This window comes from Aurantiacibacter sp. MUD11 (assembly GCF_026967575.1).
Lineage (GTDB): Bacteria > Pseudomonadota > Alphaproteobacteria > Sphingomonadales > Sphingomonadaceae > Alteraurantiacibacter.
Genome location: NZ_CP114054.1, coordinates 1,284,065 through 2,183,980, shown reverse-complemented (window position 1 = coordinate 2,183,980; position 899,916 = coordinate 1,284,065). Strand labels below are relative to the sequence as shown.

Sequence of the window (899,916 nt, the reverse complement as noted above, 5' to 3'; positions counted from 1 at the left end):
AACGCGGCAGCGTGCAGTGGCCGGTCAACGAGAAGCATCCGGACGGCTCGCCCGTCATGCACATCGAGGGCTTCGTGCGCGGCAAGGGGCTGTTCGTGGTCACCGACTACGTCCCCACCGACGAGAAGACCGGGCCGCGCTTCCCGCTGCTGCTCACCACCGGCCGTATCCTCAGCCAGTACAACGTCGGTGCGCAGACGCGGCGCACGGCGAACACCGTCTGGCACCCGGAAGACCTGCTGGAAATGCACCCGGTCGATGCCGAGAACCGCGGCTTGAAGGACGGCGACTGGACCAAGCTGGCCAGCCGCACCGGCGAGACGACGCTGCGGGTGAAGGTTACCGATCGCGTGGCTCCGGGCGTGGTCTACACCACCTTCCACCACCCGGCGACGCAGGCCAACGTGGTCACCACCGACTTCTCCGACTGGGCAACCAACTGCCCGGAATACAAGGTGACGGCGGTGCAGGTGACGCCTTCCAACGGTCCGACCGACTGGCAGGAAGACTATGCCGAGCTGGCCGAACGCAGCCGCCGCATTGCCGGTGAAGACGAAATGGAGCCGGCCGAGTGAGCAAGGATACCCAAGCCACGCTGGTGCGTTTCGCCAACCAGATCGCCAAGAACTTCGTCGCCATCGGCCACGACAAGGCGGTACTGGCGACGGCCGACCATATCGAAAGCTTCTGGGATCCCCGGATGAAGAAGGCCATCTTCACCGGCGATCGCAGTGGCCTGGACGATATCGCCGCCGAAGCGATCGAGCACCTGCTCGAAAAGGGCCACCCCGGCACGCAGACCCGCGCCACGGACTTCTCCAAGCACGGCGGGCTGCACAACTCGGATGCCGGATAAGCCCATCGAAGTCCGCAAGGACGGCACGTCGCGCCCGGCGGAGCGCAGCTGGGTGCCCGAGGTTCCTGTCGCGCTGGAATACAACGGCCTGTCCTATGCGGTGATGATGGCAACGCCATCGGACCTGGAGGACTTCGCGCGCGGGTTCGCGCTGACCGAAGGGCTGGCCAAGGCCCCCTCGGACATTTCGGACATCGCCATTGCCGAAGTCGAACACGGCTGGATCGCCCGTGCGCAATTGACCGGCCTCGGCATCGACAAGCTGACCGAGCGGGTGCGGGCACGCGTGGCGGAATCGAGCTGCGGCCTGTGCGGAATCGAAAACCTCGAAGCGGTGTCGCAGCCGCTGCCCAGGGTACCCACGCACAGTGCGGTTGACCCGCAAGCCATCTTTGCCGCCCTGGCCAAGCTGCGCGAGCACCAGCCGCTCACCCGCGAGACGGGGGCTGCCCATGCCGCAGCCTTCTGCGCGCCCGATGGCGCCATCATGCACGCGCGCGAGGATGTCGGGCGGCACAATGCCATGGACAAGCTTGTCGGCGCGCTGGCTGCGGCAGGGCAGGATGCGAGCGCAGGCTTCATCCTTTCCAGCGCGCGCTGCTCGTACGAGATCGTCGAGAAGGCCGTGCGCGCCGGGGCGACGCGACTGGTCACCATCTCGCTGCCTACCAGTATGGCGGTTGAGCGGGCAAAGGCAGCGGGCCTCAGCCTGTGGTGCCTGGCCCGCGACGACAGCGTGCTTTGCGTCAACGATGGCGCTGCATGACGCTGCCTGTGCCGAGCGTCACGGCAACCGAATAGCAGTAAAGAATATATAGCTTGGAACCGGTTCGGGAATTCGACACTAGGTAAGCATGGATGCGTTCGTCTCCTCAATCCTGCCCATGAGCATGCTGGAAAGCATCGCCGCGACGCCGTTCGGCCCGCTGGCGCTGCCCGCGCTGCTGGCCACGGTGACCGCGTCGCTGGTCGCTTTCTCGGTGCCGGGCGCGGTGAACGCCATGTCGTTCCTCAGCGGACTGGTACTGGGCGTGGCCGGAATCCTCGTCGTCTCGCTTGGTGTCCTGGCTGGCAGCCACCTGCTGTTCCTCGTCACCCGCCGTTGGTTGGGCGAGCGGATGCAGCGCCAGTTCGGCGAGCGCCTGCAGGGCGTGCAGGAGCACCTGGCGCGCAAGGGTCCGATCTATGTCGTCGGGGCAAGGCTGGGCGCAGTGCCGCATGCCGTCGTTACCGCAGGCTGTGCCGCCACCCCGATCAGCGCCCGCGCCTTCCTCGCCGCCAGCCTGCTGGGCATGCTTCCCGGAATCTGTCTCGCCGTACTGGCGGGATCGGCCATCTAGCCTAGCGGCTCAGTTGAAATACCGCGTGCTCGGCGCGCCAGTTCGCGCTCGTGCCGCCGATTTCCTTGCCGTTTGCGAAGAACCAGCTGCCCTCCACCTTCACGCCCTTTTGCGCGATCAGGTGGCGGAAGTCGTCCACCGTCAGGTGGTGGATGTTCTGCGTTTCGTACCAGCTCACCGGCAGGTGCCGCGTCACCGGCATGCGGCCGTTGACCAGCAGCGACAGGCGCATGCGCCAGTAGGCGAAATTGGGGAAGCTGACGAAAGCCTGGCCACCGATCCGTAGCAGCTGGTCGAGCAGCCACTCGGGACGCTCGGCCGTCTGCAGCGTCTGGCTGAGGATAGCGACGTCGAAGGCCTTGTCCGGATAGTCGGCAAGGTCGCGGTTGGCATCGCCCTGCACCACGGAAAGCCCGCGTGACACGGCCTTGGCCACTGCTTCCGGGTCGATCTCCATGCCGCGCGCGTCGCAACCCTTCTGCGATTGCAGCGCCTCCATCAGGTCGCCCTCGCCACAGCCGACATCGAGCACGCGCGAGCCGGAGGGAACGAGGTACGCGATCTTGGCAAGGTCGGGGCGCAGGTCGAAGGTGACGGGCTTGGTCATCCGAGGAAGCCCTCCACCACGCGGTCCAGCGCAGGCACGTCGAGCAGGAAGCTGTCGTGGCCATACGGCGCGCTCAGTTCAACGAAGCTGACCGGCGCGGCGACCGCGTTCAGCGCATGCACCACCTCGCGCATGTCGGCGGTGGTATAGAGCCAGTCGGTATCGAAGCTGACGAGGCAGAAGCGCGTGTCCTTGGCCCCCGCGAAGGCATCGGCCAGCAGACCGTCCGCTTCCTCGGCCAGGTCGAAATAGTCCATGGCGCGGGTGATGTAGAGATAGCTGTTGGCATCGAAGCGGTCGGTGAAGCTGATGCCCTGGTGGCGCAGGTAGCTTTCCACCTGGAAATCGGCATCGAAGCCGAAGCTCTTGGCCTCGCGATCCTGCAGCCGGCGGCCGAATTTCTCGGTCAGCCCTTCTTCGGAAAGATAGGTGATATGCGCCGCCATGCGGGCCACGGCCAGCCCCTTGTCCGGGCTATTGCCATCGTAATAGTCGCCGCCGCGCCAGTTGGGATCGGCCATGATCGCCTGCCGCCCCATCTCGTGGAAGGCGATGTTCTGCGCCGAGTGGCGGGCCGTGGTGGCAATCGCCAGCACGCGTCCGGTCCGCTCCGGGAAATTGGCCGCGCAGGACAGCGCCTGCATCCCGCCCATGGACCCGCCGACGACCGCGTGCAGCCGCTCGATTCCCAGCGCATCGAGCAGGCGTATCTGCGCACGCACCATGTCGCGAATGGTGATGACCGGGAACTGCATGGCGTAAGGCGTGCCATCTGCGCTGCTGCTGGCGGGGCCGGTGGAGCCCATGCAGCTGCCGATCACGTTGGCGCAGATCACGTGGAAACGATCCGTATCGATGGGCTTGCCGGGACCGACCATGCGTTCCCACCAGCCGGGCTTGCCGGTGACGGGATGGGTGCTGGCGAGAAACTGGTCCCCCGTCAGCGCATGGAACACCATCACCGCGTTGGACTTGTCCGCCGCCAGCTCGCCGTAGGTTTCATAGGCGATTTCGACGCCCGCAAGCTCGCGCCCGCTGTCGAGGTGCAGCGGGGTATCGAGCTTCAGCGAGCGAAAGGAAGTTGCGCTGGATGGGGCCATGGTTTTCGCAAAGCGACTTGGGCGACGCTTTGCAGGCTGTCAATCGTCGTTAAGGGCCGCTATGCGCCCTTTCCGTGACCAAGGAAAGCGCCTCCGACCGCCCCGTGATGAAGCCCTATGTGGCTGCAATCCATGCCTATGTGCCTGGCAAGGCAAAGGCAGCGGATGGCAAGCCGCTGGTGAAGCTGTCCGCCAACGAAAACCCGCTGGGCACATCGCCGCAGGCGCTGGCGGCGCTGGAGGGCACGGGCCAGCCGCAATTCTACCCCGACCCGGACTCGACGCAGCTGCGCGCCGCCCTTGGCGAGCTGCACGGAATCGACCCTGCACGCATTGTCTGCGGCACCGGATCGGACGAACTGCTGAACCTCGCCGCGCAGGCCTTCGCCGGGCCGGGCGACAGCATCATCCACGTGCGCTACGGATTTTCCGTCTACGACATCGCCACGCGCCGCTGCGGGGCGGAGGTGGTCGTTGCGCCGGACGCCGATTACGGCACCGATGTGGATGCCCTGCTGAAGCTGGTGGACGAGACCACCAAGGTTGTCTTCCTCGCCAATCCGAACAATCCCACCGGCACCTACATGCCGCGCGCCGAAGTTGAGCGCCTGCATGCGGGCCTGCCGCCGCATGTGCTGCTCGTGCTGGATCAGGCCTATGCCGAATATGTCGCGCCGGGGATGGACGATGGCGGGATGGAGCTGGCGGCGAGCGCCGAGAACGTGCTGGTCACCCGCACCTTCTCCAAGATCTACGGCCTTGCCGGCGAACGGATCGGCTGGGCGACCGGCGCGCCGCACCTTGTCGACGCCCTGAACCGCATCCGGGGCCCCTTCAACGTCACCGGCAGCGGCCAGCGCGCTGCCGTCGCGGCACTGGCGGACCAGGACTTCGTGGAGCGTAGCCGCGAGCACAATGCCAGGGCCCGCGCCGCCTTCGTCGCGGCGGTGGAGGCGCTGGGCAACCACGGCCTCTCGGTCGTGCCGAGCGAGACCAATTTCGTGCTGGTGCTGTTCGAAGGTGGCGTAAGCGCCGAGGCGGCGCAGGCCGCCATCGCCGATGCCGGCTATGCCGTGCGCCACCTGCCGGGACAGGGCCTGCCGCAGGCGCTGCGCATCACCATCGGCACCGACGCGCAGATGGACGAAGTCGCCAGCGTGCTGCGCCAGCTGTGCGAGGCGGCACAATGAGCTTCAACCACGTCGCCATCATCGGCCTCGGCCTCCTGGGCGGTTCGATCGGCCTCGCCGTGCAGGAACACCTGCCCGGGGTCGCCACCAGCGGCTTCGATGCCGATCCCGAAGTGCGCGACAAGGCCCGCGAGCTGGGTCTGGTCGGCACGGTCAGCGAAAACGCCGCCGATGCCGTGCGCGGGGCCGACCTCGTCATCCTCTGCGTGCCGGTCGGCGCCATGGGCTCCGCGGCGGCGGCCGTCGCTCCGGGCCTGGGGGAAAACGTGGTCATCAGCGACGTCGGCTCATCCAAGCTGACCGTGTCGCGCGGGCTGGCCGCGGCCCTGCCACGTCACACGATCATCCCCGCCCACCCCGTCGCGGGGACGGAGCAATCTGGTCCGGAAGCAGGCTTCGCCACGCTGTTCCACCACCGCTGGTGCATCATCACACCGTCGGAGGACGCGCCCGCCGACAAGGTGGAGGCACTCTCCGCGTTCTGGGAAGCGCTGGGCTCGACCGTCGAGATCATGGATGCCGAGCACCATGACCTGGTACTGGCCGTTACCAGCCACATCCCCCACCTGATCGCCTACACCATCGTCGGCACCGCCAGCGACCTGGAAGAGGTGACGCGGGGCGAGGTGATCAAGTACTCTGCCGGCGGCTTCCGCGATTTCACCCGCATTGCCGCATCAGACCCAACCATGTGGCGCGATGTCTTCCTCAACAATCGCGAGGCGGTGCTGGAAATGATGGACCGCTTCCTGTCGGACCTCGCCCTGATGCGCGAAGCCATTCGCGCGGGAGACGGCGAAACCATGTTCGACCTGTTCAGCAAGACCCGCGCGATCCGTCGCCGGATCGTCGAGCAAGGCCAGGACGACGCACGGCCGGACTTCGGCCGCCACGATCACGAGTAAGAACTACTCCGCCGCGGCGGTTTCCTTGGCGGCGTGTTCCAGCGTCGCAAGGAAGCGTTCGGCATCCAGCGCGGCCATGCAGCCGGTGCCCGCCGCCGTCACCGCCTGGCGATAGGTGTGGTCCATCACGTCGCCGCAGGCAAAGACGCCGGGGATGGCAGTCTTGGGCGTGCCGGGTTCGACCACCAGGTAGCCGCCCGCATCCATCTCCAGCTTGCCCTTGAACAGCTCGGTCGCCGGGGCGTGGCCGATGGCAACGAAGGCCCCGTCGCACTCCAGCGTCGACTTCTCGCCGGTGACGGTATCGACCAGCTCGAGGTGGTGCAGCTTGCCGTCCTCGCCCGCCACGAAGCGCTCGACGGTCTTGTTCCAGAGCGGCGTGATCTTCTCGTTGGCGAACAGGCGATCCTGTAGGATCTTCTCGCTGCGTAGCTCGTCGCGGCGGTGGATCAAGGTCACGTCGTCGGAATGGTTGGTAAGGTAGAGCGCCTCTTCCACGGCGGTATTGCCGCCGCCGATCACGGCCACCTTCTTGCCGCGATAGAAGAACCCGTCGCAGGTGGCGCAGGCTGAAACGCCCTTGCCGCCCAGTTCCTGTTCGCCGGGCACGCCCAGCCACTTGGCCTGCGCGCCCGTGGCGATCACCAGCACGTCGCCGATGTATTCGTCACCGCTGTCACCCACGGCGCGGAAGGGGCTGCCGCCCTCGAGGTCCACCTCGACGATGGTGTCCCACATCATGCGCGTGCCGACATGTTCGGCCTGCTTCTGCATCTGTTCCATCAGCCACGGGCCCTGGATCACGTCGGCAAAGCCGGGATAGTTCTCGACATCGGTGGTGATGGTCAGCTGGCCGCCGGGTTGCAGGCCCTGCACGACGATGGGCTCCATCCCCGCGCGCGCGCCATAGATGGCGGCGGAATAGCCGGCAGGGCCGGAGCCGATGATGAGCATGCGGGTGCGATGGGTGGTCATGTAACGTCTCGATTCGCTGGTGGAGCGACCGAGTTAGGAACCCCGCCGATTCGGTTCAAGCGAAGCCGCTGGCTTCTCAACCGTCCCAACCGCTTCCCTGACCAAAGGGGACGCGCACCACCAGTTCCTCCGACGTCGCAGCGTTGCCGTGCGCCAGCTTCACCAGCCGGGCGTGCAGGTCCGTCCAGGGTGAGGAGCGCGGGTGGCGGTGCTCTTCGGCAAAGCTGCCCACGCCCGAATTAGACCACAGCGACAGGCCGAGGCCGAGGCCGCGCGCCTCGTCCACCAGCCACGGGCGCATCCCGCCATAGACTAGGCCTGCATGCAGGGCGGCAAGGTCGTCCACCGCATGGCCGTTCACCCGGTCATTGCCGGTCGCTTCCATGTCGCGCACCGCGCTTTCCAGCGCCAGCCGGTCGGCCGGGGTCGGCGCGCGGAACACGTCGGGCGTGCCGGTGTAGCCCTCGGCCAGAACGTCGCGCACCAGCGGCGGCCAGAACATGGTGTAGGTCGCCTCCGCAAGGTCGCGCCCTTGCGAGGGTGCCTGCGGGCGGCCCGTCACCGTTTCCAGCTCGGTGATGAGGCCATCGACCATCTTCCAGCGCAGCGCCATCTGCGCGAACAGGCCGCGCTCGTCGATCGCGCCCATCCAGCCGCCTTGCCCGCTTGCCGGATCGGCAAGGTGCACCTGCCAGTCGCGCTTGCCGTCGAAGGTCCACCAGTTGCCGGTGCCAAGTTTCACCGGAACGCCGTTCTCGGTGTAACGCGCATCATGCGCCAGCGGCAGGTCGCAAGGGCAGTTGCGCGCCATGGCGTCGACAATCCGGTCGGTCAGCGCGTCGTGCTCTGCCGGGGTGGCCACGCGTGCCGGCTGCGCAGCGGGCTTGGCCGGCGTGTAGTCGAGGCTGACCGTCATGCTGCTGCCGGGGAAGACGTGCCGGGTGCCGAAAGGCACTTCGATGAAGGTCATCTCGACATAGCGGAAGCTGCCGTTGATGATCTTGAAGCCTTCGTTCGCATGGTGGCTGCGCGGCGTGCGGAAGTAGGGCGGCAAGTCCCACACGGTGCCGTCGTCGAAGTTGATCGTCTCCAGCGCGCCGTCGAAATCGTAGAAGCCGCTGCCCAGCACCGCGCCGCGCTCCACGTCCACCACCAGCGTCTTGCGGTCGCGGATCTTGGTGACGAAGGCCATCAGTCCCAGCTCGTACTGCGCCTTGGCCTCCAGCGTGATGAAGCGGGTGGTGGCATCGGAATGGCCGTAATTCTCCACTTGTGGCTGGGCCACTGTGGGGCGGGCATGTTCGATCCGCTCGCAATCGGGGCGGAAAGGGTAGACGCCTGCGCCGTCGTTGCGCTCCAGGGCCTGGAAATACATCCAGCTGACCGCCTGCAGTGCCTCGTGGCTCTGCCGCTGGGCAGGCGGGATCGGCTCCAGCCAGACCGGGTCGGGCGCGCCCAGCCGTTCGTAGGCGGCGGCACCGTTGGGATCACGGGCGATGAACTGTTCAGCCTCGGTGATGCGGTGGTCCGCGTCCACCTTCAGCCGCAGCACGAAGACGCAGCCGCCACCTTGTTCGTAGCTGTTCGCGACCAGCCCCACTTCGCCATGCTGCGGATCGGCGTAGTAGTGCTTGTAGCTGCCGAAACGCGTGGTCGTCTTCCACGCGGCCTCGCCCAACGGCAGCACCTGGTCGTTCTCGGCAAAGATGCACTCGGGGTGGAACGGTGCGCGTGCGGGATCGCCCGCCACCAGCGCCGCGCAATAAGCATCGCAGATCGCTTCGAGCTGCTCGCGCGTAGCGACGATGGGCGTCTCCTCCACCCAGGGCTCGGCAGACGAGCTGGCGGAACCCTGCGCCATGGCCGGACCGGTGACGGCTCCGGCAGCGGCGGCGGCCCCGCCCACCAGCAAAGAACGGCGTGCAACTTTCATGATGTCTCTCCCCTCGGGCAGGGAGACTAGGTCGAATGGGCTGCGAGTCCAGCGCCCAGATGCAAAGAGCAGCCCTTTATGGACTGCTCTTCACATTTGCGAATTTCTGGCCCGTGTCAGGTGCTTGCGGAGGGGTCTTCCGGGGCCTTGCCCTTGTCCGACAGCTTCTTCGCCAGGTAGCCACCACCGGCCAGTGCCAGCAACACGGGTAGGCGCAGGCGGCTGACCACAGGCACGGCGAGCGCCCCGAGTACGGCTCCGGTCGCACCGCCGAACTTGCGGGTTTCCTTGCTGAGCGCAGCGCCAACACCGGCGCCGATTAGCTTGCCAATCATCATGTATCTCCTTTGCTCGATAAACCCGCAAGAGCCGGGCCAGGTTCCGAAAGCAAAAGGGCCGGGATCGCTCCCGGCCCTTCCATCTTGGCGCGTGCTGAGAGCGCTTACATGCCCGATCCCGGGCCGTAGGTGATCTCGACACGGCGGTTCTGCAGTTCGCGCACACCGTCGGCGGTCGGCACGCGGGGCATGCTCTCGCCGAAAGCCTCGGTGGAGATGCGGGCTGCCGGGACGCCACGTGCGGTGAGGTAGTCCTGCACCGAGGCGTTGCGGCGTGCCGCCAGGCCCATGTTGTACTCCTCGCTGCCCGAACGGTCGGTGTGACCGGCCAGCATGATGGCAGCGGTACCGCAGTCGCCATAGGCCGTGATCGCGCTGTTCAGCACCGTGGCTGCTTCCGGCGTGATGTCCGACTTATCCCAATCGAAGAACACGATGTAGGGACCCTGCTCGCACACCGGTGCCGGCGGGGGAGGCGGCGGCGGCGGGGGCGGCGGCGGGGGAGGCGGAGGCGGCGGAGGCGGAGGCGGCGGGGGCGGCGGCGGGGGAGCCGGCTCCTCGCCACCAAAGCCGATCCGCAGCGTCAGCCCGCCCGAGTGCACCTGGTGCTGGTCGCCGATCCAGCCCTCGTAATCGAGGCGCAGCGAGGCATTCTCGCCCAGCCCGAAGGCAAGGCCCAGCCCCGCGGTGATGGCATCCTCGTCACGCTGCGGGCCAAGGATCGAGAAGGTCGACCCCGGCTGCGCGGCGTAGGAGGCGAGGAAGCTGGTCGGGGCATCCTCGAACTGGTGACGCCAGCCGACGCGCGCTTCGGGGAAGAAGTCGCCCATCGGCAGGCCCAGCTTCAGGCCGACCTCACCGGTGGCATAGTCGTCCTCGGCATCATAGACGACGAGGTTGCCGCCGGTCGGGCCGCTTTCCGTGAAGCCTTCCAGCTCGGCCGAGACATAGTCGAGCGCGGCATAGGGCGTGAGCGTTGCCTCACCCAGCGGCAGGCGATAGCCGATCTCCGCGCCGGCGGCCCAGATGTTGGCATCGGGCTGCGCGACGGCCGCACCGGTGATGTTGCCCACCACGATCGTGCGGGTGGCATCGCCGCTCAGCTCGGAATAGCTGACCGCACCGCGGAGGTAGAAGGTGCCCGGATCGTAGGCAGCATAACCGCCGACCTGGAAACCGTCCGCATCCAGCTGTCCGCCCCACAGGTCGAACTCGGCCTCGTTCTGGACGTAACCACCGCCCAGGCCGATCACGCCGTGCTCACCGACGGTGAAGTCGAAACCACCAGCGATGTAGAGCTGCTCGCCATTCAGGCCAGTCGCATCCTGTGCCGGATCGGTGTCGATGTCCTCCTTGGCATAGTTGGCGGTCGCCCAGATGCCGACGCTGCTATCGCGGCGGCAGGACAGCGTGCCGTCGGCCAGTTCCAGCGCGGCGCAGCCGCCCATGTCGGACAACAGGCCGTTGAAGCGGGCACCCATCCAGCCGAGCGACTGGAGGTAGGTCGCATATTGCGCCCCGTGGATGCTGCTGAGTGCCGAGCCGTAGGTGCCGACATCGCTCATCAGGAACATCTCGGCCAGCATGTCAGCGAAGTCACCGGTCAGCATGGGGGAGTAGACGCCCTCGATGCCGTTGGCGGCCGACTGCTGGTTCGGGTTCAGCCCGAAGCCGGAGTCACCGAAGGGGATCCGCGTCAGCGACAGGTCGACATTGTCGGCATCGTCATAGGTGACCGCCGGATCGAGGAAGATCGAGCCGGTATCCGTCGTCACCGAAGCGAAGGCACCCGACAGCGACACTGCGTCGATGATGTCGTTGAAGACATAGAGATCATCGAACAGGCCGTTCGGCGTATTCACGTCGAGGACCAGGTTCGCCCCGTCGATGTCGGCCGTGTTGGCGTTGACATAGGGGTATGCCACCTCAGCGTCCGCCGCCATCGTGGAGCTGGGCAGCTGCAGGGCCAGCGTACCGCCGCTCGCGATGGAGAAGCTGTCGACGTTGACCGACGACGGGCCGCTGTAGGACGGGTTGTTGTTCGGCTGGTCTGCCAGGTGCAGCGTACCGTCGCTGGCAACCGACAGGCTGCCCACCAGTGGTCCGACCGGACCGGCCGCAGCGATAATGTCGCGATCGATGCTGGCCGTGATGGTGTCGAAGTCGACGCCGTTGGTTTCTTCCGGCGGGTTCACCGTGCCGTCGAGGAACAGCGTGCCACCGGCAACGGTGATCGTATCGTCGTCGCTCAGCAGGATGTCGCCATAGACGTGGCTGCTACCGGAGAAGGCGAGCGCGACGGGAACCGGTGCGTCCTGCACGTCGATCGCCGTACCGTGCTGCCAGGTCGCCCCGCCATCCACGCTCTCGCGAGCGATGATGGTGCCACCATCGCTGGTGATCGACATCAGGTCCATCTCACCCGGTACCAGCGGCGAGTCCTCGAAGGTTTCGACAAGGATGCCGGTCGCCTCGGAGACGCCGCCATCGGTCACCGCCGACACGCTGATCGTGCCCGAGTTGGTGAGCGCGACGTTGTTCGACACCGAGACGAAATAGAGGCCGATGGCTTCTGCGAAGGCGTTGGGCTCGCCAACGTCCTGCGTGGTCATCACCATGCCGCCGGCCAGGTCTCCGCCGGTGGCGGTCGCGGTCACGTCGATCGTGCCGCTGTTGACGACGGTGCCGGACAGGGCGTTGGTCCAGGCTTCCCACGGATCGTCAGGCTCATCGCCGTCATGGCCTTCGCCGCCACCGCCGCCCTGGCCGCCGCCGCCGCCGTGGCCACCGCCGTGGCCGGAACCCTCATCGGGCGGCAGCTGCGTCGGGTCGATGTCGGCGAAGAAGCCGAGACCGCCGGCGAATGCCTCGGCAAAGCCATCCGACGTGGCAGTCGAAGTTACGGTGAAGGTTCCCGAATTGTCGGCGGAAATCGCCAGCGGTTCGGCAGTCGCGGTAAAGCCGATGGCTTCGGCGCCGGCAAAGGCACCCTCGGTGCCGGTCGCAGTTGCCGTTGCATCGACGGCGAAATCACCGCCGTTGCCGAAGACCGAATTGGCCCCGACCGTGGCGATCATTTCCTGCACCACGCCGATGGCTTCGGCATAGGCGAGGCCGACCGCACCATCCGCAACGGCATTGGTGCCGACGGAGAAATCGCCGGTGTTGCCGAAGTCGAGCGTCGCTTCTCCGCTGATCTCGCCCTGCTGCACGACGGCGCCGCCGATAAAGGCAACGGCCTCGCTGAAGGCGACAGAGGTGGCGGTGGCAGAGGCGTTGAAGCTCAGGCTGCCGCCGTTGTCGATGCTGGCAACGCCGGTGCGGCCGATGAAGCTTTCCGGTCCGCCGGCCTCGACGATCTGGTGGATCGCGCCATTGGCGTAGCTGACCGCCAGGGCACCGCTATTGTCCGGGATCACATCCTGCGTTGTCGCGGTGTCATCCGGCACCGGGATGCCGGTGGACGTGGCCGTCGAATTGTAGGCGAAGGACATCGCGCCGTCATTGACCAGCGTGACCGTCATCGTGCCGTCGTCCTGACCGCTGGCCTGGGCTTTCATGACGATGCCGCCACCCTTTTCGTCGTGCTCGCCGGAGAAGGCATCGCCGCCAATGGCGAAGGCTTCGGCAAAGCCCGGCGCAGTGGCCACGGCAGTGGCCATCGCGTCGAACGTGCCGCCGCTCTCGTTGGTGAAGGTGACATCGGCCGAATCGAGGCCGACGCCGTTGGCGGCCCCGCGGACATGCACGAGGCCGTGCTCGCCGCCGCCCGTGGTAGCCTGGGCATAGGCATCGGCATCGTTGCTGGTAGCCAGCGCACTGCTCCAGGCCGTCACGCTGCCCGAATTGCTGTAGTCGGTGCTGACCGCACCATCGCCGGCACCATTGGCCTGCGCGCGCATGAACAGCGCTTCCCGCACATCGGCGGTGGCAACTGCTTCGCCGTCGGCGGTAGCCGTGGCATCGGCAAAGGTTTCGAACGTGCCGGTGTTTACCCCGGTCACCTGTGCGGTACCGTTGCCGCCGCCCTCGACCGTGGCTTCCTGGTGCAAGGCGCCGTCGACCTCGGCATTGGCAGTGGCCGACTGCCCGTCATTGCCCTGCGCCAAGGCCAGGGCACCGACCGTGAGCGAACCGTTGTTGGCAAGATAGATATCAAGGTCGGCTTCGGGTGCGGTCAGGATCTGGCTTACCGCATCTTCGACATAGGCGACCGCCGAAGCCGGAGTCCCCTCGCCCGAGACCGCGGTGGAGTCGGCAATGATGCTGAGCGTGCCGTCATTGACCAGGCTGAGGGAAAGCGGGGGCTCGAGCGCCTGCACCGTGACAGTGTGATCGTGATCCTCGTCCTCGACCATCAGGTGCTGGGTGAAGGTGCCACTGGGTACATCGATCACGAAGGACTCGGCGGAAGGCGATCCGGTGGTCGTGACACCGGTCTCCAACGTCTCCCCGGCTTCCAGCGTGGCATCGGCGGGAAGGTCTTCACCGGGCACGACGGTCTGCGTTCCCCCGTTGGCCAGCGCCGTACTGGCGATGCACAACGACAGCACCGAAGCGCTTGTCGTCAAGGTCGATCGAATCCGGGTCTTCATGTGAGTTCCTTCCCTGTCTTCCGCGTGCGAGACTCCGCACATTAGGCAGGGCTATTTGACCGTCACGGACGTTACTAACATTGATTAGGATCAACAAACTCAAGCAAAGCAGTCATTTACGGGAATCACGAAAGCAACGATCTTGCGTCGACCGCAAATCGCCCGGAATTGACCGGCGCGGTAGCGAGGCGATTTCAGGCCACCTTTGACAGGTACTGCGCGGCCCGCGCGCCGCCAGCGCCTGAGCGCAATTGCGACCAGCCCGCCCCGCCGCGGGGACAGCCCGGAATGTCAGATTTTCGGAGAAATGATGGTGCGGTCGAGAAGACTCGAACTTCCACGGCCTTTCGGCCACAACGACCTCAACGTTGCGCGTCTACCAGTTCCGCCACGACCGCACATCGATACAGAAGGGCGGGCCAGCGGCCCGCCTCGGTAGGAGCGCGCCCCTAGCAAGAAGGCACCTGTGCTGCAAGCGATGAAATCGCGACTTGCGCGGCGGCAGTGCTACTCGGGTTTCCAGCCGAATTCGGCGAAACGCGCGCGGCGGGGAATATCGGTCACGGCCTCGTTGATGGTCACCGTCTCGCCCGGCGCCAGCGTGCGCTGCGGCGGCGGCACTTCCCAGCTGTAGACGATGGCATCGCGGCTATCGCGCAGGACGATCAGGATGGTCGGGATGTCACGCGTCTGGGTGCCGATATTGGTAATGCGTCCGCTCGCCCCGAAGAACTCGGTACCATTGGGTAACTGGCGGCGTTCCTGCTCTTCGGGAGGGAAATCCAGCTGCAGGTCGGGCTGGTCGGCGGCGAAGGTCGGACGTTCGACCGGCACCCAGTCCGGCAGGCCCCAATAGCTGACCGCGAAGATCGTCCCTGCCGCGACGATGGCGAAGATGGCCGCCGCCCAGGTCCACATGCGCAGCGGGTTGCGGCGCGGGCGGAACATCGGGTCGGGATCGAAATAGGACCCTTCAGCCTCGTATTGCTCATGCTCCTCGACCACCGGCGGCGGGGCAACCTCGCTGTCCGCCTGCGGCAGGTCGGGCAACGGCTCCTCTTCCGGCTCCTCGGTGGCGACGGGTTCCGGGGCCGGCTCTGGCTCAGCAATTGGCGCAGGTGCAGGTGTCGGCTCGGCTACCGGCGCTTCCGCAACCGGCTCCGGCGGAGGTGGCGGTGGCGGGGCGGGCGCTGCTGCCGGAGGCGGCGTCGGCGTCGGCGTGGGTGTCGGAGCAGGCGCCGGCGCCGGGGCCTCGCCTCCCGGCGCGCCGGGCACGTGCGGGCCATCCTGGAACCAGCTGTGCCGGCACTTGGCACAGCGCACGGTTCGGCCTTCGACGCCGATGGCGGTATCGGGCACGACATAGCGCGTCGAGCAGGCGGGACACTGGATAATCATCGTAACTACCGCAGTTTCCTACGCCTCGCATGCACGCAAGGGCAAGCTAACGCAGCCGTATCAAGGGCACAGTTCCGCCTTTTTTCCACAAGCACCAGCGCATATAAGCATGGTGAATGTCTCGCTTACCCTTCCCGTCGTCATCTAGAGCGCCTAGCTAGCGGCCATGAGCGGCCACGAGGATTCAATTGTCCAGTTCGACAATGTCGGGCTGCGTTACGGCACCGACAAAGAGGTGCTGAGCGACATTTCCTTTACGCTCTATCCCGGCAGCTTCTATTTCCTCACCGGCGCCAGCGGCGCGGGCAAGACCTCGATGCTGAAGCTGCTCTACCTCGCCCAGCGGCCGTCGCGCGGAGCCATCCGCATGTTCGGGCACGATCTGATCACCCAGCCGCGCCGCAACCTGCCGGACTTCCGCCGCCGGATCGGCGTTGTGTTCCAGGACTTCCGACTGATCCCGCACCTTACCGCCTTCGACAATGTCGCGCTGCCGCTGCGCATTTCGGGCATGAGCGAGAACGAGATCCAGAAACCGGTGGCCGACATGCTGGAGTGGGTCGGGCTGGAGCACCGCATCGATGCCCGCCCTGCCACGCTTTCGGGCGGCGAACAGCAGCGCGTCGCCATTGCCCGCGCGGTTATCGCCCGACCGGAAATCCTGGTGGCCGACGAACCGACCGGCAACGTCGATCCCGATATGGCAGTGAAGCTGCTGCGCCTGTTCGAGGCGCTGAACCGGCTGGGCACCACGGTGGTGGTCGCCACCCACGACGTCCACCTGCTGCGCAAGGTGCCCGATTCCCTGATCATGCGGCTCGACAAGGGCACGCTGTCCGACCCCACGGGGGCTCTGCGTTACCCGCCAAAGCGCGAGGTGATGGCCTGATGGCACTTGCAGGACTGATCCGCCGTGGAGCACCGCGCTTCGGCAGCGAAAGCGCGCGCATGTTGCCGCAAGCGCGCATCGCTGGCCCGATGCCGTGGGTCATGGCGATCATGATCGCGCTGACGGTAATGGCGGCCGGCGCGGGCCTCGCGCTCCACAATGTCGCGACCAATGCCCGGACGGAGATCGCCGGCGGCATCACGGTCCAGATTGTCGAGGGCGCGCCGGCTGAGCGCGAGCGGCAGGCCGAACAGGCGGTCGCTTTCCTGACCGCGCGCGACGATGTCGCCTCGGTCCGCCGCGTGCCCGATGCCGAGCTTGCCGCACTGCTCGAGCCATGGCTGGGTGAAGCGGCCACCGGCGAGGCCGCCGTCCCCACGCCCGCGCTGATCGACGTGCGCCTATCCGGTCCCGTCACGGCCTTGCGCCTGCGCGAATTGCGCGCCGAACTGGTGGCCGAGGTGCCTTCCGCAAGACTAGACGCGCAGGCGGGCTGGCTGGCACCGGTGTTCAACGCGATCCGCTCGCTGCAATATCTCGCCATCGGCCTGGTCGTGCTGCTGGCCGCCACCAGCGTGGCCGCCGTCTGGCTGGCGGCGCGCAGCGCGCTCGGCTCCAACCGCGACACCATCGACGTGATCCACCATCTTGGTGGAACCGACGGGCAGATCGCCCGCATCTTCCAGCGTTCCATCGGCATCGACGCCGCGCTGGGCGGCGTGGCCGGGCTGGCGCTTGGGATCGGCGCGATCTTCGTGCTGGGCCAGCAATTTGCCGCCTTGGGATCGGGCCTGGTCGCCGGGGGAACGCTGGCGACGCGCGACTGGCTGGTGATCGGTGCCGTACCGGTGGCGGGCGTGATCCTGGCCATGCTCACCGCGCGGCTGACCGTCGTCGGTGCCTTGCGGAGGATGTTATGATCCGCCGCATCATCGCCGTTCCGGTGATCCTGTGGGCATTGGGCTTCCTGTGGTTCGCCATCGCCCTGCCCCAGCCTGCGCCGCAGTCGCAGACTGATGCCATCGTCGTGCCGACCGGCAGCGGCGGACGCATCCAGCGCGGGCTGGAAATGCTACAAGTCGGCGCTGCCGAACAGATGCTGGTGACCGGCGTCGACACCACGGTGCAACCGGGCGAATTCCAGGCGCAGTTCGATGTGCCCGACCGGGTGATGAACTGCTGCGTCACGCTTGGCTTCTCCGCGCTCGACACCCGGGGCAATGCCCGCGAGACGGCAGAGTGGCTGGAGGACCGGGGCTACAGCTCGATCCGGCTGGTGACCGCAGACTGGCACATGCGCCGCGCCGCCGCAGAACTCAGCGAGCAACTGCCCGACACCGTCAGCGTCACCCGCGATGCCGTTCGCTCGGAAGCTAGCTTCGGCACGCTATTTCTGGAATATCACAAGCTTATTGCTGTCTGGACGTTACAGGCCCTCGGGTGATCTACCTTCGCAACATTGCCTTCTACGCCGTATTCTATCTCGGCTCGATCATCTGCGTGACGGGGGCGGTGCTGGCTGCCTTTATCGCGCCATCGGGCATCCGCTTCTGGCCCGACACCTGGTCGAAGCTGCACCACTGGGCCTGTCGCAGGCTGCTGGGGATCACCATCGTGGAGACCGGCCAGCAGCCGACTTCGCGCGCCTTTTACGCGATCAAGCACGAGAGCTTCTTCGAGGCGATCAACCTGCCGACGATGTTCGAATTTCCCGCGCTGTTCGCGAAACAGGAATTGTTCGATATTCCCGGCTGGGGCACGGCGGCGCGCAACTACGGGGTCATCCCGGTCGCCCGGCAGGAAGGGGCCAAGGCGCTGCGCAGCATGATCCGCGCAACCAAGCCGCTGCTGGAGCACGAGCGTCCGATCGTCATCTTCCCCGAAGGCACCCGCGTCCCGCATGGTACGCGCCCGCCGCTGCAGGCGGGGTTTGCCGCCCTCTACAAGCTGCTGAACCTGCCGGTGGTGCCCGTCGCCATCGACAGCGGCCCGCTGTACCAGCGCGGCCTGAAGCGGCCCGGCACCCTGACGATTCATTTCGGCGAGCCCATCGAACCGGGGCTTCCGCGGGAAGAGATCGAGGCGCGCGTCCATGCCGGCATCAACGCGCTGAACAAGCCGAACGAAAGCCAGCCGGCCGGCTAGCCCGCGATCAGCGCGACGGTTTCGTCCAGCCATTGGCGGGCGTCCTTGCGCTCGCCCACGTCGGCCACGAATTCCTGTCCGCGCGCGACGCTCTGCAGGCGGCCATCCGCATGCCAGCGATCAGGCTTGTGGTGATAGCTCAGCCCCGTTTCGTGCAACCATTCCGGGACGCGCCACATGCTCGGCGGGCCTTCGGGGACGGTCAGGCGCAGGGTGTCATGCGCACGGCTGGCCGTGCGTCCTTCCCCGGCATAGACGACGTCGTTAGACGCATGCAGGCCGATCGCGTGCGGCACGCCAATCGCGGCCAGTTCCTGCAATCGGGTGGGCGGCGCGTCGACCAGCGGGACGACCTCCTCGATCTTCAGGTAGCCGAACACGCGGTGGTGCGGCGCCCCGCCCTCGGCGCGGAACAGGCCGAAGAAGACGAAACAGTCACCCTCGGTGACGCCTTGCCGCTCCAGGTGCGTCTGCGCCGCGCCACATTGGCCCAGCAGGGCGCGGCCGTTCTCGCGGAACATCGGGTCGTGATGGCACAGGTCCGCCGCGCCCAGCTTGCCGCGGCTGGCCTTCGAGGCATGCTCGCCCAGGCCCAGGTCGCCGTAGGTCGTGCGCGACAGCTCGCCATTGGCGGGGATCGGCAGGCTGAGCGGTCGCCCATCGACGATCGGCGAGGGGCCGCCACCCGCCGCGCTGTCGAAACCCTTGCGAGAGAAGATGATCCGCATCGCGCAGCGCCTAGCGCGCCAGCCGCCGCGAGGCTAGGATCGCGTCCGAGGGGAGAGGACAATGCCGCCAATCACGCTGGGCCGGATGCGCATCCACAAGGTGCTGGAGATGGAATCGCCAACGCCGATGAAGGAGCAGTTGCCCGGCGTGACGCCCGCCGACATCGCCCGGCTACAGAGCTGGTTCGACCTTGGCGATGGCGAGTTCGGCAAGGACGCCGAAAGCTCGCTGATGACGCTGTCGATCCATTCCTTCGTGATCGAGGTCGACGGGCAGACCATCCTCGTCGACACCTGCGACGGCAATCACAAGGACCGGCTGGTGGAAGCGGTGCACCAGCTGGACACCGACTATCTGGGCAACCTGCGCCGCGCCGGGTTCGCACCGGAGGACATCGACCTTGTCATGTGCACGCACCTGCACTTCGATCATGTGGGCTGGAACACCCGGCTGGAGGACGGGAAATGGATGCCCACCTTCCCCAATGCCAAATACCTCTTCGGCCGCCGCGACTACGAATACTTCCAGCAGGAACCGCCGGGCGAGGAAGCCCACCACGCCAGCTTCATCGACTCCATCGTCCCAGTGATGGATGCAGGCCAGGGCATCATCGTGGACGAGAACCACGTCGCGCACCGCGAGATCGGTGACGGCGTGTGGCTGGAACCCGCCTTCGGCCACTCGCCCGGCTGCTGCACCATCCACGGCAAGGCGGATGCCGGCGAAGCGATCTTCTGGGGGGACGTGATCCACCATCCGATCCAGCTGATCCGTCCGGACCTGCCCTTCGCCTTCGATGCCGATCCGGCAGAGGCCAGCGTCACCCGGCAGCGTATCCTGCGCCGCGCGGCGGAAGAGCAGCTGCTCTGCCTGCCGGCGCATTTCCGCGGCACCAGCGCGGGCCACGTCCACGTCGACGGCGACGCCTATCGCTACCAGTGGGTGCCCGGCTGACGCGCAGTTAACTCGCCTCGCCCCGCCTGCGATGCGACTTCACTTGATTACCCTTGTTACCATGTGCAAGTGCGCCGCATGGCTCTCGATAGAACCGCATTGCGCGATGCTTACCGGCAGGACGAGGAAGCCTGCCTCGAACTGCGCCTGGAACAGGCTGGTGCGATCACCAATGTCCACGAAAATGCTGCCGCCACCGCAACGCAGCTGATCGAGGACGCGCGCCGCAAGGAATCCAGCGGACTGGACGCCTTTCTGGCCACTTACGGGCTCGATACCGAGGAAGGCATCGCCCTGATGTGCCTCGCCGAAGCGCTGCTGCGCGTGCCGGACGAGGAAACAGCCGACGCGCTGATCCGCGACAAGGTCGCCTCGCAGGACTGGGCCGAGCATGTCGGCGAATCGGGCAGCGTCTTCGTCAATGCCGCCACCTTCTCGCTGATGCTGACCGGCGAAGTGCTGAAGGGCGGCACGCGGCAGGAAAAGGGCCTCGCCAACGCGCTGCGCCGCGCCACGGGCCGCATGGGCGAACCCGTGATCCGCAAGGCCACCAGCCAGGCCATGCGCATCATCGGCGGCCAGTTCGTCTACGCCCGCACCATCGACGAGGCGATGGACCGCGCCAAGCCGGAGAAGAAGCGGGGCCTGACCCACAGTTTCGACATGCTCGGCGAGGCGGCGATGACCTTCGAGGATGCCGAGAAATATCGCCAGGCCTACGAGCGCGCGATTGCGCGGCTGGCGAAGGAACCGGGCGATGTTCACACCGGGCCGGGCATCTCGGTCAAGCTCTCCGCGCTCTACCCGAAATATGATTTCTTCCATGCCGAGGCGGCGATTGCCGCGCTGGTGCCGATCGTGCGCGATCTGGCGCTGCAGGCGCGCGAGGCGAACATCCACTTCACCGTCGACGCCGAAGAGGCCGAGCGGCTGGAACTGAGCCTTGATATCATCGAGGCGCTGGTGGCCGACGACGACTTGTTCGACGATGGCACGCCGCAGGGCTGGGAAGGCTTCGGCATGGCCATCCAGGCCTACCAGAAGCGCGGCGTTCCGCTGTGCCGCTGGGCCGCCAAACTGGCGCGCAAGCATGATCGCAAGCTGTTCGTGCGCCTGGTCAAGGGCGCCTACTGGGATGCCGAGATCAAGCTGTCGCAGGTCGGCGGGTACAAGGACTACCCGGTCTTCACCCGCAAGCTGGGCACCGATGTCTCCTACCTCGCCTGCGCCAGCGAGCTGCTGGCGGCGGACGATGCCATCTACCCCGCCTTCGCCACCCACAATGCCTATACCATCGGCGCGATCAAGGCGCTGGCTGGCAGCAAGCAGTTCGAGTTCCAGCGCCTCCACGGCATGGGCGAGGACATCTACTCCGCGCTCGCCGCGATGGAGGGCGCCCAGCGCACGCCGGTGCGCATCTACGCCCCCGTCGGCGGACACAAGGAACTGCTCGCCTACCTGGTGCGCCGCCTGCTGGAGAACGGCGCCAACTCCAGCTTCGTCAACCGCATGGCCGATGCCGAGGTGCCAGTGGCAGAGCTGGTCACCAACCCGGTGGCGGACCTGGCCGCGCTCACCCCGCGCCGCAATCCGGCGATCCCGCTGCCGCTGCACATCTATCCCAACCGCCGCAACTCGCTGGGTGTCGACCTCGCCCATCCGCCCGAACTGGAGGAACTGCGCAAGTGCCTGGCGGTGTGGCGCAAGGATCATCCGGTCGCTCACCCCACCCTGCGCGCAGAGGTGGACGGCGAACTGATCCCCGTCCACGCCCCGCAATCGGGCAAGGTCGTCGGCGAATACATGCCCGCCAGCCAGCGCGACATCGACCTGGCGCTCGCCCGCGCGGTCGCGGCGCAGCCAGAGTGGGACGCGTTGGGCGGTGAAGCTCGCGCGCAGCTGCTGATCAAGGCGGCGGACCTGCTGGAAGAGAACACCCCGCGCCTGATGGACCTGTGCCGCCGCGAGGCAGGAAAGACCATGATGGACGCCGTGCTGGAAGTGCGCGAGGCAGTCGACTTCCTGCGCTACTACGCCTGCGAGGCACGCATGCTGTTCGGTGCGCCGCAGCCGCTGCCCGGCCCCACGGGGGAGCAAAACCTGCTCCGCCTGCACGGGCGCGGAGTCTTTGCCACCATCAGCCCGTGGAACTTCCCGCTGGCCATCTTCATGGGGCCGACCGCCGCGGCGCTGGCCGCGGGCAACACCGTGCTCGCCAAGCCGGCCGAGCAGACCCCGCTGATCGCTGCGCTCGCGATTGACCTGTGCCACGAGGCCGGCATTCCCAAGGATGTGCTGCAATTCGTGCCGGGCGACGGCGCTGTGGGCGCTGCGCTCACCAGCGATCCGCGCATCGCCGGGGTTGCCTTCACCGGTTCCACCGCCACGGCCCATGCCATCAACCGCTCGCTGGCCGCGCGGCCCGGCGCCATTGGCACCCTGATTGCCGAGACCGGCGGCCAGAACGCCATGATCGTGGATTCCAGCGCCCTGCCCGAACAGGTAACGCGCGACGTGGTGGCCTCTGCCTTCCAGAGCGCGGGCCAGCGCTGTTCGGCACTGCGCGTGCTCTACCTGCAGGACGACGTGGCGGACGAGATGCTGCACATGATCAAGGGCGCGTTCGAGGCACTGGTGATCGGCGACCCGGCCGACTTCGCCACCGATGTCGGCCCGGTGATCGATGCCGAAGCCCGCGCCAAGCTGCAGGCACACGTGCAGGAAATGCACGAGGCGGGCTACCCGGTCTGGCGGCGGTCGATGCCTAAGGAATGCGAGAACGGCCATTTCTTCGCCCCGACGATCATCGAGGTGTCATCGATCCTCGACATCGACGAGGAGCAGTTCGGCCCGATCCTGCATGTCGCACGCTACCCGGCGGGCGGCATGGCGAGAGTGCTCGATGACATCAACGCCACCGGCTACGGCCTGACGCTGGGGCTGCACAGCCGCATCGACGAGACGCGCCGCTTCGTCGAGGCGAACGCGCGGGTGGGCAACTTCTACGTCAACCGCAACCAGATCGGTGCGGTGGTGGGCAGCCAGCCGTTCGGGGGCGAGGGCTTGTCGGGCACCGGCCCCAAGGCCGGCGGCCCGCACTATGTCACCCGCTTCGCCACCGAGCGGGTCACCACCATCGACACCACTGCGGCGGGCGGCAACGCCAGCCTGCTGGCTGGGGGATAATTCACTGGCGAAGTGGCGGGACGGAACAAGCGTTCCGAACAATGGGGAGTGTAGCCAAGCTGCTTGGCGTGCCTGCCCTTGAACGATCCGTCCTGCCATGCTCTGCTTCTGCCACCGGTTGCCGGTCTGGGGGACAAGCAGCATGAAGCACTTCGTAATCGCGTTCGCACTGGCGTCGGGCCTGTCGGCCTGTTCTTCAGAGTCGACCTCCGAATCCGACCAGGTCGAGGTGCCGCAGCCCAATGTCCTCGAACTGCAAGTAGAGGGCTTGTCTTTCACCGGGCCGGACACGATCAACTCGGGCTGGACCACCATCCGCGTCATCAACGAAGGGGGCATGACGCACCATGCGCTGGTCTACCGCCTGCCTGACGGCATCACCGCGGAGATGGTCGACGAATTGGTGGTGGAACCGATCCAGGCGAGCCTCACGGCTGCCATCGCGGGTGATTTTGAGACGGCAGCCGAGATTTCTGCGACGATACCGGCCTGGGTGGCCGACCTGGTCTGGCTTGGCGGGCCGGGCATGATGTCCGACGGTGTCACCGGCGAAGCCACCATGTTCCTCGAGCCGGGCAACTACATTGTCGAATGCTACGTCAAGACCAATGGCATTCAGCACAATTACAATCCCGTGCCGGGCGAGTTCGGGATGGTCTTCCCCCTCACGGTGCTCGCCGAAGACGGCGGCATGGCCGAGCCCGACGCCAACGTGACGCTGACGATCACCAACGATGGCTACGAAATCGCTGGCGGTGCATTCGTCAGCGGCGACAATTCCGTGCGCGTGAATTTCGCGGAGCAGCGCCGCTACAACGATTTCGTGGGGCACGATGCACATCTCTTCCGCATCGACGAGGATACCGATGTCGAGGCGGCAGCGGCCTGGCCCGACTTCTTCCCGATCGACGGCCAGCAGACCCCGGCACCTGCGCAGTTCGTGGGCGGGATTCACGACATGCCGCAAGGCGCGACAGGCTATTTCCGGGTCAACCTGCAGCCCGGCGACTACGGCATCACTGCGGAAATTCCCGATGCCGTAGAGAGCGGGTTCTTCACTCGCTTTACCGTCGAGGGCGAATAGGACCGGACCGGACCGGAAAAGGGGAAAGTTCTCCCCGCCGGGCTTGCTCCCCGCCCCTACATGGGGAATCCCTCGTCCATGGCGATTCTTTCCGACAAGTGGATCCGTACCCAGGCGCTCGAACACGGCATGATCGAGCCTTTCGTCGAAGCGCAGCGGCGCGAGGGGAATATCTCCTACGGCCTCTCCAGCTTCGGCTACGACGCGCGCGTCGCGCCGGAGTTCAAGATTTTCACCAATGTGAATTCCGCCGTGGTCGATCCCAAGGATTTCGACGGCGCCAGCCTGGTCGATCGCGAGACCGATGTCTGCATCATCCCGCCCAACTCCTTCGCGCTGGCCCGGACGGTGGAATATTTCCGCATCCCGGACGACGTGCTGGTGATCTGCCTGGGCAAGAGCACCTATGCCCGCTGCGGGATTATCGTGAACGTGACTCCGCTGGAGCCGGGCTGGGAAGGTCACGTGACGCTGGAATTTTCCAACACCACGCCGCTGCCGGCCAAGATCTACGCCAACGAGGGCGCGTGCCAGTTCCTGTTCCTGCAGGGCAACGAACGGCCCGAGATCACCTATGCCGACCGGGCGGGCAAGTACATGGGCCAACGCGGCGTCACGCTGCCCAAGCTCTAGGTTCACTGATACCGTTGCGAACACCCTAGGCAGTCGCCGCACAAGCCATTAGCATCGTGCGAAATCGGCCAAGGGAGAGGGTCCGCATGTCACTCTACAAGATTACCGCCGCGCTTGCCGCTACCGCCATGCTTGCCGGTTGCGGGAGCGACTCCTTGGCGACCAGCACGGCCAATCAACCGCCGACCTTTACCAACGCCAACTTCGCGATCGACTATCCGGAAAACAGCACCGACACCATCATCACTCTGGCCATCAATGACGAGTCAGCCGCCAGCGTCGTCATTACTCTGGGCGGACCCGATAGAGCGCTGTTCACGATCAACAATGGCCGTGACCTCAACTTCATCAACCCGCCCGACTTCGAGACCCCGCTCGATCAGGGCACCGACAACGTTTACGAGGTAACCGCCACGGCCACCGACTCGCTCGGCCGGTCCAGCACGGTGAACATCACCGTGACAGTGACCGATATTGCCACGGCCCAGCGATTCATCGATCCGGTATTCGATACCGCCACCTCGCTCGGCACGGTGGCCATGTCCACGCCTTCGGGCAACAAGCCCGTCAGCTTCATCGCACCTTCGGGCGATACCCTGATGGCAAGACCGCTGGTGATCGTCGGCGGCGGCGAACTGGCGGCGGCACAGGCGATGGCGGGCGATTTCGCCCTGCGCGGATACGTCGTCGGACTTACCGGCACGCAGGCGCCGGGCGATCTTGCCGCGCTGGCCACGGCATTCGGCGACGGCGCCTTCGGCCAGCTCGGCATCGATGCCTCGTCAATCGCCGTGGCCGCACCGGGCGATGCCCGCTTCGGGCAGCAATTGCAGGCGGTATTCGCCAGCAGCAACGTGCCGACCCATGCCTTCGCCACGGATGCCACCTCGGCTTATGCGGCGTCGGTGCAGTTTCACGAAGCACTGGTGGAAGGACGCCGCTGATGGCTGACATGGAAGCGTTGCTGGCGCGGATCGAGGCGCTGGAAGCCCGCGCGCAGGCGGCAGAGGACTATCGTGACCTCGTCAACCTGCAGGGCGCCTATGGCTACTATGTCGACAAGGGCATGTGGGACAAGGCAGCGGACCTGTTCGCCAAGGATGGCACGCTGGAGATCGCCGGACGCGGCGTCTATGTCGGGCAGGACCGGGTACGCGCTTATCTAAAGTGCCTGCCCGAATACCAGGACGGCACCATCTTCAACCACATGCAGCTGCAACCCGTGCTGCATATCGACAGCGCGGCGGGTACCGCCAAGGGCCGCTGGCGCACGCTGATGATGGTCGGGTTCCTTGGCAAGGAAGGCCGCTGGGGCGAAGCGACTTACGAGAACAGCTATGTCCGCGAGGACGGGCGCTGGCGCATCGCCAGCCTGCACGGCATCATCAATTTCTACGCCGAATACGACGAGGGCTGGCACCGCGGCGGCGTGCCGCTGCTGCGCTCCACCGAAGGTTTGCAGCCGGACCGGCCGCAGAGCTTCGAATACGAGGCGCATCCCAAGGCGGTGATCGCCCCCTTCCACTACGACGAGGTGTAGGAGACGCAACGGCCGCCCGCAGCGGGCGCAGCTATGCTGCGCGTCTAGCGAGGACGCTCCGACCGAGGTCGGAGCGAAAAACAGACAGGCTCAGAAACTCGTACGCACCGACAGCTTGAAGTTACGGCCCGGCAGCGGGACGAAGTCCTTGGTGAAGCTGGTCGCAAGGCGACCCTCCTCGTCGAACAGGTTATCCACCTGCGCCAGCACGGTGAGATTTTCCGATCCTTCGAACGGGTGCCAGGCCAGCGACAGGTTCACATGGGTGAAGCTGTCGGTCGGCGTCTCCATCGGCGCGACGCGCGTCTGCTCGTCGTTCCATTCGACTTCGGCGCGCAGGTCGAAGTGACCGGTCTGTGCTTCGAGCGCGCCCGCCAGGCTCAGCGGCGGGATGCGCGGCACCGGCGTACCATCGGACAGGGTCGCCTTGGTGTAATCGCCGCGCAGGTCACCCAGCAGGGTGAAGCTGCCGTTGTGGATCAGCGGGAAGCTTACCTGTCCCTCGAAGCCCCATTGGTCGGCATCCTGTTGCAGGAAGCGATAGACATCCAGCCCGTCTTCCTCGGCACCGGTGGCGGAGAGGTAGATAAACCCGTCGAACCAGTTGCGGTAAAGACTGGCGTTGACCTGCACAGAGCCGAGCTCGCCGCGCACGTATCCCTCGACACCCCAGGCACCTTCGGAATCGAGTGTGTCATTGCCGATTTCGAACTGCTGGGTGGCGATGTGCGGTCCGTCAGCGAAGAGTTCTTGCGCCGAGGGAGCGCGCTCCGCCCTGCTCAGGTTCAGGCCGGCACGGAAATCGTCGAACAGGATGTAGGACAGGCCAACCGCACCCGAAACGGTGTCGAAGCTGCGCTCGCGATTGAAAATGCCTTCGCTGACCGAGGTGTTCTCGTAGCGGCCACCCAGTTCGACTTCGAGGCGGTCGAAATCGAGTTCCTGCAAGGTGAACAGGGCGAAGTTTTCGGTAACGCTCGGCGGCACGAAGGCCTCGGCGCCGATGGCTTCGAAATCGACGTGCGAATATTGCGCGCCCATCGAGCCACGCCAGTGGTCGCGGCGCGACTGCACCAGCTCGATGCGGCCTTCCACGCCCTGCACGTCGAAGACCGTGCCGGTCTCGACGCCCTCGAATTCGGTGTGGGTGTAGTCGGACCAGCCCCAGCGGGTTTGCACATGGTCGAAGAAGCCGTCGCCCAGGTCCAGCTGGCCGCGCAGGTCCACCCGGTAGCGCTTCAGGCCGATCGAGACCGGCTCGTCACCGTGTTCGTGTCCTTCCTCTTCACCCTCGTGATCTTCGTCATGGTCTTCATCGTGCTCGTCCTCTTCCTCGCCGTGCACGTGGCCCACGCCCGGCAGGCCGGGAATGCCATAGCCGGTGTCGTAGTAGTCGAAGGAGATCCCGATGTTGTTCTCGCCGGAGAACCAGGCGAGGCCGGTGCCGAGCGAGGTCGCGTCGGTCCAGCTATTGGGCAGCACGTCGCGCGTATTGGCGCCCTCGCGCAGCTCTTCGGCCTCCTCGAGGTGGCCTTCTTCCTCTTCCTCGGCCGCGTCGGCGAGCAGGTCCGCCCGCAGTTCGGGCGAAGCGGCGAAGCCGGGAATCTCGATGTCGTCGGTGTTGCGATAGGACCCGTCGAGGTGGAAGGCGAAGCCGCTTCCCAGCGGCAGGTCCAGCGACACCCCGCCTTCGCGCAGGTTGGCAGCGCTGTCGACGCCGGCCAGCGCGTCGATGTGGAAGGCCTCTTCCGGCAGGCGCGGCGGGATGCGCTTGGTGATCACGTTCACCGCGCCGCCGATCGCGGAGCTGCCGTAAAGCAGGACCGCCGGGCCGCGCAGCACCTCCACCCGGTCGGCGATCAGCGGATCGACCGACACGGCGTGGTCGGCCGAGGCGCCCGAGGCGTCGAGCGAACCGACCCCGTCGGTCAGCACCCGTACGCGCTCTCCGCCGAAGCCGCGCAGCACCGGGCGCGAGGAACCGGGCGCGAAGCCGCTGGCCGAGGCGCCGGGCACCTGGTCGAGCATGTCGCCGATCTGGCCCGCGCTCTGACGTTGCAGTTCGATGCCGGAAACAACCGAGCTGCCCGCCACCATGTCCAGCCGGTCGATACCGGCGGCGCTCACCACGATGACATTGTGGAAGTCATCGGCGGTCGAGCGTGGTGTCGCTTCGTCCTCGGCGGGTTCCTGGTCGGCGGGGTCGGCATCCTGGGCGAGCACGGGCAATGGCCACGCGGCTGCGCAGAGCAGGAGAGTGGTCAGGGTCTTACGCATGGGGGGACATTCAACTCTTGTTGACACAATATATCATGGCCCATCTAGGGGCCGCCGCGCGGACGTCAAGTGACTTTATCTCATTTAGCGTCAGGCCGTGGCGGCGGCGCGAAGACGGGTGCGCGCCTCGTCCTCGCCGATCAACGGCAGCAGTTCGCCCATGTCGGGACCGTGGTCCATTCCGGTCAGTGCCTGGCGCAGCGGCAGGAACAGCGCCTTGCCCTTGCGGCCGGTGCTGTCCTTCAGGGTAGCGGTGAGATCCGCCCACGGCGTGTCCGACCACGCCAGCGCGTCGGCGGCAGTGGCAAGGTAGGCCCGGGTCTCTTCATCGAATTCGCGCGCCTCGATCGGCCCGGTGACCAGCTTCCACCAGTCCTGCGCCTCGCCGACAGTCTGCAGGTTGGGCCGGATCGCGTGCCAGCCGGCCTCGTCCATGCCATCGGGCAAGCGATCCGCCACGGCAGAGTATTCGAGCTGGTGCACGATGGCGGCGTTGATCCGCTCCAGCTCGGCGTCGTCGAACTTCGCCGGGGCGCGGCCGAAGGTCGACAAATCAAATGTGTTTACAAGCACTTCCCGCGCAGCAATCGGTTCGACCGGCTGGCTGGTTCCAAGCCGCGCCAGCAGCGCGATGAGTGCTTCGGGTTCGATGCCGCGTTCGCGGAAGGCATCGCAGCCGAGCGAGCCGAGGCGCTTGGACAGCTTGCCTTCGCGGCCGACCAGCAGCGCCTCGTGCGCGAAGCGCGGCGGCGGGGCGCCGAGCGCGGTGAACATCTGGATCTGCACCGCCGTGTTGGAGACATGGTCTTCCCCGCGCAGCACGTCGGTAATGCCCATGGCGATATCGTCCACGCAGCTGGGCAGCATGTAGAGCCACGATCGGTCCGCGCGTCGGATCACCGGATCGGAGAGCTGCGCGGCATCGAACTTCTGGCTGCCACGCACGCCGTCGTCCCAGGCGATGGGCTCGTCATGGTCCAGCTTGAAGCGCCAGTGCGGGGCCACGCCTTCCGCTTCCTTCGCTGCGCGCTGCTCTTCGGTGAGCTGGAGCGCGGCCCGATCGTAGATCGGCGGCAGTCCGCGACCGAGCTGGATCTTGCGCTTCAGTTCCAGTTCCTGCTGCGTTTCATAGGCGGGATAGATGCGCCCGGCCGCGCGCAGCTGTTCGAACGCCTCCTCATACAGCGCCATGCGCTGCGACTGGCGTTCCTCGCCATCGGGCGACAGGCCCAGCCATGCCAGATCGGTGCGGATCGCCTCGACATACTCCTCGCGGCTGCGCTCTGCATCGGTGTCGTCGATGCGCAGCAGGAAGCGCCCACCGCGCTTGGCGGCCAGCATCCAGTTGTGCAGCGCCGTACGGATGTTGCCGACATGCAGGCGGCCGGTGGGCGAAGGCGCGAAACGCGTAACGGTGGTCATGGAGGCTGCGGTTACCCCCGTTGGGGATAGCGGACAAGTCGCAGCCGAAACGGCTTGTGTTTTGGCGTTTTCCAGCGATGGTAGGTGACTGGGATCAAAGGAACTCTAGGGGTCTTTCCGAATGAAGAAGTGGATTGCCGCCGCGGTGCTGGCCGCGAGCGTGATGAATGCCGGTGCCGCACAGGCGCAGGGCCGGGAGCCGTCGCTGTACCTGCGCTGCGATGGGGAGCCCAACAACATGACCGGTGGCGAGCAATTTGCCCGCTTCCTGGGCGCGATCACCCTGCTGGGCATCTTCGCGCCCTCGCCCGAAAGCCCCGACCCCGATGCCCGTCTGTTCGGCGGGGGCGGTGTGGATGCCTGTACCCAGCTGATCGACGGCGAGGACGGCGAAGGCAATCCGGTGCGCCGCGTGCCGCTGATCCTGGCCCGCGCGCTGCACTATGTCGAAATGCGCAATTACGAAGCCGCGCTGGCCGACGTCGCGCGCGCCCGGGCGGAGGCGGCAGCAGCGGACCTGATCGGCAATCCCTATTTCGATCGCTCGATGGGCCTGTCCTTCAACAACATCGAAGCCGCCGTGCACTTGCGCATGGGCAATCCGGAACGGGCACGCGACGTCTCGCTCTCGTCGATTGCCGACATGCGCTATTCCTTCGTGCCGGGCCTGTATGCGAACGACTTTGGCCGCTTCCTGAAGGACATGTCGCCCGAGGCGGAAATCCGCAACCACGTGGCCGGGCAGATCATGCCGCAGTTCCTGCTGACCTATGCCGGGCGACTGGACGAGGTCGGCCGGTTCGACGATTCGGCCAAGGTCTACGAGGCGTTCATCACCGTAGTGGATTCGCTTGGTGATGGGCCACGCGCCTCGGCACCCTATGCCCGTGCAGCCATCGCCCATGCGCTGGGCGGCAACTGGGAAGCCGCAACAGAGTGGGCCGATCGCGCGCGCAGCAACATGAACCACCGCATCGCCGAGGGTCAGCCGGAAGACAACAGCTCTTCCATCGTCGAACTGCTCGACCTGTTCACCGTGCTGCAGCAGGCGAACGACGGCGACGTGAAGGCCGCGCGCCGGATGTATTCGGCCCGCTCGCAGTGGACCGTGCCCAGCTTCGGCTCGGTGCTGGAAGTGAACCGTCTGCTCAGCCGTGGCGCGCAGCCGGACGAGTTGATCGGCGCGCTCTCGCAGACCGCCGACGAACTGTGGCAGCAACGCTATGATGAACTGATGGCCATCGAGCTGCAGGACGACACCGAGAACGACGACCTGTTCGACCTGATCGTCGACTATGCCAAGGTCGACGAGTTCGAGGACCGCGCGCGCAATACCCACCGGGTCGAGCGCAGCCGCATGATTACCGACGAGCCCGACGAGGACGGCCACTATGCGATCACCGCGACCGGCAGCATCCAGTCGGCCATCGACTCGATCGTGCTGCACGCCGCCTTGCAGGCGCAGCATCGCGGGAAGCAGGGTTTCACCATGCTGCTTACCACCCCGCAGCCGGGCTATGGCGGGCCGATCACCATCGCCTTCGTCCAGTTCGTAGACCCGGGCGAAGACAATGCGCACGACATCCTCTTCATCCCGGCTGCCGATGTGATCGCCGAGCTGGGAGAGGTCATCCCGACCCGCGACGAGGTTCGTGCGCGGGAGCGGGAGCGCCGACGCAACCGTTAGGGCGTTACGCCAGCTCCGCCATCACGGCAGCAGCTGCGCCATAGAGCCGTTCGTGCCGTTCTCGACGGACCAGTCCCTCGAGAACGGCCGCAAACTGTTGCCGGTCCCCCGCGAGGACGGCGCTGGCCATGTCAGCGAGCACCGCTTCGTCAGGCGATAAGGCATGGCAGCAGGGGCGGTTGACCATGACGTTTTCCGGCCAGGCCTGCGAGCCTGCCTTGGCGAGGTCGAGCACGGCCTTGGCCGCAGTGATCGAGCCAAGGCGACGGGTCAGTTCCACTAACGGATCGCAGTTGCCTTGCATGGCCGCCGCCATCAGCCGGATCGCCACCACCAGCGTCACCACCGGTTCCGCATAGTCATGGATCTTCCGCGGGCGAGCGAGGTCGGCGACGATGGCATTCCGGAGCGGTTCGTCGCAGGCGGGAAGTGCGTTCGGGCGGGCAGGCTGGTGCATCGACATCCTCGTCACTCTGGCGTTTCGATTCGATGCCAGACTAATCGCCGCCAATGTTATTGCAAGTGATTTGCATTAGCTTTCGCGGCGATTAGTCTAACAGGGACAGGCAAAGAAAAGGCCCCGGCGGATCGCTCCGCCGGGGCCTCTTGTCCTTGGCAGGTGGGGAAGAGCTTACTCTTCGCCGCCCTCTTCAGCCGGTGCTTCGGCCTCGGCTGCCGGGGCTGCGTCGCCGCCGCCCATGGCTGCCTTCATGGCCTCTTCGCTGGTGGGGGCGTCGGCCGGAACCTCTTCCTCCTCGGCCGCTTCGAGAGCGTCCTGCATCTTCTTGTACTGCGCCCGCAGCGCGGCATCGCGCGACGAGGCGGTAACGCGCAGGCGGTTCATGCCCGCGCCGGTACCGGCGGGGATGAGGCGACCCACGATCACGTTCTCCTTGAGACCGATCAGCGTGTCCTTCTTGCCTTCGACCGCGGCCTGCGTGAGCACGCGCGTGGTCTCCTGGAAGGACGCGGCGGAAATGAAGCTGCGGGTCTGCAGGCTGGCCTTGGTGATCCCGAGCAGGATCGGCTTGCCTTCGGCCTTCTTCTTGCGCGGGGCAAGCTTGGCGTTGACCTCGTTCATTTCCTCCAGGTCGACCTGTTCGCCCGGCAGCAGCGTGGTGTCGCCGCCGTCGGTGATCTCGACCTTCTGCATCATCTGGCGAACGATCACCTCGATGTGCTTGTCGTTGATCTTCACGCCCTGCAGTCGATAGACTTCCTGGATCTCGTTCACGAGATACTCGGCCAGCGCCTCGATACCCAGCACTTCAAGGATGTCGTGCGGGTTGGGCGAGCCGGAAATCAGCGTGTCGCCCTTCTTCACGAAGTCGCCTTCCTGGACGTCGATGACCTTGGTCTTCGGCACCAGGTACTCGACCGTATCGCCCTCTTCTGGAACGATCGCGATCTTGCGCTTGGCCTTGTAGTCGCGGACGAATTCCATGCGGCCGCTGATCTTGGCGATCACGGCAGCATCCTTCGGCACGCGCGCCTCGAACAGCTCGGCAACACGCGGCAGACCGCCGGTGATGTCGCGCGTCTTGGCGGCTTCACGCGAAGCACGGGCAAGGATGTCGCCCGCTTCGACCTGCTGGCCGTCCTCAACCGAAAGGGTAGTGCCCGGAGCCAGCATGTAACGCTGCGCTTCGGTTTCCTCTTCCTTCTTGGGCTTGGCGGCCTTGGCGTCGTCCTCGCCCAGCAGGGTGAGGCGCGGACGCAGGTCTTCCTTCTTCGAACGGCTGGTGGCGCGATATTCGGTCACCACGCGCTGGGCGATACCGGTGGCATCGTCCACGCGCTCTTCCAGCGTCTTGCCTTCGACCAGGTCCTGGTAGCGCACGACACCGGCGGTTTCGGTGATGATCGGCAGGGTGAACGGGTCCCACTCGGCCAGGCGATCGCCTTCCTTCACCTTGGCACCGTCCTTGAACATCAGGACCGTACCGTAGGGCACGCGGTGGATTGCACGCTCGCGACCTTCGTTATCGATCACCACCATTTCACCCGAACGGGCCAGCGACAGGCGGCGGCCCTTCTTGTCGGTGATGGTCGGCATGTCGCGATAGACGACCTTACCGTCCGAGATCGATTCGAGGTGCGAGGTTTCGTTCACCTGCGCCGCGCCACCGATGTGGAAGGTACGCATGGTCAGCTGGGTGCCCGGCTCACCGATCGACTGCGCGGCGATCACGCCGACAGCCTCACCGATGTTCACCGGCGTACCGCGAGCGAGGTCACGGCCGTAGCAGGTCGCGCAAACGCCCTGTTCGGCTTCGCAGACCAGCGGGCTGCGGATCTTCGCCTGCTGGACTTCGGCGTCCTCGATTTCCTTCACCAGCGCCTCGTCCACCATCGTGCCGGCCTTGACGATAACCTCGTCGGTGGCGACGTTGATGATGTCTTCGGCGACGGTGCGGCCGAGGATGCGCTCGCCGAGCGAGGCGATGACGCTGCCGCCCTGGACGATGGCACGCATTTCCAGCGCGTTGTCGGTCTTGCAGTCCTCTTCCACGATCACGCAGTCCTGCGACACGTCGACCAGACGGCGGGTCAGGTAACCCGAGTTCGCGGTCTTGAGCGCGGTGTCGGCGAGGCCCTTGCGGGCGCCGTGGGTGGAGTTGAAGTACTCAAGGACGGTCAGGCCTTCCTTGAAGTTCGAGATGATCGGGGTCTCGATGATCTCGCCCGACGGCTTGGCCATCAGGCCACGCATACCGGCAAGCTGCTTCATCTGCGCCGGGCTACCACGGGCACCCGAGTGGCTCATCATGTAGATCGAGTTGACCGGCGCCTCGCGACCGTCGTCGTCCTTCGGCGTGGCCTTGATCTCTTCCATCATGGCGGCCGCCACCTGGTCGCCGCAACGGCTCCAGGCGTCGATCACCTTGTTGTACTTTTCCTGCTGGGTGATGAAGCCGTCCTGGTACTGCTGCTCGTAGTCGGCAACCAGCGCCTTCGTCTCCTCGATCATGCCTTCCTTGCTGTCCGGAATGATCATGTCGTCCTTGCCGAACGAGATGCCGGCCTTGAACGCGTGGCGGAAGCCCAGCGACATGATGGCGTCGGCGAACAGCACCGTGTCCTTCTGGCCGGTGTGACGATAGACCTCGTCGATCACGTCGCCGATGTCCTTCTTCGTCAGCAGGCGGTTCACCACCTCGAAGGGCACCTTGTGGCTCTTCGGCAGGCATTCGGCGATCAGCATGCGGCCGGGAGTGGTCTCCACGCGCTTCATGTAGGTCTTGCCGTCCTCGTCCGTCTGCGGGACGCGGGTGGTGATCTTCGAGTGCAGCGTCACCGCACCGACGTGCAGCGCCTGGTGCACCTCGTCGATGTCGGCCAGCACGCGGCCCTCGCCGGGCTCGCCTTCGCGGTCCATCGACAGGTAGTACAGGCCCAGCACCATATCCTGCGAAGGCACGATGATCGGCTTGCCGTTGGCGGGCGAGAGGATGTTGTTGGTCGACATCATCAGCACGCGCGCTTCCAGCTGCGCCTCGAGGCTCAGCGGGACGTGAACGGCCATCTGGTCACCGTCGAAGTCGGCGTTGAAGGCCGAACACACCAGCGGGTGCAGCTGGATCGCCTTGCCTTCGATCAGCACCGGCTCGAACGCCTGGATACCGAGACGGTGCAGCGTCGGGGCGCGGTTCAGCAGGACAGGGTGTTCGCGGATCACTTCATCCAGGATGTCCCAGACTTCCTTGCGTTCCTTTTCCACCCACTTCTTCGCCTGCTTCAGGGTCATCGACAGACCCTTGGCGTCGAGACGGGCGTAGATGAACGGCTTGAACAGCTCGAGCGCCATCTTCTTGGGCAGGCCGCACTGGTGCAGCTTGAGTTCCGGACCGGTCACGATGACCGAGCGGCCCGAGTAGTCGACGCGCTTGCCGAGCAGGTTCTGGCGGAAGCGGCCCTGCTTGCCCTTCAGCATGTCGCTGAGCGACTTCAGCGGACGCTTGTTGGCGCCGGTGATGACGCGGCCGCGACGACCGTTGTCGAACAGCGCGTCCACGGCTTCCTGCAGCATGCGCTTTTCGTTGCGGACGATGATGTCCGGCGCGCGCAGCTCCATCAGACGCTTCAGGCGGTTGTTACGGTTGATGACACGGCGATAGAGATCGTTCAGGTCCGAGGTCGCGAAACGGCCACCGTCCAGCGGGACGAGCGGGCGCAGTTCCGGCGGGATGACCGGCACGACTTCGAGGATCATCCACTCGGGACGGTTGCCCGATTCGATGAAGCTCTCGACGACCTTCAGGCGCTTGATGATCTTCTTCGGCTTGAGCGTGGACTTGGTGGTCTCCAGCTCTTCCAGCAGGTCCGCACGTTCCTGCTCGAGATCGAGGTCCATCAGCATGACCTTGACCGCTTCGGCACCGATGCCGGCGGTGAAGGCGTCCTCGCCGTATTCATCCTGCGCTTCGAGCAGCTCGTCTTCGGTCAGCAGCTGGAACTTCTCCAGCGGCGTCAGGCCCGGTTCGGTGACGATGTAGCTTTCGAAGTAGAGCACGCGCTCAAGCTGCTTCAGCTGCATGTCGAGCAGCAGGCCGATGCGCGAGGGCAGCGACTTGAGGAACCAGATGTGCGCCACTGGCGCGGCCAGCTCGATATGGCCCATGCGCTCGCGACGCACCTTGGTGACGGTGACTTCGACGCCGCACTTCTCGCAGACGACGCCCTTGTACTTCATGCGCTTGTACTTGCCGCACAGGCATTCGTAGTCCTTCACCGGACCGAAGATGCGGGCGCAGAACAGGCCGTCACGCTCGGGCTTGAACGTACGATAGTTGATCGTTTCCGGCTTCTTGATCTCACCGAAAGACCACGAGCGGATACGTTCCGGCGACGCGATCCCGATCTGGATCTGGTCGAAGGTTTCCGGCTTGGCCAGCTGGTTGGTGAATTTGGTCAGTTCGTTCATTTTTCACATTCCCTTGGGGGGATTAACAGGGGTTGGCGGGGAGGCGGCCTGCTGAAGGCCGCCGACCCCTGTCATTCAGCTGCGATCTGGGTGAAGCCGTCGCCGTCCTCGTCCTCTTCGCCGTCAGACAGCGAGGAGAGTTCGACGTTGAGGCCCAGCGAGCGCATTTCCTTGACGAGCACGTTGAAGCTCTCCGGAATGCCGGCTTCGAAGGTGTCGTCGCCCTTGACGATGGCTTCGTAGACCTTGGTGCGGCCGACCACGTCGTCGGACTTCACCGTCAGCATTTCCTGCAAGGTATAGGCGGCGCCGTAGGCCTGCAGTGCCCAGACCTCCATTTCACCGAAGCGCTGGCCACCGAACTGCGCCTTGCCGCCCAGCGGTTGCTGGGTGACGAGCGAGTACGGGCCGATCGAACGGGCGTGGATCTTGTCGTCGACCAGGTGGTGCAGCTTGAGCATGTAGATGATGCCCACGGTCACCTTGCGGTCGAACGCCTCACCGGTGCGGCCATCATACAGGGTGGACTGGCCCGACGGATCGTAGCCTGCCTTCACCAGCATGTCGGTCACGTCGCCTTCACGCGCACCGTCGAACACCGGGGTGCCCATCGGCACGCCCTTGCGCAGGTTGCCGGCCAGCTCGGCCAGTTCCTCGTTCGTGCGGCTGTCGATATCGTCGTGATACTGCTCGCCGTAGACGTCCTTCAGCTTGTCCACGAGCGCGGCGGGCGGCTTGCCTGCCGTGATGTCGGGATTGGCTGCACGCCAGTCGTCGAGCTGCTCGGCGATCTGCTGGCCGAGGCCACGCGCGGCGAAGCCGAGGTGGGTCTCGAAGATCTGCCCGACGTTCATGCGCGAAGGCACGCCCAGCGGGTTGAGCACGATGTCGACCGGGGTACCATCCTCCAGGAACGGCATGTCCTCTTCCGGCAGGATGCGCGAGATCACGCCCTTGTTGCCGTGGCGGCCGGCCATCTTGTCGCCCGGCTGCAGCTTGCGCTTCACGGCGACGAAGACCTTGACCATCTTGAGCACGCCTGGGGCCAGCTCGTCACCGCGTTCGAGCTTCTCCTTGCGGTCCTCGAACTTGTCCTTGATGGCCTTCACCGCCTCATCATACTGGCCCTTCACCGCTTCCAGCTGGGCCTGCATGTTGTCATCGGCGACGGCGAACTTGAACCACTCGTGGCGGTCGACGCCCTCCAGCACCTCGGCAGTGATCTTGGTGCCCTTCTTCACACCCTTCGGAGCGGCCGAAGCGGTCTGGCCGTCCAGCATGTCCTTCAGGCGGTTGTAGGTCGCACGGTTGAGGATGTTGCGCTCGTCCTCGCTATCCTTCTTGAGGCGTTCGATTTCCTCGTTCTGGATGGCGCGGGTACGGTCGTCGATCTCGATGCCGTGGCGGTTGAACACGCGCACTTCGACAACGGTGCCGGCAACGCCCGGCGGCAGGCGGAGCGAGGTGTCGCGCACGTCGCTGGCCTTTTCGCCGAAGATGGCGCGCAGCAGCTTTTCTTCCGGCGTCATCGGGCTTTCGCCCTTCGGCGTGATCTTGCCGCAGAGGATATCGCCCGGGTGCACTTCGGCACCGATGTAGACGATGCCCGCCTCGTCGAGGTTGCGCAGGGCTTCCTCGCCGACGTTGGGAATGTCGCGGGTGATGTCTTCCGGGCCGAGCTTGGTGTCGCGGGCCATGACTTCGAATTCCTCGATGTGGATCGAGGTGAAGACATCGTCCTTCACGATACGCTCGGAGATGAGGATGGAGTCCTCGTAGTTGTAGCCGTTCCAGGGCATGAAGGCGACGAGGGCGTTCTTGCCCAGCGCCAGTTCGCCGAGATCGGTAGAGGGACCGTCGGCGATGATGTCGCCCTGCTCCACCACGTCACCCACCTTCACCAGCGGACGCTGGTTGACGCAGGTGTTCTGGTTGGAGCGCTGGAACTTCTGCAGCGTGTAGATGTCGACGCCCGGGTTGGTGGTGTCCACCTCGCCCGAGGCACGGATCACGATACGGCCGGCGTCGACCTGGTCGACAATGCCCGAACGCTTGGCAGCGATCGCGGCGCCGGAATCGCGGGCCACGGTCTCTTCCATGCCGGTGCCGACGAAGGGCGCTTCGGCCTTCACCAGCGGCACCGCCTGGCGCTGCATGTTCGAGCCCATCAGTGCGCGGTTGGCGTCATCGTTTTCCAGGAACGGGATCAGCGATGCGGCGACCGAGACGAGCTGCTTCGGCGACACGTCCATCAGCGTGACCTGGTCCGACGGGCTCATCACGAATTCGCCGTTCTGGCGCGCCGAGACGAGCTCTTCCACGAACTTGCCGCTCTTGTCGGTATCCGCCGATGCCTGCGCGACGGTGTGCTTCTGCTCTTCCATGGCGGAAAGGTAGTTCACCTCGCCGGTGACCTTGCCGTCCTTCACCGTGCGGTACGGCGTCTCGATGAAGCCGTACTTGTTGACGCGGGCGAAGGTGGAGAGCGAGTTGATCAGGCCGATGTTCGGGCCTTCCGGCGTTTCAATCGGGCAGATGCGGCCATAGTGCGTCGGGTGCACGTCGCGCACTTCGAAGCCGGCACGCTCACGCGTCAGGCCGCCCGGGCCAAGCGCCGAGACGCGACGCTTGTGGGTGACTTCCGACAGCGGGTTGGTCTGGTCCATGAACTGCGACAGCTGCGACGAACCGAAGAACTCGCGCACGGCGGCAACCGCCGGCTTGGCGTTGATCAGGTCGTTCGGCATCACGGTCGACACGTCGACGGAGGACATGCGTTCCTTCACCGCGCGTTCCATGCGCAGCAGGCCGACGCGGTACTGGTTCTCCAGCAACTCGCCCACCGAACGCACGCGGCGGTTGCCGAGGTTGTCGATGTCGTCGACTTCGCCCTTGCCGTCCTTCAGGTCGACCAGTTCCTTCACCACGGCGAGGATGTCTTCCTTGCGCAGGGTGGTGACGGTGTCTTCGGCGTCGAGGCCGAGGCGCATGTTCAGCTTCACGCGGCCGACGGCGGAAAGGTCGTAACGCTCGGCGTCGAAGAACAGGCCTTCGAACAGCGCTTCGGCGGTTTCCTTGGTCGGCGGTTCGCCCGGACGCATCACCTTGTAGATGGCTTCCAGGCCTTCTTCACGGTTCTCGGCCTTGTCGACCGCCATGGTGTTGCGGATCCACGGGCCGGTGGTGACGTGGTCGATATCGAGCAGTTCGATCTGGTCGATGCCGGCAGCGTCCAGCTTCTCGAGGCTCTCCGGCGAGACTTCCTCGCCCGCCTCGATGTAGATGCGGCCGGTCTTCTCGTCGATCATGTCCTTGCTGGCATAGCGACCGAAGATTTCCTCGGTCGGAATCAGCAGGGTCTTGAGGCCGTCCTTCTCCGCCTTGTTGGCGGCGCGCGGCGAAACCTTCTGGTTGGCGGGGAAGACTTCCTCGCCGGTCTTGGCATCGACCAGCGCGAAGGTCGGCTTCTGGCCACGCCATGCTTCGGCAGTGAACGGGATTTCCCAGCCGTCCTTGCCGCGCTTCCAGATGACCTTGTTGTAGAAGTGCGCGAGGATGTCCTCGCTGTCGAGGCCCAGCGCATAGAGCAGCGCGGTGACCGGCAGCTTGCGCTTGCGGTCGATACGCACGTTGACGATGTCCTTGGCGTCGAATTCGAAATCCAGCCACGAACCACGGTACGGAATCACGCGGGCAGCGAAGAGGAACTTGCCCGAGGAGTGGGTCTTGCCGCGGTCATGGTCGAACAGCACACCCGGCGAACGGTGCATCTGCGACACGATCACGCGCTCGGTGCCGTTGATGATGAAGGTGCCGTTCGAGGTCATGAGCGGCATGTCGCCCATGTAGACGTCCTGCTCCTTGATATCGAGCACGGAGCGGGTTTCGGTTTCCTGGTCCACCTCGAACACGATGAGGCGCAGGGTGACCTTCATCGGGGCGGCATAGGTGATGCCGCGCTGACGGCACTCGGTGGTGTCGTACTTGGGCTCTTCCAGTTCGTAATGGACGAAGTCGAGTTCGGCGGTGCCGGCGAAGTCGCGGATCGGGAAAACGCTGCGCAGCGTCTTTTCGAGACCCGACACATAGTCGATCGCCGGGTTCGAACGCAGGAACTGCTCGTAGCTCTCGCGCTGCACCTCGATCAGGTTCGGCATCTGCACTACTTCGTGGATGTCGCCGAAAATCTTGCGGATGCGCTTCTTCTTGGTGCCGGTGGTTGCCGGGGTAGCCTTCTTCGCCATTATAAAGCCGTGGCCTCTTCTTCGCGTGTGTGCGCCGCTTAGCCAGGTTACTCTGGGCGGAAAGCAGCGCGGAAAATGTCGTTCACATGCGGGGAGGCGCGAGACGCAGAAAAGGCCGCAAGAGGGCACACCCCGAAGGGCTCTGCCATCGCAGCCTTGGTCCAGTCATCTCACGCAGATGCCGGAACTTCCGTCCTGGGTTGCGCCCCCGCGTTAAGGCACACCTTGCTCGAAGCTCTCCGGCGATGGCGGCCATATAGGGAGAGGGGCGAGTCGGGTCAATGGGTTGCCCGCCTGGCAGCGTCTTGCCGTCGCCAGCAGCCAGCCAGGGCTGGTGTCGGTGGCGCAGCAGACCGAAAACGTGCAATGCTGCCGGCAATCGTTTGCGGGAAGGGATGAAAGCCGAATGAGAAGTCTAGTCGTAGCCGGGCTGGCCGCCAGCCTGCTGGCCGGGTGTGCCACGGTGGAAGAAGCGCCCACGGTGCAGGCGCAGGTGCCGGAATCGCGGCAGCTGGTGGGCCTGCAATTCCTGTATGGCTCGGGCGAAGCTGCGGCGGTGAGCATGGGCACCTATCGCAACCTCGAGGAGCACGCCCTGGCCATGGCCGCGCAGCGGCCGGAATACAGCGTCATCGTCACCCCGGATGCCACCCTGGAAACGCCCAGCTACGTCCCCTGCGGGAACAAGCCGCTGGCCGTGGTTTTCGACGTCGACGAAACCGTCACGCTCAACACGGGATTGGGCTACAACCAGTTCACCGGGCTCGACAGCTCGCTCGCCGCCGAGCACCCGGTACGGGCGGCGCCGGGCGCGGTCGAAACCATCACCCGGCTCAGCGCGGCGGGGATCACCCCGATCTACAACACCAACCGTACGCTCGACATGGCCGACCTGGTCGCTGGCTACCTCGTCTCCATCGGCCTCGAACGACCGGTGCTGGGAGAGACCTTCTTCCTCAACGGCATGGACGAGATGGGCGGCAACAAGGACGGCCGCCGCTGGACCATCGCCGAAAGCTGGTGCGTGGTCGCCATGGCGGGAGACCAGCTGGGCGATTTCGCGCAACTGCTCAACGTCGTCGAACCGGTGCCGGACCGGCGGGCAGCGGCCATGTCCAGTTCCTATGCCGATAACTGGGGCAATGGCTGGTTCCTGCTGCCCAACACGGCCTACGGACGGGCGCTCGAAGGGGACGTGTCCGAGATTTTCCCGGAAATGACAGCACCGGCGGACTGACCCTTATCGCCAGCAATGCGGTCCTGCGTCCGTCAAAAGACGGACGCAGCTGCGCGCCTGTACCAGCAAAACGATAAGGCACATATCGTTTTTCAATATTATTGATTGACAATAAGCCGCGACTCGTCCATATCGTTTTTCAATAACTCGCTTCAAGGAGATCGATATGACCCGTTTTGCCACCCAATCCGCCGCCGCAGTCTTTGTTGTCGTGCTCGCCCTCAGCTCGCTGGCCGCCATCACCAACGTGCCCATCACCCAGACCGTCGCGATCGCCGCGCCGGTGCTGGCCTGAGCGTCACAGATAGAGAGGACTGACCCGTGACCGTCGCAACCCGCCCCAACGACCTGCTGCTGCTTGCCGGCAAGGTGCTTGCCGTGATCCTGCAGATCGGCATGGCCATCGGCGCCATCGCGCTGCTGATCGCCACCCCTGCAGTGCTGATCTTCCGCGCCGATATCATCGAGGAGATCACCGCCAAAGCCGGCGATCCCGGAGTGGCCTTCCCGCTGCTGCAGCTGGCCGGCGTCATGCTGATCGGGCTTGCCATCGTGGTGATGCTGTTCGTCTTCTTCGGGACCCTGCGCAAACTCATCGGCACCGTGGGTGACGGAGATCCCTTCGCCCCGGTCAACGCGGATCGACTGTCGCTGATGGGCTGGCTGATGCTGGGCGTGCAGCTGGCGATGATCCCCGCCGCAGCGCTGGGAGTCTCGCTTGCACGTTATGCCAGCGAGTTCGACGACATGCACCTGACTGTCGATGGCGGCTGGGACATCGAAGGCGTACTGCTGGTAATCATCCTGTTCATCCTTGCCCGCGTGTTCCGCCACGGCGCCGCGATGCGCGAAGACCTGGAAGGGACCGTGTAATGGGCGCCGATTCGGAAGGAACCAGGATCGTGATCAAACTCGATGACCTGCTGCACGAACGCCGCATGACGCTGACCGAGCTGGCCGAGCGGGTGGGCCTGACCCTAGCCAACCTCTCGATCCTCAAGACCGGCAAGGCGAAGGCGATCCGCTTCTCCACGCTGGAGGCGATCTGCCGGGAGCTGCAGTGCCAGCCGGGCGACCTGCTGGGCTATGACGCCCGCGGCTGATCCGGCCACTATGACTTGACTTTCGGGGCGCGGCAGCTAATTGCGCGCCCCGATTGCTTTTGCAGTCATCCGTCCGAGACAGTTGGTGACCGGAATTTGCCGGTCTTAATTTCCAGCCTAGACGGGGAAAAGAGTTTCCGCAGGCGGCTTTCATGCCTCCTGCTCCACGCGTGATGCGTCACGCACCTCCTTCCCCATCAACGGACTCGTCCATGCGGCATGAGCCGTGTGGCAACTTGAGCCGGTCGCGGCCGCCCCAAAGGCGTTCGCGGCCATAGTGAAGGAGTACGGCATGGATCGTTCGCAGAAAACCGAAGCGGTCGCCCAGCTCAACGCTGTGTTCAACGAGGTCGGCGTGGTGGTTGTCACCCGCAACCTCGGCATGACGGTGGCTCAGTCCACCGATCTGCGGAACAAGATGCGTGAAGCCGGTGCGTCCTACAAGGTCGCGAAGAACCGTCTCGCCAAGCTCGCCCTGAAGGACACCGATTACGCCGGGATCGAAGAGTTTCTCTCCGGCCCGACCGCGCTGGCCTGGTCGGAAGACCCGGTCGCAGCCGCCAAGGCTGCTGTCGATTTCGCCAAGTCGAACGACAAGCTGGAAATCGTCGGTGGTTCGATGGGCACGCAGGTCCTCGACGAAGCAGGTGTGAAGGCTCTCGCCTCCATGCCCAGCCTCGACGAACTGCGTGGCAAGATCGTGGGTCTCGTCAACGCCCCGGCAACCAAGGTTGCCCAGGTCGTCAACGCCCCCGCGGCCAAGCTGGCCCGTGTCTTCGGTGCCTATGGCGCCAAGGACGCGGCGTAACAGACGCTTTCTCGCACACCGCGAAACATTCGAGGGGCATTTGAGACGCCCCGCCAAATTTTGGAGTGATACATCATGGCTGACATTGCCAAGCTTGTTGAAGAACTGTCGTCGCTGACCGTCATGGAAGCGGCTGAACTCGCCAAGGCCCTGGAAGAAGAGTGGGGCGTTAGCGCCGCTGCTGCAGTCGCCGTTGCTGGCCCCGCCGCTGGTGGTGCCGACGGTGGCGCCGCTGCCGAAGAAAAGGACGAATTCGACGTCGTCCTGACCGGCGACGGTGGCAAGAAGATCCAGGTCATCAAGGAAGTCCGCGCCATCACCGGCCTGGGCCTGACCGAAGCCAAGGCTCTCGTCGAGGGCGCGCCGAAGCCGCTCAAGGAAGGCGTGAACAAGGCCGAAGCCGAAGAGATCAAGGGCAAGATCGAAGCTGCCGGCGGTACCGTCGAGCTGAAGTAATTCGTCGAGGTTCGGCGCTAGTCCGTCGACCTCGGGAATTGACATGGAAGGGGTGGTTCCCATTGGGGAGCCACCCCTTTTGCTTGTCCGGGACAGGAATATCCGTGCGCCTATCGCTAATCGTCACCGTTCCGCTCTTGCTGCTGCAAGCTTGCACCACCACTCCGCCGGCCGATCGCCCGATCGCGGATGCCGCGGCAATCCACCAGGCCGACGGAACCACCAACCCCGCAGCCCGCGGCGTGTGGCAATCGAGCGCCAATGGCTGGTTGCTGGACGTAGGGGCAGAGGGGATCACCCGCTGGCAGGATACGCCCGTCGGCTGTTACCGTGCCGGGCCCGGCAGCGATGCCGCGGTCATGGGTTCGATCGAATATCGCTTCTTCACTTCGCTGGGCCGTGATCGCGCCATCTTCCAGTACCTGCCGGGCGACACGCCGACGCGCTTTGTCCGCCTTTCGTCCCTTCCTTCCGAATGTGGCAGCTCCGACTTGTCCGGTGAGGAGGCGGTGTTCGACACCTTCGCCGCCATCATGGCCCGGCACTACGGGTTCTTCGACGAACGGGCAGTCGAGTGGCAGGCCCGCGTCGGCGCAGTTCGGCCGACAATCCATGACGGCATGGGCGAAGCCGCGCTGTTCGATGCCATGGGCGCGCTGGTGGAGGGACTGAGCGACTCGCACACCAAGCTGATTGCCACCGTCGAGGGCGAACGCCGCCGGGCACAGGGCGGACTGGGCACGACCTTGCCGATGGTTCGCGAGGGTCAGGGAGAAGGCGCCTGGGTGCGCGGGCTGGTCGAGCAACTGCTGGAGGGCGTGCTCGATCCCGGCGCACGCCTGCTGGCGAACGACAGGATGGTGGCCGGCACCTTGCAGGACGGGCGGGTCGGTTACCTGCAGATATTCACCATGGGCGGCTTTGTCGAAGGCCCCGAAGCCGGCTCACCCGCATGGGCCGCTGCCGAAATTGCCGCATTCGATGCCGCGATGGACGAGGTGCTTGGCGGGTTTGTCGGCGCCGAGGCGCTGATCCTCGACCTGTCCAACAACCGCGGCGGCTATGACGTGATCGCCCGCCGTATCGCCGAGCGGCTGACCGACAGTGCCTATCTCGGCTACACCGTCACCCATACCGGCGGCGGCGAGGCAGTGCCCTATCTCATCGAGGTTGCCGCCGGTGCGCGTTTTGGCGGACCCGTCTACCTGCTCACCAGCGATGTGACCGTGTCGGGCGGGGAACTGGCCACGCTGGCGTTGCGGCAGAATGGCAATGTGATTCACGCGGGCAGCACTACGCGCGGCTCGTTCTCCACCCCGCTGGCCAAGCCGCTGCCCAACGGCTGGTACCTCGAGCTTTCGAATGAAGCCTTTCGGGCGCCCGACGGCGCGCTGTACGAAGGGCGCGGGATCGCCCCGCAGTGGCCAGTCGAGGTCTTTCCGGAAAACGCCCCGGTCGCCGGGCATGCCCGTGCAATCGAGTGGCTGGCTGCCGCCGCGACCAGCCAGGCCGACTAGAGCGTCTTGAGGTAGTTCACCACCGCCTGCGCCTGTGCGGCGTTAAGGCCCGGTGCGGGCATGGTGCCGCCCGGCACCACGGCGTTGGGATCGAGCAGGTAGCGGCGCAGGTTGGCCTCGGTCCAAGTGATGTTAGCTCCCTGCATGGCGGGGCTGTAGTTGGCACCCGCAACGCTGCCCGCGCGGCGACCGACGACGCCGGCCAGCGTCGGACCGACACCGTTCTGACCGGGCTCGACCGAGTGGCAGACGCCGCAGGTCGAGAATGCCGCCGGCGGCGTGGCCGGGGCGGCGGCGACCGTCGCCGTAGCAGTGGGCGTCGGGCGGGCGGTCGGGGTAGCGCTGGCAACCGGAGCCGGCGCTTCGGTCGCCTCTTCGGCGTCTGCTTCCACGGCTTCGCCTTCGCCCTCGACGGCGGCGACGTCCGTTGCCTCGTCCGTCGTTTCCTCGACGGCGGTTGCGTCAGCCTCGCTCTCCGCTTCCGGCGGACCGCCGCAAGCGGCGAGGGTCATGGCAAGGGCAGTCGTGGCAACAAGGGCAAATGGCGTGCGCATGGCATCCTTCCAGAAAGGGCTAGGCCGGTGAAACTTTGACAAAGCCCCTTAGTCGCCATTTGGCATGATCGGCAAGTCTTGTGGCCATGCCGCCGCACTTCTTTTGCAAAGGGGCACGATTGCCGCTCCCGCCCTTCCTCCAACCCCGCCGGAAGCCTATCCGGTCCGGCCCGCCATGCGACCCGTAGCGCACCCTCCCACGCCCGGCTGGAAAGCCGAGGCCTCCGAAACGCTCCGCCTCGCGGGGCCGCTGGCGCTCGCCAACATGCTGCAGATGCTGACCTATGCCATCGACGTGATCTTCATCGCGCGGCTGGGATCGGACGAGCTGGCCGCTTCGGCGCTGGCCGTGGCGCTGTTCGGGCTGGTCATGTGGTCGCTGCAGAGCCTGACCGGGGCCGTCGCGCCGATCATGGCGGCGGAGCTGGGCGCGCGCGGCCCGGCCTTGCGCCCCGTACGCCGCTCGATGCGCATGGCGCTGTGGCTGTCGGTGCTCGTCTCGCTCGTCGGCATGAGCGTATGCGCGCTGGCCGGGCCGTTGATGCAGCTGACCGGGCAGGAACCGCACATCGGCGCGCTGGCCACCGAGTACATGTCCGTACTGCTGTGGTCAGGCCCGCTGATGATCATCGCGGGGGTGCAGCGCAATTTCGTCGCCACGCTGGGGCGACCGGTCTTCGCTACGGTGATCACCGCCGTGGGCATCGGCGTGAACGCGGTGGCGAACTACATGTTCATTTTTGGCAACTGGGGCGCGCCGGAACTTGGCCTGCAAGGCGCGGCGACGGCGACCATCATCACCTCCTTCGCCATCGTCGGCATGTATGCGCTGGCCATCCGCTTCGACCCGCGGCTGCATCGCTATCACATCCTCGGCTATTTCTGGCGACCCGACTGGCCGCGCTTTGCCGAGATCCTGCGCATCGGCACGCCCATCGCGATTACCGTGCTGGCAGAGGCCGGGGTGTTCGGCGCGGCCGCCTTCCTGATGGGCCGCATCGGCGCGCTGGAGTTGGCCGCGCACACGCTGGCGCTCAACCTGGCGGCCTTTGCCTTCCAGGTTCCGTTCGGCGTGGGCCAGGCGGCGACCATCCGGGTGGGCTACTTCTTCGGCGCACAGGACCACCAGGGGATGACCCGCGCGGGCTGGATGGGCATTGCCATGGGCACGGGCTTCATGGTGCTGACCGCCGCCACCATGCTGCTGGCGCCCGAGACCCTGCTGGCCATCTACATCGACCCGGCCGACCCGGCCAACGCCGCGCTGACCGGGGTAGCCATGGGCTTCCTCTTTATCGCTGCTGCCTTCCAGCTGTCCGACGGCGTGCAGGCCGTGGCCGCCGGCGCGCTGCGCGGACTGAAGGACACGCGCGTGCCGATGTGGATCGCCATCTTCTCCTACTGGGTGCCGGGCTTCGGCCTCGCCGCCGGACTTGGCCTCGCCACGCCGCTGGCAGGCACGGGGGTCTGGATTGGCCTTGCCATGGGCCTTACATGCGCCGCCGTGCTGCTGTCGTGGCGCTGGTGGCGCCGGGAGCAGCTGGGGCTGACACAGGCAAGGCTCGCCTGACCGGGCAGGAACGCCCCGCCCAAAGGCCAAAAAATCTGTCCTCCGCACCATTGACTCGCGCACGGGACGCCCCCAAATGCGCGCCGCTGGCACTCTCAGCCGGAGAGTGCCAATCGTAATAACCACTCAAATGGAAGAGGTCATACACATGGCATTCCGTCCGCTGCACGACCGCGTACTGGTCCGCCGCATCGAGGCCGAGGAAAAGACGGCCGGCGGCATCATCATCCCCGATAGCGCCAAGGAAAAGCCGAGCGAAGGCGAAATCGTCGCCGTCGGTGAAGGCACCCGCGACGACGATGGCGATCGCATCCCGCTCGACGTCAAGGCCGGCGACCGCGTGCTGTTCGGCAAGTGGTCCGGCACCGAGGTGAAGATCGACGGTGAAGACCTGATCATCATGAAGGAAAGCGACATCATGGGTGTGCTGGGCTGATCGCCCGCCACTGCTGACAACGCTTCCCCACACTCAACGAAATTCCAGGAGAAACAACAATGGCTGCCAAGGACGTAAAGTTCGGCCGTGATGCGCGCGAACGCATCCTGAAGGGCGTCGACACGCTCGCCAATGCCGTGAAGGTCACCCTCGGCCCCAAGGGTCGCAACGTGGTGATGGACAAGAGCTTCGGCGCTCCCCGTATTACCAAGGACGGCGTTTCCGTCGCCAAGGAAATCGAACTGAAGGACAAGTTCGAGAACATGGGCGCGCAGATGCTGCGCGAAGTCGCTTCGAAGACCAACGACGTTGCCGGTGACGGCACCACCACTGCCACCGTGCTGGGCCAGGCCATCGTGCGCGAAGGCATGAAGTCGGTCGCTGCCGGCATGAACCCGATGGACCTGAAGCGCGGCATCGACCTGGCCGTGGCCAAGGTCGTCGCCGACCTGCAGGGCCGTTCGAAGGACGTTGCCGGTTCGGAAGAGATCGCCCAGGTCGGCATCATCTCCGCCAACGGCGACCGTGAAGTCGGCGAGAAGATCGCCGAGGCCATGGAGAAGGTCGGCAAGGAAGGCGTCATCACCGTGGAAGAGGCCAAGGGTCTCGACTTCGAACTCGACGTCGTCGAAGGCATGCAGTTCGACCGCGGCTACCTCTCGCCCTACTTCGTCACCAACCCGGAGAAGATGACGGTCGAGCTGGAAAACCCCTACATCCTGATCCACGAGAAGAAGCTGTCGAACCTGCAGGCCATGCTGCCGGTCCTCGAAGCCGTGGTGCAGGCTGGTCGTCCGCTGCTGATCATCGCCGAGGACATCGAAGGCGAAGCGCTGGCCACCCTCGTGGTCAACAAGCTGCGTGGCGGCCTGAAGGTCGCTGCCGTGAAGGCACCGGGCTTCGGCGATCGCCGCAAGGCCATGCTGCAGGACATCTCGATCCTCACCAACGGCGAGATGATCTCCGAAGATCTCGGCATCAAGCTCGAGAACGTCGGCCTCAGCATGCTGGGTGAAGCCAAGACCGTCACCATCGACAAGGACAACACCACCATCGTCGACGGTGCCGGTGATGCCGAAGCGATCAAGGCCCGCGTCGAGCAGATCCGTGCCCAGATCGAAACCACCACGTCGGACTACGACCGTGAGAAGCTGCAGGAACGCCTGGCCAAGCTGGCCGGCGGTGTTGCCGTGATCAAGGTCGGCGGTGCCACCGAAGTCGAGGTGAAGGAACGCAAGGACCGCGTCGACGACGCCCTGCACGCCACCCGTGCTGCGGTGGAAGAAGGCATCGTCCCGGGCGGCGGTACCGCGCTGCTCTACGCCACCAAGGCCCTGGAAGGCGTCACCGGCGCCAATGACGACCAGACCCGCGGCATCGACATCGTCCGTCGTGCGCTGCAGGCTCCGGTCCGCCAGATCGCCGAAAACGCCGGTCACGACGGCGCCGTGATCTCCGGCAAGCTGCTGGAAGGTGGCGACGAGAAGCTGGGCTTCAACGCCGCTACCGACGTCTACGAAGACCTGGTGGCTGCCGGCGTGATCGACCCGACCAAGGTCGTGCGCACTGCCCTGCAGGACGCCGCATCGGTCGCCGCACTGCTGATCACCACCGAAGCGGCGATCAGCGAAATCCCGGAAGATAAGCCGGCCCCGGCCATGCCCGACATGGGCGGCATGGGCGGCATGGGCGGCATGGGCTTTTAAGCCCGCGCCAGCCAAGGCTCACGAATGGGGCCGGAGGAGCAATCCTCCGGCCCTTTTCTTTTGCGCGGCGCGCGGCCATGGTCCGCACAGGACCAATACAGCTTCAGGGAATCACTCGATATGAAACGCTATGCCGTGCTCTTGCTGGCATCGGTCGCGCTGACAGGCTGCGACGCTCTCTTCTCCGACACCGCCACCATCGAATGCACCGAGACACAGACCGAGTGCATCAACGCCTGGTTCGACGACAAGTTCGAGGAACAACTGGCCTTCAGCCCGATCCGGCAGACGCAGCTCGGCATCAAGACCGACTACGACAAGCTCGACGACTTCAGCGTCGAGGCAGCCGAGGAACAGATCGCCTGGTGGCAGGACGCCGCCGCCGAGATGGAAGCCAACTTCGACTATGACGAGCTGTCGGACGAGGCGAAGCTCTCCTACGACATGTTCAAGTACCGCGCCGACATGGCCGCACGCGCCGGCGAGTTCCTTGGTCAGCAGTACATCCTGCACCAGATGAACGGCACGCACACCGGCCTGCCCAGCTTCCTGCTGAGCCAGCACACGGTGGAGAGCGAAAGCGACATGGTCGCCTTCATCGCCCGTCTCGGCGCGCTGGGCACGGCGATGGACCAGCTGCTGGCCCGGGCGCAGGCCAATGCCGAAGGCGGCGTACGCCCGCCGCGCTTCTCCTACGATGCCGTTATCTCCGAATCGCAGAGCCTGATCACCGGCGCGCCGTTCGACGACGGTGAAGCTTCCGCGCTGTGGGCGGGCACCGAAGGCCACCTTGCCCGACTGGTGGAAGACGGCACCATCACCCAGGAGCGCGCCGACGAGCTGCGCGAGGATGCCCGTATCGCGCTGACCGAACAGATGGCGCCGGGCTACCAGCGGGTGATCGACTGGTTCACCGAGGACCGCCCGAACACCGACGAGGTTGCGCAGGGCGTCACCACGCTGCCGGGTGGCGAGGCGTTCTACGCCCACCAGCTCAACGCCATGACCACCACCGAGCTGACCGCTGACGAGATCCACGAGCTGGGCCTCTCCGAAGTCGCGCGCATTCGCGGCGAGATGGAAGCGATCATGGAAGAGGTCGGCTTCGACGGGACGTTGCAGGAATTCTTCGTCTTCACCCGCACCGACCCGCAGTTCTTCTTCCCGGACAACGAGGCTGGCGCGCAGATGTACATCGACGCCGCCACGCAGCATATCGACGCGCTGACTGCCCGCCTGCCGGAGTTCTTCGGCACGCTGCCCAAGGCCGCGCTCGAAGTGCGCCGCGTGGAACCCTTCCGCGAACAGGACGGTGCCGCGCAGCACTATCGCGCGGGTACGCCCGACGGCTCGCGCCCCGGCATCTACTATGCCCACCTGTCGGACATGACGGCCATGCCGATCCCGCCGCTGGAGGCCATCGCCTATCACGAGGGCAATCCCGGCCACCACATGCAGGTCTCGATCGCGCAGGAGCTGGAAGGCATCCCGCGCTTCCGCTCGCAGGGCGGCTTCATCTCGGCCTTCGGCGAAGGCTGGGGCCTCTATGCCGAGGCGCTGGCCAAGGAGATGGGCGGCTATGAAGACCCCTATTCGGACTTCGGCCGGCTGCAGAGCGAGATGTGGCGCGCCATCCGCCTGGTGGTCGACACCGGCATCCACGCCAAGGGCTGGACCGAGGACGAGGCGGTTGCCTACTGCCTCGAGAACTCGCCCAATCCGGAAACCGTCGCCCGTTCCGAAGTGCGCCGCTACTTCGTGCTGCCGGGACAGGCGACCAGCTACAAGATCGGCATGATCCGCATCCAGGAACTGCGCGCCCATGCCGAGGAAGTGCTGGGCGAGGATTTCGACATCCGCGGTTTCCACGACACGGTTCTGGGCGGCGGCGCGGTGCCGTTGTCCATCCTCGAACAGCGCGTCGACAACTGGATCGCCAGCGTCCAGGCAACCTGATCCTTCACGGCTGAATGAAGGGGGCGCGGGCGGCAAAAGCCGTCCGCGCCCCTTTTGCGTCTACTCGCCGGGCACCCAGGTATCGGCGTTCACATGGCCTTCGAACTTCGGGACGGGTCGCGCCTCGGCCGCCGCCAGCGTCGTCGCCGGACCATTGGCGTCGATGTCCGCGATCAGCCAGCGCATCTCGTCGATCTCCCTGCGCTGGGCGCGGATGATGTCATTCGCCAGCCGACGCACGCGCACGTCTTCTATCCCGGCGCGTTCGCTGGTCATGATGGCGATCGAGTGGTGCGGGATCATCGCCGACATGTATTCGCTGTCATCGACGGTCGCCTGGCTGCGCACGAGGAACAGTGACAGGCCGAAGGTTACCACCGCCACGCCGACGATGATCCAGTTCTTGGCACTGTTCTTGTACATGCCCCACATGAAGGCGAGCATCACCAGCGCCATTACCGCACCCATGACGAACATCATCCAGAAGCGCGTCTCGCTCCAGAACACGTGCTCCAGCGCATAGGTGTTGAGGTACATGAGGCCGAGCATGATGAGGGTGGATGTGCCCACCATCGCCATGAATCGCTTGTAGTTGCCGCCGTTGTCTTGCTTGTGGCTACTGTCGCTCACTCAGGGTCTCCTGAAGTCTGTTTCAGTGGCCCTCCCAACAGGTGCCTGGCACCCGTGTCCAAGCTCGGCCGGACGCGGTCCGGGCCAAGCGCCGCTGTTGTGGAAACGAACAGCGTGGACAGTCAGTTGTTCCGGATTTCAGCCCTTCGACTTGGCGAAGAGGTCGACCAGTTCGGTGAATTTCTCGCGCTGTTCATCCGCATCACCGGAGGCGATGGCTTCAGCCACGCAATGCGCGGCGTGGCGCTTCAGCACTTCGGATTCCACCCGCGTCAGCGCCGCGCGCACGGCCTGCACCTGGTGCAGGATGTCAATGCAATAGCGGTCTTCCTCCACCATGCGGGTGATGCCGCGCACCTGTCCCTCGATCCGGCCGAGCCGGTTGAGCAGCGCCTTGGTGTCGTGGGCCATGTACTTTCGTCCCCCTTGAAATACCCCCCTAGGGTATGTAGTTCGAGGGCATGATGCAAGCCTCGGGTCATAAATGATCGATATTTCAAGGCGTAAGTTCATTGGCGCCAGCGCAATGGCCACGGCCGGCCTGGCGATTCCTTCCTGGGCACGCGGGCAGTCGCTCACCCATGCACGGAAGGGATTCGGCGAGCTGTCAGGCGACACCATCGACCTCACCATCGCCCGCCACCATTTCGGCACCGGCGGGCGGAGCGGCCACGCGATTGCGGTCAACGGCACGATCCCCGGCCCGCTGATCCGCCTGCGCGAGGGACAGGACGTGACGCTCAACGTCACCAACCGGCTGGACGAGGACAGCTCGATCCACTGGCACGGCCTGTTGCTGCCCTTCCAGTACGACGGCGTGCCCGGCGTCAGCTTCCCCGGCATCGCCCCGGGCGAGACGTTCCAGTACCGCTTCCCGATCCGCCAGACGGGCACCTACTGGTGGCACAGCCACTCCGGCCTGCAGGAGCAGGAGGGGCATTACGGCCCGTTGGTGATCGAGAGCGCCGAGCCCGACCCGCGTTACGACCGCGACTACGTGGTGCTGCTGAGCGAGTTCACCCCGCGCCACCCGCACGAGATCGCCCGTCTGCTGATGGTGGGCGAACATTACTTCAATCGCCAGATGATGACCGTCGGCGATGGCGAGATGAGCCTCGAAGACCGGCTGATGTGGAGCGCCATGCGGATGAACCCGCGCGACGTGTCGGACGTGACGGGAGCGACCTACACCTATCTCGTCAACGGCCACGGCCCGGCGGACGACCTCGAATTCCTGTTCACTCCGGGAGAGCGGGTGCGACTGCGGGTCATCAACGGCTCCGCCATGACCTTCTTCAACGTGCGCATCCCCGGCGTGCCGATGACGGTGATCGCCGCCGACGGGCAGGAGGTCGACCCGGTCGAGGTCGACGAATTCCAGATCGGCACGGCGGAAACCTACGACGTCATCGTCCAGCCGCGCGATGGCAGCCATGCCTTCGTCGCGGAAGCCATGGACCGTTCGGGCATGGGCGTCGCCAGCCTCACCTCGCACCCTGGCCACAAGGCCACGCCGCCACCGCTGCGCGAACCCGTCACCCTAACAATGGCCGACATGGGGATGGGCGGCATGGATCACGGCAGCCATGGCGACATGGCCGGAATGGACCACGGCTCAGAGGGCATGGACCACTCCATGCGCGACACCTCGCTGCTGCCGGACAGCGTGGAAGTCGGCCCCGGGATCGATATGGTCTCACCCATGCCGGTGGACCGGATGGACTTCCCCGGCCTCGGCCTCGACAAGGTCGATCACCGCGTGCTGCGCTATACCGACCTCAAGGCCGCCAATCCCAATCCGCACCGCATGCCGGAGCGGCAATTGGAGATTCACCTGACCGGCAACATGGAACGCTACATGTGGTCGTTCGACGGCAAGCAGTTCAGCGCCGTCACCGACGATCCGATCCGCTTCGGTTATGACGAGCGGGTGCGGGTGAAACTGGTGAACGACACGATGATGGCGCACCCCATCCACCTGCACGGCCACTTCTTCGAACTGGTCAACGGCGCGGGGATGATGAACCAGCCGCTGAAGCACACCGTCATCGTGCAGCCGGGCGGCACCGCCACTTTCGACCTGACCGCCAACGAGCCGGGCGACTGGGCCTTCCACTGCCACCTGCTCTACCACATGCATGCCGGCATGATGCAGGTGGTGACGGTGCGACCCTTCCCCGAGGGAGGCGAATGATGCGCGCCCTGCTGCTCGCTTCCGCCGCGCTGGTCGCCACGCCCGCCGCCGCGCAGGACCATTCCGCCCACGGCCAGGTCGATCACTCGCAGCACCAGCCCGTCGTCGAAGAGGACCATTCGACGCATGAGGCCGCGCCGGCCGAGGACCATTCCGCGCACCAGCATACGGACCACTCGCAGCACCAGGGAATGGACCACGGCCCGATGGATCATTCGCAGCATGATTCGATGGACCATGGCGAAATGGATCACTCGCAGCACGAGGGCATGGACCACGGTGCGATGGACCACAGCCAGATGGACCATTCCGGCCACGCCATGGGCATGGACATTCCCTCCGGTCCGCCGCCCGCGCGCGCCTTCGAAGGGCCGCAGCACGCCGCCGACGAGATCTTCGACCCGCGGCGCATGGCGCAGGCGCGGGCCTACAACCATGCCAGCCACGGCAGCATGGCCACCGGCTCCGTGCTGACCGAACGGCTGGAAGCACGGGTGGGCGAAGGGCACGACGAGTACCTGTGGGACGTGACCGCATGGTATGGCACGGCCACCGACAAGATCGTTTTCAAGTCCGAAGGCGAAGGCGAGTTCGGCGGCGGCCTGGAAGAGGTCGAGGGGCAGCTGCTCTGGGGCCATGCCATCGGCCCCTTCGTGGACCTGCAGGTGGGCATGCGCGTCGATGCGGAGCCCGATACGCTGGCACACGGCGTTATCGGCGTGGCTGGCCTTGCCCCGCTGAACATCCACTTCGATGCCGCGGTGTTCGTCTCCAGCGAGGGCGATTTCACCGCCCGGATCGAGGCCGAGCACGACATGAAGCTGACGCAGCAGCTGATCCTGCAACCGCGCGTGGAGCTGGAACTGGCGGCACAGGACATTCCCGAGCGCGAGACCGGATCGGGCGCGCCCGAAGTCGCGGTCGGCGCCAGGCTGCGGTACGAGATCGTGCCCGAATTCGCGCCCTATATCGGCGTCGAATATACTGCCGCCACGGGCCGGACGGCGGACGTGATCCGCGCCGCCGGGGATGACCCCGACGGCGTGGCGTTCACGGCAGGCTTGCGCTTCTGGTTCTAGGCTGGATCAGCCGCCACGGCGGCTGTCCTCCACGGCCTCCAGCACCTCTTCGCTCCAGGTGACCGGATACTGCGTCTGCGGGTTGAAAACCCCGCCTTCGAAGCTGGCGGCCTCGGCGGCGGCGATTTCCTCAGCAGTCAGGTGCTCGCTCGGCTGCAGCGCGAAGACGTCGATCCCGCGGGTGATCTCGGTGCCGTAGATGCGCCCGTTGTACCAGTATGCCGACCAGTAGCCGCCGGTTACCAGCTGGTCGTCGTCGATCGGGCCACGGTCGAAATAGGCAATTTCATAAGGGCTGGCCGGGTCGGTGAAGTCGATCACCGAGATGCCGCCCTGGTACCACGCCTGGACGAAGATGTTGCGTCCCGGAACCGGGATGATCGAGCCGTTGTGCGCGACGCAGTTTTCCTTGTCGCTCTGCGGCGCGGGCAGCTTGAAGGTGCCGCGATATTCCAGCTCGCCATCGACGATGGCGTAGAAGGCGTTGGCGCCCCAGTTGGCCGGGTCGCTGGCCTGGCAACGCGGGCGGCCACCGCCGCCCCATTCATCGGTGAACAGCACGATGTCGCCGGTGTTGTTGAAGGTGGCCGAGTGCCAGTAGGCGAAGCCGGGGTCCACCACCTCGTCCATGCGGGTGGGGTTCAGCGGGTCCGAGATATCGAAGATGATGCCGTTGCCCGAGCACGCGCCAGCGGCGATGTTGAGCGCCGGGAACACGGTGATGTCGTGGCACTGGTCGGTGCGGCTGGTGCGCTGGGTATCGTCACCGTGGTCGCCGCCGCCCCACAGGCCGGCAAGGCGGCCGGTCTCGGGATCGGCGAAGACGCGCGGAGAGGAGACGATGCGCGCCGCGGCGGGATTGGCGACGGGGATCTCGATCACGTCGATGGAGAACAGCGCGGTGCGATCGTCGCCCGGCACGTCACCGATGCAGAATTCCAGCTCCTCCGTCTCGCGCACGCTGCCGGTGCCGGAGTTATAGACGATCAGGCTGTCGTCGGTGCGCTGCACGATGGAGTGCGTGTGGCTGCCGCGGCAGGTCTGCACCTGGCCCACCTGACGCGGACTGCGGATGTCGGAAATGTCGAAGATGCGCAGGCCGCGGAAACGGTCCTCGCTCACCCGGTCGGTGACGCCTTCCAGACCGCAATCGGTGCGGCCGCGGGTTTCCTCCACGCTCATGATCAACAGGTTGCCGGAGATGGAGACGTCGCCCTGACCGCCGGGGCAGACCACCGAGCTGATCAGGGTCGGCACGCCGTCCTCGCCCAGGCGATAGGCGTTGAAGCCGTGGTAGTTGCCCGCCACCATCAGGTCGCCGGAAAAGGCGATGTCGGTATTGGCGAAGTCGAGCAGCCCGCCACGCTGGGCGTAGCGGCGCTCCTGCTCCTCTTCCTCGGGGTCGCGTTCGGCGGCAGCCGCCATGGCGGCATGGTCCGCATGATCGGCGTGGTCGTCGGCCTCGGCCTCAGCCTCCGCCGTTTCCTCGGTAGCCTCTTCTTCCTCGTCGACGATCTCGACACGCAGGTCACCCGGGTTCTCCGGATCGAAGAAGCCGGCCGGCTTGCGCAGAGAGACGACGTGGCGCAGGCCCGAAATGGCTTCGCCGGCATCGAACAGGCCCGCTGCCAGCAGCGCGCGCGGATCGTCGGACAGGCTGGCGAGCACGGCATTCATGCGCTCGATCTCGGCGTTCTGGTCGTTCACCACCTCGCTGGTGAATTCGTACATCACCGGATCGGCGGCCGTGCCGCGCTGGCGGTGCAGTTCCTCCACCATGGTCACCGCGCCCTGGTGGTGGCGCACCATCAGTTGCAGGAACAGCCGGTCGAACGCGGTGCCGCGCGCGGCGGCGAGCTCCTCCATCTGCTCGGGCGTGGCCATGCCCTGCATGCCCGAATGGCCGGCGTGGCCCATGCCCGCCATGGCCACCGGCTCGTTCCGGTCGGTCAGCCAGCCCTGCATGAATTCGATTTCGTCCTCTTGCGAGGCGTTGATGCGGCCAGCCACGGCCAGGATCTCGTCCGTATTGGTGCGATCTTCCACCAGCGCCGCCATGTCGACCGCCTGCTGGTGGTGCACGATCATGCCCTGCATGAAGGACACGTCCGCCGGCGAATAGCCGTTGCGGGCCAGCGCAATCGCATCTTCCTCGCTGATCACCCGCGGCTCTGCACCAATGCCGCCTGGCTGCACGATGGATACCTCCTGCGCCGCAGCGCCGGTGGCGCCGGCAAGCAGCAGCGCGGCAAGCGAGCTGCCGGAAACAAGACGAAGGCGAGTGTGGCGATTGTTCATGAGTACGCGCTTTCCGGAAATTGAGAGTTGGTTTGTCCCGAAACCATAGGGTCAAGGTTTGCCGCGTTCGTCAAGCAGGGACCTTGGGGCAGGAGCGCGCTTGCCCAACCCGGTGGTGCGGGTTAGCTTCGCCGGCAAAGGGAAATGGAGGGAAATCCCATGCGTATGACGATTCTCGCTGGCGCGCTGCTGCTGGGCCTGTCGGCCTGCGGCGGCGAAGCCGAAACCGTTGTCGAAGAACAGGAATATACTGCCCGGCAATACATGCAGGCGATCAACGATGTCGCCCGCATGGATGACCGCGAAAGCGACGAGGCCCGCCAGCCGGGTGAGCTGCTGGCCTTCGCCCAGATCGACAAAGGCGAGGTGGTTGGCGACTACATCATGGGCGGCGGCTACTGGACGCGCCTGTTGGCGACGGCCGTCGGCGCGGACGGCAAGGTCTATGCCTTCCAGCCGACCGAATTCATTGCCTTCCGTCCCGAATATGCCGAGGAGCAGGACGCCGCCATCGCCCCCTACACGGACGACGAAGGCAATCCCACGCGGGTGTTCCCGCTGCGGGCACCGGTGGCGGAACCGGGCTGGCCCGAACCGCTCGACACCATCATCACGGTGATGAACTTCCACGACCTGTTCATTCCGCAGATGCCCGAAGGCACTTCGGATGCCGCGATCCAGATGCTGTACGATGCGCTCAAGCCCGGCGGCACGCTGGTGGTGGTCGATCACCTCGCCGCCGAAGGTGGCGGGCTGGAAGCAGCCGACCAGCTGCACCGGATGGACCGCGAGCTGGCATTGCAGGCGCTGACCGAAGTGGGCTTCGTGCTGGAAGAAGAGTCGGACCTCTACTCGCGGCCCGATGATCCGCGCACCGCGAACGTCTTCGACGAGAGCATCCGGGGCCGGACCGACCAGTTTGCCTGGCGTCTGCGCAAGCCCGAATAGGCGAGCATCCGTAAGGTGGCGGAGCCCGCGAGGTTCCGCCATTTCGCACGGAACGTCGAGAATTCCGCGCTGTTCATCGCGTGCGCATCGCCATTGCCGATCGAATTAAGCATTTGCTAAGTACGTTTTCGGCAATGTCGAGGCATGGATAGAAACGTGATCGGACGGATTGTTGCGCTCCTGGCGCTGATATTGGCCCCGCTGGCAAGTACCGGCGTTCAGGCACAGGATTTCGAAGCTGCATTCGACAGCACCTTCGGCACCGAACAGCGCGTGCCCGCCGATTTCACGCCCAGCTATGCCAACCGTTTCGAACAGCAGATCGCCCAGCTGGCCGAAGGCAGCCAGGGCCGCATCGGCGTCGCGGCCATCGACCTGGCGACGGGAGAGGCGATTTCGATCCTTGGCGACCAGCGCTTCCCCATGGCCTCTACCAGCAAGATCGCCATCGCCGCGACATACCTGGAGATGGTCGACCGGGGCGAGACCACGCTGACCCGCGAGTACCCGCTGCTGTGGCCGGTCCGCTCGCAACCCTTCTCCAGCGCGGCCGCACCGGTGCGCGAAGGCGAATTCATGAGCGCGCTGCAGCTGATCGACCTGATGATCACCCGCAGTTCCAACCCGGCAACCGACGCCCTGCTGGCAGCAGTCGGCGGGGTCGGCCCGGTCAACGACTGGGCGCGGCGCGCGGGGCTGACCGATTTCAGCCTCGATCGCGACATCGCCACGCTGGTGCGTGATGATGGCGAATACGATCCGGCCGTCCATATCGACGAACGCGACAGCGCCACGCCGCAGACGATGGTCACCCTGCTGTCAGGCCTCTACCAGGGCCGCTGGCTGAGCGCCGACAGCCGCCGCGTGATAATCGATGCCATGGAGCGCTGCCGTACCGGTACCCGGCGTATCCCGGCGCTGATGCCCGAAGATGTCACGGTCGCGCACAAGACCGGCTCGCTCAACAACACTTCCAGCGACATCGGCATCGTGACTGCGCCCGATGGCCGTTCCATCGCGCTGGCGATCTATGTCACCGGACAGGGCAGCCGGCGCAATCGCGAGGCACGCATCGCCTCCATCGCGCGGGCGATCTACGATGGTTATGCGGAACAGGCCGAAGCCCGCCAGTTCGCCAACGCCAGTCACGAAGGCGCCAGCAGCGCCCGCTGAGGGTGGCGAAATCCCCGAAGGACAAAGAAAAAGGGCGCGGCCATCACGGCCACGCCCTTAATCTTGTAAAGCCTTGAAGGCTGTTACCGATTACTCGGCAGCAGCTTCGACTTCTTCAGCAGCAGCTTCGACTTCGTCGCCAGCTTCTTCCATGGTGGCTTCGGCGTCGGCGACTGCTTCGTCGACGGTTTCTTCCATGGCTTCCATGTTGGCTTCGGCGTCAGCCATGCCTTCTTCCATGGTAGCTTCAGCAGCTTCTTCGGTGCCTTCCGAGCAGGCAGCCAGAGTCAGAGCAGCGCCAGCAGCGGCGGCAACGAGAGCAATCTTACGCATAGGTATAAACCCCTTGAAATGCATATCTGTGGGTCAAGCTGATGCCGGACCCGGAACCGACCTTCCCGTCGGCTCTGCTGCCCAAATACTGCCACATTTTGACCCACGCAAGCATATTGTGGCGCAAATGCGGCGAATGGTTGGCGAGAATAAGGCAGTGGATTGCCGCTTACGGCCTCGCAAATCGCGTGCTAGCAGGCGTAAATGGCCGACAAACAGCATCTCTACCTGGTCGACGGATCGGCCTATATTTTTCGCGCTTACCATCGCCTTCCGCCGCTGACGGACCCCGAAGGAACCCCGGTTGGCGCGGTCTATGGCTACACCACCATGCTGTGGAAGCTGGCCGACGATCTCGACAAGGCCGACGGCCCGACTCACCTGGCGGTGATTCTCGACAAGTCGAGCAAGTCGTTCCGCAACGAAATCTACAGCGAATACAAGGCCAACCGCCCGCCGCCGCCCGAGGACCTGGTGCCGCAGTTCCCGCTGATTCGCGACGCCACTCGCGCGTTCAGCCTGCCCTGCATCGAGGAGCCGGACGTGGAGGCGGACGACATGATCGCCACCTATGCCCGCGCCGCGCAGAAGCAGGGCTGGGACGTCACCATCGTCTCCTCCGACAAGGATCTGATGCAGCTGGTGGGCGAAGTCGACGGGGCGCGCATCGACATGCTCGACACGATGAAGAGCCAGCGCATCTACATTCCCGAGGTGGAAGAGAAGTTCGGCGTACCGCCGGAGAAGGTGGGCGACGTGCTGGCCCTGATGGGCGATGCGGTCGACAACATTCCCGGCATCTTCGGCGTCGGTCCCAAGACCGCCAGCAAGCTGATCGCCGAGCATGGCAGCCTCACTGCGGCCCTGGACGCGGCGGAGGACATGAAGAAGTCCAAGCTGAAGGAACGCCTGCTGGAGCATCGCGGCGATGCCGAGCTGAGCCGCGTGCTGGTGACGCTGAAGGAGGATTGCGAGCTTCCCCAGCCGCTCGACGAGTTCAAGCTGGATGGCGTGCCGCCGGAGCCACTGGCGCAGTTCCTCGAGAAACACGGTTTCACCAGCCTGCTGCGCCGCCTCGATGCCGGGGCCGGCAGCCCGAGCAAGCCGAACGATCTCAATCCCGCCAAGGCCGACACCAAGGGTGCCGATGCCGCGCCCGAGGGCAACACCCAGCCGCTGCCCGACTGGCCCGATGTCGATCGCTCCACCTACGAATGCGTGCAGACGCTGGAGCGGCTGGAACACTGGGTCGAGCGCGCCTTTGCCGCGCGGCTGGTGGCGGTCGACACCGAGACCAGCGACCTCGACGCGATGCAGGCCGACTTGGTCGGCTTCAGCCTGGCGCTGGGGCCGAACGATGCGTGCTACGTGCCGCTGGGCCACGGCAGCGACGACATGTTCGCCGAGAAGCCGCCGCAGGTGGAGCGCGAGGCTGCGCTGGCCGCGATCAAGCCGCTGCTGGAAAGCGATGCGGTGATCAAGATCGGCCAGAACATCAAGTACGACATCAACGTGCTGGCCCGCTGCGGCATCGCCGTGGAGCCGGTGCACGACACCATGGTGATCAGCTTCGACATGGATGCCGGGCGCGCCGAAGGCGGCATCGGCGGCGGCCACGGCATGGACGAGCTTGCCGAGCGCCACCTCGGCCACACCTGCCTCAAGTTCAAGGACGTCTGCGGCACCGGCAAGAAGGCCATCCCCTTCGGCGAGGTGCCGCTGGACAAGGCCACCGAATATGCCGCCGAGGACGCCGACGTCACCTGGCGGCTGTACCAGCACCTCCACCGCCGCCTGCCGCTGGAAGGCGCGACGCAGGTCTACGAGCGGGTCGACCGCCCCCTGATCCCGGTGGTGGCGGGCATGGAGCGCGAGGGCATCAAGGTGGACCGTGCCGCGCTGTCGCGCCTGTCCGAACAGTTCGCCGAGACCACCGCCCGGATCGAGAAGGAAATCCACGAGGAGGCGGGCGAGGAATTCACCATCGGCAGCCCCAAGCAGCTGGGCGACATCCTGTTCGACAAGCTGGGCTACAAGGGCGGTCGCAAGAGCAAGAGCGGGCAGTATTCGACCGACCAGTCGGTGCTGGAAAAGCTCAGCGCGCAAGGCGCGACCATTGCCGACAAGGTGCTGGAGTACCGTCAGCTCTCGAAGCTGAAATCGACCTATACCGACGCCTTGCAGGAGGCGATCAACCCGAACACGGGCCGCGTGCACACGTCGTACTCGCTGGTCGGCGCGCAGACCGGTCGCCTGTCCTCCACCGATCCCAACCTGCAGAACATCCCGATCCGCACCGAGATCGGGCGCGAGATCCGCAAGGCCTTCGTGCCGGAAGCGGGCAACGTGCTGCTCGCCGCCGACTACAGCCAGATCGAGCTGCGTCTCGCCGCGCACATGGCCGACGTCCCGGAGCTGAAGGATGCCTTCGCCAATGGCGAGGACATCCACGCGCGCACGGCGAAAGAGATGTACGGCGAGGTAGACCGCGACACGCGCGCCAAGGCCAAGACCATCAACTTCGCCATCCTCTACGGCATCAGCCGCTGGGGCCTGGCCGGCCGGCTCGGCATCGAGCCGGACGAGGCGCAGGAGCTGATCGACACCTATTTCAAGCGCTTCCCCGGCATCCAGTCCTACATCCACGCCACGCTGGAGAGCGTGCGGGCCAAGGGCTATTCGGAGACGCTGTTCGGCCGCAAGACCTGGTTCCCGCGGATCAATTCCAAGAACCAGGCCGAGCGCCAGGGCAGCGAGCGCGCCGCCATCAACGCGCCGATCCAGGGTACGAGCGCGGACATCATCAAGCGCGCCATGGCGCGGATGAACCCGGCGCTGGCCGATGCCGGGCTGTCGCATGTGCGCATGCTGCTGCAGGTGCATGACGAACTGGTGTTCGAATTGCCCGAGGGCGATATCGAGTCCGCATCGCCGATCATCAGCCGGGTCATGGCCGAAGCCGCGCAGCCGGCGGTGACGCTCGATGTGCCGCTGGGCGTCGAGATCGGCCACGGCGAGAGCTGGGATGCCGCGCACTAGGCCCCTTGCCCTGCGCCGGGCACGGCCATAGGTGTCCCGCATGTTCGAACGTTACGATCCGCGCAACTGGACCATCGCCTGGGACGAGCTGGGCACCGCTGCCCTCGCCATCGTGCTGGCCTCGGCCGTCGCCTACGTGCTCTACCGCGTCGTCTTCGCGGTGGTGATCAGGCTGGCCCGCCAGTCCGATTCCCCGGTCGATGACCTGATCCTCCAGCGCATCCGTCATCCGATCAAGTGGTCGCTGATCGCGGTCGCCGTCACCGTTGCGGCGCAGAACGATCCGCTGATGCACCAGTATTGGGAGCCTGTAGCGCAGTTCGTCCGGCCCGCCCTGCTCGGCTGGATCGCCTATTCGCTGGTGAAGGCCTTCACCGCCGTGCTGGAGCTGCGGCTGGACCAGGCGGCGGACCCCGTCGCCGTTCGCAGCCGCCGCACCCGCATCGCCATCCTCTCGCGCACCGCGACCATCGCGATCATCATCATCACCATCGGCCTGATGCTGCTGGCGATCCCCTCGGTAAAGAGCATCGGCACCACGCTGCTCGCCTCCGCCGGTCTCGCCGCGCTGGCCATCGGTGCGGCCGCGCAGCCCGCGCTCAAGTCGCTGATTGCCGGCCTGCAGATCGCCATCACCGAGCCGCTACGGCTGGGGGACCTGGTGGTGGTGGACGGGCACACCGGCCGGGTGGAGGAAATCCACATGGCCTACATCATCGTGCGCACCTGGGACGAACGCGCCATCGTCGTGCCCACCGCGCAGATCCTCGACCACAGTTTCGAGAACTGGTCGCGCAAGAACGAGCAGCTGACCGGCCCGATCTTCCTGCACCTCGACCCGATTGCCGAGATCGACCCGATCCGCGCCGAGTTCGAGCGCTTCGTGGGCGAGCACGAGCTGTGGGACGGCCGCACCGCGCAACTGCTGATGACCAATGCCTATCCCGAAAGCATCGAGCTGCGCCTGTCGGTCAGCGCGCGCACCATCGCCGACGTGTGGAACCTGCGCTGCGCCGTGCGCGAGCACATGCTGGCCTGGCTGCGCAAGGAGCAGCCGGAAGCCCTGATCCGCCACCGGCTGGAAGTCGAAGCCGCCAACCAGCGCGTCGGACAGTAAAGCCCGTTGGTGTTTCGCTCGCACGTCCGTGCGAGCGTCCTCGGTGCTACTCGTTCCGCTTCGCTGCGCATCTAGCGAGGACGAAGCCGCGGATGCGGCTTCGCCAACCAACTAATGCTTCTTGTCGCGCGTCGATTCGACCATGCCTTCGGTGATGAAGCCAATCGGCTTCACTTCCAGCGCGCGCTTTTTCAGCTCGCCCTTCATCTTGGCATATTCGGCTTCCATCTTGGCCGTGACGGTGGCGCGCGAATCCTTCAGCGCCGCGTCGAAATCGGCCTTGTTCACGGAATCAGGCGCACCGTCCGAACGGCGGATGGCGTTGAGACCGGCGCGGCGCACAACGTCCTCCAGGTCGGCCCCGGTAAAGCGCTTCGCTTCCTTGGCGATGGCGGCCAGCGATACGTCGTCGGCCAGCGGCGTATGCGCCGTGTGGATCTTGAGGATGTGCTCGCGACCCGCCTCGTCCGGCGCGCCGACATAGACCAGCTCGTCGAAACGGCCCGGACGCAGCAGCGCCGGGTCGACCAGTGTCGGGCGGTTGGTGGCGCCGATCACGACGATCGAGGACAGCTCCTCCATCCCGTCCATCTCGGCCAGGATGGTATTGACCACGCGCGCCGTCACCTGCGGCTCGTTCGCCGAGGAGCCCCGCGCGGGCACCAGTGAATCGATCTCGTCGATGAAGATGACGCAAGGCGCCACCGCGCGGGCACGAGCGAACATGCGGGCAATCTGCTGCTCGCTCTCGCCATACCACTTGGACAGCAGGTCGCTGCTCTTGATCGAGATGAAGTTGGCCTCGGCCTCCTTCGCCACGGCCTTGGCCAGCAAGGTCTTGCCGGTGCCGGGAGGGCCGTAGAGCAGGAAGCCCTTGGCCGGGCGGATGCCGATCCGCTCGAACGCCTGCGGGTTCTTCAGCGGCAGTTCGACGCCTTCCTTGAGTGCGGCAATGGCATCGTCCAACCCGCCCAGGTCTTCCCAGCTGACCTTGGGCGCCTGCACCATCACCTCGCGCATGGCGGAAGGCTGGACGCGTTTCAGCGCCTCGCGGAAGTCATTCTTCTCGACCTGCAGTTCTTCGAGCACCTCGGCGGGAATTTCGCGCGCATCGAGGTCCAGCTTGGGCATGATGCGACGCACCGCCTCGATGGCCGCCTCGCGCGCCAGCGCGGCGAGGTCGGCACCGACGAAACCGTGGGTGGAACGCGCCAGCTCCTGCAGGTCCACGCCTTCGCCAAGCGGCATGCCGCGCGTGTGGATGGCAAGGATCTCGCGGCGTCCGCTCTCGTCCGGCACGCCGATCACGATTTCGCGGTCGAAGCGGCCGGGGCGGCGCAGCGCCTCGTCGATGGCGTCGGGGCGGTTGGTCGCCGCGATCACCACCAGGTTGGTGCGCGCCTGCAGGCCGTCCATCAGCGTCAGCAGCTGGGCGACCAGCCGCTTTTCCGCCTCGCCGGACACGTTCTGCCGCTTGGGCGCGATCGAATCGATCTCGTCGATGAAGACGATCGCGGGCTGGCTGCGCTCGGCTTCCTCGAACACCTCGCGTAGGCGCTTCTCGCTCTCGCCATAGGCGCTGCCCATGATCTCCGGCCCGTTGATGGTGAAGAACTCGGCATCGCTTTCGTTCGCCACCGCCTGCGCCAGCCGCGTCTTGCCGGTGCCCGGCGGGCCGTGCAGCAGCACGCCCTTGGGCGGATCGACGCCAAGGCGGGTGAACAGTTCGGGGTAGCGCAGCGGCAGCTCCACCATCTCGCGCAAGGCCTTGATGGTATCTTCCATGCCGCCGACGTCGTCGTAGTTGATCATGCCGCGGGCATCGCGCGGCTCCTCGAACTCGGCGCGCAGCTCCACCACGGTGTCCTCGTCGATATGGACGATGCCCTTGGGCAGGGTGGAGACGACCTGCAGGCGGATCTGCGTCAGCGCATAAGCGGGGGCATTGAACATGCGCCGAACTTCGGGCGGCATGTTCTGCACCGGTTGCTGACCGTGGGTGGCAACAAGGTCGCCCGCGGTCAGCGGATGCTGGAAGAAGACGCGCTTCAGCGCCTCGGTCGGTCCCTGCAGCCGCATCTCGCGGCGTGCCGGGGCGAAGACGACGCGCGTGGCGGGCTTGCTCTCGGCGCGGCGGACGATCACGTGCTCGCCCGATGCGGCTTCCGCATTGGCCCGCTGCAGGCCGTCTAGCCGGATGACCTCCAGCGCCTCGTCCTCGCTGTAGGCGGGCACGGCCAGCGCAACGGTAAGGCGCTTGCCTTCGATCTCGACCGGATCGCCTTCGGTGATGCCCAGCGCCTGGAATGCGCTGCGCGGCATGCGTACCACGCCGCGTCCGGATTCCTCCTGCCGGGCCGCAGCGACCTGCAGCCTCACCGCTCCTTCGTCCACTTTCGCTGCATCCGCGTCGGCCATGCGCTGTTCCGTCCTCTCTGGTGCCAGTCATGCGGACCTAGGAAGGCCCCGTCCCGATTGCAAACGCGCGGACGGTTGAAACGGGTTCAAACTTGCATTGCTTGCGAGGAGGGACGGCCACCCGCCGATGGGCGGGGGGCGGATTGTGGCGGTCTTCAGTGGCAATCAGGCGCCAGCCGGAGCAGGCCAAAAAAAGACCCGGTCGTTGCCGACCGGGCCTGGGAAGTTTTGGGAGAGGATGCCTGAAAGGCAGGTCGGGATATGCGCCGGGCACCCTCATCTCGCAAGTGCGAAAAGAGCATGATATGTTGCATAATTTGCAAAGACTGAATTTTATCTCTTTTTAACAAGCATCTGTGGACTAACAGAGGTGTCAATTTCGCGAAATAAACTTGCTCAGCGCTGTAACAGACCCGGTTCTTGTGCACCGCAACGAGAGCCAGTTGGCTGGTGACAGGATGGGCAAGTCGCTTTAATGCCATCGACAAGACACCATCGCAGTCAGGGATGCCATCATGCAGAAACTCTTCCCCTCCGCCGAAGCGGCGCTCGCAGGCCTGTTGCGGGACGACATGCTGATCGCTGCCGGTGGCTTTGGCCTGTGCGGCATTCCGGAGCGTCTGCTCGATGCGATCCAGGCCAGCGGGGTCAAGAACCTCACCTTCGCCAGCAACAATGCCGGGATCGACAACGAGGGCATCGGCAAGCTGCTGCGCACCAAGCAGGTGAAGAAGATGATCTCGTCCTACGTGGGCGAGAACAAGGAGTTCGAGCGACAGTACCTGGCAGGCGAGCTGGAGGTGGAATTCTGCCCGCAGGGCACGCTGGCAGAACGCATGCGCGCCGGCGGCGCGGGCATCCCCGGCTTCTACACCAAGACCGGCGTCGGCACGCAGGTGGCCGAGGGCAAGGAAGTGAAGAGCTTCGACGGCGAGGACTACATCCTCGAACGCGGCATCTTCGCCGACCTGTCGATCATCAAGGCCTGGAAGGCGGACGAAACGGGCAACCTCGTGTTCCGCAAGACCGCGCGCAATTTCAACCAGCCGGCCGCCACCTGCGGCAAGATCTGCGTGGCCGAGGTGGAGGAAGTGGTGCCTGCCGGTTCGCTCGATCCCGATTGCATTCACCTGCCCGGCGTCTTCATCAACCGCATGGTTGTGGGCGCGCCGTACGACAAGAAAATCGAATTCGTGACGACGCGGGAACGGGAGGCAGCGTGATGCGACTGCCAGCCCGCTTGCCCCAGGCCCTGTTGCTGGCAGGTTCGGCGCTGAGCCTGTCAGGCTGTATCGCAGCGGCGGCGATCCCGATCGTCGCCGGCTCCGGCGCGATCGTTCGCGACAGCGTTTCCAACGATGACGAGACCGAACTGGCAAGTGCGGCAGAGGGTCGGGTGGACATCCAGCCGGTCGCCACACCTACGCCTACTCCGACCCCGGCACCGACGCCTGCGCCTGCCACATTGGCCGTAGCCGAACCGGAGCCTGCGATTGCCGCACCGGCTCCGATGCCCACTCCGGCACCAACGCCCACTCCTACGCCGACACCGACACCGACACCGACACCGGCATTGGCCACGGTCGCGGAGCCGGAAGTCGAGGCGGCTGCGGAGCCTGCAGTGCCAGAGCCGGTCATCGTGATGACGCTCGCGGACGCCGTTCCCACGCCCACACCGACTCCCGCGCCCGCAGCGACTGAGCCCGAGCCGGCCCCCGCCCTCGCGGCGGCCGAACCGCCGGCTGAAGCGCCGGCTGAAGCGCCGGCTCCGACCGAGATCGAGGCAGTCGAAGTCGAGACGGCAGAAGCGGTGGAACTCGCTGTCGTCGAGGCGCCCGAAGAACGGCCTGCGGCGCCAGCAGCGGAGCCTGAGCCGACCCGCCCGTCGCTGGCGGAGGAGTTCGAGGAGTTTTCCGAACCGGTGGCCCCTACCCCGGTACCGGAACCCGCACCGACACCCACGCCGACACCGCCCGCCGCCGCCTTGGCTGAGGCGGAGCCGGTGGCCGAACCCGTTGCCGCAGCACCAGCCCCCACACCGACTCCGGCCCCGGTTGAAGACCCGGTCGCCGAATTGGCCGTGGCCGAACCACCGGTTGCCGTGCCTGCCCCCGCGGCTGTCGAGTCTCCGGCGGACGATCCCTATGGCATCGGCTATGCGGCGCTGCGCAGCTATGCCCTGCGCGCGCTGGGCGGCGGCCTGCCGCTGCCTTCCGCGCAGCTGGCCGATCCCACCAGCCTGCAGCCCGTTCGCCGCGTGTGCGACAGCAATTCGCCGATGATCGTCTTCGATCTCGACCCGGCAGGCGGCCTCGTCCCGCTGGTCGGCCCGCTGGCGGTCAACTCCGAGCTGGCCCGAATCCTGGCTGACCTGCGTTCGCGCGGGATCAGTATCGGCTGGCTTACCGACCGCACGCCGATCGACGCGCGCGCGGTGCGCGACCGGCTGGTCGCTGCCGGGCTCGATCCCCGATCCGAGGATGCGATCTACGTCGAACGCTATCCGGGCGAGAGCAAGCAGGCGCGCCGCGACGCCATCGCCCAGACCAATTGCGTGATCGCCATGGCCGGCGACGAGCGCGCCGATTTCGACGACCTGTACAACTACATCATCGACGAGAACGATGCCCGGGCGCTCGAGCCGATGCTCGGCACCGGCTGGTTCCTCATCGACAACCCCGTCAGCGAATAACCCCCCGCTTAGGAGACCCCCACATGCCCTGGACCCGTGACGAAATGGCCGCCCGCGCCGCGCAGGAGCTGGAAGACGGCTATTACGTCAATCTCGGCATCGGCATCCCGACACTGGTCGCCAACCACATTCCGGCGGGCATGCAGGTGACGCTGCAGAGCGAGAACGGCATGCTCGGCATCGGCCCCTTCCCCTATCCTGACGAGGTGGACGCCGACCTCATCAATGCGGGCAAGCAGACCATCAGCGAGCTGCCGCACAGCGCCTATTTCGACAGCGCCACCAGTTTCTCGATGATCCGCGGCGGGCACATCGACCTTACCGTGCTGGGGGCGATGGAAGTGGCCGAGAACGGCGACATCGCCAACTGGATGATCCCCGGCAAGATGGTGAAGGGCATGGGCGGCGCGATGGACCTGGTCGCCGGCGTGAAGAAGATCATCGTGGTGATGGAGCACACCTCCAAGCACGGCGACCCGAAGTTCATTCCCGAATGCACGCTGCCGCTGACCGGCACCAACGTGGTCGACATGATCATCACCGATCTCGCCGTGTTCCAGCGGCCCGACCATGACAGCCCGTTCAAGCTGGTCGAGGTGGCACCGGGCGTCACGACCGAGGAAGTCGCCGCAAAGACCACCGCACACTACGTCAGCTGACAAGTTTATCGGGCGCGATTGGCGCTTGGGCGAACTGCCGATGACGCATTATCATGCTTCGGTCAGGGTGAGAGGAGCGCCGCTGACCGGAGGAGAAAATGTACACGTTGATCACTGCCAACCGGAACTATTCCAGTTGGTCGCTGCGGCCGTGGCTGCTGATGAAGGCACTGGGCATTCCATTCGAGGATCGGCTGGAGCCCTTAACCAAGCCTGACAATTACGCCGACTTCCGCAAGTTCTCGCCGACCGGGCTGGTCCCGCTGCTGATCGACGGCAAGCGGCAGGTGTGGGATTCGCTCGCCATCGCGCTTTACCTGGCGGAGCGGCACGAAGGCGTTTGGCCCAAAGACGACGAAGCACGCGCCTTTGCCCAGAGCGCGGTGTGCGAAATGCATTCGGGCTTTGTCGCCCTTCGCAACCAGTGCGCGATGAGCCTGGGCGTGCGGGTGCGGATGGCCGAGCATGACCGGGCATTGGCGAAGGACGTCGCCCGCATTCGCGAGCTGTTCGAGCAGGGTCTCGACCGCTTCGGCGGCCCGTGGTTGGCAGGCGCGGAGTTCACCGTGCTCGATGCCTTCTATGCCCCTGTCGCCTACCGGGTGCGGACCTACGGCCTCGATGTCGGGCGCGGGCAGGCCTGGGTGGACCACGTCATTGCCCATCCGGCGATGCAACAGTGGGAGGCCGAGGGTCTGGCCGAAACCTGGCGCGAAGTGTCCCACGAAAACGAGATCGAACGGTCCGGCACGCTGATCGCGGACTACCGCCAGGGCTGATCCGCGCCAGACAGCAGATTCCGCTTGCACCGCAGCGTCATTCCTGTATTTCTGTAATTACAGAAATACGGAGCGGCTCGTGAAAGTCACCGAAATCCCGGAAGCCGAAGCCTTCATCCTCCACTGGGGGGAGATGGGTTCGCACTGGGGGGTGAACCGCTCGGTCAGCCAGGTGCATGCGCTGCTCTATCTCAGCGACCGGCCGCTGCATGCAGAGGAAATCTGCGACGAGCTTGGCCTCGCCCGCTCCAATGTCTCCAACGCGCTGAAGGAACTGCAGGGCTACGGCATCGTCCGCCGCCAGCACGTGGTCGGCGACCGGCGCGATCACTTCGTCGCCGAGACGGACCTGTGGGACATGCTGATGAAGATCACGGTTGAGCGCAAGAAGCGCGAGATCGACCCGACGCTGCTGGTGCTGTCCGACCTGTCCGCGCAGCTGGAAGGCCGCAAGGACGTGCCCGCCCATGTGCGCGAGCGCATCGGGCGGATGCATGAATTCATGGGCAACCTCACCGGCTGGTTCGACGATGTCCGGCGCCTGCCCAAGGGCACGCTGGTCTCGCTGATGAAGCTGGGCAGCAAGGTCGCCCGCTTCATCCCCACCCGCAACCAGGGCGGACGCTAACCCCTCCCACTGAAAGGATCACATGCCATGACTGCCGATCCACGAGATACGATTTCTGAAATTACAGAAATTGAAGACGGTTTCGTAAGTGCCCACCTCGCCGCCACTTGCGTGAGCGTGGTATGGGCCGCCCTGGCGGGTTCAATCGTCATGACCGCTGTATTGGTCGCCGGTGCATCGCAGTCGCTTCCGACGGTTCTCGGTGCCATGTTCGGCGGCCTCATGTTCACGATGATCTTCGCGTTGCTATTCGCGTCGATCGGAATGCTCGCCATCGGACTTCCAGTTACGCTGGCGCTTCGCTTCATGCGGCTGGAGAGCGTCGCGGCCTATACCGTGCTCGGAACGATCACCGGAGCGGGCATGCTGCTCTTGCTCTTCGGCAACCCCCACATCGCAGGCTGGCAAGATCTTCTCTTTCCTGCCGCGGGCGCCCTGAGCGGAGCTGTGGGCGCCTACAAGTGGGGCCAATTCAGGTTGCGGTTCACCGGCGAAGACCAGCGCCGCCTGTCGGCCGAAAGGCCTGAAAATCCCTTCCACGAAATGATTCACTAGAAGGAGAAGACCAATGACCGAAGCCAGCTATTTCGCCTATCTCATCATCGCCATTGCCCTCACCGGCTGGGTGGCGCGCACGCTCAGCGTCAATGGCGAGGTCTTTCTGATCGACTGTTTCGGCCATGACGAGGTGCTGGCACGCAGCACCAACCACCTGCTGGTGGTGGGGTTCTGCCTCGTCAACGTGGGCTTCATCCTGCTGACCATCAGCATCGGGGCGGAGCCTGCCACCTTCGCCGAAGCCATCCGCTTCGTCGCCACCAAGGTCGGCCTTGCCGTGCTGGTGCTGGGATGCTGGCACTTCTTCAACATGCAGATGATCGCCCGCTACGGCCGCAAGGTGGGCCGCTGGGTGCGCGAGAACCACGGGGCCAAGGCAATCTGAGCGGGCCCGGCCTGACCTGGCCAACATGCTGAAACAAGATGGCGGCTCCATTGCGGGGCCGCCATTTTCGTTTATGCCGATGCAAGGGAGAGGGAATGATCACACGCAGGAATTCGCCGTGGCTCGCGCTGGTGGTGCTCGCATCGATCGGCACGGTGGGCTTTATCGACCGCATCGTGGTGAACGTGCTGGTGGAGCCGGTGAAGGCCGAGTTCGGCCTGACCGATTTCCAGGTATCGCTGATGGCCTGGGCCTTTGCGGCGCTCAACATCATCTTCGGCATCGTAGTCGCCCGTTTTGCCGAGCGGGTGCGGCGGCTGACGCTGATCTCGGTCGGCGCGGTGGCATGGTCGATCGCCACGGCGCTGTGCGGGGCGGCGGCTAGCTGGGTGCAATTGCTGGTCGCACGCATGGGCGTTGGCTTGGGGGAGGCCATCGGCCTGCCCTCCAACCAGTCGGTGATCGCCGACTACTTCCCTGCCAACAAGCGCGGCTTCGCCATGTCGGTCCTGCTGCTCTCGCCGCCGCTGGGGGCCTTCATCGGCTTTGTCGGCGGCGGCTGGATCGCGCAGGAATTCGACTGGCGGATGACCTTCCTGATCGCCGCCATTCCCGGCCTGCTGCTGGGCTTCATCGCCTACTTCTTCGTGGCGGAACCCAAGCGTGGCCAGCACGATCCCGGCGCCAGCGACGAGGTGCCGCCGCTCTCTGCCGTGGTGAAACGGCTGTTCGCCCTGCCCAGCGGCCGCAACCTGGTGATCGGCTCTGCCCTGGCGGCCATGCTCGGCTTCGGGCTGAACTACTTCTTCACCTCGCTGATGGTGCGCCAGTTCGAGCTGGGGCTGGCCGAGGCCGGGCTCTATGCCGGCCTGATCGCCAGCCTGCCCGCCGCGCTCTCCGTGCTGGGCAGCGGCTGGCTGGGCGACAAGCTGGGCGAGAAGAACATCGCCGCCTATGCGCTGGTGCCGGGCGTGGCGCTGCTGCTGGGCGCGCCGCTTTATGCCTTTGCCATCACGCGCGAGAGCCTGGTGCTGCTGCTCGGCCTCGTCAGCGTCGCCACCTTCCTCAACTTCGGCTACCTCGGCATCACCTACGCCGCGCTGCAGAACCTGATGCACCCGCGCATGCGCGCCACGGCATCGGCCCTGCTAAGCGGGGTCTACGGCATTGCCAGCGGGCTTGGTCCATCGCTGCTCGGCCTGCTCAGCGACTGGCTGTCGGACGGCTATGGCCCGGCCCGCGGGCTTGCGCTGGCGATGGCGATTGGCGGGCTGATGTATGCCTGGGCCTCGGCGCATTACTTCATTGCCGCCCGGCACCTGCCGCGCGACAGCGAGGCTATCCGGCAGGGGGCTTCCTGAACGGCAGCAGCCTGGTCGCAGCAAGGCTGCGCCACAGCCACTCCAGCGGACCTTGCCGGAAGCGGGTGAGCCAAGGGGCGGACCACGCCAGCATGGCAGCAATGGGCAGCAGACACAGCAGCAGCGCCGGGCCGCGCGACACTTCGCCGAACAGGCCCAGCCCCCAACCGGCGAAAAGGGCGGCAAAGATCACGCTGGTGGCGAGGTAGTTGGTCAGCGCCATGCGCCCGGCGGCAGCCAGCAGGCGGGTGGCAGGATTGTCGCGCAAGGCGCCGCCGAACAGCGCCATGGCCAGCGCGGCATAGCCGGTGGCGAGGAGGATATCGAAGGGAGCGGACCAGACGATGGCATTGGCGGTGGTCACGATGGGGTCGAAACCGGAAGCGATGGACCAGCCTGCGAGCACTGCCAGCACCGGCAAGGCAGGCACGATGCACCACCTGGCCAACCGCATGGCGCGTGCCGTGCTCCATTCGCCCGCCAGCAACCGCGCACGCCACAGCGCCATGCCAAGCAGCATGGCCGCCAGAGCGGAGGGCATGGAGGCGACGACGAAGCGCGCCTGCTGCTCGATCACGCCAAGGCGCCGCTCCACGCGGTCGCCGAAGGCCTCTCGTCCGCGCTCCAGTGCCGCTGCCGTGGTATCGGGGTGGGCGCCGTAGGTGCGCTCGGCAATCTCCTGCGCCGCCGGGTCGACGATCATGCCGCTCGCCCGCTGGTACCAGTAATCGAGCCAGCCCCAGGCGACATAGCCGGAGACGACCAGCTGCGCCGCGACCAGCGCCACGGCAGCCCACACCAGCGTGCGCACCTTCCAGCGCATGGCCAGCGGCAACAGCAGCCCGCACACGGCATAGATGCGCAGCACGTCGTTGTTCGCCAGCAGCACGGCATGGGCCACGCCGATGCCTAGCAGTACCGCCATGCGGGCGTAGTGCGCGCGCAGGGGATGCTCGCCTCGCCCCAGCAGGATCGCCACGCCAGCGCCGAACATCATGGCGAAGAGCGCGCGGAACTTGTCCTCGACGAAGACGAAGCTGACCGCCCACAACGCCGTCTCCAGCGCATCGGTACCGCCCCAGACGCGGGGGTTGAGATAGGCGTTTGCGGGCATCGCGAAGGCGATGACGTTCATCGGCACGATGCCGATCACGGCGAGGCCGCGCAGCGCATCGAGCGCGGCGACGCGCCGGGTGGGCGAGGGTGCAGCGGAAAGAGCGGTGCCGGACATGCCCCGCCCCCTACACGATCAGGCGAGCGCGGCCTTCAGGTCATCGACCAGGTCGGTGCGCTCCCACGGGAAGAAGTCGCCTTCCGCCTTGCGCCCGAAGTGGCCGTAAGCCGCGCTGACGCGATAGATCGGCTTGTTGAGGCCCAGGTGCGTACGAATGGCGCGCGGGGTCAGGCCGCCGAGCTTCTCGATGCCGCGAATGGCATCCTCGATCGCCGCGTCGTCCACCGTGCCGGTGCCGTGCGTGTCGACATAGAGCGACAGCGGCTTCGATACGCCGATGGCATAGGCGATCTGGATCGTGCAGCGTGTGGCCAAGCCGGCGGCGACCACGTTCTTGGCGAGGTAGCGGGTGATATAGGCAGCCGAGCGGTCGACCTTGGTCGGGTCCTTGCCGCTGAACGCACCGCCGCCATGCGGAGAAGCGCCGCCATAGGTGTCGACGATGATCTTGCGGCCGGTGAGGCCGGCGTCCCCGTCGGGCCCGCCGATCTCGAAGCTGCCGGTCGGGTTGATGTGCCATTCGGTGGCGTCAGTGATGAAGCCCTCGGGGAGGATCGCGGTAACGACGCCCTTCACATAGGCATGCAACTGCGCTTCCTTTTCGCCCTTGTCGTAACCAGGCGCGTGCTGGGTGGAGACGACGATGGCCGTGCATTCCACCGGCTTGCCGTTCTCGTAGCGCAGCGTGACCTGGCTCTTGGCGTCGGGCTCGAGGAAGGGCGCGGTGCCATCCTTGCGATCCTTGGCCATCTGCTGGAGGATCTTGTGGCTGTAATCGAGCGTCGCCGGCATCAGGTCCGGCGTCTCGTCGCAGGCGAAGCCGAACATGATGCCCTGGTCGCCGGCGCCTTCGTCCTTGTTGCCGCTGGAATCGACGCCCTGCGCGATATGCGCGCTCTGGCCGTGCAGGTGGTTCTCGAAGGTCAGCGTCTGCCAGTGGAAGCCATCCTGCTCGTAGCCGATTTCGCGCACGGTCTGGCGCACGGCGCGTTCGATCTCTTCCTTCGCGCCCGGCGCCCAGCCGCCGTTCTCGCCCCACTCGGGGTTGTCGAGGTCATACATCGGTGCGCAGCGGATTTCGCCTGACAGGATCACGCGCTGCGTGGTCGTCATGGTCTCGCAAGCCACGCGCGCCTCGGGGTCCTTGGCCAGCATCAGGTCGACGATGGCATCGGAGATCTGATCGGAAACCTTGTCCGGATGGCCTTCGGATACGCTTTCGGACGTGAACAGGTAAGACTGACGCATATTGGCGAATTTCCCCCGATAGGTTGGCTGGTGGAGCCAAGAGGCTCTAACTGCGGGCTCGCCGCATTACAACAAAGCCGGCGAATAGAACTAGTATCGCCCAGCACAGCGAAAGCACATTGCCCAAGCGGGCGAAGAGCGTCGGCGGCGTGGCGGGCGGCACCCTGGTGTCGATGCGATCGCGCACGTTCTTGCCGAGGTGGTGACGGACGACGCCGCGCGCGTCGATCACGGCGCTGATGCCGGTGGTGGTGGCGCGCAGCACGGGCAGCCCTTCCTCGATGGCGCGCAAGCGGGCCTGGGCCAGGTGCTGCGGCGGACCGGAGGCACCGAACCAGCCATCGTTGGAGGGGTTGAAGATGTAATCGGGGCGATTGTCAGGGTCGACGACTTCCCCGGCGAAGACGATCTCGTAACAGATCTGGATGCCGGCCTTGCCATGGCTGCCCAGCTCCAGCGTCTGCGGCCCCGGACCGGGCCAGAAGTCGATCGAACCCGCGACCAGCCGCGACAGGCCGAGCGGCTCGAGGATTTCGCGGAAGGGCAGGTACTCTCCGTAAGGGACGAGGTGCGCCTTGGAGTAGCCACCCAGGATCTCGCCCTCGGTGCTGACGGCGGTCACGGCGTTGCGCGCGCCCAGCGCCCGGACCCAGCCGTTCTCGTCCGTACCGATTTCAAGGTCGACGGCACCGGTCAGCAGCACGCTGCCTTCGCCCACCGTCGCGCCAAGGCGCCGACGGGCATAGACGGGATCGCCAAGCGCCGTGGTGCGGTCGTAATAGCGCTGCGGATAGCCTTCGCGCAGGTAGTCGGCCATGCCGCTTTCGGGCCACAGCACGATGCGCGGGGCGGTCTCGCCGGCAGGTCGCGGTGAGAGCTGCGCGAGCCGCGCATAATTGGCTTCGAAATGCTGCGGATCGTTGAGCACGTCCTGCCGGATATCGGGCTGGGCGATGGTGACCAGCAATTCGCCTTCACGGGCCTCGCCGGCCGGCCAGTACATGCCCGCAATCACCAGCACCGCCACCGCGCCGCTCGCCAGCCAGTTGCGCTCGCGTAGCAGCAGGACGACGGCGCCGGCGAGCAGCACGGCCAGGCCCGAAAGCGCGTAGGTGCCCAGCACCGGCGCGATCGCGGCGATACCGGGTCGGTCGAACGGGCCGAGCAGCACCATGCCGAAGGGGTTCCACGCATAGCCGGTGAAGACCCAGCCGCGCATCCATTCGGTAACGATCCATGCTCCAGCAAAGACCAGCGCGAAGGCCCAGCCGGGGCCTTGCTGCACGACGGCGCGCGCAACGGCCGCAGCGAGCGCGGGATAGATCGCGAGGTAGAGCGACAGCAGCGGTACGGCGACCCAGCCCAGCACGGCCGGCATTTCCGCCTGATAGGTGAAGGCCGTAGCAATCCAGTTGTTGCCGAACGTGAAGTGCGCGACGCCGAACAGCCAGCCAAGCCCGAAGGCACGCAGCCAGCTGGTGCTTTGCGCCGCCAGCAGGGTGAACAGGCCCATCGCCAGCAGGGCGACTGGCCAGAGTGCCAGGGGCTGGAAGCCAATGGCGGAAAGCAGGCCGAGGCCAAGCGCGGACAGGCGCGGGAGTTGCCGCACCAGGGCAGCAAGACGGTCGATCAGGGAAAGCCCGCTGGCCATGCTGCCTTCGCTACCTTCCCGATACCGGCTGTCAGCTTACTGCTTCAAGAGCCTCTTCACCGTCGTCGTCGCTCGGCTTGCGGCGCGCGCGGGTGAGCTTGCGACGCGGCTTTTCCTCGCCGTCATCGTCGTCATCCGAACTGCGGGCGATGGCCGGGGGCAGCATGTCCGGATCAAGGCTGCCCTCGTCATCGGAATGACCTTCGGCATCCTTGCGCTTGCGCGGCTTGCGCTGCGGCTTCTTGCCGCTTTCGCGGGTGAAGGGATTGTCGCCGTCGTCCTGATCGCCTTCGGAGCCTTCCACGCCCTGCTCGGGCTCGGCACCGTTGCCGCGCGGCTTGCGTCCGCCGCCGCGACGGCCCCGACCGCGTTCCTGCTGGTCGTCATCATCGTCATCGTCGTCGGACTTGTCCTGCTCGCGCTCGGCATCGCGCTTGGCGCGGGCCTCTTCCTTCTGCGCCTTGTTGTCGGCGATCACGCGGAAGTAGTGGTCGGCGAATTGCAGGTAGTATTCGGTCTGCACCCGATCGTCGTTCAGCGAGGCTTCGTGCGCCAGCTTCTTGTATTTCTCCAGCAGCTGCGGGGCATTGCCGCGCGCGCGGGAATCGATCCGGTTGGACTGGTGACCACCACCGCCGCCGCCGCCTCCGCCACGACTGCTGCCACGGCCACGACGACGATTACTGTTACGATTGCTGTTCAAGGGAAATTCGCTTCCTCAATCTGGCTGCGGCATCGGCCGCCTTGCCATATGACCCCTCGTTAGAAGTCATCCCGCACGCGGGAGCTTGCTAGTGCCCAACCTGCATAATCGCCCAGCGGCCTTTCGCCGCGCGTCAGCATATGTTGGAGTTTAAGACCCGGCGTCCTGCGCCGTGGACCTGTCAGCAGAGTTAGCTACTCGAATCCCCTTTGCCAAGCCTTAATCGCAAGACCAGCGCGCGATCCCGTCCGCCAAGATCTTTGTGAGCACATGCAGCAAAGCCATGTTCTTCTGCAATTTCAGCGACAGAACCGGCCTGCAGTGCGCCGATTTCGAGCACCGCCACGCCGGATTCGGTCAACAATTGCAGCAATTGGGGGATGATGGCGCGGTAATCGTCCAGTCCTTCCGGCCCGGCGAAGAGAGCGCTGGCGGGCTCGAAATCGCGCACATCGGGGTCCAGCGCGGCGTCATCCTCCACGTAGGGCGGGTTGGCGAGGAGCAGGTCGAACCGGCCCAGATCGTCGGCCCAGCCCTCGACCAGCCAGCTACGCTCCAGCAGCCGGGCGCGTTCGAGCAGGCCCAGCCGGTCGGCATTGGTCATGGCCACTTCCAGCGCGGCCGGCGAGGCGTCGATGCCCACGCCCTCGGCTTCCGGCAAGTGTGCCAGCACGGTCAGCAGCAGCGCGCCCGACCCGGTGCCGAGGTCCAGCACGCGGCGGGCATCGGGCGCGGCATCGAGCGCGGCCTGCACCACGGTCTCGCTGTCGGCTCGGGGGATGAGGACAGCAGGCGAAACGGTGAAGTCGAGGCCGTAGAATTGCTGTTCGCCCAGCAGGTAGGCCACCGGCTCGCGCGCCAGCCGGCGTTCGACCAGCGGCGCGAAACCATCCGGCTCCGGCTCCTGCATGTGCCGCAGCAGCAGCTCGGAGCGCGAAACGCCCAGCGCGTGGGCCATCAGCAGTTCGGCATCGAGGCGCGCGGTGTCGCTGGTGGACATGAGGCGGGTGGCCGCCTCGCGAATGGCGTCCGAAACGGTCACCGCCGCGTCAGGCGTCCATCGCGGCGAGGCGTTTGGCTTCGTCCTCGGCGATCAGCGCGTCAATCAGCTCGCCCAGCCCGTGCCCTTCCAGCACTTCGGGCAGCTTGTGCAGCGTCAGCCCGATGCGGTGATCGGTGACGCGACCCTGCGGGAAGTTGTAGGTGCGGATGCGCTCCGACCGGTCGCCGCTGCCGACCATGGCCTTGCGCGCCTCGGCTTCGGCGCCATGGGCTTCCTCGCGGCGCTGTTCATAGAGGCGCGCGCGCAGCACCTTCATCGCCTTGTCGCGGTTCTTGTGCTGGCTGCGCTCGTCCTGCATCGCCACCACGATCCCGGTGGGGATGTGGGTGATGCGCACGGCGGAGTCGGTAGTGTTGACGTGCTGCCCGCCCGCACCGGACGAGCGGTAAATGTCGATGCGCAGGTCGTTCTCGTCAATGGAGACGTCGACCTCGGTCGGCTCCGGCAGCACGGCGACGGTCGCAGCGCTGGTGTGGATGCGCCCACCGCTCTCGGTGACGGGCACGCGCTGCACGCGGTGCACGCCGCTTTCGAACTTCAGCTTGGCGAACACGCCCTGCCCGGTGACGTTGGCGACGATTTCCTTGAAGCCGCCGACTTCCGCCGCGTTCATGGAGACAGGTTCGACCTTCCAGCCCTGCTCGGCGGCGTATTTCTCGTACATGCGATAGAGGTCGCCCGCGAACAGCGCGGCCTCGTCACCACCGGTGCCAGCGCGGATTTCCAGCATCGCGGGGCGACTGTCGGCGGCGTCCTTGGGCAGCATGGCAATGGCCAGCTGGCGCTCGGCCTCGGGCAGCTGCTTCTTCAGCGCCTCCAGCTCCTCTTCCGCCATGGCCTTCATCTCCGGGTCGGAGAGCATCTCCTGCAGGCCGGCGATTTCCTCGCGCATGGCGGAGACCTGCGCGGCGACCTTGGCCACCGGCTCCAGCTCGGCATAGTCGCGGCTGGCCTGGACGAACTCCTCGCCCTCCAGCTGGCCCGAGGCCATGCGCGCCTCCAGCTCCGCAAAGCGGTTGGCGATTTGCGCCAGGCGTTCGGCGGGGATGGTCACGGCGTGTCGAAATCCGAATTGGCGAAGATCGCCTCGATCCGCAGCACCGAGTCCGGCACCCGACCGTGCTTCTTCAGCGTGCCGGTCGGCTTACCGTCGCGCACGTCGAGCGAGATGATGATGCCCGGATCGGTCTTGCGCGCGCGGTCGAAGCGCTTGCGCGGGCTGCCGGTGGCGAACAGTTCGGTCTCGAAGCCGTGGCGCCGCAGGCTGGCGACCAGTTCCATGGCGTCCGTCTCGCGTTCGGGGTTCTCGGCCACGACGGCAACGTCTGCCCCGCCTTCGCTGGCGCAGTCGACCAGCATGGCCAATCGTTCGATGCCCGCGGCCCAACCGACCGCCGGGGTCGGCGCGCCACCCAGGCTTTCCATCAGCCCGTCATAGCGACCGCCGCCAAGGATGGTGCTCTGGCTGCCCAGGGCATCGGCAGCGGCGGTGCCTTCGTCGGGAATGAACTCGAAAGCGGTGTGGCGATAGTAGTCGAGCCCGCGCACCAGGCTTTCCGCGCGCGCCCACTGCACGCCCGCTGCATCCAGCCCGCTGGTGACCGCCTCGAAGAAGGCGGCCGCCTCGTCCGAGAGGAAGGCGTCGATCTTGGGCGCATCGGTCACGAACTTGCGGTCGCGCGGATCCTTGCTGTCGAGGATGCGCAGCGGGTTCTTGTCGAGCCGTTCCTGCGAATCCTCGGAAAGCTCACCCCGCACCGCGCCGAAATAATCGACCAGCGCCGCGCGCCAGGCTTCGCGCGTGTCGGCATCGCCCAGCGTGTTGAGGTGCAGGGTGATGCCCTTGATGCCCAGTTCGCTCAGCAGCTGGTCGGCCATGGCCAGCAGCTCCACGTCAGCCTGCGGTTCGGCGGCGCCGATGATCTCCGCATCGATCTGGTGGAACTGGCGATAGCGACCCTTCTGCGGTCGCTCGTAACGGAAGATCGGCCCGTGCGTCGCGGCCTTCAGCGGCGCGTGCTGCTGCCAGCCGTTGGTCAGGAAGGCGCGGCAGATGCCGGCAGTGAATTCCGGGCGCAGCGTCAGGCTGTCGCCGCCGCGATCCTCGAAAGTGTACATCTCCTTCGAGACGATATCGGTGGTCTCGCCGATCGAGCGGGCGAAAACCTCGGTCTTCTCGAACACGGGCATCTCCACCCGGCGGAAGCGATACAGCTTGCGCACGCGCTCGAAGGTCTCGACCACGAAGGCAAAGGCCTCGGCATCGGGGCCGAAAATGTCCTGCGTGCCGCGAATGGCCTGAGGGGTTTTACTCTTGCTCATGGGACGCAGCCCTTAGGCCGCGCCCCGTCAACGCGCAATGGCTACTCCGCCGCCTCGAGGAAGCGATCGTCGATGCTGGTCTCGGCTTCCCAGCTCTTCAGCTCGGGCAGCACTTTCTCCGCGAACAGACGGATGTTCGCCAGCGACTCATCCTGCGGCATGCCGCCGTAATAGAGGTGCGGGAAGAAGCCCTGCGGGCCGTATTGTTCCTTCAGCTCCCACATGTGGTCGAGCACTTCCTGCGGCGTGCCCGCCACCGCGCCGCGGCCGAAGCCGGCGGAATACTGCTCCACCTCTTCGGGCGTCTTGAGCATCATGTTCTCGTAATGCTCGTAGCCCTTGATGTTGGCATAGGTGCCGGGCTTGTCGAGGTGGTAGTTGGTGACGGCCGCGCGCATGGTCTGCGAGAGGAAATGGTTGCCGCGCTCGCGGGCATAGTCGCCATCCTCGTGGACGTAGTAGTTGCCCGAGAGCATCGGCGCGGGCGGCTGGCTGCCGGGTCCGTTCACCTCCTGCCACACGTCGAGATACTTGTTCTCGGCCGGCTTGGTGCCGCGCTGCGGGATGGAGAGGATCATGTTGCCGAAGCCGTGCTTGGCGGCGGAATACATCGAATTGCCCGACAGGCTGCCGCAGAACTTGCGCCCCTCGAAGCTCTTGATCGGGCGCGGCCGCAGCTCCACCCGCGGGATCTTGCCGAACTCGCCCTCGCCTTCGAGAATACCGGTTTCCAGCGCCGGGATCAGCACGTCCAGCGTATCGTTGTAGAGCGCCCGGCTGCGGTTCTGGTCCACGCCAAGGCCGGCGAATTCATGCGCCGCCAGCCCGCCGCCGAAGCCGAGGATGCAGCGGCCGTTCGACAGGATATCGAGGTTGATGATCTTCTCCGCCAGCCGCGCCGGGTTGTGCCACGGCACGATGATGCACTGTGTGCCCAGCTTCACGTGCTTGGTCTTGGCCGCGATATAGGTGAGCAGCTGCAGCGGGTCGTTGGACATCGAATAGGTGGAGAAGTGGTGCTCGGTGATCCACACCGAATCGAAGCCCAGTTCCTCCGCCAGCAGCAGGTTGGAAATCTCCTGCCGGATGAAATTGTCGTCCGAACCGTAATCCCCGCCCTGATAGGCAAAGCCGGTCGCCATCCCTACGTGCATCGCTTGTTCCTCCCCAAAACGACTCTCGTTGATTTTGTCCATGAATGTGCGCCTGTTTTTCGCGCTTGGCAATGAGGGGGCTGGGCAAGCGCGTTTTGCTGGGCTAGGCGCGCGCTCGAATTGGGAGGGGATGCCGCTAAACCTCAAAGGGAATGAGCATCCATGCGTATCGAACATATCCCGGTCGGCGACAATCCGCCCGAGAGCCTGAATGTGATCATCGAAGTCCCCACCGGGGGCGAGCCGGTGAAGTACGAGTTCGACAAGGCGTCGGGCGCGCTGTTTGTCGACCGCATCCTGCACACGCCGATGCGCTATCCGGCGAACTACGGCTTCGTGCCGCACACCCTCAGCCCCGATGGCGACCCGCTGGATGCGCTGGTGATCGCCCGTTCGCCCTTCATCGCCGGCTGCGTGGTGCGGGCCCGCCCGATCGGCGTGCTGAACCTGGAAGACGAGCACGGCGGCGACGAGAAGCTTATCTGCGTGCCGGTGGACACCACCTTCCCGTACTATTCGGACGTCGGCGAAACCAAGGACCTGCCGAGCATCATCTTCCAGCAGATCGAGCACTTCTTCACCCACTACAAGGACCTGGAAGCCGAGAAGTGGGTGCGCATCGGCGCCTGGGGCGATGCCGCCGAAGCGCGCCGCATCACGCTGGAAGCGATCGAGCGCTACGAGGCCGAGAAGAAGTAGGATTGCCAAGGCGGGGCCCTCTCGTCGGAGTGTAGGGCGTGATTCGACCTGCTTGCTTCCATACGCTTGCTGGCTGACAGGCGCAGCCGGTGGGCCAGCAACCGGGGCCGGCAGAGACAGATCAGCGGTTCATCGAGGAATTCAGGCGCGCTCGCCAACTTGCAGCGATACCAAGCCATCGGGTCTGTGCAGACCATGTCGGCGCGCAGCCCACAATTGGCTGTATCGGAATGTAATACGATGAAAATACTGAAAACTCTGGCTTTCGGCACCGCGCTGGGTGCGTCGCTTGTCACCTCCGCACAGGCCAACGAAACGGTTGGCGCCGTTCATGGCACTTTCGAGAATACTGACGAGTTCACCTTTACCGATGAGCAAATGGCGCACATCGACGGCGTCCTCGAAGAAACGTACGCGCGTGTCGCCGAAGTCTTTCCCGAAGTCGCCGATCAAGTGAGCGTTGCTGTCCTCGCCGTGAACCGGCCGGCACTCGATCCCCTGGGCGGCGTTGCAGGCCGTGCCGACAGGCCGGACGAACTCGTTGTCGAAATTTCGCAGACCTATCCCGACGGGATCGACGGGGCGATCGAAGATGGCATGGCGCCAACCTTTGCCCACGAACTGCACCATACCGTCCGCGGCTGGACCATGAACGGCAACCATTTCGGGCATGGTATCCAGATCGCGGCTGTCAACGAAGGGCTGGCGACAGTCTTTGCCGAGGAATTGCTCGGCGAAGTGAACCAATCCGACCTCCCGCCCGCAGATATTGAGGCGTGGGCTGAAGAGGTTCTCGCGCTACCCATCGATGCCAACTATGGCGAATGGATGTTCCTGCATCCGGACGGTCGCGTAGCAATCGGCTATCGTACCGGCAGATGGGTCGTACGCCGCGCGATGGAGCGTTCCGGCCTGGACATAACCGAGCTGACCAGACTGACGCCGGCAACCATCTGGCAACTCGCCGGATTTGACTGGGATCGTCAACTGCGCCGCAGCGCTAGCATCGCCTCAACCGCACACTGAAGCGCGTAACGCAGCCAGTGTCGGCCATCCACGCAATAGCCGACACCAGCTGCAGCGATCTGCCGCTTACTCCACCGGGCGGGATTGATCGAGCAGGTCTTTCTCGCCCGCTTCCCTGTCGGCCCGCTCTTCCTCCACCATCCGCGCGATTTCGTCTGCCGGCTTGACGTCGGTCTCCTCTTCCGTTGCCGCAGCGGGGGCGTGGCGCGCCGGTGCCTCGCTTGCCGCCAAGGCCGGGCCGGAAGTGGCGATGGGCGCGCTGCGCGGATCGACGCGCAGGCGGTAGATCGGTTCGGGAATGGCGAAGCCCGCGCCTTCCAGCGCCTCCTTCACCGCCGGGATCGCCTGGCTCCTGGCCTTGTACCAGTCAGTCTCGCGCTGATCGATCCAGCCGAGGAAGCGCAGCACGATATTGGAATCGCCCACCGCTTCCACCCGCGCCTGCGGTTCCGGGGTAGCGAGCACGAAATCGAGGCCCTTGAGCACTTCCACGCCAAGGTGGCGCGCGGCCGTCGGGTCGTCGTCGGCGTCGATCCCTAGGTCGAAATCGAAGCGCCGCTCCGGGTTGCGGGTGTAGTTGAGGATCACCGCCTTGAAGACGGCGGAATTGGGAATGCGCAGGTGATTGCCATCCAGCGTCATCAGGATGGTCGCGCGGCTGGTCAGGCGGATCACCCGCCCTTCGTGCTGGTCGATCACCACCCAGTCGTTGGCGCGGAACGGCTGGCGCAGGCTCAGCATCAGGCTGGCGACGTAGTTCTCAACCGTATCGCGCATGGCGAAGCCCAGCGCGATGCCGATCACGCCCGCGCCGCCCAGCACCGCGCCCATCAGCGTGCCGGCCCCGACCATGTCGAGCGCCGCCACCACGCCGAGGATGACGAAGACGAAGCGGATGGCGCTGCGGATCAGTTCGGTCAGGAAGCTGTTGGGCGCGAGCCTTCGCCAGATGCCGGTGAGCGAGGACAGCAGGTAGCCGAAGCCGATGATCAGCAGCGCCACCAGCAGCGCCACGGCGATCAGCGGCAGCATCTGGGTGAAGTTGGACAGGCGCTCGCCGAAGCCGCCCAGTCCCTCCTCGAAGTCGACCGACAGGTCGCGCTCGATGTCGTTTTCGACCGTGACGACGCCCTCGACACCGACGGCGATGGCCGCCGCCCTATCGACCGCGGCCTCGTCCGGCGCCAGCCCGGCCAGCGTCACCACGCCATCGCTCACCGACACGGTGACCTGCGCCAGGCTGGGGACATTGGCGAAGATGTTGCTCAGCCGCGCGGCGATGCGTTCGTCTGCCCCGGCGTCCTGTTCCTGCTCGATGGAACCGGCCGCAGGCGTGGTCGTCGCCTCTGGCTCTGCGGTAGGTTCGGGAAGCAGCACGGTGGCATGAGCCTGCGCACTGCAGAGCGCCAGCGCGAGGCCGGCGAAAAGGCGGATCAGCCGCTTCAGAACAGTGCGCTGAGGCCCTTGAAGCCCAGCGTCAGCACCACCGGCAGGCCGACAACCGCCGCCCACATCAGGGTCACTTCGCGCTTGAACGCCGGGGCCAGCGCCGGATCGGTGGCCTGCTCTTCGGAGAGGCCTTCCCAGCGCATTTCGAACCAGCGGCAAGCCGGGATGATGGCGGCGACCAGGATTACCAGCGCCAGGTAGGGCAGCATCGAACCGTTGCCGGTCTTGAGCTGCGTCATCGTTCCGAAGATGTGCAGGCCGGTGTAAACCAGCAGGCCGAAGGCGACGTGATCGCTGATCTTGCGCCGCCAATCGAGCTTCTGCCCGGTGCTTGTCTGCGCGCTTTCCTGCGCCTGGTGTTGCTGTTCGAGCGCCTTTGGCATCCGCGAACTCCTCTCCAATCCCGATTCGGAGGTATTCCAGAGAGCCGGTTTGCTTGCAAGTGCGTCAACCATATGTTCAGCCGAAGGTGGGAACACCGGGGCCTGACATGCAGGAATCTTGCCAAACACCCTTCAAAGCCGCCGCCAAAGTGCTAGATGCCCGGTTATGAGCGCGCTTGACGACGAATTCCTCGACGAGAAGGCCCTGGCCGAAGCCATGGCGGAAGCCCCGCACAATGCGGCGCCGGACCTGCCCCCCGACGGCGGACTGGAAGTCGTCTCCATCGCCAAGAGTTATGACAAGCGGGCCGTGCTGTCCGATATCTCGTTGACCGTCGCCAAGGGCGAGGTGCTGGGCCTGCTCGGCCCCAACGGCGCGGGCAAGACCACCTGCTTCTATTCGATCATGGGGCTGGTGAAGCCCGACAGCGGCCGCATCATGATGGACGGCGTCGATGTCACCAAGCTGCCGATGTATCGCCGCGCGATCCTGGGCCTGGGCTATCTGCCGCAGGAAACCAGCATCTTCCGCGGCATGACGGTGGAGCAGAACATCAACTGCGTGCTGGAGATGGTGGAGCCGGACAAGGCCACCCGCGAGCAGGAGCTGGAGCGGCTGCTGGAGGAATTCCACATCACCCGCCTGCGCGACAGCCCGGCCATGGCGCTGTCGGGCGGTGAACGCCGCCGCTGCGAAATCGCCCGCGCGCTGGCGGCCAAGCCCTCGATCATGCTGCTCGACGAACCGTTCGCCGGCATCGACCCGCTCTCCATCAGCGACATCCGCGATCTGGTGAAGGACCTGAAGCGGCGCGGCATCGGCGTGCTGATCACCGACCACAACGTGCGCGAGACGCTGGATATCGTCGACCGCGCCTGCATCATCTACGGCGGCCAGGTGCTGTTCGCCGGCAGCCCGGCGGAACTGGTGGCCGACGAGAACGTGCGACGGCTGTACCTGGGCGAACACTTTGAGCTGTGATGCCACTGCGACAATGATTCTCGCGCGGGAGGGCTGATATGGCTCTGGGGCCAAGACTAGACCTCAGGCAATCGCAATCGCTGGTGATGACGCCGCAGTTGCAGCAGGCGATCAAGCTGCTGGCGCTGTCGAACCTCGAAATCGAAAGCTTCGTGGGGGATGCGCTGGAAAGCAATCCGCTGCTGGAAGCGGGCGAGGTGCGCGCCGAGGACAGAGAGGCCCCGCCCGAAAGCGCCGAGCCGCAAGTCCACGATTCCACCCCGGGTGATGGCGAGCAGGCGCTCGACATCGATCCCTCCGCCATCGACACCGATCGCGATACCGGCGACTGGTCGGCGCAGATGTCCGGTCCCGGCGGCCCGGCCGAAGGCCCGGACCTGGAAAACCGCAGCGACGAGGAGCTGTCGCTGGCCGATCACCTCGACCTGCAGGTGGGCGCCGCCGCGCCCGACGCGCAGACCGAATTCATCGCCCGCCACATCGTCGGCCTGCTCGACGAGGCCGGCTACCTCACCGGCGACCTGCGCGAGATCGCCGTCAGCCTCGGCGTGCCGCTGGCGCAGGTGGAGGCCGCGCTGAAAGTGGTCCAGTCGCTCGACCCCACCGGTGTCGGTGCGCGCAGCCTGTCCGAATGCCTGGCGCTGCAGGCGCAGGAGGCGGACCGCTACGACCCGTGCATGCGGGTGCTGCTCGACAACCTCGAACTGGTGGCCAAGGGCGCCTTCGCCCACCTCAAGCGCATCTGCGACGTCGATGATGAGGACCTGGCCGACATGCTGGCCGAACTGCGCAGCTACGATCCCAAGCCGGGCCTGCAGTTCGGCGGCGGCACCAGCGCGGCGGTGGTGCCGGACATCCTGCTCTCCACCGGCAAGGACGGCGCCTGGGACATCCAGCTGAACGAGGCGACCCTGCCGCGGCTGGTGGTCAACCGCAGCTACTACCTGGAACTGAAGGACGGCTGCACCGGCAAGGAAGCCAGGGGCTGGCTGAGCGAGAAGCTGGCCGATGCCAACTGGCTGATCAAGGCGCTGGACCAGCGGCAGAAGACCATCCTGAAGGTGGCGGCAGAGATCGTGAAGCAGCAGGACGGCTTCTTCCGCCGCGGCGTATCCGAACTGCGCCCGCTGACGCTGGCCAAGGTGGCCGAGGCCATCGAGATGCACGAAAGCACCGTCAGCCGCGTCACCAGCAACAAGTTCCTCCACTGCGACCGCGGCACCTTCGAACTGAAGTACTTCTTCACGTCGGGCGTGGGTTCGGCCGACGGCGAAGGCGCCAGCGCGGAAGCGGTAAAGGCCCGCATCAAGGCCCTGACCGACGCCGAGGACCCGAAGAAGATCCTCTCCGACGACAAGCTGGTGGAACTGCTGAAAGCCGAAGGCTTCGACCTGGCGCGCCGCACCGTCGCGAAATACCGCGAGGCCATCGGGATTGGCTCATCCGTGCAGAGAAGGCGCGCGAAGAAGTTGCAGGCGATGGGGTGATGAGCGATGGCGCCAAAACTCAACGCGTGTTGCCACCCAAATCGAAGGCTGGCGTAGGTAACGCCAGCGCACCTACCCCCATCAACCTTTGAGCATTTGGCGTGCCGCTCTGAGCATCACTGGCAGGTTCCTGTTCGACCTGACAACCGGTGGTGGTGGTGGAATTTGCCCAGTCATCTCATGGACGGCCTGCCAAGCCGAGCGAACCGAATATTCGACAGTGAAGACACAATCGCGCGGTTGTTCGCAATACTGACCGATCACGGAAAAATTCTCGGCGCCCTCGGGGCGGACCGGTGGTCGGTCGCCCTGCTTGCGAGGCATGAACTGGCTGGTGATGAACGGCATCCTGCATGGAATGACCTTCGCTCCGTCAAACCACCGCCTCTGGCTGTCTTCAAGGCGCAGTTGCCCGGCCAGCTCGGTCAGGATCTCAGATCCTGTCGCCTCATACATCGGCTTCTGAGTGTAGTCGCCGCGTCGATCGCCGGTCAGTCCGTAACCCCATAAGGTAGTGGCGCCGGATGGTTGGCCTCGAAAATGTGGCTGGTGGAAGACGACAATCGACATCAACCAGCCGGAATCGACAAACGTAACAAGGCCGCCCGTTCCGCTCTCATTCCCACTGAACCGCTCCATGTATTCGAGGAATTCGGAGTTATCGAGCGTAACTGTGAAGGAGTGCCAAGCAGTCTTCTCCGGTTGCCCGCAGAACGCAGTCGGATTTCCCAAGCCCTCATTTTCTTTCGCCAGTTTCTGCCACAATCTCCAAGCTGGCCCAGGGGTATCTGTCTGCGTAGGCGGGACGTGATTTGTCCCGAGGCTCGAAGCGTCGGTCATCGAGCCGAGGGTCAGGTAAACGCGGTCGCGGCCGCGCACCGGGATTACCTCTCCATTATCGAGCAAGATGCTCGTGACACGCCTCGCAGCCAAGTCACCCTCGATCCCGATGTCCGTGACCGCCAATCCTGTCCTGAATTGGACGCCGCGGGCGGCCAGCCAATCGTGCATTGGCAGGATCAGCGAGTCATGCTGGTTGTAACGCGTCCTCAGAACGCCCCTCAACCGTGTCAGGCCCGGGAATAGATGAATGAAGCGCCGCATGTATCGACGCATCTCGGCAAGCGAATGCCACGGTGAGAAGGAGAACATCGTCGCCCACAAGAGCCAATAGTTCGTCTGGAAGAATTCGGCCCTGAACCATGACTCGATGGTCCGGCCATCCAAGCTCTTCTCGCTTGCCATCATCAACCGCAGCATTGCGGCCTTGTCAGCCCAGGTCAGTTTCAGACTGTGGCGATCAGCGATCTTCCGGCCGTTCCTGACCAATCGGCAGTCCGCATTGCTTACGACCTGCTCGTTGAAGGTGCGGATATCTTCCGACACGGTAATTGATGGGTCGTCGACGCTGGGAAATGTATCGAACAAGTCAAACGTGCAGCGAAAGTTCTTTTCGAACATCCTGCCGCCACGCGTGGAGAAGCCCTTGGCCATCGTCCCGGCACCATCCAGGCTGCCGCCCAGAACGTCGGACTGTTCGATGATGCAAATGGATCGGCCGTCAACTGCGGCGTCACGGATCAGCAGCGTTGCTGCCGCAAGCGATGCGACGCCTCCCCCGATCAAGAAGTGATTTGTATCGGAAGCCACCCCTCAAGACTCTCCGCAATGATCCATCGGTACGGCACAGGGTACTGCGCACGAGCCTTTCCTACAAACACAGAGCCATGGCTCATGCCACGGCAAGAAGCTGCAATTTCACGCTCGCGCTACCCGCTAATTCTCTCGCCCCAGGACACTGTTCCAGATGTTCCACATTAGCGCCGCGCCGCCCAAACCTTGCGACCGCCACCGGTCCAAAAGGGCAGGAAATTAACGGGAAACACCTGTGACTCGAAAGACTCACCCGGAAAGTCTTAACGCCGCAAACTCTTTATTAACCTTTTTTGGTGAGAAGTGGCGTGGTTAATTCCGGGCAACGGCTCCTCTCAGGGGCTAACCTGTGGGGACACAAAGGGGTAATACGATGCGCGTTCTGCTGATCGAAGACGAGCCGACAACCGCCAAGGCGATCGAGCTGATGCTCACCACCGAAGGCTTCAATGTCTACTCGACCGACCTGGGCGAAGAGGGCCTCGATCTGGGCAAGCTGTATGATTACGACATCATCCTGCTCGACCTGAACCTTCCTGACATGCACGGCTATGACGTGCTCAAGAAGCTGCGCGTCGCCAAGGTGCAGACGCCGGTGCTCATCCTCTCCGGCATTGCCGAGATGGACAGCAAGATCCGCTCGTTCGGCTTCGGTGCCGACGACTACGTGACCAAGCCGTTCCACCGTGACGAGCTGGTTGCCCGCATCCACGCCGTGGTGCGCCGTTCGAAGGGCCACAGCCAGTCGATCATCCGCACCGGCAAGCTGGCGGTGAACCTCGATGCGAAGACCGTCGAAGTCGACGGTGCCCGCGTCCACCTGACCGGCAAGGAATATGCGATGCTGGAGCTGCTCTCGCTGCGCAAGGGCACCACGCTGACCAAGGAAATGTTCCTCAACCACCTCTATGGCGGGATGGACGAGCCGGAACTGAAGATCATCGACGTGTTCATCTGCAAGCTGCGCAAGAAGCTCTCCAGCGCCTGCGGCGGCGAGAACTATATCGAGACGGTCTGGGGCCGCGGCTATGTGCTGCGCGATCCGGACGCGGCGGAAGAAACCGAAGCCGCCTGAAACTGACACCCTGGACGGGACAGGAAACGCCCCGGAAGCCCTTGCGCTTCCGGGGCGTTTGTCTTTAGGCGCTGCCGGCATGACGGCTTACAAGGACGGCGATCCCACCACCCTCAACCGGCTCTACGGCCGCTCGGTCGGCAAGCCGCTGCGCGCGGCGCAGCAGGAACTGGTCGACAACCTGCTGCCGCAGATCGCCGTGCCGGAAGAAGGTCCGGTGACGGCCGAGCGGCTGTTCGGCGAGGATTGTCCGCTGCATTTCGAGATCGGCTTCGGCGGCGGCGAGCACCTTGCCTACCGTGCCGACATGCTGCCCAACCACGGCTTCATCGGGGCCGAGCCGTTCCTCAACGGCGTGGCGCAGGCACTCACACATGTGCGTGACCAGCAGCTCGCCAATGTCCGCATCCACGCCGGCGACGCGCTGGAAGTGCTCAGCCGCGTGCCCGACGGCGCGCTGACCATGGTCTACCTGCTGCACCCCGATCCCTGGCCCAAGGCGCGCCATGCCAAGCGGCGGATGATGAACGACGGCCCGGTGCGAATGATCGCCGACAAGCTGAAGCCGGGCGGCGAATTCCGGTTCGGCACCGATCACCCGATCTACGTGCGCCACGCACTGATGGTGATGCGCCGCTTCACCGACCCTGAGACCGGTCCGTTCGAATGGGTAGCCGAAGGCCCGGACGATTTCCGCATTCGCCCCTCCGGCTGGTGCGAGACGCGCTACGAGCACAAGGCGCGCACGCAAATGGGGCACGAGGTCTGGTATTTCCGCTATCGGCGGAAATAGGCGGAACGCTCGGGTGCCTGTACCCGTTCGGTCCGAAAGAGTTGAAAGGATCGAACAGCAATGAGTGACAAGACTGCCATCGTCATCGGCGCCTCGCGCGGGATCGGGCTGGGACTCGCCAAAGAGCTCGCCAGCCGCGGCTACAGGGTGATCGCCACCGAGCGCAGCGAAAGCGAAGGCCTGCGCGAAGCGGCTGAACGGCACCGCCCGCAGATCGAGATCGCCACTTGCGACGTGACCGACAAGGACAGCGTGGCCGGCCTGACAGACAGGCTCACCGCAGGCTCGGTCGATCTGCTGGTGGTCAACGCCGGGGTCTACGGTCCGGATGACCAGTCGCTTGCCGCGCTGGAGCGCGAGGCGGTCGCCGACATCATCGACACCAATGCGGTCGGGCCGGTACAGGCCGCGCTCACCTTGCTACCGCTGCTGAAAAAGGGCGGCACCATCGGCATGATGACCAGCAAGATGGGATCGATCGACGATTCGTCGGGTGGCGCGAATTACTACCGCCTCAGCAAGGTGGCGCAGAACATGCTTTCGCGCTCGCTGTTCGAGAGCCACGCGAAGGAGCGCGGCGTCGGGGTAATCTCGCTGCATCCGGGCTGGGTGCAGACCGACATGGGCGGCCCCAATGCGCTGATCGACGTGGAGACCAGCGTGAACGGAATGCTCGACCTGCTGGAAGCGGAAAGCGAGCCGCGCCACGTTTTCCTTGCCTACGACGGCAGCACGGTGCTCTGGTAAGCGCCGCGCTTACCGGCGCGAGAGTTGCACCCATTGGCTGTTGCCCAGCTGGCCCGCCGTCGCCAGCTTGACCGCCGCTGATGCGTGGGCCGCCGTGTAGGCCAGCCCCAGTCCGGCACGCAGCGCAATCTTCACGGGCGAGGCGCTCATCCGCTCCACCCGGTTGGCGAGCGTGCCACTTTCCTGCATCTCGCGCAGGTAACGATACTTCACGAACTGCTTGAGCTTGGGCGCCGGGCCTTCGGGCTCGTATTCCAGCGCATCGAGCCGCCACCCGCCCCGCTCCGCAAGCGCTTCGAACGCCTTCTTGGTATACCGCCCGACATGGTTGGGCGGCATGTCGAGCAAGCTGCCATTCAATTCGTTGAAGGCCATGCGCGTGTCCGAGGGGACTGCCGCGAGCACCTTCACGTCTGGCGTGCCGAGTTCGGCGAACTTGGCCAGCACGGCGTGCGGCCTGTCGAGGTGCTCCAGCACCTGGAACAGGCAGGCGACATGGATCGGGCCGGGCAGGTCGCCCGGCGTGAGTGCGGAATAGTCCTTGGCCAGCGCCGTCGCGCCCAGCTTGGCGATCTCCTGCCGGCCGAATTCGGAATAGTCGGTGCAAGTGATGTTCGCCGGCTTCAGCCCGGCCGCCACCAGCATGCGCGTAAAGTTGCCCATGCCCGCGCCCAGTTCGAGCACGCGGACATTCTCCAGCCCGATTGCACGCAGTTTCGGATCGGAAGCGATCGCCTCGACCGAGCGGCGGAATTCCCACTTGTCGGCCGGGTAAGTCGTGCGCTCGTAGGCCAGCGTATAGAATTCCATGTCGCCGCCGACATGCGGTTCGGCATGGACGAAGCCGCAACCTGTGCACTCTACCAGCGCCACTTCTGCGCCGTTCCACAACCGCGCAATTGCCGCCGTCAGCCTGGCATGCCGTTCCGGCTGCACTTCACGCAGGACGAAGTGCTGCGCCGCTTCCTCCGCGCTCCGGCGATAGAGCACCTGGCCCTGCCCGTGTCCGCAGACCGGGCAGGGCGAAGCGATGGCATCCCTCTGGTAACGCATGGAAAAGTGCCTAGCCGACGATCCCCGCACTGGCCAGCACCGCCAGCGTCAGCACGTCCGGCGCGATGGAGGTCATCGGGGCGATCTGCACCGGCTTTTCCGAACCGATCATCAGCGGGCCGATGGTGGTATCGCCGGACAGTTCGCGCAGCAGCTTGGCCGAGAGGTTGGCGCTCTGCAGGCCGGGCATGATCAGCACGTTGGCCGGGCCGGACAGGCGGCTGAACGGATAGAGCTGCATCACCTTCGGGTTGAGTGCGGCATCCGGTGCCATCTCGCCTTCGTATTCGAAGCCGGGGTCCTCGGCATCGAGGATGGCCACGGCATCGCGGATATTGCCCAGCCACTGGCCCGACGGATTGCCGAAGGTGGAATAGGACAGGAAGGCGACGCGCGGTTCATGCCCCATGCGCCGCGCTACGGCAGCGGTTTCCTTGGCGATATGCGCCAGCTGCTCGGCACTCGGGCGTTCGTTGATGGTGGTATCGGCAAGGAAGGTGGTGTGGTTCTTGCCGATCACCATGTGGATGCCGAACGGCGTCGCACCCGGCTTCGCATCGATCACCTTGGCGATCTCCCGCGCGGTCTGGCTGAAGGTGCGGGTCAGACCGGTGATCATGCCGTCGCCATGGCCCAGCGCCACCAGCAGGGCGGCAAAGACGTTGCGCTCCTGGTTCACCATGCGGCGCACGTCACGCTCGGTATAGCCGCGCCGCTGCAGGCGCTTGTAGAGATAGTCCACCATCGGCTCGATGCCTTCAAAAGTGGCCGAGTTGGCGATCTCGTAGCTGTCGGGATCGTCGACCCCCAGTTCGACCAGCTTCTCGTGCACCTTCTCAGTCCGGCCGACGAGGATCGGCGTGCCGTAGCCGAAGTCGCGGAACTGGATCGCGGCGCGCAGGGCGACGTCCTCTTCCGCTTCGGCAAAGACCATCCGCTTCGGGTTGGCCTTGGCGTCCTCGTAAACGCGCGTGAGCACCGAGGTCGTCGGGTTGAGCCGCGCGCGCAGGGCGTGGGCATATTCGTCGAAATCCTCGATCGGATCCTGTGCCACGCCCGAATCCATCGCCGCCTTGGCCACGGCGCAGGATACCCGTTCCATCAGGCGCGGATCGAACGGCGCCGGGATGATGTACTCGCGGCCGAACTGGTGGTTCTTGCCATAGGCGGCGGCCACTTCCTCGGGCACGCGCTCACGCGCCAGCTCGGCAATCGCTTGCGCTGCGGCGACCTTCATTTCCTCGTTGATGGCGGTAGCTCGCACATCCAGTGCGCCGCGGAAGATGAAGGGGAAGCCCAGCACGTTGTTGACCTGGTTGGGGAAGTCACTGCGCCCGGTGGCGATGATGGCATCGGGACGCACGGCCTTGGCCTCGTCCGGCATGATTTCCGGCGTCGGGTTGGCCATGGCGAAGATGATCGGCTGGTCGGCCATGTCGGCCACCCATTCGGGCTTCAGCGCGCCGGCGGCGGACAGGCCGAGGAAGATGTCGGCGCCCTTCAGCGCCTCTTCCAGGCTGCGTGCCTCGGTCGGCACAGCATGGGCGCTCTTCCACTGGTCCACGCCGTCGCGGCCGGGATAGATCGGGCCGGAACGGTCGCAGACGATGACGTTCTCGTGCGGCACGCCGACGGACTTGATCAGCGCAGTACAGGCCAGTGCCGAGGCGCCTGCGCCGTTCACCACCATCTTCACGTCCTTCAGGTCGCGACCGGTCAGGTGGCAGGCGTTGATCAGGCCGGCTGCAGCGATGATCGCCGTGCCGTGCTGGTCGTCGTGCATGACCGGGATCTTCATCCGCTCGCGCAGGGCCTGCTCGATGATGAAGCATTCAGGGGCCTTGATGTCCTCGAGGTTGATGCCGCCGAAGGTCGGCTCCATCAGCGCGACTGCCTCGATGAAGGCGTCGGGGTCCTCGGTGGCCAGCTCGATGTCGATGGAATCGACGTCGGCGAAGCGCTTGAACAGCACCGCCTTGCCTTCCATTACCGGCTTTGACGCCAGCGCGCCAAGGTTGCCCAGGCCAAGGATGGCCGTGCCGTTGGAGATCACGGCGACCAGGTTGGAGCGGGCGGTATATTTCGCCGCCAGTGCGGGATCGCGGGCGATCTCTTCCACCGGGACCGCGACGCCGGGCGAATAGGCCAGGCTCAGGTCGCGCTGGGTGGTCATCGGCTTGGAGGCGATGATCTCGATCTTACCGGGGCGAATCGTCTCGTGGTAGAACAGCGCTTCGCGCGCAGTGAAGCTGGTATTCTTCTCGTCAGCCAAAACTATGTCTCCCTCTGGCTGGGCACGCCATAGAGCGGGTTTTGCCGCTGCGATAGGGGAAAGCAAGCTTGCCGCCCTTCCCGAATCGGCGCGCACCCCTGTAATCGCTCTGGCTCCATGGCCGGCACCGCAACCCCGATGATGCAGCAGTATTTCGACCTCAAGCGTGAGGCCGGGGACTGCTTGCTGTTCTATCGCATGGGTGACTTCTTCGAACTGTTCTTCGACGACGCGAAGCAAGCGGCGGGGGTGCTCGATATCGCGCTGACCACCCGCGGGGAGCATGACGGCGAAGCCGTGCCGATGTGCGGCGTGCCGGTGCATTCGGCGGAAGGCTACCTCGCCCGGCTGATCCGCGCCGGCTGCCGGGTGGCGATTGCCGAGCAGGTGGAAACGCCGGACGAGGCGAAGGAACGCGCCAAGCGCGAAGGCTCGCCGGTGTCGAAGGCGCTGGTGAAGCGCGACATCGTGCGCTTCGTCACTGCCGGCACCTTGACCGAGGAAGCCCTGCTGGAACCGCGCCGGGCGAACATGCTGGCAGCGATCTGCGATGTGCGCGGCACCTGCGGCGTCGCCGCCTGCGACATCTCCACCGGCGCGATGCAGCTGGAGGAATGCACGCCCGAACGCCTGCCTGCCGTGCTGGCGCGGATCGGCGCGAGCGAGGTCGTCGCGCCCGAAGGCTGGGACGAGGCGCCCTTCGATGCGGTGATGCGGCCGCGCGGGGACTTTGCCAGCGATGGCGGGGAGGCGCGGCTGAAGAAGGTGCACGGTGTCGCCACGCTGGACGGGTTCGGCCAGTTCAGCCGCGCCATGCTGGCCGCCGCCGGTGGCCTTGTGGCCTACCTCGAGCATGCCGGGCGCGGCAGCCTGCCGCTGCTGCTGCCGCCGGCCTTGCGCGCCAGTGGCGAACACATGGCGATGGACGAGGCGACCCGTGCCAGCCTGGAAATCCTCGTCAGCCAGCAGGGCGGACGCACCAATTCGCTGATCGCCGCCATCGATCGCTGCGTTACCGGCGCCGGCGCGCGGCAACTGGCGGAGGACCTCTCCGCCCCCTTGGCGGACCGTGCAGCAATCGAAGCACGGCTGGCGCTGGTGCAGTTCATGCTCGACGACCCGCTGCTGCGCGAGGACGTGCGCGGCCTGCTGCGCGGGCTGCCCGATATCGGACGCGCATTGGGGCGGTTGGTGGCCGGGCGCGGCAGCCCGCGCGACCTCGGCCAGGTCCGCGACGGCCTGCTCGAAGCGCGCCGCCTGCACGAACTGCTGCGCGGCAAGGGCGACCGTCCGCCGCTGCTCGACGACCTGCTGCCGCGCCTTGCGGGCCATGGCGAGCTGACCGACCTGCTCAGCCGCGCGCTGGTGGCCTCCCCGCCGACCGAGCGGCAGAGCGGCGGCTACATCGCGGAAGGCTACGACGCGTCGCTCGACGAGTTGCGCGAAGTCTCCGGCAATGCCCGGCGCGCCATCGCGGCGATGGAAGCACGCTACCGCGAGGAGACCGGCACGCCCTCGCTCAAGATCAAGCACAACGGCGTGCTGGGCTATTTCATCGAGGTGCCGAGCAAGCACGCCGACAAGCTGATGGCGGCGGACAGCGGCTTCACCCACCGCCAGACCATGGCCAATGCGGTGCGCTTCAACTCGCTGCACCTGCACGAGGAAGCCAGTCGCATCGCCGAGGCCGGCGGCCGCGCGCTGGCCGCCGAGGAAGCGCATTTCGAGGAACTGGTGGAGCGCGTCTCCGCCCGGCGCGAGGCGATCGCGGCGACGGCGGCGGCGCTGGCGCGGCTCGACGTCGCGGCTGGGCAAGCGGAACGGGCGAGCGATGGCGAATGGTGTCGCCCCGAAGTCACCGAGAACCCGGTGCTGTCGGTGGAGGCGGGCCGTCACCCGGTGGTCGAGGCTGCGCTGGCCGCCAGCGGCGAGCGCTTCGTCGCCAACGACTGCGCCCTCTCGCAGCGTGACCGGCTGTGGCTGGTCGGTGGCCCCAACATGGGCGGCAAGTCGACCTTCCTGCGGCAGAACGCGCTGATCGTGCTGATGGCGCAGGCAGGCGGCTTCGTACCTGCCCGCAGCGCCACGGTGGGGCTGGTAGACCAGCTGTTCAGCCGCGTCGGCGCCTCGGACAACCTTGCCCGCGGGCGCTCGACCTTCATGGTCGAGATGGTCGAGACCGCTGCCATCCTCAGCCAGGCGACCGAGCGCAGCTTCGTCATTCTCGACGAAGTGGGGCGCGGTACCAGCACCTATGACGGGCTGGCGCTGGCATGGGCCGTGGCCGAGGCGATCCACGAGACCAACCAGAGTCGCTGCCTCTTCGCCACGCACTATCATGAGATGGCGCGCCTGGCGGAGACCTGCGTCGCGCTCTCGCTGCATCACGTTCGCGCCAAGGAATGGAAGGGCGACCTCGTGCTGCTGCACGAACTGGCCGAAGGCGCGGCGGACCAATCCTACGGCCTTGCCGTGGCCAAGTTGGCCGGCGTGCCGCCGCTGGTAGTGAAGCGCGCACGCTCGGTGCTGGACAAGCTGGAGAAGGGTCGTGCCGAGACTGGCGGCCTTGCTGCCGGCCTCGGCGAATTGCCGCTATTCGCCGCCGTCGCGCATGAGCCGGACGAGGATCGCGACGAATTGCGCGAGGAATTGCAGGCGCTCGATGTCGACGCCCTCACTCCTCGCGAGGCCCTTGACCTGCTGTACCAATTGAAGCGGAAGGCGGACGAGGACTGACCTCGCCACGTTTGGCGAAAACTCGAAGCTGGGCTAGATCCGGTCCATGGCGCAGGATGATCCCGAACAGCACGAAAGCGCTGACGACAAGAGCACGCAGTGGGCCGAATATCGTACCGACTGGGCCGAAGATCGCACCATCATGGCGCTGGAGCGCACCTTTGCCGGTTGGATGCGCACCGCTTTTGCAGCCATCGCAATAGGCATCGGCTTCAACGCGCTGTTCGGCGAGTTCGACCCGCCGTGGCTGGCCAAGGCCATCGCCACACTGTTCATCGCGCTGGCCATCGTGTTTGCCATCAGCGCCCAGCGTCGGGCGCTGCGGGCGTTCGAGAGGCTATCGTCGCACGCGGTGGATTCGCCCAGTCTGCCCAACCTCAAGTTCATCGCCTACGCCATTTCGGCCGGAGCGGGCTTGCTGATAGTGGCGCTGTGGGTACTGAACGACGGGACGCTCGGCGACGTCTAGTCTCCTCCGCCGAACGAATGGGCAGCAAAGGGGCCTGGCGCCGAGACGTTAGCGGTTGGCGCCCGGTGTCCAGAGCACGTCGCCGCGCCCTTCGTCGTTGGCAATGCGGGCAGCGGTGAAGAGATAGTCCGACAGGCGATTGACGAAGGCCAGTGCCGCCGGATTGACCGGCTCGACTGCGGCCAGCGCAGTCATGCTGCGTTCGGCGCGCCGGGCCACCGTGCGCGCCTGGTGCAATCGGGCCGCAAGTTCGCTACCGCCGGGCAGGACGAAGCTGGTGAGCGGCTCCAGCCGTTCGTTCAGCGCATCAATGCGTTTTTCCACCCAGTCGACCTGCGCTGGGACGATCCGCAACACCATTTCCGACGGCTCGAAGTCGTCACCGGGAGTGGCAAGGTCCGCGCCCAGGTCGAACAGGTCGTTCTGCAAGCGAACCAGATCGCCCTTGAGATCACCGGTGGCTGCCGCAGCAGCAAGCCCGAGAGAGGCATTTACCTCGTCCACGTCGCCCACCGCCTGCATGCGCGCCGCATGCTTGGGCAGGCGAGACCCGTCGACGAGGCCGGTCGTGCCGTCGTCCCCGGTCCGGGTGTAGATCTTGTTGAGCTTGACCACCCCTAGCTGTTGATCGCCAGCAGGACGGCAACGACCACAATCGCCAGCGCCTGGTACTTGATGCGGGCGAACATGGCCTTGTTCTGCTTTTCCATCAGCAGCTTGGAGTTCTCCCCGCCGGTTTCCAGGTCGACCTTGGTGGTCTGCAGGAAGGCGACGATGCCGCGCACCAGCGACACCACGACCATGATGGCGAGGACGGCGATGAGGATGACTAGGATAGTGTTCATGAACCACCATGTGGGAAGCGTGCCAGGGTAATGCCACACGGCATTTGGCCCATGCGCAGCCGCTCGGCAAGCGCGCGGCCATCTTCGCCCGCTTCGCGCAGCTCGGTCAGGCCGAAGCCGCGTTCGCCGGACTTGCTGCTTTTCGCCAGTTTCTTGCCATCCTCGCCCAGCAGCAGGCCGTGATGGTGCCAGCGCGGCACCGGCAGTTCGAGCAGTTCCTGCAGCAGGCGGTGGATGTGGCTGGCGAAGAACAGGTCCGACCCGCGCGTCACCAGCGTCACGCCATCGACGGCATCGTCCAGCGTGACCGCGAGATGGTAGCTGGCCGGCGCATCCTTGCGCACCAGCACCACGTCGCCGAACTGGCGCGGGTCGACCTCGATCACCCCGGCACGCTCGTCTTCCCAGCTCAGCGGCCCGGTGCGCGCCATGGCCTTTGCCATGTCCAGCCGCAGCGCGGCGGGGCGCGCGGGATCGAAGTTCTCGCCCTTGCAGGTGCCGGGATAGATCATGCCTTCGGGGCCGATCTCCGGCTCCAGCGCCTGGATCTCCGCGCGGGTGCAGGTGCAGCGATAGAGTAGCCCCTCGTTCATCAGTCGGCGCGCCGCCGCCTCGTAGGTGTCGAGCCGGGTGGACTGGTCAGGCACGTCCTCCCACTCCAGCCCCAGCCACGCGAGGTCGCGGCGAAAGTCGTCCGCCAGCTCGGGGCGCGAGCGGCCGCCGTCGATATCCTCGATCCGCAGCAGGAACCGGCCGCTAGCCTGCTTCGCCAAGTCATGCGCGACGATCGCGCTGTAGGCGTGGCCCAGGTGCAGCGGGCCGTTGGGGCTGGGGGCGAAACGGGTGACGATCATCGGTTCGCAGGCTCATGCCACAGAGCCGTCCATGTGAATATCCCTGTGGAAAGGCTGTCTGTAACAGGGTTGACGCTTTCCCGTGCAAGTGCACATTCCAGATCAATCAGGGAGGGCACAGAAACGTGTTCAAAGCCGAACTGATCGAACGGGCCGCGAAGTTTCGCAGCGCAGACGATGACCCGACGCGGAAGCTGGAAAGTTGCCCCGCGCTGGTCCTCAATGCGGACTACACGCCGCTCTCCTACTACCCGCTCAGCCTCTGGCCCTGGCAGACCGCGATCAAGGCGGTGTTCCTCGAACGGGTGGATATCGTCGCCAGCTACGACCGGGCGGTGCACTCGCAGTCACTCGACATGAAGGTGCCCAGCGTCATCGCGCTGCGGCAATATGTGAAGCCCAGCCAGTTCCCGGCCTTCACCCGCTTCAATCTGTTCCTGCGCGACAAGTTTTCCTGCCAGTACTGCGGCAGCCAGCAGCACCTCACCTACGACCATGTCGTGCCGCGACGCCTGGGCGGGAAGACGACCTGGGAGAACATCGCCACCGCCTGCGCGCCCTGCAACATGAAGAAGGGCGGGCGCACGCCCGAACAGGCGAACATGCGGCTGCATGTCGACCCGATCCGGCCGACCAGCTGGCAGCTGCAACAGCACGGCAAGGGCTTCCCGCCCAACTACCTGCACGAAACCTGGCGGGACTGGCTCTACTGGGACATCGAGTTGGAGGAGTGACCTAGGTCACCGCTCCCCTTTCGGCATACTCCGGCTTCCGCCATTCCTCGCTGTCGAGAATGTCGCGCAACTCGCTCACCGCCCGCCAGCAGTCGGCGAAGCGGACATAGGCGGGAGCGAAGCCGAGGCGCAGCACATCGGGTGCGCGGAAGTCGCCGATCACCTTGCGCGCGATCAGCGCCTGGCACAGCTCGTAGGCATGCTCGTGCCGGAACGAGAGCTGGCTGCCGCGCCGTTCGGGGTCCGCCGGAGAGATGCAGGGCAGTTCCGGCACCACCTCCGCCATGGCGGCGCGCGTGAATTCGGACAGCTGGCGCGACTTGCCGACCAGCGCTTCGATACCGATGGCGGACATCAGGTCCACACCCACTTCCAGCGCGCTCATCGCGATGATCGAGGGGGTGCCGCAGAGCAGCTTCTCGATGCCGGGGGCAGGCTCGTAATCGTCGCGGAATTCGAAGGGGGCCTTGTGCCCCATCCAACCGCTTAACGGTTGCTTCAGTGCCGCCAGGTGCCGTTCAGCGACGTAAGCGAAAGCCGGCGCGCCGGGGCCGCCGTTGAGGTACTTGTAGCCGCAGCCGACCGCGAAATCCGCGCCTGCCGCGTCCAGCTCCACCGGCACCGCGCCCGCGCTATGCGACAGGTCCCACAGCACCAGCGCGCCGGCATCGTGCGCAGCCCTGGTGAGGCGGGCCATGTCGAACATGGCACCCGACTTGTAGTGCACATGGGTCAGCAACAGCAGCGCCACGTCGTCGCCCAGTGCAGCTTCGATGGCATCGCGGTCGACCAGTCGCCGCTCGGCAAGTCCCTGTTTTTCAAGTCCTTCGATCATGTAGAGATCGGTCGGGAAATTGCCGGGTTCGGACAGCACGACCTTGCGCCCGGGACGCATCGCCAGGGCCGCAGAAATCAGCTTGAACAGGTTGACCGAAACGCTGTCGGCACAGACCACTTCATGCGGCCTGGCCCCCACCAGCGCGGCGATCTTGGCGCCCAGTTTCTGCGGCAGGTCGATCCAGCCGGCGTCGTTCCAGCTGCCGATCAACCCCTCGCCCCATTCGCCGCGCACCACCTGCTCGACGCGCGCCAGCGTCGCCTTGGGCAAGGCGCCGAGCGAGTTGCCGTCGAGATAGGCGACGGCAGGGTCGAGCAGGAATTCGCCGCGCCACCCGGCCAGCGGGTCGGCAGCATCCAGCCGTTCGGCTTCGGCCTGCCAGTTGCTCACAGCTCGGTCCTGACGGCCAGCAGTTCGGGGAAGAACCCCTGCTTCAGCACGCTTTCGAGGTAGGGGACGCCCGCCGTGCCGCCTGTGCCCCGCTTGAAGCCGATGATCCGTTCCACCGTCTTCAGGTGACCGAAGCGCCAGCGCTGGAAATGGTACTCGAGGTCGACCAGCTTTTCCGCCAGTTCGTAGAGGTCCCAATGGGTGTTCGGGTCGCGATAGACCTGGGCCCAGGCCTCGGTGACTTCCGGGATGGCCTTGTGCGGCCCGTCGAATTCGCCCTCTACCAGTCCTGCCGGAATGGCAAAGCCGCGCTTGCGCAACAGCCGCAGCACCTCGCCGTAAAGGCTGGGCCGGGCCAGTTCGGCGCGCAGCTTCGCCGCCACTTCCGGCGTCGCCTCGTGCATGGTCACCATGTCGGGATTGCGGCCGCCGAGGATGAATTCCATCAGCCGGTACTGGGCCGACTGGAATCCGCTGGACGAACCGAGGTGCGGGCGGATCAGCGAGTAATCGTGCGGTGTCATCGTCGCCAGCACGTCCCAGCTGGAAATCAGCTGCCGCTGTGCCTGCGCCACCCGGGCAAGCATCTTGAAGGCCGGTGACAGGTCATCCGCGATCACCAGCTCGCGCGCGGCTTCCAGCTCGTGCAGGCACAGCTTCAGCCACAGCTCGCTGGCCTGATGGACGATGATGAACAGGAACTCGTCATGCGCATCGGACGCGGGATGCTGCGCCGACAGGATGCGCTCCAGATCGAGGTATGAGGAATAGGTGACGTCGCGCTTTGCCATGCCAGTGGCCTAGGCGAAGCCGGTCACAAAAGAAACTACTGCTCGATCACCCGCGATTCCGGGTGGTGCTTGTCGAGATGCTTCTTCACGATGCGCAGGTTGCGGGTGTTGGAGCGGAACAGGAAGTCGAACAGGTCGCCCACCATCGGCACCGCGCCCACGGCGCTATCAAAGGCGACATTGCCGGCCATGCGCAGCAGCTTCCACTTGGGCATGTCGAGGTTGCGCGCTTCCCATACGATATAGGCACCCATGGCCATGGCGATCACGTCGCCCACCACCGGCACCAGGCCGATGATGGCGTCGAGGCCGACAGGACGATTGATGCCGGGAATCACGAAGCTGCGCTCCAGCACCAGCTCCATTGCCTCGATCCGCTGGCGAACCGCCTGCGGGTCCTTGCCGAGGGGTAGGGTCTCTGAAATCGTGATCGGGCGCGGGCGCTGGACGTTGTCGCTCATCGGCTCTCCTTGCCTCTTATCTGGGTATCTCGGCCATGTCCGGCAAGGGATGGAAGGCATAGGTGTTCGGCTGGAAGCCTTCCACGCTGCCGCGCACCAGCGACCAGCGCAGCGGTGCGCCGATGGGAATGAAGACATTGGCAAGCGTCAGATCAGCCTCCGCTTCGGCCAGGATGCGTCCGCGGGCGAGGGGGTCGGCCTCCTGCAGGGCCGACTGCACCAGGTCGTCGACATTCTCGACGCACAGGCCGCGGTTCAGCGAGCAATGGAACTGGTTGAGGAACCAGCGCGGCGCCGGATATCGGGCCACCCGGTCGACCAGCACGAGATCCGCCTCGCGCGCGTCGTCGACGCGCTGCAGGCGCAGGCCGATCTGCGAGAGCTGCCCCGCCAGGTCGCTGAACAGCAGGTCCCAGCCAGGGGCATCGGGCAGCGCGATGGAGACCGACGCGGGCTGCGAGATATCGCCTTCGTCGAACTGGCGACGCCAGGCGCTGATCCGCGCGGCCGCTTCGCTGCGCAGGTCGGCGATGTCCTCGTTGGTCCAGCGTTCGCGCACCAGCCCGCGATCACCCGGCAGTCCCGGCGAAACCGGACGCGTGGTCGGCACCCAGCCACTGATATTGTAGCGCGAGAGCAAGGCGTCGCGGTCGATGGCCATGGCCAGTCCCTCGCGCACGCTGTCATTGCTCAGCAGGCCCTGCTCCGCCCGTACCTGCAGGCCGAACAGGCCGAAGGTCGCGTCGACCCGCAAGGTGCCGGAAGACAGCGGCCCCGTCTCCACCAGCGGGAGCGTGCCGAGCGTGCCGCCGATGACGATATCCGCCTGCCCCTGGTCGAACATGGCGATGCTGTCCTGCGCGGGGCCGACATGCAGACGCACCTCGCGCACGTCTTCCTGCCAGTCTTCCTCGAACGGAAGGCCGCGTTCCTGCGGCGGCTTGAATTCGAGCGCCAGCCCGTCCTCGCTCCGCAGCAGGGTCATCGGGCCAGTCTCGCCGCCCGGCTGCCGTAGCGCCAGTTCGGGCTGTGCCAGCAATTGCAGCAGGTAGGGTTCGGGCGTGGAGAGGCGCAGTTCGATCACCCGGCCGGCCATCGCCCGCACCTCCTCGATCGGCGCCAGGTCCTGCCCCAGCGAAGTGCCGCGCAAGCCGTCTATGGCGACATTCAGGGCATCGCGGGCGCTGGCTGCGGTCATTTCGCTGCCGTCGGGCCAGGTGCCTTCGCGCAGGCGGAAGATGAAGCTCAGGCCGTCGTCGGTGACAATCCAGCGTTCCGCCAGTGCGGGTACGGTCTCGCCCTGGGCATTGAGCGTGACGAGGCCCCACTGCGTGGCGCCACGCACGTGCTGGGCGGAAATGGAAAGCCGCAGGCTGCTGGTCAGGACGCTGTCCTCGGTGCCGATAATGGCCACGTCGAGCGTGCCCTCGTCGGTCGAGCCGCAGGCTGTCAGGCTGCCAAGCAGCGCGGCACAGGCAAGAGGGAGCAAACGTCGCATCGACCGCAGCGAATAGGCCGGCGGGCGACGCGCTTCAACTGTGCAGTCGGATCAGATGTTGCGCAGCTTGGTGCCAGCATCATGGAAGACCTGCGGCTGCGCGACGGTACCTCCGGCGACCGGTGACCGTGCCTGCTTGGGGTCGATCTCGTCGACGAAGGCGATGCCGAAGCGATTGTCCTCCTTCCAGGCAACCGAGCCTTCGACCCAGCCGAGATTGCGCAGCTCCACTTCGACCAGCGCCCCGCGCAGCACCTTCACGTCGCCTTCGGCCATCATGCCGCCGGCGGACAGATTGCGAACCTTGACGCGATACACCTGCTCCTGCCCGTCGACCCGCAACTGGGCGAGGATGAAGAGACTGTCGCGATCGAGCTGGCGGGTGTCGACATTGCTCATCGGCTTGCTTGCGATCCTGTTCTAGTGCCTGTGCCGGAACCTGCGCGCGGCAAGTTCATGAACTCGGCTTCGCGATGCCCGCGCGAGGACTAATCACTCGTTAATCCGGATCGCACTTGTGAAAACTGTCCCATCTCGGGTCAGTCGTCGCGCGAGACCTTCTCGCGTCGCTCGTGCGCCTGCTGCGCCTCGACCGTCATGGTGGCGATGGGCCGAGCGATCAGGCGGTTGATGCCGATCGGATCGCCGGTTACCTGGCAATAACCGTATTCGCCTTCGTCGATACGGCGCAGGGCCGCGTCGATCTTGGCGATCAGCTTGCGTTGCCGGTCACGCGTGCGCAATTCGATGCCCCAGTCGGTCTCGCTGGAGGCGCGATCGTTCAGGTCCGGCTCCCGGATCGGGCCGTCCTGCAGGTTTTGCAGCGTATTTTCAGATGCCTCGACAATGCTCTTCTTCCATTCGAGCAGCAGCACCCGAAAGTAGTTAAGCTGTACATCCGACATGTATTCTTCTTCTTCGCTGGGCGAATAGTCGGCGTGCAGGGCACGCTTCGCCTTTGCGAGAATGTCGATATCGTCACGTGCGGCGGTCGCCATTCAGTACTCCGAACCCCAAGCGAGCGGCTTTCCCTGCGGCAACCGGCGCCTGCCCCGTTATGCTTCGGGGTCTGTCCGCACGGCTGTCAAAGCCATGGATGGGCGGGCCTATAAGGCGAGGGCCGGAAGGGCACAAGCGGCAATCTGGATTGAAGGGCCACAAACGCGCCCAGACGACTTTTTGCGCGGCGCGTTAACCAATTCTTGACCACGTTCGTCAAAACATCGGCCTGCCCAGTCAGACGGGCCCGGGACATTGGGGACCCGGAGACGAACAGGGGAGATACGGAATGGAACTCGCCAAGATCGAGACTTTCGCCAAGGTTCAGCCGGCCGACGACAATATCGGCGACATGCTGGTGGCACGCTGCCTGGCAGCCGCCGCCGATGGCGACACCAATGCCTACTACGACCTCGGCGTTGCCTATTCGACCGGCAGCCATGGCGTCGACTGCGACCTGATCGAAGCGCACAAGTGGTTCAACCTCGCTGCCGCCAAGGGCCACGAGGCTGCCGCCTGGTGCCGCGCCGATGTCTCGGACGAGATGACCGCAGTCGAAATCGCCGACGCCCAGCGTCGCGCTCGCGAATGGCTGCGCCAGGGCGACGCTCGCGCCGCCTGATCACCCCCTGCGAAAAGGCGTGTGTCCGGCCAGGTGCAACTGGTCGATGGCGATGCCTCTCCGCTCCCGATCGAGGAAATCCGCGACGGCATCGCGGAAGCCCGGATCGGCCAGGTAGTGCATCGAAACGGTCGCGACGGGCTCGTAACCACGCGCCAGCTTGTGACCGCCCTGCGCTCCCGCCTCTACCCGCTTCAGGCCGAGCTCGATCGCCGCGTCGATGGCGCGGTAGTAACACAGCTCGAAATGCAGGAAGCGGCGCTCTGACAGGCATCCCCAATAGCGCCCGTACAGCGCCTCCCCGCCGATGAAATTCAGCGCACCGGCAATCGGCAAGCCGTCCTCGTAAGCCAGCAACAGCAGCAACCGGTCGCCCATCCGCTCGCCCATCAGGTCGAATGCCGCGCGCGTCAGGTAGGGCGTGCCCCATTTGCGCGCACCGGTGTCCTGGTAGAACAGCCAGAAGGCGTCCCAGTGTTCGGCGCGGATGTCCGCGCCCGTCAACGCCTTGATTTCCAGCCCTTCGATTGCCAGCCGGCGTTCCTTGCGCAGGTCCTTGCGCTTGCGCGAGGTCAGCGCGCCGAGGAAGTCCTCGAAGCTGGCATAGTCGCGGTTGTACCAGTGGAACTGAAGATCCTCGCGCCGCAGCCAGCCCGCCGCTTCGAACAGCTTTTCCTGCGCAGGCTCGACGAACGTCGCATGGGCGCTGGACCAGCCGTTCTGCAGCACCAGTTGCTCGGCGGCGGCCAGTAGCGGGGCTGCGTGCCGCTCGTCCGCCAGCAGCAGGCGCGGGCCGGTGGCTGGGGTAAAGGGGGCGGAGATCTGCAACTTGGGATAGTATTCGCCGCCCGCCCGGTGCCAGGCATCGGCCCAGGCATAGTCGAACACGTATTCGCCCTGGCTGTGACCCTTGGCATAGCTCGGCATGGCGCCGACCAGTTTGCCCTCCTCCTCCAGCAGCAGCGGTGCCGGCGTCCAGCCGGTGCCGGGGCCGACGCTGCCAGAATCTTCCAGCAGGGTGAGGAAGGCATGGCTGGTGAAGGGGTTGTCGGTGCCCGCCAGCCGATCCCACTCGGTGGCATCCACGCTGCCAACGGCAGGGGCTATCCGGGCTGTTAGCGCGCTGTCGGCCATCGCCCCAGACTTAGGAGGCCTGCTCCCACGCCGCCACCCCTGCCCCTTCCAGAATCGGCGCAGCGCCCACGGCCAGTGCCGTATCGACCTGCGCTGCGCTGCGCACGGTCCAGGTAAACAATGGCCGACCCGCGGCAGCTTGCTTGCGCGAAAAGCTGCTGGGCAGGTCGCGAATGTCGAGCGCGACGAAATCGGGCTTGGAGCGGGCGACCATCACCCGCCGCTTGATCCCGGCGATCAATGTGCGCTCGTTCTGTTCGGTAACGACGAGGCCGCGCGGGCATTCGGGCTCGTGCTTGCCGAACCACTGCGGCACGCGCGGATCGAAGCTCATCACGCCGACCGCCCCGGTATAGCCTTCGAGGTCGCGCCGTACGGCGCGGCACAGCGGCTCGATCGAGCGATAGTTGTCGCTCTTGATTTCCAGCAGCAGCGGCACTTTCCCGGCCACCAGTTCCAGCGCATCGCGCAAGGTGGGAATCCTCTCCTCGCTGCCCAGCAAGGCAATGCTGGTCAGGTCGCCGACGGAGCGCACACCCATCTTGCCCGCGCGACCGGTCAGCCGCTCCAGCTCGGCATCGTGGAAGACAATGGCCCGTCCATCGCTGCTCTTGCGGATATCGCATTCGATGCCGAGTCCGGCGTCGATGGCCGCGCGAAAGGCCGCCAGCGAGTTTTCCGGCACGCCGGTGTCATGCAGGCCGCGATGGGCATAGGCCCATGCCGCCAGCGTGCTGACCTTGTCAGTCCGCAATGGCGATCACCGCGTCCACTTCGACGGCGGCACCCAGCGGCAATGCCGGTACGCCGACGGCTGCACGGGCGTGGCGGCCCTTGTCGCCGAAAATTTCGAACATCAGCTCCGACGCGCCATTGGCGACCTTGGGCTGGTCCGTGAAATCGGCGGTCGAATTGACGAAAGCGCCCAGCTTCACCACGCGCTCCACCCGGTCGAGCGCAATGCCCGCCTCCTGCAACTGCGACAGGATCATCAGGCCGCAGGCGCGCGCCGCAGCCTGTCCGTCCTCCAGCGAGACGTCCTCGCCCAGCCGCCCGGTGACGAGCTGGCCGTCGACGAAAGGGAGCTGGCCGGATACATGGGCAAGGCCGTTCGCCACCACCACCGGCACATAGGCCGCCACGGGGGCCGCCGCCTTGGGCAGTTCGATGCCCAGTTCCGCAAGCCGTGCCTCGATGCTCATTGCCGTTCTCCATGCAGCGTTTCGATGATCCATGGCAGAGCTTCTGCCCAATTGTCTATCCGCGCATGGGCATGGCCCGCCTCGTGCGCGCAGGGGACATGCGGGGCGATGGCCGGCTCGCCGCAGAAGTGCAGCCGGTGGACGTGCCCGGCATGCTCCATCGCCGATTCGTGGTGCTTGGCGATGTCGTCGATGAACACCGCGCGGCTGGCGCCATGCTCTTCCACGATCCGGCGGAGCAGGCCGCCCTTGGGCCCCTGGTTGGTGAAGACCGGCGCAGTGATGCCGATGTCGCGCAGCTGCCGGCGGCGCGCCTCGTTGCGCGCATCGACGAGGTTGGTGAGCACCACCACGTCCGCCTCGCGCTGCAGTTCGGCGATCGAATCGACTGCACCTGCAATCGGCTCCTGCGTTTCCATCTCGGTATCGAAGAATGCGCCCAGCAGCTCCCACACCTCGGCCTCGGTCAGGTCGGCATCGCTGTCACGACGGCGCATCGACTGGACGAAGGGATTGCCCTCAAGCTCGAAGGCGACATTGTGCTCACGGTCGAGCCAGTCGCGGAAATGGCGGACCATGTGCAGCAGCACTTCGTCGCAATCGGTAATTACCAACGGGCGGCTCATTCGGACAGCTCCTGTCGGGCGGCAACCAGTTGCTCCGGAGCGAGGCCCAGCGCCTCGGCAGCGCCCAGCAGATCCGGTTCGTGCGCAGCGAGGAAATCGAGGATGGCCCGGTGCGTCGAAAGGTCGCCCAGGGCATCGCGCAGACCGTCCGGCGTCAGCCCGGTCAGGTCGAGGAAGCGCTGCGCCCGGTCGTCATTGGCAAGCACCCAGCCGAGCGCCGCCAGCGCCGTTGCCGAAGCGTCGTTTACCGAATCTTTAGCATCGCTACGAATTGTCAGCTACCTGTAAGAACGATAAGGGTCAGGCCTCCCAAGTGGGGAGGAGGCTTTCGGGGGCTCCATGACGAAGCGTATCCTCGTTGTCGAGGACAACGATCTGAACAGGAAACTTTTCTGCGACGTGCTGCAAGCTGGCGGCTTCGCCGTGGAACCCTGCGCAGATGGCAACCAGGCCATCGAACGCGCCCGCGCCTTCATCCCCAACCTCGTAGTGATGGATATCCAGTTGCAGGACGTATCGGGGATCGACCTCATCACCACGATGAAGGGCGATGCCGACTTGTCCAAGGTGCCGGTGCTGGCGGTGACCGCCTATGCCGGCAAGGGTGACGAGGAACGCATCCGCGAATGCGGAGCGGAAGGCTACCTGTCGAAGCCGGTGAGCATCGGGCCGTTCATGGCCGCGGTGAAGGGCCTGGTGGATCGCGCCGCAGCCTGACAGGCTAGTAGGTCGCGCCGAATTCGATCACGAAGGCGCCCAGGGTGAAGAACAGGCCGACGATGAACACCCGGTAGGCATAGCCGAGGTAGCGATACTTGCGCCGCTGCAGCACCTGCCCGTTCTGGTAGATGTCGTGCAGCATGGTGCGAAAGACGCCCTCGTCCTCGTGCAGCCTTGCCAGCACTTCCTGCATCCATTCCTCTTCGTCGCGATGGGCGAAATGGCCGAAGAACATCAGGTTCGGCTTCTGCCCGCCATCGGGCTTGCGTACCGAGGGGAGCACGGCCAGCACCGCCAGCAAGGCGCTGAGAAAGGCGAACACCGCCAGCACGCCCAGCGCCCACGGCATGTCTCCGGCCAGCGAACGGCTGACCGCGATGGAGAACACCAGAAAGGTCGCTCCCATCAGGATGGAGGCCTTCTGGTCGGCCATCTGCGACAGCAACAGTGAATTGACCTGCACCGTGCGCAGCAATTGCACGGCATTGGCGCTGTAATCGTCAGACGTTGACGGAGGCGCGGGTTCCGCCTCTTCAATCAAGCTGTTATCGTCCATACTGCCCCCTCCTGCGAATAGCTCGACAGGGTGCGAGGAAGGCTGCCACCGTGTCGCGCGCTTGACAAGCGGCGGCGCGAAAGGTTTGCCGCAGCATCGCTCCGGCTCTATGGCCGGGCCAACATGTTTAACCAAGGAATGCACGCCTGATGGACCGCGCCGACGTCGACACCCGTATCCGCTCGATCATCGAGCCCTTCAACAAGAAGGGCGTAGCCATTGCCGATGACACGACCTTCGCCGGTGACCTGGAATTCGACAGCCTCACGGTGATGGATTTCGTCGCCGCAATCGAGGACGAATTCGACATCATCATTTCCATGAACCAGCAGGCCGAGATCGAGAATTACGGCCAGCTGGTCGATGCAGTACACAGCCAGGCAGCTGACTGAGGCCGACATGAGCGAAGGCATTTCCCAGCCGGACCAGCCGGTGGAGCGCGAGGGCGAGTCGAAGGACCTGTTCTCCAAGTTCGACGAAACCATCGCCATCCGCGAGAACCTGCTCGCCAGCGGCGTGGAGGATCCATTCTCGCTGGTGATGGAGAAGGTGCTCTCCCCCACCCGGGCGATCTGCAACGGGCGCGACACCATCCTGCTCGGCACCTACAACTACATGGGCATGACCTTCGACCCGGACGTGATCGCGGCAGGGCAACAGGCGCTGGCCGACTATGGTTCCGGCACGACCGGTAGCCGCGTGCTCAATGGCACGTACCAGGGCCACAAGGAGTGCGAGGACGCGCTGCGCGAGTTCTACGACATGGATCACGCCATGGTGTTCTCGACCGGCTACCAGGCCAACCTCGGGATCATCTCCACCATCGCCGGCAAGGGCGACTATGTCGTGCTCGACATCGACAGCCACGCCAGCATCTGGGACGGCTGCAAGATGGGCGATGCGGAAATCGTGCCCTTCAAGCACAACGATATCGAGGCGATGGAAAAGCGCCTGCGTCGTATCCCGGAAGGCGCTGGCAAACTGGTGGTGCTGGAAGGCGTCTATTCCATGCTGGGCGACATCGCCCCGCTGGCCGAGATGGTGGCCGTCGCGAAGAAGTACGGGGCCATGGTCCTGGTCGACGAAGCGCACTCCATGGGCTTCATCGGCGAACACGGCCGCGGCGTGGTGGAGCAAGCGGGCGTCATCGACGACGTCGACTTCATCATCGGCACGTTTTCGAAGAGCGTGGGTACGGTGGGTGGCTTCTGCGTCTCCAACCACCCCAAGTTCGAGATCATGCGCCTTGTGTGCCGCCCCTATGTGTTCACCGCCAGCCTGCCGCCCAGCGTGGTAGCCACGGCGGCGACCTCGATCCGCAAGCTGATGCACGGGCATAGCAAGCGCGCGCACCTGTGGGAGAACTCCAAGCGCCTGCACTCGGGCCTGCGCGAAATGGGTTTCCAACTCGGCACCGAGGAACCGCAGAGCGCCATCGTCGCGGTAATCATGCCCGACCTGGAGAAGGGTGCCGCCATGTGGAGTGCGCTGCTGCAGGAAGGCCTCTACGTTAACCTTGCCCGTCCGCCGGCAACGCCCGCGAACATGACGCTGCTGCGCTGTTCGCTCTGCGCCGAGCATTCGGACGAAGAGGTCGGCACGATCCTCGGCATGTTCGGACGTGCCGGGAAGGCCGTGGGGATCATCTAGGCCCTAGGCGGGGAACTTCCCGCGCGACCTGTTGGCCAGCGCAACCAGCGACAGCATCACTGGGACTTCCACCAGCACGCCCACCACGGTGGCCAGTGCTGCACCGCTGGTCAGCCCAAACAGGCCGATGGCGACCGCCACTGCCAGTTCGAAGAAATTGGACGTGCCAATCAACGCGCAGGGTGCGGCAATGCTGTGCGGCACGCGCCATGCCCAGGCAGCGGCATATGCGGCGGCGAAGATGCCGTAAGACTGAATGACAATGGGGATTGCGATCAGGACGATCAGTACCGGTTGCGCAACGATGGTCTCCGCCTGAAATGCGAAGAGCAAAACGACGGTGGCCAGCAGCCCGACGATGGAAAACGGCTTCAGGCGGGCCGTAAATGCCTCGACTGCATGGTCGTCACCCGCTGCGCGAGAGATGAGCGAGCGGCGTGTCAGCCAGCCGGCCAGCAGCGGGAAGGCAACGTAAAGCACCACCGACAACAGCAGCGTATCCCACGGTACGACAATGTCGGTCACGCCCAGCAGCAAGGCCACGATGGGGGCGAAGGCGACGATCATGATCAGGTCGTTCACCGATACCTGCACCAGCGTGTAAGCCGGATCGCCCTTGGTCAGTTGGGACCAGACGAACACCATCGCCGTACAAGGGGCTGCGCCCAGCAGGATCAGCCCGGCGATATACTGCTGTGCGTCACCTTCCGGAATGATGCCGGAATAGAGGTAGTCGAAGAACAGCACCGCAAGCGCCGCCATAGTGAAGGGCTTCACCAGCCAGTTCACCACCAGGGTAATGATGAGTCCCTTGGGTTTGGTACCAATGCCTCGGATGCTGGCAAAATCCACCGCCACCATCATCGGGTAGATCATTGCCCAGATGAGCACGGCTACCACGAGGTTTACGGAGGCGTATTCCAGCCCGGCAAGCGCGGTGGCCACAGCCGGCGCGACAAGGCCTAGGATTACCCCGGCGGCAATCGCCAGCGCTACCCAGATCGAGAGATATCGTTCGAACGATGCCATCAGGTGGCGCCTTCCGTTTCCTTGCCGATCCGGATCAGCGCATCGCGCCATTCACGATCCGACAGGCTGTCTTCATCCAGCTTGAGCATCGCCAGCACGCGGTCAGTCAGGCGGCGATAGGCAGTCTCGAAACCTGCCAGCTCGCCATCCACGTGGCTGCCATCGTCGGCGTAGCCTGCGGGATCGGGGATGCCCCAATGCGCCTGCACCGGATGGCCCGGCCAGATTGGGCAGCTTTCGCTCTTGGCATTGTCGCACACGGTAATCACCGCGTGCATCGTGCCAGCGCCGGGCCCGGTGAAGTCGTCCCAGCTCTTCGAGCGGAGAGAGGACGTGTCGTGCCCCTTCGCCGCCAGCAGTTGCATCGCCAGCGGATTGGGCACCCCGCGTGGCGAACTGCCCGCGGAATATGCCTGGAAGCGACCCGGTGCGGCATCACGCAGGATTGCCTCGGCAAGGATCGAGCGCGCCGAATTGGCGGTGCACAGGAACAGGACGTTGCGCATGGCTACTTGCAGGTCTCCGTCAGGCGGGCGGGCCTGGTTGCGTCACACTCCTCGCCCTGGCAGCAATTGGCCGTGAGGAAGCCGATCAACGCGTCCATGCAGGCAAAATCGGCACTGTAGATCAGGGAACGTCCGTCGCGGCGCTGTGCGATCAGCCCGCCTTGCTGCAGTTGTGCGAGGTGGAACGAGAGCGAGGAATTCGGCAGGCCGAGCCGCCGGGCGATCTCGCCCGCCGCCAGACCATCGGGCCCGGCTTCGACCAGCAGGCGAAAGACATCGAGCCGCGAATCCTGCGCGAGCGCTGAGAGCGCGGCGATGACTTCATCCTGCTTCATTTCGACAACTATCGAAATGAAGCAGGATGATTGCAAGTCCTATTTCGATGAACCGCGAAATCAGATGTCGTCGATCGAGGTTACCTGGGCGCAGCGGTCTTCCGGCGTATCGCCATCTTCGCCATGGCCAAGCTGCGTCAGCGCGATGAAGCCGCCGATCACCAGCACGACGAAGATCGTCGTGACCGTGCCCAGGTACTTGTCGATCACCGCCTTGATCGGTGCACCGAACAGGCGGAACAGCACACCCACGGTCATGAAGATGAAGCCGCGCCCGGCCACGCTGGCGATGATGAAGGTGCCGAGGTTCATGGAGATGAAACCGGCGGTGATCGTCAGCAGCTTGAACGGCACGGGCGTGGCCCCCGCCACCACGATCACTTCCCAGTCGCGCTCGTTCAGATAGCAGGCCGCCTGCGGGAAGGCCTCGGTCAGTCCCAGCGCGCCGATCAGCCAGACGCCCACGAGATCGTAGAGAAAGTAGCCGATCACGTAGCCGAACAGACCGCCCAGCACGGAAAAGCCGGTGCAGATCAGAGCGAAGCGCAGCGCCTTCTTCGGCTCTGCCAGGCACATCAGCCCCAGCAGCGGATGCGGCGGAATGGGGAAGAAGCTCGATTCGATGAAGGCGAAGAAAGCCAGCCACCACTGCGCATGGGGATGCGCGGCCTTGGCCATCGTCCAGTCGTATAGTCCGCGAAGCATGGGGAATCCTGTGCCGTTTCCCGTCGATTAGTGGAGCGAACCGCCCCCTGCAAGCCAACAAATATAACCGTTTTGGCACTTTTACTTTGATATTATAGCGCATTATGGTTATAACGGAGTGCTATTTTGCGTTACATACTCAGCGATTTTGGTACACTGGATTCATCAAAGGAACCGCGCGCCAGCTGTTTCGGCACCCACCGGCGGGACGAATGAAGACGTCGAAGCGCGCGCAGCGATCGCAGGGCTGATCGCTGCCCTGCAATCCGCGGGGATTCTCCCTACCAATTGATGGACCCGAATGCGATGTCAGCCGTTCTGCTTTAAAGGCTGATTCGAAGGAACATCATGTCCATGCACAAGATTGCCATTTTCTCGACCCTGATGCTCGCCACCGCGGGATGCGCCACCGTCTACGAAAGCGCCGCCGAGGAAGTGGGCGTTGCGACAATCGCGGACAGGAATGGCCAGGCTGTCGGAACCGCCCGGCTCTATTCGCTTGCCGGTGAAGTGACCATTTCGGCTTCGTTCGAAGGCCTGCCGGCAGGTGATCATGCGGTCCACCTGCACACTACGGGCGACTGCAGCGCGGCGGACTTCACGTCTGCCGGTGGGCATCTCAATCCTGGCGGTAACGAACATGGAACGCGCAACCCACGCGGAGCGCACCTTGGCGACCTGCCCAATGCCACTATTGCAGCCGATGGCGTCGGCACGCTGAGTGCGATCCTGCGCGGAACCAGCAGCACGATCATTCCGCAGATCTTCGACGCCGACGGCACGGCAATCGTGGTACACGAAGGTGCTGACGATTATCGCTCGGATCCAGCCGGGGCTGCCGGCAGCCGGATCGCCTGCGGCGTGTTCAGCAGGCTGTAATCACCCTTCGGCACTGCTGACGCGTTCGATCGCCTGCTTGTAGTTTCGTATCGCCCAGACCAGTGCCGCCACTCCGGGCGGCACAGCGACCAGGCATGCGAGCACGCCGTTTGCCAGTGCTCCCGTTGCTTCGGAAACATATCCGGCGATGAACGGACCGAAGGCGAGGCCGATCAGGGTCGGTCCCAGCAAGAAGATTGCAGCAGCGGTGCCGCGCATCGATGGCTTGACCAGGGCCTGGCTGGCAGCGGCGCAGGCGCCGAGGGCCGAGGCCGTCGCCATCTGGGCGAAGAAATTGCAGACGAGGAATATCGTCACACTGCCGGTGGTGTAGCCGATCCCGATCAGGGGTACCGGCAAGAGCAGGGCGATGAAGACGACTTGCAGGCGCCCTGTAGGCCAGCGTCGCAAGAGCCTGTCCGCCAGCCAGCCTCCGCCAATTACCCCCAGAAAGCCCCCCAGGGCATTGGGCGCGCCAATGAGCAGGCCCAGTTCGGACTTGCCGAGATCAAAGGTGCGCTCCGCATAGGGTGCGGCCCAGTAGGTGATGGTGTATCCGATATAGCAGTCTGCAGCATAGGCCAGCAGGATCGCGACGAAGGCGGCGTTGCCCCAGGTAAGCCTGAAGGTGGCGCGATCTTCCCGATGCAGCGACGATGCCCAGCTGAATACCGCATAGAAGCCGACCGCGACGAAGGCGAATTGCGGCAGGTTGCCGAACATGCCCGAAAGAACCCAGGCGAGAAGCGCGAGGCCTGCGGCAACGCAGAGGTTGAGCACCAGCCCCCGCGATCCCCGTCTCGCCGCTCCGATGATCGTGAAAGGCGGAACGATACGAGCCACCTGGCCGGCGAATTCGCGCCAGGCATTACCGCTCGCCGAGGTCGGTTCCCCATCGATCGCACCGCGTACCGGTTCCCGCAACGACAGCAGCCAGATGGCAAGCGCGATGCCGGGCAGGCCCACAGCGATGAAGGCAGCTTGCCAACCGGCGAGGCCGAACGGCGGGTCGACGGGAAAGCTGGCGTTCCATTGCTCGACGATTGCCCCGCCGATCAGCAGCGAGAGCCCGCTCCCCACGAACAGCCCGGAGGAATAGATCGCCAGGGCTGTGGCCCGCACCCGCTTGGGAAACCAGTCGCTGATCAGCGAATAGGCGCAGGGGTTGGCCGATGCCTCGCCCACGCCAACGCCGATCCGGGCGACGGTCAGCTGGGCGAAGTTCTTCGCCAGTCCCGAGAACATGGTCATCATCGACCACAGCGCTAGCCCTGCGCTCAGCAGGCGCAGCCGATGCGTATTGTCCGCCAGCCGGCCCAACGGAATTCCGAAAAGGGCGTAGAAGATGGCAAAGGCTGTACCGTAGAGGAAGCCCAGCTGCGCATCATCGATGGCCAGATCGGCCTTGATGTCGTTGGCCAGGATGGAAAGGATTTGCCGGTCGACGAAGTTGACCAGATAGACCAGCACGAGAATACCCAGCGCATACCAGCTATAGCCGGGAACGCGCTGCTCGGCCGAGGCTTCCTGTTCCTCAGCCAATTCCGCTCTCAATCGGGCAACTGCGCGTAGCGCGTCGAATCCTCAAGCCCCGCCTCCTCGAAGCCCCTTATCCGCAAACGGCAGCTGTCGCACAAGCCGCATGCGAGTCCTTCAGGCGTCGGATCGTAGCAGGACCAGCTCCAGGCCGGGTCCAGTCCAAGTCGATGGCATTCGCGGGCGATATCCGCCTTCGACATGTGCTGGAGCGGTGTGTGGATGGTGAACGGGTGGCCTTCCACGCCCTGCTTGGTGCCAAGCCGCGCGGTTTCCGCAAAGCTGGCGATGAATTCCGGCCGGCAGTCCGGATAGCCCGAATAGTCGAGCGCATTCACCCCGATGAAGATGTCGCTGGACCCGGAGCTTTCGGCGAAGGCCGTGGTCAGCGCCAGGAACAGCAGGTTGCGCGCGGGGACATAGGTTACCGGGATATCATCCCCGACGCCGGTTTTGGGAACGTCGATATCAGCGGTCAGCGCGGAGGCACCGAAGCGGCGCAAGTCCAGCGGCAAGAGGACGTGACGCTCCACGCCAAGCCGTTCGGCAATTGCCTTGGCAGATTGCAGTTCGCGGCTGTGGCGCTGGCCATAGTCGATGGTGAGCGCATGCAGCCGATAGCCCTGCTCGCGCGCCAGCGCGGCAGTGACCATTGAGTCCAGCCCGCCGGACAACAGGACAACGGCAATCTTGTCGGATTCGTTCATCAGGCGTGGCTAGGCACTTGCTCGCAGGCGGGCAAGTGCCGGCTGCAGGCTAGCAGCTGCCGACCCGCCGCGCTTCGCCTTCGAGCGAAAAGGGCGTACCGCCCTGAATGCCCTGGCTACGGATCTGCACCAGTTCGCGGTCTTCGCGACGGATGGTGGTGCGGCCATAGCCATCGCCGCGGCAGGTGTACTGGACGGTTACCTCGTTGGCCTCATCCTGCACCACGTAGCGATCGCAGCCGGGCTGGCGATGGCGGATCTGGATGAATTCACGTCCCGTGCGCACGCAAATGCGCCGAGTGGTTCCTTCCGGACGCAGCCGGAGTTCCCAGCTACCGCGCTCGAGCGTGTCGAGCATGGCAAGTTCAGGCGCCTGCGCAGACACGGGCGTGAGCGCAAAAACGGCCGCTGCCGCTGCGCTTGCCAATCCCAGATTCCTGCCTGCTTTCTGCACCATCACCTCAAATTTGATCGGGCCCGTATACCACGGCGAATATGAACGACCAATTGCACTGCAGTTGCGACGAGTCGTTAATCCTGGATCGGGAAGACCTTCGAGCAGAAGGCACAGTCGACCAGGATAATCCCTTCGTCATTCGCCATTTCGCGGCGGTCTTCCTTGGGGAAGCGGGCCAGCACCTCCTCGAAATGCGCTTCGGTACACCGGCATCCCTTCGAAAGCCGGGCTCCCGGCGAGATAAGCACCCTCTGCTCTTCGTGATAGAGGCGCCAGACGATCTCTTCCAACGACAGACTCTCCTCCACCAGTTCCTCGTGGCGAAGGCTCTCGGCCATGATCGAGACGTGCTCCCACTCCGGATGGTCCATGCGCACGTGCAGGCGCTCGCGCCCTTCTTCCCCGTCCGGCAGGTGCTGCACCAGAAAGCCGGCCGCTACCGTGCCCTGCTTGCCCGAACGAATGGCGCTGCGAATGAGGGTCGGCACCTGCTCGCTTCGCGCGAAATAGACTTCCACCGCACCGCTGAGCGACTGGCCCTCCAGCGGCACGATGCCCTGGTAGCGCTTGCCGGTCTTGGCGATGTCGAAGGTGATGGCGAGATGCGCCTTGCCGAACAGCGTTTCGAGCGAGGGATTCGCCGCGACTGCCGGGTCTTCCGGCTGAGCCTGCTGCACATAGCCGCGGATTTCGCCGTCGCGATAGTCGCAGACGAGCAGGCTGATGACCCCGCCTTCGCCTTGCGCCTGCATCGTCAGCTGGTCGCCGTCACCCTTCAACAGGCCGCCCATCAGCGTGGTCAGTACCAGCGCTTCCGCCAGCACGTGCTTCAGCGCCTGCGGATAGTCATGCGCGCTGAGGATATCCTCCAGCACCGGACCGAGCCGCACGGCACGCCCGCGCGAATTGCGCGTGGGAATGGCAAAGCCCAGCAGCTCGTCGGAAAAGGTCGCGGATTGCTTGTCAGTCGTCATGCGGCACATATGGGGCCTGCACCCCGGAAGTGAAGCGGGCCGTCAGCCGAGGCGACCGAAACACCATAACAGGATCGACTTCTGGGCGTGGATGCGGTTTTCCGCCTCATCGAAGACGACCGACTGCGGGCCTTCGAAGACCTCCGAGGTCACCTCGTCCCCGACGTGGGCCGGCAAGCAGTGCAGGAAGATCGCGTCGGGCTTGGCCCTAGCCATCAGCGCCGCATCGACCCGGTAAGGCTCCATCGCCCGCAGCTTCTCATCTGCATGCGCCTGCCCCATCGAAATCCACGTGTCGGTAACGACCACGTCCGCGCCGGATGCGGCCGCAGCGGCATCCTGGGTCAGGGTGATCGTGCACCCCGCCTCACGCGCCATGTCGACGAATTCCGCATCCGGTTCGAACCCGGCGGGAGTCGCCACGCGCACGTTGAACTTCATCAAGGCGGCTGCTTCGAGGATGGAGTGCAGCACGTTGTTGCCGTCCCCGAACCACGCAACCTCCAGGCCGGGCAGTGCCTTGCGGTGCTCGATCATCGTCAGCAGGTCGGCGACGATCTGGCAGGGGTGGGAGCGGTCGGTCAGGCCATTGATGACCGGCACGTGCGCATAATGGGCCATTTCCTCGATCTTCGAATGATCGTCGGTACGGACCATGATCGCATCGGCCATGCGGCTGAGCACGCGCGCCGTATCGGCAATCGATTCTCCGCGTCCCAGCTGCGAGGCCCCCGAATCGAGGATCAGCGCGCTGCCACCCAGCTGTCGCATCGCAATGTCGAAGCTGACGCGCGTACGCGTCGAACTCTTCTCGAACACCATCGCCAACACGTGCCCCGCCAGCGGGGCGTCGGCATCGGGCTTGCCCTTGGGCCAGCCCTGCCGCGCCCGCTTGCGGTCCTGCGCGTCGTTGATCATCGCCGCGATGGCATCCCCGCCGGCATCCGACAGGTCGAGGAAGCTGCGCACCGCCGGCGCGACGTCGAGAGGAGTATCCTTGCTCATCAGCTAGCCGGGGGCTGGAAGGAGGCTGCGCCGGCCGAGAGCTTCTCGAAGAACTCGTCGATCTCCGCATCCTCGATCACCAGCGGCGGCAGCAGGCGCAGCGTCGAATCACCCGCCGCCACCGTCAGCAACTGGTGATTGTCGCGCAGGTGCACCATGAAGGGTCTCGGCTCGACCTTCATCTTGATGCCGAGCATCAGGCCCATGCCGCGCACGCTTTCGAACAGTTCGGGATAGTTGCCGATGAACTGCTCCAGCCGCGAACGCAGGCGCTCGCCCTTCTCGCGCACGCTGGCGAGGAATTCGTCGTTGGCGACGGCATCCATCACCGCCATGCCCGCCGCCATGGCGAGCGGGTTGCCGCCGTAGGTGGAGCCATGGGTGCCGAAGGTCATGCCGCGCGCGGCCTTTTCGGTGGCGAGACAGGCGCCCATCGGGAAGCCGCCGCCGATGCCCTTGGCGGTTGCCACGACATCCGGAACGATGCCGTACTGTTCGTAGGCATAGAGCGTGCCGGTGCGGGCAACGCCGCACTGCACTTCGTCCAGCGCCAGCAACAGGTCGTGCTCGTCGGCCAGTTTGCGCAGGCCCTGCATGAACTCCTGCGAAGCGGGGCGGATGCCGCCTTCGCCCTGCACCGGCTCGACCAGGAAGCCGGCCGTGTTGGGGCCGATGGCCGCCTTGGCACCTTCAAGGTCGTCGAATTCGACATACTTGAAGCCCGGCAGCATGGGGTAGAACCCCTTGTGCATCTTTTCCTGGTTGGAGGCGCTAATCGTCGCCATCGTCCGGCCATGGAAGGCGTTCTTGAAGGTGATGATTTCGTACTTGTCGTCGTTGCCGACATGCTGGTGATAGGCGCGCACGGTCTTGATCGCGCATTCCACCGCCTCGGCCCCCGAATTGGTAAAGAACACGGTGTCGGCGAAGGTCTTGTCGACCAGCTTCTGCGCCAGTTCCTCGCCCTGCGGACTGCCGTAGAGGTTGGAGACATGCATCAGCTTCGCGGCCTGCTTCTGAATCGCGCCGATCAGACCTTCGTGCGAGTGGCCGAGCAGGTTGACCGCGATGCCGGAAGCGAAGTCGAGATAGCGCGTGCCGTCCTCGTCGATCAGGTGGCAATGGTCGCCCTCGACGGGCCGCACATCGCACCGCGGGTAGACGGGCATCAGCGGAGTGATCGACATTGGGAAAGGTCCTTGATGAAAGCGTGAAATAAAAGAAGCGGCCACCCGGACCGCCAATAGCTCTCATCTAGGAGGGTGTCGGCGGCCGGTCAAACGACTCGGCCGCCCGAACACTGGATTGCCTGATTCGGGCTTAGCCCTGCACCGGCACCAGGTTGACAGCCGAGTACTTGCCTCGTCGGTCTACCTCGAGGTCGAATTCGAAGCGGTCGCCCTCGGCAATGCCGGGGAGGCCCGAACGCTCGACAGCGCTGATGTGAACGAAGGCATCTTCCTTGCCATCGTCGCGGGTGATGAAGCCGAAGCCCTTCATCGTGTTGAAGAACTTGACTGTGCCCACGGCCTTTTCGCCGGTCAGCTCACGCTGCGGGGCACGCGACTGCACGGCGATCACATCGCCGACAACCTGCAGGTCGGCAGCGGAAATCTTGCCGCCACGGTCGACCAGGTTGAACTGCAGTTCCTGACCTTCGGCGAGGCCTTCCAGCCCGGCACGTTCGACCTGGCTGATGTGGACGAACACGTCTTCGCCGCCTTCATCGCGCTGGATGAAGCCGAAACCCTTCTGGGCGTTGAAGAATTTTACCTTGCCTTGGCCGGTGCCGACGACTTGGGCGGGCATGCCGCCACCACCACCACCGCCGCCGCGCGGTCCACCGCGGCCACCGCCGCCGAAACCACCGCCGCGATTGCCGCCGCCGAAACCGCCACCACGGTCATCGTTGAAACGGCCACCGCCGCGATCATCGTTGAAGCGACCGCCACCGCCGCCACCGCCGCCGAAGCGATCGTTATTGCTGTCGCGCCAGCCGCCGCCGCTCTCCATGGGCGGGGGTCCATCCATGAACGGATCGAAACCCTCTTCACCGATATTTTCACGCTTGTCGCGCCCCCGACCGCGACGTCCTCGATCATAACCCATGTATTCTAAAAACCTTCAATCCCGCCCTGAAACCTAGATCGGCAGCGCGAGCGAATTACCTGCCGACCAGAAACGACGGACCTGCCCTGTCGCTCCAATTTGCGGTTTATAACGGAGAAACACGCACGACGCGAATGATTTAACGTTACGGCGAAATGACGGCGATTGGCTGTTGCTGAAACAACATGCTGTCCTATCTTGAAAAGTAGCCTTGCGAATGCCGCTAAGCGCATCGAAAAGGCGGCAATTCTTCGCCGGGAGCCAGAGAGATGAGCAAGTTCCGCAAATTGTCGACCCAGGTGGCGGCCAGCCCGCAGATCACTGCCGAAGACGTGGCGACTGCGGCGCGCGAAGGCTTCTCGATGATCATCAACAACCGGCCTGATGGCGAGGAAGACGGCCAGCCAAGCAGCACCGAGATCGGCGCTGCCGCACAGGCGCACGGGCTTGCCTATCGCTACATCCCTGTGACCAGCAGCGGGATGACCCCGGAGCGGATCGCCGAGACAGTTGCCGCGCTGGAAGAGGCTGGCGGGCGTACGCTCGCCTATTGCCGCAGCGGTACGCGGTCGACCTTCCTCTGGGCGCTGGCAGAGGCCAGCCGCGGGGCATCGCCACAGGAACTGATCGAGGCTGCGGATGCGGCCGGCTACAACATCAGCATGATCGCCGGCGTGCTGACGGACCTCTCGAACAAGGCCCGGCAATAGCGGCATGAGCGACGAGCTGCTCCAGTTCGGCGGGTCGCTGATCGGTGTCAGCCTGCTGGTCGCGCTCACCTGGTTCTTGGGCTTCCGCCAGTCCGGTCGGATCGAGTCGGAGGCCGAAGCGCGCGACCTGTTGCGGCTTGCATCCGGCGGGTTCGAGCCGCTGGAGATCGGTCTCGATGCGCAGGGCCGCTCGGCGATCGCCCGCGACGGCAAGGGCCTGCTGGTGGCGCTGGTGCCGCATGGCAACCAGTTCGTCGCCCGGCCCGTGGACCGCACCCAGCTGCATCCGGAAAAGGACGGCACGCTGCGCATCGCGGTCGGCCAGCGGCAGGTCATCCTCGACCTTGGCGATTCGGTGGCAGGCTGGACCGCTACTGACACTGGTGATAATTAGGCGCCATGCCCTTCGACCCGGTCTTCTATGCCATTCCCGCCTTCATCGCGCTGATCTTCGGCGAGTTGTTGTGGTCGCGCTATCGTGGGGACCGGCAGGCCTATGAATGGCGCGACACCGGCACGTCGCTCGCCATCGGGCTGGGCAGCACGGTCGCCGGGGCGCTCACCGGCGGCCTGACCATAGCCATGCTGGTGTGGGTGCACGACGTCTCGCCGCTCTCCATCGGCTGGGTCTGGTGGGCCTGGCCGCTGTGCTTCGTGCTCGACGATTTCGCTTATTACTGGCAGCACCGTTTTGGCCACCGCGTGCGCTGGTTCTGGGCGAGCCACGTGAACCACCATTCGAGCCAGCACTACAATCTCTCCACCGCCTTGCGGCAGACCTGGACCGGCTTCATCGCGCTGACCTTCCTGTTCCGCCTGCCGCTGGCCGGGCTGGGGTTCGAGCCGGGGATGATCCTGGTCTGCGCGGGCTTCAACCTGATCTACCAGTTCTGGATCCACACCGAGGCGGTAAACCGCATGCCGCGCTGGTTCGAGGCGGTGATGAACACACCCTCACACCACCGCGTGCACCATGCCGTGAACCCGCGCTATCTCGACCGCAACTATGCTGGCGTCTTCATCATCTGGGACAGGATGTTCGGCACCTTCGTGCCGGAGGACGAGGAAGACCGTATCCGCTACGGCATCGTCAACCAGCTGGGCAGCTTCAACCTGCTCTATGCCGTGTTCCATGAATGGATCGGGATCGCCCGCGACGTCTGGCACGCGCCTTGGCGGCACAAGCTGGATTACCTGTGGCGAGAACCGGGCTGGACGCACGACGGCAGCCGGGAAACCTCCGACATGATCCGCCAACGCTGGTCTGAAAGCGGTCAGGCAGACCGCTAGGGCACCGTCGTCAGATGGCGTGTTCGCCGGTCTCGCCGGTGCGGATGCGCGTGGCACCGCCCACGTCCAGCACGAAGATCTTGCCGTCGCCGATGGAGCCGGTGTTCGCGGCCGAGGCGATGGTCTCCACGATCTTGGATGCCATCTCGTCGCTGCAAACCGTCTCCAGCCGCACCTTGGGCAGCATGTTCACCGCATATTCGGCACCGCGATAGATCTCGGTCTGGCCCTTCTGCCGGCCGAAGCCCTTGGCCTCGCACACCGTCATGCCGGATACGCCGATGCCTGCCAGCGCTTCGCGCACGGCTTCCAGCTTGAACGGCTTGATGACTGCGACGACCATTTTCATGGGCCAAACCCCCTGCGTTGAATCAGGCAGCCACTGTAACCGCGCGAGGGGGGCGGCTGGCAACAAAAAAATGGGCCGGAGCTTTGCGGCTCCGGCCCGTTCAAGTTGTACGTTCGCAGGAGGAACGAGTGTTGGCGGGGTCGGGGGGAGAGGAGGAGAAAGGTCCCGCCCCCGCCAATCTGGGTGTCGCTCACGCTTGGCGAGCGAGATCCGGGTAAGCTTCCACGCCGATCTCGTGGATATCGAGACCGGCAGTCTCGACCTCTTCCGAGGGGCGCAGGCCGATGGTGGCCTTGAGGGCAAGCCAGATGACTGCCGAGGCAACCGAGACCCACACGGCGGTGAGCAGGACGCCGACCAGCTGGCCGACGAAGGTCGCATCGCCCGTCCAGGCCACGATCAGCGTGCCCCAGATGCCGGCGAAGAGGTGGACCGGGATGGCGCCGACGACGTCGTCGATCTTGAACTTGTCGAGCAGCGGCACGGTGAAGATCACGATGGCACCACCGATGGCACCGATCAGGATCGACTGGCCCACGGTCGGAGCCAGCGGCTCTGCGGTGATCGACACGAGGCCGGCCAGCGCACCGTTCATGGCCATGGTCACGTCGGCCTTGCCGAAGCGCAGCTGCGTCAGGATGATCGCCGTCACCGTGCCGGCACAGGCCGCCATGTTGGTGTTGACGAAGATCTTCGACACGTCGGAAACGTCGCCCACGGTACCCATCGCCAACTGCGATGCGCCGTTGAAGCCGAACCAGCCGAGCCACAGGATGAAGGTACCCAGAGTGGCGAGCGGGATGTTCGTGCCCGGGAAGACGTTGACCTTGCCGTCGGTGTAGCGGCCCAGGCGAGCGCCCAGGATGATGGCACCGACCAGGGCAGCCCAGCCACCGGTCGAGTGGACCAGGGTGGAACCGGCGAAGTCGGAGAAGCCCCATGCGCTATCGAGGTAGCCGCCGCCCCACTCCCAGCTCACCACGACCGGGTAGATGATGCCGGTCAGCACGGTGACGAAGATGAAGAAGGGAACGATCTTGATACGCTCGGCCAGCGTGCCCGAAACGATCGAGGCGGTGGTGGCGCAGAAGACCATCTGGAAGAACCAGTCGGATGCCACCGAATAGCCGGTGTCGAGATCGGCAGCGCCTACGTCCTGCATGGAGTAGACCGTGCCGGCCATGCCGAACAGGCCCATGCTGTCCTCGGCGAAGCCGGGGTAGGCGATGTTGTAGCCGATGACCCAGAACATCAGACCGGCAATGGAGTAGAGGCCGATGTTCTTGAGGCACTGCGTGGAGGTGTTCTTGGCGCGAACCAGGCCAGCTTCGAGCATGGCGAAGCCGGCGGCCATCCACATGACCAGGAAGCCGCCGATAAGGAACAGCAGCGTGTTGAAGATATAGGCCGTGCCGCCGCTGACGGCGTCAGCAGCAGGTTCGGCAACCTCGGCGACTTCGGCAACCGCTTCGGCGACTTCCGCCACCGGAGCAGCCGCGAAGGCCGGGCTGGATGCGAGCAGCGCCGTCACACCGACAGCGCCCAGTTTCATGATAGCTGATTTCATTATGCTAGACCCCCTGATCACAGCGCAGTTTCATCGGTCTCGCCGGTGCGGATTCGCGTGGTCGACGCGAGGTCGAGCACAAAAATCTTCCCGTCGCCGATGCTTTGCGTGCTGGCGGTTTCCTTGATGGTCTCGACGACCTTCGGCATGAGCTCGTCGCTGACAGCGATTTCGAGCTTCACCTTCGGCAGCATGTTCACCGAATACTCGGCGCCACGATAGATTTCGGTCTGGCCTTTCTGGCGACCGAAGCCTTTCACTTCCGACACGGTCATGCCGGCGACGCCCAGTCCGGCGAGTGCTTCGCGCACCTCGTCGAGCTTGAATGGTTTGATGATGGCGATGACGAATTTCATCCCTGACCCCTGTGACTCACCGGGTTCAGTCCCGGCCGCACAAACGTGATGCAACAGGCGTGCCAAACGTAATGAAGCGCGCGTTTTCGGGAGTTTGGCGCAATCTTGCAGCGTTATGTTGCAGTGCAGCGCCTAATTGGCAGGCAGGGTGCCTAAGATTCGAGCAGCTTCAGCCTGGCATATACCGGCAGGTGGTCGGACGCCTGCCGCGCGGTGGAACTGTTGTGCACTTCCGCCTCCTCCAGTTGCCAGTGCGAGGTGTGCACCACGCGGTCCAGTGCCAGCATCGGGCGCTGCGAGGGGAAGCTGCGGCCCGGCTCGACCATGTGCCAGTGGGCGGCAAGGCCCCGCCAGCCGCCGAAGGGGCGCAGCCATTCGTTGCAATCGCCCAGCATGACCGCCGGCAGGCCCGGCGCACGGCTGGCGTTGCAGACATGGGCAAACTGCCGCTTGCGTTGCAGGCCCGTCAGGTCGAGGTGCATGCCGGTGACGCAGATCTCCTGCCGGCCCTTGCGCAGCGTGGCACGAATGGCACCGCGCGGCTCGACCTGCGGCAGGTGATGGGCATCGACCTCAACGACCTTCAATCCCTCGCGCACCAGTAGCGCGTTGCCGTGCCAGCCCATGCTGGCGGGCTTGGTCGGCTTGCTGGCGACCTGGTAGCCTGCCTTCTCCAGTTCGTCGCGATCCAGCACCGCGCGGCGGTTGCCGAAGCGTTCGTCCACTTCCTGCAGTGCAATAACGTCCGCGCCGATCTCCTCGATGACCTCGATGATGCGATCGGGATCGCGGCGCCGGTCCGCACCGACGCCCTTGTGGATGTTGTAGCTGGCGAAGGTGAGCCGCATCGCTAATCGGCGGAAGGCATGGTTCCGGCGATGTAGCGATCGGTCGGCCGCGTGGGCAGGCCGTCGATGCTCTCACGCCGCCGTTTGTGCTTGCCCGCCCATTCCAGCGGATCGGCCTGCGCGTGGTACTTCACCAGCGTCTCGCGGTGGTGGTCGAAATCCATCATCGGCACGCCCCAACCGCAGCTCGTCTGCACGCTCTCCACCGCGATATCGAAGATCTGTCGCGTGCCGGGCAGCAGGGTGAAGTGCTGCGAAATCTCTTCCCAGCCGCTTTCCCACGGCAGCACCGGTTTGCCCGTGCCGTAGATGCGCAAGATCAGCGCGGGCTGCTGGAAGTTGCAGAACATCAGCGTAATCCGCCCGTCCGCCAGCAGGTGCGCGTTGGTCTCGTTGCCCGATCCGCCAAGGTCGAGATAGGCGACCCGGTTGGGGCCGAGCACGCGGAAGGTATCCGCCAGCCCCTTGGGCGAGAGGTTGATCCGCGCATCGGGCGCGGCGGTGGCGACGAAGAAGACCGGCTGGGCCTCCACCATCGCGATGTGCTTGTCCGTCAGGTGATCGGTGAAGTCTGCCATTGGCAAAGACTACGCCCGAACGCGCCGGCTGTCACCGCTCCTTGGTGGCAGAGAACTTCAGGTCGGGATTCTTCTCTTCCTGGTAGCCGACGTCCCAGGCACTCTTGGCCATGAACACCAGGTCGCCATCGCGGTCCTTCGCGAGGTTGCCCTGGTTGAACCGCTCGAACTCCCTCAGCGCCGCGTCGGTGCCTTTCAGCCAGCGTGCCGTGGCGAAGGGAGAGGCTTCGAGGTTGGCCTCCACCTTGTATTCCGCCGACAGCCGCGAGATCAGCACGTCAAGCTGCAGCTGGCCGACCACGCCGACGATGCTGCTGCCGCCGATTTCCGGGTAGAAGACCTGGATCACGCCTTCTTCCGAAAGGTCGTCCAGCGCCTTGCGCAGCTGCTTGGTCTTGGTCGGGTCCTTCAGCTGCACGCGGCGCAGGATTTCCGGCGCGAAGTTGGGCAGGCCGGTGAAACGGACCTGGTTCTTCTCCGACAGTGTATCGCCCACACGCAGGGTGCCGTGGTTGGGAATGCCGATGATGTCGCCCGGCAGGGCGGTGTCGGCGATCTCGCGATCCTGCGCAAAGAACAGGATGGGCGAATGCACCGCGATCGGCTTGCCGAGGCCCGAGGGCGTCAGCTTCATGCCGCGTTTGAAGGTGCCCGACACCTGCCGCATGAAGGCGATGCGGTCGCGGTGGTTCGGGTCCATGTTGGCCTGCACCTTGAAGATGAAGCCGGTCACCTCGTCATGGTCGGGGCTGACCATCTCCTCTCCCGCCGGTTGCGGACGCGGCGGCGGGGCATAGCGGGCGATGGCGTCGATCAGTTCCTCGACCCCGAAGTTCTTCAGCGCCGAACCGAAATAGACCGGCGTCAGGTCGCCGTTGCGATAGGCTTCCAGGTCGAATTCGGGATAGCCGACCTTGGCCAGCTCGATCTCCTCGGCGTATTTCTCCGGAATGTCGGCATTGGCTTCGCGCTTGCCGAGGTATTCCTTCGAGCCGCCTTCGGGCCGCGCCACCTCGCCGGTGCGGAAATCCAGCAGACCTTCGAACAGGCCGCCCATGCCGATGGGCCACATCTGCGGGCTGACGTCGAGCGCCAGCATGTCGGCCACTTCGTCGAGCGTCTCGAACGGGTCGCGCCCCTCGCGGTCCACCTTGTTGACGAAGGTAATGATCGGCACCGAGCGCAGGCGGCAGACCTCGAACAGCTTGCGCGTCTGCGGCTCGATACCCTTGGCCGCATCGATCACCATGATGGCGGAATCGACCGCGGTCAGCGTGCGGTAGGTATCTTCCGAGAAGTCTTCGTGGCCCGGCGTGTCGAGCAGGTTGAAGGTGATGGTCTCGCCTTCGAATTCCTTCTCGAAGGTCATCACGCTGGAGGTGACCGAGATACCGCGCTGCTGCTCGATCTTCATCCAGTCGGACCGCGCGCGTCGCGCCTCGCCGCGCGCCTTCACCTCGCCCGCAGCATGAATCGCGCCGCCTTGCAGCAGCAGCTTTTCCGTCAGCGTCGTCTTACCCGCGTCAGGGTGCGAGATGATGGCGAAGGTACGGCGGGAATTGGACATGGAAGGTCAGCCTGCGCTCAGCCGCGCAGTTCCGCTCCCTGCTTGGCGGCGGCAGCCACCACGGCGTCCGAAATCGCCTTGAGCTCTTCGTCCTTGTAGGACTTCTCACCCGGCTGGAGCGTCACCTCGATGGCGACCGACTTCTTGCCTTCGGGCACGCCCTTGCCTGCGAACACGTCGAACACGCGGGCATCGACGATGTTCGCCTTGTCCGCGCCTTTCACCGCGCGCAGCAGGTCGCCGGCGGCAAGCTCTGCGGGGACCAGGAAGGCGAAGTCGCGTTCCACCGACTGCAATGCCGGCGGGGCGAAGTGCGGCTTCTCGAAACCACCTTTCCCCTTCTTCGCCGGAATGGCGTCGAGATAGATCTCCACGGCCACCACCGGGCCGTCGATGTCGAAGGCATCGAGCGTGGCGGGGTGCAGCGTGCCGAAGCGCGCCAGCACGTTCTTCGGCCCCAGCCGCAGGGTGGCCGACTGGCCCGGATGGAACTGCGGCCCGGCCTCACCCATCACCATCAGCTTGTCGACCGGCGCGCCGGCTTCGGCCAGCAGCGCTTCGGCCTCGGCCTTGGCGTCGAAGGCATCGAACTGCACGGCCTTGCCGCCATTGATGCGCTGGTCCCAGCCGCGCGGGGTCTTCTCGCCCGCCTGCAGCACGGCCAGCGTCGGATGCTCGTCGCTGTCGCCGGACTTGGCGCGCAGGTAGCGGCGGCCGATCTCGAACAGGCGCGAGCCTGCGGCACCACGGTCGGCATTGCGCTTGGCGGCGCTCAGCAGGCCGGGGATGAGCGAGGGGCGCATGGCCTTCATGTCCTCGCTGATCGGGTTGTCCAGCACCCAGGGCGTCTCGTTGCCGCCAAGGAAATGCTCGGCATCGGCGGTCGGCAGGAAGGACCAGGTCACCGCCTCGTTCAGTCCGCGTGCGGCTGCGGCACGGCGAAGGCGGCGTTCGAGCGCCTGTATCGGCGTGGCCGTGGGCCGCGCGACGCCATCAACCCGCGGCAGGGCCACGCTGGCGACATTGTCGAGGCCGTGGATGCGCACGACTTCCTCGACCAGGTCCGCTGCCCCTTCGATGTCATGGCGACGCGGCGGGCACGTGACCTGCCAGTCATCGCTCACCGCGAACTCGAGGCTTTCGAGGATGCAGCGCTGTTCGTCTTCGGCCACTTGCACGCCGCCAAGGCTGGCGGTCAGCGTCGGGTCGAATGCGATCACCTTCGGCTCCACCGGCGGCTGGCCGGCGCGCACCATTTCCGATGCCTCGCCGCCGCAGATGCGCTGGATCAGGCTGGTCAGGCCGTCGAGGCCGTCTTCCAGCCATGCTGGGTCCACGCCGCGCTCGAAACGCGTGCGGGCATCGGTGGCAAGGCCCAGCTTGCGCCCCGTCACGCCGATGCGGTCAGGATCGAAGTAGGCGATTTCGAGCAGCACGTCGGTCGTGCCGTCCTGCACGGACGAATGCTCGCCGCCCATGATGCCCGCGATGTCGTGCACGCCCTTGTCGTCGGCGATCACGGTCATCGTGGAATCGAGGGTGTAGGTTTTGCCGTTCAGCGCCTCGACCTGCTCGCCGTCCGTTGCGCGACGAGCCACCACCGGGCCGGAGAGCTTGGCGAGGTCATAGACGTGCGCCGGGCGACCGAAGGCGAGCATCATGTAGTTGGTGATGTCCACCAGCGCGCTGATCGGGCGCTGGCCCGCTGCGATCAGGCGACGCTGCATCCAGTCAGGCGAAGCGCCGTTGGTGACACCCCTGATCACGCGACCGAAGAAGGCCGGGCAACCCTCGGCGTCGTCCGTGCGGATTTCGACCGGGCAGGCGAATGTCGCTTCGATCTCGTGCTCGCGCAACGGCTTGAGCGTGCCCATGCCGGCGGCAGCGAGATCGCGCGCGATGCCGTAGACACCCATGCAGTCCGGGCGGTTGGGGGTGATCGCCACGTCGAACACCGGCGAGGCGGCATTGTATTCGGCAAAGCTGGTGCCGACCGGGGCATCCTCGGGCAATTCGATGATGCCGTCATGCTCGTCGCCCAGCTCCAGTTCGCGCACCGAGCACATCATGCCGTTGCTCTCGACGCCGCGGATGGCGCTCTGGCGCAGCTGCATGCCGTTGGCGGGCACAACGGCGCCGGGCAGGCCGAGCACGCCCTTCATGCCGGCACGCGCGTTGGGCGCGCCGCAGACCACGGTCAACGGATCGCCTTCACCGGTGTTGACGGTGAGCACCTGCAGCTTGTCGGCGTCGGGATGCTTCTTGGCGGTCAGCACCTCGGCCACGCGGAAGCCTGCCAGCTTCTCGGCCGGATCCTCGATATCTTCCACCTCGATGCCGATGGCATTCAGCTTGGCCGCGATCTCGGCGACCGTGGCCTCGGTTTCGAGGAAGTACTTCAACCATTCGAGCGAGAACTTCATGCCTTCGCTCCTACGCCTGCGGAAAGGGTCGGCTGGTCGAGGTGGCTGAAGCCATAGTGGTTCAGCCAGCGCGTATCGCCGTCGAAAAAGGCGCGCAGGTCGTCCATGCCGTACTTGAGCATGGCCAGCCGGTCGACGCCGACGCCGAAGGCAAAGCCCTGCCATTCGTCTGGGTCGAGGCCGGACATCTCGATGACCCGGCGGTTGACCATGCCGCTGCCGAGCAGCTCCATCCAACCGTGGCCCGGCGCATCACCGCTGCCGCCCAGCACGCGCTTGCCGTCGACGATCTCGAAGCCGACGTCGACTTCCACGCTAGGCTCGGTGAAGGGGAAGTAGCTGGGGCGCAGCCGCAGGACGATGTCTTCGGTCTCGAAGAAGGCCTTGAGGAAGGTCTCCAGCGTCCACTTGAGGTGGCCAAGGTGGATGTCCTTGTCGATCACCAGGCCTTCGACCTGGTGGAACATCGGCGTGTGGGTGGCGTCGCTGTCGCTGCGATAGACGCGGCCCGGCGCGATGATGCGCACCGGCGCACCACCCGGGTTCCGCTTCACGGTGTCCAGCATGGTGCGCACCTGCACCGGCGAGGTGTGGGTGCGCAGCAGCATCTTGCCGCCCTTGGGCGCCGTGTCGGGGAAGTAGAAGGTATCGTGCATGGCCCGCGCCGGATGGCTTTCGGGCATGTTGAGCGCACTGAAGTTGTACCAGTCGTCCTCGATCTCCGGCCCGGTGGCGACGGCGAAGCCGAGGTCGGCGAAGATTTCCGCCAGCTCGTCCATCACCTGGCTCACCGGGTGGACGCTGCCCTTGGGCGAAGTCGGGGCTGGCAGGGTGAGGTCGAGCGTTTCGGTGGCCAGGCGCGCTTCCAGTTCGGCGGCTTCCAGCTCCGCCTTGCGGGCAGCGATGGCATCGGCCACCTGCGCGCGCATCGCCTGGATAGCGGGCGCCTGCTCCTGCCGCTCTTCCGGGGTCATCTTGCCGAGCGTCTTCAGCAGCGCGGAAATCCAGCCCTGCTTGCCCAGCGCCTCGATACGGATCGCCTCGACGGCATCGGCATCGGCGGCATCGGCCAGCCGTGCGAGCGTCTCTGTCACCTTCTGTGTGTTTTCAGTGCTCATGGGGCACGCCTCTTAGCGGGACAAAAAGAAAGCGCCACCCTTGCGGATGGCGCTTCCGGAAATTCTAGGCACTCAGCAATCAGGCGGGAAGCGCATCCTTCGCCTGCTTGATGATGGTGCTAAACGCTTCCGCTTCGTTCATGGCGAGGTCCGCCATGACCTTGCGGTCCAGCTCGATGCCAGCGAGCTTGGCGCCGTGCATGAACTGCGAATAGGTGAGGCCTTCGGCGCGAACGGCAGCGTTGATGCGCTGGATCCACAGGGCGCGGAAGTTGCGCTTCTTAACCTTGCGGTCGCGATAGGCGTACTGGCCGGCCTTTTCGACGGCCTGGCGGGCGACGCGGATCGTGTTCTTGCGACGGCCGCGATAGCCCTTCGCCTGATCGAGAATCCGCTTGTGCTTGGCGCGGGTGGTCACACCACGTTTAATGCGAGGCATATCTTAGTCTCCTTGAACCCGGCTCAATCGAGGCCGTAGGGCGCCCACTTCTTCACGGCAGCCTGGTCGGCCTTGGCCAGGACCTTGGTGCCGCGCTGCTGGCGGATATACTTTGCATTGTGGCTGATCAGGCGGTGGCGCTTGCCGGCGACACCATGCTTGACCTTGCCGGTGGCGGTGAGCTTGAAGCGCTTCTTCACGCCGCTCTTGGTCTTCAGCTTGGGCATTTTCGTCTCCTTGAGTCAGAAACACGTCCAACCAGCCCTGGCAGCCCTTTCAGCCAGACCGGAAGATGATCACGTGTCAGTGAAGGGCGCGCATCTAGCGATTCTCGCGGCAAATGCAAGCCGAATGGCGATTCTACTGCGTGGTGCAGCCGCCCGAACCGACGCCCCAGTCATCAAGCTGGCGCTCCAGCCGATCGGCAGCAGCCGCTGCGGCCTCCGCATTATGGAGGAAGGTACCACCGTTCCATTCGACCGGCTCGGTCAACCCTGCAACGTCGAAGGCGTGCTCGCCATCGACGTAGAGTTCCACCGTGATCGGTTCGCCCGCTGCATTCTCGGCCAGGTTCGCCAGTGCTTGCGGGGTGGTCGTATCGTCGACATCGCCCTGCAGGACCAGCACCGGCACTTTCGGCGCATAGCCGTCGGGCTGAAACGCCACCAACGGATAGAAGCCGACAGCCCCCACCAGACCCGCCAAGACGTCAGGTCCGCCAGCAGCGAGCTCCAGCGCCCCAGCGCCGCCGAAGGACCAGCCCATTGCGACGCCCGGACACTGCGGATCGAGCCAGCCATTCTCGCGATAGGCCGCCACGGCATGGCCGACGATGCGGGCCTGCCAGAAATCCGGACGCTCGTTCTCGCCTTGCGGAAGCTCGGTCGAGGCAGTCGCATGATCGACCAGCAGCACGTCGATGCCGCGATCGTTCAGCCAGTCCGCCCAGCGGAAGTAATGCTCGGTATCGCCGAACACTTCCATCCCGCCGCCGCCCGGAATGATGATCGCCCAGGGTCGCGGCTGCGCGGTATCGCCTGCAGGCTGCCAGAAAGTGTAGGGCACGGGCACCTCCGGTTCGGCTTGGTCTGTGGGTGCGGTCGAACAACCGGCAACCGTAACCGACAGCATGGCCCAGAAGCCAAGGCCGAGACTGCGAATGCCATTCCCGGTCACTGCAGCACTTCCACCACGTCCTCCAGCCGGGCGGGATCGCCCAGGGCCAGCACCTCGCCCGTGCTCTCGGCATGGAGCGGTTCGCCACGCCAGTCGCTCATCACTCCTCCCGCGCCTTCGACCACGGGCACCAGCGCAGCGAAGTCGTGCAGCTTCAGCCCGGCCTCGGCGACGATGTCGATCTGGCCCGAAGCGAGGCAGGCGTAATTGTAGCAATCACCGCCCATCACCATGCGCTTGTGATCGGTCTGCCCGGCCAGCGCCATGAACTTGTCGCCCTGTTCGACGGTGAAATAGTGCGGACCGGTGGTGGCGATGGTCGCCTTGCCCAGCTGCGGGCAGGCCCGCGCGGTGACGATCTTGCCGTTGAAGCGAGTCTTCTGCCCGGCCACGCCCAGCCAGCGTTCGCCCAGCACCGGCTGGTCGATCACGCCCAGGACGGGGAAGCCTTCCACCACCAGTGCGATCAGCGTGCCGAAGATCGGTCGACCCGCCAGGAAGGCGGTCGTGCCGTCGATCGGGTCGAGCACCCACTGGCGGCCCGACTTGCCTTCCTTCAGGCCATATTCCTCGCCGAAGATGCTGTCGGCGGAGAACTCCGCCTCGATCAGCTTACGCATGGCCGCCTCGGCCTGCCGGTCCGCCAGCGTTACCGGCGTGGCGTCGTCCTTCGCCTCGCTATCCAGGCCGCTGCGGAACAGCGGCAGGATCTCCGCGCGCGCGGCTTCGGCCAGCCGGTGGGCCAGGGCAATTTCAGCGTCGAGGTTCATTACTACTCCACTTCGACCCGTTCGGGATCGTCGGCATCGTGCACGCGGGTGACAATGGCGCGAACACCTTCCGGACCGGCGATTGGCGTGTGCACCTGCCGCGCGGGAATCACGAAGCTCTCGCCCGGCAACAGCGTGCGCCGTTCCTGCCCGGCCATTTCCAGCACGGCGCTGCCTTCGATGACATATAGGTACTCTTCCCAGGGATGATAATGCGTCGCGCCGACGGCATCGGGCGGCAGGCGCAGGTCGCGCACCATCAGGCGCTGGCGCGGGGCCGCGCCGGGCGTGGCGTCGAAGACCGGGTTGGCACCCAGCGGCGGAAGCCAGCGCGCTTCGGGGGCGGGGGTGGATGCACACCCCGCCAGCAGCACCAGCAGCAGGGAGGCAGCCGCGCCCCGCATCAGTCGAACAGGCTCGAGACCGAGCTTTCGTCGGCGATGCGGCGGATCGCCTCGCCCAGCAGCGGGGCGATGGTCAGCACGCGGATGCGGTCCGAGTCCCTGGTGGCGTCGGTCGGCTGGATGGAATCGGTGATCACCAGTTCGGTCAGCGCCGACTTGTCGACGCGGGCCACCGCGCCGCCCGACAGCACGCCGTGAGTGATATAGGCGGCGACGCTCTTCGCGCCCTGGTCCAGCAGCGCCTGCGCGGCGTTGCACAGGGTGCCGCCGGAATCGACGATGTCGTCGATCAGGATGCAGCAGCGGCCCTTCACGTCACCGATGATGTTCATCACCTCGCTCTCGCCGGGGCGATCGCGGCGCTTGTCGACGATCGCCAGCGGGGCATTGTCGAGGCGCTTGGCCAGCGCACGGGCGCGCACCACGCCGCCGACGTCGGGCGAGACGACCATCAGGTCCTTGTCGCCGTAGCGGGCCTGGATGTCCGCAGCCATGGTCGGCGCGGCGTAGAGGTTGTCGGTCGGGATATCGAAGAAGCCCTGGATCTGGCCAGCGTGCAGGTCCACCGCCAGCACGCGGTCGGCCCCGGCCTCGGTAATCAGGTTGGCCACCAGCTTGGCCGAAATCGGCGTGCGCGGGCCAGGCTTCCGGTCCTGCCGGGCATAGCCGAAGTAGGGGATCACCGCCGTGATGCGCTTGGCCGAGGCGCGCTTCAGCGCATCGATGCCGATCAGCAGTTCCATCAGGTTGTCGTTGGCCGGGAAGCTGGTCGACTGGCAGATAAACACGTCCTCGCCGCGCACATTCTCGTGAATCTCGATGAAGACCTCTTCATCGGCGAAGCGCCGGACGCTGGCATCGGTCAGCGGCACCTCGAGGTAGCCGGCAATGGCCCTGGCGAGCGGCAGGTTCGAATTGCCGGACATGATTTTCATGGATGCGAATCCCCGTTGGCGACTGGTGTCACCCCGCCTAGCGCAGCGTCATGGAAACGCAACATGGCTGCGGCCTGTTTTCCGCGCCCGCAAATCAATCCGCCGAGCGCTGCCAGTCGATGATTTCCCCGCGCCACACGTCGAAAGGCTGTCCATCCACGATCCACCAGACTCGCCCCGTATGGGGAATGCTGGAACCATCCACCTCGCGATAATCGGAGAAGGCACCGTGCCATTCGCGCTCCCGAAAGGTGCTCCCCTCCAGTGCCGGACGCAGTCCGGAAATTCCCCGGGGCAGCCCGTCATCGTCAAGTTCCAGCGTGATCGCGCCGGTCACAGCCGCGACGGTAGCTTCAACATGCAGGCGCCGATCGTCAAGGACTCGCCAATGCAGGTGTGGATTGGCCAGCAAGGCGTCAGGCGCCCACGGCAGTTCGGCAAGATAGCGCATCAGCTGCCCTTTGAGCAGCGCCGGGGACGGCGTTGCCCTGTGCAGCGGGACCATGCCGCCGAGAGTCATCACTCCGCGTGGCTCTTGCTGAATCAGCGCATCTTCCACCTGCATGATGCCCAACGGGCCAAAGCGCGCCCTCCAGGAGAAGGCGCAACTGTCTGCGGCGATCCATTGCCGGGCGGAGAAGTCCAGCCAGCGGGCAGCGCCCAGCTGGCGCAGCTCGCCATTCTGTCGAAACCGGGCTGTCCTGTGACTACTCTCCCCGGCTCCCAATCGTCTCGCCAGGGCGAGCACTGCCGGGGGAAGCGGGGCCATCGCCATCCTAGTCGAGGCGGTGTTCGCCCTTCACCCAGCGCACGGTGCCAGAAGAGGCACGCATCACCACGCTCTCGGTGGTCATCACCCGTTCGCCGTTGGCACGCTTCAGGCGCTTCACGCCGCTCAGCAGCGAGCCGTCGGTAACGCCGGTGGCGGCGAAGATGCAGTCGCCCTTGGCGAGGTCTTCCAGTTTGTAGATGCGGTCGAGGTCCTCGATGCCCCACTTGTGCGCGCGGCGACGTTCGTCATCGTTGCGGAACAGCAGGCGGCCGTTGAACTGGCCACCCACGCAGCGCAGCGCGGCTGCCGCCAGCACGCCTTCGGGCGCACCGCCGCTGCCCATGTAGATGTCGATCGTGGTGTCCTGGTCGGTGGTGGCGATCACGCCGGCCACGTCGCCATCGCCGATCAGCACCACGCCGCAACCGATGCCACGCAGTTCGGCAATCAGCTCGGCATGGCGCGGGCGGTCGAGCACGCAGACGATGATGTCGGCCGGGGCCACGCCCTTGGCGGCAGCGACAGCCTCGACGTTCTCGGTGACGCTCTTTTCCAGGCTGATCACGCCCTCGGGATAGCCCGGACCCACGGCGATCTTGTCCATGTAGACGTCGGGGGCGTTGAGCAGGCAGCCCTCTTCCGCCGCTGCCAGCACGGCCAGCGCGTTTGGGCCGGCCTTGGCGGTGATGGTGGTGCCCTCCAGCGGGTCCAGCGCGATATCGATCTTCGGCCCCTTGCCCGGCGCACCGCCGACCTTTTCGCCGATGAACAGCATGGGTGCTTCGTCCCGTTCGCCTTCGCCGATCACCACGGTGCCGTCGATGTAGAGCGTATCGAAAGCCTTGCGCATGGCTTCCACCGCAGCGGCATCGGCGGCCTTTTCGTCACCCCGGCCCACCAGTTTCGAGGCCGCGACAGCCGCCGCTTCGGTCACGCGCACCAGCTCCAGAACCAGGACGCGATCGAGGACGCTCTCGGCATTATCGGCGGAATTCATAGGTAATTCAGGCTCCAATCTGAAAGTCGCGCCACGCCTAGGTCGGAGGGGCAGCCTTGTCGAGGACGCTCATAGTCTTTTTGCCGCTATTCTGGCCAGCAGGTCTCGCCAGTGCGCAGGAGGTCTACGGCCCCAGCGACCTCACCACCGAGGCGGACAGCGACGAGCCCATACCATTGGTCGAAGCCGAGCCGTGCGAAGAGGACATCCGGGAAGACGGCGCCATCGTCGTCTGCCGCGAATTGCCGGACAGCGAACGCTACATGTCGCCGCTGCCCAAGCCCGTCGAATCGGATCGCCCGATCATTCCCGGCCTCACCGATCCACCCTGCTGGGTCGAGAACCGCGGCGGGGCCTGTTTCCGCTTCGGTTACGTGCCGCCCTATCCGCCCGTGGTGGACCTGTCGGTTCTTCCCGAACCGCTGACGGAAGAGGAAGCCGCTGCAGTTTCGCGCGTGGCGGAAAAGGACGAGCCGGACTCTCAGCCCGTCACTGGCCGACGCGTCCCGATCGACCTGACGGAGGACTAACCCAACAGGCGCATCACCAGCGGTTCCTCGACCAGGCTGGGCGAACCGTCGAGCACCTTCAGCGCATCGGCGACCGCGCCCTCGGGCCCGTCGTGCGTCACCATGGCAACCAGCACCGGCTGGCCGTCGTCCTCGGGCTGGCCCTGCTGCATCAGGCTCTCGATGGAGACGCCCGCGTCGCGCATGGCGGCGGTGATCTCGGCCAGCACGCCCGGCTTGTCGGCGACGACGAAGCGCAGGTAGGCGCGATTGCGGCGATGGCCCGGGTCCGCCGGGGCACTGGCCTCCAGCGTGGCCACCGGGAGCGAGAAAGGCGGCATGGCATTGCCGCGCGCGATGTCGATGAGGTCAGCCACAACGGCGCTGGCAGTGGGGCCATCCCCGGCGCCCGCGCCCTCGAACAGCAGGCGGCCGGAATAGTTGCCCTCCGCCACCACCGCATTGGTCGGCCCGCCGACCCCGGCGAGCGGGTGGCTGGTCGGCACCAGGCAAGGCGCGACGCGCTGGAACAGGCGGCGCTCACCGCCTTCCTCGACGCAGTCGGACAGGCCGATCAGACGGATCACGTAACCGAGCGCGCGGGCCTGCGCGATGTCGGCCGCGCGGATGCGGGTGATGCCGGTGGTGTCGACATTGGCGAAATCGAGCTGCGTGCCGAAAGCCAGGCTGGCAAGGATCGCCAGCTTGTGCGCGGCGTCGATGCCTTCGATGTCGAAAGTGGGATCCGCCTCGGCATAGCCCAGTTCCTGCGCATCCTTCAGCACGTCGCCGAAGTCGCGGCCGGTGCTCTCCATTTCCGAGAGGATGTAATTGCAGGTGCCGTTGAGGATGCCGTAGATGCGTTCGATGCGATTGGCGGCCGCGCCTTCGCCCAGCCCCTTGATCACCGGGATGCCGCCGGCGACCGCCGCCTCGTAACGCAGCGGTGCGGCGTTCGCTTCGGCGAGACCTGCCAGTTCCAGCCCGTGGTGGGCCACCATCGCCTTGTTGGCGGTGACCACGCCCTTGCCGCCAGCCAGGGCCTTGCGCGCCAGCGCCAGTGCCGGGCCGTCAGAACCGCCGACCAGTTCCACCACGACATCGACATCGTCGCGCGTGGCGAAAGCGGTCATGTCGTCTTCCCAGTCATAGGACGACAGGTCGACGCCGCGATCCTTGGCCCGGTCGCGGGCGGATACCGCCACTACCTCGATCGCGCGGCCGGCACGCGCGGCAATCAGCGCACCGTTCTCTTCCAGCAGGCGCAGCACGCCGGCTCCCACCGTGCCCAGTCCCGCCAGGGCGATTCGAAGATTTTGAGACATGCTTTTTCCCGTCCGTGTTCCTTGCGGCGACACCGGTTAGGGATGGCGAGGCCACTTGGCCAGAGCAGTTAGGCTTGGCTCAGGTAAAGCGGCGCTCGCATTCGCCGAGATCGCGCAGCACCAGGGCGTAATCGGTGCGGGCCTGCGCCTGCGAGGCACGATCGCGCTGCAGAAAGGCGCCCTCCGGCAGTTCACGCGGCAGGAAGCAGGCGAATCGGTACCAGTTCAGCGTCTCCGGCTCCGGCGGGCGGGCCGAAGCGTCGACGATCTCGCCCAGCGAGATGCCCCATTCGGGCGCCATGCCGGGACGGCGGACCACGGTGAGCGAGACAGGCGCGCCATCGGCGCTCTCGATGAACATCTGCGTTTCCGATTCGCCCGCGAGGTTGCCGGGAACCGAAATCACGTCACGCACGCCGGTGATCGGGGCCGGGTCCCCTGCCTCGGCCAGCTGGGTCAGCACGCGGCGCACGCGCGCCTCGATTCGCGGACCGTGCGGCAGCATCGCGCGCGACGACAGCAACTGGATCGCGCCTGGCTGAGTGGCCGAAAGGTCACCGAAAACAAGGAAGCGACGCTCCTCCAGGTCCGGCGCGTCACCGTCCATGTCACGCGGCTGGTCGACCACGAAAGTCAGGCCCTGGCCGAGGGCCGAGGGTGCAGCCAGCAGGGCCTGCGTCAGCGATTCGATGTAGAGCCGCACCTGGCTTGGCGGGAGGTTCGGGGCGCGTTCGGGCGGAAAGGGAATCTGGTCGTCGACCTCGACGATGGCGACGAGGTCTGCCCGCAGGGCCATGTCCACCAGGTCGGCATAGGTCGGCGCCTGTGCTGCGGGCAGCTCCGGCGCGGGAGCATCCTGCGACATCGCCGGGGAACTGGTGGCGCAGGCGCTGGCCAGGGCGAGCGCCAGGCCCGCGGACAAGGCGCGGAAGAGGCGGCTGAATTGTTCGGCACTGGGCATTTTGACGCGTTCTCTCTTCAATCGGGTGTACCCCGTTAGCAAGCGCGCGTTTCGCGCGCGGGTTCCCCCTTACCTGCACTAAGGGCGATTCCCACGGTGAATCTGCGCTTAATCGGAAAAGGGTTTGCGAGTCCCTTCCTTCGCCGTTAAGAGCCGCCCAAGTCTGTCCGGGAGAGACCGAGATTTTTTCCGGATGTGGTTATTTGGGCACAAATGATATTGTGTTACATTGATACCATAAGCCCAACAGGGCTGGACAATAATTCACAGGGACTGTCAGGGTGCGAATCCTGGGACCCAGGAGATGGTCGGGTTTTCCGCCCGGCCGGTAGATAAACGGAGTGAAGGGACTGGATGGCTTACGCTGACCAAGAGATGAGCGGTAGTCGAGTAGTTTCGATTATCATCGTTGCCCTCATCCACGTTGCAGTTGGTTACCTGCTGATTTCCGGACTCGCCATTTCGGCGGTAAAGGAAATCGCCGAGCGCGTGACCACAGTGGATATCGAGGAAGAGGTGCCAGAGCCGGAGGAGGAGCCACCGCCACCTCCGCCGGAAGAGATCACCTCGCCGCCGCCGCCGGTCGCACCGCCGCCGCCGATTAACATCGCGCCGGCACCGCCGCCGATCCGTACTCAGGCGAATATCCCGCCGCCGGCACCGCCCGCGCTGGTTATTCCGCCGCCGGCACCGCCCGCACCGCCGCCCCCGCCGCCGTCGCAGGCTCGCCCTGCACGTCCGGACGGACAGGCTCGCTGGCAGCGCCGCATCATCGAGAACTATCCTTCGCGCGCCCTGCGCCGCGAGATCGAAGGTACGGTTGGCGTCTCGGTCACCGTCAACGCCGAAGGCCGCGTGGCCGGGTGCCGTGTGACGCGCTCCGCCGATCCCATTCTCGACGAAGCCGCGTGTGACGACATGACTCGTTACGCTCGCTTCGAACCGGCGCTGGACGCGGCCGGCAACCCGACGACGGGCAGCTGGTCCACCAACATCGTTTACCAGATCAACTGATCACCCTGAATTTCTCTAGGAAGAGGACTTAATCGCATGCTTATCGAAATTCTCGCCGCAGGGGCCGAAGTGCCCGTGAACGAATTCGGCTTCATGGAAGCCATGGAACAGGGCGGCCCCGTCGCCTGGTCGATCCTTGCCGTTCTGGTCATCCAGTCGGTCGGCTCGTTCTACATCCTGTTCACCAAGATCTTCGAACAGAACAAGGTGATGAAGGAATACCGTGCCAACCGTGCCGCTTTCTGGAACGCCCCGTCGATCAAGGACGGTGCTTCGAAGTTCGACAAGAACAGCGCCTGGCGCCAGCTGGTCGATGACGGCATCCGTGCCGGTCACGAAGCCGAGAAGATGCACGACAGCCTCGAATCGCACGACTGGCTGCACGGCACCCTGTCGCGTTCGGAAAGCGCCATCATGGCGAAGCTCAACGGCGGCTTGCCGTTCCTCGCCACCGTGGGTGCAACCGCTCCGTTCGTCGGCCTGCTCGGCACCGTGATCGGTATCTACCGCGCACTGATCAACATCGGCATCGAAGGCTCGGCCTCGATCGACAAGGTTGCCGGTCCGGTTGGTGAAGCCCTGATCATGACCGCTATCGGTCTGCTCGTGGCTGTGCCGGCCGTGTTCGCCTACAACTACCTGATGAGCCGCAACCGTCGCATCCAGTCGATGCTGTCGGGCTTCTCGACCGACCTGCAGGCCAACATCACCTCCAACGGTCAGGTGAAGCCGGCCCTGCGTGCTGCTGCTCCGGCCAAGGCCGCCAAGACGGCTCCGGCTGCTGCCAAGCCCGCCACGGCTCCGAAGGCCTAAGCGGTCGCAGACCATACCGAACCTGGCGGGCGCTTTCGCATGCGAGCGCCCGCCACCAGATTACTGACGTGAGATAGGACTAGAGACATGGCCATAGCGATGGGAGATGGCGCCGGCGAAACGCCGATGTCGGACATCAACACCACGCCGCTGGTGGACGTCATGCTGGTGCTGCTGATCATCTTCCTGATCGCGGTTCCGGTGGCCATCCAGACGGTCGAAGAGCTCGAGATCCCGGTTTTCGCCTCGGTCGAATCCGATGATAAGGTGGAAAACCTGCTGATCACGGTGACGACGACCGATTCCGAGGGCCGCACCCCGCGCACGATCAACACCGACTTTACCGGTGCGACGCGTGACGGCGAATGCCGGATCTTCCTCAACAACACCACGCTGGTCGACTCGGGCGAGCTTTACGACCGTGCGTTCGAGCGCCTCGATGCGATCGTGCAGAACGCCGGTGGCCCCGAAGCGATCATGCAGAACCCGGAACTGATCCCGCAGGTACATATCCGCGGCGACGTGGAAGCTCCGTGGCGCTGTGTCGCCGGGACCATCTTCAACGTCCAGGCGGCCGGCTACCCGACCGTCGGGTTCATTTCCAACCCCGTCGATCCGAACGGCTGATCGGCGCGGACGCGAATTTCAAGGAGTAAGCTCTCATGGCAATGTCAGGTGGCAGTGATGACGGCGAACCGATGATGGACATGAACATGACGCCGTTGATCGACGTCCTGCTCGTGCTCCTCATCATGTTCATCATCACCATCCCGGTGGCAACGCACGCGGTCAATATCGACCTGCCTTCGCCCACCAACAACCCGGACACGCCGGATGTCGACCCGATCAAGAACAAGATCGTGCTGACCCGCGACGGCCAGATCCTCTGGAACGCTGATCCGATCAGCCAGGGTGAACTGGTTGGCAACCTGCAGCAGTCGCTCACCTTCGCGGTCGAGCCGGAACTGCAGTTCGAGCCGGAAGCCAACGCCAGCTACAACCTGTCGGCTCGCGTGCTGAACATCATCAAGGCCAGTGGCGTGACGAAGTTCGGCTTTGTCGGCAACGAGAAGTACCGCTCGTTCGGCAAGGGTGAAGAAGGCTAAGCCTTCCTACCGGATCACGGATCAAGAGAAGGGGCGGAGCGATCCGCCCCTTTTTCTTTGCCCGCTTGCCAACCCAACGCCCTGACTTGACTGCACTTCGCATATGTGATGTTATGCTGTTACATCTCGAGGAGAGTGATCATGGCGATACGTTCCCGCATGCTCGACCGCAGCTTCAACCGCACTCCCGAGCCGATGAGTGAGTTGAACATCACGCCGCTGATCGACGTGCTGCTGGTTCTCCTCGTGATGATCATCCTCTCCATCCCCATCGCCGCACACCGGCTGGATGTGGATCTGCCCGCACCGGGGCCGGGTTCACAGACCTCCGAGCAAGTCTCGCTTGTTGTCCGCGCGAACGGAGCCGTGCTCTGGAACGGCGAAGCGGTCTCGCAGGGGCAGCTCGAAGCGCGCCTCGAAGCCGCAGCCGCGCAGACGGAAATGCCCGTCATCCGCTTCGAGCCCGACGCCAATGCGAGCTACGAGGACTCGGTGCATGTCATCAACGCCGTCGCCGATGCCCGCCTCGACAAGTTCGCCTTCGTCGGCAACCATCAATATCGGGAATTCGGCAAGGACTAGTCCTTGCCCAGTCCTTCCGGCAATCCATCCACCCGCATGGCCGCGCCGGCCAGTGTCTCTGCTTCCAACAGCAGCTCGTCGTCCTGCGCGCCTTGCGGGACGCTCTCGCGGCCGATCATCACCATCACCGGCACGGCCAGCGGGCTGACCCGCTCAAGCACGACATGGTCGAGCTTCTCGGCTGCGGTATCGAGCAGGTCGCCGAGCCGTCCGATGTCGGTCATGCGCGCGCGGGCATCGGCCCAGGCGGCTTCGATCAGCACATGGTCCGGCTCGTACTTGCGCAGCACATCGTAGATCAGATCGGTGCTGAAAGTGACCTGACGCCCGCTCTTGCGCTTGCCGGGATGCTGGCGCTCCACCAGCCCGCCAATCACCGCCACCTCGCGGAAGGCGCGGCGGAGAAGGTAAGAATCCTGCACCCAGTCGATGAACTCCTCGGTCAGGATGTCGGGCGACAGCAGCGGCCGCGGGTCTTCCACCGGGCGCAGACCCCAGACCGCCAGCGAATAGTCGTTGGCGACGAAGCCGCCCGGCATCAGTCCCATCGCCTCCATCCGCGCGGTGATCAGCATGCCCAGCGACTGGTTCGCGTTCCAGCCGGTGAAGGTATAGTAGACGGTGTAGTGCCGCTTGGCGTGGGGGAAGCTCTCGACCAGCAGGTTGTCCGGACCCGGCAGGTGGCTCCGCCAGTCCTGCACCTCCAGCCATTCGCGCACGTCGTCAGGGAAGCGCGCCCAGCCCGCCCGATCGGTCAGCAGCGCGCGCACCCGGTCCGCCAGGTGCGTGGTGAGCGGCAGGCGCAGTCCGCCATACGAGGGGATCATCGCCGCCTTGGAACTGGCGCGAACGATCAGCTCCATGTCCTTGAGCTGCTCCACTTCCAGGTTCACGCCGCTGAACTGGAAGGTGTCGCCAGGCCGCAGCGCGGCGGCAAAGCGCTCCTCCACCTTGCCCAGCGAGCGACCGTTGCGAAAGCGTACCTCCAGCATCTCGCTGTCGACGATGATGCCGGCATTCATCCGGTGGCGCTGCGCCTGCTCCGGATGGGTGAGCCGCCAGACGCCCTCCTTGTCGCGCGTGACGCGCTTGAACTTGTCATAGGCCTTGAGCGCGTAGCCACCGGTCGCCACGAATTCGAGCACGCGCCCGAACTGCTCGGTGTCGATCATGGCGTAGGGCCAGCAGGAGCGGATTTCGGCCAGCAGCGCATCCTCGTGGAACGGCGCGGCACAGGCGCAGGCCATCACATGCTGGGCCAGCACGTCGAGCCCGCCTGGACGGAAATCCTCGCCGTCGCGCTGGCCTTCCTCCACCGCCTGCAAGGCGGCGGTCGCCTCGAGAAATTCGAAGCGATTCCCCGGCACCAGCAGCGCATGACTGGGCTGATCGAGCCGGTGATTGGCGCGTCCTATGCGTTGCAGCAATCGGCTGGAGCCCTTGGGTGCACCCATCTGCACCACCAGGTCGACATCGCCCCAGTCGACGCCAAGGTCGAGGCTGGCCGTGCACACCAGCGCCCGCAGCTCACCCCGCGCCATCGCGCCCTCCACCTTGCGCCGCGCCTCTTTCGACAGCGAGCCGTGGTGGATGCCGATGGGCAGGTTCTCCTCGTTGACATCCCACAGGTGCTGGAAGATGTATTCGGCCAAGAACCGCGTGTTGGTGAAGACCAGCGTGGTCCTGTTTGCCTTGATCCGTTCGTAGAGCTGGCCGATCGACCAGGTCGCGGCATGGCCACCCCAGGGTACGCGCTCCTCGTCGGGCAGCAGGATTTCGACCTCAGGCTCGGCACCCTTCTCCCCCTCGACCAGTTCCACCGCATCGATATCGCCCCACGGTGCGATCCACGCGCGGTAGCCCTCCGGGTCGGCCACCGTCGCCGAGAGGGCGGCGCGCTGCATGTTGGGCGCAATGGCCTGCAATCGCGAGAGGGCCAGGGCCAGCAGGTCCCCGCGCTTCTGCGTGGCGAAGGCGTGGATCTCGTCCACCACCACGCGCTTCAACCCCGCGAACAGCGTGAAGCTGTCCTCGAAGCTGAGCAGCAGCGAGAGGCTCTCGGGCGTGGTCAGCAGGACGTTGGGCGGACGGCTGCGCTGGCGACGCTTGCGGTCCGACGGGGTATCGCCGCTGCGCGTCTCGATCCGCAGATCGAGGCCCATTTCCTCCACCGGGGTGAGGAGGTTCCGCTGCACGTCATGCGCCAGTGCCTTGAGCGGCGAGATGTAGAGCGTATGCAGCCCCTCCGGCGGCTGGCCGTCACCGATCCGCGAAGGGCAGAAGTCCGCCAGCGTCGGCAGGAAACCCGCCAGCGTCTTGCCTGCGCCGGTGTCAGCCACCAGCATGGCGTGCTGCCCGGCATCCGATGCGGCGAGCATTTCCGCCTGGTGCCGCCGAATGCGCCAATCTCGACCGGCGAACCAGTCGGTGATCTCGGGGGGGATGGCAGCGGGCAACTCCATAAGGCAGCGCACCGTGCCGGACGCTTTTCCCTAGTCAAGCTTGGGCGGCAGTCCTTCCCCCTGCGGCAGTTCTTCCGCGACCTCGGCAACGACCTCCCGGTTGGGCGCATATCTCACGAACAGGAGAGCCCCGGCCGAAGCGGCACAGGCAGCGCCGGCAATCAGATACATCATGGCCGGCATCCCGAGATCGCCTTCGGTCCAGGCTGCAATCATTGCCCCGATCGGGCGGCCGAAGTTGCCTATCGCCATGTAGACCGTGAACTGGGTCGCCGCGACGGCAGGGACGCAGAGCTGCATGCAGATCGGGATGAACGAGGCGACATAGAAGAACGCGAAGATGTCAAACATCAGGATGAAGGCGGTCAGCCACCAGTCGACAGTCCACAAGCTCGTCGCGAAGCCCATGACGAACAGCAAGACGGCGCAAGCCGCCGCCGCGAGCGTCAGCGCACGTTGCGCTCCGATCCTGTCGATCACCAGACCGCCGATAATCAGCCCGACGAGGCCGCTGACCATGGTCGAGGTCGAGATGAGGCTGGTGTAGTCATTTATTCCCCAACCGGCGCCCTGAGTGAACAGTTCCGGATGGTAGGCTTCGAATACGCCGTAAGCGACCGAGCGTGCCATCATGATTGGCAGCATCAGTATGCTGAGCGGAACGACGATCGCCTTGGCCGCACCGCGCACCAGCGGCATCCATGCAGTCACCTGCACCGCGCGGTTCTTCGGGTGACTTTCACCTTGAGTCCACGGCAGCCGCCGTTCGTTGCCGCGCTCCCGGATGATGATGCCGTGCAGCATTACCCCGGCCGGGACGAGAGCCAGCCCGATCAATCCCACGGTAATGCCGTATCCGTTGAACAACAGGCCGCCCAGCGAAGTTGCCGCCGCAATTCCCAGCAGCTGGGCTGCCATCATGATCCCGGCAGCCTTGGCGCGTTCGTCCTCCTCCATGATGTCCACGGCGAGGCTGTCGATGCCGACATCCTGGAAAGTGACGGCAGCATTGGAGAGGAACGCCAGCGCGGCAAGCATGACGATATCTCCGGGGAGCGGGCTGATGGCCGCGCCGGCGAGCAGCGACAGGGAAATCAGCGCCTGCGCACCGATGATCCAGACCCGGCGCCGACCCATCGGCAGGAATGTATAACGATCGATGATGAAGCCATTCACGAGCTTGAGCGACCATGGCAGGCCTGCCGCGGCCACCACGGACGCCACTTCGGCCGTCGAAGCGCCACCGACCGACATCCACGCCGGGATCGCGTAAAAGAACACCCCGACAGGAAAACCTTGCGTAAAATAGAATAAAAACAGCGTAATAAGTCGAAGTGACTTGCTACGCGAAAGAATGAGCTTCTGTGAGCCCCCCACAATACTGGCCATGTTCTACCCCCCGGTATGGAGGTAGAATGCCATTATTTGCCGATTTGTCGATGATGTTCTTCCTAGTGACCGACGCTCTCGCCGCGTTCGAGGCCACTCAGCGCCAGTTGCTCGTCGATCTGAGCCATCAGCCGTTCCAGCCCGTCCTCACTGTCGCTCTCGGCGCGCGCGACCAGCACGTCCTGCGTGTTGGAGGCGCGCAGCAGCCACCAGCCGTCGGGCGTGTTCACGCGCACGCCGTCGGTGGCGTTGACCTCGGTCCCGGCGGGCACGTCGTCGCCGGTCAGGCGCGCCTTCACCTCGTCGATGGCGGCGAACTTGCGGCTCTCGTCGACCTGGAAGCGCATTTCCGGGGTATTGAGCATGTCCGGCATCTCGCCACGCAGCTGCGTCACCGACTTGCCCAGCCGGGCGGAGGCGGCCAGCAGGCGCACACCGGCATAGAGCGCGTCGTCGAAACCGTAATATTCGTCGGCAAAGAAGACGTGCCCGCTCATCTCGCCCGCCAATGGCGAGGAAACTTCCTTCATTTTGGACTTAATCAGCGAGTGGCCGGTCTTCCACATCAGCGGCGTGCCGCCGCAAGCCGAGACGTGATCGAACAGCGCGCGGCTGGCCTTCACATCGGCGATAATCGTGGAGTTAGGTAGTCTTCCGAGGAGGTCCTCGGCGTAAATCATCAGTAGTTGATCACCCCAAATCACCCGGCCTTCACCGTCGATGGCGCCGATGCGGTCGCCGTCACCGTCGAAAGCCACTCCGAAGTCGAGGTTCTTCTCGGCGACAAGCCTGCGCAGGTCGGCAAGGTTCGCCTCGACAGTGGGATCAGGATGATGATTGGGAAAATTGCCGTCGACCTCAGTGAACAGCAGGTGGTGCTCACCCGGAAGGCGCTTGGCGAGGAGTTCGAGCGCGGGGCCGGCGGCGCCGTTGCCCGCGTCCCAGCCGACCTTCAGGCTCGCCAAGCTGCCCTGGTCTATCCCCGAGAGTGCACTCAGGAGACGCTCGATATACTCCTCGATGATCTCGACACTCTCGACTTCGCCGGACCCGTCGACCCAGTCCCCCTCGGCGCCCATCTTCCCGAGCAGCTGGATATCGGCACCGAAGAAGGGTCGGCCCCGAAATACCATCTTGAAGCCATTGTAACTGGCGGGATTGTGGCTGCCAGTTATCTGAATGCCGCCATCCACCTCTTCAGCTGAGGCTTCCGCATAGTAGAGCATCGGCGTTGCGCCCATGCCGATGCGGCGAACGTCGCAGCCGCTGGCGGTCAGCCCTTCGACCAGCGCATGTTCGAGCATGGGCGAGCTGACGCGCCCGTCGTAACCCACCGCCACTTTCGGCGCCCGGTCCAGGTCCGCCAGGTCCCGCCGCAGCAGCGTGCCGAAACCGCGTCCGATGGCACGCGCATCGTCCGGGCCCAGGGTTTCGCCGATGATCCCGCGAATGTCGTATTCACGCAGGACGGTGGGGTGGAATGTGTGATTCATTTCAGCTCCTTGCGGCCAAAACTCCGGGGCGGCCGGAAGCTGCTATTCCACAGCGTCGGGCAGTTCGTCCAGCAGCAGGTCGCGCGCGGCGTTGGCTTCGTGCACCTGCTGGTTGGTGCCGCCGCGATCCGGGTGGACCATGGCGACCAGCCGCTTATGCGCGGCAATTATTTCAGACCGATTGGCATTGTGTTCGACACCCAGCAACCGCCGTGCGCGGAACAGTGCCTGGTTGCGGGTCGACATCTTGGGCTGCCACGGCCAGCGACCCAGAATCCAGCGGTAGAACAGCAGGATGACACCGGCGATGACGAGCCAGCGCAGCATGGATCAGGCAGGCTCCACGGCGGGTTGCGTCGCCGACACGGATGCATTCTCGCGCACCACCGGCATCGGCAGGTGGAGGTTGGCGATCAGGCTGCGCAATTCCTGCCGGGCGACGAGGTGGCTGGTGCCAAGTTCGCCCAGGTGCCCTTTATCGAGCAGCGTCAGCCCGGAGGGGAACAGTTCACGATAGATCACGCGTTCGGACAGGCCGTGCGAGACGCGAAAGCCCACCCGCTTGGAAAGCTCGGTCAGCGCCTCGTCGATGCGGCGCTGGTTGCGTGCATCGGTATAGCCGGTGCGGTTGCGCACCACGACCCAGTCCATCTCGCGCCGCTGTTCTTCCAGCGTCGCGCGGCTGCGCTTGATCCGCGCTTCCCAGATCAGTTCGGCATAGAAGGACAGCTTGCGCACCTTGAAGCTTTCCGCGTCCACATGGCCGATCAGGTCGAAATCGACGAAGCTGTCGTTCATCGGGGTCACCAGCGTATCGGCGCTGGCGGCGACATGGCGGGCAAAGGGATCGTCACGGCCTGGCGTATCGAACAGCAGGAAGTCGACATCCTCGCCGATGCGGGCGGCCTCTTCCTCCAGCGCCTCGATCGTGTCGCCGTGGCAGGTGTCGAATACCGGGCCGGGCAGGGTGATGCCGCGGCGGCGCTGAGTCTCGGCGCGGTTCTCGCAATAGCGGAAGAAGGTCTTCTGCCGCGTGTCGAGGTCGAGCGCGGCGACCTTCGCCCCCTGGTAGGCCAGCGCGACGGCCACGTGCACCGCTGTCGTAGATTTGCCGGTGCCGCCCTTTTCGTTGGCGAAGACAATCCGATGCGGTGCTGTCATTGTCAGCCTTTCTCTTGGCGTTGGGGGCGGCTAGGCAAGGGCCATATCCTATCCGAGGTCATAGCCCATGCAAACCGTCACCGCCCTTCCCGACCTGCGCCAGGCTGTGGATGAATTGCGCGGCACGGAGGGAAATCGGCGCACGCTTGCACTCGTCCCGACCATGGGCGCGCTGCACGATGGCCACCTGACGCTGGTGCGCGAGGCGGCGAAGATGGCGGACATGGTCGCCGTGTCCATCTTCGTGAACCCGCGCCAGTTCGGCCCCAATGAGGATCTCGACGCCTATCCGCGCCAGCTGGCCGAGGACTCCGCCAAGCTGGAGGCGGAAGGCGTGGCGCTGCTGTGGGCGCCCACGGTCTCGGCCATGTATCCCGACGGTTATGCCACCAACATCTCGGTCTCCGGCGTCAGCGCCGGGCTGTGCGGCTCGGACCGGCCCGGACATTTCGATGGAGTGGCGACGGTGGTGTGCAAGCTGTTCAACCAGATGCGACCGGACATGGCATTGTTCGGCGAGAAGGACTGGCAGCAGCTGGCCGTCATCCGCCGCATGGCGCGCGACCTCGACCTGGTGCTTCCGCATGTCGATGCCATCCATGGCGTGCCCACCGTGCGCGAGCCGGACGGCCTCGCGATGAGCAGCCGCAACGCCTACCTCTCGCCCGACCAGCGTGAAGCAGCGGGCACCCTGCCGCGCGCGATGGACGAGGCGATTGCCCGCATTCGCGAGGGGCAGGAAGCGGCCCCCACGCTCGCCGCGCTGGAAGACCAGTTGCTGGGCGCGGGCTTCGCCAGCGTCGACTATGCCGAACTGCGCGATGCCGACTCCATTGCCCTGCTCGATGCCGACAACGGCAATTCCCGCCTGTTCGTGGCCGCCCGCATCGGCGGTACGCGGCTGATCGACAACAAGCCGGTCAGCGGATGAAGGGGCAGCAAACCGCGATCCTGCTGGCGGCCATGCTTGCCGCCTTGCTGGTTGCCGGATGCTCGCGCGAAATCGAGACCGAAGCGCCGCCGCGGGTCGAGGGCGCACCCGACACCAGCCATGTTACCTCCACGCTGACTATTCCCGTCGCTGTCTCGCTCGACCAGCTGCAGTCCACACTGGAGCGCCGCACGCCCCGGCGGCTGTGGCAGATGAATGATAGGCGCGCGAACTGCATCCCGGCGCAGACGGTTCGGCCGCTGGGGATCGACCTTGAACTGACTCCCGATGTGCCCTGCACCATCATCGGCGAGGTCAACCGGGGAGCCATCCTCCTGTCGGGCAGGGGTGACCGACTGACCATCGGCTTCCCGACCAATGCCACCATCCGGGCGCAGGACATTGGCGACATTCTGGCGGGGGAAACGGCGCGCGGGGCGGCGGACGTGGCGATCACTGCGCGCCTGTCGGTGACGAACGACTGGCGGCTGAATGCCGATGTCGACCTCGATTACAGCTGGAGCCAGCAGCCGGGCATAGACTTCCTGGGCCAGCGCATCGCCTTCACCCGGATGGCGGATGCCAACCTGCGAGATGTCGTGGCCGGTATCGAGCGGGAGTTAGAGCAGGAAATCTCCGGCATCGCCTTGCGACCGCTGGCCGAAGAGGCATGGCGCGCGGGTTTTCGCGTCGAAGCCCTGAAGGATGCGGACCCGCCCGTCTGGCTGCGCACCACACCGCTGCGCCTGGGGGTTGCCGGCTATCGCGTCGAAGGGCGCAACCTCGTCGTCGACATCGCGCTGGAGGCCGTTGCCGAAACCCGCATCGGACAGCGCCCGCCGACTCCTGAGCCTAACCCGCTGCCGGCACCTGCCCGTGCCCTGCAAGACGCGGGCATCGCCATCGAAGTGCCGGTGACCGTCGAATATGCGCAACTGGAAGCGGTCGTGCTGCGCGAGCTTCGCGAACTGGTGGCCGACGGGGTGGACCTGCCCGGCATCGGGCTGGTCGATGCCGAAATCGAGGGGGTCGAGATATATGCCACCAGCCAGGGAAGGCTGGCGCTGGGCGTGACAGCGACTGCGAACGGGCGCGGGGCGATCTCGGCGCGATACGGCACCGCGCGAGGACAGGTCTGGCTGACCGGCAAGCCCCACAATGCCGAGAACAGCGCCGTGCTGGCCATTCGCGACCTGCACCTGGCGGGCGATACCGACCGGCGCACGGTAGACTTGCTGCTGGCGTTGTTCGGCAACGAGCAGGTGCAGGCCGCCATCGGCTCTGCCTTGGTGCGCGATTTCGGCGAAGAATATGCGGCGATCATCGAAGACGCCCGCCAGGCCGTGAGCACCGTGAATGGCGACGGCCTCTCACTGTCGCTGGTCATCGAGGATGTGCGGCACGGCCGCGTGCAAGCCATGGGCGAAGGGCTGTTCCTGCCGGTTGCCCTCAGCGGCCATGGCAGGCTGGCGATAGACCTGGAGAATGCCGGACTATGACCGAAGACGATTTCCGCCAGTACGTGGCTGCCTTCAACGCCGCCGACTTCGATGGCTTCGGCCGCTTCTATGCCGACGACGTGGTGTTCGAACTCGGCAGCCGCAAGCAGATCGTCGGGCGCGCGAACATCCTCGATTTCTATCGGCTGGTCCGGTCGCGGATCGACGAGGAAGTGATCCCGCTTGGCGTCATGGTGGGGCCGCGCCATGCCGCCATGTATTGCCGCACCGTCTTCAAGACGATGGTGGACTGGCCGGACTATGAATTCGGCGCGACCGTGGCCGGAGACATACGAGAGGTGGAGACCATCGCCTGGTACGAACTCGACGAAAGCGGCAAACATTTCACCCATATTCGCGGCGGGCGCTTCAAACCCTGACTCGACTTGCGCGGCAATCGCTTTAGGCTTGGCCGCCGAGGGGAGAATTCATGATCGCACGCTGTCTAGCCGCTGCCGTTGCCACACTGGGACTTGCCGCCTGCGCGCCGCAGGAGCCCGAACCATCCGCCGGCGAGTTCGCCATCGACCAGCGGCCCAACATCCTGCTGATCATCTCCGACGATGTCGGCACCGATGTCACCAGCGACATGTTCCCCGGCCTGATCGAACGCTTGCAGGCAACCTACGGCGCTGACGGGTTCGACCATCCGCAGGCCGGCCGGATCGACGGCCACCCGGCCTCGACGCCGGTACTGGATGCCTTCGCAGCCAGCGGGATGACCTTCAGCCAGACCTGGGCGCAGCCGTTCTGCTCGCCGACGCGCGCTTCGATCCTGACCGGTCTGAACGTGCGCCAGCACGGCGTGGCGACCTATGCCGATGCGCTGGACCAGTCGCACACCAGCTTCGTGCAGGCCTTGTCCGATGCGGGCTATGCGACGGCCGTCTTCGGCAAGTGGCACATGGCCGGCCTGCCCAATCCCAATGGCGAGGACTATCCCGGCATGAAGCCACGGGAAGCCGGCTTCGACTATTTCTCCGGCAACATGCACGCCGCCTTGCCGACCTTCTGGGACTGGGAGCTGCAGGTGCAGGACGCGGAAACCGCGCCCGGCGAATGGCGCAGTTCGCCCGCGCCCGCGCGCTCGCTGCCGGGCGTCGCGCCCACCACCAATGCCGGTGTGGTGAAGGTGGCGGAATTGCTCGACTGGATGGAGGAGCGCGAGGCGGAGCCGGAGCGACCCTGGTTCGGCTGGCTGGCCTTCCACCTCAGCCACGCGACGATCGACCAGGATCCCAGCGCCATGATGATCCCCGAGGCGGACCTGCTGGACGCGGCAACCCGCGCCGAGGTGGAGGCCTGCGGCGGCACCTATGCCAGCCAGGACGTAGGCCAGTGCTCGGGCGAGGCCCAGATGCGCTTCATGACCAATGCCATGGACACGCTGATCGGCCACGTCCTGCGCGCCGTGCCGCCCAACACCTACGTCATCTACGTCGGCGACAACGGTACGCCGATGTACGGCCGCCCCCAGCTCGATTTCATCGACAACATGTACATCACCCGCGAAGCGCGCGGGAAAGGCACCGCCTGGCAAGGCGGCGCGCTGGTGCCGCTGGCGATTGCCGGCCCGGGCATCCCGGCAGGTTCCAGCAATGGCGAGATAAGCCATGTCGCGGACCTGTTCCCTACCATCCTGCAGCTGGCGGGGCTGAACGTGCCCGAAAGGGTCTCCAACGGTACACGAGGCGGCACAACCACGCTTGCAGGCCGCTCGCTGGCACCACTGCTGTTCGGCCGCGCCGAAAGCGTGCGCGACCCGCAAAGCGATGTCGTGCTGACCGAAAGCGTGAACCTGATGACTGGCGGCACTCGGGTCGTCGGCATCCGTAATGCGCGCTACAAGCTGGTCTGCGCCGACGACCCCGCCGATTGCGAGTTCTTCGACATCGCCGCCGACCCGCTGGAACAGTATCCGCTGGCCACCCCCGAGAGCTGCGCTGCCGGTGGTGGGCGGGGCGTCGAGGCCAGCAACTACTGCACCTTGCGCGGGGCGCTGGCAGCGGAATCGATTTTCGCAAGCTGAGCCACGTTCAGGCAGCAAAAGCCGTGATGTCAGGTGGGATGAGAGAGTGGAGCGGGTAGCGGGAATCGAACCCGCATAACCAGCTTGGAAGGCTGGGGCTTTACCACTAAGCTATACCCGCCCGCTCGGCTGGCCGATTGCCACCGTAGCAGGGCTTTCGTCAAGCGCCCTGATCCTGCCCCGTGCGATTGCCCGCCCCGGTCTCCGTGCCCGCACGCGGGCCGGCCGGTGGGGCGATGCGGATTTCGACCCGGCGGTTGGTGCGGCGTCCGGCTTCGTTGGGCGTGCCGTCGGGCAAGGCATTGGGCGCGATCGGGTTCTGCTCGCCAAAGGCGATGACGCGAATCCTCTCGTCGGCCACGCCGCGTTCCACCAGCCAGGCCGCCACCGCTTCTGCGCGAGCGCGCGAGGCGCGCAGGTTGGCCTGGTCGTTACCGCCCGAATCGGTGTGCCCGCCAAGAATGACCGGCCAGTCTTCCTGCAGCGCATCCTCGGTCAGCAGGCCCGCCAACTGGCGCTCGGCCGCGGCGCTGATGTCGGTCCCGTCAGGGAAGGGAATGGTCAGCTCGACCGGCTGCGTCGGCACCTCGGCCACCGGCTCGCGCGGGGCGGCATCGTTGCGGATGATCGAGGCAACCGGCGAAGCGCTCTCGGTCGGCGTGGGCGTAGCCGTCGTGCCGTCTTCACTCTCTGCCGCTTGCTCGACCGCCGGTTCTTCCTCGGCACCGTCACGGCGCAGCTCACAGCCCGACAGGACGATGATGCTGGTGCCCGCCACGGCGATGGTTGCCAGTCTCTTCATATCGAACATCCTCATGCGGATTGCGGCTTTGTGCCGCCTTTCCCGCTTCGTTTCGCCGTCTCTTCCTCCACCGATATGGTGCGTGGCGGAGAATATGAAACGACCAGGTCGCCCGCCTCCGGCTCCGGCGCGGCGGCATGGGTGAAGAAGCGCAGGTCCCCGTTCGGCTTGATCAGCAGCAGCATGTTGGCCGCCTTGGGCAGGTTTTCGCGCGCATCTTCGAAATCGTACTTCTCGGACAGCTTGGTGCGCCGGAACTCCCAGCCTTCCAGCTGGCGCTGCTGCACGTCCTCGACCCCGAAGCCCGAACGGAACAGCGCGCGACCGCGCAGGGAGGCCGGCAAGGCGCGGTGGTCTTCGTCATCGTCGCCCTCGCCCAGCTGGTAGACGCGGTCGGTGCCGATTTCCGGGGCGAATTCGGAGCAGACGAGCGCGTTATAGGCCTCGTTGTCGGTTGCGGCGATCAGCACCTGGTAGGGGTTGAGGTCGAGATTGTGCTCGGTCGCCTCGTTGAGGATTTCACCGTGATAGGTGGGAATTCCCGCCACTCGGGCCCGCTTCAGCGCTTGCCAGCTCGAATCCACCACCATCACCGGGGCTTCCAGTTCGTGCAGCAGCTTGGCCAGCGCGATCGTCCATGGCGTGGCGCCGACAAGCAGGATGCCGGGCCGCGTCGCGCCCTTCACCTTCAGCAGCCGCGCCACGAAGTCGACGGTGAAGCCGTGCGCGATGATCGTCGTCACCACCACCGCGAAGCTGAGGCCGATCAGGATGGTGCCGTCGGCATAGCCCAGTTCCTCCAGGCGCAAGGCAAACAGGCCGCAGATGGCGACCAGCACGATGCCGCGCGGCGCAATCCAGGCGAGGAACAGCCGCTCGTTCCACGGCACGCTGGAGAACAGCAGGCTGATCAGGACCGTCGCGGGGCGCACAAGGAACAGCAGCGCCAGCAGAAACAGGCCGAACTGCCATTCGAATTGGCGCAATTGCTCGAGGTCGAGGCTGGCGGAGAGCAGGATGAAGATACCCGACACCAGCAGCACGGCGATGTTCTGCTTGAAGGGGTGGATCGAACGCAGCGAGGAGACATGCATGTTGGCAAGCGCGATACCCATCACGGTAACTGCCAACAGGCCCGCCTCGTGCTCGATCTTGTTGCACAGCACGAAGGTGCCGATCACCATGACCAGCAGCACCGGGACCTTGAGGTATTCGGGCACGAAGCCGCGCGGGAAGCTCCAGGCGATGATGTAGGCTGCGCCGAAGCCGATCAGGCCGGATATGCCGGCGGCAATGGCGATTTCGGGGACGACGTCATAAGCGCCGCCGCCAGCCGAGGTGGCGCGGAAATACTCGTAGGCGACCACGGCACACAGGGCGCCGAACGGGTCGTTGACGATTGCTTCCCATTTCAGCAGCGCCGCCGGCCGCTGTTGCACGGCACTCTGGCGGAGCAGCGGGATGACCACGGTCGGTCCGGTCACCACGAGGATGCCGGCGAAAAGGATGGCCACCGGCCAGACGAGGCCGGCGATGTAGTAGCCGGCGAGCGAGCCGAACAGCCAGCCGAGCGGGACGCCGAAGAGGACCAGCCGCCACACGCCCCCGCCATATTTACGGAATTCGCGGAAATCGAGGCTGAGGCCACCCTCGAACAGGATCAGCGCGACGCCGATCGACACCATCGGCTCCAGCAAGTCGCCAAAGGCATGTTCGGGATCCATGATGCCGAGGACGGGGCCGGCGAGGAAACCGGCCGCCAGCATCAGCACGATGGCGGGCCAGCCCGTGCGCCAGGCGACCCATTGCGCACCAATGCCGAGCACGCCGACCAAGGCTATGACAAGCGCCTGTTCTTCCATCAGTCTCCCCGGAGGTGTTCGGTTTCCCGTCGTCCCTGCATCAACGCGCGAATGGACGGGATTATCCCGCCGCGGTCAATGTCCGGCGAATTCTACCAGCGCATGAGGGGTGATTCCGGCCTCCGCCAGCGCCTTTCCGCCGGGCAGTTCGGGCAGATCGACAACGAACAAGGCGTGTTCGACCCGTGCTCCGGCACGACGCAGCAGGTTGGTCGCGGCAATCGCCGTGCCACCGGTCGCCAGCAGGTCATCAACGACCAGCACATGCGCATTATCGTCGACGATGCTGGGATCCAGCTCCAGCCGGGCAGAGCCGTATTCGAGGGCGTAATCCTCCCCGATCGTTTCGACCGGCAGCTTGCCTGCCTTGCGCAGGGGCACGAAGCCCACGCCAAGGCGCAGCGCCAGGGCAGTGCCGAAGATGAAGCCGCGCGCCTCGATGCCGGCCACCTTGTCGGCGCCTAGATCGGCCGCGATCTCGACGAGGTGGTCGATAGACGCAGCAAGCCCCTCGCCATGGGCAAGGAGCGTGGTGATGTCGCGAAACTGGATGCCGTGGGACGGAAAATCCGGGACTGTCCGGATAAGCGCTTTCAGCTCATCACGCGACAGTCCCGGGTATTTCGGTCCCGGCAATTTCCGGTCAGTCCTTGCGGCGCTTCGGCTTGACGTCCGCCCACACCTGCTTCTTGGCGAACCAGGCCAGGATGGTGGCGAAGAACAGGAAGCCCAGCACGGCCCAGCCAACTGCCTTGCGCTTCACCAGCGTGGGTTCGGCGGTCCAGGTCAGGAAGGCGGCCACGTCGGCAGACATCTGCTCGACAGTCGCTTCGGTGCCGTCGGCATAGGTGACCTGGCCGTCTGCCGTGATCGGCGGAGCCATCGCCAGGTTGAGGTTGGCGAAGTACGGGTTGTGATAGAGGCCCGTGCCCGGCGCGGAATCGGGGAAACGCTCCAGCAGTTCGGCGGAGGGTTCCTGATAGCCGGTCAGCAGCGCGTAAATGTAGTTGCTGCCGTCGTGGCGGGCCTTCGCCATCAGCGAGAGGTCAGGCGGAATGGCATTGTTGTTCGCTGCAGCGGCAGCAACGTCGTTCGGATAGGGCGACGGGAAGTAGTCGGTCCATGCGGCCGGCACCGAGGTCGCTTCACCCGTGTCGGGGTTGATGCCCGGAACCTGCCAGGTGGCAGCTTCGGCCTTGGCCTGCGCCTCGGAATAGCCGAGGTCGGTCAGGTCGCGGAAGGCGACGTAGTCAAGCGAGTGACAGGCCGAGCACACTTCCTTGTAGACCTGGTAGCCGCGCTGCAGCTGGGTGTAGTCCCAGGTGCCGAACGGACCTTCGAACTGGAAGCCGCCGTCAGGGCCGTGCGCTTCCTCGTGGAAGGCGTACTCGGCGGTTTCTTCAGTCAGGTAGCCCTGGCCGATGACGGTGGAAGCACCGGTGATGAAGGCCAGCAGCACCACGAAGGTGAAGCCAAGGCCGATGAGGATTCCAACAAGGCGAATCATTTTCTCGTCTTTCCCCTAGCTCAGACCGCCGGCTTGGCGTTGTCGCCCAGCACAGCCTTCTCGTCGGAACCCAGCACCGCCTCGGTGATCGAGAAGGGCAGCGGCTCCGGACGTTCGATCGAAGAGACGATCGGCAGGATGACCAGGAAGTGCAGGAAGTAGTAAGCCGTCGCGATCTGGCTGATCATGACATAGGGCTCTTCGGCCGGCGCGCCGCCGCAGTAGAACAGCACAGCCATGCACGGGATCAGGCCGAACCAGAAGAACTTGCGGAACAGCGGGCGGTAGTGGCCCGAACGCACCGGACCCTTGTCCAGCCACGGCAGGAAGAACCACACCAGGATGGCGCTGAACATGGCCAGCACGCCCCACAGCTTGGCCGGCAGGATGAAGTCGAAGGTGAAGGCGCGCAGGATCGCGTAGAACGGGTAGAAATACCATTCCGGAACGATGTGCGCCGGGGTCGAGAGCGGGTTCGCCTCGATGTAGTTGTCCGGGTGGCCCAGCGCGTTCGGCAGGAAGAACACGAAGGCGAAGAACACCAGCAGCGCCACGCCCAGGCCGAAACCGTCCTTGGCGGTGTAGTACGGGTGGAACGGCACGGTGTCCGATTCCTGCTTCACTTCCACGCCCGTCGGGTTCGACGAACCGGGGATGTGCAGCGCCCAGATGTGCAGGATCACGCAGCCGGCGATCACGAAGGGCAGCAGGAAGTGCAGGCTGAAGAAGCGGTTCAGCGCGGCGTTATCCGGTGCGAAGCCGCCCAGCAGCCAGGTCTTCAGGCCGGGGCCGACCAGCGGGATGGCCTCGAACAGGCCGGTGATGACCTGCGCGCCCCAGAAGCTCATCTGGCCCCACGGCAGCACGTAGCCCATGAAGGCGGTGGCCATCATCAGCAGGAAGATCACGACGCCGATCAGCCAGATCATCTCGCGCGGCGGCTTGTACGAAGCGTAGAACAGCCCGCGGAAGATGTGGATGTAGATGACGACGAAGAAGAAGCTGGCGCCGTTGGCGTGCGTGTACCGCATCAGCCAGCCCCAGTTGACGTCGCGCATGATGTGCTCGACCGAACCGAAGGCAACCAGCGTGTTCGGCGCGTAATGCATCGCCAGCACCACGCCAGTGACGATCTGCAGCACCAGGAAGAAGCCGGCGAGGACGCCGAAGTTCCAGAAGTACGTCAGGTTGCGGGGAACCGGATAGCCAGCGCCCACGGCATTGTAGACGAGGCGCGGGAGCGGCAGCTTCTCGTCGAAGAACCGCATCACCGGGTTGGTCGGCTGGTATTCCTTGGCCCAGGGAAAGCTCATTTTCTTCTCTCTCGCCTCAGCCGATCACGAGCGTCGTGTCGGAGATGGTATATTCGGGAACCGCCAGGTTCGTCGGTGCCGGACCCTTACGGATACGGGCGGCGGTGTCGTAGTGCGAACCGTGGCAGGGGCAGAAGTAACCGCCGAACTCGCCCTTGTTCTCACCCTCGGCGGCACCCAGCGGCACACAGCCGAGGTGGGTGCAGACACCCATCACCACGAGCAGGTCTTCGTTGCCGGGCAGGGTACGTTCCGCCAGCGTCTGCGGGTCGCGCAGGTCGCCGACGTCCACGGCATTGGCTTCGTCGATCTCAGCCTGCGTCAGGCGGCGGACGAACACCGGCTGCTTGCGGAACACCGCCTTGATCGACTGGCCCACCTCCAGCGAGGAAATGTCCAGCTCGGTGGTGCTCTCGGCCAGCACGTCTTCCGACGGGGCCATCTGGCTGACCAGCGGGATCAGCGTGACGAGGCCGCCGAAACCTGCCGCCGAAACGGCTGCAATCTCGATAAAATCGCGACGGCGGACGCCGTCTTCACCTGCGACCTCTGCGGTCTCGGGAGTGCCAGTGGTGGTTGCCATAACCTTGCCTTGCCTGTCGCCTTTCCCGCCGGTTGCGATTCCCGGAGGTCGGGCGAAGAGTAACCTGTCAAAGCCGCACGACGAACCGTTGCCGGGCGGCGGCTTGGCGCGGCTGATAGACGAGTGAATCGGCGCTGCCAACCCGCCTTTTGGCGGTTATGTGACGCAGTGCGCTGCAAGGGCGCATCTGCACGGCGCAAATCGTCAGCCGGGAAGCGCGATCAGCGATATCTGGCGGCCCGTTGTCGGCTCTCCCAGATGCGTGGCGCGGCGATAGGAATGGAAGCGCGGCTTGTCGGCATAGGTATCGAGACCGAGCGGGCAGACCGATTCGATTCCCGCCGCGGCAAGTTGGCGAACAACATAGGCTTCCAGGTCGAAATGCCACTTGTCCGGCCCGGTCGCCTCGAACAGGTCGAAGTCCTGCGGATCGAAGGCGGCGCGCATGTCCGCCCCCACTTCGTAGCTTGCCTTGGCGATGGTGGGGCCGATGGCGGCAGCGATATTCGCCCGCGCGGCACCCAGTTCTTCCATCCGCTCCACGACATCGGCGATCACCCCGCCCTGCGCGCCGCGCCAGCCGGCATGGGCCGCGCCGATGACGCCTGCCTGCGAGTCGGCGAGCAGGACCGGCGCGCAATCGGCGGTGACGACGGCCAGCGCGAGGCCGGGGGTGGCAGTGGCCATGGCATCGACCTGCGGGCGCGCGGCGTCCTTGAAGGGCCGGTCCACGCAGATTGCCGTGGCGGAATGGACCTGCTCGACGAACACCGGCTCTGCCTCGCCAATGGCGAGCGAAAGCTGGCGCGCATCGCTCTGGGCAGCGTCGAGGAAGCCGTGCGGGACGGCGATGTTTGCAGCGCGAACGACCTCGCCCGCGTCAGCCAAGGCTGCGGCTCACCTGTTCGTAGGTATCGCGCGACAGCTCCGGTGCCTCGGCAATGCGTTCGAGCTGCGCCTTCATCAATGCCGAACGCCCCGGCTCGATCCGCCGCCAGCGGCCCAGCTGCGGCACGAAGCGCGCAGCGGTCTGCGGGTTGATCGGGTCCAATGCCAGGATGACGTCGGCCACCAGCTTGTAACCCTCGCCGCTGGGCGCGTGGAAGGCGTGCGGGTTGTAGGCGAAGGCCATGTACAGCGAACGCACGCGGTTGGGGTTCTTCATGGTGAAGTCAGGGTGGTTGCCCAGTGCCTTCACATGGTCCAGCACGTGCGGGTGCATGGAGCTGGCCTGCAGTGCGAACCACTTGTCGACCACCAGTGCATTGCCCTGGTAGCGGTTGTAGAAGTCGATTAGCGCATCGGTGCGCTCGATCCCGTCGAGGCCGGTCAGCACCATCAGCGCCCCCTGCCGATCGGTCATGTTGTCCGCGCCCTGGTACTGCGCCCAGGCCATCGCCTTGCCGCGCTGCGGATTGCCCGCCGCCATGTAGACCAGCGCCTGGGTCTTCACCTTGCGTGCCCCGCGCGCTTCGGCGGAGAGGCCGAAGGGCACGGCCGAGGCACGTTCGTGCAGGGCGGCGAATTCGCTTTCCAGCGCCTGCCCCAATGCCGCGCGCAGGGCCTGGCGTTCCTGGTGGATGCGGCCGGGGTCCGCCACCAGCATGGTTTCGGCGAGGTAAGTCTCGCTCGGCAGCAGCAGCAGCAGTTCGCCGCGCATCAGGTCATCCAGCCGGTCGTCTTCGAGGACCGCTTTCAGCGCCTGCGCAATCGCGCTGCGCGCCGCATCCCGCTGGTCATCGGTCAGCGCACCGTCGACCGCCTGCTTCAGGTGGCCGACGACCAGGTCCTGCAAGGCCTCGTAACGGGCAAAGGGGTCGTCATCGTGGGCGGCTAGGAAGACCAGCTCGTCCTGACCCACGTCACGCTCGACGGTGATCGGCGCGGAAAAGCCGCGATTGATCGACAGCACCGGCTTTTCGGCGAATCCGGAAAAGCTCAGGCTATCTTGAGCTTTGTTAACGGTAACCAGTTGTTCACCATGGTGTTTCCCGGTTTTCCTGTCGAACAGCGCCAGCTTGAGCGGAATCGGCATCGGCTGCTTGTCCGGCTGGCCTGGAGTGGCCGGCACGTCCTGTGACAGGTGCAGGGTGGCCGTATCGCCGGTGTGTTCCAGCCGCACGGAGACCTTCGGCGTGCCGGCCTGCGAGTACCACAGGCGGAACTGCGACAGGTCCAGCCCGGCACCTTCCTCGATCGCCCTGATGAAGTCCTCGCAGGTCGCGGCTTCGCCGTCGTGACGGTCGAAATAGAGGTCCGTGCCTTTCCGGAAGCGCTCCTCGCCTGCCATGGTGCGCATCATGCGGATGACTTCGGCACCCTTGTTGTAGACGGTGGCGGTGTAGAAGTTGGAGATCTCGCGATAGCTGTCCGGGCGGATGGGATGCGCCAGCGGACCGCTGTCTTCGGGGAACTGCGCCCCGCGCAGCACGCGCACGTCCTCGATGCGCTTCACCGGTTCGCTGCCCATGTCCTGGCTGAACAGCTGGTCGCGCAGCACGGTGAAGCCTTCCTTCAGGCTCAGCTGGAACCAGTCGCGGCAGGTGATGCGGTTGCCTGACCAGTTGTGGAAGTATTCGTGCGCGATCACGCCTTCGATGCCGTCGAAGTCGCTATCAGTCGCAGTGTCCTCGTCCGCCAGCACGTATTTCGTGTTGAAGATGTTGAGACCCTTGTTCTCCATCGCGCCCATGTTGAAGTCGGAAACGGCGACAATGTTGAACAGGTCGAGATCGTATTCGCGGCCGAACACCTCTTCGTCCCATTTCATACTCTTCTTCAGCGATTCCATCGCGTGGCCGGTGCGCGGCAGGTCGCCCTCGCGCACGTAGATGTTCAGCGTTACCTCGCGCCCGCTCATGGTGGTGAAGCTGTCGGTGTTGGCGACCAGCTGCCCCGCCACCAGCGCGAAGAGATAACTCGGCTTGGGCCAGGGGTCGTGCCATTCGGCCCAGTGCGTGCCATCCTCGCCAGTGCCACTGGCCTCGAGGTTGCCGTTGCACAGCAGCACGGGAAAGGCCTCGGCATCGCCACTCATCCGCACGCGGTAGGTGGAGAGCACATCAGGCCGATCGGGGAAGAAGGCAATGCGGCGGAAGCCCTCCGCCTCGCACTGGGTGCACAGCATGCCGTCCGAGGCATAGAGGCCCATCAGCTTGGTGTTGGCCGACGGGTCGATCTCGGTGACGATCTCGATCTCGTGACGGTCGCTCTGCAGCGAGAGCAGCATGTCCTCGTCTTCCAGCGTCCAGCTGGTCACTTCCTCGCCATCGACCTTCACGCTCAGCGGTTCCAGGTCGTCCCCGTTCAGGAGGATGATCGGCGAGCGCTCGGCCTCGGGATTGGCCTCCACCTGCAGGGTTGCGACGACGCGCGTCTTGTCCAGCCCCAGCGTGAAATCGAGCGCGACTTGCGGCACCTTCCAGGGGAAGGGCTTGTAGTCCTCCCGGCGGATGATCGCGGGAGCCTTGGGCTGCGGGGCGGCATCGGCCAACTGGTCGTTGCCGTCGATGGTCGAGGGAGTGCGGGCAATATCCATGGCGAGTGACCTAAAGTCCTTCCTTCGCAGCGTCGAGGGGCTAGAACGCGACAAATGGCGGATCTGTTCATTTTCGGGCTGGGATATACGGCAAAGCGCATCGCCGCTGTGGCGCGCGCGGCGGGCTGGACCGTTTCGGCGACCGGCTCGGACGGCGATATCGATTTTGCCGACAGCGCTGCGGTGCGCGAAACCGTGGGCAAGGCGCGCTTCGTGCTCTCCTCCGTCCCGCCGAGCCGGGAAACGGGCAACGATCCGGTTCTGGAAGCCTATGGCCACGCGCTGGAGGGCAAGTGGCTCGGCTACCTCTCCTCAACGGGGGTCTACGGTGACACAAGGGGGGCCTGGGTCGATGAGACGGCACCAACGGGCACCGGCAGGCGCACATCGCGGGCCGAATGCGATGCCGCCTGGCTCGACCTCGGTGCACGCGTGTTCCGCCTGCCGGGAATCTACGGCCCCGGCCGCAGCGTGTTCGATCGCATCCGGTCGGGCAAGGCGCACCGAATAGACTTGCCGGGACAGGTATTCAGCCGGGTGCATGTGGAGGACATCGCCAGCGGGGTGATGGCCGCGGTGCTGGGTCACGCGCCGCCGGGGGCCTACAACCTCTCGGACGACCTGCCGTGCAGCCAGAACGAGTTGGTCGAATATGCCTGCGCGCGAATGGGCGTGGAGCCGCCACCATTGCAGTCGCTGGAAGAAGCAGGCCTCTCCCCGATGGCGCGCGGCTTCTATGCCGAGAACCGCCGGGTGGCGAATGGCAAGGCGAAGCGCGTGCTCGGTTGGCACCCTGCCTACCCGACCTATCGCGAGGGCCTGGCAAACCTCGCCTAGTCCACCTCGTGCCGCAGGCTACCCGATTGCTGTACCTGCACGCCCTTCTGCCGCCGGGCACGCAGCGCCAGCACCATGCCCAGCAGGGCCAGGCCCATGCCCGTCGCCGTGAGCGGGGTCCAGCGATAGCCCTCGAACAGGGTCGACAGCAGCATCGCCACCGTAATCGTGACGATCGAGTTGTAGGCCGTGCGCCCCGCACCGATCTCGCGGACGAGATTGTAGTGCAGCGGGAAGGTCACCACCGATCCGATCAGCGCCAGGTAGACGATGCCACCCCAGTAGGCGGCGCCCTCCGGCACCGGCGGCGGCCCGGCGGTCACCCACGCAAAGCCGAGATCGAAAAGGGTGCCATAGAGCATGGCCCAGGCCAGCAGGCTGACCATCGGCACGGCGCGCCCGGTCGGGTTGGCCTGGATCACGTTGGCGATCGAGGCGGCAAGGATGCCGATCACCGCCAACACGATGCCCAGTCCGACATTGCCGCCGATCACCCCGGCATCGGGGTTGGCCTGCCACTCGTGCCACAGCAGGAAGGACACGCCCACGATCGCCACCGCACTGCCGAGCACGAAGCCGCCCTGCACCCGCTCCCCCAGGAAGATCCGCGCGAACACGGCATTGGGGACCATCAGCAGCGCGAACATCATCGCCACGATGCCCGAGGTGACGTAGAGTTCCGAATGGTAGACGAACAGGAAATTGCCGCTGAACTGCGCCAGTCCCACGCCGATGGCCAGCAGGTGTTCGGGCCGCGACAGGCGCAGGCGGCGCTGCATCAGCGCCGCCACGATGAACAGCGCCGGCGTCGCCAGCGCAAAGCGGTAGAAGACCGACCAGGCTGCGGGCACGCCATCGATCTGCCCGGTGATGACCCACCAGGTAGAACCCCAGATCGTGCCGGTCAGCACGAAGGGCACGATCACTCGCCAGTGCAGCATGCTGGTCTGCGCTGCGCTCATAGCGCGGCGATCGCCTTGCCCAGCGCTCCGGCATGGTCGGGATCGGTCGCCCAGCTGGTGACGAACCGCACGCAGGTGTCGTCCCAGTCGTAGAAGGCGAAGCCCTGCCCGCGCAGCGCCGCGCGCTCATCGGTATCCATGCGCACGAACAGCTCGTTCGCCTCGACCGGATAAAGCAGTCGTTCGCCCGCCGCCTGCGCGATTTCCGCCGCTGCCGCGTTGGAAGCGCGGGCATTCTCCAGCCAGAGGTCATCCTCCAACATGGCGAGGATCTGCGCGGCGAGGAAACGGCCCTTGCTCTGCAGGTGCCCTGCACGTTTGCGGCGGAAGCGGATCATGTCGGCCTGTTCGGTATCGAACAGGATGACCGCCTCGGCCCCCATGCCGCCGTTCTTCACGAAGCCGAAGCTGAGCGCGTCGACCGGCCCTGCCGCTTCTGCCGGCGTGCCGCCAAGGAAAGCGGTGGCATTGCCGAAGCGCGCACCATCCATGTGCAGGCCAAGGCCGTGCTCCTTCGTAAGCGCGCCGATGGCCGCGAGTTCGTCCGGCCGGTAGACCATGCCGTATTCGCTCGCCTGAGTGATCGAAATCGCCTGCGCGGGCACCTGGTGCACGCCGCGGGTGATGCCGGCCAGCACCTCGCCGATCGAATCGACCGTCAGCTTGGCCCCGGCACCGCTGGCCAGCAGCAGCTTGGCGCCGTGCAGGTAGAAACCGGGCGCGCCGCACTCGTCCATCTCGATGTGCGCTTCCTCGTGGCAAATCACGCCGCCGTGCGGGTCCACCATGGTTGCCAGCGCCAGGCAATTGGCCGCCGTTCCGGTCGCCACCCACAGCGCCGCGCACTCGCGCCCGAACAGCGCGGTGAAGCGCGCATCCAGCTCGCGGCTGAGCGCATCGGTATCGTACGGCGTGTCGGGCGCGTCGGCTGCGCGCATGGCTTCCCACAACTTGGGGTGGACCGGCGCAGCATTGTCGGACAGGAACTGCATGGCGGAACGCATTGGCCGCAAGGCCCGTTCAGCGCAAGAAGGAGATCGCATGGCCGATATTGAAATCACCATCACCGACGACGGCGACAAGGGGGCCTATCGCACCCCGGTGGAAGGCAGCGAGGTGGGCGCCGAGCTGACCTGGCACAGGCGCGGGGATGCCCGCGTGGCAGACCATACCTTCACCCCGCCCGCCGCGCGCGGCAAGGGAATCGCCTTCAAGCTGGTGCAGGCCATGATCGACGATGCCCGCGCGAACGGCTTCAAGATCAAGCCGCTGTGTCCCTATGTCGTCGCCCAGTTCGACAAGCACCCGGAATGGGCTGACCTGCGCGCCTGACCTGCCCTCGAGGCAAGCCACGAGAAAACTGAGACTATTTCGGAACATCGCTCCAAGGCGGCGCGTTGATGTTGTGTAAGAGCCGATGACGTCGACATGACGCCGGCAGCTTCCGCTCCCCGCCTTTGGTGGGTCGTAGCCAGCGCCGAGTGCGCCACAAGGAAGCCGGCAATGCGCATTTCCGCAAGTCATCGGCGCAATCACCGAAAGGAGATCTCATGACGCAGACTAGCACCCTGAGAACACGCACCGAATTTTCCGATGCCGAACTGAACCGTCGCGCTGAGTTCGATCGGTCGCGCCCGGTCGAGCGTGACGAGGCCGACAATCTGATTTCATCGAGCAAGGTAGAAGGCACCAAGGTCTTCTCCACCGATGGCGAGGAAATCGGCAAGATCGATCACCTGATGATCGGCAAGCGCTCCGGCCGGGTGGAATACTCGGTGATGAGCTTTAGCGGCTTTTTGGGAATGGGCGAAAGCCATTTCCCCGTCCCGTGGGATGCGCTGGACTATGACGTCACCAAGGACGGCTATGTCGTCAACATCGACAAATCGCAACTGCGTGAGGCACCGTCCTATGCGCCCAGCGAAACGCCGACCTTCACCGACAACTTTGGCCGGCAGGTCTTCAGTTACTACGGTGTCATGTACTGACGCCGCCTGATGACGAGAATTTTGGAAGGGCTCCGGCTTCTGCCGGGGCCCTTTTCCGATTCAGCGCGGCAGCTTGGCGAAATCCACCTCGGCAATCGAATCGAGCACGGCGGCGCGCAGCTTGCGCGCGTCTGCCAGAGACAGGCCGCGGAAGGCGAAGCGCCCGCCCGCCATGCCGAACACCAGGTTGCAGTAGCCGCGCCAGCGGCCCAGCGGGCCCTGCGTGATTTCCACCGAATGCAGCTTTACTCGGCTGGCGACCTGCGTGCGCGGGGCGAGCCAGCCCTTGCGCGAGATGACCTGCTGCGGGTCGAGCGCGTGGCGATCGTAGCGCCAGCGGTAGATCTCTCGCGCGCCAAGCAGGGCGACAAGGGCCGGAACTGCCACGGCGATGACGGCGAGACCCGGAACGAATCCGCCTGCCCCGCTGGCAGCGGCGGTGAACGCCACGATCCCGATCAGTGTTACGAACAGCCCGGCGAGCACGCCCCGGTCGAAATAGTAGTTCGGGCTGGGTCGCCGCCAGTCCTCGCTCTCGTCCGGCAGGGTGAAGCCCGCTTCGGCAGCGATGGGGGCGATTTCCTCCATCTTGGCGAAGGGCGCGACATCGTGGTTGGCCGAGCCCGAATCCTGCGCCAGCGAGACGAAGGACAGGCCGTGCCAGCCGAAGCGACGGCGGATGATGCCGGTCTTCACCACCAGCGCCTGCACCCGGTGTACGGGCATGACCACGTCGGTCTTTGTCAGCAGGCCGCGACGGCGGCGGAAACCCTTGGGCGTGCGCTCCAGCAGGAAATCCCAGTCCTGCACCAGCGTCTTCACCACGCCGCTGGCTATGCCCACCAGGACCACTGCGAAGACAGCGTAGAGGATCGCCGCGACGCGCGCCCAGGTGTCGAGCGTGGAGACATAGCTGCCCGCCTCGCTCAGCCCCTCCGTCTCGAAGAAGGATTCGACGTATCCCCACAGGTCGAACGGCAGCAGGAATTCGAATTGTTGCAACGCGCCCAGAAGCACGGCGAAGATTACCAGCGAGAAGTTGAACAGGCCGAAAGTGACGAGCCGCTTCGGGTCCATGGCGAAGAGCTGGCGTCCGCCCGACGCGGCGGGTACTTCCGCCGGCGGTTGGTCGGTGGCGGCCGCCGCGAGCGGCTTCGCCTCCTCGCCCTCCACCAGCGCGCGCACCCTCTCGCGCAGTTTCTCGCCCTCGGCCTCGGAGACATAAGCGAGCTTCAGCTCGTCCTTGCCGCCCGCGCCGGTCTCGAAGCGCACTTCGACGAGGCCCAGCAACCGCGGCACGATCTTCTGCTCGAGGCTGACGTCCTGAATCCGCTCGTAGGGGACCGAGCGCGCCTGGCGGCTGAGAATGCCCTGCTCGACCCGCACATCGTTCTCGCCCACGCGGTAGCGCAACCGCACCCAGCCGAGCCAGGTCCGGAAGCCGACGACGGCGATGATCAGCAGGACCACCAGACCGATGATCGGTCCGGCCATGTCGAACTTGTCGGCATCGGAAGCCGAGCCCCACAACACGAACGCCGCCGGGATGATCGCCTGGAAGCCCAGCCGCACCAGCTGCACGGCCATGCTGAGCGGGTTGACCCGCTGCCACTCGTCGATCTCGATATCCGGCACCTCTTCCGGCGCGGCAGTGTCCTCCACGATTTCGCTCACAGTGATTCGCGCTTCACGTGCTGGCGGATCTCTTCGCGCATGGCGACGGCATCGGCATGGGCGAGGCCCGGCAGCGTGACGGAGGAATTGTGCGTGCCCGCCGTGTGCAGGATCAGCCGTGAAATGCCGAAGGCGCGCTCGAGCGGGTTCTGTTCGACGTCGAGATGCTGCACCCGGCTGAAGGGCACCACGGTATCGGCATGGAACATCACGCCCTTCACCACGCGCAGCCGGTCGTCGCTCATGTGATAGCCGCGCGAACGGTATCGCTTCATCGGCAGGTAGACGACCAGCACCAGCGCGACGAGCAGCAGCAGGACACCCGGTATCCACTGCGGGATCACCTCGGTGAAATAGAGCGCACCAGCGCCACCCAGCAGCGGGATCAACGTCAACAACCCCTCCAGCCGCATGACGGTGGTGTAGGAGGGATCGAGCTTGGTGAGCGGTTCGGTGTCCATAGGTGCCTTATACGCACCATACACCTAAATTGAAATGGAAAACCGGAGGCTGGCAGCCGGACGCCCCAGCAAAGCGACGGCAAGGCCGAGGGACCACCCGCAGCGAAGGCGAAGCCGCGTGGAAGGGAATGGTGCCGAGGATGGGCGCGCGGCTGCGCGATCGGAATGAAGAATGGTGCTGCTGGGGAGGATTGAACTCCCGGCCTCACCCTTACCAAGGGTGCGCTCTACCACTGAGCTACAGCAGCATCTGTGTCTTCCGGCCATGCGGTTGGAGACCGGCGGGCGCTATTGTCGCGTCGCCTGCGAAAGTCAAGCCATGCTTGAGGAAAGGCGCGCCTTGCGCCAGATATGCGCCCCATGAGCAAGGATATGTCCCGCGAGGAACGGCTGGCCGAACAATTGCGCGCGAACCTGAAGCGGCGCAAGTCGCAGGCGCGCGCCAAGGCCACGCGCGAATCGCAAGAGCTTTCCAAAAACACCGACGAAAGCTAGGGCGCGCGCTCTTGCTGCAGGAGACCCGATGCCAATGACCAAGCTGATCCTCGTCCGCCATGGCCAGAGTGAATGGAACCTCGCCAACCGTTTCACCGGCTGGTGGGACGTCGACGTCACCGAAAAGGGTGTCGAGGAAGCGTGCGAGGCCGGGCGCCTGCTGCTGGCCAAGGGCGTGCTGCCGACGGTAGCCTTCACCAGCGTGCAGAAGCGCGCGATCAAGACGCTGCACCTGGCGCTGGAGGAATGCGGCCGGCTGTGGATCCCGGAAACCAAGGACTGGCGCCTCAACGAACGCCACTATGGCGGGCTGACCGGCCTCAACAAGCAGGAAACCCGCGAGAAACACGGTGACGAGCAGGTGCACATCTGGCGTCGCAGCTTCGACGTGCCGCCGCCGCCGCTGGAGAAGGGCAGCGAGTTCGACCTGTCGGACGACCCGCGCTACGCCGGCATCGACGTGCCGCAGACCGAGAGCCTGAAGCTCACCATCGAACGCGTGCTGCCCTATTGGGAGAGCGACATCCTGCCGCAGCTGGCCAGGGGCGAGACGGTGATCATCTCCGCCCACGGCAATTCGCTGCGCGCACTGGTGAAGCACCTGTCCGGAATCTCCGACGAGGAAATCACCGGGCTGGAGATTCCCACCGGCCAGCCGATCGTCTACGAGTTCGAAGGCACCACGCCTGTCGGCGAACGCTATTACCTGAAGGACAGCTGAGATGCCTGCACCCGTCGCTATCGTCATGGGCAGCCAGTCGGACTGGCGCACCATGAAATGCGCCGCCGAGGTGCTGGACGAGCTGGGCGTCGCCTATGACGCGCGGATCGTCTCCGCTCACCGCACGCCGGACCGGCTGCACGCCTTCGGCAAGGGCGCTGCGGAGGAAGGCTTCAAGGTCATCATCGCGGGTGCCGGCGGGGCCGCGCACCTGCCGGGCATGGTCGCCGCGCTGACACACCTGCCGGTGCTGGGCGTGCCGGTGCAGAGCCGCGCGCTGTCGGGCCTCGATAGCCTGCTCTCCATCGTGCAGATGCCGGCTGGCGTTCCCACCGGGACGCTGGCCATCGGCGAGGCGGGCGCGACCAATGCCGGCCTGCTGGCCGCCTCGATCCTGGCGCTGGGTGACGAGGCGCTCGCCACCCGCCTGCAGGACTGGCGCGCGGCGCAGACCGAACGGGTCGCCGACACTCCCAGCGATGATGCCTGAGGGGCTGGCATGACCGCGCTACCGCCCGGCTCAACCATCGGCATCCTTGGCGGCGGCCAGCTGGGCCGCATGCTGGCGGTCGCCGCCGCCCAGCTTGGCTATCGTTGCCACATCTACGCGCCCGAGCAGGACAGCGTCGCGGCCGAGGTCGCCGCGAAGTTCACCTGCGCCCCGTGGCATGACCAGGACGCACTGATCGAATTCTCGCGCGATTGCGCCGTCATCACCTACGAGTTCGAGAACGTCCCCGTCGCCCCGCTGGCCCGGCTGCCGCAGGCGATGCTGGCACCCGGCACCCGCGCGCTGGAAGTGGCGCAGGACCGCGTGCGCGAAAAGCGCTTCATCGAGGAAGTCGGCGGTCGCCCCGCACCCTACCTGCCGGTCGACCATGACAGCGAGCTGGCCGGGGCCATCGCCCGCGTCGGCGCGCCCGGTATCCTCAAGACCCGGCGCGACGGCTACGACGGCAAGGGCCAGTGGTCGATCAAGCAGGACCACGAGGCGCAGGGCATCCGCATTCCGCAAAGTGGCTGCGTCTACGAGGAGCGCGTGCGCTTCGAATGCGAGTTCTCGGTGGTGCTGGTGCGTGGCCGGGGCGGCGAAATCCGCTTCTGGGATTCGACCCGGAACACCCACGAGGACGGCATCCTCGCGCACACCGAGCTGCCTGCGCCCGCCATCGTCGGCAGCCAAGTGGAGGAGGCCCGTGCGCTGGCCGGAAAGGTCGCTTCGGCCTTGGGCTATGTCGGCGTGCTGACGCTGGAATTCTTCGCCACCGCGAACGGCCCCGTGTTCAACGAGATGGCTCCGCGCGTGCACAATTCCGGGCACTGGACCATCGAGGGCGCGGTGACGAGCCAGTTCGAGAACCACATCCGCGCCATCTGCGGCCTGCCGCTCGGTTCGACCGAGCGCATGGCGGAGCGCGTGGTGATGGACAACCTGATCGGCGAGGTCGCGCTCGACCTGGTCGGCCACCTGTCAGACGACCGCGCGCACGTGCATCTCTACGGCAAGTCCGAAGCGCGCGCAGGCCGCAAGATGGGCCACATCACGCGAGTCGGCTGATGACGCGTGACGTCCTGTTCATCGTCGCCCGGGCGACCAACGGCATCATCGCCAAGGACGGCGAGGTGCCCTGGGCGATTTCGGAAGACCTGCGCCGCTTCAAGAAGCTGACCATGGGCAAGCCGATGATCATGGGCCGCAAGACCTTCGACAGCCTGCCCGGCGTGCTCCCCGGTCGCCGCCACATCGTGCTGACCCGGCAGGAAGGCTGGCAGGCCGAGGGCGCGGAAGTCGCGCACACGGCCGAGGCCGCGCTGGAGCTGGCCGGAGATGCGGATATCGCCGTGATCGGCGGGGCGGAAATCTTCGCCCTGTTCGACGACGTTGCGACCACCTTCGAGCTGACCGAGGTGTTCGAGGATACCGAGGGCGAGCTGACCATGCCTTCCCCGGCAGACGACCCGACCTGGCGCGAGGTCGCCCGCGAAAGTCGCCCGGCCAAGGACGGTTTCCCGCCCTACGATTTCGTCACCTACGAACGGACCCGCTGATGCGGCGTGTCGCCTACGGCTTCGGCGGCGTGCTGCTGCTGGCGCTGGTCGCCTTCTTCGTCTTCGCGCCGAGCGTGGTGGAACGGCAGCACAACGTCATCGACGGGCTGCCGCTGCCCGAAGTCTCGGCCGAGGCGCAAGCGCTGCACTACACGCTGACCATCGTCGACCTGCATGGCGACACGCTGCTCTGGAAGCGTGACCTGACCGATCCCACCGACCGTGGCCATATTGACCTGCCGCGCCTTGAGCGGGGCAATGTCGCGCTGCAGATTTTCTCCAGCGTCACCAAGACGCCGAAGAACCAGAACTACGACAACAACACCGACGAGACCGACAACATCACCTTGCTGGTGTTCGGCCAGTTGCAGCCGCTGCGCACCTGGACCTCGCTGCTGGAGCGCACGCTCTACCACGGCGAAAAGCTGGAGCGCGCCGTTGCGGCATCGGACGGTCGGATGGCGCTGGTGCGCACGCCGGCGGACATCGTTCCCGTGCGCGCGCCGGACAGTGACAATCCGCCGGTCGCGGCCATGCTGTCAGTCGAAGGGCTGCACAATCTGGAAGGCGCAATCGGCAATGTCGACGTGCTCTACGACGCGGGCGTGCGCATGGCCGGGCTGGTGCACTTCTTCGACAACGAACTCGCCGGATCGATGCACGGTGTCGAGAAGGGCGGGCTGACCCCCTTCGGGCGCGAAGTCATGCGACGGATGGAGGAGCTCGGCATGGTGGTCGACATCGCCCATTGCAGCCATGCCTGTGTGGCCGAGGTGCTGGCATCGGCCACACGCCCGGTGGTCTCGAGCCACGGCGGCGTGCAGGCGACCTGCCCCGTCAATCGCAACCTGACCGATGAAGAGATTCGCGGCCTGGCGGCAACTGGCGGCGTGATCGGCGTCGGCTATTGGCCGGGCGCGGTCTGCGACACCTCGCCCGCCGCCATCGTCGCCGCCATGCGCCATGTGCGCGACCTGGTCGGCGTGGAGCATGTTGCCCTTGGCGGCGATTTCGACGGCAGCGTCACCACCCGCTTCGACACCTCGCAACTGGTGCAGGTGACGCAGGCGCTGATGGAAGACGGCTGGAGCGAGGAAGAGATCCGCGCCGTCATGGGCCTCAACGCCCTGCGCGTGCTGGAGAACGGGCTGGAGCCTGCCGCATGACTCGCCTCTCGCATCGTGACCCTGTCCCCGAAAGCCTGCGCGGCGCTATCATCGCGCTGGGCAATTTCGACGGCTTCCACCTCGGCCACCAGCGCGTGGTTGCCGAGGCGGTCGACTGGGCGCGCGCCGAAGGGCGCCCGGCCATTGTCGCCACATTTGATCCGCACCCGGTGCGCCATTTCGCGCCGCATGTGCCGCCTTTCCGCCTGACCGGGCTCGACCAGCGCGAGGAGCTGTTCACGGCCGCAGGGGCGGATACCATGCTGGTGTTCGACTTCGACGACGACCTTGCCGCGATGAGCGCGACCAGCTTCGTGCGCGATCTGCTGGGCATCCATATCGGCGCGGGCGGCGTGGTAACGGGCGAGGACTTCACCTTCGGCAAGGGGCGCGGCGGCAACATTGATGTGCTGCGCGAGGTCGGGGCCGAGAGCGGCATTGCCACGCGCGCCATCGGCCCTGTGGGCGAAAGCGGGCAGACCGTCTCTTCCAGCCGCATCCGCGATGCGTTGAAGGCGGGCGAATGCGAAGTGGCGACGCGGCTGCTGACCCGCCCGTTCACCGTGCGCGGAACCGTGATTCACGGTGACAAGCGCGGGCGCGAGCTGGGCTATCCCACCGCCAACATGGACATGGGCACATACCTGCGCCCGCGCTTCGGCGTCTATGCGGTGCGGGGCCGCGTGCTCGCCACCGGGCAGGAACTGACGGGGGCAGCGAATCTCGGCGTGCGCCCGCAGTTCGATCCGCCCAAGGAGCTGCTCGAACCCTACTTCTTCGACTTCTCCGGAGACCTCTACGGACAGGAGATCGACGTCTCGCTCTGCCACTTCCTGCGACCCGAAGCGAAGTTCGACAGCCTCGATGCGCTCAAGGCGCAGATGGAACAGGATTGCGAGCAGGCGCGCGACCTTCTAGGTGGCGCGCGCAATGACTGAGAAGCGCGACTACAGAGACACGGTCTTCCTGCCCAAGACCGACTTCCCGATGAAGGCCGGACTCCCGCAGAAGGAGCCGGGCATCCTCGCGCGCTGGGAAGAGGCCGGCCTCTACAGGCAGCTGCGCGAGGCGCGTGCGGGACGCGAGAAGTTCATCCTGCATGACGGCCCGCCCTATGCCAACGGCAACATCCACATCGGCCACGCCCTGAACAAGGTGCTGAAGGATGCCGTGGTGCGCACGCAGAGCCTGCTCGGCAAGGACGCGCCCTACGTGCCGGGCTGGGACTGCCACGGCCTGCCGATCGAATGGAAGATCGAGGAAAAGTACCGCAAGAAGAAGAAGAACAAGGACGAGGTCCCGGCCAAGGAATTTCGCCAGGAATGCCGTGAATATGCCGCCGAATGGGTCGACGTTCAGCGCGAGCAGTTCAAGCGGCTGGGCGTGATCGGGGAATGGGACAAGCCCTACCTCACCATGGCGCCCGAGGCAGAGGCAGGCATCGTCGCCGAATTGCTGAAGTTCGCCGAGAGCGGCCAGCTCTATCGCGGCGCCAAGCCGGTGATGTGGTCGCCGGTTGAAAAGACCGCACTGGCCGAGGCCGAGGTCGAGTACGAGGACATCGTCTCGACGCAGATCGACGTGGCGTTCGAGATTGTTGAATCGCCGATCGAGGAACTGGTCGGCGCGCACGCGGTGATCTGGACGACCACGCCGTGGACGATCCCGGTGAACCAGGCGCTCGCCTATGGGCCGGATGTTGAGTACGTCGTCTATCGCTCTGGAACCAAGAAGATCCTCGTTGCCCAAGAGCTTTGGACCCAGTTTGCGGCACGTGTTGGCGATAGCCCTTGGTTGTCAGAAGGCGACGGCTGGAGCGTAACTTGGGTCGGCAAGGGCTCCGACCTCGCCGGCACGATCTGCCGCCACCCGATGCACCACCTCGGCGGGTTCTTCGCCGAGCCGCGTCCGTTGCTGGCGGGCGACTTCGTCACCACCGATAGCGGCACCGGCCTCGTGCACATGGCGCCGGACCATGGCGAGGACGACTTCGACCTGTGCAAGGCAAACGGCATCAATCCGAAATTCGTGGTCGACGACGACGGTCGCTACCGTGAGGATTGGGGCTGGCTGCCGCGCACCGACGAACGTTCCGGATCGGTTATCAATCCCAAGTTCAACGCACCGGACGGGCCAATCTGCGAAGACCTCAAGGCCGCTGGAGCTTTGCTCAGCGCGTCCGCAGATTATCAACATAGTTATCCACACAGCTGGCGCTCGAAGGCCAAGGTCATCTTCCGCTGCACGCCGCAATGGTTCGTGCCGATGGACATGCCCGACGCCATCGAACACATCGACACCACCGCCGAAGCGCGCTGGGAAAGCGAAGGTGGCGCACAGGAACCGCGCAAGACGCTGCGACAGACGGCGATGGCTGAAATCGCGCGCACGCGGTTCGTTCCAGCCAAGGGCAAGAACCGTATCGGCTCCATGGTCGAAGGTCGTCCCGACTGGGTGCTGAGCCGCCAGCGCGCCTGGGGTGTGCCGATCACGCTGTTCGTGCACCGCGAAAGCGGGGAATACCTCGTCGACCAGGCGGTGAATGCGCGCATCGTCGAAGCTATCAAGCAGGACGGCGTCGACGCCTGGGACGAAAGCAATGTCGCCCAGTTGCTCGGCCCGGACTACGACCCCGCCGACTACGAGATGATCACCGACATCCTCGATGTCTGGTTCGATTCGGGCTCCACCCACGCCTTCGTGCTCGAAAGCGACAACTGGCCCGACCTGCAATCGCCTGCCGACCTCTACCTTGAAGGCTCTGACCAGCACCGAGGCTGGTTCCAGAGCTCGCTGCTGGAAAGCTGCGCCACGCGCGGCCGCGCGCCGTACAGGCAGGTGCTGACCCACGGCTTCACCATGGCCGCCGATGGTCGCAAGATGTCGAAGAGCCTCGGCAACACCATCGATCCGCTGAAGGTGATGGAGGAATACGGCGCGGACATCATCCGGTTGTGGGCGCTCTCGGTCGATTTCACCGAAGACCACCGGATCGGGCCGGAAATCCTGAAGGGCGTGGCTGACCAGTATCGCAAGCTTCGCAACACCTTCCGTTACATGCTCGGCGCGCTCGGCGGCTTCGACGACAGCGAGCGCGTCGACGTGGCCGAAATGCCCGAGCTGGAGCGTTACGTGCTGGCCCTGCTGGGCGAACTGGACGCCAAGCTGAAGCAGGCCGTCGAGGACTACGACTTCAACGATTACACCCGCGCGCTGGTGGATTTCATGAACGAAGACCTCTCGGCCTTCTTCTTCGATATCCGCAAGGACCGGCTCTATTGCGATGCGCCTGACGGGCTGGAACGCCGCGCCTATCGCACCGCTCTCGACACGCTGTTCCAGGCACTGATCCGCTATGCCGCGCCGGTGCTGGTGTTCACCGCCGAAGAAGTGTGGAGCACCCGCTACCCCGACGGCGACAGCGTGCACCTGCTCGAATGGCCAGAGATTCCCGCCGTCGATGCCGACACCGCGCGCTGGGACAAGCTGCGCTCCTTGCGTGAACGCGTCACCGAGGCGATCGAGCCACTGCGCCGCGAGAAGCAGATCCGCTCCGGCCTCGAAGCTGAAGTCGTGGTGCCGGCCGGTGCCGTGTCCGAAGGCTTCTCCGCCGACGACCTGGCAGAGCTGTTCATCACCGGCACCGTCACCCTGGGCGAGGGCGATGCGGTGAGCGTCACCAAGTCCACCGATGCCAAGTGCGGGCGCTGCTGGCGCCTCCTCCCCGAAGTGGAGGAAGACGGCGACCTGTGCGGGCGCTGCACCGAGGTCGTCGCCGAACTGGACGCAAAAGCATGATCGCGAACCGCAAATTTGCCCTCTACGGCCTGCTCACCGCCGTGGTCGTCTTTCTGGCCGACCAGTGGCTGAAGTTCCACGTGGTCGAGAATCTCGGCCTGCGGAATATCGGTGACCATTACCCGCTGCTGCCCTTCTTCGATTTCACCCGCACCAACAATTACGGGGTCTCGCTCGGCATGTTCGAAGCGACGAGCATGGAAATGCGCTGGATCCTGGTGGCCGTGACCGCCGCCATCGCACTGGTGGTGCTGGTGTGGATGCTGCGGGAAAAGAGCCTGGGAGAGATCGTTCCGCTCGGCCTGATCCTGGGCGGCGCGGCGGGCAATATCCGCGATCGCGTGCTTTACGGATATGTCATCGACTATGCCGACTTCCACATCGGCACCTTCCGACCGTTCCTGATTTTCAATGTCGCGGATGCGGCAATCACGGTCGGTGTGGTAATTATCCTTGCCCGCGCCTTGTTCATACGCGAGAAACCAGCCATTGAGCAGGACACCGCCGACATGGGAGTGCCGCTCGACGAAACGACAGCGGCCGAGAAGAGCCCGGAGAATTGAATACCATGCGTAACCTCACCCGCGCCATCGTTGCCAGCACGGCCGTGCTGGGCCTGACTGCCTGTGGCGGCATCAACATCGGCGGGCGCGATCGTCCGGACGAATTCGCCGTGCAGCGCCAGGCACCGCTGGTGATTCCGCCCGATTTCCATCTCGTCCCGCCCGCTCCCGGCGCCCCGCGCCCGGTCGAAGGCACCGCCTCGCAGCAGGCGCTCGAAGCCCTGTTCGGCGGCGAAGCCCCGCGCAGCGCGGTCGAAACCAGCGCGCTGGACCAGGCCGGCGAAGCCGAGCCGGGCATCCGCTCCTCCGTCGGCGATGCGCAGACTTTCACGGTCGACAAGGGCACCGCGACCCAGGCCATCATCGCCGCACCCGAAGGTGACGGCCAGGCCGCGCGAGCCGTGATTCCGGGCTAACGCCGGGAATAACCTTTCCATTCTTGGTCCCTCAGACGCCGGGCGCGAGCCGTCCGGCTCGCTTGGCTTCGGCCTGACGACCGGTCCGCCAGCAGCGGGCGCAGCTTGCTGCGCGTCTAGCGAGGACGAAGCCGCGGATGCGGCTTCGAAAGACAGACAATCCTATTCCTGGGATACCAGCAGCTTGTCGATCTTGCGGCCGTCCATGTCGACGACCTCGAATCGCCACCCCTGGTCGCTGAAGTGCTCGCCTTCCGAGGGGAGGTGCTTGAGCACGTAGAGCGCGTAACCGGCAGCGGTGGCGAACTCCCGGTTTTCCGGCAGTTCCAGGCCCAGCTTCTCGGCCAGGGCATCGGCCGATAGCGCTCCGGAGACGAGCAGCGAGCCGTCCTCGCGCTCGGTTACCATGGGCGTGTCGCCCTCATCCTGGTGGCTGGCGAAATCGCCGGCGATGGCGCTCAACAGGTCCGCCGTGGTGACGATGCCGTCGAGATGGCCGTATTCGTCATGCACCATGGCCATGCCGGTGCCCGATTGCTGCAACACCCGCAGCGCATCCATGGCATCGAGCTGGTCGGGCACGACTTCGGTCTTGCGCAGCAGCTCATCGAGCACGAGCGGCTGCCCGGCCACCAGCAGGGCCAGCACTTCGCGCACCTTCACCACGCCCAGCACCTTGTCCGGCGAGCCTTCGGCGACCGGCAGCAGCGAGTGCGGCGATTCGGCGATGGTGGTGCGGATCTCTTCCTCGTCGGCATCGACATCCAGCCAGTCGACCTCGACGCGCGGAGTCATCAGTTCGCGCACCGGGCGATCCTGCAGCCGCATGATGCCCGACAGGATGGCGCGCTCCTGCTCCTCGATCACGCCGGTGCGGGTGGCATCGGCGAAGATCATCTGCAGCTCCTCGGCGGTCAGGCGATGATCGCCCTTGTGGCGAATGCCGAGGGCGGACAGCAGCAGGTTGGACGATGCATCGAGCAGCCAGACGAAGGGCGCGGTGACGCGCGCCAGCAAGTCCATCGGCCGCGCCATGACCAGGGCGATCGGCAAGGCGGCACGCAAGGCCAGCTGCTTGGGCACCAGTTCGCCCACCACCAGGCTGAAATAGGTCGTCAGGCCGATCACCAGCGCGAAGCCGGCATTGTTGGCGGTATCCTCCTCCAGTCCCAGCAGGGCGAGGCGTTGGCCCACCGGCTCGCCCAGGGTCGCGCCCGATACGGCACCGGCGATGATCCCGATCAACGTGATGCCGATCTGCACGGTGGAGAGGAACTTGCCCGGCTCCGCCGCCAGCCGCATCGCCACTTCGGCGCTTTTGCTGCCTTTCTCGGCCGCCATGCGCAGGCGTGCAGTGCGCGCGGAAACGATGGCCAGCTCCGACATGGCGAAAACGCCGTTGAGCACGATCAACGAAGCGAGCGCGGCGAGGTAATGCCAGGGAAACGGGCTCATCAGGATTCCGGCGCTAGCAGGTTTGGCGGCACTGGCAAAAGCCCTTGAAAACATCCATTCACGGAACGGCAATCATGCTTCGGCGTTTATGGGATGGCACGGCCAGCCACTCGCGACGGTGGTCTGCTCAGATTCTAGGGAAGGACGACATGAAAATCAAAAAGATCCTCGTTTCGACGACTGCAGCACTGGCGCTGGTCGGCACCACCAGTGCCTGCGTCACGGACCCCAATACCGGCGAACGCCACATCTCGCGTACCGCCATCGGCGGCATCGGTGGCGCGGGCCTGGGTTACCTGCTCGGCGGCCTCGTCGGAGGCAAGACCGCGCGTATCGTCGGCGCCGGCATCGGCGCCGCTGCGGGCGGTTACGTCGGCTATCGCATGGACGAACAGATCCGCGAGCTGGAAGAAGTCACCGCCGGCACCGGCGTGGACGTGTCGGAAACGCCGGGTGGCGACGGCATCCTGCTCAACTTCCCGGACGTCACCTTCGCGGTGAACTCCACCACCATCTCGCCGCAGATGCGCACCACGCTGGACGGTGTCGCGCAAAGCATGATCGACTATCCGAACTCGCTGATCGACGTGATGGGCCACACCGATTCCACCGGTAGCGAGCAGTACAACCTCGACCTGTCGCGCCGCCGCGCCGAATCGGTCGCCAATTACCTCGTCTCGCGCGGCGTTGCCCGCGCCCGTATCGAGACCATCGGCTATGGCGAGCAGTATCCCATTGCCGACAACTCGACCGAAAGCGGCCGCGCGCAGAACCGCCGCGTGGAAATCCGCATTACCCCGATCACCGAGCAGGACGTCGAAAACGCGTACTGATCGGCCGGATTGCGAGAATGCACGGAAGGGCGCCCCGCGGGGCGCCCTTTTGTTATTGGGCGGAGAGCCTCTCCGCGCGCTCGGCGAGACGGTCGATGGCGGCACTGTGGATGGCCGGGGCGCTCACCAGCAGGCCGAAGGCGCGCGGGTCGCGCTTATTGTAGGCCAGCGGCTTCCCGAAGGCGTCGGTGACGGCCGCCCCGGCCTCGCGCGCGATCAGCGCGGCGGCGGCGATGTCCCACTCGTAGCCCCAGCGCACGGTGGCGACGAGGTCCGCCTCGTCGGCAGCGACCATGGCGACGCGCAAGGCGATGGAATTGGGCTGGTCTACCTTGGTCAGGTCCTGGTCTTCCTTGGGCAGGTCGTGCACCGGCACGCGGGCACCGGTGAACTGCTTGCGCGTGCTGGCCTGCAGCCGCTTGCCATTGCGCCAGGCGCCTTTGCCCGCCGTGGCCGACCAGACTTCCTCGCGCGCGGGGGCCACCAGCGCCCCGATCAGCGGGCGGCCAGCCGAGATCAGCGCCACCGAAACCGCCCAGCCGGTGCGGCCCCGGATGAAATCGCGCGTGCCGTCGATCGGGTCGACCAGCCAGATCAGCCCCTTTTCGAGTCGCTCCGCACTGTCGGCGGTCTCTTCCGACAGCCAGCCGGCCGCAGGCAGCAGCGCGCCCAGTTCGCGGTGGAGGAAGGTGTCCACTTCGAGATCGGCCTCGCACACCAGGCTGCCGGGGGATTTCTCCCAGCTTTTCAGGTCGTGCCCGCCGCCCGGCCACTTGCGTAGCGCCATGTGACCCGCCTCGCGGCAGATCTGTTCGAGTTTCATGCTGTCGATCATCGGTACCGTGGCAAATGCGTCGGGCCGGAAGCGATTGCAAGCGGGCTTCGATAATGCTTTAGCGCGCGCAAACTTTCCGCATCCCAGAATCGAAGGTCCTCCCCCCATGAACATCCACGAATACCAGGCCAAGGAACTGCTCGCGAAATTCGGCGTGGGCGTGCCGACGGGCTATCCGGCGCTGAGCGTCGAGGAAGCCGTCGAAGGCGCGAAGAAGCTTCCCGGGCCGCTGTATGTCGTGAAGGCGCAGATCCACGCCGGTGGCCGCGGCAAGGGCAAGTTCGCCGAACTGCCCACCGACGCGAAGGGCGGTGTTCGCCTGGCCCACAGCATCGAGGACGTCGAGAAGGACGCCAAGGAAATGCTCGGCAACACGCTGGTGACGATCCAGACCGGCGAAGCGGGCAAGCAGGTCAACCGCCTCTACGTCACCGACGGCGTCGACATCGAGAAGGAATTCTACCTGTCCATGCTGGTGGACCGTGCGTCCAGCCAGGTGGCGATGATCGTCTCCACCGAAGGCGGCATGGATATCGAGGAAGTGGCGCACAACACGCCCGAGAAGATCCGCACCATCACCATCGATCCCGCCACGGGCTTCATGCCGCACCACGGCCGCTCGGTCGCCTATGCGCTGAAGCTGGACGGCGCGCTGGCCAAGGCCGCGCAGAAGCTGGCCAAGCAGCTGTACGAGGCCTTCACCGCGCTCGACTGCGAGATGCTGGAGATCAACCCGCTGGTGCAGACCAAGGGCGGCGAGTTGCTGGTGCTCGACACCAAGATGAGCTTCGACGGCAACGCCGAATTCCGCCACCCGGACATCGCCGAACTGCGCGACGAGACCGAGGAAGACCCGATGGAGGTCGAGGCCGGCAAGCACGACCTCGCCTACATCAAGCTCGACGGCAACATCGGCTGCATGGTCAACGGCGCCGGCCTGGCCATGGCGACGATGGACATCATCAAGCTGAACGGCGCCTTCCCGGCCAACTTCCTCGACGTGGGCGGCGGCGCCACCACCGAGAAGGTGACCGCGGCCTTCAAGATCATCCTGTCGGACCCGGCGGTGGAAGGCATCCTGGTCAACATCTTCGGCGGCATCATGCGCTGCGACACCATAGCCGAGGGCATCGTGATCGCGGCCAGGGAAGTCGATCTCGACGTGCCGCTGGTGGTTCGCCTGGAAGGCACCAACGTGCAGCAGGGCAAGGACATCCTCGCCAATTCCGGCCTGCCGATCATCCCCGCAGACGACCTTGGCGATGCCGCCAAGAAGATCGTCGCACAGGTGAAGGAAGCAGCCTGAGGCCCGACGGACAGGGCGCTAGTCGCCCTGCACCACTTCGGCAGCGGCTTCGGTAGCGGCTTCGCCCGCTTCCGCAGCAGATTGCCTGGCCGATTCCACCGACTCTTCGGTGACGACGCCATCTGTGGCGGCGGTATCGCGGATCCCGCCGTCCCAGTAATCGAACCCCATGGCCAATGCGCCAAGGCTGGCGGCCAGCGCCACCAGCATCAGCACCCCGTCGCGCGCCAGCACGGCCAGGCCGAACCCGGCGATGGCGAGCATCGGCACGCTGCTGGCAAAGGGCAGCACCTCGAGGAACGGCACCGTCAGGCACAGCAGCATGACCACGCCCGCCGCCATCTGCGAGAACGGCGTGCGAGTCATGAACTTCAGCCGGCGGTGGAAGTGCCGGTCCATGAAGGCGGCGACCGGGCGCAGCTTCTCTGTCGCCTTCAGCAGCTCCCCGCCTGACATGCTGCGGTTGCCGATAATGCCGGGCAACCACAGACTGCGCCGCCCCAGCATCTTCTGCGCCGCCACCAGCATGACGATCGTGGCAAGGAAGGTGGGGACGCCCGGCACGGCCCCGATCGGCGTGATCTCCATGAGCGCGGGCACCATGATGGCCGGGCCGAAGGTGCGCGTGCCGAAAGTGTGCATCACCTGGTCGAAGGACACCTTGTCATGCTCGCCGGCAAGCTCGGCGAGGTTGTCGAGGATGTCGTTGACCGATTGCGGTGTGGCACTCAAAACATGGGTCTCCCTGCGAGCACAACGGCCCACATACCCGCTGGTTTCTCAGTGCACCCGTTCGAGATGGAAGACCAGCTCCCCGGTCGCACCTTCGGAATTGCGAATCAGTACCGCCACGAGCAACCGGTCGTCACCATCGCAGCGCAGGGTGAGACCGCCGAACCTGGCCGCGCAATGCTCGACCTCGATCAGCCGGAAGGTGACATAGTCGTCGCGCTCTTCCCAGCTCGTCATGTCCGGATTGAAATGCTTGAGCCGCAGTTCGAGCGATCCGTCTACCTCGGACAGGTACATGTGTTCGGAAAAACGGATGTCGCCCGTGTCATCGGTCTGGATGAAGGTGCCGACCATGGTGTCGCCCGTGGCGGGCAGCCAGTGCTCCACCGCCGTATGGCCGCCGATCCCCGTCCCGCGCCAGTGCCCCACCAGCCATTCCATCTGTGTCAGGTCAGCGGCGGGCGGCGCGTAGTCTTCCGGCAAGGTACGGGTTTCCTGCGCCGCGGCGGGAGCGGCAAGCGCCAGCAGGACAGGAGCAATCCAGAAGCGCATGGCCATTCTTCCCTTCCAAGCGTTGGCCCCAGAGAGTAGGCCGCATGGCAGTAGCCGTAAAGCTCCGGCGGGGGCTTGCTTGACCTATACGTCAAGTAGTTTACATAAGCGGCAGAAACGCGAATCCAGTAGAGGGTGTACCACATGAAAATCCTCGTCCCCGTCAAACGGGTCATCGATTACAACGTGAAGCCGCGCGTGAAGGCGGACGGTTCCGGCGTCGATCTTGCCAACGTCAAGATGAGCATGAACCCGTTCGACGAAATCGCCGTGGAAGAGGCGCTGCGACTGAAGGAAGCCGGCAAGGCGGAAGAAGTCGTCGCCGTGTCCATCGGCCCGGCAAAGGCGCAGGAAACGCTGCGCACTGCGCTGGCCATGGGTGCCGATCGCGCCATCCTGGTAGAGACCGACGAGATCGTCGAACCGCTTGCTGTCGCCAAGATCCTCAAGGCCATCGCGGCCGAGGAAGACCCCGGCATCGTGATGCTGGGCAAGCAGGCGATCGACGACGACAGCAACCAGACCGGTCAGATGCTCGCCGCACTGATGGAGCGCCCGCAGGGCACCTTCGCCAGCAAGGTGGAGATCGACGGCGACAGCGTCTCGGTTACCCGCGAAGTCGACGGCGGCCTGGAGACGGTGAAGCTCTCGCTGCCCGCGATCATCACCACCGACCTGCGCCTGAACGAGCCGCGCTATGCCTCGCTGCCGAACATCATGAAGGCGAAGAAGAAGCCGCTCGATACCAAGACGCCGGCTGACTACGGCGTCGACGTGGCGCCGCGCCTGACCACCACCAACGTGTCCGAACCGCCGGTCCGCCAGGCTGGCGAGATCGTCGCGGACGTCGACGCACTGGTTGCCAAGCTCAAAGCCCTGGGAGTCGCCTGATGACTGCTCTTGTTATTGCCGAACACACCGGCGGCCAGGTCGCCGATGCCACCCTCGCCACCGTTACTGCCGCAGCCGCGCTGGGCGGTGACGTGCACGTGCTGGTTGCCGGCGGCGACGATGCCGCAGGCGCAGCCGATGCCGCCGCGAAGATCGCCGGCGTCGCCAAGGTGCTGCTGGCGCAGAATGCCGCCTATGCGCACATGCTGGCGGAGAACGTCGCCCCGCTGATCGTGGGCCTGATGGATGGCTACGACGCCGTCCTCGCGCCCGCCACCACCACCGGCAAGAACGTCATGCCGCGCGTCGCCGCGCTGCTCGACGTGATGCAGGTGTCGGACATCATCAGCGTGGAAGGCCCCAAGGCCTTCAAGCGCCCGATCTATGCCGGCAACGCCATCGCCACGGTTGAAAGCAGCGACCCCAAGCTGGTCATCACGGTGCGTACGACCACTTTCGACAAGGCTGCCGCGGAAGGCGGATCGGCCAGTGTCGAGAACGTGTCCGGCTCGGGTGACGCCGGTCTCTCCAGCTTCGTCGGCCTCGATGCCGTCGAAAGCGAGCGTCCCGAACTCACCAGCGCCGGCATCGTCGTCTCCGGCGGTCGTGCGCTGAAGGACGCGGAGACCTTCGAGCAGGTCATCACCCCGCTGGCCGACAAGCTGGGTGCCGCCATCGGTGCCAGCCGTGCCGCTGTCGACGCGGGCTATGTGCCTAACGATTACCAGGTCGGCCAGACCGGCAAGATCGTGGCGCCGGAAGTCTACATCGCCATCGGCATCTCGGGTGCGATCCAGCACCTTGCCGGCATGAAGGACTCCAAGACCATCGTCGCCATCAACAAGGATCCCGACGCGCCGATCTTCCAGGTCGCCGACATCGGCCTGGTGGCAGACCTGTTCAACGCCGTGCCGGAGCTGACCGAAAAGCTCTGATCCGGCAATCCGGACAAAGTCATTGAAGCGCTCCTCCCCGACGGTTATCAAACGCCCCGGGGAGGAGTTTTCATATGGTTATCCGGAATTTCGCTCTTGCCGCGGCAGCATCCGCAACAGCGCTGGGGACGGCACCCGCCGTGGCTCAGGATGCAGAGGCGCAGGTGTTCCAGCCCACCGGCACATGGACCGCGGATTTTGGCGAAGACTATTGCCGCCTGCTGCGCACCTATAGCGACGGGAACGACCAGCTCACCGTGGCTTTCGAACGCATCCAGCCCGGTCCGTTCATGCGTATGCTCATCATCGGAGACAGCTTCCGCACCTTCCGTGGTGCTGAACGGATCGGTTATGGCTTTGATCCGCTAGGCACCAATGCCAGCAGCGACCTTGCGACATCGCAGACCGGCGACGGGCAACGCCTGTCGATTCTCGGCACGGTATCGCTGAACGACCAGCCCAAGTTCAACCGGGTGTTCCAGGCCCGCGAAGGCGCTGAAGAAGCAAGCCCCGAACCGGAGGCTGTCGAGGATACGCCGCAATTCCCCGGTTACGACCCTGCCGCGGAGCTGGAACGGGCCGGACAGGTCACCAGCATGACTTTCGATGAAGGCATGCGCCGCGATCTGCGGATCGAAACGGGCAACCTCGCCCCGGCAATGGAAGTAATGCAGAACTGCGCGAAAGACCTGCTGCGCGTCTGGGGCATCGACCCGGAGCGCCACCAGAACCTTTCGCGCGGGGCCTTCCCCACGCAGGGCAGGCTGATTTCGAACCGGACCGTCCCCTTCGACCAGTTCGCGCGACTAACCGGCAACTACAACCAGGTCCGGATCATGATCGACGCGGAAGGTGCGGCGACATCGTGCCACATCCATTTCCCGACGCTGGAAGCGAATGTGAACGAGCGCATCTGTGACCAGGTCATGGAGAATGCCAGCTTCTACCCGGCGCTCGACGCGGATGGACAGCCGACCGCGTCCTACTGGCTGGTGCCTGTCTTCGTCCTGTTCGGCCCGCCGGGAAGCTGACTTCGCTTACAGCACCTGCGTCAGGAAGTGGATCGTCACGCCGACGAGTCCGCCCACCAGCGTGCCGTTGATGCGGATGAACTGCAGGTCGCGCCCCACCGCGCGCTCGATGCGGCCGGTGACGGTGCTGGCATCCCAGCTTTTCACCGTGGTGGAGACCAGGCTGACGATCTGCTCGCCATAGCGATTGACCATGCCCACGAGCGTGCGACGGGCGAAACGGTTCACCTGTAGCTGCAGCGCCGGGTCGCTCTGCAGGGTCTTGCCCAGTTCGGCGAGGCTGTGGCCCATCTGTCCGTCCATCGCGCGGTCGGGATTGCGGACCATGTCGATCAGCGACTTGCGCAGCCGCTCCCATACGCCCATCCACCAGTCGGCGACGGCGGGATTGTCGAGCAGGTCGTTCTTCATCCGCTCGACCTTGGCGCGGGTCTCGGGATCGTGTTGCAGGTCGTGCGCCAGCTTCTCCAGCCCTTCCTGCACCTTGCCACGTAGCGGATGTTCGGGGTCGACCAGGATCTCGGCCAGCAGGCGATAGAGGCCGTCGAGTACCGAATTGGCCAACCGGCCGTCCAGACCCGTCCAGCGGATCACGGCATTGGCGCGCTGCTGCACGATATCGCGCACCATTTCCTCGTTGTCTTCCAGCGTCAGGCCGGCCCAGCGGATCATCCCGTCCATCAACGGGCGGTGGCGATCGTCGGCGATTGCGGCTTCGAGCATCTTGCCCAGCAGTGGGGCGATTTCGATCTTCTCCGCCTGCCGCGCCAGACCCGCCTTCACTTGCATCCCCAGGCGGTCGGGATCGAGCGATTCGAGCAGTTCGACCAACAGCTCGGCAGCGCCCGCGCGCAAACGGCCCTCGGTGGTGTCGCCGCCCTTGACCAGGAAATCACCTGCTGCCTTGGCCACGTTCATCTCGCGCATCCGGCGGGCGACCACGACGGGCGTGAGGAAGTTGGAGCGCAGGAACTGCGCCATCGTGTCGGCGATGCGATCCTTGTTCTCCGGGATGATCGCCGTGTGCGGGATGGGGATGCCCAGCGGGTGGCGGAACAGCGCCGTAACCGCGAACCAGTCGGCGAGGCCGCCCACCATCGCCGCCTCGGCGAAGGCATGGACATAGCCCCACACCGGGTGGACGGTGAGCATGTTGTGCGCGAGCAGGAAGATTGCGGCCATGGCCACCAGCAACAGCGTCGCGGTGATGCGCATGCGGCGCGCACGATCGGGCGGCAGCGGCGCGCCGCCCTGCATCGTCAGATCCCGCCTACTCGGCAGGCTGAGGCTCCGCGCGCGGACCGTGCTCGTCACCCGGCTGGTAGGTCAGGAATTTCTCGCGCAACCACGGGCCAAGCTTCTTCTCCAGCCCGTCGGCCAGGCTGAAGCCCGCCGGAACGATCAGCAGCGTCAGCAGGGTGGAAAGCAGCAGGCCGCCGATCACCACCGTGCCCATGGGGGCGCGCCAGGCGCTGTCACCAGTCAGCGAAAGCGCGGTCGGCACCATGCCCGCAGTCATGGCCACGGTGGTCATGACGATGGGCTGGGCACGTTTGTGGCCGGCTTCGATGATGGCAGCCATCTTCTCTGTGCCCGCGGCCATCTCCTCGATGGCGAAGTCGATCAGTAGGATGGAGTTCTTGGCGACGATGCCCAGCAGCATCAGCATGCCGATGAACACCGGCAGCGAGATCGGCAGCGGCTGTCCATTCTGCAGCACGCCGACCACGACCAGGGCGACAAAGCCACCCAGCGGGGCAAGGAACAGCGAGCCCATGTTGACCAGTGGCGACACCAGGCGGCGATAGAGCAGCACCAGCACCGCGAAGACGAGGAACAGGCCCGTCACCACGGCGACGATGAAGCTCTGGATCAGGTCCGCCTGCCACTCGTCCGCACCCACCGGCAGGTTGGAAACGCCGGTCGGCAGGTTGTCCATGATCGGCAGCGAATTGATGGCGTTGAGCACGGTGCCGCGCGCAAAGCCCGGCGCCACGTCGACCCCCACGAACACGCGACGGTTCTGGTTGTAACGCTCGATCGAGGTCGGCCCCATGCCCAGCGAGATGTCGGCCACCCGGTTGAGCGGCACCGAGCCGCCCGTTGCCGTGGGCACCGGTAGGTTCTCGATGGTCGAGAGGTTGCGGCGGGCATCCTCGGCAAGTCGGACCCGGATCGGGATCTGGCGGTCGGACAGCGAGAACTTGGCGGCGTTCTGGTCGATATCGCCCAGCGTCGCGATGCGGATCGCCTGACTCAGCGCCTGCGTGGTGACGCCAAGGCTGGCGGCGAGGTCCTCGCGCGGCTCGATGATCAGCTCGGGGCGCTGAAGGTCGTAGTCGATACGCGGCGCAACGGCGCCATCGACCGTCTCCATCTGTTCGACCAGCGTCGCGGCAGTCTCGAACAGCAGGTCCGGATCGGAGCCGGAGAGCATGATGGAGATTGCCCGACCGGTGCCGCCACCGCCGCCCTGGTTGTTCTGGAAGTTGACGCGCGCGTCGGGAATGTCCTGCAGCACCGGCGTCATCTCACGCTCGAATTCCAGGCTGGAACGCTCACGATCGTCGCGCAGCACCAGGCTGATGCGGCCCGAACCTTCGTTGGCGATGCCCAGCGCCAGCGCGACTTCCTGCTCTTCGCTCAGGCGCGCGGAAATCTCGTCGATCACCGCTTCGGTCTGTTCCAGCGTGGTGCCCGGCACCATCGAGACCGAGATGCGCGAGAAGTCGCTGTCGTTGTCGGGGAAGAACTGCTGCGGCACGCTGCCCGCGATCACCACGGTCAGCAGCAGGGCGAACACGCCCACCAGCATCATCCACACGCGGTGGTCGAGGAAACGCGCGGCAAGGTAGCGCGAGCGGGCCACGTAGGCATTGGCCTCGTAGCCGATGATGCGACCGAGGATCAGGCCGACAACAAAGGTGACCAGGCCGCCGACGACGTAGGCCGGCAGCGCCATCCAGATGAAGGTGGATACAGCCGGCATTTCGAAACCGCCGGCCTCCGCAGCGGCCTCGCCCGCCATGGCCGGGTCGCCGCCACCGCCCATGGCAGGCAGGATGATCAGGAGGAACCAGCCGACCAGCAGCGAAGCGACGTGGAAATACCACCGGGTCGGCGCATGGCCGATACGCTGGCGCATCGCGCGAAAGGCCGTGGTGTCGAGCGACCAGCGCAGAACCTTCATGTAGCGGTCCATCATCGGACCTTCACCGTGCACCGCCTGCCCCTTGGCCTTGAGGAAGTAGGCCGCGACCATGGGCGTTATCATGCGGGCCACGGCCAGCGACATCAGCACGGAGGCGACGACGGTCAGGCCGAAGTTCTTGAAGAACTGGCCGGAAATGCCCGGCATCAGGCCCACCGGCAGGAAGACCGCGACGATACAGAAGGTGGTGGCGACAACCGCGAGGCCGATCTCGTCGGCAGCGTCGATGGAGGCCTGGTAGGCGCTTTTGCCCATGCGCATGTGGCGCACGATATTCTCGATCTCGACGATGGCGTCATCGACAAGGACACCGGCCACCAGTCCGAGTGCGAGCAGCGACAGCGTGTTCAGCGAGAAGCCGAGCAGGTCCATGAAATAGAAGGTCGGGATGGCCGACAGCGGGATCGCCAGCGCGGCGATGATGGTCGCGCGCCAGTCGCGCAGGAACAGGAACACCACGACCACGGCAAGCAGCGCGCCCTCGACCAGCAGCGCCATCGAGCTTTCGTACTGGTCCTTGGTGTAGTCGACCTCGGTGAACAGGCGCGTGAAGGTGACGCCGGGGTTGGCCTCCTGCAATTGCTGCAGCACCTCGATGGCATCGTCATAGACGCGCACGTCGCTCTCGCCGCGCGCACGGGTGATGGAGAACGTAACGACCTGCTTGCCATCGACCTTGGCCACGGTGGTCAGTTCGCCGAAGGAATCGGTGACGCGGGCGATGTCCGACAGCTTGACGAAACGGCCGCCGCCGATGGGAATCTGCGTCTGCGACAGTTCATAGGCGTCGCGGGCATTGCCCAGCACACGCACCGACTGGCGTGACCCGGCGATCTCGGCCTGGCCACCCGCCGCGTTGAGGTTCAGCTGGCGCAGCGAATTGTTCACCTGGCTGGCGGTGACGCCCAGCGACTGCATGCGCGCCGGATCGAGGATGACGAGGATTTCGCGGTCGACACCGCCGCTGCGGCTGACCTCGGCCAGACCATCCACCGTCAGCAGGCGCTTGGTCACCGTATCGTCGATGAACCAGCTGAGCTGCTCCAGCGTCATGTCGTCGGCCGTCACGCCGAAGGAAACGATCGGCTGCGAGCTGGTCTGCTGCTTGAACACGCGCGGTTCGAGAATGCCGTCGGGCAGCTCCCCGCGGATGTTGTCGATCTCGCTCTTCACCTCGTTCACCGCCTCGGCGATGTCGGTGCCCAGCGCGAATTCGATCTGCGTGAAGGAACTGCCTTCCGATGCGGTCGAACGGATATTCTCCACCCCGTCGAGCGTCTGCACCGCCGCCTCGACGCGCTGAGTGATCTGGTTCTCGACCTCCGGCGGCGCGGCGCCCGGCTGCGAAATGTTGACCAGCACCACCGGGAATTCGATGTCCGGCTGGTCCTGGATATCCATGTCCTGGAACGAGAAGATACCGGCCAGCATCAGGCCGATGAACGCCAGGATGGGGACGATCGGATTCCGGATCGACCAGGCAGAGATCTGGTTCAGGTTCATCGTGGGGGCTCTATTGTGCCGTTTCGGTTACAGGACGTACCGTCTCGCCTTCGGTCAGGAAGCCGCCGGCGCGCAGCACGACGCGCTCGTCACCCTGCAGGCCGCTGGCCACGGCGATACCTTCATCGCTGATCATGCCGAGTTCGACATCGCGGCGAACGACAAGGTTCTCGTCATCGATGATGTAGACATAGCTGCCACGGTCGTCCGACATGATCGCACTTTCGGGCAGACGCGGGGCAACCACGGCCTGGCTCGCCATTTCGATCGAGGCAAAGCCGCCCGGACGCAGGGCCGGGTCGTAGGACAAGGCGCAACGCGCGGTGCCCTGGCGGGTAAGCTCGTCGATCACCGGCGACTTCTGCCAAACCTGGCAGGTGAACTGCTGGTCCGTGCCGACCGGCGTCACGAGACCGGTGGCGCCGACGTTGACCGCGCCGAGTTCGACCTCGCCAATGCGCGCCAGCAGTTCCATCTCGCCGCCGCGAGCAATGCTGAACAGCGTGCCGGAGCCGGGACTGACGACCTGGCCGGGCTCGACATTGCGCGTCAGCACCAGGCCGGCGGCCGGAGCGACGATGTTGAGCTGGGCATTACGGGCGCGACGTTCGGCCAGCTGGGCGCGGGCCACTTCGACGCGGGCCACGGCGGCATCGCGCGTAGCGGTCAGCCGGTCGATATCGGCCTGGCTGATGAAGCCACGCTCCACCAGCTGCAGGGCGCGATCGAGATTGGCCTGGGCCAGGTCGGCATCGGCCTGCGCCACATTGATCTGCGCTTCCTGCGCCGATGCCTGCTGGTTCTGCACCGAGCGATCGATCACGGCGAGCACCTGGCCGGCGCGCACCCAGTCACCCGGCTCCACCGCCACGGAGACGACGCGGCCGCCTTCGCCAACCACGCCGACCGGCATTTCCCGGCGTGCTGCCAGCGTGCCGGTGGCATTGATATAACCCTGGATCGTCCCGGCGCCCGGCGAAACGACGGTCACGCGCGGGGTGGTGCTGTCTTCGCCGGCAGCAAAGGGCACCGTCTCCTCACCGCGCGTCAGCAGCCACAGAGCCACCAGCGCACCGACCACGATGACGCCCACGATGGTCCACATCTTGCGGCGCTTGGCGCGCGCGGCTTCGGCTTCCGGATCGCCTTCGAGTAAGACGCCGTCTCGAGTATCTGCAAGATCCACTTTGGTCTCGTAATTCATCGGCAGCTTGCCTTATTCAGAACGCACGCATCCCTACCATAGGTAGCGACAGCGCGCGACCGGCCCCTTTGGCCGTGCACGCGCCCCATAGACCTTAGGAGGGGCGCGGTGCAATGCGCGGTTCTGCAAAGCCGCGATGACTGCCGACGAAACAGGCATTCCGATGCGAAAAAGGACGGAAAGTCGAAGCTTTCCGCCCTTCGTCGACTTTGTAATCTTTTGTCGCGTGGGAAGCGTTTAACGCACCCGTCCGCGCTGGATCAGGTTCATGATGCCCAGCAGCACGACTGCGCCGGCAAGGCTCATGGCCAGCCCGGGAAGGCTGAACTCGGTCAGGGTGGAACCGATGTTGAGGAAGGTCGTGCCGATCCAGCCGCCGAGCAGCGAGCCGATCAGGCCCACGACGATATTCCAGAAAATGCCCATCGAAGCGTCGCGGTTCATGATCATGCTGGCGATCCAGCCGATGACGCCGCCAACGATAATTGCGATAATCCAACCCATTGCTTGTCCTCCTGCGTAACTCCCTCTCTCCCGGGGAATGGGAGGGGGATACGGCAAAGAAAACGCCGGGACCAGCCCGGCGTTCCTAGACTCTTGAATGAGTTTCGGCGTTTGCCTTTCGGCGGAGCGCCGCGCTCAGTACTTGAGCTGGCGCTCGTAAAGGTCGCGATAGTGCTGGATACGGGTGACGCGCAGGCCCTGCATGCCAGAGCGGTCGACCGCCCGCTGCCAGCCCGCAAATTCCTCCAGCGTCAGGTTGTAACGCTCAAGGACTTCGTCGATCGTCAGCAGCCCGCCGTTAACGGCAGCCACGACTTCCGCTTTGCGGCGAACCACCCACCGCTTGGTGTCGGGGGAAGGAAGGTCGTCGATTGTCAGCGGCTCGCCAAGGGGGCCGATTACCTGCGCCGGACGGATTTTCTGGTTCTCGATCATGTATTTCCTCGGGTGGCCGGTGTCTCGCGGTCAGCGCGTTCGTTCGCTTTGCCGCAAGCCCCTTTGCCATTGCCTAAATCATCAGGGTTAACGCCCCGTTCGTCATCGTATTGCCGAAGGGCATCGAGGTGCGATGCCAGGTGCCTTGCCGACCCCGCATCGAAGCTGGCCAGCAACGCGTCCTCGCCATGCGCAAGTTCCGCCCGCAGTTCGCGCGCGGCCTTGAGCTTGGTGACGAGGTCGGTCCAGGTCAGCTCGCACAGCGCATCCTCCGGCGCGGTGCCGGTGGCGGAATTGCGCGAGTCGAGCGCAGCAGGAGGTTTCCCTTCGAACATGACACCAGCCAATAGGGCCGAAGCGTCAAGATCAGGTAAAGCGCGGCTTAACCGAAACTTGAGATGCGTTACCGGGCTTTTGCTGAGCCGCCGTCCCGTGTATGCGCCGCCGCGCAATGTCCGATATCGCCGCCCTTCCCGTCTCGGTTAACGCCGAGGAGCTTTTCGACCTGCCGCGCCCCGCGTCCGAATGCCGGATCGTGGTCGCCATGTCGGGCGGCGTGGACTCCTCCGTGGTGGCGGCCCTGGCGGCCCGTACCGGCGCAGAAGTGATGGGCATCACGCTGCAGCTTTACGACTATGGCGCGGCGACGGGTCGCAAGGGCGCCTGCTGCGCCGGCGACGACATTCGCGACGCGCGTATGGTGGCAGACCGGCTGGGCATCGCGCATTACGTGTTCGACCACGAGTCGAGCTTCCGCGAGGAGGTGGTCGAAACCTTCGCCGACGAATACCTGGCCGGCCGCACGCCCATTCCCTGCATCCGCTGCAACATGGGGCCCAAGTTCACCGACCTGCTGCGCATGGCGAAGGAGCTGGGCGCGGATTGCCTTGCCACCGGCCACTATGTGCGCCGGGTGGTGGGCGAGCACGGCCCTGAACTCCACCGCGCGCTCGATCCCGCGCGCGACCAGTCGTACTTCCTCTACGCCACGACCGAGGAGCAGCTCGACTACCTACGCTTCCCGCTGGGCGGACTGCCCAAGACCGAGGTGCGTGCGATTGCCGAGGAGTTCGGGCTGGTGGTGGCGAACAAGCCGGACAGCCAGGACATCTGCTTCGTGCCCGATGGCGACTATGCCAAGATCGTGAAGGCGATGCGGCCCGAGGGCGGCCGCGCCGGCGAGATCGTGCATGCCGAAAGCGGCGAGGTGCTGGGCCAGCACCCCGGCATCATCCACTACACTGTCGGCCAGCGCCGCGGGCTGGAGATCGGCGGCCAGCCGGAACCGCTCTACGTTGTCGGTCTCGACCCCGAAGGCGCGCGCGTACTCGTCGGACCCAAGCGCATGCTGGCAGTGCAGGCCGCTAAGCTGGTGGAGACCAACCGCATCGGGCCGCTGCCCGACGCACCGCTGACGGCCAAGGTACGCTCGCTGGCCAAGCCGGTGCCGATCGTGCTGGATGGGCCGCTGGGCGACGGCGCGGCGACCACGATCCGCTTCGACACGCCCGAATACGGTGTCGCGCCCGGCCAGGCCGCCGTGATCTATGCCGGCGATCGGGTGGTCGGCGGAGGGTGGATCGAGACGACCGAGAAAGCCTAGCGCCGGACGTCTCAGCCCTCGTAAGGCTCCAGCACGCAGCCGAAGCCTTCCTCGAAACTGGCCGTCTCGCTGTGCAGCAGCGGAATGCTGGCGGTGACGCTGTGTTCGGCCTCGTCCTCGCTCAGCCAGATTGCCGCCATACCCGGCAGCAGGTCGTCTTCGCACTGGTTCAGTTCGCGTCCGCCAAGGTGACGGCAGGAGCAGGCATTCTTCGCCGCATAGCCCGTGCCCGCCTGCGCATAGCCGGTGATGGCATCGCCGAAGAACCAGGCCACTGCCCCGCCGATCACCGCCAATGCGACGAGCAGTTTGAACAATAAGGCGCCGCGACGCTTCGCGGCTGGTTTTGCGGTTGCCATTTGCAAGGTCCTGCAGGAAAGACGACAGCGCCAATGACGCTTCGCTCCTTCTCTAGCCGACTGTTTTCACGCACGCCAATGGTGTTCGTGCCAGCCATCCTGTCCATGGCGGCGCTCGCCGCATGTTCACAGGAGGGGCCACCGCCGGAACAGCCCTTGCCGTCCGCCGCACTGGAAGTCGTGGCGGAAGACCCTGGCGTTCCGCGCGAACAACTGGCCCGCGCCATCGACACGCTGTTCACGGCCGAGGGCCTTGGCGAGACGCGCGCCTTGCTGGTGCTGCACGGGGGCGAGATCGTCGCCGAACGCTATGGCGAGGGCTACGGGCCGGAAATCCGCTTCACCGGCTGGTCGATGTCCAAGTCCGTCACCGGTGTCCTGATCGGGATGCTGATTGCCGACGGACGCCTGCGGCTGGACGATCCCGCGCCGGTGGAACGCTGGCAGCGTCCGGGCGAGCCGCGCAGCGCGATTACCCTGCGCCACCTGCTGCAGATGCGCTCCGGCCTCGACCACGACGAGGCGGTCGACCCCGCCTACACGTCCGACGAAGTGCGCATGCTGTTCATGGACGGACGCGACGACATGGCTGGCTGGGCCCAGGCGCAATCGCTGGCGCACGAACCGGGCAGCACCTTCACCTATTCCACGGCCTCCAGCGTGATCCTCGCCGACATCGCTACCGACACGCTGGCCCCCGATGCCTCCCCGCGCGAGCGACAGGAGGCCATGGCTGGTTACGTGGCGGACCGGCTGGCCGTGCCGCTGGGCATGGATTCGCTGACCGGGGAATATGATGCCAGCGGCACGCTGGTGGGCGGCAGCCATTTCTGGGCGACCGCCCGCGACTGGGCGAAGTTCGGCGAGTTCCTGCGCAACGGCGGTTCGGTTTCCGGGGCCCAGATCGTGCCGCGCGGCTGGATCGAATTCATGCGCCGACCAAGTCCTGCATCGCCCGACTACGGCGGCCAGTTGTGGCTCAACCATCCCTCGGGCGAGGAACGCAAGGCTCTGTTCGACGGAGCGGTGAGCGAGGATATCTTCGCTGCCGTCGGCCACCTCGGCCAATTCGTCATCGTCTCCCCGCGCCAGCGGCTGACGGTGGTGCGGCTGGGCCAGACCGACGACGCAGATCGCCCCGCGCTGGTCGATGCGCTGGAGCGGATCGTCGCGCTCTACCCCTCCAGGTAGAAGCGCCCTTCCACCACGGTTACGCAGTCGCCGGCCAGCACGGCACGGTCGCCGTCGATGCGGCAGGTCGCATGGCCACCGCGCTGCGAGGCCTGGAAGGCGGTGAAGCTGTCGCGGCCAAGGCGCCCGGTCCAGAACGGTGTCAGCGCAGCGTGGGCGGAGCCGGTAAAGCTGTCCTCGTCCACCCCGCCGCCGGGCACGAAGACACGGCTGACCACGTCGGTCTCGGCGCCGGGCGCGGTGCAGATGAACTGGTCGGTCCCCAGTGCCTTCAGCCCGCGCAGGTCCGGTTCGAGCGCCAGCACCTCCGCAGCGGAATCGAACAGGTAGATGCCGTAGCGATCCGGGCTGAGCCAGACCTCTTGCGGCTGCGCGCCAAGCAGCGCGACGGCTTCCGCCCATTCGCCCTGCTCGGTGGGAATGGCGGGCAGTGCCAGCTCGTAGCCGTCGCCCGCGCGGCGCACTTCGAGAATGCCGGCCTTGCGGGTGCGGAAGGTGACGCGCTGCGCATCGGGCATGTAGTCGGGATGGGTCAGCAGCAGGTGGCCGCTCGCCAGCGTGGCATGGCCACACAGGCCGATCTCGTAGGTCGGCGTGCACCAGCGCAGCTCCCAGTCCGCCTCGCCGCTGGCATCGCGCACGAGGAAGGCCGTTTCGGCGAAATTGTTTTCCTCGGCGATAGCCACCAGCACGTCGTCGGGCAGCCATTGCTCCAGCACCATCACGCCCGCCTGGTTGCCCGCGAAAGGACGGTCGGAAAAGGCGTCGACATGCCAGTAAGGCAGGGAACGGCGGGTCATTCGGGTTCGTCCTTCAATTGCGCGAATTCGTCAGCTTCGACCAGCGTGTTGCCCGGCTCGTCGAGATGGCCGCGCGGGTCGATGTGGATGAGCAGCTCGAGGCCGGGAAACTGGCGGCACAGGTCCGTTTCCACCCGCTCGACGATGTCATGCGCGGCCTGCACCGACATGGTGCCGGGCAGATCGACATGAAACTGCGCAAAGTCGCGGTCGCCGCTGGTGCGGGTGCGCAGGTCATGCAGGCGCGAAAGCTCGGGGTGCTTTGCCGCCGCCTCGACGAAGGCGCGACGCTTCTCTTCCGGCCATTCGCGATCCATCAGGTGATCGATGGCCTCGCTCGAAGCCGACCATGCGCCCCACAGCAGCCAGGCGGCAATCGCCAGACCGAACAGCGGGTCGGCCTCGGCAAAGCCGACATACTGGTCCAGCACCAATGCGGCGATCACGGCAAGGTTGAGAAACAGGTCGGACTGGTAGTGGATGCTGTCGGTCTTGATCGCAACCGAGCCGGTGCGGCTCACGACATGGCGCTGCCAGGCCACCAGCCCCAGCGTGGCGACGATGGCGATGGCGGAAACGGCAATGCCCTGCTCCGCCGCCTGCGTTTCCCCGCCCTCAACCAGGCGCACCAAGGCGCGAAAGGCGATGGCCCCGGCGGAGAGCACGATCAGGATGATCTGGAACATCGCCGCCAGCGCCTCTGCCTTGCCGTGGCCGAAGCGATGGTTGTCGTCCGCCGGATGCGCGGCGATCCACACGGCTACCAGAGTCGCCAGGCTGGCCATCAGGTCCAGCCCGGTATCGGCCAGGCTGCCGAGCATGGCGGTGGAGCTGGTCTGCACCACCGCCCAAAGCTTGAGCACCGCCAGCAGCAGTGCCACGCCGATCGAGGCGAAGGCCGCGCTGCGCGTGAGGAAGGCGCGCTTGTCGGTCACGGGTAGAGCAGCGTGCTCGACCATGCGCCGCCGTCACCATCACGGGTGAAGCGGCGACGCTCGTGCAGGCGGTTGGGCCGGTCGATCCAGAACTCGATGGCGCGCGGGGCCAGGCGGAAGCCGGTCCAGTGCGGCGGGCGCGGCACTTCGCCGGCTTGCTCGTACTGCTCGCGGATGACTTCTACCCGGTCGATATAGGTCTCGCGGCGATCCAGCGGGCGCGACTGGTCGCTGGCGGCCGAGCCGACCTGGCTGACATAGGGGCGCGAGTGGAAGTAATCGTCCGCCTGCGCGGCGCTGACCTCGGTCAGCGGGCCTTCGATACGGATCTGCCGGCGCAGGCTCTTCCAGTGAAACAGCAGGGCCGCCTGCGGATTGGCGATGATTTCTCCGCCTTTGCGGCTCTGTGCATTGGTGTAGAACACGAAACCGTCCGGCCCGTGGTCCTTCAGCAGCACCATGCGCACCGATGGTGCGGCGTCAGGCGTCGCCGTTGCCAGCGCCATGGCATGGGGATCGTTGGGTTCGGTTTCCCTCGCTTCGGCGAACCATGTCTCGAACAGCGCGAACGGGTCAGCCTCGGGGATGGCGTTGGCGGGGTCATTCATAGCCAGACGGACCTAGTCCCCCTTTGGCGCGTATGAAAGGCCGCGCTTGCCAAATATCATTGCCTTACCTAGCTAACACACCATGTCCGATCCGTACTCCCTGCTTGGCGTAAGCCGTTCCGCGAGCGAAGCCGACATCAAGTCGGCTTACCGCAAGCTGGCCAAGGAACTGCATCCCGACCGCAACAAGGACAATCCGCAGGCGGCGGAGCGGTTCAGCAAGGTCACGCAAGCCTACGACCTGCTGTCCGACAAGGACAAGCGCGCCCAGTTCGACCGCGGCGAGATCGACGCCGAAGGCAACCCCTCCATGCCGTTCGGCATGGGTGGCGGCTTCGGCGGCGCGCGCGGCGGTCCGGGCGGGAATGCGTATTCTTCACGCGACTTCCAGGGTTTCGGCGGGGCCGAGGACTTGGACCTTGGCGACCTGTTCGAAGGCCTGTTCGGGCGCGGCAACGGTTCGCGCGGCGGCCAGCAGCAGGGCTTCCGCCGTCCGCCTCCACCCCCGCCGCAGAAGGGTGCGGACATTCGCTACAAGCTGGCCGTGCCCTTCGTCGACGCTGCGACGCGGGCAAAGCAACGTATCACGCTGGCCGACGGCAAGACCATCGACCTGGCCCTGCCTGCCGGGGTCGAAGATGGCACGACCATGCGCCTCAAGGGCAAGGGCCGACCCGGCCCCGGCGGCAATGGCGACGGGATCGTGGTGGTCGACATCCAGCGCCACCCCTACTTCTATCGCGATGGCGACGATGTGCGCCTCGACCTGCCGATCCGCCTCGACGAGGCGGTCAACGGCGCGAAGATCAAGGTGCCAACGGTGGATGGCCCGGTCATGCTCACCGTCGCCGCCGGCTCCAGCTCGGGCAAGGTGCTGCGGATGAAGGGCAAGGGCTTCAGCAAGAAGGGCGGCGGCCGCGGGGACCAGCTGGTGACGCTGGAAATCCACCTGCCGGACGACGTCTCCGACCTCGCCAAGAAGCTGGAAGACTGGCAGGATTCGGACGATCCGCGCGAGCATATGGGCCTGTAGCAGCCGCCGCGCGGGCGGGTTTTCTCGACTTAACCGTCCAGCTTGGTAGGATCGCGCAACGATGGCACTTCCGGGCATCAGCGACGAAGACGAGAAGCCGGGCCCGCCGCTGCCCGATCTCTCTCCCGAAGCCCGTCGGCACCTCGCCATGGAAAGACCCGGCGCACTGGCGCGCCTGCGCGGCTCGCTGGGCCGTGGCGAGCGCAGCTGGGAAGTGGTCAAGCGCGTCGCCATCGGCTGCTTCAACGACGGCACGATCCATGCCGGCAACCTCGCCTATATGTCGGTGCTGGCGATCTTCCCTTTTTTCATCCTCGCCGCGGCGGTGTTCTCGGCCATCGGCGAGGAGGGCGAGCGTGCCGCCACCATCAACGCCATCCTCACCGCCCTGCCGCCCGTCGTCGGCGAAGTGATCGGGCCGGTCGCGCGCAACGTGGTCGAGGCGCGCAGCGGCTGGCTGCTGTGGGTCGGCGCACTGGTCGGGCTGTGGACCGTCGGCAGCCTGGTGGAGACCATTCGCGACATTCTCCGCCGCGCCTATGGCACGGAGCCGACGCAGGCCTTCTGGAAGTACCGCGTCCTTTCGACCGGCATCATCATGGTCGCCGTGCTGCTGCTGCTCACCTCCTTCCTCGCGCAGGTGACCATCAGCGCGGCGCAGCAGGTGATCGAGGCCTACTTCCCCGATTTCACCGAAGCGCTAGGCCAGCTGGCCTGGTCGCGCATCGTCCCAGCCTTCGGTCTCTACTTCTCGATCTGGATGCTGTTCATCGCGCTGACCCCGGCCATGTACCGTCACCGGCGCTATCCCAAGTGGCCGGGCGCCCTCCTCGTGACGGTGTGGTGGATCAGCGTGACCCTGGCGCTTCCCCCGGTGCTGCGCCTGCTGTTCACCTACAATCTCACCTACGGCTCGCTCGCCGGTTTCATGATCGTGCTTTTCTTTTTCTGGCTGGTCGGCTTAGGGATGGTGGCAGGTGCGGAGCTCAATGCCGCCCTGGCCGAAACGCCCGAGGAAGAACGGGAACGGCTGGCGGCGGAGCGGGGCGAAATCGAAGCCGGAAAAGAAACATCGGAGGGCAAGGTCGCATGAGTGGACTGATGGCAGGCAAGAAGGGCCTCATCATGGGGCTCGCGAATGACAAGTCGCTGGCCTGGGGCATTGCGCAGAAGCTACATGAGCAGGGCGCGGAAATGGCCTTTTCCTACCAGGGAGAGGCGCTGAAGAAGCGCGTCGCGCCGCTGGCGGAGCGTGTCGGCAGCGATTTTCTGATCGAATGCGACGTGTCCAACATGGAGGCGATGGACGCCACCTTTGCCGAGATCAAGGCAAGGTGGGGCAAGCTCGACTTCCTCGTCCACGCCATCGGCTTCTCCGACAAGAACGAGCTGCGCGGGCAGTATGTCGACACCAGCCTCGACAACTTCCTGATGACGATGAACATCTCCGCCTATTCGCTGGTCGCCGCCGCCAAGCGCGCACGGCTGCTGATGAAGGACGGCGGATCGATCGTCACGCTGACCTATTACGGCGCCGAAAAGGTCGTGCCGCATTACAACGTGATGGGCGTGGCCAAGGCGGCGCTGGAAACCAGCGTGCAGTACCTCGCCAACGACCTTGGTCCGGACAATATCCGCGTCAACGCGATCAGCGCCGGGCCGATCAAGACGCTGGCCGCCAGCGGCATCGGTGATTTCCGCTACATCCTGAAGTGGAACGAGCTCAACTCGCCGCTGCGACGCAATGTCACCATCGAGGACGTTGGCGGATCGGGCCTGTATTTCCTGTCCGACCTGTCGTCGGGCGTGACGGGCGAGGTGCACCACGTCGACGCGGGCTATCACGTCGTCGGCATGAAGCAGGAAGACGCTCCGGATATCGCGCTAAGCTAGGGGAGAATGGCCATGGTGACCGGAGGATGCCGCTGCGGAGCGATCCGCTACGAGGCATCGGGGGAAATCCCGCACCATGCCATCTGCCATTGCCGCGACTGCCAGATGGGTTCGGGCGCGCCGATGGTGGCGTGGATCGCCTTCAAGACCGGTAGCTTCCGCATCACCAAGGGTGAACCGGCGACCTACTCGGCCGACGGCACCGCCATTCGCCAGTTCTGCGGCAATTGCGGCACGCCGCTGTTCTACCTGAACGCGGAAATGCTGCCCGGCATTGTCGATGTGCAGACCGTCACGCTGGACGAACCCGACGCGCAGACTCCTGCCGTGCAAGTGCAGGTCGCCGAGCGGCGCGAATGGATGACAAAGCTATCGGACATGCCGGAGTTCGAACGCTTCCCCGGCAAGTCGGACTGATCAGCCGGCCGGCGGGTTTTCCGGAATGGCATCGGGATCGACCACTTCGGGCAGGGCTTCGTCGTCTTCACCCGGCAGCGGTTCGCCCTGGGCCTGGCGGCGCCGTTCCAGTTCGGCCTCTTCCAGTTCCTCGACGCGGGCCTGCGTCGCCGCAGCCTCGGCGTCGATGGTGGCGAGGCGTTCCTCGCGCTCCTCGGCGATCAGTTCGGCAAAGCGCACGTCGCTGGAGCTGGCGCGCTCGGCATAGGCCTGCTCGATCATCTGCACCGTGCAACCAAGGTCGCCGCCGGCACCGACGGGCGTGCAGCTGAGCGGGCCGAAATCGCCGACCGCTTCGAGAGCCAGCGCGCGCTGGGTCCAGCTTTCGTTCTGCGGTGAGCTGCTCTGGCGCAGGCGCTGCGGGATGCGATAGCGCTCGCTCTCGTCCAAACGGGCGCAGACGGTGATCATGTCATCGGTCGATTCGGGACATTCGTCGTCACCGTAGATGATGACCTGGTTGACGCGGTCGCCGCCCTCGTCCTGCGCGGCGGCAGGGGTGGCGGCGAGGCCGACAGCAATGGCGCTGGCAGCAGTCAGGGCGAAAATGCGGGTCATCGTTATCCTCATAAATCCAATGGCACCGATTACAGCGCCTTCCTGCTTGAACACGCCATGAAGCGCGGGCGATTCACATGACGTGGATCAAATCTTCTCCGACAGCTTGATCGCCGCACGACAACCCAGCCGGATCGCGCCGTAAAGCAGCGGATAGGCAGGCGCCTTTTCCGCGCCATGGGCGAGGGCGGCGTCGCGGTGTTCGCGCTCGTCCTCGCGGAAACGGTGGATCATGTCGGCCAGTTCGGGATCGTCGCCGTCGCGCTCCAGCTCCTCGAGCTGGCGCGAATAGTGCTGGTCGATCTCTTCCTCGATGGCCGCGGTGCAGGCCATGGCCGCCTCCGGGCCGATCAGCGCCGTGCCCGCGCCCAGCGCATAGCCGGCAACGTTCCAGAACGGCTGCAGGGCGGTGGGGCGCACGCCGCGCTTCGCAATCAGCGCATCGAATTCCTCGCGGTGGCCGCGCTCCTGCTCTGCCATGGCACGGATTTCCGCCGAGTGCGGGCCGCGATCGCCCATAACCGCCAGCTGGCCGGCGTAGATGCGGGTCGCCCCGAATTCGCCCGCCTGGTCGACGCGGATCATTTCCTCGCGGCTCTTGTTCATGCCTTCTTCTCCCCAGTCGCTTTCTCTCGGGCCAGCAGCAGCACCCATATGGCGATTGCGCCGCCGATGGAAAGGAGCGCGTTCCACCCAGCCAGCGAAATGCCGATGAAGCGCCAGGCAGCCTCGTCACAGCGGACGAAGTCGAGCGACAGCGGGTCCGACGCGGTGCAGCCGAGCGGGCTTTGCCACCAGCCATATTCGACACCGGCATGGAATGCACCGATGGCACCGGAAATGCCGATGGCCAGTGCGGCCAGGCCAATCCACACGCGCTTTGGCGCGGCGAAGGTCGAGATGAGGGCCAGGGCTACCGCAGCGAAATGCGGATAGCGCTGCCACCAGCACAACTCGCACGGGAACAGGCCGAAGCCGTATTCGGAGATGTAGGCACCGGCGAGCAGCAAGGCCGGAACGGCCAGTGCCAGCCGCTGCGCGAGCCTGTCGGAAATGGGGAGGGGGTTGGTCATGCGCCCTTACTCCGACAACCAGCGTCGGAGCGCAACTCCCATCCTACCTCCGGGCGACGGTTACGCCAGCCGTGCGGCGCAGGGTACGCACCGCGTAATCCAGCTGGAAGTCGTCGATGCCCTGCTCCTGCAACTCGGCTGCCGTCAGCTGGAAGCGCGGGTCGTCGAGCCGGTCACGCTCGAGGTTCTCGTCTTCGACGCCCAGTTCGCCGACGAGGTGGCCGCGCAGGTCGCTCTCGCGCAGGGCGAGGCGCTGGCGACGCTCTGCATCCGGATCGGACAGCTGCGGCACGCGGATATCGGGCTCGATCCCGCCTTCCTGCACGCTGCGGCCCGAAGGCGTGTAATAGCGTGCGGTGGTGAGCTTAAGGGCAGCATCGCGCGAAAGCGGCAGCAGCGTCTGCACGCTGCCCTTGCCGAAGCTGCGCTCGCCCATCACCAGCGCACGGCGGTGATCCTGCAAGGCACCGGCGACGATCTCGCTGGCCGAGGCCGAGCCTTCGTCGATCAGCACGATCAGCGGCAGGCCCGCGGCCACGTCGCCGCGGTAAACGGTTTCGGCATCGTAATAGATCGTGTCGCGGCTGCTGCGACCGCGCTGCGAGACGATCTGACCGCTGGAAAGGAACAGGTCGGACAGGGCCACCGCCTCGTCCAGCGATCCGCCCGGATTGCGACGCAGGTCGAGCACCAGACCGCCGAGGCGACCGGTTGCCTGCTCCTGCAGGTCGCGAATGCCGCGGCGCACGTCGGCGCCGACGTCGGCGGAGAATTCGTTGACGCTGATGTGGCCGATGTTGCCGTCCAGCAGTTCCCAGGTCACCGGCTCCAGCTCGATCACGCCGCGCGTCACGGTGACTTCGAAGCTGTCCTCGCGTCCGGGACGGAAGATGGTCACTTCGATATTGGTGCCTGCGGGACCGCGCATCTGCGCCACGGCGTCGTTCAGCTCGAGGCCGTAGATCAGGTCGCCGTTGATGTGGGTGATATAATCACCGGCCTTGATGCCGGCCACTTCGGCCGGGCTGCCACGGAAGGGCGAGATCACCTTAACCGCGCCGTCTTCCATCTGCACCGAGATACCCAGGCCCTGGTAGTTGCCGTCGATCATGGTGTTGAGGCGTTCCAGCGCCGCACCGTCGAGATAGGCCGAATGCGGATCGAGCGATGCCAGCATGCCGTCGATCGCTCCGCGGATCAGCACGTCGTCCTCAACCGGCTCAACATAGCTGGCCTTGATGCGCTGGTACGTCGCGTAAAGCCGCGCGAATTCGGGCGAGGCGCGGCCTTCGACCTGCGCCAGGGCAGCCGTGGTGGCGGGAACGAGCGCAACGGCCGTGCACAGGGCAGCAGCGCGAATCGCAGGGGCAAACTTCATAAATCGTGTCCTCGGCAAGGAGGGGAGTCCCATTGGTGCTTTTATAGCATGGTCTCGCTTAACGCCAGATGATGCGCCGAAACGCCCCTGACGGGGACATAAAGGCGCTCAACCGGCGTAGAGCAGCGGGTTTACCGGTTCTCCTTCGCGCCGCAGTTCCAGCGTCACGCTGGGATCGCTCGGCCCGGCGACTCCGATGGGTGAGCCGCTCACCAGTTCTTCGCCTACGGTGACATCGCTGCGGGCAAGTCCGGTGACGAGGCTGGTCCAGCCGCCCGGGTGCTCGATGATGACGATGCGGCCATACCCGCGATAGGCTCCGGCGAAGGCGACGCGTCCGGCAGCCGGTGCCACCACCTGCGCGCCGCCGATGGGCGCAAGGGTAATGCCCTGGCTGAGGCCCGAGGGCAGCGGCGCGCCGAAACCGGTGAGCGTGCGGCCGGAGACCGGCAACATGTAGGGGCGCGGCGCCCCAGCCTGGCGCTGCGATGGCGTAGGCGAAGGTGCGGCGGCGACTTCCGAGGCTGCCGGATCGGCCGGGCGCAGGCGCGGTCCGGGCAGCGCCGCAAGGCGACTGCGAAGCGCGGCCGCGCGATCCAGTTCGCCAAGGAACTGGTCGAGGTCGCGCGCCTCCTCTGCCAGTGCCAGTGCGCGCTCGGCCTCGCGGTTGGCGCTGCTGCCGGCTGCCCGAGCGGCCAGGCGCTGGCGGGTCTCGATCTCGGCCAGTTCCTCGCGCCGTGCTGCCAGTTCCGTCTCTTCGGCTTCTAGCACCTGTGCGGCGGCCAGGGCCTCGCGCCGCAATTCGCGGCTGCGGTCGATGCGGTTGCGCAGACCCTGCGTGCTCGCCTGCACCTGTGGTACGCGGTCGTGCAGCAGGGCCCGCAGATAGACGACGTCCTTCACCGATCCCGGCCGCAGGATGGAAAGCGCCATCGGCCGGCGGGAGAATTGCTGCAAGGCGGCGGTCAGTTCGACCACCGGTTGCTGCTCGCGTCCCAGCTCTTCGCGCAGGTCGGCCTGTTCACGGTCGATCATGGCAATCCGCGCGCGGGCGGCGGTGATACCCGCTTCGGCCTGCTGGATCCGGGCAGCCAGCGCGGCCGCCTGGCTGGCGGCGCGCTCGGCGGCATCCTCAGCCTGCTGCGCCTGCTGTTCGAAGCGGGCGCTGCGCGCTTCGGCGGCGGCACGTTCCTGCAAGGCTTCCGAGAGCGAGGCGCGCATGTCCTCCGGGCTCTGGCTGGCAGGCGCAAGCTGGCCCGACGCCGCAACGGCGCAGAAGGCAAGCGAACCGACGAGGAGCAGCCAGCGATGCATCAGGTGCTATCCTGCCCGATGGTAGGGATGGCCTGCAAGGATGGAGGTGGCGCGGAACAACTGCTCCGCCAGCATGGCGCGGGCCAGCAGGTGCGGCCAGGTGGCCTTGCCGAAGGAAATGAGCAGGTCCGCCTCATTGCGCTCGTCTTGCGAATGGCCGTCCGCCGCACCGATGACGAAGCGACATTCGCGCATGCCCTGGTCGCGCCAGCGTTCGAGGATGGCGGCAAACTCCTCGGAGCCGAGGTTCTTGCCGCGCTCATCGAGCAGGACGGTCTTGTACGGAGTCTGCGGATCGGGAATGCGGCCGCCGGTCTCGGGCAATTCGGTCAGCTTGAGCGGCCAGGTGATCCGCTTGGCATAACGCTCGACCAGCTCCTCTTCCGGAGAGCGAGCGATCTTTCCGCGAGCGATGACGTGAAGCAGCATTGCCTTCTCCTACCGGTCCGCGTCCAACGGGCCGCAAGGCCGAACTGCCGCCCGCAGCGTGCGCAGCCTTGCTGCGCGTCTAGCGAGGACGCTCACGCGGCTGCGTGAGCGGAAGACAAGTTACGCCGTGCCTACCGCGCTCTGCTTTTCGCCGTCTTCGCCGAAGCCCCACATCCGCTCGAGGTTGTAGAAGCTGCGCACTTCCGGGCGGAACAGGTGGACGACGACGTCGCCCGCATCGATCAGCACCCAGTCGGCTGCCGGCAGGCCTTCGATGCGCGGGCTGGGTTCGCCCGCCTTCTTCAGTTTCTCGGCCAGCTTGTGCGCCATCGCAGCCACCTGCCGGGTGGAACGGCCCGAGGCGACGACCATGAAGTCGGCGATCGAGCTCTTCCCTTCCAGCGGAATGGATACGACGTCCTGCGCCTGGTCGTCGTCGAGTTGGGTCAGCACCAGTTCGTGGACCGATCCGGGCTCTGCAGAGATGGTGGTGTCGATATCAGGCATGGAGATGAAAGTTGCAGTTGCGGTGCTGGTGCCGTTGTCGGCGGAACGCTGGCGCGCCCCAGGATTGGCAGTGGTCATCGCGTATGGTCATGCTCCGTATATGGGGTGATGGACGACAGCGTAAAGGGCAAGACGCCTCACGCGTCCACCCCCATCGGCCTGTCATGAATAAGGGAATGCGTCACTTCATCCCGTGGGGCAGGTTCGGCAAACCCGTCTGCCCAATTGGGATCCGCCCGGCGTATCTGTGTGGCCGAACGCGGATCGGGATCGAAACGCAGCTCTATCAGCGCTGGTGCGCTCCATTCGCCCCGGTTGCGTAATCCGGCTGCGGATAACCGGTAACGCCGCAGCCAGGCCTTTGCGGGGCTCGCAAGGGCAGCATCGTCATAACCCGGCCGCGCTATCACGGCAATGGGCATTTCTCGGGCTATCTGCCGCCAATTCTTCCACTTATGGAACTGGGCGAGATTGTCCGAACCCATCAGCCAGACGAAGCGATGCTGCGGATAGCGGCGTTTCAACGCCCGCAGCGTATCGACGGTGTAGCGTGTGCCAAGTTCCTGCTCGATGGCGGTGACGCGGATCGGCGCGTTGCGGGCCTGCCCTTGCGCGGAGCGTACGCGGGCGGCGAGCGGGGCCATGCCCTGCTGCGGCTTCAGCGGATTGCCGGGGGATACCATCCACCACACCTCGTCCAGCCCCAGCGCCCGGATGGTGAACAGGGTGATGCGGCGATGTCCGCCATGGGCAGGGTTGAAGCTGCCGCCCAGCAGCCCGACGACCTTGCCGCGCATCAGGAAGAGCGTCGCCGTGGCGAGACGCGGAAGCCGTGGCGCTGTTCCTGCGAAATCAGCGCCCAGGCGGGGTATTCAGGATCGAGCGCGCCGATGGCATCGAGCGTCGCCAGCTCCTCGGACGACAGTTCGACCTCGGTGGCCGCGAGATTTTGTGCCAATTGCTCCTTGCGTTTGGCACCAATTATAACCGATCCGGTGACGGGCTGGTGCAGCAGCCAGGCCAGCGCGATCGCGGGCACGGTCACGCCGTGCCGCTCTGCCATTGGGCGCATCGCTTCCACGGCCTGCTCCGCCAAGCCCTTGTCGGCCTTGGGAAAATCGAGCTTGGCACGGCGGCCCTCGCCGCTCACGCCGTCCTTGCCGAAATCGTACTTGCCCGACAGCAAGCCGCCCAGCAGCGGGCTCCAGACCATCAGGCCGAGGCCTTCGGACAGCATCATCGGCACCAGCTCGCGCTCCAGTTCGCGCGCGGTGACCGCGTAGAGCGCCTGGTTGGAGATGAACTTGTCCCACCCGCGCCGCTCGGCAATGCCCAGCGCCTTGGCGATCTGCCATGCCGCCCAGTTGGACACGCCGACATAGCGCGCCCGGCCGGAACGCACGATGTCCTCCATCGCCCGCAATCCTTCCTCCATCGGCGCATTCGGGTCCCAGCCGTGGATCTGGTAAAGGTCGACATGCTCGAGGCCGAGGCGGTCGAGGCTGGCGTCGATCTGGTTGAGCAGGTGGTAGCGACCGTAGCCGGCATCGTTCGGGCCTTCGCCCATCGGCCCCATGCCCTTGGTGGCGATCACCACCTGGTCACGTGCCACGCCAAGGTCGCGCAGGGCACCGCCGACATATTGCTCACTCTGCCCCGCGGAATAGAGGTTCGCCGTGTCGATGAAATTGACGCCCGCTTCGAGCGCCTGCTTCACCAAAGCAGTGGACCCGGCCTGGTCGAGATCGTGCTGGAAGAAGGCGGAGGGCGCGGTGCCGAAGGTCATCGCGCCAAGGCACAGCTCCGACACGACAAGGCCGGAATTGCCCAAGCGGTTGTAACGCATTCTCGCCCCTCCCTTGATCGCCTACGGGCGCGCCTGGCCCTGACCCAGCACCTGCCACTTGTAGGTCGTCAGTCCTTCCAGCGCGACCGGCCCGCGTGCGTGCAGCCGGCCGGTGGCGATGCCGATTTCCGCGCCCAGTCCGAACTCGCCGCCATCGGCGAATTGCGAGGAGGCGTTGTGCATCACGATGGCGCTATCGACCTCGTCGAGGAAACGTCGCGCGGCAGCCTCGTCAGCAGTGATGATCGCCTCGGTATGACCGGAGGAATGGCGGGCGATATGCTCCATCGCCTCGTCCAGCCCGTCGACCACCGCCACCGACAGCTTGGCCTCGAGATATTCGGTGTCCCAGTCCTCTGCCGTGGCGGGCTTCACGCGGGAATCGATGGCCTGTGCGCGGGCATTGCCGCGCAGCTCGCAGCCTGCGTCCGCCAGTGCGCCCAGCACGCGGGCTGCGGCGGGGAAGTTGGCGTCGATCAGCAGCGTCTCCATCGCCCCGCAGATGCCGGTGCGGCGCATCTTGGCATTGACCGCTATCTTCTCCGCCATGTCCGGATCGGCGGCGGAGTGGATGTAGGTGTGGCAGATGCCGTCGAGGTGCGCGAGCACGGGCACGCGGGCATCGGCCTGGACGCGGGCGACAAGGCCCTTGCCGCCACGCGGCACGATCATGTCGACCAGCCCGGCAGCCTTCAGCATGGCACCCACGGCTTCGCGGTCCTGCGTCGGCATCAGCTGGATGGCGTCGGCGGGCAGGCCGGCTTCCTCCAGCCCCCTGGCGAAGGCGGCGTGGATGGCGCGGTTCGAATGGATCGCCTCGCTACCGCCGCGCAGCAGGGCGGCGTTGCCCGAACGCAGACAGAGCGCTGCGGCGTCAGCGGTGACGTTGGGACGGCTCTCGTAGATGATGCCGATCAGCCCGATGGGAATGCGGCGGCGCTCCAGCGTCATGCCGGCGGGCGCTTCGCTGCGGTCAATCACCTCGCCCACCGGGTCGGGCAGGCCGGCCACGTTCTCGATGGCGGCGGCAATGCCTTCCAGCCGGTCCTCGTCCAGCTTCAGCCGGTCGAGCATGGCGGCGGACAGGCCGTTGGCCTCGCCGGCCTGCATGTCCTTGGCGTTGGCGGCGATGATCGCGGCGGCATCGGCGCGGATGGCGGCAGCGGCAGCACGCAGGCCGGCAGCCTTCTCCGCATCGGTTGCGCGAGCGAGTTGGCGTTGCGCTGCGCGACCCTTCTTGGCCAGGTCTGCAATCAGCGCGTCGAAGTCGGTTCTTTCCAGTGTTTCAGTACTCATGGGCGCGCCCCTAACATTCCCCATGGCACCTGTCAGGGGCGAATCGCCTGAGCGGTGCAAGGCGCGCGGCAAAGGCCAACCGGCGATTTGGTTCCCGGCTGCGGAAGAAATTTTCGCCCGATGAAACGATTCATCGCACGATGGGTTCGACTCGCCCCAAAGGTTAACGCCGGGCTATCGACGCCTCGCGTGTGCGCGCTATCGCTGGCAATACATAACGGGATCACAACGGGACACACGGGGTCGTTTTGACAAAAAATACCAAGGGCGGATTTTGGGACCGCCTGCGGGCCTGGTTTCCGGAGCGCGAATTCTTCATGCGCTCCAAGGGGCAGGTTCGCTTCCTGACACTAACCACCCGCATGCAGATGGGCACCGCCGGACTGGCGCTGGCCATCGCTGTCGGCTGGGCCGGTTCGATGGGCTTCATGGCGGTCAGCCAATGGCAGGCCAGCAGCGAGCGCGCGGACCTGCTGCAGCGCGAAGCGCAGGTCGCCACCGCGGAAGATCGCTTCTCCGCCTATTCGGACGACATCGCCGCCACCGTAGCTGACCTGGAAGCGCGCCAGCAGCTGCTCGACGGCATCGTCGAAATGCTGCCCGAAGACGTGATGGCCGACGTCGAGCACACCGTCACCGATTCCAGCGCCGAGAGCGAAGAGCTGATCAGCATGATCCGCGAAGTCTTCCCCGAAGCGGAAGGCCTGGCCCGCGTCGAAGCGCGCCAGCTCGCCTTCACCGAGCGCCTGACCCTTTACGCCGATCGCCGCGCCGCCCGTGCCGAGCAGGCCATTCGCCAGCTGGGCCTCGATCCGCGCGCCGTGATGAACAGCAACAACAGCGCCATGGGTGGTCCGCTGGAAGACCTCGTCTCCGAAGGCGACGGCTCGCTGGACCCGCGCTTCGAACGCCTCGGTGCCAGCCTCGCCCGGATGAGCGCGCTGGAGCGTGGCCTCGACCAGATCCCGCAGGTCATGCCGGCCGACATCGGTTCGATCAGCTCGGGCTTCGGCTATCGTCGCGATCCGTTTAGCGGCCGCGCCGCCATGCACCGCGGCTTGGATTTCCGCGCCCCGCACGGTTCGCCGATCAATGCTGCCGCCGATGGCCGCGTAACCTTCGTCGGCTGGAAGTCCGGCTATGGCAAGGTCGTGGAGATCAGCCACGGTGCCGGCGTCGTCACCCGCTACGCGCACATGTCGCGTTTCAATGCACAGGTCGGCCAGCGCGTCGCCGCCGGTGACCGCATCGGCGCGATCGGCAACACCGGCCGCTCGACCGGCCCGCACCTGCATTTCGAAGTGCGCGTCAACGGCAATGCCGTGAACCCGCGCCCCTTCCTGGAGACAGCCCCCCATGTTCTCGAACAAGTCCGAGCGGAATTCGCCCCAAGCGGCGAGCAGGCAGACGGTGAAGCCGATGGCTAATCCGGGCGGCACCTTTTCCGTGATCGGCCCCGACGTCACCATCAAGGGGGACATCGAGGCTTCCGTCGACCTGCACGTCGACGGCAAGGTCACCGGCAACCTTGCCTGCGCCAGCCTGGTGCAAGGCGAAACGAGTCGTATCGAAGGCGAGATCAAGGCCGAGAGCGCCCGCCTGTCCGGCGAGGTGCAGGGCACGATCGAAGTGCGCGACCTGGTCGTGCTCAAGTCCGCCAAGATCCACGGCGATGTCAGCTACGACACGCTGACCATCGAGCAGGGCGCATCGGTCGATGGCCGCTTCGCCCCGCTGCGCGCCAAGGCTGCGCCGTCCGGCCAGACGATCAAGGCAGGCGGCGACAAGCCGGCTACGCCGATGTCCGCCGAGGAACAGCGCAGGCTGTCGCTCGCCGGCTAGGCAGTCACGAGCTTTCGGGAGGGGATGGGGCGGTCCGCGAAGGCCGCCCCACCTGTATTGGACGAAGCTTATTCGGCTTCGGAACCGGCGGGAGTTTCTTCCTCGCCCTTTTCCTCGGCAGCACGCTTGGCTTCGAGCCAGGCCTCGGCCTCGGCTTCCTGCGCGGCTTCGGCAGCAGCCTTGGCGGCTTCCTCACGCTCGCGGCGCAGTTCGGCGATCAGTTCCTGCTTGTCGTCACGCGGCGCGGCGGGCGCGGCGGCAGCCTCCTCACCCTCGGCCGGTGCTTCGACCGGCGCACGCTTGGCGGCCTTGGCCACGGCGGCATCCAGTTCACGCTGCGAGCACAGGCCCAGCGTCACTGGGTCCTTCGGCTGAATGTTCTGGATGTTCCAGTGCGAACGCTCGCGAATGGCGTTGATGGTGTTGCGGGTGGTACCGATCAGGCGACCGATCTGCGCATCGGAAATTTCCGGATGGTTGCGCAGGATCCAGGCAATGCCGTCGGGCTTGTCCTGGCGCTTCGACACCGGGGTGTAGCGCGGGCCCTTGGTGCGGCTTACGTCGACCGGGGCCTTCTGCATCACCAGCCGGTAGGCCGGGTCAGCCTGGCCGCGTTCGATTTCCTCATGGGTCAGCTCGCCCGAGTGCACGGGATCGCGACCGGTGTACTTGGCACCGGCAAGGTCGTCCGCCATCGCCTGCACTTCGAGGATGTGCAGGCCGCAGAACTCGGCAATCTGCGAGAAGCTGAGGGCCGTATTGTCGACCAGCCAGCTGGCGGTCGCATGGGGCATGAGGGGCTTGGCTTGATCAGCCACGGCATTTCTCCGACTGGAAATAAAAGGGCCGCCCCTCGCGGGACGGCCGTTATGTGGAGCCTGATGTAGAGGCTTTGGTGGCGAACGGCAAGCTTTTGGCGCTGGCGGGCCTCAGGCGTGGGCGCCGGAAAGGCCGATGGTGGCGGATTCGCGGGCTATCGGGGCAAGGCCGGCGGCGAACTGGTCGGCGCTGGCAGACCAGCTGAAGGCGCGGCCGATGCGATGGCAGGTAGTGCGGTCGAGTCGCAGGGCGGCGGCGATGGCATCTTCCAGCCGCTCGGCCATGGCGCCGCTGGCCGGCTCCAGTACGTCCAGCGGGCCAGGCACCGGATAGGCCGCCACGGGGGTGCCGCAGGCCAGCGCCTCGATCATCACCAGGCCGAAGGTGTCGGTCTTGCTGGGGAAGACGAAGACGTCAGCCCCGGCGTAGCAGGCGGCCAGGGCATCGCCGGTGCGCCGCCCGAGGATGTGCGCCTCCGGAAACCGTGCCTGCAGCTTGTCCAGCGCCGGACCATCGCCCACCACCACCTTGGAGCCGGGATGGCCATTGCCAAGGAAAGCCTCGATATTCTTCTCCACCGCCACGCGCCCGACATAGAGCTGGATCGGGCGCGGCAAGGTGAAGAACAGGTCCGGCGGCGGGTGGTCAGGATGAAAGGTCTCGACCTCAACCCCGCGGCTCCAGTGATGCAGCGGGCCAATGCCCTGTTCGCGTAGCTGCGCACGGATCGTCTCCGTCGCCACCATGGTGCGGGTCGCCGGGGCATGGAAGCGGCGGATGAAGGGCCAGATCCATTGCGCCGGAAGCCCGGTGCGGCGGGCAACGTAGTCGGGAAATTGCGTGTGGTACGCCGTGGTGAAGGGCAATTTCCGGCGCAGGCAGTAACGCCGCGCTGCCCAGCCGAGCGGACCCTCTGTGGCGATATGGATGGTGTCGGGCTGGAAGCGGTCGAGCCGCCTTGCTATGGCGCGCGTGCCTGCAAGTGCCAGGCGGATTTCCGGATAGGACGGTGCGGGAAACGAGCGATAAAGGTCGGGAGAGGTGACTTCCACCTCGTGCCCGCGACTGCGTAGTTCCGCGACTATCGTATCCAGCGTGCGCACCACTCCGTTCACTTGCGGGTGCCAGGCATCGGTGACGAGGGCGATCCGCATTGGCGTGACCCCAGCTTCGGCCTCAGGCGGCAGCGGCAACGGCATGCTCTGCCTGCTGCCGCTCCCGCTCCTCGCGCTTGGCCATTTCCTCGGGCCAGTTGAGGATCTCCATCCGGCCGTCGGCATGTTCGACCAGGGCATTGCAGCCCTCCACCCAGTCGCCATCGTTCCAGTATTCGATATTGTCGAACATGCGGTGTTCGGCAGTGTGGATGTGGCCGCAGACCACACCGTCCACGCCGCGTTCGGCAGCGGCGCGGGCCACCACCTCCTCGTACTTGCCGATGAACTCGACCGCGTTCTTTACCTTGTGCTTGGCCATCTTCGAGAGCGACCAGTAGGACAGGCCGAAGGCCTTGCGCAGGCTATTCACCCACTGGTTCAGCCGCATCATGAAGTGATAAAGCGAGTCACCGACGAAGGCGAGCCAGCGGTGGGAGAGCATGACCGCGTCGAACTCGTCGCCGTGCAACACCATCAGCCGGCGACCGTCGGCGGTATCGTGGAAGGCCGCGCGGCGAATCTCGATGCCGCCGAAATGCATGCCGGTGAACTGGCGGAACATCTCGTCGTGGTTGCCGGGGATATAGACGATCCGCGTGCCGCGCTTGGCCCGTTTCAGGATGCGCCAGACGATGTCGTTATGCGCGTCGGGCCAGTAGAACTTCTTCTTCAGCCGCCAGCCGTCGACGATGTCGCCGACCAGGTACATGGTCTCACTGTCGACGCTGTCGAGGAAGTCGATCAACAGCTCGGCATTGCACCCCTTGGTGCCGAGGTGGATGTCGGAAATCCAGATCGTACGGAACTTGCGCCGCTGCTCCGGGACGCGCTCCGGCACGCTTGGTTCGTGCCTGTCGAAATCGGGGAAGGCAGAGACATTCTCGCCATTGCCCAGGTCGCGGTCGAGATAGGTGCCAAACATGTGCGCGAACAAGCCTCGTGTTGCTGCGTGTTTGGCTGCGATTCTATGAGTCCTGTTTGTTACAGGCGAACATCAGTCCCGCGGCAGTTCGACGACAGTGTTACGCTTTCGAGTCAGCGCACGACATAAGGTTGCGGCGCAACCCAGGGCGAGACCATGTTGTAGGGCACGGTGACGAACACCGCCTCCACCGCGGCGATCTTGCCGCCGACGATCTTGAACAGTTCCAGCAGCACGAAGCTGTGGGGGTAGTGGAAGATCGACTTGTGCTTGCTGCCGTCGGTCCAGGTGATGTCGGTCAGGCTGCCCGAATGGTCGATGAAGCCGGCGGCCATGACGATGCCCTTGTCCTCGTCCACCAGCGGGAAGCGACGGTCGCGCAGGCGATCGTCGTACTTGTACTGGCCCAGCCGGAACTGGTCCGCCGTGCCCATCGCCGCGATGGGATAGCCATCGATATGGGTGTTGGTCGTCTGCAACCCGTTCTCGATGCGGTCGCAATCGTCGGTGAACTCGGTGTGCAGCGTGCCGTCGTTCAGCTCGAGCGTCTCGAAATAGCCGTCGGCCAGGCGGATCATCTCCTCGCGGCTGCTGCGCTGGCCTTCGGGCACGTCGGCCAGCATGATCGCGCGCGGGCGGCGGTCGAGGTCGATCTGTGGGAACGGCCCCAGTTCGTGCGGGCGGCAGACGATGATCTCGGCCTCGGCAATGCGGCCATCGGCAATGGCGAGGCGCAGGCACATGACCGAAGTGTCCGGCCCTTCGACGACATGGCCGATCCAGCCGACCTGGCCGGTGGCGGGGTCCGCCGTCTTCAGGTCATAGCCGGGCTCCACCTTGTCGATGGTGTTCCAGATGCCGTCACCGATGGCGAGCTGGACGTTGTTCTCGGTGAACACGGGATCTTCCGCCCAGGGCAGACTGACCGCGTCGCGGATGGCAAGGGCAGCGAGGAAGGCATCGGCGTGGGCATAAAGGTCTTCGCGGGTCATCAATCGTCTCCGGCAACGGCGAGCACGATCTTGCCGACGTGCTCTCCCGCTTCCATGCGGGCATGGGCCTTGGCGGCCTGTGCCAGCGGGTAGGTTTCATCCATCACGGGGCGCAGCTCCCCGCTCTCGACCATGGGCCAGACTTCGCGGAACAGCTCGTCCGCCAGCAGACCCTTGAAGGTGTTGGTGCGCGGGCGCAGCGTGGAGCCGGTGATGGTCTGCCGCTTCACCATCATCTTGGCCACATTCACTTCCGACATGGCGCCGCCGAGCGTGGCAATCACCACCAGCCGGCCATCCGGCGCCAGCGCGTCGAGGTTGCGCTGGGTGTAGTTGCCCGCGACGACGTCAAGGATCAGGTTGGCGCCTTGGCCGTCGGTGAAGCTGCGCACCTCCTCGACGAAGTCCTGTGCCTTGTAGTTGATGGCGAGGTCCGCCCCCACCTTGATCGCCGCGGCGCATTTTGCGTCGGAGCCGCAGGTGGCGATCACGCGCAGGCCGAACAGCTTGGCCAGCATGATCGCGGTCGTGCCGATGCCGCTGGTACCGCCGTGGATCAGGATCGTCTCCCCGTCGCGGGCGTAGCCGCGCTGGAAGACATTGTGCCAGACGGTGAAGAAGGTCTCCGGCATGGCTGCCGCTTCTGCCATGGACAGGCCTTCGGGCACCGGCAGGCAGTGTTCGGGGCGCGCGATGCAGTATTCGGCATAGCCACCGCCGTTCACCAGCGCGCAGACCAGCTTGCCCAGTTCGGCGGCATCGACGCCTTCGCCGAGCGCCACGATCTCTCCGGAAATTTCCAGACCGGGCAGGTCGGAGGCACCCGGCGGGGGCGGATAGAGCCCGGCGCGCTGCAGGCAGTCTGGTCGGTTCACCCCGGCATGGCTGACGCGCACCAGCACCTCGCCCTGGCCGGGCCGTGGCACGTCGCGCCTGGTCGCTTGCAGGACCTCGGGCCCGCCAGGCTCGCTGATCGCAACCACGGTCATCGTGCTCGGCAATGTATCGGCCACCCGGTCCCCCCTGTCTCGTCTGTCCACGCGGATGCACAGCCCTAAGGGCCAGTGCCATTGACAGCAAGCGCCGCTGTGCCGATGTTGCACTGCAATGGACGAAGGCGACCTTCCGCGGAGCCGTTCCGATGCTGCCAGCCAGCTGGCTGGCGAAAGCCTTGATGCCTATTCGCAGGACGAATTGCTCGAACGCGTACAGCTGCTGGAAGTGGAAATCGCGCGGGTGAAGGCGCATCACGCCAAGGCGGCGGACCACCGCAAGCTGGCCGATGCGCTGTTCAAGCCCAGGGAGGCGGACTGATGGGCCGCCTACGGCCCGTTGGACCCCTCGCAATCGCGCTGCCGCGCACCATATATTGTACCAAGCATTCGGCAGGTCGCTCCGGCCTGGCGTTCACCCCCCGCGTTAGGCCGATATTCACTCTGCCCTGCGCACATTCGTTGACACATCCCGCCATGGCCTGAGGCCAGCCAAGGACATACATGCCAAGTTTCGCGCAAAACCTCGAAAAGACCCTCCACACCGCGATCCAGCACGCGATCGACCGGACGCACGAATATGCGACGCTCGAACACCTGTTACTGGCGCTGGTGGACGATCCCGACGCGGGCGAGGTGATGAATGCCTGCGGGGTCGACATGGAAGAACTGGGCACCGTGGTGCGCCAGTATCTTGACCAGGAATACCAGTCGCTGAAGAGCGACGAGGACGCCGATCCGCAGCCCACCGCCGGGTTCCAGCGGGTGATCCAGCGCGCCATCCTGCACGTCCAGTCTTCCGGGAAGGACATGGTGACCGGCGCCAACGTGCTGGTCGCGCTGTTTTCGGAGCGGGACAGCTACGCCGTCTATTTCCTGCAACAGCAGGATATGAGCCGCCTCGACGCGGTCAGCTTCATCAGCCACGGCATCGGCAAGGGCGGCAAGCAGCTGGAAAGCCGCACGCCCTCCGGCGCGGAGGAAGAAGCCCAGACCAAGGGCGAGGAAAAGGCAGACAAGAACAAGAAGGATTCCGCGCTCGACCAGTTCTGCGTGAACCTGAACCAGAAGGCGCTGGACGGGCGGATCGACCCGCTGATCGGCCGTGGTCCGGAAGTGGACCGCACGGTGCAGATCCTCTGCCGCCGGTCGAAGAACAACCCGCTCTACGTGGGCGATCCGGGCGTCGGCAAGACGGCCATCGCCGAGGGCCTGGCGCGCAAGATCGTCGAAGGCGACGTGCCCGAAGTGCTGGAAGACGCGGTCATCTATGCGCTCGACATGGGGGCGCTGCTGGCCGGCACGCGCTATCGCGGCGATTTCGAGGAACGCCTGAAGCAGGTCGTCAACGAACTCGAAAAGATGCCCGAAGCCATTCTTTTCATTGATGAAATCCACACAGTCATCGGTGCCGGCGCAACCAGCGGCGGGGCGATGGACGCCTCCAACCTGCTCAAGCCGGCACTGTCGAGCGGGGCGATCCGTTGCATCGGCTCGACCACCTACAAGGAGTTCCGCAACCACTTCGAGAAGGACCGTGCCCTGCTGCGCCGGTTCCAGAAGATCGACGTGAACGAGCCGACGGTGGAAGACACGATCAAGATCCTCAAGGGGCTGCGCAGCGCCTTCGAGGAGCACCACAAGGTCAAGTACACGCCCGACGCGATCAAGACCGCAGTGGAGATGAGCGCGCGCTACATCAACGACCGCAAGCTGCCCGACAAGGCGATCGACGTGATCGACGAGGTCGGCGCCATGCAGATGCTGGTACCGCCCAGCCGCCGCCGCAAGACGATTACCGCCAAGGAAATCGAGAAGGTCGTAGCGACGATGGCGCGCATCCCGCCGAAGTCGGTCAGCAAGGACGACAAGAAGGCGCTGGGCAATCTCGAGAAGGACCTGAAGCGCGTGGTCTATGGCCAGGACGAGGCGATCGAACGTCTGTCGACCGCCATGAAGCTGAGCCGTGCCGGCCTGCGCGAAGCGGACAAGCCGATCGGCTCGTTCCTCTTCTCCGGCCCCACCGGCGTCGGCAAGACCGAGGTGGCACGCCAGCTCGCCTCCATCATGGGCATCGAGCTGAAGCGTTTCGACATGTCCGAATACATGGAGCGCCACAGCGTCTCCCGCCTGATCGGCGCGCCTCCCGGCTATGTCGGTTACGACCAGGGCGGCCTGCTGACCGATGCCATCGACCAGCACCCGCACTGCGTGCTGCTCCTCGACGAGATCGAAAAGGCGCACCCGGACCTGTTCAACATCCTGCTGCAGGTGATGGATAACGGCCAGCTGACCGACCATCACGGCAAGACGGTGGACTTCCGCAATGTCGTGCTGATCATGACGACCAACGCCGGCGCGTCCGACGCGGCGAAGCAGTCGATCGGCTTCGGCGCAGGCCAGAAGACCGAGGCTTCGGAAGAGGCGGTGAAAAAGATGTTCACCCCCGAATTCCGCAACCGCCTCGATGCCGTGGTGCCCTTCGCCTACCTCGGCAAGGAAACCGTCAGCCGCGTGGTCGACAAGTTCATCCTGCAGCTGGAACTGCAGCTGGGCGAGCAGAACGTGCACATCCAGTTCGACGGCGACGCCCGCGACTGGCTGGCCAAGCGCGGCTACGACAAGCTGATGGGCGCCCGCCCGATGGCTCGCCTGATCCAGGAAAAGGTCAAGCAGCCGCTCGCCGAGGAGTTGCTGTTCGGCAAGCTTGCCAGCGGCGGCGAGGTGCATGTCAGCGTGAAGGACGATGCCCTCGCCTTCGAACTGACCCCGGCACCACCCAAGTCCAAGGCCAAGCGCAAGCCTGCGGCGAAGAAGAAGCCTGCTGCCAAGAAGGCGGCGCCGAAGAAGCCCGACACCTCGACCACGGCCGAGGACAAGGGCGACGACAAGTCGGAGGACTAGGCGACAGGCGCGGCGCGGGCTAGGCTCGCGCCATGCAGTCGAACACATTCCTGACACTGGCAGCGGCGGGGGTATGTGCCCTCGCCGTTCCCGTTTGGGCGCAGGACGCGCCTCCCTTGGCCGAGCGCACCGCGCAGACCGACCTGCCGCTGGAAGGCGCGCGGACGGCGATGCAACTGGAGCACGTCTCGCTGTCCATCGTGGTCGATCCGGAAGAGCAGCGGATCACCGGCGACGGCCATTATCGCGTTGAGCTGCGGAACGATGTGGCCGAACTGGCCTTCGACCTCGATCCGCGCTTCCGCATCCACGGCATCTATGTCGAAGGCGAGGCACTGGCCGACGACGCCTGGCGGAACCCGGACGGCCTGCTGACGATCGACCTGCCCCGCCCGGCCAGCGCCGGCGAATCCCTGGCCGTCCGTGTCTTCTACGACGGCCAGCCGCACGTGGCGCTCAATGCCCCGTGGCAGGGCGGCTTCGTCTGGGCGGAGACCGAGGACGGGCAGCCGTGGATCGCCACAGCCTTGCAGGGTGAAGGTTGCGACCTGTTCTGGCCCTGCATCGACCATTCCTCGCACCGGCTCGGCACGATCGACCTCGTCGTGACAGTGCCGGAAGGGTTAGTCGTGGCTGGCAACGGTCGCCAAATTGGCACAGAACGCGGTGACGGCACGACCACCTTTCACTGGCGCGCGCGCGATCCCAGCAACTATGGCGTTGCGCTCCAGATCGGCCCCTACGAAGTCGCGCAGCGCAACTATGCGAGCCGTTACGGCAACGATATTCCGCTGGTCTTCTGGCATCTTCCCGGTCACGCCGAAGGTGCCGAGCGCCTGCTGGGCGAAATGGCCGACCAGATTACCTTCATGGAACAGGTCTTCGGCCCCTACCCCTTCGGTGACGAGAAGGCCGGCGTCGTCGAGACGCCGCACCTCGGCATGGAGCACCAGACGATCAATGCCTATGGCAACGGCTTCCGGCCGGAAGCCTACGGTCACGACTGGCTGCTGCAGCATGAATTCGCGCACGAGTGGTTCGCCAACCAGCTGACGCACGAGAACATCAACCACATGTGGCTGCACGAGGGGATCACCACCTGGACGCAGCCGCTCTACCTTGGCTGGGCGCGCGGCGAGATGTTCTACGACGCGGAGATGTGGGACAATCGCCTGCGCGTGTGGAGCCGGGTACCGCTGGTGCCGCCAGAAGGACAACTGCCCGACTACAATGACCAGCAGGCGAAATGGGGCGACGATATCTACTTCAAGGGCGCGTGGATCATGCATACGCTGCGCTGGCTGGTCGGCGACGACGTGCTGTTCCCCGCCGTCACCCGCCTCACTTATGGCACCGACGATCCGCAGCCCGGCGAAATCCGGCCGGTGAACCGCACCACGGAAGATTTTCGCGCCATACTGGAGGAAATGAGCGGACAGGACCTTGCCTGGTTCTTCGACGCCTACTTCTACCAGGCACCACTGCCGCGCCTGGACATGCAGCGCGAGGGCAACAGCCTCCTGCTGGCATGGGAAACCCCGTCGGACCATGCCTTTGCCATGCCGGTAGAGGTGTCGATCGACGGCGAGGTCCAGCGCGTCGACATGGATGGTGGAGCCGCCACCGTGTCCCTGCCGCACCCTGATGCCCATGTGCTGCCCGACCCGGCGAATCGCATCCTGCGACATGATGAGGCAGTCGAAACCTGGCAGCGGCGTAACGAATAGGCCCAAGGTCCAGCTAGGGAACGAAACTTGCGCGGCGCAACTTTTTAACTGCGATGGCCGCCCCTTTTTCCTGGATTCGCCCCGAGCCGCATGGCGTGCACGTGGTGCCTGCCGATATGTGGATCGACCCGTCGAAAGCGGTCGATACCGCGATGGTGACGCACGGCCATGCCGACCATGCGCGCGGCGGCCACGGCAAGACGATCGCCACGCCGGAAACGCTGGCGATCATGGAACTGCGCTACAACACCCGCGAAGGCGCAAGCCCGGTGGAATATGGCGAGACGATCCGCCTGCCCGGCGGCGTCGATGCCACTTACATCCCCGCCGGCCATGTGCTGGGCAGCGCACAGATCCTGCTGGAGCATGCCGGAGAGCGGGTGGTGATCACCGGCGACTACAAGCGCCGCGCCGACCCGACCTGCCCGCCTTTCGAGGTCACGCCCTGCGACATCTTCATCACCGAGGCGACCTTCGGCCTGCCGCTGTTCACCCACCCTCCGATCGAGGAGGAGATGGCCAAGCTGCTTGGTCGGCTGGAGGCGCACCCGGATCGCTGCGTGCTCGTGGGCGCCTATGCGCTGGGCAAGGCACAGCGCGTGATCGCCGAATTGCGCGCCGCCGGGCACGCCCAGCCGATCTACCTGCACGGTGCGATGGAGAAGATGTGCCGCCTGTATCAGGAGTTCGGCGTCGACCTCGGTGAATTGCGGCTGGTCTCGGACCATGAGAAGGACGACATCCACGGCCACCTGGTCGTCTGCCCGCCCGCGGCGCTCAACGATCGCTGGAGCCGCCGCCTGCCCGACCCCATCACCGCCATGGCCAGCGGCTGGATGCGCGTACGACAGCGCGCCCGGCAGCGGAATGTCGAGCTGCCGCTGGTGATCTCCGACCATGCCGACTGGGGCGAACTCACCCGCACCATCGAGGAGGTCGACCCGCAGGAAACCTGGATCACCCACGGCCGCGAGGAAGCACTGCTGCGCTGGCACCAGCTGCACCAGCGGCGCGCCCGTGCGCTGGCGCTGGTCGGCTACGAGGACGAGGACGACTAGGGATGGAGGACTTCGCCGCCCTGGTCGACGCGCTGGTCTACACGCGCAGCCGCAACGAGAAGCTGCGGCTGATCGCGGAATACCTGCGCGGCACGCCCGATCCGGATCGCGGCTGGGCGCTGGCCGCGCTGACCGACGGGCTGGATTTCCCCGCCGTCAAATCATCGACAATCCGCAACCTGCTGAAGGAGCGCGTCGATCCCGTGTTATGGTCGCTCAGCCGCGATTTCGTGGGCGACACGGCGGAAACCGCCAGCTTCCTCTGGCCCGAGCCGCAAGGTGACGTCACGCCGCCGCCGACCGTCAGCGAAGCGGCTGATTCGCTGGCAAAGATGACTCGCGCCAGTGTCATGAGCGAACTGCCAGGACTGCTCGACCGGCTCGATTCCTCGGGTCGCTATGCGCTGTTCAAACTGGCGACGGGCGGGATGCGCGTCGGCGTGTCCTCGCGCCTTGCCAAGGTCGCCTTCGGGCAGGCCTTCGATGTGCCGGTCGACGAGGTGGAGGAGTACTGGCACGCGCTCGAGCCGCCCTATGCCGAGCTGTTCGCCTGGGCCGCCGATGGCGCGGACCCGCCCGACACGGCCAACCTGCCGCTGTTCCGCCCCTTCATGCTGGCGCACCCACTGGAAGACACGGTGGTCGACCTCGCCGACTATGCCGCAGAGTGGAAGTGGGACGGCATCCGCGTGCAACTGGTCCATGTCGCGGGCGAGACACGCGTCTACTCGCGCTCGGGCGACGACATTTCCGCCACCTTCCCCGAACTGGTTGGCGCGTTGGAACTGCCCGCAGTGCTCGACGGCGAACTGCTCGTCCGCGGGACGCACCAGGGCGGCAAGGAAGGCGGTGCGGCCAGCTTCAACGCCCTGCAACAGCGATTGGGCCGCAAGACCGTCAGCAAGAAGATGCTGACCGAAAGCCCGGCCTTCGTGCGGCTCTACGACGTGCTGATGCTGGACGGCGAAGACCTGCGCGACCTGCCGTGGTCCGCGCGCCGGGAACGGCTTGAGCAGCTGATGCCGCGCCTGCCGGAATCGCATTTCGACCTCAGCCAGCTGGTCAAGGCGCGCGACTTCGAACACCTCGCGCAGATCCGCGAAGGTGCGCGCGACGATGCCATCGAGGGGCTGATGCTCAAGCGGCGCGACAGCCTCTATGCGCCCGGTCGCAAGACCGGCCTGTGGTACAAGTGGAAGCGCGATCCGCTGCTGGTCGACTGCGTGCTGATGTATGCCCAGCGCGGCAGCGGCAAGCGATCGAGCTTCTATTCCGACTACACCTTCGGCTGCTGGGACGGCGACCCGGACGAGGGCGCGGACCTGCTGCCGGTGGGCAAGGCCTATTCCGGCTTCACCGACGAGGAGCTGAAGAAGCTTGACCGCCACGTACGGCAGAAGACCCTCAACCGCTTCGGCCCGGTGCGCGAGACCGACAAGTCGCTGGTGTTCGAGGTCGCCTTCGATTCCGTGCATGAGAGCAAGCGCCACAAGTCCGGCCTCGCCATGCGTTTCCCGCGCATCCACCGCATCCGCTGGGACAAGCCGCCGCACGAGGCGGACCGGATCGAGGCGCTGCGGGCGTTGATTCGCGACTAATCCACCCGAAAAAGCTTCTCGCGCGAAGTTGCGCCGCGCAACAATTCGATGCTCGACGGAGCGCACCCAAGCGCCTTGGCAAGCAAGGCGATGACTGCCGTATTGGCCGCACCGTCCTGAGGTTTCGCCCGCACCTTCACCAGCACCTTGCCCTGTTCGATGGCCAGCGCTTCGCTGCGGGCACCCGGAGTGACGCGTACCGCCAGCCGACCCTCCGCATCGGTCACGGCGAGCAGTGCCTCAGGTGCAGGGAGATCAATTTTCGGACGCGCCATGAATCTGCGCAAGGTGTCGCTGCGCCAGCTTGCAGTAGCGCTCGGTCTGGAACCTGATCTTGGCGATTTGCGCCTCGTCCTGTGTGCGATAGTACTTCGCCGGACGGCCGATCCAGATTTCGCCCGGTCCGATCTGCTTGCCGGGACTGAGCAGCGCGCCCGCCCCCAGCATGCCGCCCTCGGCAATGCGCGCGCCGTCCATGGCGACGGCCCCCATGCCCACGAAGGCGCGGTTCTCCAGTTGGCAGCCATGCACCACGGCCATGTGGCCGATCACGCAGTCATCGCCGATTATGGTGGGTTCGCCGTCGGTATCGGGCCGCGGGCCTTCGACGTGGAAGACACTGCCATCCTGCACGTTGCTGCGCGCGCCGACGACGATCTTGTGAATGTCGCCGCGCAACACGCAGTTGTACCAGATGCTCGCTTCCGGACCGATGGTGACATCGCCGATGATCCGGGCACCCGGTGCGACAAAAGCACTCTCGTGGATTTGCGGCACCTTGCCCTCGAAGGGCAGGATGGTGGCTCCGGGAAAGCGGCTGTCGGCACTCACAGGAAATTCTCCCACACGAAATAGGGCAGGACCGATGCGTAGTCGTCGGTCCATACTGCGCCTTCGGGGTCGCGCAAAAGGCGCCAGTCGGCAGTCTGCGACAAGGCATCCAGCGGCGCGCGCTCGGGCGCCAGGGCGATCCAGGTCGAGGAATAGAGGTCGTTGCGGCGCGGCGGTTCATCCTGCAGCAGCATCGCATTCAGGCCGCGTGTCTCCGCCAGCCGGGCAATGACCGGCTCGAGGTCGACATAGCGGTTCGAGGTATGCATCAGCAGCAGGCCGCCCGGCGCCAGTGCGCGCTCGTAGATTGCCAAGGCCTCCACCGTCAGCAGGTGCAGCGGGATGGCATCCGAAGAGAAGGCGTCGATCACGAGCACATCGAAGCTGCCCGGAGCAGCGTCGGCAAGGTCCAGCCGGGCATCGCCGATGCGGATCGTCGCATCGGGCGCGCAGTCGGCTAGGAAAGTGAAGTCGCCGCGTTCGGAGAACTGCTGCACCACCGGATCAATCTCGAAGAAGGTCCAGTCCTGTCCCTCCTGCCGGTAGCAGGAGAGCGTACCCACGCCGAGGCCGACAACGCCCACGCGTGCCTGTGGCCCGACGATTGCCTCCGCATTGGCCAGCGCCAGCCCGACGCCGGAGCTGCGGCCGTAATAGGCGGTAGGCTCGTCAGCATCGGTGCCCGCGCGCTGGATGCCGTGAATCGTGGTGCCGTGCATCAGGATCCTGTCGCCATCGCCACTGTCGGTGATCGAGTAGATGCCGAAATAGCTGCGCTCGCGCTCGCCCCCGAGGCTGGAGGTGAAATGGGTGAGGCCGCCAAAGGCGATCAGCACCGAAAGGCAGGTGGCGAGGTAGGACCAGCGCCGCGCGGCCAGCACCATCGCCACGCAGAGCAGGGCGGCAAGGCCGAGCCAGTCGACCCAGCCGAGCGCCACCTGGTCCTGCGTGCGGGTGTAGAGGATCATGGCGAGGTTGAAGACCACGAAGACGCCCACCAGCAGGATCACCATGGCGGTCTGCGGATTGCGCGTCAGCCGCCCTAGCAGGCCCCGCCACATGCCCAGCGGCAGCAGCGCGGCGGCGGCGAGGATGAGCAGCGGGTGTTCCCAGGTCCAATCGAACAGGACGGGGGCGATCAGCGCGGTGAACACCCCGCCCAGCACGCCGCCGGCGGAAATGTAGAGGTAGAACTGCGACAGCCGCGAGGCGGCAGGGCGAAGGTCGTACAGCCGCGCGTGCAGGGCCGTGGCGACCACCAGCAGCAGGATGATGCTGGCCACGGCCGCGAGCAGGTCGGCCCGGCCTGCCGCGAAGACCGCGATCCCGCCGTCCACCAGCAGCACCAGCGGCGCCAGGAAGAGGAACACGCCCGCCATCGCGCGGTTCTCGGCAAAAGCGATCGAATAGCTGAGCAGGTAGAGGCCGAGCGGAATCACCCACAGCAGCGGGATCGCCATGATATCGGTGGTGAGGAAGCTGGTGGTCGAGAGCATCAGGCCCGAGGGCACTGCCGGCAGCAGGATCCACTGCAGCTTGCGCTTCCAGTCGACTTGCTCCTCCGCCTTATCGGTATCAGCGGCAGCGGTGACGTCACGACGGCTCAGAATGGCGAGACCCACCAGCAGCGCCATGGCCAGGTAGCCGAAGGCCCAGATACGGCTTTGCTCGCCCAGCGGGAACAGCGGCTCGGCCAGCAGCGGATATGCCAGCAGGCCACCGAAGCTGCCGAGGTTGGAGGCGGCATAGAGCGGGTATGGGTTGCCCGCCTCCGGGTGCGCCGCGAACCAGCGCTGGATAAGCGGCGCCTGCGCGGAAACGGCGAAGAAGGCCGGGCCGACAGTCAGCAGGAACAGCCACGGGACGTAGATCACCTCCAGCCCTGTGCCGCGACCCATGACCGGCGCGAGCGCAATAGGCAGGGTCAGCGCGGCCAGGCCCAGCACCACCATGTGGATCGCACCTTGCTGCCGAAGCGAAAAGCGCCCGATGGCATGGGCATAGGCATAGCCCGCCAGCAGCAGCGCCTGGTAGACCAGCATGGCGCTGTTCCAGACGTTCGGCGCGCCGCCCAGCTGCGGCAGCGCCATGCGCGCCACCATCGGCTGGACCAGAAAAAGCAGGAAACTGCCGAAGAAGATCGCCGCCGTGAACAGCCAGCGACGAGAAGACGGTGCGGCGGAGTCAACCATTGCGGCGGTCTAGCCAGTCTTGCCTGCCAATGGAGTGAACGATCGTTGGATTGAGTTCCGGACCCCAGTAGGGATCGTGATAGTCCAGTTCTTCTCGCCGCTGCATGCCCAGCGCGAGCATCAGGCCCCAGCTTGCCCGGTTGGGCGACATGGTCAACGCGATGGTCTCGTCCGCCGCGAATTGGCCGAAGGCGATATCGAGCGCCGCGCCGGCGGCTTCCTTGGCGAAACCCTTGCCCCAGGCATCCTCGCGCAGGCGCCAGCCGGCTTCCATCATGCCGAATACCGGCGATCCTTCGGCATTTGCGCGCTTGAGACCGCAGCATCCGAGCATCTCGCCGCCCAGCGCCGATCCGTCGGCCTTGTGTTCGACGACCCAGAAGGTGTGGCCATGCAGGCGCTGGTAGGTCTCGATCCGCCCGCGCTGGTCGGTGCGAGCATCTGCGTCCGCCACTCCACCCAGCCAGCGCATGACCGTCGGCGTATTGGTGAGCCGCCAGAAATTCGGCCAATCCTCCTCGCGCCAGTCGCGCAGGATCAGGCGATCGGTCTCGTAGCGGAATTCAGCCATTGAGAAGGCGCGCGGCGACGGGCGCGTGATAGGTCAGCACGCCGGAGCAGCCAGCGCGCTTGAACGACAGCAGCTTCTCCATCAGCAGGGCGTCGCGATCGCCTGCGCCAGCTGCGGCGCCGGCCTCGATCAGCGCATATTCGCCGCTCACCTGGTAAGCGAAGACGGGCACGTTGAAAGCCTGCTTCACCCGCCAGATGATGTCGAGATAGGCGAGGCCCGGCTTCACCATCACGCTGTCGGCGCCTTCGGCCAGGTCCAGTTCGACCTCGGCCAGGGCCTCGTCGCCGTTGGCGGGGTCCATCTGGTAGGTTTTCTTGTCGCCTTTCAGCAAGCCCCCCGATCCCACGGCATCGCGGAACGGGCCGTAGAAGGCGGAGGCGTACTTGGCCGCGTAGCTCATGATCTGGACATTGTGGTGGCCGCCCATTTCCAGCGCCATGCGGATCGCCTTGATGCGGCCGTCCATCATGTCCGACGGGGCGATGATGTCGGCGCCCGCCTCGGCCTGGTTCAGCGCCTGGTCGACCAGTACCGCCACCGTATCGTCGTTGACGACGTAGCCGGCTTCGTCGACCAGCCCGTCCTGTCCGTGGCTGGTGTAGGGATCGAGCGCGACATCGGTGAGGATGCCCACGTCGTTGCCGCAGGCATCGCGCACGGCGCGGATGGCGCGGCACATCAGGTTATCCGGATTGAGCGCCTCGTCCCCCTTGTCCGACCGCAGGTTTGCCGGCGTGTTCGGAAACAGCGCGATGCAGGGGATGCCCAGCGCCACTGCTTCCTTCGCCCGCGCGGCAATGAGTTCGACCGACCAGCGGGATACGCCGGGCAGGCTCGCCACCGGGTCTTCCACGCCCTGTCCGTCGGTCACGAACAGCGGCCAGATGAGGTCGGCTGGCGTCAGCACCGTTTCCCGGTGCATGGCGCGGCTCCAGCCGTGGGCGCGGGTGCGGCGAAGGCGGGTGTTGGGATAGCTGCGGGTCATGCGCGCATCTCCTGCCGGAAAAGCTGCAGGCGGGCAATCGGCTTGGGGCCTAGCTGACCCTCTGGCGATTCTCGATGCGGTCGATTTCGCGCACTGGCTCCTCGGCTTGCGAGGGATCGGGCGGCAGGTCGGACAGGGCCGCGCCGGGCTCGACCATCTGCAAGCGCACCAGCTGCTCGCGGAAATTGGCCATTTCGGAACGGCTCAGCTGGGCGCGGGTGACGAAGCGAACGCTGGCCGGATCGATCTTCTGGCCATTGCGATACATTTCGTAGTGCAGGTGCGGACCGGTGGAGAGGCCGGTGGAGCCGACGTAACCGATCACCTGGCCGCGACGCACCTGCTCACCATTGCGCACGGCGATGCGGCTCATGTGCGCGTAACCCGTCGCCAGGCCGCCGGAGTGGCGGATGCGCACGAAATTGCCATAGCCGCCGTTGCGGCCGGCGAAGTTCACCGTGCCATCGGTGGCGGCATAGATCGGCGTGCCGTGGCCGGCGCGGAAATCGAGGCCGGAGTGCATCCGGCGGTATCCCAGGATCGGGTGACGACGCATGCCGTAACGCGAGGTGATACGGCCCGGCACCGGGGCAACCAGCCCCTCGCGCGCAACGCCTTCGCCGGAAGCATCGTAGAACAGGCCTTCGCGGCCGAAGCGCATCAGCTGCTTGCGCGGACGCTCGTCACGGATAATCGCGGCATAGAGCAGGTCGCCCACCTCCACTTCGCCGGTGGCGGCGCGGCGATAGTCGACGATCATGTCGAATTCGTCGTTCGCGCCGATTTCGCGGTTCACGTCGATTTCGGTGCCGATGGTGCGCAAGTACTGCTGAATAGCGCTGGGCGGCGCACCGGCGGCGCGGGCTGAGCGGTAGAGGCTGTCGCCAACCCGGCCGCGAATGCGCAGCGGGGTGGTGTCGACCACGATCGGGCGCGGATCGAGCACAAGTTTTCCATCGCGGCGCTCGACGGCCAGTTGCAGGTCGAACCGTGCGCGGAAGGACAGGGCATCGACCGGACGCGGCGCATTGGGTGCGGCGCGGCGGCCAAGCGTGATGTCTACCTGCGTGCCCGAGGCGACGTCTTCCAGCGGGATCGCTTCGCCCACCAGCGCGGCGATCAGCTGCGCTTCGTCCTGGCTCACACCCGCTCGGCGCAGCATGCGATCGAAACCGTCACCCTGCGTCAGCGTAGCCACCAGATCGAGACGCGGGCGCTCCGGCGCGGCGGCAAGCGGAACCACGATATCGGTCGCGCCCATGCGACGGCCGCTGTCGGCGCCCAATGCCAGCGGCATGATCATCTGGCTGCGGAATTCGTCGCGTACCCGGTCATCGATGCGCATGGCGGGGGCTGCCTCGACCGCGGAGAAACCCGGCATACCAGCCAGTGCCACGGCCGAGAGGCCGACCAGCGTCGCCACCCCGCGCAGCCAGCGCTTCGAGCCGATGTCCCTGGCGAGGTCGGGGGCGAGGTCGATGTCGGAGATCCTCTCGGAGAAGCCGGAGCGCCAGCTGCCATAGCTGGCGGCGAGGCTCTTTGCGCGGCGCAGGCGCTTGGCGGGGGCGGCGGGGCCATCGTCGACGACCTGCGAATGCGCGAGATCGACGGTCGGGTAATCCCCGCCGTTCATCGCTGCATCTTCGCTGTCGCGATCCTTGAACAAACGCGCCCTCCTTGCGGCCGCGCAACACACGCCTTCCCGTCGGAAGCGGCGCGACCCGTCTCCGAGTCCGTGTAATTGTCCGAAACAGTGCCGCAATAAAGTAAATTTCGCGCTAACGCCGACGAGTCGAGTCCGTGGAGCGTCGAATCGAGTCCGGTTGCGCCGGAGCGGCCGAGCCGCCATGTGCTAGGCATTGTGAATTCACCCCGCTCAGACAGCCGAATCCGCGCGGTCCTCGGCCCTACCAACACCGGCAAGACGCACCTCGCGATCGAGCGGATGTGCGGCCATTCCAGCGGAGCTATCGGCTTCCCGCTGCGGCTGCTGGCGCGCGAGGTCTATGACAAGGTCTGCCGCATCAAGGGCGAGGCGCAATGCGCACTGATCACCGGGGAAGAGCGGATCGAGCCGGACACGGCGCGCTATTACCTGTGCACCGCCGAAGCCATGCCCAGAAACGGTCAGGGCGACGGGGGCAGCAAGGCCTTCGTCGCGCTGGACGAGGCTCAGCTCGCCGCCGACCGCGAGCGCGGGCACATCTTCACCGACCGGCTGCTCAATGCCCGGGGTCGCGAGGAGACCATGCTGCTTGGCTCTGCCACGCTGGAACCGATGGTGCGCCAGCTGCTGCCCGGCGCGCAGATCGAGGAGCGGCCGCGCTTTTCCACGCTCAGCTGCGCGGGCAGCGCCAAGCTTTCGCGCCTGCCGCCGCGCTCGGCCGTGGTCGCCTTCTCGGTGGAGCAGGTCTACCAGGTGGCGGAACTGCTGCGACGCTTTCGCGGCGGCTGTGCCGTAGTGATGGGGGCGCTTTCACCGGATACGCGAAATCGACAGGTCGAATTGTTCCAGTCCGGTGAGGTTGATTACATCGTCGCGACCGATGCGATCGGCATGGGGCTCAACCTCGACGTGCACCACGTCGCCTTCGCCGCACTCTCCAAGTTCGACGGTGTGCGCCAGCGCCGCCTGACCCCGGCGGAAATGGCGCAGATCGCCGGGCGCGCCGGGCGGCACCAGACCGATGGCACTTTCGGCACGCTGTCCGGCAATCGTCGCGGCGCCCCGCTGGAGCTGACCGAGGACGAGATCTACGCCATCGAGAACCACAAGTTCGCCCCCATCACCAAGCTGTTCTGGCGCGAACCCGATCCGCGTTTCGACACGCTGGACCGGCTGATCGGTGATCTCGAGAGCCGTCCGCGCGAGGAAGGGCTGGCACCGGCGCCCGAAGCCATCGACCTCGCCGTGCTGAAGCGGCTGGCCGAGCAGCATGCCATTGCCGCCAGTGTCGACAGTCCCGGCCAGGTGCGGCGGTTCTGGGAAGCCTGCCAGTTGCCGGACTTCCGCCAGCAGGGCGCCGATGCCCACGCCCGTTTCGTCGCCCGGCTGTGGAGCGACCTACGCCAGGGGCATATCGGCGCGGACTATGTCGCGGCGCGGATTTCGGAGCTTGGTAACACTTCGGGCGATATCGACACGCTGCAGGGCCGGCTCGCGGCGATCCGCAGCTGGGCCTACATCTGCCAGCGGCCCGATTGGGTCTTGGCGCGCGATGAAATGGCCGCCAGGGCGCGCGCGGCGGAGGCCAAGCTCTCCGACGCGCTGCACCAGAAGCTGACCGAACGTTTCGTCAATCGGCGAACTTCGGTATTGATGAAGGGAATGGGAAAGGATGCAGGCCTCTTGCGGGTAAAGCTGGAAGACGATGGCAAGGTGACGGTGGAAGACCAGCCGATCGGCCATCTCGAGGGATTCCGTTTCGTGGTGGACGCCGATGCCACCTCCGAAGAGCGCAAGCTGATGCTTGCCGCTGCGGAAAAGCACATGGCCAGCCTGCTGGCGGCCAAGGCGCAGCAACTGGTGGCCGATGAACTGGGCGACCTGCGGATCGAGCGCGGCCAGGTGCTGCGCGGCGACCAGCTCGTCGCCACGCTGGAAAAGGGCAAGAGCCCCAGCCGCCCGCGGCTGGTGATGGCGAAGGAGCTGGGCCAGCTCGACCCCGCGCACCGCAACCGGCTGGCAGAGGCGCTGGAGCATTGGCTGGAAGGCCAGCTGGCCCCGATCGCCCCCCTGCGCGCGCTGGAAGACGCCGCCACCGACCCCGAAGCGGGCACCGAAGTGCGCGCCCTGCTGCTGACCCTAGCCGACCGCAATGGCACCACCCGGCGCGAGGATGCCGGCCTTGCCCATGTGCCCAAGGAAAAGCGTCCGTTCCTGCGTCGGCTTGGCGTAACCATCGGCTCCCTTGACGTATTCGTGCCGGCCTTGCTCAAGCCCGCACCACGCAAGCTGCTGCGCCAGCTCGGCCTCGATCGCCGCCCCGTGCGCGAGGGGATGGAAGCCGTGATCGAAGGCGGCAAGCAGCTGCCCGCCGGCTACCGCCACGCCGGCAAGCAGGCGATCCGCATCGACATGGCGGAAAAGCTGTTTCGCGCCGCGCACGAACAGCGCGCCAAGGCCCCGCAAAGCAAGGACGTGCGTGGCTTTTCGGTCGATTCCGCGCTCGCCACGAGCATGGGCTTGCTGCCCGAGAGCTTCCGCAGCCTGATGAAGGATGCCGGCTTCCGCCCTGGCCAGCCGTTCGAACTGCCCGAAGGCGCCTTCGGCCCGCCGCGTCCCGTGCCGTGGACCTGGCGCGCCCCGCGCAAGGACCATGCTCGCGGCAACCGCTCCGGTCCGCCACGCGGCAAGCCCGGCGCTCGCCATGGCAAGCCGCAGCACAAGGGCAAACGTCCGCCACCCCAGCAACCTGCCGGAGACGGCGGTAATGCCTTCGCCGGCCTTGCCGACCTGCTCAAGAAGGGCTGATGCGGCTCGATCTGCTGCTGGTGCGACTGCGGTTTTCGAAAAGCCGCGCCGTGGCCCAGCGCTGGATCGCCGAGGGCCATATCCGCTGCAATGGGCTGCGCGTCACTTCCGCCGCCCATGCGGTCGACAGCGGCGACGTATTGACCCTGCCCATCGGCAAGGGCGTGCAAGTGATTGCCGTCGACAGCCTGCCGGAGCGCCGCGGACCCGCAGCCGAGGCACAATCGCACTATCGGGTGCTTGACGCATCGCGCACTATCGCCATAGCAGGGGCGCAATCGCGCCCGACCGCGAGCGAACAGGAAGGACCATCGCTACCATGACCTATGTCGTCACCGACGCCTGCATCAAATGCAAATATACCGACTGCGTCGAGGTCTGTCCGGTCGACTGCTTCTACGAGGGCGAGAACATGCTCGTCATCAACCCGTCGGAATGCATCGACTGCGGCGTGTGCGAACCCGAATGCCCGGCAGAGGCCATCCTGCCCGATACCGAGGGCGGCCTGGAAAAGTGGCTGGAGCTGAACACCAAGTTCTCCGCCGAGTGGCCGAACATCACCGAGAAGAAGGAACCGCCCGCCGACGCCGACGATCACAAGGGCGAAGAGGGCAAGTTCGAGAAGTACTTCTCCGAAGAGCCCGGCGAAGGCGACTGATCCTGCAGGAGTGAACCTTCATGCGTCTGCCGCGTTGGCAAGGCATGGGTTTCTTCGACACGGTCAAGCGCGCCTGGGCCGCAGCGGGCAGGAACAACGTTCCCATCCTCGCGGCGGGCGTCGCCTATTACGCCTTCCTGTCCATGGTGCCGCTGCTTACCGCAGTGGTGCTCACCTATGGCCTGGTAGCGGACCCGGAGATGGTCGCGCGCCATATCGAGGCGATGGCGAATGCCTTGCCACCCGCCGCCGCAGAGCTGATCGGCGGACAGTTGCAGGACATGGTCGCCACTTCGGGCGAACGGAAGGGCCTGGGCCTGCTGATCGCCCTGGCGCTGGCGCTGTTCGGTGCCCGCAGCAGCGCCCTGACGCTGGTGAAAGCCGTATCGCTCGCCTTTGCCGCACCCGAGCAACGTGGCTTGCTGCGCGCCAACCTGTTGGCGCTCGTCATCCTGCTGGGCGCGCTGGCCGGTGCCGGCCTCGTCGCGGTCGCCATTGGCGCAACGGCTGCCCTTGGGGATTCCGGGGCGCTCGGTATGCTGGGCCAGGTGCTGCCTTACCTCATCCTGGCTCTCGCTGCGGCGATGGGCGCTGCCTTGCTCTATCGCCGTGCGCCGAAGGGGGTCGCCGTTGATTTGCGCCAGCTTTGGCCTGGTGCGGCATGTGCCGGGGTTGGCATCGTATTGCTGACCGCGGTGTTCGGCATCTACGTCGCGAATTTCGGCGATTACAACGCTACTTACGGCGCTCTCGGCGCCGTGGTCGTATTGCTGACCTGGCTTTACCTGGCCGCCTATGCACTGTTGTTCGGAGCCGAAATTGCGGCCGCAAACAGGCGGCATTAGTTCATCGACTCAAGCACTTGTCTGCGAATCACCAATGACTCGCAATTATGTCGCACTTGTGTTATATACTTGCCGCAACTGCTGCGCTCCCTTGGAGTTCGGGCAGGCAAATAGGAAGGCAGGTCCTAGCTTTTAGCAACAGCATCGGCACCCGGATGCGCTGCGTTAGTCATGCGGCGGAAGGGGCCTTTTCACTGTAGGACCGCTGAAGAAAGGGAAATACATGGCTGCTAATGCGCCCGCCTTTGAAGTCGGTGATTACGTTGTTTACCCCAAGCACGGCGTTGGCCGTGTTATCGAGCTGCAGAACGAAGAAATCGCCGGGATGCAGCTGGAGCTCTACGTGCTCCGTTTCGAAAAGGAACGCATGACCCTGCGCGTCCCGACCAACAAGGTCGAGAGCATCGGCATGCGCAAGCTTTCCAGCGACAAGACGCTGAAGGAAGCCATGGAAACGCTGAAGGGCAAGCCCAAGGTCAAGCGCACCATGTGGAGCCGCCGCGCACAGGAATACGAGGCGAAGATCAACTCGGGCGACCTGGTTTCGATCGCCGAAGTGACGCGCGACCTGTTCCGCCCGGAAGACCAGCCGGAACAGAGCTATTCCGAACGGCAGATCTTCGAAGCGGCTTCCAGCCGTCTCGCCCGCGAACTGGCGGCGATGGAGAAGACCGACGAGCCGACCGCGCTCACCAAGATCCTCGACGTGCTGAAGGAGCATGCTCCGCAGTATTACGAGAACACCGAGGACGCTTGAGCGGTACCTAAAGGCACCCACAGCGCCTGAAGCAATATCGAGGGGCCGTTCGCAAGATGCGAGCGGCCCCTTGCTTTTGCGCTCTGCCAATCGCTGCCATACATCGACAAACGCCTTTGCGTTCAACTCTTCAAGGGTGTATTGCCGTATTAATACGCAAGACAGGAGAAGTGGGAATGCGTTTGGGCAAGATTCTGGGCAAGGTAGTGCCCGTGGTCGCCATGGTAGCCGCCGCCGGCCTTTCGGGCTGCGGCGACGTCGATGTCAGATTCGGCGAGAATGAGGGTGTTCCGCTCGCCGAGCTAGACATGAGCGGCGATCCGCCGGAAACCGTCGCGCTGGCCGCGCCGGACAACGTGGTGATCACCACCGGCGAGGAATTCAACATCGAGGTCGAAGGCTCCGACGAGGCCAAAGATCGCATGCGCTTCGTTCTCGAAGAAGGCACGCTGGGCATTTCCCGCGAGGATGGCGACTGGCGCGATCGCGACCGCGCCACGGTGAATGTCACCATGCCGCCGCCCAATTCGCTGGTCATGGCCGGTTCGGGCTCGATCACCACCGATGCCATGAGCGACAATGCCGAGATCGTCATCGCCGGCTCGGGCTCGATTACCGCAAACGGCCTGGCCGCGACGGACCTCGAAGTGATGATCGCCGGCAGCGGCTCGGTCGCCGCATCGGGCAGCACCAACTCGCTGGAACTGAACGTGATGGGCAGCGGCAGCGCCGACATGGCTGACCTCAGCGTCGGTAACGGCGAGGTGAATATCGCCGGTTCAGGCGATGCCGCCTTCGCTTCGGACGGCCGCGTCGAAGCCAATATCATGGGTTCGGGCACGGTCCGCGTCAGCGGTGCCGCCTCGTGCGAGGTCAACTCCATGGGATCGGGCACGCTGGTCTGCGAGAACGGCACGGTCGAGGGCGACGAGGAAGCTACCGAGACCGAAGACGCCTGATCGGCTTCCAGCCGTCAGCTTCATTGCCAGGTCACGATTACGGGTCCATGGTGCGGGAGTCTCCCCCGTCTCATGGGCCCGTAATGTTCGGAAAACACCTGCTTTTCATTCCGCTCGTCGCGCTAGCGCTTAGCGCCTGCGTGGCCAAGACGCTGGTCGACGTGGCCACTGCGCCCGTTCGCGTCGCCTCGCAAGGGGTGGACTGGGCCACCACCAGCCAGGACGAGGCCGACCGCGAGCGCGGTCGCGAGATCCGTCGCCGGGAAGAGCGGATGGGTGAATTGCAGCGCGACTACGACGAGGCCTCGGTCGATTGCTACGATGGCGACGACAGGGCCTGCCGCGAGGCCGTGATCATCCGCCGCGAGATGGACGAGCTGGCGCCGAGCATCCCGGCCGAACCGGAAGGCTAGGAAGCCGCAGCGCGCCGCAGCCGGTCGTTGATGGCGCGGCCCATGCCCTCTTGCGGCACGGGTGCCACCGAAATCGCCGGGCAATCCGACTGCGCGGCCGCGTGCAGCGCTGCGTAGAGCTGCGAGGCCGCTTCGGCGAGGTCGCCCGTGGGCGACAGATTCACATCACCGCCGACTTCGCCGAAACCGATCATGAAATCGCCGTCCTCCGGCTGCGCACGATGCAGACGAACCGGCTTGCCCGGCGAATAGTGCTTTTCGAGCTGTCCCGGCGCCTCGATAGTCGTGCCGCGCAACTTTTCGGGCGGGCCGAGATGCTCGGTCAGTTCTTCCTGCGCAATCGGTCCCGGTCGCAGCAGCGCCCAGCTGCCATCGGGGCGCAGGGCGACGATGGTGGATTCCAGACCCGCCTCGCAGGCACCGCCGTCCAGCACGGGTGGCGCGGCCTCTCCGAAAGAAGCGAGCACGTGTTCCGGCCGCGTAGGGCTTACGCCATAGCTGCGATTGGCGGACGGAGCCGCCAGCGGCAGGTTCAGCTCTGCCAGCAATGCAGCCGCCACGGGATGGCCGGGCTGGCGCAAGGCAATCGTAGGCAGACCGGCGGTTACCGCAGCGGCTATCGGTGCACCTTCGCGCAAGGGCAGCACCAGCGTGAGCGGTCCCGGCCAGTACCGCACAGCCAGTTGTTCCGCCCGCGGATCGAACACCGCCAGCTGTCGCGCCATCTCGAGCGAAGCGACATGCACGATCAGCGGGTTGAAATCGGGTCGCCCCTTGGTGCGGTAGATGTTCGCCACCGCTTCGGCCCGGTCAGCCCTCGCGGCGAGGCCGTAAACCGTCTCGGTCGGGATCGCGACGAGGCCGCCTTCGCGCAGGATCGCGGCCGCAGCGGCAATGCCGGTGGCGTCGGACGGAAGAAGGCGCTGCTTGTCGCTCATCACGCCCGCCTATAGGGACGAAGGCGATGGAAAACCAAGCCGAACTCCTCGCCCGCATCGCGGCGGCACTGGAACGCCTTTCGCCGCCGCCCGAATCCCGCATCGCCTGGGTCGGTCGCCCGGCCTATGTCTGGGACGGACAGACCGGGCGCCGCGTGGGCCATATCGAGGCGCCGTCGCTGGAGCTGCTGCGCGGTATCGACAGGCAGAAGGCCGCCGTCACCGCCAATGTCGCGCGGATTGCCGCCGGCCATCCAGCGCATGACATGCTGTTGTGGGGATCGCGCGGCATGGGCAAGTCCGCCCTCCTGCGCGCCGCGGTCGCCGATGCGCAGGACAAGGGCGGCAACATTGCCTTGGTACAGGTCGCCACCGACGCGGTGTCGACATTGCCGGACCTGTTCGCGGAACTGGCCAAGGTAGAGCGCAATTTCCTCGTCTTCATCGACGATCTCGGCTTTGCCGAGGGGGATACCACCTCGCCGCGCCACCTGCGCAGCTGGCTCGACGGTGGCGTCGAGGCCCGACCGGAGAATGTCCGCCTCGCGGTCACCTCCAACCGCCGTGCGATCCTGCCGCGCCACGGCAGCGAGCAGGACGATCCGATCAATCCGCGCGATGCAGTGGACGACAACCTCGCCCTGGCGGACCGCTTCGGCCTCTCGCTGGGGTTCCACAATGCCAGCCAGGACGATTACCTCGATATCCTGCGCGGCTATGCCGCCGAATACGGGCTGGAGCTGAACGAGGCCGAGGCGCTGGAATGGGCCAAGCGGCGTGGAGCCCGTTCGGGCCGCATCGCCTGGCACTTCATCACCGAACTGGCCGGACGCGCGGGCAAGCGCATCCGCTGACAGCTACATGATGTCTTCCGGGCTGATCGCGCCTTCCTCGAAGGCGCGAGCCGGGTCGCCACGCAGCTGACGACGCGGCGGCAGGCGCTCGCCACGGTTGCGCTCGATGGCGGCGGCACCCTCTGCACCCGGAGCGGTGACGCGCCAGATGATGTTGCCGGTGTCGTCGCTCACCAACAGCGCGCCGGTGCGGTCCCATTCCACCCAGGTCGGGCGACCGTAGGTCTGGCCTTCGCCGGTGAGGAAGCTTTCCAGCACGTTGATCGGCAGCCCCGTGGGGTTGCCGCGCTCGTCGAAGGCCACGAAGACCACGTCATAACCGGCGGCGGGCTTGCGATTCCACGAACCGTGGCGGGCAATGAAGGCGCCGGGGCCGAAATTCTCGCCCATCGTGGTGCCTTCCTCGGTAAAGACCAGCCCCAGCGGGGCGACGTGGGCGCCCAGCGCATATTGCGGGGTGCGCGTGTATTCGGTGAGGTAACGCGGCATGCGCGCTTCCACGCGCTCGTCCACCACGTTGTTATAATAGACCCACGGCCAGCCGTAGTGCACGCCGATCGGCACGTTGGACATGTAATCGGGCACCAGGTCCGATCCGAGCATGTCGCGCTCGTTCACCGTGGTCCACAGCTCGCCGGTCCACGGGTTCCACGCCATGCCGTTGGGGTTGCGCAGGCCAGCACCGAAGATGCGGGCATTGCCGGATTCGAGGTTCAGCTCGTGAATCGCCGCGCGGCCTTCCTCGATCTCCATCCCGCCTTCGCCGATGTTGGAGGCCGAGCCGACCGCGACGTAGAGCCGCGTGCCATCGTCGGAGAGGATGATATTGCGCATCCAGTGATTGCCGGCAGGCGGCAGGTCAGCGATTTTTTCCGGTTCGCCAGTAACCTCGTTGGCCCCTTCCTCGTAGGCAAAGCGCAGCACTTCGTCGTGATTGGCGATGTAGAGATTGCCGTCCGCCCAGGCGATGCCGGAGGGCGAATCGAGATCATCCTCGCGCAGCACGTGCTGCTCGTCGGCCACGCCGTCCTCGTCCGTATCGCGCAGCAGCACCAGCTGGTTGGGCGACGAACCTGCCGAACCGGCTTCGCTGAACAGGATGCCGGCGACGAAATTGGTCAGCCAGCCACCGGCGATCTCGGTTTCCGGCGCACGCGTGAGCGTGACGAGAATATCGCCGTTGGGCATGGCATAGATCACGCGCGGGTGGTCGAGGCCCTCGGCAAAGCGGTTCACCACCAGCCCTTCGGCCGCCGTCGGAGCGCCATCCTCGCCCCAGCCGATCGGTTCGGCGATTTCCACCGTGGGGACCAACTGCGGATCGGGCTGCGCGAGCGTCGGATCGGTGCCGGTGGTCTCTTCCAGCGACAATTGCGCGGTATCGCCCTGGAACAGCCACCAGATGACGGCAACGGCCAGCAACAGCAGGAGCAGGAGGGCGATCAGGATCTTCTTGAAAGTGCTCATGCCGGCAGGATTAGGCGAGCCACGGCCTTGCGGCAACGGATTTGCTCGCTAGATGGCGCGCATGTTCGACTTCGCTCCCGCGCCCGGCGCATCCAAGCCCGATCTCTACCGCGACCTGCTGGCCGCCGCCGATGCCGTGACCGCGGACGAACCCGATGCCGTGGCCAACATGGCCAATGTGGCCGCGCTGCTGGGCGAATTCCTGCCGGACTGCAACTGGACCGGATTCTATCGCATGGTCGAGGGTGAACTGGTGCTTGGCCCCTTCGTCGGCCGCCCGGCCTGCATCCGTATCCCGCTGGGCGTGGGCGTCTGCGGTGCCGCCGCCAAGAGCGGGGAGACGCAGCTGGTGGAGGACGTACACGCCTTCCCCGGCCACATCGCCTGCGACGCGGCCAGCCGTTCCGAACTGGTCGTGCCGATCAAGCGCGATGGGGAAGTGATCGGCGTGATCGACCTCGACAGCCCGGACCTGGCCCGTTTCGACGCGGAAGACCGCGACGGGATCGAGGCGCTGGCACGACTGCTCTCCGACCGCGTCTGACCCGGTAGTGACCCGAAGCGGGACAGCTTCGGTGCGAACCGTGGGATTCCGCGCCTTTTCAAGGTAAATGCGGGGTTAACCGGGAATCCGCCCGATTCCGCATGAGGGAAAACCGCGCAATGTCGACCCGTTTCACCCTGCTCATGGCGAGTGCCGCCATGATCGCCACCGCCACCTCCGCTGCCGCGCATGAGCACGGCCCGCACGGCCCGCATCAGACCCGGGAGGTCGTGATCGAGACCGATGAAGGCGTCTACGACGGCGAGTGGGAAGGCCACTGGCAGGACGGCGATACCTGGCGCGGCATGTGGAACGGCACCTACACGGCACCGGACGGCCAGCAATTGCACGGCCAGTATGTCGGCACCTTCATCGGCCAGGGTCGCTTCGTCACCGATGACGGGCGGGTCCTTTTGCTGGACGAGCGGCGCGGCTGGCGCGAGACCGAAGGTGAGCACCATGTCCGTATCATCCGTCGCCAGCGTGGCCCGCTGGGTGCCTCGCCCGACGGCCGCCTGGGCTACACCATGGCCGAGCGCGAGCAGTGGCTCGCCGAATGTCGCCTGCTGATGGCCGACGCGGGCGGCTACCGCGACCATGATGACCGTGACGCCGATGGCGCGCTGATCGGCGGGATTCTGGGTGCAGTCGCCGGGGGTGTGGCCGGAAATCGCATTGCCGACGGCGATCGCCTTGCCGGCACGCTGATCGGCGCCGGTGTCGGCGGCCTCGCCGGCGCAGCCATCGGTTCGCTGCTCGACGGTGACGGCGACGGCGAAGTCGATGCCAACGAGCTGTGGGCCGCGCGCTACTGCGATGCCTACCTGCGTCGCTACGAAATGGGCGGTGGCGCGGGCTACCATGGCCATGGCCATGGCCATGCGCAGCCGGTGATGATGGTGCAGGCCGTCGCCGCTGCCCCGCACGGCTATCCGGGCCATCGCCATGGGCCGCATTGCAACGTTCGGATCCGCGAGGAGTGGATCGACATGGATGCACACCACCCTGCACCGACCGCGCGCCGGGCCATTCCGCCGCATCGACCACACCCTGCTCCCGCTCCGGCAGCAGCCCCGGCTCCGGCCCCGCAGCCGGAACCGCAGGGCAAGGTTACCCCGATCGGGTGAAATGGCCGGGATGAAGTTGCGCCGCGCAACTCCATCCTGACTTAAATATCTGATTTACAGTTAGATTCCGCCGCCGGTGAGGCGCTGGCAGATCAGGTCCAGCTGGTCCAGTGTACGGAACTTCACGGTCACCTGGCCCGAGCGCGGGTCGGCATCGGTGGTAATCTTCACCGGCAGGCCGAGGAATTCCTCGAGGTGGTTCTCGACCGCTGCGATATCGGCGTCCTTGACCGTGTCGCGCGGCGGGCGAGCCTGGCGCCGGTTCGGCGTACTGTCACCGTCACGGCTCTTGCGTGCCAGCTTCTCGACCTCGCGGACCGAAAGACGCTCCTTCACCGCCCGCTTGGCCAGTTCCGCGGCATTTTCCAGCCCGATCAGCGCGCGACCATGGCCCATGTCGAGCCGTCCGGCCTCAAGATGGTCCAGTACCTCGTCCGGCAGCGACAGCAGGCGCTGCAGGTTGGCGACATGGCTGCGCGATTTCTCGACCAAGCTGGCGATTTCGGCCTGCGTCATCGCTTCCAGCTCGGCGAGACGCTGGTAGGCGCGCGCCTCTTCCACCGGGTTGAGATCTTCGCGCTGGATATTCTCGATCAGCGCCAGCGCCATAACGTCGCGCTCACCCAGATCGCGAATTATTGCTGGAATTTCATGGAGTTGTGCCTTCTGAGAGGCACGCCAGCGGCGTTCGCCGGCCACCAGCTGGTACTTGCCGGAAGCCAACGGCCGCACGATCACCGGCTGGATCACTCCGCGCGCCGCGATCGAGGCGGCCAGCTCCGCCAGCCCCTCGTCATCGAACTGGCGGCGCGGCTGGTCCGGGTGCGGCTCGATGTCGGCAACGGCGAGGTTGGCGAGGCCATCGGCGCGCGGCGCCCCCTTGGCCGGGGCTTCGGACGTATTGGCCGGACGCGGAGCAACCAGCGGTTCCTCCCGCTTCATTTCGCCCATCAGGGCGCCAAGGCCCTTGCCCAGCTTGCGGCGCGGCGCAGGAGCGCGGGTGGCGGTGTCGTTATCGGCGTTCTTGGCCTTGCTCATGCCGCTTTCCTCTCTTCGGGCAGTCGACCGATCAATTCGCGCGCCAGCGCCATGTAGGCGCGGCTGCCGGGGCATGAATGGTCATAGATCAGCGCCGGAAGCCCATGGCTCGGCGCTTCGGACAGGCGCACATTGCGCGGAATAACGGCTTCGAAGACGAGATCGCCCAGGCATTCGCGCACGTCGTCGGCCACCTGGTCGGTCAGCCGGTTACGCCGGTCGAACATGGTCAGGGCCACGCCGATGATACCAAGATCAGGGTTGAAGCGCTGCTGCACCTGCTCGACGGTCTGCAGCAGCTGGCTGAGGCCCTCGAGGGCAAAGAATTCGCATTGCAGCGGCACCAGCAGCGTATCCGCCGCACACAGCGCATTGAGCGTCAGGAGGCCCAGCGACGGCGGACAGTCGATAAAGGCGATGTCATGTCCCTTGTGGGCCTGCAGGGCGCGATTGAGGCGCTGGGTGCGGTCTTCGACGCCCACCAGCTCCACCTCTGCGCCACTCAGGTCCACCGTAGCAGGAACGAGGTCGAGGCCGGGAATGGTCGAGGGCACGACACACTCATCGAGCGGCATTTCGTCCACCAGCACGTCGTAGCTCGAGTATTCGCGCTCTGCGGCGCCCAGGCCGACGCCGGTGGAGGCATTGCCCTGCGGATCGAGGTCGATAAGCAGGGTGCGCCAGCCGCTTGCCGCCATCGCCGTGGCGATATTGATGGCCGAGGTGGTCTTGCCTACCCCGCCCTTCTGATTGGCGATGGCGATTACGATCATGAGCGCGTGGCCCTCCCCTGCCTGACCTGGCCCTTACCGACCAGGATTGCGGCGCTCGGATCGGTTGCCGATTGTTCCACGTGGAACATATTCCGAATCACCGCCGGTTGTTCACTCAATTCAATCGCCCCCGAGCGCCCCTTGGGCAACAACCATGTGGTCGCCTGTGTGGAAAAACGGGCGGATAACTCGAGAAGTTTACCAAGCGGAGCGAAGGCACGCGCTGTGATTACGCCTGCTGGCAAGCTTTCCACATTTTCGAGGCGGGAGCCCACGACCGTACAGTTTTCGAGGTCGAATTCGTCGCAAACGCGCTGCAACCATTCGACTCGGCGCTTGCGCGATTCGACGAGGACAATCGGCCATTCGGGATGCGCCAATGCGAGGACGAGACCGGGAAACCCGGCACCACTGCCGAGATCGAGCCATACCCCTCCACCATCTGCCGGGACGTGATCGAGCAATTGCAGGCTATCCGCCAGGTGGCGCGTCCAGACATGGTCGAGACTGGCTTTCGAAACCAGGTTCTGCCTGCTGTTCTCCTCGACCAGCATGGGAATGAACCGGTCAAGGCGCAGCATTGCCGCCGCATCGCAGCGAGCGGCGCAGAAGGCGCGAGCTTCCTCTTCAGTGGTGATCATGCAGCACGATTCCTGCGTTTGGCATGGACCAGCAGCGCCGCCAGCGCCGCCGGAGTGATGCCGCGCACCCTGCCCGCCGCCGCGAGGTTCCGCGGACGAGCGGTCGACAGCCGTTCGACCATCTCGTTCGACAGGCCGGGGACATCGGCGAAGGGAAAGTCGTCCCCCAGTTCCAGCGCTTCGCTGCTGCGCAGGTCGCGCAGCTCCGCGTCCTGCCGAGCGAGGTAGGGCGCATAGGCGGCATCCTCCGCCAATTCCTCGGCGAGATCGCTGTGAGGATCGCACTCGGTTGGTAGCCATGGGGCTAGCGCCTCGAGGGTAATGCCCGACTGGGCGAGCCATTCCCACAGGCTCTTGCGGCCGACGTCCCGGCGCACCGGCACACCCGCATCGTCGAGGTCCTTGGCGAGCACGGCGCGATCGAGCGCAGTGTTCCACGTGGAACGTTCTTCCTCGCGGCGGGCGAACCACTCCGCCCGCTCCTTGCCCACACAACCAGCCTCCATGGCCAGCGGCGTCAGGCGTGACGTGGCGTTGTTGGCGCGGAGCCGCAGGCGGTACTCCGCCCGCGCGGTGAGCATGCGATAGGGCTCGCTGACGCCATGCAGGGTCAGGTCGTCGATCATCACCGCCATATAGCTGTTCGCCCGGTCCAGCGCCGGTGGGGCCTTGTCCAGCACCGCGCAGGCCGCATGGAGGCCGGCGACCAGCCCTTGGGCCGCCGCTTCCTCGTATCCGGTCGTGCCGTTGATCTGCCCGGCACAATAGAGCCCTGGCATTGCTTTCAGCTGCAGGTCGCTGCCGAGGGCGCGCGGGTCGATGTGGTCGTATTCGACGGCATAGCCCGGCACCTCCATCACCACCTGCTCAAGACCCTCCATCGCCCGCAGCATGGCGAGCTGCACATCGACGGGCAGCGAGGTGCTGATGCCATTGGGATAGATGAGGTGCGTATCGAGACCCTCGGGTTCGAGGAAGACCTGGTGACCGTCCCGGTCGGCAAAGCGATGGATCTTGTCCTCGATGGAGGGGCAATAGCGCGGCCCGGCCGCATCGATCGCCCCGGTAAAGAGCGGCGACCGGTGGAGATTATCCGCAATAATGGCGTGGGCCATCGGGTTGGTGCGGGTAATGGCGCAGAATACCTGCGGGTTCACGCGCTCACGCGTAAGCGGCGACATGGTCCACTGATCGGCGTCCGATGACTGTTCTTCCAGTCGTGCCCAATCGATGGTCCGCCCGTCGAGGCGCGGCGGTGTGCCGGTCTTGAGGCGCGCCATGGGCAAATCGGCACCGCGCATCTGCTCAGCCAGTTTCTGCGCCGAATCCTCTCCGATACGGCCGCCAACAAAGCGCTCCTCACCCCGGAACAGCGTGCCCCCGAGGAAAGTGCCGGTGCAAAGGATGGTTGCATGCGAAGTCAGTTCCGATCCATCAGCCAGGCGAATTCCGGTGACACGCTCGCCGGAGAACAGGAGTTCGGCGGCCTCTCCCTCGACCACGAACAGGTTGTCCTGCCGCGAGACCACCGCCTGCACAGCTGCCTTGAACAGCTTGCGATCCGCCTGCACGCGGGGGCCCTGAACGGCGCTGCCCTTGGAACGATTGAGCATGCGATAGTGGATGGCGCCGGCGTCGGCCGCGCGCCCAAGCAGACCATCGAAGGCATCGACCTCACGCACGAGGTGTCCCTTGCCGAGGCCCCCGATCGCCGGGTTACAGCTCATCGCCCCGACAGCATCGGCGTCGAAGGTGACGAGCGCGGTGCGCACACCCATGCGGGCTGCGGCTGCCGCTGCCTCGCAACCGGCGTGTCCGCCGCCCACAACGATGACATCGAATGAATTCATGGCCGCAGCCGATAGAGCAAATGTTCCACGTGGAACAGGCTATTTCCCGATGCAGAAGCGCCCAAACAGGGCGTCGAGCACGTCCTCGGTGGAGGTGCGCCCGACTAGGGCGTCGTAGGCTTGCCGGGTCCGACGAAGGTTCTCGGCAACCAGCAAGGGGTCTTCCACTTCGCAAGCACCCTTCAACGCCTCCAGGGCTTCGCCCAGGCGCTGGCGCTGGCGCTGGTTCAGAGCCGCGACCCCGGGAGCAGGAAGCGCCTCCCGCGCACGCTCGATAAGAGCCTTGCGTAGATCATCCATCCCCTCGCCCGTCCGCGCGGAAATGCGATAGTCGGGCACGGCCTTCGGCGGGACCGAGGGGTTGTCGACTTGTGCCGCAATCTCCCAGGCCCCCTCCGGACCCTCACCTTCCGGGCCAAGCCAGAGGACAAGATCAGCGCGGGCAATCTCTTCCCTCGCCCGGCCGATACCGATCGCCTCGATCACATCGCCGCTTTCGTCCCGCAAACCAGCCATGTCGACGAAGGTGAACGGGATGCCAGCGATGGCAACCGACTGGGTCAGCACATCGCGGGTTGTCCCGGCGATTTCCGCCGTAATGGCCGCTTCGCTTTCCACCAAGGCATTGAAAAGTGTGGATTTACCAGCGTTCGGCGGGCCTGCGAGAGCTACCCGGTAGCCCTCGCGCAGGGTTTCCGCATGCGGAGCTTCCAGCGCCTTGGCAATCTTGTCCTGCAAGGCAGCCAGCGCAGCGGCAAAGGTGCCGGGCAGGCCACCGACATCGTCTTCGTCATCGAAGTCGAGCACCGCCTCCACCTGTGCGGACAGGCGCAGCAGTTCCTCGCGCCACTCCTCGACCTGTCGGGAGAGCGCACCGCCCGCAGTCAGAATGGCGCTGCGTCGCTGGATCTCCGTCTCGGCGGATAGCAGGTCCGCCAGGCCCTCGGCCTCGGAAAGGTCGATGCGCCCGCTGGCAAAGGCACGGCGGGTAAACTCGCCCGGCTCGGCACGGCGGCAGCCAGCGATATTGCCGAGCGCCTGCTCCATCGCGGCGATGACCGCCCGACCGCCATGGCAATGGAATTCGGCCAGGTCTTCTCCGGTCACCGAATGCGGCCCGGGGAAGAAGAGCACCAGTCCATCGTCGAGTGTTTCACGTGGAACCGTGGCGGAATCGCGAAACAGCGCGCGCATGGCCTTGCGCGGCTCCGGCACCTTGCCGGCAATCGTCTCGACAGCGAGGCGTGCTTGCGGCCCCGTAACGCGGATAACACCGATCCCCGCAGGCGGCTGCCCGCTAGAAAGCGCGAAGATCGTGTCCATGGCTCAGTCCCGGTCTTCGTCATCCTCGTCGACGCGGGAAGCGGCTGCGGCATTGCGCTGTGCGCCCTCGACGAAGCTCTGGAACATCTTCAGCCCCATCTGCCCCATCGGCGCGAGCTGCTTCGCATACTGTTCAAGCTGCTCGGTGTTCGAGACGCCCTTCATCGCCTTGGCAATCGTGTCGACATAGACGGCGTTGGCCTTGTCGACATCGGGAAGCCCCATGAAGCGGCGCGCCTCTTCGGGCGAACAGTCGATCTCGATATTGACCTTCATCACGGACACCTTTCAAAACTCGCGCGTAGATAGCGCACACGCCCAACGTCCCAACGGAGAGTCTTATATGAGTGAGACAGTCAAGATTGCTACCCTTTCCGAAGACGGAGGCTCTTTCGATGCCTACGTGGCCCGTCCGGAAGGAGAACCGAGGGCGGCAATCCTGGTGATCCAGGAAATCTTCGGCGTGAATGCCGGCATCCGGCGCAAGTGCGACAAGCTGGCCGAAGCGGGATACCTCGCCATCGCGCCCGACCTGTTCTGGCGCCTCCAGCCAGGGGTAGAGCTGGATCCCGATATCGAGTCCGAATTCCAGACCGCGCTGGGGCTGATGGGCAAGTTCAACCAGGATGCCGGCATCCGCGATATCCAGGCAACCATCGATTACGCGCGTGACCTGACGGCGAAGGGAAAGGTCGGCGCCGTCGGCTACTGCCTCGGCGGGCGCCTCGCCTACATGACGGCGGCACGCACCGATGTGGACGCCAGTGTCGGCTATTACGCTGTGGGGATCGATGGCCTGCTTGGCGAGAAGGAGGCCATCGCCAATCCGCTGATGCTGCATATTCCCACGGCAGACGGCTTCGTCGGCCCGGAAGTGCAGCAAGCCATGCACAAGGGGCTGGACAGCCACCCCAAGGTGACGCTGCACGACTACGAGGGGCTGGACCACGGTTTCGCCACCGAGTTCGGCAAGCGTCGCAATGACGAGGCGGCAGAGCTGGCGGACAGCCGCACGGCGGAATTCTTCGCCGAGCACCTGGGTTAGCGACTAGTCCCTCGCGCGCGGCGCCAGCGAATACTCGTTCGGCCCGCGCGGATCGACTTGCACGCCCAGTCCCATGAATACGGGGAGCTGCAAGTAAGTCTTGGGAATATCGGTAAAGAGAAATCCGAGGAAGACGAAACCGAACAAGGTGCCGACATAGAGGGCGAGAAACCGCGTTACCGCTCGTCGTTGTCCCAGATAGCTTACCGGTGCGTCCGGCAAGCCGATCTCGCGCAGGATATCGCTCGCCTCGCCATATTGACCGGACGGCACGCGCAGACGGTGTCCGCCAAGCGCAACCAACAGGGGGTCGACCGAGGCGTGGTGCATGCCGTCAATCCATACCGGCACACCTGCATGTTCGAGAGCACTGGCGATAACCAGCGCTTCCGGGCGCGACGTGATGACAGCGATCTGGGCGAGGTTGCCGGTCTGTGCCTGCAAACCCTCGCCCATGATGTTACTGGTTCATCGTCTCGAAGAAGTCTTCGTTGGTCTTGGAATCCTTCATCTTGTCGAGCAGGAATTCCATCGCGTCGACCGTGCCCATCTGCATCAAGATGCGGCGCAGGACATACATCTTGGAAAGGGTGGCCTGGTCGACCAGCAGCTCTTCCTTGCGGGTGCCGGACTTGCCGACATCCAGTGCCGGGAAGATGCGCTTGTCGGCCACCTTGCGGTCGAGCACGATTTCGCTGTTACCGGTGCCCTTGAACTCTTCGAAAATCACTTCGTCCATGCGGCTGCCGGTATCGATCAGCGCGGTGGCGATGATGGAGAGCGAACCGCCCTCCTCGATGTTACGCGCAGCACCGAAGAAGCGCTTGGGCCGTTGCAGGGCGTTGGCGTCGACACCGCCGGTCAGCACCTTGCCCGAGCTGGGCACCACGGTGTTGTAGGCACGGCCGAGACGGGTGATCGAGTCGAGCAGGATCACCACGTCCTTCTTATGCTCGACCAGGCGCTTGGCCTTCTCGATGACCATTTCGGCCACCTGCACGTGGCGGGCGGCGGGCTCGTCGAAGGTAGAGGAAATCACCTCGCCCTTCACGCTGCGCTGCATGTCGGTGACTTCCTCGGGGCGCTCGTCGACGAGCAGCACCAGCAGGAAGACTTCCGGGTGGTTGTCGGTAATCGCCTTGGCGATGTTCTGCAGCAGCACCGTCTTACCGGTACGCGGCGGCGCCACGATCAGCGAACGCTGGCCCTTGCCCTGCGGGCTGATCAGGTCGATCACGCGGGCCGACTTGTCCTTGACCGTCGGATCCTTGGTATCGAGCTTCAGCCGCTCGTCCGGATAGAGCGGCGTCAGGTTGTCGAAATTGGTGCGGTGGCGAACAGCCTCGGGGTCTTCGTAGTTGACCTCCTTCAGCTTGGTAAGCGCGAAGTACCGCTCGCCATCCTTGGGCGCGCGGATTTCGCCTTCCACCGTGTCGCCGGTGCGCAGGCCCCATTTGCGGACCTGGTTGGGCGAGACATAGATATCGTCAGGACCGGCGAGGTAGTTCGCCTCGGGCGAGCGCAGGAAACCGAAGCCATCGGCCAGCACTTCGATCGTGCCGATGCCGAGGATTTCCTCGCCGTCTTCCGCCACTTCCTTGAGGATGGCGAACATGAGGTCCTGCCGGCGCATGGTGCTGGCGCCTTCGACGCCCAGCTCTTCAGCCATCGAGACAAGCTCTGCCGGCGTCCTTTGCTTGAGTTCTTTAAGATGCATTTTTCAAATATTCCAATTGGTTAGGATGCCGGCGGGCCATCTGGGCTTGGAGAAAGCAGACCCGGTCGCCGGTTCGTGCCGCGACCTGTAGCCGGTGAGGAGTCAGCAGATATGGTGTTCGGCTGGGCCGGTCAATTCGCAAATCGCATGGCTGGGGTCACCCGGCACGGATTCAGAACGGGCTGGCGATTGCCAGCGACATTACCAGCGACCGGGGAGCGCCACCTGGCCGACTACCACGAGGATGACAATCACCGCCAGCGCAACGCCGGGAAATTCACCCCAGGCGCGCAGCTGCTTTTCGGTCAGCGGACGCTCGCCCGCCGCCATGGCCCTCGACTTGCCGACCAGCCAGCCGTGAAAACCCGTGAGGGCGATCACCGCCAGCAGCTTCAGATCGAACCAGACCACCAGCCAGAGATCACGCGACCAGGCCATCATCAGACCCAGCACCCAGACCACGATCAGGCTGGGCGAGAGGATGATCTTGCGCAGCAGACCGCTGCGCCTGGCCCAGGCCGCTTCCTCGGGAGAACCTGGCGCGGTTCCATGCATGTAGATCATCTGCCGCGGCAGCATGAACAGGCCCGCCATCCAGAAGGTCATGAAGATGATGTGGCCGGCCTTGAGCCAGAGATAGGTCATGGCGAGCGCTTCCTGCATAGAGCCAATCTAGTTGTCGACGGGCGCCGCGTCATCCCCTGAGCAGCGCCAGCAATTGCTCGACGTGGGCGATGGGGGTTTCCTTGTCGATCCCGTGGCCGAGGTTGAACACGTGCGGCCGATCACCAAACGCATCGCAGATGCGCCGCACTTCGGATTCCAGCGCCGCGCCGCCTGCCAGCAGCAGCATCGGGTCGAGATTGCCCTGCACAGGCATGTTTGCGGGCAGCTGGGAGGCGATCCAGGCCGAATCCTGCGTCTCGTCGATCCCCAGGGCATCGACACCCGTTTCGCGCGCGTAGGCGGGCAATTTCGCGCCTGCCCCTTTCGGAAAGCCGATCACCGGAATTCCGGGGCGGGCTTCGCGGATGGCAGCCGCCAGTCGCGCATTGGGGGCGATCACCCACTTCTCGAATTGCGATGGCGAAAGCGAACCGGCCCAGCTGTCGAACAGCTGCACCGCTTCCGCCCCGGCATCGATCTGGCCGATAAGGTATTCGATGCTTGCCGCCTCGATCGCATCGACCAGCGACTGGAAGGCCGCCGGATCGCGCCAGGCCAGGCTGCGGGCAGCGCCTTGGTCCTTCGACCCGGCGCCGGCGACCATGTAGGTGGCGACCGTCCACGGCGACCCGGCAAAGCCGAGCATGGTCACATCCGGGCCGATGCGCTGGCGCACCAGCTCCACGGTCCGGTAGATCGGGTCGAAATGATGGAAGGCCTTTTCCAGGCCCTGCCAGACCCCGTCGACCAGCGGCGGCGCCAGGCGCGGGCCTTCGCCGGCCTCGAACCACAGGTCCTGCCCCAGTGCATGCGGCACGATCAGAATGTCGGAAAACAGGATCGCCCCGTCGAAACCGAACCGGTCGATCGGCTGCACGGTAATCTCTGCCGCGGCCTCGCTATCGTAGACCAGCTCGAGGAAGCCGCCCTTCTCCGCGCGCAGGGCGCGATATTCGGGCAGGTACCGACCAGCCTGGCGCATGAGCCATACGGGCCGCCTGTCCGTCCGCTGGCCGGCAAGATTGTCGAGAAGAGGACCGGGCATCGATGAGTCCAATCAAAAATATATATATTTAATAAGGATTCAGGACTCTGTTGGCCCTGTGGATTGCGGGGATTGCGCGCCTTTGCCCGAATTCTCCCGGCTTGAACACCCGTCCCGAAGTCCGCGACTCCTGACAAAGCTTGAGTCGAGTCATAGTTCTCCCCGTAATCCCCAGACTGTTCAAAAGCACGCTTGCTTGTCCATGACTCGTCTCGGGAATCCGGTTCGGAACCGGGGTTAACTGCATCGACAGCTTGTCCGCAAAACGCTCCCGTGGTTTATGCCGGGGCTTATCCACATGGCCCGGCTGCATCTCCATCTCCTCTCGGACTCCACCGGCGAAACGCTGGAAATGCTGGCCAAGGCAGCCTTGGCCCAGTTCCAGGATGCCGATGTTCAGCGCCACTTCTGGCCAATGGTCCGCTCGGTCCAGCACCTTGAGCGGATCATGGACGACTTCAAGACCAACCCCGGCCTTGTCCTCTATACGCTCAGCAACGAGACGACGCGCAAGCGACTGGAAGACGCCTGCCGCCAACTGGCCTTGCCGCATGTCTCGGTGATGGACCCGATCGTCGCGGCGCTGGAGGAACGGCTGGGGCAGGAGGCGCATGGCCGGCCTGGCGGGAAGAACCGCATGGACGAGGCTTACTTCGCGCGCGTCGATGCCATCCAGTTCACCATCGCGCATGACGACGGTATCAGTCACGAGGACTGGGAAGAAGCCGATATCGTGCTGGCAGGCGTGTCGCGCACCTCGAAGACGCCGACCTCCATCTATCTCGCCAACCGCGGCTACAAGGTCGCCAACATCCCGCTGGTGGTGGAGAGCCCGCCACCCGATTCCCTCTTCAACCTGAAGCACCCGATGGTGGTGGGGCTGACGACCGCGCCGGCGCGGCTGATCCAGATCCGCCGCAACCGGCTGCTCTCGCTGAACGAGACGACCACTACCGCCTATGTCGACGAGGAGCGTGTCGCCAAGGAAGTGGCTTTCGCCCGCCGTATGTTCGCTGACAACGGCTGGCCGGTGATCGATGTCACCCGCCGCTCGATCGAGGAGTCCGCAGCAGCGATCATCAAGCTCTACCAGGAGCGGCAGGAACGCGGCGCGCGGCAATCGGGAACCAAGCCCATATGATCGTGCTGGCATCGAAATCGGCTTCCCGGCGCGCGATGCTGGAAGCGGCCGGCGTGGCGTTCGAATCCGTGCCGGCCAATGTCGACGAGCGTGGGCTGGAGGCCGGACTGGAAGGTGCGCGCCCGGACCAGGTGGCGCTCGCGCTGGCCGAGGCGAAAGCTCTCGCCATCGAGGATCCTCGCCCGGTGCTGGGCAGCGATTCCCTCGTCGTCGTGGGCGATCGCCGCTTCGACAAGCCGCGCGACCGGGACGAGGCAGCACAGCACCTACGCCACTTTTCCGGTCGTACCATGCAGCTGCACTCGGCCGCCGCCATCGCGCATGATGGCAAGATCGTCTGGCGCCAGGCTGCCCTTGCCACGCTGTCCGTCCGTCAGTTGTCCGATAACTTCATCGAAACCTATCTTGATGCTGAATGGCCCGAGGTCGGCCACTGCGTCGGCGTCTTCCGTATCGAGGCACGCGGTGTGCAATTGTTCGAGCGGATCGAAGGGGATCAGTTTACCGTGCTCGGCATGCCCTTGCTGCCGGTGCTCGAAGCCTTGCGCGATTTGGGGGAATTGCCGCGATGACACGTTATGCCGAGGTGATTGGCGATCCGATTGCACAATCGAAATCGCCGGCGATCCATGGCTACTGGCTCGGCCAGTTGGGAATCGATGCGCATTACGACAGCTGCCTGGTCAAGCCGGATGACCTCGCGGCCTACCTGCACGAGCGCGCCGAGGATGCCGACTGGCTCGGCTGCAATGTCACCATGCCGCACAAGCAGGCGGTGATCCCCCTGCTCGATCGTCTCGACCCGCTCGCCGAGAAGATCGGCGCGGTGAATACCATCGTGCGCGAGCAGGATGGCAGGTTGACGGGTTACAACACCGACGCACCCGGCTTCCTCGAACCGCTGCGGGCGGACTTGGCGCAGCCACACCTGTTCCGCATGGCGCGCGTGCTTGGCACGGGCGGCGCAGCGCGGGCCATCGTCGCCGGACTGGCAGGGGAGGGTGTAACCGTGGTGCTGGCCGGTCGCAGTGTGGCCAAGGCGCGGTCCATCCTCGAAGAGCTGGCCCCGGAAGGGCAGCACCATGTAGCGCCGCTCGCCCACTTTGCCGACGCGACCGACTTCGAATTCGACGACCGCGAAGGCTGTTTCGACCTGGTGGTCAACGCCAGCCCGTTGGGCATGACGGGACAGCCGCCGCTCGAATTCGATCTCACCCACGTGCCGCCGGGCAGTATCGTCTACGATATCGTCACCGCCCCGCTCGACACTCCCTTGTTGCAGCGGGCGCGCGAACAGGGCTTCCGCACGATTGATGGGCTCGCCATGCTGATCGGCCAGGCCGCGGTCGCGTTCGAGAAGTTCTTCGGCCAGGCGCCGCCACGCGCCGACAAGGACGACGCCCTGCGCCGGATTCTCAGCCAGTGACCGGCGACCAGCCCTGCATCGTCGGCCTCACCGGATCGATTGCCATGGGCAAGAGCACGGTCGCGGCGATGTTCGCCGATGCTGGCGTGCCGGTTTTCGATGCCGACGCCGAAGTGCGCCGGATGCAAGGACCGGGTGGTTCGCTGGTGCCGGAAATCGAAGCGGCCTTCCCCGGCTCCACCGGTCACGAAGGTGTGCGGCGTGATGCGCTGGGGGCGATGGTGTTCGGCGATCCCGATGCACTGGCGCGGCTGGAAGCCATCGTCCACCCCGCGGTGGCGAAAGCCCGCGAGCAATTCCTGGCGCGGCATGCAGCGGAACCGATGGTGGTGTTCGACATCCCGCTGCTGTTCGAGAAGACCGGCGCGGAAACGGTCGACAAGGTCGTGGTCGTCTCTGCCCCGGCAGAGGTGCAGCGCGAGCGGGTGCTCTCGCGCCCCGGCATGACGGAAGAGAAGTTCGCGCAGATCCTGTCGCTGCAAATGCCCGACGCGGACAAGCGCGCCCGCGCCGATTACGTGATCGATACCGGCACCACGCTGGCGGATACCGCGGCGCAGGTGCAGGCTCTGGTGGACAAGCTGCGCGCCGACTTGCGCGATTAGGTACACCGGGGCGATATTGGACTCATGCGTGAAATCATCTTCGATACCGAAACCACCGGGCTGGACCCGCTGACTGGCGACCGGCTGGTCGAGATCGGTTGCATCGAGATGGTCAACCGGGTCGCCACCGGGCGCACCTTCCACGAATATTTCAATCCGCAGCGCGACATGCCGGTCGAGGCGGAGAGGGTCCACGGCCTGTCCGCCGCCTTCCTCTCGGACAAGCCGCTGTTCGCCGAGAGGGTGCACGACCTGCTGGAATTCATCGGCGAGGATCCGCTGGTGGCCCACAATGCGCAGTTCGACTTCGGCTTCCTCAATTTCGAGCTGACGCAGTGTGGTCATGGCGAAGTACATGTCGAACGCATGGTCGATACGCTTGTCCTGGCCCGCCGTCGGCACCCTGGTGCGAAACATTCGCTCGATGCGCTTTGCACGCGTTACGGAATCGATCGCAGCCACCGTACGCTGCACGGCGCCCTGCTCGACGCCGAACTACTGGCGCAGGTCTATGTCGAACTTACCGGCGGCCGACAGATCGGCCTGCAGCTGGCGGTCGACAACACCGGTGAGGGGACGGTCACGGCGACTCGATTCGCCCCGAAACTGGGCGAATATCGCGCTCCGCGCCCGCACCAGCCCAGCGATGAGGAAATTGCTCGGCACAAAGCCTTTCTGGAATCGTTTGAATCTCCGCTCTGGACGTCTTGAGGGTGTGATCCCACATCGGGTCTGCTAGAGTATAACGATAACAGAAGGAGCCAGCGCACATGGATATTCGCGTGTCGGGACATCAGGTGGATACCGGGGCAGCATTACAGGAACACGCATCCAACCGACTTGAGTCCATAGTAGACAAGCATTTCAGTCGCGCGCTTTCATCCACCGTCACCTTCGGAAAGGCTCCGGCCAACGGGTTCGCGGCTGATATCGTTCTCCATGTAAATCATGGACTTATCCTGAAGAGCCACGGCCAGGCGCAGGACGCGCATCTCGCCTTCGACCAGGCGGCCGACAAGATCGAAAAGCAGCTGCGCCGCTACAAGCGCCGGCTGAAAGACCGCCACGAGCAAGCCGCCCACGCGGCGCGCGAGGAAGAGGCCGCCTATACCATCTTTGCCGCCGAAGAGCTGGAGAGCGAAGAAGAGCTGGCAGAAGAGTCGCCGCCGGTTATCGCCGAGACCCGAATCGACGTGCCCGAGGTCAGCGTGTCCGACGCGGTAATGCTGCTCGACTTGCGCCATACCAACGCCCTGTTCTTCAAAAATGCTGGAACTGGGCGGCATAATATGGTGTATCGCCGCGAAGACGGCTCGATCGGATGGGTTGAACCGGCCTAAGAACCACTCGCGAACGACGCTAGGATGTGGTGAACCTTTGGGAGCTAGAGTATTAACTTCTCTGCCGGCGCAGTGCGTTGGCGGCGACACGATGCAAGACTGTTGAGACTATGGATTCCGTTTTCGCCATGAAGCCCGAATCGGTCCGCGTGACGCAGGCCGAGAGCAAGGACGACATCCTCGAAACCCTGAGCCGTGTGTTCGCCGAAGCATGGTCGCTCGATCCCGTGCTGGTGCAGGAGCACCTGGAAGAACGCGAGAAGCTGGGGAGCACCGGCTTCGGCCGCGGCGTTGCCATTCCGCACGCGCGCCTGCCCGAACTGGGCCGGCCGATCGCCGCGATGTTGAAGCTGGAACGCCCGGTGGATTTCGATGCTGCCGACGGCTTGCCGGTAGACCTCGTCTTCGGCCTGCTGTCCCCGGCGAACAGCGGTGCGACCCACCTGCATGCGCTGGCCGCGATCTCGCGGCTTGCTCGTGACGAGCGCGTGCACGACGCCCTGAGCGATGCCCCCGATGACGAGGCGCTCTACGGTTTGCTCACCAATGTGACGGATCGTGACGCCGCCTGAGGCACCTGCCGGAAACGGTCAGCAAGCGCATTTCCGTGCGCTGGAGCAGCTCTACGCCTCCGCGCCGATCAACGACCTGTTCGAATCGCGGCTTGAAATTTCCGAACCGGGCCGCGCCCGCATAAGCTTCACCGCCAACGAGCGCTTCTTTCATGCTGCCGGGGCGACGCACGGCACGCTCTATTTCAAGATGCTCGACGATGCCGCCTTCTACGCGGCCAATTCGCTGGTGTCGGATCGATTCCTGCTGACCACCGGTTTCAACCTGCATTTCACCAAGCCCCTGCGCACCGGCAGGGTCGTGGCCGAGGGGCGCTGGATCAGCGGCAAACGGCGGGTCTTCATCGCCGAAGCACACCTTACCGACGAGGAAGGCGAGGAAATCGGCCGTGGCACGGGCACCTTCATGCGCTCGCACATCGCGCTGTCGGGCCTGCCCGGATACCACCAGCCCGAATGACCGCGCATGGATGATCGCATTCCCGCTCACCTGGAAGTTACCGGCCTGATCCGCGCGGTGGAGACCGCCGGCGGCTTCGGAATGGTAATTTCAAAGGGTGAACGCGACGCGGGGACAATCATGGTCGTGTGTTGCCACCGGGCCACTCCGGCGCGCGCCTACGAGCGCATGCCGCAGCTCGACGGCACCCGCAAATGGACGCAATCTAAAGAGCAAGACCCTGAAAACCCGCTGGATTTCACCGAATGGTACCAGCGTCGGGGGAAGCAGGACGACGACCTCTGGATCGTTGAGCTGGACATCGAGAACGCAGAAAGATTTCTCGGACTCGACTCGTCTATTAGTTGACATCGCAACTTTTGAAGCTATCTGCCCCGCAACTTTCCGAGAGCGTAGGTTGTTTGGTATCGCAATAAGGCGAGGCTGGACAGCGCGCAGACGGGGAGACGACCAGCAGGTCCGTTAGGGACGGATCGCGGGGAATAGACGGAACTGACAAGTACCGCATCCGCAGGCCTGCATGTGTCTCTCACCGCCCTGAGCAACGGGATCGATGAAGATTGCTAACAAGCACGTCGGGGCGGGCGCCCTGGCTGCCATTTTGATTGCCACCAGTTTCGGCGCCAGCGGTAGCGGCGCCATTGCCCAGGACCAGGCGGAGCCCGAAGTGCTCGAAACGGTCGATAATGAAATTGCCGAGTCCCTCGAGGGTTCCGAACCCGCCATCCGCTTCGTGATGAACGAAGTCGTGCAGGATGTGCCGGAAGAATCCGCCGAGGAAGCTCCCCAGGCCAGCGACGCTGCATCCCTGCGCGAACTGGTTTCCACCATCGATACCGATGGCGAACTGAGCCGTGACATGATGTGCCTCGCGCAGGCCGTCTATTTCGAATCGCGTGGTGAGCCGCTGGATGGCCAGCTGGCCGTGGCCACGGTCGTCATCAACCGTGCCGAAAGCGCGCTCTTCCCGGACGACTACTGCTCGGTGGTCACCCAGCGCGCGCAGTTCTCCTTCGTGCGCGGCGGTCGCATTCCCACCCCGAACCACGGTTCGGCCGCCTGGGATCGCGCCAAGGCCATCGCCCGCATCGCGCACCGCGACCTGTGGGAGAGTGAAGCCGAAGACTCGCTCTATTTCCACGCGACTTACGTGCGTCCGCGCTGGGCCGGCCGCATGACCGCGCGCGCCACGATCAACCGGCACATCTTCTATCGGTAATGTTTGCGTTTCGCTCCGGCATCCGCCGGAGCGTCCGCGCTAGCGACGCCGCACGGCTGCGCCCGCTGCGGATGACCGTTTGGCCTTGTGGTCGCTCGGGCGACCGCGGCGCGCGTTCAATCTTTCAACTCTACCCAGACGGGGGCGTGATCGCTGGCCTTCTCGCGTCCGCGATATTCCTTGTCGACGCCGGCGGCGACGAGGCGGTCTGCCGCCTGCGGTGACAGCAGCAGGTGGTCGATGCGGAAGCCGTGGTCCTTGGGCCAGGCACCGGCCTGGTAGTCCCAATAGGTCCATACCCCGCCGCGCGGGTTGAGCGTGTCGATCGCGTCGGTCCAGCCATCGCCCAAGAGGCGTGCGTAGGCATCGCGCGATGCGGGCTGCATCAGCGCGTCGTCGGCCATGGCCTTCACAGACCAGACGTCCTTGTCTTCCGGGATGACGTTGAAGTCGCCCAGCACCACGGTCGGCTGTTCGGCGGCGAGCAGTTCCTGCATCCGTTCGCGCAGCAACTTCATCCAGTCCAGCTTGTAGTCGAACTTCGGCCCCGGCTGCGGATTGCCGTTGGGTAAGTAGAGGTTGCACACGCGAATGCCGTTGACGTCGGCTTCGAGGTAGCGCGCCTGTTCGCCTTCACCGTCGTTGGGTCCGTCGATGCCGAGGCCGCGCTTCTTCTCCACCGGCGCTTGTCCGTCAGCGAGGATCGCCACGCCATTGAAGCTCTTCTGTCCGTGCCAGATCGCCTGGTAGCCGATGTCCTCGAACTCGCTGGCCGGGAAGTTCTCGTCCATGCTCTTGATTTCCTGCAGGCAGGCAACCGCAGGGCGCGTTTCCTCGAGCCATTCCTTGAGGCGCGGCAGGCGCGCCTTGATACCGTTGATGTTGAAGCTGGCGATTTTCACGCCTGCGACCCTAGATGCCGAAGCTGGAACCGCAACCGCAACCTGCCGCCGCGTTCGGATTTTCCACCCGGAAGGCCGCACCACCCAGCGATTCGACGAAATCGACGGTGCTGCCGGCCACCAGTTCCAGGCTCACGGGATCGACCACCAGCTTCACGCCGGCGGTCTCGCTCACCACGTCGTCGGTCTCCGGGCCATCGTCGAGGTCGAACTTGTACTGGAAGCCCGAACAGCCCCCGCCTTCGACCGACAGGCGCAGCACGGCAGGCTTGCCCTGCTTCTTGGCAATCAGGCCGACACGCGTCGCGGCGGACTCGGTAAGGGTGAGGGGCGTGGTCATGCCGGTTATCTAGGAGCGGTGAGCCGCCCTCTCAAGCACCAGTCTCAGGCGCTGGTGATATATTCGCGCATCTGCTCGGCCTCGGCCTCGATAATGCCCATGCGATATTTCACCAGGTCGCCGATGGAAACGAAGCCGACCATGGCCCCGCCATCCAACACCGGAAGGTGGCGAATCCGGCGCCGAGTCATCAGCGACAGGGCCTTCAGCGCGTCCGTATCGGCTTCAATAGTGATCGCCGGCGACGTCATGACTTCGCTCACGGCCCGCTCCAGTACGCTCGCGCCGTCGCGGGCGACGCAGTAGAGCAGGTCACGTTCGGAAAAGATCCCCGCGATTCCACCACCTTCGAGCACCGGCAGCGCACCGATGCGTTTCTCCGCCAGCAGTTTTGCGGCGGTGTGGACGCTGTCTTGCGGGGTGCAGGAAACTACCGCGGGATCGCGACCTTCGAGGATCTTGCGGACGGACATGCATGCTCTCCTGTTCTGGACTCACTTGGCGGAGCTTGCCGCGATTGTGCCACGAGTGGGCTGGCCTGCGCAAATCGGATCTTGGTCGCCATTGCCAGCACGCGCGGCAAAGGGCATGGCGCGCCCCATGGCGAAGCGATCCCCCCTCGACGATCCGGAAAACGCCGCATTCGCCTGGGCGCGGTTCCGGCGGCTGATGCGGCTGATGATGGGCATCACGCTGGGCGTGGTGATCATCGCGCTGGTGATCATCTATCGGCAGGTGGACGAGGTTTCGCCGCACTTCTTCATCGCCACGGCGCTGGGCATCGGCTTTTCCATGCTGCTGATGAGCGCGCTGATGGGGCTGGTCTTCCTCTCCAGCGGCACCGGGCATGATGCCTCGGTAGAGAATTCGCTCGACGAGCTTGATCCGCAGCAGAAGCCGAAGGATCGCCGCACCATCGGCTGGCGCGATCAGGATTCGGGGTAGAGCCGGAATTCCTCGACCGGCGTCCCGCCGATCAGGTGTTGCTGGATGATCCGTTCCAGCACCTCTTCCGAACAGGAATGATACCATACGCGATCCGGCCAGACGATGGCGATCGGCCCGGCCTCGCACACTTGCAGGCAGTCGGCCTTGGTGCGCTGGATGCCGCCCTTGCCGGCAAGGCCGAGTTCCTTGAGGCGTCGCTTGAGGTACTTCCACGAACGCTCGCCCACGTCGCGCTGACAGCACTTCCCCTTGTCGGACAGGGCGCAGATGAAGATATGCCGCTCGATCACGTCGCCGCCGATCTTGGCGAGCGCGCGTTCGGCCTTGGAAATGTCCTTGGTTGCAGTCAGCGCTTCTTGCCCGCGATACGTGCGATTTCGGCCTTCACCAGCCGCTCGACCATGTCGGGGAGGTTGGCATCGAGCCACTGGGCCAGCATCGGCCGCAGCATTTCACGCACCATGCCTTCCAGCGATGTTTCGCCCTGCCGCACGATCTGCGGCTTGGCAGGCGGTTCGGCGAGCATGGCCAGTGCCGCCAGCGACTGGCGCATGGCTTCGGCGGCGCGATCGGTGGTCAGGCTTTCGTCCGGCGATTCCTCGTCAGTGGCGTCTTCCTCGATCAGCTCTTCGCTGGGATCGTCGTCGCCGATGGCGGAACCGATCACGCCAAGGTCGAGCACGTCTTCCGGCTCGTTCTCTTCCTGCGCGACAAGGCCGGCACGCTTGCGCGGAGCGGAAGCCACCTGCGCCTCCTGCGCATCGCGCGCGATCACTTTCTTGATCGATTCGAGGATTTCCTCGACTGACGGTTCGCCTTCCTGCCGCATTCAGTCCCCCGCTGATTCCGTATCGGCAACTTCTCCGTCAGGTGCGGGGATGTCAACGGTGCGCGAACTGGTGGCGACCGGGTCCGGATCCCAGTGCCAGTCCCACACGATGCGGCGCACGCGCTCGTAATTGTCGACCGGGTCGTAAAGCACGCCGTCTTCGCCCAGCCCGAGGTCGCGTGCCTCGGCCTTGCCCATGATGGCCAACAGCGAGAAGCCCGCAACATAGGCGTTGCGTCGCGCGGTGACGAGCTGGACCTGCGCCCGCAGCAGTTCCTGCTGGGCGTCGAGAATGTCGAGAATCGAGCGATTGCCGACGGTGTTCTCGGCGCGAACGCCCTCGAGGCTGAGCTCGGCGGCGGCAACGGCGGCCTCACTGGAAGCGATGATCGCATTCGCTGCGCGCCAGCTGGAATAGATGGCGCGGGTCTGTGCGATGATGCTCCGCTCTGTCGCGATAACCTGTTCCAGCGCGGCCTCGGCCTGGGCGGTCGCCTGCCGCTGTTGCGCGGCGACGCGGCCACCCTGGAAGATCGGCAGCGACAGGCGGACGCCCGCTGTCGCGTTGGTGGATGTCTGGTCTGCCGGTGCGCCGGTGATCGAACCCAGCGTGCCAAGGAAGTTCTGGTAGCCCCCGTTGGTGAACAGGCTCACCGTCGGGAGGCGACCGGAACCCGCGACCTCGATATCGAAACCGGCGGCGTCGGCACGTTCGATTGCGGCGATCAGGTCGGGGTTGTTCTCCAGCGCGACGGCCACGGCCTCGTCGGGACTGGCCGGGAGGCCGGGCAACGGCGGTGGAGGCTCCAGGTCGGTTGGGGCGGCACCGACGGCGGCGATGTAGCGTTCCCTGGCATTGACCAGGTTGGCCTCGGCAGTGCGTAGGTCACCGCGGGCGATTGCAAGTCGGCTTTCCGATTGCGCCACGTCGGTGCGGGTCAGGTCGCCGATCTCGAACCGGTCGGAGGTGGCCTGCAGATTGATCTCCAGCACCTCGACGTTGTTGGCCGCCAATTCCACGATCGCCTCGTTCTGGATGACGTTCATGTAGTTGGTGACGACATCGGTGAACACGGCACTTTCGGTGCTGCGCAAGTCGGCGCGTCCGGCTTCGACGCGATTCTCTGCGGCCAGGATGCCGTTGCGCACCGCGCCGCCCTGGTAGATCGGCAGGCTGAGGTCGACACTGGCGTTCAGCTGCCGCTCGGGCGAGATGAAGCTGACGGAGTTCTGCTGCAGGAATTCCGAATAGGTGGCCGAGGTTGTCACCGAGGGAAGCGCCTGCGAGCGCTGGATCACCACGCCCTCGTCGGTCGCGCGCTGCTGGGCGCGGGCAGCAAGCAGCGTCGGGTTGTCCTCGTAGGCGCGGAGCAGCGCTTCCTTGAGCGTTTCCGCCTGTGCAGGCGTAGCCAGCAGGCAAACGCCAGCGAGCAGGCCCGGGATGACGCTGCGGGTACGCATGATCAGAAGGTCCAGCCTTTCGGGGCGTCGAATTCGGGCAGCTTGGGAATGCCTACGTCATAGACCGGCAGCAGCGAGACGCCGGCAGCGGTCTTGCGACCCACGGCGAGCCGGGTGACGCCGCCATCGTCGACGATGCCGGTCACGATGCGGCCACCGTCGGCCAGTCGCTTGGCGAGACCGGAAGGGATTTCCTCTACCGCGCCATCGATTACCAGCAGGTCCGCACCCTTGCCCTTGCGGCCGGTGCCGACGGCTTCTTCCGCGCTCAGCACGGTCAGCTCGGCCACCAGCGGCTTGAACAGTTCGGCGAGGTAGCCGGTACCCGAATCGACCACGATGGCCTTTTCGGTACCGCGCGGGTCGGCCTCTTCCAGCATCTTGCCCTGTACCAGCGGGGCGGGCAGCGCATGGCCGTTCTCCAGCCGGATCGAGCGATCCATGTAGGCGATGCCGCGGCTGGCGGCGGGAACAAAGTCTTCGCGCGCGACCTGGTTCATGCGCTTCAGCACGAACGGCGCGTTCACGCCGCTGGTGCGCAGCTGGCTGTCGATCATGGCGCGACGGGCGGGATTGCCGCTGCTGGTGTTGGCAGCTTCTGCGGCGTCGAGGGGATCTGCGGTCGGCAAGGGTCAATTCTCGTCGGTTACGAACGCGGAGTGCCTTACGGTGTGCACGCGCTGCTCGCAATGGCCGGATTGTCACAAAACGTAGCTTTGCATGCACTGGCGAAAGCGTTTTGACGCGAAGGCCATCGCAGGACTATGGGCCAATCGACCAAGAGGAGCACAGCGACGATGAGCGACATGATCACCATCCGGGAAGAGGACCTGATCGAAACCATTGCCGATGCGCTGCAATATATCTCCTATTACCACCCGATGGATTACATCCAGGCGCTGGGAGAGGCCTACAAGGCCGAGCAGGGCCCGGCGGCGAAGGACGCCATCGCCCAGATCCTGACCAACAGCCGCATGTGCGCCGAAGGCCACCGGCCGATCTGCCAGGACACCGGTATCGTCAACGTGTTCCTGAAATGGGGGCAGGACTGCCGCCTCGAATCGGACAAGTCGCTGCAGGAAGTGGTCGATGAGGGCGTGCGCCGCGCCTACAACCACCCGGACAACAAGCTGCGCGCCTCGATCCTGGCGGACCCGGCCTTCACCCGTCGCAACACCCGCGACAACACGCCCTGCGTGCTGAGCGTGGAAATGGTGCCGGGCAAGACCGTCGGCATCGACGTCGCCGCCAAGGGCGGGGGCAGCGAGAACAAGTCCAAGTTCAAGATGATGAACCCGTCGGACAATATCGTCGACTGGGTGGTCGAGCAGATTCCTTCCATGGGCGCAGGCTGGTGCCCGCCAGGCATGCTGGGCATCGGTATCGGCGGCACGGCGGAACACTGCATGAAGCTGGCCAAGCAGAGCCTGATGGACCCGATCGACATGGCGCAGCTGAAGGCGCGCGGGGCGCAGACCGATATCGAGCAGCTGCGGATCGACATCTACGACGCAGTCAATGCCATGGGCATCGGCGCGCAGGGGCTGGGTGGCCTCTCCACCGTGCTCGACGTGAAGATTCTCGACTGGCCCTGCCATGCGGCGGGCAAGCCGGTAGCGATGATCCCCAACTGCGCCGCCACGCGCCATGCGCACGTGACGCTGGACGGCAGCGGACCGGCCTACATTCCGCAGCCCGATCTCGACGCCTGGCCCGACGTGCAGTGGGAGCCGGACGCCGAGGCCAAGCGCGTCGACCTCGACAACCTCACGCCGGAGGAAGTTGCCAGCTGGAAGCACGGTGACCGCCTGCTGCTGAGCGGCTCGATGCTGACCGGGCGCGATGCCGCGCACAAGCGCATCAAGGACATGCTCGAGCGGGGTGAGGAACTGCCCTGCGACTTCCGCGGTCGCGCCATTTATTATGTCGGTCCGGTCGACCCGGTGATGGGCGAAGTTGTCGGCCCCGCCGGCCCGACCACCGCCACCCGTATGGACAAGTTCACCGAGATGATGTGCGATCTCGGCCTGCTGGCCATGATCGGCAAGGCCGAGCGCGGGCACGATGCCGTCGAGGTAATCAGCCGCTTCAAGGTGGCCTACCTGATGGCGACGGGTGGCGCGGCCTATCTCGTCAGCCGGGCGATCAAGGATTCGAAGGTCATCGCTTTCGAGGACCTGGGCATGGAAGCGATCTACGAATTCACCGTGAAGGACATGCCGGTGACGGTCGCCGTCGATAGCGAGGGCAACAACGTCCACACGCTGGCCCCGTTGCACTGGCGCGAGAAGATCCGCGAAGAAGGGCTGCTCAAGGCGTAAATCGGCCGGATCATCGACCAGCGGCATAGCGGTATCGACGGAAACCACCCTTTGGGCTGGCGCCTCTTTACCTTACCCGGCTAAACGGACGGGATGGAAAAGGCAGAAACCGAAAAGCCTGTCGCACGCGTACCGTTCAAGATCGTGCTCGCCTCGGCCGTCGGGCTATGGGCGACCTACCTCGTCCTGATGACGCTTCGCGCCGAGCTGTTGCAGATGGAATTCGCCGGCGAGATGTTCGAGCGGCGGCTCATCACCAGCACCATCGGCGTGATCATCACCTTGGGTCTGTGGGTCGTGCTGCGCCCCTTCGACGGCCGACCATTGTGGGCCAAGATTTGCGCTGCGCTGATCTTCGCCCTGCCCGCCGCCCTGCTGTCGACACAGGCGAACCGCATGGTCTTTGCCGACCTGCAATCGGCCCTGGACGAGAAGGTTCTGCACGAGCTTGCCAATACCCGCGGCGTCGCTGCCGAGGAAATCGATGGCGATATGCTGCAAGACATCTCGCAACTGGTGGCACTGGGCACGCGCGAGCAGATCATCGAGGTCACCTTCAGCCGCTATTTCATGATGCTGGCCTGGTGCGCGCTCTACCTGGCATTGCTGACCGGCGAGAAGGCGCGGGCGGCAGAGCGCCGCGAGCAGCAGTTCCGCAGCGCCGCCAAGGCCGCCGAATTGCGGAGCCTGCGCTACCAGGTGAACCCGCACTTCCTGTTCAACACGCTCAACTCGCTTTCGGCGCTGGTGCTGACCAGCAAGACCGAAGCGGCCGAGCGGATGATCCAGATGATCAGCACCTTCTATCGCCGCAGCCTGGCCGACGATCCGACGTCGGACGTGCCGCTGAGCGAGGAGATCGAAGTGCAGAAGCTCTACCTCGATATCGAGGCCGTGCGCTTCCCCATGCGACTGGTGGCGAATTACGATGTGCCACCCGAGCTGCAGAATGCACTGATCCCCGGCATGATCCTGCAGCCGCTGATAGAGAATTCGGTGAAGCACGCGGTCGCCCCGTCCTCCGGCCAGGTGACCATCACCCTGTCCGCCCGCGAGGAATATGACCGGCTGGTCGTCACCGTTTCCGACAATGGCCAGAGCGCGGAAGACCGTGACGATACGCGCCCCGGTTTCGGCATCGGCCTGACCAATGTGCGCGAGCGGCTGGAAGCGCGGTTCGGCAAGGAAGCAACGGTCGTCTCCGGCCACGTGCCCGGGGGCTATGCCACGCATCTGCGCATGCCGCTGATGCGCATCAAGGAGCGTGTGGCCGCATGAACGACAATCCCCCGGACACCCTGCGCACGCTGATCGTCGACGACGAGCCGCTGGCGATCGAGCGGATGCAGGTGCTCTGCGCGGAAATTCCGCAGCTGACGGTGATCGGCACGGCCAGCGACGGCGAATCCGCACTGCGCCTGTCGGAGAAGCTTTCACCCGACCTGCTGCTGCTGGACATGACCATGCCCGGCAAGGACGGCTTGCAGGTGGCCAGCGAGGCATCGAGCCTCGAAACCCCGCCCGCCGTCATCTTCGTCACCGCGCACGAGAATTTCGCGGTCGAGGCCTTCGACCTCGAAGCCGTCGACTATGTGCTCAAGCCCGTCGCCACCGACCGGCTGGAACGCGCCATCGAGCGCGCCCTAGCGCGCCGGGGCAGTGCCCCCGAAGGCCAGAACGCCAGTGACTGGCTGAGCGAGTTCTGGGTGCCACACCGGTCCGAACTGCTGCGGATCGACGCCTCCGAGGTCTTCCGCATCGATGCCGAGCGCGACTATGTGCGCCTGCACGTGGGCGAGACCAGCTACCTGCTGCTGCAGACGATCGCCGGGCTGGAAGAGAAGCTCGACCCGGACAAGTTCATCCGCATCCACCGCTCCACCATTCTGCGCAAGGATTTCATCTCCGGGCTCAAGCATGAAGGCCTGGGCGTGTGGTGCGCCGAACTGGCCGACGGCAATGAACTGCGCATCGGGCGGACCTACCTGAAGAAGGTGAAGGCGATGGCGGGGCGCTGAGCTCGCCACGCATTGCTGGCAGACAAACAAAAAAGGGCGCCCGGGGGGAGGCGCCCTTTTCGCAGGGGTCAGGGGTGCGGTTCAGCCGCCGCGCTGCGCGTCTTCGATGACCTCCGCGAAGTGGCGGTCGAACTCGCGCTTGGTCTCGCGATAGCAACGGCGCTGCTGGCGGGTCTGCAGCAGGGTGCCGACCTGCGCCTCGTCCATGCCGCAAACCTGCTTGGACGCACGGTCGATGCGACGCTCCAGCTCGGCCTTGCCATCTTCGGTGGTCAGGTCGAGATCGGTGTGCGTCACGCCGACGGTGCGGAAGTCTTCCGCAGCGGAAACGGCGGGGGCGAAAACGAGGCCTGTGGCAGCCAGGGCCAGGGCCGCAGTGAACGAACGGGTCAGCATAGTCGGGTCCTCCTCCTCAAGTCCCGGCAACTCCACTTTGGGGGGTCGCACCGCAGCCGGTGGGACTGGAACGGCTGCGGCGCAGTTAGGGAGATAGGCCGAAGCCATTCTTCGCGCTGCAAGATGTCGACCTGCGCGCGTAGCGCGTCGACAAGCAGGCGTCCGGCCCGACCAAGCGCCAACCCCGCTCCACCAACGACAATTTGCACTCGGACTGCGCGTAAGGCACATGCACGCGCATGGCGCTGATCGTCACTTTCCTGCTCGGCATGGGCAATTTCGCCTGCCACAGCGCGGTTGTGCGCAGCGGGCACCGCATGTTGTCGGACATAGCCGAGGACAAGTTGCGGATTGCCCGCATGGCCAGTCTGGCGCTCGAATTCGGCCTGTTGTGCGGGGCGCTCTACGCCGCGCAGCAAGGCGTGGTGCAATGGATGTGGCTCTATCTCGGCTATACCGTCATCAATGTCGGCGCCGCCTGGAGCATCGTGACCGGGCGCGTCTAGCTACAAATGCCGCGGCGATGCATTTCCAACTGGCCCGCTGTACCGCGGATTTGCTAGCGACGCGGGACGATGGCCGACAGCAAGCTGCTCTTCCACCTCTCCGACATCCACTTCGGGCTCGAGGATAACCGCGCGCTCGACTGGGTGATGCAGGAAATCGCCGAGCAGCGGCCCGATGCGGTGGCCATCACCGGCGACCTGACCATGCGCGCCCGGCACCGCGAATTCGCTGCCGCCACGCACTGGATCAAGGCGCTCGACGTGCCGGTGACGGTGGAAATCGGCAACCACGACATGCCCTACTTCAACCCGGTCGAGCGGTTCCTCGATCCCTATCGCCGCATGCGCTCGATCGCCGACAAGGTGGAGCGGGAAATCGACCTGCCCGGCCTCGCCATCGTGCCGCTGAAGACGGTGCGGCGCTGGCAGCCGCGGCTCAACTGGTCGAAGGGATGGATTACCGATCCGGCGCTGGAACGCTGCCTCACGGCCATCGATGCGCTGCCGCCGGGCACCCAGGTGCTGGTCACCGCACACCACCCCCTGCGCGAAGTCGGCACACAGGGAACGGCGCTGACCAGGCACGGGCTGAAGGCCCTCACCGAACTGGCCAAGCGCCCGGTGCTGGCGGTGATTTCCGGCCATGTCCACGATGCCTTCGATATCATGGAAGAGACGGCCGAGGGCCAGGTGCGGATGATTGGCGCCGGCACGCTGTCGAAGCGCGTGCGTTCCACCCCGCCCAGCTTCAATGAACTGCGCTGGGACGGCAAGCACCTGACGGTGAAGGTGCGCAACCTCGACGATGTCGATACCAGGGACATGATGATCGACGACGTGCCGGAAGATGCCATGCCGCCGCGCGAGCCGGGCGAACCGGTGGCTCCGGTGAACCAGGTGCCGCGCACCGACCCGCCGGTGCACTAGGAAACAGACAGGGAGAAACTGCATGCGTTCGATTGGCTCTTCGCTCCTGCTGGCGCTGGCGGCGCTGGCATTCTCGACTCCTGCTGCGGCGCAGGAATGGCGGATGGTGATCCACGGCGGAGCGGGCACGATAGAACGCGACCGGATGACGCCCGAACGCGACGCCGAGATTCGCGCCGCGCTATCCCATGCGCTGGAAACGGGCGCCGCCGTGCTGGCGGACGGTGGCAGCGCGCTCGACGCGGTGGAGGCGACCATCCGCGTGCTGGAGGACGATCCCAACTTCAACGCCGGTCGCGGCGCGGTGTTCACCGCCGCCGGGCGCAACGAACTGGATGCCTCGATCATGGACGGGCGGACGCGCGATGCCGGGGCGGTGGCAGGCGTCACCGCCACGCGTCACCCGATTTCGCTTGCCCGCGCGGTGATGGAGGATTCGCCGCATGTGATGATGGCGGCCAGCGGGGCGGACGCCTTCAGTCTCGAACAGGGGCTGGAGCAGGCTGCGCCCGAGTGGTTCCACACGGACGAGCGCTACGAACAGCTGCAACGTTTCCTTTCGCGCGACCAGGCCGATGCGTCCGACCTGGCGGGCGCGGATTACAAGTTCGGCACGGTCGGCGCGGTGGCGCTGGACATGGATGGCAACCTCGCGGCGGGCACCTCCACCGGCGGCATGACCGGCAAGCTCTATGGCCGCGTCGGCGATTCGCCGGTGATCGGCGCCGGCACCTATGCCGACAATCGGGCTTGCGCCGTCTCCGCCACGGGTGCGGGCGAATACTACATCCGCGAGGGTGTCGCGCACGAGATCTGCGCGCGCATCCGCTTCCTTGGCGAAACGCCGCAGCAGGCCGCTGACTTCGTGCAGGCCGAAACGCTCGAACTTGGCGGCACCGGCGGCGTCATCGTGCTGGGGCCGGATGGCGACTGGGCCTATTCGTTCAACACTGCCGGCATGTATCGCGGCATGATCGCAGCGGGCGCGGAGCCGCAAGTGGGCATTTACGGCGACGAATAGGCCGTCTGCCGACAAATCCGGTCATCCTGCCGCAAGCGGGAAAACCAACCGGGCCCTCGGCAGTTTCATGCGGAATGGCCACCAAGGTGCTCATCGTCGAGGATGATCTCCTCAACCGCATGTTCTACGAAGCGGTCTTCCAGCAGCGCGAATACGAGCTGCTGGTGGTCGAGGACGGTGCGCGAGTCTTGGATGCCGTCGACAGGTTTGCGCCCGATCTGATCACCATGGATATCCACCTGCCGCATGTCTCGGGCCGCAAGCTGATCCGGCAGATTTCGGGCAATCCGCAGACCGCGCATATCCCGATCCTGGCCATCACCGCCTATGCGGGGAAGCGCGACGAGGAGGAAATCCGCCGCGCCGGCGCCGACGCCTACCTCGCCAAGCCGCTCAGCATCGATAGGCTGCTGCGTGAGGTCGACATCCTGCTGGCCGGCACCAATGGAGCAGCGGCCTAGGCAGGCACCCGTGCCGGAATGCAAAAAGGGCGGCCCTTCGTGGGGACCGCCCTTCGCATTTTCCTCCGTCGAGGAAACTGGTGTCGAAACTTAGCGCTTCGAGAACTGGAAGCTGCGACGTGCCTTGGCACGGCCGTACTTCTTGCGCTCCACCACGCGGCTGTCGCGGGTGAGGAAGCCGGCGGACTTGATCACGCCGCGCAGGGCCGGTTCGTAGCGGCTCAGCGCCTGGCTGATGCCGTGCTTCACCGCACCTGCCTGGCCCGACAGGCCGCCACCGGTAACGGTGCAGACCACGTCGTACTGGCCTTCACGCTCGGAGATGGCGAAGGGCTGGTTGATCACGAGACGCAGGGTCGGACGGGCGAAGTAGACTTCCTGGTCCTTGCCGTTGACGGTGACCTTGCCGGTGCCGGGCTTCAGCCACACGCGAGCGGTGGCGTCCTTGCGGCGGCCGGTGGCATAGGCACGGCCCTGGGCGTCGATTTCCTGTTCGCGCAGCGGCGCGGTCGGAGCGGCCGGGGTGGCTTCGCCAGCGTCGGCAGCCGGAGCGTCGCCCACCACTTCCTTCAGGTCAGCGAGGTCGCTGGCGGTGTTCTTGTCTTCGGTAGCCATTATGCGGTCACCTTGTTCTTGCGGTTCATCGAGGCAACGTCGAGCACTTCGGGCTTCTGGCCGTCATGCGGGTGCTCGGTGCCGTTGTAGAGGTGCAGCGCCTTCATCTGCGCACGGCCCAGCGGACCGGTCGGGATCATGCGCTCGACAGCCTTTTCCAGCACGCGCTCGGGGAAGCGGCCGGCCAGCACCTTGTCGGCGGTGATGTCCTTGATGCCACCCGGATAGCCGGTGTGCTTGTAATAGTGCTTCTTGCCAGCCTTGTTGCCGGTGAACTGCACCTTGTCGGCGTTGATGACGATGACGTGGTCACCGCAATCGACGTGCGGGGTGTAGCTCGGCTTGTGCTTGCCGCGCAGGATGTTGGCGATGATCGAGGCGAGGCGGCCGACGACGAGGCCTTCGGCGTCGATGAGGTGCCACTTCTTTTCGACCTCGGCCGGCTTGATCGACCGGGTGGTCTTGCTCAGAGCCTTCATGGCTTGGTGTTCCTTAAATTCGATGCGAATGGATCGCCCCGCGCCGACCGTGGAGAATCATCCCCCTGCCAGCGCAGCGAAGGCGCGCATTTGTCGGTTTACCTGCCGCAAGTCAAGCAATACTGCGGGATTGCGGAGAGGTAAAATAATACCGTGCCGGAGAACCCGCAGCTCGCCGGGCGCGTCAGGACCCGCTCAGTCGCCATTCCTCGTGGACGCGATTGCTGCTGTCGGCCACCACGGTCACCACGTTGCGGGCGGCAACGCGCATCAGGCCGGTCTGCCCGTCGCGTTCGCCTGCGAAGGAAGTCTCCACCCGGCCTTCCGCCCCGCCCGGCAGGGCGATGCGCTGTTCCTCGCGGCGCGGCGTGCTTGCGGGAGCGAACAGGTCGGCCGGCAGGTGTGCCGTCACGCGCCGGCTGGCGCCTTGCAGCGCGGCGATGAATTGCGAAAGCTGGGCGCGCTCGTCTTCAGCAATCGGCTGGCTGGCCAGGTCGGTCAGTGCCTCCTCCACCGCCAGCCGGACCTCTTCGCCTGCGGGCGGAGCGATTTCGGTCGAGAGGATCCGTCCGAAGGGATCAAGCGCTAATGGGAATATCGCGCTCTCGTCGCGGGATTCTTCCAGCCGCGCGAAGTGCGCCAGCTGGGCGGGCGCGTCGACCGCAGCGGCAAGCTGGTTGCCGTGCAGCATGAAACCGCCGGCGAACTGGCGGAACTCGACGGTGAATTCGCGTGTGACGGTGAAGTGCGCGCCGCCGGCCATTTCGCGCGACACCGTGCGCACATAGCGCATGGGGGTGGCTGGCGGGGCGATCAGGCGATCCGGAACGGTGGCAGCGGCGCGGCTGGAACCGACCAGCGGCGCAACGGCCGCAACCATCGCCAGCTGCAGGGTAGATCGTCGGTTGATCCGCGTCATCGTGTTCCTCCCCCAGTGACCATTTCGGCCAGCCATCCGCGCGTCTCCTCGGGAGCGCTGTCGGCCCGCCAGCCAAGGATGGCAGGCGTATCGTACGGGTGCAACTGCGCGAGTCTTTGCGTTGCCCGCTCCAGGGCGCTCGCCTCGGTCTTGAACAGCACGCCGACCTCTTCGGCGGACTGCACCGCGCCTTCGTAGCGAAACACCGAGAGCAATTGCGGGACGATATTGGCGCAGGCGACGTGACCTTCCGCGACCATGGTGGAGGCAACCTCGCGGGCTTCATCCAGCGACCCGAACGGCGCCCATATCAAAGCGGCGCCGGGCTTGCTCATGCGCGCCGTCCCAGCACGTGCGCGCCCCAGGCCGTGGCCCCGACCAGCAGTGCTCCCACCAACTGGTGCAACACTGCCATCCACAGGTCGACTCCGGTCATCACCGTGGCAATGCCCAGCACGATCTGTACGCCGAACGCGCTATGGATGGCGATAGAGGCCCGCCGCTCGAGCGGCTTCACCTTGCGCGCCATCACGATCAGCGCGGCAACCGCTGCCCAGGCCCACCAGCGGTGCAGGAAGTGGAGGAAGAAGGGATCGTGGGTGAAGGTCCACAGCGCTCCGCGCGACCAGTCGGCCTCGGGCACGAGGCGGCCCTGCATCAGCGGCCAGGTGTCGGAGGCTAGCCCGGCGTTGAGTCCGGCGACCCATGCGCCCAGCAGCAATTGCAGGAACAGTACCGCGATCACGACGATGGAGAGGCCGGTAAGCCGTGCCGGCCTGGCATTGCCGGCGGCGAGCTGGCGCAAGTCGAGCGCGGTCCAGACGAGGCCGGCCAGGGTGAACAGCGCGGTGAGCAGGTGGATCGAGAGCCAGAAGTGCGAAACGTCGGTCATCTCGCTGCCAAGGCCCGAGCGGACCATGAACCAGCCGAAGGCGCCTTGCAGTCCGCCCAGTGCCAGCAGCGCGAGGAGGCGCGGCTTGTAGCCGGCCGGAATCGCGCCGCGCAGCCAGAACCACGCCAGCGGCAGCGCGAAGGCCATGCCGATAACGCGTCCCAGCAGGCGGTGGAACCATTCCCAGAAATAGATGAACTTGAAGGCGGCGAGATCCATCCCGGCCGGGCCGGAGACGTTCTGGTACTCGCCGGTCTGCTGGTAGAGCTCGAACTCGGCCTGCCAGTCGGCCTCGGTCAGCGGCGGGATGGCACCGGTCACGGGCTTCCACTCCGTGATCGAGAGGCCGCTTTCGGTCAGCCGGGTGATGCCGCCCACTGCCACCATGATCAGGACGAGCAGCGCCACGAACAGCAGCCAGCGCGCCAGCGCCAGCGGACGCGTGCCGATCGGTGGAGTCGACTCGAGGGGGGCGGCAGTTGCTTGGGCGACCATATCGACAGCGATGTGCAACGCGGTTCGCCAAAGCGCAAGGCATCCCGAAGGCCGTGTCTTGCGGAAAATGGGCGAGAGTGTTGCCTGCAAGCACTTGCGCAATGATATGACGTTACATAAATAGCCGGCATGGGATCGCTTTCCCCTTGGATTCGCGGCCGGTTGGACCGCGCTGGCGTACTGTTGTCCGCGCTGTGCCTGTTGCACTGCGTGCTCGGCCTCGTGCTTGTCGCCGGTCTTGGGCTGGGCGCGGGCTTCCTGCTCGATCCCGATATCCATCGCTGGGGCCTGCTGCTGGCAACCGTGATTGCCGGCGTGGCAATCGGGGTTGGCGCCGTGCGGCACCGCCGCGCCAAGCCCTTTGTCGTCGCCATGACCGGCCTGTCCTTCATGGGCGGCGCGCTGGCCGTGGGGCATGGCGTGGAAGAGGCCGTGCTGACGATGATCGGGGTGACGCTGGTCGCCACCGGACACATCCTCAACTTGCGCCACGCCTGACAGGCTTTATGTGGCGCTGGTGATGACCAGCTCAATTTCCCTCACCGTCAACGGCGACCCGCGTCGCACTCCTGCCACCACCATTGCAGAACTCGTCCGCGAACTGGGCCTGAAGCCCGAAAAGGTCGCGGTGGAGCACAATGGCGAAATCGCCCCGCGCTCAACGCTGGCGGAAGCCAAGCTGGCCGATGGCGACCAGCTGGAGATCGTCCATTTCGTAGGCGGCGGATCGGGCGCTGACGACGATAGCTGGGAGGTCGCCGGGCACCGCTTCAACAGCCGGCTGATCGTGGGCACGGGCAAGTACAAGGATTTCGCCCAGAACGCCGCTGCGGTGGAGGCTGCCGGAGCCGAGATCGTCACCGTGGCCGTGCGCCGGGTGAACGTGTCCGACCCGAACCAGCCTGTGCTGATGGATTATATCGATCCCAAGAAGGTCACCTACCTGCCCAATACCGCGGGCTGCTTCACCGCCGAGGACGCTATCCGCACGCTGCGCCTGGCGCGCGAGGCAGGTGGCTGGGACCTGGTGAAGCTGGAGGTGCTGGGCGAGGCGAAGACGCTCTATCCCAACATGGTCGAGACCATCCGCGCCTGTGAAGTGCTGGCCAAGGAAGGCTTCAAGCCGATGGTCTACTGCACCGACGATCCGATTGCCGCCAAACAGCTGGAAGACGCCGGCGCCGTCGCCATCATGCCGCTGGGCGCGCCGATCGGTTCGGGCCTCGGCATCCAGAACCAGGTCACGATCCGCCTGATTGTGGAAGGCGCCAATGTGCCGGTGCTGGTCGATGCCGGTGTTGGCACCGCGTCGGATGCGGCAGTCGCCATGGAGCTTGGCTGCGACGGCGTGCTGATGAACACCGCCATCGCCGAGGCCAAGGACCCGATCCGCATGGCCCGGGCCATGAGGCTGGCGGTCGAGGCAGGCCGCGAAGCCTACCTCGCCGGACGCATGGGGCGGCGCAAGTATGCCGACCCCAGCTCACCCCTTGCCGGGCTGATCTGACACAGCGAACGGAATGTTAACCATGTTGGCGCACACCTTCTCCTGAACCACAGGGGAAGAGCCAGTCATGGGGCACGAATCCACCAGTTTCTCGCTGACGATCGCGGAGATGCGCGAGTTCGCCGGTTTCTCCGAAGCCGAGCAGGAATTCATCGAGCGTTCGCTCGATATTGCCCTCGGCCGCAGCGACGCCTTCAAGGAATGGAGCCGCTCGGCTGACGACCAGCGCACCATTCGCGGCCAGTATCTCGCCTATCGCGAACTGAAGCACCTGCGCGCGCTGGTGCCGGGTGACGAGAGTTTCGAGAAGATCGAGACCTTCCTCGGCACGCTGGTCCGCATTTCGGCGCAAGACCTCGCGCTGGAGCAGCTCGACAGCTTTTCCGCCTACCGCTTCCTCTATGAGCGCCTGCTGGGTGCTGCCGTGCGGCCTTACCTGCCTGCCGCCTTCTGCGGCGCCGCAGCCCTGCCGCAGATCCGCCCCGAACGGCGCCGCCTGCTGCTGCAGAGCCTGAGCGAAGCAGCCGCGACCGCGCCCGCCTGGTCGAAGCGCGAGCCGGGGTTCTATCCGGAAAAGATCGAAGCCGAAGCGGCCTGAGCCGCTTCGGCCTTCAATACAGCGCGTCGAGCCGGTCCGCGTAAGTCTCGCGGATCTGCACGCGGCGGATCTTCATCGTCGGCGTCATCATGTTGTTGTCGACACTGAACGGTTCGTCCGCGAAGGTGAACTTGCGGATCTTCTCGATCACCGAGAGGTCCTTGTTCGTGCGGTCGATCGCTGCCTTGATGGCGCTGCGGAAGGCCGGCAAATCCTGCAGCGCGGCCATGTCGAACTTCTCGTCGTTCTCGCGCGCCCACTGCACCGCCCACTCCGCGTCGGGCACGATCAGCGCGACCATGTAGGGCCGCTTGTCGCCCGCCACCATCACCTGGCTGATTTCGGGCTGCAGCGTCAGCATGCCTTCCAGTTTCTGCGGGGCGACATTGTCGCCCTTGTCGTTGACGATGATGTCCTTCTTGCGATCGGTGATCTTGATGCGGCCCTTCTCGTCGAGATGGCCGACGTCGCCGGTGTGCAGCCAGCCGCCGTGCAGCGTCCGCTCGGTATCCTCCGGGCGCTGCCAGTAGCCCTTCATAACCAGCTCGCCGCGCACCAGGATTTCGCCGTCTTCGGCGATCCGCACCTCGACCCCGCGCAGCGGCGGGCCGACGGTGTCGAGCTTGATGCCGACGCTGGGTAAGTTGACGCTGACGACCGGTGCGCTCTCGGTCTGGCCATAGCCTTGCAGCATGGTCAGGCCCATCGCCTGGAAGAAGCCGCCGACTTCGGGATTGAGCGGCGCGCCGCCCGATACCAGCGCCTTGATCCGTCCGCCGAAGCGTTCCTTGATCTTCGGTCGGAGCGTTGCCGCCAGCAGCAATTCGTCTGGCTTGGACAGCAGGCCGGCCTTGCCCGCCACCTGCTTCTCGCCCAGTCGCAAGGCGCGGCCGAGCAGGAAGTTGGCCAGCTTGCCCTGCTTGCTGATGGTCTTGATCATCTTTTCGCGCAGCACTTCGAACAGGCGCGGCACAACGATCATGAAGGTGGGCTGCGCTTCCTCGAGATTGCTGGAGAGCTTGTCGAGCCCCTCGGCAAACCAGATGTCCGCACCGAGGCCGATGGGCAGGTAGAGGCCTGCCGTGTGTTCCATGGCGTGCGACAGCGGCAGGAAGGACAGGAATCGTTCCTCGCCCCAGCCGAATTCGTGGCTCAGCAGTTCCGCTGCCGAACCGGCATTGTGCAGGATCGCACCGTGGTGAAGCATCACCCCGCGCGGGGCACCGCTGGTGCCGCTGGTGTAGATGATACAGGCCAAGTCATCGCGGTGGACCGAGGCCATGCGCGCCTCGACCGCGGCGCGCGCTGCTTCGGCGCCCCCTTCGGTCATGTCCTCCCAGCGATGCAGGTCGAACGAACCGGACTGCGCGGTGGAGATGCCTTCCATCACCACGACGTTGCGGACCTTGTCGGTCTTCATGATGGCCGGGAACAGCTGCTGCGCCAGCTTGGCGTTGGAGACGACCACCGCGCTCGCCCCTGAGTCGTCGAGGATATGGCAGTGATCGCGCACGGTGTTGGTGGTGTAGGCGGGCGTGGTGATGCAACCCGCCGCCATGATCGCGAGATCGGCGATGCACCATTCGGGGCGGTTCTCGGAAACGATGACCACGCGGTCGCCATCGTGCAAACCAAGTCCGCGCAGCTTTTCCGCCAGCACGCAGACCATTCGCGCCGCTTCGGCGTAGGAGATCGGCGTCCAGGTGCCGTCGATCTTGGCGGTCAGGAAAGGCTTGTCGCCCAGCTCGTCGGCGCGCTGCAGGAACAGCGAAACGAGGTTACGGGCATTGTCGATATCGGCGAGCTGCACGCAGTCCTTCTCCCCTGCGACCGTTGATCCGGCCGGTGTTCGTTAACAAGCGGGTTAGGCTGCCCGGTGGTTCCGGGCAAGTGTCCCTTGGTCTAGTCCAGCATGATCGGCGTCGCTTCGATCCGCCCGCGGAAACGCGGATCGTAAGCGGTTATCCATTCGTCTCCGACCCTTAGCGCGCCGACCTGGCCGACTGATCCGAAGGGCTGCGGGCCGGTGCGGATATTATCGTAGCCCAGCGCCGCCAGCGCATCGGTCTGCCCGGCAAGCCAGGTGCCCTCTTCAACGAAGATGACCGGGCCGAAGCCCATGACGATGGGCTGCGCAAAAGCGTCTTCCAGCGCCAGGTCGAAATCGATCACGCCGATGATGGAACGCGCGGTCTGTACCGGGATGAAGGGGCCGCCTGCCCCGCCGATGATGAGGAAGGGCTCGCCGTCAGGGTCCCATACGATGGTGGGCGACATGGAGCTGCGCGGTCGCTTGCCGCTTTCCACCCGGTTGGCCACCGGCACACCGTCGTTCTCGGGGACGAAGCTGAAATCGGTCAGCTCGTTGTTCAGGTGGTAGCCACCGAATGCGAGGCCGGAGCCGAAGCCGCCTTCCACGGTGGAGGTGTAGCTGACCATGGCGCCTTCGCTGTCCACGGCGACGAAATGGGTAGTGCCCTGCTCCATCGGCCCCTGGCCAAGCCCGCGCATGGCGAGCAGGCTCTCGACATCGCCGGCGGGATAGCTCTCCGCCGCGCGCGCCGGGTCGATCAGCTGCGAACGCCCGGCCAGGTACTCGGGCGAAACTAGCGCCTGCGTCGGCACCTGCACGAAGTCGCTGTCCGCCGCATAGGCGGCGCGATCGGCCCAGGCGAGCATCTCGGATTGCAGGAACAGGTGCCAGAACTCGACCGACTGCGGGCCGAGCGCGGACAGGTCGAAGCGCTCCAGCTGGCCCAGCGTCTGCAGCAGCATGATGCCGCCGGATGTGGGCGGTCCCATCGAGCAGATGCGATAGGCGCGGTAGAAGCCGCAGACGGCCTCGCGCTCCCTGGCCTCGTAGCCGGTGATGTCGGCAGCGACCATGCCCGCTGCGCGCGGCGTGTTGGCGGCGACATGTGCGGCCAAGGCTTCGGCCGCTTCCTCGCCATACATGGCATCCGGCCCCTCGGCGGCCAGGCGGCGGAAAGTCTCGGCCAGGTCCGGGCGGCGGATCACGGTGCCGACGGCGAAGGGTTCGCCATTCGGCTCGTAGAAAGTGGCGCGCATCCCGGCGTCGAGACCGGCGCGGTCGATGCTGCCGTCGAGCGACTGGTGCAGGCGCGGGTTCATCACGAAGCCCTCGGCCAGCGCGATGGCGGGTTCGAACAGCTCCGCCCATGCGAGGCGGCCGTGCGCGGCGTGGGCGCGGGCGGCGAGCGCGATATTGCCGGGCACTCCGACGCTGAGGCCGGTGCGCACGATCTCGCGCGAAGCATAGGGTTCGCCGTTCTCGTCGAGGAACCAGTCCGGCCCCGCGGCGGCGGGTGCCGTCTCGCGGCCGTCATAGGTGGTGATCGTGCCATCAGGCAGCGCGCGCAGCATGAAGCCGCCCCCGCCTATGCCGGAGCTTTGCGGTTCGACCACGGTCAGCGCCAGCATCACGGCGATGGCGGCATCGGTGGCGCTGCCGCCCCGGCGCAGCATCTCGCGCCCGGCATCGGCGGCACGCGGATCGGCGGCCTCGACCACGCCGGTCTGGACGATCGGCGCGGGTGCAGTGGTGGTCTGGCAAGCGCCGAGCGAAAGCGCGACGGCGGCGGCGATGATCGGGCGGAAGAAGGTCACGAGGGGACTGCTATTCGCTTCCTACCGCTTCGGCAATGGAAGCGAAGCCATCGCGGCGCATCAATTGCTCCAGACCGCGGGTGATGTCCTTGGCTATGCCGGGGCCGCGATAGGTCATGGCGCTGTAGAGCTGCACGAGGCTGGCCCCCGCGCGGATGCGCTCCCAGGCATCCTCTGCCGTGGCGATGCCGCCCACGCCCACCAGCGGAATCGCGCCGCCCGACGCCTTGCGAAAGGCGCGCAGCATCTCCAGCGCCAGCGGTTTCAGCGGCGCGCCCGACAGGCCGCCGGTCTCGTGGCGATGGGCCGATTGCAGCTCGGGGCGCGAAATGGTGGTGTTGGAGACAATCAGCGCATCCAGCCGCTGGTCGAGCGCGATGCGGGTGATCGCGTCGATATCTGCCGATTGCAGGTCCGGCGCGACTTTCAGGAAGACCGGCGGACCGTCGGGGCCGCGCGCTTTCAGTACCGCATCGAGTAGCGCGGTGAGCGAGCTTTCGTCCTGTAACGCGCGCAGGCCCGGCGTGTTCGGGCTGGAAATGTTGACCGCGAGGTAGGTGGCATAGGGCGCCATGATCCGCGTCATCGACGCATAGTCGGCGATGCGATCCTCGCTATCCTTGTTGGCGCCGATATTGATGCCGATCACGCCCGGACGATTTCCGCGAGAGGCGACCCGCACGGCGGCAGCTTCGGCCCCGCCATTGTTGAACCCCATGCGGTTGATGACCGCGCGGTCCTCTTCCAGTCGGAACAGGCGCGGTTTCGGATTGCCGGCTTGCGGGCGCGGCGTGATGGAGCCCACCTCGACGAAGCCGAAGCCCAATCCCAGCAGGGCATCGGCAACCTCGGCATCCTTGTCGAATCCGGCAGCCATGCCGACCGGATTGGGGAATTGGATGCCGGCAACCTCGGTGGCGAGCGGACCGCTCAGCGGCGCGGGCTTGCCGCGCGGCATGAGTTTCAGCGCCTTGATGGCAAAGCCGTGCGCGCGTTCGGCATCGAAGCGGAACAACAGCGGGCGAACGAGGGAATAGACCATGCGTCGCCCTTGGCAGCATCACGCACCCGAGCGCAATCCCCCTTGGGAAAAGCCGGCCCAAGCTACAATTTTAATACAAGTCGATACAAAATATTCGCGCAAAATGTCGTGTTCATACAATAGGCGGAAAATCACCTCGTCTAACCCGATGCCGCGACCCGAAGGGCTCAATGCGCGATGCGCTGCGAGTTCTCGACTATGACAGGGCGGCCTCCAGTACGGACGGCCGCCCTTTTTTTCTGTCTTTTGTTGTCCCGAAGCATCCGTTAACCAGCCGTCGAGAATCAAACGGATGGTCGCCATGAACTCTTCTAAATTTCGTCTAACCACTGCTCTTGCAACTGCCCTGCTCTTGGCGGGCTGTGCTTCCTCCTATGCCGAAGCGCCGGCGACGACTGCCGCGGCCGAAGCGCCGGTGCCCGCCAGTCTCGGCGAGTTTTTCGAGCAATATAACCAGGCGCAGCTTGCCATGTCGCCGCAGACCAAGGCCTATCGCGGGATTCGCGACGAGGATTACGGCAGCTGGAACGATCGCAGCGAGGAAGCGGAAGACGCGCGGGACGAGATGCGCGACGAATGGCTGCAGCGCATGCGCGACAATTACGATTTCGCCAGCCTCTCGCCGGAGGACCAGCTGTCCTACCGCCTGTTCGAGGAAACCGCGGCACGCTCCGCCTCGCTCGACCCGTTCGAGGATTACGGCTGGTTCTTCGACCAGATGAATGGCGAGCAGAGCGACATTCCCGCCTTCCTCATCAACACCCACGCCGTGCAGAACGCCGACCATGCGCGCGCCTATGTCGAGCGGATCGCCGGCATCGGGCCGCTGCTCGATACGCTGGCCGCCCGTTCCGCGGGGCGGGCGGACAATGGCGTGATGCCGCCCGACTGGGTCTATCCCTATGTCCTGTCCGACATCCGCAACATCCTCGATGCCGGCATGGACAATGCCGTGCTGGCGGATTTCCGCAGCGAGGTTGCGGCGCTCGAACTGGGCGATGCGGAGGAGGCTGCACTGGTGGCCGATGCCGAGGCGGCTTGGGCGCAGCACGCGGCGCCGGCCTACACGCGCCTGCTTGCCGAGATGGAGCGCCAGCAGGCAATGGCGCCCACCGACGATGGCATCTGGCGCTTCCCGCAGGGCGCGGAATACTACGATGCGCTGCTGGAATACTACACCACGACCGACCTGACCGCGGACCAGATCCACAACATCGGCTTGCGCGAAGTGGAGCGCATCCACAACGAGATGCGCGCGATCATGGCGCAGGTCGGCTTCGAGGGCAGCCTGCAGGATTTCTTCGAGTTCACCCGCAGCGACCCGCGTTTCTACCATACCAGCCGCGAGGACTACCTGGCGGAGGTCGACGCGGTGATGAGCGCGATGGAAGCGCGCCTGCCGGACTACTTCATCACGCTGCCGGAATACGAATTGCAGGTGAAGCCGGTGGAGGCCTTCCGCGAGCAGAGCGCGGGCAAGGCCTTTTACCAGTCGCCGGCCACCGACGGCTCGCGCCCCGGCACCTATTACGTCAATCTCTACGATCTGAACGCGATGAGCCGGAACGAGCTGGAGGCGCTGGCCTATCACGAAGGCGTGCCGGGCCACCACTTGCAGCGCGCCATCCAGACCGGGCTGGGCGAATTGCCGCCCTTCCGCCGCTATGGCGGCTTCACCGCCTATACCGAGGGCTGGGGCCTCTATTCGGAAGAGCTCGGCAAGGACATGGGCTTCTACACCGATCCCTATTCCGATTTCGGCCGCCTGCAGATGGAGCTGTGGCGCGCCTGCCGCCTGGTGGTCGACACCGGCATCCATCACAAGCGCTGGAGCCGGGAGGAGGCGATTGCCTATCTCACCGAGAATACGCCCAATCCCGAAGGCGACATCCGCAAGGCGATCGAGCGCTACATCGTCTATCCCGGCCAGGCCACGGCCTACATGATCGGCAAGCTGAAGATCATGGAGCTGCGCGAGCGTGCGCGCACCGCGCTGGGCGACGACTTCGACATTCGCGAATTCCACGAACTGGTGCTGGCCAATGGCCCGGTACCTTTGTCCATCTTGGAAGAGCAGGTGGATGCCTGGATTGCCGAGGAAGCCGAGTAGCTTGGGCGGCTAGGGTTTAAGGGGCATCGGGGGATGAAACGACACGAACTGCGCGGAGGCGAGCTGACACCGCCAAACCGCTTCGAGATCGATTACTTCCCGCCGGAAGGGCCGGTGGCGCAGTTCGTCACTACGTTTTATCACTTCCGTTGCGACGACCCGGTGGTGCGTGATATCCAGCCGGCGGCGGTGGGTCACCTGTCGCTGTTCCCTTACGGAAAGGGGCGGATGAGCCTGCCCGATGGCGGCTATGACCCCTCGCATGAAGTCAACCTGCTTACCCCGTTTTCGGCAGCTGCCGCCTTTGAGGTGGACGGACCGTTCCACGCCATCGGCGCCGCGCTATCGCCGCTTGGCTGGGCCGCGCTGACCGGTATGCATGCGCAGGAGCACGCCAACCGCCTCTACAATGCGGGCGATTGGCTGCCGGAAGAGATCGAGACCAACGGCAAACGCCTGTGCGAGGAGTATCGCAACGGCTCGGCTGCGGGGCAGGACCTCGTGGCAGAGCTCAGCCGAATGATCGTCAGCCATGCGCGGCTGCCGCGGCGGAAGCACCTCGAGCTGCTATCCGTGGTCGGCCAGTGGCTGACGGATTCGCTGCTCCCCAATGTAGAAGACCTCTATGCCGCGAGTTCGTTCTCGCGGCGGCAGACGCAGCGGCTGGTGCAACAGTATTTCGGCGTTTCTCCCGTCGCGCTGCGGCGCAAGTACCGGGCCTTGCGCGCGGCTGCCATGCTCTCGCGCCCACAGCTCACGCCGGAGGAAGAGGCGAGACTGGCCGAGTCCTTCTACGATCAGCCGCACATGATCCACGAGCTGCGCGAGTTCGTCGGTCGCACGCCGACGCGGCTGGCCGACGGCGAGTCGCCTTATCTGTCCGAACTTATCGACGGAAAGAACCTGCGCGAGCTGGACTAGTCCAGCCAGGCTATCGACAGGAACGGCACCATGGCGCGCGGCGACAACTCTTCCCAGCCCTACAGCTTCAATTTCCTGCCGGCGCCGCCGGCGCTGGCTGACCTGTGCAACTCGTTCTATTTCTTCGACACCCCGCTGACCCGTCTGGCAGACGTACTGCCGGCCTATTCCGGGCAGCTCATGCTGATCCTGAAGGGCAAGTGTTCGATCATTACCCCTTCCGGCGACGTGCAGGGCAATGACGATTGCACACTGCTGGCCCCCTTGCTGCAGGCCCACGAATTCATCCTCGACGGCCCGGTGCGGGTGTTTGGCGTCTCGCTCAACTTTCGCGGCTGGGCCACGCTGACCGGCCTCCCGGTCGACCAGTACAACAATGGCCAGGTCGAGCTGGAAACCGCCTTCGGCGAGGAGGTGGCGGCCAAGATCCGCGACCTCGCCCGCCGGGTGCGGGATGGAGAGATGGACGAGCAGGCCTTGCCGGAGGCGGTGACCGAAGTGCTCGCCGTCTGCCAGAAGCCGCTGCGACGCGGCCATCGGATGCTGATCGACGAGACGCTGGAATGGCTCAGCAGCAGCTTCCGCCCGGAACTGGACGACCTCTATGCTCGCTTGCCGATGTCACGCCGGCAGGCGCAGCGCAACGTGGCGCGATTCTTCGGCGTGCCACCGGTGCACCTGGCGCGGCGTTACCGCGCGGTGCGTGCCGCCACGATCCTTTCGCTGCCGGAAATTCCGCCGGCGCTGGAAGCCGAGATCCGTGAGGCGTTCTACGACCAACCGCACATGATCAAGGAAATCCGTTACTTCACCGGCCGCACCCCGCACCGGTTGCGCACTGCCGAGGGAGGCCCCGTGCCCGACACGCTGCACGCCGATGGATACAGCGCGGTCGACCCGTTCGGCGGCAGCGAGGCGAGCCAGTTGGGCAAGCAGCCCTGACGCTCAGCTGCTAACGACTCGCAACAAGCGGAAATGGGTTGATTCCGCCAGTTTTCCGCATAGGTGGCCAATCGGAACAATTTGGTCTGATTTAGTATGCGCCTATCGAATCTTGCTGACTATGCCGTCGTCACCATGAGTGCGGCTGCCCGCCATTGCGGCGGGGGCCGGACGAGTGCGTCCGAACTGGCGATGGAAACCGGCCTGCCGGCCCCCACCGTGCAGAAGGTGGTCAGCAAGCTGACGGCAGCGGGCCTGCTGCGTTCGTCCCGCGGGGCGGGCGGCGGGCTGCAACTGGCGCGTCCGGCGGCGGCGATCAGCCTCGCCGACATCGTCGAAGCGGTGGAGGGGCCGATCGCGCTCACCTCCTGCGTCGACGAGGCGCGGCACGACTGCGCATTGGAAGGCAATTGCGCGGTGCAGCCGCACTGGCCGGTAGTGAACACAGCGCTGCGCAGCGCACTGGCGGGCATTTCGCTGGTGCAGCTGGCGCAGATCGAGGAATTGGCATGAGCGAAGAACTGGACATCCAGGACCGCAAGGACGTGGATCGCCCCGAAATGGATCGGGAAGCGAAGGAAGCAGCCGCCAAGGCCGCCGAGTACGAACACGGCTGGTCGTCCGACATCGAAACCGAATATGCCGAGAAGGGCCTGACCGAAGACACGGTCCGCTTCATTTCGGCCAAGAAGGGCGAGCCGGAGTGGATGCTCGAATGGCGCCTGAAGGCGTTCCGCCTGTGGCAGACCATGGAAGAGCCGGACTGGGCCAAGCTCGGCTATCCGGAAATCGATTACCAGGACGCCTACTACTACGCCGCTCCAAAGAAGAAGGAGCAGCTGGAATCGCTCGACGAGCTCGATCCCGAGATCAAGGCGGTCTACGACAAGCTGGGCATCCCGGTGGCGGAGCAGGAAGTGCTCGCCAACGTGAAAGGCAGCCGCAAGGTGGCCGTGGACGCGGTGTTCGACAGCGTCAGCGTCGCCACCACTTTCCGCGAGGAGTTGAAGAAGGCGGGCGTCATCTTCCTCTCCATCAGCGAGGCGATCAAGGAACATCCCGAACTGGTGAAGAAATGGCTGGGCCGCGTGGTGCCGCAGAAGGACAACTTCTTCGCCACGCTCAACAGCGCGGTCTTCTCCGACGGCACCTTCGTCTACATTCCGGAGGGCGTTCGCTGCCCGATGGAGCTGTCGACCTATTTCCGCATCAATGCGGAGAATACCGGCCAGTTCGAACGCACGCTGATCGTGGCCGAAAAGGGCAGCTACGTCTCTTACCTGGAAGGCTGCACCGCGCCGCAGCGTGACGAGAACCAGCTGCACGCCGCCGTGGTGGAGCTGGTCGCGCTGGAAGATGCCGAGATCAAGTACTCGACCGTGCAGAATTGGTACCCCGGCGACAGCGAAGGCAAGGGCGGAATCTACAACTTCGTCACCAAGCGCGGCCTGTGCCAGGGTGCGCGTTCGAAGATTTCGTGGACGCAGGTGGAAACCGGCTCTGCGGTGACGTGGAAGTACCCCTCCTGCGTGCTGAATGGCGAGGACAGCGTGGGTGAGTTCTACTCGGTCGCGGTCACCAACAATTTCCAGCAGGCCGACACCGGCACCAAGATGATCCACAACGGCAAGGGCAGCCGCTCGACGATCATCTCCAAGGGCATTTCGGCCGGCAAGAGCAACAACACCTATCGCGGGCTGGTGCGCGTGGCGGCGAACGCCGATGGCGTGCGCAATTTCACCCAGTGCGACAGCCTGCTGTTGGGCGACAAGTGCGGCGCGCACACCGTGCCCTATATCGAGGTGAAGAACCCCTCCGCCCAGATCGAGCACGAGGCCACCACCAGCAAGATCAGCGACGATCAGCTGTTCTACGCCATGCAGCGCGGGCTGGGCGAGGAAGAGGCCGTGGCGCTGATCGTCAACGGCTTCGCCAAGGAAGTGCTGAAAGAGCTGCCGATGGAGTTCGCCGTCGAGGCGCAGAAGCTGCTGGCGATCTCGCTGGAAGGGAGCGTTGGGTGACCGACCGCAAGAAACTCCAACTCCGCGATCCTGCCGAGACCGCCGAGGCCCCCGCGCTCAAGAAGAAAGGCCGCGGCTGGGAAATCTCGGAGAAGCGGCTCGACGTGCTGCACGAGCAGGCGCGCGACATGCGGCGCCATGCCAGCGAAGCGCACAAGGCGCTGGCCGCGCGCTTCGCCAAGGCGGATCTTGGCAAGTACACGTTCAAGCGGTTCGCCGTGGTCGGCAGCGCGATTGTCGATTTCAACTGCCACAACCTCGGCATGGCCATCGCCATCGACGAGGAAGGCGACAACGAGGCCTTGAACCGTCGCCGCGACAAGTCGCTGGATGCGGTCGGCGTGAAGGTGATGCACCTGAAGGCCGCCGACATCCTGGAAAACATGGACGACGTGCTGAAGCGCATCACCGCCGGCATGCGCCTGCGCATTGCCGACAAGGCCGATGCCCGCCGTCGCCATCATGCCGAAAATCCCCGCCAGACCCGGCCGCGCTATGACCGCGACGGCAATGGCCCGCCCCGTAAACCCCGGAAAGACTGATGCTGAAAATCGAAAACCTCCACGCCGAAATCGACGGCAAGGAAATCCTCAAGGGCGTGACGCTCTCCATCGAGGCAGGCGAAGTGCACGCGATCATGGGCCCCAACGGCGCGGGCAAGTCCACGCTCGCCTATGTCCTGGGCGGTCGCCCCGGCTACGAAGTGACCCAGGGCTCGGTCGAGTTCATGGGCCAGGACCTGCTGGAGATGGAACCGCACGAGCGCGCTGCCGCGGGCTTCTTCCTCGGCTTCCAGTACCCGGTCGAGATTCCGGGCGTCTCCAACGTGCAGTTCCTGCGCGAGGCACTCAACTCGCAGCGCAAGGAGCGCGGCGAGGAACCGCTGTCGGGCGGCGAATTCCTGAAGTTGGCCAAGGAAAAGGCCGGGCTGCTCAAGCTCGACATGGACATGCTCAAGCGGTTCGTGAACGTCGGCTTCTCCGGCGGCGAGAAGAAGCGCAACGAGATGGTGCAGATGGGCATCCTCGACCCGGCCTTCGCCGTGCTCGACGAGACCGATAGCGGCCTCGACATCGATGCGCTGAAGGTGGTGGGCGAAGGCATCAATGCGATCATGCGCCAGCCTGAGAAAGGCGTGCTGCTGATCACCCACTACCAGCGCCTGCTCGACTACGTGCAGCCCGACTACGTGCACATCATGAGCGCGGGCCGCATCGTGAAGACCGGCGGTGCCGAGCTCGCCAAGCAGCTCGAAGAGCACGGCTACGACGAGGTGGTGGCCGCATGAGCGAGCTTCCCACCATTCGCGACGAAGCCTGGCGCTATGCCGATTTCGACGCGGTCGGGCAGCTTGGCGTGGCCGCGCTCGACCAGTGGAAAGAGGTGAATGTCGCCGCCGGCGAAACACACCGCCACTGCATGGTGGTGGGCGGCGATGCGCCCGAACTGCACCGTATCCGCCTGACCGTGGGCGAAGGCGCGCGGGCCGAACTGTTCGTGGTCGTCACCGGTGACGACTACTGCCGCGTGGAGGTCGAGACCGACCTTGCCACGGGCGCGCATTTCGAGCTGGGCGGCGTTACCATCGGCGGCGGTGACGCCGTGCGCGAGATCGTCACCCGCACCACGCACGACGCGCCGGAAGCGACCTCCAACCAGGTGGTTCGCGCTGTGCACTGGGGCCAGGCGACGGGCAACTTCCTCGGCGCGATCAACGTCGGCCGGCTCGGCCAGCGCACCGATGCCGCGCAGGATTTCAAGGCGCTGGTGCTGGAAAAGGGCGCCACCGCCAACACCAAGCCGGAGCTGGAAATCTTCGCTGACGACGTGAAGTGCGCGCACGGTGCCGCCATCGGCCAGATGGACGAGATGGCGCGCTATTACATGGCCAGCCGCGGTGTCGCCCCGGACCTCGCCAAGCGCCTGCTGATCCGCGCCTTCATCGCCGACGCGATTGCCGAACTGGAAGACGAGGGCGAGGCCGAGCGCCTGCTCGAAGCCGCGCTCGCCAAGCTGGAGGACCGCGTATGAGTGTCCGTCTGCTGACCGCCCTTGCCGCGCCGCTGGCGCTCGCCGCCTGCGCCGTGATGCCCTATCTCGATGCGCCGCCGGCCAGCGCCTACAACCCGATCGAGATCCCTGACCGGGTCTTCGCCAATCCCGACCAGGCAGTCGCCTGGTATCTCGAACGGACCGGCAACGCCGAGGCCGAGGTCACCACCGAGATCGGTCGCGATCCGAGCGGCCGGTTCACCCGCCTCGTGCTGATTACGGCCTCCGGCTACGCAGACGATTCGGTAACCGGCGAACAGTGGCGCCTCGCACTGGCGCAGACCGACATCGGTTTCCGCGTGGTGCAGGCGGGCATCCGCTACAATTGCGCACGGGGCGACAATCCTGGCTGGAGCCGCGACCTGTGTCCGTGATGACCGCCAGCAGGAAGGCCGATTTTCCCGGCCTCGTCACCGCCGATGGCGCGCCCTGGCACTATCTCGATAGTGCGGCGACGGCGCAGAAGCCGCGTGTGGTGATCGAGGCGGTGGAGCAGGCGCTGGGCGCCGATTACGCCACCGTCCATCGCGGCGTCTATGCCCGCTCGGCGGACATGACCCTTGCTTACGAAGCCGCGCGGCGCCGCGTGGCGGAGTTCATCGGCGGTGCGGAAGACGAGATCGTCTTCACCCGCGGAGCGACCGAGGCGATCAACCTGCTCGCCTACTCCTATCCGGACAAGGGCCGCGTGCTGCTGTCGGAGCTGGAGCACCACTCCAATATCGTGCCCTGGCAACTGGCCGGCTGGCAGGTCGATGTCTGCCCGCTGACCGACGATGGCCGGATCGACCTCGACGCCGCCGAGGCCATGCTGACGAGCGAGCACACGATGGTCGCCTTCGCGCACGTCTCCAACGTGCTGGGCAGCGTGGTCGACGGCAAGCGGGCGGCGGAGCTCGCCCATGCCGTGGGCGCCAAGCTGCTGCTCGACGGGTGCCAGGCCGTGCCGCGCATCCCCGTCGACGTCGTCGCCCTCGATTGCGACTTCTATGCCTTCAGCTCGCACAAGCTTTACGGCCCGACCGGTATCGGCGCGCTGTGGGGCCGGGCAGAGCTGCTGGCGGCCATGCCTCCGTGGCAGGGTGGTGGCGCGATGATCGATCGGGTGACTTTCGAAAAGACCACCTATGCCCCTGCGCCGCAGCGGTTCGAGGCGGGTACGCCCGCCATTGTCGAGGCCATCGGCTTCGGCGCCGCCTGCGACTACGTAGCGGGCATCGGTGTCGAGGCCATCCACGCGCACGAGGCCGCGCTGGTCGCCCAGACACGCGAGGCGCTGCGCGGCATGAACGACGTGACGCTCTATGGACCGGAAGACAGTGCGGGCATCGTCAGCTTCATGCTCGACGGCGTGCACCCGCACGATCTTGGCACGATTCTGGACGAGGAGAACGTCGCGATCCGTGCCGGGCACCACTGCGCGCAACCGCTGATGGACAAGCTGGGCATTCCTGCCACCGCGCGCGCCAGCTTCGGCATCTATTCCGACGAAACAGACGTCGCCGCGCTGATCCGCGGCATCGAACGCACCAAGAGGATTTTCGGCTGATGGAAGAGCCAAGAGACGAAAAGGATTTCATCGCGGCACCGTCTCCCGCGGAGCAGGTGGTGGAGAAGCCGCCGCGCGCCCGCGTGTCCGACGCGCCGCTTCCCGAAGAGCAAGAGAGCGCCGGCGAGAAGCTGGAGCGCAAGCGCGACTACCTGGAAGGCTTCCTCGCCAAGAAGCCCGAGAACGTGGCTCCGGGCGAGCCGGGCGGCGAGTTGCACCAGGCGGTGATCGACGCGCTCAAGGAAATCTACGATCCGGAAATCCCGGTGAACATCTATGACCTTGGCCTGATCTACAACGTCGAAGTCGCCGAAGACGCCGACGTCGTCGTCACCATGACGCTGACCACGCCGCACTGCCCGGTGGCCGAAACCATGCCGGGCGAGATCGAACTGCGTGTCGGCTCAATCCCCGGCGTGCGCGATGCCGAGGTGGTGGTGACCTGGGATCCGCCCTGGGACCCGTCGAAGATGAGCGACGAAGCCCGCCTCGAACTGGGGATGCTGTGAGCTCGCAGGCACCCGCGCTGACCGTATCGCTCGCCGATTACGGCGATGCGGCGGATGCGGCTGCGCTGGTCAGCCTGCTCGACGCTTACGCCCGCGATCCGATGGGCGGCGGGGAACCGCTGGCCGACGACACGCGGCAGACGCTGGTCGATGCACTGGCCGCCTTTCCCGGCGCCTTCTCGCTGATCGCCCGGCTCGACGACGTGCCCGTGGGCCTGGCCAACTGCTTCACCGGCTTTTCCACCTTCGCCGCCGCGCCGCTGGTCAACATCCACGATATGGCCGTGCTGCCGGGCTATCGCGACAAGGGCATCGGTCGCGCGCTGATGCAGGCGGTGGAGACCGAGGCCTTGAAGCGCGGTGCCTGCAAGATCACATTGGAAGTGCTGAGCGGCAATGCCCGCGCCATGGGCCTCTATGAAAGCTGCGGCTTTGGCGACTACCAGCTTGATCCCGAAGCCGGCAAGGCACTGTTCTGGCAGAAGAAACTGATATGACCGAGACGACCACGACCCGCCCCGCCCCGAAAGCCGCTGTCATCCTGACGCCGGCCGCCGAGCAACGCGTCGCCGACCTGATGGCCAAGGCGCCAGCGGATGCGATCGGCGTGAAGCTGTCGACCCCGCGGCGCGGCTGTTCGGGCCTGGCCTACTCGGTCGACTACGTTTCGGAAGAAGTCGCCTTCGACGAAAAGATCGAGACGCCCGGCGGCACCTTCTACATCGACGGCGCCAGCGTGCTCTACCTGGTCGGCAGCACGATGGACTGGGTGGAGGACGATTTCACCGCCGGGTTCGTGTTCGAAAACCCCAACGCCAAGGGCGCCTGCGGGTGCGGCGAAAGCTTCATGGTGTAAGGCGCTGGGCGCCCGGAATCGGGGCGCTGACCGTCAGGCCTGGCCAACTTCCTCGGCGAGGAATTCCAGCAAGGCCTGGTCGTAGGGGTCGACCTTGCCGTTCAGCGAAATCTGGCCGTCGAGCCAGTCCTTTTCGCTGCCGGTGACCTCTTCTTCGGCGGCAACCTGTTCCTCGCGGCTGGCTTCGGCCGACTTCTTGCCGAACACCACGCCAAAGGCATTGGGAGCGGCCACGGCCATTTCGCGCATGAAGCGGCCCACGCTCACCGAATTGTCGGCGATGAAGGCTTCCAGCTCCAGCATGCGTTCGCGGCTGATCTGCGCCTTGCCGCTGGCAAAGCCCATCAGGTAGTTGCCGACGCCCTGCACGAACAGCTTCTTGAACTCTTCCGCGTTGTCCTTGCCGACCACGGCATCCTTGATGCGGAACAGCATCTCGGCCTCGCGGCGGCTGACGGCGGCCGGGCGGTCGCTCGCCTGGCCGAAGATCACCCGGCGGATGATGCGGCATTCGGCGCGGCTGACGTGAGTGTCGGACAGCTCGCCGCCGCAGCGGGTCGGGCCGACGCCTTCCAGCACTTCCTTCTCCAGCACGCCGAGCACGTAGCTCTTCAGCGTTTCCGGCACGTTCTGCGCGCGTTCGATGATGCGGACGAGCGCTTCGAGTTCGGTCATCGAGCAGACGCGGCCATCGGCCTCCACCTGCGAGATCAGCCACTGGGCTTCCTCGGCGCTGGCGAAACCGCGCGGTTCGCTGCCGTGAAGCACGTAGTTCTGGATCGCCTCGACGAAGAAATCGGACCACTCGCGCGAGGGGTCTGCGATGGCGTGCTGGGTGGCAAACACCATTTCCGCCTCTTCGCGGGTCATCTTGCCATCGGCCCAGCCGGAACCGCGCAGGGCAGCAACCTCGGCGGCGCAGATGGTACGGTCGGCAGCAGCCTGCTGCGCAATCTTGGCGAATTCGAAACTCATGCGGCAAAATCCTCCGGTCGCGCGAGTACCATGACGCGACAGGGTTAAGGTCGGGTTAGCGCTGGTAAATCAGCCTTCCCGGTCACCTGCGCCGCGACAGCGCCTGGATGCACGCCAGCCGGTCCACCACCTGCCCGTCACTGGCGCGGCGCGCCTCGATCCAGGTCGCCACCGGCTCCGCATTCGGCGCCAGCGGATAGAGGTACACGTCGAGCACGCAGGCCGCGCCCGCGAACTGCAGCTTGCGCATGTCGCCCTCGGGCGTGTCGAGCCGCGGCGTGCCGAAGCGCGAGAGCAGCACCGGCGCCGGCTCGCGGATGATCCCGGCGAGGCCCGGCCCCTGCATGATCTCGGGCACGCGGAACCCGGCCACCGGCGCGGGTGGCGGCGGGGCCGTGGGCGGCACCACGCGCGGCTCCACCGTGCGCGGCGGCGGGGCGGGTGCCTGCGGACGCGGCGCACTGACGCAGGCCGAAAGCAGGGTGGCAACAAGGGCAATGGCGATCAAACGCATTTCAGGGGGCTTTCGAATTCTGCAATTTGCGATGGACGAGGTGGGTTGCCGATGTTGCCCCCAACACCGGCGCGAGGAAATTGGCGAAGGGCACGGCCATCATCGCCGCGATCAGGCCGCCCAGCAGGAACCGCTCGGCCTTGGCGACCGGCGCCTGTTCCGCCGGCTGATGGCAATGGCGCAGCCACACCATGTCCTGCAATTCGCGGCCCAGCAGCACGGCATTCACCAGCCAGAACAGCGCGAAGGTGCCCACGCCGGTAAACAGCAGCACCAGCGCCAGCGGCGCGGCAATCAGGTTCGCCAGCAGCGCCCGGCCGGCGCCGCGCAAGGCGTTGCGCCATTGCTCCGCCACCGACAGCTCGCGCGCCAGGTCCGCTTCCGCCGGATAGTGCCGCCGCTCCACCGCCAGCACGATCTCGTCGGCGTAGAACTGGATCACCGCCATGGCCACGATCCGCCAGGTCAGCCACAGGCCGACCACCGCCAGCATGAACGACAGCGCCCCGCGCACCGCGCCCGCACCGGCGAACAGCGCGTCCTCCAGTCCGCCGACGGCCAGCAGCCAGTCGAGCAGGTGCCAGCCGCCCGTCGCCACCAGCAGGAACAGCACGATCGTCACCGCCACGCTCTTCAGCAGGATGCGCAGCACTGCGCCGTCGAAGACCTGGCGCAGCCCGAGAGCAAGCGATGTTGGCAGGGAACCCATAGGTGCTTGCGATTGCGCGCCCCTTCCGCCAAGTCAACGCCGCATTGGCGGCCGCCGCCCACAGATCAGAAGGAATTTGCATGACTGCCCCTCGTTACGACGTAATCGCCATCGGCAATGCCATTGTCGACGTGATGGCCCCGGCTTCGGACGAACTGGTGGACGAGCTGGGCATGACCAAGGGCGGCATGACGCTGGTGGACGCGGACGGGGCGAAGGAGCTCTATTCCGCCATGGGCCCGGCGAAGGAGATTTCCGGCGGTTCGGCGGCCAACACCCTGGCCGGCCTTTCGGCGATGGGTGCGCAGTGCGCCTTCGTGGGCCAGGTGGCGGACGACCAGCTGGGCAACGTCTTCGCGCATGACATCCGCGCCGTGGGCATCGATTTCGACACCGCCCCGCGCGAAGGCGAGCCGCCGACTGCGCGCTGCCTGATCTTCGTCACCCCCGACGGCCAGCGCACGATGAACACCTTCCTCGGCGCCAGCCAGTTCCTGCCGCCCGAGGCGCTGGACCAAGAGGCCATCGGCGGCGCCAGGATCCTCTATCTCGAAGGTTACCTGTGGGATCCGGAAGAGCCGCGCGCGGCCATGCGCGCCGCCATCGAGACCGCCAAGGCCGCCGGTCGCAAGGTCGCCTTCACCCTGTCCGACGCCTTCGTGATCGACCGCCACGGCGACGATTTCCGCGCGCTGATCGCCGACGGACTGATCGACATCCTCTTCGCCAACAAGGTGGAGTTGGCCGCGATCACCGGCGAGGACGATTTCGACGCCGGGATCGACGCGCTGAAGGACCAGGTGCCGGTTCTGGTCGTCACCCGCAGCGAGGACGGCGCGGTCTGCGTCACCGATGGCGAACGCTCCGAGGTAGCAGCCGAGCCGATCGACAAGGTGGTCGACACCACTGGCGCGGGCGACCTGTTCGCCGCCGGCTTCCTGTTCGGCTACGTGCGCGGCGAGGAACCCGCCAGGTGCCTGCGCCGCGGCGCCATCGCCGCGGCCGAGATCATCAGCCACTACGGCGCGCGTTCGGAAGCCGACCTCGCCAAGCTGATGGCCGACAAGTTGGGCTGATCCGCTCTCATGCGTTCCGCCAATGTGGAACACATGGAACACTGTCCTGGATGAAAATTCCCCGCTGCCCCGAACCCGCAGGTTTCTGCGGGTCTGGAGGGCATGATTGGACATGCCTGACGCGTGTCAGAATGGCCGCGGTGTAGGAAAGGCAGCGCCTGCCAGGCAGTTCGCCTAGGCGCCGCTCGCGTTGGCCGCCTGAATGATCGCCTGGCACTCGTCGAAGTTGGAGAACTCGTAGCCGAGGTAGACGTAGAGCCCCAGCGGGCCGTCCGAGGTGATGTCCAGCAGGACGGTGGAAATCCCGTCCGATCCATCGAGTTGCCAGAAGCTCGATCGCTGGCGGTCTCCATGAAAGATGGAGAGGGCATATTCGTCTGCATCGTCGTAGTCCGATCCACGTGCGAGTGTATCGGTTTCCCGGGCCGGGCCGAATTCCGCCACCAGTGCCGGATGGTATCGGTCATAAGCCGCGAGGACCGCTCTGCCGTGCCGGTCCCGCTCGTAGGTGCGACCATACATCTGCACCTTGCAGACACCGGTTTCGGCGGTTGCCTGGACGGCCATGACGTCGATTTCGGGATCCGTGACCTGCGGAGTCACCTGATAGCGCTGGTTGGGATGTTCCTGCATCACCTGCAGGCTGGCGAGCGGCTGTCCCATCCGAATCCCGAAAACCGTCGGCGCGTCCGTCACCGGAGCAGGTGCAGCTGGCGCAGGCGCCGCGGTCGAGCGATTCATAATCCGCGCCTTCATCTCTTCGAATTCTTCTTCCGAAAGGATGCCGCGATCGCGCAGGTCGCCAAGCGCTTCCAGTTCCTCGAGCACGGTGCCCGTGGTCGAGGTGCCGGGGCTGGGTTCGCTGGCTGCTGGCGCACTGTTGTTCGCCGGTTCTTCGGTTTCCGGCTGCGGAGGCCCGAACGTGGCTGTCATGCGCTCCCCGCCACGTAAGTATTCGACTTCGTATTCCGGCAGGTCGAAGGCTTTTTCCGTCGCGACATAGAGCGAGCCGCGCGAGGCTACGAGTTCCCCGGCTATGCTCACGAGGATGTCGCCCGGCCTGATCCCGGCCGCCTCGCCTGACCCTCCCGGGCGAAGCTGCATCACTTCAAGCCCGCGTTGCGGCACACGCACGGGATTAACCTGCAGCCCCAACTCGGCACGGTTGGTTGGCAGGGGAAGCGGACCCGAATATCCTTCGCCGCCGGTGCCGGAGCCATCGCTGTCGCCACTGGTCGCGCCCATCAACAGTCCGGCTCCCGCGCCGACGGCACCACCCATATAGGCACCGAGTACGCCGCCGGCGATGGCACTGAAGAGGCCGCCACCGCCCCCACCGCCTATGCGCTGTTCGACATAGCTGACATTGGCCTCGTTCCGGGCGGCATCGAGGATATATCCAAACCTGGAATCACGGAATGCCCGGACCGCGTCTTCCTTGTTTCCGTTGATCGCTTCGGCAGCAGCAAGCAGCAGGTGCTCTTCGCGGGTCAGCGCCTGGTAACGCTCGCCTCGCTCGAAACGGCTCACGCCGTTCTGCAACAGGGCGAACACGGCGTCGTACTTGTCGGTTCGGATGGCTGTGTAGAGCGGCATCGTGCCATCCATGGCATCGATGTCATCCTCAAAACCCGCGACGCTGTCCGGATCGATCACCATGGCAAGTGTCGGCCCTCCTCGCTGGTAAAGCGAGCACGAGATGAACTGGAAGCGTGGACGTGCATCGACTTCAGAAAGCACCAGCCCGTTTTCGACCAGCACTTCGAGCAGATCGACGCGACCGCGGCACCCGATGGTCCGGAAATCGCCGGGATCATCGTTGACATAGGCAATCGCGCTGCCGCCATATTCACTGGCCAACAGCTCGCGCATCTCAGCGGCATCGTCCGGCAAGGCTTGCGCGGGAAGTGGAACAAAGATGGCGAGGGCGACGGCGGTCGTCAGGCTGACTTTGAATGACTTCATCAGCCAAGTTTGCGAAATCTTGCGTGCGGGGGCAAGCATCTGCCCCGGAGATTCGCAGCAGGCCTGTCAGCCTTCGCGTTCGATTTCCCGCCAGCCAATATCGTTGCGGTAGAAGCCACTGGGGAAATCCACTGCCTTTACCGCACGATAGGCGGCAGCTTGCGCGGCCTTGGTGTCGGTACCCGTGGCGGTAACGTTGAGCACGCGCCCGCCATTGGCCACCAGTTTTTCGCCGTCCATCCTGGTGCCCGCGTGGAAAACCTTGGCGCCATCGGCCTCGGCATCGCGCAGGTCGATCGCCCCGCCCTTCTCCGGCGTGCCGGGATAGCCGTTCGCGGCCATCACCACGGTCATCGCCGTGTCCTCGGCAAATTCGGCAGGCGGCAGGTCGGTCAGCGTGCCCTTGGCGCAGGCGAGCATGTAGTCGGCGAGGTCGCTTTGCAGGCGCATCATCAGCACCTGGCATTCGGGATCGCCGAAGCGGCAGTTGTATTCCACCAGCTTCACGCCTTCGTCGGTCAGCATCAGCCCGGCGTAGAGCACCCCGACATAGGGCATGCCGTCCTTGCGCAGCTGGCGCACGGTCGGGAAGACGATGCGCTCCAGCGTTTCGGCCACCAGCGCGTCGGTCAGCACGCGGGCCGGGCTGTAGGCGCCCATGCCGCCGGTATTGGGGCCGGTGTCGCCATCGCCCACGCGCTTGTGATCCTGCGCCGTGCCGAAGGGGATCACCGTCTCGCCGTCGGTCAGCGCGAAGAAGCTGGCTTCCTCGCCCGCCATGAATTCCTCGATCACAACTTCCGCCCCGGCTGAGCCGAACTTGCCGCCGAACATGTCCTCCAGCGCTTCGCGTGCGTGGTCTTCGTTCTCGGCGATCACCACGCCCTTGCCTGCCGCCAGGCCATCGGCCTTGAGCACGAACGGCGGAGCGAAGGTGCTCAGCGCGTCCTTGGCCTGTTCCAGCGAGGTGCAGTGGACATAGCCGGCGGTGGGAATGCCCGCGCGGTCGCACATGGCCTTGGTGAAGTTCTTGCTGCCTTCCAGCTGCGCGGCGGCCTTCGACGGACCGAACACCGGCACATCGGCGGCGCGCAGCGAATCGGCCAGGCCATCGACCAGCGGGGCCTCCGGGCCGATGACGACGAGGCCGATCGCCTTGTCCGCGCAGAAGGCGACGACGGCGGCGTGGTCGGTGGCGTCCAGCGTCACCAGCTCGGCGCATTCGGCCATGCCGGGATTGCCAGGCGCGACGTAGAGCTTGCCCCCATGTTCCGCGATGGCGGCGGATTGCGCCAGCTTCCAGCACAGGGCATGTTCGCGTCCACCCGAGCCAAGCACCAGGATATTCATGACGCGCAATTCTCCCTACGACGATTCCAACGGTGACAGGCTCGTAGCGACCAGCGCGGCAGGGGACAATTCCGCACCGCTTTCGATCACCGAGATTTCGCAGGCCCTGAAGCGCACGGTGGAGGATCGCTTCGGTTTCGTGCGCGTGCGCGGCGAGCTTTCGGGCGTGAAGCGGGCGGCGTCGGGACACGTCTACCTGGCGCTGAAGGACGAGAAGGCCGTGCTCGACGGGGTGATGTGGAAGGGCACGGCGGCGCGGTTGCCGTTCCGGCCCGAAGACGGGCTGGAAGTGGTCGCGAGCGGCAAGCTGACCACCTACCCCGGCCGCTCCAAGTACCAGATCGTGATCGAGCGGATGGAGATCGCCGGCGAGGGCGCGCTGCTGGCCCTGCTGGAGAAGACCAAGGCGCGGCTGGAGGCAGAGGGGCTGTTTGCGCCCGAGCGCAAGCGCGCCCTGCCCTTCGCGCCCAGGGTAATTGGCGTCGTGACGTCACCCACCGGCGCGGTGATCCGCGATATCCTCCACCGGCTGGAGGATCGCTTCCCCAGCCACGTCGTCGTCTGGCCCGTGCTGGTGCAGGGCGAAGGCGCGGCCAAGCAGGTGGCCGAAGCCGTGCGCGGCTTCGGTGCCTTGCCCGAAGGCGGCACCGTGCCCCGGCCCGACCTGCTGATCGTCGCGCGCGGGGGCGGCTCGATCGAGGACCTGTGGTCCTTCAACGAGGAGATCGTGGTGCGCGCGGTTGCCGAAAGCCCGATCCCGGTAATCAGCGCCGTCGGGCACGAGACCGATACCACGCTGTGCGACTATGCGGCGGACCGCCGCGCGCCGACGCCCACCGCCGCTGCCGAGATCGCCGTGCCGGTGCTGCGCGACCTCGTCGCCACGCTCGACGACTATGCCCTGCGCCAGCGCAAGGTGGTGATGCGCCCGGTCGAACTGGGCCGCGAACGCCTGGCTGCGCGCGCCGACCGTCTGCCGGCCCCCGAGCAATTGCTGCAACCGCAGGCGCAGAAGCTGGACGACCTTGGCGAGCGCTTGCGGCGCGGGTTGGTCGATCGCGCGGCGCGGGGGCGGGAGAAGCTGGCCGACCTGCGCCTTTCGCCCGCTATCCTGCGCTCCAACCTGCGCGACGCGAAACAGCGGCTGGCGGCGGCGCGGCTTGCCCCGGCGCTGGTCGAGCGCCCCATTGCCGAGGGCCGCGAGCGGCTGGCCGCCCTCGCCCGGCTGGCCGAGCAGTTGCATCCGGAAAAGCCGCTCTCGCGCGGCTATGCCATGGTGCTGGACGGCGCGGGCAAGGCCGTCACCAGTGCGGCTGCCGCGGCGCGCGAACCGGTGCTGGGCATCAAGTTCGCCGACGGCACCGTGCAGGCCGTGCCGGGGGATACGCCGCGCAAGGCTCCGAAGCGCGCCCCGAAAAGCGACAAGCCGAAGCCCGACGACGGACAGGCGAAATTGCTTTGACCGGGTAGAGCCACTACATTGGGGCCATGTTGATGTCTTCTTCCGACAAGGCGGCCACGCTGATCTACGGCCCCAACGGCTTTCGCGTGGTCAAGCCCGGCCATTTCGTCCCCTGCGCCATGAGCGGTGTACCCATCCCGCTGGAAGAGCTGCGCTACTGGAGCGTGGACCGGCAGGAAGCCTACGCGAGTGCGGAACTCTCCACTCGCCGCGCGCTTGAGGACCTGTGAGCCTGAACCCTGTTGCCATTGCCAGTACCGTGACCTGCCTGCTGCTGGCAGGCTGCTCGGTGGCAACCTCTGCCAACGAAGAAAGCACCCCGGCGCCCGCAGCCGGGACGTCGCAGGCAAGCGCTCCGGCAACCGCCGAACCCGCACCTGCTGCGGCGCCGACATCGGCCCGTCCGGCAAGCTTCGAATACGATGGCGCGCTGACGCAGGGCGGCTGGATTCGCGGACAGGCTCCCGCCGGCACCGTCTCCGCCCGACTGGGCGAGCAGGACCTGCTGCTGGACGCCGAGGGCAACTTCTTCGCGGCTTTCGACCGCGATGCCGAAGGCACGGCGGAACTGGTGGCCACGCTGGCCGACGGCAGCGAGGTGCGCAGCGAACTATCCGTCAGTCCGCGCGACTGGAACATCGAGCGCGTCAACGTCGCCTTGCGCCCGTCCTCTTCCAGCGAAGCCTTCCGCCGCCGCCGCGCGCCGGAGCTCGACGCGATCTGGGATGCCCGCACGGCCAATTCCGATAGCCTTGGCTGGAGCGAGCAATTCATCTGGCCGCTGACCGGACGCATCTCCGGCCGTTTCGGCTCGCAGCGCATCTATCGCGGCGAGCCGGGCAGCTATCACTCGGGCATCGACATCGCCACGGGCGGCAGCGGCGATCCCTTCGTCGCCCCCGCCGGCGGCGTGGTGACGCTGGCGACCGAGACGCCCTTCAGCCTCGAAGGCTACCTGCTGATCATCGACCATGGTGCGGGCCTCAACAGCGCCTTCCTGCACCTGTCGGACATTGCCGTTGAGGTGGGTGACCGCGTCGAGCAGGGCCAGCTGCTGGGCCGCATCGGCTCTTCCGGACGCGCGACCGGACCGCACCTGCACTGGAGCATGAAGTGGCACAATTCGCGGCTCGACCCGATCCTGTTCACCGGCCCCATGCCCTGAGCCGCCTGCGCGTGCGGGCATGACCGGGACCATGCGAGGCAGGAGCATCAGGATCGCGGCAGCTGCCATGCTGGCCGCGCTCGCCCTTGCCAGCACCTGGTGGCGCACGCCGGTTTCCGAAGGCGATATCGGCGCTCTGGAGGCTGTCGCGCTCGCCTACCCTGAAGGGACCGAGAGCGGCTTTCGCGTCACCGGCCTGTGGGACATGCGCACGTCCGACATTCGCTTTGGCGGTTATTCCGCGCTGATCTTCGCCGGTGATGACCGACTGCTCGCCTTCGCCGATCGCGGGCGACGCCTGGAGTTCGGGCAGCCGGGTGACAGCGACCTGCCGGCTTCGCAGGTCGATCATCGACCCAGGCGGGGCCTCGAACAGCGGCTGTGGGATATCGAATCGGCCACCCGCAATCCGGCCAGCGGCGCCTACTGGCTCGGCTACGAGGCGGAGCACGCGATTCACCGTTTCACCGCTGACCATCGGCCCAATGGGCATGTCTTGCTGGAAACGGCGCGATGGCCCGACAACAGCGGGCTGGAAAGCCTCGTCCGGCTGGCGGACGGGCGCTTCCTGATGCTGCCCGAAAGCGAGGCGCGGCTTTATCTCTATCCCGCCGACCCGGTGGAAGGCGCGGATGCCGTCCCCTTCCCCGTCGAATGGCCCGAAGCCGAATTCGCCCCCACCGATGCCGCCGAACTGCCCGACGGGCGGGTGCTGGTGCTAATGCGCCGCGTGGTGGCGGGCTTGCCGCCGACCTTCGACAACCTGATCGTGGTGGGCGCGCTGCCTGCCGAGGGCGAGGCGTTCCGCCCCGAGGTGGCGCTATGGCTCAACCGGCTGCTGCCGCACGAGAACTACGAGGGGATGGCGCTGACCCCCCTGCCCGATGGCGGCGCGGAGATCTGGCTTATCGCGGATGACAATTTCAGTGCCTTCCAGCGCACCCTGCTGGCGCGCCTGCGCTGGCAGCCCTGAACAGCAGGCACGAAAAAGCGCGCGAGGAACAGGTCCGCGCGCGCTGATTCGCGTCAGACGTGGTGAAGCGCTCAGGCGGCTTCGGCCAGCGCCTTCTTCAGTTCGCGCTTCACCTTCTGGGCGCGCGTCGAAAGCTTTTCGTCCTTGGTCTTCAGCAGCCAGTTGTCGAGGCCGCCGTTGTGCTCGACCGAGCGCAGGCCCTGCGTGGACACGCGGAACTTGAAGCTCTTTTCCAGCTTCTCGCTCATCAGCGTGACGTTCTGCAGGTTGGGCAGGAAGACGCGCTTGGTCTTGTTGTTGGCGTGGCTGACATTGTTGCCGACCTGGCGGCCCTTGCCGGTAAGTTCGCAGATGCGCGACATGGCGAAATCTCTCGTCTAAAACGGTTGTTCGGTTCAGCTTTGTGCTGGGAAAGGCGCGCGCATACAGGGGGGCTGGAGATTCGTCAAGCGATGCCGTAGCGCGCAAGGCATGGCGAAATGGCCCCTACCCGATGCAATGCGCCGCGCGCTGGACCTTGCCGCAGAGGCCGGGGTGGCGGGCGAAGTGCCCGTTGGCGCCGTCGTGGTCAAGGACGGCAGGATTATCGGCGAGGGCAATAACCTTACCCGCACCTGCAAGGATCCCACGGGCCACGCAGAGATCATTGCGATTCGCAATGCCGCCGAACTGCTCGACGACGAGCGCCTGACCGGCTGCGACATCTACGTGACGCTGGAGCCCTGCGCCATGTGCGCCGGTGCCATCAGCCACGCCCGGCTGGCCCGTCTCTACTATGGCGCGAGCGATCCCAAGGGCGGCGGAGTCGAACACGGCGCGCGCGTGTTCGAGCACAAGCAGTGCCTGCACAAGCCGGAGGTCTACACCGGCATCGGCGAGACCGAGGCGGCGGAGCTGCTGCGCCGGTTCTTCCGGGAGCGGCGGTAGCCACAGCTCGAATTTGAGCCATCGCAATGACAGCGGCGGCTCCCAAGACCATGATTCGCTTCGTCTTCAACGGTTCAAGAATGGAGAGGAACGATGGCCAAACTTCCAGCCCGCCGCAGTCTCTTTGACGAGCTGTTCAACGATTTCCCGCTCGGATACTCGATTGCGCCGCTACACGGCGATCCGCTGCCGCATCCCGGCAAGATCAAGATCGACGTGAAGGAGCGCGGCGACGAACTGATCGTCCAGGCGGAGATTCCCGGTGTCGCCAAGGACGACATCGATGTTTCGGTCGACAACAACCTACTGACGATCAGCGCCGAGGTCTCGCAATACGATGCCGATACGGAGAACGACCACGTGCTCCATTCGGAGCGCTACTATGGCAGCGTCCAGCGCAGCATCTCGTTGCCGGCCGAAGTGTCGATCGACGATGCCAGCGCCAAGTACGAGGACGGCATCCTCGTCCTCACGCTGCCCAAGGCGGCGAAGGACGCCAAGAAGCAGATCAAGGTCGGCTAGCTGCGGGCGGGCGTCAGAGCCCGCGCCAGATGCTCACGGCCTCGTCGTCGTCCGGCCCGTAGCGCCGGGCGTCGCAGGCGGTCGGCATGAAGTCCGCGCCGTAGCAGAGGCGCATTTCGCGCAGCCAGCCGCGATTGCTGACCACCAAGCCGACGTCCTCCGCGTCCCAGTAGGGATTGGCCTCGGCAAAGGTACGGCGAATGTCGCCGGCGGTCAGGCCGCGGCGGCGGGAGAGGCGGTCGAAATCGGGCCAGCGCAGCGAGTTCCACAGGATGCGGGTGATCCGCAGGTAGGCGTCAGGGCTGGAGGTCATGCAGCTGCCGTGCTTCGCCCATTCGCGGGCGAGCAGCGAGACGTCGGGCGTCATGCACATGCTTACGCGCACTTCGCTCATGCTCGGCTGGCGCTGGGTGGGGCACCACTGCGGCCAGGACCCGCGCGGCCCGTCCGGCCACAGCCCGTGGACGATGAAGGCGAAGCGCCCTGCCCTGCCCGAACACTGCCGCGCATGCTGCGGCGCGTCCTCGCGGAAACGGCAGAATTCGGGGCTCCAGCTGAGCGCCAGCGTGTATCCGGTTACGCGCGTTTCGCGAACCGGCCCGTCACGTTCGACTTGCGGGAGGGAGATGCGGCCCTGCGGGACCGAGCACTGGTAGGCTTGCGCGTTGGCGACGGCAGGCAGCGCCAGGGCGGCCAGAGCGATCAGGGCCTTACTTGAACGCGGTAACATGTGGCTTCCGATGGTCGGCGAACCAGCGATTGGCCGCCGGGGTGAACAGCAACAGCCACGCGAGGCCTGTCGGTAGGGCTGACAGCACTGTCAGCGCAGCCGTATCCAGTGGATGGCCGTACTGGTTTAGGTCGTAGACTAGCCAGAACGTGCCCCAGATCGAAGTGCCGGTCACGACCCACTTGGCGATGCGGCTGGCGAATACCCAGACGATCAGCGCCGGGATGGCGAAGATCGAGAACTGGAAGCTGAGCACGAAGATCATCGCGCCAAGGCTCAGGTCGTCGGCAAGGTCGGTGCGAAACCAGTTGCTGTCTTGGGCAACGGTCCACATCTGGTCCACGTAGGCCCACAGGCCCACTCCGATCATGATGAGCGCGAACAGGTGGACCTGCCAGGGTCGAGAGCCAGTTGCGCGCCTCATTCGACGGTGAAGTCGAGTCCGATGTCCGCGGCAGGCGCGCTTTGCGTTAGGCGGCCGACGGAGACGTAGTCGACGCCGGTGGCGGCCTTGGCCTTGATGGTGTCGAGGTTGATGCCGCCGCTGGCCTCGGTCTTGGCGCGTCCGGCGATCACGCCTACGGCCTCGCGCAGGGTTTCGGGCGACATGTTGTCGAGCAGCAGGTGGTCCGCCCCGGCGGCCAGCGCGGGTTCGATCTGGTCGATCCGGTCGACCTCGCAGATGATGTTCTCGACGCCTGCATCGCGCGCGCGGCGCACGGCCTCGCCCACGTTGCCGGCGACAAGGATGTGGTTGTCCTTGATCATCGCTGCGTCCCACAGGCCCATGCGGTGGTTGCTGCCCCCGCCCATGCGCACGGCATATTTCTCGAGGTGGCGCAGGCCGGGAATGGTCTTGCGCGTATCGAGCAGGGTGCAATCAGGGTTGTCCATCGCATCGACATATTGCCGCACCAGCGTGGCCACGCCGGATAGGTGCTGCACGGTGTTCAATGCGCTGCGCTCTGCGGTCAGCATGGCGCGGGCATTGCCCGACAGGCGCATCAGGTCCGCGCCGGGCTGCACCTGCGCGCCCTCCTCCACCAGCAATTCGATCTGCATGTCGGGGTCGAGATGGCGGAAGAACGCCTCCGCCACCGGCAGCCCCGCGACGGTGATCGCATCGCGGCTGTCCATCACTCCTTGGAACCGTGCATCGGCGGGAATCACGCTCGTTGCGGTCACGTCCACGCCGCCACCCGGCAGCCCGACGCCGAGGTCTTCGTCCAGCGTCTCGCGAACGAAGCGATCAAGGTCGAAACCTTCGAGTTTGAACTGGGTCATGCGGCGCTTGTGGCCTTTCTTTTGTTTGGCCTCAAGCGCCGGCGTTCGCCTCCGCTCACTTGGCTTCCGCCCTACCGGGCGGCGCGCGGTCGCGCGCTGTCGTCGCCTTTCAGGCCCCGATTGCAGCAACGGAATGCAGGTGTGCGCTGGTGACGGTCGCGCAGCGACCGCAAGGGCGAACGCCCGCCCGCAGCGGGCGCAGCCATGCTGCGCGTCTAGCGAGGACGAAGGCGCGGGTGCGCCTTCGCAAGACAAGCTAATGCACGAACCGTGCAACCACGTCCCGGTAGGAACGGCTCACCTTCACCTCGGCGCCGGAGTCCAGCACCAGGAAGCATTCGCCGTTGGTATGCGGCCGCACCTGTCGCACCTGGTCGAGGTTGACGATGGTGGAACGGTGGACGCGCTGGAAGTTCTTCGGGTCCAACCGTCGTTCGAGGTCCTTCATCGTTTCGCGCAGAATCAGCGAATTGTCGCCGGTGTAGATCACCATGTAGTCGCCCGCCGCCTCGATATGTTCGATGGAGTCGACGTCGACGCGGAAGATCTGGCCCTTGTCCTTGACGTTGATCATCTTCTCGTAGCGGCCTGCGGCCTCGCCATCCTCGCCGATGGTCTCGAGGCTTTCCGGGCTGACCTCGGCCAGCACGTCCTTCAGCTTCTCGGCTTCCTGCGCGCTGGCCTTTTCGGCCATGCGCTGGCGTACGCGTTCGATGGTGTCGGCCAGCTTGTCCTCGTCCACCGGCTTCATCAGGTAGTTCACGGCATTGGCCTCGAAGGCGCGGATGGCGTGTTCCTGGAAGGCGGTGACGAAGACGAACAGCGGCGGCTCGACGTCCATCACGCCCTTCACCACGGAAAAGCCGTCGAACCCCGGCATCTGGATGTCGAGGAAGACGAGGTCGGGCTTCAGGGTCTTGATCGCGCGGATGGCCTCGCGGCCGTTGGCGCAGGTTTCGATGACTTCGATGTCGCTATGCGGCTCCAGGCGCAGTTGCAGGCCCTGGATGGCCAGCTTTTCGTCGTCGACGATAATCGTGCGGATGCTCATGCATTGGCTCCGGTCTGGGGGGCGTTGGCGACGGGTGCGCCGGTGTCCTGTGGTTGGGTGTCCGTTCGTGCTGCCCCTGGCGAGGCAACGGACGAGGGCCCGGTTAGTTTCGCGGGCTGCCTGCCTTCTTCCTCGCGCTCTTCGGGTTCGTAAGGCAGTTCGATGATGACGGTGAACCCGCCGTCGGGCGGGGTCTCGATGTCGAAGCGGTGATTCTCGCCATAGGCCTGCACCAGCCGGTCGCGGATATTGGCGAGACCGACGCCGGTGGACGACGGCGTATGCGCCAGGCTTTCGGCATTGCGCTGTGTGCCTTGCAGGCCGGGGCCGGTGTCGGAGACGATCACCCGCAGGCGCGAGCCGATGACCTGCGCCGACAGGCTGATCCGCGCGCCCTCTTCCTGCGCCGATACGCCGTACTTGATCGCGTTCTCGATCAGCGGCTGCAGCAGGAACGACGGGATGCAGGCATGTGCCGCCCGGTCGTCGATGCGGAAATCGGTACGCAGCCGCTCTTCGAAACGCATGCGTTCGATGTCCAGGTAGAGCTTCAGCGTCTCGACCTCCTGCGCCACGGTCACCTTGCCGCCCGGCTGGGTGACGAGGGTATGCCGCAGGAAGCTGGACAGGCGGGTGAGCATGGCATTGGCCGGCTCGGTCTGTTTCAGCAGCACCAGCGTGCTGATCGAGTTCAGCGTGTTGAACAGGAAATGCGGGTTGAGCTGGTAGCGCAGCATGGCCAGCTGTGCGCTGGTGGCCTGGGCCTCCAGCCGTTCGAGCCGGTCTGCCTGATGTTCCACCTGCAGGAAGAAGTTGATCGCGTAGTAGAGCGCCGACCACGCGCCCAGCAGGGTCATGTCGATATAGAACACGCCCAGCATCAGCTGCGCGAAGCCCGCCTCGCTGCCGCCCTGGTAGACGTCGATGGTCCAGGCGTTGATGAAGGCCGAAATCGCCACCGCCACCATCAGCGCCACGGCAGTCGCGGTCCAGGTGACCAGCGGGCTGCGGTTGATCAGGTAGGAATAGACGACCGACAGCACCGTGCTGATGGAAAAGCCGGCGATGGCGGCAATCAGCACGACGATCAGGAAGTCGAGCGGACGCTCGTTGGCGACGGAGGTCGCCACGCGCAGGATCAGCGCGCCGCCCCAGCCAAGCAGCTGCAACCGCCAGAAGGCGCGGTTCTTGTCCTTGAAGAACGGGGTGGGGCTGATGGGCAGCATGGCCATGCCGGCCATTTTAGTATCGTTCTCCCCGTTTTTCAGCGGGGAAGAGGTGGCCACCGGCCGGGATTCAAGGCGGTTCGGCTCAGGAATCGCGCGCCTCGGCGATTGCGGCCCCGATGACCTCCGGCCCGACGGCACCGGACAGCACCTGGTTGCCCACGATCCAGGCCGGGGTGCCGGTGATGCCCATGTTCTGGGCGAGGAAGACATTGTTCTGCAGCTGCGTCTCGAACAGGCCCATTTCGATGGCGCGCCGGGCCCGTGCGACATCCATACCCGATTGCAGCGCGGCACGCTCGATATTCTCCGCCGAGAGGTTCTCGGCAGCGAACATGGCATTGTGGAACTGCTCGTAACGGCCCTGCTCCGCTGCGGCGAGCGCCATGCGTGCGGCATCGGCGCTGCCTGCGGTGAGGATGGGATATTCGCGGATCACCACCTTCACGTCCGGGTTGGCGGCGATCAGCTGGTTCACGTGATCGAGGCTCTGGCGGCAGTAAGTGCAGGCGTAATCGGTGAATTCTACCAGCGTGATTTCACCATTCGGGTTACCCAACACGGCGCCGGGGAAGGGTTCTTCCAGCTCGCTGCGCAGCGGCTCGATCCGCGCCAGCATGTCGCGGCGGCGCAGTTCGTCCATCGCCTCCGGCAGGATTTCGGGGTTGGCGAGCAGCGCCTCGCGCGTGCGGTCGGGGCCGAGACCGGAATAATCCCAGGCGGCAGCCCCGGCAAAACCGGCGATCAGGGCGATGACAATGGTAGCAATCCAGCGCATGCGAATGGCCTAGTTGCGATCCCGTTGGCGTTCAAGGATGGCGCGCGCCTGCAAGGCGACGTCCTGCGCCCGGATCCAGTCGGGCGATCCCGTCGGCAGGCCGTTCTCCGCCGCCTGCGCATTCACCAGCGCGCCTTGCGGATTGCCCTGCATGATCTGCTGTTCGGCGCTCGCCAGCCGGGCGCGCGGGATGTCGCCGCGCTGCCCGTAGACCACGCCCAGCTGGTACCAGGCGAAGGGGTTCTCGCGGTCGCGGCCCACCGCCGCGCGCAGCACCGCTTCGGCCTCGTCGAAATTGGCCGGGTCTTCGGTGGCGATCAGCGCATGGCCGAGGATGGAGGCGATCAGCGGGTTGGAGCCGGTCAGGCGCGTCGCCTCGCGCAAGGGCGGCAAGGCTTCTTCCACGTGCCCGGATTCGAGCAGGATCTGGCCCTTAAGCTCGAGGAAATAGGGATCGGTCGGGTCCATCTCGATCAGCGCGTTCACTTCCGCCAGCGCTTCCTCCACCCGCGCTTCCTTGTGATAGGCATAGGCCCGCGCGTAGCGGGCGGGGGCGCCGGTCATGTAGGCGGGAAAGGCGTTGAGCGTGCGCGCCGGCGGGGCAAGGAAGCCGTAGAGCTTGGCCTTGGCGCGCTGGAAGCGCTCCTCCAGCCGCGGGTCGCTGGGCGTATTCCACGCTGGGTCCGCCTCGTAATCCTCACGCAGGCGGGCGATGCGATTGCCCGACAGCGGGTGCGTGCGCGAGTATTCGCGATCGTTGTCCTGGCTGATGTTGCGACGGAATTCGTAGCTCTGCAGCTTCTCGAAGAAGGCGATGCTGCCCCGGCCGCTGATACCGGCATCGGACAGGTACTGCGCGCCGGCGGCGTCGGCGCTGGCTTCCTGTGTGCGGCTGAAGGCGAGGAAGCTGCCCATCGCCGCCTGCTGGCCCGCTGCCAGCACGCCCATCGCCGCTTCGCCGCCGCCGGCCAGGGCCGCCCCCACGGCCAGCAGGGCCGAGAGCAGGGTGATGCGCGAGGCATTGCCGGCGCCTTCGGAAAAACGGTTGATATGGCCGCCGGTGATGTGCCCCAGCTCGTGCGCCAGCACACCTTGCACCTCGTTGGCATTGTCGGCGGCATTGATCAGGCCCGAATGCACGAAGATGCGCTGTCCGCCGGCAACGAAGGCGTTGATCGACGGGTCGTTGATCAGGACGATCTCCACCGCGCCTTCGCCAAGGCCCGCGGCCTCCGCCAGCGGATCGACCATGTCCTGCAGCAGGGCCTCGGTCTCGGCATCGCGCAGCACGCTGAAGCCTTGTGCCATGGCGGGCTGTACGGTGAGGGTAAGCGCGGCCAGCAACGCCAGCAGGCGCGCAAGCAGGCTGTGCGGGGAGCGAGTGAGAATGCGCATTGTCAGGAAACCAGCCTAGCGGCTTGCGCCATGAACCGGAACTGAAGATTGCGAGCGCCCGGCGAGGGCGCGTTTCCTCCGATCGACGGCCTTACGGCGCCTGCTCGATCGTCTTCACGATCTGCTCGGTTTCCCCGCCCGGCGCAAAGCCCAGTGTTTGCAGGAAATCGAGGCCGTCCTCGTAGCTGCTGCCCAGCCACAGCGGCACGCCTGCCTCCCGGATCGTGCAGCTTGCCGCTTCCTCCTCGGGCGAGAAGCGCTGCTGCGAAACCCTGCGCAGGAAGACTGCGGCAATGCGTCCGGGAAACTGCTCCACCGCGCGGGCGAAGGCGGGCAGGTCGCCCTGCGTGTCGTCGCCGATCAGGGCGAAGCGAAGTTGCGGGTACATGCCGACGATGCCGTCAATCGCCAGGTCCTTGTGCGCGCCGTGGCTGCTCCTACCCAGCGTATCGCGGTTCAGGCCCCAGTCGCGCAGCTTCAGCGGGCCGAGCGGAAGGCCCTGCACCTGCTTGAAGGCGACGAGGTAGGAGAACAGGTTCCACGGGCTGGAGGAGATGTAGAAGAACGGGCGCCGGGTGGCGGGGATGCGCGAGGCGGGGCGATGGTCTTCCTGCTCCAGCACGCCGCCGCCCAGATGGCCGAAGAAGGCATCGACCCCGGGCACGGCCAGCCGTTCCTCCGGCATCTGCGCGAACAGCCGCTTCCAGTTGCGGAACACGCTGCCGATGCCGCCGGTCACGCCGGTTTCGATGATCGTGTCGTCGATATCGGAGATGACTGCCAGGTTGCTGGTGCTGCCGGGCGCAAGGATGTGCGCCTCGGTTTCCTGTGGGCCGTGGCTGTTGCTCCAGCGCAGCCGGGCCAGCTCCCACACCGGCAGCTTGGGCAGGTCCCAGTGCGGATCGAGGGCGATGTCGAAATGGACGTAGCCTTCGCGGTCGGTACTGGCGCGGTGTTCCAGCAGCGCGCCTTGCGCGCCGTGCACCTCCAGCGTCACCTCGACGTCGGCGACTTCGTGGCTGACGAACTGGGCGATCATCGTGCGCATGGCCAGCAGGCGCGAACCTTGGCGGAAGCTGGGTGGCCGCCCGCGCAAGGCCCGGGCCGACAGCACCAGCTTGTCGCGGCTGCGATGGCCATAGAAGGCCTGCACGCGCAGTGCTTGCGTGGGGAACAGCGCCATGGCTGGCCCGGCTAGCCAATATTGCCGGGATTTCCCAGCCCGGAAGGGCCGGGCGAAGCCGCTCAGTCGAGCAGTTCGCGCGCGGCCTTCTCGATCAGCGAGACGTTGTCTGGGATCTCGCCCAGCACCACGATGTCACCGCTTTCGGTGCGACGGATCATCACCAGCGCGAATTCCTCGCCCCTGGTGTCGACCGCCTCGAATCCGCGCGGGGTCATCGCGCGCAGCTTGCGGGCGATAGCCTTCTTCGGACCGCGCGGCTTGGGCGCGGGTTCGACCCCGTCCTGCTCGCGGCGATAGTCACGCTCGGCGGCGATGATGCCCTTGAGGCCGCCGTCGGCGGTCTTCAGCAGCTCGGCCAGTGCGCCGCGCTCCACTCCGTTGCGCTTCGCCCACGACAGGACGGCGGCATATTCGGTGAGGCGGGTCTTGTCGTATTCCGCGCCGAACACGAGCTTGACGACCGGGGTCATCGGCGCGCGTTCCTGCATGGTCAGGCCGGCGTCGGACAGCAGCTCGGCGAACTCCTGCGGCTCGTCCATGGCGGCGACGGCGAAATCGTAGGCACGGCTCACGGCTTCGTAGAGCGAGGCGCGGGTGCGTTCCTCGCTGCTCTTGGCCGCCTGCGCCATTTCGCGGGCGATGGCGAGCCAGTCGGCCAGCGCCATCTCGTCCTCGGCGATTTCCGGCATGGCCACCAGCTCTTCGACCGCAGCAACGGGCGCTTCGTCCTCGTTCCCGGCACCGAACACGGGTTCCGGCATGGCCGGCACTTCGGCGGCGGTTTCGCTGGCGAAAGTGGCCGGGCCGTCGGCCCAGTCGACCAGGTCTTCCGGATCGGTGCGACGGGGAGCCTCGTCCTCGAGCTCGTCGTGCTCGTCCTCGACGGCCTGGTCCATTTCCAGCACCAGCTCGTCGGCCACGCCGGCGTCGGCCATCTCCTTCCAGTTGATCACGCCATAGATGAAATCGATGGTGTCATCGTCGCTGGAGAAGGGCAGCAGGATGCCGCGATAGAGGATCGTCGCCCCGCGCTGATTGACGAATTCGGCCTCGAACCCGATCGGCGCCTGGTTGGCGATGATCTGCATGTAATGGTCGGTAATCCGCGACAGCAGCGAGCGCGCCGGCACGTCCGACAGCGTGTTGATCTCGCGCTCGGTGGCGTCGCATTCCTCGGCGAGGTTGCCGCCAAGGTAGGAAACCGAGGGGTTTTCGATCCCGCGGGAGAAATCCAGCAGCACGCTGTTCGGCCCAAAATCGGGCAGGGCCTCGGGATCGAGATCCTCGATGGCGGGAAAGTTGCGATTGTCGAGAAGGCTGGCCCAGAAATTGTAGGCGCGCACCTGCATGCGGCGTTCGTCGGTGCCGATGGCCGGCGGGGGAGTGGGGTCCACCGAATCCTCGTAATCGCTGTCCATGGCATCGAGCCCCGGACCGAGGTCAGCCGTGTCGAGCGCTCCGAAATTGCCGCGCAAAGTGTCCATCAAAATTCGCCTTCCGAGTGCTTGTTGCAAAGACACCTTTGGCGATTTTTGGTAAAATTTCGGTGAAGTTGTGCCGGCCTTTTTCCAGCTTTTGCGCCGTTATCGGTGCTTAATCAAAGCATGTAGCGCATGCGGATGGTCTGGTGGAGTGACGTCGTGCCGACGGTAATGGCGGCATCCTCGAAGTCGGGCGGGCCCATGTTGACCGGCGCATCGTTGGAAAAGCCGAAGCCTTCGCGCGGCATCATCCCCAGCACGCGGTCGGCCTTGCCGTTCTCGTTTTCGTCATGCAGCAGCGCGATGGCATAGGTACCCGGCGCGACATTGCGGAAGCGCAGCGTGGTCGCCTCGCCCGCCGGCACGACAGTGCGATAGCCCTGCGTGGAATCCTGGCAGCGGGGGAAGCGCTGGGCGTCGCGCGTCATGCAGGCGCGGACCACGCCGTCCTCGTTGCGCAGGTTGGTAACCTCGATCACCACGTCGACACCCGCCTGCTGGGCGGAGAGCGGCGAGGGGGCAAGCGGCAGGGCCAGCGCGGCCCCGGCAAGGATGGTCAGGACTCCGCGAGCCCACGGTCGGTGTTGCACAGGCGATCCCAAAATCTGAAGTAAAGTCCGTAGTTGCAGCGATATTCGTCATGATGCCGCTGGTGATGGCTGGCTGTTATCAGCCAATTCCCTACGCGTGAATGAACGAGCCAGCGCGGAAACATCTCCCAGCCCATGTGATTGGTGACGCCCATCACCGTCATGATTGCCAGCACCAGCCCCAGCACGGCGACGTGGATGGGGATGAGGAAGACCAGCGCCGGGATGACCACGGCGCCCGTGATAGCCTCGATCGGGTGGAAGCTCATCGCTGCCCAGGCGGTAGGCGGGCGGCTGGCATGGTGCACAGCATGGGCAATGCGGAACCACTTGGGCCGGTGCATCCAGCGGTGCGTCCAGTAGAACCAGGTGTCATGCGCGAAGAGGTAGAGGAACAGCGAAAGCGGCAGGTACCACAGCGGATAGGCTGCGATATCGGTGTAGATTAGCGTCCAGCCGTGCTGTTGCCAGCCCCAGGCGACCACGCCGGCGGGCACGCCATAGATCGCCGCCGAGGCGAGCGACCAGCCGATCTCCTTGTGGATCTGTGACGTCAAGCCGTCATACAGGCCCGGCCGCACGCGGGCGGTGGCCCAGGCAAAGGCCCCGCTGGTCACCATGTAACGCACGGCGACGATGGCAGTCATGGCGAGGGCGGAAAGGATAATGGCAAGCAGCATTTGCCGCGCTTATGCCAAGGCCGGGCCTTGCTGGCGAGTGCTTCGCGCTCAACCCGCCAAATCGCTGCCCCAGCTGTGGCAATGCGGGTCCGCCGCCACCAGCAGGCGGCGCAAGGCGGTGCGGGCGAGCCGCTCCACCTCCACCCGGCGGCGCGCGGCGGCGAGCGGGTGGCTGGGCGCGGGGCGGACGATCTCCGCATCATACTCGTCGGCCACGATCACCCCGCAACAGTCGGGCCGGTAATCCTCGCCATCGAGCACCTTGCGGTCCAGTTCGGGCGGCAGGCCCCAGTAGAAGCGGTCGCAGAATTCCAGGTAGTCGGGCCACTTGCCGTCACCCAGCAGGTCTCCGCGCGCGGTCTTCACCTCGACGATGACGATCTTGCCCTTGGCATCGACGCCCATCAGGTCCGCCCGGCGGCCATTGCGCAGCGGCATTTCCGGCAGTGTCCAGATGTCGTTGCGGGCAAACAGCCGCCCGATCCCCCGGCACACGGCGCGCGAGCGCAAGGTGAAGGGATCGTCGGTGGCATCGAGGGCAGCATCGGCTGCCGCGTGAATCAGCGAATCGGCCATAACCGAAATCTGGAACGAAATAGGAACACCGTCAAGCGCAGACGGTGATTCAGCCTAGGCGCTGCGGCGCGGGCCGTGCTCGCCGCTGGGCGGCAGCAGCTCCAGCATGGCCTGGCGGGCAGCGGTATATTCGCGCCACAGGGCGAGCGCGGCGGGCTTGCAGTCGGCGCCGCGGGCATTGACCGCCAGCAGGGCGGCGATGCCCGGTTCCATCACTGCGGCCAGTTCGGCACAGCCGGTATCGACGAGGTCGCGCCGCCACTTTTCCGCGTCGCGCATCAGGGCGGGGAAATTGCGGAACTCCTTGCTCGGCTGTTCCGGCTCCAGCCCGGCCAGCATGGCCACGACCTGCCCGGCCTCTGCCAGCGCGGCCCAGCGCATGCTCATGGTGCTGGCGCCGAGCGTCTGGCGCGCGGAAGCAGAGCCGAAATTGGGCGTGGACGCGTTCATGCCGCGCGCCATAGCGCGCCGCTGGTTGCCATTCGGTTAGCGCTGTCGCTTTACCAGCCGGCGGCCGGATCAGTCCTCCACCGGCGGGCCGAACGGATCGCCTTCGTCGTCGAAGCCCAGATCGACATTGGCGCCGTTCTCGTCATCCACCAGGCGGTTGTTCTCGTTGCAGACGTATTCGCGGATTTCCCAGTCCGGCTGGCGCGAATAGGCCAGTGTCTGCACGAAGGGCTCTGCCAGCACGGCGGGATCGGTAATGGTGGTTTCCAGCCACAGGGTGTCGTTCTCGTCGAGCCAGAAATGCTCGTGGATCCGCATGTCTTCCGACGGGGTGACCCCGGCCATGAAGGTGACGAGGTGGTTGAAGCCGACCGTGTCGACCACCAGCATGTCGCCTTCCCAGAACCCCACCGAGGTGCCGTTGAACAGCAGGTCCGGGTCTTCCGGCAGCTTGCGGTCGGGATCGACGTAGATGCGGCGCGCCTGGCTGTAGGTCTCGGCGAACACGGTCACCCGGCCCGGCGAGAACAGGAATTCGATGGGGTAGGGCTGGCGCATGATGCCGGGCATGCCGGGCGGGATGCAGTTGACCTGCAGGAACTGGTCCACGCCTTCTTCCGCCTGCCGGGCGCGGAAGGCGTCCACCTCGGCTTGGGCTGCCGGCGTGAATACCGGACTCGCGGGAATGCGGCCGTTGCGACCGAACAGGATCGACCAGTCGGGATTCCACACGCCGGTGAAATCGGGCCAGTTGGTGACTTCGGCATATTGCTCCGCGCGCGGCGGGGAGAATTCCCCGTCCTGCGCCATCGCCGGGAATCCCGTCGCGACAAGGGCCATTACCAGTGCCGCTCCCCGGACTTTTGCCTGCAGAGCCATTCGATATTCCTCTCACCCAGATTGATACTGTTTGATGTCAGATTGTTGCCTCTTCGCCCTTCAAGTCAAGCGATGGGTTGATTATGTCCGGCAAATGCTGGCAAATATGGTCGGCAAGAGGAAGCGGCACGATGCAGGGCCGCCCAACTATTCGGAGAGTGTTTGTCATGACCCCCTTTTCGATCCGCCGTCTTGGTCTTGCCGCTGGCGCAGCACTGGCCGTGGCTGCGGGCATGTCGGTGCCCGGTTCGGCCCACCATTCGACGGCGATGTTCGACTGGGGCAGCGAAACCACCATGGAGAACATGACGGTGGAGCGCTGGGTCTGGACCAATCCGCACACCTTCATCTACGCCCGCGACGAGAACAACCAGCGCTGGGCATTCGAGGGCATGAGCCCGAACCACCTCAGCCGCGCCGGCTGGTCGCGCCGCACGCTAGCTCCGGGCGAGACGATCACCGTCGGCTACTACCCGCTGCGTGACGGCCGCCGCGGCGGCTTCAACGTCCGCGTCTTCAAGGAAGACGGCACGGAGATGCTGCAGCTGCCCTCGGCGATGTAATCCACCGCAGATTCACGACGATTGCGCTTGGCTATGGCGCGTGCCATTGCTACGGGCGCGCCGCTGATCGGCACCCGTAGCTCAGCTGGATAGAGCGCTGCCCTCCGAAGGCAGAGGTCACAGGTTCGAATCCTGTCGGGTGCGCCAGCTTTTCAATGAGTTAGACTTCGGCCCATCAATTTGTATGGAATGGGTATGGAGAACTGGTGTTCCTAAACGGCTGTCAAACGATGCATGTGAGCAAATCTACTCACAGCGTTCATAAGTGTATCTGATCCCGTAGCGAGCAGTTGGATCGGGGCACGCGTATCGAGGACCATCCTCAGGGCATCGCGCATCAGGAAAGCCTAGCTGAGCATACCCAGCGTTGAGGCACATCCGGTATTCGAGCATATCGCCCCCAACCTCGGAGCCGCCACATTGCTCACTAAGCGCTTCAGCTTCTATCAGTCGCTGGGCAAAATCTTCACCGCATTGGCGCTCGAGGGACGCGCGCTCAAGATCAAGTTGCGCGCTATTCTCACGACCCAACCCATAAGCTTCAAGTTCAGTGCGGGTTAGAATGCGAATTTGGCTCGAGGGAATGGTCATCATATCTTCGACCAATCGCGGGCTGACCCCATTCTCGGTCATTAGCGCTCGTGCATCAGCCGTGATCTCGGTCAACAGCCCCTCCAGTTCTTCTCTAGTGTCTGCCGAGGAGCCAACTGGGAAGACCCGATGGATACCAATCTCACCATAAAGTAGCCGCTCGGCAGCACCGGCGATCAACAGGACGCACGCGCTTGCGCACTGTGACTCTGGTTCTACGACCACTGTCCACTTGCTACGAGCCATCAGGCGCGCAGCATCAATGGCCGCTTTGGGATCGCCTCCGGGTGAGTCAATTATCAACGCCCCCTCAAACGGATCGGGATTGCACCAACTCGTGCTACCGTCCTCACACATCATCTGATGCGTCGCCTCCTGATCGGCGTTGAGAGATTCGATAGTCTCGATCAGTTGCAGGAAAGAAAGGTCAATTTCGCCGTTGTATTGGATGGTGCCCCGATTGCCATATCCCAAGTCGGCGGAGCACCCGATACGAAACCGAAGTCCCATTGGCGTGATGCGGTCGATCGCCTCCCGCGAACCGTCGCGACACACCCACTCCGCCGTCCCGCTCTCCAAGGTGCAAAAAGGGAAATGCTCGACGACTTCGCGCTGTTGTTCATTGCTGCCGACGCCCGTAATTTTGCAAGCCCGGAGCGGAGATGCTCGCAGCGCCTCTGATACGAACTCTGAACCATTGCTCCGATTTGGGAGCTCGGTGTCACAACCAGCGAGCACGATCAGCATGAGGAGCTTAGCGAACCAATTTACGATTGGCTTCCGGCGATAATCGCGGTGCATGAAGCTTCCCCCCAAAATCTTGGCGATTGCATCCCTTGCAAACATGGCCTGTTCAGCCGGGGATGCAATAAGCTCCTAGGTTGAGTTGCTGCCCAAAGACCACGCCCCCCGTTCGGCAAGCGGCGGGGCTGGCTTCGCGATCAATTTTCAAGACGCGCCTCCTGTTTAGGAAGATTGGCGAAGAAGCCTCATCACCGAGGCCGAGAATTGGGAAACCGCCAATTTCTAAAGATCATTTGCCCCTACAAGCAATTTGCAATCAGCGGCAAAGAACTGGATACCCTCTGGGCTGTCCCTACGGACGACCTGGGCAATGTGATCGCTGGCCAGAATGTAGCCATTTGCCTTCAGGAAGTCGCGTATCTCAGTTGCGTATCGAATGGCCTCTGCATCTCCCAACAGAGCCTCAACTCTAATCGCGCGATCTTTCGGGAGGCTCTGCAGCATCTCATTCGCGATGCGCGGACTCATCCGGCGCTGAATCTTACCGACATTGACGTTTTGCGCGGTAATTCCGCCGCTTTGATTATGCGAAGTCACGCTGTGATCGATTGCAACCGGTTGCTGCTCAGGCTTTTCTCCAAAGATCAGCATGGCAATCAAGCCGACCCCGCCAACTGCAAATGCGATGCCACCTCCATAAAGAAGCATTTCGAAGTAGCTTGAATCTGTAGCCTGGGTTGCCCCGATCATTGAGGCAATACCACCAGCTGCCAAAACGGCGGAGATAGTGCGCAGGGTGTCGGTTTTCGCCATCGAGGTGCATTAGATAGAATTTTGGTTTTTGGCGCAATCACCTATGCTTAAGTGACGAACGTTCAAGTATGATGGAATCCCGGTGCAGCGGCGAACGCCCGCTTTTACCCGCTCTCAACAGGGTGGCCAGAACGGTAAAGAAAGCCGCGGAAAGGAAGCTAGGCGGATGAGCAAACTAAGTGACCGATACTTGCCGATGATGGGGCGGCAGTTCCTGTTCGGATTAGCCTTCGATCTTCTAATTGCAGTCATTCTTGTAAGCATGTTTGGAAGTGAGGATGACTGGCTCTTCGAAACCTTATTCGTCTTTGTGGGCATTCTCGGCTTGGAGGTCGCCATTGGCGCAAAGTCGTGGCTAGCAAAGGGCGCTTGGGCCTTTCTCTTCGGTAAGAAGTTTGTTGAAGAAGCCGTCTTTGAAGCCTTGCAAGACGCAATGCTGCCTGCCCCGATGGATTATCATCGCAGGGGCTTCGACTACCTTGCCGACCTCGCCGATGACCCAGAGGCCAATCCAGATGACCGAGTAAAGGCGGTTGTGCTGTTCACCTCAATGTCGATGGCGTGGTCGAGAGAAGGCATAGTCAGGCAAGCGGCATATCGCGCTGCAGCGGACGATGCTGCCGCCCGATGGCTTAGGCAATTGCCACGGGTGCCCAATTGAACCAGGAGCTGACAATGAAGCGAAACAGGTTTGTCGCAGAAAGTTCAATTTGCGCGCTCGCGCGCGTCGAATGCGCGAATAGACCGCCTGTTTTCGCCTGTATTATCAGGCGGAGGCCGTTTCTTGTTCGCTAGTATTTCTGGCCTTCGCACCAGTGTTTTGTGAGGTGCCACATCGTTTGCCGATCACCAGCCCGCCCGGTTCGTGCAGGCGATCAATGTCGAAGTGATCCAGCACGGTCTGAGATGCGGCCTTGCAGATGTAGCCAAAGGCAACCTCCAGGTTGACTGCATGCAGCTCGGGGTTGTCGACCTCCATGCCCCGTCGCCCACCAATCGGCCTGCTCAGGATGACACCTTTGCGGTAGGCCCTGCCCGTGATCCGGCGAAGCCAGCCGCGCTGCAACTTGGAGACAACTTCGGTAAGTTCGGCTGGCACATGGACGAGCATGTGACAGTGCCCGCCTTTCCTTTCGCCGCCCTCGTGAACCCAAACATAGGCTGTCGCGCAGCCATACCTGGCGAGGGTTTTTGACATAAGCCCGATAAACGCGCCGGTGGCCTTCGCCATGCCCGCCAAAGGCACTCCAGCTGCTTCCCAGTGGATTGTGATCATTCGGGTGAAGGGCAGGCCGATAACTGCCGAGTGATCAAAGGCGTCTCTCAGATTGGCCACCTGCCCTAGATGCAGGGCATGACTTTCCCGGTCTGCGCGGTTGCGCGCTCCGCCTCTGCCGGTTCGCTTAGGCAAGTCGGCTGGCACACCTAGATTAGAGTAATCTATTGCAGGTGCCGTGCCATGATCGGGAAATGCCCGCTTTTCGCCGTTATTAAACGGTGGCTGCACCAATGAAACTTCACCTTTTGCAACGCGCGGCGAAGTTTCAAAGGTGCCGCCATGCCGCTGGCAGGCAGGCTGCTTGTGCATGGCGGCATCCCTCATTTGGCTACCCAGACGATAGCCTGCTTTCCGGTTGCATTCGGCCTGCGCTGGCCGCTGTCCCGGATAAGCCCCTTTCGCTTCAATTCGCTGGTGCGCGGCTGGATCGAATAGCGATCCATTTCCAGCCGTTCGGCCAATTCATCTGCGGTGAGGCCAAGCCAGCCCGCCGCGCGGATCGCCTCGTGTGCCATTCGCTGCAAGCGCCCCAGTTTCGGCATTAGCGCGTTTGCAGCGGCGATGGAGGTTTCCACGTTCCGATGGCCCGGTGCATCTGGATAAGCGCTCACAGGGCACCTCCAGCCGCCACAGGGGGCAATTCGGCACGTTCCAGCAGCTTTGCCAACCAATCGGCCTGAGCATCGCTCAGGGGCGTTGTATCAACCGCTAGCTGGCCGAGAAACTGCCCCGCCTTGCGTGTGAGGTGATTGTCTCCGTTGAGCAAGGCAAGCGCCGCTGCCCGGTGATTGGGAAAGGCGCGCTCAGCCATTGTGCGCCTCCCCATAACAGTGCCAATCCACTTGCCGCGCCATCGAGGATGGCAGGCGATAGCGGGAGGCAACAAGTTGCCAGCGCCAGTCCGGGGCGGTAAGAGGAATACGCGAACTGACACCAATTGGATCGCGCGAGACCCCGGCCTGCACGCCGGGGTTTTGCATATGTGGGGACATAGTTCACGCTCCCGCCTGATAGGTGGGAAGACTGGCGAGGTAGGCTTCAAGATCAGCGAACGCGATCAACGTGCGCCGCCCTGCCTTACGCGCGGTAAGATCGCCCCGCTTCATGGCCTCGTAAAGAGCGCTTCTTGATAAACCCGAAGCCTGAACAGCTTGCGGTATCGTAACTGCAATGGGGTTCATTTCCATTTGCATTTCCTTTGTAGCCTGCCGCGACGCTGCGGACACAAAGGAATCTGCATGGATTAGGACGCGGAATTAGGGGGGTTAACCGTATTTCGAGGAAAGCAGAGGGTCTGAAGCGATCCGCTCGATCCAAGCTAGGGCCTCGTCAAAGTCTCCGGGCCAGTGCGGATCATCTCGAAATTCCTGTAAGCGGGCCTCGACCCTTTCGTGAATCCGAACGTCTTCGTGATTCGAAGAAAGAGGGTGCGCTTTGTCGCACCACTCTTTCACAGTGGATGCGCTCAAAGGATTGCCTTTCCTACCCGTTGCTCCTGCTTGCGAAAATCTTTCGGCAACCGCCGTTCTTGCGGCACCTTCGGACAACCCATGTGCTTCTCTCAAGAAGCGCACTGCGAGCACGACAAAGACCTTCACATAGTTTCGGTGGATGCCGTCGCCTCCAGGCCCTCCAGGACGTGCAGATTTGAACAAGCGTGGTGAGCCGCCCATTACGACATCCCTGAGGGCACCTGCCACATCGTGAAGAACTGCAGCGCCCTTCGACTTTTCGAATGGCGGCAATTCGCGCAACGCAGTGTGGATCGCCAGCAAAGCTTCGGCGGCACGCGCTTGCTTGAGATTCAAGCCAGCAAATTCTTCGGGATCATTTGCGACTTCCCAAGGCGTCGAATGATAATCCGCGCCGATTTTCTCGAGCACATCGTGCAGCCGCAGGGCCCAATCAGTTGGGTCTGGCCAGCCGGGATTGTTTTCCTTGGTCACAGCGCCAACTCGCCAAGTGCCTTAACGGCTGCATCGCTGGCGAGGTGCCCATAATGTCGCTCAATCATTTCGGCGCTGGTGCCCGAGATTTGGGCGATGGTGAGCAAGGGCAGCCCAGCGCTCACAAGGTCCGTGATGGTGCTATGCCGCAGCGTGTAAGCAGTCGCCCCGTCCGGCAGGCCAGCCACCTTCACCGCCGCAGCGATAGGCAACTTCCAACTGTGCTTGTCCCAAGCTGTGCCATTGGCGCGCATAAAGAGGGGCGCACCGGGCAGCTTGTCCTTGGCCTGCTCCGCAAACAGCTTGGCCGCTTCGGCTGGCAATTGAATGCGGCGGGGTTTGCCAGTCTTGTCCTTACCGATGGTGAGTTCGGAAGTGCGCTTGTCGAAGTCGCCAGCCGTTAGCGCCGCCATTGCACCGGGCCGAAGCGGCAGCAGGCAGAGTGCCCGCACAAACGGCGCGGCTTTACTGTTGATTGCCTCCAGCAATTTTTTGCGCTGGCTGCGATCCAGATAGAGGGTGCGCCGCCCGTTGGCATTGGGAACGGACTTAAGCGCTTCCTGCCATGCTCCTTCGCTATTCGGCGCACCGGGCGAAAGCACCTTGGCCAGTGCAGCCCGCAATATAGCCATATCGCGGTTGACGGTTGAGGGCGCGCGGGTGCGAGTGCGCTTCTCACCCTCTTTGTTACGGCTCACCAGCGAAGGCGTTTCCTCCAGCCGCTTGCGCCATTCAGCCACATGGCGACGGCGCAGTTTATCCAACTTCACCTTGCCGAGCGGATCGCCATAGACATAGCGCTTGAAGCGCGCCTCGGCCTCGGATCGGCTCTCGGAATAGGCCCGACAGGCATCGGCAACGGTTTCCACATTTGCGCGAATCTCGCCGCCAGCTTCCACAAGCTCCGCCAGCGCTTCCGCCGCATCTTTGGCGAGCTTGAACCTCTCGTTGCCTTGCTTGGCGCCGAAGTCGCCAAGCGATTTGACACGATATTTCCCTGCGTCCTCGTCATAGGCGCGGGCAATCCAGGTGCCGGGGCCGCCGCGCTTCGATGGCCTGAAGCCCAGAAAGCAACCCGCGTGAAGTCGTTGCCAGTAAGGCTCTCGTCTTGGCTTCAGCCTCTCACGCTCTCCTACTTTGCTGAGGTCTGTCGCCATTTCCAGCCGCCCAATTTCGTTCCGTATGTAATCCGTATGGAATACAATGCCGGATGGAATGGGACGGCGCAAGACTGAGGGCTTCGACTTTCCAATGGTTTGAGTGTCCGGGATTGTTCAGGATTATGGTGTTTCCCTGCACTCCGAAGGCAGAGGTCACAGGTTCGAATCCTGTCGGGTGCGCCAGTTTTTCCGCAAGCCTGGGCAATCGCCATTCGTTTCGCATGCAAGGCGAATGAGAACAGGCACGATTCGTTCGCGGATATTTCAAGAAGCCTGTCAGAATTAAAACTTAATAAGAACATTAAGCCTCGCGGCATTTTGTTTCAAACAAGGAAAACGGGCAATCGCAGCGCCGGTGGAATAGTTCAAAGATAGCCAATCGCCCAATATTCGCCGCATTTGGGGCGGACAGGACTTGCGTCGGAAGTGGTCCGCAGACGCTCCGATGTGATCGACCTTAGGTCAAACACGCCCTGATTTAGGGACGCGCGGGGCGCGCTTTATACTGTGGCCGATCATCTCTTTGAAGAAAGGATGATCTGATGAAAAAGCTTGTTACCGCTACAATCGCGATCGCCGTATTCGGCGCCCCGCTCTACGCCCAGGATACGGTGGAAGAGGGGACTATCCTCGTTCAGCCTGAGCGAGCGACATTCGTTTCGAACATCGAACGCGAACTCGACCGCCAGCTGTATCGCACTCCCTACCCCGGCGGCATCCGCGAGGCAGGTGTGGTGAAGGTGCAATTCGTCGCCAATGCCGAAGGCCGGGCCGAGCAAGTGCGGCTCTTCGAGGATTCGGGAAGCGTGCGCATGGACCACGCCGCCTTGCGGGCTGTGCAACGCCTCGACAACCTCGGCTCCTCGCGGTCGGCGGACGATGGCGGCCAGGACGTACTCCTGACCATCGTGTTCGCGAACAGCGAGCGAGAAGCTGAGCGACTGGTGGAGCGTGTGGCCGACGAGAATGCCGCACTGGTCGCCTCGGGCGCTCTCGACCCGCAGGTGCTCGCCATCACGATGGTTCCGGCGACCCGTTCCTGATTCTCCCAGGCGAGAGTTCTTCGGCGCCACCTCTGACCGCGCTGCGGGCGGCAGACGGTGACGCCGAAGTCCTGTGCGGCGCGCAGCTGGCTAGGCCCAGCCGTGCTCCAGGAACTTCACTGCACAACCGGCGAGGAAGGCGCTGCCCTTGGGCATGACCTGTTCGTCCAGCACCATGTGGCTGGAGTGCAGGCCGCAGCAGCCCTGCCAGTCGACGCCTTCGGCGGCCACGCCGAGGAAGAACATCGCGCCCGGCACCTTTTCCAGCACGTAGGAGAAGTCCTCCGCGCCCATGGTGGGGGCGGGGCGTTCGGCCCAGGGCTCCTCGCCGCCAAGCTCCAGCGCGACGGCCTTGCCGAGGTCGATGGCACGACCATCGTTGAGCGTGGGCGGGAAGCCGGGGGTGATCTTCACCTCGGCCGTGCACTGGTGCGCCTTGGCGATATGTTCCGCCACCTGCCGCGCGGCGTCCTGCACCGCCTTGCGCCGTTCGGGCGTCAGGGTGCGGATCGTGCCGAGCAGGTAGCAGCTGTCGGGGATGACGTTGTTGGTGGTGCCCGCCTCGATCTTGCCGATGGTGAGCACGGTCGCCTCGGTCGCGGCGAACCGGCGGGTGATCATGGTCTGCAGGGCGATGACGATTTCCGCGCCTACCGGTACAGGGTCAACCGTGTCGTGCGGCAGCGAGGCATGGCCGCCGCGCCCGGTGACGGTGATCTCGATCATGTCGGCAGAGGCCATCATCGGCCCGGCGCGCCCTTCCACCCGGCCATGCGGGGCATTGGGCCAGACATGCAGGGCAAAGGCGGCATCGGGCAGCGGATAGTCGGCGGTGCCGCCCAGCAGCCCGTCCTCCAGCATGAAGCGCGCGCCGTGGAAGCCTTCCTCGCCCGGCTGGAACATGAAGCGCACCTCGCCCGCGAGCTGATCGCGCTTGCCGGCGAGCACGCGGGCGGCACCGGCCAGCATGGCGGTGTGGGCATCATGGCCGCAGGCATGCATGCGGCCGGGAATGGTGGAGGCGAAGTCGAGCCCGGTATTCTCGCTCATCGGCAAGGCGTCCATGTCGCCGCGCAGCAGCACGCTGCGGCCCGGCTGGGCGCCTCTCAGTACCGCCACGGCCCCGGTGCAGGATGGCCCCTCGTGCCATTCCAGCGGCAAGTCGGCCAGCGCCTCTTTCACCTTGGCCAGGGTCTTGGGCGTTTCGAGGCCCAGTTCCGGCTCGGCATGGATGGCGCGGCGCAGGCGGGTGATTTCGCCTTCATGGTTGCGAGCCAGTGCCAGCAGTTCCTCGGTCAGCATCAAGCGGTTCCTTCATCGGGTTGAAAGTTTCGAGCGGCTACCCACTTCGCATCTGCGGGACACAGTAACTCAAGTGCCGCCCGATGCGAATTCACAACAGTTGCGCCGACACGTGTTGCAGATGGACGACACAAATCGGTCATTTGCACAAAAAGCGTAGCATTTGGCGAGGCCCCATGTGTAAGGCGAGCAGGTAATGCGCGGTTCTATTCATCTATTCGAGCGCCTGCCGCAAGTCGACGCGATTCCTGTCGCGGCGAACGACTATGCGCTCTCCCCCGTGCGTGCGAAGCCGCTGGTCGGCCTGATCCGCAATTCCCGCAGCCATCGCAACGAGGCGCGCAACGCCTTTGATGCCCAGCGCGACAACGTGCTGCTGGCGACTCCGCGCCGCCGCAGCGAGCTGCCCGGCATCCTCGCCGACTTCGCTGCCAAGCGTGTCGATTACATCGCCATCGACGGTGGCGATGGCACCGTGCGCGACGTGCTGACCTGCGGCGCCGGCATCTTCGGCGATGCCTGGCCGATGCTGATCGTCGTGCCCAACGGCAAGACCAATGCCCTGGCGCATGACCTTGGCATTCCTACCGAGTGGACGCTCGATGATGCCATCGCCGCGGCCGAGCGCGGCACCCTCACCCGCCGCCAGCCGCTGGTGATTGCCCAGCGTGATGACGAGAAGGCGCAAGTGCGCGGTTTCGTCCTGGGTGGCGGCGTGTTCAACCGCGCCATCGCATTGGGACAGCGCAGCCACAAGCTGGGCGCTTTCAATGCCGCCGTGGTCGGCGTGACCGCCGGCTGGAGCGTGCTGCAGGCGCTGTTCGGTCGCGCCGGCAATGCCTGGCGTCGCGGCACCCACATGCGCCTTCGTCGCAGCAACGGCGAGGAACTGAAACACTGCGGCGGCCTGCCTGCCGACGAGCGTTACCTGCTGTTCGCCTCCACGCTGCAGAGCTTTCCGGCCGGGCTGGACCCGTTCCACAAGGTGAAGGACGTGCTGCGTCTGGCGGTGTTCGACAATCCCCGCCGCAGCCTGCTGTTGCGGCTTGGCGCGATCATGCGCGGCAAGCCCAGCCAGCGGACGCTGGACCGCGGCATCCACCTGTTCGGGGACAGCGCGATCGAGCTCGATATCGCCGAGGCATTTATCCTTGATGGCGAGGCTTTCCCGGCCGGTAACTATCGCCTGACCGCCGGTCCGAAGCTGCGCTTCGTCGTTCCGTGAGCCTGCAGTCGCGCGTCGGCGCGGCGCTTTCCCGCACTGTCGATCCTGCCGTCACCGGTTTTGCCGCGCGCCTTGCCGGTGAAAGCGAGGCGCTGGCGGTGCTGTTCTACGGTTCCAACCTGCGCACCGGATTGCGCGAGGGCGTGATCGATTTCTACGTGCTGACCGCCGGCGAGCCGGAGCGCGGGCTGTGGCCGCGCGTGTCCTATCGCGAGTGGGACCACGAAGGCGAAACGTTGCGTGCCAAGATCGCGACGATGACGCTGGCGAAATTCGCCGAGGCCGCCAGCGGCGAGACCATCGACACCACCATCTGGGCACGCTTCGTGCAGCCGAGCGCACTGGTCTGGTCGCGCGACGAGGAGCAGCGCACCGCCGTGCAACAGGCCATCGAGGCGGCTGCGATCACGGCCGCCCGGCTGGCCGTCGCCGTCGGCCCGCCGCAGGGCGAGGAAGCGGACTATTGGCGGGCGCTGTTCCGCGCGACCTATCGCGCCGAACTGCGGGTGGAGAAGCCGGGGCGCGAGGACTCCATCCTCACCCTCAATGCCGAGCATTTTGCGGGCCTTCTGCCGGCTGCCCTCGAGGCGGCGAACGTTCCGTTTGCGCAACAGGCACAACGCCTCACGCCGCAGCTGGACGAGGCGCAACGCCGCGACATCTTGCGCTGGTGGCGCAAGCGCCGCCGGCTCGGCAAGGCTCTCAACATCGCGCGGCTGGTGCGGGCCACGCGCACCTTCGACGGAGCGGGGCGCTATGCCGCCTGGAAGGTGGAGCGGCATACCGGGGTGAAGGTGGAGGTCACGCCGTGGCGCGAGAAGCACCCGATACTGTCCGCGCCCGCCGTCCTGTGGAAGGTCTGGCGGGCGAAGCGCCAGCCCTAGAGGTAGCGCATCCGGATCCGCATCGGCAGCACCTCGCGGCCCAGCGTGAAGCGCGTCTTGTCCACGCCCGGCTTGCCGAGGTTGAAGATGTTGATGCTGGGGTTGTTCGACATGCCGCCGCCATCGCTGGTGATGTCGGTGCGGCCATTGCCGTTGCGATCGTGCCGGATGGCAATTGCATAGTCGCCTGGCGCCGGCGCGGGCATGCAGATCTGCATCGTGCCTTCGCGCGCCGGCACCTCGATGCGGTTGAGCCAGCGCCCCCGCTCCAGCCAGTCGGCGCGGGTGCCGGGATAGAGCTGGATGCGCAGCATGCCTTCGGAGTTGGAGATGTTGGTCACCTGGATCCATACCGCCGGGCCGCTGCCCTGGCACGGTGCGATCGAGTGACGCATCTCGTTGCGGTATTGCGCGCCGGCAGGCACGGCGAGGCCGACCGCCAAGAGCGCGGTTGCGAATATCCGGAACAGACGTTGCGTCATTCTACGTGAATTCCCTTGGGCAGCGCCTTCGCATGCTTGCCGTTTCGCGGCGTAACCTGCTAAAAACGCTGGCATTACTTCGTTCTTGTCCTGCATTTGCGCGATTGGCACTGAACCATCGCTGAAGGATTCTGCAAGTGTGACGTCATGAAACCACCCCTGCGCGCTGGTGGAAAACGTCTTTCGCTCTCCTTGTAGCGCGATTCGCGCGGTTCTAACGCGGGGAATTAATCATGACCCGCCCGCTCATTTCTCCGTCTATACTTTCGGCCGACTTCGCCAAGTTGGGTGAAGAGGTGCGGGCCATCGATGCGGCCGGCTGCGACTGGGTGCATGTGGACGTGATGGACGGGCATTACGTGCCCAACCTCACCATCGGCCCGGCCGTCGTCAAGGCGCTGCGTCCGCACACGGAAAAGCCGCTGGACGTGCACCTGATGGTGTCGCCGGTCGACATGTGGATCGAGCAGTTCGCCGAAGCGGGCGCCGACATCATCACTGTCCACCCCGAAGCGGGGCCGCACGTCCATCGCACGGTGCAGGCGATCAAGGGCTGCGGCAAGAAGGCCGGCATCTCGCTCAACCCCGGCACCGAGGTCGACCGGCTCGACTACCTGCTCGAAGAGATCGACCTGGTGCTGATCATGAGCGTCAATCCCGGTTTCGGCGGGCAGAGCTTCATCCACTCGCAATTGCGCAAGATCGAAGCCGTGCGCGGCATGATCGAGGCGGGCGGCCATGACGTGCTGATCGAGGTGGATGGCGGCGTGAACGCGGAAACGGCGAAGCTGTGCATCGACGCCGGGGCCGACGTGCTGGTGGCGGGTTCGGCCACCTTCAAGGGCGGGCCGGAGCGCTATGCCGAGAACATCGCCGCACTCAGGGGAGGCTCGGGGTGAACGCGCGGATAGGCGAGCTTGATGCCGGGGTGACGCGCGAGGCGCTGGAAGAGGCCGGGCAGCTGGCCATCCCGCTCGACCCCCACGTGCGCGAGGAACTGGTGGAGCAGGCGCCCGAAGAGGCGTCGCCGCCGGAACAGCTCGCGCCCGAACGCGCGCTGGTGATCAGCGATTTTGCCCCGCCATCGGCCTCCGCCAGCGAGCGGATGATGCGGCTGGCCTATCGGCTCGGCTTTTCGAGCAGCACGATCGTAGCGCCCTTCCGCAAGCCGCTGCGCCCGCGCCTGCTGGCGGCCGTCGCCTCGCCGCTGCCGGGCGACCGTGCAGCGGGCATGGCGCTGCGGGCCGGGCATTTCTACATCCACGGGGTGAAGGCGCCGTTCACCCAGGTGGACTTCGGCCCTACCGCCAATCTCAACCCGCCATTCGAGCGCGTGGTGCACGGCTTCACCTGGCTGCGCGACCTCGCCACTTCGGGCACGCTGCCGCAGTGCCGCCCGGTGGCGGAGCGGCTGCTGTCCGCGTGGCTCGATGCCAATCCCACCATGGGGCGCGGTCCCGGCTGGAAGGTCGAGAATGCGGGCCTGCGCCTGCTGGCCTGGCTGACGCACGGATCGCTGCTGCTGGGCGGGCAGGACCGCACCTTGCGCCACCGCGCGCTGGGCGTGATCGCCGATACCGCCCGCTGGCTCGACAAGCACGTCACCAAGGCCGACGACCGGCTGGGCGAGGTTACCGGCTGGTGCGCCATCATCGCCTCGGGCCTGCTGCTGCCGCAAGGCAAGCCGCGGCGGCTGTGGGGCGAGGCGGGCCTGGTCCGCGCGCTGGGCGAGGCGATCGGTGAAGACGGCGGCGTGCTGTCGCGCAGCCCCGATGCGCAGATGCAGGCGATTGCCTGCCTGATTGACCTGCGCGCTTGTTACGTGGCGACCGAGCGGGAGCCGCCGCAGATGCTCGAGACCATGCTGCAGATGCTGGTCCCGCCGCTGCTGGCGCTGACCCATGGCGATGGCGGGCTGGGCAGCTGGCAAGGTGGCGGCGCGACCAAGGCCTCGCGGCTGGCCGAGCTGGTCGAGGCCAGCGGCGTGCGCACGCGGCCGCTGAAGGATCCGCGATCCTGGGGCTACCAGCGCGTCACCGCCCGCAAGTCCACGCTGCTGCTCGATGGCGCCCCGCCGCCCTTCGGCCGCCACGCCCGACACGGCTGCGCCTCCACGCTGGCGCTGGAATTCAGCCATGGCGAACACCGGCTGATCGTCAATTGCGGCGGCGCGGCGCTGGCCGGTGGGCAAGTGCCCGTGCGCATCGAACAGGGCCTGCGCGCCACGGCTGCCCATTCCACGATGGTGCTGGGCGATGCCAACTCCACCGCCGTACTGATCGACGGCAAGCTGGGCGCGGGCGTGGGCGAGGTGGAAATCGACACCAAGCAGGTGAAGCTCGACAAGGGCTCCGCCACCCGTCTGGAAGCCAGCCACGATGGCTATGCGGCCCGTTTCGGCCTGGTTCACCGCCGCATCCTGCTGCTGCGCGACGACGGCATGGAACTGCGCGGGGAGGACGTGCTGGTGCCCTCGCGCGGCAAGGGCAAGCGCGGCAAGGTGCCGTTCGCCATCCGCTTTCACCTCGGCCGCCATGTCGAGGCCAAGCTGGCCGAGGGCAAGAAGAGCGCCAGCCTGCTGCTGCCCGATGGCAGCCTGTGGCAGTTCGCCAGCGGCGCGGAAGAGCTGGAAATCGACGAGAGCCTGTGGGTCGATGGAAACGGTCGCCCGCATCCTGTACAGCAGCTGGTGATCCAGGGATTCGCCTCGCGCGGCGGCGGCAATTTCGCCTGGCTGCTCAAACGAATGGGATAGAATTCACGCATGACTGACGTTGCCATCAAGCGGGCGCTGCTTTCGGTGTCCGACAAGACGGGTGTTGTCGAACTGGCCGGAAAGCTGGCCAAGGGCGGGGTGGAGCTGGTTTCCACCGGCGGCACCGCACGGGCGCTGCGCGAAGCCGGGCTGGACGTGCTCGACGTGTCCGACATCACCGGCTTCCCCGAAATGATGGATGGCCGCGTGAAGACCTTGCACCCCAAGGTGCACGGCGGCTTGCTGGCGGTGCGCGACGATGCGGACCACGTGGCGGCGATGGACGCGCACGATATCGGCGCGATCGACCTGCTGGTGGTGAACCTCTACCCGTTCGAGGAAACCGTCGCGCGCGGCGCCAGCCGTGAAGACGTGGTCGAGAACATCGACATCGGCGGCCCGGCCATGGTGCGTTCGGCCAGCAAGAACCACCAGTTCGTCACCATCGTCACCGATCCGGAAGACTATGGCGAGCTGGTGGAGGAACTGGCCGAGCACGATGGCGCGACGACGCTGGCCTTCCGCACCCGCATGGCGGCCAAGGCTTTCGCCAAGACGGCGAGCTACGACGCGGCCATCGCCAACTGGTTCGCCTTCGGCGACGCCTTTTCCAACCCGCTGGGGCCGGAGGCGCTCAAGGCCACCCCCTTCGTCGACAAGATGCCGCTCGCCTTCGCCAAGAAGGACGAGCTGCGTTACGGCGAGAACCCGCACCAGGCGGCGGCGGTCTACCTGCCGCAGGCGGCAGGCACGCTGGGCGTGCCGCAGGCCGAACAGGTGCAGGGCAAGGAACTGTCCTACAACAACTACAACGATGCCGATGCGGCGCTGGAGCTGGTGGCGGAATTCGCCGGCGGCGATCCCGCCGTGGTGATCGTCAAGCACGCCAACCCGTGCGGCGTGGCGCAGGCTTCCACCTTGCTCGAGGCATGGCAGCAGGCGCTGGCCTGCGACAGCGTCTCGGCCTTCGGCGGCATAGTGGCGGTCAATCGTCCGCTCGACGGCCCGACTGCCCAGGCGATCTGCGAGATCTTCACCGAAGTCGTGATCGCGCCGGGTGCCGACGATGCGGCGCGCGCTGCTTTCGCAGCGAAGAAGAACCTGCGCTTGCTGCTGGTGGACGAGCTGCCCAGGGCGGATCGCCCCGGCTTCCAGATGAAGACCATCGCCGGCGGCATGCTGCTGCAGTCGCGCGACAACGGCGTGATCGGGGAGGGCGATCTCAAGGTCGTCACCAAGCGCCAGCCGACGCCGCAGGAAGTGTCCGACGCCTTGTTCGCCTGGAAGGTGGCCAAGCACGTCAAGTCGAACGCCATCGTCTATGCCAGGGACGGCGCGACGGCGGGCATCGGCGCGGGGCAGATGAACCGCCGCGATTCCTCGCGCATTGCCGCCGTGCGGGCGCGCGAGGCGGCCGAGGCTGCCGGCTGGGACGAGCCGCGCACCGTGGGCAGCGCGGTGGCTTCGGACGCCTTCTTCCCCTTCGCCGACGGCCTGCTGAGCGCGGTCGAGGCGGGGGCGACGATGGTGATCCAGCCGGGCGGCTCCATGCGCGACGACGAGGTGATCGCCGCCGCCGACGAGGCGGGTATCGCCATGGTCTTCACCGGCATGCGGCACTTCCGCCATTAACCATGTGCGACGAACCGTGCTTGCTGAACGGCGAGCGCGGTGGAAATTCAGTCGTTGGAAAGTAACAGGGGGCTATCCCCGACGGCGAACGCACGAACACGACCGAATTTCTGGATTTCCCCCCAATGGAACTCTTCAACGCCGAATTCTATCGCTCCTTCCTTGCGGGTTTCGCGGTAACCGCTGTAATACTTGCAGCGAATATCCTGCCGACACTCGGAGGAGCTTGATGCATTTGAAATCGCTACTTGCCGCCGGGGCCCTGAGCCTCGCGGCATTGTCCGTCCCTCACGCCGCTCTCGCGGAAGAGGTATTCGACGCCCCCGTCGCCACGCGGCAGGCCAGTGAGACAGGCTTGCAGACGGCGATCTTCGCGGGCGGCTGTTTCTGGGGCATCGAGGCGATCTTCAGCCATACGCGCGGCGTCACCAGCGCGGTGTCCGGCTTCCACGGCGGCAGCGCCGCCACTGCCCAGTATCGCCGCGTTGTCACCGGCACCACCGGCCATGCGGAAAGCGTGCGCGTCACCTACGATCCCTCGGTCATTCGCTACGACCAGTTGCTGCAGATCCTGTTCTCCGTCGGGGCGGACCCGACGCTGATGAACCGCCAGGGGCCGGATCGCGGCCCGCATTACCGCAGCGCCATCGTTCCCATGTCGCAGGAGCAGCGCGAAGTCGCGCAGGCCTATCTGCAGCAGATGGAGAATTCGGGTGTCTGGGACCGCCGGATCGTCGTCGCGATCGAGAACTACCGCGAGTTCTACCCGGCGGAAGACTACCACCAGGACTACATGCTGCATAATCCCGACAGCGCCTACATCCGCCGCTGGGACGCGCCCAAGGTAGAGGCGCTGCGCGAGAACTTCCCGCAGTTCTGGCGCGCGCGGTTCCGCACCGGCTAGTCCGGGGACAAGCGTAGATTGCCGCGCGCCGCAAGCGCTCCTATGTAGGGCGCATGGCATCGCATCATCACCATCACGAACATTCCGGCGACAAGCTGGTCGACGAGGCCGGCAAGGTGCTGGCCGAAGCGGGCGAACAGTGGACCGCCATGCGCGAGGACGTGTTCCGCACGCTGGCCGAGCAGGAACGTCCTGCCAGCGCCTATGACATCGCCGAACTGGTGGGCCAGAAGCGCGGCAAGCGCGTGGCCGCCAACTCCGTCTATCGCATCCTCGACCTGTTCGTGCGCACCAACCTTGCCAACCGGATCGAGAGCGCCAACGCCTATCTCGCCAACACCCATCCCGGCTGCCATCACGACTGTATCTTCCTGATCTGCGATGACTGCGGCCAGGCGGACCATTTCGACGACGACAGCCTGACCGGGGCCCTGATAGAGGCTGGCCGAAAGGCGGGCTACTCAAATGTGCGCCCGGTGGTAGAACTGCGCGGACTGTGCCGGGACTGCTCCTCCTGACGCCACGATGAAACGTGCAATTCTGTCGATGAACCGTTAATCGACAGGCCAGAAAAGTCCATGTAAGGCCATCCGATGACGAATCCCCGCCCGGATACTCCGCTGCTCGACACCGTCGACACTCCCGCCGACCTGCGCAAGCTGGAGGCTGGCCAGCTGCGCCAGCTGTCCGACGAACTGCGCGCCGAAATGATCGACGCCGTCGGCTCGACCGGCGGCCACCTCGGCTCCGGCCTTGGCGTGGTCGAACTGACTGTCGCCATCCACTACGTGTTCAACACGCCCGAAGACCGGCTGATCTGGGACGTGGGCCACCAGGCCTATCCGCACAAGATCATCACTGGCCGGCGCGATCGCATCCGCACGCTGCGCCAGGGTGGGGGCCTGTCGGGCTTCACCAAGCGCAGCGAGAGCGAATACGATCCGTTCGGCGCGGCGCACTCGTCCACCTCGATCTCGGCGGGCCTCGGCTTTGCCGTCGCCAACAAGCTGAACGACAAGCCGGGCAAGGCGATCGCCGTCATCGGCGACGGCGCGATGAGCGCGGGCATGGCCTACGAGGCGATGAACAATGCCGAACAGGCGGGCAATCGCCTGATCGTGATCCTCAACGACAACGACATGTCGATTGCCCCGCCGGTGGGCGGCCTGTCCGCCTACCTCGCGCGCATGGTCTCCAGCAGCGAATACCTCGGCTTGCGCTCGCTCGCCTCCAAGGTGGCCGGCAAGATCAGCCGCCGCGTGCACGACCGGCTGCACAAGGCAGAGGAATATGCTCGCGGCATGGCCATGGGCGGCACCATGTTCGAGGAGCTGGGCTTCTACTACGTCGGCCCGATCGACGGCCATAACCTGGACCACCTGATCCCGGTGCTGGAGAACGTGCGCGACAGCGAGCAGGGCCCGATCCTGGTCCACGTCGTCACCACCAAGGGCAAGGGCTACGAGCCGGCGGAAAGCAGCGCCGACAAGTACCACGGCGTCCCCAAGTTCGACGTCGTGACCGGCGAGAAGGCGAAGTCCAAGGCCGGGCCGCCCGCCTACCAGAACGTGTTCGGCGAAACGCTGGCCAAGCTGGCCGATACCGACAAGCGCATCTGCGCCATCACCGCCGCCATGCCGAGCGGTACGGGCGTCGACAAGTTCGCCCAGGCGCACCCGGAACGCGCCTTCGACGTCGGCATCGCCGAACAGCACGGCGTGACTTTCGCTGCCGGTCTCGCGGCGCAGGGCATGCGCCCGTTCGCGGCAATCTATTCGACCTTCCTGCAGCGCGCCTATGACCAGGTGGTGCACGACGTGGCGATCCAGAACCTGCCCGTCCGTTTCGCCATCGACCGTGCCGGTCTGGTGGGCGCCGATGGCGCCACCCATGCCGGCAGCTTCGACATCACCTATCTCGCCAGCCTGCCGAACTTCGTGGTCATGGCTGCCGCCGACGAGGCGGAACTGGCGCACATGACCTATACCGCCGCCGAGCATGACGAAGGCCCGATCGCCTTCCGCTATCCGCGCGGCAGCGGTGTCGGCGTGGAGATGCCGACCGTCCTGCAGAAGCTGGAAATCGGCAAGGGCCGGATCGTTCGTGGCGACGTGGAGAAGGGCGGCAAGGTCGCCATCCTCTCGCTCGGCGCGCGGCTGGAAGAGGCCAAGAAGGCCGCCGACCAGCTGGAAGCCAAGGGCCTTGCCACCACCATTGCCGACATGCGCTTCGCCAAGCCGCTGGACGAGGAGCTGATCCGCAAGCTGGCCGCCACGCACGACGTGCTGGTAACGGTGGAGGAAGCCGCCATCGGCGGCCTCGGCGCCCACGTACTGACCATGGCCAGCGACGAAGGCCTGACCGACGGTGGCCTGAAGATCCGCACCATGCGCCTGCCCGACACCTTCATCGATCACGACGATCCGGTGAAGCAGTACGACGAGGCTCGACTCAACGCCCCGCATATCGTGGACACGGTGCTGAGCGCCCTGCGCCACAACAGCGCCAATGAGAGCGAGCGCGTGGAAGAAGCGCGGGCCTGAGAGGCTGAAGGGCCGGTTGCGAAACCGGCCCCTCTACTTACCTGACGTAACCCAGCGGCCGCTCGCTTTCGTCGAGCGAACGATAGCGGTCGCGCAGGCGGGTCTGGTGGTTGTCGAGCGGCTGCTCCACGCCTTCGATAAAGACGCGCAGCGGGGCCGAGCTCAGCTCCAGCGGATCGCCGTCCCACACCACCAGGTCGCCAAAGGCACCTTCGGCGAGCACGCCTGCCTGTCCCTCAAGCCCGGCAATAGCTGCCGGAACCGAAGTAATGGCGGCCAAAGCCTCGCCCCAGGTGAGGCCGCTGGCGCCCGGAATACGGTTGAGAGCGACCATGTTGCCCGCCTGCTGCGGCAGGTTGCGCGGGTGGTCGCCGCTGCTTTCGTAACCGGCGATGCCCACGGTCACGCCGGCATCGACCATGCGGCCGACATTGCTCTGCGTGGCGGCAATCCGCTCGAAGCTGGCGGGCAGGTCGTTCAGCGCGACGGTCAACACCGGCACACCCGAAGCGGCGATCTGGTCTGCCACCATCCAGCCCTCGGTCACGCCCACCAGTACCATATCGAGCGCGGGGAATTCCTCGCGCAGAGCCAGTACAGAAAGGATGTCCGAAGCGCGGTGGACGATGACGTAGAGCTTCTGTTCGCCGTGCACGACGGGCACCAGCGCGGCAGCGTCGAAGCGGGTCAGCAGCACGTCGCCGGACCGGTCGGTTCCGAACGTGCGGGAATCGATCCCGATCTCGCCGCCCGTGCTGCCCTGGCTCGAACCGCTGGTACGCAGCTGGGCGGCCTCGCCGAAAGTGCCTGCCTCGCGCAGCGCATTGCGGAACAGCGCGTACACCGAAGTGCGGCTGCCACCGGCAAGGCGTGCGCCGCGCTCGCCCATTTCCACGACCTGGAAGGCGCGCGGAACGGTCACGGCATCGAAGTCCGCGCCGAGATCGACCACGGCGCCCTGTCCGCCGAAGATCGAGGCCCCCGCGCCCGGAGCGACGCTGGCTCGGGTCACGCCGCCAGCGCGACTGTAGCCGAAGTCCTGCGCGGCCGGGTTGATCGCCGGGGCGACATCCAGCGCCGCGCCGAAAGGCGAATCGTCGGCATCGATATCGTTGCTCTCCGACACGGCACCGACGTCGACGAGGCCGAGGTCGGTGATCGAAGCGAACAGGCCGGGCGTCACCCACATGCCGCTGCCGTCGAGGGCGGTCATGCCTGCGGGAACGCTGACCCCGGCACCGGCGGCGACCACGCGGCCCCCGCGGACCACGACGGTGGCGTTCTCGATCGGGTCGCTGCCATCGCCCAGCGCCACGGTGGCTCCGGTAATGGCGACGTCCTGCGCCGTGGCGGGAAGGGCCATGCTGCCCAGCGCGATGGCGGAGGCGGCGGTAAGAAGGCGAAGCGCGCTCATTTCACATCTCCTTCACCGGGCTGGCCGAGCTCGAAGTCACTCACCGGGCGCATCGCCGGGTCGTTCATGTCGTACATCACCGCACCGTCGATCCAGACCATCTCGGGCCGCGAGTAGATCGACAGCGGATCGCCGTTCCACAGCACCACGTCGGCCATCTTGCCGGGCTCGAGGCTGCCGGTCATGTCGGCAATGCCCATGGCGCGGGCGGCGTTGAGGGTGATCCAGCTGATCACGTCGGCATCGGGAATGTCGATCCCCATGCGGCGGCCGTCGGCCTGCGCCTTGGCGGCTTCCTGGTTGAGGCGCTGGATGCCGTTCTCGTCGTCCGAGTGGATCACCGCGCAGGCGCCCTGCTGGTGGATCATCGCGGCGTTTTCGGGGATGGCGTCGTAGGCTTCCATCTTGAAGCCGTACCAGTCGGCCCAGACCGCGCTGCACACTTCGTGGTCGCGCAGCATGTCGGCGATCTTGTAGCTCTCCACCGCGTGGTGGAAGGCGGAGACGCGGTAGCCGAACTCTTCCGCCATATCGAGCACCAGTGCCATCTCGTCGGCGCGGTAGCAGTGGTTCTGCACCAGGATCTCGCCGCGCAGCACGCCGGCGAGCGTTTCCATCGCCAGGTCGCGGTCGGGGTTCTCCTCGGCCATGTATTGCTGCGCTTCAATCCAGGTCTGCCGGTTGACCGCGAAGTTGCCCATGCGGGTGGAGGGCATGCGCGTGCGATTGCCGTAGACCCGCTTGGGGTTCTCGCCGCAGGCCATCTTCAGGCTGTAGGGCGCGCCGGGGAACTTCATCCCCTGCACCGTGCGGCTGGGCACGTTGCGCAGGGTGACCGAGCGGCCGCCCATGAGGTTGGCCGAGCCGGGCAGGATCTGCAGCGTGGTGACACCGCCATTGGCCAGCGCGCGGCTGAAGCCCGGGTCCTGCGGCCAGACCGAGTGTTCGGCCCAGACTTCAGGCGTGGTCGGATCGGTTGCCTCGTTGCCGTCGCTATGCGCGTCGACCGAGGGCGTCGGATAGTCGCCCAGGTGCGAGTGGATATCGATGATGCCCGGCGTCACGTAGCGGCCGGTGCCGTCCACGCGGGTGTAGCCCGCCGGGATCGCCAGGCTGGCATCGCCGATGGCGACAACCTCGCCATCGGCGAACAGCACCACGCCGTTGTCGATCTGCCCGCCAGCGCCATCGTAGATGGTCGCGCCGACGATGGCCGTCGGGACGCCCGGAAAGCGCTGGTAGGTCGAAGGATAGGCTTCCTCCGCGCTCGCCGCGGCCGGCGTGCTGGCGAGGGCTGAGCCCCTGTCACCCGTGGTGCAAGCCGACAGTGCCAGTAGCGCACTGCCCGCGAGGAGGGCGGCTGGGCCGCCCTTGCTGAAAAAACGGCCCATATCGCTTAACCCTTCGGCTTGGTGGTGGGGTGGATGCCGCCCTCTTGGGCTTCCATGCCGGCTTCGGCCATGCCTTCGAGGTCGTCGCCCACGTTGTCGTCACGCAGCGTGTCGAGGTGCATCAGCTTCTTGATCAGCGGGCTGATCACGATCACCGCCACACCCACGCCGACTGCGATCCAGCCGATCTGGCTGTAGACCGCGAGCACGGTTTCCTTGGCAGCGCCTTCACCCGAAGCCGCTTCCGAACCGGTCGCCGCGGCGATCAGGCCGGCGACGAAGTTGCCGGTGGCCGAGGCGAAGAACCAGGTGCCCATGATAAGCGAGGCCATGTGCGCCGGGGCCAGGCGGTTCATCGCCGACAGGCCTACGGGCGAGAGGCACAGCTCGCCGGTGGTGTGCAGCAGGTAGATCAGGAAGATGAAGATGACCGGGGTCATGTTCTCCATGCCGACCGAGTTTGCGCCCAGTACCAGCACCAGGAAGCCGGCGCCCAGCTGGATCATCGCCAGGCCGAACTTGGCCGGGGTGGAAGGCTCCAGCCCCTTCTTGCCCAGCCAGGTCCACAGCGTGGCGAAGAGCGGGGCGAGGGCGATGATGTAGATCGGGTTGATCGACTGGAAGATCGAGGCGTCGACGCCCTGGCGATCGACATAGCGATCGGTGAACAGGTTGAGCGAGGAGCCGGCCTGTTCGAACAGCGCCCAGAACAGGACCGAGCCGACGATGAGGAACATCGCGGCGAAGATCCGGTCGCGGTCGTGTCCGCCCAGCTTGATCGCCTGCCAGATGACATAGAGCACCAGGATCAGGCCGAACACGCCGAGGATCGTGCCGACGACCGCCTGGTTCTGCACCAGCCACCAGGTGACGGCGACGGCGACGAAGCCGACGATGTAGAGGAACCACTCGAACTTGATGCCCATGTACGGGGCGTCGAGCTTTTCGGGCACGGTGCTTTCGCCCTTGCCCAGCAGCAGCGGCTTGAACACGACGAAGACGATCAGGCCCAGCAGCATGCCGATGCCGGCAGCGCCGAAGCCGTATGCCCAGCCATAGGTCTGGCCGAGGTAACCGGCGATGATCGTGCCGACGGCCGCGCCCACGTTAATGCCCATGTAGAAGATGGTGTAGGCACCGTCGCGGCGAATATCCGTACGCGGATAGAGCTGGCCGACGATCACCGAGATGTTCGCCTTGAGGAAGCCCGAGCCGACGATGATGAAGGCCAGCGCCAGCCAGAACACGTCGATCATCGGGTCGGACTGTCCGCCCGCGCCCTCGAACGCCATGAAGAAGTGACCGAAAGTCAGCAGCACGGCGCCGAACAGCACCGCCTTGCGCTGACCGAGGTAACGGTCGGCCAGGTAGCCGCCGAGCACCGGGGCGATGTAGACCAGCGCGGTATAGGCGCCGTAGATCACGCTCGCCTTCTCGTCGTTGAACAGCCAGTGCTGGGTCAGGTAGAAAATCAGCAGGGCGCGCATGCCGTAGTAGGAGAAGCGCTCCCACATCTCGGCAAAGAACAGCACGAACAAGCCCTTGGGATGTCCGGCGAATTCCGGTTCTTTCGAACCGACGATGGCGCCGCCGGCAATCAGCAGCAGGACGAGGAATGTCGCCGCTGTCGCGACAATGATTTCTTCTAGTGTCACTTTGGATGGCTCCCCAACACCGGCGCGTTTCGCGCGCATGTTCTTTCGAGACGAAGCGGGCACCCTAGCGATTGTTTCGCCCATGTGAAGCCATGAAGTTGCGCCTGAAACCGCCTTTTTTGGCGCAATTGCTTGACCCGACCCGCTGTATTATGGCAGTGGGTCACCTATGGCTGATACCCGTCCCGTCTATCTCCGGCTGCGCGAATTGATCGCGGCGGCCATCATCGATGGGCGCTACCCCGAAGGGGAAATGCTCCCGTCGGTCCGCGCTTTCGCTGCCGAGCAGGGCGCCAACCCGTTGACCGTGGCCAAGGCCTACCAGCAGTTCCAGGCCGATGGCCTGATCCGCGTGCAGCGCGGAGTCGGCATGTTCGTGCGCGAAGGGGCGGCGGACAAGCTTCGCCAGGCCGAGCGCGAGGCCTTCCTGCGCGAGGAATGGCCCGCCATTCGGGAGCGGATGGACCGGCTGGGACTGGATCCGGCGGAGCTGCTCGATCACGCCTGACCGATCCTGATACAAATTGACACAAAATTTGCCTGGGGTGATTGCGCCGGGCGTTTCCTTCTGGCAGGTTTGCCTGTGAGCGGCGTATCGGGTCGGCGCCAAACACTGGCTGCAACTGCATTGGCAGTTGTTACCTTCGGGGGAAAGAATGATAAGGTCCGAACTGCTCCAGGCCCTAGCCGCAGACAATCCTGATCTGCGGCCAGAGGAAATCGAACAAGTCGTCGATATTTTCTTTGACGAAATCACTCAGCGGCTGGCCGAGGGTGGCCGAGTTGAACTGCGTGGCTTCGGGACATTCTCGACACGCCAGCGCGATGCCCGCGTCGGTCGCAATCCGCGCACCGGTGAAGCGGTGGACGTGCCGGCCAAACGCGTGCCCTACTTCAAGCCGGGCAAGGAAATGCGCGAGCGGCTCAATCCCAACGGCTGATCGCTGCTAACAAGGCGCATGAAAAAGGGGTGCGGACCGTGTGGTCCGCACCCCTTTTTCTTTGGCCTTGGCCTGGAGGAGGGCCCCCGCCGAAGCGGAGGCCCCCTTCAGATCAGAAGCGGCGTTCGACCGACACGCTCCAGGTGCGCGGCCGGCCCGGCACGCCGGTGACCATGCCCAGCGAGCGGGTGATGTCGCTCTTCGACAGGAAGTAGTACTCGTCGAAAAGGTTATCGACCCGCAGGGCCACCGTCCATTCGTCGTCCGGATCGGTGTAAGCCAGGCGGGCGCCGCCGATGAAGTACCCGTCGATTTCCGACCAGACCGTGTTGAACGTGTCGGTGTAGATGGTCGACTGGTAGCTACCGTCGAAACGGGCGCTGATCATCGAGCCGCCAGACGTGAAGTAATCATACTGCGCGCCGATGCTCCAGGTCCATTCCGGGGTGTACGGCGTGATCTCGTTGCCGGTCAGGCCGGCAGGCGCCACCGAAGCTGCATCGTATTCGAAATCGATGTAGCTCAGCGAGCCGTCGAACGAGAGGCCTTCTGTCGGATAGGCCGTCACTTCCAGTTCGAAGCCCTTCACCTCGGCCTCACCCACGTTACGGGGCTGGAGGCAGGGGACGCTGGGGCAAGCCGGAAGCGTCAGGATGATGTCCTGGTAATCGTTGTAGAAGGCCGCACCGTTCACGCGCAGGCGACGATCCAGGGCATCGATCTTGAAACCGACCTCGTAGGTCGTGATCGTTTCCGGATTGAACGAACGCAGCTGGTTACACGGCGCCGGAGCAACGTAACCCGGTGCGTCGCACTCGCCGGCCGAAGGGCCGAAGAACGGACGTGGGTTCACACCGCCGCCCTTGAACCCGGTTGAAACCGAAGCGTAGAGCAGGATGTCGTCCGTCGCCTGCACGTTGCCGACGATACGCCAGTCCCACCGATCGCCTTCAAAGCCGTCCGAGATGTTGAACAGGCCGGTGAGCAGGCAGTTTGGCGTATTGCCGAGGCCGGTCGGGCCAGCCGTCGGAGCACCCAGGAAGAATTCGCAAACCGGCACGCCGGGCACGAACAGGTTGTCAGCGTCGACGAAGGGCACCGTTCCGTCCGGGTTGGAGCGGAAGTAGGTGTAGATCTTTTCGTCTTCGGTGTAGCGGATGCCGCCGGTGATGCTGAACACGTCGTTCGGCGTCAAAGTCAACGTGCCGAACAGTGCCTGCGTGGTGCTGGGCGTGGTGTCCGGACCGTGAATGAAGTCGATACCCGCATAGTTGAGGTCAACGCGTGCGGTGTATTCGCCGTCCTGGTCGAGATAGAAACCACCCACTGTGCCCTGCAGCAGACCTTCGGCGACCTCGAAGTTCAGACGCACCTCGGCGCTCCATGCTTCGTGGTCGAGCTGGTTGTCGAGCTGCGCGACCGGGATCGGCGTGGCGTCCTGGTCCTGGCCCCACCGCGAAGTGTAGGTACGGTAGGAGCCGATGGCCACGAACTGCAGGTTGTCGGTAATGTCGTAGGTAATGTTCGACATTACGCCCCAGCCTTCGAACTCGGTGATCGGCAGAGCTGCATAGGGCTTGTAAGGAGCCTGCTGCGTCGGCTCCATGCCGTCGAGGAAGTTCGAATAGCTGACAAAACGCGGATCGAAACCGAGCGCGCTCAGGTTGGCCGTGTCGCAGCTGAACGGGCCGGCTGGCACGAAGGCGCAAGTCAGCGGGACGGGGTTACCGTCTTCACCGGGCAGCCAGGCGCCGCCGTTGGCATTGGTGGCCGGGTTGGTGGAGAACGGATCGAACGTCGGGTTCGTCGAGCTGATCGGCAGGCCGGCAGCTAGGGCGACGACCGGAACCGCGTCCGAATCCTCGCGAGTGAAGTCACCAGACACATACACGTTCAGGCGATCGTTCGGCTCCCACTCGAGAGCGATACGCCCGGCGGCAATGTTCTGACCACCCATAGTCTCGTAACCGAAGTTGCCGCGACCGCGGGCATTGTTGCCCGGCACGTTCGAACCGGGATGCGTCAGGCCATAATCGACGATGTCGACATAGCCATCGCTAGCGCGGCCCATGCCGGAAACACGCGCTGCGAGGTTATCGGTGATGGCAAAGTCCGCCATACCGCGCAGCGAGATGGTGTTGAACGAGCCGTATTCGGCACGCAGCGAGCCCGAACCGTCGCCACGCGGACGAGCGGAGAACAACTTGATGGCACCACCCAGCGAGTTCTTGCCGGCCAGCGTGCCTTGCGGGCCGCGCAGAATTTCCACGCGGTCGAGGTCGACCAGCTCGAGCAGCGAGCTCGACAGCGTCGGGATGTAGACGTCGTCCACATAGACACCGACTGCCGGGTCAAGCGCGTAGTTGAAGTCGACCTGGCCGACGCCACGGATAAAGGCGATCAGGCCGGAACCACCGTTCTGCGGCTGCGGACGCAGCGTCACGTTGGGCGCTTGTGCGGCGACTTGCGCAATGTCGGTCTGGCCACGGGCGGCGAGCATTTCTGCGTTCACCGCGGTAATAGCGATTGGCGTTTCCTGCAGATCCGCTTCGCGGAATTCTGCGGTAACGACGATCACGTTGGTGCGACCGTCATTACCTTCGTCTGCGCCTTCGTCCTGGGCCAGCGCCGGCGTGCTGAGGCACGTGGCAATGGCCAAGGTTGAAGCAACGCTTAGCTTCTTGAACTTCATCAGGCATCCTCCCTTAGGCAGGCCGTCTCCCACGATCGGCCTGCTCGGTGCTGTAATGCCCCACCGCTTTGAAGCGGCGTGGGCAACTGGCAAGGAAGCGAGAATTGCGCGCGGTGTCTCTCTGGCACCTACGCCACCAATACTCCTCTCCACCCGTCGTTGTACAATCACGCTCGTTACATTCAAGGCGCTTTACGCATGAATCGAAGCATGCAGGGCCTTTTGTCGCAATCTAGCAACAGGTGGATTGGCTTAGCGAATTAGTTACTTACGCAACGGTTCCATCCGCCGCGCGAAGGTAAAGGTCGAGGCAGAAAGCACCGCCGGAACCGCCATTACCAGACAAACCCCGGCAATTGAGAGAGTTAGCGGGATCGAGGCCCCGCCAAGCTCCAGCACGCCGGTCTCCCGCGTGTTGAGCAGCAGGCCGCCCACGAAGGGGCCGCCGACCGCGCCCACGCGTCCGGCCGTGGTGGCGAATCCGAGGCCCGTGGCGCGCAATTGCGGCGGAAATGCATAGGCAATCGTCAGCCAGTTGGCCGTTGCCGAGCCGAACAGCGCCGCGCCGATGAAGGGGGCGAGCAGCCACAGCATCGAGACATCGGTGGCAAACTGGCCGAACAGCGCGATCAGCGCCGCCATCGCCAGCATGGTGAACCACATCATCCGCTTCACCCCGATCACCCCGCACAGGAAACCCGACGTCATGCCGCCGATCACCCCGCCGATGGAGAACCAGTTCTGGTAGGTGGCCGATGCCGTGGGGGAGGCGCTGGCCTCGCTCACCAGCACCGGACCCCATTGCAGGATGAAGTACCAGGCGAACATGTTGAGCGCATGGGCGAGGAACAGCTTGAGCAGCTCGCGCACGTGCATCGGCTGCTTGATTTCCAGCAGCACGGCGCTCTTCGAACCTTCGGGCTTGGGTGGCAGCTTGGCGATTTCCGGAATCGCCATGCGTCGCAGTACGCGGTTGGTCTTCTCGAGCGCGCCCTTGGGCTGGCGGTTGAGCAGGAAGTCGACCGAATCCGGCAGGCCGATGAGGGCAATCGGGAAGACCACGGCGGACAGCGCCGCGCCGACCCAGAAGATCGCTCGCCAGTCGAAGCCCTGCAGCGCGCTGGCGGCGACCGCCGCGCCGATCATCGTCCCCACCGGATAGGCCGAGGCGACCACGCTGGCGGAGAATTCGCGCCGCCGGAAGCTGGCATATTCCAGCGCGATCATGCCAACCGTGCTGGTCATCCCGCCGATGCCGACGCCGGTCAGCAAGCGCGCCGCCACCATCGTCGCATAGCCATCGGCCAGTGCCGCCGCCGCCATGCCGACGCTCATCAGTATCAGGCAGGTGAGGATGGCGGGGCGCCTGCCCCATTGGTCCGCCACGGGCGAGACCGACAGCGCGCCCACCGCCATGCCGACCAGGTGCATCGCCAGCAATGTGCCGAGCGCCGCATCCGACAGGCCCCAGGCCTCGCGCAGCGATGCGCCGGCCAGCGAGATGGCGAGAATGTCGTAGCCGTCGATCATGTTGACGAGCACGCAGATCGCCACCACGCCATATTGCGGCAGCGTCATCCGCCGGTTGCCCAACACCTGCCGCGGATCGTCCGCCGGCAGCTCCTGCGCGCCAGTTGCCATTCCCCTCTCCCTCCAGCGCCGCTGCATGGCGGCTTGACCCGCACGCTAAAATGGGCGCAGGCTTTGGTCAAAGCATTGGTGCCGGGGAGAGGGCAGAATACCGATGAGCGATACCGATACGATCACCTGCGATGTCGAGGCGACCATTCGCTATGTCGTGCGCGGCGAGAAGGCGACCTTCTACGCAGGCGAGCGCGACAAGAGCTATTGGCCGGGCGAGGACCACACGGTCACCGTGCACGACATGCGGCCGGAGAAGGACCAGCTGTCCTTCGATCGCAACGGGTTCGTGCTGCTGGATGAGGCATCGCCGGTCAGCGACTATGACGATCCCCAAGAGCTGGCGAAGTACTGCCGCTATTGCGAGGACACGGTCCAGCGGCTGACGGGCGCCAGCAAGGTCATCAGCTTCGGCGCGATCCGCCGCACCAATGCCACCGGCACGCACGGGCACAACCAGCCCGCCAACGGCGCGCATGTCGACTATGGCGAGAAGACCACGGCCGATTACACGCGGCTGCTGCTGCCCGAGGACGAGGCGGAAGAGCTGCTCACCAAGCGGCGCATGCTGTTCAACCTGTGGCGCCCCATCACCATGGTCGAAAGCGCGCCCTTTGCGCTGTGCGATGCCAGCACGGTGAAACGCGAGGACCTGTTTCCCAGCGAGATCGTCGGCGGACTGGGCGGGGTGAATTTCTCGCTGTGGGGCTTCAACCTTGCCTATGCGCCGGGCCATCGCTGGATGTGGGTGCCGCACATGCAGCCGTGGGAGATGTTCGTCTTCAAGCTGTTCGATACCGATGAGGATGCCGTGCAGTTCACCGCGCACACCGCGTTCGAGGCGCCGGATACGCCGCCCGACGCTGCGCCGCGCCAGAGCATCGAGCTGCGCACCATCGCCTTCTTCGATTGAGCTTGAAGCAAGGCGGCAGCCTCGCCTACGCTAACGACCGTTAGAGTCGTCAACGGCTCAACGAGGGGAGAGTACTGGTGGCAATCGTCGATTGGACGAAAGAGGTAGAGGCGCGCGGGGGTTCCTATGCGCTGCATGGCCGGGTGGAGGAACGCTTCCTGCCGGTGGCCGAGGCTTTCGCCGAGAATTTCCGGGTCGAGGAAGAACTGGGCGCGGGCTGCTCCGCCGTCGTCGACGGCGCAACCGTGGTCGACCTGTGGGGCGGCTGGGCGCGCGCCGACAGGTCGCAGCCGTGGGATGCCCATTCCACCGTCTGCATGATGAGCGTCGCCAAGGGCGTGACCGGCATTGCCTTCAACATGGTGGCGGACCGGGGGCTGGTCGATTTCGACGCGCCGGTGGCGCAGTACTGGCCAGAATTCGCGCAGGGCGGGAAGGAAAGCATCACCGTCCGCATGATCCTCGATCACACAGCGGCGATCCCGGTGCTGACGACCGATGTCATGTATCCCGGCGGACTGCTCGATTACGACGGCTACATCCGGGCGCTGGAGGTGCAGGAGCCGCTGTGGGAGCCGGGCACGGTCGCGGCCTACCACGTCCACAACCAGGGCTTCCTGCTGGGCGAGATCATGCGGCGGGTGACCGGCAAGAGCGTGGGCCCGTTCCTGCGCGAGAACGTCACCGGGCTGCTGGGCGCGGAATACTACATCGGCGGCATGAGCGCGGAGGAGCAGAGCCACGTCGCCGAAGTGCTGCCCAACACCAAGGCGCGGCTGTTCGCTGCGAAGGACCAGGCGGTGCCGGACAAGCCGACCACGCCCGAAGGCTGGCAGGACGGCGCGACGCTGCGCAGCTTTGCGTTCCTGCAGAACGCCGACGAACCCTGGCATACCACCATGAACTCGCCGCGCTGGCGCGAGGTGGAGATCGCCAGTGGCTCCGGCCACGGCAATGCCCGCGGCGTCGCCCGCATCTACGGGGCGGCCACGGGCGAAGTGGACGGCGTGGACCTGCTTTCCGACGCCCAGCTCGAAGCCATGATCACGGAGCAGCACAACCAGATCGAGCTGCTGCAGGATCGCCCCTATCACCAGGCCAACGGCGTGCTGCTGAACACGCCCGAGGCCGTCTACATGGGGCCGAATATGCGCAGCTTCGGCCACCACGGCCTCGGCGGATCGATCGGCTTCGGCGATCCCGATGCGCGCCTCGGCTTCTCTTACTGCTGCAACCAGATGCACGCCGTCGGCGACAACGGGCCGCGCGCGCGGCGCCTGATCGACGCGGTTTACTCCTGCCTGTGAAGGACAATTGAGATGGACAAGGAACTCTTCGACAAGGGCATGAAAATCCGGCGCGAAGTGCTGGGCGATGCCTATGTCGACAAGGCGACCGCCAACCCCAACCCGTTCAACGATCCCTTGCAGGAACTGGTCGCCACCTATTGCTGGGGCTGGACCTGGGGGCGCGAGGAAGAGCTGTCGCGGCGCGACCGCAGCCTGATCAACCTTGCGATGATCGCCGTGCTGGGGCGCAAGCACGAGCTGAAGGTGCACACGCGCGGCGCGCTGAACAACGGCCTGTCGCGCGAGGAGATCCGCGAGGTGCTGCTGCAGGTGGGCATCTATGGCGGCATCCCGGCGGCGGTCGACAGCTTCCGCATCGTCAACGAGGCACTGGCCGAGATCGACGCCGAGGACGCCGAATAATGGACGCCGGCCAGCGCCTCGCCATCGAACTCGCCTGCGGCAAGCTGCCGCTGCTGTTCGCCAAGTACGCGGACGAGGGCGACGCCGATGCCATGGGCCAGCTGTTCACGCCCGACTGCGAATTCTCGCGCCCGTTCCAGCCCGACTATCCGTTCTACGGCCGCGCGGCGGTGGAAGGCATCTTTCGTAACCGCCCGCCGATCCTGGTGCGCCACATCGTTACCAACGTGCTGGTGGAGGCGATTACCGAGACCCGGGCCAGGGGCACCAACTACCTGACCATGCTTTCCAGCCACAAGAGCACCGAGCCGCCGCAGGAAGCGGGCGCGCTTTATGTCGGCGGGTTCGAGGACGAATACGTGCTCGACCAGTCGGTGCCCGGCGGAGTGTGGCGATTTTCCAAGCGCGCCGGAATGGTGGCGCTGCACATGGGCGGGGCCATGCCCGACATTCCCCCGCCAAGCGACGAAGCGAGAGGACTTGCGTGATGGTGAAAGCGGCAAACGACAAGGAACAGCTGGTGCTCGATTTCTTCGAGGTGCTGTCTTCCGGTGACCTGGAGAAGCTGCGCGGCTTCTATCACGATCAGAGCGTGTGGGAGCCGAAGGTGAAGGACATCGCCGGTGCCGGGAAGCACATCGGCATGGATATCATCGACAAGTTCCTTGCCCCCGTGCGCGGCATGTTCAAGCCGGGCGATCCCAAGGTGCATGTCCACAACATGTTCTCGGCGGGCAACTTCGTCTGTGTGGAGAGCAATTCCACCGGCACCACGGGTGACGGCAAGGTCTACGACAACGACTATTGCTGGGTGTTCGAGATCTCGAACGGCAAGATCGACGCCATGCGCGAATACATGGATAGCCATTACACCGCCAAGCTGTTCGGGATGGACTAGGCCATGCGTTTCGACGGCCAGCCCATCCTGATCTCCGGTGCCGGTCGCGGACTGGGTGAGGGCATCGCCCAGCGCCTCGCCAGCGAGGGCGCGATCGTCGGCATTGCCGATATCGACGGCGGCAACGCGCTGGAGGTGGCCGAGGGCATCATCGCTGCGGGCGGCAAGGCCTTCAGCTACGGCGCCGATTGCGGCAGCCGCGCGGAATTCATGCAGGTGGCGGAGGATTTTGCCGCCGATGCCGGGCCGCTGCGGGCGGTGATCAACAATGCCTCCGTGCTGGTCTACGAGCCGATCGAGGCGGTGACCGAGGAGACGCTCGACCGCATGCTTTCGGCGGGCCTGAAAAGCGTGTTCTGGGGCGTGCAGGCCTTCCTTGCCCAACGGGACGAGGAGAAGCCGGGCAACATCCTCAACTACTCCTCTCCGGTCGCCTATCGCGGGCGGCCCAACACCGGGGCCTACACCACCATCAAGGCGGGCATCGCGGGCCTCACCAAGGTGCTGGCGGGCGAGCTTGGCCCGCGCGGCATCCGCGTCAACGCCATGGCGCCGGGCAGCGTGCCGACGCCGGCGACCGAGGGTTTCGTCACGCCCGAGCAATACGAGCAACGCGCCAAGAACATCCCCCTGCGCCGCAACGGCACGGTGGAGGATGTCGCCAGCGCGGCGGCCTTCCTGCTCAGCGACGAGGCATCATTCATCAATGGAGCGATGCTCGCCGTCGACGGCGGGATCATCGCAGCGGGGTAAGCATGACAGCAATCTGGCAGGAACGGCTCGACCATCTGAAGGCGACCATCGAGGCCGACATTGCGCGCGGCGACTACTTCGGCGCGGTGCTGCGCATCGGACGCGGCGGCGTGGTGGTGTTCGACGAGGCCATCGGCCACGCCTATGCCGACCAGCAGCGACCGCTGAAGCGCGACGACGTGTTCTCGCTGTTCAGCGTCACCAAGGCCTTCACCAACGTGCTGGTGATGCGGGCGATCGAGCAGGGGCGCTTCCAGCTCACCACCAAGGTGAAGGACGTGCTGCCCGAATTCACGGGCCAGCCGCGCGAGGAGGCGACCTTCTACCACCTCATCACCCACCAGGCCGGCATGCCGGGGGTGTGGAGTCCCAAGCCGGGCATGTATCTCGATCGCCTGTCCGAGCTGTACGAAGAGAGCATTGCCAACGTCCACGGCGCGACACCGCCGGGCGAGCGCTGCGACTATTCGCCGCTGGTGAACCACGTGCTGATGGGCACGGCCCTGGTGCGCACCGACCCCAAGGGCCGCAACTTCCAGACGCTGCTGGCGGAGGACCTGTTCCAGCCGCTGAAGATGGATTCGACCAGCATGGGCCTGCGCCCGGACCTGAACGAGCGCCACGTGCGTCCGGACATGCGCGGCACGGTGCCGATCAAGCATCTTTCACGGAACATCGAGGGCGATCACGCCCTGTTCGAGGACCCCGAAGTCGAGGCTCCGCATGTCGGCTGCGCCTCGACCACCGGCGACCTGTGGCGGTTTGCGGAAATGCTGCGCCGCGAGGGCGAGCTGGACGGCGCACGCATCCTCTCGCCCCGCATGGTGCGTCTGGCGCGCAAGGTGCACACGGGCGACAGGCCCAACGAACTGTACCGCGGCGTCGCTCTGCGCGCCGGCTGGGAAGTGCCGCCGGCCAACCAGGGGCTGGGCTTCCAGGTGCGCGGGACCGGGGTGTTCCACCACCTCTTCGGCCAGCTTTCGTCGCCCGAGACATTCGGCAACTACGGCGCGGGCAGCACCATGTTCTGGGTCGATCCCGAAGCGGACGTCTCGTTCAGTTTCCTCAGCGCCGGCGTGATGACGCAGGCCGCCAACATCGAGCGTTGCGGCAAGCTATCCGACATCGCGCTTTCGGCCTGCCTCTAGGGAGATTTCATGGCAGACGCAGATATCATCGTCATCGGATCGGGCCATAACGGGCTGGTCGCCGCGGCTTATCTGGCGGTCGCCGGGAAGAGCGTGCTCGTGCTGGAGCGCAACGCCTGGCACGGCGGCGGCGTGGTCAGCCGCGAGCTGACGCGCCCGGGCTTCATGCACGACCAGCATTCGATGAGTCACATCTTCATCCAGGGCAATCCGCTGCTGGCGAACGACGACCTCGGGCTGAAGGCGAAATACGGCCTGCAATATGTCTTCCCCGACGTGCCGATGATGAGCGTGTGGGAGGATGGCACCACCCTGCCGCTGCACCGCGATCCGGCGAAGAGCGCCGAGGCGATTGCCAAGTTCAGCGAGAAGGACGCGCAGACCTTCCTCGAAATGAGCCGCCAGGCCGCCGAGTGGCTGCCGATGATCCAGGCCGGGCTGTATTCGCCGCCGATGCCGCTGGGCGCGCAGACCGCGATGATGGACCAGAGCCCCGAAGGGCAGGAGATCATGCGCACCATGGGCGTCTCCACTTTCGACCTGATGGAGGAGCTGTTCGAGCACGAGAAGGTGCAGGCCCACTTCGGCCGCGTGGCGGGCGAGAACCTCGTCAGCCCGGACGAGAAGGCGACCGGCATCGGCGCCTATGTCTTCCTCGGCTTCCTCGAGAAGTACGGCTTCGGCGTGCCGGTGGGCGGCTCCGGCAGCCTCACCAATGCGCTGATCGCCTGCATCGAGGACCATGGCGGCAGCGTGCGTGCCTCGGCCCATGTGCGCGAGGTGACCACCGACGGCGGCCGCGCCACCGGCGTGGTGCTCGACAACGGCGAAAGCGTCTCCGCCGGCGAAGGCGTGATCGGCGCGCTGCACCCGCATATCCTGCCGGAGATGGTGGCGGACCTGCCCGCCGAAGTCGCGCGCAAGGCGCAGCGCACGCACATCACCGATGCCGCCTGCTTCACCGTGCATGCCGCGCTCGACGCGCCGTTGAAGTTCAAGGCCAAGCGCCACGACGGCGCAGACCTTTCCGCCGTCATGTACGAGCTGATGCCCGCCAGCTACGAGGACATGCGCCGCGCCTTCGACGAACTGCGCTATGGCAAGATGTCGCCCACCCCGCTGGTCGGCGTCGGCCAGTTGCCGCAGCACGATCCCAGCCGTTGCCCCGAGGGCAAGAGCATCTTCCACGCCTGGGACTACGTCCCTTACGAGCGCGAGGATGGCCGCAGCTGGGACGAGGCGAAGGACGAATTCGCGCAAGGCATGATCGCGCGGATGTCCAACTACATCGAGAACGTGCCCGAGGTAGTGCTCGACTATCACTGCGACAGCCCGGTGGACATGGAGCGCACCAGCCCCAGCTTCTTCCGCGGCGACCTGCACGGCATTGCCACCACCACCTACCAGTCCGGCAGCCATCGCCCGACGCCGGACCTCGGCCAGTACCGCGTGCCGGGCGTCGACCGGCTTTACCTGGTCGGTCCGTTCCAGCATCCCGGCGGCGGCGTGTTCGGCGCCGGCCGTGCCACCGCCATGGTGATGGCCGAAGACCTCGGCATCGAATTCGACGAGATCCGCGTGTCATGAAGATCAAGGCAGCCGACAAGAGCGAGCTGATGCAGGTCAGCAAGATCGAGCGGAAGGGGAACGACCTGGTCCTGAAGGGCAAGGTCTATGGCACCATGCCGATGACGGCGACGCTGACGCCGGAGGAAGCGAAGAACTTCCTCAAGCTGCTGACGCCCAAGCTGGCGCTGTTCCTGCTCACCCTGCCGTTCCGCAAATCCAAGAAGGACTGAACTGATGCGTCACAAGGGTTCCTCCATCATCGTCACCGGCGCGGCCGGTTCCATCGGCTTCGCCACTTGCGAAATCCTCGCCCGCGAGGGGGCCGAGCTGCTGATGGTCGATATCGATGCGACCAAGGTGATGGCGCGCGCGGCCGAACTGCGCGGCAAGGGCTTCACCGCCATCGCCCACGTAGCGGATTGCGCCGACGAGAAGGCGGTGGAGGGCTATGCCGAGGAAGCGATGACCGCCTTCGGCAAGATCGACGGCTTCTTCAACAATGCCGGGATCGAGGGCGACCTTGCCCCGACGCACGAATACGACATCGCCATGTTCGACAAGATCATCCGGGTGAACCTGCGCTCCATGTTCCTCGGCCTGCGCTTCGTCATCCCGCACATGGTTGCCGCGGGCAAGGGCGCGGTGGTGAACACGGCCAGCATCGGCTCCGAGCGCGGGCTGGCGGGTGCCTGCGCCTACAACGCCGCCAAGCACGGCGCCGTGGGCCTGACGCGCACGGCGGCCAGCGAAGTCGCGCAGGTGGGCGTGCGGGTGAACTGCGTGATGCCCGGCGTGATCGAGACCCCGCTGCTGGTCGGCATGCTGGAACAGATGTTCGACGGCGACGTGCAGGCGGGCATGGACAAGCTGGGCCAGGTCGCCACGCTCAACCGCGTCGGTCAGCCGCGCGAGGTGGGCGACGTGGTCAGCTTTCTGCTCAGCGAGGAGGCGAGCTACGTCAACGGCGCGAAGTGGGAGATCGACGGCGGCGCGCTGGCGACCATCCGCAACGATATCTAGCCCTCCCGCTCCGGGTCCAGCCCGGCGGCTTCCTCCACCACCTTGGCAATCGCGGTGAAATCCGCGTCCGCGCCTTCGCGTTCGAGGGTGCGGGCGAGGTAGTCGGCGACGATTTCGCCCAGCGGCAGCGGCACGCCCGCAGCTTCGGCCTCGTCGAGCAGCAGCTTCGTGTCCTTCAGGCTGAGCGCGGCGGCGAAGCCGAAGTCGAAGGTACGCGGCAGGACGGAGCGTGGCCACTTGTCGCGGGTGGCGGAGTTGATGCCGGTCGACTGGTTGAGCACCTCGATCATCTTGGCCGGGTCCAGCCCGCGCTTGATGCCGAAGGCCATGCCCTCCGCGGTCACCCCGATGGCGACTGCGCCCAGCAGGTTGTTGACCAGCTTCATCGTCTGCCCCGCGCCGGGCGCCTCGCCCATATGCGTGGGCTTGCCGATAGCCTTCAGCAGCGGCTCCAGCGTGCTGTGGTATTCGGCTTCCGGCCCGCCGACCATGATCGAGATCGTCGCGTCCTGGGCGCCCTTGATGCCGCCCGACACCGGGGCATCGAAGCAGGCGACGCCCTTCGGGGTCAGTGCGGCGGAGATTTCCTGCGCCAGTTGCGGGCCGCTGGTCGACAGGTCGCAGAACACCCTGGGCTGGCCGCGCGTAAAGATGCCGTCCGGCCCCAGCGTCGCCTCGCGCACGATCTGCGGGGTGGGCAGGCTGGTGAAGACGACTTCGCACTGGCGGCCCAGCGTGGCGGCGTGGCCGGCAGCCTCGGCCCCCTGGTGCACCAGGGCGGCGACGGCATCCTCGGACACGTCGTGCACGAACAGGTCGTGCCCGGCCTTGAGCAGGTTCGCCGCCATCGGTGCGCCCATGCGGCCGAGGCCAAGGAAACCGACGTTCATGCAAGTGCCTCCAGTATCGGGGTGTGCGGCGCGAGGTCGACGCGCGCGATATCGTTTTCGGTCGGGAAACAGGCCAGCACCAGCGGGTCATGCCCCGGGATCAGGTGATCGAGCGAGCCACCCACCAGCTCCAGCGCGCGGGCCTGAGCCCTCGCGTAATCCGCCTCGTCGACGAAGATCGGGAAGGGCAGCTTGCGGGTGATGTTGGCGTAGAGATGCGCGGCGTCGCTGGCGAGCACCACCGGCCCGCGGGCCGTCTCGCAGACGACCACCTGCAGCCCCGCCGTATGCCCATGCGCCAGCCGCAGCGAGATGCCGGGGGCGAACTCGTCGTCGCCGTCATGGAAGACCACGTGATCGTGGTAGAGCCGCTTCACCAGTTCGGCCACCGGCTCGCCGTCGAACGGAGCGCGGGTGTGCGCGTCGCAGATGTGGCGGCTGGTGGCGAAGGCCATTTCGGCGTCCTGGATATGGAAGCGCGCGTTGGGAAAGTCCTCGATCCCGCCCGCGTGGTCGTAATGCAGGTGGGTAAGGATCACGTCGGTCACGCCCAGCCGGTCGATACCTGCGTCGCGCAGGCTCTTGCGGATCGGGCGGGTGATCTCCCGCCCGCGCGCGGCGGCGGCCGTCGCACCGAAGCCGGTATCGACGATGACCGGCGGTTCGCCCTCGCGGTGGATCGCCCAGACGTAATAGTCGAGCGGCATCGGCAGGTCGTGATCATCGACCGGAGCCGTGAAGTTCTCGGCCGCAGACCGCTCGTGCCGCGCATAGCGGATGGCATCGATGCGGGTGACGGCAGCCATCAGCGATCGGGGACGCCGAGGCCCCGGAACCAGGTCTCGCCATCGCTGCCGGTGACGAAATGGCCGGCGGTCGGCTCGAAGAAGTGCATGCCGATCACCAGCGTGCCACTGTCCTTGTACTTGTCGACGAAGGCCATTCGCGTGGCGCTGCCCTTTTCGCGGTCCATGTCGAAGGTGGCGTGGCGGTGCGGCATGGCGCATTGCATCGGGTGGTGCATCAGGTCGCCGGTGACGACGGCGCGCTCGCCCTTGCTCTCGATCACCACGTGGATGTGGCCGGGCGTGTGGCCGTGGCTCGGCTCGGCATAGATGCCCGGCGCGATCTGGTGATCGGTGTCGATGAAATCGACCAGCCCCGCCGACACGATCGGATCGACGCTTTCGACCATGTGCTTGTCGTCATGGTGGCCATCCTTGCGCAGGTCGTTCTGCCATGCCTCGTATTCGGTCTTGCCGAACAGGTAGCGGGCATTGGGGAAGGTCGGCAGGTATTTGCCGGTTTCCGGGTCCTTGTAGGTGTTCCAGCCGACATGGTCGAAATGCAGGTGGGTGCAGAAGACGGTGTCCACGTCCTCGCGGGACACGCCGAGCGAGGCGATGTCTTCGAGGAAGCCTTCGGGCAGGTCGGTGAAGACGTCGTATTCGCGCTCGCGCCCGGCGCCGATGCAGGTGTCGACCACGATGTTGCGGTCCGGTGTCTGCAGCAGGATGCCCTGGAAGTTCATCCGCATCTGGCCTTCCGGCGTGGCGTAGTGCGGGTGCAGCCAGTCCAGCGCCTTCACTTCCTCTGCCGTGGCGTCCGGCATGGCCATCTGGATGTTGTCCTGGAAATCCCAGATCTCGACAATCCGGCTGACCTTCACGTCCCCGACCTGCCAGGTCTTGATATGTTCGACGGCCATCGGCCCCTCTCCCCTATTTGTAGCGTGCGACGCTTTCCGGCGGCAGCTGCGCAGGCTCCATCTGCGGCTTGCCGAGGATGAAATCGGCGCAGCGTTCGCCGATCATCACGCACGGTGCATTGGTGTTGCCGCCGATGACGCTGGGCATGACCGAGGCATCGGCAATGCGCAGGCTGGCGATACCCTTCACCCGCAATTCCGGATCGACCACGGTGGCATCGTCCGCCGGATCGCCCATGCGGCAGGTGCCGACCGGGTGGTGCACGGTATAGCCGGTCTCGCGGATATAGGTGTCCCACTCCGCGTCGCTCTGGCAATCGGGGCCGGGGGCGACTTCGGTACCATTGTACCTGGCGAAGGGCCTGGCGGCGAAGGCGGCGCGGGCAATCTTCAGCGCGCGGATCAGCGGCTGGATGTCCTCCGGCTCTTTCAGCAGGTTGGGATCGATCAGCGGCGCGGCGGCAGGATCGGCCGAGGCCAGGCGCACGGTGCCACGGCTCTTGGGATAGAGGCCCACCGGGCTGATCGCATAGCCATGGCCCAGCGGGAAGGGCACCTTGGGATTGGTCAACCGCTTGGCCGGCTGGAACACGAACTGCACGTCCGGCTTGTCCAGCGACGGGTCGGTGCGCAGGAAGGCGACGCTCTCGAAGACATTGCCCGCCAGCGGCCCCTTGCGGGTGAGCAGGTATTCGATGCCGTGGTAGATATCGCGCGGCAGCACCTTCCAGCTGATGCCGTAGCTGGTGGGGTCGTCCGTCTCCATGTGTATCGGGCTGGCGACATGGTCATGGTAGTTGCCGCCCACGCCCGGCAGTTCGTGCACAACCTCGATGCCGTGTTCGCGCAGGTGGTCGGCCGGGCCGATGCCGCTCAGCATCATGATCTGCGGGGTCTGCACCGTGCCTGCGCTCAGCACCACTTCGCGACGGGCCGAGATCACCCGGCCGTCGACCAGTTCGACGCCGGTGGCGCGGCCTTGCTCCACCACTATGCGCGCGACGCGGGCATCGGTTTGCAGGTGGATGTTGCCGCGCGCCAGTGCGGGCTTGAGCATCTGCTGCCAGGTGCTCTGCCGCAGCCCGTCGCCGATCAGGCCCTGGCGGCGGCCATAGCCTTCCGGGTCAGGCCCGTTGAAATCGGGGCAGGCGGGGAATTGCAGTTCGCCGAGCGCATCCATGAACGCGTAGTTCAGCGCATTGGGATTCTCGACCAGCTTGACGTTGATCGGCCCGTCCTTGCCGTGGAACACGCTCGCCGGATGGTCCTCGTTGCGCTCGGTCCGGGTGAAATAGGGCAGCACTTCACGGTAGGACCAGCCTTTGCAGCCCATGTCCGACCAGTCGTCGTAATCCGTTGGATGGCCACGAAAATAGACCATGCCGTTGATCGCCCCGCTGCCGCCCAGCACGCGTCCGCGGGGCACGCCGATCTCGCGTCCGGCCATGCCTGCCTGTGGCACCGTGGCGAAGCCCCAGTTGCTGGGCTTGCGGCCGATGGCGGCGGCAACGAAGCTGGGAATGTGGAAGAAGGGGTGGTTGTCGTGCCCGCCCGCTTCCAGCACGCAGGTGGTCGCGCCGGTATCCTCTCCCAGCCGTGCAGCCACGGCGGCGCCAGCGGAACCGGCACCGATAACGATGTAATCGAATTCATTCGCGCTCATGCGCAGCGCCTCTCCCTAACGAACGTTAGAGTGCGCAGGCTGTCGGGCAAAGGCAAGAGTGAATTGGGCGACAGATGCCATTGGCAAGCCCTTGCCAGTGGCGCTAGGCAGCAGGCGTGGCGGGCGTGGCGGAATGGTAGACGCCGGGGACTTAAAATCCCCTGAGCTTTGCTCGTGTGGGTTCGAGTCCCACCGCCCGCACATGGTTAACCTGCGTTCACCGTAACTTGGTGTTCCTGCCTAGTTGCGGTTAGCCAATCCCTAACCAGCCTTCGCCTATCCAGACCCTGCAATTTGAGAGGGACCACTCACCGGGAGTTCCGGTCCACAAACTGCAGTGGGGAGCATATGCGCGACGCCATTCGCCAGGACGAATATCCGGCCATGCCCGGCAGCGATGTCGCCGGCGTCGAAGAGCAACGCTCTTCGCCGCGCCTCACCCTGCTGATCCGCGCGGCCAAGGTGATCACCGCAGAAGGCGAGTTCCTGTGCGTCATCCGCGACGCCTCGGAGACGGGCATCAGCTTGCGGGTTTTCCACCCGCTGCCGCAGGGCGCGGACATTGTCGTCGAATTGCAGAACGGCGATCGCTACCTGGCCGAGATCGTCTGGCAGGAAGAAGAGCGCGTGGGCATGCGCTTCACCGCCCCGGCCGACATTTCCCGCATCATCGAAAGCCCCAGCCGCTTCGCCAAGCGGTCCATTCGCCTCAACGTCGATGCCCGTGCCGTCGTCACCTCGTTGCGCGGCGCGGACAATGTCGTCATCCGCAACATCTCGCAGCAAGGCGCCAGCATCGAATGCCGTACGCGCTATGCGATCGACGAGCGGGTGAAGCTGAAGGCGCGCGGTCTGGCGGAAACCAGCGCCAAGGTGCGCTGGCGCAAGGACAGCATGGTGGGCCTGGCGTTCGAGGATACCTACCAGTTCGGCGAACTGGCGCGGATCGTGCGCATGCTGGGGCGAAACAACTGAGAATCCAGCCACGCGGGGCAGCGCGTTAACCGCCTCATAACCATTTTCCTTCACTCCCGGACAAGACACGAGATCCGGGGGCATCAATGCTTGAGAATTCAGATGGCAACGCCAAGCACGGTGGGGGTGAAATCGCCGTCGACGTGGCCATTATCGGGGCCGGCCCGGCAGGGCTGACGGCAGGTTACCTGCTGACCAAGGCGGGCAAGTCCGTCGCCATCATCGAGAAGGACGCCACCTATGTCGGCGGCATCAGCCGCACGGTAGAGCACGAAGGCTATCGTTTCGACATCGGCGGCCATCGCTTCTTCTCGAAGAGCCAGCAGGTCGTCGATCTGTGGAACGAGATCCTGCCCGACGACTTCATCCAGCGCCCGCGGATGAGCCGCATCTATTACGAGGGCAAGTTCTACTCCTACCCGCTGCGCGCCTTCGAGGCGCTGCGCAACCTCGGCGTGTGGCGTTCGACGCTGTGCATGGCGAGCTATCTCAAGGCCAAGGTGTTCCCCACCCGCGAGGTCAAGAGCTTCGAGGACTGGACCAGCAACCAGTTCGGCAAGAAGCTCTATTCGATCTTCTTCAAGACCTACACCGAGAAGGTGTGGGGCATGCCCTGCAACGAAATGAGCGCCGACTGGGCCGCGCAACGCATCAAGGGCCTGTCGCTTTGGGGCGCGGTGATCGACGGGCTGAAGCGCTCGCTGGGCCTCAACAAGCTGAACGACGGTTCGGGCAAGCAGGCGAAGACGCTGCTCGAGACCTTCCGCTATCCGCGGCTCGGCCCGGGCATGATGTGGGAAACCGCGCGCGACAAGATCCTTGCCACCGGCAAGGGGCAGGTGATCATGGGCCATGCGCTGAAGCAGCTTGCCGCCGACGGGCAGGGCGGCTGGCGGATGACCGCCAATGCCGAAGACGGCAGCGAAGTGGTGATCCGCGCCAAGGATGCCATCAGCAGCGCGCCGATGCGCCAGCTGGCGACGCGCCTGCACCCGCTGCCGCAGACCACCATCGAGGCGAGCAACCTCAAGTACCGCGACTTCCTGACCGTCGCGCTGATGATCAAGTCGGAAGACCTCTTCCCCGACAACTGGATCTACATCCACGACAGCAAGGTGAAGGTCGGCCGCGTGCAGAACTTCCGCAGCTGGTCGCCGGAAATGGTGCCGGACGAGGACGTGGCCTGTGTTGGCCTCGAATACTTCTGCTTCGAAGGCGACGGGCTGTGGTCGATGGACGATGCCGACCTGGTCGAACTGGCGAAGCAGGAAATGGACATCCTCGGCCTGGTCGATCCGGCCAAGGTGATCGGTGGCGCCGTGGTGCGGCAGGAGAAGGCCTATCCCGTCTATGACGAGGACTATGCCGCCAATGTCGAGGCCATGCGTGTCGAACTCGAAGGCAAGTATCCTAGCCTGCACCTGGTCGGCCGCAACGGCATGCACCGCTACAACAACCAGGATCACGCGATGATGACTGCCATGCTGACGGTGGAAAACATCATCGCCGGCGAGCGCCTTTACGACACCTGGTGCGTCAACGAGGACGCCGAATACCACGAGGCAGGCGACGAGGGCGCCGAGAAGGCATTGCCCGAAAGCCGCAAGCCGGTGACCGAGGATCAGGCCGCTGCGCTGAACTCGGTGCGCGACGTGCCCAGCCGCGTGGCTGCCGAAAAGGACCGCGAAGCGGCATGAGCGTAGCGCTGGCCGCCCTGTTCCACCGGCTGGGCGGGTTCCGCCTGCTGAAGTACCTGTTCGCCAGTGTTGGCGCGCTGGCAGTGGACGTGGGTGTCTTCCTCGGTCTGCTGACCATGGGCATGTGGCCGGCAGGCGCTTCGGCGATCGGCTACTGCATGGGGATCATCGCGCACTGGCTGATGAGCAGCCGCGCGGTCTTCACCGACAATGTCGCCGAACGCGGCATGGCCCGCACGCGGCAAAAGGCGCTGTTCGTCGGCTCCGCGCTGGCCGGGCTGGCGCTGACCACCGGGATCGTCTGGGCGGGTGACGCCAGCGGTTTCGACCCGCGCCTTGCCAAGCTGGTCGCCATTGCCGTCAGCTTTATGGCTACTTGGCTCTTACGCAGCCGGGTGGTTTTCCGTTAGAGACTGAACCCGATGGGTAATCGGGGGCCAAATCCAGCCAAATTCGATTGGCGCGCATTCGTGCGCACGCCGTGGGCGGTGCTGGCCGTATGGCTGGCCTATGCCATTGTAAGACTGGCGCTCCAGCCGCTGCTTGGCTGGGATCCTGAAGGGCCGGACGACTGGACCCGCCTGCTGGAAGTGCGCGCCTGGCTGGAAGGGCAGCATTTCTGGGACGTCACCCAGTACCGCATGAACCCGTCCGAGGGCTTCTCCATGCACTGGTCGCGGCTGGTGGACATTCCGCTGGCCGCATTGATGCTGGTCTTCGGCGACACCGTCGCTCTGGCGCTGGTGCCGCTGTTGTGGCTGCTGCCTGCGCTCTTCGCGCTGCGTTCCATCATGCTGCGCCTGGAATTCTCCGACCTCGCCTTCCTCTTCGGCCTGGTCATCCTGCCGCTGTTCCCGCTGCTGCCCGGCAATTTCGCGCCGATGCGGATCGACCACCATGCGCCGCAGGCGGTGCTGGCGCTGGTCTGTGCCGCGTTGCTGCTGAAGGATACGCGCTGGGCTGCCACGGCCTGCGGCCTGTGCGCGGCGGCATGGGTGGTGATCTCGCTGGAAGGGCTGCCGCTGGTGGCCGTGCTCGCCGGTCTCTACGGCCTGCGCTACTGGTTCGGCGAGCGGATGCTGCTGCCGTGGTTCCTCACCGCGCTGGCGGTGGGCGCTGCCGCGCTCAACCATGCGACGCGCGGACCGCTGGGCATGGAATACTGCGACGTGCTGCTGCCCGCGCATATCCTCGTGTTCGGCGCCGCCGCGCTGATGGCCATTATCGTTCCCTGGCTGCCGTGGCAGCAACAGGTGGAAGGCCGCATCGGCGTGCTGATCGTGATGGGTGTCGCCGCGCTGGAGCTGGCCGCCAACCTGCTTGGCCCTTGCGCGACCAACCCGATGGCGGAGCTCGATCCGCTGCTGCAGACCTACTGGCACGGTTACATCACCGAAGGCCTGCCGATCTGGAAGCAGCCGGTGTCGGTGGCGCTGATGCTGCTCTGGACCGTGGGCATCATCGTGTTCGGCTGGTGGCGCGCGCATTGCTGCGGGCTGTTCCACCAGGGCCGCGCGCTGCCTTGCACACTGCTGTTCCTCTTCGCCTTGGCGGCTGGCGGATATTCGCTGCTGGTGATGCGCGCAGGACTCGTCGCGCAATTGCTGGCGATCCCCTTCGCCGCGATCCTGCTGGCGGACTTCCTGCCCAGGGCGCGGGCCATCGGGTCGGCGCTCCCGCGCATCGCGGCGACGCTGGGCGTGCTCGGCCTCGCCACCCCGATGTTCGCCAGCGCGCTGGCCAAGCCGCTTGACCGGCATTTCCCGATGGCGACCATGCAGCCGGGGACGCTGGCCATGATCGAGCGCGGGACATGCGAATACGCCCGGCTGGCGGCGCTGGAGCCGGGGCTGGTGCTCGCGCCGCTCGATGCCGGGCCGGAAATCCTCGGGCGCACCGGCAACACCATCGTCGCGGCCAGCTATCACCGCAACCAGGGGCCGATGCGCGACGTGCTCGCCGCGCTGACCGGGTCGGTTGAAGAGGCGCGCGCCATCGTGCAGCGTTACGACGCCGACTATGTGGCGCTGTGCGGGGCGGAGGCCGACGTCGCGCTCTATCGCACGGCGGCGCCGGACAATTTCGCCAATATGCTGATCGCGGGCGACTTGCCCGACTGGTTGGAGCGCGACGAGGAAGCCGGCAGCGGTTCGCTGTGGGTCTACCGCGTGGTCGACTAGGCCGGGCGGAAATCCAGCGCCACGCCGTTGATGCAGTGGCGGTGCCCGGTCGGCTGCGGACCATCGTTAAACCGGTGACCGAGGTGCCCGCCGCAATCGGCGCAATGCTCTTCGGTGCGCGGATAGCCCAGCAGGTAATCGGTCGAATAGCCGACCGCGCCATCGTCGATCGGGCGCCAGAAGCTGGGCCAGCCGGTGCCGCTGTCGTACTTGTGCGCACTGGAGAACAGGCGGTTGCCGCAACCCACGCAGTGATAGGTGCCGCGGCGGCTCTCGTCGTTCAGCGGTGAGGTATAGGCCCGTTCGGTGCCTGCCTGGCGCAGGATGCGGAACTGCTGCGCGGTCAGGCGGCGGCGCCACTCGGCCTCGGAATAGGACACCGGGTAGCTTTGCGCGCGCGCCTCGCTGCCGCAGGCCGCCAGCACGGGCAGGGATGCCCCGGCACCAAGCCAGGCAAGGGCGGTTCGGCGATCTGTCGCGGTTTTCGTCATGACACGTCTTCTATGTAGCAGAGGTGGAACTGTTCCTGAACATTCACACCTGAGCTTCGGAAGCGCGTCGACGCAAGCTGAACCAAATACGGTGCTTCTTCACGCCTTGCGGTCCCGACTTCATCACCCGCTTGCGGAACAGCGATGCGCCCGCACGGATGAACACCGCCACGCACAGGGCCTGCCACGCCAGGGCGACGAGATGCGGCCACAGGGCCTCGTCCATCGTTGCGCGCGCCACCATGGCGAAGGGAGAGCTGAGGGGGAATGCCATGGACGTGTATTCGAGCCATCCCCCCCGATCGGTTACAGCCAGGCTGGCGAAGAAGAACACCAGGATCTGGAACATGGTGGCGGGCATCGACAGCGTCTGCACCTCGCGCACCGTCGTTGCCAGCGAGCCGACGGCGAGGAAGATCGAGCCGAGCAGCAGGTAGCCCATGCCGAAATAGGCGGCGAACAGCAGGAAGAACATCGGCCAGCCGACGCCCGGATTGGCATAGTCGGACAGCGATACGCCGCCCGCGCTCAGCACCGCGAAACCGGTGCTGCCCCACACCGCGATGCCGACGACGGAGATGCCGAGCATGGCGAACAGCTTGCCCAGGAACACCGCGTCCATCGGGATGGCGGCGGCGAGAATCTCGATGATCTTGTTGCCCTTCTCCTCCACCAGGTTGGACAGCACCATGCTGGCCAGCAGCATGATCAGCAGGAACAGCAGCAATTGCCCGCCCTGCGCCGTGCGCAAGCGGCCGGAATTCTGCGACGCGCCGCTGGTCTGCACGGCCACGGTGGAGACCGGCGGATAGCTTTGCGCGCCGGGACTGGCGGCTTCGCCCGCCACCAGTGCGACAATGCCCCGCCAGCGCGAAAGGCGCGACTGCGTGCCGGTGAGCTGCGGATTTCCCGGCGTGCCGGTGACGATGGCGGCCAGGCTGCCTTGCTGGCTCTCGAGCACGGCGGCAGCATCGAATTCCTCGCCCGGTTCGAGCCGTTCCAGCGCTACCATGTCGGGCACGGCTGGCCCGACCAGCCCGGCTACGCGGTCGCGCGCGGCGAGCATGGCGTCGACATGCTCGGCCTCCATCGCAACGCCGACATCGGCGGCCGATGCCTCGGACTGGACCTGCGCGCCGACACCGCCCGCCAGCGCCATGACGGCGACCGGGAACAGCGGCCCAAGCAGGAAGAAGATGAAGGCGCGGCTGAACAGGATGGCCGTGAAATCGCGCCGGGCGATCACGAATGCCGCGCGCCAGATGGAGAGGCGTCCGCCCTTGAGATTGGCGCTGTCTGACACGCTCATGCTGCGTCTCCCGATTCCTGTGTCACCATGTCGCGCGCGGCCGCCTCGCCGGCGATGGCGACGAAGGCATCGTGCAGGCCCGCCCGCTCGATGGAGAGCGACAGAATTCCCGCCTCGCCTTCGATCAGCGCCTTCAGCAGCGGCTCGACGCCGGTTTCGGGCAGGGCGAAATTCCAGAAGTCGCCCACGCGCCGGGTCTTCTCCGGCAGGGCGGCGCGCCACGGCCCGTCAGGGTTGCGCGTTTCCAGCCGCACCTGTGCGGGGATGCGGTCGCGCGCTTCGTCGACGCGTCCGGCGAAGGGTACCTTGCCGCCGGCGATGATGGCGATGCCTTCGCACAGTCGCTCCGCATGGGCGATGACGTGGGTAGAGAAGATCACCGTGGTGCCCTTGTCGGCCAGTCCGCGGATCAGCTGTTCCAGCTTGCCCTGGTTAATCGCGTCGAGCCCGCTGAAGGGCTCGTCGAACACCACCAGCTTCGGATCGTGCACCAGCGTGCCGAGCAGCTGCACGGTCTGCGCCATGCCCTTGGACAACTGGCGGATCTGCCGGTCGATGGCGTGCGAGAGGCCGTGTTCTTCCAGCAATTCCTTGCCGCGCTGGCGCCCCTGTTCCAGCGGCACGCCGCGCAATGCGCCCATGAAGGCAATTGCCTCGTAGGCCTTCATCGCCGGGTAGAGGCCGCGCTCCTCGGGCAGGTAGCCGATGCGGCGGGCGACATCCTGCGGGTCTTCCGCCCCCAGCACGCGGCGATAGCCTTCGTCGGGATCGATGATGCCCAGCAGCATGCGCAGGGTCGTGGTCTTGCCCGCGCCGTTGGGGCCGAGGATGCCGTAGATCGCGCCTTCGGGCACCGATATGTCCACCCCGTCGACAGCCAGCGTGCCGTCGAAACGCTTGACCAGCCCGCGGGCCTCGATTGCCAGGTCGCGCGATGCGTCCACACCCGGTTTGAATTCACCTGTCGCCATGTACATGCGCTATCCGCTAACCCCGAGGAATGAACGCAAGCATCCCGGTTTATGGTTAACACGCAAGACACCTTTTCGCTTGAGGATGCGCTGAAGGCCAAGGCGCGCGAACTGGGCTTTGCCGCGGTGGGAATCACGGCGGCGGAGGATGACCCGCTGCGCGCCGAACGCCTGCATGATTGGCTGGATGAAGGCTTCCACGGCTCGATGGGCTGGATGGACGACCGCGCCGAGGTGCGGCAAGGCCCGCAAAGCATGTGGCCGGCAGCGAAGAGCGTGATCGCACTGGGCATGAGCTACGCCCCCGACATCGATCCGCTGGCAGAGCGCGAGGCGACGATCTCGGTCTATGCGCAGGGGCGCGACTATCACGACGTGGTGAAGAAGGCGCTGAAGGCGCTGGCGCGCTGGCTGGTGGAGCAGCGCCCCGGAACCGAGCTGAAGGTCTTCGTCGATACCGCCCCGGTGATGGAAAAGCCGCTGGGCCAGGCGGCGGGGATCGGCTGGCAAGGCAAGCACACCAACCTCGTCAGCCGCGAGCATGGCAACTGGCTGTTCCTGGGGGCGATCTACACCACGCTCCAGCTGTCGCCTGACGCGCCCCACGAGGATCGCTGCGGTTCGTGCAGGGCCTGCCAGGATGCCTGCCCGACCGATGCCTTTCCCGCGCCCTACCGGCTGGATGCCCGCCGCTGCATTTCCTACCTGACGATCGAACACCACGGCCCGATCCCGGAGGAATTTCGCGAGGCGATTGGCAGTCGCATCTATGGCTGCGACGATTGCCTGGCCGTTTGCCCGTGGAACAAGTTCGCCGACACCGCCGCGCGGCACGCCAGGCTCGCCCCGCGCGAGGAGCTGGTCGATCCGCCGCTGGCCGAGCTGCTGGCGCTGGATGATGCGGCCTTCCGGGCGAAGTTCTCGGGCTCGCCGATCAAGCGGGTTGGCCGCAACCGGTTCGTGCGCAATTGCCTGATCGCTGCCGGGAATAGTGGTAACCTCGCGCTGCGCGAACAGGTCGAGGCGCTGACCGCAGACCCGGACCCGGTCGTGGCCGAAGCCGCCGACTGGGCGCTGACCAGGCTTACAGCATCTCCTTGAGCGGAGTCTCGGTGTCGGCCAGCAGTTCCGGTTCGATCTCGGCCCGGGCTTCCACCAGCTTGCGACCCTGCACGTAGTCCTTGGTCTTGTTCACGGCGTCGACCGCGATCACCCGGCCATCCTTCAGGTAGATCACCGAGAAACTGCGCTCCGCCGGGTCGCCGCGCAGCACGGTGGCGTCATGCCCCATGCTGAGGCCGGCGGTCTGCAGCTTGATGTCGTACTGGTTGGACCAGAACCACGGCAACGCGTCGTAGGGCTGCGGATCGCCGCAGATCGCCCTGGCGACGGTGGTGGCCATGTCGTGCGCGTTCTGCACGCTCTCGAGGCGGATCACCGCTCCGTCGGCATAGGGATTGGCGTGTGCGGCGCAGTCGCCGATGGCGTAGACCTTCTCCAGGCTGGTGTGACAGGTGTAGGACACGTCGACACCGTTCGCCCCGGCGGCCCCGGCCGCGATCAGCGGGCCGACCGAGGGGACGATACCGATCCCGGCGACGACGGCGTCGCAGGCAATCGTCTCGCCATTATCCAGCACCACGCCGGTCACGCGATCCTGACCTTCCAGTCGTTCGACCTTGGCGGAGAGGCGGATGTCCACACCCTGGCGGCGGTGTTCGTCGGCAAAGAAGGTGGAAAGGTCCTCGCCCGCGACGCGCGGGAGCAGCCGGTCCATCGCCTCGATCACGGTGACTTCGCAGCCCAGCTTGCGCAGCACGGCCGCTGCTTCCAGGCCGATATAGCCACCGCCGACCACGACGAAGCGCTTCGCGCCGCCTTCCAGGTCCGCCATCAGCGCATCGACGTCGCGCTTGTCGCGTACGGCATGGACTCCGTCGAGGTGCGAGCCGGGACAGTCGAGCCGCCGCGCGTCGCCGCCCGCCGCCCAGATCAGCCGTCCGTATCCCACGCGCTCACCCGAGGCGAGGTGCACCTCGCGCGCTTCGGCATCGACCCTGGTGACCGATTGCCCGAGGCTGAGGCCGACCTGCTTGTCGGCCCAGAACTGTTCCGGCCGGATCATGATCCGCTCGAACGGCTTGTCGCCGGCAAGGTATTCCTTCGACAGCGGCGGACGCTCGTAGGGCGGCTGCGAATCCCTCCCGATCATCTGGATCGAGCCTTCGAACCCGCATTGGCGCAAGGCGATGGCCGCTTGTGCCCCGCCGTGGCCGGTCCCCACGATTACGACGTCAAACGCTGTCATGGCGTCGTCGGTGCGACAGAACCGCCCCCCGCGTCAAGTTGCGGAAAGCCGAACCGTGCCGCTAGGCCTGCAACAGGTTGCGCGCCTGGCTGGCAATCTGCGCCAGCATGGCCGGGGCCACCGGAGTGGCCGCCTGGGCGCGCGAGACCATGCGCCGGAACTGCGTGATCGCTGCCGTGTTGGCTTCCGCCCACTCTGCGATCAGGCTCGACGGGTCCTTCGCCGCCTTGTCCTTCGAGCGCGCGCGGCCGCGCAGGAATTCGAAGCGCATCGCCTGGAAATCGCGCGCGAGGCCGGCCACCAGCAGCCGTTCCCACGGATCGGCCGGCGACATGACTGCGGCGCGCGACTGCGCCCAGTCGATGCCGAGCATGGCGCCGAGTTCGATGAAGGCATTGGCTAGCTCCACCGGCTTGATCCCGGTCTCGCTGGACAGCCGGGCAAGGCCGATGACGCCATCGATGGCGAACAGCCGGGCGACGCTTTCGGCCAGCTTGGCCGGTGCACCCTGCTCGACCATGTTGGCGGCGATGCCCTCGACATGGGCGCGCGCCTCGTCGCCCAGCAAGGTGTCGACATTGTCGACCAGCTCGGCGACCATCGGGGCGATTTCCTCGCGCAGGTCGGATGGCGAATGATGGTGCCCGCCCGCGCGCAGCAGGTCGGCGATGTGACCACGCAGGGCCAGTGCCGCCTCGTCGAACAGCATCAGGCGCGCGGTTTCCGGCATGTCCGCCGTGTCCAGCGCGTCCCAGATGTCGGCCATGCCCAGCAGGGAACTGGCTGCGACGAAGCCGCCGCCGATGGCATCCAGTCCGGCGCCTTCTTCCTCGGCCAGTTCGAACGGGTGCAACATGCCCATGCGGTTGACGATGGTGTTGGCCACCACCGTGCCGACGATCTCGTTGCGCAGGCGGTGATCCAGCACGTGCTTGCGGAAGCTTTCCTGCATCTGCGGCGGGAAGTCGCCCAGCACCAGCGGATCGGCATCGTCGTCGCCCGCCAGTGCGCTGTCTTCCACCGCATCCTGCAGCACCAGCTTGGAATGCGACAGCAGCACGGCCAGTTCGGGACGGGTCAGCCCCTTGCCATCGGCAGAGCGGCGCTTGAGGTCCTCGGCATCGCCAAGGCCCTCGTTCTGCCGGTCGAGCCCGCCCAGTTCCTCCAGCGTCTCGATCAGCCGGGCCTGGGCACCCAGCGCACGGCTGCCGCCCTGTTCGGCAATCGACAGCGCCAGCGCCTGCAGGCGGTTGTCCTCCAGCACCAGTTCGGCGACCTCGTCGGTCATGTCCTTCAGCAGGGCATTGCGACGATCTTCGGACAGGCGGCCGGAAGTGCGCGCGGCAGCGAGGGCGATCTTGATGTTCACCTCGTTGTCCGAGCAGTCGACGCCGGCGGAATTGTCGATGAAGTCGGTGTTGATGCGCCCGCCCTTCAGGGCGAACTCGATGCGGCCGGCCTGGGTGATGCCCAGGTTCGCGCCTTCGCCGATCACCTTGGCGCGCAGGTCTTCCGCATTCACGCGCAGGCTGTCGTTCGCCGGGTCACCCACCTCGGCATGGCTCTCGTCGGAGCTCTTCACATAGGTGCCGATGCCGCCGAACCAGATCAGGTCCACCGGGCTCTTGAGCACCAGCGAGATCAGGCTGTCGGGATCGATGCCGCCGTCCTTCAGGTCCGCCTCGGTCATGCCCAGCGCGGCCATGGCGGCCTTCGACAGCTCGATACGCTTGGTGGTGCGCGGGAACACGCCGCCGCCCTTGCTGATCACCTTGGTGTCGTAGTCGGCCCAGCTGGAGCGGGGCAGGTCGAACAGCCGCTTGCGTTCCTTCCAGCTGGTGGCCGGATCGGGATCGGGATCGATGAAGATGTGACGGTGGTCGAAGGCGGCGACCAGCTTGATCGCCTTCGACAGCAGCATGCCGTTGCCGAACACGTCGCCCGACATGTCGCCGCAGCCCGCGACGCGCACGGGCTCCTGCTGCACGTCGACGCCCATTTCGAGGAAGTGCCGCTGCACCGAAATCCACGCGCCCTTGGCGGTGATGCCCATGGCCTTGTGGTCATAGCCGTTGGAGCCGCCGCTGGCGAAGGCGTCGCCGAGCCAGAAATCACGCTCGATGGCGATGGCGTTGGCGGTGTCGGAGAAGGTGGCCGTGCCCTTGTCGGCGGCGACCACGAAATAGGGGTCCTCGCCGTCGTGGATCACCACGCTGTCCGGATGGACGACCTTGTCGCCCCGGTAGTTGTCGGTGATCGACAGCAGCGTGCGGATGAACAGCTTGTAGCTTTCCTTGCCCTCGGTGAACCAGGCGTCGCGGTCGATCGCCGGGTTGGGCAGGCGCTTGGGATAGAAGCCGCCTTTCGCGCCGGTCGGCACGATCACGGCGTTCTTCACCTTCTGCGCCTTCATCAGGCCGAGGATTTCGGTGCGGAAGTCGTCGCGCCGGTCGGACCAGCGCAGGCCGCCGCGGGCGACGGGGCCGGCGCGCAGGTGGATGCCTTCCACCCGGCGCGAATAGACGAAGATCTCGCGCCACGGCACGGGCTTGGGCAGGCCGGGCACGAGGCTGGAATCGAGCTTGAACGCCAGCGCATCGGCCGCCGCCGGGGCGAAGGCATTGGTGCGCAGCACGGCGCGCATGGTCGACCAGTAGAGCCGCAGGATGCGGTCGTCGTTGATCGCGCTGACTTCGCCCAGCCCCGCCTTGATGGCTTCGTTGACCTCCTGCACGGCCTTGGTGCGGTCACCCTTGAAGGCGGGATCGTGCAGCGTGGCGAACAGGTCGATCAGGCCGCGCGTCACCTTCGGCGCGCCGGCCAGGGCATCCACCACCGTGTAGATGGTGAAGGCGATGTTGGACTGCCGCAGGTAGCGGTAGAAGGCGCGCAGCCAGTCGGCTTCCTTGGCGATCAGGCCGGACTTGATCACCAGCCGGTTGAAGACGTCGTCCTCGGCCAGCTCGTTGAGCACGCAGGAAACCGCGTCCTCGATGTCGCCGGCACGGTCGAGCAGTTCCTGCTGCGAGACCTCGGCGGGCAGGCGCAGGGTGAAATCGTGGATGGTGCCGGCATCCTCGCCCTCAAGCCGGGTGGGGATTTCGGACATCACGCGGAAGCCGAAGTGCTCCAGCGCGGGCACGGCATCGGACAGCGGCAGCGCGCCGTGGTGCTGGTACACCTTCAGGCGCAGCTGGTCGGCCTCGTCAGCCTCGACGCGGTAGAGGCGCACGTCGCGGTTAAGCCCTTCGGACTCGGCGCGGGCGGCCATATTGCGCAAGCGACCGATGTCGGTAGCGGCTTCCTCCGGCCCGTAGGTGGTGCGGTAGAAGGCGGGGAAGCTGCCGGCATAGCGGGTGGCGAGCGCGGCGGCCCGGCTCGGCTCCTCGCTGCGGGCGAGGGCGTCTTCCACGGCATCGTTCCAGCCGCGCAGCATAGTGGTGAGCGAGGCGTCGACCGCTTCGTTATCCGGCGTGCCGCCCTTGCCGCGGAAGTCCATGACATAGCGCAACAGGGCGAGGTTGCCGCCCTCGACCATCAGGCTCCAGTCGAGCGTGCGCGCGCCGGTATGGCTCTCCAGCATCTCCTGCACCTGCAGACGCACGGCGGTGGAGAGCATGTCGCGCGGCAGCCAGATGAAGGCGAAGACGTGGCGGCCCAGCGGCGCGGTCACCAGCGTGGCGCGCGGGCGCGGACGGTCGGCAAGGCCCATCATCGCCGTGGCGACGCGGGTGATGTCATCATCGCCGAAGCTGATGATCAGGTCATGCGGCAGGGCGGTGAAGGCATGGACCAGCGTCTTGTAGTCGTGTCCGCCGGGAGCGAAATCGAGCCGGTCCATGATGGTCTTCAGCTGCTGGCGCAGCACCGGCACCGATTCCGGCGCGGCGACCAGCGCGGCGCTGGTCCAGACGCCGGCATGGAGCGAGAGCGCTTCGACGCGGCCCTTTTCCACCAGCGGCACGATGAACAGGTCCAGCGGCACGTGGCGGTGCACCTTGGACAGGCGGTTGGCCTTGATGATCAGCGGCGCGCGGCCGGGCGCACCGTTCTCGCCGTCGAACCAGGCGAAGGCCTTGGCAAAGGCGTCCTCGGCCAGCAGGTCGGGCGTGGAGCGGCGGCAAATGCCGAAGGCATCGGTCTGCTTGCCGTCACGCGTGCGGGTGACATGGCCGAGCTGGGTCAGCATGCCGCCGGCCAGCCAGCGCAGCAGCGCGGCACCTTCGGCATCGGGCAGGCGATCGGCATCTGCTTCCATGGCGCTGCGCATCAGCGGCCAGTCGGCCACCGCGGCGCGCACGTCGAGCACGGCGGCCAGCAGGTCCGCCTCGAGCGCGCGGCGCTCCTTGGCGTCGATCCGCGCAGTCTCGATATAGACCCAGCTTTCCTTCTTCTCGCCCGTGCCTTCGCCCTTGGGCACGTCGGCCAGCGCCCCGTCCTTGCGGCGGACCGGCAGCACGGGGTGCACCAGCACGTCGATGGCGAGTCCCCGCGCGGCCATGGCGGCGGCGATGGAATCGACCAGGAAGGGCATGTCCTTGTTGATGATGGCGATGCGCATGAAACGGCGGCCATCGGCGTCGGAGCGGACGAGAATCGAAGGCTTGCCGTCCTCGCGGTGGCGGGCGGCCTCGATCAGGAAGCCGGTGGCCTGGTCCAGCCGCTCACCCGACAGCGGGGTTTCACCGGGCAGCAGCGAATCGCTGATCCGGTCCCGCAGGACTTCGGCGAAGCCCTGTTCCGGCTTGGTGAGGTCTGCGAATGCTTTGGACGATGCGCTCTTCTTGGCGCCCTGCTTGGCCATGCCTGCCTGTCTCCTCCTAGAGAGCGGGATCCTCCTGCGATCCCACAACTCCCGACTCCAGCGGTTACGCCTTACCGGAAGTTCCCGCGCGCCTCTATCGGCTCAGACAGCAAGTCGCCAGAAAAATGTTACTACTGAAACTAGTTTCCGAGAGCTTCCATCGTCAGCCGCAGCGACTCTTCCCGCGCGGCCGGATCGAATGTCGCTCCGGAGACGATGATCTCGTCAGCCTGCGTGCGCTCGATGAAGCGGCCGATTGCCTCGCGCACGGTGGCGGGAGAGCCGACGGCACGGGCGACATCGAGGCTTTCGAGCATGGCCTGCGCGGTGGCGGGCAGGCTGTCGCGATAGCCGGGCAGGGGCGGGGGCAGCTTGCCCGGATCGCCGCTGCGCAGGCGGACGAAGGCCTGGTCCTGGCTGCTCGCGAGCGTCTCCGCCTCGGCATCGGTCTCGGCGGCCAGCACGCTCATCGCGGCCATCACGCGCGGCTGTTCCAGCTGCGTTGAGGGGCGGAAATTCTCGCGATAGGTGCGCAGCGCCTCGTCGAGGTGGCGCGGGGCGAAGTGGCTGGCGAAGGCGTAGGGCAGGCCAAGTTGCGCCGCCAGCTGCGCGCCGAACAGGCTGGAGCCGAGCATCCACATCTCCACCTTGGCGCCGAATCCGGGCGTGGCCTTGATCGGCAGTTCCAGGTCGCCGGTGAACAGCGCGCGGAGCTCGACCACGTCCTGCGGGAAATACTCCGACGCGCGGGCGAGGTCCTTGCGCAGCGCCTGCCCGATGATCGGGGCGGAGCCGGGCGCGCGGCCCAGCCCGAGGTCCACGCGGCCGGGAAACAGCGCGTCGAGCGCGCCGAACTGCTCGGCGATCACGAAGGGGTTGTGGTTGGGCAGCATGATCCCGCCAGCCCCCACGCGGATGGTGCTGGTGACATGGCCGATATGCGAGATGACGACCGAGGTCGCACCAGCCGCGATGCCGTCGCTGGCATGGTGCTCGGCCACCCAGAAGCGCTTGTAGCCAGCCTGTTCGGCCACCTGCGCTAGGTCGCCCGCTTGCCGGATGGCGGCGGAAACGTCGCTGCCCTCGCGCACCGGCACGAGGTCGAGAACGGCAAAATCGGTCATGAAAGTTCCGCGATAGTGTCGAGCAGGGCTTCGATATCGTGCTCCCGCGAGAGGCGGTGGTCGCCGCCGTCGATCAGCATCACCTCGACATCTTCGCTCGCCAGCGCCTCGGCCAGCTTGAACGAGGTGTCCGGAGGGACGTCGGCATCCTCCTCCCCGTGCAGCAGCCGCACGGGGCAAGTGAGCGCGATCGTGCTGCCCAGAAGCTTGTTGTTTTCCGCGTCGTGCCAGAACTTCGCGTGGGTCGGCATGGGATCGTAGCCGTAGTCGCTGTCCTCGTAGATGGTCGTTCCGGCGCGCAACTGGGCCTTCTGCTCCTCGTCATAGCCCCAGTTGGAAAAGTCCGGCGCGGCGGCGATGCCGATCAGCGCCTGCAGCCGGTCACCCAGCGCCATGCCCACCAGCAGCATCAGCCAACCGCCCATCGAGGAGCCTACGAGCAGCAGCTTGTCGGCCATCACCTTGGCCTCGACCAGCGCCAGCACCTCGTCGCGCCATTGCGACAGCGTGCCGTCGGCGAAGTCGCCCGAGCTTTCGCCGCAGCCCGAATAGTCGAGTAGCAGGCACTCGCGCCCGTTCTGCGCGCACCAGTCGAAGATGGCGGTCGCCTTGCTGCCGGCCATGTCGGACATGTAGCCGGGCAGGAAGACTACGGCCGGGCCGGAGCCGGGTGTATGACGATAGGCGATCTGCTGGCCGCCGAAGGCGAAGGTCTGGGTCATCATGCGCCAACATGGCAATGGCGCGCGCCCACGCCAAGAGGCGTTTCCGCCTCAGGGGTGACAAGCGCGTGCCCGCGCCCTATGGGGCTTGGCCATGGCCAACCGTGTGACCACCACCACGACTACTACCACCTCGGGCGACCGGGGGCGGGTGGTCGTGGGCTGACACACGAGCATCGCCACCCGGTTTCGGGTGGCGCGGCGTTCCACCTGAAATTGGCGACACATGCAACGCCGCTCTTCAAGCGCGCGCCGTGCTGTGCCATGGCGCGCACACGCGATGGAATGATGGTGCAATGACGGAACTACTGAAGATCAGCCTGCCCGACGGTTCGGTGCGCGAGATGGAGCCCGGCTCCACCCCGGCGGATGTCGCCGCCGCGATCGGCCCCGGCCTCGCCAAGGCGGCGCTGGCCGCGAAGGTGGACGGCGAAGTGCGCGACCTCAACCGCCCCTTCGATGGCGATGCGGAGCTGGCGCTGATCACCAGCCGCGACGAGGACGACGCGCTGGAACTGGTCCGCCACGACTATGCCCACGTGCTGGCCGAGGCGGTGCAGTCGCTCTGGCCCGGCACGCAGATCACCTTCGGCCCGGCGACGGACGACGGCTTCTATTACGACGTCAAGGCGCCCGACAGCCGCCCGCCCTTTTCGATGGACGACCTGCCGCAGATCGAAGAGCGGATGCGCGAGATCATCAAGGCCGACAAGCCGTTGGTACGCGAGGTCTGGAGCCGCAAACAGCTGATCGCGAAGTGGGAAAAGGAAGGCGAGACCTTCAAGGCCGAATGGGCCAAGGAACTGCCCGAGGACGAGGAACTGACCGTCTACTGGTCGGGCGAGCCCAATTCCGACGGCGCCTGGCTCGACATGTGCCGCGGCCCGCACCTGGCCAGCACCGGCAAGCTCGATCCACAGGCGTTCAAGCTGATGCGTGTCGCCGGGGCCTATTGGCGCGGCGACCAGCGCAATGCGCAACTCACCCGCATCTACGGCACCGGCTGGCTCAACAAGAAGCAGCTCAACGCCCACCTCACCCGGCTGGAAGAGGCTGCCAAGCGCGACCACCGCAAGCTGGGCCGCGAGATGGACCTGTTCCACCTGCAGGAAGAGGCGCACGGCAGCGTCTTCTGGCATCCCAACGGCTATAAGATCTGGCGCGAGCTGGAGGCCTACATGCGCCGCCAGATGGACGGCGCGGGCTACCAGGAAATCAAGACGCCGCAGGTGATGGACGCCCGCCAGTGGGAACAGTCCGGCCACTGGGGCAAGTATCGCGAGAACATGTTCGTCATCCCCGACGAGGTGCCCAACACCGAGGATGAAGGCGAGATCGTCTCCGGCGATGCCGACTGGATGGCGCTGAAGCCGATGAATTGCCCGGCGCACGTGCTGGTCTTCAAGCAGGGCATCACTTCCTATCGCGACCTGCCGATCCGGCTGGGCGAAATGGGCTGCTGCCATCGCAACGAGCCGCATGGCGCGCTGCACGGCCTGATGCGCGTGCGCCAGTTCACGCAGGACGACGCGCACATCTTCTGCACCGAGGACCAGGTGGTCAGCGAAGTGCGCGCCTTCATCGAGCTGGCCGACCGCGTCTACAAGCACTTCGGCTTCACCTATGCGATCAAGCTGGCGCTGCGTCCCGAGCAGCGGTTCGGCTCCGATGCCGACTGGGACAAGGCCGAGCAGGAACTGCGCGACGCCGTGGCCGAAGCCGGCATGGCCAACGACGACTACGGCTGGGAAGAACTGCCGGGCGAGGGCGCCTTCTACGCGCCCAAGCTGGAATGGCACCTCACCGATGCCATCGGCCGGACTTGGCAGGTGGGCACGATCCAGGGCGACCGCGTGCTGCCCGAACGTCTCGATGCGACCTATGTCGGCGAGGATGGCGAGAAGCACCGCCCGGTCATGCTGCACCGTGCGATCTTCGGCTCCTACGAGCGTTTCATCGGCATCCTGATCGAGCACTTCGCCGGTCGCCTGCCGGTGTGGCTCGCCCCGGTGCAGGCGGTGGTCGCGACCATCGTTTCCGACGCCGACGACTATGCCAGGCAGGCCGTTGCCAAGCTGGAAGCCGCGGGCATCCGGGTCGAGGCGGACCTGCGCAACGAGAAGATCAACTACAAGGTGCGCGAACACTCGCTGGCGAAGGTTCCGCACCTGCTGGTGGTCGGCAATCGCGAGGCCGAGGAAGGCACGGTCGCGATGCGCACGCTGGGCGAGAAGGAGCAGCAGTTCCTTTCGCTGGACGAGGCCATCGCCAAGCTGCGCGCCGAAGCGACCCCGCCGGACCTGCGCGGATAAGCCTTGGAACTGCTCGCCGGTTTTACTGCGGTCCAGATCGCCATCGCCGTGGCGGCGACACTTGGCGCGGCCTTCATCCGTGGGCTGACGGGGTTCGGCTTCGGCATCATCCTGGTGCCGATCCTGGCCCTGGCGCTAACGCCGGTGCAGGCCGTGCTGGCGATCAACATCATGGCCGGGCTGCTCGCCTTCAGCGAGATCCGGCTGATCGTGAAGAATGCCGAGAAGAGCGCGATCACCATCAGCGTGCTGGTGCTGCTGGCGACGGCACCGGGGCTGATGCTGCTCGATGCCACGCCGCCCGCGCTGGCGCGGCTGCTGATTGCGCTGGTGGCACTGTCCGCCTTCTTCGCCGTCCTGCTGCCGCGCCGCGCGGCCGACCAGCCCGGCGCGCTGACCACGGGCCTGACCGGCCTGTCGGCAGGTATCCTCACCGGCTTTGCCGCCATGCCGGGGCCGCCGGTGGTGCCCTATTACGTCGGCCGCGACATTCCGCGGGTGACGGCCAAGGCCTCGATGGTGGCGGTGTTCGGCGTCGCCGCCTTCGCCGGCGTCAGTTCGGGCGCCGCGATCGGCGTGCTGGAGACGCGCGTGGTCGTGCTCGGCCTGGCGCTGTTCCCGGTGGTGCTGTTCGGCAACTGGGTCGGCTCGCTCGCCTTCGGCAAGGTCAGCGACAAGCTATGGCGCACTTTCGTCGGCGTGGTGCTGGGTGCCGCCGCCGTGGCCGCGCTGGTTAAGCTGGTCTGACGCCGTGTTCGGGTTCGAGCCGCAAGCCGTGATCGTCGCTGCACTGGCCGCCGTGGCCGCCGGCTTCGTGCGCGGGCTGGCGGGTTTCGGGCTGTCGGTGGTGCTGGTGCCGGTGCTGCAGCTGGCGATTTCCCCCAGTGCGGCCGTGCTGATCGGCCTCATCTCGCTGTTCCTGATCGGGCTGACGGACCTTGGCCGCGTGCGCCGCGATGCCGATCGTTCGGCCATCCCCATAGCCGTGCTGGCCATCGCCTGCATGCCGCTGGGCCTGTGGGCGCTGACCGCCTTGCCGACCGGCTGGGCGCGCATGCTGATCGCGCTAGTTTCGCTGGGAGCCTTCGTGCTGGTGGTGGTGCCGCTGGGCAAGCTGGTCATGCCGCGCCATCCGGCCATGGCGCTGTCGGGGTTCTTCACCGGCTTCTTCGGCGGCTTCGCCGGCATGCCGGGTCCGGGCATGGCCCCCTTCTACCTGCGCGGTCGGCTGGAGCCGAAAGTGGCGCGCGCGTCGATGATGGCGATCTTCCTGGTGGTGACGCCGCTCACGGCAGCGGTCTTCGTCTGGCTGGACGTGGGCGGCCTGCCCGAAGTCGAGCTGGCGCTGGCGCTGTTTCCGGCGGTGCTGCTGGGCGACTGGTTCGGCCACCGCGCCTTCGGTCGCGTGACGCCGCGACAATGGCAGGTCGCCACCGCCCTGGTGCTGGGCGGTGCCGCTGTCGGAGCCTTGTGGAAGCTGGTCGTCTAGAGCGGGAAGGACTGCCCGGCGGCAATCAGTGCAACGGCGCAGGCGCTGGTGATCGCGATACGCAGGATCTCCTGCGAATCTCGGGCTACCCGGCGGATAACAAAGGCGCGCGCACGTTTCATGGCCACCAGGCTAGGCCCCAAACGTTAGCAAACTGTTTAGATTTCAGGTCGCGGCCAGCGCCCTCACCTCGGCCAGCACGCGCTCTGCCCATTCGGGACGGCAGATCAGCAGGTCCGGCAGGTAGGTATCGCGCTGGTTGTAGACCAGCGCCGAACCGTCGATGCGGCTGATGTGCAGCCCGTGCGCCTTGGCCACGGCCGCAGGTGCGCAGCTGTCCCATTCGTACTGCCCGCCCGAGTGCAGGTAGATTTCCGCTTCCCCGCGCACCACGGCCATGGCCTTGGCCCCGGCGCTGCCCATTCCCACCAGCTCCCCGCCGATGGCTTCGGCAACGGCCACGGCTTCGGCCGCCGGGCGCGTGCGGCTGACGACGAGGCGCGGCTTGTCGGCAGCGGCGGGCAGCGGCCCCGGCTGGTCGGTGCGCAGCACCATCCCACCGTCGAGCCCCGGCAAGGCGACGGCGCCGGTCACCGGTTCGCCATCCACGGCCAGGCCGACGTGCACCGCCCAGTCCGAACGCGCCTCGCCATACTCGCGCGTGCCATCGACCGGGTCGACGATCCACACCCGCGACTTGGACAGGCGCTCCTCGGTGTCCTTGCTTTCCTCCGACAGCAGGCCGTCGTCGGGGCGCTGCTGGCGCAGGGCATGGACGAGGAACTGGTTGGCGGTCTCGTCGCCCGCCTTGCCCAGCGCCTTGCCTTCGAACATGCCGCTGGCGCGCACTTCCAGCAGGATGCGCCCGGCACATTCGGCGAGGTGCGCGGCGAGGGCGGCGTCATCCATGTCAGGCATCGCCCAGCAACTTGTCGACAATCAGGTCCGCCGCCTCCTCGGGCGTCATCGCCGTGGTGTCGATGCGGATCTCGGGCGATTCAGGCTCCTCGTAGGGGCTGTCGATGCCGGTGAAGTTCTTCAGCTGGCCAGAGCGCGCCTTGGCATAGAGCCCCTTCACGTCGCGCGCTTCGGCGACTTCCAGCGGCGTATCCACATGCACCTCGATGAACTCGCCCTCGGGCAGCATGTCGCGCACCATCTGCCGTTCGGCGCGGAACGGGCTGATGAAGGCGGTGATCACGATCAGGCCGGCGTCGGCCATCAGCTTGGCCACTTCGCCCACGCGGCGGATGTTCTCGATGCGGTCCTGCTCGGTAAAGCCGAGGTCCTTGTTGAGGCCGTGGCGGACATTGTCGCCATCGAGCAGGAAGGTGTGCCGGTTCATCCGGAACAGCTTCTTTTCGACCATGTTGGCGATGGTCGACTTGCCGCTGCCCGAAAGGCCGGTGAACCACAGCACGGCGGGCTTCTGGTTCTTGATGCCGGCGTGCTGTTCGCGGGTGATGTCGACCGACTGCCAGTGCACGTTCTGCGCGCGGCGCAGGCTGAAGTTGATCATGCCGGCGCCGACCGTCGCGTTGGTTAGCTTGTCGATCAGCACGAAGCCGCCCAGCTGGCGACTGTCGCCATAGCTCTCGAAGGTGATCGGCTTGTCGGTGGTGACCTCGGCCACGCCGATGGCGTTGAGACCCAGCGTCTTCGCCGCCAGGTGCTCGAGGCTGTTGACGTCGATCTCGTACTTGGGCTGCGCGATCGTCGCGGAGACGGTCTGTGTCGCCAGCTTCAGCCAGTAGCCGCGACCGGGGATCAGGGCATCCTCGCTCATCCACACGATGTTGGCTTCGAACTGGTCGGCGCTTTCGGGCGGGTCGTCGGCCGCTGCCAGCACGCTGCCGCGCGAGACGTCGATCTCGTCCGCCAGCGTGATCGTCACCGACTGGCCGGAGACGGCCTCGTCGAGGTCGCCGCCCATGGTGACGATGCGCTCCACCGTGCTGGTCTTGCCCGAGGGTACGACGCGGATGGTATCGCCCGGCTTCACCGTGCCGCTGGCGATCAGGCCGGAGAACCCGCGGAAGTCGAGGTTGGGGCGATTCACCCACTGCACCGGCATGCGGAAGCTGTCCGACTGCGCGGCGAAATTGGCGATCTCCACCGTCTCCAGGTGGTCGATCAGCGAGGGGCCGGCGTACCACTTGGTATTGTCAGACGGCGCGTGCGTGATGTTGTCGCCCTTGAAGCCGGAAATCGGGATGGGCGTGAACTCGGTAATGCCGATCTCGCTGGCGAAGCTGCGATAGTCGGCAACGATGTGTTCGAAAGTCGACTGGTCGTAGTCGACCAGGTCCATCTTGTTCACTGCCAGCACCAGGTGCTTGATGCCGAGGAGGTGCGCGATGAAGCTGTGCCGCTTGGTCTGCGTCAGCACGCCCTTGCGCGCATCGACCAGGATCACCGCGAGGTCTGCGGTGGAGGCACCGGTGACCATGTTGCGGGTGTACTGCTCATGCCCCGGCGTATCGGCGACGATGAACTTGCGTTTCTCGGTGGCGAAGAAGCGATAGGCGACATCGATGGTGATGCCCTGCTCGCGCTCTGCCGCCAGGCCGTCCACCAGCAGGGCAAAGTCGATTTCCTGCCCCTGGGTGCCGACCTTCTTGCTGTCGGCCTCCAGCGCGGCGAGCTGGTCTTCGAAGATCATCTTCGAATCGTAGAGCAGGCGGCCGATCAGCGTGGACTTGCCATCGTCGACGCTACCGCAGGTGATGAACCGCAGCAGACCCTTGGTCTGGTGCAGCTCGAGGTATTTCTCGATGTCCTCGGCAATCAGGGCATCGACCTTGTAGGAGGGTTCGCTGGCGGGATTGTCGGCCATCAGAAATAGCCCTCCTGCTTCTTCTTCTCCATGCCGGCACCGCCTTCGTCCTGGTCGATCACGCGGCCCTGGCGTTCGCTGGTGGTGGTGAGCAGCATTTCCTGCACCACCTCGGCCAGCGTTTCCGCCTCGCTCTCCACCGCGCCGGTCAGCGGGAAGCAGCCGAGCGTGCGGAAGCGCACCTTGCGCATGGTGATCTCGGGCTGGCGGCCCATCACCTTTTCCAGCCGCTCCAGGTCGTCGGCCATGAACAGGCCGCCTTCGTATTCGTAGGTCGGGCGGAGGGCGGCGTAGTAGAGCGGCACGATCTCGATGTTCTCGGCCATGATGTATTGCCAGATGTCGAGCTCGGTCCAGTTGGATAGCGGGAAGACGCGAATGCTTTCGCCCTTGGCCTTCTTGGTGTTGTAGACGTTCCAGAGTTCCGGGCGCTGGTTCTTCGGGTCCCACCCGTGGCTGGCGGTGCGGAAGGAGAAGATGCGCTCCTTCGCGCGGCTCTTTTCCTCGTCGCGGCGGGCGCCGCCGAAGGCCGCGTCGAAGCCGTGCATGGTCAGCGCCTGTTTCAGCCCTTCGGTCTTCCACATGTCGGTATGCAGCGGCCCGTGGTCGAAGGGGTTGATGCCCTTTTCCGCGGCTTCGGGATTGCGGTGGACGATCAGGTCCATGCCGGCATCCTGCGCGCTCTTTTCACGCAGGGCATACATGTCCTGGAACTTCCAGGTGGTGTCGACATGCATCAGCGGGAAGGGCGGCGGCGAAGGATAGAAGGCCTTCTTGGCCAGGTGCAGCATGACCGCGCTATCCTTGCCGATGGAATAGAGCATGACCGGCTTGGTCGCCTCCGCGGCGACTTCGCGAATGATGTGGATGCTCTCGGCTTCGAGACGTTCAAGATGCGTCAGGCGTTTCATACCAGCGCGACTAGCCCTCCGTTAGCCATCCGGGCAAGCCCGTGAGCGGCAAGGAATTCTTTGCCACCCTTCAGCCTGCGCTTATCCGCCTGCCGCCGGCACGTGCTGGCTGGCGCAGTGGAAGCTGCCGCCGCCGGTAAGGACTGCATCGGCGCGCAGACCCACGGCAGCGCGTCCGGGGAAGAGTTCGCCGATCGCCGCCACCGCCTCGTCATCGTGTGCGGAGCCATAAGTCGGCACCACCACGACGTGATTGCAGATGGCGAAATTCATATAGCTGGCGGGTTCCGCCTCGTCGTCTTCGCCGATCAGGCCGGGGGAGGGGATGTCACGCACCGTCAGCCCGAAATCGCGCGCCCGCTGGCGAGCGTCATCGTAGACGGCGGCGTTGGGATCGTCAGACCCGCTGGCGACGGGAATGGCCACGGTGTTCGCGCCCACCATGCGTGCCAGGTTGTCGACATGGCCGTCGGTATGGTCGCCCGCCAGGCCATCGCCCAGCCACAGGATCCGCTCGAAGCCGAGGTCGCGCTGGAGGTTGGCCCAGATCTGCTCGCGCGAGAGCGAGGGGTTGCGGTTGGCATTGAGCAGGCATTGCTCGGTCGTCACCACCAGCCCGGTGCCGTCGGTCTCGATCGCGCCGCCTTCCAGGATCCAGTCGGCCCGCTGGTAGGGCAGGCCGCCGGCCGAGGCCAGCGAGGGGCCGGTGTCCTGGTCGCCTGCCATGATGAACTTGCCGCCCCAGCCGTTGAAGCCGAAGCCCTGCGCGCGGCGCTGGCCGTCGGGATCGAGCAGGGTCAGCGGACCGGTGTCGCGCAGCCAGATGTCGCCATAGGGATGCTGCTCGATCGCTACCGCGCCAGAGACCAGTTCCTTCGCCCGCATTTCGGCAGCGGCATCGCGCACCACCAGTCGCACCTGCTGGCCGGTCTCGGCCACGGCATTGGCGAAGGCCGCCATCTGCTGCTGCGCGGGGAGGAGGTCCTCCTCCCACAGGTCGGCATGGGCGGGAAAGCCGATCCAGATCCAGTCCTGCTGCGCCCACTCGGCGGGCATGCGGAAGGTCATGCGATCAGCACCCCAGTGCGGTTTCGGCGCAACTGGCTTCGCGGATCGCGCGGAACTCGTCGCCTTCGTTCCATTCGGGCCAGTCGTCGGTATCGCCCAGCATCCGCGCGAGACGGAAATAGAGGTCGAGATCCTGCATGATGCCCGACCAGTCCCAGCTCTCGTCGTACTCGTCGTTCGGGCCGTGATAGGCATCGGAGCGATAGGCGGCTTCCAGCGCCTCGCCCGCTGCCATGCCGCCATCGACCATGTCGAGACCCGACTTCACGTAGAACATCGGCACGCCGCGCTTCACCATCGGGAAGTGGTCGGAACGGTAGTAGTAGCCGGCTTCGGGAGCCGGGTCGGGCGAGGCCACGCGGCCCTGCGCTTCAAGCGCATCGGAGAGGTAGTCGTCCAACTCGCTCTTGCCGCCGCCGCGCACGTTCACGTCGCGCGTTTCGCCGCGGATGGCGATGCCGTCCATGTTCACGCCAGCCACGGTCTGCGCCAGCGGGAAGACCGGGTTGGCAGCGTAGTATTCTGCGCCGAGCAGGCCCTGCTCTTCCGCCGTTACCGCCAGGAATACCAGGCTGCGGTCGGGCGCGCCGGCTGCGACGTGGGCCTCGGCCAGGGCAACCAGCGCGGCGGTGCCGGAGGCATTGTCGGTCGCGCCGTTGCAGATGTCGTCGCCTTCCGCGTCCGGCGTGCAGCGGCCAAGGTGATCCCAGTGCGCGGTGTGGAGGATGTATTCCTCCGGGCGCTCCGCCCCCGGCAGCACGCCGATGACGTTCCGCGAGGTGTAGCGGCGCGTCGAATTGGTGAAGCTGGTGGAAACGGGTGCACCCAGCGACACGGCCTTGAAGCCGGGCTGGCTGGCGGCCTGCACCATTTCCGCCATGTCCATGTCGGCGGCGGCGAAGATGGCGCCAGCCGTGTCGTTCGACACCCAGCCGTTCATCAGCGTCTGGTCGCTGCCGTCACCGCCGGTGTCGGCATAGGCCTGCGCGCCGGTCCAGCTCGATTCGACCACGTTCCAGCCATAGCTGGCGGCGAAATCCTCATGCACGATCAGCGCGGCGGCGGCACCCTGGCGGGCGGCCTCCTCGAACTTGTAGGTCCAGCGGCCGTAATAGGTCATCGCCCGGCCATCAAAGGTGCCTTCCAGCGTGTCCGAAGCGAAGTCCGGATCGTTGACCAGGATCAGCGCGGTCTTGCCGGCCATGTCCACGCCTTCATAGTCGTTCCAGCCGCGCTCCGGCGCGTTGATGCCGTAGCCGACGAAGACCAGTTCGCTGTTCTCCAGCGTGGTGCTGGGGGTCTGCCGATAGCTGACGCCCACCCAGTCATCGCCGTGGGCGAATTGCTGCGTGCCCACGGTCAGCGGGGCGAAATCGCTGCCGGTGATTTCCACCAGCGGCACTTCCTGCGTCCAGCTGCCGTTGTTGCCCGGCTGCAGGCCGGCGGCTGCGAACTGCTCGACCAGGAAGGCAACGGTCAGCTCTTCGCCCTGCGTTCCCGGCATGCGGCCTTCGAACTCGTCGGAGGAAAGCGTGCGGACGCCATTCTGCAGCGTTTCGAGCGAAATGTTCGACTCGACCTCTTCGGAGGTCGAGCAGGCGGCGGCGAGCGCCAGCAGGGCAAGCGGCGCGGCAAGACGAAGCATGGGCTTCCTTTCAGGAGCAACTAACATTGCAGCGCCATGTGGCAGGGCCGCTTCCTGCCCGCAAGGCTTCGTCTTCCACACCCGCTCCGCACCTGCCCGGCGCGGGCGCGTTACTCGCGCGGCTTCGCGCCGTAATTGCGCGCCGAATCGAGCAACCCCTGCCAAGAGGACTGGCTCAGCGGATCGACCTTGGTCTCTTCCACTTCACCGCGGCGGGCGCAGCCGACGATCAGTTTCCACTCGACCGCGGCCCTGAGCTCCGACCGCCTGACGGCGCCGACACCGGGCACGAACGACGTGCGCACCTGGTGTTCGATGGGGTAGATGTCGCGGGTGGCGTATTCGCCGAACTTGTAGAAGCATTCCCGCCCCCAGTGCTCGCAATCCTCGGCATATTTCATTTGCGCAGCACCCTGGGCGCGTGCGCGAGCGGAGAAGTAGAGTTGCAGCACCTCCGGGAGCCACCGCATCAGCAGGTCCATGAAGTTTTGCGGGGGAGAAATAAATTGGAAGTCGCTGTATTCAATTCCACTATAAAGCGATATTTCATGGCAAGGATGAGTCATTATTCCCCCCTATTGGAAGCATCTGTTACATCGTATTCAGCTAGAATTCCTTATTAGAGTCGAGATACTTATCTTAGATACTTGATTACTTGAGGCGCCGCAATGCGATGGCTTGGGAAGCGGCACTTGCCCTTGGCGAGCAGCGGCGGCATTCCCGAACCATGACCGCCGACTGGCAATCCGCTCTCGATCGCGCTGCCGCGCATGCCCCGTTCCTCAAGCGGGCGATGGACCGTCGCCCCGAACTCGTCGCGCTGATGCAGGCGGGCGATGGCGAGGGGGCGCTGGCGCAGGCGAGGGCCGATGGCGAGGGCGCGGCGGACACCGGCGATGCCCTGCGGCGCGAGCGGTTGTCGCTGGCGCTGGTACTGGCCGTGGGCGACCTTGCGGGGGCCTTCGACGTGACGCGGGTGATGCGCGAGTTGTCCGACTTCGCCGACCGCGCGCTGGACGAGGCCATTACCGCGGTGATCCGCCACCGGGTGGAGGATGCCGAGGTGCAGGGCTTCACCGCGCTGGCGCTGGGCAAGCAGGGCGCGCACGAACTCAACTATTCATCTGACATCGACCCGATCCTGCTGTTCGACCCGGAACGCCTGCCGCGGCTCGACCGCGACGAGCCGGGCGAGGCCGCGGCGCGCTATGCCCGCAAGCTGGTGGAGCTGCTCTCGCAACCCACGGGCGAGGGCTATGTCATGCGCGTCGACCTACGGCTGCGCCCGGCGAGCGAGGTCACCCCGCTCGCGATCAGCTTCAACGCGGCCATGTCGCACTATGAATCGAGCGCGCTCGCGTGGGAGCGCGCCGCCTTCATTCGTGCGCGCTCGGCGGCGGGCGATATTGCCGCGGGCGAGGCCTTCCTCGAAGACCTGCGCCCCTTCATCTGGCGCAAGAGCCTGGACTTCACCGCCATCGAGGAAGTGCGCCGGCTCACCGCGCGTATCCGGCAGGCCTACAAGGGCACGCGCGAGGTGGGGCCGGGCTTCGACATCAAGAAGGGCCGCGGCGGCATTCGCGAAGTCGAGTTCTATGCCCAGACGCACCAGCTGATCTACGGCGGGCGCATCCCCGAACTGCGCCAGCGCGGCACGCGCGCAGCGCTGGATGCGCTGGCCGAGGCGCAGATTATCGGCGCGGAGGATGCCCGCGTGCTGGGCGACGCCTACGACCGGCTGCGGGTGATCGAGCACCGCCTGCAGATGGTCGAGGACCGCCAGACCCATTCACTGCCCGACTCTGCCGAGCGGATCGATAATGTCGCCCGGCTGGAAGGCCTGCCCGACGGCGCGGCGCTGGTCGAGGAACTGCGCCGGATCACCGGCGAGGTGGCCGCGCGCTATGGCGACCTGCTGGGCGAGGATGCCGAGGAAGAACGCACCACCGTCAGCGTCGCCGGCGAGTTCCGCGAGCGGTTCGACGAACGGGTGGAGCACTGGCGCAATTCCGTGCGGGCTTTGCGCTCGGTGGAGGCGCGCAAGGCTTTCGACGCCATGCGCGACGACTTGCTGGATGCCATCGCCAATGCGCCCGATCCCTATCACGCGCTGGCCCGGTGGGAGACGCTGCTCACCCGCCTGCCGACCGCGATCAACCTGTTCCGCCTGTTCGAACAGCGCCCCGGCCTGCTCGACCGGCTGCTGCGCATCCTGACCCAGGCGCGGCCGCTGGCGGACGAGCTGGCCCGTCGGCCCGAGCTGCTCGACGCGCTGATCGATCCCAATGCGATGGAGCTTCCCGAAAGCGTCGAGGTGCTGGCCGAGCGGATGCGGGCGAGCGAGGAGAGCGACTACGAATCGCGGCTCGACCGCTTGCGGCAGGTGGTGGGCGACGAACGCTTCGCGCTGGGCGTGCAGATGGTCGAGTGCCGGCACGACCCGCTCGACATTGCCGAGGGGCTGTGCCGCATCGCCGAGGCCGCCGTGCAGACCGGGGCCGAGGCGGCGATTGCCGATTTCCGCGAGAAGCACGGCGAAATCGCCGGCAGCGAACTGGCCATCCTCGGGCTCGGACGACTGGGCGGCGGGGCGCTGACCCATGCGTCCGATCTCGACATCGTGTTCCTCTACACGGGTGACGAGCTGGGTGATTCCGACGGCAAGCGTCCGCTTTCCCCCTCGCTCTACTACAATCGCCTGGCCGCGCGGGTGTCGGCGGCGCTGTCCGTGCCGACGGCGGAGGGTGCGCTCTACGAGATCGACACGCGGCTGCGGCCGCAAGGCAAGCAGGGGCCGATCGCGGTCAGCTTTACTGCCTTCGAGAAGTACCAGCATGAATCCGCCTGGACCTGGGAGCACATGGCACTTGGCCGGGCGCGGCCGATCTTCGGCTCCGAGGCGGCGCGCGAGGAGCTTTCCAAGATCATCCGCGACACGCTGTGTGCCGATCGCGATGGGGCAAAGCTGAAGGCCGACGTGCTGGAGATGCGCGCCGAGATGTTCGCGGCCAAGCCGCCGCAGGGCCCGCTCGACGTGAAGCTGGTGCGCGGTGGCCTCGTCGATAGCGAGTTCCTGATCCACTACCTGCAACTGCGCGAAGGGATCGGCCTCGACCCGGCGCTGGAAAAGGCGATTGCCGCGCTGGTCGACGCCGGGCTGCTGCCGCATGGTTATGCCGAGCACCACCTTGCCATCACCCGCTTCCTCATTGCCGAGCGCCTTTTCGCCCCCGACGGAGCCGAGCCGATCGAGGCGACCCGCGCGGTGCTGGCGCAGGCCTGCGGGGAGGACAGCTATAAGGCCCTGTTGCAAACCCTGGCCGAGGCAAGGCAATGCATCGCCGCGCAATGGGCCGAGCATTTCGGCGAGACACTGGAGATTGACTGATGAGCGACAACCTTCCCGGCGAAGGCGACATGATGCCCGACGTGGCGATGGAAGGTGCCGATGGCGCCACCATCAAGCCCTCGGACTTCCGCGGACAGAAGCTGGTGCTGTTCTTCTACCCCAAGGACATGACGCCCGGCTGCACCACCGAGAACGTGGAATTCAGCGCGGCCAAGGCGGATTTCGAGGCGGCCGGTGCCGCGTTGCTGGGCGTGTCGAAGGATGCCTATGCGCGGCACGAGAAGTTCATCGCCAAGCACGACTTGACCGTGCCGCTGGCTTCCGACCCGGAAGAGAATGGCTTGTCCGATGCGCTGGGCATCTGGACCGAGAAGAAGATGTACGGGAAGACCTTCATGGGCATGGTGCGCACCACCTACCTGGTCGATGCCGATGGCAGGATCGCGCGCGTCTGGCGCAAGGTGAAGGTGAAGGGCCACGTGGCCGAGGTGCTGGAAGCCGCCAAGGCGCTCTAGGTGCCCTTCAGTGCCCTTGGGTGACGATCTCTCGCAGGCCATTCGCGCCGCCCTGCTGACCGGCGACAAGCGCGGCAAGGTGAAGGCGACCCGCGCGCTGGTGCGGGCCTGGCGGCGCGGCGAGCTGCCGACCCGGTTCAGCGTGGCCATGCCCGATCGCCCCGCCTGGCCGGACGAGGTGCAGGTGCTGCCGCCGGGCCGGATGCCCAAGCGCGGCAAGGGCGGCTCAGCGCGCAACCGCATCGCCCTGTGGCACAGCCTCGCACATATCGAATTCGTCGCCATCGACCTGGCACTGGACATGGTCGGGCGATTCGGCGGCGAGATGGGCGAGGGGTTCATCGCCGACTTCCTCTCCGTCGCTGCGGACGAAGCGATGCATTTCGCCGTAATCGAGCGGCACCTGGCGAATCAGGGCGCTGCCTATGGCGACTTGCCGGTGCACGGCGGCCTGTGGCGTTCCGCCGAAGAGACGGCGTACGACGTCGGCGCGCGGCTGGCCGTGGTGCCCATGGTGCTGGAAGCGCGGGGGCTGGACGTGACCCCGGCGACGCTCGAACGCGTGAAATCACAAGGGGATGAGCGCGGCGCGGCGATCCTGCAAAGAATCCTTGACGACGAAATCCGTCACGTCGCAGCGGGCGCAAGTCATTTCGACGCTTTTTGTCGCAAGCGCGGCAAGGAGCCGAAAAATCACTGGAAAATGCTGGTGAAACGCCACTTTCACGGGGCGCTGAAACCACCGTTCAACGACTCAGCGCGTCTTGCAGCCGGTCTGTCGCGGGAATTCTACGGGGCTATTGCCTAGTTAATACTTCCCCGCATACGCAACAAATGCACGAGACGGCGGAAGGTTCCGACCATCTCCACAGACAAAGCGAATGGCCCGGACGGGGCCACGCAGAATGAACTGACGAAGGCTCCCGAGGGCGCCGGACGAGAAGCAAAAAGGGATCGTATGCTCGTCAAGATCGCCAGCATTATCGCCATCGGCTCCATGGCTGTCGCCAGTCCGGCCGTGGCGGAAGAGGCGCCCGAAAGCGGCGCGATCGACACCAGCACCGTGGTCGATGCCCCGCTGATGGGCGACGATGCCGAATTCACCGAACTCTTCGCCAGTTGGGAAGATCTGGAAGACGGCGGCCGCGTGACCGCTGCCGGCGATATCGCTCCGGCCCCGCGCGTTGCCGTTTCGGTTCCGTCGCGCATGCCGGTCGACGGCGTGCGCCTCACCAGCGGCTATGGCATGCGCGATCATCCGATCCTGCGCCAGCGCCGCCGTCACAACGGTGTCGACCTTGCCGCCCCGCGCGGCACGCCGGTCTATGCCACGGCTGACGGCGTGGTCGAGATGGCCCAGTACTGGGGCAGCTACGGCAACTACGTGCAGATCGGCCACGGCGGTGAGCTGGAAACCCGCTACGCCCACCTGTCGAGCTACTCGGTGCGTCCGGGCGACGAAGTCGAGAAGGGTGACCTGATCGGCTATGTCGGTTCGACCGGTCGTTCCACCGGCCCGCACCTGCACTACGAAGTGCGCGTGGCGGACGAGCCGGTGAACCCGCTGCCCTACATGTTCGCCGACCTGGAGACCGAAGACAGCGCGACCGCGGCGCGCGGCGGCCCCGAATAAGTTAGGCAATTATCCTTTGGACGGGATAGGCGGCTGCTAGTTCTCTAGCAGCCGTTTTGCTATCCGGCGCACCTCTTCGCCCATGTCCTCGCGCTCCAGCGCCAGGGCCAGGGTGGCTTCCACGAACCCGGTCTTGCTGCCGCAGTCGAAGCGGCGCCCCTTGAAGGTGACGGCGTGGAACGGCTGGTTGCCGATCATCCGCGCCATGGCATCGGTCAGCTGGATCTCGCCGCCGGCACCCTTGCCCTGGTTCTCCAGCGTGCGCATCACCTCGGGCTGCAGGATGTAGCGGCCGGAGATGATCTTGTTCGACGGCGCCTCGGCCACCGGCGGCTTCTCCACCAGGCCTTTCACCTCGGTCAGCGCGCCCTTGCTCTCGCCCGGGTCGATCACGCCGTAGCTGGAGACTTCCTCCTGCGGCACTTCCAGCACCGAGATCAGGTTGCCGCCGACTTCGTTGTAGGCCTGCACCATCTGCGCCATGCAGCCGGGCTCGCCCACCATCATCTCGTCAGGCAGGAGAATGGCGAAGGGCTCGTCCCCCACGATGGCGCGGGCGCACCAGATCGCGTGGCCGAGCCCGAGCGGGACCTGCTGGCGCACGGTGATGATGTCGCCCGGCGTCGCCCGCGTGGCATCGAGCACGGACATGTCCTTGCCGCGCTCCTGCATCGTGGCTTCCAGCTCGTAGGCCATGTCGAAATGCTCGACGATGGCGGTCTTCCCGCGCCCGGTGACGAAGATCATCTGCTCAATCCCCGCTTCGCGTGCCTCGTCCACCGCGTACTGGATCAGCGGGCGGTCGACGATCGGCAGCAATTCCTTGGGAATGGCCTTGGTGGCGGGCAGGAAGCGGGTGCCGAGGCCCGCGACGGGGAACACGGCTTTGCGGATCGGTTTGTGCGTGGTCATGATGGATGTGTGCAGACCGGAAGGATTGGGGTCAACCACAACAATTGGACGCCCGATTTTGGCACTGTTGCAGAACTTTCCCGCCACTTGCGCGTTGGTGAGGTGAAGGAAAGGAGCACACTCCCATGCTTTTCAAACTCGCAGCCCTCGGTGCCCTCGGTTACGCGGGCTACCGCTTTTACGAGAAGAAGATCCGTCCGCAGCAGAATGAAGCCTTTGCCTCCGGCCAGGCCGGCGGCAAGAACTTCCAGCAGATCCGCGATGCCGGGCCGGAGGCCATGGCCGACAAGCCGAAGGACACCTGGGACATGGTGGACGAGGAAGGCGACGAGAGCTTCCCTGCCAGCGATCCGCCAGCCAATTACTGATCAGGCCAATTACTGATCGGTGCGCCGGCGCAGGTCGGCGACCAGCCACAACCTGATGGCAGTTGCGAGGCCGGGCGGATGCTCGGCCTCGATCCGTTCGGCATCGATGCGCGCGACCAGCGCGTTGAGCGGCAGGCACGCGCGCTCCGCCGCGTCGCGCAGCAGGTCCCAGAACAGCGGTTCGAGACTGATCGAGGTCTTGTGCCCGGCGATCTCGATCGAGCGCTTGACCGGCGGGTGGTAGAGGTCGCCCACCGGTCGCCCCGTCAATACATGTGCTGGCCGCCGTTGATCGACAGCGTGGAGCCGGTGACGAAGGCCCCTTCTTCCGCAGCGAGGAAGCTGACGCCGCGGGCGATTTCGCTGGCCTGACCAAGGCGGCCGACCGGGATCTTGGCGACGATCTTCTCCAGCACGTTCTCCGGCACGGCAGCGACCATGTCGGTATCGATATAGCCCGGCGCGATGGCGTTCACGGTGATGCCGTAGCGCGCTCCTTCCTGCGCCAGCGCCTTGGTGAAGCCGTGGATGCCGCTCTTGGCAGCGGCGTAGTTGACCTGGCCGTACTGGCCCGCCTGGCCATTGATCGAGCCGATGTTGATGATGCGGCCCCACTTGCGTTCCTTCATGCCGGCGAAGGTCGCCTTGGCCATGTTGAAGCAGCCGCCGAGGTTGGTGCGCATGACATCGTCCCACTCCTCGTAGCTCATCTTCAGCAGCGTGCCGTCACGGGTAATGCCGGCATTGTTGACCACCACATCGATGGGGCCGACCTCTTCCTCGATCTTCTGACAGGCAGCCAGCGTCGCGGCATGATCACCCACGTCGAACTTGTAGGTCGGGATGCCGGTTTCCTGGGTGAAGGCGCGTGCCTTTTCTTCGTTGCCGGCATAATTGGCGACTACCTTGAAGCCGTCTGCCTGCAAGGCTTCACAAATTGCGCGGCCAATGCCGCGGGTGCCACCGGTAACGACTGCAACGCGTGCCATTTCCAAATCTCCTGTTGGGGAATCGTGTCGCCTTCAGTCTTAAAGAAGGCACGGGTGTTGCGCAAAATAAAACCCCGCCGAAGCGGGGTGCATGGGATGCAATGATTTCTCGTCCGGTCAGAAGCGGAACTGCGTGCCGATGTAGACGGCCTGGCTATCCTGCTGATCGATATTGGGAACCGGCAACAGGTCGCGATCCTGCTCGTAACGGATACCCGCGGTGATATCGAGATTGCGCGTCAGCGAATAGCTGCCGGTAACGTCCAGCATCTGGTCGGTCAGGCGCTCGCCCGAAACCGCGGCATTGTCGGCGGTGCGATCTTCATCCAGCGCGATGCGCGCGGCGAACCGGCTGGGTTCCTGCTGGGCGCCCCGCGAGGGCGTGAAATCGGCCAGGTCCGGCATCTCCGTCCGGGCAATGGTGCGCGACAGGCGCGAGCTGGCCGGGGCAGCGGCCGCCGGAGCCTGGGCGAAGCTGCTGTAGCCGCGAGCCAGGCCGAGGTTGTAGCGGGTGGGCGTGACGCGCAGCGCCGAAGCCGGTGCATTCTTGCGCGACCCGTCGATGACCGAGCGCGCGGCAAGGGCATCGGCCGTTTCCGGATCGACCCGCACGGCGACCGTAATCGAACGCGCGGCTTGCGATGCAGCCACGCCAGCCGGGGTGAAGCGCATCATCCGCGCATCGCTGCCACGTTCCGCCAGGAAGCGGGCCAGGCGCGGATCGGCGTCAGCCGGGGTGAAGGCGATGAAGGTGCTATCGGTTTCGGTGGCAGCGCCGCCATCCAGCGACACGAAGGCAAGGCCGGTGCCCGGCACGGCAACGGCCAGCAGCGCGGCGGACGCGCCAAGCGCCACCTTTCCTGCCAATCCTTTGCGCAACTTGCTCATGACACCCATTTCTTCCCTGTCCGATGGACTCTTGCTGAACGAGGTGGTTCCCCGAATCTCGCGAGTCGCAACGGACTCTATTGGGCTACGCCCGGCCCACGACAAATTCCAGACAATGCTATCTCCGCCTTCGCCTTATTTTCATACTGTTGCAGCCGGTCCACAGACTCCCGCCCCGGGGCGCCGCGCATTAAGCAGGGGTTCACGCCGATTCGGCGCTTTTGTGCGCAGGCATGTGCTGCGCCTTGCCGCAGACGACATGCCCGTTATAGAGGGCACCCGTTGCAAAGGCTGGCTTGCGGCCTTTCATTCGAGTTTACAGGACCAATGATGGCATTTTCTTCCGTTCCCGCCTTTGCCCGCCAGATTGCTGGCGCTTCCATGCTCGGCATGGCCACCTTCGCCCTTTCGGCCTGCGGTGGCGGTGACGACGAGCGGCTGCGGACGGACCTCGCCGCATCGCGCGTCACGGCCATCGGCGTGAACTCCTATCTCTGGCGCGCCAGCCTGGAGACGCTGTCCTTCATGCCGCTGACGCAGGCGGATTCGAACGGCGGCGTGCTGGTGACGGACTGGTATGCAGATCCCGACAATCCCAACGAGCGGGTGAAGGTCTCGGTCGCCATCCTCGATCAGGACCTGCGCGCCGATGCGCTGCGCGTCGCCGCCAGCCGGCAGGTGCTGCAGAATGGCGTCTGGGTGGAAGCCCCGGTGCAGGCCGCCACGCTGCAGCGCCTCGAGGACATCATCCTCACCAAGGCCCGCGATCTGCGGCGTTCCGCCGTTCTCTAACTTCCCTTAGGGGACTGCCATGACTGCTGAACGATTCGATCCGGCCAGTGCCGATGGTCGCTGGCAAGCCGCGTGGGACGAGGCCAAGTGCTTCGAAGCCGACAGCGGCAGCGACAAGCCCAAGACCTATGTCCTGGAGATGTTCCCCTATCCCAGCGGGCGCATCCACATCGGCCACGTGCGCAACTACACCATGGGTGACGTGCTGGCGCGCTATCACAAGATGCGCGGGCGCGAGGTGCTGCACCCGATGGGCTGGGACGCCTTCGGCATGCCGGCCGAGAACGCGGCGATGGAAAAGGGCGTCCACCCCGGCGGCTGGACCTACGACAACATCGCCACGATGAAGGGGCAATTGAAGCAGCTCGGCTTCGCGCTCGACTGGAGCCGCGAATTCGCCACCTGCGACCCGGACTACTACGGCCACGAGCAGGCGCAGTTCATCGACCTCTACGAAGCGGGCCTCGTCTATCGCAAGGAAAGCGAGGTCAACTGGGACCCGGTCGACATGACCGTGCTCGCCAACGAGCAGGTGATCGACGGCAAGGGCTGGCGTTCCGGCGCGGAAGTCGAGAAGCGCAAGCTCAACCAGTGGTTCCTCAAGATCACCGACTTCGCCGAAGACCTGCTGGCCGGCCTCGACACGCTGGAGGACTGGCCGGAGAAGGTGCGCCTGATGCAGGCCAACTGGATCGGCAAGAGCCAGGGCCTGGAATTCGCCTTCGACCTGTCGAACGGTGAGACGCTGCCGGTCTACACCACGCGTCCCGACACCATCTTCGGTGCCAGCTTCGTCGCCGTGGCTGCCGACCACCCGGTGGCGCACGGCGTGGCGGCCGACAGCGAGGAGGCGCGCGCCTTCATCGAGCTGTGCAAGAAGGGCGGCACCACCGCGGCAGAGCTGGAAACGGCCGAGAAGCTGGGCTTCGATACCGGCATCACCGCGAGGCACCCGTTCACCGGCGAAGAGCTGCCGGTCTACATCGCCAACTTCGTGCTGATGGATTACGGCACCGGCGCGATCATGGCCGTGCCGGGGCACGACCAGCGCGACTTCGAATTCGCCACCAAGTACGGCCTGCCGATCCCGCGAGTCGTCGCCTCCTCGGTCGAGGAAGCGGACAAGCCGTTCGCGGGCGAAGCCGAGGCTGGCGACGGGGTGATCGTCAATTCCGATTTCCTCTCCGGCATGGCCGTCGAGGACGCCAAGGACGAGGTCATCACCCGCGCCGAGCAGGGCGGCTGGGGCAAGGGCACCACCGTCTGGCGCCTGCGCGACTGGGGCGTGTCGCGCCAGCGTTACTGGGGCACGCCGATCCCCTTCATCCATTGCGATGCCTGCGGCGTGGTGCCGGTGCCCAAGGACCAGCTGCCGGTGAAGCTGCCCGAGGACGTCGATTTCAAGACGCCGGGCAACCCGCTGGAACGGCACGCGACCTGGAAGCATGTCGATTGCCCGAAGTGCGGTGCCGCCGCCCGGCGCGAGACCGACACGCTAGACACCTTCGTCAATTCCAGCTGGTATTTCCTACGCTTCGCCAGCCAGCCGGCTGACAAGCCCTTCGACGCTGCCGAAGTGGCGCAGTGGATGCCGGTAGGCCAGTATATCGGCGGCATCGAGCATGCGATCCTGCACCTGCTCTACGCCCGCTTCTGGACTCGCGCGCTGGCTCATGTCGGCCAGCTGGAGGTGAAGGAGCCGTTCGCCAGCCTGTTCACGCAGGGCATGGTCACGCACGAGACCTACAGCCGCAAGGATGGTCCGCGCGAAATCTATTACACCCCTGCCGAGGTCGAGCGTACTGGCGAGGGCGCGACGCTGAAGGCCGACGGCCAGCCGGTGCAGATCGGCAAGGTCATCAAGATGTCCAAGTCGAAGAAGAACGTTGTCGACCCGGAGGACATCATCCGCGACTACGGCGCCGACGCCGTGCGTTGGTTCATGCTGTCGGACAGCCCGCCCGAACGCGACCTGCCGTGGTCCGAAGCCGGGATCGAGGGCTGCGGCCGCTTCGTCCAGCGCCTGTGGCGCCTGTTCGGCCAGTTCGACGCGGGTGCTTCGGGCGAAGACAAGGACTTGGCCCGCAAGACGCACCAGACCATTGCCGCCGTCGCCGAGGATATCGAGGCGCTGGCCTTCAACAAGGCGGTGGCGCGGATCTACGAACTCACCAGCGCCACCGAGAAGGCCAGGCCCTCGGCCGATCGCAACCACGCTATTCGTTCGCTGCTGCTGATGGCCTCGCCAATGATGCCACACCTTGCCGAAGAAGGCTGGGCGGCCATGGGCGGCAAAGGGCTGGTGGCCGAAGCCGTCTGGCCCGAAGTCGACGAAGCCATGCTGGTGGAGGACGAGGTGATCATCGCCGTCCAGCACAAGGGCAAGCTGCGCGATACGCTGAAGGCACCCGCCGATGCGTCGAAAGAGGACCTCGAAGCGCTTGCGCTTGCCAGCGAGAAGGTCCAGCGTTCGATCGATGGCGCGGAAATTCGCAAGGTGATCGTGGTGCCCGGCAGGCTGGTGAATATCGTCACATGATGCGGGTTCTGGCCCTTTGTGCGGCGCTTGTGTCGCTCTCTGGGTGCGGCCTGCAGCCCATCTATGCAGGCGGCGGCGACGGCCATGTCGCCCGCGAACTGGCCGCCATCGAAGTGCCCGCCATTCCCGGCCGCGACGGCTGGCTGGTGCGCAATGCGCTGACCGACCGCCTCAGCCGAGGCACTTCGGAAGGCGGTACTCGCTACCGGCTCGACGTGGTGCTGGACGACCAGGTCGAAGGCCTCGGCCTGCTAACCGACGACACCATCGGCCGAGAACGCCGCATCCTGCGCGCGCGTTACCAGCTGGTCGATGTCGCCACCGCCACCATCCTGATCGACGCCACCGCCGGTTCGGACGCGGGTATCGATGTGGTCGGCTCCGAATTCGCCACCATCGCCGCCGAGCAGACCGCGCTGGAAAACCTGGCGCAGGAAGTGGCCGACCAGATCGTCGTCAGGGTCACCCGCACCCTGCGCGAACAGCAGTGAAGGCCACCCAGCGCGACTACGCGCAAGCCGCGCAGAAGGCGGCGGGCAAGCTGCGCATCTGCTTCTTCTGCGGTGCCGACGAGGCCGGGGCATCGGCCGCCGCCATGAAACTGATCGCGACGCTGCCCGATGCGGGCGAACGCGTGGAGCTGACCGGGCAGGACCTCAAGAGCGATCCCGTGCGGCTGGTGGACGAGGCGCGCTCCACCTCGCTGTTCGGCGATGCGCGGCACCTGTTCGTGAGGGTGACCGGTGAGGAAGCGCACGATGCGCTGAAGACCTATTGCGATCTGGCCGACCGCGGCGAGGCGGACGAGGCATGGCCGATCTTCATCGTCGCCACTTCCGCCACCGACAAGTCGCGCAGCGCCAAGCTGCTGATCAAGCGCGGCGATGCGCTGGTGGCGGTGTTCTATCCGCCGGACCTGCGCTCGGTCACCGCCGACGTGCGCGCCATGGCCGATGCGGCGGGCCTGCGACTGGGCGGCAACCTGGCGGAACGCATTGCGCAGGCGGCCGGGCTCGACGTGCGGCTGGCGCAGAGCGAGGTCGACAAGCTGGCGCTCTATCTCGATGCCTCGCCGCAATCGCCCAAGGCGGCCGGGCCGGAGGACTTCGACGTCATCGGCGCATCGACCGAGGAAGACGGCTTCATGCCGCTGGTGAATGCCGCGCTGGGAGGCGAAGTACGCAAGCTGCCCGCCGAACTGCGCCGGCTGCACGAGGTTTCGCTCAACCCCGTCGGCGTGGCGCTGGCGATGGAGCGGCGCGCGGCTCAGCTCGCGACGCTTTCCGCCAAGCTGCGGCCGGGTGACGACATGCAGAGTTTCCTCAAGGCCAATGGCGTGTTCTGGAAGGACCACCGCGACGTGGGCGACCAGCTGCAGCGCTGGAGCGGCGGTAAGCTGGAACGCCTCGTTCCGCGCCTGGCCGACCTGCATCGCTCGCTATTGGCGAACAGCCAGATGGCAGAGCTGATCCTGGCGCAGGAACTGGCGCAGATTGCCCGCTACGCTGCTGTCCGACGCTAGTTCGGCAACCTCAACAGCATTGTTTCTTGGTACTTCGCGAAAGGCCATTGCCTCAACGAAGTGGCACTTTGGCCGTGACGCAGTCGCATCATCAAGGTGTCACAGCGAACCTTGGCAAACCGAGATGCCAATTGTGTCAAATTGTACGAAAACGACATTTTTGTTTGGCAACAATTACTTGGTGCGCTAGATGTGGATTGTTGGTAGGGAAGCCTCGCCGTTTATTTGTAGCATTCGGCAGGGAGTGGCGTTTGCAGAAGCCTGCAGGCATTCATGAGGAAGAAGAGGCGGCAGTCGACAAGGCTGCTGGCCAAAAGGTCGCCCCCTCGTTTGGCGGCGGACCTGCTGAATATCGACTTCCAACACCTCCTTCAAACGGCCTTGCCAATTCGCTCGAGAAGAAACGGCTGCAGGCCTACCTCGGGATGGTGGTTTTTGATTTGCTGGCAATCACAGCCAGCTTCGGCATCGTCTCTAAGATCTACATGGGGACGGTTGGGCTTTTGGCATCTTACCAGCCTGGCCTCCTCTTTCTTCCTATCTACATCACGATTGCCGCCTACAATGGCTCATATTCCCTCAAGAGCCTGACGGATTGGCGCCACGCCTCTACCAAGGTGGTGATTTCGATATTGATATCGTCGGCATTGCTGAATTTCCTGCTGTTCTTCGCGAAAATGAATGCCGATTTCTCGAGGGTGATCTTTGTGGCGGGTGCGCTTGTCAGCTTCGTCGTCCTGACGGCTTTTCGTGCAGCATTTACCAGATGGCTCACGGGCCTTTGGGGTCCGAACGCCGTCAACAATCTTGTTATACATGCAGGCGGCCCGAGGTTTCATTTGCCGCACTCCTACCACGTCGACGCCGAAGTGCACGGCTTGAGGCCCGACATTGATGACCCAGATGCCCTCGACCGTCTGGCGAAATATCTTCGCAACATGGACAGGGTTCTGATCAGCTCAAGTCGAGAGCATCGCCTTGCATGGTCAGAGGTTCTGAAGGGTTCCGGGCTCCAGGGTGAGGTCGTAGACCAGAATGTCCGTGACCTTGGTGCCTTGGGCGTCGTCCACCACGATGACGTCAACATCTCTTCTCTGACGGTATCAGTCGGTCACCTCGGCATTCGGGCACGCGCCTCCAAACGCCTATTTGACCTTGCCCTAACGTCAATTGCCTTGTTGTTGCTAAGCCCCGTGATGCTGGTGGTGGCTCTGGCCATAAAGCTGGAGGATCGCGGGCCAGTCATCTTCAAGCAAAGAAGGATGGGTCGCGGAAACCAGTTCTTCGACATCTACAAGTTTCGTTCGATGCGGCAGGCTGATGCCAATGGCGACCGCTCTGCCAGCAAGGACGATGATCGTATCACCATGGTTGGTCGCTTCATCCGCCGCACCAGCATCGATGAATTGCCGCAACTATTTAACGTCCTGAAGGGCGACATGAGCCTCGTTGGACCAAGGCCTCATGCGATCGGTTCGAAGGCCGGCAACAGGCTCTTCTGGGAGGTCGACCGAAAGTATTGGCAGCGACATGGCCTACGACCTGGCATCACTGGTCTGGCTCAAGTTCGAGGATACAGGGGTGCGACCGAGAATGAGGCTGACCTCGCCAAACGCCTGATGGCGGATCTGGAATATGGGCGAGACTGGAGCATGTGGCTCGACATCAAGATCCTCTTCGCCACCGCGACGGTGCTCGTCCACGAAAGAGCCTTCTGACCTATCCTAGGCCTTTCCTTCTCCGGCAAGGAAGGAGCGGTAGGCATCTGCGATGCCGTCACGCAATGCGATCTTCGGAGCCCAGCCCATGGCTGCGATCTTGTCGCCGCTCATCAGCTTGCGCGGCGTTCCGTCAGGCTTGGAAGTGTCCTTGCTGATCGTACCTTCGAAGCCAACCACCTGACAGACCATTTCGGCCAGCTCGATGATCGGAATGTCTTTGCCTGATCCAAGGTTGATGTGCTCGTCCCCGGAGTAGTTGCGAAGCAGAAAAACGCACCCGTCTGCCAGGTCGTCGACATGCAGGAATTCGCGGCGCGGCGTACCCGTGCCCCAGATCTCGATGCTGTCGGAGCCTGCTTCCTTCGCCTCGTGCGCCTTTCGGATCAGGGCAGGAAGGACGTGGCTGTTTTTGAGATCGAAGTTGTCACCAGGGCCATAGAGGTTGGTCGGCATGGCACTGATGTAGTCGCAGCCGTGCTGGCGACGGTAGGCTTGGCAAAGCTTGATGCCTGCGATCTTTGCGATCGCATACCATTCATTGGTCGGCTCAAGAGGTCCTGTCAGGAGAGCCTCCTCAGGGATCGGCTGCGGAGCCATCTTCGGGTAGATGCAGGAGGAGCCGAGGAAGAGCAGCTTCTCGACGTCGTTGCGATAGGCAGCCTCGATGAGGTTCGCCTCGATCATGAGGTTGTCGTAGAGGAAATCGGCAGGATAGGTGTCGTTTGCCAGGATGCCGCCAACCTTGGCTGCCGCCACGATCACGCCGTCGGGACGATTGTCGGCATACCATTCTCGCACGGCGGCCTGTTCGCGAAGGTCGACCGAGCGATCGGAGGTCAGGATTTCGCAGTTCTCGCGCTCCAGCCGCCGGACCAGGGCCGAGCCGACCATGCCCTTGTGCCCGGCGACATAGACGCGCTTGCCGGCTAGGTCGTAGGACATCATTCAGAACCTGGGATCGGCTCGTCGCGCATGACCTTGAGGTCCGCCTCGACCATTTCGCGAGCCAGCTCGCGCACGCTGGTCTCGTGCCGCCAGCCGAGCTTCTGGTGAGCCTTGCCTGGATCGCCGATCAGGAGGTCGACTTCGGTCGGACGGAAATAGCGCGGGTCCACCTCGACCAGGCAGCGACCGTCGCTCAGGGCGTAACCCTTTTCTTCTACGCCCTCGCCGCGAAACTCGATGGGGATACCGGCATCCTCGAAGGCCCACAGGACGAAATCGCGAACATAGGTCGTCTCGCCGGTGGCGAGGACGTAGTCGTCAGGCTCGTCTTGCTGCATCATCATCCACATGCCGCGGACATATTCCTTGGCATGGCCCCAGTCGCGCTGTGCATCGAGATTGCCGAGGTAGAGCTTTTCCTGACGGCCAAGAGCAATGGCAGCGGCGGCGCGGGTGATCTTGCGGGTGACGAAGGTCTCGCCTCGCAGAGGGCTTTCGTGGTTGAAGAGGATGCCGTTGCTGGCGTGAATGCCATAGGCTTCTCGGTAGTTCACCGTGATCCAGTAGGCATAAAGCTTTGCAGCGGCATAGGGGCTGCGAGGATAGAAGGGAGTCGTCTCTCTCTGAGGAACTTCCTGGACCAGTCCGTATAGCTCTGAGGTCGACGCCTGGTAGAAGCGTGTCTTCTTTTCGAGGCCTAAGATGCGGATGGCTTCGAGCAGCCTCAGGGCACCGACGGCGTCGGCATTTGCGGTATATTCGGGCGTCTCGAAACTCACCGCGACGTGGCTTTGCGCCGCAAGATTATAGATCTCGTCAGGCTGCACCTCCTGGATAATGCGGATCAGGTTGGTGCTGTCGGTCAGGTCGCCATAGTGAAGGTGGAACATCCGGTTGTCGACATGGGGGTCCTGGTAAATGTCCTCGATCCTGCCGGTGTTGAAGCTGGAAGAGCGTCGCTTCACGCCGTGGACTTCATAGCCTTTTTCGAGAAGCAGGTGGGCCAGGTAGGCACCGTCCTGTCCAGTGACGCCGGTGATGAGGGCGGTTTTTGGCATTATTCGTGATCTTCCCTCGGAGTGCTGTTTCTTCTGGCATGACCGCCTAAACACGTGGCCTTGCTCGTGGCAAGCGATGCAACAAGGAAGCGTAGGTCCGACCTTGGCAATACCTTGGGTCTCGTATTGTCTCGTCCAACCTTGGCTTCAGCTTCGGCCTTCGAGACCTTCCTGGGGAGCAACCGTGTTGCTTTTGATGAAGTCTCGCAGTGCCTCGATCATTTCGGAATAGTCCGTCGTGACTGGGCGAGGTTCAAAGTCTCTGGCCCATTCGAGCGCCTCAGCCAGCTCCTCCCCGTTGGTCGCTGAGCGCAACAGGCCGCGCTGCTCGAAGCTCCCAGTGATCTCGAGCTGGTGGTCGTCGTAATGCTCCCCTTGAGCGAAGAGGCGGGGGATGACGATGACGGCGCAGCTTGCTCGCAAGGCTGTAAGGATCGAACCCGTCCCGCCGTGGCAGATGACGATCCTGGCCCGTTCAAGCGTCTGCTGGACCTCGTCGAACGGCAGTGACCTGACCACCTCGACCCCTCCGACGGCAGGCAGTTCGCCTTCGACATCGCCGACCTGGAGGATCACCCTTTCGGAGATCCGCCCGCTTCTCTTGGCTTCGATCACCAGGTCCACCAGTCGCGGGAAGGGTAAGGTCGCACCGACAGTAGCAAAGACCAGGTCATCTTTCGCTGGGCGTTCCACCGGAAGGTAACGCAATGGATCGAATGCCTGCGCATTTCCCCAATTGCGGGCGCTGGCGGCGGATTGCGACAGTCGGAGATGTGCGATCGGCCCCGCCAGCCGGGCGAAGGCGCTAGGGCTGTCGAAGCGAGCGAAGCTGTCGATGAGAATGATCTTGGCGCCTATCAGCCTTGCCCAGAAGGCGATGAACAGCTGCGATCCCGCACCGGTGGTGATCACGTAGTCCGGTCGGTTCCGGCAAATGATGGAGAGCGACTGCCACATGCTGCGGCCTGCCTCGCGCAGCATCTTCAGCGGCTGCCCCAGCTTTGCTTGGCCAAGCGCGAAATGCGGGACGAATTCGGTGCGATGCTGCTTGGAAATCGACTGGCCGAGGGCGGTATCCTCGGTGACGAAGTAATAGTCGAAGTTCCGCCAGAGGGGCTCAAGGTCGAGCAGCTGGCGTACGTGTCCACCGCCCGATGCAGCGAGACAAAGCAGCGGACGCGCGGAACGGCTCTTCATGATTGTTCGACCAGTCTCATCGGCTTGGTGTTGCGCGCGAATTGCCAACGACGCCCCGCCACTGTGATAGTCGCGTCACTTGATTGCCCGCAACATTGCTTTAGCGGAGATTTTGGCCAGAGGAGCTGACGATCTTCACGTAGATGATGGCCGCTCCAGCCACCAAGAAGCTCAGCCCGACGTCGCCAAGCCAGTTCAGCTTCAAGGGGCCGTAGAGCAAGGAGTCCACCAGGTGCAGGGAGATGACTCGCAGGCCTACAAGGGCGAACATTGAGGCGCCGCATGCCAAGGCCAGGCCGACGGCGATATTGCGCCGCCCGCGCAGCGTGCGCCCGAACCGCCAGAAACCCCAGCAGCCTGCCAGAGCAGCGATGACGATTACAACAGCCACCATCGGTCGCTGCATAGATCCCCTACTGCCGTAGAGGCCGTGCCACCGCGCATATTCACGCAGGCTGTCGCGCAATACTCCCTCGGCATCGAACAGCCGCATGGCGATCAGCAGCACGAAGAGGAGCGTCAAAGCTGCCCAGCTGCGAATGTGCCAAGTTTGCTGTTCGCGACTTGCCGCGAAATGCGCAGCGAAAGCAGTAGTGATTGCTACTAACACGTAGATTGCCGCACCTGCGAGGCTTAGCGGCGATGCGGTGAACGCCATGGCAAAGGTTCCCGATTGTTCGAATGACGGCATCTTATGCCGTCGCCTCGGTCTCCATGCCAGAATAATTGCGAGCGCCGCCGTTCGAGTGCGAGCCCAGTATGAAGATTATGCATATTCTCAACGTTGTGAACGCTGATATTCAATCATGTTGCAACGCACAATCTGAAGCGTTATGCAATCGAAGAGAAGCCAGCTTATTGGCTGACTGACTTGCAGTATTTTGAACGGCACTTGGACCTTTACATCCCCGGTTTCCTCCTCCCATCACGATGTGCAGCCTTAAGCTATGAACGGACGCTCCATGATGAATTCTCCCAACAATAACGGGCAGGGCGTATGGCTGGACAAGTACATGCCGGACGGCCAGTTGGCACGCATTGAACCTCAGCCGGAGGTTCAGTTCCTCACCTTCGGCTTTATCCGTGGTATCCTCTTTCGCCAGCGTTGGCTGATCGCTGGTCTGATCGGTGCGGCGGTGGTTGCTGGGCTAGTCATTACCCTGCTGACCACTCCGGTATACGAAGCGCGTTCATCGGTGCGCATTGATCCTTATGGCGCCTTCATTGTCGAAGGGCAGAACCTCGACCAAGCGGTCGGCTCGAGCCAAATGCGTGATCAACTTTCGACCTATATCGGCATCATCACAAGCCACCGACTAGCTAGCCAGGTTGCGGAAGACCTGAACCTGGGCGAACGCGACGACTTCCTCGGAGCCGACATTGACGAGGATCGACCGCCGAACTTGACAGATGAGGCCTGGCGCGAAGCCAAGCAGGCCCGCGCTGCAGCAATCCTTCAGAATAACGTCAGCGCTGAGGTGCCAGACCTAAATTGGATCATCGAGATTGCTTACCGATCGGATAGCCCGGCAATCGCAGCAGAAGTGGCGAATGCCTATCTGGCGGCATTCGCCACTTCGGAGTCGCGGGAAGCGCTCGAGAATAATAGGTATGCACAAGATTACTTGCGTGACCAGATTGAACAGGTTCGCCAGCGGCTGCAAGTCGCTGAGGTTGCAGCCAACAATTACGCCCGGAACAACGGGATCATCATTCAGGCCGCGGGAGCCGAGGAGGGTGAAAGTCAAGCTACACTAACTACAAGCAGGCTAGCTAACATCAACTCGCGCGTTTCTGAAGCGCGTGCAGCCAGGATCGCTGCCGAGCAGCGCTGGCGCACGGTGCAGGATGTGCCGAGTTCGGAACTTCCCGAAGTCTTAGAAAGTTCGCTGCTGCAGCGACTGATCGCTGACCGTACGGCTCAGCAGGCAAGGTTAGCAGAACTGCGCCAGCGATATCTCGAAGGACATCCACAAGTGCGCGACCTGATCGCCCAGATCGCCGAGCTGGATGCGCAGATCGAACGGAGTGCTGGCGACATCAGGGCGGCGGCGCGCACTGACTATCTTGTTGCCTTGAGCCAGGAGCAGGCATTGAGTCGCGAATTGAATGCCGTAACCGGCGACACCCTCCAAGAACAGGATAGTCGAGTTCAGTACGGCGTTCTAGAGCGTGAAGTGCAGGCCTTAAGTGATCAGTTGCAGGTGCTTCTCAATCGTTTCAACGAAGTAAGCACGGCTGCAAATGTCGAAACTGGTAGGCTCATACCGCTTGATTACGCGAACGTTCCGTCATCGCCTGTTGCGCCTAGCCTGCCGCGCAATCTGATGTTGGGATTAGCGCTCGGAGCAGCCCTTGCCGCGGGATTGGCTCTGCTACGTGAGACGCTGGATGACAAGGTACGTTCTCCAGAAGGTGCTGAAGAGAAAATCGGCCTGCCGCTGTTGGGTCACACACCCTTTGTCGCTGAGTACGATGGTGCGAGCGAGGAGGAGCTGGATCGTTTCAGTCCATTGATGGAGGCGTATGCCTCGATCCGCTCGACACTCGATTTCTCGCTGGCGAAAGATCGAAACGTGATACAATTTACTAGCAGTCAGGCGGCTGAGGGCAAGTCGACCACCGCGCTGATCCTTGCCGAGATGTTTGCTCGCCTAGGTCGCCGAACGCTGCTGATCGATGCCGACTTGCGTCGTCCGGCGCTGGCAAAGATGACTAACTCTCCACGCTCCAAGGCCGGCCTCGTGCAAGTATTGCAGGAGCAAGTTGATGTCGAAGCCGCAGTCGTCAAAGGCACCCACGAAAACCTCGAAATTCTGCTGGCCGGAGAGGCGCCTTCGAACCCAACTGAGATTTTCGCGTCCGAACGTTTGCGACAGTTTATCGAAAGGGCGCGGCAAGAATATTCGCTCGTAATCTTTGACTCTTCGCCAATGCTAGGCTTGGCCGATGCGCCAATGCTATCTGGGCTGGTCGATGGAACCATCTTTGTACTTGAAGCGAATAAAGTCCATTTCGGCCAGGTCCGCGCAGGTATCAAACGGTTGCGTGGTAGCGGCGGCCACCCTGTCGGAGCCATCTTGACCAAGTATCGTGCGCTGGAAGACGGTCAGTCGTATTATTACAATTATGCATATTACCAGTATGGCAACGAGGGTAAAACCGCTTGAGAAGGCTGGCCGATTGATGACCTCATGACGGACTTGACGCAATTCACCGTTATAATTCCGGCTCATAATGAAGAAGCAGTCATAGGGCGCTGTCTGACCAAGGCGTTACAGGATGCCCCCGCAGGTCATTCGACGCAATTCATTGTCGCTGCGAATGGTTGCGCCGACCGCACGGTCGAAGTTGCTCGGGCGAAAGCACCCGGTGCACTCATTCTAGACCTTGCTGAAGGATCGAAGCCATATGCAATGAACGCTGCTAACGAAGTAGCGAAATACTTTCCTCGTATATATCTCGATGCCGATGTCCAATGCGATTATCATAGCTTGTTGTCCTTAGCTAATGCGCTGCGGCAGAAGGGAGTAATGGCAGGTTCACCTTCTCTTAGTCTTGACTTGTCAAGATCCAGTTATCCTATCAAATCTTACTATCGCGTTTGGCAAACTCAGCCTTATGTTACTGAAAAGTTGGTTGGCTCAGGTTGCTATGGAATTTCCCGAGAGGCGCATGAACGTATAGGTGCATTCCCGCAAATTACGGGAGATGACATTTGGGTGCGTACGCGATTTAGGCCGGAAGAGCGGGTAAACGTTTCAAAGGATGCTGCCGGAAAGCCAGTGTTCTTTGTGGTAACGCCGCCACGGCGCGCTATTGATCAGATCCGAGTAGAAACCCGGCGCAGGCTTGGAAACCAAGAAATGATAAGGCTGCATCCCAGCCCTTACCATACTCGTTCGAACGCAGTCCGCAATCTGCAACTTGCCTTACGCAACGGAGTAAGCCCGCTTGATCTGGCATTCTACATAGGAATTAAGGCATTGGTTCGGCTACGCCTCGAGTTCGTAAAGCGTCGCAATAATGTCATTGTTTGGGAACGCGATGAGGCGGCAAGGCAGCCATGAGCAGCATTGTTGGCCAGGCGGGGAGGGCCGAGCTGGACGGAGGGCCTCTCGTGCCGTGGCGTGAGCTGCGCTATGTGTCGACCGTATCTTCATGTTTGTTGGCCAAGGACTCGTGCGCCCGAATAGCTCCATGCTTTGCCGTAGTCTTCAAAGCGGTAATAGGCTTGCCGATTGTTAAGCTGCTAATCGTCAACGGAGTAGATGCGATCCACCCCCTGGGGAAAAGGCAATTCCCCAAGTCGAGACTTGGTTCTCGCTGGCATGATGGCTGCCTCGCGGCGGCGAACTATGCGCTGACTAGAAAGGTAACGTGGAACTCAACATGTCCTCCACCGGTGGGAACGGAACCGGTCACCTGGAGGTCTTCAATCAAAACATTGGCGGCGTGCCTTTTTCGTAACTGCGTCTATCCGACCTGCACCAACCTCCTATCGCCTCGGCATACTCTGCCGGTGAGGCCCGGTGAAATAGATAATTGGTGGGCCGATAGGACCTAAATGGCTAGCCAATTAAATCTTCCGACAAATTCCCGACAAAGCCGCTTCCAAACCGGCATGCGACAGGCGATGCCAAGTGGGGGGCGCAGTGCATATGCTGTGCTGCCTTTGGTGCTCATTACATATCTGACACTTTTGCCGCCGCAGGTCGCGCTCTCGCCAGCTGGTTTTGTTTTGCCCTTCTACAGGATCGGGCTGATAGCAGTCATCCCATTGGTTCTCTTCGGCTGGGTCAAATCGGGCCGTAAGTTCAGTGCCTTTGACGGCGTAGTGGTGTTAGCGGCACTATATATCTTTGTGGCTCTTGCAGATACTGAGGGTATTGATCGGGCACTGCAAAATGGTGGGTCTTCCGCACTCGACGTCTCGATCAGTTACTTTCTAGCGCGCTACTGTGTTCAGACCAGCGACGACGTCCGCCGATTTCTGATTTTGGTCGCGCCTGGCTTTTTCGTTGCGGCAGCCACGGTCACGTTTGAAATGCTAGCTGGCCGCTACCTAGTCCAACCTCTTGCGGTGCAGATCTTCGGTCAAGCCGCAGAGGGCGATTTGGCAATCTCATCGCCGCGCTTTGGGCTCACTCGCGGAACGGGGATGTTTCCTCACCCGATATTGGCGGGCCTGCACCTCGCAAGCCTTCTTTCACTATATGCCCTTTCTCGATTGCGCGGTTGGCCCATGTGGATAGGGATCGCTGCGGCACTGTCGGCAATGGCAACATTAAGCTCGGCGGCCTTGATTATGCTCTCTGCTTCAACGGGCGCCCTTCTATACAATTGGATATCAAGAAAATATCCACAATTATCGTGGCGTCTTCTCATTACCTTTATCGCGATATCTTTTCTTGCTCTTGAGTTTGCAAGTAATAGAGGTTCTATACAGGTAATCATGACTCTGACAGCCCTTGATCCGTGGACCGCTTACTATCGTACGTTGATCTGGGATTATGGCATCCTCAATGTAAGAGCTCATCCCTGGTTCGGAATCGGTTTCGCCGATTGGGATCGAGCAGCATGGATGCCAAGTAGCATCGACAATTACTGGCTGATGATCGCCATACGATACGGTCTGCCGGAAGCCATCCTGCGGCTCACCATCCCGGTCGGGGTCTCAATTGTGCTCTTTCTCCAAAGTTCGGCGCTCGATCCGCGCGAACAATCGCTCGCAAGAGGCGTTGCAATCAGCCTTCTATTCTTTTCAATTCTGGGATTTTCTGTTGCGCTTTGGAACAACACACAAGCGTGGTTCAATATCCTCTCAGGAATAGCGGTGTCACTCAGCGTACTCTTGGCTCGGCGACGAAAGGCGGGCGTTGAAGCTTGATTTGACTAGTTAGGGCGCCTCGGTCGTGCAGTTAGGTGCGACCGCGTATTATCTTTAGCGTAGCCTTGAGTAGAAGGAAGACCCTCTCCCTAATTGTGCGAAAAGGATAAAGTACGAAGTTGTCGATCATGACGCGTAGGTTGTGATCGGCCAATATTTCTATATCAGGTGCGATCGAAAAACGCTGATGTAGCACTTGTGGAGAAAGCATCCTTCCCTTGACTCGATTGGTGACATTTTCACCATGGATCACCTGCAGCCAAGTAGGTGGCGCATCGACCTGAACAATATTCCATTTGCAACTGAGCTGATGATGTTGCGCTGACCAGATCGTCTTAGGCGCAGTCGGCTCTCGTTCTACAAGGGTCGTAAATGGGTTGCTTTGATCGCGTGCTGAGTAGATTGCCCCGCTCCGCATAGCTAATCCGTTTGTGAAGTTAAGAACTGTACCGTCGGCAGCTTCTGCGCCGGCGCGATGGATCCGTTCAATGAAATCTCGAGACACCGCATCGTCGTTGTCGAGCCGAGTTGTAAGGAGCAAATCGACATCTTTTGCGAGAAGTTGCCTAAGATCATTGACGACATCTGCAACGCTGAACAAACTTACAAACCTAGGTTCGAAATCAAAAATTTGCCTATCGCGCTCGATCCTTTCTCGAAATTGATCGGGCGTCTTGCTATCGAAGTATATAAGCCACGAAAAGTTCTTGGTAGTCTGGGCTTCTAAGCTGGGCAGACAATAGCGTTCAAACAAATCAAAACGCCGCTGGAGCCAACCCGGGGCGTTACGGATGGGTGCCTCTCGGCCTTGCGTGGCGACGTTGAACCGGGTGAGAAGTATATGAACTGTTTGGCTCATTTTAATCGATGCCCTTTTGGCTTCTGATAGAGTACCCTCTCATCCAAGCGCCCGGCTGCCAGCAGAGCGCCCAGGATACTCTTCCCATTTGAGCCACACGGCTGGAGCGATCAATCTGCGTAAGACCGATGATGGCGCGTTCGAAGGCCGCGAGCCAGATAAGGAAGGCCGCTAGGAATATCTTGGGTTTCGACCAATGCTTGTGCGCAAAATGCATCATGCCTTGCGCCTTATAAAGGGCCCGCTCCTCACTCATTGTTCCTGAAGTTCCAATTAAGTGGATGATTTTGCTATTAGGCGTCGCGAGCACCGTGCCACCTTCTTTTGCGATGCGAGCAAAAAAATCCATTTCTTCGCTATACAAGAAAAAGCTTTCGTCAAAACCACCGATCCGCCTATATTCAGTCGATTTAATCAAGAAAAATGCACCACATAATACTTCCCTTTGTATTATTGGATCATTACTCAAATCGTGATGCATCCTTGAGTACAAGCGTTCCACGCCCAGAGCGGCGTATATTAATTGAGTCAGTGACGGCAGGCGTAAGAAATTGCTTACGTCCGGTGCGCCATCAGGTGAATTAATCACTCCTCCCCAAGCTATCGCCTCGTCGTGTTTTGCTGCGAAGTCGAGTAATTCATCGATCGCATCCGGTTGGACGACAGTATCCGGATTAAGCAAAAGCAAATATGTTCCGTTGGCGTGTTCCGCTATCGCGTTGTTTCCGGCTCCGAAGCCGATGTTGCCGCGCGAAGGAATGATTTGAACGTCGGGGAATTCGTTCCTCACGTAGTCGGTTGTCCCGTCGGTTCCATTGTCAATCATTAAGACCTCGTAAGCCGCCGAAGTCCTCGATGTCGCAATGGATGTGAGGCAATTGCTGATAACATCCAGCGCTTGGTACGCGACGATCATGATCGAGACGACTGGGGTGCCGACCTGGGCTGTTGGGCTCTTTGTCACGTGGCAAGCATCATTGCTAAGTTTCGTGGGAAATCTGGATAAATGAAACCATTTCTAAGGAGAAAGGACCTTCGCAAAAAAAAGCCATTGCGGTCCAAGTTCGCGAAGCCCTGCAATTTCCGAGCTGTTTTCTCATCCAAGTGTTCGCGGCAGTGCTCCAATAACGCTCCCGCCTGCTTCTGCCTGAGACACATTCCCCGCCTGACGCGCGCCAATTTTCCCGGCTCTTTGCCATAATCCAGCAAGCTTACGCGCCGCTGTTGGGAACTATTGGTGCCGTGAATTCTGTAGGACATCAGTGCGCGGTCAATTGTTTCGATTTTGCCAACCGCCTTTGCCACGAGATAGAGCCACCAATCATGGCCGGTGACTTGGTCAAGTGGAACCGGTGTTGCTGCCAACTTTAGAGCGCGATTTATTCCGGAATTGCAACCGAGCATCGGAGGGCAAAGGATATCTTGGGTCAAGGCATTGCTTTTTGAGGGGCGCATTCGTTTGTACTGCCAGAAACTTGCATGGCTGAGGGTGTCAGCCCCATCAATAACCCTAGCGTCTCCAAATACATAATGGGGAATGTCGGCCCCAGCCTCCTCCTCACATTGCTGCAACACATTAACTGTGACCTCAACTTTGTCAGGATCCCAAATGTCGTCTGCATCGCAAAACAGAATGTAATCAGCGTCACTACGATCCAACAAGAATGAAAAATTGGCTTTGGCAGACCCACTTGATGATGTCCGCTCAACAAGTTGCATATTCGAAAAACGATTTCTGTAATGACGCAGAATATTGACCGTTTCGTCGGTCGAACAATCGTCGCTTACGAGTAGCCGAAAATCGGTATATGTCTGGGTTACGAGAGAATCGAGCAAGGACGGCAGATATCTCGCGCTCTGATACGTCGCGAGCAATATGTCGATGTTACTCATTCTTAACCCCATAATCTCGACATCTTCACAGCCGCTGCGACATTAGCTGAGTCAGCCTCCGATGCGAGGAAAACTTCCACAAATTTTAGTATTTCTAGACATCTACCGCGATGCGGAGTGGCGCTGAGCGAAACCATTCCTTCTCGCTAGAAAACGAGCCCGTCGTGCGAGGAGCGTATCAGTGCAGTGCCAGACTGCTTTAAGAGCTCTTCGATTCAAATCCAGACGCCCGGACGAAATGAGCGAAGAAGCTTGGATTCGAAATATTTTGGAGATTGGTATTATAATACCTGCCTGATAGAAATGCGACTTTCTATTTAGCGATTTCAGCCGGTGGCACGATCAGTCGATTGGGAATCAAAAACTCCTCACGCCACCGACGCGGGTTAGTTTACTAGTATTGGAGAATTGGCAGGGTCTCGACGACTTCGGAGTGGCGGATAGCAATTTTGCCTGTCCTTAGCGCGAAGCGCGCTTGGGGTGCCTGCTCTGCCATGAAGGAGTGGCACGACCCGCTTTCATCGCGCAGCGCAAAATGAAAGCATTGACGTATTTATAGAGGTGGCTCAGGGCACCTTTAGAGCAATCGTCCGCATTTGAGTGGGGCCGAAATTTCCAGGGAATATGGCCGGCAAATTTCATTTTGACCTGTTTGTTGGGCTCCTTTTGCGCGGCCTTGGGGCTATCGCCAGCTTTGCCCTGACTTGGCTTATCGCCAGAACATTCGGCCCAACGGGGGTGGGCCTTTACCATATCGGACTGTCGACTGCCTTGTTCTTTGGCACAATTGCTTCGCTAGGTATGGACTTTGTCCTCATCCGGAAGATGGGAGCCCTTCTGAAGGACGGCCTGTGGGATGACCTGAAGGCGACTTTTCAGCGCTGCGAAAGGTATATCATCGCAGTCGGTCTGCCGCTGGCGTTACTGCTGATTGGCGCTTCACACGCAATCAGCCACTACGTATTTCGCGAGAGGGATGCAGCAGTTTTTCTTCTAATCTTTGCAATCATTGCTGTGCTTGCTCCCATCTTGAAGCTCGGAAACGCTTTGTTGCGAGCGGCGGGGCGTGTGGTGCAATCTCAATTTCTCGAGGGCTTTGCGTACTCCACGCTCACTTGTCTAATTATTGTCACTGCCTTGTATATTAGCGATAACGTCGTGCTGCAGCTTCCAGCGATCGCCTACGTTTCTAGCGTCGTCATTGTTCTTATCATTAACAGACTGTTGGTTCATCGGATGCTCAAGCGCGCAAAGAAAAATGGAGAGGCGACGGTTAGGATTTGGGAGGGTTGGCGGATCGCTGCTTTGCAGACTGCTACATCACTCGGCACTTGGGGGAGTCTCGCTTTGGTAGCCGCGCTGCTTGACGTGGCAACCGCGGGCATATTCCGTACGGCGTTCCAGTTATGTCTTGTACTGCAGACTATCAGTTCAGCTTTCGGCACCATGGCGGCTCCTCACTTGGCTCGCGCTGCGGCTGAAAATGATATGAAGGACCTCATCAGAAAAGTTCTGATCGCGGGTTTGAACGGGGTAGGCTTGGCAATACCGCTTTGGATCATTGGTATGGGCTTCGCAGAAGAAATTCTCTTTTTCTTCGATCCAAGTTTTATCGAAGGTTCTGGCGCGTTACGCATCATGATCGTGGCGTTTACGGTCGAAATCGCGTTTGGATTATCCGGTATGGCTCTAGTCATGATGCATAGAGAAGCCTTTGTTCTTCGCCATGAGATCGCGGCGAATCTGGCAGGCCTTTTGTTGATCGCATTACTGATACCATCAATGGGAATCATGGGGGCAGCATTGGGCTTGCTTTCAATTTCAGTTATCAGATGTGGAGCAAACGTAGTCACAATGCTCGTAGTTACCCAGAAAAACGCGCAAAAGGCGCTATCCTGTGATGGATGACGATTGCGCAAATTCCCAGGCTCAACAACGTCTCGCACACAAGTTTCGCCCGACGCGACGCGCGAAGATTTTTCGCTTAATTAAGAGTGCTCTTGATCTGCGGGCGTGGTTACATTTACTAAAGATCATCAATTACTACAATTATACGCATGTGGTGCCCATGCGAGAACTCGCTCTTGGTAGCGAGCCAGCAATTAGTCCTGACGCTTCATTCTCCAATCACCAGCGGATTAAGATTGGCGATAGAGCGCGCATCGGCTCGCGTTGTCACTTGTGGGCCGGTCCCAGAGATGGGAAAATATCTATCGGTCACGATGTTCTGATGGGACCGGAAGTAATGATTACCGCTGCGACATATGACTACAGGTCTGGGTGCCCAATATCCGACCAGCCGATGCGGGAAGCAGACGTAGTGATCGGCAACGATGTCTGGCTAGCCACGCGTGCGATCATTCTTCCGGGAACCATCATCGGAGATGGTTGTATCGTCGCAGCGGGAGCCGTCGTAAAGGGGCATGTGCCGTCCGGCTCCATTGTCGCTGGGGTGCCTGCACAAATTATCAGCCAGCGATTCAACCAAGAGTGCTTATGATCATCAATGGCTTGTTTGCGCCCAAGGTGTAAGTCGACGCCACCACTCTTCATGGTCTAGATACCAGCGTAGCGTTTGCGCCATGCCGTCTTCGAACGTGTGATGAGGCGCATAATTCAGCTCGTTGCGCGCCTTGGTTTCGTCGATGGCGTAGCGGCGGTCGTGCCCCGCGCGGTCCGTCACGAAGGTCTTGAGGCTGTCGGTCGGCTGTCCTTTGGCGGCAGGAGCATCGGGATAGCGTTGGGCCAGTCCGTCGATCTCTTCCATTGCTTTGTCTACCGAGGCGCAGATGCGGTCTATCACGGCCATGTTGGGCAATTCCGCACCACCGCCGATGTTGTAGGTTTCGCCCGGTCGCCCATCGTCGAGACAGGCCTCGATACCGCGGCAATGATCCTCAACGTGCAGCCAGTCGCGCACGTTCATGCCGTCGCCGTAGATCGGCAGGCTGCGGCCGTGTAACGCGTTCAGCAGGAACAGTGGGATAAGCTTCTCGGGATACTGGTAGGGACCATAATTGTTAGAGCAATTGGTGGTCGTCACCTCCAGCCCGAAGGTGTGGTGATAGGCACGGACCAGGTGATCGGACGAGGCCTTGGAGGCCGAATATGGAGAGTTCGGTTGGTATGGTGTCGTTTCGGTGAAGGCGGGATCGTCAGGTCCGAGCGAGCCGTAGACCTCGTCTGTCGAGATATGGTGGAAGCGGTGTTGCTTGCCGCTGCCTTTATCCAGCCAGACGGCGCGCGCGGCTTTCAGCAGCGAATTGGTGCCGAGGATATTGGTGTCGATGAAGGCGTCCGGACCACTGATCGAGCGGTCTACGTGGCTCTCGGCAGCGAAATGAACGATCGTTGCGATGTCGCGGTCGCGGAGCAATTTCTCGACCAGGTCGGTATCGCGAATGTCGCCAACTACCAGATCAGCCTGCTCGACGCCTGCGATTGTCGACCGATTGCCGGCATAGGTTAGGCAGTCGAGAACGATCACGGCATCGTCCGGGTGCCTTTCGGCCCAATAGTGGACGAAATTGCCGCCGATAAAGCCGGCGCCGCCGGTGACGAGAAGGTTAGCCAAGTCTCGCTTCCTCTTCGAGCATCAGGCGCAGGTTGGTGCGCCAATGGGTGTAGCCGTCGTCCAGCAGTTCGCGCGTGGCGCTGCAATCGAGCAGCGAGAAGGCCGGGCGCCTGGCGGGCGTTGGGTAGGCGCTGGTTGGGATAGGGGTGATCGGGATCGCCGCGTTGAGCAGGCCAAGTTCCAGAGCCTCTTCCTGGATGGCGACGGCAAAATCGTACCAGCTGGCGACGCCTGCATCGCTGTGGTGGAAGGTGCCGCTCGCATCCTTGCCGATCAGCCCCCAGATGGTGGCGGCCAGTCTCGGCGCCCAGGTCGGCGCGCCGATCTGGTCGGCAACGACATTGAGAGCGGGCTTCTCCGCCATCAGCCTCAGCATGGTGCGAACGAAATTGGCGCCGCCGGCGGTATAGACCCAGGACGTGCGGACGAGGATATCGCCCTCGCGTTGGTAATCCTCGCCAGCAGCCTTGGTTCGGCCGTAGGCCGACAAGGGATTGCGTTCATCGCCGGGTCGATAGGCGCGGCTGGATGTGCCATCGAAGACAAAGTCGGTAGACACATGGACCAGCTTGCCGGCGTGGGCTTCGGCCAAAGCAGCAACCGCACCTGCATTGATGGCGTAAGCCTTTGCCTCGTCCTTTTCGGCATTATCGACGGCGGTGTAGGCGGCGGCATTGATGACGACTTCGGGAGTGACCTCGGCCACAAGTTCCTTGATCGCCGCGGCATCGGTCAGGTCGCATTCGTCAATGTCGATGGCATGGATCTTGGCTTCGACTGGCGAGCAGGCTTGTAGAGCTCTGCCGAGCTGTCCCTTGGCACCGGTTACAAGCACCTTCATGCGAAGGCCTCCACCTTGTCGAGGGGAAGGCCTTCACGATCCTTGTCAGAAAGCTGCACTGTCAGGCCGTCGGTCGGCCATTCGATGCCAACCTTTGGGTCGTCCCATGCCAGAGAGTGTTCGAATTGCGGAGCATAGGGGGCGTCGCATTTATAGAGGAAGTCGGTGTCGTCCTCGAGCGTCAGGAAGCCGTGGGCGAAGCCTTGCGGAACCCAGAACATTCGCTTGTTGTCAGCAGATAGTTCGACGCCGAACCACTTGCCGAAGGTTGGCGAAGAGCGGCGCAGGTCCACCGCCACATCATAGACCGCGCCCGATACGACCCGCACCAACTTGCCCTGCGGCCCCGGGTTCTGGAAATGCATGCCGCGCAAAACGCCCTTCTGAGAGCGAGAATGGTTATCCTGCAAGAAGGCGATGTCGAGGCCGGCGTCTGCGAATTTCGCCGCGTTCCAGCTTTCCATGAAGAAGCCGCGTTCATCGCCGAAGACCTGCGGTTCGATGATCAGGAGGCCATCAATGTCGCAGCGTTTGACCTGCATTAACGGCTACCCTCGCGCAGAAGTGAAATCAGGTATTCGCCGTAGCCCGACTTCTTGAGCGGCGCTGCGATGGCTTCCAGCCTTGCATCGTCGATGAAGCCCTGGCGCCATGCAATCTCTTCCGGGCAGCAGATCTTCATGCCCTGCCTTTCCTCGGTAATGCGGACATAGCTGGCTGCATCGAGGAGCGATCCGTGGGTGCCGGTATCGAGCCATGCATAGCCGCGACCCATGATCTCCACCGAGAGATGGCCATCGTTCATGTAGAGGCGGTTGAGATCGGTGATCTCAAGTTCCCCCCTAGGCGAAGGCTTCAGGTCGCGCGCCCGTTCGACCACCGTCTCGTCGTAGAAGTAGAGGCCGGTGACGGCGTAGTTGGACCTGGGATTGGTTGGCTTCTCCTCAATGGAGGATGCCTTGCCGTTCTCGTCGAAGGCGACGACGCCATAGGCTTCGGGATTGTTGACGCGGTAGGCGAAGACGCTGGCGCCGGCCTCGCGTTCATTGGCGTTGCCAAGCAGTTCAGGAAGGCCGTGGCCGTAGAAGATGTTGTCGCCAAGAACGAGGGCACTGGGATGCCCGGCCACGAAATCGGCGCCGATGTGGAAGGCCTGTGCCAGGCCTTCGGGGCTTGGCTGGACGGCGTAGCTGAGTTCGATCCCGAAGTCGGAACCGTCGCCAAGGACGCGCCGGAACTGTTCCTGGTCTTCGGGCGTGGTGATGATCAGGATTTCACGGATACCAGCCAGCATCAGGGTACTGAGTGGGTAATAAATCATCGGCTTGTCGAAGACAGGCATCAGCTGTTTCGAGACGCCTCTGGTCAGCGGATAGAGCCTCGTGCCGGAGCCGCCAGCCAGGATTATGCCTCTGCGGTTCAAGGATTTGCCTCCCTGTTTTCGGCCGTACTGCAAGAACATCCCGCATTGCAACATTAGCCATTCCGGTCAACTGCAGATTGACTGCCTCGGGGCCGTCATCCCCTTCTTCAAGCTACCTACCAAAGAACGCTTCTTAAACGATTGTCTGCCTATGGTTGATGCAGAATTAGGCAACCTATGCCCCTGAAGGGGCTGCGCATTGGAATAATCCATGTACATCAATCAGTCGCAGCTGAAGAATACCAAAGGCCACACAGAGGCGAGCGACGCACAGGTCGAACGCTTCGATGTCGCCATGATCGGTCTCGGCTACATTGGCCTTCCGACAGCTGCCATCATTGCCCGCGCCGGCCTTTCAGTTCGCGGCGTCGATATTTCTCAGAGGATCGTCGACGTCGTAAACGCCGGCAAGGTTCATATCCAGGAAACCGACCTCGATGCCCTCGTCAGGAATGTCGTAGCCGACGGCGTCCTGACGGCTTCCACCGAAGCTCCGGTCGCTGATGTCTATCTCATCGCAGTGCCGACGCCTCTGGGCGACAACAAGGCGCCCGACATCTCGATGGTGCTGGATGCCGCGCGCCTGATCGCGCCGGTCCTTCCTACAGGCGGGATCGTGATCCTGGAATCCACTTCGCCCGTCGGGACGACGAAGCAGATGGCCAGCGTGATCGCAGAGATGCGTCCCGACCTAGCCGTTCCAGGCTTCTGCGAAGATCAGGCACCAGACGTCCATATCGCCTATTGTCCAGAGCGTGTTCTGCCTGGCCGCATCATCGAAGAGCTGGTTGCCAACGATCGCATTATTGGCGGCCTCACAGAGAGCTGCGCGCTCCAGGCTCAGAAGTTCTACCGCCGCTTCGTTCGTGGTGACTGCATCAACACCACCTCCGATGTCGCTGAGATGGTCAAGCTCACCGAAAACAGCTTCCGCGACGTCAACATCGCCTTCGCCAACGAATTGTCACTCTTGGCTGAGCACATGGGCATCGACGTCTGGGAAGTCGTAAGGCTCGCCAACCGCCACCCACGCGTCAACGTCCTTCAACCAGGCCCCGGCGTCGGTGGTCACTGCATCGCCGTCGATCCCTGGTTCCTGGTGTCCAGCGCCCCTGAACATGCCCGCCTCATCCGTACCGCGCGCGAAGTGAACGACGCAAAGCCTGATCACGTCGTCAATCGCCTGACGGCAATGCTCGACGGCAATCCCGACGCCAGCATCGCTCTGCTGGGCCTTGCCTTCAAACCCAATATCGATGACTTTCGTGAAAGCCCTGCGCTCGAAATCGCTGATCGGATCGCCCGGAAATACGGCGACAGGGTATTGGTGGTCGAGCCATATACCGATGAACTTCCAGGTGACATGGCAGACCATGGCGCTCAGCTGACGACCTACGAGGAGGCTATGGCAAAGGCCGAACTCGTTGCCGTCCTTGTCGATCACGACGCCTTTCGCTCTGCGCCGCGCTACCTCAGCGCCAACAAGATTGTCTACGATACCCGCGGCATGTGGGCCCAATGAGCGGTAGGGGCGTCGCCTCTCCCAGCATCCTGGTCTGCTTCGGAACGCGTCCGGAGGCGATCAAGATGTTTCCCGTCGTCCATGCGCTTCGAGACCATGGCGGCATGGACGTGCGCGTAGCGGTAACGGCGCAGCATCGCCAGATCCTCGACCAGGTTCTGGAGATCGGCGACATCGTGCCCGACATCGACCTTGACCTGATGCGGCCAAACCAGTCGCTCGATGCTTTGTCGGCGCGTATCCTGACGGAATTCGGAGGTGCGCTTGATGCCTGCAAGCCAGATCGCGTTCTGGTGCATGGCGATACGCTGACGACCATGATGGTGACGCTAAGCAGCTATTTCAGAAAGATCCCCGTCGGCCATGTCGAGGCTGGCCTTCGAAGCGGCAACATCTATTCGCCATGGCCTGAGGAGGTGAACCGCAGGGTCGCAGGTGCGGTTGCCGACCTCCACTTTGCGCCAACCGAAGGAGCTGCGGCGGCACTGCGAGCCGAGAACGTTCCCGAAGACGCCATCCACGTCACCGGCAACACCGTGATCGATGCCCTCTTTTCGACGCGCGACAAGGTGGCGGCGCGGCCAGAGCTTGCGTCTGGCCTCGACGACGTTGCGACCCGTTTTGCCGGCAAGCGGATCATCGGCGTGACGGCACACCGCCGCGAGAACTTTGGGGAAGGCATGCGCAATATCGCAGGAGCCGTTGCTGACCTGGCGAGGCGCGAAGACGTCGCTGTGGTCTTCCCTGTCCATCCCAATCCCAACGTCCGACCGGTGATGGAGGCTGAACTTGGTGGTCGCGACAACGTCGCACTGCTCGAGCCGCTCGACTATCCGCATTTCGTTCGCCTGATGGCAATGTCCGACTTGCTCCTGACCGACAGCGGCGGCGTGCAGGAAGAAGGTCCCAGCTTCGGAAAGCCGGTTCTGGTTATGCGCGACACGACCGAGCGCCCCGAAGGCATCGAAGCCGGAACGGCAATGCTGGTCGCAACCGACAGGGAGCTGATCTTCCGCGAAGCCAGCCGCCTCCTCGACGATGCCGCAGCCTATGAGGCGATGGCAAAGGCGCATAACCCCTATGGTGACGGCAAGGCCGCAATGCGCATTGCGAAGGCCGTGGCCCACGCGCATGGAGTTGCGAGCGCCTGAGGCGCGGCAAGCCTCTCGCCTATCGGCCTGAACGAGGGCGAGCGATATTGTCAGCCCCCAGTCCCAAGGGCACAAGGTTGGAGATGGCAGACTTCGATGCAATTGATGAGGGGCTGGCTGCTCTGCTGAGGGGGGAACTGGCAGGCGCTACCCTCCTTCTGCCCATTGCAGCGTCATCGCCCCAACAAATGGCCGAGCGCATCGACTACCACGGGATTGCCCATCTGCTGGTCACTAGTACGGCGGAGCGACCAGATTGGCCTGAGCCATTTGCGGGAATGTTGCGTCAGTCGGCCATGGGTCGCGAATTCTGGGAAGCGGCCCATATGCAGCCCATTGTGCGGTTGCTGGAGGCGCTGGTCGCAGCTGGCATTGAAACGGTCGTCATGAAGGGAACGGCACTCGCCTATTCCCTCTACGACAATCCTGCCTCTCGAACGCGCGGCGATACCGACCTCCTGGTTCGCAGAGACGACCTTTCCGAGGCTAGGAAGGTCTTGTCGGACATTGGCTTCGAGCTGGCAGATCCGATCCACGGAAAGATGTTCCAGGAGGCCTGGATTGCCGCATCGCCAGGCAGTCTGAAGACCGAGATCGACCTTCACTGGCAGGTCAACGATTCGCCGGTCCTTCAGAAGGCCTTTCCGCTAGAGGAAGCCCTTGCGAACACTCGCCCCCTGGAACGTCTAGGAGACGGTATTCGATCTCTGTCCTACCCAGACAGCTTAATGCAATTGGCCTTCAACCTGAAGTGGCATTCGGATTTTGGCGTCTTTCTGAATGGAGATAGGATTGTCGGTGCGAGGAGATTGATCTGGGCCTATGATGCCGACTTGCTGGCGGAGGCGATGGAACAGGCAGAATGGGAGCGGCTGCTGCGGACGGCTCTCGAAACGGGTGCGGCGTCTGCCTTGCTAGAGGCTTTCGAGCATGCACGTTCGGCACTTGGGACGCCTATCGATGAAGGCATCCTCTCCGAACTTCGGGCTGCCCCGACCGACACTCAGGTGATGCGATACCTGGAGGCTGACCAAATGATTGCACGAAAGAAGGCCGACCTGATGGCTTCGCGTGGTCTGAAAGCGAAGGGCGAATTCGTCGCCAAGATGCTGATGCCGAAGCCGCGACACTTGCGGAAGCGCTTCCCGCGCGCCAGCAACTGGCCGTTGCCCTTATTGTACCTGCGATATGCCTTCGAAAGCGGAGTGAGGCTGCTGCGCTCCTGAGAGCTACCTATTGCTGCTCGATCTTGGCTAAGCCGTTTTCCTGCAATTCGTTTGCCAGTGCGACGACATCGGCCTCCAGGACCGAGCGGTCGACTTCAAATTCTCGTTCCAGTTCGTCGCAAAGCTGTTTCAGGGATCGGCTGCCACCTTCGAGCAATTGCCATAGCCGACCTCCAACGTGATTGAGGCCAAAATAGGTTCCGGCTTCGAGATCCAGTAGAACGGTTTCGCCGCCGACGTCGCGCGAAACGATATCGTCGCTTCGACAGATGCAGTCTTCGAGTTTCAGCATTTCATGTCCCACGGCTCCTAGCGTCTTCAACTACCGCTTCCACCAAGCTTGGCAAGGCATCGTATTGGCGTCGATAGTCCAGGGCTACGAAAGGCACCTTCAAGGCAAGGTCGGAAAGGCGATTGAAGTGTGCTCTCAGCCTTGGCTTGTCTTCGACATCCAGGACGAAGGCATGCTGCATGATCTCTGCAAGGGCATGCTGGGGTTCCAATGGCTTGAAAGTCGGCTCTGTCGCTTCACCTGCACCCAGCACATAGATCGCAACAAGGTCTGCTGCTTCGGAGGCAAAGGGTAGGTCCTTCCCTGACTTTAGAGCAACCTTGGGGAGCGCCCCATTTTCGCCCTCCCGTTCTTGGCGCAGGTAGTCGGCTGTGTCGGAAAACACTCTCAGCAAAGGCCTTTGAGGGATCACCCGGTAGGCGTCGCCGCTGAACTGTAGCTCGATGACATCCTCGGTAAGGAAGGGGTTGCCGACCTTGGCACATGCCCCTGCAAGGGTAGTCTTGCCGCTGCGAGACAATCCGACAAAGGCGATGGCACCATAAGGGGTCGAACATGCGCTTCCATGGAGGGCCAGGCCTCCGCCATGGTTGATCAGCAGCGGTCGGATGGAATTGTAGAAGACGTTGTCGATCGTCGTTTCGTCGATGCCGGGTACCGGGTGGCAGACGACCTCTTCTGATCCTGGCCGGATCTCGAAGTCAGCGCATTGGGGGAAGCGAAGGAGGATGTCGTCTCCTTGCCGATGGAAATGGGCAATCGGTCCGCCAGCAGGTCTGGTCCAACTGTCGAAGGGCGAACTGGCCAGATCTTCCTGCCTGCGGGCGCTTCGCTTGGTGAGAGTTGCCATTGCCGTTTGTCAGACCCTCACGAAAACGACCGCCCAGGATGGTCCCGAGCGGTCGTGCAAATCAGAACTTCAAGCCACTCAGTGGAGCTTAATGCCAAGCTTGCCGTAATCGACCTGCAGGTAGCCATTTGCGGCAACCGATACGGCTTCGGGAATAATGCCTTCGACTTCCTGTGCCATCACGCCAAAATGTCGGCCGCGCCTTCCGCCTGTCTGGAAATGTGGCTTGTAGTCAAAAAGGTAGAGACCGAAGCCGGCGGGATGTTCGCCAATGCGGGCGATGTTTTCCTTGACGCGAATGTCTGACTGAAAGTTCTTTCCAGTCGGGAAACCGGTGTCGGTGCCGACGTCTAGGCTGCCTCCCGTCAGTGCCCTGACGGTACCGAACTTCGTCAACCTTGGGACTATATAAGTCTGGCGCTTCTTACCTGCACTCTTAGACATGCTTCCCACCTCAAGAACAATCCTTCAAATCCCTTTGCCCTAACCAAATTATCCCACATATCCCCCAGGCCGTCCAATGGTTAATTTGTTCTTGTTTGGCATCGCGGAAACGTTCGAAAAGAGTGGCGATGTTCGGCTTCGAGAAGAGCATCTCTGACGCAGAAGATGCCGCCTGAGCCAGGCACTCCGCCATTGCCTCGTCGTAGTGCCTGAATGCGATCTCAAAACCTGCCTTATCCCTCCTCTCAAGTACGTCCTTGGGTAGCCTTCCTGACATTGCCTTTCGGTGTACCAATCTGGTCGTCTTGCCTTGCCGCCTGATCCTTTCAGGCGTTCGGCCGAAGAATTCGATGAATGATCGCGACATCATCGGGCTGCGAGCCTCAAGGCCATTCCTTGCGTTTTGTTCCGCGATCATGTCGAGCAGGTGCCCGATAAGTGGATGAGACACCTTGATCTGCTTGTATTGGCGAACATACCGATCTTGCGGCTGACTGTCCGCGATCCTGGCTCGCAACAGCCTCTGCAATTCAGGGCTCAGCCAATCATACTTCGAGACCCGATCTTCAATCGATTGCTCTGACCAGCCTCGTTGGTCTCTCAATCGAAGGATTGTCTGGGGCAGAAGATGCGAGAGGCTTCCCCTAAGAAGCGCCGCTAGCGTGGCTCTTGGCCCAAGTTCGCTCCAGTCAGCCTTCAGATAACTGGCAAGACGGCCAAGTTCCCCTTCTGCAAAGGCCTCGTGATAGTAGAGGCCGTTGCCATCCAGAAAGATGTCGCCGCCCTGGCCATTGAGGGCGGCGCGGCATCCCTTGGCCACCATTTCGCGTGACATGTTCTGCAACATGAAGGTGTTGGGATAGGTGGCGATATTCCGGCTTTCCGCCGCCCGTTCGAGGATCTCGGAAGCATCTGGAAGATAGAGACGGCACTCGGTCAGTTCGCGCTTGAGGTGGGCTGCTACAAGTTGAGCGTATTTGCTCTCATCGGCGGCGCTGCCCTTAGGCGCCGCAAGGGTAAATCCGGCTATGTCTGGTGCTGGAAGTCGTCCTGAGAGATGCAATTCGTCGGCCACGGCAAAGACGGCAGAGGAATCGAGGCCGCCGCTGCATTCGACGCCAAGAAGGGCATCGGTTCGCGACGCCCGCCGCACGCTTTCCTGAAGAACGTCGCGATAGTGTTCGACATATTCGCGATCGTCCTGGTATCGGATCGGCGGCTCGCTCGGAACGCTCCAATACTGCCTCTCAGAGACACCACTGGGCCCGAAAGTGACGACGTGTGCCGGCTTTACCCTTCTGATGCCTGACCAGACGGTCTCGCCGAGCGTCACGAATTCAAACGTCATGATCTCGGCAAGGAAACCGAAATTGAGAGGTGGCTGTTGGCCCATTCCAGCCAAGACACCTCCGATATGCGATCCCACAACCAGGCGCCTGCCATCGAAGTTGTAGAAGAGTGGTCGCAAGCCCATGTGGTCGCGAGCCAAATGCATCTTCCCACTTCGTAGGTCAGCGATGACGAAGGCGAATTCTCCTTCGATAAGGTCGAGGCAATCCTCTCCCATGACCGACCAGGCTTGCAGAACGATCTCGGCATCGGAGCGGTTACGCCGGATGGCACCGCGGGCATCGAGTTCCAGGACCATTTCGTCGTAATTGGCGACGTAGCCATCTATCACGACGGCAAGCTGGCCATCTTGTGACTGCAATGGCAGCTTCGCATCGCGCGCCTCTGACGTTGCATGCATGGCGCAGTGGCCAAGAGCCATGTCGTTGCCAGACCATTGGCTGTCGCCGTCGATAGCGGCATAGCTCATGGCATGTTTCATGGCCTGAATGCGTCGCAGTCCGCTTCCATCGCCGCTAAGGTCAAGAACTGCGGCGACCGCGCTCATGCCGATGTGCTGTTGCCAGAGATGCCGGAGAGGTGCGATGCCGATCTAAGCTTCATGGAGCACTAATGGATTGGCGAGCATTGGCTTGCAAGCATCCAACGAGGCGAGACCTGCGCCAGATTACTCGGACTTGGAAGTCGCTCTGCTTCGTGCCAGCAAGGAGGGCATGGCCTTCCGTCGATACGCTGCAATTCCCGGTTTCGAGGCGCGTTCCGTCCTGATTCGCTGGGTGGCGATGGTTCGGTTCGCCGTCAGGGCAATTTGCGAATTGGCACGGGGTCGTCTGGCATTTGCACGTAATGCACCATCCGCCTTTGTGAGAAACAATCGGAACATCGCAGCTTCCGGACGTTCGCCGGAAAACGCCTTTCCGGGCGACGAATTGCTGGCAAGGCAGGTCTCCTTCATGATCCCTCGGATTGCGCGCCGCGTCCCATGGCGATCAGACTGCCTGGTGCAGGCCCTTGCAGCCCAAAAGTGGCTCGAAAGTGCGGGTATCGCCAGCAATCTCACAATCGGGGTCGAGAAATCGGGAGGCGGAGATTTCAATGCCCACGCATGGCTGACCTATGGCGACAAAGTGGTCACCGGGGGCGAGATTGACGCCTATGAAGTTCTGCTTGGCTAGACCGGCCAATAGGCTTTTGAATTACGTGACTTGCAACATGTAAGACACAAGCGGCCATTAAGAATTTTCTCGTATAGATCATTGCATGGCTTTGTGCAGTGCGGTATGAAGCCTCAAAGCAAACGTGAAATCTCGTCCATTCAGGAGTTCACCATGTTGAAGAAGATCCTCGCAGCCACGGCTGTCGCATCGCTTGCCTTCACTCCGGTTGCTGCGCATGCCGGTGAACGTGCCAGCGAGGCCAACGTGTCGCTTGCTCCCTTGGCTGCTGAACGCGCCGCCGCTCCGATTTCGGAAGAAGGCGAAGAAGCCGGCGTCAAGATCTCGCCGGCCCTGGCTGCCGCCATCGCTCTGCTGACCGGCCTCGTCATCCACGAGATCGTCACTTCCAAGGGCATCATCCACTGATCTCGATCTAGATCATTTGAACGGAATTCGGGGAGCTCGCCTAATGGCCGGCTCCCCTTTTCGTATCTGACTGATCTTTTCCGCTTGTCCTCGAAAGACTGAAAAGGGACAAATGGTCTTACGATGATGAAGCTGATCCAACGTCCCGTTACCCAGCTCCAGATCCTACTCGTCCTGGCTGTCCTTCTTGGCGGCGGCGGTGTGGTCTATGGCTTTCGGCACATGGCGATCCAGTTGTTCGCACTCGCCTTGCTGGCGTTGAACGCAGGGCGGTTCGGGGACTTCGTCCGCGAAGCTCCGCGGGTCCTCGTCATCCTTGTCGCGCTGACCTTGGCTTTCCCGCTCCTGCAGGCGGTCCCGCTACCTGCTCCCCTGTGGCAGGCGTTACCCGGTCGAGACCTGGTGGTGCAGGCCTACAGCGTCACGGGTATCGATACGCAGAGCTGGTTCACATTCAGTGTCGATCCCTTGCGAACCCTGACGTCCTTTTGCGCCACCCTGGCACCGGCTGCCATGATCGTATTGGGCTGGTCACTGTCGCAGGAAGATCGACATGTCCTCGTCAAGACCCTTGTCGCGGTTGCGCTTGGCGCATTCCTGCTGGGGACGCTGCAACTCAGCAGCGCCAATACGTTTGGTATCCTGCAAGATATCGATGCCGGCCCAGACGTCTTCTACGCCACCTTTTCCAACCGCAATTCGACAGGCATCTTCTTCGTCATAGCGACGATCACTTTGGCGGCCGTGCCTCTGCCGTCAGGTCGCCTCTGGCCAATGCTGGCTGCCGGCGCCGGTGCCTTGATGGTGATAGCGGTGGTTCTGACACAGTCGCGTTCCAGCATGACGCTGCTCGTCTTGTTGCTCGCATTTGTCGTCGCCAGGTTTGCCGCCAGCTACCTTCGCAGCAAGCGCTCAGGCGTTCTGGCCAACAGGCGCCCCATGATCATCGGAAGCGCGATTGTTGTTGTAATCGGCATCGTTGCCATCGTCGCGTCTGTGGCTTCTGGCGGTCGTGCCGCCCAGAGCCTTGAGCGCTTTTCTCAAATCGACGGCGATCGCCTAGAGATGTGGGACGACGGTGCCTTCGTGGCAAAGCGCTACTGGCCGGTCGGCTCAGGCACGGGAACGTTCGACGAAGTCTTCCAGATCGACGAATCGCTGGCCTATGTTTCCCCGGGAAGGGCGGGCCGTGCGCATAACGATTACATTGAGCTTGCGATTGAGACCGGCGTGATCGGCATCCTTGTCCTTCTTGCATGGTTTGCTTGGCTAGGATGGGCGACATGGCAACGTCGGAACGATGCCGACAGGTGGCTTGCCTTCGCCGCAATCGTCTCCTTTACCTGTATCGCGCTCCAGTCTGTGCTCGACTATCCTCTGCGAAACCACGCGATGCTATGCATCGCGGGGCTGCTCGTCGTGCTGCTCCTTCCTGCTCGTGAGAAGTCGGCATGATGGGGCGGGCAGTCTATTTCTTCGCCCTCGCAGTGATTGCGATGGCGGCCATCGGCATTCAGATGGATCGGCAGGCCTACAGCGATCCTTCCGTAGTCGATTTGGTTCCTTCTCCCTTCAGAGGTGTGGCGCAACAAAGATCCCTCGAAGCAGCTGTTGCTCGAGGCGACAGCAACAACATCCTGACTGAGGCCCGCAATCTGGTCAGGATGCGGCCTTTGCCGGCGCGGCATCCTCTCTTGTATGCTCAGGCAGCTGAGCTTGACGGCAACAATGATGCAGCGATTGGAGCCCTTGAAGTTGCTGCAGCAAGGGGATGGCGAGAGCCCGTCCCCCAGATCGCCGTAGCTAGAGCGGGCCTTCTTTCAGGAGACTATGCATCCGCGGCTGAGCGCGTCGCAGCCTTGAGTGCAACTGGCTCAGCCAATGATCAGGCAAATGACATCCTGACCGCCATGATGGATGAAGCGGGCGGTCGGCAGGCTATTGCAGCGCTGTTGACGCGCGATGGCACCTGGAAGCGTTATTTCGTTCAGCGACTTCGTTCCGTCGGCATGGACGAAGAATTTGCCGAGACGATTGAGATGGCCTGGGACTTTGACGCTACCTTGGATTGTGCTCAATTACGTCCGGCTGCCTTGAATTTCCTACGCCGAGATCAGAGCGACTTGGCCAACAAGGTTTGGCGTGGTGACTGCGCCAAAGAGCAATTGCAGCCTTGAGACAGTTCATCTGTTGGCAGGCTGGAACTAAACTGCCTCGACAATCTTGAGGCGACGATCTTGTTCATCTCGCAAGTCTTGGATTGCGTCCCGCATCTGGCGACTGAGCATGCCTTGATAACGGCCGACAAGTTGCTGATCCTGTAGCCCCAGGTGCCTGTCGCAAAGAAATAGGCCGAACACGTCTGCCTTGTCGTGGATATTGTCGATCATATCAGCTTCTGCTGTCGCCAACCTTTTTTCACGCCAAATGAGGTTGGTAATTCGTTCGACAAGGATCAGCTCCACTGCGGTTGCTGGTTTGAAGTCGCCCTTCAAAGCCATCAGTAAGAGATCATAGTCAAAGGCATCCTCATGGTCTGCCACTGCCGTCTTGCTCAAGACGCCATGCCTGAAGGCATTAAGGCTGCTGCGCCTTTTGCCTTCCTCGGTCCGAGGACCGGTGCTCTTTTGAGCATTGCTCCGGTTTGCCGCCATCTGCTTTTCTGATGTCATCGAAGGTCGCCTCCGGAAGGTGCATGCGAAATTGCTCGAAACACAATGATACACAAAAGTCGGCCAAATCGCAATTATACTTCACGAAAATGAAATCATGCAAGCTTTCTTTGCATATTTCACGCCGCAAATATTCGCATAAATGTATGGAAATCCGAGAATTTCAGCCAATTTCCGTCTAGGCCGTCATTCTGACCAAACGAACCCATTTCCCGGCATCAGCCATGTAAGAGGTTGCAGCAAAGGTGACCTTGCCAAAGTCGAATGACCACACGCCACTTCGAAACGCCGTGCGGAGTGGCGTGCCGAAGCAAGGCCTTGAAGCTCATTTTCTGGTTGGAGGTTGTCCATAGTTTCACACGGCGGCCATTTCCGCCATTCTTGGACAGCCTCGAGATCGTAGGCGCCTATTCCTGATCAGGCACGGCGAAGGTGCCCGTCACCCGGCCCGTATTCTCGTCCGCGCGCGAGCTGCTGCCGTCGACGCTGGAGACGCCGGAATTGAGGTCGATTACCAAGCGGCCGCCATCCAGCGTATCGCCGCCCCGTCGCAGCGCGACGCCGCCCGACATGATGATCACCCGGCGATTGAAGTCATAAACCGCCGCCGCCCCGCTGGCGCGTTCGTTGCCGCGCGTGACGGTCACGCCGCCGGTCGCATCGATGCGCTGGATACGCAGCGTGCCGGTGTCGGTATAGGCGACCGTGGTGCGCTGGGCCGTCATTCGCAGGTCGCCCTGCCGGATTTCGACATTGCCCGACAGCACCACGCGGTTCTGCCGATCCTGCAGTTCGATGCGGTCGGCTGCATAGTTCACCGGTTGGTTCGAATTGAACCCGGCGATGTTCTGCGCCACCGCGACCGAGCCGAACGAAAGCGCCGCGACCGTGCCCGCCAGCAGGCCACCGGCAAGGCCGCGCAGGGCCAGGCGGGAAAGCGAAGTCTTGTGGGACATGGTCGAAAGCTCCGTCTTCATATCGGTCACTCTATGCCTTGCGGCAGGCGCAGGCGGCCAGGGGTCATCCGCAGCCGCGCATTGCCGTTGAGCGAAAAGCTCCGCTCTTCCAGGTCGGCGCGCATGGCATCGGCGGAGAAGGTGCCCGCCGGCAGCTCGCCGCCAACGCTACCTTCGCCCACCAGCGTGCGGGTGGGCAGGTCGATGGTGACATTGCGCGCGACGAATTCATAACCGTCGGCCGCGGTGAAGCGCACGATGCCCGGAATGCCGACCTGTTCGTCGTCGATGGCGTAGGTGCCGCGCGGAGCGCTGAGCACGGCCGGGCCATCGGCCAGCACGATGCGGGCGGTGAGGTCTTCCAGCTGCACCACCGGCACCGAATTGCTCTGCTGCACGGCTTCGCCCGCCACCAGCGAGAACGGGCGCCCCCGGCTGTCCTGCCCGCGATACATGGCATTGTCGACGCGCAGCCGGTCTTCGGCGATGGCCACCTTGTTGCGATCGAGCAGGAAGCTGACGTCGCCGCGCGGAGACAGCGGGGTGATCAGCATCATCGCCGCCACCACGCCGACCAGGGCCGGCAGGCCCACCGCCAGCACGCGTATCACCTTGTCCAGCTGGCTGCCCGGGACAGCGAAGGCCTGGCGCTTGGTACGGATACGGTCGGCGGCGATGGTCATGTCTGTGCTCTACCGCACGAGTCTCATGACTCGTGGCTGAAAATGTCCTTGTCTGCCCATCCGGCAAGATCGAGCTTGGCGCGGGTGGGGAGGAAATCGTAGCAGGCCTGCGCCAGGTGCATCCGGCCCTCGCGCTCCAGCCGTTCGATCATCACCTCGCGCAGGCGATGCAGGAAGCGCACGTCGGAAGCGGCGTAGTCGCGCTGCGCCTCGTTGATTTCGGGCGCGCCCCAGTCGCTCGACTGCTGCTGCTTGGAAATGCTTTCGCCCAGCAGTTCCTCGACCAGGTTCTTGAGCCCGTGCCGGTCGGTGTAGGTGCGGGTCATCTTGCTGGCGATCTTGGTGCAGAACACCGGCGCAGCGGTAACGCCGAGGTAATGCTCGATCGCGGCCAGATCGAAACGGGCGAAGTGGTAGATCTTGATCCGTGCCGGATCGGCCAGCACCGCCTTCAGGTTCGGCGCATCGTAGGCGCTGCCATTGGCGAAGCGGACGAGGTGTTCGTCGCCATTGCCATCGCTGATCTGCACCAGGCAGAGGCGATCGCGCGGGGTGACGAGACCCATGGTCTCGGTATCGACAGCGACCGGGCCATCGGCGAGCACGCCTTCGGGCAGGTCTTCTTCGTGGAAATATACAGCCATGTCTCGCGTCCCTTAGGCGTATTGGGGATTGGAGGGAAGGGCGGCTTTGCGCCTGCGCCCTCCGCTCCTATCTCTGGGTCGATGAGTGAAACCGTGCCGCTAAGCTGGGCCCCTGTGCTCGAACCCGTGCTTGCCACTGCGGAAGCGCGGCGGCTGGGCGGCTGGCTGCGTGCCGAGGAGGATGCCGGCAAGGCGATCTACCCGCCGCGCGGCTGCCGGCTCAAGGCGCTGGAACTGACCCCGCTGGATGCCGTGCGCGTCGTCATCCTGGGGCAGGACCCCTACCATGGCCCTGGCCAGGCCCACGGCCTGTGCTTTTCCGTGCCCGAAGGCGTGGCCCCGCCGCCATCGCTGAAGAACATCTTCAAGGAACTGGAGAGCGACCTCGGCATCATCGCCCCCGCGCATGGCAACTTGCAGCACTGGGCGCAGCAGGGCGTGCTGCTGCTCAACAACACGCTGACGGTGCAGCAGGGGCAGGCCGGCAGTCACGCGGGCAAGGGCTGGGACGCGATTACCGATGCCTGCGTGGCGGCGGTGGCCGAACGGCAGGAGGCGTGCGTCTTCATCCTCTGGGGCAGCCATGCGCAGGGCAAGGCGGCGCGGATCCCGGCCTTGCACGAGGAGGATCGCCACCTGCTGCTGAAGAGCCCGCACCCCAGCCCGCTGTCCGCCCATCGCGGCTTCTTCGGCTCCAAGCCCTTTTCGCGCGCCAACGCGTTTCTCGAACAGAACGGTCGCGGCAGCGTCGACTGGCGACTGTGACGGCGCGCAAGTCCAACTAATGTGGAACACATGGAACAGTGTCCCGGGAGGAAAAACTCCGGCGACTGTGGAGTTCCATTTTGCTCGCAATGTCAGCCGCTTGGGCAAGTTTCCCATGCGCCTGCTTTGACAATCGGCGCCAGAGTAGGAAAGCTGCCCGAACGATGATCGAAGACGACGCCCGAACTGCCCTGGCCGAGCGGCTCGCCGAGCTGGATCGACTCGACGCGATCAGCGCGGAAGGACGTGCGCCTGTCACCTTGCAGCAGGATAGCGTCGGGCGCCTGTCGCGCATGGACGCCATGCAGCAGCAGGCCATGGCCCAGGCCGAGGAACGGCGCCGACAAGCCGAACGCAGCCGCATCAGGGCGGCGCTGGAACGGCTGGACGAGGGCGAATGGGGCTACTGCGTCCAGTGCGGCGAGGAGATCGCCGAAGGGCGGCTGTCCAACGATCCCAGCGTAGCCAAGTGCGTCGCCTGCGCAAGCGGCAGCTGAGAGCCACCAGCGTGACCGGGACCGCAGGCTACAACCAGAACATCCAGATGCTGCGCGGTGTCGCCGTGCTGCTGGTGCTGGGATTCCACCTGCAACTGGGATGGTTTGCCTGGGGCTATCTGGGCGTCGACCTGTTCTTCCTGGTTTCCGGCTTCCTGATGCCGCTGATCCTGCCGAAGTATTCCGCCGGCACCTTCCTGCTGGCGCGGGTGAAACGCATCTATCCGGCGCTGCTGGCCGCAATCGCCGTCAGCTTTGCACTGGGCTGGGTGACGATGATGCCGGGCGAGATGGATGCCTTCTCGCAAAGTGGACTGGCGGCCATCTTCTCGGTCAGCGAATTCTGGTTCGCCGCCAACACCGGCTATTTCGATGAACCGCGGCAGACCAACCCCCTGCTCCACACATGGTCGCTGGGGGTGGAATTCCTCTGTTATGCGCTGGTGGCGCTGGGCCTGCTGGTCAGTGGGTCAGAGAAGCTGCGCGAGCGGCTGGCGCTCGGCGGTGCGGTCGCCTCGGCACTGGCATTCCTCGCCATGTGGTGGGTGCAGGGCGACCAGATCAGCTACTTCAATCCGCTGCCGCGCATGGCGCTGTTCCTGTTCGCCTTCTGGGTGAGCGCACGGCGCTGGACCATGGCGCCGCTCCCCGCCCTGGGCCTGACCGTGGCGGGCATCGCCCTGCTGGCCGTGTTGTTCGCGGATGAATTGCTGGCGCGGGTATTCCCCAGTCCGGCGGTGTTCCTCCTCGTCCCGGTAGGGCTGCCGATGATGATGCTGGCGCGCCCGGTGCCCCTGCCGAGACTGCTGGGCGCTCCGCTGCGCTGGCTCGGCGATATCAGCTATTCGCTCTACATCTGGCACTGGCCGGTCATCACGTTCCAGATGCTGGCGGTTCGCAATTTTGACGTGCGGCTGTGGGAAGCGCCGATCCTTGCGGCGATCTCGCTGGTTGCCGCTGCGGCGTCCTATTACCTCATCGAGAGGAACGGCTTCCTGCGTCGCACCGTCGTCATCGCGGTGGCCGCCGCCGTCCTGGGATTGGGCGCGACGGTGGGCATAGCGACGAATGGCTTCACCTTCCGTTGGCCCGCCGTATTGGCGCCCTATGCCTCGCTGGAGATCATGCGCGATCGGAGCAATGCTGCCTGCCGCCAGGAGTTTGCCGGACTTGGCTTCCATTTGGCTTGTTCGCCAGCGACCGAGGACACCGTGATGATTCTGGGGGATTCGCACGCGCGGCACTTCATGCCGCTGTTCGCCGCGGCGGAGCCGGAGACCCGGACCATGCGCCTCAGCGCCACTGCGGGCGAATTGGCGGAGGTGTGGAGCGAGGCGAAGCGCGCCGCGGACGAAGCCGGGGCAAGCCGCGTCTATGTCGCGTTCCGCTGGTACAACGAAGATGCCGACGGGGTGCGGGCATTGCTGGCGGCGATGGCCGCCGATCCCTTGCCGCAAGCAGTGCTGGTGCGGGATATCCCGGCCTACACGTTCAACGTGGTCGCCTGCTGGGTCAATCAGCATGCCATCATGTTCTACGGCTTTTGCGGCCACGACCTCGGCAAGCCGTTACCGCTCGACGTCGTGCAGAATGCCACGGAAGGCAACTGGGCGCTGGCCGCCGCTACCGACCTGCCGCAGATCGATACGCATGGGCCCTTCTGCGATGCGGAGGGATGCCGGGTGCTGCGGGGCGACACGCTGCTCTACCGTGACACCAACCACCTGCATGAGCGCTTGGACACCCCTGTGCAGCTTTGGCTTTACGAGCAGATTTTCGCGGCGGACCGCCAGCGGGCGGACTGAGGTGGCTGTCCGGGCAAGCTGGACCTAGCCGACGAACACGAAGTCGGAGAGCGGGAAGCGCGCGACCTCGGCATCGTCGCTGTCGAACACGACCAGGTGCCTTGCCAGGGACAGCTGCCCGGCTTCCAGTTCGCGTGAAGCCATCTGCCGCGCGGCCTGCTTTGCCACCAGCGCGATCACCGATTCGTCAGGCAGGTCCAACGCGATACCGCGAGCGGGGGAGCACTTGCCCTCGAGGCAGAATCGGAAGCTTGGCATGTGTCGATACGACGCTGCCAATGTTACAGTTTGAAGACTCTTCGGCCTCTACTCGGATCTTCCTCGCCGGCCGGGAGGACGGACCATGCGATTCCCGGCAGTCTGCGGTATTCCGCTGCTTCCGCAAACCGAGGAAGCCCATGGCGAGCCGGATCGTCGAGTGCGCCCCTGGCGCCCCGAAGTAGACTGGTGCAATCAAGCGAGTTAAGCTTCGGCTCTTGGCTAAAGGCAGCGCTCCGTGAAGATACAAAAGCCTGAACTGGCTCCACGACAATTGTCTTTGGCGGTGACGGGGCACCGTCGGAACAATGCCCAGCTCAAGGCAAACCTGCCGGCGGTCGAGAAGGCTCTTATCAGCCTGTTCGAGCAGATCGACGCCCGCCTTGATGCCGCACGCGATGATCTTGGCCCCGTCATCCTGCACAATCTGATGGCCGATGGGATCGACCAGATCACCTCTGAAGCCGCGCTCGCCAGAGGCTGGGAGCTCGCCATACCATTGCCTTTCGGTCGCGCACTCAATGCTGCGATCAACCTGCACCCGGCATCGCCGGATGAGGCAAAGGCGTTGCTGAATGGCGAAGCCGTCCGAGATCAGGACCTGGCCGGCCGATCGGCGCATCTCGACCAGCTGTTGGCGCAGGCACGCGTTTTCGAACTGGCAGATCGCGACGAGGACATCGCGGAGCTGTATCTGTCGATGCTCCAGCACCCAGACGACGTTGAGAGGCGGAGCGCTTTCGAAACGCAGAGTAACGACCAGGTGGCCTTGGCCGGGCGCGTCATGATCGAACGGGCTGACCTCCTGTTGGCAGTCTGGGATGGAAAGATCTCGAATCTGCGCGGCGGCACTGGCCATACGGTAAGGACGGCCCTCAACATGGGGACGCCCGTGCTGTTGATCGATCCTTCACAGCCGGAAGTCTGGTCCATCCTGTCTCGTCCCGAAGACATGTTCGGAGGTCGGCTGCATGACTTGGAGCAGTTGCACGGCATCATCGACACTGCCGTGGGGCTGACGTCGCCAGACATGGTATCGAAGATTGACCGGGAGCAGTGGCATCTTCGGAGCAGCCGCCTGTGGGCGCTCTACCGGGGCATCGAGAGGGCCTTTGGCAGCGATGCGAGGGATGGCACCAGGCTGGTCACCAAGTACGAGCGGCCGGACGAGATTGCCGAGGGCAGTGCCGCAGGGCTGGTACAGGCAGCCAAGCGCCTGCCCAATGTGGACCAGAGGCAGCTCAGCGGCATTCTTGGAGGGGTGATTCCGCAATTTGCCTGGGCTGATGGAATATCCAGCTGGCTTTCGGATGCATATCGCAGCGGGATGTGCCTGAATTTCATCCTTGCTGCCTTCGCGGTGATCATTGGTGCAGCCTATCTGCCGCTCGGACTGGCTGACCACAAATGGCTGTTCGCGAGCGCAGAATTGCTGCTGCTGCTCATGATCGTCTTCATCACGATCATCGGCAAGCGCCATAAATGGCATGCCCGCTGGTTCGAAACGCGCCGGGTCGCCGAATACCTGCGGCATGGGCCGATCATGTCCTTGCTGGGCATTTCCCGTCCCGCCGGGAGATGGCCGCGCAGCGAGGGAAGCGCCTGGCCCGAGCACTACAGCAAGCACAGCCTGAGAGCGGTTGGCCTGCCGCATCTCGCGCTTGATCGCGACTATCTGCGAACCGCCTTGAGCGGGTTGCTGCAACCACATGTCGAGCAGCAGCGCTCCTATCACTCCGCCAAGGCCAGTCGCTTGCTCAACGTAAATCGCCGGCTCGACAAGATTGCAGAAGGCCTGTTCATCCTCGCCATCCTTTCGGTGTCGCTCTACCTTGCGCTGAAGGCAGGAGCGGCTCTTGGGCTGCTCCCCTATGCGTGGCCGACCGCGATTTCGATGACGCTGACCTTCTGCGGCATCGCTTTCCCAACTCTGGGTGCCAGTATCGCCGGCATCCGTTTCTTCGCCGATTTCGAACGCTTCGCGGCCATCTCGCAAGCGACCGCAGGGAAGCTTGAACAGGTCGACGAACGCATCGGTCTTCTGCTGGGAGGCGCCGACCATGCGATTTCCTTCGCTACAGTCAGCGAGTTGGCCCATGCGGTCGATCAGATCGTGATCGAGGAGCTGGAGAACTGGCAGGCGGTCTTCAGCGGCAAGCACATTTCACTACCGGCATGATGCAAGGGCTTTTGACCCTTGGCGCCGGGTTGCGGTAACGTTCTGACGGGCTCGCGGGCAAAGGGACTTCGGCGATGAGCGATTGGAGGGAGGCCAGCGAAACCGAAGTCTTCGTCAGCTATTCACGCGCTGACCAGAAGCAGGCGATGCAAGTCATCAAGCTGCTGCAGGATGCCGGGCTCAACGTCTGGTGGGACGGAGAGCTGAAGCCCGGCAGCCAATATCTCGACAGTACCGAAGAGGCCCTGGAAAGTGCCAAGGCCGTCGTCGTCTTGTGGACCCAGACATCCATTGCCTCGAACTGGGTTCGTGACGAGGCGATGAGCGGTCGGGACCGCAATTGCCTGGTTCCGGTTTCGCTGGATGGAAGCATGGCACCGCTCGGGTTTCGCCAGATCCAGGCCATCGACTTCTCCGGGTGGAAGGGCAAGGCGCAAGAGCCGGTCGCCGGCCAGTTGCTCCAGGCCGTTGCCGACTTGCGAGGCCGGGCAATCCCGCCAATTGAGCATGCCCCTCGGTTCCCCGGGATCTCGCGCAGGAATGCGCTGCTGGCGGGCGGCGGCGCACTTGCGGCACTTGGTGGCTGGACCCTGTGGAAATTCGATGCCTTTGCCCCCGCCGCGGCGACGAACAGCATCGCGGTTCTGCCCTTTCGCAACCTGAGTGGCGACGAGACGCAAGACTACTTTTCGGCCGGCCTGGCGGAGGAATTGCGCGTTACCCTGAGCCTGAACCCGCAGCTGCTGGTCGCGGCCGAGACTTCCTCGCGCATTTTCGAGGAAAGCAACGAAGGGCTGGAAGCGATCGCCGAGCGCCTGGGGGTGGCTTTCGTACTGGAAGGTTCCGTCAGGCGGTCGGCTGACCTGCTGCGGATTACCGCGCGGCTTGTTGATGTGACCACCGGCTTCGACGCCTGGTCACAGGTGTTCGAGAGGCCGCCGGACAACACGTTGGAGCTGCACCGCGAATTGGCGACAAGCGTCGTGGACGCGCTTTTTGCTGCGGACGATCTCGACGTCGCAATCACCCAGCGCCCCGGCGGTACGGACTCCAGCGAGGCGCTCGATCATTACCTGCAGGGATTGTCACTCTTCCGTCTCGCCGCAAGCGAAGAGACTGACCGCGAAGCCCTGCGCGAATTCGAGCGGGCGATAGCCATCGATCCGGCCTATGCGGTGGGCCATGCAACATATGGCTGGGCGCTGATGATCGTTGGCGCGACTTACACGGCCGGAGAGGAGCTTTCCGATTACAAGCGGCGCGCGGCAGTCGCTGCCCGACGGGCCATCGAATTGGCCCCCAATGCTCCGGAAGGGCACGCTGCCCTTGGCCTGATACTGCTCAACAGCCTGGATTTGCGCGGTGCGCGCGAACCGTACCAAACCAGCTTTGACCTGGGGTTCGGCAATGCCCAGATCCTCGGCGCTTTCGCACAGTTTTCCGCCTACCTGACCGAGTTCGACGATGCGAAGACCTCGATCGCTCGCGCGCAACGGCTCGATCCGCTCAATGCGCAGGTTTATCGCACATCCGCCTTCGTGCACTATCTGGCGCGAGAGCTCGATGGTGCCAAGTCTGCCGCCAACCAGGCCCTGGTGCTCAACGAGGACATCAGCACGGTACATGCAAGCCTGGGCGATATTGCTTTCCTCGACGGAGACTTCGAGGCCGCCCGCGAACACTTTCGGTCCGAGCCATACGCCCTGGAGCGCCTTCGCGGCCTGGCCATGGTGGAAGACCGGCTTGAGGGACGTGAAGCTGCCAGGGCGCGGCTTGACGAAATGATTACGTCCCACGGCGAGAACAGCATCTACCAACAGGCGCAAGTGCTTGCTGTCTGGGGCGAAAATGAAGCGGCTCTCGATGCGCTTGAAACGGGATTGGAGAATTCCGACCCCGGCGTCGCCATCTGCGGTGCCGAGCCGCTGTTTGATCCGATTCGACAAGACCCAAGATTTGCGGCAATTCTCGGTCGTCTCGGTCTGGAAGCCTAGGCCGGGGCTGAACAACAGGGGGATGCAACGGATGAAGAAGATCGTTTTGGTCGCGATGGGCAGCGCACTGTCGCTGACTTTGGTCGCCTGCGGCGATGCGGCAGAGGAACAGGCTGTCGTCGAAGAAGACGAAGGCGTGGAGGTGAACCTGCCGGAAACGCCGGTCGAGGACGTCATGATTGCCGACGACGGTGCGGATGGCATGGATGCCGAAGGCGAAGAGAGCGGTCAGGAGCCGGAGGCCTCGGTCGATCCCAACACCGATCCGCGCGGGCCTCGTCCGGCAGGATAACAGCTGTCCAAATTGATCTGGCGGCAGGCATGCAATTTGTGCCAGCCGCCAGCATCAGACCGTAATCCGGATCGTGACAGTCACTTGAGGAGGCCGGAGCATGCTGGCGCATCGAATGGGTTTCGCGGCGCTGATGTCGCTCGCCTCGGTCGGATTATCGCCGGATGTGCAGGCCCAGGAAGCGACGCCTGAGGAAACCGAGCATAGCCAGTCCTGGGCGCGCCATTACGAACTGCCGAATGCCGAAGAGTATTCCTATGGCTGGCTCATGGCGGAGCTGGACGCAGACGAACAGGAACTGTTCGTCGCTCTATACGCAGACCTCGCCATGTATGAGCGCGCGGCCTTGCTCGACATGTCGGACCAGTTGCCGGTTGGCGAACGCGGGATTTTCGCAGCCGCGCTGCTGAGGATGGAACCCGCAGAAGTGTCTGCCCTCATCGAGTTCCTCAGTTATCTGGGCGGCAATCGGTGGCGGTTGGTTGATGCAGCGACCAGCCGGGAGCCGCGTCGGTGGGACGCTCTGGGCACCTACGCCGCGCAGGTCACGCCGCCGGAAGTGGCCTGGGCCCTGTTCGTGGCAGGGCCCTATGCCGCTTGTCCCGATCCTGCCTATCCGGGTGTCGAATCCGAAAGCTTGCCGGAGCCCATGCCTGACGAAGAAGTCGGGCAACTGCTTGGAAGCGTGATCGGCACACGAATTGGTGAACCCAGCGGAGTCGACTGGGAGGAAGCCGCTGCCCCGCAGTGCTCGCCTGCGGTCTTGGCCTTCATGGAGGGCTGGAACAGGCCGATAGGTCGCCTCACCAATGGTCAAGACGTCCGCCCGGGCGATGCACCGTGGCAAGCACAGCTTATCCGGTCGGAAGCAGGCCTGGCTCTGTGGACGACGCCGCGATTTCGACGGGCCGAGCTCGAAATTTACGGCGAATATCTGCCCGACTGGGAGAACCGCCACGTGTGCGGAGGTGTCTATCTCGGCGACAACTGGGTCGTTACGGCCGCGCACTGCCTGGAAGGATGGGGCGGCCGGGACTTGCGCGAGCTGATGAGGGTTCGTCTTGGTGCGACCGATGCCGAAACGGGCGGGCGGGAGTTCGAGATTTCAGCAGCCGTGATTCATGCCGGATATACTGGGCGCGACAGCGACTATCGCCATGACATCGCGCTGTTGCGGCTATCGGGTGAAGTTGGTTCGTCCGGCATACGGACCGCAGCGGTGCCCCGCGCCCCATATCGCGACAGTCGCCTGATCACACCGTTGATGCTCACCGGCTGGGGCCTGACTGGCCGGACCTATAATGCGACGTTGAACAGGGATATTTCCGGCCGTCCGCAGCGATATTCTCGCATCCTTCAGCAAGGCGACCTGTACCTGCATGATCCCAGTACCTGCGGCAACGATGGCGCACTGGATGGCATTACGATCTGGCCCGGACAGCTGTGCGCAAGCTCGATCGAAGGCGTCGACAGTTGTCGTGGTGACAGTGGCGGCCCGCTGGTTCTGGTGAACCGCGGCAGGCGAGAGTTGGTCGGGATTGTCTCCTATGGCGCCGGCTGCGGGCTGGAGGGGACGCCGAAGATCTTTACCGACGTTGGATACTACCGGGACTGGATCCGCAGGGCGAGGGAGGTGTCCCGCGACAACTACCTGATGACTTGGGCCTGCGACGTCTCTGGCTGGCGGGCCTGCTAGGACGGGCTCTCCCCAGGTGTCACCCCGTGTGGCCAGCCGGTTACGCCAAAGGCTGGTCTGCGACCCAGCAACCGGACATCAAATCTGGCCAGCCCTAGCTCAGTAGCTTGACGTCAAGATCCCGAGCCAAACCCGGTATCAGCCGATGGATCTGGGCAGAGATGAAGAAGACGCCGAGCGGGTCTCCGAAAACTCCAGTCGTGATGGGACCTATAGCGCGTATCTGCGGTATGCTCGCGCCACCTGGGGCCAGGACACGGTTCTCGGCATCGGTGACGATTCCAAGACCTGTAGGGTGGGGTGAAATCATTCCCTGGTCATGGAGACTGTCCAGGATGGGATTGTGCCTTATCGCTCGGGAGGTGTCGAAACCGGTGCAATTTATCACTGCGTCAAATGTCTCGGGAATGACCTGCCCATCAGCCATTCGCAGGTTTGCGACCAGCTGCTCGTCCGGTTGAGTATCCAGACTGTCGAGTGCTGCCTTGCGGAAGGAAACCTGGCCCGAACCCTCGCTCGCTTGTACCGCGAGGTCGGTCATTGGCGGAGTGCGAAAGCGATGTGCGTCATAGAACGGTCGCAAGTGCCGCAAGACACGTCGCTTCTCTTCCACCGGCAGCCTGGGCCATATCCGCGACAGGGGTAGCGATACGGCGTCAAAGCCCGCTTGCCATCCCAGTCCGTCCGCCTTCGTCTCGGCAGCGTGCCTCCTCATGTCGCGCAGCAGCCTCAACGCGGTCAGGCTTTCTGCGGCTGCATAATCGGGGAGTTCGCCTTCCAGAAGATCCAGCGGAACGACCGGTGGCTCTGGAGGGTCCGCCTGCGGGGCGAAGATACGCGGTGCTTGCGGTTGCGGTCGCAGGCCCCGGCGAGAAATTGCCTTGATCGGCCCGCTATGTCCGCGAGCGAGGAGGCTGGCGATAATGTCGAGTGCGGTGAGGCCGGCGCCAACGACCAGCACCCTTGCATCGGGCTTGATGGTATCAAGGCCTCTGCGCAGGGGGTCAGGGATCAGTCCCGGATGTCCTTCCGTGCCGCCTTTTGTCCAATCAGGCCGACGCAAAGGTGCGTTACCAACTGCCAGGATCACCGCGTCAGAGACGATGCTGTTGCCGTTGTCGAGCGACACCTCCACGCCTTCATCCATGAGGTGAAGATCGTCGGCCCTGCTCCGGACATGGGTGATAGTCGAGCCGTTCGGTTGCAGAGCGTGAGACTGCACTGTTTCGGCGAGATATCTGCGAAAATCCCGGCGGCGGATGAAGGCTTCTCCGTTCGGAAGGCGGGCTTCCGGATCGCTCCCCATCAGACCCTGATCCTCGCACCAGCGGGTGAAATGGCCCGGGTCCGCGACATCGATCGAGTGCACACCAGAAATGGCGTTGAGGCGAAAGGATGGGTCATCGGTGCTGTAGGCGAGGCCAGGGCCGATTACCGGCGATGGTTCTACAATGGTGACCGCCAGGGGGTCGGCAATCTTGCGAACCAACTGAACAGCCGCCGATGCGCCACTAAAGCCGCCACCGACTATGATGATCTGACGTCGCGCCATCAGCGTTGATTGTTGGCCCAGCACATCGGCTGGCACAAGCCTTCCATCTCAGCCGTCCTGCCCGCCGCATCGAGCAAGCGAAGAAAACGGGGAAGACCGAATGTCCGCCTGTCGCCCATCAGCTGTCGTCTGCTGGATCAGCGCGGCAGCTGGGTCGCCCCCATCAATGCCTCGTCCACGGCGGCGGCGCACTGGCGGCCTTCGCGGATGGCCCAGACGACCAGCGACTGTCCGCGCCGCATGTCGCCGCAGGCCCAGATCTGCGCGTCGCTGGTCTGGTAGTCCTGCGTGTTGGCATCGACATTGCCGCGCTCGGTCAGGCTGACGCCGGACTGTTCCAGCATGCCCTGCTTGCGCGGGCCGAGGAAGCCCATGGCGAGCAGGATCAGGTCCGCCTTCAGCGTGAATTCGCTGCCCGGCACTTCCTTCAGCTGCCCCTCGGACCAGTCGGCGCGCACGCACTTCAGGCCCGTGACCTTGCCGTCTTCGCCGACCACTTCCTTGGTCAGTACCGACCAGTCGCGCTCCACGCCCTCTTCGTGGCTCGTCGAGGTGCGCAGCTTCATCGGCCAGTCGGGCCAGGTCAGCAGCTTGTTCTCGTGCTCGGGCGGCTTGGGCATGATCTCGATCTGCGTGACCGAGGCTGCGCCCTGGCGGTTGGAGGTGCCGACGCAGTCGCTGCCGGTGTCGCCACCGCCGATCACGATCACGTGCTTGCCCGTGGCGGTCAGCGAACCGCGCGGTGCGGCGCGCTCCTCGCTGTCACCCGCGTTGCGCTTGTTCTGCTGAGTCAGGAATTCCATCGCCAGCCGCACGCCGGGCAGTTCGGCGCCGGGGATCTGCAGCGGGCGGGCATCTTCCGCGCCGCCGGCCAGCACCACCGCGTCGAAGTTTTCCTTCAGGCTCTTCACCGAGACGTCGACGCCGACTTCGGTGGAGGTCTTGAAGGTCACGCCCTCGGCTTCCATCTGCACTGCGCGGCGGTTGATGAGGCTCTTCTCCATCTTGAAGTCAGGGATGCCGTAACGCAGCAGGCCGCCGACGCGGTCGCTCTTCTCGAACAGCGTCACCGAATGGCCCGCGCGCGCCAGCTGCTGGGCGCAGGCCATGCCCGCCGGGCCGGAACCGACCACGGCAATGCTCTTGCCGGTCTTCTCGGCCGGCACCTGCGGGGTAATCCAGCCTTCCTTCCAGCCGCGATCGACGATGGCGCACTCGATGGACTTGATGGTCACCGGCTCGTCGGTGATGTTGAGCGTGCAGCTTGCCTCGCACGGGGCGGGGCAGATGCGGCCGGTGAACTCGGGGAAGTTGTTGGTCGAATGCAGCACTTCCAGTGCGCTCTTCCAGTCGCCCTCGTAGACCAGGTGGTTCCAGTCCGGGATGATGTTGTTCACCGGACAGCCGTTGTGACAGTAGGGAATGCCGCAATTCATGCAGCGCGCGGCCTGGTTGCGCAGGGCCGGCTCGTCATGCGGGATGACGAATTCCTTGTAGTGCTTCAGCCGTTCCTTGGGATCGGCATAGGTCCGATCCTGCCGCTCGATTTCGAGGAAGCCTGTTTCTTTACCCATTATCCTGAACCCTATTCAGCCGCGACCGTGGCGGCCTCTTCGCGCTCTGCCTCAAGCTGCTTGAGCGCGCGTGCATAATCCTTCGGCATCACTTTCACGAAGTGGCCAAGCGTCTCGTCCCAGTTCTCCAGCATGGCCGCCGCGCGGGCCGATCCGGTGTGCAGCTTGTGCCGCTCCAGCAGGATCTTGAGCCGCGCTGCATCGTGATAGAGCGGGTCGCCCATGCCGAAGTCCTCGACGTGGGACGGGCGCTGCTGCGGCAGGCCGGTGCCTTCGGGGTCCTGCGCATCGGCGTCGATCGGCAGCAGGTCCACCTGCGCCATGTTGCAGCGCTGGGCGAAGGTGCCGTCGGGATCGTAGACATAGGCCACGCCGCCCGACATGCCCGCCGCGAAGTTGCGCCCGGTCGGTCCGAGCACCGCGACCACGCCGCCGGTCATGTATTCGCAGCCATGGTCGCCCGTGCCTTCGACCACCGCGATGGCGCCCGAGTTGCGCACGGCGAAACGTTCGCCCGCGACGCCGCAGAAGTAGGCCTCGCCCGCAATCGCGCCGTAGAGCACGGTGTTGCCGACGATGATGTTGTCCTGCGGATCGCGATCGACTGAGTCGGGCTGGCGCACGATCACGCGGCCACCCGACAGGCCCTTGCCGACATAGTCGTTGGCGTCGCCGACCAGGTCCAGCGTGACGCCATGCGCCAGCCAGGCGGCGAAGCTCTGTCCCGCCGTGCCGGTGAAGTTGATGCGCACGGTATCGACCGGCAGGCCCTTGTGACCATGGGCCGCGGCTATCCGTCCCGACAGCATGGTGCCGACGGTGCGGTTGAGGTTGCGGATCGGGTAGTCGAGCTGCACTGGCTTGCCGGCCTCGATCGCGTCCTTGCAGTCGGCGATCAGGTTGTTGTCGAGCGCGTTCTCCAGCCCGTGATCCTGCGTCTCGGTCTGGCGGTAGGACTGGCCTTCGGCGAGGTCCACCGTGTGCAGCAGGCGCGACAGGTCCACCCCGTCGGCCTTCCAGTGGCGGATGGCGCGCTTCATGCAGATGCGGTCCACCCGGCCGATCATCTCGTCCACCGTGCGGAAGCCCATCTCCGCCATGATCTGGCGCAGCTCTTCCGCGACGAAGAAGAAGTAGTTGATGACGTGCTCGGGCGTGCCGACGAAACGCTTGCGCAGTTCCGGGTTCTGCGTGGCCACGCCCACCGGGCAGGTGTTGAGGTGGCACTTGCGCATCATGATGCAGCCCGCCGCGATCAGCGGGGCCGTGGCGAAGCCGAACTCGTCCGCCCCCAGCAGCGCGCCGATGGCGACGTCGCGGCCGGTTCGCAGGCCGCCGTCCACCTGCACCGCGATGCGGCTGCGCAGGTCGTTCAGCAGCAGCGTCTGCTGGGTTTCGGCAAGGCCGATTTCCCACGGGCTGCCCGCGTGCGTCAGGCTGGTCAGCGGCGAAGCGCCGGTGCCGCCTTCGTAGCCCGAGATGGTGACATGGTCGGCGCGCGCCTTGGAAACGCCCGCGGCCACGGTGCCCACGCCAACTTCGGAAACCAGCTTCACCGAAATGCGCGCTTCGGGCTGTACGTTCTTCAGGTCGTGGATCAGCTGGGCGAGATCCTCGATCGAGTAGATGTCGTGGTGCGGCGGCGGCGAGATCAGGCCCACGCCAGGCGTCGAGTGGCGCACCTTGCCGATGCGCTTGTCGACCTTGTGGCCGGGCAGCTGGCCGCCTTCGCCGGGCTTCGCGCCCTGCGCCATCTTGATCTGGATGTCGTCCGAATTGACCAGGTATTCGGTGGTCACGCCGAAACGGCCCGATGCCACCTGCTTGATCCGGCTGCGCATCGAATCGCCGCTGGGCAGGGGCTGGAAGCGTTCCGGCTCCTCGCCGCCTTCACCGGTGTTCGAACGGCCGCCGATGCGGTTCATGGCGATGGCCAGCGTCGAGTGCGCCTCGTGGCTGATCGAGCCGAAGCTCATTGCCCCGGTGCTGAAGCGTTTGACGATTTCCTCGGCCGGCTCGACCTCGTCCAGCGGCAGCGGCTCGTCGGCCTGCTTCAGTTCCATCAGCCCGCGGATCGTCAGCAGGCGTTCGCTCTGCTCGTTGATCGACTTGGCGAATTCCTCGTAGCTGCCGTGGTTGGCGCCGCGCACCGCGTGTTGCAGCTGGGCGATGTTGGCCGGCGTCCAGGCGTGCTCTTCGCCGCGCAGACGGTACTGGTAGATCCCGCCCACATCCAGCATGTTGCGGTAGATCGGGTTGTCGCCATAGGCTGCGGCGTGACGGCGCACCGTCTCTTCCGCCACTTCGGCCAGGCCGACGCCCTCGATGGTGGTGGCGGTGCCGGTGAAATAGGCCTCGATGAAGTCGCTCGACAGGCCGACGGCGTCGAAGATCTGCGCCCCGCAGTAGGACTGGTAGGTGCTGATGCCCATCTTGGACATGACCTTGCGGATGCCCTTGCCCACGGCCTTGATGTAGTTCTGCTCCACCTGCTCGGTGGTCAGCTCGGGCGCCTTCTTCTGGCGGATTTCCTCCAGCGTCTCGAAGGCGAGATAGGGGTTGATGGCTTCGGCGCCGTACCCTGCCAGCACGCAGAAGTGGTGCACTTCGCGCGCTTCACCGGTTTCCACCACGATGCCGGTCTGCATGCGCAGGCCCTGGCGGGTCAGCTGGTGGTGCACGGCGGCGGTGGCGAGCAGGGCGGGCATGGGAATGCGGTCCGGCCCCTGCTTGCGGTCGGACAGGATCAGGATGTTCTTGTCCTGCAGCACCGCCTCGGTCGCGGCCCAGCACATTTCCTTGATCGCCATGGCCAGGCCGTCGGCCCCGGTCTCGGCGTCCCAGGTGATGTCGATGGTGGCGGTGCGGAAGGCCCCGTCGAGGCTCGCCTCGACCGAGCGGATCTTCTCCATCCCGCGGTTGGTCAGGATCGGCTGGCTGATTTCCAGGCGCTTGTGCGTGCCGGCCTCGCGGCCGAGCAGGTTGGGGCGCGGGCCGACCATGGTCAGCAGGCTCATCACCAGTTCCTCGCGGATCGGGTCAATCGGCGGGTTGGTGACCTGCGCGAAGTTCTGCTTGAAATAGTCGTACAGCAGGCGGCTGCGCTTGGAGAGCACGGCAATCGGCGTGTCGGTGCCCATCGAGCCGATGGGATCGTCCGCGTTCACCGCCATCGGTTCGAGGAACTTGGCGATGTCTTCCTGCGTGTAGCCGAAGGCCTGCTGGCGATCGAGCAGGCTGACGTCGTTCTGCTGCACGGCCTCTTCGTCGGTCTCGATCGCATCGAGGTCGCGCAGCTTGTACTGCGCCTGCTCCAGCCACTTTTCATAGGGCTGCGCGGCGGCCAGCTCGGCCTTCAGTTCCTCGTCCTCGACGATGCGGCCCTGTTCGAGGTCGATCAGCAGCATGCGGCCCGGCTGCAGGCGCCACTTGCGCACGATGTCTTCCTCGGCGAACGGCAGCACGCCGCTTTCCGAGGCGAGGCAGACGAGATCGTCCTTGGTCACGCAATAGCGCGCCGGGCGCAGGCCGTTGCGGTCCAGCGTGGCGGCGATCTGGCGACCGTCGGTGAAGGCCACGGCGGCGGGGCCGTCCCACGGCTCCATCAGTGCGGCATGGTATTCGTAGAAAGCCCGGCGCTTCGGGTCCATCTGGTCGTTGCCGGCCCAGGCTTCCGGGATCAGCATCATCATCGCGTGGGCGAGGCTGTAGCCGCCCAGCAGCAGCAGCTCGAGCGCGTTGTCGAGGCAGGCGGTGTCCGACTGGCCGTGCGGCACGATCGGCCACAGCTTGTCGAGGTCGGCGCCCAGCAGCTCGCTTTCCATCGTGCGGCGGCGCGCGTTCATCCAGTTGACGTTGCCGCGCACGGTGTTGATCTCGCCGTTATGGCAGGCAAGCCGGAACGGCTGGGCCAGGCGCCAGCTGGGGAAGGTGTTGGTGGAAAAGCGCTGGTGCACCAGCCCCAGCGCGCTCTCGCACTCGGGATCGCGCAGGTCGTCGTAGAAGCTGCCCACCTGGTTCGCCAGTAGCAGGCCCTTGTAGACCACCGTGCGGCTGGAGAAGCTGGGCATGTAGAGCTTTTCCAGCCCAGGCATGTCGTGCTTCTTGGCCAGTTCCTTGAGCGGGTTCTGGGTCTGCTTGCGGATCACGATCAGCTTGCGCTCGAAGGCGTCCTGGTCGGCGCAGTTGTCGCCCTTGCCGATGAAGCACTGGCGGATCACCGGCATGGAATCGAGAACAGCCTTGCCCAGGCCATCCATGGTCAGCGGCACGTCGCGCCAGCCGATCAGGTGCTGGCCTTCCTTGGCGATGAACTTTTCGAACTGCGCGGTGATGAAATCGCGCGCATCGTCCTGCTGTGGCATGAAGCACATGGCCACGGCGTAGTCGCCGGCGGGCGGCAGGGTCAGGCCTTCGGATTCGGCCCACTTGCGATAGAGCTTGTCCGGGATCTGGATCAGGATACCCGCGCCGTCACCCAGCAAGGGGTCGGCGCCCACCGCGCCGCGGTGGTCGAGATTGGCCAGAATTTCCAGTGCCTGCGTAATAATGCCGTGCGATTTGACGCCCTTGATATGGGCGACAAAGCCCATGCCGCAGTTATCATGCTCGTTGACGGGATCATAAAGGCCGCGAGGCGACGGGTACTCGGTCAAAACTCTTCACTCTCTGTTGCGGGGCGGAAATGGACCGCGCTTCGAACCCATTGCCCGGAAAACCGGTTACAACGGTAACGAAACGCGACTCACCAGCCCGTGGCGCTGCACGAAAATGTCGCGAAGCGCCCTCATGGCGACAGGATACAATTTTGGCAAGGTTTGTGCGCTGCAGAATGACTCGGCGGCGCTAAAGCAGGCCTTTGCGGCTTACTTGCTCATGCGCTGCAGGTTCAGCAGCGCTTCGCGCAGGGCGCGCTCGTTGTCGTCGTTCGACGGCTTCGGGCGCTCGGAGCGCGCCGTGACAGGGGCTTCCCTGCCGGCGGGCGGATCGAAGGGGCGGGCATTGTCGGTCGGAGCGGGGGCGGGCTTGCGCTCCTGCTGTCCCGGGAACAGCACGGCCGGCTCGGCGCCATCGGCTTCCGGCTCGGGTTCCTCGATCCGCGGAAACTCTTCGTCCTGCCGCTTGAACGGGTTGAGCGAGGCGAAATTGTCCGAAGAGGCGGTGTCGTCCTCCTCGTCTTCGAATTCGTCCTCGTCGTCTTCACGCGAATATTCGGTCGGCACGACAGGTTCGACCGCGGTCGCACGCGGCAGCGAGAACGAGGCAGTAAGCTCTTCGAGGCCATCGTCGTCCTCATCCTCGAAGTCGATGGCATCAGCGAGGGCCTGGTAGCTCGGCGGGGCGGCTGCCGGTTTTGCCTCTTTGTTGTCCTCTTCTTCGTCCTCGACGAAGCTGACAGGTTCGGCCTGCATCGCTGCGGACTTGCCGAACCATGCCGCCATGGCCTCGGCAGCGTCATCGGCACCGGCCGGATCGAAATCTTCGGGCACGGGAGCTTCAGCAGCGGTTTCCTTGACGGGAGCCGGTTCGAGCACGGGCGCAGCCTTGCGGGCTGCGGCCTGCTCGGCGCTCCATTCACGATGCTTCTCAAGCGTGTCGCCGAGGCGCTGGACCAGCTGGACCAGGCCTTCGCCGTCCTCTTCGTCCTCGCCAGCGGCATCGTCGGTGGCATGCGGCATGTCTGCCGCAAAGAATGCGTCTTCCGAGTCCTGACCTTCGAAAATCTGCTTGTCGGTCACGTCGTCCTCGTCTTCTGGTCCGTGTACTTCCGACACGTCGATATTGACCGAAACGGCGGTCATCGACGGCGGCGAGAATGCCAGCGGTTCGTCCGCCTCGGCTTCGCCCTCCGGCTCTTCGGTGACCATGTGGTCCTCGGCCTCGGCGACGGCGGCGATGAATTCCTGGCGCTCGAAATGCGGTTCGGGCGCATGGAACTCGTTCTCGGATTCGTCGTCGGCAGACTGCTCCTCGACCTCTTGCACTTCGGTTAACTCGGCGCTGGGATCGAGTTCGAGCAATTCTTCCGGCTCCGGCTCCGGTGTAGGCACGAATTCCTGTCGCGGCTCTTCTTCCCCGGCGTGTGCGACCGGTTCTTCCGGGGCTTCTTCTGTTGGGTCATGCTCGGCTCGGGCGTCGACATCATCGGCGCCCGGCAGCGGGACGACATTGAGAAAATCGCTCGGTCGTTCTTCCTCTTCCATCGCCAGGGCGCGGCGACGACCGCCGGGGGTGGCTTCGGCTTCTTCAGCGACAGCAATGCCATCGTCGCCGATATCTTCGCGCGCGCTGAGGATGCGGCCCGGCTTGGCCTTTGGCTTCGAGCCGGAAGCTCCGGCAGAAATTCGCCGGGCAAGAAAGTACCCCAGCGCTCCGCCGCCGACAGCGCCGGCCAGGGCAATCAGCGCGCGAGCGGTAAAGCCCAGCGGCGGTGCCGCTTGCGGCAGGATGGAGGCAAGTCCGCTACCTATGGTGACGCGTTCGAGCAGGGCGGCGGGGATGATCAGGCTGCCGATGCCCAGCAGGGCGGCAAACCACAGCGCCACGACCCAGGGGAACGCCGGGCTGGCGGTGATCGGCGGCTTCGCGCTGCGCCTGTTACCATCGATGTGCTCGGGGCTGTTTGCCACGGGCCGATCCTACGTCTGCGCCGTGTTTTCCCGCAGCGCCTGATGGGTCAGGCAGCCGCCGGGATACGGCTATCCGAGGATTCGCCTAGCAGACCAAGGTAAACGACCTGATAACGCTGTGCGTTGGTGGCCCAGTCGTGATTTGCCTGCACGTGCGCGCGCGCCGCTTCGCGGATTGCGTCCCATTCCTCGCGACGATCCATCAGATCGGCCAGCGCCGTGGCGCAGGCTGCAGGATCGTCCGGCGCGAACAACACCCCGGTCTCGCCGTGGCGGATCAGTTCGCGGTGTCCGCCGACGTCGCTGGCGGCGACCAGCTGCATCTGCGCATTGGCCTCCAGCGGTTTCAACGGCGTGACGAGGTCGGTCAGGCGGCTCTTCTTGCGCGGATAGGCCATGATGTCGGTGAGCGCGTAGTACCGCTCCACCTCGGCATGGGGCACGCGGCCGGTGAAGTGGATGCGGTCCGCCACGGGGGAGGCCGCGGCCTGCGCGCGCAGGCTCTCGTCCATCGGTCCGCCACCCACCAGCAGCAGGTGTGCACCGGGATGGCGCTGTGTCAGCATGGGCATGGCGGCAATCAGGTCGTCCAGCCCCTCGTAATCGTAGAAGCTGCCGATGAAGCCGATCACGGGGCCATCTCCGATGCCGAGTTCCTTCGCCAGCGCGGCGTCGCGCGCGGCGGGTTCGCCGAAGGTGGTCAGGTCCACGCCGTTCGGCATGATGCCGATCTTCTCGGCGGGAAAACCGCGTTGGACGAGGTCCGCCTTCAGTCCCTCGCAGATGGTGAACACCGCGTCTGCCCCGCTCACCGCCATGTTTTCCAGTTGCCGGGTGAGGCGGTATTTGAGCGAGCCTTCCCTGCCGGTCAGGTTGCCGACGGCGGCATCCTCCCAGAAGGCGCGGATCTCGTAGACCACGGGCACGCCTAGCTTGCGCCCGGCGCGGATCGCGGCCAGCCCGTTCAGCGCGGGGGAGTGGGTATGCAGGATATCGGGCTTCCACTCGGCGGCGAGGGCGACGATGGCGTCGGCAAGTGCGTCGATCTCGCGCCATTCCTTCAGCCCCGGCGGTCCGCCCGGCTGGCCCGGTGTGCGATGGAAGGTGAGGCCGTCGACCTCCTCCACCGCCGGACCGTCGGCCGTGTGCCGCTGGCCGGTGATCCCGCGCACTTCCAGCCCCAGCCCCTGCTGCGCGCGCAGGATGGCCCGCGTGCGGAAGGTATAGCCGCTGTGCATCGGCAGCGAGTGGTCAAGGACGTGCAGAATCCGTGTCATCGGCGCATTCCCTGCCAGAACACACTTAACGGCGCGTCAATAGCTTGGCCGTAAGGCAGTTTCCTACAGAAGCGAGGACGCTTTACCGGTGATCGACTACTTCTCCATTGCGCTGACGCACGGGCTGATCCTGCTCGCCTGCTGGCGGCTGCTGTTTCGCGAGGAGCTGGATACCGAGGGCGCCGCGCCGGAAACCAGGCCGCGCCCGTGGCTGAAGGACGATCCCGCCCAGGAGGGCACGCCCGATGCGTGACCTCGTCCTCCTCGCCTTCGTTGCCGCCATCGTGGCCATGGGCTTCCGCCGCCCGTTTCTGTGGGTGCTGCTGTATATCTACGTCGATATCGTCACGCCGCAGAAGATCGGCTACGGCATCATCACCTCGATCTCGCTGTCGCTGCTGTGTTTCGTCGCGGCCTTTGCCGGCTACGTGTTGCTGGATGACAAGAAGGGCAGCCGCTTCACCCTGCGGCAGGCGCTGATCGTCGCGCTGCTGGGGTGGTGCGGCCTCACCACCTACTTGCTGGCGGACTTTCCCGAGGCCGCGCTCACCAAGTGGGACTGGGTGTGGAAGAGCCTGGTCTTCGCCGCCTTCCTGCCATTGACGCTGCGCACCAAGCTGCGGCTGGAGGCAGCGGCGCTCGTCATGGTGCTGTCGGCCGCTTCGATCATCATCTCGGCCGGTATCAAGACGGTGTTGTCGGGCGGGGGCTATGGCACGCTCGTCTCGCTGGTGGACGACAATTCGGGCCTCTACGAAGGGTCCACCCTGTCGACCGTCGCCATCGCCATGATCCCGCTGACGCTGTGGGTGGCCAAACATGGCTCGATCTTCACCGAGCGGCGGCTGGCCATGCTGTTCGCCGTCGCGCTGGTCTTCGCCGCGCTGCTGGTGCCGATCGGCACGCAGACGCGCACCGGCCTGATCTGTATCGCCGTGCTCGGCGTGCTGGCGCTGCGCTCCATCAGGTACCGTTTCGTCTACGCCGGCCTTGCGGGCGTCGCGATGCTGGTGGCCTTGCCGTTCCTGCCCGCCAGCTACACCGAGCGCATGTCCACAATCACCGAATACCAGGCGGACGAGAGCGCGAGCACCCGCGTGGCGGTGTGGCGCTGGACGCTGGACTATGTGCAGGACAACCCGCTGGGCGGCGGCTTTGACGCCTTCCTCGGCAACAGCTTCACCTACAACACCCGCCAGACGGTGGAACTCGGCAATACCGAGACGGTGGTCTACCAGGAGGTAACGGACGAGGGGCGCGCCTACCACTCGGCCTATTTCGAGGTGCTGGGCGAGCAGGGCTATCCCGGCTTCCTGCTGTGGCTGGCGCTGCATGGTCTTGGCCTGTGGCACATGGAACGTATCCGCCGCCGCTATCGCAACAGTGAGGATCCGGCCGAGCTGCGCTGGCGCTCGCTGGCGACCGCCTTGCAGCACGGCCACGTGGTCTACCTCGTTGGCGCTGTGTTCGTGGGCGTGGGCTACCAGCCCTTCATGTTCATGCTGCTGGGCCTGCAGATCGCGCTGTACACGCTAATGAAGCGCGACTGGAAAGGCACGCAGGAACCGCATCGCCCGTGGCTGGCGAACCGGCAGGCAGCGGAGCAGCCCGCATGATCGCCCCGCCGATCCCGCCGCAGAGGGAGCGTTTCCCGCACCTCGCCGCACTGACCGGCCTGCGCGGCGTGGCGGCGTGGTTCGTCGTCTTCTACCATGCGCGCCTGTCGCTCACCGACTGGATGCCCGAAGGGGCGCTGGCCGCAGCCGGCCAGGGCTATCTCGCGGTGGACCTGTTCTTCATGCTCTCCGGCTTCGTCATGTGGCTGAACTACGGGCCGAAGCTGCGCGAGCAGGGCTTGTCCGGGGCCAAGAGCTTCTGGTGGCGGCGCTTCGCGCGCATCTGGCCGCTGCACCTCGCGGTGCTGGGCGCGCTGGTGGCATTCGCCCTGCTGCTGCTGGCGACCGGCCGGGACGCAGCGAACTATCCGCTCGCCGAACTGCCGCTGCACGTGCTGCTGGTGCAGAACTGGGGCTTCACGCCCGAACTCACCTGGAACCACCCAGCCTGGTCGATCAGCACCGAGCTGGGCGCCTACCTGCTGTTCCCCTTCGCCGTCCTCGCCGCGCGCTGGGAAAGCCTGCGCCCGCTGGCGCTGGTGGCCGGCGTGGTGCTTTGCGCAGCGCTGCTGCACGCCGTCTTCTTGGTGGCCGGGGCCGAGACGCTGGGGGACCAGATCACCCGGCTGGGGCTGGTGCGCTGCGTGCTGCAATTCGGCATCGGCATACTGCTGGCGAACCTCTGGCTCGCCTGGCGTGGGCGCAAGTCCGCGCTGGCCGTCTACGCGGCCTGCCTGGCATGCGGCGCGGCGCTGCTGCTGGGCGCGCCCGAGACGCTGCTGGTCCCGCTCGCCTTTGCCACCCTGCTGCTGGCGCTGGCGCTGGACGGCGGGCCGCTGGCGAGGCTGCTGTCCTCGCGCCCGCTCGTCTGGCTGGGCGATGCGAGCTACGCGACCTATCTCGTCCACTTCCCGCTGCTGGTGGCGCTGAAGCTGGTGGCCGTGGGCGACGACCTGCAGATCGCGCCTGCTGTCTTCGCGGCCTACCTGCTGGTGCTGCTGGTGCTGTCAGGCGCGCTCTATCGCTGGCTGGAGAAACCCGCGCAGAAGTGGCTCAATTCACGGTCGCCATACGCCACGCGCAGGGCCGTTCCGGCGGAATAGTCCCGACTACTTGCTCGTGGGCGACGGATGCGCGCGCATCCACTCTTCCACCACCGGCGCAATCCGGCCGCGCCACTTGCTGCCATTGAAGATGCCGTAGTGGCCCACGTCGCGGGCGAGGTGGTACTTCTTCTTCGACAGCGGCAGGTGCTCGGCCAGGTCCAGCGCGGCGCGGGTCTGGCCGATGCCGGAAATGTCGTCGTGCTCGCCCTCGATCGCTAGCAGCGCGGTGTCGCGAATGGCATCAGGATCGATCGGGGTGCCGCGATGGACGAACTCGCCCCTGGGCAACGAGTGTTCCTGGAATACGTGCTCGATGGTCTGCAGGTAGAACTCGGCGGTCATGTCGCAGACCGACAGGTATTCATCGTAGAACTGCTTGGTGCGCGCCGCGCTGTCATGATCGCCCACGGTCATGTGTTTGAACATCTCGTAATGGCTCATCATGTGGTCGGCGAGGTTCATCGAGATGAAGCCCGCCAACTGCAGGAAGCCCGGATAGACCTTGCGACCGGCCCCCGCGTAGGTGAGCGGCACGGTGGCAATGACGTTGTTCTTGAACCAGCTGAGCGGCTTTTCCATCGCCAGGTCGTTGACGCTGGTGGGGCTGGCGCGGGTGTCGATCGGCCCGCCCATCATGGTCAGCGTGGCGGGGCGACACGGGTCTTTCGCGGCGCCCATCACGGCGGTCGCGGCAAAGGCCGGGACGGAAGGCTGGCAGACGGCCAGCACATGGGTATCCGGCCCGATGAACTGCAGGAACTCGATCAGATAGTCGATGTAGTCGTCGAGGTCGAAATGCCCGTCTTCCAGCGGCACGTTGCGGGCATCCGCCCAGTCGGTGATCCACACCTGCTGGTTTTCGACCATGCGCTGCACCGTGCCGCGCAGCAGGGTGGCGAAGTGCCCGCTCATCGGCGCGACGATCAGCAGCTTGGGGGCATTGTCGGGCAGGCCCTCGCGCACGAATCGGCGCAAGCTGCCGAACGGCTTGTCCAGCACCACGCTCTCGCTGACCGCGTGCGCCTTGCCGTCGATTTCCACCGGCTGGATGTCGAACTCCGGCTTGCCGCGCTCTTCATAGAGGTGCGCGAACACCTTCAGCGCCGAAGCCGTGGCCGGCCCCATACCCATGTAACCCAGCGGCAGCGCTGGATTGTCCAGCAATTGCGCCCCGACAGAGGCCCAATGGCTGGCTGTTCCCAGCCACACTCGCTGCATTTCATAGGCGGAATAAAGCACTCGATGCGTCCCCTGCGACGCGCTTGGTGGCGCGTGGATTGGGCGGTCCGCGTTTGCCGCGTGTCCCGCGAAGGCGGCAGACATGCCCCTTTTGCGTCGATGTTGCAATGCGACAAAGCGGATTCGGTGCCCGCGCCTTTCACCGGTTTTGTCGCCAGAGCGCGCTTCAACAGCGACAATCTTTGCGTTAGAGGCCTGCCACCATGGCTGCCCCAGAGACGTCCCCCGAAACAGGCGAAGAACCGCAGAAGGCGAAAAGCCTCAGCCCGCTGACGATGATCTTCCGCGAGGCGGGCAAGTATCCCTTGCAGCTGGTCTTCGCCGCGATGGCGCTGCTGGTGTCGGCCGTGATCACCTCGCTGGGCCTGCCCAACGTGCTGCGGCTGATCATCGACCAGGGCTTTTCCGGCGAGGGCGATATCTCGCGCTGGTTCCAGTACCTGCTGGTGCTGGTCGCCGTCCTGGGCGTGGCGACGGCGGTGCGCTTCTATTTCGTCAGCTGGCTGGGCGAGCGTGTCGTCGCCGACATCCGGCGCAAGGTCTACGACAACCTGCTGCGCCTGTCGCCGGGCTTCTTCGAGGAGAACAGCCCCAAGGAAATCTCCAGCCGGATGACGGCGGACACCTCGATCATCGAACAGGTGGTGGGCACCACGCTGTCCGTCGCGCTCCGCAATGTCATCATGGCGGTGCTGGGCACGGGCTACCTGTTCTGGCTGGCCCCGCAGCTGGCCTTCTGGCTGCTGGTGGGCATCCCGGTGGTAATCGTCCCCATCGCCATTTTCGGCCGCCGCCTGCGCGATGTCAGCCGCACCAGCCAGGACCGCGTGGCCGATGTCGGGGCGATGGTGACCGAAATGCTTTCGGCGATGAAGATCGTGCAGGGGTTCAACCAGGAAAGCCGCGAGGCCGAGCGGTTCGGCGTGGCCGTGGAAGAGACCTTTGCCGTCGCCAAGCGCCGCATCCTGATCCGCGCGGTGATGACGGCACTGCTGATCACCCTCATCTTCGGAGCGATTACCGTGCTGCTGTGGCGCGGCGCGGTGATGGTGACGACGGGCGCGATTTCGGGCGGCACAATCGGCGCCTTCATCTTCGCCGGCGTCATCGTGGCGGGTGCCTTCGGCGCGCTGACCGAGGTGTTCGGCGACCTGCTGCGCGGCGCGGGCGCGGCCAGCCGCCTGCGCGAACTGATGGACGAGAAGCCCGAGATCACCGTTCCCGAGCGTCCGATGGCGCTGCCGCAGCCGCCGCGTGGCAGCCTGTCGTTCCAGAACGTCAGCTTCAGCTACCCGACCCGTCCGGGCGAACTGGCGATCGAGGATTTCTCCCTCATCGTGGAGCCGGGCGAGACCGTCGCCATCGTCGGCCCGTCGGGTGCGGGCAAGTCCACCATTTTCCAGCTGGCCGAGCGGTTCTACGATCCCGCCGCCGGCACCATCCGCATCGACGGCGTGCCGCTGACGCAGGCGGACCCGGCCGAGGTGCGTCGCCGCATGGCGCTGGTGCCGCAGGAAGGCATCCTGTTCGCCGCCAGCGCGCGCGACAACCTGCGCTACGGTGCCTGGGACGCGGACGAGGACGCCATCTGGGAGGCCGCGCGCGCGGCCAATGCGGAAAGCTTCCTGCGCGACCTGCCCGAAGGCCTCGACACCTTCCTTGGCGAAGGCGGGGCGCGCCTGTCGGGCGGCCAGCGCCAGCGCGTCGCCATCGCCCGCGCCCTGCTGCGCGATGCGCCGATCCTGCTGCTGGACGAGGCGACCAGCGCACTCGATGCCGAGAGCGAGCGGCTGGTGCAGGACGCGCTGGAGCACCTGATGGAGAACCGCACGACACTGGTAATCGCCCACCGGCTGGCCACCGTGCGCGCCTCGGATCGCATCGTGGTGATGGAAGATGGACGCATCGCCGAACAGGGCGATCACGCCAGCCTTACGGCCAAAGGCGGTCTTTACGCGCGCCTGGCAGCCTTGCAATTCGACGATCCCGTCACGACCTGAAGGTAAACGGCCTTGACTTGCGTCGAACGGATTCGGCGCTTAATCGAATTGGTAACGACAGAAACCGGCCAAGCTCTTGAAGCTGGGCCGCAAATTTTTCCGAGAATTGTGAAAGAGGACTGCCCGGACATGATCCGCAAGATACTTGCAACTTCCGTTTCGGCCATCGGCCTTGCCATGGCCATGCCCGCCGCCGCCCAGGACCAGGAGGAGCGCGACTGGCCGACGATGGACTTCGGCACCTGGGGCGTGGACCTGGAGCAGATCGACACCGAACTCGATCCGGGCGACAACTTCAATGCCTATGCCAACGGCAAATGGATCGCCGCGAACGAAATCCCGGCCGACCGCCAGCGTTATGGCGCCTTCGACATGCTGCGCGAGGAATCGATTTACGACGTAGAGACGCTGGTCGCCGACCTCGTCGCCTCCGATCCCGCGCCAGGCACCAGTGCCCGTCGCATCGTCGACGCCTTCAACGCCTACAACAACGTCGAGGCGATCGATGCCAGCGGCCTCGCGCCGGCCTACCCCTATCTCACCGAAATCTTCAGCGCGCCCGACCTCGAGCGGCTGGCGCAGCTGTTCGAGATGCCCGGCTATCCGGCGCTGGTGAGCGCGGGCGTGGGCGTCGATGCCCGCAACCCCACGCAGTACGCCGTGTCGATCGGTTTCGACGGCATGGGCCTGCCCGACCGCGACTATTACCTGGTCGATTCGGAGAGCAACATTGCCATCCGTGAAGCCTACCAGGACTACCTCACCTTCCTGCTGGGCCAGGCCGGTTACGCCGATCCACGCGCGGCCGCCGAAGCGGTCTACGCCTTCGAGCACCAGGTCGCCGAGCTGGAATGGGCGCGCCAGATCCTGCGCATGCCCAACCTCACCTACAACGAGGTGACGCTGGACGAGTTGGTCGAACTGTCGGGCGATTTCCCCATCACCGCGCTGCTGGAGGCCGGTCGCTTCCCGCAGCAGGATCGCTACCTTGTCCCGCAGATTCCACCGACCGCCGAGGAAATCGAGCAGTACGGCCTGACCGAGGCGCAGGTGGCCATGATCGGCGGCGGCACCCCGGCGATGATGGAACTGCTCACCGAAACCCCGCTCGCCACGCTCAAGGCCTACATGGCTGCGCGGTTCCTGTCGGGTAACGCCTCTGTCCTCACCACCGAGCTGGATGAGGCGAACTTCGATTTCTACGGCCGCACCATCAACGGCCAGGAAGCGCAGCAGGAACGCTGGAAGCGTGCCATCTCGGCCGTCGAAGGCAGCCTGGGCGAACAGCTGGGCGCGCTCTATGTCGAGCGGTACTTCCCGCCGAGCAGCAAGGCCAAGATGGACGAGCTGGTCGCCAACCTCTCGCGCGCCATGGCTTCCTTCCTCGACGAGAACGAGTGGATGACGCCCGAGACCATCGCCGAGGCGCGCACCAAGCTGGAAGGCTTCGTGCCGATGATCGGCTATCCGGACGAGTTCGAGACCTATGACGGCCTCGAGATTGCCGCCGACGATCCGCTGGCCAACCGCATCAGCACGATCGCCTGGAACCAGCAGGACAATCTCGACCGGCTGGGCACCGAGGTCGATCCCAGCGAATGGGGTATGTTCCCGCAGACGGTGAACGCCTACTATTCGCCGCTGACCAACCGCATCGTCTTCCCCGCCGCCATCCTGCAGCCGCCGTTCTTCAACGCGGATGCGGACCCGGCCGTGAACTACGGCGGCATCGGCGCCGTGATCGGCCACGAGATCGGCCACGGTTACGACGACCAGGGCTCGCAGTTCGACGCCACCGGCACGCTGCGCAACTGGTGGCAGGATACCGACCGCGAAGGCTTCGAGGCCTTCACCGCGCGGATGGCCGAATTCATCGAGGCCTATTGCCCGGTCGACAGCCCGGAAGGCCCGGTCTGCCTGCGTGGTGCCCAGTCGATGGGCGAGACGCTGGGCGACGTGGTCGGCCTGCAGATGGCCTATCGCGCCTACCGGCTGTCACTGAACGGCGAGGAAGCCCCGGTGATCGACGGGCTGACCGGCGACCAGCGCTTCTTCCTCGGCTTCGCGCAGATCTGGCGCGGCATGGAGCGCGAGGCATCGCTGCGCAACCGCGTGATGACTGCCAACCACCCGCCGGGCGAATTCCGCCTGAACAACGCCGTGCGTCACCACCCGGCCTGGTACGAAGCGTTCAACGTCACCGCTGACGACGAACTCTACCTGCCGCCGGAAGAGCGCATCGCCATCTGGTAAGCACCAGCATCGCGTCAGGCGCTACAATCAGACAAACCGAAGGGGGCGAGGGTTGACTTCGCCCCCTTTGCGTTGGAGCGAGGGAACTCAACTCTTTGCCGGACGCAAGCGCAGCGCATGACCTTCATTGAAATGCTGATCCTCGCCATCGTGCAGGGGATCACCGAATTCCTCCCGATTTCGTCTTCCGGACACCTGATCCTCGTGCCGGTCTTCACCGGCTCGGAAGACCAGGGGCCGATGATCGACATCGCGGTCCACATCGGCTCGCTGCTGGCGATCATCGTCTACTTCTTCAAGGACGCCTGGGGACTGGCGCGCGGCGGGTTCGCCACCGTGGGCATCGGCCACGCGCCGGAACAGCGGCGGCTGTTCTGGTGGATCATCCTCGGCACCATCCCGGCGGTGATCCTCGGCCTGTCGATCAAGACCGGGGCCTTGAACGGGGTCGCTACGGCGCTGTTCGGCCTGACGATCGAGGATGGCGACCTGCTCGCCTCGCTGCGCTTCACCGACCTCATCGCCTTCAACCTGATCTTCTACGGCGTGCTGCTGGGTGTGGCAGACCGGTTCGGCCGCGAGGACCGCAGCTACGAGGACATGACCTGGCGCGACGGCCTGCTGGTGGGCCTGGCGCAGGCGCTGGCGCTGATCCCCGGCACCAGCCGTTCCGGCGTCACCATGACGGCGGCGCGCGTGCTCGGCTTCGGTCGCGTGGAAGCGGCGCGCTTCTCCTTCCTGCTGTCGATCCCGGCGGTGGCGGGTGCGGGCGTGCTGATCGTGCCGGACCTGATGGCCGCAGGCAGCGACATGGTGCGCGAGGCCTTCATCACCGGTGTGCTGACCTTCATTGCCGCCTTCGCGACGATGGCCTTCCTGATGAACTTCCTGAAGAAGGCCTCGATGATGGTCTTCGTCATCTACCGCATCGCCATGGGCATCTTGCTGCTGGTGATGTTCTAGGCCTCAGGAAGCTGCGCCCGCCTGCACTCCGCGCGCAATATCCTTTCGCCGGCCCCTTAGCCCTTGTGAATGGCCGATAAATCGGAACCCGGAGGCCCGGTTCCCCGTTGATCAGACAAGCATAAGGCAAAGGAAGAGCACCGTGGGATATCTGTTCATGATCGTAGTGGGAGCGACCTTCGGGTGGCTGGCTGCGCTCATGCGCAAAGCCCTGACCCTGCGTGGCCTTGCCCTGAACCTGGGGGGCGGCGTGGCTGGCGCCCTGGTCGCCGGCCTGTTTGTCGGACCGGCAATTGCCGACGGGAATCTGGCGCGCGGAACCTATTCGGTCGAAGCGGTGTTGATTTCCATGATCGGCTCGCTGGCCTTGCTGCTTGTCGCCAATCTGCTGCGGAACAGCGAGATGGGCTGAGCGGGTCGGCTGCCTTGCATCCGCATGCCGGATGCAGGGCGCACGAAGTATAAATAATTGATTCTCGAAGGGGATTTGAAATGAAGAAGATCATTGCATTCGCGTCGGCCGCTGCCCTTGGCCTTGGTGTCGCTGCCTGCGACAGCCCGGCCGAAGAAGCTGCCGAGGAAGAAGCCGAAGCCATGGAAGAAATGGCCGACGACATGGAAGACGCCGGCGCCATCACCGACGAGCAGGCCGATGCCATCGAGGCCGCGGCCGACGACATCGAAGATGCCGCCGAAGGCGATACCGATGCCATGAGCGAAGGCATGGAAGAAGCCGTCAACTAAGTCGGCTTTCACCGCAAACACGAAGGGCCGGTTCCCCTGCGGGAGCCGGCCCTTTCGTTTGCCTGGCTGCGGCGCTCAGACGGGTCTGGCGCTACTGCCCCGGCCACCGCGCAGGAAATATTCCTGGGTGCCCCGGTGCAATACGTCGTCGACGTCGATTACCGCCGAATTGGCATAGGTAAAGCTGGCGCCAAGATTGCGGTAGAGCCGGTCGAAATCGCGCTCCACCGTCTGCCGGTAGAGGTCCTCGAAGCTCTCGATCACGAAATAGGTCGGCTGCAGGTCGTCGATCACGTAGTCGGTGCGCATGACGCGATCGACGTTGAGCATGATGCGGTTGGGCGATTCCGCCTCCAGCGCGAAGACCGCTTCGGTCGGGCCGGAAGAGATGCCCGCACCGTAGATGCGCGGCTCGCCGTTCTCTAGGATCAGGCCGAATTCCACCGTGTACCAGTACAGCGCGCCCAGCGCCTTCAGCTTGTTGTAGCGCATCGCCTTCCACCCGGCGCGGCCATATTCCTGCATGTAGTCGGCGAAGGTCGGGTCGGTCAGCAGCGGGACGTGGCCGAACACGTCGTGGAACACGTCGGGTTCCTGGATGTAGTCGAAGGTCTCGCGCGTGCGGATGAAATTGCCGGCCGGGAAGCGGCGGTTGGCAAGGTGCCAGAAGAACACGTGATCGGGGATCAGCATGGGCACGGGCACCACGGACCAGCCGGTCAGCGCGCCCAGTTCGCGCGACAGCCGGTCGAACGACGGCACGCCGCCATTGCCCAGGTTCAGCCGCTCCAGCCCGCGCAGCATGGCCGAGCAGGCACGCCCGGGCAGCACGTCCATCTGCCGGGCGAACAGGTCGTCCCAGATCTTGTCGTCTTCGGAGGAATATTCGGTCTGCGCCGGTTCCAGCCAGTCCTCGCCCACGTGCGCCGGGCGCTTCAACGGCGCGGTGAAGACGCCCTCCGGCACTTCGGGAAGGGTCGCGAAGTCCTGCTTCGCGGATGCTTGGTCGGCGGTCTGGCTCATGCCGTGATCATATCACAGGCGCACTACCAGTTTCAATTGTAACCATCCCCGTCGGCGGGAGGGTCTTCCGGGGCTGGCTCCCCGGGCCGGGTATCGAGCATGTAGGCGGCGTCATCCAGGGCCGCTTCTTCGCCTGCGGTCATCTCGCCGGGGCCGGTGGCCGAGGCGCCATCGTCGCAGGCGGCCACCCCGGCCATCAGCGCCAGCGCGGCGAGCCGCGCTGTCAGGTTGCCGGGGTGGTCGTGCCGGATCACTCGGCAGCGTCCAGTTCGGCCTGGGCTGCTTCGGCGGCGGACAGCGCGTCGTCGACCGTTTCCTGCGCGGCGTCGCCGGCAGCTTCGGCGGTCGCTTCGTCGGCGTTCATCTGCGCATCGACCTCTTCGTCGGACATGGCATCGGCATCGGCGACCGGATCGGGCACGCCGTCCATGGCGTCGTCGGCCGGCACTTCCACGCTGTCCGCCAGGGCGTCTTCCGAAGCGTCGGTGGTGTCGCCGCAGGCAGCGAGCGCGAAGGCGGCGGCGGTGGCGACAAGGGCGATCTTCTTCATGGCTGGTTGGCCTTTCCACTGTGGTTTCGTTGCTTCGGGCAATAGCCCAGCACGCCACGCGTGGAAATGCCGATTTCGGCGGTAGGCGCTGCCCATGCGACCTGTCACAGGGGAGGCGATGAGCGAATCCTTCACCCTGGACCAAGCGCGCGAGGCGCTGCGCCGGATATACGGCTTTGCCGATTTCCGCGGGCGGCAGGAGGACGTGATCGCGCGCGTGCTGGCCGGGCAGTCCACGCTGGCGGTGATGCCGACGGGCGCGGGCAAGTCGCTCACCTACCAGCTGCCCGCCTGCCTGCTGGATGGCACCTGCGTGGTGATCTCCCCGCTGATCGCGCTGATGCATGACCAGCTGCGTGCGGCGCAGGCCAACGGCATCCGCGCGGCCACGCTGACCAGCGTCGATGCCGACTGGCGGGAAACGCTCGACGCTTTCCGCAGCGGTGCGCTGGACCTGCTCTACGTCGCGCCCGAACGCGCCAGCCAACCGGGTTTCCGCGACCTGCTGTCGAGCGCGAAGCTGGCCTTGTTCGCGGTGGACGAGGCGCATTGCGTTTCCGAATGGGGCCATGACTTCCGCCCTGACTATCGCCAGCTGCGCCCGCTGATGGATGCCTTTCCCGACGTGCCGCGCCTAGCGCTGACCGCGACGGCGGACGCGCATACGCGGGCCGACATCCTCACCCAGCTGGGTATCCCGGAAGAGGGGCTGGTGGTTGCCGGCTTCGACCGGCCCAATATCCGCTACGCCATCCGCCCGCGTGATGCGCTGCCGCGCCAGCTGGCGCAACTGTGCGCCGACCATCCGGGACCGGGCATCGTCTATGCCCCCACCCGCCGCAAGGTGGAGGCGCTGGCAGAGCAGCTGGCCGGGGCCACGGGGCGCCCGGTGCTGCCCTATCATGCGGGCCTTCCGGCAGAGGAGCGCGCCGCCAACCAGGCCGCCTTCGTCGCCAGTGAGGACATGGTGATGGTGGCGACCATCGCCTTCGGCATGGGCATCGACAAGCCGGACGTGCGCTTCGTCGCCCATGCCGGCGTACCCAAGTCGATCGAGGCCTATTACCAGGAGACCGGCCGCGCGGGCCGCGACGGCGACCCGGCGCTGGCGCTGATGCTGTGGGGCGCGGGCGATTTCGCGCAGGCCCGGGCGCGCTTGTCCGAAGTCGACAGCGCTCGCCAGCAGGGGGAGCGGCAACGGCTCGACGCACTGGCCGGGCTGGTGGAGACGGCGGGCTGCCGCCGCGCGGTACTGTTACGGCATTTCGGCGAAGATCCCCCGCAGACCTGCGGCAATTGCGACAATTGCCTCGATCCGCCCGAGATGATCGACGTGACCCAGCTGGCGCGCAAGTTCCTCTCCGCCGTCTATCGCACCGGGCAAAGCTTCGGTTTCGGGCACCTGCAAAAGGTGCTGACGGGCACCGCGGACGAGCGGGTGCGTTCCAAGGGGCACGAAAACCTTTCGGTCTTCGGCATCGTCGAGGGGGAGGAGGCGGCACTGCTGCAACCCGTCGCCCGGGCGCTTCAGGTGCGTGGCAGCCTGGTGCAGACCGAGCATGGCGGGCTGGCCTTGGCCGGCGATGCCAAGGCCCTGCTGACGGGCGAGGCCGAGCTGATGATCTGCCGCCCGCCGCCCAGGCAGCGCAGCCGCAAACGGCGCGGCGATGCGACGCCCAACCCGGTCGGTGATCCGCTGTTCGATGCGCTGCGGGAACTTCGCCGCGACCTTGCCGCCGAGGCAGGTGTGCCGCCCTATGTCGTGTTCCACGACGCCGCCCTGCGCGCCATGGCCGCTAATCGGCCCGCCAACCTGGTGGAGATGGCGCAGATTCCCGGCGTCGGGGCGAAGAAGCTGGAAGCCTATGGCGAGGCCTTCCTCAAGGCGATCCGGGAGAACTAGCCGCTGTCACGCCCGCATTTGCCAAGCGTCGGTTTTTGATATAAAAGTGATATCATAATTATCGACACTGACAGGAGACGGGCAATGACAGCCGACACGGCAGACTTCCGCCGCAGCAAGGAACACCGGGCGAAAACCTACAACGGGTATTTCTTCCTCATCGGACTGCCGATCCTGTGGCTGCTGAGCTACTGGCTGGTCGGCAGCGCCATTCCCGGCCTCGACAATCCGGGCAAGGCGGGGAAGGTGCTCTTCGTCTTCACCCTAGCCGGCACGGCGATCGTCAATTTCATTTTCCTGTTCGGCTTCTTCATGGTGCAGCCGAACCAGACGCGGGTGATCACCCTATTCGGCAGCTATGCCGGGACCGAGCGGACCGAAGGGCTGCGCTGGATCTGGCCGTGGATGGGCAAACAGAAGGTCTCCGCCCGTGCGCACAACATCCATTCCGAGCGGGTGAAGATCAACGACAAGCGCGGCAATCCCATCGACGTGGCCTGCAACGTGGTGTGGCGCGTGCGCGATACCGCGCAGGCGGTGTTCGACGTCGACGACTTCAAGGAATTCGTGAACATCCAGATCGAGGCGGGCCTGCGCACCGTGGGCGCGCGCCATCCCTATGACGATTTCGAGGAAGGCGAGACCACGCTGCGCGGCAGCCCCGATGTCGTGAACGGCGAGTTGCAGACCGAGCTCAACGAGCGGCTGGCAGTCGCCGGCATCGTGGTCGACGAAGCGGGCCTGACGCACCTTGCCTATGCTTCCGAAATCGCCGGCGCCATGCTGCGCCGCCAGCAGGCCGATGCGGTGATCGCAGCGCGCAAGAAGGTGGTGCTGGGAGCGGTCGGCATGGTCGAGGATGCGCTGGAGAAGCTCTCCCGGGACGGCATCGTCGAGCTGGACGACGAGCGCCGCGCGGCGATGGTCTCCAACCTGATGGTGGTGCTGTGCGGGGATCGCGATACCCAGCCGGTGGTCAACGCCGGGACGCTCTACCAGTAAGCTGACGCCAGGAGGGAGCCATGGCACCCCCCAAGAAGCCAACCGGCAAGAAAGCCTTTGCCCTTCGCGTGGACCCTGCGCTGCATGACGCAATCGAGCGTCTTGCGGCGCAGGAGCTTCGTTCGGTAAACGCGGAAATCGAGATGCTGCTGCGCGAGGCGCTGGCCAGACGCGGGATCACGGTGCCAGTGTCAGCGCGGCCACGGCGGGGACGGCCTCCGAAGACGGACTAGGCCGCAGGGGGAGCAAGGGATGAAGTTCGGAATATTCGACCATGTCGACGACAGCGGCCTGCCGCTGGCCGAACATCTCGAAGCCCGCCTGCAGATGGCCGAGACCTACGACCGGCTCGGCTTCCACGCCTATCACGTGGCCGAACACCACGGCACGCCGCTGGGCCATGCGCCGTCACCCGGCGTCTATCTCGCGGCGCTGGCGCAGCGCACGCGGCGCCTCCGCTTCGGGCCGCTGGTCTACCTGCTGCCGCTCTACCACCCGCTGCGCCTGATCGAGGAGATCGGCACGCTCGATGCGCTGTCCGGCGGGCGGCTGGAGCTGGGCTATGGCCGCGGCATCTCGCCCATCGAGATGGGTTTCTACGGCGTCGATATGGCCGAGCAGCAGGAGCTGGCGGCGGAGACCTTCGACGTTGTCATCAAGGGGCTGACCCAGGATCGGCTGTCGCACTCGGGCAGGTTCTTCACCTTCGACGACGTGCCGATGGTGCAGAAATGCGTGCAGCAGCCGCACCCGCCGCTGTGGTACGGCACCAATTCGCCTGCCTCGGTGCAGCGCTGCGCGAAGCAGCGGCTCAACATGGTGACGCTGCTGGCGGGAGAGCCGATGCGCGGCATGATATCCGGCTACCGCGAAGCCTATCTTGCCTCTGGCGGCGATCCCGACACGATGCCGCTGGTGGGCGTGGGCCGCCACGTGGTCGTCGCCGATACCGACGCGGAGGCGCAGGCCCTGGCGCGGCCCGCCTTTGCCCGCTGGCGCGCCAGCTTCGTGCAGCTGTGGGAAGCGCGCGGGGCGGACAATCCCTTCGTGAAGAGCTTCCCGGCCGATTGGGATGCGCTGGTGGCGACCGGCGCGGCCGTGGCCGGCTCGCCAGCGACCGTGAAGGACTTCGTCCAGCGCGAAGCGGAACAGGCCGGCTACAGCTACTTCGTCGCGCAACTGGCCTTCGGCGACCTGCCGCTGGCGGCCGTGCAGCACTCCGCAACGCTGTTCGCTCAGGAGGTTATGCCGCAGGTCGGCTGACGTGCTTTAACGGCCCTTAACCAGTTTCCGCTATGCGTGCGGGGGTGATGAACCAGCAGTTCCGCCCCCGTGCCCCGCGCGTGTCGCTTGGCCTGATCGGCCTTGTCGCCGGCATTGCCGTGGCGGCGATCCCGCTGGCCGCCCTGTTCGCGCAGGACCGCGCTGCGCCCTTCACCGTGGTGGAGACCGGGCGCGGCTACCAGGACCTGCAAGACGCGGTGAACGCCATCGGCAATGCGCGCGGCACCATCGCCATCGCGCCGGGCCGCTACGAGCAGTGCGCGGTGCAGGAAGCCGGTCAGGTTGCCTATCTCGCCGCCGAACCCGGTTCGGTGGTGTTCGACGGCGTCACCTGCGAGGGAAAGGCCGCGCTGGTGCTGCGCGGAGTGAGCGCCGAAGTTGCGGGCCTGGTGTTCGAGAACATGCGCGTGCCCGATTACAACGGCGCGGGTATCCGGCTTGAACAGGGCGACCTGACCGTTGCCGAAAGCTGGTTCCGCGACAGCCAGCAGGGCATCCTGACGCACAACGACACCGGCGGACAGTTGGTGATCGACCGCAGCACCTTCACCCGCCTCGGCACTTGCGAAGGCTCGGGCGGTTGTGCCCATTCGATCTACACCGGCGAATACGGCTATGTCCGCGTCACCCGCAGCCGTTTCGAGGAAGGCCGCGGCGGGCATTACGTCAAGTCGCGCGCGATCCGCGTCGATGTGGCCTCGTCCAGCTTCGACGACACCCGCGGACGCGGGACCAACTACATGATCGACCTGCCGGGCGGGGCCAGCGGCCAGATCAGCAACAACTGGTTCGTGCAGGGGCAGGACAAGGAAAACTACGCGGCCTTCATCGCCGTGGCCGCCGAAGGCCGTGCGCATGACAGTTCGGGCCTGGTCGTGGTGGGCAACGACGCGCGCTTCGCCACCGGCGTCGACCGCAACTCGATCTTCGTCGCCGACTGGTCGGGTGACATGGGCGGGGTGGGCGACAATCGCCTCGACCGCCGCCTGACCCGTTACGAAGTCATCCGCTGATCAGCCGAAGGCCGGGGCGTAGCTGATTGCGGCGGCCGGGATCGGCGCACCGAAGCTCTTCACCTGCAGGTATTCGCCCAGTTCGCCCGCCAGTGTCATCGGCGTGCCTTGGCGATAGCCGAACCGCGCATAAAGGGCTGGATCACCCAGCACGGTAATGCCCCTTGCGCCGCGTTCCTTCATGGCTGCCTCACCCGCCTCCATCAGCGCGCGGCCCACGCCTTCGCCTTGCCGTGCCGGGGCCACCGCCACCGGCCCCACCACCATCCAGCCGGTCTCCCCGTTGGAGAGGCGAGCCTCGGAATAGGTAACCTGCCCGATGATTTCCCCGTCCTGTTCGGCCACCAGCGACAGCAGCAGTTCGCCATCCCGGCGCAGGCGGTCGATCACCTCGGCTTCGTCGCCGTCGGAATAGGGGTGCCCTGCGAAAGCCCGTTCCACCAGCGCGCGGATGGCGGGTTCGTCACCCGCCTGCTCCTCGCGGATGGCGTAGCTCATGTCAGCAGGTGCCCGGCCTTGTCGCGCTTGGTGGCGAGGTAGCGGGTGTTGTGGGGATTGGCGGGCAGTTCGTGCGGCACGCGCTCCGCCACGCGCACGCCGGCCTCTTCCAGCGCGGCGACCTTTTCCGGATTGTTGGTCATCAGCCGCACCTCGGCGATGCCGAGCAGGTCGAGCATGCGCGCCGCCAGCGGGAAGTCGCGCGCTTCCTCGGGCAGGCCGAGGCGGCGGTTGGCTTCCAGCGTGTCGACGCCTTCATCCTGCAGGCGATAGGCGCGCAGCTTGTTGATCAGGCCGATGCCGCGCCCTTCCTGCCGCATGTAGAGCAGCACGCCCCAGCCACCTTCCGCGCCGGCAGCAGACATGGCCGCCAGCGCATGGTCGAGCTGCGGGCCGCAATCGCACTTGAGGCTGCCGAAAATATCGCCGGTCAGGCATTCGGAATGCAGCCGCACCAGCGGCACCGTGTCGAGCGAGCGATCGCCCAGCACCAGCGCCACGTGTTCGCGCATGTCGCCGGCCGAGCGGAAGGCGACGATCTCCGCCTCTTCCTCTGCCGCGATGGGCAGGCGGGCGCGGGTGGCAATGGCGAGGTGTTCGGGGTCGCGCCAGGCGGCAAGATCGATGGACTTCAGCTCCACCGGCTCGCCTGCGGGTTCGGGATTGACGAGGAAGGCGGGCAGGACGCCGGCGATGCGCGCCAGCTCCATCGCGGCCTTGGCGGCGGTCATCCACTGCAGCTCTTCGGCGAGGAACGGGCCCTTGAGCGGGTTGACCGTATCGAGCGCGGGATCGGCCACCGGCAGCGCCGCACCAAGGCCCAGCGGTTCGGCCGCGCGCATCAGCACGGGGGAATGTCCGTCAGCCGCCGGGCGCTGGTTGGTGAGCTTGAGCGTTTCCGCCCGCGCGGCGGAGATCAGCATGTGCGGCGATTGCGCCGCGCCGCCGGGCGCGGTCTCCACCGGCAGCAGCACCGGCGCATCCCCCACCTTGATCGGCCAGCCATGGCGCAGGGCGTCGATCGCCTGCGCCACGCGGCGTTCGGGGGAGGGGCCGCTCAGAGGTCGAACTCCGTGATCAGCGGCACGTGGTCGCTGGGCTTTTCCCAGTTGCGCGTGTGCTCGGCGATGCGGTGTGCGCGGCTCTGCGCGGCAAGGTCGGGCGAGGCCCACATGTGGTCCAGCCGACGCCCGCGGTCCTTCCCTTGCCAGTAGGTGCGGTAGGACCACCACGAGTAATTCCGTTCGGGCGCGGGGATGTGCTTGCGGCCAAGGTCGACCCAGTCGTGGGCGCCCTGCAGCTTGCCCAGCGTCTCCACTTCCAGCGGCGTGTGGCTGACGACCTTGAGCAGCGCCTTGTGATCGTAGACGTCGCATTCGAGCGGGGCGATGTTGAAATCGCCCACCAGCAGCGTGGGCCGGTTGATCTCTTCCGACCAGCGGGTCATGCGTTCGAGGAAGTCGAGCTTCTGCCCGAATTTGGGATTGGCCTCGCGGTCGGGAACGTCGCCGCCGGCGGGGATATAGACGTTTTCCAGCACCAGCCCGCCGGCATCCGGGATCTCCACCCCGACATGCCGCGCCTCGCCGTTGTCCTGCCAGTCGTGGCGCGAGAACTCGCTCATCGGCAGGCGGCTGACCGTGGCGACGCCGTGGTAGCCCTTCTGCCCGTGGATCGCCTGGTACTCGTAGCCGAGTTCGGCGAAGGCCTTGGCCGGAAACTGGTGCTCCTGGCACTTGATTTCCTGCAGGCACAGCACGTCGGGCGATTCCTCGCGGAGGAACTGCTCGACCAAAGGCATGCGCAGGCGGACGGAATTGATGTTCCAGGTAGCGATAGAAACCATGCGCATCACCTAGGCGGGAGCAGCAGATAAAAAAACCCCCGTCGCGGGGGCATAGTGCGACGGGGGTTCCTTTAGAGCGTTCGTCACGCTTCTACAGATGCGCGGCATGTATCGAGGATCAGGGCAACAGGGGGGAAACCCGCCTCACCACGCATCTATGGGAGTAAATCTAGGGAATTTTGCCTGTCTGGCCAATGAATATAGCGGTCGTTTTGTCGTAAATTTACAACCGCTCGGCCACAAGCTGTTTATCCCGGGCGACGAGATGCCCGGCGCGGGTCGCGGAAGCGGAATTCGCTGTCCGAGACGCTCATGCCGTAGCGATGGTTGCGCAGGCGCACCGTGGTGCGCTGGTTCTGCGAATCCAGGGCCACCCAGCTGACCAGCTCCAGCCCGCCGGGGGCCGAGGCATTTTCCTGGAAAATCAGCGTCAGCTGCGGGAATTCCGGACGGTTAGGGTCCTGCACCTGGATGCTGACCACGCCGCCGCTGGCGCGCTGCAGCGTGCCGTAACGGCGAATGTCGCGATTGGGATCGAGCAGGGCGCCAAGCGGGCTGTCGCCGATGGGATAGCGTTCCACCTGGTTCACTTCGTAGTCGACGAAGGTCAGCGCGCTGCCGTTGGACACCACCAGCAGGTTCACGTCGTCCGAGTATTCGAAGCGGATCTTGCCGGGGTTCTTCAGCGTCAGTTCGCCCGACAGGCTGCCGCCGTTGCGGTCCGTCTGGGTGAAATCGGCGCGCAGGGTGGTGATCGAGCGCAGCGCGTTGGCGGCGCGGTCGAGCTGGTTCGCCTGCACCTGCGACTGCGCATGGGCAGGGGCAAGCGGCAATGCCAGCGTTGCGGGGACGGCAAGCGCCATGCCGCCAACGATCGCGGCGGTGATGGGCTTGCGAAGATAGGTTTTCAAGGCGTTCATACTCTCACCAGATGTGGGCGGAGCGTTGAACTATCACTGAACCGAGGCGGTTCCCGCCGTTCAGCATGGGGCGCGACCAAGTGTGCCGTAAGGCCTCTTACTTGATCTTGCCTTCCTTGTACTCGACGTGCTTCTTCGCGATCGGATCGTACTTGCGGAAGACGAACTTCTCGGTGTGGTTGCGCGGGTTCTTCTTGGTCACGTAGAAGTGGCCGGTGTCCGCGGTCGAGTTCAGGCGGATCTTGATGGTTGCGGGCTTCGCCATGGGTCTGCTCTCAAAAGTATCGAAAGGGCGCGTTCGGCCCGAAAAAATAAGGGCGGCGCACGCGGCACCGCCGTTCCGGCGCGGCCATTGCGAGAGAATCGGTAAAAAGTCAAGTGATCGAGTAGCGCGAAACGCTACAGATCGACCTTGCCGCGCAGGGCCTTTTTCTGCCCGTGCGCCTTCTTGCTGGCGAGGCGCTTGGTCTTGCCCACGCGGTTCACGCGGGACTTCGCCCGTTTCTTGGGTTCGCGGCAGGCCGATTCGATCAGTTCCGCCAGCCGTTCGCGCGCCTCGCGCCGGTTGGCTTCCTGCGTCCGGTTGTTGCGCGCGTCGATCACTATCTCGCCCGCCTGGTTGAGGCGGCTGCCCGCCAGTTCCTTCAGCCGGTGGAACACTCGCGGCGGCAGGCCGAGGGCATAGATGTTCACCCGCAGCTGCACCGCGGTCGCCACCTTGTTGACGTTCTGGCCGCCGGGGCCGGATGCAGCGATGAAGCTTTCCTCGGCGATGGCGTTCGCCCGCTCGAGGATCTTGCCCATCAGGCCGCGCCCAGCGCCACGAAGTCGGCGGGCAGCGGCGCCTCGGCCACGATGTCCGGCTTGCCCTCGCGCGGGACCACCAGCTTGCTGGCGTGCAGCATGGTGCGGGTGACGCGCGCATCCTTGTGGCCGTAGACCGGGTCGCCCAGCAGCGAGCGGGCGAAAGTGTGTTCGGCATGGACGCGGATCTGGTGGGTGCGGCCGGTCTCCGGGCGGAATTCCACCAGCGTCAGCCCGCCGGGCAGTTCGGCGCGCTTGGTCCAGTGCGTGACGGAGGGCTTGCCCTTCTTCGCCGGGATCATGCGCCAGCCCTTGGCTTCGCTGCTGATCTTGGTGAGGGCGATGTCGATCGTCCCCTCGTCGCCATCCACCGGCCCGGCGACAACGCCGAGATAGGTCTTCTGCACCAGCTTTTCCTCGAAGGCGCGGTTGAAGCGCTTCAGGGCCTTGGGATTGCGCGCCAGCAGCAGGCAGCCGCTGGTGTCGGTATCGAGGCGGTGCACCGGCACCGGCGCGCGCTGGAAGCCGAGCTTCAGCGTGTCGAGGTAATCTTCCAGCGCAGGGCCGCCCTTGCGCGGGGTTTCGATGGGCAGGCCGGCAGGCTTGTCGATGACGAGCGCCTCGCCATCCTCGTAGAGAATCGGAATGTCGGTCATGCCAGCGCCTTTGCGATGCGCGCCAGGGCCGTGTCCAGCACTGCTTCGTCGGCGGCGAAGCTGATGCGGAAACCGTCCTTGCCGCCAAAGGCGCTGGCGGCGACTGTGGCCACGCCGTGGTCGAGCAGGTGCAGCGCCAGCTTGCGGTCGTCGCCGCCGAAGCGGTCCATCAGCGGCGCGGCATCGACGAGGCAGTAGAAGGCTCCGTCGGGCACCGGCGTGGAGAGGCCTGGAATGGCGTTCACCCGTTCCACCACCAGGTCGCGCCGGCGGCGGAAGGCCTCGCGCCAGTCGGCCAGGAAGTCCTGCGGTCCTTCGAAGGCGGCGACGGCGGCGGCCTGCGAAATGCTTGCGGGATTGCCGCTGGAATTGCTCTGCAGCTTGCCCATGGCGGAAATGATCCATTCCGGCCCGGTGGCGACGCCGATGCGGAAGCCCGTCATCGCGTGGCTCTTCGACACGCCGGAGACGGTGATGATCCGGTCGGCCAGGTCGGGGCACTCCACAGCCAGCGTGGCATGCGGGGCCTCGGTATAGATCAGCGGCGAATAGATATCGTCGGACAGCACCAGCACCTGCGGGCGCCGACGCAGCACCTCGCCGATGCCGCGCAGCATCTCCGCCGGGAACACCGCGCCGGTGGGATTGCCGGGCGAATTCAGCATCAGCCAGTTGGTCGATGGCGTGATCAGCGATTCAAGCTCCCCAGGGTGGAAGCGGAAGCCGTTGGCCGCGCTGGTGCGCAGGGGCACCACGGTGCCACCGCAGAAGCGCACCATCTGCGGATAGCTGACCCACCAGGGCGAAGGCACGATCACCTCGTCGCCGGGGCTGACGGTGGCGGCGATAGCCTCGAAGATCGCCTGCTTGCCGCCCGCCGTCACGATCACGCGCGAGGGATCGGTGGCGATGCCGAGGTCGCGCTGGAAATGCAGTGCCGCCGCTTCCTTCAGTCGCGCCGTGCCGGTGACCGGGGTGTAACGCGTGTCGCCGGCATCGAGCGCGGCCTTGGCGGCTGCGATCACGTGCGGCGGGGTGGCGAAATCGGGCTCGCCGACGCTCAGCGAGATGATGTCCTTGCCGGCTGCGCGCAGTTCGCTGGCGCGATCCGTCATGGCGGTGGTGGGCGATGCCTCGATGCGGCTGAGCGCCTGGCTGAGAGAGGGCGTGGTCATGGCACTTGCAGCGTCGCCGGCATCAGGCCGCGCAGCGCGTTGCCGATCAGGAAGCCGTGTTCGAGATCGCGCACGGTCAGGTCCGCCTCGCGCGCCTTGCCCTGCTCGATCAGCGCGCGGCGCAGCACGCCGGGCAGCAGGCCCAGCGCCAGCGGCGGGGTGAGCAGGATGCCGTCGCGCTCCACGAACACGTTGGTCCAGCAGCCCTCGATCACCTGTTCGCCGCGCACCAGCACGGCCTCGACCGCGTCGACCCGCTTCGCCACGCCAAGGGCCGCTTCGTAGAAGCTGCGGTCGCTGCTCTTGTGGCGCAGGCGCCAGTCGTGCGGCACGGTGGGGTGCGGCAGGACGATGCAGGGGGCGGGATCGGCCAGCGGTGCGGGCATCGGATGCGCTTCCAGCGTCACCGCACCCGAACGCGCCAGGACCAGGCGGACCTTGGCCGGCTTGTCCAGCTCGAAGCACAGCGCCTGGATGCGGTTGCGCGTCTCGTGCCGGTCGAAGGCAAAGCCCAGTTCCGCCGCGCTCGCCTTCATCCGTTCAAGGTGCAGCTCCAGGTATGGCATGCCTTGCTTGGGGTCGAAGCCCATGGTCTCGATCAGGTCATGACCGCCTGCCACGCCGCGCACGAAGGCGCCCTTGACCAGGCACTCGCGCCATTCCTCCATGCCTTCGCTGTCGGCGACGATGGCGCCGCCGACGCCCAGCACGGCCTTGTGCTTCTGGTTCTCGCCCGGCGTCAGGCGGATGGTGCGGATGCCGACGTTGAAGGCGGCGTCGCCGCCATGTCCGTCCTTGGGCGCGTCGATCCGGCCGATGCCGCCGCAATAGGGGCCGCGCGCATCGCGCTCGACCTCGTCGATCAGTTCCATCGCGCGGATCTTCGGCGCGCCGGTGATGGAGCCGCAGGGGAACAGCGCGTGCAGCATGTCGATCGCGCCCTTGCCCTCCTGCAGGTCGGCCAGGACGGTCGTCGTCATGGTGTGCAGCGTGGGATAGGTCTCCACCGCGAAGGGGTGCTCCACCCTGACGGTGCCCGCCTCGGCGACGCGCGACAGGTCGTTGCGCATCAGGTCGACGATCATCAGGTTCTCGGCCTTGTCCTTCACCGATGCCTGCAGTTCCTCGGCCAGCGCCTGGTCTTCCGCCTCGGTGCCGCCGCGCGGGCGGGTGCCTTTCATCGGCTTCACCTTGGCCGCGCTGCCTCGCAGCGAGAAGAACAGCTCGGGGCTGAAGGAAAGCAGCCAGTCGGACCCGTCGAAGATCAGTCCGCCATAGCCTGCCGCCGCCGTGGGGCGGATCTTGGCATAAAGCGTCAGCGGGTCGCCGCGCGCCGGGCCGGCCAGCGGGATGGTGAGGTTGGCCTGGTAGATGTCGCCCGCGCGAATCGCTTCCTGCAAGGTGGCGAAGGCATCGAGGTAGGCGCCGGTCGACACCTGCGGATCGAGCGGGCCGATGCTGGCTTCACCCCGCGAACGCGCGGCCAGCCAGTCCGGCATGTCGGCCGCGGGAATAGTCTCCGGCGCGTCGAACAGGCCCAGCCAGACCAGCGGACCGGCAGCGCCGGCGCGCTCCGCAGCCAGCGGCATGAGGCGGCCTTCCAGTGCCAGCCCCGCCTCGTAGGCGAGGTAGCCGGCGAGGTACTTGCCGCCCTCCACTCGCGCCTTGTCGGCAGCGGCCAGCACGTCCACCACCTCTTCCGCGCGGCGGGCGACGAACACCTGTTCCGGGTTGACGAAATAATGCGCATCGCTCGCACCGCTGGCGCGCGCGTCGTCTAGCAGCACGAAGGGAGACTTGCCTTCCATCCCCTCCGCTCTAGGGTCACTGTCAGATTACGGCAACATACGAATAAGGACCAGCATGGCCGATATTTTCCTGGGCAATGATCTCGACGGCAATCGGCAGGCGCTGGACCTCAGTCGCGCCAACCGCCACGGGCTGATCGCGGGCGCGACCGGCACCGGCAAGACGGTGACGTTGCAAGGCATGGCGGAGAGCTTCTCCGCCAATGGCGTGCCGGTGTTCGTGGCCGACGTGAAGGGTGACCTTTCGGGTATCGGCATGCCTGGCTCGCCCACTTTCAAGCACGCCGACAAGCTGGAAGGCCGGGCCAAGGAACTGGGCATGGACGACTATGCCTATTCGGATAACCCGGTAGTGTTCTGGGACCTTTACGGCGAGCAGGGCCACCCCGTCCGCACCACGGTTTCCGAAATGGGTCCGCTGCTGCTGGCGCGCCTGCTGGACCTGAACGAGACGCAGGAAGGCGTGCTGCAGATCGTCTTTCGCGCTGCCGACGAAGGGCTGGCCACCGACGGCAAGCCGACGCTGCTGCTCGATTTCGACGACCTGCGCGCGATGCTCGCCTGGGCCTACGACAATTCGAAGGAGCTGTCGGGCGAATACGGCAACGTGTCGAAAGCCTCGGTCGGGGCGATCCAGCGGCAGCTGCTCAGCTTCGAATCGCAGGGGGCGGACAAGTTCTTCGGCGAGCCCGCGCTGGAGATCGACGATTTCCTGAAGACCGACGAGCAGGGCCGCGGCTACGTCAACATCCTGGCCGCGGACCAGCTGATGCGCAGCCCCAAGCTCTATGCCACCTTCCTGCTGTGGCTGCTGGCCGAACTGTTCGAAAGCCTGCCCGAAGTGGGCGATCCGGAAAAGCCGAAGCTGGTGTTCTTCTTCGACGAGGCGCACCTGCTGTTCGACGATGCCCCGAAGGCGCTGGAGGAAACCATCGAGCGCGTGGTGCGGCTGATCCGTTCCAAGGGCGTCGGCGTGTTCTTCGTGACGCAGAACCCGATCGACATCCCCGAGGAAGTCGCCGGTCAGTTAGGCAACCGCGTGCAGCACGCGCTGCGCGCCTTCACCCCGCGCGACCAGCGGGCGATCAAGGCGGCGGCGGAGACTTTCCGCATCAATCCCGATCTCGATGTCGCGGAAGCCATCACCCAGCTGCGCGTGGGCGAGGCGCTGGTCTCCACGCTGGACGAGGATGGCGCGCCGACGGTGGTGCAGCGCACGCTGATCAAGCCGCCGCGCAGCCGCCTTGGCCCGCTGACGGCGAAGGAGCGCGCGATCATCCAGTCGGTCAGCCCGGTCGACGGCAAGTATGACGAGGCGGTCGACCGCGAGAGCGCCGAGGAAGTGCTGGCGCAGAAGGCCGTCGATGCCGCCGCCACGGCAGAGGAAGTGGCCGAAAAGGGTGAGGAAGAGGTCGGCAAGCGTTCGCGCAAGAGCCGCAGCATGTGGGACAAGGCACGCGACCGCGCCATGAGCGCCGCCGCCGGATCGATGGCTTCGGTTGCCGCGGCAGCGGTGACGGGGCGCCGGAGCCGCGCCAACCCCACCAGGACGGCGATTACCTCCGGCGTCGGCTCCATTGCGACCGACCTCGGCGGACCGATCGTCGGCCGCTTCGTGCGCAATATTATCGGCGGCCTTATGCGCTGAGCGGGATGCGGATTTCCGCCAGCAGACCGTCCACCCCGCCATCCTCACCGATGCGGTTGGACAGGGTGAGCGTGCCGCCGTGCTGCTCGGCGATGGCGCGTGCCAGCGTCAGGCCCAGCCCCGCGCCGCCAGTCTCGCGATTGCGCGAGGTTTCGCCGCGGGTGAAGGGCTGCAGCATGGCGTCGATCTGGTCCTCGGGAATGCCCGGCCCCTTGTCGGCAATGCGCAGGATGGCGTGGGTGTCGTCCTTCGACAGGCTGATGCGCGCCTGCTGGCCGTAACGCAGCGCGTTGCTGATGAGGTTGCGCAGCGCCCGGCGCAGCCAGGTTGCGCGCACCGGCAGGGCGACGCGTTCGGTCGGGCCAAGCGCGACGTTCCGGCCCATGTCCTCGTATTCCTCCACCACGCTGGCCAGCAGCGCGGACAGGTCGGTCCGCTCCAGCGGATCGCTGGGACGGCCCACGCGGGCCAGCGAGAGGATATCGTCGAGCGAGTTGGTAATGTCCTCGATGGTATCGGCCATGCGCTCGCGCTCGATATCGTCCTCGACACATTCGATCCGCACGCGCAGCGCCGCCAGCGGGGTCTTCAGGTCGTGCCCGATGGCGCCCAGCATGACGTCCTTCTCGTCGAGCAGGGCGGCGATACGGGCTTCCATCGCATTGTGCGCGGTAATCAGGCGACGCGTGTCCTCGGGGCCGGAGGGTGGCAGCGGATCGGCTTCCAGTTGCTGGCCACCGAAGCGTTCGACCCGCCGCGTAAGTACCGCCAGCGGACGGGTGATGCGGCGCAGCAGCAGGGCCAGCCCGCCGACCAGCACGAGGTAGAGAATCACCGTCTGCAGGATAACGCCGCGCAGCGATCCTTCTTCGGGTACGGGCATGGGGATGCGGGCGATCAGCCAGCGCTCTTCCCCGGTGCGCCGCAGGCCGGCGACCAGCAGTTCTCCGCGCTGCCAGGCCTCGTCACCCCGCCAGCGCGTGCCGTTGCGCAGGCCGCGCTGGACGAAGGGATCATCCATCACCGGGCGGCTGGTGACCACCAGGTCGGCGATGTCGACTCCCTGGTTCCCCAGCAATTCGCGCAGCAGGTTTTCGCGCCGGTCATCGCTGCTCTCACCCGGCAGCAGCGGGCTGGTCTCGCTGTATTGCATGCGCAGCACGCGGGGCCGGCGACGCATCGGATTGTCGCCGCTCGGATCCGCATCGACGCGAATGTCGATGCGCGGTTCGGCAACCAGTTGGAAGGCCAGCGCATTGGCCGCGCCGAATTCGTTGCGTGCCTGCTGCGCCCGGTACAGCAGCACGGCGGAAATGGTCTGCGCCACCAGCAGTGCCAGCGCTACCGACAGCAACATCTGGCCCAGCAGACTACGAGGGGGCAGGCTCTTGGGAAGGAAACGTCGCATCAGGGTCCCGGTCGGTTTCCGCTCAATCCTGTTCGGGTTCGAAGCGACGGACTTCGCAGGCGAGGCGATAGCCGCCGCCCCAGACGGTCTGAATCACCTTGGGATCGCGCGTGTCGGCTTCGATCTTGCGGCGCAGGCGGCTGACCTGGTTGTCGACCGCACGGTCGAACAGGTGCGCCTCGCGGCCCTGCACCATGTCGAGCAGGCGGTCGCGGTCCATCACCTGCTTGGGATGGTCCAGCAGCGCCCGCAGCAAGCGGAATTCCGCCGATGAAATCGGCACCAGCGTGCCTTCCGGGTCGATCAGCCGGCGCTTGAGCGGGTCGAGCTGCCAGCCGTCGAATTCGTAATGGGCATCGGCATTGCCGCCGGTCGGTGCGCCGCCCTTGGTGGCCCGGCGCAGGACCGAGCGGATGCGCGCGACCAGCTCGCGCGGTTCGAAGGGTTTGACGACATAGTCGTCGGCACCGATTTCCAGTCCGACGATGCGGTCGGTCGCCTCGCCCTTGGCGGTGAGGAAGATGACCGGCAGGTCCTTGCTTTCCACCAGGTGGCGGCACAGTGAAATGCCGTCCTCGCCTGGCATCATGATGTCGAGCAGGACGAGGCTGGGGGTCATCTCCTGCAAGGCGGAGCGCGCCTTGGCGGCGCTTTCGGCCTGGGTGACGTCGAACCCCTGGCGCGACAGGTAGTCGGCCAGGGGCTCGCGCAGGCTGGGCTCGTCATCGACGAGCAGCAACTGGACCTGCTCCTTGGTCATCCGGCGCGGTTTTCCCGGTGTTCGCGCATCCGTTCGCGCCGCTCGCCACGCTGGGCGCGGCGTTCCTCGGCGGTGACGGTGCCATCGCCATTGGCGTCGGTGCGGTCGAAACGGGCGAGCATGGCAGCCGCGAATTCGGCCTGGCTGATCGCGCCGTCGTTATTGGTGTCGGCGCGTTCGGCCATCATTCCACGCATCCCGCGCATGCCACCGCGACGGCCCATGCGCTGGCCGCGCATGCCGCGGCGTTCGCCAGCCTCGGCGCCGCGTTCGGCGCGGCGGGCCTGGCGCTCTGCCCGGTGAGCTTCGCGAGCGGCCTGCGCTTCCTCGAAGGTAACCGCGCCGTCACCATCGGCATCGGCGCGGGCGAAACGTTCGCGCTGGCGGGCTTCGCGGTCTGCGGTGTTGAGCAGGCCGTCGCCGTTGGCATCCATGCGGGCAAAGGCGGCTCCGGCGCGTGCTTCGGCGTCGGCGCGGGTGATATCGGCACCGCGCTGCGGGCGGTCCTGCGCTGCGGCGGTGCCGCTGATGCTCAGGCCCGTGGCGGCCAGGGCCAGGATGAGGGTCTTGTTCATGTCTACTCTCCGGTTCGAATGCGTAGAGCAACGGGGCGCCCTCAGGAAGGGGGGAGGTGAGGAAGTGACACCCCGCCGCTCACCGGGTCCGTTCTAGGCACCTGTTGTCGCATGAGTTTGCCCGAATCCGGGATTTTTGTCGCAGTTTGTCGCTCGGCGGGCTTGCCGTTCATCTGCCGCTTAACTGCGGTTTACCGGAGCTTCAGGACCGCGGGACCGCCCGCCCGATCACAGCGGCTGGCACGCCTCTTCCAGCCATTCCAGCACCTCGCCGGAAAGCTGCGGCGCGATGATCTCGCGCACCTTGGCGTGATAGTCGTTCCACCAGGCGATCTCGGCCGGCGAAAGCAGGTCGCGCTTCACCAGCGTACGGTCGATCGGCGCGAAGGTAAGCGTTTCGAAGCCCAGCCATTCGCCCTCGGCGCCGGCGATCTCGCGCGGCTCCACCAGCACCAGGTTCTCGATCCGGATGCCGTATTCATTGGCCTTGTAGTAGCCCGGCTCGTTGGAAAGGATCATGCCGGCCATCAGCGGCTGGTCGGTCCCCGCCTGCGCCCCGCGACCCTTGGCGATGCGCTGCGGGCCTTCGTGCACGCCGAGGAAGGCGCCGACGCCGTGGCCGGTACCGTGGGCATAGTCGACGCCTGCCATCCACAGGTGCTGGCGTGCCAGCGTGTCGAGCGCCGAGCCGGGAGTGCCCGGCGGGAAGGTCTGCATGTCGAGCGCGATATGGCCCTTCAGTACGCGGGTGAAGCGGTCGCAAACCTCGTCTGGCGGGCTGCCGGGCCCGACCCAGATGGTGCGGGTGATGTCGGTGGTGCCGTCGGGGTACTGGCCGCCCGAATCCACCAGGTAGACGCTGTTCGGCTCGAGCTTGCGGTTGCTGTCCTCGTCCACGCGGTAATGCGGGCTGGCGCCATTGGGGCCGGCGCCGGAGATGGTATCGAACGACAGGTCGCGCAGCAGGTCGCTGTTGGCGCGGCGCAGGTCGTGCAGCTTGGCGGCGGCGGACAGCTCGTCCACCTCGCCCTTCGGCGCTTCGACCGACAGCCAGTGCAGGAACTGCGCGATGGCCACGCCGTCGCGCGCCTGGGCGTCGCGATGACCCTGCTGTTCGGCCGGAGTCTTGATTGCCTTGGGCAGCACGGTGGGATCGTCCTCGGAGACGATTTCCGCGCCGACTTCGTCCAGTCGCTCGAAGATGGCGGCGACCGAACGGGCGGGATCGGCGGCGACGCGCTTCCCCGCCAGCTCGGCGAAGGCGGCGGAGAACTCATCGCGCGGACGGATGCGCACGGCATTGCCCAGCGCCTGCGCCACTTCGGCGGGCACCTTCTCGGGCGCGATGAACCAGTCGGCAGTGCCGTCTTCCTGCACCACCAGATAGGACAGCGCGACCGGCGTGTGATCGACGTCGGCACCGCGGATGTTGAGCGTCCAGGCCACCGAGTCGAGCGCGCTGATGACTACGGCATCCAGCTTGTTGTCGTTCAGCCAGCAGGCGATCTCGGCGCGCTTTTCGGCGCTGGTGCGGCCCGCCAGCTTGTCGTCCTGGACATAGGCCGGGGCGGGAGAGGGTTCGGGCTGGTCGGCCCAGACGGCGTCAATCGGGTTGCCCTCGACCGGCACCAGTTCGGCACCGACCGATTCCAGCTTCTTCGCCACTTTCTTGGCCCAGCCGCGCGTGTGCAGCCATGGGTCGAACCCGATCCGCGCGCCTTCGCTGACGTTGTCCGCCAGCCAGTCGGCCATCGAATCGTCGGGTACCGACTTGTATTCGTAGAGCTGCCCGCTCACCTGCTCGCGCACTTGCAGGGTGTAGCGGCCGTCGACGAACATGGCCGCCTTGTCCCGCAGGATCGCTGCGCTGCCGGCGGAGCCGCCGAAGCCGGTCAGCCAGGCCAGGCGCTGGGCATAGGCGCCGACATATTCGGACAGGTGTTCATCGCTGATCGGCACCACGAATCCGGCAAGGTCGCGCTTGGCAAGCTCCTTGCGGAGGGCGTCGAGGCGGGCTTCATGGGTCTGCATCAGCATTTCGTCGTAATTCCGGTTCCAGAGGAAACAATTTGGCTATAGGCAGGCGACATAGGCCTTTGCCGCGCGGCTTTCCAGTCGTGCGCGGGGCAAGTCTTCCGGGGGACGCTTCCTAATGTCGATCATCCGCAACATCACCCTTGCCGCGCTGGCTGCCGCCGCTACGGCGCTTCCGGCAAATGCACAGGACGCAGAAGTGAATTACGATACCAGCATCCAGCCGCCGCGCGCCGAACAGCGCGAGCACAGCTATACCTACCACGGCATCACCGTTTCCGATCCCTATGCGTGGCTGCGCGACGAGAGCTATCCGGTCATCGATGACGAGGACGTGCTTGATTACCTGCGCGCCGAGAACACCTATTTCGAAACACAGATGGCCGGCCAGCAGCAGCTGGTCGAGACGCTGTTCACCGAGATGCGCGGGCGCATCAAGGAAGACGATTCCAGCGTGCCGCAGCGTGATGGCGACTGGATCTACTGGTCGGAATTCGAAGAGGGCGGCGAATATCGCAAGTACTACCGCCGCCCGGCCGAAGGCGGCGAGGCGGTGCTGTTCCTCGACGGCCCGGCACTGGCCGAAGGGCACGAGTATTTCAGCCTGGGCGATATCTCGGTCAGCGAAAGCGGGCGCTACGTCGCCTATTCGACCGACACCAGCGGCGCGGAACGCTACACCGTGCAGATCCTCGACACCGAGACCGGCGAACTGCTGCCCGATACCATCGAGGACACCAACACCGGCCTGATCTGGGCGGCGGACGATTCCATGCTGGTCTATGGCCGCGCCAACGAGAACTGGCGTGTCGACCGCATCTTCGCCCACACCATCGGTGAGGATTCGGCCAACGATGTCGAAATCTATCACGAGGCGCAGCTGGGCTTCACCACTTCGCCGGGCCTGTCCTCCAACCGCGAATGGCTGATCATCGCGGCCGGCGACAACGAGACGAGCGAAGTCCGCTTCATCCCGATCACCGACCCGACCGCAGAGCCGATCCTGGTGCGCGAGCGCCAGACCGGGGTCGAGTACTCGGCCGACATCCGCGAGGGCACGCTCTACATCTGGAGCAATGACGAGCACGTCAATTTCCGCCTCGCCACCGCCCCGCTCAGCGATCCGGGCAACTGGACCACGCTGATCGAAGGCTCGGACGAATTCTACCTGACCGGCTTCGATCTGTTCCGCGATTTCTACGTCACCGAAGGGCGCCTCAACGGCCTCGATCAGGTGCAGATCCGTTACTACGACGACCCCTCGCGGGTGGAGACCATCGCCTTCCCGGAAGCGACCTATACAGCGGGCACCTCCAACAACCCGGAATGGGCGGTCGACCGCATCCGGCTGAGCTACGAAAGCCCGATCACGCCCGACACGGTGTACGATTACCACGTTGCCAGCCAGGAGCTGGAAACGCTCAAGGTGCAGGAAATCCCGAGCGGTTTCGATCCCTCGCTCTACACGGTGGAGCGCATCCAGGTGCGTGCGCGTGACGGGGCGATGGTGCCGGTCAGCATCGTCTATCGCACGGACCGCGAAATGGGCGGGCCGCTGCACATGTATGCCTATGGCGCCTACGGTTTCGCCTATCCGCCCAACTTCTCGACCACGCGCTTCAGCCTGATCGATCGCGGCGTGGCCTATGCCATCGCGCACATCCGCGGCGGCGATGACCTGGGCCGCAACTGGTACCTGCAGGGCAAGATGGAAGAGCGCACCAACACGTTCAACGACTTCGTCGACGTGGGGCGCGGCCTGATCGAACTGGGCTACACCTCCGAGGGCCAGATCTCCGCCAGCGGCGGTTCTGCCGGCGGCGAGCTGATGGGCGCCGTGGTCAACCAGGCACCCGAACTGTTCGGCGCGGTGGTGGCGCATGTGCCTTTCGTGGACGTGCTGACCACCATGCTCGACACCAGCCTGCCGCTGACGCCGGGCGAATGGCCGGAATGGGGCAACCCGATCGAGAGCAAGGCGGCCTTCACCCACCTGCTCAGCTATTCGCCCTACGACCAGGTCATTGCGCAGGACTACCCGCCGATGCTGGTGACGGCCGGCCTCAACGATCCGCGCGTCACCTATTGGGAGCCCGCCAAGTGGGTAGCCAAGCTGCGTGAGCTGAAGACCGACAACAACATCCTGCTGCTGAAGACCAACATGGGCGCCGGCCACGGCGGGCGCTCGGGCCGCTTCGAAGGCCTGCGCGAGACAGCGGAGGAAGTGGCCTTCATCCTCTGGCAGCTCGGCATCGAGGAGTGAGCAACAGCTACAGCCGGACCTTCACCGCCTTGCCCGAGCACATCGACGCCAACGGGCACGTCAACAACGCGGTGTGGGTCCGGTGGATGGAGGAACTCGCCGTCGCGCACTGGATAGCGCAGGCGCTGCCCGAACATGTCGAGGCCTATGCCTGGGTCGTGACCCGGCACGAGATCGACTATCGCGGCAACGTGGGCGAGGGCGCCGAGGTGCAGGCCCTGACCGAAATCCGCGAAGGCCCGCGCGGGGCGCGCTTCGACCGCCACTTCACCTTCACCGACAGCGAAGACCGGGTGCTGGTGCGCGCCAAGACGACCTGGGCCATGGTGGAAAAGGACAGCGGCCGACTGCTGCGCGTGCCATCCGAAGTGGCGGCTCCGTTCATGCCCCAAATGGGCTGAATCGCTGGGCTGAGGCGTCGGGCTAGGCCGCGGCGCGGCGCTCCACGCTGGTGCGCGGACGGAAGACCTTCAGACGCTCCGACATGGTGCAGTCGCGCCCGCTGGCCTTGGCTTCGTAGAGCAGCCGGTCGGCGCGCGCATAGAGTGCCTCGAAGCTGGCATCGGCCAACGCATCGGCGGGCGCCTCGACGATGCCCATGCTGGCGGTCACCGGCTCGCCGCGCGGCGAGGAGGCCTCTTCGGTAATGGCGAGGCGGCGCTGCTCGGCGCGCTCGAGCGCATGTTTGCCGCGCAGCAGCAGGATGAACTCCTCGCCGCCCATGCGGAAGGCCAGCGAGTTGTCGTCGTCGGCACGCAAGACCGCCGCGACCTTCTTCAGCACGTGGTCGCCGGCGGTGTGGCCGTGCCTGTCGTTGACGCTCTTGAAATGGTCGAGGTCGATCACGGCCAGCGTGGTGAATCCCTCGGCCCGCAAGGCGGCAAAGCGCGCCTCGATGGCGCGTCGATTGAGCAGGCCGGTCAGCGCGTCACGCTCGCTCAGCTCTTCCAGCGTGCGGGCCTCGGTTACGGCTAGGTCGCGCTCGCGCTTGATCTTCAGGAAGCGGTCGGTCACGGCATAGGCGGTCACGATGACCTCGAAGGCCAGCGCCAGGTTCTGCACCCAATAGGTGTCGAGGACGAACTCGGGAGCGAACAAGGCCTTGGCCACGCGCGACACGCCTACCAGCAGCAGCGGGAGGTGCGCGAGGATGATGAATTTCATGGCGCGGCTGCCCATGCTCAGGGCGCGCACCAGAATCACTCCCAGCGCAGCGAGGTAGGCGAGGTAGCCTACATAGTAGACGGTCCCTGCCGACACGCCGACGATGGGCAGGCCGAAGGATGCAAACAGTCCGAGGAAAGCCGTCCCCGCCGCCATGCCGTAGAGCAGGCGTCGGTGAAACCTGTTGAAGATGCCGTGTTCGACGAAGTTGAGGATGAACAGGCTGCTGGCGCTGACCATCAGGTCGAACGACAGGATCGAGACCGCCCGCTGCGTGTACATGGCCAGGTCGGTGAACATCAGCAGCAGGCCCGAGACTGCCGCAGTCTGCACCACTGCCAGGGCACAGAAGGCCGCATGATAGAGCGGGAAGGGGTTGCGCAGCGTGCGATAGAAACCGACGTCGAAGAATATTGGTGCCAGCAGCAGGCCGCAGAGCATCGCGGCGAGCAGGTGGTCGAGCCCGGCAATGGCGCGCATGGGCGGGCCGCGGACCGGCTCGGCGGCCAGCCAGCGCACCGCCGACGGTGCGCCTTCGACGATCAGCATCACGGCGACCGGTGGCGTATCCAGCTGCGGGATGGGAATGCCGGCTTCCAGCAAGTCCCGTCCCGGCGCGAGTTCGTTGCGGCCGAGAGTGATGGCAGCGCGGCTGCCATCCGCCCCGATGGCGACGACTTCCATCTGGTCGAAGTGCAGCCGCACCACTTTCAGGTGATCGGGCGCGGCCTGTCCTGCGGGCAGGTCGCGCAGATCCAGCCGCAGCGCGACCCGTTCGTGCGTGCCCATATCGTGCGGATCGCAATTCCACAGTGCCGGCTGGCTGCTGAGCTCGGCATAGCCCATCGAACCGGGCGCATCGGCAAAGCACTGCGATCCTGGGGCAAAGGCACTCGTCATATCCTGCGCGGCCAGCGGGCGCGCAAGCACACACGCAACCAGTGCGAGCATGACTGCAAGAAGTGACTTGGCATGGGACCCTACCATGCCTTTGAAATAGGCGGTTCCGCCTTAGAATGCGTTAAATCCGCTGCGGCAATTTTTGCGCCTGCTTCCCAGTAACTTAGGCGATTGCTGCCTCGATCGAAAGCAGATCGTAACCAAGTTCGCTAGCCACCGCCGGATAGGTAATGCGTCCGGCGTGCACGTTCAGGCCCTGTGCCAGGTGCGGATCGCTGCGCATGGCTTCCTTCCAGCCGAGGTTCGCGATGCGGATGGCGTGGGGCAGGGTGACGTTGTTCAGCGCATAGGTGCTGGTGCGGCTGACCGCGCCCGGCATGTTGGCAACGCAGTAGTGCACGATGTCGTCGACGACATAGGTCGGCTCGTCATGCGTGGTGGGACGACTGGTCTCGAAGCAGCCGCCCTGGTCGATGGCGACGTCCACCAGCACCGCGCCGGGCTTCATGGTCTTGAGCATTTCGCGGCTGACCAGCTTGGGCGCTGCCGCACCCGGCACCAGCACGGCGCCGACCACCATGTCGGCTTCCGCCACGGCCTCCTCCAGGTTGGCGCGGCTGGCGAAGCGCGTGCTTGCGCGCGCCTCGAAATGGGTGCCGACCTTCTCCAGCACTTCGGGGTTGAGGTCCATGATCACCGTATCGGCACCCAGTCCGGCGGACATCTGCGCGGCATTGAAGCCGACCACGCCGCCGCCGATCACCACGACCTTGCCCGGCATCACGCCCGGTACGCCGCCCAGCAGCACGCCGCGCCCGCCATTGGCCTTCTCCAGCGCAGTGGCGCCGGCCTGGATGGACATGCGACCGGCCACCTGGCTCATCGGCTTCAGCAGCGGCAGGCCGCCGCGCGGGCCGGTAACGGTTTCATAGGCGATGCAGGTGGCGCCCGACTTCACCAGCCCTGCCGTCTGCTCGGGATCGGGAGCGAGGTGGAGGTAGGTGTAGAGCACCTGGCCTTCGCGCAGGCGGGCGATCTCCTCGGCCTGCGGTTCCTTCACCTTCACGATCATTTCGCATTCCGCGAAGACTTCCTCGGCGGTGTCGACCACCTTGGCGCCGCGCTCGCGATATTCGCTGTCGAAGGCGCCGATACCGGCACCTGCGCCGCTCTCCATCCACACCTCGTGGCCATTGGCGACCAGTTCGCCGGCACTCTCCGGCGTCAGGCCGACGCGGTATTCACGGTTCTTGATTTCGCGGGGGCAGCCGATGCGCATGGGTCAAATCTCCGATTCAGGACAGCCTCGTCCTCTGGCGCCGGGTCGTTACATACGAAACTTGTTTCACGCAATGCCATTCGCCTGCACGCGCCCCGCCGGGGGATAGAGTCCTAATCCTCGCCGGCGATGAAAGCTCCCGCAGCAGCGGTCCAGACGTCGGGATTGCAGCGGAAATCGCCGTGCCCGCAGCCCTCGTCGGTGACCAGCAGCGGGAAGCCCGCCAGCCGGGCGAAGTCCATCGCCGGGCCGGGGGCGACGATGCGATCCTCGCGGCTGACCACCACCATCATTTCGACGCGGCGGCCCAGCTCGCGCGCGGCCAGCTCCATGTCGCCATCGAAATGGCGCGAGATGTCGTGGTCGATCATCGCCTCGCCCTGGCGCTCGAGGTCCCAGCTGGTCCCCTCGTCGAAAGTGTCCTCGGCCGCGCGGGTCTCGATGAAGTCGAAGGCGTCCTCGCGCGCGACGGTATCGTTGGCGACGCCGATGGGGCGCGTGGTGAGGCCGAAGCCGGCATTGATCGCCCGCGCTTCGGGGCAGCGACAGGCGCGTTCCCAGGCGCGGATGGCGTTCAACGTGTCCCAGCGGACGATGTCGTAGGCGGGCAGGCGCGGGCTGCCGATGACGGGGACGAAACGATCCGCGAAATCAGGATAGCGCGCGGCCCATTCGAAGGTCTGCATCCCGCCCATCGAGATGCCTGTGATCGCGTGCAGGTGATCGATGCCGAGATGTTCGGTCAGCAGCCGGTGCTGGCTTTCGACCATGTCGGCGATGGTCAGTGCCGGGAACGCACCCAAGGGCTGGCTCGGCGAATTGCTGGGCGAGATCGACACGCCATTGCCGATGGGATCGACGAGGATGACGAAGTAGCGCTCCGGATCGAGCAGCGGGGCAGTGGCGATGAAGGCCATGGCCTCGGTCCGTCCGCCGTACCAGGCGGGCACCAGCACGGCGTTGTCGCGCGCCTCGTTCAGCGTGCCGTGGGTGCGATAGCCGATACGGCAGTCGGTGATTTCGCCGCAGGTGCCGAGATCGGCGAACTGCTGTTCCTGCGCCGCTGCGGGAGTGGCAAGGCCGGCCAAGGCCGCGAGAAAGACGAGGAGCCGCCGCATTATTCTGCCTCCGGAGTGAACAGGGCGAGATCGATGGACTCGCCGACCGCGCGCAGGCCGGTGTCGGAGCCATGCAGGAAATCGCCCATGTGATAGCCCTCGCGCATGGTGGCGGGATCGTCCGGCTCGGCAAAGGCGAGGTCGAGCCGGGTGACTGCGTCGAACTCGCCCGAATTGACGATCCAGTCGTTGATCTGCTGGCGTGCGGCCTCGCCTTCCTCGCTCCAGTACATCGCGCCCTTGTAGGGGCCGATGGGCGAGCCGATGACGGTGATGCCCTCGGCATGGGCACGGGCGATCAGTTGGCGATAGCCGGCGATCATCTGCTCGGCGTCGATTTCCGGCTGGTCCAGCGCCAGCCCGCCAATGCCGCCGCGCTGCGGGCCATAGCGGTTGCCGATGTCGTTGACGCCGACGAAGACGATCATGTGCGTCACGTTCGGCAGGCTCAGCACGTCCTCGTCGAACCGTGCCAGTGCGCTTTCGCCCATGCCCGGGCTGAGCACGCGGTTGCCGCTGATGCCGGCATTGGCGACGGCATATTCGAGGCCGGCTTCTTCCAGCCGCTCCGCCAGCACGTCGGGCCAGCGACGGTCTTCGCCGGGGGTGGAGCCGACACCGTCGGTAATGGAATCGCCGAAGGTGACGATGGTGCCCAGCGCATCGTCGGAATCGACCTCCACCACCGACAGGAAGGCGCGGTGCATTCCGGTGGTGGCAGGCTCCCAGGCCTCGCCCACGTGGTTGCCGGGGGCGGAGACGGCCAGCGTGTCCAGCCCGGTAAGGTGGCAGGTGCAGGGGCCGGTTGCTTCAGGCACGTAGAATTCCACCTTCACCTTGTCGAAATCGCCGGTGACCAGGGCCACCACGTCGCTGGCGAAAGGCGCGCCGCGCGGCACGACCCCGCCTGTAGCGCCGCCAAAGGTCAGCGGTCGGCTGGAGCCGGGCACTTCCGCGCCGTCATCGTCGAGCAGCACGATCCGTGCCTCGCCGATATGCAGCGGGCGGTCGCCATAGCGATTGGTGAAGCGTACGCGCAGCCGGTCGCCGCCTTCGGACAGGCGCAGCACCTGGCTGATGGTGACATCCTCGTACTCGGCGGCGGCGAAGGGACCTTCGGTGGTCAGCGGCGCGTGCGGCGATGCCGTCCAGCTGGCAACCCAGTTGTCCTGCGCGGCCAGGGGTGCTGCCGCCAGTAATGCGGCGGCGGGAATGAGCGAACGGACAATCGTGAACACGGCTTTTCTCTCCCATGCGGCGCCTCGACCGCTTTCCCAGCAGCTTAGCGAGGCGGTGCGGGAGGGCAAATGATTTGCCGTCCGGCAAATCAGGCCATGACGTTCTCGATGCCGGGCACGGTGATCGTGCGCTCACCGCCGAAATCCTCGTGCACGGCGATGAGGCCGGTCTTCTCGAGATGCTCCAGCAGGCGCCGGATGCGTCCGGGGGAAGCGGTGCCGTAGACGCGCGCCAGCTGTTCCTCGTCCGGCGAGCCCTGACCCAGCGCGGCGGTCACCACGATGGCGAGGTATGGCGCCAGCACGTCGTCGGCGACGCCCTCGGCCATGCGTTCGACCACCTCGCGCTGTTCGGCGTCCAGCTGGTCCACCCCGGCGCTGGCGAAGGCGAACAGGCGGCGGAACGCGGGCATGTCGACATGGGCGCTGGCCACACCCTGCTGGCGGCAGCGGGTGGCGAAATCGCGGAACAACGTGCTGGCGGGGCGGAAGGTCGCGCCTTCCTCGGCCGCCAGTTCGCGCAGCACCGTGTCGACATCGCCAGCCGGTGCAGACGGTTTATCCGACACGGCTGCCGGCTCCGCCCGCCTGGCCATGCTGTCCGCCAGGGTTTCGACCGCGGGGGGTGCTGGCGGCGGCGGAGGCGGGGCGCGGTGCACCTGTTCGGCAGCTTCCGCCGCCAGTTCGGCGTGCAGCAGTTCGCCCATCTCGGCCGCGTCGGCTTGCGGCAGCGGGGTGAGCGCAGAGGCGGCGTTCTTGCCGCCCGATTTCACCGCGCCGATATGCACGGCCACCGGGCGGCGGCTGATCGCCGGGCCAAGACCGAGGAAATGCCCGCGCTGCAAGTCACGGATACGCTCCGCCTGCTTGCGGTCCATGCCCAGCAGGTCTGCCGCGCGCTGCATGTCGATATCGAGGAAGGTGCGCCCCATCAGGAAGTTCGAGGCTTCCGCCGCGACGTTCTTGGCCAGCTTGGCGAGGCGCTGCGTGGCGACGATGCCGGCAAGGCCGCGCTTGCGCCCGCGGCACATCAGGTTGGTCATGGCCGCCAGCGTCATGCGGCGCGTGTCCTCGGCCATTTCGCCCGCGGCGGAGGGCGCGAACATCTGCGCCTCGTCCACCACCACCAGCGCCGGGAACCAGTGCTCGCGCGGGGCGTCGAACAGCGCGGTGAGGAACTGCGCGGCGCAGCGGATCTGCTGCTCCACCTCCAGCTCTTCCAATGCCAGCACGACAGAAGCGCGATGCTGTCGCACGCGGCGGGCGAGCGCCTCTATCTCGCGCGGGGAATAGCCGGCGCTGTCGATCACCACGTGGTCGAAATGGTCGGCGAGGCTGGTGAAATCGCCCTCCGGATCGATCACGACCTGCTGGACCAGCCCGGCGCTCTGTTCCAGCAGGCGGCGCAAAAGGTGCGACTTGCCGCTGCCCGAATTGCCCTGCACCAGCAGGCGCGTGGCGAGCAGTTCTTCCAGGTCGATTGCCACGGGGGTTCCGTGCGCGTCCTTGCCGATTTCAATGCCTGCCTTCACCGGATCAGGGATAAGGGCGGTGATTGATTCGGCCTAGGTGCGCGGGGTGGTTTATCCAGCGATTGTTACGGTCAAGGACTGCTTGCCGGATTTGGGAGAGGTATCTGCCTCATGCATGAGGCCTTTTTCGCCAGCGCTGGCATTGCCGCCCTGGCAGTGCAGCATGCCCGGCCCGATGGTCGACTGGGTCGAGAACGATGCGGCACCTGCTGCGATCACGGCGCAGCCCATGGCCGAATCGCTATCGTCAATGCCGCTTGCCGGAAGGCTTCGCAACTAGCTGCGCCAGCGCCGCCAGTGGCGCATGCCGCGCAGCCTTCTGCCTATCGATGACCTAGCTACCGATTGCCTTCAGCGGGCCACAAAACCGAAAATCGTATCGTCCGAGCGAAGCATCAGCGAACGTCCTTCAACGCCCAATTCGTAGCTGTCGACCTGCGGCAGTTCCGCTGCCAGTCGCTCGCCATAGGAGGGCGACTGGCACAGCGCCCGCGTCGATGCCACCCGGTCAATGGACAGATCGCCCGTCCCGCCGCCACGTGGATCGGCATCCCAGCTGGAGTTGCCCCGGTTGCAATCGAGCTGCAGCGAGATCGAACCGTCGCGCAGGAACGTAATGTTGTGCCGGTCGCCCAGTTGCGGACGCAGACGGATTTCCTCCTGCCTGTCGATGATGCTTTCCAGGTACCAGGTATTCGCGATCAGGGCTCGCTCATCGGGCGAAAGTTCGGGCGTGGTGGCACAGCCGGCAAGGAGCATTGAGCCAGCCGTGGCAACGGCGGCAATTTTCAAAGAGTGCATTTGATCTCTCCTGTTGGTCGGGCGCGCAAGAGGGATCACCCTGCGCTGTAAGGCCAGACGAGATTGAGGATGAACAGCGGGATGAACAGGGCGATTGCCGTAATCAGCACACGCTTACCCGTGCCGGCGTTATCGGTCAGCTTGGTCTTCTTCAGCAGGAACAGCACGATCGCGATGATGACGGCAGAAGCTGCCATGTGCGGCCAATTGAATTCCATTACCTTTTCTCCTTCTTGAGAGAGTTGCAGGCATCTGTACCAGTGGCGCGCGTCCTATCGCTTCGACAGCCAGAACAGGATTGCCGCGTTGACCATCGGTGCCGCCGCCATCAAGGCGGCACCTTGCAGTCCCAGAGCGTCTGCCAGCAGGTTCCATGGCAGGCCGAGTGGCAGCAGGAACACGCCGGAAAGCGGATCCTGCTCCTGCCCGAACCAGCCGTAGGTGCCCACCAGCAGCAAGCCCAGTGCGAGCACGTAAAGCCCCGCGAAGATCACGAAGAGCCACTTCAGCAGCGGCCTTCCGGGCTTCGCGGTCATGTCACCCGCCTTCGACGAAAGCGTCGACGATCACGTACGATTCCGGGCCGTAGTTGATGAAGATGCGGCCATTCTCGGTGATGGATTCGAAGGTCCAGCCGGCAGAACCGTCCGCCTGCGCGCTGTCGGCGCCATAGGCTTCGAGGCCGCGGAAGAAGATCGCCCGCGTCCGCCCGTCGGGTTTGGTCACCTCCACCAAAGTCGTGCCGTCCTCGCCCCAGTTGCGGATCACGCCTGCCGAGCAGCTCTGTGTCGCATCCTGGTTGTCGAAGCCGCACTGCACCTGGGCCGTAGCGTGGTATTCGGTTCCCGGCACCAGCGCGTCCTCAGTCGGGTCGACTTCGGCCACATCGACTTCTGCTGCAGCGTTCGAATCCGCAGCCTCCGCCGGTGCGTCATTGGCAGGTTCTGTGCTTTCCTCGCTGCCGCATGCTGCGAGAGCGGCACAGGCGATACTCGCCCAGAGTGCCCGTTTCATCGGACCTGTTCCCATGTTGGCGATAAGGGTCATGTCACAGGTCTCCTTCGCTGCTGGCGAACATCACTTCGCCGATGGTCCCGTCGCGATAGGCAAGACAGCGCCAGGGAGCGGCCGCACCATCGACGTTGACGTAGATGGCGATCGCCGCTTCGGACTCTTCGATGCGGTTGGTCCCGATGACTCTGGCGCCGGTTTCCGCTGCGACGCGATCGGCACAGCGCGTTTCCAGGCTGTTGGGGCCGCGAATGGCGACTGCACGCGAAGTCGGGGCGGCAGCTGCCGCCTCGGGCGGCGGCGGACCGTTCTCGCTCATACCGACATTGGCATCGCCCATCGACACCGAAACCACGGTAACCCCGTCGATCTCGGCGACGATTTCGCCGCCGAGGGCGCCGGCCTGCACGGCAGTCGGGCAGCCGACCAGCACGGCGCTGTCGTCGAGGTAATTCGAAGTCGCGGCGCTCTCGCCGAGCCGCATGCAGGGATCGCCTGCGGCCGGATAGCCGTCTCCGAATGCCGCTACACTAACGGGCCAGGCGAAGCCGTCGGCTTCGCCTTCGGGCAGTGGTTCATCTCCCGCGACCTCGCCCCCGCAGGAGGCGAGGGGCAGGGCTAGCGCGACGCTGATCAAGGCAAGTTTGCGCATGCACTTCTCCTTAGCGGCAATTGGGGTGCTGGCCGATATCGCGGATATCGTAGATATGGCCGTCGGCGATGGTCATCTGCACGCATTGGCGCGTGTCGTTGTTCCACTGGATCGAGTAGCGGGTGTTGCCGCTGGTGAAGTTGTCGACTTGGTTGAACCCGCGCCGACCCATCTCATCCATGGCACCGGCCGCCCGCGCTCCCTGGAGATCGTTGATGCTCACGGCTGGATGATAACCGCCGCGCCGCGAATGGTGGCGCAGGTTGGCCTCGCGCTCGTCCACGCCTGCCGAATAGCCCGCAGAGTAGCCTTCCGAACGGCTACGGTTGTGGTAGGCGGCATTGTGCAGGCCGTCAGTATAGCCGCGGTCGAAATCCCGCTCGTAGTCGCTGTCTTCACTGTGCTGGTCGTCGTCGTGGTGGTTGTCGCGGTGCGAGAACAGCGCGCCAAGTATGGCAGCGCCCGCGACAACGGCTACCGCTGCGCCAGCATTGCCCTGGTGGTGGCCGCAATCCTGGTCGCTAGCGTCAACGATCATTTCCACCCGACCGTTGTATTCCTCGACACGCACGCAGTCGTCATCGTCTTCGTGCCACCAGTAACTGTAGGTGTAGCCCATGCTGTTGCTGTTGTTGCCGGTGTGCACGAACCCGCGGCCGTAAAGGGCACGTTCTGCATCGCTGGCGTACATGCCATTGATGTCGACGAGCTGTGCTGCCTCTTCCGCATAGACGGCGACGGGCAGTGCCGCGACGGCGAGGGCAGCCAGCGAACAGGTGGTGAAACGCAGTGTGGGTGACATTGATCTATCCTCTCTCGGAACAAGGCGAACTAGGTTGAAAGCCCAGCTCGCGACGGCCAACAGATCGCGGTAGTGGCTTGACCGTCAATGGTATCCAGTGACAGCAAGATCAGTATTAGGTGACACGAAGAGGAGATCGGCGCGCGGTGAGCGTATGAGCAGGCTGGACCATTCATTTGCAGGTAACGAATCGGTCGCGAACGGCGGCGACGTCGAGCTGCGGACCACGCCTTCAGCTTTCCTGCGACAGATCTTCGACGAACTGGGGCAGCCTGAGTGGATGACCGCCGGCACCTTGCTGGTCGGCGAGGGCGAATGGCCCCAGCGGATCACTGTCCGCGATCATCTGGTGATGACGGGCAACCTCGTGCTTTACGGTCCCGATCCGGCCTACCACATCGAATTCTGCAAGGCGGGGGTGCCCCTCTACTACGGTGCGCTGGAAACCGCGATGCGCTATGCGCCGACGATTGCCGAGGCCTACGCCGTGATCGCCGATTATGCCTCGGAGCGCCCGGGCTGGGTGCGGTTCGAGGCCCGCGAGCGAGACGACTGGTACGAGCTCATGATCAGCCCCGGCACGCACTTGGGGGGCCGCGCGCAGCCCGATCACTGAAGTGCCGGCGATGGCCTTTTCGCTGCTGGTCAGCCGGTATCTTGGCCGCCCGACCCCGGAAACGCGGGTGCAGTTCGGATATTCTGCCCCGGCCCACGCCGACCGGCTGTGCGAGGTGCTGGAGGGCGAGGTGGTGTTCGATGCACCCTACACCGCCATCCTCGTCCCGCGCGCTTTGGCCCACCAGCCCAACATCGCCTTCGACCACCAGGTGTGGCAAACCGCGAGCGAGATGTGTGCGGCGGAGCAGCGGGGGCAGCAGGCGAGCGATCCGCTGGGCGACTTCGCCCTGGCTTTCGAGCACCTGCTTGCCGCGCGGGCACGGCCGCCGCGACTGGGCGAGGTTGCCGAACACCTCGGCATTTCTCAGCGCACACTGATCCGCCGCCTGCAGGCCAACGGCTGGACTTTCGCGCGTTATCGCGAGGCCCGCTTGCAGCCGCGGCTGGAGCAGTTGCTGGCCGACCCGTCGTTGACGCTGGAGGAAGTCGCATCGCGCCTCGGTTTCTCCGATTCCTCGGCCTTTGCACGCAGCTTCAAGCGGCGTTTCGGACAGACGCCCGGCCAGTTCCGCAAGGCTCTCGACGTTCCCTAGGTCCGCAGGGTTCTGGCTGCCTAGGGCCTGTAGACCCAGTACTTCTCGCCCCAGCGCTCTTCCAGGTCGGCCAGGCACTCGCGATGGATTTCGCGTACGCGTTCCGGCGTCATGTAGTCGGCGGGGTCGATTTCCTCGATCCGCAGCGTCGACTTGTCCTCGTAGAGGTGTTCGCCCTTCAGCAGGGCGTTCTCGTCGTAGGGCCAGATGAAGGCCTGGCGCGAGTGGACGAGGTAGAGGCCGTCGTCCTTGTCGACCTTGTGACCCAGCTTCTTCAGCTCCGCCCCGGTCGACATCTGGTGGAACCACATCTCGTCGGCGATGCCCCAGTCGGCGACGGCGATCTTGTCGCCCGAATTCCACAGCACGATCTCGCCGATGCCGGAGTAGAAATCGTGCACGCCCTTGCGGCCGCTCACCTGGAACGGGTTCTCGCCCCAGGTGATATGGTAGACCGGGTCGTCGGCCATCATGTCGGGCGCGGTGATCTCGTCGAACATGGCCGCGCCTTCCAGGTGCACGTGGCGGCAATAGTTCTTCAGGATCGCACGGTGCAGCGGATTGTCGAGACTGTCGTGCAGCGCGATCGACGGATCCATGCAGGCGTAGACTTCGGCTTCGTACTTGCTGGGCATGTGTGCTCGTTCCTCCCTCTCGCGGAGAGGATGCCACGCTGCCCGATGCAGTCAACGAAAAGCCGGGTCAGGCGACCTGCTGCCCTTCGCGACGAGGCTGATGCGGCGGCAGGGATTTCAGAACACTTCGCCCGCTTCGATCATCTTGCCGCGCAGGCCCTGCATGGTGGTGTTCTGGATTTCGATGCCGGGGTGGGCGTTCACCTCGATCACCATCGGGCCTTCGTTGATGTCGTGGACGATATCGACGCCGCAATAGCCCAGGCCCACTGCCGGGCCGCTGAGCGAGGCGATCTCCATCACCTTCTTCCAGTGCGGGATGCGGAAGCCGATCAGGCGCCGCCCGGTGTCGGGATGGTGGGTGATGACCTTCTTGCCCTGCTTGGCGCGGAAGATCACGCCGCTGGCCAGGTCCACGCCCGCGCCGATGCCGCCCTGGTGCAGGTTGGCCTTGCCATCCGACTCGTTGGTGGGGAAGCGGGCCATGGCCATCAGCGGGCTGGTGCCGCGGCAGATCACGCGGATGTCGGGCAGGCCGTCGTCCACCAGCGAGGCGAATGTCGGGTCGGCACGGATCAGCGGTTCGATCAGTGCGGCGTCGTCCGACGCGGCATCGCCGGAAAACTGCCCGTCGACGATGCGGCGGACATGGTTCTGCACCTCGTCGCGGGTGATGATCTTGCCCGAGCCCTTGGCCCAGTGATCGCCCTTGCGCGACACGGCCAGCAGGATGCCGTCACCCTGCGAGCCGCGTGCCGGCTTGATTGCCCAGCTGTCGGGCAGGATCGCTTCGGGCCGGAAGCTGCTAAGCTGACCATAGCCGGAGATGACGGCGATTGTGCCGGTTGTTGCCACCCCGCCTTCCACCAGCGCCACCTTGGCCGCCACCTTGTCGCGTGCCCGCTCGATCGCCTGCCGCGGATTGTACTTCGCGATGATCGCGTTCCTCTCGTTGATCCCGAGAATGTCGTCGATTGGGACGCAGGAAGCCGAGGAGGGCAGGGTCGACGAGCGGCGAGAGGCTCGCACGTCGGCCGAAGAAGGCCGAGTGGCTTCCGGAGCCACGCTCGGCGGCGGGCTCGTACGGCGCTTGAGCAGCGAAAGCGGGTTCAGCATGGGCAGGTCCTTTGAACGTCTCGTTCAGTTCGGCGCGGATGCGGTCCCAATCGAAGGACGACAGGGGTTCGGCGGGCGACTTGGCCGGCTCTTCGGGTTTGGCTGCGAAAAGGTCCGACAGCGCGTCAGGCTTGACCAGTGGCTCGATGGAGCGGGCAAAGACTGGCGTGTCCTCCAGCGCGGGCGATTCCGACGCAGGGGTTTCCTGCGCGGCGATCGGCTCCGGCTCCGCAGCAGGGGCGGCGGGTTCTTCAGCCTGGGCCGGTCCGAAATTCTGTTTCGCCGCCTGCGCTTGCGACTGTTGCTGGGCCAGTGCGGTGACCACCAGCTGCCGGCCGGCCGCAGGCGGGTGCTTGGGGAAGACCGTCAGCTTGACGTCTTCCGGCACGCGGTCCTCTTCGTCCTGGTCGATGGCGGCACGTGCGGCCAGCACCTCGTCGATGGCGTCGTCCGGAATCACCTCGTCCCAGCCCATCTTGCGGCGCCAGCCTTCGTACCAGATCGGCATGAAGCGACCGATCTCGGTCATCCGCAGGCCGCGGTACCGGCCAAGGATGGTGATGGCGATGGCGGCGAAGCCGGGCAGCAGCAGCGGCGAAACCTCGATCAGCATCAGCGCCACCTGGCTGACCATCACGAACTGGATTACCAGCGCCAGCGCCAGCGTGTTGAAGGCGATGTGCGCGGCTTCGAAGTAGCCGTCCTTTTCCCATTGCCGCCACCAGCGCTCCACGCACAGCGCGGTCACCACGACGGGGAAGGCGTCGACCTGCAGTTCGGTGTCGAGAATGCCCTGCAGCGCGGCGAGTATGAACACCACCAGCGAGATCAGCACGCCGAGGAAGCCGACGCGGGTCATCCGCAGCTTCAGCAGCGACGGCGCGACGACCATGCCCGAGCCGATGGCGCAGATCATCACGATCGGGCCGAAGATCGGGCCGATCTGCAGGAAGGCGAGCGCGATCAGCATCGGCGTGAACAGGCCGAATGCCTTCATGCCGATGAAGCTTCGCGCCAGCACCACCAGGAAGGCGCCGATGGGCAGCACCATCAGCAGGTTGGACGGCTTCAGGCCCCAGACGGCCTGCGAAACGGCGATGCCGCCCAGTTGGGACGGCATGGAGAACGGGTTGCGGGTGTTGCTGAGGCCGAAGATCACCAGCACCGCGAGGATGCCGAGTACGGCCATGCCCAACAGGGCCGGTCGCCTGACCTGCGGCGTGGCGCGCTCGATGGCGACCCGGATGAAGGCGACCCGTTTAGAAAACATATCCGACGGACAGGCTGACCCGATAGCCCTCGCGATCGCGCACGGGATCGTTGGAATCGCTGAAGATGTACTTGGCCTCGGCCTCGATGCGCCAGTTGCCCGGCCACCACAGCAGCTCGATCTCCGGCACGTACTGGTCGTCCTCGCGCGGCTGGCCGTCAGGGGCGATGCGCCCGTCGAAGACAGTGTGACGCCATTCCATCGCCGGGCGGATGCGCAGGTCGCGGGTCAGCGGGTGAGTGTACGACAGGGCTGCGGATTCACGTGTGTAATTGCGCACCGGGTTGGCGGAATCGATCTCTTCCGCCCGCAGGTCCAGCCCGAGGTAGTGATACCGACCGAAACGATAGCGGTAGTCGAGATCGACGCGGATGCCATCACCCTGCGAGGCGGTACCGCCAGGGCCGGCAGTGTCGGCATATTCGCGTTCGCGCCAGGTTACCGTTGCCCGGACACGGTGGTCGAGCACGGGTTCGTATTCGATGCGGATGGCGGCGGAAACCTCGTCGGTGTCGCTGCTTTCCACGGTCACCAGGTCGTCGTAGATGCGGCCGCGCAGCTGTACTTCCCAGTCCTCGCCCAGTCCTTGCGTTACCGAGAGGGTGAACCGGTCGCGGTCGTACCGTGGACGACCGGTGGCAGAGCCGAAACGCTCCACCTGGATGCGGTCGGCCTCCAGCCGGAATTCGGTATTGTCGTCCTCCAGCGAGACGCTGAGCTGACCGCGCAGATAGCCACCGTCACCGTTGACGATCAGCTCGTCGTCCTGGTCGCTGCTTTCGGAACTGACGATCCCCAGCTCGACACGAGCCATCAGGTCCACTTTCCAGCTGTTCTCGTGTTCTTCCGCCGCAGCAGGCACGGCCAGCAACGCCGTGGCCAAAACGGCCAAAACGTTAACGAGCGCACGCCGCGCGGCGTTGAAAGATGGTCCCCCTGGCATGACGGGGGAAATACGCGGGTGAAGGTTTAGATATTGCTAACCCTAAACGGAAAGACCTCTCGCAGTTTCGGAGAAACCCGTAGCTGGACAACCAATACGGTTAGTTTGGTGAAAACAGCTAACCTTTTCCTTTCGTCTTGGTCTTGCCTTTCTTGGCATTGGCCACGACGAAATCGATGATGATGCCGGCCACGTCCTTGCCCGTGGCCTTTTCGATGCCTTCCAGTCCGGGCGAGGAGTTGACCTCCATGATCACCGGGCCGTGGTTCGATCGCAGCATGTCCACGCCGCAGACGTTCAGGCCCATGTGCCGCGCCGCGCGCACGGCGGTGGAGCGTTCCTCCGGGGTGATCTTGATCAGCTTGGCGCTGCCGCCGCGGTGCAGGTTGGAGCGGAAATCGTCCGCCGCGCCGGTGCGCTTCATCGCCGCGACCACCTTGCCGCCCACCACCAGCGCGCGAATGTCGGTGCCGCCCGCTTCCTTGATGAATTCCTGCACGAGGATGTTCACGTTGGCGCCGCGAAAGGCCTCGATCACCGACTTGGCGCTGCTCATCGTCTCTGCCAGCACCACGCCGATGCCTTGCGTGCCTTCCAGCAGCTTGATCACCACCGGCGGACCGTTGACCGCCTTGATGATCTCCTCTGCCGCCTTGGGGTCGTTGGCATAGGCGGTCAGCGGCAGGCCCAGGCCATGCTTGGCGAGGATCTGCATCGACCGCAACTTGTCGCGGCTGCGACCGATGGCGACGCTTTCGTTCAGCGGCCAGACGCCGCCCATCTCGAACTGGCGCAGCACGGCCAGGCCGTAATTGGTGATGGATGCACCGATACGCGGGATGACGGCATCGTAGCCGCTCACCGTCTCGCCGTTGTAGCTCACCGTCGGGCGGTGGCTGGCGATGTTCACGGTGCAGCGCGTAGTGTTGAGGATATCGAGGGTATGGCCGCGCTCTTCGGCAGCCTGCACCATTCGCTTGTGCGAGTAGAGCCTCGGGTTGCGGGCCAGCATGGCGATTTTCATGGGGGGTCCTTAGGGTTTGTGGCCCGCGACGGGCGCTTTTCCGGGAGTCTGGAGCCAGGAATGGCCCGAATCGACCAGAAAGCGCCGCCTAAGCGAAGACCGTCCGATTAGCATCGGAAATTTCATGTCCGACCGGTCCGCCAGGCTGATTTCCGCGCGGAAGGTCAGCGAACCGATGGTGAGCGGGGTCTTGATGATCATCCGCCGCTGCGTCTTGCCGTTGGAACTGGTGATGCCGCGCCAGTCGACATGCACGGCCTCGCAGATCTGGCGCACGTGTTGCTGTTCGAAATCGACCGCGAAGCGCACGTAGCTCTGGCCGTCACGCTCGAACTTCTCGAGAATTTCGGCGTGCAGCGAGGACGTGCGCGCGCCAGTATCAATCTTGGCGGGCACGCCATGCAGCCCCAGTTCGGGCAGCTCCACCAGCTCGCGCCAGCCTACGACAAGGCTGGGTGAACGCTTGGTCTTCTTCGGTTTGGTGTCGTCGGGCCTTGTTGCCATGCTGCCCGTCTAGAGCGGATTGCCGTCCCTGTCGCGATAGATTTCCCGGCGGCCGACATGGTTGGCAGGGCCGACCAGCCCCTCCTCTTCCATGCGCTCGATCCACTTGGCGGCGGTGTTGTAGCCCACGCCCATCTGGCGTTGCAGCCATGAACCAGAGGCCTTCTGGTTCTCGATCACGATCTGGCAGGCCTGGCGGTACTTGCGCTCGTCGGGATTGTCGGAGGCGGTGAACTCGTCCTCGAAGTTGAAGCCGCCGTCCTCCGGCTCCTCGGTGACGGAATCGATGTAGGCGGGCTCACCCTGGCCGCGCCAGTGTTCGGCCACCTTCTCCACCTCCTCGTCGCTGACGAAGGGGCCGTGGACACGCTTCAGCGGGCCGGTGTTGGGCTTGTACAGCATGTCGCCCTTGCCCAGCAGCTGTTCGGCACCCTGTTCGCCCAGGATGGTGCGGCTGTCGATGCGGCTGGTAACGTTGAAGCTGATGCGGGTGGGCAGGTTGGCCTTGATGACGCCGGTGATGACGTCGACCGAGGGCCGCTGCGTCGCCATGATCAGGTGGATGCCGGCGGCACGCGACTTTTGCGACAGGCGCTGGATCAGCACCTCGATCTCCTTGCCGACAACCACCATCAGGTCCGCCAGTTCGTCGACGATCAGCACGATCTGCGGCAGCACTTCGTAGTCCAGCTCCGCCTCTTCCACGATGGCCTCGCCGGTGTCGGGATCGTAGCCGGTCTGCACCGTGCGCTTCAGCGGCTTGCCCTTGGCGGCAGCGGCGGTGACGCGCTCGTTGAAGCTATGCAGGTTGCGCGCGCCGATCTCGCTCATCATGCGATAGCGCTTCTCCATCTCCTCCACGGCCCATTTCAGGCTGCGCACCGACTTGTGCGGCTCTGTCACCACCGGGGCGAGCAGGTGCGGGATGTCGTCGTAGCTCTTCAGCTCCAGCACCTTGGGATCGATCAGGATCAGGCGGCACTCGGCGGGCGTAAAGCGGTAGAGCAAGCTGAGCAGGATGGCGTTGAGCCCCACCGACTTGCCCGAACCGGTGGTACCCGCAACCAGCAGGTGCGGCATGGCGGCAAGGTCGGCCACGATCGGTTCGCCGGAAATGTCCTTGCCGAGGATGATCGGCAGGTTGCCCTTGGCGTTGACGAAGGCCTCGCTCTCGCACAGCTCGCGGAAGTTCACCGTCTGCCGCTGGGCATTCGGCAGTTCGATGCCCATCACCGTCTTGCCAGGGATCGGCGCGACGCGGGCGCTGATCGCGCTCATGTTGCGGGCGATGTCCTCGGCCAGGCCGACCACGCGGCTGGCCTTGATGCCGGGCGCCGGCTCCAGCTCGTACATGGTGACGACCGGACCGGTCTTCACCGCGGTAATCTCGCCCTTCACGTTGAAGTCGTCGAGTACGGTTTCCAGCAGGCGGGCGTTGCGTTCCAGCGCCAGCTTGTCGAGCGGCGGGGCCTGGTCGGGGTCGCCCTCTTCCAGCAGGTCGAGGCTGGGGAGGTCGTATTCGGCGAACAGGTCTTTCTGCTGCTTCTTGGGCGCAGGCTTGGCGCGGCGCGCGGGTGCGGCCGGATCGATGATCTCGGGTGGCTTGCGATCGGCGAAGGGAGAGGGAACGTCCTCGTCGTCGTCATCGCTGCCGGCGGCCTTGGCGCGGCGTGTCTTTCTCCGTTTTGGTTCGTCGGTCTTAAACGGATTATCCGGACCGGAGATTTTCGGGAAGGACGTCGCCCAGTTGGGGATGGTCAGCAGGCTGGCCCAGTCGACCGCGAACACCCGGCCCGCGAGTACCGCGCCGCCGACCAGGAAGAGCAGGCCGGCGCCAAGGATGCCCCAGAACTGCCCGGCTTCGGGCAGCAGGCCGGCCAGCGCACGCACGCCGTTCTCGCCCAGCAGGCCGGCAAGGCCGCCGGTGGAGGCGGGCAGGCTCCATTCGCGCGGTTCGGTGACCAGCGACAGCACCGTCGCCAGCAGCGCCATGGCCAGCAGCAGCGTCGCCACGGCGCGCCACCAGGGGCCGTCCCAGTGTTCGTCCTCGTCGGCATCGCGCCACAGCTTGCGCCCGATGACATAGGTCAGCGGCAGGAACAGCACGGAGACGAGGCCGAAGCCGGTCAGTACCAGGTCCGCCGCATAGGCGCCGGGGCGGCCCATCCAGTTGTCGATCACGTCGCCCGCGGCGGTGGAAAGCGAGGGGTCCGTCTGGCTGTAGCTGAGCAGCGCAATCGCCAGGAAGCCGGTGAAGGCGAACAGCAGCACCGCACCGGTCAGCTGCGCGGAGCGCACCAGCGAGCGACGGAATGCGGCGCGCCAGTCTGCGCCCTGATTGGTGGCCTTTGTGGCCATTTCGGGTCCCCTTGTACTGCGTCCCGCGCGAAGAATCGCAGACGGGGACTCGCGGGTCAATGTTGGTTTTGCGCGATCCGGATCAGCTCAGCCCGTCGATGGCGGCCCAGGCTGGCCAGTCCAGCCTGCGCGCACTCCGTGGCGTCATGCCGCCAAGCGCAATCACCGGCATCCGGGCGTGGCGCGCAAGGGTGCGGAACCTTGCCGTGCCCAGCGTCGATCCGCCCGGATGCGAACGGGTGGGAAAGACCGGCGAGAGCATGACGACATCGGCCCCGATACGGTTCGCCTGCGCAATCTCCCGCATGTCGTGCGCCGTGGCCACGTGCAGCAAGTTCTGCCGACGCGGGTAAAGCGACAGCGGCGCACCATAGATGCCGTCCGCGCCCCATTCGCGCGCGGTCAGGGCGCTATCCGACAGCACGACGAGGTGCCCCTCGGCGCGCGCGATACGCTCCAGCGCGAAATAGCGCGCAACGCGCTCTGCGGGTGACAGGTGATAGTGGCGGAAGACGAAGCCCACCGGCTCGGCAAAGCGGCGCAGCCGCTGTTCGAGCACGTGGTCGTTGCGCTCGTCCGACAGCAGCCAGAGGTTCGGCAGGGGCTGGAAAGCAGGCATGCCGACGCTATAGCGCGCGCATGAGCAAAAGCGCTACCGAACGTCTGGAGGCCGTCGAGGCCGAAATCGCCAAGGCCTGCAAGATCGCCAAGCGCGAGCGCGACGACGTCTCGCTGGTGGCGGTCAGCAAGACCCATCCGGCGGAGCGGATCGTCCCGTTGCTGGAAGCCGGGCAACGCATCTTCGGCGAAAACCGCGTGCAGGAAGCGCAAGGCAAGTGGCCCGAACTGCGCGAGCAATATCCCGATGTGGAACTGCACCTCGTCGGCCAGCTGCAATCAAACAAGGCGGAAGACGCGGTGCAGCTGTTCGACGTCATCCACTCGCTCGACCGGGCCAGCCTGGTGAAGGCGCTGGCCAAGGCCTTCGACAAGACCGGCCGCAAGGTGCCCTGCTTCGTGCAGGTCGACATCGGCGAGGAAGAGCAGAAGGGCGGATGCCCGATCAAGGACCTGCCTGACCTGCTGGCACAGGCGAAGGAGGCAGGCATCCCGGTGGCGGGCCTGATGTGCGTGCCGCCCTTCGGCATCGAACCGGCCCCCTATTTCGCGCTGCTGGCAAAGCTGGCCGACGATCACGGGCTGGAAGGCCGCAGCATGGGCATGAGCGGCGACTTTCCCACGGCCATCATGCTGGGCGCCACGCATATTCGCGTGGGCACGGCCCTGTTCGGAGAGCGCGGCAGTTGACGCCGCCGCGCTTCGGGCGTTGAGTGGCCACCATGAACGACATCGCAGGAAACCGCATGATGCACCGACTTCCGCTTGCCGCCGTTGCCCTCTCGCTTGCCGTGCTTGCCGCACCGGCAGCCGCGCAGGACGACGATCCCTATGCCGCCTGCGCTGCCCTGGGCGACGATGCCGCGCGACTGGCCTGCTTCGACGCCACCTATGCCGAACAGCGGGTGGTACTCGCCGAGCGCGAGGAACAACAGGAGGCCGAGCGGCAGGAGGTCTTCGGTTTCCGTGATCGCGACGACGACCTTGAGCGCGACGAGGACGCCGCAGAGGTACGTGCCACCGTCGCCGAGATCCTGCAGGGCGCGCGGCGATCGCAGGTGCTGTTGCTAGACAACGGCCAGCTGTGGCGCGAGGTGAGCGGATCGACCCTGCGCAACCGTGTGCGCGAGGGCTGGGTCGCCACCATCGAGCGGCACTGGAGCGGGGCCTATGAAATGCGTTTCGAGGGCCGCAGCGGCTACCTGCGGGTGACCCGCATCCAGTAAGCGCCGCGCGGGCGTGCGGCTCTAGCGACGGCCAGCGGAAAAGGTTTCGACCAGCATCCCGTCGCTGCGGGTCTGCTTGGCGACATACATCAGCTGGTCGGCCAGCTTGACGATCTCCGAAACGGAGAGGCGGCACTTTTCCTTGCCGCCGGGGATGAACAGCACGCCCGCGCTGATCGACAGGCGCCAGCCTTCCTCGCTGGCGAGCCGGTCCACGGCGCTGCGCAGCTGCTGGACCAGTTCGTGCGCCAGTTCCTCGTCCGGGCATTCGAGGATGGCGAAGAATTCGTCGCCGCCCCAGCGCCCGACGAAGCCGCCAACCCCGGCCGCCTTGCGCAGTGCGACGCCCACTTCCACCAGGCAGCGGTCGCCTTCGGCATGGCCGTAGCGGTCGTTGATCGCCTTGAACCCGTCGAGGTCCATGTAGACGATCGCCAGCGGCTCGTGCTTGCCCTCATTCCCCGCCAATGCCGCCAGCAGGCGGGCCTCCACTCCGCGGCGGTTGGGAAGCCCGGTCAGGGCATCGTTCATCGCCGCTGCTTCCGCTCGCTTGCGCGCGTTGATGTCTTCCAGCACGCCAACGAAGAATTCGGGAACGTCTTCCTCGTCGCGGACCAGCGAAACCGTCGAGTGCCCCCAAGCCACGCTGCCATCCGGGCGGATATAGCGCTTGTCGATCGAATGCGTGTCGATCTTGCCCGACAGCAGGTCGCGTACGCCATCCATGTCGGCCAGCAGGTCGTCGGGGTGCGTGATGCTCTGGTAGTCGCTGGCCATCAGCATTTTGCGATCGTGCCCGGTGATGGCGCAGAAGCGGTCGTTCACCGCGATGTACCGGCCGTCGGGCGCGACATGGGCGATGCCGACGGCGGCTTGTTCGAAGGTGGCGGCGAAACGGCGATGCTGGGTGGAAAGCTCCGCTTCCGCTTGCGAGCCGCGGGCGGCGGAAAAACCGATGGCAAGCGGCCCGGCCAGCAACTGCGCCACCAGCAGGTCGTCCGTGTCGAAGGCGAAGGGACGCCGGCAATGGAAGGTCAAGGTGCCGATGGCGCGGCCCATGAAGGGCACGGGCACGATGATGATCGAGCGGGCCTGGATGATCTCGAAGTGCACCGGGTCGACCCGTTCGTCGATGCTGGCATCCTCGATGATCGCGGGCTTGCCGGTCGTCAGCACTTCCATCGCCAGCGATTCGTCCAGTGCCAGGGTCAGTCCACGAAACTCGAGCAGTGTCCCCTGGCCTTCGTGCACGCGCAGCTGGTCGCCCTCGACCAGCGCCACGGCGGCACCCTCGGCATTGTTCATCAGTCGCATTGCCGTCTTGGTGACGACCCGCATCACCGTCGCGAAGTCGCGCGCGGCGGAGACTTCCGCTTGCATGGCGATGAGATCGCTCGACCAGTGAGCGAGCCGTTCAAGGTCTTGGTTGCCGGCACGCTGACGCGCAACCGGGACAACCGGCATGTTCTCGCCCACTCTGGTTCCCTCCGCTACCGCAGGCGCGTAGCAGGGGAGGGTTAAACATCGGCTAAGCAGTAGTGCGGATCAGGCCGCCTTGGCTGACCCGGGTTCTCCGGCAGCGATCGCATCGAGCAGGGCCTGCTCGACCCGGTCGAGGCGCTTCTGGTCGACGATCTTGTCGCCCAGCAGGTCGGTCACGTAGAAGGTGTCGACCGCGCGTTCGCCGTACTGGGTGATGTGGGCGGAGTTGATGATCAGGCTCTGTTCGAACATCGCCCGAGTCAGCCGGTTGAGCAGTGCCGGACGGTCGGTGGCGTTGACCTCGATCACCGTGAAGCGGTTCGAGGCATCGTTGTCGAACAGGATCTGCGGGGCGATGCGGAAATTCTCCGCCCGGCTCTGCTTCAGCGGCCGCTTGGCGAGGCTCGGCACCATGTCGATGCGGTTGGCCAGGGCATCCTCGATGCTCTTTTTTAGCCGGGCCAGCTGCTGCGGCTCGCTGAACGGCTTGCCCAAGGGGTCCTGCACCAGGAAGTTGTCGACCGCCTTGCCCACGCGGTTGGTGTGGATGCGCGCGTCGATGATGTTGCCGCCGGCCAGGTGGATGGCCCCGGCGATGCGGAAGAACAGGCCGGGGTGGTCGTTGCCGATGACGGTCACCAGCGTGGCACCCAGCGCCTCGTAGTATTCGGTATGGATCGACAGCGAATGCTCGAGCGACTTGGCCGCGGCGTAGTGCGGCAGGTTGATGGCGATCACGTCTTCGGGCTCGGCGATCCAGTAGGCATCGTCGAACCGGTCGTCGAGGTCGTCCACCAGGTGCGCCTCGTCGCCCAACAATGCGGCCACTGCAGCCTTCTTCGCGGCGATACGTTCCTCGCGGCCGTGGGACTTGTGTCCAAGGCGCAGCCGTTCGACCGAGGAATCGTAGAGGTCGCCGATCAGCTGGCGCTTCCAGCTGTTCCAGATGCCCGGACCCACGGCCCGGATATCGACGATGGTGAGCACGGTGAGCAGCCGCAGCCGCTCCAGCCCCTGCACTTCCGAGACGAAATCGGTGATGGTCTTGGGATCGGAGAGGTCGCGCTTGAAGGCGGTGGCACTCATCAGCAGGTGATAGCGCACCAGCCAGCTGACCAGTTCGGTCTCGTTCTGGTCCAGCCCCAGCCGCGGACACAGCCGCAGTGCCACCTCGGCCCCGAGGATCGAATGATCGCCGCCGCGTCCCTTGGCGATATCGTGCAACAGCACCGCGACATAGAGCGCGCGGCGGTTCTTGATCACCGGCAGCATCTCGCTGGCCAGCGGATGGTCTTCCTTCAGCATGCCGCGCTCGATGTCGCTGAGCAGGCCGATGGCGCGGATCGTGTGCTCGTCCACCGTATAGTGGTGGTACATGTCGAACTGCATCTGCGCGTTGACCTTGCCGAAGTCGGGCACGAAGCGGCCGAACACGCCGGTCTCGTTCATCCACCGCAGCACGGTTTCCGGGTCGTGCTTGCCCGTCAGCACCGACAGGAACAGCTCGTTGGCGCGCTTGTCCTTGCGCAGCTTGCCGTCGATCAGCGCGGCATCACGGCGCAGGATGCGGCTGGCGGCAGGGTGCACTTCCAGCTCCTCGCGCTCGGCGATGGCGTAGATTTCCAGCATCCGCACCGGATCCTGCTGGAACCAGTTATCGGACGGAGCGGCAATCTTGCCTTCGACCAGAGGGAAGCCACCGATGCTCTTGCCTTGGCGGAACGAGGACAGGAATTCGCTGAGCCGGCTTTTTTCGGCCGTTTCCTCTTCGATGTGCGCCAGGAACACGCCGGTCAGGTGGCCGACGTGCTTCACCTGCAGGAAGTAGAACTGCATGAACCGCTCGACCGCGCTCTTGCCCGGACGATCGGCGTAATTCATGCGCTTGGCGACTTCGCGCTGCAGGTCGAAGGTCAGCCGGTCCTCACCGCGCCCGGCGATGGTATGCAGGTGCGCGCGCACCGCCAGCAGGAAGCTCTCGGCGCGGCGGAAGCTGCGATACTCCTTGCGCGTGAACAGCCCCTTCTCGACCAGTTCCTCGGCACTGCGGACGCGGTAGACGTACTTGCCGATCCAGTAGAGCGTTTGCAGGTCGCGCAGGCCGCCCTTGCCGTCTTTCACATTGGGTTCGACGACATAGCGGGAATCGCCCATGCGCTTGTGCCGCGCATCGCGTTCCTCCAGCTTTTCCTTGATGAACTGGCGTTCGGTCCCCGGCACCAGCTCGCCCCAGAACTTGTCGGCGGCCTCGTCGTAAACGTCCTGGTCGCCCCACAGGAACCGGCCTTCCAGCAGCGCGGTGCGGATGGTCAGGTCCTGCTTCGCCATGCGCATGGTTTCGGCGATCGAGCGGCTGGAATGGCCGACGATCAGCGACAGGTCCCACAGGTAGTAGAGGATCGCCTCGATCACCTGCTCGCACCAAGCGGTGGGCTTGTCAGGCGTGACGAAGGCGATATCGACGTCCGAATGCGGCGACATCTCGCCGCGCCCGTATCCGCCAACCGCCACCAGCGCCAGGCGTTCGCCCGCGCTGGGATTGGAATTGGGATAGACGTCGGCGATCACGTGGTCGTGAATGACCCGGATCAGCTGGTCGACCAGAAACGCGTGGCCGTGCGCGCTTTCATGGCCGGAGCCGGGCTTTTCCTCCAGCCGCCGCCGCAGTTCCGCGCGGCCATCGGCCAGCGCGCCGCGCAGCAGTTCGACGATGTCCTGACGGCCGGCCTCGGCGCCCTTGTCGGCGACGACGGCGTCTATGGCGGCGGCCAGCTTGCGCCGGCTGATGATGGCGCGCTGGTTGGGGATACGGGGCAGGCTCACGCAGGCGGAGATAGGCCGGGGGCGCGGCCATTGCAAAGGGCATTGCACGGTGGAGAGGGGGTTTCCTGCCGGTCATGGCTGTGCCATGGCGCCGGGAAACCGGGAGCGGCGGGACGCTCCGGCAAATGGCGAGGCGCGCAAGGCAATGATGGACATGCTGGCAGTAGCGGGAAGCGAAGTGCTTCGCTGGAGCGACTTCAACCTGCAGACCGGTATCGATCTCGGCTTCTTTGAGCTGAAGTACTACTCGCTTGCCTACCTCGCCGGCCTGCTGCTGGCCTACTGGCACCTGTCGAAGATGATCAAGGCGCCCGGCGCGCCGATGGCGCAGGTGCATGTCGACGACCTGTTCTTCTACTGCACGCTCGGCGTCATCCTCGGCGGTCGACTGGGCTATGCCACCTTCTACGACACCAGCCTGTGGACCGGATTCGTCGACGATTCCTCCTTGGTCAGCTGGAAACTGCTGCGACTGTGGGACGGCGGCATGAGCTTCCATGGCGGCCTGGCCGGTGTGGTGCTGGCGATCGCCTGGGTCAGCTGGCGCGGCGGCCTGCCGTTCATCCGCGTGGCCGACTACATCAGCGTCAACGTCGGCTTCGGCATGCTCTTCGGGCGACTGGCCAACTTCATCAACGGCGAGCTGTGGGGTCGCCCGGCCGGGCCGGAAGTGCCCTGGGCGATGGTCTTCCCCTGCGATGCCCGCGATGCCCTGGGCGCCTGCGTCGACACCATGATGCCGCGCCATCCCAGCCAGCTGTACCAGGCGCTGGGCGAGGGGCTGACCGTGGTCGTGGTGATGCTGGCGTTGTTCTGGCTGACGCGGGCGCGCTATCGCCCGGCCATGCTGGTGGGCGTGTTCACCACGGTGATTTCCATCGCGCGCTTCGTGGTGGAATTCTTTCGCGAACCCGACGCGCAGCTTGCCGAATTCGCTGCCGAGAGCGGTCTCAGCATGGGCCAGTGGCTGACGATCCCGCTGATCCTCGTCGGCCTTGGCCTGGTCGCCTGGTCGCTGACGCGTGAACCGATCGCCAGCGGCCGCAAGCCCACGATCGAGAAGCCCGATGTCGAAGCGGGCGAACAGGAGGCGGTTTGAGCGACCTTCGCGACGAGGATGCCAAGCGCGACCTGGGCGACACCTTCCGTCGCCTGATCGCCAACACCGGGCCCATCAGCCTGATGCATTACATGGGCGAATCCAACGCCCGCTATTACCATGACAAGAAGGTGCTCGGCACCAGCGGCGACTTCATCACTGCGCCCGAAATCAGCCAGATGTTCGGCGAGCTGATCGGGCTGTGGCTGGCCGATATGTGGATTCGCGCGGGCCGGACGGAGCCTGTCCATTACGTCGAGCTTGGCCCCGGCAACGGCACGCTGGCGCGCGACGCGCAGCGGGCGATGAAGCGCTATGGGCTGGAGCCGCGGATGTTCCTGATCGAGGCCTCGCGCCGGATGCGCGACATGCAGCTCGCGCAGGTTCCCGATGCCGTGCACTACCCGGACCTGTCGCAGGTGCCGCTGGAAGGGCCGGTGCTGGTGGTGGCGAACGAGTTTCTCGACGCGCTGCCGGTGCGCCAGCTGGTCAAGACCGACGGCGGTTGGCGCGAGGTGATGGTGGCGCTCGACGGTGACGACTTCGTCGAGGTGCCGGGGCGGCAACCGATGGATTCCGCCGTGCCCGAGGCGCGCCGCGACGCTCCGCCGGGCACCGTGATCGAAACCTCCCCCGGCGCGGCCTCGATCATGTTCGAGGTGGCCGGGCGACTGGCCTCGCAGGGCGGGGCGGCGCTGTTCATCGACTATGGCCATGCCGACGGGCGCACCGGCTCCAGCCTGCAGGCGGTGAAGGACCACCAGAAGATCGGCATTTTCGATGCGCCAGGCGACAGCGACCTGACCGTGCATGTCGATTTCGCGCAGATGGAGCAGATCGCCCGTTCGCGCGATGCCCGGGTGCTGGGCACGGTGACGCAGGGTGAATTCCTCACCCGGCTGGGCATTCGCGACCGCGCCGAAGCACTGGCCGAGTTCGCCCCGCAGCACCGCGAGGCGCTGATGCGCGCGCGTGACCGGCTGGTCGCGCCGGAGCAGATGGGCGAGCTGTTCAAGGTGCTGGGTCTCGCCGCTCCCGGCTGGCCCGACGGTGCAGGTTTCAGCGAATAGCGTCCAGCAGCCAGCGTGCCGCTGCTTCGGGGGTGCGCTTGTCGTCCTCGCGATCGACCATATAGTTCGCCTCGCGCATCGTCTCGACATCGATTGCACCCAGCAACGGGGAGAGCGCCTCTGCCAACCGCCCGTCATCGGCAATGGTCGGTGAGAGCAGGATGATGGCGTCGTAGTTGGGGAAGGCGCCGCGCGGATCTTCCAGCACCACCAGGCTATCCGCCGCGATGCGTCCGTCCGAGGTATAGGCGCTGATCACGTCGGCCTCGCCCGATTGCAGCGCATTATACATGAAGGTGGGCGAGAAATTGCGCTGCGCGGCGAAGGAGAGATCATAGGCATCGCGCACGGCGAACCATTCGGGTCGCTCGAAGAATTCCGGGTCGCCGCCCACGGTCAGCTGGCCCGCAATCGGCGCAAGATCGGCGATGGATTCGAGGCCCTGGCGTTCGGCCACGTCCTGCCGCACTGCCAGCCCATAGGCATTCTCGAACCCCAGCCGGCCCAGCACGCGTGCGCCGCTGGTCTCGGCTTCCCAACGCACCAGTTCGTCATACATCGCCTGCCGGCCGGGATTGTCGGTGCGGCGAAGCTGGTTGGTCCAGAGCGTGCCGGTGTAGTCGATGGACACGTCGATCGCCCCGCTGGCGATGGCATTGTGGACCACTGCCGATCCCAGCCCCTCGCGATATTCGACGCGGTAACCGGCCTGCTCCAGCGTCATGCCGATGGCGCGGGCGAGAATGTACTGCTCGGAAAAGCCCTTGGCGCCGATTACCACCGTGTCCCGTTCGTTATCGCCGCGCCAGTCGAGCAGGCTCGCTGAGGCAAGGGCGATACCGAGCAGGGCCAGCAGGCCGCCGCCCAGCGCCACGCGCGGGCGCCGTTCGCGAAAGCCGCGCTCGACCACGCCGAACAGCGCATCGGCCACCAGCGCCAGGCCCGCGCTCGCGATGCAGCCCGCCAGCACCAGCACCCAGTTCTGCGTCTGCAAGCCGGCGAAGATCGGGTCGCCCAGGCTGCGCTGGCCGATGGTGGTGGCAAGCGTCGCCGCGCCGATGGTCCAGACGCTGGCGGTGCGGATGCCGGCCATCACGAAGGGCGCGGCCAGCGGGGCCTCGACCAGCCGCAAGCGCTGCCAGCCGGTCATGCCGAGGCCGTCAGCCGCCTCGATCAGTTCGGCATCGAGGTTGGTGAGGGCGGTGACCGCATTGCGCAGGATCGGCAGCAGCGCATAGAGCGCCAGCGCCAGCCACGCGGGCAGGAAGCCAAGCGTCGGCAGCCCCTCGCCGAACACGGCGCGGGCAGCCAGCAGCACGGGGAAGAACAAGGCCAGCAGCGCCAGCGCGGGGATGGTCTGCACGAGGCTGGCGAAGCCGAGGGTGACCCTGGCGACCGGAGGCGAACGGCTGGCCCAGACCGCCAGCGGCAAGGCCAGCGCGATACCGAGCGCCACGGCTGCCGCGCTCAGCAACACGTGCTCGGCCAGTTGCGGGCCTAGCCCCAGCAGCGCTTCGAGCAGCCCGTTCACGGGGCGATCCCCGCCAGGGCCTGCGCCTGTGCGCGCGGCACGGCGACCAGCGCCTGCGCCACCTCACCGCCTTCGCCGGCCAGCAATTGCGCGGGCGTGGCATCGGCGACGATGCGTCCGGCGTCCATCACCAGCACGCGGGTGGCCAGCAGCAACGCCTCGGCCATGTCATGCGTCACGATCACCGTGGTAAGGCCGAGCTCGTCGTGCAGGCGGCGCACGCGCTCGCCCAGTTGCCCGCGCGTGATCGGGTCCAGCGCGCCGAACGGCTCGTCCATCAGCAGCAGGTGGGAATCGGTCGCCAGCGCGCGCGCGACGCCCACACGCTGGCGCTGACCGCCCGACATTTCCGCCGGCAGGCGCGCGGCCATTTCCGGCTCGAGCTCCACCAGCGCCAGCAGCTCGGCGATGCGCGCCTCGTCCAGGCGCTGACCCTCCAGCCGTGCACCGAGGGCGATGTTCTCGCCCACCGTCATGTGCGGAAACAGGCCGATGCCCTGGAAGACATAGCCGATGCGGCGGCGCAGCCGTGCGGGCTGGCTCCTGGCCACGTCTTGCCCGTCCAGCAGCACCCGGCCTTCGTTCGGCTCCACCAGCCGGTTGATGCACTTGAGCAGCGTCGACTTGCCCGAACCCGATGCGCCGACCAGCGCCACGAATTCGCCTGCGGCAATGCCGAGCGAGACATCGCGCAGCGCCCGCGTGCCATCGTAATGCTTGGACAGCGCCTCGCAGCGCAGAAAGGCTGGAGCAGCCCCGGACACTCAGTCCGCCAGCGCGGTTTTCGCCATCGTCAGTTCGACGACCAGCCCGTTCGGCTCGAAATGCCGGTCCCAGGTGCCCTGCAACTGGCCGGTGACGCTCATTTCCACGAGCCGCGATCCGAAGCCCCGGATGCCATCGTCCTCCACCTGCGGACCGCCATGCTCGCGCCAGGTCAGGGCGATGGCATCGCCGCGATCCTCGGCGTCGAGTTCGACATAGCCGGCGTCGTTCGACAGCGCGCCATACTTGGCGGAATTGGTGGCCAGTTCGTGGAACACCAGCGCCAGCGGCGTCGCGGCGCGCGCGCATACCGGCGTATCGAAACCGTTCACCCGCACCCGCGGCTGGCCGTCACTCTCGTCATAGGGGCTGAACAGGGAGGCCAGCAGTCCGTGCAGGCTGTCCTGGACGGGACCTTGGTGAGGACGGACGAATTCATGCGCCCGGCCGAGTGCGCGCAGCACCTGCGTCAGGTCCCGGGCAAACGGCTCGTGCTCGGGCGTCTTGCGGGCCTTCAGCGTGGCAAGGCCGATCACGACGGCGAAGATGTTCTTGATCCGGTGCGACAGTTCTTTCGCCAGCAGATCGCGCTCTTCCAGCGCGCTGCGGACTTCGTCGATATCGGTCAGCGTGCCGAACCAGCGCACGGGATCGCCCGCGCTTTCCGACACCGGCACTGCCAGCGAGAGCACCCATTCCCAACGGCCGTCGGCCATGCGCAGGCGATATTCGCTCTCGAACTCCTCGCCGGCGGCGAAACAGCGCTCCCATTCGGCGAAGACTTCGTCCGCATCATCGGGGTGGACAAATGGGCGCCAGTCGTCCGCCAGCTTGGGCGGGGGAGCGCCGGTGCGCTCTTCCCAGCGACGGTTGAAATAGTCGAAGTTGCCCTCGGCATTGGCAGACCAGGCAATCTGCGGCACGCCCTCGATCATGCGCCGCAGGCGCTCCTCGCGCTCGGCAATCGCCTGCTGGGCGCGAATCTCGCTGCGCCGGGCTTCCAGCCGCCGCAGCGCCGCCTGCGCCAGTACCTCCAGGCCCCGGCGCTGGAAATCGTTCAGCGGCTCGGCATGCGGCTTGGTGTCGATTACGCAGAGTGTGCCGAGCGATGCGCCTTCCTCGGACACCAGCGGCTGGCCGGCATAATACCGGATGTCCGGCGGATCGGTGACCAGCGGGTTGTCGGCAAACCGTTCGTCTGCGGTCGCGTCCATCACCTCCAGCAGGTCGGAACTGCCGAGGGTGTGGTTGCAGAAGGCTATCCCGCGCGGCGTCCGTGTCTCTTCGGTCCCCTTGCGGGCGAGGAAACGTTGCTGATTCTCCTCCAGCAAGGTCACCACCGAAACCGGCGCGCCGCACAGCTGGGCGGCGAAATCGACGATGGCCTGCAGTTCCGGATCGCTCGTCAGTTCTTCGGCTTCGAAGCTCTCGACCACCTCGAGGCGTTTCGCCTCGTCGTCGAATTCCGCCCGCGGCGCGGACATGTTCGGAGCGGTCTGGGGATCGTAGAGGTTCATCTGTTGCCGTACCTAGCTGGAAGGCCACCCGAATCCTAGCGGAATGGGAAAGTTGCGAATGTAACCTGTTTGCCTTGACGCCCGCGATTGCTACAGGCCGGGGCAGCAGAGGAGCTCGAACACACCATGCGCGCCACGCCCGATTTCGACTTCGGCCTGACCGAAGAAGCCCAGATGATCCGCGAGAGCGTCGCGCGATTCGCCGACGAGCGGATTGCCCCGCTTGCCGCCAAGGCCGATCGCGAGGACTGGTTCCCGGTCGAACTGTGGCCGGAAATGGGCGAACTGGGCTTGCACGGCATGACCGTGAGCGAGGCGGACGGCGGCACCGGACTGGGCTACCTGGAACATACCATCGCGGTGGAAGAAGTGAGCCGCGCCAGCGCCGCCATCGGCCTGTCCTACGGCGCGCATTCCAACCTCTGCGTCAACCAGATCGCCCGCTGGGGCAACGCTGAGCAGAAGGCCAAGTACCTGCCGGGCCTGATCAGCGGCGACCATGTCGGCGCGCTCGCCATGAGCGAACCCGGTGCCGGATCGGACGTGGTCTCGATGAAGCTGAAGGCCGATGCGGTGCAGGGCGGCTTCCTGCTCAATGGCACCAAGTTCTGGATCACCAACGGCCATGTCGCGGAAACGCTGGTGGTCTATGCCAAGACCGACCAGGGCGCGGGCAGCAAGGGCATCACCGCCTTCCTCATCGAGAAGGACATGGTGGGCTTCAAGCCGGGCCAGAAGATCGAGAAGATGGGCATGCGCGGCTCGATCACCAGCGAACTGGTGTTCGAGGACTGCCACGTTCCCGAAGAGAACGTGCTCGGCAAGGTAGGCGAGGGCGTGAAGGTGCTGATGAGCGGGCTCGACTACGAGCGCGTGGTGCTGTCCGGCGTACAGCTGGGCATCATGCAGGCCTGTCTCGACACGGTGATCCCCTACGTCCGCGAACGCACCCAGTTCGGCAAGCCGATCGGCAGCTTCCAGCTGCTGCAGGCCAAGGTCGCGGACATGTACGTCGCGCTGCAATCGGCGCGTGCCTACGCCTATGCCGTGGCGCGGGCCTGCGACAATGGCCAGACCACCCGCTTCGATGCCGCCGGTGCAATCCTACTCGCCAGCGAGAACGCCTTCCGCGCCGCGGGCGAGGCGGTGCAGGCGCTGGGTGGGGCCGGCTACACCACCGACTGGCCGGTGGAACGCTACCTGCGCGACGCGAAGCTGCTGGACATTGGCGCCGGAACGAACGAAATCAGGCGCATGCTGATCGGGAGGGAGCTGATCGGCGCCTGAGGGGAGAGCCATGCTGAAGACCGTGACCGCCGCTTTCGGCGTTGCAGCCGCCGCGCTGCTTGTTGCCGCACCTGTCGCCGCGCAGGAAAGTGCCCGCGTAACCGAGACTACCTTTGAAGCCCCGTCGCTGGCGGGTAACCTGGAAGGCAATTCGACGGCTCGCTCCGTCGTCGTCGTTACCCCTCCCGGCTATGACGAGAACCCGGACAAGCGCTATCCGGTGGTCTATTACCTGCACGGCTACTGGATGCCGGTGGATGTGCAGCAGGCCGGTTTCCGGCTAGACGAGGCGGTGCAGGCCGCCAGCGAGGCGGGCCACGATTTCATCATGGTGATGCCCGACGGCTTCTCGAAGCTGCGCGGCGGATTCTATTCCTCGGGTCCGACCGTGGGTGATTACGAAAGCATGGTGGCGAACGACTTGGTGAACTGGGTGGATGCCAACTACCGCACCATCGCCGATCCTGCCTCGCGCGGACTCGCCGGACACTCGATGGGCGGTTACGGCACGATCCGCATCGCCATGCACCGGCCGGGCATTTTCTCCTCCATCTACATGATGAGCGCCTGCTGCCTCGAACCGATGACTTTGTCGGCCGAGGACGCGGCCCGCATCGACGGCATGAGCCCGGAAGACGTTGCCGCTGCAGATTTCGGCGGGCTGGCGCAGGTTTCCACGCTGGCTGCATGGTCACCCGATCCGCGAGATGAGGGCTTCCTGAAGGCCGATTCCGGCCTGCGAGAAGACGGCTCGCTAGATCCGTTGGTGAACTATCGCCTTGCTGCCAATTCGCCCATCGTGCTGCTGCCGCAGTACCTTCCGGAACTGCACGCGCTGGAGGGCTTCGCGATGGATATCGGCGACCAGGACTTCCTGCTGGAACCCAACCGCCAATGGCGCGAACAGCTCGATCATTTCGGCATCGAATACGATTTCGAACTCTATGAAGGCGACCACGGCAACCGCATCCGCGAACGCATTCGCACCCATGTGCTGCCCTTCTTCGCGGAGCATCTCGATGCCCAGTAAGTCGATCTCCGGCAAGCTGCTCGCCGCCGCGCTGGCGCTGGTTGCAGTGCCTGCCACGGCGCAGAACATCACCGCGCCCGATGCCGTCATTCCCGAGGGCATCACGGTCGAGGAAGTGTTCGTCCACGGGGCTAGCCTAGAAGGCAACCTCGAGGAAAACAGCGCGACCCGCAGCGTGATGGTGGTGCTGCCGCCAAGCTACGCCAGCAGCCCGGAGCGGCATTACCCGGTGGTGTACTACCTGCACGGCTTCGCCATCTCGGGCCGCGACTTCTACGACTACATGCAGGTGCCGACGGCTGTGGCGGACAATGCCGCCGAAGGCCGCGAGTTCATCGTGGTGGTGCCCGATACGCTAACCGCCATGGGTGGCTCGATGTATTCGAACTCCGTCACCGTCGGCAATTTCCGCGACTTCATCGCCACCGACCTCGTCGCCTATGTTGACAGCCATTACCGCACCATCCCGACCCGCGAGGGACGCGGCCTTGCCGGCCACTCGATGGGCGGATACGGCACCTGGGTGGTGGGCATGACGCATCCAGAGGTGTTCAACGCCATCTGGGCGCAGAGTGCCTGCTGCGTCAGCCCGCGCAATGAAACGCCCGAAAGCGCTGCCGCCATGGCTGCCGTGCCGCGCGAGGGTGTCGACGATTCCGGCTTCGGCATGCGCGCGGGGCTGGCCAGCGCCACTGCCTGGGCACCGGACCCGACCAACCCGCCGTTCTACGTCCAGTGGCCACTGGCCGAGGATGGCAGCGTCGACCGGTTGGTGCTTGCGCAATGGGCCGCCAATTCGCCGCTGGCGATGGTCGCGGGCCATGTCGAGGCGCTGGAAAGCTTCGCAGCCATCGGCTCCGACGTCGGCACCGAGGACGGGCTGATCCGCGACGACACGCTGATCAGCCAGCAGCTCGAGCGCTTCGGGATCGAGCACATTTTCGAAACCTACGACGGCAACCACGTGAACCGCATCGGCGAGCGGTTCAGCAGCGTGGTATTGCCCTTCTTTGCCGAGCACCTTGCCAGCGAGACCGAATGACTGCTCCCGTACTGACCTCCAAACTCGACCTAGAAAGCCCCGAAGCCAAGGCGCGCGCGGCGCATAACCGGGCACTGGCGGAGGAGCTGCGCGCCAAGGTGGCCGAGGCCGCGCTGGGCGGGCCGGAGCGGCACCGGGAGAAGCACGTCAGTCGCGGCAAGCTACTGCCGCGCGAGCGGGTGGAGCGGCTGCTCGATCCGGGAAGTTCCTTCCTCGAGATCGGTCAGCTGGCGGCGAACGGCATGTACGAAGGCGACGTCAACGGCGCCTCTATCATTGCCGGCATCGGCCGCGTTTCGGGCCGGCAGGTGATGATCGCCGCCAACGATGCGACGGTGAAGGGCGGCTCCTACTATCCGATGACGGTGAAGAAGCACCTGCGCGCGCAGGAGATCGCGCTGCAGAACAACCTGCCCTGCGTCTACCTGGTGGACAGCGGCGGCGCGAACCTGCCGTACCAGGCCGAGGTCTTCCCCGATCGCGACCATTTCGGGCGCATCTTCTACAACCAGGCGCAGATGTCCTCGCTCGGCATCCCGCAGATCGCCTGCGTCATGGGCTCCTGTACTGCGGGCGGCGCCTATGTGCCCGCCATGAGCGACGAGACGGTGATTGTGCGCGAGCAGGGCACGATCTTCCTCGCCGGGCCGCCCCTGGTGAAGGCCGCTACGGGCGAGGAGATTTCCGCCGAGGATCTGGGCGGCGGCTATCTCCATGCGCACAAATCCGGCGTGGTCGACCACCTCGCCGAGAACGACGAACACGCGCTGACGATCGTGCGCGATATCGTCAGCCATCTTGGCGCCAGCGAAGGCGCGCAGGTGGAGCTGCGCGAACCGCGCCCGCCCAAGTTCGATGCCGAGGATCTCTACTCCATCATCCCGGACGACGTGCGCGCGCCCTACGACGTGCACGAGGTGATTGCCCGGATCGTCGACGGCAGCGAGTTCCACGAGTTCAAGAAGGACTTCGGCTCCACCCTGGTCTGCGGCTTCGCGCATGTCTGGGGCATGCCGGTGGCGATCCTCGCCAACAACGGCGTGCTGTTTTCCGAAAGCGCGCAGAAGGGCGCGCATTTCATCGAGCTGGCCTGCCAGCGCGGGATGCCGCTGCTGTTCCTGCAGAACATTTCCGGCTTCATGGTGGGAGGGAAATACGAGGCCGAAGGCATCGCCAAGCACGGCGCCAAGCTGGTGACGGCCGTGGCCACCGCACAGGTGCCCAAGCTCACCGTGGTGATCGGCGGCAGCTTCGGTGCGGGCAATTACGGCATGTGCGGCCGCGCCTACAGCCCGCGCTTCATGTTTACCTGGCCCAATGCGCGCATTTCGGTGATGGGCGGCGAACAGGCCGCATCGGTGCTCGCCACCGTCCACCGCGACGCCGACACATGGTCGCCGGAGGAAGCCGAGGAGTTCAAGGCCCCGATCCGCCAGAAGTACGAGGACGAGGGCAATCCCTACTACGCCACCGCACGCCTTTGGGACGATGGCGTGATCGACCCGGTGCAGACCCGCGACGTGCTCGGCCTTGCCCTTGCTGCGACGCTGGAAGCGCCGATCCCCGACCGCCCGCGCTTCGGCGTATTCCGGATGTGACGATGTTAGATTTCTTTTCGTCAGAAGAAGCTACCGCTGCGGCTAACGTGATCGTTTTCGGAGGTTTGCTTCTTGCAACCCTGCGCATCGGCAGGCGCATGCTAACCCAATGGGCTTCTCGCTTCTCAAAGTTGGCCAGGCAAGCGCAGCGTACAACCGGGGTTCATGATTTAAAGAAAATTCGAGAATACCGAGAGGACAGATTCCGGGCCATCTACGATTTTGGGAAAGCGTTATTTGATGATCTTTTAGTGACGGCCACGGTTTTCGTTGCGAGCTTTGCCTATGTAGGATGGGAAGCAAGTCGTGATTTGGAGTCTGACTTGCAGGGCCCTGATCGCGAGATCTGGGAAAGGATCGTGGAAGATCCAGCATACTGGTGGGACATGACCCATACGGCACTGGCCTTTGTATTGATATTTGGTCTGTTGATGCTTTGGGCAACTCGGATCAATTTTCGAATCTTGCGCCTCGCCACTCACCCCGAGGAAGCCCGAAAGGACATTCTCGAGCGCTACGTCCGCAATCGTGCACGTCGCTAGTACATTCTGTCGAAAAGCCTTCGACTGGCAGGAGTAGGAAATGGATTGATGGTCCAGCATAAACCCACCCTTCTTTCCCGCTTCGTCTGGTGGCTGCTGCGCCACCTGTACCGGTGGAAGGGATTCACGCTGGAGAACCATCCGCCGCGACTGAAGAAGTTCATCCTCGTCGGCGCGCCGCATACCTCCAACTGGGATTTCATCTACTTCGCCGGTGCTGTGCAGGAAGTGGGCATCAAGCCGCGCTTCATCGGCAAGCACACGCTGTTCAAGTGGCCGATGGAGCGGTTCATGCTCGATATGGGCGGCATGCCGATCAATCGCGCTTCGCCGCAGGGCTATGTGAAGAGCGTGATCAAGGCGATCGAGGAATCGGACGAGATCGCGCTGGTGATCGCCCCCGAAGGTACGCGCTCGTCAGACGGTCGGTGGAAGAGCGGTTTCTACCATATCGCCTCTGGCGCGGGCATTCCCATCGTGCCGGCATGGCTCGATGCCGAGACGGGCCGCGCGGGCTTCGGCGAGCCGATTATCCCGTCCCGCGATTTCCGCGAGGACCTCGGTCACCTGGCGGCATTCTACCAGCGGGCCATGCCCGATTGCGAACGCTTCGAAGTGCTTGCGGCGCAGGTGGCCGAGCTTCCCGAAAAGGGCGATGACTGAGGCGCTGCTGATTAACGCCGGCGCCGTGCTGGTCATGGCGCTGCTGCTGTGGCTGGTCTCGCTGGCGACCGGCAAGGTCAGCTTCGTGGATGCAGTATGGGGCGGCGGGATGGCCGTGCTGGCCCTGCTCAGCTTCATCCATACCTTCGAGCCCGGCCCGCAGGCGCAGCTGCTGCTGGCGATGGCGGTTCTCTGGGGCGTGCGCCTGGCCATCTACCTGTTGCGCCGTTTCCTCCGCCACGGCGAGGACGAGCGCTATGTGAGGATCCTGGCCGAGGATCGCGCGAAGGGCCATTGGGGCACGGCTGTCCTGATCCGCGTGTGGCTGATGCAGGGCGTGCTGCTGTTCATCGTCAGCAGTCCCGCACAGCTGGGCATCCTTGCCAGCGGTATGGGCCAGCCGATCACCACGCTGGCATGGGCAGGCTTCGCGCTCTGGCTGGTGGGCATCTTCTTCGAATGGGTCGGCGACTGGCAACTAGCGCGTTTCAAGGCGGATCCGGCCAACAAGGGCAAGGTGATGGACAAGGGCCTGTGGCGCTACACCCGGCACCCCAACTACTTCGGCGATGCCTGCGTCTGGTGGGGCATCTGGCTGGCGGCGATGAGCGTCGATCCGGCCGCCGTCATCTGGACCCTGCCGGGGCCGCTGTTCCTAACCTTCACGCTGGTGAAATGGTCAGGCGCGGCGATGACCGAGCGCGGCATGGCGGAGAAATATGGCGAGGACTTCGCTGACTACGCCCGCCGCACGCCGGCCTTCGTGCCGTGGTTTCCGTCTAGCCCTCGCGGTTGAGCGCGTATTTCAGGCTGGCCCCGATCATCAGGCCCGACAGGCCGATGATCACCACCGCCCAGACCCAGTGCGGCAGGAACAGCTCCGCCTCGATCGCCGCCGTGTCCGACAGCATAGGGTGGCCACCGACCAGTCCGCCTTCGGAGAACAAGTAGTCCCAATCGGAGAACATGCTGAGCGCGCCGAGCATGCCGAGGAATTGCAGCATGAAGCGCTGCAGTTCCGCGCGGCCCTTCCACGCCAGCCAGCCCAGCAGCGCCGCCACCAGCGGCAGCATGATCCAGCCGACCAGCGAGCGCACCCAGATCAGCGTCGAGAGCACCAGCACTCCGGCCAGCGCAAGCAGGGCGGGCTTCCAGTACTTGCGCGCGCTGCTAGCGAGAATCAGCAGCGCGCCCATGACGCTTGGCCCCAGCGGGCCGCCCATGGCGATCAGCGCCCGGTCCACGCCGCCCCCCTGCGTCGCGGTGAGCGAGCTGGCGTAGCCCGAGCCATCGGCATTGATCACCAGCAGTTCGAAGTCGTTGCCCGTCACCAGCGCCGTCAGGCCGTGGCCCATCTCGTGGTACCAGGTCGACAGGATCAGGAAGGGGTAGATCAGGTAGTTGCCCAGCGGCAGCGCAGGCAGGAAGGTGACCAGCACGCCGGCGATGACCAGGCGACCGACCTGTTCCTCCTGGCTGCCGGGACGCACGCCGCGCATCAGGCCTGTTCCGGTTCGGCTTCGGTCGGTTCTTCTGCTTCGTCAGGCGCTTCGGGGTTGCGCTCACGATAGAGGATCGACCAGCCGGCGAGGAACAGTCCTGCGATCACCGGGCCGACCACGATGCCAGCCAGCCCCATCAGCGCGATGCCGCCCAGCGTGGTGATCAGTATCATCCAGTCGGGAATGCCGGTGTCGCGCCCCACCAGGATCGGGCGCAACACGTTGTCGGCCATGCCGATGATGGCGACGCCGGACACCAGCACCAGCACGCCTTGCCAGATGTCGCCGGTGGCCAGCAGGTAGAGCGCCACCGGGCCCCAGACGATGGCCGGGCCGATGGCGGGCAGCAGCGAGAAGATCGCGGTGAGCAAGCCCAGCAGCACGACCGAGGGCATGCCGGCGATCCAGTAGGTTGCCGCGCCCAGCGCCCCCTGCACCAGTCCGACCACGATCGAACCCTTGATGGTGGCGCGCACGATGGCGAGGAAACGCTCGGCCAGTTGCGGCACCACCTCGCTCGCCAGTGGCAGGTGCGCCAGCAGGCTCGTGCCCAGCTCGCGCCCGTCGCGCAGCAGGAAGTAGGTGACGTAAAGGCCGATGCCGAAGGACAGCACGAAGCCGAAGGCGCTGCCGGTGATGGCCACGGCTTGCGAGGCGATCAGCCCGGAGCTTTCCAGCGCCAGTTCCTGCGCGCGCTGCTGCACCATTTCGGCAGTGCCCAGGCTTTCGAGGTTGAGCTGTTCCTGCACCATGGCGGGCAGCATGGAGAACACCGCGTCGAACCAGCCGGCGACGTCGATGCGTCCTTCGCGAAAGGCCACCACCACCGAGGTCGCCTGCTCCACCACCACGCCGCCGATGAACAGCGCCGGGATGATCACCGCGAAGGTGATAACCAGCAGGGTGGCGATGGCGGCGCGGTTGCCGCCGCCGCCCAGCTTGGTGAGGAACCACTGGTACAGCGGCTGGAACATGATCGCGGCCAGCATCGCCCACAGCAGCGGGGAGACGAAAGGCCAGGCGATCGCGCCCAGCGCCAGCGTGACCAAGGCAAGGAAGACGAGGTAGCTGCCGCTTTCGAGCCGGTTGCTGCCCTCGCCAGTGGTCATTGCAGGCCTCCCGCCCGGATCAGATATCGAGATTGGCGACGTTCAGCGCATTGTCCTGGATGAACTCGCGGCGCGGTTCCACCACGTCGCCCATCAGGCGGGTGAAGATCTCGTCGGTAACATCGGCGTCTTCCACCTTCACCTGCAGCAGCTCGCGGTTTTCCGGGTCGAGCGTGGTCTCCCACAGCTGCTCGGCGTTCATTTCGCCAAGACCCTTGTAGCGGCTGATCGACAGGCCCTTGCGGCCCGCTGCCAGCACGGCATCGAGCAGCTGCGAGGGGCGGGTGATCGCGGAATTGGGATCGATGGCAGGCGCATCCTCGTCGCCGTCCTCTGCTTCCATGGCTTGCGCCTCGGCGGAGTTCGCCTTCACCAGGCGCGCCGGGCTGGCATAGGTTTCCGCTTGCGCCACGCCACGCGTGTGCAGTTTGCGTGCCTCGGCGCTGTCGAGGAACTTTTCCTCGATCAGGTGGACGTCGGTCACGCCGCGCCAGACACGGTCGAAACGCACGTCGCCCGTCTCGGTGGTGCGGGCGGACCAGTCGGCTTCCGGATCGCTCAGCTGCATCTGGCCGGCGGCGTGCTCCAGCCGCTTGTCGCGGGTCGCGGCATCGATGCCCGGCTCCAGCGCGCCGGCCATGGCCATGGCCTCGATCACGGCGGAATCGTACTTGCGCGGGGCGAAGCCCAGCAGGTTCCTCAGCAGCAGCGCCTGCTCCACCAGGTCGGCCAGGTCCGCGCCCGAACGCGCGCCGCCGGCGGTTTCGAGCACGCGGTCCTGCAATCCGTTGTCGACGAGGTAGCGATCCAGCGCGCCCTGGTCCTTCAGGTAGACCTCGCTCTTGCCCTTGGCGACCTTGAACAGCGGCGGCTGGGCGATGAACAGGTGCCCGGCCTTGATGATCTCGGGCATCTGGCGGTGGAAGAAGGTGAGCAGCAGCGTGCGGATATGCGCGCCGTCGACGTCGGCGTCGGTCATGATCACGATCTTGTGATAGCGCAGCTTCTCGATGTTGAATTCGTCGCGCAGGCCGGTGCCCATCGCCTGGATCAGCGTGCCGACTTCCTTCGACGAGATGATCCGGTCGAACCGCGCGCGCTCCACGTTGAGGATTTTGCCGCGCAGCGGCAGGATCGCCTGGTACTTGGAATCGCGGCCGCTCTTGGCGGAGCCGCCGGCCGAATCACCCTCGACCAGGAACAGTTCGGACTTGGCCGGATCACGCTCGCGGCAGTCGGACAGCTTGCCCGGCAGCGAAGCGACGCTCATCGCGCCCTTGCGGCTCATCTCGCGGGCCTTGCGCGCGGCTTCGCGGGCGGCGGCGGCGTCGATGATCTTCTGGATGATGGCCTTGGCTTCGTTCGGATTCTCTTCCAGCCATTCGCCCATTTTCTCGCCCATCAGGCTTTCCAGCGGCGAGCGCACTTCGGAAGAGACCAGCTTGTCCTTCGTCTGGCTGGAGAACTTGGGATCGGGCAGCTTGACCGAAACGATGGCGGTCAGGCCCTCGCGCATGTCCTCGCCCGAAAGCGAGATCTTGCCGCCCTTCAGCATGCCCGAACGATCGGCATAGCTGTTGAGCGTGCGCGTCAGCGCGGCGCGGAAGGCGGCCAGGTGGGTGCCGCCGTCACGCTGCGGGATGTTGTTGGTGAAGCAGAGGACGTTTTCGTAGTAGCTGTCGTTCCACTCCAGCGCCACGTCGATGCCGATGCCGTCCTTCTCGGCGGAGACCGAGATCGGATCGGCGATCATCGCCTGCTTGTTGCGGTCCAGCCACTTCACGAAGGCCGCGATGCCGCCTTCGTAGAACAAGTCGTGCTGCTGCACTTCCTCGTGCCGCTTGTCGCGCAGCAGGATGCGCACGCCGGAATTGAGGAAGGCCAGCTCGCGGTAGCGGTGCTCCAGCTTCTCGAAATCGAATTCGGTGACGTTCTTGAACGTCTCCGTGCTGGGCATGAAGGTGACGCGGGTGCCTTTCTTCAGGCCGTTGGCGTCGCCGTTGGATTCGACCGCGGGTGCATCGCCCTTCACTTCGAGCGAGTTGACGGCATCGCCATGCTCGAAGCGCATCCAGTGCTCCTTGCCGTCACGCCAGATGGTCAGCTCCAGCCATTCGGACAGCGCGTTCACCACCGAGACGCCCACGCCGTGCAGGCCGCCCGAGACCTTGTAGGCGTTGTCGTCGCTGGTGTTCTCGAACTTACCGCCCGCGTGCAGCTGGGTCATGATGACCTCGGCCGCGGAAACGCCCTCTTCCTTGTGGATGTCGACCGGAATGCCGCGGCCGTTGTCTTCCACCGAGACGCTGCCATCGGGGTTGAGCTCGATCAGCACCAGATCGCAGTGACCGGCCAGCGCCTCGTCGATGGCGTTGTCCGAGACCTCGAAAACCATGTGGTGCAGGCCCGACCCGTCGTCGGTGTCGCCGATGTACATGCCGGGGCGCTTGCGCACCGCGTCGAGGCCCTTGAGGACCTTGATGCTCTCGGCGCCGTACTCGCCTTGCTGGCGCGGTTTTTCGGGGGTGTTCTCGGGCGTATTTTCCATGCCGATTATATAGGAATGACACGGCCCCGAGGGAAGCTTTGCGGCGGTTGTTCCACAGATACAAAAATGGCCGCCCCGATAGACGGTGGCGGCCATTCTGTTTCAGCCCGGAAGCAGGGGGGGAGGGGGGAGAGGACGCCTCCGGGCAGGGGTCAGATTGCAGCGCCCGCTTGGGGCGTCTGACTGATGAGGCGCAGATAGGTGCCGTAACAATGTAACTCAAATGCGAAATACTCTACACGTGTTGCGTCTAACGCAACACGTGTAGAGTTGTGTTGACTGCTGTCGAACTGCGTCGCTTAGCCGACGACGGCCAGCACCGGTGCGGTCGCCGCACGTTCCGCCACCAGGGCTTCGGCTTCGGCACGCGCTTCCGCCTTGCACTCGGCCAGCAGCGAACGCGCCTTCAGGTCGCGGATGAACGGCTGCGGGCAGGCGCGTTCGACGGCGCTTTCGATCATGGCTTCGCGCGAAACCGGGGCGTCGGCCCGATCGGCAGCCGGAGCGGGTGCTTCGCCGATGATCATCACGAAGGCCGACTGGGCCTGAGCCGGAGCGGCGGCCAGAACGGTGGCGGCGAGGGCGGCGATGGTGAGCTTCTTCATGGTAATTCTCCTGGTAGAAAGGTGGTAACCCCCCTTCACAGGGCATCCTTTGTCTTTTCACGCTTATTGTGCATTGCACCATCAAATGCTGCAATTGCGAAAAGCGCCACAGGCGTGCACATTTTCGCAATTCTGAATATTTCGCATATCTGAATTTGGGGAAGGTGCGCGCTTCATCGCGCTGCTGTCGCGCGCCCATGCTGGACAGGCGCGCACCTGCGCCTCTAAGCGCTTTCCATGCAGCCAGACCATCTTCCCGATTCCATCCTCATCGTCGATTTCGGCAGCCAAGTGACCCAGCTTATCGCGCGCCGGGTGCGCGAGGCGGGCGTCTATTCCGAGATCGCCCCTTTCAGCATGGCCGAAGAGGCGTTCCACCGGATGCAGCCGAAGGGCATCATCCTTTCCGGTTCGCCCGCAAGCGTCTGCGACGAGGGATCCCCGCGCGCACCGCAGGTGCTGTTCGACAGTGGCCTGCCGATCCTCGGCATCTGCTACGGGCAGCAGGTGATGAGCCACCAGCTCGGCGGCGAAGTTCGCCCCGGCCACGAGACGGGCGAAGGTGGCGAGTTCGGCCGTGCCTTCCTGACGGTGACGCAGGAATGCGCGCTGTTCGACGGCTTGTGGAAGGTCGGCGAGCGCCACCAGGTGTGGATGAGCCACGGCGACAAGGTGACCAAGTTCGCGCCCGGCTTCGAAATCGTCGCCACCAGTGACGGCGCACCCTTCGCGGTGATCGCGGACGAAAGCCGCAAGTACTACGGCACCCAGTTCCATCCCGAGGTTTATCATACGCCCGATGGCGCGAAGCTGCTCGCCAATTTCGTGCGGCATGTCTGCGGCCTTGCCGGCGACTGGACCATGGCCGCCTATCGCGAGACCAAGATTGCCGAGATCCGCGAGCAGGTGGGTGACGGCAAGGTCATTTGCGGCCTGTCCGGCGGCGTCGATTCCTCGGTCGCGGCCATCCTCATCCACGAAGCCATCGGCGACCAGCTGACCTGCGTCTTCGTCGACCACGGCCTGCTGCGCATGAACGAGCGCGAACAGGTCGAGACCATGTTCCGCGACCATTACAACATCCCGCTGGTGGTGGTGGACGCGGAGGAACGCTTCATGGCGGGCCTCGCCGGCGTCACCGACCCGGAAAAGAAGCGCAAGTTCATCGGCGCCGAGTTCATCAACGTGTTCGAGGAAGAGGCGAAGAAGATCGGCGGAGCGGACTTCCTCGCGCAGGGCACGCTCTATCCCGACGTGATCGAGTCGGTCTCCTTCACCGGCGGACCGAGCGTGACGATCAAGAGCCACCACAATGTCGGCGGCCTGCCCGAACGCATGAACATGGAACTGGTGGAGCCGCTGCGCGAACTGTTCAAGGACGAAGTCCGCGCCTTGGGCCGCGAACTGGGCCTGCCGGAGATGTTCGTCGGCCGCCACCCGTTCCCCGGACCGGGCCTTGCCATCCGCATCCCCGGCGAAGTGAGCAAGGAACGCTGCGACATCCTGCGCAAGGCCGATGCCATCTACCTCGAGGAAATCCGCAAGGCGGGCCTCTACGATGCCATCTGGCAGGCCTTTGCCGTGCTGCTGCCGGTGAAGACCGTGGGCGTGATGGGCGACGGGCGCACCTATGACAGCGTCTGCGGCCTACGCGCCGTCACCAGCACCGACGGCATGACCGCTGACGTGTATCCCTTCGATCCGCACTTCCTGACAGGTGTCGCCACGCGCATCGTCAACGAAGTGCAGGGCATCAACCGCGTGGTCTACGACTATACCTCGAAGCCGCCAGGGACGATCGAGTGGGAGTGATTTGCGACCCGGAATGATCCGGGAGATCATTCCGGCTAGATTACTCGGCGACGCAAGGAGCCGCAGCCTGCCCAGGGGAGGGGACGATGGCGAAGTACTGGAAGCGCATCTTCATAGCCGGCATCGCCGTGGAGCTGCTCTACGCGGTCTATGTCTACTACCTCGCGACTGCCGATCTGGTCGGTTACAAACCGGAAGGGCTGGCTGTCGCCTTTGTCCTGTTCGGCATCGGCGGCTTCTGGGCGGCGCGGCCTGCACAAGACTCTCGCCTCGCCATCGGTTTGGCCGTGGGGCTCGTCGGCATGCTGTTCTACTACGCCATTTCCATGCCAACGGTCCTTGCCGGCGAGATGGAGTTCCCGCTGATGGCCTGGGTCAATCACGGACTGAAACTGGCAGGTGGCGCGGTCGGCGCATTTCTGGCCGGACGTATTGGCCGGGGTGCGGCCTGAGCGACAGCCACGCTTAGCTCTTCGCCCGCACGAAATTCACCGCCAGCACCAGCGCCGGAACCACCAGCACCACCAGCCCGGTGGTACTGTTGGTGAAGGGCACGACCTTCCAGAAGAACCACAGCGCGGCCAGCAGCGGCAGGGCGGCAATCGCGCAGGCCTTGCGGCTGGCGCCGGCCAGCGGGTTGCAGAACAGGCTGTCGAAGTTCTCGCCCGGCGCTGCGGATTCGCCATCGGCGACTGCGCCTGCCGCCAGCACGCCGCGATAGGCGGGGAGGTAGGCGAACATCAGTATCGCGTTGAGCGCGAGCACGCCCAGCGCCATCACACCCAGCGCCGGCGCGCCTTCGATCAGCACGGCGACGAAAGCCCCGCACACGTTAACCGAAACCATGGCCGCCAGCGCGAACGGCACGGCGCGGTTGAGCAGCAGGGCCAGTCCGCCGACCAGCTGGATGAACTTGGCAACGGCCAGCAGGCCGCTGGCATCGAGCTGACTCATCAGCCGCACGGTCATCTCGCCTTCCCACTGCGCCGTGCGCACCCAGGGCAGCAAGTCCGGCAGGAAATAGGCAAGCGCGGTGGGCACCATGATCAGCCCAAGGGCGATCTGCAGCAGGGACAACGGGCGCAGCATGTCGTCGACGCGCGTCATGCCTCTGCCCCCTTCTTCCACGGCCAGCTGGGCGGGGCGTACCCCTCGAACATGGTGCGGAAGCTGTCGCGATAGGCGTAGAGCAGGAAGACATTGCAGCCGAGCACGGCCCAGCCATAGACGGCGCTGGCGGTCCACCAGCCCTGCAGCTCGGTATCCCAGTACCAGACCGTGAAGCTGACCGGCAGCACCATCACCAGCGCCAGCGGCACGCGGAAGCCGAACAGGATCATCAGCCCGGCCACCAGTTCCACCGCCTTCACCAGCGTGAACATGCCGCTGTCGATCAGAGCCAGGAACACCCCCGTGCTCATCTCCTGGCTGCCGGTCGGCTGCGGATAGAGCTGGATGAAATGGTTCAGCCCGGCTGGCACCATCCATGCGACATAGACGAGCCGCACCCACCAGACCGCAAAGCGCATGGCCATGGAATTCCCCCTCCTGTTTTCCCGAAGCGGGAGACTATGTCCGAAAGCCGGGGGTGGCAAATGGTCTGATGCGGTGGCAGGCCTGCCGGCGATGGAATTGCCGCTCGGCCCCGATCCCCGCACCGCGCAGCTGGAGCGCATTCACGCGGCGCTGATCGCTGCCTTCGGGCGCATCGTGCGGCCGCCGGACAAGCGCCGCGAACCGGTGTGGGTGCTGGTGCAGGGGGTGATCGGGGCGCAGAGCAAGACGGCCATTTCCAACGCCTCCACCGATGCCTTGCTCGCACGCTACGGCAGCTGGGAAGCGGTCGCGCGTGCCGATGTGGGTGAGCTGGAAGACATGCTCCGTAATCAGACCTTCCCCTCGGTTGCGGCCGAGCGGCTCAAGGCCTGCCTGCTGGCGATCATCGAGGAGCGCGGCGCGGTGGACATGCGTCACCTTTCCAACCTGCCGGACGACATGGCGATGGACTGGCTGGAGGGGCTGCCCGGCGTCGGACGAAAGAACGCTGCCGGGGTGATGAATACCAGCACCTTCGAGCGGCGCATGCTGGTGATCGACGGGCATCACCGGCGGGTGATGCAGCGCGTGGGGCTGGTGCCCGCGCGGGCGGATACCGCGCGTGCTTACGACGCGCTGATGCTGTTACTGCCGGGAGAATGGAGCGCCGCCGATATCGACGAGCATCACTTGCTGGTGAAGCGGCTGGGACAGGTCCACTGTCGGCCCGCCCAGCCGAAATGTGCGGCTTGCCCGGTACGCGCAGATTGCGCGACCGGGCAGGCACGCGGGGCCTAAGGCTCAGCCTTCGCCCGAATCGTCCTTGGTGTAAGGCACGAAGTCCTCGAGCGAGAGGACGCCGCTGAACATGCCCGAATTGCGGTCGATCGTGCGCATCACGTCGTTGCTGCACAGCTGGGTGCCGTAACGGTCGATCACCGGGACATCCCACACGGTGAGGTTTTCCGGATCGCGCGCCCGCGCCACCCAGATCGTGTCGCCGCGCTCGTAGACGAGGCCGACATAGGCCTCCACCCGCAGGCGGCTGGAGTTGAAGGTGCTGATGCAGCGCTGCGGTTCGCCGGCGGTGCGGCCTTCGACCAGTTCGGCAAAGGCCTGCTCGGCGCGCTCGGCGCGATCCTGCGCAGCCAGCGGGCCTGCCGTCAGGGCAAGAGCGACAACGGCAGTTGCGGTAGCCAATGATTTCGTCATGAGTCGTCTCCTAAGTTGCGGAGACAATATCACAAGCCGCTGAACGCAACCTGACAAATCGTGCGTCAGGCGGCGGCGCCGGTATCCGAGGCATCGGGCACGTCACCGGTATCGGCAGGGCCGCCGGCCAGGATGAAGCGCCGGTCGCAATAGCCGCAATCGACGAAGCCTTCCTCGTCGATCTGCATGTAGACGCGTGGGTGGCCCAGGCTGGCGGGCAGGTAGTTCTCGCCGCCGCGAATGTCGCCGGAGCCGTCGCACCAGACGCGCGGGGTATCGACGATGGTGGTTTCGGGTGCGGTATCGACTGCGTGCTTCATGGACAGCGCCTGTATCGCTTTACGCGGGACTGGAAAAGCCCCTAAGGGCACCTCCATGAGCGAAGCAGCGATCGAGATCCGCGACCTGGTGAAGGAATATGCGGGATCGAAGAAGTCCGATCCCAAGCTGGCGCTGAAAGGTGTCAGCTTCGACGTGCCGCAGGGCGAGGTGTTCGGCCTGCTCGGTCCCAATGGCGCGGGCAAGTCCACGCTGATCAACATCATGGCCGGACTGGTCAACAAGACCGGCGGCACGGTGAAGATCTGGGGCCACGACATCGACACCGACCATCGCAATGCGAAGCTGAACATCGGCATCGTCCCGCAGGAAATCGTCTTCGATCCCTTCTTCACCCCGTTCGAGGTGCTGGAGAACCAGGGCGGCTTTTACGGCATCACCAAGGCACTGCGGCGGTCGGAAGAGCTGCTGCGCGCCGTGCGGCTGGAGGACAAGCGCAATGCCTATGCCCGCACGCTGTCGGGCGGGATGAAGCGGCGCCTGCTGATCGCCAAGGCGATGGTCCATTCGCCGCCGATCCTGGTGCTGGACGAGCCGACCGCGGGCGTCGACGTGGAATTGCGCAAGCAGCTGTGGGAGCTGGTGGGCGAGCTGAACGCCGAGGGCGTCACCGTAGTGCTGACCACCCACTACCTCGAAGAGGCCGAAGAGCTGTGCGAGCGCATTGCCATCATCAACCACGGTGAACTCATCGCCAACAAGCCCACGCGCGAGCTGGTGGGCATGATGGGCGAGAAGATCGTCGCGGTGACGGTGGACAAGGACGTGACCCAGCTGCCCAGCGATCCGCGCTTCCACAAGTGCGAGACCGTGGGTGAGCGGGTGATCGAAATCACCTTCGACAAGGCGGAAATGACGGCTGGCCAAGTGCTGGCGCAGGTGCAGGCGCAGGGCTTCGCCATCGAGGACGTCTCGACTCGCGAGGCGGACCTGGAGGACGTGTTCGTCCAGCTCACCGGCGCGCCGGATCAGGCTCCGGCCTAGGCCCCGTCCAGCCGCTCGGGGTCCTGTCTCCAACGGCCACGACCGACACGAAATATGGGCTTTGCGCAATGCTCGCAGCGGCTCACAAATGCGCTACCGTCCCAATCCGCGCGGCGCCCGGTGGGCGCGTGTCGATTGAACAGGCAAAGTAAACGGCTCGACATCGACATTTCCCCTGTGCGGGCAATACTGTGACCTTGCCCGGTGCGATGTAAAGACAACCTCTGCCGATATTGTGTTTACATTGGCTTATAATTCATTGGTCGATTCGGCACCAAGCGTTTCTGCAATTGCCGGTGGCCGGATGCGCGAGCCGTAATGCTTGCGGGTCGACCCGTGACAGGGCAATGACCTCGCCATGACTGCTGCAGGCGACAATTACGACGTTCTCGTCATCGGTTCGGGCGCCGCGGGACTGACGGCGGCCCTGACGCTGGCAACCGACCTGCGGGTGCTGGTGCTGGCCAAAGGCAAGCTGACCAGCGGCTCCACCGCCTGGGCCCAGGGCGGGATCGCCGCAGTGCTGGATGCGGGCGACACCTTCGAAGACCACGTGCGCGACACCATGGTGGCCGGGGCCGGCCTGAACGACCGGGAGACGGTGGAATTCGTGATCGAGCGCGCGCCCGCCGCGATCGACCGGCTGTGCGAACTGGGCGTGCCCTTCAACCGCGAGGGGGAAGACCTGCACCTGACGCGCGAGGGCGGTCACTCGCATCGCCGTATCGTGCACGTGCACGATGCCACCGGCTGGGCGGTGCAGGCGGCGCTGCTCAAGGCGGCGGAGGAAAATCCCAACATCACCCTGTTGCCCGACCGCAGCTGCATCGACCTGATCACCGGCCGGCACGAGGAGAAATACTCAGGCTCGGGCCGGGTATGGGGCGCCTATGCGCTGGATACGACGACGGGCAAGGTGGAGGCCTACAAGGCAAAGGCCACCATCATGGCCGCGGGCGGCGCGGGCCGTGTCTACCAGTTCAGCACCGCCCCGCGCGGCGCGACGGGCGACGGCATCGCCATGGCCTGGCGGGCGGGCGCGCGCGTCTCCAACATGGAGATGATGCAGTTCCACCCGACCTGCCTCTACAATCTCGAGGTCAAGAACTTCCTGATCACCGAAGCCGTGCGCGGCGAGGGTGGGCGGCTGTTCCACCCGGAAACCGGCCACCGCTTCATGGAAGACTACGATCCCGAGCGCATGGAACTGGCCCCGCGCGACGTGGTCGCCCGCGCGATCGACGACCAGATCAAGCGCTACGGCCTCGACTATGTCCATCTCGACATCAGCCACATGCCGGCCGACTTCGTGACCGGGCATTTCCCGACCATCCACGAGAAGCTTATGGGGCTGGGCATCGACATGACCAAGGGGCCGATCCCGGTCGTCCCCGCGCAGCATTACACCTGCGGCGGCATCGTGATCGACCTCAACGGTCGCACCGACCTACCCGGCCTTTATGCCGCGGGCGAATGCACCGAAAGCGGATTGCACGGCGCCAATCGCCTCGCCTCCAATTCGCTGCTCGAATGCTTCGTTTTCGGCGAAGCGGCGGCGCGCGACATCCTTGAGCATTGGGACAGCTTCGTCGACCCGCCCGCCATCCGGGAGTGGGACGAAAGCCGCGTGACCGATTCCGACGAAGAGGTCATCATCAAGCAGAACTGGACCGAGATCCGCCGGTTCATGTGGAACTATGTCGGCATCGTGCGCACCACCAAGCGGCTGGAGCGCGCAGCGCACCGCATCTCGCTGCTGGCGAGCGAGATCGACGACTATTACGGTCACTTCCGCGTGACCACCGACCTCATCGAACTGCGCAACCTGCACCAGTGTGCGCACCTGATCGTGCAGAGCGCGCTGAAGCGCCACGAAAGCCGCGGCCTGCACTACACGCTCGACTATCCCGAAACCGATGACGTTGCGTGCGACACCGTGCTGGTGCCGTAGCGCCGTCCAAAGCGCTACACGGACGTCTCACCCACCCGTCGAAGCGAACCAGGCGCTCATCGCTTCGGCCAGCTCGGGCGAGTAATACAGGAACTCGGCCGGCTCGGTGCGCCAGGCGGTATTGGCATCGGCAAAGGCGACGAACATTTCGCTCTCTGCCGTCGGCTCGCCATAGGCGGCGCGCATGGCTTCGATGGCGCTGTCCTCCTCCTCGCTGTCGACCATGATCCACAGCATCTGCAGGCGATCGTCGCCAATCACGAACTCGGCCCAGCGTGGGGCACCAAAGTGCTCCAGCCCGTCGCAATCGATCTGCACCTGCTGCTCGGTATCAGGCAGGAAGGGAGTATCGATGTCGCGCACGGTCAGGCCGTTGGCGCACTTGCCTTCCAGCGCGGCTTCAATGGCAGCTGCCGAGCCACCCCACTCGACAAGGTCGGGCAGGGCCACGTCCTGCGCCACGGCAGGCGTGCTGATGGCAAGTGCGAGAGTGGAAATGGTGTAGCGCATGGCGGCGGGTTCCCTGGTTGCCGGAAAGACTATCGCCGGTGTTCTAGCCGGGCGGCAGTGTCAGGGGGTGTGGTATTCGACTAATCCACTAAATCACCGGTCGAGCGTATGGTGTTGCCCCGCAGCGGCTGGAAGAGGGTAAGTTTGCGGTTAACCGCACTTGTTTGTCGTGTTGCTTAGCGTTGCTTGCTCAGCCGCTATTGAACCGCGGCTGCGCATGGTGCGGCCATGGATCAACGTCTTCTTGGCCTTGATGCCCTGCGCGGACTCGCCGCCATCGTCGTCGTGCTGTTCCACCTGGGACTGCCGATCCACGGCGCGCACCTCGCGGTGGACTTCTTCTTCATGCTGTCGGGCTTCGTCATGGCGCGGACCTACGAGTCGCGGCTGCGTGACGGTTCGCTGGGTGGCTGGCGCTTCTTCGCGAAGCGATACCAACGGCTGTGGGGCTGGATGGCGCTGGGCACCTCTCTCGGATTGCTGGCGGCGCTGGGACGCTACGGCTTTTCGGGCGAGCTGGGCCTTGCCTATGTGCTGATGCTGGCCATGCTGCCGGCATTCAATGTCGCTGCCGCGCCATACCTGCTCAACCTGCCGCTGTGGTCGATCGTCTACGAACTGGTCGCCAATGCCGTTCACGGGCTGGGGCTGGCACGACTGGGCAAGCGCGGGCTGCTGCTGGTCGCGGTCCTCTGCGCGCTGGGCCTGGGCTGGGCGATTGCCCTTGCCGGTTTCCCGCGCGGCGGCTTTGCCGAGTATCACTGGCTGGTGCTGCTGCGCGTCGGCACGGCCTATACGCTGGGCATCCTGATCTATCGTCTCTGGGGCGATTCGCCGCCGGTGCGCGTACCCTTCGCCGCCGCCTTCCTGGCGCTTCCCGCCTATGTCCTCGCCGTGTGGATATGGCCGTGGGAGTGGGCCCCGCTCGCCTTCATCCTGCTGCTTGCCCCGCTGATGATGTTCGGCGGCATGGCAGCGCGTTTCGATTCGGCGAAGGTGCAGGAGGCTGCCACCATGCTGGGTGCGATCTCCTTCCCGCTCTACGCGGTGCACTTTCCCGCCATCCAGCTGTTGCAGCTGTCATGGGGTCCGGCGGCGCTGGCGGGAATTGGCCTGGCGGTGTGGCTGTGGCAGCGGCGCGTGCTGCCTCACTCCATCATCAGGATGATGGCGAAGGCCAGGCCGGTGCCGGCGAGGAACAGCGTCCAGCTCCAGTAGAGCCGGAAGTCGAGGCCCAGTTCCGCCACGGTCACGTCGAAGGGGAACACCGAAAGCATCCCGCCCGACGATCCGCCGGACCCGATGAACAGCGCGATGACCAGCGTCAGGAAGATCCCGAAAGGCAGCGCCTTGAACATTGCGACCATGATGTACCTCTTGGCGTTCGCGTTTTTCCAATCATGCCATATGCACGGCCCGAGCGCCATCGGCAGACCCGGGTCGCGATGACACGCTGATGCAATATTGCGCGTTACGATTCGATTGATTCGCCATGTCGCGCTTGCACAGCTTTTTTTCCGCAGATTGATTTTGCCTCTTGCGCACCCCGCAAGCCGAGGAAACTCCACGCGTCGCGCCGTATTGTTCGGGCGATACACCTGCCGATCGCGTTCATGACGGCATTGATTCCATCTTAACCCTCTTGCGTGCGAGTCGTTGCTGATTCACAAGGGGTGGTGGTCGACCTGCCGGGGGGACCTACTAGACCTAGATTTCGAGCCTTCGCACCCTACCTTGTGCGCACAGGCGAGGAGTCGCTCTTGTGGACACCCCGGTGGAGCGATTGTGGGCAGGCGGGGATAAGTAATTTCCCGCCGATGCATGTGCTCCGCTAGACTGGCAGCTTGCCGGTTTCGAGTCGAACACATGTGGAACATGTGAGGGGCATACGGCTTTGGATCACGGCCGCAGCCCGCAGCAACGACGGGGATTGAGGCCAGATGGAATTTCGCAACACGGACGAGGCGGCAATGGGGCTGGACGAGAATACTGCAGGCGAGAGCGAAACGAAGGCAGCGCCTGCCAAGGGCCGCGCGAATTCCGCTGCAGCGAAAGATACGGGCGCAAAGGCAATGGATATGGAAAAGAAGGACGCCGGCAGCGAAGCGCTGGTGAATGACGCGGCCGAAACCGCGGCGACCGAGGCGCTGGCCGCTGCCGCCAAGGCTGCCGCGGCCAAGGACGATTCCAAGAAGGTCAATCCGCGCCGCTTCGACATCAAGACGGACCCCGCGCGCGACGCCAACCTGACAGAATTCGGCAAGGCAACGCTGACCGACCGTTACCTGCTGCCCAACGAAAGCTACCAGGACCTGTTCGCCCGCGTCGCCGATGCCTACGCCGACGACGAGGAGCACGCGCAGCGCCTCTACGACTACATCTCGAACCTGTGGTTCATGCCGGCAACGCCGGTGCTGTCGAACGGCGGCACCAACCGCGGCCTGCCGATTTCCTGCTACCTCAACTCCGTGTCGGACAGCCTCGACGGCATCGTCGGCACCTGGAACGAGAACGTCTGGCTGGCCTCCAAGGGCGGCGGCATCGGCACCTACTGGGGCAATGTCCGCGGCATCGGCGAGCCGGTGGGCCTGAACGGCAAGACCAGCGGCATCATCCCCTTCGTGCGCGTGATGGACAGCCTGACGCTGGCGATCTCGCAAGGCTCGCTGCGCCGTGGCTCGGCCGCCTGCTACATCGACATCCACCACCCGGAGATCGAGGAGTTCCTCGAAATCCGCAAGCCTTCGGGCGACTTCAACCGCAAGGCGCTGAACCTGCACCACGGCGTGCTGCTGACCGACGAATTCATGGAAGCGGTGCGCGCCGGCGAGAAGTTCCAGCTGAAGTCCCCCAAGGACGGCAGCGTACGCGGCGAAGTCGATGCCCGCAGCCTGTTCCAGAAACTGGTCGAGACCCGCCTCGCCACGGGCGAGCCCTACATCGTGTTCTCCGACACGGTGAACCGCATGATGCCCAAGCATCACCGCGATCTGGGCCTGAAGGTTTCCACCTCGAACCTGTGCAGCGAGATCACCCTGCCGACCGGTGTCGACCACCTCGGCAACGATCGCACGGCGGTGTGCTGCCTGTCCTCGCTCAACCTCGAAAAGTGGGATGAGTGGAACGGCGACAAGCAGTTCATCGAGGACGTCATGCGCTTCCTCGACAACGTGCTGCAGGACTATATCGACCGTGCCCCCGAAGAGATGGCACGCGCCAAGTACTCGGCCATGCGCGAACGCTCCGTCGGCATGGGCGTAATGGGCTTCCACTCCTTCCTGCAGTCCAAGGGCATCGGCTTCGAAAGCCCGATGGCGAAGGTGTGGAACCTGAAGATGTTCAAGCACATCAACGCCAAGGCGAACGAGGCCAGCATGATGCTGGCCAAGGAACGCGGGCCGTGCCCGGACGCCGAGGAAATGGGGGCGATGGAACGCTTCAGCTGCAAGATGGCAATCGCGCCGACCGCGTCGATCTCCATCATCTGCGGCGGCACCAGCGCCTGCATCGAGCCGATCCCGGCGAACATCTACACCCACAAGACGCTGTCCGGCAGCTTCGTGGTGAAGAACCCCTATCTGGAAAAGATCCTCGACAAGAAGAGCAAGAACTCCACCGCGGTGTGGAACTCGATCCTGGAGAAGGGCGGCAGTGTCCAGCACCTCGACTTCCTCAATGACGATGAAAAGGCCGCGTTCAAGACCAGCTTCGAAATCGACCAGCGCTGGCTGCTCGAATTCGCCGCCGACCGCGCGCCCTTCATCGACCAGGCACAGTCGCTGAACCTGTTCATCCCGGCCGACGTCGACAAGTGGGACCTGATGATGCTGCACTTCCAGGCCTGGGAGAAGGGCATCAAGTCGCTCTACTACCTGCGCTCGAAGAGCGTGCAGCGCGCCGGTTTCGCTGGCGGAGTGGAAGCGGACAACACCTCCGATGCCGCCAAGTACGAGCTGAACGCGGGCGAAAGCACCGACTACGACGAGTGCCTGGCCTGCCAGTAAGGCGCGGGCCGGCACCGGCCGCTTAGGATCAGGCGATGGACGAACGCACGCTCACGATCAGCATTGTGGTGGTCGGGGCGGTGCTCGCCATCGCCAATGTCTGGCGCGGGGCCATGCTGACCAAGGCGGGCGACAAGCAACGCGCCAGCAAACACATGATGCTTGGTGCGGCCATGCTTATGCTAATGGTGGTGGCCCTACTGATGCAGCAACAGGGATGATGACCATGCAGCGCGCCAGAACACTCCTCGTCGCCGTCGGGCTGGCCCTTTTCCTTTCCGCTTGCGCCAACCAGATCGACGCGGGCGTTTCCGCCGGGCCGGACGTGCCCGGCTTCTGGTGGGGCCTGTGGCACGGCTTCGTCTTCCCCTGGGCCTGGATCGGCTCGTTGTTCGACAGCGACATCGCCGTCTACGCCGTGCCCAACACTGGCGGCTGGTACGATTTCGGGTTCTTCCTGGGCGTGACCGTGCTGGGCGGCGGTAGCTTCTTCGGATCGAAGAAGCGCAAGGGTTGACGCGCTACCAGCCCATCGCGGTGAAATAGGCCGCGTAGAACAGTACCCATGCCGCCACGAAGGCGATCCAGAAATTGCGTTCTCCCAGCCGCGCGCGTAGCCTGGGGCCGAGCCAGCCACCTGCCACGGCGACCAGCATGAAGCGCGGCAGCCGCGCAACCACGCTTAGCAGAATGAAACCGATCAGGCCGTAGCTGCCGGCGTACCCGGCCGCCGCGGCGTAGAGCTTGTAGGGCGTGCCGCCGAAGCTGCCGGTCAGCATGGCAAGGAAGCCGTTCTCCGCCCAATCGGCGCGGGTCTGCGCCACCAGTTCTGCGTCGATACCGGGCAAGGCGATTGCAAATGCGTCGAACCCGCGCGGGTCGAAGCCGCCCCAAAGCCAGACCACAAGGCCACCTAGCGCCGCGCTCAGTGCGCCGATCCATGCGGCCATGATCCCGGCATGCACCCCGCGTTTCGCCGCCAGCGCCATGATCGGAACGTCGGCGACGATGAAGAACACCGTGGCCTCGGCAAGGGCCCAGAGCGCGACGAGCAGGAACATCGCCTAAAGCGCGAAGAAGAAGGCCGTGGCGTGGAAGAACACCGGTGCAGCGAAGCTGACCGAATCCATCCGGTCCAGCGCGCCGCCGTGCCCTTCGATCATCGTGCCCCAGTCCTTCGCGCCGAGCGAGCGCTTGACCGCCGACAGCACCAGTCCGCCGACGAAACCCGCAATCACGATCATCAGCGCCATCAGTCCGGCCTCCAGCGGGGAGAAGGGGGTGATCCACCACAGGGCGGCGCCGATAGCCGAAGCGCTCAACCCGCCGCCGATCAGGCCTTCCCAAGTCTTCGCCGGGCTGACACGCGGGGCGACCTTGTGCTTTCCGAACAGCTTGCCGAACACGTACTGCAGCACGTCCGAAATCTGCACCACGGTGATGAGGAAGAACAGCAGCAGGAACTTCTCCTCGTAACCCGGAATGTCGAGGATCAGCAGCGCGGGTGCGTGGCTGATGCAGAACACGGTCAGCATCAGCGCCCACTGGATGCGCGCAGTGCGCTGGAGGAAATCCAAGGTCTCCCCGCGCAGCACGGCGATCACCGGCAGCAGCAGGAAGGCCCAGACCGGGATGAGGATCGTGAGCATCGTCGTCCAGCCGGCGGCCACCACCCAGTATTGCAGCGGGATGAAGAGGTAGAAGGCCGCAACGGTGGCGCTGTGATCCTCCGGACGCGTGGGCGTGATGGAGAGGAATTCGCGCAGGCAATAGAAGCTCACCAGCGCGAACAGCACGATGGTGACCATGGTGCCGAAAGCGAAGGCCACGGCGAAGACCGCGACCATCAGCCACCAGGCCTTCACCCGCGCGTTGAGGTTGTCGACCGTGGCGCGTCCCGCGTGGCTCTTCACCTTCAGCGACAGCACCCAGCCCACCAGCGAGGCGAACAGCAGCAGCGCACCGACGCCGCCGAACAGGGTAATCATGGTCTGGCTCATGCGGGTACTCCGTCAGCCATGGCGACCACTGCCGCGCGCGTGCGCTCGAGAAAGTCGGCCTTGTCCTCTGCCTGGTCGAACGCCACTGGCTCGCCGAAATTGGCGACGCAGCTGATCGGGGCCGGGATCCACGCCCCCTTGGGATAGGCGCGGGCGAGGTTGGCAAGGTAGACTGGCACCAGCTCGGCCTGCGGAAAGTCGCGCGCCAGGTGGTGGATGCCCGCCTTGAAGTCGCTTGGCAGCGCATCGTTGCGGCGGGTGCCCTCGGGGAAGATGATCAGCGATTCCCCGCGTTCCAGCACTTCGCGCAAGGGCGCGAGCGGGTCGCGGCTGCGCCCCCGCTCCACCAGCACGGCGTTGAGCACGCGCTTGGCGATGAAGCGGGTGAGGGCGTTCTTGCCCCAATAGTCCGCCGCCGCCACCGGATGCGTCGTGCGGCGCAAGGTCTCGGGCAGGGCGGCGCAAAGGATGATCGTGTCGAGATGGCTGGCGTGGTTGGCGAAATAGATACGCTGGCGCTGGTCCGGGCCGCAGCCGCGCCAGCGGGCATGGCCGCCGACGAGAAACCGCGTCAGGGCGAACAGCACTTCGCGAACGAGGGTGGCGATCATGCGCCCTTCGCCTGCAGCTGGCGGGCGATGGCCCAGGTGCGGGTGAGGCAGGTCAGCGCCGATCCGACGGCGATGAAGACCAGCGCGATCTCCACGGCCCGGGGCATGTCGAGCGCGAAGGCCACGACCGCGCCCAGCGTCAGCACGAACATGCGGTGCTGCTTGGCCATCGGTCCGCTGAAGTCCTGGTCGAAGCCCAGCGCCCCGCCGGTGGCGCGGACATAGGCGGTGCCGAAGGCGAGGATCGTCGCGCCGTAGCCAAGCTCGGGGATGCCGCAGGCATAGCCCGCCGCGACCAGCAGCAGGGCATCCTCGATCCGGTCGGGCACCTCATTGAACAGCGGCCCCGTGGCGCTCTTCTTGCCGCCTTCGACAGCGACCAGACCGTCGAGCATGTTGGCGAGCAGGCGCAGCTGGATGCCGGCCGCCGCGCCCAGCCAGTAGTGCGGGTTTTCGGGTGCCAGCATGAAGGCGGCCGCGCCAAGGGCGGCAAACAGCACGCCGATGGTGGAGATCGCGTTGGGCGTCAGCCCCATGCTGCCCAAGGCCTTGGCCAACGCCTGCGCCCAGCCGGCCTGACGGGTCTTCAACACCCGCCGGTTGCGCATCGGATCTTCCATTGTCCCTCCCCAAGAATTGGCGAGGAATAGATTAGTCCGGGAAGGCTGGCCAGCGGGTTAGGTCATTCAGCGAAAAGGGCGAGGCGGGTCACTTCCTCGCCCCGCAAGGCGATGCCGAACTCGCGCGCCAGCACGTCCTGATAGGCGGCCGCGTGATCGATGGTGGCTTGCTGCTTGTCCTGTCCGGCGCGCCAGCTGGTCAGCTCGCGACCGACCAGGCGGGTGAAGCCGTCGGGCAGGCATTTGCTGGCGACCACCACATTGGTGAAACGGCTGGTGTCATGCGTAGCGGCCCAGTGGTTGCCCAGCGCCATGTCGGCCTGTGCCACCTGCGCCAGGTCGAAGGCGAACTGCGCTTCCCACCTGTCCGCGCTGCGGGCACGGCCGTCGGTGGAGTGGATCGGGCCCTGGCGTTCCAGCAGCCAGGCGCCGGGCAGGTCGCCTTGCTCGCCGATACGGGTGAGGCGGTGGCGCGCGCCGTCGCCGGACCGGGCTTCCTCGCCATCGCGCAGGCGCATGGGCGGGGCATAGGCGCCGCCGAAGCCGGCGTCGGCGATCCACTCTTCGCCCTCGATCGTCACCAGCACCAGGCAGTGCGTGCGCGGCGTATGGTCGGGCGGATCGCCCAGCAGCACGCGCGCCAGCAGCAGGCGATTGGTGAAGCCGAGGTCGGCCAGCATGTCGGCGAACAGGCGGTTCTGCTCGAAACAGTATCCGCCGCGCCGCGCTGTCACCAGCTTGGCGAAGACGCGGGTGCCATCGCAATGGATCGTGCGGTCGAGCGGGATGTCGAGGTTCTCGAACGGGATATGCTGGCGATGCGCAGCCTGCACCTGCTCCAGCCCTGCGGCATTGGCGGCGGGAGGTTTGTCCAGTCCGATGCGGGCGAGATAGTCGGAAAGCTGGGGCGATAGGGCCATGCGCCGGCCATGCCGCAGGCGGCGCCCTGGTGCAATCAGCGCTTCTACCAGTGCCGCGCGCTGCAATTTGCCACTTGCCAGCGCGTGCGCAATCAGCCACTCCAACTTGCAAATGATTTGCAACAGCAATTGAGGGATGAGTTCATGCGCAAGTGGCACCGCTGGCTGTCGGTCTTTTTCGGGGTCGTGCTGATCTGGGTGACGGTGACGGGCGTGCTGCACTATGTCGCCGTCTGGTGGCCGGTCGATCCGCCAAGCGCAGAGGCAGCCGCGGCGATGGAGCCGCCCGCCGGCTTCGTCTGCCCCGAAGGCTGGCGCTGCACCCCGCCGCGCGCGGAAACCGGCTTCTGGCTGCGCGACAACCTGGGCCTGATCCATCACCTGCACGGCGGCATGGAAGGCGGCATCTGGGGCGAGATCATCGTCATGCTGTCGGGCCTCGCCCTGTTGTTCTTCTGCATTTCCGGCATGTGGATGTATGTGCAGCTGTATGCTGCGCGCAAGACGAAGGGGCTGAAAAACAAGCTTTTTTGGAAGTAGGCCGCAGTCCGCTTTTCTTGCCCTGGTGAGGCCCTGTTAACCAATTGCGGGTTATAGGCCGTCCCATGGTAAGTCACGGATCGAAACGCTTTCCGACGCATCACGGCTATGGCGAGGTGAAAGTCTCGCGATACGTCGTGCTGTATGTCGCGCAGATCGCCTGGCTGGGACTGGGGTTCTACCTCTATTCCGGGGCCTACTGGCCGTCGACCTGCACGCCGGAAAACCTGCTCGACATCTATGCCTGTTCGATGCGCCTGCCCGAGAACGGCGGCTGGCGCGAGGCATCGCTGCTAACGTGGCTGTGGGCGACGCCGATCCTCGTCGCGCTGGAACTGTCGCGTCGCTTCGCCCGGTCCCCGGACTGAGCGCGAATTACTCGGCCTGCACCTGCGGGTGGGGCTGCTCTCCGAACTGCTGCGGCTGGGGCATGGCGTCACCATGCATCTGCGCCAGGATGATCGCCTCGTCCTGGACGTAGTGCCTGCAGGCACGCGCCGGATGCTCTTTACGCTGCCGTGCCATCAGCACCTCCTTGCAGCTTCAATGACGTCTTATACCACATCCCCGGCGAATCCGCCATTCCGGGCGAGTCGCGGCTTCGGCGGGCCATCCGGTCCACCATTTATCCCCGACCGAAAGTCCAGCCTTGCTATCGAATCACCGCTGTGATTCCCTATATGGAAGGTTCGCGTCAAACACCGGAGGTACCAGATGTCGTTGCTCGAAGCCCGCAAGACCTACAAGCCCTTTGAATACCCGTGGGCCTATGAGTTCTGGAAGCGGCAGCAGCAGATTCACTGGATGCCGGAGGAAGTTCCGCTGGGCGAGGACTGCCGCGACTGGGCGCAGACGCTGACCGATCACGAGCGCAACCTGCTCACGCAGATCTTCCGCTTCTTCACCCAGGCCGACGTGGAAGTGCAGGATTGCTACCACGAGAAGTACGGCCGCGTGTTCAAGCCGACCGAGATCAAGATGATGCTGGCCGCCTTCTCCAACATGGAGACGGTGCACATCGCCGCCTATTCGCACCTGCTCGACACCATCGGCATGCCCGAAAGCGAATACGGCATGTTCCTCGAATACGAGGAGATGAAGGCCAAGCACGATTACCTGCAGGAATTCGGCGTCGACAACGACGAGGACATCGCCCGCACGCTGGCCATGTTCGGCGGCTTCACCGAGGGCCTGCAGCTGTTCGCCAGCTTCGCCATGCTGATGAACTTCCCGCGCTTCAACAAGATGAAGGGCATGGGCCAGATCGTCTCGTGGTCTGTGCGCGACGAATCGCTGCACTGCGAAGGCATCACCCGCCTGTTCCACGCATTCTGCAAGGAGCGCGACTGCCTCACCAAGTCGGTGAAGGAAGACATCATGGACATGTGCCAGAAGACGGTGCGGCTGGAAGACGCCTTCATCGATCTCGCCTTCGAGCAGGGCCCCGTGCCCGGCATGACGGCGAAGGAGATCAAGAAGTACATCCGCTACATCGCCGACTGGCGCCTGGGCCAGCTGGGCCTGCCGACGATCTACATGATCGACGACCACCCGCTGCCCTGGCTCGCCCCGCTGCTGAACGGCGTGGAGCATGCCAACTTCTTCGAAACCCGCGCCACCGAGTATTCCAAGGGCGCGACCAAGGGCAACTGGCAGGACGTCTGGTCCAGCTTCGACAAGCGCCAGAAGGCCAAGGCCGCGAACGAGGAAGAAGCCGTGGACGACGGCCCGGACATGTTCGGCGAGGTTGCGCCGAAGGGCGACACTCCGGGGTCTGTGGCGGCCGAGTAGTTCGCGGCCAAGCCATTGACAATCTGAGAAAAGAGCTGGAGGGTCGGGGCCGTCAATGATGGCGATGTCCCCGCCTCTTCGGCTATATCCGGATTAATCGCGGTAATGATGCGGGGAGTGTCGCAGCGGAGCAGGGGCAAAGACGGTAAATGCGAGCGGAGACTGCACTCGAAATCGCAAATGACATATTTTGGGATATGGACAGCGAGCTTATCCCAAACAAGCTCGATAAGCTTGTGACCGCCCTTCAACAGAATGCGGAGGCAACTAACGAATCCACTCAGCTCAGAGTCGCAGAACTTCGCGATGGACTATTTGAGTCGTTGGACCGCTCGCGTTTCAATAATTATCCCCCAAGTCTAGATGCCATCTTGGAAGAGATGGGTGTCAAGGCCTGGCTTGGTCAAAATCTCCGGCGCAAGCTTGAGGCTGCCTTTGTGGGGAACGAAGTTACCCCAGCGGCCGTCAAAGCCAAAGTCGCTGAAATACGAGATACCGTGAAGCGAATCTGGGCCGATGCCGAGCAGTTAGGTATCTCTGCAGCACGATTTAATATCGAGCGGGACAAGAACGCCTTCAACGAATACGATTTTGCCATCATTATTCCGAGATCATTTGTTAGCAACGAACTTGATGACTTTGGTGCAGAACTAAAGAGGCTCGACAGAATATTTTCAGTATTCAATGAGATTGCGACCGGATCACGCGAAGACTTTAAGATAAAATCGATTTCGTCGACGGACTTCTCAATCATTCTCGAATCTGCGCCCGCTACTGCATTAGTCATCGCGACAGCGCTAGAACGGTTAGCGGCGTTCTACGAGCGAGTGCTCAACATAATCGTCCTCCAGCGGCAGGTCCTCGGTGAAGACCGCATGCCTGAAGCCGTAAAGAAAGGATTTGAGGAACACGTCGAAAGTGAAAAGCAAATTGGCATCCAAGAGATTGTCGAGGAGCTTGAGAAAGAGTTCTTCAATAAGAAAAATGAAGGGCGCCGAAACGAACTTAGGAACGAGTTGAGAGCCAATCTCACCGAAATCGCGCGAAGGTTTGACAGCGGATTCCTTTTCGATGTTCGTGGCGGAGAACCCGAAGAATCTGATCCTGAAGATGAAAATGCCAAAAAGCCCAAGGCCATTGACCTGAAGCGGTACGAACGAATTAAGGCCGCAAGAGAGAGAATTAGACTTTTTAAGGGGCAGTCCAGACCCGCATTGCAGTTGACCAAGCCAGAAGATGAGGGCTCCGACTGAGAGTTTACCACACCAACTCGCCTTCAAGTGCCCGCATCCGGCGCTCACCCTCATTGGGACAGCGCTGGTTTGCTCGCCCGCAGGATAATCTTCGATAGTCCCCACCTCCTTTAGTCCCCCAAAACCGATTCCGCTTGAAATCGGACCGAATCGCTCTAATTAGGAAAACGCGGACCGGGCCCCTCTGGCGGGTGTCTCCCAGGCACTCGTGATGTCGGACCGCATCGGACAGCCGATGCGTGTTTGACGGGTGCCTCGCCGCTCCCCAGCAAAACCACCGGCTGACCGATCACCCTGCAACCCTTTTGGGAGAACAAGGATGACGGCCCGTTTCTACAAGCTCACCGAGCTGCACCAGAAGCTCGACTCCGCGCTGCGGCGCGAGATCAAGCGGCGTGCGCCGGACCAGTTCAAGGTCATGACGCTGAAGCGTCGCAAGCTGCGGGTGAAGGACCTGCTCAACCGTCTTACGCGCCAGCCCTCCGCGGGCTGAGCGCGTGCGAAAGGCGGGCGGGGCGCAGTCCCATCCCTTCCCTCCCCTCCCTGCGCCTTGCCCGCCTTTCGCTTTCTTTTGACCGCCAGCCGGAGCGGCCTCCCATGATCAACACCGTCACCCCCATGCTGCGCGACTTCATGCAGAAGGAAAGCGCCGCCGGAATCACCCTGATCGTTGCCGCCGCGCTGGCGCTGGCGATCGCCAACTCGCCCTTCGCGGCGCAATACTTCGGCGTGCTGCAGGTGCCCGTTGTGGCCGGCATCGGCTCCGGCGTGATCGACAAGCCGCTGCTGCTGTGGATCAACGACGGACTGATGGCGGTGTTCTTCTTCCTCGTCGGGCTGGAGGTGAAGCGCGAGGCGCTGGTCGGCCAGCTCAACAGCTGGGACAAGGCCAGCCTGCCGCTGGTCGCCGCGCTGGGCGGCATGGCCGTGCCCGCCGCGATCTACCTCACCTTCAACCTCGGCAGCCCCGAAAACCTGGCCGGCTGGGCCATTCCGGCGGCGACCGACATCGCCTTTGCGCTGGGCATCCTCACCCTGCTGGGGCCGCGCGTGCCGGTGGCGCTGAAGGCGCTGCTGCTGGCCATCGCCGTGATCGACGATATCGGCGCCATCGCCATCATCGCCATGTTCTACACCGCCGAGACGGACCTCACCATGCTGCTGGGCGCGGCCATCACGCTGGCGATGCTGGCCATGGTCGGCCGGGCGCGGGTCGCTTCCGCCATTCCCTATGTGCTGCTGGCGATCGTGCTGTGGGTCTTCGTGCTCAAGTCCGGCGTCCATGCCACGCTGGCCGGTGTTGCCGCCGCCATGTGCGTGCCCATCCGTGCCGGGGACGAACGTCCGCTGGAGCACATGGAGCATGCGCTGCACCCGTGGGTGGCCTTCCTCGTCATCCCCATCTTCGGCTTCGCCAATGCCGGCGTCTCGCTGGCGGGCGTGGGGCTGGACGCGCTGCTGGCGCCGTTGCCGCTGGGCATTGCCGCTGGTCTGCTGATCGGCAAGCAGCTGGGCATCTTCGGCTTCGCCTATGTCGCGGTGAAGACCGGCGCGGCGAGCCTGCCCGAGGGGGTCAACTGGCGACAGGTCCACGCGCTCTCGCTGCTGGCCGCCATCGGCTTCACCATGAGCCTGTTCATCGGCAACCTCGCCTTCACTGACCCCGAGCAGATCCGCGCGGTGAAGATCGGCGTGCTCAGCGGCTCGCTGGTGGCGGCACTGGCCGGCTACCTGCTGCTACGCGCCACGCTGGCGGAGCCGGCAGGCGAGGGCCGGCTGGCCCGCGCGACCTAGCAACCTCCCAAACCTGTAACGCGTCGGTTGCAGCCAATACTGGTAAGACCCCGCTGGAATTTCGTCGAATCTGCTGCCAATGCAACGCTTCGGAATGTGGGAGAAATCGATGAAATTTAAACTTCTCGTGACCGCCGCACTTGCCTTTGCTGCGGGTGTGAGTGTGCCAGCCATTGAGGCGAATGCGCAGTTCAGCTTCTGCTCCCAACCCCTGGCGCCATCGACCTACCTTACGAAGCCGCGCACGCCATTCTGCGCAACAACCCGCAGCTGCTCGCAGTGGGAGGTCGATAGCTACCAACGCCAAGTGGATGACTATTTCCGGGCCCTGCGTCGCTACGCAAACGAGGTCGATGACTACTACAACGACGCGCAGCGCTACATATCCTGCATGGCCGACCTCGATTGATCCGCAAACCGCCCGTTGCGCACCTTAACATATTGACAGCTATTTGTTTTTAGCCTGGCGCCATGGGGAAAGTCACCCGCCTCGACCCGAAGACCCCGCGCCGTCTGGACGAGACCGTCTTCACCGGCAACGGCCTGCGGCTGGCACCGCAGGTCGTGCGCGAAAATGTGCGCTGGTTCGGCGTGACAATGGTGGTGCTGCCACTGGGTGCTTTCTGGCTGGTGTTCTTCTGGTGAGCTTGCAGTCGCGCGATTGACGCAGCGCAAAGCCCGGGCCCGGCCGGGGAGCTAGCGCGAAGACAACGCACAGCCTTTTACAGCGGAAGGAACCTACATGTCCCAGCACACCCCGAACGAGCTGACCGAGATCTTCAAGCGCGACCATGACCTGGTCACCCGGCTGAAGACCGAGGATGCGCACTATGCGCGGCTTGCCGACGACTATCACGAGGTGAACCGCGAGGTGCACCGGATCGAGGCAGAGACCGAGGCTGCCAGCGACGAGCGTACCGAGGCGCTGAAGAAGAAGCGGCTCAAGCTGCTCGACGAGATTACCGCCATCATCAACAAGGCGCGTGCGGAGGCCTGACCCCGCAGACTCATTCGCACGATTTGTGAACGAAGAAAGGGCGGCCCTTGCGGGTCGCACTTTTCCATATCCGGTGCGGTAAGACTTGGCCTAGGTCTGCTTGATACGCGGTTCCGAGCGGCGATCGAGCCCGCTGCGGCGTTCGCCCTTGCGACGATCCGGAAACGGAATCGGCATCTGGCGCTTGCGCCGGTCGCCGTTCTGACGGCGGCCAGCCATCAGGTCCTCGCTGTCGTTGGTATCACTCATCCAGGCCCCCAAAGTCTCCGTGGTCCCTCGTCACGGTTCGAGGCGTGTAAATTACGCAAATATCTGTTTGAATTTAGTTAACACTCTTGGCCGCGCAACTATTCGACAACCAGAGGCCTACATAGTTGTCGACCTGCGGATCAGTCCTCGACCGGGAATGACGGGATCGGCTTGATGTGGTCGAACTCCTCCGTCAGCGGCGGATGGCCCAGTTGCGGCCAGTCGAGCGGTTCGTCCGCCACCTGCGTATCGGGCAGCCGGTCCAGCAGGTCGCGGATCAGCGTCAGGCGGCCCAGCTTCTGGTCGTTGTAGTCGACCACCGTCCACGGCGCGTGGGCGGTGTGCGTGGCCTTGAACATGGCTTCCCGCGCGGCGGAATACTCGGCGTACTTGGTGCGACTGGCGACGTCGATCGGCGACAGCTTCCAGCGCTTCAGCGGATCTTCCAGCCGCTCGGCAAAGCGTTCCTCCTGCGCCTCCTGGCTGGCGGAGAGCCAGTACTTGAACAGGCGGATGCCATCGTCGACCAGCAGCTTCTCGAAAGTCGGCACCTCGTGCAGGAACTTCTCGACCTGCTCGTCGGTGGCGAAGCCCATCACCTTCTCCACGCCGGCGCGGTTGTACCAGGAACGGTCGAACAGCACGATCTCGCCGGCGGCGGGCAGGTGCGGGACGTAGCGCTGGAAATACCACTGGGTGCGTTCCATCTCGCTTGGCTTGGGCAGCGCGACCACGCGCAGCTGCCGCGGATTGATACGCTCGCTGATGGCCTTGATCGTGCCACCCTTGCCGGCGGTGTCGCGCCCCTCGAACAGTACGCAGATGCGTTCGCCATGCGCCTTGGCCCAGCGGGCCATGGCCACCAGCTCGTGCTCCAGCGGCTCGAGCAGCTCTTCGTATTGGTCGCGTTTCATGGCTCAAGCTTGTCCCAAAGCCGCGCGCCTCCTGCAAGCGGCTATTGGCGAGGGGGCACAGGCGGGCTAATGCGCTGCCCACTATGACCGACCCGACCCATGAGAGAATGCTGGCGAAAGCCGAAACGCTGATCGAGGCGCTGCCCTATTTCCAGCGCTACGCGGGGCGCAGCTTCGTGGTGAAGTACGGCGGCCACGCCATGGGCGATCCCGAGGCGGCGCAGGACTTTGCCGAGGATATCGTGTTGCTCAAGGCGGTCGGCATCAACCCGGTGGTGGTGCACGGTGGCGGCCCGCAGATCGGCGCCATGCTGAAGAAGCTGGGCGTCGAAAGCCAGTTCGTCGACGGGCTGCGCGTTACCGACAAGGAAACCGCCAGCGTCGCCGAAATGGTGCTGTCGGGTGCGATCAACAAGGAACTGGTCGGCTGGATTACCCAGTCGGGCGGCCGCGCGCTGGGCATTTCCGGCAAGGACGGCAAGATGGTCACCGCCCGCAAGGTGGAACGCACCGTCAAGGACCCGGACAGCAATATCGAGCAGGCGGTGGACCTCGGCTTCGTGGGCGAGCCGGCGACTGTCGACACCACCATCCTCGAAACCGCCAGCAAGGCCGGGATGATCCCGGTCGTCGCTCCCATCGCGGCGGGCGCGGACGGCCAGACCTACAACATCAATGCCGATACCATGGCCGGCGCCATCGCGGCGGCACTGGGCGCGGCGCGGTTGTTCCTGCTGACCGACGTTTCCGGCGTGCTCGACAAGCAGGGCAAGCTGCTGACCGACCTGCGCCCGGCGGATATCGCCAGGTTGCAGCAGGACGGCACCATCAGCGGCGGTATGATCCCCAAGCTGGAGACCTGCGTCCACGCCGTGGAAGGCGGCTGCGAGGCGGCGGTCGTGCTCGACGGGCGCGTGCCGCATGCCATGCTGCTGGAATTCTTCACCAGCCGCGGTGCCGGCACGCTGATCAGCGCCGAGGAACTTGGCCCGGCTTGACCTGTATTAGCCGCGTGATACGCTTCAACCCAATTCAACCTTAGGAGACCGGCGTGCTCGCCCTGATCCAGATTCTTTCGATGATTGCCCAGGCGATCGTGTTCCTGGTGATCATCCAGTTCATCATCGGCCTGCTGTTCTCGTTCAACGTCATCAGCGGCCGCAACGAATTCCTGATGCAGGTTTTCCAGTCGATCAATTCGCTGCTCGATCCGCTCCTGCGGCCGATCCGCCGGCTGATGCCCGACACCGGCGCCATCGATTTCAGCCCGCTGGTGCTGATCCTGGCGCTGAACGCGGTGATCTATATCCTGGCAGACGTTGCCCTGTGAGGCCGGGCCGCTTGAGGCTTTGACAAATCGCCGGGGCGAGCGCAGGGGCGCGGGGATGATCCTGCGCTTCTCCATCGCCGCAATCGCCGTCACCGCGCTGGTGGCCTGCTCTTCTCCGACGCAGCAGCGCATCAGCCGCGAACGGCGCGCAGCGACCCAGTTCCTCGAACGGCAAGGCTCCATCGGCGATCCGGGCCGCGTGGCCGCAGCCGACTTCGCCTTTGCCAAGATGGCGCGCGAGCAGGGCACCTGGACGGCCTTTCGCGAATATGCCGCCGGCGATGCGATGATGGATGCTCCGGGCGGTTTTGCCTCGGCCAGCGAACTGCTGGCGGGGTTGGCAGACCCGGCCGAACCCATCCGCTGGGCGCCGACCCACGTGTGGTCGAGCTGCGATGGCACGCTGGCCGTCTCGCTTGGCCGGTTCCTGCGCCCCAACGGACTGGTCGGTGACTACGTTACCGTGTGGGAATTGCAGTCCGACAACAGCTACAGGTTCATCTACGACACCGGTACGCCCGACGATCCGCAGCCGGAACCGCAGCCCGAAGAGGAACTGCCCGAGGATGCCATAATCGTCGAAGGCATGACCTCGATCGAGGGTCGCGTGGCCGATTGCCAGCCTGCCGCCGGGCAGAGCGCCTTGCCGCTGGCCATCACCGGTGAAGCGACGCAGGCTTCAACCTCGCGCGATTCCAGCCTCACCTGGCAATCCATCCTGAACGCCGACGGTTCGCGCACGGTCACCGCGCACTACCTGCGCGATGGCGCGTGGCAGCGCGTGATCGAGCTTGAAATCCCGGCAGGGGAATAGGCCATGCTGATCCAGCTCTTCATTTCCGCCTTCATCACCCTGTTCGTGGTAATCGACCCGCCAGGCTGCGCGCCGATCTATGCCGGGCTGACCAAGGGGGCGAGTGGCCGCCAGCGTGCCGTGATGGCGATCCGCGCCAGCGTGATCGCGGCCATCATCCTGCTGATCTTTGCCCTGTTCGGGGAAGACCTGCTCTCGGCGCTGCACATCGAGCTCAACGCCTTCCGCATCGCGGGCGGGCTGATGCTGTTCTGGATCGCCTGGGAAATGGTGTTCGAGAAGCGCACCCAGCGCCGCGAGGAACGCGCCGAACGCGCCACGCGAGAGCACGTGGAGGACGTCTCCGTCTTCCCCATGGCCATGCCCATGCTGGCCGGTCCCGGTGCCATCGCCGCGATCATGCTGCTGATGAACGAGGCTGAAGGGCTGGAACAGTCGCTGGTGGTGCTTGGCGCACTGGCCGCGGTGCTGGTCATCACCATGCTCGCCCTGATCGCCGCCGGTCCGCTGATCAAGCTGCTGGGCGACCGCGTGGAAGCCGTGATCACCCGCCTGCTGGGCGTGCTGCTGGCGGCGCTGGCCGCGCAGTACGTGATCGACGGGTTACGCGGCGCGTTTAATTTGTAATTTGTCTCATGCGCCCACATCCGTGGGCGCGTCCTCGGTGCTGTTCGCTCCGCTTCGCTGCGCGGCACCTGCGGGCGGGCGTTCGCCCTTGCGGGCTTGCAGCCCGAACCCAGCAAGTTGCTCGAAACGTCGTGTTGGAACGGCCCAAGGGGCCGCAAGCGCAATCGCGCGCCCGCAGCGGGCGCAGCTTGCTGCGCATCTAGCGAGGACGACCGCGCGGAGGCGCGGTCGAAACTACTGAAGAGTCACATGCTCGTCGTCGGGATCGCTCTTCCCGAAGAACTCCATCAGCTGCACCAGCAGGTCGCAGCGTTCGCGCAGGTTGGGGGCTTCCAGCAGGGCCTGCTTGGCCGCTGCATCGAAGGGCGCGATTTGCGAGACGCCGTTGATCAGCGAAACATCGTCGAGCCGGGCGACCGAATCCCAGTCGATGGCATAGCCCTGGCTGTCGGCGAACTTGCGTGCCTCGTGTTCGAAGCTGGCGCGTTCGCCCAGGGTGAGGAACTCTTCCTCGGGTTCCTCGATCAGTTCGGCCTCGACCTGACGGAAAGGGGTGGTGACATCCAGCTCGCGAATGACGCGGAAGCGCGCCGCGCCGGTCAGCACGATGTTGTAGCGCCCGTCCTCGCTGGTCTCGACGTCGTCGATCTTGCCGACGCAGCCGATATTGTAGAGCGGCGCGCTTTCCAGGCTGTCGGTCGGCTGGATCATGCCGATCAGCCGGTCACGCGCCAGGGCGTCGCCCACCATGGCGCGATAGCGCGGTTCGAAGATGTGCAGCGGCAGCTGCAGGTCGGGGAACAGGATGGCGCCCGTCAGGGGGAAGATGGAAAGGCGCAGGCTCATCCGAACAGCAGCAGGCTCAGCTTGCGGCGCTGGGTCGAGACCCAGGGGTCTTCCAGCCCGACGGCTTCGAACATCTGCAGCAGCTTGGCCTTGGCCGGGCTTTCGCCCTCGCCCTCGCGCGCGGCGATGGAGCGCAGCAGCACTTCGGCGGCCTCGTCACGCTCGCCGGCGGCGAAGGCGGCTTCGGCGAAGGCCAGCTGCGCCTCGGCATCGGCGGGACTCTCCGCCGCGGCCTGGCGCAGGTTGTCCAGTTCGCCCTGGTCCACCTGCGTGCCCGCCAGCTCCAGTGCGCTGTGCGCCTGCACGACAAGCGGATCGTCCTTCAGGTCCTGCGGCATGGCGTCATAGGCCTGCTTGGCGGTATCGGCCTGCCCGGCCGCGACCAGTGCGCGAATCAGGCCGGAAGCGACTTCCGGCTTGTCCGGCGCCATCTGCGACAGCTGCATGAAGACCGAAGCGGCGCGTTCGGCATCGCCTTCGGCCAGCAATTGCTCGCCCATGCCCACCAGCTGGTCGAGATCGGGCTGCTGCTGGCCGCCGTTGGCATCGTCGGCGGCCCCTGCCTTCACCGGCAACTGCTGCAGCAGCTGGTCGAGTGCCTGCTTTAGCTGCGATTCGCTGCGCATCGGGGTCAGGTCCGCCACCGGCTGGCCCTGGAACATGGCGTAGACGGTGGGAATCGACTGCACCTGGAACTGGCTGGCGATGAACTTCTCTTCATCGACATCGATCTTGGCCAGCACCACGCCCTTGTCGGCATATTCGGCCGCGACCTTTTCCAGCACCGGGGCCAGCGCCTTGCAGGGCCCGCACCATTCGGCCCAGAAATCGACGATCACCAGCTTGGTCTGGCTGGGTTCGACCACCTGCTTGCGAAAACGGTCGACTGCCTTCTGTTCGTCGAGATTCAGTCCCATGCTGGCCAAGGTTATGCTCCTGCTGTGTGCCGCTCTGTGCGTTTGTGTAACCGCCCATGTGGCGATTTTCGGCCCATTGTGAAGGGCAAAGCGGCCCGGCGGCAAGCCTTCGCGACATTCGGCACGTTTTGCTGCATTTTTGCCCTTGATAGGCCAAAGACTCGCTGCTAACTGCGCCGCTCCCCACCCGGGATCACCTTCCGGGTAGCGCCAGTGAGCGGGCGTAGCTCAGGGGTAGAGCATCACCTTGCCAAGGTGAGGGTCGGGCGTTCGAATCGCCTCGCCCGCTCCATTCACTTCCAGATCGACGATTGCACCGGCGGGGCTTCAGCCCTCGCCGTCGTAGTGCTCCAGCTCGTTGCCCTTCACGGTGACGACGTGGACGAGGTTCGTCGCGCCGGCCACGCCGAAGGGCACACCCGCCATCATCGCGATTCGCGCGCCTTCGCCGGCAAAGCCGTGGCGCAGGGCCATGCGCTTGCCCTTGGCGATCATCTCCTCGAAGCTGCCGATGTCCTTGGTGGCGACCGGGTGGCCGCCCCACAGCAAGGCCACGCGCCGGGCCACGCGCATGGACGGCGTCAGCACCATCAGTGGCACGGCCGGGCGTTCGCGCGCGACGCGGCGGGCGCTGCTGCCCGAGCAGGTGAAGACGGCGATGGCATTGATCTTCACCGTGTCGGCAATCGTCATGCAGGCATGGGCCAGCGCGTCGGCCGTGGTGGGGTCGGGCGGCGTTTCCAGCATGCGCACGCGCTGCTTGTAGCCCTCGTCCCGCTCCACCTGGCGAGCGATGGAATCCATCATCAGCACGGCTTCCTCGGGCCAGGCACCGGCAGCGGTCTCCGCGCTCAGCATGACGCAGTCCGCGCCGTCGTAAACGGCATTGGCGACGTCGGAGACTTCGGCGCGCGTCGGGGCGGGGCTCTCGATCATCGATTCGAGCATCTGCGTCGCCACGATCACCGGCTTGCCTGTCAGGCGCGTGGCATTGACGATCTTCTTCTGCAGCGGCGGCACTTCCTGCGGCTCCAGCTCCACGCCCAGGTCTCCGCGAGCGACCATGATGCCATCGGCCAGCTCGATGATCTCGTCGAGGCGGCGCACCGCCTGCGGTTTCTCGATCTTGGCGCAGAGCGCGCCGTAGCCGCCCATCAGCTTGCGCGCTTCGGCCAGGTCGTCCGGGCGCTGCACGAAGGACAGGCCGATCCAGTCCACGCCATGTTCGATGGCGAAGGCGAGGTCGCGCCGGTCCTTGTCGGTGAGGGCGGGGATGGGAATCTCCGCATCGGGCACGTTCACGCCCTTGCGGTCCGAAATCACGCCGCCGACCTCGGCCTTGCAGGTGATGGAATCGAGCCCGACCTGCTTCACCCGCAAGCGGATCTTGCCGTCGTTCACCAGCAGCCGCTGGCCTTCCTCCACCACGTCGAAGATTTCCGGATGCGGCAGTTCGACGCGCGTGGCATCGCCCGGCTCTTGCGAGCGGTCGAAGGTGAATTCCGCCCCGTGGGGGATGGTGGCGCGGCCATCGGCAAACTTGCCCACGCGCAGCTTCGGGCCCTGCAGGTCCGCGAGAATGGCGATGGGGCGATTGTATTCCTTTTCCAGCGCGCGGATCGCGGCGATGGTTTTGGCGTGGACCTCGTGCTCGCCATGGCTCATGTTGACGCGGAAGGCATCGGCCCCGGCAAGCAGCAGGTTGCGCAGCATGTCCGGATCGGAACTGGCCGGACCAGTGGTGGCGAGGATCTTGACCTTGCGGCGACGCGGTTCGAGTTTTGCCATGCCCCCGCCTATGACAGGCGAACAAGACAAGACAAGGACGAAAAATGAGCGATACCCGCGATCCCCTCGAGATGTTGCCCGACGATGTGGCCGCCGCGGCCTTCCGTCGGCTGGTGCGCCACCTGCGCTATCGGCACGATGCGCAGAACATCGAACTGATGGGACTGGCAGGTTTTTGCCGGAATTGTCTGGCCGACTGGATTCGCGATGCCGGCTACGATGGCGACAAGGCCATGGCGCGCGAACTGATCCACGGCATGCCGATGGACCGGTGGAAGACCGAGTACCAGAGCGAGGCGACGCCCGAGCAGCTCGAACGCATGGAAGCGAGCCTGAAGAAGAACCGCCCCGATCTGCGTTAGGGCCGATCTGCGCTAGGGAAAATTCGCCAAGCCTGTTTCGGCCCGCCAGCGGCTGGGCTAACGAGCGGCCAACCGATTCTCAAAACACTGGAGCATTACCCCCATGGCCGAAGCCACCGACGACCGCCTGCGCCTGCTGATCGAGCGTATCGAGCGCCTCGAAGAAGAAAAGAAGGGCATCGCCGACGACATTCGCGACGTCTATTCCGAGGCCAAGGCAGTCGGCTACGACACCAAGATCATGCGCCAGATCGTGCGTCTGCGGAAGATGGACCACAACGATCGCAGCGAGATGGAAATGATCCTCGATACCTACAAGGCCGCGCTCGGCATGGGGTAAGTCCCCAAGCCTCCTAGGCGTTGATAGGAAGACGGGGCTGGGCTAGGCCCCGTTTTCATTTTCAGGACCCCGCAGAAGAAGCACCATGGCAGGCCATTCCAAATTCAAGAACATCATGCACCGCAAGGGTGCGCAGGATAAGAAGCGTTCCAACCTGTTCTCCAAGCTGAGCCGCGAAATCACCGTGGCCGCGAAGATGGGCACGCCCGATCCGGACATGAACCCGCGCCTCCGCCTGGCGGTCAACACCGCCAAGGCGCAGTCCATGCCCAAGGACAACATCCAGCGCGCCATCGACAAGGCGAGTGCGCAGGACGGCGAGAATTACGAAGAGGTCCGCTACGAGGGTTACGGCCCCGGCGGCAGCGCGATCATCGTCGAGGCGCTGACCGACAACCGCAACCGCACGGCCACCAACGTGCGCAACTGCTTCGCCAAGAACGGCGGCAATATGGGCACCGAGGGTTCGGTTGCTCACGGCTTCGAACGCAAGGGCCTGATCGAGTATCCGGCCAGCGCGGGCGACGAGGAAACCGTGCTAATGGCTGCCATGGAAGCGGGTGCCGACGACATCGAGAGCACGGAAGATGGCCACACCATCTGGACCGAGGCCACCGCGCTGCACGAAGTCGCCAGCGCGATGGAAAAGGCATTGGGCGAGGCCGAGAATGTCAAGCTGGCGTGGAAGCCCAACCTTACCGTCGAGCTGGACGAAGGCGCGGCAGGTACCCTGCTCAAGCTGATCGACGCGCTGGACGACGATGACGACGTGCAGACCGTCTGGGGCAACTACGACATCTCCGACGAGGTGATGGAGAAGATCGGGAACTGAGTCCGGCGATGATTATCCTCGGCCTCGATCCCTCGCTCAGCTGCACCGGCTGGGGCGTGGTGCGGGCCGAGGGCAGTCGCATCAGCCACGTCGCCAATGGCGAGGTGAAGACCGACGCCAGGGCGCCGATGGCGGCGCGCCTCAACCACCTGCACGATGCCATTGCTGCGGTGATCGCCACCCATGCGCCTGACCGGGCGGCGTGCGAGGAAGTCTTCGTCAACAAGAACCCGCAGTCGACGCTGAAGCTGGCGCAGGCGCGTGGTGCGGTGCTGGCAGCTTGCGGTGCAGCCAGCCTGGACGTGTTCGAACACGCGGCGCGCAAGGTGAAGAAGGCCGTGGTCGGCACCGGCGGGGCAGACAAGGCGCAGGTACAGGCCATGCTGAAAGTGCTGTTGCCCGGCGTGCAGGTGGTCGGCGCCGATGCGGCAGACGCACTGGCGGTTGCCATCGCCGACGCACACCTCGGATAAGGCGCCATGTTCCTCGTGGTCTTCCGCAACCGCAAGCGCGCCGACATCGACCAGGCCGCCTACGATGCACGGGCGGAGGAGATGGAGGCGATGGCGCGGCAACAGCCGGGCTTCCTCTCCTTCAAGAGCTATGTCGCCGACGACGGCGAAGTGGTGGCCATGTCCGAATGGCAGGACGAGGCATCGGCACGGGCGTGGGGCAAGGTGGCCGAACACCGCGTGGCGCAGGCAGAGGGCCGCGCGCGCTATTATGCGGACTACACGCTGTACGCCTGTAACAATCCGCGCACACACAGCTTTGCAGCAAAGGACGAACAGTGATCCATTTCTACGGCATCCCCAATTGCGACACGGTGAAGAAGGCGAGGCTGTGGCTGGAGGCGCAGGGCATCGACTACACCTTCCACGATTACAAGAAGGAAGGGGCCGACGCGGCCAAGGTGGCCGCATGGATCGCTGCCAAGGGCGTGGACACGGTGTTGAACAAGCGTGGCACCACCTTCCGCAAGCTGTCCGATGCGGAGAAGGCGCAAGCTGACGAACCGGCCAGCGCGGCGACATTGCTGGTAAAGAACCCCAGCATGATCAAGCGCCCGGTGGTGGAGCATGACGGCGGGCTGCTGGTCGGCTTCAAGGTCGACGACTGGGAAACGGCCTTGGCATGAGATATCTGCCGGCCTTCCTCGCGCTGGCGCTTGGTTCACTGGGGGTGACAATGCCCGTCGAGGCGCAGGAGGAGGACGGCATGCTGGTTATCGCCCATCGCGGAGCAAGCGGAGATCGCCCCGAACATACGCTGGCCTCCTACGAGCTAGGCGTGCGGCAGGGTGCCGATTACATCGAGCCGGACCTGGTGGTGACGAAGGATGGCGTGCTGGTAGCGCGGCACGAGAACGACATCTCGGGCACCACCGATGTCGACCAGCGCCCCGAATTCGCCAGCCGCCTGACCACCCGCGTGATCGACGGGGAAGAGGTGACCGGCTGGTTCACCGAGGACTTCACTTTGGCCGAGCTGCGCACGCTGCGCGCCCGCGAACGTTTGCCGGAGCTGCGGGTTTCCAACACGGCCTTTGACGGTCTCTACCAGGTGCCGACGCTGGCCGAGATCATCCGGCTGGTGCGGGCGCTGGAGGCCGAGACCGGCCGTCGCATCGGCCTCTATCCCGAACTGAAGCACCCCAGCTATTTCGCCAGCATCGGACATAACACTGCGGACCTGCTGGTCACCCAGCTGCACGCGGCAGGCTATCGCTCCGCGGATGACCTGGTGTTCATCCAGAGCTTCGAGGTCGGCGTGCTTGAACGGCTGAAGGGGATGACGGACCTGCGCCTGATCCAGCTGGCCGAGCCTGACGGCGGACCGTTCGACCGGGGCGAACTCAGCTATGCGCAGATGCTGACGCCGGATGGCCTGAACGACATCGCCCGCTATGCCGACGGCATTGGCGTGGCCATCACGCTGCTGCTGGACGATCAGGGCGATTCAACCGGTCTCACCGAGAATGCCCATGCCGCCGGGCTGCTGGTGCACGGCTGGACCATGCGCAAGGAGAACCATTTCCTGCCGCCGATGGCGCGCAGTGGCTCCGATCCCGCAGTCAGCGGTTGCGACGCGGCGGTGCTGGCGGCCCTGCATGGCATCGGCGTGGACGGCGTGTTTTCCGACGACCCCGGTCGTGCTGTGAACTGGCAAGCCGTGCTCACCGGCGAGGAATGCCGCGCCCTGCGGTCGGCACAGGCGCAGGCACAGTCTGGAGCCGAGGAGTAGGAAGACGAGGAGGAACGCTCGCTCCTCCATGCCGATCATTCCCTGATCAGGCGTGCGTCGCCGTCACGATGTAGTTGAGTGACATGTCGGCCGACAGGTGCAGCCCCTTGGTCGGCAGCCAGCTGATCCCCCGCGGCTGACCCATGGTCAGGCCAGCGTCGGTCAACAGCGCCTCCAGCTCCTCCGGCGTCACGAAGTCTTCCCAGTGGTGCGTGCCCTTGGGCACCGCGCCCAGCGCCTCGGCCGCGCCGATCAGTAGCGTGCGGCTGGCGAGCGTGCGGTTGGGGGTGGAGAGCACCATCAGTCCGCCGGGGGCGAGGTGCGCGGCGAGCTGGCAGACGAACTCCGCCTTGTCCTCGACATGCTCGATCACTTCCATCGAGGTGACGAGGTCGAACTGGCCGAGGCCCAGCGTGCCCAGCTCTCCGGGAATGTAGCGGATATCGAGGCCCGCGCCATCGGCATGGGCGGCGGCGGCCTGCGTGTTCTCCGGGCTGGCATCGACGCCGGTGACGTCCGCACCCAGGCGGGAAAGCGGCTCACACAGTAACCCCGCGCCGCAACCGACGTCGAGCGCGGTCTTGCCCGTCAGCGGCTTCACGCTCTCGATATCGCCGCCCCAATGCAGGTCCACCGCCTCGCGCAGGAAGGCGAGGCGTACGGGGTTCAGCTTGTGCAGCATGGCGGAGGAACCCGCCGGGTTCCACCAGTCCGCCGCCAGCGCGCCGAAATGCGCGGCTTCGGCCGGACGGATAGTTGCATTTGTGACATTTGCGTCGGACATAAGGTCCCACTAACAGCGCGCAGGCATTCGACCAATAGGCACAAAGGGGGGCAGTTTGGCCCGCATAGTGATGAAATTCGGCGGCACCTCGGTGGCAGGCACCGAGCGGATCCGACGCGTGGCGAATATCGTCCGCGCGCAGGCGGCCGGCGGCAACCAGGTTGCCGTCGTCGTGTCCGCCATGGCCGGCGAGACCGACCGGCTGGTGAACTTCTGCCGCGAGGCAAATCCGCTCTACGATCCCGCCGAATACGACGTGGTGGTATCCAGCGGCGAGCAGGTCACGGCCGGCCTGCTGGCGCTGACCCTGCAGGCCATGGGCTGCAAGGCGCGCAGCTGGCTGGGCTGGCAATTGCCGGTGAAGACCTTTGCCAACCATGCCAATGCCCGCGTCGACGATATCGAGGCGGATCGCCTGCTGGCGTCGATGGAGCAGGGCGAGATCGCCATCATTCCCGGCTTCCAGGGCGTGTCCGACGATGGCCGCATCACCACCATGGGGCGCGGCGGGTCCGACACCTCGGCCGTGGCCGTGGCAGCAGCCATCAAAGCCGATCGCTGCGACATCTACACCGACGTCGACGGCGTCTACACCACCGACCCGCGCATCGTCGCGCGGGCCCGCAAGATCAAGTACGTCTCGTTCGAGGAAATGCTCGAACTGGCCTCGGTCGGTGCCAAGGTGCTGCAGACCCGTTCGGTCAGCCTCGCCATGAAGCACAACGTGCGCGTGCAGGTGCTGTCGTCCTTCGTCGACGAAAGCTCCCCGCCCGCCGATACCCTGCCCGGCACCATGATCGTGTCGGAAGCAGAGATGCAGGAAATCCTGGAGAACACAGATATGGAACGTCAGTCCGTCACCGGCATCGCCCACGACAAGAACGAAGCCCGCGTGGTGCTGACCCGCGTGCCCGACAAGCCGGGGGCGGTGGCCGATATCTTCACCCCCTTGGGTGAGGCCGGCATCAACGTCGACATGATCATCCAGAACGTGGGCCGCGACAAGGGCGAGACCGACGTGACCTTCACCGTGCCGCAGGCGGAACTGGCGCGCGCCCAGGCGCTGCTGGAGAACCTGCGCGACAAGATCGGCTTCAACCGCGTGATCACCGACAGCAAGGTGGCCAAGGTCTCGGTCGTGGGGATGGGCATGAAGAGCCATGCGGGCGTCGCCGCCACCATGTTCAAGGCGCTGGCCGATCGCGGCATCAACGTGCAGGCGATCTCCACCTCGGAAATCAAGGTTTCCGTGCTGATCGACGAGGACGAAACCGAACTGGCCGTGCGCGTGCTGCACACGGCCTATGGGCTGGACGCGGAGGAAGAGGCGGCCTGATCCCAGTCCCCCCGGTCAGGGACCAGGCCACAGGACCGGCTGGCTACTTTCCGCCGCCGGCGAACTGCACCACGTACACCGAGCAGACGTCGACGTTGCGTTGCTCCAGCTCGCGTCCGTCGGCGAGGCGGGCCATGAAGTCGAAGCGGCAGGCGCCGGAGCCGTCATCGACGGTCACGTTCCAGTCCTGCATGTTGGCCAGCACGCCCGAACCAAGCCGGTCCTCGCCCCAGTTGCTGGCGGCGACGTTCGACCAGTAGAGATACATGATCGTCTGGCCGGTGCGGTTCTGGATGGAAATGTCACGGTTGTAGCCGTCGCCCGATCCGCGCGCGGCCACGGTGCGATCCTGCACCACGTCTTCCAGCTGCACCACATAGCGGTTGTAGACATCGCCCAGGTTGGTGGTGGTCAGCTCGAATTCCTCGCACTCGACGCCGCTGCGGCGGTAGAGCGTGGTGCTGGTCTGATCGGTCAGGTCGTAGTCGGAATGAACGATCTCCCCGCGCGAATTGCGGATCACGAAATCGAGATCGGTGTCGCCGTCGCCGCGCACGTCGATGCGCACCTGCGGCGAGCAGATATTCATCTCCACGCGGTGGGTGGAATTGGCATCCACACGGTAGCTGTCGGTGTCGATCGGGTTGCCGGTGTCGCTCTGGATGTTCTCCAGGCTGACGTCGAGCAGGTTCCACACCCCGCCCAGGTTGGTGGTGCGCAGGACGAACTCCTCGCACTGCACGTCGCTGCGGCGATAGAGGGTGGCGGAGCTGCGGTCGGACAGGCCGTAGTCCGAATGCACCGTCTCCCCGCGCGAGTTGGTGATGACGAAATCGAGGTCGGTGTCACCGTCGCCAGCCATCTCGATCCGCACGACCGGGTTGCAGATGCTGAGCTCGGTCGTGTGGGTGGAATTGGCGTCGATGCGGAAGGAGTCGGTCTGCGCCTGGGCAGCCTGCGGCAGGGCGGCCAGTCCGATAACGGCGCATGCCAGCGCGATGAACCTCTGGAAATTCATAGATATACCCCCGGCTTTGTCACCCGGCAGAGTGGAATCGCCAGGCAATCCGTGCTGCAATTGTTATGCGAGGGCAGTGGCAAGGGCAATATCATTGCCGCGCGCGCATGTCGCCACTAAAGACGCTGGCCATGACCAGCTATCCCAAGACGAGCGCGCTGATGGCGCGCGGCAGCGAATTTCTCGGCACCGAACATGCGATCCTGTGCGGCGCCATGAGCTGGGTGTCGGAGCGCAACCTTGTTTCGGCCATCAGCAATGCCGGTGGCTTCGGCGTGATCGCCTGCGGGGCGATGACGCCCGAACTGCTCGATACCGAAATCGCCGAGACGAAGAAGCTGACTGACAAGCCCTTCGGCGTGAACCTGATCACCATGCACCCGCAGTTGTTCGACCTGATCGAGGTCTGCACGAAGCATGGCGTGGGCCACGTGGTGCTGGCCGGCGGCATCCCGCCCAAGGGCAGCGTAGAGGCGATCAAGGCATCGGGCGCGAAGGTGCTGGTCTTCGCCCCCACGCTGGCGCTGGCGAAGAAGCTGCTGCGCTCCGGCGCGGATGCGCTGGTGATCGAGGGCAACGAGGCGGGCGGGCATATTGGCCCGGTGGCGACCTCGGTGTTGGCGCAGGAATTCCTGCCCGAACTGGCGGAAGACCATGTCGTCTTCGTCGCCGGCGGCATCGGCACCGGTGACATGATCGCCGCCTACCTGGAAATGGGCGCGTCGGGGGTGCAACTGGGCACCCGCTTCGCCTGCGCCAAGGAAAGCATTGCCCATCCCGACTTCAAGAAGGCCTTCTTCCGCGCCAAGGCCCGCGATGCGGAGACCAGCGTGCAGGTCGATCCGCGCCTGCCAGTGATCCCGGTACGCGCGCTGAAGAACAAGGGCACCGAGGAATTCTCCGCCAAGCAGCGTGAAGTCGCCAAGCTGCTCGACGAAGGCAAGGTCGACATGGGCGAAGCGCAATTGCAGATCGAGCACTTCTGGGCAGGTGCGCTGCGCCGCGCGGTAATCGACGGCGATGTCGAAGGCGGTTCGCTGATGGCGGGGCAAAGCGTCTCGCTGGTGACCGAGGAAGAGCCGGTGGCCGAGATCATCACCAAGCTGATGGAACAGAGCGAAGCGGCGCTGACGCGGCGCAACCGAGTCTGACATCGTGCAGGCGACGGTGCGTAGCCTTTTCGCCACCGCCTTGTTGGCGGCCGCGGTGCCGGCGGCGGCGCAGGATGCCCTGCTGCTGACCAATGTCGGTCCCGATGGCCATTCGATCTTCATCGAAGATGGCGTGATTGTCGCCAATGGCGGCAGCATCCTGCCGCCGGAAAAGGGGCGCACGGTCGATGTTGGCGGGGCCTTTGTCACGCCGGGCCTGATCGACATGCACGTGCACGTCTGGGGCGAGGCGGAGCTGGCCGCCTATCTCGCCCACGGTGTCACCACGGTTCGCAACCTGTCGGGCATGCCTTTCCACCTGCGCATGGCAGAAGCGATCGAGGCGGGCACGCTGGAGGGGCCGCGCCTGCTTACCAGCGGACCGATCCTCAATTCGCCCGGCCCCAATGCGCAGATCAATCATGTGATGGCAGCCACGGCCGAGGAGGCGCGCGCTGCCGTGCGGGCGCAGCATGAGGCCGGCTACACGCGGATCAAGCTCTATTCCAACCTGACCGGAGAGGCCTTTGCCGCCGCTCTGGCAGAAGCCGAGGCACTGGGCATGATGGTAACCGGTCACCCGGTGGAAGGCGCGCGCGAGGAGGGCATCCCGTTCGAGCGCGATTTCCTCGTCCCCATCGCCGACACGCTGGCTGCCGGGTTCGAGACCATCGAGCATACCGAGAGCATTGCCTTTCACGGGCTGCGCTCGACCACGGACCGCGAGGCAGGCGAGCAACTGGTGGCGGACCTTGTCGCAAGCGGTTCGCCGGTCACGCCGACGCTGGTGGCCCATCGCAACCTCGTGCGGGTGGCGGAAAGCCAGGGGGCCTATGCCAGCCGGACCGGGACCGAGTGGCTCAATCCCGTCACCCAGCAGACCGAGGCCGCGAACATCGCCGCCTGGGCATCACGTGACCCTGCCTACGAGGCCGGGCAAGCCGAGTTCTATTCCTGGATGACCGGGGCGATGCAGGATGCGGGCGTGCTGCTGGTCGCGGGCAGCGATGCCGGTATCTTCACCAATATTCCCGGCGACGCCCTGCACGACGAACTGGAGCTGCTGGTCGAAGCCGGACTGACGCCCGCCGAGGCCGTGGATACGGCCACCGCCAATGCCGCGCGCGTTCTGGGTGAGGAAGGCCGGCTGGGCTGCACCGGGGCAGGCTGCGCAGCGGAAATCGTCTTCACCGCTTGTGACCCGCGCGCCGACATTGCCTGTATCCGGCAGGTCGTGGGCGTGGTCCGCAACGGCCGCTGGCATGGCGAGGAGGACCTCGCCAATCTGCGCCAGCGCGCCTCGCGGCACGATGTGGAGCAGATCGTTACAGACCTCGTCGAGGGCATGGCCGCGCAGGGCACGCCGCTCGATCCGGCCATGCTCGGGATGTAATCAGCCGGCCAGGCCCAGCAGCACCCTCACCGTCAGGTCCGGGTCGTTCTGCATCACGAAGTGGTCCGTCGCCGTCTCGTGGTAATCCCAGCCCGCTTCCTTGGCCTTGGCAGCGAACCCGGCGAAGGGCGTGGGATCGTAGCCGGTGGCGAAGATGTAACTCTTCTTCGGGACCGCCTGCTCGTCGCCGCTGTAGGGAATCGCCTCCAGCAGCGTCAGCAGGGGGTGGAAGCCGACCACACCAGGCACGTGCTCGAAGTCGATCGAGCCGATGGGCGTGACATAGCCCGGCTGGTGCCGCTGGGTGTCGATATACCAGTTGTGCTCGAACTCGCCGGTGATGTCCCACAGCGACTGGTCACTTTCGGGCATGAAGGCATCGACATAGCAGATGGCGTCGATACGCTTGCCGAGCCGGCTGGCGACCGCAGAGATCACCATGCCGCCATAGGAATGACCGGCGATGATGAAGCGGTCGAAGCCTGCGGCTTCCACCTGTTCACAGACGGCATCGACATGGTCTGTCAGCGTGATGCCGGGATGCAGTTCGTCCTGGCGTGAACCGAGGCCGGGCAGGGTGCAGTTGAGCACACTGTGCCCTTCTGCCTCCAGCCGTGCCGGAACATCCCCCCAGGTGTGGTTGCCGCCCCAGGCCCCGTGGACGAGAACGAAATTGGCCATCAGCACTCTCCCTTCTGCTCTACGCTAATGTCCGGCACGAAAAAGGGGAGGCAGTTTGGCACTGCCTCCCCCAATTCGGTTAGCCGATTGGCTGCGAAGACTTACGAGAAAGTCTTCTTGGTGCGCCAGCCGGTGGCGTAGGTGTCGGCAGCCATCTTGCCGTAGGGCACCGGCGAGACGATGACCTTGACGTCCAGCTGCTTGTGCGGCTCGACCGTGGTCTTTTCCGTGCCGCCGTTTTCTTCACCCCAGGTGAGAGCGAGCTCGGTGCCCAGCGGAACGTCGGCGTCGACGAAGCCGAGCGACAGGGCCTTCTTCTCGTTCCACGAGTAGCCGGTGAACATCGACTTGCCGATCACGGTGCCGTCGGCGTCCTTCACAGCGTCGAAGCTGGAGTTGCCGTAGTTGGCCAGCGGCAGGTCGAAGAACTTGTACTGCTCGCCTTCCGGATCGAACATGGAACCGACGATCTTCTTCATGTCGTCCGCATTCCACTCGAAGGTCACCTTCTTGTAACGATCCTTGGTGCCGTCTTCTTCCATCTTCTTCAGTGCGTCGGCACCGATGAAGTCGTGGTCGAACTTGACGAACGGACCGTAACCCAGCTGGTACGGGTTGGTGTAGTAGTCTTCGATGTTGTCGGAGACGAACGAACCGGCGATCGAACCGGTGGCTTCGTAGCCATTGGCCGGCAGCCACTTGCGATAATCTTCCAGCTCGTCACCGGTGTAGATCGGAGGCAGCGGGCTGGGGATCCAGCCGGATTCCAGCGTGTTCGACGGGTAGGCGCGCGAACCGACCGGGATCAGGCCGAATTCTTCACCGGCTTCGAGGATCTTCTCGCGGACATATTCCTGCTCTTCGTACGGACCCCAGATTTCCAGGCCCGGCGAACCGGCCATGCCGTGACGCAGGGTGCGGATCGTCTTGTCGCCGATCTTCATCGTCGACATGTTGAAGAACTTCAGCTTGTCCAGCGGTTCGCCGTTCAGCTTCTCGATCACGTCCCAAGCGCGCGGGCCCTGGATCTGGAAACGCCAGGAGATGCGCTTCACCGGCTTGCCCATCGGGCGCGAGGGCGAACGCGGATCGTTGATGATGTCGACGTTGTAGCCGCCCTTTTCAGCCTGGTACATCAGCCAGTTCGCAGCAGGTGCGCGGCCGACATAGACATATTCTTCTTCAGCCAGGCGGAAGATGATGCCGTCGCCGATGACGTGGCCGTACGGCGTGGTCGGGACGTACTGCTTCGCCTTGTTGACTTCCCAGCCCTTGGACGAGTTGACCATCGTGTCCGACAGCAGCTTACCGGCGTCGGGACCGTTGATGTAGAGGTCGAACATGTGGTGCGACTGGTCGAACAGCACGGCGCCGTGCTGCCAGGCCCACTGCTCGTCACGCCAGTTGGAAAATTCCGGGGCGACGACGGGGTACACATAGGCACCGATCTTGTTGTTACGCAGCTGGCCGACGATGTCGCCGTTCGCTTTAGCCAGTACCTGTTCCAGATTGTCGGCCATTTTGGCTCCTCTCCATATTCATGAAAGAATCATATATGCGAAATTTGTATGCATCACATACAATATTCGGCTAGTGAGGCAAGGCCTAAAGGTAGCAAAACGTCAGGAGGCACCCTGTGAAGGTCGAAGCGCTGGATCACGTCAACATCATCACCGACCGGCTGGACGAGACGGCGGACTGGTATGCGGAGATGCTCAACCTCGAACGCCGCGACGGGCCGCCACCGCTGACGCCGCAGACCGCGCAATGGATGTTCGATGCTGAGGGGCGGGCGATCATCCACATCAATTCGGTCGATTGCGTGCGCGCCTATGACCGCGAGGTGCAGCCCGGCGCGCTGACCGGGGCGCTGCATCATGTCGCGTTGCGACTGGAGGGATACGAGGACATGAAGGCGCGCCTCGATGCCAAGGGCGCCGATTACCAGGAGAACCTGGTCGAGGCGATCAACCTGCGGCAGATCTTCACCGCCGACCCCAACAACGTGCTGCTGGAGCTGAACTTCTTCGCCGGCTGATCGACGCGGCCCCGGTTGCTGGCCGGCGCCGCGTTGCAGCGTCAGCCTTCGGTCGTCGCCGAAGGGTCGTAGGGTCGTACCGTCAGCGGTTCCCCGCCCTCGGGCGTCGCCGTGTAGGCGCCATCGGCGTCCGGCGGGGTCTCCGTGTAGCAAAGCGGCTGCGAACCGGCGACACGGGCGCGGAAACAGGTCTTGCCATCGACCACCGAAAGCTCGCCGGCCGCGGCCTGCGTCCCGTCGGGGGTAACCTGCGAATAGGTGCCGTCGGCATAGATGGTGACGATGGACGTGGTCCCGTCTTCCGCCGAGACTTCGTATATCCCGGCACTGGTACCATTCGCCGTTACGAAATCGGTGGTTTCGACAACCGGCTCGGTCTCTTCGGACGAACAAGCCGCAAGCACGATGCAAAGAGCGCATACCAGATTACGCATGACATTCTCCTCCTGGCGACCTCCGGGAAGCACAATATCACATATATGAAATGGTGGTAGCTAACGTCGCACGCTTGTGGGTAACCCGATCAGCCGGCCAGCCAGGCGTGCAGCAGGTGACCGGCGACATAGGCAAGCGCGGCGGCAACGCTGCCGATCGCGAAGGTGCGCAAGCCTGATCGCAGGGGCGATGTGCCCACAGTCAGGCCCTTTATGGTGCCCAGGGTAAAGAAGGTGACAGCCCCGAGAATGGCACTGACGATGAATGTCGTGTCGAAATCGGCGAACCCGAAGAGGAAGGGCAGCAGCGGGATCAGCCCGCAAAGCGAGAAGGCGACGAAGGTGGTCAGGCCGGCCCGGAAGGGGCGCGCCGACACGTCGCTCATCTGCAATTCCTCGGCCATCATCGTATCGACCCAGACCCGCCGGTCGGCGGTGATGACCCGGACGATCTCTTCCAGCGTCTCGTCCTCGAACCCTTTCTGCGCGAAGATCTCCCGGATCTCCCGCTCTTCCCCCTCGGGAAATTCGCGGATCTGCCATTCCTCGTCGGCGCGGCTGCGACGGACCTCTTCCAGCCGGGTCTTGGTGCCGAGATAGTTGCTGACCGCCATGCTGAAGCCGTCGGCCAGCAGGTTGGCGAAACCCAGGATGATGACCGTGGTGGCGCTCAGCTGACCGCCCGCACTGCCGGCGACTACGGCAAAGGTGGTGACCACGCCATCGACGCCACCCAGCATGAAATCGCCGAGCGGACTCTCGCCGCGCGGATTCCCGATCCGCTGGCGGATGGTGCGGGGGGCGTGTTCCTCATGCAGATCGCGCGACTTGCCCAGCATCGCGTCAGTCGCGCACGACGAAGACCGAGCACTTCGCGTGCCGGACAATGCGCGAGGTGTTGGTGCCGAGCAGCCAGTCCTGCATTTCCGGCCGGTGGGCGGACAGGACGATCAGGTCCACGTCGCCGCGTTCGGCCAGGGCCAGCACGCCGTTGGCGACCGAGCCCATGCCGACCTCGGTCTGCGCCTCGTCCAGCCCGAGCTCGTTCTTCAGCAGGATGAGCCGGGCGGCGGCCTTTTCCAGCAAGGCGTCGTAGGAGGGCGGCGACCAGCCCGCCTTCAGCATGGCGGCGTTATCGGGGACCACGGTGCAGAGAGTCAGCCTGGCGGCGAAATTCTCGGCCAGCTTGCGCGCTGTCTGGACGGCCTTGCCCCAGGAACTCGCCTCATCGAGATCGACCGGGACGAGGATATGCGAATACATGGCCGTCTCCAACTTGTTGCTCAGGCGGGCACTCCGCCTGCCGTGGTGGTGCGATACATCTCGCGGCGGAAGCCATCGTAGTCGTTCGGACCGAGGTGCATGGTCGCCGCATTGTCCCACATGCACACCATGCCCGGCCGCCAGCGCAGGCGGCAGGTGAAGGCATGCTGGATGGTGTGCTGGACGAGGAAGTCGATGATCGGCTTGGCCTCGTGCGTGGTCATCCCCTCGATGCCGACGGCATAGGTATCGCAGATATACAGCGCTTCCTCGCCGGTCTCGGGATGCTTGCGCACCAGCGGGTGGATACTGCCCTTGATGCCCTGCTCGTGCTTGGACTTGTCGCCGAACTGGATCGCGCCGTCGCCGCGCAGCTTGTTCTGCGTGGCGTAGTTGTTCGCCGCGCTCATGTGCACGCGCAGGGGACGCAGCATGTCCTGGTAGGTCTTGCTGAGGTGGCGGAAGGCCAGCGCGGTGTTGGTCCAGGTCGTGTCGCCGCCATAGGGCGGGCCTTCGACCTGCCGCAGCGTGGTGATGCTGGGCGGTTCGGGCAGGAAGGGGCTGTCGGTATGCCAGCCGCCGCCGAACAGCGACGGCGTCACCTCGTCCGCCTCCTTGATGATCGGGTGGACCTCTCGGTGCCCCTCAACCCCCTGTGTATAGGCATCGACCGCGAAGGGGCCGAGGCGGGCCGCGAACTCCTCATGTTCGGCATGCGAGAGGTGCTGGTCCCGCAGGTAGACCATCTTGTGCTTCCACAGCGCCTGCTTGAGGCTGGCGATGCCCTCGTCGGAAAGCTCGGGAAGGCGCACGCCGGTGATTTCCGCACCCATGGCCGCCGCCAGCGGCTCCACGCCGAAATGGTTCGACTTGAACGGGTGGTTGTCGAAATCGCCGCAAGGGCTGACGCGCACTTCCCACATGGTCTCTGTCCTCTCCCGCTACAGTGCGCGGATATCACGCCGTCGCGCCGCTCACCGCATTGATACGCCTCAACCCAGCGCGATCACCGTCTTGCCGAAGCTGTCCGGCCCCCAGCCATGGGCGTAGGCCTGGTCGGCTTCCTCGAAGGCGAAGGTCTTGCCGATCGGGAAGGTGATGTGATGCTTGTCGATGAAGGCGTTGAGGTCACGCGCCATGCGCGCCGAGCCGACGAAGATGCCGCGGATCGACGAGCCGGTGAACATCAGGGCGTGCGTGTCGGGCGGATCGCCCTGGGTGAGCACGCCGATCAGGGCGATTTCCGCCAGCATGGCGCAAGCGTCCATGCTCTGCTTCAGCGTGCCGGTCCCGCCGACCTCGATGATCTTGTCGGCCCCGCCGAAGGTATCGCGCACGTGCGCGCCCCATTCGGGGATGTCCTTGTAGTTGATGGTGTGGTCGGCACCGAGCGCCTTCACCTGCTCCAGCTTCTCGTCGGAGGAGCTGGTGGCAATCACTTCCGCGCCGGCTGCCTTGGCCAGCTTGAGCGCGATCAGCGACACGCCGCCGGTGCCCAGCACCAGCACCTTCTGCCCGGCCTTGAGCGGATTGCCGCCTTCGAACAGCGCGTTCCAGGCGGTGACGCCGGCACAGGGCAGGCACGATGCCTGCTGTTCGTCGAGGCTGCGCGCCATCGGGATGACGCCGTGTTCGGACAGCACGACCTTTTCGGCCAGCATGCCGGGTGCCTTGCCGTCGCCCAGTGCGGGGACGAACTTGGGCGGGCCGTCGATCCAGCCCTGGAAGAAGGTCGACTGCACCTTGTCGCCCACGCGTACCGACTTCACCCCTTCGCCGACGGCGACGATCTTGCCCGCACCATCGGACAGCGGCACCGACGGTTCGGTAATCGCACCGCCGAAATACTTGCCGCTGGCGACCGCGAAATCGCGGTAGTTGAGCGACCATGCGGTGGGCGCGACGACAACCTCGCCGGGACCAGGCTCGGGATCGGGCAGTTCGTCCAGATAGAGCTTGTCGAACCCGTCGGATCCTTCCGGCAGCAACCATGCACGCATTATCGTCTCTCCGCTTTTCTATACTTCCAGGGTTTCCAGCGTTCCGCCGTCCACTGCCCAGTCCTGTCCGGTGACATGGCTGGCGGCATCGGACAAGAGGAAGGCGGCGACCTCGGCCATCTCCTCGGCGCTGCCCATGCGGCGTTGCGGAACGCGGCCTTCGATCATCTTGCGCTGTTCCTCAGGAATCCGCGCCAGGGCTTCGGTCTCGATGAAGCCGGGGATCACACAATTGCAGCGCACGCCATGCGGGGCCATTTCCATCGCCACCGCGCGGCTGAGGCCGAGCAGGCCGTGCTTCGAGGCGACATAGGCAGGGTTCATCGCCATGCCCCGCTTCGAGGCCATCGACCCGGTAACGAGGATGGAGCCCTTGTTCGCCTCGACCATGGCCGGCAGCACCTTCTGGATCGCCCAGAACACCGACGAGAGGTTCACCCGCAAGGTATCCTCCCACAGGTCGCCCGGATATTCGAGCAGCGGGGTGAAGCCGCCAGTCAGCCCGGCATTGGCGAACAGCCCGTGGATCGGCCCGTTCTGCGAAACCGCCGCGTCCAGCGCGTTTTCCAGCTGCTCGCGATCGCCGACGTCGGCCGTGGCCCAGGCGGCGTTGTCGCCAATTTCCTGCTTGGCTTCCTCCAGCTTGTCGGACCGGCGCGCGATCAGCGTCACTTTCGCTCCGCGCTGCGCGAGCAGCTTGGCGGTGACGAGGCCGATACCCGAGGATGCGCCGGTCACGACGATATGCTGGCCATCGAATGTCATGCTTGAGGTTCCTGCTCGCTGATCGGCCGCGCGCGGGCGGCGGCAATGAAATCCGACCAAGGTTGGGTCAGCGGATCGTCGCTGTCGACCGGGTACCACTGCTGCTGTAGCAGCCGGCGTGCGGCGCGTTCCTCCATCCCCAGTTCCAGGTGGTAGCGATAGAAGAAGGGGGAGACCCGCCAGTTCGCCACGCAATGCACGTGGACCGGTTTTTCGACCTTCGCCAGCTGGTCGACGAAGCGGCCGTAATGATCCTCGGTGGGCGTCCTGAACGGGACGGGTATCCGCACGTAGCCGATCCCCAGCGCGGCAAGCTTGTCGCCTTCGTTCGCCAGTTCATCCTCGTGGCCTTCGGGGATCAGGTCGATCACTTCGCGCACGCCCATGCTGGCCAGTTCGGGAAGATCTTCCTCCACCAGCTTGCCCGAGGTGGTGACCTGGTCGGACAAGCGTTGCCAGTTGGGGATTTTCGTACGCTCCACCGGATCTCTATTCCTGCCCGGTCAGCCCCAGCACGCGGGCCGCGTTGTCTTTCATGATGCCCGGCATCACTTCATCGCGGAAGCCCACTTCCTTCGCCGCGGCAATCCACTTGTCCGGATGGATCAGCGGGAAATCGCTGCCGAACATCATCTTATGCTTAAGCTGGGTGTTGGCGTAGGTGACCACCTGCTTGGGGAAGTACTTCGGGCTCCAGCCCGACAGGTCGATGAAGACGTTGTCCTTGTGCAGCGCCATCGACAGGCTCTGGTCGACCCACGGCCAGGAGGGATGGGCGAGGATGATCTTCATGTCGGGGAAGTCCACCGCGACATCGTCGATCAGCATTGGCTCGCCATACTTCAGGCGCATGCCGCCGCCACCGCGCATGCCCGTGCCCATGCCGGAATGGCCGGTGTGGAAGATGGCCGGCAGCTTGTACTCGTTGATGACTTCGTAGATCGGGTAGCCCATCCGGTCCGCCGGGTGGGCGTTCTGGGCAATGCCGTGGAACTTGAAGCCCTTCACGCCGTGGTTCTCGATCAGGTCGAGCGCCTCGCGCGCGCCGTACTTGCCCTTGTGCGGGTCGATGGAGGCGAAGGGGATGCAGATATCGTCGTTCTTGTTGGCGATTTCCGCGACTTCGTAGTTCGACACGCGCTTGGCGCCCATGCCGCTCTCGCAATCGACGGTGAACATGCAGAAGGCGATGTTCGTCTCGCGATAGAGCTCGATGATCTCGGGCATCTTGGGCCGTTCGCGCGGGGCCTTGAAATAGTGGCTGGCCGCGTCGAAGAACTTGCCCATCACCGGGTCTTCGGGATCGTGACAGGAAACCTCGGCGTGCACGTGCACGTCGATGGCGCGGACCTTGTTGGGATCTACCGGCAAATCAAACTCCCCCTTTACAGACAATAAGGCCCGCCCCGGACGATCCGGCGGCGGGCCTCGATTGCTCTGCTTCTTAGTCCATCTTCATGATGACGGACTTGGTCTGCAGGTAGGCGTCAATACCTTCGCGGCCCTGCTCGCGGCCGACGCCGCTTTCCTTGTAGCCGCCGAACGGGATCGCGGTGTCGATCATGGCGTGGGTGTTCACCCACACGGTGCCGGCCTGCAGCCGCGCGGCGATCTTGTGCGCGGCGGTGACGTCCTTGGTCCACACGCCTGCGGCAAGGCCGTACTGCGTGTCGTTGGCGTCCTTCACCACTTCGTCGAGGTCCTCGAATCGCTGGGCGACGACGACCGGGCCGAAGATTTCCTCGCGCACGACGCTCATCTGCGGGTTCACGTCGGTGAGGATGGTGGGGTTGACGTAGTAGCCGGCATCGGACGGCGCATCGCCGCCCATCAGCACGCTGGCACCATCGCGCTTGCCCGCGTCGATGTAGCCCATCACGCGATCATGCTGTTCCTTGGAGACCAGCGGACCCATGTGTGCATCGGGATCGAGCGAGGGACGCGGAGCCCAGAAATCCTTGGTCTCGGCCATGCCTTCCACGACCTTGTCGAACACGCTCTTGTGCGCATAGAGGCGCGAACCGGCGACGCAGACCTGGCCCGAGTTGAAGAAGATCGCGCCAGCCACGCCCGGAGCGGTTTCCTGCACGTTGACATCCGGCATCACCACCACCGGGCTCTTGCCGCCCAGTTCCAGCGTGACGTGCTTCAGCGTGTCGGTGGCGTTGCGGTTGATCAGCTTGCCGATTTCGGTCGATCCGGTGAAGGCCACCTTGTCGACATCGGGGTGCTTCACCAGGCGATCGCCGCCCGTGTGGCCATAGCCGGTGATGAGGTTGGCAACGCCGGCCGGGATACCGGCTTCATGGATCAGGTCGAACAGGCGCAGCGCGGTCAGGCTGGTCTGCTCGGCCGGCTTCAGGATCGTGGTGCAGCCTGCCGCCAGCGCCGGGCCGATCTTCAGGCAGGCCATCAGCAGCGGGAAGTTCCACGGCACGATCTGGGCGCAGACGCCGACCGGCTCCTTCAGCGTGTAGGCGAACAGCATGCCGTCGGGCATGGTGTAGGGCGGGATCGTCTCGCCGGTGATCTTGCCGGCCCAGCCAGCGCAGAAACGGATGTGCGAAGCCGCACCCGGCACGTCGACCGCACCGGCCATGCCCTTCGGCTTGCCGACGTCGATGGCCTCGAGCTCGGCCAGCTCGTCGGCGTGCTCCTCGATCAGGTTGGCCAGCTTGTGCATGATCTTCTCGCGCTCGACCGGCGGCATGCCGCGCCAGCGCTTGTCGTCGAAGGCGGCGCGGGCAGCGGCCACGGCGCGATCGACGTCCTTGTCGGTCGCCTCGACGATCTTGGAGATGATCTTGCCCGAGGACGGGTCTTCGACATCGATGGTCTCGCCGCCCGAGGAATCGACCCACTCACCGTTGATGTAGAGCTGGGGCGAACGCTCCAGCGCCTTCTTGGCGGCGGCGGAATACTCTCGCTGGGTGCGATCGATGGTGGTTTGTTCGTTCATTGTGCGGGTCCTCTCAACCTAAACGACTCTGTTTGACTTTATCCTAGCAAAGGCACGCGGGGCTGCCTACGGCGCCTGTGCAATCGTAACGCTCGTTAGAATGTGTGCCACGGGGAGTCGAGCCTCCCCGTGGAACTCTATTCGCCCAGCGCCTTGTCCTGATTGGCGCGCATGATGATGTACTGGCGAATGTTCTCCAGTTCGCCCTCGTCGATGTCGGCGGCGAAGGAGACCATGCCGTTATGTGCGAAGGCCCCGTCGATCACGATCGCCTTCATGGCGTTGAAGTTGTTGATCGTCATCGAATGGCGCAGGTCCGGATTGAGCGCGCCGGCCACTGCCGCATCGCCGTGGCAAGCGCCGCAGAAGCGGGCGTAGAGGCGCGCACCGGCGGCGGCCTGTTCCTCGGTGCCGGTGAACAGCGGCGGATCGAGCACGCGTTCGGCCAGCGGCGGCGGCTCGGGCAGAGAGCCATCGGCGCCCAGCTTGAACACCAGCAGGCGGCTGATGTTGCGCGGCGTGCCCGACTTGGCGGACAGGATGCCAGGGGCAACGTCCCAAACTCCGCCCCAGCCGACCATGATGGCGACATACTGTTCGCCGTCGATGGCGTAGGTCATCGGTGCGGCGATCACGCCGGACTGCGTCGGGAACGACCACAGCTGTTCGCCGGAGGTGGCGTTGTAGGCGCGGAATTCCTCAGCCGCGGTGCCCTGGAACACGAGGTTGCCCGCCGTTGCCAGCGTGCCGCCGTTCCATGGGCCCGGATAGTCGACGCGCCAGGCCTCCTGCCCGGTCACCGGGTTCCACGCCACCAGTGCGCCGGTGGTCGCGGCCAGGGTCGCCTCGCGAACTTCGGGGATCGGCGGCATGGCCGTGGCCGCACCGTCGATACCGGTCTGGAAGCCCAGCTCGGTTTCCTCGAACTCGTTATCCGCCATGAACGGGAAGCCGGCGAGGTTGGCGGGAATGTACATCAGGCCCGTAGCCGGCGAATAGCTTTGCGGGTGCCAGCTATGCGCGCCGCCCGCGCCGGGCAGGCCGACGAACATCTGACCGGTCTGCTCGTAGCGTGCTTCCGGGTTGATTTCGGGACGTCCGGTTACCGGATCGATACCCAGCGACCAGTTGATGTCGACCCATGGCGTGCCCGAGATGAATTCCCCGGTTGCCGCGTCGAGCAGGTAGAAATAGCCGTTCTTTGGCGCATGCATCACCACGCGGCGCTGCTCGCCGTCGATCTCGACGTCGGCCAGCGTGATCTGCGCGTTGGAATCGTAGTCCCAGCGATCCTCGGGCGTCTGCTGGAAGTGCCAGACATATTCGCCGGTGTCGGCATTCAGCGCGACGATGGATGAGGTGTAGAGGTTGTCGTCACCTTCGGTGTCGGCACTTTCGCGACCGTTGGCAGCGGGGTTCCACGGTTCGGCATTACCGGTGCCGAACAGCACCAGGCCGGTTTCCGGATCGTAGGTGATCGAATCCCACACGGTGCCGCCACCGCCCAGTTCCCACCAGTTGCCGCCCCAGGTCGCCGCGGCGCGTTCCATGGCCTCGTTCTCGAAGCCGTCTTCCGGATTGCCGGGCACGGTGTGCCAACGCCACAATTCGTCACCGTCCGCCCAGTCGAAGGCGGCGATGAAGCCGCGTGCGCGATACTCGGCGCCGCCGCTGCCGATGAAAACCTTGCCGTCGGCCACGCGCGGCGCGCCGGTGCTGGTGTAGCTTTCGTGGTCGGGCACGTATTCCTTGCGCCAGGCGACCGAGCCGTCGGACTGGTTGAGTGCGACGAGATAGCCGTCGAGCGTGGCGACATAGACCTTGTCGCCATAGAGGGCGACACCGCGGTTCACGGCGTCGCAGCAGGCCGCCACCAGCGTTTCACGCGGGACTTCGGGATCGTAGCTCCACTTGAGCTCACCTGTCGTCGCATCGAAGGCGTAGACCTTGCTCCAGGCGCTGGTGGTGTAGAGCACGCCGTCGTGCACCAGCGGCGTGGCTTCCTGCCCGCGCGCCGTGTCGAAATCGTAGCTCCAGGCCAGGCCCAGTTGACCCACGTTCTCGGCCGTAATCTGCATCAGCGGAGAGAAGCGCTGTTCGCCGTAGTCGCGGCCGTAAGACAGCCATTCCTCGGCCGCGGCGGACGCAATCAGCGCGTCGGTCACGCCCTCGGTCGGCGGGGCCGTGCCCTCGGCGGCGCCATTCGAATTGCACGCGGCCAGTGCCAGCGCCAGTGTTGCCCCCAGCGCGCTCTTGATGGCCGCTGCCTTAAACATCCGCATTTTCGCCTCTCCCAAAGCGTCCTGAGTCGCGCCCGTCCAAGGGCTGCGCAATCCTAACCATCGTTAAAGTTGCGCCTGTGAAGGTCAAGCAGGGCTTTACCCTGCCGAGCCATAAAGTGTGTTGCAATGCAGCAAGCGCGAGGCGTATGAACCGTCCCGTCAGTCGAGCGCGAGCCCGCGTCATGACCCTGGCTCAGCAGCCGCTAATAGCCAATGACAGGATTACCCAAATGACATTCAAGCTACCGTCGCGTGCCGACCACGTCGGTTCGTTCCTGCGCCCGCAATCGGTGATCGAGGCGCGCGATCGCCATGCCGCCGGCGAGATCGACGCAGCCGCCCTGCGCCAGATCGAGGACGAGGCCATCGCCGAACTCGTGAAATGGCAGGAAAGCCTCGGCATCAAGGCCGTGACCGATGGCGAATTCCGCCGCAAGTTCTTCCACACCGACTTCCTGCTCCAGCTGTCGGGCGTGGAGGAGACCGGGGGGATCAAGAAGGCGTTCAAGAACGACAAGGGCGTGGATGTCGAATTCGCGCCGCCGAAGATGATCATCACCGGCAAGGTCGAACACGTGAAGCCGATCCAGCGCGCGGACTACGAATTCCTCGCTGGCCAGGTGAGCGCGCCGGGCGCCATGGCCAAGGTCGCCATTCCCAGCCCGACCATGCTGCACTTCCGCGCCGGCCGTGCAGGCATCCCCGAGGATGCCTATCCGCAAATGCAGGATTTCTACGACGACGTGGCCAAGGCCTATGCCGAGGAACTCGCCGATCTCGTCGACGCCGGTTGCCGTTATGTGCAGCTGGACGACACCAACCTCGCCTACCTGTGCGACACCGGTCACCGCGAGGATGCGCAGAACCGCGGGATGGATCCGGATTCGATCACCCATGACTATGCCAGGCTGATCAACGCCAGCTTCGATGGCGCGCCGGAAGACCTTATTCGCACGATGCACCTGTGCCGCGGCAACTTCCGCTCCAGCTGGGCGGCCGAAGGCGGTTACGAGCCGGTGGCCGAGGTGATGTTCAACGAATGCGACATCGACGCCTTCTTCCTCGAATACGACGATGCACGTTCGGGCGATTTCTCTCCGCTGCGATTCCTGCCCAAGGGCAAGACCGTGGTGCTGGGCCTGGTCTCGACCAAGCTGGGCGAGATGGAGAGCAAGGACGATATCAAGCGCCGGATCGACGAGGCGGCGAAATACGCTCCGATCGAGCAGCTGGCGCTGTCGCCGCAATGTGGTTTTGCCAGCACCGTGCACGGCAACGACATCACCACGCAGCAGCAGGCCGACAAGATCCGCCTGTGCGTGGAAGTGGCCGAAGAGGTCTGGGGCTAGGCCCCGATTGTGCGCCGTTCAGCAAAGCATTCGCTTTCCTGAACGGCGCAACCACATCCTGTTAACCATGTTTGCGTAACATCGCAGGCTCCAGATTGGAGACGCGAACATGGCAAGTGCTTTCGACGACCGCCGCGATATTCCCGCCATTGCGGGTGCCTGCGAATGCGAAGGTGCGCGTCATGCCGTGGCCATCACCCGTCTCACCGCCGATGGTTGCATGCTCGAAGCGAACGACGACTGGCCCGGCGCGAGCGACTTCGTGCACCTGAGCATCGACGGTTCCATCGAGATGAACGGCAAGCTGGCCTGGGCGCAGGGCCGCCGAGCGCAGCTGCGCTTCTTCGGCCAGGTCCACCCGGCTGCTATCGCCAAATTGCTGGAAGCCGCTACCCCGTGATGCGGAAAACGCTGCGCGCGTTGTCCTCCATCAGCATCTTCTTCACCTTGTCGTCCATGTCCATGCGGTCGTAGGCGGCGACCTCGTCGTAGGACTGCTGGTAAGGGTAATCCATCGCGTAGAGCACGCGCTCCGGCCCCAGCACGTCCTGGCAGAACTTGATCGCCGGTTCCCAGCCCACGCCGCTGGTGGTGATCCAGATGTTGTTCTTGAAGTAATGGCTGACCGGATGCTTCAGCTTGGGCTGGGTGCCCCCGCGCAGGTGGCTGCGACCGTCGGCATTCCCCTGCATCCAGTCGAACCGGTAGAGGTGCAGCGGCAGGCATTCGCCCATGTGCCCGATGACGAGGCGCAGCTTGGGGAAGCGGTCGAAAGCGCCGGAGAAGATGATCCCCATGGTGTGCAGCCAGACATCGTGCGGGAAGCCCGCCAGCGCGCCGAAGAAACCGCGATCCTCGTAATGCGGCGCGTTGAAGGGCGCGGTGGGGTGGATGTAGAGCGCCGCGTCCATCGCCTCGAGCACCTCGAGGATCGGCCAGTAGTCCTGCTCGTCGATGTAGTGGCCCTGGAAATGCGAGTTTAGCACGGCACCGTTGAGCTTCAGCTCGCCCATGGCCCGCTCGATTTCCTTCACGCTGCCTGCCACGTCGCGCGGGTCGAAGGCGGCACAGGCGGAAAAGCGGTCGGGATGGTTGCGGCAGGCTTCGGCGGCAATGTCGTTGGCCTCGCGCGAAAGGGCGGTGCCGTCGCCGGGCTTCACCACCTGCACGCCGGGGGCAGTGAGCAGCAGCAATTGCCGGTCGATGCCCAGCTCGTCCATGTGGCTGATGCGCAGGTCGCCCAGGTCCTGCAGCATTTCCTGCAGGCTCGGCATCTTCGAGAACATGCCCGCCATCTTCAGGCTGTCGTCGTCGGGTGCGTCGCCGCTCTCGAGGTACTCGACCTGCGCCTTCACCAGCGCCGGGAAGGTCCAGGCCTCTTCGGTAGCGATACGCTGGTACGGCGCATGCCGGTCGACGTGACCGGCGCGCGGGGCGAGACCGATCCGCTCGCGGTGAGAGAAGTCTTCCTTGAAGTGGCCCTTCAACCCTTTTTCGCTGCCGTCTTCGAGCTTGGCCATTCCCTCACCTCGTTCCCTAGAACATCGTATTGTCGTTGAGCGCTTCCTCGGGCACCGGCTGGATCACGTCCCAGTGTTCGACCAGGTAGCCGTCCTTGATGCGGAAAATGTCGACTACCGCGCTGCCCCGGTCATCGGGTGCGCGGGTGAAGTGGTAGTGCACGGCCACCAATGTGCCCTCTTCGCCCTCGTCGCCGTAGATGACGCGCTTGACGTCGTGCCGCATCTCCGGGTTCGCCTGCATGTGCGCGGCGAGCACTTCGATGGTCGGGTCACGCCCGGTGGGCGAATTGGGATCGTGCTGGATGTAGTCCGGGTGCACCCAGGCTTCGAACCCGTCGGTCAGGCGGTTCTGGTTGTAGAACACTTCGATGAAGCGGTCGGCCACCTCGCGGTCCGACAGGCTTTCTCGATCGCTGGTGTCCATCGGATCGGCCGCAACGGTCCCGGCAGGGTCCGCTTCGCCCACGTTGCCTGCAGGTCCGCAAGCGGCGAGCGCGAGGCTCGCCGCCAGCAGGATTGTCTGACTGTGTCGCATCGCGCCCAGCCTCAATCGTCGAACTGCTGCTTTTCCATCAGCTTGGTGAATTCGCCCACCTTGAAGGCCTCGCCCAGCACGGGGTGGGCAAAGCTCATTTCCACCGGATGGCGGTTGGGCCAGGTGGTGCGCCACTCTTCCTTGGGCAGGATGCGGTCCGGACCCAGCGGGTTTTCCGGATAGGTCTGCTCCGCCGGCTGCAGGTGCGCGGTCGTGTGCGCCCAGCCGGTTTCGTAGTCGCCCTGCCACTGCATCAGGTAGTTGAGGCGCTTGATCTTCCACACCAGCTCGCCGTCGGGGCCGGGCTCGCGAACGTAGTCGTTCTCGTAGATGCCGGCTTCCCAGAACTGCTGCGGCGGGCCTTCGGGCTTCCAGTCCATCGCCTCGTCATGCCAGCCGCCGGCCAGCATGCCGCGGAAGCGGCCCTTGGCGGTCATGCGGTCCTCGGCCACGGTGATGACCGGCTGCAACTGGAAGTGATCCAGCAGCAGGCCGTGTACCGGGCCGCGGCGACCGCGGGTGAACAGGTTCTGGAACCAGGTGCCGTAGAGGCGCATCACGCCTTCGTAGCCGACATATTCGCCGGACAGGAAAACCACCGCGCCATCCTCGGCGAACAGGCCGGCGACTTCCTCGGGCCGGTTGTAATCGATGTAATAGCCATAGGCCATCTGCAGGCGCAGGATGGCGGCTTCGTCCTCCAGCCGGTGGACGCTCTTCTCCAACGCCGCGAGGCGGGCTTCGGTATCGGACATTTCGACTCTCCCCTTTGTCTATTTGTATGCAATACTAACGAACGATATAATCAAGGGAAGCCCAAAGGCGGGCGCGGGAGAGAATTGAGCGATGAAAGTTGATCCGGCGAATTATCGCGAGGAATGGCAGGGCCGCGTGGCCTTCATCACCGGCGCGGTGACGGGGATCGGCCTCGGCACGGCGCAGGCCTTTGCCGATGCCGGGATGCGCGTGGCGCTGTCCTACCGCAACGAGGACGATCGCGCCGCGACCGAGAAGTGGTTTGCCGAGAAGGGCTACGAGACGCCGCTGTTCTGCAAGCTCGACGTGACCGACCGCCAGCGTTTCGCGCAGGTGGCGGAGGAAGTGGTCGATCACTTCGGTGAGGTTCACGTGCTGGTGAACAACGCCGGCGTCAGCGTGTTCGGCCCGACCGACGAGGCCAGCTACGACGACTACGACTGGATCATGGGGGTCAATTTCGGTGGCGTGGTGAACGGGCTGCAGAGCTTCCTGCCGCGCATCAAGGAGAGCGTCGGCCGCCGCCACGTGGTCAACGTCGCCAGCATGGCCGCCTTCCTGCCGGGGCCGCAGGCAGGCATCTACACCGCCAGCAAGTTCGCCGTGCGCGGCCTGACCGATAGCCTGCGCTACAACCTGGCGCCGCACGGCATCGGTTGTTCGCTGTGCTGCCCCGCGCTCACCCGCACCAATGCCTGGGCCAGCGCGCACAAGCGGCCGGAGCAGTTCTCCGATGCCGGATTCGCCCCGCCCAAGGAAGGCGAGCTGGAACAGTTCGGCACCGCCTTCGAACAGTTCGGCATGGACCCCTACGAGGTCGGCGCGAAGATCCTACGCGGCATGAGCCAGCAGGACGGCCTGATCCTGACTCACCCCGAACACGCGATCGACTTCACCGAGGAGTTCGCCAAGCAGATCGCCGCCCTGCCGATCGAAGACTGCCCTCCCGGCCGCGCCCATATCGAGGCGCTGCGCCGCAAGGCCGGCAAGGATGCCGAGGCAGGCCTGAAGATCGAAATGGACGATCTGACATAGTTTGCTTTTCGCTGCCGCCTCCGCGGCGGCGTCCTCGCTGGATGCGCAGCAGAGCTGCGCCCGCTACGGGCGGCCGTTCGGCCTTGCGGTCGGCCAGTCGCCGACCGTGGCTTGGGACTCGCACTGCCAAGTGAACCTGCTATCTTCCCGTTCAAACGGGAAAAGAGGAGCTTGGCATATGTGTGAATTGGATCAGGTTGCGGCCATGCCGAAGGTTACGCGTCGGCAGTTCGGCGCATTGGGCGCAATGGGCGCCGCAGGGGCCGTGGCCGCCTGCGCGCCGATGGACAGCGGGGCCGAAGCGGAAGGCGGACTGGTGGAGAACACGGTCACCTTCGATGCACCGGGCGGCACTTTCGATGGCGTGTTCATCCATCCTGCCGGCGGATCGCATCCTGCCGTCATCCTGTGGCCCGACATTGCCGGCCTGCGTCCGGCCAAGGTGCAGATGGGGCGCCGGCTGGCCGAGGCCGGTTATGCCGTGCTCGTCGCCAATCCCTATTACCGCTCGGTTGCCGGCCAGCAGTTCGAGGATTTCGAGGACTGGCGCGCCAATGACGGGTGGAACCGCGTCACCCCCTGGCGCGAGGCCAACACGCCCGAGGCCGTGCAGGAAACCGCGCGCGCCGTGGTCGCCTGGCTTGATGCGCAGGATGCGGTCGACAGCTCGCGCGGCATCGGCAACCAGGGCTATTGCATGACCGGCAGCTGGACCATCTACTGCGCCGCCGCCGTGCCGGACCGGATCAAGGCCGCCGGCAGCTTCCATGGCGGTGGACTGGTTGGCGACAGCCCGATGGCACCGGTCAACCTGCTGGACGACATGGCCGACGATGCTGCTGCCCTGATCGCCATCGCCCGCAATGACGATGCGCAGGCGCCGACCGACAAGGACGCCCTGCGCGCCGCCGCCGAGACGGCCGCCGCGGACGTCGAGGTGGAGGTCTACGACGGCGACCATGGCTGGACCGTGCTCGACAGCCCGGTCTACGCCGAGGCCGAAGCCGAGCGTGCCTGGGCCAACCTGCTCGAGATGTATTCCGAGACGCTCTGATGCCTCCGGCAGTCGCCGCCGGCATGGCTGACGAGCGCGTGTTCGCAGCCACCGGTCGCGACTGGGCAGAGTGGAAGGCGCATCTTGATGCGGCCGCCGCGGAAGTGGCCAAGGCCTTCCGGAAGCCGCTGCGCCAGCTGCTCTGAACGTCACCGCAGCAATATTGCGCAAGATCAATGTGACCTTGCGCCCGGCCGCATAACCCTCCCTCGACCGATAAGACGAGAGGGAGATAGTCAATGGCAAGGAATGGACTCGCAGTAGTAGCGGGCGCACTGCTGCTCGCGTCGTGTGGCAGTGCAGCGGACCCCGCCGCCGTGGTGGAAACCGTACGCCTGACCGAACAATCGCAATTGCAGTCGATCGAGAGCGGCGACGTTGTGGGAATCGCGCGACTCTACGCCGATGATGCCGTGCTGGTGAAGCCGGACGGTTCGATTCTGCGCGGCGGCGCCGAGATTGCCGATGAATATGCAACCTTGCTGGCCGACCCCAACTTCGCGCTGACGATCGAACCGACGGGCGGCTGGGCTTCGGAAGCGGATGACGTTGCGGTGCTGACCAGCGAAGTCGACTTTACCACCACCGATCCGGAAAGCGGCGAGCCGGTGACGCTCGACATGCACAGCCAGACGGTGTGGACCAAGGCATCGGGCGGCAGCTGGATGATCCGTTCGGCCTACAACGTCGCGGTGCCGCCGGCACCTGCGGCGGAACCCGCAGCCGAATAGGCGTTCCCTAGGCGAACCAGTATGCGGTGCCGCGCATCTCTAGGCTGATGCGCGGCGGCGCACTTGCGGGTGCCAGCGGATTGTCGAAGGCGCCGTGCGGCATCAGCTGCGCGCGGTCCGGGTCACTCTCGCTGGTCTTGAACACCAGCGCCTCGCCCGGATGCATGTCGGCAAAGTAATACCACCGGTGCGCCGGGCTGTATTCGAGCAGGTAGTTCGGAAAGCCCCATTCGGGCGAGCCGTCGAGCGGGTCGAAAATGGCGTCGCAATCGATCAGGTCTTCGGCCGAGATACTATTGTAGGCGCACAGGCCGAGCGGCACGTCCTGCGGCGGGGCGGACAACACGCGCCATACGTTGTACTGCGCGCTGCGCACGATCTCGCGGCCTTCGGGAGCCGTCTGCGCGCGGGCGCCTGCGGCGGCTTCCTTCGCCATGTCGACATGGACGAAGCGGGCCGGGTGAGAATTGTCGTGGCTCTCGTTCTCTCCCGCTCGTTCGGAAAAGCGCAGGATCCCCATCGGCGTCATCGCCACGTGGTCACAGCCGGTCACCGATTTCAGCAGTTCGGCGATCTCGTCCGAATGTACGCGCTTGACCGCATCGAGATCGGTGAGGTCGGGCACCGCGCTGCGGTGTTCGACTAGCTGGAAGCCCTCGACATCGAGCGAGCAACCGCGGCCGCGCGCATCGGTGATCTCCACTTCGACCGGCTGCAGCGGGACGAAGTCCTTCTCGTGCGCATTGGCGTAGAAATAGGGGCGCTGTTCGGTGCGCCTGGAATAGCCGATCTCCGCGCGCACCGAACCCATCAGGCGTCCTCGAATTCCTCGGTGTCGATCGTCGGGCGGATGGCATCGTGGTAGCGATGGCCGTGCACCGTCGCATGGTTCACGATCTCGCCGGCCCTGGCGATGGCGTCCGCCGGGATGTCGACGGTGGCGGAGTGGAAGTTCTCTTCCATGTGGGCGATGCTGGTGGTGCCGGGGATGACATGGCAGTTGTCGCCCTGTTCCAGCACCCAGCGATTGGCCAGCTGCGCGGGCGCGACGCCCACTTCCCTGGCCAGCGCCTCGAACTGCTCGATCACCTTCAGGTTTTTCGGCCAGTTCTCGGCGTTGAAACGCGGCATCTTCGTGCGCAGATCCTTTTCCTCCAGCGTGGAGGGATCGCGCAGCACGCCGCCGAAGGCACCCCGACCGGTGCTGCTGAAGGCGACCAGCGCGATGCCCAGCTCCTTGCAGGTATCGAGCACGCCCAGCTCCACGTTGCGGGTCCACAGCGAATATTCGGGCTGCACCGCGGCGATGGGATGGACGGCATGCGCTTCGCGGATATGCGCGGCATTCCATTCGGACACGCCATAGGCGCCGATCTTGCCCGCCTCGATCGCCCTCACCATGGCGCCCACACTGTCGGCAATCGGCACCTTGGGATCGAAGCGGTGCATGTAGAACAGGTCGATGTGGTCGGTCTTCAGCCGTGCCAGGCTCTTGTCGAGGTTCTCGGCAATGCTTTCCGGCGAACAGCTGACGCCGCGCTTGGGTCCGTCGACCACGATGCCGCACTTGCTGGCGAGGAAGAACTCCTTGCGCCGATGCATCACGGCTTCGGCCAGCAGTTCCTCGTTCGCGCCGCCGCCATAGATGTTGGCGGTGTCGAGATGGTCGTAGCCGATGTCCAGCGCCCGGTTGAGCAGCTTGACCTTCTCATCATGCGGCGGCGGTGAGCCATAGGCCCACGACAGGTTCATGCAGCCAAGGCCTACGGGGTGGACGGGTTTACCGGCGATTTCGCGTTTCATCGGGTCTCCAGCGATTCATGTCGTTGGTTGTTGTTCAAAAGAGGCCCGCCCGCCGTTGCGACGGTGCCGGCCTATGCGTCGCGCAAGGCGTCCTGCGCCCAGCGATAGAATGCGTCCTGCTTGTGGCCCATCTCGCGGCCGGCCATGCGATAGCCGGCTTCATCGCTCTCGATCTCCGTGCTGCGCCACTTGTGCTGGTGCTTTGCCAGTTCCTGTCGCATCTCGGCGAACTTGGCGTCGAACTGATCCTTCAACTCGGGATTGGCGGCAAGCCGCGGATCGGTGCGGATGGCGCTCATCATTTCCGCAACCAGCGTGGCGAACCGCGTCCGCAGCCGCACGATCTGGCGCATCGTGCTCTCGTCTGTCGCTCCCAGCGCTGCCTGCATCTTGTCGTTGGTCTCCCGCGCCTCCGCGAGAATGTTGTCCAGATCAGCCATGAGTGCTCCTCCCCCTCGGCCTGTTGCTCCCGGCGCAATCTTGTGCCGGGAGCGAATGGGCGTCAAGTCAAGTGAGCACAGTTACTTACGACCAGCCGTCCTGTTCTTCGAGGCTGGCGGCCAGTTCGCCAATGACTCGGTAACAATCGAGCACCTGCGCGACAGAACTGTTCGGCTCGCGGCCTTCACGGATCGCGGCGATGAACTCGCGGTCCTGCAGTTCGATGCCGTTGTTCGACGGCACGTCCACGCCGGACAGGTCGATCGGCTCGTCCTTGCCATTGTAGAGATCGTCATAACGAGCGAGGTAGGTTCCAGTGTCGCCGATGTAACGGAAGAAGGTGCCGAACGGCCCTTCGTTGTTGAACGACAGCGACAGGGTCAGGATCTGGCCCTTCTCGGTCTTCATCTGGATCGACTGGTCCATGGCGATGCCAAGCACCGGGTGCTTCGGTCCCTGCAGGATGTTGGCCTTCACCACCTTCGAACCGGTCATGTACTGGAAGATGTCGATGGTGTGCGCGCTGTGGTGCCACAGCAGGTGGTCGGTCCAGCTGCGCGGTTCGCCCTTGGCGTTCTTGTTCTCGCGGCGGAAGAAATAGGTCTCCACGTCCATCGAGAGGATTTCCAGCTCGCCGGCGTCGATCTGCTGCTTCACCCACTGGTGCGAGGGATTGAAGCGGCGAGTGTGGCCGGCCATGCAGACGAGGCCGGTTTCCTGCTGCTTGGCCATCACCGCCTGGGCATCGGCCCAGCTGTCGGCCAGCGGGATTTCCACTTCGACGTGCTTGCCGGCGTCCATCGCCTTGATCGCCTGGTCCGCGTGCATCTGCGTGGGCGTGCACAGGATCACCGCGTCGACGTCGTCGCGCTCCAGCATGGCTTCGTAGTCGGTGGTGGCGAAGCCGATACCGTACTTGTCGGCCATGGCCTGGGTCGGCTCGAGGCGACGTCCGACCAGCGCGGTCACTTCCACGCCGTCGATGTTCTTCAGCCCGTCGAGGTGCTTTTCTCCGAATGCGCCGCCACCGGCGAGTGCGATCTTCATGGGGGACTTCTCCCGTTCGAGAGTTTCGAGTGGTTACATATTAACAAGGGGCGCCAGCGCGGATTGTTCCGCCGGCGCCCCCCGGATGCTTATTCGGCAGCTTCGAGGCTGTGCCCGCTCAGCACGCGCTGCGGGTTGAGCGCCTCGCCGGCGGTTTCCTCCGGCTGCAGGATCAGCGCGCCCAGCGCGGTGTTGGAGGCGGGGATGTGATAGAAGTTGTACAACTCCTTCACCTTGTCGCCCAGCGCACCGCGCATGATCAGCCACATCACCAGCTCGATGCCTTCGCTGCCCGCTTCGCGCAGGTAGTCGATGTGCGGCTTCTTGCTCAGCGTTTCGGGGTCGTTGATCAGCTGCTCGATGAAATCGAGGTCGAATTCCTTGTTGATCAGGCCCGCACGCGGCCCCTGCAGCTGGTGGCTCATGCCGCCCGTGCCCCAGACGTGGACGTTGAGGTCTTCCGGGAAGCTTTCCACTGCCGCCTTGATGCTGTCGCCCAGGGCAAAGCAGCGCGCGCCCGAGGGCGGCGGGTAGGTGACGACGTTGACCGGCAGCGGGATGACCTTGCAGGGCCATTCATCGACATCGCCGAACATCATCGATAGCGGCACGGTGCAGCCGTGGTCGACGTCCATCTGGTTGAAGATGCACATGTCGAAGTCGTCGAGGATCAGGCTCTGGGCGATATGCCAGGCCAGGTCCGGGTGGCCGATCACGTCGGGCACCGGACGCGGACCCCAGCCTTCGTCGGCGGGCTTGAAGCTTTCGCCGCAGCCGATCGCGAAGGTCGGGATGCAGTTCATGTCGAAGGCGGATGCGTGATCGTTGTACACCAGCACGATGACATCGGGCATGTTGCCGGGCTGCTTGATCCACTCGCGGATCGCGTCGTAGCCTGCAAACACCGGACCCCAATAGTCGTCGCGGTCCTTGCCGGTCTGCATCGCCGCGCCGAGCGCGGGGATATGGCTGGAAGTGATACCTGTGGTTACGCGGGCCATCTCAATAGCCTCCCTTCTTCGAACGTACGCCTTCGGGCGAGCGACCGCCCTTCAGCATCATTTCTGCATATTCTTCCTGGCTCATGCCGGTCATCGAACCCGCGGCGAACTGGAAGCTCTTGCCGTCGGTGCTGAACAGCTTGGACAGGTAGTAGACGTTGCCGCCTTCATCGATCATCGCGTTGTAATCGCGATCGAGCACCGCCTGCTTGGCGGCCGGCGTCAGGTTCCATTCGTCGAGATAGGCGCTCTCGTCGGCCTTGAACCGTTCGCGGTTCTCGGCCTTCATCAGGCTCATCGCGAACTGGTTCAGCCAATATCCCTTGCGGGCGCGCGCTGCGGTGAACACGCGGGTGCCGGGGATATCCTCGAACTCGGCGAGATATTCGTGGATGTTGATCCGCTCTTTCTTCTTTTCGGTCATTGGTCTTTCCATTCGTATTCAAGCGGTGCCTCGCGAAAGGCGAAACGGTCGATATGGCGCTCGATGACACCGCGCATGCGCTCGTTCTCCGCCTGGTCGGCAGTTGTAAGCGTGATGGCGATGCCGTCCTTGCGTGCGGTCAAAATGGCGTTGGTGTGCTCGGAGAAGGGGAAGGTCCCCATTCCGTCGCCCTCGTCATAGGCGGTCGCCATCTTGTGCCCCCAGTGGCTCACCAGCTGCTGGATGTAGCGCTCCGGCTTCTCGCAGGTCACAAATCCGGTGGCAGTATGGCTCACGGGCGCTGCTCCTCCAGCCCCTTGGCCTTCAGCAGCTTGTCGAGCCGCGGATAGACGCGGCGGGCATTGCCTTCGAAGATCATGTGGCGTTCGAGCGGAGTGATATCCAGCGCGTCGATATAGCGCTTGGTATCGTCGAAATAATGGCCGGTCTGCGGGTCGATGCCGCGCACGGCGCCCACCATCTCGCTGCCGAACAGGATGTTCTTGTTGTCGATCACGTCGGCCAGCAGGTTGATGCCCGGCTGGTGATAGACGCAGGTGTCGAAGAACACGTTGTTCATCAGGTGCTCGTCCAGGCTCGGCTGCTTGAGCATGTCGGCCAGGCCGCGATAGCGACCCCAGTGGAACGGCACCGCGCCGCCGCCGTGCGGAATGATGAAGCGCAGCTTGGGGAAGCGGCTGAACAGGTCGCCCTGCAACAGCTGCATGAAGGCGACGGTGTCCGCGGCCAGGTAGAAGCCGCCGGTGGCGTGCATGGCCGGGTTGCAGCTGCCCGAGACGTGGATCATCGCCGGCATGTCGAGCTCGCACAGCTCTTCGTAAAGCGGGAACCAGTACTCGTCGGTCAGCGGCGGATGCTCGAAGTGGCCACCGCCCGGATCGGGATTGAGGTTGCAGCCGACGAACCCCAGTTCGGAGCAACGGCGCAGTTCCGCGATGCTGGCCTTCAGGTCGGCCTTCGGGCTTTGCGGCAGCATGCACACGCCGATGAAGGTGTCGGGGAACAGCTTCGTGACGCGGTAGATCAGGTTGTTGCAGTGATGCGCCCAGGTGGCGGACACTTCCTGGTCGCCGATGTGGTGCGCCATCGCGCTGGCGCGCGGGCTGAAGATGGTGAAGTCCGCGCCGCGTTCCTTGATCAGCTTGAGCTGGTTCTGCTCGATCGTCTCGCGGATCTCGTCATCGCTGATGGCGGGGTAGGGGGCGGGCTTGCGCCCTTCCTTGTAGGCGGCCTTCTGCTCCTCGCGCCACGCATCGTGGCCCTTGGGCAGTACGGTGTAGTGACCATGGCAATCGATTACCAAGCTCATCGGCGAATCTCTCCCTTGAATTCCGGCGTGTTCCGGATTGCTTCCAGCTTACCAGAAAGAGTGTCCGGTGGGGGACTAAGTTCCAACTGGCCCAGTGCGTCCTGTATGAGGACGGTCTGCTCGCTCATCCGGGCCGGGACGCCGAGGTCGCGCAGCATCTCTGCCGCCTCCACCATTTCGGCACCGCGGCGGCGGCCGTGCACCAGCATGCGGTCGAGGTTGTAGTCGGCGCGTTCGGCCCAGCTGACCTGCTTCTCGCTGGCGTCGAGCGAGGCGAGCACTTCGTCCAGCACTCCGGCCTGGCTGGCAGCCAGCACCATTTCGGCGGTCAGCGCCTCCAGCCCCTTGACCATGACCGAGCGGCACAGCTTGATCGCGCTGGCGCGGCCGACCTCGTCGCCGACGGTGCGGATATTGGTGAAGCCAAGCTTGGCCAGCAGGTCCAGCGCGGTAGCGGCCTCCGGACCGGACACCAGCAGCGGCACGGCCAGCAGTTTGTCGACCGGCGACATCACCGCGACATCGACATAGCGGCCGTTGACCGCTGTGATCGCTTCGGCCGCAGCCCGCTTGGTTTCCGGCGCGACTGAATTCATGTCCAGCCAATAGGCGCCTTGCGGCAAGTGCGGCGCATATTCGCGCGCTGCATCCAGCGCGGCGTCGGCGGTCACTAGACTCAGCACCACCTCCGCGTCGGCCAGCGTCTCGGCACAATCGACGCCCGGAGCAACGCCGCAAGCCGGCATCGCCGCACAGCGTTCGGGCAGGATGTCCCAGCCGCGCGCAAAGCCTTCCCAATCGGCTGCGCGAGCAAAGGTTTCCCCGGCCTCGCCGAAGCCGATAAGTGCCACCTTGGGGGCGGAAGTGGTCGAATCTGTCGTGGACATCGCTCTCGACGACCGCCCCTAACAATTGTAAGTGTTGCTTACAAGTTTGGCCTTCGGTCCGTAGCATCGCCTTGACGAGCGCAGGCGCACGGTCCACGCGGGCCGCAAATCAGCACATGAGGAGAGTCGTAGGCATGGGTGTCGTCGTCCAGAATATCGAGCGGGCCGATCCGGAAGTCGTCAAGGCGCTGGGGCAGTGCGGGGTTGCCACCGTGCATGAAGCGCAAGGCCGCACGGGCCTGCTGGCCAGCTATATGCGCCCGATCTACTCCGGCGCGCGCATCGGTGCATCGGCCGTCACCATCAGCGTGCCGCCGGGCGACAACTACATGGTCCACGCCGCGATCGAGCAGTGCCAGGAAGGCGACGTGCTGGTGATCGCGCCGACGTCTCCCTGCGAAGACGGCTATTTCGGGGACCTGCTGGCCACCAGCGCACAGGCGCGCGGGGTGAAGGGCCTGATCATCGATGCCGGTGTGCGCGACATTCGCGACCTCAAGGAAATGGACTTCCCGGTCTGGTCGAAGCGCGTCTTCGCGCAGGGCACGATCAAGGCCTCGCTCGGCAGCGTAAACGTCGACGTGGTCTGCGCCGGGGCCTTCATCCGTCCGGGCGACATCATCGTGGCCGACGATGACGGCGTCTGCGTGGTGAAGCGTGAACAGGCCGAAGAGGTGCTGAAGAAGGCCCAGGCGCGCGAAGCCAACGAGGAAGAGAAGCGCCAGAAGCTGGCCGACGGCGTCCTTGGCCTCGACATGTACGGCTTCCGCCAGAAGCTCACCGACATGGGACTGAAGTGGGTCTGAAGGTAGCTGAAAGGCACTGAAATGAACCAGGCACCGGTCATGTGGATGCGCGGGGGGACGTCGAAGGGCGGCTATTTCCTCGCTTCCGACATTCCCTCTGATGAAGAGGAACGCGCCGAGTTCCTGCTGGGCGTTATGGGCAGTCCCGACCCTCGCCAGATCGATGGCATGGGCGGGGCGGACCCGCTCACCAGCAAGGTGGCCGTGGTGAAGAAGAGCGAGCGGGCAGGGGTCGATGTAGACTACCTGTTCCTGCAGGTCTTCGTCGACCAGGCCATCGTCACCGATGCGCAGAACTGCGGCAACATCCTCGCCGGCGTCGGCCCCTTCGCCATCGAGCGCGGGCTGGTGGAGCCGACGGGCGATGTGACCGACGTCACCATTTACATGGAGAACACCGGCCAGATCGCGGTCGCCAGCATCGAGACCCCGGCGGACGAGATCGGCAAGCGCGGCGTCAATTACTGGGGCGAGGCGAAGATCGACGGGGTGCCCGGCACCCATGCGCCGATCCCCATCGAGTTCCGCGACACCGCCGGCTCCAGCTGCGGCGCGCTGCTGCCCACCGGCAATGCGGTGGACGAGATCGAGGGCGTGCCTTGCACGCTGATCGACAACGGCATGCCGTGCATCGTCTTCAAGGCCGAGGACGTCGGCGCCACCGGCTATGAAACGCGCGAGGAACTGGAAAGCGAGGCCTTCGCCCCGATCCGCGAGAAGATTGAGGCAATCCGGCTGGCGGCAGGCCCGCTGATGAACCTTGGCGACGTGAAGGAGAAATCCGTTCCCAAGATGACGCTGGTGGCCCCGCCCAAGCATGGCGGTGCGATGACTACCCGCGTCTTCATCCCGCACCGCGCCCATGCCTCCATCGGCGTTCTGGGAGCGGTGACGGCCGCCACCGCCTGCCTCGTCGAAGGCTCGCCTGCTGCCGAAGTTGCGGTGGTGCCTGACGGCCCCGAGAAAACCCTCAGCATCGAACACCCCAGTGGCGAGACGACTTGCGTGATGAAGGTCAATTCCGCTGGCGAGGTTGAAAGTGCTGCCCTGCTGCGCACCGCGCGCAAGCTGATGGATGGAATCGTCTATGTCTGATCGTATCACATCGTGGCATCCCAGCCCCTCCAAGCCGCGCTATACCCCGCCGCCGGGCGCGGTGGACGCGCATTGCCATGTCTTTGGCCCGATGGCGCAGTTCCCTTTCAGCCCCAAGGCGAAGTACCTGCCCGAGGATGCCGGGCCGGACATGCTGTTCGCCCTGCGTGACCACCTGGGGTTCGAGAAGAACGTGATCGTGCAGGCCAGCTGCCACGGCACCGACAATGCCGCTACGCTGGATGCCATTGCCAAGTCGAACGGCAAGGCGCGCGGCGTGGCGGTTGTCGATCCCGCCATCAGCGATGACGAGCTGGCAGCGCTGCACGAGGGCGGCATTCGCGGCATTCGCTTCAACTTCCTGAAGCGGCTGGTCGACAATGCCCCCAAGGACAAGTTCCTCGAAGTTGCCCAGCGCCTACCCAAGGGCTGGCACGTGGTGATCTATTTTGAAGCCGACATCCTGGAAGAGATGCGCCCCTTCATGCAGGCGATCCCGGTGCCGATCGTGATTGACCACATGGGTCGCCCCGACGTAACGCAGGGGCCTGACGGCCCCGACATGCGCGCCTTCCGCAGCCTGCTGGAATCGCGTGACGACATCTGGTTCAAGCCCACCTGTCCCGACCGGCTGGATGCCATCAAGGAAGGCGGGCAGGGCGATCCGTGGGACAATTTCGCTGCCGCCGTCGCGCCGCTGGTGGCCGACTATCCGGATCGCTGCATCTGGGGCACCGACTGGCCGCATCCCAACATGCAGGACGAGGTGCCCGACGATGGCCACCTGGTCGACATGATCCCGCGCATTGCCCCTTCGGAGGAATTGCAGGCGAAGCTCTTGGTCACGAACCCGAACCGTCTATACTGGTCTGATTAAGGACAGGCCGGCATCAACGAATCCGGCCATGTTGGGAGACGATCATGGCCGAAAGGCGCCTGGAAAAGGCCCTCTGCGACTGGTTCGCCGACGTAGAGATTCTCGATAGCACCATTGGCGATCTACTGCGTGAGCAGGCGGCGACCAATGGCGATGCGGATGCACTGGTAGAGGGGCTGCCCGACGGCACCGCCGGTCGCCGCTGGACCTATGCGCAATTGCTCGCCGATGCCGAGCGCATGGCGAAAGGTTTTGCCACCCGCTTCCAGGCGGGTGAACGCATCGCCGTTTGGGCACCGAACGTGCCCGAATGGGTGCTGGTGGAACATGCCGCCGCGCTGGCGGGACTGACCTTGGTGACGGTGAACCCGTCGTACCAGAAGCGCGAACTCGACTACGTGCTGCGGCAGTCGAATTCGGCGGCGCTGTTCCTGGTGAAGGAATTTCGCGGCAACCCGATGGGCGCCATCGCGGCCGAAGTGGCGGAGGACCTGCCGACCCTGCGCGAAATCGTCGACCTGCAGGACGAATCCGCGCTCTACACCGATCCGTCCGGCACTCTGCCGCAGGTCGACACCAACGATGCCGCACAGATCCAGTACACCAGCGGCACGACCGGCTTTCCCAAGGGCGTGGTGCTGTCGCACCGCAACCTGACCAACAATTCGCGCCTGTTCATCGAGGTGGGTGACTTGCCGCGCGGTCTTGGCGCGCTGGGTCTAACCCCGCTGTTCCACACCATGGGCTGTTCGATGGGCGTGCTGGGCGCGCTGCAATCGGGCGGGGCCTATTGCCCGCTGCTGGCATTCGATCCGCACGCCGCGCTGGACATCATCGAGCGCGAGAAGGTGAGCTGGACGATCTGCGTGCCGACCATGGCAGTGGCCATGGTGGCGGCGCAGAAGGAAAAGCCGCGTGATCTTTCCTCCCTCCAGCGCATCGGTATCGGCGGCGCCATGGTCGCGCCGGAACTGGCTCGCGCGGTCGAGAGCGTGCTCGGCGTCGACGTGCTGGTCGCCTACGGCCAGACGGAAAGCAGCCCGCTGATCACCAGCGGCCGCCCGACCGATGCCTTCGAAGACATCATCACCAGCGTCGGCCAGCCCGCGCTGGGCTGCGAGGTCGGCATATTCAACCCGGAGACGAACGAAGTGGTCGGCTGCGGCGAAGTGGGCGAAATCCGCTCGCGCTCGGCCTCCACCATGCTCGGCTACAACGACGATCCCGAAGCGACCGCCGCGACGGTCGACGCGCAGGGCTGGCTGCACACCGGCGACCTCGGTACCATGGACGAGCGTGGCTATGTGAAGATCACCGGCCGGGTGAAGGAAATGATCATCCGCGGCGGCGAGAACCTGTTCCCGGCCGAAATCGAGAACGTGCTGCTCGAACATCCCGATGTCGCCGAATGCGCCGTGGTTGGCGTGCCGGACGAAGTGCTGGGCGAAACCGTGGCCGCCTTCATCCGGCTGGAGCCGGGCGCGACATTCGACCAGGAGGTGCTGCGCACCCATTGCCGCTCGCTGATCAGCCCGCAGAAATGCCCGGCACACTGGGAAGTGGTCGAAAGCTGGCCGCTCACCGGATCGGGCAAGATCCGCAAGTTCAAGCTGCGCGACGAATGGGTGGAGCGTAACCAGGGCTGAGCCTGGGGTGGCAGCATGACCATCCTGTGCATCGGCCGCGCGACTTTCGACCTCGGCTACGCCTGCCCGTCCTATCCGGCGGAAGACAGCAAGCTGTCCGCGACGCATTTCTGGGCGGGTGCGGGCGGTTCCGCCCTGAACGGTGCCGTGACCGCGCGGGCACTGGGCAGCGATGTGCGGCTGCTGGCGCTGCTGGGTGCCGGAAGCTTCGCCGATGCGGTGCGCGGCGAGCTGGCCCGGTACGAGGTACCCTTCGAGGATTTCGCGGACCCGGCAAGCGAGGTGCTGCCCGTTTCCAGCATCGTGGTGGTGCCCGAACACGGGACGCGCACGATCATCGACCAGCAGCCGCAGGCGAGGCTGGCGCAGGTGCCGTCAGGTGAGATCGACCTGCAAGGCGTGACCTGCGTCTATTGCGACGGCTTCCTGCCCGAAGTCGCCGTGCCCTACGCCAGGGCTGCGCGTGAAGCAGGTGTGCCGGTCGTGCTCGACGGTGGTTCGTGGAAGCCCTGGACTGCCGAGATCATCGCCCATGTCGACCATGCCGTAGTGTCGGAGCGTTTCCACCCGCCGGGGCAGGGCGGGGCGGACATCCTCGATGCCGTCCACGCGCTCGGCCCATCGGTGGCGGCGATCACGCGCGGGCCGCAGCCGCTGGAATGGAGCGAGGGGACACGGCGCGGCACTATCGCCCCGCCGCAGGTCGAGGCCATCGACACGCTGGGGGCAGGCGACATCTTCCACGGCGCCTATTGCCACTTCCTCGCCCGCGGCGAGGAAGTCCCGACGGCGCTGGAACATGCCGGCGAAGTGGCTGCTGAAAGCTGTCGCTACTACGGCACGCGTCAATGGATCGACGCGCGCCGCAAGTAAGCCGGACCGGCCTTAGCCTTCCATCACCATGCGCACGAAGTCGACCGTGGCGCGGGTGGCGGCGGCGAACTCGGTGGCGGTGGCCTGGAAGCTGCCATACTGGCTGAATTCGTGCGGCTTCATGCCTTCGAATTCGTAGGCCTGGCGGAAGGCGGGAAGCTGCATCAGCTTCTCGATGCTGGCCGGGTTCGGCTCGCGCTCGATGGCCTTGGGATCGAATGGAGCCAGCTCGTCCTCGACCTCCATCAGCCCGGCGATGTAGCCGCCCGGACAGGTGTAGACGAAGTCACCGCCGGCGAAGTCCTCGACGTGGCGCGATACGGTCTTGCCGCTGGCGTCCTTTTCCACGCGCATCGAGCACTGCAGCATCTTCGACGGGTGGCCGGTGTTCTTGCCGTACCAGTAGGCGCGCTTGAGCACGGCTTCCTCGCCGTCGCGGATTTCATCCAGCGAAAGCTCGATGCCGCGCTGCTTGGCCTGCGCCTTCCAGTCACCCTTTTCGCCGAGGCGGCTGGACATGTGGGTGATGACACTGCGCCACTTGGACAGGTCAACGCCGGCAGCCTTGGCGCGCTGCAGGCCGGCAGTCACGGCGGCCATGCAGCGGCTGTACTGCGCCACGGTGAAGCTGGTGGTGTTGTTGGTGGAGATGCCGCGCGCGGTCAGCTCCTCGATGACCTCGTAGCCTTCCTTGGAGCCGGGAATCTTCACCATCACGTTGTCGCCCATGGCGGCGATGGAGAGGCCCTGTTCCAGCATCGCCTCGCCGTCGGTGACGAAGCGCGGATCGACCTGGCCCGAGAGCATGCCGTACTTGTAGCCCGAAGCCTCGAACGCGGGGCGGATGGCATCGGCGCCGCGCTTCACCAGTTCGAGGTACATCTTCCAGTACACGCCCTCGACATCGAGGCCGGGGTTGGCGGCGGCAATGTCTTTCACCAGCTGGGTCCAGCCCTGCGGGTCGAGCTGCACCGCCTGCAGGCTGAGCGGCGGGTTGGTGGTGACGCCGCGGAAGCCCATGTCCGCCGGTGCATCGGGGTTGTAGAGCCGGGTAAGCTGCGCTTCCCAATCGGCGCGCTTGGCGTCCGGCGCGCTGGCCAGCACTTCATCCTTCCAGCTGGGATAGACCAGCGGCGAGCTGTCCCACCAGATTTCGCATTCCGGATTGGTCTCGGCCAGTTTCTCGAGGATGTGCTTGCTCATCGGATTCTCCAAAAATCTTCGCGGTGCCCTTCGCATTGGGGCGCGGGGCTAGTCAAATGTAACGAGCCGCTAGCGATACTAATTGTGACCATTTGTGACGATTTGCAGTCTTGCGCGCGGGAATAGCGACCCTATCCTTAGATGCAAGATGACTTTGTCCGAGAGATTTCTCGCGGCCGCCCTAGGGTTGGCGTTGTTTTTGCCCGCAAGTGCCGCGGCGCAGGACGAGGTTCCCTCGGCTTTCGACGAGGATGAGCGCGAGATCGTCGTCACCGGCAGCAACGAACGGATCACTACGGGGCAGGTGCAACGCCAGGTACGTGACATCGTGGTGCGCACCGGCAACATGTTCGAAAGCCCGCTGGCCCGCTGGGAAGATCGCCTGTGTCCCGGCACGATCGGGCTGGAGGAGGACTTTGCCTTTGCCCTCAATGCCCGCATCCGCGCCAATGCCGATGCACTGGGCATCCGCCTGATGGACGACGATTGCCGACCGAACTTCATCATCGTCTTCACCGAGGATGGCGGGCAGATGCTGGCCGACCTGATGGACAGCAATCCAGAGTACTTCCAGTACCTTAACTCCGGCCAGAAGAACGATATCCTCGAACCCGGCCCGGTGCACGTATGGACAGGTATCGAGCCGCGCACACTGACCGGTATGCCGATCGCCCAGGTCCGTAATCTGGTGAACCCACCCGTCATGCAGGTCTCTGCTGCGCACACGCGCATCTACACCACCATTCGCAACGACATCACCACGGTGATGATCACCTTTGATCGCGATGCCGTGCGCGGCATGTCGCTGCGGCAACTGGCCGACTATGCCACAATGCGTGGGCTGGCGCAGACACGGGCGCCGGATGAACCGGTAATGGATTCAATCCTGACCCTGTTTGATGTCGAGACCCCGCCGCTTGGAATGACGGAGTTCGACCAGGCCTACTTGCGGTCGCTTTACGACGGCATTCCCAACCTGCCCGGATTCCGCCGCGTTGGCGGCACCACCCGGCAGTTGCGCCTGATGGCCGAGGAAGCGGTTGAGATGGCGGCGGATTCGGACACCGGCACCAACTAGTGCTATAAGGATCAGCAAAGGAGCACCCCCATGTTCGACAATTTGCGCAAGACCCTCGCCACCGCCGCCTTGGCAACCTTGGCCATTGCCGTGCCTGCCAAGGCCGACGGCATCATGGAAGAACCGCTGCCCCGGTTCGAAGACCGTATCTGTCCCGGCGTGCTGGGGCTGGAACGGGAATATGCCGAACTGATGGTCAGCCGCATTCGCGACAACGCCGAACAGATCGGCTTGCGCCTGTCCGGTTCCGAGGAAGAGGGCTGCGAGCCCAACCTGGTGGTGGCCTTCGTCGACGACGGGCAGGCCTACCTGGCCGACCTGATGGAGCGCCGTTTCTACCTGTTCCGCGACATGGACCCCGCCGATCGCGAGGAAATGCTGGCGGGTGAACAGCCGTGGCGCGCATGGCACCAGGTCGCCGCGCATACCCGCGACGGCATCCGTGTCGGTCGCCGCGAGAACCTGTCGCAGCTGCCGGAAGCCGGCATGTGGCAGGCGCACAGCCGCATCTATCGCCCGGTGCGCCATGACATCACCTATGCGCTGGTGCTGTTCGACCGCGAAGAGGTTCGCGGCCTGTCGCTGCGCCAGCTGGCCGATTTCGCCACCTTGCAGGCATTCTCCACCGAGTTTCCGGAAGAGGCCGAGACTCGCGAAAGCAGCGTCCTGCGCCTGTTCGACGGCGGCGAAGACCTGCCCGAGGGCCTCAGCGACTATGACACCGCCTGGCTGACGGCGCTGTACGACGGGATTCCCAACGTGCCGGCCTCGTTCCGCCTGCGCAATGTCGAGGTCGCTTCGACCGAATAGGGTCTGCCACAAGCTGCCGCTTTCGCTTGCCCCCGGCTCCGGGAAGCGTAGGATATTGCCTGCGTTATAGAGGAGGGGTCTCGTGGAAATTGCTGTAGGCGCACTGGTTTTCCTGCTGTTCGTGTTCCTGATGCTCGGCGTGCGCGTCGTGAAGCAGGGCTATGTCTACACCATCGAACGGCTGGGCAAGTTCACCCTTGCAGCCGAACCGGGGCTGCACATCATCGTCCCCTTCGTCGACCGCGTCGGCCAGAAGGTGAACATGATGGAGCAGGTGCTCGATATCCCGGGCCAGGAAATCATCACCAAGGACAACGCCATGGTCGGCGTGGACGCGGTGGTATTCTTCCAGGTGCTGGATGCGGGCAAGGCCGCCTACGAAGTGAGCAACCTCTACAACGCCATCATGGCGCTCACGACCACCAACCTGCGCACGGTGATGGGCTCGATGGACCTCGACGAGACGCTGTCCAAGCGTGACGAGATCAACGCCCGCCTGCTGTCCGTGGTGGACCATGCGACCTCGCCCTGGGGCGTGAAGATCACCCGTGTGGAGATCAAGGACATCCGCCCGCCGATGGACATTTCCGAAGCCATGGCGCGGCAAATGAAGGCGGAACGCCTCAAGCGCGCCGAAATCCTGGAAGCCGAGGGCGACAAGACCAGTTCCGTGCTGCGCGCGGAGGGCCGCAAGCAGAGCGCCATCCTCGAAGCGGAAGGCAAGCGCGAGGCAGCCTATCGTGAGGCCGAGGCCCGCGAACGTGCCGCCGAGGCCGAGGCCAAGGCAACGCAGCTGGTCTCCGACGCCATCGCCCAGAGCGGCAGCCAGGCGATCAACTATTTCATCGCGCAGGAGTATACCAAGGCGGTGGGCAAGTTCGCCGACAGTCCCAATGCCAAGACCATCCTGTTCCCGGTGGAAGCGACGCAGCTGATCGGCACGCTTGGCGGGATCGGTGAACTGGCGCGCGAGGTCATCGGCGACAAGACCGGGGATGTTGGTACGCCGCTGCCCGAAAGCCGCGCCCGCAGCACCGTGCCGCGCAGCCGCCCGGATTGAGGCGCAGGCGATGGACTTCCTCGACGGCATCGAGACCTACTGGCTGTGGCTGACGCTGGGCCTGGTGCTGGCCGCGCTGGAGATGCTGGTCCCCGGCGTTTACCTGATCTGGCTGGCCATGGCCGCGCTGGTCACCGGCCTGCTGGTCTTCGTGAACGAGCCTTCGGTGGCGCTGCAGTTCGTCAGCTTCGTCGGCCTGTCATTGATCTTTGCCTTCTCGGCGCGCCGCTGGCTGCGCGATTCCCCGATCGAAAGCTCCGACCCGCTGATAAACCGCAAGGGTGCGCGCCTAGTGGGCGAGACGGCGCTGGTGACTCACGCCATCGAGCACGGTTCCGGCCGGGTAAAGCTGGGTGACAGCGAATGGATCGCCCGCGGTCCGGACATGGCCGCCGGCGAGCGCGTGCGCGTCACCGGCACCGACGGCGCGATCCTGCTGGTGGAGCCGCTGGCATTGCCGGAGGGCACACCTCCAGCTCAGGCGTAGCCGGTCCGAACGAACGCCAGCCCGCTGCGGGCGTTCGCCCCTGCGGTCGGCTGCCGGCCGACCGTCAGACCGTCTTTCAGACTCTCTTCTCGGTGAAGCGGCCGTGCTTGCGGTAACGCACCATCCAGCGGTCGAGGAACAACGACAGCGGCTTGGGCGTGACGCCCAGCTTGGCGAGACCCGGCGTGCCCTTGGTGGCGACGCTGCCCACCTCCAGCATGGCCAGCTGGTCCGAATTGATCGGCGTCAGCGGCATTACCGCGAACACCTTCGCCAGTGCGTTCGGCATGGGGAAGAAGGCGCGCTCGCGATCCTGCCCGTCGGCGATCATCCGGTTGATCTCCATCATGGATAGCGTGTCCGGCCCGGCGGCCTCGTAGGTCTTGCCACCATGCGTATCGGGGTCTTCCAGCGCATTGGCGATGCCTTCGGCGACGTCGTCCACCCATACCGGCTGGAACTCGCTCTCTGCCCCGAACACCGGCAGCACGGGCATCACCTTCACCAGGTCGGCGAACATCGGGACGAGGCCGGCTTCCTCGCCGAACACCACCGAGGGGCGGATGACGGTAGCCTTGGGGAAGGCTGCCTGCACCTGCCGTTCGCCATCGCCCTTGGTGCGGGAGTATCCGGTTTCGGCCTCCGGGTCGGCGCCGATGGCGGAGACATAGACGAAGGCCTCGGCACCGGTTTCGGCAGCCGCTCGTGCGGCAATACCCGCGCCATCGGCCTGCAGGGCCTGCTGGTTACCGTCGAAGGTGCCGATCAGGTAGACCACGGCATCCGAACCCGCGACGCAGGCCTCGATACTGCGCTTGTCCAGCGCGTTGCAGCGCGCGAACTGCAACTGGCCCAGGTTGGCCAGCGGCTTGAGCTTGAAGGCCTTCTCCGGCTCGCGTGCAGCAATGCGAACGCGGGCGCCGCGCTCGAGCAGGTCCTGCGCCACGTGGCTGCCGATGAAACCGTTGCCGCCGATGAGCGTCACGAGCTTGCCGTCGAGCGGGGATTTGCGTGCCATGTTGCCTCTCGAATCCTTGGGTCAGCTATCGCCAGATGGCGCCGCCTTTGCCCGAAACGGCGCGTGGCGGCAATGCCTCGATAGTACGGTAATGCCCGGCTGGCCGTTCCGGGGCACGGATTTTTCTCGGCAAGCGTGCAGCGACTCGTTGACACGCCCGCCAGCCTGTCCTATCGGCGCGCCCCTACCACGCAGGCGGCATCCGATGACCAGCCTGCTCCGGTGCCCAGATGGCGGAATTGGTAGACGCACCGTCTTCAGGTGGCGGCGATCGCAAGGTCGTGGAGGTTCGAGTCCTCTTCTGGGCACCATTTTCCTTCTCTCTTCGTTGATTTCGCGGCACGCTCTCCGCGTGCGCTACCATTGCGTTGCGCGCGCAAAGTAGTATTGCGTGAAACCAAATCGCGCGCGCTCGGCGCGGCGCGGTACTGCAATCCGAGAGAGGAGTTTCACCGGCATGCGGCAGGTCCATCATTTCATCGACGGCAAGGCATATCCGCAGGATGGCGGGCGCAAGGCTGACATCTGGAACCCCTCGACCGGCGAAGTGCAGGCGCAGGTGACGCTGGGCGACGCGGCGCTGCTGGACAAGGCAGTGGCATCGGCCAAGGCGGTGCAGCCCGAATGGGCGGCCACCAACCCGCAGAAGCGCGCACGTGTGATGTTCCGGTTCAAGGAACTGATCGAAGCCAACATGCAGAGCCTCGCCGAACTGCTCGCCAGCGAGCACGGCAAGGTGGTCGACGACGCCAAGGGTGATGTGCAGCGCGGCCTGGAGGTGATCGAATATGCCTGCGGCATCCCGCAGGTAGCGAAGGGCGAGCACACGCTGGGCGCGGGCACGGGCATCGATGTCTATTCGATGCGCCAGCCGATCGGTATCGGCGCGGGCATCACCCCGTTCAACTTCCCGGCGATGATCCCGATGTGGATGTTCGGCATGGCGACGGCGGCGGGCAATGCCTTCATCCTCAAACCCAGCGAGCGCGACCCCAGCGTGCCCGTGCGGCTGGCCGAGCTGTTCATCGAAGCCGGCGCGCCCGAGGGGCTGCTGCAGGTGGTTCATGGCGACAAGGAGATGGTCGACGCCATCCTCGACCACCCGGATATCGCCGGCGTGAGTTTCGTCGGCTCCTCCGACATCGCGCACTACGTCTATCGTCGCGGCGCCGACAACGGCAAGCGCGTGCAGGCCATGGGTGGGGCCAAGAACCACGGCATCGTCATGCCCGACGCCGATCTCGACCAGGTGGTGAACGACCTTGCCGGTGCCGCGTTCGGCTCGGCTGGCGAGCGTTGCATGGCGCTGCCGGTGGTCGTGCCCGTTGGCGAGGACACGGCGGAGCGCCTCAAGGCCAAGCTGATCCCCGCGATCGAGGCGTTGCGCGTGGGCGTTTCCACCGATCCCGACGCGCATTATGGCCCGGTCGTCACGCCCGAGCACAAGGCACGGGTGGAAAAGTGGATCGACACTGCCGAGGCGGAAGGTGCCGAAGTCGTGATCGACGGTCGCGGCTTCAGCCTGCAGGGGCACGAGCAGGGCTTCTTCGTTGGCCCGACGCTGCTCGACAAGGTCACCACCGACATGGAAAGCTACAAGGAAGAGATCTTCGGGCCCGTCCTGCAGATCGTGCGCGCCAAGGACTTCGAGGAAGCCGTGCGCCTGCCCAGCGAGCACCAGTACGGCAATGGCGTCGCCATATTCACCCGCAACGGCCATGCGGCGCGCGAATTCGCCGCCAAGGTGAACGTGGGCATGGTCGGCGTGAACGTGCCGATCCCGGTGCCGGTCAGCTACCACACCTTCGGTGGGTGGAAGCGCAGCGCCTTCGGCGACACCAACCAGTATGGCACCGAGGGGCTGAAGTTCTGGACCAAGGTAAAGACCGTCACCCAGCGCTGGCCCGATGGTGGCGGCGACGGTTCCAACGCCTTCCTGATCCCGACGCTGTAAGCGGAGAGCACCCATGAAGATCGCATTCATCGGCCTTGGCAACATGGGCGGCGGCATGGCCGCGAACCTGGTGAAGGCAGGGCATGAGGTGAACGCCTTCGACCTGTCCGAAGCCGCCCTGGCGGCGGCAGGCGAGAAGGGCTGCGCCACCTTCACCGATGCGCGCGAGGCGGTCGCCGGCGTGGACGCGGTGGTAACGATGCTGCCCAACGGCGACATCGTGCGGAAAGTCTACACCGACAGCGTGATCGGCCATGCGCCGGCAGAGGCGGTGCTGATCGACTGCTCCACCATCGACGTCGCCACGGCGCGCGAGGTGAGCGCGGCAGCCACGGCGGCGGGGCACGACATGGTCGACGCACCGGTTTCGGGCGGGATCGCGGCTGCCGACGCGGGTACGCTCACCTTCATGGTGGGTGGCACGCAGCAGGCCTTCGAGCGCGCGGAGGGGGTGCTGAGCGCCATGGGCAAGGCAGTGATCCATGCCGGCGATGCCGGCAATGGGCAGGCCGCCAAGATCTGCAACAACATGCTGCTGGGCATCCACATGATCGGCACCGCGGAAGCCTTCGCGCTGGCGCAGAAGCTGGGGCTGGACCCGCAGACCTTCTACGACATCTCCTCCGTCAGTTCGGGCCAGTGCTGGTCCATGACCAGCTATTGCCCGGTGCCCGGTGTTGGCCCGAAGACCCCGGCGGACAACGACTACCAGGGTGGCTTCGCTACGGCGCTGATGCTGAAGGACCTGAAGCTGGCGATGGAAGCCGCCGGCACCGCGCACATGAATGCCCGCATCGGCGCCTTCGCCAAGGACCTTTACGAGGCCTTCGACGGCGCGGGCAACGGCATGCGCGACTTCAGCGCCATCATCACCGAATACGACTGATCCCTAGGGACGGCGCAGCGCGATTGCGCCGTCGCCCACCACGGCGAAGGCCGACCAGTAGAACGGGTGTGAGGTCTCCACGTCGTCCATCAGGCTGAGCTGCGCCTGGCGCAATGCCTCGGTGGTCGGCGTGCCTTCGCCCGCCTGAAAGAAGCCGGAGATCAGTCGCTGCGTGGCGTTGTAGTCGTCGGGTACCGGCCAGTGGCTCGCCACCACGGTGCGGCCGCCGGCGCCGACAAAGGCGCGCACCAGGCCATCGAGCGCGAAGTCGCCCGTGCCGCTGATGCCCGCTTCGCGGCTGGCGACGAGGCCGCCCGCACTGGCGGTGTTGCAGGCCGAGAGGATCACGAGGTCGGCGTCGATCCGCAGGTCGAAGATTTCGGCAAAGCTCAACAGGCCGTCAGAATCCTCGTCGCCGAAGGAGGTCAGCAACGCCGGGCGCGGCGGACAGTCGGGCTGCGGCGAGGTGACGAGGCCGTGAGTCGCGAAATGCAGGATGCGGTATTCGTCGAGCTCGTCCATTCCCAGCAGTGCCGTATCGGTGAAGGCTGCATCGGTCAGCACTGCCGCCTCGCCGCCGTCCGCCTCCACGATCTGCGTCGCGGTGCGCAGTTCGGTGGCGGTAATCGGGTTGTTCCAGACCGATGCCGACCAGTCGCAGCGGTCGCTCATCGAGCCACCGGCGCTGCGGGTGCCGGTGGGAAAGCCCGCTTCGCCTAGCGGCAGGTTCTGGCCAAGGCCGAGATACTCCCCGCGCGCATCGGAGGCACGCGCACTGCGCACGTCGCGGAAGCCGGTGGGCGAAACGGCGGTGGAAACCTGGATCTCCCGGCCCAGCCACTGCGTCCCGCGGAAATCGTAGGCGTCGGCATCGGGATCTTCGGTGCGCGCCGCGTAGCGCTCCACGCTGGCGTCATCCATCACCAGCAGATTGGCCGGCAGGCGCAGCATGGCGCCATCGGGCTCGAAGATGAGGTGGCCGGTCTCGCGCAGCCGGCCATCGACCGGCCCGAACAGCGCCAGGTACAGCTGGCGTGCAGTGGCGATCTCGAAGGGATAGGTGATGGTCTGCCCGGCCATGTCGATGGCGATGGAATCGCGCAGGGTATCGACCATGGCATCGATCTCCGCCGCATCCGCCTCCACGCGGTAGGCGTAGGCAGCATCGCTCTCGGCGAAGATGGCGTAGGCGTGCTCATCCAGCATCACCAGCTTGTAATAGGCTTCTCCCGGTCGCAGCGAGGCCTGCAGGTCGGCCAGGTCCATCTGGCCTTCGGACACCACGCGATAGCGTGGGTAGTCGGCCAGTTCCTGCTGCAGTTGCAGTTGCCGCGTCTGCAAGGTTTCCAGCTGCGAACGCATGGCGGCCAGTTCGACCGCGGCGCTGTCGCCGGTGTCGCCGAGCAGTTCGCGCTGGGCAATATCGCCGCGCAGTTGCTCGATCGCGCGGCCGATGTTGATCGAGCGGCGGAACAGCTGCGAAGCCTCGTCGCTGCCGCCTGAAAGCTCGCGCGCCAGCACGGCCTGCGTCTGGGCGAGGCCGGGGCGCAGCAGCAACTGGCTGGCAGCGAACATGCTGGCGGCGCTGTCGGCATCCCCGCTGCGCTCTGCCAGCAGGTTGAAATAGGGCGTCAGCAGGCGGCGCAGTGCGGCGCTTGGCTTGCTTTCGGCATCGTCCACCAGGTCGCCATAGAGCGCCAGCGCCTCGTCTTCCCGGCCGTTGCGGGCAAGGAAGCCGGCCAGCTGTGCTCGTGCGCTCACCAGCGCGGGCGAGCCGGGGTAATTGCCCTCGATCAGGGCGACCGACTGGCGGTGCAGTGCTTCCGCGCCGGCAAGGTCGCCGCCAAGTTCGTCGATCTCGGCAAGTTCGGTCAGTACCTGCGCGCGCAGCCACATGATCGAGACGATCCGGCCGTCGCGCACCGAAAGCAGGTCTTCCTGTGCGCGCAGCAGGGTTTCGCGGGCCTCGCCCATGCGGCCTTGCGAGCGCAGCGCGGTGGCCCGGATGTACTCGGCCTGCGCGTCCAGCAGGTCGGCGCGTTCGAGCAGCGTGAGCTGGCCCACCGCGCCGGAGATGGCGTTTTCCTGCTCGGCGATCAGCCGGTTCGAGAGCGGGCTGGAAACCTCCAGCGTCCGCAGGCTGTCGAGATTGCCGGCATTGCCGGGCAAGGGCTGGTCCAGCGTCAGCAAGGCTTCCGCCGGGGCATCGCGGTTGAGACCGTCGAGCGCCTCGAAATTGCGGGCAAGCCGCGTCAGGATCGGGTTTTCGCCAATCTCGTCGCGCACGGCGATGAAGATCAGCGCCGCTTCGAGATAGTTGCCGAGGTTGGATTGCTGCAGGGCCGCGTTGAGGCGCGCTTCAAGCGCCGGCTGGCCGCTGAGCTGTTCGGCGGAAGCGGCGAAGAATTCGGCGGCTTCGGCGAATTCGCCGGCGTTGGCGCGGCGATAGGCTTCGGCCAGCGCGGCCTGAGCGGAAATCGCTTCTGCCTGGGCGCGGGCGAAGGCGCGGGCATCGCTCGCCTCGGTCAGCGGGATGGAAATCGTGCCGGGCATGATGGTGTCGCTGGCAAGATTGGCAAGGCCGAGGCTCAGCGCATCGGAATAGGCGGCAACCCCGTTGGCAACATAGGTCATCGGCCCTTGTTGTCCGATCACCACGCGCGTCTGCAGGCCGGTTTCGGGTGCGGTGCAGGTATAGCTGCTGGCGCTGGACAGGCCCTGCGGCGCGGCAGTGCCGCTGTCGGCGACGCAAGTGGCCCCGTCACGCCGGGCATCGGCCAGCAGTTCGGCTTCCGAACGGCCTTCCAGCACGGCGAGGCTGCCGACCGGCGAGGACGCGTCGCGGCACAGGACCAGGTAGCGGCGGTCGAACAGGCCGTCGCCCGATTGCGGGGAACGGATCTGCGCTTCGCACAGACCGCCGCTGCCGATCGGCACGGAATCGAGCAGCGATACCGGCACGCTTTGCGCCTGCGCCGGCTGGGCGAGCGCAGCAAGGCCGATGACGCCGAGCGCAGCGGTTGCCGCGCGGCGAAGCGAATTGCGGGAATAACGCATCATTCCGTCCCCCCTTCGTTGCTACTGCCCCGGTTGTTGGTGCCGAGATCGTAGAGCGCGCTGTCGCCACCGCTGGTGACCGGATCGCGCACGACTTCATCGTCATTCATGATCGGCGCACTGAACAGTGCCGGGAAGTCGACGCCGAACTCGTCATCGGAAGCAGGCGTGGTGCCGACTGCGGTCTCTTCTTCCTCTTCGTCCTCTTCCTCGTCGATCGGATCGATGATCTGCGATCCGTTGGGCGGATCGGTGAAATCTTCCGGTCCCGGCTCTTCCGGCGTCGGAGTTGGAGTAGGCGTCGGCGTGGGAGTCGGTGTCGGGGTTGGCGTCGGAGTAGGCGTCGGCGTTGGTGTCGGTGTGGGCGTCGGTGTCGGGGTTGGCGTCGGCGTCCCGCCACCGCAATCCTGCGTGTTGATCACGCAGTTGTTGAGCGTCGATTCATTGGTAAACGGCCCGACCAGCGTGTTGTTGTTGAACGTATCGAAGAAGAAGGCATCGTCCTGCGAGACCGGGGCCCCCGGTGCTGTTGCCGCATGGCCATAGACGATGGTGGTGAGCGGCGGATCAGTGGGCAGCGGATCGATCTGGCCGATGATCAGTCCTTGTCCACCCTGTAACACCTCGATGCCGGCAAGATTGGTCGCATCGCCGGTATTCTGCCCGTAGATGAAGTCGAAGCCCTGCAGGGATACCGAGCCGGCACTGATATAGGAATATGGCCCGGTCACGCCGGTGGCGGTGAAATCGTCGAGGGCTGCCGGGATGTTGGTGTCGAAAGGATCGTTGGCGATCAGACCAAGCGTGTCCGCAGTGGTCATCGCGATGCCGTCGGACACGAGCAACAGGTCGCCGGAAATATTGCCCTGGGCGTCGGTCATGAAGATGCCGCCACCGGGCAGGACGATTTGCAGCATCTCCTGCGCGAAAAGGCTGAGCGTGTCGGTCGGAGCGGCAAAGCCGAAGGTGATCTCGCCGATCACCGCCAGCGTGCCATCCGTGCTCAATTGTACCGAGGTCAGGTCTCCGTCGAGCGAGCCGAATATCTGCAGGTCGCGCACCTCGAGGTCGACCGCGTTGGGTGTGGCCGGAGTGCTCAGCGATATGGCGACGCCCTCCAGCGAATCACCCTCCGCGTTCGTGATGGTGTAGCCCGCCCCGTTGGTGGTGCCGCCGACGACATTGGTATGCACGTCATCGAGCGAGATGAAGTCGATGAATGTACCGTACAAGCGTGCGAGCGGATTGATTTCCACGTCGAGCGAGGAGATCTGCCAGAAGTCCGCGCCGATCAAGGGCACCGCATCATTGTCGCCCTCGACAAAGAAGGTGCCCGTCACGTCGAGGCTGAAGAACGCCGAGAGGTCGTTGAGAGCTGCGCCACCGATGATCGAGCCGCCGTTGGCATATTGCAGGATCAGGTCGCCGGTCATGTCGAGCAGGAAGAGGTCGGTGATCTGGATCGTGCCGTTATCGGCAATCAGGCCTGACGCAAACGGCGGATCGAGATCGCCTTGCGAGAAGACGTTCAGCGTCGCCATGTCGATCGTGCCGTTGGTGGCGAAAATGTTGAACGAACCGCCCGTGTTGCTCGCCCCGCCGCCGGCCTCGACGTAGATTTCGGCATCGCCGAGACTGAGTGTGGAGGGCGAACCGCCTGCCAGCGTCTCGAACTGGACGACGCCGGCCGTATTCGTGGCCGTGGTCGTGGTCGAGATGCCGAATGTCTCGGCATAGACTTGGTTCCAGCTGGCGCTGGACCCATTGCCCAGCTGCACCAGCACGTCGCCGCTGTCGGTGGTCGCATTCTCTGCGCGAGTGAGCGCACCGCCGAAGATGAACAGTCGGTCGGACGTCAGCGTGGAATTGTCGAGCAGGATATTCTGGTCCCCGTTCGAGGCATCGCCGCCGGGTGCCTGGGCATTGCCGGTGGCGGTGTTCTCGAAGGTTATGTCGTTGACCGTCAGCGTGCTGTTTGTCAGCGACAGCAGGTTGGTGCCTCCCTGTGCGATCCCGCCATCCTGCGTGTTCGACCCGCCGCTGACGGCCAGCGTGTAAAGCGCCAGCTCGTTGCTGAAGCCTACCGTCGAGTTGACGAGGTTGACGGTTGCGGCACCGCCAATGCCGTCACCACCGATGCCGCTGGCCGAGCCTGTGCCCTGGCCCTCCGCGCTGAGCACCAGGCTGCCGTTGACATCCATGACAAAGGTGCTGCCGGAGATATCGACCTGCGCCACGCCGCCGATCCCGTCGCCGCCGGGCAAGGGGGTGGTGCCGGAGGCCGTTCCACCGAAGCCATCCACCGCGATCACCACGGCGCTGTCGATATTGGCGGTTGCAGTATCGACCAGGAGGCTCGCGTCGCCGCCTTGGCCGATGCCGCCGCCGCGACCGTTGCCGCCCCGGCCGACCGCGCCGAAGGTGAAATCGCCGGCCAGCCCGAGACCGGCGTTATCGGTGACTTGCACCAAGACCAAACCGCCCGTTCCTGCGCCACCGACACCGGAAGACGTGCTTGAACCACCGCCCGATCCATCCGCCGCGATATTGGTGGGACCGCTGATCGTCAGGCTGGAATCGCTGCCCGAAACATCCACCAGCACCGAGCCGCCAAGGCCTGCGCCGCCGTTGCCAAGGATCGAGAAGCCGCCCCGGCCTTCTGCAGTGACATCCACCGCAGCCAAACTGGATACCCCGCCGTTGGCGGTGAGGATCTGCATGAGGCCGCCCTGACCGGTGCCGCCGCCAAAGCCAGGGTTGAGGCCGTCCCCGCCGATGCCCTCTGCGCGCAAGTCGAGCGAGGTGTTGACGGTGAGATTGCCGCCGTCGTTGCTGACGGAGACAGCGCCGGCATCGCCAGTGCCGCCGATCCCCCCAGTTGCGTTGCCACCTGCACCCTGGCTGGCAAGGAAGATGTCGTCAGCCGTCAGCGAGCCGCCGACGATATCGATGGACACCGGGTTGCCGAAGCCTGCACCGCCATCGCCATTGGTGGTGGTCGTGCCGGAGCCAGACGACGTCAGGCGCAGGCTGCGCACGTTCATGCTGCTGGTGCCGTCGATAGCCACGCCGATGATACCGCCGATACCGACGCCACCGATGGCGCTGAAGTCATCGCGGCCCAGGCTGTCGGCGCTGACTTCCTGCAGGGAATCGAACGTCGACCCGGCCTGGAGTATGAAATTGATGTCGCCGCCCCCGCCTTGTCCGGCCGTGGCATTGGTAGACGCGCCGCCGCTGTTCAGGCTGATGAGATCGAGGAAGGCGAAATCGAAATCGGCGTTGCTGGCGCCAATGATGGAGATGTCGCCGCCGCCGGCATTGCCGCCGTTTGCGTCGACGCTGGCGCCGCCGTCGGTCTCGATGCGGATATCGCTGTCGCCATCGACGGCAAAAGCGCCATTATCGACCTGCAACACAAAATTGCCGCCGGTGCCGAGACCGCCGACGCCAGAGGTGGCCGAACCGCCGGCCGTGAACATGCCCGAGCTGAACGTCCTGAAGGAAGGGGAGCTGAGGCTTATTGCCCCGCCATTGAGCGCCACGATGGCAACCCCGCTGCCACTTGCGTCGCCGCCATTCCCGGTGCCGGTGGCATCGCCCCCGACCGTATTCATGAAGATGTCGAGATCGCCACCGGTCAGCGTGCCGCCATCGGCCAGGATGAAGGCATCGTTGCCCGTGGCGCTGCCTCCGCTGTTGCCGCTGCCGCCGAAGGTTTCCTGCTGCAGATAGAGGAGCGATCCGAAATCGACGCCCGACTGGGCGATCACGTTGATCACGCCGCCCACGGCGGCACCGCCGTCGCCGCCGCCGGTGACATTGCCACCCGCAGCATCGGCCCGCAGGAAGATCAGGCCAGCATTGATAGTGCTGTCGGGCCCGGAAATCAGTGTAACATCGCCGCCGGTTCCGGTCGCGCCGGGGCCGTCGCTGGCTACCCCATCGCCGACGAAGCCACTGGCCACGATGTCGATGTTGCCGGCAAAGCTGATCAAACCGCCGTTCAAATCGGCCGCGAGCCCGGCGCTGCCGCCGGTAGCGCTGCCCGGCAGACTGGCAGAGGTGCCGGTCAGGTCCGGTGAGAAGGCGTTGGCCTCCATGTTGAAATTGGCCAGGCCGATAATCGTGCCGCCTTGAATGGCCACCAGTTCGGGGAACCCGCCCAGGAAATTGCCGGCAGAATCGTAAGTGCCACCGGGATCCTCGACCAAGGCATTGGTGAGGACGTCCAGGTTCTGGCCGAAATTGATCGTGCCGCCCTCTGCCAGCACCTGCGATGCGCCGCCGGTGGCATCGCCGACGATCGTGCCGGTGAGATCCACTTCGGCATAGGCATTGGCCGTCACCACTGCCGCGCCGCCGATATCGACCTGCGCGTCGAAGCCAGCATAAATCTCGGCAAATCCGCCGATCACCGGATTGGGTTCAACGCCCTCGACGCCGAAATTGTTGGCCGAGACATAGGCGTCGCCATCGATGGTGATGAGCGAGCCGACACCGGCGTTAATCCTCGCAATTTCGCGCCCGACCAGCACCAGGTCGCCAGCGAAGCTGGACCCGCCAAATTGGGTATCGACAACGGTCTGGTGCGTGCCAACCGCCGTGAAATCGCTGGTCGCGGTCACGCCATCGATCAGGATGTCGCCGGTTTCGAGAGGGATCGGGTCGCGGCCATTGAAGAAGGAGGCAGCGCCCTGGGCGGTGCCGCCATCGACCGTACGCCCCAGGACGTCGTAATTCGCCGACAGGATGATCTCGCCATCGGCCAGCGTCGCCGACACTGCCGGGTCGAAGCCGAGGTTGCCGCTGAACAGCATCCCCATGCCGCTGGTGGAGCCGCCCAGCGTGTGGGCCACGCCATAGATGATGTGGTTGTCGCCCGCGCCAGTCGGTTCCGGACCGCCGGTGCTGCCCGTGTGATTGATCGCCAGGCCCTCGGTGCCGACATTCACGATGATGTCGAACAGGCCGGAACTGTGCGAAAGCGACAGGTCGATCCCGCCGACATAGGCGGTGGAGCCATTGAAATAGGCATCGCCCGCCATGTCGATGTTGGACGAGGAAACGATGAAGAAGCTGCCTTCGGGCGTGCCGGTAAAGCTGGCGCCCGGAGCGATCTGGATCAGCGACGGGTCGCCCGACAGCAGCATCGGGCCGGCGCCGGTGGCGAAATCGGTGAAACTGGCAATGTCGACGTCGTTGGTCGTCAGCATCAGCTGCGGCACTTCGAACACCGCCGTGCCGCTCACCAGGATGCCGGTGGGCGAATAGAAGGCGACAAAACCGCCGGGGCCGGCCTGGCCGCCAAGCGCATCGGTCAGGAACGCCTGCACGGTGCCGGCAAATTCGGCCGGGTTCTGCAAGGGTGCGGGCAGGATGCGGTTGAGCACGGCAAAACCCGGATCGCCGGCGCCGCCGCGGAAGATTGCCGTATTGCCGTTGGGCAGGAAGGTCAGCGCCGCGCCGTTGACATCGGTGTCCGGCGTCCAGTCGATAACCGCGTCGAAGCCACTTACGGTGATGTCATCGAAGGTGGGCGCGGTGCGATCGATGACGACCGATCCTTGCACGACGGAGGGGGTGGCCTGGATGGCCTGCGCCTTGGCAGTGTGCGGCACGGCCAGCGCGGCAAGGGACAGCGCCACGGGCGCGCAACCCTGCAGCAGGGCGGAACGGGTGAGCGTGCGGGGCTTGGTCATCAGTTCCTCCACGGGAGCAGCCGGGCGGTCAGCGAAAACAGGAAGCGCACGTCGTTGCGCTCGGTCTGTGTGTCGAGGGTGCGCAGCGGCACGGCGACTGCGAATTCGCCCTGCACGTTGGCGCCGCGCATGAAGCGCAGGCCCACGCCGGTCGAAGCGAGCCAGTCAGTCCTGTTCAGGGCCAGGCTCGGATCCTCGTTCCAGACCCGCGCGAAATCGACGAAGACGAACGGCTGGGTGGCGATATCCTGCAGGGATGTCGGCACCAGCGAGCCATAGCCGATCTCCAGCGAGGCCCCCACGCCGCTGTCGCCGATGATCGACCCGGGATCGTAGCCGCGACCGATGGAATATTGCCCGCCCGAGAACTCCTCGAAGGCCGGCAGCGGGTTGCCGCTATGCTGCGCTTCCAGGTCGAAACTGATCGCGAGGACCGGGGCCGGGCGATATTCGATCGATACCTCGCCGCGAACGAAGGTAGGCGTAGGGTCCTGCTCGATGCGCGCCGGCGGGATCGCACCGCCGGCGACGCAGGCATTGAGGTTGGACCGGCAATCGTCCGTCGCACCGAAGGCGCCGATGCCCTGCCGCAGCTCAATCGAGGCGGCCACCATGCTTTGCGGTTCGTAGGGCGAATAGCCGCCGCGCCGGGCAATCGAATCCCCGTCGATGAACAGGGCATCGCCGCGCAGGTATGCTGTGCGCACGCGGTCGCGGGTGAAGTCGACGCCGCTGAAGCTCACGTCCTGGTCGACGTAGTCGAAGCCGACGGCGCCCCAGACGGATGCCTCCTGCGTGCGCAGGAAGGGATAGGCCGCCTCCAGGTTCACCAGCACTGTTTCGGACTCGATGTCGAAGCCGGGCAGGGCGTTGGGTTCGGTCCAGCCCAGGGTCAGCGATCCACCCAGCACCAGCCCGTCGCCGCCGATGCGCATGTCATGCGCCAGCTGCAGCGTCTGCTGCTCCTCGATGTCGAGCGTGGTAAAGAAGGAAATGGAGGTGCGGTCACCCGCGCCCGTCAGGCCATAGGCTTCGGCGCGCACCAGCCCGGCGAAGCGGCCCAGCGCCTTGCTGCCCCAGTTCTGCACATTGGCATCGAGCGCGAAGGTTTCTCGCAGCACGGCGACCTCGCCGACCAGGTCACCCGGCTCGCCGCCTTCTGCAGGGCGCAGCGACAGGCGCACTTCCATGCCCGGCACGTCGTTGGCGAGCAGCAGGTAGCGTTCGGCCTGGTTGACGTTGAACACCGGCTGGTCGACCAGCCGTTCGAGATAGGCCGAGAGCACGCCTTCCGCGCCCTGCGTATCGCCGCGCGCGCGCACGGCAACCAGGCGGCCCAGCACCACGCGCATTTCGGCCACGCCGTCGCCCAGGCTCTGCGCCGGGATCTCCACGGCGGCGAGGTAGCCAGCGTCCGCCAGCACGGCGGCGGCACGATCACGGATGTCGCACAGTGCGCGGATCGGGAGCTCGCGGCCGAGATAACCTTCGTAAGCGGTCGAGAGGACGGCATCGGATGCGCGTTCGGCACCGGTGAAGGTTACCGCGTTCAGCGTGACCGTGAGATCGGCATAGTCCGGGTTGTCGAGCGCGCAGGCGCGTCGCTCCATCTGGCCGTCGATCGTTAGCGTCACGCCCTGGCGCTGTTCGGCGCGCGGCTGCGGCACGCGCAGCTCGTCCCGCGTCGGCGGACTGGTGTCCTGCGCCATCGCCGGAGTGGCGATTGCCAGACTGCTGGCCGCCAGCGCCAAAACGCCCCGCCACGACAGTGAACAAGACCCGGCATGCCCCCGGACCGGTGAAAATTCCCTCATTCGGTCGGCTCCCTCCGCCCCTTCGGTGCGACCTGTTCTGCAAAATAACTATGCAGCTTATGCGACAACGAGTCCACGTCGCCCGAATATTTATTTCAATTTGAGCGAATACCTAAGTTCTCGGCAACGCTATTTATTTGCGACTCGGATTCAGGATGTGCGGCCAGCGCCCGGTCACGCGTGCGGCGCGCTTCGCCCAGCCGCCCCATCTGCTGGTAGCTGCGCATCAGCATCACCCACTCGTCCACGCTGCCCCCCTGCGCATCCAGCCGGTTGGCGAGGTTTCGCACCATGCCTTCGGCCATCGACTGCTGCTGGTCGGGAGAGAGGCTGGCCGCTGCCGCCATCTGCTCCTGCGTCGGTCCGCGCGGGCCGGACAAGGCATCGGCAGGCAGCAGGTCGCGCGTGCCCGCGGCACTGGCGATGCGCTGCTCCACCTCGATGTCGTTGATCGCGCCGACCTGCTGGATCGTGCGGACGAGGTCGGTCTCCCACGGCGCGCCCGGGGGCGTATCCGCCAGCAGTGCCAGCCAGTCGGCGATCGCCCCTTCGTGGTCGCCGCCAAGATCCTTCTGCACCGCCATGAAATAGCGTGCGCGTGCGTCGGAGCCATCCAGCGACAGTGCGCGGCGGAAGGCCTCGATGGCGGGGGCGGGCAGCGGCTCGTCGGTGCTGGCCATCACCCGTGCCTCGCCCAGCGAGGACCACAGCACGGCGCTGTCCGGATCGGCCTCCACGGCCTTTTCGTAGGCGGCAGCCGCCTCGTCGAAACGGTTGGCACCGAAATAGGCGAGGCCCAGTTCCTGCCAGGCGACAGGGTTGTCCGGATCGGCCTCGGCCCGCTCCGCCAGTTCCTCCAGTGTCGGGGCGGTGGACATCCCGGCAGCTTCGCCGGCTTCCGGCGCAGTCGTGTCGCCGTCCCCGCCAAGAAAGCGCCAGCCCACAATTCCCGCCAGCACCAATGCTGCCGCAATCGCGGCAATAGTGCCTGTCTTCAAACTGCCCATTTGTGCTGCCCCCCGCGTGCGAAACCAAGAATAGCGCAAGAAAATTTCGCCGCAACCGGCATCGGCTGTTTCCATGCCGTCGCAATTTATGCATAACGCCTGCATCCGGGGGGATTACATGACGCAGGGGCCAGGTGGGGTTCAGGTAGCGATTGTCGGCTCGGGGCCGGCTGGCCTCAGTGCGGCTGCGCACGCGGCGGCCAAGGGGATGAGCCATGTCCTGATCGAGAAGACGGACCACCTTTCCGACACCATCTTCAAGTACCAGAAGGGCAAGCACGTCATGGCGACGCCCAACAACCTGGTGCTGCGCTCCGACCTCGATTTCGAGGCCGGCAAGCGCGAGGCGATCCTGGAAACCTGGGACCGGCAGATCGAGGAAGGCAAGGTCAACGTCCTCTACAATGCCGAGGTCACCGCGATTACCGGGGAGGCGGGCAACTTCACGCTGGAGATGAAGGGGCAGGAGCCGCTCAAGGCCGAATACGTGATCCTGGCCATCGGTACGCAGGGCAACCCCAACCTGCTGCGCATTCCCGGTGCCGAACTGCCGCTGGTGCAATACCAGCTGGACGATCCCACCGAGTATTACGACGAGCATATCACCGTGGTCGGGTCCGGCGATGCCGGGATCGAGAACGCGCTGGGGCTGGCCGCCGATCCGGCGCAGGCCAATGTCGTCTCCATCCTCAACCGCCGCGACAGCTTTGCCCGCGCCAAGGGCGCCAACGTCAAGCTGCTGGAAGAGGCCGAGGCCGATGGCCGCATCTTCGTGCGCCGCGAGACCAGCCCGGCAGAGCTGCGCATGGGCGAACATGGCGGCGAACTGGTGCTGGAAACCCGCGACGGGCAGGAAGTTATCCGCTGCGACCGGGTGATCGCCCGTACGGGTTCCAAGCCGCCGCGCGCCTTTGTCGAGGAAGTGGGCGTCCAGTTCACTAGCGAGGAACGCGACGCCTTCCCCGCGCTGACCCCGACATTCGAGACTACCAAGAACGGCGTGTTCGTGATCGGTGCGTTGGCCGGCTATCCGCTGATCAAGCACTGCATGAACCAGGGCTATGACGTCATCGAGTTCATCTCCGGCAATACCGATCTGAAGCCTGCCGACCAGCCGATCCTGGAAGAGAAGTTCGCCGGCCTGCCGGGCAATCGCTCGGTCGAGGACTGGCTGGAAATCTTCGGCAGCCAGGTGAGAATTTTCGAAGAGCTGTCGCCGCTGCAGTTGCGCGAGCTGATGCTCGATTCCGACGTGCATTACTATGCGCCCGGCGAAGTGGTGTTCACCCGCAACGAGCCGGGTTCGTCGATGTTCGCGATTGCCGAAGGGTCGGTCGCGGTAGAGGTGAACCCGGAGGACCCCTCGATCACCGTGCCGATCGAGCAGGGCTCCATTTTCGGCGAGGTCGGCCTGATTTCCGGCCGCCGGCGCGGCGCGACCATTCGTGCGGCCGAGCCGCTCGTCACCATCGAACTGTCGCGCAATGCCGCGCTGAAGCTGATCGCCACGGTCCCCAGTGCGGGCCGGGCGGTGAACCGCATCACCGTGGAACGGCAGCTGCTGCAGATGTTCCGTTCGGGCCTGACCAAGGAAGACGTCGCCGAGCTGGTCGAGACCGGCGAGGTGATCGACGTGCCGGCGGGCAAGGTGCTGATCGAGGAAGGCGCGGACGACAAGGACATCTACATCATCCGCCGCGGATCGATGATCGTCGAGAAAAGCATCGGCGGTCACCCGGTCTTCCTGTCCTACCTGCCCGCCGGCTCCTACGTCGGCGAAATGGCGGTGATCGACGGGTCCAAGCGCACGGCCACGGTGAAAGCCGCGATCAAGGCCGAAGTGGTGCGCTTCCCGGGCGAGGCCTTCACCCGCGTGCTCGATGCGAACGAGGCGCTGCGCGCCAAGCTGCTGGAAGACATGCGCGGCCGGCGCGAGGTCAACGCCTTCGTCGAAGCGCGCAAGGATAGCTTCGGCAGCGCGGCCGACATGTATTCCGAAACCGCGCAGTTCCTGGTCGACAACGGCATCGGCGAGGCGACCGACGTGCTGCTGATCGACGAGACCCTGTGCGTCGCCTGCGACAATTGCGAGCGCGCCTGCGCCGACAGTCACGAGGGGCTGTCGCGGCTGGATCGCGAGGCGGGCAAGTCCTACGCGCACCTGCACGTGCCGACGTCATGCCGCCACTGCGAGCATCCGCACTGCATGGCCGATTGCCCGCCCAACGCGATCAAGCGCGGCCCCGATGGCGAGGTCTTCATCGACGATACCTGCATCGGCTGCGGCAATTGCCAGCGCAACTGCCCCTATGGTGTGATCCGCATGGATGCGAAGCCGCCGCAGAAGCCATCGCTGCTACAATGGCTGCTGTTCGGTCGCGGGCCGGGACCGGGCGAGGCGAGCTATTCCTGGCGCAAGAGCCATGGCGATCCCGAACAGCCCAAGCAGGCGATCAAGTGCGACATGTGCTCCGGCATCGAAGGCGGTCCGGCCTGCGTGCGCGCCTGTCCCACGGGCGCGGCGATCCGCGTATCGCCTGACAAGTTCCTCACCGTCACCAAGCTGACGGAGGAGGTGGAGTAATGGCGAGCACTCCCGACAACCGTTTCGCTGCCGACGAGGCGCGCCGCAATTCCGATCACATCAGCTTCCTGAAGCATCGCTCGTGGCGCTGGCTGAAGGTCGCGCTGGTGGTGAGCCTGGTCTGCATCGCCAGCTACATGTTGATCGACGTGCAGCCGCGCCACAACGGCGGCAGCTGGTACGGTTATACGCTGGGCACCATCGGCGCCGGGCTGATCGTCTGGCTGGCGCTGCTGGGCATCCGCAAGCGCCGCATGACCGAGGGGCAATGGAGCCTCAAGGCCTGGACCAGCGCGCATGTGTACCTCGGGCTGGCGCTGATCGTGATCGGGACGCTGCACACCGGGTTCCAGCTCGGCTGGAACGTGCACACGCTGGCCTGGGCGCTGATGATCGTGGTCATCGTGTCCGGCATGTACGGCATCGCCGTCTATGCCCTGCTGCCGCAGAAGGTGAGCGAGAACCGCCGCGAGATGACCAAGGCGGAGATGCTGGAGGCGCTGGCCGCCATCGACCGCCAGCTGGAGAACGCCTCGCAGCCGCTCGGGCGGGAGGCGAGCGACCTCGTCATCGCCGCGCTGGAGCAGGATCCATTCGATTTCGGTATCATGACGCGCCTTTCGGGCAACTACCGCAAGTGCCGCACCATCGCCGCGCTCGACACCTTCGGGCCGGGCGGTTCGCACGACGAGGCGACCGACAAGGTGGTGAAGCTGCTGCGCAAGCGTCGCGCCCAGCTCGACCAGATCCGCCGCCAGATGAAGCTGCGCGCACTGCTCGATGTCTGGCTCTACGTGCATGTGCCGGTCACCATCGCGCTGCTTGCCGCGCTGACCGCGCACATCATTTCCGTGTTCTACTACTGGTGAGGGAGGAAGCGCGATGAAGATCCTTGTCCGCAGCATCCAGCTCACCGCCACTGGCCGTGAAATCGTCCGTGATCGCGACGTGGAAGGCGATGTCATCGGCGTCGGCCGCGCCAGTGAGAACGCCATCGCCTTGCCGGACCTGGCGGTGGAACAGCAGCATCTTTCCATCACCCAGACGCCGAGCGGTACCTTGCAAGCCAAGGCCGTCGGCGGCCTCGGTTTCACCCATGACGGGGTGAACACGATGGAGGCCGAGATCGACCCGGCGCGCGGCGGCGAGCTGGGGGTCGGCAGCTATCGGCTGGAGATCGGCCAGGGCGAGGGCGGCGAAGTGCTCGTCACCATTCGCCGGGCGCAGGAAGACGAGGGCGAGGGGCGCGACCAGCTGGCCGGCTTCGGCATTGCCAGCGTGTTGCCCAGTCGCCGCGTGATGAGCTGGACGGCGGTGGTGGCGATCGTCGTCGCCTTCCTGGCCATTCCCATTTTCACCCATCTCACCCGCGAACCCGTCGTCGAGCCGAGCATCGAGGATACCGGCTCGACGCTGATGGATGCGAGCTGGTCCACCGGCGCACTGTCGTCGGTCCACCACGGGCTGGAGGACAATTGCGAGGCTTGTCACACCGAACCTTTCGTGGCGGTGCGCGACGAGACCTGTCTGACCTGTCACGGCGAACTGGCCGACCATGCCGAGCAGGATCGGCTGGTGGCGGGCATGCCCGAATTCTCGGGCGGCGAAGCCTTCCTGTGGAGCGTTGCCCATGCCTTCAACAAACCGGGTCCGGGCGCCTGCACCGACTGCCATACCGAGCACGAGGGCACAGGCCGGATGGAGCCGACCAGCGAGAAGTTCTGCGCCGACTGCCACGAAACGCTGGATACCCGGCTGACCGACACCGCGCTCGGCAACGCCAGCGACTTCGGGCAGGTCCACCCGCAGTTCCAGGCGCTGGTGCGTCCGGCGCGCGGGGCGGAGGAGATCCGCCTGTCGCTGGACACCATCAGCACCGATTTCAACGGGCTGAAGTTCCCGCACGACATGCACCTTTCCACCACCAACGGCGTGGCGCGCATGGCCATGCGGCTGGGCATCAATGCCGGGGGCGGGGCGCTGGAATGCGACGACTGCCACCAGACCACGGCAGACGGCGTCAGCTTCCTGCCGGTGGAGATGGAGGACAGCTGCGAAAGCTGCCACTCGCTGGTGTACGACCGGGTGGGCAACACCTTCCGTTCGCTCAGCCACGGCGATGTCGAGCAGACGCAGGCGGACCTGATGGCCAGCGACCGCAGCCCGCGCCGTCCCGTGGCCAGCGGTCGGCGTCGTCCGGGTCCGTTTGCCGAGGGCGGCCTTTATTATGGCAATTTCAGCCGGGTGATGCCGGGCCGCCTGACGCGCGCCGCACTGGATGACGGCGCGCTGTGTGGCGAGTGCCACTACCCGGCCGACGGGGCCGAGCTGGCCGTGGTGCCGGTGACCCAGCGCAGCCGCTGGTTCCAGCACGGCTGGTTCGATCACGACGCGCACACGCAGGAGGACTGTTCCAGCTGCCACGCGGCGGATACCTCCGACAGCTCCACCGACCTGTTGCTGCCGGATCTCGAATCCTGCCGCGACTGCCATCTGGGGGAAACGGCGCTGGAAGCCGAAGTCCCGTCCAGCTGCGCGATGTGTCACTCCTACCATCCGCCGCAAGGGGTTGATTCCGCACCACACCGTGTTGCAAGCTTGACGCGTCGACGAGAGCAGGAGCCTTGACGCATCCCGCCATGATGTCGGGTTTGCAGGGGGACGGGCCATGCTGATCGCGCAAATGACCGATATCCATATCGGATTCGAGCCGGAAGCACGGCCCGAGGAGTTGAACCGCCAGCGGTTCCGCGCGGTGCTGGAACGGCTGGTGAAGCAGCCCAATCCGATCGACCTCCTGTTGCTGACCGGGGACATTACCGACCGCGGCGACCGCGAGAGTTTCGAGAAGACCGCCGAACTGGTGGCCGACCTGCCCTTTCCGGTGAAGGTGCTGGTGGGCAATCACGACACGCGCGAGGAACTGCTCAACGCCTTCCCCACCACCGAAACCGATGCCGACGGCTTCGTGCAGAGCGCCTGGGTGGCCGAGGGGCTGCTGGTGGTCCTGCTCGATACGCTGGAATTGGGTCGCCACGGCGGCGCCTTCTGCGAGAAGCGGCGCGACTGGCTGAAAGGCGTGCTGGCCGAGCATCCGGACCTGCCCGTGGTCATCTTCATGCACCACCCGCCGGCGATCTCCGGCATCGAGTGGATGGACCCGCATCCCGACGACAAGTGGCTGGCCAATTTCGCCGAGGCGGTTGCCGGCAACGAAGCGCGCATCGAGGCGCTGCATTGCGGACACCTGCACCGCCAGTTCAATGCCCGCTTCCAGGGCATTCCCGTCTGCGTGACGCCGTCGGTCGCGCCGCTGGTGTCGATGGACCTGCGCCCGATCAGCAGCAAGACACCCGATGCCCGCGCCCTGATCACCACCGAGCCGCCGACCTATGCGCTCCACCGCTGGGACGGCACCGCCTTCGTCAGCCATTACGAGCGGGTCTGCGACTGGGACGTGCTGGCCTACTACGGACCGCAGTTGCAGCCGATGATCCGGCACATGGAAGAGGAAAAGGGAAAGGGCTAGTCGCCCTCCGCCATCCTGCGCTGCTTGTGCCGCACCATGGCCGGGCGAGCGAAACCCCACCACAGCGCGTTGAATGCGGCTGAACCCCAGAAGAAGATCGCCTGCTCGTCGATGCCGGGAATGTCCGGCAGCGAGATGAAGCGCGCGTAGACTGCGACGCCGGCCCAGAACCACAGGCCAAGGGCAATGGAAATCACCTTCTCGTGCCGGGCTTCGAACTCGATCACCCTGTCGAGAAGCGCGTTCACAAGCTTGCTGCCTATAGGCCCGGACGCCGCCGCGCCATTACCGGCCCGGCGCCCGGCACCCAGGCGCTCATGTCCGGCTCGTCGCTTACGCGCCAGGGCACACCGGCTTCGTTGAGGAACAGGCGTTCCATCTCCGCACGGTTGAACGGGCGCGAGCCGAGCCGTCCGAAGACTGCCATCTGCCCACCCGTCTCGTCCACGCCGCGATCACGGTCGAGGCCCTTGGAGAGCGAGATCGAGGGTGACTGCGTGCGCGCCCAGGCGATCAGTTCGGGCACCGGCGCCGGGCTGAAGCCATAGTAGTTGCGCTGGCTGTCCGGGCTGGTGAGCTGCAGCACCTTCATGCCGTTTACCCCGTCCGCAACATAGGCGAACAGGCTGGCGTTGGTGGAGGCGACGATCACGTCCTCGACGTCGTTCATCTGCCCGCCGAAAGTCTCCCGCAAGTGGATGCGCGGTTGCAGCGGGCGGGTGACGTCGGCGATCACCAGGCCATCCTGCTTGCCGGCGATGTAGAGATAAGTGCGCGCTATATACATGCGCTGCGCATTGGCGAGCGGGATCGTGCCTTCGGGCCGCGCGACCGGGTTACGCAGATCGGTGACGTCGAACAGCTTCACCCCGTCGGCATCGGTAACCCACAGGTAGCGGAACTGGATGGTCGAGGCGCGCGCATCGGTGAGCGGGCGCACGGCGGACAGCTGCGGGCTGGCCGGGTCCGACAGGTCGACCACCACGAGGCCGGCATCGGCGGTGATGTAGGCCACCTCGCCCGCCAGGTGGATGTGCCGCGCACCGTCCAGCACGCCGTCCGGGTTCCAGGCATCGCTGCCATCGGCCAGCTCCAGCCGGTCGAGATCGTTGTTGCGCAGCTCGCCATCGGCCAGCGTGTCGACGTTGACGAGCACCAGGCCCTCTTCCGCGTCGGTGATCACCGCGTAGGAGTAGATCGGCAGGAACGGCTGTTCCTGGTTCATCGCGCGCATCTGCTCGGTGTTGCGGGTCGGCGCGATGGCCTGGTTGGTCGGCAGCGCCATGCAGGTGGCGTTCTCGGTGCTCACGTGGGTGTCATGCCCCAGCGGGCTGAACGGCGCGGTGATGATGCGCTCGGAGAAGCCCTTGTTGCCGATGCTGGCGATATCATAGACGCGGAAGCCGCCGCGGCCCTCGGCCACGAACATGTATTCGCCGCGCATCTGCAGGCAGCCGACGCGGTCGCGCGTGCCTTCGTGCACGTTGGCGAATTCCTCCACCGCACGGGTTTCGCCCGACAGGTCGCCGTCGAAGAACTGGCCGCGCGTCCAGTCGCGCAGCTCGCGGTTACCTTCCTCCACGAACTGGCGGTAGTAATCGGGATAGGCATAACGGTGAAGGTAGGAGCCCAGCACGGCCTGCGGCTCTTCCCATTCGGTGACGCGGACCGCCTCGAACCCGCCTTCGAGGCCGGTCCAGGCATTGGCGCCCACGAAGTTCACGAAATTGGTGCCGAGCAGCAGCAGCTGCGCCATGATGGCGTTGTTGTTTTCCGCCTCGGAGAGGTGGCAGTCCGAACAGGTCTTGGTCTCGGTCAGCCGCACCGTATGCGGGAAGTGCGGCGCGAAGGCCTGCGAGGAGAAGCCCGAAGAGGCGATCGGCGGCTGCTGGATGTAGATACGCTCGCGGTTGATGTTGGTGGAGCTGAGCACCAGTGCGCTGGTCGAGCGGATCGGGGCGATCTGGTTGCCCTTGGTGCTCTGGTGGATGCCCAGCTGGAACATCTCGTCGCGCGCCACCTGCGGATTGTAGGTGGCGAAGTTGCGGGTGGTCTCCCCGTCATAGCGGTGCACTTCGCTCTGCCAGTTGGCCTCGATCGGCAGGTGGCAACCACCGCAGCTGGTGGTCCACGAGAGGTGGCAGGTGAAGCAGGCCATTTCCTCGTCGCCGTGCGCGCGGTCGGCCGGTTCGATGCCGGGGCCGAAGGCGAACGTATCGGTATCGCGGCTCATCAGCTTGGCGCGGGCGGACAGGGCGTTGAAGTCGGGCGCTGCCGGATCGACGCTGTCGCGCACCAGGCTGACTTCCCATTCCAGCTCCGGATCGATGATCGACCGCTGGATCAGCGTGCGGCGGCCGGTGTCCTCGTCCTCGCGCCATTCGAAGCGGCGGCGACCGTCGGGATTGCGCAGCAGGGTCAGGTCGTGCCCGCCCGGAGGGGCGGCGGGGCCGGAAGTGCGCAGCGTGGGATAGTCGTCCGCCGTGCCGTGGCAGTCCTTGCAGCCGATCTCGATGGCATTGGCGACTTCGCCGTAGATCAGGCCGCTGCCATGGCTGTCCTGCGCATAGTGGCAGTCGGCGCACTGCATGCCGTTCTCGGCGTGGATGCTCATCATGTGTACGGCGACGCCGGGATTGTTGGTGCCGTTCTGGGCCGGGTCGGTCTCGACCTCGACGAACTGTCCCTCGCCATCGCGGCGGAAGCGCTGGCGCCAGCGTTCGTTGTGATAGGCGAATTGCTCGGGCGTATCCGTTTCCGGATCGCCGGGACGCAGGATTTCACCATCGGCATCCAGAAGGTTGCCTTCGCGGTCACGCTTGAAGATGCCGCGGAAGTTCCACCCGTGGCCGTGGTAATCGGCGAACTGCGTGTGCTCCAGATCGTCGTTGAGATCGTAGACATTGCGCAGGAAATCGATGTCCGCCCACAGGCCGCGCGGGCTCGCGCCTTCGGGGTTGCGATCGAGCACGGCGCGCACTTCCTCTGCCGTGGGATAGCGCTGCTGCAGATAGGTGCTCTGGTATTCCTCGTCGCTCATCCCCTCGGGGCGCGGGGTGCGGTTTTCCGGACCCGGCCACATGAAGGGCGCGTCGCTCTCGTAATCCCACATGGTGTAGCCGAGGTACGAGTTCAGGAAGATGTTCGGCTGGTGCATGTGACAGTTCATGCACTGCGCGGTCGGGATGGCGCGGGTGAAGACGTGCTGCAGCGGGTGGCCGCGCTCGCGATCCTCCATCGGTACGCCGCCGTCGTGGCCGTCGCCATGATCGTCGCCATGATGCCCGCCATCACCGGGCTGGATCAGTCCGCCATGGCCGCTGTCGGCGTAGGCGTGATCGTCACCGTGGTGTTCCTGCGTCTGGCTGTTGATCGTCGGGTCGGCCGTGATGGTCTGCCCGTCGCGGCCATATTGCGCATAGGTCAGCGAGTGGCGGTATTCGCGGTCGTTGGCATAGACCACGTGGCAGCTGGCGCAGCCCGAATGGCGATAGTCACCCGGCTGGTCGTTCGTGCCCATGAACCAGGTGAACGGGTCGTTGAGGCGGGTCTTGTGGATGTTGAGCACCGGGATCGCGGCGCGCAGGCCGGTACCCGGGCCACGGTTCGACTGGCGCAGGTCGGGCCGGCCCGGTTCCTCCAGGCGCTGCACCTGCCCGGTCGGGTTGGGGATGCCGATTTCCGGGAACTGCGAGTTGATCGTGCGGCCGCCGCGCTCGAACACGCGGAAGACGTCGGCCGGCGGCACCACCTGCCAGGTGGGCAGGGGGTAGAGTGCGCCGAGCGCACCGCGCGCCTGCTGTTCCGGCGTCACGGTGCCGAACGGTTCGCCGGGGCTCAGGATGACGGCCGCCTCGCCTTCGCGGGTGTAGGCTTCGCCGACCACGTAATTCTTGAATGGCAGGATGCCGTTATTATAGGCCGCGCCGCCCCACAGCATGGCACCGGTCGCCATCAGCGAGCGTTCGGCCGCCTCGATCACCTGGATATGGCAGGCCCCGCAAGCCTCGCGCGCCACGCGATAGTCCGAGGGGTTCACGAAGCGGACGAATTCGGGCGCCTCGCGGTTCAGCAGCGAATAGGACCGCTCGGGATTGGCCGACGACGGATAGTGCCAGCTGTCGGGATAGGTCGGCAGCACGTGCGCGGCATCGCGCGCGGCGACATAGTCGGGATGCTCGAAGCCCAGGTCCGGGTTGCCGGCCACGTTCTCGTTGCCGCCGTGGCAATCGGTACAGCCCAGCACCACCGCGTCGGATGCGTGCATGGTGGACAGCAGCGGCGTGTGTTCCAGCCCGGTCTCCACCGGGGCATCGGAAGTGGCATGGCAGGTGAGGCAGCCTTCGGACTTGTCGACCGCCTGCTGCCAGCTCTGGTTCTGCGGTGCCGGGTCGGCGATCACGCCGGCGCCCTCGTAATCGCGGTAGACGGCGGTTTCGTATCCACCCGCGGCCAGCAGCGATCCTGCCCCCAGCAGTGCGGCGCCCGCGGCGAAAGCGGCGGGGATCACATGGCGCAAGGGCCGATGGGGCGAAAACCGTTTCAGCATCAGTATGTCAGCACCGCATTGGCCAGCACCGAGTAGTACACCCGGTCCTGCCCCAGATTGTCGAACAGGTCGCGAAAGCCGTCACCCGCCACCAGCGCGGCGGCGGAGAGGCGGAAGACGAGGTTCTGGTTGGCGTTGGGCCGCCAGATGGCCGAGGCCGAGACGTCGAAGCCGATATCCTCGGGGATCGAGCCTTCGACGCGGAGCGTTTCCAGCACGCTGGTATCCTCGAACCAGAGATGGTTGGCATTGGCCGATACGCGCACTTCGGGCGACAGGTCGAAATCGGCGCCCACGCCGGTCAGGATCAGGCCGGGGTTGTTGAAGTTGGACTGTCCCTGCTCCTTCGAGGAGCGCAGCGAGTTGAGGATGCCGTTGCGGCCATTGACGCTGATCACGCGGCCACCACCGGCAAAGGGGATGGTCTGTCGGATCCAGTAACTGGTATCGGCCCCGGCGAAGATCGGGTTCTCGAAAATCGCGTCGAAGCCGCCCTCGACGTTGTCGAACGGATCGGAATCCCCGCTGGCGTAGAGGCCCGACAGGCGGAAGCGCATCCAGTCGCGGTCGTAGCTGAGCTCCGCCGCGCCGAAATAGGCGCGGATGTCGGCGGGCTGGTCGGTGAAGAAGCTGTTCCGGTCTTCCCCGAAGGCGCCGTAGATGCTGGCGGAAAGGTTGATGCGGCCAATGCGGCCATCGGCGTTGTAGCCGACATAGAGCACGTCGTAGTCGCGCCCGCGCAAGGTGCCGAGCAGGGCGGGACGCACCGGGAAACCGTTGTCGTCGATCTCCACGTCGTCGCCTTCGCGGTTCATGTTGTAGACCAGCGTGAACTGGCTCGTCAGCGCCGGGATCAGGAAATCCTGGCGATAGGCATTGGCGACGAAGACCCAGTCGCTGCGCGGGGTCTGCACCACCGAGTTGAGGCCGGAATTGGTGTCCTTCTCCAGCCGCCAGAAGGCGCCGAGGTTGTACTGGAAGCGATTGTTGTCGCGGGTGCCGAAGAAGCGGATGCCCAACTGGCTGTCGTTGAACAGGAAGCCGCGGAAATCGGCCTGGAACGGCTGGATGCCGATGCGGAAGCTGTCGAAGTCGTACCGCTCGCTGGTGTTGCGGATGTGGTAGTCGAAGAAGGCTTCCTGCACCCCCAGGAAATGGTCGGTGCGGTTGGACGCGCGGCTCGGCTCGACCAACAGTACGCGGCGTTCGGGCACGTCGACATGGTTGATGTTGTAGGCCAGCGTTACGCGGTACTCGACGTCGGGCGGCTTGTAGGCGGTGGAACCCTTGATCAGCGCGAAACCGGCGATGAAGGTCTGGCTGAAGACCGGCGAGAAATCGCTGCCGAAGACATCCAGCCGCTGCGGGTCTTCGGTGGTCTGCACGCCGACCGGGATCGGGAAGGTGCGCGGCTCGATGACGGTGTCGGAAACGGCGTTGACGACGAAGAACCAGTCGTTGCCTTGCAGGCCAAGGAAGCGCGGCGTCCAGCACTCCGCGCTGCCGACCGGATATTCCACGTCATCGGGATTGTAGGTGCGACCCTCGGCGGCGGCGGCGGCGCGCTCTGCCTCTTCCGCGTCATGGCGCATGGCCGCGCGGCGGGCGCGCTCTTCCGCCGAATTGATGCAGATCGGGCGGTCACCCTTGTAGGTGTTCTGATGATAGGGATCGAAATCGCCGGAGTTGATGATGCTGTCGACGCCGGGGCCCAGCACCGGGGCGAGCGTCTGCATCAGGCGCCAGCGGTCAGGCACCGGGATCTGGTCGGCCAGGTCGGGAAAGGCCGTGGGCGGCGGTGCGCGCACCGCGCCTTCGTTTACCTGCGTCACCGGATCGGGCAGTTCGCCCGTGTAACCGGGGCGACGGCGGCCATCGATGATGTCCGGGTCGACCGGTTCGGCCGGATCGACCTGGGTGCCAAGTCCGCCGTCGGGACGGGTCTGGCCAGTCTCCTGCTGCGGCACGTCCTCGGCCGGCTGCATCTGCGGCTGGCCGGCCACCATGACCATCAGGAGGGGAAGGGCAGTGCTGCTCATAGCCCCTCGCAGACGTTCTGCGCCGGATCGTCGAGGAACGGCGCGAAGGGGCAGCTGACATAGCGCAGCCGCGTGGTGGTGCCGCCGGTCTGCACTTCGATCTGGTCAGCGCGAATGGCCGGTCGGGCATTGCCGATGCCGGTGTTCAGCCGCACGCCTGCGTTGTGCAGGCCAAGGAAGCTGACCATGTCATCCTGGTCGATGCCGTCGCCCGAAACGCCGATGCCGCCCACCAGCACGTCGCCACGATAGATCGGCACGCTGCCCGGGAAGATCTGGATGCCGTTGGCGATGCGCGGAGAGCCGGAGGGCGAATTGGGCAGCGCCGTACAGCCACGCTGCGTATCCGGGTTGGCACCGGCGGTGAAGAAAACGTGCTCGACGATGTTTGCCAGCACAAGGTCGGTCTGCAGGCCGACCATGAAGGGGCTGAAGGTGTCAGAGACCTCGACCGAGAGCGGACCCGGCGGACGACCCACTTCGCCATCGGGGAAGTAGGGGCGCGAGAGGTTACCGCCCGAACGGTCGGCAAAGGCATGGGTGCCCGTCAGCGCGTTCGGGTTGTTCAGGAACAGCCGCACCCGGTCGACATAGGCGGCGATATCGCCACCGGCGGCCTGCATCTGCGCGGCGGCGACCGGGTTGGAGAAGAAGGTAGCGGTGCGCGCCTTCTGCAAGGACACGTCGATGCCGAACAGCGGCCCGTCGGCGGAACGCACGATGCCGAGGATTTCGCCATGGGTGTCGACCACGCTGATGCTCGCCTGCATGCGCGAATCTAGCGGACGGCGGATCTGCGCGCGGGCGCGCGTGAGCACGGCGAAGGCCTCTTCCACGATGGCGCGCACTTCCGCCTGCGTCAGCGGCTGCGCCACGCTGGCGCCATCGGTGCCGCCGCGGATCGGATAGCGCGGATTGCCGTTGCCATCGTCGAGCACGAAGGCGCCCGCACCCGAAAACTCGGCTGCGGTGGCAGCGCGCAGGCCCGATGCCTGGGTGCCGTAAGCCGTGCCCGCCAGCAGCGCACCGCCGTTGTAGTAGCCGGTTACCGGGATGAGATCGCCGGCCGTGCCGTTGATCGCGGCAAAGTTGCCGCCGCCTGCGCCGGGATCGGTCGGAACGTCGGTGAAGCGCAGGCTGGTGCCGTCGACGAAGATGCGATTGGCGCGAATGTCGGTCGGCGCCATGAAGCCCTGCGCCCCGGCGATGGCAATCGCTTCCTCGGCGTCGCTCTCGACGTCGAGGATATTGGAATCGAAGCCGTAGTCGCCATCACCCATGATGCCGATACCGCCCACGACGACGCCGTTCTTGTACAGCGGGATGCCGCCCGGATCGGCGGCGAGGCCCAGCGGCGAGCGCTTGGGGCCGATCATGCCGTCGCCGAAACGGGCCGAGAGGTCCGAGCAGGGCAGCTGGCTGAACTGCACGCCGAACAGCGGACCGCTTTCCAGCCCCACCGTGGTCGGCGCGGGCGGGAAGTGCTCCTGCACGATCTGGCTGGCCGTGCGGGTGGTGAAGGCATTGCCGCCACTGGAAAGGTAGGCCCCGGTCACCGCCTTGGCGATGGAGGCGAGCTGGGCGGGGACTTCCACGCCCTGCAGGCCGAAGGTCTGGCCTGCCGGCAGGTCCGCCCCGATACGCTCACGACTGACCAGCGCGGTCGGGCTGGCGCCGTTCATGCGGAACACGGCGAGCACGTTGCCCACCCGGTCCACCACGGTGATGATCGAGGGCAGGTTGCGCATCTGCGCTTCGGCCACCGCCTGTGCGATGATCGTGCCGACATCTGCCGTGGTCAGTGCTTCCTGCGCCGGCGCGGGGAACGGATTGCCCGTGGTCGGCGGCGGAGCAGGTGCCGGCGTGGGCGTCGGCGTATTGCCGGTATTGCCGCCCGACGATCCGCCTCCCCCGCAGGATGCGAGGACCAGCGCGCTCGCTGCAAGAAGTGCCGTTGCCCCCCTGACGCGCATTACCGCAGCCGTCCGATCGCGTTGACGGCGCTGCCCAGCGCTTCGCGGAAGGCCGCCGGACGATAGCCGCCCGGGCTCGCCACCGCCGCATAGGCGCGGTTGATATTGGCGCGGATGCCTGCCGCGGCGCCGAGCGTGACGCGGCCGTCGCTGACCATCGCGTTGAGCAGCGTATCGACCGCCATCACCGCCTGCACGCTGCCTGCGTAATCGGTGAAGCGCGGCGCGGTGGCGTCGCTGCCGATCCGCTCGATCACGGCGAAGGCATCGTTGTTGCCGAAGCTGCGTGCCGCCAGTGCGTTGGACAGCGCCAGCGCTTCGGTACGCAAGGCAATCGCCGCTGCCTGCGCTTCGGGGCGACCCTGGTCCATCGCGTCGTGGAAGCCGCGCGCGGCGCTGCGGAAGGCTTCCGCACGGGACGGGGCGAGCGCATCGGCCACGCTGGAAAGCATGATGATGTTCTCGTCATTGAAGGGCGGCTGGCCGAAGGTGATCGGACGCGCGGGGTTGGTCTCGAAGGTCAGGCGGCGGTCCGGCCCGTCGGTGATCGCGCGGTGGCAGCTGTGGCAGTCGTAGAAATACAGCTGCGGGAAGACCCCCTCGGTGCCGTAGTCGGGCCGCGCGAACAGGTCCGTCGCGCGCGCCACCGCCTCGGCCTGGCCGACGGCCCAGAGCCGCACCGAATCCGGGCGACCCTTGCGCTGGACATAGTCGTCGTCGACGTCGTGGTGCTGCTGGAACGAGCTGAACAGGTCGAGCTCGAAGGTGATGCGCGGGTGGCCGGCGGCCATCATCGCATGGGTGACGAACTGCCCGCGATCGGTGCTGCCGTAATGACAGTCGAGGCAGACGCGGGCGCGTTCCTGCGGCTGTTCCAGCGGGGTCAGGCCGTTGCGGACGTTGTTCGGATGCGTACCCTGCACTTCATAGTGGGAGTCGATCCAGCCGATGGCCGCACCGTGGCAGCTTTCGCAACCGACGCCGTCGTCCAGCTGGAATTTCGGCCCGCGCTGGCTGACCGGCGCGAAGGTGGCGTGGCAGCCGTAGCAGTTCTCCGCCTCCTGCTGGGCGTTGTAGCCAAGCGAGGCGACAATCTGGCGCCCGCGGCGGTTATGCAGGACATTGTAGGCGCGGCTGTGCGCCCCGCTGACGGCCGAAGGGCTTTGCCAGGTGGCAATCTCGTCCTGTCGCACGATGGCGCCATTGCCTTCGGAGCGGCCGTGGCAGGTGGAGCCCGCGCAGGAAGCGACGCCGGTGAAGCTGTAGGAATTCTGCGCCTGCAGGGGTTCGCTGCCGGTCAGTCCCAAGGCGACGGCAGCAATCGCGCCGCTGGTGATCCCCAGGGCCGGCAGCACGCGCTTGGCATGGCGAGCGACAGCATGGCGCATGCCGTCGATGGCACTCCTCACGCGTGAACCCATGGCGTGTACCCCCCTCCAAATTTCCCTGCCGGCTGCCCCCGCTGCCGACTTCGCCACCGCGTCCGGTCCCTTCCCGGACTGCGGCGGAACCCCCTTATCCTAGCCGCCGGTCTGGGCGGCCGCCACAATCTGGCTGAGCTGCGCGGTGCAACCGTTCGAAATGAATGCCTGCGCCAGCGCTTCCGGATTGTCCTCCGGAACGTCCGTCAGCTGCACGAAGGTCACCTGTACGTCCTCACCCTCGGCCTCGCTGCCGATGGTGTAGGTCGCCCCGTCGCGCAGCTGCAGCGCGGAATCCCAGCGCGCGAGCATTTCGTTGGCGGGGAAGGTGACATTCACTGCCTCTTCCGGCGAGCCGGAAGGCGCGATGGTGTACATGGCTTCCTGCGAACGGTCGCCGCCGCGATAGAGGTTCACGCGGTCGATGTTCGACAGGCAGACGGTGCCGGGAACGGCGACGTCGACGTAGAAGATGTTCGGGTTGGATGCCGGCGTGCCGTCATCGACACCGCGGACCGCACCCGTTCGCGCCCGGCTGGCGGCGCGGCGCGTGGTGAGCGCGGACAGCGCGACGTTGTCGGAACTGGCCCCGCCACGCTGGGCAAGGATGAAAGTGCCGGGGCCGCGCAGCACGCGTGTGCGCCCGCCGTCGAGCACGGTCACGCTGTCACCCGCGCGCAAGGAAATGCGCTGCGTATCGCTGACCTGGGTGCCGACAGGATAGGTGCTGGCAGACGGTCCACTGGAGGCGACAACCGTGCCCGCCTCTACAGCTTGAGGGGCCAGCGCAAGGGCGAGAGTACCCGCCACGATTGCCAAGCCGAACTTGCTAACCGGGGACATTGTTCTGATTCCTCCACCACCTGTGCGCGAGGTTGTAACAAAATGCGACAGCGCTTGTCAGCCGCTTAAACAAAATTTTGTTGCGCGCGCTTGGCGATATTTGTCCGCGACCTGCTGAATTCACCCTGACAGTACGGTTCAGGGCCGGCATTACTTTGAGCCCAGCACATGGGCGCCGGCCTCATTCAGATCGTGACTGCGAGCAAGCAGCGCCTGCAGCGCCTCGTCTTCGGGATGGCGTGCAGCGATTTCCTGCAACATTTCCAGACCCTTGTCACGATCGGTGTCGAGCAGCTCGTTGGCCTTGGCCAGCGCCTTGCGGTCGGCTTCGGGAAAGTCGGGTGCGGGCTCGTAGAGGTCGACCGGGCTAGACCGGCCCGACAGCACCACGCGGCCCATGCGCCGCCACCAGTCGAGGCCGGAGCGAGTGGCAAACTCGCCGGTCGCCATGATCGAGCTCTTGAAGGCCTTGTTGCCCGACTCCATCCGCGCGGCGGTGTTCATCGAGTCGCCCAGCGCGGTGTACTGGATGCGGTTCTCGCCGCCGAAGTTGCCGACGACCGCCTCGCCGAAATGCAGGCCGACGCGGGTCTTGCCGATTTTCGGCAGGGTCGGGTCCATCTCCTCCACTTCCTTGCGGAAGGCCTCGCCCGCTTGCCAGATGGCATAGCCACAGCGCGCGGCGCGCTCGCCATCGTCGGGCCGGCTGATCGGCGCGCCCCAGAAGGCCACCACCGCATCGCCGATGAACTTGTCGAGGATGCCGCCGTGCTCCAGCACCACGTCGGAGAGCATCTCGAGGTAGCGGTTGAGCAGCTTGGCGACCATTTCCGGCGCGATGGCGTGGCTCATCTTGGTGAAGCCTTCGAGGTCGGAGAACAGCACGTAGATCTCGCGCTTCTCGCCGCCCAGGCTGAGCAGTTCGGGCTTCTCGATGATCTCGTCGGCGATGCTTTGCGGCAGGTACTTGCCGAGCGCGCCTTGCGCGAACTGCCGCTGCACCGCCGTTGCCGCGCGCGCCGCGCTGGTCACGCCGGTGAAGGCCACCACCCAGCCCAGCGCCGGGCCGAAGGCAGGAAAGCCGTGCGTGTCCACTCCGTGCGCGTGGAGGAAGAAGGGCAGGCCGATGAAGATGGCGACCTGTGCCACCAGCAGCGGCACCACGCGCCAGCTCTTCAATTCCAGCAGCGCCGTGAGCGCGGCGGCGACCACGGTGAGGAAGGCAAGCGCCCAGACCGCCCAGTCGTCGACCTGCTTCAGCCGCACGCCGTCGAGCATTTGGGCGATGGTGTCGGCGTGGATCTCCATCCCTGCCGGATTGACCGAGCGTCCACCCTGTTCGGTCCAGGGATCGTTGAAGGCGGAAAAGGGTGTGAGCGCGCGGTCATAGTCGACGATGTCGCCGCCGATCAGGACGTAGCGCCCCTCCACCACCGAAGCGAGCCCGGGGGCAATGTCCGGATTGGCGAACAGGTCGATGGTGAGGACGGTATAGTTGGGAACGCCATAGGTCGGCTCTTCGCCCAGGGCAGGATCGCCATAGACCGCCGGCAGGCGGTAGCGGATCGCCCCTTCATAGCCTTCGAACTGCTCCACGGCCGGTTCGCCCGCTGCCATCAGCATGGAGCGGCCCAGCAGCGGCGGAATGCCTTCCTCGATGGTGGGAAATAGCCGGGTGACCCCCGAAGTGGCGGTCAACCGGACGCTTGCCGGACCCGAATTGGTGCCCTCCAGCTCGGCCATGAAGGCATCCAGATATTGCTGCTGGTCGTAGATGATATCCAGCTCGTTGGTCTCAGTCTCAGCATAGGCGACGCGGGTCGGCGTCTGCATGTTCTGCAGCGTTTCGAGCAGCTGCGCATCTTCCGACTGCGGCTGGTCGAACAGGATATCGATGCCGATCGCTTTCGCGCCCATCTGATCGATGTTCGCCAGCGCATCGGCCAGCAGGCCGCGATCGAGCGGGGAGCGTTTTTCCAGCTGGATCAGCGTCTGGTCGTTGTAGACGACCATCAGGATGCGCTCGTCCTGCTCCACCTGCTCGGCCAGCGAATAGGCGCGGTAATCGTAGAGCGCGCGCTCGGCGGTGTCGGTGAAGGGCAGCGACCAGCTGAAGCGTGCCAATAGCAGGGCGACGATCAGCAGCATCGCGGTAATAAGCAGGCGACGCGGACCGGCCTCGCCGACCTTTCTCCAGCCAGCGGTAAACAGCCGCATCGAGCGTGGTTCCGACAAAGTAAAATCCCCCCTGCGCCGACCTTAGTCCGACAGCCGCGCAAGAAATTCAAGCCGCAAACTCTTGTTCATCGATACGTAAAAGGCCCATAAGTCCTGCAGGGAATCGGACAAGATTCCGACAGGGGGGGAATTATTATGGCATCCGTTTACGACCGGCACGTCGATCTCAACCAGTTCATGGAAGGGGTGAAGAAACGCAATCCGGGACAGACCGAATTCATCCAGGCGGTGCAGGAAGTCGCGCAGGACATCTTCGAATTCATTGAGGACAAGGAAGAATATCACGAGGCGCAGATCCTGCGCCGGATCGCCGAGCCGGATCGCGTCGTGTCGTTCCGCGTGTGCTGGGAGGACGACAACCACAACATCCGCGTGCAGCGCGGCTGGCGGGTGCAGAACAACAATGCCATCGGCCCCTACAAGGGCGGCATCCGCTTTCATCCGTCGGTGACGGAGAGCGTGCTGAAGTTCCTGGCGTTCGAACAGACCTTCAAGAACTCGCTGACCGGCCTGCCGATGGGTGGGGGCAAGGGCGGCTCCAACTTCAATCCGAAGGGCAAGAGCGATGCCGAAGTCATGCGCTTCTGCCAGAGCTTCATGACCGAGCTCTATCGCCACATCGGCCCCGATACCGACGTGCCGGCCGGCGATATCGGCGTGGGCGGTCGCGAGATCGGCTACATGTTCGGCCAGTACAAGCGCATCACCAACCGCTGGGAAGGCGTGCTGACCGGCAAGGGCCAGGAATATGGCGGCTCGCAAATGCTGCCCGAGGCGACCGGCTATGGCGCGGTCTACTTCCTGCAGAACATGCTGAAGCATGGCGGCAAGGACATCGAGGGCCACACGGCGGTCATCTCCGGCTCGGGCAATGTCGCCACCCATGCGGCGGAGAAGATCACCCAGCTGGGCGGCAAGGTGCTGACCCTGTCGGACAGCGGCGGCTTCATCTACGATCCCGACGGCATCGACCAGGAGAAGATCGACTGGGTCAAGCATCACAAGACGCACACCCGCGGCCGCATCAGCGACTACGTCGACCACTTCACCGGCGCCACCTACCATGGCGACGGCGCCCGTCCGTGGAACGTATCGGCCGACCTTGCGCTGCCGTGCGCCACGCAGAATGAGCTGAACGAGGAAGAGGCCAAGGCGCTGGTGGAGAACGGCGTGATCGCCGTGTCCGAAGGCGCCAACATGCCGACCACGCTGGAAGGCGTGCACGTCTTCCACGATGCCAAGATCATGTACGGCCCCGGCAAGGCGGCCAATGCCGGCGGTGTCGCGGTTTCGGGCCTCGAGATGAGCCAGAACTCCGAGCGGATCAGCTGGAATCATGGTCGCCTCGCGGAAATGCTGACCGAGCTGATGGAAGGCATCCACGAAAAGTGCGTCGAGTACGGCGACCAGGGCGATGGCTATGTCGACTATGTGAAAGGCGCGAATATCGCCGGCTTCAAGAAGGTTGCCGACGCCATGCTCGCCTTCGGCGTCGTCTAAACCCCTTTATGTCGTGCCGCCTCCGGCCTATCGGGGGCGGCATGACTGACTATTCCAACATCCTCGTCGAACAGCTTGGCGCGGTCACGCTGGTTACCCTCAACCGTCCGCAGGCGTTGAACGCGCTCAACAGCGAAGTGCTGGCCGAACTGATCGCCGCCTTCACTGCCTTCGATGCCGACGCCAGCCAGCGCTGCGCGGTGCTGACCGGCAGCGGCGACAAGGCCTTTGCCGCGGGCGCGGACATCAAGGAAATGGCCGACAAGCCGGCGGCCGAATTCTATGCCGAAGACTTCTTCTCCGGCTGGACGGAGGAATTCACCCGCACAATCCGCAAGCCGTGGATCGCCGCGGTCAACGGCTTCGCGCTGGGCGGCGGCTGCGAGCTGGCCATGATGGCGGACTTCATCATCGCGTCGGACAAGGCGCGCTTCGGCCAGCCCGAAATCAACCTTGGCGTACTTCCCGGCATGGGCGGCAGCCAGCGCCTGACCCGCGCCGTGGGCAAGGCCAAGGCGATGGACCTGTGCCTGACCGGTCGCATGATGGGCGCCGAGGAAGCCGAGCGCAGCGGCCTGGTCGCGCGCGTCGTGGAGCACGAGAAGCTGCTCGACGAAGCGCTGGAAGCGGCCACGGCGATTGCCGCCAAGGCCCCGCTCGCCGCCATGGCCAACAAGGAAGCGGTCGACGCCGCTTTCGAGACGACGCTGGATGCCGGCCTCAAGTACGAGCGTCGCCTGTTCCAGGTGCTCGCCGCCACCGAGGACAAGGTGGAAGGCATGAAGGCCTTCGTCGAGAAGCGCGAGGCCGAGTGGAAGGGGCGCTAGGCGCCTAGTCGAGCGAGGCTGTCACCAGCGCCTTGCCTGCGGGAGCGAAGGTGACGCTGGCGAGGTTCCGGGCGAGCGCGCATTCGCCCGGCCTCACTACCTCGCCGCCGTCCACCAGCACTTCCCCGGCGATGGGGATCACCAGCAGCTTGTCGGCATAACTGTAGAGCAGACCATCGTCGGGCACGCCATGGACATAGTCGAGCCGGAAGGCGGGCCCTTCCACCAGTGTCGCGTGGCCGGTGGCGGGCAAGCGCTGGCGCAGCGCCCTGTCGTAGGGTGAACCGTCGGCCACCGCCATGCCGCGTTCCAGGTGCAGTTCGCGGTCGCGACCGTAATCGTACAGGCGATAGGTGATGTCGCAGTTCTGCTGCACCTCGATGATCGAGCAACCCGGGCCGATGGCGTGCACCGTGTTCGCCGGGATGTAGAAGAAATCGCCCGCGTGCACTTCGTGCCACGTCAGCAATTGCTCGATACTGCCGTCGAGCGCGGCAGCACGTATTTCATCGGCCGACAATTCCCGGTCGAAGCCGATGCCCAGCGTCGCGCCGGGTTCGGCCGCGACCACCAGCCAGCATTCCTCTTTGCCGCTTTCCCCATCCCCGTTCGCACAGGCCTGCTCCTTCGTCGGGTGGCACTGCACCGAGAGCTTTTCCGAGGTGAACAGGTATTTCACCAGCAGGTCGGGCATGTCCGGCGGCGGCGCGAACCAGATTTCGCCAATCCGCTTGCCTCCCGTCGCGGGGAAGGGCGGCGGCAGCGCTTCGCGGCCCCAGACTTTCTCGACGGTTTCGACAGGCAGGATCATTTCGCGTGCTTCTTTAGCAGCATGGCGAAGGCTGGAAAGTACCGACTAAGAAACTACTCGCCCTTTGCTGCAGTGCAGCGTATCAGTTTCTCTCGTGATCGGGGACACCGCCTTGCTGCTGCCTTTTCTCGCCCTGCTGGCTGCGGGCGCTGCGGCCGGGTTTGCCGGTGGCCTGTTCGGCATCGGTGGCGGCTTCGTGGTGGTGCCCGCGCTGGTGCTGATCCTGCCCTTGCTGGGCACGGCACCCGAACAATTGACCCACGTCGCCGTGGGCACCAGCCTGGCGACCATCATCTTCACCTCGCTACGCTCCGTTGTCAGCCACGCGCGCCGGGATGCGGTCGATCGCTCGGTGCTGAGAAGCTGGGCACCCTGGGTGGTGGGCGGCACCGTGCTGGGCGCGGTGGTGGCCGACCATGTCAGCTCCGCCACGCTGGCATTGATTTTCGGCGTCGGCGTGCTGGGCTTCGCCATCCATTTCCTCGTGCCCAAGGTGCACGACCGGCAACTGCTTGAAGCCATGCCGGGCGGCGCGGCGCGCGCCAGCCTTGCCAGCGGGCTGGGCTTGCTGTCCGCCCTGCTGGGCATCGGCGGCGGGACCATCACCACGGTCACCATGACCATGTGTGGCACGCCCATCCACCGTGCGATCGGCACTGCCAGCGGGATGGGGGCGATCATCGCCGTTCCGGCCAGCCTCGGTTTCATGCTGATCGGCCTCGACGAGACGGGCCTGCCGTGGGGTTCGCTGGGTTACGTCAACCTGCCCGCCGCTGCTGCGGTCATCGTCACCAGCGTGCTGTGCGCGCCGCTCGGTGTGGCGGTGGCGCACAAGCTCAGCCCGAAGCTGCTGCGGACCGTGTTCGGGCTCTATCTCGTCTTTGTCGGAGTAACGATGATCACCAACAGCTGAGGCAACAGGGGAACAGATATGACACTTGCGCGACGGACATTCCTTGGCGGCTCGGCCGCGTTGACGGCGCTTGCGGCAGCAGGCCCGGTGCGGGCGCAGGCCAGCGCCGGCACTTCGGCAGCCGACTTCTTCGGCCCCGGCGACGGCATCGCCATGCTGGCGCGCAACGAAAATCCCTACGGCCCGGCACCCAGCGCCCTGCGCGCCGCCAGCGAGGCGGCGACCAAGGGTTGCTATTATTCCGACCGCGGGCTGCGCATGCTGCACGAGATGATTGCCGAGCGGCACTCGGTCAGCCCGGAACAGGTCGTCGTTGGCGAAGGCTCGACCGAGATCCTCTCCGCCATCGCCCTGGCGTGGGGCCGCGAAGGCGCGATCCTGTGTCCCGGCCTGTTCTGGGATACCACCGTGCAATATGGCGAGCGGCAGGGCGTCACCGCCCGGCGCATTCCGCTGGCCGGCGACATGAACGTCGACATTCCCGCCATGACCGCGGCCTGCGACGACAGCGTATCGCTGGTGCAGATCTGCAACCCCAACAATCCCACCGGCATGCTGGTGGATGCCGCATCGCTTCGAGCGCTGGCTGCCGCCGTGACGCCCGGGGCGACCTTGCTGGTGGATGAGGCCTATAACGAACTGGCCGACGATCCGGCAGGCAACACGCTGGTGGACCTGGTGCGCGAGGGGCAGGACGTCATCGTCTGCCGCACCTTCTCCAAGATCTACGGCATGGCGGGCATGCGCGTCGGCTATGCCATCACCAGCGAGGAGAATGCCGAACGCATCCGCAGCCACATGATGAGCTTCGGCGGCAATACCTGCGGCCTGGCCGCGGCCATTGCCAGCTACAACGACATCGGCTTTCTCGAACAGAGCCGCGCGGCCATCCTCGAAGGACGGGCGATGATCCTCGATGCTGCTGCGCGCAGCGGCCTGACGGCGCTGCCGAGCCAGACCAACTTCGTCTATGTCGAGGTGCCCGATGCCGATGCGGTGCAGGCTGCCATGCGCGAACGCGGCATCCTCATCCGTCCCGCCTATGGCGAGTGGACGCAATATTCACGCGTGAGTACGGGTAAGCTGGAAGACGTGGCACGCTATGCCGCGGCCTTGCCCGAGATAATCGATGGCCTCAGGGCCTGACCAAAAGGGAGACGATAATGTTGCGCAAAGTGATGGCAGGAACTGCCTGTGCGGTGCTGGCTCTGGCCAGCGCACCTGCGATGGCGGACGTGCTGGTGGAAATCGACCAGGAGCATCTCAACACCGACGTGCCCATGCCGGTGTTTGCCGCCGATGCCAGCTGGCCGCGGCTGCCGGAGAACATGATCCTCGGCCAGGCCCCCGGCCTCGCAGTGGACCGCGAAGACAATGTCTGGGTGCTCACCCGCCCCAATTCGCTCGGCTTCACCGATATCGGCCGCGATGCCGAACCGCCGCTGACACAGGCTTGCTGTTCCGCCCCGCCGCATGTGCTGCAGTTCGACCAGGAGGGGAACCTGCTGCGCAGCTGGGGTGGCCCGGATCTGGCGCCCGGCGAAAGCACGATGGAAGGCCAGGGCCGCGAGGCCCGCGAAGTGGGTGACGAGCAGTGGCCCGCCAATGTCCACGGGCTGTTCGTCGATGACGATCTCAACGTCTGGATCGGCGGCAATGGCGGCGGCGACCACGTGGTGCTGAACTTCACTGCCGACGGCGAATTCATCCGCCAGATCGGCACCCGCCAGAACACCGATGGCAACATGTCCGAGCAGTATCTCGGCAACCCGGCCGACATTCACTACGACGGCGAAAGCGTGATCGTGGCCGATGGCTACATCAACAAGCGCATCATCGAGTTCGCCGGCGATGACCTGTCGTTCGAGCACCTGTGGGGTGCCTATGGCGCGGCGCCGGGCGGCGGCACGCGCGAAGGCGAGTTCGACCAGAGCCAGGCCTCGAGCACCGGCGACGGCGGCCCGAACCCGACCAGCGAAAGCTTCGGCGACATCGTCCACTGCGTCACCCGCGGACCGGACGACACGATCTATGTCTGCGACCGCCGCAACAACCGCATCCAGATCTTCCGCGAGACCGACGACGGCGTCGAATTCGTCGAGGACGTGATCATCGCGCTGGAAACCGGCGGCACGCGCACCGCGTCGGACGTCGCCTTCAGCCCCGACGGCACCTACGTCTATGTCGCCGACATGATGAACGGGCGGGTGTGGATCCTGCTGCGCGAGAACCACGAGATCATCGGCTGGTTCGGTCGCAACGGCCGCTATCCCGGCCAGTTCATCTGGCTGCACAGCGTCGATGTCGACAGCGAAGGCAATGTCTACACGACCGAGGTCAACACCGGCCGCCGCGTGCAGCGCTTCGTGATGACCGGGATGAGCGAATAAGGATCAGGCAGCCAGCGCTGCCTTGCCGTTCCACAGCAGGTCCGAACTGACGAGCGGCGTCCCGTAAAGGAGGCGCCGCTCGTCAGGATCGAAGCTTTCGCGGCGGTGCGCGCAGGTGCGGTTGTCCCAGATCAGGATGTCGCCGGCCTGCCACTGGTGGAGATAGGCAAATTCCGGCCGCGCGACGTGTTCGTAGATCGCATCGAGCAAGTCGGCGCTTTCCTGCTTGTCCAGCCCGGTGATGCGCGGGGCGGTGTCGATGTATTCGAGGATCTTGCGCGCGCCGAGGAACAGGAACTTGCGCCCGGTGACGGCATGACGCTGCACCAGCGGCACCTTGCGGAACAGGCTCTCGTCCTCGATGTCGGCCTCGTCCAGCGCGCCTTCGAAATCGTTGACCTGCAGCGGGAAGTGAATGTGCCGCCCCGCTATCCGCGCCAGCAGTTCGGGCGGCAGCGCGTCATAGGCGGCGGCTAGGCTGGCGATGCCGGTGCGTCCGCCCGCCTTCGTCACCTCTACCCCGTGGAGTGCGGTGGCTGGCGGCGGGGCGGCGTCGGTCCAGCGATCCTGGTGCCAGCCCATTTCGTCCGCGCCGAACTGGCCGACGTTCCTGCCGTCCTTCTCGATGTTGGAGACGAGCCGCAGCCCCTTGAAGCCATCGACGTCGATCGGTTCGTGATAGCGCGAGGTATCGGAACCGTCCGGCTCGCCCAGCTGGCGAATGAAGGCGACATATTGGTGCGGGGTGAGCACGGGTGAGCGGATCACCAGCGCCAGGTGTTCGTGGAACAGCGAGGCCAGTTCGTCCAACTGTGCACGCGAAAGCGGGGCCGTGGTATCCAGCCCCGCGATCTCCAGTCCCAGGTTATCGGCCAGCTTGCGTGTCTGCATCGCCCTCTCCCGCAGGAGAGGATGCCGCAATCAGGCCTCTTCGCGCAAGAAGATCTCCTCGATGGCGAGGCCGAAGACGTCGGCGATCCTGAAGGCCAGCGGCAAGGAGGGATCGTACTTGCCGGTCTCGATTGCGTTGACGCTCTGGCGGCTGACGTCGAGCCGGTCGGCCAGGTCCTGCTGGCTCCACTCGCGTTCGGCACGCAGGACGCGGAGGCGGTTCTTCATCAGCACTGCCCCCAGCTACCCATCGTCACCTTGTTGAAGATCCCGCCAACGCCCAGTCCGACGCACCAGAGAGTGGGCCACCAGAATGCCGCGACCGGCGGAACCGGCGTATAGGTTTCCAGGAAACCCCACACGGCGGCGGCTGTCAGCGTCAGTCCGGTCGCTACCATCACCTGGCGCACATAAAGGAGGCGCAGGAACTCGTCGCGCTCCTCGATGATGAGGCGGGTGAAAATCCAGAAGACGGCTGCGAAGGAAAGCCCGGGTACGGTCGCCAGAGCATAGGCCGGCACGCCGCTGAGCCCGCGATCCTCGATCAGCCATTCGGCGGCGAAGAGCGAGGTGAGGTAGAGCGCCATCGCGAAGACGATGCGCAGCAGGTAGCGCTTGACCTCGGGCTTCTTGTCGAGCTGGCTCATCATGCGCGCGCTCCCCGGAACGGATTGCAGCAGGTCACCCGGTCGGTGATCGACAGGTAGGCGAGCACCGGGCCGGCGAAGAACAGCGGTTCGGCAGCCTGTCGATCGACGAGACCGGTGGAAACCGAAAGGGCGAGGGCGATGAGGGCGAGTGCCCAGCAGAGCGCCTGTTGTGTGCGTGTCATGTCAACCTCCCTTGAAGTAATGTAAAGGAAACTAGACACACCTTGATCGAATGTCAAGCAACATTGACAAAGTGAGTGGTGTGCTTGACGCAAAATCTCGCAAAATGCTGAAATAACGCAAAGAAAAGCCCCGCCTGCACCATGCTGGCAGGCGGGGCCCTGGAGCCTCCGGGAGCGCCCGCAATGCGCTTCACCGGGGCTTGAGACGAATCAGAAGCGGCGGGTTACCCCCACGCGCAATTGCCGCGGCTCGACGATGCGGCTGTTCACGCCTTCGATGCCATCCGCCGGTTCGCCCGGCAGACGCACCGCATAAAAATAGTCGATGTCGTCGTCCTTGGAATCCAGCGCATTGAGCAGTTCGGCGTGGAATTCCCAGCCGCGCAGCATCTCGATGTCCTGCGGGGTCCAGGCAATGCGGGCGTTGACCAGCGTGGTGGCGTCGCCGCGCTGGGAGTTGTCCTCGATCAGCGGGTGCGGGCCGAGATAGCGGATACGCGCCGCCGCGTTCCAGTTGCGGAAGGCAGCCGAGACGCCCAGTTCGCCGGAATTCTCCAGCGCGCCAGGCACGAAGTTCTCGCCTTCGGGCAGGCCGACGAAACGCGAGGTGGTGCCAGTCCATACTGCGTCGACCGCCAGCCAGTCGTTCGGGTGCCAGAAGGCCGTGAACTCGTAACCGTGCCGCTCGCCCGGATCGGACGGTTCCACCGCGCCCGCATCGCCGACGTAGATCAGCTCGCTCTCGATGCTGCTCCACCAGTAGACGCCGGTTAGGATCAGGCCGTCATGCTCGAACCGCAGGCCGACTTCCTGGAAATCGCCCTCGACAAGACCGGGCGCGGGATCGGTTGGTGCGGTCACCCCGCGCGCATCGTTGGAATGGAAGCCTTCGCCGTAGTTCGCGTAGAAGGCGAGGCCGTCGAGCACTTCGTAGTTCACGCCGATCTTGGGGGCAAAGGTGTCGTCCGATACCTCGCCGCTCCATGACAGGGCACCCTCCAGCGCGCGGGTCTCGAATTCGTACCAGTCGCCGCGCACCCCGGCGATCACCATCAGCCGATCGACCGGGCGCCAGACGGCTTCGGCGTAGAGGCCGATGCTGGCTTCATCGACCGCGAAGGCACCGACGGTGAGTTCCTTCACGCCGGCAATCGTCTCGTCCAGCCCGACGCGGCTGATATCGTCGTAGCGCGCCTCCGCGCCGACTTGCAGCGAGAGCTGGTCGGAGAGCCGCGCGGTGTGTTCGATGCGGCCGCCGAAGGTCCACAACTTGTCGTACTGGCGCAGCTGGTCGCCGTTCACCGGGTCTTCGAGGAAGTAGGTGAAGTTGGACAGCAGGCTCCAGTCGTAGTGCTGCGCATAGGCGGTCACGCGCCAGCTGTCGGAGAGGTAGTTGGCGGTAAAGATGCCGCGTTCCGTGCTGCCGCGCAGCGTGTCGTCGAGCGTGCCGAAACGGTCGTCCACGAAGGTGCCGATGGCGCGTTCGGGCAACTGTTCGGTCGGCGCCCAGGTGGCGTTGAAGTAGTTGTAGCTGAGCGAGAGGTCGCCCATGCCCAGCGGCTGGGTGTATTTGACGAAGGCCGAGTAGCCGTCGAAATCCTCCGGCAGGTCCCACGGGCCGTTGTTGAACTTGGCTTGCCCCACCAGCAGCAGGTCGCCGCTGCCCACGCTCACCGAACCACCGCCAACCACGCGGTAGTAGTCGAAGCTGCCTGCTTCGGCGCTGACGAAGGGCTGCAAGCGATCGTGGGTGGTGATCTGGCTGGTGCCGACGAAGGAGAAGTCGCCCACGTCAGCGCGGTAAGGGCCCTTGCGGTAGTCGACCCGCGCCACCGTTTCCGGGATCAACCCGTTGACGTCGAGATAGCCCTGGCCATGGCCGTGGGTGCGGAAGTTCATCGGCACGTCGTCGAGATAGAGCGAGTAGTCGGTGCCATGGTCGAGGTTGAAGCCGCGCAGGAAGAACTGGTTGGCCTTGCCCCCGCCGGAATGCTGCGTGGCGATCAGGCCGGGCGTTGCCTCCAGCAATTCGCCGGGGCGCAGCAGCGGTCGGATCTCGATATCGGCACCGGCGACACCGCCCTCGCTGGCCGCGCCGGCCATGCCGATGCGCTCCTCACCGCGCCCGTAGACGAAAATGACTGGAGTTTCCTCGTCCGTGGCGGAGGTGTCTTCGTCAATCTCCTGCGCATGAGCGGGCAGGGCGCAGCACAAGGCGGCGGCAGAGGCGAGCAGGGCAGGGCGCAGCAGCGTGGAAGTCATCGATCACGCGTCTTGCCCGGCAGCTCTCGCCACGCACCGTAATTTACGGTAATCGCCACGTTACATGGACGTTACATCTCTCTTCCAGGCGGAAATAGAGCGCCTGCGCGCGGCCAATGTGCCCGGCGCCAGCGGGCGCCTGCGCGAACTGTTCGACTGGCTTGCCGAGCGAGGCCCCGAGGCCGACAGCGCGACGCAGGACGAGATCGCCCGTGAAGTTTTCCGTCAGGACGGCGCCGACGCAGACGATGCCACCGTGCGCGTCTACGTTCACCGCCTGCGCAAGAAACTGGAGGATCACTACGCCGCCAATCGTCCTGGCGAGGGTGGCGCCTGCGTCGAACTGCCATCGGGCACCTATGCGCTGCGGCTGGCCGGAGTGGCGGAGCCGCAGCGCGATACGATCGGCCTGCCGGGGCGCCCGCACACCCTGCTGTATGCCGGTGCGGCACTCGCGGTCCTGGCAATAGTCGCAATCCTCGCCATTATCGGCCGCACCTCTGCCCCGAACGCGATCTGGGAGCCCTTGGCAGACTCCGACCGACCTGTGCTGGTGGTGTTGGGCGATTACTATCTGTTTGGCGAAATCGACCCGGTGCGACCCGAACAAAGTCGCCTCATCCGCGATTTCCGCGTCGATTCCGCTGCCGACCTTGCCGCCCTGCAGGAGGCAGAACCTGAACGCTACGACTACGCCGAGGACGTGGGCCTGACCTACCTGCCGGTCGCCTCCGCCTACGGCTTGCAAGCCGTGATGCCGGTGCTGGCGAGGGCGGAAAAGGACGTGACCGTCATTGCCGCCAGCGAGCTGGAGCCTGACATGCTCAATCGCTTCGACCTGATCTATGTCGGCCTGCTATCCGGCATGGGCCTGCTGGAAGAACAGGTGTTCGCCGGCAGCGGCCTGCGCGTGGGCGAAAGCTACGACGAACTGATCGACCGGCAGAGCGGACAGCGTTGGACCAGCGACGAGGCGCGCCGCCTCGCTTCCCCGGTCTTCTACCGCGACTACGCCTTCGTCACACGCTTTACCGCCAGCACCGGGGCGCAGCTGCTGGTGATCGCCAGCGAGCGCGAGACGGGCCTGCGCGGCATCAGTCCGATCATCGTGGCCGACGAACTGCCTGAGGGCATGGGGGACGCGGCCGATGACGGAGCGTTCGAGGCGCTGGTGCAGGTTACCGGCCAGCAAGGCGCAGATCTCGATGATCGCGTCATCTTTGCCCGCCCGCGGCCCTGACCAAGGGTTGGCGACCGGCAAATTCCTGCCCGAAAGTCCGTGGGCTTCGTTATCTTGCCATTCACCCTGCCGCTCCTACATACTCTCTTGTGAAAGGATGCGTGTTCGATGAGTGAAAATCGCGAGCCTGAAAATGGCGGTGGCGGCAACCCCTGGGTGAAGAGCCTGATGGTGTGGGGCGGGATCTTCCTGGCCCTGCTGCTGGCCGTTTCGATGTTTGGCGGCCCGCGCGAAGCGCCGGGCACGGCGATCGCCTATTCCGATTTCAAGGACAAGGTTGCCGAAGGCAGCGTTGCCGAGGTCACCATCGCGCCCGACCGCATCAGCGGTGTGCTGAAGAACGAGGAACGCTTCACCACCACCCCGATTTCCGATCCCGGCCTGGTCCAGCAGCTGGACGACGCTGGCGTCGAATATACCGGCACCACGCCGGAAGAACCGAACGTGCTGCTCTACGTGCTGATCCAGGCACTGCCATTCCTGCTGATTCTCGGCATCGCCTTCTTCGCGCTGCGACAGGTGCAGAAGGGCGGCGGCAGTGGCGCCATGGGCTTCGGCAAGTCCAAGGCCAAGCTGCTCACCGAAAAGCAGGGCCGCGTAACTTTCGAGGACGTGGCCGGCATCGACGAGGCGCGCGAGGAATTGCAGGAAATCGTCGAATTCCTGAAGGACCCGCAGCGCTTCTCCAAGCTCGGCGGCCAGATCCCCAAGGGCGCGCTGCTGGTCGGCTCGCCCGGTACGGGCAAGACGCTGCTCGCTCGCGCCATCGCGGGCGAGGCGCGCGTGCCCTTCTTCACCATTTCCGGTTCCGACTTCGTCGAGATGTTCGTCGGCGTCGGCGCCAGCCGCGTGCGCGACATGTTCGAGCAGGCGAAGAAGAACGCGCCGTGCATCGTCTTCATCGACGAAATCGACGCCGTGGGTCGCCACCGCGGCAACGGCATCGGCAATTCCAACGACGAGCGCGAGCAGACGCTGAACCAGCTGCTGGTGGAGATGGACGGCTTCGAGGCCAACGAAGGCATCATCATCATCGCCGCCACCAACCGTCCCGACGTGCTGGACCCGGCGCTGCTGCGTCCGGGCCGTTTCGACCGCCAGGTGGTGGTGCCGATCCCCGACATCGACGGGCGCGAGAAGATCCTTGCCGTGCACATGAAGAAGGTGCCGCTGGCGCCCGACGTGAACCCGCGCACCATCGCCCGCGGCACGCCCGGCTTCTCCGGCGCGGACCTTGCCAACCTCGTCAACGAAGCTGCCCTGCTGGCCGCGCGCCGCAACAAGCGCCTGGTCGCCATGCAGGAGTTCGAGGACGCCAAGGACAAGGTGATGATGGGCACCGAGCGCAAGTCCATGGTGATGACCGAGGACGAGAAGAAGATGACCGCCTATCACGAGGCCGGCCACGCGCTCGTCTCGCTGAACGAGCCGGCGTCGGACCCCATCCACAAGGCCACCATCATCCCGCGCGGCCGTGCGCTGGGCATGGTGATGCGCCTGCCCGAACGCGACAACTACTCCTACCACCGCGACAAGATGCACGCGAACCTCGCGGTATCGATGGGTGGCCGCGTGGCCGAGGAAATAATCTTCGGGCACGACAAGGTGTCGAGCGGTGCCTCGGGCGACATTCAGTACGCTACCGACCTTGCTCGCAACATGGTCACCAAGTGGGGCATGTCCGACAAGCTCGGCCCGCTGATGTACGAGCAGAGCCAAGAAGGTTATCTCGGCATGGGCCAGACCACCCGCACCATGGCGGGCGCGGACACCAACAAGCTGATCGATGCCGAGATCAAGGAACTGGTCGAAGGCGGTCTCAACCGTGCGAAGCAGGTGCTGACCGAGCAGGAGGACAAGCTCCACCTGCTGGCACAGGCGCTGCTCGAGTACGAGACGCTGACCGGCGACGAGATCAACCAGCTGATGGAAGACGGCAAGATCGATCGCCCGGACCAGCCGAGTGGCCCGATGCCGGTGCAGCCCAAGCACGGCTCGCTGGTACCCAAGGCGGGTAAGCGTTTCGGTGGCGGCGAGGCCCCGCAGGGCGCCTAAGCAGCTTTCCTACCGGTCCGAAAGAAATTGAAGGGCGGCGCAGCGATGTGCCGCCCTTTCTTCGTTCAGAAAGTCCCGAGCCAGAGTAGCACCTGCACGAACAGGCCGACGATGATCCAGATGAAGGCGCTCATGACCAGCAGGCGCCAGAAGGCCGAAAAGCGGCTCAGCTCGTAGGCTCCGCGCAGCTGTTTGTAGAGGTGGATCGGAGGGATGATCAGAAGGCCGGCTATTACCAGCCCACCGGAGACGCCGACCCTGCCCAGGATCGATGCGACGATGAAAAGCAGCGTCATGAAGCTGAGCGAGTAGGTGACGAAAATCGCATGATCATAACCCCGAAACCGGCGCTTCCAGAAAAACAGCAGCCAGACGAAGGGGATCGAGATGGGGATCAGCAACCAGGAGAACTTATAGGCGTTGGCCTGCAACTTGTAGACCATGAGGCTGGGATTCTCGCGCCACTTGCCAATCACGGTATCAAGCCAATCGACACCGGTGCTGTTGTCCGCCAGTTGGTCGAGGCCCATCTGCACCGTTGGCGCACCGACGGTGTCGGTCGGTTCCTCGCCCGAAAGCTGTTCGTCGCCATTGTCCGGCGTCCCGGTTGGCGCTTCGCTGGGAGTCGCGTTCGGGGCCCCGTTGATGAAGGTTTCCAGCACACGGATTTCCGCGATCACTTCGTTTCTCTCGGCCGTGGAGAGATCCCCGTCCTCGAGCTGCTGGCGCAGGTTTGCGAGTTCATCGCTGGCCGTCGTACGCGCTCCATCGAGGGAGCTTTCCGGCAACTCCGTACTCGACAGGTCGGTGGGCGCAGTGAAGCCGACCATCTGAAACACGGCAAACATCAGGAACACGGTGAACAGGAACAGCGCCATGGGCGAGACGAAGCGCGAGCGCTGGCCTTCGATATATCGGCGCGTCAGCTTGCCGGGCTTGAAGGTGAGCATGGGCAGCGTCCGCCACAGCTTGCCTTCGAAATGCAGCGCACCATGCAGCAGGTCGTGCATGAAGGCGCCGATGGTGCGGTGGACATGGCCCATCTGGCCGCAAGCGTGGCAATAGGCGCCTGTCAGCGGCGTGCCGCAGTTGAGGCATTTTTCGGGCTGGTCCGGGTGCGGCCTCCTGGCGCCGGACTCGGGCTCCAGTGCCCGCGAGAACAGTCCGCCCTCCGCGGCCGTTCCCATCCCTTCGATCAGATCGCTCATGTTCTCGCCCCGTCAGTCGACGGCATCCTACCCGCCACCAACGCCCATGCAAGCGCGCGGGCGGGAGGACGCACAAAACAAAAGGGCCGCCCCTTGCGGAGCGGCCCCTTTGGTTAGCCGAAGCTGCAGCGATCAGCCGTCGTAATCGGCACCGATCGAAGTCGAACGGGTCGGCGCGGCGGCCGACAGGCGCATGGCCTCTGCCGACTGGCTCAGCGAACCGATCTCGTCCGCCTCGTCTTCCTCGTCGGGCAGGATGGTCTGCAGCGACTGAACGAGCGATTCGGTCAGCTGCTTCGGCTTGATCGTCTGTTCGGCGATCTCGCGCAGGGCGACGACCGGGTTCTTGTCGCGATCGCGATCAACGGTCAGCTCCGCACCGCCGGAAATCTCGCGGGCGCGCTGGGCAGCCAGCAGGACGAGATCGAAACGGTTGGGGACTTTGTCGACGCAATCTTCGACGGTAACGCGCGCCATGGGGCACTCCAGAAATAGGTGTGTCAGGAAAGGGCGCGAAATAGGCGGGGGCACCGCTTCCGTCAAGGTTTTCCTGAGGAGGGAGGCGGGCTACCACGCGGCATGGACAGCGCTGCCACCAGCTATCGCGATCCCGAACCCTTCGGTGCCGAAGCCCATGGCCTGTCCTTCACCTTCTATCCCGCCGGCAAGGACCGCAGGACGGCGCTGTTCGAGATCATCGACGGTGCAAGGCAAAGCCTGAAGCTGGCCTTCTACATTTTCGCTCAAGACGAAGTGGCCCGCGCAACGCGGGACGCGCTGGTCGCAGCGGTGCGGCGCGGCGTCGAGGTAACGGTGATCGTCGACGGCTTCGGCTCGGAGGCGGACGAGGAGTTCTTCGAAGAATTTATCGAAGCGGGTGGGACCTTCCTCGTCTTCCTCGCCAAGTGGACGCGCCGGGCATTGGTCCGCAACCATCAGAAGATCGTCGTGGCCGACGAGAAGGTGGCCATGCTGGGCGGCTTCAATATCGACGACGGCTATTTCGCCCCGCCGGAGGAAAACGGCTGGAACGACCTCGGCTTCCGGGTGGAGGGTCCGGTGGTGGATCGGGTTTCGGAGTGGTTCGGCGAACTGGTCGAATGGGCCAGCGACGAGCGCTCGCAGTTCCGGGACATCCGCCGTCGCGTGCGTTGCTGGGAAGGTGGCGAAGGCCCCGTGCAATTGCTGATCGGCGGACCTTCCCGCCAACTCTCCAGCTGGGCCGCGCGCGTCAGCGACGATCTGCAGCGGGGCGAGCGGCTGGACATGATCATGGCCTATTTTTCGCCCAACAAGCCGCTGCGAAAGGCCTTGTGGCGCATCGCCCGGGAAGGGGAGGCGAACTTCGTGCTGGCGGCCAAAACCGACAATGGCGCGACCCTGGGGGCGCACCGCGCACTGCACGGGCCGCTGCTGGATGCCGGTGCGAAGATCTGGGAATTCCAGCCCTGCCGTCTGCACACCAAGCTGATCGTGCTGGACGACACGGTCTATCTTGGCAGTGCCAATTTCGACATGCGCAGCCTCTACCTCAACCTCGAGATCGTGCTCCGGATCGAGGATGCCGAGCTGGCCGAGCGGATGCGCAGCTTCATTCGCGAGCACTTGCCCGCCTGCGAACCGATCACGCTCGAACTCCACGCCAAGCGCGCGACTCTTTGGACCCGCGCGAAATGGTGGGCGAGCTGGTTCCTCGTCTCGGTGCTGGATTACAGCGTCAGCCGGAAGCTCAACCTCGGCCTGTGAGCGCCAGGCTCATTGCCGGACACGAAATATCCGGGCCACGCTTTCGGCACCCCGATACAGATCCTCCTGCGAAACCGTCGAAGCCCGGGGGGTGCCGACAATGGTTGCCATGCCCGCTCCGGTATCCACGAAGAGCACCATCCTGGGGGACTGGAGGGCGGGATTCTCGAAGCTTCGAGCGGCGGGCGCTTGGGTTGCCGGGGCCGGCTCCAGATCGAACCGCAATCCGGAAAATTGCCCGATACCGACCCGGGCGCAGTTGGACAGCACGTACTCCATGTCCTCTTCCTGCCGGCGCGCGTAGTCCCGCAGCGAGACCTGCTCTTCCCAGGAGATGATGAACACGTAGCTCAGGTCCGGACTCGACCGCAGCGTGGCTGTGCCCAGCACACCGGTTGGACTGCCGTCGACAAGGCTCACCTGCACCTGCGGGTCATTCATGCAGATTGCGAGCGGCGGATTCACGGGAAGACAGGGGTCTGCGACCCCAAGCAAGTACCAGGAGAGCGCTCTCGTCGAAAATGGATCGTTGGAGATGTGAAAGGCGTCGAGGTCGTAACCATTGTCGCTCAGGTTCGCTCTCGCCTCGGCCATCGCCTCGTCGCTTCCCGCAAGGGCTTCCGGATCGAAGAAGAAGTTCACCCGGTTGTCGAGCACGAGTGGCCCGAGCACGTCGTATGCATCGATACCCGTGGCCTGTTCTTCTCCGGACAAGAGCAGGGCAGATGCCTGATCGCCCCAGCGGTGCAGGTCGACCAGGTCGTATCGGCTCTGGCGGAACTCTATCGTCAGGTCGTCGCCGCAATCGGGAGAGGCCGCTTCGACATATCGCCGCAACAACTCCCGCTCTGCGCTCGCCTCGTCGGGATCGGCTAGGTAGGCCGCAACCTCGCAGGGGCCTTCATGATGGTAGCCGCCGAAGCCGGGAATATGTTCGCTCAGGCACAGCTGCCGTTCGACCGAATGGGCAGCGCCCGGTTCGGTCTGACAAGGGAGCTGGGGCGATGTCGGGGACTCTGCTCGACGCATGTCCTGTGGCTGCGCGAGCGCGCCGGTCCCGCTTCCGAGCAGGATTGCTCCGAGAAGCGGCAACAGCCGTGCGGCCAGTGCGCAATGACCGGCTTGCAAGCTTGGCGGATTTTTGGCCTTGCAGCTCACCTCTTCTCCCGCTGCCAACCTGGGCTGGTGGCAGGCCGACATTAGTTGGCCGAGGAACCCGCCGACTATGATCGACATCAATCGGCAGGCAATGCGCTCCGGCTTCCGGTTGAAGGCCGGGTGCCGCTTCTACTCGAACCCGTAGTCCGAATAGTCCTTCATGTTGGGCGAACTGAACTTGGTGAATTCGGCCTGGAACAGCAGCGGCACGTTGCCGGTGGAACCGTGGCGCTGCTTGGCGACGATCAGCGTCGCCTTGTTGCGCAGTTCCAGGTAGCGGTCTTCCCAGACGCGGTACTTCTCCTTGTCCGCTTCGGACGAGGTCTCGGTCGGCATGTCGGGGCGGGTGGCCTCGTGGTAATAGTCGCCGCGATAGATGAACCAGACCATGTCGGCGTCCTGCTCGATCGAGCCGGATTCGCGCAGGTCGGACAGCATCGGGCGCTTGTCCTCGCGCTGCTCCACGGCACGGCTGAGCTGCGACAGCGCGATCACCGGCACCTGCAGTTCCTTGGCCAGCGTCTTCAGACCGCGGCTGATCTCGGAAATCTCGTTCACGCGGTTGTCGTTGGCGCGGCCCGAACCTTGCAGCAGCTGCAGGTAGTCGACCACGATCAGCCCGATGTCGTGCCGCCGCTTCAGCCGGCGGGCGCGGGTGCGCAGGCCGGAAATGGTGAGCGCGGGCGTATCGTCGATGTAGAGCGGCAGCTCCGCCAGCTTCTGCGCCGCGTAGGACAGCTGCTGGAACTCGTCGCGCTTCAGCTTGCCCATGCGTAGGGCTTCGGAGGAAATCTCCGCCTGCTCGGCCAGGATACGCGTGGCCAGCTGGTCGCTGCTCATTTCCAGGCTGAAGAAGGCCACCGGCGCGCCGTAGTTGTGCGGGCCGCCGTCACGCAGGTACTTCAGGTGCTCTTCCGCGCAGTTGAAGGCGATATTGGTAGCGAGCGAGGTCTTGCCCATGCCGGGACGTCCGGCGAGGATGATGAGGTCGGAATTGTGCAGGCCCGCGGTCTTGCTGTCGACCGTGGCGAGGCCCGTCGTCTTGCCCGACAGGCCGCCGCCCGAGTTCATCGCCGCCTCGACCATCCGGATTGCTTCCATCGAAGCGCTGCGGAAGGCGACGCCCGCCTTTTCGCTGGTGGCACCGTCGGCCACTTCGATCAGGCGCTTCTCGGCGTTCTCGATCTGGCGTTGCGGCTCCACTTCCTCTGACGTGTCGAGCGCGTCTTCCACCAGTTCGCGGCCCACGCTGACCAGTTCGCGCAGCAAGGCGAGGTCGTAGATCTGCTGCGCCAGTTCGCGCGGGGCGAGCAAGCCCTGGCCGTCCGCCGTCAGCTGCGCGAGATAGCCGGTGCCGCCCAGTTCGCTCAGCGCCTCGTCACCTTCGAAATAGGGCTTCAGCGTCACCGGCGTCACCACCATCTGCCGGTCTACCAGCGTCAGGACGCGGTCGTAGATTCGCGCGTGGATGGGGGCGAAGAAGTGATTCGCGCGCAGTTCCACCGGCAGCTCTTCCAGCACGCGGTTGTCGATCAGCACGGCGCCCAGGAAGGCGGCTTCGGCTTCGAGGTTGGCGGGCAGGCTGCGGCCTTGCGCTTCGGCGTTGTCGGCCTTGCGGTCGGCAAGGATCAGGAGCTCTTCGTCGGACATCCGCCCTTGATGCGCGTGGCGCGGACTCGGCGCAAGATTGACAATGCGGGAATTTGCCCCGGCACCCTGTGGAAAGCGGGGAGAATATCCCGGGGCCCCCTTTTTCGCATTTGCATCGTGCTTGCGGGCGCGGCAGGACAACAGGGCCTATGCAGCAGGACAACGCCAACCGGATTGAGGAAATCACGCTCGACGAAGCGACCGTCATCGCGCGCAATGACGAGATCGAGCAGGAGCGTGAAGTCGCCTTGCGCGATCTGGTGGCGGACAACCTGTTCAAGCCGCTGCGCGCCAGTGCCAATGGCCACGAAGGCCCGTGGCACGTGCACCTTGCCGTCGTCGACGGAATGCTGGCCTGGCACATCAAGGATCACACCGGTGCGGATGCCGGTACCATCGGCCTGGGCATGGCGCGCATGCGCCGGTCGGTCCGCGATTACTTCGCCATTTGCGATAGCTATTACAAAGCGTTAAGGCGCGCCTCGGCACAGGAAATCGAAACCGTCGACATGGCGCGGCGAGCCATTCACGATCGTGGCACGCGGCACCTGCTCGACGCGCTGGAGGGCAAGGTGGAAACCGACTTCGAAACCGCGAGGCGGCTTTTCACGCTCATCTGCGTGCTGCATATCAAGGCGTGAATCGCGCCACCTTAAACACGCATTACTGAAGACTGGGTCGCACCATCGGCAAGAAGAGCAAATCCGTATTCCGCTTCTGGGTAGAAGTGCTGCTGCTGTTTGGCCTGATCGGCCTGGGGGTAGTGGTCTGGTCGCGCGTTGGCGAATGGCAGCCGCCGCGCGACAAGTATCCGTCGCAAGGTGCGCTTATCGGCGTGGCGGACGGCGCGGTCGATTTCCCGGCCCTGCGCGGGCTGGGGGCGGACTTCGTCTATCTCGAGGCCAGCCGCGGCGCGGAAGATCGCGACGCCAACTTCGCCCGCAACCTTGCTGCCGCCACCGATGCCGGGCTGCGCCATGGCGTGGTCCATGCCTATGACCCCTGCGTACCGGCAGAGCGGCAGGCGGCGAACTTCGTCACCATCGTGCCGCGCGATGCCGACCTGCTGCCGCCCGCCATCGCGCTGGACAAGCTGGCTAGCGAATGCGGCAACCCGGTGATCGAGGCGGGCCTGGAAAGCGAGCTGACGACCTTCATCAACCAGGTCGAAGGCCATGCCGGACAGCCGGTGCTGCTGAAGGTATCTGCCGGCTTTGAGCAACAGCATCGCATCGCCACCCGGCTGGAACGCAACCTGTGGCTGGAGCGCGACTTCGCCCAGCCCGACTATGCCGGACGGCCGTGGACCTTGTGGACGGCGACTACCTACCTGCGCGGTGATGCCGTTGACGGCAGCCTGCGCTGGGTGGTTGTCCAGCCCTGAGGAACCGGCCCCGGGATCCGGTCCGGGATTCGGCACTGACAATCTGCGACAGCTTTCCGCTTGCCGCTCGCCCCGGACAGGCATAACTTACTGATATTTGGGACGAGGGAGACGTACCGATGCACAAGCACCTGACTGCTGCGCTGCTGGCCAGCGCCATTTTCGCCGCACCTGCCGCCGCGCACGAGCATGAAGCCATCCTCGGCAGCTGGGACACCGTGCTCGAGACCCCCATGGGCAATTTCGAGGCCGGGCTGACCGTCGCCCAAGGCGCGGAAGGCTATACCGTGGTGATCGAGGATCGTCCGCCCGAAGGCGGCGAGGCCATGCCGCCGATGGAAAGCACCATCAGCGACGTCGCGGTGGAAGGTGCCACGGTAACCTTCCTGCGCTCGCTCACCACGCCGCAGGGGCCGATGGAACTGACCTACACGCTCACCGCCGATGGCGATGCCTTGTCGGGCGAGGCCAGTTCGTCCTTTGGCGGGGTGCCGATCACCGGCACGCGCGCAGGCGAGGGTGACGCGATGGAAGCGGCGGCCGAGGAAACTGCCTAGAGCTGAGCGCTAGCCCTCGGCACCCTCGAGCCATTCGACCAGCGCGCCAAGGCATTCTCGCGCCAGCAGCTTGCAGCGTTCCGGACTCCAGTTCTGGTCGGGGTCCGGCCAGTCGTCATTGTCCTTGAACGGCATTTCCAGCGTCATCGCGCAGGCGCCGAACCGTTCGGCCACCTGGTTGGTGCTGATCGTCAGGTTGGCCTTGCCCGGTGCGGACTTGGGATAGCCGTTCTTGACCTGGAAATCGGCGGTGCGGCGATCGAGGATGCGCTGGTAGCGGTACATCTTCTCGCCATGCTCGTCGGTCCAGCTGGGAATGCCCTCGAACCCGGCGAGGAAGACGTTGGCGATGGCTTCGTCGCCATGCACGTCCATCGCGAAATCGACACCGGTCTCGTCCATCGCATTGCGGATGGCCAGCACTTCGGGCGACTTCTCTGCCGTGGGCTCGGCCCATTCGCGGTTGAGGTTCACGCCATCGGCATTGGTGCGCAGGTGCCCGCGGAATGAACCGTCCGGATTGCAGTTGGGCACCACGTGCAGGCGGCACTTCCTGCGCAGTACGCGGGCGACCACGTCGGCGGGATCGGTGAGCACTTCGAGCGCGCCTTCCATCCACCACTCGGCCATGCTTTCGCCCGGATGCTGGCGGGCATAGAGCCACACCTGCGTCTCGCCTTCGCCCATTTCCAGGCAATCGATGGTGCGCCCGTCCAGCGTTTCGCCCAGCCGGCGGTAGGAGACGCCTTTGGCCAGCGCTGCTTCGGAGACGAGGTCGTTGTGCCGCTCCATCGAGTAGGGCGCGAAATAGGCGAACCAGACGAGGTCGGAGTTCGGCGTGTAGCGGACAGTCAGCGTGCCGTTGCCGGTATCGGGATCATAGCTGCTGGCGGCGCGGCCCCAGTAGGCGCGATCCTCGCTGACGCAGGCGTTATAGCCGGGCCAGCCCTGGGGATAGGCAGTGTCCTTCAGGTTCTCGAAGGTAAGCACCAGCTCGCGGCCCGCCGCGCCGGATACGCGGAAGTGAAACCACTGCGCGAATTCGCTGTTGTGATCGTTCGGGATGCGCAGGCGCGCACTGGCGCCGTCGATCGATACGACTTCGATGTTGCCGCTGTCGAAGGCGGCATCGATTTTGATATCAGCTGTAATCATTCGACCGCGATAGTCTCGCCTGACTCTCCGGGGAACCCCGAAAATAGCGCCTCGACGATGCGCGGCGCGGCGGCGGCATCGGCAGCGAAGTCGCTGTTGCCCGTCGCCACCATGCTGGCGCGGCCTTCCCACAGGTTCGGCCCGCCGTCCGGCTGGCGGATGGCAACCGAGACCTGCCGCTCGATCCGCTCGGGCGGCGGGCCGTTGATCAGGCTGGAGAGGTCGATCCCCACGCCCACGCCGACGCCGGAGCCATAGCTGCCCGTCGACGCGCCGCCCCCGACGCCCACGCTGCGGCCACGGCCTTCGGGCGCGGTCACGAACTGCTCGACATCGAGCTGGGCGACCTGCTGCGGGTTCATCGCTACGATCGTGTAGCCCAGCGCCTGCAACTGCGTTTCCAGCGCCTGGCGGTACATGCCGTATTCGAGCGATTGCGGGTCCAGCCCCGGCGCCGCCTGCACGGCGATGGTGCCCTGGCCCAGTTCGGTCGGGGCCTCTCCCACAAAGCGGGTGACTTCGACCGGTGAGACATAGGCGGGCGTGGCGCAGCCGCTGAGCAACAGGCCGGCGGCGAGGAAGGGATAGACGATTGTTCTCATGGCTTTCCGATACATAGGGGCCGAATATGGCCGCAAGCTGGCAGCCTATCCTTAATTGCCGTTTCACCCAAACCTGCTAACCGCCAGGGCGATGACGCAGAAATGTCCTGTCCTGGTGACCGGCGGCGCCGGCTATATCGGCAGCCACGCCGTCCTCGCGCTGCAAGACGCGGGCTGGCCCGTGGCGGTGATCGACAACCTCACCACCGGCTTCCGCTTCGCCGTGCCCGATGGCGTGCCTTTCTACGAAGGCGATATCGAGGATGGCGAGCTGCTGGCACGCATCTTTGCCGAGCAGGGCATGGGTAACGGCAAGGGCGCGGTGATGCATTTCGCCGGCTCCATCGTGGTGCCCGAAAGCGTCGAGAACCCGCTGAAGTACTATCACAACAACACGGCGAAGAGCCGCTCGCTGATCGAGAGCGTGGTGCAGGCCGGCGTACCGCACATGATCTTCAGCTCGACCGCGGCGACCTATGGCGTGCCCGAAGTCTCGCCGGTGACCGAGGACACGCCCAGGCAGCCGATCAATCCCTATGGCTGGTCGAAGCTGATGACCGAGCAGATGCTGGCCGACACCTCGGCTGCGCATGAACTCAACTATTGCGCGCTGCGCTACTTCAACGTCGCGGGTGCCGATCCGCAGGCGCGCAGCGGACAGTCGACCGCCGGGGCGACGCACCTGATCAAGGTCGCCGTGGAAGCCGCCACCGGCAAGCGCGACAGCGTTTCCGTCTTCGGCACCGACTACGACACGCCCGATGGCACCGGCGTGCGCGACTATATCCATGTCAGCGACCTGGCGTCGGCGCACGTGCTGGCGCTGGCGGCGCTGATCGAGCAGCCGGACCGCTCGATGACGATGAACTGCGGCTACGGCCGCGGCTTCTCGGTGCTGGAAGTGCTCGATGCCGTGGACCGGGTGACCGGCAGCAACATCACGCGGGTGATGGGGCCGCGCCGTGCGGGCGATCCCGATTCGCTGGTTTCGGACCCTTCGCGCATCAAGGCGACGCTGCCGTGGCAGCCGCAACATGCCGATCTCGACGCCATCGTCACCCATGCGCTGGCGTGGGAGCGCAAGCTCGCGGAAATACGACGCGAAGGTTGACTCAAGTCGGCGCTGGCCCTATCGGCCCGGCTTGAAATTCCGGCATCGGAGTACATCTCCGGTGCCGATTATTTTTCGGGAAAAGTACGATGAAGATCCGCAACAGCCTCAAGTCGCTGAAGAACCGTCACCGCGATTGCCGCGTCATCCGTCGTCGCGGTCGCACCTACGTGATCAACAAGACCAACCGTCGCTTCAAGGCCCGCCAGGGCTAATGCGCGCCGTGCCGCTTGCTTGCGGCACCGGTCTTACCAAAAGCCCCCGCCACCACGGGGGCTTTTTGCATGTCTGACATCCGCAATCCCAGCCCCAATCCCAGCGCAGTCGTATTTGACATCGGGCGGGTGATCATTCGCTGGGACCTGCGCTACCTGTTCGAAAAGCTGATCGACGATGCGGCGGAGCTGGACTGGTTCCTCGCCAATGTCGTCACCGAACAGTGGCACCACCAGCAGGACGAGGGGCGTCCGCTGGCCGAGATGGTGCCCGAACGCATCGCCCAGTTCCCGGATCACGAGGCGCTGATTCGCGCCTATGCCACGCGCTTTCGCGAGACCTATCCCGAACACATTCCCGGCACGCTGGACCTGATCGCCCGGCTCAAGGCGCGCGACGTGCCGCTGTTCGGCCTGTCCAACTTCGGCGAGGATTTCTGGGACGAGTTCATCGCCTGCCAGCCGGTGTTCGAGGGTTTTCGCGACATCGTGGTGTCCGGCCACGAGAACGTCGCCAAGCCCGACCCGCAGATCTACCATATTGCCGAGCAGCGCTTCGGCCTGCCGCGCGAAGAGCTGTTCTTCATCGACGACAAGCCGGAGAACATCGCTGCCGCCACGGCGCGCGGCTGGCACGGGCACGTCTTCACCGGCGCTGACCGCCTGGAGGCGGACCTGATCGGGCGCGGTCTGCTCTAGATTGGAAAAAGGCCCCGGCGCGATGGGAGCGCCAGGGCCTCTCTAGGTGCCCGCCCGGGATGGAGAGGGGGCGGGGGGATATTGCAAAGATCAGCCGTTGCAGCGGCCCAGGCGCGAGGCCGAAAGGTCCTCTCGGCCGGCGGCGAAGCTGGTGATGGCACCGACTTCGCGGCGCAGTTCGGAGCACACGCGCAAGGGGCGCTCGCTGCCGCGCGGGGCAGTGCAGGTGGTGCCTTCGCAGCGGAACACGACGCCGCCCGCAATCACGCGTTCCTCGCTGGCGGGAGCGGCCAGTTCGGCAGTGAAATACACGGGATTGCTGCGAGCCTGGAGGGCGGCGGGAGCCAGCGCGCCGGCAAGCGCGATGGAAGCGGCGAGGGCGGACGTGGCGATGCGGGTTGTGGCGCGGGCGAACATGGGGGGCTCCTCTGAACAAAATTTAAGTTGCAACCGACAACCAGTTGCGAATCGCGACCTATCCACTTAAGTTGCGATTCGCAACCCGTATTTGCGAATTTTTTTGGCTTTCCCGTGTTTGCCTGTAGGAGAGGCGCGGGACATGGATGTTTGAATGGGTATTAGAGAACCGCTGCGCGAACTCGGCTGTGGCCTGCCACATGCCCTTGAAGTGATGGGGGAGCGCTGGTCGTTCCTGATCCTGCGCGCCGCCTATAACGGCCTCGTCCATTTCGAAGAATTTTCCAGCGAGCTGGGCATCGCCCGCAATATCCTCTCCAATCGTCTGGCCAAGCTGGTGGAGCACGGCGTGCTGGCGCGCACCCCGTGCGAAGCCGATCGCCGCAAGGTGGAATATCGCCTCACCGAAAAGGGGCTCGACCTGCTGCCCGCCATGCTGGCGCTGCGGCAGTGGGGCGAGCGTTATGCCGAGAACTTCGATCCCGGGCTGGTGCTGGTCGATTGCCGCGATGGCCAGCCGGTCGCCCCGATCGGTATTCGCGCGCATGACGGGCGCGAGTTGAGCTGGCACGAACTGGCCTGGCAGACCCCGGACAAGATCGGCCAGCCGGTTAAGCGCGAGGACATGCACCGGACGTCCGAAGACGCCTGACGTCCGGCCGCGAGCGGCTCAGCGATAGACGGGGTCGACGAACCACCGCGCACCCAGCATCCCGACCAGGAAACCGCCCAGGTGCGCTTCCCAGGCAATGCCGCCCTGGCCTCCGGTCAGCAGGATCGGCACGGTAATCAGCGCGATCAGCAGCAGGTTCGCCTTTACGAAATCCCAGATGCGCAGCCATAGTTGTCTCGAGCTCATCGGGATCAGGCCCGCCCCGCTGCTGTGCAGCCGTGCGGCCAGCCCGATCAGTCCCGAAATCGCCCCCGAGGCGCCGACCATGGGAATGAACCCCTGCGGGTTGAAGGCGAGGAACATCGCCGCCCCGGCCAGGCCGGAGAGGAAATAGAACACGAAGAACCGCACGTAGCTGCCCGGTGTCGGTCCCATGTAGGTCATCACCGGCGCGGCGAGGCTGAACAGCACCAGGCTGTTGAAGACGATGTGCAGCAGCCCGCCATGGGCGAACATGTGCAGCACGATATTCTCGTACCGGCCCTGCGCCAGCGCCTCTGCCGAAAGGCCCCAGCCGAGCATGCCGGTATTGAAATGCCAGAGATAGGCCGCCCAGATCAGCGCCAGCAGGATGACGCCGGGCAAGTGGAAACGCTTGGGGATGCCCCGCTCGACAGTCTCCTCGGGCGGAGGCTGCGTCAGTTCGTCTTTGCGGTCGTCATGCACGTGGTGCCTGCCTGCGATAGCTGAGCGCTTCGGCTACATGGATGCGGCCTACATGGGCAGCGCCGGCCAGATCCGCAATCGTCCGCGCTACGCGCAGGATGCGGGTATAGCCGCGCGCGGACAGGCGCATCGCCTCCGCCGCCTGCATCAGCAGCTTGCGTCCCGCCTCGTCTGGCGTGGCGAATTCCTCCAGTGCCTCGCCATCCAGTTCCGCGTTGGAGCGCACGCCGCGCATGGTCTGCCGCTCACGCGCCGCAGCGACGCGGGCGGCGACTTCGGCGCTGCCTTCGCTGGGCGGGGGCAAGGCGAGATCGGCGGCGCTGACCGGATCGACTTCCACGTGCAGGTCGATGCGGTCGAGCATCGGGCCGCTGACCTTGCTCTGGTAGTCTATGGCGCACTTGGGTGCCCGTGAGCAGGCCAGGGCCGGATCGCCCAGGTGCCCGCAGCGGCAGGGGTTCATGGCGGCGACCAGCTGCACGCGGGCAGGATAGGCGACGTGGGCATTGGCGCGCGCGACATCGACCTTCCCAGTCTCCAGTGGTTGCCGCAGCGAATCGAGCACGGCGCGCTGGAATTCGGGCAATTCGTCGAGGAACAGCACGCCAAGGTGCGCCAGGCTGACCTCGCCCGGACGCACGCGCAGGCCACCGCCCGTCAGCGCCGCCATGCTGGCCGAATGGTGCGGCGCGCGGAACGGCCGGGTGCGGCTGATCTTGCCGCCCTCCAGCGTGCCCGCGACGCTGGCGACCATGCTCACTTCCAGTGCCTCCGCCGGGGTGAGCGGCGGCAGGATGCCAGGCAGGCAGCTCGCCAGCAGGCTCTTGCCCGCTCCCGGCGGGCCGTTCATCAGCAGGTTGTGACCGCCGGCCGCGGCGATCTCCAGCGCGCGCTTGGCGGTCTCCTGACCCTTTACCTGTTTCAGGTCCGGCCCGTGGTGCGCATCGTCGACCTCGCCGGGTTCGGGTTCGGGCAGTTCCTGCTTTCCACCCAAGTGCGCCAGCAATTCGACGAGGTTCGGCGCCGCGCAGACACGCACGCCGCTGGCCCAGCGCGCTTCGGGGCCTTGCGAGGCGGGACAGATCAGCCCCAGCTCGCTCTCACTGGCATGCAGCGCGGCCAGCAGGACGCCGGGCGAAGCGACGATGCGGCCATCGAGCGCCAGCTCCCCCACCGCCAGCCACTCGCTCAGTTCCTCGGCATCGACCACGCCCATCGCGCCCAGCAGCGCCAGCGCGATCGGCAGGTCGTAATGGCTGCCTTCCTTGGGCAGGTCCGCCGGCGACAGGTTGATGGTAATGCGCTTGGGCGGCAGCGACAGGCCCATGGCCGCGAGCGCCGACTGCACCCGCTCCCGGCTCTCCCCCACCGCCTTGTCGGGCAGGCCGACGATGGAAAACCGCGGCATCCCCGCAGCCAGCTGGCACTGCACCTCTACCGAGCGTGCTTCCAGCCCGAGGTAGGCAACGGTTTGTACGAGTGCGACCAAGTGAAAAACCCTTCTTCACAAGGTCATAGCGCGCCTGCGGACGCTGTCGAGGGCAATCATGGTTAAACCCCGGACAACCGCGAATCTTCAGCTTTGCGCAGCTTCCGGCGGCCACTTAATCGCGCATGCGTGGCCTCTTAACACTTGTCGGAAGCATGCTTGCCCTGCTGGCGGCCCCTGCCGCCGCGCAGAGCTATGTCGTGACCGAAGAGTGGGTGGTCGAGGAATGGGTGATCGAAGAGACCACCGCCTCGCGCTACGTCTCCCCGCTGCTTGCCCGGACCGAGCAGGTCGCCATCGCCGCCTACGGCCCGTTCCGCGTGATCGATGCCACCACGGTCGCGCTGGTCGGTATCACCGACGGCGCGTCGCCCGCGCAGTTCGCCGCGCTGCTGGACGCTTACCCGGCCATCGCCACGCTGGAATTCGTCGAGGCCCCCGGCACGCATGACGACCGCGCGAACCTGCGCCTGGGCCGGATGATTCGCGAACGCGGCATCGCCACGCGAGTGGAGGATGGCGGTTCGGTGCGCTCGGGCGCGGTGGAGCTGTTCCTTGCCGGCGCCACGCGGCAGATCGATTCGCGCAGCCAGTTCGCCGTGCATGGCTGGCTGGACGACTGGGGGCGCGGCGCGGAGGATTATCCGGCCAATGCCCCGGAACACCGCCGCTACCTCGACTATTACGTCGAAATGGGCATGGACGAGGCCGAGGCCCGGGCCTTCTATGCCATGACCAATGCGGTGCCCTTCGAAGACGCCATGTGGTTGACCGGCGACGAGATGCGTGGCTGGGTGGAAGGCGCGTCGCAGACGCCCGCGGTCGCAACCGAGGCGGAGGAGCTTCCCGGCTTCGCCTATCTTGACTTCGCCCCGGTGCTTCAGTAAGCGCGCCATCGTTGTGAGGCCGCCCCCCGATTTCCGTCAGGGCATGGCGGCCGTTTTTATTCGTTTAAGGTAAGGTTTGAACCATGAAGCGCACTTTCCAGCCGAGCAATCTCGTGCGCGCTCGTCGCCACGGCTTCTTCGCCCGCAAGGCCACCCCGGGTGGTCGCAAGGTGCTGCGCAACCGCCGTCGTCGCGGTCGCAAGAACCTCTGCGCCTGATTCTGAGCGCTCACGCATCCGCGTGAGCGTCCTTAGGCTTCCGGCCTGACCGGCCGACGCGCATTCGCGCTTGCGGGCTCCTTGCGGAGCCCGTTTTCGTGCCTGCCTTCCAAATATCGAATCGGTTCGCGCCCAGTGAACCGCAAGGCCACGCGGCCGCCCCGCAGCGGGCGCAGCTGTGCTGCGCATCTAGCGCGGACGAAGCCGCGGATGCGGCTTCGCAAAACAAAAGATTCGGTCTGGCGCCTTTCCGTTCCTATCTAGTCCCCCATGTCCATTTCCGTCCTCACCAAGCGCGCGGATTTCCTCGCGGCGAATCGGGGGTTGCGCAATGCGCGTCCCGGCTTCGTGCTGCTGACGCGGCCGAACGACGGGCAGGGCATCCGTTATGGCGTCACCGTGACCAAGAAGATCGGCAACGCGGTGGTGCGCAATCGTATGAAGCGCCGTTTCCGCGAGCTGCTGCGCGCCGCGCTGCCCGAATACGGCCTGCCCGATCATGACCACGTGCTGATCGGTCGCGAGGGCGGCGTGACGCGCGATTTCGCGCAGATGGCCAAGGAACTGGAGATCGTCCTCAAGCAAGCGGCAAAGGGGAAGGGCGATCCGGCCCGCCGTCCGCGCCGCGGCAACCGCCGGGGCGGGAAATGAGGCGCGCGCTCGTCCTGATCGCCCGTGGCTGGCAGCTTGGCCCGAGCCGGATTCTGCCGCCGACCTGCCGGTTCCAGCCCTCCTGCAGCGCCTATGCCATCGAGGCGCTGGAGAAACATGGCGCAATCAGGGGTGGATGGCTGGCGCTCAAGCGTATATTGCGCTGCCATCCCTGGGGGGGACATGGCCATGATCCGGTTCCCTGACACCACACCGATAAGACTTTTCGCGACGGATTTTCATCTTGGACAACCAGCGTAACCTCATTCTCGCCGTCGTGCTGAGCGCGATCCTGCTGTTCGGCTGGGACTTCGTGATGCGCAGCTATTTCCCCGAGCCGGAGGTCGATCCGACCGTGGCTGCCAGCGAGGGCGTGCCCGGCGCCGTTGGCGACGGGGTCAACGTCGGCGGCGATGCCGTGGCCGGCGCGCAGCTGGTCGATGTCGAAACCGCGCTGGCGACGACGGAACGCGTGGAAATCGACGCGCCGGAAATCATCGGCTCGATCAACCTTGCCGGCGCGCGCATCGACGACATCGAACTGAAGTCGCACCGCAAGACGGTGGAAGAGGACAGCGGCCCCGTGCAGCTGATGGCCCCGCGCGGCACGGCGGACCAGCACTTCGCCCGCTTCGACTGGGTGGGCGAGGGCGTGACCGTTCCCGACGCGCAGACCGTGTGGACCGCCGAGGGCGGCGAGCTGACGCAGGATTCGCCGGTACGCCTCAGCTGGGACAACGGCGAAGGCCAGGTCTTCACCCAGACCATCTCGATCGACGATGCCTACATGCTGACCGTCGAGCAGGGTGTGACCAACAATGCCGAGGGCACCATCGCCCTGACCCCGCGCGGCCTGATCAATCGCGACAGCCGCAATGCCGACCAGAGCAATTTCAACGTCCACTCCGGCCCGATCGCCGTTTCCGACGGCACGGTCGATTTCAGCTGGGACTATGACGAGATCGACGAGGAAGGCGGCCGGGTGGACATGGCCGGCCAGGTCGGCTGGATCGGCTTCACCGACATCTACTGGATGTCCGCCCTGATCCCGGAGACCGACGATACGCGGGCACTGTTCACCAGTGTCGGTCCGCAGACCTATGCCGCGGTCGTGCTCTACAATGCCGTCAACGTGCCCTCGGGCGAGACGGTGACGCGCACCACGCGGCTGTTCGCCGGCGCCAAGGAAAGCGCCGTGCTGGACGAGTACGAGGCGCAGGGCGTCGAGCGCTTCGGCCTCGCTATCGACTGGGGCTGGTTCCGCTGGATCGCCTGGCCGATGTGGCAGGTGCTGATCTGGCTGTTCGGCCTGGTCGGCAACTTCGGCCTCGCCATCATCGGCCTGACGCTGATCATCCGCCTGGTGCTGTTCCCGGTGGCGCAGAAGCAGTTCCACTCGATGGCGCAGATGCGCGCGGTGCAGCCGAAGATGAAGGCGCTGCAGGAACGCTACAAGGACGACAAGCCCAAGCTGCAGCAGGAAATGGCCAAGCTCTACAAGGAAGAGAAGGTCAATCCGCTGGCGGGCTGCCTGCCGATCTTCATCCAGATCCCGATCTTCTTCGCGCTGTACAAGGTGCTGCGCCTGGCGATCGAGATGCGGCACGAGCCGTTCTACGGCTGGATCCGCGACCTTTCCGCGCCCGATCCGGCGACCATCCTCAACCTGTTCGGCCTGCTGCCGTTCGATCCGCCGGGCTTCCTGGCCATCGGCGTGCTGGCGGTGCTGCTGGGCTTCACCATGTGGCTGCAGTTCAAGCTGAACCCGGCGGCGATGGACCCGATGCAGCAGCAGATCTTCATGATCATGCCGTGGGTGCTGATGTTCGTCATGGCGCCGTTCGCGGCCGGCCTGCTGCTGTACTGGATCAGCAACAACGTGCTGACGCTGGCGCAGCAGAAGTACCTCTATTCCCGCAATCCGCAGCTGCGCGAGCAGATGCTGAAGGAGAAAGAGGAAAAGGCGCGCGCGGCAGAGCGTGAGAAGGCAGCCGAGTGACGCCCGAAGAAGAACAGCTGGCGGAGGAGGCGAGCAAGCTGTTCTCCGGCCGCGTGGAGTTCCTGCTCTCCGCACCGCAGCTGAAGTTCCTGCCTGACCCGGACTATCCGGAAATCGCCTTTTGCGGACGCTCGAACGTCGGCAAGAGTTCGCTGATCAATGCGCTGGTGCAGCGCAAGGCGATTGCCCGTACTTCGGTGACACCGGGACGCACGCAGGAGCTGAACTTCTTCGAGGTGGGTGATCCGACGCAGTTCCGGCTGGTCGACATGCCCGGCTACGGCTTTGCCAAGGCCCCGGTGAAGGTCGTCGAGAAGTGGCGCAACCTGGTGCGCACCTACCTGCGCGGGCGGGTGCCGCTGAAGCGCACCCTGGTGCTGGTCGACAGCCGCCACGGGCTGAAGGACAGCGACCGCGAGATGATGAAGATGCTGGACGAGGCCGCCGTCGGATACCGGCTGGTGCTGACGAAGACCGACAAGATCAAGGCCAGCGCGCTCGACGCCGTGCACGAGAAGGTTGTCGCCGAAGCACGCAAGCACCCGGCGGCCTATCCGGTGGTGCACAAGACCAGTTCGGAAAAGGGCATGGGCATCGCCGAATTGCGCGCCGCCATCCTGGCCGACGTGCGGAGCTGACGCTCCCTCGGCAGACCTGCTGCAGGCAACAAAAAAGGCGCCTGAAGGCGCCTTTTCCGAATTCGTTTTTTTCAGACTTCCGGCGCTTAGCGTCCGCCGAGAAGCCAATCCCAAATGCTACGGCCCATGACAAATCTCCTGTCTGCTCAGGAGATTTCTGGATTAACCAAGTTTGTTTGTAAAGCTTAAACTATGTTTTTTAACGCCTCTGATTTGCTAGACCTATGAAATTCAATGATTTTATCGAATTTGACCGGTCGAGAAATGGCGAATCCCTGGGCCACGAGGCACCCGGATTCACGCAAAAGGGTTAACGTTCCGGCATCCTCAACCCCTTCTGCAACAACGATGATTCGCAGGTCCTTGCCCAGTTTGAGCACGCTCTTGACGATGCCCAGTGCCTTGGGGTCCTTGGTCATCGGGGCAATGAACATCCGGTCGATCTTCAGTTCGGAGAAGGGCAGTCGCAGCAGCGCCTCGAGGCTGGCCGCGCCGACCCCGAAATCGTCCATCGAGATCTTCGGACCAAGCTCGCGCAGCTCGCAGAGGATCTCGGCCGCCAGGTCGAGGTTGGAGATGCGATAGGTCTCGGTAATCTCCAGCGTCAGGCGGCGCGGTTCGAAGCCGGTTTCCTCCAGCACCTCGGAGACCATCTGCACGATATTGCGCTCGTGCAGGAGCGTGGCCGAGATGTTGACGGCAATGGGCAGGGTCAACCCGGCATCGGCAAAGGCGTTGCCGGCCTTGCAGGCCTCTTCCAGCACGAAACGGGTCAGCTGGCTCATGCGCCCGGCCGTCTCGCACTGGCGGATGAAATAGTCCGGCGGGATCTGGCCCTTTACCGGGTCGTTCCAGCGCACCAGCGCCTCGGCCCCGATGATTTCGCCGGTCTGCACCATGATCTTGGGCTGGTAGGCGAGGTAGATCTCGCCGTTGGCCAGCGCGGCGTCGATGCGGGCCTGCAGCGAGATGTTCCAGATCAGGTCTTCTTCCGAAGCGGTGTCGGCGATCGAGATCGGTTCGAAAGTCTCGGTGGTCTTTTCCGCCACGGCCACCGCCGAGGCGAGGCGACGCACGACGTTGGGGCTGGCGCTGATGTCGATCCCGAAGGTGATACCGACGTCGACCTGCTCGTTGCCCACCGTCAGCGGGGAAGAGAACAGCGCGCGCAGGCCTTCCAGGTGGTCGCGCAGCAGGGCCGGGTTCTTTTCCGGCGTGGTCCAGGCGATCAGGTGGCCCTGGCCGAGATAGATCGTCGCATCCTGCGTAGCGGCCTTCAGGCGGCCGGCGATGGCCAGCACGTAGTCAGCGTGCAGGTCCGCCGGAAGCGTACGCCGCACCTCTTCGAAGCGGTGGATCTTGGCGACGATGATTGCCGGAACGTTTTCGGCGATGTCCTGGTCGGCCTCCAGCGCGGCGAAAGTCGGCAGGTTGGTGTCGGGATCGACCATCCGCAGCTTGCTCTTCATCGAAGCGCGCGCGCGATAGAGCGAGTAGACTAGCAACAGCACCAGGGCATCGGCGATGCTCATCCGCACTGAGAGGTTCGCGGATACCAGCAGGCCGACCGGGATGCCGAAGGTGACGACCATGTACAGGCCGTAGCGCAAGCTCTTCCGGGTCACCGTCGCCGCCAGCAGCAGGGCGGCAAAGGTTGCGATCAGGACCAGCAGGCCACTGAGATACTGGGTGTGCCCGGCCTTGAGCGTTTCGGCGCCATAGATCGAAATCAGCGATGGCGGGACGCCGATGTGTCCGGGAATGTTGCGGCCGCCGATGCCGTCCTTCGCCGCATCGCCGATAACCACGGTCTTGCCGGCCAGCACGCGCAGATCGATGTCACGGCGCTGCAAGTCGAGAAAGCGGTAGGTGGGAATTGACGAGCGCGAGAAGCCATAGTGTACGGGGAACTTGTCGCTCTCTGCTTCCACGCCGCCCGCAAGCACCGAAGCGAAATTGCGATAGTTCTGGCCGGCGTAGGATACCTCGTAAGAAAGTTCCCAAGTGTAGCCGAGGAAGTTCATCCAGGTGTCGCTGGCAACCGCGCTGACGCCTTCCGACACGCTGGCGGTCGAATTTGACAGGTTACGTTCGCCGTCGAGACCGGTCACCAGTGGGCGGACAAGATAGGCCTCGCCGGAAAAGTCCCGCAGGCTGCTGTTCAGCTGCCTGTCGCTCGACGCGTTCGCCGCACGATCGAACTGCAGGTCGACGAACACCCGATCCACTCCTGCCTCGTCGAGGCGGTCGACAATCTCGGCGAGCTGTCGGCGGCGCTGGGGATAGGCAGGGTCGGTGAGGTCGGCATCCGAACCGATGTAGACGATGTCGCCCGATGCCTGCTCCGAGGTCACCCGCGACTGCACCAGCCAGCCGAACTGGTCGACCGGCTGAAAGATCGTGACGATATGCAAAGCAAGGGCGATCAGGCCGGCCCATGCGACATGGCGCACGCGCTCGAGCCACTTGGCCCGGTGTCGATTTGTAGAGGTCTGTTCGACCACTTCTCACCTTTCGTCGCGCCCGAGACTTGGTTGTTCGGCAAAACTCTTTGCCACACGATGGTTAACAAACGGGCAATGGCGACGGGCAAGCGCAGGGGACATGCTGCGCGCGCCATAGTGCTTTGTTCATGCTCGACAGTTTTTGGCTTAACGGCTAACCCCCGGGCAAACAGGGACGGAAGCCACACGCATGAAGCTGATAATCGGCAACAAGAACTACTCCAGCTGGTCGCTGCGCGGCTGGCTGGCGATGAAGCAGAGCGGCCTAAGTTTCGAGGAGCTGACCGTCCATATCGACGGTGACGACTGGCAGGCGACCAAGTCCGAAAACGGGGAATTCCAGCCCTCCGCAGGCAAGGTGCCGGTGCTGTGGGACGGTGACGTGGTGGTATGGGACAGCCTCGCCATCCTCGAATACCTGGCCGACAAGGTCGGCCGTGACCGGTTCTGGCCCAAGGCCGATGACGCCCGCGGCATGGCCCGCGCGATGGTGGCGGAAATGCATTCGTCCTACCTGGCGCTGCGGCGCAATTGCCCGATGAACATCCGCGCCCGCGTGGCGGTGGAGCTGGAAGACCAGACCAAGGCCGACATCGTGCGTATCCTAGGCCTGTGGGCAGAGGCGCGCGCGCGCTTCGGCAAGGGCGGCCCCTTCCTGTTCGGCACCTTCAGCGCGGCGGACATCTTTTACGCCCCGGTCGTCAGCCGCTTCCTGACCTATGGCATCGGCGTGCCGGGCTTTGCCGAGGCCTACATGCAGGCCCTGTGGGAGCACGACTGGATGCAGCAGTGGATCGACGCGGCACTGGCCGAGGAATGGCGCATCTCGCAATTCGAGATCGGCGAGAACGCCTGACGCCTAGATCGGCGTGCCGTCCTTGCGCGTGAAGCCGGTGGCGCGGACGAACTTCATGTCGATATCGGAATATTCGCCCCAGTCCTTCGCCGTGTCGCCCGCACTCACGCCCAGCAGCACGCAGTCCTGATCCGTTCGGTTTTGCAGCACGTGGCCGTTGCGCACGCCCTTGGGCCAGGCGGCAATGTCGCCCGCTTGCAGCAGCGTCTCGCCGTCGTCCTCCACCAGTACTGCTTCACCCGACAGGATGACCACCAGCTCGTCCTCCTCCGCATGCCAGTGTCGCTGTGACGACCATGCCCCCGGCTTCAGCACCACGTGCGCCGCGCCCAGTTCGGTCAGGCCGCCAGCTTGGCTGAGCCGCCGGACCCAGCGTTCCTGCACCGCCTCGTCATGCGGCGGCGGATAGCCGGTGGCATTGCTTTGGGGGATGGAATCAAGATCGAGCTTGGGCATCGCGCGGCACTCCTGCTAGCTGGCGGGGAATGACTGACGCCATAGCACATGCCAAGCGACTGATTGCCTGCGAGAGCGTGACTCCGGCGCGCGGCGCAGTGTTCGATGCGCTGGAGGACATGCTCGCTCCGCTGGGCTTTGCCGTCCACCGCTTCACCCGTGGCGACGGGCCGGAAGGCAGCGACGAGGAAGCGGTCGAGAACCTCTTCGCCATCCGCCGCGGACCGGAAGGCAGCAAGCACTTCGCCTTTGCCGGGCACGTCGACGTCGTGCCGCCGGGCGATGGCTGGACGAGCGACGCCTTCGCGCCCGAAGTGCGGCAGGTGCCGGGCGGCGAACTGCTCTACGGTCGCGGTGCGGTGGACATGAAGGGTTCAATCGCCTGCATGGTGGCCGCCGTGGCCGATGTACCGGCCGAAGCCGGCACGATCAGCTTCATCATCACCGGCGACGAGGAAGGCCCTGCGCTGCACGGAACGCGGGCGCTGATCGACTACATGCGCGCCGAGGGCATCTGCCCGGACCTGTGCCTCGTCGGCGAACCCACCAGCGTCAACCGGCTGGGCGACATGATGAAGATCGGCCGGCGCGGCTCGGTCAACATCTGGCTGGAGGTGCAGGGCACGCAGGGCCACGTCGCCTATCCGCACCTAGCCGACAATCCGCTGCCCAAGCTGGTCGCCATCCTCGCGGAGCTGGATGCGCTGGTGCTGGACGAGGGGACCGAGTGGTTCCAGCCCTCCAACCTGGAGATTACCGAGATCGACGTGCCCAACCGCGCGCACAATGTCATTCCGGGCAAGGCCAAGGCGCGCATATCGATCCGCTTCAACGACCAGCACTCGGGCGCTTCGCTATCCGAGAAGGTGGCCGCGATAGCCGAGAAGCACGGCGGTACGGCGCTGCCGATCATCAGCGGCGAACCGTTCCTGACACCGCCGGGAGAGTTCACCCAGGTCATTGCCGATGCGGTGCAGGCGGAAACGGGCGTGGACCCGGAACGCTCCACCACCGGCGGCACCTCGGACGCGCGCTTCCTGAAGGACCTGTGCCCGGTGATCGAATTCGGGCTGGTCAACGCCACCATGCACAAGACCGACGAGGCCGTGGCGCTTGACGATCTCGCCACGCTGACGTCAATCTACCGAAAAATCGCAGTAGCGGCGCTCGCTACATAAAAGGGGATTTCCATGAAACGCTGGTTCGCCATTCCGCTGTGGCAACGTGTTATCGGCGCGCTGGTGCTGGGCATCATCGTCGGCCGCCTGTGGGGCCCCGAGGCGGAGAGCATCAAGATTATCGGCGACGTCTTCGTCGCCTTCATCAAGATGCTGGTGGTGCCGCTGATCTTCTTCAGCCTGGTGGCAGGCGTCGCCAGTATCGGCGACCTGCGCAAGCTGGGCCAGGTGGGCTGGCGCGCGCTGCTGCTGTTCATCGTGACCGGGCAGATCGCGGTGTGGCTCGGCCTGTACCTCGGCACGGTCGTAGCACCGGGGGCGGGGGTCGACACCTCCGCCATCGAGATGGGCGCGGTGCCCGAACCCAACGAAACGACCTGGCGCGACATGCTGCTGGGCATGGTGCCGCAAAGCCCGGTGCAGGTGATGGCGGACGTCAACGTGCTGCCGCTGATCATCTTCTCCGTGCTGATCGGCGTCGGCATCCTGATGGCCAAGGAAGAAGGCGCGCCCGCGCTGAAGATCTTCGAAAGCGGCAGCGTGGTGATGCAGAAGGTGACCATGGTGGTGATGGAACTCACCCCCTTCGGCGTCTTCGCGCTGATGGCCTGGGTGGCCGGCACCCTGGGATTCGAGGCGCTGACCGCGCTCGGCAAGCTGGTGTTCCTCAACTACCTCGGCTGCCTGCTGATCATCGGCGTGATCTATGCTGGCATGATCAAGTTCATCGCCAAGCTGCCGGTGATCGACTTCTTCCGCGGCATCGTGGACGCCATCGCGGTTTCCTATTCCACCGCCAGCTCCAACGCGACGCTGCCCGTCACCTTGCGTTGCGCCGAGCGGAACCTCGGCATCAGCAATTCGGTGGCGAGCTTCGTCATCTCGCTCGGCGCGACGATCAACATGAACGGCACGGCCATGTACCTTGGCCTGGCCACGCTGTTCGGCGCGCAGATCTTCGGGGTGGACCTGTCGTGGGGTGACTACTTCCTGATCTCGATCCTCGGCACGCTGGGCGCCGTTGGTGCGGCGGGCATCCCGGGCGCGGGCCTGATCATGATGGCGCTGGTGTTCGGCGCGGTCGGCGTGCCGCTGGAAACCATCGCCTTCGTCGCTGGCGTGGACCGGATCATGGACATGATGCGCACGACCACCAATGTTTCGGGCGATGCCGCCGTGGCGACCACCGTGGCCAGCCTGACCAACGAAATCGACCGCGCGGAAATGATCAGCGCGGACGACGTCTGATACGGATTGGGGAGAGGGAAGACATGCAGAAGGCCATTATCCTGGCGACGGCCCTGGCAGGCTCCATCGGCCTTGCGGCCTGCGCACCGGCAGAGACCAATACGGCGGTCGAGGAAGCGCAGGACAGCGGCGCGCTGGCCGTGGTGCAGGGCTTCTACGAGGCCATCGGCACCGGCGACATGGATACCGTGGCCGGCCTGCTGGCCGAGGATGTCGCCTGGTCGGAAGCCGAGGGCAGTCCCTATGCCGCGGGCAATCCCTATGTCGGCTTTGAAGCCATGGGCGCGGGCGTGTTCGGTCCGATCAACGAGGCCTTTGCCGATTTCGCCGGCATTCCCGAAACCTTCACCACCGAAGGCGACCGCGTGGTTGTCGAAGGCCGCTACACCGGCACCAATCGCGAGACGGGCGAGGCGCTGGATGCGCCCTTCGTCCACGTCTTCACCGTCGCGGACGGGCAGATCGCGACCTTCCAGCAATATACCGACACGTGGCAGTGGCGGCAGCTGACCGGCACGCTGGAAGACTAGCGCTGGCCTAGCGGCCTTTCGGCTTTTCCAGCACCTTCTTGCGGTAGCTGCACAGGTCCACCACCGAGCAGCGCCAGCACTCGGGCGTGCGCGCCTTGCAGGTATAGCGGCCGTGCAGGATGAGCCAGTGATGGGCGTGGAGGCGGAAGGGCTGAGGCACGCGCTTTTCCAGCTTGGCCTCGACCTGTTCGGGCGTCTTGCCCTTGGCCAGCCCGGTGCGGTTGCCGACGCGCAGGATGTGGGTGTCGACCGCGAAGGTCTCTTGTTTGAACCAGCAGTTGAGCACCACGTTGGCGGTCTTGCGGCCCACGCCCGGCAGGCGGACGAGGTCTTCGCGCGTGTCCGGCACCTCGCTGCCATATTCGTCGACCAGCAATTGCGAGAGCGCGATGACGTTCTTCGCCTTGGAATTGAACAGGCCGATGGTCTTGATGTGCTCGATCAGGCCTTCCTCGCCCAGTTCGAGCATCTGCTCCGGCGTCTTCACCTTGGCGAACAGCGCGCGCGTGGCCTTGTTCACGCCGACGTCGGTCGCCTGCGCCGATAGCGCCACGGCCACGACCAGCTGGTAGGCGTTGCCATATTCCAGCTCGGTCTCGGGCTCGGGATTGTCCTCCGCCAGGCGGCGGAAAAACTCGAAAATCTGGTCCTTGGTCATTCGGCGGCGTTAGCGCCCCCGTTGCGCCACTTCCACTCCATCGCCGCGCGCACGCGGTTCTCGACCGTGGGGTGCGTGTAGAAGATCGCCTCTTCCAGCGGGCCGGCCAACGGATAGCGATATTCCGCCGTCTTGATCAGCGCGCCGGACAGCGCATCGGGCAGGTTGGCGTGCTCCAGCGAATAGGCATCCGCCTCGCGCTCGCCCACGCGGGTCATGGTGTTGGTAATCGGCTGGGCGAAGGTGAACAGCAGGCTGATGACGAAGACCAGCACGGGCAGGCCGCGCGGGTCGGCCAGCTCGGCATCGGTGCCGAACCGCTTCGCAAACCACGGGTAGAGTCGCGCGGTCAGCCAGAAGACGACCACTGCCAGCAGGCTGATCACCGTCACGCTGCGCCACACGTGGCCCAGTACGTAGTGGCCGATCTCGTGCCCTGTCACCGCGATCACCTCGTCCAGCGAGGCCTCGTCCATGGCGACGTCGGAAATGGCGATGCGGGCATTGCCGCCCACGCCCGAGACATTGGCGGTGAAATTGTTCGACTGGCGGGAGCCGTCGTACATGAAGACGCGGTCTTCGGGCACGCCCGCTTCGGCCGCCAGCGTCAGCACGGCTTCGCGCACTTCGCCCTCGGGGATCGGCTCGTACTGGTTGAACAGCGGTTCGATCAGCACCGGGCTGAGCAGCAGCAGGAAGGCCACCGCGCCAGCCACCAGCGCGCCGCTCCAGGCCCACCACCAGCGCCCGGTCTTGCGGATCAGCCAGTAGACGCCGAGCAGGAACAGCCCGCCCAGCAGGGCCGACAGCACCAGTGAGATCGCGCCTTGCGAAAGGAAGTCGCCCAGCGGCTGGCTGGTCCGGCCATACTGGCTCTCGCGCCACCAGCCGGTGTAAATCGAGTAGGGCAGGGTGATCAGCGTATCGACCACCAGGAAGACAGCCGCGATGAGGAAGGTGCGCAAGGCCCAGCCGCGCTTCTCAAGTTTGCCGCTGACCTTGTCGAGCACGCCGCTGCGCACGATCAGCCAGGTGACCAGCGCGGATACCAGCAGCCCGACCAGGATCAGCCAGTGATTGCCGGTGGTGTAATCGCGCGCCAGCGCCAGCTCTTCCGAACTGAGCGTGTTGATCCAGGCCTGCGTGTCGGCCTCTACTCGTGATGCAACCATGGTCTTTCCCCTCCCCAAACCGGCGCTCAGTCGAGCCCCAGCACGTCCTCCATCGTATAACGACCGGCAGGCTTGCCGATCAGCCAGGCCGCACCCTTCACAGCGCCGCGCGCAAAGATCATGCGGTTTTCCGCCGAGTGGCTGAGCGTGATGCGCTCCTGCTCTCCGGCGAAGATCACCGAATGCTCACCCGCCACCGTGCCACCGCGCAGGGCGGCAAAGCCGATGGCGCCTTCTTCGCGCTTGCCGGTATGGCCGTCGCGCCCACTCTCGCTGTGGGCGGCAAGGTCGATGCCGCGCGCCTGTGCGGCGGCCTGGCCCAGCAGCAGGGCGGTGCCCGAGGGCGCGTCCACCTTCATCCGGTGGTGCATTTCCAGCACCTCGATATCCCAGTCCGGCCCCAGCTTGCCCGCCGCCTGCCGCACCAGCGCTGCCAGCAGCGTGACGCCGAGCGAGGTATTGCCTGTCTGCAGCACGGGGATGGCGCCAGCGGCGCTGTCGATGGCGGCCTGGTGCGATGCTTCCAGCCCGGTTGTGCCGATCAGCATCGGAATGCCCGCGCCGATCGCGGCGTGGAGGTTATCCTTCAGCGCGGCGGGCGCGGAGAAATCGACCAGCGCATCGCTGGCATCGGCAAGGTCGGCCGGGCTCTTGCCCTTGTCGACACCGCCCACGCATTCGTGTTCGTCCGAAGCCGCGAGCAGCTGTGCAATCGCCTGCCCCATGCGTCCTTCGCTGCCGATGATACCGATGCGCGCCATTGCCACTCCTGGGTCTTTTGCATGCCCTATCGCTTCGCTACTTGAGAGCAATGGGCGATATCCGCAACATTGTCATCCTGACCGGGGCAGGAATTTCCGCCGAAAGCGGCCTGCGCACCTTCCGCGCCGAGGACGGGCTGTGGGAAGACCACCCGGTGGAAGAGGTCGCCACACCCGAGGGCTTCGCCCGCGATCCTGACCTCGTGCAGCGCTTCTACGATGAACGCCGCGCGCAAGTGCTCGCCGCGCAGCCCAACCCGGCGCACGAGGCGCTGGGCCGGCTCGACCGCGAATTCTCCGGCGAACTGCTGATCGTCACCCAGAACATCGACGACCTGCACGAACGCGGCGGTGCGAGCCGGGTGCTGCACATGCATGGTGAGGCGCTGTCGGCCTGGTGCCTCGGCTGCGATGCCCGACACCGCTGGCAAGGCACCTTGCGCGATGGCCCGGCGTGCCCATCCTGCGGGCAGGCGGCCTTGCGGCCCGACATCGTCTGGTTCGGCGAAATGCCCTACCAGATGGACCGCATCTTCCGCGCGCTGGGGCAAGCGGACCTGTTCCTCTCCATCGGCACCAGCGGCGCGGTCTATCCAGCGGCTGGCTTCGTCCAGCACGCCGTGCAATCGGGCGCCCGCGCGCTGGAACTCAACCTCGAGGAGAGCCTTGGCAGCCGCAATTTCCACGAGACCCGGCTCGGCCCGGCCAGCGAGCTGGTGCCGGCGTGGGTGGAGCAGGTGCTGGGCGGATAACGCCGCCGGCCGGTAAAGCCGGCGGCGCATCGATCACTCGGTCATTTCGATTTCACGCAGCAGGTACACGCCCTGGATCTCGCGAATCTCGTTGTAGATATTGACGACGGTCTCGTTCGAGCGGTCCATGTTCGCCTCCCCCCAGGCGGCCATGAACTCGTCATAGCGTTCGCGCGAAGGCTGCATGTTCTCACCGGGAAACTGGATGACCAGCATCAGGTGGAAGACGCCGCTGGCCGGAGCCATGTTGGCATAGATCGCGTAATCCTCGATGTGCCCGAGTTCCTTGGCGACCTCGTTCGCCGCGACCCATGTCGACCGCAAGCCTTCGAGATAGGTGTCCATCTGTCCGGGCTCGACCCGCACGGTCGTCAATTCGACAACCGAGTCGGAATATTCGTAATCTTGGTATTCGCGCAGCTGCGCCGCGGCCGGTGTCGAGACGGTCGCCATGGCGAAAGCAGCAATCAGGCTGCCAAGCATCAGTTTTTTCATGTTTTCCCCCTTTGCAAGATGGGCACGCCAACATGGCTGCCCACGCCAAAGGGACGGGCGACCCAGCGACCCACTTGCTAAAGCCGCCCTTCGGCGCCGCAATCCTTCGTCAGCGAAGGGCGCGAGTCAACTTTTTCAAGCTCTTGCCGGGGGCGGCTGCGGCTTCGGTCATGTTGGCGGCGAAGGCATCTTAACCTTGGCGCGCTAGTCTCATGGCCATGTCGCGCAAGGCCATCATCTTTCTGCTGCTCTGCCTGGCGCCCTACGCCTACGTGGCCTTTCGCTGGGCGGCTTGCTTCTCCGCGTGCCGCGTGGATGGCCACCTCGTGCTCCATACCCTGGTGCTCATCTTCGCCATTCCGTTCCTGATGGCGATCTGGGGGACGGTCTTCGTCATCAAGGGTGCCCGAGCGGCGAAGACAGGCGTGGTGGAGCAGCGCCCGGTCGAGGCCGGTATCGGGGCCTATGTGACGAAAGTGGCGGCGGCCGTCGCGATCGTGGGCGGGATCGGATCGTTCTACATGCTGCAGCTGTGGTTCGACGAGCCCGATCCCGGGCGGGATCGCCTGGGCAGGATTTGCGAGACTTCAGGCAGCGTCACGACCTGTCGTCCCGATCCGGAGAACAGGCGCGATCCGTTGGACATGCTGAACGAGCAGCGTCGGCGCGACTAACAGCACCCCCGGCAAGCCGGGTCCTTGGCCAAGTTGAGCATGCGCATGCCGGGCTTGAGGCCATCCATCAGGTGTAGCTTGCCCCATTGCGGATCGCCCATGCCAGTCGTCAGGATGCGCACGGCCTGCATCGCGGCGAAGGTGCCGACCCAGCCGACCATGGCGCCCAGTACGCCGTCCTCGGCGCAGGTGTCGCAATCGTCGGTGTCGAAGGCATCGCCCACGAAGCAGCGGTAACAAGGCTGGTCCGGCTGATGGCCGGCAAAGGCACCGACCTGGCCCTGAAAGCGACCTACGGCGGCGGAGAGCAGCGGCACGCCTGCCTTCACGCAGGCATCGGATACCGCGAGGCGTGTGGCGAAATTGTCCGTCCCGTCGATCACGAGCTGCGCCGCGCCGATCAGGCTGGCGGCATTGTCCGCCGTCACACGCGTGTCGGAAATCGAGACGTCCAGCTGGCCGTCGAAATTGGCCAGCCAGCGGCGGGCGGAAACGGCCTTGCCGTGGCCGATGTCGCGGGTGGAATAGATCGTCTGGCGCTGCAGGTTGCTCGCCTCGACATCCCCATCGTCGACCAGCGTCATCCGGCCGACGCCGGCGCCAGCCAGGTATTGCAGCACCGGCGCACCGATGCCGCCCAGGCCGATGATCGCCACGTGGCTTTCCACCAAAGCGGCCTGGCCCGCGCCGCCGATTTCCGGCAGCACGATATGGCGTGCGAAGCGGTCCAGCCTGTCTGGTGATAAGCTCATGGACAGCCTGTTGGCAGCATGTGTCCAGCCTGTCGACAGGGCTGTGCATCACCCTGTCGGCAAACTGTCGCTAGGTGGTGGAGAAAGCCGGTCCGACGGCACGGGACGACCGTGCCGCCGGTAGACCGGAAACTCAGCTTTCGAGCTGTCGCAGCAGGCTGCGCACGTCGCCGTCCATGTCGGCATCGCGCTGGCGCAGGTCCTCGATCAGGCGCACGGCGTGGATAACCGTGGAGTGATCGCGGCCACCGAACTTGCGGCCGATCTCCGGATAGGAGCGCGGGGTCAGCACCTTGGCGAGGTACATGGCCACCTGGCGAGGACGCACCACGGCACGGGCCCGGCGCTTCGACGACATCTCGCTGCGGTCGATACGGTAGAACTGGCAGACCGTGCGCTGGATCTCGTCGATGGTGATGCGGCGACGGTTGGCCGAGAGAATGTCGGTCAGCTGCTCTTCGGCGAGCTGCAGCGACACTTCCTGGCCGGTCAGCTGGGCATAGGCGATCAGCTTGTTGAGGCCGCCCACCAGTTCACGCACGTTGCGCGAGACGGTGCGGGCGAGGAAGTCGATCACGTCCTCGGGCACTTCCAGCGGGGCGAACTTGGTCAGCTTCGATTCGAGAATGGAGCGGCGCAGTTCGATATCGGCGGGCTGGATGTCGGCCACCAGGCCCATCGACAGGCGGCTGAGCAGGCGCGGCTCCACTCCGTCCAGCGCCTGCGGGGCGCGGTCGGCGGCGAAGACCAGCCGCTTGCCTTCGGCCAGCAGCGCGTCGATCGTGTAGAGCAGTTCTTCCTGCGCGCTCGCCTTGCCGATGATGAACTGGATGTCGTCCACCAGCAGCAGGTCGAAACCGCGCAGCCGGGCCTTGAACTCGATCATCTCGTTCGACTTCAGCGCCTGCACGAACTCCACCATGAAGCGCTCGGCAGAGCAGTAGAAGATGCGCGCGCGCGGGTGGGTCTGCAGATAGGCGTGGCCGATGGCGTGCAGCAGGTGCGTCTTGCCCTGGCCGGTGGCGGCCTTGAGGTAGAGCGGGCTGAACTGCGGCTTTTCGGCCTTGGCCATGCGCTCCGCCGCGTTCTTGGCCAGCACGTTGGTGCTGCCGGTGACGAAGGCGGCAAAGGTCTGGCTGGGGTCGAGGCCGACGCTGGCGGTGAAGCCGTCGTCGCCGATCGATTCCATCGCCATGGTGGCATCGTTGGCGGCGCGGTGGCCGAAGCCGTCCTGTCCGCGCAGGTCGAGGTCGGCGATCTTCCGGCGGCCGGGATGCACCATCACCTTGATGTGGCGCACCTCGCTGCTGGCGATCTTCCAGGCCAGCGACAGGCGATCATGATAGCGGTCTTCCACCCAGCTCGCCGAGAATTCGGTCGGCAGGTAGAGTTCCAGCGTGCCCGTCTCGCTGTCTAGCTTGCCCAGCTGGATCGGCTTGATCCACTGGGTGAAGAGCTGGTGGCCGAGATCCTTTCGCAGCCCCTGGCAAATGTCTGCCCAGTCGGCCGCGAGATCGATCGCCAATTGCTCTTCCATGTTTACTTCGTTTTCCTCACGCTTCGCCGCGTTATCGCGCCCGCCATGCGGTCCCATCCGAATCATTTACCCGTAACCCCAGAATGCTTTTTGAAAGCTTGCGTGGATCCCCCCTGACGGACCTCCACAAGTGACAAAACTTCCCCGTCCGGAACTCGCCGAAAGCGCGCACCGGTTCACCTGTCGAAAACTCGTCTGTTGATGGCCATGGCGGCGTGTGCCCTGACCGTTTTGCTGTTATGAACTTCTCGGCTCGAACCTCAAGTAGGGCTTGTCAAAAATATTTAATTTTTTGTCATTGACTCGCCGCTGACCCGCAGACTTGCGTTCAAGTCCCTCAAAAAACTCGATGTTTTTGTGACAGTCCTGCGAATCGCGGGATTCCCTAGACTTGTTGCAGGTGCACAGAAAATCTTGCTGCACATGCGAACGGGGCCAGTGGATAACCCACCGGCCCCGTTCCATTTTCGTTCCTACGTGATGTATCGTCCCGGCCCCGAATCGGGCCGGCGGATCACCGAATCAGAGAGCGGCGACTCGCTTGCTCAGACGGCTCATCTTGCGAGCTGCGGTGTTCTTGTGCAGCACGCCCTTCGCAACGCCCTTGGCGATCTCGGGCTGGGCAGCCTTCAGGGCTTCCTGCGCGGCCGACTTGTCACCGTCGGTGCAAGCGGTTTCCACCTTCTTGATGAAACCACGGATGCGGCTCTTGCGGGCACCGTTGATCTCGGCGCGACGGTTATTGCGACGGATGCGCTTCTTGGATTGCAGCGTATTGGCCATGTCTGTCCTTGTTTCGGGCAGCGGCACCGCCCAACGTGTTTCCTGTGTCTGTCAAAAGCTGAATCGGCGATAGAACCGCCGGAAAGCGGGCCATGTAGTTTTCTATGCGGGAAAAGGCAAGGCCTTTCCCGCCCCTCAAACGCCGGGCGGAGAGCGTCCGCTCTCCTTGGCTTCGCGCTCCCGCGCAGCGCGCCATTCGCGCGCTGTCTTCGCCTTCGTCTCCGATCCGATCGCCAGTCTGCAAGCCGGACCGCAATTCCGTCGCGCCCGCCCTGCAGCGGGCGCAGCTATGCTGCGCGCCTGGCGAGGACGAAAGCGCGGCTGCGCTTTCGCAACACGCAGGGCCACTCCTACTTCTGGCACGCGGGGCAGAACCAGGTGCTGCGTCCGCCCTGCACGATGCGCCGGATTTCACCGTCCCCGCAAGTCAGGCAGGGCTGACCTGCGCGGTCGTAGACCAGGAAGCGCGTGGCGAAATAGCCGAGCTCGCCGGTGGGCGTGGCATAGTCGCGCAGGGTGGAGCCGCCGTCGCGGATCGATTGTTCCAGCACCTCCCGAATGGCGGGCACCAGCTTTTCCAGTGCAGGCTTGTAGACCCGCCCTCCGGCCTTGCGCGGGTGGATGCCCGCCCGGTGCAGCGCCTCGCACACATATATATTGCCCAGCCCCGCCACCACGTGCTGGTCGAGCAGCAGCAGCTTGATCGCCTGCTTGCGACCCCGGATGGCCTGGCGCAGGTGCTCCACGGTCAAGGCGTCGCCCAGCGGCTCCGGCCCCATGGCGGCGAATGCCGGCCACAGATCGAGCCCGCCGGTATCGACCAGATCGACATAACCGAACCGGCGCGGGTCGTTCAGGGCGAAGCGGTTGCGCCCGGTCTCTATGATAAGGTGATCGTGCTTGTCCGGCGTCTCCGGATCGATGCGCCAGCGCCCGCTCATGCCGAGATGGAAGATGAAGGTCTGCGCGCGGTCGGTATGGATCAGGCCATACTTGGCGCGGCGGCCGAGACCCGACACCGTCGCCCCGGTCAGCGCCTGCCCCAGGCCGGCAGGGAAGGGGAAGCGCATGTCGGGCCGGTTCAGCACCACGCGTTCGATGCGCGCGCCATCCATGAAGCGGGCGAGGCCCCGCACGGTGGTTTCGACTTCGGGAAGCTCTGGCATGACACGGGCCTTTATCACCCTTTGCGCTTTCGACAATTGCCCCTAAGTGGGCGGCCATGAGTGACAAGGTTTCCTTCGGCTACGAAGACGTCGCCCCTGAAGAGAAGACCGCCCGCGTCGGTTCGGTCTTCTCCAGCGTCGCGCGCAAGTACGACATCATGAACGATGCCATGTCGGGCGGGATGCACCGGCTGTGGAAGGACCAGTTCGTCCGCCGGGTGAAGCCGCAGCCGGGCGAAGCGATTCTGGATATGGCCGGCGGCACCGGCGACATCGCCTTCCGCATGGCGGCCAAGGGCGCCGAAGTGGTGGTGGCCGACATCAACCAGGACATGCTCGACGTGGGCATCGAACGGGCGATGGAGCGCGGCATCGATGGCCTGAGCTGGTCGTGCCAGAATGCCGAGGAGCTGTCCTATCCGGACAGGCAGTTCGATGCCTACACCATCGTCTTCGGCATCCGGAACGTGACCCACATCGACAAGGCGCTGCGCGAGGCGCACCGTGTGCTGAAGTACGGCGGGCGGTTCTACTGCATGGAATTCAGTACCACCGACTGGCCCGGCTTCAAGGAAGTCTACGACGCCTATTCGCACAAGATCATGCCCAAGATCGGCAAGCTGATCGCCGACGACGAGGACAGCTACCGCTACCTCGCCGAGTCCATCCGCCGCTTCCCCAAGCCGCAGGAGTTCGAGGCGATGATCAAGGACGCCGGATTCGTGCGTACGCGGGTCGAGAAGATCCTCGGCGGCGCGGTGAACATCCACTCCGGCTGGAAAGCCTGATCCGGTGACGCGCCCCGCGACGCATATCTGGCGCCTGCTCAAGTGGGGCCGCACGCTGGCCCGGCACGGCGCGCTGCGCGGGATCGAGCGCGATCCCAACACCCCTGCCCCGGTCAAGCGGCTGTGCCGGATCGCGCGTTTCGGCACGATCCAGCCCGCCACGCCCGACTATGCCGGGGCCTTCCAGGAAATCGGGCCCGCCGCGATCAAGCTGGGGCAGACGCTGGCGACCCGGCCCGACCTCGTCGGCGAGGAAGCCGCGCGCAACCTGCTGAGCCTGCAGGACAGCCTGCCGCCGGTGCCCTTTGCGGAAATCAAGGCGGTGATCGAGTCCAGCTTCGACCGGCCGGTCGACACGCTGTTCGCCGAGATCGATCCGGTCCCGGTAGGCGCGGCCAGTATTGCGCAGGTCCATCGCGGGGTGACGACCGACGGCAAGACCGTTGCCATCAAGGTGCTGCGTCCCGGCATTCGCGAACGCTTTGCGCGCGACATCGCCACCTACGAATGGGCCGCCGCGCACCTCGAAGCCATGGGCGGCGAAGCCGCGCGCCTGCGCCCGCGCCTGACCATCGCTAACTTCAAGCGCTGGACCAATCGCGAGCTGGACCTGCGGCGCGAGGCTGCCTCTGCCTCCGAACTGGCCGCCGCCATGCACGGGATCGAGGGCTATGCGATTCCCGACATCGACTGGGACCGCACCAATGGCCGGGTGATGACCATCGAGTGGATCGACGGCATCAAGATTTCCGAGACGCAGAAGCTGCTGGCCGCCGGGCACGACCTTCCCGATCTCGCCCAGCGGCTGGTGCTGGCCTTCCTGACGCAGGCGATCAGCGCCGGCTTCTTCCATGCCGACATGCACCAGGGGAACCTGTTCGTGAAAGGCGACGGCACCATCGTGGCCATCGACTTCGGCATCATGGGCCGCATCGATCGCCGCGCCCGGCAATGGCTGGCGGAAATCCTCTATGGCCTGACGACAGGCAACTACAAGCGCGTCGCCGAAATCCATTTCGAAGCGCAATATGTGCCGAGCTACCACTCGGTGGACGAGTTCGCGACCGCGCTGCGCGCCGTGGGCGAGCCGATGCGCGGCAAGCCGGTGAGCGAACTGTCGGTCGGGCAGATGCTCGACGGCCTGTTCGCCATCACTCGCGATTTCGACATGCAGACCCAGCCGCACCTGCTGCTGCTGCAGAAGACCATGGTGATGGTCGAGGGCATCGCCACCCAGCTCAACCCGCAGATCAACATGTGGGACGTTTCCGCCCCCTACGTGCGCAGCTGGATCCGCGACGAGCTTGGCCCCGAAGCCGCGATTGCCGACCGCATCCGCACCGATACGGAGACGCTGCTGCGCATCCCCGATCTGGTGCGCCGGATCGAGGACCGCTTCCCGCCCAAGGGTGGCGCGCCCGAGCCGCCGCCGCTGCCCGATATCGAACTGGTGTGGGAACGGCGCACGCGGACCGGACGACGCTGGCCGGGCTATCTGCTGGCCGCTGCGGTGGGCGGGGCGGCCGTCTGGGCGGCAAGTATCGCGGGCCTGATCGCCTAGCGAAGCGGGGGTAATCCCCGCGCCCTGCTTGAGCGGATCGCCCGCGCGGTCCAAACCCCTCTGCCATGACCGACCCGCTGACCTGGTGGAACAGCCTTGGGCGACCGCTCGCGCGCCTGCCGCGCTGGGGTGCGCTTGCCGTGCTGGCCGTGCTGCTGGCGACCATGGCGTGGAGCGTGGTCGCGGTGGCGCCGGTCGACCAGGCGGAAACGGCGCAGGTCGAGGCCAAGCCCGACACCACCGAGGGCGACATCGCGCTTTACGCGCGCATCTCGGAACGCGTCGCCGCTGGCGAGGACTACTACGTCGCCGCGATGGACGAGCAGCGGGCGCGCAACTACCCGACGCGGCCCTTCGTCACCGTCCGCCTGCCGACGCTGGCCTGGCTGCACAACAGCATCGGTCCGGATGGCGTGCGGATGCTGGCGCTGCTCCTGCTGCTCGGCTGCCTCTGGGGCCTGCACCAGCGGCTCAACGGCAAGGTGGAGATGGCGGAACGCGTGGGCGCGCTGTTCATGCTGGCACTGGGCGGCGCGGCGGTCGCGGCGCCGCTGGCGGGGCTGCTGCACGAGGTGCTCGCGGGCGCACTGCTCTCGCTCGCCTTCCTGCTCTATGATCGCGAGCGCTGGTGGCCGAGCCTGCTGGCGGCGGGGCTGGCGCTGGCGGTGCGCGAACTGGCGGTGCATTTCGTGTTGTTGTGGCTGGCCTTCGCCCTGGTCGGGAAACGCTGGCGCGAGGTGGCGGCGCTGGTCGGCCTGCTCGGGCTCTTCAGCATCGGCATGTACCTGCACTACCTCGGCGTGGAGGCGCAGCGCCTGCCAGGCGATCCCGCCTCGCAGGGCTGGGATGCCTTCACCGGGCTGGCCCTGCCGCTGATGGCGCTTTCGCGGCTTACTGCGCTGTTGGTGCTGCCGGTGACCGTAGCCGCGCCGCTCGCCGTCCTGCCGTTCCTCGGCTGGCTGGGGCAGGGCGGTCGGCTGGGCCTGTTCGCCACGCTATGGTTTGCCGGGTTCTTCACCGCCATGGCGCTGTTCGCCCGGCCGGAGAATTTCTACTGGGCGCAGCTGGTGCTGCCGGCCTATTTCGCCGGCCTAGCCTTCGCGCCGCGCGCCTTGGCCGATTTGCTGCGAAACGCCGGGGCGCGTAACTAAAGGCTAATTTAACCATCATTTGCCATCACGCGCGCTTGGATTATTAGCGGGATGGTTAACCGATGCTCCAAGAGCGGATCGAGACGGAAGAACGGGAGGAACAGTCGACCAGTCCCCGCATACTGCTGGTGGTGGGTGGCGGAATCGCCGCCTACAAGTCCTGTGAACTCGTCCGCCTGATCGCCAAGGCCGGGGGTGAAACCACCTGCGTGCTGACCGAGGGCGGGGCGCAATTCGTCACGCCCATGGCGCTGGCGGCGCTGTCCGGCAACCAGGTCTTCACCTCGCTGTGGGACCTGAAGAACGAGGCCGAGATCGGCCATATCCAGCTTTCGCGCGAGGCCGACCTCGTGGTCGTCTGCCCGGCAACGGCAGACCTGATGGCCAAGATGAGCGCCGGCATCGCCGACGACCTTGCGACCACGCTGATCCTGGCCACGGACAAGCCGGTGCTCGCCGTGCCCGCCATGAACGTGAAGATGTGGCAGCATGAGGCGACACAGCGGAACATCGAGTGGCTGAAGGATGCCGGCGTGCGCGTGATGCAGCCGGACGAAGGCGCCATGGCCTGCGGCGAATTCGGCCCCGGCCGACTGCCCGAACCGGAAATGGTCTGGCTGGAAATCGCCGACATGCTCGGCCTCGATCCGGGGGCCATCGGCTCCGAGATCGAGGATTACCTGCGCGCCGTCGAGGCGGGCGGTGAAGAGGATGACGAAGGCGCCGATATCGGCGGCGATCATCCCGGCGGCCTGGCCGGCATGCTGGCCAGCATCATCCCGCGGTCCACCCCGCGCAAGCTGGAAGACGACGAGGTCACCTTCGAAGGCGAAGAGGGCGAGGAACTGGAAGGCGAAATGGCCTTCGACGGCAGCGAGGGCCCGGACTTGCCGGAGCCCGACTATGCCGGGTCCGAACACCTGATGGCGACCAAGGGCAAGGCCAAGGCTGCCCCGCCGACCGACCGCGAGGCGATCAACCACGAGGTCAACGCCAAGCAGGAGGCCCCGCAGCCCTTCGAGGGCGAGGAAGCCGCCGCCCCGGTCAATCCGCTGCAGGCAGGCGTCGCCGCGCAGATGGAGCCGCATCCGGACGAGTTCGATCCGCTCGAAGGCCAGCCCGCCTTCGACGACGACATCGAGCACCGCCCGCTCTACGGCAAGCACGTGCTGGTCACCGCCGGTCCGACCCACGAGCCGATCGACCCGGTGCGCTATCTCGCCAACCGTTCGAGCGGCAAGCAGGGCTATGCCATCGCTGCCGCGGCGGCCGCTGCGGGTGCCAAGGTCACGCTGGTTTCCGGCCCCGTGCACCTGCGCACGCCGCTGGGCGTGGAGCGCATCGACGTGGAAAGCGCGGAAGACATGGCCAAGGCCGTGCGCGAGGCGCTGCCGGTGGATGCCGCCATCATGGTGGCCGCCGTCGCCGACTGGCGCACCAAGGACTACGCTGACGTCAAGATCAAGAAGCGCGGCTCCGCGCCGCCGGCCCTGGTGCTGACCGAGAACCCGGACATCCTTGCCAGCGTGGCGGCCAGCGCCAAGCGGCCCGACCTGCTGATCGGCTTTGCCGCCGAGACCAACGACGTGGTCGAGAACGCGCGCAAGAAGCGCAAGTCGAAGGGCGTAGACTGGATCGTCGCCAACGACGTTTCGGGCGACGTGATGGGCGGCGACGACAACCAGGTCCACCTGATCAAGGAGGGCAAGGCCGAGCACTGGGACCCGATGACCAAGCAGGGCGTCGCCACCAAGCTGGTCGAGGAAATCGCGAAGAAGTTGAACGAAGATGGCTGACCAGATCCCCGTCCAGTTGAAGCGCCTGCCGCATGGCCACGGACTGGACCTGCCCGCCTACGCCACCGAAGGCGCTGCCGGGATGGACGTGCTCGCGGCCGAGAACGTCACGCTGCGGCCCGGCGCGCGCCATGCGGTCGCCACGGGTTTCGCCGTCGCGATTCCGCCGGGTTATGAAATCCAGGTGCGGCCGCGCTCGGGCCTCGCGCTGAAGCACGGTATCACCGTGCCCAACACGCCGGGCACCATCGATAGCGACTATCGCGGCGAGCTGAAGATCATCCTGATCAACCACTCGGACGACAACTTCCCCATCCAGCGCGGCGATCGCATCGCGCAGCTGGTGGTGTCACCAGTCACGCAGGGTGTGTGGCAGGAAGTGGCCGAGTTGGACGACACCGCGCGCGGCGCGGGCGGCTTCGGCTCCACCGGCGGGCACGAGAAGCTCTAGGTCTGAAGCCTAGTCGAACACGAACATCGTGTAGGTGGTGCGGAACAGGGCGGTCGTCGGATTGCCCTCGTAATCGGTCGCCGGGGCGAAGCGCGCCATCCCCTCGAAGGTGCGACAGATCGCTCTCACGTCCCGCTCATCCATTGGTGGCGATTGCAGCACGCAATCGCTGACGCTGCCGTCCGCACCTATGGTCATCCGCAATTGCAGGAACAGGCTGTGCCGGTTGATCAGCAGCGCCGGCGGCCAACGGATGGCTTCGACCACGTCCTGCGCGTTCTGCAATTGGGGTTGCGTGGCCAGCTCGCGATAGTCGGCGGCTCCGGTCTCCCAGCTGGCCAGCAATTCCCTTTCGCAATCCGCCAGTATGTCCAGCGCCGCCGTCATCTCGCCAAGCTGCAAGGCCATGGCATCGCGTTCGGGCGGGTCGAGATAGAGCTGCGTCGCCTCCTCATCGAAGGGGATGTCGTGCAATGATTCGGAATCACCGGACCAAAGGCGGCCGAACCGGAACACCGGCCGGTTGCCGTAGGTGCGTAAGGTAATGGAGCCATTCTGCCCAAGGCTGCCGTTGATCACCATCACCTGCTCGGCATCGGCGCTGTCGCCCCAGGCCAGCATGGCATCGCGCGCCTTGTTCTGGTTACGCGGCAGCGAATTTCCGACAAGGATCACCTGGTAGCTGCCGGTCGGCCCGTAGGAATAGAAGTACATGGTGACTTCGCGGCGCCCCTCACCGAAGCTGCGCGAGATACGGCAGTACTCGTCATCCTGGCGCAGGCTCCAGTCGCTGCTCGGCTCCAGCACGCGGGCCTGGGCCGCGGCGAGCACCGGTGTCATGGCGATGGCCAGCAAGGCCAGAGCGAGTTTGCGCAGCATGGATTTCCTCCCCTGATCCGAAGCAAGCTATTGGCTGGAAAGGCAAAAGAAAAGGGCGGACTGCCCATCGGCAATCCGCCCTGACGAAAGCTCTGTAGCAGCAGATTACCGCTCGTCGCGGCGCACCGGCTGGTCTTCCGGAGCGATCGAAATGCGCACCGTCTCGCCCGAATTGCCGGGGAAGTCGGTGAACATGGCCTCGATCAGGTTCGGCACTAGGTACTGCAGGCGGTTCGAGGTAGAGGCCGCTTCGGCCTGGCCTTCGAACAGGCGCTGGCCCGTCGCCGCGTCGTCAATCTTCAGGTCGATGCCGCTGGTATAGACGGTGTAGCTGGAGATTTCCGGCCCGCCGAAGAACGGATCGTGCCAACCGAAGCCCCAGGCACGGTCGCGAATATAGGCGACGCGGGTGCGGCCGCGACGGTCACGATAGAGCACCGGGCGCGAATAGCCGTACCACGGGCGATAGAACGGATCGCGATAGCCGTAACCGAAGCCGCTGGAGCGCACCCGCTCGCGGCCGTTGTCGATGCCGTAGTCAAAGCGCACCAGCAGGGTCGCTTCTTCGGGCGAGGCGGCCTGGACGTAGCCCAGCTCCGCCATCTCTTCCTCGACGTGGTCGGCATAGAGCGCGAATTCGAGACCGCCGGCCAGCGCCGGATCGTCGGCGACGACGAAGAAGCTCTGGCCGGCGGGCGCAGGCAGCTGGCTTTCGAAGCGCGATACGTCAGCGCGGAACGGGGTGGCGCAAGCGGCAAGACCCAGTGCGAGGGCAGGCACCATGGCCAGCTTGGCAGCGCGCTTGATGGTGGTCGAAATGAACATGGCAAGACTCTCAAATTTCGAATGGGCGCGCACGCGGTCCCTCATTCCGGCGCGCAGGAATGTCTACGATGAGCGGTGCTTTAGCAAGGGTAGAGTGAACCCCGATTGAACCGGAAACTAGAGAAAATGCATTGTTTTCAGTGACAAGAATGCTACCGCGGGGTCCTAGCTGCCGCTGGCGCGGACCAGCCCCAGCGCATCGTAGGCGGCATCGAGCGTGGGTGTGCCCAGTTCACGGGCCTGCGATGCGCCGCGCACCAGGATCGCGTCGAGCTGTTCGCGGTCGTCCTTCAGCTCCACGAAGCGGTCGCGGATCGGACCAAGGACGCTCACCAGCTGTTCGGCCAGCGCCGGCTTGAACGCGCCGAAGCCCTGTCCGCCGAATTCGGCCAGCACCGCCTCGGGCGTGGTCCCGGCCAGTGCGGCATAGATGCTGACGAGGTTCAGTGCTTCGGGGCGGCCTTCCAGTCCGTCCAGCTCGCTGGGCAGCGGTTCGGGATCGGTCTTCGCCTTCTTCACCTTCTGCGCCATGGTGTCGGCATCGTCGGTCAGGTTGATGCGGCTCATGTCGGAGACGTCCGACTTGCTCATCTTCTTGGACCCGTCGCGCAGGCTCATGATGCGCGCGGCGGCAGGCGGGATGAACGGTTCGGGCAGGGTGAAGACCGGGTCTTCTTCACTGGCGAAGTCGTTGTTGAACTTCTGCGCGATGTCGCGGGCCAGCTCCAGGTGCTGCTTCTGGTCCTCGCCCACGGGCACGTGGGTGGCCTGGTACAGCAGCACATCGGCGGCCTGCAGCACCGGATAGCCGAACAGCGCGACCGACTGGCCCTCGCGATTCTTGCCGGCCTTGTCCTTCCACTGCGTCATGCGGTTCAGCCAGCCCATGCGGGCGGTGCCCATCAGCAGCCATTGCAGTTCCGCGTGGGCGGGAACCTGCGCCTGGTTGAACAGCACGCAGCGCGCCGGATCGAGGCCGCAGGCGACCAGCGCGGCGGTCATCTCCAGCGTGTTGTCGCGCAGCTGCGCGGGATCGTGCGGCAGCGAGATGGCGTGCAGGTCGGCGAGGAAGAACAGGCACTTGCGGTCGCTGCCCATGTCGTCCTGCATCTTCACCCAATTGCGGATCGCACCCAGGTAGTTGCCAAGGTGCAGGTTTCCGGTGGGCTGGATGCCAGAGACGACGATCATGGGGTTTTGGGCTCTTTCTTCTTCATGAAAACCGCGATCCGGTCCCGGCTGACCGCGCCGATGGCGAAGGCCACGCCGAAATAGACCACGACGGAACAGGCAACGAGCGCTGCCAGCGCCAGCAGGCGTGCGAACAGGCCGGCGGCGTAGAAGTCCACTAGCAAGTCGCGCGCGTAGAACAAGGCCGCGCCCATGGCGGCGGCAGCCACCAACTGGCGGGCGAGGCGGCCGAGCAGCGGCCAGTCGAGCCGGTAATGCCCGCGCGCCCGCAATACGAGGTAGAGGATGGCGCAGTTCAGCCAGGCGCCGACCACGCTGGCCGCTGCGACGCCTTCCACCCCGAAACGCTGAAGGAAGGCAATGTTGAAGCCGATGAACACGGCCAGTGCGGCGAAGGCGGCATAGACCGGCGTGCGGGTGTCCAAACGGGCATAGAAGCTGGGCACCAGCACCTTCACCAGCACATAGGCGGGTAGGCCCATCACCAGCACGGCGAGCACGCCGCCGGTGGTCGCGGCGTCGGAGGCATCGAACCGGCCGCCCTGGAAGATCATGGTGATGAAGGGCACTGCACAGACCGCCAGCGCCACGGCGGCGGGCAGGGTGAGCAGCATGCCCAGCTCGATGGCGTTGGACTGGATGCGGCTGGCCCCGGCCCTGTCCTTCGCGCCGACGAACTTGGAGAGCGTGGGCAGGATGGCGGTGGAAAGGGCGATACCGATGATGCCGAGCGGCAGCTGGTTCAGCCGGTCGGCATAGTTCATCCAGCTCACCGCGCTGCCTTCCAGCTGGTTGAGGAAGTAGACCTGCAGCAGCGTGTTGATCTGGTAGGCACCCCCACCGATGGCCGCGGGCAAGGCGATCTTGCCCAGCCGCTTTACCTCTGGCGTAACCCTGGGGCGGGTGATCCAGCGCGGGCGGAAGCCCTCGACATGTGCCCAGTACATCAGCCAGCCCAGTTGCAGCACGCCGGCGGCGGGAATGGCCCAGGCAACCAGATAGCCCATGGCCACGATGTTGCTTTGCGCGCCATGCGACATCTCCACCCACAACAGCGTGCCGATCAGCACCAGGTTGAGGATGATCGGGAAGCTGGCGCCCGGCCCGAAGCGTGAGACCGAATTGAGCATGCCTGTCAGCAGCGTGACCAGGCTGACCAGCAGGATATAGGGGAACATGATCCGCGCGAAATCGACCGAATAGTCGAATTCGCCGGGATTGATCGGCTTGTCCGACAGCAGCCAGATCACACCGGGCATGGCGATCTCGAACACCGCCGTCAGCAGGATCAGCGCCGGTACGAAGACCGAGATCACGTCCTGCGAGAAGCTGCGCGCGGCCTCCAGGTCCTCGCCGTTTTCGCCGTGCAGGCGCTTGGAGAACATCGGCACGAAGGCGGCCGAGAAGGCCCCTTCGGCAAACAGGCGGCGGAACACGTTGGGGATGATGAACGCCTGGAACCAGGCGTCGGTCACCTCATTCGCGCCAAGCACGCGCGCGAAGATCATCTCGCGCGCCATGCCTGCAATGCGGCTCACCATGGTGAGCGAGCCGATCGTACCGACGTTCTTGAGCAGGCTCATCGTTCAACCGCCCGCCGGGTAGGTTCGGCTCAGCTTTCGCCGCCGGCCGGTGCACCACCTGCCGGAGCCGCTGCGCCGCCGGCAGCAGCCTGCTGCTGCTGCATGCGCTGGACGTACAGGCCGTTGAAGTCGATCGGGTCGAGCATCAGCGGGGCGAAGCCGGCATCGCGAATGGCATCCGACACCACGCGGCGTGCAAACGGGAACAGGATGCGCGGGGCTTCGGCATAGAGGAACATGTGCTGCTGCTGCTCGCCCATGTTGCGCATGCCCACCAGGCCGCAATAGGCGAGGTCGACGATATAGGCGGTGCCGCCTTCGGCCTTGGCCGTCACGGTGATCTTCAGTTCGACTTCGGTCACGTCGTCGCTGGCCGGGCGTGCGGCAATGTTGAACTGCACGTCCATCTTCGGCGTGTCCTGCCAGCGGAAGCTTTCCGGCGCCTTGGGGTTTTCGACCGAGAGGTCTTTCACATATTGCGAGATGATGCCGGCCACCGGGGCCGTGTCGTTGCCGTTGCCGGCAGGTGCTGCATCGAGGTTCTTCAGGACGTCGCCTTCGTCGGCCATGATTCTGTCGTCTTTCACTGATTGTGGGGCGCGGAGCTTTCCGCGCGGAAAAAGCTGGGCGCGCGCCTATCACCCCTAGGCGATGCTCGCAATGCCGCGCTTGATTCCCGCAGGCGCGCGGGCCGGGAATGCGACAAGCCGTTGCGAAAGCGCTTCAGGGTTACTTAAGGCCGCGTTGTCCAAGCCGCTTGTTCATTTGATATTGGTGCCTATCTGGTTCACTATAGGAATGGCTGGCCCGCGCCGGTTTTTGAGCGGGCAGAATGGGAATTTTTCGTGATTGTTGAAATCGTCATCCTCGCCATGATCGCCGCCTTCCTCGGCATGCGCCTCTATTCGGTGCTTGGTCGCCGGGCGGAGCATGAGGAAGAGATCATCCCGAGCAACCGGTTCGAGCCGCGCGATGCGCAGGATACGCCGCAGGCGCCTGCCGCGGTTTCGCCCGAACTGGTGCAGAACGAACGCGCCATAGCCGGCTATCCGCCCGCGATCGAGCGCGGCCTGCGGGATATCAACGCCGCCGATCGCAACTTCGAGCTGCTCGGCTTCCTCGAAGGCGCCAAGTCCGCCTACGAAGTCATCCTCGAAGCCTTCTGGACCGGCGACAAGGAAGAGTTGCGCCAGCTGTGCGACGACGACGTGTACGAAAGCTTCGCCGCCGTCATCGACGAGCGCGAGGCCGCCGGCATCACGCTGGAGAACCGTCTGATCCGGATCGAGGACACCACCGTCCACTCCGCCCATCTCGATGGCAAGGTCGCCCGCATCGCCGTGCGTTTCGTGTCCGACATTGCCAGTGTCACCCGCGACAAGGACGGCAACCTGATCGCCGGTTCGCTGGACGATGCCGTGGAGAGCCGCGACGTCTGGACCTTCAGCCGCGATACCCGCAGCGCCGATCCGAACTGGCTGCTCGACGAGACCGACGAGGGCTGATACCGGCTCGGCGCGTGACACAGGCGCGCCTCCTTCTCGCACTGACCTCGCTTGCGCTGGCTGCGGGCTGTTCGCGCGTCATTTCCGAACCCGAAGGGCCCAGCCCCGTTCCGGTCGCACCCAACGCGGCCATCCTCGGCGTCAGCGCGGGACCGGCGCTTGCCAGCCTGCCGCTGCGCCCGATCGACGCCAGCAATGCGCTCGATGCCTTTGCCGACAGCTGCCATGTCGCCCGCAGCCGGGAGGATGTTTCCGGCCTGACCCGGCCCGATGACTGGGTGGAGCCGTGCGAGGCGGCGACGCTGTGGCCGCGTAACGATGCACTATCATTCTTCCAGCGCCATTTCGTCCCCGCCGTGGTGGGCGACGGGCAGGGCTTTGCCACCGGCTATTTCGAACCGCAGATCGCCGGCAGCAGCACGCCCCGTGCCGGCTTCGAAGTGCCCGTCTATGGCGTGCCGGACGATCTGGAGCGCTGCTGGCGCGAGGATACGCCGGAGGACGAGCGTGAGGGCCGGGCCCCGCTGTCCCGCCGTACGCCGGAAGGCACCTGCGTCGATTATTACACCCGTGCCGAGATCGAGGATGGCGCGCTGGCCGGGCGCGGTCTCGAAATCGGCTGGGCGGCCGATCCGGTCGAGTTCTTCTTCCTGCAGATCCAGGGCAGCGGCCAGCTGATCAGCCCCGAGGGCGACGTGACCCGCATCGGCTATGCCGGGCAGAACGGCCATGCCTATACCGGCATCGGCGGCGTCATGCGCGAGCAGGGCCTGTTGGGCGACGGCCCGGACCAGTATCCCGCCTCCATGCAGGGCATCATGCAATATATCCGCGAGCACCCCGAGGACGGGCGCGAGCTGATGCGCCTCAACGAAAGCTGGGTGTTCTTCCGCGTGCTCGATGGCGAAGGGCCACTGGGTTCCATCGGCGTGCCGGTGACCTCGGAGAACTCGGTCGCCGTCGATCCGAACTTCGTCCCCTACGGTGCACCGGTGGTCCTCGATCTCGACCGCGACGAGGCGGACGGGCTGTGGGTGGCGCAGGATACCGGAGGGGCGATCCGGGGCCCCAACCGCTTCGACACCTTCTGGGGCGCGGGCGAACGCGCGCGCGAGATTGCCGGAGACATGACTGGTCGCGGCCCGGCGCTGGTGCTGTTGCCGGAGGCGGCTGCGCTAAGACTGGGCTTGGGGCCGGAGCTATGACCCGAGCGCCGCGTGGATTGTCGGCCGAGGAAGCCGCCCTGTGGAACAAGGTGGCGGCGACGGTGAAGCCGCTGGAGCCGAAGAAGCCCGCCAAGCCGGTCGTTGCGCCAGCGCCGCAGGCTCCAGTGCAAACTCCGCGTCGCGTTAAGGGGCGGGTGCCGCCGCCGCTCAAGCCTCCGCAGACTGCGCCCATGTCCACTCCGGCACCGTCGCCGGGCCTCGATTCGCACTGGGAGCGCCGCCTTTCACGGCAAGGCACCCATCCCGATTTCACGCTCGACCTGCACGGCCATACGCTGGAGCAGGCCTACAACCGGCTCGATGCCGGGCTGACGCAGGCCAAGGCCATGGGCGCGCGGCTGGTGCTGGTGATTACCGGCAAGCCGCGCCCGGTCGATGCCGCGGACCGGGCCGAGCGGCGCGGGGCGATTCGCGCCAAGATCCTCGACTGGCTGGCTGCCGGGCAGCATGCCTCGGACATTGCCGCCGTCAGGAACGCGCACCGTCGCCACGGCGGCGAGGGCGCGCTGTACCTGGTGCTGCGCCGCCCGAAACAGGTCGGGCGCTAAGCAGCCTTGCGCGCTGCCGAGGGCAGGGCGGGCATTTTCTCGATTGTGCACCTGCCGGCCTAAGCACGCAGCTGCGTGAACGGCGCCAACGAAAAAGGCCCCCGGCATCGCTGCCGGGGGCCCTTTCGTGCAATCGGGTGAAGCCGATTACTTGTGGTACTTGGCGCAACGCAGGTCGAAGCGATCCGCGTCCATCACCTTGGTCCAGGCGGACACGAAGGTCTCGACGAACTTTGCCTCGCCGCCGTTCTCGGCGAAGACTTCGGCGATCGCCCGCAGCTGCGAGTTGGAGCCGAAGACTAGGTCGGTCCGGGTCGCGTGCCACTTCTCGGCACCGGACTTACGGTCCTTGCCGACGAATTCCTCGTCGCCGCTGTCATCGACCACTTCCCAGACGGTGCCCATATCGAGCAGGTTCGCGAAGAAGTCGTTCGACAGCACGCCCGGACGTTCGGTGAGCACGCCGATCTTGTTGCCGTGCGCAGCGTGCTTGGTGACAGCACCCAGCGCCCGCATGCCGCCGACCAGCGCGGTCATCTCGGGGATCGAGAGGCCGAGCAGATGGGCACGGTCGATCAGCATTTCCTCGGTCTTCACCGAAGCCTTGGTCTTCAGGTAGTTGCGGAAACCGTCAGCGAACGGCTCGAGCGGTTCGAAGCTCTCGGCATCGGTGTGCTCTTCGCCGGCATCGCCGCGGCCGGTGGTGACGTTCACGCTGACATCGTGGCCGCCGTCCTTGGCCGCCTTCTCGACGGCCGCAGCGCCAGCCAGCACGATGGCATCGGCCATCGACAGGTTGCCGCGCAGTTCGTCCAGCTTGGCCAGCACCTTGCCCAGCTCGTCCGGATCGTTGACCGCCCAGTCCTTCTGCGGGGCCAGGCGCACGCGGGCACCGTTGGCGCCGCCGCGATGGTCGGAATTGCGGTAGGTCGAGGCCGAAGCCCAGGCCGCCTTGACCAGTTCGGAGACGGTCAGGCCGCTATCCAGCACGGCCGACTTGAAGGCCGCGACATCGCTGTCCGACGGGGTGGTGCCGGCGGGCACCGGATCCTGCCAGATCAGGTCTTCCGCGGGGACTTCGGGGCCCATGTAGCGGACCTTCGGGCCCATGTCGCGGTGGGTCAGCTTGAACCACGCGCGGGCGAAGGCATCGTCCAGCGCCGCCTGGTCGTTGAGGAACTTCTCGGAAATCTTGCGATATTCCGGGTCGCGCTTCAGCGCCATGTCGGCGGTGGTCATCATCGTCGGAACCTTCTTGGAAGGATCGCGCGCGTCAGGCGCCATGTCTTCCGGATCCGGGTTGATCGGCTGCCACTGGTTGGCACCGGCCGGGCTCTGCACCAGCTCGTATTCATACTTGAACAGCAGGCGGAAGTAGTCGTTGCCCCACTCGGTGGGGTTCGGAGTCCAGGCGCCTTCGATGCCCGAAGTGGTGATGTGGCCCTTGGCGATTTCGTCGGCGTCGGTCAGCCAGCCGAAGCCCATCAGCTCCAGCCGCTCGCCTTCCGGCGCGTCGCCGAAGGTGTCGGACGGGGCAGCACCGTGGGCCTTGCCGAAGGCGTGGCCGCCAGCGGTCAGGGCAACGGTTTCCTCGTCGTTCATGGCCATGCGGGCGAAGGTTTCGCGCATGTCGCGAGCCATGCCCTCGGGATCGTGCGGGTTGCCGCCCGGGCCTTCCGGGTTGACGTAGATCAGGCCCATCTGGATCGCCGCGAGCGGGTTATCCAGCGCCTTGCCTTCTTCCGGGATGATGCGGGTTTCAACGCCTTCGTTGACCCACTTGTCCTCGGTGCCCCAGTAGACCATTTCCGGCTCGAAGACGTCCTTGCGGCCGCCGCCGAAGCCGAACACCGGGCCACCCATCGATTCGATGGCGACATTGCCGGTGAGGATGAACAGGTCGGCCCAGCTGATGTTCTTGCCGTACTTCTGCTTGATCGGCCACAGCAGGCGACGGGCCTTGTCGAGGTTGCCGTTATCCGGCCACGAGTTGAGCGGGGCGAAACGCTGCTGGCCGCTGGAGGAACCGCCGCGACCGTCACCGGTGCGATAGGTGCCGGCAGCGTGCCAGGCCATGCGGATGAAGAACGGGCCGTAGTGGCCATAGTCAGCCGGCCACCAGTCCTGGCTGTCGGTCATCAGCGCGGTCAGGTCGGCCTTCAGCTGCTTGTAGTCGACGGCGTTGAACGCCTCGGCATAGTCGAAATCCGGATCGTAGGGATCGGCGCGGCGACCGTCCTCCTTGAGGATGTCGAGCTGCAGCGCGTCAGGCCACCAGTCGCGGTTGGTACGGCCGAGCAGGCTGCGGGTGCCGCCATCGCCGTGAAACGGGCAACCGCCCGAAATAGAACCAGTCTTAGCGTCCATGTTGATATTCTCCTCTCGTGAATTCGACTCGTCGGCGGAGAAGGTGCACTCGCCATTGTCATTAGTCCAATCGATTAGTTGGCAATCATTAATCGACTGCCTGATTTTTCGAACGTTTGGCCGCAATGGGTTCGCTGCATGACAAAAGGCCCGCCCCTGCCGATGCAGGAGCGGGCCCTTGTCTGCGGTGCCGGAAGCGGCCGGATCAGGCGGCTTCGACCAGTTCCTGCGTGGTGCTGGTGCGGATCAGGTAATCGAAGGCGGACAGCGCCGCCTTGGAGCCTGCGCCCATGGCCACCACGATCTGCTTGTAAGGCACCGTGGTGCAGTCGCCCGCGGCGAACACGCCGGGCAGGTTGGTCGCGCCCTTGCCGTCGATCACGATCTCGCGATGCTGGCTCAGCTCAATGCCGCTGTCTTCCAGCCACTCGGTGTTGGGCACCAGGCCGATCTGCACGAACACGCCTTCCAGCGCGACCTTGCGTTCTTCGCCGGTGACCCGGTCCTTGTAGGTGAGGCCACCCACCTTGTTGCCGTCGCCAGTGATCTCGGTGGTCTGGGCGTTCACCAGGATATCGACATTGGGCATGGAACGCAGCTTGTCCTGCAGCACCTGGTCGGCGCGCAGCTGGCTGTCGAACTCGATCAGCGTGACGTGGCCGACGATGCCGGCCAGGTCGATCGCTGCCTCCACACCCGAATTGCCGCCGCCGATCACGGCGACGCGCTTGCCCTTGAACAGCGGGCCGTCGCAGTGCGGGCAATAGGCCACGCCCTTGTTGCGATAGTCCTGCTCGCCCGGCACGCCGAGCGCGCGCCAGCGGGCGCCGGTGGAGAGGATCAGGCTGCGGGCCTTCAGCACCGCGCCGTTCTCCAGGTGCAGTTCGTGCAGGCCGCCGGCATGCGGGGCGGGCACCAGCTTCTTGGCGGTGGCGAGGTTCATCAGGTCGATGGCGTCCTGCGCCTTCACCTGCCGTTCCAGGTCCGCCGTCAGTCGGGGGCCCTCGGTATACTCGGTGCCGGGCAGGTTCTCGATGCCCAGCGTGTCGTTCAGCTGGCCGCCGAAGCGTTCGGCGGCGATCCCGGTGCGGATGCCCTTGCGCGCGGTATAGATCGATGCGGCCACGCCGCCGGGGCCGCCGCCCACCACCAGCACCTCGAACGGGTCCTTGGCGGACAGCTTCTCGGCCGCCTTGGCGTCGGCGCCGGTATCGACCTTCGCCAGCACTTCCTCCAGCGTCATCTTGCCGTTGTAGAACGGCTGGCCGTTAAGGAAGGTGGCGGGCACGGCCATTACGTCGCGCTCGGCGACTTCCGCCTGGAACGTGCCGCCTTCGATCAGCGTGGCGGTGATGCGCGGGTTGGTCAGCGCCATCAGCGTCAGTGCCTGCACCACGTCGGGGCAGTTGTGGCACGACAGCGAGAAATACATCTCGAACTCGAGGTCTTCCTCGAGGTCGGCGATCTGGTCCAGCAGCTCCTGCTCCACCTTGGGCGGGTGGCCGCCGGCCCACAGCAGGGCCAGCACGAGGCTGGTGAATTCGTGCCCCATCGGCAGGCCGGCGAAGCGCACCCACTTGGTGGCGTCCGAGCCGCGACGGATGATGAAGCTAGGCTTGCGCGCGTCGTCGCCATCGAAGCTGGCGGTCACGAAATCGTGCAGCGCGGCAATCTCTTCCAGCAGTTCGCGCGTCTGCGCGGACTTGTCGTCATCGCCCAGCGAGGCGACGAGTTCGACGGGCTCGCGCAGGTTGGCGAGATAGGTCTTCAGCTGCTGCGTCATGGTGGCGTCGAGCATGGGTGTCTCCTCGGGAAAGGCGGGAAATGCGTTGGAGGCCCGGGACGGGGGGAGGGGGGGATGTCCCGGGCCTCTTGGCGACCCGATCCGGCTTGTCTGGAGGGAAGGTGCCGGTCGGGTAGGGCATGGCACCGCTAGCGGCTGCTCATGCCGGGGGTTGTCAGCCGTCGCTTAGATCTTGCCGACGAGGTCCAGCGAGGGAGCCAGCGTGTCGCTGCCTTCTTCCCAGGCGGCCGGGCAGACCTGGCCCGGGTTCTCGCGAACGTACTGGGCGGCCTTGATCTTGCGGGTCAGTTCGTTGGCATTGCGGCCAACGCCTTCGCAGGTGATTTCCATGATCTGGATGACACCGTCCGGGTCGACCACGAAGGTGGCGCGATCGGCCAAGCCCATGTCCTCGCGCAGCACGTCGAAGTTCTTCGACAGCGTGTGCAGCTGGTCACCCAGGAACGGGAACTGCAGCTTGCCGATCTTTTCCGAGGTGTCGTGCCAGGCCTTGTGGCTGAAGTGCGTGTCGGTCGACACGGCATAGACTTCGACGCCCATCGACTGGAGCATGGCGTACTTTTCACCCATGTCTTCCAGCTCGGTCGGGCAGACGAAGGTGAAGTCTGCCGGGTAGAAGAAGAACACGGACCACTTGCCCTTCAGGTCTTCGTCGGTGACGTCGAAGAAATCCTTGCCGGCCTGGAAGGCGGTGGCCTTGAACGGCTTAATCTGGCTGCCGATGATACCCATTTGCGTAATCCCTTTGATTGGTTGGTGTTTAAAAACTCACCGCGCCAGATAGGGAATGCTGCACTGCAAAAAAGCGATTTTGGTCGATTGGACCGATTAAAATAATCGATTAACAGGGCGCAAGTTTCAAAAACATCAACACATGATGCAAATTTTGCAACTTGAACTCGGAAGTGGCGGGAAGCTGCGGTTCAGCGCCCCCATGACGCGGCGCTGAAAAATCATTGTTGCGAGGGGTTCGCAACAAGCTTTGTGCAGGCTAAGGAGGGCGTCCCCAACAGAGAGGATTCGTAAATGCGCAAGTTCGTACTCGCCGCCGCCATGGCCGGCACTGCCCTTACCCTGGCCGCCTGCTCGGAAACCGCCGAAGAGGCTGACACCCCCACCGAGGAAGCCGCTGCCGACACCGAAGCCGCCGCGGAAGAGACCGCCGGTGTGCTCGATGCCAACACCGCTACGGCCGAGGACCTGGCCGGCGTCGAAGGCGTCACCCCCGAACTGGCCGAGGCGATCGTCGCCGGGCAGCCCTATGCCGACGTGACCGGCCTCAATGCCGTGCTGCTGGCCAATGTCTCCGAAGAAGAGGCCGCCGCCGTGCTGGTCAACGTCTTCGTGCCGATCAACCTCAACGATGCCAGCGCGGAAGCCATCGGGCTGATCCCCGGCATGACCGACCGCATGGTCCACGAATTCGAGGAATATCGTCCCTACGAGGACATGGCCGAGTTCGACCGCGAAATCGGCAAGTATGTCGACGAGGAAGAAGTCGCCCGCCTGCGGACCTACGTCACCCTCTGACGCCGCTGCAGGTAAACGCGTAACAATTCGACGGCGGCCAGCACCCCGATGTGGATGTAGGCCGTCGTCGGATCGAACGCCGTCAGCACCCAGTGCACGAATGTCAGCACCGCCGCCGGGTAGACCAGCCGGTGCAGTTTCTTCCATGACCGCTTGAGCGCGCGCAGGTACTTGTCGTTGGAGGTAACCGCCAGCGGCAGGAACAGCGCCAGCGCCAGCCAGCCGGTCAGGATTTCCGGCGAACCCGCTTCGCCCAGCACTGCCTCCAGAGAGGCCTTGTTCCACACGTAGACGATCAGGTGACCGGCCGCATAGGCGAAGCTGGCGACGCCGAGGTCGCGCCGCCGCCGCATCAGCCACATGGTCCAGTCCGCCTTGCGCAGCAGCCGCAGCGGGGTGACGAACAGCGTCGCCATCAGCAGCCAGGCCGCCCAGTCGCCGCTATCGGCGATGGCATGGCCATAGCCATAGGCATCGGGCGTCAGCCACCACTGCCCCAGGATCCAGATGCCGGGCAGCGCCAGCACCAGCCACAGGAAGGGTCGCGAGGCGATCAGCCGCATTGCGCGCGGTGGAGCAGCTTCTGGTCCGCCAGCACGAGCGCCATCATCGCCTCGACTACCGGAACGCCGCGAATGCCGACGCATGGGTCGTGGCGACCCTTGGTCTGGATTTCGGTTGCTTCGCCCTCGCGAGTCACCGTCTCGACCGGCGTCAGGATCGAGCTGGTCGGCTTGAAGGCCACGCGGCAAGTGACCGGCTGGCCGGTGGAGATGCCGCCCGCAATGCCGCCCGCGTGGTTGGCCTTGAACTCGATGGAGCCGTCCGCGCCCGGACGCATCGGGTCGGCATTGCTTTCACCGGTGTTCGACACCGCGGCAAAGCCGTCGCCGATCTCCACCCCCTTGGTGGCATTGATCGTCATCATCGCCGCGGCCAGCTCGCTGTCGAGCTTGGCATAGATCGGCGCGCCCCAGCCGGCGGGCACGCCCTCGGCCCAGCAGGTGACCATGGCGCCCAGCGAGGAGCCGCCCTTGCGGGCATCGTCGACCAGCTTCTCCCAGCGCGGCACCGTTTCCGGATCCGGGCAGAAGAAGGGGTTGTTGCGGATTTCGCCCTTGTCGAAACGCGCATAGTCGAGCGCGACGTCGCCGATCTGCTCCACCCAGGCGTTGATCTCGACTTCGGGGATCACCTTGCGGGCGATCGCGCCCGCCGCCACCCGCGCTGCGGTCTCGCGCGCGCTGGAACGCCCGCCACCGCGATAGTCGCGGAAGCCGTACTTGGCGTCGTAGGTGTAGTCGGCATGACCGGGGCGATAGGCCTTGGCGACCTCCGAATAGTCCTTCGAGCGCTGATCGGTATTCTCGATCATCAGGCTGATCGGGGTGCCGGTGGTCTTACCCTCGAACACGCCGGACAGGATGCGCACCTCGTCAGGCTCGCGCCGCTGGGTGGTGTACTTCGACTGGCCGGGCTTCCTCGCATCGAGGAACGGCTGGATGTCCGCCTCGCTCAGCGCGATGCCTGGTGGGCACCCGTCGACCACCACGCCCAGCGCAGGGCCGTGGCTCTCCCCCCAGGTGGTGAAGCGGAAGACGCGTCCGAAAGTGTTCCAGCTCATGGCGCACGCCTTTGGGCGATTCTTGCGCGCCTGTCGAGTATCCGGAAACTTTCCTACGTCGCGTGTCGGAAGGCACCCATGCGGCATGACGTCTTGCGGTCATCGCCTGTCCCGCTTTCCCAAGGCGCGCCCGGCAGTACTGGTTTTCTCCTTCAGGACAGTGTTCCATGTGTTCCACGTCAGCGCGGGCCTTGCGGAAAAAGCCGCACTGACGCTGGCTTTTGCGGGCCAATGCGGGCAGGAACAAAACATGATTGCAAAGCTGACAGGCAAGCTCGACGAAACCGGTGACGACTGGGCGGTGATCGACGTCGGCGGCGTGGGCTACCTCGTCCATTGCTCGACCAAGACGCTCGCCACGCTGGGAGAGCGGGGCGAGGGCTGCACCATCTTCACCCAGCTGCAGGTGAGCGAGAACGACATGCGCCTGCTCGGCTTCGCCAGCGCGGAGGAACGCGACTGGTTCCGCCTGCTCGATACGGTGCAGGGCGTGGGCAGCAAGGTGGCGCTCGCCATCCTCTCGGCGCTGTCGACCGGCGAACTGCGCGATGCCTGTGCCGGCAGCGATCCGGCGACAGTGGCCCGCGCGCAGGGCGTAGGGCCGAAACTGGCCGGGCGCATTGTCAACGAGTTGAAGGACAAGGCCGGGGCCATGCCCGGTGCGGCTGGCGGAGCGATGGGCGGCGGCGTCGCGGCGGTGTCTGCGGCAGGCGGTGCCAGCGCCGATGCCGTCAGCGCCTTGCAGAACCTCGGCTTCAAGCCCGCCGTGGCGGCGCAGGCCGTGGCGCGGGCGCAGGAAGAACTCGGCCCCGACGCGGCAGAGGGCGACTTGATCCGCGTCGCACTGAAGAGGGCGGCTGGCTAGGGGAATGACCATGAAGAAACTGATCGCTTTCGTTGCGGCGAGCCTGCTCGCCACTCCCGCCGCCGCGCAGGGCTATCCCGAAGGCTTCACCTACGGCCCGGTGTTCGAAAACTACGGCCCCGTTGCCGAAGTCGAGCTGACCGAGCCGCTGCCTGCCGATGCCTCCTTCCGCCACAGCTTCGACATTGCCGCGGCAGCCGAGCCGGGCGAGGTCAGCCGCCAGCTGGAAAGCGTGGCGCGCTTCATCAACATGCATGCCCGCGCGGGCGTGCCGGTAGAGCGTATCCAGGTTGCCGTGGTGGTCCATGGCCGCGCGGGCCTCGACCTGATGCATGCCGAGGCCTACGCCGCGCGCCATGACGGGGCAGAGAACGCCAACCTCCCGCTGATCGCCGCACTGATCGAGTTCGGCGTACCGATCTACCTCTGCGGCCAGAGCGCCGCGGGCCTCGGCATCGCCAACGCAGACCTCGCGCCCGGCGTGCAGATGGCGCTATCGGCCATGACCGCCCATGCGCTGTTGCAACAGCGCGGCTACACGGTGAACCCGTTTTGAGGAGCTGAAACATGACCGTGCCAGACCCTTCTGTCGAACGATTCAGGTTCTACTGTGAAGACGCCCACAAAGCTGGAGAACAGGCAGCCGGTTATGGCCAATCGGTAATGCAATCGCTTTTCCTGGCGAACGGTGCGGCCATAATTTCTCTGCTTACCTACCTTGGCAACACCGAGGCGGAGTTCGATGCTAGCGGCCTCCGGATTGCATTCGCGCTATATTCTCTAGGGCTTTTCGGAGCTCTCTTGGCCAATTTCCTGCTATTCAAGTTATTGAATACAAATAGGATGTACTCTTTTTATAGCGCAATGGCCGTTATCGGAGAACCAGATGGGAAGAATGCCGGAAAATATGATCGGGAATCTGACCGGTATCGACGCTTTGCGAGTGCGGCAGCCATCCTTAGTCTAATTTTCTTCATAATCGGCTCGTTCAATGCCTTGAACGGGATAGCATGACCGACCAACCCATCCACTCCCCTGATCGCCAGCCGGAAGACCCGGATGCAGCCCTGCGGCCGAAGTCGCTGGGCGAGTTCGTCGGGCAGGAAGCCGCGCGCGACAACCTGCGCGTCTTCATCGAGGCGGCGCGGGGACGGTCGGAGGCGATGGACCACGTGCTGTTCTTCGGCCCGCCGGGGCTGGGCAAGACCACGCTGGCGCAGATCGTGGCCAAGGAGCTGGGCGTCGGTTTCCGCGCCACCAGCGGCCCGGTCATCGCCAAGGCGGGCGATCTTGCCGCGCTGCTGACCAACCTCGAACCGCATGACGTGCTGTTCATCGACGAGATCCACCGGCTCAATCCGGTGGTGGAGGAAGTGCTCTATCCGGCGATGGAGGACCGCGCGCTCGACATCATCATCGGCGAGGGGCCGTCGGCGCGCTCCGTGCGGATCGACCTACCGCCTTTCACGCTGGTCGGCGCGACCACCCGGCAGGGGCTGCTCACCACGCCCTTGCGCGACCGCTTCGGCATCCCCGTGCGGCTGGTGTTCTACACCGAGGAAGAGCTGATGCATGTGGTCACCCGCGGGGCCGGGCTGCTGGGCATGGCGATCGATGCCACGGGCGCGCGCGAGATCGCTCGTCGCAGCCGGGGCACGCCGCGTGTCGCCGGGCGCCTGCTGCGGCGCGTGCGCGACTTCGCGCAGGTCAAGGGTGCGGGCACGGTCAGCTCCGGAATCGCCGACGAAGCGCTTACCCGGCTGGAGATCGACCAGCTTGGCCTCGATGCCATGGACCGGCGCTATCTCTCCATGATCGCAACCACTTACAAGGGCGGCCCGGTGGGCGTCGAAACGCTTGCCGCCGGTCTGGCCGAACCGCGCGACACGGTGGAGGAAGTGATCGAGCCGTACCTCATCCAGCTCGGCCTGATCGCCCGCACCGCGCGCGGGCGCTGCCTCAACGATGGTGGCTGGCTGCACCTGGGCATGACTCCCCCTGCGACTCCGGCTGGCGGCGGGCAGGGCGGCCTGTTCCCGGACGATGGCTGAAGCCCTGGGTTAACCCGGTGCTCACCAAACCGTCCGGTTTTCGGTTCCATTGTGGGACAGTCGGGCGCGAAGGCGCAGAATTGGGCGATTTTTTAGGCTTCTAGGCGCCTGAATCATGGTTAACGCAATTGCGATTTAGGGATTTACGGGTCTCTTTTGCAGGCACCGGAAAAGGCGAGAAGTGTCACTCGGGCCATTCGCGCCAGCCTCCGGCAAGGCAAAGAGAGATTCTTTATGTCGGTACGTATGGCCATTGCGAAACTCACCGCCGCAGCCGCGGGCGGTGCAGTTGTGGCAGGCGGGGCGGTGCATGTCGCCGAGCCGCAGGCTGCGCAAGTCAGCTACAAGTCTGACAAGGACGAAGAGCCCGAACTGGTCTCGGTGAAGGAAGAGCCTGTCGCGCGCCGCGAGATCCCGCCGGCCCCGCGCCCGCAGCGCCGCCTGCGTCGTGTCGTCGAAGCCGAGGCTCCGCCTCCGCCGCTGCCTTTGCCGCCGCTTCCCACCGCGCCCCAGCAGTGCTGCGGCGGCGGTGGCGGCCAGCCGATCATCGTCGGCGGCAGCACCGGCGGCGGCTTCGGCGGAGGTTTCTTCGGCGGCTTCTTCGGCGGTTCGAGCGGCGGCAGCGTCGCCATCGACATGAGCACGACGACGACCGGCTCCAGCAGCGGCTCGTCGAGCGGCGACATCATCATCGACATCGACAACGACAACAGCTCGACCGGCTCGTCGACCTCGACCAGCTCGGGTGGCTCGTCGACCTCGACCAGCTCGGGTGGCTCGTCGACCTCGACCTCGGGCGGCTCGACCTCCACCAGCTCGGGCAATTTCACCAGCACGACCTCGACCGGTGGCTCGTCCACGTCGACCAGCTCGGGCACGGTGACCAGCACCAGCTCGACCGGCGGTTCGTCGACCAGCACCAGCACCGGCGGCGTGACCAGCACGACCTCGTCGTCCACCGGCGGCGTCACCAGCACCACCGGCGGCGTGACGAGCACCTCGTCCTCTTCGGGCAACGTGACCTCGTCGACCAGCGGCTCCAGCTCCAGCTCGGGCAGCTCGTCGACCAGCACCTCAACCGGCGGCAGCACCAGCGGCAGCTCCTCGACCAGCGGCAGCAGCAGCGGTTCGTCGAGCGGTTCGTCCAGCGGCAGCTCGGGCGGTCACGGTTCGTCCGGCGGCCATGGGTCTTCGGGCGGTCACGGCAGCTCCAGCAGCTATGGCGGCAGCAGCGGCCACGGTTCCTCGACCGGATCGACCACCTCGTCGACCACCAGCGGCGGCAGCACGACCGGCAGCACCACCAGCGGTGCCTCGACCACGTCGACCTCTTCGGGCGCAACCTCGAGTACGACGACTTCGGGCAACGTCACCAGCACGACCTCGACCGGGGGCAACACCACCTCGACCACGACGGGCGGTTCGACCACCACTGGCGGCTCGACCACGACGACCAGCGGCGGCAGCTCCAGCGGCTCGACCACCGGCGGGGTGACCACCACGACCTCGACCAGCACGGGTGGCGTGTCGACCACCACCGGTGGCGTCACCTCGACCAGTTCGACCTCGGGCAATGTGACTTCGTCGACGTCGGGCTCCAGCTCGACCTCGACCAGCACGAGCACCTCAACGTCGACCTCGTCGAGCACCTCTTCGAGCACTTCGACTTCGAGTTCCACGAGCAGCAGCTCGGGCGGGACAACGAGCGGTTCGACCTCGGGCACGCAGGTGCCGGCACCAGGGATGCTGTTGCTGTTCGGCGCAGCAGCCGGCGCTGTACTGCTGCGTCGCCGCCGCAAGGACGGCAAGGGCGAAAGCCTCGCAGCCTAGGTCAGGCCAGCTCAACAGGGGGGAAAGGCGGCTCCGTCGGAGTCGCCTTTTCTTTTGCTCAACCCTCGGGCGAGACGATGACTTCGTTGCCCGCTTCCTGCCAGGCGACGAAGCCGCCTTCGACATGGCGAACCTTGCCCTGCAGGTGTTCGGCCAGCATTTCGGCGGCACGGGTGGAGCGATTGCCGGAGCGGCAGTAGAGGATCGTCTCGCGGCCATCCTCGATCGGGATGGCAGCGGGATCGAAGGTCTCGACTGGGGCATTGAGGGCGCCGGGAAGGCGTCCCTCGGCAAATTCGTCGGGCCGGCGCACGTCGATCAGCACCACCTCGCCCGCTGCCACCAGCGGGGCGAGTTCCTCGATGCTCATCAGCTCGACGGAGGCCACCGCCTCCTCCTCGCCCACGGCCATGGCCGAGGCGTCCTGCTCGAGCGAGCAGCCGGCCAGCGTGGTGCAGGCGAGGACGAGGGCGGCGATCCGCATCAGTTGGCGGCCAGCTTGCGCAGCACGTAGTGCAGGATGCCGCCGTTCTTGTAGTATTCCATCTCGTTGGCGGTATCGATGCGGCACAGCGCGGTGAAGGTCTCGGTCGAGCCGTCTGCGCGGGTCACCTCGACTTCCACGTCCTGGCGCGGCGACAGGTTGTCCAGCCCCTTGATGGTGAAGCTGCAATCGCCGTCGAGCTTCAGGCTCTCGCGACCCTGGCCTTCCTTGAACTGCAGCGGCAGCACGCCCATGCCGATCAGGTTGGAGCGGTGGATACGCTCGTAGCTTTCCACGATCACCGCGCGCACGCCCAGCAGGATGGTGCCCTTGGCCGCCCAGTCGCGGCTGGAGCCGGTGCCGTATTCCTTGCCGCCGATGACGACCAGCGGGGTGCCGTCGGCCTTGTGCTTCATCGCGGCGTCGTAGATCGGCATCTGCTCGCCGTTGTAGGTGGTGTAGCCACCTTCGACGCCGGGGACCATTTCGTTGCGGATGCGGATGTTGGCGAAGGTGCCGCGCATCATCACTTCGTGGTTGCCGCGACGCGAGCCGTAGGAGTTGAAGTCCTTCTTCGGCACCTGGTGGCTGATCAGGTATTCACCGGCGGGCGAATCTTCCTTGATCGAGCCGGCGGGGCTGATGTGGTCGGTGGTGACGCTGTCACCCAGCACGGCCAGCGGCTTGGCGCCGACGATGTCCTGCACCGGGGCCGGTTCCATGCCCATGCCTTCGAAGTAGGGCGGGTTGGCGACATAGGTGCTGGCGGGGTTCCAGTTGTAGGTGTCGCTGGCCTCGACCTGGATGGCCTGCCAGTCGGCATCGCCCTTGTAGACGTCGGCATAGCGGGTTTCGAACATCTCGCGGTCGATGTTGGCGGCGCGGTGTTCGGCGATTTCCTGGTTGCTCGGCCAGATGTCGGCCAGCATCACGTCGTTGCCGTCCTGGTCCTGCCCGATCGGCGTGGTGGTGATATCCTCGGTAACCGTGCCCTTCAGTGCATAGGCGACCACCAGCGGCGGCGAGGCGAGGAAGTTGGCGCGCACGTCCGGCGAGACGCGGCCTTCGAAGTTGCGGTTGCCGGACAGCACCGATGCGGCGACGAGGTCGTTCTCGTTGATCGCCTTGCTGATCGGCGCGGCCAGCGGGCCGGAATTGCCGATGCAGGTGGTGCAGCCATAGCCGACGAGGTCGAAGCCGATGGCGTCGAGATCGTCCTGCAGGCCGCTCTTCACCAGGTAATCGGTGACCACCTGCGAACCCGGTGCGAGGCTGGTCTTCACCCACGGCTTGGGCGCCAGGCCCTTCTCACGCGCCTTCTTGGCGACGAGGCCGGCGGCGATCAGCACGTCGGGGTTGGAGGTGTTGGTGCAGCTGGTGATGGCGGCGATCACCACGTCGCCGTCGCCAACGTCGTGATCCTTGCCCTCGACGGCGACGCGCTCGGCGGCATCCTTGTTGTAGAGCTTCTTCAGGTCGGTGTTGAACAGTTCGTCGACCTGCGGCAGCGCGACCTTGTCCTGCGGGCGCTTCGGGCCGGCCAGGCTGGGGACGACCTTGTCCATGTCCAGCTGCAGGGTGGAGGAGAACACCGGCTCGTTCTCCGGCGTGAACCACATGCCCTGTTCCTTGGCATAGGCTTCGACCAGCGCGATGTCGTCTTCGCTGCGGCCGGTCAGGCGCAGGTATTCGATGGTCTTCTCGTCGATGCCGAAGAAGCCGCAGGTGGCGCCGTATTCGGGCGCCATGTTGGCGATGGTGGCACGATCGGCCAGCGACAGGTTGGCGACGCCCGGGCCGTAGAATTCGACGAAGCGGCCAACCACGCCGTGCTCGCGCAGCATCTGCACGCAGGTCAGCACCAGGTCGGTGGCGGTGATGCCCTCGGCCATCTTGCCGTCGAGGCGGAAGCCGACGACCTCGGGGATCAGCATGGAGATCGGCTGGCCGAGCATGGCGGCTTCGGCCTCGATGCCGCCGACGCCCCAGCCCAGCACGCCCAGGCCGTTGATCATGGTGGTGTGGCTGTCGGTGCCGACGCAGGTGTCCGGATAGGCGACCAGTTCGCCGTTCTGATCTTCCGACGACCAGATGCCCTTGGCGATGTGCTCGAGGTTCACCTGGTGGCAGATGCCGGTTCCCGGGGGCACGGCGTAGAAGTTCTCGAGGCTCTTAGCGCCCCACTTGAGGAAGTCGTAACGCTCGGCATTGCGCTCGTATTCGAGTGCCTTGTTGTGCTCGAAGGCCTGCGGCGTGCCGAATTCGTCGACCATCACCGAGTGGTCGATGACGAGGTTCACGGGAACCTGCGGGTTGATCTTGGCGGTATCGCCGCCGAGCTTGCCGATGGCGTCACGCATGGCGGCTAGGTCCACCACGCAGGGCACGCCGGTGAAATCCTGCAGCAGCACGCGTGCGGGGCGATACTGGATCTCGTCACCGGTCACCGGGTTGTTGGCCCAGTTGGCCACCGCGCGGACATGTTCTTCGCCGACGGTGAAGCCCTCGTCCTCGAAGCGCAGCATGTTTTCCAGCAGCACCTTCATGCTGAAAGGCAGGCGCGACACGTCGCCAACCTTCTCGGCAGCGGCTTTCAGCGAGTAGTAGGCATAGGTCTTGCCGTTTACGTCGAGAGTCTTGCGGGTGCCGAGCGAGTTGGATCCGACCTGAGTCATGGGCGATTGGTCCTCTAGTGTGTTGCAGTTCGGCCCCGGACTTGCGAGGGTGGGGCCGTTTCGGGGGCGAGTTGCGCTTTTACGCGGCGCAGGTCAAGTTTCCGATGATGCAATGCAGCAATCAAGCGGCCCGGTCCGCTTGGCAGAAAGCAGGACGATCGCCGCCATGGCACTGGGAACACCGCAGAAACGCAAGACCCCGCTGGGGGTGCTGGTGATGCTGTCGGCGCTCGTGGTGGCGGCCTTCCTGGGCGCTGCAGTTGGGCTGGTCTGGCAGAAGTCCGGCTGGTTCGACGAAGAGATCGAGGACGAGGTCCTGACCGTGGATCGGTAAGACAGCTAGAGATTGGCCGCTTCGGTGGTCGCCGCGCGTTTTGCTCGCGGGGCGGCGATCCAGCAGGCCACCACGATGATGACCACGCCCACCATGGTCGGCACGGTCACCGTTTCCCGGAAGAACAGCCAGCCGAATAGGGCCGCCCACAGGAAGCCCGAATATTCCACCGGCACCAGCACCTGCGCCTCGGCGCGGGCATAGGCCCAGGCGATCGTCATCGAGGCGCCCACGCTGAGCACGGCGGCCCCGGCGACGGTGCCGAAGGTCTCGACCTGCGGCATGACGAACAGGAAGGGCACGGCCAGCAGGTGCACCGTCGCGCTGATACCGGAATGGAAGACCGCCACTTCCAGCGGCCCGGCGAGCTGCGACTGCTTGCGGATAATCACGAAATTATAGGCATATAGCAGTGCCGAAAACGCCAGCGAGGCAAGGCCGAGCGCGGTATCCTCGCCGAAATCACTGCGGCCCAGCCGGCCCCACACGATCACCAGTGTCCCGGCAAAGCCAAGCAGCGAGGCGCCGATGGCCCCGCGCGAGATCTGCTCTCCCAGCAGCAAGTGCGCAAAGTAGAGCGCCACCAGCGGCGCGACGAAGCTGATGGCGATGGCCTCGGCGATCGGCAGCTTGGTGAGGGCATAGAAGAACGACAGCGCCATGAAGGCGGAGATCACGCCGCGCTCGACATGCAGCTTCATCACCGGTCCGCGCGGCCAGCGCGGCTTCTGCGCCAGCCACAGCGGCACGGCGATACCGGCGGCGAGCAGCGAACGGAGGAAGGAGGCGGTGAACACGCCCGCCGCCAGAGAGGCTTCCTTCATCAGCGCGTCCATCAGCGACAGGCAGGCGACGCCTGCAATCGCGGCGAGGAAGGGCAGGACAAGGCGCTCAGGGTGCTCCACGAGAATCGCCCTAGGGGCAGCGGAGCTTTTCGTCACTCCCGGCGTGCAGCAGTGGGCAAGCGCACTTGCCCGATTGGGGCGGGGCCGAACGGCGAATTGCAGGACGAAGATGAATAACCGCGTTTCGAATCGAATGAGCATCGCGCGCTTGAAGGCGACGAAGAGGTTATCGAGATCGTCGACGATATCCGGACGATCGCGACCTAGGTCAGGTCGTCAGGTCGTTTCCGTCACCGGCTGGCGACGACCTGCCGCCACGGCTTCGAAATCCACGCTCTGCTGCCGGGGCCGCGCGACGTCCTCGCCATTCTCGCCGATGCCCAGCGTATCGGCGAACAGCAGGCGACCGCCGGACAGGCGGTACATGGCCGACTGGAAGACCTCCGGACCGAAGGCGAAGCAGCCGTTGGAGCGACCAAGCCGACCCCAGCGCTCGACATGGGCGGCGGAGGCATATTCGGCGGCATGCATCACGATGGCGCGCGGGAAGGCGTTGGAATTGTCCTCGTCCAGCCCGCCCAGCCGTACGGAGGTGCCGTAGCGCCCTTCGTACCATTCCCAGGAAATGTAGGCGCCGCGGCTGGTCGCCCAACTGTCCGGCACGTTGGAATATTCGTTGAGCCAGCCGTCATGTTCCGGGTCGGAGCCGCTGCCGTGGGTCACCAGTGCGCTGTCGACCGAACCGGATTCGAGGTTCACGAAATGGAAGCGCGGCAGGCTGGAGTGCAGGCCGAAGTCGGCGATGCCAACCAGGTCTCGCCGCCACAGCGCGCTGCCCGCGCGTTCGACCTCGCGGCGCGCCACGTCGAGCAGTCGGCGGGTGCGCAGGTCAGGTGCAGCCTGGGCGAAGACACGCGCCGGCGCAGCGGCAAGCGCGGCCCCCGTGGCGAGACTCGCGGTAAGGAGCTGGCGGCGGTTCATGGCAGGCATTTTGCACGTTTCTGCCGGGCCTTGTCCATACGGACTGCTTGCGCCTAGCTTTTCAGCCTCGCGATCGCGCTCAGGCTGGCTTCGATATAGGCGCCGTTGTCGTGCCGGTGCGTACCCACGAAGTGGACGAAGCTGGTGTCGTCGCCCCAGTCCTCGTTCCAGTAGTTCATGTAGCGATCGTAGGGCAGCACCACCGGTTCCGCCTCGTTGGACAGGTGGAAGTTGGAGGTGACCTGTTCGGTGCCCCAGATGGTCACGTCCTCTTCCCCGATCATCCGCTTCATCTCGGCCAGGAAGGCGGAGGCGAGCGGACGGCCCGTGCCCATGGCGGCGAAGCCGGCAAAACCGGAACAGCCGCGGGCATATTTCCAGCCGCGCTTTTCCGGGATGCTGTCGAGCCGCGATTCAATGCGCGACTGCACGTGGCCCTCGGCCTCGCCGTCGGGATAGAACTGCTGGCGGAACTCCCGCAGGGGGAGCGGGCCGACTTCGGCATCCTTGCCACCAAGGAACAGGAAGCTGCGGTTGCGCGCGATCGCTTCTGTCACTTCGGGCACGGGGCCGATGGTCACCGTGTCGCTGTCGAGCTGGATCCAGTATTCGCCCACGCGGTGATCGAGGATGGTGAGCAGGCGCTCCCACGTCCCCCCGGCGGGAAATTCGTTCAGCGCCACCTGGTCGATGCGCAGGATTTCCGGATCGCCGCAGTGATGCGCCAGGATGGCGCGGTCCTGCGCGGTCAGCGTGCCGTCGTCGAGGATCGCCACGCGGCCCCGGCGCAATTCGTGCCACAGCGATTTCACCGCCACCAGGTAAGGCAGCAGCACGGCCGTGCCGATCATGGAGAACAGCACCAGCCCGTCCTGTCGCGGCTCGATGGGCGGGGTATCGAGAATGCCGGCAATCGCCTCTGCGTGGCGGGCGGCATCCTTCTTGTCTCGCCAGCGACGCGGCAGGAAGCTGGTCATGTTCATGGCGGTCAGCCCCCCAGCACCATGCGATCGTCAACGATGCTGACGTTGTCGATCGTGCCCAGGAAAGACTGGCCCAGCAGCGAAATGCCCAGGCCCTGGGGGACGATGATCGCCTGCACGTCATTGGCGACGAATTCGCCGACCCGCACGCGGGGCAGGGTGGTGTGGACACCGTGCACGGCGCCGCTGGCGCCCTGCGCCACCGGGCGGACTTCGCTCTCGTCCCAATATAGTCCCATGGCGCGCGCATCGTCGCCCGTCAGGGCCACCACGCTGGCGCCGGTATCGACCAGCATCCGTGAGGAAACGCCGTCGACATTCACATCGGCATAGAAATGACCGTCGCGTTCGCGATCGAGGATGATTTCGTCACCCCAGCCGGAAACGGGTGTTTCCTGCAACGATCCGATGGTCAGGGTCTCGGCATTTGTGCTGCTGGCGGCTTGCGTAAGCTGTTCTTCCGCATGGAAAACCGGCAGCGCCACGCCGACGGCACCGCCGACGATCAACACGCAGGACAGGGCAAGTTTAGGATCCATCGCCCGCCTGTGTAACGGGCAAGCCTTGCCACGGAGTAAAGGCGCGAAGCGAAAGGCAAAATCGCCCGTCAGGCGGGCTGAGCGGCGAGATCCAGCAATTCGGTGTAAATGGCGTCTTCGCTGCGGCTGGCAGCGTTGCGCCAGGTGGTGGCCGTATCGGCATTCACCAGTTCACCCTCGGCGGTGACGACCAGCAGGTTGGGCGTGCCGGGCAGGCCGTCCAGCCCGAAACGGCGGGCGATGTCGAGGTTATGGCCGTCGCCCGTCTGCGGCATGCCGATATTCACGAAGACCAGTTCGTAATGCTGTTCCACCAGGGCGGCGAAGCGCGGGGTTTCCAGCCAGCCGGCCAGCGCGCGGCTGTCGTGGCACCAGTTGGCCCCCATCACCAGCAGCAGGCGCGTGCCGTTGGCGGCAGCGCGCTCCAGCGCGGCATCGACCTCGGCAGAGGGATTCTCGGTGACGGTGTAGGACGCCGCCTCCGGATAGTCGTGTGCGCCGTGGTGGCCTGCCGCGGCCTGCTGGCCGGGCGCGGTCGTGGCGCAGGCCGCCAGCGCCAATGCGAGCGGGGCCAGCGTTACCAATCGTAAGGTGCGTGAACCGGCCCGTTGCATGGCTGCCTACTTCTTGCCTTCCTTGGCCTTGGCCTTGGCGGCAGCGGCTTCCTTTTCGGCGATGATGCGCTTTTCCTCGGCGGGCGTAAGCTTCTCGACCTTCTTCTCGTCGCTCATGGTGTTCCCCCTTCTATTCCGCCGCTTCGGCATGCGGATCGAAGGCAGTGGCGGTGCCCGCCTCGATCTCGGCAGCCTTGGCTTCGACCAGCGAAACGATGTGGTCGAGCATGGCGTCGCTCTCGACATGATGGTCGGTAACGCCGGACAGGTAAACCATGTGCTTGCCGGCGCCGCCGCCGGTGATGCCGATGTCGGTCTCGCGCGCTTCGCCGGGGCCGTTCACCACGCAGCCGAGCACCGACAGGCTCATCGGCGTCTTGATGTGCTCCAGCCGCTTCTCCAGCGCCTCCACCGTGCGGATGACGTCAAAGCCCTGCCGCGAGCACGACGGGCAGGAGACGATGCGGACGCCGCGCGTGCGCAGGCCCAGCGCCTTGAGGATCTCGAAGCCGACGCGCACTTCCTCTTCCGGCTCTGCCGACAGCGACACGCGGATGGTGTCGCCGATGCCGGCCCACAGCAGCGAACCGATGCCGATGGAACTTTTCACCGTGCCGCCGATCAGGCCACCGGCCTCGGTAATGCCAAGGTGCAGCGGGCAGTCCACCGCCTCGGCCAGGCCGTGATAGGCGGCGACGGCGAGGAACACGTCGCTGGCCTTCACTGCCACCTTGAATTCGTGGAAGTCGTGGTCCTGCAGCAGCTTGATGTGGTCGAGCGCGCTTTCGATCAGCGCCTCGGGGCAAGGTTCGCCGTATTTCTCCAGCAAGTCCTTTTCCAGCGAACCCGCGTTAACGCCGATGCGGATCGCGCAGCCGTTGGCCTTGGCCGCGCGCACGACCTCGGCCACGCGCTTGTCGTCACCGATGTTGCCGGGATTGATGCGAAGGCAGGCCGCGCCCTTGTCCGCCGCTTCCAGCGCGCGCTTGTAGTGGAAGTGGATGTCGGCGACGATCGGGATGTTCGCCGCCGCGGTGATCTTGTCGAAATTCTCGGTTGCCTCCGCCGTGGGGCAGGACACGCGGATGATGTCCGCGCCAGCCTCCTCGCAGCGGCGAATCTGGTCGATCGTGGCGCCGACATCTTCGGTCGGCGTATTGGTCATGGTCTGCACCGTAATCGGCGCATCGCCGCCAACGGGAACGTTGCCGACCATGATCTGGCGGGACTGACGGCGCTCTATCATGCGCCACGGGCGGACCTTTGAGATGGCGTCTGCGGACATGAGCGGGGATATAGGCGCGCTTCCATGAAGGAGCAATGACAGCCTCTTGGCCATGTCTTGCCCGCGCATTGACAATTGCCCTGTTCCGACGGACAAATTCACCACACAGCGGGTCGCACGAACGCTTTCGAGGGGGCGAGAAGTGTTTGCGAACCCGTGCATGACGGACAACCGCGGAATGCGGCTGTCAACAATTCTCATTCTCTATCTCGCGCAGGGCATCCCTATCGGGCTGCTTGAATTTGCAATTCCTGCGTGGATGGCCGCGAGCGGGGCGACAGCGGGAGAGATCGGCTATGTCATCGGCATGGCCGCCATTCCGTGGAGCCTTAAGTTCGTCAACGGCGCGCTGATGGACCGTTATGCCTATTTACCCATGGGGCGACGCAGGGCGTGGCTGATCGGTTCGCAGGTGGTCATGATTACCAGCCTGCTGCTGTGCGCGCTGCTGGAACCGGGGCCCCGCGACGAGGTGCTGCTGGGCGCAATCGCGTTCATTGTCAGCCTTGCCGTGGTGTTCCAGGATGTTGCCGCCGATGCCCTGGCCGTCGATATCTGCGACAAGGGCGAGCGCGGCTATGCCGGTGGGATCATGGCAGGTGGGCAGGCGCTGGGCATTGCCATTACCGCCTCCATTGCCGGGCTAATCATCTACCAGTTCGGGGTGGGCGCCGGCTACGTAAGCGCCGCCATCGTGATCATCTTCATAACCGCCTATCTCGTCTGGGTGCGGGAGCGCACCGGCGAACGCCGCTTGCCGTGGAGCGACGGCTCTGCATCGCCCGACAGCGTCGCGATCCAGGCGGATAGCTGGGTGGAACTGCTGAAGGGGGCCTTCCGCTACCTGTTCCGGCGCGACAGCCTGATCTGGAGCGGGTCCATTTTCCTGCGCGGCCTGGGATATGGCACGATGGCAGTGGCAGTACCCCTGATTGCGGCCAATTACGCGGGCTGGAACGAGGCGCAGATCGGCGCTGCCAACGGCACCGCACAGCTGGTATCGGCAATTGCGGCCATCACGCTGGGTGGCTGGCTCTGCTCGCGCTTGGGTGCCAAGCAATTCCAGATCCTGACCTATGCCCTGTTTGCCGTCGCCATCGGTGCCTTCGCCCTGCTGGAATCGTTTTGGGCCGAGGCCTGGATGATCTGGGTGATCGCGGTTGGATGGACGGTGCTCTACAACCTCGTGGGCACCGGGAACGGCGCGATCAACATGGCCTTTTGCGATCCGAAGACCGGCGCGACGCAGTTCTCTATCTACATGGCTTTCGTGAACCAGGGGACGAGTTTTGCGGGGTTCACCTTTGCCCTGCTGGCCGGGTTCGGCGGATTGCAGGCACCGCTGTTCTTCCTCGCTATCGGCATTCTCGTGGCGACTGCACTGACCCTGCTCATCACCGTACCATCGCACCGCGACGCGCCGCATGCAGAGCAGCCGGAGATCGCGCCCGCCTGATCCGGAATGTGCGACGATGACTTGGACAGGCAATTGCGGCATGAGGGTGGAATGGTTGATTCCGAACAGCAAGAGTTGGACACCGCGGCATCCCAGCAAGGAGGCAATGACAGTCCCGACGACGCTCCGCTGCTTTTCGGCCGTGTGCTCGACGGCAAGGGCGGCGGTCGTCCGATCACCTGGGCCGAAGCGGACAAGTGGCAGCCGGGCGATGACGGCGAATTCCTGTGGCTGCACATCTGTCGCAACATCGAGGGGGTTCAAGGCTGGCTCCAGGCCCACGGCATTCCGGAACCGACGGCGGAACTGCTGGTTAGCAACGACACCCGCCCGCGTGCCTTCCGCGAGGGAAACACGCTGGTGGCGACGCTGCGAGGCATCAACTTCAATCCCGGTGCGGAGCCGGAAGACATGGTCGCCCTGCAGGTCTGGAGCGATGGCCAGCGGCTCTACACGCTGCGGCGGCGCCCCTTGCAGACGCCGCGGCAAGTGCTGGCACAGATCGACGCCGGGCGCGGGCCCTGCGATGCCGGGCGTACGATCACCGACCTGGTCGAAGCGATGATCGCGCGGATGAATTCCTCCATCGTCGACATGAACGACGCCATCGACGAGATGGAAGCGAAGGGCACCGAGACCGATACCGACGAGATGCTTTCGCGCATCGCCGTGATCCGGCGCAATTGCCTCAGCCTGCAGCGCCACATGGCCCCGCAGCACGAGGCGCTGGAGATCATTTCCCGCTCTGCCCCTGAATGGTTCGAAGACGACGACCGCCGCGAAATCGCCGAAAGCATCGACCGGCTGCGGCGCTACCTCGAGGACATCAACATCTCCAAGGAAAGCGCGCTGGTGCTGCAGGATGACATTCGCGCCCGCGCACTGTCGCGTTCGGAACGCACCAATTACCTGCTCACCATCGTCGCCGCGATCTTCCTGCCGCTGGGGTTCCTCACCGGGCTGATGGGGATCAACGTGGGCGGCATGCCGGGCGTAGACGACGTGCACGGCTTCTGGATCGTGGTCGGCCTGTGTGGAATGATCCTGCTGGCCCAGATCATCCTGTTCTGGAAGTGGAAGTGGCTCTAGCGCGGTAAGCTCGGAAGGAGCCTGCGGACTATGGAAGAACACGGCGCCGGATTACTGTTGCGTGATGCCCTGCTGATGCTGGGATTTGCGATGGTGGCCGTGCTCGCCTTCCGCAAGGCGGGCCTCGGGGCGACGCTGGGTTATCTCGTCGCCGGCGCGCTGCTGGGGCCGAGCGTGCTGGGGCTGGTCTCCGGCGCGGAGGAAATGGCCGAGATTGCCGAACTCGGCATCGTCATGCTGCTGTTCGTCGTCGGCCTGGAGCTATCGCCCGCGCGCTTGTGGCGATTGAAGGGCGCGATCTTCGGGCTGGGTCTGTCACAGGTGGTCATCTGCGGGCTGGCGGTTTCCGCCACCGTGCTGGCGCTGGCCGGTTACCCGCTGGCCGCCGCGCTGGCCATCGGTCTGCCGCTGGGCCTGTCCTCCACCGCGCAGGTGCTGCCCATGCTGCAATCGGGCGGCCAGCTGCGCACGCCGTTTGGTGAGCGCGCCTTCTCCATCCTGTTGTTCCAGGACCTGTCGATCATCCCGCTGATTACCATTGTTGCGGCGCTGGGGCAGGGCGGGGATGAGGGGCCGTCCGGATGGTGGCTGGGCGTGCTGACTCTGGCCGCCGTGTTCGGCCTCGTCGCTGCGGGCCGCCTCGTCATCCGTCCGCTGTTCCGCCTGATCGGCCACCTCGGCGAGCGCGAGCTGTTCGTCGTCGCCGCCCTGTTTACCGTGCTCGCCAGCGCCGTAGTGATGACCTCGCTGGGCCTGTCCGCCGCGCTGGGGGCCTTCGTCGCCGGCGTGATGCTGGCCGACACCCCTTACCGGCACGAACTGGAGGCCGACATCGAGCCGTTCCGCGCCATCCTGCTGGGCATGTTCTTCGTTGCCGTCGGCATGATGCTGGACCTCGGCGTCATTGCCGAGAACCCGCTGTTCGTCATCGGCTTCGCCGTGCTGCTGATCGCCCTCAAGACCGCCATCATCATGGGGCTGGGCCTGCTGCTGAAGATGACCTGGCGTGCGGCCCTGGCGCTGGGCCTGCTGCTGAGCCAGGGCGGCGAGTTCGCCTTTGTCCTCTACACGCAGGCGCTGGCGGGCGGGCTGCTGAATGCCGAGCAGTCGAGTCTGTTCGGGGCCATCGTTACCCTCTCCATGGCGGCCACGCCGTTCCTGATGCTGGCGACTTCCCGCATCCGCCGCGAACCGCGCGGTGAGGACGACGAAGGCAGGCACGAAGGCCCCCGCGACGAAGGCGCGCACGCGATCGTGGTCGGCTACGGCCGCTTCGGCCAGAGCGTGGCGCAGGTGCTGCAGAGCGGCAAGCTGGCGGTCACCCTGATCGACAAGAAGCAGAGTCAGATCGAACTGTCCGAGCAATTCGGCAGCAAGGTCTACTACGGCGACGGCACGCGCGTGGACATGTTGCGCCAGGCCGGTGCCGGCGAAGCGCAGCTGATCATGTTCTGCATCCGGGATATCGACAAGGAACTGATCGAGTCGGTGAAGGAAGCCTTTCCCAAGGCAGCCATCTACGTCCGCGGCTACGACCGGCGCACGGTCATCGCAATGGCCGATACGCCGGTTGAATACGTGGTGCGCGAAATGTTCGAGTCCGCCGTCAGGATGGGCCTGATGGCGCTCGAATATGTCGGGCTGAGCGAGCGCGATATCGACGAGGCGGAAGCCAAGTACCGCAGCCACGACCGCGAACGCATGAGCGTGCAGATGGAAGCGGGCGATATCTATGCCGCGCAGGAAATGACGCGCGAGCAGCAACGGCAGCTGCGCGGTGAGAACTGAGCCGGTCAGGCGCTAGGCTTACTCTTCCATGGTTACCCCCAGCAGGTGTTGCTGCGCGGCGATGACAGGCAGCGGGCGGGCGAACAGGTATCCCTGTCCGTAATCCACTCCCAGGTCCTGCATCACGGCGCGTTCTTCCTCGGTTTCGATCCCTTCGGCCACCAGCTTGCAGCCGATTTCACTGGCGAACTGGACCATGGCGGCGGTAATCGCGCGCCGGGCCGGATCGCTGTCGATCTCGCGAGTCAGCACCATGTCCATCTTGAGGATGTCGGGCTGCAATTCGACCAGGTGGCGCAGCCCCGCGTAACCGGTGCCGACGTCGTCGATGGCGATGCGGCAAAAGGGCTTGAGCGCCTTGATCTCGCGCGCCAGCGCCGCAAAGTCGGAAACTTCCTGGTGCTCGGTAATCTCGATCACGAGGTTGTCCGCACCCGCCTCCTCCAGCGTATGCCGCAGCGCGCCAGACAGGATCGTGGCGGGTGAGGCGTTGATCGCGGCGTAGATGCCATCGGGTACTTGCCCAACCGTCTCCAGCGCGCAGCGGACTGCGGTCATCTCCAGCTCGTTCCCCAGGCCGACGCGTTCGGCATCGTCGAACCAGGCGTCAGGCCCGCGCTTGTTGAGATCGGGGAAGCGGGCAAGGCATTCCACGCCGACCGGCTTGCCGGTGGCGAGTTCGTGGATCGGCTGCTGGAACATGGTCACCGCATGCCCATCCAGCATGGCCTCGACACGCTCGCGCGCCTGTTGCAGCCCGATCTGTTCGGACAGGCTCGCCTCGATCCGTTCGCCCGCGAGGCCGGCGAAGCTTTGCAGGATTTCGAGGTCGCGCTGGTTCATGTCGCGGCGGGGTTCGCGCCCCAGAGCGCAGAAGCTGCCCCAGACGGTGCCGTCCGCCAGCCGCAGCGGCGTGTTCACGTGGCAGCCGACCGGCAGGAACTTGGTGATGGCCAGCTTCTCGGTCAGCGGATGGTCGGCCGGGTCCTGGATCAGCTCGGGAAGGCGGCCCTGCAGGATGTGCCAGCAGTAACTGTCCTCGCGATCTTCGCGGAAACCCGCGCCCATTGGCAGCTCCAGGTCGGTGCTGACATGCGTCAGCTCGCGCTGCTCGTTCTCGACGTAGCGGGAGACGAACGCGATCTCGAGCCCGAGGTGGCCGCGCACCGCGTTGAGGATGCGGTCGATGGCCGGGTCATTGATCAGCTCGTCAGCGAGCGGACGCGCCGGGGCATCGTCGAAAGCGGGTAGTTTGAAGGCGGGGTTTCCCATCGCCGCGACTATGACCGAAAAGCCCTAAGGCGCTCTTAACTCTAAGCGCCGGAAATGCGCTTCAGAGGCGCAATTCGTAGAGGAATTCGTGGTCGCACTGCTCGCCCACCCAGAACTCGATATCGGCAATCTTTCCAAAGCCATAGCGCTGGTAAAACCGTTGCGCGCCGTAGTTTTCGCTCCACACGGACAATTGCACCGCATCGCAGCCGCGCGAACGGGCGAAATTGAGGCACCAGTCCATCAATGCGGCGCCCAGGCCTTCCCCGGTGCGGGCGGGATCGGTGTATAACTGCCCAAGGCCGAAAGGCTTCCTGGCCTCCGAATGTTCGGCATAGGGGCTTTCGAGCCGGGTCTTGATGAAGGCTGTCAGGCCGCTGCCGGGCGAATCCTCGGTCAACTGGTGCACGATACCGGGATCGGCGATTTCCCTCGCCACGGCCTCCACCGAATAGGCTTCCTCGAGGAAAGCGGCGAGGTCTTCCGCGCGATAGAGGTGCTCGAAGGCGTGGCAGAAGCTCTCGCGGCCAAGCCGGGCGAGATTTTCGGCATCATCTAATGAAGCGGGGCGCAGGATCATGGTCCTGCGCCCCGTATCGCGATTGGTGCTGTCTCGTAAAGTCAGCTGCCGGTCGGCGGTTCCTTGCCGCCCAGCTTGCGATCGAGCTGTTCGAGCTTCTGGCCCGCCCAGTCACGGCCACCGAGGCCGAAGGCGAGCGCGGCGGCAACCGCGCCGCCGATGACCAGTGCGCTGAACGCGGTTTCGACGATTTCCTGGCCGACGCCCATGAACTGCAGGCCCATGAAGATGAACAGCACGATGGCCGCCCACTTGACGATCGATGCCGCCAGGCTGCCTTCACCGATCAGGCGGGCAAGCACGCCCGCGATCAGGAAGCCGACTGCAATCACCACGCCGCCGAAGACCACGCGGCCACCCAGTTCCAGCACCTCGTCGAGGATCGCGGTCAACTCGGGAAAGCCGAGCAGGCGCGTCGCGGCGATGGCGAAGAACAGGATGATCGCGATCTGCGCCACGCGGGCGATGATGTTGGATACGCTGGTGCCGGTGGGCAGCACGCCGGTATCGGTCAGCGCCCGGTCGACGCCCAGTCCCGGCAGCACTTCACGGGCCAGCTGGGCCACGAAACGGGCGACGAGATAGCCGATGCCCAGCAGCAGTGCCGCGCCGATGATGCGCGGGATGGCGTCGAGGATCAGGCCGAGCATGTCGCTGGCCGGGTCCGAAACGCTTTCCAGGCTGAGCGCTTCCAGCGCCATGATCGAGACGAAGATGATGATGATGGCGTAGATGATCGTGCCGATCGTCTTCGACAGCTGGCTATTGCCGGTCAGCGTCTCCGCTCCCCCGCGATTGACCCACTTGTCGAAATCCACGGTCTGCAGCGTCGTCACCGTCAGGTCGCGGACGATGCGGGCCAGCATCAGGCCGATGAAGAAGATCAGGCCGGCGCCGATGATGTTCGGGATGAAGCCCATGACGTCATCGAGCAGGGTGGTGACAGGCTGCATCACGCCGCCCAGGCTGAACACCTGCAGGATGGCGAGCAGGCCCAGCAGCCAGATCAGCAGGCTGACGATCTTGCCCAGCTGTTCGCCGATGCTTTCGCCGGCAGAGGTGCTTTTCTGCAGGAAGCCGACATTGTCGACCAGCTTTGCAAAGGTCCATTTCGCGCCCTTCGCCAGCAGCCATGTGATCACCAGGATGGCTAGCGCCATGCCGATCTTTTCGAGGATCTGTAGCGCCAGGTCCTGATCGAAACGGTAGTTTCCGATACCCATTGTGTCCCTCCCGTTGTTATTATTGGACAAGGGAATACCACACGAGGGTCAAAGGCGATAATCGCCCTGTGGGTAGAATCCGGGGTCAGGAGAACTTGTCGCGCTTGCGCTTGCCGAAGCGCATGTTGCTTTCCAGGTGCCCGCGCAGCGCGGCGTAGAACGCCTCGAGGAATTCGCGCTCGTCTCCGGCACCCAGTTGCCAGCCGATCTTCCGGGTGATCGCCTCTGCCACTTCGCGCAGCGATTCCGCCCGGTCCTGCCGCAAGACACCTTCCAGCACCTGCAGTTCGTGCTCGCCGTAGACGGACAGTTCCGCCTCGCCGAAGCGGTAATCGGTCGAGCGGTCGGGCGCGAGGGACATGGCTTCCTGCAGCTTGGCCTGCCTGGCTTCGACCACCCAGGTCCCCGCCACGATATCGCCGGCGCGCAGGGCATCGCGGTTGAAGAAGGGGAAGAGCACGAAGATCGCCAGCCAGATGAAGGCGGCGAAACCGGCCACACCCGCGTTCTGTCCGCCGCCGAGCAGGAAGAAGGTGGGCAGGAACACTTCCACGTCGCGCACCAGGTTGCGGGCAATCACCATCTCGGCGGTCAGCCGTCCGCCGTCGCGCGCGGCGACGCGCAGGCCCACCAGCCGCTTGCCCGGCGTGGCCGCGCGCGGGCCCAGCTCGAACCACAGGAAATAGCCGTAGCGGGAGAGGAAGATCAGCAGGATGACGACGATCAGCAATCCCTGCAAAACCGGCGAGGCTTCCAGGGATTCGTCGCCGAGATCGAGCAGGCCGAGGCCGAGAGCGGAGAGGGCGACCAGCACGACGACAGTGCCGATCACCAGGAACAGCATGTCCAGCAGCAAGGCGCCGGCGCGGGAGCCGCGGCTGCCGACGGTCATGGGCAGCGACAGCCCTTCGGGCGTCACCAGCGTGCGGGCGCGCTTCGAAAGGTCGCGTTGCAGCACCGGGTGGATGGGCCGCACCGCGCTCATGTCTCGCGCTCCCTCGGCTTGCGCATCAGCGCGAAGTAGACGACCCAGAGCACCAGCATGCCGCCGCCGATGGCGAAGCGCGCCGCCGTTTCGCCCACCAGCTGGCGGGCATAGCCTTCCAGCAGGCCGGCCACGATCAGCATGATGGTGCAGCCTGCCATGACCTGCGCGGCGCGCACCCCGGCGGACTGCATGGCGGAGAGGATGGATCGGTCACCCGGGAAAGCCATGGTTCGGCCGACATGCAGGCCGGCGGCACCGGCCAGCAGGATCGCGCCCAGCTCCGTCGTGCCGTGAACCGACAGCCAGCCGGCGAATTCCCACCCCAGGCCCGCTTCGGCAAACACCCACAGCATCGCCCCCAGCAGGGCGAGGTTGTAGACCAGCAGCAGCAGCGTCGGGATGCCGAAGGCGAAGCCCAGCGCGAAGGCCATGATGCAGACCCCGGTGTTGTTGGAGAACAGCGAGGCGGCGAAGATGCCGAGGCCGTCGGCGTTGTCCGTCGTGCCGAGGCTCTGCCGCAGCACCTCCGGATCGGCACCGGGTCCGCGGCCCTGCGCCATGCTGACGGGGACCAGCGAGTAGAACCAGTTCTTGTCCTGCGCGACCAGCAGCCAGCCGACCAGCGTGCCCGCCACCATCACCGCGAGGGTGATGCAGATGTCGAGCCAGATCGAGCGCACGGCATGGCTCCAGCCGCCGCCGAGGAAGCGGCGCAGCCACCCGGCCAGCCCCATGCGCGGCCCGTAGATCTGGAACCACGCGCGGCGGACCAGCGCTTCGAGGTAGCCGAGCGTCGCCGCATCGAGCGAGGTCTCGCGCGCGACGGCGAGGCTGGAGGCGGTCTTGCGATAAAGCACCGGCAGTTCCAGCAGGTCCTCGTCGCTGATGCGGCGCGGGCGGTTCTTTTCCAGCGCGGTGACGATGGCGTCCAGCCGTTGCCAGTCGACCTCGCGCTCCAGCCGGAACTGGTCGGAGCGCAGCGACGCCGCCTCGATGTCGGCAGGCGGCTCGATCTCGTTGGAGCGGTTGAAGAAGGGCAGCGCCATCAGCCGATCGCCTCTGCCCGCTTGGTTTCGAGATAGAGGTCGATCAAGCGATAGCCGATCGTGTCATAGGGCGCCTCGATCACGTTGACGCCCATCCGGCGCAGGCGCTGGAGCACCAGCTGCCGCTGTCGCGCCAGCGAATCCGCGCCAACGGCCACCGCGATATCGCCCAGCGTATCAGGCTCCGTGGTGGTCAGTTCCTCCAGCTCGGTGTCGACCATGGTCACGAAGATGACGAGGTGGTGACGCACCAGCCGTTCCACGCTCTCGACCATCAGCTGGGCCGAGGTCGGGTCCGAGAAATCGGAGAACAGCACGATCAGCGAGCGCCGCTTGAGCCGCGCGGTCAGCGTTGCCAGCGCCAGCGTGAAATTGGGTTCGCGCGGAGTGTAGTCTAGCTCCGCCGCGGCGCTTTGCAGGCGGTGGAAGGCGCGGGTGTCGGTGACGAAGGGCGTCATCAGCTGCGGGTGGTCGGCAAAGCCGAACAGGCTGACCTTGTCGCCGCCTTTCAGCGCGACATAGGCGGCGGTGAGCGCGGCGGACACCGCGCGATCGATGCGCGGCAGGCCGTCGACCGGCTCGATCATCGACTGGCCGCAATCGAAGGCGAAGACGATTTGGTTGTCGCGCTCGGCCTCGTTCTCGCGAGCGTAGAGGGAGGTGTGCCGCGCGCTCGCCTTCCAGTCGATGCGGCGGCGGTCCATCCCCGGCTCGTATTCCGAAAGCGCCTCGAACTGCGTGCCTTCGCCGCGAATGCGCCGGGCGACGAGGCCGAACTGGCTATCGCGCAGGAAGCTCTGCAGAACGGGAGATCGAACCGGCGAGAGGTCCGGCCAGACGCGGATGCCGGCATCGAGCGCCACGTGCTTCTGCCGCACCGCCAGCCCCAGCGGTCCGCGCCAGCGCAGCCAGAGGTCGTGCAGTTCGCCCGGGCCGCGCCGCTGCGGCACGGCCACGCCATGGCCCGCGAACATGCCCGGCTCGCCCGTCGGCTGGAGCAGGAAGCTGGCCGCGCCGCCTTCGCCCAGCCGCGCGTCGAACCCCAGCGCGGCTTCGGGCAGGGCGGCGTCGGAATCGCGCTCGATCTCGGCCTCGACGCGGATATGCGCTTCCTGCCCGACTTCGGCATCTGCAGGCACGTGATAGGCGAAGTTGACCAGCTTCCCCGCCAGCCAGCCGTCGACCAGCACCAGCAGCAACAGCGCCAGGCCTGCCGCCGGGGCGATCACCCAAGCCGCCGGTGCCGTCGCCGCCACCACCACCGCGATAGGTGCGAGCAGAGTCAGCAGCACCAGCGTGCGCGGGGTCGGCACGATGGGCAGCGGCGGCAGCCGGGGGATGGGGATGCGGACCCGCACGGGAGTTAGCGCGGCGCTTCGGTCTGTTCGATCAGCCCGGCGACCAGGTCTTCCACCTGCTTGCCCTCGATCTCGGCAGCGGGCGACAGCAGCAGGCGATGGCGCAGGCAGGCGGTTGCCAGCGCCTTCACGTCATCGGGAATGACATAGGCGCGGCCTTCCAGCGCGGCGCGGGCGCGGGCGGCATTGGCCATCAGCACGGCGGCGCGGGGCGAGGCACCGCTGGCAAGATCGGGATTGTCGCGTGTGGCGCGCACCAGCGCGACGCAATAGGCGATGATCTCGTCTGACAGGGTGACGTCCTTCACCGCTTCCTGCGCGGCCGAGATCAGGCCGGCATTGGCCACGCGTTCGATGCCGAAATCGAGCGGCCCCTGCGGCCCGGCGCGCTCGCCGAAGCGCTTGACGATCTTCGCCTCCTCCTCGGCACTGGGGTAGGGCACCAGCAGCTTGAAGGCGAAGCGATCCAGCTGCGCTTCGGGCAGCGGGTAGACGCCCTGGTTCTCGATCGGGTTCTGCGTGGCGACCACCATGAAGTTGTCGGACAGGGCGTGGGTCTCGCCGTCCAGCGTCACCCGGCGTTCCTGCATGGCCTCCAGCAACGCGGCCTGCGTCTTGGGCGGCGTGCGGTTGATCTCGTCGGCCAGCAGCAGCTCGCGGAAGATGGGGCCGCGCGTCAGGGTGAACTGGCTGGTCTGGAAATTGAACAGGTTGGAGCCGAGGATGTCGCCCGGCAGCAGGTCCGGCGTGAACTGGATGCGGCCGAATTCCATGCCGGTGGCATGGGCGAAGCACTGTGCGAGGAAGGTCTTGGCCGTTCCCGGCGGGCCTTCGAGCAGCACGTGGCCTTGCGCGATCAGCGCGATCAGCAGGTGGTCGACGACCTCGTCCATGCCCACGATCGCCTTGCCGACTTCGCCGCGAATCCTGTTCGCCAGCTCGGCAGTCTGTTCCAGCGTCATGCTCGTCATTGGGTCAGCGTCCTTTCGAATGTCCGCAAAGCGCGGGCCGCGCGAATGATGTCGCGCGGGCCATTGGCCTCGCGCAGGTCACCGGCGAGGCGGGAGAAGGGCGGGCCATCATGGCCCCGGCGGGCGAGCGCGGCGTCGATGGCGTGCTCGCGGTGTTCGTGATCGGCAGGGCGCAGTCCCAGCGCGGCCGCGACGCGGCGCCCGACCATGTCCTCGTAGGGCTGCTTCAGCAGGTGCCAGCGCTTCACCCGCTGCACCAGCGCGGCGCCGTTGCGGGCCAGTTGTCGCTTGCCGCGCGCCATGGCGGGCGCCTCGGCAATGGCCGGGCCGAAGCGGCAGAAGGCGCGCCAGGCGATCACCAGCCCGGCCAGCAGCAAGCACAGCGTGGCGGCAAGGAAGGGCGGGGTGAAAGCCAGCGTCAGCAGGTTCTCGCTGGCGCCGAGGCCCGCCAGCGTCAGGTCGAAATTGATCGGCATGTCGACCCCGTCGCGCGCTTCGTCCAGCAGCGCTAGCGCCGTGCGCGCCCGCATCTCGTCCGCCATGCCGTAGTTGTTGAGCAGGTCCGGCTCGAACACCACGATCACCGGCCACGGCTCGTAGTCCTTGTCCCCCCGGTCCGGTCGCAGGTCGGCGGCCAGCACGTCGCCTTCGCTGTCCTGCAGCAGCACGCGCATCGGCCCGTCAGGCTTGGCGACCAGCGCCTGCACCTGGCTCTCGTCGGGCAGGTCGCCGCTGCTGCCGAGCCCCTGCCAGCCGCCGGTCTCGCCGATGGCAAGCTCTGCCCCCTCGGCCACGGCCAGCTGTTCGAACCAGCCGGGCGACGAGGCCCCGGCCAGGACGACCCAGCCTTCCTCCGCCTCCACGCCGGGCGCGTCGGGAACGGGCATGGCCATCCACTTGGGCAGCAGCACCAGCGTCGGCCCTGCGTCGTTGTCGAACCTGCTCTGGATGATCTCGTTGATCTCTTCGGGGTCTGCCCAGCTCGGCGGGGTGAGCACCTGCAGGCCATAGTCCTCGAAGCCTGCCGGACTGCGTGACAGCGATACGTTGTGACCGGTGTCCCTCAGCAGTTCGACCAGTCCCGAATAGCCGTTGAGGCCGTTCGCCGCGGCGTGGCTGCCGCCGTCCCGCTCGCCTTCGCCGGTCCAGCCCTGACCCAGTGCATAGAGCAGCAGCAGGAAGGCGATGGCGCCTACGCTCAGCAAGGCCAGCACGGCCGAGGGTTTGAAGGGGTTGCGCGCGCGGCTCATGCGGAGACGGCCTTTTGCGCCAGCGCGAAATCGGCATAGGCGGCGCGGGCGCCCTGCCAGTCCGCTTCGTCAAGCTGCCCCAAGGCGAACAGGCTGCGCTCCACCGGGGCGGCGATCAGGGCGAAGGCCTTGCGTGCGGCTTCGGGCAGGCGCGGTTCGGACGCCAGTTCGCGCGCGGTGCTGGACGGTTCGACAAGGTCGGGCCGCGCCTCGGCAATCTGGCCCACCGAACGTTTCAGCAGCAGGTGCGTGGCCTCGCCGAAGTTGCCCGCCGCGGCCAGCCGGTCGGCCTCTTCCAGCAAGGCCAGCGCTTCATGTTCCCTCGGCGTCCACTCAGGGCTCGCCTCAGCCTTCTTGCCGCGTCTGAAGCCGGGGCCGTAGGCCTCGTAAAGCAGGTAGGCCACGCCGAGCACGGCCGCGCCGATCAGCACCCACATCAGTACCGGCCAGATGGCGACCAGCAGCCGCCCGACCGGGGCGAAGACCATGGCCAGCCAGTCCATGAATTGCAGGAACCAGTCGGGGGGCGGTTCCTGCTCGGGCAAGTCGATCTGCGAGAACTGGATGTCGCCATCGGCGCGCAGTTCACGCCAGGCTGTCGCGACATCATCGCCTTGCACCGGTAGCGGTTGTTTCCCCTGGCCCGTCGTCACGAAACCATTGGTTGCACGAGCAGAAGTGCGAAGCAACGCCTGTATTGGCCGAAGGCCAGATTGCACTGGAGGAAACAAAGCCGCATTAAGGCGCGCATGACGCAAATCTCGCCCCAGGAATATTCGCTGCAAGCTCCGCGTGAAGAACGCATCGGCAAGGTGTTGGTGGTGGGCGGCGGCTCGTCCGGCTGGATGGCCGCGGCGACGCTGGCCACTGCCTTGTCCCGCGATATCGAGGTGCAGCTGGTCGAAAGCGAGGCCATCGGCATCGTCGGTGTGGGCGAGGCGACGATTCCGCCGATGCAGAAGTTCAACCGCTTCCTGAAGCTGGACGAGCGGCAGTTCATCATCGACACCCACGGCACCTTCAAGCTGGGCATCGAGTTCCACAACTGGGGCCGGGTGGGCGATCAGTACCTGCACCAGTTCGGCGCCGTGGGGCGCGAGATAGATGCGCTGGTGAAGCTGCACCACTGGTGGCTGGTGGGGCGGCAGGCGGACCAGTCCGCCGACTATCCCAGCTGGCAGGAATGCCATGTCGCCTATCACGCCGCAAAGATGGATCGCTTTGCGCCGTCGGGGCCGAACAAGCAGCAGCTGCGCAACCGCTATACCCACGCCTATCACTTCGATGCGCACCTCTATGCCGCGCACCTGCGGCAGGTGGCGGAAAGCCGTGGCGTCACGCGGGTCGAGGGGCTGATCAAAGGGGTCGAGCGCAAGGGCGAGAACGGCCATGTCTCCGCCGTGGTGCTGGAGGACGGCCGCAAGCTGGAGGCGGACTTCTTCATCGACTGCTCGGGCTTCCGCTCGCTGCTGCTGGGCAGCGAACTGGAAGAACCGTGGACCGACTGGTCGAAGTGGATTCCCTCCGACCGCGCACTGGCCGTGCCCACGAAACGTGCCGAGGGCGGGCTGAAGCCCTACACGCAGGGCATCGCCCACACGGTCGGCTGGCAATGGCGCATCCCGCTGCAGCATCGCACCGGCAACGGTCACGTCTTCGCCAGCGCCTTTTCCAGCGAGAGCGAGGCGGAAGAACGCCTGCTGGCGACGCTGAATGCCGAAACCCTGGCCGAACCGCGCCTGATCAAGTTCCGCACCGGCCGGCGCGAGCGGGCATGGGTGGGCAACGTGGTCGCCGTGGGCCTTTCGTCCGGCTTCCTCGAACCGCTCGAATCGACCTCGATCCATTTCGTGCAGAGCGCGCTGGAACGGCTGGTCGAGCTGTTCCCGACCAAGCGCATGGACGCCTCGCTGCAACAGCAGTTCAACGCCCGGACCAAGCTGGAATGGGAGCAGGTGCGCGATTTCATCATCGCCCACTACAAGCTGACCGAGCGCGATGATTCGGAGTTCTGGCGCTACACCCGCGAGATGGAGGTGCCCGATACGCTGGCGGAAACGCTGCAAGTGTGGCGCGATCGGGGCCACCTGGCGGTGGATGGCGGACACCTGTTCCAGATCGGCAGCTGGGCTTCCATGCTGATCGGGCAGCGCTTCCTGCCGCAAGGCGTGCATGCCTTGGCCGACCGCGACGACCCGGCCGCGATCGCGCAGGAAATTCGCAAGATCGCCGCCGAGTGCAAGGCCGCGGCCAGCCAGTTGCCGACCCATGCGGAATTCATCACCCGCAATTGCGCCGCGCGGGAAATGGCCTAGTCGGCCAGCGCCATCCCCATGCACATGCTGAAATCGTCGAGCACGTAGTCGGCATAGGCTTCGCAAGGAGCAAAGCCGTGCTTGGCGTAGAGTCGCTGCGCGGGTTCGAAGACCTCGTGCCGCCCGGTTTCGAGGCCGAGCCAACGCAGCCCCTCGGCCCGCGCGGTGGCGATCAGGTGCAGCAGGATCGCTTCGCCCGCGCCGGTGCCACGCCAGGCATCGGCGGCGCGCATCGACTTGATCTCGCCCATGCCGCCGCCCAGCCGCTTGAGCGCGCCGACGGCGGCGAGTTCGCCCTCACGACGCGCGGCGTAGAAGGTGACGTTGGGTTCGCGCAGCCGCTCCGCGTCCAGCGCGTGCACTTTGCAGGCCGGCGAGCAGCGGTGCATCTCTTCCAGGTGTCGCTCCAGCAGTGACAGGACGGCGGGATCGGTCAGCGGATCGGGTGCGATGGAAAAGGCCGCGGGAGGCAGCTTCCCGCTCATCCGCGTTTGCGCGCCAACGGGTAGCTGCCGAACATCTGCACGCTCTTGCAGTGGAAGCGCAGTTCTTCCAGCGCGCGGTCGACTGCTGGATCGCCCGGCGCGCCGATGATATCGGCATAGAACATGGTGGCGGCGAAGCTGGCGCCCTTCTGGTAGCTTTCCAGCTTGGTCATGTTGACGCCGTTGGTGGCGAATCCGCCCATCGCCTTGTACAGCGCGGCGGGGATGTTCTTCACCTCGAAGACGAAGGTGGTCATCGCCTCCTGCCCCTTCAGCGATGCGGGATCGAGCGGCTCGCGTGCCAGCACCACGAATCGGGTGGTGTTGTCTTCCGCGTCCTCGACGTTCTCTTCCACGATCTTGAGGCCGTAGAGGTCCGCCGCCAGCGCCGGGGCAATGGCGGCAATCGATGGATCGCCCAGTTCGGCAACATGCGCGGCGGCACCGGCGGTGTCGGCATGGCTCAACGGCACGATGCCCTTGTCGCGCAGGTAGTGGCGGCTCTGGCTCAGCGCGTGGGGGTGGCTGTAGGCCGCGTCGAAGGGGCCTTCCTCGTCCAGCGCCATCAGTGCGTGGTGAATCGGCAGGAAGTGTTCGCCGACGATGAACAGCCCGCTTTCGGGCAGCAGGAAGTGGATGTCAGCCACCCGGCCCGCCTGTGAATTCTCGATGGGAATCATCGCGCAGGCCGCGCGGCCTTCCTTCACCGCCTCGATCGCGCCGATGAAGCTGTAGCAGGGCAGCGGCAGCGCTGCCGGGTCCCACTCGTTCACCGCACGGTGCGAATTGGCGCCGGGAGCGCCCTGGAAAGCGATGGCGCGCGCCGGGTCCTGCGCGGCGGCGGCATGCATCTTCTCGACCAGCGCGAGAGCGGGAGCGGGGTATGAATCCATAGGGCGAAAGGCGGTAGCGAGGCGATTGCGTGCCGACAAGCGTGCATGCACCCTTGCGTAGCTGGCCCGTGCACACTAGAGCGCCCCCCGATACACATTCCTTTGGCCTCCACACGAGCAGAACACCACTGGTCATGAGCAACACCAACACAATCTTCGGCTGGGTCCTTTTCAGCGGCATCGTGGGGCTGGGCCTCACCTCGATCACCTCCAAGGTTTTCCACGCGGACAACCCCGAAGTCGAAGAGTTCGGCTATATCATCGAAGCTGCCGAAGAAGGCGGCGTGGCAGACGCTGGCCCGTCGCTGGCCGAGTTGCTCAACACCGGGTCTGCCGAAGCTGGCGCCGCGGTGTTCGCCAAGTGCATCGCCTGCCACACCATCGAGCAGGGCGGCGCGACCGGTATCGGCCCCAACCTGTTCGGCGTGCTCGGCACCCCGATCGGCAGCCATGCCGCGGGCTTCGCCTATTCCAGCGCGCTGGCCGACAAGGGCGGCAACTGGGATTACGAGAACATGGACGCCTGGCTGTCCAGCCCGCGCGCTTTCGCCAATGGCACGAAGATGAGCTTCGCCGGCCTGTCCAGCGCTGAAGAACGTGCCAACGTGATTCTCTACATGCGCGATTACGGCGGCGGTCCGGACCTGCCCGCCCCGCCGGCACCGGAAGCCGAAGGCGAAGCTGTCGACGCGGAAGATGCCGCGGCGATGGCTGCCGAGGCTACCGACGGTTCGGAAAACCCGACCGCCGAAATGTCGACGCCGGAATAAGCGACACGCCGAAGCGCGAGGCTAGTCCTCGCGCCCCTTGAATCCCTGAGCGACAACGTACCACTCGCTGGAGCCCTTGCGGCTGGCGGGTGGCTTGGCGTGCTTGACCGTCTTGAAGTGCTTCTTCAGCAGGTCGAGCAGTTCCTTGTCGGTACCCCCGGCAAAGCCCTTGGCCACGAAGGCGCCACCCGGTGCCAGCACTTCCACCGCGAACCACGCCGCCGCTTCCACCAGCGCCATGGTGCGCAAGTGGTCGGTCTGCTTGTGGCCAACGGTATTGGCGGCCATGTCCGACATGACGAGGTCTGGCGGACCATCGAGCGCGGCGGTCAGCGCGGCCGGGGCATCATCGTCCATGAAATCCATCAGCAGGATCTCGACGCCCTCGATCGGCTCGGTCTCCAGAATGTCGATGCCGACGATGGCCGCCTTGGGCGCCTTGCGGCGGACGACCTGCGCCCAGCCGCCCGGCGCGATGCCCAGGTCAACCACGCGCTCGACACCCTTCAGCAGGCCGAATCGCTCGTCCAGTTCAAGCAGTTTGAAGGCCGCGCGGCTGCGATAGTTCTCGTCCCTGGCGCGCTTCACGTAGGGGTCGTTGAGCTGGCGTTCGAGCCAGCGCTGGCTGCTCGCCTTGCGCTTCTTCGCGGTCTTCAGCCGCCGTTGCGAATCCTGTCCGGCGCGGGCCATCAGTTCACTGCCCCGCCTTGCTTCAGGCGACGCAGCGCGGCCTGCGCTTCCGCACCTTCGGCGTCGGCGGCCATCAGGCTGCGCAGGATACCTTCGCGAATCCCGCGATCCGCCACGCCCAGGCGCTCGGCCGGCCAGATGTCGAGAATCGCCTCGAGGATGGCGCAGCCCGCTACCACCAGGTCCGCCCGGTCAGCGCCGATGCAATCGAGCTGGCTGCGTTCGGCCGGCGACATGCCGGACAGGCGCTGCGAAATCTCGCGCATGGATGCGGACGGCACGATCAGTCCGTCCACCGCCTTGCGATCGTATTGCGGCAGGCCAAGGTGCACGCTGGCCAGCGTGGTCACCGTGCCGCTGGTCCCCAGCAGGCGTTGTTCGGGTGCCTTGTGCTGGTCGATGCGCTTGGCAAATTCGGCGAAGCTGTCGAGCACCAGTTGCTTCATCTTGGCGTAGCGCGCGAGACGGCCCTGGTTGTCCGAGGGTTCCTTGCCCACGGTTTCCGACAGCGAGACGACGCCCCACGGCACGCTCTGCCAGTCGAGGATGCGCGGCACGGGTGCGCCCGGTTCGATCAGCACCAGTTCGGTGGAGCCGCCGCCGATATCGAAGATGATCGCCGGGCCGATGCCGTCTTCCAGCAGGATGTGGCAGCCCAGCACGGCCAGGCGGGCTTCCTCCTGCGCGCTGATGATGTCGAGCACGATGCCGGTTTCCTCGCGTACCCGCTCGATGAAGGCCTCGCCGTTGCTGGCGCGGCGGCATGCCTCCGTCGCCACGGACCGGGCGAGGTGGACGTTGCGCTTGCGCAGCTTGTCGGAACAGACCTTCAGCGCGCCCAGCGCGCGGTCCATCGCCTCGTCGGACAGCCGGCCGGTCTGGGCCAGACCCTCACCCAGCCGCACCACGCGACTGAAGGCGTCGATCACCACGAAGTTCTCGTCGGCAGGGCGCGCGATCAGCAAGCGGCAGTTGTTGGTGCCGAGGTCGATGGCTGCGTAGGCCTGCCTGTAGGATTTGTGCGGAGGGCGCCGCCATTGCCGCGGTTCCTGCGGCCTGCCCCCATTTTTCTCGCCGGATCTGCTGTTGTGGCCTCTGGTGTTCTTGCGGCGCCGCTCTTGCCCCTCGGGCGCCTTGTTCCTGGCCTTTTCGCGTCGGTCCGGCGGATTGATATCCGCCATTTTCGTATTCCAATAATCTTTCACCCGCCCGCGTCGGACGGAAACCTGATTACAGGCTATACCAACGTTGCATTTGGCACAAGCCGCGCCCGGCGCGCGCGCTCAGGTCCCGCCGATTTCCTCGCGATTCCCGGCAGTTCGGAAGGGCGCTTCGAGAGCAGGCAGCAGGGCGATGTCGCGCTCGGCGGCTGGGTCGTCGACGCCGATTTCGATGCTGTCCTGCGGTACGTCGAGGCGGAAGGTGCCGTGCAGCCGGTCCCAGATGCTGATGCCGCTCGACCAGTTGGCGTCCATCTCGTCCAGCCGCTGGCTGTGGTGGATGCCATGCATCTTCGGCGTGGTGACCAAGTGGCTCAGTTTCTCGTCCATGCCATCGGGTAGCCGCAGGTTGGAATGGTGGAACAGCACCGAACCAAGGAAGAAGCCGCGCCAGGCATTGTGCGTTTCCGGATCCGCCCCCGACAGGCGCACCTGCAACATCCGCATCGGCGTGGAAATCGCCATGTCGAGCGCGTGGAAGCGGATCGCGGTCGAGGTATCGAGATCGGGATCGAGGTGGTGTACCCGGTGGAAACGCCAGAGGAAGGGCACCTTGTGCGTGGCGACGTGCCACAGGTAGTAGGTGTAATCCATCAGCAGGAAAGCGGCGACGCGGCCCGGAAATCCGCCGATCAAGTGCTGCAGGCCGCGCTTCTTGCGCTTGTTCTCCTGGGCGATGGCATCGGTGATCGGCGCCTCGGTCGCCATGATCACCGCCTGGCAGGTCGCCCCCAGTACCCCGTTGCGCACCAGTCGCGGCAGTTCCTCACGCGTGCGCTGGCGCAGCGGGCGCGCGCGCTCCGCATAGAGCAGCGTGCCCACGGCGGCCCCGGCGACGGCGAGGCCGGCAAGCTTGGCGAGTCGGGAAGCCATGCACGGCACACTGACCGTTCGCCACAGCGCCGTCCAGCGGTTACAGCGGTGGCATGAGCTTGCCGCCGACCATCGCCCTGTTCGCCAAGTATCCCCATGCGGGGAAGGCCAAGACCCGGCTCGCCCCGGCGCTGGGCGATGCCGGCGCGGCGGAAGTGCACCGGCGGCTGGTCGAACGCACGCTGGCGACGGTGCGCGAAAGCGGGCTGCCCTTCGCGGTGCATTTCACCGGTGCTGCGGCGGAGGACTTCGCCGCCTGGCTGGGCGCGGACGTGCCGCTGGTGGAGCAGGGCGAGGGCGATCTTGGCGCGCGGCTGGCGCGGGTTGAGGCACCGGCGATCCTGCTGGGCGCCGATGTTCCGGGGCTGACTGCGGAGCACTTGCTGGCGGCGGCCGAGGCGCTGCGCGAGGTGCCGGTCGTAATCGGACCGGCAAGCGACGGTGGTTATTACCTGATTGGTTTTACGAGAGAAATTTCGTTCCTCTGGGGTGAAATGCCTTGGGGCACCGAAAGGGTGCTGAAAGCGACAGAGGGGCGCCTGGGGGAACAGGGCGTGCCTTACCGGTTGCTGAGCGAACTCGACGATTGCGACAGGCCCGAAGACCTCGCCAACTGGCCCGAGCTGGTGCCGTGAGCCAGCTTTCCATCGTCATCCCGATGCTCAACGAGGCCGCCGCGCTACCAAGCCTCATCGAACGTGTCGCCAAGCTCGATCCCGCGCCGCTGGAAGTGGTCGTGGTCGATGGCGGGAGCGAGGACGAGTCCGTCGCGCTGGCCGAGGTTGCCGGCTGGCGCGTCATCTCCGCCGAGCGTGGGCGGGGCAGCCAGGTCAACGCCGGGGTGGCTGCGGCGAAGGGAGAGCAGGTCGTCGTGCTGCATGCCGACACCGTACCGCCGCACGACATGGTGGCGGTGATCGCCGACACACTGGCCGATGAGAAGATCGCGCTGGCCGGCTTCACCCCGATCATTCGCGGCCCGGAAAAGACCCGCTGGGTCACCACCGCGCACAACTGGGCGAAGACCTGGTACGCGCCGCTGATTGCCCGGCCGCACCTGTTCTTCCGTGGCGTGCGACTGCTGTTCGGCGACCATGCGATGTTCTTCCGCCGTGCGCAGTTCCTCGAGAGTGGCGGCTGCACGCAGGATGCCAAGGTGATGGAGGAGGCGGACCTCTGCGTCCGGCTGGCCCGCTACGGCAAGGTGAAGCTGATCCGCCGCACCATCGAGACTTCCGACCGGCGGATTGCCGAATGGGGCGGGCTGAAGGCCAACTGGATCTACTTCAAGGTCGGGATGCTATGGGCGTTCGGGGTGCGCGAGCGGCTGGAGAAGCATTACCCGGACGTGCGCTAGGCAGGTATCCGGCGGCCACGCCATAGGCGATCAACCGGTCGAGCCAGTCGCGGTCGGTCGGCGGGCAGGCGAGGCCCGTCACCGCGCGAAACCTTGCATCGTCGAAGCGCGGCGCGCGGGTGAAGTAGGCGCCGAAGGTGTCGAGCATCCGGCCCAGCAGCATCGCCTCCGCCGGACGCAGTGAGACAGGGTCGAAGACGTCGGGTTCCAGCACCGTCACATCGGGGAAATGCGCCACCCGTGTCACGCCGTGCGCCAGCTCGGCAGCGGGCAGGGGTGTCTGGCCGACGAGGTGGAAATAGCCGCCCTGCGCCGCTTCGAACCGCTCGGCCAGCCGCACCAGGCCCTCGGCTACATGGTCGATCGGCACGAGGTCGAGCGTCGAGCCTGCCCGTGCCGGGAAGGTGGAAACCTTGCCGCGCGCCATCAGGCGGAAGACGTTGCACAGCGAGGGAAAGTCGCGGATCGCGCCCGTATCGCTGTCGCCCAAGACGATGGAGGGCCGCGCCACGGCGAAGGGCAAGCCGCTTTCCGTAACCGCGGCTTCGGCCAGCGCCTTGCTTTCCTCGTAGTTGTTGGTGAAGCGCGTGCCTGCGGGCACCGGGCCTTCGGCAATCGCGCCTTCGCGTTCGCCGCAGACATAGGCGGTGCTGACGTGCAGGAAACCGGCGCCTGCCGCACGGGCATAGGCCAGCGCGTTGCGCGTGCCGTCGACATTGACTGCCGCCAGCACCGCTTTCGGGGCGTCGAATTCGAGGCTGGCGGCGCAGTGGATGACGACATCGTGCGGCTCCGGATCCAGCCCCATCAGCGGCTGCGTGACGTCGCCGGTAACGATAGTGACCCCGTCCACCTGGGCGCCGTCGTTACCGCGCACCTCGTGGGTCTTGCGCACCAGCGCCGTCACCGCATGGCCGCGCGCCGCCAGCCGCGCGCAGACTTCGCCGCCGATCAGGCCGGCGGCTCCGGTGACGAGCACCTTCAGCAACAGGGGGCGTCGTTCTTCGTGGGATTGGCGTCCGACTGGCCGAACGGCACGGCGGTACCGCAGCCGGGGAAGACGCCGAAGTGGCGGCTGAAATCGCCGATGAATTCGAAGTGCGGAGCGAACCGCGTTTCCGCCAGCATCAGCCATGAGTTGCCGCAGACGGGGAAGACGCGCCCGGCTTCGATGGCATGATGCGCGTCGAGTTCGAACACCTTCTCGTGCTCGGGCACGGTGCCCTTGTAGATCACCGCCTGGCCGTAATCCTCGCACTGCGGCTCGAGGCCCGCCAGCTTGAACAGGCGATAGGTGGCGGAAACGAAGTTGATGCCCGCCAGCTTTTCCGCCGCCTCGGCATCGTTGATTGCCAGCGGACGGTCGGTGACGAGGCGCGGATCGGCAAAGCCGGCGGTCTTGGCGATACGGTCGAAATCGCCCCAGTAGAGCGCGCCGGACAGGCACTCGCCGTGCAGCACGGGATCGTGCAGCAGGTGTTCGGGCACACGGCGGTCGGCATAGACGTCGGAGAAGTACAGTTCCCCGCCCGGCTTCAGCAGCTTGTGCGCGGCGCGGAACACGGCTTCCTTGTCGGCGACCAGGTTGATCACGCAGTTGGAGACGATGATGTCGAAGCTTTCCGGCTCCAGCCCCAGCTGGTCCAGCTTCTCGATATCGCCTTCGACGAATTCGACATTGGCATAGCCGAAGCGGTCGGCGTGCCAGCCCTTGTGGGCGTTCGCCACGGCCAGCTGTTCGGGCGTGGCATCGACCCCGGTGACGCTGCCTTTAGGCCCCACCAGTTGCGCCAGCAGGTAGGCATCCTGTCCGCTGCCCGATCCCAGGTCGAGCACGCGGCAGCCTGCCAGCGCCTGCGGCACGACCAAGCCGCAGCCGTAGTAACGGGCCTTGACCTCCTCGTGCACGTTGCGCAGCGCCTCGCGCACGCTGGCGCTGGGCATTTCGAAGGTGCAGCAGGCATCGGTGCGCAGGTCGGCGGAGCCTTCCAGCACCTTGCCGTAATAGTTCTGGGAATTTTCGAGGTTCATGAAACCGTTTTCCTGTGGTGTCCGAAAGGATGCATGGACGTTTCTGACTTCGTCGGCCATCCTGAAATGGTTACGCCCGCTGCCGGGCTGAGGAGAATTCCTTGGAATACACGCATGACGTGATTGTCATCGGCGGAGGTGCCGCCGGCCTTACTGCTGCCGGCGGCTGCGCGCTATTCGGCCTGAAGACCGTGCTGATCGAAGGCCACAAGATGGGCGGCGAGTGCCTCAACAACGGCTGCGTTCCGTCGAAGGCGCTGATTGCCGCGGCGCGCCGTGCGGCCGAAGCGCGCGAGGAGAAGCGTGCCGGGGTGCAGCTGGCCGCGCCGGTGGTCGAATGGGCCGGGGTGCACAAGCACGTGCATGACGCCATCGCCCAGATCGAACCGCACGATTCGGTCGAGCGGTTCGAGGGGATGGGCTGCGAGGTGATCCTCGGCTGGGCCAGGCTGACGGGGCCGAAATCGGTCGAGGTGGACGGCAAGGTGCTGACCGCGCCGCGCATCGTCATTGCCACCGGCTCCGGCCCGGCAGTGCCGCCGGTCGAGGGGCTGGACGGCGTGCCCTACCTCACCAACGAGAACCTGTTCGACCTGACCGAGCAGCCCGAACATCTCGTCATCATCGGTGGCGGGGTGATCGGCATGGAGATGGCACAAAGCTTCTGCCGCCTTGGTAGCAAGGTAACCGTGATCAATCCGGGCGAACTGATGGGGCGCGACGATCGCGACAGCGTGGCGCTGGTGAAAGGCGTGATGGAAGCCGAGGGCGTGCGCTTCATCGATGGCAAGGCGGCCAGGGTCTCCGGCAGCGCGGGCGCGATTACCGTGACCACCGATGGCGGCGAGGAGATCGCCGGATCGCACCTGCTGGTGGCCGTGGGACGCAAGGCGCGCACCGAAGGCTACGGGCTGGAAGAGCTGGACATCGAACTGGGCCGCAACGGCATCAAGGTGGACGCGCGGCGGCGCACCAGCATGAAGCATATCTATGCCATCGGCGACTGCCGCGAAGGGCCGCGCCTCACCCATGTATCGGGCTACGAAGGCTCCAACGTGGTGCTGGAAATCGCGCTGGGCCTGCCGGCCAAGGTCGACTGGCGCGCCTTGCCCTGGTGCACCTATACCGAGCCGGAAGTGGCGCAGATCGGCATGACCGAAAGCGAGGCGCGCGAGCGGTATGGCGACAAGCTGACGGTGGTGACCGAGGGCTTCGACCATAACGACCGCGCCATCGCCGAAGGGCTCGATCAGGGACACTGCAAGGTCATGCTGAAGGGCAAGAAGGTGGTCGGCGCCAGCATTTGCGGGGTCAACGCGGGCGAGTTGCTGCTGCCGTTCACGCAGATGATCACCGGCAAGACCGGCACATTCGATGTCGGTGGAGCGGTGATTTCCTATCCCACCCGGGTCGAGATCGTGAAGGCAGCGGCCTTCAAGGCGTGGGAGCCGACGGTATTCGGCACCTGGCCCAAGCGCTGGGTGTCGCTGCTGGCCAGGCTGCGGCGGGCGTTCTGATGGCGACACGGGTGAACAGCCGCAATGCGCCCGACGGGCCGTCGCCATTCGCGGTGGAGGGCGAGCGACTGCCCTCCGGCAAGTTCGTCGATCCACTGCTCACTGCCAAGGGGGAGCCGCGCGCGACGGTTGGCCTGCGCCAGCTCGACACGCTGTGGTTCGCCACCGGCACGCTGTGCAACCTCGCCTGCGCCAATTGCTACATCGAGAGCAGTCCGACCAACGATGCACTGGTTTACATGTCGGCGGCCCACGTGGCGCGCTTCCTGGATGAGATTGCCTCGCGCGGCGTGCGCGAGATCGGTTTCACCGGCGGCGAGCCATTCATGAATCCCGAGATCGTGGCCATGGTGGAGGACGCGCTGTCGCGCGGGCACGAGGTACTGGTGCTTTCCAACGCGATGAAGCCCATGCGCCGGTACGAGGCGGAGCTGCTGCGGCTGCGCGCCGCCTATGGCGAACGGCTTACCCTGCGCGTCTCCATCGACCATCACACGCAGGCCGTGCACGAGGCCGAGCGCGGGCCGAACTCCTGGCAGCCGATGCTGGAAGGGCTGCGCTGGCTGTCCGCAAACGGTTTCTCGCTGGCTGCGGCCGGGCGGCACCTGGCGGGTGAGACCGATGCCGAGGCGCGCGCGGCCTATGCCGCGCTGTTCGCTGCCGAGGGCATCGCTATCGACACCGCCGATCCGGCGCGGCTGGTGCTGTTCCCGGAGATGGACGCCAGCGCCGACATTGCCGAGATCACCACCGCCTGCTGGGACATCCTCGACAAGTCGCCCGACGACATCATGTGTGCCAGCCAGCGCATGGTCGTGCACCGCAAGGGCGAGCCGCAGCCACGTGTCGTCGCCTGCACGTTGCTGCCGTTCGACCCGCAATTCGACCTCGGCGCGACCGTGGCCGAGTCCGATCGCGAGGTGCCGCTCAACCACCCCCATTGCGCAAGATTTTGTGTACTGGGCGGCGCGAGTTGCTCTGCCTGAGCATTAATTGTTTCAATTCCAATCGTTTGCGCAACAACTGTTGCCAGCAGAACGCTATCATTCCATCCTTGCGATAGTTCTGTGAAAGCTGGTGGTGCGTTTGGGTCGCGCGGCACCGCTGGTTGCAGGTGCTAACCGGGGGCTTAATGGCGGACCTAGAAGGCTTAGACCTTCCGCTCGCTTTGGACAGCGTGCCACTGCAGTCGTTCATGGATAACATGCCGATTGCGATGATCCTTGCCGACCGCGGGGGCATCATTCGCGCTGTCGGCAACAAGATCGAAGACGATTTCGGTTACCGGCCCGACGAACTGGTCGGGCGCAACCTCCATATCCTGATGTCTTCGCCGCACCGCGAGCGGCACGATGGCTATATCTCCCGCTACCTGGAAACGGGCGAGCGTCGCATCATCGGCGCACCCCGCATCGAGAACGCGCTCCACAAGAATGGCCATGCCATCGCGGTGGAGATCAATATCGGCGAAACCGAGCTGGGCGGCGAACGGATGTTCATCGGTTTCCTGCGGCCGATCGAGGCCGTCCGCAGCAATCGCCAGCAGATCCAGACGATGCTGGCCGAGCTGGCGCATATCTCGCGCGTGTCCGCGATGGGCGCGCTGGCGACGGCAATTGCGCATGAGCTGAACCAGCCGCTGACCACCATCGCCAACTTCGCCGCCGGCGCGCGTGACCGGCTGGCTGCGCGGGAGGACAGCGAGGAGCTGGAAGAGGTGATCGCGGCGCTCGACAATTGCGGCAACCAGGCCGTGCGCGCGGGCCAGCTGCTCCATCGCCTGCGCGAATTCGTCGAACCGGGCGACCACGAGTCCGACGCGGTGCCGGTAGAGGAGTTGGTGGATGCCACCATCTCGCTGGCGCTGATCAATGGCTACCGGCGGTCGATGGTCATCGACCGGAACATTCCTCATGGCCTGCCGCCGGTGCGGATCGATGCAATCCAGGCCGAACAGGTGCTCTACAACCTGCTGCGCAATGCCTTCGACGCCATGTCGGATGGCCCGGACAAGCAACACAGGATCGAACTGTCGGCCTGCAAGGTGGGCGAAAGCGCGGTGGCGATTGCGGTGGAGGATTCGGGACCGGGAGTTCCGGCGGACCTGCGCGACAAGATCTTCCAGAGCTTCGTCACCACCAAGTCCGGTGGCATGGGCGTGGGTCTCTCCATCTGCCGGCAGATCGTCGAATCCTTCGGCGGCACGCTGGAGCTGGATGGGCGGAGCAAGCTGGGCGGCGCGCGGTTCGTGATGACGCTGCCCTGCGGCTTCCCCGATGTCGACGCGGGGGAGGGCTGACGCCATGTCGAAGAAGCTGCCCGCCATCCCTGTCCACATTGTCGACGACGATGCCGACGTGCGCCTGTCGGTCTCCTTCATGCTGCGGGGTGAAGGACACGAATGCACGCTGCACGAAAGCGGCGAGCAATTCCTGGACGTCGTTGCCGATCTGGAGCCGGGCTGCATCCTGCTCGACCTGCACCTGGGCGACGGGGACGGGCTGGATATCCAGCGTCGGCTGGCAGACCGCGGCATCTCCATGCCGGTAGTGCTGATGACCGGCCACGGCGACGTGTCCACGGCGGTAAAGGCGATGAAGCTGGGCGCGATCGACTTCATCCAGAAGCCCTTCGGCAAGGCCGACCTGATGACCGCGCTGAAGGCTGCCGGGGAACTGGTCGGCCAGACCACGCAGATGGACGGCGAGCGGGCTGAGGCGCAGCAACTGATCGAACTGCTCAGCCCGCGCGAGCGGCAGGTGCTGGACGGGCTGGCGCACGGCCAGCACAACAAGACCATCGCTTTCGAACTGGGCATCAGCCCGCGCACGGTGGAAATTCACCGCGCCAATGCCATGCGCAAGCTGGAAGTACGGACCTTGCCGGAAATGCTGCACATCGCCTTCCAGGCGGGTGTCATGGAGGGGTGATCCCCTCGGCGCCTAGCGCACCGTTCAGGGACTGCTCCAGGTCTTCGCTACAAACCCGGTAAAGCGCGGCAATGGTGTTGGCAGAGCGCAGGCAGACCGTGTCACCCGGCAGGAAGCGGCGACCGTAGAACCGGACGACCGGATCGACCCGGCGCGGATGGCCGGACCAGACGAAGCACCATTGCCCGTCCAGCGGGCGAACCTTGCCGTGGGTGACATTCCCGCGGGCGTCGAAGCGCCGCACGTCGGCCTGCGCGTCACCCTTCAGGAACTGCTCCAGCGAGATGCGGCCATCGCTGATCAGCGGCAATGAGAGGCTGTAGGAATACAATTGCCCGGTGCGCCACAATACCTGTGGTTCGCATGGTTCGAATCCGAGCGGGGTCCATTGCACGGGCATAATCCGTCAGGTCGAAAGAACCCGGCCAAGCTAGCCTGCAAGCGACTTGCAGCAACTTCGGGATTATACGCAGTTTCGCGTAATGCGCGGCGCACGGACGGGCGGGCGGATAAGGGAAAACCCTAGGTCAAGAAACCTTACCGCGAAGGCGGACCGCAATCGCTGCTGACAGGGCTGTTAGGTGGTGACCGGCACTTTTATCTCGAAAATACAAAAGTTTATATAGTTCTGCCTGACGCATAATCTGAGAAACATCAGTAAACCTCCGTAGTGAACGGGCGCAATTTTCCTTTAACGAAACGGCAAACCACGGAGATTCCCTTAGTTGTTTGAACTAGCTGGGATTGCGAGTTTTCACCTGTCCGATCGACCCTTCGGTTGGGACCATAACGATGGGGGTGGCGGTGCATTTCTGCCCCTCAAGTGGACAGGAGTTGTGATCATGAAAAAGTTCTTCGACGCATTCATCCGTGACGAATCCGGTGCCTCTGCCGCCGAATACGCACTCATCCTTGCCATCATCGGTGTCGGTATGGCCGGCGCGGCGCTGGCCCTCAGCATCCAGATCCAGGGCGCCATGAACGATGCTGCCGGCGAGATCGAAGAAGGCCGCGGGATCGAGGAAGGCTGATCCCCGCAGGGAGGCTATCCGCCTCCCGTACATCCCCCCGGCGGCTGACGTCGCCGGGGGATGTTCTCCGCAATTACATCTTAGGGGAGAGGTGCCGTGCAAACGCGCAATTGGGTTCTGCTGGCTGTCGCCGCAGTTATCGGGATCGTCGCGGTCATCATTGCCAACGCGTGGTTCTCCGGAATGGAGCAACGCCAGGATGATGCCGAATCGACGCTGCGTGAACAGGAAACCGTGCAGCTCGTCGTGGCATCGCAACCGATGGAATTCGGCACGCCGCTGACAGACCAGAACGTCCGGCTGCAATACTGGCCGGCAAGCTCGGTGCCCGAAGGCGCCTTCCTCTCAGTCGAACAGGCCCTCTTGGACAGTCGTGTAGCGACCCGTCCGATGGTCCCCGGAGAGCCTGTGCTGGCCAGCAAGGTCAGCGGTGTTGACGGGCGAGCGACTCTTGCCGCGTTATTGCCTCCGGGGCTGCGCGCAGTTTCGCTGCCCGTCGATGCCATCCGTGGCGTGGGCGGCTTCGTCCTCCCCGGAAGTGCCGTCGACGTCATCCTGACGCGGCGCATGGAAGGTCCCGGGGCCAACCGTGACGACCTGCGGTCCGACGTCCTGCTCGAGAACGTGCAGGTGCTGGCGGTGGACCAGAGCTCCAACGACAGCGAAGGCGAACCGCGCGTCGGTGACACTGTAACGCTGGCCGTCTCGCTCCGCGACGCCCAGCGCCTGGCCGTGGCCCAGGGCCTCGGCACGGTCAGTCTCGCCCTGCGCGACGTGGCAGAGCCCGCCCTGTCCGGTGACGAAGAGGCGCCGGACCTTGGGACCATTACCGCCGCCAACCTCGGTTCGCGCGGCTTCTACATCCCGGCGCAGCGCGCTCCGACCCCTGTGACCTACGTGTCCAGCTCGTCGGGCTCGTCCTCCAGCCAGTCCTCGCAGGCTGCCGCACCGGCTCGCACCGGCCCGCGGATGGTGGTCGTGCGCGGCACCCAGACAACCAGCTATCCGGTCGAACGACTTGGGGGTGAATGACATGAAGATGCTCAACGCTTGCGCGCTTGCCCTGGCAACCGTTTCCCCGCTGGCCATCGCCATGCCGGCGCTGGCCCAGGAGACTGCCTCCGCCACCTCGCTGCACGCCGGTACGCTGGAAGTGCCCGTGAACAAGAGCATGGTCGTCTCGGCTGACACCCCGATCGCCCGAGCGATGATCGGCAATGCCGAAATCGCCGACGTGCTGCCGATTTCGGATCGCTCGATCTACGTGCTGGGTCGCGAGTTCGGCACCACCAGCCTGACGCTGTACGATGCCCGCGAGAACGTGATCGCGGTGATGGACGTTTCGGTCGGTCCCGACGTAGTCGGCCTGCGTGGCCAGCTCGCCGAGCTGCTGCCGGGTGAAGACATCTCGGTACGCCTGTCGAACGGTCGTGTGCTGCTGACCGGCATGGTCAGCGATCCTGGACCCGCTTCGCGCGCTGCGCAGCTGGCGGAAGCCTATGCCGGCGACAACGTGATCAACCTGCTCAGCATGGGCGGCAGCCAGCAGGTGATGCTGGAAGTGCGCTTCGCCGAAGTCGACCGTACGGTCGGCGAACGCCTGGGCGTCAGCGGCATCGGCCTGTCCGACGATGGCGATTTCAGCGGTGTGCTGGGGTCGGGAGTGACCCTGCCCGCCGGCACCTTGGACGAGCCGGGCCTGTTGACGACCAACCCGATCAACGACGCCTTCGGCATCCTCAGCCAGACGTTCAGCCTCGGCAGCCTGGATATCGATGCGACGCTCGACATGCTCGAGCGCCGCGGGCTGTCGCGCACGCTGGCGGAACCGACGCTGGTCGCCCTGTCCGGCGAACCGGCCTACTTCCTGGCTGGCGGCGAGTTCCCCATCCCGGTGGTGGCGAATTTCGGCCTCGGCCAGACGAGCCAGCAGAACCTCGGTGTCGAGTTCAAGTCCTTCGGCGTGAGCCTCAGCTTTACGCCCACCGTGCTCGGACGCGACGTGATCAGCCTGGTGGTCGAGCCGGAAGTCAGCTCGATCGACGAATCCACCACGGTTTCGGTGAACGGCATCACCATTCCCGGTCTGCAGACGCGCCGGGCGCGCACCACGGTGGAACTGCGCGACGGCGAGAGCTTCGCCATCGCCGGCCTGCTGCGCGAGGAGTTCCGCACCACGGTGCGGCAGGTGCCGCTGCTCGGCTCGCTGCCGATCATCGGGACGCTGTTCCGCTCCACCAGCTTCCAGCAGGGGCAGACCGAACTGCTGATCGTGATCACCCCGCGCCTGGTGGCGCCGATCCGGCCGGAGCAGGTGCGCCTGCCGACCGACCGGCTCGACCCGCCGCAGCCCTACGACGTGCTGCTGGATGGCGAGGGCTACCGCCCGCGCGCCCTCGACCCGATCGAAGGCGAAACCAGCGAAGAGGAGACGGACTATGAATACTAAGCTTGTGTCTGCGGCGTCTTCCATCGCGCTGCTCTCGCTGGGGGCCTGCACGCAAAGCATGCTGACCGACGAGCCCAATGCGGCCGCCTTCGGCGAGCCCAACCGCCAGACCATGGCGGCGCAGGTCGTCAATCCGGAGCCGGAGTACGACACGCTCGTTCCCGCCTCCAGCGCCGAGCACGCTGCCGATGCGGTGGAGCGCTACAACGAGGGCAACGTCAAGGAACCCAACCACATCCCCAGCACCTCGCCCAGCGGGGGCTCCTGATACGGAAGGAGCCGTTGCCGCGATGCGCCTGGCCAGGGAAAATCTGCGACAAGATGCCGACGGCTCGGTGGCCCCGCTCTACGCGATGGCGCTGTTCGCGCTGATCGCGATTGCCGGAATCGGGCTCGACTACGGGCGGCTGGTCACCATGCAGAGCGAGCTGCAGAACGCTGCCGACCAGGCGGCGCTTGCAGCCGCGACGCAGCTGGACAGCCGTCCCGGCGCGATTGCCCGCGCCGAGGCTGCGGCGCGCAACTATTTCGACAACGAGACGCGCGTCGCCAACGACGATGCGGGTCCCACCGTCGATGACTTCTCGCTCACCTTCTACGATGGCTATGCCAACGACCAGCCCGGCGCCGTCACCAGCGATGACGAGAGCGCCAAGGTGGTGCAGGTACACATCAACGGGCGCGAGGTATTCTACGCGCTCACCCCGGTGGTCGGGGCGATGTCCTCCGGCGACATCACCGCCGATGCCATGGCCATGCTGGAGCAGGCCGTGTGCAACCTGCCGCCGATCATGGTCTGCATCGAGCGCAGCGACTTCTTCCTGCCGACGCTGGAAGGTTACGGCCTGCGCATGCGCTGGCTGCCGAGCAGCGGGATCGAGCCGCTGGCCGCAGGCAATTTCGGCTTCCTCGACCTCTATGGTGAGCACGATTCGCAATACGAACTGGGCGAGAACAACGCCTACGCCTCCTGCGGCCCGATGGAGAATGTGACCACTGAGCCGGGCTTCCGCTCCACCGAGACGCGCGCGCTCAACACCCGCTTCGACATCTATGCCAACCCGCTGTCCTGCGATCCGGCCAATGGCGATTTCTGCCCTTCGCAGAACACCGGCAAGAACCTCGTTCTGGAAGAGGAAAGCACCATAACCACCAATTCGCCGGTGCCGCCGTCGCCGCCGCCCTGCGGTACTTTCGAGCGGCAGTCGCGCGGCTGGGAGCCGATGACGACCTCGGGCACGCCGAACGAGGTGGCAATCGCCGGCAGCTTCACGCCCGACGAGTGCTTCGCAGACGGCACCTGCACCTACATGGGCGACGGCGACTGGGACCTGGCCGGATACCTGGCTCGCAACCATCCCGGCGTCAGCCCCGCCAGCTTCGCCAAGGGCACGCGCTACGAAGTCTACCAGTGGGAACTGGAAGACCCCGCCAACCGCCTCGCGCCGCGCCTCGTCTCGTCCGAAGTGGACACGCGCGAGCGTGGCAACAGCGGGCAGTACGAGCACACCTTCACCAACCGCTGCACCTATCCGCAGCCGGTCTACGGCACGCCGCTGGCCCCCAGCGCCACCCAGAAGGATCGCCGCCTGCTGTCGGTCGCTGCAGTCGACTGCACCGGTCTGAACGGGCGTTCCCCGGTCGACATACTCGGCTGGCTGGACGTTTTCCTGATCCAGCCGGGGGACGACACCGAGACCATCCAGTCGGAAATCGTCGGCCCGGCGCTGCGCCCCGACAACCTGCCGACCTTCCAGTATTTCGGTCGCCACCGCGCGGTGCTGATCCGGTGAGCGCGCTGCGCATCTGGATGGACGCCAAGGGGGCGGCAGCGGCGGAAATGGCGCTGATCCTGCCGGTCGTCATGGCGCTGCTGTTCGGCGGCTTCGAGATCGGCCACTTCATCTGGAACCAGCACAAGCTGACCGAGGCGGTGCGCAACGGCGCCCGCTTCGCCTCGCGCCTGCCGATCGAGGATTTCTGCATCGGCGGCAGCCCGGTGATGAGCGGCGCGACGCAGGCCGATATCAAGCGCGTGACCCGCACCGGCCAGCTGGGCGCGGGCGGCGTGACCGCCATTCCGGGCTGGGTCGACGAGGAACTGTCGGTGCAGGTCGATTGCGCTGCCTTCGTCGATACCGGCATCTATTCCGACCTCGATACCGCCGGGCCGATCGTGACGGTGGAGGCGCACGGCGTCGGTTACCCCTCGCTGTTCGGCCGCGTTGGCGTGATCGATCCGGGCATCACCATGACGGCCCGGTCCAGCGCTGCGGTGACCGGCCTATGACACTCCTGCGCGCCCTGCTTGCCGATCGGCGCGGCGCCAGCGCGGCGGAGTTCGTGCTGATCCTGCCGCTGGCGCTGGTGTTCCTGTTCGGCATCATCGATGCCGGGCGCTACGCCTGGCAACTGAACCAGCTGGAGAAGGCTGCCCAGTCGGGTGTGCGCTACGCAGTTGTCACCGACATCGTGCCGCAGGGCCTCAACGCCTATGACACCGTCGGGCTGACCTGCGCCGACGGTACGGTACTGGACGTGTCGGACCGGATCTGTCCCGAAGCGCTCGGCACCATCACCTGCTCGGGCGCGGGCGGAGTCAGCTGTAGCTGCTCGACCGGTCCCTGCCCGTCGCTGGGGACGACCGACACGGCGGCCTTCAACCGCATTGTTTCGCGCATCAGCCGCCACGCCCCGATGGTGGGGCCGGAGAACGTCGCGCTGATCTATTCCGGTTCGGGCATCGGCTTTGCCGGGGATCCGGCCACTTCCGACGACGACAGCCCGCTCAGCGACATCGCTCCGCTCGTCACCGTGCAGATCTCGGGCGTCGACCTGCGCGCCATGACCCTGTTCGGCGGCGGGCTGGAGATGCCGCCGGTCAGCTCTTCCCTGACGCTTGAAGATGGCGACGGGGCAATCGGGTACTGAAGGATGGACGATATCGTGAATGCATTTCCCGACCGCACCCTTCCCGACGGCAGCAAGCCGGAGGGCGTGGTTATTGTCGCCTCGCCGGAGGAGCTCGACCGGCTGGGACGGCTCGACGACACGCCGATCCTGTCCGAGGCGCTGCTCTGCCCCTTGGCTGCTTCGGCGCCGGTCTCCGGCGAAATCCTTGCCGATGCCAACCTGCTGGTGATCGAGGTCGATCCGGCCATCCCGGAAAGCGTACAGCGCGTTCGCGCCATCCGTTCGGAACGTCGCGGCCTGCTGATCGTCGCAGCCCTGCGCGGGATGGACGTATCGGTCGTGCGCACGCTGGTGCGGCAGGGCATCGCCGACGTGGTGGAACTGCCCTTCGACCGGCAGGCGCTGGCAGCGCAGGTGGCCGACACGCTGGCGCGCAATTCCACGCCGTCGCTGGCACCGGGCCTCGCGCCCATGCTCAGCGTCGTCGGCGGCGTCGGCGGCTGCGGCACGACGACGGTCATCACCCACCTCGCCGCGCATTTCGCGCAGACCATGAAGCTGCGCACCTGCGTGGCCGACCTGGACCTGCAATCGGGCGAGGTCGCCTATTACGTCGGCCGCACGCCGCGCATCACCATCGAGACGCTGTTGACCGCCGGCGAACGGCTGGATCAGGAATTCGTGCGTGGCGCACTGCTCGACAGCGGGCATGGCTTCACCCTGATCGCGGCCCCCGAACGGGTGATGCCGCTCGACGATGTCGACGTCGACAGCCTGCTGGCCATGCTCAAGCTGCTGCGCCAGCAATTCGATCTCGTCATCGTCGACCTGCCCAACGACTGGACCAGCTGGGGCCTTTCGGTCGTCAGCGCATCGAGCGAGGTGGTGCTGGTGACCGACCTGTCGGTCGCCTGCCTGCGCCAGGCCAAGCGGCGGCTCGACCTGTTCGAAAGCGTCGGCGTGGATGCCGGCGGCGTCAAACTGGTCGCCAACCGGGTGGAGCGCGGCCTGTTCAAGTCGGTGAATCTGGAGGCGGCGGCCAAGGCGCTGGGCGGCCAGTTCGTCGGGACCATCGGGGATGTTGGGCACAGCCTGATCGACGCGCAGGACGAGGGCCTGCTGCTGTTCGACACCAATCGCAACGCGAAGTTCGCAAGCCAGATCGCCGATCTGGCCAAGGCACTCTGGAACAAGACGGATTGAGGTGACCATGAGCAGCTGGAAAGTACGCAAGTCAGACGAGGACCCGGCACCTACGCTGGAGCCGGGCGCTTCCGCAGATTTCGACGACGTGCAGCCCGCGCTTGACCCCGCGGTCGCCCGCAACCTGCGGCTCAAGGTGTCGATCCACCGCTCGCTGCTCGACAAGATCAACCTCTCGGCGCTCGACCAGCTCACGCGCGAGCAGATCCGTTCGGAGATTTCCGAGATCGTGACCGAGCTGCTCGAAGCCGAAGGCGAACCGCTCAACGCCCGCGAGCGCGAGGGGCTAGTGACCGAAGTGCTTGACGAGCTGCTGGGTCTCGGTCCGATCGAGCCGTTGCTGAAGGACGACACCATCACCGATATCCTGGTGAACCGCTTCGACGAGGTCTTCGTCGAGCGGCGCGGCCTGCTGGAGCCGGTGCCGACCCGGTTCAAGGACGACAAGCACCTGCTGCGGATCATCCAGAAGATTGTCAGTGCGGTGGGTCGCCGGGTGGATGAATCCTCGCCCTATGTCGATGCCCGCCTGGCCGACGGCTCGCGCGTCAACGCCATCATCCCGCCGCTGGCCATCGACGGTCCGGCGCTCTCCATCCGCAAATTCGCCCGCAACTGGATCAGCATCGATCGCCTGATCGAACTCGACACCATCCCCAACGCCATGGCGGAGGTGCTGAAGGCCATCGTCGGCACGCGGCGCAACGTGCTGATCTCGGGCGGTACCGGCTCGGGCAAGACCACGCTGCTGAACGCCATGTCCTCCTTCATCGGCAATCGCGAACGCATCATCACCATCGAGGACTCGGCCGAACTGCAATTGCAGCAGCGGCACGTCGTGCGGCTGGAAACCCGCCCGCCCAATATCGAGGGCAGGGGCGAGGTGACCCAGCGCGACCTGGTGAAGAACGCACTGCGCATGCGTCCCGATCGCATCATCGTGGGCGAGGTGCGCGCCGGCGAGGCCTTCGACATGTTGCAGGCCATGAACACCGGCCACGACGGCTCGATGACCACCGTCCACGCCAACACCCCGCGCGATGCGCTGAGCCGTGTCGAGCAAATGATCGGCATGAGCGGGGTCGATATCTCGCCGCGTGCGGCGCAGGCACAGATCGCCTCGGCCATGAACGTGGTGATCCAGATCGAGCGTCTCGTCGACGGCCACCGCCGCGTGGTCAGCATGTCGGAGATTACCGGCATGGAGGGCGACACCATCACCATGCAGGAAATCTTCCGCTACCGCATCATCGGCATGTCGGACGAAGGCGTGGTGCAAGGCCGCTTCGAAGCGACCGGTATCCGTCCGCGCTTCCTCGATGTCACCGCCGCTTACGGCATTTCGCTGTCGCCGGAACTGTTCCGGCCGGATCGGGAGCTGGAGTAGGCCATGATCGAACTGTTTGTCCGCCTCATCCTGCTGATCGGCGTGTTCGCCGCGGTCTTCCTGCTGTCGCAGGTGCTGCTGGGTCTGGCTTGGCGCAACCGGCAGAAATTCTCCGCCATTAACCGCCGGCTGGAAATGATCGCCAAGGGCGAGGATCGCGAGGAGATCGTCACCCGCCTGCGCAAGAACGCCCCGCAGTCGGAGCTGGAACTTAACGGTCCGCTGGCCCGCCCGGCGCGCGCCTTCCAGCGCATGATGTTCGCCGCCAACCTGCCCATCAGCGCGCAGCAGTTGCTGCTGCTGATCGGGGTGCTGTTCGCCGTGCTGTTCATCTTCGCGCTGCTGGGCGCGGGCATGGCCGGGTTCGGCTGGACCCCGGGCGTCATCTTCCTGTTGCTGGTGATCACCGGTGGCCTCGCCGTGGTGTTTCCCCTGGCCTATGTCAGCATGCGAGCGCAGGCGCGTCGCAAGCAGGTGGAAGAGCAGTTCCCCGTCGCGCTCGACGTGTTCGTGCGCGCGCTGCGTTCGGGCCATCCCATCGCGGCGGCCATCGAACTGCTGACCGAGGAACTGGAAGATCCGATCGGCAGCGAGTTCGGCATCGTCGCCGACGAGGTGGCCTATGGCGCCGACCTGACCGAGGCGCTCGACGCCATGGCCGAGCGCTGGGACAATCCCGACATGCGCATGTTCGTCGTCTCGCTGGCGGTGCAGCGCGAAACGGGCGGCAACCTCGCCGAAATCCTCGAGAGCCTGGCCCGGGTCATCCGTGAGCGCGCGGTCATGTACATGAAGGTGCGCGCGCTCAGCGCCGAGGGCCGGCTGACCGGGCTGATGCTGACGGTGCTGCCGGTCTTCACCCTGATCGGCATGTTCCTGGTGAACCCGTCCTTCTACCTCGAAACCGCCCTCGACCCGATTTTCATCTTCGGGTTCAGCTTCCTCATCCTGCTGTTCCTGGCGGGTGTCTTGTGGATCCGTCGCCTGACGGACCTGAAGGTGTGACCATGCTGGAGTTGATCGCCAACAATTTCGTCCTGCGGCTGGTGCTTTCGGTACTGCTGTTCGCGCTGGTGATCGGCCTGGTGGTGGTCGTCGGCAACATGCTGGCGCACCGCCGCGCGCGGCTCGCCCGGCTGGAGGAGATCGAAACCCCCACGCGCGTGGCGGGGATGACGGGCGGCACCATCCGCAGCCAGCAGAACGACGGCGCCTGGGCGCGGCTGGCAGCTGCGGTGGAGAAGGCCGGGCTCGATCTCAGCGACACGCGGCAGGAACGGCTTAGCAACTGGCTGCGCTCGGCCGGCTATACCTCGCCTGCTGCCCCGCGCATCTTCACGCTGATCCGGCTGATCCTGATCTTCCTGGTGCCGCTGACCTATCTCGCCGTCGACTACTGGACGGGCGAGCCGCCCTCTTTCCTGCGCGCCTATATCGTCTGCGCCATCCTGGCCGTGCTGGGGCTCTACCTGCCCAACCTGTTCGTGCAGGCGAAGGTGGACCGGCGGCGCGAGGAAATCCGGCAGGGCTTTCCCGACTGCCTCGAACTGCTGATCGTCTGCGTCGAATCCGGCCTCGGCCTCGAAGCAGCGATGGACCGGGTTGGCCGGGAAATGGTCCGCTCGCATCCGCGCATTGCCGAACTGCTGTCGCTCACCACGCTGCAACTGCGCGCCGGTTCGTCGCGTGACGAGGCCTTCCGCAAGTTGGGGCAGGCCGCCGATATCGAGGAGGTCCGCTCCTTCACCACCCTGCTGATCCAGTCGGACAAGCTGGGCACCAGCGTCACCCAGACGCTGCGCGTCTATGCCGAGGAAATGCGCGAACGCCGCCGCCTGCGGGCGGAGGAACGCGCGCACCGCCTGCCGGTGCTGATCTCGATCCCGCTGGTTGTCTGCATGCTGCCGACGATGATCGGCGTGCTGATGCTGCCGGCCGTGATCCGGCTGATCCGCGACGTAATTCCCATGATGTTCTCTGGAGGATGAAATGCACAAGGTCCTGATGCGAAGCTGCCTGCTGGCTGTCGTTGCCACCGGATTGAACGGTTGCGCGCTGCTGGGTATCGGCAAGAGCGAACCGCGGATCCAGGCGATGAGCACGATCCCGCAGGACGACCAGGCCTTCCACCAGTTCGAAGTGGGCCGGCTGGCGCTTGATCGCGGCAATTTCGCCGAGGCGATCGCCGCCTTCAGTTCGGCCCGGGTGGAGCCTTCCTTGCTCGGCCCTTCGCTCAACGGCATGGGCGTCGCCTATGCGCAGCTTGGCCGCGAGGACCTCGCCGAACGCTATTTCCGCGAGGCGGTGCGGGCCGCCCCGACGGACGAGCGCTTCGCCGCCAACCTGTTGCGCCTGCAAAGCCGCGCCAGCCGCGATCAACAGGTCGACGTGCAACTGGCAGCGGCGCAACCCACGGGCGTGGTGACCTCTTCCGGACAGATCCACTTGCAGACCTTGGGCGCCGGGCCGCGCCTTGCCGCAGTGGCCGCTACCCACGCCCCGCTGCGGATAGATGCCGGACAGGTGCAGCTGACCACTGTGGTGACCGAACCGGTGCAGAACGGCGCGCAGGTGCGACTGCGCTTCGCCAGTTCCGACGAGCTGAGCGACCGGACGCGTGCCGACTATCCCGTACGCGTCTCCTTCGCCGATGAACGCACCGGCTTCGACCGGGCGGCAGCGGTGTCATCGGCAGGCGGCTATCCGGTTCGCGTCCAGCTGGCCGAATAGGGCCGCCGCGCGATGCTGAGCGGCCTCGAGATCGGCCAGGTGGGCCTGCTGGCGGCGCTTGGCGCCTATGCCGGCTACATGGACGTCCGGTTCCGCAAGCTGCCGAACATGCTGTGCCTCGTCGCGCTGGCGCTGGGCCTTGGCGCCAGCTTCGCGCTGGGCGGCACGGACGGGTTGCTGTCCGCGCTGCTGCATGCGGTCATCGCGCTAGTGCTCGGCATGTTGCTGTTCGCTGCCGGGGTAATCGGCGGGGGCGATGCGAAGTTCTATACCGGCATTGCGGCATGGTTCGCCTTGCGCGACGGACTGTTCCTGTTCGTCAGCGTCGCCCTTTCGGGCTTGGTCCTGCTGCTGGTATGGATCATCACGCGGCGTCTGGTGCACAAGAAGGGCCTGAAGCCTGAAGGCGACGGGGTGTTCGACAAGCTGCCCTATGGCGTCGCCATCTCGCTGGGCGGGGTGGTCGCCGCCCTGATGCTGGGCTTGCGCAGCTGACAAGGGGCTGGACCCGCATACCGCTTCCGTGCGTAATGCACGCATGGGACTGAACCGCACCGCCATCATCGCTGCTGCCGCCCCGCTGGCGCTGCTCGCGCCGCCCGCCGCCGCCCAGCGATCCATCGACGGCACTTACATCGATTCGGGCGGCTACGTCGAAATCACCGTCGGCCCCTGCGGCACCAGCCGCTGCGGCACGATCACCCGCATCATCCGCCACAAGTCCGGCGAATCCGACCGCGACGTGCATAACGACGATCCGGCCCTGCGCGACCGCCCGATCCTGGGCCTGCGCCTGCTGACGGGCCTCACCTGGGACGACGGTGCATGGCGCGGAAGGGTGTATAATCCGGAAGATGGCAACACCTATCGCACCGAGGTGCGCCCGGCCGCCAATGGCGCGCTGGAAGTGAAGGGCTGCGTCGCCATCATCTGCCGCACGCGGCTATGGCCCGCTGCCACCTGAGGTGAGGCTTGACCGAATCCGGCGGGCGTTATAGAGGCGCGCCCTCACCGGCCGGAAAGCCGCTGATATTGCCCCGTCGTCTAATGGTAAGACTACGGACTCTGACTCCGTCAATTGAGGTTCGAATCCTCACGGGGCATCCATTCCACCACAACTAGCGCGCGTAGCGGTCCAGCCCCGTGCTGATGGCCTGTGCGATGGTGTCGATGTCGTCCTGGTCCGTGCAATAGGGCGGCATGACGTAGACCGTATTGCCCAGCGGGCGCAGCAGCACGTCGCAGCCGTAGAAATGCTCGCGCAGCTTGGGGCCGATGTCCGCCAGGTATCCGGCGTCACCGCCGGTATCCACGTCGAAGGCGATCATCGTGCCACACTGGCGCGGGTTGGTGACTACGTCGCGCTGCGCCAGCCTGTCCAGCACCTTGCCCAGCCGCCGCGAAAGCGCGTCGATCCGGCCCCGCACGTCCTCATCCTGCCAGATGGCAAGGTTCGCATTGGCCGCCGCGCAGGCGATGGGATTGGCGGTGAAGCTGGAGGAGTGGAAGAACATGCGCGAACGGTCGGTCGAGTAATGCGCGTTGTAGACGGCACCGCTCGCCAGCGTCGCTGCCAGCGGGATCGCGCCGCCGGTCAGCCCCTTGGCCAGGCACAGGATATCGGGCGTCACCTGCGCCTGTTCGCAAGCCAGCAGCGTGCCGGTGCGGCCCCAGCCGGTCATCACCTCGTCGGCGATGAACAGCACGCCGTGGCGAGCGCAGATCGTGCGCATCTCGGCCAGCACCTGCGGCGGATAGACCAGCATGCCGCCGGCCCCCAGCAGCAGCGGCTCGACGATGAAGGCGGCGACGTCTCCGGCCGCGCAGGCCGCCTCCAGCGCGTCGAGACTCGGCTGCGGATTGGCGCCGGGGAAGGGCACCGTGCCCACGTCGAACAGCAGCGCCTCGTAAGCGCGGTTGAACACGCCGCGCGCGCCCACGCTCATCGCGCCGATGGTGTCGCCGTGATAGGAGTGCTCCAGCACCAGGATGCGGCTGCGCGGCTCTGCGCGGTTGTGCCAGTAGCCGAGCGCCATCTTCAGCGCGACTTCGACTGCGGTGGAGCCGCTGTCCGAATAGAATACGTGATCGAGACCGTCCGGCATCAAGTCCACCAGACCGCGCGCAAGCGTCTCGGCCGGTTCGTGCGTCCAGCCCGCGAAGATCAACTGGTCGAGCTTCTCGGTCTGCTCCCGGATAGCCGCCATGATGTGCGGGTGGTTGTGACCGTGCGTCGTCACCCACCAGCTGGAAATCGCGTCGATCACCCGCCGACCGTCATCGGTGTAGAGCGCCGCGCCTTCCGCATGGGTCACCAGCGGGATCGGCTCTTCCAGCCCGTGCTGGTGGAAGGGGTGCCACACGGGAGACTTGCTCATGCCAGCAGGTCCATGCGGATATGCTGCGCGAAAGCCTCGGCCAGCGTCTCGGCATTCAGCGGGTCGAGGCGCGGCAGGCGACCGAGGTGCGATACCTCGCCGATGCGGGTGATCGCGCCTTCGGCCACCGGCTCTTCCTCGCCGATGAAGGCCACGCCGGCCACCGCGATGCCACGCGCCCGCAAGGCTTCCAGCGACATCAGCGTGTGGCTGATCGTGCCCAGTGCCGTGCGGGCAACGACGATGGCGGGCAGGTTCCAGCGGGCGAAGAGGTCGGCTGCCAGCAAGTCCTCGCGATAAGGGACCAGCACCCCGCCTGCGCCTTCGACCACCAGCGGACGCTCGCTCTGCGGCAGGGTAAGGGCATCGTCGGCAATCTCCACCCCATCGATCCGTGCAGCCTCGTGCGGGGAGCAGGGCGTTTCGAGGCGGTAGGCTTCGGGCAGCACCAGCGCAGCGGGAGCGAGGCGGGCGACGGCCCGGCTGTCGGTCTCGCCCTCCAGCCCGGCCTGCGCGGGTTTCCAGTAGGCCGCGCACAAGGCCTGGGCGAGGCCTGCCGCGAAAACGGTCTTGCCGACATCGGTGTCGGTGCCGGTGACGATGAAGCCGGTCATGGCCGCTCCCATGTCTCGATGGCGCGGAGCACGCGCTCCACGTCCTCGCGCGAATGCGTGGCGCGCAGGGCCAGACGGATGCGGCTGGTGCCCTTGGGCACGGTCGGCGGACGGATGGGCAGGGCGGCAATGCCGGCATCGAGCAGGTGTGCGCCCAGCGAAAGCGCATCGCGTTCCGGACCGACCACCAGCGGCACGATCTGCGTGCTGGAACCCAGCGTGTCGTAGCCGAGCGCAGCCAGCCCCTCGCGCATCAGGTCGCCCAGCGCCGCGAGGTGGGCGCGTTCCGCATCCATGTCCGGCACGAGCTCCAGTGCTGCCGACATGGCCCCGAGCACGGAGGGCGGCGGCGAGGTGGAGAAGATCAGGCCGGCGCACATGTTGACGAGGTAGTCGCGGATGAGGCCCGAACAGGCGACATAGGCTCCGAAACTGCCCAGCGCCTTGCTGAATGTGCCCATCACCACCTGCGCACCGGGATGGTCTGCCGTCAGTCCCGCACCGCGCGCGCCGAGCACGCCGGTGGCATGCGCTTCGTCGACGTAGAGCAGGGCATCGTACCGGGCGGCCAAGGCGTTGAGGCGGGCCAGGTCGGCCCGGTCGCCGTCCATGCTGAACACGCTCTCGGTGATGATCAGCCGCGCCTCCGCACCTGGGCCGTGTTCGGCCAGCAGGCGTTCGAGATCGGTCATGTCGTTGTGGGCGAAGAAGTGCGTTTCGGCGCGCGCGCCGCGACAGCCGGCGTGGATCGAATTGTGTACCAGTTCGTCGGCGAAGATCGCGCAGCTTGGCGCGGCCTTGGCCAGCGCCGGGATGATCGCCGCATTGGCTTGCCAGCCGCTGGCGAAGAGCAGCGCGGTCTCGGTGCCCTTGAACTCGGCGACATGCCTTTCGACCGCTTCGTGCTGCGGGCTGGTGCCGGTGATCAGGCGAGAGGCGCCGGAGCCGGCCCCAAACTCGTGCGCGTAGTTGGCGGCGGTTTCGGCCAGCAGCGGATGGCGGGCGAGGCCGAGATAGTCGTTGCTGGAGAAGTCCAGCAGTTCGCGCCCGTCACGCTCCAGCCGCCCGCCGTCGCGCATTTGCGCCGGACGCAGCACGCGCGTGCGGTCCTTCGCCGCGATCCTGTCGAGCGAGTGGCGGATATGATCGAGCATGGACACGCGGGATCAGGTGAGTTCGGCCTCGGCCTTCTGCTTGGTCGCGCAGCCGCCCGAGCAGCCGCCGACCGCGCGCATCGGTTCTTCGCCCTCCATCGCCTTCATGCCAAGGCGCTGGAACAGCGCGGCATCGCTGTCGTCGCCCGCATTGGGCGCGGTCAGCAGCTTGTCGCCGGTGAAGATCGAGTTGGCGCCGGCCATGAAGCAGAGGGCCTGCGTGGCGTCGCTCATGGATTCGCGCCCGGCAGACAGGCGCACCATGCTCATCGGCATGCAGATGCGTGCGACGGCCACGGTGCGGACGAACTCGATGTCGTCGATCTTGGCGAGCGGAGTGTCGGCCAGCATGTCGCCCAGCGGCGTGCCTTTCACCGGCACCAGTGCATTCACCGGCACGCTCTCGGGATGCCGTTCCAGCGTCGCCAGCGTGTGGACGAAGCCGACGCGATCGTCGCGCGTCTCCCCCATGCCGACGATACCGCCCGAGCACACGTTGATGCCCGCCTGGCGGACATTTTTCAGCGTGGTCAGCCGGTCATCGTAATTACGGGTGGTGATGACACGCTCGTAATATTCCGGACCGGTGTCGACGTTGTGGTTGTAGTAATCGAGGCCCGCCTCGGCGAGCTGCTCTGCCTGCTGCGGCGTGAGCATGCCCAGCGTCATGCAGGTTTCCATGCCCATTTCGCGCACGCCTTTCACGATCTCGACGATCTTGGGCATGTCGCGATCCTTGGGATTGCGCCAGGCGGCGCCCATGCAGAAGCGCTGGCTGCCCGCATCCTTCGCCTGCGCCGCGCTCTGCAGCACCTGGCGCACGTCCATCAGCTTGGTCGCTTCCACGCCACTGTCGGCATGGGCGCTTTGCGAGCAATAGCCGCAATCCTCGGGGCAGCCGCCGGTCTTGATCGAAAGCAGCGTGCACAGCTGCACCTGGTCGGGCTGGTGATGTTCGCGGTGGACGCTGGCCGCGCGGAACAGCAGTTCGGTGAACGGCAGGTCGAAGAGCTCGGCAATCTCCTCGCGGGTCCAGTCATTACGGATCATCGATTAGGCGTCCTGTCTTGTCGCGCAGGGGTCGTCAGCCCCGCTTGCAGGCCTCTTGGCAAAAAGCGTCGGCTTCGTGAAGCGCCAGTCGCGATTCAGATTGCCATGCGGGCGAAATTGGCGGCGCCCTGGGCGCGGCGGCGGGCGCCGGAATCGTCTGCTTTCCCGGCATCGGGGACCAGACTGCCGAGCGTTTCCGTCACCAAGCCGAGCATGGACTGTTCCAGCGAATAGTAGACCAGCTTCGCCTGTCGCCGTGTGTCCACCAGCCCGGCCTTGCGCAGCACGGCCAGCTGCTGCGAGAGCGTCGGCTGGCCGATCTCGGTCGCCTGTTCGATCTCGCCGACGTTCAGTTCCCCTTTCGCCAGTTCCTGCAGGATGCGCAGGCGCGAGGGGTGAGCGATGGCTTTCAGCGAGTCGAGAAGGGCGTCGTCGGTCATCAGCCCTGCTCCTGCATGAACCAGTCGCCCGGTTCCTTCGCGGCGAAAACCTCGTCCAGCGTCGCGCCGGGCTGGCGCAGCAGCTTGTCGCCCGGCTGCCAGTCAGCAGGCGCAAGGCCCGATTTCGCATCGGCGGCCTGCAAGGCATCGAGTAGGCGCAGCATTTCCGGCACCGAGCGCCCGACGTTGGCCGGATAGCAGGTGATTGCGCGAATCGTGCCCTCGGGATCGATGAAGTAGGTGTTGCGCACCGACCAGCTGTCGGCGTCGTCGGCCGAAGTCATGCCATAGGCACTGGCGATCACCATGGTCGGGTCCTCGATGATCGGGAAGCGCACTTCCACGCCAAAGCGCTCCTTGATCATGTGGAGCCAGGCGAAGTGCGAGAACAGCGTGTCGACCGACAGGCCCATCAGCGCGCAGTCGCGCTTGGCGAATTCGCCGGAAGCGCGGGCGAGGGCGACGAATTCGGTGGAGCAGACCGGGGTGAAATCGGCGGGGTGGGAGAACAGCACCAGCCACTGGCCGCGATAGTCGGACAGGCGCACGTCGCCGGTCGTGCTGCGGGCAGAGAACTCCGGCGCCTTGTCGCCAATGCGCGGGGGGAGGGAAATGGTGGTATCGTCGCTCATGCGGTCTCGTAAGTCTTGACTTTTTCGTAAGCACACATATACACAATTTACGTAAATTAAAAGGATTATGTGATGACTTCCACTGATTCGGCTCTTGCCTCTGCAACGGAGCTGGTGGAACGCGCCCAGCAGGACCCCGCGCTCCGCCCCGAAATCGAGGCATTTTTCGACGGCGCCACGTATACGGTGAGTTACGTCGTGTACGATCCCGCGACCAAGGAAGCGGCGATCATCGACTCGGTGCTGGATTTCGACCAGTCCTCGGGCCGCACCTCGCATCTTTCGGCTGACAAGGTTATCGATTTCGTGAAATCGAATGATCTGAAAGTGACCTGGCTGCTCGAAACGCATGCCCACGCAGATCACCTTTCGGCCGCGCCCTACCTGCAGGAACAGGTGGGCGGCAAGATCGCCATCGGCGAGCATATAAAGACCGTGCAGGGTGTGTTCGGGAAGCTGTTCAACGCCGGTACCGAATTCCAGCTGGATGGTTCGCAGTTCGATCACCTGTTCAGCGACGGCGACACCTTCAACATCGGCAACCTCGAGGTCGAGGTGCTGCATGTGCCGGGCCACACGCCGGCCTGTATCGCCTATGTCATCGGCGACGCCGTGTTCGTGGGCGATACCATGTTCATGCCCGACTACGGCACGGCGCGGGCGGACTTCCCCGGCGGCGATGCCCGCCAGCTGTTCCGCTCGCTGCGCCGGATCCTCTCGCTGCCGGCCGAAACCCGGCTGTTCATGTGCCACGACTACCTGCCCAAGGGTCGCGATACCTACGTCTGGGAAACCACCGTGGCGGCCGAGCGCGAAGGCAACATTCACGCGCATGACGGCGTGAGCGAGGACGAGTTCGTGCAGATGCGCGAGGCCCGCGACGCCACGCTCGACATGCCGCGCCTGATCCTGCCTTCGGTGCAGGTGAACATGCGCGCCGGTCGCATGCCGCCGCCTGACGATAACGGCGTGACCTACCTCAAGCTGCCGGTGAACGCGGTATGACGCTCCCCGGCTTTCCTGACGCTGCCCCGCTCGACGGCCTGTTCGGCGGTCTGCTGATCGGCATCTCCGCCGCCATCATGCTGCTCGGCCTCGGCCGCATCGCCGGTGTTTCCGGCATCGCCGCCAAGGCGGTGGGCCTGGGTGGCAGCGGCATGCCGCGGTCCAGCGCCTGGCTGTTCATCATCGGCCTGCCGCTGGGCGCGCTGGCGATTGCCATGGTCAATGGCGGGATGGACCCGAGCTTTGCCGGCCCCGTGCCGCTGATCATCGCCGGCCTGCTGGTCGGCTTCGGCACGCGTATCGGCAGCGGCTGCACCAGCGGTCACGGCGTCTGCGGCATGAGCCGCCTGTCCGGCCGCTCGATCGTCGCAACGCTCACCTTCATGGCTGCCGGCATAGCAACGGTCGCCATCATGAACGCTTTCAATCTGGAGGTTCTGCAATGAGCAACAACATGGGTTCTCTCGACCGGATTCTCCGGATCGTCGTCGCGGTCGTGCTGATCGTGTTCGCGGTAACCGGTACCATCACCGGCACCTGGGTCTGGGTCGCCTACGGCGTTGCCGCGGTGTTCATCCTCACCAGCCTGGTCGGCTTCTGCCCGGCCTATCTGCCGCTGGGCATCAACACCTGCGGGAAGCGCTGACCATGCGCGGACTGATAGCCCTCCTAGCCGGCGTGATCTTTGGTGCCGGCCTGTCGCTTGGCGGGATGACCGATCCTGCCCGCGTACGCGGCTTCCTTGACCTGTTCGGCGATTGGGACCCGACGCTGGCCTTCGTCATGGGCGGGGCGCTGGTCGTGATGGCCATCGCCTGGCGCTTCGTGCCCGGCATGTCGCGCCCGATGTTCGAGGAAATGTTCGCGCTGCCCAGCCGCACCGACCTGACCCCCGAACTGATCGGCGGCGCCGCGCTGTTCGGCGTGGGCTGGGGCGTCGCGGGCCTGTGCCCCGGACCCGGCTTCGCCGCGCTGGCGATCGAGCCGGTCGGCGCCGCCATCTTCGTTGTCTCCCTGCTGGTCGGCATGGCGGCGGCGAAGGTGATGAAGCTGGACTAGGAGCGCGCGAACGTGGACATCACCCGCATCGACGAGGCCATTTCGGTCACAGGCCAGGTCCTCCCCAAAGAGGTGCAGGCGCTGGCCGATGCGGGGTTCCGTACGATCATCTGCAACCGACCCGATGGCGAGGATCCCGGCCAGCCGGATTTCGCCAGCGTGGCTGCCGCCGCGCAGGCCTGCGGGCTGGAAGTACGCCACATACCCGTGGACGATGCCCATCCGATCGACATGCAGAAGGGCGATTTCGCCCGCGCGATGCACGACCTGCCCGGTCCGGTGCTGGCCTACTGCCGCACCGGCAATCGGTCGGGCAAGATCTATCAGGCGTCGCGCAGCATCGCGGCGCAGGCCGGCAAGGAGCGGACCATGACCACCGAGAAATCGCATCACCAGATCGTCATCGCCGGCGGTGGCTCCGCCGGCATCGCGACTGCCGCATCGCTGCTGGCGCGCGAGCCGGACCTGGATATCGCCATCATCGAGCCGCGCGAGGTGCATTACTACCAGCCTGGCTGGACCATGGTGGGCGGCGGGGTCTTCCCCAAGGAAGCCACCTACCGGCCCGAGGCGGTGGTCATGCCCGACGGCGTGACCTGGCTGAAGGCCGAGGTCACCGGGTTCGATCCCGACAACAAGGCCGTGCTCTACGGCGATGGCGGCAAGGTCACCTACGACCTGCTGATCGTCGCGCTGGGCAACCGGCTGGCGTGGGAAAAGATCGAAGGCCTCGAAGAGACGCTGGGCAAGAACGGTGTCACCTCCAACTACCGCTATGACCTGGCGCCCTATACCTGGGAGCTGGTGCATCACCTGGACAAGGGCCGCGCCATCTTCACCCAGCCGCCCATGCCGATCAAATGTGCGGGTGCGCCGCAGAAGGCGATGTACCTGTCCTGCTCCGAATGGGAGCACCGCGGCGTGCTGCCGGATATCGAGGTGGAGTTCCACAACCAGGGCGCGGTGCTGTTCGGCGTGGCCGACTATGTCCCCGCCCTGATGCAATATGTCGAACGCTACGGGGCCAACCTCAACTTCGGCAGCAACCTGGTGCGCATCGACGGACCGACCCGGAAGGCCTGGTTCGCCACCGACCAGGGCGAGGTGGAGCGCGAGTTCGACATGATCCATGTCGTGCCGCCGCAGGAAGGCAATGCCGTGGTCGCCGCCAGCCCGCTGGCGAACGAGGCCGGCTATGCCGAGGTGGACCAGCACACGCTGCGCCACACCCGCTATCCCGATGTCTTCGCGCTGGGCGATTGCAGCAGCACGCCCAATGCCAAGACCATGGCAGCCGCGCGCAAGCAGGCACCGGTCGTGGCCGTGAACGCGCTCAACGTACTCGAAGGCAAGGAACCGAACGTCAGCTATGACGGCTATGGTTCCTGCCCGCTGACGGTGGAGCGCGGCAAGATCGTGCTCGCCGAATTCGGCTATGGCGGCAAGCTGCTGCCGTCGTTCCCCAGCTGGGTTATCGATGGCACCAAGCCGAGCAAGGCCGCCTGGCACCTGAAAGCCAATGTCCTGCCAAGCGTCTATTGGCACTTCATGCTCAAGGGCCGCGAATGGCTGGCCAAACCGCTGGGCATGGCGATCTAGTCGCCCATGCTAGCGCGCTATTTCCCGATCCTGGAATGGGGCAAGACCTATAACGGCCAGGTGCTGACCAGCGACCTGGTGGCGGCGGTGATCGTTACCATCATGCTGATCCCGCAAAGCCTTGCCTATGCGCTGCTGGCGGGCCTGCCCCCGGTCGTGGGTCTCTACGCCTCGATCCTGCCGCTGGTGGCTTACGCCATTTTCGGCACCAGCCGCACGCTGGCGGTGGGGCCGGTCGCCGTGATCTCGCTGATGACGGCCAGTGCCGCAGGCGCGGTGGCGGCGCAGGGAAGCGCGGAATATCTCGAAGCGGCGATTACCCTGGCCGCCCTGTCGGGCGTGATGCTGTTCGTGCTGGGCGTGCTGCGCATGGGCTTTCTCGCGAACCTGCTGTCGCACCCGGTCATCAGTGGCTTCATCACCGCCAGCGGCATCCTCATCGCCACCAGCCAGCTGCGCCATATCCTCGGCGTGCGCGGCGGCGGCGACACCTGGCCCGAGATGCTCGGCTCGCTGTTTTCCGCCCTCGGCGAGGTAAATGTCTGGACGCTGGCTGTCGGCGTGCCGGCGGTGATCTTCCTGTTCTGGGTGCGCAAGGGCCTGAAGCCGCTGTTGATGAAGTTCGGCATGGGCGCCCGCGCCGCGGACATCGCCGCCAAGGCGGGGCCGGTGGCGGCCGTGGCCGTGAGCATCCTCGCGGTAATGGCCTTCGACCTTGCCGCGCGCGGGGTGAACATCACCGGCGCAATCCCCTCCGGCCTGCCGCCCTTCGCCGTGCCGTCGACCGACCTGTCGCTGATCCAGCAGCTCTTCATCCCGGCGCTGCTGATCTCCATCATCGGTTTCGTGGAATCGGTATCCGTCGCGCAGACGCTGGCCGCCAAGCGTCGCCAGCGCATTTCGCCCGACCAGGAACTGATCGGCCTTGGCGCGTCCAACATCGCCAGCGCCTTTTCGGGCGGCTACCCGGTAACCGGCGGCTTCGCCCGCTCGGTGGTGAACTTCGACGCCGGGGCGCAGACGCCTGCCGCCGGTGCCTATACCGCCGTCGGCATCGCGCTCGCCTCGCTGTTCCTCACGCCGCTGCTGTTCTCGCTGCCCATCGCCACGCTGGCCGCAACGATCATCGTCGCTGTGCTGAGCCTGGTGGACCTGAAGACCCCGCGCCAGCTGTGGACCTATTCCAAGGGCGATTTCTCCGCGCACATGGCGACGATCCTCATTACCCTGCTGGCAGGCGTGGAAATGGGCGTGATCGCGGGCGTCGTGGTTGGCCTGATGCTCTACCTCTGGCGCACCAGCCGCCCGCACGCCGCCATCGTCGGCCGCGTTCCGGAAACCGAGCATTTCCGCAACATCAAGCGGCACGATGTCATCACCGTGCCGCACGTGCTGTCCATCCGCATCGACGAGAGCCTGACCTTCCTCAATGCCCGCTGGCTGGAGGAATACGTGCTGGAAGAGGTCGCCGAGCGGCCCGAACTGCGCCACGTCATCCTGATGGCGAGCGCGGTCAACGCGATCGACGCATCGGGACTGGAAAGCCTGGAGGCGATCAATCACCGCCTGAAGGATGCCGGGATCAAGCTGCACCTGTCCGAAGTGAAGGGGCCGGTGATGGACAAGCTGCAACGCACCCATTTCGTCGACGAGCTGAACGGCAAGGTCTACCTGTCGCAGGATCGCGCCTTTGCCGAAGCCATGCGCGACGCGGGCGACGATGCGCCGCCACCCGGCGATATGGCACGCGGAATGATCTGACCGCGTAAACGCGACCGCTGTGTTAGGGCGTGAAACCGCCCACCGAAACGCGGTGCAGCGTGCGCTGGTGTCCTTCATAATCGCCGATGGCGGAATGATGCGCGGCCCAATTGTCCCATAACACCAGCGTGCCCGGCTCCCACCGCACGCGCGCGGTCAGCGCGATCTGCGCGCAGTGCTGGAACAGGAAGGCGAAGATCGCCTGGCTCTCGCTCTCGTGCATCCCCTCGATGCCCAGGCAATAGGCGGGATTGACGAAGATCGACTTCCGGCCCGACACCGGATGGGTGATCACCAGCGGGTGCGTCACCTCGCGGTCGCCCTCGTTCGGGTCCATTGCCTTCATCCGCACGATCGACTGGTCCGCCCCGCTGCCGAACAGCCGCTTGGCGCTGTGCACCACGCGCAGGCTCTCGAGGAAGTCCTGCATGGTGGGGGAGAGCATGTCGAAGGCCAGCTGCAGGTTGGCGAATGCCGTATCCCCGCCGGCGGGCGGCAGCGTCACCGCGCGCATGGCAATCGCGATGGGCGGGGTGGGCAGGTATGTGCTGTCGTTGTGGAACAACTCGCCGGTGATGCGCCTCTTATCACCTGCGTCCCGGTGGATCGGCTGGATGCCGTGATGGCCGGGCACGTGGTCGAGATGCACGATCGGCTGCATCTCCCCGAACAGCGTGACGAAGGCGATGTGGTTCTCCGGCGTCAGGTCCTGCTGGTCGCGAATGGCCAGCACCAGATAGCGGGCAAAGGCATCGCGCAATTCCTGCGTCTGGGCAGGTGTCAGCCGGTTGAGATCGACCCCGGTCACCTCGGCCCCGATGGTGCCGGAAAGCGGCTTCAGCGTTATGTAATCATAATGCTGTTGTGACAGGGGGGCAGGGTGGAGGCGTTCCGGAATGGTCATGACGGGCCGACATTAGCGAGGCCGGGCCGCGCGTCCAGCACTGGGGCAGTCGGGCCTTCCCAACACTAGCCCCAGGGTTTAGGCCCCGGGCAAGAGACATCAAGAAGGAGCATTGCGTGACCGACACGCCCAAGGATCCCGACAACGACTTGAAGGATTACAGGTTTTACCACGCCGACATGGAGGCGGGTTTCGCCGACGATCTGGATGACGATACTCCGCAGACGCGTCATCCTGCCTATCGTCTGGCCTTCCGCGACCAGGATTTCCTGCTGCGCGAGGAACTGCGTCCCGTCCGCTTCCAGCTGGAGCTGCTGAAGCCGACAATGATCCTCGACGAGGCGCGCGTGGGTTCGACCCTGGTGATGTACGGCTCTGCCCGCATCCCGCCGCCGGAATCGGTGGAACTGGCGTTGGAGGAAGCCGCCAACCTGCCTGAGGACCAGGCGCTGATCGTGCGCAACCTGGCCAAGAAGGCGAAATACTACGGTGAGGCCTATCGCCTCTCCCGGATAGTCAGCGGGAAGGCAATCGTCGATGAAGGCAAGCGCCAGTTCGTCGTCTGCTCAGGTGGCGGCCCCTCGATCATGGAAGCTGCCAATCGCGGCGCCAGCGATGCCGGGGCGGAGAGCATCGGCCTCAACATCATCCTGCCGCACGAGCAGGCGCCCAATCCCTATGTGACGCCCTACCTGTCGCTGAACTTCCACTATTTCGCGCTCCGCAAGATGCACTTCCTGATCCGCGCGCGGGCCGTGGCGGTGTTCCCCGGCGGCTTCGGCACTTTCGACGAACTGTTCGAACTGCTGACGCTGGTGCAGACGGGCAAGATGAAGCCGATCCCGATCCTGCTGTTCGGCAAGGAGTTCTGGAACCGGGTGATCGATTTCCAGGCCCTGGCCGAGGAAGGCACGATCTCGCAGCGCGACCTCGACCTGATCACCTGGTGCGAGACTGCCGAAGAGGCCTGGGAAGCGATCCGCGAATTCTACTGCCTGCAAGACAATGGCGCTGCCGGCATGGAGTGCGAGATCTAGCGCTTCAGCGCACCGCCTGGTGGCCCAGCGGGCCGCTGCCGAACCCGAACCCCGGCGCGGCCTTCAGGGCTTCGCGCACGAACAGCCGGGCCTCGGCCACGGCCTGCTCCAGCGGGAGTCCTGCGGCCAGCCTGGTGGCGATGGCGCTCGACAGGGTGCAGCCGGTGCCGTGGGTGTGCTTGGTGACGATGCGGGCATCGCTCCACACGACGTCCTCGGCGCCGGGGCGCACCAGCCGGTCTTCCACCATCGGTCCGTCGGCATCGCCGCCCTTGGCGAGGTAGGCAATGCCACGCTCGCCCATCGCCGACTTGCCGCCCAGGGCCTCCAGCTCCGGGACGTTGGGCGTTGTCAGCGTGGCGATTTCCATCAGCCATTCGAACACCTCGATGGTGGCGGGGTCCGCCAGCACCGAGCCGCTGGTGGCGACCATGACCGGATCGAACACGATCGGCGTGCCAAGGTCTTCCAGCCGGTCGGCCACGACCTCGGCGATGTCGGCGCTGCCGAGCATGCCGATCTTCACCGCCTCGACGCCGATATCGGCCAGGCAGGCATCGATCTGCGCGGCCACCATGTCGGGCGAGAGCGCTTCCACCGCGCTCACCCCGCGGGTGTTCTGCGCGGTGACGGCTGTGATGGCGGTCATGGCATAGCCGCCGAGCATGGTGATGGTCTTGATATCGGCCTGGATACCGGCCCCGCCGGACGAATCCGACCCGGCAATCGCCAGCACGCGGGGTGGGCGCTGGCTCAAGCCTCGTGCTTCCTCTGCGTGCTTGCCGGGTACTTCTCCAGCGCCGCGCCGCGCCGGGTCGGGCGGTCGACCAGTTCGCCGCCACAATTCGGGCAGGTGTCGTCCAGCTCGCCCGCGCATTCGGCGCAGAAGGTGCATTCGAAGCTGCAGATGAAGGCGCCCGGCAATTCTGCCGGGACATCAGCCCCACAGCGTTCGCAATCGGGGCGCATTTCCAGCATCAGGCAGCGGCCTCCACCGCCGCGCAGATTTCGTCGACCAGGCGGTTCACCTGCGCCTCGTCATCGCCTTCCGCCATCACGCGGATCAGCGGCTCGGTACCGGACTTGCGGATCACCAGCCGGCCCTTGCCGTCCAGCTCGCCGTTGGCCGCCGCGATGACCTTCTGCACGCTCGGTGCTTCCAGCGGGTCGCCGCCCTCATAGCGCACGTTCTTGAGCAGCTGCGGCACGGGATCGAACAGGTGCAGCATCTCGCTGGCAGGCTTGCCGCTGCGCACCAGCGCGGCGAGCACCTGCAGCGCGGCGACGGTGCCGTCGCCGGTGGTGGCGTGGTCGAGCAGGATCATGTGGCCCGACTGCTCGCCGCCCACGTTGTAGCCGCCGGCCTTCATCGCCTCGAGCACGTAGCGGTCACCCACCTTGGTGCGCACCAGCTCCAGCCCTTCGCCCGCCAGGAAGCGTTCGAGGCCGAGGTTCGACATGACGGTGGCGACCACGCCGCCGCCGCGCAGCTTGCCGTCCTTGGCCCAGCGGCTGCCGATCAGCGCCATGATCTGGTCGCCATCGACCTTCTGGCCCTTCTCGTCGATCACGATCAGCCGGTCGGCATCGCCATCCAGCGCAATGCCAAGGTCCGCGCCCTCGTCCACCACGCGCTGCTGGATCGCATCGAGCGCGGTGGAGCCGACGCCGTCGTTGATGTTGAGGCCATTGGGCTCGACACCCATGGCGACCACTTCCGCGCCCAGTTCCCAGATGGCGGTGGGCGTAACATTGTAGGCGGCGCCATTGGCGCAATCGACCACGATCTTCAGCCCGTCGAGACGCACGTCCTCGGGCAGCGACTGCTTGACCGCGTGGATGTAGCGCCCGCGCGCGTCCTCGATCCGGCGTGCTCGGCCGATGGCGTCGCCTTCGGCCAGCGGCTGTTCCACAGCCATCGCGGCCTCGATTGCTTCCTCGTCCTCGTCGGACAGCTTGAACCCGTCAGGCCCGAACAGCTTGATGCCGTTGTCCTCGTAAGGGTTGTGGCTGGCGGAGATCATCACCCCGATATCGGCGCGCATCTCGCGCGTCAGCAGGGCGACCGCGGGCGTGGGCAGCGGCCCGGTCATGATCACGTCCATGCCGACGCTGGTGAAGCCGGCCACCAGCGCGTTTTCCATCATGTAGCCGGACAGGCGCGTGTCCTTGCCGATCACCACGCGATGCTTGTGCGCGCCGCGCAGGAAGTGGCGGCCCGCGGCCTGGCCGACTTTCATCGCGATGGCCGCGTTCAATTTCCTGCCGTTGGCCCTGCCGCGAATCCCGTCAGTGCCGAAATAGGTGCGTCCCATGGGTATCCCTTGCCCGTTCGAATTCTTGCAGAATGCCATGCCGCCATTCGTCCCTCTTGTCACGGGGGCAGGCGACGGGCAGGAGGCTCAGGAATTTATCGCCCCGCGTGCAACAACCTGCGCTCTCGCGCATTGGTTGCACGAAGACCCGTTTGACAGGAGGAACCAAGCACATGGCTTTTTCACTTATCGACCTGCCGTTCGACAGCGAAGCGCTGGCCCCGGCAATCACCGCCGAGACCTTCAGCTTCCACCATGGCAAGCACCACAAGGCCTACGTCGACAAGACCAATGCCGCCATCGAAGGCACCGCCCATGCCGACAAGTCGCTGGAAGAGATCATCACCGCCAGCCGTGGCAGCGACAAGGGCCTGTTCAACAACAGCGCCCAGGTGTGGAACCACGGTTTCTTCTGGCATTCGCTGGCACCGGCCACCAGCGGCCCCTCGGGCGACCTGGCAGCCAAGATCGACGAGAGCTTCGGCTCGCTCGACGCGCTGAAGGACGAGCTGAAGTCCAAGGGCGCCGGCCACTTCGCCAGCGGCTGGGTGTGGCTGGTTGAAAAGGGCGGCAAGCTGCAGGTGGACGACACCCACGATGCCGAAACGCTGGCCGACAGCGGTGCCAACCCGCTGCTGGTGATCGACCTGTGGGAGCACGCCTACTACCTCGACCACCAGAATGCGCGTCCGAGCTACCTCGATGCCGTGGTCGAAGGCCACCTCAACTGGGATTTCGCCGCCGACAATCTGGCGCGCGGCACGGCCTGGAAGTATCCGGGCTAAGGCCTTTCCGGCCCAAGCACGCAAGAAGGGGCGCGCTCCATGGCGGAGCGCGCCCCTTTTTCATGGCGATCGCGCCTAGTCGATGATGCTTTCGTCCTCGCAGCTTTCGAACACGCGATCGATGGCCTCGCGTGCGCCCGTCACGGTGAAGTTGATCGAGAACGGCTGGCTGTCCGCCGGATCGAACCGGACGGTCAGTTGGTCGGCCTCGACCATGTCGCGCAGGAACGGCTCCAGCGTCTGGTCGCGGCGGGTGTTGAGCGCGGTGACCGAGGTTTCATAGTAGCGCCAGCGCACTTCCTCGCGGTTGCCGCCGTCGAATTGCAGCCACAGCGCCCGCACTTGCGGGCGGGTGGTCGAAGGCCGCAGGCGTTGCGGGGAAACGATGACGGCGAAGACGCTGCCTTCGCCCGTGTCGTCGCATTTCAGGATCAACTGCCCGCCATCGGGCGAGACCACGCCCGCCTGCAACGGCTGTCCGTCAGCTTCGAAATAACCCCATTGCGAGGCACCTTGCGCCTGCGCGACGCCGGCGCAAGCAGCGATCGCGATTCCCGCGATCAATTTGGTCCGCATTACTCCCCTCCCGAATTAGCGGTCTGAAACGAGGGGAGAATATGTGATTCGCCCGCAGGGGGCAAATCGGGCGCCGATTGCGCGCTAGTCTTCGGCGGTCAGGTCGAGGATATTGGTCTGGAACAGCGGTTCGCCGAACAGGAAACCGATGAGATTGGGCCGCCCCAGCTGGTCCACAAGAGCGGTCAGCGTCAGCAGGATCGGTACCGAGAGCAGGGCGCCGGTGACGCCCCAGATCCAGCCGAAATAGGACAGTGCCAGCAGGATCAGCACCGGGTTCATGGTGAAGCGCGCGCCCAGCACGGCCGGCGTGATGACATTGGCCTCGATGGTATGCAGGCCAAGGTAGAGTGCCGCCGGTATCAGGCCGACGAGCAGGATGTCCGCCGAGCCGATGCCGAACAGGCCGAGCAGCACGGTCATCAGCAACGGGCCGACATAGGGGATGAAATTGAGCAGGGCGGCCAGGCCGCCCCACATGATCGGCGCCTCCAGCCCCAGCAGCCAGGCGCCCAGTGCCACGATTATGCCGACGCCGGTGTTGATGAGCGCGACGGTGAGGATGTAGGCGGCGACGCGATCCTGCACCTCGCGAATGGCGCGCGCGGCCTTCAGGCTGGCGCCCACCTGCTGGCGCTCCAGCAGCAGCCGGCGGCGCAGGCGAATCCGCGCCTCGATCATGAAGAAGGCGAGCATGAAGGTGAGCAGCACCTCCAGCAGCACGGTCGGCGTGGCGAAGGCCAGCTGTTCCAGCATGGTCGGCCCGGCCAGCACCACCTGCTGCCCGTCTTCCCCGCCGGTGATGGCGGCCAGCCGCTCGTTCAGTTCGCCGACCCAGGCGAAGGTCGCCTGCAAGTTCGTGAAGTGCTCGCTGACCTGTTCGATCATGGCGGGCACTTCGTCGTAAAGCGACATGGCCGGGGCGAAGACCGCGGTCAGCGCCAGCGCGAGAATGCCGAAGAAGACCAGCAGCGCCAGGATCGAGGCAATGAAGTTGGGCAACCAGGTCGCCAGCTTGTCCGCCAGCGGAGACAGGACGATGGTGAGAATCAGCGCCGCGACCAGCGGCAGGAACACCACCGACCCGATCGACAGCACGAAGGGCAGGGCCAGGAACAGGCCGATCGCCAGCAGCACCACCAGCGAGGAAATCAGCCGGAGTTCCTGCGCGGCAAAGGCCATCCGGCGGCTACGCACCGGCTTGTCCTGCTTGTCCTCCCCCTCTGTCATGTTCGCGGTGTTCTTCTGGATAGGTGGTCGTCTTTGGCGACCATGTCTTTTCTGTGCGGCGCGTCAAGCGGCGCGCTATTTGCTCGCGGCAGCCTCGCCGCGACCGGCGGCCACTTCGTCGAGTTCCTCGAGGATGGCGCGATGGGCGGCGGGGTCGTCCTGCGAGCGATCGGGGATGTCGCCATCCTCCATCATACCCGCAAGGGCGGCGCGGGCGCGGCCCACGCGGCTCTTGATCGTGCCGACGGCACAGCCGCAGATATTGGCCGCTTCCTCGTAGGAAAAGCCGCCGGCGCCCACCAGCAGCAGCGCCTCGCGCCGTTCCGGCGGCAGGGTGAGCAGGGCGCGATGCAGGTCAGACAGGTGGATCGGCTCTTCCTGTCCGGCGGGGGCGGTCAGGATGCGCTCGGCCACGGTCTCGTCGTACTCGCCGCGGAAGCGGTTGCGGCGCATGTCGGTAAGGTAGGCGTTGCGCAGGATCACGAAGGTCCAGGCGCGCATCGAGGTACCCGGTTCGAAACGCTCCTGTGCCGCCCAGGCCTTGAGCATGGTTTCCTGCACAAGATCATCGGCCATGTCCGGCCGGCCGCACAAGCCGCGGGCAAAAGCGCGCAGGTGCGGGACGACCTCGGTCAGTTCCCGCTTGAAGGCACGCTTGTCCTCCGCGCTGCGTTCGGGCAGCTCCCGTTTTTTCTTCCCTTGGCTCATTTGCCCTCGTTTTCGTCAAGCTTGGAGAGCAGGGCCTGGAATGAGTCAGGCAGTGGCTCATCTACCACAGAATCGTACAGGCGCTTGAGTCCGGAAGCCCATTCCGGGTCGCCCTTCTTGGCTTCCTTATGTTTTTTCATAGGCTTGGAAAGCTCTTTTTCGTCTCGAGACGATGACATGAACCTGGATTTTCCCGTCGTAGGGCAGTTCTCGCGACCACTGTGGGCCAAATAGCCGGGATTCGAGACACTGCGATTTGTTTCAATATCAATGAGTGCGGAACGAAATTGGTTCCATCCGGTTCCCCGAAGATGACAAACGCATCGCGCGCGCGTGCATGGACACCTGGCGGGGCATGCAGCACGCCGCGCAAATGGGATAACGACCCTCGGGTCGAGGAGTAGACTTGCAGCAGGGAATCAGCCGGCGGAGCAGGACCAAGCGATGGCTGATGCGCTATCCGCGCGCCGTGCCGCTTGGCATCTTCCTGCTGATCGCCAGCATCACCATCCTTTCGATCTTCGCCATCGAGCGCGGTGAATCGCAGCGCCAGTCGGCGCAGATCAATGCCCGCGCGACGGCGATCGCGTCGGCGCTGGAACGGCGTGCCAACGCGAGCAGCGCTTACCTGCGCGCCGGCGCGGCCCTGCTGTCGACCATGGACGAGGTGCCGGCAGCGGACTTCCGCCGGTTTGTTTCCGAACTTCGGCTGGATGCAGACTATCGCGGCGCCGAAGGTATCGGCTGGGCCGAAGTGGTGTTCCCCGCCGAGGTAGAAGACTTCAACGCCCGGCTGGCGGCCGAGAGCCTGGGCAATGTGCAACTGCATCCCCGCAGCGGCACCGACCAGCCCTATGCCGTGCCGGTCACCTACCTGCAGCCGGATACGGAGCGGAATCGCAGGGCGCTGGGATACGACATGTTCTCCGAGCCCCATCGCCGTGCCGCCATGATGGAAGCCGAGCGGACCGCCCGCCCGACCGCGACCGATGCCATCGTGCTGCGGCAGGAAGGCGAAGGCGAAGCGCCCGGGTTTCTCATCTACATGCCGGTCTTCGAAGCCGGTGTCGGTGGGCGGGCGCTGAAAGGTTTCATCTATTCGCCGTTCAACGCCGAGGACTTCCTGCAAAGCGCGCTGGAGCTGGAAGACGCGGGCGCGTTCGACGTGCGCCTCGCCGATTCCGAAGATGACGACGCGACCACGTTGGCGAGTACTTTCGACGACGGCTCGGAGAACCGCGAGACCGCCACGCAGACGGTGAATGTCGCCAACAACCCGTGGCTGCTGACGATCAGCACGGTGGAAGAGCCGGGCCTGTCCGGTCTGTCGATGGCGACACTGATCTTCGGTCTGCTGGTGGCCAGCCTGCTGATGCTGCTGGTGCGGATGCTGACACAGCAGGCGCAGGAAGACGAAAGCGCGTTGCAATGGTTCGAGGAGCAGGCCTCGATCCGCAATTCGCTGACGCGCGAACTGAATCACCGGGTGAAGAATACGCTTGCCAACGTGCTTTCGATCATCGCGCTGACCCGCCGCCGCGCCGACGACGTGGAGGAATTCGCCACCGGCCTCGACGGTCGTATCCGCGCGCTGTCCGCCACGCACGACCTGCTGACCCAGTCCGACTGGGGCTCCACCCCGGTAAAGGCGGTGATCGACGCCGAGCTGTTGCCCTACGCCCACGGCGGAGATCACGTTGTCGACCTGACCGGCCCGGAGGTGGAGCTGGCCCCCAACGATGCCCTGTCGCTGGGCCTGGCCGTGCATGAACTGGCGACCAATGCCGCCAAATACGGTGCACTCAGCCAACCCGGCGGCAAGGTCGAGGTTTCCTGGAAGATGGTGTCGGATTCGGTGGTGCGCGTCGAATGGGTCGAAAGCGGCGGGCCGCCGGTTGCGCAGGACCGTTCACGCGGGTTCGGTACCGACCTGATCGAACGCATCGTCGCACACGAACTGGGGCAACCGGTGGAGCTGGACTTCAAGCCCGAAGGCGTCCGCTGCGTGCTGATGATCCCGGTCCGCCGCCCTACCGAATTCATGATCCGCGCCAGCCGTAAAGATCCGCGTCGAAGCGACCGCTGAACTTTACGCCAAACCGGCCCCTCTCTAGGAACAGATGCATGTGGGGAACCCGCTTCAGATCCGGCCTGGCCACGCTGGCGGCACTGGTGCTGGCAGCCGGTTGCGCGCCTGCTGAAGAGGCGGGGCCGGTGGTGCTGGCGGCGGCCAGCATGCAGGAAGGGCTGACTGCGGCCGCCAATGCCTGGGAGGCGCAGGGCCAGCCCGCCCCAGTGGTCTCCTTCGCGTCCAGCGCGGCGGTTGCGCGGCAGGTGGGCGAGGGCGGCCCGGCTGACCTTGTCGTCATTGCCGACCGGGAATGGATCGATTGGCTGGAGGCGCGCGAAGCGCTTGGCAGCCAGCCGCGCGCGCTGGTCACCAACGGGCTTGTCGTTGTCGCACCACTGGAGACTGCCGGCCCGGATAGCCTTGCCGAACTGGCTGCCAATCCCGATGCAGGTCGCCTTGCCATGGGTGAGCCGGGCAGCGTGCCGGCGGGCAAATTCGCTCGCGTCGCTCTCCAGTCGATGGGCCTGTGGGAGGCGCTCGCCCCGCGCGTGGTGCCGGGCGACAACGTGCGCGTCTCGCTGGCGCTGGTGGAGCGCGGCGAGGTGCCGCTGGGCATCGTCTATGCCAGCGACGCCCAGGCCAGCCGCAATGTCCGCGTGGTGCAACGCATCGATCCGGACATGCACCCGCCGATCATCTATTATCTCGCCCGGACGCGCTCCTCGCGCCATCCGGATGCGCAGGGCTTTGCCGATTTCCTGGCCAGCCAGCAGGGCCGCGCCATCATCGCCGGACACGGGTTTGGCTGGCCGTGACCGACGCGCTGCTGACCCCCGCCGAATGGAGCATCGTCACGCTGTCGCTGAAGGTCAGCATGGCGGCGGTGCTGGTGACCATGCCGATCGCCTATGCCCTGGCCTGGGTCATCGCGCGCAGGCGTTTCCCCGGTCGCATGCTGCTGGATGCCCTGGTGCACCTGCCACTGGTGCTGCCGCCCGTCGTCACCGGCTGGCTGCTGCTGGTGCTGCTGGGCCGCAATGGTGCGGTCGGCAGCTGGCTCTACGAGACCTTCGGGATCACGCTGGTGTTCAACTGGACCGGCGCTGCGGTTGCCGCGGGCGTGATGGCTCTGCCGCTGATGGTGCGCGCCATGCGGCTGTCGATCGAGGCGGTGGACCGGCGGCTGGTCGGCGCGGCGCGCACGCTGGGCGCCTCGCCCTTGCACGCCTTCCTCACCATCACCCTGCCGCTCAGCCTGCCGGGCATCGCGGCGGGTGCCATGCTCGGCTTTGCCCGATCGCTGGGAGAGTTCGGCGCGACCATCACCTTCGCCGCCAACATCGCCGGGCAGACGCGCACACTGCCGCTTGCCATCTACACCGGTTTGCAGGTGCCGGGCTCGGAGAGCGCCGTTACCAGGCTGGCGGTGATCGCGATCATCCTGTCGCTGGGTGCGCTGCTGGTATCCGAATGGCTGGTCCGTTGCTCGCAAGGGAGCCGCGCCCATGTCCTTTGACGTGAATATCGACATGGCGGTGGACGACCACGCCTTCGCGCTGGAATTCACTTCCGATGCCAAGCTGACCGCGCTGGTCGGCCCGTCGGGCGTGGGCAAGACCAGCACGCTCAACGCCATTGCCGGCCTGCTGCGCCCGCGCGCCGGACACATCCGGGTGGCGGGAGAGGTGCTGTTCGATGCTGCCGCGGGGATCGACCTGCCGCCCGAGAAGCGCCGCGCGGGCTACGTCTTCCAGGACGCGCGACTGTTCCCGCATCGCAAGGTGGCGGCAAACCTTGCCTATGGCGAGAAGCTGGCACCGCCAGCCGAGCGCTGGATCAGCCAGGCAGAAGTGGTCGACCTGCTGGAGATCGGCCACCTCTTGGAGCGGCTCCCCGCATCGCTTTCAGGCGGCGAGGCGCGTCGCGTCGCCATAGGGCGCGCGCTGCTGTCCGCCCCGCGCTTCCTGCTGCTGGACGAGCCGTTGTCGTCGCTGGACGAGAGCCGCGCGGAAACGCTGCTGTCGCTGATCGAGCGATTGCGCGACGAACTGGACCTGCCGATCCTGTTCGTCAGCCATTCTTCCGCGGAAGTGGATCGCCTGGCGGGCCGGGTGGTCGATATGACCGCATCCCGGCCCGGCTGAGGCTTTAAGCGAACATTTCCCGCTTGATCGGCAGCGAGCGTACGCGCGTGCCGGTCAGGGCGAACAGGGCATTGGTCAGCGCCGGGATCACCGGGGGCAGGGCGGGTTCGCCAAGGCCCGTGGGATCGTTGTCCGACAGCACCCATTCGGTGTGGATCTGCGGCGTCATCGGCATGCGCGGCAGCGGGTAGTTGTGGAAGTTGGACTGCTTGGCAGCGCCGCCCTCGATTTCCACCGCCAGCTGCATCGCCTGGCCGAGACCGTCGATGATCGCACCTTCCACCTGGTTCAGTGCGCCATAGGGGTTGATGATCTGGCGGCCGACGTCGCCCGCCACCCAGACATTGTGCACCTGCGGGTTGTTGCGCGGGTCGAGGCTGGCTTCCACCACTTCGGCGAAATAGCCCATGTGGCTGTAGTAGAAGCCGAAGCCCAGTGCGTGGCCTTCGGGCATTTCCTCGCCCCAGGGCGACATTTCCAGCACCTTGCGGGTAACCGCCTGCAGGCGCGGGGCGGAAAAGCCCGGCTGCGGGCCGAGGAAGCCCTGCGTCGGCGGCTCTGCTTCCACGCCATCGGTCAGTTCCAGCATCAGCGTCGGCAGGTCCTTGCCGGTGGCGATGGCCACCTCGTCGAGGAAGCTCTGCATGACGAAGGCCATGGCGTTCGAGGTCGGCGCGCGCAGCGCCCCCATCGGCACCGCCGTGGCCATCTTGGTCTGCTCGAACCGCAGGTTGTCGACATACTTCGCGGGGAACTCGTCCGCCGGCATGGTGGCCGGATTGAACTGCCCACCGCCAAGGTCGAAGGTGACGAAGTGGTCGGCCCAGCCGGTCAGGCGGCCTTCGGCGTTCACCGCCGCGCGCAGCTTGTGCCAGCCGGCGGGGCGATAGAAGTCGCTGCGGACGTCGTCCTCGCGGCTCCAGATCAGCTGCACCGGGGTGCCGGGCATCTGCTTCGCGATGGCCGCGACCTGCACCATGTAATCGTTGTTGAGGCGACGCCCGAAACCGCCACCCATGCGGGTGATGTGGACGGTCACCTTGTCCGGCGTGACGCCGAGATACTGCGCCACCGACTGCAGGCCGCCCTGCGGCGTCTGCGACGGGGCCCACATCTCGATGCTGCCGTCCTCGTTCATCACTGCGGTGCAGTTCATCGGCTCCATCGCCACGTGAGCGAGGAAGGGATAGCTGTATTCGGCCTCGAAGGTCTGCGCGGCCTCGGCGAAGGCGGCGTCGACGTCGCCCTTCTCGGCGAACACCTCGTCACCCGAGCCCGAAGCCCAAGCGTCCTGCGCGGCTTGCGCGTAACCGGCGGTCGAGTGGCTCGCCCACTCGCCGTTGTCCCACACCGGCTCCAGCGCGGCGCGAGCCTTGTTGGCCAGCCACCAGTTGTCGGCGATGATCGCAATGCCATCGACCAGCTCGGTGTTGTTGCCGTTGCCTTCGACGGTGAAGGCATCGATCACGCCAGGCTGCGCCTTGGCGGCATCGAGGTTGGCGGAGACCAGCCGCGCACCGAAGACGGGTGAGCGCTCGTAAGCGGCATAGACCATGCCTTCGAGCTGCGTATCGACCCCGAAGATCGGCTCACCGCGCACGATCTTGGGGCTGTCCACCCCGCCGATCGCGCGGCCGATGATGCGGAAGTCGGCCTGGTCCTTAAGCGTCAGGCTGGCGGGATCGGGCACCGGCTGCAGCACGGCATCGCCGGCCAGCTCGCCATAGGTGACCGACCGGTTGGTGCCCGGCTGCACGACGCGGCCCGGCTCGGTGGCGAGCACGGAGACGTCGACCCCCCAGCGCTGCGCGGCGGCGCCCATCAGCATGGCGCGCGCGGCGGCGCCGGTCTGGCGCATCGGGTACCAGTTCATCGGCGTGGCGAAGGAACCGCCAGCCAGCTGCAGGCCATACTTGGCCGCATCGGTATCCGCCTGCTCGATGCTGACATCGTCCCAGTCGGCGTCCAGCTCCTCGGCGATCAGCATGGGCAGCATGGTCTTGATGCCCTGGCCGATTTCCGGGTTCTTGCCGATGATGGTGACGGAATTGTCCGGGTGGATGGTGATGAAGGCGTTCAGCTCCTGCGCGCCGCCGGCAGCATTGGCGCTGGCGGGCAGCGAGAAGGTGGCAGCCAGCGCAAAGCCGCCGCCGGCCACGGCAGACGACTTCAGGAACAGGCGGCGAGAGAGTTCAATCTGCTCAGGCATTGGCCGTCTCCTCGTCGCGGGCGACCTTGGCGATGGCGGCGTGGATACGCTTGTAGCAGGCGCAGCGGCAGATGTTGCCCTGCATGGCGGCGTCAATCTCGTCGTCGCTCGGGTTCGGGTTGCGGTTGAGCAGGGCGGTCGCGTTCATCAGCTGCCCCGCCTGGCAATAGCCGCACTGCATCACGTCGTCTTCCAGCCACGCTGCCTGCAGCGCCTGGCCGACCTCGGTGTTGCCCAGCGATTCGATGGTGGAGACTTCCTTGTCGCCGATTGCCGAGAGCGGCAGCGAGCAGGAGCGTGTCGCCTGGCCGTCCACGTGCACGGTGCAGGCACCGCACATGCCGATGCCGCAGCCGAACTTGGTGCCGACCATGCCCAGCTCGTTCCGGAGCGCCCACAGCAGGGGCATGTCGCCCGGAGCGTCGATTTCGCGTGTTTCGCCATTGATGGTGACCGAGAAGGCCATGCTTTCGTCTCCCGCTTTGGAATCCCGAACAGGCGCAACCGCGCCCAGATTGACAAAGTCTACCTGCTTTTCGCTTCAAGGCCAACAGGGACTATCGGTTGTGCTGTCGTGACCTGCGGGAAGGCCCGGGGTTGCATCGCGGCGCAATCGCGGCAATTGGTTACAGCCGAAATCAGAAAGACCTCGAAGGACGCGTCGCGCCCATGATCCGCCTGTTTACCGAGCACCCGTCCACCGTGGGCGAAACCTACTTCCAGCATTTCCGCGCAGCATCGCGTTTCGGTGTGGCGATGATCGTCGGCGGACTGGCCTGCCTGGTCCATGCGGTGTTCCCGTGGGTTTGCGAGAAGAGCGGCAGCAGCATGATCCGTCGCCTCTACCGCGCGATGGTCACCAACCGTGCCGACCTCGCCCGGCTGGACGAGGTGGAAGACAGCTTCGACTGGGTGATCTGAGGCTTGGCTCGGGTGGCCAGCTAGGCGAGCCAGCCCCGTTCCTGCACCGCTTGCGCCAGAATATCGGCAAGCGGGATCGTCGCGGTCGGTCCGGCGATCGAATCCGATGATGTGATGCGCGAGATGCCGCTGACCCGAAGAGCGTCGAGGTCTTCCCGGCTGGCGAGACAGTGGGTGGCCAGCGCCTCGACCTGGGTAGCTCCACCAGCCAGCAACTGCCGGGCAGCCACTTCCAGCGTGCGCCCGCTGGAGATGACGTCGTCCACCAGTATCACCGGCCGTCCGGCGACCCGCTCGATTCCGGGGAAGTGCAGTTCCACCTGCCTGTCGCCAAGCCGGCGCTTTTCGCCGACGATGACATCGAGGCCGCGCGGGGCGGCGATGGCTTCCACCCATTGCCGGGATTCCGCGTCCGGTCCGGCCAGCACGGTGTCGCCGTCTGCCTCCACGAATTGTCCCAGCGCGGGCGCGGCCGAAATGGAGCACGCGTCGGTTCCGGGCATGACTTCGGCCAGCGACCGGATCCGGTGCAAATGTGGATCGACCGTCAGCAGGCCATCAAAGTGCTCGGCGAGCAGCGCGCCGATCACCCTCTGGCTCACCGCCTGCCCCGGCTCGAAGGCGATATCCTGCCGCATGTAGGCCAGATAGGGGGCGATGACGATAACCCGGTCGGCGCCGTTCTCGCGCAGAGCGGACGCTGCCAGCAAGAGTTCGACCAGCTTCGCGTTGGGATCGTGTAGCGAGCGAAAGAGCACGGCCGTGCCCGTCCCAGGCTCCACCTGGACCAGGCTCTCGCCATCGGGGAACCGGTGCACCTTCACCTCGGCAAGTCCGATGCCCAGTCGCTCGGCGAGCTGCCCCGCTGGTCCCAAGCATTCGGCAAAGGCGTGAACCGCTGCCACCATCACGCGATACTGTAGCCCGAATTTTCGGCGGCGAAATCACGGGCAAAGCCGAGGCCGGTCTCGGAATTGGCATAGATGCGGTAGAGCGTGTCGCCTGCGTGCACGGGGGAGCCGTTCTTGTGCAGCAGGTCGATCCCCGCGCCCTGGTCCATCGGGGCACCGGCGTAGCGCGCGATGCGAGCTATCCGCTCGCAGTCGATGGCGCTGACTCGGCCAGCCTTGTCTGCCTTCACCTCGTGCCGGAAGCGGCCCACCTTCGGCTTCTCCGGGTTGCGGCCTTGCGCGTCGATCAGCCGCTCCATCGTGGCCAGCGCCTCGCCGGAGGCGAGCAATTCGAGCGCGCGCGAATAGCCACGTCCGCCTGCGAGTTCAGGATCGAAGTCGAGCATGTGGCCGGCAAGGGCCAGGGCATGGTCGCGCAGGTCTTCCGGCGCATCGGGTTCGTTACGCAGCACCGCCATCACGTCACGGGCTTCCAGCACCGGGCCGACCCCGCGACCGATGGGTTGCGAGCCGTCGGTGAAGACGATCTTGGTCTCCATCCCCATGTGCCGTGCTACATATTCGAACAGCTTGCGCAGCCGCACTGCATCGTTCTGCGACCGCACCTTGGCCGTCGGGCCAACCGGAATGTCGATGACAAGGTGGGTAGAGCCGGCAGCGACCTTCTTGGAGAGGATCGACGCGACCATCTGTTCGAAGGTGTCGAGCCGCAAGGGGCGCTCTACCGAAATCAGCACGTCGTCGGCCGGGGACAGGTTCATCCGGCCACCCCAGGCGAGGACGGCATTTTCCCTGGCGACGATATCGGCCATTTGCTCGGCGGACAGGTCGACCGACGCCAGCACCTCCATCACGTCCGCGGTACCGCAGGGAGAGGTGATTGCGCGCGAGGATGTCTTTGGACAGGTCAGTCCGTGGGCCGCGACAATCGGTACGATGATCATCGACGTCCGGTTGTTGGGAATGCCCCCGATGCAGTGCTTGTCCACCACCAGCGGCGCATTCCAGTTCAGGTGGTTGCCGGATTCCACCATCGCCCTGGTCAGGGCCAGCGTCTCCTGCGTGCTCATGAAGCCGGCGCAGGCGACCAGGAACGCGCTGATCTCCATGGGGGAATAGCGGTGCGCGGCAATATCCCGGATCACGGCCGCCAGTTCGGACTCGTTCAGCGTGTCGCCGTCGATCTTCCGGCGCACGAACTCGAGGCTTCCCGGTGGGCGAGCCTGGGCGATGGTCACTTCGGCGCCTTCGGGCAGGCCCAGCCGGCGAAAGGCCTGTTCGCCCAAACCGATCTCGCCATCGCCGATGATCCGTTCATCGTCGACCAGCGCCAGCGTCGCGAGGATGTCGCAGCCGGTGCCTTGCACGCGGATCTTGCGCAGCGCCTGGAACTGCTCCGCCGAATAGCCGTCGCTTTGCCGCAGGATGAAGGCGGTGTTGTCCGGAAATGTATCGATCGGCAGCCGCCGGATGCGCAGCATGTCTAACCCCCAATCATAGCGACCCGATATGGCTTCCGCCTACACGGGACATCCACCAGCCGCCTTGTCGGATGTCAAATTCCTGCCAGCACCCTGCGCGTCGCCAGTTTCCGGACGAAAGGCAGGAGCTACCTGCTGACGCCGAGACTCGCGCCAGCGATGAAAGCGCCGCCGGGGCCGTTGCCGTTGGTGCTGACGCCGAAGCCGGAGCCGGGCACGCTGGCATCGCCACCGTTATCGACCACCAGCTTGACCCACAGCGCATCCTCGGCGCGGTACCAGGCGGTCTGCTCGGCCGCGCGCAGGGCCTCGGCGCTGGCCACTTCGGTGCCGCCTTCGGCCGTACGGAAGCCGGGCAGTTCGATCACCACCCAGCTGTCGTCGTCCATCTCGCGCAGCGTCAGCGAGAGCGTGTCGCGCGCCGTTTCCACCCGCACGTCCGCCCCGCTGCGCAGGGTGGTTTCGCCGGTATATTCGAAGCGTCGGCCATTGCGGCTGAGGATCACCGGGTTCTCGATCGGCGTATTGCCGAAGCCGAACTGGCCACCGACGCCGAAGCGGCCCATGTCGCCCTCGCACACCGCCGCGCCCCATGCCGGGCGCAGGTCGCAGGCGTCCGCGTCCGACGCAATGCCGTTGTCGAGCACGATATAGGCGCCGGGGATGCCGCCCACCGACCCGTCGCGATCGTGGATGGTCGCGCCGCGCCAGGCATTGCCGCGGCCAAGGTCCGAAGCCCAGCGCTGGACAACCGGCGGGAAGCTGACCGGCTTGGAATTGACGAACTGCGCGCCTTCCACGGCGTTCTCGGTGCTCATGCCGAAGCTGGTGTACATCAGGTAGGACAGCGCGCCTGCATCACGCAGGTCGTTGGGCTGGAAGTTGACGAAGGTGGTGTCCACCACGTCATGCCGCAGGTCGTAGTATTCGTAACCGCGGATGGGGAAGTCCGGCAGGTCGTTCGGCAGGCTTCGGCCGTAGGCGATCTCCTCCGGCGTGCGCGGGTTGCCGATGTTGTCGCTCTCGCCCACGAAGATGCCGTTCTCTACGCGCGAGGTATATTCGGCAAAGCCGACGCGCGATGCTGCGTGGGTAAAGCCGATGGCATTGTCTGCCGCGTGCAGGTTGGTGAACAGGTGCATCTCGCCGCGGCCCCAGACGCCGCCGTTGCGGTTCTTGTAAGTGGTGAAGTCGGCGAAGTGCGAGACCAGCGGCTCGCCGTTGGGGTCCATGCCGTCTTCCACCGGGAAGTGGTAGTTGCTGCCGCCGACGCTGAAGGTGCCGTCGGGATTGGGCCCGCGGTCGAACATGAAGCCGTCGTAGTTGGAGTGCGCCACGTTGCCGCTGAACTCGCGCACGCGGGTGCGGCGCGGCCAGGTATTGGCACTGATCTCGGTCCCCTCGAAGGCTCCCGTCGGGTGGACGGGCAGGGCGAACCAGAAGCCGATCTGATCGGAACCCGCCGCCACGTTGCCGCGATAGATATTGTCCGGGTTGGTGATCCAGAAGGTGGACACGGTGTTGTCGGACGGGAGCAGGATATGTTCGCTCTGCTGTCCGGTCCCGCCGAACACCGATGCCAATGCCGACCCGTCCGGGCCAAGGTTGGTCGGATCGCACGGCAGCGTGGGGTGGCACTTGGTCTGGATGCCGAGGTTGCGGATGAACTGGTTGCCGGTCTCGATCCCGTCCTCGAGGAAGAAGCAGTGGCCGACCGTGTTGAAGGTGACGTTGTTCTCGATCCGCGCGTTGTTGGTGCCGTGCACGGTGACGCAGCGGTTGAAGCTGTCGTGGATGGCGGAGTTGCGGACGTACTGGCCCTGGCCCTCGCCGATCAGGTGCCAGTGGATCGGGTAGCGAGCCAGCGTCAGGTGCTGGCCCATGCGGTTGAGCTCGACCCCCGAGACGAACATGCGCGAGCCGGCCATGGCCATGATGTGTCCGCCGAAATAGCTCTCTTGTGAGTCCTCCGACGACTGGATCAGGATGTTGCGGGTCAGCAGGCCGACCTCGCCGCGCTCGTCGACGCCGAAGGTGATCTCGCCGAAGTGCATGTACTCCAGCGGCGCGTCGAGCGTGACCAGGTTGCCGTCGATGGCGGTGATGCGGCGTCGCTCGGCCTGGCGCGGGTCGAAGTCGGTCGAGGCGAGCACGATCTCGTCGCCCGGGCGCCAGCCCGAGGCATCGAGCACCTCGATCTGCGTGGCGCCCGCCTCGGCGGTGCGCGCCAGCTTGCTCCAGGCGTTCTCGCGGTCGCCATGCAGGCTGAGCGTGCCGCCCATCAGCATGATCCCGCGATCGCCCATGGTGTTGATGTCCTCGCCCGGCACGGTGTCGGTGAGGGTGATGGTGGCATTGGAGGTGTGCGGAGCATCCGCCGTGCCGATCTCCAGCGCGCCGCCGCGCACGTAGATCCACTCGGTCGCCAGCGCCAGGTCGTGCTCGTTCGAGAAGGTCAGCTTGCCGTCGATGGTGAGGCTGCGCAGGGCCGGCGGGCTGACGTCGAGCACCACCTCGGTCCCGCGCGCGATGGTCACCGCCTCGCCTTCGCCCGGCACTTCCCCCGATGGCCAGGTCGCCGGATCGGACCAGCGCGCCGGACCCTCCTGGGCCGTTGCGGCCGTATTCAGTCCGAGCATGAGAGATGCCGGAAGCAGCAAGGAATTCAGCAGGCGAGACTGCTTGCGCATAGTAATTTTCCCCTCCGTCGGGACTGCCCGTCCCGCCCTTGTATTTGGACATATCTTTGCAGCGAAGTCGCCACTTGCCAAGACGTCATGCGTCGCGATTTGTAACCATGGCCAAGGTGTTCAGCGCGCGGGGATTTGGGTGGGAATTTCCGGAAACCAGGAATGCCTCGTGACGCTAACGTGTGTCGACCGCGTGACCCCATGGTTTCGAAAACCTCTCGCGCAGATAGAACTATCCTTCGTTCTTCGTGACCTATCTGCCGACCGTTATGCTGGCCTGAAGATCAGTTGGACGAATGACCGGCATGACCGGCGCATCGGCCACCAGCTTGACCCAGAGGGCGTCGCTGCCCCTGAACCAGGACGTCTCGTTCGCCTGGCGCAATGCGTCCATGCTGTCCTGCTGCGTGCCGGAGGCTGCGTTGGTGAAGCCCGGCAGTTCAAACATGACCCATGATCCCTCGTCCATTTCGGCCAGACTGAGAGTGACTTCCGGCCTTTCGGTCCTGACCTCGATCTCGGTGCCGGCACGCACGGTGCTCTGGTCGCCGTTGACCTTGAATTCCCTGCCGTTGCGAACAAGCGTGATGGGTGCCTGCGGAGGACGGCGTGAGAACAGGGCTGCACGCTGGGCCCGGACGAGTGGCGTGTCCGGCGCATTAGGGCCGAGCGAGGCGAGCAGGGCGAACCGGGCGGTGCGGCTCTCCAGATCGACCGCGGCGGGAAGTTCTCCCCTGCTGTCCGAGAGGTTCAGGCGACCCACATCGCCCGTGCACACCGCAGCGTTCCAGCTGGGATGCACTTCACAGCTATCGTCTGTGGCGACGCTGTCATTTTCGCCGTCGTGCAGCAGGACCTGGGAATCGGGGATACCGGTCACCGAGCCGTCCAGGTCGCGGAAGGAAAGGGTCCGATATGCGTTGCCGCCCCGATTATCATTATCGAACCGGGCATCGTATTGCGGGAAATAGACCGGCTTGGCGTTGACGAACTCGGCACCGCTGATCGTGCTTCCGGTACTAAGCCCGGCACTCGTGAACAGCAGGAAGGACAGCGCGCCCGTCTTTCTCTGATCGTTGTCCTCGAAATTCACGAAAGTGGTGTCCACCACGTCGTCGCGGTAATCGTAGTATTCGTAGCCGCGGATGGGGAAGTCCGGGATGGAGGGCTTCGGCAGGCTACGGCCGTAGGCCACTTCCTCCGGCGTGGCCGGATTGCCCACATTATCGGTCTCGCCAACGACCAGCGAATTCACCAGGCGTGAACTGAACGGCAGGCTGCCGATGTCCCCTGCGGCCTGCGTCATGCCGATGGCATTGTCGGCAAGTCTCAGGTTGCTGTAGACGTATAGGTCCCCTCGGCCCCAGAGACCGCCATTGCGGTTCTTGTAGGCGGTCAGGTCCTCGAAGTGCGTTTCCATCACTTCGCTTTCCAGATCGGTGGGATCTGCCAAAGGCAGCAAGGGAATGGAGGCCAGGCCGAAAGTGTTGTCCTGGTCGATGTGCCGGTCGATCAGGAACCCGTCGAAGTTGGAATGGGCCGTGTTGCCTCGGAATTCGCGCAGCGGCGTGCGGCGCGGCCAGGTGTTGGCGGCGATCTCCGTACCCAGGAAGGCGCCATTGGGGTGTTCCGGTATGGACAGCCAGAAACCGACCTGATCGGAGCCGGCCGCGACATTGTCGATATAGCTGTTGTCCGGATTGGTGATCCAGAAGGACGATACCGTGTTGTCCGAAGGGAGCAGGGTGTTCCCCCCGTGGAAGCTGGCTTCCCGGTAGGCTGCAGGATCCGCAAACAGGGCATCCCTCTCCCCGTTGGCGGCGAGGTTGGTGGGCACGCAGTCCAGCGTCGGATGACACTTGGTCTGGATGCCGAGGTTGCGGATGAACTGGTTGCCGGTCTCGATCCCGTCCTCGAGGAAGAAGCAGTGGCCGACCGTGTTGAAGGTGACGTTGTTCTCGATCCGCGCGTTGTTGGTGCCGTGCACGGTGACGCAGCGGTTGAAGCTGTCGTGGATGGCGGAGTTGCGGACGTACTGGCCCTGGCCCTCGCCGATCAGGTGCCAGTGGATCGGGTAGCGAGCCAGCGTCAGGTGCTGGCCCATGCGGTTGAGCTCGACCCCCGAGACGAACATGCGCGAGCCGGCCATGGCCATGATGTGTCCGCCGAAATAGCTCTCTTGTGAGTCCTCCGACGACTGGATCAGGATGTTGCGGGTCAGCAGGCCGACCTCGCCGCGCTCGTCGACGCCGAAGGTGATCTCGCCGAAGTGCATGTACTCCAGCGGCGCGTCGAGCGTGACCAGGTTGCCGTCGATGGCGGTGATGCGGCGTCGCTCGGCCTGGCGCGGGTCGAAGTCGGTCGAGGCGAGCACGATCTCGTCGCCCGGGCGCCAGCCCGAGGCATCGAGCACCTCGATCTGCGTGGCGCCCGCCTCGGCGGTGCGCGCCAGCTTGCTCCAGGCGTTCTCGCGGTCGCCATGCAGGCTGAGCGTGCCGCCCATCAGCATGATCCCGCGATCGCCCATGGTGTTGATGTCCTCGCCCGGCACGGTGTCGGTGAGGGTGATGGTGGCATTGGAGGTGTGCGGAGCATCCGCCGTGCCGATCTCCAGCGCGCCGCCGCGCACGTAGATCCACTCGGTCGCCAGCGCCAGGTCGTGCTCGTTCGAGAAGGTCAGCTTGCCGTCGATGGTGAGGCTGCGCAGGGCCGGCGGGCTGACGTCGAGCACCACCTCGGTCCCGCGCGCGATGGTCACCGCCTCGCCTTCGCCCGGCACTTCCCCCGATGGCCAGGTCGCCGGATCGGACCAGCGCGCCGGACCCTCCTGGGCCTGCGCGCCGGTGGCGAACAGGAGCATGGCCGGCAAGGCCAGGCAGACAGACCGCAGGCGAGCGTGAATAGGCATGTTCGTAAATCCCCTCCGTCGGGGACTCCCGATCCCCGCACCCTCTCGTTGGCGCATATCCTTGCAGCGACTTGGCCACTTGCCAAGACGCTATGCGTCGCGATTTGTAACTGCGGCGGACAGGCAAGGCACAGGGATTTGGTTCGAATATGCCGGGAACCGCGAGTGCGTGGTGCGCGACGCAGTCGAGACCTAAGCGGTCTCACTAAGCAATTTCCCTGTTTTCGGCGATTTACAGGGAAATTTGCCAATTGCAGCCGAAGGCTTGGTCAAATTTGCCTCGAAAGGTCATATGCTTAGGCGCGAAATTCCCTACGCGGATAACAGGGAACTATTAGCCGCCGAACAGGGAATTCTTAGGGACTTAACTGGGAAGATTCTCGTGGTTCTGGCGGCCAAACCGACGTCGTACTGACGGCGGTAGTTCTCCGAGATTTGGAAACCTAGTCTTGCTTGCGGTGACACACTGCGTTGCCGGCAGAAAGACGAACAAAGCGATGAGCATTGAAGTCAGCTGGGTTCCGATCGGGTCCATCAAACCCGATCCAGGCAATGCCCGCACGCACAGCGAAAGCCAGATCGCCAAGATCGCCAACTCGATCGAACAATTTGGGTTCAATAACCCGATCCTGATCGACAAGCGAAACGTGGTCATCGCCGGGCATGGTCGGCTCGAGGCGGCCAAGTGCCTCGAACTCCAATCGGTGCCGGTTATCCGCCTCGAGCATCTAACCCCAGCGCAGCGCAAGGCTTACATGCTCGCGGATAACAAGTTGGCTGAACTCGCTGGTTGGGACCTTCCCCAACTCGCCGTCGAGTTCCAGGCCCTATTGGACATGGACCTGCAATTCGAGATTACCGACACCGGGTTCGAGATGGCTGAGATTGACCAGGTGCTCGAAGAAAGCCGGCTTGTGGAAGCGGGCGTCGAGTACGAGGACGAGATCCCTCGACTTGAAGACGTAGAACCGGTGGCAAGGCCCGGTGACCTCTGGCGATTGGGGAACCACCTGCTCTTCTGCGGAGATGCGCTCCAGGCTGAGTCCTATGTAGCCTTGCTTGGCAGCGAACGAGCAAATGTCGTGTTCACTGACCCACCCTACAACGTGCCGATCGATGGCCACGTTTCCGGGCTTGGTAAAACCCGCCATCGCGAGTTTGTCCAAGGGGCCGGGGAAATGTCGGATGCAGAGTTCTCGGAGTTCCTGGCGACATTCTGCCGGCATCTGGCGCAGTTCAGCACCGATGGCTCGATCCATTTCATCTGCATGGACTGGCGCCATGTAGACCAGCTCATCGCAGTTGGCCGGAAGGCTTATTCGGAGCTCAAGAACATTTGTGTCTGGGCCAAGCCGAATGCAGGCATGGGATCGCTCTACCGATCGCAGCACGAGTTTGTCGTGGTGTTCAAGTCTGGCACCCGGCCCCACCAGAACAATGTGAAGCTCGGCGTTCACGGCCGCAACCGCAGCAACCTGTGGACCTACCAGGGGATGAGCGGCTTCCAGAAAGGTCGGGATGAGAAGCTCGCCATGCACCCGACCGTAAAGCCGGTCGCCATGATCGCAGATGCGACAATGGACTGCTCGTCCCGCGGTGACCTTGTGCTGGATCCATTTGCGGGTTCGGGCAGCACAATCCTGGCGGCCGAGCGCTGTGGACGAAGATGCCGGGCCATTGAGCTTGACCCCCGTTACGTCGATGTCGCCCTAGCTCGTTATGAGAAGGCGACGGGCAAGACGCCCGAGCGGATTGCATGCGGGATATTGTCCGGAGATAGCAATGGCCAAGGCTAGGAAGCTGGTAGCGAATGAACGAAGCTACGAAGTGGGCTATGGCAAGCCGCCGGTCGAAACACGCTTCAAGAAGGGGCAGTCCGGAAACCCAGCAGGAAGGCCGCGCCATCGCCCGTTGCTCGAGACCATGGCGCGCGAGGCCTTGTACAGGAAGGTTCCCGTAAAGATCGGAGGGAAGACAAGGAATCTGACAGTTATCGAAGCGGCGTACCAGAAATTGACGGTGGAGTTGCTCACCGGCTCACCGGAGAAGGTGATCCCCATACTCAAGTATCTCGAGCCCATCTTTCAGCGCCCGCCACCCACCGGCGCGGTCTTTGACGACGTGTTTGACCTCCGCAGGCTCGATGACGAAGAGCTGCGAGAGTTTGACCGGCTCATGAAGAAGGCGAAACGTGATAGCTGGCATGAATACGATCTCCCTGGATCCAGTGAGGCGTAGGCGGATGCCCCGAAAGTGGCAGAATGAACCAACTCAGATGTTCCGATGGAACCCCCTCTGAACCGCAGGTCGTCGACGGCCACCGTTTCCCCGGCGACGACGTGTCCATTCACGTGAGATCCGAGACCTATTCGAGGGCGTTGCGTCTTGAGTGAGGGCGGGGCTGGCGCGAAGCTCTCGCTCTAGAGATGATTGAAATCACGACCGAATGTGTTCGCTTATCGATGCATCACTCGCTGTTCGGCCAAATTCTTGAGCTTGGCGTGTCCACACTTGCGTGGAAAATCGCCAACCAATCACTCCCCTTCGGGCGCCAGCTCCACCTGCCCGGCGGATTCCTGGCGCGCGGTCTCTAGCGCTTCGTCATACTCACGCCGCTGCTGCACCAGTGCTGCAGAAGGGTGGACGCCAGGTGTACGCCTGACGCTCACCGCGTCAGGTCTCCCTCGTTCCAGTATCTCGCTCGTCGAAGCTTGATGATCGTAGTCGATCTCACTTGCCGCGATGGCAAGCTCGATTGGAGCCTCAGTTGTCGCGCGCAGTTCCCGACCGTTGGGAATGCGTGCACTGCGGCCAGTTACGATCCCGCCAAACACACCCGCCACCAATACCCCGCCGAGCGTTTCCAACGTCGCTCCTTCGCCTTCCTGACGATAGGTTCCGTTGATCGCAATCTGGCGTCCATGAATCTCGATGTGTTCGAGTTCGACATCCATCTTGCCAGACTTGCCGAACATGCCTCGACTGGTGAGCCAGGTTATTCGTCCGACTGCAGGGGTCCCTGCTGGAATAACGATGTACTGACCGAGCATAACGTCTTCAGCGACAACGAGGTTGAAAGTGTCACCTTCCTGCCAAGTGTTGCCACTCGTCGTGATGGTCTCATTCATTCGCAGCTGGATCTCTGTACCAGCTGGGAGGATGGCATTGCCTTCACTACGAAGCTGGACGGGCAGCGGTAAAGGCGCTTCGACTTCTTGCGCAGCTACGGGGCCATAGGTGGCGCAGGCAATCGCACCGACAAGAATGATTATCCGCATCAAAAGCCCCCAAGTGCCCGATCGACTTCCTTCGGACTCAAGCCACACTGAACCAACCCTGGGCCTGAAGCTAGTGAATTTACTTTCTTCTTCGCAGCGAGTTCCATGGCACGCGGTTCTGAGCCGCCGGATCAAACTGTGAGTAGGTCATCTTCATTCTCCTTGGCCAGTTTGGCCGCGGGGGATGTCTTCTCTGACAACTAAGAAACTGGGCCCGAACATCTCAGATTGGGTGGAAAGCGGACGCTGACAACTAAGCCGCAGGCTGAACCGCTGGCTCAGTCCGAGCCTTTCGGTATGTCAACCTCCGCCACAGCGCTTCCATTGGGCCCTGCTGATGCCCAGCAAGCCACCACTTACTCGCGATCACCATTAGGCCGAAGAATATCAGCCCTCCAACGTAGGTGACATCAAGCATGATGGTGCCCATCATTCCGAGCCCGAGGCCATAGAAGACGAAGCCCGCGACAAGGCTTGTAAGCAGGTAGTTCGTCAGCGCCATACGACCCACTGCAGCCAGGGCTGAACATACTCTTGGCAAATGCGGGATCACGAGAAGGAAGCCAGCAGCATATGCAATTCCAGCCGGAGCAGTGCCGATCAGGGATGACCAGTGTGTTTGGGCATGAGGGGGCTGCTGGATGTAGATCCAGTTGACAGGAACCGAGATCGCCATCCCACCAATGAAAAGGCTCCATAGGAGTTTGCGATTTCCCAGAAGTTCTCCGCGAACGAGTTTGCGCCCTGCCCACATGCCGAGCAGCATGGTTCCAAGAACTTTGGCAAACCGCCAAGTGTCGAGTTTGTCGGTTAGGTTGAATGCCCACTCTGATGCGGCCCGCCAACCAAGTTCCCTTAAGCCACCATGGGCGAGAACCTCGAAGTAGTCAGCATCGCGGTCACCGCCTGCTGCCTCCCAAAGAAAGACCCCTCCCTCCCATAATGGATTGAGCCAACCAGGGTTGCGCATGTTGAGTAACCAAACGCCAAGTAGCGGTATCGCGAAAAGGATGACGGCTGCTGTGAACAACAAATTGCGATCAGACAGCCGACGAAAGAATGGGAGTGCGAAGCCCAGGAGCGCGTAGGCGGTCAGAATATCACCCGACCAAATGAAGGACAGGTGTATCAATCCAATCAATAACAGGACGGCCATTCGACGATAAAAGATCGCCAGCCCGTCAGCTCCTTTCGCTTCGAGCCGGTCCAGCTGAAGCGAGAAGCCAAGTCCAAAGAGCAAGGAGAAGACCGTGTAGAATTTCCCGTCCAGCAGCCCGTTGAAGAAGACCGTAAAGGCCGGAAGCGATATGCTCCCCATCAGCTCAGGCATCCGATCGGGACCAATCGCTCCTAGTCCCACCCAATTTGGCAAGTTTGCCAGCAATATCCCGAAAAGTGCAAAACCTCGCAGCGCATCAATTTCTGTGAACCGATCACTTGGTGCTGCCGGAACAATCAGACTGGCATATTTTGACATCGCGTTCCCCCCGGATGCGAAAGGCCATCTTCGTAATGCAAAATGAGCGGATTATCCATTCGCGGGAAACCCAGCGGTGGATACCGACAAGATCCCAGCATCTGACGTCTGTGCGTTCGCCTCGTCGAATATCCGCATCTGGGTGGGAAAGAGACATTTGAAGAAGGCGGCGCTCAAGGCTTCAGCATGATCTTTGCTTTGACCTAAATTAAACGCACGCTTAACCTTGATTAAATGGCTACCATCAAAACCCGGAGACGCGCGACCCAGCAACGCACACTTGACACCCGAGCAATGATAAAGGCCGCCGGCGCCGAGCTTTTTGCGACCCGCGGATATCGCGCTACGGGTGTTCGCGACATTGCTGATCGGGCGGGCTGCAATCAGGCGCTCGTCTCTTACCACTTCAACGGAAAGGGCGGCCTGTACGATGAGATCTTGGCTGATGCGGTGGCGGAAGCAGAGCGGCTGGCGCAGGAGGGCGACCTTTCAAGTGCCGAACTTCCCGAGATTAAGCTAGTCCGCATCCTTTCGCGTGCTATCGCCTCGCAACCGCATCTCGCACCGATGATTTTGCGGGAACAGATGGACCCCGATCGCCTGCTAAATCCTGACACCGCCAACACCTTGCGTAGCTTCATGGCATTGACCGAGAAAGTGCTCGATACACTTCCTTTGGATGCCGAGGCTCGCGGCTGGGACCCGCAGATCGTGCATCTCGCAATTGTCGGCCCGCTGATTCATTTTACGGTTGCGACCCAGATGCGTGAAGCCACCGTTGGCAAACTGAGCCGCCCAATGAGCACCCCAGATCTCGACATCTTTACCGACACCCTTGCTTCGATGCTCTCACGCGCGCTGAGAGGAGAGACGACCGACCGCTAAATTAAACGCTTGCTCAATATAATCTGTGCGTGTATTGCCTGCGTATAACACTAATACGGAGGAGTGGATGATGCGTCTCAAATCGATAATCTTGACCGGGCTCGCTGCAGTTACAGCATCAGGTACAACGACGCCGGGAGTGGCCATGGCTCAGCACAATAATCAGGTAGAAAGCGTTGCCTCAATTAGCGAGGCCGAGAGTGAGCGGGTGGATGCGATCCTACGCGAATTTGTCGCTGATTACCGGAACGATCCGATGGCGCTAAATTCGCGATTTGGGGTCAAGCTGGGCCAGGAATGGTGGAGCGTCGAGGTTAGGCGCAACGAGACCGCGTCGGCGCGTGGCCGGCTAACCGATCACAGCTTTGGTCCGCATGATATCGTTCTTTCTCGCGGTGCCCCCGAGCAGCCGACATGGTATTTCGAAATCGCCAGTCTCGATGTACTCGAGAGGATTGCGTCTGGTGAGGTCAACGCCGGCACCGCTGCTATGCAGAGCTTTGGTAGCGACCGCGTGGGGGTCGAAACGCGCGATATGGACGGCTTCGCATCGACATCCGGCGACGAGGGGGACATGTACATTGCCCTCTCGCACTTCTTCACCAAGGGCAAACCGGAGATCACTCGGTTCGGGCGCGACAATTCATTGATGACCCACGGTGCGCAGGCAACCGCCCTGCATATGATGAAGGGTTTTCGTGTGATGCATTTCAGCATCGGGCCGCAGGAAGTAGCAAACGATGATCCGCGTATGGAATTCGGTCAGATGCCGAACCTGTTCGTCGTAACTTCGGGCCAAGCCACACTCTACAGCGATGATGGTCCGGTCGAAATCACCGAAGGCATGAGCATTTTCATCCCGCAGTTTGTGAGGCATCGAATTGTCAACGACGGCGACGAACCGCTTGAGGGTATTCTTGTGCTCTATGGAGACAATTCGGACTTCGCCTTTGGAACTTCATATCCGACCTATCTTGAAGACGTGAATGCCTGGCACCGTGACTATCAGTTCCATGAGAACACTCAGGACGACGAGTAAGACCAGACGGACAGGGGTGCGGTCACGCTGGAACATCCAGCTTGGCCGCCCTTTACCTAAATGGCCGACAATAGAGCCCGGTCCGTAAAAGCTCCTTGGTGCGGAGTGTGAGCCCAAAGTGGCAACATCGAACGTCCACAACTGGGTGGAAAGCAGACCCTTTGTTCGCCCCTAGAGACTAGGTTCTTAGCGCTAAGTCGCGTAGATCAGATTCTAGCTCAAGACGAAGGCGGGAATTAGGAATTTGACTGACGCCAAGGCTTTGGAGGAGACCCGGGCGGCTGCCCAAGACCTCGACAAGGTGGAGCAGGCGCTCACGAAGGCTGCAGCGGCAATTCTGGAACAGCCAACAAAATCCGTTGAGAGAATCGTTGGTGTTGCGGTTTCGAAAATTGCTGCTGCTGGAGTGATGACGGGCACTTTGGGGGCTATCGGCTTGTTCGGCACTGCCGGGACTGGAACTGCAATAGCAAGCCTGTCTGGTGCAGCATTTAACACCGCTTCGCTTTATTGGATTGGATCAATTTTTGGTTTTGGAGCAGTCGGCGGTGGAGTCATCCTAACCGGCGGTGCTTTGGCGGCGGCCATTCCGGTCGGGCTTTACGTCCGGAAGCGGCTATTCTCCAAAGGCAAAGATCCTCAAAGCCTATCATCTCCAGAGCAGGCCATGCTCTATGCCGCTCTCCGTCTCGCGTCGGCGGCGCGAGCAGAACGAATGAATTTAATGTCAGCAATAGAGCGACGGGAGCCGATGACGAGAGCCGCCAAGCGAGCCATTGATTTCTTCTTCAAGGTCGGTGTGGAGGCGCTCTTGGCTGATCTTCGGCACAACTATGCAAGGGAGAGAGGAAACCCAAGGCGCATTCCGCTTACGTTTTCATCCGGCGCACGCATGCAGCAAACCCTCCACGAACTTCCCCAGGTGACACGGAAGTATCTTGACCGATGATAAGTAAGACCCGGAGCGCCGCAGTCATTATCGCAGTGACCCTCCAGAGGACTATTGATGGCTCGTTGCAGGCGCCAAGCCGTGATGAGCTAATGGTTCTCGACGCGCTAAGACGTTCCAAGGCTAATCTTGCAGATGCAACTCCTGAGGAGCTCCGGTATTATCTGCGTGGTCTCGACCCAATTCAGCTTCGAGGCGTCGTTTCGAACGTCAAAGGCATCTATCACGAAATGCTAGTTGTGGCTTCAGAGAACGCAGACGCAGACATGGTCCGCGCTGAAATCGCCGAGGCACTGAACCAGCCAGGCTACGACGTCGAATATGTCTTGGATGGTCAAGTGATCCAACAGATCCAGGTGAAGGCAGTCGAAGACCCAATGCACATCTTTGAACACCTGGAGCGGTATCCGGAAATTGATATCATAGCGACCGAAGAGGTTGCTAAGATGGTTGATGGCATCGGCAGTTCTGGCTTTTCAAATCGGGATCTGGAACGTGAGGTCTGGAGAGCGCTCTCAGATGAATACGATCCAACTATTGCCGAAGAAATTTTCGGCATTGGCTCTGCATCACTGCTCGTGGGCGCGGCCTTCTCAGCAAGAGCAGTCCTCCAGGAGAAGCGTGTCGACTGGCTCCAACTGAAATCCGCGATGGGCGATCTGGGGATCGGTTTGGCTACAGCCGTCGCATTAGATGCCGTATTAAACGATCCAATGATAGCATTGTGATGATCGCGACATTGACGCGCCTGCTTTTGCTTTCCGTAGCTCAAGTCCGCAAAACCGCCTAGCCTGCGCGAGCGCACTAAGTGGTATGAAATCTAATTCCGTTTTGCTTAAGTGCAGTGTTCATGAGTGACGAATCACCTTTCTGTCCTAATCCTACCTGCGGATCACGTATGGAGCTCCGCTCTGTCAAGAAGGGCCCTAGGGCCGGCAACAGGTTTTGGGGATGCACTAAGTTTCCTGATTGCCGAGGGACGCGAGATTTAGACGATACTCAAGCCGCCACTTATGCGCCTCCTCCTAATTCCCCAGAGACTGAGTACCGACACCAAGAGCCAAAGACTCAACTAGCCGTCTCCTGGTCGGACCGTATCGCGAGGGCTGGCTGGTTCACCGAATACACTGCGATCGGCTCTTTTCCGGAATTTGCTGTAGAAGCACTCGGCAGGCCGAACGAACCACTTTCTCGACTGGTTTCGCAATCGCAACTGCTGACAAAGAAAGACAGGCCTCGAACCTCAAATGCGAATGCTCGCCTCGCAGCGGGTCTTTTGCTCAAGATTTTGCAGCGCGGCCATGCGCCGCTTCCGACACTCAGTATTGAAAGCGCAGCGCTAGATAAAAACGGGCTGCTTGACGAAGTTGAGGAGTTGACGGGAACTGAGCTCGGCTTTCGGCTAAAGTCAGGCGGGTCTCTTCGCATTGAACAGAGCGGGATCGTGCGCACACTGGCGGCACGTGACAACTTTCAATTTGAGGCGGGGCTTGACCGCGAGGCAAGCTCAATTGTTCCATTGTTTGACAGTGATCGCGAGCGAAAGTTCCTCAAGACGCTTCTACCGGGAATTGGCGGAGCTGCAGCGGGTCATTGGATTTGGCCCCAGGCGAGCCTCGACACACTCATGTCGGCCGCCGGCCTCCAAAATTCATCAGAGCGCAGGGTCGACTTTCTTTTTGCTCATCCGGTGGCCGGGGCGCTTGCGATTGAGTTGGACGGCCCGGAACATGCTCAAGATCCCGAAATTGACGCAACACGGGATGAAGCGCTGAAGAAGCTTTCAGTCGAAGTGGTGCGGGTTCCTAATCAGGAGATTGATCAGAGTAAGGGCGGGGCGCTCCAGCGGATTCAGGAATTTATATCTCCGCTCGGACAGGAGGATTCTGACCATCACACGTCCCGCTCTGTCGGTGCAATCCGAGATTGTACAAGGGCTAGCAAGTTTCAATTCGGGGTCGTGAAGGCATTGCAGCTCGGCTGGCTACAACCAGGTGCGGATTGGAAGATCAACTGCATCGGGCTAAATGGAATGGCGCGCCCGGCGCTTATTGACCTACTCGAAATGCTCTCTTCCATCGACACCCTTTACGGCTTGTCGGTTTCTCCTAGCGCGGTTGAGATATCTGATGGCGGGAAGGTAATTAGCTTCCAGAAAGATAATGGCGGCTGGGCTAGCAAGATTATGCGAAAGAAGCCGTCCACCGATGGGTTCTTTGCTATTGCGGTTGATCTTGACTCAGGCCCCTATCATGCACTTGGAGAAGGGCAGACGGAGGCGGACATTGTCATCCGAGGTTGTTTTCTCCCGGTGCCTCTCGCACTTCAAAGTTCTTTCGAAAATGTTCGAAGGGGCATTTCCGACGGAGACGCGGCAGGACAAATTGAAGCACTTGGAACATTCCTGCGCCATGTCTTTAGGAAGCGGGCCTTCAGGGAATTGCAAGCGGAAGCATGCCTTAATTCTTTGAGGCAGGAAGACAGCGTCGTTTTGCTGCCCACAGGTGCCGGGAAGAGCCTAGTCTATCAGCTTTGCGGGTTGCTCTTGCCTGGCATCACGATAGTGATTGATCCTATAGTTGCACTGATAGAGGACCAAGTCGAAGGGCTCGCCAATTACGGTATCGACAGGGTAACCGGCATCACCTCGGCGGTTAGCAGCGAGGAAGAGCGCCGGCGCCTGCTTCTTGGCATTGAACGAGGGGAGTATTTCTTTGTCCTTCATTCGCCACAGAGACTGCAGAGCCCGGCCTTTCGTACCACCCTCCGGAGTCTCGCCCAGACCTCGCTTATAAACCTCGCCGTCGTCGACGAAGCTCACTGCGTGTCTGAGTGGGGGCATGACTTTGTGCCGGCGTATCTAAATCTTGCCAGAAACATTCGTGAATTTGGAAAGGACACAGAAGGCTCGCCGCCGCCAATTCTAGCACTTACCGGCACCGCGTCTCGGGCTGTCCTTCGCGACCTGCTGACTGATCTCAATATCGACCGCTCAAACTCAAATGCCCTGATCAGGCCGCCAAGCTTTGATCGGCCTGAGCTTGAATTCAGCGTGACCCGCTTTGATCGCGGCGCCGACATTGATGGAGCGATACGGGGAACCTTAAACAAGCTTCCAAACATCTTTCAATTGCCGGCCCAGGAATTCTTCAAGCCGACTGGTCGACGCACCGCATCTGGCATCGTCTTTGTTCCATTTGTAAATGGCAAAACTCATGGAGTTGGCCACGTAAGTGAGGTCGTCAGGCAAGCGACTGCTACGACCACCTCTCTGTATTCTGGCAAGGCGCCCCGCGGGATTGATGGCGACTGGGAAAGCCTGAAGCGTGAGAACGCAACTGCGTTCAAACAGAACGAGGCCCCTATTCTCGTCTCGACAAAAGCTTTTGGGATGGGAATCGACAAGCCCAATATCCGATATACGGTCCACGTCGGGATGCCCGGCTCTCTCGAGGCCTACTATCAGGAAGCAGGCCGCGCAGGCCGTGATCGTGACCGGGCGCATTGTGCGATAATCTTTAATGAATTTGATGAGGGCAGAAGCAACAAGCTTCTCGACCCTGACCTTGATCTTTCCGAATTAAAAACTGTCTACAACCAGCTTTCGAATAGAAGCACCGATGATGACGTCACGAGGGCGTTGTGGTTTCATCTCAATACATTCGCAGGACAAGAGGACGAGCGAAACGCAATAGTCGAGTTGCTAGAACAGCTCGGAGATTTGACGCGCGCCGATGAAATACAGATCAGCTTCGCAAAGGATCGTAATCGCCAAGAGCGAGCACTCCACCGGCTGGTACGGATTGGGGTGGTGCATGATTATGAGGTGGACTTTGGAAGTTCGCTATTCGTTGTACATTTGCGTGGCTTCAGTCCGGAACGGTCTCGCCAATCACTTTTGCAGTATGTTCGAGCATCTCAGCCAGGCAGGGTAAAGCAATTCGAGGACCGTCTAGCCGAACTATCGGATGATCAAGCGCGTGAGTTTGTGGTGGCCATCGCCGAATTGCTGATCGACTTCGTCTATGATGTGATTGAGCGCTCAAGGAGGCGCGCCATTCAAGAAGCAGTCTTGCTTGCAAGAAACAGCTCAAACGACCCTGAAATAAGACAACGCCTTCTCGACTACCTTCAAGAGGGCATCGGAGCGGAGCAACTTGAGGATCTCGTTACGGCTGAAGAGGTTAAGTTTGATCCATGGATTGAGCTTCTCGAGTCTGTCCAAACGCCGATTGAGGCGGGAGAAATCAGGGGTCTGGCGATCCGAGCACTGGAATCATATCCTGACCACCCCGGTCTTTTGATAATGCGTGCCTACAGCGAAATGATGTGTCAGGACGCTGAGGAGGCAATCGCGGTCCAGGCCCTAGAAACTGTTTTCAGGCAGGCGCAGGAACGATATTCAGTCGCTGAAGATGAAATGCGCAACGTGGCACGCCGTTTGGGCGCCTTAGCAGATCAAGTGCCCACTCTTGGATTCCCAATGGCAGTGGTTTTCGCGAATGCTCGATCCCGTAAATGGATTGATCCGACCTTGCTAGAGGATGGGATCACGGCGCTTCGCAATTTTGCGCCTGATGCTATGGCCGCCGCAAGCTGCTCCTCTATGCTCCCGGTACAGGAAGCCACGATCAATCGCGGAAGTCAGGCCTTATCGGAATTTGAACAGGACAGCCTTGTGAAGGAATTATTGGGGTGAACGCATGACGGTAATGGCGGATTTAGAACGTGAGGTTGAGCAAGCAAAAGAAGCGCTTGAGCAAGCTGTGGCCGAGCTTGAGTCTTTCGCAGACTTGAAGGGACGACTGAAAGGCACTGATAGGAAGCTCACCGAGACGGCCGAATTGTTGGACGGTTTGTCGAACAGCCTCGCTGGATGTCAGGAGAGCCTCTCAGCTGCGTCGGGCTCCCTCTCGCAAGCTGTGCGAATCTTCTCCGAGACGGATTTCGGCGAGATTAGGGGTGAAATACAAGCGATAGGTGAGCAGGTAAAAGCGGTCGGAGCGAGGCTAGAGGATGGTTTGCGAGAGGGTCTCGGACAGGCAACTGATAAAATAACGGTCAATACTAATGACGCGATCTCAGGTTCGGCACGACAACAGAACCGCCTTCTTTATGCTATTTTGGCGCTAGCAACTGCTACACTTCTGGTGTCGCTATACGGTGACTTTGGCGTTTAGAATGGCGTTTTTTGGGTCGTCACCCGACCGGCTGGTTTTGGGTCGTTAGCGGACATTAGGACGGTCGAGGCTCGGAACGTCTGCTTACGACCCAGTTTCAGACGTTCGTCGAGAGTACCGCTTGCTCGCCCCTTTGCCGTGCAGCAAGAGCCTTATGTTCGAGAAACGATTTATCAGTAGCAGATAAAAATCTAGGCCCCGCAGGTTCAATGCGGGGCCTAGGGGTTTGGGCGCTGCAGGGATGGGTCGCGTTGGGCGGCGCCATAGAATGCAGTAACGTCTTTGGGTTAATTTTGGATGAGTCTTGCATGAACTCGGGAGAAACAAGCTGCAGATTGGATAAAGGAGGTATCGCGACCTCATTCTTGAATTTAGGCGGAAATTTTCTCGGAATGCAGCAACATGGTATTCGCTAGAGAAAGAGTTTCTACTTAATATCGTCAGCTAATGGTTGGGGAAACGGCTAACAAGATCGTCCACAATTGGCGAATATAAAGGTTTGGAGAACTCCAACCCCGCCTTTCCATCGCTTGTCCACGCTGTGAAAACCGCCTGTGCTTCAATGCCGGCAAATTTGATCGCGTAGTGCCAGTAGACTATTGGGATACCGACCGTAATCTCGATATAGCAACCACCTTCGGAAATGTCTTTGATGACCCCACGACAGTAAGCGCCCCTACCGTCTTTCATCATGGCATCAATGGACACGGACCGTCGGTCGCTGGCTCGACGGTCTTCATACCTTTGGGCGCGTTCGTCTCTCAATTTATGCCAGCCCTTGGCGTCGGGTTTAATTGAATGAATTTCGGCGGTCGTTGCGGCTGCGTGCTTTGGCGAACAAAGGGAGTGTTGCCCGCTCCAAGCGCCGCGAGAGGCATACCAGCTTCTGCCAGTAGATACGGCGAAACCCGATGGCGGGTCATAAAGCCGCTGTATCCGTCGCTTATCAGAGGCGTTTCGAATTGCAGGCCTTGGCTAGATTCAGTCGAATGAATGATTTCGCTGACCACAAGTTGCCCGCCACCAAGATCGAGAACAACCTCGGTCCCCACCGGAACGTTTGCCAGCCCTTCAATCCTGGCACCTGTCTTCGACAAGTTTCGCAGCATGATATCGTAGTAGTGATCTTCGTGAATAAGACCGGCCCTGCGATAAATTGACATTCGATCTGTCCGATAGCGAGGAGGCCCTTCAGCCTTGAAGATCCACTCCCCTTCAGCAAATTTCGCCAGGATCTCGTCCTGACTTAAGGGATGAGAATATACATAGCCTTGGACCAAGTCTGCCCCGCGCTCCGTTACGAGTGCCAGCTCGTCCATAGCTTCAACGCCCTCTGCGACGGTTTCCATCTGAAGTGCCCCCGCAAGTGCTACGACAGCCGAGATGATCGCTGGATTTGAATCGCCGCTTTCGGTGCAACCTCGCACAAAACTCTGGTCGATCTTGATCTTGGCGAATGGCGCTCGCTTGAGATAACCCAACGAGGAATATCCGGTGCCGAAATCGTCCATGGCCAATCGAATACCCAGACGGTCGAGCTTCTCGAAGGTCTGGTCAACGGCGTCAACGCCGCCAACGAATACACTTTCGGTGACCTCAAGCTCTAATTGTGAGGGCGCAAGCCCGCTCCGTTTCAGCGTCGACGCGACAAGTTTGGGCATATTGGCCTGCAGGAATTGCTTCGCCGAGACATTCACTGCCACTCGCAGATGATCCGGCCACTGCGCCGCATCCTGGCAGGCTTGCTCAAGGGCCCATTCTCCAAGCTTAAGAATGAGGTCGCTTCTTTCGGCAATCGGAATGAACACCGAGGGTGAAATCGCTCCTTTTTGGGGGTGATTCCAACGCATCAATGCCTCGAAGCACTTCACCCGATTTGTCCTCGGGTCGACGAGCGGTTGATATATCATGTTCAACTCACCGCTCTCGAGAGCATCGCGCAATTCTTCTTCGAGACGAAGGCCAATGTTGGCCGCATCACGAAGCTCGGCCGTGTAAAAGCGATACAGGCCCCGGCCATCCTCCTTGGACCGGTAGAGCGCCATATCGGCAGAACCGATCAGCTCAGTTGCGGTTATGCCGTCGAACGGGGCAATCGCGATCCCGATCGATGTTCCAATGTTGGCCCGTCTGCCGTTGATCGAATAGGGCTGAGACAACATCTGCACGATACGTCCCGCAAGTTCGCCCAGCTCACCACGATCCTCGAAGTCTGGAAGGAGGATTTGAAACTCGTCTCCGCCTAGTCGGCCCACTTCACCGATATCCTTTACCAGTGCCTTGAGACGATCTGCGACCTGCTTGAGTAATTCATCACCGGCCGGATGGCCCATAGTGTCGTTCACTTGTTTGAAGCGGTCGAGGTCGAGCATCATCAAGGCACAGCTGCGTCCCTTGAATGACTGCAATATCCCAGCCAGTCGCTCGCTTAAGCGACGTCGATTGGCTAAACCGGTAAGCTCATCGTATTGCGACTGTCTTGCAATTTCTTTCTGCGCTCTGAACTCTTCTGTGACATCGGTAGCGTTTCCCCGATATCCTTTGAAGTCGCCTTCTTCATTCATGAATGGGGCGCCGCAAATGCGCCAGTAACGAGTGCCTCGCGCTTCAGCGCCTTGACCAGGCGCAACCTTAACGATCAAATTATCAAGGGTCGTCCTAGATTGAAGACGAAATGCCAAATTGCGGCTTTCGCCTTTACATTCTGCGCTACCGCAGTCCCGGAATACCTCTACCAACGGTCGGCCGAGGAGATCTGCCGATTCACAACCCAAAGAGGCTATCGCGTTCTCTGACAGGTAAGCGATGCTGCCATCAATGTCAGACGCCCAGAAAATTCCGACCCCGACCTCTTCAATCTCCCTAATGATCGAGAAGTCTGAATCTCTCGCCGATACACTTTTGCTCGCTTTGGAGCCCAAAGAATCCCTGAAGGACTTTCGGAAGTTCTCGAATGACATAATGGAACCAATCGATAGCGTGCGACCCGCTCTCCCTCCTATCTCTCATATAGTCATGTAAGATTGGTTACCGTCGCATTAGGCTAAATCAGACGTCCGTTTCCCCCAAAAAACCGACCGGCAGACATCGACCCAATAGGGGCCGTAATAGTCAGGCGCGGTGTAGCGGCAACCTTAGGTCTTTTGGGTCGGCCTGTGCCCGAAATGCGCGAACTTGCGCCCGAAGGCTGCTTATTGGTCGTTCTACGAGATGAACCAAGGCGAATGAAAGCGGTACCACGAGCGCCAGTGCGGCAAAGAACATGGCCCAGTGCTTCTGATAACCGTCTGCGAAATCGAAGAATGGTATCGCAGTCAAAATGCAAAGCACCGAACCATGGGCAAGATAAATCGGGTAGGAATGCTCGCCTATTCGATCATCCCAAGCTTGTCGGGGAATGTGGCTCAATCCCCATACCGCCAGAGCCTGCATACAAATCAACGGCAAAACCCATAGCGACACCAAATCGTGTTTAGTGCCCGAGACAATTGCCGAATAAAGTATGGCCATCCCGGTTAGTGAAGCTCCCACCAGCCACGACACCTGCATTGGTCGCAGCCTCGGCATGTAAGTAATTAGAGCACCAAGGGCGAATGGCAGGCTTGCACCTGCAAACGTATACAATTTTTCGCTGTCTGAAAGCAGCCAAAGCGCGGCACTAACAACCAGCCACCATGCCAGCCGTTCCCGAGTAACAGCGACGAACGGAATTAGGCAGTAGAAGACCAACTCCACCATAATTGTCCAGGTGACTGGATTGAGCCGCGCGCCCGAACGGACGTCGATTAGGAAAATATTGCGCAACCAGTCTATCGTTGTTTGAGGAACCTGCTCGGTTCCGAAACGCGGCTCGCCACCAAGCATTAGGACTGTCGCCGCGAGGGCAAGGCACGTGATGTGGCAAGGATAAATTCGTAATAGCCTGTTCGCGCAAAAAGCTCCGATTCGTCCTCGATAGACACCTCTGCAAGCCGCAGTCATTAAGTAGCCAGACAAGACATAAAAGCCGAACACGCTTGCAATACCGACATGCGATACTGCGGTATGCGCAAGCACGACCATTAGCGCCAAAATGGTTCGATAAGTCCCTAGCATCGTCGAAAGGCAGCTTACCAAATGCGGGTTATTAAATCGTTCGCTACCGTCGCAACACGACAGCGGCAGAAAATGCGCGAAGGAGCCTGAGATTTTTGAAGACTGACTCCGCCAGAATCGGTCCTGTAATCGCCTTGTAGCGGTAGGGTACCAAGTCTGCTTTCCACCCAAGAGCAGCCCAAGTAGCCACCATACGGCTCTCCTGAAAGCTGACAGTCTGCTTTGCTGCGTTGCCAGCCGAAAGGGGCTGGTCGGCTAACGACCCAAGAGCAGACACCGGGATGAACTGCTGCGAGGCGTTGGCTTCGCAATCCACGTAGCTACTGCTTGCTGGTAGCGGAGGAGGGACTCGAACCCCCGCCACGCGGATTATGATTCCAACGGCACGTTTCTCATCTACTCGAACAATGCCAGCATATCGGCTTCGGAGCGAAGTTTTAGCGAAACAAACTGGTTTTCGTCATCCAGGGTCAGCGGCAGACCGAAGTGAGCCATGGTATCGATCAGGAAGCTCTGGGCGTCTTCTGGCTGTTCGGTCGCGAATTGCCGCAATATCGCGATATCCGTCTCGGTTGCACCAAGTTCTCTAAGCACCCTGAAATACAGGCTTACGCGATCACTTTCATCGGCGTCCTCGGAAGCTGCCTGCAAGGCGCGCCAAACATTGTAGAGGTTGTGTTCAGGCAAGGCTGCATCAGTAGCAAGCGCAATAAGGTCTCCGCACGCGTAACTGGCGCGAAAGTTTTGCATCTCACTCGCGCGGGATAGCGGGGCATCTTCAAGGTGTGCGAGGCAATCGCGGTAAGCCTCGCCATATACCTCGAAAAGAAACGCTTCAGGATCATCCGCCAGCTTCGCGCCTATATTGTGCGAGAAAGTATTGGCAGATCCTTCATGGACCCAAGCCCCGCCCTCGCCAGCGAAAAGGGCGCGTATATTGCCCCGTTCCTGTTGAAAGACATGGGCCGCTTCGTGGGCAAGGAACCAACGTACATAAGTTCGGATCTCGGGTATTGGCTCGCGCAGATCGGCGCCGCCCATTTCCAGCGAAAGCAAGCGTCCGATTGCGCCGCCTCCCAAGCTCAATCCTTCAGTTTCATAGCCCCTGAAAACCATCAGGATCCGCGCGGGCTCGGCCAGTTCGATACCCCAGCCATCGGCAAGTTCGGTGAAGATAACACCCAAATCGGAGTCAAATGATTCAACCAGCCAAGTGGGCAAACCGTCATCCACATATCCGGCAAAGTTTGCACCCTCGATTGGCTCGGAGTCACCTACGAAAATATAGGTGCCATCGACGCCTGAGGGCCGGCCAACATAGGCATCGCCACGTCTTGGCGAGCTTAACGATACAGAGGATTCCAAAACCGGCTCAGCCCAATCCTCTCCGGTCCCATCGAATCTTGTGGCGTCATCAAGATTGGCAAGCGGTTTGACCCGAAACTGCCCGGTCAGCACACCGAAGCTGCCATCGCTGAACGGTAGGAATGGTGTGTAAGCTGCCGGTAGATTGCCGGTATGCGGGGTGAAACGAAAGGTTGCCGAGGTGCCCGGCTCATCAAACACAAAGCCTTCCATCTGACCGATCCGCCACATGGACACCCCGTCGCTCAAGGGTTGCCATTCGCGGTAAACGACAGGAGCCTGTGAGAGGACAAGCGCTCGCTGCGGTTCGACAAAGTTGTAGGTCACAGTCCATTCGCCGGCGTCGCTTTCGACTATATCAATAGTTACCGGGGGAGCACTGTCTTCGGCGCTTGCACCTTGCGCGGTAGCCAACATGATCGCCGCGGCTAAAGGCCTGATTGTCACGAACCTGCTCTCCTGATCACTGATGTGCGAGTGGCGCGCCCGGGCGCGAACGCATTGAGGCTAAGACACACACCAGCATCAATCAACGAGCTGGCAGCTTTGGTAACCCGGGATCGGGCTGAAGCTGGATTGGTAGCTGAGGAAGGACTCGAGCCCGCGAAACGCGGATTATGATCCCGCTACACATAGGTTTACTGCGAGAGCTTCAGTCGCCAGCCAGGTGCTCAAGAGGTATGTCCGCTAACCACCCAATAGCGGACGCCAGCTCGATCTGAACTAGCGCCCGAGTTTGGTCAGATCTCTGTCTCTTCAGCCAGGGTCAGGGCGTCTTCGATATCAACGCCAAGATATCGCACCGTATTTTCTATCTTCGAATGGCCAAGCAGGATCTGGATCGCCCTTAGGTTACCAGTCGCCTTGTAGATGATTGAAGCCTTGGTCCTGCGTAGTGAGTGCGTCCCATAATCTTCGGCTCGAAGACCTATTGCGAGGGCCCACTCGTCGACGAGCCTTGCATATTGGCGTGTGCTCAAGTGTCTCGTCCTGTCGACGCGGCTCGGGAACGCATAGTCGTTGAACGAACCGCCTCGCTTTTCAAACCACGCGTCCAAGCTCGCCCGCGCGTCTGTAGCGATTTCGAACTGCACTGGTCTTCCTGTCTTGCGTTGGGTGATCGCAGCTCTTCTCCTGATTTCAGAGCCGCTGACCAGATCACCAATTTTCAGCTGGACCAGGTCGCAGCCTCTAAGTTTGCTGTCGATCGCAAGGTCGAACAGGGCCCTGTCCCTCAATCGCTGCTCGCGATCGAGAAAGAACCGGATCGCCCAGATTTGCTTCTGAGTGAACGGGCGTTTTGGCCCGACCCTGGTTCCCAGGTTCCAGGGCACGCGGTCATGGACCGCTTGAGTGCATCGCGAGATTTCCATCATGATTCTCCTTGGCCGGAATGGCCGCGGAGAACCTCGGCTTGCAGGGCCTAAGAAATCGGCGTCCTTCGCAAGACGGAGCCTTGGCGTGATAACGTGGCGCCAGGGAAGCGGGAGGAGACCATGCCAGGACCCGGAAGACGAAAGCGCGCCACTGCAGAAGTGCATACGCACCTGTCCATCGTGATGGAGGATTGTGAGGCATCTGTTTCTGCGAGGGTCAATCACTACGCCTACGAGCCGCAATACGCCTTCCAAACGCTGGACGACCAGCCCGTCTACGAATTCCGCAATGCCCTGGTTGTCCGGGGCAGGATAACCGCGCCCGAGGAGCGGGAAGACGATTGCTGCGAGATCACGCTCTACGGCGAGGCATCTCCTGCGCGCGATCTCGATGCAAGGCTGGCGGACATCACGGCGCTCGACAAGCATGGTGCGCCGCGCTTCCGAACTTATCGGGGGAGGGAAGTGCCCGTCTATAAACCGCCGGATGGGCTCGGCGTTCTCGACAAGGCGAAGGGCGAGCCGCTCTGGCGCACAAGCCTGTTCATCAAACCCTGGTTGGTCGAACAGTGGATGGCGCTTCTGGGTTCTTCGCGGGACCTCTTCATCTCGTTGCACGAGTGCAAGGTCGGCCGGAAGCGCTGGGTCAGGGGTATCGAGCTCGGCACGGCAAACCCGGAGGAGGAATGAGCCGGCCGGGTTGGCAAGTTATCTTATGTTAAGCGGGGCTCGAGGCTTCGCTTTCCCGTATCTCCAAGTAATCGTCTGGAAGGAATAGGGAGCAAGATTCGGCGGTCATATCCTCGAAGCGAAAATAAAGGTAACCCGCTTGTCCATCTTCTCCTCGAGGCTGTCGATTCCTTGGTATCGGTTGGCCAGAGTCATGAAGGCACACGAAGAGCCGATATTCGAGGTAGGTGGTCATTGCGAGGTCATGGAGTTCTACGATCGAGTTCTCTTGCACAAAGAGCGTCGAAATCATCGCTTCGGTCATCACGGGATCGTCCGCATCGACTTCTCCTGTCAGGGACCAATATGCCAACATCGATTGAGCGCGGTTGAGCGTGATGCGATGCCAGTCATAGGGCGCCGTCTCTGGGTCGAGCAGGTCAAGTGAAGACGAGTATGTGGTAACGGAGTCTCGAAGCGAAGCGCCGTCCTCAGCGAGGACTCCATAGACCTGCTGCAGGCTAGCCAGAGTCCCGCTGGCTAGAATCATCAATGATGTGCTGGCTTCGACTAGCTCTAGCGCTTCAACGACGGCCTTTAGGTTGTTAATTCCCTCTACGTACAGGGGAATATTATCGTAGTCGTAATACAAGTTATAAATGGAGTTCCCTCGGTTTATCGTGACCATCATCCATTTGTCCCAGTCTTCGTGGGAAAGGTAATAACTTGCGACTTGGTCTTGGGCCGATATTGCCTCGCGTATGTAAGATTCGTCTCCGGTTAAAATACCGATTTCTTGGATGACGTTGGCTCGCTCTGAGAGGAGCATGTAATAGAAATCTTGGTTTAATCCCCGGGAAGAGATTTCCTGAAGGCATTGGTCAATTAGCGACAGTGCCGTCTGATAGCTTTCCAAGGAATTTGTCTGTCTTGCCTGGAGAGAATAGATCTGCGCGACAGATAGAAGTTGATTGATCCAGATTTCCGGTGCCTCCTCTCGATCCAAAGCATCGAGCGCATTTTGCGCCAGCTCTCTGCATCTAGTGGTCAAGTCGGCGGTGGCAGACATCCTGCTTGCTTCCGAGCAAATCGTTGCACTGTTCGCCATGGCTGCGAACCAAGGCCAGCGTTGCTCATCTTGGGCAGGGTCAAGGAGCGGAAGAACGTTCGACTCGAAGATGTCTAACGCCGCTACGAGCGGCGGTAGCCTATTTGTGCTCCGTCCCTCGCGCCAGCGTACCATCGCCGCATCGAAGTAGAGCCCGGCTCTCTCGGATCTCATCCTCAAGTCAAGCAATTCCGCGGCTTCGACGTTGACCTGAAACGCTCGTTCATAGTCGGAGGTTAACTCGGCAAGAGCGTGCCGTGTTCTAACGATGGATCGCCAAGGAGACTGGCGAAACTCGTTACGCATCTCGATTTCATGCTGCTTGCGGGCCAGGAGTTCCAAGGCCTGTTCGAATTCGCCAGCTTGCGCGAGCATTAGTGCGGTGTCGAGGGCCTGGTAGTCTGAGAAGAGCTCCGAGATTTCTGGGATAACTTCTCTTTCAGCCTTCAAGCGTTCGTTCTCTGCAAGAAGGGCCTCGAACTGGTCTAGGCGTTGCACTAGCAGGGCAACGAAGGCGTCGTAATTTCTTCCTGGGAGCTCAATCTCGATAGCTTGGGCTATGCGAATGATTGCAGCCTCGGCGACTTGTCGTCCCTCGGCCTCTTCTCGGATTCTTTCCGTGAGGAGCTGACGCTCTGCCGAGGAACTCGGCCGAAGAAACTCGGGCATGGTCTGGGCTGATGCCCCTTGCGGGAACGATAGCGTGAAGGCCACGGCGTATCCCACGAAAATTGCGATCTGCTGGGTTACTCGCACCTGACCAACTCCACGATCGAATCCCGATTTGTGCGGTCATTCCAAGTTAACGTGTGAACCGGCCCCTGATCATCGAGTTCAAAGCTTGCAGTCTGTCCAAGTGCCTCAACCGGCAATTCAGCCCTGACTTCGAGAGTATCGTTTCTGGCCGAGAGAATGGTGCCGACAAACTCCCAGTCCGTGGTTCCATTTTCGATCTTCAACGCCGAGATTTGCAGAGTGTCGTTCTCTAACTCGAAATCTAGAATCGTCCTGCAATTGGCGCGGCCCCATCGCCCACTAATGCGGCCGGCCAACTCTGCTCGATTATCTGCCTGCCGTTCCATGCCCTGCAAGATCCGATTTGAGTCTGCGACAGTCCTTTCGATGATAAGGGGCGTACTTTCTTGCGCGGCTTTTGGCTCGATGAAAGGTGTCACAGTTGTCTGGGCACTGGCAGCGGCTGCGGTCGCAGCAGTTAGGATGGCAAGTGATCGACCGCTTACAATGCTACGCTGCTCGAAGTCTGAGAGCTTGAATAGGTCGCTCAAGTAGACCGTCGACAGCATGACAACCCAGCCGATCAGGCCGATCAATAACGTAACTGGTAGCCAGTTTTCTTTTTCCGCCTGGGAAACAAAGAAGATGGCCATGCCCATCGCGATGACGAGGGAAATCAAGACCACGTTTTTCTTAAATGGGACCTTCATCAAGCTTCTAGCGCCCTCCACCCGGTCTGGGAACATGATGGGCGTTCGGACGCCGCTGTCAAAGCATAAATCTGGCTTGTAGGTGGCCAAGCTCGTGGAATCCTTGATGCTCTGACACCTCAAGCGCCCAACAAGCTTGCCGCGGGAAGTAAGAGTAAACGAAGCTCCGTATCGCGCGAGCCGCCAGCCAGACAAGCTGGACGCATGGCGCATTCTCTGGCTACCGATTAGGGGGATAATAGCTATGACGCCGCTCATCGACACGACATTCGACGTCTATTCAGACACACCGGAGGGGAGAGATCCCGATCGTCATAGCCCGACACTGCGGCGGTACCATCAACTGCTTTGGGGTAAGCTATTGCCCGGCGGCACCCCGTTTGAGCTAACTCGCGATCGATATAGGATCTATCTGCATCACGATTCAGCGCTAGGCCAATTCGCGCTTTCTAGTGACTCGTTCGTGCACACCTATCGCTACATCAAGGCGACAAGGCCAGTAGTGTCGCGGGTGCCAATTGCAGAACTTGAACAGTTCTACGCGATTTGCAGCACGATTGGTGGATACATCATCTTTCCTTCCAACCGGGTCGATGGGAAGCCAACGATCAATGGAGCACGAGGTCTCAATCGGAAGATCAGGGACCGCGCAGACCTCACCTTGGAATGCATCCGCAGGCATTACGATGGGCAAGAAAGCCCTCTGCGCGAAGTCCTTGCAAGGTACGCCGACTTCTTTGAGATCTTCCAAGACTTTGAAGGCTACGTTGACTTCTTCTTACTCCAAGACTTGGTGGCGGGACCGGGCAAGAGTGTCCGGTTCTTCCTTCCCTTCGAGGACTTCGACCAAGGACCTTTGCCTGCGACCGTCGACGAATACCGGGCGTACATGAAAGCCGTCGCAAACTTCGTTGTCGCTCGGAACGAGCGCATCGAAGCGTATGCGCGCCTGCTCTCTTAGAGAGGCGTAATGCTAAGGCCCACCAGATGACATGGATTCAGCCACCTCAAAAACCAAAAGCGAACAAGGACGAGAGCACGCGGGCAGCGAAGCGCTCGCTGATTAGAGAGCCGCACGTCGAGCCCTTGACGCGTTATGTTGAGCGATTGCGTAGAGAAGGGCCGGCAGGAGCCCAAGTCCCATATTTTGACCCTCACGACGGTGGTATCAAAGCGGAAGCCTTGTTCCTCCTCGAGGCGCCCGGGCCCAAGGCCTTGGCATCAGAATTCATTTCAAGGGACAACAACGACGAGACCGCGGCCAACCAGTTCCGGCTCCAGCTCGAGGCCGGCCTTGAGCGTTCGCAAGCCGCGCTTTGGAATGCAGTGCCTTGGTACATTGGAAACTCGGACCAGTCGAAGATCCGGCCTGCGAAACAGTCTGACCTTGTCGAGGCGCTGCCTTTCACACTGGAGCTATTGGGCCACTTCCCAAGCCTCAAGTGCATCGTGTTGATGGGCAAGAAGGCCCAGGCGTTGGGGAAACTGGTACAGTTCGAGCTGCCCGTTTTCGAAACGCGGCATCCAAGCCCGCTTTCAATCAACCGTGACCCACGCAACAGAGACAAGCTTGTCGACGAGCTAAGGCTGGTAGCCGAGTGCCTGAGTGCAACAAGGACTAATACATCAGATGCGTTTTGAAGGATTGCCGTGTTTGCCGAAGATCGGACCCGTCCTCTGCATTCTTAGCCTTTAGTGCGCCTCGAACTACGCCTGCGGCCAAGGCGATAGTTACATCGATTCCGCACGGGGCACTTCTCGCAATTCGGATTCCGCGCTTTGCAGACGAGAGCCGCGAAGTCGAGGATAGCCCAGTTTGCCTCTGCCGGATTCGCGCACCGAGAATACCAATGCGCGGCTTTCTGTAGCCACGGATCGTGACGAATATCAGCCAACCGCCGCGGTCTAACGAACCGCTCAATAACCCGCGCCATGTTTGTATCTAGGAGTGGCGCCGGCTTTCCATGTTGGAAGATGGTGATCGCGTTAGAGACGTATTGCCCGACTGCGGGAATATCACGGTGCCCTTCTGGATCTGCCGGGAAATCGCCGGACCTCGAGGCTGCATAGCGAGAAAGTCCGATGAGCGACTGCGCCCGCCGTCGCCAAAGACCAAGCGGCTTCAGGAAATGTTCTAGATCGGCGGGCTCGGCAACCGCGAGGTCTTCCCACGTGGGAAACCTCTCGAAGAAGGAAGAATAGAAGTTGGCGACCGCGCTGGCGGTGGTGCGCTGGAGGAGCACCTCGACGACGATCTTCTCGTAAGTTCCAGCCGAGGATGAACGCCATGGGAAGTGCCGCCCATGCTCGGCCATCCAGTCTAAGAGGTCCTTGCGTAACCGCGTAAGCTTGAGCTTCTCACCTGTTTTCAGCTGGTCTTGGCCAGCAGGAGTCCAGAGCGGATCAGGCAGCTTCGGCCTTCTTCTCGTCGACTCGCGCCTCGGCATCTTCGAGGACCTTCCTGAAGTGATTGCCAACACGCTCCGCCAAGCCAACTGGTACGGCATTGCCAATTTGCGTGTACTTTGGGACCTCGCGGTCAAAGACCCCCTCCCGGGGATTGCCTGCGCGGCGAATGCCCCCGGTAGTCCGCTTGCCCTTGAAGACGTACCAGTCAGGGAACAGTTGGAGCCGTGCCCACTCGCGGACGGTCAACGAACGCGGCTGTGAAAAGTGAACGTAGTCATCGGGCAGGGATGTCGCGGTGATGCTCGGCCCCCGATTGCCCCACGTCCTCGGGAGCACCCTCTGGGCGAATTTCTTGGTCTTGGCCCAGTCGGGAATCTCGCCGTTGTTTCGGATCATGTAGGAGAATTTCTCGACGATCTTCATGCCGTGCTTGGAGTACTCGTGGTCAGTGAGCGTCACGGGCACGTTGCTAGCGCTCCCAGTTGCAGGGGCACGCATCCTGCGTTGCATCTCTGTTGCTGGCGGAGAGGGGTATTCTGTCGTCTCGAATTTACCCTTGGGATAGTCTCCACTCTTGAGAACGTCTTTGACCCTGGGGTCTTCAAGATCCCCCAACAATTCCTCAAGGCCTGGGCAATCTGATGGCTCACCTTTAGGGAGGAACCCACACGCGACTGCGTCTTCCTCGTCAGCAGCAATGTCGATGACCGAGTTACCCTCGACCAAGTCATCGCGAATTCCGACGAGCAGGACACGCGGACGGTTTTGCGGAACACCGTAATCTCCGGCCCTAACAAGCGACCATCGAACCTCGTAACCAGGTATACTCCGGAACTCGTCCAGCACATCTGGCCAGATTTTCCGGCCTCCTTCCTTTGTCCACTTGGCAGACAGGAGTCCACGCACGTTCTCGAAGAGAAATACCTTTGGGCGGACACGGCGGATAATTGCCGACATGCGCTGGTATAGCTGGTTCGAAGGAATGTCCTTCTTATCTACGGAGTAGGAACGGCGATGGCCGATCCCCGAATACCCTTGGCAGGGGGGGCCTCCTGCGAGCAGTTCGAGGCTGCTGCCCCCATTGCCCGCGTCAGCCTCTTCCTTCGTGGGGAAAGTGATCCCAACCTCTGAAAGGTCCCTGACAAGCTTTTCAAGCCGCTCGCCTTCCAGTTCGTGCGCATCATTGCAGCGCAAGTGATCTTGGTCTCGGAAGAGCTTGCCGCCAACCTCGTGATGCCGATTTGCGAGGTAAGTTTCCATGGCGTGCTCGTTAAGCTCATTCACGAACACCGGGGTGAAGCCAGCATTTTCCATGCCTAGCGAAAGCCCTCCGCAACCTGCGAAGAGGTCGATCATGGTCGGGCCGAGATTGTTAGCTTGCATGAGTACTGAAGGGCCCGATTGCAGGCCCAAAGTCAACCGAGGGAGCCGCAGATTCACACACCATTCGTCGCTGGTCGCGACCGCTTCCTAAGGCTTGGCGAAGTTGTCGCGCATGCGTTTCGCGAATGCCTCGAACGACAGGGTTAGATTGGCCACGTACTCGAGGCGGCTACGAGTTTCCTCGTCTCTTGGATTGGCCCGTAACTTCGACCTGAGACGGGCTTTTTCTCGCTCGATCTCGGCGGCGTGGCAGACGATGAGGACCAAGTTTTCCCGATAGTCAGCAATGATCTGGTACCCAATGTCCTTGAGGGCTTTGGAGGCGGCATCGGTCCCGTTACCGGTGACCAGGTATTTCTTAGCACCTGTCTTTAGCTCGCTTGAGGCTAGTCGGGCTCGGTCGTTTGTCGAGATCTGAACCGCGATGAACGCGTCGACTTCATGATCTCTGAAGTCATCGACCGCGGGAATCACGTAGTCGGTGTCAGACCCCTTCTTCGACTTGTATTGTTTCCGATAGTCTCTTCCTTCCGTAAGGCCAGCGGCATTCAGGATGGCCTCCGCCATGAACTCTCCCGCGTTACCGGCATTGCTCTTGTTCGATTGTCCAAGGCTGGCATTGAGGACTCGGCAGAGGATCGCATTCAGCCTGAATTGAGCAACGGGTGACAGTTCATTTGGCTCTAGAACGTGGGCAAATATCTGTTCGAGACCCTCTTCCAACGGCAATAGGTCTTTGATCCTTTGCGCGTTCACGGGAAAGTCAAAATAGATCTCGTCTTGGACTCGGTCGTTGATCGTCTTGAGCGTCGAGAGGAACTCGTTCACCCGGTCGTCTAGACCGTCGAGGTCATTCTTGGCTGCAAAGTCTCGCTTGCAGGCTTCGGTCCTCTCCTGCCGCTCGTCGTCCAATGTTGAACGCACACTCTTTATGAGGCCGTCACTACCAAGCAGCTTGCCGCGCAGGTAAATTTGGATTTCCGACGCGGCGGTGTGCCAATCCTCGCTATCAAGCTCTTCGATCAGATGTTTCAATGACTTCCCCTTGATGCAGGCCGAACTTATCAGGCTCTTTCCGGGGCGCAACAGGGTGCATGCACAAGGATACTGTGTGAGCTTGGGCTCGCGATGGAGCCTGTGACCACGTCGTTAAGCGCTTCGGTCTCGATCTGCTGAACCAACCCGTGATCTAACGAAGCCCGTCTCTCTCTCACTAAATGGCTAGAGCTTGGCGTCGCCGCGAAGTACCTGCAACATCTCGCTGTTAGAAAGCAGCTGCGCCATGGTGACGTTGATACATGAGGTCCAAAACTTGGTTCCGTTGTCGGGATCTACTTGTCCGGTGTCCCAGGTAGTCCCGTGGGCATCGAGAGACGAGATATCGATCCCACCAACAATGTAAGCTTCTTTGAATCTTCCCAACGTCGATACGGGCTCAGACGCGTCTCTATACAGGGAGATGAAGTAGTAGAAATCAGGACGCTGGTGCTCGTGGTTGTACAGTGGGACCGAGTTGTCGTAATTTCGACGCGGGAGCACCGTCCGGTCCTTTGTCTTCACGTCTAATCTTAGGCCGTTCACGACATAGTCGTGGTCGGTCAATTCTGTTCGGTTTTCGAACGGGACCTGGAAGTGCTCGAGGAAACGCTCAAACACGACTTCCCCGATACAACCAATGATGTTCGCATCGCGTTCGCGATGTGAGTATTCAAAGACGGGCAGCGCATCGGCCCTCGACTGTGCATCCTCCAAGATCTCGGGTGAAAGGCGGAGCCGCTTATAGGTGTCTGCCATGAGCCTAGCGGTTGTAGAACTCGACGAAATCCTCGTGCATCGAGGCTACTCGCTTCAAGAGATTTGCCGCGGCACTATCCTTGTCTCCAAGTGAAATCACGAGCGTATCAATTGGCCTCGTCAAAGAGATCATTGCCCACCTCCAGGCCGCGTTCCTTGCCCTTCGAACAGGGTCAGTAGAATCGTCGCTGGCGTTCACTCGTCGAAGCTCCCAGTCTTCGCGATTGGCGATTGCAAGGTCAAATCGGTCAAGGACAGTTACCCAGCCCTCCAAACCCCTATTTGATTCGTATTGCACGATGCGGAACTGGGAATTGGAGCGTGGGAAATCCTGTCGAACGACCTCGTCGACGGCATCCCAGGTCTCATAGCCCTGTTCGATCAGCAATCTCGAGAGATCGCTCTCGCGGTGGCCATCGATCTCAATCACTGCCGAGTGGGGGACGCAGTGGAGGAAATCGACCAGGTCGTTGCCATCGCGCTTCGCTACTTTGACTAGCTCGCTTACCAAGGAAGGGTCTTCCCCGTACTGCCCTTCAAGCAATATGACCTTCCCTCCCGCGGCCTCGTCGTTGGGTTCAACTTCCCAGTTCAGCCCGGCTTCTGAAGCAACAGAGTTGGCGAAAATGCCGAGGTTCTTTTTCATGCGAAGACACCGAGACAAGTTTCGCTCGGTTGCCTCGTGCCCTTCGCCAAGCGTCTTCGACCAGTTCGTGGGGCGCCCGCGGAGGAGCTGCTCGCGACCATCGGCGATTGAAATTCGCTGACCTCCGTAAAGAGCGGAGAGCAGTTGGGCTTCCGGTTGAGGCCAGTCCTGTGCCTCGTCTACGATGATTACGTCTACATCGAAGCGATCGAGATCTGCATTGAGGACCGCTGCGATGTCTTCTCTTGTTATCGCTCCTGCGCGTATGAGCTCCAGGGCTTCACTGCATTCTTGTTCGTAAGTCTCGTAAGAGCCTTTCTCTTCTGGGCTGCTGACACCGAGCCGAGAAAGCCACGAGTATGTGAAGGACATTGCGGTTCGCACCTCTACGCCACCTCCATCTCCGAACGATGGGACCCCCAGCATGGCTAGGCTTCGTCGGATGTCCGAGGCGAGGGCATTGTTGTAAGTTAGGATTAGGCATCGCTTTCCATGGCGTTCGAAAGCCTCGTGGGCAGCTTGCAACATCATCACGGTCTTACCGGTGCCGCCATGCCCGCGGATGTGAACTCGCTGCTCCCCTAACTTGGCTGCGATCTCAATGGACTCTGGCCGCCTAGCGGCGATCCGGTCCATCTTCTGACGATCCAACCTCGTCGGCACGATCCCGCGGAAAATCGGGGCCTCGAGGGCCTTTCTAATATCTTCCGGCTTGCCAGACGAGATCGAGTATTCACCCTTGTATCGGTATAGGCCGTACACTCCTGCCACGGCTGACAGGAACTCGCCTGCCTTAAAGCCACCGGCAACAGCACCGGCATCTGGTTGCGGGCGTCCAGCTATTTTCGGTAGCTCATCGATCCCATCGAGGACGACGCAGCGATAGACAAAGCAACTCAGGTGCTGGTTTTCGAACGCTGCCTTTAGAGCGTGGACTTGCTTGACGTTCTGTTCCGTCGCGCTCTTCCATCGCCCCCGGTAGCGCACGTTGATCTCGTCACCGTTTATGGAAATGCCGCTCCCGTCTTGCGACTTCACTTCGACTGCGCAGACGAAGCTCTTGACCCTCACTTTCACGCCGGAAACGTGCTTGCCTTCACGATCCTTTGTCGGTCGCCGCACGGCATAATGCCTTGAGCGAGCAAAGACAGCCGCGATCACCACGTCGATGTCGCTGACGGGTCCACCTGACAGCTTCGCGTTCGCGGCTATCTTGACGTGTTCTTCAATTGCCGGGCTCTCTGCCAGCCCTGGCCATTGCGATGCGAAGACTTCACGGAAGTGATTTGCCACCTCGAATTCGCGGCTACCCGGAATGCCGATTACCTCGATCATCCCCGGAGCCTTACGAGTTGAGTAGCTGGATTCGCAGCGAAGTCGCGGGCGTCGACAAACCGGACCATCGCGTGGGGCCCGAGGTCAGATAACAACGAGTGGCGCGCGGCCTCTTGCCTTGGCTGGAGTAGCCCCTCTTCAAAGTGCCAAAGTGGGTGCGAAAGTACCAAGGCGTGTTCGCCTCGAGCTATCGTCACCAGGCCGGAATGCTCGTCGATCTCGACCTCGAGACCGACCTGCTGAGCAAGCTTCTCGAATGCGGCCACGATGGGATCATCTTTGCCCTTCAACCAGCGGCTCTCGTCGAGCTCGTGTCCCAAGGCGATTTCCGCGAGATCGAGCGCGAGCCGCCAATCTAGCAAGCCATGCGTGAAGCGATTGCCGTAGTTGCGTAGGCAGTCTGGACAAGACCGGTCACAGTCACGGGAGTGTGAAGGCGATTGCCATCGCGTCTTCTCCCGTTGATAGTGGGTGTCAAGCCAAGTCCTGAGGGTTTCGGGTGCAGCGGCCATCCGGGAGTAGCCAGCACCGTTCTCGAGGGCATCAGCAAGAAAGATTTGCTCGGTCCGCGTTTCATCGAGCAAGAGCAATTGGCGACCAACTCTGAATTCATCTGGCGATACGTCTAGTTCAAATGCCACGGCTTGCTTAAGGAACTCTGCGAAAGACGCGAGCGCCGGGCGCGTAGAGACTTGGTCTACGTCGAGAACTCCGTTTTTCCCGATTCCGCCGACTGCTCCAGTCCCTGCGAAGACACAGCTCATGACGTCAGTCGTAAAGACGGCACCGATTGCACCTCTCTCGATTACCTCCAAGTTATTCACGGCGTCCGCGACGTCACGGTCTCGGTATGAAATCTCCTTGACCATCACGCGGTCAAATTCGCCCCGTGCAAAGTCGTAGAGCTTACCCTCGTTATCGTTGACGAGTGCGATCGCGTCTTTCTTGAACGAGAGCTGTAAGGGGCCAACAGCCTTCTCAGTCGAGTACTCGGGCTCGAAAGACATGACGGGAGGCGGCAAGGCTGGCCCCCGAGCTCGCTGGCCGTCGTAGTCCCTAGTTTTCCAGAACGCCATGAAGCCGCGTGGTTGGAAGAGTGGGAAATCGAGGCTCTCGTTTCCGCAAACGGCACATTGCTCCGCGTTCCCGTGGGAAATCGCGCCGCAATCGGCATCGATACAACGCGTGTACCGCAGCGAAGGACCCAACGGATTTTGCTCGTTGCCAACCCCCTGGAAACCGTCGCGCTTCACGGCAAAGCCATATGCCGTGAAGAGCTGCTTGTCCTTCGGGATCTCGGCGCCGGGGGAGAACGCCCAGACGGCATGATCAAGCGGGCGGTCGCTGATTACAAGGTCATCGGCTTTCCTCGCGCCCGTCTTGTCGTGGAACAGCGACCTGACTTGGGTCGGGAAGCCAAACATGGGCAGGATCCCAGCGACGGCCAGCCGGTAGCTCAATTCGTCCTGGATGAATCGCTGGTCAGCAACTGCCTGGTCGATATCCGAGACAAGCTGTTCCCTTAGGTAGCTACGTACCGCGTCGACTGCACTAGCTTCGAGCGGTGACTTTACCGCTAACCTGTCGACGACGCCGTCCACCTGCGGGTCGTTCGCGAGCCAATCTGCAATCATGTCCCGATAACGCTCTGGCCAATCCTCGGCGCGTCCGAAGGCGCCGTGCGTGCTCTCTGCGCTACGCGCAGGCTTTTCTTCTCCAAGTGAGCCGAATGCCCGGCGAAGGCACTCCGCGGTGGCGACGCGTTGCATGATCTCGGCACGGCCGAGATCAAGGCGTGGCTGCGGGGGAACATCCCCAGTCATTCGTTCTGGATTGTTAAAGTAATAGTCGTCGTGCGCGGCGCCTCGCGAAACCGTCACGGCGTAAGAAAAGGCCTGTCCCTGTCGGCCAGCACGGCCAACTCGCTGTTGGTAGTTGAACCTCTGGGGAGGCATGTTCGCCATCATCACGAGCTTTAGCGAGCCGATGTCTACACCGACTTCCATCGTCGTGGTAACGGACAACGCATCGATGCCGTGGGTTAGCTCTGTTTCCTCGTCGATGAAGGCCTGCGCCTTGAACAAGCGTTGCCTGCGCCTTTGCTCGCTAAGCGGCTTCGTTTGACCGGTGAGTTCCCATGTAGACAGCCGGTGAGGCTTCTCGCGTGCTGCCCACGAGTAGTAGTCTTCACCGACAGAGGTGACGACCTCGAAGTTGCGAGACCTGCAATGGGGCGTGGTGCAAACGGTAGTCGGGAACACTAGGCCGATGCGTGAGCACTCTTTGCAGCGCATCGGCTTGAGATCGCCGGCAGGCCTAATTTCAAGTTTTGAAGCCGAGACGTCGCTAGTCTCGAGGATCCAATTCTCGTTGATTATCCCGAGCCCGGCGAGCCTTTCTCGCACTTTCTCGGTGAGATCTTCGGGGGCCTTGCCCGTCGCGGCCGCTACTTTCTCGATGTAAATCCGCGCGTCAGGTGGGCAAGTATCGACGCCGCGGTATTTCCCGCTCCCGGAAAACAGCTTTGCATGGCCAACCAATCGCACGACGTTTGCAAGTAGGCCATCCGCCTGTTCCCGCGGTAGCCCAAGAGCTTGCGAGTGATCGCCCATGACCCCGATGTAGCCGGAGCCCATGGACTCGATATCCCGTCCAGCCCGGTCAAAGAGCGATAGTGCGATCTTGGCGGCGCACTTCGACGTGAAATGGTCGAGCCCTTGTTGCTTGTGTTCGGAACTCAACTCTTCCCAATTCGCGCCTGTGGGCCTTGGAAAGAACTTCCACCAGGGTGTTTTCGAGAACTTCTGGAGGTGAAATTCCGGGCCCGCAGGGTTTATGCCTTTTGAGACCATCTGGTCGCGGAGCGAGGTGACGAGGGATGACCAGCTCTTTCCAGTTGCATGGCTGGCGGCCTCGAGGTGCTCGAGGATCTCGATGTCTCCCGGGTCTGCAATCCCGGCGCTAAAAAGCTTGGCAGCTTTCCAGCTTCCAGGGGCTGCGGACTCGGCAAGCTCCTTGATCGTGGCGCTCTCGCCCGATGGCTCACTCCCACCGACCTCTCTTGCGACCTCGATGAGTTTGTCTCGGGAGGGGACCTCGGTCGGGGTCATCGAGGACTGGACTAGCTGTCTGACGAGGTCGCGGAAGTGGTAGAGTTCAAGGCCGGCGGCGAGGTCCGCAGCGTCGTCACGGCTATCGGTGAACGCTATCATCTTTTCCGGTGAACCATCCGCGCTGATTGCAACCGCAGACCTGTCGGCAACCAGTTGCGTCGTTGCATTCAAACCCGTGCGGAGGCCGCGGATTGGCGTTTGAACGGTCCCCGAGTAGAAGCCCTCGAGGTCTTGGCTATTGAACCACTTCTTCTCGCTCTCGCAGCGCGGACAACACTCGGGCAGTCCCGCAACCGAGTCCAAGTCAGCAGGTGGGCAATAGATCAGGCCAGTCCGATCTTCTTCCCCCTCGGCTCGCTGCAACAAGCCGAGCTTCGGATCAAACTTGCCTGCCCCGAACGAGAACGTGTGTGACCCGCTGCCGCTTTGCTTTTGATGAGTCCAAGGTTGTAGGCCAGAGTGCATCGCCCCTCCAGGCCAATACCACCTGAATTGCTTGTGTGGTCGCTCGTAAACCATGCCGGGGGGCACGAGGCCGCTGCCAGGGCGAGTTGATTGTAGGAATGCTCCGCCGTCTACCTCGACATCAGGCTGGTGCAGGACGAAACCGCCAAGAAAGGCTTCGCCGCAATCATAGCAGTACATGAGTTCGAGGACTTGGCCACCGCAGCCACACTTGATGGCCGGTGACTTGAAGAGTCTACCGATCTTGCGCTCTTGGGTGCGGAACTTCTCGTCGAGCTCGGTACAATCTGGATTTGAGCAAGCCCACATGCCTTGGACTTGGCGCAAGAACGCGTGTGACCGGAAGGAGGGTTTAGGGGCTTCCCACGACCCCCGGTCTTCATGCTGGGCAGCAGAGAGAAGCGCTTCGAGTGCTTTTGGGTCGGCCGTCTCACCGAAGAGGGCTTTCTCGATCTCCGAAATTCGCGAGGGACGGACGGGGCCATCGGTCCTCGTGCCGGCAACGCGACAGGCTGACGCTAGCGCTTCACGGGGCGAAAGCCGTCGTGAAACCTCTGCAGCTGCTTTCGTGGCTATCGCTTGGTCTTCCGACAGGAGGTCGTCGTGGTGCTGCAGCAAGACGTCTTGCTCGATCGGCATTTGCATTTCGAATGGGCGGGGCTCACCTGGCAAGATGACGAAGGTCGAGCGATCAACGCCAAAGAACTGTTCGAGGTATTCCTTGCCGCTAACTCCATCTAGCGATGCACTAGTACCGATACACCGGAGTTGGTCGGAGTCCTGGTCGAGGCCAAGTCGATCGAGAAGGTTGCGAACGACAAGTGCGACCTCTGTGCCCTGCGTGCCTCGATAACCATGAAGCTCGTCAACAACGAGCGTGAATGTCGCGCTGGAGTCCTTCTTCAACCAGTCGCGCGTCTTTTTGAAGATCGGCGCCTCGATATCGCGCAGGAGCATGATGTTGAGCATGCTCGTGTTAGTGATGAGGATATCGGGTGGGGCTGCCACCATGTCCCAGCGAGTCAACATTTCGCCGCAGTACGGGTCGGAGAATTGCGCGATGGCTTCGACGCGGTCCTCGACACTATCTGGATCTGCCTCGATGGCTGCGCGAAGGTCGCGCGTTTCTCGTGCTATGTCCTTGATCTCGCGCGCGAGGCTATTCACGCGTTTCCGGTCGTCTGCGAGCAGCTTTGCCGGTGGGAAATTCGTGCCACCGGGGGTCGCACCAGTGTATCGTCCGAAATAGAACAGCGGCGAGCCGAGGAGCTCTTTACCCCTAATTGCAGCTTGGCGCAGGCGCGACACTTGGTCTTCGACGAGCGCGTTCGTGGGGTAGAGAACTAGTGCTCTAACCGCGGGATCTATGTTGGGTTCACCGGTGCTGCGCAGGTGCTTCCAACAATCATCGCTCCTACCGAGTTGCTTTTCCCACCACGGGTTGATGTCCATCCCACCAGGCAAGGTTGACCGCTCTTCGATAAGGCGAGCAAGCAACGGTAGGAGGAAGCTCTCTGTCTTTCCCGAGCCCGTACCCGAGGTCACAACGACGTTCTTTCGTCCCTCGCTGTCGCCAGCGAGCGCGTATTCTAGTGACTCGGCTTGGTGTCGGCGAAGCTTGATATCATCGCGTCCGAACACGATGGGGCCGAGTTTCTGTCCAGTATGACTGGATAGGCCAGCTTTTTCGCAAGCCGCCTCTACCGGTACCTCCGAGGGGTAAACGGGCACGGCTTCCAAGAGTAGCTCTTGCGCCATGACGCCTGGCTCCAAGAGCAGCTCTTTGCGTTCCTGCATTATGGCTTCGTCGCGCATCCAGAAGGCGGAATCGTAGTATCGCAAGTAGGCCTCGCGGACATAATCCATGAAGGCTACAGGTGTCTTTGGCCCTGTCACTTCGGCAACTCCCCCTCGTATAGGATTTCCAGGACCCTTGCCGCGATGGCTGGCCCGACGTTCTTGAACTTGGACGTACCTGCTTCGATTGTTGGCAGCTCGCCGCTGCAAGAGACTAGTGCACGCCCCAATAGCCCAGGCGGCTCGCACCCAAGGCGCGATAGGAAGGTTTCGCTAGTGGCGTCGTAGGAATGCAGGTTGAGCCCCGCTTCACGTGCGGCGGCGAGTTTCACGAGTTCGTGCGGGCCGGAATGCGCCTTTCCCGAAGGAGAGCGAAACACGTAGCTCGTGCCGGCACCCGAGATCCTGTACGCGCCGGCGCCGATCAACTCGTCCGTGTTGCGCCACTTGTTAGCTTCTACATCAAAACGCTGCATTGGCAGGCCCGAGCCAAGGGTAACTGGCCTGAAAATGGTTGAGAGGTCATGGTCTTTGCCAATGAAAGCCAGGAGCTGGCTTGCGGCTTCCTCAACGACTTCGATCACGCGCCCGTGGGGGTCGTCTATGTCTGTGAGGGTTGCTCTCAAATCGGCCGCCTTGAGCCCGATGACAGATATTATCTCTGCGTGTTCTCGCCTTTTTTCACGGCCTAGGCGCCCACCCACACCGACAACGACCTCCTCGATTTTCGCCACGAGGCTCCGGCTGCGATAACCTGTCAGGACGGCCTTCTTGTCCGAGACAAACGAGATTGTCGGGGGCGAGATGCTCCATGAACGTGGCCGGTGCGACGAAGTAGTCTCGACATCGAGATGTCCCAACCAGGCGAGATCTCGCAAGACCCGTCCAGCACGCCAAGTGTCGACGTCTTGCGATGCGACGAATGTCTCGAAGCTGGCTAAAGTGCCGGCGCCAAGAAAACACGCACCGTCCAAGCAGAGGTCGACGTTAACGGGTTTGTGCGCCACCTCGTCGCTGCGTTGTCGTGTTTCCGGTACCTGCTGACGAGATCGACGAACCCTGACCGCCTTGTCCGTCCTGCGATGCACGAACGTAATGCCGCAGTCAGCGCAATGGACGTCCACTGGGTCAGATTTCGAGGCATCCTTTGGGATTTGCGCATAAACCAGGCGATGCAGGCCGCGCACTGCGCAAGGCAACGCCATCACCTCTTCGACACTGAGCCCCCTTATCGACTCGATGTCGGCCGATGTGCCAGCAGGCGCGGTCTCGGCCTCCTGCTTTTCTCGACCAACCTCTTGGTCAAGCGATCGAAAACGCAACAATATATCGAGATTCAGCGTTCTCGGTTCTAGTCTCGGCGAGACAAGACCGCGCACCGTGCAATCTTGATTGCCTCCATTGACTTGGGTCGAAAGGATACCAGCGTACGCTACGACCCCACGGCCTTGCCGATCTAGAGGTCGCGGACGGTTCGCAGAGCGAAACAGGATGCTTGCCGACGCGACGACGGACTTGCCGGCTTTCCCTTCGAGATAGACGTTGCCACTATCGGGGATGCAGCCTTCCAACCGAAGCGAAGTTGACGTGCTGCCGCTGCGGGATTCGCAAACGGGATCCCCGTCTGGCCCAGTCCCGTCCCACGCCAAGATTTCGACACCGCTCTTAGCTGTCTCGAGCGACACCTCCGGAGGAACCCAGAGATGCCAGATCCCCCGACCGAGCTTCATTCCGCCAGTGAAACGCAAGCTCGCGCTTTCGCCAACAGGAGACAGGACGGCCTCGAAACCAGACAATTGCGCTAGCGCTTTCTTGACGACCACGTTCTCGTACAAGACCCAGCCGACAGGAAGACCCTTGAGCTTGTCACTCGTCGAAACCGTGTATCCCGGTACTGCAACCTCTGCGAGAGCATCCTCGATTGCCCTGCGGACCCTTCCGTCGCCGCGGACGAGTACAAGTTGTGGGATCCCGAGCGAAACCCTACTTACCTCCGTCCAATAGCCTTGGTCCGAACGACTAAGGGGTATCGCTGCGCGCCCCCCCCAGGTGAATGCGGGCTTGCCATCAACGGAAAGCTCGAGTCCTCGGAGAAGGCTGTTGCCGATATTGATAACAGAGCGAGGCTCTAAGGTTGCAAAGGCTCCGAAGGTCGAATTTGAAAGCTCGACTGCCGTACCTTCACTCGTGTTGAGCGGAATTGGTTCGGACACATTTTCGCGTCCAAAGTAGACCGATGCGGACCTTCCAAAAATGTCGTGGCGAAAATTCAGTGCCAACGACAGTCGCCGGGGACCCGTTTGCGCTTCGCGTGCACCTCCCGCAGCATCCTGTTGCCACTCCTTGAGCTCTTCCACGGCGGCCTCGCAGATCCTCGGCCTAAGCTCTGTCTTCTTCCATGCTTCCTTGAGCTGTTTCGTTGGCTGCGAGCTGCGAATCCAGGTCGAGATGTACTGCTCGATCTCGGACTCGCTGACATCGTCAGTGTCCGTGAAACCATACTTTTCAAACAGCTTGTGAAATCGCAGGAGATCGGCTTCGCGCACGATCGCCTGCGACATGGCGATCCCGACGTATTTGAACTTGTTGACGGCGCGGGCGGTAGGTCGGCCGTAGAGGAAGTCGTTGTTCGCCAGCCAACCGTTGAATGCTTGCCAGAATTGCTCGGTGGTCTTGCCGTGCAGTGATAGCTTGTCGGCCGGGAGGCCTACGAGCGCGGAGAGGCGTTCATAATAGTTGCCTGACGAGAACTCGCCGTCGGAGACCATTTGCTCGGCGGCATGGGAGAGCACGAAGAGAAGGGACGTGAAGGGGGGGCGTGACTTGCGACCGTTGAGGGACCAGCTCCAAAGAGCAGACTCGAAAGCCGAGTACGGATCCCCGGTGGGGGATAGGTGGTTGCCCACTTCCCGGCAGCAATATTCCTCGACGTCGTCTGGGCTCTTGCCGAGTGCCGCGGCAAGCTGCTGGCGACCTTGGTTGTCCAAGACCAGATACAGCGGACGCGATTCGAAGCGTCCACCGAGAAATATGTCGTTGATTGCCCCGTTCAGCTTTTCCAGCATTATCCCCCTCGAGCTTCAGGCTTCTGGGTGATCAATTATCTTTTTGCAACAGCGATCTATCGTTACAATTCTGTAAATGGACGAACGCCCTTGCGAGGAGAACGAGAGGGGGCGTCCAGCAAGGGGGCATCGATTAATCCGTCTTCGAAAGTGAAGAATCAATCGTCTGCCTTGAGCCCAAGATCCAATCAACCCTCCTGCATCCAAAGTGGCGGAACCGCCTTGCCCGAACGAGCAGGTTGGCGAGGGGCAGGCCCTTCTCCTGATGCTGGAATTCTCTTGCCATGAGGTGGCTTGAGGAGTGCTAAATAAAGTGTGTTGCTCATTCCTCAGGCGGGGTGAGGATTGAAGTGATGCAACTCCCAACGCAGGATCGCATCGTCGAATGAGGTCGGCCAGAGCGGCAGCCGATAGCGACTGAAGTAATCCGCCAGGCGCCGGAAGGAAACATGACGACCTTCTACTGAGAGCTGGTTGATACGCTCCTGGTACGGGCCGTCCGCCGCTCCTGCCCACATCTGCGCGATACGCCAGAGCGCTTGTCGCGAGTAGCTCGGTTTCACCAAAAGGTCGGCCCATTGACGCACCAGGTCGCGGGTTGTGAAGGAAGGTGGAAGGTCGGGCAGCGCCCATTCCACGAAGCCTGAGGTGGATGCGAACCGTTCCTCTATCGCTTTCAGCTGCTGCGGATCGACGTCCCTCCGACCTCGTGCTCGTTCCAGACCGTTACGCACCAGCCAGTGCGCCTTCCGGAAGAGGTTTGACCCATACCTGTTTAGGAGAAACAGCTCGAGGCTCCAGTCGCGACCTGCATTTACGCTGGTCGCCAGATCGATCATCGCCTCATGGACTGCGGGGTTACCGTTGGTCACCAACACGCTTGGCAGGTCGTGGAAGAAGCGGTAGTCGAAGGGGTGGGCTTTAAGGCCGGAGTTACCTAGCCGGATCATCCCGCGCAGTAGGTGGTCGCCCCACGCTGGATCATCAGCAGCCAGTTCCCGGCTGCACTCTCCAATCTTCCATGCCCTGTGCCCTGACCAGTGATGCCACGCATAGAACAGGTCCCCAGTTTCCGGGCCCTCGAGGCAACCGATACTCAGGGCGACAGGGCCATCCAGATCGGCGATGAACCAGGCGGCCAGAATGCCTCCTTCTCCTCGTCCGAGATTGTGCGTGATGTCCTCATATCCGATGGTCATTGTGTGCAAGTCCTTGTGCTGCCGCACCAGGAGCCCACGCGAGAACGGATATTGCCGGAGCAGCCCGCTTGTTTGCCGACCGGCCACATCCCTTTTCAGGTGACCACCTTACCCGGGCTTGGGCAGGTTGGTGAGGGCGCAGGCCCTGCTCTTGATGCATAAGTTCCTATGCCACGATGCAGCTTAAGGCAGACTGAATGACTGGGTGCCTCGATGCGACCAAGATATCTCATCGAGAGTAACCTGGTACCCGAGTAGGTAATCGGCGCCATGCTCCTCGGCGCAAACCGAGCTGCTCTCCTTTGAGTGGTCAACTCCCATTCGAGCGATCAACGCACTGAATGCCCAGGTTCATGTGGCGTCGGACTGTAGGTGATAGCCCGTAGTTGGCAGGTTGAGCTGCGGAGATACCTTCATGTTCGCTTGTCGAACCTATGGGAGGAGAAAGATGAAGTACCGGCTATTTGCGACAGCAGCTATGGCGGTGTCACTGGCCTCAGCCGTCTACGCAAACGACTTCCCCAACGCACGCGTTTAGGCCAACGTTGGATGGGACCATGTCAGCGGCACGCTCGGTTGCGAAGATACGGCATTTCCCGCAGACAATTTTTCGGAGTCTAGGAACGCTGATGGCGTGATTTTTGGGCGGCACGGTGGGCTATGATCTCCCCATCGGACATCGTAGCTATGTTGGAATCGAAGGTTCCATTGAGTTTACAGACAACGAAGAATGTGAAGTCGTTTTCGGCAACCCTGATTGCCAGTCTGGTCATCGCACTTTCTCTTGGCAGTCGGTATGTCGAATGGGGATCTCCGTTTCCCGGCCTAAGCTCAGCTCGGGTGATCTGCGAGGACTTATCTCGGACTGGTCTTGTCTCGATTTTGATATTCCGTTGGACACTTGATCCAAGGCTGAAATCTTTTGCTTCCGGCGATCAGAAACTGCAGGCTGAGAATTACTATTGGGTGATCCTCGGGTCACTCGGGCTAACGACTTGTTGATCCATATCGGGTCCGGCTTCCGGCCGTCGATGAAGGACCATGCGAGGCTGGTGCCGATCTGACGAGCGATTGAAGATGAACTCTGACCTGCACACAGGGCATTTCATCTTATGGCGACCAATTTGATTGCCGGTCCTTAAGGTCTGGCCGCGCCTCAAGCAATCAACCTTCTCAACCTTAGACGCTGACGTTGTTTTGGAATCTGAAGTCTGGAACTCCGGCGTGGGACCTTGGGGAAAGGGCTGCTCGGCCATCCAACTTGGTGGGCGCTTTTCCAGCTCTTGTGGCGAATAGGCTGAGAAACTAGTCTCCATCCGGTCATAAGCAGGGTGGAGTCCAAATTGTCTGAGGACAATTCGAAGCGAAAAGAGCTTATCGAGGCGATAGGCCGACTCAACCCGATGCAGGTCGAGGTACTCCAAGGTATCGTCGATAAGTTCACGGAAGAGATTGAGCGGGAACACCTGCGCACGGACTTTCTAGACGCACAGGCGTTCGAGTATTTCTCGACCCGCTTGGCTGCGCATCATGCTTCGAGCGGCGTTGCCCTGAAGAAGGAGAACTTCGAGCATATATTGGAGCACTCCTTCAAGATGTCTGGCCACAGCGCACAACGTACCGAGAACATGACGCACCGTGGCGCCGACTTGGAGGTCGATGGTCGCTATTACTCGCTCAAGACAGAGGCAGCGAAGGGACTGAACCCTAAGTCAATCACGATCTCGAAGTTGATGGAGGCTCGCTGGATCCGGGATCTCGGCAGCCATCATAATGCTCCCAAACAGGTCCAAGAAAGGGTCCTTTCACACTTGCGAGAGTACGAGCGCATCTTCATGCTTCGCAGCTACGGGGACGAGCAGAGTATCCGTTACGACTTGGTCGAGATTCCGAAAAAAGTGCTGGCGATGGTCCAGAGCCTTAAGTCGACAGACTTCAAACCATTGTCAGGATCGGGAGGAACCAGCGCAAAGGTCATGGTGAACGGCCGAAAGGCCTTTACACTGCGCCTAGATGGAAGCGTCGAAAAGGTCACAATCGCCGGTCTCGACGTCCGCCTTTGCTCGTTTCATGCTTGGTGGCGTCTAAGTCGTCCAGGCTAAACAGCCATCCGCAACTGAGGCGGAAGTGCGCCCCGACCCTCGGCATCTTCGATTATTGCCTCGGCGATCATACCCGCAATCATCGGCGGTACAGCATCACCGATTTGCCTGTATTTGAACGAGAGCGAGCCTTCGAATTGGTAGTCGGGAGCGAAGCCCTGCAGGAGCGCCATCTCACGCACCGACAACAGACGATCCTGTTCGGGGTGGCTGTAGCGTCCGTTTCCCGGATGGCTGCACTCTCGGGTGATAGTTGGCGCGGGACGGTCCCAAGCCAACCGGCCGTACACATCCGGAAATGATCCTGGCTTTTCCACGTTCATACTCGGAATTCGCAGGTGTGCCTGGTCCTCAGTGAGGTCCGTCCAGCTTCCGCCATCCCTTGGGATAGCCTTCATACGTTCTAGCGAATGTCCGCCTATCCGAGGGCACACGTGCATCGGGTCGTCGGGATGTGTCTCGCCCGCCTCGAGCTCGGGTAGGTGCCCTATGGCGTCTCGCACCGTCCTCGGCTCGACCTCGGGCAGATCTAGATAAAAGCTGCCACCAAGCTTCGCGACGATGAGGGACCGAATTCGGCTCTGGGGTAGACCGAAGTTCTTTAGGTCGTGGATCTCAGCGTAGACGTTGTAGCCCGAGTCGGTCAGGGCTCGGTGTAGGGCTTGGAAGTGGTGCTTGTGCCTGCCGCGCAGAAGCTCCTTGACGTTCTCGATGACCACATAACGGGGGCGCCACGCGGCGGCGAATATAGCTGTCCTCTCGACCAGTCGGTTCCGGCTGTCGTCTTTGCTGTGGTTGCGACTCTGCTTCTGGCTGAACCCCGTGCAGGGCGCACACGAGATGAGGACGTCGACGTTGCCTGGCTTAATCCCGAAGTGGGATGCGACCTCGTCCGGTCCAGTCACAGCCAAGTCAGCAGACATCGGCCTGAGGCCCAGGTTTCTCTCGTATGTGTCGTTACAGAACGTGGCACCAATCCCGTGGCTCGGCTTCGCGACCTCAAGGTCGACCGCACCAATCGTCTCGAAGCCCTTACTGACGAAACCGGAGGACATTCCACCGCCACAAGAAAATAGGTCGACGATCTTCCCGCTCATGCTGTTAGCTTCATCTCTTCTTCAAATCTCTGGTACACTTATGTTAGCGGGTCGAGCACAGAACAGGAACGGTTCATTCGTCTGCTTCCCCGAAAACCTTTTGCGAAAACGGGCGAAATGCCGACTTTCTGACTGGACTGTTGTCATAAGCGGAGCATTGCTGTGTGGCACAACGTTGCCGCTGGGACTTCAAAGTTCAGCGGCTTGGGTCAGTGCAAGGCCGGATGGTCCGGCTTGCATAGGAGACCCGAAATGACTTCGAAAAAGAAGACGCCCACCAAGACCAAGGCAGCGGCAGTCCACAGCATGCTGCGCCGTGCGAAAGGCGCCACTTTGGCCGAGATCGAGAAGGCGACTTCGTGGAAGCCCCGTAGCTGTCGCGCCTTCCTGAGTGGAGTTCGCAAGCAAGGCATCGCCTTGGCCAAGGAAGAGCGCACCAATGGCGAGATTGCATACAAGATGACGGGCGAGGCAGAACCGTGCCGCGTCTGAGCATCGAAGAGCTTGAAGCGATGTCGCCTCCACAATTGCGGGCGGCATGGCGCGAGCAGTTCAGGAAGCCAGCACCTGCAATCGGCCCGGCACTACTGTGTCGTGGGCTGTCCTGGCAGATCCAGGCACGCGTGCATGGAGGGATTCCCACCTCGACCAGCAAAGCGATCAACCGGGCCTGTTCGCTACTCGAGCAGACCGGATCTGTCATGTCGGAGCGCCACCTCACCATCAAGCCGGGCACACGGCTGGTGCGCGAGTGGCATGGCAAGACCTATCATGTACTCGTGCTCGACGAAGGCTTTGAGCACGAGGGGCGGCGCTACGAGAGCCTGTCACATATTGCCCGTGCAATAACCGGAGCCCACTGGTCGGGGCCCCGCTTCTTCGGCCTGCGCTCGCGCTCCACCACGAGGGGAACCGCAGATGGCTGAGAAGAAGCGCTGTGCGATCTACACCCGCAAGTCGACCGAGGATGGACTCGAGCAGGACTTCAACAGCCTCGATGCCCAGAAGGAAGCCTGTGCTGCCTATATCCTGAGCCAAGCAGCCGAGGGCTGGGAGAAGGTTGGAGAGCATTACGACGATGGTGGCTGGTCAGGGGGATCAATGGATCGTCCTGCGCTCAAACAGCTTCTTGCAGACGTAGCGGCGGGCAAGGTCGACATCATCGTCGTCTACAAGGTTGACCGCCTGACCCGCAGCCTCGCCGATTTCGCAAAGATCGTCGAAATCCTCGATAAACAGGAGGCCTCCTTTGTCAGCGTGACACAGGCATTCAACACGACCATCTCGATGGGACGACTGACGCTCAACGTATTGTTGAGCTTCGCCCAGTTCGAGCGCGAGGTTACCAGCGAGCGCATTCGCGACAAGGTCGCGGCGTCCAAGAAGAAGGGCATGTGGATGGGCGGGCCTGTGCCGCTCGGGTACCGGGTTGAACACCGGATGCTCCATATTGAACCTGGCGAGGCGGAGACGATCCGTTTCATCTTTGATTCCTATTGTGAGCTTCGCTCGGTCCAGCAGGTTGTCGATGCGCTGGACGCGAAGGGCGCAAGAACCAAGCTGCGCAAATACAAGAACGGCAAGACGGTCGGCGGATGCCCGTTCACCAAAGGCATGCTCGCGCTCATGCTTAGGAACCCTATCTACAGCGGAAGGGTCAGGCACAACGAAGAGGTCTACGAAGGACAGCACGAGGCGATCATCCCGCTAGAACAGTTTGAGCAGGTCCAGTCCATTCTCAAGGAGAACAGGCGCGATCATCGTCTTGGCAAGCGAGCAAGGAACCCGAGTTTGCTGACCGGGATGATCAGCGATCCTGATGGTCGACCGATGTCGCCAAGCCATACGACGAGAAGGCACCGCTGCTACCGCTACTACATGACCCGCTTTCTGCCTGGCGAGACGAGGGGCACACCATGGAGCGTGCCTGCAGGGGAGCTTGAGAAAGCAGCCGTCCGTCTGACAGCGAAATGGCTTCGATCGAACAGTGCAGGCGATGCTGACGAAATTGCCGCGAGAGGTGAGCTGGCGACAGACCTCAAGGCGCTGCCAACGGTTGAACAGCGCGCTATCCTGTTGGAACATGATTTGCGGTTTGAGCTCACCAACGAGGATCTGATTCTCGGCAATGGAGAGGGCGCTCTACATACAGCCCTGCCAGCAATGCTTGTCTCACGCGGAGCCGAGAAGAAACTGCAGCTGCCGCCTGATGGAAACGCGGTCGCCGGTAATCCCGATCCAGTTCTCATCAAGCTGCTTGCGCAGGCCCGTTCTGCACAACGCATGATCATGCAGGGAAGCGAAGAGCCGACCGTAGTCAATTACAGCAAGCGCCACCTTTGGCAGCTTCTCAGAATCGGATGGCTCGCACCCGACATCACCACGGCAATCATTGAAGGGCGTCAGCCGGTCGGACTGACGGGGCGCCGATTGTTGCGCGCATCGGCGCTGCCCCTCGACTGGGCTGGCCAGCGCACTTTCCTCGGGTTCTCCTGAAAGCACCACATCGAACAAGGTCTGCAACTGGTGCCACGATTCTGGCGCCTTGAGACACTGGGGTATTCGCGGGTGATGCGCCGCGCCAGATAGGTCTCGGTGCAGTAGCAACAACTTGCCATTGCAGACAAGTCACGGAATAGGCGCAGGAAAAGCGGTCCCAATCTGCGAAGATTGGGGCTGAGCACACTTTTGAAGGAAGGGTGGTGCCGCTTACGTGACTCGAACACGTGACCCCATCATTACGAATGATGTGCTCTACCAACTGAGCTAAAGCGGCAATCCGACGCGCCCCCTAATCTCGCCGCTGCCCACGGGCAACGGTAAATCAGGGGAAGTGGAGGCCCGAGCCGGAATCGAACCGGCGTGCAAGGATTTGCAGTCCTCTGCGTAACCACTCCGCCATCGGGCCGGAAGGCCGCGCGTCTAGCGAAAGGTGATGCCTGACGCAATGGGGTTCCTTGCCGCGTGGCCAAAGCCGGGTTAGAGCGCGCTCTCATGGCACAGGACAAAGTCAAACTGCAGCGAGTGGAGGGGCACCAGGAAGAGCGCTTCCTCGGCTCCGACGTGTTCTCCAGCGATTCGCGCAACCTGCCGCCACCCAATGGTAGCGGAACCGTGCGCGAGGATGCCCGCGACATCGATATCTACCACAAGTGCGACGTGGCGGTGATCGGCGGCGGCCCGGCAGGCTGCGCGGCGGCCTGGGCGGCCGCCAAGGCGGGTGCGGACGTCACCCTGCTGGAACGCTACAATTGCCTGGGCGGTCTCTCGACCGGCGGCCTCGTCATGTGGATCGACCGTATGACCGACTGGCAGGGCAACCATGTGATCCAGGGCTATGCCCGCCACTTCATCGACCGCATGCCGCCCGAAGGCGTCGCCGGCCCGCCGCGCGCGGACTGGGGCAGCCAGGACCCGGTGAAGGCCGGATACTGGGGGCAGCGCACCACGGCCTTCCACGGCATCGTGCAATGGGCGCCGACGCTCGATCCGGAGCGGATGAAGCTCAACAACCAGGAAATGCTGCTGGAAGCGGGCGTTCGCATCGTCTTCCATGCCTGGGCCGCGCGCCCGCTGGTGGAGGACGGCCAGGCCAAGGGCGCCATCTTCGAAAGCAAGATGGGGCGCCATGCGCTGATGGCCAAGGTGGTGATCGATACCACCGGCGACGGCGACATGTTCGCCCGCGCCGGGGCGGAGTTCGACACCGATATCGAGGAAGGTGACGTCCACCACTCGATGAACACCGGCTGGGTGCTCGGCGGCGTCAACATGGATCGCTGGATCGACTGGAAAGTCCACAACCCGGACGAGCTGCGCCAGTTCATGGAGCGCGGGCGCGAGGAACTGGGCTATTTCCAGACGCCCTACGTCAGTTGGCGGCCCGATATTGCGCTGTTCCTGGGGCCGCGCCAGAGTGGGCTCTCCGCGCTCGACGTGGACGACCAGACCGAGGTGGAAATCCGCAGTCACCGGCTGATGGAGGGGCACTGCCAGTTCTTTCGCAAGCACGCGCCGGGGTTCGAGAACGTCTATTCGCTGCAAAGCGCTAGCCAGCTGGGCGTGCGCCACACGCGGCGGCTGGCCGGTGTCGGCCGGATCGAGCGCAAGGATTGGGGCGATGCCAACCCGGTGGCGGACGAGGTTGGCGTATCGCCTTCGCTCAGCCCGAAGTTTCCGGTGGTCTCGGTTCCCTATGGCTCGCTGGTGCCGCGCGCGCTGGACGGATTGCTGGTGGGCGGACGGCACATCAGCTGCGATGCCAACAGCCATGGCTTCATGCGCGAGATCCCGCAGTGCTGGCTGACCGGCCAGGCGGCGGGCGTGGGCGCGGCGCTGGCGGCTGACCAGGGCGTGCAGCCGCGCGACGTGGACGTCGACGCCATCCGCAAGGTGCTGCGCCAGCAGGGTGCCCACCTGCACGACGACGAGGTCGTCGCGGCGGTGCGCCAGGCGGCCAGTGTGCCCGCGCAATAGGGTTGCGACCGCGTTAATCACGGTCATGCGCATGTCCTTAGCCGTCAAGGTGAAGCGGCGGTAAACGCATTTCTGCCAAAAGCGGCTGGACGGCGTTCAGCGGTCGGGACTAGTGGGAAATCATGCAGCAAGAAGCCGACAAGGTACGCGCCAAGGTGCGCGCCAAGACCGGGGGGAGCGTGGACCTGCTGGTGCTTGATCTCTCGGCCGGCGGCTGCATGGTGGAGTTCCACGGTTCTGCCGCGAGACCGGGTGAACGCGTGCTGGTGACGCTCCCCGGCCTGTCGGCCCTGCCAGGCGAACTGGTCTGGGCGGAAGATGGCCGCGCCGGAATCGCTTTCGAGGCGCCGTTGCATGAGACGGTGTTCGACCGGCTGAAGCAGATGCTGACGAAGTAGTCGGGCGCTACTTCTTCTCCGGGATCAGCACGCCGCCGGTTGGCATGGGCCGCACGGATTCGCGGAAATTCCGCAGGTAACCGCTGGCATCGGTGCGGAAGCCGGGGCCGGCGCGCGTGGCCAGTTCCTCTGCCGGAACGTCTAGGTCGATGCTGCGGTTGGCGACCGAAATGCGCACTGTATCGCCATCGCGGACGAGGCCGATGGGCGCCCCCTCGGCCGCTGCTTCGGGATGAACCTCGGCGACGGTCAGGCCTTTCAGGCACAGGCCGGAAAGCTGCCCGTCGGTGACGAAGGCTGTGGTCTTGGCGAGCCCCGCCGCGTCCAGCGCGAAGAGGATAAGGCTGGCTCCACCGCCCATCGCTGGACCGCCGCGCAGGCCCTGGTTACGGGTGATGACGACGTCGCCATCCTTGATCTCACCCTCCTCGATTGCCTTCATGCAGGTTTGTGTGTCCTCGAAAACGCGCGCCGTGCCGGTGAATTCCTCGGGTCGCGAGCCATCGCGGATGCCCAGCCGCACCACCGCCGTTTCGGCAAAGCTGCCGGAAAGGATGGCGATGGTCGGGCCATCGCTGAACGGGGCATCGAGCGACTGGATCACGTCCGGCCCCTCGACTTCGTAATCAGCCAGGTTTTCCCCCAGCGTCTTGCCGGTGCAGGTGAGCGCTTCGGGGTTGATACGGCGTTCAAGACGCTTCAGCACCGCCCGTGCGCCGCCGGCGTCCTCGAACTGCTCGATCCGGACTGCACCGGTGGGGCGAACCGGGGAAAGCAGCGGGACGTCGCTGAACTCCTCCATCAGGGCGAACACATCGACGCCGTTTTCCGCCTCGATGGCGGTAGCTTGCAGATGCTTGATGGCATTGATGGACCCGCCGACAGCGAGCAATGTCGCCACCGCGTTGCGGAAGGCCGCAGGCGTCAGGATCTGGCGCGGGCGCAGGTCTTCGTTGACCATCTCGACGATGCGGCGCCCGGCGGCGCGGGCATTGGCCTGCATCTTCGGGCTGTTGGCGCGCACCGGGGCGTGGCCGGGCAGTGCCATGCCGAGCGCCTCGACGACGGAGTGCATGGTGTTCGCCGTGGCCATGCCGGCGCAGACTCCGGGACCCATGATCGCATTCTCCGCCATGTCGGGGATCGGGAACTTCGGCTCCTTGCCGAAGATCGCGCCGACCTGGCCGGACCAGACATCTTCCACGTCCACCGGCTCGCCGTCGATCTCGCCAGCCTGCTGGTAACCGCCGATGACGAGGATGGTGGGAATGTTGAGCCGCGCCGCCGCCATCAGGTGGCCCGGCGGCGTCTTGTCGCAGCTGGTCAGGCAGATCATGCCGTCAAGCAGCGCGCCTTCCACCTGCACTTCGATATCGTTGGCGATGATGTCGCGCCCGGCAAGGATATAGCTGCCGGCCTTGGCGGCGCCGGTGATGAAGTCGCTGGGGGCGGAGGTGCGCACTTCGAACGGGACGCCGCCCGCCTTGCGGATTTCCTCCTTCACCATCTGCGCGATGCCGTCGAGATGGGCATAGCAGATCGCCAGTTCGCTGGAGGAATTGACCACCGCGATCTTGGGCTTTTCCATGTCCTCTTTCGACAGGCCCAGTGCGCGCCAGTTGGCACGGCGACCGGGATTGTTGGCGGCATTGCTCCGCAGTTCGACCATTGTTGTGTTGCTCCTATTCGGCAGGTTGCGCAGCGGCGGCAGCACTCGGCTGGTTTTGCGGCAGGCGCTTGGCGAAATGAGCCAGCAAGGTAATGCACACGACGATGCCGGCGAGGCAGAAAGCGGTGAAGACATAGCCTTCGCGCGCGCCCTTCGCGCCCTGCAGGAAGCCGGCGGAGGAACCGATCATCGGTGCTGCCACCGCGCCGAATTTCGCCATGAAGCTGGCCCAGCCGCCGCCGAAGCTGCGCACCGCGCTAGGGTAATAGACACTGGTTATGGAGATCACCGCCGCGTGGCCGGAGCCGACGAAGATGGCGCCGATCAGCAGGACGGCAGCCAGCTCGGTGCCCCCGACGACGTAGCCGAACCCGACCAGCAGGACGATGGGGATGCCGATCAGCGGGGCGAGGGCAATCCAGCCGGGGCCGCGCTTCTCGGTCAGCGCCAGCAGCACCACGCCGCCGATTGCGCCGACCATGCCGCTGGCGGCCGATAGCCACGCCGCGTTCTCGCGGGTGATGCCCAGGTTCTCCATGAAGATCACGCCGTAGGCATTCTTCAGGTAGATCGCGATGCTGGAGAAGAAGTAGGCACCCCAGATCAGTGGGGTAACGATCAGCAGCGTGCCGACGAACAGCTCGCGAAAATTCTTCACCGGGTTGTCCGTGCCGGCGGTCTTGCGCTCGTCGGGCAGGGTGAAGCCGTCATAGACGGACAGGTCAGCGTCCCGGTCGAAGCGGGCGAGGGCCTTGGAGATGCGTTCGGGCGACTTGTTCTTGGCCACCATCCAGCGCGAGCTTTCGGGCAGGGTGAACAGCAGCAGCAGGGCGAAGACGCCGGTCATCGCGCCGCAGACCCAGAAGATGCCCTGCCAGCCCAGCACCGGCGCGGTCCAGTTGGCGATTGGCGCGGCGGAGGACGCGCCGAAACTGAACCCCAGCATGATGATGGTAACCGAGGTCGAGCGCATCGACTTGGGCATGGATTCGATGCTGAGCGCCCAGACCGGGGCCAGCAGGCCGCCGATGGCAAGGCCGGAGATGAAGCGCAGCGCGATCAGCATGTCCGGGCTGGTGGCGAATCCCACCAGCGTGGTCAGCACCGCGCTGCCGATGGTGCAGGCGATGATCACCGGGCGGCGGCCGAACACGTCGCCGAGGTAGGCCCCGAACAGCGAGCCGATCATCTGCCCGAGGAAGGCCGCCGAGGTGACATAGCCGGTGGTAATGTCGTCGATGCCCCATTCGTCGCGAATGTAGGGCAGGGCATAGGGTAGCGCGGTGAAGTCCTGCCCGTCGAAGAAGGTGACGAAGCTGCACAGCAGCAGCAGGTAGAGATGATAGCGGTTGAATCCGCGCCCCTGCAGGAATGCGGACACGTCCAGCGTGCGTCCAGCCGTACTGGCCATCGACAGAAAACCTCTCGCCCGTTGATTTTGTCCGGCGGAGACTAAACGCCATCGCGCGAGCGCGCCAGCCCTTTAGTTGGCGACCGCGTCGGCCCAGCCCAGTTCGCGCAGGCAGGTGTCCAGTGCATCGGCCTGCGGCAAACGGTGAGCGAGCAGTTCCGGACGGCTGTCGGCCAGCCGGTAACCGCCTTCGGGCACGGTCTGGATCAGGTCGCTACAGCCTGCTCCGGCGAGCTTGGAACGCAGGCGCGAGACGTGCACTTCGACGCTGTTGGTCTCCGGATCGTGGCTCAGCCGCCAGACGTCGCTCAGCAATTGCTTGCGCGTCACCCTTTCGCCGGGCGCGTCCGCCAGCCGCCAGAGCAGTCCGAATTCGCGCGGGTGCAGGCCCAGCCAGCGGCTGCCCCGGCGGGCATCGCGGTGGAACAGGTCCAGCGTCAAGGCGCCGAGGTCGCGCCAGCGTGGCAACATGCCGAACATGTCGGTGATGCGTTGCGTGCGGGCGTGCAGTTCCTGCAGCCCGGTCTCGGCGGAGAGCGCCTCCGCGCAGCCGAGCGAGAGCAGGCTGGCGCGCTCGTGCGGTTGCTCCACTCCCAGCATGATCAGTCGCCATGCCGGCCTGTCGGCTTCGGCCAGCCGCAACCGTCCCGCAGGTGAAAGCCGGCGGGTATCGCAAATCAGCACATGGCGGCATTCGGCGCGGCAGCCGTCGATCCCGCAGCACAGCTCCCAGCCGCGACGGCGAAGGTCCCAGCGCTCGGGAGGCTCGTCATCGCCCGCAATCCAGCCGAAAAACCCCAAGCTGCGCTCCCCAACGACTCAGACCCGCCCGGCAAGGCAGCAGCAAAGCGCCGTTCCTGCAATTGCGTAATGGACACGGGGGGCTGGCGGAATGGCGGTAACCGGCAAGCCGGGCGTCAGCCGCCGGAAGTGTTTACGCCCATGTCCTGTAGGTAGCGCTTCACGTTGCGCGCCGCCTGCCGCAGCCGCTGCTCGTTCTCGACCATGGCGATGCGCACATAGCCTTCGCCATCCTCGCCGTATCCCACGCCCGGCGCCACGGCGACTTCGGCATGGGTAAGCAACTGCTTGGAGAATTCCAGGCTGCCCATTTCCTTCAGCGCCGGGGGCAGCGGGGCCCAGGCGAACATGCTGGCGGGCGGCGGCGGGATTTCCCAGCCGGCGCGGCCAAAGGCCTCGACCATCACGTCGCGGCGCTTGTGATACATCTGCCGGTTTTTCTCGACATAGTCCTGCGGGCCGTTGAGCGCGGCGCAGGCGGCGGCCTGGATCGGCGTGAAGGCGCCATAATCGATATAGCTCTTTACCCGCGTCATGGCCGAGATCAGCGTCTGGTTGCCCACGGCAAAGCCCATGCGCCAGCCGGCCATGCCATAGGTCTTGGACAGGCTGGTGAATTCTACCGCCACGTCCTTCGCGCCCGGTACCTGCAGGATCGATGGCGTCGGCTTGCCGTCGTAGTAAAGCTCCGAATAGGCGAGGTCGGAGAGGACCCAGACCTTGTGGAACTTCGCCCAGTCGACGAGCTTGGCGTAGAATTCGAGGTCGACGACCTCGGCGGTCGGGTTCGACGGGAAGTTCACCACCAGTACCGTCGGGCGCGGCACGGTGAAGTTCATCGCCTGCTCCAGCGCCTGCCAGTACTTGTCGTCCGGCGTCGTCGGCACCGAACGGATAGAGGCCCCGGCGATGATGAAGCCGAAGGTGTGGATCGGGTAGCTGGGATTGGGGGCCAGGATGGTGTCGCCCGGCGCGGTGATCGCGGTGGCGAGGCTGGCGAGGCCTTCCTTCGAGCCCAGGGTCACCACCACTTCGCTTTCGGGGTCGAGTTCGACTCCGAAGCGGCGCTGGTAGTAATTTGCCTGCGCCTTGCGCAATCCGGGGATGCCCTTGGACTGCGAATAGCCATGCGCGTCGGGCTTCTGCGCCACCTCGCACAGCTTGTCGATCACGTGCTTCGGCGGCGGCTGGTCGGGATTGCCCATGCCAAGGTCGATGATGTCGCGGCCCTCCGCTCGCGCGGCCGCACGCATCGCATTCACTTCGGCGATGACATAGGGCGGCAGGCGCTTGATGCGGTAGAATTGGGTGTCCATCATTTCCTTACTCTTGCGTTTTCCCGAAATTGGGCTGTTGCACGCGCCTATCTGGCTGAAAGGGGGCACGAGCGCAACGCAGCAGAACTTGTTCGGCGACAATGCCTCCCATTTGTCGCAATTGGCCCTATAACGGTCACGACATGGCAAACGACCCGAAGAGCGGCGACGAGGCTGCCGACATCTTTACCGAAATGCTGCGCATCCAGGGCGAGGCCGCGCGCCAGATGATGCAGACCTTTGCCCCGCAGGCTGCCGATCGCGTGCCTGACGAGACGGCCGTCGATGAAATGGGCAAGGCGATGATGGAATTCCAGCGCACCTGGCTGCAATTCTGCCTGCCCGAGGAAGAACGCCCCGCGCCGCTGCTGACCAGCCCCGCCAGCTGGATGGAAGCGATGCAGAAGTGGACCGCCGCCATGCCGCTGCTGGATCCGCAGGCGCAGCAGCAATTGTGGTCCGACGGGATGGCGCTGTGGCAAGAGCTGCTGGCCCAGTATGCGCAGAAGCCCGATGGCGAGGACGCGCAGCTGCCGCGGAAGGACCGTCGCTTTGCCGATCCCAAGTGGCGCGACCAGCCGGTGTTCGCGCTGATCCATCAGACTTACCTGCTGTTCGCGGAACGGCTGGCGGAGAGCATCGACAAGGCCGAGGGGCTGTCCGACGAGGACCGCGCCAACCTGCGCTTTGCGACACAGAACGTGCTCGATGCGATGAGTCCGGCCAACTACCCGATGATGAATCCGGTCGTGCTGGAACGCACGATGGAAACCAAGGGCGAGAACCTGGTGCGCGGGCTGGAGCGATTGACTTCCGACCTCGAGCGCGGCCAGCTGACCCATACCGATACCAGCAAGTTCAAGCTGGGCGAGAACATCGCCACCACGCCGGGCAAGGTGATCTACGAGACCGAGCTGTTCCAGCTGATCCAGTATTCACCCACCACCGAAACGGTGATGAAGACGCCGCTGCTGATCTTCCCGCCGTGGATCAACCGCTTCTACATCCTCGACCTGAACGCGAAGAAGAGCTTCGTGCGCTGGGCGGTGGACCAGGGTATCACCGTCTGCCTCGTCAGCTGGCGCTCGGTCGACGAGAGCCTGACGCACATCGACTGGGACGACTATTTCCGCGCGCAGATGGAAGCGATCGACGTGGTGCGCGAGCGGCTGAAGGTGCCCAGCGTGCACACCATCGGTTACTGCGTGGCGGGCACCACCTTGGCGGGCACGCTGGCGGTGCTGGCGCGGCGCGGTCAGGCGGACAAGGTCAAGAGCGCCACCTTCTTCACCGCGCAGGTCGATTTCGCACATGCGGGCGATCTCAAGCTGTTCGTCGACGACGGGAAGCTGGAGTTCATCCGGCAAGCCAGCAAGGGCGGCTATCTCGACGGGCGCTATCTCGCCGCCACCTTCAACATGCTGCGCGGGTCGGACCTGATCTGGAACTACGTGGTCAACCACTACCTGCTGGGCGAGGACTATCCGGCGTTCGATCTCTTGTACTGGAACGGCGACGTCACCAACCTGCCGGCCAAGTGGCACGCGGCCTACCTGCGCGACCTGTACAAGGAAAACCTGATGGTGGTGCCCGATGCGCTGGGCGCCGATGGCACCGAGATCGACCTGCGCCGGGTGGAGACGCCCTGCTATATCCAGGCTGGCCGGGAAGACCACATCGCGCCGCCCGATAGCGTGTTCAAGGCGCTGGAGCATTTCTCCGGCGAGAACCGCTTCGTGCTGGCGGGCAGCGGGCACATCGCCGGGGTGGTGAATCCGCCCGAGGCGAACAAGTACCAGTACTGGACCAACGAAGGCGACTTCGCGACGCTGGAGGAATTCATCGCCGGCGCCACCGAGCACCCGGGAAGCTGGTGGCCGGACTGGCTGGTGTGGCTCGAATCGCAGGATGGCGAGAAGGTGAAGGCCACCGGCGTGCGCAAGCCGGGCACCAAGGCCAATCCCGCCGTCGAAGATGCGCCGGGCCGTTACGTAATGATGCGCTAAAGCGCGGTTTAGCGCACGAATCCTGCACTTTCAGGGTTTTGTGCACTGCAACATTTTCCTTGACTTCGCACCTGCACAATCATATTTTGTGCATCGCAATAAAGGTCGGGAATGAATCCCGATCCGGAAAGCAAGACGTGCAAGCGAGGTAACATGGCGACGTCCAAGACCGACGAGAAAGCCGAAAAGGCCTATGCCGCTGCGGCGGAAGCCAAGCCTGCTCCGGCTGCCAAGAAGGCGCCGGTAAAGAAGGCTGCGTCCAAGCCTGCTGCTGCGAAGAAGGCGCCGGCCAAGAAGCCGGCTGCCAAGAAGACCCTGGCGAAGAAGCCGGCCGCCAAGAAGCCGACGAAGAAAGCTCCCGTTCGCAAGCCGGTGAAGGCGGCGAAGACGGGCACCCCCCAGACAACCGTTACCCAACTCAAGGAAAAGATCATGGCTACCAAGACTGTCGACTATACGACCGCGTTTGCCGACACCATGTCGAGCGCAGTCAACGAAATGCAGACCCGCGCTCAGGCCGCTTACGAAAAGAGCACCGAGGCGATGACCGAGGCGACCGAGTTCGCCAAGGGCAACGTCGAAGCCGTCGTTGAAAGCGGCAAGGTGTGGGCCGAAGGCGTGCAGGGCATGGGCCAGAGCTTCGCCGACGAAGCCAAGAGCGCCTACGAAACCGCCACTGCCGACCTGAAGGAAATGGCCGGCGTGAAGAGCCCGACCGAGCTGTTCCAGCTGCAGGGCAAGATCCTGCGTCGCAACTTCGACGCGATGGTCGCTGCCTCCTCGAAGACCACCGATGCTTCGATGAAGCTGGCCAACGACGTGATGGCCCCGATCTCGGGCCGCGTGAACGTCGCTGCCGAGAAGCTCTCGAAGGTCGGCTAACGACTTACTTCTTCCCGATCGCCAATCTCCTCCTCTCCCTTTGGCGATCAGGTAATGGGCCGGGCAGCGTCAGCTGCCCGGCCCTATTCTTTTGGCTGCCGGATGTCCGGCAGCCACGCTTTCCCGCTTAACCCTGCCCGCTAACCGCAAAACTGCAATCACGCTCTTGCAGCCTGCGCATTCGATACGATATTCGGCCCGCATCATGACCAGGCCCGACCACATCAGCGATCCCCATGGCTGGAGCGTTACCGCTGCCGGCGACGATGGCGATGATGCCGGCGTGGGCGAGGGCGAAGGCGATGCGCAGGTCGGCATCGCCACCAAGACCCGCGCCAAGCCCAAGAAGCCGAGCCAGTACAAGGTGCTGATGCTCAACGACGATTACACCCCGATGGAATTCGTGGTGATGGTGCTCAAGCGCTTCTTCCGCATGGACCTGGAAGAAGCGACCCGGGTGATGCTGCATGTTCACCAGCGCGGGGTCGGCGTGTGCGGGATCTTCCCCTACGAGGTCGCCGAGACCAAGGTGAATCAGGTGATGGACTTCGCTCGCGAGAACCAGCACCCGCTGCAATGTACGCTGGAAAAGGCCTGAACCGGGCCACTTTCGCCTCGCCAAGGGGCAATCAGGACATGACCGCCGCGTGATTTGCCGCTAAGGCGCGGGGGAACCCAGGCATCCTTTGCAGCGTCAGACGGCACGTGTCCCGCTTTATCACCGCTACAGACCGCTACATCTTCCGGCTCGTGCTGGTGCCGATGATCGGGATTTTCCTGCTGGCGGCCAGCCTGCTCCTGCTGGAGAAGATGCTGCGGCTGTTCGAATTCGTCAGCATCGAGGGCGGGCCGATGGGCGTCGTCTTCGAGATGCTGCTGAACCTCATTCCCGAATATGCCGGACTGGCGATCCCGCTGGGCCTGATGCTGGGCGTGCTGTTCGCCTTCCGCAAGCTGGCGATCTCGTCCGAGCTCGACGTGATGCGTGCGGTCGGCCTGTCCTACACCCGGCTGCTGCGCGTGCCCTACCTCATCACATTGGTGCTGGTGGCGGTGAACTTCGCCATCGTCGGCTTCATCCAGCCGCAGGCGCGCTTCGCTTACGAGGAGATGGAGTTCGAGCTGCGCTCCGGCGCGCTGGGCGCCTCCATCAAGGTGGGCGAGTTCAACACGCTGGAAGACCGCATGGCCCTGCGCATCGAGGCGAGCGAGGACGATGGTCGCCGCCTGATGGGCATCTTCGCCCGCGTCGCCGATGAGGAGGGGCAGGTGCTCTCCATCTCAGCGCGCGAAGGCCGTTTCCTGGCCAATCGCGAGGATCGCAACACCATCATCCTGCGGCTGGAGGACGGGGTCATCGTGCATGACGTTGTCGAGGGCACGCCGCGTGTGCTCAGCTTCAGCCAGCACGACCTGCCGATCGATCTGCCGGCGATCGAACAGTTCCGCGAACGCGGTGAAGACGAGCGCGAATACATCCTGCCCGAACTGCTCGAAATCGGCTGGAGCCCGCAAAGCACGGCCGAAGAGCGCGCCGGCAGCCAGGCGGCCTTCAACTATCGCATGGTCGAAGTGGTGATGATGTTCATGCTTCCGCTGCTGGCGGTGGCACTGGCGATCCCGCCCAAGCGCTCGACATCGGCGCTGGGCATCTTCCTCTCGATCGTCATCGTGGTCGCCTATCACAAGATCAACCAGTACGGGTCCGAGGTCGCCGATATCGGCCGGATCGATCCCTTCCTGGCCCTGTGGGGACCGTTCGCCGTGCTGTTCTCGATCATCGCCTGGATGTACTATCAGGTCGCCTTCGTGCCGGGCGGTCAGGCCATCGGCTTCCTCGAGAGCTTCTATGCCAAGCTGTCGCGCCGCCTGAAGAAGCTGGTCGGCCGCGAGAAGCTGCGCGGACTGGTGCCGGAGGAAGACCCGCACCAGCAGCAGGAAGAGGAATTGATGCGGCAGGAGGGGGCGACCGGTGCTGCTTGATTTCTTCCCTTCGCGCACGCTGACGATCTACCTTGCGAAGATGTTCGCCGTGCGCATCTTCGCCGTGCTGGCGATGCTGGTGCTGGTGCTGATGATGCTGGACCTGCTGGGCAAGACCGGCGACATCCTGGCGGTGGAGGGCAATGGCGATGCGGAATTGTGGCTCTATGCCTCCTTGCGAGTGCCGCAACTGATTGCCCGCTTCCTGCCCTATTCGGTCCTGCTGGCCACTATCATCACGCTGGCCGGGTTGAACCAGAATTCCGAGGTCATCGCGATGAAGGCCGCGGGCCTTTCGGCGCACCAGATCCTTGCTCCCCTGCTGATGATCGGGATGGTGGTGGCGGCCATATCCTTCGCCTTCAACGAACGCATCGTGACCCGCGCGACGGCCACCCTGAAGGCCTGGGAGGATGTCGAATACGCCGCGGTCCCCGAAGATCGGGAGACCCGGGCCAATGTCTACTTCAACGATGACAACGATGTGCTGATGGGCGCGACGCTTTCGGGCATGGGCGAAAACAGCGTGCTGACCGACGTCGCCTTCTACGAGCGAGACGAGGCCGGGATGATCGTGCGGCAGATTACCGCTGACCGCGCCACTTTCGCCGGGCCCGGCTGGCGACTGGAGAATGCCTCCAGCTTCAATGTCGCGACGGCCAGCACGCGCGAGATCGACGAGATCATCGTCGCCGAGGGCGTGGAACTTGGCCAGGTCGAGCTGCGCCGGGTCGATCCCGATGCGGAGCCGCTGTCGCGGCTGTCTGACAGCATCGATGCCCTGCAAGGCGCCGGACGACGCACGGCCGAGCTGGAGGCCAAGTGGTGGCACAAGATTTCCGGGCCGCTGTCGGCCGTGCTGATGCCGCTGCTGGGCGCGGTAGCGGGTTTCGGCCTCGCTCGGTCGGGCAACCTGTTCATCCGCGCGGTGATCGGCATGGCCTTGGGCTTTGCCTATTTCGTGGTCGACAACTCTGCCCTCGCGATGGGCAGTTTCGGTGGCTACCCGCCACTGCTGGCGGCCTGGGCGCCGTTCTTCCTGTTCCTGCTGGTGGGCGAGACCGTGCTGATCCGCACGGAAGAATGATCACTTAAACGCTTTATCTAAAAGCAGTTTGCCACATTTTCGCCGCCTTTCGGAGACAGCGCTCCTACGCGCCCGTTTTCATGGGTGAGGTCCAGCAAAGGAGGGTGACCGATGAAGAAGACTGTCCTGGCCATTGTTTCGGCGACTGCACTGGTGGGCTTGTCCGCCTGCGCCGAAGGCGAACCGGCGGAAGAGGCAACCGTCGCCGAAGGCGAGGAAGAGGTCGAGGTGAACCTGCCGCAGACTCCCGTCGTCCCGGCGACCCCGGCGGCTGACGCTGGCGAAGACGCCATGGAGAGCGACGAAGGTGCCGAGGCTGCGGCGGAATAATACCCGGCCAGAACTACACAGCGGAATCAGGAAGGGGCCTTCGCCACGCGGCGGAGGCCCTTTTCCTTTGCGCGCGGCAGGTCAGTCCTGCGGGCGGCTGCCCATGGTCGAGCGGGCAATGCGGGCCACCAGCGGGATCATCCCGCCATGGCTTGCCTCGTTGAAGGTCGAATCCTCGCCCAGGTGCTCGCGAATGCGGCGATGCGCCTCGTGCAGCGAATGATAGGGCATCGAGGGCATCAGGTGATGCAGCGCGTGGTAGCGTAGGCCCACGGGGGCCCAGATGCCGGCGACGAAGCTCGGCACGTTGACGCTGTCGAGGTACTGCGCAGTGACGGTCATCGCCTCGCCATCGTTCTCCCACAGGTGCGCCACCAGCGTGCGCAGCTGGTTGAACACCGCCACCGTCGCGGTGATGGCGGCGGCGATCAGCAGCGGACGCCAGCCGAGCCAGAACGGCGTGGTCATCAGGAAGATCGCCCAAACGCTGGCGCCGACCTGCTGGAACAGAAACCAGTTCCGCTCGCGCGCGTCGCAGGGACGGCGGCGGAACGAGGGATTGATGGAGAGCGAGGAAAACCGCTCCCAGGCGAAGCGACGCAGCGGCGGGATCACCAGGCCGAGCGGGGCCAGCACGCCCCAGCGCACGATCAGCGCGATCGGGGCCAGTGCGGCGATCAGCACGAAGGCCGGCAGGCTCCACGGCTTCATCAGCGCCAGCGGCATGTATTCCGGATCTTCGATGGTGCCATACTTGGTGCGCGCATGGTGCAGCGTGTGCACGCTTTCGTACATCAGGCTGGGGGTGAGCATGGGAATGCCGACCAGCAGGTTCCACGCGGTGCGGAAGCCGGGCAGCGCATCGCGGTGCAGGTGAGTGATTTCGTGGATGAACAGCAGCGCGCGATAGAGCGCGAAGACCGAGATCACCGCGCTCGCCAGCGCCAGCGCGAGATTGTCGAACAGGATCGCGCCGGCGAGGCCGGCATAGCCGACCAGCGCGGAACCGATCATGTCCGGCCAGTAAATGTCCGCCCGCGCCGTGTTGATGTCGCGCGTCAGTTCTGCCGCGGCGCGCATCATCGCCTTGTCGTCCGGAATCTGCGCGTGGATACGGCGGCGTTGCACCTTGCCGGTGCCGCCCTTCTCGTCAGCAATCTTGCTCGTCGCGTCCATCATGGCGTGCTCTATAGTGCAAATTGTCCAGTTATGCGATGCGCCCGTTCGTCCACTATCCGCCATGGATGTGGGCGCTTGACATGGCCTTGATGCATATCAAGAGCGAACGCTCAATGAATGAAAGGCCAGCCAGGTGAGCGAGCAGATAGTTATTACCCCCGTATCGGGCAAGGGAGACCTCGATGCGTTCATTGAACTGGCCTATCGCCTGAACGCGGACGATCCCAACTGGGTGCCGCCCCTGCGTGCCGACATGCGCGAACTGCTGACCCCCGGCAAGAACCCGTTCCACGAACACGCCAAGGTGCAGCTGTTCCTCGCCCGGCGCGGCGACAAGGTCGTGGGCCGGATCTCGGCCCACTACGACGAACTGGCGCTGGAGCAGCCGCCGGAACAGGGCATGGGGCCGGGCACCGGCAACTGGGGTCTGCTGGAAGCCGAGGACGAGGAAGTGAACGCGGCGCTGATCGCCCGCGCCGAGGATTGGCTGCGCGAACAGGGCATGACCCGCGTGCTCGCACCGATCAGCCTGTCGATCTGGGAAGAGCCGGGCCTGCTGGTGCAGGGCCACGACCACCCGCCGATGATCATGATGGGTCATCACAAGCCGCACTATCAGGGCTGGATCGAAGCGCAGGGCTATGCGGTCGCCAAGAAGCTCTACACCTACGACCTGGAAGTGGAGAACGGCTTCCCCGAAATCGTCAACCGCATCGTCAAGCTGGGTGAGCGCAGCAAGAACATCACCGTGCGAAGGGTGGACAAGTCGCGCTTCGAGGACGAGGCGCAGATCATCCTCGGCATCCTGAACGAGGCGTGGTCGAAGAACTGGGGCTTCGTGCCCTTTACCGAGACCGAGAAGGCCTATGGCGCCAAGAAGCTGAAGCCGATCATCCTCGAAGGCGCGAACATGATCGCCGAGATCGACGGGGAGCCGGCCGCCTTCATGATCAGCTGGCCCGATATCAACACCAAGCTGATCGACATGAAGGGCAAGCTGTTCCCCTTCAACTGGGCGAAGCTGCTGTGGTGGCTGCGCAATCCGCAGAGCCCGAATTTCCGCGTGCCGCTGATGGGCGTCGTGAAGAAATACCAGAATACCCGCATTGCCAGCCAGCTGGCCTTCATGATGATCGAGTATATTCGTCGCTATGCAGTTGGCGAACACGGAGCGAAGCGAGCCGAAGTGGGCTGGATCCTGGAGGATAACCAGGGGATGGTGGCCATTGCGGATGCCATCGAATCCAAGGTCAACCGCGAATACCGGATCTACGAAAAGCAGCTCTGACGGTCTTCTTCGCCGCACGGGGAACTGGCGGGGAATCACGGACGTTATAGGCCTGGGCGCGGTTCTCGCGTCACGTGGGAGTCCAATGAGCGCGTCCAAACCGGCAAACGTGGAAAAGGCGGTCCGGCCAGCTTCGCTGGGTCGTGTGCTGCTGGTGGAAGACGATACCGTGCTGGCCCTGGCGCTGGAAGATGCCCTGCTACGCGGTGGCGCCGACGAGGTGGTCATCTGCCAGACGATGAAGGCCACCATGGCCGAGCTCGACAAGCGCGAAAAGCTCGATGCCATCGTGATCGACGTGCACCTGGCCGACCGCGACGACGGCTGGGCGCTGGCCGAGCTGGTGACCCTGCTGGGCCCGAAGCGACCGCGCATCGCCTTCTCCACCGGCTCTCCCGGCGACATTCCCGCCCAGATCGCCGAACTCGGGCCGATCTTCGAAAAGCCCTACGATCCCGAACGGCTGGTCGAAGTCCTCGCCTCGGGCCGCAAGCGCGGCCTGTTCGCCCGCCTGCTGCGCTGATTTCCCCGCAACTTCAGGTCTGGGGGTGGCGCCGTGCGCGCCGCCTGTGAGCCGGGCAAGAAAAAAGGCCTCCGCTCTGCTTGAGCGGAGGCCTTTCGGGATCGTATCACCAGCCGCTTGGACGGGAGGGGGGGTCTCGGCGGTGACATACCCTAAATGTCCATTCGCAAGGGGGGTTCCCGCCGGTTTCAAAATTTTTCGGAATCTCCGGCCAGGCGGCTTGTTGGCTGTTCCGTCGTCATCGATGCAGGTTGCCAGCCAAGTTTCTTCATGGCGTGGAACCCATCCGGTTTCGGCGCGTTCATGTGCAACGAATTGACCGGGAAGGGTATCTATGTCGATTGGTGCCGAAGTTGCTGCACATCTTCCGTTTCTCCGCCGCTACGCCCGCGCGCTGACAGGCTCGCAGGCAACTGGCGATGCATTTGTCCAGGCCACGCTGGAAGCCGCGCTCGCCGATGAGGAGCTTGCCGAAAGCCTGCGGGGTGGCCGCGTGCCGCTGTACCGCGCCTTCAACAAGGTCTGGTCGAGCGCCTATATGGAGGTGGAGGATGGTCCCGCCGAGGGCTCTGCGCACGAAGTCGCCGCGCGCGCCAAGCTGAATCGCATCACGCCGGCAAACCGGCAGGCGCTGCTGCTGACCACGGTGGAGGATTTCACGTCCGCTGAAGCCGCCTCGATCATGGGTATCACCGAAGACGATGTCGATGAACTGGTGCGCGAGGCTGTTGCCGAGATCGAGCGCGAAACCACCACCAGCGTGCTGATCATCGAGGATGAGCCGCTCATCTCGATGCAGCTGGAAGACCTCGTCCGTTCGCTGGGCCATGACATCTGCGGCACCGCTGCCACGCGCACGCAGGCGCAGGAAGTGGTGGCGGAGAAGACCCCGGGCCTGGTGCTGGCAGATATCCAGCTGGCTGACGGTTCCTCGGGTCTCGACGCGGTGGACGATATCCTCGCCATCGATTCCATGCCGGTGATCTTCATCACCGCCTATCCCGAACGCCTGCTGACGGGCGACCGGCCGGAGCCGACCTACCTGATCACCAAGCCGTTCCAGGAAGACACGGTGCGCGCGGCGATCAGCCAGGCGCTGTTCTTCGGGTCGAGCCAGCCGCTCGACTGAGCGGTCAGCACGCGTCCCCGGGACGCTTCCATAGGACCCACCAGGCGATTGCTGCGGCGGCGAGGCCGCCCAGCAGGTTGGCTAGCAGTTCCGCCAGGTAGACCGCCTGCGTGCCGAGCGCCGCGCGCGCGAGCCAGGCGATCGGCACCATCACCAGCAGCACGCGGGTGAGCGACAGGGCGAGGGCATTGCTGGCGCGGTCTATCGCGTTCAGGGCGCCGTTGACGACGATCAGCACCCCGTAGCCGGCATAGCCCCAGACCGAGATGGCAAGATATTCCACCGCTGCGGCGGTCACTTCCTGCTCGTCGCTGAACAGTTCGGCGAACCACCCCCGTGCCAGGAACAGGATCACCGCTGCGGCAAGGCCGTAGCCGATGCAGAACAGCCAGGCCTGCAGCAGCGCCCGGCGCGACCTGTCATATTGCCGCGCGCCCCAGTTCTGCCCGACGATGGCCCCGATCGAGCCTGACAGGGCCAGCAGCGGCACCACGGCAAAGCTCTGCAACCGGCCGCCCACGCCGAAGCCCGCCACGGCCGCGGATCCCTCGACCGCCAGCAGCGAGGTGAGGATGGCAAGGCCGGTGGGATTGATAGAATTGGTGAAGGCCGCCGGCCCGGCGACCCGGGTGAGCGCACGCAACTGCTCGCCGATGCGGCAGTTGCGCACCGATCCGGGGCGGAAAGGCAGGTCATGCCGCTCCAGCAGCCAGAAGGCGGCGATGATGCCCACGGTCCAGCCACCGATGGTGGCATAGGCCGCGCCGGAAATACCGAACCCTGCAAAGCCAAACGCCCCGGTAATCAGCAGGGGATCGAGCACCCAGTTCGCCGCCGAGTAGATGACCAGTACGGCGGTGTTGCTTTTCGCGGCGCCCTGGCCGCGCAGCACTCCGTTGACGCCCATCATCATCATCATCAGCGGGAAGCCGAGCGCGAAGGGCTGCATGTAGGCATCGATCAGCGGCAGCACCTCGGCATCGGCCTGCATCAGCTGGAACATCGGCTGGCGCAGTGCATAGAGCAGCAGGCCGACCACCACGCCGGCCGTCGCCCCCAGCATCAGGCCCAGGTTGGCGCGGGCCAGGGCGCGGTCGTGGTCGCCTTCGCCAAGGGCCCGGCTGACCACCGAATTGATCCCCGCCATGAGGCCCACGCCCAGGCTCTGCAGCGCGGTGATGACCGGGAAGATGAAACTGATGGCAGCCAGTTCGCCGCCGCCCAGCTGGCCGATGAAATAGGCGTCGATGATGCCGACCGACATGATCGCCGCTACCCCGACAATGGCCGGCGTGGTCTGGCGCACCAAGTGTCCGGCAATGGAGCCGGTGACCAGCTTCGCTCGTGGATTGTCGGGTGATTTGGCCATGTGCCCCCAATCGGTCTGCGGCCGCGAAGGCACAAGCTAGCCCTAGGGGCCGGTCAGGGGGCGATCAACACCTTGCACTGCTTCGTCCGGCGCTTGAGGCTTTCGAACACGTCCGGCGTATCGGTCAGCGAGATGGTGTCGGTCACCAGTTCGCGCGGTTCTGCGGCCCCCTGTTCCAGCGCGGCGAGCGCGGCCTCGTATTCCTGCCGGGTGAAGAAGGCGCTGGTTATCAGTCTCACCTCTTTCGACAGCATCGGGAAGGTGTGCAGCGTATCCGGCTTGGTGCACAGGCCCAGCAGCAGGATCGTGCCGGCGTTGCGCACCTGGCTGACGGCCTGGTCGATCAGGCCGGGAACGCCAACGCATTCGAAGACGATGTCGGCCTTGCCGCCCAGGCCGCGTTCGGCGCTGCCGATCGGGTCTTCGGGATCGACCACGAAGACATCGGCGCCCATGTCCAGTGCGCGCTCTTCCTGCCAGTCGGCAATGTCCTGCACCGCCACCCTCGAGGCGCCATAGCGGCGTGCCCAGAAGGCCACCGCCAGCCCGATCGGGCCCGCGCCGAGGACCAGCACCTTGTCGCCGGTCTTCATGCCGGAGAGGTTCACGCCGTGCAGCGCCACCGCCAACGGTTCGATGATCGCGCCATCGGCCAGGCTGAGGTTGCTGGGCAGGGCCACGCACTGGTTCGGACGGGTGACGGCATATTCGGCATAGCCGCCGCCCTGCAGGCCGAAGTTGCTGCACCATTGCACCGCACCCTTGCGGCAATGCTCGCACTCGCCGCAGCTCTTCAGCGGGATGACCGAAACGAGGTCGCCCACCTTGTGGCCCTGCGTGCCCTTGCCGAGTTCGACGACCTCGCCGGCGAATTCGTGACCCAGCACGTCGCCGTGCTTGCAGCCATAGGCGGCGTCCTCGGTCATGTGCAGGTCGCTGCCGCAGATGCCGCAGCGGCCCACCTTCACCACCAGTTCGCCCGCACCGGGCTTGGGATCGGGAATTTCCTCGAAGGCGAGGGGGGTGTGGAGGCCCTGGAAGGTAACGGCTTTCATGGTTCTACTCGGTCCAGATCGGTTGTTCACCCATCGCGACTTCGGTCGAATTCACGAGAATGAAGTCGTCGAGCACGTCAATGGTGGTGGGGAAGGCGGCGCGCACCAGCGCCTGCAAGTCGTCGGAGTCCGCGGCATTGGCGACCAGGTTGGGCCAGGCTTCCAGATAATCGGCGGTGAAGGCCAGCCCGCTGGCATCGTCGGGCAGGCCGGGTCGCGCATGGCCGGCGACGACGATTTCGGGTTCCAGCGCGGCGAGTTCTTCGATCGCGCCAGCCCAGGCCGCTACTCGCGCCTCGTCATGCTCGCCCAGCCACAGGTGCACCTCGTTGAACACGAGATCGCCCGGCAGCAGGGCGCGGATTTCGGGCACCCACAGCGCAGTGGAGTGGACATGGTCGCCCTGCATCGGGCCGAGCACGCGCAGTTCGTGCCCCTCCAGCATGATTACATCGCTGGTTAGCGCATGCGGCGCAGAGGGATAGGCCGGGCCGTTGTCGCCCAGCATCGGGCTCCAGCGCACGACCTTGAACGGCAGCGAGCGCCAGATGTCGGCCACTACCGTCTCGTGCGCGACGATCTCGGCATCGGGGAAGGCCTCCGCCAGCACTTCCATGGCGAAGAAATGGTCCGGGTGATCGTGGGTGACGAAGATATGCGTCAGGTTGCGCCCGCTATCGAGCACCATGGCTGCCACGCGGTGGGCGTCGGCAAGGGTGAAGGGCGGATCGACCAGCACCGCATCCTCGCGCCCCATGATCAGCGCCGAATTGACGTGCAGCGATCCCGCGCTGGTGCGCAGGACCTGTACCGACAGCGGCGGCTCCTCGTGATGCTCGGCCAGCGCCGGAGCGGCGGTGAGGGCCAGGACGAGAGCGAGGAGCCAGCGGAGCATTGCGCCTACTCCGCCGAAATCCGCAGGACCGGCTTCACGACGGAGCCATCCTCGCTGGCGTGGATGGCCTCGTTGATCTGGTCGAAATCGAAATAGCCGATCAGCTTCTCGAACGGGAATTGCCCCTTCACGTGATAGTCGAGCAGTTCGCACAGGAACGGCCCGACATCGCTGTCGCCGCCCAGGATGCCCTTCACCGTGCGGCCACCGCCCATGAAGGCGGTTTCGTTGAACGTCAGCATGTCCTCTGGCGGGGAAGCACCCACGATGCCGCAGATGCCCTTGGGCGCCAGCAGGCTCCACGCATCCTGGATCACCGTGTTGATGCCCGTGGTGTCGAAGGCATAACCAAGGCCCTGCGGCACCAGTTCCTGGATCTGCTCGACCACCTTGCCGCGCGCGTTGATCGTGTGCGTCGCTCCCAGCTCTTTCGCAAGGGCAAGGCGTTCGTCGTTGATGTCGACCGCGATGATCGGGTTCGCCCCGACAATCTTTGCCGCCATGATCGCGGCCATGCCGACCGTGCCGGTGCCGAACACGGCGATCGGCATGCCCTTGCGCACGTCCATGGAGCGCAGGACCGCGCCGGCGCCGGTCATCAGGCCGCAGCCGATGGGGGCGATCTGCTCCAGCGGAATGTTCGCCGCGCTGTCGGGCACTTTCACGGTATTCGCTTCATGCGCGATGGCATGGGTGGCGAAGCTGGACTGACCGAAGAAGTTGGCGTTCATCGGCGCGCCGTCCTTGAACATGACGGGAGAGCCGTCGGCGCGCGTGCCGGACCAGTTGTGCGGGAAGAAATTGTAGCAGTAGGTGGGCGCGTCGATTTCGCACGACGGGCAGGAGCCACAGGAGTTGAAGCTCATCACCACCCGGTCGCCCGGCTTGGCGACGGTGACCTCGCTGCCTACCGCCTCGACAATGCCGGCGCCTTCATGCCCCAGCACCACCGGGTGCGGCACCGGCAGTTGTTCGTCGCGCACGGCCATGTCGGTGTGACAGACGCCGCAGGCTACCACGCGCACCAGCAGTTCGTCGGGGCGCAGCTCGTCGAGTTCCACGTCCTCGATGGAGAACGGCTCCTTGTTGCCGCGGCAGATGGCGGCGCGTGCTGGCGTGGTCATGGGTGTCCTCTTCCTTAGTCGTCGAGCGGCTTGATCGGGCCAAGCTGCATCCCGCCGTCGATCATCACGTGGCTGCCGGTCATGTAGCTGCCCGCGTCGCTGGCGAGCAGCAGGGCGAGCGGCTTGATCTGGTAGGTCTCTGCCATGCGGCCCACCGGCACCAGCTTGTCCCACGCTTCCTTGGCCGCCGGGTTCTTTTTCACCCAGCCATCACCGATGTTGGTGACGAAGGGGCCGGGCGCGATGGCGTTCACGCGGATGCCGTAGGCGGCCAGTTCGTAGGCGGCATGGCGCATGAAGTGCTTCACGCCTGCCTTCGCGGCCATGTACGGGACGCCGACGATGGCCTCGTTTACCTCTGCCGCGTTGGAGCTGGTGATGACGATACTGCCGCCACGCCGATGCGTATTGGCTTTCATCACCCGCGCGGCTTCCCGCACCGTGTGGAACACGCCGGTCAGGTTGATGCCGATCGACTTGTCCCATTTCTCCTTGGAATAGACATCGATCTGGCCAGCCGGGTTGCGCTTGTCCTCCGGGCTCCAGAAGCCGTCACCGACGTCGAGACCGGCATTGGCGAAGGCGATGTCGCAGCCGCCGTAGGCCTCTACGTGGTGGTCGAAGGCGCGGGCGACCGCTTCGAGGTCGGACACGTCGCAGGCGTCCCAGCGCACGTCGTAGCCTTCATGCGTCAACCGGTCTGCCGCAAGCGCCACGCCCTCGGCATCGATGTCGGTCAGCGTCACCTTGGCCCCAGCTTCGGCCATCACCTCGGCATAGGCGAGGCCGATACCGCTCGCCGCGCCCGTGACGAGCGCGGAGCGGCCGGTGATGTCGAACTGGTCGAGGGTCTTCGGCTCCCCGCTCACAGATAGAGCTGCCGGTTGATCGGGATGCCCTTCTCCTTGCAGTAGCTCTCGTAGTGGTTGATGAACCACCACACATCGAGCGTTTCGACGTGGTTGCCCTCATCGTCGTAGAACTCGTTGGCGCCCTGCATCCAGAAGAAGGCCTTCATGCCGTTGGGCTCGTCGGTGACGAGGGTGTGCGCGTGGCCGGGGAATTCGGTGATGAAATCGCCCGGACGGCAGACCCAGTCGTATTCGAGGTAGCGGAAGCTGCCTTCCAGACCGATCGCCCACACCATGCCGCGGTGCTTGTGCGTGCCGATCACGCCCTTTTCCTTGATCCACAGCACGTTCGCATAGACGTTGTTGCGCACGTCGAAGGCAAGGTGACGGATTGCCGCATTGTCGCCGAAGGGCACCCACGGGCTCTCCTCTTCCGAGGTCGAGACATAGGTGCCTTCGCACACGTATTCGTCGATCACGTGCTTGTAGGCTTCTGGCACGTTGACGATCTTGAACGCTCCGGCTTCGGCGGCGGTCTTGGCGCCCAGCTTGGGCTTTTCCTGCGTGGCCATGCTTCAGGCCTCCCTAGACGTAGAGCTTTTCGTTGATCTCGATGCCCTGCTCGCGGCAGTATTCCTCGTAGTGGTTCATCATCCACCACACGTCGGCCGTCTCGATCAGGTTGGCGTTCTCGTCGTAGAACTCGATCGGGCCCTCCATCCAGCCGAACAGCTTGCAGCCCTCCGGATGCTCGGTGACGAGCGTGTGGCTTTCGCCGGGCACTTCGAGGATCAGGCCGCCGGGCGATGCCACCCAGTCATACTCCAGGTAGCGGACGGAGCCTTCGAGGCAGACCATGGTGATGGTGCCGCGGTGCATGTGCGTGCCGATCACGCCCGGTCCCTTCATCCAGAGGATGTTGGAAAACAGGTTGCGGCGCACGTCGAAGGCGAGGTGCTTGATTGCCGCGTTGGGGCCGAAGGGCACCCACGGGCTGTCCACGTCGGACTGCGCATCGATGTAGCGGCCACCGGGGCTGCGCTTTTCGACCAGGTCGCGGTAGTTGAACGGAACTTCGACGATTTCCGCCTTGTCGCTAGGCGGTGCTTTCATCTGACTTGCCATGGATTTCTCTCCTCTATCGGATCAGTGTGTCGACATAGTCGGCGCCGATGCCGACCTTGTCGTAGTGTTCGCGGGCCATCGCCATGTAGTCGAAGACGTCGAAATGGCCGACGGTGTTACCTTGCTCGTCCAGCCACATTAGCGGGCCGGACACGACGAAGAATACCTTCATCGGGTCGGGGTGCTCATAGGCGACCAGCGTGTGGCTTTCGCCCGGAGCCTCGAAGATGAAGTCGCCCGCCGTGGCGGTCCATTCATGCTCCAGGTAAGCCCACTTGCCGCTGATGGTATAAGCCCAGATCGGCTTGGGATGGTAGTGCCGGTTCACGATGCAGGCCTTCTTGGCCATCAACACGTCGGCCCACATGTTCAGGCTGGGGCTGATCCATACCGGCTTGGAATAGACATCCTCCACGATCGGCACCCAGTAGCGTTCGTCGCCCTCGGCGATCTTGGCCATGTAGGCTTCGGGCTTGGCGCCGGGGCGCAGGCTTTCGGGTACCGGCGGCGTGCCTGCCCAGGGTTCCGTGGTGGGTGCTTCTGGCATTTCTCTCTCCTGCGGTCCCTTTGCGAGACTCGCGCCTTTGTAATCTTATCCTAACGAGCGTTATGTTGCGACGGGCTTCGTTTCAAGGCGAGAGCGCAAAACCTTCGTATCCTTGCGCGGCCACTTCGTCGCATTTGGCGCGGTAGGCGCCCACCCCGCCGACAAAGGGCATGAACACCTGTCGTCCGTCCGCCGTGCGCCCCTGGTACCAGCTGTCGGCACGGGGAAAGAGCGTCTGCTGCGCTACCTCGTCGGCATGCTGCATCCATGCGGCTTCCGCCTCGCGGGTCGCCTCGATCACCTGCTGGCCGCGCTCGCGCATGTCGCCCATGCAGCGCGCGATCCATTCGACGTGCTGCTCGATGGAGACGACCACGTTGGACAGCACCGAGGGGCTGCCCGGCCCGGTGACGGTGAACATGTTGGGAAAGCCCTCGATGGCCAGGCCGAGGTAGGCGCGCGGCCCCATGTCCCATTCCTTGGCGATCTCGCGGCCATCGCGCCCGGTGATGTCGATCGCCTTGATCGCGCCGACACAGGCGTCGAAACCGGTTGCTAGCGTGATGGCGTCCGCCGGATACCGCCCCTTGTTGGTCACCACCTCGCTCGCGGTGATCTCGACTACCGGCTCCTCGCGCACGTCGACCAGGTCGACGTGATCCTTGTTGAGCGCGTCGTAGAAGCCGATCTCGGCGCACATGCGGCGCGAGCCGAGCGGATAGCTGGGCGTCAGCTTGCGGACCTTGTCCGGGTCCTGCACCGTCTCGGCGATCTTTTCGCGCGCGAAGGCGGCAGCGTATTCGTTCGATTCCTCGTCGAACAGCAAGTCCTCGAAGGCATTGAGCAGGCCGGTGGTGCCGGCGTTCCACGCTTCCTCCAGCCGCTGCTCGCGGGCATCCGGGGCAAATTCCTTGGCCTTGCCGGGGCGGGGCGGATTGGCGAACCCCAGCGGCGAGTTGCGCGCGGCCTGCCGCATCTCCTGGTAATGCGCCTTCATCGCCTCCTGCTCGCCAGGTTCGAGCGGACGGTTGTTGGCCGGTACGGCATAGCTGGGCGTGCGCTGGAACACGGTGAGGTGCCCGACGTATTCGCTCATCGCGGCAACCGCCTGGATGCCCGAGGAGCCGGTGCCGAAATGGCAGACGTTCTTGCCTTTCAGGTCGACGCTGTCGTCCCACTTGGCGGTGAACAGCACCTCCCCCTCGAAGTTCTCCAGCCCCGGCAGGTCGGGCATCTTCGGTTCGGACAGTGCGCCCGTTGCGAGGATCAGGAACTGCACATCGAAGCTGTCGCCACCGTCAGTCTGCACGCTCCAGCGGCTGCTCGCTTCGTCCCACCTGGCCGAGGTGACCAGCGTGTTCAGCAGGATATCGCCGCGCAGGTCATAGCGGTCGGCGACATGCTCCAGGTAACGGAGTATCTCGCCTTGGGCGGCGTAGCGTTCGGTCCACTCCCATTCCTGCTCCAGCTGCGGATCGAAGCCGTAGGAGTATTCGAGACTGGGTATGTCGCAGCGCGCACCGGGATAGCGGTTCCAGAACCAGGTGCCGCCGACGCCGGAGCCTTTCTCCACCACCTGCGCGGAGAACCCCTCCTGCCGCAGCTTGTGCAGCATGTAGAGCCCGGAGAACCCCGCGCCGACCACAAGGGCATCGAGGCGCGTCGGGCCGGTCATTTCGCGTGACTGGCGAGGAAGGCCCCGGCCTCATCCAGCGCAGCCTTCGCCTGCGGCAGCATGAAGTGGAAAGCGTGGAAGACGTGCGGCAGGCCGGGATGCACCTCCAGCCGCACCATCGTTCCTCGCGGCCCGGCGCTGTTGGCGATGGCCAAGGAGTCGTCGAGCAGGATCTCGACGGAGCCGACCTGCACCAGCAGGGGCGGCAAGCCATAGAGGTTGGTCAGCGCTGGCGAGGCCAGCGGGTCCGCCGGGTCGGCATCCCCCAGGTAATGCGCAGCGCAGGCCAGCAGGCCTTCCTTGGTGAGCGAGGGGTCTTCGGCGGCCTTGGCGTCGATCGATCCGGCCTTGCCGGTCAGGTCCGCCCATGGCGAGATCAGCAGCGCGGCGGCGGGCATGGCCTCGCCCGCATCGCGCAGCTTGAGCAGGGTGGCCAGCGCCAGCCCGCCGCCCGCCGAGTCCCCGGCGAGCACGATGTTCGCTGGCGACGTGCCGCCCGCCACCAGCGCGCGGTAGGCGGCAACGGCATCGTCCACGGCAGCGGGGAAGCGATGTTCCGGGGCCAGCCGGTAATCGAGCACGACAGCGGTCATGCCCGATGCGCGCCCGAGTTCCCCGGCCAGCCCGCGATAGCCGTTGGCCGTGCCGACGACGTAGCCGCCGCCGTGCAGGTAGAGCAGCACCTTGTCGTCGGCCACGCCCGGCGCGGCGACGCGCAGCGCGGGGACGCCGCCCAGCTCGGTCTCCGCGAAGGCGAGGTCTTCCGCCACCGGCATGGTGGCGAACAGCGCTTCGTATTCCGGGCGCAGCGTCTGCGGGTCGGCGGCGAGGTCCGGCCCGCCTTCACGCAGGCCCGTAATCAGCTGCTCGAGTACGGGATCGGACATAGTCGCCTCTTCAGGCCGGTTCGAAGGTCAGGCCCTTCTTGCGCAGCGCGGCGGGGGCAGTTTCCTGCAGGCCCATGGCGACGAAGCCGCTGACGACGGCCAGCACCATCAGCACGTAAAGGAAGGTATCCTGCCCGAAGAGATCGTTAAGCGCGCCGGCGATCGGCGGGCCGAACACGCCGCCCAGCACTTCGCAGAAGCCCATGGCCAAGCCGAGCACGGTGGCATGGTGGATCGGCTTGAAGCTTTCCGAGGGGATGGTGGCCATGAAGATCGGGAAGGTGCCGTTGACCATCCAGCCGATGAAGAAGATCGGGATAAGCACGGTGGCATAGCCCGACAGTCCGAACATGCCGCCATCGGCGAAGTTCGCCGGGTCGAGCAGCAGCACGCCCAGCGGGCCGACCAGTGACAGGAACGGCAGGAACACCATCACCGGCTTGCGACCGATGCGGTCGGACAGGCCGGAAACGGCGAAGCTGTAGATCGCCGCGGCGATACCCAGCGAACCGACCAGCCAGGCCATCGAGGTGTCGTCCATCCCGCGTTCCTGCACCAGGAACACCGGCATGAAGGCCCAGGTGATCACGAAGTGCGCGACCATCAGGATGCCAACGACCACGCTGATCCACATGTTGCGCACCTTCATGGCGCGCTTGACCTCGTCGAAATAGGCGCTGACGGCTTCACCGGCGCTCAGCTTCGGCTTCTCCTCGCGCGGGGCGGGCTTCGGTTCCTTCAGCATGAACCAGATCATGGCTGCGGACAGCAGGCCGGGAACGGCAGCGAGGTAGAATGCCTCGCGCCAGCTATAGCCAAGGTCCACGACGAACCACGACACCAGCACCACCGGCGCGGCGAAGCTGCCGAGCAGGTTGGAGCCGAGGTTCTGTGCCACGCCCTGCGCCAGGCCGCGGCGTTCGGGGTTCACCTCGCTCGCCACCATGGCATGGCTGATCGGCATCACGCCGCCTTCGGCAGCGCCCATCAGCAGGCGGGCCGCGAAAAGGAACAGGAAGCTGGTCGCCAGGCCCGAGATGAACGAACACAGCGAGAAGGCGATGGTGGCGATGATCAGCAGGATCTTGCGCTTACCCAGGGTGTCGGACAGGCGCCCGACGAAGAAGGCCGCGATCGCCCAGCTGAAGGACAGGCCGCCCGCCAGCAGGCCGATCTGCGTGCCCGACAGCCCCAGTTCGGGCTGCACATAGGGCATCAGCACGTTCAGCGCCTGCCGGTCGAAGAACACGATCCCGAAGTTCAGGCTGAGCAGGATGACCAGCATGAACTGGTATCCGCGCGAATTGGTGACCCAGTTGCCCTGCGGGGTCTCGCCCGTGGTCTCGCCTTGTGCTGGTGCAGTCGCCATTGAAGCTCTCTTTCCTATCCGAAGGGCCGCACCGGGTCGCTGCCGTCCCAATCGCGGCTTGCTTCCCAGAAGCGGGTGAAGGTTTCGTCCATTGCCGGGGTCACCGGCAGCAATTCGATGAAGCCGCGCGCGGCGCCCGATCCGTTGTCGAGATAGACCACCTCGCCGCCGGTCGGCACGACCGCGCGATAGGCCTCGTGATAGCCGCGCGCCTGGTATTTCCGGCTGGAGGCATCGACGTCCGCGCAGGCGATGCCCACGTGGTGGAAGCCGTATCCGCGCAACTGGCGGGTTTCACGGTAGACGCTGGGGTTGTCGTCCAGCGGTTGGATCAGTTCGATCAGCATGTGGCCGGCAAAGCCCATCGCCAGGGTGATGTCGGCGCGGCTTTCCTCGCCGCGATAGACCTGGCCGGGTGCCAGCAGGCTGGGGAGCACGAAGAACGGACCGGCGCGCATGTCGCGCACCCATTCGGCGATGGCTTGCTGCAGGTCAGGCACGATGAAGGCCGTCTGCGCGACGCCCTCCATCGGCTGGCCATAGCCAAGCTCGTTTGCCATTCAACCCTCCCGGTGGCGCCGGCTTTCTGCCGGTCGCATGGGTGGTGGCTCGCCAATCGGACGGGCAAAGTCAATCATCTTCATGCAACAGGCCGTGCGGCCGGGCACTAACCGGTCACGCTGAAGGGCCTGATCGGATCGGTGCCGTCCCAGTCGCGCGCCGCCTGCCAGTAGCGGGTGAACATGGCATCCATCGACTGCGACCAGGGTATCAGTTCCAGGTATCCACGGTGCACCGGATCTGGCGACTGCAGGAAAACCACCGTGCCGCCGGTGGGTACGGGAGTGCTCCCGACCAGCTCGTATCCCTCGCCATAGTAGCTCGGCAGCACGGCATCGACGTCCTCGTGCACCACCCCGTAATGGTGGAAGCCGTATCCCTCGGCATCCACGCATTCCTTGAACAGCGATGGCACCTCGTCGTGCTGCTGGATCAGTTCGATCAGCATGTTGCCGGCAAAACCCATGGCCATGCTGGTTTCGGTGAGCGATTCCACGCCGCGGTACATGCGCCCCTGCGCCACCCGATGGGGCAGGGTGAAGAACGGCCCCACGTTCAGCGTGTGGACGTAATAGTGCAGCGTTTCCGCAAGGTCCTCCACCACGTAGGCGGTCTGCATCACCGTCTTGGTCTGACGGCCGAAGCCCATCATGGTGGTCATCGCGCAATTCCTCCCCATTGGCTTGCCGCCAAGCTATCCCTAGAAGGGGTTCAGGAAAAGTGCCGAGCGGGAGAGAGTTCGTGGCCACACAGTTGAAGCCGCAGATCGATTGCAGCGCAGAGGAATGGCAGGCGCGGTTGGACCTGGCTGCCGCCTATCGCATCTTCGCGCACCTGGGGTGGTGCGAGTCCATCTACAACCACATCACGCTGCGGGTGCCGGGCACGGAGAACCACTTCCTGATCAATCCCTACGGCCTGCTGTGGGAGGAAGTGACCGCCTCCAGCCTGGTGAAGATCGACGAGAATGGCCAGAAGGTGGGCGAGAATCCCTATCCGGTGAACCTCGCCGGGTTCACCCAGCATTCCGTGTTCCACAAGAACCTGCCGCACGCCCATGCCATCGTGCACACGCATACGCCGGATACCATGGCGGTGTGCAGCACCGAGGGCGGCCTGCAGGCGAGCAATTTCTATTCCTGCTTCTTCGAAGGCGCGATCGGCTATCACGATTTCGAAGGTATCACCGTGCGCGCCGAAGAGGGCGAGCGGCTGGTCAAGAATGCCGGCAACCACCAGATCCTGATGCTGAAGAACCACGGGCCGGTGGTGATGGGGCGGACCATCTACGAGATGTTCCTGCTCTACTACATGCTGCAGCGCGCCTGCGAGGTGCAGGTGAAGACCGCCAGCCTGGGCGCGCCCATCGTGGTGCCGCCCGAAGTCATCGAAACCCACCAGCGCGATCGTGACAAGCAGCTGACGGACGACTTCGGCAAGCTCGACTTCGAAGCCTGGACTCGCAAGATCGACTCCATCGACCCAAGCTGGCGCAACTGACGATGAAGCGATCCTGCGCGAAATGTGGCGGCAAGCTTGAGCGTGGCTATACGCCCGAGGCGCGGGACGTGACCTACAAGGTCGACCAGTGGATCCAGGGTGAGCCGAAGAAGGGCATTTTCGGCTTTCGCCTGAAAGGTGCGCGCAAGATCGACATCGAAGTCTGGCGATGCGAGAAGTGCGGCGCGCTCGAACACTACGCTCCGGGAAAATGATTGCATGACTGCGATGACGGTGAACGACCGGCCAGTCGATTTCGACATGGACCCGGACACCCCGCTGCTGTTCGCCCTGCGCGAGGCGGCGAACCTGACCGGCGCCAAATATGGCTGCGGCGTGGGCGATTGCGGTGCCTGCATGGTGCTGGTCGACGGGGAGGCGCTGCGTTCCTGCCTCGTCACCCTGGCCGAGGCCGAGGGGCGCTTCATCACCACCATCGAGGGCCTGAGCCGCGACCGGAGCCATCCGGTGCAACAGGCGCTGGTGGCCGAACAGGCGATCCAGTGCGGCTTCTGCACGCCGGGCATCGCCATTGCCGCTGCGGCGCTGCTGCGGCGCAATCCCGAGCCCAGCGCCGAGCAGATTCGCGAGGCGATCCCCAACCTGTGCCGCTGCGGCGTCTATCCGCGGCTGGTGCGGGCGATCCAGCGCGCGGGCCGCGTGGCGCGCCGGCGCGAAAGGATCAGCGCCGCGCCTGCACCGGGTATCGACCCTGCAGACGCGGCGCGCGCCGTTCCGGGCATGCGTGTGGTGGACCGCCCGGACGACTTGGGTTCGTCAGAACCGTAGGCGAGCCCCGACCGAGGCGTTCAGCGGCGCGCCCGGCTGGATGTTGTTGTCGCCATGTGCGGACGGGTAGTAATCCTCGTCGAACAGGTTCTCGACATTGACCTGCAGTGACAGGGTGTCGGTCGCTTCGAAGAAGATCGCCGCGTCCACGCGGGTGTAGGCCGGCAGCACGACGTTGTTGCTGTTGCTGGCGAACTGGTCCGACTGGTGGATCACGCCGGCACCGAAGCCGAGACGGTCCGTAACGTCATAGCGGGCCCAGGCGGTGACCTGGTGCTCGGGCACCTGCTGCAACACGGTGCCGATATCGGTGGCATCGGCGCTGTCGGTGATTTCCGCGTCGAGGTAGGTGTAGCCCAGGCTGACCGAGAGGCCGTCCACCGGCTCGCCCACCAGGCCCAGCTCGAAGCCCTCGACCGTGCTTTCGCCGACCAGCGTGGTGAGGTTGGTGGTGGGATCGACCGACGGAGTGTTCGAACGCGTCAGGCGGAACACCGCCGCGGTCAGCAGCAGTTCGCGGTGCGGCGCCCACTTCAGGCCCAGTTCGAGGTTCTCGAAGCTTTCCGGCTCCAGCCCCTGGTCCTGCTGGCTCAGCACGGTGAACTGGTCGCCCGCCGACGGCAGGAAGCTCTCGGCATAGCTGGCGTAGATCGACAGGTTGTCCTGCGGCTTCAGGATCACGCCGAAGCGCGGCGAGACCTTCTCGTCGACCCGCGCGCCGCTGAAGGACGCGATGAAATCGGTGCTTTCGAGATCGAAGCGATCGTAGCGCACGCCGGCCACCAGCTGCAGGATGCCGATATCGAGTTGTTCCTGCGCATAGAGCGACACGGTCGACAGTTCCGAGGCGCTGGCACGCTGCGGGGCGAGGGTAAAGGCCGGCACGGCGATGGTGTCGGCCAGGTTCACGGTGACGCTGGTAGCAGTGCCGTTGTTGAACAGCACGCGGTCCCGCACGGAATCGGTTTCCGAAGTGGTGGCTTCCGCGCCGATCAGCAGCGTGTGGCCGAGCGAGCCGGTCTCGAACTGGCCGACGATATTGGCCTGCACGATCACGTTGACGCGGTCCGTGCCGCTTTCGTAGCCGGACAGGTTGACCGTGGTGGCGGTGGTGCCGCCGCCGGGGACGATGTTGGAATAGAACTTGTCGTAGTCGGCGTATTGCAGGCTGGCGTTGAGGCTCCAGCCGTCGGAGAAATCGTGCTCAAGTCGGGCGCGGCCGATGTGCACTTCGATATCGGACAGGTTGTAGTCCGCATCGCCGAAGAAGGTTTCATCGTAACCCTGCAGCGGGCCGCCGTTGATCGAGGGCAGGCCGCGGTCGACCACTCGCTCGTCATCGTCATAGGTATAGGTGGCGAAGAAGCGGGTGTCCGGGCCGAGCTGCGCCGACAGGGTCGGGGTGAAGCCGAAGAAGCGGCCATCGTAGACGTCGCGGTGGTTGTTGAACTCCTCGTAGGTGCCCATCAGGCGGACCGCCACGCCCTCGGCTGCCGGGATGTTGGCATCGGCAGTCAGTGCGAAGGCGCCGAAGGTGTCCAGCTGCGCGCTGCCGTTGACCTGCGGCATGTCGAAGATCGCCACGCGGCTGACGCGGTTAATCGCGCCGCCACCGGCGCCGCGGCCGAAGATCAGCGCATTGGCGCCCTTCAGCACTTCCACGCGTTCCACATTATACAGCGAGCGGTAGTACTGTGCATCGTCGCGTAGGCCGTCGAGGTAGAAGTCGGCGGTGGTTTCCTGGCCGCGGATGAACACCTCGTCGCGGTGGCCTTCGCCGGTTTCCAGCGACACGCCGGGCACGAAGCGCAGGGCATCGTTCAGCGCGGTGACACCCTGGTCCTCCAGCTGGTCGGAAGTGATCGTGGTAACCGCCTGCGGCACGTCGATGATCGGCGTCGGCGTCTTGGTGCCGCTGCTGCCGTCGTCGCTGGCGTAGCTGTCGCGCTCGCCGGTCACCACGATATTGCCGGGCAGGTATTCGCGCTGCGGCGCGGCGGAGGTCTCCGGCGCGGTTTCGGCCAGGGCAGGGGCCGGCACGATGGCGGCGACGGTGGCGAGCAGGGCGGTGCGGACGATTACGGTACGAATGTTGAATTCCCTCACGAGTCTTTATTGCAACTGATTTGCAAGAGCGCCTCTATTGAGAATGATTATCAATGGCAACACCAAATCCGGCATTGGCGCGATTTTTTTCCCGCGCTAGGGCGCGGCAAAGACCCATTCAGGAGAGAAGACGATGAAGGCGACCATCTGGCATAACCCGAAATGCGGCACGTCGCGCAATACGCTGGCGATCCTGCAGGAACGCGACGGGGTGGATGTCGAGGTGATCGAATACCTGAAGGAACCGCCCAGCCGCGAGAAGCTGGCGCAGCTCTACAAGGACGCGGGCATTACGCCGAACGAGGGGCTGCGCATTCGCGGCACCGACGCCAAGGAGCGCGGCCTGCCCGATGCCGATGCGGACGCGGTGCTGGATGCGATGGCGGCAGAGCCGATCCTGATCGAGCGTCCGCTTGTGGAAACCGACAAGGGCGTGCGCCTGTGCCGCCCGAAGGAAAAGGTCGAGGAAATCCTCTGAGGTCGTTGCCTCAGGAGAAGGTTTCGCTCACCGCCTCGTCCGACGGGCCGGCCAACTGACGGTGCGCCGCAGCCAATGCGGCCACCATCACCACCGTGGCAATCGCGCTGACGATGGCGGAAATCACGGCCACCACCAGGCGGCTGCTGTCCGGGCCAAGCAGTGCGGCCACGCCTGCGATCACCAGGCCGAGCACGGCCGAGATGACGATGTAGGCGACGAAGATCAGCAGGAAGAAGCCGAACAGGCGCAGGCTGTTGCCCTTGGTCAGCTTCCAGCTGCGGGCCAGCACCTTGAACGGGTTGTAGACCTTCTCCACCGCGATGACGGGTGCCGATAGCGACACCTTCACCGCCACGTAGATGCCCCCGATGATCGACAGCGGAACGGTAACGAGCGCGAGGATGCCTGCCGTCACCGCGGTCAGTGCCGCGAGCAAGCCGAGCGCCAGCGTCAGCCCCACGGCAAAGACAATATAGGCGAGGATGGCGGGCACCAATGCCTTCAATCCATCGGTTATGGCCATGCCCACTGTGGGTCGGCTGCCGTCGCGCAGCAGCGCCAGCATGCAGAGGTAGCCCAGCACCTGGATCAGCGTCGCCAGCACGAACAGCCACCACCACTCGGCATACATGGCCTGGGCAAGCTGGCCGAAGCGCTCGAAATCCTCGACCGAAGTGATCGGCATTTCGGGCATGGTCGGGCCGACCAGCGAAACGAGCAGGGTGGGCAGCAGGAAGAAGATCCCGGCCAGCACCATCAGCAACTCACGATTGGCGCCAATCATTGCCATCGCCTCGTTCCAGGCTTTCCCCATGTCGAATTTCATCGCCTACTCCCGGCCAAACCGCTTACGACCCATTGATAAACGCGATGGAAGTCGCCACGCAATCGCCAGCCATGGCTGACACACCGATTTCTCTTGATCCTGCCATCGAATGGCGTCGCTCCGGCGCGCAGGTGCCCTATCGCGAGGCGCTGGCCGAGCAGGAGGCGCGCAACCAGGCGCTGGCTGCCGCTGACGGTGGAACTGAGGTCGTGCGCGAACTGGTGTGGATGCTGGAGCACCCGCCGGTCTACACCGCCGGGACCAGCGCCGACGTGACCGAGTTGATGGACCCGCGCTTCGACGTGGTCGAGACCGGTCGTGGCGGGCGCTACACCTATCACGGTCCCGGTCAGCGCGTGACCTACGTGCTGCTCGACCTGAAGCGCCGCAGCCGCGACGTGCGGCTGTTCGTCCACTCGCTGGAGAACTGGGTGATCGCCACGCTGGCGGATTTCGGGGTGGAAGCCTTCGCCGTGCCTGACCGCATCGGTATCTGGACGCGGGATGTGGACGGCAGCGAGGCCAAGATCGGCGCCATCGGCGTGCGCGTGCGGCGCTGGGTGACCATGCACGGATTCGCGGTGAACCTGGCGCCCGACCTGTCGCATTTCGGCGGGATCGTGCCATGCGGAATCGCCGAATATGGGGTCACCAGCATGGAACGACTGGGAAAGACGGTTGCGCCGGAAGAGTGGGATGAGGCATTGCTGGCGCGCGCCGGGCAGTTCCTTGCCAGCCTCGCGCCAGCGGAGAGTGAATGACCATGCGCCCCTATTCCAAGATGCTCCTGTTTGCCCCGGTCCTGTTGCTGGCGGCCTGCGGCGACGAAGCCGAGGTCGACACGGAGGATGATGGCCGCGAAGCATCGGGCGAAGTGCTGGAAGGCAGTATCAGCGATGCCATGTTGCCGGTCGACAGGGTCCGTTCGCAGGCGCCGTTGGTGGTAGCGAGTCCGGCACCGGCTTCGCCAGCCGCCGAGGAAGGCGAAGCGGCCGCGGAAGATCCTGCCGCAACGAGCGCCGAACCTGCCGCGGTGGAAGCTCCGGCAGAACCTGCCGAATAGACCCTAGCGCGAACGCGCCAGCAGCTTCTTGGCCTGTTCGTGGTGCGGCTGGTCAATCATCCGGCCGTCGATCTGCAATGCGCCGACGCCGGGATTGGCGGCGAAGGCATCGACGATGGCCTGCGCCTCGGCCAGTTCCTCGTGGCTGGGCGTGAAGGCGGCATTGATGATCGGCACCTGTGCCGGGTGGATGGCTAGCATTCCGGCGAAGCCGTCCTCGTAGCTCTCGCGCGCCACGCGCTGCAGGCCTTCCTCGTCGCGGAAGTCAGCATGCAGGGTGTCGATGGCGGAGACGCCGGCGGCATGGGCGGTGAGCAGCACCTGCGCCCGCACCATGCGGAACAGGTCGGTCCACACGCCCCGGCTATCACGCTTGCGCACCGCACCGATCGCGGCGGACAGGTCTTCCGCGCCCCAGGTGAGGCCCAGCAGGCGGGGAATGGCATTGGCCGGATCGCCATAGGCCGTCAGCGTCAGCGCGGCATGCGCGGTCTCGCTCACCAGCGGCAGCAGGCGCGTCGCATTGGGTTGCACCCCGCTGCGCTGCTCCAGCTCGTAAAGTTCGGCCATCAACAGTCGCAGCTGGTCCGGTCCGGCGGCCTTGGGCACCACGATCCCGTCGGGCTTACCCGGCAGCACGGCTGCCAGGTCTTCCTTCCAGATGCCCGAATCGAGCGGGTTGATGCGCACCCAGTGCTGTTGCTTCTCGCCGGCGAGCAACTGCTCCTTGTTGGTCATCAGCCATTCGCGCGCGAAGTGGCGTGCGGTGGCCTTCGCCTCCGGCGCGACCGCGTCCTCAAGGTCCACGATCACCACGTCGGCCCCGGTGGCGGGGGCCTTGGTAAGCTTCTTCTCGCTGTCGCCGGGGACGAACAACCAGCTGCGTTGCTTCATGAATTACTCCGCGTCGGCCTTGGCAGCCTGCTCTTCCGCCCATGTCGGATAATCGACATAGCCTGCCGCGCCGGGCATATACCAGCTTTCCGGAACATTCACGTTTTCCGCCCACGGCGCACCCACGCGGATGCGTTCGGGAAGGTCCGGATTGGAGATGAAGGGGCGCCCGAAGCTGATCGCATCGGCGCGGCCACTCTCCACGTCGGCGGCGGCTTTCTCGGCCGTGTAGTCGCTGTTGAGTACCAGCACGCCCTTGTAGTGTTCGCGGAATAGCGCGTCCTGCTGCGGCACCTCGGTCGCGCCGAAGGTGCCGTCCGGCCCCGGCTGGCGCAGCTCGACATGGTTCAGGCCCAGTTCCTGCGCCACCTTCGCCGCTTCACCGAAGATGGAGGCCGGATCGGGATCGTCGACGCCCTGCGTGTCGCCATTGGGCGAAAGGCGGATGCCGACGCGGTCCGCGCTCCATTCGCCGATGATGGCTTCCAGCACCTCGCGCATGAAGCGCACGCGGTTCTGCGGCGAGCCGCCGTATTCATCGTCGCGCAGATTGCTGGAGGAGCGCAAAAACTGGTCGACCAGGTAGCCATTCGCGCCGTGCAGCTGCACGCCGTCGAAACCTGCGGCCTTCGCATTGGCGGTGGCCTTCGCATAGTCTTCCACCACGCGCGGAATCTCGTCCTTGGGCAGGGCGCGCGCCTGTTCGTAAGGCTGCCGTCCGGTGGGAGTGTGCGCATGGCCCGGCGCGGTGGTGGCGCTGGCCGAGACGGGCGGCTGACCGCCAAGGAAATCGGGGTGCACGGTGCGGCCCATGTGCCAGAGCTGGAGCACGATCCTGCCGCCAGCTTCATGCACCGCCTCGGTCACCGGCTTCCAACCTTCGACCTGCTCCTCGCTCCAGATGCCCGGCGCGGTTGGCCAGCCGGACCCTTCCACGCTGATGCCGGTCGCTTCGCTGATGATCAGTCCGGCGCCGGCACGCTGGCGGTAGTAGGTCTGCATCATGGCATTGGGTACGCGCCCCGGCATGGTGGCACGGGCGCGCGTGAGCGGCGCCATGAAAATGCGGTTGGCAGCCGTGATCGCGCCGAGCGTGACCGGGGTGAAGAGGGCGTCGTGCATGATGGGGAACTCGCTTTTCTGCTGGTCTCGCCGAAACAGCGAGCTAGGGGTGGAAAATGTCGAATTCAACCACGCCAGTTGCTGCGAGTCCCTGGCACTTTGCCGCGCTGATCGGCGGCAACGTGGCGCTGGCCTGCGGCCCGTGGCTGGTTCGGCTGGCCGATACCGGCCCGGTGAGCGCAGGTTTCTGGCGGCTGGCGTTGGCGCTGCCGTTCCTGTTCCTGTTCGCCCGGATCGGCGGAGAGAAATTCTCCGGCATCTCGCGCCGCAGCCTGCTGGTGGTGCTGGCGGGCGGGGTATTCTTCGGCCTCGACATCGCCAGCTGGCATGTCGGCATCGGCGATACGCGGCTGGCCAATGCGGTGCTGTTCGGCAATTCGGGCAGCGTCATCCTGATGGTCTGGGGCTTCGTCATGATCCGCCGCCTGCCTGCGGGCAAGGAATGGCTGGCGATTGTGGCTGCGCTGGCGGGCAGCACGATCCTGCTGGGCCGATCGCTGGAACTGTCGACCGCGAACCTGGTCGGCGACCTGTTCTGCCTGCTCGCTGGCCTACTCTACGCCGGTTACCTGCTGATCCTGCAGGACGCGCGCAAGCAGCTGGGCAGTTGGAGCCTGCTGGCTTTGGCGGGGCTGGGCAGCACGCCGGTGCTGCTGGGCGTGGCGCTGGCGCTGGGCGAGCCGGTGTGGCCGACCGACTGGACGCCGGTGGTGATCCTCGCCTTTTCCAGCCAGATCGTGGGGCAGGGCCTGCTGGTCTATGCGCTGCGGCTGTTCCCGCCGCTGGTGATCGGCATCGGCCTGCTGACCCAGCCCGCCGTCGCCGCGCTGATCGGCTGGCTGGCCTTTGGCGAATTGCTGGTGCCACTCGACATGCTCGGCATCGTGCTGGTGGCGAGCGCGCTGGTGCTGGCGCGGATCACCGCGCCCAAGGCCGTGCCGCGTCCGCGCGTCAACCCGGTGTGAAGTCGCCTTCCAGTTCGGCGTAGCGTTCCTCCACCTCGCGCAGGTCCGGCCCGCTCAGCGCCAGTCGCGACTGCTGCAGCAGGTACTTCGCCTCCTCCAGCAGCAGCAGGCGACGCTGCGGTGCGGTAATCGTCGCGGCGGCATTGCGCAGCGTCTCCAGCATGATCTTGGCGGCGATGGGGCTGGTCGCCACCGCGCTGCGGATGGCACCGAAGCCGCGCCGCACGTAATGGGCGAAATCGTCGGGTTTGGGGAGCACGGGGCAGTCATCCTCGCCATCCCCGCAAACGTCTTTCACCAATCGGCGACAGCCCAGTTCGGCGGTCGCCGCGCCCAGCCAGTGCAGCGAGGTTACCGCGGTGAACGGGTCGTTGATGCCCGGTGACAGCGCACGCAGGCCGATTTCCACCAGCTCATCGATCAGGAACTGCGGATCCTGCTCGGGCGTGCGGGCAAAGCCCTGCGTGAAGCACATGCGCAGCTTGTCCATCTCCTCCTCCGAACAGCTGCCCCGCGTGATCTCGAGGATCGGCAGGCCTTCGTGCAGGAAGTCGCCGGTGCGCACCAGCAGCGTGACCTCGAAATCGCTCGCGCGCGCGCGACCGGCGAGATCTTCGAAATCGATCAGCTGGATGTAGCCGGCCTTTTCAGCCAGCAACTGGCGACCACGCGACCGTTCGGAGGGGCCATCGTCATCACCTTTTTCGGGATAGGTCTTGGCGATCATGCTCATCAGACGAGAGCCAATGCCCTCGATCACCTTGTTGATGCGGATGGCCGAGGGGACGTGGTTGAGGAAATAGACCAGCACGCCGACAGACACGGCCATCAGCACGAAGGCCACCAGTAGCGACAATTGCGGCACGAAGCCGGGCAGGGCGGTGGTAGCGGCATCGACATTGAGGGCCGCACTCTCATCCTCCGTGCGCACGGTGCGGAGCACGGTGAGCGCGTAGACGAATGTGCCGATGAAGGTCGCCAGCGAGAGCTGGTTGCCGCGGTCCTCCATGAAATTGGTCAGCAGGCGCGGGCCATAGGTGCTGCTGGCATAGCTGACCGCGACGATGGTGATCGAAAACACCGTGGAGGCGACCGCGATCATGCTGCCGGCAATCACCTGCAACATGTTCGACGCCCCCTGCGGCCGCGCCGGGGCGAGCCATTCGACGTCGTTCAGGAACTCCGCCCAGCCGTTGCGGTCGGCCCAGATGCAGGCAAAGGCGAGCACCAGCGCCAGCGCCGCGAATAGCGCAGGGTAGAACCAGTAATTGGCGTTAAGCCGCCGCCACGCCCACAGGATTTCCGCTTTCATGCAGGGGGTAACGCATGAAAAGGGGGTTAGGTTGCGTCAGCGGTGACGGGGAGGGCAGTCAGGCATGCCTGCAACGACACGCTCCGCCATGCGTTGGCGCCTGTCCTCGGAATAACCCAGCCAGATGCCGAGACCGGCAAAGGCACCCTGCAAATGCCAGTCTCGCATGTTGGCTTGCGAGTGCTGGAGGTGATGGTAGCGCACCTGATCGGCACTCAACCAGACCGTGCGTTCGGTCGGATAATCACCTTTCCGCCAGTCATAATGGTTCTCGTTCAGGCAGATATGAGGCTCGTCCAATGCTCCGTTCGCGATGGCAGCGCGCACGTGGAGCACGGCGGCGAGGCTAGTGAAGAACACCAGCAGCACCGCTAGCGTTGCGGTCTTCCCAAGGAAGCGATGGACAGCCATCGGGTGACGCTAGCTGCGCCCGATGAACCGGCGGCGAACGCTTCGCCCGACTCAATCCCCGCTCGGAGTGCCCAGGTCACCCTTGCCGACGGTGCCTGCAGCCATTTCCAGCATGCGGTCGAGGCTGGCCTTGGCTTTCAGGCGCAGCTCTTCCTCGATCTCGATGCGCGGCTCCAGGTCGCGCAGGCAGAGGTACAGCTTCTCCATCGTGTTGAGCGCCATGTAGGGGCAGATGTTGCAGCTGCAGTTGCCGTCCGCGCCCGGCGCGCCGATGAAGTTCTTCTCGGGCAGCGCCTTTTCCATCTGGTGGATGATGTGCGGCTCGGTCGCGACGATCAGCGTGTCGCCGTCGAAGGTCTTGGCGAAATTCAGGATGCCGCTGGTGGAACCGACATAGTCGGCGTGGTCGATGATGTGCGGCGGGCATTCCGGGTGAGCGGCAATCGGCGCGTCGGGATGCTGCGCCTTCAGCTTCAGCAGTTCCTTCTCGCTGAAGGCCTCGTGCACGATGCACACGCCCGGCCACAGCAGCATGTCGCGGTTGAACTTGCGGCTGAGATAGCCGCCCAGGTGCCGGTCCGGCCCGAAGATGATCGGCTGGTCTTCCGGAATCTGCGCCAGGATCGTTTCTGCCGAGGAGCTGGTGACGATGATGTCCGACAGGGCTTTCACCTCGGTCGAACAGTTGATGTAGGTCAGCGCGATATGGTCCGGATGCTTGGCGCGGAAGGCGGCGAACTTGTCCGGCGGACAGGAGTCTTCCAGCGAGCAGCCCGCTTCCATGTCGGGCAGCACCACGATCTTTTCTGGCGAGAGGATCTTCGCCGTTTCGGCCATGAATTTCACGCCGCAGAAGGCGATGACGTCGGCATCGGTTTCCGCCGCCTTCTTGCTCAGCTCCAGGCTGTCGCCCACGAAGTCGGCAATGTCCTGCAGGTCGGGCGTCTGGTAATAGTGCGCCAGGATGATCGCGTTCTTCTCCTTGCGGAGACGGTCGATCTCTTCACGCAGGTCGATGCCTGCCGGGATGGCGGTCTGGTCGGTCATGTCTTGGCCCCGTCATGTGTGGCGTTTGGTGGCGCTTATAGACGGAATGGACGGCGAGGCGAGGGGGTTCCTAAAGCGCGCTGCCTTTCAGGGCGAAGGCATATTCGGCGAAGGGCGGCACGGCGGCGAGCAGCCATAGCGACGCGTAGAACGCGGGCACTGCCAGCGCGATGCACTTGATTGCCGGGTGCACGCTGCCGCGTGCCTTGGCATCGCGCCAGGCGATGAAGCCGACGATCAGCAGCTGCGCGGTCATTTCAATCAGCGGGATCATCCACTGGTTGGCCGACAACAGCGGAATGGCGTTGTCCGGCCCGCCCAGCAGCGGCACGGCCAGCATGATCGACAGGCGTCCAAGGGGGGGTTCTGCGACGACGATGATGGCGCCAAGCATCAGCCGACGGTGCCAGTCCGTCTGCTTGCGCATGGTGATGGCGGCAGCGATGAAACCGGCGAAGAACAGCGGCTGGATGAAGTTCAGCGCGAGGAAATAGGGCGGGTAGAATACCGGCGGCGCGCGATCGAGCGAGGTGGTGACGATGCCGGTCTGCCACGCGGTGACGACGGCCACCACGGCCAGCGCGGCGCCGAACCAGCCCAGCTTGCGATGCAGCGAGAGGTTCTTTCCTGCACCCAGGAAGTTCTGCACCACGAACAGCAGCAACCAGCTGAACATGATGACGCCGTGCAGGTGCGTGCTTGTCGGCATCTGTCGCACGTCGGTCAGCCCGGCAAGGTTGAACAGGCCGAAGCCCACCAGCATCAGCAAGGCAATGCCGATGGCGACCTTGCGGTAGAATGCGTTTTCCCAGACGAAAATCTGCGCCGGCGATGTCGCCATCTCGTGTCCCCCCGAGTGTTTCCCCATGCAGAGGGCTAATAATCTTAGCGAGATTTGCAAGTTTGCGATGGTCGGGCGGGCCGGGCCTGCACCACGGTGGATCGTTCCGGCTGCTCTGGCTTTGGGCCGGCAAGAAGACTATCGGCAGCGCCAATGTTGGCTTCACTGAATTCCGTGCGCACGCTGTTGCTGGCGATCTTCGTGCTGATGGCCGGCAGCGGGTTCCTGTCCACGCTGATCGCCATCCGCCTGGAGCAGGGCGGGGCAGGCGACCTGCTGATCGGCCTTGCCGCCACCTGCTATTTCGGCGGGCTGACGCTGGGCGCGCTCAAGGTGTCGCCACTGATCTCGCGCATCGGGCATATCCGGGCCTTTGCCGCTTTCGTATCCATCTATTCCGCCAGCAGCCTGACCTATGCGGTGATCGACCATCCCGCCGCGTGGATAGTGCTGCGGCTCGTCGACGGTTTCGTGATGAGCGGCGTCTACGTCTGCTTGGAAAGCTGGCTCAACCAGCTGGCGAGGCCGAGCAACCGCAGCGCCGTGCTGGCGAGCTACATGGTCGCGCTCTATGCCGGTCAGGCCGTCGGCCAGTTCCTGCTCAACCTTGGCGACAATGCCCCGGCCTTGCCCTTCATGGTCTCCGCCATCCTGCTGTCGCTGGCCGTGCTGCCGGTGCTGCTGACGCAGATCGACCAGCCCACGATCGACGAGATCGCGCCGTTTTCGCTGAAGCGGCTCTACGCGGTGTCGCCGCTGGGCGTGGTCGGCACCTTGGCAACGGGCCTGATGCTGGGCGCCTTCTACGCGCTGGGCGCGGTCTTCGTGCAGCGCATTGGCCTGCCGCTGGCGCAAGTGGCGCTGTTCACTTCCTGCGTCATCACCGGGGGCGTGCTGCTGCAATATCCGCTGGGGCTGCTGTCCGACCGGTTCGACCGGCGGCAGGTGATCGTCGTGTGTCTGGTGGTGGTTGCCATCCTGTCCGTGGTGCTGGCGCTGGCGCGGGGACCGGCGGCGATCTTCCTGCCCGGCGCGCTGTTCGGCGGCTTCGCCTTCGCGCTCTATCCGCTTTGCGTTGCCCACTCGAACGACCATGTCGGCGAGAAAGAACGGGTGAGCGCGAGCAGCGGGCTGGTGCTGGTCTATTCGATTGGCGCGGTGGCGGGGCCGATGATCGGCTCTGCGGCAATGGCGGTGTCGGGGCCGGCAGGCCTGTTCGGCACGATCGGGGCGATTGCCCTCCTGTGTGCCGGTTTTGGCGTCTGGCGCATGATGGCGAGGAAGTCGTTGCCGACCGAAGACCAGCAGGCGTTCCAGTCGCTGCCGCGCACCACGCCGATGGCGGCGGTGCTGGAAGAGGATAGCTAGCGGGGCAGCCGCGCGCTCAATGCGCCAGCCAGGTCTCGCCGTCTCGCGCGACCATGCCGCGCTGTTCCAAGTCAAGCAGGTGAGCCAGCACGCTTTGCGCCGCCGCCGGCCACAGTCGCTCGTCCACGCCCTTGTACATCACCGGCACCAGCGCCTCGATGGCGCGGGCTTCCTCGGCCAGCAGCTTGAGCACCTGCCGCTCTCGCGCGCGGCGGTGGCCGATCATCCCGCGCACCAGCTGGCGCGGCTTCTGCACGGCGGGACCGTGGGCCGGGTAATAGATGCGGTCCTGCTCGCGCTCGTAAAGGCGGGACAGGCTGGCGAGGTAATCCGCCATGTCGCCATCGGGCGGCACGACCACGCTGGTGGACCAGCCCATCACGTGGTCGCCGGTGAACAGCGCGCCGCTTTCCTCCAGCGCGAAGCACAGGTGGTTGGAGGTGTGGCCGGGCGTGGCGACGGCAGTCAGCGTCCAGCCGGGGCCGGTCATCGCCTCGCCATCCTCCAGCACGCGATCGGGCGCGTAGTCCTTGTCGAACGGCGCGTCGATGCGCGGGTGCTGGCTTTCCAGCACCAGCGGCGCGCAGCCTACTACGGGCGCGCCGGTCGCGGCGGCCAGCGGGCTGGCGGCGGGCGAGTGGTCGCGGTGGGTATGCGTGCACATGATGGCGGCGACCTTCGCGCTGCCGATGGCAGCCTCCAGCGCGGCGAGATGGTCCGCCTCCGCCGGGCCGGGATCGATTACCGCCAGCCCCTCGTCAGTGCCGATCAGATAGGTCTGCGTGCCGGTGTAGGTCCACGGCGAGGCATTGGGTGCCAGCACGCGCCGCACCAGCGGTTCGAGTTGTTCGACTTGGCCGGTCGGCCAGGGTTGCGGGGGCAGTGCCATGCTGCGCATATGGCGGCGTGAGAGAGGAATGCCAATGACCGACCCGCTAATCCTCGTCCTCGACGAGGGGACCACCAGCACCCGTGCCATGTTGTTCGGCCCCGATGGCAAGCTGCACGGTGTGGAGCAGCACGAGCTGATGCAGCACTATCCGCGCTCCGGCTGGGTTGAGCATGACGCGTCGGAGATCTGGGACAAGACACTCTCCTGCGCGCGGGAGATGTTGGAGAAGGCGGGAGGGGTAGAGGCCATCGGGGCCATCGGCATCACCAACCAGCGCGAGACGGTGGTGGCCTGGGACAAGGCAACGGGAGAGCCGCTAACGCGCGCCATCGTCTGGCAGGATCGCCGCACCGCCGATTTCTGCGCCCACCTGAAGACGGCGGGCCATGAAGAGCTGGTGCGTGCCAAGACCGGCCTTCTGCTCGACCCCTACTTCTCTGGCACCAAGATGCGCTGGATGCTCGACAACGTGCCCGAGGTGCGTGCGGCGGCGGACAGGGGGACACTCGCGTTCGGCACGGTCGAAAGCTGGCTGCTGTGGAAGCTGACCGGCGGCGCGCACCACGCCAGCGACGCGAGCAATGCCAGTCGCACGCTGCTGCTGGCGCTCGATGGTGCCGATTGGGATGACGAGCTGTGCGCATTGCTGGACGTGCCCAAGGCGGCGCTGCCCGAAGTCATCGATTGTGCAGGCGAGCTCGGCACCACGGAACTGTTCGGCGCGCCGATCCCGATCTGCGGCATGGCGGGTGACCAGCAGTCGGCCACCATCGGGCAGGGCTGCCTGAACGCGGGCCAGACCAAGGCGACCTACGGCACCGGCGCCTTCATCCTCGCCAATACCGGCGGAGAAGTGCCGACCTCGGACAACCGCCTGCTCGGCACCGTACTCTACCAGTGCGACGGCGAACGGCACTATGCCATCGAAGGCGCGGTGTTCGTGGCCGGCAGCCTGATCAAGTACCTGCGTGACACGCTGGGCCTGCTGGTCGTCGCATCGGAGACCGAGGAGCTGGCCCGCAGCCTGGACGACAATGGCGGGGTGGTGATCGTACCTGCCTTGTCAGGCCTCGGCGCGCCGCACTGGCGGCCGGAGGCGCGCGGCATCATCTCCGGCCTCGGGTTCGATACCGGCCGGGCGCACATCGCCCGCGCGGCATTGGAGGCGATGGCGCACCAGACCTACGATCTGGCGCAGGCCTATGCCGCCGACGGCGCGCAATGGACGGGGCTGCACATCGATGGCGGCATGGCCGTCAACAACTGGATGGCGCAGGACATTTCCGACATTCTCGGACTTCCGGTGACGCGCCCCGATTTTGTCGAAACGACGGCACTGGGCGCCGCCATGCTGGCCGCTTGCGGCGCGGGCATCCATGCCAGCCTGGAAGACGCGGCGAACCACATGATCGGCACCACCACCCGCTTCGAACCGAAGATGGATGCCGCGACGCGCCAGCAGCGCATCGACAACTGGGATGCGGCGATAGCGAAGGTCTAGCGCGCGGCGAAGGCGTAGCCGAGCCGTTCGCGCAGGCGATGGACGGCGGCGGGACGCAGTTCGAACCGGTCGCGCCATGCCCGGTCGAGCCGCTCGATGCGTGCGTAGAACGCCACCGAACGATCCACCAGGTCGCGGATGTAGTCGGGCAGGAGCGCACGTTGCTCGGCATCGGACACCGGCTGCGGCGGCGGCAGGCGACCGTGACGGCGCAACTGGAATTCGGTGATCTCCCCGGCGAAATAGGCGCGCTGGTTCAGCAGCCAGGCGATTGCGTGCATCATCCGCGTGGTGGTGCGCAGCGCCTCGCACGAAATCGCCACGCGGGTGGTCGCCTCGTCGGGAGCACCGCAACCCACGGCATCGTCGTAATCGAAAGTGACGCGCGCTTCGTCGGCCAGCAGCAGAGCGTCTTCGTACAAGGTTTCGATGATCGACGGAGAGATGGTGGCTGGCTCTGTCATGGACCCCTGCGTTCTAGTGATTCGCCGGAAGGTGTGCCACTTTCGCCGTGGTTAATCTCGACAGGGAATCCACCGTGTCCCGTTGGGATACGGAATTGGCCCGGTGGAACGTCGCAAATCCGTTTCAGGCGATGATGTCGGGGGTCAGGTAGTCCTCGATCTGGGCGATCTGGTCCTTCAGGCGCAGCTTGCGCTTCTTCAGGCGCGCGACCTGCAGTTGGTCCGGCCCGTCAGTGGCGATCAGCGCGCCGATCGCGATATCGAGATCGCGGTGTTCCACCTGCAACGCGGCAAGGCGTTTGCGCATTTCGTCTTCGGTCATGCCGGCCCGTGCTCGCTCGTCCCATCCCAGCCATCGGCGGCGCAGCCCCGAATGAGGGCGGTTCATCGCCATGGTGGTTGGAGAATTAGGACTATTATGGTTTGATGACAATCACGCGGCATTCGCCGTTGCGAGTCGCCGCGCCGGGTCACCCCCGAAGCCGGGCCCTCCGGCTTCAGACCGAGAAGGAGACTGCTCATGGAAACTTCGCACGTTCACGCCCTCCAGCGGAAACACGAAGGGCTTGATAAGCGGTTGCGGGAAGAGATGAACCGCCCGTCGCCCGACAGCGCGAAGATCCAGGCACTCAAGAAGCAGAAGCTGCGCATCAAGGAAGAGATCGCGCTGCACTGACGACGCACGAACGCGCAAGAATTTGCAAAACCCTGTCTGTGCTATAGGCGGTTAGGCAATGACCGCCGCTTCCTCCGCACGCCAGATTCTGACACGCCTGCACGAGGTGATGGCTTCGCGTACCCATACGCAGGCCAAGCTCAACCAGGTCGTCGAACTGATCGGCGAATCGCTCGATAGCGAGGTCTGCTCGATCTATCTGCTGCGCGAAGGCATGCTGGAACTGTTCGCCACGCGCGGGTTGAACCAGGCGGCGGTGCACGTCACCCGCCTTGGCGTGGGCGAGGGCCTGACCGGAACCATCGCGCAGAATATCGAGACGCTGAACCTGGCCGAGGCGGCGACGCACCCGGAATTTCAGTACAAGCCGGAAACCGGGGAGGAAAAGTTCCACTCCTTCGCCGGCGTGCCGATCGTGCGCCGCGAACGCGCCATCGGCGTGCTGACCGTGCAGCATGTCGACCCGCGCAAGTACGAAGAGGTCGAGATCGAGGCGCTGCAGACGGTCGCCATGGTGCTGGCCGAACTGATCAACAACGCCGGGCTGGTGGATGCCGAGGCAATGGGCGACCGGGCCGAAGCGCAGAGCGGGCAGGAAGTCATTTCCGGACTGAAGCTGGTGACCGGGCTCGCCATCGGCAAGGCGGTGTTCCACCAGCCGCGCGTGCATATCGAACAGACGGTGGCCGAGGATATCGAGGCCGAGCGCGAGCGCGTCTACCTCGCCTTCGATCGCATGCGCGAGCAGATCGACAACATGGCCAACCAGGCCGAGTTCGGCGTCGGCGGCGAGCACGAGCAGGTGCTCGAGACCTACAAGATGTTCGCCTACGATGAAGGCTGGAGCCGCCGCATCAACGAGGCGATCGATTCTGGCCTGACGGCGGAAGCCGCGATCGAGCGCGTGCAGCAGCGCACCCGCATGCGCATGCGCGAAATCCAGGACCCGCTGCTGCAGGATCGCATGCACGACCTGGAGGACCTGGCGAACCGGCTGATCCGCATCGTATCCGGCCAGCTGGGCACGGCGGCGCAGAAGGGCCTGACGCAGGATTCGATCCTCGTCGCCAAGAACCTCGGCCCGGCCGAACTGCTGGAATACGACAAGCGCCGCCTGAAGGGCGTGGTGCTGGAAGAAGGCAGCCTGACCGCGCACGTGGTGATCGTGGCGCGCGCCATGGGCGTGCCGGTGATCGGGCGCGTGGCCAATGTCCGCGGGCTTGTGCGCGAAGGCGACGAGATGCTGGTGGATGGCGATGCCGGCAAGGTGACGCTGCGCCCCTCGGCGGGCGTGCTCTCCGCTTTCGAGACGCGCTTCGCCCGCAGCCGCGAGAAGCAGGCTGCCTATGCCAAGTTGCGCGAGGTGGAACCCTTCACCCGCGATGGCGAGCGGATCGAGGTGATGATGAACGCCGGCCTGCGCGACGATGTCGGCATGCTGGCGATGACCGGCGCCGACGGCATCGGCCTCTATCGTACCGAGTTCCAGTTCCTCGTCTCCTCCACCCTGCCGCAGCGCGAGCGGCAGGCGCGGCTCTATCGCGACGTACTGGATGCGGCGAAGGGCAAGCCGGTGATCTTCCGCACGGTGGATATCGGGGGCGACAAGTCGATTCCCTACATTTCCAGCGACGCCTCCAAGGAGGACGAGAACCCGGCCATGGGCTGGCGCGCGCTGCGGCTGGCGCTGGAGCGCGAGGGGCTGATGAAGGCGCAGGCCCGCGCGCTGCTGGAAGGCGCCGCCGGGCGCGAGTTGAACGTGATGTTCCCCATGGTCTCCGAACCGTGGGAATTCGACGCGGCCAAGGAGGTGTTCGATCACCAGTTGGCCTATCTGAAGAAGCGCAAGCACCAGTTGCCCAGCGCCATCAACTACGGCGTGATGCTGGAAGTGCCCGCGCTGGCGGAAACGCTGGACCTGTTGCTGCCGCGACTGTCCTTCGTTTCCATCGGCACCAACGACCTGACGCAGTTCCTGTTCGCGGCGGACCGCGCCAATCCGCGGCTAGCGGAACGGTACGACTGGGTCAGCCCGGCCATCATGCGGTTCCTGCGCCGGGTGGTGCAGGGCTGTGTCGGCCATCCGGTGAATCTCGGCGTGTGCGGCGAGATGGGTGGGCGCCGGTTGGAAGCGCTCGCGCTGCTTGGCCTGGGCATCCGGCGCCTGTCGATCACGCCCGCCGCGGTCGGCCCGATCAAGGAACTGGTGCGCAAGGTGGACACGCGCGAGATCAGCGAAGCGATGGCCGGCTGGCTGGCCAATCCGCCGGAAAACCTGAGGGCGGAATTGCAGGCATGGGCCGAAGCGCGCGAAATCGACGTCGAATAGCGTTGCGCACTGCACAATCGCTTGACTCCAAGTGGCCCAACCGATTGTGGTACCGATTGAAGGGTTCGCACAGACCCAGCACCCCCAGCTGGAGCGGTAATGACCGATACCGAAGACGATATGGCTGAAACGGAAGCAGTGCCTCCCGGCGTTGGCCCGCAATTGCGCGCGGCGCGCGAACGCAAGGGGCTGACGATAGACCAGGTCGCCTCGGAGACGCGCATTTCCCGCCGCCACCTGGAAGAGATCGAGGAAGGCAACTTCTCGGCCTTGCCGGGACGTACCTATGCCATCGGTTTCGCCCGCACCTTCGCCCGGACGGTGGACCTCGACCAGGAAGACGTGGTCGCCATGGTGCGCGCGGAAATGGATGCTTCGCCGATCGGCCAGGTGGACGATCCGGCATCGCGCCGCTCGTTCGAGCCGGGTGATCCGGCACGCGCTCCCGGCGGCGGGCTGCTGTGGTTCTCGCTGATCGCGGTCGCCATCCTGCTGGTCGGAATCTTCTTTGCCGCCCGCGCACTGTTTGCCCCGGCGGCCGAACTGCCCTCGCTGGTGGAACAGCAGGAGCAGGAACAGGCCGCCGCACTGGCCGAGCAGCAGGCCGCGGAACAGGAAGCTGCGGAGCCGATCGACGCCTCGGGCGAGGTCGTGTTCACCGCGGAGGGCGAGACATGGGTGCGTTTCTACGATGGCAATGGCCGCGTGCTACGCGAAGGCATGATGCGCGAGGGTGAAAGCTTCACCGTGCCTGCCGATGCCGTGGAGCCGCAGATCATCACCGGCCGACCGGACCGCTTGGCGATCACCATCGGCGGTCGCCCGGTGCGCAAGCTCTCGACCGAGGTGGAGACGATCCAGGACGTGCCGATTTCCGCTGCTGCCCTGCTGGGGCGGACTGGCGGCGCAGCGACCATCGGCTTTGGCGGGGGAACCCCGTCGGCAGAGGACGGAGCGCCGACTGCAACGGCCACGCAAGCTGCTTCCCCACCGCAGCCGCGTCCGACCGCGACCGCCACGGCCACCAGCACGCCTGCTACCCAGCCGACGCCCCGACCGACGCCGACGGCCACGCCGACCCAGGCCCGGCCGCCAGCCGCGCCGGCTACGGCCACGCCCAGCCCGGCGGCTACCGCCCCGCCGCGCGCCGAGCCGGCCGAGACCGACCCGGACGAGCCGCAGGTCGCGGCCGAGCCGAGCTAGCGCGCAGATTTTCCTGGGGGATACCCGCGCGCCTGGCGCTTTCGCCCCCTGGTTAATCGACTATCTTGGTAACGTCTGGCAGGACAGGCGCGATTTGCGCAGATTTGAGGAGAGCACCGGCGATGATTGCGAAGTTCAAGGCCCCCTTTACGATTGGCCGTGCGGCCATTTGTGCTGGCCTGATAGCCGTCGCGGTCCCCGCCCCCGCAGCGGCGCAGGTCGATAACCGCCTGCAGCGGATCGAAGCCGAAATCCGGGCCTTGCAGCGCGCCGTCTTCCCCGGCGGTGACGAGCGTTTCTTCGAGCCCGAGATCACGCCGCAGCAACAGCAGCAGGGCCAGACGGCCACGCCGCAGGTCGCCACCTCGGCGCTGACCGACGTGCTGGCGCGGCTCGACGCGATCGAGCAGCAGCTGGCCCGCCTGACCGCCGCGACCGAGGTCAACGAGAACGCGCTGTCGACGCTGGAACGCCGCGTGATCGAACTGGAAGCGCGCGCGGTTGCCGCCAACCCCGGCAACACCTCTGCCACGCAGGCGAGCACCGGCAATGGCTCTACCGGGGTCATTCCCGTGCCGGGTGAGGACGAGACGGTCGAAATCGCGGTGGAGGAAGACGAGACTGAGGCCCCTGCCGGTCCCACCGACGAGCGCCTTGCCGCCGTGCAAGCCATCGCCAAGCCGGCGACGGGCGATGCCGGTGACGACGAATATGTCTATGGCTTCCGCCTGTGGGACGCGGGCTTCTATCCCGAGGCGCAACAGCAGCTGGCGCTGTACCTGGACAGCTATCCCGAACACTGGCGCCGCTCCTATGGCCGCAACCTGCTGGGCCGCGCCTTCCTCGACGCTGGAGAGCCGCGCGCGGCCGCGACGCATTTCCTCGAGAACTACAATTCCGACCCGACCGGCATCCGCGCCCCGCACAGCCTGCTGTACCTGGCGGAATCGATGATCGCGCTCGGCGATACCCGCCGCGCCTGCACCGCGCTGGCCGTGTTCGGCGACGAATACCCGGCATTGGCGGCAGGCGAACTGCTCGACCAGTACAGTGGCCTGAATGGGCGCGTCGACTGCGAGTAAGGCCGACCTGGTCGCGCGCTTCAAGCAGGCGCTCGACCGGCTGAATCCCGATGCTGGCAAGATCGGCCTCGCCGTCAGCGGCGGGCCGGATTCCATGGCCATGCTGCTGCTGGCGCATGACGCCATTCCGGGCGGCTTCGAGGTCGCCACGGTCGACCACGGCCTGCGCCCCGA

883 protein-coding genes, 10 tRNA genes, 4 pseudogenes and 1 riboswitch (2 of these 898 only partly in view) are annotated in these 899,916 nt (G+C 64.8%); of the genes and pseudogenes, 422 read left to right on the top strand and 475 right to left on the bottom strand.

Annotated elements, in window-relative coordinates; translation table 11 throughout:
* The 4 genes from fdhF to OZN62_RS10885 all read left to right on the top strand — a co-directional run.
* On the top strand, window positions 1-575 hold the final stretch of the coding sequence (gene fdhF, locus OZN62_RS10900; RefSeq protein ID WP_269099752.1) for a formate dehydrogenase subunit alpha. 2,281 nt of this gene lie to the left of the window's left edge; 575 of the gene's 2,856 nt are visible here — the last part of the coding sequence; its start codon lies beyond the left edge, outside the window; the stop codon is at window positions 573-575.
* The gene (locus OZN62_RS10895) at window positions 572-856 is read left to right on the top strand and encodes a formate dehydrogenase subunit delta (RefSeq protein WP_269099751.1); all 285 of its coding nucleotides are present in this window, start codon (window positions 572-574) and stop codon (window positions 854-856) included. Before fdhF ends, OZN62_RS10895 begins: the two co-directional genes overlap by 4 nt.
* Window positions 846-1,622, top strand: a complete 777-nt coding sequence (gene fdhD, locus OZN62_RS10890) for a formate dehydrogenase accessory sulfurtransferase FdhD (RefSeq protein ID WP_269099750.1) — start codon at window positions 846-848, stop codon at window positions 1,620-1,622. The genes OZN62_RS10895 and fdhD overlap by 11 nt, the downstream gene beginning before the upstream one ends.
* 88 nt (window positions 1,623-1,710) lie before the next feature.
* Window positions 1,711-2,196: a TVP38/TMEM64 family protein gene (locus tag OZN62_RS10885; RefSeq protein WP_269099749.1), complete on the top strand. Its 486-nt coding sequence runs from the start codon at window positions 1,711-1,713 to the stop codon at window positions 2,194-2,196.
* Window position 2,197: 1 nt separating this feature from the next.
* Here OZN62_RS10885 and metW read toward each other — a convergent pair whose 3' ends face one another.
* Window positions 2,198-2,803, bottom strand: coding sequence for a methionine biosynthesis protein MetW (metW, locus tag OZN62_RS10880; RefSeq protein ID WP_269099748.1), 606 nt, complete (start codon window positions 2,801-2,803; stop codon window positions 2,198-2,200).
* Entirely contained in the window at window positions 2,800-3,903 is a 1,104-nt protein-coding gene (gene metX, locus OZN62_RS10875) for a homoserine O-acetyltransferase MetX (protein ID WP_269099747.1), read from the bottom strand. The genes metW and metX overlap by 4 nt, the downstream gene beginning before the upstream one ends.
* A gap of 107 nt (window positions 3,904-4,010) precedes the next feature.
* Between metX and hisC the strand changes: the two genes are divergently transcribed.
* Window positions 4,011-5,093 (top strand): histidinol-phosphate transaminase, encoded by a 1,083-nt coding sequence (gene hisC / locus OZN62_RS10870; RefSeq protein ID WP_269102164.1) that lies wholly within the window; start codon window positions 4,011-4,013, stop codon window positions 5,091-5,093.
* On the top strand, window positions 5,090-5,998 hold the full coding sequence (locus OZN62_RS10865) for a prephenate/arogenate dehydrogenase family protein (protein ID WP_269099746.1): 909 nt from the start codon (window positions 5,090-5,092) through the stop codon (window positions 5,996-5,998). Before hisC ends, OZN62_RS10865 begins: the two co-directional genes overlap by 4 nt.
* Window positions 5,999-6,001: 3 nt before the next feature.
* On the opposite strand, the gene trxB is transcribed toward OZN62_RS10865, so the two are convergent.
* From trxB to OZN62_RS10835, 6 genes are all read right to left on the bottom strand, one after another.
* A complete protein-coding gene (gene trxB / locus OZN62_RS10860; RefSeq protein ID WP_269099745.1) occupies window positions 6,002-6,973 on the bottom strand; it encodes a thioredoxin-disulfide reductase in 972 nt (323 codons plus the stop codon).
* 76 nt (window positions 6,974-7,049) lie between these two features.
* A complete protein-coding gene (locus OZN62_RS10855; protein ID WP_269099744.1) occupies window positions 7,050-8,906 on the bottom strand; it encodes a hypothetical protein in 1,857 nt (618 codons plus the stop codon).
* Between the two features lie 116 nt (window positions 8,907-9,022).
* Window positions 9,023-9,244 (bottom strand): hypothetical protein, encoded by a 222-nt coding sequence (locus OZN62_RS10850; protein WP_269099743.1) that lies wholly within the window; start codon window positions 9,242-9,244, stop codon window positions 9,023-9,025.
* Window positions 9,245-9,348: 104 nt separating this feature from the next.
* Window positions 9,349-10,692, bottom strand: a complete 1,344-nt coding sequence (locus OZN62_RS13975) for an autotransporter domain-containing protein (RefSeq protein WP_269102163.1) — start codon at window positions 10,690-10,692, stop codon at window positions 9,349-9,351.
* Between the two features lie 3,458 nt (window positions 10,693-14,150).
* Window positions 14,151-14,237: transfer RNA gene (locus tag OZN62_RS10840), tRNA-Leu, on the bottom strand.
* 109 nt (window positions 14,238-14,346) lie between these two features.
* Window positions 14,347-15,237: a zinc-ribbon domain-containing protein gene (locus tag OZN62_RS10835; RefSeq protein ID WP_269099742.1), complete on the bottom strand. Its 891-nt coding sequence runs from the start codon at window positions 15,235-15,237 to the stop codon at window positions 14,347-14,349.
* A 166-nt stretch (window positions 15,238-15,403) separates the two neighbouring features.
* Here OZN62_RS10835 and ftsE point away from each other — a divergent pair, with 166 nt between their 5' ends.
* Genes ftsE through OZN62_RS10815 form a run of 4 tightly spaced genes read left to right on the top strand, consistent with a single transcriptional unit; the run spans window position 15,404 to window position 18,271 of the window.
* Window positions 15,404-16,126: a cell division ATP-binding protein FtsE gene (gene ftsE, locus OZN62_RS10830; protein WP_269099741.1), complete on the top strand. Its 723-nt coding sequence runs from the start codon at window positions 15,404-15,406 to the stop codon at window positions 16,124-16,126.
* Window positions 16,126-17,046 carry a cell division protein FtsX gene (locus tag OZN62_RS10825; protein ID WP_269099740.1) on the top strand — a complete coding sequence of 307 codons (921 nt, stop codon included), beginning with the start codon at window positions 16,126-16,128 and terminating at the stop codon, window positions 17,044-17,046. The genes ftsE and OZN62_RS10825 overlap by 1 nt, the downstream gene beginning before the upstream one ends.
* Window positions 17,043-17,570 carry a YdcF family protein gene (locus OZN62_RS10820; RefSeq protein ID WP_269099739.1) on the top strand — a complete coding sequence of 176 codons (528 nt, stop codon included), beginning with the start codon at window positions 17,043-17,045 and terminating at the stop codon, window positions 17,568-17,570. The genes OZN62_RS10825 and OZN62_RS10820 overlap by 4 nt, the downstream gene beginning before the upstream one ends.
* Window positions 17,567-18,271: a lysophospholipid acyltransferase family protein gene (locus tag OZN62_RS10815; RefSeq protein ID WP_269099738.1), complete on the top strand. Its 705-nt coding sequence runs from the start codon at window positions 17,567-17,569 to the stop codon at window positions 18,269-18,271. The genes OZN62_RS10820 and OZN62_RS10815 overlap by 4 nt, the downstream gene beginning before the upstream one ends.
* Here OZN62_RS10815 and OZN62_RS10810 read toward each other — a convergent pair.
* Window positions 18,268-18,999 carry a hypothetical protein gene (locus OZN62_RS10810; RefSeq protein ID WP_269099736.1) on the bottom strand — a complete coding sequence of 244 codons (732 nt, stop codon included), beginning with the start codon at window positions 18,997-18,999 and terminating at the stop codon, window positions 18,268-18,270. The two genes, OZN62_RS10815 and OZN62_RS10810, sit on opposite strands and share 4 nt — an antisense overlap.
* A gap of 61 nt (window positions 19,000-19,060) precedes the next feature.
* On the opposite strand from OZN62_RS10810, the gene OZN62_RS10805 reads away from it, so the two are divergent.
* The 6 genes from OZN62_RS10805 to OZN62_RS10780 all read left to right on the top strand — a co-directional run bounded on the left by OZN62_RS10805 (window position 19,061) and on the right by OZN62_RS10780 (window position 26,397).
* A complete protein-coding gene (locus tag OZN62_RS10805; protein WP_269099733.1) occupies window positions 19,061-19,954 on the top strand; it encodes an MBL fold metallo-hydrolase in 894 nt (297 codons plus the stop codon).
* 78 nt (window positions 19,955-20,032) lie between these two features.
* Window positions 20,033-23,140 (top strand): bifunctional proline dehydrogenase/L-glutamate gamma-semialdehyde dehydrogenase PutA, encoded by a 3,108-nt coding sequence (gene putA, locus OZN62_RS10800; RefSeq protein ID WP_269099731.1) that lies wholly within the window; start codon window positions 20,033-20,035, stop codon window positions 23,138-23,140.
* A 142-nt stretch (window positions 23,141-23,282) separates the two neighbouring features.
* A complete protein-coding gene (locus OZN62_RS10795) occupies window positions 23,283-24,224 on the top strand; it encodes a hypothetical protein (RefSeq protein ID WP_269099728.1) in 942 nt (313 codons plus the stop codon).
* Between the two features lie 78 nt (window positions 24,225-24,302).
* Window positions 24,303-24,857 (top strand): dCTP deaminase, encoded by a 555-nt coding sequence (dcd, locus tag OZN62_RS10790; protein ID WP_269099725.1) that lies wholly within the window; start codon window positions 24,303-24,305, stop codon window positions 24,855-24,857.
* A gap of 86 nt (window positions 24,858-24,943) precedes the next feature.
* Entirely contained in the window at window positions 24,944-25,801 is an 858-nt protein-coding gene (locus OZN62_RS10785; RefSeq protein WP_269099723.1) for a cadherin repeat domain-containing protein, read from the top strand.
* The gene (locus OZN62_RS10780; protein ID WP_269099721.1) at window positions 25,801-26,397 is read left to right on the top strand and encodes a nuclear transport factor 2 family protein; all 597 of its coding nucleotides are present in this window, start codon (window positions 25,801-25,803) and stop codon (window positions 26,395-26,397) included. The genes OZN62_RS10785 and OZN62_RS10780 overlap by 1 nt, the downstream gene beginning before the upstream one ends.
* A gap of 90 nt (window positions 26,398-26,487) precedes the next feature.
* Here OZN62_RS10780 and OZN62_RS10775 read toward each other — a convergent pair whose 3' ends face one another.
* Complete coding sequence (locus tag OZN62_RS10775) at window positions 26,488-28,674, bottom strand: TonB-dependent receptor (RefSeq protein ID WP_330848743.1); 2,187 nt, start codon at window positions 28,672-28,674, stop codon at window positions 26,488-26,490.
* A 90-nt stretch (window positions 28,675-28,764) separates the two neighbouring features.
* On the bottom strand, window positions 28,765-30,096 hold the full coding sequence (gene gltX, locus OZN62_RS10770; RefSeq protein WP_269099718.1) for a glutamate--tRNA ligase: 1,332 nt from the start codon (window positions 30,094-30,096) through the stop codon (window positions 28,765-28,767).
* Between the two features lie 121 nt (window positions 30,097-30,217).
* Here gltX and OZN62_RS10765 point away from each other — a divergent pair, with 121 nt between their 5' ends.
* Entirely contained in the window at window positions 30,218-31,783 is a 1,566-nt protein-coding gene (locus OZN62_RS10765; RefSeq protein WP_269099716.1) for a hypothetical protein, read from the top strand.
* Between the two features lie 4 nt (window positions 31,784-31,787).
* Here the strand turns inward: OZN62_RS10765 and OZN62_RS10760 are convergent, their stop codons facing one another.
* The 3 genes from OZN62_RS10760 to rpoB form a co-directional block, all read right to left on the bottom strand.
* Window positions 31,788-32,240 (bottom strand): DNA-directed RNA polymerase subunit beta', encoded by a 453-nt coding sequence (locus OZN62_RS10760; RefSeq protein WP_269099715.1) that lies wholly within the window; start codon window positions 32,238-32,240, stop codon window positions 31,788-31,790.
* Between the two features lie 174 nt (window positions 32,241-32,414).
* The gene (gene rpoC, locus OZN62_RS10755) at window positions 32,415-36,707 is read right to left on the bottom strand and encodes a DNA-directed RNA polymerase subunit beta' (RefSeq protein WP_269099713.1); all 4,293 of its coding nucleotides are present in this window, start codon (window positions 36,705-36,707) and stop codon (window positions 32,415-32,417) included.
* Between the two features lie 71 nt (window positions 36,708-36,778).
* Entirely contained in the window at window positions 36,779-40,951 is a 4,173-nt protein-coding gene (gene rpoB, locus OZN62_RS10750) for a DNA-directed RNA polymerase subunit beta (protein ID WP_269099712.1), read from the bottom strand.
* A gap of 406 nt (window positions 40,952-41,357) precedes the next feature.
* Between rpoB and OZN62_RS10745 the strand changes: the two genes are divergently transcribed.
* From OZN62_RS10745 to OZN62_RS10715, 7 genes are all read left to right on the top strand, one after another.
* On the top strand, window positions 41,358-42,188 hold the full coding sequence (locus tag OZN62_RS10745) for an HAD family acid phosphatase (protein WP_269099709.1): 831 nt from the start codon (window positions 41,358-41,360) through the stop codon (window positions 42,186-42,188).
* Between the two features lie 166 nt (window positions 42,189-42,354).
* Window positions 42,355-42,483, top strand: coding sequence for a hypothetical protein (locus tag OZN62_RS10740; protein ID WP_269099707.1), 129 nt, complete (start codon window positions 42,355-42,357; stop codon window positions 42,481-42,483).
* 26 nt (window positions 42,484-42,509) lie between these two features.
* Complete coding sequence (locus OZN62_RS10735; protein WP_269099704.1) at window positions 42,510-43,061, top strand: DUF2975 domain-containing protein; 552 nt, start codon at window positions 42,510-42,512, stop codon at window positions 43,059-43,061.
* A complete protein-coding gene (locus OZN62_RS10730) occupies window positions 43,061-43,291 on the top strand; it encodes a helix-turn-helix domain-containing protein (RefSeq protein ID WP_269099702.1) in 231 nt (76 codons plus the stop codon). Before OZN62_RS10735 ends, OZN62_RS10730 begins: the two co-directional genes overlap by 1 nt.
* A 292-nt stretch (window positions 43,292-43,583) precedes the next feature.
* Window positions 43,584-44,099: a 50S ribosomal protein L10 gene (gene rplJ / locus OZN62_RS10725; protein WP_269099701.1), complete on the top strand. Its 516-nt coding sequence runs from the start codon at window positions 43,584-43,586 to the stop codon at window positions 44,097-44,099.
* A gap of 75 nt (window positions 44,100-44,174) precedes the next feature.
* A complete protein-coding gene (rplL, locus tag OZN62_RS10720) occupies window positions 44,175-44,555 on the top strand; it encodes a 50S ribosomal protein L7/L12 (RefSeq protein WP_269099700.1) in 381 nt (126 codons plus the stop codon).
* Window positions 44,556-44,659: 104 nt separating this feature from the next.
* A complete protein-coding gene (locus tag OZN62_RS10715) occupies window positions 44,660-46,072 on the top strand; it encodes a S41 family peptidase (RefSeq protein WP_269099698.1) in 1,413 nt (470 codons plus the stop codon).
* Here OZN62_RS10715 and OZN62_RS10710 read toward each other — a convergent pair.
* Window positions 46,069-46,584: a c-type cytochrome gene (locus OZN62_RS10710; RefSeq protein WP_269099697.1), complete on the bottom strand. Its 516-nt coding sequence runs from the start codon at window positions 46,582-46,584 to the stop codon at window positions 46,069-46,071. The two genes, OZN62_RS10715 and OZN62_RS10710, sit on opposite strands and share 4 nt — an antisense overlap.
* 106 nt (window positions 46,585-46,690) lie before the next feature.
* Here OZN62_RS10710 and OZN62_RS10705 point away from each other — a divergent pair, with 106 nt between their 5' ends.
* From OZN62_RS10705 to OZN62_RS10690, 4 genes are all read left to right on the top strand, one after another.
* The gene (locus OZN62_RS10705) at window positions 46,691-48,196 is read left to right on the top strand and encodes an MATE family efflux transporter (RefSeq protein WP_330848742.1); all 1,506 of its coding nucleotides are present in this window, start codon (window positions 46,691-46,693) and stop codon (window positions 48,194-48,196) included.
* A 148-nt stretch (window positions 48,197-48,344) separates the two neighbouring features.
* Window positions 48,345-48,632 carry a co-chaperone GroES gene (gene groES / locus OZN62_RS10700; RefSeq protein WP_269099696.1) on the top strand — a complete coding sequence of 96 codons (288 nt, stop codon included), beginning with the start codon at window positions 48,345-48,347 and terminating at the stop codon, window positions 48,630-48,632.
* 59 nt (window positions 48,633-48,691) lie between these two features.
* The gene (groL, locus tag OZN62_RS10695; protein WP_269099695.1) at window positions 48,692-50,338 is read left to right on the top strand and encodes a chaperonin GroEL; all 1,647 of its coding nucleotides are present in this window, start codon (window positions 48,692-48,694) and stop codon (window positions 50,336-50,338) included.
* Between the two features lie 120 nt (window positions 50,339-50,458).
* Entirely contained in the window at window positions 50,459-52,294 is a 1,836-nt protein-coding gene (locus OZN62_RS10690) for a DUF885 domain-containing protein (protein ID WP_269099693.1), read from the top strand.
* 60 nt (window positions 52,295-52,354) lie between these two features.
* Here the strand turns inward: OZN62_RS10690 and OZN62_RS10685 are convergent, their stop codons facing one another.
* The gene (locus OZN62_RS10685; protein ID WP_269102160.1) at window positions 52,355-52,867 is read right to left on the bottom strand and encodes a DUF305 domain-containing protein; all 513 of its coding nucleotides are present in this window, start codon (window positions 52,865-52,867) and stop codon (window positions 52,355-52,357) included.
* A gap of 195 nt (window positions 52,868-53,062) precedes the next feature.
* Window positions 53,063-53,335 carry a metal-sensitive transcriptional regulator gene (locus OZN62_RS10680; protein WP_269099692.1) on the bottom strand — a complete coding sequence of 91 codons (273 nt, stop codon included), beginning with the start codon at window positions 53,333-53,335 and terminating at the stop codon, window positions 53,063-53,065.
* Between the two features lie 73 nt (window positions 53,336-53,408).
* Between OZN62_RS10680 and OZN62_RS10675 the strand changes: the two genes are divergently transcribed.
* On the top strand, window positions 53,409-55,118 hold the full coding sequence (locus OZN62_RS10675) for a copper resistance system multicopper oxidase (protein ID WP_269099691.1): 1,710 nt from the start codon (window positions 53,409-53,411) through the stop codon (window positions 55,116-55,118).
* Complete coding sequence (locus OZN62_RS10670) at window positions 55,115-56,197, top strand: copper resistance protein B (protein ID WP_269099689.1); 1,083 nt, start codon at window positions 55,115-55,117, stop codon at window positions 56,195-56,197. The genes OZN62_RS10675 and OZN62_RS10670 overlap by 4 nt, the downstream gene beginning before the upstream one ends.
* Window positions 56,198-56,203: 6 nt before the next feature.
* Here OZN62_RS10670 and OZN62_RS10665 read toward each other — a convergent pair whose 3' ends face one another.
* The gene (locus tag OZN62_RS10665) at window positions 56,204-58,495 is read right to left on the bottom strand and encodes a DUF305 domain-containing protein (protein ID WP_269099688.1); all 2,292 of its coding nucleotides are present in this window, start codon (window positions 58,493-58,495) and stop codon (window positions 56,204-56,206) included.
* A gap of 159 nt (window positions 58,496-58,654) precedes the next feature.
* Here OZN62_RS10665 and OZN62_RS10660 point away from each other — a divergent pair, with 159 nt between their 5' ends.
* Window positions 58,655-59,443, top strand: a complete 789-nt coding sequence (locus tag OZN62_RS10660) for a class I SAM-dependent methyltransferase (RefSeq protein ID WP_269099686.1) — start codon at window positions 58,655-58,657, stop codon at window positions 59,441-59,443.
* Between the two features lie 156 nt (window positions 59,444-59,599).
* Complete coding sequence (locus OZN62_RS10655) at window positions 59,600-60,616, top strand: serine hydrolase (protein ID WP_269099685.1); 1,017 nt, start codon at window positions 59,600-59,602, stop codon at window positions 60,614-60,616.
* A 90-nt stretch (window positions 60,617-60,706) separates the two neighbouring features.
* On the opposite strand, the gene OZN62_RS10650 is transcribed toward OZN62_RS10655, so the two are convergent.
* The gene (locus tag OZN62_RS10650; RefSeq protein ID WP_269099683.1) at window positions 60,707-60,949 is read right to left on the bottom strand and encodes a hypothetical protein; all 243 of its coding nucleotides are present in this window, start codon (window positions 60,947-60,949) and stop codon (window positions 60,707-60,709) included.
* A 204-nt stretch (window positions 60,950-61,153) separates the two neighbouring features.
* Between OZN62_RS10650 and polA the strand changes: the two genes are divergently transcribed.
* Both polA and OZN62_RS10640 read left to right on the top strand, forming a co-directional pair.
* On the top strand, window positions 61,154-63,988 hold the full coding sequence (gene polA, locus OZN62_RS10645; RefSeq protein ID WP_269099682.1) for a DNA polymerase I: 2,835 nt from the start codon (window positions 61,154-61,156) through the stop codon (window positions 63,986-63,988).
* Between the two features lie 40 nt (window positions 63,989-64,028).
* Window positions 64,029-65,105 (top strand): mechanosensitive ion channel family protein, encoded by a 1,077-nt coding sequence (locus tag OZN62_RS10640; RefSeq protein WP_269099680.1) that lies wholly within the window; start codon window positions 64,029-64,031, stop codon window positions 65,103-65,105.
* A 111-nt stretch (window positions 65,106-65,216) separates the two neighbouring features.
* On the opposite strand, the gene OZN62_RS10635 is transcribed toward OZN62_RS10640, so the two are convergent.
* Window positions 65,217-67,523, bottom strand: coding sequence for a CDC48 family AAA ATPase (locus OZN62_RS10635; RefSeq protein WP_269099678.1), 2,307 nt, complete (start codon window positions 67,521-67,523; stop codon window positions 65,217-65,219).
* A 515-nt stretch (window positions 67,524-68,038) separates the two neighbouring features.
* Between OZN62_RS10635 and OZN62_RS10630 the strand changes: the two genes are divergently transcribed.
* The 8 genes from OZN62_RS10630 to OZN62_RS10595 all read left to right on the top strand — a co-directional run bounded on the left by OZN62_RS10630 (window position 68,039) and on the right by OZN62_RS10595 (window position 74,585).
* Window positions 68,039-68,746: a CoA transferase subunit A gene (locus OZN62_RS10630; protein WP_269099676.1), complete on the top strand. Its 708-nt coding sequence runs from the start codon at window positions 68,039-68,041 to the stop codon at window positions 68,744-68,746.
* Window positions 68,746-70,215, top strand: coding sequence for a hypothetical protein (locus tag OZN62_RS10625; RefSeq protein ID WP_269099674.1), 1,470 nt, complete (start codon window positions 68,746-68,748; stop codon window positions 70,213-70,215). The genes OZN62_RS10630 and OZN62_RS10625 overlap by 1 nt, the downstream gene beginning before the upstream one ends.
* Window positions 70,216-70,238: 23 nt before the next feature.
* A complete protein-coding gene (locus OZN62_RS10620) occupies window positions 70,239-70,874 on the top strand; it encodes a CoA transferase subunit B (protein ID WP_269099672.1) in 636 nt (211 codons plus the stop codon).
* Window positions 70,875-70,972: 98 nt separating this feature from the next.
* On the top strand, window positions 70,973-71,653 hold the full coding sequence (locus tag OZN62_RS10615) for a glutathione S-transferase family protein (RefSeq protein ID WP_269099670.1): 681 nt from the start codon (window positions 70,973-70,975) through the stop codon (window positions 71,651-71,653).
* A gap of 79 nt (window positions 71,654-71,732) precedes the next feature.
* A complete protein-coding gene (locus tag OZN62_RS10610; RefSeq protein ID WP_269099668.1) occupies window positions 71,733-72,281 on the top strand; it encodes a GbsR/MarR family transcriptional regulator in 549 nt (182 codons plus the stop codon).
* Window positions 72,282-72,308: 27 nt separating this feature from the next.
* On the top strand, window positions 72,309-72,836 hold the full coding sequence (locus OZN62_RS10605; protein ID WP_269099667.1) for a hypothetical protein: 528 nt from the start codon (window positions 72,309-72,311) through the stop codon (window positions 72,834-72,836).
* 13 nt (window positions 72,837-72,849) lie between these two features.
* Window positions 72,850-73,224 (top strand): hypothetical protein, encoded by a 375-nt coding sequence (locus OZN62_RS10600; RefSeq protein WP_269099666.1) that lies wholly within the window; start codon window positions 72,850-72,852, stop codon window positions 73,222-73,224.
* Between the two features lie 95 nt (window positions 73,225-73,319).
* On the top strand, window positions 73,320-74,585 hold the full coding sequence (locus OZN62_RS10595; RefSeq protein WP_269099665.1) for a spinster family MFS transporter: 1,266 nt from the start codon (window positions 73,320-73,322) through the stop codon (window positions 74,583-74,585).
* Here OZN62_RS10595 and OZN62_RS10590 read toward each other — a convergent pair.
* From OZN62_RS10590 to OZN62_RS10555, 8 genes are all read right to left on the bottom strand, one after another.
* Window positions 74,563-75,816: a DUF418 domain-containing protein gene (locus OZN62_RS10590; protein WP_269099664.1), complete on the bottom strand. Its 1,254-nt coding sequence runs from the start codon at window positions 75,814-75,816 to the stop codon at window positions 74,563-74,565. The two genes, OZN62_RS10595 and OZN62_RS10590, sit on opposite strands and share 23 nt — an antisense overlap.
* A gap of 18 nt (window positions 75,817-75,834) precedes the next feature.
* Window positions 75,835-77,067: a methionine adenosyltransferase gene (metK, locus tag OZN62_RS10585; RefSeq protein WP_269099663.1), complete on the bottom strand. Its 1,233-nt coding sequence runs from the start codon at window positions 77,065-77,067 to the stop codon at window positions 75,835-75,837.
* A gap of 46 nt (window positions 77,068-77,113) precedes the next feature.
* Entirely contained in the window at window positions 77,114-78,718 is a 1,605-nt protein-coding gene (lnt, locus tag OZN62_RS10580; protein ID WP_269099662.1) for an apolipoprotein N-acyltransferase, read from the bottom strand.
* Window positions 78,719-78,749: 31 nt separating this feature from the next.
* Complete coding sequence (locus OZN62_RS10575) at window positions 78,750-79,421, bottom strand: DUF4167 domain-containing protein (protein ID WP_269099661.1); 672 nt, start codon at window positions 79,419-79,421, stop codon at window positions 78,750-78,752.
* 190 nt (window positions 79,422-79,611) lie between these two features.
* Window positions 79,612-80,463: a peptide chain release factor N(5)-glutamine methyltransferase gene (gene prmC, locus OZN62_RS10570; RefSeq protein WP_269099660.1), complete on the bottom strand. Its 852-nt coding sequence runs from the start codon at window positions 80,461-80,463 to the stop codon at window positions 79,612-79,614.
* A gap of 7 nt (window positions 80,464-80,470) precedes the next feature.
* On the bottom strand, window positions 80,471-81,538 hold the full coding sequence (prfA, locus tag OZN62_RS10565) for a peptide chain release factor 1 (RefSeq protein ID WP_269099659.1): 1,068 nt from the start codon (window positions 81,536-81,538) through the stop codon (window positions 80,471-80,473).
* Entirely contained in the window at window positions 81,535-82,806 is a 1,272-nt protein-coding gene (hisS, locus tag OZN62_RS10560) for a histidine--tRNA ligase (protein WP_269099656.1), read from the bottom strand. The genes prfA and hisS overlap by 4 nt, the downstream gene beginning before the upstream one ends.
* A gap of 41 nt (window positions 82,807-82,847) precedes the next feature.
* Window positions 82,848-83,960, bottom strand: coding sequence for an LLM class flavin-dependent oxidoreductase (locus tag OZN62_RS10555; protein WP_269099655.1), 1,113 nt, complete (start codon window positions 83,958-83,960; stop codon window positions 82,848-82,850).
* A gap of 162 nt (window positions 83,961-84,122) precedes the next feature.
* On the opposite strand from OZN62_RS10555, the gene ppa reads away from it, so the two are divergent.
* Window positions 84,123-84,659, top strand: a complete 537-nt coding sequence (gene ppa, locus OZN62_RS10550; protein WP_269099654.1) for an inorganic diphosphatase — start codon at window positions 84,123-84,125, stop codon at window positions 84,657-84,659.
* Window positions 84,660-84,854: 195 nt separating this feature from the next.
* The gene (locus tag OZN62_RS10545; RefSeq protein WP_269099652.1) at window positions 84,855-85,685 is read left to right on the top strand and encodes a DUF2268 domain-containing putative Zn-dependent protease; all 831 of its coding nucleotides are present in this window, start codon (window positions 84,855-84,857) and stop codon (window positions 85,683-85,685) included.
* A gap of 66 nt (window positions 85,686-85,751) precedes the next feature.
* Here the strand turns inward: OZN62_RS10545 and OZN62_RS10540 are convergent, their stop codons facing one another.
* Both OZN62_RS10540 and OZN62_RS10535 read right to left on the bottom strand, forming a co-directional pair.
* Window positions 85,752-87,062, bottom strand: a complete 1,311-nt coding sequence (locus OZN62_RS10540) for a mechanosensitive ion channel family protein (protein ID WP_269099650.1) — start codon at window positions 87,060-87,062, stop codon at window positions 85,752-85,754.
* Between the two features lie 65 nt (window positions 87,063-87,127).
* Window positions 87,128-87,517 (bottom strand): hypothetical protein, encoded by a 390-nt coding sequence (locus tag OZN62_RS10535; protein WP_269099649.1) that lies wholly within the window; start codon window positions 87,515-87,517, stop codon window positions 87,128-87,130.
* Between the two features lie 217 nt (window positions 87,518-87,734).
* On the opposite strand from OZN62_RS10535, the gene lptB reads away from it, so the two are divergent.
* On the top strand, window positions 87,735-88,499 hold the full coding sequence (gene lptB, locus OZN62_RS10530) for an LPS export ABC transporter ATP-binding protein (RefSeq protein WP_269102159.1): 765 nt from the start codon (window positions 87,735-87,737) through the stop codon (window positions 88,497-88,499).
* Window positions 88,500-88,537: 38 nt separating this feature from the next.
* Window positions 88,538-89,986, top strand: a complete 1,449-nt coding sequence (rpoN, locus tag OZN62_RS10525) for an RNA polymerase factor sigma-54 (protein WP_269099648.1) — start codon at window positions 88,538-88,540, stop codon at window positions 89,984-89,986.
* An 81-nt stretch (window positions 89,987-90,067) separates the two neighbouring features.
* Here the strand turns inward: rpoN and OZN62_RS10520 are convergent, their stop codons facing one another.
* Window positions 90,068-91,636: an oleate hydratase gene (locus OZN62_RS10520; RefSeq protein WP_269099647.1), complete on the bottom strand. Its 1,569-nt coding sequence runs from the start codon at window positions 91,634-91,636 to the stop codon at window positions 90,068-90,070.
* 376 nt (window positions 91,637-92,012) lie between these two features.
* Here OZN62_RS10520 and ctrA point away from each other — a divergent pair, with 376 nt between their 5' ends.
* The 3 genes from ctrA to OZN62_RS10505 all read left to right on the top strand — a co-directional run bounded on the left by ctrA (window position 92,013) and on the right by OZN62_RS10505 (window position 94,254).
* A complete protein-coding gene (gene ctrA, locus OZN62_RS10515; RefSeq protein ID WP_160486459.1) occupies window positions 92,013-92,714 on the top strand; it encodes a response regulator transcription factor CtrA in 702 nt (233 codons plus the stop codon).
* 79 nt (window positions 92,715-92,793) lie between these two features.
* Window positions 92,794-93,507 (top strand): tRNA (guanine(46)-N(7))-methyltransferase TrmB, encoded by a 714-nt coding sequence (gene trmB / locus OZN62_RS10510; protein WP_269099644.1) that lies wholly within the window; start codon window positions 92,794-92,796, stop codon window positions 93,505-93,507.
* Window positions 93,508-93,567: 60 nt separating this feature from the next.
* On the top strand, window positions 93,568-94,254 hold the full coding sequence (locus OZN62_RS10505; protein WP_269099642.1) for an SDR family NAD(P)-dependent oxidoreductase: 687 nt from the start codon (window positions 93,568-93,570) through the stop codon (window positions 94,252-94,254).
* 9 nt (window positions 94,255-94,263) lie between these two features.
* On the opposite strand, the gene OZN62_RS10500 is transcribed toward OZN62_RS10505, so the two are convergent.
* Both OZN62_RS10500 and OZN62_RS10495 read right to left on the bottom strand, forming a co-directional pair.
* Window positions 94,264-95,307, bottom strand: a complete 1,044-nt coding sequence (locus tag OZN62_RS10500) for a class I SAM-dependent methyltransferase (RefSeq protein WP_269099641.1) — start codon at window positions 95,305-95,307, stop codon at window positions 94,264-94,266.
* A gap of 10 nt (window positions 95,308-95,317) precedes the next feature.
* A complete protein-coding gene (locus OZN62_RS10495) occupies window positions 95,318-97,579 on the bottom strand; it encodes an NADP-dependent malic enzyme (RefSeq protein ID WP_269099640.1) in 2,262 nt (753 codons plus the stop codon).
* A 117-nt stretch (window positions 97,580-97,696) separates the two neighbouring features.
* Between OZN62_RS10495 and mutS the strand changes: the two genes are divergently transcribed.
* Together mutS and OZN62_RS10485 are read left to right on the top strand one after the other, a co-directional pair.
* Window positions 97,697-100,315 (top strand): DNA mismatch repair protein MutS, encoded by a 2,619-nt coding sequence (gene mutS, locus OZN62_RS10490; RefSeq protein WP_269099638.1) that lies wholly within the window; start codon window positions 97,697-97,699, stop codon window positions 100,313-100,315.
* Window positions 100,316-100,361: 46 nt separating this feature from the next.
* Window positions 100,362-100,784, top strand: coding sequence for a YidH family protein (locus OZN62_RS10485; protein ID WP_269099636.1), 423 nt, complete (start codon window positions 100,362-100,364; stop codon window positions 100,782-100,784).
* 48 nt (window positions 100,785-100,832) lie between these two features.
* Here OZN62_RS10485 and OZN62_RS10480 read toward each other — a convergent pair whose 3' ends face one another.
* The 3 genes from OZN62_RS10480 to gluQRS are packed head-to-tail and all read right to left on the bottom strand — an operon-like array spanning window position 100,833 to window position 102,483.
* Entirely contained in the window at window positions 100,833-101,399 is a 567-nt protein-coding gene (locus OZN62_RS10480; protein WP_269099635.1) for a cob(I)yrinic acid a,c-diamide adenosyltransferase, read from the bottom strand.
* A gap of 2 nt (window positions 101,400-101,401) precedes the next feature.
* Window positions 101,402-101,629: an HIG1 domain-containing protein gene (locus tag OZN62_RS10475; RefSeq protein ID WP_269099633.1), complete on the bottom strand. Its 228-nt coding sequence runs from the start codon at window positions 101,627-101,629 to the stop codon at window positions 101,402-101,404.
* A complete protein-coding gene (gene gluQRS, locus OZN62_RS10470) occupies window positions 101,626-102,483 on the bottom strand; it encodes a tRNA glutamyl-Q(34) synthetase GluQRS (protein ID WP_269099631.1) in 858 nt (285 codons plus the stop codon). Before gluQRS ends, OZN62_RS10475 begins: the two co-directional genes overlap by 4 nt.
* Window positions 102,484-102,626: 143 nt before the next feature.
* Here gluQRS and OZN62_RS10465 point away from each other — a divergent pair, with 143 nt between their 5' ends.
* Window positions 102,627-103,217 (top strand): HNH endonuclease, encoded by a 591-nt coding sequence (locus OZN62_RS10465; protein ID WP_269102158.1) that lies wholly within the window; start codon window positions 102,627-102,629, stop codon window positions 103,215-103,217.
* Window position 103,218: 1 nt separating this feature from the next.
* Here OZN62_RS10465 and kynU read toward each other — a convergent pair whose 3' ends face one another.
* From kynU to dksA, 6 genes are all read right to left on the bottom strand, one after another.
* Entirely contained in the window at window positions 103,219-104,445 is a 1,227-nt protein-coding gene (gene kynU / locus OZN62_RS10460; protein ID WP_269099630.1) for a kynureninase, read from the bottom strand.
* On the bottom strand, window positions 104,442-105,236 hold the full coding sequence (locus OZN62_RS10455) for a tryptophan 2,3-dioxygenase (RefSeq protein ID WP_269099629.1): 795 nt from the start codon (window positions 105,234-105,236) through the stop codon (window positions 104,442-104,444). The genes kynU and OZN62_RS10455 overlap by 4 nt, the downstream gene beginning before the upstream one ends.
* Window positions 105,237-105,271: 35 nt before the next feature.
* Complete coding sequence (locus OZN62_RS10450) at window positions 105,272-105,697, bottom strand: DUF4112 domain-containing protein (RefSeq protein WP_269099628.1); 426 nt, start codon at window positions 105,695-105,697, stop codon at window positions 105,272-105,274.
* Window positions 105,698-105,713: 16 nt separating this feature from the next.
* Window positions 105,714-107,195: an ABC transporter substrate-binding protein gene (locus tag OZN62_RS10445; RefSeq protein WP_269099627.1), complete on the bottom strand. Its 1,482-nt coding sequence runs from the start codon at window positions 107,193-107,195 to the stop codon at window positions 105,714-105,716.
* 51 nt (window positions 107,196-107,246) lie between these two features.
* Complete coding sequence (locus OZN62_RS10440; RefSeq protein WP_269099626.1) at window positions 107,247-107,594, bottom strand: PilZ domain-containing protein; 348 nt, start codon at window positions 107,592-107,594, stop codon at window positions 107,247-107,249.
* A 140-nt stretch (window positions 107,595-107,734) separates the two neighbouring features.
* Window positions 107,735-108,193: an RNA polymerase-binding protein DksA gene (gene dksA / locus OZN62_RS10435; RefSeq protein WP_269099625.1), complete on the bottom strand. Its 459-nt coding sequence runs from the start codon at window positions 108,191-108,193 to the stop codon at window positions 107,735-107,737.
* Window positions 108,194-108,483: 290 nt separating this feature from the next.
* Here dksA and OZN62_RS10430 point away from each other — a divergent pair, with 290 nt between their 5' ends.
* Window positions 108,484-108,816: a hypothetical protein gene (locus OZN62_RS10430; RefSeq protein ID WP_269099624.1), complete on the top strand. Its 333-nt coding sequence runs from the start codon at window positions 108,484-108,486 to the stop codon at window positions 108,814-108,816.
* Here the strand turns inward: OZN62_RS10430 and OZN62_RS10425 are convergent, their stop codons facing one another.
* From OZN62_RS10425 to OZN62_RS10405, 5 genes are read right to left on the bottom strand one after another with little or no spacing between them, the layout of a single operon-like run.
* A complete protein-coding gene (locus OZN62_RS10425; protein WP_269099622.1) occupies window positions 108,817-109,950 on the bottom strand; it encodes a GNAT family N-acetyltransferase in 1,134 nt (377 codons plus the stop codon). It lies immediately after the preceding gene.
* A 10-nt stretch (window positions 109,951-109,960) separates the two neighbouring features.
* On the bottom strand, window positions 109,961-110,704 hold the full coding sequence (locus tag OZN62_RS10420; RefSeq protein WP_269099621.1) for a glycerophosphodiester phosphodiesterase family protein: 744 nt from the start codon (window positions 110,702-110,704) through the stop codon (window positions 109,961-109,963).
* Window positions 110,694-111,152 carry a RidA family protein gene (locus tag OZN62_RS10415; protein WP_269099620.1) on the bottom strand — a complete coding sequence of 153 codons (459 nt, stop codon included), beginning with the start codon at window positions 111,150-111,152 and terminating at the stop codon, window positions 110,694-110,696. The genes OZN62_RS10420 and OZN62_RS10415 overlap by 11 nt, the downstream gene beginning before the upstream one ends.
* Window positions 111,149-111,778 carry an HAD family hydrolase gene (locus OZN62_RS10410; RefSeq protein WP_269099619.1) on the bottom strand — a complete coding sequence of 210 codons (630 nt, stop codon included), beginning with the start codon at window positions 111,776-111,778 and terminating at the stop codon, window positions 111,149-111,151. Before OZN62_RS10410 ends, OZN62_RS10415 begins: the two co-directional genes overlap by 4 nt.
* Window positions 111,775-111,984, bottom strand: coding sequence for a DUF3572 family protein (locus tag OZN62_RS10405; protein ID WP_442864373.1), 210 nt, complete (start codon window positions 111,982-111,984; stop codon window positions 111,775-111,777). The genes OZN62_RS10410 and OZN62_RS10405 overlap by 4 nt, the downstream gene beginning before the upstream one ends.
* A gap of 133 nt (window positions 111,985-112,117) precedes the next feature.
* Here OZN62_RS10405 and OZN62_RS10400 point away from each other — a divergent pair, with 133 nt between their 5' ends.
* A complete protein-coding gene (locus OZN62_RS10400; RefSeq protein WP_269099617.1) occupies window positions 112,118-112,495 on the top strand; it encodes a response regulator in 378 nt (125 codons plus the stop codon).
* A gap of 4 nt (window positions 112,496-112,499) precedes the next feature.
* Here OZN62_RS10400 and OZN62_RS10395 read toward each other — a convergent pair whose 3' ends face one another.
* On the bottom strand, window positions 112,500-113,054 hold the full coding sequence (locus tag OZN62_RS10395) for a Pycsar system effector family protein (protein WP_269099616.1): 555 nt from the start codon (window positions 113,052-113,054) through the stop codon (window positions 112,500-112,502).
* A 149-nt stretch (window positions 113,055-113,203) separates the two neighbouring features.
* Between OZN62_RS10395 and OZN62_RS10390 the strand changes: the two genes are divergently transcribed.
* Together OZN62_RS10390 and spt are read left to right on the top strand one after the other, a co-directional pair.
* Window positions 113,204-113,446 carry an acyl carrier protein gene (locus OZN62_RS10390; RefSeq protein ID WP_269099615.1) on the top strand — a complete coding sequence of 81 codons (243 nt, stop codon included), beginning with the start codon at window positions 113,204-113,206 and terminating at the stop codon, window positions 113,444-113,446.
* Window positions 113,447-113,453: 7 nt separating this feature from the next.
* Window positions 113,454-114,704: a serine palmitoyltransferase gene (spt, locus tag OZN62_RS10385; RefSeq protein WP_269099613.1), complete on the top strand. Its 1,251-nt coding sequence runs from the start codon at window positions 113,454-113,456 to the stop codon at window positions 114,702-114,704.
* 3 nt (window positions 114,705-114,707) lie between these two features.
* Here spt and arsB read toward each other — a convergent pair whose 3' ends face one another.
* The 4 genes from arsB to OZN62_RS10365 are packed head-to-tail and all read right to left on the bottom strand — an operon-like array spanning window position 114,708 to window position 117,279.
* Complete coding sequence (gene arsB / locus OZN62_RS10380; RefSeq protein ID WP_269099611.1) at window positions 114,708-115,733, bottom strand: ACR3 family arsenite efflux transporter; 1,026 nt, start codon at window positions 115,731-115,733, stop codon at window positions 114,708-114,710.
* Entirely contained in the window at window positions 115,733-116,239 is a 507-nt protein-coding gene (locus OZN62_RS10375) for an arsenate reductase ArsC (protein WP_269099610.1), read from the bottom strand. The genes arsB and OZN62_RS10375 overlap by 1 nt, the downstream gene beginning before the upstream one ends.
* A 2-nt stretch (window positions 116,240-116,241) precedes the next feature.
* Window positions 116,242-116,574: an ArsR/SmtB family transcription factor gene (locus OZN62_RS10370; RefSeq protein WP_269099608.1), complete on the bottom strand. Its 333-nt coding sequence runs from the start codon at window positions 116,572-116,574 to the stop codon at window positions 116,242-116,244.
* A 60-nt stretch (window positions 116,575-116,634) separates the two neighbouring features.
* On the bottom strand, window positions 116,635-117,279 hold the full coding sequence (locus OZN62_RS10365; RefSeq protein WP_269099605.1) for a YqaA family protein: 645 nt from the start codon (window positions 117,277-117,279) through the stop codon (window positions 116,635-116,637).
* Between the two features lie 348 nt (window positions 117,280-117,627).
* Here OZN62_RS10365 and OZN62_RS10360 point away from each other — a divergent pair, with 348 nt between their 5' ends.
* Window positions 117,628-118,158: a superoxide dismutase family protein gene (locus OZN62_RS10360; RefSeq protein WP_269099602.1), complete on the top strand. Its 531-nt coding sequence runs from the start codon at window positions 117,628-117,630 to the stop codon at window positions 118,156-118,158.
* Here the strand turns inward: OZN62_RS10360 and OZN62_RS10355 are convergent, their stop codons facing one another.
* The 7 genes from OZN62_RS10355 to OZN62_RS13935 form a co-directional block, all read right to left on the bottom strand.
* Window positions 118,159-119,700 (bottom strand): MFS transporter, encoded by a 1,542-nt coding sequence (locus OZN62_RS10355; protein ID WP_269099600.1) that lies wholly within the window; start codon window positions 119,698-119,700, stop codon window positions 118,159-118,161.
* Window positions 119,701-119,708: 8 nt separating this feature from the next.
* On the bottom strand, window positions 119,709-120,401 hold the full coding sequence (gene queC / locus OZN62_RS10350) for a 7-cyano-7-deazaguanine synthase QueC (RefSeq protein WP_269099598.1): 693 nt from the start codon (window positions 120,399-120,401) through the stop codon (window positions 119,709-119,711).
* 49 nt (window positions 120,402-120,450) lie between these two features.
* Window positions 120,451-120,759 carry a DUF3617 domain-containing protein gene (locus OZN62_RS10345; protein ID WP_269099596.1) on the bottom strand — a complete coding sequence of 103 codons (309 nt, stop codon included), beginning with the start codon at window positions 120,757-120,759 and terminating at the stop codon, window positions 120,451-120,453.
* A 173-nt stretch (window positions 120,760-120,932) separates the two neighbouring features.
* The gene (hslO, locus tag OZN62_RS10340) at window positions 120,933-121,832 is read right to left on the bottom strand and encodes an Hsp33 family molecular chaperone HslO (RefSeq protein WP_269099594.1); all 900 of its coding nucleotides are present in this window, start codon (window positions 121,830-121,832) and stop codon (window positions 120,933-120,935) included.
* A 42-nt stretch (window positions 121,833-121,874) separates the two neighbouring features.
* Entirely contained in the window at window positions 121,875-122,837 is a 963-nt protein-coding gene (argF, locus tag OZN62_RS10335) for an ornithine carbamoyltransferase (protein WP_269099593.1), read from the bottom strand.
* A complete protein-coding gene (locus OZN62_RS10330; protein WP_269099592.1) occupies window positions 122,837-124,024 on the bottom strand; it encodes an aspartate aminotransferase family protein in 1,188 nt (395 codons plus the stop codon). The genes argF and OZN62_RS10330 overlap by 1 nt, the downstream gene beginning before the upstream one ends.
* Before the next feature lie 133 nt (window positions 124,025-124,157).
* Window positions 124,158-124,946: a cold-shock protein gene (locus tag OZN62_RS13935; protein ID WP_330848741.1), complete on the bottom strand. Its 789-nt coding sequence runs from the start codon at window positions 124,944-124,946 to the stop codon at window positions 124,158-124,160.
* 269 nt (window positions 124,947-125,215) lie between these two features.
* On the opposite strand from OZN62_RS13935, the gene OZN62_RS10315 reads away from it, so the two are divergent.
* From OZN62_RS10315 to OZN62_RS10305, 3 genes are read left to right on the top strand one after another with little or no spacing between them, the layout of a single operon-like run.
* Complete coding sequence (locus OZN62_RS10315) at window positions 125,216-125,656, top strand: TIGR01244 family sulfur transferase (RefSeq protein ID WP_269099590.1); 441 nt, start codon at window positions 125,216-125,218, stop codon at window positions 125,654-125,656.
* 4 nt (window positions 125,657-125,660) lie between these two features.
* On the top strand, window positions 125,661-126,050 hold the full coding sequence (locus tag OZN62_RS10310; RefSeq protein WP_269099588.1) for a hypothetical protein: 390 nt from the start codon (window positions 125,661-125,663) through the stop codon (window positions 126,048-126,050).
* A gap of 5 nt (window positions 126,051-126,055) precedes the next feature.
* Window positions 126,056-126,946: a sterol desaturase family protein gene (locus OZN62_RS10305; protein ID WP_269099587.1), complete on the top strand. Its 891-nt coding sequence runs from the start codon at window positions 126,056-126,058 to the stop codon at window positions 126,944-126,946.
* A gap of 10 nt (window positions 126,947-126,956) precedes the next feature.
* Here the strand turns inward: OZN62_RS10305 and OZN62_RS10300 are convergent, their stop codons facing one another.
* The 16 genes from OZN62_RS10300 to glpX all read right to left on the bottom strand — a co-directional run bounded on the left by OZN62_RS10300 (window position 126,957) and on the right by glpX (window position 141,245).
* Window positions 126,957-127,295, bottom strand: coding sequence for a P-II family nitrogen regulator (locus OZN62_RS10300; protein ID WP_269099586.1), 339 nt, complete (start codon window positions 127,293-127,295; stop codon window positions 126,957-126,959).
* A 190-nt stretch (window positions 127,296-127,485) separates the two neighbouring features.
* Complete coding sequence (locus OZN62_RS10295; protein WP_269099584.1) at window positions 127,486-128,862, bottom strand: ammonium transporter; 1,377 nt, start codon at window positions 128,860-128,862, stop codon at window positions 127,486-127,488.
* A 17-nt stretch (window positions 128,863-128,879) separates the two neighbouring features.
* Complete coding sequence (locus OZN62_RS10290; RefSeq protein WP_269099583.1) at window positions 128,880-129,218, bottom strand: P-II family nitrogen regulator; 339 nt, start codon at window positions 129,216-129,218, stop codon at window positions 128,880-128,882.
* Window positions 129,219-129,370: 152 nt separating this feature from the next.
* Window positions 129,371-130,066, bottom strand: coding sequence for an endonuclease/exonuclease/phosphatase family protein (locus tag OZN62_RS10285; protein WP_269099581.1), 696 nt, complete (start codon window positions 130,064-130,066; stop codon window positions 129,371-129,373).
* A gap of 2 nt (window positions 130,067-130,068) precedes the next feature.
* Window positions 130,069-130,644 carry a pyridoxamine 5'-phosphate oxidase family protein gene (locus OZN62_RS10280; protein ID WP_269099580.1) on the bottom strand — a complete coding sequence of 192 codons (576 nt, stop codon included), beginning with the start codon at window positions 130,642-130,644 and terminating at the stop codon, window positions 130,069-130,071.
* Window positions 130,645-130,675: 31 nt separating this feature from the next.
* Window positions 130,676-132,211 carry a peptide chain release factor 3 gene (locus OZN62_RS10275; RefSeq protein ID WP_269099579.1) on the bottom strand — a complete coding sequence of 512 codons (1,536 nt, stop codon included), beginning with the start codon at window positions 132,209-132,211 and terminating at the stop codon, window positions 130,676-130,678.
* Window positions 132,212-132,228: 17 nt separating this feature from the next.
* On the bottom strand, window positions 132,229-134,634 hold the full coding sequence (gene pheT / locus OZN62_RS10270; RefSeq protein WP_269099577.1) for a phenylalanine--tRNA ligase subunit beta: 2,406 nt from the start codon (window positions 134,632-134,634) through the stop codon (window positions 132,229-132,231).
* A complete protein-coding gene (gene pheS, locus OZN62_RS10265) occupies window positions 134,631-135,752 on the bottom strand; it encodes a phenylalanine--tRNA ligase subunit alpha (protein ID WP_269099576.1) in 1,122 nt (373 codons plus the stop codon). Before pheS ends, pheT begins: the two co-directional genes overlap by 4 nt.
* Window positions 135,753-135,831: 79 nt before the next feature.
* The gene (gene rplT / locus OZN62_RS10260) at window positions 135,832-136,191 is read right to left on the bottom strand and encodes a 50S ribosomal protein L20 (protein ID WP_269099574.1); all 360 of its coding nucleotides are present in this window, start codon (window positions 136,189-136,191) and stop codon (window positions 135,832-135,834) included.
* A 23-nt stretch (window positions 136,192-136,214) separates the two neighbouring features.
* Window positions 136,215-136,418, bottom strand: coding sequence for a 50S ribosomal protein L35 (rpmI, locus tag OZN62_RS10255; RefSeq protein WP_048884691.1), 204 nt, complete (start codon window positions 136,416-136,418; stop codon window positions 136,215-136,217).
* Between the two features lie 133 nt (window positions 136,419-136,551).
* Window positions 136,552-137,367, bottom strand: a complete 816-nt coding sequence (locus OZN62_RS10250; protein ID WP_269099572.1) for a dienelactone hydrolase family protein — start codon at window positions 137,365-137,367, stop codon at window positions 136,552-136,554.
* Window positions 137,364-138,137 carry an inositol monophosphatase family protein gene (locus tag OZN62_RS10245; RefSeq protein ID WP_269099570.1) on the bottom strand — a complete coding sequence of 258 codons (774 nt, stop codon included), beginning with the start codon at window positions 138,135-138,137 and terminating at the stop codon, window positions 137,364-137,366. The genes OZN62_RS10250 and OZN62_RS10245 overlap by 4 nt, the downstream gene beginning before the upstream one ends.
* A 2-nt stretch (window positions 138,138-138,139) precedes the next feature.
* Window positions 138,140-138,541 (bottom strand): cupin domain-containing protein, encoded by a 402-nt coding sequence (locus OZN62_RS10240; protein ID WP_269099569.1) that lies wholly within the window; start codon window positions 138,539-138,541, stop codon window positions 138,140-138,142.
* A complete protein-coding gene (locus tag OZN62_RS10235) occupies window positions 138,541-139,476 on the bottom strand; it encodes a ribose-phosphate pyrophosphokinase (RefSeq protein WP_269099568.1) in 936 nt (311 codons plus the stop codon). The genes OZN62_RS10240 and OZN62_RS10235 overlap by 1 nt, the downstream gene beginning before the upstream one ends.
* Before the next feature lie 94 nt (window positions 139,477-139,570).
* Window positions 139,571-140,245 carry a DUF6544 family protein gene (locus OZN62_RS10230; RefSeq protein ID WP_330848740.1) on the bottom strand — a complete coding sequence of 225 codons (675 nt, stop codon included), beginning with the start codon at window positions 140,243-140,245 and terminating at the stop codon, window positions 139,571-139,573.
* A gap of 7 nt (window positions 140,246-140,252) precedes the next feature.
* A complete protein-coding gene (glpX, locus tag OZN62_RS10225) occupies window positions 140,253-141,245 on the bottom strand; it encodes a class II fructose-bisphosphatase (RefSeq protein ID WP_269099565.1) in 993 nt (330 codons plus the stop codon).
* A gap of 80 nt (window positions 141,246-141,325) precedes the next feature.
* Between glpX and OZN62_RS10220 the strand changes: the two genes are divergently transcribed.
* Entirely contained in the window at window positions 141,326-141,775 is a 450-nt protein-coding gene (locus tag OZN62_RS10220; RefSeq protein WP_269099563.1) for a hypothetical protein, read from the top strand.
* On the opposite strand, the gene OZN62_RS10215 is transcribed toward OZN62_RS10220, so the two are convergent.
* Together OZN62_RS10215 and OZN62_RS10210 are read right to left on the bottom strand one after the other, a co-directional pair.
* Entirely contained in the window at window positions 141,772-143,079 is a 1,308-nt protein-coding gene (locus OZN62_RS10215) for a homoserine dehydrogenase (RefSeq protein WP_269099562.1), read from the bottom strand. The two genes, OZN62_RS10220 and OZN62_RS10215, sit on opposite strands and share 4 nt — an antisense overlap.
* 79 nt (window positions 143,080-143,158) lie before the next feature.
* A complete protein-coding gene (locus OZN62_RS10210) occupies window positions 143,159-144,040 on the bottom strand; it encodes a hypothetical protein (protein WP_269099559.1) in 882 nt (293 codons plus the stop codon).
* 375 nt (window positions 144,041-144,415) lie between these two features.
* Between OZN62_RS10210 and OZN62_RS10205 the strand changes: the two genes are divergently transcribed.
* The 5 genes from OZN62_RS10205 (at window position 144,416) to OZN62_RS10185 (ending at window position 147,555) form a co-directional block, all read left to right on the top strand.
* Window positions 144,416-145,054, top strand: a complete 639-nt coding sequence (locus tag OZN62_RS10205) for an energy transducer TonB (RefSeq protein ID WP_269099556.1) — start codon at window positions 144,416-144,418, stop codon at window positions 145,052-145,054.
* 36 nt (window positions 145,055-145,090) lie between these two features.
* Entirely contained in the window at window positions 145,091-145,867 is a 777-nt protein-coding gene (locus OZN62_RS10200) for a MotA/TolQ/ExbB proton channel family protein (protein WP_269099555.1), read from the top strand.
* 87 nt (window positions 145,868-145,954) lie between these two features.
* Window positions 145,955-146,494, top strand: coding sequence for an ExbD/TolR family protein (locus tag OZN62_RS10195; protein ID WP_269099554.1), 540 nt, complete (start codon window positions 145,955-145,957; stop codon window positions 146,492-146,494).
* Between the two features lie 35 nt (window positions 146,495-146,529).
* Window positions 146,530-146,973 (top strand): ExbD/TolR family protein, encoded by a 444-nt coding sequence (locus OZN62_RS10190; protein WP_269099551.1) that lies wholly within the window; start codon window positions 146,530-146,532, stop codon window positions 146,971-146,973.
* 141 nt (window positions 146,974-147,114) lie between these two features.
* Window positions 147,115-147,555, top strand: coding sequence for an ExbD/TolR family protein (locus OZN62_RS10185; RefSeq protein WP_269099550.1), 441 nt, complete (start codon window positions 147,115-147,117; stop codon window positions 147,553-147,555).
* Here the strand turns inward: OZN62_RS10185 and OZN62_RS10180 are convergent.
* From OZN62_RS10180 to OZN62_RS10160, 5 genes are all read right to left on the bottom strand, one after another.
* Window positions 147,552-150,017 carry a ligase-associated DNA damage response DEXH box helicase gene (locus OZN62_RS10180; RefSeq protein WP_269099549.1) on the bottom strand — a complete coding sequence of 822 codons (2,466 nt, stop codon included), beginning with the start codon at window positions 150,015-150,017 and terminating at the stop codon, window positions 147,552-147,554. The two genes, OZN62_RS10185 and OZN62_RS10180, sit on opposite strands and share 4 nt — an antisense overlap.
* A 30-nt stretch (window positions 150,018-150,047) precedes the next feature.
* Window positions 150,048-151,406, bottom strand: a complete 1,359-nt coding sequence (locus tag OZN62_RS10175; protein WP_269099548.1) for an MFS transporter — start codon at window positions 151,404-151,406, stop codon at window positions 150,048-150,050.
* Window positions 151,407-151,468: 62 nt separating this feature from the next.
* Window positions 151,469-152,899, bottom strand: coding sequence for a phosphoglucomutase/phosphomannomutase PgmG (pgmG, locus tag OZN62_RS10170; protein WP_269099547.1), 1,431 nt, complete (start codon window positions 152,897-152,899; stop codon window positions 151,469-151,471).
* Between the two features lie 42 nt (window positions 152,900-152,941).
* Window positions 152,942-153,226, bottom strand: coding sequence for a J domain-containing protein (locus OZN62_RS10165; RefSeq protein ID WP_269099546.1), 285 nt, complete (start codon window positions 153,224-153,226; stop codon window positions 152,942-152,944).
* Window positions 153,227-153,229: 3 nt separating this feature from the next.
* Window positions 153,230-154,060 (bottom strand): division plane positioning ATPase MipZ, encoded by an 831-nt coding sequence (locus OZN62_RS10160; protein ID WP_269099544.1) that lies wholly within the window; start codon window positions 154,058-154,060, stop codon window positions 153,230-153,232.
* Window positions 154,061-154,127: 67 nt separating this feature from the next.
* On the opposite strand from OZN62_RS10160, the gene panC reads away from it, so the two are divergent.
* The 4 genes from panC to OZN62_RS10140 are packed head-to-tail and all read left to right on the top strand — an operon-like array spanning window position 154,128 to window position 158,519.
* A complete protein-coding gene (panC, locus tag OZN62_RS10155) occupies window positions 154,128-154,991 on the top strand; it encodes a pantoate--beta-alanine ligase (RefSeq protein ID WP_269099543.1) in 864 nt (287 codons plus the stop codon).
* Window positions 154,988-156,490 (top strand): DUF4403 family protein, encoded by a 1,503-nt coding sequence (locus tag OZN62_RS10150; RefSeq protein ID WP_269099541.1) that lies wholly within the window; start codon window positions 154,988-154,990, stop codon window positions 156,488-156,490. Before panC ends, OZN62_RS10150 begins: the two co-directional genes overlap by 4 nt.
* A complete protein-coding gene (locus tag OZN62_RS10145) occupies window positions 156,487-156,870 on the top strand; it encodes a nuclear transport factor 2 family protein (protein ID WP_269099539.1) in 384 nt (127 codons plus the stop codon). The genes OZN62_RS10150 and OZN62_RS10145 overlap by 4 nt, the downstream gene beginning before the upstream one ends.
* 50 nt (window positions 156,871-156,920) lie before the next feature.
* Entirely contained in the window at window positions 156,921-158,519 is a 1,599-nt protein-coding gene (locus tag OZN62_RS10140; protein ID WP_269099536.1) for a sulfatase family protein, read from the top strand.
* Window positions 158,520-158,566: 47 nt separating this feature from the next.
* Here OZN62_RS10140 and OZN62_RS10135 read toward each other — a convergent pair.
* From OZN62_RS10135 to pepN, 9 genes are all read right to left on the bottom strand, one after another.
* A tRNA-Gly gene (locus OZN62_RS10135) sits at window positions 158,567-158,640 on the bottom strand.
* A gap of 39 nt (window positions 158,641-158,679) precedes the next feature.
* Entirely contained in the window at window positions 158,680-159,321 is a 642-nt protein-coding gene (locus OZN62_RS10130; protein WP_269099534.1) for an OmpA family protein, read from the bottom strand.
* 11 nt (window positions 159,322-159,332) lie between these two features.
* Window positions 159,333-161,183 (bottom strand): cation:proton antiporter, encoded by a 1,851-nt coding sequence (locus tag OZN62_RS10125; protein WP_269099532.1) that lies wholly within the window; start codon window positions 161,181-161,183, stop codon window positions 159,333-159,335.
* Window positions 161,184-161,258: 75 nt separating this feature from the next.
* Window positions 161,259-161,795 (bottom strand): adenine phosphoribosyltransferase, encoded by a 537-nt coding sequence (locus tag OZN62_RS10120; protein ID WP_269102155.1) that lies wholly within the window; start codon window positions 161,793-161,795, stop codon window positions 161,259-161,261.
* Window positions 161,796-161,826: 31 nt separating this feature from the next.
* Complete coding sequence (locus tag OZN62_RS10115; protein WP_269099531.1) at window positions 161,827-162,690, bottom strand: cytochrome c1; 864 nt, start codon at window positions 162,688-162,690, stop codon at window positions 161,827-161,829.
* A 20-nt stretch (window positions 162,691-162,710) separates the two neighbouring features.
* Entirely contained in the window at window positions 162,711-164,003 is a 1,293-nt protein-coding gene (locus OZN62_RS10110; RefSeq protein ID WP_330848739.1) for a cytochrome b, read from the bottom strand.
* 16 nt (window positions 164,004-164,019) lie between these two features.
* On the bottom strand, window positions 164,020-164,586 hold the full coding sequence (petA, locus tag OZN62_RS10105) for a ubiquinol-cytochrome c reductase iron-sulfur subunit (protein ID WP_269099530.1): 567 nt from the start codon (window positions 164,584-164,586) through the stop codon (window positions 164,020-164,022).
* Window positions 164,587-164,790: 204 nt separating this feature from the next.
* On the bottom strand, window positions 164,791-165,474 hold the full coding sequence (gene pgeF / locus OZN62_RS10100) for a peptidoglycan editing factor PgeF (protein WP_269099528.1): 684 nt from the start codon (window positions 165,472-165,474) through the stop codon (window positions 164,791-164,793).
* On the bottom strand, window positions 165,467-168,124 hold the full coding sequence (gene pepN / locus OZN62_RS10095) for an aminopeptidase N (RefSeq protein ID WP_269099526.1): 2,658 nt from the start codon (window positions 168,122-168,124) through the stop codon (window positions 165,467-165,469). Before pepN ends, pgeF begins: the two co-directional genes overlap by 8 nt.
* Before the next feature lie 54 nt (window positions 168,125-168,178).
* Here pepN and OZN62_RS10090 point away from each other — a divergent pair, with 54 nt between their 5' ends.
* Window positions 168,179-168,961, top strand: a complete 783-nt coding sequence (locus tag OZN62_RS10090) for an SDR family NAD(P)-dependent oxidoreductase (protein WP_269099523.1) — start codon at window positions 168,179-168,181, stop codon at window positions 168,959-168,961.
* On the opposite strand, the gene OZN62_RS10085 is transcribed toward OZN62_RS10090, so the two are convergent.
* Together OZN62_RS10085 and OZN62_RS10080 are read right to left on the bottom strand one after the other, a co-directional pair.
* Window positions 168,958-169,923: a DMT family transporter gene (locus OZN62_RS10085; protein WP_269099522.1), complete on the bottom strand. Its 966-nt coding sequence runs from the start codon at window positions 169,921-169,923 to the stop codon at window positions 168,958-168,960. The genes OZN62_RS10090 and OZN62_RS10085 overlap by 4 nt on opposite strands.
* Window positions 169,920-170,915 carry a threonine aldolase family protein gene (locus OZN62_RS10080; RefSeq protein ID WP_269102153.1) on the bottom strand — a complete coding sequence of 332 codons (996 nt, stop codon included), beginning with the start codon at window positions 170,913-170,915 and terminating at the stop codon, window positions 169,920-169,922. Before OZN62_RS10080 ends, OZN62_RS10085 begins: the two co-directional genes overlap by 4 nt.
* A 49-nt stretch (window positions 170,916-170,964) precedes the next feature.
* Between OZN62_RS10080 and OZN62_RS10075 the strand changes: the two genes are divergently transcribed.
* A complete protein-coding gene (locus tag OZN62_RS10075; protein ID WP_269099520.1) occupies window positions 170,965-171,255 on the top strand; it encodes a GNAT family N-acetyltransferase in 291 nt (96 codons plus the stop codon).
* Between the two features lie 218 nt (window positions 171,256-171,473).
* The gene (locus OZN62_RS10070) at window positions 171,474-171,911 is read left to right on the top strand and encodes a PRC-barrel domain-containing protein (protein ID WP_269099519.1); all 438 of its coding nucleotides are present in this window, start codon (window positions 171,474-171,476) and stop codon (window positions 171,909-171,911) included.
* Window positions 171,912-171,971: 60 nt separating this feature from the next.
* Here OZN62_RS10070 and OZN62_RS10065 read toward each other — a convergent pair whose 3' ends face one another.
* The 3 genes from OZN62_RS10065 to OZN62_RS10055 form a co-directional block, all read right to left on the bottom strand.
* Window positions 171,972-173,585 carry a PH domain-containing protein gene (locus OZN62_RS10065; protein ID WP_269099518.1) on the bottom strand — a complete coding sequence of 538 codons (1,614 nt, stop codon included), beginning with the start codon at window positions 173,583-173,585 and terminating at the stop codon, window positions 171,972-171,974.
* Window positions 173,582-174,046 (bottom strand): PH domain-containing protein, encoded by a 465-nt coding sequence (locus OZN62_RS10060; RefSeq protein WP_269099516.1) that lies wholly within the window; start codon window positions 174,044-174,046, stop codon window positions 173,582-173,584. The genes OZN62_RS10065 and OZN62_RS10060 overlap by 4 nt, the downstream gene beginning before the upstream one ends.
* Before the next feature lie 173 nt (window positions 174,047-174,219).
* A tRNA-Thr gene (locus OZN62_RS10055) sits at window positions 174,220-174,294 on the bottom strand.
* A 112-nt stretch (window positions 174,295-174,406) separates the two neighbouring features.
* Here OZN62_RS10055 and OZN62_RS10050 point away from each other — a divergent pair.
* Genes OZN62_RS10050 through OZN62_RS10005 form a run of 10 tightly spaced genes read left to right on the top strand, consistent with a single transcriptional unit; the run spans window position 174,407 to window position 183,254 of the window.
* Complete coding sequence (locus OZN62_RS10050) at window positions 174,407-174,541, top strand: hypothetical protein (protein ID WP_269099515.1); 135 nt, start codon at window positions 174,407-174,409, stop codon at window positions 174,539-174,541.
* Between the two features lie 34 nt (window positions 174,542-174,575).
* A complete protein-coding gene (gene gpmA / locus OZN62_RS10045; protein WP_269099513.1) occupies window positions 174,576-175,262 on the top strand; it encodes a 2,3-diphosphoglycerate-dependent phosphoglycerate mutase in 687 nt (228 codons plus the stop codon).
* 1 nt (window position 175,263) lies between these two features.
* Window positions 175,264-175,752 (top strand): 5-(carboxyamino)imidazole ribonucleotide mutase, encoded by a 489-nt coding sequence (purE, locus tag OZN62_RS10040; RefSeq protein WP_269099511.1) that lies wholly within the window; start codon window positions 175,264-175,266, stop codon window positions 175,750-175,752.
* A gap of 9 nt (window positions 175,753-175,761) precedes the next feature.
* Window positions 175,762-176,820 carry a 5-(carboxyamino)imidazole ribonucleotide synthase gene (locus OZN62_RS10035; RefSeq protein WP_269099510.1) on the top strand — a complete coding sequence of 353 codons (1,059 nt, stop codon included), beginning with the start codon at window positions 175,762-175,764 and terminating at the stop codon, window positions 176,818-176,820.
* Window positions 176,820-177,311 (top strand): dihydrofolate reductase, encoded by a 492-nt coding sequence (locus OZN62_RS10030; protein WP_269099509.1) that lies wholly within the window; start codon window positions 176,820-176,822, stop codon window positions 177,309-177,311. The genes OZN62_RS10035 and OZN62_RS10030 overlap by 1 nt, the downstream gene beginning before the upstream one ends.
* Window positions 177,311-178,477, top strand: a complete 1,167-nt coding sequence (locus OZN62_RS10025) for a dipeptidase (RefSeq protein WP_269099508.1) — start codon at window positions 177,311-177,313, stop codon at window positions 178,475-178,477. The genes OZN62_RS10030 and OZN62_RS10025 overlap by 1 nt, the downstream gene beginning before the upstream one ends.
* Entirely contained in the window at window positions 178,474-179,415 is a 942-nt protein-coding gene (locus OZN62_RS10020) for a bifunctional riboflavin kinase/FAD synthetase (protein WP_269099506.1), read from the top strand. Before OZN62_RS10025 ends, OZN62_RS10020 begins: the two co-directional genes overlap by 4 nt.
* Window positions 179,408-182,275 carry an isoleucine--tRNA ligase gene (gene ileS / locus OZN62_RS10015; RefSeq protein WP_269099505.1) on the top strand — a complete coding sequence of 956 codons (2,868 nt, stop codon included), beginning with the start codon at window positions 179,408-179,410 and terminating at the stop codon, window positions 182,273-182,275. The genes OZN62_RS10020 and ileS overlap by 8 nt, the downstream gene beginning before the upstream one ends.
* The gene (gene lspA, locus OZN62_RS10010; RefSeq protein WP_269099504.1) at window positions 182,272-182,838 is read left to right on the top strand and encodes a signal peptidase II; all 567 of its coding nucleotides are present in this window, start codon (window positions 182,272-182,274) and stop codon (window positions 182,836-182,838) included. The genes ileS and lspA overlap by 4 nt, the downstream gene beginning before the upstream one ends.
* Window positions 182,839-182,843: 5 nt before the next feature.
* Window positions 182,844-183,254 carry a DUF3035 domain-containing protein gene (locus tag OZN62_RS10005; RefSeq protein ID WP_269099502.1) on the top strand — a complete coding sequence of 137 codons (411 nt, stop codon included), beginning with the start codon at window positions 182,844-182,846 and terminating at the stop codon, window positions 183,252-183,254.
* A 162-nt stretch (window positions 183,255-183,416) separates the two neighbouring features.
* Here the strand turns inward: OZN62_RS10005 and OZN62_RS10000 are convergent, their stop codons facing one another.
* A complete protein-coding gene (locus tag OZN62_RS10000) occupies window positions 183,417-184,709 on the bottom strand; it encodes a hemolysin family protein (RefSeq protein WP_269099501.1) in 1,293 nt (430 codons plus the stop codon).
* A 149-nt stretch (window positions 184,710-184,858) separates the two neighbouring features.
* Here OZN62_RS10000 and OZN62_RS09995 point away from each other — a divergent pair, with 149 nt between their 5' ends.
* A complete protein-coding gene (locus OZN62_RS09995) occupies window positions 184,859-185,542 on the top strand; it encodes an OmpA family protein (RefSeq protein WP_269099499.1) in 684 nt (227 codons plus the stop codon).
* Between the two features lie 52 nt (window positions 185,543-185,594).
* Here OZN62_RS09995 and OZN62_RS09990 read toward each other — a convergent pair whose 3' ends face one another.
* Window positions 185,595-186,377: a 3'(2'),5'-bisphosphate nucleotidase CysQ gene (locus OZN62_RS09990; RefSeq protein WP_269099498.1), complete on the bottom strand. Its 783-nt coding sequence runs from the start codon at window positions 186,375-186,377 to the stop codon at window positions 185,595-185,597.
* Between the two features lie 106 nt (window positions 186,378-186,483).
* Here OZN62_RS09990 and sucC point away from each other — a divergent pair, with 106 nt between their 5' ends.
* On the top strand, window positions 186,484-187,683 hold the full coding sequence (gene sucC, locus OZN62_RS09985) for an ADP-forming succinate--CoA ligase subunit beta (RefSeq protein WP_269099497.1): 1,200 nt from the start codon (window positions 186,484-186,486) through the stop codon (window positions 187,681-187,683).
* Window positions 187,684-187,701: 18 nt separating this feature from the next.
* On the opposite strand, the gene OZN62_RS09980 is transcribed toward sucC, so the two are convergent.
* Entirely contained in the window at window positions 187,702-188,415 is a 714-nt protein-coding gene (locus tag OZN62_RS09980) for an exopolysaccharide biosynthesis protein (RefSeq protein WP_269099496.1), read from the bottom strand.
* A 48-nt stretch (window positions 188,416-188,463) separates the two neighbouring features.
* Window positions 188,464-188,967: a DUF6265 family protein gene (locus tag OZN62_RS09975; RefSeq protein ID WP_269099494.1), complete on the bottom strand. Its 504-nt coding sequence runs from the start codon at window positions 188,965-188,967 to the stop codon at window positions 188,464-188,466.
* A 144-nt stretch (window positions 188,968-189,111) separates the two neighbouring features.
* On the opposite strand from OZN62_RS09975, the gene OZN62_RS09970 reads away from it, so the two are divergent.
* The 3 genes from OZN62_RS09970 to OZN62_RS09960 all read left to right on the top strand — a co-directional run bounded on the left by OZN62_RS09970 (window position 189,112) and on the right by OZN62_RS09960 (window position 191,824).
* A complete protein-coding gene (locus OZN62_RS09970; RefSeq protein WP_269099492.1) occupies window positions 189,112-189,858 on the top strand; it encodes an electron transfer flavoprotein subunit beta/FixA family protein in 747 nt (248 codons plus the stop codon).
* On the top strand, window positions 189,858-190,793 hold the full coding sequence (locus OZN62_RS09965) for an electron transfer flavoprotein subunit alpha/FixB family protein (RefSeq protein WP_269099491.1): 936 nt from the start codon (window positions 189,858-189,860) through the stop codon (window positions 190,791-190,793). The genes OZN62_RS09970 and OZN62_RS09965 overlap by 1 nt, the downstream gene beginning before the upstream one ends.
* Before the next feature lie 74 nt (window positions 190,794-190,867).
* Window positions 190,868-191,824, top strand: a complete 957-nt coding sequence (locus OZN62_RS09960; RefSeq protein WP_269099490.1) for a hypothetical protein — start codon at window positions 190,868-190,870, stop codon at window positions 191,822-191,824.
* Between the two features lie 6 nt (window positions 191,825-191,830).
* On the opposite strand, the gene OZN62_RS09955 is transcribed toward OZN62_RS09960, so the two are convergent.
* The 6 genes from OZN62_RS09955 to OZN62_RS09930 form a co-directional block, all read right to left on the bottom strand.
* Complete coding sequence (locus tag OZN62_RS09955; protein WP_269099489.1) at window positions 191,831-193,081, bottom strand: DUF445 domain-containing protein; 1,251 nt, start codon at window positions 193,079-193,081, stop codon at window positions 191,831-191,833.
* Between the two features lie 13 nt (window positions 193,082-193,094).
* A complete protein-coding gene (locus OZN62_RS09950; RefSeq protein ID WP_269099488.1) occupies window positions 193,095-196,538 on the bottom strand; it encodes an efflux RND transporter permease subunit in 3,444 nt (1,147 codons plus the stop codon).
* A gap of 10 nt (window positions 196,539-196,548) precedes the next feature.
* Window positions 196,549-197,742, bottom strand: a complete 1,194-nt coding sequence (locus tag OZN62_RS09945) for an efflux RND transporter periplasmic adaptor subunit (RefSeq protein WP_269099487.1) — start codon at window positions 197,740-197,742, stop codon at window positions 196,549-196,551.
* A 237-nt stretch (window positions 197,743-197,979) separates the two neighbouring features.
* Window positions 197,980-198,246: a GlsB/YeaQ/YmgE family stress response membrane protein gene (locus tag OZN62_RS09940; RefSeq protein ID WP_269099484.1), complete on the bottom strand. Its 267-nt coding sequence runs from the start codon at window positions 198,244-198,246 to the stop codon at window positions 197,980-197,982.
* Window positions 198,247-198,381: 135 nt separating this feature from the next.
* Entirely contained in the window at window positions 198,382-198,681 is a 300-nt protein-coding gene (sciP, locus tag OZN62_RS09935) for a CtrA inhibitor SciP (protein WP_269099483.1), read from the bottom strand.
* Window positions 198,678-199,016: a hypothetical protein gene (locus OZN62_RS09930; protein WP_269099482.1), complete on the bottom strand. Its 339-nt coding sequence runs from the start codon at window positions 199,014-199,016 to the stop codon at window positions 198,678-198,680. The genes sciP and OZN62_RS09930 overlap by 4 nt, the downstream gene beginning before the upstream one ends.
* 116 nt (window positions 199,017-199,132) lie before the next feature.
* Here OZN62_RS09930 and mnmA point away from each other — a divergent pair, with 116 nt between their 5' ends.
* Window positions 199,133-200,284: a tRNA 2-thiouridine(34) synthase MnmA gene (gene mnmA, locus OZN62_RS09925; protein ID WP_269099481.1), complete on the top strand. Its 1,152-nt coding sequence runs from the start codon at window positions 199,133-199,135 to the stop codon at window positions 200,282-200,284.
* Between the two features lie 11 nt (window positions 200,285-200,295).
* Here mnmA and OZN62_RS09920 read toward each other — a convergent pair whose 3' ends face one another.
* Window positions 200,296-200,643, bottom strand: a complete 348-nt coding sequence (locus OZN62_RS09920; protein WP_269099480.1) for a hypothetical protein — start codon at window positions 200,641-200,643, stop codon at window positions 200,296-200,298.
* Window positions 200,644-200,721: 78 nt separating this feature from the next.
* Here OZN62_RS09920 and OZN62_RS09915 point away from each other — a divergent pair, with 78 nt between their 5' ends.
* Window positions 200,722-201,834, top strand: coding sequence for a serine hydrolase domain-containing protein (locus tag OZN62_RS09915; RefSeq protein WP_269099478.1), 1,113 nt, complete (start codon window positions 200,722-200,724; stop codon window positions 201,832-201,834).
* Here OZN62_RS09915 and OZN62_RS09910 read toward each other — a convergent pair.
* From OZN62_RS09910 to pdxH, 3 genes are read right to left on the bottom strand one after another with little or no spacing between them, the layout of a single operon-like run.
* The gene (locus OZN62_RS09910; protein ID WP_269099476.1) at window positions 201,819-202,634 is read right to left on the bottom strand and encodes a PhzF family phenazine biosynthesis protein; all 816 of its coding nucleotides are present in this window, start codon (window positions 202,632-202,634) and stop codon (window positions 201,819-201,821) included. The two genes, OZN62_RS09915 and OZN62_RS09910, sit on opposite strands and share 16 nt — an antisense overlap.
* Window positions 202,631-203,569, bottom strand: coding sequence for a cation diffusion facilitator family transporter (locus OZN62_RS09905; RefSeq protein ID WP_269099474.1), 939 nt, complete (start codon window positions 203,567-203,569; stop codon window positions 202,631-202,633). Before OZN62_RS09905 ends, OZN62_RS09910 begins: the two co-directional genes overlap by 4 nt.
* A complete protein-coding gene (pdxH, locus tag OZN62_RS09900) occupies window positions 203,566-204,177 on the bottom strand; it encodes a pyridoxamine 5'-phosphate oxidase (RefSeq protein WP_269099473.1) in 612 nt (203 codons plus the stop codon). Before pdxH ends, OZN62_RS09905 begins: the two co-directional genes overlap by 4 nt.
* 82 nt (window positions 204,178-204,259) lie before the next feature.
* Here pdxH and OZN62_RS09895 point away from each other — a divergent pair, with 82 nt between their 5' ends.
* The 4 genes from OZN62_RS09895 to OZN62_RS09880 all read left to right on the top strand — a co-directional run bounded on the left by OZN62_RS09895 (window position 204,260) and on the right by OZN62_RS09880 (window position 207,520).
* Window positions 204,260-205,210, top strand: a complete 951-nt coding sequence (locus OZN62_RS09895; RefSeq protein ID WP_269099472.1) for a DnaJ C-terminal domain-containing protein — start codon at window positions 204,260-204,262, stop codon at window positions 205,208-205,210.
* 61 nt (window positions 205,211-205,271) lie between these two features.
* Window positions 205,272-206,303 carry a YihY/virulence factor BrkB family protein gene (locus OZN62_RS09890; protein ID WP_269099471.1) on the top strand — a complete coding sequence of 344 codons (1,032 nt, stop codon included), beginning with the start codon at window positions 205,272-205,274 and terminating at the stop codon, window positions 206,301-206,303.
* The gene (gene fabI / locus OZN62_RS09885) at window positions 206,300-207,103 is read left to right on the top strand and encodes an enoyl-ACP reductase FabI (protein WP_269099470.1); all 804 of its coding nucleotides are present in this window, start codon (window positions 206,300-206,302) and stop codon (window positions 207,101-207,103) included. The genes OZN62_RS09890 and fabI overlap by 4 nt, the downstream gene beginning before the upstream one ends.
* Before the next feature lie 12 nt (window positions 207,104-207,115).
* Window positions 207,116-207,520: a GFA family protein gene (locus OZN62_RS09880; RefSeq protein WP_269099469.1), complete on the top strand. Its 405-nt coding sequence runs from the start codon at window positions 207,116-207,118 to the stop codon at window positions 207,518-207,520.
* Here OZN62_RS09880 and OZN62_RS09875 read toward each other — a convergent pair whose 3' ends face one another.
* The 10 genes from OZN62_RS09875 to OZN62_RS09830 form a co-directional block, all read right to left on the bottom strand.
* On the bottom strand, window positions 207,521-208,117 hold the full coding sequence (locus OZN62_RS09875) for a hypothetical protein (protein ID WP_269099468.1): 597 nt from the start codon (window positions 208,115-208,117) through the stop codon (window positions 207,521-207,523).
* Window positions 208,118-208,204: 87 nt separating this feature from the next.
* Window positions 208,205-208,723, bottom strand: a complete 519-nt coding sequence (locus OZN62_RS09870; RefSeq protein ID WP_269099467.1) for a demethoxyubiquinone hydroxylase family protein — start codon at window positions 208,721-208,723, stop codon at window positions 208,205-208,207.
* Entirely contained in the window at window positions 208,720-209,190 is a 471-nt protein-coding gene (locus tag OZN62_RS09865; protein ID WP_269099466.1) for a disulfide bond formation protein B, read from the bottom strand. The genes OZN62_RS09870 and OZN62_RS09865 overlap by 4 nt, the downstream gene beginning before the upstream one ends.
* A 43-nt stretch (window positions 209,191-209,233) precedes the next feature.
* Window positions 209,234-210,568: a S41 family peptidase gene (locus tag OZN62_RS09860; RefSeq protein ID WP_269099465.1), complete on the bottom strand. Its 1,335-nt coding sequence runs from the start codon at window positions 210,566-210,568 to the stop codon at window positions 209,234-209,236.
* Between the two features lie 108 nt (window positions 210,569-210,676).
* Entirely contained in the window at window positions 210,677-211,882 is a 1,206-nt protein-coding gene (locus OZN62_RS09855) for a murein hydrolase activator EnvC family protein (RefSeq protein WP_269099464.1), read from the bottom strand.
* Window positions 211,883-211,888: 6 nt separating this feature from the next.
* A complete protein-coding gene (locus OZN62_RS09850) occupies window positions 211,889-212,311 on the bottom strand; it encodes a 23S rRNA (pseudouridine(1915)-N(3))-methyltransferase RlmH (protein ID WP_269099463.1) in 423 nt (140 codons plus the stop codon).
* A gap of 120 nt (window positions 212,312-212,431) precedes the next feature.
* The gene (gene rsfS / locus OZN62_RS09845) at window positions 212,432-212,818 is read right to left on the bottom strand and encodes a ribosome silencing factor (RefSeq protein WP_269102152.1); all 387 of its coding nucleotides are present in this window, start codon (window positions 212,816-212,818) and stop codon (window positions 212,432-212,434) included.
* 137 nt (window positions 212,819-212,955) lie between these two features.
* Window positions 212,956-213,615, bottom strand: a complete 660-nt coding sequence (locus OZN62_RS09840) for a nicotinate-nucleotide adenylyltransferase (RefSeq protein WP_269099462.1) — start codon at window positions 213,613-213,615, stop codon at window positions 212,956-212,958.
* Window positions 213,615-214,664 carry an aldo/keto reductase gene (locus OZN62_RS09835; RefSeq protein WP_269099461.1) on the bottom strand — a complete coding sequence of 350 codons (1,050 nt, stop codon included), beginning with the start codon at window positions 214,662-214,664 and terminating at the stop codon, window positions 213,615-213,617. Before OZN62_RS09835 ends, OZN62_RS09840 begins: the two co-directional genes overlap by 1 nt.
* A 21-nt stretch (window positions 214,665-214,685) precedes the next feature.
* Window positions 214,686-215,960, bottom strand: a complete 1,275-nt coding sequence (locus OZN62_RS09830; protein ID WP_269099460.1) for a glutamate-5-semialdehyde dehydrogenase — start codon at window positions 215,958-215,960, stop codon at window positions 214,686-214,688.
* A gap of 248 nt (window positions 215,961-216,208) precedes the next feature.
* Here OZN62_RS09830 and OZN62_RS09825 point away from each other — a divergent pair, with 248 nt between their 5' ends.
* On the top strand, window positions 216,209-217,387 hold the full coding sequence (locus OZN62_RS09825) for a M23 family metallopeptidase (protein ID WP_330848738.1): 1,179 nt from the start codon (window positions 216,209-216,211) through the stop codon (window positions 217,385-217,387).
* Entirely contained in the window at window positions 217,380-217,802 is a 423-nt protein-coding gene (locus OZN62_RS09820; protein ID WP_269099459.1) for a bactofilin family protein, read from the top strand. The genes OZN62_RS09825 and OZN62_RS09820 overlap by 8 nt, the downstream gene beginning before the upstream one ends.
* A 68-nt stretch (window positions 217,803-217,870) precedes the next feature.
* Here OZN62_RS09820 and OZN62_RS09815 read toward each other — a convergent pair whose 3' ends face one another.
* From OZN62_RS09815 to OZN62_RS09795, 5 genes are all read right to left on the bottom strand, one after another.
* Window positions 217,871-218,596, bottom strand: coding sequence for a DUF1013 domain-containing protein (locus OZN62_RS09815; RefSeq protein WP_269102150.1), 726 nt, complete (start codon window positions 218,594-218,596; stop codon window positions 217,871-217,873).
* Window positions 218,597-218,731: 135 nt separating this feature from the next.
* Window positions 218,732-219,775 (bottom strand): glycosyltransferase family 4 protein, encoded by a 1,044-nt coding sequence (locus OZN62_RS09810; protein WP_269099458.1) that lies wholly within the window; start codon window positions 219,773-219,775, stop codon window positions 218,732-218,734.
* Window positions 219,776-219,797: 22 nt separating this feature from the next.
* Window positions 219,798-220,700 (bottom strand): UDP-2,3-diacylglucosamine diphosphatase, encoded by a 903-nt coding sequence (locus OZN62_RS09805; protein WP_269099457.1) that lies wholly within the window; start codon window positions 220,698-220,700, stop codon window positions 219,798-219,800.
* A 113-nt stretch (window positions 220,701-220,813) separates the two neighbouring features.
* A complete protein-coding gene (locus tag OZN62_RS09800; protein WP_269099456.1) occupies window positions 220,814-221,692 on the bottom strand; it encodes a hypothetical protein in 879 nt (292 codons plus the stop codon).
* Complete coding sequence (locus tag OZN62_RS09795) at window positions 221,692-222,705, bottom strand: NAD(P)H-quinone oxidoreductase (protein WP_442864372.1); 1,014 nt, start codon at window positions 222,703-222,705, stop codon at window positions 221,692-221,694. The genes OZN62_RS09800 and OZN62_RS09795 overlap by 1 nt, the downstream gene beginning before the upstream one ends.
* A gap of 94 nt (window positions 222,706-222,799) precedes the next feature.
* On the opposite strand from OZN62_RS09795, the gene OZN62_RS09790 reads away from it, so the two are divergent.
* The 5 genes from OZN62_RS09790 to OZN62_RS09770 all read left to right on the top strand — a co-directional run bounded on the left by OZN62_RS09790 (window position 222,800) and on the right by OZN62_RS09770 (window position 229,971).
* Entirely contained in the window at window positions 222,800-223,006 is a 207-nt protein-coding gene (locus OZN62_RS09790; protein WP_269099455.1) for a DUF1192 domain-containing protein, read from the top strand.
* Window positions 223,007-223,188: 182 nt separating this feature from the next.
* On the top strand, window positions 223,189-225,588 hold the full coding sequence (clpA, locus tag OZN62_RS09785; RefSeq protein ID WP_269099454.1) for an ATP-dependent Clp protease ATP-binding subunit ClpA: 2,400 nt from the start codon (window positions 223,189-223,191) through the stop codon (window positions 225,586-225,588).
* 116 nt (window positions 225,589-225,704) lie between these two features.
* Window positions 225,705-227,315: a M1 family metallopeptidase gene (locus OZN62_RS09780; RefSeq protein ID WP_269099453.1), complete on the top strand. Its 1,611-nt coding sequence runs from the start codon at window positions 225,705-225,707 to the stop codon at window positions 227,313-227,315.
* Between the two features lie 53 nt (window positions 227,316-227,368).
* Entirely contained in the window at window positions 227,369-228,373 is a 1,005-nt protein-coding gene (locus OZN62_RS09775) for a ligase-associated DNA damage response exonuclease (RefSeq protein ID WP_269099452.1), read from the top strand.
* Between the two features lie 2 nt (window positions 228,374-228,375).
* On the top strand, window positions 228,376-229,971 hold the full coding sequence (locus OZN62_RS09770) for a cisplatin damage response ATP-dependent DNA ligase (RefSeq protein WP_269099451.1): 1,596 nt from the start codon (window positions 228,376-228,378) through the stop codon (window positions 229,969-229,971).
* Here OZN62_RS09770 and OZN62_RS09765 read toward each other — a convergent pair.
* Genes OZN62_RS09765 through OZN62_RS09740 form a run of 6 tightly spaced genes read right to left on the bottom strand, consistent with a single transcriptional unit; the run spans window position 229,968 to window position 236,219 of the window.
* On the bottom strand, window positions 229,968-230,246 hold the full coding sequence (locus OZN62_RS09765; RefSeq protein ID WP_269099449.1) for a DUF167 domain-containing protein: 279 nt from the start codon (window positions 230,244-230,246) through the stop codon (window positions 229,968-229,970). The two genes, OZN62_RS09770 and OZN62_RS09765, sit on opposite strands and share 4 nt — an antisense overlap.
* The gene (locus OZN62_RS09760; RefSeq protein WP_269099448.1) at window positions 230,227-230,802 is read right to left on the bottom strand and encodes a gamma carbonic anhydrase family protein; all 576 of its coding nucleotides are present in this window, start codon (window positions 230,800-230,802) and stop codon (window positions 230,227-230,229) included. Before OZN62_RS09760 ends, OZN62_RS09765 begins: the two co-directional genes overlap by 20 nt.
* Window positions 230,799-232,994, bottom strand: coding sequence for a fused MFS/spermidine synthase (locus tag OZN62_RS09755; RefSeq protein WP_269099447.1), 2,196 nt, complete (start codon window positions 232,992-232,994; stop codon window positions 230,799-230,801). The genes OZN62_RS09760 and OZN62_RS09755 overlap by 4 nt, the downstream gene beginning before the upstream one ends.
* The gene (locus OZN62_RS09750; protein WP_269099445.1) at window positions 232,987-233,565 is read right to left on the bottom strand and encodes a GNAT family N-acetyltransferase; all 579 of its coding nucleotides are present in this window, start codon (window positions 233,563-233,565) and stop codon (window positions 232,987-232,989) included. The genes OZN62_RS09755 and OZN62_RS09750 overlap by 8 nt, the downstream gene beginning before the upstream one ends.
* The gene (gene hemB, locus OZN62_RS09745; protein WP_269099443.1) at window positions 233,558-234,553 is read right to left on the bottom strand and encodes a porphobilinogen synthase; all 996 of its coding nucleotides are present in this window, start codon (window positions 234,551-234,553) and stop codon (window positions 233,558-233,560) included. Before hemB ends, OZN62_RS09750 begins: the two co-directional genes overlap by 8 nt.
* A 49-nt stretch (window positions 234,554-234,602) precedes the next feature.
* Window positions 234,603-236,219: a M23 family metallopeptidase gene (locus OZN62_RS09740; protein ID WP_330848737.1), complete on the bottom strand. Its 1,617-nt coding sequence runs from the start codon at window positions 236,217-236,219 to the stop codon at window positions 234,603-234,605.
* Between the two features lie 195 nt (window positions 236,220-236,414).
* On the opposite strand from OZN62_RS09740, the gene OZN62_RS09735 reads away from it, so the two are divergent.
* The 7 genes from OZN62_RS09735 (at window position 236,415) to OZN62_RS09705 (ending at window position 242,659) form a co-directional block, all read left to right on the top strand.
* Window positions 236,415-239,027, top strand: a complete 2,613-nt coding sequence (locus OZN62_RS09735) for a helicase-related protein (RefSeq protein WP_442864371.1) — start codon at window positions 236,415-236,417, stop codon at window positions 239,025-239,027.
* The gene (locus OZN62_RS09730; protein WP_269099442.1) at window positions 239,027-239,350 is read left to right on the top strand and encodes a S4 domain-containing protein; all 324 of its coding nucleotides are present in this window, start codon (window positions 239,027-239,029) and stop codon (window positions 239,348-239,350) included. Before OZN62_RS09735 ends, OZN62_RS09730 begins: the two co-directional genes overlap by 1 nt.
* Complete coding sequence (gene fdxA, locus OZN62_RS09725) at window positions 239,347-239,685, top strand: ferredoxin FdxA (RefSeq protein ID WP_269099440.1); 339 nt, start codon at window positions 239,347-239,349, stop codon at window positions 239,683-239,685. Before OZN62_RS09730 ends, fdxA begins: the two co-directional genes overlap by 4 nt.
* 20 nt (window positions 239,686-239,705) lie before the next feature.
* Complete coding sequence (locus OZN62_RS09720; RefSeq protein ID WP_269099439.1) at window positions 239,706-240,530, top strand: YihY/virulence factor BrkB family protein; 825 nt, start codon at window positions 239,706-239,708, stop codon at window positions 240,528-240,530.
* A 223-nt stretch (window positions 240,531-240,753) separates the two neighbouring features.
* Window positions 240,754-241,287, top strand: a complete 534-nt coding sequence (locus OZN62_RS09715; protein ID WP_269099437.1) for a CarD family transcriptional regulator — start codon at window positions 240,754-240,756, stop codon at window positions 241,285-241,287.
* A gap of 176 nt (window positions 241,288-241,463) precedes the next feature.
* A complete protein-coding gene (locus tag OZN62_RS09710) occupies window positions 241,464-242,246 on the top strand; it encodes a head GIN domain-containing protein (RefSeq protein WP_269099436.1) in 783 nt (260 codons plus the stop codon).
* Window positions 242,247-242,386: 140 nt separating this feature from the next.
* The gene (locus OZN62_RS09705; protein WP_269099434.1) at window positions 242,387-242,659 is read left to right on the top strand and encodes a hypothetical protein; all 273 of its coding nucleotides are present in this window, start codon (window positions 242,387-242,389) and stop codon (window positions 242,657-242,659) included.
* On the opposite strand, the gene OZN62_RS09700 is transcribed toward OZN62_RS09705, so the two are convergent.
* Entirely contained in the window at window positions 242,656-243,597 is a 942-nt protein-coding gene (locus tag OZN62_RS09700; RefSeq protein WP_269099433.1) for an L-threonylcarbamoyladenylate synthase, read from the bottom strand. The two genes, OZN62_RS09705 and OZN62_RS09700, sit on opposite strands and share 4 nt — an antisense overlap.
* A 26-nt stretch (window positions 243,598-243,623) precedes the next feature.
* On the opposite strand from OZN62_RS09700, the gene OZN62_RS09695 reads away from it, so the two are divergent.
* A complete protein-coding gene (locus OZN62_RS09695; protein ID WP_269099432.1) occupies window positions 243,624-244,451 on the top strand; it encodes an ATP-binding protein in 828 nt (275 codons plus the stop codon).
* Window positions 244,452-244,454: 3 nt separating this feature from the next.
* Here OZN62_RS09695 and OZN62_RS09690 read toward each other — a convergent pair whose 3' ends face one another.
* A complete protein-coding gene (locus tag OZN62_RS09690) occupies window positions 244,455-245,918 on the bottom strand; it encodes a PQQ-dependent sugar dehydrogenase (protein ID WP_269099431.1) in 1,464 nt (487 codons plus the stop codon).
* Window positions 245,919-245,979: 61 nt separating this feature from the next.
* Here OZN62_RS09690 and OZN62_RS09685 point away from each other — a divergent pair, with 61 nt between their 5' ends.
* The gene (locus OZN62_RS09685) at window positions 245,980-246,462 is read left to right on the top strand and encodes a GAF domain-containing protein (RefSeq protein ID WP_269099429.1); all 483 of its coding nucleotides are present in this window, start codon (window positions 245,980-245,982) and stop codon (window positions 246,460-246,462) included.
* A gap of 119 nt (window positions 246,463-246,581) precedes the next feature.
* A complete protein-coding gene (locus OZN62_RS09680) occupies window positions 246,582-247,589 on the top strand; it encodes a YMGG-like glycine zipper-containing protein (RefSeq protein WP_269099428.1) in 1,008 nt (335 codons plus the stop codon).
* Between the two features lie 60 nt (window positions 247,590-247,649).
* Here the strand turns inward: OZN62_RS09680 and OZN62_RS09675 are convergent, their stop codons facing one another.
* From OZN62_RS09675 to OZN62_RS09650, 6 genes are read right to left on the bottom strand one after another with little or no spacing between them, the layout of a single operon-like run.
* Window positions 247,650-248,627, bottom strand: coding sequence for a ParB/RepB/Spo0J family partition protein (locus OZN62_RS09675; RefSeq protein WP_269099427.1), 978 nt, complete (start codon window positions 248,625-248,627; stop codon window positions 247,650-247,652).
* On the bottom strand, window positions 248,624-249,400 hold the full coding sequence (locus OZN62_RS09670) for a ParA family protein (RefSeq protein ID WP_269099426.1): 777 nt from the start codon (window positions 249,398-249,400) through the stop codon (window positions 248,624-248,626). The genes OZN62_RS09675 and OZN62_RS09670 overlap by 4 nt, the downstream gene beginning before the upstream one ends.
* A complete protein-coding gene (gene rsmG, locus OZN62_RS09665) occupies window positions 249,397-250,041 on the bottom strand; it encodes a 16S rRNA (guanine(527)-N(7))-methyltransferase RsmG (RefSeq protein WP_269099425.1) in 645 nt (214 codons plus the stop codon). Before rsmG ends, OZN62_RS09670 begins: the two co-directional genes overlap by 4 nt.
* On the bottom strand, window positions 250,038-251,891 hold the full coding sequence (gene mnmG / locus OZN62_RS09660; RefSeq protein ID WP_269099424.1) for a tRNA uridine-5-carboxymethylaminomethyl(34) synthesis enzyme MnmG: 1,854 nt from the start codon (window positions 251,889-251,891) through the stop codon (window positions 250,038-250,040). The genes rsmG and mnmG overlap by 4 nt, the downstream gene beginning before the upstream one ends.
* Before the next feature lie 39 nt (window positions 251,892-251,930).
* Complete coding sequence (gene mnmE / locus OZN62_RS09655; RefSeq protein ID WP_269099423.1) at window positions 251,931-253,214, bottom strand: tRNA uridine-5-carboxymethylaminomethyl(34) synthesis GTPase MnmE; 1,284 nt, start codon at window positions 253,212-253,214, stop codon at window positions 251,931-251,933.
* A 3-nt stretch (window positions 253,215-253,217) separates the two neighbouring features.
* Complete coding sequence (locus OZN62_RS09650) at window positions 253,218-253,490, bottom strand: DUF6489 family protein (RefSeq protein WP_269099422.1); 273 nt, start codon at window positions 253,488-253,490, stop codon at window positions 253,218-253,220.
* A 67-nt stretch (window positions 253,491-253,557) separates the two neighbouring features.
* Between OZN62_RS09650 and OZN62_RS09645 the strand changes: the two genes are divergently transcribed.
* Window positions 253,558-254,259, top strand: coding sequence for a dienelactone hydrolase family protein (locus tag OZN62_RS09645; protein ID WP_269099421.1), 702 nt, complete (start codon window positions 253,558-253,560; stop codon window positions 254,257-254,259).
* Window positions 254,260-254,262: 3 nt separating this feature from the next.
* Here the strand turns inward: OZN62_RS09645 and OZN62_RS09640 are convergent, their stop codons facing one another.
* From OZN62_RS09640 to hemE, 4 genes are all read right to left on the bottom strand, one after another.
* Window positions 254,263-254,715 carry a hypothetical protein gene (locus OZN62_RS09640; protein WP_269099420.1) on the bottom strand — a complete coding sequence of 151 codons (453 nt, stop codon included), beginning with the start codon at window positions 254,713-254,715 and terminating at the stop codon, window positions 254,263-254,265.
* 4 nt (window positions 254,716-254,719) lie between these two features.
* Window positions 254,720-255,976 carry a transcription termination factor Rho gene (gene rho / locus OZN62_RS09635; protein ID WP_269099419.1) on the bottom strand — a complete coding sequence of 419 codons (1,257 nt, stop codon included), beginning with the start codon at window positions 255,974-255,976 and terminating at the stop codon, window positions 254,720-254,722.
* Between the two features lie 201 nt (window positions 255,977-256,177).
* Complete coding sequence (locus OZN62_RS09630) at window positions 256,178-256,639, bottom strand: CopD family protein (RefSeq protein ID WP_269099418.1); 462 nt, start codon at window positions 256,637-256,639, stop codon at window positions 256,178-256,180.
* 31 nt (window positions 256,640-256,670) lie between these two features.
* Entirely contained in the window at window positions 256,671-257,687 is a 1,017-nt protein-coding gene (gene hemE / locus OZN62_RS09625; RefSeq protein WP_269099417.1) for a uroporphyrinogen decarboxylase, read from the bottom strand.
* A gap of 298 nt (window positions 257,688-257,985) precedes the next feature.
* Here hemE and OZN62_RS09620 point away from each other — a divergent pair, with 298 nt between their 5' ends.
* From OZN62_RS09620 to OZN62_RS09575, 10 genes are all read left to right on the top strand, one after another.
* The gene (locus tag OZN62_RS09620) at window positions 257,986-258,828 is read left to right on the top strand and encodes a pyruvate, water dikinase regulatory protein (RefSeq protein WP_269099416.1); all 843 of its coding nucleotides are present in this window, start codon (window positions 257,986-257,988) and stop codon (window positions 258,826-258,828) included.
* On the top strand, window positions 258,825-259,400 hold the full coding sequence (locus tag OZN62_RS09615; protein WP_269099413.1) for a Maf family protein: 576 nt from the start codon (window positions 258,825-258,827) through the stop codon (window positions 259,398-259,400). The genes OZN62_RS09620 and OZN62_RS09615 overlap by 4 nt, the downstream gene beginning before the upstream one ends.
* Complete coding sequence (aroE, locus tag OZN62_RS09610; protein WP_269099412.1) at window positions 259,397-260,254, top strand: shikimate dehydrogenase; 858 nt, start codon at window positions 259,397-259,399, stop codon at window positions 260,252-260,254. The genes OZN62_RS09615 and aroE overlap by 4 nt, the downstream gene beginning before the upstream one ends.
* On the top strand, window positions 260,251-260,859 hold the full coding sequence (gene coaE / locus OZN62_RS09605; protein ID WP_269099410.1) for a dephospho-CoA kinase: 609 nt from the start codon (window positions 260,251-260,253) through the stop codon (window positions 260,857-260,859). Before aroE ends, coaE begins: the two co-directional genes overlap by 4 nt.
* Before the next feature lie 24 nt (window positions 260,860-260,883).
* Window positions 260,884-261,570: a DNA polymerase III subunit epsilon gene (dnaQ, locus tag OZN62_RS09600; RefSeq protein ID WP_269099409.1), complete on the top strand. Its 687-nt coding sequence runs from the start codon at window positions 260,884-260,886 to the stop codon at window positions 261,568-261,570.
* A gap of 59 nt (window positions 261,571-261,629) precedes the next feature.
* Window positions 261,630-262,199: a ribosome hibernation-promoting factor, HPF/YfiA family gene (hpf, locus tag OZN62_RS09595; protein WP_269099406.1), complete on the top strand. Its 570-nt coding sequence runs from the start codon at window positions 261,630-261,632 to the stop codon at window positions 262,197-262,199.
* A gap of 110 nt (window positions 262,200-262,309) precedes the next feature.
* Window positions 262,310-262,771: a PTS sugar transporter subunit IIA gene (locus tag OZN62_RS09590; RefSeq protein WP_269099404.1), complete on the top strand. Its 462-nt coding sequence runs from the start codon at window positions 262,310-262,312 to the stop codon at window positions 262,769-262,771.
* The gene (locus OZN62_RS09585; RefSeq protein ID WP_269099403.1) at window positions 262,758-263,231 is read left to right on the top strand and encodes a PaaI family thioesterase; all 474 of its coding nucleotides are present in this window, start codon (window positions 262,758-262,760) and stop codon (window positions 263,229-263,231) included. Before OZN62_RS09590 ends, OZN62_RS09585 begins: the two co-directional genes overlap by 14 nt.
* A 6-nt stretch (window positions 263,232-263,237) precedes the next feature.
* Window positions 263,238-263,579 carry a DUF1491 family protein gene (locus tag OZN62_RS09580; protein WP_269099401.1) on the top strand — a complete coding sequence of 114 codons (342 nt, stop codon included), beginning with the start codon at window positions 263,238-263,240 and terminating at the stop codon, window positions 263,577-263,579.
* 205 nt (window positions 263,580-263,784) lie between these two features.
* Window positions 263,785-264,450, top strand: coding sequence for a cell wall hydrolase (locus OZN62_RS09575; protein ID WP_269099400.1), 666 nt, complete (start codon window positions 263,785-263,787; stop codon window positions 264,448-264,450).
* Between the two features lie 116 nt (window positions 264,451-264,566).
* Here the strand turns inward: OZN62_RS09575 and xth are convergent, their stop codons facing one another.
* The 3 genes from xth to OZN62_RS09560 are packed head-to-tail and all read right to left on the bottom strand — an operon-like array spanning window position 264,567 to window position 266,165.
* Complete coding sequence (gene xth / locus OZN62_RS09570) at window positions 264,567-265,352, bottom strand: exodeoxyribonuclease III (protein ID WP_269099399.1); 786 nt, start codon at window positions 265,350-265,352, stop codon at window positions 264,567-264,569.
* Between the two features lie 10 nt (window positions 265,353-265,362).
* Entirely contained in the window at window positions 265,363-265,692 is a 330-nt protein-coding gene (gene erpA / locus OZN62_RS09565) for an iron-sulfur cluster insertion protein ErpA (RefSeq protein ID WP_269099398.1), read from the bottom strand.
* A 44-nt stretch (window positions 265,693-265,736) separates the two neighbouring features.
* Window positions 265,737-266,165: a CBS domain-containing protein gene (locus tag OZN62_RS09560; protein ID WP_269099397.1), complete on the bottom strand. Its 429-nt coding sequence runs from the start codon at window positions 266,163-266,165 to the stop codon at window positions 265,737-265,739.
* 127 nt (window positions 266,166-266,292) lie between these two features.
* On the opposite strand from OZN62_RS09560, the gene OZN62_RS09555 reads away from it, so the two are divergent.
* Complete coding sequence (locus OZN62_RS09555) at window positions 266,293-266,637, top strand: hypothetical protein (RefSeq protein WP_269099395.1); 345 nt, start codon at window positions 266,293-266,295, stop codon at window positions 266,635-266,637.
* Here the strand turns inward: OZN62_RS09555 and OZN62_RS09550 are convergent.
* Genes OZN62_RS09550 through OZN62_RS09535 form a run of 4 tightly spaced genes read right to left on the bottom strand, consistent with a single transcriptional unit; the run spans window position 266,622 to window position 269,559 of the window.
* Window positions 266,622-266,930, bottom strand: a complete 309-nt coding sequence (locus tag OZN62_RS09550; protein ID WP_269099393.1) for a (2Fe-2S) ferredoxin domain-containing protein — start codon at window positions 266,928-266,930, stop codon at window positions 266,622-266,624. The genes OZN62_RS09555 and OZN62_RS09550 overlap by 16 nt on opposite strands.
* Before the next feature lie 56 nt (window positions 266,931-266,986).
* Window positions 266,987-267,469 carry a DUF2497 domain-containing protein gene (locus tag OZN62_RS09545; RefSeq protein ID WP_269099392.1) on the bottom strand — a complete coding sequence of 161 codons (483 nt, stop codon included), beginning with the start codon at window positions 267,467-267,469 and terminating at the stop codon, window positions 266,987-266,989.
* Window positions 267,470-268,930, bottom strand: a complete 1,461-nt coding sequence (locus tag OZN62_RS09540; RefSeq protein ID WP_269099389.1) for a TolC family outer membrane protein — start codon at window positions 268,928-268,930, stop codon at window positions 267,470-267,472.
* A gap of 2 nt (window positions 268,931-268,932) precedes the next feature.
* Entirely contained in the window at window positions 268,933-269,559 is a 627-nt protein-coding gene (locus OZN62_RS09535; RefSeq protein WP_269099387.1) for a protein-L-isoaspartate O-methyltransferase family protein, read from the bottom strand.
* A 168-nt stretch (window positions 269,560-269,727) separates the two neighbouring features.
* On the opposite strand from OZN62_RS09535, the gene OZN62_RS09530 reads away from it, so the two are divergent.
* The 3 genes from OZN62_RS09530 (at window position 269,728) to OZN62_RS09520 (ending at window position 273,269) form a co-directional block, all read left to right on the top strand.
* Entirely contained in the window at window positions 269,728-271,251 is a 1,524-nt protein-coding gene (locus OZN62_RS09530; protein ID WP_269099385.1) for a fumarate hydratase, read from the top strand.
* A gap of 93 nt (window positions 271,252-271,344) precedes the next feature.
* Window positions 271,345-272,529 carry a sensor histidine kinase gene (locus OZN62_RS09525; protein ID WP_269099383.1) on the top strand — a complete coding sequence of 395 codons (1,185 nt, stop codon included), beginning with the start codon at window positions 271,345-271,347 and terminating at the stop codon, window positions 272,527-272,529.
* A complete protein-coding gene (locus OZN62_RS09520) occupies window positions 272,526-273,269 on the top strand; it encodes a LytR/AlgR family response regulator transcription factor (protein ID WP_269099382.1) in 744 nt (247 codons plus the stop codon). The genes OZN62_RS09525 and OZN62_RS09520 overlap by 4 nt, the downstream gene beginning before the upstream one ends.
* Before the next feature lie 81 nt (window positions 273,270-273,350).
* Here OZN62_RS09520 and OZN62_RS09515 read toward each other — a convergent pair whose 3' ends face one another.
* Window positions 273,351-273,665: a UrcA family protein gene (locus OZN62_RS09515; RefSeq protein ID WP_269099380.1), complete on the bottom strand. Its 315-nt coding sequence runs from the start codon at window positions 273,663-273,665 to the stop codon at window positions 273,351-273,353.
* Between the two features lie 239 nt (window positions 273,666-273,904).
* On the opposite strand from OZN62_RS09515, the gene OZN62_RS09510 reads away from it, so the two are divergent.
* From OZN62_RS09510 to OZN62_RS09495, 4 genes are all read left to right on the top strand, one after another.
* A complete protein-coding gene (locus tag OZN62_RS09510) occupies window positions 273,905-274,171 on the top strand; it encodes a hypothetical protein (RefSeq protein WP_269099378.1) in 267 nt (88 codons plus the stop codon).
* A 69-nt stretch (window positions 274,172-274,240) separates the two neighbouring features.
* On the top strand, window positions 274,241-275,098 hold the full coding sequence (locus OZN62_RS09505; RefSeq protein ID WP_269099377.1) for a metallophosphoesterase family protein: 858 nt from the start codon (window positions 274,241-274,243) through the stop codon (window positions 275,096-275,098).
* A gap of 22 nt (window positions 275,099-275,120) precedes the next feature.
* A complete protein-coding gene (locus OZN62_RS09500; protein WP_269099376.1) occupies window positions 275,121-276,119 on the top strand; it encodes an isoaspartyl peptidase/L-asparaginase family protein in 999 nt (332 codons plus the stop codon).
* A 74-nt stretch (window positions 276,120-276,193) separates the two neighbouring features.
* On the top strand, window positions 276,194-276,580 hold the full coding sequence (locus tag OZN62_RS09495) for a response regulator (protein WP_269099375.1): 387 nt from the start codon (window positions 276,194-276,196) through the stop codon (window positions 276,578-276,580).
* A 90-nt stretch (window positions 276,581-276,670) separates the two neighbouring features.
* Here OZN62_RS09495 and rpsI read toward each other — a convergent pair whose 3' ends face one another.
* The 5 genes from rpsI to OZN62_RS09470 form a co-directional block, all read right to left on the bottom strand.
* Entirely contained in the window at window positions 276,671-277,195 is a 525-nt protein-coding gene (gene rpsI, locus OZN62_RS09490) for a 30S ribosomal protein S9 (protein ID WP_269099374.1), read from the bottom strand.
* On the bottom strand, window positions 277,195-277,674 hold the full coding sequence (gene rplM, locus OZN62_RS09485) for a 50S ribosomal protein L13 (RefSeq protein ID WP_269099373.1): 480 nt from the start codon (window positions 277,672-277,674) through the stop codon (window positions 277,195-277,197). Before rplM ends, rpsI begins: the two co-directional genes overlap by 1 nt.
* 184 nt (window positions 277,675-277,858) lie before the next feature.
* The gene (locus tag OZN62_RS09480) at window positions 277,859-278,593 is read right to left on the bottom strand and encodes a hypothetical protein (protein WP_269099372.1); all 735 of its coding nucleotides are present in this window, start codon (window positions 278,591-278,593) and stop codon (window positions 277,859-277,861) included.
* The gene (cutA, locus tag OZN62_RS09475; protein ID WP_269099371.1) at window positions 278,590-278,928 is read right to left on the bottom strand and encodes a divalent-cation tolerance protein CutA; all 339 of its coding nucleotides are present in this window, start codon (window positions 278,926-278,928) and stop codon (window positions 278,590-278,592) included. The genes OZN62_RS09480 and cutA overlap by 4 nt, the downstream gene beginning before the upstream one ends.
* Window positions 278,925-279,980, bottom strand: a complete 1,056-nt coding sequence (locus OZN62_RS09470; RefSeq protein ID WP_269099370.1) for a COX15/CtaA family protein — start codon at window positions 279,978-279,980, stop codon at window positions 278,925-278,927. Before OZN62_RS09470 ends, cutA begins: the two co-directional genes overlap by 4 nt.
* 129 nt (window positions 279,981-280,109) lie before the next feature.
* On the opposite strand from OZN62_RS09470, the gene OZN62_RS09465 reads away from it, so the two are divergent.
* The 3 genes from OZN62_RS09465 to OZN62_RS09450 all read left to right on the top strand — a co-directional run bounded on the left by OZN62_RS09465 (window position 280,110) and on the right by OZN62_RS09450 (window position 282,085).
* Window positions 280,110-280,478: a MerC domain-containing protein gene (locus OZN62_RS09465; protein WP_269099369.1), complete on the top strand. Its 369-nt coding sequence runs from the start codon at window positions 280,110-280,112 to the stop codon at window positions 280,476-280,478.
* A 22-nt stretch (window positions 280,479-280,500) separates the two neighbouring features.
* Window positions 280,501-281,487, top strand: a complete 987-nt coding sequence (thiS, locus tag OZN62_RS09455) for a sulfur carrier protein ThiS (protein WP_330848736.1) — start codon at window positions 280,501-280,503, stop codon at window positions 281,485-281,487.
* 67 nt (window positions 281,488-281,554) lie between these two features.
* Entirely contained in the window at window positions 281,555-282,085 is a 531-nt protein-coding gene (locus tag OZN62_RS09450) for a hypothetical protein (protein WP_269099368.1), read from the top strand.
* A gap of 13 nt (window positions 282,086-282,098) precedes the next feature.
* Here OZN62_RS09450 and OZN62_RS09445 read toward each other — a convergent pair whose 3' ends face one another.
* The 4 genes from OZN62_RS09445 to OZN62_RS09430 all read right to left on the bottom strand — a co-directional run bounded on the left by OZN62_RS09445 (window position 282,099) and on the right by OZN62_RS09430 (window position 287,057).
* Complete coding sequence (locus OZN62_RS09445) at window positions 282,099-283,895, bottom strand: AMP-dependent synthetase/ligase (RefSeq protein WP_269099367.1); 1,797 nt, start codon at window positions 283,893-283,895, stop codon at window positions 282,099-282,101.
* Between the two features lie 92 nt (window positions 283,896-283,987).
* Window positions 283,988-285,712 (bottom strand): gamma-glutamyltransferase family protein, encoded by a 1,725-nt coding sequence (locus tag OZN62_RS09440; RefSeq protein WP_269099366.1) that lies wholly within the window; start codon window positions 285,710-285,712, stop codon window positions 283,988-283,990.
* 10 nt (window positions 285,713-285,722) lie between these two features.
* A complete protein-coding gene (locus OZN62_RS09435; RefSeq protein ID WP_269099365.1) occupies window positions 285,723-286,754 on the bottom strand; it encodes a quinone-dependent dihydroorotate dehydrogenase in 1,032 nt (343 codons plus the stop codon).
* Window positions 286,755-286,772: 18 nt separating this feature from the next.
* The gene (locus OZN62_RS09430; RefSeq protein WP_269099364.1) at window positions 286,773-287,057 is read right to left on the bottom strand and encodes a hypothetical protein; all 285 of its coding nucleotides are present in this window, start codon (window positions 287,055-287,057) and stop codon (window positions 286,773-286,775) included.
* Between OZN62_RS09430 and OZN62_RS09425 the strand changes: the two genes are divergently transcribed.
* The 13 genes from OZN62_RS09425 to OZN62_RS09365 all read left to right on the top strand — a co-directional run bounded on the left by OZN62_RS09425 (window position 287,056) and on the right by OZN62_RS09365 (window position 297,714).
* Window positions 287,056-288,864: a DUF885 domain-containing protein gene (locus OZN62_RS09425; protein ID WP_269099363.1), complete on the top strand. Its 1,809-nt coding sequence runs from the start codon at window positions 287,056-287,058 to the stop codon at window positions 288,862-288,864. The two genes, OZN62_RS09430 and OZN62_RS09425, sit on opposite strands and share 2 nt — an antisense overlap.
* 33 nt (window positions 288,865-288,897) lie before the next feature.
* Window positions 288,898-289,785, top strand: a complete 888-nt coding sequence (locus tag OZN62_RS09420; protein ID WP_269099362.1) for a helix-turn-helix transcriptional regulator — start codon at window positions 288,898-288,900, stop codon at window positions 289,783-289,785.
* 30 nt (window positions 289,786-289,815) lie between these two features.
* Window positions 289,816-290,727, top strand: coding sequence for a helix-turn-helix domain-containing protein (locus OZN62_RS09415; protein ID WP_269099361.1), 912 nt, complete (start codon window positions 289,816-289,818; stop codon window positions 290,725-290,727).
* A gap of 96 nt (window positions 290,728-290,823) precedes the next feature.
* Entirely contained in the window at window positions 290,824-291,240 is a 417-nt protein-coding gene (locus OZN62_RS09410) for an SUF system Fe-S cluster assembly regulator (protein ID WP_269099360.1), read from the top strand.
* Window positions 291,237-292,748 carry a Fe-S cluster assembly protein SufB gene (sufB, locus tag OZN62_RS09405; protein ID WP_269099359.1) on the top strand — a complete coding sequence of 504 codons (1,512 nt, stop codon included), beginning with the start codon at window positions 291,237-291,239 and terminating at the stop codon, window positions 292,746-292,748. The genes OZN62_RS09410 and sufB overlap by 4 nt, the downstream gene beginning before the upstream one ends.
* A complete protein-coding gene (locus OZN62_RS09400; RefSeq protein WP_269099358.1) occupies window positions 292,745-293,290 on the top strand; it encodes a DUF559 domain-containing protein in 546 nt (181 codons plus the stop codon). Before sufB ends, OZN62_RS09400 begins: the two co-directional genes overlap by 4 nt.
* A complete protein-coding gene (sufC, locus tag OZN62_RS09395; protein WP_269099357.1) occupies window positions 293,290-294,036 on the top strand; it encodes a Fe-S cluster assembly ATPase SufC in 747 nt (248 codons plus the stop codon). Before OZN62_RS09400 ends, sufC begins: the two co-directional genes overlap by 1 nt.
* Window positions 294,033-294,779 (top strand): SufD family Fe-S cluster assembly protein, encoded by a 747-nt coding sequence (locus tag OZN62_RS09390; RefSeq protein WP_269099355.1) that lies wholly within the window; start codon window positions 294,033-294,035, stop codon window positions 294,777-294,779. The genes sufC and OZN62_RS09390 overlap by 4 nt, the downstream gene beginning before the upstream one ends.
* Window positions 294,776-295,174: a hypothetical protein gene (locus tag OZN62_RS09385; RefSeq protein WP_269099353.1), complete on the top strand. Its 399-nt coding sequence runs from the start codon at window positions 294,776-294,778 to the stop codon at window positions 295,172-295,174. Before OZN62_RS09390 ends, OZN62_RS09385 begins: the two co-directional genes overlap by 4 nt.
* Window positions 295,174-296,349: an aminotransferase class V-fold PLP-dependent enzyme gene (locus OZN62_RS09380; RefSeq protein ID WP_269099352.1), complete on the top strand. Its 1,176-nt coding sequence runs from the start codon at window positions 295,174-295,176 to the stop codon at window positions 296,347-296,349. The genes OZN62_RS09385 and OZN62_RS09380 overlap by 1 nt, the downstream gene beginning before the upstream one ends.
* On the top strand, window positions 296,349-296,858 hold the full coding sequence (locus tag OZN62_RS09375; RefSeq protein ID WP_269099351.1) for an SUF system Fe-S cluster assembly protein: 510 nt from the start codon (window positions 296,349-296,351) through the stop codon (window positions 296,856-296,858). Before OZN62_RS09380 ends, OZN62_RS09375 begins: the two co-directional genes overlap by 1 nt.
* Window positions 296,855-297,355: a GNAT family N-acetyltransferase gene (locus OZN62_RS09370; protein ID WP_269099350.1), complete on the top strand. Its 501-nt coding sequence runs from the start codon at window positions 296,855-296,857 to the stop codon at window positions 297,353-297,355. The genes OZN62_RS09375 and OZN62_RS09370 overlap by 4 nt, the downstream gene beginning before the upstream one ends.
* Window positions 297,352-297,714, top strand: a complete 363-nt coding sequence (locus OZN62_RS09365) for a HesB/IscA family protein (RefSeq protein ID WP_269099349.1) — start codon at window positions 297,352-297,354, stop codon at window positions 297,712-297,714. The genes OZN62_RS09370 and OZN62_RS09365 overlap by 4 nt, the downstream gene beginning before the upstream one ends.
* 33 nt (window positions 297,715-297,747) lie before the next feature.
* Here OZN62_RS09365 and OZN62_RS09360 read toward each other — a convergent pair whose 3' ends face one another.
* From OZN62_RS09360 to OZN62_RS09350, 3 genes are all read right to left on the bottom strand, one after another.
* Window positions 297,748-298,689 (bottom strand): hypothetical protein, encoded by a 942-nt coding sequence (locus OZN62_RS09360; protein WP_269099348.1) that lies wholly within the window; start codon window positions 298,687-298,689, stop codon window positions 297,748-297,750.
* 82 nt (window positions 298,690-298,771) lie between these two features.
* Window positions 298,772-299,203, bottom strand: a complete 432-nt coding sequence (locus OZN62_RS09355; protein WP_269099347.1) for a hypothetical protein — start codon at window positions 299,201-299,203, stop codon at window positions 298,772-298,774.
* Between the two features lies 1 nt (window position 299,204).
* Window positions 299,205-299,912, bottom strand: coding sequence for an EI24 domain-containing protein (locus OZN62_RS09350; RefSeq protein ID WP_269099346.1), 708 nt, complete (start codon window positions 299,910-299,912; stop codon window positions 299,205-299,207).
* Window positions 299,913-299,992: 80 nt separating this feature from the next.
* Between OZN62_RS09350 and OZN62_RS09345 the strand changes: the two genes are divergently transcribed.
* Window positions 299,993-300,988 (top strand): adenosine kinase, encoded by a 996-nt coding sequence (locus OZN62_RS09345; protein ID WP_269099345.1) that lies wholly within the window; start codon window positions 299,993-299,995, stop codon window positions 300,986-300,988.
* Between the two features lie 174 nt (window positions 300,989-301,162).
* Here the strand turns inward: OZN62_RS09345 and OZN62_RS09340 are convergent, their stop codons facing one another.
* On the bottom strand, window positions 301,163-302,992 hold the full coding sequence (locus OZN62_RS09340) for an SHOCT domain-containing protein (protein WP_269099344.1): 1,830 nt from the start codon (window positions 302,990-302,992) through the stop codon (window positions 301,163-301,165).
* Between the two features lie 27 nt (window positions 302,993-303,019).
* Window positions 303,020-304,303, bottom strand: a complete 1,284-nt coding sequence (purD, locus tag OZN62_RS09335) for a phosphoribosylamine--glycine ligase (protein WP_269099343.1) — start codon at window positions 304,301-304,303, stop codon at window positions 303,020-303,022.
* Here purD and xseA point away from each other — a divergent pair.
* The 4 genes from xseA to OZN62_RS09315 are packed head-to-tail and all read left to right on the top strand — an operon-like array spanning window position 304,302 to window position 307,903.
* Window positions 304,302-305,765 carry an exodeoxyribonuclease VII large subunit gene (gene xseA, locus OZN62_RS09330; protein ID WP_269099342.1) on the top strand — a complete coding sequence of 488 codons (1,464 nt, stop codon included), beginning with the start codon at window positions 304,302-304,304 and terminating at the stop codon, window positions 305,763-305,765. The genes purD and xseA overlap by 2 nt on opposite strands.
* A gap of 26 nt (window positions 305,766-305,791) precedes the next feature.
* Window positions 305,792-305,995, top strand: a complete 204-nt coding sequence (locus OZN62_RS09325; protein WP_269099341.1) for a DUF2093 domain-containing protein — start codon at window positions 305,792-305,794, stop codon at window positions 305,993-305,995.
* Window positions 305,992-306,930, top strand: coding sequence for a M23 family metallopeptidase (locus tag OZN62_RS09320; RefSeq protein ID WP_330848735.1), 939 nt, complete (start codon window positions 305,992-305,994; stop codon window positions 306,928-306,930). The genes OZN62_RS09325 and OZN62_RS09320 overlap by 4 nt, the downstream gene beginning before the upstream one ends.
* Window positions 306,931-306,949: 19 nt before the next feature.
* A complete protein-coding gene (locus OZN62_RS09315; protein ID WP_269099340.1) occupies window positions 306,950-307,903 on the top strand; it encodes an esterase-like activity of phytase family protein in 954 nt (317 codons plus the stop codon).
* A gap of 71 nt (window positions 307,904-307,974) precedes the next feature.
* Here OZN62_RS09315 and rpmB read toward each other — a convergent pair whose 3' ends face one another.
* Complete coding sequence (gene rpmB / locus OZN62_RS09310; RefSeq protein WP_269099339.1) at window positions 307,975-308,265, bottom strand: 50S ribosomal protein L28; 291 nt, start codon at window positions 308,263-308,265, stop codon at window positions 307,975-307,977.
* Between the two features lie 109 nt (window positions 308,266-308,374).
* On the opposite strand from rpmB, the gene OZN62_RS09305 reads away from it, so the two are divergent.
* Window positions 308,375-308,830: a nucleoside deaminase gene (locus tag OZN62_RS09305; RefSeq protein ID WP_269099338.1), complete on the top strand. Its 456-nt coding sequence runs from the start codon at window positions 308,375-308,377 to the stop codon at window positions 308,828-308,830.
* A 93-nt stretch (window positions 308,831-308,923) separates the two neighbouring features.
* Window positions 308,924-309,352, top strand: a complete 429-nt coding sequence (locus OZN62_RS09300; protein ID WP_269099337.1) for an Hsp20/alpha crystallin family protein — start codon at window positions 308,924-308,926, stop codon at window positions 309,350-309,352.
* Between the two features lie 13 nt (window positions 309,353-309,365).
* Here OZN62_RS09300 and OZN62_RS09295 read toward each other — a convergent pair whose 3' ends face one another.
* The 14 genes from OZN62_RS09295 to OZN62_RS09230 form a co-directional block, all read right to left on the bottom strand.
* Window positions 309,366-310,082, bottom strand: coding sequence for a ribonuclease T2 family protein (locus OZN62_RS09295; RefSeq protein ID WP_269099336.1), 717 nt, complete (start codon window positions 310,080-310,082; stop codon window positions 309,366-309,368).
* Complete coding sequence (locus OZN62_RS09290; protein WP_269099335.1) at window positions 310,063-310,506, bottom strand: hypothetical protein; 444 nt, start codon at window positions 310,504-310,506, stop codon at window positions 310,063-310,065. The genes OZN62_RS09295 and OZN62_RS09290 overlap by 20 nt, the downstream gene beginning before the upstream one ends.
* Window positions 310,503-311,366, bottom strand: a complete 864-nt coding sequence (gene nadC / locus OZN62_RS09285; protein ID WP_269099334.1) for a carboxylating nicotinate-nucleotide diphosphorylase — start codon at window positions 311,364-311,366, stop codon at window positions 310,503-310,505. The genes OZN62_RS09290 and nadC overlap by 4 nt, the downstream gene beginning before the upstream one ends.
* 256 nt (window positions 311,367-311,622) lie before the next feature.
* Window positions 311,623-312,417, bottom strand: a complete 795-nt coding sequence (locus tag OZN62_RS09280) for a LytR/AlgR family response regulator transcription factor (protein WP_269099333.1) — start codon at window positions 312,415-312,417, stop codon at window positions 311,623-311,625.
* Window positions 312,414-313,649 carry a sensor histidine kinase gene (locus OZN62_RS09275; RefSeq protein ID WP_269102144.1) on the bottom strand — a complete coding sequence of 412 codons (1,236 nt, stop codon included), beginning with the start codon at window positions 313,647-313,649 and terminating at the stop codon, window positions 312,414-312,416. Before OZN62_RS09275 ends, OZN62_RS09280 begins: the two co-directional genes overlap by 4 nt.
* A gap of 79 nt (window positions 313,650-313,728) precedes the next feature.
* Window positions 313,729-314,421, bottom strand: a complete 693-nt coding sequence (locus OZN62_RS09270; protein ID WP_269099332.1) for a DsbA family protein — start codon at window positions 314,419-314,421, stop codon at window positions 313,729-313,731.
* A 9-nt stretch (window positions 314,422-314,430) separates the two neighbouring features.
* Window positions 314,431-315,816 carry a M48 family metalloprotease gene (locus OZN62_RS09265; protein WP_269099331.1) on the bottom strand — a complete coding sequence of 462 codons (1,386 nt, stop codon included), beginning with the start codon at window positions 315,814-315,816 and terminating at the stop codon, window positions 314,431-314,433.
* Between the two features lie 91 nt (window positions 315,817-315,907).
* A complete protein-coding gene (locus OZN62_RS09260) occupies window positions 315,908-316,999 on the bottom strand; it encodes a phosphatase domain-containing protein (RefSeq protein ID WP_269099330.1) in 1,092 nt (363 codons plus the stop codon).
* 62 nt (window positions 317,000-317,061) lie between these two features.
* Entirely contained in the window at window positions 317,062-318,486 is a 1,425-nt protein-coding gene (locus tag OZN62_RS09255) for a PAS domain-containing protein (protein ID WP_269099329.1), read from the bottom strand.
* A 113-nt stretch (window positions 318,487-318,599) separates the two neighbouring features.
* Window positions 318,600-319,073 (bottom strand): DUF2141 domain-containing protein, encoded by a 474-nt coding sequence (locus OZN62_RS09250; RefSeq protein WP_269099328.1) that lies wholly within the window; start codon window positions 319,071-319,073, stop codon window positions 318,600-318,602.
* On the bottom strand, window positions 319,040-319,753 hold the full coding sequence (locus tag OZN62_RS09245; protein ID WP_269099327.1) for a sterol desaturase family protein: 714 nt from the start codon (window positions 319,751-319,753) through the stop codon (window positions 319,040-319,042). Before OZN62_RS09245 ends, OZN62_RS09250 begins: the two co-directional genes overlap by 34 nt.
* 48 nt (window positions 319,754-319,801) lie before the next feature.
* Window positions 319,802-320,329 carry an MmcB family DNA repair protein gene (locus tag OZN62_RS09240; RefSeq protein ID WP_269099326.1) on the bottom strand — a complete coding sequence of 176 codons (528 nt, stop codon included), beginning with the start codon at window positions 320,327-320,329 and terminating at the stop codon, window positions 319,802-319,804.
* Between the two features lie 54 nt (window positions 320,330-320,383).
* Entirely contained in the window at window positions 320,384-320,779 is a 396-nt protein-coding gene (locus OZN62_RS09235; protein WP_269099325.1) for a hypothetical protein, read from the bottom strand.
* Window positions 320,780-320,848: 69 nt separating this feature from the next.
* Window positions 320,849-321,619, bottom strand: coding sequence for a hypothetical protein (locus tag OZN62_RS09230; protein WP_269099324.1), 771 nt, complete (start codon window positions 321,617-321,619; stop codon window positions 320,849-320,851).
* Window positions 321,620-321,825: 206 nt separating this feature from the next.
* Between OZN62_RS09230 and OZN62_RS09225 the strand changes: the two genes are divergently transcribed.
* Both OZN62_RS09225 and OZN62_RS09220 read left to right on the top strand, forming a co-directional pair.
* Window positions 321,826-322,221, top strand: coding sequence for a DUF6152 family protein (locus OZN62_RS09225; protein WP_269099323.1), 396 nt, complete (start codon window positions 321,826-321,828; stop codon window positions 322,219-322,221).
* A gap of 70 nt (window positions 322,222-322,291) precedes the next feature.
* Window positions 322,292-322,368 (top strand) — tRNA-Arg (locus tag OZN62_RS09220).
* Window positions 322,369-322,467: 99 nt separating this feature from the next.
* Here OZN62_RS09220 and OZN62_RS09215 read toward each other — a convergent pair.
* Together OZN62_RS09215 and OZN62_RS09210 are read right to left on the bottom strand one after the other, a co-directional pair.
* Complete coding sequence (locus OZN62_RS09215; RefSeq protein ID WP_269099322.1) at window positions 322,468-323,559, bottom strand: hypothetical protein; 1,092 nt, start codon at window positions 323,557-323,559, stop codon at window positions 322,468-322,470.
* A 279-nt stretch (window positions 323,560-323,838) separates the two neighbouring features.
* A complete protein-coding gene (locus tag OZN62_RS09210) occupies window positions 323,839-324,369 on the bottom strand; it encodes a hypothetical protein (RefSeq protein ID WP_269099321.1) in 531 nt (176 codons plus the stop codon).
* A 166-nt stretch (window positions 324,370-324,535) separates the two neighbouring features.
* On the opposite strand from OZN62_RS09210, the gene OZN62_RS09205 reads away from it, so the two are divergent.
* Window positions 324,536-325,030, top strand: a complete 495-nt coding sequence (locus OZN62_RS09205) for a hypothetical protein (RefSeq protein WP_269099320.1) — start codon at window positions 324,536-324,538, stop codon at window positions 325,028-325,030.
* A gap of 105 nt (window positions 325,031-325,135) precedes the next feature.
* Here the strand turns inward: OZN62_RS09205 and OZN62_RS09200 are convergent, their stop codons facing one another.
* The 6 genes from OZN62_RS09200 to OZN62_RS09175 form a co-directional block, all read right to left on the bottom strand.
* The gene (locus OZN62_RS09200) at window positions 325,136-325,972 is read right to left on the bottom strand and encodes a hypothetical protein (RefSeq protein WP_269099318.1); all 837 of its coding nucleotides are present in this window, start codon (window positions 325,970-325,972) and stop codon (window positions 325,136-325,138) included.
* Window positions 325,969-326,259: a hypothetical protein gene (locus tag OZN62_RS09195; RefSeq protein WP_269099317.1), complete on the bottom strand. Its 291-nt coding sequence runs from the start codon at window positions 326,257-326,259 to the stop codon at window positions 325,969-325,971. Before OZN62_RS09195 ends, OZN62_RS09200 begins: the two co-directional genes overlap by 4 nt.
* Window positions 326,256-326,459, bottom strand: a complete 204-nt coding sequence (locus tag OZN62_RS09190) for a hypothetical protein (RefSeq protein WP_269099316.1) — start codon at window positions 326,457-326,459, stop codon at window positions 326,256-326,258. The genes OZN62_RS09195 and OZN62_RS09190 overlap by 4 nt, the downstream gene beginning before the upstream one ends.
* Before the next feature lie 184 nt (window positions 326,460-326,643).
* Window positions 326,644-326,835 (bottom strand): helix-turn-helix domain-containing protein, encoded by a 192-nt coding sequence (locus OZN62_RS09185; RefSeq protein ID WP_269099315.1) that lies wholly within the window; start codon window positions 326,833-326,835, stop codon window positions 326,644-326,646.
* A 78-nt stretch (window positions 326,836-326,913) separates the two neighbouring features.
* A complete protein-coding gene (locus OZN62_RS09180) occupies window positions 326,914-327,594 on the bottom strand; it encodes a hypothetical protein (protein ID WP_269099314.1) in 681 nt (226 codons plus the stop codon).
* The gene (locus OZN62_RS09175; RefSeq protein ID WP_269099312.1) at window positions 327,591-328,751 is read right to left on the bottom strand and encodes a tyrosine-type recombinase/integrase; all 1,161 of its coding nucleotides are present in this window, start codon (window positions 328,749-328,751) and stop codon (window positions 327,591-327,593) included. Before OZN62_RS09175 ends, OZN62_RS09180 begins: the two co-directional genes overlap by 4 nt.
* A 545-nt stretch (window positions 328,752-329,296) precedes the next feature.
* Here OZN62_RS09175 and OZN62_RS09170 point away from each other — a divergent pair.
* Window positions 329,297-329,797 (top strand): energy transducer TonB, encoded by a 501-nt coding sequence (locus OZN62_RS09170; RefSeq protein ID WP_269099311.1) that lies wholly within the window; start codon window positions 329,297-329,299, stop codon window positions 329,795-329,797.
* A 90-nt stretch (window positions 329,798-329,887) separates the two neighbouring features.
* Here OZN62_RS09170 and OZN62_RS09165 read toward each other — a convergent pair whose 3' ends face one another.
* On the bottom strand, window positions 329,888-331,099 hold the full coding sequence (locus OZN62_RS09165) for a M20 metallopeptidase family protein (protein ID WP_269099310.1): 1,212 nt from the start codon (window positions 331,097-331,099) through the stop codon (window positions 329,888-329,890).
* Between the two features lie 196 nt (window positions 331,100-331,295).
* Between OZN62_RS09165 and OZN62_RS09160 the strand changes: the two genes are divergently transcribed.
* Together OZN62_RS09160 and OZN62_RS09155 are read left to right on the top strand one after the other, a co-directional pair.
* Window positions 331,296-332,324 (top strand): diacylglycerol/lipid kinase family protein, encoded by a 1,029-nt coding sequence (locus tag OZN62_RS09160; protein WP_269099309.1) that lies wholly within the window; start codon window positions 331,296-331,298, stop codon window positions 332,322-332,324.
* A complete protein-coding gene (locus OZN62_RS09155; RefSeq protein ID WP_442864369.1) occupies window positions 332,321-333,208 on the top strand; it encodes a hypothetical protein in 888 nt (295 codons plus the stop codon). The genes OZN62_RS09160 and OZN62_RS09155 overlap by 4 nt, the downstream gene beginning before the upstream one ends.
* On the opposite strand, the gene OZN62_RS09150 is transcribed toward OZN62_RS09155, so the two are convergent.
* On the bottom strand, window positions 333,205-333,690 hold the full coding sequence (locus tag OZN62_RS09150; RefSeq protein ID WP_269099308.1) for a DUF2141 domain-containing protein: 486 nt from the start codon (window positions 333,688-333,690) through the stop codon (window positions 333,205-333,207). The genes OZN62_RS09155 and OZN62_RS09150 overlap by 4 nt on opposite strands.
* Window positions 333,691-333,923: 233 nt before the next feature.
* Here OZN62_RS09150 and rpe point away from each other — a divergent pair, with 233 nt between their 5' ends.
* From rpe to dxs, 6 genes are all read left to right on the top strand, one after another.
* On the top strand, window positions 333,924-334,589 hold the full coding sequence (gene rpe, locus OZN62_RS09145) for a ribulose-phosphate 3-epimerase (RefSeq protein WP_269099306.1): 666 nt from the start codon (window positions 333,924-333,926) through the stop codon (window positions 334,587-334,589).
* Window positions 334,586-336,445 carry a heparinase II/III family protein gene (locus OZN62_RS09140; protein ID WP_269099305.1) on the top strand — a complete coding sequence of 620 codons (1,860 nt, stop codon included), beginning with the start codon at window positions 334,586-334,588 and terminating at the stop codon, window positions 336,443-336,445. Before rpe ends, OZN62_RS09140 begins: the two co-directional genes overlap by 4 nt.
* Window positions 336,446-336,454: 9 nt before the next feature.
* Window positions 336,455-338,077 (top strand): bifunctional phosphoribosylaminoimidazolecarboxamide formyltransferase/IMP cyclohydrolase, encoded by a 1,623-nt coding sequence (gene purH / locus OZN62_RS09135; RefSeq protein ID WP_269099304.1) that lies wholly within the window; start codon window positions 336,455-336,457, stop codon window positions 338,075-338,077.
* 277 nt (window positions 338,078-338,354) lie between these two features.
* Window positions 338,355-338,981, top strand: a complete 627-nt coding sequence (gene msrA, locus OZN62_RS09130; protein ID WP_269099303.1) for a peptide-methionine (S)-S-oxide reductase MsrA — start codon at window positions 338,355-338,357, stop codon at window positions 338,979-338,981.
* Between the two features lie 53 nt (window positions 338,982-339,034).
* Window positions 339,035-339,499: a Fur family transcriptional regulator gene (locus tag OZN62_RS09125; protein WP_269099302.1), complete on the top strand. Its 465-nt coding sequence runs from the start codon at window positions 339,035-339,037 to the stop codon at window positions 339,497-339,499.
* A 75-nt stretch (window positions 339,500-339,574) separates the two neighbouring features.
* The gene (dxs, locus tag OZN62_RS09120) at window positions 339,575-341,524 is read left to right on the top strand and encodes a 1-deoxy-D-xylulose-5-phosphate synthase (RefSeq protein WP_269099301.1); all 1,950 of its coding nucleotides are present in this window, start codon (window positions 339,575-339,577) and stop codon (window positions 341,522-341,524) included.
* A gap of 37 nt (window positions 341,525-341,561) precedes the next feature.
* Here the strand turns inward: dxs and OZN62_RS09115 are convergent, their stop codons facing one another.
* Genes OZN62_RS09115 through OZN62_RS09105 form a run of 3 tightly spaced genes read right to left on the bottom strand, consistent with a single transcriptional unit; the run spans window position 341,562 to window position 345,930 of the window.
* Window positions 341,562-342,938 carry an amidohydrolase family protein gene (locus tag OZN62_RS09115; RefSeq protein WP_269099300.1) on the bottom strand — a complete coding sequence of 459 codons (1,377 nt, stop codon included), beginning with the start codon at window positions 342,936-342,938 and terminating at the stop codon, window positions 341,562-341,564.
* The gene (locus OZN62_RS09110) at window positions 342,935-344,329 is read right to left on the bottom strand and encodes an amidohydrolase (RefSeq protein WP_269099299.1); all 1,395 of its coding nucleotides are present in this window, start codon (window positions 344,327-344,329) and stop codon (window positions 342,935-342,937) included. Before OZN62_RS09110 ends, OZN62_RS09115 begins: the two co-directional genes overlap by 4 nt.
* A gap of 5 nt (window positions 344,330-344,334) precedes the next feature.
* Window positions 344,335-345,930, bottom strand: coding sequence for a peptide MFS transporter (locus OZN62_RS09105; RefSeq protein WP_269102142.1), 1,596 nt, complete (start codon window positions 345,928-345,930; stop codon window positions 344,335-344,337).
* Window positions 345,931-346,153: 223 nt separating this feature from the next.
* Between OZN62_RS09105 and OZN62_RS09100 the strand changes: the two genes are divergently transcribed.
* A complete protein-coding gene (locus OZN62_RS09100; RefSeq protein WP_269099298.1) occupies window positions 346,154-346,492 on the top strand; it encodes a GntR family transcriptional regulator in 339 nt (112 codons plus the stop codon).
* A gap of 148 nt (window positions 346,493-346,640) precedes the next feature.
* A complete protein-coding gene (locus OZN62_RS09095; protein WP_269099297.1) occupies window positions 346,641-346,925 on the top strand; it encodes an integration host factor subunit beta in 285 nt (94 codons plus the stop codon).
* 112 nt (window positions 346,926-347,037) lie between these two features.
* On the opposite strand, the gene OZN62_RS09090 is transcribed toward OZN62_RS09095, so the two are convergent.
* Together OZN62_RS09090 and OZN62_RS09085 are read right to left on the bottom strand one after the other, a co-directional pair.
* Complete coding sequence (locus tag OZN62_RS09090) at window positions 347,038-349,617, bottom strand: TonB-dependent receptor (protein ID WP_269099296.1); 2,580 nt, start codon at window positions 349,615-349,617, stop codon at window positions 347,038-347,040.
* A gap of 264 nt (window positions 349,618-349,881) precedes the next feature.
* Window positions 349,882-351,285 (bottom strand): MFS transporter, encoded by a 1,404-nt coding sequence (locus tag OZN62_RS09085; RefSeq protein WP_269099295.1) that lies wholly within the window; start codon window positions 351,283-351,285, stop codon window positions 349,882-349,884.
* Between the two features lie 76 nt (window positions 351,286-351,361).
* Between OZN62_RS09085 and OZN62_RS09080 the strand changes: the two genes are divergently transcribed.
* From OZN62_RS09080 to OZN62_RS09035, 10 genes are all read left to right on the top strand, one after another.
* A complete protein-coding gene (locus OZN62_RS09080; RefSeq protein WP_269099294.1) occupies window positions 351,362-352,171 on the top strand; it encodes a CmcJ/NvfI family oxidoreductase in 810 nt (269 codons plus the stop codon).
* A 77-nt stretch (window positions 352,172-352,248) separates the two neighbouring features.
* On the top strand, window positions 352,249-353,478 hold the full coding sequence (locus OZN62_RS09075) for a serine hydrolase domain-containing protein (protein WP_269099293.1): 1,230 nt from the start codon (window positions 352,249-352,251) through the stop codon (window positions 353,476-353,478).
* 12 nt (window positions 353,479-353,490) lie between these two features.
* Window positions 353,491-353,883, top strand: a complete 393-nt coding sequence (locus tag OZN62_RS09070; protein WP_269099292.1) for a carboxymuconolactone decarboxylase family protein — start codon at window positions 353,491-353,493, stop codon at window positions 353,881-353,883.
* Window positions 353,883-354,371, top strand: a complete 489-nt coding sequence (locus tag OZN62_RS09065; RefSeq protein ID WP_269099291.1) for a nuclear transport factor 2 family protein — start codon at window positions 353,883-353,885, stop codon at window positions 354,369-354,371. The genes OZN62_RS09070 and OZN62_RS09065 overlap by 1 nt, the downstream gene beginning before the upstream one ends.
* Window positions 354,371-354,781, top strand: a complete 411-nt coding sequence (locus OZN62_RS09060; RefSeq protein WP_269099288.1) for a nuclear transport factor 2 family protein — start codon at window positions 354,371-354,373, stop codon at window positions 354,779-354,781. The genes OZN62_RS09065 and OZN62_RS09060 overlap by 1 nt, the downstream gene beginning before the upstream one ends.
* Before the next feature lie 3 nt (window positions 354,782-354,784).
* Complete coding sequence (locus OZN62_RS09055; protein WP_269099287.1) at window positions 354,785-355,534, top strand: SDR family NAD(P)-dependent oxidoreductase; 750 nt, start codon at window positions 354,785-354,787, stop codon at window positions 355,532-355,534.
* Between the two features lie 2 nt (window positions 355,535-355,536).
* On the top strand, window positions 355,537-356,682 hold the full coding sequence (locus OZN62_RS09050; RefSeq protein WP_269099286.1) for a serine hydrolase domain-containing protein: 1,146 nt from the start codon (window positions 355,537-355,539) through the stop codon (window positions 356,680-356,682).
* A 9-nt stretch (window positions 356,683-356,691) separates the two neighbouring features.
* Window positions 356,692-358,269 (top strand): phytoene desaturase family protein, encoded by a 1,578-nt coding sequence (locus tag OZN62_RS09045; protein ID WP_269099285.1) that lies wholly within the window; start codon window positions 356,692-356,694, stop codon window positions 358,267-358,269.
* On the top strand, window positions 358,266-358,481 hold the full coding sequence (locus OZN62_RS09040; protein ID WP_269099283.1) for a hypothetical protein: 216 nt from the start codon (window positions 358,266-358,268) through the stop codon (window positions 358,479-358,481). The genes OZN62_RS09045 and OZN62_RS09040 overlap by 4 nt, the downstream gene beginning before the upstream one ends.
* 4 nt (window positions 358,482-358,485) lie before the next feature.
* Window positions 358,486-359,271: an SDR family NAD(P)-dependent oxidoreductase gene (locus OZN62_RS09035; RefSeq protein WP_269099282.1), complete on the top strand. Its 786-nt coding sequence runs from the start codon at window positions 358,486-358,488 to the stop codon at window positions 359,269-359,271.
* Here OZN62_RS09035 and OZN62_RS09030 read toward each other — a convergent pair.
* From OZN62_RS09030 to OZN62_RS09015, 4 genes are read right to left on the bottom strand one after another with little or no spacing between them, the layout of a single operon-like run.
* Window positions 359,268-360,161: an NAD(P)-dependent oxidoreductase gene (locus tag OZN62_RS09030; protein WP_269099281.1), complete on the bottom strand. Its 894-nt coding sequence runs from the start codon at window positions 360,159-360,161 to the stop codon at window positions 359,268-359,270. The genes OZN62_RS09035 and OZN62_RS09030 overlap by 4 nt on opposite strands.
* A complete protein-coding gene (locus OZN62_RS09025) occupies window positions 360,158-360,967 on the bottom strand; it encodes an N-acyl homoserine lactonase family protein (RefSeq protein WP_269099280.1) in 810 nt (269 codons plus the stop codon). Before OZN62_RS09025 ends, OZN62_RS09030 begins: the two co-directional genes overlap by 4 nt.
* Window positions 360,967-361,869, bottom strand: coding sequence for an MBL fold metallo-hydrolase (locus tag OZN62_RS09020; RefSeq protein WP_269099278.1), 903 nt, complete (start codon window positions 361,867-361,869; stop codon window positions 360,967-360,969). Before OZN62_RS09020 ends, OZN62_RS09025 begins: the two co-directional genes overlap by 1 nt.
* A 13-nt stretch (window positions 361,870-361,882) precedes the next feature.
* Window positions 361,883-363,532 (bottom strand): GMC family oxidoreductase, encoded by a 1,650-nt coding sequence (locus tag OZN62_RS09015; protein WP_269099277.1) that lies wholly within the window; start codon window positions 363,530-363,532, stop codon window positions 361,883-361,885.
* Window positions 363,533-363,651: 119 nt separating this feature from the next.
* On the opposite strand from OZN62_RS09015, the gene OZN62_RS09010 reads away from it, so the two are divergent.
* From OZN62_RS09010 to OZN62_RS08990, 5 genes are all read left to right on the top strand, one after another.
* A tRNA-Leu gene (locus tag OZN62_RS09010) sits at window positions 363,652-363,733 on the top strand.
* 147 nt (window positions 363,734-363,880) lie between these two features.
* Window positions 363,881-364,507 carry a PilZ domain-containing protein gene (locus tag OZN62_RS09005; protein ID WP_269099276.1) on the top strand — a complete coding sequence of 209 codons (627 nt, stop codon included), beginning with the start codon at window positions 363,881-363,883 and terminating at the stop codon, window positions 364,505-364,507.
* A gap of 86 nt (window positions 364,508-364,593) precedes the next feature.
* Window positions 364,594-366,204: an NAD(P)/FAD-dependent oxidoreductase gene (locus tag OZN62_RS09000; protein WP_269099274.1), complete on the top strand. Its 1,611-nt coding sequence runs from the start codon at window positions 364,594-364,596 to the stop codon at window positions 366,202-366,204.
* A complete protein-coding gene (locus OZN62_RS08995) occupies window positions 366,201-366,614 on the top strand; it encodes a GtrA family protein (protein ID WP_269099273.1) in 414 nt (137 codons plus the stop codon). The genes OZN62_RS09000 and OZN62_RS08995 overlap by 4 nt, the downstream gene beginning before the upstream one ends.
* A 60-nt stretch (window positions 366,615-366,674) precedes the next feature.
* The gene (locus OZN62_RS08990; RefSeq protein WP_269099272.1) at window positions 366,675-368,384 is read left to right on the top strand and encodes a hypothetical protein; all 1,710 of its coding nucleotides are present in this window, start codon (window positions 366,675-366,677) and stop codon (window positions 368,382-368,384) included.
* Here the strand turns inward: OZN62_RS08990 and msrB are convergent.
* Genes msrB through OZN62_RS08975 form a run of 3 tightly spaced genes read right to left on the bottom strand, consistent with a single transcriptional unit; the run spans window position 368,381 to window position 371,155 of the window.
* Entirely contained in the window at window positions 368,381-368,875 is a 495-nt protein-coding gene (gene msrB / locus OZN62_RS08985) for a peptide-methionine (R)-S-oxide reductase MsrB (protein WP_269099271.1), read from the bottom strand. The two genes, OZN62_RS08990 and msrB, sit on opposite strands and share 4 nt — an antisense overlap.
* 43 nt (window positions 368,876-368,918) lie before the next feature.
* Window positions 368,919-370,184 (bottom strand): ABC transporter permease, encoded by a 1,266-nt coding sequence (locus OZN62_RS08980; protein WP_269099270.1) that lies wholly within the window; start codon window positions 370,182-370,184, stop codon window positions 368,919-368,921.
* On the bottom strand, window positions 370,181-371,155 hold the full coding sequence (locus OZN62_RS08975; RefSeq protein WP_269099268.1) for an ABC transporter ATP-binding protein: 975 nt from the start codon (window positions 371,153-371,155) through the stop codon (window positions 370,181-370,183). Before OZN62_RS08975 ends, OZN62_RS08980 begins: the two co-directional genes overlap by 4 nt.
* 51 nt (window positions 371,156-371,206) lie before the next feature.
* Between OZN62_RS08975 and queG the strand changes: the two genes are divergently transcribed.
* Complete coding sequence (gene queG / locus OZN62_RS08970) at window positions 371,207-372,256, top strand: tRNA epoxyqueuosine(34) reductase QueG (RefSeq protein WP_269099267.1); 1,050 nt, start codon at window positions 371,207-371,209, stop codon at window positions 372,254-372,256.
* Here queG and OZN62_RS08965 read toward each other — a convergent pair.
* The 4 genes from OZN62_RS08965 to OZN62_RS08950 form a co-directional block, all read right to left on the bottom strand.
* Window positions 372,240-373,463 carry an NAD(P)/FAD-dependent oxidoreductase gene (locus OZN62_RS08965; protein WP_269099266.1) on the bottom strand — a complete coding sequence of 408 codons (1,224 nt, stop codon included), beginning with the start codon at window positions 373,461-373,463 and terminating at the stop codon, window positions 372,240-372,242. The two genes, queG and OZN62_RS08965, sit on opposite strands and share 17 nt — an antisense overlap.
* Window positions 373,464-373,524: 61 nt before the next feature.
* Window positions 373,525-378,267, bottom strand: coding sequence for an NAD-glutamate dehydrogenase (locus tag OZN62_RS08960; RefSeq protein ID WP_269099265.1), 4,743 nt, complete (start codon window positions 378,265-378,267; stop codon window positions 373,525-373,527).
* Between the two features lie 140 nt (window positions 378,268-378,407).
* Entirely contained in the window at window positions 378,408-379,391 is a 984-nt protein-coding gene (locus OZN62_RS08955) for an LLM class flavin-dependent oxidoreductase (RefSeq protein WP_269099264.1), read from the bottom strand.
* Window positions 379,388-380,116 carry an alpha/beta hydrolase gene (locus tag OZN62_RS08950; RefSeq protein ID WP_269099263.1) on the bottom strand — a complete coding sequence of 243 codons (729 nt, stop codon included), beginning with the start codon at window positions 380,114-380,116 and terminating at the stop codon, window positions 379,388-379,390. The genes OZN62_RS08955 and OZN62_RS08950 overlap by 4 nt, the downstream gene beginning before the upstream one ends.
* A gap of 293 nt (window positions 380,117-380,409) precedes the next feature.
* Here OZN62_RS08950 and thrS point away from each other — a divergent pair, with 293 nt between their 5' ends.
* Genes thrS through OZN62_RS08935 form a run of 3 tightly spaced genes read left to right on the top strand, consistent with a single transcriptional unit; the run spans window position 380,410 to window position 383,914 of the window.
* Entirely contained in the window at window positions 380,410-382,425 is a 2,016-nt protein-coding gene (gene thrS / locus OZN62_RS08945) for a threonine--tRNA ligase (protein ID WP_269099261.1), read from the top strand.
* Window positions 382,426-382,428: 3 nt separating this feature from the next.
* On the top strand, window positions 382,429-383,172 hold the full coding sequence (locus tag OZN62_RS08940) for a sulfite exporter TauE/SafE family protein (protein ID WP_269099260.1): 744 nt from the start codon (window positions 382,429-382,431) through the stop codon (window positions 383,170-383,172).
* The gene (locus tag OZN62_RS08935; RefSeq protein ID WP_269099259.1) at window positions 383,135-383,914 is read left to right on the top strand and encodes a sulfite exporter TauE/SafE family protein; all 780 of its coding nucleotides are present in this window, start codon (window positions 383,135-383,137) and stop codon (window positions 383,912-383,914) included. The genes OZN62_RS08940 and OZN62_RS08935 overlap by 38 nt, the downstream gene beginning before the upstream one ends.
* Here OZN62_RS08935 and OZN62_RS08930 read toward each other — a convergent pair.
* The 7 genes and pseudogenes from OZN62_RS08930 to OZN62_RS08900 form a co-directional block, all read right to left on the bottom strand.
* A complete protein-coding gene (locus OZN62_RS08930) occupies window positions 383,911-384,036 on the bottom strand; it encodes a hypothetical protein (protein WP_269099258.1) in 126 nt (41 codons plus the stop codon). The two genes, OZN62_RS08935 and OZN62_RS08930, sit on opposite strands and share 4 nt — an antisense overlap.
* A 43-nt stretch (window positions 384,037-384,079) precedes the next feature.
* Window positions 384,080-384,823 carry a 3'(2'),5'-bisphosphate nucleotidase CysQ gene (locus OZN62_RS08925; protein WP_269099257.1) on the bottom strand — a complete coding sequence of 248 codons (744 nt, stop codon included), beginning with the start codon at window positions 384,821-384,823 and terminating at the stop codon, window positions 384,080-384,082.
* A 1-nt stretch (window position 384,824) separates the two neighbouring features.
* A complete protein-coding gene (gene cysN / locus OZN62_RS08920; protein ID WP_269099256.1) occupies window positions 384,825-386,750 on the bottom strand; it encodes a sulfate adenylyltransferase subunit CysN in 1,926 nt (641 codons plus the stop codon).
* A pseudogene (cysD, locus tag OZN62_RS08915) lies at window positions 386,750-387,664 on the bottom strand (sulfate adenylyltransferase subunit CysD); the annotation flags it as partial. The pseudogene cysD and the gene cysN, both read right to left, overlap by 1 nt.
* 78 nt (window positions 387,665-387,742) lie before the next feature.
* Window positions 387,743-388,729 carry an agmatine deiminase family protein gene (locus OZN62_RS08910; protein ID WP_269099254.1) on the bottom strand — a complete coding sequence of 329 codons (987 nt, stop codon included), beginning with the start codon at window positions 388,727-388,729 and terminating at the stop codon, window positions 387,743-387,745.
* 4 nt (window positions 388,730-388,733) lie between these two features.
* Window positions 388,734-390,374, bottom strand: a complete 1,641-nt coding sequence (locus tag OZN62_RS08905; RefSeq protein WP_269099253.1) for a M28 family peptidase — start codon at window positions 390,372-390,374, stop codon at window positions 388,734-388,736.
* 110 nt (window positions 390,375-390,484) lie between these two features.
* Window positions 390,485-390,856: a hypothetical protein gene (locus OZN62_RS08900; protein WP_269099252.1), complete on the bottom strand. Its 372-nt coding sequence runs from the start codon at window positions 390,854-390,856 to the stop codon at window positions 390,485-390,487.
* Between the two features lie 191 nt (window positions 390,857-391,047).
* On the opposite strand from OZN62_RS08900, the gene glnE reads away from it, so the two are divergent.
* The 4 genes from glnE to OZN62_RS08880 all read left to right on the top strand — a co-directional run bounded on the left by glnE (window position 391,048) and on the right by OZN62_RS08880 (window position 395,871).
* Window positions 391,048-393,762, top strand: a complete 2,715-nt coding sequence (glnE, locus tag OZN62_RS08895; RefSeq protein ID WP_269099251.1) for a bifunctional [glutamate--ammonia ligase]-adenylyl-L-tyrosine phosphorylase/[glutamate--ammonia-ligase] adenylyltransferase — start codon at window positions 391,048-391,050, stop codon at window positions 393,760-393,762.
* Entirely contained in the window at window positions 393,762-394,238 is a 477-nt protein-coding gene (locus OZN62_RS08890; protein WP_269099250.1) for a peroxiredoxin, read from the top strand. Before glnE ends, OZN62_RS08890 begins: the two co-directional genes overlap by 1 nt.
* Window positions 394,239-394,254: 16 nt before the next feature.
* A complete protein-coding gene (locus tag OZN62_RS08885; protein ID WP_269099249.1) occupies window positions 394,255-395,046 on the top strand; it encodes a ferritin-like domain-containing protein in 792 nt (263 codons plus the stop codon).
* A 150-nt stretch (window positions 395,047-395,196) separates the two neighbouring features.
* A complete protein-coding gene (locus OZN62_RS08880; RefSeq protein ID WP_269099248.1) occupies window positions 395,197-395,871 on the top strand; it encodes a M23 family metallopeptidase in 675 nt (224 codons plus the stop codon).
* A 36-nt stretch (window positions 395,872-395,907) separates the two neighbouring features.
* Here the strand turns inward: OZN62_RS08880 and galU are convergent, their stop codons facing one another.
* Complete coding sequence (gene galU / locus OZN62_RS08875; RefSeq protein WP_269099247.1) at window positions 395,908-396,783, bottom strand: UTP--glucose-1-phosphate uridylyltransferase GalU; 876 nt, start codon at window positions 396,781-396,783, stop codon at window positions 395,908-395,910.
* A 125-nt stretch (window positions 396,784-396,908) separates the two neighbouring features.
* Here galU and OZN62_RS08870 point away from each other — a divergent pair, with 125 nt between their 5' ends.
* Window positions 396,909-397,151: a hypothetical protein gene (locus OZN62_RS08870; RefSeq protein ID WP_269099246.1), complete on the top strand. Its 243-nt coding sequence runs from the start codon at window positions 396,909-396,911 to the stop codon at window positions 397,149-397,151.
* A gap of 9 nt (window positions 397,152-397,160) precedes the next feature.
* Here OZN62_RS08870 and OZN62_RS08865 read toward each other — a convergent pair whose 3' ends face one another.
* The 3 genes from OZN62_RS08865 to OZN62_RS08855 form a co-directional block, all read right to left on the bottom strand.
* Window positions 397,161-397,421 carry a ribbon-helix-helix domain-containing protein gene (locus tag OZN62_RS08865; protein WP_442864368.1) on the bottom strand — a complete coding sequence of 87 codons (261 nt, stop codon included), beginning with the start codon at window positions 397,419-397,421 and terminating at the stop codon, window positions 397,161-397,163.
* Window positions 397,418-398,140 (bottom strand): acetoacetyl-CoA reductase, encoded by a 723-nt coding sequence (gene phbB, locus OZN62_RS08860; protein ID WP_269099245.1) that lies wholly within the window; start codon window positions 398,138-398,140, stop codon window positions 397,418-397,420. Before phbB ends, OZN62_RS08865 begins: the two co-directional genes overlap by 4 nt.
* Window positions 398,141-398,257: 117 nt before the next feature.
* On the bottom strand, window positions 398,258-399,028 hold the full coding sequence (locus OZN62_RS08855) for a hypothetical protein (RefSeq protein WP_269099244.1): 771 nt from the start codon (window positions 399,026-399,028) through the stop codon (window positions 398,258-398,260).
* 381 nt (window positions 399,029-399,409) lie between these two features.
* Here OZN62_RS08855 and OZN62_RS08850 point away from each other — a divergent pair, with 381 nt between their 5' ends.
* The 5 genes from OZN62_RS08850 (at window position 399,410) to OZN62_RS08830 (ending at window position 405,599) form a co-directional block, all read left to right on the top strand.
* Entirely contained in the window at window positions 399,410-399,820 is a 411-nt protein-coding gene (locus OZN62_RS08850) for a DUF3576 domain-containing protein (protein WP_269102140.1), read from the top strand.
* Window positions 399,821-399,839: 19 nt separating this feature from the next.
* Entirely contained in the window at window positions 399,840-402,359 is a 2,520-nt protein-coding gene (leuS, locus tag OZN62_RS08845) for a leucine--tRNA ligase (RefSeq protein ID WP_269099243.1), read from the top strand.
* Window positions 402,359-402,850, top strand: coding sequence for an LPS assembly lipoprotein LptE (gene lptE, locus OZN62_RS08840; RefSeq protein ID WP_442864400.1), 492 nt, complete (start codon window positions 402,359-402,361; stop codon window positions 402,848-402,850). The genes leuS and lptE overlap by 1 nt, the downstream gene beginning before the upstream one ends.
* Window positions 402,847-403,881, top strand: a complete 1,035-nt coding sequence (gene holA / locus OZN62_RS08835; protein ID WP_269099241.1) for a DNA polymerase III subunit delta — start codon at window positions 402,847-402,849, stop codon at window positions 403,879-403,881. The genes lptE and holA overlap by 4 nt, the downstream gene beginning before the upstream one ends.
* 251 nt (window positions 403,882-404,132) lie before the next feature.
* The gene (locus tag OZN62_RS08830; protein ID WP_269099240.1) at window positions 404,133-405,599 is read left to right on the top strand and encodes an exopolysaccharide biosynthesis polyprenyl glycosylphosphotransferase; all 1,467 of its coding nucleotides are present in this window, start codon (window positions 404,133-404,135) and stop codon (window positions 405,597-405,599) included.
* Window positions 405,600-405,605: 6 nt separating this feature from the next.
* Here the strand turns inward: OZN62_RS08830 and fcl are convergent, their stop codons facing one another.
* The 4 genes from fcl to OZN62_RS08810 all read right to left on the bottom strand — a co-directional run bounded on the left by fcl (window position 405,606) and on the right by OZN62_RS08810 (window position 409,460).
* Window positions 405,606-406,547, bottom strand: coding sequence for a GDP-L-fucose synthase (gene fcl, locus OZN62_RS08825; RefSeq protein ID WP_442864367.1), 942 nt, complete (start codon window positions 406,545-406,547; stop codon window positions 405,606-405,608).
* Window positions 406,544-407,605 carry a GDP-mannose 4,6-dehydratase gene (gmd, locus tag OZN62_RS08820; protein WP_269099239.1) on the bottom strand — a complete coding sequence of 354 codons (1,062 nt, stop codon included), beginning with the start codon at window positions 407,603-407,605 and terminating at the stop codon, window positions 406,544-406,546. Before gmd ends, fcl begins: the two co-directional genes overlap by 4 nt.
* Before the next feature lie 147 nt (window positions 407,606-407,752).
* Entirely contained in the window at window positions 407,753-408,802 is a 1,050-nt protein-coding gene (gene welK, locus OZN62_RS08815; protein WP_269099238.1) for a beta-1,4-glucuronosyltransferase WelK, read from the bottom strand.
* 100 nt (window positions 408,803-408,902) lie between these two features.
* Window positions 408,903-409,460, bottom strand: a complete 558-nt coding sequence (locus tag OZN62_RS08810) for a hypothetical protein (protein WP_269099237.1) — start codon at window positions 409,458-409,460, stop codon at window positions 408,903-408,905.
* 289 nt (window positions 409,461-409,749) lie between these two features.
* Between OZN62_RS08810 and OZN62_RS08805 the strand changes: the two genes are divergently transcribed.
* The 3 genes from OZN62_RS08805 (at window position 409,750) to OZN62_RS08795 (ending at window position 414,692) form a co-directional block, all read left to right on the top strand.
* Window positions 409,750-411,972 carry a GumC family protein gene (locus tag OZN62_RS08805; protein ID WP_269099236.1) on the top strand — a complete coding sequence of 741 codons (2,223 nt, stop codon included), beginning with the start codon at window positions 409,750-409,752 and terminating at the stop codon, window positions 411,970-411,972.
* A 24-nt stretch (window positions 411,973-411,996) separates the two neighbouring features.
* Window positions 411,997-412,872 (top strand): glycosyltransferase family 2 protein, encoded by an 876-nt coding sequence (locus tag OZN62_RS08800; protein WP_442864366.1) that lies wholly within the window; start codon window positions 411,997-411,999, stop codon window positions 412,870-412,872.
* 497 nt (window positions 412,873-413,369) lie between these two features.
* The gene (locus tag OZN62_RS08795) at window positions 413,370-414,692 is read left to right on the top strand and encodes an O-antigen ligase family protein (RefSeq protein WP_269099234.1); all 1,323 of its coding nucleotides are present in this window, start codon (window positions 413,370-413,372) and stop codon (window positions 414,690-414,692) included.
* Between the two features lie 31 nt (window positions 414,693-414,723).
* On the opposite strand, the gene OZN62_RS08790 is transcribed toward OZN62_RS08795, so the two are convergent.
* Genes OZN62_RS08790 through OZN62_RS08780 form a run of 3 tightly spaced genes read right to left on the bottom strand, consistent with a single transcriptional unit; the run spans window position 414,724 to window position 417,444 of the window.
* Window positions 414,724-415,551: a glycosyltransferase gene (locus OZN62_RS08790; protein WP_269099233.1), complete on the bottom strand. Its 828-nt coding sequence runs from the start codon at window positions 415,549-415,551 to the stop codon at window positions 414,724-414,726.
* Between the two features lies 1 nt (window position 415,552).
* Window positions 415,553-416,515: a glycosyltransferase family 2 protein gene (locus OZN62_RS08785; protein WP_269099232.1), complete on the bottom strand. Its 963-nt coding sequence runs from the start codon at window positions 416,513-416,515 to the stop codon at window positions 415,553-415,555.
* Window positions 416,512-417,444 (bottom strand): glycosyltransferase, encoded by a 933-nt coding sequence (locus tag OZN62_RS08780; RefSeq protein ID WP_269099231.1) that lies wholly within the window; start codon window positions 417,442-417,444, stop codon window positions 416,512-416,514. The genes OZN62_RS08785 and OZN62_RS08780 overlap by 4 nt, the downstream gene beginning before the upstream one ends.
* A gap of 624 nt (window positions 417,445-418,068) precedes the next feature.
* Here OZN62_RS08780 and OZN62_RS08775 point away from each other — a divergent pair.
* Window positions 418,069-419,352: a lipopolysaccharide biosynthesis protein gene (locus OZN62_RS08775; protein WP_269099230.1), complete on the top strand. Its 1,284-nt coding sequence runs from the start codon at window positions 418,069-418,071 to the stop codon at window positions 419,350-419,352.
* Entirely contained in the window at window positions 419,345-419,944 is a 600-nt protein-coding gene (locus tag OZN62_RS08770) for an acyltransferase (RefSeq protein ID WP_269102138.1), read from the top strand. Before OZN62_RS08775 ends, OZN62_RS08770 begins: the two co-directional genes overlap by 8 nt.
* 3 nt (window positions 419,945-419,947) lie before the next feature.
* Here OZN62_RS08770 and rfbB read toward each other — a convergent pair whose 3' ends face one another.
* From rfbB to rfbA, 4 genes are read right to left on the bottom strand one after another with little or no spacing between them, the layout of a single operon-like run.
* Window positions 419,948-421,018 carry a dTDP-glucose 4,6-dehydratase gene (gene rfbB, locus OZN62_RS08765; RefSeq protein WP_269099229.1) on the bottom strand — a complete coding sequence of 357 codons (1,071 nt, stop codon included), beginning with the start codon at window positions 421,016-421,018 and terminating at the stop codon, window positions 419,948-419,950.
* The gene (gene rfbD, locus OZN62_RS08760; protein ID WP_269099228.1) at window positions 421,011-421,859 is read right to left on the bottom strand and encodes a dTDP-4-dehydrorhamnose reductase; all 849 of its coding nucleotides are present in this window, start codon (window positions 421,857-421,859) and stop codon (window positions 421,011-421,013) included. The genes rfbB and rfbD overlap by 8 nt, the downstream gene beginning before the upstream one ends.
* A complete protein-coding gene (rfbC, locus tag OZN62_RS08755) occupies window positions 421,856-422,401 on the bottom strand; it encodes a dTDP-4-dehydrorhamnose 3,5-epimerase (protein ID WP_269099227.1) in 546 nt (181 codons plus the stop codon). Before rfbC ends, rfbD begins: the two co-directional genes overlap by 4 nt.
* Window positions 422,401-423,321 carry a glucose-1-phosphate thymidylyltransferase RfbA gene (gene rfbA, locus OZN62_RS08750; protein ID WP_269099226.1) on the bottom strand — a complete coding sequence of 307 codons (921 nt, stop codon included), beginning with the start codon at window positions 423,319-423,321 and terminating at the stop codon, window positions 422,401-422,403. The genes rfbC and rfbA overlap by 1 nt, the downstream gene beginning before the upstream one ends.
* Before the next feature lie 256 nt (window positions 423,322-423,577).
* Here rfbA and wecC point away from each other — a divergent pair, with 256 nt between their 5' ends.
* The 3 genes from wecC to OZN62_RS08735 all read left to right on the top strand — a co-directional run bounded on the left by wecC (window position 423,578) and on the right by OZN62_RS08735 (window position 427,181).
* Window positions 423,578-424,804 (top strand): UDP-N-acetyl-D-mannosamine dehydrogenase, encoded by a 1,227-nt coding sequence (gene wecC / locus OZN62_RS08745; protein ID WP_269102137.1) that lies wholly within the window; start codon window positions 423,578-423,580, stop codon window positions 424,802-424,804.
* Complete coding sequence (gene wecB / locus OZN62_RS08740) at window positions 424,801-425,955, top strand: non-hydrolyzing UDP-N-acetylglucosamine 2-epimerase (RefSeq protein WP_269099225.1); 1,155 nt, start codon at window positions 424,801-424,803, stop codon at window positions 425,953-425,955. The genes wecC and wecB overlap by 4 nt, the downstream gene beginning before the upstream one ends.
* Window positions 425,956-426,038: 83 nt before the next feature.
* A complete protein-coding gene (locus OZN62_RS08735; RefSeq protein WP_269099224.1) occupies window positions 426,039-427,181 on the top strand; it encodes a nucleotidyltransferase family protein in 1,143 nt (380 codons plus the stop codon).
* 7 nt (window positions 427,182-427,188) lie between these two features.
* On the opposite strand, the gene OZN62_RS08730 is transcribed toward OZN62_RS08735, so the two are convergent.
* The 4 genes from OZN62_RS08730 to OZN62_RS08715 form a co-directional block, all read right to left on the bottom strand.
* Window positions 427,189-427,473 carry a PqqD family protein gene (locus OZN62_RS08730; protein WP_269099223.1) on the bottom strand — a complete coding sequence of 95 codons (285 nt, stop codon included), beginning with the start codon at window positions 427,471-427,473 and terminating at the stop codon, window positions 427,189-427,191.
* Window position 427,474: 1 nt separating this feature from the next.
* Window positions 427,475-428,323, bottom strand: a complete 849-nt coding sequence (locus tag OZN62_RS08725) for a hypothetical protein (protein WP_269099222.1) — start codon at window positions 428,321-428,323, stop codon at window positions 427,475-427,477.
* A gap of 78 nt (window positions 428,324-428,401) precedes the next feature.
* Window positions 428,402-428,767 (bottom strand): tail fiber domain-containing protein, encoded by a 366-nt coding sequence (locus OZN62_RS08720; protein ID WP_269099221.1) that lies wholly within the window; start codon window positions 428,765-428,767, stop codon window positions 428,402-428,404.
* A gap of 10 nt (window positions 428,768-428,777) precedes the next feature.
* Window positions 428,778-430,664, bottom strand: a complete 1,887-nt coding sequence (locus OZN62_RS08715) for an asparagine synthetase B family protein (RefSeq protein WP_269099220.1) — start codon at window positions 430,662-430,664, stop codon at window positions 428,778-428,780.
* Between the two features lie 166 nt (window positions 430,665-430,830).
* Between OZN62_RS08715 and OZN62_RS08710 the strand changes: the two genes are divergently transcribed.
* From OZN62_RS08710 to OZN62_RS08695, 4 genes are all read left to right on the top strand, one after another.
* A complete protein-coding gene (locus OZN62_RS08710) occupies window positions 430,831-431,292 on the top strand; it encodes a lasso peptide biosynthesis B2 protein (RefSeq protein WP_269099219.1) in 462 nt (153 codons plus the stop codon).
* Window positions 431,293-431,445: 153 nt separating this feature from the next.
* On the top strand, window positions 431,446-431,700 hold the full coding sequence (locus OZN62_RS08705) for a hypothetical protein (protein WP_269099218.1): 255 nt from the start codon (window positions 431,446-431,448) through the stop codon (window positions 431,698-431,700).
* Window positions 431,701-431,823: 123 nt separating this feature from the next.
* Complete coding sequence (locus tag OZN62_RS08700; RefSeq protein ID WP_269099217.1) at window positions 431,824-433,155, top strand: O-antigen ligase family protein; 1,332 nt, start codon at window positions 431,824-431,826, stop codon at window positions 433,153-433,155.
* Complete coding sequence (locus OZN62_RS08695; protein ID WP_269099216.1) at window positions 433,152-433,877, top strand: hypothetical protein; 726 nt, start codon at window positions 433,152-433,154, stop codon at window positions 433,875-433,877. Before OZN62_RS08700 ends, OZN62_RS08695 begins: the two co-directional genes overlap by 4 nt.
* A 27-nt stretch (window positions 433,878-433,904) precedes the next feature.
* On the opposite strand, the gene OZN62_RS08690 is transcribed toward OZN62_RS08695, so the two are convergent.
* The 4 genes from OZN62_RS08690 to OZN62_RS08675 form a co-directional block, all read right to left on the bottom strand.
* Window positions 433,905-434,372, bottom strand: a complete 468-nt coding sequence (locus OZN62_RS08690) for a hypothetical protein (RefSeq protein ID WP_269099215.1) — start codon at window positions 434,370-434,372, stop codon at window positions 433,905-433,907.
* Between the two features lie 407 nt (window positions 434,373-434,779).
* Window positions 434,780-435,328 carry an LptA/OstA family protein gene (locus OZN62_RS08685; protein WP_269099214.1) on the bottom strand — a complete coding sequence of 183 codons (549 nt, stop codon included), beginning with the start codon at window positions 435,326-435,328 and terminating at the stop codon, window positions 434,780-434,782.
* Between the two features lie 26 nt (window positions 435,329-435,354).
* Window positions 435,355-436,011 carry an LPS export ABC transporter periplasmic protein LptC gene (gene lptC, locus OZN62_RS08680; protein ID WP_269099213.1) on the bottom strand — a complete coding sequence of 219 codons (657 nt, stop codon included), beginning with the start codon at window positions 436,009-436,011 and terminating at the stop codon, window positions 435,355-435,357.
* A gap of 23 nt (window positions 436,012-436,034) precedes the next feature.
* Window positions 436,035-436,655 (bottom strand): ribonuclease D, encoded by a 621-nt coding sequence (locus tag OZN62_RS08675; RefSeq protein ID WP_269099212.1) that lies wholly within the window; start codon window positions 436,653-436,655, stop codon window positions 436,035-436,037.
* An 81-nt stretch (window positions 436,656-436,736) separates the two neighbouring features.
* Between OZN62_RS08675 and ung the strand changes: the two genes are divergently transcribed.
* The 3 genes from ung to OZN62_RS08660 all read left to right on the top strand — a co-directional run bounded on the left by ung (window position 436,737) and on the right by OZN62_RS08660 (window position 439,722).
* Complete coding sequence (ung, locus tag OZN62_RS08670) at window positions 436,737-437,420, top strand: uracil-DNA glycosylase (RefSeq protein ID WP_269099211.1); 684 nt, start codon at window positions 436,737-436,739, stop codon at window positions 437,418-437,420.
* A 164-nt stretch (window positions 437,421-437,584) separates the two neighbouring features.
* Entirely contained in the window at window positions 437,585-437,917 is a 333-nt protein-coding gene (locus tag OZN62_RS08665; protein WP_269099210.1) for a TraR/DksA family transcriptional regulator, read from the top strand.
* Between the two features lie 11 nt (window positions 437,918-437,928).
* Window positions 437,929-439,722, top strand: a complete 1,794-nt coding sequence (locus tag OZN62_RS08660) for an acyltransferase family protein (RefSeq protein ID WP_269099209.1) — start codon at window positions 437,929-437,931, stop codon at window positions 439,720-439,722.
* A 24-nt stretch (window positions 439,723-439,746) separates the two neighbouring features.
* On the opposite strand, the gene OZN62_RS08655 is transcribed toward OZN62_RS08660, so the two are convergent.
* Window positions 439,747-439,980, bottom strand: a complete 234-nt coding sequence (locus OZN62_RS08655) for a hypothetical protein (RefSeq protein WP_269099208.1) — start codon at window positions 439,978-439,980, stop codon at window positions 439,747-439,749.
* 238 nt (window positions 439,981-440,218) lie between these two features.
* Between OZN62_RS08655 and OZN62_RS08650 the strand changes: the two genes are divergently transcribed.
* The 4 genes from OZN62_RS08650 (at window position 440,219) to OZN62_RS08635 (ending at window position 446,141) form a co-directional block, all read left to right on the top strand.
* Window positions 440,219-442,159 carry a hypothetical protein gene (locus tag OZN62_RS08650; protein WP_269099207.1) on the top strand — a complete coding sequence of 647 codons (1,941 nt, stop codon included), beginning with the start codon at window positions 440,219-440,221 and terminating at the stop codon, window positions 442,157-442,159.
* Window positions 442,160-442,233: 74 nt separating this feature from the next.
* Window positions 442,234-444,153, top strand: coding sequence for a TIR domain-containing protein (locus OZN62_RS08645; RefSeq protein ID WP_269099206.1), 1,920 nt, complete (start codon window positions 442,234-442,236; stop codon window positions 444,151-444,153).
* A 31-nt stretch (window positions 444,154-444,184) separates the two neighbouring features.
* Entirely contained in the window at window positions 444,185-444,445 is a 261-nt protein-coding gene (locus OZN62_RS08640) for a hypothetical protein (protein WP_269099204.1), read from the top strand.
* Window positions 444,446-444,545: 100 nt separating this feature from the next.
* Window positions 444,546-446,141 (top strand): trypsin-like serine protease, encoded by a 1,596-nt coding sequence (locus tag OZN62_RS08635; protein WP_269099203.1) that lies wholly within the window; start codon window positions 444,546-444,548, stop codon window positions 446,139-446,141.
* Window positions 446,142-446,235: 94 nt separating this feature from the next.
* Here the strand turns inward: OZN62_RS08635 and OZN62_RS08630 are convergent, their stop codons facing one another.
* The 5 genes from OZN62_RS08630 to OZN62_RS08610 form a co-directional block, all read right to left on the bottom strand.
* Window positions 446,236-447,693, bottom strand: a complete 1,458-nt coding sequence (locus OZN62_RS08630) for an FAD/NAD(P)-binding protein (protein WP_269099202.1) — start codon at window positions 447,691-447,693, stop codon at window positions 446,236-446,238.
* Window positions 447,694-447,830: 137 nt separating this feature from the next.
* Window positions 447,831-449,267: a glutamate synthase subunit beta gene (locus OZN62_RS08625; protein WP_269099201.1), complete on the bottom strand. Its 1,437-nt coding sequence runs from the start codon at window positions 449,265-449,267 to the stop codon at window positions 447,831-447,833.
* Between the two features lie 11 nt (window positions 449,268-449,278).
* A complete protein-coding gene (gltB, locus tag OZN62_RS08620; protein ID WP_269099200.1) occupies window positions 449,279-453,922 on the bottom strand; it encodes a glutamate synthase large subunit in 4,644 nt (1,547 codons plus the stop codon).
* 210 nt (window positions 453,923-454,132) lie between these two features.
* Entirely contained in the window at window positions 454,133-455,896 is a 1,764-nt protein-coding gene (locus OZN62_RS08615; protein ID WP_269099199.1) for a hypothetical protein, read from the bottom strand.
* A gap of 47 nt (window positions 455,897-455,943) precedes the next feature.
* A complete protein-coding gene (locus OZN62_RS08610) occupies window positions 455,944-457,173 on the bottom strand; it encodes a TIGR04063 family PEP-CTERM/XrtA system glycosyltransferase (protein ID WP_269099196.1) in 1,230 nt (409 codons plus the stop codon).
* Between the two features lie 88 nt (window positions 457,174-457,261).
* On the opposite strand from OZN62_RS08610, the gene OZN62_RS08605 reads away from it, so the two are divergent.
* The 3 genes from OZN62_RS08605 to OZN62_RS08595 are packed head-to-tail and all read left to right on the top strand — an operon-like array spanning window position 457,262 to window position 459,892.
* The gene (locus OZN62_RS08605; protein WP_269099195.1) at window positions 457,262-457,426 is read left to right on the top strand and encodes a hypothetical protein; all 165 of its coding nucleotides are present in this window, start codon (window positions 457,262-457,264) and stop codon (window positions 457,424-457,426) included.
* The gene (locus OZN62_RS08600; RefSeq protein ID WP_269099194.1) at window positions 457,419-458,789 is read left to right on the top strand and encodes a putative O-glycosylation ligase, exosortase A system-associated; all 1,371 of its coding nucleotides are present in this window, start codon (window positions 457,419-457,421) and stop codon (window positions 458,787-458,789) included. Before OZN62_RS08605 ends, OZN62_RS08600 begins: the two co-directional genes overlap by 8 nt.
* Entirely contained in the window at window positions 458,750-459,892 is a 1,143-nt protein-coding gene (locus OZN62_RS08595; protein ID WP_269099193.1) for an acyltransferase family protein, read from the top strand. Before OZN62_RS08600 ends, OZN62_RS08595 begins: the two co-directional genes overlap by 40 nt.
* A 6-nt stretch (window positions 459,893-459,898) precedes the next feature.
* Here the strand turns inward: OZN62_RS08595 and OZN62_RS08590 are convergent, their stop codons facing one another.
* Entirely contained in the window at window positions 459,899-461,134 is a 1,236-nt protein-coding gene (locus tag OZN62_RS08590; protein ID WP_269099192.1) for a polyhydroxyalkanoate depolymerase, read from the bottom strand.
* Between the two features lie 203 nt (window positions 461,135-461,337).
* Between OZN62_RS08590 and OZN62_RS08585 the strand changes: the two genes are divergently transcribed.
* From OZN62_RS08585 to OZN62_RS08565, 5 genes are all read left to right on the top strand, one after another.
* The gene (locus OZN62_RS08585; protein ID WP_269099191.1) at window positions 461,338-463,134 is read left to right on the top strand and encodes an ABC transporter transmembrane domain-containing protein; all 1,797 of its coding nucleotides are present in this window, start codon (window positions 461,338-461,340) and stop codon (window positions 463,132-463,134) included.
* A gap of 129 nt (window positions 463,135-463,263) precedes the next feature.
* The gene (locus tag OZN62_RS08580; RefSeq protein WP_269099189.1) at window positions 463,264-465,387 is read left to right on the top strand and encodes a M13 family metallopeptidase; all 2,124 of its coding nucleotides are present in this window, start codon (window positions 463,264-463,266) and stop codon (window positions 465,385-465,387) included.
* Between the two features lie 117 nt (window positions 465,388-465,504).
* Window positions 465,505-466,350 (top strand): undecaprenyl-diphosphate phosphatase, encoded by an 846-nt coding sequence (locus tag OZN62_RS08575; protein WP_269099187.1) that lies wholly within the window; start codon window positions 465,505-465,507, stop codon window positions 466,348-466,350.
* A 142-nt stretch (window positions 466,351-466,492) separates the two neighbouring features.
* The gene (locus OZN62_RS08570) at window positions 466,493-466,762 is read left to right on the top strand and encodes a hypothetical protein (RefSeq protein ID WP_269099185.1); all 270 of its coding nucleotides are present in this window, start codon (window positions 466,493-466,495) and stop codon (window positions 466,760-466,762) included.
* An 80-nt stretch (window positions 466,763-466,842) separates the two neighbouring features.
* A complete protein-coding gene (locus OZN62_RS08565; RefSeq protein WP_269099184.1) occupies window positions 466,843-467,094 on the top strand; it encodes a hypothetical protein in 252 nt (83 codons plus the stop codon).
* 75 nt (window positions 467,095-467,169) lie between these two features.
* Here the strand turns inward: OZN62_RS08565 and phhA are convergent, their stop codons facing one another.
* The 3 genes from phhA to OZN62_RS08550 are packed head-to-tail and all read right to left on the bottom strand — an operon-like array spanning window position 467,170 to window position 468,667.
* Window positions 467,170-468,117, bottom strand: a complete 948-nt coding sequence (gene phhA / locus OZN62_RS08560) for a phenylalanine 4-monooxygenase (RefSeq protein WP_269099183.1) — start codon at window positions 468,115-468,117, stop codon at window positions 467,170-467,172.
* Window positions 468,118-468,149: 32 nt separating this feature from the next.
* Window positions 468,150-468,371: a hypothetical protein gene (locus OZN62_RS08555; protein ID WP_269099182.1), complete on the bottom strand. Its 222-nt coding sequence runs from the start codon at window positions 468,369-468,371 to the stop codon at window positions 468,150-468,152.
* Window positions 468,368-468,667 (bottom strand): hypothetical protein, encoded by a 300-nt coding sequence (locus OZN62_RS08550; RefSeq protein WP_269099181.1) that lies wholly within the window; start codon window positions 468,665-468,667, stop codon window positions 468,368-468,370. Before OZN62_RS08550 ends, OZN62_RS08555 begins: the two co-directional genes overlap by 4 nt.
* 118 nt (window positions 468,668-468,785) lie before the next feature.
* Here OZN62_RS08550 and recQ point away from each other — a divergent pair, with 118 nt between their 5' ends.
* The 5 genes from recQ (at window position 468,786) to OZN62_RS08525 (ending at window position 473,869) form a co-directional block, all read left to right on the top strand.
* On the top strand, window positions 468,786-470,570 hold the full coding sequence (recQ, locus tag OZN62_RS08545; protein ID WP_269099179.1) for a DNA helicase RecQ: 1,785 nt from the start codon (window positions 468,786-468,788) through the stop codon (window positions 470,568-470,570).
* Between the two features lie 84 nt (window positions 470,571-470,654).
* Window positions 470,655-471,572 carry an SPFH domain-containing protein gene (locus OZN62_RS08540; protein ID WP_269099178.1) on the top strand — a complete coding sequence of 306 codons (918 nt, stop codon included), beginning with the start codon at window positions 470,655-470,657 and terminating at the stop codon, window positions 471,570-471,572.
* Window positions 471,573-471,592: 20 nt separating this feature from the next.
* Window positions 471,593-471,805, top strand: coding sequence for a toxin-antitoxin system HicB family antitoxin (locus tag OZN62_RS08535; RefSeq protein WP_269099177.1), 213 nt, complete (start codon window positions 471,593-471,595; stop codon window positions 471,803-471,805).
* A gap of 19 nt (window positions 471,806-471,824) precedes the next feature.
* Complete coding sequence (locus OZN62_RS08530; protein ID WP_269099175.1) at window positions 471,825-472,835, top strand: LLM class flavin-dependent oxidoreductase; 1,011 nt, start codon at window positions 471,825-471,827, stop codon at window positions 472,833-472,835.
* A 47-nt stretch (window positions 472,836-472,882) separates the two neighbouring features.
* A complete protein-coding gene (locus OZN62_RS08525) occupies window positions 472,883-473,869 on the top strand; it encodes a right-handed parallel beta-helix repeat-containing protein (RefSeq protein ID WP_269099174.1) in 987 nt (328 codons plus the stop codon).
* Here the strand turns inward: OZN62_RS08525 and OZN62_RS08520 are convergent, their stop codons facing one another.
* The 9 genes from OZN62_RS08520 to pabB form a co-directional block, all read right to left on the bottom strand.
* A complete protein-coding gene (locus OZN62_RS08520) occupies window positions 473,870-474,367 on the bottom strand; it encodes a GNAT family N-acetyltransferase (RefSeq protein ID WP_269099172.1) in 498 nt (165 codons plus the stop codon).
* Window positions 474,364-475,401 (bottom strand): GTP cyclohydrolase II, encoded by a 1,038-nt coding sequence (gene ribA, locus OZN62_RS08515; protein ID WP_269099170.1) that lies wholly within the window; start codon window positions 475,399-475,401, stop codon window positions 474,364-474,366. Before ribA ends, OZN62_RS08520 begins: the two co-directional genes overlap by 4 nt.
* Window positions 475,402-475,424: 23 nt before the next feature.
* Window positions 475,425-476,213, bottom strand: a complete 789-nt coding sequence (locus OZN62_RS08510) for an exodeoxyribonuclease III (RefSeq protein ID WP_269099169.1) — start codon at window positions 476,211-476,213, stop codon at window positions 475,425-475,427.
* Window positions 476,214-476,461: 248 nt separating this feature from the next.
* The gene (locus tag OZN62_RS08505) at window positions 476,462-477,133 is read right to left on the bottom strand and encodes a LolA family protein (RefSeq protein WP_269099168.1); all 672 of its coding nucleotides are present in this window, start codon (window positions 477,131-477,133) and stop codon (window positions 476,462-476,464) included.
* 97 nt (window positions 477,134-477,230) lie between these two features.
* The gene (rpmG, locus tag OZN62_RS08500) at window positions 477,231-477,398 is read right to left on the bottom strand and encodes a 50S ribosomal protein L33 (RefSeq protein ID WP_047006750.1); all 168 of its coding nucleotides are present in this window, start codon (window positions 477,396-477,398) and stop codon (window positions 477,231-477,233) included.
* 134 nt (window positions 477,399-477,532) lie between these two features.
* A complete protein-coding gene (arfB, locus tag OZN62_RS08495; protein WP_269099165.1) occupies window positions 477,533-477,937 on the bottom strand; it encodes an alternative ribosome rescue aminoacyl-tRNA hydrolase ArfB in 405 nt (134 codons plus the stop codon).
* Complete coding sequence (locus OZN62_RS08490; RefSeq protein ID WP_269099164.1) at window positions 477,937-478,593, bottom strand: RluA family pseudouridine synthase; 657 nt, start codon at window positions 478,591-478,593, stop codon at window positions 477,937-477,939. Before OZN62_RS08490 ends, arfB begins: the two co-directional genes overlap by 1 nt.
* On the bottom strand, window positions 478,590-479,768 hold the full coding sequence (locus OZN62_RS08485) for a pyridoxal phosphate-dependent aminotransferase (protein WP_269099163.1): 1,179 nt from the start codon (window positions 479,766-479,768) through the stop codon (window positions 478,590-478,592). The genes OZN62_RS08490 and OZN62_RS08485 overlap by 4 nt, the downstream gene beginning before the upstream one ends.
* Window positions 479,765-481,576, bottom strand: coding sequence for an aminodeoxychorismate synthase component I (gene pabB, locus OZN62_RS08480; protein ID WP_269099161.1), 1,812 nt, complete (start codon window positions 481,574-481,576; stop codon window positions 479,765-479,767). The genes OZN62_RS08485 and pabB overlap by 4 nt, the downstream gene beginning before the upstream one ends.
* 55 nt (window positions 481,577-481,631) lie before the next feature.
* On the opposite strand from pabB, the gene OZN62_RS08475 reads away from it, so the two are divergent.
* Window positions 481,632-483,224, top strand: a complete 1,593-nt coding sequence (locus tag OZN62_RS08475; RefSeq protein WP_269099160.1) for a helicase HerA-like domain-containing protein — start codon at window positions 481,632-481,634, stop codon at window positions 483,222-483,224.
* On the opposite strand, the gene OZN62_RS08470 is transcribed toward OZN62_RS08475, so the two are convergent.
* The 4 genes from OZN62_RS08470 to OZN62_RS08455 all read right to left on the bottom strand — a co-directional run bounded on the left by OZN62_RS08470 (window position 483,214) and on the right by OZN62_RS08455 (window position 488,004).
* Window positions 483,214-484,632, bottom strand: coding sequence for a sensor histidine kinase (locus tag OZN62_RS08470; protein ID WP_269099159.1), 1,419 nt, complete (start codon window positions 484,630-484,632; stop codon window positions 483,214-483,216). The two genes, OZN62_RS08475 and OZN62_RS08470, sit on opposite strands and share 11 nt — an antisense overlap.
* A gap of 22 nt (window positions 484,633-484,654) precedes the next feature.
* On the bottom strand, window positions 484,655-485,392 hold the full coding sequence (locus OZN62_RS08465) for a response regulator (protein ID WP_269099158.1): 738 nt from the start codon (window positions 485,390-485,392) through the stop codon (window positions 484,655-484,657).
* Complete coding sequence (locus OZN62_RS08460) at window positions 485,389-485,967, bottom strand: EF-hand domain-containing protein (protein ID WP_269099156.1); 579 nt, start codon at window positions 485,965-485,967, stop codon at window positions 485,389-485,391. Before OZN62_RS08460 ends, OZN62_RS08465 begins: the two co-directional genes overlap by 4 nt.
* 228 nt (window positions 485,968-486,195) lie before the next feature.
* A complete protein-coding gene (locus OZN62_RS08455; RefSeq protein ID WP_269099155.1) occupies window positions 486,196-488,004 on the bottom strand; it encodes an aminopeptidase P family protein in 1,809 nt (602 codons plus the stop codon).
* 115 nt (window positions 488,005-488,119) lie between these two features.
* On the opposite strand from OZN62_RS08455, the gene OZN62_RS08450 reads away from it, so the two are divergent.
* Entirely contained in the window at window positions 488,120-490,264 is a 2,145-nt protein-coding gene (locus tag OZN62_RS08450; RefSeq protein WP_269099154.1) for a S9 family peptidase, read from the top strand.
* Window positions 490,261-490,665 carry an acyl-CoA thioesterase gene (locus OZN62_RS08445; RefSeq protein WP_269099152.1) on the top strand — a complete coding sequence of 135 codons (405 nt, stop codon included), beginning with the start codon at window positions 490,261-490,263 and terminating at the stop codon, window positions 490,663-490,665. The genes OZN62_RS08450 and OZN62_RS08445 overlap by 4 nt, the downstream gene beginning before the upstream one ends.
* A gap of 22 nt (window positions 490,666-490,687) precedes the next feature.
* Here OZN62_RS08445 and OZN62_RS08440 read toward each other — a convergent pair whose 3' ends face one another.
* From OZN62_RS08440 to OZN62_RS08390, 11 genes are all read right to left on the bottom strand, one after another.
* A complete protein-coding gene (locus OZN62_RS08440; protein WP_269099151.1) occupies window positions 490,688-492,328 on the bottom strand; it encodes a GGDEF domain-containing protein in 1,641 nt (546 codons plus the stop codon).
* Window positions 492,329-492,491: 163 nt separating this feature from the next.
* The gene (gene ald, locus OZN62_RS08435; RefSeq protein WP_269099150.1) at window positions 492,492-493,607 is read right to left on the bottom strand and encodes an alanine dehydrogenase; all 1,116 of its coding nucleotides are present in this window, start codon (window positions 493,605-493,607) and stop codon (window positions 492,492-492,494) included.
* A gap of 113 nt (window positions 493,608-493,720) precedes the next feature.
* On the bottom strand, window positions 493,721-494,725 hold the full coding sequence (locus OZN62_RS08430; protein WP_269099149.1) for an alpha/beta fold hydrolase: 1,005 nt from the start codon (window positions 494,723-494,725) through the stop codon (window positions 493,721-493,723).
* Window positions 494,725-495,963 carry an SGNH/GDSL hydrolase family protein gene (locus OZN62_RS08425; RefSeq protein ID WP_269099147.1) on the bottom strand — a complete coding sequence of 413 codons (1,239 nt, stop codon included), beginning with the start codon at window positions 495,961-495,963 and terminating at the stop codon, window positions 494,725-494,727. The genes OZN62_RS08430 and OZN62_RS08425 overlap by 1 nt, the downstream gene beginning before the upstream one ends.
* Before the next feature lie 89 nt (window positions 495,964-496,052).
* Entirely contained in the window at window positions 496,053-497,495 is a 1,443-nt protein-coding gene (locus tag OZN62_RS08420; RefSeq protein WP_269099145.1) for an ATP-binding protein, read from the bottom strand.
* Window positions 497,496-497,846: 351 nt separating this feature from the next.
* Complete coding sequence (locus OZN62_RS08415; protein WP_269099143.1) at window positions 497,847-498,296, bottom strand: META domain-containing protein; 450 nt, start codon at window positions 498,294-498,296, stop codon at window positions 497,847-497,849.
* 35 nt (window positions 498,297-498,331) lie between these two features.
* Window positions 498,332-498,514, bottom strand: coding sequence for a hypothetical protein (locus OZN62_RS08410; RefSeq protein WP_269099142.1), 183 nt, complete (start codon window positions 498,512-498,514; stop codon window positions 498,332-498,334).
* Between the two features lie 54 nt (window positions 498,515-498,568).
* Window positions 498,569-498,832, bottom strand: a complete 264-nt coding sequence (locus tag OZN62_RS08405) for a hypothetical protein (RefSeq protein ID WP_269099140.1) — start codon at window positions 498,830-498,832, stop codon at window positions 498,569-498,571.
* A 1-nt stretch (window position 498,833) separates the two neighbouring features.
* Window positions 498,834-499,343 (bottom strand): hypothetical protein, encoded by a 510-nt coding sequence (locus OZN62_RS08400; RefSeq protein WP_269099138.1) that lies wholly within the window; start codon window positions 499,341-499,343, stop codon window positions 498,834-498,836.
* Window position 499,344: 1 nt separating this feature from the next.
* Window positions 499,345-499,959 carry a hypothetical protein gene (locus OZN62_RS08395; RefSeq protein WP_269099137.1) on the bottom strand — a complete coding sequence of 205 codons (615 nt, stop codon included), beginning with the start codon at window positions 499,957-499,959 and terminating at the stop codon, window positions 499,345-499,347.
* 10 nt (window positions 499,960-499,969) lie between these two features.
* Window positions 499,970-500,761 (bottom strand): hypothetical protein, encoded by a 792-nt coding sequence (locus OZN62_RS08390; RefSeq protein WP_269099135.1) that lies wholly within the window; start codon window positions 500,759-500,761, stop codon window positions 499,970-499,972.
* A 154-nt stretch (window positions 500,762-500,915) separates the two neighbouring features.
* Between OZN62_RS08390 and OZN62_RS08385 the strand changes: the two genes are divergently transcribed.
* Complete coding sequence (locus OZN62_RS08385; protein ID WP_269099134.1) at window positions 500,916-501,377, top strand: hypothetical protein; 462 nt, start codon at window positions 500,916-500,918, stop codon at window positions 501,375-501,377.
* 10 nt (window positions 501,378-501,387) lie between these two features.
* Window positions 501,388-501,972 (top strand): helix-turn-helix transcriptional regulator, encoded by a 585-nt coding sequence (locus tag OZN62_RS08380; RefSeq protein ID WP_269099133.1) that lies wholly within the window; start codon window positions 501,388-501,390, stop codon window positions 501,970-501,972.
* Between the two features lie 20 nt (window positions 501,973-501,992).
* Here OZN62_RS08380 and OZN62_RS08375 read toward each other — a convergent pair whose 3' ends face one another.
* The 8 genes from OZN62_RS08375 to OZN62_RS08340 all read right to left on the bottom strand — a co-directional run bounded on the left by OZN62_RS08375 (window position 501,993) and on the right by OZN62_RS08340 (window position 510,441).
* Window positions 501,993-502,607 carry a hypothetical protein gene (locus OZN62_RS08375; RefSeq protein ID WP_269099131.1) on the bottom strand — a complete coding sequence of 205 codons (615 nt, stop codon included), beginning with the start codon at window positions 502,605-502,607 and terminating at the stop codon, window positions 501,993-501,995.
* Window positions 502,608-502,724: 117 nt separating this feature from the next.
* On the bottom strand, window positions 502,725-503,495 hold the full coding sequence (locus OZN62_RS08370) for a sugar-transfer associated ATP-grasp domain-containing protein (RefSeq protein WP_269099130.1): 771 nt from the start codon (window positions 503,493-503,495) through the stop codon (window positions 502,725-502,727).
* Window positions 503,413-504,993, bottom strand: coding sequence for a 7TM domain-containing protein (locus OZN62_RS08365; protein WP_269099127.1), 1,581 nt, complete (start codon window positions 504,991-504,993; stop codon window positions 503,413-503,415). The genes OZN62_RS08370 and OZN62_RS08365 overlap by 83 nt, the downstream gene beginning before the upstream one ends.
* Complete coding sequence (locus tag OZN62_RS08360; RefSeq protein ID WP_269099126.1) at window positions 504,983-505,885, bottom strand: hypothetical protein; 903 nt, start codon at window positions 505,883-505,885, stop codon at window positions 504,983-504,985. Before OZN62_RS08360 ends, OZN62_RS08365 begins: the two co-directional genes overlap by 11 nt.
* Window positions 505,886-506,054: 169 nt before the next feature.
* The gene (gene rimK / locus OZN62_RS08355; RefSeq protein WP_269099125.1) at window positions 506,055-506,960 is read right to left on the bottom strand and encodes a 30S ribosomal protein S6--L-glutamate ligase; all 906 of its coding nucleotides are present in this window, start codon (window positions 506,958-506,960) and stop codon (window positions 506,055-506,057) included.
* Between the two features lie 9 nt (window positions 506,961-506,969).
* Window positions 506,970-507,464, bottom strand: coding sequence for an ATP-dependent zinc protease family protein (locus OZN62_RS08350; protein WP_269099123.1), 495 nt, complete (start codon window positions 507,462-507,464; stop codon window positions 506,970-506,972).
* A gap of 9 nt (window positions 507,465-507,473) precedes the next feature.
* Window positions 507,474-509,822 carry a DNA translocase FtsK gene (locus tag OZN62_RS08345; protein WP_269099122.1) on the bottom strand — a complete coding sequence of 783 codons (2,349 nt, stop codon included), beginning with the start codon at window positions 509,820-509,822 and terminating at the stop codon, window positions 507,474-507,476.
* Between the two features lie 82 nt (window positions 509,823-509,904).
* Window positions 509,905-510,441 (bottom strand): thiamine phosphate synthase, encoded by a 537-nt coding sequence (locus OZN62_RS08340; protein ID WP_269099121.1) that lies wholly within the window; start codon window positions 510,439-510,441, stop codon window positions 509,905-509,907.
* Between the two features lie 20 nt (window positions 510,442-510,461).
* Between OZN62_RS08340 and OZN62_RS08335 the strand changes: the two genes are divergently transcribed.
* The gene (locus OZN62_RS08335) at window positions 510,462-511,130 is read left to right on the top strand and encodes a YggS family pyridoxal phosphate-dependent enzyme (RefSeq protein ID WP_269099120.1); all 669 of its coding nucleotides are present in this window, start codon (window positions 510,462-510,464) and stop codon (window positions 511,128-511,130) included.
* Window positions 511,131-511,162: 32 nt separating this feature from the next.
* A complete protein-coding gene (locus tag OZN62_RS08330; protein WP_269099119.1) occupies window positions 511,163-511,666 on the top strand; it encodes a hypothetical protein in 504 nt (167 codons plus the stop codon).
* Window positions 511,667-511,687: 21 nt separating this feature from the next.
* Here the strand turns inward: OZN62_RS08330 and OZN62_RS13970 are convergent.
* Window positions 511,688-512,560 (bottom strand): annotated as a pseudogene (locus OZN62_RS13970) (diguanylate cyclase domain-containing protein); the annotation flags it as partial.
* Between OZN62_RS13970 and OZN62_RS13965 the strand changes: the two are divergent.
* Window positions 512,469-512,750, top strand: a pseudogene (locus OZN62_RS13965) (hypothetical protein); the annotation flags it as partial. The pseudogenes OZN62_RS13970 and OZN62_RS13965 sit on opposite strands and share 92 nt — an antisense overlap.
* Here OZN62_RS13965 and OZN62_RS13960 read toward each other — a convergent pair.
* Window positions 512,633-513,046: pseudogene (locus tag OZN62_RS13960) on the bottom strand (GAF domain-containing protein); the annotation flags it as partial. The pseudogenes OZN62_RS13965 and OZN62_RS13960 overlap by 118 nt on opposite strands.
* A gap of 165 nt (window positions 513,047-513,211) precedes the next feature.
* Window positions 513,212-515,971 (bottom strand): [protein-PII] uridylyltransferase, encoded by a 2,760-nt coding sequence (locus tag OZN62_RS08320; RefSeq protein ID WP_269099117.1) that lies wholly within the window; start codon window positions 515,969-515,971, stop codon window positions 513,212-513,214.
* Window positions 515,972-516,116: 145 nt separating this feature from the next.
* Here OZN62_RS08320 and lgt point away from each other — a divergent pair, with 145 nt between their 5' ends.
* Together lgt and OZN62_RS08310 are read left to right on the top strand one after the other, a co-directional pair.
* A complete protein-coding gene (gene lgt / locus OZN62_RS08315; protein ID WP_269102136.1) occupies window positions 516,117-517,070 on the top strand; it encodes a prolipoprotein diacylglyceryl transferase in 954 nt (317 codons plus the stop codon).
* A complete protein-coding gene (locus OZN62_RS08310; RefSeq protein ID WP_269099116.1) occupies window positions 517,067-518,140 on the top strand; it encodes a class I SAM-dependent methyltransferase in 1,074 nt (357 codons plus the stop codon). Before lgt ends, OZN62_RS08310 begins: the two co-directional genes overlap by 4 nt.
* Here the strand turns inward: OZN62_RS08310 and OZN62_RS08305 are convergent.
* The 3 genes from OZN62_RS08305 to OZN62_RS08295 are packed head-to-tail and all read right to left on the bottom strand — an operon-like array spanning window position 518,130 to window position 521,953.
* Window positions 518,130-519,671, bottom strand: a complete 1,542-nt coding sequence (locus OZN62_RS08305) for a glycine betaine ABC transporter substrate-binding protein (protein ID WP_269099115.1) — start codon at window positions 519,669-519,671, stop codon at window positions 518,130-518,132. The genes OZN62_RS08310 and OZN62_RS08305 overlap by 11 nt on opposite strands.
* Window positions 519,668-520,435 (bottom strand): ATP-binding cassette domain-containing protein, encoded by a 768-nt coding sequence (locus tag OZN62_RS08300; protein ID WP_269099114.1) that lies wholly within the window; start codon window positions 520,433-520,435, stop codon window positions 519,668-519,670. Before OZN62_RS08300 ends, OZN62_RS08305 begins: the two co-directional genes overlap by 4 nt.
* Window positions 520,436-521,953 carry a PAS domain-containing protein gene (locus OZN62_RS08295; RefSeq protein ID WP_269099112.1) on the bottom strand — a complete coding sequence of 506 codons (1,518 nt, stop codon included), beginning with the start codon at window positions 521,951-521,953 and terminating at the stop codon, window positions 520,436-520,438.
* A 126-nt stretch (window positions 521,954-522,079) separates the two neighbouring features.
* On the opposite strand from OZN62_RS08295, the gene OZN62_RS08290 reads away from it, so the two are divergent.
* The 7 genes from OZN62_RS08290 to OZN62_RS08260 are packed head-to-tail and all read left to right on the top strand — an operon-like array spanning window position 522,080 to window position 528,911.
* On the top strand, window positions 522,080-523,240 hold the full coding sequence (locus OZN62_RS08290) for an acyl-CoA dehydrogenase family protein (RefSeq protein WP_269099110.1): 1,161 nt from the start codon (window positions 522,080-522,082) through the stop codon (window positions 523,238-523,240).
* Window positions 523,241-523,250: 10 nt separating this feature from the next.
* Window positions 523,251-524,270 (top strand): alpha/beta hydrolase, encoded by a 1,020-nt coding sequence (locus OZN62_RS08285; RefSeq protein WP_269099108.1) that lies wholly within the window; start codon window positions 523,251-523,253, stop codon window positions 524,268-524,270.
* Window positions 524,260-525,312, top strand: a complete 1,053-nt coding sequence (locus OZN62_RS08280) for an alpha/beta hydrolase (protein ID WP_269099106.1) — start codon at window positions 524,260-524,262, stop codon at window positions 525,310-525,312. The genes OZN62_RS08285 and OZN62_RS08280 overlap by 11 nt, the downstream gene beginning before the upstream one ends.
* Window positions 525,309-526,910: a carboxyl transferase domain-containing protein gene (locus OZN62_RS08275; protein WP_269099104.1), complete on the top strand. Its 1,602-nt coding sequence runs from the start codon at window positions 525,309-525,311 to the stop codon at window positions 526,908-526,910. Before OZN62_RS08280 ends, OZN62_RS08275 begins: the two co-directional genes overlap by 4 nt.
* Before the next feature lie 2 nt (window positions 526,911-526,912).
* Window positions 526,913-527,452: a hypothetical protein gene (locus OZN62_RS08270; protein WP_269099102.1), complete on the top strand. Its 540-nt coding sequence runs from the start codon at window positions 526,913-526,915 to the stop codon at window positions 527,450-527,452.
* 48 nt (window positions 527,453-527,500) lie between these two features.
* Complete coding sequence (locus tag OZN62_RS08265) at window positions 527,501-528,115, top strand: 1-acyl-sn-glycerol-3-phosphate acyltransferase (RefSeq protein WP_269099101.1); 615 nt, start codon at window positions 527,501-527,503, stop codon at window positions 528,113-528,115.
* Window positions 528,108-528,911 carry a DUF1295 domain-containing protein gene (locus OZN62_RS08260; protein WP_269099098.1) on the top strand — a complete coding sequence of 268 codons (804 nt, stop codon included), beginning with the start codon at window positions 528,108-528,110 and terminating at the stop codon, window positions 528,909-528,911. Before OZN62_RS08265 ends, OZN62_RS08260 begins: the two co-directional genes overlap by 8 nt.
* Here OZN62_RS08260 and OZN62_RS08255 read toward each other — a convergent pair.
* The 4 genes from OZN62_RS08255 to OZN62_RS08240 all read right to left on the bottom strand — a co-directional run bounded on the left by OZN62_RS08255 (window position 528,895) and on the right by OZN62_RS08240 (window position 533,879).
* Window positions 528,895-529,614 carry a M50 family metallopeptidase gene (locus OZN62_RS08255; RefSeq protein ID WP_269099097.1) on the bottom strand — a complete coding sequence of 240 codons (720 nt, stop codon included), beginning with the start codon at window positions 529,612-529,614 and terminating at the stop codon, window positions 528,895-528,897. The genes OZN62_RS08260 and OZN62_RS08255 overlap by 17 nt on opposite strands.
* Window positions 529,614-530,726 carry an AI-2E family transporter gene (locus OZN62_RS08250; RefSeq protein WP_269099096.1) on the bottom strand — a complete coding sequence of 371 codons (1,113 nt, stop codon included), beginning with the start codon at window positions 530,724-530,726 and terminating at the stop codon, window positions 529,614-529,616. The genes OZN62_RS08255 and OZN62_RS08250 overlap by 1 nt, the downstream gene beginning before the upstream one ends.
* Before the next feature lie 19 nt (window positions 530,727-530,745).
* Complete coding sequence (gene gyrB, locus OZN62_RS08245) at window positions 530,746-533,274, bottom strand: DNA topoisomerase (ATP-hydrolyzing) subunit B (RefSeq protein WP_269099095.1); 2,529 nt, start codon at window positions 533,272-533,274, stop codon at window positions 530,746-530,748.
* Window positions 533,275-533,573: 299 nt separating this feature from the next.
* Window positions 533,574-533,879 (bottom strand): hypothetical protein, encoded by a 306-nt coding sequence (locus OZN62_RS08240; protein WP_269099094.1) that lies wholly within the window; start codon window positions 533,877-533,879, stop codon window positions 533,574-533,576.
* 237 nt (window positions 533,880-534,116) lie between these two features.
* Between OZN62_RS08240 and guaA the strand changes: the two genes are divergently transcribed.
* Window positions 534,117-535,691, top strand: coding sequence for a glutamine-hydrolyzing GMP synthase (guaA, locus tag OZN62_RS08235; RefSeq protein ID WP_269099093.1), 1,575 nt, complete (start codon window positions 534,117-534,119; stop codon window positions 535,689-535,691).
* Window positions 535,692-535,777: 86 nt separating this feature from the next.
* Window positions 535,778-536,143: a hypothetical protein gene (locus OZN62_RS08230; RefSeq protein WP_269099092.1), complete on the top strand. Its 366-nt coding sequence runs from the start codon at window positions 535,778-535,780 to the stop codon at window positions 536,141-536,143.
* Between the two features lie 13 nt (window positions 536,144-536,156).
* On the opposite strand, the gene OZN62_RS08225 is transcribed toward OZN62_RS08230, so the two are convergent.
* Window positions 536,157-536,798, bottom strand: coding sequence for a hypothetical protein (locus OZN62_RS08225; RefSeq protein ID WP_269099090.1), 642 nt, complete (start codon window positions 536,796-536,798; stop codon window positions 536,157-536,159).
* Window positions 536,795-537,226 (bottom strand): hypothetical protein, encoded by a 432-nt coding sequence (locus OZN62_RS08220; protein ID WP_269099088.1) that lies wholly within the window; start codon window positions 537,224-537,226, stop codon window positions 536,795-536,797. Before OZN62_RS08220 ends, OZN62_RS08225 begins: the two co-directional genes overlap by 4 nt.
* Window positions 537,227-537,317: 91 nt before the next feature.
* On the opposite strand from OZN62_RS08220, the gene OZN62_RS08215 reads away from it, so the two are divergent.
* Window positions 537,318-538,025: an endonuclease III domain-containing protein gene (locus tag OZN62_RS08215; RefSeq protein WP_269099087.1), complete on the top strand. Its 708-nt coding sequence runs from the start codon at window positions 537,318-537,320 to the stop codon at window positions 538,023-538,025.
* A gap of 3 nt (window positions 538,026-538,028) precedes the next feature.
* Here the strand turns inward: OZN62_RS08215 and OZN62_RS08210 are convergent, their stop codons facing one another.
* Window positions 538,029-538,439: a hypothetical protein gene (locus tag OZN62_RS08210; RefSeq protein WP_269099085.1), complete on the bottom strand. Its 411-nt coding sequence runs from the start codon at window positions 538,437-538,439 to the stop codon at window positions 538,029-538,031.
* Window positions 538,440-538,504: 65 nt separating this feature from the next.
* Window positions 538,505-538,759 carry a zinc-finger domain-containing protein gene (locus tag OZN62_RS08205; protein WP_269099084.1) on the bottom strand — a complete coding sequence of 85 codons (255 nt, stop codon included), beginning with the start codon at window positions 538,757-538,759 and terminating at the stop codon, window positions 538,505-538,507.
* Window positions 538,760-538,814: 55 nt separating this feature from the next.
* Here OZN62_RS08205 and OZN62_RS08200 point away from each other — a divergent pair, with 55 nt between their 5' ends.
* Entirely contained in the window at window positions 538,815-539,762 is a 948-nt protein-coding gene (locus OZN62_RS08200; RefSeq protein WP_269099083.1) for an ABC transporter ATP-binding protein, read from the top strand.
* Between the two features lie 358 nt (window positions 539,763-540,120).
* Window positions 540,121-541,713, top strand: coding sequence for an L-aspartate oxidase (gene nadB / locus OZN62_RS08195; protein ID WP_269099081.1), 1,593 nt, complete (start codon window positions 540,121-540,123; stop codon window positions 541,711-541,713).
* Between the two features lie 27 nt (window positions 541,714-541,740).
* Here the strand turns inward: nadB and OZN62_RS08190 are convergent, their stop codons facing one another.
* Window positions 541,741-542,223, bottom strand: a complete 483-nt coding sequence (locus OZN62_RS08190) for a hypothetical protein (protein WP_269099079.1) — start codon at window positions 542,221-542,223, stop codon at window positions 541,741-541,743.
* 228 nt (window positions 542,224-542,451) lie between these two features.
* Here OZN62_RS08190 and OZN62_RS08185 point away from each other — a divergent pair, with 228 nt between their 5' ends.
* A complete protein-coding gene (locus tag OZN62_RS08185) occupies window positions 542,452-543,441 on the top strand; it encodes an acyltransferase family protein (RefSeq protein ID WP_269099076.1) in 990 nt (329 codons plus the stop codon).
* Here the strand turns inward: OZN62_RS08185 and OZN62_RS08180 are convergent.
* The gene (locus OZN62_RS08180; RefSeq protein WP_269099074.1) at window positions 543,372-543,590 is read right to left on the bottom strand and encodes a hypothetical protein; all 219 of its coding nucleotides are present in this window, start codon (window positions 543,588-543,590) and stop codon (window positions 543,372-543,374) included. The genes OZN62_RS08185 and OZN62_RS08180 overlap by 70 nt on opposite strands.
* Before the next feature lie 573 nt (window positions 543,591-544,163).
* Here OZN62_RS08180 and OZN62_RS08175 point away from each other — a divergent pair.
* From OZN62_RS08175 to OZN62_RS08165, 3 genes are read left to right on the top strand one after another with little or no spacing between them, the layout of a single operon-like run.
* On the top strand, window positions 544,164-546,227 hold the full coding sequence (locus OZN62_RS08175; RefSeq protein ID WP_269099073.1) for a ribonucleoside-diphosphate reductase subunit alpha: 2,064 nt from the start codon (window positions 544,164-544,166) through the stop codon (window positions 546,225-546,227).
* 35 nt (window positions 546,228-546,262) lie between these two features.
* Window positions 546,263-546,448 (top strand): hypothetical protein, encoded by a 186-nt coding sequence (locus tag OZN62_RS08170; protein ID WP_269099072.1) that lies wholly within the window; start codon window positions 546,263-546,265, stop codon window positions 546,446-546,448.
* A gap of 5 nt (window positions 546,449-546,453) precedes the next feature.
* On the top strand, window positions 546,454-546,744 hold the full coding sequence (locus OZN62_RS08165; protein WP_269099071.1) for an LPXTG cell wall anchor domain-containing protein: 291 nt from the start codon (window positions 546,454-546,456) through the stop codon (window positions 546,742-546,744).
* 4 nt (window positions 546,745-546,748) lie between these two features.
* On the opposite strand, the gene OZN62_RS08160 is transcribed toward OZN62_RS08165, so the two are convergent.
* The 5 genes from OZN62_RS08160 to OZN62_RS08140 all read right to left on the bottom strand — a co-directional run bounded on the left by OZN62_RS08160 (window position 546,749) and on the right by OZN62_RS08140 (window position 550,378).
* Window positions 546,749-547,288: a hypothetical protein gene (locus OZN62_RS08160; RefSeq protein WP_269099070.1), complete on the bottom strand. Its 540-nt coding sequence runs from the start codon at window positions 547,286-547,288 to the stop codon at window positions 546,749-546,751.
* Window positions 547,289-547,291: 3 nt separating this feature from the next.
* A complete protein-coding gene (locus OZN62_RS08155; protein ID WP_269099069.1) occupies window positions 547,292-548,227 on the bottom strand; it encodes a phosphatidate cytidylyltransferase in 936 nt (311 codons plus the stop codon).
* Complete coding sequence (locus tag OZN62_RS08150) at window positions 548,224-548,838, bottom strand: lysophospholipid acyltransferase family protein (protein ID WP_269099068.1); 615 nt, start codon at window positions 548,836-548,838, stop codon at window positions 548,224-548,226. Before OZN62_RS08150 ends, OZN62_RS08155 begins: the two co-directional genes overlap by 4 nt.
* Window positions 548,835-549,458 carry a CDP-alcohol phosphatidyltransferase family protein gene (locus OZN62_RS08145; RefSeq protein ID WP_269099067.1) on the bottom strand — a complete coding sequence of 208 codons (624 nt, stop codon included), beginning with the start codon at window positions 549,456-549,458 and terminating at the stop codon, window positions 548,835-548,837. Before OZN62_RS08145 ends, OZN62_RS08150 begins: the two co-directional genes overlap by 4 nt.
* Window positions 549,459-549,520: 62 nt before the next feature.
* On the bottom strand, window positions 549,521-550,378 hold the full coding sequence (locus tag OZN62_RS08140) for an arylamine N-acetyltransferase family protein (RefSeq protein WP_269099066.1): 858 nt from the start codon (window positions 550,376-550,378) through the stop codon (window positions 549,521-549,523).
* Between the two features lie 144 nt (window positions 550,379-550,522).
* On the opposite strand from OZN62_RS08140, the gene OZN62_RS08135 reads away from it, so the two are divergent.
* Both OZN62_RS08135 and OZN62_RS08130 read left to right on the top strand, forming a co-directional pair.
* A complete protein-coding gene (locus tag OZN62_RS08135; RefSeq protein ID WP_269099063.1) occupies window positions 550,523-550,918 on the top strand; it encodes a PepSY domain-containing protein in 396 nt (131 codons plus the stop codon).
* A 65-nt stretch (window positions 550,919-550,983) separates the two neighbouring features.
* Complete coding sequence (locus tag OZN62_RS08130; protein ID WP_269099061.1) at window positions 550,984-551,286, top strand: hypothetical protein; 303 nt, start codon at window positions 550,984-550,986, stop codon at window positions 551,284-551,286.
* Between the two features lie 7 nt (window positions 551,287-551,293).
* Here the strand turns inward: OZN62_RS08130 and OZN62_RS08125 are convergent, their stop codons facing one another.
* A complete protein-coding gene (locus tag OZN62_RS08125; RefSeq protein ID WP_269099060.1) occupies window positions 551,294-551,443 on the bottom strand; it encodes a hypothetical protein in 150 nt (49 codons plus the stop codon).
* Window positions 551,444-551,632: 189 nt separating this feature from the next.
* Between OZN62_RS08125 and OZN62_RS08120 the strand changes: the two genes are divergently transcribed.
* From OZN62_RS08120 to OZN62_RS08090, 7 genes are all read left to right on the top strand, one after another.
* Window positions 551,633-552,709: a ribonucleotide-diphosphate reductase subunit beta gene (locus tag OZN62_RS08120; RefSeq protein ID WP_269099059.1), complete on the top strand. Its 1,077-nt coding sequence runs from the start codon at window positions 551,633-551,635 to the stop codon at window positions 552,707-552,709.
* A gap of 197 nt (window positions 552,710-552,906) precedes the next feature.
* Window positions 552,907-553,962, top strand: coding sequence for a hypothetical protein (locus OZN62_RS08115; protein WP_269099058.1), 1,056 nt, complete (start codon window positions 552,907-552,909; stop codon window positions 553,960-553,962).
* A 319-nt stretch (window positions 553,963-554,281) separates the two neighbouring features.
* A complete protein-coding gene (locus tag OZN62_RS08110; RefSeq protein ID WP_269099057.1) occupies window positions 554,282-554,455 on the top strand; it encodes a YdcH family protein in 174 nt (57 codons plus the stop codon).
* 104 nt (window positions 554,456-554,559) lie between these two features.
* Complete coding sequence (gene nhaA, locus OZN62_RS08105; RefSeq protein WP_269099056.1) at window positions 554,560-555,756, top strand: Na+/H+ antiporter NhaA; 1,197 nt, start codon at window positions 554,560-554,562, stop codon at window positions 555,754-555,756.
* Window positions 555,757-555,865: 109 nt separating this feature from the next.
* Entirely contained in the window at window positions 555,866-556,165 is a 300-nt protein-coding gene (locus tag OZN62_RS08100) for a hypothetical protein (protein WP_269099055.1), read from the top strand.
* 62 nt (window positions 556,166-556,227) lie between these two features.
* Window positions 556,228-556,401 (top strand): hypothetical protein, encoded by a 174-nt coding sequence (locus OZN62_RS08095; RefSeq protein WP_269099054.1) that lies wholly within the window; start codon window positions 556,228-556,230, stop codon window positions 556,399-556,401.
* 97 nt (window positions 556,402-556,498) lie between these two features.
* Window positions 556,499-556,753 carry a YdcH family protein gene (locus tag OZN62_RS08090; RefSeq protein ID WP_269099053.1) on the top strand — a complete coding sequence of 85 codons (255 nt, stop codon included), beginning with the start codon at window positions 556,499-556,501 and terminating at the stop codon, window positions 556,751-556,753.
* A 90-nt stretch (window positions 556,754-556,843) separates the two neighbouring features.
* Here the strand turns inward: OZN62_RS08090 and OZN62_RS08085 are convergent, their stop codons facing one another.
* Window positions 556,844-557,002, bottom strand: coding sequence for a hypothetical protein (locus tag OZN62_RS08085; protein WP_269099052.1), 159 nt, complete (start codon window positions 557,000-557,002; stop codon window positions 556,844-556,846).
* 140 nt (window positions 557,003-557,142) lie between these two features.
* Window positions 557,143-557,916: a polyphosphate kinase 2 gene (gene ppk2 / locus OZN62_RS08080; protein WP_269099051.1), complete on the bottom strand. Its 774-nt coding sequence runs from the start codon at window positions 557,914-557,916 to the stop codon at window positions 557,143-557,145.
* A gap of 83 nt (window positions 557,917-557,999) precedes the next feature.
* Between ppk2 and argB the strand changes: the two genes are divergently transcribed.
* The 4 genes from argB to OZN62_RS08060 are packed head-to-tail and all read left to right on the top strand — an operon-like array spanning window position 558,000 to window position 560,687.
* On the top strand, window positions 558,000-558,914 hold the full coding sequence (argB, locus tag OZN62_RS08075) for an acetylglutamate kinase (protein ID WP_269099050.1): 915 nt from the start codon (window positions 558,000-558,002) through the stop codon (window positions 558,912-558,914).
* Window positions 558,915-558,967: 53 nt separating this feature from the next.
* On the top strand, window positions 558,968-559,246 hold the full coding sequence (locus tag OZN62_RS08070) for a YggT family protein (protein WP_330848734.1): 279 nt from the start codon (window positions 558,968-558,970) through the stop codon (window positions 559,244-559,246).
* Window positions 559,247-559,301: 55 nt separating this feature from the next.
* Window positions 559,302-560,060, top strand: a complete 759-nt coding sequence (locus tag OZN62_RS08065; protein ID WP_269099049.1) for a hypothetical protein — start codon at window positions 559,302-559,304, stop codon at window positions 560,058-560,060.
* 6 nt (window positions 560,061-560,066) lie between these two features.
* Window positions 560,067-560,687: a MarC family protein gene (locus tag OZN62_RS08060; protein WP_269102134.1), complete on the top strand. Its 621-nt coding sequence runs from the start codon at window positions 560,067-560,069 to the stop codon at window positions 560,685-560,687.
* A gap of 234 nt (window positions 560,688-560,921) precedes the next feature.
* Here OZN62_RS08060 and OZN62_RS08055 read toward each other — a convergent pair whose 3' ends face one another.
* A complete protein-coding gene (locus OZN62_RS08055; protein WP_269099048.1) occupies window positions 560,922-561,533 on the bottom strand; it encodes an LON peptidase substrate-binding domain-containing protein in 612 nt (203 codons plus the stop codon).
* Window positions 561,530-562,450, bottom strand: a complete 921-nt coding sequence (gene trxA, locus OZN62_RS08050) for a thioredoxin (protein ID WP_269102133.1) — start codon at window positions 562,448-562,450, stop codon at window positions 561,530-561,532. Before trxA ends, OZN62_RS08055 begins: the two co-directional genes overlap by 4 nt.
* Before the next feature lie 217 nt (window positions 562,451-562,667).
* Between trxA and OZN62_RS08045 the strand changes: the two genes are divergently transcribed.
* Window positions 562,668-562,742: transfer RNA gene (locus tag OZN62_RS08045), tRNA-Gly, on the top strand.
* Between the two features lie 35 nt (window positions 562,743-562,777).
* Here the strand turns inward: OZN62_RS08045 and pyk are convergent.
* A complete protein-coding gene (gene pyk, locus OZN62_RS08040) occupies window positions 562,778-564,238 on the bottom strand; it encodes a pyruvate kinase (protein WP_269099047.1) in 1,461 nt (486 codons plus the stop codon).
* Between the two features lie 44 nt (window positions 564,239-564,282).
* On the opposite strand from pyk, the gene OZN62_RS08035 reads away from it, so the two are divergent.
* From OZN62_RS08035 to OZN62_RS08005, 7 genes are all read left to right on the top strand, one after another.
* Complete coding sequence (locus tag OZN62_RS08035; protein WP_269099046.1) at window positions 564,283-564,600, top strand: DUF1244 domain-containing protein; 318 nt, start codon at window positions 564,283-564,285, stop codon at window positions 564,598-564,600.
* Between the two features lie 103 nt (window positions 564,601-564,703).
* On the top strand, window positions 564,704-564,940 hold the full coding sequence (locus OZN62_RS08030) for a DUF2312 domain-containing protein (RefSeq protein WP_269099045.1): 237 nt from the start codon (window positions 564,704-564,706) through the stop codon (window positions 564,938-564,940).
* Window positions 564,941-565,025: 85 nt separating this feature from the next.
* Complete coding sequence (locus tag OZN62_RS08025) at window positions 565,026-565,772, top strand: YebC/PmpR family DNA-binding transcriptional regulator (protein ID WP_269099044.1); 747 nt, start codon at window positions 565,026-565,028, stop codon at window positions 565,770-565,772.
* Window positions 565,773-565,780: 8 nt separating this feature from the next.
* Window positions 565,781-566,245, top strand: a complete 465-nt coding sequence (ruvC, locus tag OZN62_RS08020) for a crossover junction endodeoxyribonuclease RuvC (protein WP_269099043.1) — start codon at window positions 565,781-565,783, stop codon at window positions 566,243-566,245.
* 6 nt (window positions 566,246-566,251) lie between these two features.
* Complete coding sequence (locus OZN62_RS08015; protein ID WP_269099042.1) at window positions 566,252-566,566, top strand: antibiotic biosynthesis monooxygenase family protein; 315 nt, start codon at window positions 566,252-566,254, stop codon at window positions 566,564-566,566.
* Entirely contained in the window at window positions 566,563-566,910 is a 348-nt protein-coding gene (locus tag OZN62_RS08010) for an ArsC family reductase (protein WP_269099041.1), read from the top strand. Before OZN62_RS08015 ends, OZN62_RS08010 begins: the two co-directional genes overlap by 4 nt.
* Window positions 566,907-568,016, top strand: a complete 1,110-nt coding sequence (locus OZN62_RS08005) for a glycerophosphodiester phosphodiesterase (RefSeq protein ID WP_442864365.1) — start codon at window positions 566,907-566,909, stop codon at window positions 568,014-568,016. Before OZN62_RS08010 ends, OZN62_RS08005 begins: the two co-directional genes overlap by 4 nt.
* 46 nt (window positions 568,017-568,062) lie before the next feature.
* On the opposite strand, the gene ubiG is transcribed toward OZN62_RS08005, so the two are convergent.
* Complete coding sequence (gene ubiG / locus OZN62_RS08000; protein ID WP_269099040.1) at window positions 568,063-568,800, bottom strand: bifunctional 2-polyprenyl-6-hydroxyphenol methylase/3-demethylubiquinol 3-O-methyltransferase UbiG; 738 nt, start codon at window positions 568,798-568,800, stop codon at window positions 568,063-568,065.
* Window positions 568,801-568,855: 55 nt separating this feature from the next.
* Between ubiG and OZN62_RS07995 the strand changes: the two genes are divergently transcribed.
* Window positions 568,856-570,136, top strand: coding sequence for an aspartate kinase (locus tag OZN62_RS07995; protein ID WP_442864364.1), 1,281 nt, complete (start codon window positions 568,856-568,858; stop codon window positions 570,134-570,136).
* 43 nt (window positions 570,137-570,179) lie between these two features.
* Here the strand turns inward: OZN62_RS07995 and OZN62_RS07990 are convergent, their stop codons facing one another.
* Window positions 570,180-571,154 carry a hypothetical protein gene (locus OZN62_RS07990; protein WP_269099039.1) on the bottom strand — a complete coding sequence of 325 codons (975 nt, stop codon included), beginning with the start codon at window positions 571,152-571,154 and terminating at the stop codon, window positions 570,180-570,182.
* 131 nt (window positions 571,155-571,285) lie between these two features.
* Between OZN62_RS07990 and OZN62_RS07985 the strand changes: the two genes are divergently transcribed.
* Window positions 571,286-572,305: an NAD(P)H-dependent flavin oxidoreductase gene (locus tag OZN62_RS07985; RefSeq protein WP_269102130.1), complete on the top strand. Its 1,020-nt coding sequence runs from the start codon at window positions 571,286-571,288 to the stop codon at window positions 572,303-572,305.
* A 16-nt stretch (window positions 572,306-572,321) separates the two neighbouring features.
* The gene (locus OZN62_RS07980) at window positions 572,322-573,698 is read left to right on the top strand and encodes an amidohydrolase family protein (RefSeq protein WP_269099038.1); all 1,377 of its coding nucleotides are present in this window, start codon (window positions 572,322-572,324) and stop codon (window positions 573,696-573,698) included.
* On the opposite strand, the gene OZN62_RS07975 is transcribed toward OZN62_RS07980, so the two are convergent.
* Window positions 573,699-574,379, bottom strand: coding sequence for an alpha/beta fold hydrolase (locus OZN62_RS07975; RefSeq protein ID WP_269099037.1), 681 nt, complete (start codon window positions 574,377-574,379; stop codon window positions 573,699-573,701).
* 101 nt (window positions 574,380-574,480) lie between these two features.
* Window positions 574,481-575,899 carry a vanillate/3-O-methylgallate O-demethylase gene (gene ligM / locus OZN62_RS07970; RefSeq protein ID WP_269099036.1) on the bottom strand — a complete coding sequence of 473 codons (1,419 nt, stop codon included), beginning with the start codon at window positions 575,897-575,899 and terminating at the stop codon, window positions 574,481-574,483.
* Between the two features lie 116 nt (window positions 575,900-576,015).
* Here ligM and OZN62_RS07965 point away from each other — a divergent pair, with 116 nt between their 5' ends.
* A complete protein-coding gene (locus OZN62_RS07965; RefSeq protein WP_269099035.1) occupies window positions 576,016-576,417 on the top strand; it encodes a VOC family protein in 402 nt (133 codons plus the stop codon).
* Between the two features lie 41 nt (window positions 576,418-576,458).
* On the opposite strand, the gene OZN62_RS07960 is transcribed toward OZN62_RS07965, so the two are convergent.
* From OZN62_RS07960 to OZN62_RS07915, 10 genes are all read right to left on the bottom strand, one after another.
* On the bottom strand, window positions 576,459-576,851 hold the full coding sequence (locus tag OZN62_RS07960) for a hypothetical protein (protein WP_269099034.1): 393 nt from the start codon (window positions 576,849-576,851) through the stop codon (window positions 576,459-576,461).
* Between the two features lie 89 nt (window positions 576,852-576,940).
* Window positions 576,941-577,690 carry a VIT1/CCC1 transporter family protein gene (locus OZN62_RS07955; RefSeq protein ID WP_269099033.1) on the bottom strand — a complete coding sequence of 250 codons (750 nt, stop codon included), beginning with the start codon at window positions 577,688-577,690 and terminating at the stop codon, window positions 576,941-576,943.
* 4 nt (window positions 577,691-577,694) lie between these two features.
* Window positions 577,695-578,114 (bottom strand): universal stress protein, encoded by a 420-nt coding sequence (locus OZN62_RS07950; protein ID WP_269099032.1) that lies wholly within the window; start codon window positions 578,112-578,114, stop codon window positions 577,695-577,697.
* A 20-nt stretch (window positions 578,115-578,134) separates the two neighbouring features.
* Window positions 578,135-579,037 carry a TauD/TfdA dioxygenase family protein gene (locus OZN62_RS07945; RefSeq protein WP_269099031.1) on the bottom strand — a complete coding sequence of 301 codons (903 nt, stop codon included), beginning with the start codon at window positions 579,035-579,037 and terminating at the stop codon, window positions 578,135-578,137.
* A 69-nt stretch (window positions 579,038-579,106) separates the two neighbouring features.
* Window positions 579,107-580,114, bottom strand: coding sequence for a zinc-dependent alcohol dehydrogenase family protein (locus tag OZN62_RS07940; protein ID WP_269099030.1), 1,008 nt, complete (start codon window positions 580,112-580,114; stop codon window positions 579,107-579,109).
* 18 nt (window positions 580,115-580,132) lie between these two features.
* A complete protein-coding gene (locus tag OZN62_RS07935) occupies window positions 580,133-580,879 on the bottom strand; it encodes an SDR family NAD(P)-dependent oxidoreductase (RefSeq protein ID WP_269099027.1) in 747 nt (248 codons plus the stop codon).
* Window positions 580,876-581,361, bottom strand: coding sequence for a protein tyrosine phosphatase family protein (locus OZN62_RS07930; protein ID WP_269099026.1), 486 nt, complete (start codon window positions 581,359-581,361; stop codon window positions 580,876-580,878). The genes OZN62_RS07935 and OZN62_RS07930 overlap by 4 nt, the downstream gene beginning before the upstream one ends.
* Before the next feature lie 7 nt (window positions 581,362-581,368).
* Window positions 581,369-582,250, bottom strand: coding sequence for an amidohydrolase family protein (locus tag OZN62_RS07925; protein ID WP_269099024.1), 882 nt, complete (start codon window positions 582,248-582,250; stop codon window positions 581,369-581,371).
* A 73-nt stretch (window positions 582,251-582,323) separates the two neighbouring features.
* A complete protein-coding gene (locus OZN62_RS07920) occupies window positions 582,324-583,838 on the bottom strand; it encodes an aldehyde dehydrogenase family protein (protein ID WP_269099022.1) in 1,515 nt (504 codons plus the stop codon).
* Between the two features lie 137 nt (window positions 583,839-583,975).
* Entirely contained in the window at window positions 583,976-586,120 is a 2,145-nt protein-coding gene (locus OZN62_RS07915; protein ID WP_269099021.1) for a PQQ-dependent dehydrogenase, methanol/ethanol family, read from the bottom strand.
* A 230-nt stretch (window positions 586,121-586,350) separates the two neighbouring features.
* Between OZN62_RS07915 and OZN62_RS07910 the strand changes: the two genes are divergently transcribed.
* Together OZN62_RS07910 and OZN62_RS07905 are read left to right on the top strand one after the other, a co-directional pair.
* Window positions 586,351-587,469 (top strand): 5-methyltetrahydropteroyltriglutamate--homocysteine S-methyltransferase, encoded by a 1,119-nt coding sequence (locus OZN62_RS07910; protein WP_269099020.1) that lies wholly within the window; start codon window positions 586,351-586,353, stop codon window positions 587,467-587,469.
* 109 nt (window positions 587,470-587,578) lie between these two features.
* The gene (locus tag OZN62_RS07905; protein WP_269099019.1) at window positions 587,579-587,869 is read left to right on the top strand and encodes a hypothetical protein; all 291 of its coding nucleotides are present in this window, start codon (window positions 587,579-587,581) and stop codon (window positions 587,867-587,869) included.
* On the opposite strand, the gene OZN62_RS07900 is transcribed toward OZN62_RS07905, so the two are convergent.
* The 3 genes from OZN62_RS07900 to OZN62_RS07890 are packed head-to-tail and all read right to left on the bottom strand — an operon-like array spanning window position 587,859 to window position 590,282.
* Entirely contained in the window at window positions 587,859-588,989 is a 1,131-nt protein-coding gene (locus OZN62_RS07900; RefSeq protein ID WP_269099017.1) for an amidohydrolase family protein, read from the bottom strand. The two genes, OZN62_RS07905 and OZN62_RS07900, sit on opposite strands and share 11 nt — an antisense overlap.
* A 16-nt stretch (window positions 588,990-589,005) precedes the next feature.
* Window positions 589,006-589,527: a nuclear transport factor 2 family protein gene (locus tag OZN62_RS07895; protein ID WP_269099016.1), complete on the bottom strand. Its 522-nt coding sequence runs from the start codon at window positions 589,525-589,527 to the stop codon at window positions 589,006-589,008.
* Window positions 589,528-589,538: 11 nt separating this feature from the next.
* Window positions 589,539-590,282, bottom strand: coding sequence for a nuclear transport factor 2 family protein (locus OZN62_RS07890; protein WP_269099015.1), 744 nt, complete (start codon window positions 590,280-590,282; stop codon window positions 589,539-589,541).
* A gap of 91 nt (window positions 590,283-590,373) precedes the next feature.
* Between OZN62_RS07890 and OZN62_RS07885 the strand changes: the two genes are divergently transcribed.
* From OZN62_RS07885 to OZN62_RS07870, 4 genes are all read left to right on the top strand, one after another.
* Window positions 590,374-591,318 carry an SDR family oxidoreductase gene (locus OZN62_RS07885; RefSeq protein ID WP_269099012.1) on the top strand — a complete coding sequence of 315 codons (945 nt, stop codon included), beginning with the start codon at window positions 590,374-590,376 and terminating at the stop codon, window positions 591,316-591,318.
* A gap of 205 nt (window positions 591,319-591,523) precedes the next feature.
* Window positions 591,524-592,372 carry a dienelactone hydrolase family protein gene (locus OZN62_RS07880; RefSeq protein WP_269099010.1) on the top strand — a complete coding sequence of 283 codons (849 nt, stop codon included), beginning with the start codon at window positions 591,524-591,526 and terminating at the stop codon, window positions 592,370-592,372.
* Complete coding sequence (locus tag OZN62_RS07875) at window positions 592,372-592,518, top strand: hypothetical protein (protein WP_269099009.1); 147 nt, start codon at window positions 592,372-592,374, stop codon at window positions 592,516-592,518. The genes OZN62_RS07880 and OZN62_RS07875 overlap by 1 nt, the downstream gene beginning before the upstream one ends.
* 93 nt (window positions 592,519-592,611) lie before the next feature.
* Window positions 592,612-593,103, top strand: a complete 492-nt coding sequence (locus tag OZN62_RS07870; protein WP_269099008.1) for a YybH family protein — start codon at window positions 592,612-592,614, stop codon at window positions 593,101-593,103.
* 7 nt (window positions 593,104-593,110) lie between these two features.
* Here OZN62_RS07870 and OZN62_RS07865 read toward each other — a convergent pair whose 3' ends face one another.
* The 9 genes from OZN62_RS07865 to OZN62_RS07825 form a co-directional block, all read right to left on the bottom strand.
* Window positions 593,111-593,914 carry a CmcJ/NvfI family oxidoreductase gene (locus OZN62_RS07865; RefSeq protein WP_269099005.1) on the bottom strand — a complete coding sequence of 268 codons (804 nt, stop codon included), beginning with the start codon at window positions 593,912-593,914 and terminating at the stop codon, window positions 593,111-593,113.
* On the bottom strand, window positions 593,914-594,906 hold the full coding sequence (locus tag OZN62_RS07860; protein WP_269099004.1) for an aldo/keto reductase: 993 nt from the start codon (window positions 594,904-594,906) through the stop codon (window positions 593,914-593,916). Before OZN62_RS07860 ends, OZN62_RS07865 begins: the two co-directional genes overlap by 1 nt.
* A gap of 71 nt (window positions 594,907-594,977) precedes the next feature.
* A complete protein-coding gene (locus OZN62_RS07855) occupies window positions 594,978-595,346 on the bottom strand; it encodes a hypothetical protein (protein WP_269099002.1) in 369 nt (122 codons plus the stop codon).
* Between the two features lie 85 nt (window positions 595,347-595,431).
* Window positions 595,432-596,394, bottom strand: coding sequence for a Gfo/Idh/MocA family oxidoreductase (locus OZN62_RS07850; protein ID WP_269099000.1), 963 nt, complete (start codon window positions 596,392-596,394; stop codon window positions 595,432-595,434).
* A gap of 89 nt (window positions 596,395-596,483) precedes the next feature.
* The gene (locus OZN62_RS07845) at window positions 596,484-597,395 is read right to left on the bottom strand and encodes a class III extradiol dioxygenase subunit beta (RefSeq protein WP_269098997.1); all 912 of its coding nucleotides are present in this window, start codon (window positions 597,393-597,395) and stop codon (window positions 596,484-596,486) included.
* A gap of 1 nt (window position 597,396) precedes the next feature.
* Window positions 597,397-597,819 carry a protocatechuate 4,5-dioxygenase subunit alpha gene (gene ligA, locus OZN62_RS07840; RefSeq protein ID WP_269098996.1) on the bottom strand — a complete coding sequence of 141 codons (423 nt, stop codon included), beginning with the start codon at window positions 597,817-597,819 and terminating at the stop codon, window positions 597,397-597,399.
* Window positions 597,816-598,115 (bottom strand): DUF2218 domain-containing protein, encoded by a 300-nt coding sequence (locus tag OZN62_RS07835; protein ID WP_269098995.1) that lies wholly within the window; start codon window positions 598,113-598,115, stop codon window positions 597,816-597,818. The genes ligA and OZN62_RS07835 overlap by 4 nt, the downstream gene beginning before the upstream one ends.
* Window positions 598,112-599,149: an amidohydrolase family protein gene (locus OZN62_RS07830; RefSeq protein ID WP_269098994.1), complete on the bottom strand. Its 1,038-nt coding sequence runs from the start codon at window positions 599,147-599,149 to the stop codon at window positions 598,112-598,114. The genes OZN62_RS07835 and OZN62_RS07830 overlap by 4 nt, the downstream gene beginning before the upstream one ends.
* Window positions 599,146-600,036 (bottom strand): DUF1932 domain-containing protein, encoded by an 891-nt coding sequence (locus OZN62_RS07825; RefSeq protein WP_269098992.1) that lies wholly within the window; start codon window positions 600,034-600,036, stop codon window positions 599,146-599,148. Before OZN62_RS07825 ends, OZN62_RS07830 begins: the two co-directional genes overlap by 4 nt.
* A 134-nt stretch (window positions 600,037-600,170) precedes the next feature.
* Here OZN62_RS07825 and OZN62_RS07820 point away from each other — a divergent pair, with 134 nt between their 5' ends.
* From OZN62_RS07820 to OZN62_RS07800, 5 genes are read left to right on the top strand one after another with little or no spacing between them, the layout of a single operon-like run.
* A complete protein-coding gene (locus OZN62_RS07820; protein WP_330848733.1) occupies window positions 600,171-600,842 on the top strand; it encodes a 4-carboxy-4-hydroxy-2-oxoadipate aldolase/oxaloacetate decarboxylase in 672 nt (223 codons plus the stop codon).
* A 21-nt stretch (window positions 600,843-600,863) separates the two neighbouring features.
* Window positions 600,864-601,937, top strand: coding sequence for a 4-oxalomesaconate tautomerase (locus tag OZN62_RS07815; RefSeq protein WP_269098989.1), 1,074 nt, complete (start codon window positions 600,864-600,866; stop codon window positions 601,935-601,937).
* Entirely contained in the window at window positions 601,930-602,814 is an 885-nt protein-coding gene (locus tag OZN62_RS07810) for an amidohydrolase family protein (RefSeq protein ID WP_269098986.1), read from the top strand. Before OZN62_RS07815 ends, OZN62_RS07810 begins: the two co-directional genes overlap by 8 nt.
* Before the next feature lie 44 nt (window positions 602,815-602,858).
* Window positions 602,859-604,460: an AMP-binding protein gene (locus OZN62_RS07805; protein ID WP_269098984.1), complete on the top strand. Its 1,602-nt coding sequence runs from the start codon at window positions 602,859-602,861 to the stop codon at window positions 604,458-604,460.
* 15 nt (window positions 604,461-604,475) lie between these two features.
* Window positions 604,476-605,333 (top strand): PfkB family carbohydrate kinase, encoded by an 858-nt coding sequence (locus OZN62_RS07800; RefSeq protein ID WP_269098983.1) that lies wholly within the window; start codon window positions 604,476-604,478, stop codon window positions 605,331-605,333.
* 12 nt (window positions 605,334-605,345) lie between these two features.
* On the opposite strand, the gene OZN62_RS07795 is transcribed toward OZN62_RS07800, so the two are convergent.
* Window positions 605,346-606,536, bottom strand: coding sequence for a transaldolase family protein (locus tag OZN62_RS07795; protein ID WP_269098982.1), 1,191 nt, complete (start codon window positions 606,534-606,536; stop codon window positions 605,346-605,348).
* 199 nt (window positions 606,537-606,735) lie between these two features.
* On the opposite strand from OZN62_RS07795, the gene OZN62_RS07790 reads away from it, so the two are divergent.
* From OZN62_RS07790 to OZN62_RS07775, 4 genes are all read left to right on the top strand, one after another.
* Complete coding sequence (locus OZN62_RS07790; RefSeq protein ID WP_269098981.1) at window positions 606,736-607,614, top strand: hypothetical protein; 879 nt, start codon at window positions 606,736-606,738, stop codon at window positions 607,612-607,614.
* A 30-nt stretch (window positions 607,615-607,644) separates the two neighbouring features.
* A complete protein-coding gene (locus OZN62_RS07785) occupies window positions 607,645-608,424 on the top strand; it encodes a hypothetical protein (protein ID WP_269098980.1) in 780 nt (259 codons plus the stop codon).
* A gap of 130 nt (window positions 608,425-608,554) precedes the next feature.
* Window positions 608,555-609,484, top strand: a complete 930-nt coding sequence (locus OZN62_RS07780) for an SPFH domain-containing protein (RefSeq protein WP_269102129.1) — start codon at window positions 608,555-608,557, stop codon at window positions 609,482-609,484.
* A gap of 10 nt (window positions 609,485-609,494) precedes the next feature.
* Window positions 609,495-609,971, top strand: coding sequence for an NfeD family protein (locus OZN62_RS07775; RefSeq protein ID WP_269098979.1), 477 nt, complete (start codon window positions 609,495-609,497; stop codon window positions 609,969-609,971).
* 76 nt (window positions 609,972-610,047) lie between these two features.
* On the opposite strand, the gene OZN62_RS07770 is transcribed toward OZN62_RS07775, so the two are convergent.
* Window positions 610,048-610,989, bottom strand: coding sequence for a complex I NDUFA9 subunit family protein (locus OZN62_RS07770; RefSeq protein ID WP_269098978.1), 942 nt, complete (start codon window positions 610,987-610,989; stop codon window positions 610,048-610,050).
* Window positions 610,990-611,213: 224 nt separating this feature from the next.
* Between OZN62_RS07770 and OZN62_RS07765 the strand changes: the two genes are divergently transcribed.
* The 3 genes from OZN62_RS07765 (at window position 611,214) to mmsB (ending at window position 613,829) form a co-directional block, all read left to right on the top strand.
* Window positions 611,214-611,300, top strand: a tRNA-Leu gene (locus OZN62_RS07765).
* Window positions 611,301-611,446: 146 nt separating this feature from the next.
* Window positions 611,447-612,943 carry a CoA-acylating methylmalonate-semialdehyde dehydrogenase gene (locus OZN62_RS07760; RefSeq protein WP_269098977.1) on the top strand — a complete coding sequence of 499 codons (1,497 nt, stop codon included), beginning with the start codon at window positions 611,447-611,449 and terminating at the stop codon, window positions 612,941-612,943.
* 13 nt (window positions 612,944-612,956) lie between these two features.
* Window positions 612,957-613,829 carry a 3-hydroxyisobutyrate dehydrogenase gene (gene mmsB / locus OZN62_RS07755; RefSeq protein ID WP_269098976.1) on the top strand — a complete coding sequence of 291 codons (873 nt, stop codon included), beginning with the start codon at window positions 612,957-612,959 and terminating at the stop codon, window positions 613,827-613,829.
* Window positions 613,830-613,832: 3 nt separating this feature from the next.
* Here mmsB and OZN62_RS07750 read toward each other — a convergent pair whose 3' ends face one another.
* The 4 genes from OZN62_RS07750 to OZN62_RS07735 all read right to left on the bottom strand — a co-directional run bounded on the left by OZN62_RS07750 (window position 613,833) and on the right by OZN62_RS07735 (window position 625,409).
* Window positions 613,833-616,889 carry a CHAT domain-containing protein gene (locus OZN62_RS07750; protein WP_269098975.1) on the bottom strand — a complete coding sequence of 1,019 codons (3,057 nt, stop codon included), beginning with the start codon at window positions 616,887-616,889 and terminating at the stop codon, window positions 613,833-613,835.
* Entirely contained in the window at window positions 616,886-622,588 is a 5,703-nt protein-coding gene (locus OZN62_RS07745) for a beta strand repeat-containing protein (RefSeq protein WP_269098974.1), read from the bottom strand. Before OZN62_RS07745 ends, OZN62_RS07750 begins: the two co-directional genes overlap by 4 nt.
* Window positions 622,588-624,297 carry a ShlB/FhaC/HecB family hemolysin secretion/activation protein gene (locus OZN62_RS07740; RefSeq protein WP_269098973.1) on the bottom strand — a complete coding sequence of 570 codons (1,710 nt, stop codon included), beginning with the start codon at window positions 624,295-624,297 and terminating at the stop codon, window positions 622,588-622,590. Before OZN62_RS07740 ends, OZN62_RS07745 begins: the two co-directional genes overlap by 1 nt.
* Window positions 624,298-624,497: 200 nt before the next feature.
* Entirely contained in the window at window positions 624,498-625,409 is a 912-nt protein-coding gene (locus tag OZN62_RS07735; protein ID WP_269098972.1) for a tetratricopeptide repeat protein, read from the bottom strand.
* 118 nt (window positions 625,410-625,527) lie between these two features.
* Between OZN62_RS07735 and OZN62_RS07730 the strand changes: the two genes are divergently transcribed.
* From OZN62_RS07730 to OZN62_RS07715, 4 genes are read left to right on the top strand one after another with little or no spacing between them, the layout of a single operon-like run.
* Window positions 625,528-627,993 (top strand): NAD(P)-binding domain-containing protein, encoded by a 2,466-nt coding sequence (locus tag OZN62_RS07730; protein WP_269098971.1) that lies wholly within the window; start codon window positions 625,528-625,530, stop codon window positions 627,991-627,993.
* Entirely contained in the window at window positions 627,993-628,862 is an 870-nt protein-coding gene (locus tag OZN62_RS07725; RefSeq protein ID WP_269098970.1) for a hypothetical protein, read from the top strand. Before OZN62_RS07730 ends, OZN62_RS07725 begins: the two co-directional genes overlap by 1 nt.
* Before the next feature lie 13 nt (window positions 628,863-628,875).
* Window positions 628,876-630,621 (top strand): cytochrome c3 family protein, encoded by a 1,746-nt coding sequence (locus OZN62_RS07720; RefSeq protein WP_269098969.1) that lies wholly within the window; start codon window positions 628,876-628,878, stop codon window positions 630,619-630,621.
* Between the two features lie 40 nt (window positions 630,622-630,661).
* Window positions 630,662-631,522, top strand: coding sequence for a phosphodiesterase (locus OZN62_RS07715; RefSeq protein ID WP_269098968.1), 861 nt, complete (start codon window positions 630,662-630,664; stop codon window positions 631,520-631,522).
* On the opposite strand, the gene OZN62_RS07710 is transcribed toward OZN62_RS07715, so the two are convergent.
* From OZN62_RS07710 to OZN62_RS07680, 7 genes are all read right to left on the bottom strand, one after another.
* Window positions 631,519-631,770 carry a hypothetical protein gene (locus tag OZN62_RS07710; RefSeq protein WP_269098967.1) on the bottom strand — a complete coding sequence of 84 codons (252 nt, stop codon included), beginning with the start codon at window positions 631,768-631,770 and terminating at the stop codon, window positions 631,519-631,521. The genes OZN62_RS07715 and OZN62_RS07710 overlap by 4 nt on opposite strands.
* Window positions 631,771-631,781: 11 nt before the next feature.
* On the bottom strand, window positions 631,782-636,071 hold the full coding sequence (locus tag OZN62_RS07705) for an LVIVD repeat-containing protein (RefSeq protein ID WP_269098964.1): 4,290 nt from the start codon (window positions 636,069-636,071) through the stop codon (window positions 631,782-631,784).
* Window positions 636,071-638,083 carry a hypothetical protein gene (locus OZN62_RS07700; protein WP_442864399.1) on the bottom strand — a complete coding sequence of 671 codons (2,013 nt, stop codon included), beginning with the start codon at window positions 638,081-638,083 and terminating at the stop codon, window positions 636,071-636,073. Before OZN62_RS07700 ends, OZN62_RS07705 begins: the two co-directional genes overlap by 1 nt.
* Before the next feature lie 23 nt (window positions 638,084-638,106).
* Window positions 638,107-640,083 (bottom strand): heme-binding protein, encoded by a 1,977-nt coding sequence (locus tag OZN62_RS07695; protein WP_269098960.1) that lies wholly within the window; start codon window positions 640,081-640,083, stop codon window positions 638,107-638,109.
* Entirely contained in the window at window positions 640,083-641,504 is a 1,422-nt protein-coding gene (locus OZN62_RS07690; protein ID WP_269098959.1) for a multiheme c-type cytochrome, read from the bottom strand. The genes OZN62_RS07695 and OZN62_RS07690 overlap by 1 nt, the downstream gene beginning before the upstream one ends.
* A 99-nt stretch (window positions 641,505-641,603) precedes the next feature.
* Window positions 641,604-642,347, bottom strand: a complete 744-nt coding sequence (locus OZN62_RS07685; RefSeq protein ID WP_269098958.1) for a hypothetical protein — start codon at window positions 642,345-642,347, stop codon at window positions 641,604-641,606.
* A 150-nt stretch (window positions 642,348-642,497) separates the two neighbouring features.
* Complete coding sequence (locus OZN62_RS07680; RefSeq protein ID WP_269098957.1) at window positions 642,498-644,564, bottom strand: adenylate/guanylate cyclase domain-containing protein; 2,067 nt, start codon at window positions 644,562-644,564, stop codon at window positions 642,498-642,500.
* Window positions 644,565-644,720: 156 nt separating this feature from the next.
* Between OZN62_RS07680 and gdhA the strand changes: the two genes are divergently transcribed.
* Both gdhA and OZN62_RS07670 read left to right on the top strand, forming a co-directional pair.
* On the top strand, window positions 644,721-646,085 hold the full coding sequence (gene gdhA / locus OZN62_RS07675; RefSeq protein ID WP_269098956.1) for an NADP-specific glutamate dehydrogenase: 1,365 nt from the start codon (window positions 644,721-644,723) through the stop codon (window positions 646,083-646,085).
* Window positions 646,086-646,126: 41 nt separating this feature from the next.
* Complete coding sequence (locus tag OZN62_RS07670) at window positions 646,127-646,912, top strand: enoyl-CoA hydratase-related protein (protein WP_269098954.1); 786 nt, start codon at window positions 646,127-646,129, stop codon at window positions 646,910-646,912.
* Window positions 646,913-646,916: 4 nt separating this feature from the next.
* Here OZN62_RS07670 and OZN62_RS07665 read toward each other — a convergent pair whose 3' ends face one another.
* Complete coding sequence (locus tag OZN62_RS07665) at window positions 646,917-647,723, bottom strand: class I mannose-6-phosphate isomerase (RefSeq protein WP_269098953.1); 807 nt, start codon at window positions 647,721-647,723, stop codon at window positions 646,917-646,919.
* Window positions 647,724-647,817: 94 nt separating this feature from the next.
* On the opposite strand from OZN62_RS07665, the gene OZN62_RS07660 reads away from it, so the two are divergent.
* Genes OZN62_RS07660 through OZN62_RS07650 form a run of 3 tightly spaced genes read left to right on the top strand, consistent with a single transcriptional unit; the run spans window position 647,818 to window position 651,026 of the window.
* Window positions 647,818-648,636: a sulfite exporter TauE/SafE family protein gene (locus OZN62_RS07660; protein WP_269098950.1), complete on the top strand. Its 819-nt coding sequence runs from the start codon at window positions 647,818-647,820 to the stop codon at window positions 648,634-648,636.
* 18 nt (window positions 648,637-648,654) lie between these two features.
* On the top strand, window positions 648,655-649,782 hold the full coding sequence (locus OZN62_RS07655; protein WP_269098947.1) for a pyridoxal phosphate-dependent aminotransferase: 1,128 nt from the start codon (window positions 648,655-648,657) through the stop codon (window positions 649,780-649,782).
* A 17-nt stretch (window positions 649,783-649,799) separates the two neighbouring features.
* Entirely contained in the window at window positions 649,800-651,026 is a 1,227-nt protein-coding gene (locus OZN62_RS07650) for a hypothetical protein (protein WP_269098945.1), read from the top strand.
* A 3-nt stretch (window positions 651,027-651,029) separates the two neighbouring features.
* Here OZN62_RS07650 and OZN62_RS07645 read toward each other — a convergent pair whose 3' ends face one another.
* From OZN62_RS07645 to OZN62_RS07625, 5 genes are all read right to left on the bottom strand, one after another.
* Window positions 651,030-651,917, bottom strand: coding sequence for a TauD/TfdA dioxygenase family protein (locus tag OZN62_RS07645; protein WP_269098944.1), 888 nt, complete (start codon window positions 651,915-651,917; stop codon window positions 651,030-651,032).
* A 30-nt stretch (window positions 651,918-651,947) separates the two neighbouring features.
* On the bottom strand, window positions 651,948-652,145 hold the full coding sequence (locus OZN62_RS07640) for a helix-turn-helix transcriptional regulator (RefSeq protein WP_269098943.1): 198 nt from the start codon (window positions 652,143-652,145) through the stop codon (window positions 651,948-651,950).
* Window positions 652,145-652,567: a hypothetical protein gene (locus OZN62_RS07635; RefSeq protein ID WP_269098942.1), complete on the bottom strand. Its 423-nt coding sequence runs from the start codon at window positions 652,565-652,567 to the stop codon at window positions 652,145-652,147. Before OZN62_RS07635 ends, OZN62_RS07640 begins: the two co-directional genes overlap by 1 nt.
* Window positions 652,564-652,749, bottom strand: coding sequence for a hypothetical protein (locus OZN62_RS07630; protein ID WP_269098940.1), 186 nt, complete (start codon window positions 652,747-652,749; stop codon window positions 652,564-652,566). The genes OZN62_RS07635 and OZN62_RS07630 overlap by 4 nt, the downstream gene beginning before the upstream one ends.
* A 210-nt stretch (window positions 652,750-652,959) precedes the next feature.
* Window positions 652,960-655,011, bottom strand: coding sequence for a TonB-dependent receptor (locus OZN62_RS07625; protein ID WP_269098939.1), 2,052 nt, complete (start codon window positions 655,009-655,011; stop codon window positions 652,960-652,962).
* 64 nt (window positions 655,012-655,075) lie between these two features.
* On the opposite strand from OZN62_RS07625, the gene OZN62_RS07620 reads away from it, so the two are divergent.
* Together OZN62_RS07620 and ftsH are read left to right on the top strand one after the other, a co-directional pair.
* Window positions 655,076-656,251 carry a winged helix-turn-helix domain-containing protein gene (locus tag OZN62_RS07620; protein WP_269098937.1) on the top strand — a complete coding sequence of 392 codons (1,176 nt, stop codon included), beginning with the start codon at window positions 655,076-655,078 and terminating at the stop codon, window positions 656,249-656,251.
* A gap of 108 nt (window positions 656,252-656,359) precedes the next feature.
* Window positions 656,360-658,306, top strand: a complete 1,947-nt coding sequence (gene ftsH / locus OZN62_RS07615) for an ATP-dependent zinc metalloprotease FtsH (RefSeq protein WP_269098935.1) — start codon at window positions 656,360-656,362, stop codon at window positions 658,304-658,306.
* A gap of 65 nt (window positions 658,307-658,371) precedes the next feature.
* Here the strand turns inward: ftsH and OZN62_RS07610 are convergent, their stop codons facing one another.
* Complete coding sequence (locus OZN62_RS07610; RefSeq protein WP_269098933.1) at window positions 658,372-659,514, bottom strand: DUF3667 domain-containing protein; 1,143 nt, start codon at window positions 659,512-659,514, stop codon at window positions 658,372-658,374.
* Window positions 659,515-659,646: 132 nt separating this feature from the next.
* Window positions 659,647-659,991 (bottom strand): DNA-directed RNA polymerase subunit omega, encoded by a 345-nt coding sequence (gene rpoZ / locus OZN62_RS07605; protein ID WP_269098932.1) that lies wholly within the window; start codon window positions 659,989-659,991, stop codon window positions 659,647-659,649.
* A 102-nt stretch (window positions 659,992-660,093) separates the two neighbouring features.
* Between rpoZ and OZN62_RS07600 the strand changes: the two genes are divergently transcribed.
* Window positions 660,094-661,260 carry a phospholipase D-like domain-containing protein gene (locus tag OZN62_RS07600; RefSeq protein ID WP_269098931.1) on the top strand — a complete coding sequence of 389 codons (1,167 nt, stop codon included), beginning with the start codon at window positions 660,094-660,096 and terminating at the stop codon, window positions 661,258-661,260.
* A gap of 9 nt (window positions 661,261-661,269) precedes the next feature.
* Here the strand turns inward: OZN62_RS07600 and OZN62_RS07595 are convergent, their stop codons facing one another.
* Window positions 661,270-662,496, bottom strand: coding sequence for a hypothetical protein (locus tag OZN62_RS07595; protein WP_269098930.1), 1,227 nt, complete (start codon window positions 662,494-662,496; stop codon window positions 661,270-661,272).
* 51 nt (window positions 662,497-662,547) lie between these two features.
* Complete coding sequence (locus tag OZN62_RS07590) at window positions 662,548-664,068, bottom strand: replicative DNA helicase (RefSeq protein ID WP_269098929.1); 1,521 nt, start codon at window positions 664,066-664,068, stop codon at window positions 662,548-662,550.
* 149 nt (window positions 664,069-664,217) lie between these two features.
* Here OZN62_RS07590 and OZN62_RS07585 point away from each other — a divergent pair, with 149 nt between their 5' ends.
* From OZN62_RS07585 to OZN62_RS07575, 3 genes are all read left to right on the top strand, one after another.
* Window positions 664,218-664,709 carry a UPF0262 family protein gene (locus OZN62_RS07585; RefSeq protein ID WP_269098928.1) on the top strand — a complete coding sequence of 164 codons (492 nt, stop codon included), beginning with the start codon at window positions 664,218-664,220 and terminating at the stop codon, window positions 664,707-664,709.
* An 86-nt stretch (window positions 664,710-664,795) separates the two neighbouring features.
* Window positions 664,796-665,452 (top strand): glycoside hydrolase family 25 protein, encoded by a 657-nt coding sequence (locus tag OZN62_RS07580; protein WP_269098927.1) that lies wholly within the window; start codon window positions 664,796-664,798, stop codon window positions 665,450-665,452.
* A gap of 119 nt (window positions 665,453-665,571) precedes the next feature.
* Window positions 665,572-666,009 (top strand): hypothetical protein, encoded by a 438-nt coding sequence (locus OZN62_RS07575; RefSeq protein WP_269098925.1) that lies wholly within the window; start codon window positions 665,572-665,574, stop codon window positions 666,007-666,009.
* Between the two features lie 9 nt (window positions 666,010-666,018).
* Here the strand turns inward: OZN62_RS07575 and OZN62_RS07570 are convergent, their stop codons facing one another.
* Both OZN62_RS07570 and OZN62_RS07565 read right to left on the bottom strand, forming a co-directional pair.
* A complete protein-coding gene (locus OZN62_RS07570) occupies window positions 666,019-667,164 on the bottom strand; it encodes a M14 family metallopeptidase (protein ID WP_269098923.1) in 1,146 nt (381 codons plus the stop codon).
* A complete protein-coding gene (locus tag OZN62_RS07565) occupies window positions 667,161-667,766 on the bottom strand; it encodes a DUF4136 domain-containing protein (protein ID WP_269098922.1) in 606 nt (201 codons plus the stop codon). The genes OZN62_RS07570 and OZN62_RS07565 overlap by 4 nt, the downstream gene beginning before the upstream one ends.
* 91 nt (window positions 667,767-667,857) lie before the next feature.
* On the opposite strand from OZN62_RS07565, the gene galE reads away from it, so the two are divergent.
* From galE to OZN62_RS07550, 3 genes are all read left to right on the top strand, one after another.
* Window positions 667,858-668,877 (top strand): UDP-glucose 4-epimerase GalE, encoded by a 1,020-nt coding sequence (galE, locus tag OZN62_RS07560; protein ID WP_269098920.1) that lies wholly within the window; start codon window positions 667,858-667,860, stop codon window positions 668,875-668,877.
* 89 nt (window positions 668,878-668,966) lie between these two features.
* On the top strand, window positions 668,967-669,092 hold the full coding sequence (gene ykgO, locus OZN62_RS07555; RefSeq protein WP_007165381.1) for a type B 50S ribosomal protein L36: 126 nt from the start codon (window positions 668,967-668,969) through the stop codon (window positions 669,090-669,092).
* Window positions 669,093-669,161: 69 nt separating this feature from the next.
* Window positions 669,162-669,791, top strand: a complete 630-nt coding sequence (locus tag OZN62_RS07550) for an HAD family hydrolase (RefSeq protein ID WP_269098899.1) — start codon at window positions 669,162-669,164, stop codon at window positions 669,789-669,791.
* A 90-nt stretch (window positions 669,792-669,881) separates the two neighbouring features.
* Here OZN62_RS07550 and OZN62_RS07545 read toward each other — a convergent pair whose 3' ends face one another.
* Window positions 669,882-670,208 carry a CC_3452 family protein gene (locus OZN62_RS07545; RefSeq protein WP_269098897.1) on the bottom strand — a complete coding sequence of 109 codons (327 nt, stop codon included), beginning with the start codon at window positions 670,206-670,208 and terminating at the stop codon, window positions 669,882-669,884.
* Between the two features lie 154 nt (window positions 670,209-670,362).
* Between OZN62_RS07545 and OZN62_RS07540 the strand changes: the two genes are divergently transcribed.
* A complete protein-coding gene (locus tag OZN62_RS07540; RefSeq protein WP_269098896.1) occupies window positions 670,363-670,860 on the top strand; it encodes a winged helix-turn-helix transcriptional regulator in 498 nt (165 codons plus the stop codon).
* 18 nt (window positions 670,861-670,878) lie between these two features.
* Here the strand turns inward: OZN62_RS07540 and OZN62_RS07535 are convergent, their stop codons facing one another.
* Window positions 670,879-671,547 carry a rhomboid family intramembrane serine protease gene (locus OZN62_RS07535; RefSeq protein WP_269098895.1) on the bottom strand — a complete coding sequence of 223 codons (669 nt, stop codon included), beginning with the start codon at window positions 671,545-671,547 and terminating at the stop codon, window positions 670,879-670,881.
* Entirely contained in the window at window positions 671,540-673,036 is a 1,497-nt protein-coding gene (locus tag OZN62_RS07530) for a YifB family Mg chelatase-like AAA ATPase (RefSeq protein ID WP_269098894.1), read from the bottom strand. Before OZN62_RS07530 ends, OZN62_RS07535 begins: the two co-directional genes overlap by 8 nt.
* Before the next feature lie 155 nt (window positions 673,037-673,191).
* Between OZN62_RS07530 and OZN62_RS07525 the strand changes: the two genes are divergently transcribed.
* The 6 genes from OZN62_RS07525 to yihA all read left to right on the top strand — a co-directional run bounded on the left by OZN62_RS07525 (window position 673,192) and on the right by yihA (window position 677,429).
* On the top strand, window positions 673,192-673,923 hold the full coding sequence (locus tag OZN62_RS07525) for an alpha/beta hydrolase (protein ID WP_269098893.1): 732 nt from the start codon (window positions 673,192-673,194) through the stop codon (window positions 673,921-673,923).
* Window positions 673,924-674,006: 83 nt separating this feature from the next.
* Window positions 674,007-674,141, top strand: a complete 135-nt coding sequence (rpmH, locus tag OZN62_RS07520; protein WP_120048289.1) for a 50S ribosomal protein L34 — start codon at window positions 674,007-674,009, stop codon at window positions 674,139-674,141.
* 270 nt (window positions 674,142-674,411) lie between these two features.
* Complete coding sequence (rnpA, locus tag OZN62_RS07515) at window positions 674,412-674,792, top strand: ribonuclease P protein component (protein ID WP_269098892.1); 381 nt, start codon at window positions 674,412-674,414, stop codon at window positions 674,790-674,792.
* Complete coding sequence (yidD, locus tag OZN62_RS07510; protein WP_269098891.1) at window positions 674,789-674,998, top strand: membrane protein insertion efficiency factor YidD; 210 nt, start codon at window positions 674,789-674,791, stop codon at window positions 674,996-674,998. Before rnpA ends, yidD begins: the two co-directional genes overlap by 4 nt.
* 38 nt (window positions 674,999-675,036) lie before the next feature.
* A complete protein-coding gene (gene yidC, locus OZN62_RS07505) occupies window positions 675,037-676,791 on the top strand; it encodes a membrane protein insertase YidC (protein WP_269098890.1) in 1,755 nt (584 codons plus the stop codon).
* Entirely contained in the window at window positions 676,788-677,429 is a 642-nt protein-coding gene (gene yihA / locus OZN62_RS07500) for a ribosome biogenesis GTP-binding protein YihA/YsxC (RefSeq protein ID WP_269098889.1), read from the top strand. The genes yidC and yihA overlap by 4 nt, the downstream gene beginning before the upstream one ends.
* Window positions 677,430-677,614: 185 nt before the next feature.
* Here yihA and OZN62_RS07495 read toward each other — a convergent pair whose 3' ends face one another.
* Window positions 677,615-679,933 carry an EAL domain-containing protein gene (locus tag OZN62_RS07495; protein ID WP_269098887.1) on the bottom strand — a complete coding sequence of 773 codons (2,319 nt, stop codon included), beginning with the start codon at window positions 679,931-679,933 and terminating at the stop codon, window positions 677,615-677,617.
* Between the two features lie 190 nt (window positions 679,934-680,123).
* Here OZN62_RS07495 and OZN62_RS07490 point away from each other — a divergent pair, with 190 nt between their 5' ends.
* Window positions 680,124-680,789, top strand: coding sequence for a glutathione S-transferase family protein (locus OZN62_RS07490; RefSeq protein WP_269098884.1), 666 nt, complete (start codon window positions 680,124-680,126; stop codon window positions 680,787-680,789).
* Window positions 680,790-680,792: 3 nt separating this feature from the next.
* On the opposite strand, the gene OZN62_RS07485 is transcribed toward OZN62_RS07490, so the two are convergent.
* On the bottom strand, window positions 680,793-681,245 hold the full coding sequence (locus OZN62_RS07485; protein ID WP_269098882.1) for a cupin domain-containing protein: 453 nt from the start codon (window positions 681,243-681,245) through the stop codon (window positions 680,793-680,795).
* A gap of 29 nt (window positions 681,246-681,274) precedes the next feature.
* Here OZN62_RS07485 and dapE point away from each other — a divergent pair, with 29 nt between their 5' ends.
* Genes dapE through OZN62_RS07470 form a run of 3 tightly spaced genes read left to right on the top strand, consistent with a single transcriptional unit; the run spans window position 681,275 to window position 684,201 of the window.
* Window positions 681,275-682,423 (top strand): succinyl-diaminopimelate desuccinylase, encoded by a 1,149-nt coding sequence (dapE, locus tag OZN62_RS07480; RefSeq protein WP_269098881.1) that lies wholly within the window; start codon window positions 681,275-681,277, stop codon window positions 682,421-682,423.
* 12 nt (window positions 682,424-682,435) lie between these two features.
* On the top strand, window positions 682,436-683,671 hold the full coding sequence (locus OZN62_RS07475) for a dicarboxylate/amino acid:cation symporter (protein WP_269098880.1): 1,236 nt from the start codon (window positions 682,436-682,438) through the stop codon (window positions 683,669-683,671).
* A 23-nt stretch (window positions 683,672-683,694) separates the two neighbouring features.
* Window positions 683,695-684,201, top strand: coding sequence for a nuclear transport factor 2 family protein (locus tag OZN62_RS07470; RefSeq protein WP_269098879.1), 507 nt, complete (start codon window positions 683,695-683,697; stop codon window positions 684,199-684,201).
* 7 nt (window positions 684,202-684,208) lie between these two features.
* Here OZN62_RS07470 and nth read toward each other — a convergent pair whose 3' ends face one another.
* From nth to dapB, 3 genes are read right to left on the bottom strand one after another with little or no spacing between them, the layout of a single operon-like run.
* Window positions 684,209-684,859 carry an endonuclease III gene (nth, locus tag OZN62_RS07465; protein ID WP_269098878.1) on the bottom strand — a complete coding sequence of 217 codons (651 nt, stop codon included), beginning with the start codon at window positions 684,857-684,859 and terminating at the stop codon, window positions 684,209-684,211.
* On the bottom strand, window positions 684,856-686,031 hold the full coding sequence (locus OZN62_RS07460) for a M48 family metallopeptidase (protein ID WP_269098876.1): 1,176 nt from the start codon (window positions 686,029-686,031) through the stop codon (window positions 684,856-684,858). Before OZN62_RS07460 ends, nth begins: the two co-directional genes overlap by 4 nt.
* Before the next feature lie 26 nt (window positions 686,032-686,057).
* Window positions 686,058-686,792 (bottom strand): 4-hydroxy-tetrahydrodipicolinate reductase, encoded by a 735-nt coding sequence (dapB, locus tag OZN62_RS07455; protein ID WP_269098875.1) that lies wholly within the window; start codon window positions 686,790-686,792, stop codon window positions 686,058-686,060.
* Between the two features lie 50 nt (window positions 686,793-686,842).
* Here dapB and OZN62_RS07450 point away from each other — a divergent pair, with 50 nt between their 5' ends.
* Window positions 686,843-687,544: an NAD-dependent deacylase gene (locus tag OZN62_RS07450; protein ID WP_269098873.1), complete on the top strand. Its 702-nt coding sequence runs from the start codon at window positions 686,843-686,845 to the stop codon at window positions 687,542-687,544.
* 33 nt (window positions 687,545-687,577) lie between these two features.
* Here the strand turns inward: OZN62_RS07450 and OZN62_RS07445 are convergent, their stop codons facing one another.
* Window positions 687,578-688,039 carry a hypothetical protein gene (locus tag OZN62_RS07445; protein WP_269098871.1) on the bottom strand — a complete coding sequence of 154 codons (462 nt, stop codon included), beginning with the start codon at window positions 688,037-688,039 and terminating at the stop codon, window positions 687,578-687,580.
* Between the two features lie 212 nt (window positions 688,040-688,251).
* On the opposite strand from OZN62_RS07445, the gene OZN62_RS07440 reads away from it, so the two are divergent.
* Window positions 688,252-688,713 (top strand): hypothetical protein, encoded by a 462-nt coding sequence (locus tag OZN62_RS07440; protein ID WP_269098870.1) that lies wholly within the window; start codon window positions 688,252-688,254, stop codon window positions 688,711-688,713.
* On the opposite strand, the gene OZN62_RS07435 is transcribed toward OZN62_RS07440, so the two are convergent.
* From OZN62_RS07435 to mutM, 4 genes are all read right to left on the bottom strand, one after another.
* A complete protein-coding gene (locus OZN62_RS07435) occupies window positions 688,710-689,465 on the bottom strand; it encodes a HesA/MoeB/ThiF family protein (protein ID WP_269098869.1) in 756 nt (251 codons plus the stop codon). The genes OZN62_RS07440 and OZN62_RS07435 overlap by 4 nt on opposite strands.
* Window positions 689,466-689,598: 133 nt before the next feature.
* The gene (gene dnaA / locus OZN62_RS07430; RefSeq protein ID WP_269102128.1) at window positions 689,599-691,002 is read right to left on the bottom strand and encodes a chromosomal replication initiator protein DnaA; all 1,404 of its coding nucleotides are present in this window, start codon (window positions 691,000-691,002) and stop codon (window positions 689,599-689,601) included.
* 522 nt (window positions 691,003-691,524) lie between these two features.
* The gene (gene rpsT / locus OZN62_RS07425; RefSeq protein WP_269098867.1) at window positions 691,525-691,785 is read right to left on the bottom strand and encodes a 30S ribosomal protein S20; all 261 of its coding nucleotides are present in this window, start codon (window positions 691,783-691,785) and stop codon (window positions 691,525-691,527) included.
* Between the two features lie 350 nt (window positions 691,786-692,135).
* Complete coding sequence (mutM, locus tag OZN62_RS07420) at window positions 692,136-692,951, bottom strand: bifunctional DNA-formamidopyrimidine glycosylase/DNA-(apurinic or apyrimidinic site) lyase (RefSeq protein ID WP_269098866.1); 816 nt, start codon at window positions 692,949-692,951, stop codon at window positions 692,136-692,138.
* 56 nt (window positions 692,952-693,007) lie between these two features.
* On the opposite strand from mutM, the gene OZN62_RS07415 reads away from it, so the two are divergent.
* The 5 genes from OZN62_RS07415 (at window position 693,008) to dut (ending at window position 698,698) form a co-directional block, all read left to right on the top strand.
* On the top strand, window positions 693,008-693,739 hold the full coding sequence (locus tag OZN62_RS07415) for a class I SAM-dependent methyltransferase (protein WP_269098865.1): 732 nt from the start codon (window positions 693,008-693,010) through the stop codon (window positions 693,737-693,739).
* Window positions 693,740-693,743: 4 nt separating this feature from the next.
* On the top strand, window positions 693,744-695,300 hold the full coding sequence (gene ubiB / locus OZN62_RS07410) for a 2-polyprenylphenol 6-hydroxylase (RefSeq protein ID WP_269098863.1): 1,557 nt from the start codon (window positions 693,744-693,746) through the stop codon (window positions 695,298-695,300).
* A gap of 65 nt (window positions 695,301-695,365) precedes the next feature.
* Window positions 695,366-696,451, top strand: a complete 1,086-nt coding sequence (locus tag OZN62_RS07405; protein WP_269098862.1) for a hypothetical protein — start codon at window positions 695,366-695,368, stop codon at window positions 696,449-696,451.
* Window positions 696,452-696,513: 62 nt separating this feature from the next.
* The gene (locus tag OZN62_RS07400; protein ID WP_269098861.1) at window positions 696,514-698,247 is read left to right on the top strand and encodes a bifunctional phosphopantothenoylcysteine decarboxylase/phosphopantothenate synthase; all 1,734 of its coding nucleotides are present in this window, start codon (window positions 696,514-696,516) and stop codon (window positions 698,245-698,247) included.
* A complete protein-coding gene (gene dut / locus OZN62_RS07395; protein WP_269098860.1) occupies window positions 698,240-698,698 on the top strand; it encodes a dUTP diphosphatase in 459 nt (152 codons plus the stop codon). Before OZN62_RS07400 ends, dut begins: the two co-directional genes overlap by 8 nt.
* A gap of 9 nt (window positions 698,699-698,707) precedes the next feature.
* Here the strand turns inward: dut and OZN62_RS07390 are convergent, their stop codons facing one another.
* The 5 genes from OZN62_RS07390 to secB form a co-directional block, all read right to left on the bottom strand.
* Entirely contained in the window at window positions 698,708-699,577 is an 870-nt protein-coding gene (locus OZN62_RS07390; RefSeq protein ID WP_269098859.1) for a hypothetical protein, read from the bottom strand.
* Window positions 699,578-699,682: 105 nt separating this feature from the next.
* Window positions 699,683-700,402, bottom strand: a complete 720-nt coding sequence (locus tag OZN62_RS07385; protein WP_269098858.1) for a DUF4136 domain-containing protein — start codon at window positions 700,400-700,402, stop codon at window positions 699,683-699,685.
* Between the two features lie 165 nt (window positions 700,403-700,567).
* Window positions 700,568-701,593 carry a tryptophan--tRNA ligase gene (gene trpS / locus OZN62_RS07380; protein ID WP_269098857.1) on the bottom strand — a complete coding sequence of 342 codons (1,026 nt, stop codon included), beginning with the start codon at window positions 701,591-701,593 and terminating at the stop codon, window positions 700,568-700,570.
* Window positions 701,590-703,176 carry a murein biosynthesis integral membrane protein MurJ gene (gene murJ / locus OZN62_RS07375; RefSeq protein WP_269098856.1) on the bottom strand — a complete coding sequence of 529 codons (1,587 nt, stop codon included), beginning with the start codon at window positions 703,174-703,176 and terminating at the stop codon, window positions 701,590-701,592. The genes trpS and murJ overlap by 4 nt, the downstream gene beginning before the upstream one ends.
* A 29-nt stretch (window positions 703,177-703,205) precedes the next feature.
* Entirely contained in the window at window positions 703,206-703,745 is a 540-nt protein-coding gene (secB, locus tag OZN62_RS07370; protein WP_269102127.1) for a protein-export chaperone SecB, read from the bottom strand.
* Window positions 703,746-704,021: 276 nt separating this feature from the next.
* On the opposite strand from secB, the gene OZN62_RS07365 reads away from it, so the two are divergent.
* The 3 genes from OZN62_RS07365 to OZN62_RS07355 are packed head-to-tail and all read left to right on the top strand — an operon-like array spanning window position 704,022 to window position 706,455.
* Complete coding sequence (locus tag OZN62_RS07365; RefSeq protein ID WP_269098854.1) at window positions 704,022-704,681, top strand: Tim44/TimA family putative adaptor protein; 660 nt, start codon at window positions 704,022-704,024, stop codon at window positions 704,679-704,681.
* Window positions 704,682-704,695: 14 nt separating this feature from the next.
* A complete protein-coding gene (mltA, locus tag OZN62_RS07360) occupies window positions 704,696-705,886 on the top strand; it encodes a murein transglycosylase A (RefSeq protein ID WP_269098853.1) in 1,191 nt (396 codons plus the stop codon).
* Window positions 705,883-706,455, top strand: a complete 573-nt coding sequence (locus tag OZN62_RS07355) for a Smr/MutS family protein (RefSeq protein ID WP_269098852.1) — start codon at window positions 705,883-705,885, stop codon at window positions 706,453-706,455. The genes mltA and OZN62_RS07355 overlap by 4 nt, the downstream gene beginning before the upstream one ends.
* Before the next feature lie 147 nt (window positions 706,456-706,602).
* Here the strand turns inward: OZN62_RS07355 and katG are convergent, their stop codons facing one another.
* The 3 genes from katG to ahpC all read right to left on the bottom strand — a co-directional run bounded on the left by katG (window position 706,603) and on the right by ahpC (window position 711,358).
* Window positions 706,603-708,822 carry a catalase/peroxidase HPI gene (gene katG, locus OZN62_RS07350; RefSeq protein ID WP_269098851.1) on the bottom strand — a complete coding sequence of 740 codons (2,220 nt, stop codon included), beginning with the start codon at window positions 708,820-708,822 and terminating at the stop codon, window positions 706,603-706,605.
* Window positions 708,823-709,027: 205 nt separating this feature from the next.
* On the bottom strand, window positions 709,028-710,620 hold the full coding sequence (ahpF, locus tag OZN62_RS07345; protein ID WP_269098850.1) for an alkyl hydroperoxide reductase subunit F: 1,593 nt from the start codon (window positions 710,618-710,620) through the stop codon (window positions 709,028-709,030).
* A 171-nt stretch (window positions 710,621-710,791) separates the two neighbouring features.
* A complete protein-coding gene (ahpC, locus tag OZN62_RS07340; protein WP_269098848.1) occupies window positions 710,792-711,358 on the bottom strand; it encodes an alkyl hydroperoxide reductase subunit C in 567 nt (188 codons plus the stop codon).
* Window positions 711,359-711,652: 294 nt separating this feature from the next.
* Here ahpC and OZN62_RS07335 point away from each other — a divergent pair, with 294 nt between their 5' ends.
* Window positions 711,653-712,156 (top strand): helix-hairpin-helix domain-containing protein, encoded by a 504-nt coding sequence (locus OZN62_RS07335; protein WP_269098846.1) that lies wholly within the window; start codon window positions 711,653-711,655, stop codon window positions 712,154-712,156.
* Here the strand turns inward: OZN62_RS07335 and OZN62_RS07330 are convergent.
* Both OZN62_RS07330 and aroC read right to left on the bottom strand, forming a co-directional pair.
* Complete coding sequence (locus tag OZN62_RS07330) at window positions 712,141-712,719, bottom strand: ferric reductase-like transmembrane domain-containing protein (RefSeq protein ID WP_269098845.1); 579 nt, start codon at window positions 712,717-712,719, stop codon at window positions 712,141-712,143. The two genes, OZN62_RS07335 and OZN62_RS07330, sit on opposite strands and share 16 nt — an antisense overlap.
* On the bottom strand, window positions 712,710-713,780 hold the full coding sequence (gene aroC / locus OZN62_RS07325) for a chorismate synthase (protein ID WP_269098843.1): 1,071 nt from the start codon (window positions 713,778-713,780) through the stop codon (window positions 712,710-712,712). Before aroC ends, OZN62_RS07330 begins: the two co-directional genes overlap by 10 nt.
* A gap of 250 nt (window positions 713,781-714,030) precedes the next feature.
* Here aroC and ruvA point away from each other — a divergent pair, with 250 nt between their 5' ends.
* The 4 genes from ruvA to ruvB are packed head-to-tail and all read left to right on the top strand — an operon-like array spanning window position 714,031 to window position 716,696.
* On the top strand, window positions 714,031-714,645 hold the full coding sequence (gene ruvA / locus OZN62_RS07320; protein ID WP_269098841.1) for a Holliday junction branch migration protein RuvA: 615 nt from the start codon (window positions 714,031-714,033) through the stop codon (window positions 714,643-714,645).
* Window positions 714,646-714,655: 10 nt separating this feature from the next.
* Window positions 714,656-715,201, top strand: a complete 546-nt coding sequence (locus OZN62_RS07315) for a DsrE family protein (protein WP_269098839.1) — start codon at window positions 714,656-714,658, stop codon at window positions 715,199-715,201.
* An 11-nt stretch (window positions 715,202-715,212) separates the two neighbouring features.
* Window positions 715,213-715,659 (top strand): hypothetical protein, encoded by a 447-nt coding sequence (locus OZN62_RS07310; RefSeq protein WP_269098838.1) that lies wholly within the window; start codon window positions 715,213-715,215, stop codon window positions 715,657-715,659.
* The gene (ruvB, locus tag OZN62_RS07305; protein WP_269098837.1) at window positions 715,656-716,696 is read left to right on the top strand and encodes a Holliday junction branch migration DNA helicase RuvB; all 1,041 of its coding nucleotides are present in this window, start codon (window positions 715,656-715,658) and stop codon (window positions 716,694-716,696) included. The genes OZN62_RS07310 and ruvB overlap by 4 nt, the downstream gene beginning before the upstream one ends.
* Window positions 716,697-717,037: 341 nt before the next feature.
* Here ruvB and OZN62_RS07300 read toward each other — a convergent pair whose 3' ends face one another.
* Together OZN62_RS07300 and OZN62_RS07295 are read right to left on the bottom strand one after the other, a co-directional pair.
* On the bottom strand, window positions 717,038-717,787 hold the full coding sequence (locus OZN62_RS07300; RefSeq protein WP_269098836.1) for a hypothetical protein: 750 nt from the start codon (window positions 717,785-717,787) through the stop codon (window positions 717,038-717,040).
* Between the two features lie 126 nt (window positions 717,788-717,913).
* A complete protein-coding gene (locus OZN62_RS07295; protein WP_269098835.1) occupies window positions 717,914-718,420 on the bottom strand; it encodes a hypothetical protein in 507 nt (168 codons plus the stop codon).
* Window positions 718,421-718,424: 4 nt separating this feature from the next.
* Between OZN62_RS07295 and OZN62_RS07290 the strand changes: the two genes are divergently transcribed.
* Window positions 718,425-718,526 (top strand): PEP-CTERM sorting domain-containing protein, encoded by a 102-nt coding sequence (locus OZN62_RS07290; protein WP_269098834.1) that lies wholly within the window; start codon window positions 718,425-718,427, stop codon window positions 718,524-718,526.
* Window positions 718,527-718,584: 58 nt separating this feature from the next.
* Here the strand turns inward: OZN62_RS07290 and OZN62_RS07285 are convergent, their stop codons facing one another.
* Together OZN62_RS07285 and acnA are read right to left on the bottom strand one after the other, a co-directional pair.
* Window positions 718,585-719,010, bottom strand: a complete 426-nt coding sequence (locus OZN62_RS07285) for a rhodanese-like domain-containing protein (RefSeq protein WP_269098833.1) — start codon at window positions 719,008-719,010, stop codon at window positions 718,585-718,587.
* Complete coding sequence (gene acnA, locus OZN62_RS07280) at window positions 719,010-721,685, bottom strand: aconitate hydratase AcnA (RefSeq protein WP_269098831.1); 2,676 nt, start codon at window positions 721,683-721,685, stop codon at window positions 719,010-719,012. Before acnA ends, OZN62_RS07285 begins: the two co-directional genes overlap by 1 nt.
* Before the next feature lie 166 nt (window positions 721,686-721,851).
* Here acnA and OZN62_RS07275 point away from each other — a divergent pair, with 166 nt between their 5' ends.
* Entirely contained in the window at window positions 721,852-722,019 is a 168-nt protein-coding gene (locus OZN62_RS07275; RefSeq protein ID WP_269098829.1) for a hypothetical protein, read from the top strand.
* A gap of 5 nt (window positions 722,020-722,024) precedes the next feature.
* Here the strand turns inward: OZN62_RS07275 and OZN62_RS07270 are convergent, their stop codons facing one another.
* The 6 genes from OZN62_RS07270 to ispG form a co-directional block, all read right to left on the bottom strand.
* Window positions 722,025-722,924, bottom strand: coding sequence for a DMT family transporter (locus tag OZN62_RS07270; protein ID WP_269098828.1), 900 nt, complete (start codon window positions 722,922-722,924; stop codon window positions 722,025-722,027).
* Between the two features lie 216 nt (window positions 722,925-723,140).
* Entirely contained in the window at window positions 723,141-723,845 is a 705-nt protein-coding gene (locus tag OZN62_RS07265; protein ID WP_269098827.1) for a murein L,D-transpeptidase catalytic domain-containing protein, read from the bottom strand.
* A 53-nt stretch (window positions 723,846-723,898) separates the two neighbouring features.
* A complete protein-coding gene (locus OZN62_RS07260; protein WP_269098826.1) occupies window positions 723,899-724,828 on the bottom strand; it encodes a hypothetical protein in 930 nt (309 codons plus the stop codon).
* Between the two features lie 5 nt (window positions 724,829-724,833).
* The gene (locus OZN62_RS07255) at window positions 724,834-725,367 is read right to left on the bottom strand and encodes a retropepsin-like aspartic protease family protein (RefSeq protein ID WP_269098824.1); all 534 of its coding nucleotides are present in this window, start codon (window positions 725,365-725,367) and stop codon (window positions 724,834-724,836) included.
* Between the two features lie 68 nt (window positions 725,368-725,435).
* On the bottom strand, window positions 725,436-725,951 hold the full coding sequence (locus tag OZN62_RS07250) for a thioredoxin family protein (RefSeq protein ID WP_269098823.1): 516 nt from the start codon (window positions 725,949-725,951) through the stop codon (window positions 725,436-725,438).
* A gap of 160 nt (window positions 725,952-726,111) precedes the next feature.
* Window positions 726,112-727,251 carry a flavodoxin-dependent (E)-4-hydroxy-3-methylbut-2-enyl-diphosphate synthase gene (gene ispG / locus OZN62_RS07245; protein ID WP_269102125.1) on the bottom strand — a complete coding sequence of 380 codons (1,140 nt, stop codon included), beginning with the start codon at window positions 727,249-727,251 and terminating at the stop codon, window positions 726,112-726,114.
* Between the two features lie 67 nt (window positions 727,252-727,318).
* On the opposite strand from ispG, the gene OZN62_RS07240 reads away from it, so the two are divergent.
* From OZN62_RS07240 to OZN62_RS07230, 3 genes are read left to right on the top strand one after another with little or no spacing between them, the layout of a single operon-like run.
* On the top strand, window positions 727,319-728,722 hold the full coding sequence (locus tag OZN62_RS07240; protein ID WP_330848771.1) for an MFS transporter: 1,404 nt from the start codon (window positions 727,319-727,321) through the stop codon (window positions 728,720-728,722).
* Window positions 728,723-728,773: 51 nt separating this feature from the next.
* Complete coding sequence (locus OZN62_RS07235; RefSeq protein WP_269098821.1) at window positions 728,774-729,811, top strand: zinc transporter ZntB; 1,038 nt, start codon at window positions 728,774-728,776, stop codon at window positions 729,809-729,811.
* A 30-nt stretch (window positions 729,812-729,841) separates the two neighbouring features.
* The gene (locus OZN62_RS07230) at window positions 729,842-731,599 is read left to right on the top strand and encodes a cation:proton antiporter domain-containing protein (protein WP_269098819.1); all 1,758 of its coding nucleotides are present in this window, start codon (window positions 729,842-729,844) and stop codon (window positions 731,597-731,599) included.
* An 18-nt stretch (window positions 731,600-731,617) separates the two neighbouring features.
* Here OZN62_RS07230 and OZN62_RS07225 read toward each other — a convergent pair whose 3' ends face one another.
* The 9 genes from OZN62_RS07225 to OZN62_RS07185 all read right to left on the bottom strand — a co-directional run bounded on the left by OZN62_RS07225 (window position 731,618) and on the right by OZN62_RS07185 (window position 740,940).
* Window positions 731,618-732,871 (bottom strand): sensor domain-containing phosphodiesterase, encoded by a 1,254-nt coding sequence (locus tag OZN62_RS07225; protein ID WP_269098817.1) that lies wholly within the window; start codon window positions 732,869-732,871, stop codon window positions 731,618-731,620.
* A 61-nt stretch (window positions 732,872-732,932) separates the two neighbouring features.
* Window positions 732,933-733,451: a GNAT family N-acetyltransferase gene (locus OZN62_RS07220; protein WP_269098815.1), complete on the bottom strand. Its 519-nt coding sequence runs from the start codon at window positions 733,449-733,451 to the stop codon at window positions 732,933-732,935.
* Between the two features lie 41 nt (window positions 733,452-733,492).
* Window positions 733,493-734,674, bottom strand: a complete 1,182-nt coding sequence (locus tag OZN62_RS07215) for a mechanosensitive ion channel (RefSeq protein ID WP_269098813.1) — start codon at window positions 734,672-734,674, stop codon at window positions 733,493-733,495.
* 85 nt (window positions 734,675-734,759) lie between these two features.
* Complete coding sequence (locus OZN62_RS07210; RefSeq protein ID WP_269098812.1) at window positions 734,760-735,659, bottom strand: RDD family protein; 900 nt, start codon at window positions 735,657-735,659, stop codon at window positions 734,760-734,762.
* Entirely contained in the window at window positions 735,656-736,708 is a 1,053-nt protein-coding gene (locus OZN62_RS07205; RefSeq protein WP_269098810.1) for a stage II sporulation protein M, read from the bottom strand. The genes OZN62_RS07210 and OZN62_RS07205 overlap by 4 nt, the downstream gene beginning before the upstream one ends.
* On the bottom strand, window positions 736,708-738,066 hold the full coding sequence (locus OZN62_RS07200; protein WP_269098809.1) for a DUF58 domain-containing protein: 1,359 nt from the start codon (window positions 738,064-738,066) through the stop codon (window positions 736,708-736,710). The genes OZN62_RS07205 and OZN62_RS07200 overlap by 1 nt, the downstream gene beginning before the upstream one ends.
* A gap of 5 nt (window positions 738,067-738,071) precedes the next feature.
* Window positions 738,072-739,028, bottom strand: coding sequence for an AAA family ATPase (locus OZN62_RS07195; protein WP_269102124.1), 957 nt, complete (start codon window positions 739,026-739,028; stop codon window positions 738,072-738,074).
* Window positions 739,029-739,033: 5 nt separating this feature from the next.
* A complete protein-coding gene (locus OZN62_RS07190) occupies window positions 739,034-740,287 on the bottom strand; it encodes a DUF4350 domain-containing protein (protein WP_269098808.1) in 1,254 nt (417 codons plus the stop codon).
* Window positions 740,284-740,940: a hypothetical protein gene (locus tag OZN62_RS07185; RefSeq protein ID WP_269098807.1), complete on the bottom strand. Its 657-nt coding sequence runs from the start codon at window positions 740,938-740,940 to the stop codon at window positions 740,284-740,286. The genes OZN62_RS07190 and OZN62_RS07185 overlap by 4 nt, the downstream gene beginning before the upstream one ends.
* 96 nt (window positions 740,941-741,036) lie before the next feature.
* On the opposite strand from OZN62_RS07185, the gene OZN62_RS07180 reads away from it, so the two are divergent.
* Entirely contained in the window at window positions 741,037-742,602 is a 1,566-nt protein-coding gene (locus OZN62_RS07180; protein WP_269098805.1) for a tryptophan halogenase family protein, read from the top strand.
* Here OZN62_RS07180 and OZN62_RS07175 read toward each other — a convergent pair.
* Complete coding sequence (locus tag OZN62_RS07175) at window positions 742,599-743,087, bottom strand: GNAT family N-acetyltransferase (protein WP_269098803.1); 489 nt, start codon at window positions 743,085-743,087, stop codon at window positions 742,599-742,601. The genes OZN62_RS07180 and OZN62_RS07175 overlap by 4 nt on opposite strands.
* The gene (locus tag OZN62_RS07170; RefSeq protein WP_269098801.1) at window positions 743,084-743,980 is read right to left on the bottom strand and encodes a prephenate dehydratase; all 897 of its coding nucleotides are present in this window, start codon (window positions 743,978-743,980) and stop codon (window positions 743,084-743,086) included. The genes OZN62_RS07175 and OZN62_RS07170 overlap by 4 nt, the downstream gene beginning before the upstream one ends.
* Before the next feature lie 134 nt (window positions 743,981-744,114).
* Here OZN62_RS07170 and OZN62_RS07165 point away from each other — a divergent pair, with 134 nt between their 5' ends.
* Window positions 744,115-744,750: a c-type cytochrome gene (locus OZN62_RS07165; protein ID WP_269098800.1), complete on the top strand. Its 636-nt coding sequence runs from the start codon at window positions 744,115-744,117 to the stop codon at window positions 744,748-744,750.
* A gap of 21 nt (window positions 744,751-744,771) precedes the next feature.
* Here the strand turns inward: OZN62_RS07165 and OZN62_RS07160 are convergent, their stop codons facing one another.
* The 3 genes from OZN62_RS07160 to OZN62_RS07150 form a co-directional block, all read right to left on the bottom strand.
* Complete coding sequence (locus OZN62_RS07160; RefSeq protein WP_269098798.1) at window positions 744,772-745,440, bottom strand: RlmE family RNA methyltransferase; 669 nt, start codon at window positions 745,438-745,440, stop codon at window positions 744,772-744,774.
* Complete coding sequence (locus OZN62_RS07155; RefSeq protein ID WP_269098797.1) at window positions 745,440-746,621, bottom strand: Ppx/GppA phosphatase family protein; 1,182 nt, start codon at window positions 746,619-746,621, stop codon at window positions 745,440-745,442. The genes OZN62_RS07160 and OZN62_RS07155 overlap by 1 nt, the downstream gene beginning before the upstream one ends.
* A gap of 102 nt (window positions 746,622-746,723) precedes the next feature.
* Window positions 746,724-747,533, bottom strand: coding sequence for a sterol desaturase family protein (locus OZN62_RS07150; protein ID WP_269098795.1), 810 nt, complete (start codon window positions 747,531-747,533; stop codon window positions 746,724-746,726).
* Between the two features lie 53 nt (window positions 747,534-747,586).
* Here OZN62_RS07150 and OZN62_RS07145 point away from each other — a divergent pair, with 53 nt between their 5' ends.
* Both OZN62_RS07145 and OZN62_RS07140 read left to right on the top strand, forming a co-directional pair.
* On the top strand, window positions 747,587-748,168 hold the full coding sequence (locus tag OZN62_RS07145) for a TIGR04282 family arsenosugar biosynthesis glycosyltransferase (protein WP_269098794.1): 582 nt from the start codon (window positions 747,587-747,589) through the stop codon (window positions 748,166-748,168).
* Window positions 748,165-748,890, top strand: coding sequence for a glycosyltransferase (locus tag OZN62_RS07140; RefSeq protein ID WP_269098793.1), 726 nt, complete (start codon window positions 748,165-748,167; stop codon window positions 748,888-748,890). Before OZN62_RS07145 ends, OZN62_RS07140 begins: the two co-directional genes overlap by 4 nt.
* Here OZN62_RS07140 and OZN62_RS07135 read toward each other — a convergent pair.
* Both OZN62_RS07135 and OZN62_RS07130 read right to left on the bottom strand, forming a co-directional pair.
* The gene (locus OZN62_RS07135; RefSeq protein WP_269102123.1) at window positions 748,820-749,869 is read right to left on the bottom strand and encodes an SDR family oxidoreductase; all 1,050 of its coding nucleotides are present in this window, start codon (window positions 749,867-749,869) and stop codon (window positions 748,820-748,822) included. The genes OZN62_RS07140 and OZN62_RS07135 overlap by 71 nt on opposite strands.
* 2 nt (window positions 749,870-749,871) lie before the next feature.
* The gene (locus OZN62_RS07130) at window positions 749,872-750,921 is read right to left on the bottom strand and encodes a methyltransferase domain-containing protein (RefSeq protein ID WP_269098792.1); all 1,050 of its coding nucleotides are present in this window, start codon (window positions 750,919-750,921) and stop codon (window positions 749,872-749,874) included.
* A gap of 101 nt (window positions 750,922-751,022) precedes the next feature.
* On the opposite strand from OZN62_RS07130, the gene OZN62_RS07125 reads away from it, so the two are divergent.
* From OZN62_RS07125 to OZN62_RS07110, 4 genes are all read left to right on the top strand, one after another.
* A complete protein-coding gene (locus OZN62_RS07125) occupies window positions 751,023-752,438 on the top strand; it encodes a dihydrolipoyl dehydrogenase family protein (RefSeq protein WP_269098791.1) in 1,416 nt (471 codons plus the stop codon).
* On the top strand, window positions 752,438-753,424 hold the full coding sequence (locus OZN62_RS07120) for a radical SAM protein (protein WP_269098790.1): 987 nt from the start codon (window positions 752,438-752,440) through the stop codon (window positions 753,422-753,424). Before OZN62_RS07125 ends, OZN62_RS07120 begins: the two co-directional genes overlap by 1 nt.
* 146 nt (window positions 753,425-753,570) lie before the next feature.
* Window positions 753,571-754,737: a sensor histidine kinase gene (locus tag OZN62_RS07115; protein ID WP_330848732.1), complete on the top strand. Its 1,167-nt coding sequence runs from the start codon at window positions 753,571-753,573 to the stop codon at window positions 754,735-754,737.
* A gap of 4 nt (window positions 754,738-754,741) precedes the next feature.
* Window positions 754,742-755,368 (top strand): response regulator transcription factor, encoded by a 627-nt coding sequence (locus OZN62_RS07110; RefSeq protein WP_269098788.1) that lies wholly within the window; start codon window positions 754,742-754,744, stop codon window positions 755,366-755,368.
* On the opposite strand, the gene OZN62_RS07105 is transcribed toward OZN62_RS07110, so the two are convergent.
* On the bottom strand, window positions 755,355-755,678 hold the full coding sequence (locus OZN62_RS07105; protein ID WP_269098787.1) for a hypothetical protein: 324 nt from the start codon (window positions 755,676-755,678) through the stop codon (window positions 755,355-755,357). The genes OZN62_RS07110 and OZN62_RS07105 overlap by 14 nt on opposite strands.
* 532 nt (window positions 755,679-756,210) lie before the next feature.
* Here OZN62_RS07105 and OZN62_RS07100 point away from each other — a divergent pair.
* From OZN62_RS07100 to OZN62_RS07030, 15 genes are all read left to right on the top strand, one after another.
* Window positions 756,211-756,399, top strand: a complete 189-nt coding sequence (locus tag OZN62_RS07100) for a Flp family type IVb pilin (RefSeq protein ID WP_269098786.1) — start codon at window positions 756,211-756,213, stop codon at window positions 756,397-756,399.
* Window positions 756,400-756,495: 96 nt separating this feature from the next.
* Window positions 756,496-757,431: a Flp pilus assembly protein CpaB gene (gene cpaB, locus OZN62_RS07095; protein WP_269098785.1), complete on the top strand. Its 936-nt coding sequence runs from the start codon at window positions 756,496-756,498 to the stop codon at window positions 757,429-757,431.
* Between the two features lies 1 nt (window position 757,432).
* Window positions 757,433-758,848: a type II and III secretion system protein family protein gene (locus OZN62_RS07090; protein WP_269098784.1), complete on the top strand. Its 1,416-nt coding sequence runs from the start codon at window positions 757,433-757,435 to the stop codon at window positions 758,846-758,848.
* A complete protein-coding gene (locus OZN62_RS07085; RefSeq protein ID WP_269098783.1) occupies window positions 758,838-759,116 on the top strand; it encodes a hypothetical protein in 279 nt (92 codons plus the stop codon). The genes OZN62_RS07090 and OZN62_RS07085 overlap by 11 nt, the downstream gene beginning before the upstream one ends.
* A 22-nt stretch (window positions 759,117-759,138) precedes the next feature.
* On the top strand, window positions 759,139-760,641 hold the full coding sequence (locus OZN62_RS07080) for a pilus assembly protein TadG-related protein (protein ID WP_269098782.1): 1,503 nt from the start codon (window positions 759,139-759,141) through the stop codon (window positions 760,639-760,641).
* The gene (locus tag OZN62_RS07075) at window positions 760,638-761,138 is read left to right on the top strand and encodes a TadE family protein (protein WP_269098781.1); all 501 of its coding nucleotides are present in this window, start codon (window positions 760,638-760,640) and stop codon (window positions 761,136-761,138) included. Before OZN62_RS07080 ends, OZN62_RS07075 begins: the two co-directional genes overlap by 4 nt.
* Complete coding sequence (locus tag OZN62_RS07070; protein WP_269098780.1) at window positions 761,135-761,779, top strand: TadE/TadG family type IV pilus assembly protein; 645 nt, start codon at window positions 761,135-761,137, stop codon at window positions 761,777-761,779. Before OZN62_RS07075 ends, OZN62_RS07070 begins: the two co-directional genes overlap by 4 nt.
* Before the next feature lie 3 nt (window positions 761,780-761,782).
* The gene (locus OZN62_RS07065) at window positions 761,783-762,964 is read left to right on the top strand and encodes an AAA family ATPase (protein ID WP_269098779.1); all 1,182 of its coding nucleotides are present in this window, start codon (window positions 761,783-761,785) and stop codon (window positions 762,962-762,964) included.
* Between the two features lie 7 nt (window positions 762,965-762,971).
* Window positions 762,972-764,351, top strand: coding sequence for a CpaF family protein (locus OZN62_RS07060; RefSeq protein ID WP_269098778.1), 1,380 nt, complete (start codon window positions 762,972-762,974; stop codon window positions 764,349-764,351).
* A gap of 3 nt (window positions 764,352-764,354) precedes the next feature.
* Window positions 764,355-765,356 (top strand): type II secretion system F family protein, encoded by a 1,002-nt coding sequence (locus tag OZN62_RS07055; protein WP_269098777.1) that lies wholly within the window; start codon window positions 764,355-764,357, stop codon window positions 765,354-765,356.
* Between the two features lie 2 nt (window positions 765,357-765,358).
* Window positions 765,359-766,339: a type II secretion system F family protein gene (locus OZN62_RS07050; protein ID WP_269098776.1), complete on the top strand. Its 981-nt coding sequence runs from the start codon at window positions 765,359-765,361 to the stop codon at window positions 766,337-766,339.
* A 1-nt stretch (window position 766,340) separates the two neighbouring features.
* Window positions 766,341-767,081 carry a tetratricopeptide repeat protein gene (locus tag OZN62_RS07045; RefSeq protein ID WP_269098775.1) on the top strand — a complete coding sequence of 247 codons (741 nt, stop codon included), beginning with the start codon at window positions 766,341-766,343 and terminating at the stop codon, window positions 767,079-767,081.
* Window positions 767,082-767,093: 12 nt separating this feature from the next.
* Window positions 767,094-767,576, top strand: coding sequence for an A24 family peptidase (locus tag OZN62_RS07040; protein ID WP_269098774.1), 483 nt, complete (start codon window positions 767,094-767,096; stop codon window positions 767,574-767,576).
* A gap of 43 nt (window positions 767,577-767,619) precedes the next feature.
* Window positions 767,620-768,045 carry a DUF2147 domain-containing protein gene (locus OZN62_RS07035; protein ID WP_269098772.1) on the top strand — a complete coding sequence of 142 codons (426 nt, stop codon included), beginning with the start codon at window positions 767,620-767,622 and terminating at the stop codon, window positions 768,043-768,045.
* 69 nt (window positions 768,046-768,114) lie between these two features.
* Window positions 768,115-768,188 (top strand) — tRNA-Gln (locus tag OZN62_RS07030).
* Between the two features lie 11 nt (window positions 768,189-768,199).
* Here the strand turns inward: OZN62_RS07030 and OZN62_RS07025 are convergent.
* The 6 genes from OZN62_RS07025 to OZN62_RS07000 form a co-directional block, all read right to left on the bottom strand.
* On the bottom strand, window positions 768,200-769,459 hold the full coding sequence (locus tag OZN62_RS07025) for an adenosylmethionine--8-amino-7-oxononanoate transaminase (RefSeq protein WP_269098771.1): 1,260 nt from the start codon (window positions 769,457-769,459) through the stop codon (window positions 768,200-768,202).
* Entirely contained in the window at window positions 769,456-770,073 is a 618-nt protein-coding gene (gene bioD, locus OZN62_RS07020; RefSeq protein ID WP_269098769.1) for a dethiobiotin synthase, read from the bottom strand. The genes OZN62_RS07025 and bioD overlap by 4 nt, the downstream gene beginning before the upstream one ends.
* A complete protein-coding gene (bioF, locus tag OZN62_RS07015; RefSeq protein ID WP_269098767.1) occupies window positions 770,070-771,227 on the bottom strand; it encodes an 8-amino-7-oxononanoate synthase in 1,158 nt (385 codons plus the stop codon). The genes bioD and bioF overlap by 4 nt, the downstream gene beginning before the upstream one ends.
* Window positions 771,228-771,239: 12 nt before the next feature.
* Complete coding sequence (gene bioB / locus OZN62_RS07010; RefSeq protein ID WP_269098765.1) at window positions 771,240-772,277, bottom strand: biotin synthase BioB; 1,038 nt, start codon at window positions 772,275-772,277, stop codon at window positions 771,240-771,242.
* 95 nt (window positions 772,278-772,372) lie between these two features.
* Window positions 772,373-772,717 (bottom strand): ArsR/SmtB family transcription factor, encoded by a 345-nt coding sequence (locus OZN62_RS07005; protein ID WP_269098764.1) that lies wholly within the window; start codon window positions 772,715-772,717, stop codon window positions 772,373-772,375.
* Window positions 772,717-773,349, bottom strand: a complete 633-nt coding sequence (locus tag OZN62_RS07000) for a peroxiredoxin (protein ID WP_269098763.1) — start codon at window positions 773,347-773,349, stop codon at window positions 772,717-772,719. The genes OZN62_RS07005 and OZN62_RS07000 overlap by 1 nt, the downstream gene beginning before the upstream one ends.
* 72 nt (window positions 773,350-773,421) lie before the next feature.
* Here OZN62_RS07000 and OZN62_RS06995 point away from each other — a divergent pair, with 72 nt between their 5' ends.
* The 6 genes from OZN62_RS06995 to OZN62_RS06970 are packed head-to-tail and all read left to right on the top strand — an operon-like array spanning window position 773,422 to window position 778,773.
* Window positions 773,422-774,354 (top strand): MBL fold metallo-hydrolase, encoded by a 933-nt coding sequence (locus OZN62_RS06995; protein WP_269098762.1) that lies wholly within the window; start codon window positions 773,422-773,424, stop codon window positions 774,352-774,354.
* Complete coding sequence (locus tag OZN62_RS06990; RefSeq protein WP_269098761.1) at window positions 774,351-774,800, top strand: YeeE/YedE family protein; 450 nt, start codon at window positions 774,351-774,353, stop codon at window positions 774,798-774,800. Before OZN62_RS06995 ends, OZN62_RS06990 begins: the two co-directional genes overlap by 4 nt.
* Window positions 774,797-775,000 carry a YgaP family membrane protein gene (locus OZN62_RS06985; RefSeq protein WP_269098760.1) on the top strand — a complete coding sequence of 68 codons (204 nt, stop codon included), beginning with the start codon at window positions 774,797-774,799 and terminating at the stop codon, window positions 774,998-775,000. The genes OZN62_RS06990 and OZN62_RS06985 overlap by 4 nt, the downstream gene beginning before the upstream one ends.
* Before the next feature lie 2 nt (window positions 775,001-775,002).
* Window positions 775,003-775,413 carry a DUF6691 family protein gene (locus tag OZN62_RS06980; protein WP_269098758.1) on the top strand — a complete coding sequence of 137 codons (411 nt, stop codon included), beginning with the start codon at window positions 775,003-775,005 and terminating at the stop codon, window positions 775,411-775,413.
* 12 nt (window positions 775,414-775,425) lie between these two features.
* Complete coding sequence (locus OZN62_RS06975) at window positions 775,426-777,012, top strand: bifunctional protein tyrosine phosphatase family protein/NAD(P)/FAD-dependent oxidoreductase (RefSeq protein ID WP_269098756.1); 1,587 nt, start codon at window positions 775,426-775,428, stop codon at window positions 777,010-777,012.
* Window positions 777,013-777,018: 6 nt separating this feature from the next.
* Window positions 777,019-778,773, top strand: a complete 1,755-nt coding sequence (locus tag OZN62_RS06970; RefSeq protein WP_269098754.1) for a SulP family inorganic anion transporter — start codon at window positions 777,019-777,021, stop codon at window positions 778,771-778,773.
* A 22-nt stretch (window positions 778,774-778,795) separates the two neighbouring features.
* On the opposite strand, the gene OZN62_RS06965 is transcribed toward OZN62_RS06970, so the two are convergent.
* On the bottom strand, window positions 778,796-779,677 hold the full coding sequence (locus OZN62_RS06965; RefSeq protein ID WP_269098753.1) for a TauD/TfdA dioxygenase family protein: 882 nt from the start codon (window positions 779,675-779,677) through the stop codon (window positions 778,796-778,798).
* Between the two features lie 179 nt (window positions 779,678-779,856).
* On the opposite strand from OZN62_RS06965, the gene OZN62_RS06960 reads away from it, so the two are divergent.
* On the top strand, window positions 779,857-780,714 hold the full coding sequence (locus OZN62_RS06960) for a TIGR00730 family Rossman fold protein (protein ID WP_269102122.1): 858 nt from the start codon (window positions 779,857-779,859) through the stop codon (window positions 780,712-780,714).
* Window positions 780,715-780,718: 4 nt separating this feature from the next.
* On the opposite strand, the gene thiD is transcribed toward OZN62_RS06960, so the two are convergent.
* Genes thiD through glmM form a run of 3 tightly spaced genes read right to left on the bottom strand, consistent with a single transcriptional unit; the run spans window position 780,719 to window position 783,029 of the window.
* Window positions 780,719-781,471 carry a bifunctional hydroxymethylpyrimidine kinase/phosphomethylpyrimidine kinase gene (gene thiD / locus OZN62_RS06955; RefSeq protein WP_269098752.1) on the bottom strand — a complete coding sequence of 251 codons (753 nt, stop codon included), beginning with the start codon at window positions 781,469-781,471 and terminating at the stop codon, window positions 780,719-780,721.
* Entirely contained in the window at window positions 781,468-781,692 is a 225-nt protein-coding gene (locus OZN62_RS06950; protein WP_269098751.1) for a DUF1272 domain-containing protein, read from the bottom strand. Before OZN62_RS06950 ends, thiD begins: the two co-directional genes overlap by 4 nt.
* Window positions 781,692-783,029, bottom strand: a complete 1,338-nt coding sequence (gene glmM, locus OZN62_RS06945) for a phosphoglucosamine mutase (RefSeq protein WP_269098750.1) — start codon at window positions 783,027-783,029, stop codon at window positions 781,692-781,694. The genes OZN62_RS06950 and glmM overlap by 1 nt, the downstream gene beginning before the upstream one ends.
* A 173-nt stretch (window positions 783,030-783,202) precedes the next feature.
* On the opposite strand from glmM, the gene OZN62_RS06940 reads away from it, so the two are divergent.
* The gene (locus tag OZN62_RS06940) at window positions 783,203-783,814 is read left to right on the top strand and encodes a superoxide dismutase (RefSeq protein WP_269098747.1); all 612 of its coding nucleotides are present in this window, start codon (window positions 783,203-783,205) and stop codon (window positions 783,812-783,814) included.
* 75 nt (window positions 783,815-783,889) lie between these two features.
* On the opposite strand, the gene OZN62_RS06935 is transcribed toward OZN62_RS06940, so the two are convergent.
* From OZN62_RS06935 to OZN62_RS06920, 4 genes are all read right to left on the bottom strand, one after another.
* Window positions 783,890-784,390, bottom strand: a complete 501-nt coding sequence (locus OZN62_RS06935) for a hypothetical protein (RefSeq protein ID WP_269098744.1) — start codon at window positions 784,388-784,390, stop codon at window positions 783,890-783,892.
* Between the two features lie 84 nt (window positions 784,391-784,474).
* Entirely contained in the window at window positions 784,475-785,620 is a 1,146-nt protein-coding gene (locus tag OZN62_RS06930) for an AI-2E family transporter (RefSeq protein ID WP_269098742.1), read from the bottom strand.
* 75 nt (window positions 785,621-785,695) lie between these two features.
* On the bottom strand, window positions 785,696-786,328 hold the full coding sequence (locus OZN62_RS06925) for a sigma-70 family RNA polymerase sigma factor (RefSeq protein WP_269098741.1): 633 nt from the start codon (window positions 786,326-786,328) through the stop codon (window positions 785,696-785,698).
* Window positions 786,325-786,468 carry a NepR family anti-sigma factor gene (locus OZN62_RS06920; protein ID WP_269098740.1) on the bottom strand — a complete coding sequence of 48 codons (144 nt, stop codon included), beginning with the start codon at window positions 786,466-786,468 and terminating at the stop codon, window positions 786,325-786,327. Before OZN62_RS06920 ends, OZN62_RS06925 begins: the two co-directional genes overlap by 4 nt.
* 311 nt (window positions 786,469-786,779) lie before the next feature.
* Between OZN62_RS06920 and OZN62_RS06915 the strand changes: the two genes are divergently transcribed.
* From OZN62_RS06915 to OZN62_RS06900, 4 genes are read left to right on the top strand one after another with little or no spacing between them, the layout of a single operon-like run.
* Window positions 786,780-788,414: a CHASE domain-containing protein gene (locus tag OZN62_RS06915; RefSeq protein WP_269102093.1), complete on the top strand. Its 1,635-nt coding sequence runs from the start codon at window positions 786,780-786,782 to the stop codon at window positions 788,412-788,414.
* Between the two features lie 38 nt (window positions 788,415-788,452).
* On the top strand, window positions 788,453-789,214 hold the full coding sequence (gene modA, locus OZN62_RS06910; protein ID WP_269102092.1) for a molybdate ABC transporter substrate-binding protein: 762 nt from the start codon (window positions 788,453-788,455) through the stop codon (window positions 789,212-789,214).
* Window positions 789,211-789,915 (top strand): molybdate ABC transporter permease subunit, encoded by a 705-nt coding sequence (gene modB, locus OZN62_RS06905; protein ID WP_269102091.1) that lies wholly within the window; start codon window positions 789,211-789,213, stop codon window positions 789,913-789,915. Before modA ends, modB begins: the two co-directional genes overlap by 4 nt.
* On the top strand, window positions 789,905-790,543 hold the full coding sequence (locus tag OZN62_RS06900) for an ATP-binding cassette domain-containing protein (protein ID WP_269102090.1): 639 nt from the start codon (window positions 789,905-789,907) through the stop codon (window positions 790,541-790,543). Before modB ends, OZN62_RS06900 begins: the two co-directional genes overlap by 11 nt.
* Window positions 790,544-790,547: 4 nt before the next feature.
* Here OZN62_RS06900 and OZN62_RS06895 read toward each other — a convergent pair whose 3' ends face one another.
* Together OZN62_RS06895 and OZN62_RS06890 are read right to left on the bottom strand one after the other, a co-directional pair.
* Window positions 790,548-792,752, bottom strand: a complete 2,205-nt coding sequence (locus tag OZN62_RS06895) for a xanthine dehydrogenase family protein molybdopterin-binding subunit (protein ID WP_269102089.1) — start codon at window positions 792,750-792,752, stop codon at window positions 790,548-790,550.
* The gene (locus tag OZN62_RS06890) at window positions 792,745-793,218 is read right to left on the bottom strand and encodes a (2Fe-2S)-binding protein (protein ID WP_269102088.1); all 474 of its coding nucleotides are present in this window, start codon (window positions 793,216-793,218) and stop codon (window positions 792,745-792,747) included. Before OZN62_RS06890 ends, OZN62_RS06895 begins: the two co-directional genes overlap by 8 nt.
* Before the next feature lie 203 nt (window positions 793,219-793,421).
* On the opposite strand from OZN62_RS06890, the gene OZN62_RS06885 reads away from it, so the two are divergent.
* On the top strand, window positions 793,422-793,673 hold the full coding sequence (locus OZN62_RS06885; protein WP_269102087.1) for a DUF6356 family protein: 252 nt from the start codon (window positions 793,422-793,424) through the stop codon (window positions 793,671-793,673).
* Between the two features lie 20 nt (window positions 793,674-793,693).
* Here the strand turns inward: OZN62_RS06885 and OZN62_RS06880 are convergent, their stop codons facing one another.
* From OZN62_RS06880 to OZN62_RS06865, 4 genes are all read right to left on the bottom strand, one after another.
* The gene (locus OZN62_RS06880) at window positions 793,694-794,581 is read right to left on the bottom strand and encodes a ribose-phosphate diphosphokinase (protein WP_269102086.1); all 888 of its coding nucleotides are present in this window, start codon (window positions 794,579-794,581) and stop codon (window positions 793,694-793,696) included.
* Entirely contained in the window at window positions 794,581-796,065 is a 1,485-nt protein-coding gene (locus tag OZN62_RS06875) for a thymidine phosphorylase family protein (protein ID WP_269102085.1), read from the bottom strand. The genes OZN62_RS06880 and OZN62_RS06875 overlap by 1 nt, the downstream gene beginning before the upstream one ends.
* Window positions 796,066-796,193: 128 nt before the next feature.
* Window positions 796,194-798,704 (bottom strand): G8 domain-containing protein, encoded by a 2,511-nt coding sequence (locus tag OZN62_RS06870; protein WP_269102084.1) that lies wholly within the window; start codon window positions 798,702-798,704, stop codon window positions 796,194-796,196.
* Window positions 798,705-799,008: 304 nt separating this feature from the next.
* Window positions 799,009-801,663 (bottom strand): G8 domain-containing protein, encoded by a 2,655-nt coding sequence (locus OZN62_RS06865; RefSeq protein ID WP_269102083.1) that lies wholly within the window; start codon window positions 801,661-801,663, stop codon window positions 799,009-799,011.
* 497 nt (window positions 801,664-802,160) lie between these two features.
* Between OZN62_RS06865 and OZN62_RS06860 the strand changes: the two genes are divergently transcribed.
* Window positions 802,161-803,459: a site-specific DNA-methyltransferase gene (locus tag OZN62_RS06860; RefSeq protein ID WP_269102082.1), complete on the top strand. Its 1,299-nt coding sequence runs from the start codon at window positions 802,161-802,163 to the stop codon at window positions 803,457-803,459.
* Entirely contained in the window at window positions 803,446-803,901 is a 456-nt protein-coding gene (locus tag OZN62_RS06855; RefSeq protein WP_269102081.1) for a DUF5681 domain-containing protein, read from the top strand. The genes OZN62_RS06860 and OZN62_RS06855 overlap by 14 nt, the downstream gene beginning before the upstream one ends.
* 296 nt (window positions 803,902-804,197) lie before the next feature.
* Here the strand turns inward: OZN62_RS06855 and OZN62_RS06850 are convergent, their stop codons facing one another.
* Both OZN62_RS06850 and OZN62_RS06845 read right to left on the bottom strand, forming a co-directional pair.
* Window positions 804,198-804,941, bottom strand: coding sequence for a hypothetical protein (locus OZN62_RS06850; protein WP_269102080.1), 744 nt, complete (start codon window positions 804,939-804,941; stop codon window positions 804,198-804,200).
* Between the two features lie 253 nt (window positions 804,942-805,194).
* On the bottom strand, window positions 805,195-806,418 hold the full coding sequence (locus OZN62_RS06845) for a DUF418 domain-containing protein (RefSeq protein ID WP_269102079.1): 1,224 nt from the start codon (window positions 806,416-806,418) through the stop codon (window positions 805,195-805,197).
* A gap of 294 nt (window positions 806,419-806,712) precedes the next feature.
* Here OZN62_RS06845 and OZN62_RS06840 point away from each other — a divergent pair, with 294 nt between their 5' ends.
* The 6 genes from OZN62_RS06840 (at window position 806,713) to OZN62_RS06815 (ending at window position 814,471) form a co-directional block, all read left to right on the top strand.
* Window positions 806,713-807,303, top strand: a complete 591-nt coding sequence (locus OZN62_RS06840; RefSeq protein WP_269102078.1) for a TetR family transcriptional regulator — start codon at window positions 806,713-806,715, stop codon at window positions 807,301-807,303.
* A gap of 67 nt (window positions 807,304-807,370) precedes the next feature.
* Window positions 807,371-808,342 (top strand): cupin domain-containing protein, encoded by a 972-nt coding sequence (locus OZN62_RS06835; protein ID WP_269102077.1) that lies wholly within the window; start codon window positions 807,371-807,373, stop codon window positions 808,340-808,342.
* Between the two features lie 244 nt (window positions 808,343-808,586).
* A complete protein-coding gene (locus OZN62_RS06830; protein ID WP_269102076.1) occupies window positions 808,587-809,291 on the top strand; it encodes a hypothetical protein in 705 nt (234 codons plus the stop codon).
* On the top strand, window positions 809,288-810,019 hold the full coding sequence (locus tag OZN62_RS06825) for a hypothetical protein (protein ID WP_269102075.1): 732 nt from the start codon (window positions 809,288-809,290) through the stop codon (window positions 810,017-810,019). Before OZN62_RS06830 ends, OZN62_RS06825 begins: the two co-directional genes overlap by 4 nt.
* 548 nt (window positions 810,020-810,567) lie before the next feature.
* Window positions 810,568-813,990, top strand: coding sequence for a RecQ family ATP-dependent DNA helicase (locus OZN62_RS06820; protein ID WP_269102074.1), 3,423 nt, complete (start codon window positions 810,568-810,570; stop codon window positions 813,988-813,990).
* 13 nt (window positions 813,991-814,003) lie between these two features.
* Window positions 814,004-814,471: a hypothetical protein gene (locus OZN62_RS06815; RefSeq protein ID WP_269102073.1), complete on the top strand. Its 468-nt coding sequence runs from the start codon at window positions 814,004-814,006 to the stop codon at window positions 814,469-814,471.
* A gap of 444 nt (window positions 814,472-814,915) precedes the next feature.
* On the opposite strand, the gene OZN62_RS06810 is transcribed toward OZN62_RS06815, so the two are convergent.
* The 5 genes from OZN62_RS06810 to OZN62_RS06790 form a co-directional block, all read right to left on the bottom strand.
* Window positions 814,916-815,179: a PilZ domain-containing protein gene (locus OZN62_RS06810; RefSeq protein WP_269102072.1), complete on the bottom strand. Its 264-nt coding sequence runs from the start codon at window positions 815,177-815,179 to the stop codon at window positions 814,916-814,918.
* Between the two features lie 53 nt (window positions 815,180-815,232).
* Window positions 815,233-817,431 (bottom strand): putative bifunctional diguanylate cyclase/phosphodiesterase, encoded by a 2,199-nt coding sequence (locus OZN62_RS06805; RefSeq protein WP_269102071.1) that lies wholly within the window; start codon window positions 817,429-817,431, stop codon window positions 815,233-815,235.
* Window positions 817,432-817,582: 151 nt separating this feature from the next.
* A complete protein-coding gene (locus OZN62_RS06800) occupies window positions 817,583-818,566 on the bottom strand; it encodes an acyltransferase family protein (RefSeq protein ID WP_269102070.1) in 984 nt (327 codons plus the stop codon).
* Between the two features lie 396 nt (window positions 818,567-818,962).
* Window positions 818,963-820,378 (bottom strand): hypothetical protein, encoded by a 1,416-nt coding sequence (locus tag OZN62_RS06795; protein WP_269102069.1) that lies wholly within the window; start codon window positions 820,376-820,378, stop codon window positions 818,963-818,965.
* Window positions 820,379-820,671: 293 nt separating this feature from the next.
* A complete protein-coding gene (locus tag OZN62_RS06790; RefSeq protein WP_269102121.1) occupies window positions 820,672-821,304 on the bottom strand; it encodes a tyrosine-type recombinase/integrase in 633 nt (210 codons plus the stop codon).
* 162 nt (window positions 821,305-821,466) lie between these two features.
* Between OZN62_RS06790 and OZN62_RS06785 the strand changes: the two genes are divergently transcribed.
* Window positions 821,467-821,997 (top strand): hypothetical protein, encoded by a 531-nt coding sequence (locus tag OZN62_RS06785; protein WP_269102068.1) that lies wholly within the window; start codon window positions 821,467-821,469, stop codon window positions 821,995-821,997.
* Between the two features lie 28 nt (window positions 821,998-822,025).
* Here OZN62_RS06785 and OZN62_RS06780 read toward each other — a convergent pair whose 3' ends face one another.
* Complete coding sequence (locus OZN62_RS06780) at window positions 822,026-823,798, bottom strand: hypothetical protein (RefSeq protein ID WP_269102067.1); 1,773 nt, start codon at window positions 823,796-823,798, stop codon at window positions 822,026-822,028.
* 32 nt (window positions 823,799-823,830) lie between these two features.
* Window positions 823,831-824,619, bottom strand: coding sequence for a hypothetical protein (locus OZN62_RS06775; protein ID WP_269102065.1), 789 nt, complete (start codon window positions 824,617-824,619; stop codon window positions 823,831-823,833).
* Between the two features lie 154 nt (window positions 824,620-824,773).
* Between OZN62_RS06775 and OZN62_RS06770 the strand changes: the two genes are divergently transcribed.
* Both OZN62_RS06770 and OZN62_RS06765 read left to right on the top strand, forming a co-directional pair.
* Entirely contained in the window at window positions 824,774-825,490 is a 717-nt protein-coding gene (locus OZN62_RS06770; protein WP_269102064.1) for a DUF6994 family protein, read from the top strand.
* Window positions 825,491-825,516: 26 nt separating this feature from the next.
* Window positions 825,517-826,170 (top strand): uracil-DNA glycosylase, encoded by a 654-nt coding sequence (locus OZN62_RS06765; RefSeq protein WP_269102063.1) that lies wholly within the window; start codon window positions 825,517-825,519, stop codon window positions 826,168-826,170.
* Between the two features lie 44 nt (window positions 826,171-826,214).
* Here OZN62_RS06765 and OZN62_RS06760 read toward each other — a convergent pair whose 3' ends face one another.
* From OZN62_RS06760 to OZN62_RS06725, 8 genes are all read right to left on the bottom strand, one after another.
* A complete protein-coding gene (locus OZN62_RS06760) occupies window positions 826,215-826,844 on the bottom strand; it encodes a hypothetical protein (protein WP_269102062.1) in 630 nt (209 codons plus the stop codon).
* An 88-nt stretch (window positions 826,845-826,932) separates the two neighbouring features.
* On the bottom strand, window positions 826,933-828,294 hold the full coding sequence (locus OZN62_RS06755; RefSeq protein WP_269102061.1) for a DNA cytosine methyltransferase: 1,362 nt from the start codon (window positions 828,292-828,294) through the stop codon (window positions 826,933-826,935).
* A gap of 114 nt (window positions 828,295-828,408) precedes the next feature.
* On the bottom strand, window positions 828,409-829,356 hold the full coding sequence (locus tag OZN62_RS06750; RefSeq protein ID WP_269102060.1) for a type II restriction endonuclease: 948 nt from the start codon (window positions 829,354-829,356) through the stop codon (window positions 828,409-828,411).
* 186 nt (window positions 829,357-829,542) lie between these two features.
* Window positions 829,543-830,115: a hypothetical protein gene (locus OZN62_RS06745; RefSeq protein ID WP_269102059.1), complete on the bottom strand. Its 573-nt coding sequence runs from the start codon at window positions 830,113-830,115 to the stop codon at window positions 829,543-829,545.
* Window positions 830,116-830,119: 4 nt separating this feature from the next.
* Window positions 830,120-832,096 (bottom strand): nuclease-related domain-containing DEAD/DEAH box helicase, encoded by a 1,977-nt coding sequence (locus OZN62_RS06740; protein WP_269102058.1) that lies wholly within the window; start codon window positions 832,094-832,096, stop codon window positions 830,120-830,122.
* Entirely contained in the window at window positions 832,093-837,540 is a 5,448-nt protein-coding gene (locus OZN62_RS06735) for a DEAD/DEAH box helicase (protein WP_330848769.1), read from the bottom strand. The genes OZN62_RS06740 and OZN62_RS06735 overlap by 4 nt, the downstream gene beginning before the upstream one ends.
* A gap of 26 nt (window positions 837,541-837,566) precedes the next feature.
* A complete protein-coding gene (locus OZN62_RS06730) occupies window positions 837,567-840,536 on the bottom strand; it encodes a hypothetical protein (protein WP_269102057.1) in 2,970 nt (989 codons plus the stop codon).
* Between the two features lie 329 nt (window positions 840,537-840,865).
* A complete protein-coding gene (locus OZN62_RS06725; RefSeq protein WP_269102055.1) occupies window positions 840,866-841,735 on the bottom strand; it encodes a hypothetical protein in 870 nt (289 codons plus the stop codon).
* Between the two features lie 58 nt (window positions 841,736-841,793).
* Window positions 841,794-841,898: riboswitch (SAM-I-IV-variant riboswitch) on the bottom strand.
* 1,180 nt (window positions 841,899-843,078) lie between these two features.
* Here OZN62_RS06725 and OZN62_RS06720 point away from each other — a divergent pair.
* Window positions 843,079-843,837: a hypothetical protein gene (locus tag OZN62_RS06720; RefSeq protein ID WP_269102054.1), complete on the top strand. Its 759-nt coding sequence runs from the start codon at window positions 843,079-843,081 to the stop codon at window positions 843,835-843,837.
* Here the strand turns inward: OZN62_RS06720 and OZN62_RS06715 are convergent.
* Window positions 843,834-844,934, bottom strand: coding sequence for a DNA cytosine methyltransferase (locus OZN62_RS06715; protein WP_269102053.1), 1,101 nt, complete (start codon window positions 844,932-844,934; stop codon window positions 843,834-843,836). The genes OZN62_RS06720 and OZN62_RS06715 overlap by 4 nt on opposite strands.
* Before the next feature lie 252 nt (window positions 844,935-845,186).
* Between OZN62_RS06715 and OZN62_RS06710 the strand changes: the two genes are divergently transcribed.
* Genes OZN62_RS06710 through OZN62_RS06700 form a run of 3 tightly spaced genes read left to right on the top strand, consistent with a single transcriptional unit; the run spans window position 845,187 to window position 847,430 of the window.
* The gene (locus OZN62_RS06710) at window positions 845,187-845,426 is read left to right on the top strand and encodes a DUF3489 domain-containing protein (RefSeq protein WP_269102052.1); all 240 of its coding nucleotides are present in this window, start codon (window positions 845,187-845,189) and stop codon (window positions 845,424-845,426) included.
* Window positions 845,414-845,860, top strand: a complete 447-nt coding sequence (locus OZN62_RS06705) for a DUF2924 domain-containing protein (RefSeq protein WP_269102051.1) — start codon at window positions 845,414-845,416, stop codon at window positions 845,858-845,860. Before OZN62_RS06710 ends, OZN62_RS06705 begins: the two co-directional genes overlap by 13 nt.
* Window positions 845,853-847,430, top strand: coding sequence for a recombinase family protein (locus OZN62_RS06700; protein WP_269102050.1), 1,578 nt, complete (start codon window positions 845,853-845,855; stop codon window positions 847,428-847,430). Before OZN62_RS06705 ends, OZN62_RS06700 begins: the two co-directional genes overlap by 8 nt.
* A 204-nt stretch (window positions 847,431-847,634) precedes the next feature.
* Here the strand turns inward: OZN62_RS06700 and OZN62_RS06695 are convergent.
* Window positions 847,635-847,710, bottom strand: a tRNA-Thr gene (locus OZN62_RS06695).
* Between the two features lie 58 nt (window positions 847,711-847,768).
* Window positions 847,769-847,842 (bottom strand) — tRNA-Cys (locus OZN62_RS06690).
* An 86-nt stretch (window positions 847,843-847,928) separates the two neighbouring features.
* Between OZN62_RS06690 and OZN62_RS06685 the strand changes: the two genes are divergently transcribed.
* Together OZN62_RS06685 and OZN62_RS06680 are read left to right on the top strand one after the other, a co-directional pair.
* Window positions 847,929-849,410, top strand: a complete 1,482-nt coding sequence (locus OZN62_RS06685; protein ID WP_269102048.1) for an FAD-dependent oxidoreductase — start codon at window positions 847,929-847,931, stop codon at window positions 849,408-849,410.
* A gap of 122 nt (window positions 849,411-849,532) precedes the next feature.
* Window positions 849,533-849,808: a PilZ domain-containing protein gene (locus tag OZN62_RS06680; RefSeq protein ID WP_269102047.1), complete on the top strand. Its 276-nt coding sequence runs from the start codon at window positions 849,533-849,535 to the stop codon at window positions 849,806-849,808.
* Window positions 849,809-849,815: 7 nt separating this feature from the next.
* Here the strand turns inward: OZN62_RS06680 and OZN62_RS06675 are convergent, their stop codons facing one another.
* The 4 genes from OZN62_RS06675 to OZN62_RS06660 all read right to left on the bottom strand — a co-directional run bounded on the left by OZN62_RS06675 (window position 849,816) and on the right by OZN62_RS06660 (window position 855,005).
* Window positions 849,816-851,477: a dihydroxy-acid dehydratase domain-containing protein gene (locus OZN62_RS06675; protein WP_269102046.1), complete on the bottom strand. Its 1,662-nt coding sequence runs from the start codon at window positions 851,475-851,477 to the stop codon at window positions 849,816-849,818.
* Window positions 851,478-851,490: 13 nt separating this feature from the next.
* Entirely contained in the window at window positions 851,491-852,888 is a 1,398-nt protein-coding gene (locus tag OZN62_RS06670; RefSeq protein ID WP_269102045.1) for an MFS transporter, read from the bottom strand.
* 72 nt (window positions 852,889-852,960) lie between these two features.
* On the bottom strand, window positions 852,961-853,689 hold the full coding sequence (locus OZN62_RS06665) for a winged helix-turn-helix domain-containing protein (protein WP_269102043.1): 729 nt from the start codon (window positions 853,687-853,689) through the stop codon (window positions 852,961-852,963).
* Window positions 853,690-853,805: 116 nt separating this feature from the next.
* A complete protein-coding gene (locus tag OZN62_RS06660) occupies window positions 853,806-855,005 on the bottom strand; it encodes an LL-diaminopimelate aminotransferase (protein ID WP_269102120.1) in 1,200 nt (399 codons plus the stop codon).
* Window positions 855,006-855,148: 143 nt separating this feature from the next.
* On the opposite strand from OZN62_RS06660, the gene OZN62_RS06655 reads away from it, so the two are divergent.
* The 6 genes from OZN62_RS06655 to OZN62_RS06630 all read left to right on the top strand — a co-directional run bounded on the left by OZN62_RS06655 (window position 855,149) and on the right by OZN62_RS06630 (window position 861,293).
* Window positions 855,149-857,011, top strand: coding sequence for a PHA/PHB synthase family protein (locus OZN62_RS06655; RefSeq protein ID WP_269102042.1), 1,863 nt, complete (start codon window positions 855,149-855,151; stop codon window positions 857,009-857,011).
* 153 nt (window positions 857,012-857,164) lie between these two features.
* Window positions 857,165-857,893: a phasin family protein gene (locus OZN62_RS06650; protein ID WP_269102041.1), complete on the top strand. Its 729-nt coding sequence runs from the start codon at window positions 857,165-857,167 to the stop codon at window positions 857,891-857,893.
* A gap of 205 nt (window positions 857,894-858,098) precedes the next feature.
* A complete protein-coding gene (gene clpS, locus OZN62_RS06645; protein WP_269102040.1) occupies window positions 858,099-858,491 on the top strand; it encodes an ATP-dependent Clp protease adapter ClpS in 393 nt (130 codons plus the stop codon).
* Between the two features lie 107 nt (window positions 858,492-858,598).
* Window positions 858,599-859,876, top strand: a complete 1,278-nt coding sequence (locus OZN62_RS06640; protein WP_269102039.1) for an LptF/LptG family permease — start codon at window positions 858,599-858,601, stop codon at window positions 859,874-859,876.
* Window positions 859,866-860,963, top strand: coding sequence for an LPS export ABC transporter permease LptG (lptG, locus tag OZN62_RS06635; RefSeq protein WP_269102038.1), 1,098 nt, complete (start codon window positions 859,866-859,868; stop codon window positions 860,961-860,963). The genes OZN62_RS06640 and lptG overlap by 11 nt, the downstream gene beginning before the upstream one ends.
* Window positions 860,964-861,074: 111 nt before the next feature.
* The gene (locus OZN62_RS06630; RefSeq protein ID WP_269102037.1) at window positions 861,075-861,293 is read left to right on the top strand and encodes a hypothetical protein; all 219 of its coding nucleotides are present in this window, start codon (window positions 861,075-861,077) and stop codon (window positions 861,291-861,293) included.
* 81 nt (window positions 861,294-861,374) lie between these two features.
* Here the strand turns inward: OZN62_RS06630 and OZN62_RS06625 are convergent, their stop codons facing one another.
* On the bottom strand, window positions 861,375-862,469 hold the full coding sequence (locus tag OZN62_RS06625; RefSeq protein WP_442864398.1) for a fatty acid desaturase family protein: 1,095 nt from the start codon (window positions 862,467-862,469) through the stop codon (window positions 861,375-861,377).
* 136 nt (window positions 862,470-862,605) lie between these two features.
* Here OZN62_RS06625 and OZN62_RS06620 point away from each other — a divergent pair, with 136 nt between their 5' ends.
* The 3 genes from OZN62_RS06620 (at window position 862,606) to OZN62_RS06610 (ending at window position 865,412) form a co-directional block, all read left to right on the top strand.
* Complete coding sequence (locus tag OZN62_RS06620) at window positions 862,606-863,760, top strand: N-acetyltransferase (RefSeq protein WP_269102035.1); 1,155 nt, start codon at window positions 862,606-862,608, stop codon at window positions 863,758-863,760.
* An 85-nt stretch (window positions 863,761-863,845) separates the two neighbouring features.
* Window positions 863,846-864,283, top strand: a complete 438-nt coding sequence (locus OZN62_RS06615) for a response regulator (protein WP_269102034.1) — start codon at window positions 863,846-863,848, stop codon at window positions 864,281-864,283.
* A gap of 334 nt (window positions 864,284-864,617) precedes the next feature.
* Window positions 864,618-865,412 carry a response regulator gene (locus OZN62_RS06610; RefSeq protein ID WP_269102033.1) on the top strand — a complete coding sequence of 265 codons (795 nt, stop codon included), beginning with the start codon at window positions 864,618-864,620 and terminating at the stop codon, window positions 865,410-865,412.
* Between the two features lie 4 nt (window positions 865,413-865,416).
* Here the strand turns inward: OZN62_RS06610 and OZN62_RS06605 are convergent, their stop codons facing one another.
* From OZN62_RS06605 to OZN62_RS06545, 13 genes are all read right to left on the bottom strand, one after another.
* Entirely contained in the window at window positions 865,417-866,781 is a 1,365-nt protein-coding gene (locus OZN62_RS06605) for an MATE family efflux transporter (protein ID WP_269102032.1), read from the bottom strand.
* A 53-nt stretch (window positions 866,782-866,834) separates the two neighbouring features.
* Window positions 866,835-867,836 (bottom strand): alcohol dehydrogenase catalytic domain-containing protein, encoded by a 1,002-nt coding sequence (locus tag OZN62_RS06600; protein WP_269102031.1) that lies wholly within the window; start codon window positions 867,834-867,836, stop codon window positions 866,835-866,837.
* Between the two features lie 4 nt (window positions 867,837-867,840).
* Window positions 867,841-868,731, bottom strand: a complete 891-nt coding sequence (locus OZN62_RS06595; RefSeq protein ID WP_269102030.1) for an MBL fold metallo-hydrolase — start codon at window positions 868,729-868,731, stop codon at window positions 867,841-867,843.
* Window positions 868,732-868,736: 5 nt separating this feature from the next.
* A complete protein-coding gene (locus OZN62_RS06590) occupies window positions 868,737-869,855 on the bottom strand; it encodes an NAD(P)-dependent alcohol dehydrogenase (protein WP_269102026.1) in 1,119 nt (372 codons plus the stop codon).
* 14 nt (window positions 869,856-869,869) lie between these two features.
* Window positions 869,870-870,724, bottom strand: coding sequence for an SDR family NAD(P)-dependent oxidoreductase (locus OZN62_RS06585; RefSeq protein ID WP_269102025.1), 855 nt, complete (start codon window positions 870,722-870,724; stop codon window positions 869,870-869,872).
* On the bottom strand, window positions 870,721-871,278 hold the full coding sequence (locus OZN62_RS06580; RefSeq protein WP_269102023.1) for a 2,4'-dihydroxyacetophenone dioxygenase family protein: 558 nt from the start codon (window positions 871,276-871,278) through the stop codon (window positions 870,721-870,723). Before OZN62_RS06580 ends, OZN62_RS06585 begins: the two co-directional genes overlap by 4 nt.
* Before the next feature lie 13 nt (window positions 871,279-871,291).
* Window positions 871,292-871,831, bottom strand: coding sequence for a 2,4'-dihydroxyacetophenone dioxygenase family protein (locus OZN62_RS06575; RefSeq protein WP_269102022.1), 540 nt, complete (start codon window positions 871,829-871,831; stop codon window positions 871,292-871,294).
* 13 nt (window positions 871,832-871,844) lie between these two features.
* Complete coding sequence (locus tag OZN62_RS06570) at window positions 871,845-872,378, bottom strand: 2,4'-dihydroxyacetophenone dioxygenase family protein (protein WP_269102021.1); 534 nt, start codon at window positions 872,376-872,378, stop codon at window positions 871,845-871,847.
* A gap of 82 nt (window positions 872,379-872,460) precedes the next feature.
* The gene (locus OZN62_RS06565; RefSeq protein ID WP_269102020.1) at window positions 872,461-874,053 is read right to left on the bottom strand and encodes a flavin-containing monooxygenase; all 1,593 of its coding nucleotides are present in this window, start codon (window positions 874,051-874,053) and stop codon (window positions 872,461-872,463) included.
* Window positions 874,050-874,940 (bottom strand): alpha/beta hydrolase, encoded by an 891-nt coding sequence (locus OZN62_RS06560; protein ID WP_269102018.1) that lies wholly within the window; start codon window positions 874,938-874,940, stop codon window positions 874,050-874,052. The genes OZN62_RS06565 and OZN62_RS06560 overlap by 4 nt, the downstream gene beginning before the upstream one ends.
* Window positions 874,941-874,950: 10 nt before the next feature.
* A complete protein-coding gene (locus tag OZN62_RS06555; RefSeq protein ID WP_269102017.1) occupies window positions 874,951-876,309 on the bottom strand; it encodes an MFS transporter in 1,359 nt (452 codons plus the stop codon).
* 14 nt (window positions 876,310-876,323) lie between these two features.
* Window positions 876,324-876,869, bottom strand: a complete 546-nt coding sequence (locus tag OZN62_RS06550) for a VOC family protein (protein ID WP_269102015.1) — start codon at window positions 876,867-876,869, stop codon at window positions 876,324-876,326.
* A gap of 107 nt (window positions 876,870-876,976) precedes the next feature.
* Window positions 876,977-877,531 (bottom strand): VOC family protein, encoded by a 555-nt coding sequence (locus OZN62_RS06545; protein ID WP_269102014.1) that lies wholly within the window; start codon window positions 877,529-877,531, stop codon window positions 876,977-876,979.
* Between the two features lie 80 nt (window positions 877,532-877,611).
* Here OZN62_RS06545 and OZN62_RS06540 point away from each other — a divergent pair, with 80 nt between their 5' ends.
* From OZN62_RS06540 to OZN62_RS06530, 3 genes are read left to right on the top strand one after another with little or no spacing between them, the layout of a single operon-like run.
* Window positions 877,612-878,370, top strand: a complete 759-nt coding sequence (locus OZN62_RS06540) for a class II aldolase/adducin family protein (RefSeq protein ID WP_269102013.1) — start codon at window positions 877,612-877,614, stop codon at window positions 878,368-878,370.
* A 2-nt stretch (window positions 878,371-878,372) separates the two neighbouring features.
* Entirely contained in the window at window positions 878,373-878,585 is a 213-nt protein-coding gene (locus OZN62_RS06535; RefSeq protein ID WP_269102011.1) for a hypothetical protein, read from the top strand.
* Window positions 878,586-878,589: 4 nt separating this feature from the next.
* A complete protein-coding gene (locus OZN62_RS06530; protein ID WP_269102010.1) occupies window positions 878,590-879,159 on the top strand; it encodes a (2Fe-2S)-binding protein in 570 nt (189 codons plus the stop codon).
* Here the strand turns inward: OZN62_RS06530 and OZN62_RS06525 are convergent.
* Window positions 879,148-881,265 carry a TonB-dependent receptor gene (locus OZN62_RS06525; RefSeq protein WP_269102009.1) on the bottom strand — a complete coding sequence of 706 codons (2,118 nt, stop codon included), beginning with the start codon at window positions 881,263-881,265 and terminating at the stop codon, window positions 879,148-879,150. The genes OZN62_RS06530 and OZN62_RS06525 overlap by 12 nt on opposite strands.
* A gap of 133 nt (window positions 881,266-881,398) precedes the next feature.
* Between OZN62_RS06525 and arsC the strand changes: the two genes are divergently transcribed.
* Window positions 881,399-881,743, top strand: a complete 345-nt coding sequence (arsC, locus tag OZN62_RS06520; protein ID WP_269102008.1) for an arsenate reductase (glutaredoxin) — start codon at window positions 881,399-881,401, stop codon at window positions 881,741-881,743.
* A gap of 10 nt (window positions 881,744-881,753) precedes the next feature.
* On the opposite strand, the gene OZN62_RS06515 is transcribed toward arsC, so the two are convergent.
* Complete coding sequence (locus tag OZN62_RS06515; RefSeq protein ID WP_269102006.1) at window positions 881,754-882,572, bottom strand: hypothetical protein; 819 nt, start codon at window positions 882,570-882,572, stop codon at window positions 881,754-881,756.
* A gap of 71 nt (window positions 882,573-882,643) precedes the next feature.
* Between OZN62_RS06515 and lipB the strand changes: the two genes are divergently transcribed.
* Both lipB and OZN62_RS06505 read left to right on the top strand, forming a co-directional pair.
* The gene (gene lipB / locus OZN62_RS06510) at window positions 882,644-883,333 is read left to right on the top strand and encodes a lipoyl(octanoyl) transferase LipB (protein ID WP_269102005.1); all 690 of its coding nucleotides are present in this window, start codon (window positions 882,644-882,646) and stop codon (window positions 883,331-883,333) included.
* Window positions 883,330-883,635 (top strand): hypothetical protein, encoded by a 306-nt coding sequence (locus OZN62_RS06505; RefSeq protein WP_269102003.1) that lies wholly within the window; start codon window positions 883,330-883,332, stop codon window positions 883,633-883,635. Before lipB ends, OZN62_RS06505 begins: the two co-directional genes overlap by 4 nt.
* A 3-nt stretch (window positions 883,636-883,638) precedes the next feature.
* On the opposite strand, the gene OZN62_RS06500 is transcribed toward OZN62_RS06505, so the two are convergent.
* Together OZN62_RS06500 and OZN62_RS06495 are read right to left on the bottom strand one after the other, a co-directional pair.
* Entirely contained in the window at window positions 883,639-884,529 is an 891-nt protein-coding gene (locus OZN62_RS06500) for an HpcH/HpaI aldolase/citrate lyase family protein (RefSeq protein WP_269102002.1), read from the bottom strand.
* A 3-nt stretch (window positions 884,530-884,532) separates the two neighbouring features.
* Window positions 884,533-885,651, bottom strand: coding sequence for an alkene reductase (locus OZN62_RS06495; protein WP_269102000.1), 1,119 nt, complete (start codon window positions 885,649-885,651; stop codon window positions 884,533-884,535).
* 56 nt (window positions 885,652-885,707) lie between these two features.
* Between OZN62_RS06495 and OZN62_RS06490 the strand changes: the two genes are divergently transcribed.
* Window positions 885,708-886,616, top strand: a complete 909-nt coding sequence (locus OZN62_RS06490) for a DMT family transporter (RefSeq protein ID WP_269101999.1) — start codon at window positions 885,708-885,710, stop codon at window positions 886,614-886,616.
* Here OZN62_RS06490 and OZN62_RS06485 read toward each other — a convergent pair.
* From OZN62_RS06485 to OZN62_RS06470, 4 genes are all read right to left on the bottom strand, one after another.
* Window positions 886,603-887,928 carry a DUF2254 domain-containing protein gene (locus OZN62_RS06485; RefSeq protein ID WP_269101998.1) on the bottom strand — a complete coding sequence of 442 codons (1,326 nt, stop codon included), beginning with the start codon at window positions 887,926-887,928 and terminating at the stop codon, window positions 886,603-886,605. The genes OZN62_RS06490 and OZN62_RS06485 overlap by 14 nt on opposite strands.
* Window positions 887,929-887,964: 36 nt before the next feature.
* Window positions 887,965-888,339, bottom strand: a complete 375-nt coding sequence (locus OZN62_RS06480) for a hypothetical protein (RefSeq protein ID WP_269101997.1) — start codon at window positions 888,337-888,339, stop codon at window positions 887,965-887,967.
* A 51-nt stretch (window positions 888,340-888,390) separates the two neighbouring features.
* On the bottom strand, window positions 888,391-889,386 hold the full coding sequence (gene nadA / locus OZN62_RS06475) for a quinolinate synthase NadA (protein WP_269101996.1): 996 nt from the start codon (window positions 889,384-889,386) through the stop codon (window positions 888,391-888,393).
* Between the two features lie 70 nt (window positions 889,387-889,456).
* Complete coding sequence (locus OZN62_RS06470; RefSeq protein ID WP_269101994.1) at window positions 889,457-890,227, bottom strand: adenylate cyclase; 771 nt, start codon at window positions 890,225-890,227, stop codon at window positions 889,457-889,459.
* A gap of 153 nt (window positions 890,228-890,380) precedes the next feature.
* Between OZN62_RS06470 and OZN62_RS06465 the strand changes: the two genes are divergently transcribed.
* Entirely contained in the window at window positions 890,381-891,595 is a 1,215-nt protein-coding gene (locus tag OZN62_RS06465; RefSeq protein ID WP_269101993.1) for an MFS transporter, read from the top strand.
* A 16-nt stretch (window positions 891,596-891,611) separates the two neighbouring features.
* On the opposite strand, the gene OZN62_RS06460 is transcribed toward OZN62_RS06465, so the two are convergent.
* Window positions 891,612-892,484, bottom strand: a complete 873-nt coding sequence (locus tag OZN62_RS06460; RefSeq protein WP_269101992.1) for an MBL fold metallo-hydrolase — start codon at window positions 892,482-892,484, stop codon at window positions 891,612-891,614.
* A 34-nt stretch (window positions 892,485-892,518) separates the two neighbouring features.
* Here OZN62_RS06460 and glpK point away from each other — a divergent pair, with 34 nt between their 5' ends.
* Window positions 892,519-893,988 carry a glycerol kinase GlpK gene (gene glpK, locus OZN62_RS06455; protein WP_269101991.1) on the top strand — a complete coding sequence of 490 codons (1,470 nt, stop codon included), beginning with the start codon at window positions 892,519-892,521 and terminating at the stop codon, window positions 893,986-893,988.
* On the opposite strand, the gene OZN62_RS06450 is transcribed toward glpK, so the two are convergent.
* Both OZN62_RS06450 and OZN62_RS06445 read right to left on the bottom strand, forming a co-directional pair.
* Window positions 893,985-894,452 carry a DUF1465 family protein gene (locus tag OZN62_RS06450; protein WP_269101989.1) on the bottom strand — a complete coding sequence of 156 codons (468 nt, stop codon included), beginning with the start codon at window positions 894,450-894,452 and terminating at the stop codon, window positions 893,985-893,987. The two genes, glpK and OZN62_RS06450, sit on opposite strands and share 4 nt — an antisense overlap.
* A 124-nt stretch (window positions 894,453-894,576) precedes the next feature.
* Window positions 894,577-894,774, bottom strand: coding sequence for a YdcH family protein (locus OZN62_RS06445; RefSeq protein WP_269101988.1), 198 nt, complete (start codon window positions 894,772-894,774; stop codon window positions 894,577-894,579).
* A gap of 198 nt (window positions 894,775-894,972) precedes the next feature.
* On the opposite strand from OZN62_RS06445, the gene OZN62_RS06440 reads away from it, so the two are divergent.
* From OZN62_RS06440 to tilS, 5 genes are all read left to right on the top strand, one after another.
* Complete coding sequence (locus OZN62_RS06440) at window positions 894,973-895,128, top strand: YdcH family protein (protein WP_269101986.1); 156 nt, start codon at window positions 894,973-894,975, stop codon at window positions 895,126-895,128.
* Window positions 895,129-895,186: 58 nt separating this feature from the next.
* Window positions 895,187-897,457 carry a phosphoenolpyruvate--protein phosphotransferase gene (gene ptsP, locus OZN62_RS06435; RefSeq protein WP_269101984.1) on the top strand — a complete coding sequence of 757 codons (2,271 nt, stop codon included), beginning with the start codon at window positions 895,187-895,189 and terminating at the stop codon, window positions 897,455-897,457.
* A gap of 99 nt (window positions 897,458-897,556) precedes the next feature.
* Window positions 897,557-898,660 (top strand): helix-turn-helix domain-containing protein, encoded by a 1,104-nt coding sequence (locus OZN62_RS06430; protein WP_269101983.1) that lies wholly within the window; start codon window positions 897,557-897,559, stop codon window positions 898,658-898,660.
* 122 nt (window positions 898,661-898,782) lie between these two features.
* Entirely contained in the window at window positions 898,783-899,742 is a 960-nt protein-coding gene (locus OZN62_RS06425; RefSeq protein ID WP_269101982.1) for a tetratricopeptide repeat protein, read from the top strand.
* Window positions 899,720-899,916, top strand: partial view of a tRNA lysidine(34) synthetase TilS gene (tilS, locus tag OZN62_RS06420; protein WP_269101981.1) — the beginning only. Its footprint extends 763 nt past the window's final position; 197 of the gene's 960 nt are visible here — the first part of the coding sequence; the start codon lies at window positions 899,720-899,722; the stop codon falls past the right edge of the window. Before OZN62_RS06425 ends, tilS begins: the two co-directional genes overlap by 23 nt.

Bases quoted from the DNA above. Each gene is read 5' to 3' on its own strand.
- OZN62_RS06770 (WP_269102064.1), top strand. From the start codon at position 824,774: ATGACGCCGCTCATCGACACGACATTCGACGTCTATTCAGACACACCG.
- bioF (WP_269098767.1), bottom strand. From the start codon at position 771,227: ATGCTCGATCATATCCGCCACTCGCTCGACAGGATCGCGGCGAAGGAC.
- OZN62_RS09560 (WP_269099397.1), bottom strand. From the start codon at position 266,165: ATGTCCGTCCGCAAGATCCTCGAAGGTCGCGATCCCGCGGTAGTTTCC.
- OZN62_RS08440 (WP_269099151.1), bottom strand. From the start codon at position 492,328: ATGACGAGTGCCTTTGCCCCAGGATCGCAGTGCTTTGCCGATGCGCCC.
- OZN62_RS10085 (WP_269099522.1), bottom strand. From the start codon at position 169,923: ATGAGCGCAGCGCAGACCAGCATGCTGCACTGGCGAGTGATCGTGCCC.
- OZN62_RS09230 (WP_269099324.1), bottom strand. From the start codon at position 321,619: ATGGCCCTTGTCGCGACGGGATTCCCGGCGATGGCGCAGGACGGGGAA.
- OZN62_RS09930 (WP_269099482.1), bottom strand. From the start codon at position 199,016: ATGTTCGAAGGGAAACCTCCTGCTGCGCTCGACTCGCGCAATTCCGCC.
- OZN62_RS07850 (WP_269099000.1), bottom strand. From the start codon at position 596,394: ATGAAGATCGCACTCGCCGGTGGCGGCGCATTCGGAGAAAAGCACCTC.
- pepN (WP_269099526.1), bottom strand. From the start codon at position 168,124: ATGGATATTGCCCGCACTCCCTCGACCATCGACGGCAACGACCAGTTG.
- OZN62_RS09080 (WP_269099294.1), top strand. From the start codon at position 351,362: ATGAGCGATACCGATACGATCACCTGCGATGTCGAGGCGACCATTCGC.
- OZN62_RS07800 (WP_269098983.1), top strand. From the start codon at position 604,476: ATGACCATCCTGTGCATCGGCCGCGCGACTTTCGACCTCGGCTACGCC.
- pheS (WP_269099576.1), bottom strand. From the start codon at position 135,752: ATGAGCACTGAAAACACACAGAAGGTGACAGAGACGCTCGCACGGCTG.
- OZN62_RS09620 (WP_269099416.1), top strand. From the start codon at position 257,986: ATGGCCCGGCTGCATCTCCATCTCCTCTCGGACTCCACCGGCGAAACG.
- OZN62_RS07435 (WP_269098869.1), bottom strand. From the start codon at position 689,465: ATGAGCTTATCACCAGACAGGCTGGACCGCTTCGCACGCCATATCGTG.
- OZN62_RS09325 (WP_269099341.1), top strand. From the start codon at position 305,792: ATGTTGATGTCTTCTTCCGACAAGGCGGCCACGCTGATCTACGGCCCC.
- OZN62_RS07190 (WP_269098808.1), bottom strand. From the start codon at position 740,287: ATGAGCCGCGCGCGCAACCCCTTCAAACCCTCGGCCGTGCTGGCCTTG.
- OZN62_RS07905 (WP_269099019.1), top strand. From the start codon at position 587,579: ATGGCAAGTGCTTTCGACGACCGCCGCGATATTCCCGCCATTGCGGGT.
- OZN62_RS09580 (WP_269099401.1), top strand. From the start codon at position 263,238: ATGGATGATCGCATTCCCGCTCACCTGGAAGTTACCGGCCTGATCCGC.
- OZN62_RS09210 (WP_269099321.1), bottom strand. From the start codon at position 324,369: ATGGCGAAAACCGACACCCTGCGCACTATCTCCGCCGTTTTGGCAGCT.
- OZN62_RS09500 (WP_269099376.1), top strand. From the start codon at position 275,121: ATGCGTTCGATTGGCTCTTCGCTCCTGCTGGCGCTGGCGGCGCTGGCA.
- OZN62_RS09865 (WP_269099466.1), bottom strand. From the start codon at position 209,190: ATGACCAACCCCCTCCCCATTTCCGACAGGCTCGCGCAGCGGCTGGCA.
- rimK (WP_269099125.1), bottom strand. From the start codon at position 506,960: ATGAAAATCGCCATGCTGGCCCGCAACCCGAGGCTCTACTCGCACAAG.
- OZN62_RS08930 (WP_269099258.1), bottom strand. From the start codon at position 384,036: ATGAAACGTGCGCGCGCCTTTGTTATCCGCCGGGTAGCCCGAGATTCG.
- OZN62_RS10680 (WP_269099692.1), bottom strand. From the start codon at position 53,335: ATGGCCCACGACACCAAGGCGCTGCTCAACCGGCTCGGCCGGATCGAG.
- OZN62_RS08180 (WP_269099074.1), bottom strand. From the start codon at position 543,590: ATGGTCGCAATGTTCAAGGCGCTGCCTTTCGGGATCTTCCTGACGCTG.
- OZN62_RS09940 (WP_269099484.1), bottom strand. From the start codon at position 198,246: ATGGGTTGGATTATCGCAATTATCGTTGGCGGCGTCATCGGCTGGATC.
- OZN62_RS08735 (WP_269099224.1), top strand. From the start codon at position 426,039: ATGGCAGACTTCGATGCAATTGATGAGGGGCTGGCTGCTCTGCTGAGG.
- OZN62_RS07385 (WP_269098858.1), bottom strand. From the start codon at position 700,402: ATGTTCATTTCGACCACCATCAAGCGCGCTGCCAAGCTGGCCATGGTG.
- OZN62_RS07475 (WP_269098880.1), top strand. From the start codon at position 682,436: ATGAAACGCTGGTTCGCCATTCCGCTGTGGCAACGTGTTATCGGCGCG.
- OZN62_RS07570 (WP_269098923.1), bottom strand. From the start codon at position 667,164: ATGATTACAGCTGATATCAAAATCGATGCCGCCTTCGACAGCGGCAAC.
- OZN62_RS07860 (WP_269099004.1), bottom strand. From the start codon at position 594,906: ATGAAACGCGAAATCGCCGGTAAACCCGTCCACCCCGTAGGCCTTGGC.
- OZN62_RS08270 (WP_269099102.1), top strand. From the start codon at position 526,913: ATGTTAGATTTCTTTTCGTCAGAAGAAGCTACCGCTGCGGCTAACGTG.
- OZN62_RS06950 (WP_269098751.1), bottom strand. From the start codon at position 781,692: ATGCTGGAAATGCGCCCCGATTGCGAACGCTGTGGGGCTGATGTCCCG.
- rpoZ (WP_269098932.1), bottom strand. From the start codon at position 659,991: ATGGCGCGCGTTACCGTCGAAGATTGCGTCGACAAAGTCCCCAACCGT.
- OZN62_RS07170 (WP_269098801.1), bottom strand. From the start codon at position 743,980: ATGGATTCATACCCCGCTCCCGCTCTCGCGCTGGTCGAGAAGATGCAT.
- hslO (WP_269099594.1), bottom strand. From the start codon at position 121,832: ATGACGACTGACAAGCAATCCGCGACCTTTTCCGACGAGCTGCTGGGC.
- msrB (WP_269099271.1), bottom strand. From the start codon at position 368,875: ATGACGAAAACCGCGACAGATCGCCGAACCGCCCTTGCCTGGCTTGGT.
- metX (WP_269099747.1), bottom strand. From the start codon at position 3,903: ATGGCCCCATCCAGCGCAACTTCCTTTCGCTCGCTGAAGCTCGATACC.
- nadC (WP_269099334.1), bottom strand. From the start codon at position 311,366: ATGACCCAGTTCAAACTCGAAGGTTTCGACCTTGATCGCTTCGTTCGC.
- OZN62_RS09450 (WP_269099368.1), top strand. From the start codon at position 281,555: ATGGGGCACGAATCCACCAGTTTCTCGCTGACGATCGCGGAGATGCGC.
- OZN62_RS07890 (WP_269099015.1), bottom strand. From the start codon at position 590,282: ATGTCCGATACCGAAGCCCGCCTCGCGGCGTTGGAGAAGAGCGTCCAC.
- OZN62_RS07945 (WP_269099031.1), bottom strand. From the start codon at position 579,037: ATGTGGGAAGTGCGCGTCAGCCCTTGCGGCGATTTCGACAACCACCCG.
- OZN62_RS09020 (WP_269099278.1), bottom strand. From the start codon at position 361,869: ATGGCCGTCGAACATATCAAGACCTGGCAGGTCGGGGACGTGAAGGTC.
- OZN62_RS09315 (WP_269099340.1), top strand. From the start codon at position 306,950: ATGACCGGGACCATGCGAGGCAGGAGCATCAGGATCGCGGCAGCTGCC.
- OZN62_RS10210 (WP_269099559.1), bottom strand. From the start codon at position 144,040: ATGCCCAGTGCCGAACAATTCAGCCGCCTCTTCCGCGCCTTGTCCGCG.
- OZN62_RS06900 (WP_269102090.1), top strand. From the start codon at position 789,905: ATGTCCTTTGACGTGAATATCGACATGGCGGTGGACGACCACGCCTTC.
- trxA (WP_269102133.1), bottom strand. From the start codon at position 562,450: ATGGGACTGAATCTCGACGAACAGAAGGCAGTCGACCGTTTTCGCAAG.
- OZN62_RS09470 (WP_269099370.1), bottom strand. From the start codon at position 279,980: ATGGTCGCCCAAGCAACTGCCGCCCCCCTCGAGTCGACTCCACCGATC.
- OZN62_RS07540 (WP_269098896.1), top strand. From the start codon at position 670,363: ATGGGTATTAGAGAACCGCTGCGCGAACTCGGCTGTGGCCTGCCACAT.
- OZN62_RS08645 (WP_269099206.1), top strand. From the start codon at position 442,234: ATGAGCGATTGGAGGGAGGCCAGCGAAACCGAAGTCTTCGTCAGCTAT.
- OZN62_RS08250 (WP_269099096.1), bottom strand. From the start codon at position 530,726: ATGACCACTGGCGAGGGCAGCAACCGGCTCGAAAGCGGCAGCTACCTC.
- OZN62_RS06595 (WP_269102030.1), bottom strand. From the start codon at position 868,731: ATGCTCCGCTGGCTCCTCGCTCTCGTCCTGGCCCTCACCGCCGCTCCG.
- OZN62_RS10295 (WP_269099584.1), bottom strand. From the start codon at position 128,862: ATGAAATCAGCTATCATGAAACTGGGCGCTGTCGGTGTGACGGCGCTG.
- OZN62_RS09685 (WP_269099429.1), top strand. From the start codon at position 245,980: ATGTTCGACTTCGCTCCCGCGCCCGGCGCATCCAAGCCCGATCTCTAC.
- OZN62_RS07525 (WP_269098893.1), top strand. From the start codon at position 673,192: ATGCTTGCCCTGCTGGCGGCCCCTGCCGCCGCGCAGAGCTATGTCGTG.
- OZN62_RS08285 (WP_269099108.1), top strand. From the start codon at position 523,251: ATGCTGAAGACCGTGACCGCCGCTTTCGGCGTTGCAGCCGCCGCGCTG.
- OZN62_RS07355 (WP_269098852.1), top strand. From the start codon at position 705,883: ATGACCCGAGCGCCGCGTGGATTGTCGGCCGAGGAAGCCGCCCTGTGG.
- glmM (WP_269098750.1), bottom strand. From the start codon at position 783,029: ATGGGACGCACCTATTTCGGCACTGACGGGATTCGCGGCAGGGCCAAC.
- phbB (WP_269099245.1), bottom strand. From the start codon at position 398,140: ATGGCACGCGTTGCAGTCGTTACCGGTGGCACCCGCGGCATTGGCCGC.
- OZN62_RS10390 (WP_269099615.1), top strand. From the start codon at position 113,204: ATGGACCGCGCCGACGTCGACACCCGTATCCGCTCGATCATCGAGCCC.
- gdhA (WP_269098956.1), top strand. From the start codon at position 644,721: ATGGCATCCGTTTACGACCGGCACGTCGATCTCAACCAGTTCATGGAA.
- OZN62_RS10165 (WP_269099546.1), bottom strand. From the start codon at position 153,226: ATGCTGCGCTGGCTCGTCATCGCCGGTGTCATCCTGCTGTTCTACCGC.
- OZN62_RS08855 (WP_269099244.1), bottom strand. From the start codon at position 399,028: ATGAGCAAGTTGCGCAAAGGATTGGCAGGAAAGGTGGCGCTTGGCGCG.
- OZN62_RS09790 (WP_269099455.1), top strand. From the start codon at position 222,800: ATGGACGAAGGCGACCTTCCGCGGAGCCGTTCCGATGCTGCCAGCCAG.
- spt (WP_269099613.1), top strand. From the start codon at position 113,454: ATGAGCGAAGGCATTTCCCAGCCGGACCAGCCGGTGGAGCGCGAGGGC.
- metK (WP_269099663.1), bottom strand. From the start codon at position 77,067: ATGCGTCAGTCTTACCTGTTCACGTCCGAAAGCGTATCCGAAGGCCAT.
- OZN62_RS07080 (WP_269098782.1), top strand. From the start codon at position 759,139: ATGCGCCTGGCCAGGGAAAATCTGCGACAAGATGCCGACGGCTCGGTG.
- OZN62_RS09030 (WP_269099281.1), bottom strand. From the start codon at position 360,161: ATGAACGTCGGTTTCCTTGGCCTCGGCCGCATGGGCGCACCGATGGCG.
- OZN62_RS08910 (WP_269099254.1), bottom strand. From the start codon at position 388,729: ATGACCTTCCGCATGCCCGCCGAGTGGGCGCAGCAGGACTGGATCTGG.
- nadA (WP_269101996.1), bottom strand. From the start codon at position 889,386: ATGACCGACCAGACCGCCATCCCGGCAGGCATCGACCTGCGTGAAGAG.
- ung (WP_269099211.1), top strand. From the start codon at position 436,737: ATGAGTGAAACCGTGCCGCTAAGCTGGGCCCCTGTGCTCGAACCCGTG.
- OZN62_RS09960 (WP_269099490.1), top strand. From the start codon at position 190,868: ATGGTTATCCGGAATTTCGCTCTTGCCGCGGCAGCATCCGCAACAGCG.
- OZN62_RS10290 (WP_269099583.1), bottom strand. From the start codon at position 129,218: ATGAAATTCGTCATCGCCATCATCAAACCATTCAAGCTCGACGAGGTG.
- OZN62_RS10330 (WP_269099592.1), bottom strand. From the start codon at position 124,024: ATGTCGATCACTCCGCTGATGCCCGTCTACCCGCGGTGCGATGTGCGG.
- OZN62_RS08380 (WP_269099133.1), top strand. From the start codon at position 501,388: ATGGCCTTTTCGCTGCTGGTCAGCCGGTATCTTGGCCGCCCGACCCCG.
- OZN62_RS06920 (WP_269098740.1), bottom strand. From the start codon at position 786,468: ATGAAAAAACATAAGGAAGCCAAGAAGGGCGACCCGGAATGGGCTTCC.
- ligM (WP_269099036.1), bottom strand. From the start codon at position 575,899: ATGGCCGACAATCTGGAACAGGTACTGGCTAAAGCGAACGGCGACATC.
- OZN62_RS10275 (WP_269099579.1), bottom strand. From the start codon at position 132,211: ATGTCCAATTCCCGCCGTACCTTCGCCATCATCTCGCACCCTGACGCG.
- OZN62_RS06850 (WP_269102080.1), bottom strand. From the start codon at position 804,941: ATGCGGATAATCATTCTTGTCGGTGCGATTGCCTGCGCCACCTATGGC.
- OZN62_RS07770 (WP_269098978.1), bottom strand. From the start codon at position 610,989: ATGGCACGCAAATCCCCGCTCGACGGCAAGCTCGTGACGCTCATCGGC.
- OZN62_RS08575 (WP_269099187.1), top strand. From the start codon at position 465,505: ATGACCTTCATTGAAATGCTGATCCTCGCCATCGTGCAGGGGATCACC.
- OZN62_RS07160 (WP_269098798.1), bottom strand. From the start codon at position 745,440: ATGGCCCGCGCCGGACAGGATTCGCAACGGCGGCTGAAGACCGCGAAG.
- ubiG (WP_269099040.1), bottom strand. From the start codon at position 568,800: ATGTCCGACGCAAATGTCACAAATGCAACTATCCGTCCGGCCGAAGCC.
- rplM (WP_269099373.1), bottom strand. From the start codon at position 277,674: ATGAAGGCTCTGAGCAAGACCACCCGGTCGATCAAGCCGGCCGAGGTC.
- OZN62_RS10180 (WP_269099549.1), bottom strand. From the start codon at position 150,017: ATGGAGTTGCCCGCTGCCATCCCCCCCGAGATCACCGACTGGTTCGCC.
- OZN62_RS06835 (WP_269102077.1), top strand. From the start codon at position 807,371: ATGATGCGTCTCAAATCGATAATCTTGACCGGGCTCGCTGCAGTTACA.
- OZN62_RS07335 (WP_269098846.1), top strand. From the start codon at position 711,653: ATGCGCAAGTTCGTACTCGCCGCCGCCATGGCCGGCACTGCCCTTACC.
- OZN62_RS07825 (WP_269098992.1), bottom strand. From the start codon at position 600,036: ATGTCCACGACAGATTCGACCACTTCCGCCCCCAAGGTGGCACTTATC.
- OZN62_RS09810 (WP_269099458.1), bottom strand. From the start codon at position 219,775: ATGCGGATCGCCCTCGTCACCGATGCCTGGCACCCGCAAGTGAACGGA.
- OZN62_RS08625 (WP_269099201.1), bottom strand. From the start codon at position 449,267: ATGGGTAAAGAAACAGGCTTCCTCGAAATCGAGCGGCAGGATCGGACC.
- OZN62_RS07595 (WP_269098930.1), bottom strand. From the start codon at position 662,496: ATGTCGATCATAGTCGGCGGGTTCCTCGGCCAACTAATGTCGGCCTGC.
- OZN62_RS10650 (WP_269099683.1), bottom strand. From the start codon at position 60,949: ATGCGTAAGATTGCTCTCGTTGCCGCCGCTGCTGGCGCTGCTCTGACT.
- OZN62_RS09245 (WP_269099327.1), bottom strand. From the start codon at position 319,753: ATGCTGCTTGCCATTATCCTTTCCGCCCTCGCCATGACTGCCATCGTC.
- ctrA (WP_160486459.1), top strand. From the start codon at position 92,013: ATGCGCGTTCTGCTGATCGAAGACGAGCCGACAACCGCCAAGGCGATC.
- panC (WP_269099543.1), top strand. From the start codon at position 154,128: ATGCAAACCGTCACCGCCCTTCCCGACCTGCGCCAGGCTGTGGATGAA.
- OZN62_RS06745 (WP_269102059.1), bottom strand. From the start codon at position 830,115: ATGGCAGACACCTATAAGCGGCTCCGCCTTTCACCCGAGATCTTGGAG.
- OZN62_RS08115 (WP_269099058.1), top strand. From the start codon at position 552,907: ATGGACAGCGAGCTTATCCCAAACAAGCTCGATAAGCTTGTGACCGCC.
- OZN62_RS09860 (WP_269099465.1), bottom strand. From the start codon at position 210,568: ATGAAGTTTGCCCCTGCGATTCGCGCTGCTGCCCTGTGCACGGCCGTT.
- OZN62_RS07585 (WP_269098928.1), top strand. From the start codon at position 664,218: ATGCAGCAGGACAACGCCAACCGGATTGAGGAAATCACGCTCGACGAA.
- OZN62_RS06535 (WP_269102011.1), top strand. From the start codon at position 878,373: ATGAAGCGATCCTGCGCGAAATGTGGCGGCAAGCTTGAGCGTGGCTAT.
- OZN62_RS07235 (WP_269098821.1), top strand. From the start codon at position 728,774: ATGGTTGATTCCGAACAGCAAGAGTTGGACACCGCGGCATCCCAGCAA.
- OZN62_RS10665 (WP_269099688.1), bottom strand. From the start codon at position 58,495: ATGAACAATCGCCACACTCGCCTTCGTCTTGTTTCCGGCAGCTCGCTT.
- OZN62_RS08350 (WP_269099123.1), bottom strand. From the start codon at position 507,464: ATGGCAACAAGGCCCGACGACACCAAACCGAAGAAGACCAAGCGTTCA.
- dapB (WP_269098875.1), bottom strand. From the start codon at position 686,792: ATGGCGCGCATCGGTATCATCGGCAGCGAAGGACGCATGGGGCAGGCG.
- groL (WP_269099695.1), top strand. From the start codon at position 48,692: ATGGCTGCCAAGGACGTAAAGTTCGGCCGTGATGCGCGCGAACGCATC.
- bioB (WP_269098765.1), bottom strand. From the start codon at position 772,277: ATGATCCGTAATGACTGGACCCGCGAGGAGATTGCCGAGCTCTTCGAC.
- OZN62_RS08185 (WP_269099076.1), top strand. From the start codon at position 542,452: ATGGATCAACGTCTTCTTGGCCTTGATGCCCTGCGCGGACTCGCCGCC.
- OZN62_RS10455 (WP_269099629.1), bottom strand. From the start codon at position 105,236: ATGGCAAAGCGCGACGTCACCTATTCCTCATACCTCGATCTGGAGCGC.
- trmB (WP_269099644.1), top strand. From the start codon at position 92,794: ATGACGGCTTACAAGGACGGCGATCCCACCACCCTCAACCGGCTCTAC.
- pgmG (WP_269099547.1), bottom strand. From the start codon at position 152,899: ATGAATCACACATTCCACCCCACCGTCCTGCGTGAATACGACATTCGC.
- OZN62_RS06870 (WP_269102084.1), bottom strand. From the start codon at position 798,704: ATGCTCGGACTGAATACGGCCGCAACGGCCCAGGAGGGTCCGGCGCGC.
- OZN62_RS07740 (WP_269098973.1), bottom strand. From the start codon at position 624,297: ATGGCGCAGGACACCAGTCCGCCGACGCGGGACGAGCTGCGCGTGCCG.
- OZN62_RS08535 (WP_269099177.1), top strand. From the start codon at position 471,593: ATGGCACCCCCCAAGAAGCCAACCGGCAAGAAAGCCTTTGCCCTTCGC.
- OZN62_RS07895 (WP_269099016.1), bottom strand. From the start codon at position 589,527: ATGCGACACAGTCAGACAATCCTGCTGGCGGCGAGCCTCGCGCTCGCC.
- OZN62_RS10730 (WP_269099702.1), top strand. From the start codon at position 43,061: ATGGGCGCCGATTCGGAAGGAACCAGGATCGTGATCAAACTCGATGAC.
- OZN62_RS09835 (WP_269099461.1), bottom strand. From the start codon at position 214,664: ATGCGTTACAACCGCTTGGGCAATTCCGGCCTTGTCGTGTCGGAGCTG.
- OZN62_RS06545 (WP_269102014.1), bottom strand. From the start codon at position 877,531: ATGACCACCATGATGGGCTTCGGCCGTCAGACCAAGACGGTGATGCAG.
- OZN62_RS07045 (WP_269098775.1), top strand. From the start codon at position 766,341: ATGCACAAGGTCCTGATGCGAAGCTGCCTGCTGGCTGTCGTTGCCACC.
- OZN62_RS09205 (WP_269099320.1), top strand. From the start codon at position 324,536: ATGAGCAAACTAAGTGACCGATACTTGCCGATGATGGGGCGGCAGTTC.
- OZN62_RS09680 (WP_269099428.1), top strand. From the start codon at position 246,582: ATGTCGACCCGTTTCACCCTGCTCATGGCGAGTGCCGCCATGATCGCC.
- OZN62_RS09615 (WP_269099413.1), top strand. From the start codon at position 258,825: ATGATCGTGCTGGCATCGAAATCGGCTTCCCGGCGCGCGATGCTGGAA.
- galE (WP_269098920.1), top strand. From the start codon at position 667,858: ATGACGCAGAAATGTCCTGTCCTGGTGACCGGCGGCGCCGGCTATATC.
- OZN62_RS07985 (WP_269102130.1), top strand. From the start codon at position 571,286: ATGACCAGCTATCCCAAGACGAGCGCGCTGATGGCGCGCGGCAGCGAA.
- OZN62_RS06530 (WP_269102010.1), top strand. From the start codon at position 878,590: ATGACTGCGATGACGGTGAACGACCGGCCAGTCGATTTCGACATGGAC.
- OZN62_RS06930 (WP_269098742.1), bottom strand. From the start codon at position 785,620: ATGACAGAGGGGGAGGACAAGCAGGACAAGCCGGTGCGTAGCCGCCGG.
- OZN62_RS10345 (WP_269099596.1), bottom strand. From the start codon at position 120,759: ATGCTCGACACGCTCGAGCGCGGTAGCTGGGAACTCCGGCTGCGTCCG.
- OZN62_RS09115 (WP_269099300.1), bottom strand. From the start codon at position 342,938: ATGAGCGCGCTTCGCCTTCTTACCGCCGCCTCCGCCATCGCGCTGGGC.
- mnmG (WP_269099424.1), bottom strand. From the start codon at position 251,891: ATGAATTCATTCGATGTCATCGTTGTGGGCGGCGGACACGCCGGTTGC.
- OZN62_RS07610 (WP_269098933.1), bottom strand. From the start codon at position 659,514: ATGAGCGATCTGATCGAAGGGATGGGAACGGCCGCGGAGGGCGGACTG.
- OZN62_RS09000 (WP_269099274.1), top strand. From the start codon at position 364,594: ATGCTTGAGAATTCAGATGGCAACGCCAAGCACGGTGGGGGTGAAATC.
- rpsT (WP_269098867.1), bottom strand. From the start codon at position 691,785: ATGGCCAATACGCTGCAATCCAAGAAGCGCATCCGTCGCAATAACCGT.
- OZN62_RS07640 (WP_269098943.1), bottom strand. From the start codon at position 652,145: ATGAAGAACCGCCTCCGCGTCCTGCGTGCCGAACGCGAGTGGAGCCAG.
- ileS (WP_269099505.1), top strand. From the start codon at position 179,408: ATGACTGAGAAGCGCGACTACAGAGACACGGTCTTCCTGCCCAAGACC.
- lptB (WP_269102159.1), top strand. From the start codon at position 87,735: ATGGCGGAAGCCCCGCACAATGCGGCGCCGGACCTGCCCCCCGACGGC.
- OZN62_RS09055 (WP_269099287.1), top strand. From the start codon at position 354,785: ATGCGTTTCGACGGCCAGCCCATCCTGATCTCCGGTGCCGGTCGCGGA.
- OZN62_RS06680 (WP_269102047.1), top strand. From the start codon at position 849,533: ATGCAGCAAGAAGCCGACAAGGTACGCGCCAAGGTGCGCGCCAAGACC.
- OZN62_RS07460 (WP_269098876.1), bottom strand. From the start codon at position 686,031: ATGGTTGCATCACGAGTAGAGGCCGACACGCAGGCCTGGATCAACACG.
- OZN62_RS09645 (WP_269099421.1), top strand. From the start codon at position 253,558: ATGAGTGAGACAGTCAAGATTGCTACCCTTTCCGAAGACGGAGGCTCT.
- OZN62_RS07155 (WP_269098797.1), bottom strand. From the start codon at position 746,621: ATGGCGGATATCAATCCGCCGGACCGACGCGAAAAGGCCAGGAACAAG.
- OZN62_RS09640 (WP_269099420.1), bottom strand. From the start codon at position 254,715: ATGGGCGAGGGTTTGCAGGCACAGACCGGCAACCTCGCCCAGATCGCT.
- OZN62_RS09675 (WP_269099427.1), bottom strand. From the start codon at position 248,627: ATGAGCAAGGCCAAGAACGCCGATAACGACACCGCCACCCGCGCTCCT.
- rfbD (WP_269099228.1), bottom strand. From the start codon at position 421,859: ATGAAGGTGCTTGTAACCGGTGCCAAGGGACAGCTCGGCAGAGCTCTA.
- OZN62_RS10475 (WP_269099633.1), bottom strand. From the start codon at position 101,629: ATGAACACTATCCTAGTCATCCTCATCGCCGTCCTCGCCATCATGGTC.
- OZN62_RS07635 (WP_269098942.1), bottom strand. From the start codon at position 652,567: ATGATGAGCCAGCTCGACAAGAAGCCCGAGGTCAAGCGCTACCTGCTG.
- OZN62_RS08460 (WP_269099156.1), bottom strand. From the start codon at position 485,967: ATGAACAAGACCCTCATCCTGGCCCTGGCCGCCACGGGCCTGAGCATC.
- rsmG (WP_269099425.1), bottom strand. From the start codon at position 250,041: ATGATCACCACTGAAGAGGAAGCTCGCGCCTTCTGCGCCGCTCGCTGC.
- OZN62_RS08485 (WP_269099163.1), bottom strand. From the start codon at position 479,768: ATGACCACGCCCTCTCTCAGCCAGGCGCTCAGCCGCATCGAGGCATCG.
- OZN62_RS10280 (WP_269099580.1), bottom strand. From the start codon at position 130,644: ATGGCAGACTTCACCGATCACCTGACGGACAAGCACATCGCGATGGTG.
- nhaA (WP_269099056.1), top strand. From the start codon at position 554,560: ATGATCAACACCGTCACCCCCATGCTGCGCGACTTCATGCAGAAGGAA.
- OZN62_RS07805 (WP_269098984.1), top strand. From the start codon at position 602,859: ATGGCCGAAAGGCGCCTGGAAAAGGCCCTCTGCGACTGGTTCGCCGAC.
- OZN62_RS08730 (WP_269099223.1), bottom strand. From the start codon at position 427,473: ATGCTGAAACTCGAAGACTGCATCTGTCGAAGCGACGATATCGTTTCG.
- OZN62_RS09950 (WP_269099488.1), bottom strand. From the start codon at position 196,538: ATGAACCTGAACCAGATCTCTGCCTGGTCGATCCGGAATCCGATCGTC.
- OZN62_RS10690 (WP_269099693.1), top strand. From the start codon at position 50,459: ATGAAACGCTATGCCGTGCTCTTGCTGGCATCGGTCGCGCTGACAGGC.
- OZN62_RS09830 (WP_269099460.1), bottom strand. From the start codon at position 215,960: ATGAGTACTGAAACACTGGAAAGAACCGACTTCGACGCGCTGATTGCA.
- OZN62_RS06565 (WP_269102020.1), bottom strand. From the start codon at position 874,053: ATGACCGGCCCGACGCGCCTCGATGCCCTTGTGGTCGGCGCGGGGTTC.
- OZN62_RS10635 (WP_269099678.1), bottom strand. From the start codon at position 67,523: ATGGCCGACGCGGATGCAGCGAAAGTGGACGAAGGAGCGGTGAGGCTG.
- OZN62_RS08850 (WP_269102140.1), top strand. From the start codon at position 399,410: ATGCTCGGCATGGCCACCTTCGCCCTTTCGGCCTGCGGTGGCGGTGAC.
- rsfS (WP_269102152.1), bottom strand. From the start codon at position 212,818: ATGCCTGATATCGACACCACCATCTCTGCAGAGCCCGGATCGGTCCAC.
- OZN62_RS07565 (WP_269098922.1), bottom strand. From the start codon at position 667,766: ATGAGAACAATCGTCTATCCCTTCCTCGCCGCCGGCCTGTTGCTCAGC.
- dnaQ (WP_269099409.1), top strand. From the start codon at position 260,884: ATGCGTGAAATCATCTTCGATACCGAAACCACCGGGCTGGACCCGCTG.
- OZN62_RS09480 (WP_269099372.1), bottom strand. From the start codon at position 278,593: ATGACGCGGATCAACCGACGATCTACCCTGCAGCTGGCGATGGTTGCG.
- OZN62_RS08905 (WP_269099253.1), bottom strand. From the start codon at position 390,374: ATGCTTCGTCTTGCCGCGCCGCTTGCCCTGCTGGCGCTCGCCGCCGCC.
- thiS (WP_330848736.1), top strand. From the start codon at position 280,501: ATGACCAGCTCAATTTCCCTCACCGTCAACGGCGACCCGCGTCGCACT.
- OZN62_RS07550 (WP_269098899.1), top strand. From the start codon at position 669,162: ATGTCTGACATCCGCAATCCCAGCCCCAATCCCAGCGCAGTCGTATTT.
- OZN62_RS06790 (WP_269102121.1), bottom strand. From the start codon at position 821,304: ATGGAAATCTCGCGATGCACTCAAGCGGTCCATGACCGCGTGCCCTGG.
- OZN62_RS09235 (WP_269099325.1), bottom strand. From the start codon at position 320,779: ATGAACGCGTCCACGCCCAATTTCGGCTCTGCTTCCGCGCGCCAGACG.
- OZN62_RS09965 (WP_269099491.1), top strand. From the start codon at position 189,858: ATGACTGCTCTTGTTATTGCCGAACACACCGGCGGCCAGGTCGCCGAT.
- OZN62_RS09240 (WP_269099326.1), bottom strand. From the start codon at position 320,329: ATGGCCGATTCGCTGATTCACGCGGCAGCCGATGCTGCCCTCGATGCC.
- OZN62_RS08975 (WP_269099268.1), bottom strand. From the start codon at position 371,155: ATGGCGACAGGTGAATTCAAACCGGGTGTGGACGCATCGCGCGACCTG.
- rpoN (WP_269099648.1), top strand. From the start codon at position 88,538: ATGGCTCTGGGGCCAAGACTAGACCTCAGGCAATCGCAATCGCTGGTG.
- OZN62_RS10185 (WP_269099550.1), top strand. From the start codon at position 147,115: ATGGCGATACGTTCCCGCATGCTCGACCGCAGCTTCAACCGCACTCCC.
- aroE (WP_269099412.1), top strand. From the start codon at position 259,397: ATGACACGTTATGCCGAGGTGATTGGCGATCCGATTGCACAATCGAAA.
- OZN62_RS07150 (WP_269098795.1), bottom strand. From the start codon at position 747,533: ATGGCTTCCCGACTCGCCAAGCTTGCCGGCCTCGCCGTCGCCGGGGCC.
- OZN62_RS06515 (WP_269102006.1), bottom strand. From the start codon at position 882,572: ATGAAATTCGACATGGGGAAAGCCTGGAACGAGGCGATGGCAATGATT.
- OZN62_RS07600 (WP_269098931.1), top strand. From the start codon at position 660,094: ATGGACAGCGCTGCCACCAGCTATCGCGATCCCGAACCCTTCGGTGCC.
- ftsE (WP_269099741.1), top strand. From the start codon at position 15,404: ATGAGCGGCCACGAGGATTCAATTGTCCAGTTCGACAATGTCGGGCTG.
- OZN62_RS09125 (WP_269099302.1), top strand. From the start codon at position 339,035: ATGGCATCGCATCATCACCATCACGAACATTCCGGCGACAAGCTGGTC.
- OZN62_RS07855 (WP_269099002.1), bottom strand. From the start codon at position 595,346: ATGGCTGATCTGGACAACATTCTCGCGGAGGCGCGGGAGACCAACGAC.
- OZN62_RS10885 (WP_269099749.1), top strand. From the start codon at position 1,711: ATGGATGCGTTCGTCTCCTCAATCCTGCCCATGAGCATGCTGGAAAGC.
- OZN62_RS08490 (WP_269099164.1), bottom strand. From the start codon at position 478,593: ATGACCGACATTCCGATTCTCTACGAGGATGGCGAGGCGCTCGTCATC.
- OZN62_RS07400 (WP_269098861.1), top strand. From the start codon at position 696,514: ATGCTCCAAGAGCGGATCGAGACGGAAGAACGGGAGGAACAGTCGACC.
- OZN62_RS06980 (WP_269098758.1), top strand. From the start codon at position 775,003: ATGCGCGGACTGATAGCCCTCCTAGCCGGCGTGATCTTTGGTGCCGGC.
- OZN62_RS10785 (WP_269099723.1), top strand. From the start codon at position 24,944: ATGTCACTCTACAAGATTACCGCCGCGCTTGCCGCTACCGCCATGCTT.
- OZN62_RS09150 (WP_269099308.1), bottom strand. From the start codon at position 333,690: ATGACGCAACGTCTGTTCCGGATATTCGCAACCGCGCTCTTGGCGGTC.
- OZN62_RS10080 (WP_269102153.1), bottom strand. From the start codon at position 170,915: ATGCAGTTCCTGTCCGACAATGCTGCGCCGGTCCACCCCAAGTTGTGG.
- OZN62_RS09275 (WP_269102144.1), bottom strand. From the start codon at position 313,649: ATGGCCATGCTGCCCATCAGCCCCACCCCGTTCTTCAAGGACAAGAAC.
- lptE (WP_442864400.1), top strand. From the start codon at position 402,359: ATGCGGGTTCTGGCCCTTTGTGCGGCGCTTGTGTCGCTCTCTGGGTGC.
- wecB (WP_269099225.1), top strand. From the start codon at position 424,801: ATGAGCGGTAGGGGCGTCGCCTCTCCCAGCATCCTGGTCTGCTTCGGA.
- OZN62_RS07685 (WP_269098958.1), bottom strand. From the start codon at position 642,347: ATGTCCCCGGTTAGCAAGTTCGGCTTGGCAATCGTGGCGGGTACTCTC.
- OZN62_RS09465 (WP_269099369.1), top strand. From the start codon at position 280,110: ATGGGATCGCTTTCCCCTTGGATTCGCGGCCGGTTGGACCGCGCTGGC.
- OZN62_RS07950 (WP_269099032.1), bottom strand. From the start codon at position 578,114: ATGTATTCGCATATCCTCGTCCCGGTCGATCTCGATGAGGCGAGTTCC.
- OZN62_RS08205 (WP_269099084.1), bottom strand. From the start codon at position 538,759: ATGAAGCACGCAGTCGATACCGCACCCGAAACCACCATCGTCGATACC.
- OZN62_RS08925 (WP_269099257.1), bottom strand. From the start codon at position 384,823: ATGGATGACGCCGCCCTCGCCGCGCACCTCGCCGAATGTGCCGGGCGC.
- OZN62_RS07650 (WP_269098945.1), top strand. From the start codon at position 649,800: ATGTTGCGCAAAGTGATGGCAGGAACTGCCTGTGCGGTGCTGGCTCTG.
- OZN62_RS10500 (WP_269099641.1), bottom strand. From the start codon at position 95,307: ATGCGTTACCAGAGGGATGCCATCGCTTCGCCCTGCCCGGTCTGCGGA.
- phhA (WP_269099183.1), bottom strand. From the start codon at position 468,117: ATGAGCCAGACCGCCGACCAAGCATCCGCGAAGCAGGACTTCGCGACC.
- OZN62_RS09770 (WP_269099451.1), top strand. From the start codon at position 228,376: ATGGAGGACTTCGCCGCCCTGGTCGACGCGCTGGTCTACACGCGCAGC.
- OZN62_RS08090 (WP_269099053.1), top strand. From the start codon at position 556,499: ATGTCCCAGCACACCCCGAACGAGCTGACCGAGATCTTCAAGCGCGAC.
- OZN62_RS08025 (WP_269099044.1), top strand. From the start codon at position 565,026: ATGGCAGGCCATTCCAAATTCAAGAACATCATGCACCGCAAGGGTGCG.
- OZN62_RS09375 (WP_269099351.1), top strand. From the start codon at position 296,349: ATGGAAGAGCCAAGAGACGAAAAGGATTTCATCGCGGCACCGTCTCCC.
- OZN62_RS08470 (WP_269099159.1), bottom strand. From the start codon at position 484,632: ATGCGACGTTTCCTTCCCAAGAGCCTGCCCCCTCGTAGTCTGCTGGGC.
- OZN62_RS07820 (WP_330848733.1), top strand. From the start codon at position 600,171: ATGGGTGTCGTCGTCCAGAATATCGAGCGGGCCGATCCGGAAGTCGTC.
- OZN62_RS07240 (WP_330848771.1), top strand. From the start codon at position 727,319: ATGTCTTGCCCGCGCATTGACAATTGCCCTGTTCCGACGGACAAATTC.
- OZN62_RS07670 (WP_269098954.1), top strand. From the start codon at position 646,127: ATGACTGACTATTCCAACATCCTCGTCGAACAGCTTGGCGCGGTCACG.
- OZN62_RS09170 (WP_269099311.1), top strand. From the start codon at position 329,297: ATGAAAAAGCTTGTTACCGCTACAATCGCGATCGCCGTATTCGGCGCC.
- OZN62_RS08085 (WP_269099052.1), bottom strand. From the start codon at position 557,002: ATGAGTGATACCAACGACAGCGAGGACCTGATGGCTGGCCGCCGTCAG.
- OZN62_RS08795 (WP_269099234.1), top strand. From the start codon at position 413,370: ATGGCTAGCCAATTAAATCTTCCGACAAATTCCCGACAAAGCCGCTTC.
- OZN62_RS08900 (WP_269099252.1), bottom strand. From the start codon at position 390,856: ATGGACCTGCTGATGCGGTGGCTCCCGGAGGTGCTGCAACTCTACTTC.
- modA (WP_269102092.1), top strand. From the start codon at position 788,453: ATGTGGGGAACCCGCTTCAGATCCGGCCTGGCCACGCTGGCGGCACTG.
- OZN62_RS09345 (WP_269099345.1), top strand. From the start codon at position 299,993: ATGACTGCCCCTCGTTACGACGTAATCGCCATCGGCAATGCCATTGTC.
- OZN62_RS10285 (WP_269099581.1), bottom strand. From the start codon at position 130,066: ATGCGGCTCACCTTCGCCAGCTACAACATCCACAAGGGCGTCGGTGCG.
- OZN62_RS13975 (WP_269102163.1), bottom strand. From the start codon at position 10,692: ATGGGCGGCTGCGCCGCGCTGGAACTGGCCGACGGCACGCTGTCCTGC.
- OZN62_RS09840 (WP_269099462.1), bottom strand. From the start codon at position 213,615: ATGCGCGGCAAGGTCGTCGGGCTGCTGGGCGGCAGCTTCAACCCTGCC.
- OZN62_RS07225 (WP_269098817.1), bottom strand. From the start codon at position 732,871: ATGGGAAACCCCGCCTTCAAACTACCCGCTTTCGACGATGCCCCGGCG.
- OZN62_RS09385 (WP_269099353.1), top strand. From the start codon at position 294,776: ATGAGTGTCCGTCTGCTGACCGCCCTTGCCGCGCCGCTGGCGCTCGCC.
- ruvA (WP_269098841.1), top strand. From the start codon at position 714,031: ATGATTGCAAAGCTGACAGGCAAGCTCGACGAAACCGGTGACGACTGG.
- OZN62_RS07990 (WP_269099039.1), bottom strand. From the start codon at position 571,154: ATGAATTTCCAGAGGTTCATCGCGCTGGCATGCGCCGTTATCGGACTG.
- OZN62_RS10675 (WP_269099691.1), top strand. From the start codon at position 53,409: ATGATCGATATTTCAAGGCGTAAGTTCATTGGCGCCAGCGCAATGGCC.
- OZN62_RS08340 (WP_269099121.1), bottom strand. From the start codon at position 510,441: ATGCCTGCTTTCCAGCCCCTGCCGAACCTCTGGCTGCTGTCGGACGAG.
- OZN62_RS07745 (WP_269098974.1), bottom strand. From the start codon at position 622,588: ATGACCAAGCCCCGCACGCTCACCCGTTCCGCCCTGCTGCAGGGTTGC.
- OZN62_RS10020 (WP_269099506.1), top strand. From the start codon at position 178,474: ATGACTCGCCTCTCGCATCGTGACCCTGTCCCCGAAAGCCTGCGCGGC.
- OZN62_RS06995 (WP_269098762.1), top strand. From the start codon at position 773,422: ATGACTTCCACTGATTCGGCTCTTGCCTCTGCAACGGAGCTGGTGGAA.
- sufC (WP_269099357.1), top strand. From the start codon at position 293,290: ATGCTGAAAATCGAAAACCTCCACGCCGAAATCGACGGCAAGGAAATC.
- OZN62_RS10160 (WP_269099544.1), bottom strand. From the start codon at position 154,060: ATGACAGCACCGCATCGGATTGTCTTCGCCAACGAAAAGGGCGGCACC.
- OZN62_RS09750 (WP_269099445.1), bottom strand. From the start codon at position 233,565: ATGGCTGAATTCCGCTACGAGACCGATCGCCTGATCCTGCGCGACTGG.
- OZN62_RS07785 (WP_269098980.1), top strand. From the start codon at position 607,645: ATGTTCGACAATTTGCGCAAGACCCTCGCCACCGCCGCCTTGGCAACC.
- bioD (WP_269098769.1), bottom strand. From the start codon at position 770,073: ATGACCGGCTTCATCGTCACCGGCACCGACACCGATGTCGGCAAGACC.
- OZN62_RS10855 (WP_269099744.1), bottom strand. From the start codon at position 8,906: ATGAAAGTTGCACGCCGTTCTTTGCTGGTGGGCGGGGCCGCCGCCGCT.
- OZN62_RS10025 (WP_269099508.1), top strand. From the start codon at position 177,311: ATGCGGCGTGTCGCCTACGGCTTCGGCGGCGTGCTGCTGCTGGCGCTG.
- OZN62_RS07310 (WP_269098838.1), top strand. From the start codon at position 715,213: ATGACCGTGCCAGACCCTTCTGTCGAACGATTCAGGTTCTACTGTGAA.
- OZN62_RS09495 (WP_269099375.1), top strand. From the start codon at position 276,194: ATGGCCACCAAGGTGCTCATCGTCGAGGATGATCTCCTCAACCGCATG.
- OZN62_RS10705 (WP_330848742.1), top strand. From the start codon at position 46,691: ATGATCGGCAAGTCTTGTGGCCATGCCGCCGCACTTCTTTTGCAAAGG.
- dut (WP_269098860.1), top strand. From the start codon at position 698,240: ATGGCTGACCAGATCCCCGTCCAGTTGAAGCGCCTGCCGCATGGCCAC.
- arsC (WP_269102008.1), top strand. From the start codon at position 881,399: ATGAAGGCGACCATCTGGCATAACCCGAAATGCGGCACGTCGCGCAAT.
- OZN62_RS09920 (WP_269099480.1), bottom strand. From the start codon at position 200,643: ATGGCAACCGCAAAACCAGCCGCGAAGCGTCGCGGCGCCTTATTGTTC.
- OZN62_RS09670 (WP_269099426.1), bottom strand. From the start codon at position 249,400: ATGATCGTAATCGCCATCGCCAATCAGAAGGGCGGGGTAGGCAAGACC.
- OZN62_RS08170 (WP_269099072.1), top strand. From the start codon at position 546,263: ATGGACGAACGCACGCTCACGATCAGCATTGTGGTGGTCGGGGCGGTG.
- OZN62_RS07935 (WP_269099027.1), bottom strand. From the start codon at position 580,879: ATGACATTCGATGGCCAGCATATCGTCGTGACCGGCGCATCCTCGGGT.
- OZN62_RS08295 (WP_269099112.1), bottom strand. From the start codon at position 521,953: ATGAACCTCTACGATCCCCAGACCGCTCCGAACATGTCCGCGCCGCGG.
- OZN62_RS08130 (WP_269099061.1), top strand. From the start codon at position 550,984: ATGGTAAGTCACGGATCGAAACGCTTTCCGACGCATCACGGCTATGGC.
- OZN62_RS08240 (WP_269099094.1), bottom strand. From the start codon at position 533,879: ATGAAGAAGCTCACCATCGCCGCCCTCGCCGCCACCGTTCTGGCCGCC.
- OZN62_RS08385 (WP_269099134.1), top strand. From the start codon at position 500,916: ATGAGCAGGCTGGACCATTCATTTGCAGGTAACGAATCGGTCGCGAAC.
- OZN62_RS08965 (WP_269099266.1), bottom strand. From the start codon at position 373,463: ATGACAGCGTTTGACGTCGTAATCGTGGGGACCGGCCACGGCGGGGCA.
- OZN62_RS10620 (WP_269099672.1), top strand. From the start codon at position 70,239: ATGCCCTGGACCCGTGACGAAATGGCCGCCCGCGCCGCGCAGGAGCTG.
- OZN62_RS07680 (WP_269098957.1), bottom strand. From the start codon at position 644,564: ATGCGGCTGTTTACCGCTGGCTGGAGAAAGGTCGGCGAGGCCGGTCCG.
- OZN62_RS08600 (WP_269099194.1), top strand. From the start codon at position 457,419: ATGCGTGACCTCGTCCTCCTCGCCTTCGTTGCCGCCATCGTGGCCATG.
- OZN62_RS10060 (WP_269099516.1), bottom strand. From the start codon at position 174,046: ATGGACACCGAACCGCTCACCAAGCTCGATCCCTCCTACACCACCGTC.
- OZN62_RS08365 (WP_269099127.1), bottom strand. From the start codon at position 504,993: ATGTTTTCTAAACGGGTCGCCTTCATCCGGGTCGCCATCGAGCGCGCC.
- OZN62_RS07625 (WP_269098939.1), bottom strand. From the start codon at position 655,011: ATGACTTCCACGCTGCTGCGCCCTGCCCTGCTCGCCTCTGCCGCCGCC.
- OZN62_RS10000 (WP_269099501.1), bottom strand. From the start codon at position 184,709: ATGAGCCCGTTTCCCTGGCATTACCTCGCCGCGCTCGCTTCGTTGATC.
- OZN62_RS09110 (WP_269099299.1), bottom strand. From the start codon at position 344,329: ATGGGCCGTTTTTTCAGCAAGGGCGGCCCAGCCGCCCTCCTCGCGGGC.
- OZN62_RS07590 (WP_269098929.1), bottom strand. From the start codon at position 664,068: ATGTCCGACGAAGAGCTCCTGATCCTTGCCGACCGCAAGGCCGACAAC.
- fdhD (WP_269099750.1), top strand. From the start codon at position 846: ATGCCGGATAAGCCCATCGAAGTCCGCAAGGACGGCACGTCGCGCCCG.
- OZN62_RS06570 (WP_269102021.1), bottom strand. From the start codon at position 872,378: ATGCCAGAAGCACCCACCACGGAACCCTGGGCAGGCACGCCGCCGGTA.
- dapE (WP_269098881.1), top strand. From the start codon at position 681,275: ATGACTGACGCCATAGCACATGCCAAGCGACTGATTGCCTGCGAGAGC.
- OZN62_RS09255 (WP_269099329.1), bottom strand. From the start codon at position 318,486: ATGGACACTTTGCGCGGCAATTTCGGAGCGCTCGACACGGCTGACCTC.
- OZN62_RS09420 (WP_269099362.1), top strand. From the start codon at position 288,898: ATGAAACGACACGAACTGCGCGGAGGCGAGCTGACACCGCCAAACCGC.
- petA (WP_269099530.1), bottom strand. From the start codon at position 164,586: ATGGCAACCACCACTGGCACTCCCGAGACCGCAGAGGTCGCAGGTGAA.
- OZN62_RS08395 (WP_269099137.1), bottom strand. From the start codon at position 499,959: ATGCGCAAACTTGCCTTGATCAGCGTCGCGCTAGCCCTGCCCCTCGCC.
- OZN62_RS10230 (WP_330848740.1), bottom strand. From the start codon at position 140,245: ATGGCCCCGCTTCCCCCGGCAGTGCTCGCCCTGGCGAGACGATTGGGA.
- OZN62_RS10795 (WP_269099728.1), top strand. From the start codon at position 23,283: ATGAAGCACTTCGTAATCGCGTTCGCACTGGCGTCGGGCCTGTCGGCC.
- OZN62_RS10775 (WP_330848743.1), bottom strand. From the start codon at position 28,674: ATGCGTAAGACCCTGACCACTCTCCTGCTCTGCGCAGCCGCGTGGCCA.
- hpf (WP_269099406.1), top strand. From the start codon at position 261,630: ATGGATATTCGCGTGTCGGGACATCAGGTGGATACCGGGGCAGCATTA.
- OZN62_RS10370 (WP_269099608.1), bottom strand. From the start codon at position 116,574: ATGAAGCAGGATGAAGTCATCGCCGCGCTCTCAGCGCTCGCGCAGGAT.
- rplT (WP_269099574.1), bottom strand. From the start codon at position 136,191: ATGCCTCGCATTAAACGTGGTGTGACCACCCGCGCCAAGCACAAGCGG.
- OZN62_RS07390 (WP_269098859.1), bottom strand. From the start codon at position 699,577: ATGCTGCGCAAACTCGCTCTGGCCTTGCTGGCCATCGCCATGACACCG.
- ppa (WP_269099654.1), top strand. From the start codon at position 84,123: ATGCGTATCGAACATATCCCGGTCGGCGACAATCCGCCCGAGAGCCTG.
- OZN62_RS07070 (WP_269098780.1), top strand. From the start codon at position 761,135: ATGACACTCCTGCGCGCCCTGCTTGCCGATCGGCGCGGCGCCAGCGCG.
- gluQRS (WP_269099631.1), bottom strand. From the start codon at position 102,483: ATGATCGTCACCCGTTTCGCCCCCAGCCCCAACGGCCCGCTGCACCTG.
- OZN62_RS09435 (WP_269099365.1), bottom strand. From the start codon at position 286,754: ATGGTCTATTCCCTCGTTCGCCCGCTGTTGTTCCGCTTCGATGCCGAA.
- galU (WP_269099247.1), bottom strand. From the start codon at position 396,783: ATGACCACGCACAAACCGATCCGCAAAGCCGTGTTCCCCGTCGCGGGC.
- OZN62_RS06915 (WP_269102093.1), top strand. From the start codon at position 786,780: ATGCGCTATCCGCGCGCCGTGCCGCTTGGCATCTTCCTGCTGATCGCC.
- OZN62_RS10110 (WP_330848739.1), bottom strand. From the start codon at position 164,003: ATGAGCTTTCCCTGGGCCAAGGAATACCAGCCGACCAACCCGGTGATG.
- OZN62_RS09910 (WP_269099476.1), bottom strand. From the start codon at position 202,634: ATGACCCGCCGTTCCCTGCCTTACTGGCATGTCGACGCCTTTTCCGAC.
- OZN62_RS10035 (WP_269099510.1), top strand. From the start codon at position 175,762: ATGACCGCGCTACCGCCCGGCTCAACCATCGGCATCCTTGGCGGCGGC.
- OZN62_RS09410 (WP_269099360.1), top strand. From the start codon at position 290,824: ATGCGCCTATCGAATCTTGCTGACTATGCCGTCGTCACCATGAGTGCG.
- OZN62_RS08450 (WP_269099154.1), top strand. From the start codon at position 488,120: ATGTCGATCATCCGCAACATCACCCTTGCCGCGCTGGCTGCCGCCGCT.
- OZN62_RS08715 (WP_269099220.1), bottom strand. From the start codon at position 430,664: ATGAGCGCGGTCGCCGCAGTTCTTGACCTTAGCGGCGATGGAAGCGGA.
- fdxA (WP_269099440.1), top strand. From the start codon at position 239,347: ATGACCTATGTCGTCACCGACGCCTGCATCAAATGCAAATATACCGAC.
- OZN62_RS06860 (WP_269102082.1), top strand. From the start codon at position 802,161: ATGAGCATTGAAGTCAGCTGGGTTCCGATCGGGTCCATCAAACCCGAT.
- OZN62_RS06575 (WP_269102022.1), bottom strand. From the start codon at position 871,831: ATGGCAAGTCAGATGAAAGCACCGCCTAGCGACAAGGCGGAAATCGTC.
- OZN62_RS07260 (WP_269098826.1), bottom strand. From the start codon at position 724,828: ATGAACATGACCAGCTTCCTGCCGCGTCGCTGGCGAGACAAGAAGGAT.
- OZN62_RS08475 (WP_269099160.1), top strand. From the start codon at position 481,632: ATGGCCGATATTTTCCTGGGCAATGATCTCGACGGCAATCGGCAGGCG.
- OZN62_RS07330 (WP_269098845.1), bottom strand. From the start codon at position 712,719: ATGCGGCTGATCGCCTCGCGACCCTTCCTGTGGCTGGTGCTGGCGCTG.
- sucC (WP_269099497.1), top strand. From the start codon at position 186,484: ATGAACATCCACGAATACCAGGCCAAGGAACTGCTCGCGAAATTCGGC.
- OZN62_RS08725 (WP_269099222.1), bottom strand. From the start codon at position 428,323: ATGGCAACTCTCACCAAGCGAAGCGCCCGCAGGCAGGAAGATCTGGCC.
- OZN62_RS09875 (WP_269099468.1), bottom strand. From the start codon at position 208,117: ATGACCCGCATTTTCGCCCTGACTGCTGCCAGCGCCATTGCTGTCGGC.
- OZN62_RS09295 (WP_269099336.1), bottom strand. From the start codon at position 310,082: ATGTTACCGCGTTCAAGTAAGGCCCTGATCGCTCTGGCCGCCCTGGCG.
- OZN62_RS08525 (WP_269099174.1), top strand. From the start codon at position 472,883: ATGAACCAGCAGTTCCGCCCCCGTGCCCCGCGCGTGTCGCTTGGCCTG.
- OZN62_RS06440 (WP_269101986.1), top strand. From the start codon at position 894,973: ATGGAAACTTCGCACGTTCACGCCCTCCAGCGGAAACACGAAGGGCTT.
- OZN62_RS10595 (WP_269099665.1), top strand. From the start codon at position 73,320: ATGATCACACGCAGGAATTCGCCGTGGCTCGCGCTGGTGGTGCTCGCA.
- OZN62_RS08215 (WP_269099087.1), top strand. From the start codon at position 537,318: ATGGAATTGCCGCTCGGCCCCGATCCCCGCACCGCGCAGCTGGAGCGC.
- mnmA (WP_269099481.1), top strand. From the start codon at position 199,133: ATGTCCGATATCGCCGCCCTTCCCGTCTCGGTTAACGCCGAGGAGCTT.
- OZN62_RS10145 (WP_269099539.1), top strand. From the start codon at position 156,487: ATGACCGAAGACGATTTCCGCCAGTACGTGGCTGCCTTCAACGCCGCC.
- OZN62_RS07130 (WP_269098792.1), bottom strand. From the start codon at position 750,921: ATGAACCTCGAAAATTCCCAGAACTATTACGGCAAGGTGCTGGAAGGC.
- OZN62_RS06805 (WP_269102071.1), bottom strand. From the start codon at position 817,431: ATGTCATTCGAGAACTTCCGAAAGTCCTTCAGGGATTCTTTGGGCTCC.
- OZN62_RS10315 (WP_269099590.1), top strand. From the start codon at position 125,216: ATGAGCAAGTTCCGCAAATTGTCGACCCAGGTGGCGGCCAGCCCGCAG.
- OZN62_RS07665 (WP_269098953.1), bottom strand. From the start codon at position 647,723: ATGATCCTGCCTGTCGAAACCGTCGAGAAAGTCTGGGGCCGCGAAGCG.
- gmd (WP_269099239.1), bottom strand. From the start codon at position 407,605: ATGCCAAAAACCGCCCTCATCACCGGCGTCACTGGACAGGACGGTGCC.
- OZN62_RS06700 (WP_269102050.1), top strand. From the start codon at position 845,853: ATGGCTGAGAAGAAGCGCTGTGCGATCTACACCCGCAAGTCGACCGAG.
- rpe (WP_269099306.1), top strand. From the start codon at position 333,924: ATGACCCGCCCGCTCATTTCTCCGTCTATACTTTCGGCCGACTTCGCC.
- OZN62_RS07690 (WP_269098959.1), bottom strand. From the start codon at position 641,504: ATGGGTTCACGCGTGAGGAGTGCCATCGACGGCATGCGCCATGCTGTC.
- OZN62_RS07205 (WP_269098810.1), bottom strand. From the start codon at position 736,708: ATGGCGCTGCCCTTCTTCAACCGCTCCAACGAGATCGAGCCGCCTGCC.
- OZN62_RS09340 (WP_269099344.1), bottom strand. From the start codon at position 302,992: ATGCTTGCCCCCGCACGCAAGATTTCGCAAACTTGGCTGATGAAGTCA.
- OZN62_RS09955 (WP_269099489.1), bottom strand. From the start codon at position 193,081: ATGCAGGGCGGCGCGCCGCTGCCGCCCGATCGTGCGCGCCGCATGCGC.
- OZN62_RS09095 (WP_269099297.1), top strand. From the start codon at position 346,641: ATGATAAGGTCCGAACTGCTCCAGGCCCTAGCCGCAGACAATCCTGAT.
- OZN62_RS07975 (WP_269099037.1), bottom strand. From the start codon at position 574,379: ATGGCCAATTTCGTTCTCGTCCACGGGGCCTGGGGCGGCAACCACACC.
- OZN62_RS08210 (WP_269099085.1), bottom strand. From the start codon at position 538,439: ATGACGAAATCATTGGCTACCGCAACTGCCGTTGTCGCTCTTGCCCTG.
- OZN62_RS07655 (WP_269098947.1), top strand. From the start codon at position 648,655: ATGACACTTGCGCGACGGACATTCCTTGGCGGCTCGGCCGCGTTGACG.
- rpmI (WP_048884691.1), bottom strand. From the start codon at position 136,418: ATGCCCAAGCTGAAGACCAAGAGCGGCGTGAAGAAGCGCTTCAAGCTC.
- OZN62_RS09820 (WP_269099459.1), top strand. From the start codon at position 217,380: ATGGCTAATCCGGGCGGCACCTTTTCCGTGATCGGCCCCGACGTCACC.
- OZN62_RS09870 (WP_269099467.1), bottom strand. From the start codon at position 208,723: ATGAACAAGAGCCGCGAGGAAATGATCCGCGTCGACCAGGCGGGCGAA.
- OZN62_RS08405 (WP_269099140.1), bottom strand. From the start codon at position 498,832: ATGACCGCGAAGCCCGGAAGGCCGCTGCTGAAGTGGCTCTTCGTGATC.
- lipB (WP_269102005.1), top strand. From the start codon at position 882,644: ATGGCTGACACACCGATTTCTCTTGATCCTGCCATCGAATGGCGTCGC.
- OZN62_RS10745 (WP_269099709.1), top strand. From the start codon at position 41,358: ATGAGAAGTCTAGTCGTAGCCGGGCTGGCCGCCAGCCTGCTGGCCGGG.
- OZN62_RS06760 (WP_269102062.1), bottom strand. From the start codon at position 826,844: ATGGCCGAGCATGGGCGGCACTTCCCATGGCGTTCATCCTCGGCTGGA.
- OZN62_RS08120 (WP_269099059.1), top strand. From the start codon at position 551,633: ATGTCGTTGCTCGAAGCCCGCAAGACCTACAAGCCCTTTGAATACCCG.
- OZN62_RS09425 (WP_269099363.1), top strand. From the start codon at position 287,056: ATGAACTCTTCTAAATTTCGTCTAACCACTGCTCTTGCAACTGCCCTG.
- OZN62_RS09260 (WP_269099330.1), bottom strand. From the start codon at position 316,999: ATGGCGCTGTTCCCCACGCAAGCACTGCGCGTGCAGGCCTTCTATGGC.
- OZN62_RS10130 (WP_269099534.1), bottom strand. From the start codon at position 159,321: ATGAAGAGACTGGCAACCATCGCCGTGGCGGGCACCAGCATCATCGTC.
- nth (WP_269098878.1), bottom strand. From the start codon at position 684,859: ATGACCAAGGACCAGATTTTCGAGTTTTTCCGCCGCCTGGCGGAGGAC.
- OZN62_RS07915 (WP_269099021.1), bottom strand. From the start codon at position 586,120: ATGCGGATGTTTAAGGCAGCGGCCATCAAGAGCGCGCTGGGGGCAACA.
- OZN62_RS07470 (WP_269098879.1), top strand. From the start codon at position 683,695: ATGCAGAAGGCCATTATCCTGGCGACGGCCCTGGCAGGCTCCATCGGC.
- OZN62_RS10425 (WP_269099622.1), bottom strand. From the start codon at position 109,950: ATGGCCGACAGCGCGCTAACAGCCCGGATAGCCCCTGCCGTTGGCAGC.
- argF (WP_269099593.1), bottom strand. From the start codon at position 122,837: ATGAGCAAGGATACTCCTCTCGACGTCGCGCCGGCGGTGCGCAGCTTC.
- OZN62_RS06925 (WP_269098741.1), bottom strand. From the start codon at position 786,328: ATGAGCCAAGGGAAGAAAAAACGGGAGCTGCCCGAACGCAGCGCGGAG.
- OZN62_RS09350 (WP_269099346.1), bottom strand. From the start codon at position 299,912: ATGGGTTCCCTGCCAACATCGCTTGCTCTCGGGCTGCGCCAGGTCTTC.
- OZN62_RS10430 (WP_269099624.1), top strand. From the start codon at position 108,484: ATGGAACTCGCCAAGATCGAGACTTTCGCCAAGGTTCAGCCGGCCGAC.
- OZN62_RS09185 (WP_269099315.1), bottom strand. From the start codon at position 326,835: ATGGAAATGAACCCCATTGCAGTTACGATACCGCAAGCTGTTCAGGCT.
- OZN62_RS10005 (WP_269099502.1), top strand. From the start codon at position 182,844: ATGCGTAACCTCACCCGCGCCATCGTTGCCAGCACGGCCGTGCTGGGC.
- OZN62_RS07265 (WP_269098827.1), bottom strand. From the start codon at position 723,845: ATGAACCGCCGCCAGCTCCTTACCGCGAGTCTCGCCACGGGGGCCGCG.
- OZN62_RS09765 (WP_269099449.1), bottom strand. From the start codon at position 230,246: ATGGCGCGTCCGAAAATTGATCTCCCTGCACCTGAGGCACTGCTCGCC.
- OZN62_RS06800 (WP_269102070.1), bottom strand. From the start codon at position 818,566: ATGCTAGGGACTTATCGAACCATTTTGGCGCTAATGGTCGTGCTTGCG.
- glpK (WP_269101991.1), top strand. From the start codon at position 892,519: ATGACCGACCCGCTAATCCTCGTCCTCGACGAGGGGACCACCAGCACC.
- OZN62_RS10505 (WP_269099642.1), top strand. From the start codon at position 93,568: ATGAGTGACAAGACTGCCATCGTCATCGGCGCCTCGCGCGGGATCGGG.
- OZN62_RS06485 (WP_269101998.1), bottom strand. From the start codon at position 887,928: ATGAAAGCGGAAATCCTGTGGGCGTGGCGGCGGCTTAACGCCAATTAC.
- OZN62_RS07275 (WP_269098829.1), top strand. From the start codon at position 721,852: ATGGCACTGGGAACACCGCAGAAACGCAAGACCCCGCTGGGGGTGCTG.
- OZN62_RS09515 (WP_269099380.1), bottom strand. From the start codon at position 273,665: ATGCTGACCCGTTCGTTCACTGCGGCCCTGGCCCTGGCTGCCACAGGC.
- OZN62_RS06885 (WP_269102087.1), top strand. From the start codon at position 793,422: ATGATCCGCCTGTTTACCGAGCACCCGTCCACCGTGGGCGAAACCTAC.
- ruvB (WP_269098837.1), top strand. From the start codon at position 715,656: ATGACCGACCAACCCATCCACTCCCCTGATCGCCAGCCGGAAGACCCG.
- arsB (WP_269099611.1), bottom strand. From the start codon at position 115,733: ATGGCATCGTTCGAACGATATCTCTCGATCTGGGTAGCGCTGGCGATT.
- ppk2 (WP_269099051.1), bottom strand. From the start codon at position 557,916: ATGAAACGCGACCAATACGAAGAGCTGCTCGAGCCGCTGGAGCACGAG.
- OZN62_RS06890 (WP_269102088.1), bottom strand. From the start codon at position 793,218: ATGGCCTTCTCGGTCACCATCAATGGCGAAACACGCGAAATCGACGCT.
- OZN62_RS09730 (WP_269099442.1), top strand. From the start codon at position 239,027: ATGCGGCTCGATCTGCTGCTGGTGCGACTGCGGTTTTCGAAAAGCCGC.
- OZN62_RS07960 (WP_269099034.1), bottom strand. From the start codon at position 576,851: ATGCGTAATCTGGTATGCGCTCTTTGCATCGTGCTTGCGGCTTGTTCG.
- OZN62_RS08150 (WP_269099068.1), bottom strand. From the start codon at position 548,838: ATGATCGCCACCCTCGTTCGCGAAGTGCTGTTCGCCCTGACGCGGTTT.
- OZN62_RS08465 (WP_269099158.1), bottom strand. From the start codon at position 485,392: ATGACCAAGGAGCAGGTCCAGTTGCTGCTCGTCGATGACGAGCCCAGC.
- OZN62_RS10125 (WP_269099532.1), bottom strand. From the start codon at position 161,183: ATGGAAGAACAGGCGCTTGTCATAGCCTTGGTCGGCGTGCTCGGCATT.
- OZN62_RS10760 (WP_269099715.1), bottom strand. From the start codon at position 32,240: ATGCACCAGCCTGCCCGCCCGAACGCACTTCCCGCCTGCGACGAACCG.
- ftsH (WP_269098935.1), top strand. From the start codon at position 656,360: ATGAGTGAAAATCGCGAGCCTGAAAATGGCGGTGGCGGCAACCCCTGG.
- OZN62_RS06490 (WP_269101999.1), top strand. From the start codon at position 885,708: ATGTCGAATTCAACCACGCCAGTTGCTGCGAGTCCCTGGCACTTTGCC.
- glnE (WP_269099251.1), top strand. From the start codon at position 391,048: ATGGCTTGGGAAGCGGCACTTGCCCTTGGCGAGCAGCGGCGGCATTCC.
- OZN62_RS07060 (WP_269098778.1), top strand. From the start codon at position 762,972: ATGAGCAGCTGGAAAGTACGCAAGTCAGACGAGGACCCGGCACCTACG.
- mmsB (WP_269098976.1), top strand. From the start codon at position 612,957: ATGAAGATCGCATTCATCGGCCTTGGCAACATGGGCGGCGGCATGGCC.
- OZN62_RS06845 (WP_269102079.1), bottom strand. From the start codon at position 806,418: ATGTCAAAATATGCCAGTCTGATTGTTCCGGCAGCACCAAGTGATCGG.
- OZN62_RS07035 (WP_269098772.1), top strand. From the start codon at position 767,620: ATGGGACTGAACCGCACCGCCATCATCGCTGCTGCCGCCCCGCTGGCG.
- rpmG (WP_047006750.1), bottom strand. From the start codon at position 477,398: ATGGCGAAGCCCGCAACCATCAAGATCCGCCTGAACTCGACCGCGGAC.
- OZN62_RS06580 (WP_269102023.1), bottom strand. From the start codon at position 871,278: ATGGCCACGCAGGAAAAGCCCAAGCTGGGCGCCAAGACCGCCGCCGAA.
- OZN62_RS08065 (WP_269099049.1), top strand. From the start codon at position 559,302: ATGATCCTGCGCTTCTCCATCGCCGCAATCGCCGTCACCGCGCTGGTG.
- OZN62_RS07120 (WP_269098790.1), top strand. From the start codon at position 752,438: ATGGCGACACGGGTGAACAGCCGCAATGCGCCCGACGGGCCGTCGCCA.
- OZN62_RS10545 (WP_269099652.1), top strand. From the start codon at position 84,855: ATGTCGGCGCGCAGCCCACAATTGGCTGTATCGGAATGTAATACGATG.
- OZN62_RS09225 (WP_269099323.1), top strand. From the start codon at position 321,826: ATGACCCCCTTTTCGATCCGCCGTCTTGGTCTTGCCGCTGGCGCAGCA.
- OZN62_RS08290 (WP_269099110.1), top strand. From the start codon at position 522,080: ATGCGCGCCACGCCCGATTTCGACTTCGGCCTGACCGAAGAAGCCCAG.
- OZN62_RS09530 (WP_269099385.1), top strand. From the start codon at position 269,728: ATGAGCGACATGATCACCATCCGGGAAGAGGACCTGATCGAAACCATT.
- OZN62_RS07630 (WP_269098940.1), bottom strand. From the start codon at position 652,749: ATGACACGCACACAACAGGCGCTCTGCTGGGCACTCGCCCTCATCGCC.
- OZN62_RS09590 (WP_269099404.1), top strand. From the start codon at position 262,310: ATGGATTCCGTTTTCGCCATGAAGCCCGAATCGGTCCGCGTGACGCAG.
- OZN62_RS08220 (WP_269099088.1), bottom strand. From the start codon at position 537,226: ATGGCCATGCGCTTTGCGGTCTGGTGGGTGCGGCTCGTCTATGTCGCA.
- OZN62_RS09855 (WP_269099464.1), bottom strand. From the start codon at position 211,882: ATGCATCGCTGGCTGCTCCTCGTCGGTTCGCTTGCCTTCTGCGCCGTT.
- OZN62_RS09040 (WP_269099283.1), top strand. From the start codon at position 358,266: ATGAAGATCAAGGCAGCCGACAAGAGCGAGCTGATGCAGGTCAGCAAG.
- OZN62_RS08160 (WP_269099070.1), bottom strand. From the start codon at position 547,288: ATGTTCCTGCTCGTCGCGCTCTGGGCCCTTGCCGAGGCCACGGTGTTC.
- argB (WP_269099050.1), top strand. From the start codon at position 558,000: ATGACCGACCCGACCCATGAGAGAATGCTGGCGAAAGCCGAAACGCTG.
- OZN62_RS08335 (WP_269099120.1), top strand. From the start codon at position 510,462: ATGAGCAAAAGCGCTACCGAACGTCTGGAGGCCGTCGAGGCCGAAATC.
- OZN62_RS07725 (WP_269098970.1), top strand. From the start codon at position 627,993: ATGGCGAGCACTCCCGACAACCGTTTCGCTGCCGACGAGGCGCGCCGC.
- OZN62_RS08630 (WP_269099202.1), bottom strand. From the start codon at position 447,693: ATGGCGCGACGTCAGATCATCATAGTCGGTGGCGGCTTTAGTGGCGCA.
- OZN62_RS09575 (WP_269099400.1), top strand. From the start codon at position 263,785: ATGAAGATTGCTAACAAGCACGTCGGGGCGGGCGCCCTGGCTGCCATT.
- OZN62_RS06815 (WP_269102073.1), top strand. From the start codon at position 814,004: ATGGCGGATTTAGAACGTGAGGTTGAGCAAGCAAAAGAAGCGCTTGAG.
- OZN62_RS07700 (WP_442864399.1), bottom strand. From the start codon at position 638,083: ATGGTCATGGTGGCCGGCCAGCCGCAGATGCAGCCGGCCGAGGACGTG.
- rnpA (WP_269098892.1), top strand. From the start codon at position 674,412: ATGTCCATTTCCGTCCTCACCAAGCGCGCGGATTTCCTCGCGGCGAAT.
- OZN62_RS07210 (WP_269098812.1), bottom strand. From the start codon at position 735,659: ATGAGCGCGGTGCGGCCCATCCACCCGGTGCTGCAACGCGACCTTTCG.
- OZN62_RS07490 (WP_269098884.1), top strand. From the start codon at position 680,124: ATGAAGCTGATAATCGGCAACAAGAACTACTCCAGCTGGTCGCTGCGC.
- OZN62_RS08145 (WP_269099067.1), bottom strand. From the start codon at position 549,458: ATGGAAGATCCGATGCGCAACCGGCGGGTGTTGAAGACCCGTCAGGCC.
- purH (WP_269099304.1), top strand. From the start codon at position 336,455: ATGACTGACGTTGCCATCAAGCGGGCGCTGCTTTCGGTGTCCGACAAG.
- lnt (WP_269099662.1), bottom strand. From the start codon at position 78,718: ATGGCCAGCGGGCTTTCCCTGATCGACCGTCTTGCTGCCCTGGTGCGG.
- OZN62_RS08280 (WP_269099106.1), top strand. From the start codon at position 524,260: ATGCCCAGTAAGTCGATCTCCGGCAAGCTGCTCGCCGCCGCGCTGGCG.
- aroC (WP_269098843.1), bottom strand. From the start codon at position 713,780: ATGAGCTGGAACACTTTCGGACGCGTCTTCCGCTTCACCACCTGGGGG.
- OZN62_RS09525 (WP_269099383.1), top strand. From the start codon at position 271,345: ATGGAAAAGGCAGAAACCGAAAAGCCTGTCGCACGCGTACCGTTCAAG.
- OZN62_RS08095 (WP_269099054.1), top strand. From the start codon at position 556,228: ATGGGGAAAGTCACCCGCCTCGACCCGAAGACCCCGCGCCGTCTGGAC.
- OZN62_RS06505 (WP_269102003.1), top strand. From the start codon at position 883,330: ATGACCATGCGCCCCTATTCCAAGATGCTCCTGTTTGCCCCGGTCCTG.
- OZN62_RS06445 (WP_269101988.1), bottom strand. From the start codon at position 894,774: ATGACCGAAGACGAAATGCGCAAACGCCTTGCCGCGTTGCAGGTGGAA.
- OZN62_RS08200 (WP_269099083.1), top strand. From the start codon at position 538,815: ATGAGCGAAGCAGCGATCGAGATCCGCGACCTGGTGAAGGAATATGCG.
- gltX (WP_269099718.1), bottom strand. From the start codon at position 30,096: ATGACCACCGTTACGCGTTTCGCGCCTTCGCCCACCGGCCGCCTGCAT.
- OZN62_RS09990 (WP_269099498.1), bottom strand. From the start codon at position 186,377: ATGATCGACAGCATGAAACTCGAACAGATCTGCCGCGAGGCGGGTCAC.
- arfB (WP_269099165.1), bottom strand. From the start codon at position 477,937: ATGGGCAAGATCCTCGAGCGGGCGAACGCCATCGCCGAGGAAAGCTTC.
- OZN62_RS09165 (WP_269099310.1), bottom strand. From the start codon at position 331,099: ATGCTGACCGAGGAACTGCTGGCACTGGCTCGCAACCATGAAGGCGAA.
- OZN62_RS06460 (WP_269101992.1), bottom strand. From the start codon at position 892,484: ATGGCACTGCCCCCGCAACCCTGGCCGACCGGCCAAGTCGAACAACTC.
- OZN62_RS10605 (WP_269099667.1), top strand. From the start codon at position 72,309: ATGACTGCCGATCCACGAGATACGATTTCTGAAATTACAGAAATTGAA.
- OZN62_RS09160 (WP_269099309.1), top strand. From the start codon at position 331,296: ATGCGCGGTTCTATTCATCTATTCGAGCGCCTGCCGCAAGTCGACGCG.
- OZN62_RS08375 (WP_269099131.1), bottom strand. From the start codon at position 502,607: ATGCCCAGCAAGTACGAAGCCGAAGTCTACGCCTGCATGGATCCGTCG.
- OZN62_RS07100 (WP_269098786.1), top strand. From the start codon at position 756,211: ATGAAAAAGTTCTTCGACGCATTCATCCGTGACGAATCCGGTGCCTCT.
- OZN62_RS08870 (WP_269099246.1), top strand. From the start codon at position 396,909: ATGCTTTTCAAACTCGCAGCCCTCGGTGCCCTCGGTTACGCGGGCTAC.
- OZN62_RS10375 (WP_269099610.1), bottom strand. From the start codon at position 116,239: ATGCGCAACGTCCTGTTCCTGTGCACCGCCAATTCGGCGCGCTCGATC.
- purE (WP_269099511.1), top strand. From the start codon at position 175,264: ATGCCTGCACCCGTCGCTATCGTCATGGGCAGCCAGTCGGACTGGCGC.
- OZN62_RS06670 (WP_269102045.1), bottom strand. From the start codon at position 852,888: ATGGCCAGTACGGCTGGACGCACGCTGGACGTGTCCGCATTCCTGCAG.
- OZN62_RS06430 (WP_269101983.1), top strand. From the start codon at position 897,557: ATGACCGATACCGAAGACGATATGGCTGAAACGGAAGCAGTGCCTCCC.
- OZN62_RS08960 (WP_269099265.1), bottom strand. From the start codon at position 378,267: ATGGCCAAGCAGGGCGCCAAGAAGAGCGCATCGTCCAAAGCATTCGCA.
- pyk (WP_269099047.1), bottom strand. From the start codon at position 564,238: ATGGCAAAACTCGAACCGCGTCGCCGCAAGGTCAAGATCCTCGCCACC.
- OZN62_RS10305 (WP_269099587.1), top strand. From the start codon at position 126,056: ATGCCCTTCGACCCGGTCTTCTATGCCATTCCCGCCTTCATCGCGCTG.
- OZN62_RS09390 (WP_269099355.1), top strand. From the start codon at position 294,033: ATGAGCGAGCTTCCCACCATTCGCGACGAAGCCTGGCGCTATGCCGAT.
- OZN62_RS09050 (WP_269099286.1), top strand. From the start codon at position 355,537: ATGACAGCAATCTGGCAGGAACGGCTCGACCATCTGAAGGCGACCATC.
- OZN62_RS09300 (WP_269099337.1), top strand. From the start codon at position 308,924: ATGGCCAAACTTCCAGCCCGCCGCAGTCTCTTTGACGAGCTGTTCAAC.
- OZN62_RS08155 (WP_269099069.1), bottom strand. From the start codon at position 548,227: ATGAGCCAGACCATGATTACCCTGTTCGGCGGCGTCGGTGCGCTGCTG.
- OZN62_RS07920 (WP_269099022.1), bottom strand. From the start codon at position 583,838: ATGAACGAACAAACCACCATCGATCGCACCCAGCGAGAGTATTCCGCC.
- OZN62_RS07165 (WP_269098800.1), top strand. From the start codon at position 744,115: ATGAGCAACACCAACACAATCTTCGGCTGGGTCCTTTTCAGCGGCATC.
- OZN62_RS09015 (WP_269099277.1), bottom strand. From the start codon at position 363,532: ATGAGCGCGAATGAATTCGATTACATCGTTATCGGTGCCGGTTCCGCT.
- gpmA (WP_269099513.1), top strand. From the start codon at position 174,576: ATGACCAAGCTGATCCTCGTCCGCCATGGCCAGAGTGAATGGAACCTC.
- yidD (WP_269098891.1), top strand. From the start codon at position 674,789: ATGAGGCGCGCGCTCGTCCTGATCGCCCGTGGCTGGCAGCTTGGCCCG.
- OZN62_RS10235 (WP_269099568.1), bottom strand. From the start codon at position 139,476: ATGAAAATCATGTCCGGCAATTCGAACCTGCCGCTCGCCAGGGCCATT.
- OZN62_RS08230 (WP_269099092.1), top strand. From the start codon at position 535,778: ATGGCGAAGTACTGGAAGCGCATCTTCATAGCCGGCATCGCCGTGGAG.
- OZN62_RS08580 (WP_269099189.1), top strand. From the start codon at position 463,264: ATGATCCGCAAGATACTTGCAACTTCCGTTTCGGCCATCGGCCTTGCC.
- OZN62_RS09555 (WP_269099395.1), top strand. From the start codon at position 266,293: ATGGCGAAGCGATCCCCCCTCGACGATCCGGAAAACGCCGCATTCGCC.
- rpmH (WP_120048289.1), top strand. From the start codon at position 674,007: ATGAAGCGCACTTTCCAGCCGAGCAATCTCGTGCGCGCTCGTCGCCAC.
- gyrB (WP_269099095.1), bottom strand. From the start codon at position 533,274: ATGGAAAATACGCCCGAGAACACCCCCGAAAAACCGCGCCAGCAAGGC.
- OZN62_RS07900 (WP_269099017.1), bottom strand. From the start codon at position 588,989: ATGGCCAAGCTCGAAGACGGCAGCGAAAAAGGGTTGAAGGGCCACTTC.
- OZN62_RS07775 (WP_269098979.1), top strand. From the start codon at position 609,495: ATGGACTTCCTCGACGGCATCGAGACCTACTGGCTGTGGCTGACGCTG.
- OZN62_RS08635 (WP_269099203.1), top strand. From the start codon at position 444,546: ATGCTGGCGCATCGAATGGGTTTCGCGGCGCTGATGTCGCTCGCCTCG.
- OZN62_RS10115 (WP_269099531.1), bottom strand. From the start codon at position 162,690: ATGATTCGCCTTGTTGGAATCCTCATCGGCCTTGGCTTCACCTTCGTG.
- OZN62_RS10780 (WP_269099721.1), top strand. From the start codon at position 25,801: ATGGCTGACATGGAAGCGTTGCTGGCGCGGATCGAGGCGCTGGAAGCC.
- OZN62_RS10555 (WP_269099655.1), bottom strand. From the start codon at position 83,960: ATGCACGTAGGGATGGCGACCGGCTTTGCCTATCAGGGCGGGGATTAC.
- OZN62_RS08260 (WP_269099098.1), top strand. From the start codon at position 528,108: ATGACTGAGGCGCTGCTGATTAACGCCGGCGCCGTGCTGGTCATGGCG.
- OZN62_RS06675 (WP_269102046.1), bottom strand. From the start codon at position 851,477: ATGGTCGAACTGCGGAGCAATGCCGCCAACAATCCCGGTCGCCGTGCC.
- OZN62_RS07795 (WP_269098982.1), bottom strand. From the start codon at position 606,536: ATGAGCAAGCACATCCTCGAGAAACTGGCCGAGACCAATCCGGAATGC.
- OZN62_RS10400 (WP_269099617.1), top strand. From the start codon at position 112,118: ATGACGAAGCGTATCCTCGTTGTCGAGGACAACGATCTGAACAGGAAA.
- queG (WP_269099267.1), top strand. From the start codon at position 371,207: ATGGTTAACACGCAAGACACCTTTTCGCTTGAGGATGCGCTGAAGGCC.
- OZN62_RS08175 (WP_269099073.1), top strand. From the start codon at position 544,164: ATGGAATTTCGCAACACGGACGAGGCGGCAATGGGGCTGGACGAGAAT.
- OZN62_RS08035 (WP_269099046.1), top strand. From the start codon at position 564,283: ATGAGCGATACCCGCGATCCCCTCGAGATGTTGCCCGACGATGTGGCC.
- OZN62_RS09360 (WP_269099348.1), bottom strand. From the start codon at position 298,689: ATGAGTTTCGAATTCGCCAAGATTGCGCAGCAGGCTGCTGCCGACCGT.
- OZN62_RS06615 (WP_269102034.1), top strand. From the start codon at position 863,846: ATGAGCGCGTCCAAACCGGCAAACGTGGAAAAGGCGGTCCGGCCAGCT.
- OZN62_RS09290 (WP_269099335.1), bottom strand. From the start codon at position 310,506: ATGAGGCGCGCAACTGGCTCTCGACCCTGGCAGGTCCACCTGTTCGCG.
- OZN62_RS10200 (WP_269099555.1), top strand. From the start codon at position 145,091: ATGCTTATCGAAATTCTCGCCGCAGGGGCCGAAGTGCCCGTGAACGAA.
- OZN62_RS07695 (WP_269098960.1), bottom strand. From the start codon at position 640,083: ATGCGCGTCAGGGGGGCAACGGCACTTCTTGCAGCGAGCGCGCTGGTC.
- OZN62_RS08510 (WP_269099169.1), bottom strand. From the start codon at position 476,213: ATGGTTTCTATCGCTACCTGGAACATCAATTCCGTCCGCCTGCGCATG.
- lspA (WP_269099504.1), top strand. From the start codon at position 182,272: ATGATCGCGAACCGCAAATTTGCCCTCTACGGCCTGCTCACCGCCGTG.
- OZN62_RS10090 (WP_269099523.1), top strand. From the start codon at position 168,179: ATGGCGGATCTGTTCATTTTCGGGCTGGGATATACGGCAAAGCGCATC.
- OZN62_RS07720 (WP_269098969.1), top strand. From the start codon at position 628,876: ATGAAGATCCTTGTCCGCAGCATCCAGCTCACCGCCACTGGCCGTGAA.
- dnaA (WP_269102128.1), bottom strand. From the start codon at position 691,002: ATGGAAGAGCAATTGGCGATCGATCTCGCGGCCGACTGGGCAGACATT.
- OZN62_RS10215 (WP_269099562.1), bottom strand. From the start codon at position 143,079: ATGTCTCAAAATCTTCGAATCGCCCTGGCGGGACTGGGCACGGTGGGA.
- OZN62_RS09720 (WP_269099439.1), top strand. From the start codon at position 239,706: ATGCGTCTGCCGCGTTGGCAAGGCATGGGTTTCTTCGACACGGTCAAG.
- OZN62_RS09380 (WP_269099352.1), top strand. From the start codon at position 295,174: ATGACCGCCAGCAGGAAGGCCGATTTTCCCGGCCTCGTCACCGCCGAT.
- OZN62_RS08880 (WP_269099248.1), top strand. From the start codon at position 395,197: ATGCTCGTCAAGATCGCCAGCATTATCGCCATCGGCTCCATGGCTGTC.
- OZN62_RS08015 (WP_269099042.1), top strand. From the start codon at position 566,252: ATGTTCCTCGTGGTCTTCCGCAACCGCAAGCGCGCCGACATCGACCAG.
- wecC (WP_269102137.1), top strand. From the start codon at position 423,578: ATGATCGGTCTCGGCTACATTGGCCTTCCGACAGCTGCCATCATTGCC.
- OZN62_RS06970 (WP_269098754.1), top strand. From the start codon at position 777,019: ATGCTAGCGCGCTATTTCCCGATCCTGGAATGGGGCAAGACCTATAAC.
- OZN62_RS10365 (WP_269099605.1), bottom strand. From the start codon at position 117,279: ATGCTTCGCGGACTATACGACTGGACGATGGCCAAGGCCGCGCATCCC.
- OZN62_RS09265 (WP_269099331.1), bottom strand. From the start codon at position 315,816: ATGCGCATTCTCACTCGCTCCCCGCACAGCCTGCTTGCGCGCCTGCTG.
- OZN62_RS07645 (WP_269098944.1), bottom strand. From the start codon at position 651,917: ATGCAGACACGCAAGCTGGCCGATAACCTGGGACTGGAGATCGCGGGG.
- OZN62_RS06710 (WP_269102052.1), top strand. From the start codon at position 845,187: ATGACTTCGAAAAAGAAGACGCCCACCAAGACCAAGGCAGCGGCAGTC.
- OZN62_RS06940 (WP_269098747.1), top strand. From the start codon at position 783,203: ATGGCTTTTTCACTTATCGACCTGCCGTTCGACAGCGAAGCGCTGGCC.
- mnmE (WP_269099423.1), bottom strand. From the start codon at position 253,214: ATGGACACGATCTTCGCGCTTTCTAGCGGGCAGCCGCCTGCGGGGATC.
- OZN62_RS10440 (WP_269099626.1), bottom strand. From the start codon at position 107,594: ATGAGCAATGTCGACACCCGCCAGCTCGATCGCGACAGTCTCTTCATC.
- OZN62_RS09035 (WP_269099282.1), top strand. From the start codon at position 358,486: ATGCGTCACAAGGGTTCCTCCATCATCGTCACCGGCGCGGCCGGTTCC.
- OZN62_RS06935 (WP_269098744.1), bottom strand. From the start codon at position 784,390: ATGCGGACCAAATTGATCGCGGGAATCGCGATCGCTGCTTGCGCCGGC.
- OZN62_RS08275 (WP_269099104.1), top strand. From the start codon at position 525,309: ATGACTGCTCCCGTACTGACCTCCAAACTCGACCTAGAAAGCCCCGAA.
- OZN62_RS07195 (WP_269102124.1), bottom strand. From the start codon at position 739,028: ATGACGCTGGAACAGACTGCCGAGCTGGCGAACAGGATTCGCGGCGAA.
- OZN62_RS06465 (WP_269101993.1), top strand. From the start codon at position 890,381: ATGTTGGCTTCACTGAATTCCGTGCGCACGCTGTTGCTGGCGATCTTC.
- OZN62_RS07830 (WP_269098994.1), bottom strand. From the start codon at position 599,149: ATGAGCTTGGTAATCGATTGCCATGGTCACTACACCGTACTGCCCAAG.
- fcl (WP_442864367.1), bottom strand. From the start codon at position 406,547: ATGATGTCCTACGACCTAGCCGGCAAGCGCGTCTATGTCGCCGGGCAC.
- murJ (WP_269098856.1), bottom strand. From the start codon at position 703,176: ATGAGCCTGCTCAAGAACGTCGGTACGATCGGCTCGCTCACCATGGTG.
- OZN62_RS09045 (WP_269099285.1), top strand. From the start codon at position 356,692: ATGGCAGACGCAGATATCATCGTCATCGGATCGGGCCATAACGGGCTG.
- OZN62_RS10615 (WP_269099670.1), top strand. From the start codon at position 70,973: ATGTACACGTTGATCACTGCCAACCGGAACTATTCCAGTTGGTCGCTG.
- OZN62_RS06765 (WP_269102063.1), top strand. From the start codon at position 825,517: ATGACATGGATTCAGCCACCTCAAAAACCAAAAGCGAACAAGGACGAG.
- OZN62_RS09895 (WP_269099472.1), top strand. From the start codon at position 204,260: ATGTCCGATCCGTACTCCCTGCTTGGCGTAAGCCGTTCCGCGAGCGAA.
- hemE (WP_269099417.1), bottom strand. From the start codon at position 257,687: ATGCCCGGTCCTCTTCTCGACAATCTTGCCGGCCAGCGGACGGACAGG.
- katG (WP_269098851.1), bottom strand. From the start codon at position 708,822: ATGGACGCTAAGACTGGTTCTATTTCGGGCGGTTGCCCGTTTCACGGC.
- groES (WP_269099696.1), top strand. From the start codon at position 48,345: ATGGCATTCCGTCCGCTGCACGACCGCGTACTGGTCCGCCGCATCGAG.
- OZN62_RS10395 (WP_269099616.1), bottom strand. From the start codon at position 113,054: ATGGACGATAACAGCTTGATTGAAGAGGCGGAACCCGCGCCTCCGTCA.
- OZN62_RS10050 (WP_269099515.1), top strand. From the start codon at position 174,407: ATGAGCAAGGATATGTCCCGCGAGGAACGGCTGGCCGAACAATTGCGC.
- OZN62_RS08455 (WP_269099155.1), bottom strand. From the start codon at position 488,004: ATGCTGATGCAGACCCATGAAGCCCGCCTCGACGCCCTCCGCAAGGAG.
- purD (WP_269099343.1), bottom strand. From the start codon at position 304,303: ATGAATATCCTGGTGCTTGGCTCGGGTGGACGCGAACATGCCCTGTGC.
- OZN62_RS07065 (WP_269098779.1), top strand. From the start codon at position 761,783: ATGGACGATATCGTGAATGCATTTCCCGACCGCACCCTTCCCGACGGC.
- OZN62_RS07910 (WP_269099020.1), top strand. From the start codon at position 586,351: ATGACATTCAAGCTACCGTCGCGTGCCGACCACGTCGGTTCGTTCCTG.
- OZN62_RS09815 (WP_269102150.1), bottom strand. From the start codon at position 218,596: ATGCCCCATGCGACCGCCAGCTGGCTGGTCGACAATACGGCCCTCAGC.
- OZN62_RS06825 (WP_269102075.1), top strand. From the start codon at position 809,288: ATGATAAGTAAGACCCGGAGCGCCGCAGTCATTATCGCAGTGACCCTC.
- OZN62_RS08565 (WP_269099184.1), top strand. From the start codon at position 466,843: ATGAAGAAGATCATTGCATTCGCGTCGGCCGCTGCCCTTGGCCTTGGT.
- OZN62_RS08770 (WP_269102138.1), top strand. From the start codon at position 419,345: ATGGATGACGATTGCGCAAATTCCCAGGCTCAACAACGTCTCGCACAC.
- OZN62_RS10710 (WP_269099697.1), bottom strand. From the start codon at position 46,584: ATGACCCTCGCCGCTTGCGGCGGTCCGCCGGAAGCGGAGAGCGAGGCT.
- OZN62_RS07110 (WP_269098788.1), top strand. From the start codon at position 754,742: ATGTCGAAGAAGCTGCCCGCCATCCCTGTCCACATTGTCGACGACGAT.
- ald (WP_269099150.1), bottom strand. From the start codon at position 493,607: ATGCGCATCGGCTGCCCCCGCGAAATCAAGAACCGTGAATACCGCGTC.
- OZN62_RS08135 (WP_269099063.1), top strand. From the start codon at position 550,523: ATGCGCAAGTGGCACCGCTGGCTGTCGGTCTTTTTCGGGGTCGTGCTG.
- OZN62_RS08685 (WP_269099214.1), bottom strand. From the start codon at position 435,328: ATGTCCCACAAGACTTCGCTTTCCCGCCTGGCCCTGCGCGGCCTTGCC.
- nadB (WP_269099081.1), top strand. From the start codon at position 540,121: ATGACTGCTGCAGGCGACAATTACGACGTTCTCGTCATCGGTTCGGGC.
- OZN62_RS10810 (WP_269099736.1), bottom strand. From the start codon at position 18,999: ATGCGGATCATCTTCTCTCGCAAGGGTTTCGACAGCGCGGCGGGTGGC.
- OZN62_RS06470 (WP_269101994.1), bottom strand. From the start codon at position 890,227: ATGGCGACATCGCCGGCGCAGATTTTCGTCTGGGAAAACGCATTCTAC.
- OZN62_RS09060 (WP_269099288.1), top strand. From the start codon at position 354,371: ATGGTGAAAGCGGCAAACGACAAGGAACAGCTGGTGCTCGATTTCTTC.
- OZN62_RS10310 (WP_269099588.1), top strand. From the start codon at position 125,661: ATGAGCGACGAGCTGCTCCAGTTCGGCGGGTCGCTGATCGGTGTCAGC.
- OZN62_RS07255 (WP_269098824.1), bottom strand. From the start codon at position 725,367: ATGGATCCTAAACTTGCCCTGTCCTGCGTGTTGATCGTCGGCGGTGCC.
- rpoB (WP_269099712.1), bottom strand. From the start codon at position 40,951: ATGGCGAAGAAGGCTACCCCGGCAACCACCGGCACCAAGAAGAAGCGC.
- leuS (WP_269099243.1), top strand. From the start codon at position 399,840: ATGACTGCTGAACGATTCGATCCGGCCAGTGCCGATGGTCGCTGGCAA.
- OZN62_RS09710 (WP_269099436.1), top strand. From the start codon at position 241,464: ATGCGTTTGGGCAAGATTCTGGGCAAGGTAGTGCCCGTGGTCGCCATG.
- OZN62_RS10625 (WP_269099674.1), top strand. From the start codon at position 68,746: ATGCGACTGCCAGCCCGCTTGCCCCAGGCCCTGTTGCTGGCAGGTTCG.
- OZN62_RS07880 (WP_269099010.1), top strand. From the start codon at position 591,524: ATGCCGAAGGTTACGCGTCGGCAGTTCGGCGCATTGGGCGCAATGGGC.
- OZN62_RS10030 (WP_269099509.1), top strand. From the start codon at position 176,820: ATGACGCGTGACGTCCTGTTCATCGTCGCCCGGGCGACCAACGGCATC.
- OZN62_RS06895 (WP_269102089.1), bottom strand. From the start codon at position 792,752: ATGCCTGAGCAGATTGAACTCTCTCGCCGCCTGTTCCTGAAGTCGTCT.
- OZN62_RS09270 (WP_269099332.1), bottom strand. From the start codon at position 314,421: ATGCGCTGGATTGCTACCATTGTCATCGCCCTGATCGCCGGTTTTGCC.
- ahpF (WP_269098850.1), bottom strand. From the start codon at position 710,620: ATGCTCGACGCCACCATGACGCAGCAGCTGAAGACCTATCTCGCCAAC.
- OZN62_RS08520 (WP_269099172.1), bottom strand. From the start codon at position 474,367: ATGAGCTACGCCATCCGCGAGGAGCAGGCGGGTGACGAACCCGCCATC.
- OZN62_RS07815 (WP_269098989.1), top strand. From the start codon at position 600,864: ATGAACCAGGCACCGGTCATGTGGATGCGCGGGGGGACGTCGAAGGGC.
- OZN62_RS10190 (WP_269099551.1), top strand. From the start codon at position 146,530: ATGGCAATGTCAGGTGGCAGTGATGACGGCGAACCGATGATGGACATG.
- OZN62_RS10600 (WP_269099666.1), top strand. From the start codon at position 72,850: ATGACCGAAGCCAGCTATTTCGCCTATCTCATCATCGCCATTGCCCTC.
- OZN62_RS09510 (WP_269099378.1), top strand. From the start codon at position 273,905: ATGGCGCTGATCGTCACTTTCCTGCTCGGCATGGGCAATTTCGCCTGC.
- lptC (WP_269099213.1), bottom strand. From the start codon at position 436,011: ATGACCATCGCCGCCGACCGTATCCGTACCAAGCGCCAGGCCTTCGCT.
- OZN62_RS13935 (WP_330848741.1), bottom strand. From the start codon at position 124,946: ATGGGTTATGATCGAGGACGTCGCGGTCGGGGGCGCGACAAGCGTGAA.
- OZN62_RS06560 (WP_269102018.1), bottom strand. From the start codon at position 874,940: ATGTCCGATCCCGTACTCGAGCAGCTGATTACGGGCCTGCGTGAAGGC.
- rplL (WP_269099700.1), top strand. From the start codon at position 44,175: ATGGCTGACATTGCCAAGCTTGTTGAAGAACTGTCGTCGCTGACCGTC.
- OZN62_RS07780 (WP_269102129.1), top strand. From the start codon at position 608,555: ATGCTCGGCGTGCGCGTCGTGAAGCAGGGCTATGTCTACACCATCGAA.
- OZN62_RS08585 (WP_269099191.1), top strand. From the start codon at position 461,338: ATGGCTGCCCCAGAGACGTCCCCCGAAACAGGCGAAGAACCGCAGAAG.
- OZN62_RS07000 (WP_269098763.1), bottom strand. From the start codon at position 773,349: ATGAGCGACGATACCACCATTTCCCTCCCCCCGCGCATTGGCGACAAG.
- OZN62_RS09800 (WP_269099456.1), bottom strand. From the start codon at position 221,692: ATGACCCGCGAAGACCTTTATGCCCACGCCGATGCCTTCCTCGCTGCC.
- OZN62_RS10640 (WP_269099680.1), top strand. From the start codon at position 64,029: ATGTTCGAACGTTACGATCCGCGCAACTGGACCATCGCCTGGGACGAG.
- OZN62_RS08955 (WP_269099264.1), bottom strand. From the start codon at position 379,391: ATGACCGATTTTGCCGTTCTCGACCTCGTGCCGGTGCGCGAGGGCAGC.
- fabI (WP_269099470.1), top strand. From the start codon at position 206,300: ATGAGTGGACTGATGGCAGGCAAGAAGGGCCTCATCATGGGGCTCGCG.
- OZN62_RS10240 (WP_269099569.1), bottom strand. From the start codon at position 138,541: ATGCGGGGCGCGGCTGCCTCCCTGCTGCTGGTGCTGCTGGCGGGGTGT.
- OZN62_RS09065 (WP_269099291.1), top strand. From the start codon at position 353,883: ATGGACGCCGGCCAGCGCCTCGCCATCGAACTCGCCTGCGGCAAGCTG.
- OZN62_RS10150 (WP_269099541.1), top strand. From the start codon at position 154,988: ATGAAGGGGCAGCAAACCGCGATCCTGCTGGCGGCCATGCTTGCCGCC.
- trxB (WP_269099745.1), bottom strand. From the start codon at position 6,973: ATGACCACCCATCGCACCCGCATGCTCATCATCGGCTCCGGCCCTGCC.
- OZN62_RS09755 (WP_269099447.1), bottom strand. From the start codon at position 232,994: ATGGTTGACTCCGCCGCACCGTCTTCTCGTCGCTGGCTGTTCACGGCG.
- OZN62_RS10535 (WP_269099649.1), bottom strand. From the start codon at position 87,517: ATGCCAAAGGCGCTCGAACAGCAACACCAGGCGCAGGAAAGCGCGCAG.
- OZN62_RS06425 (WP_269101982.1), top strand. From the start codon at position 898,783: ATGATTGCGAAGTTCAAGGCCCCCTTTACGATTGGCCGTGCGGCCATT.
- OZN62_RS08810 (WP_269099237.1), bottom strand. From the start codon at position 409,460: ATGGCGTTCACCGCATCGCCGCTAAGCCTCGCAGGTGCGGCAATCTAC.
- OZN62_RS09945 (WP_269099487.1), bottom strand. From the start codon at position 197,742: ATGAATTACGAGACCAAAGTGGATCTTGCAGATACTCGAGACGGCGTC.
- OZN62_RS10850 (WP_269099743.1), bottom strand. From the start codon at position 9,244: ATGATGATTGGCAAGCTAATCGGCGCCGGTGTTGGCGCTGCGCTCAGC.
- welK (WP_269099238.1), bottom strand. From the start codon at position 408,802: ATGAAGAGCCGTTCCGCGCGTCCGCTGCTTTGTCTCGCTGCATCGGGC.
- OZN62_RS08950 (WP_269099263.1), bottom strand. From the start codon at position 380,116: ATGATGACCCAGACCTTCGCCTTCGGCGGCCAGCAGATCGCCTATCGT.
- OZN62_RS07810 (WP_269098986.1), top strand. From the start codon at position 601,930: ATGTCTGATCGTATCACATCGTGGCATCCCAGCCCCTCCAAGCCGCGC.
- OZN62_RS06855 (WP_269102081.1), top strand. From the start codon at position 803,446: ATGGCCAAGGCTAGGAAGCTGGTAGCGAATGAACGAAGCTACGAAGTG.
- OZN62_RS10410 (WP_269099619.1), bottom strand. From the start codon at position 111,778: ATGAGCCGCCCGTTGGTAATTACCGATTGCGACGAAGTGCTGCTGCAC.
- OZN62_RS08255 (WP_269099097.1), bottom strand. From the start codon at position 529,614: ATGCGCGGCGTGCGTCCCGGCAGCCAGGAGGAACAGGTCGGTCGCCTG.
- OZN62_RS07545 (WP_269098897.1), bottom strand. From the start codon at position 670,208: ATGTTCGCCCGCGCCACAACCCGCATCGCCACGTCCGCCCTCGCCGCT.
- OZN62_RS08055 (WP_269099048.1), bottom strand. From the start codon at position 561,533: ATGAGCCTGCGCCTTTCCATCTTCCCCCTGACGGGCGCCATCCTGTTC.
- OZN62_RS10765 (WP_269099716.1), top strand. From the start codon at position 30,218: ATGAAGAAGTGGATTGCCGCCGCGGTGCTGGCCGCGAGCGTGATGAAT.
- OZN62_RS09215 (WP_269099322.1), bottom strand. From the start codon at position 323,559: ATGCTGATCGTGCTCGCTGGTTGTGACACCGAGCTCCCAAATCGGAGC.
- OZN62_RS08265 (WP_269099101.1), top strand. From the start codon at position 527,501: ATGGTCCAGCATAAACCCACCCTTCTTTCCCGCTTCGTCTGGTGGCTG.
- OZN62_RS08345 (WP_269099122.1), bottom strand. From the start codon at position 509,822: ATGGCCACAAAGGCCACCAATCAGGGCGCAGACTGGCGCGCCGCATTC.
- OZN62_RS07445 (WP_269098871.1), bottom strand. From the start codon at position 688,039: ATGAAAAAACTGATGCTTGGCAGCCTGATTGCTGCTTTCGCCATGGCG.
- OZN62_RS09890 (WP_269099471.1), top strand. From the start codon at position 205,272: ATGGCACTTCCGGGCATCAGCGACGAAGACGAGAAGCCGGGCCCGCCG.
- OZN62_RS07620 (WP_269098937.1), top strand. From the start codon at position 655,076: ATGGACGTTACATCTCTCTTCCAGGCGGAAATAGAGCGCCTGCGCGCG.
- pdxH (WP_269099473.1), bottom strand. From the start codon at position 204,177: ATGAATGACCCCGCCAACGCCATCCCCGAGGCTGACCCGTTCGCGCTG.
- OZN62_RS07180 (WP_269098805.1), top strand. From the start codon at position 741,037: ATGACGCAAATCTCGCCCCAGGAATATTCGCTGCAAGCTCCGCGTGAA.
- OZN62_RS07440 (WP_269098870.1), top strand. From the start codon at position 688,252: ATGGCCATGTCGCGCAAGGCCATCATCTTTCTGCTGCTCTGCCTGGCG.
- OZN62_RS07405 (WP_269098862.1), top strand. From the start codon at position 695,366: ATGACCGACCCGCTGACCTGGTGGAACAGCCTTGGGCGACCGCTCGCG.
- xseA (WP_269099342.1), top strand. From the start codon at position 304,302: ATGACGCGCAATTCTCCCTACGACGATTCCAACGGTGACAGGCTCGTA.
- OZN62_RS08505 (WP_269099168.1), bottom strand. From the start codon at position 477,133: ATGAACGCCTTGAAAACCTATCTTCGCAAGCCCATCACCGCCGCGATC.
- OZN62_RS09025 (WP_269099280.1), bottom strand. From the start codon at position 360,967: ATGGCTGCCGTCACCCGCATCGATGCCATCCGCTATGCGCGGCACGAG.
- OZN62_RS06495 (WP_269102000.1), bottom strand. From the start codon at position 885,651: ATGCACGACGCCCTCTTCACCCCGGTCACGCTCGGCGCGATCACGGCT.
- OZN62_RS10195 (WP_269099554.1), top strand. From the start codon at position 145,955: ATGGCCATAGCGATGGGAGATGGCGCCGGCGAAACGCCGATGTCGGAC.
- OZN62_RS09085 (WP_269099295.1), bottom strand. From the start codon at position 351,285: ATGCAGCGGCGCTGGAGGGAGAGGGGAATGGCAACTGGCGCGCAGGAG.
- metW (WP_269099748.1), bottom strand. From the start codon at position 2,803: ATGACCAAGCCCGTCACCTTCGACCTGCGCCCCGACCTTGCCAAGATC.
- OZN62_RS09190 (WP_269099316.1), bottom strand. From the start codon at position 326,459: ATGGCTGAGCGCGCCTTTCCCAATCACCGGGCAGCGGCGCTTGCCTTG.
- OZN62_RS06590 (WP_269102026.1), bottom strand. From the start codon at position 869,855: ATGACCACGCCAGCACGCGCCGCCATCTGCCGCGGCAACAAGGAGCCG.
- mutM (WP_269098866.1), bottom strand. From the start codon at position 692,951: ATGCCAGAGCTTCCCGAAGTCGAAACCACCGTGCGGGGCCTCGCCCGC.
- queC (WP_269099598.1), bottom strand. From the start codon at position 120,401: ATGAACGAATCCGACAAGATTGCCGTTGTCCTGTTGTCCGGCGGGCTG.
- OZN62_RS09200 (WP_269099318.1), bottom strand. From the start codon at position 325,972: ATGAGGGATGCCGCCATGCACAAGCAGCCTGCCTGCCAGCGGCATGGC.
- OZN62_RS07575 (WP_269098925.1), top strand. From the start codon at position 665,572: ATGCACAAGCACCTGACTGCTGCGCTGCTGGCCAGCGCCATTTTCGCC.
- OZN62_RS06650 (WP_269102041.1), top strand. From the start codon at position 857,165: ATGGCGACGTCCAAGACCGACGAGAAAGCCGAAAAGGCCTATGCCGCT.
- OZN62_RS09355 (WP_269099347.1), bottom strand. From the start codon at position 299,203: ATGCGTTTGATCGCCATTGCCCTTGTTGCCACCCTGCTTTCGGCCTGC.
- OZN62_RS06960 (WP_269102122.1), top strand. From the start codon at position 779,857: ATGGAGGCGGGTTTCGCCGACGATCTGGATGACGATACTCCGCAGACG.
- OZN62_RS08690 (WP_269099215.1), bottom strand. From the start codon at position 434,372: ATGACATCAGAAAAGCAGATGGCGGCAAACCGGAGCAATGCTCAAAAG.
- dksA (WP_269099625.1), bottom strand. From the start codon at position 108,193: ATGGCGACCGCCGCACGTGACGATATCGACATTCTCGCAAAGGCGAAG.
- sufB (WP_269099359.1), top strand. From the start codon at position 291,237: ATGAGCGAAGAACTGGACATCCAGGACCGCAAGGACGTGGATCGCCCC.
- OZN62_RS07750 (WP_269098975.1), bottom strand. From the start codon at position 616,889: ATGATGCGTTATTCCCGCAATTCGCTTCGCCGCGCGGCAACCGCTGCG.
- OZN62_RS07040 (WP_269098774.1), top strand. From the start codon at position 767,094: ATGCTGAGCGGCCTCGAGATCGGCCAGGTGGGCCTGCTGGCGGCGCTT.
- erpA (WP_269099398.1), bottom strand. From the start codon at position 265,692: ATGACCACGCCCCTCACCCTTACCGAGTCCGCCGCGACGCGTGTCGGC.
- OZN62_RS07730 (WP_269098971.1), top strand. From the start codon at position 625,528: ATGACGCAGGGGCCAGGTGGGGTTCAGGTAGCGATTGTCGGCTCGGGG.
- OZN62_RS08410 (WP_269099142.1), bottom strand. From the start codon at position 498,514: ATGGAATTCAATTGGCCGCACATGGCAGCTTCTGCCGTCATCATCGCG.
- rfbA (WP_269099226.1), bottom strand. From the start codon at position 423,321: ATGTTCTTGCAGTACGGCCGAAAACAGGGAGGCAAATCCTTGAACCGC.
- OZN62_RS09545 (WP_269099392.1), bottom strand. From the start codon at position 267,469: ATGCGGCAGGAAGGCGAACCGTCAGTCGAGGAAATCCTCGAATCGATC.
- rpsI (WP_269099374.1), bottom strand. From the start codon at position 277,195: ATGGCTACCGAAGACAAGAACACCGCCAGCGACCTCGCTGACCTGAAG.
- OZN62_RS08700 (WP_269099217.1), top strand. From the start codon at position 431,824: ATGATGAAGCTGATCCAACGTCCCGTTACCCAGCTCCAGATCCTACTC.
- thrS (WP_269099261.1), top strand. From the start codon at position 380,410: ATGACGGAACTACTGAAGATCAGCCTGCCCGACGGTTCGGTGCGCGAG.
- OZN62_RS06740 (WP_269102058.1), bottom strand. From the start codon at position 832,096: ATGATCGAGGTAATCGGCATTCCGGGTAGCCGCGAATTCGAGGTGGCA.
- OZN62_RS10660 (WP_269099686.1), top strand. From the start codon at position 58,655: ATGCGTATGACGATTCTCGCTGGCGCGCTGCTGCTGGGCCTGTCGGCC.
- OZN62_RS10415 (WP_269099620.1), bottom strand. From the start codon at position 111,152: ATGAGCATCGAGGCACGGCTTGCGGAACTGGGCATCGAACTGCCCAAG.
- OZN62_RS10070 (WP_269099519.1), top strand. From the start codon at position 171,474: ATGACGCAGACTAGCACCCTGAGAACACGCACCGAATTTTCCGATGCC.
- OZN62_RS09650 (WP_269099422.1), bottom strand. From the start codon at position 253,490: ATGAAGGTCAATATCGAGATCGACTGTTCGCCCGAAGAGGCGCGCCGC.
- OZN62_RS06550 (WP_269102015.1), bottom strand. From the start codon at position 876,869: ATGGCAAACGAGCTTGGCTATGGCCAGCCGATGGAGGGCGTCGCGCAG.
- OZN62_RS08330 (WP_269099119.1), top strand. From the start codon at position 511,163: ATGAACGACATCGCAGGAAACCGCATGATGCACCGACTTCCGCTTGCC.
- OZN62_RS06755 (WP_269102061.1), bottom strand. From the start codon at position 828,294: ATGATCGACCTCTTCGCAGGTTGCGGAGGGCTTTCGCTAGGCATGGAA.
- OZN62_RS09505 (WP_269099377.1), top strand. From the start codon at position 274,241: ATGGCCGACAGCAAGCTGCTCTTCCACCTCTCCGACATCCACTTCGGG.
- rfbC (WP_269099227.1), bottom strand. From the start codon at position 422,401: ATGCAGGTCAAACGCTGCGACATTGATGGCCTCCTGATCATCGAACCG.
- OZN62_RS08540 (WP_269099178.1), top strand. From the start codon at position 470,655: ATGACAGCCGACACGGCAGACTTCCGCCGCAGCAAGGAACACCGGGCG.
- OZN62_RS07005 (WP_269098764.1), bottom strand. From the start codon at position 772,717: ATGACCGACGACGCCCTTCTCGACTCGCTGAAAGCCATCGCTCACCCC.
- OZN62_RS08165 (WP_269099071.1), top strand. From the start codon at position 546,454: ATGCAGCGCGCCAGAACACTCCTCGTCGCCGTCGGGCTGGCCCTTTTC.
- OZN62_RS07215 (WP_269098813.1), bottom strand. From the start codon at position 734,674: ATGGGTATCGGAAACTACCGTTTCGATCAGGACCTGGCGCTACAGATC.
- ahpC (WP_269098848.1), bottom strand. From the start codon at position 711,358: ATGGGTATCATCGGCAGCCAGATTAAGCCGTTCAAGGCCACCGCCTTC.
- OZN62_RS07175 (WP_269098803.1), bottom strand. From the start codon at position 743,087: ATGAGCGGGAAGCTGCCTCCCGCGGCCTTTTCCATCGCACCCGATCCG.
- OZN62_RS07055 (WP_269098777.1), top strand. From the start codon at position 764,355: ATGATCGAACTGTTTGTCCGCCTCATCCTGCTGATCGGCGTGTTCGCC.
- OZN62_RS08995 (WP_269099273.1), top strand. From the start codon at position 366,201: ATGAGCGTAGCGCTGGCCGCCCTGTTCCACCGGCTGGGCGGGTTCCGC.
- OZN62_RS09175 (WP_269099312.1), bottom strand. From the start codon at position 328,751: ATGGCGACAGACCTCAGCAAAGTAGGAGAGCGTGAGAGGCTGAAGCCA.
- OZN62_RS06840 (WP_269102078.1), top strand. From the start codon at position 806,713: ATGATAAAGGCCGCCGGCGCCGAGCTTTTTGCGACCCGCGGATATCGC.
- OZN62_RS08790 (WP_269099233.1), bottom strand. From the start codon at position 415,551: ATGAGCCAAACAGTTCATATACTTCTCACCCGGTTCAACGTCGCCACG.
- OZN62_RS06875 (WP_269102085.1), bottom strand. From the start codon at position 796,065: ATGCTGCGCATCCGGCGGCTGCCGATCGATACATTTCCGGACAACACC.
- cysN (WP_269099256.1), bottom strand. From the start codon at position 386,750: ATGGCCGACAATCCCGCCAGCGAACCCTCCTACAAGGTCGATGCCCTG.
- OZN62_RS10685 (WP_269102160.1), bottom strand. From the start codon at position 52,867: ATGGTGGGCACATCCACCCTCATCATGCTCGGCCTCATGTACCTCAAC.
- pabB (WP_269099161.1), bottom strand. From the start codon at position 481,576: ATGGAAGGCAAGTCTCCCTTCGTGCTGCTAGACGACGCGCGCGCCAGC.
- OZN62_RS08800 (WP_442864366.1), top strand. From the start codon at position 411,997: ATGACGGACTTGACGCAATTCACCGTTATAATTCCGGCTCATAATGAA.
- OZN62_RS06685 (WP_269102048.1), top strand. From the start codon at position 847,929: ATGGCACAGGACAAAGTCAAACTGCAGCGAGTGGAGGGGCACCAGGAA.
- OZN62_RS10865 (WP_269099746.1), top strand. From the start codon at position 5,090: ATGAGCTTCAACCACGTCGCCATCATCGGCCTCGGCCTCCTGGGCGGT.
- dxs (WP_269099301.1), top strand. From the start codon at position 339,575: ATGACGAATCCCCGCCCGGATACTCCGCTGCTCGACACCGTCGACACT.
- clpA (WP_269099454.1), top strand. From the start codon at position 223,189: ATGCCAAGTTTCGCGCAAAACCTCGAAAAGACCCTCCACACCGCGATC.
- OZN62_RS09630 (WP_269099418.1), bottom strand. From the start codon at position 256,639: ATGCAGGAAGCGCTCGCCATGACCTATCTCTGGCTCAAGGCCGGCCAC.
- OZN62_RS07885 (WP_269099012.1), top strand. From the start codon at position 590,374: ATGAAAGTTGATCCGGCGAATTATCGCGAGGAATGGCAGGGCCGCGTG.
- OZN62_RS09365 (WP_269099349.1), top strand. From the start codon at position 297,352: ATGACCGAGACGACCACGACCCGCCCCGCCCCGAAAGCCGCTGTCATC.
- OZN62_RS09690 (WP_269099431.1), bottom strand. From the start codon at position 245,918: ATGAGCACTTTCAAGAAGATCCTGATCGCCCTCCTGCTCCTGCTGTTG.
- OZN62_RS06660 (WP_269102120.1), bottom strand. From the start codon at position 855,005: ATGGACACCCAATTCTACCGCATCAAGCGCCTGCCGCCCTATGTCATC.
- OZN62_RS09775 (WP_269099452.1), top strand. From the start codon at position 227,369: ATGGCCGCCCCTTTTTCCTGGATTCGCCCCGAGCCGCATGGCGTGCAC.
- OZN62_RS06600 (WP_269102031.1), bottom strand. From the start codon at position 867,836: ATGAAAGCCGTTACCTTCCAGGGCCTCCACACCCCCCTCGCCTTCGAG.
- OZN62_RS09090 (WP_269099296.1), bottom strand. From the start codon at position 349,617: ATGAAGTTCAAGAAGCTAAGCGTTGCTTCAACCTTGGCCATTGCCACG.
- OZN62_RS10590 (WP_269099664.1), bottom strand. From the start codon at position 75,816: ATGTCCGGCACCGCTCTTTCCGCTGCACCCTCGCCCACCCGGCGCGTC.
- OZN62_RS09975 (WP_269099494.1), bottom strand. From the start codon at position 188,967: ATGCGCTTCTGGATTGCTCCTGTCCTGCTGGCGCTTGCCGCTCCCGCC.
- recQ (WP_269099179.1), top strand. From the start codon at position 468,786: ATGAGCGAATCCTTCACCCTGGACCAAGCGCGCGAGGCGCTGCGCCGG.
- OZN62_RS06555 (WP_269102017.1), bottom strand. From the start codon at position 876,309: ATGGCGACTGCACCAGCACAAGGCGAGACCACGGGCGAGACCCCGCAG.
- OZN62_RS08610 (WP_269099196.1), bottom strand. From the start codon at position 457,173: ATGACACGGATTCTGCACGTCCTTGACCACTCGCTGCCGATGCACAGC.
- OZN62_RS10670 (WP_269099689.1), top strand. From the start codon at position 55,115: ATGATGCGCGCCCTGCTGCTCGCTTCCGCCGCGCTGGTCGCCACGCCC.
- OZN62_RS09995 (WP_269099499.1), top strand. From the start codon at position 184,859: ATGAAAATCAAAAAGATCCTCGTTTCGACGACTGCAGCACTGGCGCTG.
- OZN62_RS09700 (WP_269099433.1), bottom strand. From the start codon at position 243,597: ATGAGCGACAAGCAGCGCCTTCTTCCGTCCGACGCCACCGGCATTGCC.
- ligA (WP_269098996.1), bottom strand. From the start codon at position 597,819: ATGACCGAAAAGAAGAAAGAGCGGATCAACATCCACGAATATCTCGCC.
- OZN62_RS08890 (WP_269099250.1), top strand. From the start codon at position 393,762: ATGAGCGACAACCTTCCCGGCGAAGGCGACATGATGCCCGACGTGGCG.
- hemB (WP_269099443.1), bottom strand. From the start codon at position 234,553: ATGACCCGCAGCTATCCCAACACCCGCCTTCGCCGCACCCGCGCCCAC.
- secB (WP_269102127.1), bottom strand. From the start codon at position 703,745: ATGGCCGACGAAGGCGACGTCCTGAAGAACCTCGATGCAGCACCTGCC.
- OZN62_RS07025 (WP_269098771.1), bottom strand. From the start codon at position 769,459: ATGAGCAAGTCTCCCGTGTGGCACCCCTTCCACCAGCACGGGCTGGAA.
- OZN62_RS08190 (WP_269099079.1), bottom strand. From the start codon at position 542,223: ATGCGCTACACCATTTCCACTCTCGCACTTGCCATCAGCACGCCTGCC.
- OZN62_RS10245 (WP_269099570.1), bottom strand. From the start codon at position 138,137: ATGAACCTCGACGCTGAAATTGCCCTGGCCCACCGGCTGGCCGAAGCC.
- OZN62_RS09805 (WP_269099457.1), bottom strand. From the start codon at position 220,700: ATGTTTGGCACCTATCTCGACCGCGACCTGGGCAATGGCGAGAATGTC.
- OZN62_RS07085 (WP_269098783.1), top strand. From the start codon at position 758,838: ATGAATACTAAGCTTGTGTCTGCGGCGTCTTCCATCGCGCTGCTCTCG.
- mutS (WP_269099638.1), top strand. From the start codon at position 97,697: ATGGCCGGCACCGCAACCCCGATGATGCAGCAGTATTTCGACCTCAAG.
- OZN62_RS07955 (WP_269099033.1), bottom strand. From the start codon at position 577,690: ATGCTGGGCAAGTCGCGCGATCTGCATGAGGAACACGCCCCCCGCACC.
- ruvC (WP_269099043.1), top strand. From the start codon at position 565,781: ATGATTATCCTCGGCCTCGATCCCTCGCTCAGCTGCACCGGCTGGGGC.
- OZN62_RS06735 (WP_330848769.1), bottom strand. From the start codon at position 837,540: ATGGATTATGTCCGCGAGGCCTACTTGCGATACTACGATTCCGCCTTC.
- OZN62_RS07145 (WP_269098794.1), top strand. From the start codon at position 747,587: ATGAGCTTGCCGCCGACCATCGCCCTGTTCGCCAAGTATCCCCATGCG.
- OZN62_RS08720 (WP_269099221.1), bottom strand. From the start codon at position 428,767: ATGTCTAAGAGTGCAGGTAAGAAGCGCCAGACTTATATAGTCCCAAGG.
- sciP (WP_269099483.1), bottom strand. From the start codon at position 198,681: ATGATCGAGAACCAGAAAATCCGTCCGGCGCAGGTAATCGGCCCCCTT.
- OZN62_RS09695 (WP_269099432.1), top strand. From the start codon at position 243,624: ATGGAAAACCAAGCCGAACTCCTCGCCCGCATCGCGGCGGCACTGGAA.
- OZN62_RS06450 (WP_269101989.1), bottom strand. From the start codon at position 894,452: ATGACAGAGCCAGCCACCATCTCTCCGTCGATCATCGAAACCTTGTAC.
- OZN62_RS07450 (WP_269098873.1), top strand. From the start codon at position 686,843: ATGGGCGATATCCGCAACATTGTCATCCTGACCGGGGCAGGAATTTCC.
- acnA (WP_269098831.1), bottom strand. From the start codon at position 721,685: ATGACTCAGGTCGGATCCAACTCGCTCGGCACCCGCAAGACTCTCGAC.
- OZN62_RS09430 (WP_269099364.1), bottom strand. From the start codon at position 287,057: ATGGCGACCATCCGTTTGATTCTCGACGGCTGGTTAACGGATGCTTCG.
- dcd (WP_269099725.1), top strand. From the start codon at position 24,303: ATGGCGATTCTTTCCGACAAGTGGATCCGTACCCAGGCGCTCGAACAC.
- OZN62_RS08780 (WP_269099231.1), bottom strand. From the start codon at position 417,444: ATGAGTAACATCGACATATTGCTCGCGACGTATCAGAGCGCGAGATAT.
- OZN62_RS08705 (WP_269099218.1), top strand. From the start codon at position 431,446: ATGTTGAAGAAGATCCTCGCAGCCACGGCTGTCGCATCGCTTGCCTTC.
- OZN62_RS10820 (WP_269099739.1), top strand. From the start codon at position 17,043: ATGATCCGCCGCATCATCGCCGTTCCGGTGATCCTGTGGGCATTGGGC.
- OZN62_RS08030 (WP_269099045.1), top strand. From the start codon at position 564,704: ATGGCCGAAGCCACCGACGACCGCCTGCGCCTGCTGATCGAGCGTATC.
- rpmB (WP_269099339.1), bottom strand. From the start codon at position 308,265: ATGTCGCGCATCTGCGAACTTACCGGCAAGGGCCGCCAGGTCGGCAAC.
- OZN62_RS06730 (WP_269102057.1), bottom strand. From the start codon at position 840,536: ATGCTGGAAAAGCTGAACGGGGCAATCAACGACATATTTCTCGGTGGA.
- OZN62_RS08140 (WP_269099066.1), bottom strand. From the start codon at position 550,378: ATGGCCCTATCGCCCCAGCTTTCCGACTATCTCGCCCGCATCGGACTG.
- OZN62_RS09520 (WP_269099382.1), top strand. From the start codon at position 272,526: ATGAACGACAATCCCCCGGACACCCTGCGCACGCTGATCGTCGACGAC.
- hisS (WP_269099656.1), bottom strand. From the start codon at position 82,806: ATGAGCAAGAGTAAAACCCCTCAGGCCATTCGCGGCACGCAGGACATT.
- OZN62_RS09305 (WP_269099338.1), top strand. From the start codon at position 308,375: ATGGCGAAATGGCCCCTACCCGATGCAATGCGCCGCGCGCTGGACCTT.
- OZN62_RS10630 (WP_269099676.1), top strand. From the start codon at position 68,039: ATGCAGAAACTCTTCCCCTCCGCCGAAGCGGCGCTCGCAGGCCTGTTG.
- OZN62_RS08005 (WP_442864365.1), top strand. From the start codon at position 566,907: ATGAGATATCTGCCGGCCTTCCTCGCGCTGGCGCTTGGTTCACTGGGG.
- OZN62_RS06965 (WP_269098753.1), bottom strand. From the start codon at position 779,677: ATGACCATTCCGGAACGCCTCCACCCTGCCCCCCTGTCACAACAGCAT.
- ykgO (WP_007165381.1), top strand. From the start codon at position 668,967: ATGAAGATCCGCAACAGCCTCAAGTCGCTGAAGAACCGTCACCGCGAT.
- OZN62_RS06990 (WP_269098761.1), top strand. From the start codon at position 774,351: ATGACGCTCCCCGGCTTTCCTGACGCTGCCCCGCTCGACGGCCTGTTC.
- OZN62_RS06625 (WP_442864398.1), bottom strand. From the start codon at position 862,469: ATGGACGCGACGAGCAAGATTGCTGACGAGAAGGGCGGCACCGGCAAG.
- OZN62_RS08530 (WP_269099175.1), top strand. From the start codon at position 471,825: ATGAAGTTCGGAATATTCGACCATGTCGACGACAGCGGCCTGCCGCTG.
- OZN62_RS07090 (WP_269098784.1), top strand. From the start codon at position 757,433: ATGAAGATGCTCAACGCTTGCGCGCTTGCCCTGGCAACCGTTTCCCCG.
- ptsP (WP_269101984.1), top strand. From the start codon at position 895,187: ATGACCGCCGCTTCCTCCGCACGCCAGATTCTGACACGCCTGCACGAG.
- OZN62_RS10140 (WP_269099536.1), top strand. From the start codon at position 156,921: ATGATCGCACGCTGTCTAGCCGCTGCCGTTGCCACACTGGGACTTGCC.
- OZN62_RS09005 (WP_269099276.1), top strand. From the start codon at position 363,881: ATGCGCGACGCCATTCGCCAGGACGAATATCCGGCCATGCCCGGCAGC.
- OZN62_RS07760 (WP_269098977.1), top strand. From the start codon at position 611,447: ATGCGGCAGGTCCATCATTTCATCGACGGCAAGGCATATCCGCAGGAT.
- OZN62_RS10740 (WP_269099707.1), top strand. From the start codon at position 42,355: ATGACCCGTTTTGCCACCCAATCCGCCGCCGCAGTCTTTGTTGTCGTG.
- OZN62_RS08110 (WP_269099057.1), top strand. From the start codon at position 554,282: ATGACGGCCCGTTTCTACAAGCTCACCGAGCTGCACCAGAAGCTCGAC.
- cutA (WP_269099371.1), bottom strand. From the start codon at position 278,928: ATGAGCAAGCCCGGCGCCGCTTTGATATGGGCGCCGTTCGGGTCGCTG.
- OZN62_RS07735 (WP_269098972.1), bottom strand. From the start codon at position 625,409: ATGGGCAGTTTGAAGACAGGCACTATTGCCGCGATTGCGGCAGCATTG.
- OZN62_RS06630 (WP_269102037.1), top strand. From the start codon at position 861,075: ATGAAGAAGACTGTCCTGGCCATTGTTTCGGCGACTGCACTGGTGGGC.
- OZN62_RS08675 (WP_269099212.1), bottom strand. From the start codon at position 436,655: ATGGCTGTATATTTCCACGAAGAAGACCTGCCCGAAGGCGTGCTCGCC.
- OZN62_RS10175 (WP_269099548.1), bottom strand. From the start codon at position 151,406: ATGGCCAGTATTGTGGGGGGCTCACAGAAGCTCATTCTTTCGCGTAGC.
- OZN62_RS08550 (WP_269099181.1), bottom strand. From the start codon at position 468,667: ATGAAGAAGATCGCCCTTGTCGCCACCGCCGCCGCCTTCGCGCTCGCT.
- OZN62_RS06480 (WP_269101997.1), bottom strand. From the start codon at position 888,339: ATGGCTGTCCATCGCTTCCTTGGGAAGACCGCAACGCTAGCGGTGCTG.
- OZN62_RS07315 (WP_269098839.1), top strand. From the start codon at position 714,656: ATGAAGAAACTGATCGCTTTCGTTGCGGCGAGCCTGCTCGCCACTCCC.
- OZN62_RS07115 (WP_330848732.1), top strand. From the start codon at position 753,571: ATGGCGGACCTAGAAGGCTTAGACCTTCCGCTCGCTTTGGACAGCGTG.
- OZN62_RS07705 (WP_269098964.1), bottom strand. From the start codon at position 636,071: ATGCTGAAACGGTTTTCGCCCCATCGGCCCTTGCGCCATGTGATCCCC.
- OZN62_RS07220 (WP_269098815.1), bottom strand. From the start codon at position 733,451: ATGATCCTGCGCCCCGCTTCATTAGATGATGCCGAAAATCTCGCCCGG.
- OZN62_RS08710 (WP_269099219.1), top strand. From the start codon at position 430,831: ATGGCCTTCCGTCGATACGCTGCAATTCCCGGTTTCGAGGCGCGTTCC.
- OZN62_RS06715 (WP_269102053.1), bottom strand. From the start codon at position 844,934: ATGAGCGGGAAGATCGTCGACCTATTTTCTTGTGGCGGTGGAATGTCC.
- OZN62_RS08655 (WP_269099208.1), bottom strand. From the start codon at position 439,980: ATGCCAAGCTTCCGATTCTGCCTCGAGGGCAAGTGCTCCCCCGCTCGC.
- glpX (WP_269099565.1), bottom strand. From the start codon at position 141,245: ATGAATTCCGCCGATAATGCCGAGAGCGTCCTCGATCGCGTCCTGGTT.
- OZN62_RS06985 (WP_269098760.1), top strand. From the start codon at position 774,797: ATGAGCAACAACATGGGTTCTCTCGACCGGATTCTCCGGATCGTCGTC.
- OZN62_RS07870 (WP_269099008.1), top strand. From the start codon at position 592,612: ATGGCAAGGAATGGACTCGCAGTAGTAGCGGGCGCACTGCTGCTCGCG.
- OZN62_RS09850 (WP_269099463.1), bottom strand. From the start codon at position 212,311: ATGCTGCTTCACGTCATCGCTCGCGGAAAGATCGCTCGCTCTCCGGAA.
- putA (WP_269099731.1), top strand. From the start codon at position 20,033: ATGGCTCTCGATAGAACCGCATTGCGCGATGCTTACCGGCAGGACGAG.
- OZN62_RS06500 (WP_269102002.1), bottom strand. From the start codon at position 884,529: ATGAAGCAACGCAGCTGGTTGTTCGTCCCCGGCGACAGCGAGAAGAAG.
- lgt (WP_269102136.1), top strand. From the start codon at position 516,117: ATGATGGACATGCTGGCAGTAGCGGGAAGCGAAGTGCTTCGCTGGAGC.
- OZN62_RS08695 (WP_269099216.1), top strand. From the start codon at position 433,152: ATGATGGGGCGGGCAGTCTATTTCTTCGCCCTCGCAGTGATTGCGATG.
- OZN62_RS10835 (WP_269099742.1), bottom strand. From the start codon at position 15,237: ATGATTATCCAGTGTCCCGCCTGCTCGACGCGCTATGTCGTGCCCGAT.
- OZN62_RS06655 (WP_269102042.1), top strand. From the start codon at position 855,149: ATGGCAAACGACCCGAAGAGCGGCGACGAGGCTGCCGACATCTTTACC.
- guaA (WP_269099093.1), top strand. From the start codon at position 534,117: ATGCAGCCAGACCATCTTCCCGATTCCATCCTCATCGTCGATTTCGGC.
- OZN62_RS08225 (WP_269099090.1), bottom strand. From the start codon at position 536,798: ATGACGCGCGTCGACGACATGCTGCGCCCGTTGTCCCTGCTGCAGATC.
- OZN62_RS08980 (WP_269099270.1), bottom strand. From the start codon at position 370,184: ATGAGCGTGTCAGACAGCGCCAATCTCAAGGGCGGACGCCTCTCCATC.
- OZN62_RS07230 (WP_269098819.1), top strand. From the start codon at position 729,842: ATGGAAGAACACGGCGCCGGATTACTGTTGCGTGATGCCCTGCTGATG.
- OZN62_RS10805 (WP_269099733.1), top strand. From the start codon at position 19,061: ATGCCGCCAATCACGCTGGGCCGGATGCGCATCCACAAGGTGCTGGAG.
- OZN62_RS09070 (WP_269099292.1), top strand. From the start codon at position 353,491: ATGGACAAGGAACTCTTCGACAAGGGCATGAAAATCCGGCGCGAAGTG.
- OZN62_RS08390 (WP_269099135.1), bottom strand. From the start codon at position 500,761: ATGTCACCCACACTGCGTTTCACCACCTGTTCGCTGGCTGCCCTCGCC.
- OZN62_RS09880 (WP_269099469.1), top strand. From the start codon at position 207,116: ATGGTGACCGGAGGATGCCGCTGCGGAGCGATCCGCTACGAGGCATCG.
- OZN62_RS10485 (WP_269099636.1), top strand. From the start codon at position 100,362: ATGGCGCAGGATGATCCCGAACAGCACGAAAGCGCTGACGACAAGAGC.
- OZN62_RS08430 (WP_269099149.1), bottom strand. From the start codon at position 494,725: ATGCGGCGGCTCCTCGTCTTTCTCGCGGCCTTGGCCGGCCTTGCCACT.
- OZN62_RS09280 (WP_269099333.1), bottom strand. From the start codon at position 312,417: ATGAGCATCCGCACGATTATCGTCGACGACGAAAAGCTGGCCATCCAG.
- OZN62_RS10205 (WP_269099556.1), top strand. From the start codon at position 144,416: ATGAGCGGTAGTCGAGTAGTTTCGATTATCATCGTTGCCCTCATCCAC.
- OZN62_RS09415 (WP_269099361.1), top strand. From the start codon at position 289,816: ATGGCGCGCGGCGACAACTCTTCCCAGCCCTACAGCTTCAATTTCCTG.
- trpS (WP_269098857.1), bottom strand. From the start codon at position 701,593: ATGATCGTCGTCTCTGGCATCCAGCCCACCGGAAACCTGCACCTTGGC.
- OZN62_RS08805 (WP_269099236.1), top strand. From the start codon at position 409,750: ATGAACGGACGCTCCATGATGAATTCTCCCAACAATAACGGGCAGGGC.
- OZN62_RS07485 (WP_269098882.1), bottom strand. From the start codon at position 681,245: ATGCCCAAGCTCGATCTTGATTCCATCCCCCAAAGCAATGCCACCGGC.
- OZN62_RS06880 (WP_269102086.1), bottom strand. From the start codon at position 794,581: ATGGTGGCAGCGGTTCACGCCTTTGCCGAATGCTTGGGACCAGCGGGG.
- OZN62_RS06605 (WP_269102032.1), bottom strand. From the start codon at position 866,781: ATGGCCAAATCACCCGACAATCCACGAGCGAAGCTGGTCACCGGCTCC.
- OZN62_RS06865 (WP_269102083.1), bottom strand. From the start codon at position 801,663: ATGCCTATTCACGCTCGCCTGCGGTCTGTCTGCCTGGCCTTGCCGGCC.
- OZN62_RS08125 (WP_269099060.1), bottom strand. From the start codon at position 551,443: ATGGCACGGCAGCGTAAAGAGCATCCGGCGCGTGCCTGCAGGCACTAC.
- rplJ (WP_269099701.1), top strand. From the start codon at position 43,584: ATGGATCGTTCGCAGAAAACCGAAGCGGTCGCCCAGCTCAACGCTGTG.
- OZN62_RS08415 (WP_269099143.1), bottom strand. From the start codon at position 498,296: ATGCACTCTTTGAAAATTGCCGCCGTTGCCACGGCTGGCTCAATGCTC.
- OZN62_RS07415 (WP_269098865.1), top strand. From the start codon at position 693,008: ATGAGTGACAAGGTTTCCTTCGGCTACGAAGACGTCGCCCCTGAAGAG.
- OZN62_RS09100 (WP_269099298.1), top strand. From the start codon at position 346,154: ATGGCTGATACCCGTCCCGTCTATCTCCGGCTGCGCGAATTGATCGCG.
- polA (WP_269099682.1), top strand. From the start codon at position 61,154: ATGGCCGACAAACAGCATCTCTACCTGGTCGACGGATCGGCCTATATT.
- OZN62_RS09970 (WP_269099492.1), top strand. From the start codon at position 189,112: ATGAAAATCCTCGTCCCCGTCAAACGGGTCATCGATTACAACGTGAAG.
- OZN62_RS10450 (WP_269099628.1), bottom strand. From the start codon at position 105,697: ATGAGCGACAACGTCCAGCGCCCGCGCCCGATCACGATTTCAGAGACC.
- hisC (WP_269102164.1), top strand. From the start codon at position 4,011: ATGAAGCCCTATGTGGCTGCAATCCATGCCTATGTGCCTGGCAAGGCA.
- OZN62_RS07865 (WP_269099005.1), bottom strand. From the start codon at position 593,914: ATGGGTTCGGTGCGCGCGGAGATCGGCTATTCCAGGCGCACCGAACAG.
- OZN62_RS07875 (WP_269099009.1), top strand. From the start codon at position 592,372: ATGCCTCCGGCAGTCGCCGCCGGCATGGCTGACGAGCGCGTGTTCGCA.
- OZN62_RS10825 (WP_269099740.1), top strand. From the start codon at position 16,126: ATGGCACTTGCAGGACTGATCCGCCGTGGAGCACCGCGCTTCGGCAGC.
- OZN62_RS08400 (WP_269099138.1), bottom strand. From the start codon at position 499,343: ATGACCCTTATCGCCAACATGGGAACAGGTCCGATGAAACGGGCACTC.
- OZN62_RS06610 (WP_269102033.1), top strand. From the start codon at position 864,618: ATGTCGATTGGTGCCGAAGTTGCTGCACATCTTCCGTTTCTCCGCCGC.
- OZN62_RS09540 (WP_269099389.1), bottom strand. From the start codon at position 268,930: ATGCGTACCCGCAGCGTCATCCCGGGCCTGCTCGCTGGCGTTTGCCTG.
- OZN62_RS10300 (WP_269099586.1), bottom strand. From the start codon at position 127,295: ATGAAAATGGTCGTCGCAGTCATCAAGCCGTTCAAGCTGGAAGCCGTG.
- OZN62_RS06725 (WP_269102055.1), bottom strand. From the start codon at position 841,735: ATGACCATCGGATATGAGGACATCACGCACAATCTCGGACGAGGAGAA.
- OZN62_RS10360 (WP_269099602.1), top strand. From the start codon at position 117,628: ATGTCCATGCACAAGATTGCCATTTTCTCGACCCTGATGCTCGCCACC.
- rpoC (WP_269099713.1), bottom strand. From the start codon at position 36,707: ATGAACGAACTGACCAAATTCACCAACCAGCTGGCCAAGCCGGAAACC.
- OZN62_RS08640 (WP_269099204.1), top strand. From the start codon at position 444,185: ATGAAGAAGATCGTTTTGGTCGCGATGGGCAGCGCACTGTCGCTGACT.
- rho (WP_269099419.1), bottom strand. From the start codon at position 255,976: ATGCATCTTAAAGAACTCAAGCAAAGGACGCCGGCAGAGCTTGTCTCG.
- OZN62_RS09715 (WP_269099437.1), top strand. From the start codon at position 240,754: ATGGCTGCTAATGCGCCCGCCTTTGAAGTCGGTGATTACGTTGTTTAC.
- clpS (WP_269102040.1), top strand. From the start codon at position 858,099: ATGACCAGGCCCGACCACATCAGCGATCCCCATGGCTGGAGCGTTACC.
- OZN62_RS09915 (WP_269099478.1), top strand. From the start codon at position 200,722: ATGGTGTTCGTGCCAGCCATCCTGTCCATGGCGGCGCTCGCCGCATGT.
- OZN62_RS08775 (WP_269099230.1), top strand. From the start codon at position 418,069: ATGGCCGGCAAATTTCATTTTGACCTGTTTGTTGGGCTCCTTTTGCGC.
- OZN62_RS10075 (WP_269099520.1), top strand. From the start codon at position 170,965: ATGGCCGATATTGAAATCACCATCACCGACGACGGCGACAAGGGGGCC.
- OZN62_RS07845 (WP_269098997.1), bottom strand. From the start codon at position 597,395: ATGGCCCGCGTAACCACAGGTATCACTTCCAGCCATATCCCCGCGCTC.
- OZN62_RS10445 (WP_269099627.1), bottom strand. From the start codon at position 107,195: ATGCGACGTTTGCTCCCTCTTGCCTGTGCCGCGCTGCTTGGCAGCCTG.
- OZN62_RS08100 (WP_269099055.1), top strand. From the start codon at position 555,866: ATGAAATTTAAACTTCTCGTGACCGCCGCACTTGCCTTTGCTGCGGGT.
- OZN62_RS07285 (WP_269098833.1), bottom strand. From the start codon at position 719,010: ATGCGGATCGCCGCCCTCGTCCTCGCCTGCACCACGCTGGCCGGCTGC.
- pheT (WP_269099577.1), bottom strand. From the start codon at position 134,634: ATGAAGTTCTCGCTCGAATGGTTGAAGTACTTCCTCGAAACCGAGGCC.
- OZN62_RS07715 (WP_269098968.1), top strand. From the start codon at position 630,662: ATGCTGATCGCGCAAATGACCGATATCCATATCGGATTCGAGCCGGAA.
- OZN62_RS08665 (WP_269099210.1), top strand. From the start codon at position 437,585: ATGATCGAAGACGACGCCCGAACTGCCCTGGCCGAGCGGCTCGCCGAG.
- OZN62_RS07050 (WP_269098776.1), top strand. From the start codon at position 765,359: ATGCTGGAGTTGATCGCCAACAATTTCGTCCTGCGGCTGGTGCTTTCG.
- OZN62_RS07940 (WP_269099030.1), bottom strand. From the start codon at position 580,114: ATGCGTGCATGGTTGCTGCCGGAAGGATCCGACGGGTTCGACAAGCTC.